General features: G+C 46.8%; 858 protein-coding genes, 15 tRNA genes, 2 other RNA genes, 8 pseudogenes and 1 other annotated feature (2 of these 884 cut by a window edge). Of the genes and pseudogenes, 302 read left to right on the top strand and 581 right to left on the bottom strand.

The window, feature by feature from the left end; all coding sequences use genetic code 11:
- Positions 1-348 carry the 3' portion of a UxaA family hydrolase gene (locus CIB36_RS12925; protein ID WP_093989929.1) on the top strand. 822 nt of this gene lie to the left of the window's left edge, so 348 of the gene's 1,170 nt are visible here — the last part of the coding sequence; its start codon lies beyond the left edge, outside the window; its stop codon occupies positions 346-348.
- A 52-nt stretch (positions 349-400) separates the two neighbouring features.
- Here CIB36_RS12925 and CIB36_RS12920 read toward each other — a convergent pair whose 3' ends face one another.
- The 11 genes from CIB36_RS12920 to CIB36_RS12870 form a co-directional block, all read right to left on the bottom strand.
- A complete protein-coding gene (locus tag CIB36_RS12920; protein WP_093989928.1) occupies positions 401-871 on the bottom strand; it encodes a hypothetical protein in 471 nt (156 codons plus the stop codon).
- 181 nt (positions 872-1,052) lie between these two features.
- Complete coding sequence (locus tag CIB36_RS12915; protein WP_093989927.1) at positions 1,053-1,472, bottom strand: zinc-ribbon domain-containing protein; 420 nt, start codon at positions 1,470-1,472, stop codon at positions 1,053-1,055.
- Positions 1,473-1,540: 68 nt separating this feature from the next.
- The gene (gene hemZ / locus CIB36_RS12910; protein WP_093989926.1) at positions 1,541-3,022 is read right to left on the bottom strand and encodes a coproporphyrinogen dehydrogenase HemZ; all 1,482 of its coding nucleotides are present in this window, start codon (positions 3,020-3,022) and stop codon (positions 1,541-1,543) included.
- Positions 3,006-3,647, bottom strand: coding sequence for an MBL fold metallo-hydrolase (locus CIB36_RS12905; protein ID WP_093989925.1), 642 nt, complete (start codon positions 3,645-3,647; stop codon positions 3,006-3,008). Before CIB36_RS12905 ends, hemZ begins: the two co-directional genes overlap by 17 nt.
- Positions 3,648-3,659: 12 nt before the next feature.
- Entirely contained in the window at positions 3,660-4,880 is a 1,221-nt protein-coding gene (locus CIB36_RS12900) for a peptidase U32 family protein (protein ID WP_093989924.1), read from the bottom strand.
- 74 nt (positions 4,881-4,954) lie between these two features.
- A complete protein-coding gene (gene mltG / locus CIB36_RS12895; protein ID WP_093989923.1) occupies positions 4,955-6,349 on the bottom strand; it encodes an endolytic transglycosylase MltG in 1,395 nt (464 codons plus the stop codon).
- 29 nt (positions 6,350-6,378) lie between these two features.
- Entirely contained in the window at positions 6,379-6,957 is a 579-nt protein-coding gene (locus CIB36_RS12890) for a 5-formyltetrahydrofolate cyclo-ligase (protein ID WP_093989922.1), read from the bottom strand.
- The gene (locus CIB36_RS12885; RefSeq protein WP_093989921.1) at positions 6,948-7,487 is read right to left on the bottom strand and encodes a DJ-1 family glyoxalase III; all 540 of its coding nucleotides are present in this window, start codon (positions 7,485-7,487) and stop codon (positions 6,948-6,950) included. The genes CIB36_RS12890 and CIB36_RS12885 overlap by 10 nt, the downstream gene beginning before the upstream one ends.
- Positions 7,488-7,503: 16 nt before the next feature.
- Positions 7,504-8,361 (bottom strand): GNAT family N-acetyltransferase, encoded by an 858-nt coding sequence (locus CIB36_RS12880; protein ID WP_093989920.1) that lies wholly within the window; start codon positions 8,359-8,361, stop codon positions 7,504-7,506.
- Positions 8,362-8,374: 13 nt separating this feature from the next.
- The gene (locus tag CIB36_RS12875) at positions 8,375-9,268 is read right to left on the bottom strand and encodes a DUF2156 domain-containing protein (RefSeq protein WP_093989919.1); all 894 of its coding nucleotides are present in this window, start codon (positions 9,266-9,268) and stop codon (positions 8,375-8,377) included.
- A gap of 4 nt (positions 9,269-9,272) precedes the next feature.
- The gene (locus CIB36_RS12870) at positions 9,273-9,938 is read right to left on the bottom strand and encodes a dTMP kinase (protein WP_093989918.1); all 666 of its coding nucleotides are present in this window, start codon (positions 9,936-9,938) and stop codon (positions 9,273-9,275) included.
- 275 nt (positions 9,939-10,213) lie between these two features.
- Here CIB36_RS12870 and CIB36_RS12865 point away from each other — a divergent pair.
- The 26 genes from CIB36_RS12865 to CIB36_RS12745 all read left to right on the top strand — a co-directional run bounded on the left by CIB36_RS12865 (position 10,214) and on the right by CIB36_RS12745 (position 32,920).
- Positions 10,214-10,297: transfer RNA gene (locus tag CIB36_RS12865), tRNA-Leu, on the top strand.
- Between the two features lie 583 nt (positions 10,298-10,880).
- Positions 10,881-11,801, top strand: a complete 921-nt coding sequence (locus CIB36_RS12860; protein WP_093989917.1) for a ParM/StbA family protein — start codon at positions 10,881-10,883, stop codon at positions 11,799-11,801.
- Positions 11,798-12,073 (top strand): plasmid segregation centromere-binding protein ParR, encoded by a 276-nt coding sequence (locus tag CIB36_RS12855; protein WP_093989916.1) that lies wholly within the window; start codon positions 11,798-11,800, stop codon positions 12,071-12,073. The genes CIB36_RS12860 and CIB36_RS12855 overlap by 4 nt, the downstream gene beginning before the upstream one ends.
- Positions 12,074-12,179: 106 nt before the next feature.
- Positions 12,180-12,563: a translation initiation factor 2 gene (locus CIB36_RS12850; RefSeq protein WP_203226456.1), complete on the top strand. Its 384-nt coding sequence runs from the start codon at positions 12,180-12,182 to the stop codon at positions 12,561-12,563.
- A 140-nt stretch (positions 12,564-12,703) separates the two neighbouring features.
- Complete coding sequence (gene dcm / locus CIB36_RS12845; protein ID WP_229408256.1) at positions 12,704-13,861, top strand: DNA (cytosine-5-)-methyltransferase; 1,158 nt, start codon at positions 12,704-12,706, stop codon at positions 13,859-13,861.
- Positions 13,857-14,810 (top strand): amidoligase family protein, encoded by a 954-nt coding sequence (locus CIB36_RS12840; RefSeq protein ID WP_093989914.1) that lies wholly within the window; start codon positions 13,857-13,859, stop codon positions 14,808-14,810. The genes dcm and CIB36_RS12840 overlap by 5 nt, the downstream gene beginning before the upstream one ends.
- A 26-nt stretch (positions 14,811-14,836) precedes the next feature.
- Complete coding sequence (locus CIB36_RS12835) at positions 14,837-15,334, top strand: gamma-glutamylcyclotransferase family protein (RefSeq protein WP_093989913.1); 498 nt, start codon at positions 14,837-14,839, stop codon at positions 15,332-15,334.
- Positions 15,335-15,495: 161 nt separating this feature from the next.
- Positions 15,496-19,668: a SpaA isopeptide-forming pilin-related protein gene (locus tag CIB36_RS12830; RefSeq protein WP_093989912.1), complete on the top strand. Its 4,173-nt coding sequence runs from the start codon at positions 15,496-15,498 to the stop codon at positions 19,666-19,668.
- A gap of 125 nt (positions 19,669-19,793) precedes the next feature.
- Positions 19,794-20,132, top strand: a complete 339-nt coding sequence (locus CIB36_RS12825; protein WP_093989911.1) for a hypothetical protein — start codon at positions 19,794-19,796, stop codon at positions 20,130-20,132.
- A gap of 223 nt (positions 20,133-20,355) precedes the next feature.
- Positions 20,356-20,598 carry a hypothetical protein gene (locus CIB36_RS12820; RefSeq protein WP_093989910.1) on the top strand — a complete coding sequence of 81 codons (243 nt, stop codon included), beginning with the start codon at positions 20,356-20,358 and terminating at the stop codon, positions 20,596-20,598.
- Positions 20,599-20,991 (top strand): DUF3846 domain-containing protein, encoded by a 393-nt coding sequence (locus tag CIB36_RS12815; protein WP_093989909.1) that lies wholly within the window; start codon positions 20,599-20,601, stop codon positions 20,989-20,991. It abuts the gene before it with no gap.
- Between the two features lie 12 nt (positions 20,992-21,003).
- Positions 21,004-22,167 carry a methionine adenosyltransferase gene (gene metK, locus CIB36_RS12810; protein WP_093989908.1) on the top strand — a complete coding sequence of 388 codons (1,164 nt, stop codon included), beginning with the start codon at positions 21,004-21,006 and terminating at the stop codon, positions 22,165-22,167.
- Between the two features lie 19 nt (positions 22,168-22,186).
- Complete coding sequence (locus tag CIB36_RS12805) at positions 22,187-23,149, top strand: DUF3991 domain-containing protein (protein WP_203226455.1); 963 nt, start codon at positions 22,187-22,189, stop codon at positions 23,147-23,149.
- Positions 23,150-23,153: 4 nt separating this feature from the next.
- Positions 23,154-23,399, top strand: coding sequence for a hypothetical protein (locus CIB36_RS13450; RefSeq protein ID WP_203226454.1), 246 nt, complete (start codon positions 23,154-23,156; stop codon positions 23,397-23,399).
- 59 nt (positions 23,400-23,458) lie between these two features.
- Complete coding sequence (locus CIB36_RS12800; RefSeq protein WP_229408268.1) at positions 23,459-24,262, top strand: DNA-methyltransferase; 804 nt, start codon at positions 23,459-23,461, stop codon at positions 24,260-24,262.
- A gap of 56 nt (positions 24,263-24,318) precedes the next feature.
- Positions 24,319-24,657: a DUF7768 domain-containing protein gene (locus CIB36_RS12795; protein ID WP_093989906.1), complete on the top strand. Its 339-nt coding sequence runs from the start codon at positions 24,319-24,321 to the stop codon at positions 24,655-24,657.
- Between the two features lie 123 nt (positions 24,658-24,780).
- Positions 24,781-25,590, top strand: a complete 810-nt coding sequence (locus CIB36_RS12790) for a DUF6329 domain-containing protein (RefSeq protein WP_229408254.1) — start codon at positions 24,781-24,783, stop codon at positions 25,588-25,590.
- A 12-nt stretch (positions 25,591-25,602) separates the two neighbouring features.
- A complete protein-coding gene (locus CIB36_RS12785; protein ID WP_093989905.1) occupies positions 25,603-25,911 on the top strand; it encodes a plasmid mobilization protein in 309 nt (102 codons plus the stop codon).
- Positions 25,905-27,341 carry a relaxase/mobilization nuclease domain-containing protein gene (locus tag CIB36_RS12780; RefSeq protein WP_407657479.1) on the top strand — a complete coding sequence of 479 codons (1,437 nt, stop codon included), beginning with the start codon at positions 25,905-25,907 and terminating at the stop codon, positions 27,339-27,341. Before CIB36_RS12785 ends, CIB36_RS12780 begins: the two co-directional genes overlap by 7 nt.
- Positions 27,342-27,347: 6 nt before the next feature.
- Positions 27,348-27,617 (top strand): DUF4314 domain-containing protein, encoded by a 270-nt coding sequence (locus tag CIB36_RS12775; RefSeq protein WP_093989904.1) that lies wholly within the window; start codon positions 27,348-27,350, stop codon positions 27,615-27,617.
- A 16-nt stretch (positions 27,618-27,633) separates the two neighbouring features.
- The gene (locus CIB36_RS12770; protein ID WP_093989903.1) at positions 27,634-28,434 is read left to right on the top strand and encodes a PcfB family protein; all 801 of its coding nucleotides are present in this window, start codon (positions 27,634-27,636) and stop codon (positions 28,432-28,434) included.
- A 12-nt stretch (positions 28,435-28,446) separates the two neighbouring features.
- Complete coding sequence (locus CIB36_RS12765) at positions 28,447-29,385, top strand: ArdC family protein (RefSeq protein WP_229408253.1); 939 nt, start codon at positions 28,447-28,449, stop codon at positions 29,383-29,385.
- Between the two features lie 109 nt (positions 29,386-29,494).
- Positions 29,495-29,797: a hypothetical protein gene (locus tag CIB36_RS12760; RefSeq protein WP_093989901.1), complete on the top strand. Its 303-nt coding sequence runs from the start codon at positions 29,495-29,497 to the stop codon at positions 29,795-29,797.
- 94 nt (positions 29,798-29,891) lie between these two features.
- Entirely contained in the window at positions 29,892-31,652 is a 1,761-nt protein-coding gene (locus tag CIB36_RS12755; protein ID WP_093989900.1) for a VirD4-like conjugal transfer protein, CD1115 family, read from the top strand.
- Between the two features lie 24 nt (positions 31,653-31,676).
- Entirely contained in the window at positions 31,677-32,060 is a 384-nt protein-coding gene (locus CIB36_RS12750; RefSeq protein ID WP_203226453.1) for a glutamyl-tRNA amidotransferase, read from the top strand.
- 101 nt (positions 32,061-32,161) lie between these two features.
- On the top strand, positions 32,162-32,920 hold the full coding sequence (locus CIB36_RS12745; RefSeq protein ID WP_229408252.1) for a hypothetical protein: 759 nt from the start codon (positions 32,162-32,164) through the stop codon (positions 32,918-32,920).
- A gap of 55 nt (positions 32,921-32,975) precedes the next feature.
- Here CIB36_RS12745 and CIB36_RS12740 read toward each other — a convergent pair whose 3' ends face one another.
- Positions 32,976-33,362, bottom strand: coding sequence for a hypothetical protein (locus CIB36_RS12740; RefSeq protein ID WP_093989898.1), 387 nt, complete (start codon positions 33,360-33,362; stop codon positions 32,976-32,978).
- Between the two features lie 19 nt (positions 33,363-33,381).
- Positions 33,382-34,089 carry a hypothetical protein gene (locus tag CIB36_RS12735; protein ID WP_093989897.1) on the bottom strand — a complete coding sequence of 236 codons (708 nt, stop codon included), beginning with the start codon at positions 34,087-34,089 and terminating at the stop codon, positions 33,382-33,384.
- Positions 34,090-34,176: 87 nt separating this feature from the next.
- On the opposite strand from CIB36_RS12735, the gene CIB36_RS12730 reads away from it, so the two are divergent.
- The 3 genes from CIB36_RS12730 to CIB36_RS12720 are packed head-to-tail and all read left to right on the top strand — an operon-like array spanning position 34,177 to position 38,592.
- A complete protein-coding gene (locus tag CIB36_RS12730; RefSeq protein WP_093989896.1) occupies positions 34,177-34,578 on the top strand; it encodes a PrgI family protein in 402 nt (133 codons plus the stop codon).
- A complete protein-coding gene (locus CIB36_RS12725; protein ID WP_093989895.1) occupies positions 34,572-36,941 on the top strand; it encodes a VirB4-like conjugal transfer ATPase, CD1110 family in 2,370 nt (789 codons plus the stop codon). The genes CIB36_RS12730 and CIB36_RS12725 overlap by 7 nt, the downstream gene beginning before the upstream one ends.
- Before the next feature lie 46 nt (positions 36,942-36,987).
- Positions 36,988-38,592, top strand: a complete 1,605-nt coding sequence (locus tag CIB36_RS12720) for a CHAP domain-containing protein (RefSeq protein WP_229408251.1) — start codon at positions 36,988-36,990, stop codon at positions 38,590-38,592.
- A gap of 351 nt (positions 38,593-38,943) precedes the next feature.
- Here the strand turns inward: CIB36_RS12720 and CIB36_RS12715 are convergent, their stop codons facing one another.
- Positions 38,944-39,480 (bottom strand): RNA polymerase sigma factor, encoded by a 537-nt coding sequence (locus CIB36_RS12715; protein ID WP_093989894.1) that lies wholly within the window; start codon positions 39,478-39,480, stop codon positions 38,944-38,946.
- 940 nt (positions 39,481-40,420) lie between these two features.
- Here CIB36_RS12715 and CIB36_RS12710 point away from each other — a divergent pair.
- The gene (locus CIB36_RS12710; RefSeq protein ID WP_093989893.1) at positions 40,421-41,092 is read left to right on the top strand and encodes a hypothetical protein; all 672 of its coding nucleotides are present in this window, start codon (positions 40,421-40,423) and stop codon (positions 41,090-41,092) included.
- Positions 41,093-41,148: 56 nt separating this feature from the next.
- On the opposite strand, the gene CIB36_RS12705 is transcribed toward CIB36_RS12710, so the two are convergent.
- The 9 genes from CIB36_RS12705 to CIB36_RS12665 form a co-directional block, all read right to left on the bottom strand.
- Positions 41,149-42,174: a hypothetical protein gene (locus CIB36_RS12705; protein WP_158662709.1), complete on the bottom strand. Its 1,026-nt coding sequence runs from the start codon at positions 42,172-42,174 to the stop codon at positions 41,149-41,151.
- Between the two features lie 122 nt (positions 42,175-42,296).
- Positions 42,297-44,762, bottom strand: coding sequence for a C39 family peptidase (locus tag CIB36_RS12700; RefSeq protein WP_093989891.1), 2,466 nt, complete (start codon positions 44,760-44,762; stop codon positions 42,297-42,299).
- A gap of 102 nt (positions 44,763-44,864) precedes the next feature.
- Positions 44,865-46,106, bottom strand: coding sequence for a DNA polymerase IV (gene dinB / locus CIB36_RS12695; RefSeq protein ID WP_093989890.1), 1,242 nt, complete (start codon positions 46,104-46,106; stop codon positions 44,865-44,867).
- A gap of 150 nt (positions 46,107-46,256) precedes the next feature.
- Positions 46,257-49,373 carry a type III restriction-modification system endonuclease gene (locus CIB36_RS12690; RefSeq protein WP_093989889.1) on the bottom strand — a complete coding sequence of 1,039 codons (3,117 nt, stop codon included), beginning with the start codon at positions 49,371-49,373 and terminating at the stop codon, positions 46,257-46,259.
- A gap of 3 nt (positions 49,374-49,376) precedes the next feature.
- Positions 49,377-50,177, bottom strand: coding sequence for a hypothetical protein (locus CIB36_RS12685; RefSeq protein WP_093989888.1), 801 nt, complete (start codon positions 50,175-50,177; stop codon positions 49,377-49,379).
- A 1-nt stretch (position 50,178) separates the two neighbouring features.
- Positions 50,179-52,032, bottom strand: a complete 1,854-nt coding sequence (locus CIB36_RS12680; RefSeq protein ID WP_093989887.1) for a site-specific DNA-methyltransferase — start codon at positions 52,030-52,032, stop codon at positions 50,179-50,181.
- A complete protein-coding gene (locus CIB36_RS12675; protein WP_158662708.1) occupies positions 52,033-52,668 on the bottom strand; it encodes a hypothetical protein in 636 nt (211 codons plus the stop codon). It abuts the gene before it with no gap.
- 5 nt (positions 52,669-52,673) lie between these two features.
- Positions 52,674-53,273 (bottom strand): DUF4391 domain-containing protein, encoded by a 600-nt coding sequence (locus tag CIB36_RS12670; protein WP_093989885.1) that lies wholly within the window; start codon positions 53,271-53,273, stop codon positions 52,674-52,676.
- Positions 53,274-53,290: 17 nt separating this feature from the next.
- Complete coding sequence (locus tag CIB36_RS12665; protein ID WP_093989884.1) at positions 53,291-56,923, bottom strand: helicase-related protein; 3,633 nt, start codon at positions 56,921-56,923, stop codon at positions 53,291-53,293.
- Between the two features lie 841 nt (positions 56,924-57,764).
- Here CIB36_RS12665 and CIB36_RS12660 point away from each other — a divergent pair.
- The 6 genes from CIB36_RS12660 to CIB36_RS12640 all read left to right on the top strand — a co-directional run bounded on the left by CIB36_RS12660 (position 57,765) and on the right by CIB36_RS12640 (position 64,953).
- Entirely contained in the window at positions 57,765-58,196 is a 432-nt protein-coding gene (locus CIB36_RS12660; protein ID WP_093989883.1) for a sigma-70 RNA polymerase sigma factor region 4 domain-containing protein, read from the top strand.
- A 225-nt stretch (positions 58,197-58,421) separates the two neighbouring features.
- The gene (locus CIB36_RS12655; RefSeq protein ID WP_407657478.1) at positions 58,422-60,689 is read left to right on the top strand and encodes an ATP-dependent DNA helicase; all 2,268 of its coding nucleotides are present in this window, start codon (positions 58,422-58,424) and stop codon (positions 60,687-60,689) included.
- A gap of 25 nt (positions 60,690-60,714) precedes the next feature.
- Positions 60,715-60,876 carry a hypothetical protein gene (locus CIB36_RS13445; protein ID WP_203226452.1) on the top strand — a complete coding sequence of 54 codons (162 nt, stop codon included), beginning with the start codon at positions 60,715-60,717 and terminating at the stop codon, positions 60,874-60,876.
- Between the two features lie 86 nt (positions 60,877-60,962).
- Complete coding sequence (locus tag CIB36_RS12650; RefSeq protein WP_093989881.1) at positions 60,963-62,495, top strand: recombinase family protein; 1,533 nt, start codon at positions 60,963-60,965, stop codon at positions 62,493-62,495.
- A 4-nt stretch (positions 62,496-62,499) separates the two neighbouring features.
- A complete protein-coding gene (locus CIB36_RS12645) occupies positions 62,500-63,324 on the top strand; it encodes a recombinase family protein (RefSeq protein ID WP_093989880.1) in 825 nt (274 codons plus the stop codon).
- 18 nt (positions 63,325-63,342) lie between these two features.
- Complete coding sequence (locus CIB36_RS12640) at positions 63,343-64,953, top strand: recombinase family protein (protein WP_093989879.1); 1,611 nt, start codon at positions 63,343-63,345, stop codon at positions 64,951-64,953.
- Between the two features lie 279 nt (positions 64,954-65,232).
- Here CIB36_RS12640 and CIB36_RS12635 read toward each other — a convergent pair whose 3' ends face one another.
- The 5 genes from CIB36_RS12635 to CIB36_RS12615 form a co-directional block, all read right to left on the bottom strand.
- Positions 65,233-66,060: a carbohydrate ABC transporter permease gene (locus CIB36_RS12635; RefSeq protein WP_093989878.1), complete on the bottom strand. Its 828-nt coding sequence runs from the start codon at positions 66,058-66,060 to the stop codon at positions 65,233-65,235.
- A gap of 24 nt (positions 66,061-66,084) precedes the next feature.
- Complete coding sequence (locus CIB36_RS12630) at positions 66,085-66,999, bottom strand: carbohydrate ABC transporter permease (protein ID WP_093989877.1); 915 nt, start codon at positions 66,997-66,999, stop codon at positions 66,085-66,087.
- A 139-nt stretch (positions 67,000-67,138) separates the two neighbouring features.
- Positions 67,139-67,585, bottom strand: a complete 447-nt coding sequence (locus CIB36_RS12625; protein WP_158662707.1) for a type 2 periplasmic-binding domain-containing protein — start codon at positions 67,583-67,585, stop codon at positions 67,139-67,141.
- Positions 67,530-68,414, bottom strand: a complete 885-nt coding sequence (locus tag CIB36_RS12620; RefSeq protein WP_158662706.1) for an extracellular solute-binding protein — start codon at positions 68,412-68,414, stop codon at positions 67,530-67,532. The genes CIB36_RS12625 and CIB36_RS12620 overlap by 56 nt, the downstream gene beginning before the upstream one ends.
- Complete coding sequence (locus CIB36_RS12615; protein WP_093989874.1) at positions 68,411-70,795, bottom strand: glycoside hydrolase family 38 N-terminal domain-containing protein; 2,385 nt, start codon at positions 70,793-70,795, stop codon at positions 68,411-68,413. Before CIB36_RS12615 ends, CIB36_RS12620 begins: the two co-directional genes overlap by 4 nt.
- 235 nt (positions 70,796-71,030) lie before the next feature.
- Between CIB36_RS12615 and CIB36_RS12610 the strand changes: the two genes are divergently transcribed.
- Positions 71,031-72,239 (top strand): ROK family protein, encoded by a 1,209-nt coding sequence (locus CIB36_RS12610; protein WP_093989873.1) that lies wholly within the window; start codon positions 71,031-71,033, stop codon positions 72,237-72,239.
- Between the two features lie 1,429 nt (positions 72,240-73,668).
- Here the strand turns inward: CIB36_RS12610 and CIB36_RS12605 are convergent.
- The 4 genes from CIB36_RS12605 to CIB36_RS12590 are packed head-to-tail and all read right to left on the bottom strand — an operon-like array spanning position 73,669 to position 77,484.
- Positions 73,669-74,430 (bottom strand): carbon-nitrogen hydrolase family protein, encoded by a 762-nt coding sequence (locus CIB36_RS12605; RefSeq protein WP_203226451.1) that lies wholly within the window; start codon positions 74,428-74,430, stop codon positions 73,669-73,671.
- 27 nt (positions 74,431-74,457) lie between these two features.
- A complete protein-coding gene (locus tag CIB36_RS12600; RefSeq protein WP_229408178.1) occupies positions 74,458-75,291 on the bottom strand; it encodes a carbohydrate ABC transporter permease in 834 nt (277 codons plus the stop codon).
- Positions 75,288-76,172 (bottom strand): carbohydrate ABC transporter permease, encoded by an 885-nt coding sequence (locus tag CIB36_RS12595; protein WP_093988293.1) that lies wholly within the window; start codon positions 76,170-76,172, stop codon positions 75,288-75,290. The genes CIB36_RS12600 and CIB36_RS12595 overlap by 4 nt, the downstream gene beginning before the upstream one ends.
- A 49-nt stretch (positions 76,173-76,221) precedes the next feature.
- Positions 76,222-77,484: an ABC transporter substrate-binding protein gene (locus tag CIB36_RS12590; protein ID WP_093989872.1), complete on the bottom strand. Its 1,263-nt coding sequence runs from the start codon at positions 77,482-77,484 to the stop codon at positions 76,222-76,224.
- 157 nt (positions 77,485-77,641) lie between these two features.
- Here CIB36_RS12590 and CIB36_RS12585 point away from each other — a divergent pair, with 157 nt between their 5' ends.
- Positions 77,642-78,520, top strand: coding sequence for an AraC family transcriptional regulator (locus tag CIB36_RS12585; protein ID WP_093989871.1), 879 nt, complete (start codon positions 77,642-77,644; stop codon positions 78,518-78,520).
- Between the two features lie 661 nt (positions 78,521-79,181).
- Here CIB36_RS12585 and CIB36_RS12580 read toward each other — a convergent pair.
- The 16 genes from CIB36_RS12580 to CIB36_RS12510 all read right to left on the bottom strand — a co-directional run bounded on the left by CIB36_RS12580 (position 79,182) and on the right by CIB36_RS12510 (position 95,989).
- Positions 79,182-79,694 carry a tetratricopeptide repeat protein gene (locus CIB36_RS12580; RefSeq protein WP_093989870.1) on the bottom strand — a complete coding sequence of 171 codons (513 nt, stop codon included), beginning with the start codon at positions 79,692-79,694 and terminating at the stop codon, positions 79,182-79,184.
- Between the two features lie 529 nt (positions 79,695-80,223).
- Positions 80,224-81,915, bottom strand: coding sequence for a hypothetical protein (locus CIB36_RS12575; RefSeq protein WP_093989869.1), 1,692 nt, complete (start codon positions 81,913-81,915; stop codon positions 80,224-80,226).
- A gap of 5 nt (positions 81,916-81,920) precedes the next feature.
- Positions 81,921-82,754: a carbohydrate ABC transporter permease gene (locus CIB36_RS12570; protein WP_093989868.1), complete on the bottom strand. Its 834-nt coding sequence runs from the start codon at positions 82,752-82,754 to the stop codon at positions 81,921-81,923.
- Complete coding sequence (locus CIB36_RS12565) at positions 82,744-83,619, bottom strand: carbohydrate ABC transporter permease (RefSeq protein WP_093989867.1); 876 nt, start codon at positions 83,617-83,619, stop codon at positions 82,744-82,746. The genes CIB36_RS12570 and CIB36_RS12565 overlap by 11 nt, the downstream gene beginning before the upstream one ends.
- A gap of 73 nt (positions 83,620-83,692) precedes the next feature.
- Positions 83,693-85,000 carry an ABC transporter substrate-binding protein gene (locus CIB36_RS12560; protein ID WP_158662705.1) on the bottom strand — a complete coding sequence of 436 codons (1,308 nt, stop codon included), beginning with the start codon at positions 84,998-85,000 and terminating at the stop codon, positions 83,693-83,695.
- A 64-nt stretch (positions 85,001-85,064) separates the two neighbouring features.
- Positions 85,065-85,772, bottom strand: a complete 708-nt coding sequence (deoC, locus tag CIB36_RS12555) for a deoxyribose-phosphate aldolase (RefSeq protein ID WP_093989865.1) — start codon at positions 85,770-85,772, stop codon at positions 85,065-85,067.
- A gap of 107 nt (positions 85,773-85,879) precedes the next feature.
- On the bottom strand, positions 85,880-86,638 hold the full coding sequence (locus CIB36_RS12550) for a GntR family transcriptional regulator (protein WP_093989864.1): 759 nt from the start codon (positions 86,636-86,638) through the stop codon (positions 85,880-85,882).
- 21 nt (positions 86,639-86,659) lie between these two features.
- Complete coding sequence (gene xylB / locus CIB36_RS12545) at positions 86,660-88,189, bottom strand: xylulokinase (protein ID WP_093989863.1); 1,530 nt, start codon at positions 88,187-88,189, stop codon at positions 86,660-86,662.
- Positions 88,190-88,195: 6 nt separating this feature from the next.
- Complete coding sequence (locus CIB36_RS12540) at positions 88,196-89,185, bottom strand: SMP-30/gluconolactonase/LRE family protein (protein WP_093989862.1); 990 nt, start codon at positions 89,183-89,185, stop codon at positions 88,196-88,198.
- A 20-nt stretch (positions 89,186-89,205) separates the two neighbouring features.
- The gene (locus tag CIB36_RS12535) at positions 89,206-90,261 is read right to left on the bottom strand and encodes a zinc-dependent alcohol dehydrogenase (protein ID WP_093989861.1); all 1,056 of its coding nucleotides are present in this window, start codon (positions 90,259-90,261) and stop codon (positions 89,206-89,208) included.
- Between the two features lie 439 nt (positions 90,262-90,700).
- A complete protein-coding gene (locus tag CIB36_RS12530; RefSeq protein ID WP_158662704.1) occupies positions 90,701-90,973 on the bottom strand; it encodes a hypothetical protein in 273 nt (90 codons plus the stop codon).
- 491 nt (positions 90,974-91,464) lie between these two features.
- The gene (locus CIB36_RS12525; protein ID WP_093989859.1) at positions 91,465-92,841 is read right to left on the bottom strand and encodes a sulfatase family protein; all 1,377 of its coding nucleotides are present in this window, start codon (positions 92,839-92,841) and stop codon (positions 91,465-91,467) included.
- Between the two features lie 29 nt (positions 92,842-92,870).
- Positions 92,871-93,503, bottom strand: a complete 633-nt coding sequence (locus tag CIB36_RS12520) for a carbohydrate ABC transporter permease (protein WP_229408250.1) — start codon at positions 93,501-93,503, stop codon at positions 92,871-92,873.
- Between the two features lie 48 nt (positions 93,504-93,551).
- The gene (locus tag CIB36_RS13575; RefSeq protein ID WP_229408249.1) at positions 93,552-93,737 is read right to left on the bottom strand and encodes a hypothetical protein; all 186 of its coding nucleotides are present in this window, start codon (positions 93,735-93,737) and stop codon (positions 93,552-93,554) included.
- Positions 93,738-93,741: 4 nt separating this feature from the next.
- Complete coding sequence (locus CIB36_RS12515; RefSeq protein ID WP_093989858.1) at positions 93,742-94,638, bottom strand: carbohydrate ABC transporter permease; 897 nt, start codon at positions 94,636-94,638, stop codon at positions 93,742-93,744.
- Positions 94,639-94,726: 88 nt separating this feature from the next.
- The gene (locus CIB36_RS12510; protein ID WP_158662703.1) at positions 94,727-95,989 is read right to left on the bottom strand and encodes an ABC transporter substrate-binding protein; all 1,263 of its coding nucleotides are present in this window, start codon (positions 95,987-95,989) and stop codon (positions 94,727-94,729) included.
- Positions 95,990-96,254: 265 nt separating this feature from the next.
- On the opposite strand from CIB36_RS12510, the gene CIB36_RS12505 reads away from it, so the two are divergent.
- Positions 96,255-97,232, top strand: a complete 978-nt coding sequence (locus CIB36_RS12505) for a LacI family DNA-binding transcriptional regulator (RefSeq protein WP_093989856.1) — start codon at positions 96,255-96,257, stop codon at positions 97,230-97,232.
- A 227-nt stretch (positions 97,233-97,459) separates the two neighbouring features.
- On the opposite strand, the gene CIB36_RS12500 is transcribed toward CIB36_RS12505, so the two are convergent.
- From CIB36_RS12500 to CIB36_RS12465, 8 genes are all read right to left on the bottom strand, one after another.
- Positions 97,460-99,064: a class I mannose-6-phosphate isomerase gene (locus CIB36_RS12500; RefSeq protein WP_229408248.1), complete on the bottom strand. Its 1,605-nt coding sequence runs from the start codon at positions 99,062-99,064 to the stop codon at positions 97,460-97,462.
- A gap of 141 nt (positions 99,065-99,205) precedes the next feature.
- Positions 99,206-99,760: a glucose-6-phosphate isomerase family protein gene (locus tag CIB36_RS12495; RefSeq protein ID WP_093989854.1), complete on the bottom strand. Its 555-nt coding sequence runs from the start codon at positions 99,758-99,760 to the stop codon at positions 99,206-99,208.
- Positions 99,761-99,802: 42 nt separating this feature from the next.
- On the bottom strand, positions 99,803-100,585 hold the full coding sequence (locus CIB36_RS12490) for a glucose-6-phosphate isomerase family protein (RefSeq protein WP_093989853.1): 783 nt from the start codon (positions 100,583-100,585) through the stop codon (positions 99,803-99,805).
- Positions 100,586-100,598: 13 nt separating this feature from the next.
- A complete protein-coding gene (locus tag CIB36_RS12485; protein ID WP_093989852.1) occupies positions 100,599-101,546 on the bottom strand; it encodes an ROK family protein in 948 nt (315 codons plus the stop codon).
- Between the two features lie 176 nt (positions 101,547-101,722).
- Positions 101,723-103,744, bottom strand: coding sequence for a hypothetical protein (locus tag CIB36_RS12480; protein ID WP_093989851.1), 2,022 nt, complete (start codon positions 103,742-103,744; stop codon positions 101,723-101,725).
- 23 nt (positions 103,745-103,767) lie between these two features.
- A complete protein-coding gene (locus CIB36_RS12475) occupies positions 103,768-104,601 on the bottom strand; it encodes a carbohydrate ABC transporter permease (protein WP_093989850.1) in 834 nt (277 codons plus the stop codon).
- Positions 104,602-104,623: 22 nt separating this feature from the next.
- Positions 104,624-105,490, bottom strand: a complete 867-nt coding sequence (locus tag CIB36_RS12470; protein WP_093989849.1) for a carbohydrate ABC transporter permease — start codon at positions 105,488-105,490, stop codon at positions 104,624-104,626.
- 54 nt (positions 105,491-105,544) lie between these two features.
- The gene (locus CIB36_RS12465; protein ID WP_093989848.1) at positions 105,545-106,072 is read right to left on the bottom strand and encodes an extracellular solute-binding protein; all 528 of its coding nucleotides are present in this window, start codon (positions 106,070-106,072) and stop codon (positions 105,545-105,547) included.
- A 526-nt stretch (positions 106,073-106,598) separates the two neighbouring features.
- On the opposite strand from CIB36_RS12465, the gene trpB reads away from it, so the two are divergent.
- The 4 genes from trpB (at position 106,599) to CIB36_RS12440 (ending at position 111,828) form a co-directional block, all read left to right on the top strand.
- Positions 106,599-107,804 carry a tryptophan synthase subunit beta gene (trpB, locus tag CIB36_RS12460; RefSeq protein WP_093990036.1) on the top strand — a complete coding sequence of 402 codons (1,206 nt, stop codon included), beginning with the start codon at positions 106,599-106,601 and terminating at the stop codon, positions 107,802-107,804.
- Positions 107,805-108,137: 333 nt separating this feature from the next.
- Complete coding sequence (locus tag CIB36_RS12450; RefSeq protein WP_093989846.1) at positions 108,138-109,175, top strand: DNA adenine methylase; 1,038 nt, start codon at positions 108,138-108,140, stop codon at positions 109,173-109,175.
- Positions 109,165-110,022, top strand: coding sequence for a DNA adenine methylase (locus CIB36_RS12445; RefSeq protein WP_093989845.1), 858 nt, complete (start codon positions 109,165-109,167; stop codon positions 110,020-110,022). Before CIB36_RS12450 ends, CIB36_RS12445 begins: the two co-directional genes overlap by 11 nt.
- A gap of 15 nt (positions 110,023-110,037) precedes the next feature.
- Positions 110,038-111,828 carry a restriction endonuclease FokI C-terminal domain-containing protein gene (locus CIB36_RS12440; RefSeq protein ID WP_093989844.1) on the top strand — a complete coding sequence of 597 codons (1,791 nt, stop codon included), beginning with the start codon at positions 110,038-110,040 and terminating at the stop codon, positions 111,826-111,828.
- Between the two features lie 54 nt (positions 111,829-111,882).
- Here CIB36_RS12440 and CIB36_RS12435 read toward each other — a convergent pair whose 3' ends face one another.
- The gene (locus tag CIB36_RS12435; RefSeq protein WP_093989843.1) at positions 111,883-112,332 is read right to left on the bottom strand and encodes a nucleoside 2-deoxyribosyltransferase; all 450 of its coding nucleotides are present in this window, start codon (positions 112,330-112,332) and stop codon (positions 111,883-111,885) included.
- 145 nt (positions 112,333-112,477) lie between these two features.
- On the opposite strand from CIB36_RS12435, the gene CIB36_RS12430 reads away from it, so the two are divergent.
- Positions 112,478-113,281: a GH25 family lysozyme gene (locus CIB36_RS12430; protein ID WP_093989842.1), complete on the top strand. Its 804-nt coding sequence runs from the start codon at positions 112,478-112,480 to the stop codon at positions 113,279-113,281.
- A 58-nt stretch (positions 113,282-113,339) separates the two neighbouring features.
- On the top strand, positions 113,340-114,173 hold the full coding sequence (locus CIB36_RS12425) for an HAD family hydrolase (protein ID WP_093989841.1): 834 nt from the start codon (positions 113,340-113,342) through the stop codon (positions 114,171-114,173).
- Between the two features lie 2 nt (positions 114,174-114,175).
- On the opposite strand, the gene CIB36_RS12420 is transcribed toward CIB36_RS12425, so the two are convergent.
- The 7 genes from CIB36_RS12420 to CIB36_RS12390 all read right to left on the bottom strand — a co-directional run bounded on the left by CIB36_RS12420 (position 114,176) and on the right by CIB36_RS12390 (position 120,279).
- Entirely contained in the window at positions 114,176-115,045 is an 870-nt protein-coding gene (locus tag CIB36_RS12420) for a GNAT family N-acetyltransferase (protein ID WP_158662701.1), read from the bottom strand.
- 73 nt (positions 115,046-115,118) lie between these two features.
- Positions 115,119-115,658, bottom strand: a complete 540-nt coding sequence (gene hpf, locus CIB36_RS12415) for a ribosome hibernation-promoting factor, HPF/YfiA family (RefSeq protein ID WP_093989839.1) — start codon at positions 115,656-115,658, stop codon at positions 115,119-115,121.
- 196 nt (positions 115,659-115,854) lie between these two features.
- On the bottom strand, positions 115,855-116,313 hold the full coding sequence (locus tag CIB36_RS12410; protein ID WP_093990035.1) for an HrpE/YscL family type III secretion apparatus protein: 459 nt from the start codon (positions 116,311-116,313) through the stop codon (positions 115,855-115,857).
- A gap of 53 nt (positions 116,314-116,366) precedes the next feature.
- The gene (gene coaD / locus CIB36_RS12405) at positions 116,367-116,846 is read right to left on the bottom strand and encodes a pantetheine-phosphate adenylyltransferase (protein ID WP_093989838.1); all 480 of its coding nucleotides are present in this window, start codon (positions 116,844-116,846) and stop codon (positions 116,367-116,369) included.
- Positions 116,847-116,906: 60 nt separating this feature from the next.
- Positions 116,907-117,449: a 16S rRNA (guanine(966)-N(2))-methyltransferase RsmD gene (gene rsmD / locus CIB36_RS12400; RefSeq protein WP_093989837.1), complete on the bottom strand. Its 543-nt coding sequence runs from the start codon at positions 117,447-117,449 to the stop codon at positions 116,907-116,909.
- A gap of 8 nt (positions 117,450-117,457) precedes the next feature.
- Positions 117,458-118,588, bottom strand: coding sequence for an FtsW/RodA/SpoVE family cell cycle protein (locus CIB36_RS12395; protein ID WP_093989836.1), 1,131 nt, complete (start codon positions 118,586-118,588; stop codon positions 117,458-117,460).
- A 23-nt stretch (positions 118,589-118,611) separates the two neighbouring features.
- Positions 118,612-120,279 (bottom strand): formate--tetrahydrofolate ligase, encoded by a 1,668-nt coding sequence (locus CIB36_RS12390; RefSeq protein WP_093990034.1) that lies wholly within the window; start codon positions 120,277-120,279, stop codon positions 118,612-118,614.
- 263 nt (positions 120,280-120,542) lie between these two features.
- Between CIB36_RS12390 and tsaE the strand changes: the two genes are divergently transcribed.
- The 5 genes from tsaE to CIB36_RS12365 all read left to right on the top strand — a co-directional run bounded on the left by tsaE (position 120,543) and on the right by CIB36_RS12365 (position 123,715).
- Complete coding sequence (gene tsaE, locus CIB36_RS12385) at positions 120,543-120,977, top strand: tRNA (adenosine(37)-N6)-threonylcarbamoyltransferase complex ATPase subunit type 1 TsaE (RefSeq protein ID WP_093989835.1); 435 nt, start codon at positions 120,543-120,545, stop codon at positions 120,975-120,977.
- A 24-nt stretch (positions 120,978-121,001) separates the two neighbouring features.
- The gene (gene tsaB, locus CIB36_RS12380; RefSeq protein ID WP_093989834.1) at positions 121,002-121,709 is read left to right on the top strand and encodes a tRNA (adenosine(37)-N6)-threonylcarbamoyltransferase complex dimerization subunit type 1 TsaB; all 708 of its coding nucleotides are present in this window, start codon (positions 121,002-121,004) and stop codon (positions 121,707-121,709) included.
- Positions 121,706-122,143 carry a ribose 5-phosphate isomerase B gene (gene rpiB / locus CIB36_RS12375; protein WP_093989833.1) on the top strand — a complete coding sequence of 146 codons (438 nt, stop codon included), beginning with the start codon at positions 121,706-121,708 and terminating at the stop codon, positions 122,141-122,143. The genes tsaB and rpiB overlap by 4 nt, the downstream gene beginning before the upstream one ends.
- 21 nt (positions 122,144-122,164) lie before the next feature.
- Complete coding sequence (upp, locus tag CIB36_RS12370) at positions 122,165-122,794, top strand: uracil phosphoribosyltransferase (protein WP_093989832.1); 630 nt, start codon at positions 122,165-122,167, stop codon at positions 122,792-122,794.
- Positions 122,795-122,977: 183 nt separating this feature from the next.
- Positions 122,978-123,715, top strand: a complete 738-nt coding sequence (locus CIB36_RS12365) for a sporulation initiation factor Spo0A C-terminal domain-containing protein (RefSeq protein ID WP_093989831.1) — start codon at positions 122,978-122,980, stop codon at positions 123,713-123,715.
- A 39-nt stretch (positions 123,716-123,754) separates the two neighbouring features.
- Here CIB36_RS12365 and CIB36_RS12360 read toward each other — a convergent pair whose 3' ends face one another.
- The 7 genes from CIB36_RS12360 to CIB36_RS12330 all read right to left on the bottom strand — a co-directional run bounded on the left by CIB36_RS12360 (position 123,755) and on the right by CIB36_RS12330 (position 132,545).
- Positions 123,755-125,080 (bottom strand): MATE family efflux transporter, encoded by a 1,326-nt coding sequence (locus CIB36_RS12360; RefSeq protein WP_187536783.1) that lies wholly within the window; start codon positions 125,078-125,080, stop codon positions 123,755-123,757.
- A gap of 146 nt (positions 125,081-125,226) precedes the next feature.
- On the bottom strand, positions 125,227-126,036 hold the full coding sequence (larE, locus tag CIB36_RS12355; protein ID WP_093990033.1) for an ATP-dependent sacrificial sulfur transferase LarE: 810 nt from the start codon (positions 126,034-126,036) through the stop codon (positions 125,227-125,229).
- Between the two features lie 168 nt (positions 126,037-126,204).
- Positions 126,205-127,599, bottom strand: a complete 1,395-nt coding sequence (asnS, locus tag CIB36_RS12350; RefSeq protein ID WP_093989829.1) for an asparagine--tRNA ligase — start codon at positions 127,597-127,599, stop codon at positions 126,205-126,207.
- Positions 127,600-127,653: 54 nt separating this feature from the next.
- Entirely contained in the window at positions 127,654-128,382 is a 729-nt protein-coding gene (locus CIB36_RS12345) for a ComF family protein (RefSeq protein WP_093989828.1), read from the bottom strand.
- Complete coding sequence (recD2, locus tag CIB36_RS12340) at positions 128,379-130,586, bottom strand: SF1B family DNA helicase RecD2 (protein ID WP_093989827.1); 2,208 nt, start codon at positions 130,584-130,586, stop codon at positions 128,379-128,381. Before recD2 ends, CIB36_RS12345 begins: the two co-directional genes overlap by 4 nt.
- Before the next feature lie 100 nt (positions 130,587-130,686).
- Positions 130,687-131,040, bottom strand: a complete 354-nt coding sequence (locus tag CIB36_RS12335) for a hypothetical protein (RefSeq protein ID WP_093989826.1) — start codon at positions 131,038-131,040, stop codon at positions 130,687-130,689.
- Between the two features lie 125 nt (positions 131,041-131,165).
- Positions 131,166-132,545 carry a glycine--tRNA ligase gene (locus tag CIB36_RS12330; RefSeq protein ID WP_093989825.1) on the bottom strand — a complete coding sequence of 460 codons (1,380 nt, stop codon included), beginning with the start codon at positions 132,543-132,545 and terminating at the stop codon, positions 131,166-131,168.
- Between the two features lie 223 nt (positions 132,546-132,768).
- On the opposite strand from CIB36_RS12330, the gene prmA reads away from it, so the two are divergent.
- From prmA to CIB36_RS12290, 8 genes are all read left to right on the top strand, one after another.
- On the top strand, positions 132,769-133,716 hold the full coding sequence (gene prmA / locus CIB36_RS12325; RefSeq protein WP_093989824.1) for a 50S ribosomal protein L11 methyltransferase: 948 nt from the start codon (positions 132,769-132,771) through the stop codon (positions 133,714-133,716).
- Between the two features lie 122 nt (positions 133,717-133,838).
- The gene (locus CIB36_RS12320) at positions 133,839-134,492 is read left to right on the top strand and encodes an HAD hydrolase-like protein (protein WP_093990032.1); all 654 of its coding nucleotides are present in this window, start codon (positions 133,839-133,841) and stop codon (positions 134,490-134,492) included.
- A complete protein-coding gene (locus CIB36_RS12315) occupies positions 134,485-135,237 on the top strand; it encodes a hypothetical protein (RefSeq protein ID WP_093989823.1) in 753 nt (250 codons plus the stop codon). The genes CIB36_RS12320 and CIB36_RS12315 overlap by 8 nt, the downstream gene beginning before the upstream one ends.
- Positions 135,230-136,159: a radical SAM protein gene (locus tag CIB36_RS12310; protein ID WP_093989822.1), complete on the top strand. Its 930-nt coding sequence runs from the start codon at positions 135,230-135,232 to the stop codon at positions 136,157-136,159. The genes CIB36_RS12315 and CIB36_RS12310 overlap by 8 nt, the downstream gene beginning before the upstream one ends.
- A gap of 89 nt (positions 136,160-136,248) precedes the next feature.
- A complete protein-coding gene (gene pyrE / locus CIB36_RS12305) occupies positions 136,249-136,911 on the top strand; it encodes an orotate phosphoribosyltransferase (RefSeq protein WP_093989821.1) in 663 nt (220 codons plus the stop codon).
- Positions 136,912-136,995: 84 nt separating this feature from the next.
- A complete protein-coding gene (locus tag CIB36_RS12300) occupies positions 136,996-138,408 on the top strand; it encodes an MATE family efflux transporter (protein WP_093989820.1) in 1,413 nt (470 codons plus the stop codon).
- Positions 138,409-138,491: 83 nt separating this feature from the next.
- Positions 138,492-139,967: a glutamate--tRNA ligase gene (gltX, locus tag CIB36_RS12295; protein ID WP_093989819.1), complete on the top strand. Its 1,476-nt coding sequence runs from the start codon at positions 138,492-138,494 to the stop codon at positions 139,965-139,967.
- 166 nt (positions 139,968-140,133) lie between these two features.
- Positions 140,134-142,428, top strand: coding sequence for a SpoIIE family protein phosphatase (locus CIB36_RS12290; protein ID WP_158662700.1), 2,295 nt, complete (start codon positions 140,134-140,136; stop codon positions 142,426-142,428).
- A gap of 36 nt (positions 142,429-142,464) precedes the next feature.
- On the opposite strand, the gene pfkB is transcribed toward CIB36_RS12290, so the two are convergent.
- The 4 genes from pfkB to CIB36_RS12270 all read right to left on the bottom strand — a co-directional run bounded on the left by pfkB (position 142,465) and on the right by CIB36_RS12270 (position 148,902).
- Positions 142,465-143,367, bottom strand: a complete 903-nt coding sequence (pfkB, locus tag CIB36_RS12285; RefSeq protein WP_093989817.1) for a 1-phosphofructokinase — start codon at positions 143,365-143,367, stop codon at positions 142,465-142,467.
- A 57-nt stretch (positions 143,368-143,424) separates the two neighbouring features.
- Positions 143,425-146,460, bottom strand: a complete 3,036-nt coding sequence (locus CIB36_RS13685) for an SH3 domain-containing protein (protein WP_158662699.1) — start codon at positions 146,458-146,460, stop codon at positions 143,425-143,427.
- A gap of 272 nt (positions 146,461-146,732) precedes the next feature.
- Positions 146,733-147,914: an ABC transporter permease gene (locus CIB36_RS12275; RefSeq protein ID WP_093989815.1), complete on the bottom strand. Its 1,182-nt coding sequence runs from the start codon at positions 147,912-147,914 to the stop codon at positions 146,733-146,735.
- Entirely contained in the window at positions 147,907-148,902 is a 996-nt protein-coding gene (locus tag CIB36_RS12270) for an efflux RND transporter periplasmic adaptor subunit (protein ID WP_093989814.1), read from the bottom strand. The genes CIB36_RS12275 and CIB36_RS12270 overlap by 8 nt, the downstream gene beginning before the upstream one ends.
- Positions 148,903-149,039: 137 nt before the next feature.
- Between CIB36_RS12270 and CIB36_RS13375 the strand changes: the two genes are divergently transcribed.
- Entirely contained in the window at positions 149,040-149,192 is a 153-nt protein-coding gene (locus CIB36_RS13375; RefSeq protein ID WP_158662698.1) for a hypothetical protein, read from the top strand.
- Between the two features lie 29 nt (positions 149,193-149,221).
- Here CIB36_RS13375 and CIB36_RS12265 read toward each other — a convergent pair whose 3' ends face one another.
- From CIB36_RS12265 to CIB36_RS12205, 13 genes and pseudogenes are all read right to left on the bottom strand, one after another.
- Positions 149,222-149,650, bottom strand: coding sequence for an RNHCP domain-containing protein (locus CIB36_RS12265; protein WP_093989813.1), 429 nt, complete (start codon positions 149,648-149,650; stop codon positions 149,222-149,224).
- A 307-nt stretch (positions 149,651-149,957) separates the two neighbouring features.
- Positions 149,958-150,518 (bottom strand): GNAT family N-acetyltransferase, encoded by a 561-nt coding sequence (locus tag CIB36_RS12260; RefSeq protein WP_093989812.1) that lies wholly within the window; start codon positions 150,516-150,518, stop codon positions 149,958-149,960.
- A gap of 16 nt (positions 150,519-150,534) precedes the next feature.
- The gene (gene radA / locus CIB36_RS12255) at positions 150,535-151,914 is read right to left on the bottom strand and encodes a DNA repair protein RadA (protein WP_093989811.1); all 1,380 of its coding nucleotides are present in this window, start codon (positions 151,912-151,914) and stop codon (positions 150,535-150,537) included.
- 58 nt (positions 151,915-151,972) lie between these two features.
- The gene (locus CIB36_RS12250; protein WP_093989810.1) at positions 151,973-152,701 is read right to left on the bottom strand and encodes an N-acetylmuramoyl-L-alanine amidase; all 729 of its coding nucleotides are present in this window, start codon (positions 152,699-152,701) and stop codon (positions 151,973-151,975) included.
- Positions 152,702-152,767: 66 nt separating this feature from the next.
- Complete coding sequence (locus CIB36_RS12245; protein ID WP_093989809.1) at positions 152,768-153,340, bottom strand: hypothetical protein; 573 nt, start codon at positions 153,338-153,340, stop codon at positions 152,768-152,770.
- Between the two features lie 77 nt (positions 153,341-153,417).
- Entirely contained in the window at positions 153,418-154,299 is an 882-nt protein-coding gene (locus tag CIB36_RS12240; protein ID WP_093989808.1) for a DUF368 domain-containing protein, read from the bottom strand.
- Between the two features lie 162 nt (positions 154,300-154,461).
- A complete protein-coding gene (locus tag CIB36_RS12235) occupies positions 154,462-155,628 on the bottom strand; it encodes an ABC transporter substrate-binding protein (protein ID WP_093989807.1) in 1,167 nt (388 codons plus the stop codon).
- Positions 155,629-155,645: 17 nt separating this feature from the next.
- Entirely contained in the window at positions 155,646-156,440 is a 795-nt protein-coding gene (locus tag CIB36_RS12230; protein ID WP_093989806.1) for an ABC transporter permease, read from the bottom strand.
- Entirely contained in the window at positions 156,437-157,237 is an 801-nt protein-coding gene (locus tag CIB36_RS12225) for an ABC transporter permease (RefSeq protein ID WP_093990031.1), read from the bottom strand. Before CIB36_RS12225 ends, CIB36_RS12230 begins: the two co-directional genes overlap by 4 nt.
- A 379-nt stretch (positions 157,238-157,616) precedes the next feature.
- Positions 157,617-158,651: pseudogene (potA, locus tag CIB36_RS12220) on the bottom strand (spermidine/putrescine ABC transporter ATP-binding protein); the annotation flags it as partial.
- 448 nt (positions 158,652-159,099) lie between these two features.
- Positions 159,100-160,251, bottom strand: a complete 1,152-nt coding sequence (locus tag CIB36_RS12215) for an NAD(P)-dependent malic enzyme (RefSeq protein WP_093989804.1) — start codon at positions 160,249-160,251, stop codon at positions 159,100-159,102.
- A 28-nt stretch (positions 160,252-160,279) separates the two neighbouring features.
- The gene (locus CIB36_RS12210) at positions 160,280-161,128 is read right to left on the bottom strand and encodes a PHP domain-containing protein (RefSeq protein WP_093989803.1); all 849 of its coding nucleotides are present in this window, start codon (positions 161,126-161,128) and stop codon (positions 160,280-160,282) included.
- A 121-nt stretch (positions 161,129-161,249) separates the two neighbouring features.
- Positions 161,250-162,455, bottom strand: coding sequence for an FprA family A-type flavoprotein (locus CIB36_RS12205; RefSeq protein ID WP_093989802.1), 1,206 nt, complete (start codon positions 162,453-162,455; stop codon positions 161,250-161,252).
- Positions 162,456-162,608: 153 nt separating this feature from the next.
- Between CIB36_RS12205 and CIB36_RS12200 the strand changes: the two genes are divergently transcribed.
- On the top strand, positions 162,609-163,319 hold the full coding sequence (locus tag CIB36_RS12200) for an AzlC family ABC transporter permease (protein WP_093989801.1): 711 nt from the start codon (positions 162,609-162,611) through the stop codon (positions 163,317-163,319).
- Complete coding sequence (locus tag CIB36_RS12195) at positions 163,316-163,645, top strand: branched-chain amino acid transporter permease (protein ID WP_093989800.1); 330 nt, start codon at positions 163,316-163,318, stop codon at positions 163,643-163,645. The genes CIB36_RS12200 and CIB36_RS12195 overlap by 4 nt, the downstream gene beginning before the upstream one ends.
- A 52-nt stretch (positions 163,646-163,697) precedes the next feature.
- Here the strand turns inward: CIB36_RS12195 and CIB36_RS12190 are convergent, their stop codons facing one another.
- From CIB36_RS12190 to CIB36_RS12160, 8 genes and pseudogenes are all read right to left on the bottom strand, one after another.
- A complete protein-coding gene (locus CIB36_RS12190; protein WP_093989799.1) occupies positions 163,698-163,853 on the bottom strand; it encodes a rubredoxin in 156 nt (51 codons plus the stop codon).
- Positions 163,854-163,943: 90 nt separating this feature from the next.
- Positions 163,944-166,769 carry an excinuclease ABC subunit UvrA gene (gene uvrA, locus CIB36_RS12185; protein WP_093989798.1) on the bottom strand — a complete coding sequence of 942 codons (2,826 nt, stop codon included), beginning with the start codon at positions 166,767-166,769 and terminating at the stop codon, positions 163,944-163,946.
- A gap of 25 nt (positions 166,770-166,794) precedes the next feature.
- Positions 166,795-166,989, bottom strand: a complete 195-nt coding sequence (locus tag CIB36_RS13680; protein ID WP_324612420.1) for a GNAT family N-acetyltransferase — start codon at positions 166,987-166,989, stop codon at positions 166,795-166,797.
- Positions 166,990-167,024: 35 nt separating this feature from the next.
- Entirely contained in the window at positions 167,025-167,249 is a 225-nt protein-coding gene (locus CIB36_RS13675; protein ID WP_324612419.1) for a GNAT family N-acetyltransferase, read from the bottom strand.
- On the bottom strand, positions 167,239-169,215 hold the full coding sequence (uvrB, locus tag CIB36_RS12175; protein WP_093989797.1) for an excinuclease ABC subunit UvrB: 1,977 nt from the start codon (positions 169,213-169,215) through the stop codon (positions 167,239-167,241). Before uvrB ends, CIB36_RS13675 begins: the two co-directional genes overlap by 11 nt.
- 602 nt (positions 169,216-169,817) lie before the next feature.
- Positions 169,818-170,321, bottom strand: a pseudogene (locus CIB36_RS12170) (ABC transporter ATP-binding protein); the annotation flags it as partial.
- 935 nt (positions 170,322-171,256) lie between these two features.
- A complete protein-coding gene (locus tag CIB36_RS12165; RefSeq protein WP_093989796.1) occupies positions 171,257-172,807 on the bottom strand; it encodes a response regulator transcription factor in 1,551 nt (516 codons plus the stop codon).
- Positions 172,785-174,572 carry a cache domain-containing sensor histidine kinase gene (locus CIB36_RS12160; protein WP_093989795.1) on the bottom strand — a complete coding sequence of 596 codons (1,788 nt, stop codon included), beginning with the start codon at positions 174,570-174,572 and terminating at the stop codon, positions 172,785-172,787. Before CIB36_RS12160 ends, CIB36_RS12165 begins: the two co-directional genes overlap by 23 nt.
- A gap of 309 nt (positions 174,573-174,881) precedes the next feature.
- Here CIB36_RS12160 and CIB36_RS12155 point away from each other — a divergent pair, with 309 nt between their 5' ends.
- From CIB36_RS12155 to CIB36_RS13635, 6 genes are all read left to right on the top strand, one after another.
- Entirely contained in the window at positions 174,882-176,225 is a 1,344-nt protein-coding gene (locus CIB36_RS12155) for an ABC transporter substrate-binding protein (protein WP_093989794.1), read from the top strand.
- Positions 176,226-176,298: 73 nt separating this feature from the next.
- Positions 176,299-177,204 carry a carbohydrate ABC transporter permease gene (locus tag CIB36_RS12150; protein WP_158662697.1) on the top strand — a complete coding sequence of 302 codons (906 nt, stop codon included), beginning with the start codon at positions 176,299-176,301 and terminating at the stop codon, positions 177,202-177,204.
- Complete coding sequence (locus tag CIB36_RS12145) at positions 177,204-178,046, top strand: carbohydrate ABC transporter permease (protein ID WP_093989792.1); 843 nt, start codon at positions 177,204-177,206, stop codon at positions 178,044-178,046. The genes CIB36_RS12150 and CIB36_RS12145 overlap by 1 nt, the downstream gene beginning before the upstream one ends.
- Positions 178,047-178,067: 21 nt before the next feature.
- Positions 178,068-179,666, top strand: a complete 1,599-nt coding sequence (locus CIB36_RS12140) for a hypothetical protein (RefSeq protein WP_093989791.1) — start codon at positions 178,068-178,070, stop codon at positions 179,664-179,666.
- Between the two features lie 47 nt (positions 179,667-179,713).
- Entirely contained in the window at positions 179,714-180,079 is a 366-nt protein-coding gene (locus CIB36_RS13565; RefSeq protein ID WP_456085496.1) for an apurinic/apyrimidinic endonuclease family protein, read from the top strand.
- Between the two features lie 82 nt (positions 180,080-180,161).
- A complete protein-coding gene (locus tag CIB36_RS13635; RefSeq protein WP_267872665.1) occupies positions 180,162-180,293 on the top strand; it encodes a hypothetical protein in 132 nt (43 codons plus the stop codon).
- 361 nt (positions 180,294-180,654) lie between these two features.
- Here the strand turns inward: CIB36_RS13635 and CIB36_RS12130 are convergent.
- Positions 180,655-180,730 (bottom strand) — tRNA-Pro (locus CIB36_RS12130).
- 415 nt (positions 180,731-181,145) lie between these two features.
- Between CIB36_RS12130 and CIB36_RS13370 the strand changes: the two genes are divergently transcribed.
- The 10 genes from CIB36_RS13370 (at position 181,146) to CIB36_RS12075 (ending at position 186,196) form a co-directional block, all read left to right on the top strand.
- Complete coding sequence (locus CIB36_RS13370) at positions 181,146-181,694, top strand: hypothetical protein (protein ID WP_158662696.1); 549 nt, start codon at positions 181,146-181,148, stop codon at positions 181,692-181,694.
- Positions 181,687-181,941 carry a ParA family protein gene (locus tag CIB36_RS12120; protein ID WP_093989789.1) on the top strand — a complete coding sequence of 85 codons (255 nt, stop codon included), beginning with the start codon at positions 181,687-181,689 and terminating at the stop codon, positions 181,939-181,941. The genes CIB36_RS13370 and CIB36_RS12120 overlap by 8 nt, the downstream gene beginning before the upstream one ends.
- A gap of 268 nt (positions 181,942-182,209) precedes the next feature.
- Complete coding sequence (locus tag CIB36_RS12115; RefSeq protein ID WP_158662695.1) at positions 182,210-182,701, top strand: lysozyme family protein; 492 nt, start codon at positions 182,210-182,212, stop codon at positions 182,699-182,701.
- A gap of 160 nt (positions 182,702-182,861) precedes the next feature.
- A complete protein-coding gene (locus CIB36_RS12105; RefSeq protein WP_093989786.1) occupies positions 182,862-183,107 on the top strand; it encodes a hypothetical protein in 246 nt (81 codons plus the stop codon).
- A 166-nt stretch (positions 183,108-183,273) separates the two neighbouring features.
- On the top strand, positions 183,274-183,546 hold the full coding sequence (locus CIB36_RS12100; RefSeq protein WP_093989785.1) for a hypothetical protein: 273 nt from the start codon (positions 183,274-183,276) through the stop codon (positions 183,544-183,546).
- Between the two features lie 5 nt (positions 183,547-183,551).
- Entirely contained in the window at positions 183,552-184,004 is a 453-nt protein-coding gene (locus CIB36_RS12095; RefSeq protein ID WP_093989784.1) for a hypothetical protein, read from the top strand.
- Complete coding sequence (gene mobL / locus CIB36_RS13630; RefSeq protein ID WP_093989783.1) at positions 183,988-184,338, top strand: relaxase MobL; 351 nt, start codon at positions 183,988-183,990, stop codon at positions 184,336-184,338. The genes CIB36_RS12095 and mobL overlap by 17 nt, the downstream gene beginning before the upstream one ends.
- A 31-nt stretch (positions 184,339-184,369) precedes the next feature.
- Positions 184,370-185,035, top strand: a complete 666-nt coding sequence (mobP2, locus tag CIB36_RS13625; protein ID WP_158662693.1) for a MobP2 family relaxase — start codon at positions 184,370-184,372, stop codon at positions 185,033-185,035.
- A gap of 282 nt (positions 185,036-185,317) precedes the next feature.
- The gene (locus CIB36_RS12080) at positions 185,318-185,671 is read left to right on the top strand and encodes a replication initiator protein A (RefSeq protein ID WP_093989781.1); all 354 of its coding nucleotides are present in this window, start codon (positions 185,318-185,320) and stop codon (positions 185,669-185,671) included.
- Positions 185,672-185,686: 15 nt separating this feature from the next.
- Positions 185,687-186,196 (top strand): hypothetical protein, encoded by a 510-nt coding sequence (locus CIB36_RS12075; RefSeq protein ID WP_093989780.1) that lies wholly within the window; start codon positions 185,687-185,689, stop codon positions 186,194-186,196.
- A 239-nt stretch (positions 186,197-186,435) separates the two neighbouring features.
- Here the strand turns inward: CIB36_RS12075 and CIB36_RS12070 are convergent, their stop codons facing one another.
- The 10 genes and pseudogenes from CIB36_RS12070 to CIB36_RS12025 all read right to left on the bottom strand — a co-directional run bounded on the left by CIB36_RS12070 (position 186,436) and on the right by CIB36_RS12025 (position 194,136).
- Positions 186,436-187,227 (bottom strand): hypothetical protein, encoded by a 792-nt coding sequence (locus tag CIB36_RS12070; RefSeq protein ID WP_093989779.1) that lies wholly within the window; start codon positions 187,225-187,227, stop codon positions 186,436-186,438.
- 336 nt (positions 187,228-187,563) lie between these two features.
- Positions 187,564-188,118: a hypothetical protein gene (locus tag CIB36_RS12065; protein WP_093989778.1), complete on the bottom strand. Its 555-nt coding sequence runs from the start codon at positions 188,116-188,118 to the stop codon at positions 187,564-187,566.
- Between the two features lie 19 nt (positions 188,119-188,137).
- Complete coding sequence (locus CIB36_RS12060; RefSeq protein WP_093989777.1) at positions 188,138-188,707, bottom strand: hypothetical protein; 570 nt, start codon at positions 188,705-188,707, stop codon at positions 188,138-188,140.
- A gap of 356 nt (positions 188,708-189,063) precedes the next feature.
- Positions 189,064-189,960: a WD40 repeat domain-containing protein gene (locus CIB36_RS12055; RefSeq protein WP_093989776.1), complete on the bottom strand. Its 897-nt coding sequence runs from the start codon at positions 189,958-189,960 to the stop codon at positions 189,064-189,066.
- Positions 189,961-190,239: 279 nt separating this feature from the next.
- A complete protein-coding gene (locus tag CIB36_RS12050; RefSeq protein ID WP_158662692.1) occupies positions 190,240-190,767 on the bottom strand; it encodes a hypothetical protein in 528 nt (175 codons plus the stop codon).
- 17 nt (positions 190,768-190,784) lie between these two features.
- Positions 190,785-191,483: pseudogene (locus CIB36_RS13750) on the bottom strand (amidase domain-containing protein); the annotation flags it as partial.
- Positions 191,484-191,757: 274 nt separating this feature from the next.
- The gene (locus tag CIB36_RS12040) at positions 191,758-192,348 is read right to left on the bottom strand and encodes a hypothetical protein (protein WP_093989773.1); all 591 of its coding nucleotides are present in this window, start codon (positions 192,346-192,348) and stop codon (positions 191,758-191,760) included.
- A 206-nt stretch (positions 192,349-192,554) separates the two neighbouring features.
- Positions 192,555-192,956, bottom strand: coding sequence for a hypothetical protein (locus tag CIB36_RS12035; protein ID WP_093989772.1), 402 nt, complete (start codon positions 192,954-192,956; stop codon positions 192,555-192,557).
- Between the two features lie 325 nt (positions 192,957-193,281).
- Entirely contained in the window at positions 193,282-193,659 is a 378-nt protein-coding gene (locus CIB36_RS12030; protein WP_093989771.1) for a hypothetical protein, read from the bottom strand.
- A 204-nt stretch (positions 193,660-193,863) separates the two neighbouring features.
- Positions 193,864-194,136 (bottom strand): hypothetical protein, encoded by a 273-nt coding sequence (locus tag CIB36_RS12025; protein WP_158662691.1) that lies wholly within the window; start codon positions 194,134-194,136, stop codon positions 193,864-193,866.
- A gap of 530 nt (positions 194,137-194,666) precedes the next feature.
- On the opposite strand from CIB36_RS12025, the gene CIB36_RS12020 reads away from it, so the two are divergent.
- Complete coding sequence (locus tag CIB36_RS12020; protein WP_093989769.1) at positions 194,667-194,909, top strand: hypothetical protein; 243 nt, start codon at positions 194,667-194,669, stop codon at positions 194,907-194,909.
- Positions 194,909-195,190, top strand: coding sequence for a tyrosine-type recombinase/integrase (locus tag CIB36_RS13745; protein WP_093989768.1), 282 nt, complete (start codon positions 194,909-194,911; stop codon positions 195,188-195,190). Before CIB36_RS12020 ends, CIB36_RS13745 begins: the two co-directional genes overlap by 1 nt.
- Before the next feature lie 517 nt (positions 195,191-195,707).
- On the opposite strand, the gene CIB36_RS12010 is transcribed toward CIB36_RS13745, so the two are convergent.
- Positions 195,708-196,757: a LacI family DNA-binding transcriptional regulator gene (locus CIB36_RS12010; RefSeq protein WP_093989767.1), complete on the bottom strand. Its 1,050-nt coding sequence runs from the start codon at positions 196,755-196,757 to the stop codon at positions 195,708-195,710.
- Between the two features lie 245 nt (positions 196,758-197,002).
- Between CIB36_RS12010 and CIB36_RS12005 the strand changes: the two genes are divergently transcribed.
- The 4 genes from CIB36_RS12005 (at position 197,003) to CIB36_RS11990 (ending at position 201,643) form a co-directional block, all read left to right on the top strand.
- The gene (locus CIB36_RS12005; protein ID WP_093989766.1) at positions 197,003-198,355 is read left to right on the top strand and encodes an ADP-ribosylglycohydrolase family protein; all 1,353 of its coding nucleotides are present in this window, start codon (positions 197,003-197,005) and stop codon (positions 198,353-198,355) included.
- A gap of 76 nt (positions 198,356-198,431) precedes the next feature.
- Positions 198,432-199,760: an ABC transporter substrate-binding protein gene (locus CIB36_RS12000; protein WP_093989765.1), complete on the top strand. Its 1,329-nt coding sequence runs from the start codon at positions 198,432-198,434 to the stop codon at positions 199,758-199,760.
- A 144-nt stretch (positions 199,761-199,904) separates the two neighbouring features.
- Positions 199,905-200,789 carry a carbohydrate ABC transporter permease gene (locus CIB36_RS11995; protein WP_093989764.1) on the top strand — a complete coding sequence of 295 codons (885 nt, stop codon included), beginning with the start codon at positions 199,905-199,907 and terminating at the stop codon, positions 200,787-200,789.
- Between the two features lie 2 nt (positions 200,790-200,791).
- Complete coding sequence (locus CIB36_RS11990) at positions 200,792-201,643, top strand: carbohydrate ABC transporter permease (RefSeq protein ID WP_093989763.1); 852 nt, start codon at positions 200,792-200,794, stop codon at positions 201,641-201,643.
- Positions 201,644-202,159: 516 nt separating this feature from the next.
- Here the strand turns inward: CIB36_RS11990 and CIB36_RS11985 are convergent.
- Positions 202,160-202,235, bottom strand: a tRNA-Pro gene (locus CIB36_RS11985).
- A gap of 112 nt (positions 202,236-202,347) precedes the next feature.
- Here CIB36_RS11985 and rbr (CIB36_RS11980) point away from each other — a divergent pair.
- Entirely contained in the window at positions 202,348-202,884 is a 537-nt protein-coding gene (gene rbr / locus CIB36_RS11980; RefSeq protein WP_093990030.1) for a rubrerythrin, read from the top strand.
- Positions 202,885-203,123: 239 nt separating this feature from the next.
- Here rbr (CIB36_RS11980) and CIB36_RS11975 read toward each other — a convergent pair whose 3' ends face one another.
- From CIB36_RS11975 to CIB36_RS11965, 3 genes are all read right to left on the bottom strand, one after another.
- Positions 203,124-203,912, bottom strand: coding sequence for a helix-turn-helix domain-containing protein (locus CIB36_RS11975; RefSeq protein WP_093989762.1), 789 nt, complete (start codon positions 203,910-203,912; stop codon positions 203,124-203,126).
- Positions 203,913-204,138: 226 nt separating this feature from the next.
- Positions 204,139-205,359, bottom strand: a complete 1,221-nt coding sequence (locus CIB36_RS11970; RefSeq protein ID WP_093990029.1) for a 6-phosphofructokinase — start codon at positions 205,357-205,359, stop codon at positions 204,139-204,141.
- A gap of 278 nt (positions 205,360-205,637) precedes the next feature.
- Positions 205,638-206,483 carry a helix-turn-helix domain-containing protein gene (locus CIB36_RS11965; protein ID WP_158662690.1) on the bottom strand — a complete coding sequence of 282 codons (846 nt, stop codon included), beginning with the start codon at positions 206,481-206,483 and terminating at the stop codon, positions 205,638-205,640.
- 152 nt (positions 206,484-206,635) lie between these two features.
- Here CIB36_RS11965 and CIB36_RS11960 point away from each other — a divergent pair, with 152 nt between their 5' ends.
- The gene (locus CIB36_RS11960) at positions 206,636-209,791 is read left to right on the top strand and encodes a glycoside hydrolase family 2 TIM barrel-domain containing protein (protein WP_158662689.1); all 3,156 of its coding nucleotides are present in this window, start codon (positions 206,636-206,638) and stop codon (positions 209,789-209,791) included.
- 276 nt (positions 209,792-210,067) lie between these two features.
- Here CIB36_RS11960 and CIB36_RS11955 read toward each other — a convergent pair whose 3' ends face one another.
- The 3 genes from CIB36_RS11955 to CIB36_RS11945 all read right to left on the bottom strand — a co-directional run bounded on the left by CIB36_RS11955 (position 210,068) and on the right by CIB36_RS11945 (position 214,415).
- Positions 210,068-211,894, bottom strand: a complete 1,827-nt coding sequence (locus CIB36_RS11955) for a sensor histidine kinase (RefSeq protein WP_158662688.1) — start codon at positions 211,892-211,894, stop codon at positions 210,068-210,070.
- Positions 211,891-213,453, bottom strand: coding sequence for a response regulator transcription factor (locus tag CIB36_RS11950; RefSeq protein ID WP_093989758.1), 1,563 nt, complete (start codon positions 213,451-213,453; stop codon positions 211,891-211,893). Before CIB36_RS11950 ends, CIB36_RS11955 begins: the two co-directional genes overlap by 4 nt.
- A gap of 119 nt (positions 213,454-213,572) precedes the next feature.
- Positions 213,573-214,415, bottom strand: a complete 843-nt coding sequence (locus tag CIB36_RS11945; RefSeq protein ID WP_093989757.1) for a helix-turn-helix domain-containing protein — start codon at positions 214,413-214,415, stop codon at positions 213,573-213,575.
- 198 nt (positions 214,416-214,613) lie between these two features.
- Here CIB36_RS11945 and CIB36_RS11940 point away from each other — a divergent pair, with 198 nt between their 5' ends.
- On the top strand, positions 214,614-216,884 hold the full coding sequence (locus CIB36_RS11940) for a pyruvate formate lyase family protein (protein WP_158662687.1): 2,271 nt from the start codon (positions 214,614-214,616) through the stop codon (positions 216,882-216,884).
- A gap of 6 nt (positions 216,885-216,890) precedes the next feature.
- Entirely contained in the window at positions 216,891-217,787 is an 897-nt protein-coding gene (locus CIB36_RS11935) for a glycyl-radical enzyme activating protein (RefSeq protein ID WP_093989755.1), read from the top strand.
- Positions 217,788-217,895: 108 nt separating this feature from the next.
- On the opposite strand, the gene CIB36_RS11930 is transcribed toward CIB36_RS11935, so the two are convergent.
- The 7 genes from CIB36_RS11930 to CIB36_RS11900 all read right to left on the bottom strand — a co-directional run bounded on the left by CIB36_RS11930 (position 217,896) and on the right by CIB36_RS11900 (position 225,700).
- A complete protein-coding gene (locus CIB36_RS11930) occupies positions 217,896-218,882 on the bottom strand; it encodes an alcohol dehydrogenase catalytic domain-containing protein (RefSeq protein WP_158662686.1) in 987 nt (328 codons plus the stop codon).
- A 190-nt stretch (positions 218,883-219,072) separates the two neighbouring features.
- A complete protein-coding gene (locus tag CIB36_RS11925) occupies positions 219,073-220,581 on the bottom strand; it encodes an ABC transporter substrate-binding protein (protein ID WP_158662685.1) in 1,509 nt (502 codons plus the stop codon).
- Positions 220,582-220,628: 47 nt separating this feature from the next.
- Positions 220,629-221,534: a carbohydrate ABC transporter permease gene (locus tag CIB36_RS11920; RefSeq protein WP_093989752.1), complete on the bottom strand. Its 906-nt coding sequence runs from the start codon at positions 221,532-221,534 to the stop codon at positions 220,629-220,631.
- Positions 221,535-221,586: 52 nt separating this feature from the next.
- Entirely contained in the window at positions 221,587-222,507 is a 921-nt protein-coding gene (locus CIB36_RS11915; protein ID WP_407657477.1) for an ABC transporter permease, read from the bottom strand.
- A 377-nt stretch (positions 222,508-222,884) separates the two neighbouring features.
- Positions 222,885-223,760: a sugar phosphate isomerase/epimerase family protein gene (locus tag CIB36_RS11910; RefSeq protein WP_093989751.1), complete on the bottom strand. Its 876-nt coding sequence runs from the start codon at positions 223,758-223,760 to the stop codon at positions 222,885-222,887.
- 13 nt (positions 223,761-223,773) lie between these two features.
- Entirely contained in the window at positions 223,774-224,841 is a 1,068-nt protein-coding gene (locus CIB36_RS11905; protein WP_093989750.1) for a Gfo/Idh/MocA family protein, read from the bottom strand.
- 16 nt (positions 224,842-224,857) lie between these two features.
- On the bottom strand, positions 224,858-225,700 hold the full coding sequence (locus CIB36_RS11900) for a sugar phosphate isomerase/epimerase family protein (RefSeq protein ID WP_093989749.1): 843 nt from the start codon (positions 225,698-225,700) through the stop codon (positions 224,858-224,860).
- Positions 225,701-225,844: 144 nt separating this feature from the next.
- On the opposite strand from CIB36_RS11900, the gene CIB36_RS11895 reads away from it, so the two are divergent.
- A complete protein-coding gene (locus tag CIB36_RS11895) occupies positions 225,845-226,660 on the top strand; it encodes a helix-turn-helix transcriptional regulator (protein WP_093989748.1) in 816 nt (271 codons plus the stop codon).
- Positions 226,661-226,714: 54 nt separating this feature from the next.
- On the opposite strand, the gene CIB36_RS11890 is transcribed toward CIB36_RS11895, so the two are convergent.
- Positions 226,715-227,845, bottom strand: coding sequence for a DUF4317 domain-containing protein (locus CIB36_RS11890; protein WP_093989747.1), 1,131 nt, complete (start codon positions 227,843-227,845; stop codon positions 226,715-226,717).
- A gap of 139 nt (positions 227,846-227,984) precedes the next feature.
- Here CIB36_RS11890 and CIB36_RS11885 point away from each other — a divergent pair, with 139 nt between their 5' ends.
- Positions 227,985-228,182 carry a hypothetical protein gene (locus CIB36_RS11885; RefSeq protein WP_093989746.1) on the top strand — a complete coding sequence of 66 codons (198 nt, stop codon included), beginning with the start codon at positions 227,985-227,987 and terminating at the stop codon, positions 228,180-228,182.
- 100 nt (positions 228,183-228,282) lie between these two features.
- Here CIB36_RS11885 and CIB36_RS11880 read toward each other — a convergent pair whose 3' ends face one another.
- The gene (locus CIB36_RS11880) at positions 228,283-228,915 is read right to left on the bottom strand and encodes a superoxide dismutase (RefSeq protein ID WP_093989745.1); all 633 of its coding nucleotides are present in this window, start codon (positions 228,913-228,915) and stop codon (positions 228,283-228,285) included.
- A 223-nt stretch (positions 228,916-229,138) separates the two neighbouring features.
- On the opposite strand from CIB36_RS11880, the gene CIB36_RS11875 reads away from it, so the two are divergent.
- Entirely contained in the window at positions 229,139-229,519 is a 381-nt protein-coding gene (locus tag CIB36_RS11875) for a helix-turn-helix domain-containing protein (protein WP_158662684.1), read from the top strand.
- A 233-nt stretch (positions 229,520-229,752) separates the two neighbouring features.
- Positions 229,753-230,550 carry a hypothetical protein gene (locus CIB36_RS11870; protein ID WP_093989743.1) on the top strand — a complete coding sequence of 266 codons (798 nt, stop codon included), beginning with the start codon at positions 229,753-229,755 and terminating at the stop codon, positions 230,548-230,550.
- A gap of 36 nt (positions 230,551-230,586) precedes the next feature.
- Here CIB36_RS11870 and CIB36_RS11865 read toward each other — a convergent pair.
- Positions 230,587-231,716 (bottom strand): annotated as a pseudogene (locus CIB36_RS11865) (aldo/keto reductase).
- Between the two features lie 131 nt (positions 231,717-231,847).
- Here CIB36_RS11865 and CIB36_RS11860 point away from each other — a divergent pair.
- The 3 genes from CIB36_RS11860 to CIB36_RS11850 all read left to right on the top strand — a co-directional run bounded on the left by CIB36_RS11860 (position 231,848) and on the right by CIB36_RS11850 (position 233,481).
- Complete coding sequence (locus CIB36_RS11860) at positions 231,848-232,219, top strand: MerR family transcriptional regulator (protein WP_093989742.1); 372 nt, start codon at positions 231,848-231,850, stop codon at positions 232,217-232,219.
- A gap of 212 nt (positions 232,220-232,431) precedes the next feature.
- The gene (locus CIB36_RS11855; RefSeq protein WP_093989741.1) at positions 232,432-232,806 is read left to right on the top strand and encodes a helix-turn-helix domain-containing protein; all 375 of its coding nucleotides are present in this window, start codon (positions 232,432-232,434) and stop codon (positions 232,804-232,806) included.
- Between the two features lie 3 nt (positions 232,807-232,809).
- The gene (locus CIB36_RS11850; protein ID WP_154825019.1) at positions 232,810-233,481 is read left to right on the top strand and encodes an ImmA/IrrE family metallo-endopeptidase; all 672 of its coding nucleotides are present in this window, start codon (positions 232,810-232,812) and stop codon (positions 233,479-233,481) included.
- Positions 233,482-233,750: 269 nt separating this feature from the next.
- Here the strand turns inward: CIB36_RS11850 and CIB36_RS13360 are convergent, their stop codons facing one another.
- Positions 233,751-233,909 (bottom strand): hypothetical protein, encoded by a 159-nt coding sequence (locus CIB36_RS13360; protein WP_158662683.1) that lies wholly within the window; start codon positions 233,907-233,909, stop codon positions 233,751-233,753.
- Between the two features lie 198 nt (positions 233,910-234,107).
- Here CIB36_RS13360 and CIB36_RS11845 point away from each other — a divergent pair, with 198 nt between their 5' ends.
- On the top strand, positions 234,108-234,488 hold the full coding sequence (locus tag CIB36_RS11845; RefSeq protein WP_158662682.1) for a helix-turn-helix domain-containing protein: 381 nt from the start codon (positions 234,108-234,110) through the stop codon (positions 234,486-234,488).
- A gap of 33 nt (positions 234,489-234,521) precedes the next feature.
- Here CIB36_RS11845 and CIB36_RS11840 read toward each other — a convergent pair whose 3' ends face one another.
- Positions 234,522-235,640: an ATP-binding protein gene (locus CIB36_RS11840; protein ID WP_093989738.1), complete on the bottom strand. Its 1,119-nt coding sequence runs from the start codon at positions 235,638-235,640 to the stop codon at positions 234,522-234,524.
- A gap of 251 nt (positions 235,641-235,891) precedes the next feature.
- Here CIB36_RS11840 and gap point away from each other — a divergent pair, with 251 nt between their 5' ends.
- Entirely contained in the window at positions 235,892-236,905 is a 1,014-nt protein-coding gene (gene gap / locus CIB36_RS11835) for a type I glyceraldehyde-3-phosphate dehydrogenase (RefSeq protein WP_093989737.1), read from the top strand.
- Positions 236,906-236,972: 67 nt separating this feature from the next.
- Here gap and CIB36_RS11830 read toward each other — a convergent pair whose 3' ends face one another.
- The 6 genes from CIB36_RS11830 to polA form a co-directional block, all read right to left on the bottom strand.
- Positions 236,973-237,266 (bottom strand): helix-turn-helix transcriptional regulator, encoded by a 294-nt coding sequence (locus CIB36_RS11830; RefSeq protein ID WP_093989736.1) that lies wholly within the window; start codon positions 237,264-237,266, stop codon positions 236,973-236,975.
- A gap of 345 nt (positions 237,267-237,611) precedes the next feature.
- On the bottom strand, positions 237,612-239,387 hold the full coding sequence (locus CIB36_RS11825; RefSeq protein ID WP_093989735.1) for a phosphoenolpyruvate carboxykinase (GTP): 1,776 nt from the start codon (positions 239,385-239,387) through the stop codon (positions 237,612-237,614).
- A 193-nt stretch (positions 239,388-239,580) separates the two neighbouring features.
- A complete protein-coding gene (gene tsaD, locus CIB36_RS11820; protein WP_093989734.1) occupies positions 239,581-240,606 on the bottom strand; it encodes a tRNA (adenosine(37)-N6)-threonylcarbamoyltransferase complex transferase subunit TsaD in 1,026 nt (341 codons plus the stop codon).
- 62 nt (positions 240,607-240,668) lie between these two features.
- Entirely contained in the window at positions 240,669-241,115 is a 447-nt protein-coding gene (rimI, locus tag CIB36_RS11815; RefSeq protein WP_093989733.1) for a ribosomal protein S18-alanine N-acetyltransferase, read from the bottom strand.
- A complete protein-coding gene (locus tag CIB36_RS11810) occupies positions 241,105-241,545 on the bottom strand; it encodes an arsenate reductase/protein-tyrosine-phosphatase family protein (RefSeq protein ID WP_093989732.1) in 441 nt (146 codons plus the stop codon). The genes rimI and CIB36_RS11810 overlap by 11 nt, the downstream gene beginning before the upstream one ends.
- A gap of 20 nt (positions 241,546-241,565) precedes the next feature.
- A complete protein-coding gene (gene polA / locus CIB36_RS11805; RefSeq protein ID WP_093989731.1) occupies positions 241,566-244,136 on the bottom strand; it encodes a DNA polymerase I in 2,571 nt (856 codons plus the stop codon).
- Between the two features lie 164 nt (positions 244,137-244,300).
- On the opposite strand from polA, the gene dusB reads away from it, so the two are divergent.
- The gene (gene dusB, locus CIB36_RS11800) at positions 244,301-245,275 is read left to right on the top strand and encodes a tRNA dihydrouridine synthase DusB (RefSeq protein ID WP_229408245.1); all 975 of its coding nucleotides are present in this window, start codon (positions 244,301-244,303) and stop codon (positions 245,273-245,275) included.
- Between the two features lie 52 nt (positions 245,276-245,327).
- Complete coding sequence (locus CIB36_RS11795) at positions 245,328-245,828, top strand: hypothetical protein (protein ID WP_093989730.1); 501 nt, start codon at positions 245,328-245,330, stop codon at positions 245,826-245,828.
- A 49-nt stretch (positions 245,829-245,877) separates the two neighbouring features.
- Here the strand turns inward: CIB36_RS11795 and CIB36_RS11790 are convergent, their stop codons facing one another.
- From CIB36_RS11790 to CIB36_RS11775, 4 genes are all read right to left on the bottom strand, one after another.
- On the bottom strand, positions 245,878-248,895 hold the full coding sequence (locus CIB36_RS11790; protein ID WP_093989729.1) for a glycoside hydrolase family 2 TIM barrel-domain containing protein: 3,018 nt from the start codon (positions 248,893-248,895) through the stop codon (positions 245,878-245,880).
- A gap of 84 nt (positions 248,896-248,979) precedes the next feature.
- Complete coding sequence (gene rbsK / locus CIB36_RS11785; protein ID WP_324612415.1) at positions 248,980-249,909, bottom strand: ribokinase; 930 nt, start codon at positions 249,907-249,909, stop codon at positions 248,980-248,982.
- A gap of 16 nt (positions 249,910-249,925) precedes the next feature.
- Positions 249,926-250,702 (bottom strand): SDR family oxidoreductase, encoded by a 777-nt coding sequence (locus CIB36_RS11780; protein ID WP_093989728.1) that lies wholly within the window; start codon positions 250,700-250,702, stop codon positions 249,926-249,928.
- A gap of 149 nt (positions 250,703-250,851) precedes the next feature.
- Complete coding sequence (locus CIB36_RS11775; protein WP_178085720.1) at positions 250,852-252,864, bottom strand: fructose-1,6-bisphosphatase; 2,013 nt, start codon at positions 252,862-252,864, stop codon at positions 250,852-250,854.
- Positions 252,865-253,055: 191 nt separating this feature from the next.
- Here CIB36_RS11775 and CIB36_RS11770 point away from each other — a divergent pair, with 191 nt between their 5' ends.
- From CIB36_RS11770 to CIB36_RS11730, 9 genes are all read left to right on the top strand, one after another.
- Positions 253,056-253,619 (top strand): biotin transporter BioY, encoded by a 564-nt coding sequence (locus CIB36_RS11770; protein WP_093989727.1) that lies wholly within the window; start codon positions 253,056-253,058, stop codon positions 253,617-253,619.
- A gap of 239 nt (positions 253,620-253,858) precedes the next feature.
- Positions 253,859-254,434: a hypothetical protein gene (locus tag CIB36_RS11765; RefSeq protein ID WP_093989726.1), complete on the top strand. Its 576-nt coding sequence runs from the start codon at positions 253,859-253,861 to the stop codon at positions 254,432-254,434.
- A 310-nt stretch (positions 254,435-254,744) separates the two neighbouring features.
- A complete protein-coding gene (locus CIB36_RS11760) occupies positions 254,745-256,298 on the top strand; it encodes a uracil permease (RefSeq protein ID WP_093989725.1) in 1,554 nt (517 codons plus the stop codon).
- A 406-nt stretch (positions 256,299-256,704) separates the two neighbouring features.
- Positions 256,705-258,231 (top strand): permease, encoded by a 1,527-nt coding sequence (locus tag CIB36_RS11755; RefSeq protein ID WP_229408244.1) that lies wholly within the window; start codon positions 256,705-256,707, stop codon positions 258,229-258,231.
- A 226-nt stretch (positions 258,232-258,457) separates the two neighbouring features.
- On the top strand, positions 258,458-259,018 hold the full coding sequence (locus CIB36_RS11750; protein ID WP_093989724.1) for a flavodoxin family protein: 561 nt from the start codon (positions 258,458-258,460) through the stop codon (positions 259,016-259,018).
- 32 nt (positions 259,019-259,050) lie between these two features.
- Positions 259,051-259,440: a TIGR03792 family protein gene (locus CIB36_RS11745; protein ID WP_093989723.1), complete on the top strand. Its 390-nt coding sequence runs from the start codon at positions 259,051-259,053 to the stop codon at positions 259,438-259,440.
- 49 nt (positions 259,441-259,489) lie between these two features.
- Positions 259,490-260,221, top strand: coding sequence for an SDR family NAD(P)-dependent oxidoreductase (locus tag CIB36_RS11740; protein WP_093989722.1), 732 nt, complete (start codon positions 259,490-259,492; stop codon positions 260,219-260,221).
- Between the two features lie 13 nt (positions 260,222-260,234).
- Positions 260,235-261,188 carry a dihydrofolate reductase family protein gene (locus tag CIB36_RS11735; protein WP_093989721.1) on the top strand — a complete coding sequence of 318 codons (954 nt, stop codon included), beginning with the start codon at positions 260,235-260,237 and terminating at the stop codon, positions 261,186-261,188.
- 22 nt (positions 261,189-261,210) lie between these two features.
- Positions 261,211-261,804, top strand: a complete 594-nt coding sequence (locus CIB36_RS11730; protein WP_093989720.1) for a flavodoxin family protein — start codon at positions 261,211-261,213, stop codon at positions 261,802-261,804.
- A gap of 54 nt (positions 261,805-261,858) precedes the next feature.
- On the opposite strand, the gene CIB36_RS11725 is transcribed toward CIB36_RS11730, so the two are convergent.
- On the bottom strand, positions 261,859-263,007 hold the full coding sequence (locus tag CIB36_RS11725; protein WP_093989719.1) for an ROK family transcriptional regulator: 1,149 nt from the start codon (positions 263,005-263,007) through the stop codon (positions 261,859-261,861).
- Between the two features lie 180 nt (positions 263,008-263,187).
- Here CIB36_RS11725 and CIB36_RS11720 point away from each other — a divergent pair, with 180 nt between their 5' ends.
- From CIB36_RS11720 to CIB36_RS11710, 3 genes are read left to right on the top strand one after another with little or no spacing between them, the layout of a single operon-like run.
- Entirely contained in the window at positions 263,188-263,889 is a 702-nt protein-coding gene (locus tag CIB36_RS11720) for an ABC transporter ATP-binding protein (RefSeq protein WP_093989718.1), read from the top strand.
- Positions 263,883-267,233: an FtsX-like permease family protein gene (locus tag CIB36_RS11715; protein ID WP_093989717.1), complete on the top strand. Its 3,351-nt coding sequence runs from the start codon at positions 263,883-263,885 to the stop codon at positions 267,231-267,233. The genes CIB36_RS11720 and CIB36_RS11715 overlap by 7 nt, the downstream gene beginning before the upstream one ends.
- 24 nt (positions 267,234-267,257) lie before the next feature.
- A complete protein-coding gene (locus tag CIB36_RS11710) occupies positions 267,258-267,731 on the top strand; it encodes a nucleoside-diphosphate kinase (RefSeq protein WP_093989716.1) in 474 nt (157 codons plus the stop codon).
- A 127-nt stretch (positions 267,732-267,858) separates the two neighbouring features.
- On the opposite strand, the gene CIB36_RS11705 is transcribed toward CIB36_RS11710, so the two are convergent.
- Positions 267,859-269,127: a DUF1015 domain-containing protein gene (locus CIB36_RS11705; RefSeq protein WP_093989715.1), complete on the bottom strand. Its 1,269-nt coding sequence runs from the start codon at positions 269,125-269,127 to the stop codon at positions 267,859-267,861.
- A 61-nt stretch (positions 269,128-269,188) separates the two neighbouring features.
- The gene (locus CIB36_RS11700; RefSeq protein ID WP_093989714.1) at positions 269,189-270,139 is read right to left on the bottom strand and encodes a hypothetical protein; all 951 of its coding nucleotides are present in this window, start codon (positions 270,137-270,139) and stop codon (positions 269,189-269,191) included.
- Positions 270,140-270,403: 264 nt separating this feature from the next.
- Between CIB36_RS11700 and CIB36_RS11695 the strand changes: the two genes are divergently transcribed.
- From CIB36_RS11695 to purD, 10 genes are all read left to right on the top strand, one after another.
- A complete protein-coding gene (locus tag CIB36_RS11695) occupies positions 270,404-270,856 on the top strand; it encodes an NfeD family protein (RefSeq protein ID WP_093989713.1) in 453 nt (150 codons plus the stop codon).
- 15 nt (positions 270,857-270,871) lie between these two features.
- Entirely contained in the window at positions 270,872-271,867 is a 996-nt protein-coding gene (locus CIB36_RS11690; protein WP_093989712.1) for an SPFH domain-containing protein, read from the top strand.
- A 346-nt stretch (positions 271,868-272,213) separates the two neighbouring features.
- The gene (purE, locus tag CIB36_RS11685; protein ID WP_093989711.1) at positions 272,214-272,711 is read left to right on the top strand and encodes a 5-(carboxyamino)imidazole ribonucleotide mutase; all 498 of its coding nucleotides are present in this window, start codon (positions 272,214-272,216) and stop codon (positions 272,709-272,711) included.
- A 32-nt stretch (positions 272,712-272,743) separates the two neighbouring features.
- Positions 272,744-273,454: a phosphoribosylaminoimidazolesuccinocarboxamide synthase gene (purC, locus tag CIB36_RS11680; protein WP_093989710.1), complete on the top strand. Its 711-nt coding sequence runs from the start codon at positions 272,744-272,746 to the stop codon at positions 273,452-273,454.
- A 90-nt stretch (positions 273,455-273,544) separates the two neighbouring features.
- Positions 273,545-274,957 carry an amidophosphoribosyltransferase gene (locus tag CIB36_RS11675; protein WP_093989709.1) on the top strand — a complete coding sequence of 471 codons (1,413 nt, stop codon included), beginning with the start codon at positions 273,545-273,547 and terminating at the stop codon, positions 274,955-274,957.
- A 36-nt stretch (positions 274,958-274,993) separates the two neighbouring features.
- Positions 274,994-276,028 (top strand): phosphoribosylformylglycinamidine cyclo-ligase, encoded by a 1,035-nt coding sequence (purM, locus tag CIB36_RS11670; RefSeq protein WP_093989708.1) that lies wholly within the window; start codon positions 274,994-274,996, stop codon positions 276,026-276,028.
- Positions 276,022-276,648, top strand: a complete 627-nt coding sequence (gene purN, locus CIB36_RS11665) for a phosphoribosylglycinamide formyltransferase (protein WP_093989707.1) — start codon at positions 276,022-276,024, stop codon at positions 276,646-276,648. The genes purM and purN overlap by 7 nt, the downstream gene beginning before the upstream one ends.
- A 15-nt stretch (positions 276,649-276,663) precedes the next feature.
- Positions 276,664-277,380, top strand: a complete 717-nt coding sequence (locus tag CIB36_RS11660; protein WP_093989706.1) for an IMP cyclohydrolase — start codon at positions 276,664-276,666, stop codon at positions 277,378-277,380.
- 25 nt (positions 277,381-277,405) lie between these two features.
- Positions 277,406-278,581: a phosphoribosylaminoimidazolecarboxamide formyltransferase gene (locus CIB36_RS11655; RefSeq protein ID WP_093989705.1), complete on the top strand. Its 1,176-nt coding sequence runs from the start codon at positions 277,406-277,408 to the stop codon at positions 278,579-278,581.
- Between the two features lie 17 nt (positions 278,582-278,598).
- Positions 278,599-279,873 carry a phosphoribosylamine--glycine ligase gene (purD, locus tag CIB36_RS11650; protein ID WP_093989704.1) on the top strand — a complete coding sequence of 425 codons (1,275 nt, stop codon included), beginning with the start codon at positions 278,599-278,601 and terminating at the stop codon, positions 279,871-279,873.
- A 104-nt stretch (positions 279,874-279,977) separates the two neighbouring features.
- On the opposite strand, the gene CIB36_RS11645 is transcribed toward purD, so the two are convergent.
- Together CIB36_RS11645 and CIB36_RS11640 are read right to left on the bottom strand one after the other, a co-directional pair.
- Complete coding sequence (locus tag CIB36_RS11645; RefSeq protein WP_093989703.1) at positions 279,978-280,463, bottom strand: hypothetical protein; 486 nt, start codon at positions 280,461-280,463, stop codon at positions 279,978-279,980.
- A gap of 111 nt (positions 280,464-280,574) precedes the next feature.
- A complete protein-coding gene (locus tag CIB36_RS11640; protein ID WP_093989702.1) occupies positions 280,575-281,294 on the bottom strand; it encodes a M23 family metallopeptidase in 720 nt (239 codons plus the stop codon).
- 279 nt (positions 281,295-281,573) lie between these two features.
- Here CIB36_RS11640 and serC point away from each other — a divergent pair, with 279 nt between their 5' ends.
- Both serC and CIB36_RS11630 read left to right on the top strand, forming a co-directional pair.
- Positions 281,574-282,659: a 3-phosphoserine/phosphohydroxythreonine transaminase gene (gene serC, locus CIB36_RS11635; RefSeq protein ID WP_093989701.1), complete on the top strand. Its 1,086-nt coding sequence runs from the start codon at positions 281,574-281,576 to the stop codon at positions 282,657-282,659.
- A gap of 62 nt (positions 282,660-282,721) precedes the next feature.
- The gene (locus CIB36_RS11630) at positions 282,722-283,885 is read left to right on the top strand and encodes a phosphoglycerate dehydrogenase (protein WP_093989700.1); all 1,164 of its coding nucleotides are present in this window, start codon (positions 282,722-282,724) and stop codon (positions 283,883-283,885) included.
- 198 nt (positions 283,886-284,083) lie between these two features.
- Here the strand turns inward: CIB36_RS11630 and CIB36_RS11625 are convergent, their stop codons facing one another.
- The 4 genes from CIB36_RS11625 to CIB36_RS11610 form a co-directional block, all read right to left on the bottom strand.
- The gene (locus CIB36_RS11625; protein WP_093989699.1) at positions 284,084-284,701 is read right to left on the bottom strand and encodes a flavodoxin family protein; all 618 of its coding nucleotides are present in this window, start codon (positions 284,699-284,701) and stop codon (positions 284,084-284,086) included.
- Between the two features lie 27 nt (positions 284,702-284,728).
- Entirely contained in the window at positions 284,729-286,489 is a 1,761-nt protein-coding gene (locus CIB36_RS11620) for an ABC transporter ATP-binding protein (RefSeq protein WP_093989698.1), read from the bottom strand.
- Between the two features lie 156 nt (positions 286,490-286,645).
- Positions 286,646-287,014 (bottom strand): DUF2493 domain-containing protein, encoded by a 369-nt coding sequence (locus CIB36_RS11615; protein WP_093989697.1) that lies wholly within the window; start codon positions 287,012-287,014, stop codon positions 286,646-286,648.
- A 111-nt stretch (positions 287,015-287,125) separates the two neighbouring features.
- Positions 287,126-287,602: a GNAT family N-acetyltransferase gene (locus tag CIB36_RS11610; protein WP_093989696.1), complete on the bottom strand. Its 477-nt coding sequence runs from the start codon at positions 287,600-287,602 to the stop codon at positions 287,126-287,128.
- 215 nt (positions 287,603-287,817) lie between these two features.
- Here CIB36_RS11610 and spoIVB point away from each other — a divergent pair, with 215 nt between their 5' ends.
- Complete coding sequence (gene spoIVB / locus CIB36_RS11605) at positions 287,818-289,023, top strand: SpoIVB peptidase (RefSeq protein WP_158662681.1); 1,206 nt, start codon at positions 287,818-287,820, stop codon at positions 289,021-289,023.
- 150 nt (positions 289,024-289,173) lie between these two features.
- Entirely contained in the window at positions 289,174-289,947 is a 774-nt protein-coding gene (gene spo0A, locus CIB36_RS11600) for a sporulation transcription factor Spo0A (protein ID WP_093989694.1), read from the top strand.
- Positions 289,948-290,107: 160 nt separating this feature from the next.
- Here the strand turns inward: spo0A and dtd are convergent, their stop codons facing one another.
- From dtd to CIB36_RS11575, 5 genes are all read right to left on the bottom strand, one after another.
- On the bottom strand, positions 290,108-290,566 hold the full coding sequence (gene dtd / locus CIB36_RS11595; protein WP_093989693.1) for a D-aminoacyl-tRNA deacylase: 459 nt from the start codon (positions 290,564-290,566) through the stop codon (positions 290,108-290,110).
- A 14-nt stretch (positions 290,567-290,580) separates the two neighbouring features.
- Complete coding sequence (locus CIB36_RS11590; protein ID WP_093989692.1) at positions 290,581-292,761, bottom strand: RelA/SpoT family protein; 2,181 nt, start codon at positions 292,759-292,761, stop codon at positions 290,581-290,583.
- Between the two features lie 44 nt (positions 292,762-292,805).
- Positions 292,806-294,839, bottom strand: a complete 2,034-nt coding sequence (gene recJ / locus CIB36_RS11585) for a single-stranded-DNA-specific exonuclease RecJ (RefSeq protein WP_093989691.1) — start codon at positions 294,837-294,839, stop codon at positions 292,806-292,808.
- A 221-nt stretch (positions 294,840-295,060) separates the two neighbouring features.
- On the bottom strand, positions 295,061-296,035 hold the full coding sequence (locus tag CIB36_RS11580) for a glycosyltransferase family 2 protein (protein ID WP_093989690.1): 975 nt from the start codon (positions 296,033-296,035) through the stop codon (positions 295,061-295,063).
- A 189-nt stretch (positions 296,036-296,224) separates the two neighbouring features.
- Positions 296,225-298,486, bottom strand: coding sequence for a VanW family protein (locus tag CIB36_RS11575; RefSeq protein WP_158662680.1), 2,262 nt, complete (start codon positions 298,484-298,486; stop codon positions 296,225-296,227).
- Positions 298,487-298,829: 343 nt separating this feature from the next.
- On the opposite strand from CIB36_RS11575, the gene CIB36_RS11570 reads away from it, so the two are divergent.
- A complete protein-coding gene (locus tag CIB36_RS11570) occupies positions 298,830-300,176 on the top strand; it encodes a CCA tRNA nucleotidyltransferase (protein WP_093989688.1) in 1,347 nt (448 codons plus the stop codon).
- Positions 300,177-300,192: 16 nt separating this feature from the next.
- On the opposite strand, the gene CIB36_RS11565 is transcribed toward CIB36_RS11570, so the two are convergent.
- From CIB36_RS11565 to CIB36_RS11510, 12 genes are all read right to left on the bottom strand, one after another.
- Positions 300,193-301,530, bottom strand: a complete 1,338-nt coding sequence (locus CIB36_RS11565; RefSeq protein ID WP_093989687.1) for a prenyltransferase/squalene oxidase repeat-containing protein — start codon at positions 301,528-301,530, stop codon at positions 300,193-300,195.
- Positions 301,531-301,697: 167 nt separating this feature from the next.
- Positions 301,698-303,095, bottom strand: coding sequence for an oxaloacetate decarboxylase subunit alpha (locus CIB36_RS11560; RefSeq protein WP_093989686.1), 1,398 nt, complete (start codon positions 303,093-303,095; stop codon positions 301,698-301,700).
- Between the two features lie 18 nt (positions 303,096-303,113).
- The gene (locus tag CIB36_RS11555; RefSeq protein ID WP_093989685.1) at positions 303,114-303,500 is read right to left on the bottom strand and encodes a biotin/lipoyl-containing protein; all 387 of its coding nucleotides are present in this window, start codon (positions 303,498-303,500) and stop codon (positions 303,114-303,116) included.
- 32 nt (positions 303,501-303,532) lie between these two features.
- Positions 303,533-304,969, bottom strand: coding sequence for an acyl-CoA carboxylase subunit beta (locus tag CIB36_RS11550; protein ID WP_093989684.1), 1,437 nt, complete (start codon positions 304,967-304,969; stop codon positions 303,533-303,535).
- 156 nt (positions 304,970-305,125) lie between these two features.
- Entirely contained in the window at positions 305,126-305,488 is a 363-nt protein-coding gene (locus CIB36_RS11545; protein ID WP_093989683.1) for a hypothetical protein, read from the bottom strand.
- A gap of 48 nt (positions 305,489-305,536) precedes the next feature.
- Entirely contained in the window at positions 305,537-306,277 is a 741-nt protein-coding gene (locus CIB36_RS11540; protein WP_093989682.1) for a pseudouridine synthase, read from the bottom strand.
- Between the two features lie 39 nt (positions 306,278-306,316).
- Positions 306,317-307,489 carry a D-alanyl-D-alanine carboxypeptidase family protein gene (locus CIB36_RS11535; protein ID WP_093989681.1) on the bottom strand — a complete coding sequence of 391 codons (1,173 nt, stop codon included), beginning with the start codon at positions 307,487-307,489 and terminating at the stop codon, positions 306,317-306,319.
- A 44-nt stretch (positions 307,490-307,533) separates the two neighbouring features.
- Complete coding sequence (gene ytfJ, locus CIB36_RS11530) at positions 307,534-307,962, bottom strand: GerW family sporulation protein (protein WP_093989680.1); 429 nt, start codon at positions 307,960-307,962, stop codon at positions 307,534-307,536.
- Positions 307,955-308,656, bottom strand: a complete 702-nt coding sequence (locus CIB36_RS11525) for a DUF2953 domain-containing protein (RefSeq protein ID WP_093989679.1) — start codon at positions 308,654-308,656, stop codon at positions 307,955-307,957. The genes ytfJ and CIB36_RS11525 overlap by 8 nt, the downstream gene beginning before the upstream one ends.
- A gap of 31 nt (positions 308,657-308,687) precedes the next feature.
- Positions 308,688-309,266 carry an SMC-Scp complex subunit ScpB gene (scpB, locus tag CIB36_RS11520; RefSeq protein ID WP_229408243.1) on the bottom strand — a complete coding sequence of 193 codons (579 nt, stop codon included), beginning with the start codon at positions 309,264-309,266 and terminating at the stop codon, positions 308,688-308,690.
- A 39-nt stretch (positions 309,267-309,305) separates the two neighbouring features.
- Positions 309,306-310,046, bottom strand: coding sequence for a segregation and condensation protein A (locus CIB36_RS11515; RefSeq protein WP_093989677.1), 741 nt, complete (start codon positions 310,044-310,046; stop codon positions 309,306-309,308).
- 14 nt (positions 310,047-310,060) lie between these two features.
- Entirely contained in the window at positions 310,061-310,723 is a 663-nt protein-coding gene (locus CIB36_RS11510; protein WP_093989676.1) for a site-2 protease family protein, read from the bottom strand.
- A 223-nt stretch (positions 310,724-310,946) separates the two neighbouring features.
- Here CIB36_RS11510 and rpmB point away from each other — a divergent pair, with 223 nt between their 5' ends.
- Complete coding sequence (rpmB, locus tag CIB36_RS11505; RefSeq protein WP_093989675.1) at positions 310,947-311,135, top strand: 50S ribosomal protein L28; 189 nt, start codon at positions 310,947-310,949, stop codon at positions 311,133-311,135.
- A gap of 196 nt (positions 311,136-311,331) precedes the next feature.
- The gene (locus CIB36_RS11500; protein WP_093989674.1) at positions 311,332-311,925 is read left to right on the top strand and encodes a flavin reductase family protein; all 594 of its coding nucleotides are present in this window, start codon (positions 311,332-311,334) and stop codon (positions 311,923-311,925) included.
- A 50-nt stretch (positions 311,926-311,975) separates the two neighbouring features.
- On the opposite strand, the gene CIB36_RS11495 is transcribed toward CIB36_RS11500, so the two are convergent.
- From CIB36_RS11495 to CIB36_RS11480, 4 genes are all read right to left on the bottom strand, one after another.
- Positions 311,976-312,521: a stage V sporulation T C-terminal domain-containing protein gene (locus CIB36_RS11495; protein ID WP_093989673.1), complete on the bottom strand. Its 546-nt coding sequence runs from the start codon at positions 312,519-312,521 to the stop codon at positions 311,976-311,978.
- Between the two features lie 176 nt (positions 312,522-312,697).
- Positions 312,698-314,296, bottom strand: a complete 1,599-nt coding sequence (locus tag CIB36_RS11490; RefSeq protein WP_093989672.1) for a DUF975 family protein — start codon at positions 314,294-314,296, stop codon at positions 312,698-312,700.
- An 83-nt stretch (positions 314,297-314,379) separates the two neighbouring features.
- Positions 314,380-315,321, bottom strand: coding sequence for a magnesium transporter CorA family protein (locus CIB36_RS11485; RefSeq protein ID WP_093989671.1), 942 nt, complete (start codon positions 315,319-315,321; stop codon positions 314,380-314,382).
- Between the two features lie 133 nt (positions 315,322-315,454).
- A complete protein-coding gene (locus CIB36_RS11480) occupies positions 315,455-316,735 on the bottom strand; it encodes a S1C family serine protease (protein WP_093989670.1) in 1,281 nt (426 codons plus the stop codon).
- Between the two features lie 356 nt (positions 316,736-317,091).
- On the opposite strand from CIB36_RS11480, the gene CIB36_RS11475 reads away from it, so the two are divergent.
- Complete coding sequence (locus tag CIB36_RS11475; RefSeq protein WP_093989669.1) at positions 317,092-317,718, top strand: cytidylate kinase-like family protein; 627 nt, start codon at positions 317,092-317,094, stop codon at positions 317,716-317,718.
- 30 nt (positions 317,719-317,748) lie between these two features.
- On the opposite strand, the gene CIB36_RS11470 is transcribed toward CIB36_RS11475, so the two are convergent.
- The 7 genes from CIB36_RS11470 to CIB36_RS11440 form a co-directional block, all read right to left on the bottom strand.
- Positions 317,749-318,099: a DUF1667 domain-containing protein gene (locus tag CIB36_RS11470; protein WP_093989668.1), complete on the bottom strand. Its 351-nt coding sequence runs from the start codon at positions 318,097-318,099 to the stop codon at positions 317,749-317,751.
- 22 nt (positions 318,100-318,121) lie between these two features.
- Entirely contained in the window at positions 318,122-319,372 is a 1,251-nt protein-coding gene (locus tag CIB36_RS11465) for an NAD(P)/FAD-dependent oxidoreductase (protein ID WP_093990024.1), read from the bottom strand.
- Between the two features lie 22 nt (positions 319,373-319,394).
- Positions 319,395-320,861: an NAD(P)/FAD-dependent oxidoreductase gene (locus tag CIB36_RS11460; protein WP_093989667.1), complete on the bottom strand. Its 1,467-nt coding sequence runs from the start codon at positions 320,859-320,861 to the stop codon at positions 319,395-319,397.
- 169 nt (positions 320,862-321,030) lie between these two features.
- On the bottom strand, positions 321,031-322,512 hold the full coding sequence (gene glpK / locus CIB36_RS11455; protein ID WP_093989666.1) for a glycerol kinase GlpK: 1,482 nt from the start codon (positions 322,510-322,512) through the stop codon (positions 321,031-321,033).
- 38 nt (positions 322,513-322,550) lie between these two features.
- Positions 322,551-323,117 (bottom strand): glycerol-3-phosphate responsive antiterminator, encoded by a 567-nt coding sequence (locus CIB36_RS11450; protein WP_093989665.1) that lies wholly within the window; start codon positions 323,115-323,117, stop codon positions 322,551-322,553.
- Between the two features lie 250 nt (positions 323,118-323,367).
- On the bottom strand, positions 323,368-323,643 hold the full coding sequence (locus CIB36_RS11445) for a zinc-ribbon domain containing protein (RefSeq protein WP_093989664.1): 276 nt from the start codon (positions 323,641-323,643) through the stop codon (positions 323,368-323,370).
- A gap of 128 nt (positions 323,644-323,771) precedes the next feature.
- Positions 323,772-324,356: a sigma-70 family RNA polymerase sigma factor gene (locus CIB36_RS11440; protein WP_093989663.1), complete on the bottom strand. Its 585-nt coding sequence runs from the start codon at positions 324,354-324,356 to the stop codon at positions 323,772-323,774.
- Positions 324,357-324,745: 389 nt separating this feature from the next.
- Here CIB36_RS11440 and CIB36_RS11435 point away from each other — a divergent pair, with 389 nt between their 5' ends.
- Positions 324,746-326,236 (top strand): L-fucose/L-arabinose isomerase family protein, encoded by a 1,491-nt coding sequence (locus tag CIB36_RS11435; RefSeq protein ID WP_093989662.1) that lies wholly within the window; start codon positions 324,746-324,748, stop codon positions 326,234-326,236.
- A 54-nt stretch (positions 326,237-326,290) separates the two neighbouring features.
- Here CIB36_RS11435 and CIB36_RS11430 read toward each other — a convergent pair whose 3' ends face one another.
- From CIB36_RS11430 to CIB36_RS11420, 3 genes and pseudogenes are all read right to left on the bottom strand, one after another.
- Complete coding sequence (locus tag CIB36_RS11430; protein WP_093989661.1) at positions 326,291-327,028, bottom strand: N-acetylmuramoyl-L-alanine amidase; 738 nt, start codon at positions 327,026-327,028, stop codon at positions 326,291-326,293.
- Between the two features lie 99 nt (positions 327,029-327,127).
- Positions 327,128-327,838 carry a hypothetical protein gene (locus CIB36_RS13555; RefSeq protein ID WP_229408242.1) on the bottom strand — a complete coding sequence of 237 codons (711 nt, stop codon included), beginning with the start codon at positions 327,836-327,838 and terminating at the stop codon, positions 327,128-327,130.
- 88 nt (positions 327,839-327,926) lie between these two features.
- A pseudogene (locus CIB36_RS11420) lies at positions 327,927-328,778 on the bottom strand (nucleoside recognition domain-containing protein); the annotation flags it as partial.
- A 143-nt stretch (positions 328,779-328,921) separates the two neighbouring features.
- On the opposite strand from CIB36_RS11420, the gene CIB36_RS11415 reads away from it, so the two are divergent.
- On the top strand, positions 328,922-329,323 hold the full coding sequence (locus CIB36_RS11415; protein ID WP_093989659.1) for a helix-turn-helix domain-containing protein: 402 nt from the start codon (positions 328,922-328,924) through the stop codon (positions 329,321-329,323).
- A 40-nt stretch (positions 329,324-329,363) separates the two neighbouring features.
- Here the strand turns inward: CIB36_RS11415 and CIB36_RS11410 are convergent, their stop codons facing one another.
- The 37 genes from CIB36_RS11410 to CIB36_RS11250 form a co-directional block, all read right to left on the bottom strand.
- Entirely contained in the window at positions 329,364-330,494 is a 1,131-nt protein-coding gene (locus CIB36_RS11410) for a peptidoglycan recognition protein family protein (RefSeq protein WP_093989658.1), read from the bottom strand.
- Positions 330,495-330,497: 3 nt separating this feature from the next.
- Positions 330,498-330,758 (bottom strand): phage holin, encoded by a 261-nt coding sequence (locus tag CIB36_RS11405; RefSeq protein WP_093988787.1) that lies wholly within the window; start codon positions 330,756-330,758, stop codon positions 330,498-330,500.
- 6 nt (positions 330,759-330,764) lie between these two features.
- Positions 330,765-331,154 (bottom strand): hypothetical protein, encoded by a 390-nt coding sequence (locus tag CIB36_RS11400; RefSeq protein WP_187536923.1) that lies wholly within the window; start codon positions 331,152-331,154, stop codon positions 330,765-330,767.
- 2 nt (positions 331,155-331,156) lie between these two features.
- Positions 331,157-331,789 (bottom strand): DUF2977 domain-containing protein, encoded by a 633-nt coding sequence (locus tag CIB36_RS11395; protein WP_093989657.1) that lies wholly within the window; start codon positions 331,787-331,789, stop codon positions 331,157-331,159.
- A 13-nt stretch (positions 331,790-331,802) separates the two neighbouring features.
- The gene (locus CIB36_RS11390; RefSeq protein ID WP_158662678.1) at positions 331,803-333,389 is read right to left on the bottom strand and encodes a BppU family phage baseplate upper protein; all 1,587 of its coding nucleotides are present in this window, start codon (positions 333,387-333,389) and stop codon (positions 331,803-331,805) included.
- Positions 333,390-333,449: 60 nt separating this feature from the next.
- On the bottom strand, positions 333,450-333,857 hold the full coding sequence (locus tag CIB36_RS13550) for a hypothetical protein (RefSeq protein WP_229408241.1): 408 nt from the start codon (positions 333,855-333,857) through the stop codon (positions 333,450-333,452).
- A gap of 60 nt (positions 333,858-333,917) precedes the next feature.
- Complete coding sequence (locus tag CIB36_RS11380; RefSeq protein ID WP_093990021.1) at positions 333,918-334,913, bottom strand: N4-gp56 family major capsid protein; 996 nt, start codon at positions 334,911-334,913, stop codon at positions 333,918-333,920.
- 40 nt (positions 334,914-334,953) lie between these two features.
- Positions 334,954-335,937 carry a hypothetical protein gene (locus tag CIB36_RS11375; protein ID WP_093989655.1) on the bottom strand — a complete coding sequence of 328 codons (984 nt, stop codon included), beginning with the start codon at positions 335,935-335,937 and terminating at the stop codon, positions 334,954-334,956.
- Between the two features lie 150 nt (positions 335,938-336,087).
- A complete protein-coding gene (locus tag CIB36_RS11370; protein ID WP_093989654.1) occupies positions 336,088-349,191 on the bottom strand; it encodes a MuF-C-terminal domain-containing protein in 13,104 nt (4,367 codons plus the stop codon).
- Between the two features lie 17 nt (positions 349,192-349,208).
- Positions 349,209-350,384, bottom strand: a complete 1,176-nt coding sequence (locus CIB36_RS11365; RefSeq protein WP_093989653.1) for a hypothetical protein — start codon at positions 350,382-350,384, stop codon at positions 349,209-349,211.
- A gap of 228 nt (positions 350,385-350,612) precedes the next feature.
- Positions 350,613-351,515, bottom strand: a complete 903-nt coding sequence (locus CIB36_RS11360) for a hypothetical protein (RefSeq protein ID WP_093989652.1) — start codon at positions 351,513-351,515, stop codon at positions 350,613-350,615.
- The gene (locus tag CIB36_RS11355; RefSeq protein WP_093989651.1) at positions 351,515-353,080 is read right to left on the bottom strand and encodes a hypothetical protein; all 1,566 of its coding nucleotides are present in this window, start codon (positions 353,078-353,080) and stop codon (positions 351,515-351,517) included. Before CIB36_RS11355 ends, CIB36_RS11360 begins: the two co-directional genes overlap by 1 nt.
- 12 nt (positions 353,081-353,092) lie before the next feature.
- On the bottom strand, positions 353,093-353,470 hold the full coding sequence (locus CIB36_RS11350) for a hypothetical protein (RefSeq protein WP_093989650.1): 378 nt from the start codon (positions 353,468-353,470) through the stop codon (positions 353,093-353,095).
- Positions 353,448-353,789, bottom strand: a complete 342-nt coding sequence (locus CIB36_RS11345; protein ID WP_093989649.1) for a ribosomal-processing cysteine protease Prp — start codon at positions 353,787-353,789, stop codon at positions 353,448-353,450. The genes CIB36_RS11350 and CIB36_RS11345 overlap by 23 nt, the downstream gene beginning before the upstream one ends.
- A gap of 15 nt (positions 353,790-353,804) precedes the next feature.
- The gene (locus tag CIB36_RS11340; protein ID WP_229408240.1) at positions 353,805-355,952 is read right to left on the bottom strand and encodes a portal protein; all 2,148 of its coding nucleotides are present in this window, start codon (positions 355,950-355,952) and stop codon (positions 353,805-353,807) included.
- Positions 355,953-355,966: 14 nt separating this feature from the next.
- Positions 355,967-357,361, bottom strand: a complete 1,395-nt coding sequence (locus CIB36_RS11335) for a terminase large subunit domain-containing protein (protein WP_093990020.1) — start codon at positions 357,359-357,361, stop codon at positions 355,967-355,969.
- A 41-nt stretch (positions 357,362-357,402) separates the two neighbouring features.
- On the bottom strand, positions 357,403-357,846 hold the full coding sequence (locus CIB36_RS11330; RefSeq protein ID WP_093989648.1) for a hypothetical protein: 444 nt from the start codon (positions 357,844-357,846) through the stop codon (positions 357,403-357,405).
- A gap of 52 nt (positions 357,847-357,898) precedes the next feature.
- Positions 357,899-358,195 carry a hypothetical protein gene (locus tag CIB36_RS11325; protein ID WP_093989647.1) on the bottom strand — a complete coding sequence of 99 codons (297 nt, stop codon included), beginning with the start codon at positions 358,193-358,195 and terminating at the stop codon, positions 357,899-357,901.
- Positions 358,192-358,428, bottom strand: a complete 237-nt coding sequence (locus CIB36_RS11320; RefSeq protein ID WP_093989646.1) for a hypothetical protein — start codon at positions 358,426-358,428, stop codon at positions 358,192-358,194. Before CIB36_RS11320 ends, CIB36_RS11325 begins: the two co-directional genes overlap by 4 nt.
- 2 nt (positions 358,429-358,430) lie before the next feature.
- Positions 358,431-358,553: a hypothetical protein gene (locus CIB36_RS13620; protein WP_267872664.1), complete on the bottom strand. Its 123-nt coding sequence runs from the start codon at positions 358,551-358,553 to the stop codon at positions 358,431-358,433.
- Between the two features lie 83 nt (positions 358,554-358,636).
- A complete protein-coding gene (locus CIB36_RS11315; protein ID WP_093989645.1) occupies positions 358,637-358,828 on the bottom strand; it encodes a hypothetical protein in 192 nt (63 codons plus the stop codon).
- Positions 358,825-359,181, bottom strand: coding sequence for a dATP/dGTP diphosphohydrolase domain-containing protein (locus CIB36_RS11310; RefSeq protein ID WP_093989644.1), 357 nt, complete (start codon positions 359,179-359,181; stop codon positions 358,825-358,827). The genes CIB36_RS11315 and CIB36_RS11310 overlap by 4 nt, the downstream gene beginning before the upstream one ends.
- Positions 359,182-359,183: 2 nt before the next feature.
- On the bottom strand, positions 359,184-359,336 hold the full coding sequence (locus tag CIB36_RS13355; RefSeq protein ID WP_158662677.1) for a hypothetical protein: 153 nt from the start codon (positions 359,334-359,336) through the stop codon (positions 359,184-359,186).
- Complete coding sequence (locus tag CIB36_RS11305) at positions 359,333-359,584, bottom strand: hypothetical protein (RefSeq protein WP_093989643.1); 252 nt, start codon at positions 359,582-359,584, stop codon at positions 359,333-359,335. The genes CIB36_RS13355 and CIB36_RS11305 overlap by 4 nt, the downstream gene beginning before the upstream one ends.
- Positions 359,565-359,978, bottom strand: a complete 414-nt coding sequence (locus tag CIB36_RS11300; RefSeq protein ID WP_093989642.1) for a hypothetical protein — start codon at positions 359,976-359,978, stop codon at positions 359,565-359,567. Before CIB36_RS11300 ends, CIB36_RS11305 begins: the two co-directional genes overlap by 20 nt.
- A complete protein-coding gene (locus CIB36_RS11295) occupies positions 359,968-361,812 on the bottom strand; it encodes a DnaB-like helicase C-terminal domain-containing protein (RefSeq protein WP_093989641.1) in 1,845 nt (614 codons plus the stop codon). The genes CIB36_RS11300 and CIB36_RS11295 overlap by 11 nt, the downstream gene beginning before the upstream one ends.
- 213 nt (positions 361,813-362,025) lie before the next feature.
- The gene (locus tag CIB36_RS11290) at positions 362,026-362,535 is read right to left on the bottom strand and encodes a helix-turn-helix domain-containing protein (protein WP_093989640.1); all 510 of its coding nucleotides are present in this window, start codon (positions 362,533-362,535) and stop codon (positions 362,026-362,028) included.
- Complete coding sequence (locus tag CIB36_RS11285) at positions 362,529-363,089, bottom strand: ERCC4 domain-containing protein (protein WP_093989639.1); 561 nt, start codon at positions 363,087-363,089, stop codon at positions 362,529-362,531. Before CIB36_RS11285 ends, CIB36_RS11290 begins: the two co-directional genes overlap by 7 nt.
- 123 nt (positions 363,090-363,212) lie before the next feature.
- Positions 363,213-363,794, bottom strand: a complete 582-nt coding sequence (locus CIB36_RS11280; RefSeq protein WP_093989638.1) for a hypothetical protein — start codon at positions 363,792-363,794, stop codon at positions 363,213-363,215.
- A 12-nt stretch (positions 363,795-363,806) separates the two neighbouring features.
- Complete coding sequence (locus CIB36_RS11275) at positions 363,807-364,415, bottom strand: AAA family ATPase (protein ID WP_093989637.1); 609 nt, start codon at positions 364,413-364,415, stop codon at positions 363,807-363,809.
- Positions 364,397-364,540, bottom strand: a complete 144-nt coding sequence (locus CIB36_RS13350) for a hypothetical protein (RefSeq protein ID WP_158662676.1) — start codon at positions 364,538-364,540, stop codon at positions 364,397-364,399. The genes CIB36_RS11275 and CIB36_RS13350 overlap by 19 nt, the downstream gene beginning before the upstream one ends.
- The gene (locus tag CIB36_RS11270) at positions 364,530-364,751 is read right to left on the bottom strand and encodes a hypothetical protein (protein ID WP_093989636.1); all 222 of its coding nucleotides are present in this window, start codon (positions 364,749-364,751) and stop codon (positions 364,530-364,532) included. Before CIB36_RS11270 ends, CIB36_RS13350 begins: the two co-directional genes overlap by 11 nt.
- A complete protein-coding gene (locus CIB36_RS11265; protein ID WP_093989635.1) occupies positions 364,748-365,023 on the bottom strand; it encodes a hypothetical protein in 276 nt (91 codons plus the stop codon). The genes CIB36_RS11270 and CIB36_RS11265 overlap by 4 nt, the downstream gene beginning before the upstream one ends.
- A 6-nt stretch (positions 365,024-365,029) precedes the next feature.
- Positions 365,030-365,206, bottom strand: coding sequence for a hypothetical protein (locus CIB36_RS13345; RefSeq protein ID WP_158662675.1), 177 nt, complete (start codon positions 365,204-365,206; stop codon positions 365,030-365,032).
- The gene (locus tag CIB36_RS11260) at positions 365,178-365,426 is read right to left on the bottom strand and encodes a BOW99_gp33 family protein (RefSeq protein WP_093989634.1); all 249 of its coding nucleotides are present in this window, start codon (positions 365,424-365,426) and stop codon (positions 365,178-365,180) included. The genes CIB36_RS13345 and CIB36_RS11260 overlap by 29 nt, the downstream gene beginning before the upstream one ends.
- Before the next feature lie 41 nt (positions 365,427-365,467).
- Positions 365,468-365,668 (bottom strand): helix-turn-helix transcriptional regulator, encoded by a 201-nt coding sequence (locus tag CIB36_RS13340; RefSeq protein WP_158662674.1) that lies wholly within the window; start codon positions 365,666-365,668, stop codon positions 365,468-365,470.
- A gap of 601 nt (positions 365,669-366,269) precedes the next feature.
- On the bottom strand, positions 366,270-366,488 hold the full coding sequence (locus tag CIB36_RS11250) for a hypothetical protein (RefSeq protein ID WP_093989632.1): 219 nt from the start codon (positions 366,486-366,488) through the stop codon (positions 366,270-366,272).
- 165 nt (positions 366,489-366,653) lie between these two features.
- Between CIB36_RS11250 and CIB36_RS11245 the strand changes: the two genes are divergently transcribed.
- Positions 366,654-367,019 (top strand): helix-turn-helix domain-containing protein, encoded by a 366-nt coding sequence (locus tag CIB36_RS11245; protein ID WP_093989631.1) that lies wholly within the window; start codon positions 366,654-366,656, stop codon positions 367,017-367,019.
- On the opposite strand, the gene CIB36_RS13615 is transcribed toward CIB36_RS11245, so the two are convergent.
- Complete coding sequence (locus CIB36_RS13615) at positions 366,985-367,110, bottom strand: hypothetical protein (RefSeq protein WP_267872663.1); 126 nt, start codon at positions 367,108-367,110, stop codon at positions 366,985-366,987. The two genes, CIB36_RS11245 and CIB36_RS13615, sit on opposite strands and share 35 nt — an antisense overlap.
- Before the next feature lie 744 nt (positions 367,111-367,854).
- On the opposite strand from CIB36_RS13615, the gene CIB36_RS13335 reads away from it, so the two are divergent.
- The 3 genes from CIB36_RS13335 to CIB36_RS11230 all read left to right on the top strand — a co-directional run bounded on the left by CIB36_RS13335 (position 367,855) and on the right by CIB36_RS11230 (position 370,320).
- Positions 367,855-368,202, top strand: a complete 348-nt coding sequence (locus tag CIB36_RS13335) for a YbjQ family protein (RefSeq protein WP_158662673.1) — start codon at positions 367,855-367,857, stop codon at positions 368,200-368,202.
- A 54-nt stretch (positions 368,203-368,256) separates the two neighbouring features.
- Positions 368,257-368,694, top strand: coding sequence for a PH domain-containing protein (locus CIB36_RS11235; RefSeq protein WP_093989629.1), 438 nt, complete (start codon positions 368,257-368,259; stop codon positions 368,692-368,694).
- Positions 368,695-368,904: 210 nt separating this feature from the next.
- Entirely contained in the window at positions 368,905-370,320 is a 1,416-nt protein-coding gene (locus CIB36_RS11230; RefSeq protein ID WP_229408239.1) for a recombinase family protein, read from the top strand.
- On the opposite strand, the gene CIB36_RS11225 is transcribed toward CIB36_RS11230, so the two are convergent.
- From CIB36_RS11225 to CIB36_RS11130, 19 genes and pseudogenes are all read right to left on the bottom strand, one after another.
- Entirely contained in the window at positions 370,321-371,643 is a 1,323-nt protein-coding gene (locus CIB36_RS11225) for a ferrous iron transporter B (protein WP_093989627.1), read from the bottom strand. It abuts the gene before it with no gap.
- A gap of 71 nt (positions 371,644-371,714) precedes the next feature.
- The gene (locus CIB36_RS11220; protein ID WP_093989626.1) at positions 371,715-371,948 is read right to left on the bottom strand and encodes a FeoA family protein; all 234 of its coding nucleotides are present in this window, start codon (positions 371,946-371,948) and stop codon (positions 371,715-371,717) included.
- 73 nt (positions 371,949-372,021) lie between these two features.
- Positions 372,022-372,681: a manganese efflux pump gene (locus CIB36_RS11215; RefSeq protein WP_093989625.1), complete on the bottom strand. Its 660-nt coding sequence runs from the start codon at positions 372,679-372,681 to the stop codon at positions 372,022-372,024.
- 75 nt (positions 372,682-372,756) lie between these two features.
- Complete coding sequence (locus CIB36_RS11210) at positions 372,757-373,206, bottom strand: GNAT family N-acetyltransferase (protein ID WP_093989624.1); 450 nt, start codon at positions 373,204-373,206, stop codon at positions 372,757-372,759.
- Positions 373,206-373,706 carry an anaerobic ribonucleoside-triphosphate reductase activating protein gene (gene nrdG / locus CIB36_RS11205; protein WP_093989623.1) on the bottom strand — a complete coding sequence of 167 codons (501 nt, stop codon included), beginning with the start codon at positions 373,704-373,706 and terminating at the stop codon, positions 373,206-373,208. The genes CIB36_RS11210 and nrdG overlap by 1 nt, the downstream gene beginning before the upstream one ends.
- 65 nt (positions 373,707-373,771) lie before the next feature.
- Positions 373,772-373,906: pseudogene (gene nrdD, locus CIB36_RS11200) on the bottom strand (anaerobic ribonucleoside-triphosphate reductase); the annotation flags it as partial.
- A gap of 46 nt (positions 373,907-373,952) precedes the next feature.
- Positions 373,953-376,268 (bottom strand): anaerobic ribonucleoside triphosphate reductase, encoded by a 2,316-nt coding sequence (locus CIB36_RS11195; protein ID WP_093989621.1) that lies wholly within the window; start codon positions 376,266-376,268, stop codon positions 373,953-373,955.
- 306 nt (positions 376,269-376,574) lie between these two features.
- Positions 376,575-377,774, bottom strand: coding sequence for an elongation factor Tu (gene tuf, locus CIB36_RS11185; RefSeq protein WP_093989619.1), 1,200 nt, complete (start codon positions 377,772-377,774; stop codon positions 376,575-376,577).
- 109 nt (positions 377,775-377,883) lie between these two features.
- Complete coding sequence (gene fusA, locus CIB36_RS11180; RefSeq protein ID WP_093989618.1) at positions 377,884-379,965, bottom strand: elongation factor G; 2,082 nt, start codon at positions 379,963-379,965, stop codon at positions 377,884-377,886.
- Positions 379,966-380,053: 88 nt separating this feature from the next.
- The gene (gene rpsG, locus CIB36_RS11175; RefSeq protein WP_178085729.1) at positions 380,054-380,524 is read right to left on the bottom strand and encodes a 30S ribosomal protein S7; all 471 of its coding nucleotides are present in this window, start codon (positions 380,522-380,524) and stop codon (positions 380,054-380,056) included.
- Positions 380,525-380,653: 129 nt separating this feature from the next.
- Positions 380,654-381,079: a 30S ribosomal protein S12 gene (gene rpsL, locus CIB36_RS11170; protein ID WP_093989616.1), complete on the bottom strand. Its 426-nt coding sequence runs from the start codon at positions 381,077-381,079 to the stop codon at positions 380,654-380,656.
- Between the two features lie 217 nt (positions 381,080-381,296).
- A complete protein-coding gene (rpoC, locus tag CIB36_RS11165; RefSeq protein ID WP_093989615.1) occupies positions 381,297-384,848 on the bottom strand; it encodes a DNA-directed RNA polymerase subunit beta' in 3,552 nt (1,183 codons plus the stop codon).
- 71 nt (positions 384,849-384,919) lie between these two features.
- A complete protein-coding gene (gene rpoB, locus CIB36_RS11160; protein ID WP_093989614.1) occupies positions 384,920-388,687 on the bottom strand; it encodes a DNA-directed RNA polymerase subunit beta in 3,768 nt (1,255 codons plus the stop codon).
- Between the two features lie 379 nt (positions 388,688-389,066).
- Positions 389,067-389,142: transfer RNA gene (locus CIB36_RS11155), tRNA-Gly, on the bottom strand.
- A 33-nt stretch (positions 389,143-389,175) separates the two neighbouring features.
- Positions 389,176-389,251 (bottom strand) — tRNA-Phe (locus CIB36_RS11150).
- 15 nt (positions 389,252-389,266) lie between these two features.
- Positions 389,267-389,343: transfer RNA gene (locus CIB36_RS11145), tRNA-Asp, on the bottom strand.
- A 3-nt stretch (positions 389,344-389,346) separates the two neighbouring features.
- Positions 389,347-389,422: transfer RNA gene (locus CIB36_RS11140), tRNA-Val, on the bottom strand.
- 149 nt (positions 389,423-389,571) lie between these two features.
- Positions 389,572-390,375 (bottom strand): TIGR03915 family putative DNA repair protein, encoded by an 804-nt coding sequence (locus CIB36_RS11135; RefSeq protein WP_093989613.1) that lies wholly within the window; start codon positions 390,373-390,375, stop codon positions 389,572-389,574.
- Positions 390,354-391,661, bottom strand: coding sequence for a putative DNA modification/repair radical SAM protein (locus tag CIB36_RS11130; RefSeq protein ID WP_093989612.1), 1,308 nt, complete (start codon positions 391,659-391,661; stop codon positions 390,354-390,356). Before CIB36_RS11130 ends, CIB36_RS11135 begins: the two co-directional genes overlap by 22 nt.
- Before the next feature lie 155 nt (positions 391,662-391,816).
- On the opposite strand from CIB36_RS11130, the gene CIB36_RS11125 reads away from it, so the two are divergent.
- The 5 genes from CIB36_RS11125 to CIB36_RS11105 all read left to right on the top strand — a co-directional run bounded on the left by CIB36_RS11125 (position 391,817) and on the right by CIB36_RS11105 (position 396,116).
- A complete protein-coding gene (locus CIB36_RS11125) occupies positions 391,817-392,254 on the top strand; it encodes an RrF2 family transcriptional regulator (RefSeq protein ID WP_093989611.1) in 438 nt (145 codons plus the stop codon).
- Positions 392,255-392,468: 214 nt separating this feature from the next.
- The gene (locus CIB36_RS11120) at positions 392,469-393,767 is read left to right on the top strand and encodes an O-acetylhomoserine aminocarboxypropyltransferase/cysteine synthase family protein (RefSeq protein WP_093989610.1); all 1,299 of its coding nucleotides are present in this window, start codon (positions 392,469-392,471) and stop codon (positions 393,765-393,767) included.
- Positions 393,768-393,785: 18 nt separating this feature from the next.
- On the top strand, positions 393,786-394,709 hold the full coding sequence (cysK, locus tag CIB36_RS11115) for a cysteine synthase A (RefSeq protein WP_093989609.1): 924 nt from the start codon (positions 393,786-393,788) through the stop codon (positions 394,707-394,709).
- Positions 394,710-394,728: 19 nt separating this feature from the next.
- Positions 394,729-395,262 (top strand): GNAT family N-acetyltransferase, encoded by a 534-nt coding sequence (locus CIB36_RS11110; RefSeq protein WP_093989608.1) that lies wholly within the window; start codon positions 394,729-394,731, stop codon positions 395,260-395,262.
- Complete coding sequence (locus CIB36_RS11105; RefSeq protein WP_093989607.1) at positions 395,259-396,116, top strand: aminoglycoside 6-adenylyltransferase; 858 nt, start codon at positions 395,259-395,261, stop codon at positions 396,114-396,116. Before CIB36_RS11110 ends, CIB36_RS11105 begins: the two co-directional genes overlap by 4 nt.
- Before the next feature lie 57 nt (positions 396,117-396,173).
- Here CIB36_RS11105 and pepF read toward each other — a convergent pair whose 3' ends face one another.
- Positions 396,174-397,943: an oligoendopeptidase F gene (pepF, locus tag CIB36_RS11100; protein ID WP_093989606.1), complete on the bottom strand. Its 1,770-nt coding sequence runs from the start codon at positions 397,941-397,943 to the stop codon at positions 396,174-396,176.
- A 186-nt stretch (positions 397,944-398,129) separates the two neighbouring features.
- Between pepF and CIB36_RS11095 the strand changes: the two genes are divergently transcribed.
- Positions 398,130-399,473 (top strand): WD40/YVTN/BNR-like repeat-containing protein, encoded by a 1,344-nt coding sequence (locus CIB36_RS11095; RefSeq protein WP_093989605.1) that lies wholly within the window; start codon positions 398,130-398,132, stop codon positions 399,471-399,473.
- Between the two features lie 49 nt (positions 399,474-399,522).
- On the opposite strand, the gene CIB36_RS11090 is transcribed toward CIB36_RS11095, so the two are convergent.
- From CIB36_RS11090 to CIB36_RS11075, 4 genes are all read right to left on the bottom strand, one after another.
- The gene (locus CIB36_RS11090; RefSeq protein ID WP_093989604.1) at positions 399,523-402,651 is read right to left on the bottom strand and encodes an AAA family ATPase; all 3,129 of its coding nucleotides are present in this window, start codon (positions 402,649-402,651) and stop codon (positions 399,523-399,525) included.
- Positions 402,648-403,796, bottom strand: a complete 1,149-nt coding sequence (locus CIB36_RS11085) for an exonuclease SbcCD subunit D (RefSeq protein ID WP_093989603.1) — start codon at positions 403,794-403,796, stop codon at positions 402,648-402,650. The genes CIB36_RS11090 and CIB36_RS11085 overlap by 4 nt, the downstream gene beginning before the upstream one ends.
- 22 nt (positions 403,797-403,818) lie before the next feature.
- On the bottom strand, positions 403,819-404,064 hold the full coding sequence (locus CIB36_RS11080) for a hypothetical protein (RefSeq protein WP_093989602.1): 246 nt from the start codon (positions 404,062-404,064) through the stop codon (positions 403,819-403,821).
- 360 nt (positions 404,065-404,424) lie between these two features.
- Entirely contained in the window at positions 404,425-404,814 is a 390-nt protein-coding gene (locus CIB36_RS11075; protein WP_093989601.1) for a DUF4854 domain-containing protein, read from the bottom strand.
- Positions 404,815-404,982: 168 nt separating this feature from the next.
- Here CIB36_RS11075 and CIB36_RS11070 point away from each other — a divergent pair, with 168 nt between their 5' ends.
- The 5 genes from CIB36_RS11070 (at position 404,983) to CIB36_RS11050 (ending at position 408,157) form a co-directional block, all read left to right on the top strand.
- Positions 404,983-405,756 carry a methyltransferase domain-containing protein gene (locus CIB36_RS11070; RefSeq protein ID WP_093989600.1) on the top strand — a complete coding sequence of 258 codons (774 nt, stop codon included), beginning with the start codon at positions 404,983-404,985 and terminating at the stop codon, positions 405,754-405,756.
- An 80-nt stretch (positions 405,757-405,836) separates the two neighbouring features.
- Positions 405,837-406,211, top strand: a complete 375-nt coding sequence (locus CIB36_RS11065) for a desulfoferrodoxin family protein (protein ID WP_093989599.1) — start codon at positions 405,837-405,839, stop codon at positions 406,209-406,211.
- Between the two features lies 1 nt (position 406,212).
- A complete protein-coding gene (locus CIB36_RS11060; RefSeq protein ID WP_093989598.1) occupies positions 406,213-406,494 on the top strand; it encodes a hypothetical protein in 282 nt (93 codons plus the stop codon).
- Between the two features lie 330 nt (positions 406,495-406,824).
- Complete coding sequence (locus CIB36_RS11055; RefSeq protein WP_093989597.1) at positions 406,825-407,334, top strand: CarD family transcriptional regulator; 510 nt, start codon at positions 406,825-406,827, stop codon at positions 407,332-407,334.
- A 178-nt stretch (positions 407,335-407,512) separates the two neighbouring features.
- Complete coding sequence (locus CIB36_RS11050) at positions 407,513-408,157, top strand: helix-turn-helix domain-containing protein (RefSeq protein WP_093989596.1); 645 nt, start codon at positions 407,513-407,515, stop codon at positions 408,155-408,157.
- 141 nt (positions 408,158-408,298) lie between these two features.
- Here CIB36_RS11050 and CIB36_RS11045 read toward each other — a convergent pair whose 3' ends face one another.
- The 9 genes from CIB36_RS11045 to CIB36_RS11005 all read right to left on the bottom strand — a co-directional run bounded on the left by CIB36_RS11045 (position 408,299) and on the right by CIB36_RS11005 (position 419,747).
- The gene (locus CIB36_RS11045) at positions 408,299-410,008 is read right to left on the bottom strand and encodes a TIM-barrel domain-containing protein (RefSeq protein WP_158662671.1); all 1,710 of its coding nucleotides are present in this window, start codon (positions 410,006-410,008) and stop codon (positions 408,299-408,301) included.
- 280 nt (positions 410,009-410,288) lie between these two features.
- Positions 410,289-411,212 carry an aldo/keto reductase gene (locus tag CIB36_RS11040; RefSeq protein ID WP_093989594.1) on the bottom strand — a complete coding sequence of 308 codons (924 nt, stop codon included), beginning with the start codon at positions 411,210-411,212 and terminating at the stop codon, positions 410,289-410,291.
- On the bottom strand, positions 411,209-412,627 hold the full coding sequence (locus CIB36_RS11035) for a Sapep family Mn(2+)-dependent dipeptidase (protein WP_093989593.1): 1,419 nt from the start codon (positions 412,625-412,627) through the stop codon (positions 411,209-411,211). Before CIB36_RS11035 ends, CIB36_RS11040 begins: the two co-directional genes overlap by 4 nt.
- 17 nt (positions 412,628-412,644) lie before the next feature.
- Positions 412,645-413,934, bottom strand: coding sequence for an L-cysteine desulfidase family protein (locus tag CIB36_RS11030; protein ID WP_093989592.1), 1,290 nt, complete (start codon positions 413,932-413,934; stop codon positions 412,645-412,647).
- Between the two features lies 1 nt (position 413,935).
- Complete coding sequence (locus CIB36_RS11025) at positions 413,936-415,483, bottom strand: response regulator transcription factor (RefSeq protein WP_158662670.1); 1,548 nt, start codon at positions 415,481-415,483, stop codon at positions 413,936-413,938.
- A 110-nt stretch (positions 415,484-415,593) separates the two neighbouring features.
- Entirely contained in the window at positions 415,594-416,427 is an 834-nt protein-coding gene (locus CIB36_RS11020; RefSeq protein WP_229408238.1) for a carbohydrate ABC transporter permease, read from the bottom strand.
- A gap of 2 nt (positions 416,428-416,429) precedes the next feature.
- Positions 416,430-417,311 carry a carbohydrate ABC transporter permease gene (locus CIB36_RS11015; protein WP_093989589.1) on the bottom strand — a complete coding sequence of 294 codons (882 nt, stop codon included), beginning with the start codon at positions 417,309-417,311 and terminating at the stop codon, positions 416,430-416,432.
- 176 nt (positions 417,312-417,487) lie between these two features.
- Positions 417,488-418,780: an ABC transporter substrate-binding protein gene (locus tag CIB36_RS11010; protein ID WP_093989588.1), complete on the bottom strand. Its 1,293-nt coding sequence runs from the start codon at positions 418,778-418,780 to the stop codon at positions 417,488-417,490.
- A 19-nt stretch (positions 418,781-418,799) separates the two neighbouring features.
- Positions 418,800-419,747: a uroporphyrinogen decarboxylase family protein gene (locus CIB36_RS11005; protein ID WP_093990019.1), complete on the bottom strand. Its 948-nt coding sequence runs from the start codon at positions 419,745-419,747 to the stop codon at positions 418,800-418,802.
- Between the two features lie 202 nt (positions 419,748-419,949).
- Here CIB36_RS11005 and CIB36_RS11000 point away from each other — a divergent pair, with 202 nt between their 5' ends.
- Complete coding sequence (locus CIB36_RS11000; RefSeq protein ID WP_093989587.1) at positions 419,950-421,767, top strand: sensor histidine kinase; 1,818 nt, start codon at positions 419,950-419,952, stop codon at positions 421,765-421,767.
- 53 nt (positions 421,768-421,820) lie between these two features.
- Here CIB36_RS11000 and CIB36_RS10995 read toward each other — a convergent pair whose 3' ends face one another.
- From CIB36_RS10995 to CIB36_RS10965, 7 genes are read right to left on the bottom strand one after another with little or no spacing between them, the layout of a single operon-like run.
- Positions 421,821-422,906: a glycoside hydrolase family 88/105 protein gene (locus tag CIB36_RS10995; RefSeq protein WP_093989586.1), complete on the bottom strand. Its 1,086-nt coding sequence runs from the start codon at positions 422,904-422,906 to the stop codon at positions 421,821-421,823.
- A gap of 18 nt (positions 422,907-422,924) precedes the next feature.
- On the bottom strand, positions 422,925-423,908 hold the full coding sequence (locus CIB36_RS10990; protein ID WP_093989585.1) for an aldo/keto reductase: 984 nt from the start codon (positions 423,906-423,908) through the stop codon (positions 422,925-422,927).
- Between the two features lie 16 nt (positions 423,909-423,924).
- Positions 423,925-424,605 (bottom strand): deoxyribose-phosphate aldolase, encoded by a 681-nt coding sequence (gene deoC, locus CIB36_RS10985; RefSeq protein WP_093989584.1) that lies wholly within the window; start codon positions 424,603-424,605, stop codon positions 423,925-423,927.
- 26 nt (positions 424,606-424,631) lie between these two features.
- Positions 424,632-425,798 (bottom strand): iron-containing alcohol dehydrogenase, encoded by a 1,167-nt coding sequence (locus tag CIB36_RS10980; RefSeq protein ID WP_093989583.1) that lies wholly within the window; start codon positions 425,796-425,798, stop codon positions 424,632-424,634.
- Between the two features lie 16 nt (positions 425,799-425,814).
- Positions 425,815-427,341, bottom strand: coding sequence for a xylulokinase (gene xylB, locus CIB36_RS10975; RefSeq protein ID WP_093989582.1), 1,527 nt, complete (start codon positions 427,339-427,341; stop codon positions 425,815-425,817).
- 42 nt (positions 427,342-427,383) lie between these two features.
- Positions 427,384-428,376, bottom strand: a complete 993-nt coding sequence (locus CIB36_RS10970; protein ID WP_093989581.1) for an SMP-30/gluconolactonase/LRE family protein — start codon at positions 428,374-428,376, stop codon at positions 427,384-427,386.
- Positions 428,377-428,393: 17 nt separating this feature from the next.
- Positions 428,394-429,443 carry a zinc-dependent alcohol dehydrogenase gene (locus CIB36_RS10965; protein WP_093989580.1) on the bottom strand — a complete coding sequence of 350 codons (1,050 nt, stop codon included), beginning with the start codon at positions 429,441-429,443 and terminating at the stop codon, positions 428,394-428,396.
- A 368-nt stretch (positions 429,444-429,811) separates the two neighbouring features.
- On the opposite strand from CIB36_RS10965, the gene CIB36_RS10960 reads away from it, so the two are divergent.
- Entirely contained in the window at positions 429,812-432,832 is a 3,021-nt protein-coding gene (locus tag CIB36_RS10960; protein ID WP_093989579.1) for a glycoside hydrolase family 2 TIM barrel-domain containing protein, read from the top strand.
- 458 nt (positions 432,833-433,290) lie between these two features.
- Here CIB36_RS10960 and CIB36_RS10955 read toward each other — a convergent pair.
- The 12 genes from CIB36_RS10955 to CIB36_RS10900 all read right to left on the bottom strand — a co-directional run bounded on the left by CIB36_RS10955 (position 433,291) and on the right by CIB36_RS10900 (position 442,716).
- A tRNA-Leu gene (locus CIB36_RS10955) sits at positions 433,291-433,375 on the bottom strand.
- A 52-nt stretch (positions 433,376-433,427) separates the two neighbouring features.
- Positions 433,428-434,348 carry a bifunctional riboflavin kinase/FAD synthetase gene (locus tag CIB36_RS10950; protein ID WP_093989578.1) on the bottom strand — a complete coding sequence of 307 codons (921 nt, stop codon included), beginning with the start codon at positions 434,346-434,348 and terminating at the stop codon, positions 433,428-433,430.
- An 8-nt stretch (positions 434,349-434,356) separates the two neighbouring features.
- Positions 434,357-435,253 carry a tRNA pseudouridine(55) synthase TruB gene (truB, locus tag CIB36_RS10945; protein WP_093989577.1) on the bottom strand — a complete coding sequence of 299 codons (897 nt, stop codon included), beginning with the start codon at positions 435,251-435,253 and terminating at the stop codon, positions 434,357-434,359.
- Between the two features lie 48 nt (positions 435,254-435,301).
- A complete protein-coding gene (locus tag CIB36_RS10940; protein ID WP_093989576.1) occupies positions 435,302-436,252 on the bottom strand; it encodes a DHH family phosphoesterase in 951 nt (316 codons plus the stop codon).
- A 3-nt stretch (positions 436,253-436,255) separates the two neighbouring features.
- Entirely contained in the window at positions 436,256-436,621 is a 366-nt protein-coding gene (gene rbfA, locus CIB36_RS10935; RefSeq protein ID WP_093989575.1) for a 30S ribosome-binding factor RbfA, read from the bottom strand.
- Positions 436,622-436,671: 50 nt separating this feature from the next.
- On the bottom strand, positions 436,672-439,197 hold the full coding sequence (gene infB / locus CIB36_RS10930) for a translation initiation factor IF-2 (RefSeq protein WP_093989574.1): 2,526 nt from the start codon (positions 439,195-439,197) through the stop codon (positions 436,672-436,674).
- A complete protein-coding gene (locus tag CIB36_RS10925) occupies positions 439,187-439,534 on the bottom strand; it encodes a L7Ae/L30e/S12e/Gadd45 family ribosomal protein (protein WP_093989573.1) in 348 nt (115 codons plus the stop codon). Before CIB36_RS10925 ends, infB begins: the two co-directional genes overlap by 11 nt.
- On the bottom strand, positions 439,527-439,808 hold the full coding sequence (gene rnpM / locus CIB36_RS10920; RefSeq protein ID WP_229408237.1) for an RNase P modulator RnpM: 282 nt from the start codon (positions 439,806-439,808) through the stop codon (positions 439,527-439,529). The genes CIB36_RS10925 and rnpM overlap by 8 nt, the downstream gene beginning before the upstream one ends.
- Positions 439,809-439,829: 21 nt before the next feature.
- The gene (gene nusA / locus CIB36_RS10915; RefSeq protein ID WP_093989572.1) at positions 439,830-440,912 is read right to left on the bottom strand and encodes a transcription termination factor NusA; all 1,083 of its coding nucleotides are present in this window, start codon (positions 440,910-440,912) and stop codon (positions 439,830-439,832) included.
- Between the two features lie 43 nt (positions 440,913-440,955).
- A complete protein-coding gene (locus CIB36_RS10910; RefSeq protein ID WP_093989571.1) occupies positions 440,956-441,432 on the bottom strand; it encodes a ribosome maturation factor RimP in 477 nt (158 codons plus the stop codon).
- 79 nt (positions 441,433-441,511) lie between these two features.
- Positions 441,512-441,922 carry an MmcQ/YjbR family DNA-binding protein gene (locus CIB36_RS10905; protein WP_093989570.1) on the bottom strand — a complete coding sequence of 137 codons (411 nt, stop codon included), beginning with the start codon at positions 441,920-441,922 and terminating at the stop codon, positions 441,512-441,514.
- A 41-nt stretch (positions 441,923-441,963) separates the two neighbouring features.
- Entirely contained in the window at positions 441,964-442,716 is a 753-nt protein-coding gene (locus CIB36_RS10900; protein ID WP_093990017.1) for an exodeoxyribonuclease III, read from the bottom strand.
- A 226-nt stretch (positions 442,717-442,942) separates the two neighbouring features.
- On the opposite strand from CIB36_RS10900, the gene htpG reads away from it, so the two are divergent.
- Together htpG and CIB36_RS10890 are read left to right on the top strand one after the other, a co-directional pair.
- Positions 442,943-444,841, top strand: coding sequence for a molecular chaperone HtpG (gene htpG / locus CIB36_RS10895; protein WP_093989569.1), 1,899 nt, complete (start codon positions 442,943-442,945; stop codon positions 444,839-444,841).
- A gap of 24 nt (positions 444,842-444,865) precedes the next feature.
- Positions 444,866-445,384, top strand: a complete 519-nt coding sequence (locus CIB36_RS10890) for a peptidylprolyl isomerase (RefSeq protein WP_093989568.1) — start codon at positions 444,866-444,868, stop codon at positions 445,382-445,384.
- Positions 445,385-445,442: 58 nt separating this feature from the next.
- On the opposite strand, the gene CIB36_RS10885 is transcribed toward CIB36_RS10890, so the two are convergent.
- The 18 genes from CIB36_RS10885 to CIB36_RS10800 all read right to left on the bottom strand — a co-directional run bounded on the left by CIB36_RS10885 (position 445,443) and on the right by CIB36_RS10800 (position 462,136).
- On the bottom strand, positions 445,443-445,706 hold the full coding sequence (locus tag CIB36_RS10885) for an HPr family phosphocarrier protein (RefSeq protein ID WP_093989567.1): 264 nt from the start codon (positions 445,704-445,706) through the stop codon (positions 445,443-445,445).
- Positions 445,707-445,954: 248 nt separating this feature from the next.
- On the bottom strand, positions 445,955-446,653 hold the full coding sequence (trmD, locus tag CIB36_RS10880; protein ID WP_093989566.1) for a tRNA (guanosine(37)-N1)-methyltransferase TrmD: 699 nt from the start codon (positions 446,651-446,653) through the stop codon (positions 445,955-445,957).
- Complete coding sequence (gene rimM / locus CIB36_RS10875) at positions 446,643-447,161, bottom strand: ribosome maturation factor RimM (RefSeq protein ID WP_093989565.1); 519 nt, start codon at positions 447,159-447,161, stop codon at positions 446,643-446,645. The genes trmD and rimM overlap by 11 nt, the downstream gene beginning before the upstream one ends.
- Before the next feature lie 95 nt (positions 447,162-447,256).
- Positions 447,257-447,490, bottom strand: a complete 234-nt coding sequence (locus CIB36_RS10870) for a KH domain-containing protein (protein WP_093989564.1) — start codon at positions 447,488-447,490, stop codon at positions 447,257-447,259.
- 13 nt (positions 447,491-447,503) lie between these two features.
- On the bottom strand, positions 447,504-447,743 hold the full coding sequence (gene rpsP / locus CIB36_RS10865; protein ID WP_077533131.1) for a 30S ribosomal protein S16: 240 nt from the start codon (positions 447,741-447,743) through the stop codon (positions 447,504-447,506).
- Positions 447,744-447,843: 100 nt separating this feature from the next.
- On the bottom strand, positions 447,844-449,208 hold the full coding sequence (ffh, locus tag CIB36_RS10860) for a signal recognition particle protein (RefSeq protein WP_093989563.1): 1,365 nt from the start codon (positions 449,206-449,208) through the stop codon (positions 447,844-447,846).
- A gap of 42 nt (positions 449,209-449,250) precedes the next feature.
- A complete protein-coding gene (gene ylxM / locus CIB36_RS10855; RefSeq protein ID WP_093989562.1) occupies positions 449,251-449,613 on the bottom strand; it encodes a YlxM family DNA-binding protein in 363 nt (120 codons plus the stop codon).
- 161 nt (positions 449,614-449,774) lie between these two features.
- Positions 449,775-450,425, bottom strand: coding sequence for a glycerol-3-phosphate 1-O-acyltransferase PlsY (plsY, locus tag CIB36_RS10850; protein ID WP_093989561.1), 651 nt, complete (start codon positions 450,423-450,425; stop codon positions 449,775-449,777).
- 20 nt (positions 450,426-450,445) lie between these two features.
- Positions 450,446-451,780 carry a ribosome biogenesis GTPase Der gene (gene der, locus CIB36_RS10845; protein WP_093989560.1) on the bottom strand — a complete coding sequence of 445 codons (1,335 nt, stop codon included), beginning with the start codon at positions 451,778-451,780 and terminating at the stop codon, positions 450,446-450,448.
- A gap of 22 nt (positions 451,781-451,802) precedes the next feature.
- Positions 451,803-453,143 (bottom strand): DUF512 domain-containing protein, encoded by a 1,341-nt coding sequence (locus tag CIB36_RS10840; RefSeq protein ID WP_267872667.1) that lies wholly within the window; start codon positions 453,141-453,143, stop codon positions 451,803-451,805.
- 105 nt (positions 453,144-453,248) lie between these two features.
- Positions 453,249-453,431, bottom strand: a complete 183-nt coding sequence (gene rpmF / locus CIB36_RS10835; protein ID WP_093989558.1) for a 50S ribosomal protein L32 — start codon at positions 453,429-453,431, stop codon at positions 453,249-453,251.
- 36 nt (positions 453,432-453,467) lie between these two features.
- Positions 453,468-453,968 (bottom strand): YceD family protein, encoded by a 501-nt coding sequence (locus CIB36_RS10830; RefSeq protein ID WP_093989557.1) that lies wholly within the window; start codon positions 453,966-453,968, stop codon positions 453,468-453,470.
- Positions 453,969-454,158: 190 nt separating this feature from the next.
- Positions 454,159-454,563, bottom strand: coding sequence for an ATP-binding protein (locus CIB36_RS10825; RefSeq protein WP_093989556.1), 405 nt, complete (start codon positions 454,561-454,563; stop codon positions 454,159-454,161).
- An 80-nt stretch (positions 454,564-454,643) separates the two neighbouring features.
- A complete protein-coding gene (locus CIB36_RS10820; protein ID WP_093989555.1) occupies positions 454,644-455,981 on the bottom strand; it encodes a glucose-6-phosphate isomerase in 1,338 nt (445 codons plus the stop codon).
- Positions 455,982-456,163: 182 nt separating this feature from the next.
- Positions 456,164-457,366, bottom strand: a complete 1,203-nt coding sequence (locus CIB36_RS10815; protein WP_093990016.1) for a 2-hydroxyacyl-CoA dehydratase — start codon at positions 457,364-457,366, stop codon at positions 456,164-456,166.
- Between the two features lie 124 nt (positions 457,367-457,490).
- The gene (locus CIB36_RS10810) at positions 457,491-458,663 is read right to left on the bottom strand and encodes a D-alanyl-D-alanine carboxypeptidase family protein (RefSeq protein ID WP_158662669.1); all 1,173 of its coding nucleotides are present in this window, start codon (positions 458,661-458,663) and stop codon (positions 457,491-457,493) included.
- 79 nt (positions 458,664-458,742) lie between these two features.
- On the bottom strand, positions 458,743-460,347 hold the full coding sequence (locus CIB36_RS10805; RefSeq protein WP_093989553.1) for a response regulator transcription factor: 1,605 nt from the start codon (positions 460,345-460,347) through the stop codon (positions 458,743-458,745).
- Positions 460,331-462,136, bottom strand: a complete 1,806-nt coding sequence (locus tag CIB36_RS10800) for a cache domain-containing sensor histidine kinase (RefSeq protein WP_093989552.1) — start codon at positions 462,134-462,136, stop codon at positions 460,331-460,333. The genes CIB36_RS10805 and CIB36_RS10800 overlap by 17 nt, the downstream gene beginning before the upstream one ends.
- A 289-nt stretch (positions 462,137-462,425) precedes the next feature.
- On the opposite strand from CIB36_RS10800, the gene CIB36_RS10795 reads away from it, so the two are divergent.
- The 6 genes from CIB36_RS10795 to CIB36_RS10770 all read left to right on the top strand — a co-directional run bounded on the left by CIB36_RS10795 (position 462,426) and on the right by CIB36_RS10770 (position 469,656).
- Entirely contained in the window at positions 462,426-463,721 is a 1,296-nt protein-coding gene (locus CIB36_RS10795) for an ABC transporter substrate-binding protein (RefSeq protein WP_093989551.1), read from the top strand.
- Positions 463,722-463,793: 72 nt separating this feature from the next.
- Positions 463,794-464,696: a carbohydrate ABC transporter permease gene (locus CIB36_RS10790; RefSeq protein WP_093990015.1), complete on the top strand. Its 903-nt coding sequence runs from the start codon at positions 463,794-463,796 to the stop codon at positions 464,694-464,696.
- 14 nt (positions 464,697-464,710) lie between these two features.
- Entirely contained in the window at positions 464,711-465,583 is an 873-nt protein-coding gene (locus CIB36_RS10785; protein WP_093989550.1) for a carbohydrate ABC transporter permease, read from the top strand.
- A 119-nt stretch (positions 465,584-465,702) separates the two neighbouring features.
- Entirely contained in the window at positions 465,703-467,058 is a 1,356-nt protein-coding gene (locus tag CIB36_RS10780) for a sulfatase family protein (protein WP_093990014.1), read from the top strand.
- Between the two features lie 22 nt (positions 467,059-467,080).
- A complete protein-coding gene (locus CIB36_RS10775; RefSeq protein ID WP_093989549.1) occupies positions 467,081-468,403 on the top strand; it encodes a sulfatase family protein in 1,323 nt (440 codons plus the stop codon).
- 122 nt (positions 468,404-468,525) lie between these two features.
- The gene (locus CIB36_RS10770; protein WP_093989548.1) at positions 468,526-469,656 is read left to right on the top strand and encodes an anaerobic sulfatase maturase; all 1,131 of its coding nucleotides are present in this window, start codon (positions 468,526-468,528) and stop codon (positions 469,654-469,656) included.
- Positions 469,657-469,734: 78 nt separating this feature from the next.
- On the opposite strand, the gene argF is transcribed toward CIB36_RS10770, so the two are convergent.
- From argF to ilvB, 16 genes are all read right to left on the bottom strand, one after another.
- Complete coding sequence (gene argF, locus CIB36_RS10765) at positions 469,735-470,649, bottom strand: ornithine carbamoyltransferase (RefSeq protein WP_093989547.1); 915 nt, start codon at positions 470,647-470,649, stop codon at positions 469,735-469,737.
- On the bottom strand, positions 470,646-471,836 hold the full coding sequence (locus CIB36_RS10760) for an aspartate aminotransferase family protein (RefSeq protein WP_093990013.1): 1,191 nt from the start codon (positions 471,834-471,836) through the stop codon (positions 470,646-470,648). The genes argF and CIB36_RS10760 overlap by 4 nt, the downstream gene beginning before the upstream one ends.
- A gap of 32 nt (positions 471,837-471,868) precedes the next feature.
- Positions 471,869-472,744, bottom strand: a complete 876-nt coding sequence (gene argB, locus CIB36_RS10755; protein WP_093989546.1) for an acetylglutamate kinase — start codon at positions 472,742-472,744, stop codon at positions 471,869-471,871.
- A 32-nt stretch (positions 472,745-472,776) separates the two neighbouring features.
- Positions 472,777-474,018 carry a bifunctional glutamate N-acetyltransferase/amino-acid acetyltransferase ArgJ gene (argJ, locus tag CIB36_RS10750; protein WP_203226449.1) on the bottom strand — a complete coding sequence of 414 codons (1,242 nt, stop codon included), beginning with the start codon at positions 474,016-474,018 and terminating at the stop codon, positions 472,777-472,779.
- A 39-nt stretch (positions 474,019-474,057) separates the two neighbouring features.
- A complete protein-coding gene (gene argC / locus CIB36_RS10745; protein WP_093989545.1) occupies positions 474,058-475,101 on the bottom strand; it encodes an N-acetyl-gamma-glutamyl-phosphate reductase in 1,044 nt (347 codons plus the stop codon).
- A 17-nt stretch (positions 475,102-475,118) separates the two neighbouring features.
- Positions 475,119-476,495, bottom strand: coding sequence for an argininosuccinate lyase (gene argH / locus CIB36_RS10740; protein WP_093989544.1), 1,377 nt, complete (start codon positions 476,493-476,495; stop codon positions 475,119-475,121).
- A 94-nt stretch (positions 476,496-476,589) separates the two neighbouring features.
- Complete coding sequence (locus CIB36_RS10735; RefSeq protein ID WP_093989543.1) at positions 476,590-477,810, bottom strand: argininosuccinate synthase; 1,221 nt, start codon at positions 477,808-477,810, stop codon at positions 476,590-476,592.
- Positions 477,811-478,057: 247 nt separating this feature from the next.
- Positions 478,058-478,501: a GNAT family N-acetyltransferase gene (locus CIB36_RS10730; protein ID WP_093989542.1), complete on the bottom strand. Its 444-nt coding sequence runs from the start codon at positions 478,499-478,501 to the stop codon at positions 478,058-478,060.
- A 3-nt stretch (positions 478,502-478,504) separates the two neighbouring features.
- Positions 478,505-480,619 (bottom strand): ribonuclease R, encoded by a 2,115-nt coding sequence (rnr, locus tag CIB36_RS10725; protein WP_093989541.1) that lies wholly within the window; start codon positions 480,617-480,619, stop codon positions 478,505-478,507.
- Positions 480,620-480,703: 84 nt separating this feature from the next.
- Positions 480,704-480,958, bottom strand: coding sequence for a preprotein translocase subunit SecG (gene secG / locus CIB36_RS10720; protein ID WP_158662668.1), 255 nt, complete (start codon positions 480,956-480,958; stop codon positions 480,704-480,706).
- Positions 480,959-481,091: 133 nt separating this feature from the next.
- Positions 481,092-481,448, bottom strand: a complete 357-nt coding sequence (locus CIB36_RS10715) for a hypothetical protein (RefSeq protein WP_229408236.1) — start codon at positions 481,446-481,448, stop codon at positions 481,092-481,094.
- Positions 481,449-481,720: 272 nt separating this feature from the next.
- Entirely contained in the window at positions 481,721-483,961 is a 2,241-nt protein-coding gene (locus CIB36_RS10710) for a DNA gyrase/topoisomerase IV subunit A (protein ID WP_093989539.1), read from the bottom strand.
- A 21-nt stretch (positions 483,962-483,982) separates the two neighbouring features.
- Positions 483,983-485,962, bottom strand: coding sequence for a DNA gyrase/topoisomerase IV subunit B (locus CIB36_RS10705; protein ID WP_093989538.1), 1,980 nt, complete (start codon positions 485,960-485,962; stop codon positions 483,983-483,985).
- A gap of 35 nt (positions 485,963-485,997) precedes the next feature.
- Positions 485,998-487,197, bottom strand: coding sequence for a hypothetical protein (locus CIB36_RS10700; protein ID WP_093989537.1), 1,200 nt, complete (start codon positions 487,195-487,197; stop codon positions 485,998-486,000).
- Positions 487,198-487,275: 78 nt separating this feature from the next.
- On the bottom strand, positions 487,276-487,755 hold the full coding sequence (gene ilvN / locus CIB36_RS10695) for an acetolactate synthase small subunit (RefSeq protein ID WP_093989536.1): 480 nt from the start codon (positions 487,753-487,755) through the stop codon (positions 487,276-487,278).
- Positions 487,756-487,774: 19 nt separating this feature from the next.
- A complete protein-coding gene (ilvB, locus tag CIB36_RS10690) occupies positions 487,775-489,460 on the bottom strand; it encodes a biosynthetic-type acetolactate synthase large subunit (protein ID WP_093989535.1) in 1,686 nt (561 codons plus the stop codon).
- A gap of 362 nt (positions 489,461-489,822) precedes the next feature.
- Here ilvB and CIB36_RS10685 point away from each other — a divergent pair, with 362 nt between their 5' ends.
- The gene (locus CIB36_RS10685; RefSeq protein ID WP_093989534.1) at positions 489,823-490,107 is read left to right on the top strand and encodes a sigma-70 family RNA polymerase sigma factor; all 285 of its coding nucleotides are present in this window, start codon (positions 489,823-489,825) and stop codon (positions 490,105-490,107) included.
- A 465-nt stretch (positions 490,108-490,572) separates the two neighbouring features.
- On the opposite strand, the pseudogene ftsH reads toward CIB36_RS10685, so the two are convergent.
- The 7 genes and pseudogenes from ftsH to CIB36_RS10645 all read right to left on the bottom strand — a co-directional run.
- Positions 490,573-492,537, bottom strand: a pseudogene (gene ftsH / locus CIB36_RS10680) (ATP-dependent zinc metalloprotease FtsH); the annotation flags it as partial.
- A gap of 41 nt (positions 492,538-492,578) precedes the next feature.
- The gene (hpt, locus tag CIB36_RS10675) at positions 492,579-493,121 is read right to left on the bottom strand and encodes a hypoxanthine phosphoribosyltransferase (RefSeq protein ID WP_093990010.1); all 543 of its coding nucleotides are present in this window, start codon (positions 493,119-493,121) and stop codon (positions 492,579-492,581) included.
- A complete protein-coding gene (gene tilS, locus CIB36_RS13330; RefSeq protein ID WP_158662667.1) occupies positions 493,111-494,481 on the bottom strand; it encodes a tRNA lysidine(34) synthetase TilS in 1,371 nt (456 codons plus the stop codon). The genes hpt and tilS overlap by 11 nt, the downstream gene beginning before the upstream one ends.
- Positions 494,465-495,823 (bottom strand): replicative DNA helicase, encoded by a 1,359-nt coding sequence (gene dnaB, locus CIB36_RS10660; RefSeq protein ID WP_093989533.1) that lies wholly within the window; start codon positions 495,821-495,823, stop codon positions 494,465-494,467. The genes tilS and dnaB overlap by 17 nt, the downstream gene beginning before the upstream one ends.
- Before the next feature lie 81 nt (positions 495,824-495,904).
- Positions 495,905-496,351 carry a 50S ribosomal protein L9 gene (rplI, locus tag CIB36_RS10655; protein WP_093989532.1) on the bottom strand — a complete coding sequence of 149 codons (447 nt, stop codon included), beginning with the start codon at positions 496,349-496,351 and terminating at the stop codon, positions 495,905-495,907.
- A gap of 28 nt (positions 496,352-496,379) precedes the next feature.
- Positions 496,380-498,365, bottom strand: coding sequence for a DHH family phosphoesterase (locus tag CIB36_RS10650; protein ID WP_093989531.1), 1,986 nt, complete (start codon positions 498,363-498,365; stop codon positions 496,380-496,382).
- A 146-nt stretch (positions 498,366-498,511) separates the two neighbouring features.
- The gene (locus CIB36_RS10645) at positions 498,512-500,347 is read right to left on the bottom strand and encodes a ribonuclease J (RefSeq protein ID WP_093990008.1); all 1,836 of its coding nucleotides are present in this window, start codon (positions 500,345-500,347) and stop codon (positions 498,512-498,514) included.
- Between the two features lie 802 nt (positions 500,348-501,149).
- Between CIB36_RS10645 and CIB36_RS10640 the strand changes: the two genes are divergently transcribed.
- Genes CIB36_RS10640 through CIB36_RS10630 form a run of 3 tightly spaced genes read left to right on the top strand, consistent with a single transcriptional unit; the run spans position 501,150 to position 503,941 of the window.
- Positions 501,150-502,598, top strand: a complete 1,449-nt coding sequence (locus tag CIB36_RS10640) for an L-aspartate oxidase (RefSeq protein WP_203226447.1) — start codon at positions 501,150-501,152, stop codon at positions 502,596-502,598.
- Positions 502,599-502,613: 15 nt separating this feature from the next.
- Complete coding sequence (gene nadC, locus CIB36_RS10635) at positions 502,614-503,453, top strand: carboxylating nicotinate-nucleotide diphosphorylase (RefSeq protein WP_093989529.1); 840 nt, start codon at positions 502,614-502,616, stop codon at positions 503,451-503,453.
- A 23-nt stretch (positions 503,454-503,476) separates the two neighbouring features.
- A complete protein-coding gene (locus CIB36_RS10630) occupies positions 503,477-503,941 on the top strand; it encodes a VOC family protein (RefSeq protein WP_093989528.1) in 465 nt (154 codons plus the stop codon).
- Positions 503,942-503,988: 47 nt separating this feature from the next.
- Here CIB36_RS10630 and CIB36_RS10625 read toward each other — a convergent pair whose 3' ends face one another.
- Positions 503,989-504,249: a Smr/MutS family protein gene (locus tag CIB36_RS10625; protein ID WP_203226446.1), complete on the bottom strand. Its 261-nt coding sequence runs from the start codon at positions 504,247-504,249 to the stop codon at positions 503,989-503,991.
- A 268-nt stretch (positions 504,250-504,517) separates the two neighbouring features.
- Here CIB36_RS10625 and lexA point away from each other — a divergent pair, with 268 nt between their 5' ends.
- The 5 genes from lexA (at position 504,518) to CIB36_RS10600 (ending at position 509,477) form a co-directional block, all read left to right on the top strand.
- A complete protein-coding gene (lexA, locus tag CIB36_RS10620; RefSeq protein ID WP_207726106.1) occupies positions 504,518-505,093 on the top strand; it encodes a transcriptional repressor LexA in 576 nt (191 codons plus the stop codon).
- A gap of 350 nt (positions 505,094-505,443) precedes the next feature.
- Positions 505,444-507,867, top strand: a complete 2,424-nt coding sequence (locus CIB36_RS10615; protein ID WP_093989526.1) for a hypothetical protein — start codon at positions 505,444-505,446, stop codon at positions 507,865-507,867.
- 285 nt (positions 507,868-508,152) lie between these two features.
- Positions 508,153-508,581, top strand: coding sequence for a 50S ribosomal protein L13 (gene rplM / locus CIB36_RS10610; protein ID WP_093989525.1), 429 nt, complete (start codon positions 508,153-508,155; stop codon positions 508,579-508,581).
- 17 nt (positions 508,582-508,598) lie between these two features.
- Positions 508,599-508,997, top strand: coding sequence for a 30S ribosomal protein S9 (gene rpsI / locus CIB36_RS10605; protein WP_093989524.1), 399 nt, complete (start codon positions 508,599-508,601; stop codon positions 508,995-508,997).
- Between the two features lie 120 nt (positions 508,998-509,117).
- On the top strand, positions 509,118-509,477 hold the full coding sequence (locus CIB36_RS10600) for a DUF2500 domain-containing protein (RefSeq protein ID WP_158662666.1): 360 nt from the start codon (positions 509,118-509,120) through the stop codon (positions 509,475-509,477).
- Positions 509,478-509,553: 76 nt separating this feature from the next.
- On the opposite strand, the gene CIB36_RS10595 is transcribed toward CIB36_RS10600, so the two are convergent.
- From CIB36_RS10595 to glgB, 6 genes are all read right to left on the bottom strand, one after another.
- A complete protein-coding gene (locus CIB36_RS10595) occupies positions 509,554-511,401 on the bottom strand; it encodes a glycoside hydrolase family 13 protein (RefSeq protein WP_093989522.1) in 1,848 nt (615 codons plus the stop codon).
- A gap of 64 nt (positions 511,402-511,465) precedes the next feature.
- Positions 511,466-513,916: a glycogen/starch/alpha-glucan phosphorylase gene (locus CIB36_RS10590; RefSeq protein ID WP_229408235.1), complete on the bottom strand. Its 2,451-nt coding sequence runs from the start codon at positions 513,914-513,916 to the stop codon at positions 511,466-511,468.
- A gap of 204 nt (positions 513,917-514,120) precedes the next feature.
- On the bottom strand, positions 514,121-515,551 hold the full coding sequence (gene glgA, locus CIB36_RS10585; RefSeq protein WP_093989521.1) for a glycogen synthase GlgA: 1,431 nt from the start codon (positions 515,549-515,551) through the stop codon (positions 514,121-514,123).
- Positions 515,552-515,623: 72 nt separating this feature from the next.
- Entirely contained in the window at positions 515,624-516,742 is a 1,119-nt protein-coding gene (gene glgD, locus CIB36_RS10580) for a glucose-1-phosphate adenylyltransferase subunit GlgD (protein ID WP_093989520.1), read from the bottom strand.
- 43 nt (positions 516,743-516,785) lie between these two features.
- A complete protein-coding gene (locus CIB36_RS10575; protein ID WP_093989519.1) occupies positions 516,786-517,976 on the bottom strand; it encodes a glucose-1-phosphate adenylyltransferase in 1,191 nt (396 codons plus the stop codon).
- A gap of 45 nt (positions 517,977-518,021) precedes the next feature.
- Positions 518,022-520,166, bottom strand: a complete 2,145-nt coding sequence (glgB, locus tag CIB36_RS10570) for a 1,4-alpha-glucan branching protein GlgB (protein WP_093989518.1) — start codon at positions 520,164-520,166, stop codon at positions 518,022-518,024.
- Between the two features lie 420 nt (positions 520,167-520,586).
- Here glgB and CIB36_RS10565 point away from each other — a divergent pair, with 420 nt between their 5' ends.
- The 7 genes from CIB36_RS10565 to CIB36_RS10535 all read left to right on the top strand — a co-directional run bounded on the left by CIB36_RS10565 (position 520,587) and on the right by CIB36_RS10535 (position 526,349).
- Positions 520,587-520,928 (top strand): DUF134 domain-containing protein, encoded by a 342-nt coding sequence (locus tag CIB36_RS10565; protein WP_093989517.1) that lies wholly within the window; start codon positions 520,587-520,589, stop codon positions 520,926-520,928.
- Positions 520,929-520,958: 30 nt separating this feature from the next.
- Positions 520,959-521,798, top strand: a complete 840-nt coding sequence (locus CIB36_RS10560; protein WP_093989516.1) for an Mrp/NBP35 family ATP-binding protein — start codon at positions 520,959-520,961, stop codon at positions 521,796-521,798.
- A 113-nt stretch (positions 521,799-521,911) separates the two neighbouring features.
- Positions 521,912-522,715: a Cof-type HAD-IIB family hydrolase gene (locus CIB36_RS10555; protein WP_093989515.1), complete on the top strand. Its 804-nt coding sequence runs from the start codon at positions 521,912-521,914 to the stop codon at positions 522,713-522,715.
- Between the two features lie 114 nt (positions 522,716-522,829).
- Positions 522,830-523,501, top strand: coding sequence for a response regulator (locus tag CIB36_RS10550; RefSeq protein ID WP_093989514.1), 672 nt, complete (start codon positions 522,830-522,832; stop codon positions 523,499-523,501).
- A gap of 3 nt (positions 523,502-523,504) precedes the next feature.
- Positions 523,505-525,175 (top strand): sensor histidine kinase, encoded by a 1,671-nt coding sequence (locus CIB36_RS10545; protein ID WP_093989513.1) that lies wholly within the window; start codon positions 523,505-523,507, stop codon positions 525,173-525,175.
- 57 nt (positions 525,176-525,232) lie between these two features.
- Positions 525,233-525,601, top strand: coding sequence for a metal-dependent transcriptional regulator (locus CIB36_RS10540; RefSeq protein ID WP_093989512.1), 369 nt, complete (start codon positions 525,233-525,235; stop codon positions 525,599-525,601).
- A gap of 169 nt (positions 525,602-525,770) precedes the next feature.
- Positions 525,771-526,349: a DUF3267 domain-containing protein gene (locus CIB36_RS10535; RefSeq protein ID WP_093989511.1), complete on the top strand. Its 579-nt coding sequence runs from the start codon at positions 525,771-525,773 to the stop codon at positions 526,347-526,349.
- A 135-nt stretch (positions 526,350-526,484) separates the two neighbouring features.
- Here CIB36_RS10535 and CIB36_RS10530 read toward each other — a convergent pair whose 3' ends face one another.
- Entirely contained in the window at positions 526,485-526,922 is a 438-nt protein-coding gene (locus CIB36_RS10530; RefSeq protein WP_093989510.1) for an Hsp20/alpha crystallin family protein, read from the bottom strand.
- Positions 526,923-527,308: 386 nt separating this feature from the next.
- Between CIB36_RS10530 and CIB36_RS10525 the strand changes: the two genes are divergently transcribed.
- The 3 genes from CIB36_RS10525 (at position 527,309) to CIB36_RS10515 (ending at position 529,857) form a co-directional block, all read left to right on the top strand.
- On the top strand, positions 527,309-527,905 hold the full coding sequence (locus CIB36_RS10525; protein WP_093990005.1) for a recombinase family protein: 597 nt from the start codon (positions 527,309-527,311) through the stop codon (positions 527,903-527,905).
- A gap of 201 nt (positions 527,906-528,106) precedes the next feature.
- Positions 528,107-529,408: a phenylacetate--CoA ligase family protein gene (locus CIB36_RS10520; protein ID WP_093989509.1), complete on the top strand. Its 1,302-nt coding sequence runs from the start codon at positions 528,107-528,109 to the stop codon at positions 529,406-529,408.
- Positions 529,409-529,425: 17 nt separating this feature from the next.
- Positions 529,426-529,857 (top strand): ACT domain-containing protein, encoded by a 432-nt coding sequence (locus tag CIB36_RS10515; protein WP_093989508.1) that lies wholly within the window; start codon positions 529,426-529,428, stop codon positions 529,855-529,857.
- 110 nt (positions 529,858-529,967) lie between these two features.
- On the opposite strand, the gene mscL is transcribed toward CIB36_RS10515, so the two are convergent.
- Entirely contained in the window at positions 529,968-530,363 is a 396-nt protein-coding gene (gene mscL / locus CIB36_RS10510; RefSeq protein ID WP_093989507.1) for a large conductance mechanosensitive channel protein MscL, read from the bottom strand.
- Between the two features lie 215 nt (positions 530,364-530,578).
- On the opposite strand from mscL, the gene CIB36_RS13740 reads away from it, so the two are divergent.
- The 3 genes from CIB36_RS13740 to mutM all read left to right on the top strand — a co-directional run bounded on the left by CIB36_RS13740 (position 530,579) and on the right by mutM (position 534,143).
- The gene (locus CIB36_RS13740) at positions 530,579-530,833 is read left to right on the top strand and encodes an HD domain-containing protein (protein WP_407657472.1); all 255 of its coding nucleotides are present in this window, start codon (positions 530,579-530,581) and stop codon (positions 530,831-530,833) included.
- A gap of 375 nt (positions 530,834-531,208) precedes the next feature.
- Positions 531,209-532,969: an L-fucose isomerase gene (locus CIB36_RS10500; protein ID WP_093989506.1), complete on the top strand. Its 1,761-nt coding sequence runs from the start codon at positions 531,209-531,211 to the stop codon at positions 532,967-532,969.
- 343 nt (positions 532,970-533,312) lie between these two features.
- A complete protein-coding gene (gene mutM, locus CIB36_RS10495) occupies positions 533,313-534,143 on the top strand; it encodes a DNA-formamidopyrimidine glycosylase (RefSeq protein WP_093989505.1) in 831 nt (276 codons plus the stop codon).
- 337 nt (positions 534,144-534,480) lie between these two features.
- On the opposite strand, the gene CIB36_RS10490 is transcribed toward mutM, so the two are convergent.
- The 12 genes from CIB36_RS10490 to rnpB form a co-directional block, all read right to left on the bottom strand.
- The gene (locus tag CIB36_RS10490) at positions 534,481-536,421 is read right to left on the bottom strand and encodes an ABC transporter ATP-binding protein (RefSeq protein ID WP_093989504.1); all 1,941 of its coding nucleotides are present in this window, start codon (positions 536,419-536,421) and stop codon (positions 534,481-534,483) included.
- Entirely contained in the window at positions 536,408-538,156 is a 1,749-nt protein-coding gene (locus tag CIB36_RS10485; RefSeq protein ID WP_093989503.1) for an ABC transporter ATP-binding protein, read from the bottom strand. The genes CIB36_RS10490 and CIB36_RS10485 overlap by 14 nt, the downstream gene beginning before the upstream one ends.
- A 76-nt stretch (positions 538,157-538,232) precedes the next feature.
- Entirely contained in the window at positions 538,233-538,658 is a 426-nt protein-coding gene (locus tag CIB36_RS10480) for a MarR family winged helix-turn-helix transcriptional regulator (protein ID WP_093989502.1), read from the bottom strand.
- Positions 538,659-539,026: 368 nt separating this feature from the next.
- A tRNA-Met gene (locus CIB36_RS10475) sits at positions 539,027-539,103 on the bottom strand.
- A 118-nt stretch (positions 539,104-539,221) separates the two neighbouring features.
- Positions 539,222-539,485: a hypothetical protein gene (locus tag CIB36_RS10470; RefSeq protein ID WP_154825447.1), complete on the bottom strand. Its 264-nt coding sequence runs from the start codon at positions 539,483-539,485 to the stop codon at positions 539,222-539,224.
- 100 nt (positions 539,486-539,585) lie between these two features.
- A complete protein-coding gene (locus CIB36_RS10465; protein ID WP_093989500.1) occupies positions 539,586-540,308 on the bottom strand; it encodes a 16S rRNA (uracil(1498)-N(3))-methyltransferase in 723 nt (240 codons plus the stop codon).
- 135 nt (positions 540,309-540,443) lie between these two features.
- Positions 540,444-541,019, bottom strand: coding sequence for a hypothetical protein (locus tag CIB36_RS10460; protein WP_093989499.1), 576 nt, complete (start codon positions 541,017-541,019; stop codon positions 540,444-540,446).
- 167 nt (positions 541,020-541,186) lie between these two features.
- Positions 541,187-541,822 carry an ABC-2 transporter permease gene (locus tag CIB36_RS10455; RefSeq protein WP_093989498.1) on the bottom strand — a complete coding sequence of 212 codons (636 nt, stop codon included), beginning with the start codon at positions 541,820-541,822 and terminating at the stop codon, positions 541,187-541,189.
- Positions 541,823-541,833: 11 nt separating this feature from the next.
- On the bottom strand, positions 541,834-542,697 hold the full coding sequence (locus tag CIB36_RS10450; protein WP_093989497.1) for an ABC transporter ATP-binding protein: 864 nt from the start codon (positions 542,695-542,697) through the stop codon (positions 541,834-541,836).
- Positions 542,694-543,074, bottom strand: a complete 381-nt coding sequence (locus CIB36_RS10445) for a GntR family transcriptional regulator (RefSeq protein ID WP_093989496.1) — start codon at positions 543,072-543,074, stop codon at positions 542,694-542,696. The genes CIB36_RS10450 and CIB36_RS10445 overlap by 4 nt, the downstream gene beginning before the upstream one ends.
- Positions 543,075-543,414: 340 nt before the next feature.
- Positions 543,415-545,517: an LTA synthase family protein gene (locus tag CIB36_RS10440; protein ID WP_093989495.1), complete on the bottom strand. Its 2,103-nt coding sequence runs from the start codon at positions 545,515-545,517 to the stop codon at positions 543,415-543,417.
- Positions 545,518-545,887: 370 nt separating this feature from the next.
- An RNA gene (gene rnpB / locus CIB36_RS10430) (RNase P RNA component class A) lies at positions 545,888-546,212 on the bottom strand.
- 188 nt (positions 546,213-546,400) lie between these two features.
- Here rnpB and CIB36_RS10425 point away from each other — a divergent pair.
- From CIB36_RS10425 to CIB36_RS10390, 8 genes are all read left to right on the top strand, one after another.
- Entirely contained in the window at positions 546,401-546,601 is a 201-nt protein-coding gene (locus CIB36_RS10425) for a DUF1858 domain-containing protein (protein WP_093989493.1), read from the top strand.
- 111 nt (positions 546,602-546,712) lie between these two features.
- Positions 546,713-547,975, top strand: coding sequence for an MFS transporter (locus tag CIB36_RS10420; protein WP_093989492.1), 1,263 nt, complete (start codon positions 546,713-546,715; stop codon positions 547,973-547,975).
- A gap of 2 nt (positions 547,976-547,977) precedes the next feature.
- On the top strand, positions 547,978-548,676 hold the full coding sequence (locus tag CIB36_RS10415) for a tRNA (adenine(22)-N(1))-methyltransferase (protein WP_158662665.1): 699 nt from the start codon (positions 547,978-547,980) through the stop codon (positions 548,674-548,676).
- 30 nt (positions 548,677-548,706) lie between these two features.
- Positions 548,707-549,456, top strand: a complete 750-nt coding sequence (locus CIB36_RS10410; protein WP_158662664.1) for a Nif3-like dinuclear metal center hexameric protein — start codon at positions 548,707-548,709, stop codon at positions 549,454-549,456.
- Between the two features lie 60 nt (positions 549,457-549,516).
- The gene (locus CIB36_RS10405) at positions 549,517-551,271 is read left to right on the top strand and encodes an Rqc2 family fibronectin-binding protein (RefSeq protein WP_093989489.1); all 1,755 of its coding nucleotides are present in this window, start codon (positions 549,517-549,519) and stop codon (positions 551,269-551,271) included.
- Positions 551,272-551,283: 12 nt separating this feature from the next.
- Positions 551,284-551,652, top strand: a complete 369-nt coding sequence (locus tag CIB36_RS10400; protein ID WP_093989488.1) for a DUF6483 family protein — start codon at positions 551,284-551,286, stop codon at positions 551,650-551,652.
- A gap of 103 nt (positions 551,653-551,755) precedes the next feature.
- Positions 551,756-552,009: a binding site (T-box leader), on the top strand.
- Positions 552,010-552,077: 68 nt separating this feature from the next.
- Positions 552,078-554,699, top strand: a complete 2,622-nt coding sequence (locus tag CIB36_RS10395; RefSeq protein WP_093989487.1) for a valine--tRNA ligase — start codon at positions 552,078-552,080, stop codon at positions 554,697-554,699.
- 56 nt (positions 554,700-554,755) lie between these two features.
- Positions 554,756-556,033, top strand: a complete 1,278-nt coding sequence (locus CIB36_RS10390; RefSeq protein ID WP_093989486.1) for a bifunctional folylpolyglutamate synthase/dihydrofolate synthase — start codon at positions 554,756-554,758, stop codon at positions 556,031-556,033.
- A gap of 34 nt (positions 556,034-556,067) precedes the next feature.
- Here the strand turns inward: CIB36_RS10390 and CIB36_RS10385 are convergent, their stop codons facing one another.
- The 15 genes from CIB36_RS10385 to CIB36_RS10315 all read right to left on the bottom strand — a co-directional run bounded on the left by CIB36_RS10385 (position 556,068) and on the right by CIB36_RS10315 (position 571,341).
- Positions 556,068-556,739, bottom strand: coding sequence for a sigma-70 family RNA polymerase sigma factor (locus CIB36_RS10385; RefSeq protein ID WP_093989485.1), 672 nt, complete (start codon positions 556,737-556,739; stop codon positions 556,068-556,070).
- Complete coding sequence (spoIIAB, locus tag CIB36_RS10380) at positions 556,732-557,175, bottom strand: anti-sigma F factor (protein ID WP_093989484.1); 444 nt, start codon at positions 557,173-557,175, stop codon at positions 556,732-556,734. The genes CIB36_RS10385 and spoIIAB overlap by 8 nt, the downstream gene beginning before the upstream one ends.
- A 16-nt stretch (positions 557,176-557,191) precedes the next feature.
- Positions 557,192-557,497: an STAS domain-containing protein gene (locus CIB36_RS10375; RefSeq protein ID WP_324612399.1), complete on the bottom strand. Its 306-nt coding sequence runs from the start codon at positions 557,495-557,497 to the stop codon at positions 557,192-557,194.
- 149 nt (positions 557,498-557,646) lie between these two features.
- Positions 557,647-558,777, bottom strand: coding sequence for a glycerate kinase family protein (locus tag CIB36_RS10370; RefSeq protein WP_093989482.1), 1,131 nt, complete (start codon positions 558,775-558,777; stop codon positions 557,647-557,649).
- Between the two features lie 54 nt (positions 558,778-558,831).
- Positions 558,832-559,524 (bottom strand): hypothetical protein, encoded by a 693-nt coding sequence (locus CIB36_RS10365; protein WP_093989481.1) that lies wholly within the window; start codon positions 559,522-559,524, stop codon positions 558,832-558,834.
- A 148-nt stretch (positions 559,525-559,672) separates the two neighbouring features.
- Positions 559,673-561,268: a sodium-dependent transporter gene (locus CIB36_RS10360; protein WP_093989480.1), complete on the bottom strand. Its 1,596-nt coding sequence runs from the start codon at positions 561,266-561,268 to the stop codon at positions 559,673-559,675.
- A 120-nt stretch (positions 561,269-561,388) separates the two neighbouring features.
- A complete protein-coding gene (locus tag CIB36_RS10355) occupies positions 561,389-562,372 on the bottom strand; it encodes a biotin--[acetyl-CoA-carboxylase] ligase (protein ID WP_093989479.1) in 984 nt (327 codons plus the stop codon).
- 37 nt (positions 562,373-562,409) lie between these two features.
- Positions 562,410-563,471 (bottom strand): glycosyltransferase family 2 protein, encoded by a 1,062-nt coding sequence (locus tag CIB36_RS10350; protein ID WP_093989478.1) that lies wholly within the window; start codon positions 563,469-563,471, stop codon positions 562,410-562,412.
- A gap of 12 nt (positions 563,472-563,483) precedes the next feature.
- Positions 563,484-564,593 carry a UDP-galactopyranose mutase gene (gene glf, locus CIB36_RS10345; protein WP_093989477.1) on the bottom strand — a complete coding sequence of 370 codons (1,110 nt, stop codon included), beginning with the start codon at positions 564,591-564,593 and terminating at the stop codon, positions 563,484-563,486.
- A gap of 156 nt (positions 564,594-564,749) precedes the next feature.
- On the bottom strand, positions 564,750-565,604 hold the full coding sequence (locus CIB36_RS10340) for a carbohydrate ABC transporter permease (RefSeq protein ID WP_093989476.1): 855 nt from the start codon (positions 565,602-565,604) through the stop codon (positions 564,750-564,752).
- A 17-nt stretch (positions 565,605-565,621) separates the two neighbouring features.
- Positions 565,622-566,533 carry a carbohydrate ABC transporter permease gene (locus CIB36_RS10335; RefSeq protein WP_093989475.1) on the bottom strand — a complete coding sequence of 304 codons (912 nt, stop codon included), beginning with the start codon at positions 566,531-566,533 and terminating at the stop codon, positions 565,622-565,624.
- Between the two features lie 135 nt (positions 566,534-566,668).
- The gene (locus CIB36_RS10330) at positions 566,669-568,024 is read right to left on the bottom strand and encodes an ABC transporter substrate-binding protein (RefSeq protein ID WP_158662663.1); all 1,356 of its coding nucleotides are present in this window, start codon (positions 568,022-568,024) and stop codon (positions 566,669-566,671) included.
- A gap of 408 nt (positions 568,025-568,432) precedes the next feature.
- On the bottom strand, positions 568,433-569,395 hold the full coding sequence (locus CIB36_RS10325; RefSeq protein WP_093989473.1) for a zinc-dependent alcohol dehydrogenase: 963 nt from the start codon (positions 569,393-569,395) through the stop codon (positions 568,433-568,435).
- Positions 569,392-570,303, bottom strand: coding sequence for a ribokinase (locus tag CIB36_RS10320; RefSeq protein WP_093989472.1), 912 nt, complete (start codon positions 570,301-570,303; stop codon positions 569,392-569,394). Before CIB36_RS10320 ends, CIB36_RS10325 begins: the two co-directional genes overlap by 4 nt.
- On the bottom strand, positions 570,304-571,341 hold the full coding sequence (locus CIB36_RS10315) for a LacI family DNA-binding transcriptional regulator (protein WP_093989471.1): 1,038 nt from the start codon (positions 571,339-571,341) through the stop codon (positions 570,304-570,306).
- A 379-nt stretch (positions 571,342-571,720) separates the two neighbouring features.
- Here CIB36_RS10315 and CIB36_RS10310 point away from each other — a divergent pair, with 379 nt between their 5' ends.
- Genes CIB36_RS10310 through CIB36_RS10300 form a run of 3 tightly spaced genes read left to right on the top strand, consistent with a single transcriptional unit; the run spans position 571,721 to position 574,053 of the window.
- Positions 571,721-572,737: a LacI family DNA-binding transcriptional regulator gene (locus CIB36_RS10310; protein ID WP_093989470.1), complete on the top strand. Its 1,017-nt coding sequence runs from the start codon at positions 571,721-571,723 to the stop codon at positions 572,735-572,737.
- A gap of 42 nt (positions 572,738-572,779) precedes the next feature.
- Positions 572,780-573,175, top strand: coding sequence for a D-ribose pyranase (gene rbsD, locus CIB36_RS10305; RefSeq protein ID WP_093989469.1), 396 nt, complete (start codon positions 572,780-572,782; stop codon positions 573,173-573,175).
- 59 nt (positions 573,176-573,234) lie between these two features.
- Complete coding sequence (locus tag CIB36_RS10300) at positions 573,235-574,053, top strand: sugar phosphate isomerase/epimerase family protein (RefSeq protein ID WP_093989468.1); 819 nt, start codon at positions 573,235-573,237, stop codon at positions 574,051-574,053.
- A 57-nt stretch (positions 574,054-574,110) separates the two neighbouring features.
- Here CIB36_RS10300 and sigK read toward each other — a convergent pair whose 3' ends face one another.
- Positions 574,111-574,806, bottom strand: a complete 696-nt coding sequence (gene sigK / locus CIB36_RS10295; protein ID WP_093989467.1) for an RNA polymerase sporulation sigma factor SigK — start codon at positions 574,804-574,806, stop codon at positions 574,111-574,113.
- Positions 574,807-574,963: 157 nt separating this feature from the next.
- Between sigK and CIB36_RS10290 the strand changes: the two genes are divergently transcribed.
- Positions 574,964-577,279, top strand: a complete 2,316-nt coding sequence (locus tag CIB36_RS10290; protein ID WP_093989466.1) for a zinc ribbon domain-containing protein — start codon at positions 574,964-574,966, stop codon at positions 577,277-577,279.
- 51 nt (positions 577,280-577,330) lie between these two features.
- Here CIB36_RS10290 and CIB36_RS10285 read toward each other — a convergent pair whose 3' ends face one another.
- From CIB36_RS10285 to CIB36_RS10265, 5 genes are all read right to left on the bottom strand, one after another.
- Positions 577,331-579,337, bottom strand: a complete 2,007-nt coding sequence (locus CIB36_RS10285; protein WP_093989465.1) for a glycoside hydrolase family 31 protein — start codon at positions 579,335-579,337, stop codon at positions 577,331-577,333.
- Between the two features lie 18 nt (positions 579,338-579,355).
- Positions 579,356-581,626 carry an alpha-xylosidase gene (gene yicI / locus CIB36_RS10280; protein ID WP_093989464.1) on the bottom strand — a complete coding sequence of 757 codons (2,271 nt, stop codon included), beginning with the start codon at positions 581,624-581,626 and terminating at the stop codon, positions 579,356-579,358.
- 176 nt (positions 581,627-581,802) lie between these two features.
- Entirely contained in the window at positions 581,803-581,991 is a 189-nt protein-coding gene (locus CIB36_RS10275) for a DUF896 domain-containing protein (RefSeq protein ID WP_093989463.1), read from the bottom strand.
- A gap of 13 nt (positions 581,992-582,004) precedes the next feature.
- Entirely contained in the window at positions 582,005-582,319 is a 315-nt protein-coding gene (locus CIB36_RS10270) for a cupin domain-containing protein (protein WP_093989462.1), read from the bottom strand.
- A 21-nt stretch (positions 582,320-582,340) separates the two neighbouring features.
- On the bottom strand, positions 582,341-582,946 hold the full coding sequence (locus CIB36_RS10265) for a pentapeptide repeat-containing protein (protein WP_093989461.1): 606 nt from the start codon (positions 582,944-582,946) through the stop codon (positions 582,341-582,343).
- Between the two features lie 243 nt (positions 582,947-583,189).
- Here CIB36_RS10265 and CIB36_RS10260 point away from each other — a divergent pair, with 243 nt between their 5' ends.
- The 4 genes from CIB36_RS10260 to CIB36_RS10245 all read left to right on the top strand — a co-directional run bounded on the left by CIB36_RS10260 (position 583,190) and on the right by CIB36_RS10245 (position 587,357).
- Positions 583,190-584,104 (top strand): zinc dependent phospholipase C family protein, encoded by a 915-nt coding sequence (locus tag CIB36_RS10260; RefSeq protein WP_158662662.1) that lies wholly within the window; start codon positions 583,190-583,192, stop codon positions 584,102-584,104.
- A gap of 18 nt (positions 584,105-584,122) precedes the next feature.
- Complete coding sequence (locus tag CIB36_RS10255) at positions 584,123-585,400, top strand: MFS transporter (RefSeq protein ID WP_093989460.1); 1,278 nt, start codon at positions 584,123-584,125, stop codon at positions 585,398-585,400.
- A gap of 74 nt (positions 585,401-585,474) precedes the next feature.
- On the top strand, positions 585,475-586,824 hold the full coding sequence (locus CIB36_RS10250) for a hemolysin family protein (protein WP_093989459.1): 1,350 nt from the start codon (positions 585,475-585,477) through the stop codon (positions 586,822-586,824).
- 119 nt (positions 586,825-586,943) lie between these two features.
- Complete coding sequence (locus CIB36_RS10245; RefSeq protein WP_093989458.1) at positions 586,944-587,357, top strand: bis(5'-nucleosyl)-tetraphosphatase; 414 nt, start codon at positions 586,944-586,946, stop codon at positions 587,355-587,357.
- Between the two features lie 40 nt (positions 587,358-587,397).
- Here the strand turns inward: CIB36_RS10245 and CIB36_RS10240 are convergent, their stop codons facing one another.
- A complete protein-coding gene (locus CIB36_RS10240) occupies positions 587,398-587,934 on the bottom strand; it encodes a GNAT family N-acetyltransferase (protein WP_093989457.1) in 537 nt (178 codons plus the stop codon).
- A 131-nt stretch (positions 587,935-588,065) separates the two neighbouring features.
- On the opposite strand from CIB36_RS10240, the gene CIB36_RS10235 reads away from it, so the two are divergent.
- A complete protein-coding gene (locus CIB36_RS10235) occupies positions 588,066-588,923 on the top strand; it encodes an LCP family glycopolymer transferase (protein ID WP_093989456.1) in 858 nt (285 codons plus the stop codon).
- A 29-nt stretch (positions 588,924-588,952) separates the two neighbouring features.
- Here CIB36_RS10235 and CIB36_RS10230 read toward each other — a convergent pair whose 3' ends face one another.
- Genes CIB36_RS10230 through CIB36_RS10220 form a run of 3 tightly spaced genes read right to left on the bottom strand, consistent with a single transcriptional unit; the run spans position 588,953 to position 590,028 of the window.
- Complete coding sequence (locus CIB36_RS10230; RefSeq protein WP_093989455.1) at positions 588,953-589,294, bottom strand: hypothetical protein; 342 nt, start codon at positions 589,292-589,294, stop codon at positions 588,953-588,955.
- Positions 589,281-589,715 carry a hypothetical protein gene (locus CIB36_RS10225; RefSeq protein ID WP_093989454.1) on the bottom strand — a complete coding sequence of 145 codons (435 nt, stop codon included), beginning with the start codon at positions 589,713-589,715 and terminating at the stop codon, positions 589,281-589,283. The genes CIB36_RS10230 and CIB36_RS10225 overlap by 14 nt, the downstream gene beginning before the upstream one ends.
- A gap of 31 nt (positions 589,716-589,746) precedes the next feature.
- Positions 589,747-590,028 (bottom strand): hypothetical protein, encoded by a 282-nt coding sequence (locus CIB36_RS10220; protein ID WP_093989453.1) that lies wholly within the window; start codon positions 590,026-590,028, stop codon positions 589,747-589,749.
- A gap of 142 nt (positions 590,029-590,170) precedes the next feature.
- Between CIB36_RS10220 and CIB36_RS10215 the strand changes: the two genes are divergently transcribed.
- Positions 590,171-590,653, top strand: coding sequence for a YfcE family phosphodiesterase (locus CIB36_RS10215; RefSeq protein WP_093989452.1), 483 nt, complete (start codon positions 590,171-590,173; stop codon positions 590,651-590,653).
- A gap of 11 nt (positions 590,654-590,664) precedes the next feature.
- Complete coding sequence (locus CIB36_RS10210; RefSeq protein WP_093989451.1) at positions 590,665-591,411, top strand: biotin--[acetyl-CoA-carboxylase] ligase; 747 nt, start codon at positions 590,665-590,667, stop codon at positions 591,409-591,411.
- A 143-nt stretch (positions 591,412-591,554) separates the two neighbouring features.
- On the opposite strand, the gene ilvD (CIB36_RS10205) is transcribed toward CIB36_RS10210, so the two are convergent.
- On the bottom strand, positions 591,555-593,267 hold the full coding sequence (gene ilvD / locus CIB36_RS10205) for a dihydroxy-acid dehydratase (RefSeq protein ID WP_093989450.1): 1,713 nt from the start codon (positions 593,265-593,267) through the stop codon (positions 591,555-591,557).
- A 321-nt stretch (positions 593,268-593,588) separates the two neighbouring features.
- Between ilvD (CIB36_RS10205) and CIB36_RS10200 the strand changes: the two genes are divergently transcribed.
- The 4 genes from CIB36_RS10200 to CIB36_RS10185 all read left to right on the top strand — a co-directional run bounded on the left by CIB36_RS10200 (position 593,589) and on the right by CIB36_RS10185 (position 599,519).
- Positions 593,589-594,644, top strand: coding sequence for a Gfo/Idh/MocA family protein (locus tag CIB36_RS10200; RefSeq protein WP_093989449.1), 1,056 nt, complete (start codon positions 593,589-593,591; stop codon positions 594,642-594,644).
- A 212-nt stretch (positions 594,645-594,856) separates the two neighbouring features.
- Positions 594,857-595,570, top strand: coding sequence for a glucosamine-6-phosphate deaminase (gene nagB / locus CIB36_RS10195; protein WP_093989448.1), 714 nt, complete (start codon positions 594,857-594,859; stop codon positions 595,568-595,570).
- Positions 595,571-595,600: 30 nt separating this feature from the next.
- Positions 595,601-597,076 carry a xylulokinase gene (xylB, locus tag CIB36_RS10190; protein WP_093989447.1) on the top strand — a complete coding sequence of 492 codons (1,476 nt, stop codon included), beginning with the start codon at positions 595,601-595,603 and terminating at the stop codon, positions 597,074-597,076.
- 13 nt (positions 597,077-597,089) lie between these two features.
- Positions 597,090-599,519 (top strand): beta-mannosidase, encoded by a 2,430-nt coding sequence (locus CIB36_RS10185; protein ID WP_093989446.1) that lies wholly within the window; start codon positions 597,090-597,092, stop codon positions 599,517-599,519.
- Positions 599,520-599,598: 79 nt separating this feature from the next.
- Here the strand turns inward: CIB36_RS10185 and CIB36_RS10180 are convergent, their stop codons facing one another.
- The 24 genes from CIB36_RS10180 to CIB36_RS10070 all read right to left on the bottom strand — a co-directional run bounded on the left by CIB36_RS10180 (position 599,599) and on the right by CIB36_RS10070 (position 621,200).
- Positions 599,599-600,093, bottom strand: a complete 495-nt coding sequence (locus tag CIB36_RS10180; RefSeq protein WP_093989445.1) for a hypothetical protein — start codon at positions 600,091-600,093, stop codon at positions 599,599-599,601.
- Between the two features lie 149 nt (positions 600,094-600,242).
- A complete protein-coding gene (gene hydE, locus CIB36_RS10175; RefSeq protein ID WP_093989444.1) occupies positions 600,243-601,283 on the bottom strand; it encodes a [FeFe] hydrogenase H-cluster radical SAM maturase HydE in 1,041 nt (346 codons plus the stop codon).
- A gap of 112 nt (positions 601,284-601,395) precedes the next feature.
- Entirely contained in the window at positions 601,396-601,806 is a 411-nt protein-coding gene (locus tag CIB36_RS10170) for a VOC family protein (protein ID WP_093989443.1), read from the bottom strand.
- A 43-nt stretch (positions 601,807-601,849) separates the two neighbouring features.
- Positions 601,850-602,173, bottom strand: a complete 324-nt coding sequence (locus CIB36_RS10165) for a hypothetical protein (protein WP_093989442.1) — start codon at positions 602,171-602,173, stop codon at positions 601,850-601,852.
- Between the two features lie 258 nt (positions 602,174-602,431).
- Positions 602,432-603,154, bottom strand: coding sequence for a cysteate racemase (gene cuyB / locus CIB36_RS10160; protein WP_093989441.1), 723 nt, complete (start codon positions 603,152-603,154; stop codon positions 602,432-602,434).
- A gap of 28 nt (positions 603,155-603,182) precedes the next feature.
- Positions 603,183-604,400 (bottom strand): carboxylate--amine ligase, encoded by a 1,218-nt coding sequence (locus CIB36_RS10155; RefSeq protein ID WP_093989440.1) that lies wholly within the window; start codon positions 604,398-604,400, stop codon positions 603,183-603,185.
- 168 nt (positions 604,401-604,568) lie between these two features.
- Complete coding sequence (gene rbr / locus CIB36_RS10150; RefSeq protein ID WP_093989439.1) at positions 604,569-605,108, bottom strand: rubrerythrin; 540 nt, start codon at positions 605,106-605,108, stop codon at positions 604,569-604,571.
- A gap of 16 nt (positions 605,109-605,124) precedes the next feature.
- Positions 605,125-605,538: a Fur family transcriptional regulator gene (locus tag CIB36_RS10145; protein ID WP_093989438.1), complete on the bottom strand. Its 414-nt coding sequence runs from the start codon at positions 605,536-605,538 to the stop codon at positions 605,125-605,127.
- 154 nt (positions 605,539-605,692) lie between these two features.
- Entirely contained in the window at positions 605,693-606,649 is a 957-nt protein-coding gene (locus CIB36_RS10140; protein ID WP_093989437.1) for an ROK family protein, read from the bottom strand.
- Positions 606,650-606,696: 47 nt separating this feature from the next.
- Positions 606,697-607,662 carry a type I phosphomannose isomerase catalytic subunit gene (locus CIB36_RS10135; RefSeq protein WP_093989436.1) on the bottom strand — a complete coding sequence of 322 codons (966 nt, stop codon included), beginning with the start codon at positions 607,660-607,662 and terminating at the stop codon, positions 606,697-606,699.
- Between the two features lie 83 nt (positions 607,663-607,745).
- Positions 607,746-608,765: a LacI family DNA-binding transcriptional regulator gene (locus CIB36_RS10130; RefSeq protein WP_093989435.1), complete on the bottom strand. Its 1,020-nt coding sequence runs from the start codon at positions 608,763-608,765 to the stop codon at positions 607,746-607,748.
- 67 nt (positions 608,766-608,832) lie between these two features.
- On the bottom strand, positions 608,833-609,651 hold the full coding sequence (locus CIB36_RS10125) for an endonuclease/exonuclease/phosphatase family protein (protein ID WP_093989434.1): 819 nt from the start codon (positions 609,649-609,651) through the stop codon (positions 608,833-608,835).
- A gap of 116 nt (positions 609,652-609,767) precedes the next feature.
- A complete protein-coding gene (locus tag CIB36_RS10120) occupies positions 609,768-610,682 on the bottom strand; it encodes an AEC family transporter (RefSeq protein ID WP_093989433.1) in 915 nt (304 codons plus the stop codon).
- A 15-nt stretch (positions 610,683-610,697) separates the two neighbouring features.
- A complete protein-coding gene (locus CIB36_RS10115) occupies positions 610,698-611,441 on the bottom strand; it encodes an MBL fold metallo-hydrolase (RefSeq protein WP_093989432.1) in 744 nt (247 codons plus the stop codon).
- Positions 611,442-611,471: 30 nt separating this feature from the next.
- Positions 611,472-611,621, bottom strand: a complete 150-nt coding sequence (locus CIB36_RS13325) for a hypothetical protein (protein WP_158662661.1) — start codon at positions 611,619-611,621, stop codon at positions 611,472-611,474.
- 84 nt (positions 611,622-611,705) lie between these two features.
- Entirely contained in the window at positions 611,706-612,338 is a 633-nt protein-coding gene (locus tag CIB36_RS10110) for a hypothetical protein (protein ID WP_093989431.1), read from the bottom strand.
- Positions 612,339-612,367: 29 nt separating this feature from the next.
- Complete coding sequence (gene thrS, locus CIB36_RS10105; protein WP_093989430.1) at positions 612,368-614,314, bottom strand: threonine--tRNA ligase; 1,947 nt, start codon at positions 614,312-614,314, stop codon at positions 612,368-612,370.
- A 337-nt stretch (positions 614,315-614,651) separates the two neighbouring features.
- Positions 614,652-614,912 (bottom strand): hypothetical protein, encoded by a 261-nt coding sequence (locus CIB36_RS10100; RefSeq protein ID WP_093989429.1) that lies wholly within the window; start codon positions 614,910-614,912, stop codon positions 614,652-614,654.
- A 14-nt stretch (positions 614,913-614,926) separates the two neighbouring features.
- On the bottom strand, positions 614,927-616,963 hold the full coding sequence (recG, locus tag CIB36_RS10095) for an ATP-dependent DNA helicase RecG (protein ID WP_093989428.1): 2,037 nt from the start codon (positions 616,961-616,963) through the stop codon (positions 614,927-614,929).
- A 14-nt stretch (positions 616,964-616,977) separates the two neighbouring features.
- On the bottom strand, positions 616,978-618,618 hold the full coding sequence (locus tag CIB36_RS10090; RefSeq protein ID WP_093990003.1) for a DAK2 domain-containing protein: 1,641 nt from the start codon (positions 618,616-618,618) through the stop codon (positions 616,978-616,980).
- A gap of 23 nt (positions 618,619-618,641) precedes the next feature.
- On the bottom strand, positions 618,642-618,998 hold the full coding sequence (locus tag CIB36_RS10085) for an Asp23/Gls24 family envelope stress response protein (RefSeq protein ID WP_093989427.1): 357 nt from the start codon (positions 618,996-618,998) through the stop codon (positions 618,642-618,644).
- Positions 618,999-619,159: 161 nt separating this feature from the next.
- Positions 619,160-619,420 carry a stage V sporulation protein S gene (locus CIB36_RS10080; RefSeq protein WP_077533417.1) on the bottom strand — a complete coding sequence of 87 codons (261 nt, stop codon included), beginning with the start codon at positions 619,418-619,420 and terminating at the stop codon, positions 619,160-619,162.
- Between the two features lie 114 nt (positions 619,421-619,534).
- On the bottom strand, positions 619,535-620,305 hold the full coding sequence (locus tag CIB36_RS10075) for a TIGR00282 family metallophosphoesterase (RefSeq protein WP_093989426.1): 771 nt from the start codon (positions 620,303-620,305) through the stop codon (positions 619,535-619,537).
- 10 nt (positions 620,306-620,315) lie between these two features.
- Complete coding sequence (locus CIB36_RS10070) at positions 620,316-621,200, bottom strand: DegV family protein (RefSeq protein WP_093989425.1); 885 nt, start codon at positions 621,198-621,200, stop codon at positions 620,316-620,318.
- Between the two features lie 294 nt (positions 621,201-621,494).
- On the opposite strand from CIB36_RS10070, the gene CIB36_RS10065 reads away from it, so the two are divergent.
- Entirely contained in the window at positions 621,495-621,779 is a 285-nt protein-coding gene (locus CIB36_RS10065; RefSeq protein WP_093989424.1) for a co-chaperone GroES, read from the top strand.
- A 24-nt stretch (positions 621,780-621,803) separates the two neighbouring features.
- On the top strand, positions 621,804-623,438 hold the full coding sequence (gene groL, locus CIB36_RS10060; RefSeq protein ID WP_093989423.1) for a chaperonin GroEL: 1,635 nt from the start codon (positions 621,804-621,806) through the stop codon (positions 623,436-623,438).
- Positions 623,439-623,512: 74 nt separating this feature from the next.
- Here groL and CIB36_RS10055 read toward each other — a convergent pair whose 3' ends face one another.
- The 30 genes from CIB36_RS10055 to CIB36_RS09910 form a co-directional block, all read right to left on the bottom strand.
- A complete protein-coding gene (locus CIB36_RS10055) occupies positions 623,513-625,774 on the bottom strand; it encodes a polysaccharide pyruvyl transferase family protein (RefSeq protein ID WP_093989422.1) in 2,262 nt (753 codons plus the stop codon).
- Between the two features lie 18 nt (positions 625,775-625,792).
- On the bottom strand, positions 625,793-626,845 hold the full coding sequence (locus CIB36_RS10050) for an acyltransferase (RefSeq protein WP_093989421.1): 1,053 nt from the start codon (positions 626,843-626,845) through the stop codon (positions 625,793-625,795).
- Between the two features lie 23 nt (positions 626,846-626,868).
- Entirely contained in the window at positions 626,869-628,890 is a 2,022-nt protein-coding gene (locus CIB36_RS10045; RefSeq protein WP_093989420.1) for a LicD family protein, read from the bottom strand.
- Positions 628,891-629,094: 204 nt separating this feature from the next.
- On the bottom strand, positions 629,095-629,817 hold the full coding sequence (locus CIB36_RS10040) for an amino acid ABC transporter ATP-binding protein (protein WP_093989419.1): 723 nt from the start codon (positions 629,815-629,817) through the stop codon (positions 629,095-629,097).
- Positions 629,804-630,511, bottom strand: a complete 708-nt coding sequence (locus tag CIB36_RS10035) for an amino acid ABC transporter permease (protein WP_093990002.1) — start codon at positions 630,509-630,511, stop codon at positions 629,804-629,806. Before CIB36_RS10035 ends, CIB36_RS10040 begins: the two co-directional genes overlap by 14 nt.
- A gap of 114 nt (positions 630,512-630,625) precedes the next feature.
- The gene (locus CIB36_RS10030) at positions 630,626-631,504 is read right to left on the bottom strand and encodes a transporter substrate-binding domain-containing protein (protein ID WP_093989418.1); all 879 of its coding nucleotides are present in this window, start codon (positions 631,502-631,504) and stop codon (positions 630,626-630,628) included.
- Positions 631,505-631,714: 210 nt separating this feature from the next.
- Complete coding sequence (locus CIB36_RS10025) at positions 631,715-632,560, bottom strand: RluA family pseudouridine synthase (RefSeq protein WP_158662660.1); 846 nt, start codon at positions 632,558-632,560, stop codon at positions 631,715-631,717.
- A gap of 72 nt (positions 632,561-632,632) precedes the next feature.
- A complete protein-coding gene (locus CIB36_RS10020) occupies positions 632,633-633,700 on the bottom strand; it encodes a branched-chain amino acid aminotransferase (RefSeq protein WP_093989416.1) in 1,068 nt (355 codons plus the stop codon).
- A 172-nt stretch (positions 633,701-633,872) separates the two neighbouring features.
- A complete protein-coding gene (gene thiD, locus CIB36_RS10015) occupies positions 633,873-634,652 on the bottom strand; it encodes a bifunctional hydroxymethylpyrimidine kinase/phosphomethylpyrimidine kinase (protein ID WP_093989415.1) in 780 nt (259 codons plus the stop codon).
- Positions 634,653-634,690: 38 nt separating this feature from the next.
- Positions 634,691-635,407, bottom strand: coding sequence for a permease prefix domain 1-containing protein (locus tag CIB36_RS10010; RefSeq protein ID WP_093989414.1), 717 nt, complete (start codon positions 635,405-635,407; stop codon positions 634,691-634,693).
- Positions 635,400-635,759, bottom strand: coding sequence for a PadR family transcriptional regulator (locus CIB36_RS10005; RefSeq protein WP_093990001.1), 360 nt, complete (start codon positions 635,757-635,759; stop codon positions 635,400-635,402). Before CIB36_RS10005 ends, CIB36_RS10010 begins: the two co-directional genes overlap by 8 nt.
- A 129-nt stretch (positions 635,760-635,888) precedes the next feature.
- On the bottom strand, positions 635,889-636,533 hold the full coding sequence (gene thiE, locus CIB36_RS10000; protein ID WP_093989413.1) for a thiamine phosphate synthase: 645 nt from the start codon (positions 636,531-636,533) through the stop codon (positions 635,889-635,891).
- Positions 636,490-637,329 (bottom strand): hydroxyethylthiazole kinase, encoded by an 840-nt coding sequence (thiM, locus tag CIB36_RS09995; RefSeq protein ID WP_093989412.1) that lies wholly within the window; start codon positions 637,327-637,329, stop codon positions 636,490-636,492. The genes thiE and thiM overlap by 44 nt, the downstream gene beginning before the upstream one ends.
- Positions 637,330-637,986 (bottom strand): thiaminase II, encoded by a 657-nt coding sequence (gene tenA, locus CIB36_RS09990; protein WP_093989411.1) that lies wholly within the window; start codon positions 637,984-637,986, stop codon positions 637,330-637,332. It lies immediately after the preceding gene.
- 96 nt (positions 637,987-638,082) lie between these two features.
- Positions 638,083-638,595 (bottom strand): NUDIX hydrolase, encoded by a 513-nt coding sequence (locus CIB36_RS09985; RefSeq protein WP_229408234.1) that lies wholly within the window; start codon positions 638,593-638,595, stop codon positions 638,083-638,085.
- A gap of 70 nt (positions 638,596-638,665) precedes the next feature.
- A complete protein-coding gene (locus CIB36_RS09980; RefSeq protein ID WP_093989410.1) occupies positions 638,666-640,036 on the bottom strand; it encodes an MATE family efflux transporter in 1,371 nt (456 codons plus the stop codon).
- A 203-nt stretch (positions 640,037-640,239) separates the two neighbouring features.
- Positions 640,240-640,458: a hypothetical protein gene (locus CIB36_RS09975; RefSeq protein WP_093989409.1), complete on the bottom strand. Its 219-nt coding sequence runs from the start codon at positions 640,456-640,458 to the stop codon at positions 640,240-640,242.
- A gap of 5 nt (positions 640,459-640,463) precedes the next feature.
- Positions 640,464-640,715: an HD domain-containing protein gene (locus CIB36_RS09970; protein ID WP_158662659.1), complete on the bottom strand. Its 252-nt coding sequence runs from the start codon at positions 640,713-640,715 to the stop codon at positions 640,464-640,466.
- 60 nt (positions 640,716-640,775) lie between these two features.
- The gene (locus CIB36_RS09965; protein ID WP_093989407.1) at positions 640,776-642,305 is read right to left on the bottom strand and encodes an ATP-binding cassette domain-containing protein; all 1,530 of its coding nucleotides are present in this window, start codon (positions 642,303-642,305) and stop codon (positions 640,776-640,778) included.
- A gap of 242 nt (positions 642,306-642,547) precedes the next feature.
- Positions 642,548-642,985 (bottom strand): YaiI/YqxD family protein, encoded by a 438-nt coding sequence (locus CIB36_RS09960; RefSeq protein ID WP_093989406.1) that lies wholly within the window; start codon positions 642,983-642,985, stop codon positions 642,548-642,550.
- The gene (locus CIB36_RS09955; RefSeq protein WP_154825497.1) at positions 642,982-643,359 is read right to left on the bottom strand and encodes a YjbQ family protein; all 378 of its coding nucleotides are present in this window, start codon (positions 643,357-643,359) and stop codon (positions 642,982-642,984) included. Before CIB36_RS09955 ends, CIB36_RS09960 begins: the two co-directional genes overlap by 4 nt.
- 297 nt (positions 643,360-643,656) lie before the next feature.
- Positions 643,657-644,652, bottom strand: coding sequence for an SIS domain-containing protein (locus CIB36_RS09950; RefSeq protein WP_093989404.1), 996 nt, complete (start codon positions 644,650-644,652; stop codon positions 643,657-643,659).
- Positions 644,653-644,676: 24 nt separating this feature from the next.
- The gene (locus CIB36_RS09945) at positions 644,677-645,534 is read right to left on the bottom strand and encodes a YitT family protein (RefSeq protein WP_093989403.1); all 858 of its coding nucleotides are present in this window, start codon (positions 645,532-645,534) and stop codon (positions 644,677-644,679) included.
- Positions 645,535-645,560: 26 nt separating this feature from the next.
- The gene (locus CIB36_RS09940) at positions 645,561-647,561 is read right to left on the bottom strand and encodes a glycoside hydrolase family 31 protein (RefSeq protein WP_093989402.1); all 2,001 of its coding nucleotides are present in this window, start codon (positions 647,559-647,561) and stop codon (positions 645,561-645,563) included.
- Positions 647,562-647,624: 63 nt separating this feature from the next.
- Positions 647,625-648,083 carry a hypothetical protein gene (locus CIB36_RS09935; RefSeq protein ID WP_093989401.1) on the bottom strand — a complete coding sequence of 153 codons (459 nt, stop codon included), beginning with the start codon at positions 648,081-648,083 and terminating at the stop codon, positions 647,625-647,627.
- 133 nt (positions 648,084-648,216) lie between these two features.
- Complete coding sequence (locus tag CIB36_RS09930) at positions 648,217-649,749, bottom strand: response regulator (protein ID WP_093989400.1); 1,533 nt, start codon at positions 649,747-649,749, stop codon at positions 648,217-648,219.
- Positions 649,750-649,760: 11 nt separating this feature from the next.
- A complete protein-coding gene (locus tag CIB36_RS09925) occupies positions 649,761-651,602 on the bottom strand; it encodes a sensor histidine kinase (RefSeq protein ID WP_158662658.1) in 1,842 nt (613 codons plus the stop codon).
- An 88-nt stretch (positions 651,603-651,690) separates the two neighbouring features.
- Positions 651,691-652,527, bottom strand: a complete 837-nt coding sequence (locus tag CIB36_RS09920; protein WP_093989398.1) for a carbohydrate ABC transporter permease — start codon at positions 652,525-652,527, stop codon at positions 651,691-651,693.
- Positions 652,524-653,453, bottom strand: a complete 930-nt coding sequence (locus CIB36_RS09915; protein ID WP_093989397.1) for a carbohydrate ABC transporter permease — start codon at positions 653,451-653,453, stop codon at positions 652,524-652,526. Before CIB36_RS09915 ends, CIB36_RS09920 begins: the two co-directional genes overlap by 4 nt.
- Before the next feature lie 257 nt (positions 653,454-653,710).
- The gene (locus CIB36_RS09910) at positions 653,711-654,973 is read right to left on the bottom strand and encodes a sugar ABC transporter substrate-binding protein (protein ID WP_158662657.1); all 1,263 of its coding nucleotides are present in this window, start codon (positions 654,971-654,973) and stop codon (positions 653,711-653,713) included.
- A 260-nt stretch (positions 654,974-655,233) separates the two neighbouring features.
- Between CIB36_RS09910 and frlD the strand changes: the two genes are divergently transcribed.
- On the top strand, positions 655,234-656,016 hold the full coding sequence (gene frlD, locus CIB36_RS09905) for a fructoselysine 6-kinase (RefSeq protein WP_093989395.1): 783 nt from the start codon (positions 655,234-655,236) through the stop codon (positions 656,014-656,016).
- A 109-nt stretch (positions 656,017-656,125) separates the two neighbouring features.
- Complete coding sequence (locus CIB36_RS09900; protein WP_093989394.1) at positions 656,126-656,653, top strand: GNAT family N-acetyltransferase; 528 nt, start codon at positions 656,126-656,128, stop codon at positions 656,651-656,653.
- 43 nt (positions 656,654-656,696) lie between these two features.
- Here CIB36_RS09900 and CIB36_RS09895 read toward each other — a convergent pair whose 3' ends face one another.
- The 6 genes from CIB36_RS09895 to CIB36_RS09865 form a co-directional block, all read right to left on the bottom strand.
- On the bottom strand, positions 656,697-657,539 hold the full coding sequence (locus CIB36_RS09895) for an SMP-30/gluconolactonase/LRE family protein (RefSeq protein ID WP_093989393.1): 843 nt from the start codon (positions 657,537-657,539) through the stop codon (positions 656,697-656,699).
- A 12-nt stretch (positions 657,540-657,551) separates the two neighbouring features.
- Positions 657,552-658,673, bottom strand: coding sequence for an SDR family oxidoreductase (locus CIB36_RS09890; RefSeq protein ID WP_229408233.1), 1,122 nt, complete (start codon positions 658,671-658,673; stop codon positions 657,552-657,554).
- Positions 658,674-659,122: 449 nt separating this feature from the next.
- Positions 659,123-660,487 carry a mandelate racemase/muconate lactonizing enzyme family protein gene (locus CIB36_RS09885; RefSeq protein ID WP_093989391.1) on the bottom strand — a complete coding sequence of 455 codons (1,365 nt, stop codon included), beginning with the start codon at positions 660,485-660,487 and terminating at the stop codon, positions 659,123-659,125.
- A gap of 269 nt (positions 660,488-660,756) precedes the next feature.
- Positions 660,757-661,950 carry a site-specific integrase gene (locus CIB36_RS09875; RefSeq protein WP_093989390.1) on the bottom strand — a complete coding sequence of 398 codons (1,194 nt, stop codon included), beginning with the start codon at positions 661,948-661,950 and terminating at the stop codon, positions 660,757-660,759.
- A gap of 78 nt (positions 661,951-662,028) precedes the next feature.
- Entirely contained in the window at positions 662,029-662,235 is a 207-nt protein-coding gene (locus tag CIB36_RS09870) for an excisionase (RefSeq protein WP_002341493.1), read from the bottom strand.
- Positions 662,228-663,370: an XRE family transcriptional regulator gene (locus tag CIB36_RS09865; RefSeq protein WP_093989389.1), complete on the bottom strand. Its 1,143-nt coding sequence runs from the start codon at positions 663,368-663,370 to the stop codon at positions 662,228-662,230. Before CIB36_RS09865 ends, CIB36_RS09870 begins: the two co-directional genes overlap by 8 nt.
- Positions 663,371-663,893: 523 nt before the next feature.
- On the opposite strand from CIB36_RS09865, the gene CIB36_RS09860 reads away from it, so the two are divergent.
- From CIB36_RS09860 to CIB36_RS09790, 15 genes are all read left to right on the top strand, one after another.
- A complete protein-coding gene (locus CIB36_RS09860) occupies positions 663,894-664,514 on the top strand; it encodes a helix-turn-helix domain-containing protein (protein WP_456085494.1) in 621 nt (206 codons plus the stop codon).
- A gap of 227 nt (positions 664,515-664,741) precedes the next feature.
- Positions 664,742-665,047 carry an ArsR/SmtB family transcription factor gene (locus CIB36_RS09855; RefSeq protein ID WP_093989387.1) on the top strand — a complete coding sequence of 102 codons (306 nt, stop codon included), beginning with the start codon at positions 664,742-664,744 and terminating at the stop codon, positions 665,045-665,047.
- 128 nt (positions 665,048-665,175) lie between these two features.
- Positions 665,176-666,138 (top strand): permease, encoded by a 963-nt coding sequence (locus tag CIB36_RS09850; protein ID WP_407657482.1) that lies wholly within the window; start codon positions 665,176-665,178, stop codon positions 666,136-666,138.
- Between the two features lie 16 nt (positions 666,139-666,154).
- Entirely contained in the window at positions 666,155-666,487 is a 333-nt protein-coding gene (locus CIB36_RS09845) for a thioredoxin family protein (protein WP_002405681.1), read from the top strand.
- Between the two features lie 29 nt (positions 666,488-666,516).
- Positions 666,517-666,921: an arsenate reductase ArsC gene (locus CIB36_RS09840; RefSeq protein ID WP_093989385.1), complete on the top strand. Its 405-nt coding sequence runs from the start codon at positions 666,517-666,519 to the stop codon at positions 666,919-666,921.
- Between the two features lie 241 nt (positions 666,922-667,162).
- Positions 667,163-667,582 (top strand): sigma-70 family RNA polymerase sigma factor, encoded by a 420-nt coding sequence (locus CIB36_RS09835; RefSeq protein ID WP_093989384.1) that lies wholly within the window; start codon positions 667,163-667,165, stop codon positions 667,580-667,582.
- Positions 667,583-667,586: 4 nt separating this feature from the next.
- On the top strand, positions 667,587-667,826 hold the full coding sequence (locus CIB36_RS09830) for a helix-turn-helix domain-containing protein (protein WP_093989383.1): 240 nt from the start codon (positions 667,587-667,589) through the stop codon (positions 667,824-667,826).
- 333 nt (positions 667,827-668,159) lie between these two features.
- Complete coding sequence (locus tag CIB36_RS09825; protein ID WP_093989382.1) at positions 668,160-668,366, top strand: mannonate dehydratase; 207 nt, start codon at positions 668,160-668,162, stop codon at positions 668,364-668,366.
- 58 nt (positions 668,367-668,424) lie between these two features.
- The gene (locus tag CIB36_RS09820; RefSeq protein WP_093989381.1) at positions 668,425-669,336 is read left to right on the top strand and encodes an RraA family protein; all 912 of its coding nucleotides are present in this window, start codon (positions 668,425-668,427) and stop codon (positions 669,334-669,336) included.
- Positions 669,337-669,349: 13 nt separating this feature from the next.
- Positions 669,350-670,252, top strand: a complete 903-nt coding sequence (locus CIB36_RS09815) for an alpha-hydroxy acid oxidase (protein ID WP_093989380.1) — start codon at positions 669,350-669,352, stop codon at positions 670,250-670,252.
- A 63-nt stretch (positions 670,253-670,315) separates the two neighbouring features.
- On the top strand, positions 670,316-671,071 hold the full coding sequence (locus CIB36_RS09810; protein ID WP_093989379.1) for an HD domain-containing protein: 756 nt from the start codon (positions 670,316-670,318) through the stop codon (positions 671,069-671,071).
- Complete coding sequence (locus tag CIB36_RS09805) at positions 671,040-671,486, top strand: CtsR family transcriptional regulator (RefSeq protein WP_093989378.1); 447 nt, start codon at positions 671,040-671,042, stop codon at positions 671,484-671,486. The genes CIB36_RS09810 and CIB36_RS09805 overlap by 32 nt, the downstream gene beginning before the upstream one ends.
- Before the next feature lie 18 nt (positions 671,487-671,504).
- Positions 671,505-672,014 (top strand): UvrB/UvrC motif-containing protein, encoded by a 510-nt coding sequence (locus tag CIB36_RS09800; protein WP_093989377.1) that lies wholly within the window; start codon positions 671,505-671,507, stop codon positions 672,012-672,014.
- Positions 672,007-673,026: a protein arginine kinase gene (locus CIB36_RS09795; protein WP_093989376.1), complete on the top strand. Its 1,020-nt coding sequence runs from the start codon at positions 672,007-672,009 to the stop codon at positions 673,024-673,026. The genes CIB36_RS09800 and CIB36_RS09795 overlap by 8 nt, the downstream gene beginning before the upstream one ends.
- Positions 673,027-673,085: 59 nt before the next feature.
- A complete protein-coding gene (locus CIB36_RS09790; protein WP_093989999.1) occupies positions 673,086-675,590 on the top strand; it encodes an ATP-dependent Clp protease ATP-binding subunit in 2,505 nt (834 codons plus the stop codon).
- Between the two features lie 67 nt (positions 675,591-675,657).
- Here CIB36_RS09790 and CIB36_RS09785 read toward each other — a convergent pair whose 3' ends face one another.
- The 4 genes from CIB36_RS09785 to CIB36_RS09770 form a co-directional block, all read right to left on the bottom strand.
- Complete coding sequence (locus CIB36_RS09785) at positions 675,658-676,269, bottom strand: hypothetical protein (protein WP_093989375.1); 612 nt, start codon at positions 676,267-676,269, stop codon at positions 675,658-675,660.
- A 166-nt stretch (positions 676,270-676,435) separates the two neighbouring features.
- Positions 676,436-677,047 (bottom strand): sugar O-acetyltransferase, encoded by a 612-nt coding sequence (locus CIB36_RS09780; RefSeq protein ID WP_093989374.1) that lies wholly within the window; start codon positions 677,045-677,047, stop codon positions 676,436-676,438.
- 16 nt (positions 677,048-677,063) lie between these two features.
- Positions 677,064-677,315, bottom strand: coding sequence for a kinase to dihydroxyacetone kinase (locus CIB36_RS09775; protein ID WP_093989373.1), 252 nt, complete (start codon positions 677,313-677,315; stop codon positions 677,064-677,066).
- A gap of 114 nt (positions 677,316-677,429) precedes the next feature.
- A complete protein-coding gene (locus CIB36_RS09770) occupies positions 677,430-679,502 on the bottom strand; it encodes an elongation factor G (RefSeq protein ID WP_093989372.1) in 2,073 nt (690 codons plus the stop codon).
- A gap of 408 nt (positions 679,503-679,910) precedes the next feature.
- Between CIB36_RS09770 and CIB36_RS13545 the strand changes: the two genes are divergently transcribed.
- The 5 genes from CIB36_RS13545 (at position 679,911) to CIB36_RS13320 (ending at position 681,926) form a co-directional block, all read left to right on the top strand.
- Entirely contained in the window at positions 679,911-680,117 is a 207-nt protein-coding gene (locus tag CIB36_RS13545; protein WP_229408231.1) for a DUF4234 domain-containing protein, read from the top strand.
- Positions 680,099-680,353: a DUF4234 domain-containing protein gene (locus CIB36_RS13540; protein ID WP_229408230.1), complete on the top strand. Its 255-nt coding sequence runs from the start codon at positions 680,099-680,101 to the stop codon at positions 680,351-680,353. The genes CIB36_RS13545 and CIB36_RS13540 overlap by 19 nt, the downstream gene beginning before the upstream one ends.
- A gap of 205 nt (positions 680,354-680,558) precedes the next feature.
- Positions 680,559-680,843, top strand: coding sequence for a DUF4190 domain-containing protein (locus tag CIB36_RS09760; RefSeq protein ID WP_093989371.1), 285 nt, complete (start codon positions 680,559-680,561; stop codon positions 680,841-680,843).
- Positions 680,844-680,926: 83 nt separating this feature from the next.
- The gene (locus tag CIB36_RS09755) at positions 680,927-681,325 is read left to right on the top strand and encodes a DUF4190 domain-containing protein (RefSeq protein WP_093989370.1); all 399 of its coding nucleotides are present in this window, start codon (positions 680,927-680,929) and stop codon (positions 681,323-681,325) included.
- A 142-nt stretch (positions 681,326-681,467) separates the two neighbouring features.
- Positions 681,468-681,926 carry a DUF4190 domain-containing protein gene (locus CIB36_RS13320; protein ID WP_158662655.1) on the top strand — a complete coding sequence of 153 codons (459 nt, stop codon included), beginning with the start codon at positions 681,468-681,470 and terminating at the stop codon, positions 681,924-681,926.
- A 36-nt stretch (positions 681,927-681,962) separates the two neighbouring features.
- On the opposite strand, the gene CIB36_RS09740 is transcribed toward CIB36_RS13320, so the two are convergent.
- The 10 genes from CIB36_RS09740 to CIB36_RS09695 form a co-directional block, all read right to left on the bottom strand.
- Positions 681,963-682,361: a DUF2752 domain-containing protein gene (locus CIB36_RS09740; RefSeq protein WP_093989367.1), complete on the bottom strand. Its 399-nt coding sequence runs from the start codon at positions 682,359-682,361 to the stop codon at positions 681,963-681,965.
- A 72-nt stretch (positions 682,362-682,433) separates the two neighbouring features.
- Positions 682,434-682,664, bottom strand: coding sequence for an acyl carrier protein (locus CIB36_RS09735; RefSeq protein ID WP_093989366.1), 231 nt, complete (start codon positions 682,662-682,664; stop codon positions 682,434-682,436).
- A gap of 97 nt (positions 682,665-682,761) precedes the next feature.
- The gene (locus tag CIB36_RS09730) at positions 682,762-683,562 is read right to left on the bottom strand and encodes an acetyl-CoA carboxylase carboxyltransferase subunit alpha (protein ID WP_093989365.1); all 801 of its coding nucleotides are present in this window, start codon (positions 683,560-683,562) and stop codon (positions 682,762-682,764) included.
- A gap of 18 nt (positions 683,563-683,580) precedes the next feature.
- Positions 683,581-684,450 carry an acetyl-CoA carboxylase, carboxyltransferase subunit beta gene (gene accD / locus CIB36_RS09725; RefSeq protein WP_093989364.1) on the bottom strand — a complete coding sequence of 290 codons (870 nt, stop codon included), beginning with the start codon at positions 684,448-684,450 and terminating at the stop codon, positions 683,581-683,583.
- A gap of 34 nt (positions 684,451-684,484) precedes the next feature.
- Positions 684,485-685,837 (bottom strand): acetyl-CoA carboxylase biotin carboxylase subunit, encoded by a 1,353-nt coding sequence (locus tag CIB36_RS09720; RefSeq protein WP_093989363.1) that lies wholly within the window; start codon positions 685,835-685,837, stop codon positions 684,485-684,487.
- A gap of 6 nt (positions 685,838-685,843) precedes the next feature.
- A complete protein-coding gene (gene fabZ, locus CIB36_RS09715) occupies positions 685,844-686,275 on the bottom strand; it encodes a 3-hydroxyacyl-ACP dehydratase FabZ (RefSeq protein ID WP_093989362.1) in 432 nt (143 codons plus the stop codon).
- A gap of 29 nt (positions 686,276-686,304) precedes the next feature.
- Positions 686,305-686,763, bottom strand: coding sequence for an acetyl-CoA carboxylase biotin carboxyl carrier protein (gene accB, locus CIB36_RS09710; protein ID WP_093989361.1), 459 nt, complete (start codon positions 686,761-686,763; stop codon positions 686,305-686,307).
- 26 nt (positions 686,764-686,789) lie between these two features.
- Positions 686,790-688,025: a beta-ketoacyl-ACP synthase II gene (gene fabF / locus CIB36_RS09705; RefSeq protein ID WP_093989360.1), complete on the bottom strand. Its 1,236-nt coding sequence runs from the start codon at positions 688,023-688,025 to the stop codon at positions 686,790-686,792.
- A 51-nt stretch (positions 688,026-688,076) separates the two neighbouring features.
- Positions 688,077-688,835 carry a 3-oxoacyl-[acyl-carrier-protein] reductase gene (gene fabG, locus CIB36_RS09700; RefSeq protein ID WP_093989359.1) on the bottom strand — a complete coding sequence of 253 codons (759 nt, stop codon included), beginning with the start codon at positions 688,833-688,835 and terminating at the stop codon, positions 688,077-688,079.
- A gap of 18 nt (positions 688,836-688,853) precedes the next feature.
- On the bottom strand, positions 688,854-689,843 hold the full coding sequence (locus tag CIB36_RS09695; protein WP_093989358.1) for a 3-oxoacyl-ACP synthase III family protein: 990 nt from the start codon (positions 689,841-689,843) through the stop codon (positions 688,854-688,856).
- Between the two features lie 313 nt (positions 689,844-690,156).
- Here CIB36_RS09695 and CIB36_RS09690 point away from each other — a divergent pair, with 313 nt between their 5' ends.
- Genes CIB36_RS09690 through crcB form a run of 4 tightly spaced genes read left to right on the top strand, consistent with a single transcriptional unit; the run spans position 690,157 to position 693,558 of the window.
- A complete protein-coding gene (locus CIB36_RS09690; RefSeq protein WP_093989357.1) occupies positions 690,157-691,083 on the top strand; it encodes an ACP S-malonyltransferase in 927 nt (308 codons plus the stop codon).
- 4 nt (positions 691,084-691,087) lie between these two features.
- Positions 691,088-691,594 carry a shikimate kinase gene (locus tag CIB36_RS09685; protein ID WP_093989356.1) on the top strand — a complete coding sequence of 169 codons (507 nt, stop codon included), beginning with the start codon at positions 691,088-691,090 and terminating at the stop codon, positions 691,592-691,594.
- A gap of 21 nt (positions 691,595-691,615) precedes the next feature.
- Positions 691,616-693,145 carry a YifB family Mg chelatase-like AAA ATPase gene (locus CIB36_RS09680; protein WP_093989355.1) on the top strand — a complete coding sequence of 510 codons (1,530 nt, stop codon included), beginning with the start codon at positions 691,616-691,618 and terminating at the stop codon, positions 693,143-693,145.
- Positions 693,146-693,159: 14 nt separating this feature from the next.
- On the top strand, positions 693,160-693,558 hold the full coding sequence (gene crcB / locus CIB36_RS09675) for a fluoride efflux transporter CrcB (RefSeq protein WP_324612390.1): 399 nt from the start codon (positions 693,160-693,162) through the stop codon (positions 693,556-693,558).
- A 135-nt stretch (positions 693,559-693,693) separates the two neighbouring features.
- On the opposite strand, the gene CIB36_RS09670 is transcribed toward crcB, so the two are convergent.
- Positions 693,694-694,650 (bottom strand): NAD(P)H-dependent glycerol-3-phosphate dehydrogenase, encoded by a 957-nt coding sequence (locus CIB36_RS09670; RefSeq protein ID WP_093989354.1) that lies wholly within the window; start codon positions 694,648-694,650, stop codon positions 693,694-693,696.
- A gap of 89 nt (positions 694,651-694,739) precedes the next feature.
- On the opposite strand from CIB36_RS09670, the gene CIB36_RS09665 reads away from it, so the two are divergent.
- A complete protein-coding gene (locus CIB36_RS09665; protein ID WP_093989353.1) occupies positions 694,740-696,113 on the top strand; it encodes an MATE family efflux transporter in 1,374 nt (457 codons plus the stop codon).
- Positions 696,114-696,160: 47 nt separating this feature from the next.
- Here the strand turns inward: CIB36_RS09665 and CIB36_RS09660 are convergent, their stop codons facing one another.
- The 4 genes from CIB36_RS09660 to CIB36_RS09645 all read right to left on the bottom strand — a co-directional run bounded on the left by CIB36_RS09660 (position 696,161) and on the right by CIB36_RS09645 (position 701,971).
- Positions 696,161-699,676 (bottom strand): hypothetical protein, encoded by a 3,516-nt coding sequence (locus CIB36_RS09660; protein WP_093989352.1) that lies wholly within the window; start codon positions 699,674-699,676, stop codon positions 696,161-696,163.
- A gap of 36 nt (positions 699,677-699,712) precedes the next feature.
- A complete protein-coding gene (rlmB, locus tag CIB36_RS09655) occupies positions 699,713-700,486 on the bottom strand; it encodes a 23S rRNA (guanosine(2251)-2'-O)-methyltransferase RlmB (RefSeq protein ID WP_203226460.1) in 774 nt (257 codons plus the stop codon).
- 139 nt (positions 700,487-700,625) lie between these two features.
- A complete protein-coding gene (locus CIB36_RS09650) occupies positions 700,626-700,892 on the bottom strand; it encodes a hypothetical protein (protein WP_158662654.1) in 267 nt (88 codons plus the stop codon).
- Positions 700,893-701,266: 374 nt separating this feature from the next.
- Positions 701,267-701,971 carry a DUF6062 family protein gene (locus CIB36_RS09645; RefSeq protein ID WP_093989349.1) on the bottom strand — a complete coding sequence of 235 codons (705 nt, stop codon included), beginning with the start codon at positions 701,969-701,971 and terminating at the stop codon, positions 701,267-701,269.
- A gap of 111 nt (positions 701,972-702,082) precedes the next feature.
- Between CIB36_RS09645 and CIB36_RS09640 the strand changes: the two genes are divergently transcribed.
- The gene (locus CIB36_RS09640; RefSeq protein ID WP_093989348.1) at positions 702,083-702,883 is read left to right on the top strand and encodes a DNA-3-methyladenine glycosylase family protein; all 801 of its coding nucleotides are present in this window, start codon (positions 702,083-702,085) and stop codon (positions 702,881-702,883) included.
- Between the two features lie 62 nt (positions 702,884-702,945).
- On the opposite strand, the gene fba is transcribed toward CIB36_RS09640, so the two are convergent.
- Positions 702,946-703,809: a class II fructose-1,6-bisphosphate aldolase gene (gene fba, locus CIB36_RS09635; RefSeq protein WP_093989347.1), complete on the bottom strand. Its 864-nt coding sequence runs from the start codon at positions 703,807-703,809 to the stop codon at positions 702,946-702,948.
- 219 nt (positions 703,810-704,028) lie between these two features.
- Between fba and ilvD (CIB36_RS09630) the strand changes: the two genes are divergently transcribed.
- Positions 704,029-705,702 carry a dihydroxy-acid dehydratase gene (ilvD, locus tag CIB36_RS09630; RefSeq protein ID WP_093989346.1) on the top strand — a complete coding sequence of 558 codons (1,674 nt, stop codon included), beginning with the start codon at positions 704,029-704,031 and terminating at the stop codon, positions 705,700-705,702.
- An 80-nt stretch (positions 705,703-705,782) separates the two neighbouring features.
- Positions 705,783-706,550: a GNAT family N-acetyltransferase gene (locus CIB36_RS09625; protein ID WP_093989345.1), complete on the top strand. Its 768-nt coding sequence runs from the start codon at positions 705,783-705,785 to the stop codon at positions 706,548-706,550.
- An 86-nt stretch (positions 706,551-706,636) separates the two neighbouring features.
- Here CIB36_RS09625 and CIB36_RS13735 read toward each other — a convergent pair.
- Positions 706,637-706,747 (bottom strand): annotated as a pseudogene (locus tag CIB36_RS13735) (DUF2798 domain-containing protein); the annotation flags it as partial.
- A 516-nt stretch (positions 706,748-707,263) separates the two neighbouring features.
- On the opposite strand from CIB36_RS13735, the gene CIB36_RS09615 reads away from it, so the two are divergent.
- Positions 707,264-707,587 (top strand): helix-turn-helix domain-containing protein, encoded by a 324-nt coding sequence (locus CIB36_RS09615; RefSeq protein WP_158662653.1) that lies wholly within the window; start codon positions 707,264-707,266, stop codon positions 707,585-707,587.
- Between the two features lie 38 nt (positions 707,588-707,625).
- Here the strand turns inward: CIB36_RS09615 and CIB36_RS09610 are convergent, their stop codons facing one another.
- Positions 707,626-708,111: a DUF4830 domain-containing protein gene (locus CIB36_RS09610; RefSeq protein ID WP_093989343.1), complete on the bottom strand. Its 486-nt coding sequence runs from the start codon at positions 708,109-708,111 to the stop codon at positions 707,626-707,628.
- A 188-nt stretch (positions 708,112-708,299) separates the two neighbouring features.
- Here CIB36_RS09610 and CIB36_RS09605 point away from each other — a divergent pair, with 188 nt between their 5' ends.
- The 8 genes from CIB36_RS09605 (at position 708,300) to CIB36_RS09570 (ending at position 717,453) form a co-directional block, all read left to right on the top strand.
- Entirely contained in the window at positions 708,300-709,034 is a 735-nt protein-coding gene (locus tag CIB36_RS09605; RefSeq protein WP_093989342.1) for a pseudouridine synthase, read from the top strand.
- A 181-nt stretch (positions 709,035-709,215) separates the two neighbouring features.
- On the top strand, positions 709,216-710,334 hold the full coding sequence (locus CIB36_RS09600) for an ABC transporter ATP-binding protein (protein WP_093989341.1): 1,119 nt from the start codon (positions 709,216-709,218) through the stop codon (positions 710,332-710,334).
- A gap of 338 nt (positions 710,335-710,672) precedes the next feature.
- Complete coding sequence (locus tag CIB36_RS09595; protein WP_093989340.1) at positions 710,673-711,758, top strand: PucR family transcriptional regulator; 1,086 nt, start codon at positions 710,673-710,675, stop codon at positions 711,756-711,758.
- Positions 711,759-711,857: 99 nt separating this feature from the next.
- Complete coding sequence (locus CIB36_RS09590; protein WP_093989339.1) at positions 711,858-712,541, top strand: cell division ATP-binding protein FtsE; 684 nt, start codon at positions 711,858-711,860, stop codon at positions 712,539-712,541.
- The gene (locus CIB36_RS09585) at positions 712,531-713,784 is read left to right on the top strand and encodes a permease-like cell division protein FtsX (protein WP_093989338.1); all 1,254 of its coding nucleotides are present in this window, start codon (positions 712,531-712,533) and stop codon (positions 713,782-713,784) included. Before CIB36_RS09590 ends, CIB36_RS09585 begins: the two co-directional genes overlap by 11 nt.
- Before the next feature lie 19 nt (positions 713,785-713,803).
- Positions 713,804-715,198 (top strand): murein hydrolase activator EnvC family protein, encoded by a 1,395-nt coding sequence (locus tag CIB36_RS09580; RefSeq protein ID WP_093989337.1) that lies wholly within the window; start codon positions 713,804-713,806, stop codon positions 715,196-715,198.
- An 85-nt stretch (positions 715,199-715,283) separates the two neighbouring features.
- A complete protein-coding gene (locus tag CIB36_RS09575; protein WP_093989336.1) occupies positions 715,284-716,480 on the top strand; it encodes a S41 family peptidase in 1,197 nt (398 codons plus the stop codon).
- A 136-nt stretch (positions 716,481-716,616) separates the two neighbouring features.
- Complete coding sequence (locus tag CIB36_RS09570; protein ID WP_093989335.1) at positions 716,617-717,453, top strand: metallophosphoesterase; 837 nt, start codon at positions 716,617-716,619, stop codon at positions 717,451-717,453.
- A 40-nt stretch (positions 717,454-717,493) separates the two neighbouring features.
- Here the strand turns inward: CIB36_RS09570 and CIB36_RS09565 are convergent, their stop codons facing one another.
- The 4 genes from CIB36_RS09565 to CIB36_RS09550 are packed head-to-tail and all read right to left on the bottom strand — an operon-like array spanning position 717,494 to position 721,454.
- Positions 717,494-718,210: a TIGR03936 family radical SAM-associated protein gene (locus CIB36_RS09565; RefSeq protein WP_158662652.1), complete on the bottom strand. Its 717-nt coding sequence runs from the start codon at positions 718,208-718,210 to the stop codon at positions 717,494-717,496.
- Positions 718,203-720,047 carry a TIGR03960 family B12-binding radical SAM protein gene (locus CIB36_RS09560; RefSeq protein ID WP_093989996.1) on the bottom strand — a complete coding sequence of 615 codons (1,845 nt, stop codon included), beginning with the start codon at positions 720,045-720,047 and terminating at the stop codon, positions 718,203-718,205. The genes CIB36_RS09565 and CIB36_RS09560 overlap by 8 nt, the downstream gene beginning before the upstream one ends.
- Positions 720,048-720,079: 32 nt before the next feature.
- Positions 720,080-721,021, bottom strand: a complete 942-nt coding sequence (locus CIB36_RS09555) for an AEC family transporter (RefSeq protein ID WP_093989334.1) — start codon at positions 721,019-721,021, stop codon at positions 720,080-720,082.
- Between the two features lie 16 nt (positions 721,022-721,037).
- Positions 721,038-721,454: a GtrA family protein gene (locus CIB36_RS09550; RefSeq protein ID WP_162494842.1), complete on the bottom strand. Its 417-nt coding sequence runs from the start codon at positions 721,452-721,454 to the stop codon at positions 721,038-721,040.
- A 171-nt stretch (positions 721,455-721,625) separates the two neighbouring features.
- Between CIB36_RS09550 and CIB36_RS09545 the strand changes: the two genes are divergently transcribed.
- The 3 genes from CIB36_RS09545 to CIB36_RS09535 all read left to right on the top strand — a co-directional run bounded on the left by CIB36_RS09545 (position 721,626) and on the right by CIB36_RS09535 (position 725,074).
- On the top strand, positions 721,626-722,879 hold the full coding sequence (locus CIB36_RS09545; protein WP_093989333.1) for a serine hydroxymethyltransferase: 1,254 nt from the start codon (positions 721,626-721,628) through the stop codon (positions 722,877-722,879).
- A gap of 118 nt (positions 722,880-722,997) precedes the next feature.
- Positions 722,998-723,786: an alpha/beta hydrolase gene (locus CIB36_RS09540; protein ID WP_158662651.1), complete on the top strand. Its 789-nt coding sequence runs from the start codon at positions 722,998-723,000 to the stop codon at positions 723,784-723,786.
- A 22-nt stretch (positions 723,787-723,808) separates the two neighbouring features.
- Positions 723,809-725,074, top strand: a complete 1,266-nt coding sequence (locus CIB36_RS09535) for a replication-associated recombination protein A (RefSeq protein WP_093989331.1) — start codon at positions 723,809-723,811, stop codon at positions 725,072-725,074.
- 38 nt (positions 725,075-725,112) lie between these two features.
- On the opposite strand, the gene CIB36_RS09530 is transcribed toward CIB36_RS09535, so the two are convergent.
- The 3 genes from CIB36_RS09530 to CIB36_RS09520 are packed head-to-tail and all read right to left on the bottom strand — an operon-like array spanning position 725,113 to position 726,986.
- Positions 725,113-725,682 (bottom strand): site-2 protease family protein, encoded by a 570-nt coding sequence (locus CIB36_RS09530; RefSeq protein WP_158662650.1) that lies wholly within the window; start codon positions 725,680-725,682, stop codon positions 725,113-725,115.
- The gene (locus CIB36_RS09525) at positions 725,675-726,577 is read right to left on the bottom strand and encodes a M23 family metallopeptidase (protein WP_093989329.1); all 903 of its coding nucleotides are present in this window, start codon (positions 726,575-726,577) and stop codon (positions 725,675-725,677) included. The genes CIB36_RS09530 and CIB36_RS09525 overlap by 8 nt, the downstream gene beginning before the upstream one ends.
- A gap of 55 nt (positions 726,578-726,632) precedes the next feature.
- Positions 726,633-726,986, bottom strand: a complete 354-nt coding sequence (locus CIB36_RS09520; RefSeq protein ID WP_093989328.1) for a phage holin family protein — start codon at positions 726,984-726,986, stop codon at positions 726,633-726,635.
- Positions 726,987-727,130: 144 nt separating this feature from the next.
- On the opposite strand from CIB36_RS09520, the gene CIB36_RS09515 reads away from it, so the two are divergent.
- From CIB36_RS09515 to CIB36_RS09505, 3 genes are read left to right on the top strand one after another with little or no spacing between them, the layout of a single operon-like run.
- On the top strand, positions 727,131-727,673 hold the full coding sequence (locus tag CIB36_RS09515) for a hypothetical protein (protein WP_093989327.1): 543 nt from the start codon (positions 727,131-727,133) through the stop codon (positions 727,671-727,673).
- Positions 727,674-727,692: 19 nt separating this feature from the next.
- Complete coding sequence (locus CIB36_RS09510) at positions 727,693-728,064, top strand: VOC family protein (RefSeq protein ID WP_093989326.1); 372 nt, start codon at positions 727,693-727,695, stop codon at positions 728,062-728,064.
- 24 nt (positions 728,065-728,088) lie between these two features.
- A complete protein-coding gene (locus CIB36_RS09505) occupies positions 728,089-728,301 on the top strand; it encodes a DUF6199 family natural product biosynthesis protein (protein WP_093989325.1) in 213 nt (70 codons plus the stop codon).
- 105 nt (positions 728,302-728,406) lie between these two features.
- Here CIB36_RS09505 and CIB36_RS09500 read toward each other — a convergent pair whose 3' ends face one another.
- The 5 genes from CIB36_RS09500 to alr all read right to left on the bottom strand — a co-directional run bounded on the left by CIB36_RS09500 (position 728,407) and on the right by alr (position 735,723).
- Entirely contained in the window at positions 728,407-730,536 is a 2,130-nt protein-coding gene (locus tag CIB36_RS09500; protein ID WP_093989324.1) for a sodium-translocating pyrophosphatase, read from the bottom strand.
- Between the two features lie 269 nt (positions 730,537-730,805).
- A complete protein-coding gene (locus CIB36_RS09495) occupies positions 730,806-733,025 on the bottom strand; it encodes an AMP-binding protein (protein WP_324612426.1) in 2,220 nt (739 codons plus the stop codon).
- A gap of 79 nt (positions 733,026-733,104) precedes the next feature.
- The gene (locus tag CIB36_RS09490; protein WP_093989323.1) at positions 733,105-734,073 is read right to left on the bottom strand and encodes a D-2-hydroxyacid dehydrogenase; all 969 of its coding nucleotides are present in this window, start codon (positions 734,071-734,073) and stop codon (positions 733,105-733,107) included.
- 57 nt (positions 734,074-734,130) lie between these two features.
- The gene (locus CIB36_RS09485; RefSeq protein ID WP_093989322.1) at positions 734,131-734,427 is read right to left on the bottom strand and encodes a hypothetical protein; all 297 of its coding nucleotides are present in this window, start codon (positions 734,425-734,427) and stop codon (positions 734,131-734,133) included.
- Positions 734,428-734,541: 114 nt separating this feature from the next.
- Complete coding sequence (gene alr / locus CIB36_RS09480; RefSeq protein ID WP_093989321.1) at positions 734,542-735,723, bottom strand: alanine racemase; 1,182 nt, start codon at positions 735,721-735,723, stop codon at positions 734,542-734,544.
- Positions 735,724-735,766: 43 nt separating this feature from the next.
- Here alr and CIB36_RS09475 point away from each other — a divergent pair, with 43 nt between their 5' ends.
- Positions 735,767-736,288 (top strand): SLOG family protein, encoded by a 522-nt coding sequence (locus tag CIB36_RS09475; RefSeq protein ID WP_093989320.1) that lies wholly within the window; start codon positions 735,767-735,769, stop codon positions 736,286-736,288.
- Here the strand turns inward: CIB36_RS09475 and CIB36_RS09470 are convergent.
- Complete coding sequence (locus tag CIB36_RS09470) at positions 736,261-737,145, bottom strand: aldose 1-epimerase family protein (protein ID WP_093989319.1); 885 nt, start codon at positions 737,143-737,145, stop codon at positions 736,261-736,263. The genes CIB36_RS09475 and CIB36_RS09470 overlap by 28 nt on opposite strands.
- A 176-nt stretch (positions 737,146-737,321) precedes the next feature.
- Between CIB36_RS09470 and CIB36_RS09465 the strand changes: the two genes are divergently transcribed.
- Both CIB36_RS09465 and aac(6') read left to right on the top strand, forming a co-directional pair.
- The gene (locus tag CIB36_RS09465) at positions 737,322-737,909 is read left to right on the top strand and encodes a DUF4177 domain-containing protein (RefSeq protein WP_158662649.1); all 588 of its coding nucleotides are present in this window, start codon (positions 737,322-737,324) and stop codon (positions 737,907-737,909) included.
- 76 nt (positions 737,910-737,985) lie between these two features.
- Positions 737,986-738,423, top strand: coding sequence for an aminoglycoside 6'-N-acetyltransferase (aac(6'), locus tag CIB36_RS09460; RefSeq protein WP_093989317.1), 438 nt, complete (start codon positions 737,986-737,988; stop codon positions 738,421-738,423).
- Here aac(6') and CIB36_RS09455 read toward each other — a convergent pair.
- Positions 738,415-738,690, bottom strand: a complete 276-nt coding sequence (locus tag CIB36_RS09455; protein ID WP_093989316.1) for a hypothetical protein — start codon at positions 738,688-738,690, stop codon at positions 738,415-738,417. The two genes, aac(6') and CIB36_RS09455, sit on opposite strands and share 9 nt — an antisense overlap.
- Before the next feature lie 101 nt (positions 738,691-738,791).
- Between CIB36_RS09455 and CIB36_RS09450 the strand changes: the two genes are divergently transcribed.
- Positions 738,792-739,043 carry a helix-turn-helix domain-containing protein gene (locus CIB36_RS09450; protein WP_093989315.1) on the top strand — a complete coding sequence of 84 codons (252 nt, stop codon included), beginning with the start codon at positions 738,792-738,794 and terminating at the stop codon, positions 739,041-739,043.
- Positions 739,044-739,083: 40 nt separating this feature from the next.
- Here the strand turns inward: CIB36_RS09450 and CIB36_RS13670 are convergent, their stop codons facing one another.
- From CIB36_RS13670 to CIB36_RS09400, 10 genes are all read right to left on the bottom strand, one after another.
- The gene (locus CIB36_RS13670; protein WP_093989314.1) at positions 739,084-740,406 is read right to left on the bottom strand and encodes a 2-hydroxyacyl-CoA dehydratase; all 1,323 of its coding nucleotides are present in this window, start codon (positions 740,404-740,406) and stop codon (positions 739,084-739,086) included.
- 24 nt (positions 740,407-740,430) lie between these two features.
- Positions 740,431-743,379 (bottom strand): acyl-CoA dehydratase activase-related protein, encoded by a 2,949-nt coding sequence (locus CIB36_RS09440; protein ID WP_093989313.1) that lies wholly within the window; start codon positions 743,377-743,379, stop codon positions 740,431-740,433.
- 361 nt (positions 743,380-743,740) lie between these two features.
- Positions 743,741-744,943, bottom strand: coding sequence for an enolase C-terminal domain-like protein (locus CIB36_RS09435; RefSeq protein ID WP_093989312.1), 1,203 nt, complete (start codon positions 744,941-744,943; stop codon positions 743,741-743,743).
- 68 nt (positions 744,944-745,011) lie between these two features.
- Positions 745,012-745,986, bottom strand: a complete 975-nt coding sequence (rfbB, locus tag CIB36_RS09430) for a dTDP-glucose 4,6-dehydratase (protein WP_093989311.1) — start codon at positions 745,984-745,986, stop codon at positions 745,012-745,014.
- Positions 745,987-746,291: 305 nt separating this feature from the next.
- Complete coding sequence (locus CIB36_RS09425) at positions 746,292-746,720, bottom strand: LicD family protein (protein WP_093989310.1); 429 nt, start codon at positions 746,718-746,720, stop codon at positions 746,292-746,294.
- A gap of 455 nt (positions 746,721-747,175) precedes the next feature.
- Positions 747,176-747,763: an SIS domain-containing protein gene (locus tag CIB36_RS09420; protein WP_093989309.1), complete on the bottom strand. Its 588-nt coding sequence runs from the start codon at positions 747,761-747,763 to the stop codon at positions 747,176-747,178.
- Positions 747,764-747,778: 15 nt separating this feature from the next.
- Positions 747,779-749,095: an HAD-IIIA family hydrolase gene (locus CIB36_RS09415; protein ID WP_229408229.1), complete on the bottom strand. Its 1,317-nt coding sequence runs from the start codon at positions 749,093-749,095 to the stop codon at positions 747,779-747,781.
- Complete coding sequence (locus CIB36_RS09410) at positions 749,089-750,075, bottom strand: GHMP family kinase ATP-binding protein (protein WP_093989308.1); 987 nt, start codon at positions 750,073-750,075, stop codon at positions 749,089-749,091. The genes CIB36_RS09415 and CIB36_RS09410 overlap by 7 nt, the downstream gene beginning before the upstream one ends.
- Before the next feature lie 16 nt (positions 750,076-750,091).
- The gene (locus tag CIB36_RS09405; RefSeq protein ID WP_093989307.1) at positions 750,092-753,652 is read right to left on the bottom strand and encodes a CDP-glycerol glycerophosphotransferase family protein; all 3,561 of its coding nucleotides are present in this window, start codon (positions 753,650-753,652) and stop codon (positions 750,092-750,094) included.
- Positions 753,653-753,936: 284 nt separating this feature from the next.
- Positions 753,937-754,596, bottom strand: coding sequence for a Crp/Fnr family transcriptional regulator (locus CIB36_RS09400; RefSeq protein ID WP_093989992.1), 660 nt, complete (start codon positions 754,594-754,596; stop codon positions 753,937-753,939).
- Positions 754,597-754,723: 127 nt separating this feature from the next.
- Between CIB36_RS09400 and CIB36_RS09395 the strand changes: the two genes are divergently transcribed.
- A complete protein-coding gene (locus CIB36_RS09395) occupies positions 754,724-755,413 on the top strand; it encodes a 4Fe-4S binding protein (protein WP_093989306.1) in 690 nt (229 codons plus the stop codon).
- Between the two features lie 99 nt (positions 755,414-755,512).
- Here the strand turns inward: CIB36_RS09395 and CIB36_RS09390 are convergent.
- A tRNA-Ala gene (locus CIB36_RS09390) sits at positions 755,513-755,588 on the bottom strand.
- Positions 755,589-755,632: 44 nt separating this feature from the next.
- Positions 755,633-755,708 (bottom strand) — tRNA-Ala (locus CIB36_RS09385).
- 1,236 nt (positions 755,709-756,944) lie between these two features.
- On the opposite strand from CIB36_RS09385, the gene CIB36_RS09380 reads away from it, so the two are divergent.
- From CIB36_RS09380 to CIB36_RS09355, 6 genes are all read left to right on the top strand, one after another.
- Positions 756,945-757,250, top strand: coding sequence for a DUF1292 domain-containing protein (locus CIB36_RS09380; RefSeq protein ID WP_093989305.1), 306 nt, complete (start codon positions 756,945-756,947; stop codon positions 757,248-757,250).
- Positions 757,251-757,320: 70 nt separating this feature from the next.
- Positions 757,321-757,510: non-coding RNA, 6S RNA (ssrS, locus tag CIB36_RS09375), on the top strand.
- A gap of 75 nt (positions 757,511-757,585) precedes the next feature.
- On the top strand, positions 757,586-758,302 hold the full coding sequence (locus CIB36_RS09370) for a tRNA threonylcarbamoyladenosine dehydratase (protein ID WP_093989304.1): 717 nt from the start codon (positions 757,586-757,588) through the stop codon (positions 758,300-758,302).
- Between the two features lie 61 nt (positions 758,303-758,363).
- Positions 758,364-759,746, top strand: a complete 1,383-nt coding sequence (locus CIB36_RS09365) for an MATE family efflux transporter (RefSeq protein ID WP_093989303.1) — start codon at positions 758,364-758,366, stop codon at positions 759,744-759,746.
- A 19-nt stretch (positions 759,747-759,765) separates the two neighbouring features.
- Positions 759,766-760,299, top strand: coding sequence for an SMI1/KNR4 family protein (locus CIB36_RS09360; protein WP_093989302.1), 534 nt, complete (start codon positions 759,766-759,768; stop codon positions 760,297-760,299).
- A gap of 23 nt (positions 760,300-760,322) precedes the next feature.
- The gene (locus CIB36_RS09355) at positions 760,323-760,547 is read left to right on the top strand and encodes a hypothetical protein (RefSeq protein WP_093989301.1); all 225 of its coding nucleotides are present in this window, start codon (positions 760,323-760,325) and stop codon (positions 760,545-760,547) included.
- A 68-nt stretch (positions 760,548-760,615) separates the two neighbouring features.
- On the opposite strand, the gene CIB36_RS09350 is transcribed toward CIB36_RS09355, so the two are convergent.
- The 26 genes from CIB36_RS09350 to CIB36_RS09225 all read right to left on the bottom strand — a co-directional run bounded on the left by CIB36_RS09350 (position 760,616) and on the right by CIB36_RS09225 (position 788,979).
- Positions 760,616-761,770 (bottom strand): MFS transporter, encoded by a 1,155-nt coding sequence (locus CIB36_RS09350; protein WP_229408228.1) that lies wholly within the window; start codon positions 761,768-761,770, stop codon positions 760,616-760,618.
- Positions 761,771-761,784: 14 nt separating this feature from the next.
- Positions 761,785-762,222 (bottom strand): Holliday junction resolvase RuvX, encoded by a 438-nt coding sequence (ruvX, locus tag CIB36_RS09345; RefSeq protein WP_093989299.1) that lies wholly within the window; start codon positions 762,220-762,222, stop codon positions 761,785-761,787.
- A 14-nt stretch (positions 762,223-762,236) separates the two neighbouring features.
- The gene (locus tag CIB36_RS09340; RefSeq protein ID WP_093989298.1) at positions 762,237-762,890 is read right to left on the bottom strand and encodes a histidine phosphatase family protein; all 654 of its coding nucleotides are present in this window, start codon (positions 762,888-762,890) and stop codon (positions 762,237-762,239) included.
- Between the two features lie 22 nt (positions 762,891-762,912).
- Positions 762,913-763,824, bottom strand: coding sequence for a dihydroorotate dehydrogenase (locus CIB36_RS09335; RefSeq protein ID WP_093989297.1), 912 nt, complete (start codon positions 763,822-763,824; stop codon positions 762,913-762,915).
- Positions 763,825-763,859: 35 nt separating this feature from the next.
- Entirely contained in the window at positions 763,860-764,639 is a 780-nt protein-coding gene (locus tag CIB36_RS09330; RefSeq protein ID WP_229408227.1) for a dihydroorotate dehydrogenase electron transfer subunit, read from the bottom strand.
- 21 nt (positions 764,640-764,660) lie between these two features.
- On the bottom strand, positions 764,661-765,395 hold the full coding sequence (locus CIB36_RS09325; protein ID WP_093989296.1) for a type 1 glutamine amidotransferase: 735 nt from the start codon (positions 765,393-765,395) through the stop codon (positions 764,661-764,663).
- Positions 765,396-765,398: 3 nt separating this feature from the next.
- A complete protein-coding gene (locus tag CIB36_RS09320; protein ID WP_093989295.1) occupies positions 765,399-766,739 on the bottom strand; it encodes a MurT ligase domain-containing protein in 1,341 nt (446 codons plus the stop codon).
- A 71-nt stretch (positions 766,740-766,810) separates the two neighbouring features.
- On the bottom strand, positions 766,811-770,005 hold the full coding sequence (gene carB, locus CIB36_RS09315) for a carbamoyl-phosphate synthase large subunit (protein WP_093989294.1): 3,195 nt from the start codon (positions 770,003-770,005) through the stop codon (positions 766,811-766,813).
- The gene (locus CIB36_RS09310) at positions 769,996-771,084 is read right to left on the bottom strand and encodes a carbamoyl phosphate synthase small subunit (protein WP_093989293.1); all 1,089 of its coding nucleotides are present in this window, start codon (positions 771,082-771,084) and stop codon (positions 769,996-769,998) included. Before CIB36_RS09310 ends, carB begins: the two co-directional genes overlap by 10 nt.
- 26 nt (positions 771,085-771,110) lie before the next feature.
- Entirely contained in the window at positions 771,111-772,046 is a 936-nt protein-coding gene (gene pyrF / locus CIB36_RS09305; RefSeq protein ID WP_093989292.1) for an orotidine-5'-phosphate decarboxylase, read from the bottom strand.
- A 14-nt stretch (positions 772,047-772,060) separates the two neighbouring features.
- Positions 772,061-773,335: a dihydroorotase gene (locus CIB36_RS09300; RefSeq protein ID WP_093989291.1), complete on the bottom strand. Its 1,275-nt coding sequence runs from the start codon at positions 773,333-773,335 to the stop codon at positions 772,061-772,063.
- Between the two features lie 14 nt (positions 773,336-773,349).
- Entirely contained in the window at positions 773,350-773,910 is a 561-nt protein-coding gene (pyrR, locus tag CIB36_RS09295) for a bifunctional pyr operon transcriptional regulator/uracil phosphoribosyltransferase PyrR (protein ID WP_267873056.1), read from the bottom strand.
- 305 nt (positions 773,911-774,215) lie between these two features.
- Positions 774,216-774,428: a cold-shock protein gene (locus CIB36_RS09290; RefSeq protein ID WP_093989289.1), complete on the bottom strand. Its 213-nt coding sequence runs from the start codon at positions 774,426-774,428 to the stop codon at positions 774,216-774,218.
- A gap of 347 nt (positions 774,429-774,775) precedes the next feature.
- The gene (locus CIB36_RS09285; RefSeq protein ID WP_093989288.1) at positions 774,776-776,155 is read right to left on the bottom strand and encodes an ABC transporter substrate-binding protein; all 1,380 of its coding nucleotides are present in this window, start codon (positions 776,153-776,155) and stop codon (positions 774,776-774,778) included.
- Positions 776,156-776,226: 71 nt separating this feature from the next.
- Positions 776,227-777,696, bottom strand: a complete 1,470-nt coding sequence (locus CIB36_RS09280; RefSeq protein ID WP_093989287.1) for an FGGY-family carbohydrate kinase — start codon at positions 777,694-777,696, stop codon at positions 776,227-776,229.
- Positions 777,697-777,715: 19 nt separating this feature from the next.
- Positions 777,716-778,645, bottom strand: coding sequence for a transketolase family protein (locus CIB36_RS09275; RefSeq protein WP_093989286.1), 930 nt, complete (start codon positions 778,643-778,645; stop codon positions 777,716-777,718).
- A complete protein-coding gene (locus CIB36_RS09270) occupies positions 778,638-779,468 on the bottom strand; it encodes a transketolase (RefSeq protein WP_207726118.1) in 831 nt (276 codons plus the stop codon). Before CIB36_RS09270 ends, CIB36_RS09275 begins: the two co-directional genes overlap by 8 nt.
- A gap of 37 nt (positions 779,469-779,505) precedes the next feature.
- Positions 779,506-780,909, bottom strand: a complete 1,404-nt coding sequence (locus tag CIB36_RS09265) for an L-fucose/L-arabinose isomerase family protein (protein WP_093989989.1) — start codon at positions 780,907-780,909, stop codon at positions 779,506-779,508.
- 16 nt (positions 780,910-780,925) lie between these two features.
- The gene (locus CIB36_RS09260) at positions 780,926-781,939 is read right to left on the bottom strand and encodes a LacI family DNA-binding transcriptional regulator (RefSeq protein ID WP_093989285.1); all 1,014 of its coding nucleotides are present in this window, start codon (positions 781,937-781,939) and stop codon (positions 780,926-780,928) included.
- A 654-nt stretch (positions 781,940-782,593) separates the two neighbouring features.
- Positions 782,594-782,920, bottom strand: coding sequence for a heparan-alpha-glucosaminide N-acetyltransferase domain-containing protein (locus CIB36_RS09255; protein ID WP_158662648.1), 327 nt, complete (start codon positions 782,918-782,920; stop codon positions 782,594-782,596).
- Positions 782,921-783,167: 247 nt separating this feature from the next.
- Positions 783,168-784,208 carry an ABC transporter ATP-binding protein gene (locus tag CIB36_RS09250; protein ID WP_093989283.1) on the bottom strand — a complete coding sequence of 347 codons (1,041 nt, stop codon included), beginning with the start codon at positions 784,206-784,208 and terminating at the stop codon, positions 783,168-783,170.
- On the bottom strand, positions 784,208-784,951 hold the full coding sequence (locus CIB36_RS09245) for a tyrosine-protein phosphatase (RefSeq protein WP_093989282.1): 744 nt from the start codon (positions 784,949-784,951) through the stop codon (positions 784,208-784,210). Before CIB36_RS09245 ends, CIB36_RS09250 begins: the two co-directional genes overlap by 1 nt.
- Positions 784,951-785,802 (bottom strand): carbohydrate ABC transporter permease, encoded by an 852-nt coding sequence (locus CIB36_RS09240; RefSeq protein ID WP_229408226.1) that lies wholly within the window; start codon positions 785,800-785,802, stop codon positions 784,951-784,953. The genes CIB36_RS09245 and CIB36_RS09240 overlap by 1 nt, the downstream gene beginning before the upstream one ends.
- Before the next feature lie 13 nt (positions 785,803-785,815).
- Positions 785,816-786,763, bottom strand: a complete 948-nt coding sequence (locus CIB36_RS09235; protein WP_093989281.1) for a carbohydrate ABC transporter permease — start codon at positions 786,761-786,763, stop codon at positions 785,816-785,818.
- Between the two features lie 15 nt (positions 786,764-786,778).
- Positions 786,779-788,098, bottom strand: a complete 1,320-nt coding sequence (locus CIB36_RS09230; RefSeq protein ID WP_158662647.1) for an ABC transporter substrate-binding protein — start codon at positions 788,096-788,098, stop codon at positions 786,779-786,781.
- Between the two features lie 53 nt (positions 788,099-788,151).
- Positions 788,152-788,979, bottom strand: coding sequence for a metallophosphoesterase family protein (locus CIB36_RS09225; protein WP_093989279.1), 828 nt, complete (start codon positions 788,977-788,979; stop codon positions 788,152-788,154).
- Between the two features lie 454 nt (positions 788,980-789,433).
- On the opposite strand from CIB36_RS09225, the gene CIB36_RS09220 reads away from it, so the two are divergent.
- Complete coding sequence (locus tag CIB36_RS09220; protein ID WP_093989278.1) at positions 789,434-791,419, top strand: right-handed parallel beta-helix repeat-containing protein; 1,986 nt, start codon at positions 789,434-789,436, stop codon at positions 791,417-791,419.
- 221 nt (positions 791,420-791,640) lie between these two features.
- On the opposite strand, the gene CIB36_RS09215 is transcribed toward CIB36_RS09220, so the two are convergent.
- Positions 791,641-792,186 (bottom strand): nitroreductase family protein, encoded by a 546-nt coding sequence (locus CIB36_RS09215; protein WP_093989277.1) that lies wholly within the window; start codon positions 792,184-792,186, stop codon positions 791,641-791,643.
- 223 nt (positions 792,187-792,409) lie between these two features.
- Between CIB36_RS09215 and CIB36_RS09210 the strand changes: the two genes are divergently transcribed.
- The gene (locus CIB36_RS09210; protein WP_324612424.1) at positions 792,410-798,181 is read left to right on the top strand and encodes a DUF6923 family protein; all 5,772 of its coding nucleotides are present in this window, start codon (positions 792,410-792,412) and stop codon (positions 798,179-798,181) included.
- Positions 798,182-798,350: 169 nt separating this feature from the next.
- Here CIB36_RS09210 and CIB36_RS09205 read toward each other — a convergent pair whose 3' ends face one another.
- The 7 genes from CIB36_RS09205 to CIB36_RS09175 form a co-directional block, all read right to left on the bottom strand.
- The gene (locus CIB36_RS09205; protein ID WP_093989275.1) at positions 798,351-799,688 is read right to left on the bottom strand and encodes a sulfatase family protein; all 1,338 of its coding nucleotides are present in this window, start codon (positions 799,686-799,688) and stop codon (positions 798,351-798,353) included.
- Between the two features lie 14 nt (positions 799,689-799,702).
- The gene (locus tag CIB36_RS09200) at positions 799,703-800,581 is read right to left on the bottom strand and encodes a carbohydrate ABC transporter permease (RefSeq protein WP_229408225.1); all 879 of its coding nucleotides are present in this window, start codon (positions 800,579-800,581) and stop codon (positions 799,703-799,705) included.
- A 3-nt stretch (positions 800,582-800,584) separates the two neighbouring features.
- On the bottom strand, positions 800,585-801,469 hold the full coding sequence (locus CIB36_RS09195) for a carbohydrate ABC transporter permease (protein ID WP_093989274.1): 885 nt from the start codon (positions 801,467-801,469) through the stop codon (positions 800,585-800,587).
- A gap of 67 nt (positions 801,470-801,536) precedes the next feature.
- Positions 801,537-802,820, bottom strand: coding sequence for an extracellular solute-binding protein (locus CIB36_RS09190; protein WP_093989273.1), 1,284 nt, complete (start codon positions 802,818-802,820; stop codon positions 801,537-801,539).
- A 167-nt stretch (positions 802,821-802,987) separates the two neighbouring features.
- Entirely contained in the window at positions 802,988-803,743 is a 756-nt protein-coding gene (locus tag CIB36_RS09185) for a response regulator transcription factor (protein ID WP_093989272.1), read from the bottom strand.
- Positions 803,721-805,508 carry a sensor histidine kinase gene (locus tag CIB36_RS09180; RefSeq protein WP_158662646.1) on the bottom strand — a complete coding sequence of 596 codons (1,788 nt, stop codon included), beginning with the start codon at positions 805,506-805,508 and terminating at the stop codon, positions 803,721-803,723. The genes CIB36_RS09185 and CIB36_RS09180 overlap by 23 nt, the downstream gene beginning before the upstream one ends.
- Before the next feature lie 315 nt (positions 805,509-805,823).
- Positions 805,824-806,105 (bottom strand): hypothetical protein, encoded by a 282-nt coding sequence (locus CIB36_RS09175; protein WP_154825556.1) that lies wholly within the window; start codon positions 806,103-806,105, stop codon positions 805,824-805,826.
- A gap of 290 nt (positions 806,106-806,395) precedes the next feature.
- Here CIB36_RS09175 and CIB36_RS09170 point away from each other — a divergent pair, with 290 nt between their 5' ends.
- On the top strand, positions 806,396-807,187 hold the full coding sequence (locus tag CIB36_RS09170; protein ID WP_093989270.1) for a sulfite exporter TauE/SafE family protein: 792 nt from the start codon (positions 806,396-806,398) through the stop codon (positions 807,185-807,187).
- On the opposite strand, the gene CIB36_RS09165 is transcribed toward CIB36_RS09170, so the two are convergent.
- Positions 807,184-808,140, bottom strand: coding sequence for a helix-turn-helix transcriptional regulator (locus tag CIB36_RS09165; protein WP_093989269.1), 957 nt, complete (start codon positions 808,138-808,140; stop codon positions 807,184-807,186). The two genes, CIB36_RS09170 and CIB36_RS09165, sit on opposite strands and share 4 nt — an antisense overlap.
- A gap of 136 nt (positions 808,141-808,276) precedes the next feature.
- Between CIB36_RS09165 and CIB36_RS09160 the strand changes: the two genes are divergently transcribed.
- From CIB36_RS09160 to CIB36_RS09150, 3 genes are all read left to right on the top strand, one after another.
- On the top strand, positions 808,277-808,732 hold the full coding sequence (locus tag CIB36_RS09160; RefSeq protein ID WP_093989268.1) for a GNAT family N-acetyltransferase: 456 nt from the start codon (positions 808,277-808,279) through the stop codon (positions 808,730-808,732).
- 182 nt (positions 808,733-808,914) lie between these two features.
- A complete protein-coding gene (locus tag CIB36_RS09155; protein WP_093989986.1) occupies positions 808,915-809,133 on the top strand; it encodes a cation transporter in 219 nt (72 codons plus the stop codon).
- Between the two features lie 58 nt (positions 809,134-809,191).
- Positions 809,192-811,093: a heavy metal translocating P-type ATPase gene (locus CIB36_RS09150; RefSeq protein WP_093989267.1), complete on the top strand. Its 1,902-nt coding sequence runs from the start codon at positions 809,192-809,194 to the stop codon at positions 811,091-811,093.
- A gap of 53 nt (positions 811,094-811,146) precedes the next feature.
- Here CIB36_RS09150 and CIB36_RS09145 read toward each other — a convergent pair whose 3' ends face one another.
- The 13 genes from CIB36_RS09145 to gpr form a co-directional block, all read right to left on the bottom strand.
- Positions 811,147-812,655, bottom strand: a complete 1,509-nt coding sequence (locus tag CIB36_RS09145) for a glycoside hydrolase family 43 protein (protein WP_093989266.1) — start codon at positions 812,653-812,655, stop codon at positions 811,147-811,149.
- A gap of 43 nt (positions 812,656-812,698) precedes the next feature.
- The gene (locus CIB36_RS09140) at positions 812,699-813,463 is read right to left on the bottom strand and encodes a TIM barrel protein (protein ID WP_093989265.1); all 765 of its coding nucleotides are present in this window, start codon (positions 813,461-813,463) and stop codon (positions 812,699-812,701) included.
- A gap of 169 nt (positions 813,464-813,632) precedes the next feature.
- Complete coding sequence (locus CIB36_RS09135; protein ID WP_093989264.1) at positions 813,633-815,021, bottom strand: sodium-dependent transporter; 1,389 nt, start codon at positions 815,019-815,021, stop codon at positions 813,633-813,635.
- Positions 815,022-815,135: 114 nt separating this feature from the next.
- Positions 815,136-817,298, bottom strand: a complete 2,163-nt coding sequence (gene ppk1, locus CIB36_RS09130) for a polyphosphate kinase 1 (RefSeq protein WP_093989263.1) — start codon at positions 817,296-817,298, stop codon at positions 815,136-815,138.
- A gap of 22 nt (positions 817,299-817,320) precedes the next feature.
- Complete coding sequence (locus tag CIB36_RS09125; RefSeq protein WP_093989262.1) at positions 817,321-818,202, bottom strand: Ppx/GppA phosphatase family protein; 882 nt, start codon at positions 818,200-818,202, stop codon at positions 817,321-817,323.
- A gap of 6 nt (positions 818,203-818,208) precedes the next feature.
- Positions 818,209-819,534, bottom strand: coding sequence for an AI-2E family transporter (locus CIB36_RS09120; RefSeq protein ID WP_093989985.1), 1,326 nt, complete (start codon positions 819,532-819,534; stop codon positions 818,209-818,211).
- A 129-nt stretch (positions 819,535-819,663) separates the two neighbouring features.
- Positions 819,664-821,922: a DUF998 domain-containing protein gene (locus tag CIB36_RS09115; protein WP_093989261.1), complete on the bottom strand. Its 2,259-nt coding sequence runs from the start codon at positions 821,920-821,922 to the stop codon at positions 819,664-819,666.
- A complete protein-coding gene (locus CIB36_RS09110; protein ID WP_093989260.1) occupies positions 821,897-822,796 on the bottom strand; it encodes an ABC transporter ATP-binding protein in 900 nt (299 codons plus the stop codon). The genes CIB36_RS09115 and CIB36_RS09110 overlap by 26 nt, the downstream gene beginning before the upstream one ends.
- Positions 822,793-823,182, bottom strand: a complete 390-nt coding sequence (locus tag CIB36_RS09105) for a GntR family transcriptional regulator (protein WP_093989984.1) — start codon at positions 823,180-823,182, stop codon at positions 822,793-822,795. Before CIB36_RS09105 ends, CIB36_RS09110 begins: the two co-directional genes overlap by 4 nt.
- Positions 823,183-823,211: 29 nt before the next feature.
- The gene (locus CIB36_RS09100) at positions 823,212-823,940 is read right to left on the bottom strand and encodes a class I SAM-dependent methyltransferase (protein ID WP_093989259.1); all 729 of its coding nucleotides are present in this window, start codon (positions 823,938-823,940) and stop codon (positions 823,212-823,214) included.
- Between the two features lie 122 nt (positions 823,941-824,062).
- Entirely contained in the window at positions 824,063-824,278 is a 216-nt protein-coding gene (locus tag CIB36_RS09095; RefSeq protein WP_093989258.1) for a hypothetical protein, read from the bottom strand.
- A gap of 32 nt (positions 824,279-824,310) precedes the next feature.
- On the bottom strand, positions 824,311-825,426 hold the full coding sequence (spoIIP, locus tag CIB36_RS09090) for a stage II sporulation protein P (protein WP_093989257.1): 1,116 nt from the start codon (positions 825,424-825,426) through the stop codon (positions 824,311-824,313).
- 59 nt (positions 825,427-825,485) lie between these two features.
- Positions 825,486-826,349, bottom strand: a complete 864-nt coding sequence (gpr, locus tag CIB36_RS09085) for a GPR endopeptidase (RefSeq protein WP_093989256.1) — start codon at positions 826,347-826,349, stop codon at positions 825,486-825,488.
- A 169-nt stretch (positions 826,350-826,518) separates the two neighbouring features.
- On the opposite strand from gpr, the gene rpsT reads away from it, so the two are divergent.
- The gene (rpsT, locus tag CIB36_RS09080) at positions 826,519-826,782 is read left to right on the top strand and encodes a 30S ribosomal protein S20 (RefSeq protein ID WP_093989255.1); all 264 of its coding nucleotides are present in this window, start codon (positions 826,519-826,521) and stop codon (positions 826,780-826,782) included.
- A gap of 182 nt (positions 826,783-826,964) precedes the next feature.
- Positions 826,965-827,120, top strand: a complete 156-nt coding sequence (locus CIB36_RS13315; protein ID WP_158662645.1) for a hypothetical protein — start codon at positions 826,965-826,967, stop codon at positions 827,118-827,120.
- 47 nt (positions 827,121-827,167) lie between these two features.
- Here CIB36_RS13315 and CIB36_RS09075 read toward each other — a convergent pair whose 3' ends face one another.
- Together CIB36_RS09075 and CIB36_RS09070 are read right to left on the bottom strand one after the other, a co-directional pair.
- A complete protein-coding gene (locus CIB36_RS09075; protein ID WP_093989254.1) occupies positions 827,168-827,800 on the bottom strand; it encodes a flavodoxin family protein in 633 nt (210 codons plus the stop codon).
- A gap of 113 nt (positions 827,801-827,913) precedes the next feature.
- Positions 827,914-827,988, bottom strand: a tRNA-Arg gene (locus CIB36_RS09070).
- 148 nt (positions 827,989-828,136) lie between these two features.
- Here CIB36_RS09070 and CIB36_RS09065 point away from each other — a divergent pair.
- From CIB36_RS09065 to tadA, 3 genes are all read left to right on the top strand, one after another.
- On the top strand, positions 828,137-829,492 hold the full coding sequence (locus CIB36_RS09065; protein WP_093989253.1) for an MATE family efflux transporter: 1,356 nt from the start codon (positions 828,137-828,139) through the stop codon (positions 829,490-829,492).
- An 81-nt stretch (positions 829,493-829,573) separates the two neighbouring features.
- Positions 829,574-830,647 carry a CPBP family intramembrane glutamic endopeptidase gene (locus CIB36_RS09060; RefSeq protein WP_093989252.1) on the top strand — a complete coding sequence of 358 codons (1,074 nt, stop codon included), beginning with the start codon at positions 829,574-829,576 and terminating at the stop codon, positions 830,645-830,647.
- Between the two features lie 11 nt (positions 830,648-830,658).
- Positions 830,659-831,132 carry a tRNA adenosine(34) deaminase TadA gene (gene tadA / locus CIB36_RS09055; protein WP_093989251.1) on the top strand — a complete coding sequence of 158 codons (474 nt, stop codon included), beginning with the start codon at positions 830,659-830,661 and terminating at the stop codon, positions 831,130-831,132.
- Between the two features lie 95 nt (positions 831,133-831,227).
- Here the strand turns inward: tadA and CIB36_RS09050 are convergent, their stop codons facing one another.
- From CIB36_RS09050 to pth, 42 genes are all read right to left on the bottom strand, one after another.
- Positions 831,228-832,025 carry a hypothetical protein gene (locus CIB36_RS09050; protein ID WP_154825571.1) on the bottom strand — a complete coding sequence of 266 codons (798 nt, stop codon included), beginning with the start codon at positions 832,023-832,025 and terminating at the stop codon, positions 831,228-831,230.
- Positions 832,026-832,086: 61 nt separating this feature from the next.
- Positions 832,087-833,544: a lysine--tRNA ligase gene (lysS, locus tag CIB36_RS09045; RefSeq protein ID WP_093989983.1), complete on the bottom strand. Its 1,458-nt coding sequence runs from the start codon at positions 833,542-833,544 to the stop codon at positions 832,087-832,089.
- A 78-nt stretch (positions 833,545-833,622) separates the two neighbouring features.
- Positions 833,623-834,102 carry a transcription elongation factor GreA gene (greA, locus tag CIB36_RS09040; RefSeq protein WP_178085783.1) on the bottom strand — a complete coding sequence of 160 codons (480 nt, stop codon included), beginning with the start codon at positions 834,100-834,102 and terminating at the stop codon, positions 833,623-833,625.
- A 251-nt stretch (positions 834,103-834,353) separates the two neighbouring features.
- The gene (gene rplQ, locus CIB36_RS09035; RefSeq protein ID WP_093989249.1) at positions 834,354-834,695 is read right to left on the bottom strand and encodes a 50S ribosomal protein L17; all 342 of its coding nucleotides are present in this window, start codon (positions 834,693-834,695) and stop codon (positions 834,354-834,356) included.
- A gap of 31 nt (positions 834,696-834,726) precedes the next feature.
- Complete coding sequence (locus CIB36_RS09030; RefSeq protein WP_093989248.1) at positions 834,727-835,677, bottom strand: DNA-directed RNA polymerase subunit alpha; 951 nt, start codon at positions 835,675-835,677, stop codon at positions 834,727-834,729.
- Positions 835,678-835,869: 192 nt separating this feature from the next.
- A complete protein-coding gene (gene rpsD, locus CIB36_RS09025; protein WP_093989247.1) occupies positions 835,870-836,496 on the bottom strand; it encodes a 30S ribosomal protein S4 in 627 nt (208 codons plus the stop codon).
- A gap of 23 nt (positions 836,497-836,519) precedes the next feature.
- Positions 836,520-836,918 carry a 30S ribosomal protein S11 gene (gene rpsK, locus CIB36_RS09020; RefSeq protein ID WP_093989246.1) on the bottom strand — a complete coding sequence of 133 codons (399 nt, stop codon included), beginning with the start codon at positions 836,916-836,918 and terminating at the stop codon, positions 836,520-836,522.
- Between the two features lie 18 nt (positions 836,919-836,936).
- Positions 836,937-837,305 carry a 30S ribosomal protein S13 gene (rpsM, locus tag CIB36_RS09015; RefSeq protein WP_093989245.1) on the bottom strand — a complete coding sequence of 123 codons (369 nt, stop codon included), beginning with the start codon at positions 837,303-837,305 and terminating at the stop codon, positions 836,937-836,939.
- Positions 837,306-837,395: 90 nt separating this feature from the next.
- Positions 837,396-837,509 carry a 50S ribosomal protein L36 gene (gene rpmJ, locus CIB36_RS09010; RefSeq protein ID WP_093989244.1) on the bottom strand — a complete coding sequence of 38 codons (114 nt, stop codon included), beginning with the start codon at positions 837,507-837,509 and terminating at the stop codon, positions 837,396-837,398.
- Positions 837,510-837,611: 102 nt separating this feature from the next.
- Positions 837,612-837,830, bottom strand: a complete 219-nt coding sequence (infA, locus tag CIB36_RS09005) for a translation initiation factor IF-1 (RefSeq protein ID WP_093989243.1) — start codon at positions 837,828-837,830, stop codon at positions 837,612-837,614.
- 14 nt (positions 837,831-837,844) lie between these two features.
- Positions 837,845-838,135 carry a KOW domain-containing RNA-binding protein gene (locus CIB36_RS09000; RefSeq protein WP_093989242.1) on the bottom strand — a complete coding sequence of 97 codons (291 nt, stop codon included), beginning with the start codon at positions 838,133-838,135 and terminating at the stop codon, positions 837,845-837,847.
- Positions 838,136-838,148: 13 nt separating this feature from the next.
- Entirely contained in the window at positions 838,149-838,898 is a 750-nt protein-coding gene (gene map, locus CIB36_RS08995; RefSeq protein ID WP_093989241.1) for a type I methionyl aminopeptidase, read from the bottom strand.
- Between the two features lie 3 nt (positions 838,899-838,901).
- Complete coding sequence (locus tag CIB36_RS08990) at positions 838,902-839,534, bottom strand: adenylate kinase (RefSeq protein WP_093989240.1); 633 nt, start codon at positions 839,532-839,534, stop codon at positions 838,902-838,904.
- Between the two features lie 12 nt (positions 839,535-839,546).
- Positions 839,547-840,839 carry a preprotein translocase subunit SecY gene (gene secY / locus CIB36_RS08985; protein ID WP_093989239.1) on the bottom strand — a complete coding sequence of 431 codons (1,293 nt, stop codon included), beginning with the start codon at positions 840,837-840,839 and terminating at the stop codon, positions 839,547-839,549.
- A gap of 1 nt (position 840,840) precedes the next feature.
- On the bottom strand, positions 840,841-841,284 hold the full coding sequence (gene rplO, locus CIB36_RS08980; protein WP_093989238.1) for a 50S ribosomal protein L15: 444 nt from the start codon (positions 841,282-841,284) through the stop codon (positions 840,841-840,843).
- Between the two features lie 18 nt (positions 841,285-841,302).
- Positions 841,303-841,482, bottom strand: coding sequence for a 50S ribosomal protein L30 (gene rpmD / locus CIB36_RS08975; RefSeq protein ID WP_093989237.1), 180 nt, complete (start codon positions 841,480-841,482; stop codon positions 841,303-841,305).
- A 15-nt stretch (positions 841,483-841,497) separates the two neighbouring features.
- Positions 841,498-841,998: a 30S ribosomal protein S5 gene (gene rpsE, locus CIB36_RS08970; protein ID WP_093989236.1), complete on the bottom strand. Its 501-nt coding sequence runs from the start codon at positions 841,996-841,998 to the stop codon at positions 841,498-841,500.
- 15 nt (positions 841,999-842,013) lie between these two features.
- Complete coding sequence (rplR, locus tag CIB36_RS08965) at positions 842,014-842,373, bottom strand: 50S ribosomal protein L18 (RefSeq protein ID WP_093989235.1); 360 nt, start codon at positions 842,371-842,373, stop codon at positions 842,014-842,016.
- Positions 842,374-842,394: 21 nt separating this feature from the next.
- Complete coding sequence (rplF, locus tag CIB36_RS08960) at positions 842,395-842,937, bottom strand: 50S ribosomal protein L6 (RefSeq protein ID WP_093989234.1); 543 nt, start codon at positions 842,935-842,937, stop codon at positions 842,395-842,397.
- Between the two features lie 12 nt (positions 842,938-842,949).
- Positions 842,950-843,348 (bottom strand): 30S ribosomal protein S8, encoded by a 399-nt coding sequence (gene rpsH, locus CIB36_RS08955; protein ID WP_093989233.1) that lies wholly within the window; start codon positions 843,346-843,348, stop codon positions 842,950-842,952.
- 34 nt (positions 843,349-843,382) lie between these two features.
- On the bottom strand, positions 843,383-843,568 hold the full coding sequence (locus CIB36_RS08950) for a type Z 30S ribosomal protein S14 (RefSeq protein WP_077532654.1): 186 nt from the start codon (positions 843,566-843,568) through the stop codon (positions 843,383-843,385).
- A gap of 14 nt (positions 843,569-843,582) precedes the next feature.
- Complete coding sequence (gene rplE, locus CIB36_RS08945) at positions 843,583-844,122, bottom strand: 50S ribosomal protein L5 (protein WP_093989232.1); 540 nt, start codon at positions 844,120-844,122, stop codon at positions 843,583-843,585.
- A 16-nt stretch (positions 844,123-844,138) separates the two neighbouring features.
- A complete protein-coding gene (gene rplX, locus CIB36_RS08940; RefSeq protein WP_093989231.1) occupies positions 844,139-844,462 on the bottom strand; it encodes a 50S ribosomal protein L24 in 324 nt (107 codons plus the stop codon).
- A gap of 16 nt (positions 844,463-844,478) precedes the next feature.
- Positions 844,479-844,847: a 50S ribosomal protein L14 gene (gene rplN / locus CIB36_RS08935; RefSeq protein WP_093989230.1), complete on the bottom strand. Its 369-nt coding sequence runs from the start codon at positions 844,845-844,847 to the stop codon at positions 844,479-844,481.
- A gap of 70 nt (positions 844,848-844,917) precedes the next feature.
- The gene (gene rpsQ / locus CIB36_RS08930; protein WP_093989229.1) at positions 844,918-845,175 is read right to left on the bottom strand and encodes a 30S ribosomal protein S17; all 258 of its coding nucleotides are present in this window, start codon (positions 845,173-845,175) and stop codon (positions 844,918-844,920) included.
- Between the two features lie 20 nt (positions 845,176-845,195).
- On the bottom strand, positions 845,196-845,393 hold the full coding sequence (rpmC, locus tag CIB36_RS08925; protein WP_093989228.1) for a 50S ribosomal protein L29: 198 nt from the start codon (positions 845,391-845,393) through the stop codon (positions 845,196-845,198).
- Positions 845,393-845,818 (bottom strand): 50S ribosomal protein L16, encoded by a 426-nt coding sequence (gene rplP / locus CIB36_RS08920; RefSeq protein WP_093989227.1) that lies wholly within the window; start codon positions 845,816-845,818, stop codon positions 845,393-845,395. The genes rpmC and rplP overlap by 1 nt, the downstream gene beginning before the upstream one ends.
- Positions 845,818-846,516 carry a 30S ribosomal protein S3 gene (gene rpsC, locus CIB36_RS08915; protein ID WP_093989226.1) on the bottom strand — a complete coding sequence of 233 codons (699 nt, stop codon included), beginning with the start codon at positions 846,514-846,516 and terminating at the stop codon, positions 845,818-845,820. The genes rplP and rpsC overlap by 1 nt, the downstream gene beginning before the upstream one ends.
- 20 nt (positions 846,517-846,536) lie before the next feature.
- Positions 846,537-846,872 (bottom strand): 50S ribosomal protein L22, encoded by a 336-nt coding sequence (gene rplV, locus CIB36_RS08910; protein WP_093989225.1) that lies wholly within the window; start codon positions 846,870-846,872, stop codon positions 846,537-846,539.
- 19 nt (positions 846,873-846,891) lie between these two features.
- Complete coding sequence (gene rpsS / locus CIB36_RS08905) at positions 846,892-847,173, bottom strand: 30S ribosomal protein S19 (protein WP_093989224.1); 282 nt, start codon at positions 847,171-847,173, stop codon at positions 846,892-846,894.
- Between the two features lie 21 nt (positions 847,174-847,194).
- Positions 847,195-848,025, bottom strand: a complete 831-nt coding sequence (rplB, locus tag CIB36_RS08900; RefSeq protein WP_093989223.1) for a 50S ribosomal protein L2 — start codon at positions 848,023-848,025, stop codon at positions 847,195-847,197.
- 126 nt (positions 848,026-848,151) lie between these two features.
- Complete coding sequence (rplW, locus tag CIB36_RS08895; RefSeq protein ID WP_093989222.1) at positions 848,152-848,448, bottom strand: 50S ribosomal protein L23; 297 nt, start codon at positions 848,446-848,448, stop codon at positions 848,152-848,154.
- Positions 848,448-849,071 (bottom strand): 50S ribosomal protein L4, encoded by a 624-nt coding sequence (rplD, locus tag CIB36_RS08890; protein WP_093989221.1) that lies wholly within the window; start codon positions 849,069-849,071, stop codon positions 848,448-848,450. The genes rplW and rplD overlap by 1 nt, the downstream gene beginning before the upstream one ends.
- A gap of 17 nt (positions 849,072-849,088) precedes the next feature.
- Entirely contained in the window at positions 849,089-849,724 is a 636-nt protein-coding gene (gene rplC / locus CIB36_RS08885; protein ID WP_093989981.1) for a 50S ribosomal protein L3, read from the bottom strand.
- Positions 849,725-849,820: 96 nt separating this feature from the next.
- On the bottom strand, positions 849,821-850,132 hold the full coding sequence (gene rpsJ, locus CIB36_RS08880) for a 30S ribosomal protein S10 (protein ID WP_093989220.1): 312 nt from the start codon (positions 850,130-850,132) through the stop codon (positions 849,821-849,823).
- A gap of 865 nt (positions 850,133-850,997) precedes the next feature.
- Positions 850,998-854,549: a pyruvate:ferredoxin (flavodoxin) oxidoreductase gene (gene nifJ, locus CIB36_RS08875; RefSeq protein ID WP_093989219.1), complete on the bottom strand. Its 3,552-nt coding sequence runs from the start codon at positions 854,547-854,549 to the stop codon at positions 850,998-851,000.
- A gap of 264 nt (positions 854,550-854,813) precedes the next feature.
- Positions 854,814-855,722: a hypothetical protein gene (locus CIB36_RS08870; protein WP_093989218.1), complete on the bottom strand. Its 909-nt coding sequence runs from the start codon at positions 855,720-855,722 to the stop codon at positions 854,814-854,816.
- A 254-nt stretch (positions 855,723-855,976) separates the two neighbouring features.
- Positions 855,977-857,779 carry a translation elongation factor 4 gene (lepA, locus tag CIB36_RS08865; RefSeq protein ID WP_093989980.1) on the bottom strand — a complete coding sequence of 601 codons (1,803 nt, stop codon included), beginning with the start codon at positions 857,777-857,779 and terminating at the stop codon, positions 855,977-855,979.
- Between the two features lie 427 nt (positions 857,780-858,206).
- Positions 858,207-858,282 (bottom strand) — tRNA-Lys (locus CIB36_RS08860).
- A 247-nt stretch (positions 858,283-858,529) separates the two neighbouring features.
- Positions 858,530-859,606 carry a hypothetical protein gene (locus tag CIB36_RS08855; protein WP_093989217.1) on the bottom strand — a complete coding sequence of 359 codons (1,077 nt, stop codon included), beginning with the start codon at positions 859,604-859,606 and terminating at the stop codon, positions 858,530-858,532.
- A gap of 106 nt (positions 859,607-859,712) precedes the next feature.
- Positions 859,713-863,168, bottom strand: a complete 3,456-nt coding sequence (gene mfd / locus CIB36_RS08850; protein WP_093989216.1) for a transcription-repair coupling factor — start codon at positions 863,166-863,168, stop codon at positions 859,713-859,715.
- Positions 863,169-863,194: 26 nt separating this feature from the next.
- Positions 863,195-863,797: an aminoacyl-tRNA hydrolase gene (gene pth, locus CIB36_RS08845; RefSeq protein ID WP_093989215.1), complete on the bottom strand. Its 603-nt coding sequence runs from the start codon at positions 863,795-863,797 to the stop codon at positions 863,195-863,197.
- Between the two features lie 228 nt (positions 863,798-864,025).
- Here pth and CIB36_RS08840 point away from each other — a divergent pair, with 228 nt between their 5' ends.
- From CIB36_RS08840 to CIB36_RS08815, 6 genes are all read left to right on the top strand, one after another.
- Positions 864,026-864,766, top strand: coding sequence for a YczE/YyaS/YitT family protein (locus CIB36_RS08840; RefSeq protein WP_093989214.1), 741 nt, complete (start codon positions 864,026-864,028; stop codon positions 864,764-864,766).
- Positions 864,767-864,954: 188 nt separating this feature from the next.
- Positions 864,955-866,004: a D-alanine--D-alanine ligase family protein gene (locus tag CIB36_RS08835; protein ID WP_093989213.1), complete on the top strand. Its 1,050-nt coding sequence runs from the start codon at positions 864,955-864,957 to the stop codon at positions 866,002-866,004.
- A 22-nt stretch (positions 866,005-866,026) separates the two neighbouring features.
- Positions 866,027-866,842 (top strand): glutamate racemase, encoded by an 816-nt coding sequence (gene murI / locus CIB36_RS08830; RefSeq protein WP_093989212.1) that lies wholly within the window; start codon positions 866,027-866,029, stop codon positions 866,840-866,842.
- Between the two features lie 20 nt (positions 866,843-866,862).
- On the top strand, positions 866,863-867,303 hold the full coding sequence (locus CIB36_RS08825; protein WP_158662644.1) for a DUF1934 domain-containing protein: 441 nt from the start codon (positions 866,863-866,865) through the stop codon (positions 867,301-867,303).
- Between the two features lie 34 nt (positions 867,304-867,337).
- Complete coding sequence (argS, locus tag CIB36_RS08820) at positions 867,338-869,032, top strand: arginine--tRNA ligase (RefSeq protein WP_093989210.1); 1,695 nt, start codon at positions 867,338-867,340, stop codon at positions 869,030-869,032.
- Between the two features lie 15 nt (positions 869,033-869,047).
- Positions 869,048-870,295, top strand: a complete 1,248-nt coding sequence (locus tag CIB36_RS08815) for a homocysteine S-methyltransferase family protein (RefSeq protein ID WP_093989209.1) — start codon at positions 869,048-869,050, stop codon at positions 870,293-870,295.
- Positions 870,296-870,487: 192 nt separating this feature from the next.
- On the opposite strand, the gene CIB36_RS08810 is transcribed toward CIB36_RS08815, so the two are convergent.
- The 7 genes from CIB36_RS08810 to CIB36_RS08780 form a co-directional block, all read right to left on the bottom strand.
- Positions 870,488-871,852: a citrate/2-methylcitrate synthase gene (locus CIB36_RS08810; RefSeq protein WP_093989208.1), complete on the bottom strand. Its 1,365-nt coding sequence runs from the start codon at positions 871,850-871,852 to the stop codon at positions 870,488-870,490.
- Positions 871,853-872,024: 172 nt separating this feature from the next.
- Positions 872,025-874,199 carry an alpha-L-rhamnosidase gene (locus tag CIB36_RS08805; RefSeq protein ID WP_093989207.1) on the bottom strand — a complete coding sequence of 725 codons (2,175 nt, stop codon included), beginning with the start codon at positions 874,197-874,199 and terminating at the stop codon, positions 872,025-872,027.
- A gap of 201 nt (positions 874,200-874,400) precedes the next feature.
- A complete protein-coding gene (gene hydG, locus CIB36_RS08800; RefSeq protein WP_093989206.1) occupies positions 874,401-875,819 on the bottom strand; it encodes a [FeFe] hydrogenase H-cluster radical SAM maturase HydG in 1,419 nt (472 codons plus the stop codon).
- Positions 875,812-876,093 carry a TM1266 family iron-only hydrogenase system putative regulator gene (locus tag CIB36_RS08795; RefSeq protein ID WP_093989205.1) on the bottom strand — a complete coding sequence of 94 codons (282 nt, stop codon included), beginning with the start codon at positions 876,091-876,093 and terminating at the stop codon, positions 875,812-875,814. Before CIB36_RS08795 ends, hydG begins: the two co-directional genes overlap by 8 nt.
- Before the next feature lie 250 nt (positions 876,094-876,343).
- Positions 876,344-876,847, bottom strand: a complete 504-nt coding sequence (locus CIB36_RS08790; protein ID WP_093989204.1) for a hypothetical protein — start codon at positions 876,845-876,847, stop codon at positions 876,344-876,346.
- A 104-nt stretch (positions 876,848-876,951) separates the two neighbouring features.
- Positions 876,952-878,040 carry a hypothetical protein gene (locus CIB36_RS08785; protein WP_093989203.1) on the bottom strand — a complete coding sequence of 363 codons (1,089 nt, stop codon included), beginning with the start codon at positions 878,038-878,040 and terminating at the stop codon, positions 876,952-876,954.
- A gap of 131 nt (positions 878,041-878,171) precedes the next feature.
- Positions 878,172-880,820 (bottom strand): YfhO family protein, encoded by a 2,649-nt coding sequence (locus CIB36_RS08780; protein ID WP_093989202.1) that lies wholly within the window; start codon positions 880,818-880,820, stop codon positions 878,172-878,174.
- Between the two features lie 474 nt (positions 880,821-881,294).
- On the opposite strand from CIB36_RS08780, the gene CIB36_RS08775 reads away from it, so the two are divergent.
- The 6 genes from CIB36_RS08775 to CIB36_RS08750 all read left to right on the top strand — a co-directional run bounded on the left by CIB36_RS08775 (position 881,295) and on the right by CIB36_RS08750 (position 886,968).
- The gene (locus CIB36_RS08775) at positions 881,295-882,317 is read left to right on the top strand and encodes a LacI family DNA-binding transcriptional regulator (protein WP_093989201.1); all 1,023 of its coding nucleotides are present in this window, start codon (positions 881,295-881,297) and stop codon (positions 882,315-882,317) included.
- Positions 882,318-882,371: 54 nt separating this feature from the next.
- The gene (locus CIB36_RS08770) at positions 882,372-883,454 is read left to right on the top strand and encodes a Gfo/Idh/MocA family protein (RefSeq protein WP_203226444.1); all 1,083 of its coding nucleotides are present in this window, start codon (positions 882,372-882,374) and stop codon (positions 883,452-883,454) included.
- Between the two features lie 20 nt (positions 883,455-883,474).
- Positions 883,475-884,440 carry a sugar phosphate isomerase/epimerase family protein gene (locus CIB36_RS08765; protein ID WP_093989199.1) on the top strand — a complete coding sequence of 322 codons (966 nt, stop codon included), beginning with the start codon at positions 883,475-883,477 and terminating at the stop codon, positions 884,438-884,440.
- A 205-nt stretch (positions 884,441-884,645) separates the two neighbouring features.
- The gene (locus CIB36_RS08760) at positions 884,646-885,101 is read left to right on the top strand and encodes a helix-turn-helix transcriptional regulator (RefSeq protein ID WP_093989198.1); all 456 of its coding nucleotides are present in this window, start codon (positions 884,646-884,648) and stop codon (positions 885,099-885,101) included.
- Positions 885,102-885,293: 192 nt separating this feature from the next.
- Positions 885,294-886,472 (top strand): trans-sulfuration enzyme family protein, encoded by a 1,179-nt coding sequence (locus CIB36_RS08755; protein ID WP_093989197.1) that lies wholly within the window; start codon positions 885,294-885,296, stop codon positions 886,470-886,472.
- A gap of 25 nt (positions 886,473-886,497) precedes the next feature.
- Positions 886,498-886,968, top strand: a complete 471-nt coding sequence (locus tag CIB36_RS08750) for a GNAT family N-acetyltransferase (protein WP_093989196.1) — start codon at positions 886,498-886,500, stop codon at positions 886,966-886,968.
- Between the two features lie 51 nt (positions 886,969-887,019).
- Here CIB36_RS08750 and galT read toward each other — a convergent pair whose 3' ends face one another.
- Both galT and CIB36_RS08740 read right to left on the bottom strand, forming a co-directional pair.
- Positions 887,020-887,991 (bottom strand): galactose-1-phosphate uridylyltransferase, encoded by a 972-nt coding sequence (gene galT, locus CIB36_RS08745; protein ID WP_093989195.1) that lies wholly within the window; start codon positions 887,989-887,991, stop codon positions 887,020-887,022.
- A 7-nt stretch (positions 887,992-887,998) separates the two neighbouring features.
- Complete coding sequence (locus CIB36_RS08740) at positions 887,999-889,285, bottom strand: galactokinase (protein ID WP_093989194.1); 1,287 nt, start codon at positions 889,283-889,285, stop codon at positions 887,999-888,001.
- Positions 889,286-889,454: 169 nt separating this feature from the next.
- Here CIB36_RS08740 and CIB36_RS08735 point away from each other — a divergent pair, with 169 nt between their 5' ends.
- Positions 889,455-890,303 carry an AraC family transcriptional regulator gene (locus tag CIB36_RS08735; RefSeq protein WP_093989193.1) on the top strand — a complete coding sequence of 283 codons (849 nt, stop codon included), beginning with the start codon at positions 889,455-889,457 and terminating at the stop codon, positions 890,301-890,303.
- A gap of 141 nt (positions 890,304-890,444) precedes the next feature.
- Here the strand turns inward: CIB36_RS08735 and CIB36_RS08730 are convergent, their stop codons facing one another.
- The 3 genes from CIB36_RS08730 to CIB36_RS08720 form a co-directional block, all read right to left on the bottom strand.
- On the bottom strand, positions 890,445-891,092 hold the full coding sequence (locus CIB36_RS08730) for a potassium channel family protein (protein WP_093989192.1): 648 nt from the start codon (positions 891,090-891,092) through the stop codon (positions 890,445-890,447).
- 7 nt (positions 891,093-891,099) lie between these two features.
- Positions 891,100-892,440, bottom strand: coding sequence for a TrkH family potassium uptake protein (locus CIB36_RS08725; RefSeq protein ID WP_229408224.1), 1,341 nt, complete (start codon positions 892,438-892,440; stop codon positions 891,100-891,102).
- Positions 892,441-892,568: 128 nt separating this feature from the next.
- Entirely contained in the window at positions 892,569-893,249 is a 681-nt protein-coding gene (locus CIB36_RS08720) for a heme exporter protein CcmD (RefSeq protein ID WP_093989190.1), read from the bottom strand.
- Positions 893,250-893,442: 193 nt separating this feature from the next.
- Between CIB36_RS08720 and CIB36_RS08715 the strand changes: the two genes are divergently transcribed.
- On the top strand, positions 893,443-894,093 hold the full coding sequence (locus CIB36_RS08715; RefSeq protein WP_093989189.1) for an SGNH/GDSL hydrolase family protein: 651 nt from the start codon (positions 893,443-893,445) through the stop codon (positions 894,091-894,093).
- Between the two features lie 23 nt (positions 894,094-894,116).
- Here CIB36_RS08715 and CIB36_RS08710 read toward each other — a convergent pair whose 3' ends face one another.
- Together CIB36_RS08710 and CIB36_RS08705 are read right to left on the bottom strand one after the other, a co-directional pair.
- Positions 894,117-894,641 carry an AAA family ATPase gene (locus CIB36_RS08710; RefSeq protein WP_093989188.1) on the bottom strand — a complete coding sequence of 175 codons (525 nt, stop codon included), beginning with the start codon at positions 894,639-894,641 and terminating at the stop codon, positions 894,117-894,119.
- Between the two features lie 464 nt (positions 894,642-895,105).
- The gene (locus CIB36_RS08705; protein WP_093989187.1) at positions 895,106-895,345 is read right to left on the bottom strand and encodes an AbrB/MazE/SpoVT family DNA-binding domain-containing protein; all 240 of its coding nucleotides are present in this window, start codon (positions 895,343-895,345) and stop codon (positions 895,106-895,108) included.
- A 159-nt stretch (positions 895,346-895,504) separates the two neighbouring features.
- On the opposite strand from CIB36_RS08705, the gene CIB36_RS08700 reads away from it, so the two are divergent.
- A complete protein-coding gene (locus CIB36_RS08700; RefSeq protein ID WP_093989186.1) occupies positions 895,505-896,134 on the top strand; it encodes a nucleoside recognition domain-containing protein in 630 nt (209 codons plus the stop codon).
- On the top strand, positions 896,131-896,649 hold the full coding sequence (locus CIB36_RS08695) for a spore maturation protein (RefSeq protein WP_093989185.1): 519 nt from the start codon (positions 896,131-896,133) through the stop codon (positions 896,647-896,649). Before CIB36_RS08700 ends, CIB36_RS08695 begins: the two co-directional genes overlap by 4 nt.
- 145 nt (positions 896,650-896,794) lie before the next feature.
- Here the strand turns inward: CIB36_RS08695 and CIB36_RS08690 are convergent, their stop codons facing one another.
- Positions 896,795-897,145, bottom strand: a complete 351-nt coding sequence (locus CIB36_RS08690; protein WP_093989184.1) for a type II toxin-antitoxin system PemK/MazF family toxin — start codon at positions 897,143-897,145, stop codon at positions 896,795-896,797.
- 186 nt (positions 897,146-897,331) lie between these two features.
- Between CIB36_RS08690 and CIB36_RS08685 the strand changes: the two genes are divergently transcribed.
- Both CIB36_RS08685 and CIB36_RS08680 read left to right on the top strand, forming a co-directional pair.
- Positions 897,332-897,772, top strand: a complete 441-nt coding sequence (locus tag CIB36_RS08685; protein ID WP_093989183.1) for a GNAT family N-acetyltransferase — start codon at positions 897,332-897,334, stop codon at positions 897,770-897,772.
- A complete protein-coding gene (locus CIB36_RS08680) occupies positions 897,769-898,251 on the top strand; it encodes a hypothetical protein (RefSeq protein WP_093989182.1) in 483 nt (160 codons plus the stop codon). Before CIB36_RS08685 ends, CIB36_RS08680 begins: the two co-directional genes overlap by 4 nt.
- A gap of 38 nt (positions 898,252-898,289) precedes the next feature.
- On the opposite strand, the gene CIB36_RS08675 is transcribed toward CIB36_RS08680, so the two are convergent.
- Positions 898,290-899,168 carry a polysaccharide deacetylase family protein gene (locus CIB36_RS08675; protein ID WP_093989181.1) on the bottom strand — a complete coding sequence of 293 codons (879 nt, stop codon included), beginning with the start codon at positions 899,166-899,168 and terminating at the stop codon, positions 898,290-898,292.
- Positions 899,169-899,251: 83 nt separating this feature from the next.
- Between CIB36_RS08675 and CIB36_RS08670 the strand changes: the two genes are divergently transcribed.
- The 8 genes from CIB36_RS08670 (at position 899,252) to CIB36_RS08635 (ending at position 903,478) form a co-directional block, all read left to right on the top strand.
- Entirely contained in the window at positions 899,252-900,085 is an 834-nt protein-coding gene (locus CIB36_RS08670) for an epoxyqueuosine reductase (protein ID WP_093989180.1), read from the top strand.
- Between the two features lie 160 nt (positions 900,086-900,245).
- Complete coding sequence (locus CIB36_RS08665) at positions 900,246-900,827, top strand: PduL/EutD family phosphate acyltransferase (protein WP_093989179.1); 582 nt, start codon at positions 900,246-900,248, stop codon at positions 900,825-900,827.
- A gap of 180 nt (positions 900,828-901,007) precedes the next feature.
- The gene (locus tag CIB36_RS08660; RefSeq protein WP_093989178.1) at positions 901,008-901,295 is read left to right on the top strand and encodes a hypothetical protein; all 288 of its coding nucleotides are present in this window, start codon (positions 901,008-901,010) and stop codon (positions 901,293-901,295) included.
- Between the two features lie 40 nt (positions 901,296-901,335).
- Positions 901,336-901,653, top strand: a complete 318-nt coding sequence (locus CIB36_RS08655) for a YbjQ family protein (RefSeq protein WP_093989177.1) — start codon at positions 901,336-901,338, stop codon at positions 901,651-901,653.
- Between the two features lie 179 nt (positions 901,654-901,832).
- Positions 901,833-901,909 (top strand) — tRNA-Met (locus tag CIB36_RS08650).
- 16 nt (positions 901,910-901,925) lie between these two features.
- Positions 901,926-902,000 (top strand) — tRNA-Glu (locus CIB36_RS08645).
- A gap of 67 nt (positions 902,001-902,067) precedes the next feature.
- The gene (locus CIB36_RS08640; protein ID WP_093989176.1) at positions 902,068-902,892 is read left to right on the top strand and encodes a Nif3-like dinuclear metal center hexameric protein; all 825 of its coding nucleotides are present in this window, start codon (positions 902,068-902,070) and stop codon (positions 902,890-902,892) included.
- Between the two features lie 334 nt (positions 902,893-903,226).
- On the top strand, positions 903,227-903,478 hold the full coding sequence (locus tag CIB36_RS08635; protein WP_093989175.1) for a hypothetical protein: 252 nt from the start codon (positions 903,227-903,229) through the stop codon (positions 903,476-903,478).
- Between the two features lie 191 nt (positions 903,479-903,669).
- Here the strand turns inward: CIB36_RS08635 and CIB36_RS08630 are convergent, their stop codons facing one another.
- Positions 903,670-904,629, bottom strand: coding sequence for a ribose-phosphate pyrophosphokinase (locus tag CIB36_RS08630; RefSeq protein WP_093989174.1), 960 nt, complete (start codon positions 904,627-904,629; stop codon positions 903,670-903,672).
- A gap of 84 nt (positions 904,630-904,713) precedes the next feature.
- On the bottom strand, positions 904,714-906,114 hold the full coding sequence (glmU, locus tag CIB36_RS08625) for a bifunctional UDP-N-acetylglucosamine diphosphorylase/glucosamine-1-phosphate N-acetyltransferase GlmU (protein ID WP_093989173.1): 1,401 nt from the start codon (positions 906,112-906,114) through the stop codon (positions 904,714-904,716).
- Positions 906,115-906,434: 320 nt separating this feature from the next.
- Here glmU and ppdK point away from each other — a divergent pair, with 320 nt between their 5' ends.
- The 6 genes from ppdK (at position 906,435) to CIB36_RS08595 (ending at position 913,057) form a co-directional block, all read left to right on the top strand.
- Positions 906,435-909,059, top strand: a complete 2,625-nt coding sequence (ppdK, locus tag CIB36_RS08620; RefSeq protein WP_093989172.1) for a pyruvate, phosphate dikinase — start codon at positions 906,435-906,437, stop codon at positions 909,057-909,059.
- A gap of 200 nt (positions 909,060-909,259) precedes the next feature.
- Positions 909,260-909,823 carry a hypothetical protein gene (locus tag CIB36_RS08615; RefSeq protein WP_158662643.1) on the top strand — a complete coding sequence of 188 codons (564 nt, stop codon included), beginning with the start codon at positions 909,260-909,262 and terminating at the stop codon, positions 909,821-909,823.
- A gap of 431 nt (positions 909,824-910,254) precedes the next feature.
- On the top strand, positions 910,255-911,106 hold the full coding sequence (locus CIB36_RS08610) for a pyridoxamine kinase (protein WP_154825417.1): 852 nt from the start codon (positions 910,255-910,257) through the stop codon (positions 911,104-911,106).
- Positions 911,103-911,615 (top strand): TIGR04002 family protein, encoded by a 513-nt coding sequence (locus CIB36_RS08605; RefSeq protein WP_093989169.1) that lies wholly within the window; start codon positions 911,103-911,105, stop codon positions 911,613-911,615. The genes CIB36_RS08610 and CIB36_RS08605 overlap by 4 nt, the downstream gene beginning before the upstream one ends.
- 6 nt (positions 911,616-911,621) lie before the next feature.
- Positions 911,622-912,236 carry a TIGR04100 family radical SAM protein gene (locus tag CIB36_RS08600; RefSeq protein ID WP_229408223.1) on the top strand — a complete coding sequence of 205 codons (615 nt, stop codon included), beginning with the start codon at positions 911,622-911,624 and terminating at the stop codon, positions 912,234-912,236.
- A gap of 320 nt (positions 912,237-912,556) precedes the next feature.
- Complete coding sequence (locus CIB36_RS08595; RefSeq protein WP_093989168.1) at positions 912,557-913,057, top strand: GNAT family N-acetyltransferase; 501 nt, start codon at positions 912,557-912,559, stop codon at positions 913,055-913,057.
- A gap of 71 nt (positions 913,058-913,128) precedes the next feature.
- Here the strand turns inward: CIB36_RS08595 and gyrA are convergent, their stop codons facing one another.
- From gyrA to dnaA, 8 genes are all read right to left on the bottom strand, one after another.
- A complete protein-coding gene (gene gyrA, locus CIB36_RS08590; protein ID WP_267872661.1) occupies positions 913,129-915,738 on the bottom strand; it encodes a DNA gyrase subunit A in 2,610 nt (869 codons plus the stop codon).
- 39 nt (positions 915,739-915,777) lie between these two features.
- Positions 915,778-916,443, bottom strand: a complete 666-nt coding sequence (locus tag CIB36_RS08585; protein ID WP_093989167.1) for a YcxB family protein — start codon at positions 916,441-916,443, stop codon at positions 915,778-915,780.
- Positions 916,444-916,455: 12 nt separating this feature from the next.
- Positions 916,456-918,384: a DNA topoisomerase (ATP-hydrolyzing) subunit B gene (gyrB, locus tag CIB36_RS08580; protein WP_093989166.1), complete on the bottom strand. Its 1,929-nt coding sequence runs from the start codon at positions 918,382-918,384 to the stop codon at positions 916,456-916,458.
- A 38-nt stretch (positions 918,385-918,422) separates the two neighbouring features.
- The gene (gene remB, locus CIB36_RS08575; RefSeq protein WP_093989165.1) at positions 918,423-918,671 is read right to left on the bottom strand and encodes an extracellular matrix regulator RemB; all 249 of its coding nucleotides are present in this window, start codon (positions 918,669-918,671) and stop codon (positions 918,423-918,425) included.
- Positions 918,649-919,809, bottom strand: coding sequence for a DNA replication/repair protein RecF (gene recF, locus CIB36_RS08570; protein ID WP_158662642.1), 1,161 nt, complete (start codon positions 919,807-919,809; stop codon positions 918,649-918,651). The genes remB and recF overlap by 23 nt, the downstream gene beginning before the upstream one ends.
- Before the next feature lie 16 nt (positions 919,810-919,825).
- Entirely contained in the window at positions 919,826-920,041 is a 216-nt protein-coding gene (locus CIB36_RS08565; protein ID WP_093989163.1) for an RNA-binding S4 domain-containing protein, read from the bottom strand.
- Between the two features lie 18 nt (positions 920,042-920,059).
- Positions 920,060-921,184, bottom strand: a complete 1,125-nt coding sequence (gene dnaN / locus CIB36_RS08560; protein WP_093989162.1) for a DNA polymerase III subunit beta — start codon at positions 921,182-921,184, stop codon at positions 920,060-920,062.
- A 443-nt stretch (positions 921,185-921,627) separates the two neighbouring features.
- A protein-coding gene (dnaA, locus tag CIB36_RS08550) for a chromosomal replication initiator protein DnaA (RefSeq protein ID WP_093989160.1) crosses the window boundary here: on the bottom strand, positions 921,628-922,746 show its 3' portion. It continues 288 nt past the right edge of the window; only the last 1,119 of its 1,407 coding nucleotides appear in the window; the start codon falls outside the window, past its right edge — the gene reads right to left on this strand; it ends in the stop codon at positions 921,628-921,630.

Here is a 922,746-nt window from a genome sequence, read left to right as displayed (position 1 = left end):
GACAAAGGGCTGGTTATCATGGATACACCCGGAAACGACCCTTCCTCCGTGGCCGGCATGATCGCAGGCGGCGCGCAGATCGTTCTGTTTACCACCGGCCGGGGCACCCCGACTGGTAACCCCATTGCCCCTGTCCTAAAAATCACCGGGAACAAATTGACTTTTGAAACCATGCGGGACAATCTTGATTTCGATGCAAGCCCGGTCATTTATCAGCCCGGTTCCATGCCAAAGCTGACAGACGAGCTTTTTGAACTGGTCCTGCAAACTGCGAACGGAAAATTGAGCCGCGCGGAGGCCCTTGGGTTTATTGAGATTGCGATCGCCCGTGTGTGCAATTATGTGTAAAGCCCATCTAAAAAGACAAACTTTGAAAAATCAGAAATAAAAAAGCAAAACCTCAGACGAGGTTTTGCTTTTTTATTTCTGTGCCGGCTTGTCTTCTCTGAAACATGACGATCTGCGGGTCAGCCCCGCCGCAGCCATATTCGCACACCAAAAGAAAGCTGTCGTCAGCCACAAGCCCATAGCACCTGTCGCTTTCAGGTATTTCCACTTGGTTTCCCCAGTATATATTCTTGTCCTCCAAAAATTTTACAGACTGTCCGCTTGGAAGCGTAAACTCTAAATTCACATAAAAGCCGTTGAGCAAATTCAGATCTGCGATTTGTAAGTTTTCGATACCAAGAGAATTGATTTCGTCGATCAGGTTATTTTTTAAACGCAGGAACTCATCTTTTCCGCCTTTTTTCATCCATTCGGCGGCAACGCATGTCCCTCCAAAAGGGCGGCCGTTTGTTTTCAGGCAGCCACCGCAAGCTTCTTTTCTGTCACACGCACCACAGCAATCCAATCCGCAAATTGTCTTCATCACAATTCCTCCAAACATTTTCTCTGTCCCTATCTGCTATTTTATCGCTGATGGATTGTATTTGCAACTTGTTTTTTATAAGCTTTCCTGTTGTTTTTGCTGGACAAGAACCCTTTTTCTATCCAAAAAACTGGTCATGTAAAAAACGGTTGGGTGCTATCCAACCGTTTTTTATTCTAAGCTAATCGTTTTCCGCTGTTTCCTGCTGGGCTTCTTCCCCTGCAACCTCCGCGTCAAAACCAGTCGTTTCTTTTAGCTGCGCGCCGCATTTCATGCAATAATAGTTTTCCTTTGGATTCTTCTGCCCGCAGGATGGACAAGACACGACCTTTTTCAGTTCTGCCATTTCCCGGTCTAACGCTTCCAGCTTTGCACGCAGCTCGTCGATCTCTTCGCACAGGGAATGAACTACATCCTCGTGCGGTTTTTGATCCTTGGCACGGTAAACTTCCCGGCCCAGCTTTTCGTACATTCCTTTGATCTCATTATTTACTTTCACAGCTTCCAGTTTCAATTTGGAAACCGCTACCACTTCTTCTGTTTTTTGTGCCGCCGCATTCATAGCGACCCTTGCTTTTTCAAAAACATCGTCCATATTCATGGCGAAACCACCTTTCGAGATACTCTATATCATATTATAATCAATCTTCTTCAGAAATTCAACGAATATTATAAAATTTGCCCATAAAATTCAGAAATAGCGTCTTTCCTCTTTAGAATCTCATCAAAATCCTTTAAATATTCAAACGGATATTTAAAATTAAAAATCCGCTGCACCTTGTCACAGCCCGGGCGGATCAATTTGCTGACCCCGCCTGCTCCAGCGGCCAAAATGGTATGGAGCTCCTCCATAATAAAGATGTTATAAAGCCCCTCATACCCTTGCTTGCAGTATCCCACATTTTCCAAGTTCTGCAACGTATTCTTTTGGCGGTACATATAATAAGGCTCATATCCCTGCTTGGTGAGCGCACGGTAGGCATAGTCCACCATCTTCACTGTCTGCGCCTGTTTCAGGCTTTCATCCAGACCATTGACCGTATAAAGGGAGGAGGACCGCTTCACCGACAACGCATGAACGGTGATATTGGTTGGGTCTAGGCCGATCGCGGTATCAATAGTGCGCTGAAAGCTTTCCAGCGTATCGCCCGGAAGCCCTGCGATCAGATCCATGTTAATATCCGTAAAACCCAATTTTTTCGCAAGCCGGTAACAGTCGATGACCTGCTGCGCCGTATGTTTCCGCCCAATTCCCCGCAGAACTTCATCGTGAAAGGTTTGGGGATTGATGCTGATCCGTGTTGCGCCGGAACGCAGGATCACCTGTAATTTTTCTTCGGTAATGGTGTCCGCTCGCCCCGCTTCAATGGTGTATTCCCGCACCGTATCGCACAAAAAGTACTCCCGCACTGCGTCAGTAAGCTGTTTAAGCTGTTCTGCGGAAAAGGTGGTCGGCGTTCCCCCGCCAATATAAATGCTCTCTAAACGCAGCCCCAGTGCCTTCGCCTGTTCAGCAATATAGGCAAGCTCTCTGCAAAGGTGCTCTACATACGGCTGTATCAAATTGCGCGCCTTTGCCCCCGCGATCGAACTGGACACAAACGAGCAGTAGTTGCACCGGGACGGGCAAAACGGGATGGAAATATATAGGCTGTAAGAATTTTCCCGGGAGGAGCCGATGATTTCAAATTGATTTTTTGCAGTCCGTTCCACTAGGTCGATCTTCTGGTCAGACACCAGATACCGATCCCGGAACTCCCGCCGGATCTGCGGCATACTTTTACCCCGTTTCATCAGATAGGTCATATATTTCGCGGGCCGCACGCCGGTCATGATGCCCCATTGGACTTGAAGCCCGGTAGCTTTGGTCAAAACCTCGTACAAAGCCGTACAAAGCTGTTCCTCGCAATGCTGTTTTTGGGCTCTTTGGTTTTCCACGACCTTATGGGCGCGGTACAGTTTCCCGTTCCATTTAAAGATCACCAGCAGATAGGTGTGTGTATTTCCTTGCTTTTGCCGGGTGATCAGGATATCGTCCCGGTCAAAATCCGTGCTGTCATATTCGTGCCCGAAACGGGTACAGGGGAAAAACATCTTGCAGACGCATTCCACCTCATACTGGAATTTGTGCTGGTTACAGATAATCGTCATAGCTCATCATTCCCAAATACGGATTAGTCCGGCGTTCATACCCCAAGGTCGTGTCCTCACCATGGCCCGGATAAACCGTGTAATCTCCATCTAATGCGGCAAGACGGGACAAGGAACGCACAATGGTCTGGTAATCTCCGCCGTAAAGGTCGTGCCGGCCAATACTGCCGCGGAACAGGGTATCCCCGCTAAACATCGCCTCCCCAACTAAATAAACGCTGGAGCCTTTAGAGTGCCCCGGAACATGCATCAGCCGGATCGTCAGTTCGTCTAGCGTCAAGGTGTCCCCATCGGCTAAGGGGATAAAATCCCGTATCGGGGAATAAGGCATCCCTAAGTCGGCGCTCAGATTTTTCACGGGATCGGTCAGCATCTCGCCGTCAGCCTGCTGGATATAAACAGGCACGCCGGGAAAGGCATTGTGAAGCCCGAACAGGCCGCCAATATGATCAAAATGCCCGTGCGTCAGCAAAATCATCGCAAGGCTTAATTTGTGTTCCCGCAGCAGGTCCATGATCACGTCTGCATCCCCGCCAGGGTCGATCACCGCGGCGTTCTCCTGTTCGGAAACCAAAAGGTAGCAGTTTGCCGCCAGCAGCCCGACCGGTTTTTTGATAATCTTCATCTTTCTCACCTCTTAAAGCTCTCTTCCCTTGCGGATCATAGAACCTGCCGGGAAAACAAGGTCTGTCTTTAATTTGAATCTCATATGCGGATGCGGGGCGCTGCTGATCGAAACGCCTGCTTCATCCTGCATCTCCCCAATGGTCAGAGCCACCGGCTTTTGTTTTGGGGCCAGAATCTCTACCTCGTCGCCAGCCGAAAACTTGTTTTTTTGGGTGCCGTATAACCAGCCGCCCTCACATCGGTCTACAACGGCCACCACGTCAAATTCCCGCAGATAGCCCCCGTTTTCATAATACTGGTCCGGCTTTCCAAAATAAAATCCGGTCGAATAACGCCTGTGGCTTACCTTGCGGACTTCCTCTGAAAGCCATGGCTCCAGCTTGAAATGACGCGGGTCGTTCCAATACTGGTCTACTGCGCAGCGATAGGCATTGGCGATCACCGATACATAATAAGCGGATTTTGCCCGCCCCTCGATCTTTAAACTGGTTACCCCTGCTTCCACAAGCTTGTCAATATACTCGATCATGCACAGGTCCTTTGCGTTTAAAATATAAGAGCCTTTTTCGTCCTCAAAAACCGGATAATAATCGTTCGGGCGTTTTTCCTCCACCAAGTAATACCCCCAACGGCAAGGCTGCGCGCATTCTCCCCGGTTCGCATCCCGGTCGACCAGATAATTGGAAATCAAACAACGTCCGGATACGGACATGCACATAGCCCCGTGAACAAACACCTCGATTTCCAGATCTTTCGGTGTTTTTTCCCGAATTTCGGCAATCTCTTTTAAGGATAATTCCCTTGCCAGCACCACCCGTTTTGCGCCCAGGTCATAAAATGCACGGGCTGTCTGATAGTTCATGATGCCAGCCTGTGTGGACACATGGATCTCCATGTCCGGGGCATGTTCCCGGATCATCATAAAGACCCCGATGTCATTGGCAATACAGGCATCTACCCCGATCTGCGCAGCATACCGGATATATCCCGGAAACGCTTCGATCTCATCGTTTCTTGGCAGAGTATTGCAGGTAAGGTAAACTTTTACCCCATGCTCGTGCGCATACTCCACAGCCTGTTTTAACTCATCTTCATCAAAATTGGCGGGGGCGGCCCGCATCCCAAAGGATTTTCCGCCCAGATATACTGCGTCCGCGCCGTACTGTACCGCACTGCACAGCCGTTCAAAGTCCCCCGCCGGCGCTAATACTTCCGGTTTGACGATCTCCATTTCGCTCCTCCTTTATGTATTTCCAAATAAGACGGTAGAAAGGGGCGGTATTCCTGCCGCCCCTTTTTTGACCGTTATCCTAAGCTTTCATCTAAGCCCGCTTTTTTAATGTTCTGTTTGTGTTCTTCATAGGTTTCTGCGTAGTAGAATTCGGAGCCATCCTTGGTACTCAGGAAGAAGTACGCGTCAGTATTGCTTGGATTCAGCACCGCTTCGATTGCTTCTGCACCCGGATTGTTGATCGGCCCGGTCGGCAGGCCTTCCGTCGCGTAGGTGTTGTACCCATCCAAAATCTCCTGGGACACTTTTAACGGTTTTAATACATGTTCCGCGTACAGTGTCGTCGGGTCTGACTGCATCTTCGGGAATTTGGAAGGAGAGTTCAAACGGTTCCAGTATACGCCTGCAACATTCGCCATTTCTTCCGGGGTAGCTTCCGCCTGAACAATGGAAGCCATCGTCATGATCTCATCGATCGTATACCCCTTTTGCTTGGCAAGCTGACGCATATCCGAAGTGAACCGCTTATCAAAGTTTACCAGCATCTTAGAAACAACGTCATGCGCGTCAGAGCCGATATAATAATCGTTTGTATCCGGGAACAGGTACCCTTCCAAACGATATGGGCGCATGTCTTTTGTTTCGTCTAACGCCTGTACAAAGCTAGCTTTAAATTCACCATTGTTTACTTCGTCAATAAACGCCTCTTTGGTACAGATTGCGTTGTCCTGCATGATCTGGGCGATCTCTTCCACAGTGGCTCCCTCTTTAATGGTGATACGTTTTGTAACGGAACTCTGGTCAGAGTATTCCTGAAGCGTGTTAATGATATCTGAATAAGACATAGAAGGCTTCAGAGCATACTTTCCAAAATTGACCTGGATCCCATCGGTAGCATAGCGGACATAAGCACGGAATACGAATGCCGAGTCAATCACGCCGGCTTCCTCCATCTTATTGGCGACGGCCGTTACCGTTTCATCAGGCTCGATGCTGATCTCAATCACTTCGTCCCCGTCTTTAAAGCCCATCACGTCTTTGATCACCAGTACGCCTACTGTCGCAACAGCAACGGCGATCCCCAAAACGATCAGCGCTATGACGATTTTGATCACCATACGCACCGGAGAAATTTTTTCCTTTACCACTTTTCGTTTGGGCCGTTTCCGTTTCTTTTTGGGTTCTGGCTCCAAGGCTGGCTGCGGTTCTTCATATGTACCCTGGTCCAGTTCAGGGTCACCGAATTCCTCCCAAGCCTCGTCAGGAAGGTTGATCACAAATTTTTCTTCCTGAGGCTGGGCTGAAGCAACAGGGGGTTCCTCTGCAAGCGGCTGATCTTCAGGCGCTTGTTCCCCCAATACAGGAGCTTCTTCAATAAGCGGATGTTCTTCCTGCCGGGTCTCCTTCCCTTCCTCTGGGTCAGGCGACACTCCAAAGCTCATGCCATGTTCCATCGGCTCTTTGTTCATATCCTTGCCTCCAATCCTCTTTTGCAATCTTAAATCTTTTTCACATATTTTTCCGTCAACAAAAAGTCGACCGGCACGTCAAACCTGCCTCTGGGCAGCTTTGGCGCCACACATGCGCTATAACAAATTCCCAGCTTGATCCCTTTGTAAGAGGAAAGAAACCGGTCATAATATCCTTTTCCAAATCCCAAACGGTATCCCTGCGGGTCAAATGAGAATCCCGGGACAATACAAACAGAACGCTCCATATCAGTCAGCTTTTGGCAGCGCTCCGGGGCAGGCTCCAGCAAAGAAAATTTTCCCACTTCAACATCTTCCCAGGAAGAGATCAAATAAAACGCCATCCTCCCCCGCTGTTCCAGGCATTTCGGCACTGCTACCTGTTTTCCGTGCCGCCAGCAATAATGGATCAGACGGTGAGTGTCCACCTCGATCGGGGTAGAAATAAAGCAGATCACTGTATCCGCCTTTTGTACCGCTTCACAGCGAATCACCCGCCGAAAGATACGGTCGTCGCGTTCCCGTTTTTCCTCCGGGGACAAGGCTTCCCGCCAACCGCGGTATTTTTTCCGAAGATTGTTTTTGTATTCCCGAATGTCTACTCCCATAAAATTCCTGCCTTTAATATTTCAGCACGCTGTGCCCCGCACAACGCTTCAACCAGCCGGAACGCAAACTGGTTCGCTGTCCCAGCCCCGCGGGAGGTGATGATATTCCCATCTGCTTCTACCGGGGCGCCGGTGTACTGCGCGCCCTCCAGCTGGTCCTCAAATCCCACATAGCAGGTCGCCCGTTTGCCATTGAGAAGTCCTTTATGCCCTAAAATCGACGGCGCGGCGCAGATAGCGGCGATCCACCGTCCGTTCTCCGCACAATAGTCGATCATTTCCTGCACTTTGGCAGACTGTTCCAGATTCAGCGTTCCCGGCATCCCGCCAGGAAGAATGATCATTTGTGCATCTTCCGGCCGGACTTCTGAAATCAGAAGATCCGCCATCACTGTGATTTTATGGGATCCTGTTACCAGCCGGTTGCCGACCGCTACCGTTTTTACCGGAAGCTCACAACGCCGCAGGTAATCCAAAGGCGTCAATGCCTCTACTTCTTCAAATCCATTTGCTAAAAACAAGTAGATCATATCAAAATCCTTTCTGCTAGTCGTCCAGCATCAAATTTGTATAAACCTGTCCGGGCACAGTAGCATTCAGTTTTTTCATCATTGCAAAGGGGCGGCGGTTTTCTTTTCCGGAAAAGCCTCCCCAAGGCAGCTTGATAAAAAATTCAGGCGCTTCAAAATAACGGCAGATATCTCCAATCGCGGCACGCAAGCAATCCTCAGGGACTCCCGCCTCCCGGATCCGCAAATGCCCGATTTTATTGATATGATAGACTAAATAACCTTTTCCCAGCTTATTCTCTATCCCTAAATAGGAATATCCTGCCGCAGAAAGTTCCTTTTCCGTATACTCCCAGCAGTCGTCCTGAAGCCGTAAAAATGCCCCTTGCCGGCGCAGGTACGAAAGGCGGTAATCTAAAAACTGCTCCGGCCTGATTGGTTCAAAGCATGTTTTCGCGGAGAACAGTTTGCCATCCTTTTTGGAAACCGTGTCATAGTATAATTGCGCACATACCTCATATCCCAATTTCCGATACATGGAAAATAAAGAAAGTTCGGCCGGCACCAAAGATAAAAAGGAGAACCCCTCTTTTTTACAAGCTTCTTCTACCCGCTCATGGAGCTGCGACATCAGCCCTTGATGCCGGTATTCAGGGAGGGTCGCTACAGCATATACATATCCTCCCTGATAGTAACTCTCCCCGTCCTCTACACAGGCCGGCAAGAGGGTCATCATCGAGATCGGAAGCGTCCCATCTGCACAAAGCCATGTTCGGCTGGGCCGGTATGCCTCTTTTATATAAAAGTTCAGGTAATCATCTTCATCTCCAAAACAACGTTTCCAAAGATCGCGGATCCCTGATATGTCCGTTTCTTTTGCCTGTCTGAACTCCATCTTTCGTTTCCTCTTATGATTCCTTTTCAGTCACAAGATACCGCTCTAACAGGATCACTGGACGGTAAGACATTTTTGCTTTCCGCAAACCCTCCATCCCTAGGTCCTCTTCCCGGTTGATATAACGGTATTGGCTGGCCTCATGTTTGACAAATTCCTGATTGATCGCAGGATACGCCCCGTTGATCTCAGCATATGCCTTCTCGATATGCACAACAAATACATCTTCGTTCACAGCTTCACCAATAGTAAAAGCCACTACCTTGCCATCTACACGTAAAATCCCGCCTACTAATTTTAACTGTTCAAAATAGCGGAAAGAGTTTTTGATCACGCAGATCTCTGCCAATCTTCCGTCATCTGCACAGCCATTCTGGCGGCACCATTCCAGCGCCAGCTCCACACATTCATCCATATTTTCACGGGTGATCGGTTCATAGCTCCAATTATTCTCTTCTTTAAAACGGTTAATATGGTTGCGTTTTCCGTGATATTTTTTCCCTTTTAAAGAAATCAGGTCCTCTGATAAGTAAATATAATCTGCGCTGTCCCGATCCGAAACAAATTCAAATTCCCCGGGAAACGCCTGTTCCAGATCTGCACGCTTATCATTTGTAAGACCATGCATGCGGAACACAAAACCATGCTCTCTGCAATAATTGCGCAACGTTTCAATCACCGGCTTGGGATCATGGGTTCCGATCGGATAAGCGAAAGAAAAATCGGGGGCTTCTCCTGCCCGGAGCACCAGCATATCATCTACAACAGCAAACTGCACCCGATAATGCCCCGACCACAAAAACAGGCTGGAAAAGGTCATTTCGCAGCCCAACTCCTTCACCGCATGAAAGTATGGTTCTATCAGCGGCTGATCTTCAATTTCTGGCTTCTTAAAAAGAATATCCATTCTGTTAAAATACCTCTTTTACTCGTTTCATAATTTCCTGTGCGATCTGTTCGATCGGAAAAGCATTCTTCCCGTCACAGCAGCGCACTAATTCCCAGTGCTGCTTCAAAGCGGCATAATGCGCCGACTCCATGCACCGTTGCATATAATTCATATTCTGCTCATGCAGATCCTTTTTCGTCTGATCTCCGTGATACCGAGACATGATCAGCCGATCTGCAACCGCTCGGGACATATCCAAAAAAATAATTTGGTCTGGCCGCGGAAGACCTAATTTCTGATATTCAAAATCATCTAGCCACTGCAAAAAGGCATCCCATTCCTCCCGGGGGAGCTTTCCCATTTGGTGGATCGCGTTAGAACTGACATAGCGGCTGGCGATCATTGTGATCCCCTGTTCCAGCTTATCCTTCCAAAACTGCATATAACTCGCATACCGATCCACTGCGTAAAAGCTGGAAGCCGCATAGGCGTTTACATCATCAGCGTTGTCCGCAAGTTCACCGTTTAAATATAACTTTACCAAGGCCGAGGAGGGCTGACTATAATCAGGATAGGACAACAGCTCCACCCGGTTTCCCTCATGGCGCAGCTGGTCTGCCAAAAGCTGTGCCTGTGTAGATTTTCCAGAACCGTCCAATCCGTCTAGTACGATCAGTTTGCCTCTCATTTCAGTAAACCTCTTATCTTTAGCATGATAAAAAACAGTCTTCCTTAATCAAATATTCCGCTGCTTTTTAGCAAAATACTATAAAATATCAAGATTATTATACCATAATCCCCCAACAAATAACAAGAATTTTTGACAAGATTTACTTTTTGAACATTCTTAGTTTTTCTTCTGTTTAAATTCCGTGGAATTCCTACAGGAAACACAACTTTTTCCCAGGAATCCCTTGACAAAATTTATTTCGATTGCTATAATATTAAAGCACTTTAAATTATGCGGCAGTGCTGGAATAGGCAGACAGGCACGTTTGAGGGGCGTGTGTCTTTGACGTACGGGTTCAAGTCCCGTTTGCCGCACCATGATGGAGTGACGAAATAGATGTCACTCCATTTTTTTCAGTATTCATGCGGGTTTGCACAGCTTTCGGGTAAATTTTCAAAAATCGATTTACCGTGGATGTCGAGGCAGAAGACCTTAATAAAATAGAGCGAAGGCGGAGTTTTGACCTGATTTTTCAGGCTCAGAACTCCGCTTTTTTGCGTTTATTACCCTTTTTTTCACTGTGGGAAGTGTAGAAATTTCCCGCAGTTTCATAGATAGATTGACCAGTCCTCAAAAAGGGATGGTTTGTAAACCCTCAAAATCCAAGGGATCAGTGCGCCCTTTTTTAGAACCGCTTCGGTCTTAGGACCGGGGCGGTTTTTCTCTGCGATTTTTCAGGGCGGGGAGTTTTCCCCCTCTCTCACACTCTCTCCCCCTAAGTTAAAATTACTTAGCTGGGAAAAGAAATATCTTATGATATATCTTTCTGAAAAACCACTTACAGATCATACAGCAGGATCTGTATTTTGCTCTGCAAAACCGTAGTTTTTCCAGAGAGCTTTTCTTTGGATTTTAAGCACTCACTTTTCAACAAATAACTCGAAAGGATGGAAAAAACTTATGAACATTGGAATCGACCATGGCTACTATGCCATCAAAACAACACATTTTTCTTTCCCAGCCGGTGTGTCCGAGTATTCCTATGAGCCGTATACGCTGCAGAATACCCTGAAGTACGGAGGGAAATATTTCGTGTGCGGAACAGACAGACAGCCGGTCTTAAAAAACAAGATGGAGAACGATAACTACTACCTCCTGACCCTTGCCGCGATTGCAAAGGAAATCAAACAGCGGGGAGAAAAAACAGAGTGCGCTGTGACGGTTGCGGCGGGACTGCCTCTCACCGGATTCGGCAGAGAGAAGAAAGCGTTCCGGGAATATCTCCTGCGTTCTTCCCAGCCGGTCACCTTTGAATTTGAGGGGATATCATATAAAATCACTATTCAGGATGTGAAACTGTTCCCGCAGGGATATTCCGCGATCGTAACCCAGCCCGAACTCATCCGGAATGAACCGTCTGTCCTGCTGATGGATATCGGCGGCTGGACGGTGGATCTGATGCGACTGGACCATGGTGTTCCCAATGCAGCTGCCTGCCGCAGCCTGGAGCTGGGAATGATCAAGTGTATCGATGAAATAAAAGAACAGATCCGGCGGGATACCGGACTGTCCGTGACTGACGCTCAAATAGAACGGATCCTGGAAGAAAAGCCCTGTCAGATGGACGAAACGGTAAAGAAAATCGTACAAAAGCAGGGACGGATCTATACCGAACGACTGCTGTCCGCAGTCATGGAATCAGGGTTTGACCTGAAAGCGCTCCCGGTGATTATGCTGGGCGGAGGGGCTGCGGTCATAAAACGCAGTGTGCGCCAGCAGGATGGCCTGTGTCAGCTTTTGATCCTTTCGGACGACAAGGTAAACGCCAAAGGGTTTGAACGGATTTTGGGGCAGATGCCGGGCTGTGTGGAAAAACGATGAAGCGCCCGGGTTTTACCTTCCGTCCCAATCTGAAAAAACAGGAGCACCGCAGAGCCTGGGAATTTTTGCAGTCTGTGCCGGAAGGAGAAAAGGGTGACTTCTTGGTCCGGGCAATCCTTGCATCGAAACAAAACAGGGGCTGGGAAAATACCTTGCGGAAGGTGATCAGAGAGGAACTAAAAAATGTTTCTTTCCAAACCGTACCGCAGCAGGAAGAACAGATCCCGAAAGAGATAATGTCCTTTCTCAGCTCCCTGACCGGAGAGGAATAGCGGTTGTTGGTTTTGCCTGCTTTGAAACCGTAACATTGTCGCTTTTGGTGATAGCTTTACCGGCAGAGTTTTAGTATGCTTGTGTTGGCCGAAAGGAGGAACCGGGATGGAAACAAAAGGAATCACCTGTAAGATCCCGCTTCAGCTGCACGACAGGATCAGCGGAGAGATCAGGGAAACAGAGAGTACGATGAGTAAATTCATTGAGATGATCATCAACGAACATTATCAGAGAGGAGAGCAAAAAATTATGGAAAAAGGACGGACATTGGCATTTCAGGTCAGTGAGGAATTGTTTGGAAAAATCAAAGAATATCTGGAACGGTATGAAAAAACCTATCGCCGCAGGCTCACACAGCGGGAATTTGTGATCGGACTGATCGAACAGGCGCTTGAAGAAGCTGAGGAAGAATTTGAAGCGGCCAGAGCGGCGGAATATGAGGCAAGGACAGAAGAAACGGAAGATACAGAAGAAAATACCAACGAATAAAAAGGTCAGCAGCAACCCGGGAGATGAACCGAAGTTCACCCCGGGCTGTTTTCATATATATATAGATATCCTTATCCTTTATGAAAGGGGGAATGCCGCTTGCGCATATCATAAATATATCAGAGAAATCCAGGAAAGGTGTGATAAAGAAAAACATACGGTACATTGATCTGTTCTCCGGCATCGGCGGGTTTCGCGAGGGACTCAGCCTTGCCGGAGATTTTACCTGCGCCGGACACTGCGAGATCGACAAATCCGCCGACCGCAGTTACCGGACTCTGTTTGATACAAAAGGAGAGTGGTTCTGTGAAGATATCCGAAAAGCCGACCCAAACAACATTCCCGACTTTGAACTTCTGTGCGGAGGATTTCCCTGCCAGTCTTTTTCGATTCCCGGAAACCGCAGAGGATTTTCCGATCCAAGGGGTACCCTGTTCTTTGAAATTGCCCGGCTGACTGAGGCAAAAAGACCTGCGTATCTGCTGCTTGAAAATGTTCCCGGACTGCTTAATCATGACGGGGGCAGGACGTTTGCGTCCATCCTCGGTACGCTGGACAGGCTGGGGTATGGTTTGGAATGGCAGGTGCTTAACAGCAAGGATTTCGGAGTCCCCCAATCCAGAAAAAGGGTGTACCTTATCGGATATCTTGATGAACGATGCAGAGGAAAAATATTTCCTTTCACCGAAACAGCAGGAACGTCTCTTATGCAAATCCTTCCCGGAGCTCAGGGAGAACGGGTCTATTCCGCAGAAGGAATAAGCTGTACCCTTGCGTCTCAGACAGGCGGATTCGGGGGAAAAACCGGATTGTATGAAGTGGGTCTGCCGATCAAGGAAAATACAAAAAAGGGATATAAAACGGCGTATCCCGGCGACAGTATCAGCTTGGCGTTTGCCGGGCTGAATACCCGCCGCGGCAGAGTCGGCAGGAAAATCGCCCATACCCTCACCACAAACAGCGACCAAGGAACTTTAGAAGCCTGCGCAGTTTTGACGCCTGACCGGGAAAATGTACGCCAGAACGGTCGGCGCATTAAATCTGAAGAAGAACCCATGTTTACTCTGACAGCGCAGGATCGGCACGGTGTTCTGCAGCATGGACGGATCCGGCGCCTGACGCCTCGGGAATGTCTGCGGCTGCAAGGCTGGAGAGACGAGCGGATCGACAGGATCGTGTCGTTTCAGTCGGACGCGCAGCTGTATAAGCAGGCGGAAAACGGCGTTACCGTGACCGTTATCGAGGCGATCGGAAAAAGGCTGGCCGCCGTCCACCGGGAGGTGACAGGCGCCGATTGATCTGAAAGACCAGTATTTCGGATGTGAGATCGAAATGACCGGGATCACCAGACATCAGGCAGCCCAAGCGGTTGCCTCGCTGTTCGGAACTACCGCTGTTCACTGTCAGTCCTCCTCTACCTATGATCCGTGGGAGGTATTTGACTGCGACAGGAAAAAATGGCGGTTTGTCTATGACTCAAGCATCCGCGCGACCCGCCGGGACGGACGCCGGCAGGTCCCGGTCAGCTCGGGGATCTACAAGGTGGAGATGAATTCTCCTAAGCTCAGTTACAGCGAAATGGAGAAACTGCAAACGGTCGTCCGGGCGCTCCGCCACGCCGGCGCGGCAGTAAACGAGAGCTGCGGAATGCATGTTCATATAGACGCTTCTAACCATACCCCGCAGAGCTTAAAAAATGCCCTTTCCATCATGTATTCCAAAGAGGATATCCTGTTTAAAGCATTGAATGTCAATGAAGACCGGGTGGAACGATGGTGCAAGAAGGTGCGTGAGCCTATGCTTCAAAAGATCAGAAAGCTGCCGTCGGATACCTCAATGGAACGGTTAAAACAGGAATGGTACGGCGGTATGGACGGAAGCGATGAGCATTACCACTGGACAAGATATTACGCTTTGAATCTGCATTCTGTCTTTTACCGGGGCACTTTGGAATGGAGATGTTTTGAAAGCACCCTTCACGCGGGAAAGGTGCGGGCAAATATTACGCTGGCATTGGCGGTCTCCGCGCAGGCGGTCAACCAGAAACGGACGGTGATGAGAAAAACTCAGATCAGCGAAAACCCCGCCTTTACCTTCCGCACCTTCCTGCTGCGCCTCGGACTCATCGGACCGGAATACAAAAATGTGAGAGAACATTTACTCAAAAATCTTCCCGGCGACCGCGCTTGGCGGTATGATAGATCCCAATACCCCAGCCTGCAGAACCGCCGGGATCAGGAACGATAACCGAATAAAGAAAGGAGGAATACGCTGTGAAAAGGATTCAGTATTTTGCATACGGAAGCAATATGAACCGAAACCAGATGGCATTCCGGTGTCCCGAAGCGGAGGTTTTGGAAACCGTCCGGCTTGAGGGATACCGTCTGGATTTTTGTACTAACGGAGGCGGCTGCGGCGTCGCAACCATTCAGCCGGAAGAAGGCAGTTATGTGGACGGTGTACTCTGGAGCATTACCGAACAGGATGAACGCCATCTGGATCATTATGAGGGGTTTCCGTATCTCTATAAAAAGGAAACAGTGACTGTTACCGGTAGGAACGGAAAGGAATATATCGGTATGGTGTATACCATGAACGTACCGTACCGGGACGAGCCAGCCCTGCCTTCCCAAAGCTATCTGTATTCGATCCTGGCAGGCTGCAGACAAAACGGTCTGCAGACATTCCCGGCGCTGGAAGCGGTCAGACGCACCCGAAAAAAACTCCCGGAGAAGCAAAAGGTCTTCGTTAAAAGACGGGAGGACCGATGATTTCCCCGCAGTCTGAAAAAAATCAGGCTGCGGGGATTTTTTGTTTTATCCATAAGATTTTTGAAAGAAAGGCAGAAAGGAAATGGAACGATTAAAGAAAGAAACTGATTTTTGTACTGCTGACCCTGCTGTTTTGTATCGGGATCATTTCCCCGCTGGTGATGACAGCAGTCCGGGCAGCAGCGACAGAGGAACTGTATGTCATTGACCTGCCCAGAGCGAATGAAACCAATAAGACCGGGTGGGGACATCCCGCAGTAAAACTGATGAATGGCTGGGGGATGGAGAGCTCAAGCAAGGATAATCTCAAAGCCCTGGGAAGCTATGAAGGACAGGCGGCATACTGTATCGAACCGGGGATCGGAAGCTGGACTTTTGATAAACTGACCCAAAAGGATGAAACCTATTGGGACAGTTATCCGGGTAAATTCAATCAAACCATCAGTCCGGAACTAATCAAGCTGTTCATCGGCAGAGTGATGCATTACGGATATGTGGGAAACGTATCTCCGTCCTGGACCAGTACCAACTCAGGAGCTGACCGTATTGCCGAAATGAAAGCAACTCAGCTGATCATCTGGGAGATCATTGTCGGAGAACGGGACGAACAATTTAATAAGGTGGACGGCGGCGATTACGGAAAGGACAATGTCTTAGACCTGATCCCCTCAAACTATCCCTTACGCAGTGAAACCCTGGAACACTACAACCGGATAGTGAATGCTGTCAAAAAACATGTCAAACTCCCCTCGGGGTTTTCGCGTTCGGCTTCTTCGGCAAAAACCTATCAGCTTACATACGAAGGTTCTGCATATACAGTCACCATCCCGGACGCCAATAAGATGTTGTCCGAATACAGCTTTTCGGCCAATATCTCCGGTGTCACTTTTTCTGTCAGCGGAAATAACCTGGTGATCAAGGTCAAAGATCCGTCCGGTCAGAATATTAAGGTGACCGCCCAACGAAAAAATTCCAAGCGCAGAGGCGTTGTCGTTTGGACGGACGGAACGACCGGTCAGGAAAATGTCAATCAGCGGCAGAATGTGGCAACTTACGGGCAAACAGTGAATGATCCCATCAAGGGATATTTGAACCTGAAGATCGATGACGGTTCCGTCAAAATCAAAAAGACCTCAGAGGATGGAAAAGTGTCGGGAATCTCTTTCCGGACCCAGGGGGAGAACACGGATCAAACGGTCACGACCGGAAGTAACGGTGAAATACAGGTAAACGACCTTGCTCCCGGCAGATATACCGTAACAGAAATATCCTCAAAAGAATATGAACCGCAGGAATCAAAACAGGTCACGGTGATCGGGGGACAGACTGCCTCTGTCACCTTTCACAACACCCTGAAAAAAGGCAGTTTAAAGGTTACCAAAACTTCAGAGGACGGACTGACAGAGGGAATGAAATTCCGTTTGTCCGGCACATCCTTAAGCGGACTGAAAGTGGACGAATACGCCGTAACGGATTCCTCCGGAATCGCTGTGTTTGAGGATATCCCGATCAGCGGCGATACCCCGTATGCGCTGGAAGAAGCGGAAACCGAAGATCGGTACGTTCTCCCCAAGAAACAAAACATTTTGGTCGAATGGAACAAAGTCACTCAAAAGAGTTTCCAAAATGTCCTGAAAAAATGGAGCTTGACGGTCACCAAAACAGATCAGGAAACAGGCACAGCACAGGGTGACGCCAGCCTTGCGGGAGCTGTTTATGGTGTGTATCAGGGAGAGCAACTCATCGACAGGTATACCACAGATGAGTCAGGAAAATTTACCACCAAATACTACACTTGCGGATCCGATTGGTCAATCCGTGAATTAGAATCAAGTGAAGGATACCTGCTGAACCCAGAAATCTACCATGTAGGAGCAGAGCCTGAACTTTATGAAATTGAATATAACGAGATCAGCATGGATGTGACCGAACAGGTGATCAAAGGAAGAGTAGCAATTATCAAACACAGTGATGATGGGCAAACAGGAATCGAAACACCCGAACCGGGCGCTGAATTTCAAGTGTATTTAAAATCAGCCGGAAGCTTTGATAACGCAAAGGAAACCGAGAGAGATACACTTGTCTGTGACGAAAACGGATTTGCCCGGACAAAACTGTTCCCTGCCGGCACATATACCGTACATCAGACGAAGGGATTAGAAGGTACAGAGAAGATCCCTGATTTTGATGTCCTGATCGACGAACATGAAAAGACCTATTTCTATTTATTAAATAACGCGGCTTTTGAATCGATGATCGAAATTGTCAAAAAGGATGCAGAAACCGGCAAAGTGATTCCCGCCGCCGGAGTCGGAGTGAAAATCAAGGATCTCAGTACCGGAGAATTTATCACCCAGCGCATCGATTACCCCACCCCCGCAGATTTGGATACCTTCTATACCGACAGTACCGGAAAGCTCATGCTGCCTCAGCCTTTGCACAGCGGAACATTTGAGCTGCATGAAGTGCAGAGCTGTGACGGATATGTGCTGAATCAGGAGACGATTCCCTTTACCGTTGACGGAACGCAAAAAACAGTTACAATAGATCTTTTTAACACCCCGCAAAAAGGGATCATCACCATTACGAAAACCGGTGAAGTCTTTTCCTCTGTCACCGAATCAGACGGGATTTACCGGCCGGTCTATGAAACGACCGGATTAGCCGGAGCAGCCTATCAGGTGATTGCCGAGGAAGATATCTACACCCTAGACGGGACATTAAGATACAAAAAAGGTGAGATCGTGGATACCTTAGTGACCGGAGAGGATGGGAAAGCCCGGAGTAAACCGATGTATCTGGGGACATTCAAGGTGATAGAAACCGAAGCGCCTCCCGGAATGGTGCTGAATCCTATCCCTCAATCTGTGACTCTCACCTATGCCGGACAGGAGGTTGAGATCACGCAAACAGCGATATCCTTCCAAAATGAACGTCAGAAAATCGAGATCAGTCTGAAAAAGCAATTAGAACAGGAGGAACAGTTCGGAATCGGTATGAACGGTGAACTGTTATCTGTTCAGTTCGGACTGTATGCAGCAGAAGAAATGAAAGCAGCAGACGGAAAAGTCATCCCGAAAGATTCCCTTTTAGAGATCGTTTCCTGCAATCAGGATGGCAGCGCTGTCTTTATAACCGATCTTCCTGTCGAATCCTCGGTATATGTAAAGGAATATTCTGCGGATGAACATTATCTTCTCAGTAACCAGAAATATCCTATTTCCTTTGATTATGCCGGACAGGATACTGCAAAGGTAAAAGTGATTGTCAATAACGGAGAGGCAATAGAAAACGAACTGATCCGCGGAACGATCGAGGGGAAAAAGATCGATGAGGACGGATTCCCGATTGCCGGAGCGATATTCGGTTTGTTTGCACCTGATGAAACCGAAGTTACAGAAAAAACTGCACTGATGACAGCTCAGTCGAATCCGATCGGGGTGTTCCTCTTTGAGGATGTTCCCTATGGGGAATGGATCGTGCGGGAATTAAAACCGGCACCTGCCTTTGTGCTGAATACCGCCAATTACCCTGTTACTGTTTCTCAGGACAAAGAGATCATCAGGATAGAAATTGAAAACAGATTCCTGACCGGGTCCGTCCGGGTCGTAAAGGTTGATGAAGAATATCCGGATCATAAGCTGTCCGGCGCGGTATTTGAAGTTTATGCGGATGTGGATCAAAACCGACAATTCGATGAAAAGGCTGACAAATTAGTCGGCGAACTCACCGAAACCCAGCCCGGGATCTATCAGCTGGACGGTTTACGGTATGGCGGATTCTTTTTGCATGAAAAACAGGCGCCTGAATTTTTCCTGCCGGATGATCACTGCTATTACTTTGAGATCAAAGAGGACAATCAAACCGTTACAGTGTCAAATCGGGACGACGCTCAGTTTTCAAACAGGGCGAGGACCGGATCTTTGAAGATCGTCAAGACCGCTGAGGACGGAAAGATCGAAGGACGGACCTTTCAGATCACAGGAACTGATTTTACGGGCAGAGTGTATGATCAAACATTTGCCACAGATGAAAACGGAGAGATCCGTGTTACTCTCCGTCCGGGCGAATACACCGTATCGGAACAGACCGGGAAAGACACTGATCAATATATCCTGCCGGATGAGCAAACGGTCACGATTGTCCCGGACAAGGAGATCACCGTTCGGATGCATAACAGGCTCATTCCCAAAATCGAACTGCCGAAAACGGGTGATCATTCTCTTTCCGTTATCATCATGTCAGGGATTGCTGTATTAACTGCAGGAACCAGCCTGGTATTACTGCTCATCAAAGAGAAACGAAATCGGAAGAAAAACCAGAATAGAAAATAGCCGCCAAAAGTTTTCAATGTCTCCAAACAATCTCAAAACTATCTTATCCTATGCAGAGTCTTTTTTTGATATGTTGTAACTACCCCAACTGGGTAACACAATATACAGAAAGGATGAATCATATCATGAATGCACAAGAAAAGATGAGTATGCTCAAATGTATTGCTCTCGCGCAGCTAAAAGACGGTGATGAGAAAAGTTTGCAAAGAAGCAAAATAATTGCCGGCTTGATCGAAGAAGACTGCCTTGGTGCTATCGTCACGCCGGAGGAAGTCAGTCAGGCTTGTCGTCTTTCAGAATATGAACTAATGTATTTTAAGGAAAACCGTTTCGTTGTTCTTCCGAATGAACAGAAAGAACTTATTCAATGGATGCAGGAATTAACATCAATCGAGATAATATCGGAAACTGTAAAAGAACAAATAAGGAAAGCTATTGAAATTTTAATTAACGAGTGGAAATAGCAATATAGAAAACATAATTGAAAATCAGCAAGAAGTATTTAATTGGCTCAAGCAGCTATGGGAGGGAGAACTGCTGGACAAAAAAGGAAAGGCTCAAATTAAAGAGGCTGTTCAATTTTAGAAGATTATTGGTCAGCCATAGAATAAAAGAAAAACATACACTCGCAATCGGGCGGGACGTTAAAGGACGTCCCGCCCATCGTTTTTTGATCGGAGGAATTGAGTGAAGAAAGGATTACTGGAAAAACTGACCGAACAACACCGTACCGTGATCTCCAATCTGCGCCTTGTACCGGAACTTAAATGGGCGGCACTCGGAGATCTGTACCGGCTGCCAAACAAAGAGCAATACCCCTTAAAAGAATGGGAAGAAGCGGTGTCCTATCTGCTGGGGTGTACGGTACAGTTTGCAAACTATCAGGAAATCGAAACAAGTCTCAAACCGTTTTCACTGGAGGTGAAATAGATGAAAGTATTGCTTGTAGAACCGGGCAAAGAAGCGCGCCCTTTTGAACTGAAAAATGAGCTTCATGAAATGCAGCGGATAGTAGGCGGTCTCATTCAAGCGATTTATCCGTGGGAGGAACCGGTCGCACTGGTCTGCAATGACGAAGGGAAAATGATGGGACTGCCGCTCAACCGTGTGCTGGGCGATTACGATGTGATCGCAGGAACCTTTTTTATCTGCGGTATTGAGGGAGAAAACTTCTGCGGTCTGACCGAGGAACAAATGCGGAAATATCAGCAGATGTTTCTGAGTCCGGAACAATTTCTTCCTGCGCAGGAAGGGATCGTATGCATCCGCACAAAGCCGGCAACTTCCCAAAAGTCCAAAAAACCCGCCGATTATGAACGGTAAAGGAGGAGTACTATGACAAAAATATATACCGCCGAATCAGTTACGGAAGGACATCCGGATAAGCTGTGCGATCTTATCGCCGACAGCGTGCTGGATGAATGCCTTTCTCATGATGCCCTTTCGCGTGTAGCCTGCGAAGTGATGGCTGCCCGGGGGCAGATCATTGTTGCCGGGGAGATCACCAGCCTCTATGAACCTTCTATCCCTTCGATTGTCCGTTCGGCTCTCAGGGGAGTAGGCTATGATCCGGCTCATTTTACCATCCAGTGTCACATTCATAAGCAGAGCCCGGACATTGCCGCAGGGGTGGACTGTTCGTTAGAACAGCGCCGTGGAGTGAAAAAAGAAGGAATGTCCCTGCGGCTGGGAGCCGGAGATCAGGGGGTGATGGTGGGATACGCTTGTGACGAAACTCCTGAAATGCTCCCGCTGCCCGTCGTGCTGGCACATCGTCTGACGAAAACACTCACCGCTGTCAGAAAATCGGGTAAGCTCCCCGCTCTGCGTCCGGATGGGAAAGCGCAGGTCACTGTGGAATATATGGAGGACGGGAAACCGTTGAGACTGGACACCGTTGTGCTTTCTGCCCAGCACAGTCCTAAGATTCCGGCGGACGAACTTAGCTTTGAACTGACAGATAAGGTGATTACCCCTGCTTTGCAGATCCTGCCGCCGGATGAGGATACAAAAATCCTCATCAATCCGGCCGGAAGGTTTGTGTCAGGCGGACCGTATGCCGATACCGGTCTGACCGGACGAAAACTCATGGTGGACAGTTACGGTGTGTTCGCGCCCCACGGCGGGGGCGCTTTCTCCGGAAAAGACCCCACCAAGGTCGACCGTTCGGGCGCATACATGGCGCGGTACATTGCCAAAAACCTTGTGGCGGCAGGGTTGTGCAAACGGTGTCAGGTGACCTTGGCCTATGCCATCGGGGTAGCAGAACCGGTGATGGTACAGGTGGATACCTTTGGTACCGGAACGGTCTGCGCAGACGACTGCCTGGCAGAAGCGGTAAAACTGGTGTTCGGATTAACGCCGGCTGAGATGATCGCAGGTTTGGATCTGCTCACGCCGAGATATGCTGACACTGCCGCCTACGGGCATTTCGGCAGACCGGAATTTCCGTGGGAACGCACCGACCGGGCAAAGCTTCTCCGGGATACGGTGATCTAACGGAAAGGAGTGTGCGGATGTGCCTCAGGTAACGAAAGAACAGATCGCCGCCGCCAGACAGATGACTGCGATCGAGTATTTAAGAAAGTATGAAAAGACAAGACTGGTTCCCTGCCCGTATTCTAAAACAGAATGGCAGCTGACCGATCATGACAGCTTTAAGATCAACGAAATTTCCTCCAAATTCCATTGGAAAAGCCGGGATGCAGGCGGCAAGTCAGCGCTTGATTTTTTAGTTCGTGTGGAAGGATTGCCATTTACAGAAGCGGTAATGATCCTGTGTCATGAAGCCCCGGTATATATCCCTCCGGTCACTGTACTGAAGCAAAAGAAAAAGGAGTTTGTCCTTCCGAAAGCGGCGCAGGATAACCGCCGGGTCTTCGCTTATCTTCTCAAACGCGGTATTGACCGCAGAGTCATCGAAGCCTGCATCCGGGCAGGGATCCTCTATGAAAGCGCTGACTACCACAACGCTGTGTTTGTCGGGAAAGATGAAACCGGCGCTGCCCGGTATGCCTTTCTCCGCGGTACATATACACAGGGGAAACCTTTCAAAGCAGAGGTGTCCGGCAGCGACAAGAGGTTTTGTTTTTGTCTCCCGCCTAAGGGCGCATCCAAAAAGCTCGCTGTATATGAGGCGGCGATCGAACCGCTCGCGCATTTGACACTGGAAGGTAAAACAGATAAATGGCGGCTGTCTCTCGGCGGAATTTATGCCCCCGAAGAAGGAAAGCAGGCAAACCGCAATACAAAGAACCCGGTTGCTTTGGACGCTTTTCTCTCCCGTCACCCCGAAATCGAAGAAATCGAGATCTGCACCAACAACGATTTTGCAGGAAGATGGGCGGCCGGACATATTGAGAGCGTCTATCAGGACAAGTACCGGACGGTAAGAAATCTCCCCGCAAAAGAAGGGTATGATTATGCCGATCTGACAAAGGAAAGATATGAAAGGAAGGCTGCCCGGCAGCAGGAAAGGTGATCTGATGGAAAAACAACGACCGAAAATGAGACTGATCGGACAGGACGGGAATATCTTCGCTATCCTCGGCAGAGCCTCCCGGCTTTTGAAAGAAAACGGACAGCCGGATCAGGCAAAGGAGATGTGTGACCGTGTTTATCAGTCCGGGGATTATTACAAAGCGCTGAACATTGTCAGCGAATATGTGGAAACGGAATTGTCCGAAAAGACTTTACCAAAACAGAAAAAACGCTCTGATCCGGAGCGATAAAAGAAAGGATGATGCCTCTGAATAAAACAAAAGAACTGACTCACATTGTAAAACCAAACATGTTATCCGCAGAACCCAGCGGCGGGGATGGCTGGACCATTCTGCACGGAGATACCTTGAAGCTGATCCGGGCATTCAAACCGGGAGTGTTCGATGCGGTCATTACCGATCCGCCCTACGCTTCGGGAGGGTGGAAGCCATCCGAGAAAAACCGTACCACCAATCAAAAATACAGCAGCATGGACAAGGAAAACGCCCTGCCCGATTTTGACGGAGATCAGAAGGATCAGCGCAGCTGGACCAGATGGATGACCGAATGGCTTTCTGACGTCAAAAAAGCCTGCAAACCGGGAGCGCCGGTTTGTCTGTTCATTGACTGGCGGCAGTACCCTTCTATCACCGATGCTCTGCAGTGGGCGGGCTGGATCTGGCGCGGCTGCGCGGTATGGGATAAGATGACAAGCCGGCCGCAGAAAGGGCGCTTCCGCCAGCAGAGCGAATACATCGTATGGGGTTCCAACGGACCTATGCCGATCAGCCGGCCGGTTGGATGTTTGCCCGGTGTGTTCCGGTATGCCAATCCTCAAAACCGTATTCATATTACAGAAAAGCCCCTGCAGCTCATGCGGGATCTGGTGCAAATCTGTGTGCCGGGCGGGAGAATCCTCGATCCCTTCTGCGGAGCCGGAACCACTGTCCTTGCTTCCCGGCTGGAGGGATATGAAGCGGTGGGGATCGAAGTCACCGACGCCTATTACAAGCTGGGATCCGATCGGGTGCGTTTGGCGCTGGAAGCTCACAAAAATGAATCCGGCTCATCGGATGGCAGTCCAAATGGACAACCATCTTCTGATAACAGCTAACATACGGATGTCCAAAGGGGCGTCCAAAAAAATATCTATTTTGAAAGGAAATCATCATGGAAAAAGCTTTTGCATATATCTGCGCTTCGGAAGAAGCCGCGCTCCGCCAATTAAAACGCTACTGCCGCACAGTATATGAACTCGGATATGTCCCGATCTGCCCGAAGCTTTCGGACAGTCAGTACCTTCAGATGGAAAATGCTGATGAGAAGCGGGAGTTTCAGAACATTTCCCGTCAGAAACTGTGCCGATGCCGAATGCTGGTAGTCTGCGGGAATGAGATCAGCAGTTCCATGTCCGCCGAGATCGGGATAGCCGAAAAACGAAACATCATCTGCACGACGTTAGAAGGTCTGGCAAAAATAAAGAAATCAGAACCGTATGACAGGCTCTGATCCTAACGTGATATTTTCCCAGCCGGTGACTGGTTTTGCAAGCATAGCGTTTGGATATCCAAACGCATTTTGGGGAGGACCCCCAAACCCCGGCATCCAGCCACCCATCGAATATAGAAAGAGGTGAGAAAACTGAATCAGAAACAATATGCTGCATTTGCGGCGGACGTTAAAACATTGGATAAACTGCGCCGCAATGAAGCCGGATATGTCCCCGGCGTTTTTGAAGTGACAAAGGTCATCGTCTTGGGCAAAGAGGATTTCGAGAAGCTCTCAGAGGACGTCTCCCCGGAATATCCTTTCCTCAAGGATAACCGGGAATTGATGAGCGCCGATCCAGGCGGGCTGTTCCGCAGTCTGATGGTGAGGACTAAAGGAGAACAGGAATGTATGCTGATTGCACAGGGGCGAAACAGCCTGTACCTTGGTTATGGAAAGGACTGCCGCAAAGTAAACCTGCAGGACGTACCTGAGGAACACATTGTATTGGAAGAACCAAAAGCCTATCAGGAACACGCTGTATTCTACCACCGCCCCCATGATCTATCCGATATCAACGGTCAGAATCCAAAAAATCCTGTACCGGAGCGCCAGACTGAGTTCCGAGTAGAACAGGTAGTGGTTTTGGCTGATGAAGAATATCGTCAGTTTCAGGAAACCGGATTTTTGCAAGACCAGATTTTCCTGTTTGATTACCAAGACAAGATGTGGTTCGATCCCGGCAGCCTCTGCTGGCACTGTGTACTGGTGAAAGGAGAAACCAGCAGGGACGGAATCCTTGTAGAATCAGAGGGATACTGTTATACCCGATACGCAGCTTTCGCTCCGGACTGCGGCAAGCTCCGCCTGCTGGATATCCCTGTCCATTACGAATATCCGGCTAAAGCGCCGGAGCAGAAGAAAAGCCGCAAAAGGAAAGAACCGGAGCGTTAAAAAGGAGTCATCATGAGAAAACGAAACCACATCATCCCGATTCATTTGAATAAAAAGGAACTGGCGTATCTGGAATCACAGGTAACTCTAAGCGGTCTGTCCCGAGAGGAATTTCTGCGCACCCTCATCATGGGAGCCGAACTGCGGGCAAGACCCTGCGAACACCATGCCGATCTGCTTCACAAAGCGGCGGGGCTTTGCAATAACGCCAATCAGCTTGCCAAGGTTGCCAACACCTATGGCGAAGCCAGCCGGCAGAGCGTGGAGGAAATGACAAAGATAGCCCGTCAGGTTTGGGAAGAAGTCAAGGAGAAATGGTAGTCAGGCTGAGCCTGAACGCAATCCGCGTCCGCAGTCCGCCTGAACAAATAACCCCATATATCCCGCGCCTGAGAAGGGAGGAAAAACCAATCGCATATACCAGTGTGATCGCAGTCCACCGCTTGGACAGCGCCGTCCGATATGTGCTGGATGAAAAGAAATGTTCCCGCAGTACAAACGCGGAATCGCTGGAAGGAGTGCTCGGTCAGGCGCTCAATCAGGATCAGTCAGAACAGGATCTGTTCCGGTCAGCTATCGGCTGTACCATAGACTCTGCCTTTGAGGATATGTGTCAGATCAAAAAGATATGGCATAAGGAAAAAGGTGTGCAGGGATTTCATCTGGTGCAGAGTTTTGCTCCCGGAGAAATCTCCCCGGAACTGGCGCATCAAATTGGAATGGAATTTGCGGATCGGCTGCTCGGCGGGAAATTTCAGGCGGTGGTCAGTACCCATCTCAACACCAAATGCATCCACAACCATATTGTGTGGAACTCTGTCTCCATGGAAAACGGGAAAAAGTACCGCAGCAATGAGAAAACCTATGTCACCGAGGTGCGGCGGATTTCGGACGAACTCTGTCAAACATACAGCCTGTCAGTCATTCAAACAAAGAAATCAGAACGTGTCGGACGTCCCTATGCCCTGTGGCTGGCCGAGCAAAACGGAATGCCTACTTGGAAAACTGCGATCCGGCAGGATATTGATGCCGCGATTGCCGACTCCTTTACCTGGAAACAGTTTGTACGCAGCCTCGAAAACCGGGGATACACTGTTCGGCTTGACCGCAAATATCCCGCTTTGAAGCCTCCGGGAAAAGAACGGGCGGTGCGGTTTAAAACCCTTGGGAAAAGATATACCCCGCAAGAGATTCGGGAACGTATTTTGTACCCTAAGCCCCCTCACCGGGCTGGAAAAGAAAACCGGCCGGCAAACAGCTTCCTTCTCCTTCTCGGAGAAAAGCCTTCCCGAAAGCTTTCGGGCCTGCAGGCATTGTACTTTTCCTATCTTTTTAAGATGGGAATATTACCGAAAAAGCCCCGGTACCCAAGCTTTGCTGTGCGGCAAGATATCCGCAAGCTGGATCAGCGGATCGAGCAGGCTGAATTTATCTTTCAAAACCATATTGAGGACCGGGGGCAGCTTGCCGCCATCCGGCAGAAATCGGAGGATGAGATCGCTGTACTTTTAAAAGAGCGCCGGAAACTCTACCGTTATCAGCCTAATTCCCCGCAGATCGGTGTCCTCACAGAGCAGCTCAAAAAGCTGCGGTACACCGTAAAGCTCTGCCGGAAAATCGAAACCCATTCTGTTGAGATCGAACAGCGCCTGCAGGAAGCCCGCACAGAAGAACAGCAGCGGCAGGAACAGCTGGCACAGGAAGAAAAGAAAAAAGAAACCCGAAATCAGGAAAATCAGAAAAGGAGATGAAATGTTATCAGCCAATTCCCCACAAAAGAACAAGCAGAACTCATCCGCCGGCAATACCCTGCCGGAACCCGCATCATTTTAAAGAAGATGAACGATCCGCAGGCTCCGCCGCCGGGAACAAAAGGAACGGTTGTCTATGTAGATGATATCGGACAGATCGGAGTGAAATGGGATACCGGTTCCGGTCTGTCCCTGATCCCCGGAGAGGATTCCTTTGAAAAGGTTTCCGCTCCGGAAGCAAAGAAAACAAAACACACTCCCTCAAGAGAGCGATGAAAGGGCGGTGAATTGATTGAATTTAGGAAATGATCCAGCTGATCAGATCGTCCGATATACGCTTGAGGGGACCGAAATAGCCCTCAAGCTGTCGGGACTGGCGGCAAAAAACTTTGCGCTGTTTGTTTATGCAGTGCTGAAAGATCAGAAAAAAACTCATGGAAAGACAAGGCTTGTCCGAATGCTCCGGGAACAGCGTCCGTTCAAATTCTTCAAGATTCCGGCAGAACTGATGAGAGAATTTGCAAAGGAAGCCAAGGGACATGGACTTTTGTATGTCCCCATCAGAAATAAGAGGGACAGACAAATGATCGAAATAGTGGCGTTTGCAGACGACGCCGCAAAAATCCAGAGGATCTATGATAACCTCGGACTGGACTATGTGAAAGCGCAGGCCGGCGAAGCGGCTGTCGTTGAGAAAGCGCCTGTACAGGAAATGAAAACATTAGAAGTTTCTGCTCCTGCCAAAACAGAAACGGTTCAGACAGAACAGGGCGCGGCGGAATTTGAGATCGGCGGCTTGGAAGAAGATTTCAGCATCCCCGCCGCACAGCCGGGAGAATCCCCAAATTTTATCTCCGGCCGGGAGAAAGAAACAGAACCCCCGGCAGTGGGAAAGAATCTGTCCGAGCCTTCTTCGCCCAGCAAAGACTTGTCTCCAGATGGGGAAAACCATAGGGAGCCGGAGCGAAAGCCTTCGGTGAAAAAAGAGCTGCAGGAGATTAAAAAAGAAGAGGAAAAAATAAAACGACCGGACCGGAACCGTCCTGCACCCGGACGGTCCCGCAGGAAAAAGAAGAAAGTGAAAGGAAGATGATGACCTATCGATTTGTCAAATTTAATCGGAAGAAAAGAAGAATCACCCCAGCCTCAGCAGCAGTATACCAAGGAAGAATATGCCGCCATAAAGCAGGCTGAACGAGAAAGCGCTTGGGCAAAAGCGGACGCTCAGGCACAGGAAGTGTTCAAAAGCGACGCTTCCATGAAAGGGTTCCTCACCTTTATGGCGCAGTGTACCCCGCAAAGCACCCGAAATCTCCTCATCCTATATAACCAGAACAAGGAGATCACCCATCCCCGTACCTTTGATAAATGGAAGGAAGCCGGGAGATCGATCCGTTCCGGTGAAAAGGGATACACTTTCTTTGCGGATCAGGAATATACCAAAGAGGATGGTACCATAGCGAATGGTTATACCATTACCAAAGCCTATGATATCTCCCAAACCAGAGGACCCCAGCCTCTGCCCCAACAGCAGCATCTGCCGGAAGAAATCATTGCCGCTATGGCAGAACAGAGTCCTGTCCCGCTGGCTATTTCTGATCAGCTTCCCCAAGGAGTGCAGGCGCAGTATGTTCCCAAACAACGTACGATTTATGTGAGAAACGGAATGGATGAAACGACCACTATCTGCGCCATTGCCCGGGAACAGGCTCATGCCAGTTTTGACTCGGTCGGAAGCGGGTATTACCGGCAGGCGTATGCGGCTCAAAGCTACTGCTCCGCATATGTGACAGCGCAGAAATTCGGTCTGGACACCTCGGCATTCCGGTTTGATAAGGTGTGCGAAAGCTGTGCCCAAATGACACCGGAAGAAAAGCGTGGTTTCATCAGCGATGTGAAACGGGCGGCGTATTCTATGAATCGTGATATTCAGAGGAGCTTCCGGGATCCGGAACAAGCCATCGGACCGGATGAGTTTTCTGTAGAAACACAGAAAGCTGCCAAATCTCCAAAATCCAAATCAGAGAAGGAAGCGGAACGTTGAAGAAATGTACATCCAAAAGTTTTCCGTTTGTTTTCTTTTGTCCGGTAGCTTTCCGAGAAAGATTGTGGTATGGTGAAGCTGAAGAAAACAAGGAAAGGCAGGGAGTATCATGGAAAAGCAAACACTCTTTAAGATGGGAATTTTAGAACAGACTTTCCTGACAAAAGCGCTGTTGGAGATGAAACAAAATACCGGCGCAGAGGATTGTGCCGGAATCGAGGAGCTTGTCAGTAAAACTGTCAGCGCGCCAAAAAGAAAACTGTATCTGAATGATACGGAATACGCGTGCGCGGTAGAGTCTTTAAACTGTATGCGCAATTCCTATCTGTCTGCGGGCCGAAGCTGCGGCGGGATCGATCGGGTCTTGTTTAAGCTGCTGCATTCCGGATACAGACGGGCGCCTGCCCGCTGACAGACAAAACCACACCCCGGAGGTTTGAAAGGATCATCCTGACAGCCTCCGGGGCTTTATTTTTTTACAGAGAGGAAGGATATTTTTTGACTCGATGGTAAAACGTAAAAATCCATGGTGGGTATGGCTTTTGCCCTTCCCCGTTGTCTGGTGGGCGGCATTGCTCACAGCCGGGTGCTGGAATGATGGGATGAGTCTCCAAAATTTTTTGACAAACCTTTCGAAAGCGATGAACAGCCCCCTTTGGGTTCCTTGGACGGAATATTCTGTTCGGTGCCTGCTTTTGTTTTCCCTTGGGTACGGGGTGACCATGCTTGTAATTGCTTCCGGCCGAAAAAACCGCCGGCGGGGAGAAGAACATGGTTCCGCCAAATGGGGCGATGTGTTTCAGACTGCCAAACGGTACCGGGATAAAAAGAATCCGAAACAAAATCTCATCTTAACTCAGCATTTTCAGATGGGATTGGACGGGTACCGCCACAAGCGCAATACCAATGTGCTGGTGATCGGCGGCTCCGGCGCAGGAAAAAGCCGGTCGTATGCGATTCCGAATGTCTTAAACTGCGGGAACTGTTCGCTGGTGGTCTTCGATCCGAAATCGGAAATCCTGCGGAAAACAGGCGGGGCGCTCAAAGCGAACGGTTTTGAGGTGCGGGTATTTGATCTATTAAACCCTGATGCATCCTTTTGCTATAACCCTTTAGCCTATGTGCGGGATGATAAGGATGTGCTTCGTCTCATCGAAACTTTGATCCAAAGTACCACTCCGCCCGGATCGCAGAATACCGATCCGTTCTGGACAAAATCGGAAACAGCGCTCTTACAGGCGCTGGTACTGTATCTCATGCATGAAGCGCCGCCGGAAGAACAGAACTTCGCGACGGTGATGGAGATGCTGGCGGCTGCGGAAGTCCGGGAGGAAGACGAGGGGTACGAATCCCCCTTGGATATCCTGTTCGCTAGGCTTGCCATGCGGGATCCGGAAAGTATTGCTGTCAAGCAGTACCACGTCTTTAAGATGGGTGCCGGGAAAACTTTAAAATCCATTTTAATCAGTGTGGGCGTGCGCCTTTCAGCCTTTAACCTGCCGCAGATCGCAAGACTCACCTACACCGATGACCTTCATCTGGAAGAAATGGGTGAAAAAAGGATAGCTCTGTTCTGCTGTATCCCGGACAGTGACAAATCCCTCAATTACCTTGTGGGGATGATTTACGGTCAGCTCATCCAAACCCTCTATTTTGTAGCCGACCGGAAATACAAAGGCAGGCTGCCGGTGCCGGTCCATCTGCTGATTGACGAGGCGCCGAATATCGCCCTCCCTACCGACAGCTTCCTGCCATGGCTTTCTACGATGCGAAGCCGGAATATCTTTTGCAGCTATATTGCTCAGAATATGGCGCAGATCAAGGCGCTGTTTAAAGAACAGTGGGAATCGCTGGTAGGTTTGTGCGATGAGTTTCTCTACTTAGGTGGGAACGAGAAGGAAACCCATAAATATGTTTCCGAGCTGATGGGCAAGGAAACATTGGATACCAACACCTACGGTCACAGCCGGGGGCGAAGCGGCAGCTTCAGTGTGAACGATCAGCAGACAGGGCGGGAGCTCTTAACGCCCGATGAGGTACGAATGCTTTCTAACCGCAAAGCCATTTTATTTGTCCGGGGGGAACGTCCTATGCTGGATGACAAATACGACCTTAGGCGTCATCCCAACATCCGTTTGACAGAGGATGGCGGCGCTGAGCCTTATGATTACACACAGGCAAAGGACGCGGCAGACGATCTCGATTATTCCCCTCAGCAGTATGACGATTTCGAACTGCTGGAGCCGGAGGATTTTTTAAAATCATAAATATATATACATCAGACTGGAGGAATGCTTCTGAAGAAATTGAAGAAAGGGTTTCATCTTTTGACGCCCCGTAAAAACAACGACAAACCCGCAAACGCCCTGCCGCTTGGGAAAAAGGGGCGTTTTGGCTTTACCGGCTATGCGGCTTTCGTATGCTGTCTGTGTTTTGGCTATACGACAGCTGCCGCGGCCGGAGATCCCTTAGAGGCGGTCAACAACCTTTCCGGCTTTATCTTTTCTCTGATCCGGGCGATCGGGCTCATCCTGTTGGGCTGGGGTGTGGTGCAGGTAGGGCTCTCCTTTCAATCCCACGACCCCAGCCAGCGGTCGCAGGGATTTCTGACCCTGGCAGGAGGGTTGGTTGTGACATTTACCAAAGAGATTTTAGATCTCATCACAGGAGTATGAGATGTGTGACGGAAAGGAGGTGAACGGCCGCAAACTGGATTGTAGATAATTTAGAGTACACGCTGAATGTCTGGAATGAAAGGCTGTCCGAGATTTGGGTCTTGCTGACCCAAGACCCCGCACAGTTTAAAGGAGGCGGGATCTGGCAGGTGATGCTGGAGATCAACGGCGCGTTAAAAGCCATTGGGTATGGTTTGTTGGTGTTATTTTTTGCGGCGGGCGCAGTCAAAACCTGCGCAAGTCTTGCGGATTTAAAACGTCCGGAACCCGCTTTCAAACTCTTTGTGCGTTTTGTTCTGGCAAAGGCGGCGGTCGGATACGGGCTGGACCTAATGATGGCGGTCTTTTCGATCTGTCAGGGAGTGATCTCCGCGATCATTGAGAAATCGGGGATCACAAAGGCGGATCAGGCGGTTCTGCCGCAGGAAATTATCGATGCGATCGGCAGGGTAGATTTTTTAAACAGTATCCCGTTATGGATCGTGACGCTCATCGGGTGTCTGATGATCATCATTCTCACCTTTGTCATGATCCTTACCGTCTATGCCCGGATATTTAAAATATATATTTTCACCGCAATCGCGCCCATTCCGATGGCATCCTTTGCCGGAGAACCCACTTCTAATATCGGGAAAAACTTTTTGCGTTCCTATGCGGGAGTGTGTCTGGAAGGAGCGGTGATCGCGCTCGCATGTATTATCTTTTCTGTGTTTGCCTCGAGCCCTACGGTTTCCGAGTCAGAGCTGTCTGACGTGACAATGGTCTGGAGCTACATTATACAGGTGATCTTTCATCTGTTGGTGCTGGTAGGGACGGTACGGATGAGCGATCGTATGATCAAAGAATTGTTGGGACTGTAAAGCAAGACAAAAAAGCCGCCTCCCGGCGGTCTCTATCTGTACATGAACAGTCTTGTTAAATCAAAGGCTGTCCTGTCTTTGAGTCTAATACTGTACCGTCATCATCAATCAGAACGCTGTCGACCGGAACGCCAAGCTCTCTGGCGCGATTGATCTGCCATGCAACATCTTCTTCAAACAACTTTTCGGATTTTTTGCGGCGGATGGTTTTTACCAGAGAAACGATCCAGCTGAGAACGACCAATCCGATCAGGATATACAGTCCCAACAGAACAAGCTGTTCATGTTCACTTGTCCAATCGGTAAAGAAAGTGCTGACCACTGCCGCCAGGAAATAGAGCAGCGGAAGTGTCAAACGTAGTTTCCCCGCAACTTTAAAAAGCAAGGACAGAATCATCATCAAAATTGTCGAACACAGTGAAAGAATCAAAACCAATTCCATTTCAGAACCCCTCTTTTCTCTAAATGTTGTTACCATTATTATAGCATAAGTTCGAGATTAGAGAACAAATTTTACTAAGAGCGTGCAAAAAGGAAGTACTATTTTTAGAACTATTATAGACACTATCTGTATACAAATATTTCTTGGACAACTTTAATGCGATTTCTATTTTATAATATCTCAAGAAATGATATAGCATATAGAAGAATAATACAGCGCTTCCCGCAATTGAAGTAATAAGAGGGATGAACATGAGAGGGCTCATGTGGCTTAACCAATAAAAGTATGAATCGTACGCTAATAATATAGAATAGAGCACAATATAACGTCCAAGCACCAAAAAATATTCTCTTATATGATGCTCTGAGAGTAAGTAGTCAATTCTGATTGTAAATAAGATGAATTTTTTTATCATTGCATTTTTGAGTTTAGGGGAAGTATTTGCAAAAAAAGCCTTGCAAAACAGTGTATTGTTTAACATTACAATATTACGACGAGTCAATTCAAACTCAGATACGGTTTTTATTTTTTTGTTAATCAAAATATCCAATAATTGGTTGATATCTTGAGAATGAGTAATAAGTTGTTTTCTCAAAGTAGGATCAGCAATAGATGATTGTAAATACTTTATACGTTTGTTATTTACATCGCGAGCCGATTGCAAGTTTTCTATATTGAATACGACCTTGTAATTTAAATAACTTATTTTATTTACTTTAATTTTCATCTAGAACCAACCTCCCGTTTTTCTTTAGTTTATCATATTTATAATAAATAAATCTACTTAAATTTAATCATAGAGGAGTGAAGAAAGATAGAAATCAAAATACCCAAAGAAATCCAAGACTATCAGGAAACAGTCTTTTTCGGATTGAGTCTCAGACAGTTTCTCTGCTCCCTGCTGGCTGTTTTGGCAGCAGTAGGGCTCTACTTTGTTCTTCATCCGGTTTTGGGAACTCAAGAAGTCGGCTGGATCTGCATCTTGGGCGCAGCTCCCTTTGCAGTCTGCGGATTTTTTAAATACCATGGCATGACAGCTGAAAAATTTGTTTGGGCATGGATCAAATCAGAGATTTTGTATCCGAAAAAACTGGTGTTTAAGTCCCAAAACCTCTATCACGAGATGATGAAAGAAAAGATTTCCCAAGGGGAGAAACTTCCCCGCAAACGAAAAAACAATCATAGTAATTTAGAAAGGAAGGAACGCCTATCGTAAAAACCTTAGCAAGAGCACTCAGACAGGAAAAGGAACGGTTTAAAATACCGAGATCCGTACAGGAAGCCATCCCCGTTCAGCGGGTCTGGCCGGATGGGATTTTTGAGCTGGGAAACCGTTATTCCAAAACCTTTTCCTTTACCGATATTAACTATAGCATCGCCTCAAAAGAAGACAAAACAGCGATGTTTTTAGATTACTCCGAGCTTTTAAACGCGCTGGACTCCGGCGCCGGCGCCAAGATCACCATCCATAACCGCAAGGTGAACAAAGAAGAATTTGAGAAAGCCCTGCTGCTTCCTAAAAAAGAGGACGGACTGGACTCTTTTCGGGATGAGTACAACGAAATGCTGCTCTCCAAAGCAACCGAAACCAACAACCGCGTCATACAGGATCGGTACATTACCATTACAGCTGCAAAACGAAATATCGATGAAGCCCGCGCCTATTTTACCCGGATCGGGACCGATCTTGTGACTCACCTTTCTCAGCTGTCATCCGTAGGAAAGTCATTGGATCTGCAGCAGCGGCTGCAGCTTTTGAGGGATTTTTTCAAAGGAGAGGAACCCGAAGCGTTCCCGTTTGACTTAAAAGAACAGATGAAGCTGGGACACAGCTTCAAAGACTGGCTTTGTCCGGACAGTATGGAATTTCAGCCGGACTGTTTTCGGATCGATCACCGCTGGGGACGTGTTCTTTACCTGCGCAGCTATGCCAGCTATATCAAGGATTCCATGATCTGCGAACTCTGTGATTTAGGAAAGAGCTTGATGCTTTCCATTGACATTTTACCGGTACCCACCGATGAAGCGGTACGGGAGATCCAGAACAAGCTGCTGGGGGTTGACACCAATGCGGCAAACTGGCAGAGAAAGCAAAACGCGAATCAAAACTTCTCCGCAGTCCTGCCCTATGACATTGAACAGCAGCGAAAAGAAACCAAAGAAATGCTGGAGGACTTGACCAACCGGGATCAACGGATGATGTTCGGTCTTGTGACCCTGGTGCATTTAGCGGATTCCAAAGAACAACTGGACTCTGATACAGAAACGATCCTCACCACTGCCAGAAAGCATCTATGCCAGATGAGTACTCTGCGCTGGCAGCAAAAGGACGGGCTGGATACCGTCCTTCCTTACGGTCTGCGAAAAATCGAGGCAGTGCGGACCTTGACCACCGAAAGCACTGCTGTGCTGATTCCATTCCGTACACAGGAGATCCTACAGTCAGGCGGGATCTATTACGGACAAAATGCTGTTTCGGGAAATATGATCATCGCCGACCGAAGGAAGCTGTTAAACGGAAACAGCTTCCGGTTAGGGATATCCGGGTCCGGAAAGTCCTTCAGTGCAAAAGAAGAAATCGTCAATATCGCTCTTTCTACCAATGACGATATCCTGATTTTAGATCCGGAATCCGAATTCAGATTTTTAGTAAAAGCGCTGGGCGGAGAAACGATCCCAATCTCTGCCGCTTCCAACACCCACATCAATGCATTGGATATGGACAGAGCCTACGGCGATGAGCGAAACCCTCTGATTGAAAAATCGGAGTTTATCCTCTCCCTCTTTGAACAGCTGATCGGTGCGGGGAATGTTTCCGCCAAAGAAAAGTCCATCCTCGACCGCTGTACCTATAACATCTACCGGGAATATATGGCAAGGGGATATACAGGACAGCCGCCGACGCTCTTGGATCTTTACCGTTCTCTCTTAAAACAGCCGGAGCCGGAAGCCGGAGAGCTGGCGCTTTCTGCGGAACTGTTCATCACCGGCAGTCTCAATACCTTTGCCCATCAGACCAATGTGGATACCAAAGCCCGGATCATCAGTTACGATATCCGGGAATTGGGAGAACAGCTGATGCCGATCGGAATGCTGGTTACCCTGGACGCGATCTTTAACCGGGTGATCCAAAACTGGAAGAAAGGAAAAACGACATGGGTATTCGCGGATGAGTTTTACCTTTTATTCCGCTATGAGTACAGCGCTGAATTTTTCTACCGTCTGTGGAAGCGGATCAGAAAATACAACGGTCTTGTGACCGGATTAACACAGAACGTGGAGGAGCTGCTTCGGTCTGATACTGCCCGTCTCATGCTTGCAAACTCAGAGTTTTTAGTTCTGCTCAACCAATCGGCTACCGACCGGGAAGAGCTGGCAAAGCTGTTAAACATCTCCGAAACGCAGTTAGGATATATTACCAATGTATCAGCAGGCTGCGGGCTGATCCGCTGCGCCGGAAATATTGTTCCGTTTGAGAACAGCTTCCCTCAGAACACAAAGCTCTACCGTCTCATGACCACCAAACCGGATGAAGCGCTGAGAGAAACATATCCTATGAAGCAATCTGATTCATGTTAGGGAACCGGTTCCGGTTCCCTTTTACTTTTCAGAAAGAGGTGCATGTTTGAAAGAAATCAAGATAAAACCGGAGGGTAAAACCCCTAAAGTTTTGGACAGCGCTTCCAAAATACCGAAAACTGTTATGAAAGATGTGTGGCTTAGATCAAAAGAAAAAGCCGCCGCCGGGTTAAAGGAAAACCCTTTCGACAGCAAGAATGAGAGTTCCTCAAATGAACCGGTAAACTGTGCCGCAGATCAAATCGTTTCCGGCGGAAAAGAGATTCTGCAGAAAGGGACCGGTCTTGTTTACCGGGGAGGAAGGAAACTGGTTCAAACAATGGTAAACAAGCGAAAGGAATACAGGAAAGCTTCGCGCGCGATTCAAAAACTGCATTCCGACCGATTATTGACCAATTCCCAAAAATCAAATTTCCCATTGATCAAAGGAAAGCCAAACAGATCGGTTAAAACCGTGAACCGGACGGTGAAACAATCAAAGAACACCATCAAAAGATCCAAAACTGCTGCCCGGACAGCGCAAAAAACTGCCCGTACCACCGTAAAAACTACACAGAGAGCAGCGAAGGCCGCTAAAGTGAGCGCAAAAGTTACGGTCAAAGCAGTGACAACAGCAGTCAAAGCAACAGCGGCAGCGATCAAGTCGGTCGCTGCCGCTGTCATTGCCGGCGGTTGGGTTGTAATCGTTATTATCATAATCGTTGCTTTGTTTTTCTGGATTATTTACTCCTGTTACGGAATCTTCTTTTCCGGAGAGGATACCGGAACCGGAATGACAATCCGCACAGCGGTCACCCGGATCAACACCGAATACAATCAAAGGATCGAAACGATCAAAGCGGATAATCCGCATGATGAAGTGAACATCACAGGTTCCAGAGCAAGCTGGCCGGAAATCCTTTCTGTTTACGCAGTGAAAACATCTGTCTCGCAGGAGGTAGCTACGATGGATGAAAGCAAACTGGAGATTTTGCGTTCTGTTTTTTGGGATTTCCATACAGTCAGTTACAAGACAGAAGAAAACGAGATCAACCAAACTGACGATGAGGGTAATTCCGAAACTGTGACAGAAAAAATATTGACCGTCACTGTCAGTCACAGAACCGCAGAGGAGCTGGCGGATCAATACGGATTTACCCCCGAACAGGACCGCCAGCTTCTTGAACTTTTGAAGCCGGAAAATCAAAGTCTCTGGTCCGCAGCTTTATATGGGATCGGAAATGGGAGCGACGATTTGGTGACAGTTGCCCTGTCTCAGGTTGGAAATGTCGGCGGAGAGCCATACTGGAGCTGGTACGGATTTAACAGCAGAGTGGAATGGTGCGCCTGTTTTGTATCCTGGTGCGGGGAACAATGCGGATACATTGATGCGGGAGTATTGCCGAAGTTCTCTTCCTGTACCTTTGAAGGTGTGCCTTGGTTTCAGGAACGCGGGTTGTGGCAGGACAGCACTTATCTCCCGAATCCGGGAGATATTATCTTCTTTAATTGGGACGGAGATTCTTTGGTCGATCATGTCGGGATCGTAGAAAAAGTAGAAGGCGACAGAGTTTATACCATTGAGGGCAATTCAAATAATGCGTGCAGGCAAAACTGGTATCCTTTGGGGTATTCTAGGATTTATGGATACGGGATTTTGCGTATCAACTAAATTCCCTCTATTTTCTTTATAACAAACTTTTTTATTATATAAAGAAAAATGTCAGAAAAATCTATCACATTAAAAAACATATAAAATCTATTCATATACCTATGTTTTTCCTCGTTCCCTGATCTAGAACAACAGATAGTCCACTGGCATTACGTGCATATCCATTTCTTGTCTTACTTGAGTAACTGTTTGTACATAGAATAACAACAAATTCCTATGGGTGATTCAACGAAATGTGCATTTTTATAATGAGCATCAAACATTTTATCTTTTTTTGATTTATATCAATCATAGCCGATACAAAAAATCGTAAAGTCAATATGGTCTAATTTAACCTTTTGAATGTTAACCTTAACTTATAATAAACAGCTTTAACTTTTTTAAAGCTTGATTTTTTTGCTTATTAACTGCTTGTCTTGAAATATGCATCTTGTCTCCAATTTCTTGTTCAATATATCCATAATAATACTTTAATACAAGAATCTCTTTCTGTTCCGATGGAAGCTGGTACAGAAAACTACATATAGTTATTTGGTAATCTATTCTTTCTCCAGGATCCTGATAACTATAAAAATCGTCCTTTAATAGCATACACTTAGACCTTAGTTCTTGTTGATATTTAGATAAACGTATGTATTCGTGACAGATGGAATGAGAAATATATTGAACAAAGGCAGCGTCACTTTGAAATGATTTTATTGGGTATTTTACTAGCAATTCTATAATAAAAAGTATTAAATTTTGTTTGGCATCTTCATCTTTTAGCCATGATGTATATTTCCCTATGAGCGGTTCAAAGATGAACAATATTTTTTCTACAGCTTTATTTGATCCGTTCTGTGCCTCATAGATAATTTGGTATAAACCTTTTGACACTTTTTTCTTCATTGTTAATCCTCACTTCACTTAATAGACAAAAAGTGCCGGGATAAAGCAATCAAATATGTCATCAAAAAGAAAATTTTCTAAAAGAACTAAATTGCATATCCTTAAACACCTTATGCTAAAAGCATAACATTGTGAATCTGTCAATACAATAACATCACATATCCAAAATCAGCTTACTATATTAAAAATAGTTTTATTCAAAAAACTATCTTAGGTTTTGTTTATTAGCTGATGACATATAAAAATTTAAAACAGAAAGGTTAAGGTAATACGAATATTGAAATACTGATGTCCATCAAGCCAAGAAAGTCTGCCAAATCACTCCACCTCCACTTACATCAATAAAATTTGCTAATCTGTTTCAATTAGAAAAACAGTCGATTTTTATTTGTATTATCATTTTTCTTGTTATGTTAACTGTTAGGATATATACTATATATTTGTATTAGTAGGAATTAAATACATTGCATAAAAATTCATTTAAGGATAGTGACGTAGTATGATAAAAATGACCTCCAAAAAATTGATCGTTATTTTACTGATTGTTTGATTGTTGCATTTATAATCAGTGTTGTGATAATGACAAAAGTTATTTTTTAAACATACTACTCAACATAACCCATGCAGTTTATTATAGGAAATAGCATAGAAAATATGGAAAAAATATGATAAGATGAATATAAGTTAGGCAGGCACAGGTACTAAATCCAATTGTCAGAAAATACCTTGTAAAGGACAGATATCATGATTATGATTGGTATTCAGGACATCGCGGAGATGGAAATGTGATATGGTACATGATTTCTTTTGATGAAAATGGAATTGTGCAAAGAGTAAGAACTGAAGGTTGTTCATAAAAAGGAAAACATTTTTTGGTATTTTGCCAAGACAGAAAAATAGATTGCCACAAGTGAAATTAGACAATTATTGAGGTGATATGATGTTAAAACACAGATGCCCATGGTGCGGGGAGTGGCTTCCGGGGTATGAGCTGCATTTGGATTTGATTTCTAAATTAGTTGAGTTGAAAGATCCGCCCAGCTGTCATAATTGCAAAAACGTATATATGTTACATGGTATAAGCAAACAGCACTTTCTAAAAGTAGAGTTAAAGGTAATTATATTTGGAGTGCTGCTTGCTGTGGCAGTGTGTTTCTGGACCAGCATAAAAAAAGATATCAATATGCTTTGGGGTTTATTCTTAATAATGGGAATACTTTTTGTAATTAGTGAGATTATTTTATTTAAGCAAGTTCCATTTGAAAGACTTTATAATCGGAAAGATAACAGTATATTTTCATTTTTAAGGAAACAAAAAGTTTCTGTCAATATTCAATGGATTTCTAAAAAATCTAGTGGATTATGGCGTCCTCAATTACAGGTTCAGGACGGCGAAATTTTTCCTGCTTATTTTAAAGATACAGAAGGAAATCTGATCAGTTCCGGTTTGTGCGTAGTATTGGAAGAAATCAAATGGACAGGAAAACGGCAGTGTAACTGTGAAATCAGCTTTGTGCGAGATGACATTTCTGCCGAACGATACTTTCAAAAAGGCAATCACCTTTATTTGTATTATTACGACCGGCAGATTGCAGAAGGAATAGTGTTATAAAAAAGGGGACACATAAAAATGTGAGCCCCTTTTTATATTTTATACATTTCACAATTTTAGTCTCTATTAGGCGGCCAATATTCTCCCCTTAACATATGGTTTTCACTAGGTACATATCCTTCTTCACTGTACTGTTCGTATTTTTTTTCTGTAGCGGCTATTCCTCTTGGATCGTCATCAAGTCGGACAGTATATTGAGGCATACTAGCCATTGGGCATCCGTCTCGAAAATAAAATTCAAATTGATGATATTCAACTCCCATGTCATAATATAAACGAACCATTATATAAGAATCACCATCGCGTATGGATACACCTTCTGTTGCTCCTGCTGGAACATAATTATATACTTCACGTTCTTCGCCAATAGTGCTATATATTGTATTAGTTACATTGCTTAATGTGCTCAAAGCGGTAACTCCTTTTCCTAAGATCCCAAGTTTTGGTGCTATTTCCTTAAGAAGTTTGTCAGCTGTAATATCACAACCATTTTTGAGTATATCGTATGGAATTTGTATTTCATTATTTTGTTCCACATTTAAGGCAATGGCGTACAAGAATTCTAAAGCAGATCCCACTCCTGGAATAAGCAAGGCTAAGACTCCTACCCAGTCGTCTGCTTTATTCATCTGTATAATTTTATCCTTTGTAAAATATTGAAGTTTCTGGAATTCAATCTTAGTAGTCTTTCGGCCTGGAGCATAATACTCGTATCCTAAGTCAAATTGTCCGTTGGAGTCTAAAAACTTTTTATACAAATTTTTATAGTTGGGATGTGATTTTCTGACTCTAAGCATTTCATCATATAAGAAATCAGTTTTTTCATAGTCCTGTTGATCACAAAAATATATGTACATGAACTGCAAGCAAGCCAGTATATTATAATCATTAAAGTCATCGGGAATTTTAGCATCAAAAGTTTCCGTATGTTTTGAATTATAATATGTAGCATAATAATTCGTTTTCATCAGTATAGAGCGATCGATTTTATCCAGTTCTTCAGCTAACTTGTATCCATCGATTGGCTCTTCTGGATTTTCAGATTCTTCTGGTGGTCTAGGTGAAGGATCTTCTTTTTCCACAATTATAAGTGCCTGTAAGCCCTCAGCTATATATGCTGCCTCTACGGCGTCCTTGCTATAATAGGTGAGAGCATGAGAATCCTGCGGATCATTAAAGATATAATTATGCTCATCATATCCGACTAACAATAAACAATGGAATCGAGACTTCCAAGTGATTTTTTTCCATCAGCATACCATGTGGTTGTCTTGGAAACAGCTTCCATTTTTTGTGTCGCAAAAAATACAACAGGAATGTTTTTGTTAATGTAATCGGCACAAAGTTGCGCCACAGAATAATCTCTTAATACATAAGATTTATAGTTTGTATCAGGCAGGAATTTATTTAAAGCCAGTTGAATTGCTTCTGCAAAACATCCCCAACCTCTGGTGGATCTTGGATCCCCTCCAAACTCGATATACGGATTGAATCCACTGGTTGAGCCTTTATTGAGATAATTGTCTATAAATTTGTCTACCGTCATGTTGATTCCAGCATAATTCAAAGCCATCACAGTAGAAACGCTCTCACATCCTGTCGGATATTTTGGATATTGAGAAATAAATGGAACATTGATGATCTTATAATCACCAGTTGGCGTATGTGTTGTTCCGTTAGTATCATTTTCCTCAAATACCCGAATTTCCACACCATCAATATTCTGTCCCGCGTTTCCTGCATAGGTACTCTTAGTATCCAGCGTGCCACCTAGGTTGTACTTTGACTGGACGCTGACCATCCATTCCGGATCAGCATTACTCACCCATGGGAGCCATCTTCCACTTACACGGACGCGATACATAACAACTACACCGCTTCTCAGTCTGGTTCCGTCATTTTTATACGCCTGAATATGAAGCAATTGGATTGCTTTCCCTGGCAGACCTGCATAGTCGTTATAAGCGGTACCGGTACTTTTGACCAACGGAAGATAACTAGACAGTCCGGCGTTTTTGGTTTTGTACATCAGATAGTATCCTTTAGAAGTACTGGTTTGGATTTTAATTCCTTCTATTGGGGAGGTTGTTACCCGATGCGTAAAGGAAGTCCAATTGTCCAAGTTATCCCGCATATAACTCAGCGATACAGAAGCTTCGGCACCTGGCAATTCTCCTAACGGGTGATCGTTTGTAGAACCTTTAAATACACGGATCTCTACGCCGTTGATATTCTGTCCTGCGTTTCCGGCGTAAGTGCTGACCGTATCCAAAGTCCCATCGAGATTGTACTGTCTTTGTACACTTCTCATCCATTCCGGATCAGCGTTGCTTACCCATGGCAACCAGCGACCTTCTACACTGACACGATACATGACCACAACATCGGAACGCAGACGGTTTCCGTCATTGTCGTATGCCTGGATGCTCAAAAGCTGCATTTGCTGCCCCGGATAACCCGCGTAATCGTTGTAATCATTCTCTGTACTCTTTACTTCTGGATAATAACTGCTGTTTCCGGCATTCCATGATTTGTATGTCAGATAAAAAGAATCACTGGGACTGGTCTGGATTTTGATACCGTCAATCCGTTTTGAAGAAATCTGCCCGTCAAAGGATGTCCAGTTATCAAGGCTGTTTGCCATATACTGAGTATTCAGTTTAATTTCAGAGCCGGTGAAATCATCTGCTCCCGGGTTAGAAGCGTCGTCCTCAAACACTCTGATTTCTACACCGTTAATATTCTGTCCGTCATTTCCGGCATAGGTACTTTCTGTATCAAGCAGACCGTCAAGACCATATTTTGTTTTTGCCTGACGCATCCACTCAGGATCCGCATTACTTACCCAAGGTAGCCATCTTTCCTCAACATGGACACGATACATAACAATGACGCCGGAACGCAGTCTATTTCCATCTTTATCATACGCTTGGATATGCAATAGCTGAATGGGTTTTCCCGGTAAACCGGCATAATCATTACTGGCTCGACCTGTACTTTTCACAAGAGGCAGATAGTCAGACATCCCTTCGTTTTTTGTTTTGTATTCCAGATAGTAATTTTTACTGGTACTGGTTTGAATTTTGATACCATCAACTTTAGAAGCCAGTGTCGCATTGGAGAAGCTTTCCCAGTTATCAAGATTATCTACCATGTAACTTAAATCCAGAGAGGATTCTCCGCCTGTGAAATCACCGTCGATTACAGAATCCTCGTCATAGACTCGAATTTCCAGACCATCAATATCCTGTCCCTTGTTACCCGCATACCAGCTGGAAGTATCAATCGTGCCATCCAGATGATATTTGGTGTGCACGCTTTGCATCCATTCAGGATCAGCATTACTTACCCATGGTAACCAACGACCGTCAACAGATGCACGATACATCACTACAATTCTTGAAGTGAGTTTTGTGCCGGAGTTTGTATATGCCTGGATTTGAAGCTGCTGAATCGGTTTCCCAGAAAGTCCAGCATAATCATTTTCATTACTTTTAACAAACGAATAGAATGAAGTATTTCCTTTATTGCATGTCCGGTACTGAAGATAGAACGAGCTGCTGGGAAGGGTTTGGATTTTGATTCCATCCATTGAGTTGGACGTTTTGTACTTGAATTCTTTCCATGTGCCATTTTTTAAATAAGATGTCGTAATGGTGTATAGTAACATTTTAATTTCCTCCTTATAGCTTTTTTATGTTGTTAGCTAACACTCTATAAAGAGAAAATTTGATCGAAAAAAGCAACCTCTTTTTAAAAAATTTTAAAAATGTTAATTAACGATAAATCTAACCGGATATATAATATGGTCACGTTTCGGATCAAGGTTTGACAACTCCGGATCGGTCAGCATGATTCCCCGCTGAATACTGAAATGTCCATACCGTTCCCTCAGTTTGTCGATCGCCCTGTCCAGTCGTTCCAGTTTTTGAAGCTTGAATTCTTCCGGGAATAGTGATAACTGCTCATTCCCCATAACTGAAAGCTGGCAGGCCCGAACACTTAAACTCCGTACAGGTTTCTCCGGTAGATGAAGTTTAAACAAGGAAAATGATTGGTCAAACAGGTCTTTTACTGTTCGGTTTGGATAGGTCATTGCTCCCTGACGTTCATAAAAGTGCAGTTCCTGATCCCGTATTCCGATCTGCACTGTCCTGCACACAAAATCATATTCCCGCATTCTTGCTGATACACTTTCGCACAGAACATACAGTGTAATCTTTATATCTTCATCAGTCACAAGATCTCTAGGAGTTGTCGTGCTGTTTCCAATGGATTTGATCATTGATTTTGCTCCGATATTGGATACCGGTGACTGATCCAGCCCGTTAGCAAACTGCCAGAGCATTACTCCATTTTTCCCTAATATCTGTTCTAGAAAACGCACGTCTGTCAAAGCCAAGTCTCCAATCGTTCGGATTCCGTATTTTCGCAGTTTTTGGTGAGTTGCTTTCCCGACATATAGCAATTCACTAACCGGAAGCGGCCAGACTGTTTCCCGAAAATGATCCGGAAGAATAATCGTTGTCGCGTCCGGCTTTTTCAAATCAGAGCCAAGCTTGGCAAAGACTTTGTTGAAAGAAACTCCAACCGAAGCAGTGATCCCCAGTTCCTTTTTGATCCGTTCCCTTAATGTGTCGGCGATTGTTTTTCCTGAGCCAAATAAACCTGTACTGCCGGTTACATCAAGCCAGCATTCATCCAAACCGAATGGTTCTACCTGATCGGTATATTCCGAGTATATTTCTTTTGCCCTTTGAGAAAACTGAAGATACTTGTCATAGTGAGGCGGAGAGAAAATAATGTCCGGGCATTTTTGCTTTGCAAGCCACAGCGGATCACCGGTCTGTACTCCAAATGCTTTGGCTTCATAGTTTTTCGCAAGAACAATACCATGTCTCTGCTCCGGATCGCCTGCTACTGCCATTGGTTTGCCTCTATACTCAGGATGATAAAGGCTTTCTACGGAAGCATAAAAGTTATTCATATCGCTGTGTAGAATGACCCGATTCATAACAAAACCTCCGTAACCCTTTTTCTTAGTTTACGGAGGTCTCCTTTGTATTATGCTATGATCTAAGCATTAGAATTGCACTCTTTCTATGTTTTTATAGATGTTGAACAGAAGTGATTATTACTATATCAATCCCCTATTCCCTACTGCCTACACCGATTTCATCGCATTCAAAAGAGATTGATAGCTATCTACTGCTTCATATCTTACTTTGCTTGTAGACATTTCATTAAACAGCTTTTTCGCACAAGAAATTTTTGCCTGTTCAATAGGCCGGAGTTCAAGGCTTTCCATTGTCCCTTTTGTTTCAGCAACAAAGAAAATGTGCTTAACCGTACCCTCATAGAAAGCGATAGCCCAGTCCGGAGAGTAGTTTCCAACAGGAGTAGGAATCTGGAATGTTCTCGGAAGCTTTGCGTAAACGCATACTTCCTCAGCTGCGTCCAAATCCTCGGCAAACTTTCTTTCAATACTTTTTTCGGCAGAGCCATCGGTGAACACATAGTCTTGAATGGCTTTCTTTGCGAGAAACGCCTTATCAAAGCTCTGTGTGTTTTTCTCGGCCGCAAAGATTGTGCTGTCATATTCTCCCTCAATCGTATCGTAGGAGATATGTTCTACAATCATTGTAGCTTTCTGCTCGTTGATAAGTCTGATCACCTTGGTGATAAATTCTTCCGGGTTATTCTTGAACATATAGAGCTTATCTACTCTGATACCCTGTAAAATGGCTGATACTGTTTTTCGAGTGAGAACAGTTCCTTCTGCGACTTTGCCGATAAGATCATATTTAATTTGACTGGTCTCAGCGTGTTTTAAAGTTTGTGTTCTTGTCTTTTCACCGGTAAAGGAAGCTCCACGCTCAACCTCATACTCATTCATTTCTGCTTTCTGGCGACCGATTGTTGTGGTGTATTGCAGCTCAGAAACAAAGAGCTTGTTATCAATGTGAGCGATTGCATTCTTAATCAGCTCATCGCTGTCAAATTCAACCGTATAGGCATATTTATGGTTGATTTCTCGCCACAACGCCTGAAATTCTTTCTTTGCAAAGTTCTCATTAAGAGGATTGTCCTTAACCTTTGTTTCATGGCCGTCTGTAAACATATCCTTAAGAATGCTGTCATCGTAAACAGACTGAATCAGCGAGTGAATGCCATCCGCCATGGGTTTTAGTTCATCTGGAAGTTCAGCAACCGTTCCGCTCTTAATATCCTGACGGTACTTGTCCGTAACTTTGCGCTTCATATCTACATATCCGTTCTGAATGAGATAGAACTCAATCGCATTAGCGGTATTGTCGTCAATGAGCGTAGGAACATCATCCACTTTAACATATTTGCCCTTGAAGTATTCGCTTGTTGCAACAGTAGGTCTATCATAAAGAACGGACTTAATATCACTCTGCAAATCAGTTACAAATGTTTTATAGCTTTCACTGGCAATCACCGTCAAAGTGTTTATGTCGTGAACGGTTTCCCCACAGGTTTCTATATCCATTCTGTTGCCGGATTGATTGACGCAAAGACGCAGACCACGGCCTACTTCCTGTCGCTTTGCCGTATTGCTGTCGGAGTGTTTCAGCGTGCAGATTTGAAAAACATTCGGGTTATCCCAACCTTCACGAAGCGCAGAGTGAGAGAAAATAAATCTTGTCGGTTCTTCAAAGGAAAGTAAGCGTTCCTTATTCTTCAAAATAAGATCGTAGGCGGAAATATCATCGGAAAATTCACTGCCACGCTTTAACTGACTGTCAATGCTGTGGCCGGTCTTTTTATCAATACTGAAATAGCCTTTATGTACCGCACTGACATCACTGCAGGTGGATTTCAGATACTTTTGATATGGCGTATCGAACAGAGTTAAGTATTCGTTTAAAACAGTCATATACTCTTGTTCGAACATCTGTCCGTATTCACCGAGCAGCTCATCACCGTTCTCATCATATTGCCGGTATTTTGCGACCTCATCAATAAAGAAAAGTGACAAACATTTGATCCCCATATTAAACAGCTTTTCTTCCTTTTCAAAATGAGAGAGGATCGTCTCTCTGATTTGAATACGGCGCATATCCTTTTCGGAAACATCTCCAACAACATCGCCGGCTGTAATTACTTCACCGTTGGTAAAGGTCACCGTGCCACGAAGCGGGTCAATTTCAGAAATGGTGTACCCTTTGTATTGCTCCATTTCCTGAGAAACATAGTAAAGGTCATCACCGACGCCAAGCACACGGGTTTCACGGTTAATGGATTTATTATAGCCGATTTCAAGCTCGATTTTTGCCATTGGCGGTTTCTTGCTGGAAAGCACAATCTGCTCGAGGTACAGATAACTGTCTGTACCTCTGAAATTCTTCACTTCAAACCCTTTGACTTCAATCTTCTTTACAAGCTTTTTATTAAAGGCGTCTAGCGCATCCAGCACATAAATTAAGTTATGCTGTTTAGCGTGTGTAGCGGAGTAATTCAGGCTGAAAAGTGGATTAAAGTTTTTCAGAGCCTTTTGCGTTACGTTACCGCCCATTTTCTGCGGCTCGTCCAAAATGATAATCGGTCTGTTTGCAGCAATTACATCAATCGGACGGCGGGAGCCGAACTCATCACGCTTGGAATAAATGATACGAGCTTCCTTACTTCTGCCATCCTCTTTGAGAGATGAAGCAAACGCTTGTGTATTGATAATCATCACATTGATACCGGAGCTTTGTGAAAAGTTATCAAGCTGATTTAGGTTCGAGCTATTGTAAATAAAGAAGCGAGCCTTTTTCCCATAATGCTCCATAAAGTGGTCAGCGGTTATTTCAAAGGATTTCTTTACACCCTCACGAATTGCAATACTTGGCACAACTACAATAAACTTGCTCCAGCCATATTGTTTATTCAGCTCAAACATTGTCTTGATATACACATAGGTTTTCCCGGTACCTGTTTCCATTTCGATATCAAGGCTACAACGTCCCAAATCCTTAATAAGTGAAGTCGACTGCTTAATATTGTTTTCACTTTGAAGCTTCTGAATATTGTTCAAAATCTGTTCATCTGTCAGATCAAGCATTTCGTTCTTGTAGCCGGTATCATTCATCGGATCATACAATTCTGTTTCCCCGTCAGACATTTCGAACATCATCTGCATATTTCCCGGTTTTGTTTTTCCTATGTCACGGATATAGCTGACTTTATCATAAAACCCTTGTCCGCGAAACACTTTTACCACGGCGTTTACGGCGTCGGTTTGATATTGTTGTATTTTAAAATTAAATTTCACAAATCACCCCTCCTTCAGCCCCTCACAATATTTAGGTGTTAAATAAGCCAACGATGAAACAACTGTACTTTCTAAACTTTCTGATATAATGCTTATTGAATCACATGTTGTTTGTTTTTTAGGGCTAACAAAAAACCTAAATTCTTTTTGATACTTAAGTTTGAGTGGCTTTGTAAATACTATTTTTTCTATTTGATTATCCAAAAACCACTTGATTTTTGTTTGATCGCCAATATCCTGGTAAGTAACACATCCAAAAGCAAAATTATAATTCTCATGATTAAAAGCTTGACATATTTTCGTGATTAATTTTGGTGCATCATAAATAGAAAAATATGTATACCCTTGTTTTTCAGCATAACTATTCAAAAAATAAAAAAAGTTGGTGTATTCTCCTATTGGTGAAATATCAATATTGTTTTTTGATATATTTAAGCACTTCTTAGGCATCAAGTAGAAACAAGTTAAAAAGCCATTGACATTCATACATAAATCTTTTGTTTCAGCAGTTTGATTACCTTTTGCTTTAAGAACTTCAATTCCCTCATCCATTTTTCCTTTTTTCATCAAATCAGAAACCACAGCACTTTCAATTGGGTCTATTGTATACAAACTTCCAATACTATTTTTTGCTTGGTGAAATATCATACCTTCTTTGTCTTGCTGAAACTTATTTTCAACATTATGAAAATAAGAGAGCGCCTTGAGGTATAGGTTCCCTTTGTTAAAATCTGACCGGTACTTTTCTTGACTATAACATTTGATGAGATAATAGTTCTCGTATTGCTTGATAAGTTTCTCCAATTTACAGCACCTTCCTTACTGTATCGGGGCTGTAAGTTGCGAAAATCTGCTCGAAGTTGGTTGCCACACTGTCGTTAGCCATGGAGCTGTCACGCATGACAAAATAATAAGGTTTTTGTTTTGCGATTGCGGTAATGGTTTCGTCCGTCACGTTTTCGTCGAAGCAGGCAATCAGGAAGCCGTCGGCAACATCAAATACTTTCTTGCCGTCAATCACTGTTTCTTCAATTTTGCTGGAAAGCAGAACACCCAAATCAAGCATCACTTGGAACAGTAAATCCTCCGGTGTTCTGTCCTCTTTGATATTGTCCTCAAGACTTGCAAACAGCGACTGATTATACTCAGACGGATTATAATAAACATCTTTCATATTACTGCTGTCGCACTTGAGAACACGAAAGCCCGTATCAAGATTTTGTGTTGTGAGCGGACTTTCGTCTTTGATTTTGGCACCCGCTCTTCGAATACGCTCTTTGCCGATTTCGCAGATGTTTTGATAACCTGCTTTGTATGCCTCTGATTTTTCGTCAGTTTTTTCGGGAACCTGCACCATAATGAATTTACGGTTTGCGCTATCCTCTGCATTTAACTGCATAACAGCATGAGCGGTTGTAGCTGAGCCGCTAAAAAAATCGAGGATATATGCGTTTTGGGAAGTGCTTATTTTTATCAAGTGCTTTAATAATTCAGTGGGTTTGGGATTTGTAAATAACTCTGATTGATTGAATAAACCAATGTTCGTTTCTTTAGCAGCACTATCAGAGCTACCACAATCAAGTAATAATGTTGGGTTCGCAGAGAAAGTAGCCTTGTCATCTTTCTCATATATTTTTAGCTTAATTATACCATTATCAATAACAAAAAGATTTTTTGCTTCATAGTCTCTTGCTGTTTTTTCACCTATTTGCCAACGTTTACCTTCTCGTGGGAGTTGCCCCAATATAGGAAATTTCATTGTTGATCTTGTATATGTACCAGAATCCTTTTTTTCAATTATAGCTGTTCTATATTTTCCAAATTCATCCGTGTAGGGATATGTTCTATCCTCTGTTGTTGTGATTCGACGATTTAAACTTGCTGGAGATAGCTTTTTTGCATAGCAAAGTTGATAATCTGTTTGAGGACTTACTAAAGCATTTGCAACATTGGTTGAAGTACTCTTTTTACGCCATAAAAAACAACCCACAAAATTACTTGCGCCAAAAACTTCAGTACATACTTTTCTTAAGTTATCTACCTCATTATCATCAATACTAATAAAAATAACTCCATCATCAGAAAGCAAATCTTTCGCAAGCTTTAAGCGTGGATAGATCATATTCAGCCAGTCGGTGTGGAAACGACCGTTGCTGTCAAGATTTTTTACAAGGCGGTTGCCCTCGTCATCAAACTGTCCACTGTTTGCAAGATATTCCTCTGTGCTTTGGGCAAAATCATCTTCGTACACAAAGTCATTTCCCGTGTTGTAGGGGGGATCTATGTAAATCATTTTGATTTTGCCCAGATAGGTTTCCTGCAAAAGTTTCAGTACTTCAAGGTTATCGCCCTCAATATAGAGGTTTTCGGTGTTATCAAAATCCACGCTTTCTTCTCTGCAAGGGCGGAGTGTTTTATTGATCGGCGCATTTGCAAGCAAAACAGACTTCTTCTTGTCCGGCCAAGTAAACTGATAGCGCTCCTCGTTGCCGTCAACCACCCTTGTGTTGATTTCCTGCATCAGCACGTCTTTATCAATCGCACGGACCACCTCGCCGTTTTCGTCGATCGTCTCGGTTACGGCGTTCGGGAATAGTTCTGCTAGTTTTTTAAAGTTTTCATCAGCTTTATTTGCTGTCTGCATTTTGAGTTTGTCCATTTATTTATCCTCCATAACATCGAGATTAGAAATATATGCCCGAATCGTATTGTTTAGCTTTTTCCACTTTTCGTTAATTTCTCGGGTCCTTTTATACGCATCTGGACTAAAACTTTCTTTTTCCTGTTGTGGCCTCAAATCTAAAGCATTAAAGCGTTCTACATATTCATCAAGCTGCAAAATTGACAAACGCAGCAGCTCCTCATATCCATTAAATATTTCTTCGGATATAAAAGGAATATTGGAATTTAATGTATCCTGAGCTTTTACAACAGCAGGACAAGCAGATTCGTAGCATTTTTTCTCGTATTCCAAACGAGCTTTTTTGTCGGCAGGTAGATTGGCATATATTGGAATCAATATATTGATTGATTTGACCATATCAGCAAAATTCAAACTCAGCTCACGATATAACGCAAATTCTGTATCAAATTTAGTCTTGCTGACATATTCCTTTTTACTCAAATCTGATTTATATTTCTCTAATTGTTTATCTAATGATGCTTGGAATTTTTTATCCATTCGATCGGCTATTTTGTTTGCGGAAAAGGATACTACACCGATAATAATGCCTCCAATTCCTCCGGCGCTTACAATAGCAGCTGCTGCAATTTGACTTATCTCAACCCAACTCATTTTGTTCACCCAATTTCTTCTTTCAGTTTTTGAATTTTTTGCACCAGCTCAAACTTTTTCTTCGGCTGCTTTTCCGCTCTGGCGAGTTTTTCAAGTCGTGCGATTTCTTTTTGCAGTTTGTTTCTCTGTTCATCAATCACAATCTGCTCATCAAGGGAATTCCCCTGTTCCACAGTCAATCCGCCGATCTGAACAATAATATTTTCCCATACAGTATCAAAGTTTAGGCCTTTCAGTTCAAGAGAAAGTTTTTCTTTCTCAAACCACTCTGTCTGCATGAGTTTGGTATGGAAAACTGCAAGCCTTGCTTGATTCTCATATTCTAAAACCATTACCATATTTTGTGGTATCAGTTTTGACAGCGTGATGATATTTTTCTCATCATAGTCCTTGCGCTTGAGGATCACGGACATGACAAAGAAAGACTTCACCTCCGCCCCCTCATTTAGATTGATCTTTGACGCAGAAACTTCATTTACGATGTAAATTCGGGAAATATCTCTGTCGATACGTTCTTTTGCAGTTGTATTCATCTGAAACTTTGCATAGATCGCATTTTTAGGGAGCTGTTTATTCAGTTCTGTGTTTTTTGGTAACCCAAGCATTTTCACTTCTCCTTTGCCTATTCAATGTGAATAACCGTGCAGGGGATATTTTCTTTTTGGGCAGCTTCCATCATATTCCTTGTTCCGGCAGATTTCCCATCCCAAAAAACAATCACATCGTCTGCCGCCTTTGCCATTTGCGCATTGCGTATGGGACCTGCCGCATTGCCGTAATGCTCCCAATCAGCCGGATAATACTTAATCTTGTATCCCTTTTCTTTTGCGTATTGCTCACCTAATTGATCTGCACCCTTCGCCGTTCCGCTGATGATTGTAATAGCTTTATTTCTTGCTCTGTTTTTCAGGTGCTTGTCTACCGTTTCAGAAAGTAACGGATAGTCTTTAAAGTCTCTGCTTCCGGCTATGACCAGTTTATATTCTTCTCCTGGTAAATCCTCTTTCATCTGATCCTTAATCACCAAAAAGCAAATAAGTTCAAAATCATCTAATCCCTTAATCTCGTTGGACAGAAAACTGACTTGACCACCGCCCAAGAAAGAATCAATATCACTTTCTTCCTTAATCTCAATGATAGAAGCTATAGCGTCTCCGAGTAATTTTGAAAGTTCTCTCATATCTCGTCCGTCTTTTGTCTCTTTATTAAACTGACGGCACAAGTCTAATACAGGGTCTTTCTTATCTTTACAAAGATATCTCATCTTATCAAGCATCGCTTTTGGGGAAAGATGGTCGCAGATTACTTTGCCATCGTTAGAAATGTAAACCATATAGAATGGGTGCAAACGATTCTGATTGTTGATGTTTACAGTATTAGAACGATTTTTCAGAACATAAATAACGCCTGCCGGCATTTCTTCATTTGCAGAAACCACGGAGTGCAGTCCAAACGGTGTCTTATCAAGGTCATCATGATTTTTTATGTATTGGAGCAAATCCAGCCTGAACTCATTCAGTCCCAAGTCCATAATGGAAATACCGGTTGTCATATCTTCAATATCGACAACTTCTTCTTGCAATCGTTTGAGTTGAGCCTTTCGATATTCAAGATCGGTTTTTTCTTCTTCGCTTAACAGATTATCGTCACCCGTGGCGGTCATATCCACAATTTTCATTCTTGTTTCAACCTTGGCTTTTAGATTGATGTAATCGTCAAGCGTAACATCAGGCCAAAAGTTTACAAGCTGAATGACATTATTTTTGCTGCCGATACGATCAATTCGACCGAAACGCTGAATAATACGAACCGGATTCCAGTGTATATCATAATTGATAAGATAGTCGCAGTCCTGCAAATTCTGTCCCTCCGAAATACAATCAGTTGCAATCAGAATGTCAATATCCTCTTTTGGAATACTATCAAACAAATCTCTGTCTTTTGAAACAGGAGAAAAACAGGTCAAAACGGTATTCAAGTCCGACCGTAGTTTCGGGCAGGTGGTGCGACCATCTATTGAACCTGATACCATAGCAGTATTTAATCTATATTTTGTTTTTACATATTTGCTGACATGATCGTATAAATACCCGGCAGTGTCTGCAAAAGCCGTAAATATTATAATCTTCTTATTTTCACTGTTAATCGGATGAGCAATTTTTTCATCAATAACACGGAACAATTCTTGCAGTTTTGAATCATGCTCAGGAGTAATGTCTCCAACCATAAGAGTAAGAAGTTCAAGAACTTTCGCGTCTTTCAAGAGACTTTTTCTCCAAGAAATGTAATCCATATCGGCAAGATCAATTTTTACTTTTTTCCCGAATGAAAAAAGCTCATCAGTATTTTGATCTTCATCATCAAATTCATCAACATTTGAAATATCAGTCAACTCAAGGTTAACGGTGGTGTGTTTATCAAAACGGTCAATTGTATTGATCGTGCTTTCTATCAAGTCTTTTATGCGCTTTAAAGTTAGATTAAAGGAATATACTGAACTTTCCATACGTTTCATAAGGTTTATTGCAGTAAGTCTACGGATACCCTGTTCACGATTCGCCTGTGTAAAGCCAATATTAACAGTATTGTCGCCATAAAGTTCAGCATACTTTTCCATTTTACTCGGAAGAATATAATGTGTAGGTGTATAAATGGTCAGTGCAAGAATCATTAACTGTTCAAAAATTTCATTGTAATTGATTGCTTCTTTCAGATCAGTCAAGTGAGGACGCAGAGAAATAGGTTTTAATCTTTTCGGAAAAGTTCCTACTTCACTTGTATCGTAATATTTCTGAATATGCTTTCTTGAACGAGCTATTGTAACACTATCCAAAACTTCAAAAAAATCAAAATCAAGCATTTTGAGAAGATTTTCTGTTGTTCTATCACACGGTTCCCATTTACTCCAAGTATTAAACGCTCTTTGTGCACGCTTAAAGATATCATCAATCGAACGGCTTGTATTCAATTTTTCATCTATAAAGTCAGTATGACCTTCGTATGCAAGCGCTAACTGATTTTTCAAATCGAGAAATTTATTGTTTACCGGTGTTGCAGACAGCATAAGGACTTTCGTTTTTACACCGGCTCTAATAACTTTTTTCATCAGAGTCACGTAACGATTGTCTTTACTGTTTTCATCAGGGTTTTCTACCAATTTACCGCCATTACGGAAGTTGTGCGACTCATCAATCACAACAAGGTCATAGTTACCCCAATTTAACCTATCCAAATCAAGACCATTGGACTTGCCGTGAGTACGGTTAAGGTCAGTATGATAAAGTACATCATAACGAAGTCTGTCCGCTGCAATAGGATTGTTAATATAGTTATCCTTATAGGTGTTCCAGTTGTTCGCTAACTTTTTAGGACACAATACCAGAACTGATTTATTTCTATTTTCATAATATTTAATTACAGATAGGGCTGTAAATGTCTTTCCCAAACCAACGCTATCCGCAAGAATACATCCGTTATATTTTTCAAGTTTGTTAATGATTGCAAGCGCAGCATCTTTCTGAAAATTATAGAGCATACCCCAAATTTTGCTGTTTTTGAATCCAGTTGCTTCATTTGGCAGAACATCTTCTGAAATATCTTCAAGAAATTCGTTAAAGATATTATAAAGTGTAACGAAGTATATAAAATCCGGAGAGTTTTCCTGATATGCGGCTGTAATATTTTCTATTACTTCGTCTGTAACAACCTGCATTTTAGAACTATCGCTCCAAAGGCTATCAAACAATTCAATATAAGCGGAAGAAAAAGGAACTTCCGTTTTTTGAATCATATTGTAAGCATTATTACCACGTTCACATCCTATATCTACTGTAGTAAATCCATTGATTGGCATATAATTCTTATCATCCAAATTTATAAAACCCATCATATTGTCATTTGTTATATTTGATTTAAACGTGACCTTTTTTCTGATCCATTCTGCACATTCTTTTGCAATAGCTTTCTGCGTAAGCTCATTTCTAAGCTTAACTTCAAACTCTGTACCGTATAAGCTACGTTCACGGTTTAAGCGCGGAATGTAAAATTCCCTTTTTTCTTTTTTGGCTTTTTCTGTAGTAAAAGTGGGCGAAGTGAAAATAAAGCGTAACTCATCAATACTTTTCAGCTGATTTTTTAGTTCCTGAAAAGCATAAATCGAAAAACAAGCTGCTGCGATCGATAATTTACTACCTGCTTTGATCTCGACCGCCAGATCATCTCTTAATGTCTTACTTGTGTTGTTAATTAACTCCATACATAATTTCCCCGTAAATGTCTTTTAATATTTATATCACCTTATATAACCCGATTCCCTAACAAATTTTTATAGCTGTTTCGGTATTGACACCCCACGCCCAGCATACTTTATTTATATTAAAACCTTTTTAGTCAGTTTAGAACTCAAGAACTTGAATTTAATCATGTTATTTCAATTAGTTGATATTCCCCATTTGAATACCTCATTGAATGATTTAGACTTCATTTATACGTAATATTATATCCTAGTAAATCATTTTTTTCAATGAATAAAGATTAGTGATTGCTTTGTTTATGGCCATATTTTATAATATCTTTCACATCCATTTGGTGCTGATATATTATTTTTCCATTTTCAATTCAGTATATTAAAATATATTTAAAACGACAAGATAATTGAGAAGGGAGCAAAATTTCAAATAATATTTTAAGTTTTTTCAGAAAACCAAAAAAATCCTACGTAATTTCAATATTTTTTTCTGTTTCGACTTTTTTTGCTTGATATATTTTCCCATATTATGGTAGGACAAAAATATATTAGTAAAACCCTCACCAAAAATGGGATGAAAAATGAAAAATAATCTAAAAATATTGAAAAAGAACTTTATTGAAATAAACAGTCCAGATCGAACTATATATATTTCGATCTGGACTTTCTTGTTATTTTGTTACGTAGTATATTTCGGAACTCAATTTTATCATATCTTTCTGCTGCCTAAATTGAAATCATTTAGGCAGCACGGTTAATTGCTGAAGTTTTACCTCGATTCATAAAATGCAGAGGTCCGCCTTCGACAATCTGAATTTTAAAAAATTTAGATTGATCGGAGGAAAGAACAATGGCATATAACAAAGCCAGAGCAGAAAAAGAATGGATCAAATGGAAAGAAACAGAGGAAAAGAAACTCAGAGAACTCGGCGTGGATGAGGAAACCATCCAGCGCCTGCATACATACGATTGGGCACAATTCAATAAAGAACGCCGGTATTTACAGAGAAAGGTCGAATGGCCTCCCATTTGGGAGCTTATGACCGCGCAAGAGTTAGAACTTCCTGTAGAAGATACCGAATCTTTTCTGGATAGTATCGAGAATATGGAACTGCTTCAAATTCTTTCTAAAGAGGACAAGCTGACTGTTCATATTGTTTTTTTGAAAATGCTAGGCTTTAATGGCTATGAAATTGCCGAAAAAATCGGTATTAGCCAAAAAGCAGTAAATCTAAGAATGGTGCGTTTAAGAAAAAAATTAAGAAAATTTTTTCAAGTATGAAGCTTTTAACACTTTTTCCCGGGCTATAGAGTGAAAGGGAAAATATACCCTTCACTTCGTAGCTTGAAAAGTGAATACCAGCCATGCGGGTACGTTCCCGCCTGAGCGAGCGACTAAAAGTTTACAGTATAAAACATACTGCGGACTTCGGAAAAAGCGCCAAGACGAACGGAGGACTGTTCCGAGCGATATCTTTTGGCCGAAAAGAGGGAGTAGTTTCCCTTTTTGCCAGGACCTCGGGCGGGGGATAATGATACACGGTATCGTCTGCCCACACGTCAGATGGGCCGGCCGACCTTGGGTTGTAATCAGCAAGACCTTTGGAGAGCCGGTGAACGGTTTGGAAACTGCAAGCCTGCCCGTATGGTTCCCAATGTTGCCGGGGGGCGAGCAGCGAATATGGCACAAAACCTATTTATCCATATATTTAAAATTCAGATTGTCATTGACGACAAATCCGTGCGGCGCAGTATCAAACTGCGCCGTATTAGTTTGCCGTTAACGCACAATCAAACGTTATTGAAAGGAGAAAGTGCCGAAATGAATCAAAGTCTGAAAGAGCAGGCACACGATGAAATTGAACGGATCTTCCGGTTACTTCTGCCCCAAAACGGATTGGCAGTACGGGAAGAACAGATTAAACTCTGCCATATCATGCTGGATGCCCTGCTTGAAGATCATATTGCGCTTTGTGACGCAGGCGTCGGGATTGGCAAAACCTATTCCTACCTGACCGCCTGTGTTTTGATGAAAAAGGTTACAGAATATGGATCTGCCGGTTCCCGGCCGGTCGTGATTTCCACCTCAGGCGTTGCTTTGCAGGACGCTATCATCGGGGAATACCTCCCCTTCCTATCCCGGATTTTTCTTGAAAATCATATTATCTCCAAACCCATCCGGGCGGTCATACGAAAAGGAAAGGAACGGTTTGTCTGTGATGTCCGTTTGTCCCAAAGATTGGAAGCAGTCAGGGATAAGAAAAAGAATGAAATCCAGAGAAATGCTTTGTTCTCTCTTCGGAAGCATTATGATCTGGATGATGTGCCTGATCTCAGCGGATTCGACCGGAGGCAGGTGTGCGTGCCAAAGGCTTGCGAAAAGAACTGCCCCAAACGGGATCTCTGCCGGTATCATCAGTATTTAAAAGAAGCCGGAAATGCAGAGATCTTCATTCAAATTTGTAACCACAACTATTTGTTAGCCGACGCCCATCACCGTTTGCAGGAAATACATCCGCTGCTTAGTGATTACCGGGCTTTGGTGATCGATGAAGCTCATAAACTGCCGGAGGCAGCCCGCCAAATGTACGGGCAAACCGTTTCAGACGAGGATTTCACCGAGCTTTGTTCGATGCTGGAAAGGGGAAAATGTATCCTTGCGGCTCAGCAGCTAAAAGAAAAATTTTCACACCTTATGAAAGCGATGCGGAAAGGTGAACTGCTGGAGGAAGCGCAGAAAACCGCCTTTGTATTAACCCCCGACCGGGAAGCGGCGCTTCGGGATTGCCTTTCTCTTCTCAGGCAGCTTCAAAAAAAGCTTGCCTCTTCTCTCCCTCAGTGGATCATTCACCGGCTGGGAAGAACAGAGGAAACGTTAAACCTCTTCTATACCTGCAACAGACGATATATCCTATATATTCAGTATGACCGAACCGGAACCCCAAACCTCTGCGTTGCCAGCCGAGAAATGCCGGAACAGCTTTCCAGCGCGCTGTGGGGGAATAAGGTTCCGGCAATCCTCACTTCCGGTACTCTGATGGCAGGAGATAGCTTTGAAAGAACCAAAAAGCTTATGGGCTTGTTCTCAAATCACAAATCGGTAGATTTCATCGCCCCCTCTCCGTTCGACTACCTGGAAAACTGTCTTCTCTACATTCCCGGTGATCTGCCGAGAACACAGATGGGCAGTGAAACGGAAATCAAGTGTTTGGCAGGACAGATCTGTCAATTAACGGAGGCCTCTTACGGTCACACTCTGGTGTTGTTCACCTCGTATTCGTTAATGAGCTCTGTCTGCCATCAGATTAAAGACAAACTTAGTTTCCCTCTTCTGGAAGTCTGGAGGAATTCACAGGATGTGATCCGTCAGTTTAAACAGCTGCCGAACGCAGTACTGTTCGCGGCGGGTTCCTGTTGGGAGGGAGTAGACTTTCCCGGCGATATGGTGTCGTCGCTTATTATCACCCGACTCCCTTTTCCTGTTCCAGATCCTGTCAGGGAAGCAGAGCGAGAACAGTATCCAACCTTACAGGAATATATCCGGTCGGTGATTATTCCTGATATGCAGGTAAAACTCCGTCAGGGGTTCGGACGGGCGATCCGGACCGAAACCGATACCTGTGCGGTAAGTATTTTAGATTACCGGGCAGCTCCCGGAGAGCGGTATCACCAAGCTGCGCTGGAAGCTCTGCCAAAGCTTCGCATTACTAATAAAATCGAAGATGTAGAGGAGTTTATCCGTACCAAAAAAGGTGCGGATTATTTTTTGCCATAAAACAACCTTAGAGAGGAGAGCTATTATGAATGAACCCGATCAGAAAGTAATCTGCGAAATCGAGTACTATATTTCCTATTCCCTGTTAAAAAGACTAATGGAACAAAAACAACTGACGCAGGAAGAATGCAGGGAAGCCAATGTTGCTATTGCCGAAAGATACGGAGTTTCCACGCTCGATCTTTAGTAGTTCTCGTGATAGCTATCCGGGAAAGCTTATGGTAGTGTTGTGTGTGACGAAAAAGATGTCCGGCAGGAAAGGAGGCGGCAGCAGTGCGGGAAGTGAGAGTGATACAGCCGATCGCGGAACAGGCAAAGAAGCTGCGGGTTGCCGCCTATGCGCGTGTCAGCAGCGATTCCGCCGATCAGTTAAATTCTTTCGCAACGCAGGTACACTATTACACCGACTATATTCAGTCAAAGGAGGAATGGGAATTTGCAGGGATGTACGCAGATGAAGCGGTCACAGGGACCTGCGCGGAAAAACGGGAAGATTTTCAGCGTCTGATCGAAGACTGCCGGGCGGGAAAGATCGACCGGGTGATTGTCAAATCGATCTCACGGTTTGCCAGAAATACCTTAGACTGCATTCAGACGGTGCGGGAGCTGAGTATGCTGGGGGTATCGGTAGAATTTGAAAAAGAACATATCGATACCGGCAAGATGGGAAGCGAAATGATTTTAAGCATTCTAGGCGCAGCCGCTCAGGAAGAATCCCTCTCCATCTCCAAAAATTTAAAGTGGAGTTACCGAAAGCGGATGAAGTCCGGCGACTTTATCACCTGCAGCGCGCCGCTGGGTTATTCCTTAAAGGACAATCAACTTGTTCCTGATCCGCAGGAAGTGCCGATTATCAAATATATTTTTGACAGTTATCTGTCAGGAAACAGTACAAGTGATATAGCAAGATATCTGAATGCTAATGATCAAAGTACCAAAAAAGAATCCAGATGGCATCATAGTATGATCCGATATATTTTAACTAATGAGAAATATATTGGAGATTCTCTGGTTCAAAAGCTATATACGCCGGATGTTCTCCCGCTTGCCAGAAAGAAGAATTCAGGAGAACTGTCTCAATACTATATCAGAAACTCTCATCCTGCGATTATATCCCGTGAAGTGTTTGATACAGTGCAAACATTGCTTGCGCAGAGAAATAGGATTCATGCCCCAAAAGAAAAAATCAAAGAATTTCCTCTTAGTAAAATGATGAGATGCGGTCTTTGCGGGTCAACCTTTCACCGCCATCAAGACAAACACCAAAACCGCTGGATGTGTTATCGGCATAGGAAAAATAAAGAGTTATGTCCAATGAAAGCAATCCGACAGGAAGAAGTATATCAGTTATTTTTAAAAATGTATCATAAGATGACGGAGAATAAGGAGCTGATCTTAAAGACTATGCTGGATCAGCTGCGGGAATTGCAGGACAAATCCCGTTTTTCCAATGCAGAACAAACTGATCTCAACAGACAAATTACAGAACTTGTTAGGCAGAATCATTCACTCGCAAGGTTGCAGACCAAGGGATGTATTGATTCTGCTATTTTTATTGAACGATGTAACCGCAACAACCATGAACTGGAACGTCTGCGGAATGAGCTGAAAAAAATGCGAGAATCAGATACCCTCAGCAATGTGATCTCAAATACAGAGTTATTATTGGATCAATTGAACGGTAGCGAACCAATGATGGAATTTGCAGAAAATATTTTTAAAGGAACTATTCAGAACCTTATCGTATTTCCCGATAAAATAGTTTTCCGGCTTATCAATGGAATAAATCTCGAAGAAAGACGGTGAAAAAATGAAAAAGATTCGCTACTACCCTTTCGGGTATCATATGAAAAATGGAAAGCTGTTTATGATTCCAGAAGAAGCCGCGTTAGTCCGGCAAATATTTAACCGATATTTGTCCGGCGCCTCCCTACTTCAATTAACAGATTTTGCTCAGCGATCCGGATTAAAATTCCGGGAAAACAGCGAACTATGGAACAAAAATATGATTGCCAGAATATTAGACAACAAAAAATATTGGGATTTTACCTACTCCCCTATTATCGAACAAGCCACAGGACAAAAAGTATTAAAAATGAGAAAAGATAAATCAACGCCTAAGTCAGATATATATTTTGTGCAACAGAAACTGGTTTGCACAAATTGCGGTAGTTCTTTATCGCGGTGCAATCGAAATCCAAATAGAAAACAATGGAGTTGCAAGATATGTGAAAAAAAATTTGGTCCTATCGATGATTATGAAATCTTACAATCAATAACGGAGCGATTTTTGAAATTATGTCATAATCCTCAGATCACAAAATCAGATCAAATAACAGGAATCAGTCTATCCATGCAGGCTGTCCGCCTGAGTCATGAAATCGATCAAATGATGGACCGGCGGGAGATAGACAAAGAGAAAGTACTGTCTCTGATTTTAGAGTGCGCGGCGGAAAAATACAAAGCCTGCCACAGTGAAGACGATTATCTGACATTGAAAATCCAGAAACTGCTGGAAGGACATACGGAAGATGAAAAACTCGATCAGGAGCTCTTTTCTAAAGTCGTCGATAAGGTCATCCTGCAACCTGATTGTTCCGTAAAACTGAGGTTGATCAACGGGAAAATACTTTAAAAGAAAGAAGGTTCTACCATGGAAAACAAAGAGATTCTGGAGATCCCCGCAAATCCTATGCTGGGTGATCTAAGGAAGCGGAAAAAGAAGCTGAGAGTAGCGGCCTACTGCCGTGTCAGCACCGAGGAAGAAGAACAGCAAAACAGTTTCGAAGTACAAGTCTCCTATTATACGGAAAAGATCACTCATCACGAAGGGTGGCAATTAGCCGGGATTTTCGCGGATGAAGGAATCTCCGGGGTACGGACCAACAAACGAGAGCAGTTCAAAGAGATGATTGAGCTGTGCAGAAAGAAAAAAATCGACTTGATTTTAACCAAATCCGTATCGAGATTTGCAAGAAACACATTAGACTGTATTCGGCACGTGCGGATGCTCAAAAGCTGGGGGATTCCGGTGATCTTCGAAAAGGAAGGAATTGATACCTCCGATATGAACAGTGAAATGATCCTCACCTGTTTGAGCGCCTTCGCACAGGCTGAAAGCGAATCAATCAGCGGGAATGTATCCAAGGGGATTCGGATGGGATACCGTCAGGGGCGTTTCACCTTCCGCTACAGCAACTGTCTCGGATACCGAAAAGGAGCGGACGGAAATCCTGAGATTGAACCAGAGGAAGCGAAGACGATCCGTATGATTTTTGAAAATTATCTGAATGGTGACAGTGTGGAGGATATCAAGGCTTGTTTAGAGAGAAAAAAGATTCTCTCTCCTTCAGGCAAAGAAGAATGGAGTAAGCAAACCATTGTACGGATTCTGAAAAATGAGAAATACATGGGAGATGTATTACTGCAAAAGACTTATGTATCCAATTTATTTGAGGGGAAACTCAAGAAAAACAACGGAGAGCTGCCGAAGTATTATATACAGAACAATCATCCGGCGATTATCTCAAGAGAAATGTTCCACGAGGTACAGGAGGAAATCGCAAGAAGAAACAGCAAGAAACCGGCTACTCAGAAAAAGACGAAAACAAACCGAGGAAGATTTACCAGTAAATATCCGTTGTCGGAACGGTTAGTATGCGGCAATTGCGGATGTTACTACCGAAGAATTACTTGGAATATTCATGGAAGAAAACAGGTCGTATGGAGATGTATCAACCGGGTGGAATTTGGAACGAGATACTGCAAGGATTCACCCAGCATTCCGGAAGAATCATTACATCAAGCGATACTGGAAGCGGCGAAATCATTGGTGAAGGAAAAACAGAGTGAAATGGCTGATATCTTGCGACATACTCTGGCGAATCTGCATGATGAAACAAATGAAGCCGATCCGATCGTGGTGAAAAACAAACTGGAAGAACTGGAACAGGAATTTGACAGACTTCTGCTTATGGCTGGAACAGAAAACGAGATCATAGACAGGCGGTTAGAGCAGATCAGTAATGAAATCATGAAACTAAAACAAATGGCAAAACAGTCAGATAAATCCGAAAAAAGAAAAGTGACAACTGAAACAAAACACCGGAAGATTATGGATCTGTTTTCCGATCATGACTTGGAGTTAACTGAATATTCGGATGCGTTAGTTTATCGAATCATCGAACGAGTTACCGTTCTATCGAAAGAAAAGATACTAATCAAATTTATCGGGGGATGCGAGGTAACAGAACCTCTTAACTAATATCAGAGATAGAGAAATACAGGCAGCATATGCTGCCTGTATTTCTCTATCTCTGATATTTTTATTGTGAAACTTTATTTTTGTCCAACTAAAAGGTTAGTACAACTAGAAATTATAAATATAGTTTGTACTTCACAGTATTTTTCTTTTTAAGCGCTTTTGATAATCCACTTATATAGGGATATGATGGAAATTCTCACAAAGGTTGTTGTATTTAATAATCAATTTTTACAAAAATATTCTGTTTATTGGACATATGAATTAGATCTAAGTTGAAAATTATCCTTTAATGCCTACCATAGCCATGCCTTCAATCAATTTTCTTTGACCAATCACATAAAAAATTAAAGGAGGAATGACAGAAATCATGACTCCTGCCAGAATAACAGATAAATTTCCGTTTCCCATAAAGCCTTTAAGGATCGTCATTCCTAGAGGCAAGGTCATTTTTTCGTATGTATTGATAAAGATTAACGGTTTGAAAAAGTCATTCCAAACACTGATAAAATGCATGACTCCGATAACGACCAGAGTCGGCATCGACATGGGTAGCATGATCGTCCGAAAAATTCTGAAGTAACCAGCGCCGTCTAAAAAGGCGGCTTCGTCGTAACTTTTTGGGAGGGTCAGCATATACTGGCGCAAAAGGAAAATGCCCAGCGGATAAATCAAGGATGGCAAAATCAGAGAAAATACCGTGTCCATGAGATTTAGGGTTTTAATAACCAAAAATAACGGAACGATTGTCACTTGAGCAGGAATCATCATTCCACTCAAGATCAGAAAGAAGAAGAACTTTTTGCCGCGGAATTCCAAACGGGTAAAAACATATGCCGCCAAAGCGGACAACAAACATTGTCCGACAGTAGAGACGGTTGCTACAAATAAGCTGTTCCACAAAAATTGAAAAAACGGTATAGAGCGGAATACCTCTACATAGTTATCCCAACGAAATTCAGTTGGGAAAAAAGAGGGTGGAAAACTGAATGAATTTGCCGGAGAGCGTAAACTGGTTGCAAATATCCAAAAAAACGGCAGTAAAATGATAATGCATACGACAACTAAAAAGATATGATTCAATAATTTTCCGATAAATAGTTTTTTCATAAAATAATCCTCCTCCCCATATGATCATCGATCGTAATTAACCCATTTGTTAGAAATGTAGAACTGTAAAAGAGTTACCACTAACAAAATAATAAACAGACTGATTGCCAAAGTAGAGGCATACCCCATCTCATAAGCACGAAATGCACGTTCGTAAATATAAAGGCTGATCGTGCGGGATGAATCCCCTGGACCTCCAGAAGTGATCAGATAAGGTTCATCAAACATCTGAATGGAATTGATCACGTTGGTAATGATGACAAAGAAAAGCGTTGGAGTCAAAAGAGGGAGGACGATATGAAAAAATGTCTGTCTGCTGTTTGCGCCGTCTATTGCTGCCGCTTCCCTCAGCGATTCCGGGACACCCTGCAGACCGACAAATAAATATAAAAATGACGAGCCTACAAATTTCCAAAGACTGAAGATGACGATTGCTGCGATGGACCATACCGAAGATGTCAACCACGGGATCTCTATCCCGATTTTACGCAAAAAGTAATTGATTACCCCCATATCAGTGCTATACATAAATGCCCAGGCTATCGCAACAGAAGCGGTCGTAACGATTGTCGGGAAATAGATAATAGTACGACCTACATATTGCATAAATCGATTGGCGCGGTAAACGCTGTATGCTAATATCATTCCCACAATAACGTGCATCGGGATTAAAACTGCGGCAAACTTGAAGGTGTTCCAATACACTGTCGGCAAGACCGGATCTGTCAAAAAACGCTGCAGGTTGTCTAATCCGCTCCATTCGGGAGAATTTGTAATATTATATTTGGTGAGGAACAAAAAAAACAGTAGGATAATTGGTATCCCCACAAATATTAAAAACACGATGAGTGCAGGGGCTAACATAATATAAGCTGCCCGTTCTTCCTTGCGGCGTCTCTTTATTCCATAATTAACACCGCCCTGATACTTTTCTTTCATTCTAACGACCCTTTCTTATATCTCTTCAACTAAAGATCCTGTACATCTATGATCGACTAAACAACAACCTACCGCTTGTTATTTGAATTAAGTAATGTGGAAGTAAGATATTCATTATCCTACTTCCACAACTAAAAAATTATCTGGATAACGCAGCGTTTACTTCTTGATCTGCTGCAGCCAAACCATCGTCTATACCCATTTCATTTGTGAAAATAGCCTTGATGTATTTTTCTACAATCAGTGAAATTTCAGAATATTGAGGCGGTGCTTCGACCGGTTTGGCGTTTTCGGTATCCATGAACAGTTTGTTGTTTTCCGGGATATCGTTTGCCAATACTTCTTCCATGATGGATCGACGGGATGGAATAGCGCTTGCGCCCAATAGTTCGACCTGTGAATAATCACTGGTGTTAAACCATGTTGCAGCTTTGTATGCTTCATCAGGATGCTTGGTGGTCTTGCTTACAACAAATGCTCCTCCTCCGTAAATGGTGACTTGTTTCTGGATTTTCGGTAATTTCTGAATATTATAAGTCTGTAAAGCCGCTATTTTCAAAGGTCTGGACGGACCATCTGCCGGCATAACCCATACCGATCTGATTGTTGGCCATCAATACGAAATAGTCCATCCCGGTTTCCGGTACCGGCGCGACTTCGTACTTATAGATGCAGTCATAAAAGAATTGTACGACTTCTTTTACTTTCGGGTCCAGCAAATTACTTTTGGTCATATCTTCATTCAGTACAGAGGTGTCATTATTGAACAACCAACCGGAGAAAATGAAATAACTGTCCGGGACAACGCACCCATAAATTTTTTGACCGTTTTTCTCCGTGGTCATCGCTTTTGCGTATTCCAGGAACTGATCCTGCGTCCAGTCGGCTTCCGGGAATTCTAACCCGGCTTCTTCCATCAAGGCGGTATTCAGATAAACGATACAGTTGTTCCATTCGTAAGCATAAGCATACTGATGATCATCAACATCATATGCCTGCATCAGGTTCGCATCGATATCATTCAACATTTCCGGATCTTCATTAGCCATATAGTCTTCCAGTGGAAGCGCCAAGCCCATATCAGCGACCATCTGTGCTCCTTCGTTGGTGATTCGCATTAAATCCGGGGCTTTTCCTGACGCTGCCATAGTCTGGATCTTTGTAAAGAAGTCGTTCCAAGCAGATGCTGTGACATAGGTAGGGGTGATTGTTATGCCGAGATCTTCTTTGTCAAATTCTTTGAGAGCATCTTTGAACTCTTCCTCTTGTGAAGCAAAGCTCGGGAAAACACAGGTCAATTCTGTTTTTTCGCCGGACTGCTTGCCTGCAGAGGTGTTTCCGTCTGCGTCGCTGGAACAGCTAACCGCTGTGATACACAGACCCATAGCTAACATCAGGGTTAATAATTTTTTCATCTTTTTTCCTCCTTTGAGTTCCATTTAACTAAAATTGTCTTTATCTCAAACGGTTTGAAATCCAGTTGCACTTTGCCGTTTGAAAGTTCGATTCCCTCTAAGGGGAGTTCCTTTACATCCGAAAGGAAAACTTTGACGGCATTCTGCAATGTGATTTCCGCCGTTACAGATTCGCCTGTGCTTTCATACATCCGTACTGCGCAGAGCTGATCTTCGGCAGGTTTGATGCAAGACAGCACAATATGAGGATTCGAAACTCGCACACCAGCAGACAACGCGTTTTGCCCACCCTTTAATATCTCCAGGGGGGTGTTGAAACGCTGAGCCAATTCCAATACTCCGCTGTTTTTCCAACTGCCCTGGTATGGCAGGATTCGGAATTTGAAATCGTGCTCTCCGTGATCTGAAGAGGTATCATCCGGGACCATGCCGGCATATTCTTTTGTCGGTGCCCGAAGCAGGGTACTCCGCAGCTGTCCGTCCAGGATCTCTACCCCGACCATGCCATTGTTGATCAAAGCAAGTCCGCGGTTTTGCAGTCTGGATTCCATGCATACGAATCGCTGTGCCGGCCATTCTCCTTTGGCGTTGAATCGGGGAAAATAGGCGAAACGCTGTACTACACCGAACGGGATCTCATAATAATTGGCGGTTTCCTGCAGAGTGGAATCCAGTCCCAATCTCAGCCGGTATCCTTCCCCTTTCCAGGTGATGTGAAGGTCAATGTCCAGAAACGGGGAATTTTCTTCTAAAGAAAAGGTCAATTCATAAGAAGCGATTGTGGAAAATTCTCCGGGAAAACTGCCTGTAACAGTTGCTTTCTGTCTTATATGGTTGCTTTGGCTTTTGATCTGATAAGATCCCCAGCCACAGGAGATCTCGTTCCCGTCTGGTTCTTCATATTGAAAATTCCCGTCCTCTTTTTGCAGGACCAACAGATTGTCACATTCACTCAGCAGTTCTGTTTTGTGTTTCAAGTCATACAAAGACTTTATCATGGCGCCGTTACCGAGTTCCAAGCGAATATATTGGTTCTCTAACACGCAGACACCGGAAGTTTCCCTCGAACTGTTGGAGGATGGGACTTCATCCTGCCACAGCAAAGTTTTCGCAGACATCGCGGAGATAGGGACGCTGCAGCAGCAGCTATTTCCATCTGTGAAAAACGGGACCGGTTTTCCGTCAAGGCAGGGAGTTTTGCCGTGCAGGTTTTCCGTGACGGGAACAGTGATCAATTCCGTTCGGTCAAACGGAAGCCCATTCCAAATCGTATATTCCCCATACCGATCGGCTCTGTCTGCAGGCGAAACCAAAAGAGATGTAATCGTCGCCTGTGAATTTGCCATGATCTTGTTGTAAGTCTGTACACAATCCGAATATACATCTGTCTGATGAGAACCGGTCAGGACATCGTGAAACTGTGTGTAAGCCATGTCCCACCAGCACTCTTCCAATTCTTCCTTCTTATCATGAGCGCCGTACAACGCGGACAGCTTTTCAGCCTCCAGCAAAAGGGTTTCGGCTCTTCGGTTCAGCAGTTTCAGCCGGTGTCGCAGCGCAAAGGTACCGGTGAATTCTGGATTCAGATCCGCACTATAAATTTTTTCGGACCGTTGTTCCGAAGACAAGTTTTCAAGAAATTCCGACAGCTTTGTGAATTTGAGGCCGGCTCTATTGGGACGAGACCACTGCTCAAAGATCATTTCAGAAGGACACACTTCGTTTTCCGTGTAAGGCATGACCATCAGCGGAGATGAATCGTTGACCTTGGCCTCCCGAAACAGAGGTGTTAATTGTTCACGATTTTGATAAAACTGAAATGCGATATGATCATTTTTGGATACCGGGGTCTGGACATCTCTTCCGATGACCCATAGCTTGCTACCGTCCAATCCGCTGATCTGGAAATTCGTATCATAATGAGTCCCGCCCAGACGGTTGGCAATCATTATCGGACATCCCGTTTGCACCAGGATCTGCGGGATCTGAGGCGGGAATCCGAAAGTGTCTATCATCATACAGCTGACAGGAGAAACACCCATGTTTTCTTTCAGCCATCGGGTTCCGATCTGAAGATTCCGAACAAAACTTTCGCCGTTGGTCAGATTATTTTCGATCGTCGATGCAAGTCCCGTGGCGAATTCCAATCTGCCCTCCTGCACATATTTTAAAATTGCTGCAAATAGTTTTGGATCTCTTTTTTTCAGTTCACGGTAGTGTATTGCCTGTTCCAGTATATAGTATGTATTCGGGTGATTTTCCAACAGATTGACCAGGCGCAGCAAAAAGGTATCAAGGTGTTCCGCCATTTCCTGCTTTCCTTTTTTCCATGCGACATCAATATGAGTCAACCCGATCACGTGCTTTTTCGGCATACTCATAAATGATATTCTCCTTTCTTAAAATTATTTTACAAAACATATTATTAAAAAGATTTATAATCTGTTTTGTAGTTTAATTATTTTCTGATATAATCATATTATAATTATGTTTTTTATTTTGTCAATACATTTTACAAAATAATTTTATAAAATGTGCAAAAATTATATGTAATTTAAATTGAAAAAATTTTCAAAAAGGGGTATACTGATAATATAAAATTTAGGAGGAGCGATCATGCAAAAACATCACACAGATGTGGTTAAGGAAAACAATACTTTAAATCTTTTAAATACAGTCAAAAGAAATGGTTCGATGACAATAGAAGGCTGCTGCAGTACCCTTCATATCAGCCGTCCAACCGTTTTGCGGATTCTGCAGGAATTAAAGGATAAGCATGTTATCGCTTCATCCGGGGTACTGACAAATACCGGCGGCCGTTCCGCTCAATTATATACATTGGATCCCACATGGCTGTTTTCCATAGGAATCATTGTCCGAAGGAAACACATTACCGTGACCGCAATGTCCCTGAACGGTACCGTCGCTTATTACCATTGTGTACATATGGAAAAAGATTTGGATGCCAACCTATTTATCAAGTACCTATTTAATGAACTGGACTCCGCCGTGAACTTTTTGAAGCAAGGGAACAAAGAAATCGTCGGACTTGCTCTGGGGATGCCGGGTTTTATCGACGGGCCAAATGGGGTTATCGTAAATTTTGAGCAGGTACAGGATTGCAAAAATATAAACATCATACAGATGATCCAAGAACGTTACGGATTTCCGGCTATTCTGAAAAACAACACGGTGCTGCTTACTCAGATACACGCGGAACAATTCTTGACAGAATTCCCCGAGACATTATTTGTGCTGATCGATGATCACAGCATAGGTTCCGCCTTGTATAACAAAGGGATACTGGTTGACGGCAAGCGAGGCGACTGTGCGAATCTGGGGCATGTGTCTTTGGACCGAAACGGAGAAAAATGTTTTTGCGGACTGCGTGGCTGCCTGACCACCACGGCTTCCATCGAGAGTATGCTGCACAAGTATAATCAGCGGTGTTACGGAAAGACGATCGACAGCATCGATGCATTTATCGAACTTTTGAATCACGGGGACCCGGTATGCAGGGAGATCGTTCAACTGGCAGGAGATGATCTGGGGTTTGTTTTGGCAAATACCGCGAAAATGTGTGACATCAAGTTAATCGTATTATTGTTCAACAAGCGTTGGGAATTACCCTTGCTGTATCAGGCAACGATCGACAGCTACAATAAGTATATTTTACCTTCTGTTCGCGGGATCGTGGAATTCCGCCAGGATAGTTTCAGTTCTGAAGAAGCGGCTGTTGGAGCGGCTAATTTTGTGTTTGATGAATATATCTTTAAGTGCAATAAATATTCGTCAGCGCAACTGACAGATATTTATTTGCGGTAAAAATACGATTTTGAACTAAAACCCAATGATAAATTTATAATATGATGTACTGAGCAATTTTTTAGTTTGCAGGAAATACAGAAGGAATTACCGGCATATAACAAGAAGAGATAGCAACATTGTATTGCGTTACGCAAATAGGAAATTGGATAAATAAAAGATCATTGTAGAAAAAAAGGAAGAAATTCTGCTGTTATAAAATGGTTAAAACGAGATTGAATTATGTCACAAACAATTTTGTTTCATTCAAAGATCAATATTCAAGCTGACACTTTGTTGAGAAATGCAATTCTGTATTGGGACAAGGTGTCATAAGTTGCACCCGTGAAAACTATCCGTATTTTTTTCGAAATTATTGCCCTTACAGAAACTAAGGGTATATAAAGCTTTTTACCTCAAAGAGTTATTCTTTTCTAAATTCGCAGAAGATTTTTACGATTCTATTGTAAAAATAATTTCTGTTTACGAACGGTCAAGGACAGGAAGCATCAACAATAAATTCAAAACAGATGAGTAAGGATACACAAAAACAAAATATATACATTCTTTTTGCATGGATTGATTCACTTCAGAAAATTACCATCGCAGCTATTAGATTATTTCACTGATAAAAATTTATAATCGATTACAACACAGATGGCTGGATGGAGATAAACGATAAAATAGCGTAAATATATATGAGATCACTTGCGGAATATCCGATAAAATGTTCCGGCAAGGACATCTTATTGGATACAGATAAGTCTACCATAGCTGGGGAATCTATAGTGTACCTCGCAATCGTGCAAATCTATAAGCACATCGCTGAAAAGTCAACATTGAAAATTGTTTGTCCCATCCCTTTACGGGAGTAGGCTTTGAAGATATTATGAACCCCGGTCGGAATTTGGAACTCAAAAAATGAGATACCCAAATTTCGATCTCTTTTTATGTCATAGATCCAGTATTTAAGTCACTTTTTAGGGTTCTCATTTTTATAAAAATTGGACATCAAAAAGTAAATTCGAAAAATGTAAAAATGAAAAGGCGATCAAATCTGAATCCGCAATTCTCAATTATTTTCTAGGCGTAAGAGTAACAATTCAATCAAACTAGCCCAAAACTACGGTGAGCAATTTGTACACTGTAGTTTTTCTTTTTTACACGAAATGGTAGATCAACGTTATTAAATAATGACACTATAAAGTAAGGATTGACAAAATAGATGTCACTCCATTTTTTCAGTATTCATGTAGGTTTGCACAGCTTTTTGAGATAAATTTTTAAAAAGAATTTACCGTGAATGTTAGGAAATTGAAATGAGACAAAGCAGAGAGAAAGCAGAGCTATAATCTGGTTCTCAGAGTATAGCTCCGCTTTCTCTCTATTTTTATAGAATTGTATTTTAAGAAAACACAAAATACAAGAAATGGGTGTATTACATTACAAATTAACTTTCATATTGGAAAAAATGAATTTCTTCTGCTTCTTCTCCATAACTTAAGGTTAATACTTTTTTACCATTGTCACTTACGGCAATAGAATTCCCTATACAACTCCACCCTCTCCAAGTTCCATCTATTACAGGTCCAACATTACTCACAGATACAATATTTATATTATATTTTTGGGATAGATATGTAAAAGGGTCGATCCATTCTTTGCCATATTCATTATTTAATTTTTCTGGCGGAACAGCCCATGAAGAAGGAGAAAGTATCAAGTTTGCTCCCATTTTTGCCATACTTTCGCCAATCATAATGGAAGACATTAGGTTATCCGCGCAAATATTTATACCAATCTTTCCTAGGGGGGTATGGTAAATTCTAATTCTATCACCAATTTCATACATCTGTTCCACGTTCTGTACTAAATTGATCTTTCGGTATTTTCCTAAAAATTCGCCGGTATTTGAAATAAGAACAGCAGTGTTAAATATTTTTCCGTGTTCTCTTTCAGTAATCCCAGCAACAATATAAATATGGAATTCCTTTGCCATTTCTTGAATAAATTGCACTGTTGTACCGCCCGGAACTGGCTGTGCTAAAACATTTGAAGAAGCGCTCGCCCAACCAAGGTCGCAACATTCTGGAAACAAGGCAATATCGGCATTTTTAGCAAGCTTTAAACTTTGTTTCATGTGTTCTAAGTTCTTTTCCAGAGCGTTAGGAATTACGCGAATTTGCATCATTGCAACTGTATATGTAGACATGAAGTATATCCTCTTTTCTGAAGTGTTTTAAGATTTTACTGCACCATCAGTTAAGCCGCCAATAATGTGTTTTTGTAATAAAGCATAAACGATGATAATAGGCAACATAGATATTAAAAACGATGCAAAAGCTAAATTATAATCAAAGCTATACTGACCTTTAAAATTGTATTGAAATAAAGGAAGTGTCCATTGTTCCGAAGAAGTATTCAGCATGATAAGCGGTAATTGAAAATCATTCCAAATCCATAAAGCATCCATAATCAATAATGTGACCAATATAGGTTTCATCAAGGGGAATACTACAGAGAAAAAAGTCCGGTAAACTGAACAGCCATCAATATGGGCAGCTTCCTCCATTTCCATCGGAATGGATTTTAAATAATTCACACAGAGGAAAACCCCTTGAGCATTTGCTAGGGTGATATACAAAAGAATAATTCCCACCTGATTGGTTAAATTCATGCCGCTCATGAATTTAACCAAAGGAAGCATAATGACTTGAAAAGGCACAAAAATCCCCGCCAAAAGATATATATGCAAAAATCTAAAATAGCGGCTATTTTGGTTGCGTGAAATTGCATACGAGCATAATGAAACAAAGAAAATAATTACGATTAATGAAATGACAGTGATAGCAATCGAGTTTATTAAAAAATAAATAAAATTATCTGAACAAACAACTGTTTTTAAATTTTCTAAATAGAACTGTTTCGGAAAAGAGAAAAAGTTCTCTGCCGATTCGGCAGGAGTTTTAAACGCTACGATTATGGTTAAGTACATCGGAAAAAGGATCAATAATAATCCCAGCACTAAAGAAGTGTAGATCACGATTTTTAAAGATAATTTCGTTTTATTCACTGCTGCCCTACCTCTTTCCTACTTAAAAGTTTCGTTTGGATAACTGATATCATTACAATCACAATAAGTAAAATAATTGATTGAGCTACCCCGTATGAAAACTGATATTGTCGAAAGCCTTGTTGATATATAATATAAGCGATCGATTCTGTTGATCTTCCTGGTCCACCTTCTGTCATCGCAACAATATAATCAAACACTGTCAATCCGGATTTAACCACTAAAACCAGGTTTATGCTTAGCATGGGAATCAAAAACGGAATGGTAATATATTGAAACTTCTGAATCATATTTGCACCATCAATTGTTGCAGCTTCATATAAATCTTTGGGAACACTTTGCAGTCCTGCCAAAAAAATAATTGCAGGCATAGCAACACCCTGCCATATATTTGTAATCAAAATCCCCCAAATTGCCAATTCTGAATTTCCTAATATATTACTTTGCAAACTTTCTATTCCGAGCAGTTCTCCCAACTGAGGTACAACTCGATAAAAAATCTGATTAAATATTAAACCAACAGTAATTAAACTTAGTACGGCAGGGAAAAAATAAATAGATCGAAAGAACCCTTTCCCTTTAATATTCGTATTTAATAAGAGCGCTATTATCAAGGAAATAACAATGACGGAGATTACTAGTACGATTGTGTACTTAAATGTGAACAGAAAAGAATTCCAAAATCTGTCATCTTGGAAACTATGGAGATAGTTTTTAAAACCTATAAAGTTAAACTCCTTAGACATGCCGTCCCAATCAGTTAAACTGTAATAAATCCCGGATATGACAGGTATTCCAAAAAAGAAACTATACATGATCAATGACGGCAAACTCATAATATAAAATGGCATTTTTTTATTAGGGGATTTTGGGGTTCGCATTACGAAATACCTCCTTAAGAATTCAAAAAAGAGCCTCTAAGGGCTCTTTTTATTTTTCCGTATTGGCCCATAAGTCATTCATTGATGTTTTGAATTCATCAATGTCTTGGGATACAATTAACTGCTGGCATACTGCCGGCTCATTTGTAGCAATATCTGTAGTGTGTAATCCCATAAGCTGTGGAAAAGATTTCCCTTCCTCCACATATTTAACAAGAGGTGCGATTGCGGTTAACTCTGCATTCCCTCCTTCTATTGCTGTTGGAACCTGGATTGTTTCAGAATACAACTTGGCTGTTTCAGGTGTCATCATGTACCTTACAAATTCTAAAGCCGCTTCTTTATTTTTGGAATCTTTTGATACATCAAAGGCCAAATCGACGCCGATTTCCACTCTGGTTTCATCAGCAGTGTTTCCAGGCACCGCAAATACATTGAATTCAAATTCAGGGTTTGCTTGTTTAATTGGATCTAACGCCCAGATGCCTTGCATAAACATGCTGCTTTTTCCTGTGGCAAAATTGCTAATTGCATCATCATAACTGGTTCCCAAAGAATCTTTTTGTCCAAAGCGATTGCGTAGATCCAGCATTCTGGAGGCTGTCTGCTGAATTCCATCATCTTCAATCAAAGTGATATATCCCTCTTTGCATCCCCGATAGGTATCCAGAAAATTCTTATCCCAAACGCCAGTATTAAACATGAATTCCTGCTCTACCGTCCAAGAATCTTTATCAGGAAACATAAATGGGGTTTTCCCTGCTGCCTGTAGCTTTTCACATACCAAAATCAATTCATCATAAGTGGTTGGAATTGTAATATTCAGCTCTTCAAAGTCTTCTACAGAATAAAATATTCCATAAGTGTTTAATGCTAATGGCGCAGTATAAATTTTCCCGTCGGGTCTAGTGCTGATTTCCAGTGCAGTTTCGTTGACAGTATCCATATATGGTTCATTTGTCAAATCTTCCAATAAGCCACTATCAACATATTGTCCGTAATTTGCTTGCATTGGCCAATCTGTAAATACTTCTGGCAAATCACCTGAAGCCGCCCGGGAAGAGATGACCGTTGTTGCTTCTGCTGGACTATTTAATTTCACTATCACTTTATCTTGGGACTTATTGTACTGATCTACTATTTTTGTTAATACATCAATACTTTCTCTTTTTTGGTTAAGAAATTCAATAGTAGTTTTGTTGCCAGCATTGACTGATCCGCCATCCTTTGCATCTGAACTACAAGCTGTAGTCATTATAACTGTTGAAGACACAATCAAAACAGATAACAAAATATTAAAGTATCTTTTCATTTTTCTCCTCCAAGTTCTTTCACACTAAATGAATGTTCGATCTTTACAAAGATATCCTTGTTATAGTATTATAATATTATTCTTATTTAAATTTATCTTATATTATTTTATGTTTTATTAACACTATTCTATCATTTGAGAGTTAAAGGGTGATTCGGTGCATTTATTAAGCAGTAGTCTAAAAGAAGGTATTCAACATGGAAGCCCGTTGCTTCCAATTGTAGTTTACCATCCTACTCTGGATATCCATTGTACCCAACTTACAGCACATTGGCATGAAGAAATGGAAATTAGCCTTGTTCAAAAAGGAGAAGGGCTCTATTCAATTGATGCTGTAAAATACCATGTTAAGCAAGGTGATATTTTAATTATCCCTCCTCGTTCTTTACACTCTGGAAATTCGATCTTTGGACATGATAGCCAGAATACTACGATTCTTTTTAATACTTCTATTTTAGCAACGTCTTCCAAAGATATTTGTAATAACCAATATATCTTACCCCTTCAAGAATGTCAGTTGCCAATTACAAATCATATTTTAGCAGATACTGAAGAAGCGACTGAAATTGCGGAAATAATAAAAAAAATTTCTGATAGTATGACTAAGCAAGACAAGGCGTTTTCGTTAAGGATTAAATCATTACTGTTTGAATTACTTTATAAAATTATTCTAGTTTCCCCAAAAGAGAAAATCACCTTAGCTGCTAATATTTCCATCGAAAAAATCAAATTGGCATTAGAATATATTCAAGCAAATTATATGAAAAAAATATATATTAAAGATTTAGCTCTACTCACTAGTTACAGTGAATCTTATTTTTCAAAAATATTTAAACAAGCTACTCAATGCTCTTGTATTGATTATATCAATCAATATCGCATTATAATGGCACAAAATCAGCTATTGGAAACTACAAAACCAATAACAGAAATTGCATTAGATGTAGGCTTTGAAAATATATCCTATTTCTGTAAAGAATTTTTGAAAATGAATCATATGACCGCACGACAGTATCGAATTTTGTATAAAAATTGAACACCAGTTGTAATTTGAACTAAAACTAAATTGTTTGATGAGGTTTCATTCCTTTTCATTATGATAAAAGGCTTCTGCGGAAGTATTGGGAGTTTTAGAATGTATATTGCATATTTCATAAAGGGTTAAGAATCCAAGATATTAAAGGATAAATAAAGCTGTATTGGTTCATGTCCAACAGCAAAAAAAGCGTGGCTCCTTTTTTGTTCACGCTTTACACCAGGCTGAACCTGGACGCGATTCGCGTTCGGGCTCTTTTTCTTTTCAATCAAGGTGTTCGCAACTATGGTATACATTTTTTAATTCCTAGTTACAGGAAAGAATAACAAAATAGATGTCACTCCATTTTTTCAGTATTCATGTGAAGTTGCACGACACAAAAATCTTCCGGAGTCTTTTCATAAAAAGACTCCGGAAGATTTTTGTTGATATATGTATAATTCTTAAAATTTTGGATCATCAAGTTCACAATCCCATTTTCTTTGGTAATCCGATGTTTCCTTATCAAGATCAGTTTGCGCTTGTACCAATAATTCTTTTGCAGACTGAATGAGCTTAATTACAAAATGATCCTTTTTCCTTCTCTTATAGAAACAAGTGCAAGAGATAGCAGTTCGTGTGCTTTTTCCGTATTTTTGTATGTACCGATCCCATCAAGATATCATTTTCCAACCCGGAATTGTGCATAAGCAATGCAAACGGAATCCCTATCATTTTTTTGACAGCAACCCAAGGCTCTCTGATAGAGCATAAAAGCATAATCTTCATTTTGATCGCCGTAACCATTCAGATACATATCACCCAATTTGTACAAGCAATTTGCATCATCATGAAGTAATGCACCGAGAGAAAAATATTGATATTCCTTCTTGTAGTCAATATCCTGATGTTGTCCGTAATAGAAACCATACCCACAGTTGCGGATTGCAGAAATTAGATCTGCGTCAGCCGCTATTTGATAAAGTTCATACGCTTTTTGATAGTTTTGCTCCACAACCTTTCCGGCATCATAAAGCTTACCGAGATCCAAGGCGGCTTTCGGCATATCTTGTTCTAAACAAAGCTCATAACATTCTATAAGTTTTAAATATTTTTTATTTGGAAAATAAGTATAAAACTGGATGAAAAGTAAAAAAATGAGATATAAGAAGTCAAAGATCTGGTTCCAAGTCAAGATTTAGAACTCAAAAAATGAAACATAAAAAATAAAAGGTCGAAAATCGCAATGTAAAAAATAAAAAAGTGACCAAATCTGAACCCTCAATTCTCATTTATTTTCTAGAAGTAGGGGTAACAATTCCGTCACCCTAGTCCAAACTGAGTCTGGACGCAATTCGCGTTCGGACTCTTTTTCTTTTAAATCAATCAAGATGCTCGCGACTATGGTATGCATCTTTTTCAGTTCCTAGTCACACCCCACGGTGAGCAATTTGCACACCGTGGGGTTTCTTTTTTGTACGAAATGTGAGATCAATTTTATTGAATAATGATAACATAAAGTAAGGAGTGACAAAATAGATGTCACTCCTTTTAAATATTCATTTAGGTTTTTTCAGATTTTGTGGTAATTTTTCAAAAATTAATTTATCACGGAGGTATGGAGGCAAAATCAAATAAAACGAAAAGGAAGTAGCAGTTTATCCCTAATTTTTCAGGCGATAAAATTACTATTTATGTTCTGGCTACCTTTTGACCTACGTAGCCTACCAATAAATATGTTTTGAACTAACATGAGGTATCATATCCTCATATTCAACTTTAGAGTCTATTAGATGTGATCTTTTATAAATACGTTTAGGATTCTGAGATTGATTATCTAGTAAATTTACAACTGTATTCCCTTTCCATTGTACTCTCACCTGTTTTATATAATTAATAACTGAATCTTTTATAACATAAACTGATTCTTGTGTTTCATAACAATCCAATAAATATTTAAAAACATACTCTTTATTGGGATCAGCATTTTGAATTATATAATATCCATTACTGATTTTATCTGTTATATTTTCACCATTTACTGTTATTTCACTTTTTCGCCAATAATCAGGAATTCTGATACGAATTTTATGGCAAGATTGTTTGGGAATAATGACAAACTTACCAATATAGGGTTCATAACTAATTAACTCAACTAAATTATTTTCATAGGAATAATGAAAATTAATATCAAATCCTTGAATAGTAGGTTGAACCATTTTTTCTACAACCAAATGATAGCTTCGCATGGCATGTCCTGAACAACATAACATCAAGGAAGCTGGAACAAATCGATGTTCAGAAAAGTCTGTCCACAAAAATCCGCCAATACTTTTTGATATGACATCATCACCATAATAGTCATACGGTAGTGTTTCTAGTTGATCAGGATATTCTCCAAATACCCATTGAAAATCTTTTCCCAGTATCCTTCCGTTTCTAGCCAGATTAAAGTCCCATTCAGATTCATCTAAAAATTGAGCTTCACTTGTTTGATTACGGATATATCGATCTATTTGATCATAATATTCCAAATCCCCAAGTTCCGCCAAATGAATGGCACTATAAATCAATTCCATATTACTGCAAGCAGGTTCAGTGCAAGGAGTAGCTCCATACCGTGTAACATATGAAGATAATGTATCGTGAATTTGTTTACCTCGGGTAATCAAGTCTTGATCATTCGCCAATCTACCTGCACGCAACACTCCACTTAAAACAGAAATTGCAGAGCGATATAGTTGATTGTCAAGAATATTGCCATCATCACCAAAAAATCCTGTTTTGGAGTCAGTACAATAATAAGCCAAACCTAATCCTAGTTGATATGCTTTCGAATCGCCCGAAAGTTCATAGTACTTTATTAAAGGATCAATTAATTCTCCAAGTGCAATAGCACCCATTCCAATATGATTGATGATATCAGGAGAAAATGAACGCATACAACCAGTTTGTATAGACATTTTGAACAATGTATTCACCATATTAGACATAATGTTCATCAAACGTTCATCGCCCGAATCCATATACCAATATAATAAAGCGTGTAATGCTCTGGACTGTTCCCATAAACACATTGGATATGATTTATTCCAAGGTGATTTTCTTGTATAAATCAAAGAGTCCAGCGGCGATATTTGCCTCAGTAATAGTTCTCTTTGCTTCTGCTCGATTTTCTTTCCTTCTGTACTTCCTGATAAATCACGGGCCAAAATTGCACCATAAATTGCATAAGGTAATACTTCGCTCCAATCCAATCTATGATGAACAAAATGTGGGCGTTTTTCTCCCAAAGTAACGCCAACATACGGTACATAGTCATAATCAGGATCTACATTCTGAATAATATGATGTAAACATTTTTCTGCGGATTTTGCAAAATTTAAGGACTTGGGCCTTCTAACTGTTTGTGCCATATTGACTACCCCTTCATTCCTGTAATAGCAATTCCTTCTATAATATATTTTTGAGCAATTAAATATACAATAATTACCGGTATTACTACAACACCAGCTGCTGCCATTAAGACAGGCCAATTTGTAAAATATAATCCTTTAAAAATATTAAGCATCAAAGGTAAAGTAAATTTTTCCTGGGTATTTAAAAATAGTAAAGGATATAAAAAACTATTCCAATTTTGTAAAAATGAAAAAATCAATAGTGCCATAATTGATGATTTGCTCAATGGTAAAATAATTTTATAATAAATTTTTGGATAACTACATCCATCAATTCTAGCAGCTTCCATTAATGCGTCAGGCAAACCTTTTATAAATTGCCTTAACATAAATACTCCGAATGGATAACAAAATGCCCCGGGTAGAATCAGAGCCCAATGTGTATCAATTAAATTTGCAGCAGTAAACATTTTAAATAACGGAATCATAGTTACTTGTTCCGGAATCATCATAGTTGCCAAAATTAAAATGAATAAGGTTTCTCTGCCCTTAAATTTTAATTTTGCAAAAGAGAATGCTGCCATAGATGCAGTAAACAGCTGAAAAAAAACTATTAAAACAGTGATTGTTAAACTGTTCAAAAAAGCTGCTCCAAACGGTAAGGAAGTCCATACACTTTGATAATTAGCAAATTCTAAAGGCCAAGAGAAAAATTTTGGAGGATAACTATATACTGCATAAGTATCTTTTAACGAAGTAGACACCATCCAAACAAATGGAAAAACCATAATGGCCGCTATACAGATTAAAACAAAGTGTTTTATGACTGAGACCAATATATTTGATTTATGTTTCATAGTTCACCCACCTTTTGGACATGATATTCTGAATAATTGTTAGAATTAGCAAAAGTACAAAAAAGATAACAGCAGCGGTACTACTCTGTCCCATTTTAAATTGCTTAAAACCATAATCGTAAATATGTAAAACATACATATAACTTGCTTTTGACGGTCCCCCATTTGTCATAACAAAAACTTGATCAAATACTTTAAAGCTAGCGATTGTGGTCATAATCGTAGTAAAAAAGATCGTAGGAGACATCATGGGCAATGTTATTTTAAAGAAACGAGTTACGGGATTCGCCCCATCAATCATTGCAGCTTCATAATATACCCCTGGAATGCCTTCCAAACCAGCAATATAGATAACAACATTGTACCCAACATTATACCATACCGCAATACATCCTATAGTAGGAATAACCGTAGCCATATTTCCTAACAAATTTAACTTCTCTATTCCAAAAATGCTCAAGAAATAATTCATAATTCCTGCGTTTGGCTCCAAAATCCATAACCAAATCATAGACATTGCCACCGATCCGGTTACAGCTGGTAAGAAATAACATAAACGATAGGCTGTTTTACCTTTAATATTTTTGATAGCAACTGCTAACAATAAAGCAATGATAATATTGCCTGGAATGTAAATCAGTGAGTATAGCAAGGTATTTAACGCTGCTTTTGAAAAGTTAGGATCCTTGATCTCTTCTATATAGTTCTGTACTCCCACAAAAATAGGATCTGAAACTGCATCCCATTGACAAAAACTTAAATAAAAAACGGAAATAATTGGAATAATCGAAAAGATTGTTAGTCCAACTATTTGAGGAGTTATAAATAGATAACCGTATAAGCTTTCTGTTTTATTTCCTTTCATAAATCTATATCTCCTATATTGCAAAAGTTGGATCATTCACAATCCAACTTTTGCACATCTTTTGCATCATGAATTATTTCATTGCTGCGCTGGCATCCTGTTGTAACTGTTTCAAAACAGTATCTACATCTTCAAAATTAGCAAACATTTTATCATTAGCATCCTTTAAAAGTTGTGCTGTTTCTGGATACATAGAACATGCAACATATTTTGTTCTTCCCTCTGAACGGTATTTCTGCCATAATTCTTTATGAGCAGGAGCCGGTTCATTCATAAATACAGTGTCGTCTAATCCCGGTAGGTTGATAGATGGAATACAGTTTCCGTAATCCTGAAGACGGAATGTTTGTCCTGCTTCACTTTCAAAATAACTGAAAAATCTCCATGCTGTTTCTTTATCAGATGTATTTGCAGACATAACTACCGGTACGGAAGCAATCGCTGTTTCACGGCCTCCGTCTAGTCCAGAAGGCATAGGACAAATATCATATTCAAAATCTTTAATGTCTTTGAACAACGGCATCAACCATCTCCCTGCTTCTACAAATGCAAGCTGCTGACCCATGAATAAACCATTTGGATCCATACTACCTGATCCATTCCACTGAATTAATCCATTTTTCACCATATTTTGTACTTTAGTATAAATTTCTACTGCCTTGTCGCTATAAATTGTACATTCAGTAGCATCATCATTGAAATATTCTGCACCACTGGAAGCAAACCATCCAATCTGAGATTGATCACTGTTATCCAATAATAATGTTACCTTTCCAGATTCAGTGATTTTTTGGGCCATTTCTTCAAACGCATTAATATCCCATTTTCCCTGTGCATCTAAATCATTTGGATCTTCTAGCCCCAAAGAGCTTAACATATCTTTATTATAATATAATGTAATTGGCGCAGTATCACATGGTAATGCATATAATGTGCCATCTACTTCAAACCAAGGTAAGACATTTGGGAAAAAGTTATCTCTTGTTACACCGTTTTTATCATTTTCCATAAAAGGTTCAAGATTTTCCAATTTTCCGCTTGCTGCCAGATTATGATAGCCGCTCTCTACATAATAAATATTTGGTTCTGTACCACTGGATACCATAGACAAAATTTTATCCATATATCCATTACTTGGAATCGAGATAAAGTTAATCTTTACATCTGGATTTTCTTTCATAAAAGCTTCATTCAAGGCATTAAAGCGCGCTAATTCTCCTTCATTTCCCCAAGTCGCCCAACTTACTTCTTTCTGTGCTCCACTTGTGCCTGTGGCAGATTTTGAAGATGTGTCAGAATTGTTATTTGAGCCACATCCTACTAAACTGCCTGCAGCTAACACCATTGCTAAAAGAGCACACACAACTGAACGTTTTTTCATAAAGATTCTTCCTTTCATGTTTTGATTTATTAATATAGTTGTACACTTAAACTATATTAGCCAATTATAAGTTTGAAGCTGTTGCGTTTTGGAACTCATTGACTATTGTTACACTTGAAGTTGAACCGATTCTTTCTACACCCAAGTCAATTAATTCCAACGCAGTTTCTAAAGATCGAATACCACCAGCCGCTTTTAATTTTATTCCACTTCCATCAACACACTCCTTCATTAATTTTAGATCTTCTATTAAAGCTCCGCCCGTTCCAAAACCGGTAGACGTTTTAATATAATCCGGTTTTACTTTACAGGCAATGCGACATAATTCTTTCTTTTCCTGATCAGTAAGATAACAATTTTCAAAAATAACTTTTGAAGTTGCATGATATTTACGGCATAAATCAATGATTTCGATCATTTCTTGCTCTATATAAGCATAATCCTTTTCTTTTAGTTTTGAAATATTAATGACATAATCTATCTCGTCAGCACCCAATTCTAATGAATTTTTGGTTTCAAAGACTTTGGTTTCTATAGTATTCTGTCCTAACGGAAAACCAATAGCTGCCCCAACATGAACATCGCTTCCTTTTAAAACTTCTTTGCAGAAAGGAACCCACACAGGATTAATAGCAACCATTCGAAATCCGTAATGAATACTTTCATCACATAACTTTTTCATATCGTTAATTGTAGCATTTGCCTTCAAAAACGTATGATCAAAATACCTTGCTAATGATTGCGCCGTTAATGATTTCGATTTTTTCAACATAAATATCCCTCACTTTTTATTTTTAATCATTACATCCTATTGTCATGACATATTAAATGATAAAATTTTTATTACCTACATTATTGCAGTGTTAATAAATCAAATAATTATTCTAATTCTAATTCAACGCTGAATTGGTTTCTATCGCCTCTATATCTGGCTATAGAATACTCGACAGGAATGCCTTGTTTAGTAAAAGCAGTAGTTTTTACTAACATAGCAGCACTGCCTTTGACTATTTCCAATAACGTAGCTTCCTTTTGTGACACACTCACAGCTTCAATCATACGATTCACTCTAGCCACCGTACAATTGCACTTTAATTTCATACTGTCATAAAGTGACTCTGAGACAAAATCAACATTCTCTAATTTTTGAAATTGATCATATGAAAAAAATGTTTCCACATAAACAACCGGCTCCCCGTTTGCAAATCGAACACGTTCCAAATAGAATAATTTTTCGGAATTAGGACGTTTTAGTCTATTATTGATATCTTGAACACCAGAAATCACTTTAAAAGTAATTACTTTGGTGGAAGGAGTTAAGCCTTTAGCAAGCATTTCATCATTAAAATTTTGTAATTTACTTAAAAATTTTGCTTCTATCTTAGGAGAAGATACAAATGTTCCTTTTCCTTTTAAACGATATAAATAACCTTCTATTACTAATTCGTTTAATGCCTGCCGTATTGTAGGTCGACTTACCTCATATTGTTCACAAAATGCCAATTCTGTCGGTAACATTTCACCTGGTTGCAATAATCCGTTTTTAATTGCAGTAAGTATTACCTGTTTTATCTGATAATACATAGGCACCGGAATATCTTTATGAATCTTACCGAACATAAAATCAACAGACTCCATTATACATTTGCTCCTTCGCATTTAATCGTTCATGTTCAACATATTATATGTATCTAAAAGTCCATTATAAGCCACATTAAAGGCTTTGTAAAGTTTATTATATAACTCACCATTCTTTAAATTTGGCACAATTGTTTTATTAATGCTGTTAAATTGTTTAATCACACTGAAATTTGGAAATGCCCCAATACCAACTCCGCCACATATCGCTGCCCCCATTGATGTGGCTTCTTCTAGATATCTTGGAATCAAAACTGGTTTTTGCCAAATATCAGCTAGTATTTGAGCCCAAACTTCTCCTTTGGCTCCGCCTCCAATTAGCACAACATCTGAAACAGGATACGTTTTATCAAAAACATCTAAAATAACTTTTAAATTATACCCGACCCCTTCCAATACAGCTCGAGCAAAATCTGCTTTTGTAGTTGTAATTTTCATACCAATAAATGCGCCTTTGGCCTGAAAATTCCATCGTGGGGATCTCTCTCCTAATAAATAAGGTAGATATAGTAGTCCGTTAGCACCTGGTGCTGTTTGCAAAATTTGCTTATCAATTAGTTGGTACGGATTTTTTCCGATTACTTTTCCCTCTTTAATCTCATCTTTACAAAATACATTTTTAAACCAATTCAAAGAATATCCTGCCGCCTGCATGGTACCACAAGGAGTATACAAATCAGGATCAAGATGAACCCAGTTAAATGTTCTCATGGCAGGATCAAATACAGGTGTTTTACTAGCTATCGAAATCCAAGAAGATGAGCCTAAAACATTATAAGTTTTTCCTTCCTCAACAACACCTGCCCCTACACAGGCACAAGATCCGTCACCTCCGCCAATCACAACGGGGGTTCCTGCCAATAATCCTATCTCCATTGCTGCTTCAGGCGTGATTCCTCCTGCGATATCAGTAGAGGCATGTACTTCGGGCAATAAATCCATCCGAAGATCGAGAGCATTCACAATTTCTTCCGACCACATTTTTCGTTCTAAATCGAATAAATTTGTTCCGGAAGCATCGCTATAATCTGTTACAAAAGCTCCTGTAAGCCTATGTATAATATAATCTTTGGCATTCAACATCTTATAAGCTTTATCATAGATATCCGGTTCATTTTCCTTGATCCAAAGAAGTTTCGCTCCACCGTAAGAGGCACTAAGCCGATGGCCAGTGATATGATAACCTCGTTCCATACCAATTTTATCAATCATTTCAGCTTCTTGCTCAACACTTCTGGTATCTGCCCAAATAATCATCTTCCTCAAGGCTTCACCGCAATGGTCAACTAACAAACAACCCATCATTTGAGCACTAAAACTGACTACTGCTATTTCTGTATTTCTAATTCCGGCTTCTTGCAAAAGTCTCTTGGTAGATGAACACACTGCCCGCCACCAATCATTTGGATCTTGTTCTACAAATCCGTCCTGTGGATAATAAGTCGGATATTCACAAAGTACGCTAGCACACAAATTTCCTTTAAAATCATAAATTGTGGCTTTATTTCCACTAGTCCCTAAATCGTGCGCCAAAATATACTGTCCTGCCATTTATGATCACTCCAAATCCAACTGTGCGAGCGTAGCCGGCATACTATGTCCTGTATTTACTTTTCCCGGTCCCGTTACCAAATCAAAACAAGAAGCAATAATTCGACCATCCCATACAATTGGTTCTCCAGGCTGATTTAATTCCCCCTGTAGCCCATCACTATCCGGACTTTGTGCAATTCTTCTAAGAGTCCCATCTGGACTCATCATTCCAATAGCATTTGCACAAAAATCTGCTATATACAAGTTTCCTTTTTCGTCAAAAATCATTCCGTCCGTACTTTCTAATTGAGAAAAATCCTGTGCTACAATCTGATTGTTTTTCACAGATCCATCCTCATAAAAAGTTATCTTATGAATAGAAGCATCACCAAAATTTCCGACAAATAAATTGCCTTCCTTATCAAAAACAATTCCATCTGCTCCATATTGGCAATCCGGATTATGAGTAATAAATGTAGTTAGAATATTCGGATCCGCTAATGTATTAGTAATTTTGATATTTTCATCATCTAATGCAAAACGATATACACAACTCACTAATTTTCCTGATGGATCCTTGACAGGGTGCAGGTAACTCTGTGTAACATACATATAGTTTCCACGAATTCTAATCCCATTTGGATGCTCCATACCATAAGCTACTACCTTAGTTTCTAATATATCCCCTTCATCAGTAACTTTTAATTTCAGGACACGTCCTTTAAATAAAACTTCTTCTTTTTCACTCCAACCTTGATTATCACATAGATATACATTATATTCATCATCAAACGCAATTCCCATATTACGTGCTACACCAGTTTCTTCTAATACAGGTACATCAAACCATTTTTTTACATTTCCCTGTTTATCAATTTTCACCACACAACCAGACAAATTATCATCAGCATAGTTAGGGCATGATAAAACTAAATTCCCATCCCGATCAATCTCCATCCCATCGGGTGTACAAATATATTCTGGTAAAATAGAAAATAATTTTGAAGTTTGCATTTTAAAACACCTTTCTGTTTTTATTCGTCATATTTGATAACAATTTTTTTAGTACCAGGACGCCGTTCCTCTATTAACTTAAATGCATCAAGAATATTTGAAAAAGGTATCACATCAGAAATAAAATCCATTGGATTTAATACACCAACATTAATCCATGCCATAATTTGATTATGAGCCTCGGCTTCTTCAAATTTAGACGGCCATTGAACAAATTGTAATGTCCAGTTATATGGTGCTTTACTCCAATCCAGATTCATATTTAATGTAGGTGAAATACCATAACAACAAATTTTCCCATTATATGCAATGAGTTCCATCGCTTGATTAATAAGCTGGTTAAGGCCAACCGCATCAACAACATAATCTAAACCATTTGGGAATTTTTGTCTTATTTTATCCACAACATTGATTTTGGTACTGTTCCAAGCAAAATCTGCACCCATTTTTTTAGCTTCAGCCACTTTTTCATCCATAATATCCACTGTAATAACCGTAGATAAGCCCAATAATTTACAAAATCTAGTAAAACACAAACCAACAGGTCCTGCCCCAAAGATCAATATATTTTTGTTCGCTTCAAATCCAAAACGTCTAATGGCACTCAACACTTCTCGAAAAGTAATAATCATTGCTGCTCCAACCGGATCAACTTTATCCTCTGGATTTAGAACGGTTTGAGCAAAAATACCCTCATCATAACTTAAAGATCCCGGACCCATTCCATTTTCCAAATATGCCATTTTATCGCAGACTACAGTATATTCCGCATATCCGCCCCATCCAGAGCTATAGCCTTCTGTTTCCCCATATAAAAACGGAAGTAAAACAATATCTCCCTTTTTTAATCCTGTTACTTTTGAGCCAATTTCAACCACTTGACCCACTGCTTCATGCCCCAGTAACATAGGATACTGATTCATATTTTTAAAAGTACCATGAATCAGTTTCATATCAGTTCCATTACAGACCCCACAGCTTAGTGTTTTTACCAATGCTTGATATTCTGTATAGTGTGGTTTTGAAATTGTGCATATTGAAAGATGTTTTGTTTTATCAACACTCAATGCTTTCATTTAACATCCCCCTATTTATCATGAATTCATAATGTCATTACATATTTTATATTATATCTTTTTACAGAAAAGTCAATATGTATATTAAATCTTTGTGTGATAATATAAAAATATTTGATTTCTCTCTACACATTATACATAGCTCTTTGCTATGTCATTAAAATATCACAAAATCAACAAATGTTATATTTAACAAAAGGAAAAATTTGGAACTTAAAAAATGAAACATCCGAATTTCGACCTCTTTTTTATGTCATAAACCCAGTATTTAAGCTACTTTTCCAGGTTTGCTCATTTTTATAAAAATGAGACATTAAAAAGTAAAACCGGGGAAATCGCAATGTAAAAACAAGAAAATAATCAAATCTGAACCCCCTATTCTCATTTTTCTTCTGAATCACAGGGTAACAATTCCGTCACCCTAGCCCAAATACAAGGCTCATAAATCCCATAGCAACGGGGTTTGTGAGCTTTTTGTTTTTTGCAGTTTTGCATTTTGGTCTTTATTAGAAAAAACAAACACCAGACTACGAGATTGTGTAAAACGAACAGAGGTCAATATTTGGAACTCAAAAATGTGACAACTCAATTTAACCTCTTTTTCTATACCAAGAATCCAGTATTCAAGCCAGCTTTTCAGCATTGCCTCTCTTGCAAGAATGGGACACCCAGAAGAAAAACTCAAAAAATCACTGTATAAAAATAAATCCATTCTGAATCCGAGATTCTCATTTTCAGTGGGTATCTTTTTTGTAGTACAAACCTAAACCAATAAAATCCGAACCCAATTTTAATTGGGTTCGGATTTTTCAATATATTTTGAATGCTAGAGCAAAAAAGACGGTATCGTTTATAATACCGCCTTTTTGTTTTCTCCCAATTCCCTTTTATCTCTCCAGAACAGGGTTAGGCTAACCATATGAAACCGCCTAAAAATTTAAAAACAATATTCACATTGATCCATCCTTCCAACGTTTGATCTGGGCATCCATAATGTTTTATCCAAAACATTTATTTATTATGTCAAAGCAATGCTAGAACCACATAACATTTGGCGTTCAATATGCTACATTCACTCGCTTTTGAAACTGTGTTTCTTTTTATGTTTTCTTGTTCTCCACGCCTTCTATGTTTTCAAATTCTTTCCGCTGTTTTATTATACGTTGTTTTTGCATCACATCAAAAGGTAATTTTAGGCGCCTGCTAGTCGTACAAAGCAATCATATATGGATTTTCCGGATCAAAACAAGTCATCGGTTTAAAATCCTTTACAAATCCTTTCGGACGACAGTTCTTTCCGATCGTTCCCGTAGCGCTATCTCCTATATCTTCGCGGCATAGCTGAGCGATCTGCTCCAATTCTGCTGCTTTTTCAGGATACTGGTGTGCAATATCAGTAGTTTCTCCAACATCTTTTCTCAAATCATAAAGCTCGCCAGTCTTTAAATGAAGTTTATAATCCCCTTTGCGGACCGCCTGCAATTCATTGGCTGCATAATAAAAAAAGGTGTTTCTTTTGGAGTGCTGTTTTTCATCTATTAAAAGATCCAGAACTGAAATCCCATCCCGTTTTATTCCATCGTCAATAGAGACCCCAACTATCTCGGCAAAGGTTGGGAAAATATCCATCATAGATACAATTTCATTGCTTACTCTTCCTCTTTTGATGATCTCCGGCCACTTCATGATGCAGTTCACCCTCTCTCCTCCTTCAAAGGTAGAGCCTTTATACCCTCGCAAGGGAGCATTGCAAGAACGGGTATCGCCCCCGTTATCTGACATAAAAATAATCAGCGTATTATCTGACAAGCCCAACCTTTCCAATTCATATTCTATCATGCTTACGGTCCAGTCGATCGAGGCAAGCGCAGCTCCCATCTGTCCATTCTCAGAAACCTTTTGAAAACGTTCTGCCGTATAAAGCGGATTATGTACATAATAATGAGCAAAATAGAGGAAAAACGGCTGTTCAGAATGATCCCGGATAAAATCTACAGCTTCCACTGTAAATCTTTCCGCCAGTGAGGCGCAGTCGGGCTGCTCTTCAATCAGCTTATCATCCCGTACCAGCGGCAGAGGACACATTGTGTAATGGTAACGGCTCCAGAAGTCATTGACCGGCATCAATCCCATGTCGTTGCTGTACGGAATCCCAAAATAATGGTCAAATCCAAAATGAAGGGGGGAATATTCTTTTTGATCCCCCAAATGCCATTTCCCGATCATTTGGGTAGCATATCCGGCATCTTTCAATATACCCGCTATCGTCTTTTCTTTTGGGTTTAACCCCTCGGGCTGCCCGGGCATCAAAACAACAAAATCGTCTTTTTTCTTCTGTGGATCCTGACTGTCGTAAACTCCAAAGCTTTGAAAATCGATCCGTTTGGGGTAACAGCCCGTCATAAGACCTGCCCGTGAAGGCGTACAAACCGGAGCAGCCGCATAAAAATCTGTAAATAAAATCCCTTCTTCTGCCAGCTTATCAATATGCGGGGTACGATTCAGCTTTGAGCCGTAACAGCCAATATCTCCATACCCCAAGTCATCAATATTTAGTAAAATTATATTCGGTTTCTGCATAAGTTAACTGCCCTTTCTTCTATCAGCTATCAGCCTTTTAATCCGCTGGTCACAATACCCTGCACATAATATTTTTGCAAGGCTAAAAATATTATCAGCACCGGAATACAGGTAATGATCGTTCCTGCCATCAACAGATCCCATTTAATCACGCTGGAGCCTCGGAACATCGCCAATGCAAGCTGCAATGTCCTTCCCTCATCAGAGTTGGTAATGATCAGCGGCCATGTATACTGGTTCCAGCCATCGGTAAACTTTAAGATAGCAAGTGTTGCCAACACCGGCTTGCTCAACGGTAGATAGATCCTAAAAAAAGTCCTGATATTAGAACAGCCGTCTATTTTAGCTGCCTCATCCAATGATGTGGGGAAATTTGCAAAAAACTGTCGGCAAAGAAACAGCCCAAATGCACCGGCCAGCAATGGGGCAATTACTCCCCATGTCGTATTTAGTAATCCTGTGCCGCCTTGTCCCAGAATGTTGTTCCCCCCGGCCAAAGGAATGGACTTTACCTTTAAATAGATCGGTATCATGACCGTTTGCATGGGCACCATCATCCCGATCAGTGTGAATTTAAACAAGAAATTCCTTCCGTAAAAATGAAGTCTTGCAAACGCATATCCGGCGACCGCATTCGTTAAAATGGACACAACAGTCGTCACAACGGCTACCACAGCAGAATTATAGAAATACTGCCCCCAATTTCCTGATTAGAAGAAGGAAATATAATTATCAAACCGAATTTCTTTCGGGACCAATGAATAGGGGGAGACCCTGATTTCGTTTAGGCTTTTCAAAGACGTTGCGATCATCACCAAAAACGGAAACAACACGATCAGATTGAGCGCGATCAGCAACAAGTATAAAAGAATTTTTTTCAATATTGTCCGATTCATATCCTTACCCCATATCTACTTCTGCGGATTTTGAACTGACCCTGAAATTGATCATTGTAACGATCAATACAATGACGATCAGGATCACACTTTGTGCAGAAGCATATCCCATATTAAAATACGTAAATCCGTTTAAGTAAACCTGATGGATGATCGTGGTAGTGGCATTAGCCGGACCGCCGCCGGTCATAACATTTACCTGCTCAAATACATTAAACGAACCGATCAACCCTGTTACCAGCAGGAAAAAGGTGGTCGGGCTCATCATCGGCAAGGTAATCTTCCATGTTTTTTGGAAGTAATTCGCCCCATCCAGATCGGCGACCTCATAAAAGGAGCTGGGGATATTCTGCAATCCAGCTAAATTGATGATCATATTGTAGCCAATCCCTTTCCAAACAGACATAATGATGATAGAAATCAACGCCGTATCCGGATTTTGCAGCCATTTGGACGGGGACATTCCAAAAAACTTTAAAATAAGGTTAGCATGTCCATAAGCCGGATCATAGATCAAAAGCCAGATCACGGAAACTGCCACCATTGACAGCACATGCGGCAGAAACATAAAAGTACGGGTGATCTTGGTGCGAACGAGAGAAGAATTCATCAGCTGGGCAATTAAAAAACCAAGTATCATGGTTGGAAAAACTGTTCCTACTGTATATAACAACGTGTTGATCATCGCCTTGACAAAAGTTGTATCTGAAAAAGCTTTGATATAGTTGTCGATTCCCGTAAAGCTTTTTGCACCAAACAGCTGGTAATCTGTAAAGCTGTCTGTTACCACGTTGACGATCGGGGTGATCCAAAAATAAATAAAAATAATAAAGAACGGCAAAATCAAAAGGTATCCTGATTTATCCGGCATCTTTTTCATAAATCTAATCAGCTTAGCCATGTCTATTGACTCCCTTTATCATAAATCTCCCCAACAAAATTCTGCGGGGAGATTTTGAACTGAATCATCTCTGAAATGATGACACATCCTACATTTTGTTTTTACACTCTGCTTCCAGATCCTGCATCGCCTGCTCCGGTGTTTTTTGTGCATAAATAATCTCATCATATGCCAAATGCAGGGATTCTTCGTAAATATTGGTCCAGGATAGTTTCGGATACGCCTGCGACTGAACCAAGTTCCCCAATTGTGCAGCGTAAAGCTCTCCGCCAAGTTCTTTATATTCTTCAGACATAGAAGTCAATGGCGGTACCATATTCGTTTCGTTCATCCGCGCCTCTACACGTTCCTTCGTAAAAATAAATTCGATCCAATCCCATGCAAGATCAGGCTGTTTGCTTTGAGAGCTGATCGAATACAGCCATGCGCCACAGTGCATCCCGCCCTTTACATTAGTCAAGGAAGAAGCGTACCCTATTTTCCCTTCTAAAGACGGATCCTCTTTGATCATACTCTGGATAAGATCCGGGCCAATGCATAAATTCATTGCCGCATTCCCTTTTTCAAAGGCCGAAGTAGTTCCGGATGAGGTAAGAACGGCATAAGGCGCTATATCTGAAAGAAAAGCGGCCGCTTCCAAGGCCCCGTCAGATGTAAAGTTTGGACCATCTTTATAGGTAGACTCATAAATATCATTCTGCATAAAGAACTGTGCTAAAATATGGGCACCTCTTGTATCCGGAAGATCAACAGCGCCCCGGGTGACGATGTCTCCGTCCCTTTGGGTCAGTTTTTTCGCATAGCTTAAAAATTCTTCCCAATTTGCAGGCGGGGAATCCGGGTTCAGGCCGGCTTCCTCAAAGTAATCTTTTCGCCAAGCCATTACAGCAGGGGAGGCATTATAAGCCAAACCATAGATTTTGCCATCGTAGCTCCCGTATTCTACCATGCTGGAAGCCAGATCATCTTTCCCTTCCCAGGCGTTGTAATAATCGTCCAAAGGCAGTAGATGTCCCAGTTCTACACGCCCTACAATGTGAGATACCCCGACATCCATCACATCAGGGGCAGTCCCTCCGGCAAATGCAGTGTTCCATTTAGCAACAACGTCGTTATGAGCAATATGCAGCAATTCTACCGATACACCGGTTTCTTTTTCAAAAGCCGCCTTATCGCTTTCCACAGCCCGGCCGACCTGACTGTCCTCTGTATCGCGGCTCCACACGACTAATGTTTGTTTCTCACCGGAATCAGCTGTTTGAGAAGCACCGCTGTTCCCATTAGAGTCACCGCATCCGGCCAATATAGACATCAGTAAAACAGGGAGCAGAAGTATTGAAGCTTTTTTCATAGTCATCTTCCTTTCGTAATCGTTTAATGCAAACCTTTGCACCAATCTTTGTGTTTATACTAACGCTAAATTCATAAAATGTCAACATTTCAATTTGCAATCAAATATATTTTGTAAATAAATCACAATATATATTTGATATTTTTATTCAATTCGTCAGACAAAAATTCCAATAATTGCAAACGAATATAATAATTAGGAGAGGTTTTAAGAATTTATTTGCATAAGCCCCAATTATATGATATACTAAATTTACTAAAATTATATGGAAAGGAAAGCTGAAATGCTTACTTTAAAGGATATTGCCGCCCATTGCGGCGTTTCTTATTCCACTGTATCAAGGGCGTTTAACAAAGATTCCCGAATCAGTCAAAAGACCCGGGAAAAGATACTCGCTTATGCAAACGAAGTGCATTATATCCCTAATGCTGCTGCGATTTCCTTAAAAAAGAACGAATCCAAAACAGTTGGGATCGTAATCCCTAAGCTCACCAACTTATTTTACGTTGACTTACTGGAGCATCTGGACCTGATTTTAAAAAAATTTGGTTATCATTTGTTGGTCAGCTTTATTTCAGATGGGGCTAATAGCGAATATCATTGTCTGGAATCCATGGCGGCCGCCCGTGTTGACGCACTGGTTATTTTAGGATGCCACCCAAACAATCAGGCATATGTGAGGCATCTTTCTTCTCAAATTGTGATCGTTCAACTTTTGACCGATGTCCTCCCCGAATTAGACAGCGTTTGTGTCAACGATATTCAGGCCACTATTACAGGAACACAATATTTAATTAACCGCGGACATCAAAAAATCCTATATGTCGGAGGGGCTGACCGGCTAAATGCTTTTCTGGACACCATGGAGCGAAATCATATCAGCAAAGAGAAGCAGTTGATTGTTTTGGAGGAAAATTCTTACGAAGAAATCATTTATCAAATTCAGACGTTTCATCCTACAGCAGTTATGGCAAACTCTGTGTATAAGGAAAATGCTTACCGTGCTATCCGGGCAACCGGATTACAGATTCCGGAAAACATCAGCTTTTTTGTATACGGCGACATCCAGTGGGTCCAACTGCTCGACATCACTGCAATGGCCCATAATTTAGAGGAGATCTCCACAGCCTTGGTAGACCAGCTGATCTACCGTTTGCGTAACCCTTACAGCGAACAGTTTCCTGCCAGCCACATCTTATTTGATACCTTTATCCGTGAACGAAAATCGGTAAAATACTTGTAATCAAACTTTAATTTTGGCTGTTAATATGCTCATCCGAAAAAAACCGGAAACACATAAAATTTTTTGTTCTGATTCTACCAATAGTCTCCGTATACAAATAGAGAAAGGCGTTCAGAATAGAACGCCTTTCTTTCAATTTTTTGGTTTTATTTATGCTGTTATTTTGCTCTTAGTTCCAACGGGTACAAGGATATATGCTTGCCAAGCTTATATGAATTCCATTAATTTCAATTTCTAACACGCGCCTGCAAAACTTTAACTGGTTCTCCTTGATCCCTAGGCCGTATAGTATAATTCCCTGCGCTGGCTGGAATAATAAAAGTTTCCGCATAATGTACTGTATAAGGAGAAAATTCCCCTTCGGGACTTTCAATTACAGCTGCTTTCCCCTCTACTAAATTGCAAATTGCCATTTCACCATCAGATTGGATGTGAACTTTTGTCTGAATGGAATATACTTGAGTTTCGATAAATTCTAATTCATGGAGTCCGGTCCTAATCCGTGAATAGTCCGGTGTACTCTCCAACTCCTGGAAACGGTTGATCAAATTATCCTTTACCCATTGGGTCGTCCGGTCAAACTGAAGCACCCGTTTTCCATCCTCAATATGAATTGGCCTTGGCTTGCCCTCCAAACCGACCCGATCCCAGTCCCAGAGTTTAAAGGTAAAAATATATGGTGTTGCGCTGACTTCCAGCACCATGCAGTTTTTAGAAGAGCAATGGATTGTACCGGCTGGAATCAAGTAATGATCGTGTTGTTTTGCGGGGAAAAAATTAACGTATTTATCTGCATCAAATTTTATGTTACCCAGCTGCGCTTCTTCTAGGTCCGTAACCACTTGCTTAGGATCAATTCCATTTTTAAATCCCAGATATACGCCGCCGCCTTCTCCGACGTCTAATATATAGTAGCTTTCATCCTGTGTGTAGGCCATCCCAAATTTGTGATGAATATAGTCTGTCAGCGGATGAACCTGTAGGCTGAGGTTTTGCCCACCCATAGTATCCAGAAAATCAAATCGGATCGGAAATTCCGCCCCAAACCGTGCAAAATTTTTCTGTCCCAGAAACTCTCTAGGCTGATACAAGGTTAAGTTCATGGCTGGAGATTCAATCCTGACTCCTCCAAAATTTAAGTAGATGCTATTTTCCTCTGGTACCCCATCAAATGCCCATGCAAAATTTTCCTGCGCAGGATCAAGATGGCACACTTCTTTCATCCACTGCCCGCCCCAGACTCCTGGATCAAAATATGGAACCAGGCGAAACGGCTGAGCAGAAATTTGTTTTAGTCCCGCACGGAATCCTGCTCCACTTATCATTGCAGGATGATTTTTAGTGTTGGTGTCTAAATAAAAATCAATCCTTTCATATAAACCGGATTTATGTCGATCAGCGATCCTCCACTCGATAAAAAATCCTCGTTTATATTTTTTTAAATTGTCCTCATCATAATTATGTTGTTTATAATTGGGCATTCCCTTTCGATATCTCAACTGGATTTCCCATCGTGCCATATCGGCATATACCAGAGTTCCTTCTTTCGACAGCAACGACGCTCCAAATCCATAGACCAAGGCCTTTCCGGTATGTCTTTTTACCTTTTCCCGGGCTTCTTCTAGTTTTTCCTTGTCAATAAAATCTAAAATCGTCCCATAATACATGATTCCTCGAACCCGGTCCTCTGTCAAATGAAAATTCATTAAGTCCGTCAATTTATTACTTTCATAAAAAATATCTTCCATATTGATGAACAAATCCGGTTGGATCGCATCTTGAATATTTATAAGGATCTCCCGATCATCTGTTCCCGGATAGCAGTCTATCATCAAGATATCCCCATTTTTGAAAGCAGTTTTCACAACTGTTTTGATGCTTTCCCACCCCTGGTATGCCTGGTCGTCATATCCAGCTACCATTGTTTGTGGAAATTTATCATATTCGCTTTGAAACGCTAAATATCCCATACGTTACTCGCTTTCTTCAAATACAATTTTTTTATTTCTCTTAAACACCCGGTATCGAAAAGGCTTTTCCTCGATCGCCCCATAATCATGTCCGGCAGTTGTCGGCCAGCAGGCGCCAACGCCTAATGGTTCTTCACCTATATTGATCAAACGATGAGCGAGCTGTCCGTCAATATGGTGTAGAGAACCTTTTGTGATTTTTTCCGCCCAAGTCTCTCCATTCTTGTCCATCAGCAACAATAAGCCAGTTCCACTGACCCCGAAATAAAATTCAGCGCAATTTTGATCAAGATGAAAATGGCCTCGCGTCATATTGCATTCTTCATTGACTGTTACCGGTTCTAAAATAGTGAGCCCCCAATAAAGATCACCTGTTTTTTCAGGACTACCAGCTTCATAAGAGTACACCGTATACAATAACGTATCCAGATCTACTTCAGTTGTATCGGAATAGATCCCGGTTGCTTCTCGAAGATATTTTTGATAAACCTTTACATGTTCACCTTGTATTACATCTTCATAAATCTTATGGAACACCTGTGGTTCAATCACTTTCATATTTTCTTTCCTCCTCCGCACTTTTCGCTCTTTGTCTCTCTATTACGGAACGAAATGCTCCCAGTCGGCAAGTTTTGGGTTCGATACAAAAAGGAACCTGTCCGGATTTTCTTGAAATTGTGTATAAATCGGCTTACCCGCTTCAATCCCCAGATCACTATACCGGCGCGGTCTTTTAACGACGCATTCCTCCGTTTGATAGGAATCATTTTTTTGAAATATAATATTATTATCTTTGACGATCGGAAACCAAGCCACACCGCCATGACTTCGTACTCCGCTGTAATCAAAACCAAAATCGCGGACACACCATGCGCCAAAGCTCATATTCTTCGTAATATCAGCAACGATGGTACAATGTGCCCAATTTGGGGGTACAACTACAACCTCTCCGGGATATGCTAAGACCGCATAGCATCTTCCCGGGAAATCTCTTGTCGTTTCCTGCATAGTTTCCTGCATATAGATATAAGCTGCTCCACTCCAAATCTCATATACTTCGCAGGTTGACATTCCACATGATGGAGATACTGCATGGACGTGTCCCTGTGAACGTACAGGCTCTTCTCCCAGGTTTCCTTTTGCATAGGTCACCGCTCCATATAAAAGATTTCGCTTTACAATTTCCTCTCTATCCTCTTCACACCCGACATCCATGGCAATTGAATAGACAATGTCAGGTCCCGTGCAATTAGGGTCTCGCAAATTTTTACGGATCGAATCTAACGTCCGATTTTCCACCTGCGGCCCAAAAACTCTCTGCCCGTATTGAAACCCGAGAGGGGCAGAGGTCGGTGTAATCTTAAACCCTGGATCAAACTTCATGTTTTTGTTCACCTCATAGATTAATTAATGATGCTGCGCCGATGATACCGGCTGTATTTTTCAGCCTTGCAATCTCCACAGGCGGCGGACAGAGATAGATGTTGGCAAAACAATATTCTTTCACCTTTTTATTCAAAGGTGTCAAAAGCGTATCCCCTTCATTGCAGATCCCCCCGCTAAGCAGGATCTTTTCGGGACGAAACAGATTCACCAGATTGGATACACCGTTTGCAAGTGCCTCAATATAATCATCAACAATCTGTTGCCCATATGAATCTCCCCTTTTCGCAGCTTCAAAAGCAATCCTTCCATCAATTTTCTCAGGATCCCTCCCACACAGATCAGCAATCAAAGATTCCGGATGCATATGTAATTGCTTTTTTGTTTCAGAAATCAACGCTGTAGCAGAAGCATAGGCTTCCAAGCATCCTTTTCTTCCGCAAGTGCATTGTCTGCCATTTTGCACAATCGTATTATGCCCCGCAACGCCACCACAGCCACTCCCATCCAGAAGCTTCCCGTTAACCACAATACCGCTTCCGACACCGGTGCCAAGTGTCAACAATACAATATTTTTGCATCCTATGGCGCTTCCTGCCATAAGTTCCCCCAATGCGGCACATTTAGCGTCATTTGTAACTACTAATGGCAGATTGAGCTTTTGGCTTAAAATACTCCTAATCGGAAGATCGTGCCAGTTAAAATTATTGGAATAAAGCACTGTACCCGTTTTACTGTTTATCACGCCCGGGCACCCTAACCCTACACCCAATATCTCTTTTGGGGAAAGATTATTTTTACTGATAATATCTCGAACCTGTAAGACGATTTTCTCTATAACGCCATCAGCACCTGCCTGAACATGAGTCTCACAGACCGACTGGTCCACAATTCGATAATCTGGATCAATTAGCCCAATTTTAAGATTGGTTCCGCCCAAGTCAATTCCAATTCGGTACATTTCTCATCCCCCCTTTCTACTCGATCAGTGTTATTGTTGATCCCTAGCATGCCGCAAACAACATGCTAGGGATGCTACTCCATATAAATAATCTTACTGCAGGATAGCACGAAATGAATCCATATCTCCGCTGAGCATTATATGGCCTTCCTCTGAACGAATATAGTTTACACCGCTTACAGAGCCATCCCAATGCAGCAATATGCTCTGCGGTGACCGTTTTCCTGGCGTTCATAATTTAGAAGGTATTGGTCACCGTCTTTTTCAAGCGTTAGGGTTACAGCGCCGTATCGAGTCGGGGTCTCTTCCAGGATCAAAGGGGTATTTCCATCTGGAAGCCACTCTTTAGGCAGCCCAGCGAGAAGTTCTAGATTATTCTTCTTCTCCATAACAATCATATTCCTTGCCACATAGATGAACATTGCAGAACCCCAGTTGTGCGGCATATCCCCAATCATTTCATCTGAATTGGTCCCCTTAAGCGCCTGTTCTTCCCTCCAACACCGTGCAGGAGCAGCATGGTTAGCAAAAGCATAGAGATAGTCTGCCGTTTTATCTCCCCGTCCGGCATACAGCCATGCCAAGGCATCAAACATACTTCCATAAGGCCAAACGGCGTTCCAGCACATCCAACCGGTATTTTCCGGAATTCCTTCTCTATCGTCAACGCTGTCCATCAGGGTCAGTAAATTTGATACCAATGCATCATCTGGTTCAAAGACCTCTCCTGGATAGATCGCTTGACTGTAAGCCCATATTCCTGTCTGGGGCTTATATACCTCATGATTGATGATTCCATCATCATCGATATTCTCCCTTACCTTGCGTTCCAATTCGTCTGGGGACAGCATGCTCATCGGGAGATACGCGATCCCGTCATCCGTATACCTTGTATCCCGTTTTGCACATTTCCGGAAAGCCTCCATAATGCTGTCAAATTCGGCTTTAAAATCTTCAAAGCCCTTTAAATTTAAGCGTTTTCCGGCTTCATAGGCCGCCTTTAATCCATGCATCACCCATAGCGGTGTGGTATATTCTGCTTCTATATTGATACCTCCATCTCCTAAACACGGAGGGAACAAGCCATATCCTGGATAGTCCTTTCCAAGCGCTCGGGCCTGTCTGCGCTGTTCCTGGATATAGGCCAGCGCCCTACAAAGCGTCGGCCATAGCTCAGTTAGCCGCTCATCATCCTCCATAATCTCACATTGTCGGACAGTTGTCGCCAACGCGATTCCGGTTTCTTTATCATGTGGACTCATAATTTCAATCGATCCATCTGGATGAGTATTAGCAAGCACAGCAAGCAGCCCTGCATATGCCTCCTGATGCCGGCCCATCATATGTACACTTTCCAGAATAGAATGTCCGTCCACAAACCATAATCCCCGATAATAGGTCGGTCCCACCTGATAGGTGTAAACCTTCTTATGGACCTCTCTAGCCTGTAGGATATTGCGTCCACAGGATTTCAGCATATCCATAATCTGATTATCAGGAATCTGAAATTTCTTTTGGAACGGCTTTACTGTTTTCCAATAGTCTGCTGCCCATAATTCAGCTTGTTTTGCACTGTTCAGCGTGGCCTCTTCTGTTGAAAGTTCTCCATCATATACGAAGAAAAATGCGCCTTCTTTAACCTCCCCTGCCGCAAAATGATATGGTTTGACCCCTTCTACAGAACAGGTCTTTTCTCCCGGAGCAGCCTGAATCGTAAAGGTTCCATCTACAGCAGAACCCAATTCTGACAGTACTACTGTCGCACGGGTGGTTGTAAAGTTTTCCTTTGCCTCCAATTTCCAAAGGACCACATCAGCTCTCACACCCTTTGGAGTCAGCCATGCAAATGCTTTCCAAGAAACCCGGCTCGCTGCATAATCCTCTACTGTTGTTACGATCGCTGCTCCTGGATCTCCAAAGTCCTGTTTCACCTCCAACAGCTTGTCACGGTAGGTGATACTAGGTTTATAACGAAACTGAAATCCGCGGTTTACAACAATTCTGCTATGCACAGGATATTTTGTATCATTATTGCGCATATAGAACTGCAGGTTATCTGTTTCATGAAAACGATCAAAACCAAAATTGATACTGCCGTCTTCTCTCAGGATTGTTTTATAGACATCGTCTACCAAGCCAATGCAGCTTTGCGGCCGTTCTGGAGCAAAGCGGAAGTCGATCACTCTTTTCTCATTCATTTCGATATATTCCTTTCTTAATTTTATCCTTTTACAGCCCCAGCAACCATTCCTGTCACCACATATTTTTGTAGGATGATATAAACAATGATGCTAGGTAACGATACTAAAACGATTGCTGCAAACATTGCTCCATAATCACTGGCGAACGAACTTTTAAAATAATATAATGCGATCGGCAAAGTACGGCTTCTGTCTCCCGTTGTCAATGTTAACGCAAATTGGAATTCGTTCCAGCACAGCAAAAACTGCATCACTCCGGCTGTTGCAAAAGAAGGTCTTGCCAAAGGCATAATAATCGTAATATAGGTCCTGACGAAGCCCGCTCCATCCAAATAAGCCGATTCTTCCATTTCCTTGGGGATCGTTTTATAGTAACTAGAAATGATAAAAAGGGATTGAGGTATGCCAAACCCAACATATACAATGATCAACCCCCACATACTGTCATACAAACCGACTGCGCTGACTGAAGTATATAGTGGCAGCAGTAACGCCGCACCCGGGATCAGCAAACCCATAGAAAAAAGAAGGCGTATCAGGTTCTGTCCCCGAAATTGAAAACGTGAAAGCACATAAGCCGCCATTCCCATAGCGATCAGGTTGATGGTCACCCCAAAAAAGGTTACAAAAATACTATTAAAATAATACCGGACAATGGGAGCAAGTTGAAATGCCGTAGTATAGTTTTTGATCTGCACGCCACTTGGAAATCCTAGAGTAAAATCCAGAATTTCCTTGTTGGTTTGAAACGACGCAAAAAGCACCCACAAAAAAGGCCCCAATGTAACCAGCAGCGTAACAGCCAAAAAGAAAAAAATCAATATTTTTACTAAGATCTTCTTGCATACTTTCATTTTTACACCTTCCTCAATTTCTCTAAATTGGATCATTCATACGATAAATCTTATTGATCAATCCAATTGAGATCAACCCAACAATAATCAGGATGACACCTTGTGCATTAGCAAGTCCAAAATTATTGTCTTTAAACGCAGTTTTATAGATCAATAAAGGAAGGTTCATCGTCTTGTTACCGGGACCGCCATTTGAAGTCATAATCAGTATATCCAGCTTCTGTAACATAGAGGTTGCCGCCAAGATCGTACCAGTACCAATAGCATTTCTTACCAGAGGAATTTTGATATAAATGTTTAATTGAAGTTCGTTGGCACCATCAATTACCGCCGCCTCTGGGATGTCCTCCGAAATAGCGGACAGTTCTGCAATTACCAGTAATGCAACGATCGCCGCAAAAGGCAGCCAAGTTATAGTGACTGCAAAAAATGCAACATTTGCGTCTGCAAACCAATTCACATTAAAGTCCTTTACACCAAAAAATTGAACGATCTTGTTAACTGGACCATACATTGGATTTAAAATATTGTAAAAAAGCATCCCTAGCGCCGCACTGGAGATAATATTTGGAAGCATGTAGACAGTTCTAAAAAAACCACTGTATTTTTTCCTGCGTGAAATAATCAAAGCAAAGATCAGCCCAAAAAGAACATGGATCGTTGACTGCAAAACAATCCAGATAATATTATTTTTCAGCGCGGACAAGAAATCATCCGACATAAAAAGCTGTTTGTAATTGTTTATGCCCTCGAATGAAATCTCACCACCGATTCTCCAATTACAGAACGATGTGGCGAACACCTGAACTGTTGTGATCAGAAAGACAAAGCAAAACAATGCAATTCCTGGCAACAAAAACAATATAATCCACCTTTTTTTGATACGCATAGTAAGCTCTCAATCCTTTCTTATCACATTTTTTCAAAATATGATGGTTTCATATTATTCCGCTTTTGCTGCTGCTTCATCAAGCTTTTCTGCCATACCGGCTGCATCCAGCGAACCCGCCGCCAATTCTGGGTAATATTGACCAAACGCATCAACTACGCTAGCATATGCCAAAACATCAAAGGTCTGCACGGTAGTTTCCGCTTTCTGTACAGCGTCTACGTTAGCAACAAACAACGGATTTGAAGCCTTAAATTCATCGCTTATTGTAATTTCGGAGGATACCGGGATCGACCCATCTTTCTCCATCCGGTCTTCCTGCGGCTCAGTAGACCAGTATTCTTTTAGGAAGGTAAAAGCCGCTTCCTGAGTTTCCGGGGTCTTGGCACAGATAACGCTTCCCTCCGCATATGTTTTAATCAATCCGTTTTCCGGATACATCGCAAAGCCAATATGGTCCGCTAATCCAGCAACCGCTTTTTCTTCATTGCTGAAATCAGCAATCATCCAGCTTCCATTAAAGATCATTGCCGCCTGCTCCTGTAAAAAGTTGTTCGCTGCATTGGCATAAGCTGCGCCCAAGGCATCGACAGTAAAAACTCTCTCTTGACAAACAGCGCATTAGGGTGATATAATTTAAAAAAATAAATTGATAAACCGTTGAAGCGGAGATAACGGCAGCCATGCCTTTACAGAGAGCCTGCGTCGCTGAAAATCAGGCAAGAAACAAGTTGTCAAATGGACCGCGGAGGGTGCAGTCAAATGCGAGTCGTCGCAAAGTATTCTGCAACGTGTGGGCATACGTCAGTTGCCGGGGATATGCAGGTATCCTGCTAAGTGCATGGGATATACCCATGAAATCAAGGTGGCACCGCGGATAATAATTTATTCGTCCTTGACAGATCTGTATTGATTCTGTTGAGGGCGTTTTTATTTTCCAAACTCCTTTGGCAGAATTGAGTCAAAGGAGTTTTTCTGTTACAGGAGGTATAATATGCTGTTCACGAAACGATGGCGCTGCTTAAAATAACTTACCCTTTTATCAAAAACAAACGTATAAACATAAATTTTGTGAGAGTTGGAGGAAAATAAAATGGAATTTAATCATATCAATTTTGATACCTACTTTAGAAATTATCCCGACAAAAACGGTTACTTTGGAAAATACGGCGGAATGTACATTGACGATAAGCTCAAAGAAGTTATGTCCGAGATCACAGAAGCCTACTACTCGATCTGCCAGTCCAGAAAATTCATTGCAGAGCTGCGCAGGATCAGAAAAGAATTTCAGGGCAGGCCTACCCCTATCTCACATCTGGAGCGGCTTTCCGAGTCGCTCGGCGGAAAAGTACAGCTTTACGCAAAGCGTGAGGATCTAAACCATACGGGCGCCCACAAGTTGAACCATTGTATGGGAGAAGCGCTTCTTGCCAAATATATGGGCAAAAAAAAGGTGATCGCCGAAACAGGCGCCGGCCAGCATGGGGTGGCCCTTGCAACTGCGGCGGCATACTTTGGACTGGAATGCGACATCTATATGGGCTCAGTGGATATTAAAAAGCAGGCTCCCAATGTCGCCAGGATGAAGATCCTCGGCGCAAATGTCGTTGAGGTCACGCACGGCCTGCAAACACTGAAGGAGGCTGTTGACGCGGCATTTGAGGCATATGTCAAAGAATATGACAATGCTATCTACTGCATTGGCTCGGTGGTAGGTCCCCATCCTTTCCCAATGATGGTGCGCGATTTTCAGAGTGTAGTAGGAATCGAAGCAAGAGAACAGTTCCTTGACATGACCGGACATCTTCCGGACTCGATCGTTGCCTGCGTAGGCGGCGGAAGCAATGCGGCGGGATTTTTTGCCGGATTTTTAAATGATCCTGTGGATATTTATGGAATCGAACCGCTTGGCAGGGGCGCATCGCTCGGCGACCATGCCGCAAGCCTGAAATACGGTACCGAAGGTGTTATGCACGGCTTCAACAGCATTATGCTGAAGAATGAAAACGGAGAGCCAGCGCCCGTTTACTCTGTTGCAAGCGGCTTAGACTACCCTTCTTCCGGTCCTGAACATGCATTTTTGCAGGAAATCGGCAGGGTAAAATACGATGTGATCGACGACGAAGAAACGATCGATGCTTTCTACAAATTAGCCCGTTTAGAAGGGATTATTCCGGCGATCGAAAGCTCTCATGCGGTTGCCTTTGGCATGAAGCTTGCCAAAACAATGGATCAAGGCTCCGTCCTGATTAACCTCTCTGGAAGAGGCGACAAGGATATGGATTATGTGATCGAAAAATACGGGATCCGCTAACCGAAAACCTTTTCTGTTAAAAGAAAAATAATCAAGCCCCTCCCCTTTGCCTGAGCATTCAGGCAAAGGGGAGGGGCGTTTCTTTTATGCGAAGCTAAAAAACAAAAAGTTTCCTGTAAAAGCGGCCCCCACAAAGACTTTTGGAACTTGATATTATCCCGAAATTTCGATATAATTTGTATGAAAGACATTTTTGAAACTTTGAGCGCAGCAAAGAACCCCGTGAAATGCCGCAGAAAAATCGGCAGTGCCGGGGATAGCCTGATCTACAGCCTTATTTTATCAAGGATAATTATTTTTTAATACCCATCAACACAATAGGAGCGAAAATCCATGAGATACATTGGCGGAAAAGCATTATTGACAAGTGAGATTATCGGCACGATACAAAAGAAAGCAAAGCAGGCGGGGTCTGTCATTGATGTGTTTGCCGGCAGCGGCGCAGTATCGGCCGCACTTAAAAAACAGGGGTATCAGGTTTACTCTAACGACTTTTTGTACTTTTCCTATGTGTTAAACCGGGGAACGTTAGACTTAAATGAAACGCCAAAATTTGACCGGCTGGGAATTCCAGACCCTATCCAGTACCTCAACAGCTTAAAATTAGAGGACACGGGGTACAAGCTGGAGGACTGTTTTGTATACCGCAATTATTCCCCTAATGAAACCTGTGACAGAATGTACTTTCAAAATGAAAATGCTATCAAAATAGACATCATCCGAAAACAAATCGAGGAATGGAAAGATCGGCTTTCAGAAGACGAATATTTTTACCTGCTGGCAGCCTTGATCGCGGCGGTGCCCTATGTCAGCAACATTGCAGGGGTATATGCCGCTTACTTAAAGCACTGGGATGCACGAACCTACCGCGACATCGAATTAAAAGCCCCGGTGATCATCCCCTCTTCCCAAAAATCAGTATCCATGAATTTGGATTACACCGATGTGTTGGGTAAGGTCAAAGCCGATCTTTTATATGCGGATCCGCCTTATAATGCGCGACAGTATCTGCCCAATTACCATGTACTGGAAACGATCGCCTTGTATGACCAGCCTGATATTTCTGGCATTACTGGCCTGCGCAGCTATGACCGGCAAAAATCAAAATTTTGCATGAAGTCAAAAGCGGCTGAAGCCTTTGAAACCATGATACAGCTGGCCGACGTGCGGTATATTATGATCAGCTACAACAACGAAGGCCTGCTTTCCACGGAAGAACTCACCGCTATCTGTAAAAAACATGCGAAGAAACACAGCTTCCGGCTGATAGAAATGGAATACCGAAGATACAAAAGCAAGATCCCCAATCATCAGTCGGGATTAAAAGAGCAAATATACTTTTTTGAAAAGGAGCGGGAAAGTGGAGCATAACTATCATAAATCCCCCTTAAATTATATTGGTGGAAAATATAAGCTGCTGCCCCAGCTTACTAAATTTTTTCCAAAAAGGATCAATACAATGGTCGACCTGTTCGCCGGCGGCTGTGACGTTTGCTCCAATATCCGGGCAAATAGGATCCGGGCAAATGATATCAACCACTATGTGATCGGTATTTATCAAACATTCCAGTCCATGACCATCGAGGAGCTTCTGGCCTATCTTGACACGACCATTGAGCAAAATCATTTGTCGATCACCGATAAGGAGTCCTACAACCTGTTCCGGAAAGCGTATAATGAAAGCAGTACCCGCAATCCTTTGGATCTTTATATTCTGGTCTGCTATGCCTTTAATTACCAATTCCGTTTTAACAGCAAGCATGAATTCAACTCGCCGTTCGGGTTGAACAGAAGCAGCTTTAATTCCAGTATTAGGGCTAATCTGATACAGTTCCATAAAAACATTCAGCCCATAGAGTTTTCGTCAGTCCATTTTCAGGATCTAGATCTTTCGGACCTTACGCAAGGGGATTTCCTGTATGCAGACCCGCCTTATTTAATCACTACAGGCAGCTATAACGATGGGAAACGCGGCTTCCACGGTTGGGGAAAAGCCGACGATCAAGCGTTATTTGCATTGTTGGACCAGCTTGACCGTCAGGGGGCAAGGTTTGCGCTATCCAACGTTACAGAGCATAAAGGGATCAAAAACCAGGAACTGATCGAATGGAAGAAAAAATACCACACTCATAAAATCAATTATAGTTACAAAAACAGTAACTATCATGCGAAAAACAGGGACAAAAAAACTCGCGAGGTTTTAATTACCAATTATTAAAAGGAGGAGGATACCATGTCAAGAACGTTTGGGTGGGTGCAAAATCCGAACCGTCTTGAAACACTAAAATATATTACCGGCATTTTTCAAAAGGATTCTGACAGCAATATAGACCTTAGAACAAACAGACTCCCCAAACTACTGGAATATCGGTTTATTACCCGGGAGCACTATGACCAATTTATTCTGGAACTGTCAAAAGAGAAGATCGAGATCTCTTATGACCTGCTGAAAGGAAAGGGGTTAAACGGCGCAAAATCCAGAAAGGATGCCATCTGCACCGGGATCGTGCAAGCCGCTATCGACGCCCATTCCTCCTCAAAATTCATCGTCAGAGAGGATGGAAACGAAGAAAAGATCAAGAAGCCCTATGTCGACGATTGGACAGCCGACGGCTATTTAAGATGGGCGGTTTCCACCGGGCTGATCAAACATAGTCCCAGTACCGACTCCTGTAAAATCACCGATTTAGGAGTACGGCTGGTACACGCAAAGGACACCGTAGAGGAACAAGAGGTTTTTACACAGGCGCTCTTATCCTACCCGCCGGTATACCGGGTTTTGGAAATCTTGTCGGATCAAAAGCCCAAAACAAAATTTGAAATCGGCGCCCAGCTTGGTTTTCAGGGAGAAATGGGATTTACCTCTATTCCTCAGGAAATTTTTGTCTACGATTACAGCACTGCCCCGGCCGCAAAACAACAGGACATCAAGCAGAATGAAGAGGGCGATTCAGACAAATATGCCAGAACTATAGCAAACTGGCTCAGCCAAATGAAATGGGTCAAGCCCATGTATAAAGACGTCACCGAAACCTATTTGGGAACCACCTATACAATAACGCTCCGCGCATGGCAGATCACCCGTGCGGGAGAGCTGGCCCTGAAAAAGTCCAAAGGGGGTTCCAGCAATGCCAGGATCCCAAAAATCGTAAAATTTGAAATGCTGGCCACAAAAGTGCCGAACGCCAATTATATCCGGCTCAGAAGGGCGCAGATTTTAAACTCGTTAAAAACCGGAAAAACCATTGCGTCGATCCAGCAATATCTGCACGGATCGGGAATCATGGAAACCGAAAGCGTCATTCAGGATGAACTGGATAATTTCCAAAACATTGGTATCACGATCTCGAAGGACGGCGGCAAATATAAACTCGTCGACATCATTATCGGGCTTGAGATCCTTCCTTCACCTTCCGCGATCAGGAAGGAACATATCACAGAACTAAAGGATAAGATCCGCAAGAAGCTGCATCATATAAGCCACAGCTACCTACTTCTGGTCGATCTTGCGTACAGCGACGCAGACACAAAGGCAAAGAAAAATTTAGAAGCAAAAGAATTTGAAATCCAAACAGCAAAGCTTTTTACCAAAGAACTTGATTTTTCCGGCAGCCGGCTGGGGGATTCCAACAGGCCGGATGTCATCCTCTCTTACGGAACACAGGGAACGATCATTGACAACAAATCCTATAAAGACGGGTTTAATCTGGATGCTGGCTGCCGGGATGAAATGTCCAGGTATATTGAAGAAAACCAGCAAAGGATTCCCGGCGTTCCCTCAAATGAATGGTGGAAAAGCTTTGATCCATCGGTAACCGATTTCACCTTTCTGTTTGTTACCTCCTATCTAAAGGGGAATTTTAAAAAGGGCCTTTCATACATCTCCACCATGAGAAAAATACAAGGGGCCTGCGTCAATGTAGAAAACCTTCTGTATTTGGCAGAAAATATCAAAAGCGGAAAAACCTCCTATACAGAGTTCTTTTCCCTGTTCAACAACGAGGAAATCGTGATTGGATCATGAAAAAACGATCCATACAAGAAGCCGTGATGAAAAAATTCATCACGGCTTCTTGTTTTATTCTCCTGCCTTGGTCCGGCGCAGGCAGTCTTCCAGCCCGCCCTCTACCACAACCGCACTGCAGGCGATCATTAGGTTCAGCGGCAGTGAAAAATCCTCCACTGCAAATCCCCGGGCATCTGTTTCCCCAATTTTTTGACGCAAAGTGCGGCAATCTTCCAAGTATACATAAATCCTTTTCCCTTTAGCCACGGCATACCCCACCTCAAAGGCCGTGCCAGAATCAGGCTCCATTCCCCGGAAAGGGTTCATGTTCGCCATCACAATATCCGCCTCTTCAATCAGCTTTAGGTTCCCCGCCAGAATTTCCTGCGCAGACTGCGCCTCGTTGTCCAAAGGATAAAGCCCCTCAAAGCCGTACCTCTTACACAGCTGTTTCATAGCCTGTCCCCGCCCCGCCGCGTCAGGATAAAACACATCATATCCCGCCAGATAAATTTTTTTCATTGTCTCGCCTCCTCATCTTACTGTTAGTGTACCATAATTTTTTCTGCTTGTCAGCATCTTCCCTTTTCCCTGCCGGATCATATGATATAGTATACCGCTTTTATTATGAACGCGGTATCAAACGATTCAGAAAGGAGGTGTTTTGATGCGTATCCGCGGGATCGACGTTTCTTCTTTCCAAGGGGAAATCCATTGGGAAGAGGTGAAACGAGACCACATTGAATTTGCAATCCTCCGCGCCGGATACGGGCGTTTCCCGAATCAAATCGACCGTCGGTTTGAAGAAAACTACCGGGAAGCCAAACGGCACAAAATCCCAGTCGGGGCTTACCTTTACAGCTATGCCACTACCGTTGAGGAAGCGCGCCAAGAAGCCAGAAACCTTCAGGGCTGGTTAAGGGGAAAACGATTTGAGTTCCCGATCTATTACGACTTGGAGGATCAATCACAGGCTTTTCTTTCCAAACGCAGGCTCACCGATATTGCCATTGCCTTTTGCGACGAGATGGAACGCGCGGGATATTTTGTGGGAGTCTATGCGAACGCCTACTGGCTGATCACAAAATTAGACCGCGACAGACTGACCCCATACACCATCTGGCTAGCAGATTATGCGCCGGAGCCATCCTACCGCGGCGAATATAAAATGTGGCAGTACACCAGCAGAGGCAAGGTTGCCGGGATCCATGGGGACTGTGACATGGATTACTGCTATCAGGATTTCCCCAAGATCATAAAGCGAGCCGGATTAAACGGGTTTGAACGTTCAGACGAGCCGCACCCCGGCCACAAGCCCCACATCGCTGTTTACACGGTCCAAAAAGGCGACACCCTCATTCGGATCGCTGAACGCTACCACACGACCTGGCAGAGGATCGCAAGGGAAAACCGCATTGCAGACCCACGGTTCATCTATCCTGGGCAAAAGCTGAAGATCTATGTAGAATGATCCGCCAAAGTATGATATACTTTGATTATGATACCGAAACTTAGGAGGACAGGAACAGATGGCAGGAAGTTGGCTGATGATCAGTGATTTAGACGGAACATTTCTCAACAGTAGCGGAAAAATCAGCTCATATAGCAGAAGAGCGCTTGCTCGCATGATCCGGGAGGGCGCAAAGATCACCTTTGCCAGCGCCCGGACCTGCGCCACCATCGGCCCTATGCTAAACGGCCTTGTCCTGCCGATCCCTGTGATCATCATGAACGGTTCTGCCTGCTATGATTTCCAGACACAGAAATTCCTGCGCTGCAAGCAAATCCCCTACCCTGTCGCAGCGGAAATTTTAGGACTGATCCGCTCCCTTGGCTTAAACTGCTTCACCCACTGTCTTGGGGAAGGCCGCCTGGATATTTATTATGATGCTCTGCGGCATCCCACTGAAGAGTCGTTTTATCAAGAACGCAAAGACCTTGCTCTAAAGCGTTACCACCAAGAAAGTCCGCCGGCCGGAAAAGAGACGGTCTATTTGTCTATCTTAGCGACAGATGGGCAAATTCTGCAAGCAGCCGATCTGTTAAAGAAACTCCCCTGTTCACAAGAGATCAACGCATCGCATTATTCCGATGTCTACCATCCGGGCTATTCTTTTTTGGAGATTTACCACAAAGATGCTTCCAAGAAAAACGCAGTGCTAGCTTACCGGGAAAAATACCAGCTTCCTGTGGCCGTATTCGGCGACAACCTAAACGACCTTTCGATGATGGAGATCGCCGACCGTTCCTTTGCAGTGGGAAACGCAGTGGATGCTGTAAAGCAACAGGCTGATGAGATCATTGGCACCAACGATGAAGATGCGGTCGCAAAGACGATGGAAGTGTTGTTTTACAAAGCCTGACCCTATGCGTGGGTCAGCAGGGGGAACATCATTTTTTGCGCGGCAAATGGGCAGGGGATTCCGGAAAGCCAAAATAAGGCGTCATCATCCCCTATTTGCTGGAGCTCGCCGCCTGCCGCTTCCCCCAGCGAGAAGCCCAATACGGCTGTTGTGACGCCCTCCGGGGCAACAGCTCCTAAAATTTCAGCAAGGCTCCCGTTCTGTTTGCCTAAAATCTCCAGGCAATGCAAAACGCTCCCTTCCGTTTCCGTGATCACTGCCAGATCTAATTCCGGGAGATAGGAAATGCTGTCCCGGCAGGGGCCCATACAATAAAACATGAGCAGGCTAAAGTTTTCCCTGCCCTGCAATATGGAAAACGGATTCGCCTGATCATACAGCCTTTTCAGCAGGGAAAGGTCTTCATTGTTTTGCAGATCCAATTTTCTCTGCTGTATGTTTTTCGGCGTAACAGGGAATATCTGCTGGTATTCCGAAAAACGTGAAAAACCGAATTTCGGATAAAAATCCAGCACCGTGTGGTTGGCGATCAGGTAGATACCATCACATTTCCCTATCCACTCCTCTAAAACGGTTTCCATTAAGGAACAGCACAATCCTTGTTTTCGATAAGCTTCATCTGTCATCACCGTGCCCAGTTGGATATACCGCTTTTCCTCCCCGTTCAGGCAAAATGTCATTGGATTCACCGAAACATTGCAAACCGCTTTTTCCCCGTCAAACAGAGTGTACGGACGGTAATTTCCCTGCCAATACCCCGCTTGGTGCCAGTTTTCAAAGCTTATCCCAAACGTTTTCTGCGCCAGCCGGTCAAATGCCAAACGGCGTTTTTTATCCTGTCGTATTTCCTGATGTAAAATATATCGTTCCATAGGAATCCTTTCTATCAAAAAAAGCATAGCCTGTTTGGCTATGCTTTTTCTTTTGGCATCTGCCTGATCTTTGTTACATTTCGCAGTCCAGCACGCCGTACCCGTTTTTCCGGCGGTAAACAACATGCGTCATTCCATCTTCCCCTAGATACACGAAGAAAGAGTGCCCCAGCATTTCCATTTGAACGATTGCTTCATCATCTGTCATCATGTTAAGCAGGACATGTTTTCTGCGCCGGATCTCTGTAGAGGGGTTTGCCTCCTCAGCTTCTTCTGTCTCTCCAAGACCGGTCATCGCTTCCGCTAAAATATCGATCCCGCTTTTCCGCTTTTTATCCACCAAACTGGTTTTCAGCTTTCTCAGTTTCCGTTTCAAATCGTCTACCGCATAGTCGATACTAGGTTCGATCCGGTCTGCCCGCGCCTCGCCGCGGATAAAGCTGCCCGCGTTTTTCACAGTAATATCGCACTGATAGCTGTCTGTTTTTTTCGATAGCGTAACATCAAAAACCGCCGTTGAAGGAAGCATTTTTTCGACCCGCTTCAGTTCCTTTTCCACTCCGTCTTTCGGTCCCTGTTTTAAATCAAAGCCCCTTGCTGTAATGTTGATCATAATATGAACCTCCTTACTGACGCAAAGCGTATCCCGCTTTGTGGTGCCTCTAAAGAAGATTTTTAAAGGCAATAGAAAATGATTTTCTATATCCTTATTATACCATAAGACACAGCAAAAATATCAATAATTTATGAAAAATATACGAAATAATCAGACAAAAAATATGACGCCAATTTTATTGGCGTCATCCCTCTTATTTTACATGGTTTGGGGAACGCAGGGCAGTCTTGGCGGTTTTGATTTGATTGACAGCATCCACCAAGCCGTGTTCCGCATTCTTTAAGATGCTTTCCGAAAACTCGTTGGCAGCCCGTTTCAGTTCCCGCGCCTGCGACTGTGCAGTGCTTAAAATCTCATTTGCCTGCACCTTTGCTTTTTTGGTGATCTCATCTTCATCTACCAAACGGCGCGCGCGTTCCTCTGCTGTTTTAATGATATTTTCCGCCTCTTTTTTCGCGTCTTCCAAAATGATCTTCCGGTCAGTCACGATCAGCTTTGCCTGTTTGATCTCCTGAGGCAGATTCAACCTGATGTCATCAATCAATTCTTCAAAACGGTCGACTTCGATCATGCACTTTCCGCCTGATAACGGGACAGACCACGCGCTTTCCAACATTTCGTCCATGATGTCTAAAATTTCATTGATATTCATAGTATTCTCCATTCTGCCTTTTGGCCTAGATCTTTAAAAACCTTTTACAACTATTATTTCACCAATCGCTTCACAATATCATCTACAATTTCAGCAGGCACAAAATCGGCAATATTCCCGCCGAACCCTGCCAGTTCGCGGACAAAGCTGGAACTTAAAAAAAGGTATTCCGAAGCGGTGGTCAAAAAAATGGTTTCGGCTTTTGTATGTAACCGACGGTTTGCCATCACCATCTGGAATTCATATTCAAAGTCAGATACCGCACGCAACCCCTTGATAATAGCTGAAGCGCCGGTCTTATCCACATATTCCGCAAGCAAGCCGGAAAAGGTGTCCACTTCTACCTGTTTTAGGTGTGCAGTGCTCCGCCGGATCATATCGACCCGTTCCTCCACGGTAAAACTGCATTGTTTTGCCGGGTTGACTGCTACTAATACGATCACCTTGTCAAACAATGTTGTCGCTCGGGTAATGATATCCAAATGCCCTTTGGTGATCGGGTCAAAGCTTCCCGGACAAACTGCCACTCTCATAAAAATATACTCCTGTTTTCTTTGATTGTCATTATAATATATTTTTCTGGAAAATGCAAATCAATCCGCCGCTTCCCGGTAAACGCTTAAACGGATCCTCCCGTAAGCGTAAATCTTATGCAGATGGTAACTCCCCACCTGCTCTGGAAGCGTTTCTTCCTTCAGATGCTCGCAGATGATCAGCCCCTGCGGCTGCATGACACCGGGCACCAGCGGGAGCACCTCCTGTAAGATCCCTTTGCTGTAAGGCGGATCCAAAAAAGCAATTTGAAAACGCTCTTTGGTTCCAGCTAAAAACGCCTTCGCCTCCATGGATACCACCTTGGACTTCTGGAACATTCCGGTCGTTTGCAGGTTCTCTTTCATTACCTGCTGAGCCGCCCGACTTTCATCCACGAACACTGCGTATTCCGCCCCGCGGCTCAGCGCCTCTATGCCGATCTGGCCGGAACCTCCGAACAGATCTAAAAATCTGGCGCAAGGTAGATCAAATTGGATAATATTAAACAGCCCTTCTTTGACTCGGTCGGTGGTAGGGCGTACGTCCAGCCCCTCCAAGGTCTTTAATTTCCGTCCTCGGGCTTCTCCTGTAATTACTCTCATAATTCTCCTCACTCAATCTCATGGAAAATATATCCGGCCTTGTTTTGCCGCGAAACGCTCATCACCATTCCGATCCCCAAAAAGGAAATCAGCAAAGAGGTCCCTCCCCCGCTGACAAACGGCAGGGTGATCCCGATCACGGGGATCAAACACAAAACCATCCCGATATTCACCAGCGACTGATAAAATAAAATCGCAAAAACCCCGCAGCAGATACAACTGCCCAGCAGGCTGTCACTTTTGCGGGCGACCCTTAAGATTTTACCGCAGATCAGCACCAGCATCAACACGGTGGCTACACAGCCGGCAAACCCCAAGGTTTGTCCGATGTGCGCAAACACAAAATCGTTATGCCCTTCCGGCACATCTACCAGTCCCTTGGCAAATAACCCCCTGCCAAACCACTGGCCGGACCCCAGCGCCACCTGTCCCTTATATTGCTGATAGCCGCTTCCTAATGGGTCGGATGCAGGATCCCACGCGACATAAAAGCGGTCTTTCAGGTATCCCGGCAGCACAAACTGCCACACCAGCGGGACCGCCGCCGCCAGCATCACGGCTCCGGCCAGCAAAAATTTCAGCGATAGTCCAGCTGCAAAGATCATGACCACAAACATGGCCAAGAACACAGTCGCCGAGCCAAAATCCCCCTGCACCATGACCAGCGCCGTGTAAGCGGCCCCGTGCAGGCACAGCAGCGTAAACTGTGGCAGCCGGTTCAAATTCTTCTGTACTTTGGAAAGATGGAGGGAAAAGGTGTAAACAAAAGCTAACTTTAACAGTTCAGACGGCTGGAGCGAAAAGCTGCCGAACCGCAGCCATGCACGGTCGTCGCTGCCCGCCGGGGTATACCCCAGCGGCGTCCATAAAAGCAGGCACAGCAGAATGCCAATGCCGACCCAAACAGGCCACAGCCGTGCGGCAGCGCGAAAATCGGACAACGAGATCCAAATGGCTGTAACGATCCCCAAAAGCATTGCCCCAGTCTGAGTGACGACAGTACTAAAGCGGATAAAGCCCGCCGCATAGCAGGATACCATCATCAAACATCCAAAGCAGGAGAGCAGGACACACAGCCCCAACAGCCACATGTCCGTTGTCTTCCACCTTTGCCGTAACGCCGACTGAACTTTTCTCATCTGTTTCCCTCACAATGATCCGATCAGAACAGTCCAACGATTTCTCCTGTTTCGTCAATATCGATCTTTAAAGCAGCAGGCGCTTTGGGCAGGCCCGGCATAGTCATAATGTTGCCGGTATACACCACGATAAATCCAGCGCCCGCAGAAACCTTGACGTTCCGTACGGTAATATCAAAGCCGGTCGGGGCGCCAAGCTTTGTCTGGTCGTCTGATAAAGAGTACTGCGTTTTGGCAATACATACAGGCAACCTGTCAAGGCCCAGCTTCTCGATCTCAGCAATTTCTTTTTCCGCAGCTGCGGTATAAACAACTCCGTCCGCACGGTAGATCTCTTTCGCAATGGTACCGACCTTTTCCTTGATCGGCAGTTCATGGTCATACAGAACATGGAAATCCGACGGCTTTTCACAGGCGGCCACAACCTTTTCGGCCAATTCTGTACCGCCAAGTCCGCCTTTTGCAAACACTTCCGCCAATGCAAAATCACATCCCAAAGCATCACAGCAATCGCTAAGCACTTGGATTTCCGCATCAGTATCCGTTAAAAAGCGGTTGATCGCTACCACGACCGGGACCCCGTATTTCTGCATATTCTGGACATGGACCTGAAGGTTCTTCACCCCCAGCTTCAATGCTTCCACGTTTTCTTCCGCCAAGTCAGCCTTTGCCACCCCGCCGTTATATTTCAACGCACGGATCGTTGCCACGATCACGATGCAGTTTGGTTTTAAGCCGGCATAACGGCATTTGATATCCAAAAATTTTTCCGCGCCCAGATCAGACCCAAAGCCCGCTTCTGTCACCACATAATCCCCCAGCTTCAGCGCCAGTTTGGTCGCTTTGACCGAGTTGCAGCCATGCGCGATATTTGCGAACGGACCGCCGTGCATGATCGCAGGGGTATTTTCCAGCGTTTGTACCAGGTTTGGCTTGACCGCGTCTTTCATCAGCGCGGCCATTGCCCCATGAACGCCCAGATCCCTTGCAAAAACAGGACGGTTATCATAAGTATAGGCAACTAAAATGTTTCCCAAACGCTTTTTTAAATCATGTATGTCAGAAGCAAGGCATAAAATTGCCATGATTTCACTGGCCACTGTGATTTGGAATCCATCCTCCCGCGGGATACCGTTTACTTTTCCGCCCAAACCAACAGTTACAAACCGCAAAGCGCGGTCGTTCATGTCCATGCAGCGTTTGAATAAGATCCGCCTCTGGTCGATCCCCAATTCATTCCCCTGCTGGAGATGGTTGTCAATCACCGCGCACAGCAAGTTATTCGCGGCCGTAATGGCGTGCATGTCCCCGGTAAAGTGCAGGTTGATGTCCTCCATCGGGACGACCTGTGCATACCCGCCGCCTGCGGCGCCGCCCTTAATGCCAAATACCGGCCCCAAAGACGGCTCCCGCAGGGCGATCACCGCCTTTTTCCCGATCTGCTGCATAGCTTCGCCCAAACCGACCGAGATAGTGGTCTTCCCTTCCCCTGCCGGAGTTGGGTTGATCGCAGTAACTAAAATAAGCCTCCCGTCTGGATGATCCTGCAAGGAATCCATCAACCCATCAGACAGCTTCGCTTTATATTTCCCATAAGGCTCTATGTACTCTTCGCTGATCCCCAGCCCTTCAGCTACCTCATAGATCGGCTTCATTTTTGCACTTTGTGCAATTTCGATGTCTGTCATCATCTGTAAATTCCCCCATATCATGATTTTCTTCTTTTTTATAAACGGCCTTTTCATCAGCCGCAGTGCTGCCGGCAGGTCCTGCACATCCTTTCAAAAGCAAGAAAAACCTGCCTGCCGCACCTATGATAATGATTAGTTTTATTATATCATACTCCCCGGAATGTTACCATAACTATTGAAATAATTTTCAGAAAATAATATAATGGATTCAGTACTTTTACGGCGTTTGACCGCCGCAAACAGAAATAGGAAAGGATTTGCCGATGAAACTTTACCATTCCCACAGCACCAAAGAAACCGAACAGATCGCGGCAGATTTTGCCGAAAACCTCCGTGCGGGGGATGTCATTGCTTATACTGGCGATCTTGGCGCTGGCAAAACCGCTTTTACCAGAGGCCTTGCCAAGGGGCTGGGCATCACGGAAGAGGTCTCCAGCCCGACATTCGCTTTGGTCCACGAATACCGGGGAAACGGCCTTGTCCTTTACCATTTTGACATGTATCGGATCTCCGGTTTCGACGACCTGTATTCTACCGGATTTTTTGATTATCTGGACGAGCCGGACGCGATCCTTGCCATTGAGTGGAGTGAAAATATCGACGGGGTCCTGCCGCCGGAAACGATCACGGTTTCCATTTCCTCTACCGGGGAAAACGACCGCAAGATCCAGATCTTCGATCGCGGGGAATCCGCATAACAATAACTGCAAAGGAAGAACGCTATGAAAATTTTGGCTATGGATACTACCGCCAAGGCGGCGAGCGTCAGCCTGCTGACAGAGGAAAAGGTCCTAGCGGAATATTCCGTCAACGTTGGGCTGACCCATTCCCAAACGATTATGCCTATGTGCGAAAGCTTACTTCAGCAAGCCGGATGCCCAGTATCGGAAATCGACTATTTCGCCGTTTCCAACGGTCCGGGGTCATTTACCGGCCTGCGGATCGGGATCGCGGCAGTCAAGGGGCTGGCTTATGCCAGCAGCAAACCATGTGTGGCTGTTTCTACACTGGACGCGCTTTCCTACAATGTGCCGGATTTCAACGGCATTATCTGCTGTGTCATGGATGCCCGCTGCCAGCAGGTCTACAATGCACTGTACCTTCAGGAAAATGGGGGCCGCCGCAAAAAAGGCCCTGACCGGGCCATTTCTTTCACTGATCTGCTGGAAGAGTTAAAAAAGGAAGAAAAAGCAATTATTTTAGTTGGAGACGGCGCACTTTTGTGCTATAATGAATACAAAGCGGTCCTGCCCAATTTAGTGCTCAGCGGCCCTGCAAGCCGTTACCAGCGCGCTTCTTCTGTAGGGCTGGCGGCGCTGGAAAAAATTGCGTCTGGAGAAATAATAAGCGCCGGCGCATTAGTTCCAGAATATCTGCGGCTTCCCCAAGCACAGCGGGAGCTGATCAAAAAACGGAGGTTGAACCCATGATAGCGATTGGCTGTGATCACGGTGGCGTGACACTGAAAGCAGAATTGATGAAACATCTGGCAGAAAAACAGATCCCCTTTAAGGATTTTGGTACCTACACCGAAGAATCCTGCGATTATCCGGATATTGCAAAGCCTGTCTGTGAAAGCGTTTTAAGCGGGGAATGCGAAAAAGGGGTCCTGATCTGCGGTACCGGGATCGGGATTTCGATGGCTGCAAATAAAATCCACGGGATCCGTGCGGCGCTTTGCCACGATTATTTTTCCGCAAAATACACCCGGCTTCACAACGATTCCAATATTATCGCCTTTGGGGCACGTGTTATCGGCCCTGGGTTAGCGTGTGAACTGTTGGATGTATTTTTAAACACAGGATTTGAAGGCGGCAGGCATGCCCTTCGTGTAGAAAAAATGATGAATTTAGAAAAAGAATAAAATAAGAAAGGGATTTTTACTATGGCTACTCCAATGATCATGGATCATCCATTGATCCAACACAAAATTTCGCTTCTCCGCGACAAAAATACCGGTTCAAAAGAGTTCCGGGAATTGGTTTCCGAAATCGCTATGCTGATGTGCTATGAGGCGACCCGCGACCTCCCCTTAAAAGAGGTTGAGATCGAAACGCCTATTGCCGTTGCAAAAACAAAAATCATTGCCGGCAGTAAATTGGCATTTGTTCCGATCCTGCGCGCAGGATTAGGGATGGTAGACGGCGTATTAAAGATGGTTCCTGCCGCAAAGGTTGGACATATCGGCTTATACCGTGATCCTGACACTAAGCAGGCTGTTGAATATTACGCAAAATTTCCAGTCGATATTGAGCGCCGTGAAGTGATCGTGCTAGACCCGATGCTGGCAACCGGAGCTTCTGCGATCGATGCAATCAACCAGATCAAACAGCGCGGTGTGACCAATATTAAATTTATGTGTATCATCGCCGCACCCGAGGGGCTGGAGGCACTGCAAAAAGCGCATCCAGACGTTTCCATTTACTGTGCTTCCAAGGACCAGTCTTTAAACGAGCATGCGTATATCGTTCCGGGACTTGGTGATGCCGGCGACCGTATTTTTGGCACAAAATAATTCGATTTTTTGGCTAGGCATTTCGATGTCTAGCCTTTTTTCGATGTTTTTCGCCATAAATCCCGAAAAATTTTAGTAGTATTTCTCAAATGCCAAAGAAATTTATAAGTGATTTTCTGAATTGTGGCAACTGGAGAAATATGGTAAAATAATAACTGTTAAATTGTCGAAGGAGAGGGAGATATGGCGCAAAAGATTCGTATCCTGATTTGTGATAATACTCAGTTCTGGGAAGATACTTGGAATTGTTGGGTTGATCCTGACCGTTTTGAAGTCCAAGAGGTTCAGCCGGATGCTTTTACTATTTTTGATTATATCTGTAACTATCACCCTCACATCATTGTACTACTTGCTGACATGAAACATATATCAGGCTTTGGAATGATCAAGGCGGTTTCTGCGATTCCTAATTATTTTCCTCAATTTATCATTACCGACCCGGACCCAACTACAGAAAAGAAAAATTTTGCCCAGAAAGCCGGCGCGGCCTTTTATTTATCACGGCCTTATGCCAACACTACGATTGGTGAAATTTGTTCTTCGATCATTCAGTCACCAGATTATTTTCTTCACTGCCCGGTTTACTCACCTGAGCAGTTAGTCAGTACTACTCTGCATTCGCTGAGTATCCCGGCCAATTTAAAAGGGTACCGTTATCTGCGCCATGCAATTTTATTGGCATTGCGCGGAAGCCGTGAACTGGAATCCATCACAAAGGGACTTTATCCTGCGATTGCTAAGGAATTTAACACCACTCCGGTCAGTGTGGAACGGGCAATCCGTCACGCGATCGTCACCTCTTGGGATCACTGCAACCCAAAGGAGCTTCAAAATTACTTTTCTGACTTGTCGCGGAAACCAAGCAACAGCCAATTTATCCTGACAATTGCAGAAAAACTACAACTAGATGCAGAATTATAACGATAAAACGGTATTCCCATTTTGGGGAATACCGCTTTTTTATGCTTCTATCCTATCAGGTCTATCCCTGAGCCTTCTATACAGGTAAAAGCTGGATATGGCGACAATCAGCTCTGTAACTGGAAATGCGAGCCATACCCCGGCAGTCCCCCACAAAGCCGATAAAAGGAACGCCATCGGGACAATCACGATCAATCCCCGCAGCAGAGAGATCCCATGTGCCGGCTTTGCGCAGTCAGTAGAAGTGAAATAACCGGACAGGATAATGTTGGTCCCCGCAAACCAGATACCTGTAAAATAAAGCTTTAACCCAGTTTGGGCAATCTCTTGCAGCTGCCGGTTGTGCTCGCTGTTAAAGACCGAAGCAATCGGACCATCAAGACAAAAGATCAGCGTATAGATCACGCAGGAGAGGAGCAGCACAGTGATGATCCCATAATGCAGGACCCGCTTCACCTGTTCTTTGTTCCCGCTTCCGTATCCTTTGCTCAACAGCGGCTGGATGCCCTGCGCGATACCGGTATAGATCGCAATGATCACCAAAGAAAGGTTTGCAACCACCCCATAAGCGGCTACTCCCACATTCCCTTGAAACTTCAGCAAAATCATGTTAAACACGATGATCACGATCCCCGAAGAAACCTCCGTCACCAGGGAAGGGAATCCCAAAGAAAGAAGCGGCAATACCCCTTTTAATATTCCTGCACCGAACATAAAATGAAATCCCCGTTTTCGTCCCAGCCAGTGGGGGGATAAAATCAAAATACTGATGACCGGCGCCAGCCCAGTTGCGAATACCGCCCCAAAAATCCCCATATCAAGCGGAAAGATAAACAGGTAATCCAGTAGGATGTTCGACATGCTTCCTCCCAGCATTGCCATCATGGCAAGCTTTGGGTTCCCATCATTCCGGACAAAGCACAGCAGGACATCGTTGAGCAAAAACGCAGGGGAAAAAAGCAAAATCACCCGCAGATAGGTGTTCGTCATTGCAAAGACAGCCAGATCCGCCCCCAAAGCCTGCGTGATCATCTTGGATAGGAAGAGCCCCGCCATTACAAACATCAAGGCAAAGGCGGCGGCAGCGCAGAGCGTACCCGTAAAAACCCTGTTGGAAGCCCCTGTATGCTTCTGGCTTTGCAAAATCGAATATTTGGTAGCGCCTCCCATGCCAAGCATCAGCCCGCATCCATGGACAAAGCTGTAGATCGGGATCGCCAGATTCAAGGCGGCCAACCCGTTCGTACCAAGTCCTTTCGCCACAAAAAAGGTATCCGCCAAAATATAGCAGGACAGGCCAATCATACCAAGGACATTCAAAGAAGTATATTTTACATATTCTCCCAAATAAGGTCTGTGTTTCATCATTTCCTCCTAAACAACAAAAAAACGCCGGCATTTCGTATCTACCATGGCCTACCGATACGAAACCCAACGTTCCTTCCTTACCCGGCGGTAAGGATAATTTTTATATTTTCTTGTGATCATATTACCACAAAATGTTCTTGATGTCAATCAACCTTCTCCCGCTGTACGTGAAGATCCATGCTCCCGCTACGGAAGCCCTCTAAGTCCAAGGTAACATAATCAAAGCCCTGCGATTTTACGATGGAAACGATCTCTTCCCCATACTGGACCGCCAGCCCTAGATCCTTTTTATCCACCTCGATCCGGGCAATCCCCCGATGGCAGCGCACTCTGACATTATAAAACCCCAGTTCCTTTAACTGCGCTTCCGCACGCTCCACCTGCTCTAACGATTCGCGGGTGAAACGGTCGCCATACGGGAATCGTGTCGCCATACAAGGCGCAGAGGGTTTAGACGCCACTGACAGCCCCAGCTTTGCCGCGATTTCACGGACCTCTGCCTTAGTGACATGGCATTCGGCCAGCGGGCTATGGACGTTCCATTCCTGCAAAGCGCGCAGTCCCGGACGGTACTCTCCAAGGTCGTCAAAATTAGTTCCATCCATGATACAGCCAAGCCCCTGCTCCCGCGCAACATCCGCCAGCTGTTCAAACAGCATAAATTTACAGTGGTAACATCGGTCCGGCGGGTTTTCCATGACCTTTGGATTTTGAAACTCGTTGATCGGAAGGACCCGGTGCGGCGCCCCCATTTGCTTCGCCAGTTTTTTTGCCTGTTCCAGATCCGCGGCCGGATGCAGCATGGTATGGAACGTTACCGCCAGTACTGGGAGCCCGGCGTCGACAGCCAGCTTTAATAATACTGCGGAATCCACCCCGCCAGAAAACGCCAGGCATATCCCGTTTTTTCCGCACCCCAAAAGTTTTTGGGTCAGTTCCTTGATCCGTTCCATAAAAATCAATCATTCCTTTCTTCGGAATTTGTGCCGCTCGGCGAAGCCGATTGCCGCTTTGCTTTTTGCAGCAAAGGCACAAAAAAGGGGTGTGAAAAAGTATTTTGCACACGAATCCTCTCATATCAAGAAAGCAAGCCGCTTTTCACGGCTTGCTTTTTCTCTTTGTTAATATTCCGCTGTTCCTGTGGTTCTTGGGAACGGCAGTACGTCGCGGATATTGGAGACCCCGGTGATATACATGATCATCCGCTCAAAGCCCAGCCCAAAGCCTGCGTGCTTGGTGCCGCCGAACCGGCGCAGATCCAGATACCAGGAATAATCCTCCGGATCCATCCCCAGTTCTCTGATACGCGCTTCCAAAACCTCCAGACGTTCCTCGCGCTGGCTTCCTCCAATGAGCTCCCCGATCCCCGGCACCAGCATATCCATTGCCGCAACGGTTTTCCCATCGTCGTTTAAGCGCATATAAAACGCCTTGATCTCTTTCGGGTAGTCTGTCACAAAAACAGGGCACTTGAATACCTGCTCTGTCAGGTAACGTTCATGTTCTGATTGCAAATCACAGCCCCAGTAAACCGGATAATCGAACTGCTCCTTATGCTGTTCCAGAATTTCGATCGCCTCAGTGTAGGTGACATGCGCAAATTCGGAATCGACCAATGCTTTTAACCGTTCGATCAGGCCCTTGTCGAAGAAATTATTGAAAAACTGCATCTCGTCCGGGCACTGCTCCAGCACATATGCCAAAACATATTTGACCATATCCCGCGCCAGCTCCATATCCTGCGCCAGATCAGCAAAGGCAATTTCAGGCTCGATCATCCAAAATTCAGCCGCATGGCGGGTCGTGTTGGAATTTTCCGCCCGGAAAGTCGGCCCAAAGGTGTATACCTTTCCAAACGCCATAGCCATGCATTCCGCTTCCAGCTGCCCGGAAACGGTCAGGCTGGTGGGTTTCCCGAAAAAGTCCTGAGCGTAATCCACACTGCCGTCCTCGCACAGCGGCGGGTTTTTCGCATCCAAGGTAGTGACCCGGAACATCTCGCCGGCGCCTTCACAGTCGCTGCCGGTGATCAACGGGGTGTGTGCGTAAACAAAACCGCGTTCGTTGAAAAATTTGTGGATCGCAAATGCCGCCACGGAACGCACCCGGAATACCGCGGAAAAGGTATTGGCACGCGGACGCAAGTGCGCAATCGAACGCAGAAATTCCATAGAATGGCGTTTTTTCTGCAATGGGTAATCGTTACTGGAAGCGCCTTCCAGAACAACGCTGTCTGCATGGATCTCAAACGGCTGTTTTGCCTGCGGGGTAAGCACCAGATCACCTGTTACAGTGACCGCGCTTCCTACGTTAAACTTTGTTACCTCTTTAAAATTATCGATCCGGTTATCTTCAAAGACGATCTGCAAATTCTTAAAGCAGCTCCCGTCGTTCAGTTCCATAAACCCAAGTGCCTTGGAATCGCGGATCGTCTTTACCCATCCGGATACGGTCACTTTTTGTTCCTGGTAAGCACTGACATCATCAAATAGCGTTTTGATCTCTACTCTTGCCATACCGATTCTCCTGTCCTTTTTAGATTCTTCCAAATAAATGAAGTCTATTAATTATTATACCATATTGTCACGATACTTTTCAAGATTCTGTTTTTCCAAGTCCCATTTTTCTTTTGACACCCTGCAAACCGCCGCGGCAATCACACTTTTCGCCCCGGCCTGTTTTAACACCCTGGCGCATTCGTCCATCGTTGCGCCGGTCGTCAGGATGTCGTCCACCAAAAGGACTGTCTTCCCCGCCGCCAAAAACGGTTCCCGGACACAAAACGCCCCGATCACATTGCGCTTTCGTTCCTCCAAAGATAAGGTGTGCTGTACCAGAAGCTGTTTTGGCTTTTTCAGTAGTTCCAGATATGGCTTTCCGGAATATCTGGAAACTGCCTTTCCAAGTTCGGCCGCCTGATTATACCCGCGGCGCCGTTTCTGCCGTTTCGCCATCGGGACAGCGGTAATAACGTCAAACCCGGCAAGCTCCGCCTGCACAAGGCACTGATACTGAAAGTACCCAAAATGTTCTGCCGGGGTAATATTTCCGTGAAACTTCAATTCATACACGCCCTGCTCCGCACCCATGCCATATAAAAATGGGGCGGCAAACGCGTCAAAATGCCAATCCTCGCATTCCTTCCACACCACAGGCTCCCAAAGTTCGCTTTTCTTTTGGCAATCCTCGCAGCAATGGCTGCGAAATGGGATCGTACCACCACAAAACGGGCAGCGGTTTGGAAAAAACAGATGGATGATCCCTGCCTTTATATTCTTCCAACACGAATTCTTGCTCAAAATTCCTCCACCATCCCGTTTAATAAATGTTTCAGGTTGGTAAACCGCACGCTTTTCAGGTTGTTGTCCACCATATAAGCGATCCGTTCTTCCTTGCCGACTAAAATCACGATCTGTTTGGCTCGGGTGATTGCGGTATACAATAGATTTCGGTAGTACAGCCGGTCGTACCCGCCCAAGATCGGGATCACCACCGCTTCAAACTCATTCCCCTGGCTTTTGTGGACAGTAATGGCATAAGCCAGCTCCAGCTGGTCGCTGGCCATTTCAAACGGGTAATAGGCGATCCGTCCCTCAAAATCAATCGCCAATGTCTGGGAGCCTTTGTCGATCATACAGATCGTGCCAATATCCCCGTTAAAGATCCCCATGCCCCGTTCATCGTTTTTCTGCCATTCGATGTCATAATTATTTTTGGTCTGCATCACTTTATCGCCCAAACGGTAGGTGTACATCCCCGCTTTAAACTCTGTTTTTCCCGCGCCGGGCGGGTTGAGCTGCGTTTGCAGTTTGCTGTTTAGTTCTTCTACTCCCAACTCCCCTTTTCTCTGCGGGCAGAGCACCTGAATATCCTCAGTCGGGGAATATCCGTAGCTGTTGGGCAGCCTGCGGCAGGCGAGGTCTAAGATCGTTTGGGAGGCAGAGGCGTTATCCCTCCTTGAAAGGAAGAAAAAGTCTCCCTGCTTTTTATTAAGGTCGGGCATTTCCCCCTGCACGATCCGGTGCGCGTTGGTAACGATCAGGCTTTTCGCGGCCTGGCGGAAAATTTGCTGAAGCCTTATGGTGGGGATCACCCCGCTGGCAAGCAGATCATGCAGGACATTTCCCGCCCCCACCGAGGGAAGCTGGTGGTAATCTCCCACCAAAATCAGCTTCGCACTGGGCTTCATCGCCCGCAGCAGCGCCTCAAACAGCGGCACGTCCACCATGGACATCTCGTCGATCACCACCGCGTCGCTGATCAGCGGTTCCTGCTCATTCTTGGCGAAGCGGGGGGTCCCGTCACCCATCTCTACCTCCAGCAGACGGTGGATGGTCTTTGCTTCCCTGCCGGTCACCTCACTGATCCGCTTGGCCGCGCGGCCGGTAGGCGCCGCGATAGAGAGCGTTTTTCCGCAGTACTCCAGCACGTCGATAATCCCGTTTAGGGTGGTAGTCTTCCCAGTACCCGGCCCCCCGGTCAGGATAAAAATTTCGTTCATCAGCGCTTCTTTGATCGCCTGCTTTTGCAGCCCTTCATAGCGGATGTTCCGTTCCTCCTCGATTTGGCGGATCACAAAGTCGATCTGCGGCTCATCCTGCGGCGGGATGCTGACCATCATGGCGATCCGGGAGGCAATATACTGTTCCGAGGAGTAAAGCTCGGGCAGCGCTAAATATTCCTGTTTTTTCTTTAGCCTCACCAGCTCGCCTTTTTCCAGTACCTCCTCCAGCTTTTCCTCGATCACATCACCGGAAAGCTCTAAAAGCTTTTCCGCCGCTTGGATCAGCTTACGGCTGGGCAGGCAGGTGTGGCCGTTATTCAAATTGTGGATCAAAATGCAGCTCAGCCCGGCCGATACCCGGATTTCGCTGTCCGGTGAAATTCCCTGCTGGCGGGCGATCTGGTCCGCAAGCTGAAATTCCAGCTGGAACATCCGCCCGCAAAGGATATACGGATTTTCCCGGATCAGGTCCTGCGCCAGAACGCCCCAGCGTTTCCACACTTTTACGCTGACCGCCGGCGAAATCCCGTACTGGGATAAAAACAGCATCAGGTTGCGCACGCCAAACACCTGTTTTAACTCTTCTGCCAGTTCCTGGCTGCGTTTTACAGTGATCCCTTTGATCTCGGCAAGGCGCTGCGGACTTTGCTCCATGATATGCAGGGTATCATCGCCGAATTTTTCCACGATACGGCGGGCAATGGCCGGGCCGATCCCCTTGATCACGCCGGAAGACAGGTACTTGCAGATCGCTCCGGCGGTTGCCGGCATCCGCTGTTCGCAGGTTTCCACCCGGAACTGATAGCCATAATTGGGGTGAGTGGTATAATACCCCATCAGGCTCAGCTCCGCGCCTTCCTGCACATCGGGCATATTGCCCACCGCACAAATCAGTTCATCTCCCGCTTCCAGTTCGATCACCGCAAAGCCGCTGTCGCGGTTCGCATAAATAATATGGTCGACACTGCCGCACAGGTTCAGCCATTCCTTTTCTGCCATTGCCCCTGTTCCCTTCAACACCAATACCGTTTTTCTTGATCCTTTGCCTGCAAGCATCGTTTTTGCAGGCCAGTTCATGTCTTATTATTATAGTATATTTTTACTGACTTTGCAAACAAACGTTTTGACTGATCGCCTTTGGCAGGTCCTCCGCAGAGCAAAGGTAGATCCCCTGAATATCCCTCTGTAAAATCCGTATCAGCCGCTTGCTTTCCTCGGAAATACCAAGGTCTACTAAATACACCTGGCATTCCGAATGGTATTTCCAAGCCCTGTTATGCTGAATTTTCCGCAGGGAAAACTCCAGTTCCGGAACTTCGCCCTTTACCGGCAAAATGACCAGTGTTTCCCCCTCTTTTTCCCTCCCATAGGTCCAATGGCAGATCAAAAAAACGACCTCCAACACTCCCAGCACTGCAAAGATCGCCATAACTCCCATGATCCACTGTTCCATAAAAACACCCCTTTTTCCCTTTTCCAGATATCAATGACTCTGTATTCTATGTATTTTTAAAGAAAACGGTGAAAAAGAGGCAAAAATCCCCGCAGAAAAATTTCTGCGGGGATTAAAAAACTCTATTAGAATTTTAAGCGTTTGGAGATGTAATGCACCAGCTCGTCAATTTTTACACGTTCCTGTTCCATGGTGTCGCGGTCGCGGACGGTAACGCAGCCGTCCTCCACCGAGTCAAAGTCATAGGTGAGGCAGAACGGGGTGCCGATCTCGTCCTGACGGCGGTAACGCTTGCCGATAGAACCGGCTTCATCGTAATCCACACGGAAATACTTGGAAAGCTTATCATAAACCTCCTGTGCCTGTTCGCTCAGCTTTTTGGAAAGCGGCAGAACACATGCCTTGAACGGTGCCAGTGCCGGATGCAAGCGCAGGACAACACGGGTGTCCTTTTCGTCAAGCTGTTCCTCGTCGTAGGCTTCGCACAGGAAAGCCAGCGCCACACGGTCAGCCCCCAAAGAAGGCTCTACCACATACGGCACATAACGTTCGTTTGTTTCCGGGTCAAAATAATCCAATCCCTTGGTGGAGTGGGTGATATGCTGTTTTAGGTCAAAGTCCGTGCGGTCTGCGATCCCCCACAGCTCGCCCCAGCCAAACGGGAACATAAATTCAATATCCGTAGTCGCATTGGAATAATGGGACAGTTCCTCCTGCTCATGGTCGCGCAGCTTGATGTTTTCCTCTTTGATCCCCAAGGACAGCAGCCAGTTTTTGCAGGTATCTTTCCAGTAAGAGAACCATTCCAAATCTGTGCCCGGTTTGCAGAAGAATTCCATTTCCATCTGTTCAAATTCACGAGTACGGAAGGTAAAGTTTCCAGGCGTGATCTCGTTGCGGAACGATTTCCCGATCTGGCAAACGCCGAACGGCAGTTTTTTACGGGTCGTTCTCTGGATATTGGAAAAGTTTACAAAAATCCCCTGCGCGGTTTCCGGACGCAGGTAGATTTCATTCTTCGCGTCTTCAGTGACACCCTGATAGGTCTTAAACATCAGGTTAAATTTCCGGATCTCTGTAAAATTGGTCTTGCCGCAGTTCGGGCAGGTCACCCCTTTGTCCCGGATAAAGTCCATCATCTGCTGGTCGCTCCAGCCGGCTGGGTTTTCCCCGGTCTGGTCTTCGATCAGCTGGTCGGCACGGTGGCGTGTCTTGCATTCCTTACAGTCCATCAGCGGGTCAGAAAATCCGCCGACATGCCCGGAGGCCACCCAAGCCTGCGGGTTCATTAAAATCGCCGCGTCAAGCCCCACGTTGTAGCGGGACTCCTGCACAAATTTCTGCCACCACGCTTTTTTTACGTTATTTTTAAATTCTACGCCCAAAGGGCCGTAGTCCCAGGTGTTGGACAGGCCGCCGTAAATTTCACTGCCTGGATAAACAAAGCCCCTGCCTTTGCAAAGGGCAACAATTTTGTCCATCGTCTTTTCACTGTTTTTGAGCATACCCATAACCTCCGTTTATTTGATCGCTGTTTTTAAAAAAACACGATTTAAAATTCTTATCTCCTAATCCTATATTTTAAAGCAGGAGCCGGATAAAGTCAAGCAAAGCGCCGGATTTTGCGTAAGATCGGCAAATCCTCCCTTCATACTGCTTTTTGCGTGCAAAAAGTTAGGGATTATGGTACAATAGTCCCAAGAACTGAAATAAGGAAGGACGAGCCATATGGAATGGACACAGGTAAAATTATATACGACCACAGAAGCGATCGAGATCGTTTCTGGTTTTTTGATCTCCCACGGACTGCGCGGGATCATGATCGAGGACGCCCAGGATTTTCAGGATTTTTTAGAGGACACCACCATCCACTGGGATTACATTGACGATGAACTGATGAAAATGAAAGAATGCGAGACCGCGGTGATCTTTTATATCCCGGACAATATGCAGGGCTTGGAGATGCTGCGCCAGATCCGGGGCAGCATTGAATCGCTGCGGGAGGAAACCCCTTCTATTGATTTCGGCAGGCTCAGCTTTGCCTGCGAAAGCATCCGGGAAGAAGACTGGGAAACCGCCTGGAAAAAATATTACCATCCGGTCCGTGTAGGGAAGCATTTAGTGGTATGCCCCTGCTGGGAAACCTGCGAACTGGGGAAAGATGACATCCGTGTCACACTGGACCCCGGCATGGCTTTTGGTACCGGCACCCACGAAACTACCCGCCTGTGCATGCAGTTTTTGGAGGATGCCATCACCCCGCAGACTACCATGCTGGACATTGGGACAGGCAGCGGGATTTTAGCGGCGACCGCGCTTTTGTTGGGTGCAAAATCTGCCGTTGGGGTGGATATTGATGAGCTTGCCGTAAAAATTGCCCAGGAAAACGCAGACCTCAACGGGGTGGGCGAGCAAATCGAACTGCACTGCGGCGACCTGACCGAACAGATCACCGGGACCTATGACGTCATCTGCGCCAACATCGTTGCAGATGTGCTGATCCGGTTAAGCCAGACCGTTACCCAGTTTATGCACAAAGCTTCCGTGCTTATCGTTTCCGGCATCATCGAAGACCGCTGCCAGGATGTGACCGAAGCGCTGCTTCAAGCCGGGCTGAGGGTACTGGAACAGAAGCAGGAAAACGACTGGGTATCGATCAAGCTGTGTTTAAATTAAGGGGATTCGTGCGAAAAAAGAATTTTTTCACACACCGTTTTTGTGCCTTTGCCTCAAAAGCGAATCGGCAAATCGGTTTTACCGGCCGGCGCAAATTCCGAAGAAAGGAATGGCTGATTTTTATGAAATACCAAACCATCTTTTTTGACCTAGACGGCACGCTCACTGACTCCTTTGAAGGGATCGCAAAAAGCGTGCAGTATGCCCTTTCCCATTTCGGGATACAGGTAAACGATCTTCATGAACTCCGCTGTTTCATCGGCCCCTCGTTATATGATTCTTTCCGGGAATTTTACCAGATGGACCACGAAACCGCGACCCTTGCGGTGGAAAAATACCGGGAACGCTTTCGGGATACCGGCATCTATGAAAATAAGCTTTACAAGGGCGTTGCTTCCATGCTGAAAACGCTTTGCGGCGCAGGGTTTACTCTTTGCGTCGCTTCCGCTAAGCCGGAGGTGTTTGTCAAACGCATTTTAGAATATTTTCAGATCTCGCAGTATTTTGATTTTGCGGCGGGCAGTTTGCTGGACAATACCCGCAAAGAAAAAGCCGATGTGATACGGCATATTTTATCGCAAAAGCAGATCGCTGACCCTTCTTCCGTGTTAATGGTCGGCGACCGAAAGCACGATGCCGAAGGGGCCCAGCAAACCGGGCTTTCGTTCTGCGGCGTGCTGTACGGCTTTGGCAGCCGGGAAGAGCTTGCCGCCTATCCGCACGTTTATCTGGCGCAGTCGCCCCAAGAGCTACAGGAGTTCCTGCTTCATGGATAATAAGCTATTTTTAAAAGCCCGTGAACAGGTATTAGGCGCTGGAACCGAGCCAAATGGGATCGGTACGTTGGGTGAAAAGACGCTGCACGCGGTGCTGAAGCAATATCTGGAACCGGAGCGTCAGTATCAGGAGGTGCCAGTCGGCGGGTTTGTGGCAGACATCAAACGGGACCGGCGGATCATCGAGATCCAGACCCGTTCCTTTGACCGGCTGTTGAAGAAGCTTCCGGAATTGTTACAGGAGCACGATGTAACCGTTGTGTATCCCCTGCCCCATCGGAAAACCCTTTCCTGGATCGATCCCGAAACCGGAGAAACCACCAAAGCGCGGCGTTCCCCAAAAACAGGAACGCCGGCAGACGCTTTTCGGGAGCTGTATAAGCTGCGCCCTTTGTTCCCTCACCCCGGCCTTACGATCCATATCATGATGATCGATCTGGAAGAGTACCGGTATCTCAACGGCTGGAGTTATGACAAAAAACGTGGGTCCATCCGTTGTGACCGCCTGCCCTCTCAAATCGCTGCGGAATATATGCTTTGCATCCCGCAGGATTTTGCAAAACTCCTCCCGCCCCTTCCCAAGCCGTTTTTGGTAAAGGATTTGATGAAGGCGGCAAGGATATCCCAGCGTGCAGCTTCCTGCGGGGTCGCCTTACTGCGTGCACTGGGGGTAATCCGCCAATGCGGGACACAGGGCCGCGCCTATTGCTATGAGCTTGCAGAAGAGGAGGAAAACCATGGATAAAAGCCTGCGTTCCCTTTATACCCGCTGTACCCTTTGCCCCCGCCGATGCGGGGTAAACCGTCTTGCCGGAGAACTTGGATTTTGCCGCGCCCCCGCTCAGGTAAAGGCGGCGCGTGCGGCGCTCCACTTTTGGGAAGAGCCGTGCTTGTCTGGCAGCGCCGGCTCGGGGACTGTGTTTTTCTCTCACTGTACCCTGCAATGCCGGTTCTGCCAAAACCGGGAAATCAGCACCGGCGGCTTCGGGATCCCCATTACAGAAGAACAGCTTTGCGAAATCTTTTTAAATTTGCAGGCGCAGGGGGCCTTAAATATCAATCTGGTGACCCCTACCCATTATGTCCCCTCCATCCTCACGGCGCTGGAGCTCGCGCGCGGCAGGGGGCTGCATCTCCCGGTCGTGTACAACTCCAGTGGGTATGAATCGGTGGAAACGCTGCGGTTACTCGATGGTGCGGTAGACATTTATCTGCCGGATCTCAAGTACTTTGACGACCAGCTCGCTCAAAATTTTTCCCACGCCCCACACTATTTTCAAACTGCCATTTCCGCGATTCAGGAAATGGTATCGCAGGTCGGGCTTCCGAAACTGGAAGTGGACGGACGGATGCGTAAAGGGGTGATCATCCGTCATTTGATGCTGCCCGGCCAGTTGGAGGACACAAAGCTGCTGCTGCGCGCGGTAGCAGAACGCTTTGGCGACAGGGTGATGATCAGCCTAATGAATCAGTACACGCCAACAAAGGATTGCTGTTCTGACCCAGTGTTATCAAAAACCGTCACTGCTGAGGAATACCGGGAAGCGGTAGAGTTTATGGAGCAGCTTGGACTGACCCAGGGCTTTTTGCAGGAGGGCGGGGCTGTAGGCGAAAGCTTTATCCCCTCTTTTTCTCTGGAGGGGCTGGAGCGGTACTGTCAAAAATGATCTCCTGCCGGCAAACGGCTTGAATCCAGTTCCATTTTACGCTATAATAGACATATAACAAAAAGACAAAACAGAAAGGAAACTGTATCATGTTGACTGCTGCAAAAAAGGATTTTATCACCTTTATGATGAGTGCCGACGTTCTTCGCTTTGGCGAATTCAAAACAAAAAGCGGCCGGCTGACCCCATACTTTGTGAATACCGGAAATTATAAAACCGGGGCGCAGATCGCCGCCCTTGGGAAATTTTACGCAAACCTGATCAAGGAAACCTGCTCTGACCAGTTCGAGGCAATGTTTGGACCTGCATATAAGGGCATTCCGCTTGCCACAGCGGCAGCGGCTTCTCTGGCAAGGGACCACGGGATCGACAAACCGTATTTCTTCAACCGCAAAGAGGTGAAGGACCACGGGGAAGGCGGAAGCTTAGTCGGCTACAAGCCGGTAGACGGCGACCGTGTCATTATTATTGAAGACGTTATTACCGCGGGAACAGCCATTCGGGAAACTATGCCGATCCTGACAGGATGCGCCAAGGTAGAAGTTCCGGATATGTTTATCTCTGTCAACCGCTGTGAGGTAGGACAGAGTGCCGGAAAAACCGCAGTGATGGAAGTATATGATGAATTTGGGATCCAGGTCCATCCGATCGTTACTGTTGCTGATATCCATGAATTTCTGAAAGAAGAAGGGTATGATGCAGGAATTCTGGCACGAATGGAACAATACATGGAGCAATACTGCATTTTTTAATAATTATCGTGGATTTTAGACAGTCCGGACTTGCGTTTCAAGTCCGGACTGTCTTTCCGTTTTTAGTAAAAAGGAGGCTTTGACATGATAAAAAGTGGTATCCAGCATTTTTTTAGCTGTTCCGGTGTAGTAAAGCCAAATGAGCAGGATGGAACGATCCCACCTGCCCGTGAACTTTATCAAGACGCTTTTCACATCGCATGGCCGTCTGTGTTGGAATCTGTCTTGGTGACAATGATCTCTTTTGTTGACACGATGATGGTCGGCGTTCTTGGGCCGGAGGCGATCAGCGCCGTGGGAATCACGGCACAGCCTAGGCTGATCATGCTGGCGGTGATCCTATCTTTTAACGTGGGGGTAACTGCTGTTGTATCCCGCCGAAAAGGCGCGGAGGATTATGAAGGCGCGAATCATTGTTTAAAGCAGTGCGTTCTGCTTTCCACCATAATGTCGCTGGTCCTTTCCGTATTAGGAATTGTTTTTGCCCGCCCCCTTTTGCTGTTTGCCGGAGCCGGAAATGATATTATTGCTGATTCTGTGGATTATTTCAGGATCATCATGATCGGTTTGTTCTTCAATGGGATCGGGCTTACCATCAACGGTGCCCAACGTGGTGTCGGCAACACCAAAATTTCCATGCAGACGAACCTCAGCGCCAATGTTGTCAATGTGATCTTCAACTACTTTTTGATCAACGGCGCGTGGATCTTCCCGCGCCTGGAAGTGCGCGGGGCGGCTATCGCCACCACGCTTGGCAATTTGGTAGCCTTGCTTCTGGCGGTTGTTTCGATCACCCACAGGGATGGGATCTTAAATATCCTGCACTCCTCTGCCTCATGGCTGCCCGATAAGCGGACCATGAAGAGCGTTTGGAACGTTGGCCTGAGCGCCTTGGTAGAACAGGTCTGCATGCGTGTCGGCTTCTTTTTATATGCTAAAATCGTTTCCAGCCTTGGCACCACCGCTTTTGCCACCCATCAAATCTGTTTAAACGTGCTTAACATCTCTTTTGGCTTCGGCGATGGGCTTCAAATCGCTTCCACCTCTTTGGTGGGCCAGCGGCTGGGCGCCAAACGGAAAGACTTGGCAAAGTTAGCCGTTGCGGTCAATCAAAGGATCGGGCTGGTGATCTCCACGATTTTGGTTATCATTTTTGTGCTTGGCAGGCATGTTATTCTGAGGCTGTTTACCACAGACCCCCAGATCATCGAACAGGGCGGCGTCCTGATGATCATTATGGCCTTTACGATCCACGCACAGATCTGTCAGGTCATCACGTCCGGCAGTCTGCGCGGTGCGGGAGACACTAAATATACCGCCCTTGTTTCCCTGATCAGCATCGGGGTTCTGCGCCCTTTGATCGCCTACCTGCTATGTTATCCGTTAGGATTGGGGCTAGACGGCGCATGGTACGCGCTGGTGATCGACCAGTTTACCCGGCTCATCTTGGTGATGATCCGGTTTCGCCGTGGAAAATGGACTGCTTTAGTGCTGTAGAACAGTTGACAAACCCTTTGGAAAAATGATAAAATATTTCATTGATATGTCTAGGTCAAAAAGGAAAGGATTGGAATCAGATTATGACGTTTGATACCGTTAGAACCCGCTTTGCGCCCAGCCCAACCGGGTATATGCATGTGGGAAATTTACGAACTGCGCTTTATGCGTACCTGTTAGCGAAAAAAAATAACGGCACTTTTATTTTAAGAATCGAGGATACCGACCAGGAGCGTTATGTAGAAGGCGCTGTTGACATTATCTATAACACCCTGCGCCAGACCGGTTTGATATGGGATGAAGGCCCGGATATCGGCGGCCCGGTAGGCCCTTACATCCAAAGCGAACGAATGGGGATGTTTAAAGAGTATGCCCAGCAGCTTGTAGAAAGCGGGCACGCCTACTATTGCTTCTGCGATAAAGACCGTTTGACCGAGCTGCGCGAAATTCAGCAGGCTTCCGGTATTGCCCCGAAATATGACGGCCATTGCCGCGATCTTTCTCCGGAAGAGGTTCAAGCAAAGCTGGATGCAGGGATTCCCTATGTGATCCGTCAGAAAATGCCGCGGGAAGGCACCACCTCTTTTGAAGATGAAGTGTTTGGGACCATCACTGTGGAAAACTCCACGCTGGACGACCAAATTCTGATCAAAACCGACGGGATGCCGACCTACAACTTTGCAAATGTTGTAGACGACCACACCATGGGGATCACCCATGTCATCCGAGGGAACGAATACCTGTCCTCTACCCCGAAGTATAACCTGCTGTATCAGGCGTTTGGCTGGGAAATCCCAACCTATATCCACTGTTCCCCGGTTATGAAAGACTCCACCCACAAGCTTTCCAAGCGAAATGGGGATGCTTCATTTGAGGACTTGATCGCAAAGGGATACCTGACCGAAGCGGTCATCAACTATATTGCCCTGCTAGGCTGGGCGCCAAAAGGCGAAAACGAGATCTTTACTCTGGAAGAGCTATGTCAGGAATTTGATGTCAGCGGTATTTCTAAATCCCCGGCGATTTTTGATACCCAGAAGCTAAAGGCAATCAACGGCGCATATATCCGCAAGCTGACCCTTGATGAATTCATGGAAAAGGCAATGCCGTATATCCGCCAGACCTGCAAGAGCGACAAGGTGGATATGAAGACCCTTTGCGCGATGTTGCAGCCCCGGACTGAACTGTTTACAGATATTCCGGATCAGGTGGATTTTATTGATGAACTGCCGGACTATGATTTGCAGATGTATTGCCATAAAAAGATGAAAACCAATTTGGAAAACTCTTTGCAGGCGCTTACCGCACTGCTTCCTGTTTTGGAAGCAATTCCGGAAGAAAGCTGGAATTTGGATACTATCCATGAAAAATGTTTTGAAGTTATTGCTGAACTGGGCGTGAAGAACGGCGTTGTCCTTTGGCCGCTGAGGACCGCAATTTCCGGAAAACAATTTACACCGGGCGGTGGGATCGATTTAGCAGAAATTTTGGGAAAAGAAACGACAATCACCCGAATAAAAGATGGAATCCATCGTTTAAGCGCAGTACAAGCGGAATAAAGAAGAATGAAAAAGGCACAGCCGCCTTAATTTGAGCGGCCGTGCCTTTTTTCCGTATTTTCCTGCAAAATTGTCGCTCTTAATCTGACAACTTTCTCCTGAGACAAGCCGTATAATGGTATTTGCCAATATTTACCATTTCATTTACTTCAGGAGGCAATACATCATGAAAACTCAGGCACTACATCCACGTGAACTAACCTTTGCTTCAGGAAAATATGCATTATTCCGTATTGCAGCAATTGCTGCTTTGTCATTTTTCCTTCCGCATTCCCAAATTTTAGGCGGCATCTCCCCTTTCGCCGTAGCCCTGACAGCCTGCCTGCCCTTGCGGTATGCAGCGATCACTGCGCTTGGTTCTGCAATGGGATACCTATCTACTGGGATCGGAGAAAACAATATCCTTTACCTACTGATCCTTGGATGCGCCTTGGGGTTAAAATTCATCATACAGCGTACCACTTTCCGGAACAGCATGGCTGGTTGCGCCGGCATCTCTTTCGTATCCTTTTTTACAATAAACGTGATTGGATTTTTCCTGCTTGACTTTTCCGGCAGTGATTTTATCCTGCGGATCTGTGAAAGTGTGATCGCCTGCGGTGTGACCTGTTTTCTGTTTCTTGCTGTCCGCGCCTTGTTCCAATATACCTCTATTTCTCAATACAGCCGGGTGGAGCTTTCTTCTTTAGCGATCCTGCTGATGATTTCCGTGATCGCCTTGTGTGATGTCAAGCTATACGGATTTAATCTGGGGATCATTTTAGGTACTTTGCTCCTTTTGATCGCGATCACCCACACCAATCTGGGCGGAAGCGCTGTCAGCGGAATCATTCTAGCCATTGCGCTGTGCCTATACAGTGTTGATTTCTTGCAGGTAGGCTCCGTATTGCTGGTATCTGCATTCCTTGCTGGACTGTTCCAGATAGCAGGAAAGCTCGGACAGACCGCGGTATTTTTAGCAGCCGCCATCTTTTCAGCTTTTATTGTTGGGATCAGTTTGGACATGCTTTTCTATATCATGTGTATGCTGATCTCCGCCGGACTATACCTCGCCATGCCCGAACGACTATTTGATTATTTTTCAGTCCTTTCCGAACCGGAACTGCAAAGCTTTGGCCTGCGGGATAATATTGAACAGCGTTTGGGATTTGCCGCGGAAACCATACAGGACCTTCAAAATTCTCTGGTGCGGGTGTCCAAAAGCCTAAAGGCCTCTACCCGGCCCGACCCGGCAGCGGTCTGCAACAAAACTGCGGCCTCTGTCTGCCAAAGCTGCCCTATGCGCCTGACCTGTTGGGACAGCCATTACAACGAGACAGCCGACGCTTTTCAAAAGCTGTATACCATGCTAAAAAACGGGATCATGCCGGGGGAAGAGCATCTTCAGTCATTCCGGCAGTTAAACTGCTGCCGCGCGCCGCAGCTTTTGGAACGGATGGAGCGGAACTACCGGGAATCTGTGAATCGTGATTTTTCGATACGGCGCACAGAGGAGGTACGCAACTTTGCGGTAGAGCAGCTTTCAGGGATCTCTCAAATGCTTTGGGAAGTCAGTGAGGAAATTTCCGGAATCGAAACACAGCTTCCGGATGACGCCGAAATCATCCGGGCGATTTTCACCGAACTTGCAGCGGAACCAAAATCCGTATTCTGTACCTTAAACCGGTTTGACCGGATGGAGGTGGAGATCTATACGACCGCCGGAATCCAAGTAGACTTACAGGAATTAAGAGACTGCCTCAGCAATGCCTTAAAACGGGATTTTGCGGCCCCCTCGGTCTCTAAAATCAGCAATAAGGTCCGGATCTCCTTTTATGAAACCGCGACCTACCGCATTGAATTTGGCGTTCGCCAGTCCTCCAAACAACCGGATACCGTCTGTGGCGATAGCTTTGAACATTTTTTAGATAACAAAGGCAATGCTTATTTTATTCTAAGCGACGGTATGGGCAGCGGCAAGCGCGCCGCCCTTGACAGTACCATGACCTGTGGTATTATCCTGAAGCTGATCAAGGCGGGGCTGGGAATGGAATCCATCTTAAAGTTTGTCAATTCCTCTATCCAGATCAAATCCCCCGAAGAATCATTATCAACAATCGATCTATTAAAAATCGACCTATACACCGGACAAGCAGAATTTTATAAAGCGGGCTGTGCTTCTTCTTTTGTTTTGATGGAAAAGACGATCGCAAAAGTAGAAACCAATTCCCTGCCTATTGGTATTTTGCAAGGAATCGAGTTTGATCGCAAAGAATTGACTCTCCATGCCGGTGATACGGTCCTGCTTGCTTCAGACGGCATATTAGAACTGCCCGAACCAGAGATCACTTCTATGCTGAAACACAGTGAAGAAATCTCCTGTGACCACTTAGCTGAGGCGATCTGTAAAGCCGCCGAAGAAGAACTGACCCCGCACGACGATCTGACCGCCATGGTGGTCCGTATTCTGCCAGGCGTATAAAAAAGGCCTTCCAGCCAAATAGCTGGGAGGCCTTTTTTATATCTGCGTCAGCAAATCTTCGATCGATTCCGGTTCGGCGAGCCATGGTGAAAAGGCGCTTGCGCTCCCGGCCGCAACAGCGAAACGGAATGCGGCATACATATCCTGTGTTTTGATATATTCCGCTAAAAAGCCAGCTACCATGGAATCTCCCGCGCCTACAGAATTTTTCAAGCTTCCTTTTGGCGCCGGCAGGCAAAATGTTTCTCCCTTTTCCCCAAGGAATACAGCTCCTGCGCCTGCCATGGACACCAGCACATTCCGCGCGCCCTCTTTTTGAAGGCGCGAAGAAAGCTCCAGCGCTGTTTCAGCAGAGGCACAATCAGTTCCAAACAACTCGCCTAGCTCATGGTGGTTTGGCTTTATTAAAAACGGCCGAAAGGGCAGTGTCTGCCACAGCGCTTGTCCAGTGGTATCGATCACCGTTTGAAGATCTCTGCCCTCACAGGCTGACAAAATCCTGCTGTATACATCTAACGGCATCCCAGCTGGAACACTGCCGGACATGACCAGATAATCGCCCGCCCGAAGCGACCCCACCTGTCGGTATAACTGATTCAGTTCCGCATCTGAAACCCTCGGTCCTCTGGCATTAAACTCCGTTTCTTCATCTCCCCTGACCTTAACGTTTATCCTAGTCAGTCCATCCTTTAGCTGAATAAATTTTGTTTTGCAACCTTCTTGCTGTAGTTTTTGTTCGATCTCTTTTCCGGTAAAGCCAGCCAAAAAGCCCAGCGCCTCATTTTCGATTCCCAGTCTGGACAGCAAAATGGAAACATTGATCCCCTTCCCTCCGGGAAAAACAGCTTCAGCTAACGTCCGGTTCAAAATGCCGATCTGCGGATTTAAAACCTCGATCCAATAATCCAATGAAGGATTCAATGTTATCGTTGCGACCATCAAACGACCTCCTGTACAAAAGGGCGCGCAAGTGAAAATACTTGTGCGCCCTTTTCGTTATGCTTTCTTTAAATATTTTGAAGCAACGTAATAATATTTACTGTTCTTTTTGATTTTATACCATGTGTATCCGTTCGCTGATTTAGAATAGCCTGATACTACAGAAACCTTGCTGCCACTATACAAAAGGCCCGCAGACTTATAGGAAGTTCCCGCACCAGTACGGTAATGCACAGTAGTCGTTGCCTTGTAAGTTGCCAATTTCTCGGCAGAAGAACTGCCGGAACCTGAAGAGCTTGCATTTTTCTTCAGGTATTTAGAAGCAACGTAATAATATTTGCCGCTGATTTTAATTTTAGACCAGGTATAACCATTGGCAGATTTAGAATACCCAGACACCACAGAAACAGATTTCCCTTTGCTCAGGGTAGCAACCACTTTATAAGAAGTACCCGGACCTGTCCGGTAATTGACTGCCGTTGTCGTGGTATAGGTGATCAGTGTTTCTGACGAACTGCCTCCAGAACTACTGGAGCTTCCACTTGAAGAACCAGATTTAGTTAAGTATTTAGAAGCAACATAATAATATTTGCCGCTAATTTTAATTTTAGACCAAGTGTAACCATTGGCGGATTTAGAATATCCAGACACCACAGAAACAGATTTCCCTTTGCTCAGGGTAGCAACCACTTTATAAGAAGTACCCGGACCTGTCCGGTAATTGACTGCCGTATTGGTCTTATAAGTCACCAGCTTTTCAGTAGAGCCGCTAGAACCACCCGAAGAAGAATCAGATTTGGTCAGGTATTTAGAAGCAACATAATAATACTTGCCGCTGATTTTAATTTTAGACCAAGTATAGCCATTGGCGGACTTGGAATAACCCTCTACCACAGAAACAGATTTCCCTTTGCTCAGGGTAGCAACTACTTTATATGAGGTTCCCGGGCCTGTCCGGTAATTGACTGCTGTATTGGTTTTATAGGTCACTAACTTTTCAGTGGCTTTCTTTTCCCATTGCGCATACAGTGTGGTATTCTTGGTAATGCTTACCTTACTGCTGGAAGTGATTTTTGTGCCACCGGATTTTGCAGTATACCAGCCCTTAAAGTCATACCCACTGCGGGTTGGGGTAGGCAAGGTCCCATAGGTACTGCCGTATTTCACAGTTTTGGAAGAAGTGCTGACACTTCCGCCATTAGCGTTAAAGGTGACCTTATAAGAAGCAGAAGATCCTGCGTTAACCTGCACGCCAACTACGTCAAAGCTGCCGCCGCCAGTCTGTGCATAAATCATAGCCGTCCCTTTTCCAACTGCGGTAACTTCCCCCTTGGAATTAACTGTTGCCACGGCCGGATCACTGGTTTCATAATAAATCGGCCCGGTAGTTCCTGTTTTCTTAACAGAGAGCGTCTTTTTAGCGCCCTGAGTCAGGGTAAAGTCCGCATCAGCAGTAACATAATCCGCACTGACATATCCCGTGTAGGTTTTTCCCTCCACACTTGCGCTGATGTGCAGCCAAAACGGGGAGGACAACGTAGAAGTATCATAATTTTGGACCGTATAGGTGCTGCCATCTAAAATCGTCACCTTAGTTCCCTTTGGCAGACTGACAATGACGCTTCCGCTGGGCGATGCAGTTTTACGCACTTTTAAAGAACTGGACGCTGTTACAACTTTTCCGGTCTTTTTCGATTTATTGATCGTTACTTTAGAATTTTTATCCGGCATGTTGTCAAAAACCGGAATGTAAAAAACCTTGCTGTCGGAAAGGGTGCCCATATTGTTGTGCGCATTGTATGAGGAGCTCGCCTCTGATGCCGCGCCGAAAATACTAGTCATATACTGATGGGTATAGGTATCGTAATACGCGTCAGGATTTACATTAAACCGTTGGAAATATCCGGTGTTCTGCCCTTTCAGAATATAAGAATTCCCAATAAACTTCGCGCCGCCGACGATCGCCAAAGGCGGAGAAGTCCAGGGGCGCTCATAGCTTCCGGAACCGCTTGCGTACTTTAACCCGTTTTTGATCGGAGCCGATCCATCAGAAGCGCCGATATTATAGAAATTGTAATATCCTTCATAACCTTCATAGGTGCCGCTTATACTACCGCTTGGCTGACCATTTATCGTAACCTCCTGCCGGATTTTAGAGGCCAGATAATATGGACTTACACCGCTGTCTACCCCAGCCTGATAGATGACCTGTCCATAAGTTTGGGACAGGTTTACTGTTTTTCCCTTTGTATCTTTATAAGAAATCTTTTTATTGGACATGAATGTTCCTTTTAGGATAGCTTCTACCCCCGCCTGTGTATGGGCGGACTTATCAAAGGTGTTCGCCTCAAACATAAAGACGCGTTTGGTATCCAAAAAGTTTCTTGGGTCGACGAAATAAGCGGTGTTTGCTTTGGTAGTCCTCACCCAGCCGCCTGCGTCTCTTTGTGTATATTTTCCCGTTGCCGGATCGTAATCTCCTGCCGCGTTGCTTTTGATCAAATCGCTGGCACTGCCTTGGACCAAGCCTTTGCATTCCCCATTGACCACATCTTCCCAGTCTAATCCTGTGTCTATCGCTTTGAATTTCCAGTTTGGATACTGCTTATGTAATGCTTCCAAAGCGCTGTGGTAGCTTTTTGGGAATGCTTTCAGGCTCTGAGCGAAATCGTCTGTCGACGCTTTCGCCGCCATAAGCATCGGCGTCGCATTGGAAAGCCGATCCAGTAAAGCCTGCGTGCGGTCATCCGGCAGTGCTTCTTCCGACTCCTCTTCCTCTTCTGTTTCCAAATCCTCCGGCTCTTCTTCTGTTTCTTCTTCAGAAGTCACCTCAGAGGTATCCTCTGTTTTAGAAACTGTTGTGTTGTCTTCCGAGGATGTAGCCTCATCGGAAACCGTAGAAGAAGTTTCTGTTTCCGGGGAAGATTCTATATCGGACGTTGTGTCTGATACATCTTCAGAAGCTGTTGACGATGTATCCTCCAAAGCAGAAGTTGTTTGGGAGGCTGCTGATTCCTCTTGCGCAAACACCTGAGCCGGAACCGCAGTGGCCAGCATCATGGCAATCAGGACAACAGAAAGGATTTTTTTCATCTTTCTACATTCCTCTTTCTTTTCTAAAATATCTATCTTAAGTAAAGCACAAAAAATGATGACACTTTTTATCAATGACATTATAGCGTACCAGTTGTCAAATGTCAATTTTATTTGAAAATTGGGAAGATTTGCATAAAAAAGGCAGGTATCCTTTAGAATACCTGCCCATTTCATTTTCCGGTTTTACTGTTTTATCCAGAAATTTCTGTTCTTCCATGCTATTTCTTAGGTTTCTCTTTCCAGAAAAAACAGTGCAAGAAAACGCCATTTTATGTGACCTCATGCCGCAGGGCATCAACTGGTTTTAGGGAAGCTGCTTTCAAAGCCGGATAAACCCCAAAGATAACACCGATCCCCACTGCAAATAAAATACAGCCGAGCACGCTTCCAAGGTGTATTACCGGCGCTATCCCTAAAACACCGCAGCCCAACAGCGCCAGCAGCACCCCGGCTGCCGCCCCGGCTACAGAACCGATCAGCGTGACTAAGCCCGATTCGATCAAAAATTCGGTCAAAATAATTTTTCTGGTAGCACCGATCGACTTTTTGATTCCGATCTCCCGCGTACGCTCGCTGACCGAAACCAGCATAACCGTCATGATCGAAAGCCCGGACACAAGCAAAGAAATCCCCGCGATCACCGTTAAAATCAAAGTTACCACCCGCATCAAGGACTCTATCATCTCCATTTGGCTGTTCAGATCCTGCGCTTTTACAGCATCCTTTACCCCATATTCCTCATTGAGCTGAGCAGTCAGCGTATCTGCTGTTTTTTGGCTGTCCTGCGAAGTTTTGACCATGATCTGCCCTAAATCTGTTTTGTTCTCCAGTGCCTGCATAGTGGTATAGGGAAGGTAGGTGAAGCAGGGTACCATTTCCCCCATCATGCTTTGCAGCAGATTCCCGCCTGATTTGATGACCCCCACCACCTCAAAGGGACGGTACACCCCGTTCATCAAAATCTTCAGTTCCTTCCCCACGATATTGGAACGGTGGTACATACTTTTGGCATAACTTTCGTCCACTAGGCAAACCTGTGCCATCGTCTGCACATCGTTCTGACTGATCAGCCTCCCGTGCAGGACTTCCAGACGGATCATGCTGGAGATGCTTTGATCCACTCCCCAGATCACACAATCGTCTGCCCCGCTTTTCAGCTTTACAGTACTGTAATTCACGACCAGAGGGGTCGCGCTGTCCACCAATGTATTGCTGCGCAGTATGGAAAGCTGGGTATCTGTCAGTTCGGTCGTATTCTTTCCGCTGCTGATCAAAATGCCGCCGGCCCCCAAATCGTTCAGCTCCTGATTTACCGCAGATTGTCCCACATCGCTGATAATGGTGATCAGCACAACCGACATGACTCCTACCGCGATCCCAAACACTGTTAAAAAAGAGCGGACCTTCTTTCTGGTAATATGCTTTAGCGCGTTTACAAAATAATCAATCATTTTTGCTCTCCGACAAACTTACAAATTCCCCGTTCCCCGACACCTTGCTGATATCCTCGATCACCCATTCATCCGGGTCCAGTCCGCCGACCACCTCAACGGAATCGGCTAGTTCTTCCCCGGTTGCGATCACCCGCATTTTTGTCTGTCCGTTCTGGTACAGGTATACAAATTCAGACCCGCTGTCCTGCTGGTCGATCGCGCTGTAGGGGATGGTCATCAATGGTTCGGTTTCGCTCAGCCGGATCGTTCCCACGGCGGAATACCCTGCCTTCAGGTCCGCATCCTGGTCTTCTATCTTCACATACACATTTACCACGGTTTGTTTCGAGGTGCCAACCAATGTTTCCTGTGCCGCCGGGGAGATCTTTTCGATCGTCCCGTGATATTTTTTTTGATCCAGCGCGGAGATCTTCAGCGTGACCTCCTGCCCTGTTTTCAGCTTCGCCGCATATTCCTCCGGCACTTTCAGCGCCGCACGCAGAGAGCTTAGGTCCGCGATCGTAGCCACCGTTTCGGTCGGAGAAACCACTGCGCCTTTGGTCAGGTTCAATGTACTGATGACTCCGGAATAATCCGCTACGATCTGAGAGGGGATCATCGCCGCAAGCGTTTCCTGATCCAGTTTGACAGTTTCCAAAACAGAGGACAGTTCCTCTGGGACTGCGTCATACAAAGAAAGCATGGACAAGATCGCCTGCTTTGTCTTTTCAAAATCAATTTCCGCAATCACATCTCCGTTCTGTACGCTATCCCCCAAATTGACATAGACTTCTTTTGGAACCAACGGCAACTGGGCGCTCAATTTACTTTGCCCGATCTCCTCGATCTTTCCGGTAGCGCTGACCTTTTCGTAATAATCCTCATAAACCGGCTGGGTCACCTCTACCTGCGTCAGGACAGCGCCCGTTACGATCTGCGGCAGGCATAGCGCCCCTATGCTTAACACCGCTGTTGTACCAAATAAAACAGAAAGCCTTTTTTTCATCTTTCTTCCCCTTTCGTCCTCGTTTCTTTCATTGATAGTGTTGGGCAAAAAAAGGGAAATATTTCACCTGTCAATAAAATAAATACAAATTCTTCACACATACTATTGATAACACCAAATCAGAAAGGGTTTGTTTTATGAATTTAGTCCTCTGTGATAAAGACTGCCTTCATCAAAAAGACGGATACTGCAAGCTCAAAGCCAACGCCGCTCCTACAGGGACGCCGGTAGGCGGCTGTTGTTACTACTGCCCAAAGCCCGCCCCAAAGCAAAAAAGCCGCCCCAGATAAACAAGGCGGCTTTTTTCTATGATCTCAGTCTATCGGCGCAGGCTTCCCGCTCCGCCCATCAACTCCGTCATCTCTTCAAGACGTTCTAACGGGAACGGCGGTAAACACAGCGGCTTCATCGCGATCGACATCAACTTCATGGGGTTGTCATCGGCAGCAACGCGGTTAGAGCTTAAAGCGCCGCACCGGCGGCAGCGGTGGATCACCGCCCACTCCCCGTTCTTCCGGACCCAAACCGCGACCGGCTCCATGATCCCGCCGCAGTCAGATTCCCTGTCCCCTGGCTCATTGTCCACATGCAGGCTGGACAGACAGTTTGGACAATGATTGCGATGACCGCTGCCGGCTCCGGCCGAAACCACCGGCCGTCCGCATACCTTACAGGTAAAGCTTTCTGTGCAGGTGTGTGTTTTATAGTATCCCTTTTCATAGCTTCTTCTTTTGTTTTCACGATTCATGGTTTTCTCCTTATCCTAAATACAGCATTCTCCTTTTCAACATTTTAGGACAATAAAAAATGGATGGCCCACTATTTGGGTCATCCATAGACTTATCCTGCGTTAGCCGCCAGCTTTATCTTCTCAAGTTAAAGTGCGCAGTATTCCTCCTTGTAACAACAAGCAGGAACCATATCTTCCTATCCGCAAAATAAGTACAACAAAAACAACCCATCACCAGATACGATGAGAATAAAACTTTTATTGCCCTGTATTTAGCGAATAGCCGACATCCACACACCTCCTACTGTAATTTGTATCAAGTATATCACAGAACAGTTTCCCTGTCAACGGCTTCCAGCTTTGGAAAAGGGACTGGAAACTGAGCAGGCTGATTCTTCTCCCGCAACTCAAGCACCTGAAAATCCAGATCTCTCCATTCTCCAAATTTAAACCCTACTTTTGGATGGATCCCCAAAGAACGGAACCCCAGCTTCTGATGGAACAACTGGCTTTGGGGATTGGGCGCAGCGATCACCGCATACGCCTGATAATACCCCTGTGCCTTTAACAACGGGAGCAGTGCCTGATACAGCGCTGTTCCAACACCCTGCCGCCGCACGCCCTGTTTTACATAAACAGACAGCTCGCAGTCCCAGAAATAAGCCGCGCGGTCATGGTAATGGGAAGCATACGCATATCCTATGACCTCTCCCCCTATCTCACAGACCAGCCATGGAAATTCCTGCTGGATGGCATGCACCCGTTTGGTAAATTCCAATAAACTCGGCGCCTCGTATTCAAAGGTAACAACCGATGTTTCAATGTAAGGCCGGTAAATCTCCAGCACCGCCGGAATGTCTTTTTCACAAAGCAGACGAATCGTCATCGCATTCTCCCCTTTTTTAAATCCCCAGTACTTTCTGAACAGCCTCCCGGATAGTAGAAACCCCGATGATCTCAATTTGGTCGGGATTGATGTTTTTTAATTCCCGCAGCGAATGCTTGGATACAATACAGGTTTGAAACCCCAAGCGATGGGCCTCTTTTATCCTTGGCACGATATTGGACACACTCCGCACCTCGCCGGTCAGACCGATCTCCCCAAACGCCAGCACCTTTTCGGAGATCGGCTTGTCCCGCAAGCCGGAGATCAGCGCCAAAGCAATAGAAAGGTCTGCCGCCGGCTCGTCCAGCCGAAGCCCGCCGACCACATTGAGATAGGCATCCAGACTGGAAAAATAATATCCGCACCGCTTTTCCAAAACTGCAAGGATCAGTGCCAGCCGGTTATAATCAAATCCGGTAGCCGTCCTGCGTGGATTCCCGTAAACGGTTTTACACACCAAGGCCTGTACCTCTGCCAAAATCGGACGGGTACCCTCCATCACACAGGCGACACAGGTGCCGGATGCCTCTTCAGGCCTTCCCTGAAGCAGCATCATCGAAGGGTTTTCCACCTCCTGCAGGCCGCCGTCCAGCATTTCAAATACACCGATCTCATTAGTAGAGCCAAACCGGTTTTTCACCGCCCGCAGAATCCTGAAATTCTGGTTGCGGTCCCCTTCAAAGTGCAAAACTGCGTCCACAATATGTTCCAGCACCTTTGGCCCGGCGATCGCCCCGTCCTTATTCACATGTCCGACAATAATAATCGGGATATCCTCGCTTTTTGCAAGGTGCAGAAAAGCATTGGTGCTTTCCCGTACCTGCATCACGCTTCCCGGGGAGGACTGAAGCTTTTCAATATTCATGGTCTGGATCGAATCCACCATCACCAAATCAGGCTGCTGTGCCAGAATCGTATTGGCAATCCGTTCTACGTTGGTATCCGCCAGCAAAAACAGGTTTTCGCTGTTCACCCCCAGCCGGTTGGCGCGCAGCTTGATCTGGCGGACAGATTCCTCCCCGGATACATATAAAATTTTTAGATCCTCACCCAGATATTCGCAAATTTGCAGCAAAAGGGTGGATTTCCCGATCCCGGGATCGCCGCCCAGCAGCACGACGGAACCCTTCACGATCCCGCCTCCCAGCACCCGGTCCAGTTCCGATACGCCGGTGTGAAAACGGATCTCCTCATTTACATCCACGCTGTTGATCCGGTAAATCTCAGACTGCCGTCCAGTGGCAGTAGCAGAAACCTTCTTCCCTGCTTCTGCCGCCGGAGCAGCTTCCACCATTTCCAGTGTATTCCACCCGCCGCATCCGGGACATTTGCCAAACCATTTGGGCGTTTCGTACCCACAGCTTCGACACACATACATTTCCTTTGTTTTTGCCATCTTTTATCACCCTGTTTTTCTTCCGTCCCTGCCGCAGCCGCGGCAGGGAAACTTTACTTTACGTCCGCCCACAATATTCCATAATTCCGCAATAGATCGCAAACGCCATTTCTTTTTGATATTCTTCGTCCGTAAGCTTTGACGCTTCCTCGTCGTTCGACAAAAAACCACATTCCACCAACACGATCGGGTTCTGCGCATGCATTAAAAGATACACCGACTTGGTTCCTGGTTTGATCTTGCGGGTATTATCCGGCTGCAATTTTTCCACGATCGAACTCTGTATTGTCTGGGCTAGGATCTCGCTTTCAGGATCATTCACGCCGTAAAACATCTGCGCGCCATGATACTTGCTTTCCCCAAATTTGTTTTGGTGGATGGACACGGTGATCGAATCGGGGTCTTCATCAATGATCTCAAGACGTTTGCGGATGTCTTCCTTTTTCTTCTGGGCAATGGAACTTTGTTCGGTGCTGTACAGGGAACGATCCGTGTCCCTGGTCATTACTACCTCTATCCCGCTCAATTCCAAATATTCCCGCAGATACCCAGCAATCGCCAGATTGATCTCCTTTTCCACTTCACCATGGATCCCTTCCGCGCCGCCATCCACACCGCCATGTCCAGCGTCAACAACCACCCTGCTGACCTGCGCGGTTTCTGCCGGCTGGGTGCCGGCCGTCATTGGAACATCCTCCAGCAGGATGCCAAAGCATGCAAAAATGCCCATCACCGCAAGAAACATCAGCTTTCCAGCGGTTAGGTCACGTCTTCCGGTATGATACATAAAACACACCCTTTCTATCCCACCCGATGCACGGGTATAAGATATTATATGGGTGTGTTTTCTCTTTTATTTCTTTTTATTCTTTCGATTTTTATACATCAATTTGTCCATAACTACAATATCTTTGTACCCAAGGACATAACCGCTGTGAGCAAATACCACTGTGACCAGCGACATCAGGCAAACCACCAGCACTTTCCAGAAAGCCAGCTCCAGCAAAGTCTGTTGTGTCCCAGTCACCAGATTGATAAAGATCATATAGTGCATATTTAGGACGCGGTATACCACCAATCCAAAATCACTGACTACGCCGCAATCAAACAGGTTTAAAACAATGATCGCCAAGTCTAATACAAACATAGGAATCGAAGCAATCAGCCCAGCCTGTACGCCCCGCCACATGTTTTTTTCCATGCGGTTGAAGTGGACCCGGTTCAGGTCTTCATTTCCCATTTTCCAAGCAGTCCCGCTGATCAAGGACCAATACAAAAATAATACAAAGATCCCCACGCATACCTGGAAGATCATATTATCGCTGATCGGCACCATGCTCATCACCAGGATCAGCGCCAGAACGACCCCCGTCACATGCGCGCCAAAAATATTAAGTCCATATTTCCAAACTGGTTTTTGATTCATAGATTTTGTTTCCTCCCAAACGTGTTACAATAAATTTAATTATAGCACTGTCCATAGAGAAAAACAATAACACAAATCTAAACATTTTCAGAATTTGTCAGTTTTTTACCGGTTCTTCCCTTTAATTTTTCCCGCAGCCATTTGCTGTCAAAGACCAGTACGATCACGATCCCAACAATCAGCACCGCAATGGAACCAGCCAGCGGCAGCCCTGTGCGGAAATTATTGGTCGCAAGGATCTTGCCGAACAGCACCGGCCCGGATCCCAGCACAAATCCCAAAATGGAAAAATAGGTTGCCTGCGGGTAGCGGCGCAGAAAGAAATCTATGATCTTTGCCCCGAATAAGATCCCTGCTCCGGCTCCCAGCGCAATAGGCAGCAGCAGGAAGGCATCAAAGCTGGAGATCGCAGTCATCACCGTGGTGTAGACCCCGAACAGAAGCATAACAAAGCTTCCGCTGATCCCCGGGATGATCATACAAACCGCGGCCAGCGCGCTGCAAAAGAACATTTGTATAAACACCCACGGCGTTACAGAAGTGATCACTGTTTCTGTTTCCGGGGCAAACGGCCCTACAACTGTAACTATCATAATGGCAAAGGTCACCGCACAGGGGATCAGGTGCCACGGTTTAAAACTGTCTTTAGTAGCACGTTTCCAAATCATCGGGATACTGCCGAAAATAATCCCAATAAAAAAGAAGTTGATCAGCATATAATGCCGTTCTAACAAATAGGTAATCAAATTGCTGCACGCCAAAATAGCTAAGCCTGCCCCTAAAACCAGCGGGAGCAAAAATATAAGGCTTTTTTTCGGTTCCTTGCGCAGATTGGAAATAGAGCCGATCAGCCGGTCATAAATATTTAAAATGACAGCGGTAGTACCGCCGCTCAGTCCCGGAATTACATTGGAAATCCCGATCGCGACCCCATAAAAAACGTGTTTGATAAAATCCATCTTATTCTTTCCCAGCCTAACTTTCAAATTTTCATGATGTTTATTATATCATCTATATCCATCAAACACAACGAACTTACGGGAAGCTTAAGAAATCTTTATAAATTTCACCTGCATAAAAAAGCGGCGGGCTGTAAGGCGCCGCCGCTTTTTTATGCACTATTATCTGTTTCTCCGGCGGAGATATACGATCAATGCCCCGCCTAAACCAATGATCACAACGATCAAAAACACCAGTTCCCACACAGATGAACTGCCGGAAGCCCGGATGTCTACCCAAAGCTCGTCGATATACCGGTTTACGTCAGTTGGCAGGTTGACAAAACTTTCGCTGTTCGCGATCACTTCCTCCGAAGGATAGGATATCCCGTCATTCAAAACGTCTTCTCCAAGCTGTTCTTTTACCGTGTCCAGCGGGGTGGAATAACCGATAAACTCAATATTTGCCAAGCCAATGTCCGGTTCCAGCAAAAAATTGATAAATCTTTCCGCCTCTTCTTTATGCTCGCAGCCCTTTGGGATCACCATGGCGTCAATAAACAGGTTCGTCCCTTCTTTGGGTACTGCAAACGCCAGATCGGGGTTATCCTCCTGCATGATCAGGAAATCCCCGGCATAATACGGCGCGATCGCAGCTTCTCCGGACGACATCTTGTCAAAAATCTCATCCATGACATAGGCCTGAAGCACGATCTTCTGCTCTTTTAGTTTTTCTGCTACAGCGTTTAGCTCTTCAATGTCTGTGGTGTTCTGCGAATATCCCAACAGCTTTTCCGCAATTCCAAAGGCGTCGCGGGAGTTGTTGAACATCAAAATCTGGTTGGTATATTCCGGATCCCACAGGATATCCCAGCTGTCAACTTCTTCTTCGACCATGGTAGTATTGTAGATGATCCCTACGGTCCCCCAAGTATAGGGGATGGAATATTCATTGGTCGGATCATAGGCCGGGTTTTTAAACTCTTCTGAAATCGCCTCAAAATTAGGGATGTTGTTGAAGTCCAGCTTTTCCAGCATATCCTCTTCGATCATACGGGAGATCATATAATCCGATGGAATGATTACATCATAGTTTGCAGAACCGCTGCGCAGCTTGGCATACAGTTCTTCGTTGGTCGCATAGGTCGTATAGCTGACCTTAATATCCGGGAAGCGTTTTTCAAACTCTTTAATGACATCTAAACTGTCATCGCTTCCGTCCGAAATATATTCTCCCCAGTTATAAACTTTCAGCGTCACCTTTTCCTTTGCCTGAACCACAGGCGCCCCTGTTTTCACACAGGTAAAGCAAAGCAGAAAGGCGGCACACAGCGCAATCCATTTTTTCAATGAAAGATGCTCCTTTCTTACTTTTCCTTGTTTTTCATGGCACGCGCCTGTCTGACGTTCATAATAATTAAAATAATTAAAACCGCCAAAAACAGGATCGTAGATAAGGCGTTGATTTTCGGGTTGACTTTTTTGCGGGTCATCGCATAGATGGTGACCGGCAGGGTCTGAAAATCACTTCCATTGGTAAAATAAGTGATGATAAAGTCATCCAAAGAAAAGGTAAAAGCCATCAAAAAGCCGGCCATGATCCCCGGCATGATCTCCGGAACTACCACCTTAAAAAAGGCGGAAAACGGGGTACAGCCTAAGTCCAGCGCCGCCTCATAGGTATTTTGGTCCATCTGCCGCAGCTTAGGCAGCACGTTTAAGATCACATACGGCACACAAAAGGTGATATGCGCGATCAAAACAGTGATCATTCCCAGTTCCCAGTCAAACAGGTGGCTGATATACACAAACAACAGCATCATAGAGATACCGGTAACGATCTCCGGGTTGATGACCGGCATATAAGTCAGGTTCATGCACAATCCCCTGGCGCGCTTTTTCATATTTTTCATTCCCAGCGCGGCGGCAGTACCCAAAACGGTGGCAAACACCGCGGCCAATACCGCTACCAAAAGCGTATTCCCCAGGGAAGTCATAATCAGCTCATCGCGGAACAGCTCCTGATACCACTTAAAGGTGAAATCCGTAAAATTCGCCCGGCTTTTGGATTCGTTAAAGGAAAATACGATCAATACAAAGATCGGCGCGTACAAAAACAGAAGGACCAGATAGATATACCCTTTTGAAACCACTTTTTTCATATCACAATCCCCTCCATTTCATCATCGTCAAAGGAGCTCATGATCCCCATAATGATCAGCATGATGACCATCAAGATCAGGGACATCGCAGAACCGACATAGGGGTTATAGGTACTACCGATAAACTGCTGCTCGATCAAGTCACCGATCAGCATATTCTGCCCGCCGCCCAGCATCCGGGAAATAATAAAGGTGGAAACGCTCGGCACGAATACCATCGTAACGCCGGTAATGATCCCGGGCAGACTCAACGGCATCAGCACCTTTAAAATCACCTTAACAGGGTTGCAGCCCAAGTCCTGCGCCGCTTCGATCATGGAATAGTCGATCTTCGTCATCACAGAATAAAGCGGCAGGATCATAAAGGGCAGGTAGTTGTACACCATGCCAAGCACGACCGCTCCCGCCGTATTGATCATCTGAAACGGTCCGATATGGAAGATACTCAAAAATTTATTGATCAAGCCCTCGTTTTCCAGCAAGGTCATCCAGCCGTAGGTACGCAGCAAAAAGTTCATCCACATCGGCAGCATGATCAAAAGGATCATCGTCCTTTGATAATGCTCGGTGGAACGAGAAAGGATGTACGCGATCGGGTAAGCAAGCACAAAGCAGATCAGCGTTGCAATGATCGCCAGATTGATCGACTTAATAAAAATCGGGGTATACTGGCTGATCTTGACGATGTTATCCAGCGTAAAGCCGCCGTCTTCAGAGGCAAAGGTGAAATAAACCACCAAAACCAGCGGGATAATAATAAACATAGCCATCCATATCAAATATGGGAAAGCGGTCATCTTATTCTTCACTTGCCGCTCCTTTCCGCTCTTCGCAAGGAGCTACTGCAATATCGTCAAACCGGAACTTGATCCCAATATCAGTTGCGATCTGCTCATCATTCATGGAATGGACCAGAAGGCTTTGATATTCCTCGTTTTCGTCTTTGGCCCAAACGATCATTTCATTATAAGCACCTTTGTATACCATGGATTCCAGATATACGATCAAATCACTGTGGTCTTCCGACACCACCTCTACAGATTTCGGCGGGATCGTCAGCAACACTTTGCTGCCTACCGGGAGATCTAAGCCCTCGCGGGTAAATTCCACCCCTAAAAAACGAATGGTATCCGTGTCGGCCACCGTGCCTTCGATCTTGCTGGTAAAGCCTTTAAAGATCCGTTTCATCACATGGATGTCATCCGGCCCAAAGGCTAAGGATACTTCCGATCCGACTTCCGCATTGCGGGTAGTCTGGATCATCCATTCCAACCCATCGCAGACAACGGTGATCTCATAATGCACGCCCTTAAAGACAACGCTTTTTACCGTCCCGGTCAAAGCAGTCTGTCCAGCCGGAACGATTTGGATGTCTTCCGGACGGAGCACGACATCTACCGGCGCGTCTTCCCCAAAGCCGCCGTCTAAACATTCAAAGGCAACGCCGTTTATTTCGACCAGCTTATCGCGGATCATGATGGCGTCAAAAATATTGCTCTCCCCGATAAAATCAGCGACGAACGCGTTTTTCGGTTCGTTATAAACATCCTGCGGCGTGCCGATCTGCTGGATCTCGCCATCCTTCATCACGACGATCGTATCCGACATGGTCAGCGCTTCTTCCTGGTCATGGGTCACATAAATAAAGGTGATCCCTAACCGCTGCTGGATATTTTTCAATTCGATCTGCATCTCTTTGCGAAGCTTTAGGTCCAACGCGCCCAACGGCTCATCCAAAAGTAGGATCTTGGGGTGGTTTACTAAAGCCCGGGCAATCGCAACACGCTGCTGCTGCCCACCGGAAAGCTTATTGACACGGCGCTTTTCAAACCCTTTCAGGTTTACCATGACAAGCATTTCGCGCACTCGTTTGTCGATCTCCTTGCGGTCCATTTTCTTCACCTTAAGGCCGAACGCCACGTTGTCGTAAACATTCAGATGCGGAAACAGCGCATACCGCTGAAACACCGTGTTGATCGGGCGTTTGTAGGCCGGCAGGTCGTTGATCCGTTTTCCTTCAAAAAAAACATCACCCTCATCCGGAAAAGCAAACCCCCCAATAATTCTTAAGGTGGTCGTTTTCCCGCATCCCGACGGCCCTAGCAAAGTCACAAACTCCTTGTCCCGGATATAAAGATTGATATTATCCAGGATCTTTTCCCCGTCATAGGATAAGGTGATGTTCTTCAAATCTAATAATTTTTCGCTCATTTTGTGCATCCCCCTTTGCGGATTTTAGTTTTTACATGAAGCTGAGCATTGCCCCACGCAGACCCCACTGGGCTTTTGTACCACCACCCGCAAAAGGCTTTTTCCCCCCGCGCTTTCGGCTTGGGGTTATAGTGGACATACGCACAGTGAATATAAGATACAAAAACAACAATTATAAATATAGGACGAACCAATCTAAAAGTCAAGCGTTTTTCCAAAAAAAATCGCAAAATTCCAGTTTTTTTTCATATCCTGCCGCAATTAACCGAATTTAACACAAATTTATATCTCAAATACTCAAAAATACTTCTTATTTTAAAGGTATTCTCTTTTTTTCTAACCTCTTGTGCATGGTACACAATTTTCATTCAGCGATATTCACATTTTATACATTTTTAAAAATAATAAAAACGCCGGGAGAAAACTCCCGGCGTTACTTTCCCTCTCATTATTTTACAGCGTCGGCTACAGCCTTCGCCACATTAGCCGCGACCTGCTTATGAAATGGATCCGGCAAAATATATTCCGGCGCCAGCTCTTCCTGCGGAATGATCGAAGCAATCCCGTATGCCGCCGACAGCTTCATCTCATCGGTAATATCGGTGGCCCTTGCCTGCAAAGCGCCCTTAAAAATACCGGGAAACGCCAACACATTGTTGATCTGATTTGGGAAATCGCTTCGCCCAGTTCCTACGATATACGCCCCCGCTGCCTTAGCCTCGTCCGGCATGATCTCCGGAACTGGATTCGCCATGGCAAATACGATAGGCTTTTCATTCATAGACTGGATCATCTCTGCCGTCAAAAGCCCCGGCCTGGATACACCGACAAATACATCTGCTCCCTCCATCGCGTCAGCAAGCAAGCCTGTCTTGTTATCCCGGTTGGTGATCTGCGCCATTTTTTCCTGCGCTTCGTTCATATACGGCGCCCCGCGGTACAGGATCCCGTCCTTGTCACACATGATAATGTTGCCGACCTTTAACAGCATCAAAAATTTCGCGATCGCAATGCCTGCGGCCCCTGCGCCGTTTACCACGACCGTCATCTCTTCCAGCGGCTTTCCTGTCAGGCGGGAACTGTTGATCAGCGCCGCCCCAACTACGATCGCCGTACCGTGCTGGTCGTCGTGGAACACCGGGATATTCAGCTTTTCCTTAAGCTGGCGTTCGATCTCAAAGCATCTTGGCGCGGAAATATCCTCTAAATTGATTCCACCGAAACTTAAACCAATCAGTTCAATCGTGCGGACGATCTCTTCCACGCTTTTGGAGTTGACGCAAAGCGGGATTGCATCCACCCCTGCAAATTCCTTAAACAGGCAGCATTTTCCTTCCATCACCGGCATAGCCGCCAGCGGTCCAATATCGCCAAGTCCCAGCACAGCCGTGCCGTCGGTGATAACGGCCACCAAATTCCCGCGGCGCGTCAGTTCATAGGACAGTTCCGGGTCTTTTTCGATTTCCAGACAAGGCGCCGCCACCCCTGGCGTATAGGCGAGGGAAAGTTCCTCCTTGTTCGTGACCGGCGTGCGGGAGATCACTTCAATTTTTCCCTGCCATTCCTTATGCTTTAATACTGCTTTTTCATTTAAGTCCATCTAAAAACGTTCCTTTCCTGCTGTAATTCTATCTGGAGGCCTGGCGTTTCTGTTCCTTGGCACGGAACAGTGCGTCTAACGATTCCTGCGAAGTGTACCGGTTCCCAATCGGGCTGGGTCGGGAGGCATAAAAGCCGTGAAAATCCGATCCGCCGGTCATAATCAGGCCGTGTTCCTGTGCTACCTGTTTTAAAAAGCCTTCTTTTTCCTGGGGGCACCGGCTGTGGTAAACCTCGATCCCATCCAGCTTTTCCTCCGAAACCAGCCGCTTCATCAGGTCAATGCTGTCGTATTCATATGGATGTGCCAAAACAGCGAGCCCCTGCGCTTGATGGATCAGATCGATCACCTCATCCACCTCCGGATACTCCACTTTGGAAAGAAGCACCCCGGTTTTCGGGTCAAACAGTTCATGGTACAAACCGCCGAAAATATGGGTGGTATATCCATAGCACATCAACGCATGCATAATATGCTGCTTGTAGATCGCCGTACTGTGCTTGGAAAACCGCAGCACATCCTCTACCGATACCGGAAAATAGCGGGTCAGCTTCTGAATCATTGCCCTGCCCGCCTTTTTTCTGGATTCGCACAACCGGACGCACAGCCCTTCTAAGCGATCCGGCTTTTCGGGCAAATAGCATAAAACATGCACCTTTCTTCCTGTTTTAGGATCCCTGCTGGAAAACTCAACACCCGGGATCACCTGCACCCCATAGCGGTCCGCCAGGACTTTAGCACGAGACATAGAAGCCACCGTGTCGTGATCCGTAATTGCCAAAAAGTCCATCCCCGCGCGCTTCCCGCGGGAAATCACTTCCTCGATCCCCTCAGAACCATCGGACAGCCGGGTATGGCAATGTAAATCCCCTTTCATGTTCGATACCTCCTGTTAACTCTTTTTATTATACTACAATCATCTGATCCATGGCAAGTTTTTGCCGAATCACAGCAAAAGCGAACTGCAGTGATTCTGCAGTTCGCTTTGATGATGTCTATTATTTTAATGATTCAGCAAACGCCGCGCCAAATTCTTCCGCTCTTTTCAAATCTTCTTCGCTGGGTACGAAAATAACACGGAAATCTTCCGCGAACAATTTGGTTTTCAAGCACTGTAAGCGGGTCCGGATGTTGGCAACCGCTTCGCCGCTCCAGCCATAGGAACCAAATACGGCGACTGGGCGCTTTTGGATATTAATGGCATCCGCATGAGCCAACAGCATGTATACCGGCGGCACCGCATCCCGGTTCAGGGTCGGGGAACCGATCAAAAACGCGTCGCTTTCGTTCATGATACCGCCAAGAGTCGCCAAATCGTGATCAATGATATTGTAGGTTTCCACCGCCGCATCCGGGAATACACGGTTGATCCCCTTGGCCATCGCGTCGGCAAGCTGTTCGGTGTTTCCGTAAGCCGTGCAGTAGAAGATCGGGATCACCTTTTGTTCACTCTTGACAGGGGTGCTCCACTCCCTATATTTTTCCATGGCAGCAGGAAGCAGATTCCCCTTGGTCAGCACCGGGCCATGACTTGGCGCGGCAATTTCTACCGGCAGGGAGTCCATGATATCCAAACCTTTCAAAACATACGGCTTGAACGGCCCGAAAATCGCGTCATAATAGCCACGGAACGCCGTTTCATAATCTTCTGGATATGCCACGGAAGAATCCATTGCCTGCGGTTCGCAGTAGTGGCTGCCCAAAAAGTCACAGGTGAAAAGGACCTTGTCCTCTTCCAGCCAGGTAAACATGGAATCCGGCCAATGTAAAAACGGCGCGCTTAAAAAGGTAAGAGTTTTCCCTCCCAGATCCAGAGTTTCTCCATTTTTCACGATACGGAGGTTTAAATCAGTTCGATTGGTGATATTTTTCAGATACAAAGCCCCAGCCTGCGAAGCGATGATCTGCAGGTTCGGAATCACTTCCAGCAGTTTTGCAATCGCGCCCGAATGATCCGGCTCATTGTGGTTCATCACCAAATAGTCGATCGAGCTCAGTTCGGCAACATCCTGAATATTTTCCATTAGGTAGTCTAAAAAGTGTTTGTGGGAAGTTTCGATCAAAGCGGTCTTTTCGCTTCCTTTTACCAGATAAGCATTATAGCTTGTCCCAAATTCGGTGGACATTACAATATCAAATACACGCAGGTTCGGGTTCAAAACGCCTACGCTGTATACGTCTTTTGCAATTTCTTTATGAAACATACTGACTTCCTCCTATTTTTTTACTTGAATATCTGCTTATATCATACCACATCAGTATAACTTTTGTAAAGATTCTCGCCGTTGTCATGTTTGACAAATTTTAGACATTTTATTACAATAAAATCAGTTTATCAATACAGGGAGTTTTGTTTTATGAATGTGAAAAGAAAAGCGCTGCGCGCCGCCTTTCCGCATACGATCCCCATTATGGCGGGCTTTTTGTTTTTGGGAATCGCGTATGGTATTTTTATGCAGAGCAAAGGTTTTTTCTTTATATGGCCTATGCTGATGAGCATGACGATCTTTGCCGGTTCTATGGAGTTTGTCACCGTCAGCCTGCTCGCGTCTGCGTTCAATCCTTTATACGCTTATCTTTTGACCCTGATGGTCAACGCGCGTCACCTGTTTTACGGGATCTCGATGCTGGACACCTTCCGCGGCACCGGCAGGAAAAAGCCGTATCTGATCTTCGGGATGTGCGATGAATCCTTTTCTATTTTATGCTCGACCAAAGCCCCGGAAGGGGTAGACCATGGATGGTTCTGTTTTTTTGTCACCCTTTTAAACCAGTGCTACTGGGTGGCGGGCGCCACGATCGGCGGGCTGATCGGCGGATTTTTGCCCTTTGAACTGGAAGGCATCGACTTTGTGATGACCGCCCTGTTTGTTGTTATTTTTCTAGAACAATGGCTTTCCCAAAAGCACCATCTCCCTGCCTGGGTCGGGCTTGGCGCTTCTGCGCTGTGCTTAGTATTCTTCCGTTCAGACCAGTTTATTCTTCCGGCAATGGCCTGTATCCTGATTTTATTAACGGTCCTGCGAAAGCCTATCAGCCGAAAATTGGAAGGCGGTGAAACAGCATGACGATGACCTTGACACAGGCTGTCATCACGGTAGCCGCCGTAGTTTTAGGAACAATGACTACACGTTTTCTGCCGTTTATCCTGTTTCCGGAAGGACGGAAGACCCCCGCATATATCCAATATCTTGGAAAGGTGCTCCCTTTTGCTGTGATCGGGCTTTTGGTCGTTTACTGCCTGAAAGATGTTTCCTTTCTTACCGCGCCTTTTGGCATTCCCGAGCTTTTGGGGATCGCTGTAACCGCTGCACTTCACCTATGGAAACGGAACATGCTGATTTCCATTGCCGGCGGAACGGTCATTTATATGGTGCTGATCCAAGTTATTTGATTCCTCAATCAATAAAAAAGCGGCGAGAAAATTCTCGCCGCTTTTTTATTGATTATGCATCTTCAAACATGTCTTTGCCAACGCCGCATAGCGGGCAGACAAAATCTTCCGGAATTTCTTCCCACGGGGTCCCCGGAGCGATTCCGCCTTCTTCATATCCTACTTCTGGATCATATTCCCAACCGCAAACTGTACATACTTTTTTCATGTTAAAAACTCCTTTCACGGTAACCATCGATCAACTATTTGTTGCATCCTTAATATACCATATAAGTGTATTTTTGTAAAGATATTTTTATTATTTTTCCAAAATTTTTTTCAAATATAGCCCTGTATACGATTTTTTGTTCTTCGCTACCTGCTCCGGTGTCCCTGTCGCCACGATCTTTCCGCCCTTGTCGCCGCCCTCCGGCCCAAGGTCGATGATGTGGTCGGCGACCTTGATCACATCCAGATTGTGCTCGATCACCAACACGGTATTCCCGGCATCTACCAAACGGCCCAGCATCTCTACCAGCTTGTGGATGTCCGCAACGTGCAGGCCGGTGGTCGGCTCGTCCAGAATATACAACGTTTTTCCGGTAGAACGCCTTGAAAGCTCTGTTGCCAGTTTTACGCGCTGTGCCTCCCCTCCGGAAAGGGTAGTCGCCGCCTGCCCCATCTTGACATAGCTTAACCCAACATCGCACAGGGTCTGGAGCTTGCGCTGAATCTTTGGATGGTTTTCAAAGAAATAAAGCGCTTCCTCGATCGTCATTTCTAAAACGTCATGGATGGTCTTCCCCTTATATCTTACCTCCAAGGTCTCCCGATTATACCGTTTGCCCTTACAAACGTCACAGGGAACATAAATATCCGGCAGAAAATGCATTTCGATTTTAATGATCCCGTCCCCTTCGCAGGCCTCACAGCGGCCGCCTTTCACATTAAAGGAAAAACGCCCTGCATTGTATCCGCGCATCTTGGCGTCCTGGGTCATGGCAAACACTTCCCGAATATCGGTAAATACGCCCGTATAGGTTGCCGGGTTAGAACGCGGGGTCCGTCCGATCGGGGACTGGTTGATGTCGATGATCTTGTCGATGTGCTCCAGCCCCTCAATGGCTTTATGAGCGCCCGGCTTGATCCTTGCCTTATTCAGTTCTTTCGTAAGGGCTTTGTAGATTACCTCATTGACCAGCGACGACTTTCCTGAGCCCGAAACCCCGGTCACACAGGTCAGTGTTCCAAGCGGGATCTCCACATTGATATTTTTAAGGTTGTTTTCTTTTGCCCCAAGAACCCGTAAAACCTCTCCGTTTCCCCTCCGGCGTTCTTTGGGCACTTCGATCTTCTGCTTCCCGCTCAGGTACTGCCCAGTGATGGATCGCTCGCAGGCGATGATGTCTTCAATCGAGCCCTGAGCCACAATCTCCCCGCCGTGCACCCCGGCGCCAGGACCGACGTCGACGATGTGGTCGGCGGCATACATGGTGTCCTCGTCATGTTCCACGACAATTAAGGTATTGCCCAGATCCCGCAGCCGTTTCAGGGTAGCGATCAGCTTGTCATTATCCCGCTGGTGCAGGCCGATGCTCGGCTCATCTAAAATGTAAACGACCCCTACCAGAGATGATCCGATCTGGGTCGCCAGTCGGATACGCTGGCTTTCCCCGCCGGATAATGTCCCTGCCGAACGGGAAAGGGTGAGGTATTCCAAGCCGACGCTTTTTAGGAAACCCAGCCGTTCCCTTACCTCTTTTAAGATCTGGTGTGCGATCATTTCATCTTTTTCGGAAAGCTTTAACTGTTCCACAAAATCCAACGCCTGCACCACAGACATTTTACAGAAATCGCTGATGTTCGTTCCACCAACCGTAACAGCCAAAATCTCCGGCTTCAGCCGCTCTCCGTGACAGTCCGGACAAGGAACCGCGCTCATTACCTGGGTAATTTCATCGCGCATGTAGTTGCTCTGTGTTTCACGGAAACGGCGTTCCAAATTGTTGAGGATCCCCTCAAAGGAGGAACGGTAATTGCTTTCCCCAAATTCGTTCGTACGCTGAAACTGAATGATCTCGCCGTCGTTTCCATATAGCAGGATCTGCTGTACCTTTTTGGACAGCTTCCCAAACGGTGTGTCCAAACTGAACTGATAGTGTTTGGCCAGCCCCTCGTAATACATCTGCGAGATGCTTCCATCTGCATAGTACCAGCCGCTAGCCTTGATCGCACCTTCCCGGATGGAAAGCGCCTTGTTCGGTACGATCAAATCCGGGTCTACTTTCATAAAAGTCCCCAGCCCGGTACAGGTCGGGCAGGCCCCGTTCGGATTGTTAAAGGAGAACATATTTGGTTCCAGTTCCTCAATACTGATCCCATGTTCCGGACAGGCATAGTTCATGGAAAATAAAATTTCTTCCCCATCAGTCACGTCAACGATCACAAGGCCGTCTGAAAGCGCTACCGCTGTTTCCAGCGAATCCGCCAAACGGGAACGCACCTCCTCCTTAATAACAAGGCGGTCCACCACTACTTCAATGTTGTGTTTTTTATTTTTTTCCAGCTTGATGGTTTCTGAGAGGTCGTATAGGTTCCCGTCCACCCTAACGCGGACATAACCCGAACGACGCGCAGCGTCCAGTTCTTTGACATGCTCCCCTTTTCGCCCCTTTACCACGGGCGCAAGGATTTGGATTTTCGTGCGCTCCGGCATTGCCATAACCTGATCGACTACCTGGTCCACAGTCTGCTGTTTGATCTCCCTGCCGCAGACCGGGCAGTGCGGCACTCCGATCCTCGCATACAAAAGCCTTAAATAATCATATATTTCGGTGACCGTTCCCACGGTAGACCTTGGGTTTTTTGAAGTGGTCTTCTGGTCGATCGAAATAGCGGGGGATAAGCCTTCAATGTCGTCCACATCCGGCTTTTCCATCTGCCCCAAAAACTGCCTTGCATAAGAGGACAGGCTTTCCACATAACGGCGCTGCCCGTCGGCATAAATGGTGTCGAACGCCAGCGAGGATTTCCCTGAACCGGACAGTCCGGTAAACACCACCAGCTGGTCCCTTGGTATTGTCAGATCCACATTCTTCAGGTTATGCTCTCTGGCGCCTTTGATTACGATTTGGTCTTTTGCCATATTAACTCCTTCTTTTTTCGGCATACTACAGCCATTGTACAAATGCTGTTTTGTCCGTTTTCCGGTACCCGGCTCTTTCATAAAAGCGCAGGGTGGATTCCTTTTTAGACCCGGTCATCAGCATGATTTTATAGCAACCGCATTCCGCCGCTAAATTTTTGGCGGCTTCCAGCACCGCCGAGCCACAGCCCTGGCCGCGGTAATCCCTGCGTGTCACCACATTTTCTACCAGCGTATAGGGGCGCTGCCCATGTGTCAGAGATTAGGAACGATGACCAGCACACAGGAAGAAACCAGTTTCCCAGCCTCTTCTATCACCAGAATTTTTTGCCGGCGGTCGCAGAGGATCTCTTCCCAAACATCAAGTAAGTTGTTTTCTTTCGCTGGAACCGTTCCATCATGCAGATGCGTATAAAGCTCCAGCAATTTTTCCAGATCCCCCGAATTGGCGGGCCGTATTGTCCGTTCTTTATGTTTCATCAGTCAGTTCCTTGATCTTATCACGGATCTGGGCCGCGTACTCAAATTCCAGCAGCTTGGCTGCTTCTTTCATTTCCGCAGTCAGCCGTTTCACCATTGCCTGTTTTTCACGGTCGTTCATCCGCTTTTTCAGCTTGCGGACGTCTGCCTCCTCGTCCTTCTTGGAGATTTCAATGATCTCCCGGACATCTTTCCGGATCGTTTTCGGTACGATCCCGTGCTCCTCATTGTATTTCATCTGAATGGAGCGGCGGCGTTGGGTTTCGCTTAACGCACGTTCCATAGACGGGGTAACGCTGTCCGCGTACATGATGACCTGTCCCTCGGCGTTCCTCGCCGCACGTCCGATCGTCTGGATCAGGGAGGTTTCGCTTCTTAAAAAGCCTTCTTTGTCTGCGTCTAAAATGCAGACTAAGGAAACTTCAGGAATATCCAGCCCCTCCCGCAGCAGATTGATGCCGACCAAGACGTCGAATTCGCCCAAACGCAGGTCGCGGATGATCTCCATCCGCTCAATGGTGTCAATGTCATGGTGCATGTACCGCACCTTAATGTCCAAATTTCCCAGATAAGCGGTCAGATCCTCCGCCATCTTTTTAGTAAGCGTGGTGATCAGCACCCGCTCTTTCCGTTCAATCCGCTGATTCACTTCGCTGATAATATCCTCGATCTGCCCTTCTACCGGTTTCACGATCACCTCTGGGTCAAGCAGGCCGGTAGGACGGATCACCTGTTCCACGATCTGAGTACTGAGCTCCTTTTCAAACGGTCCGGGTGTGGCGGAAACAAAGACGATCTGATTCAGCTTCCCGTAAAATTCGTCAAAGTTCAGCGGACGGTTGTCATAGGCGGAGGGCAGACGGAACCCGTAATCAATCAAAGTCTTTTTCCGGGCAAAATCTCCGTGATACATCCCCCGCACCTGTGGGGTGGTTACATGCGATTCGTCGATCAGCAGCAGAAAATCCTTTGGGAAATAGTCAAGCAAAGTAAAGGGCGTACTTCCCGGCTCCCTGCCCGACAGCACGCGGGAATAGTTTTCAATGCCCTTGCAAAAGCCGATCTCGGAAAGCATTTCAATATCATACCGGGTCCTCTGTTCGATCCGCTGTGCTTCCAGATACATTTCATTTTCCTTGAAATACTTAACCCGTTCCAGCATCTCGTCCTCAATCGCCTGAATCCCCTGGCGCAGTTTCTCTTCCGGCACGATATAATGAGAAGCCGGATAGATCGCCACATGGGAAACCACAGCCTTGATCTCCCCAGTCAGGGTGTTGATCTCGGAAATACGGTCGATCTCATCGCCGAAAAATTCTACCCGGATCGCGTTGTCCCCGGAATAAGCCGGGAAAATCTCTACTACATCGCCCCGCACGCGAAACTTGTTGCGGATAAAGTTGATGTCATTGCGCTCATACTGGATCTCCACCAGCTTGCGGATCAGGTCATCTCTGGATTTTTCCATGCCTGTCCGCAAAGAAATGACCATGTTCCGGTAGTCGATCGGGTCACCCAGCGAATAAATGCAGGACACGCTTGCCACAATGATGACATCCCGCCTTTCACTCAGCGCCGAAGTGGCAGAATGGCGGAGCTTGTCTATTTCGTCATTGATCGCACTGTCCTTTTCAATATAGGTGTCCGTATTTGGAATATATGCTTCCGGCTGGTAATAGTCATAATAGGAGACAAAATACTCAACTGCATTTTCCGGAAAAAATTCCTTAAATTCGGAACAAAGCTGAGCTGCCAATGTTTTGTTATGTGCCAGCACCAGCGTCGGGCGGTTTACCTGCGCAATAATATTCGCCATGGTAAAGGTCTTTCCGGACCCGGTAACCCCCAGCAAGGTCTGCTCCTTATCTCCACGCTTCAGTCCCTCTACCAGTTTTTTAATGGCGGCAGGTTGGTCGCCGGTAGGCTGATAAGGCGCCACCAGTTTAAATTTCTCCTGATTATCCATCGGCAATTTCTCCTGTTTTCGCAGCGGTGTTATGACAAGTGAATATCATATCGGTTTCAATTAAGAACAAATGTTTTCTTTTTTATCCTACTACAAAATAACTCTTTTGTCAATGTTTTAGTATACCACAAAAGTATACCACAAAACCTCATATTTTTCAATTCTTCAAGATAAACTAATAGGCCAACTGATCCACTGTTTTCGCCCTTGATTTTAATACGCAAGATATTAAGGCTGTTTTTAAAACACGCGAAATGTGTTTAAGAATTGCAAACCAAAATTTGTAAACGAAGCGACAGAATGATCATCAAGCAGGGATCTGTAATATTATTCGCCCCACTTTCTTTGCCTATCCGCTTCATTATCGGGGCGTTTTATTTTCACACAATGGCACTCATAAAGACGCCTTAACCTAAACTAAGACTGTTTCTGAAAGTTGTTTCAATTTCTTTCCTGAAAATTTTTGCTACCTCCTCACAAATCCTCTTTTCCTGTAAGCCTCCGCAGTTGCTTACCGATGCCCCGTTCAGCATCTAGGTACAATTTCAAACAGCCTAGAAAGGTTTGCAGATCCTTCCCAGGCTGTTTGACTTCTAAAAATTTTATTCCAAGCTCCATTGAGCGCTTTGCTGCTGAAGCTCTACCATACGGCGATAGATCCCGCCCTTGGCCATCAGTTCCGCTGGAGAGCCTTCCTCCGCAACCTTGCCGTCTGCTAGGACAACGATCTTGTCAGCCGCCTCCACAGTACGCATTCGGTGAGCGATGACCAATACGGTCTTGCCTGTCAGCAAGCGAGAGAGCGCTCCCTGTACTTTGGTTTCGTTTTCTACATCTAGGCTTGCAGTCGCCTCATCCAGCAAGACAATGGGGGCGTCCTTTAAGAGTGCCCGGGCAATGGAGATCCGCTGCCGTTCCCCGCCGGAAAGCTTCGCTCCATTTTCCCCAATCGGCGTATTGTAACCTTTGGGCAGCTTGCGGACAAATTCGTCACAATTGGCAGCTTTAGCCGCGGCGAGGACCTCCTCTGTGGCGCCATGCTTACCAAGGCGGATGTTTTCCATCACTGTGTCGTCAAACAGCACTACATCCTGAAAAACCATACTTTTTCACGGGTTTGCTTTTTGCCTTTATATATAAGGGGGTTAAAAAACAGGGGTTTTAGCACGTTTCAACGCGGCGTCCCTCACGTAATAGGTTTCAGGAGAATTTATTCGTCTACCCAAACCGATTTGGAAAAAGAAAAAGCCCGGAAAGCCAGTGATACCAAGGCTTTTCAGGCATAGATGCAAGCTTTGACTTGATACCGATGCTCATAACGAAACTTGAGAAATAAAAATCCGAGTGTCCATATGAACCCTCGGAGTAGCAACCAGAATAAGAAACTGATGAATTGCGATGATACCGCCTACCAAGGATACGCTTTGTCTTCTATTACTATCTATTACCAAAAGCAATAAGAGAAATACGCCGTACCTTAATTGGAACCCGGCAAGAAGTCAACCTAATAATCGAATACAGAGATCGAGTTTTAAAAGAATAATATACTGAGTTATGTAATAAGGAGCTTTACTAGATCATTCAGTGAAATATATAAATATAGCAATTTAAATGGAAAGAATTCCCGTATCAGAGAGGATATATCATTATAAACGTTCAAAGCCGTGATGAAGTGATTTTTGAATTTCGGCGGCGTTTTCCAGATCAAAGTCCTGGTATAATCAACTGTTCAGATAAAGATGCACAGAGAATATTAGTCTTGTATGATAATAGACTTTGTCCCTCAAAATAAGATAGACGTTTTTGCATATATCTACACTGTCTATAGAACGGCCGTTTAGCCTAAACGGAGAATTTATGAGTGACCTAGAAAGTAGTTATCATACCGTTAATGAATCTGCGAACCCCTAAAAGGCGTTATACTACCTATGCTGAGTGATGGTAAATGCTTGTTCTGATCTAGTAGACTAGGAGTACAGAGAGGAAAGAATCATGTCAGCAGCAAATCTACAATTCAAATTATTTCTTTTTCAATCTATGACTAAAGGTAGGTTTGTCGATACTCTGTCGGTGTATATCCCGTTACTTTTTTGAAAGCATGGCTAAAATATTGAGGTTGGCTAAATCCCACCTTTCTAGCAATGACACTATTTTTTAGTTGATTTTGTTTCATAAGATCAATAGAATGTTTGATTCTAGTTTGCGTTAAAATTTCTGTAAAATTATTACCAGTTATACTAGGGATCAAGGCACTAAGATAACCAGGTGATAAAAATACCACCTTTGCAACATCGTTTAAGGATATATTCGAAGCATAATTTTCTTCTATATACTGCACAATACGATCAATAATGATTTGCTTATCAGTTTGTTTCTTAACGGATATATATTCACTTAAATCCAATAAAATTGAAAGAAAAACTCCTTTTAGATTATCTATATTTTCACTGGATACGATTGCCTGAAAGTTGGCATGGCGTTCCATAAAGGATGCCAGTTGTCGTTTGTTCTCATTAAAGATATGCTTAGAACATAAAGTAGCCAGTATTAATATAGAGCTTTTGATAAACGCTCGATTTTTCCCTAACGTTTGAATTGTTTGATCCAATAGGTTCCCTGCTTTTTCGGTAAGGTAAATACCACTGGAGTTTTGCAACAAATCATAAAATAATTGTTGTGTGTCTAATATCTGGTAATAGTCCAGAAAACTGTCTTCCCCTCCGGAAGCAAAAAAATGTATGCTGTTAAATCCACTGAAGAAACGATTACTAAGAGACTTTTTAGCCTGCAGATATCCTTCCTGCATACTCTGTTGTCCTGATAATAACTCACTAACTCCAATTGAAACTGTTATTTTGAACAGATCATAAATTCGCTGTTGAAGAGCTATAAAATAATTATATATAGACGTTTTCCATTCTATTTCTTTATGAGAAACAGAAATAACAGCTACAATCTGTTCATAATTCATTTTTAAAAAACAGCAGTTGTCCTCAATATTCAAATCAATGCATGCAGAAAGTAGGCCTTGGATATATTGGGGAGTGCGGGGTGCTTCGCCATCTGGTTCTAACACCGCAATACAATAAGGATTTTGGTATTTTCCCAACATCGCATGTACAAAGCTATCGGAATGCATCTCGTTATTAAGCCTCCCCTCCAATAGCTTTCGAAGAATAATTTCCTTTTCATATTGCTTTTTTTCTTCATCATTTTGATTTCTGAGTATTGTGCTAATTTTTAGAATTATCTGTGACAGTTCTTGGTAATGGATCGGTTTGAGCATAAAGGCATCCGCTCCAAAATTCACCGCGTTTTTTGCATATTCAAATTCACGATGACCAGTCATTATAATAAAATGGATATCTGGATTGCGTTCTTTAATATATTTTAGAAAAGTAATACCATCAATGCCTGGCATGACAATATCTGAAATAATTAAATCAGGGGGCTGTGTCAAACAAATTTCTACAGCTTCAAGGGCATTAGCTACAATACCGCATATTTCGCAACCCATTTGTTCCCAATCATAGGCTGTACGCATATTGTTTCTAATTCCTTCTTCATCTTCAATTATGAGTATTTTCATCATGTTTATCCTCTCCTCGCATAATTTCTAACGGAATTTTAATAGTTACAACTGTTCCTTGAAAAGGCTGACTGCTAATAGTAAACCCGTATTTTTCTCCATAGAGTATTTTAATACGATGTTGAATATTTTGTAAAGCAATATGATGTCCCTCCGCTTCTTCCGCGGAGGAAGTTTTTTCTATTTGTTCATACCCCATACCTATGCCATTATCCTTAATGCTTATAATCAGGTTTTGCTGCTTTTGCATAGCACTGATATCAACTGTCCCACGTTTGGTTTGACCGCTCAGACCATGAACAATAGAATTTTCAATAAAAGGCTGAAGGATCAATTTGGGGATCTTAGCTCGCAACAATTCTTTTGGAAACTGGCAATTAATATGAATTCTTCCCTGATATTTATTATCAATAATATATGCATAATGTTGGATATAAATTTTTTCTTCCTCTAAGCAACTGACATGGCTTCCCTTTCGATCAAGGTCTTTCTCCAGCATATAGCTTAGACTATAAATCATATTGCATACATCCTCTGCTTCATATTGAGAGGCAGTCCAGCTGATTAGTTGGAGTGTATTAAAAAGAAAATGTGGGTTAATCTGTGCCTGTAAATTCTTTAGTTGTAAGTCCTTAAGTAACAACTGTTCTTGATATTCCTTAGTGATTAATTCATCTAAATTTTGGGACATTTGGTTAAAACTTTGACCCAAAAAATCAATCTCGATGATTCTCGACTGGGCTGTCCAGTGTGTTTTCAAATTGCCTCTCTGTACTTGTTTCATGCCGGAAACTAAGTTTAAAATTGGTTTTGTGACCACAATAGAGCAAAGTCTAGCTCCCCAGATTCCAAGGAAAATAATAAGACACGCAATAAAGTATGAGAAATACATAATTTGGTTGACCTCTTTATATAAAACATCTTTTTCTATTTCCACTTGCACAACCCAATTTCGATATGGATACTTTGTAATTTTATCTTTTAGAAAGTGGTAACTGATCACCTTGTTTCCAGACTGATAAATTCCTGAATAATTTACTAATTTTTCTAGTGAATTATTCGAAAGAAATGCTCCCAAAAGGTTGCTGTTTGCCGCTCCGAAAATTCTACCTTGTTCGCTTATGATCATTAAATTAGATATGTCGAACTCATCTTCCTTACTGGACGTATACACCTTATCATATAAATAGTTTGGCGAAAATCTTAAAATGATCAACCCGGTAACTTCGTATGTATTGGTATCATAAATCAATCGAACTGCGTCTAAGCAATCTAGTTGTTGATTATATCCTAACCAACACAATTGCAAGGGATAGTTTATGGCCTGTTGGTATTCTACACTAGAAAAAGGATTGTCTACTTTGGAATTGAGTTTTCCGTAAGAGTAAAATTTAGACTCCTCTTTTCCGTAAACTTCAATAGAATCTAAATAATAATAATCAGTAGAACTAAAATATTGAGAAATAATCATTTCAAATTGTTGTTTAGCTTCTTTATCAGAAAAATCTTTTTTTAGAAAATCCCATATCAATGGTTCGTTAACAAGATTCGTTGTTTTAAAATCTATTTCGGTTAATGTATCTGCAATATTTGCGGCCATTTGATTGACAAAATTATTTGCATATCTTTGAGTTTGCAGTTCAAGCAAAGATAAATATTTGTGCGTAGGAAATATTAAAAAGGTGGCAACGGATAATATAACTAGACCAGTAACTCCCAGGGTTAAATACCATCTTAGCGTAATCCTAAATTTTAAAAGCTGCTTCACTGATTATCACAATCCTTTCATAATTTTATTGTAACGATCAGGTTTTTAAAAATCAAATACAATAAATTGAAAATATTTACATTGTTGAAAATTTTAAAATTCTATATGTAGTAAAAACTATAATTTATGAGTTTTTATAGAAATCTAAAAATTTTACACAACAAAAACACAAATAAGTCAACTTGAAATAATTGTCTTCAATCAATATAATTTTAATTGTAATTGGAATATTTTTATGAAAAACATCCGATTAATAGAGCTCTATACTAAACCACGTGCAATTTAATTCGACTAAAAGGAGGTTCCTTGATGAAACTAAAATCTGTTTTGGCTACATTTTTGGCTGCTACAGCAACGATAAGTTGTTTTACAGCGTGTGATGGTAATAATGATAACAATACATCAGATAGCGAAAAAAAAGCAGGAGATAAAACTACCATAAACTGGATGGATGGACGAAGTACTCAGGACTATCAAATTGAAGCGGTAGAAAACTATCTTGTTAAACCATTCGAAGAATCCAACTCTAATATTGATGTCAACTTTATCCCAACTCCTGATATTACACAAGTGCTTAAAATTCAGTTGGCAGCCGGAGAAGGTCCGGACCTAATGACTTTGGAAGGACCATCTTCTGTAGGTAATTTTAGTGATAGACTCGTTGATATGACAGAATATGTTGAAGAATATAATTGGGACGAAATTATGTTTGATTGGGCCTTAGAGTCTTGTAAAGTAGACGATAAGTACATGAGCATTCCCAACTGGTATGAAGCAATTATCATGTGGCATAATAATGACCTAATGAAAGAGCATGGATGGGAAGTACCAAAAACAGTAAACGAGTTAGAAACCATGTGTCAAGAGGCGCAAGATGCAGATTTAATTCCAATTTGTTACCATACCGGTGGATTTATAATGGGAAATGACTGGGCATTGTCTTTGTGGTATAGCAATTATTGCGGACGGGACAGAGTCAAACAATTACTGGCAGGGCAAGCAAAATTTACTGACGAAGATTTTGTCGCAGCAATCGAAATGTATAATGATTGGTGGCAGAAAGGTTATATTGGAGAGAAACAAACCCATGCAATCTCTAATGAGGACTCACAATCATTATACTATAGCGGGAAAAGTCCAATTTTTTTCCATACTACCGCTATGATTGGACAAATGAAACAAAACTGCACATTTGATTATGGTATGGATTATTACCCAAAATTTAATGATGAATTAGAATCTGCGGTTGTGCCTATTGCATGCGCCGGTTCCTTGGCGATAAACATTATTTCCGATGTAAAAGATGAATGCGCACAGTATATTGATTATATCTATCGTGATACTAAAAATATGGCCAAAGGTGTAGAGGCAGGTTTGTCTCCCTTCTGTACAGATATTCCTACCGAAGATTTTTCAAAAGATGTTGATCCTATGATTCTGCAAATGAAGGATATTTTTGCTGAATTGGAAGAGAATCCTGAAATGATAGGATACTGCCAATGGACTTTTTGGCCAACAGCAACACATGAGTATCAAATCAATAATATAGAAAAAGTATTTTTGGGACAGATGACTGTTCAGGAATTTTCCGAAGAGTCCCAGAAAGTTCTTGATCAGGACATTGCGGCTGGTCTTGTTCCCACTATTCCGTAATATCAACTAGGACATGCAAATTGCCTCTAGCCGGACATTGTGTCCGGCTAGAAACTTAAAAGGAGGGAAAAACATGCGGAATAGATTATCAGAATATAAAAAGCCTATGCCATTTTTACGAAAATACATAGGGTTCATTTTCATTCTTCCCGCACTAGTATTACATTTATGTGTCGTTATGATCCCATCTGTTTCGACTTTTGTGATGTCGTTTTTTGATTGGAATGGCCTAAAATCTCCATCTTTTATTGGAATAGACAATTTCATAGAAATTTTTGCAGAAGATAAAGTTGTTTGGATTGCGTTTAAAAACAACTTAATCTGGATGCTCATTTTTTTAATTGTTCCATTAATTGCTGGTTTGTTTGTGGCTACTTTGGTTGTCCGATTGAGACATGGACAAATGCTTTATAGAACGGCAATTTTTATGCCTTACGTACTTTCGGCCGTCATTGCAGCAAAATTGTGGGAATCTATTGTCAATCCTTATTATGGATTCCCTGTCATTTTTGAAGCTATAGGTTTTGATTCATTATCAAAAATTTTATGGTTGGGAGATCCTAGTATCGCATTATTCACAGTGGCTTTTGTAGACAACTGGCATTGGTGGGGATTTGTAATGGTACTTTTTGTAGCAGCTCTCCATCAGGTAGATGAAGATTTGTATGAAGCGGTAAGAATTGAAGGAGCTACCAAAATTCAAGAATTCTGGTATGTTACACTGCCTGGAATCAAGCCTACTTTTATTTTTATTATTTCGATGTCAATCATGTGGAGTTTTACAACGTTTGATTACATTTGGGCTATGACACAGGGTGGACCAGGACAGGCGACAGAAATATTATCAACTTGGATTTATAAAAATTCTTTTACTATGTTTCGATCTGGATATGCCAGTGCACTTTGTGTAGTCCAAAGTACATTAGTATTAATTGCTTTTATAGTAATGAGAATTCTGGGGAAAGGAGCAGAAGAATAGTGAAAAAAAGCTATATAGAAAAACAAAAACGAACAAATCCTCTGGTACATATTTTTTTGATTCTTGTAACTGCTTTTCAAATTTTTCCCTTAATTATGTTATTTTTGAATAGTATGCGTACAGATAAAGAAATAAAAAATTTTCCGTTAGGACTTCCTTCCTCTTTTAACTTTTCTAATTATATTGAAACTTGGCAAAAAGGTGGATATACTTCTGCTTTTATCAGTTCATTTTCTATTGGAATTACTTGTGTATTGATAATTTTAATATTTGGAGGATTGGCATCCTATGCACTGTCCAAACTATATGTTCCTTTTAAAAATTTTTTCCTAGGATATTTTACCTTGGGAATGAGTATTCCGGGGTTTTTGTTTATTACCCCCAATTACACTGTATTTACAAAACTAGGCATTGTAAATACCAGATTATCAATGATAATAATTTATTCGGCAATATTTCTTTCTTTTAATCTTCTGTTATTGAGAACTTACTTAATTGGTATTCCAAAAGAATTGGAGGAGGCCGGAAAAATTGATGGTTGTGGTGAAGTAAGTGTAGTATGGCATGTAACAATGCCAATTGCTCGTCCAATTTTTTCCACTGTAGCGCTATTAGTTTTTGTACAGTGCTGGAATGAATTTTTGTGGGCAAATACTTATCTATCAACAGACAATGTGCGAACAGTTTCTACTCGGTTTTATAAATTTGTATCTCAATATTCTATGGATCTGGCTAGTGTATTTACTGCCGGCGCTATTGCCATAGGCCCGATTATTATTTTATATGTTGCTTTACAAAAAAAATTTATAGAAGGAATGACTTCAGGTGCTGTTAAAGGCTAATAATGTTAGGAGGAAACACTTATGAATTTCCCAAAATATGTTATGACCAATACCAATGATTTAGATATGGCGATTCGGGAGGCCAAAAATCCTATGTGTGAATGGTATGATGCAAATCATGATGATTTACCGTACTTTGAAAATATAGTAACAGGCGAACAGTTCGGAAACTATCACCATACTAGTTGGAGCTGTGGTCACTGTCCTGGCAGATGGGCAGAAAGTCTGTTTTTTTCCCAATTAGTAACAGGGATGGAATTGGATCCAGTTGTTTTTCAAAAATTAAAAAAATGGGTCTTTAAAGTGTATAGCAATCATATTAATTTGCCGGCTAATATAGATTTAAATACATTTGAACTAAAAAAAGAAGTAGACCTCTGTAATCTACGCGAATCGTTCTTTGGACTGACAGCGGTTTATCTCTATGATCATGATATCCGAGTTTTTACTATTGCGGAAAAAGTTATTGCGACAGTAGAAAAGTATTTTGATTTTGAAAACGGTAGATGGGATTCAACTGCTTATGAGGAAGCAACCGGAGCAAAAAGTGTAGGCCTCTTTACTGGTGACTTAGAGCAAACTCGTTTTTGTAATACATTTGGACGATTTATTGGTGGCTTAGTTAGATATTACGAAATTAGTCATAGTGCCGCCGCTTTAACTCTGGCTTGTAAACTGTCCGATGTTGCTTTGCGCAGCGTAGTTTTGGAAGATGGTACGTTTGATCCGGATCGAACCGCCGCGCATCCTTATTCAACCACTTCTATGCTATCTGGTATTGCCCTACTAGCAGATATCACTGAAGATATGTTATTGTTCAATCGTTTAAAATCATTTATGGAAAACGGATTTTATCAAATTGCAATAGATACAGGCTGGGTAACCGAAAATTTAAATCGTACAAACCTAGTGGGAGAAATTAATAATAGCTGTGACTTGTTGGAGGTTTGCTTATTTTTAGGAAAGGCGGGCTTTTCTAAATACTATGAACGTGCAGAACAGATGCTGAGAGGTCATATTCTGCCGTCTCAGTTACTGGATACGTGCTTTATTTCGGATAAAAATTATATTGATGACTCTAAGAACCACATGGCAAGGAGAGTGAAAGGGGCGTTTGGGTTTCCTACGCCATATGGTCATGAAGATGAACCGGGCAGTGTGATTTCTTATAATTGGGATATTATTGGCGGTGTTAGCGGACTGTGCTGGTCTAAATGTCATCAAACGACAGAAAATAACGACATTTATAGTATTAATCTATTATTTGACTATGAAAATCATGATATTAAATTTAGTAGTCCCTATCAGCATGATGATATTCTGTCTATTAAATTAAGAGCAAAGAAGAATTTGCGTATTAGACTTAGCAGTCGAATCGATCTGAAAAAGCTTAAGGAGGAATTGAAGAAATCAGGAATCATTTATTGCATTTTAGGTGATTGGCTATATTTAAATCATCTTATGGTGGGGCATACATATTCTTTCTGTTTTCCGTTTATTGAAGAAGATAAGGAATATATATTTAAAAATCATCACTTAACTTTTCGTTGGAAGGGGGACTCTATTATAGCCGCCTCTTCCGAAGGAAAGAGGTTATGTTTTTTTCAAGAGCTATCTTGATGTGAAAATATTTTGTTAGTTTTTATCTTTCATTTTAATTAAACTTAATGAATATTAAATTTTTAGGAGGAGCACTTTATTCTTACTGGCCATTAGATATGAATATGCCCAGAAACAAAAAGGAAGATGTGGAACGAGCTATTAAAAATATGCGTAGGTTATCCAAAATTACTGAAGAAAATGATGTAACTTTAGGAATGGAAGTTTTGAATTGCTATGAAACATATATGATGAACACTTGTTCGGAAGCAATTGACTTTGTTAAAGCAGTGCATAGCTCACAGGTAAATATTATGCTTGGTACCTTTCATATGAATATTGAAGAGAATAAGTATAACAGCGGCTATACGGCAAGCAGGAGCAAGATTGGGGCATTTCCATATTGGCGAACAAAATATGTTAGTTCCTGGTAAGGGATCTCTTTCTTGAACGGAAACAGGGCAGGCACTTCGGGATATTAATTATCAAAATGCTGTAGTAATGGAACCTTTTGTTATGAGTGGAGGAACTATAATAGGCTCAGAAATTAAAGTGTGGAGAGACTTAGTGCCTGATGTCTGCGAAGAAATGCTGGACCGTGATGCAAAAGGGGAATTACAGTTTGTGCGTCACGTCTTTGAATGCTGAGAAGATTGACAAATGTGACTGAAATCCCCAAATGATAATGTAGAGAACCTATTCAGCAAGTTATCTTTGCAGCCAAAAAAATCCCGGCAGCTTTACGATTTATTTTCTACGTTAGATTACATAAAAAAGACTTCTAATCCAGTGGATTAGAAGTCTTTTTTTAAAAATGTATTGCAATATACACTAAATTATTTCATTGAAACGTATTCTGCGAGAAGTTTTATGTTCAGGCTCTTGTTTTTGGCTAGAGCAATTTGTCTCGGCAAAAAACAAGAGTCTAAACGTAAAGAACTACGTTTACTTTTTGGAATCTTGAAAAACACGATACCAAAAATTCTATTTTAGCAGTCCTTTGATTGCTTGGTCGGAGTGACGGGACTTGAACCCACGGCCTCTTGACCCCCAGTCAAGCGCGCTACCAACTGCGCCACACCCCGTTTATCTGCATCCTATTATATCGAAAAGAAAATAGAATGTCAAATAAAAAATTGGGTATAAATTCTGTTGCATATTCTTATGTCCTGTGAAAAGGTGATACCCTCGGAGTAGCAACCAGAATAAGAAACTGATGAATTGCGATGATACCGCCTACCAAGGATACGCTTTGTCTTCTATTACTATCTATTACCAAAAGCAATAAGAGAAATACGCCGTACCTTAATTGGAACCCGGCAAGAAGTCAACCTAATAATCGAATACAGAGATCGAGTTTTAAAAGAATAATATACTGAGTTATGTAATAAGGAGCTTTACTAGATCATTCAGTGAAATATATAAATATAGCAATTTAAATGGAAAGAATTCCCGTATCAGAGAGGATATATCATTATAAACGTTCAAAGCCGTGATGAAGTGATTTTTGAATTTCGGCGGCGTTTTCCAGATCAAAGTCCTGGTATAATCAACTGTTCAGATATTTATACAAAAGATGATAAAATAAAAGAATTTAAAGAATCGGGAAATCTAGGTGCTGGCTATCATATATATCTTGATCTAATCAATAATAGAATGATAGTGGGACAATTTGTCCCACTTCTTTTTTTGTTGGAAAGGTTTTTTAAAATGAGGATCACAATAAAAGATGAATCCCTGATCGAAACATTAAAAGAGTATGCGGAGATTCAAGGGGCCTCCACTTTCCAATACACAGAGGATTTATTAAGAAAAAGTATCAGCGGGCTTTTGGCATATAAACTGGTTTTTCTTTACCATGATGGGACGCAGACGGAAGAAACTCACTTTTATTCCCCGAAGGATTTAGCGGAAAGCGTCCGTGCCGCTGACTTTTTACTGGAGAACCCAACGAAGCTTTTCGATGGCAGAAGGATCATAGGCTGGCAGGTATGGCAAAACGGAAATCTGATCGAAGAAAAAAATAAAGGAGAACGAGAGAATGAGTAAAATGTATGCGGTGTCCGTAAAAAAGGCGGAGCCGGAGTGCTATGAGGGTGTTCCAGGGACTATCCAAAAAATGATGTTGATCAAGCAAAATGATAAGCTGCCAGATATTATCGAGGGCTTCATCGTCACGATGTACCGGAACACGCTAACCAACCGGAAAGTAACGGAGGCGTTAAAAGAGAGTTATGGGGATTTGATTTTTACATCATATATTCCCCGGCTGGAAGAAGCAGTTAGGCCGGGATAGATTCTATCAAAATCCTGTTTACACTGGCGCAGTATAAATTTGTCTTCAAACAGGACGCAGAATACTATGATACGTTACGGCTTGCGTTCCGTGGAGAGATACCGGACAATGATTTAGAAGATGTCCCGAAATTTTCCCAGGGCGAATGTCTGATGATCATAAACGGGCTGTCCAGCTTGCGTATGAACGTCTTAGTGAGCGAGGAAGAACTGGCATTGTTCTCCGGCGGCGCTTGATTTATATTTTACGGTGGAAGGAAGGCATATTGTTGGGAAATGACAATCACAATCCCTCTGCCGACATTGGCAAAAAGCTTGCCGGACAAACAGCGAAAGCAGCCGCAAAAGGCGGGAAAGCAGCTGCCGGCTGGCTGAAAAAGGGGGCAAAAAAATTGTTGGGTTGGTGCAGTCCGGTTTTGATCGGGCTGCTGATTTTTTTGTTGTTTATGGTGATGATCGTTTCCATGATTTCCATGTTTTTTGCGGGTGCACAGCATGAGGAAAACATGGATAGTAATTTTGCTTTGAGTGATGAAGTTCTCGCTTATCGCCCCTTAGTGGAACAATATGCGGCAGAATATGGGATAGAAGATTACATTGATGTGATCTTGGCAGTTATGATGCAGGAATCTCGTGGAATTGGCGCCGACCCTATGCAGTCCAGTGAATGCAAATACAATACAAAACACCTTCCTAGAAGGCCAAACGCTATTACAAATTCAAGAATATTCCATACAAGTCAGTATCCATTATTTCAGTGATTGTATCAAAAAATCGGGGTGTACGGGAATAAATGATGTGGATAATCTCAATTTGACTTTGCAGGCATACAACTTTGGACGGGCTTTATTCCATGGGCGCAGGAACACGGCGGATACAGTCAGGACCCTAAAAACTATTTGCCATAAGTGAGGAAATAAAATGAATAAGAAACGTACTGTTTTTGCATTTATTATTTTGATCGTGATTCTAGGCGGTTCTTTGTACTTCAATTCTCGTTCTGTGAATCGGGATTTTGCAAGTCCCGATCTGGAATCAACGGATCTACAACCAGAAGAAAGTATTACTCAAGAGGATGTCACCAAGCTGAACACAGAACAACTACAAAAACTGGCTGAATATGGTATCACCATGAAATACGTTAAAAAGTTGGTATTGCTTCAATAGATACTTTAAAGAATATCTGTACCCATGATAACGTTCGGCACTGCCGAACTCCACATTGAAAATGGGGACAGGTTTCCCTTATGCTCTTTCAACTTTTTTCTTTGCAATTTACAAGAAAAAAGTTGCCAAAAAAGAAATTTGTGCTCCGCACAAGGAAAGGAGAAATATGGAAATCAAAATCCGCAATTTGAACGCTGCTACAGTCTGCCATATCGACGAACTGGCGCACAAAAAAGGGATCAGCCGGAATCAGCTTCTATGCGAATGGCTGGATCAGATCGCCATGATGGAAGGGCTGGTCCAGCTGGAAAGCAAATATGAACGCATGTACAGCGGCGTGATCGAGATGATGAAAGAAACCAATCTTGTATTGGAACAGGCTGTAAAAACCAATCAAACGATACTGCAACAAATAAATGAAGTAGAAAAGAAAGGTTGAGATACATGGCGCAATCCGTCAGATTATCCGATAAGGCGATTAAAAAAACTTTGACACTTACCGCCGGGGTTTGGCAGACACTTCAAGAACTAAGCCGTGACACAGAGTTATATAACGATTCGGCTGCTGTCCGCATGTGTATTAAGTTCTATTATGATAACCATGATATTATGGAATCCATGAAATTGGAATTAGTTGATCTTCATCACGAACTAGATCTAATTAAGAAATACAGCAACGAACAACGGCGTATGCTGTTTCTGGTGGTAGACTTATTAAATATGATTTGCATTAACCAGAATGTCCCCCCTGCCCCGTCCTTTAAAGACAAGGATTTCCAATCCTCTGCCTTGCAGCAATCACAGATGAATCTATCTGAATTTTTAAAAGACATAGCGGTGAAAAACAAATATGGAAATTACAATCCGGAAGATGATTTAGATGATGAAGCAAAGTAATGATATAAAGGCGGGGATCATTGTCAAAACCCGTTTTATAGACAAAACCCTGCAAAAGAAAGATGAAAAAGCCTTTGAAAGCTACATTGATTATTTAGATCGTGATGAGGCGGTACGAAAGCAGCATTTTAACGAATTTTCCCTGGATAACGATTATATGGATAACCCGGAAAAGATGGGGGCGCTTTTTACCGCACAGCAGGATTCCCTATCCAAGGAACAAAAACAGAAAATAAAGGAACTGTTTAAAAAGGCATTTGATAACAATTCGATCATATGGCAGACGGTAATCTCTTTTGACAACCGCTATTTAGCCAAAATGGGGGGGTTATGATCCGGTTACAAAAACATTAGACGAAAACAAAATGCGGGAATGTACCAGAGCAATGATGAAAACCATGCTGGATCAGGAGGATATGAGTATGTCCGGTTTATGGAGCGCTTCGGTTCATTACAATACAGACAATATCCATATCCATGTCGCAACGGTAGAGCCGAATCCAACCCGGAAAAAACGGAATATCAATGGTAAGCTTCGGCCTCAAGGTACTATCTCACAAAAAACCAGACGGGCGATGAAAAGCAAGGTAGTGAATACGATTCTTCAGGCAGACCGGGAGATGATGGACGAAATCATTAGAAACAAAATCATTCGAGGGAAAAATTCTGTTTGGTCTTTTGAACACCCGGAGCTGGCAAGGCGTTTTGTAAAACTATACTGTAAGCTGCCCGCAGATCGGCGTAAATGGTTTTACAACATGAATGCCATGAAGCCGTTTCAGAATGAGATCGACGATATGACGCGGGCATTCGTCAGGATTTATTATCAAAAGGAATTTGCCGAATACCAGCGTCTGTTAGTGCGGGAACAGGAAACATTCAAAGAAGCGTATGGAGAAAACAGCAAGGCTGATGATTATGCGAAAAACAAAATGAATGACTTTTATCAAAGAATGGGAAACGCCATTTTAAAGGAAATGAGGGAATATTCAAAAATCATCCACTCCCCTGCCCCGCAAGCATGGCCATAAACAAAGTGCTGCACATATTTCAGGGCTGCCCGGGTGTTTAAATGGAATCAAAAACGCATTACAGACCGAGGGAAAACAACGAAAACTAAATCAAAAGGCTTATCACCAATTGGAGTCAAATCCTTCTATGGATATATCGCATTAGCTGAAACATTTTGTTCCAGTTAGATTCTAGCACGGAACAAAAAGCAAGGTGGGACAAATTGTCCCACCTTGCTTTTTTACATTTGGGCAGAAAAAAGGGGGATGAAATAGCCATTCCATCACCCTTTAGAAGATATAATGAAAAATAAAAATTACTTTACTTATAAAAAAGAATATACAACTTGTTTCACACAGATTCCGAATACTTTGATCTATAGTCAGAGATATGCTCATTTATCAATCAATTCAAAATATCTATACGCTTTACTTTTGGATCGTATACAGCTTTCCCTAAAAAATCATTATCTGGATTCTAAAGGACGGGCATATATTTTTTTCAGCCGTGAAGAAGCTGCAAAGATTTTAGGCTGCGTCTTGAATACTTCCGGCAAAGTATTTAAGGAACTGGTATCAGCGGATTTGATTGAAGAAGTTCAGCAGCGTGGAAAACGGGCAAACATCATCTATGTGAAAATGCCGATAGAATCTTAACGGAACGAGGAAAATGTGAAAAAAGCAAAAGAAGCTAAAAAAGTCTTGGCTCAAAAACGGCGGGAATACTTAAAGAAAATCAACACTTCCATTAAAGTAAAACAATCGAAATTAGCGGCTCTGGAAAAGAAACTGGCCGCTATGAAAAAAGAGTTTGCACAAAAACCTATCCTGACGATTCAAGAATCAGGTATTGAGAAGATCAAAAAACAGATAGACTACAATTATTTTACATATGCCTGCCCGGAACAGCTTCCTATCGTCGATCAGTTAGTACGTTCCGTAGCGGAAATGTCCGTCAGTGACAGCACAAAAATAAACGGCTGCTACCATTCAGCGATTCATCTTTTAGACACTCTCTCCAGCGTTGACACCAACTGTATATTAGACTTAGCAGACCATATTAGAAATTCCGTGTCCTGGGGATCAGTGCGCCATAAAACAGCCTATTTAAAATCCTTGATCTATAACTTTGTCAGCCAGCGTGAATTAGAGATTGCCGCCTTTTCCTGTCCGGGTTGTTGACATTTATTTTTTAAACGCAAATCATACTGAAAGAGATATATATTATTTCTAATATATATCTCTCAACTATCTTAGGTGTCGATGATTCCGGTCGATTATTTAACTGTATGGTTTCAATGCAGGTACTGGGACAAATTGTCCCAGTTGTTTTTTCGGAAATATGATTCAGAGAGGTGGTCCAATTTGTCCCACCTCTCTGAATCATATTTCACATCTCTACTATAAAAATATCTTGTCTATCATCTATTACCAGAGTTTATAATTCGATCTGCAATAATCTGTGCTTGCGATAATTGTAACAATGGCAATACATATATGCCTGCACCACCCATTAAAGGATAAAGGCATATCTCAAAATAATAGTATGAATTTGTAGTATATAAAACAATGAACGACACTACAATCATCCCTAAAATCCAAGGCCAGAATCTGACCCATAATTTTAAAAAGTCTATCCAACATCGCTTATAAATATAACAAGAGATATTTAGTTTTTTTCTCAGTGTTTTCTTACCAGTTTCTAATTCAACTTGCACAAAAATAAAGAGCAATGGATACATAAAAATTAAAAAGATAGCTCTCAGCCCGAAGAATATCCAGTAGGAATCGAAAATAAACCCAATATACATTTCCAAATACTGTGAAATATATATCCCCAAAATTGCGGAAAACAACTTTACAATAAATAAAGGGATTGCCCCAAATAGGTATGGAATAATATATTTCTTTGCTCGTATAATTCGATAAAATCTAAAAATGTTTTTGGGGTTAAATTTATTTTTTGTCAAAGCATACCGCAATCCTATGAATGATAAAAAATAGAAAAACTCAAGAAATGGATCTATAAAAATATTACTGGACAAGGTAAACTCATCTAAAATCGATGGAGTAGGAATATACAGCAAATACGTTATTGAAAAATTTAGTAATCTTATTAGAATAACCCACAGGATATAACATCCAACCAATTTGAAAATTGGTTGGATGTTATTTTTAAGAATTTGTCGACTTTGCGCTACAATTTGTTTCATGACAGATACCTTTCTGGAAATGGATACGGTAATCATAGACCGAGAACGACGGATTTATTTTTATACGTCAATTTCTAAGGTGTCATTATCGATCCAGTAAATTTTATTAGGATCTACAAAGCCTTCCTGATAATAAATGTTTTTGCCGTCATCTTTTCCATACATATTGATCAACGTATGGGAATTGAGATCCTCGATGACCTGATATGCCTCTCCGTTAGAGTGAGTGTAACTATAGTCTTCTACGCAATGTAAATAATTGAGATGAGTAATCCCATTTCGTCGGGTAAGTTGTATGTGGTGACACATGATGAGAAATCAAATGATTTTTAGATTTTATTCCACCCGCCTTAGTTCTAACTTCTTTCCGATCAGTTGTTCCCATTCTTTGGATTCAAGATAATTCATTCCTGTATATTCAATCGTTAAGACAAAGAGATTGTTGGATTTTTTGACAAAATCACCTGATATAAACTCAAGTGCTGTGGGATCAATTTGGCCTGTTTCCGATTCCGTTCTATGATAATTTTCCCAATCTTGAGGGTTTAGATTGGGAATGGCTGTAATAATAAACCTGTGGAAAGGAGGAGTAACACCAGATAATTCTACTGGTCTTAATTTACCATCTATTTTCATATAACATATGGCCGCTGCATCACGATCACAATATTTTATAATTGAAGATGCATCGTCAGCACTATAGACATAAAAATCCAAATCCAACCCATCTAAATGCCACGTAGAACCGATGTATTCTTCTTTTGACAGCAAAGGTTCCTCTTCCTTATACTGATCAATTTTATACACAATCGCAAACAAGATTGCCAATACAACTACTGAACTTATTACCGATATAAGTATAACGCATTTGGTTGACAGTTTATGTTTCATAATTGGACACCTCTGTTCCTCATTCCACCCGTCTTAGTTCTAACTTTTTTCCGATCAATTGTTCCCATTCTTTGGATTCGGGATATTCATCATCCAACATGTTTATATTCTCCAGTGTTAGTTGGTAAGTATTATCGTCTTTCTGCTGAACAGAACCTCTCAAAAGTTCCCAAATAAATGGTTCATTATCAGTATGCCAAATATCTTCCCACATATCTTCCCAAATGGATTGATTATTCAATGTGACAAGACTACATATGGAAAAGGTATCACCGTACCCCATCGTTAGATACACAGGCCTATTCTTATTTTTTATTTTCATGTAGCCAACAGTTGCTACTGTCCCTTCGGGCAAAAGATCCATTTCATCTTTCATGACCTTTTCACCTTCCTCTCGAGTAACTACTTGAAAATCCAAATTCAGGCCATCTAAATGCCAAGTAGTTCCAATATATTTTCTCTTAGATAAAAAAGTGTAATCTTTCAGTGTATAATTGCGACTATATGCCCTATCATAAACATGAAAAAGTCCTATACCCATCAGAACTATAACCAATGAGACTATTGAAATCATGATTCGCTTTTTCATCATAATATCTCCTATTAATGTACCTCATATGCCACTATTAGATTTCCTTTTCCTACGATTTGTTCAAAGCTATTGTATGAACGAACTCTAGTGTCATTTCCATGCATGTTATATAATCCTTTTCTGGTCTTTTTTACGCATTTCACAGCTACGGTATGTATCCCTCCGAAAATAGATTTATCATTCCAAAATCCTAAAATGTAAATAAATGCTTTTTTATTTTGAATAATGTTTTGTGGTTATCCCCTTTGAATAAAAAAACTATGTCCGTCGACTCCCAACCGGTAAACATGGTAATGTGGATAATAAATATCCTTTAGCTTTATTTCCACGCTTATTGTGAAGGAGTTATTATTTTAGACCGGTAAATCCAGAATATAAATTTTGCTTTCGCTTCCTATCCAAATGCGATTATTTGTTAAAAACTGTAAATTCATAAGAGACTTCCCCTTAAAAGTAAAAAAAACTTCCTTGGTTTTCAAATGATATATTCTCACTTCTGGATCGAATACTACTGCTAAATGTGGGGAAAAAGGTGAAAGAACTAACCTAATAGCGCTTCCCAAATCTTCTTCCATGTCCAAAGTAGTAAAGATTTTGATAGATTTATTTAATATATTAAAAAAATAAATCTTGTCTTCTTCCTCCGCGGTGAAATATATATTATGATTGGAATCCTCCGAGTAAGAAAGAGTGTAAATATCTTGAGAAAACCGCTGTAATAGTTCTTTTTTTAATGTTCCATTATCAAGATTTAATAAATAAATTTCTGTTTTTATGCTATTATTATACCCGTCTCCGACATAGCCAAATAAAATCCATTGATTATCTTGAGTTTTCACCAGGCTTGAAACATTCATATGTCTATCCTTAAAGTCATAAATAGTTTTTAAAGTTGGAGGAAAAATTGAGAAAATATATACCTTTCCGGCCCAATCCGAGAAAAACAACGTATTTTCATCTAAAAAGTAAAGATCAGAGCCTTCCTCGGCCTTCACCTGTTTTTGCTTTACGATGATCTCTTGCTTCTTAAGGTCATACACTAAAATCCGGCCGCTGGTATCCCTTACGCCCAGCAGTTGATTGCTGGGCGTAAAACATGCTACACTCGGATTTTTAAAACGGACCCGATCAATTTGTCTAGGTGTTGGGGCACTTACATTATAAACAGACACCGAAGTTTCGAGAATATTAACAATTAGGTTATGATCCATGGATTTGTAACTATCGTATGAAGCTTGATCGATAATCATAATTATCTCCTTCTTATTTATGGACAGGCTTTACTGGCCGCTTGTAGGAGACTTTTGATGAGAGCCAGAGAAAGCTTGACCTTGTTGCAGGTAATAATATCCGCGGTAATAGATTGGACTCAACTGATCTATACTGCCTGTTTTTTGTCAGCGATTCATGTCTCTTAAATGCACACATGGATGAGCCGCGACGAAATTACCACGTCACGAATCGTGGATAGTTCTATTGTTATGTAAAGTTAAAGTGTTTTTATTTTGACTTTTATGCCATATCTCAAATCAGAATAGACGCAAGGCAGAAATACTTAGCTCCCCGCCCTCATAATTAAAATCGTAAGAAATGCCTGTTGCTCCTGTATCAGTTCCGCATTCCAGTTTTAGGTAGGATACCCCATCTGTTTGAACTCCACTGTTATAAAAATCTTGATGATCAGAATATTCTGCTTTCACAGACTCATATATCTGATTGCAGATTTTTTGTGCTTCATCCAGTGTTAAATCGGAAATTTGAAAAGAAACTTCGATAAGTTGTTCTTTCCAACCGCCACGAAAAATGCGATAATCTCCTATGGCAGGGTAACCATAAACTTCTTCTTGGAACACATAGATATCAGAAGGAGTATCTCCAGCATTTTTATACACTTCAACAGGATTACCTTTTAATCGAAGCAAGGTCTGGGAGGTCATATTAAAATACGCGCCATCCTGTTGAATAGCTACGTACTGTTTGTTTGATAATAAGAAACACATGAAGAGCCCCCCAACTACTATGCAGAAGCACATAATAAATATAACCCATTTTTTCATACTGCATCTCCTGTTTGTTATGGCTTTATTCGAATAATTAGTACAGATTCTTTTCCTATTGATTTAGATAGATCTTGACATTTTCGTGACTGGGTATATGCGGCATAATAAATTTTGCCATTAGCTACTTTGACTATAATAGCTGCGTGGTGAGGAGCGGTTTTTCCGGGTTTAACAAAATATAGTAAATCGCCCTTTTGTACACCTTTTTTTGCGACATTAGTTATATCACTCTTTTTAGAAATTTTGATGACACTCCCGTTAACATATCCTCTACTCGTATTTTTAAAATAATTGTATTGGTTGGGTGCTTTGCTCCACGATAAAGTAACATTCCATTTATATCGCTGTCTATAATCCTAACCACTGCCAGGAGAGAATAAAATTTGTAAAAGAGATTTTTTGGTACGATATGAATGCCAGCCTGATGTCATTTTTATGCCACCAGCATGTAAACATTATGATACAAAATTTGCACAGTCTCCTCCATAATAACGGTAATATTGTTGATTATATTTGTTATACCATTTTTGAGCATATTTGACAGCAGCATTCCTACTGTATTGTCCGTCAATATCATCGATTGGTGAATTCAAACAATATACAAAAATATTGGACTCGATCGCAGAATTTTCTTTTGACAGAACTTCGGTGGTATCCGCATTGATAAAGCGTCCCCATTCCGGATCATGATAACGGGATTGCAGGTAATAATAACCGGTTTGACGTGTAGTTTATCACAGAATGCGCAGAGTTAGACTGCGCATTCTGTGACTGAAAGAATATTACGGAATATAAAATTCATATGGCCGACCGTTTAAGAAATAGTGTACTACAGAGATTATGGTCATACTTATCACGAATATAAGAACCCATGGCTGACAAGTCCCTTTTTTACGGGATAAACCAGCAAAAGAGCGATTCCTAAACTTATATGAGTATCAATATAGTTATGAACAGTATCTACAGCATAATTAGTAGCAACAACCATTAAACTGATTGGAAGTCAAGAATAGAACCATCAACAGCATCTACTTCAGCAAAATACCTTATTTCGGAATTATTATCGTAGAAGAGTATGCTCCAAACAAAGGCATTCTTTTCTGAAACGGGTACTACTTCAGCTAAAATATGTGCAGGGATAAAGCCGTTTGGTAGTAATTTAAGAACTTTAGCTAGCACTATATGAGAATCCACTAATGAATTAGGCAAGGAGGCTTCATATAGTTTTGAATAATAGCCGCTTTTGGAAAAGTCGAATACGATATGCCTTTGGGTGTCACTTTGGAGCGTTATGATATGTGGTCTGGAGACATTGCATTCTACAAAAGAGATAATCCAAGTACCTCTCAAGTTCTGGTCAAGTGAGCCCTGTATAGAGCTTATTTGATAGTTGTTTAGTTCAGGAAAAATATTTTTAATTTCTTCTTGAAGCTGGTTGGAGGAAATAACGGACTCGGCAATAAAATGTTCACCTGTCTTTTTACGGTTTTCGTGAAAACAATGAAAACACATTAAAATAGTAACTGCAACGATTATACAAAGCGTACCCACTAAAACCCAATATCTTTTTTTATTCATAGTTATTACCTCGCATAAAGTATTGTGTATATATGAAAGATATTGCCATACCCGCGATTCACAAATGTTACTTTACCTTTATATTTCACAATGTTGATTACAGATGGGATAAAAGTATGAATGGAATAGCTATAGAAATTAAGACAACACTTCCATTTCGTATGACATAGCAATTTTACGTACGAGTTCTTCATCTATATCGGGATTCAAAAAACGAAAGAGAAACTTCCGCCTAGAGGTTCACTTTCTGTGACATCTGTGCTAAAGGTTACTGCAAATAATTCTATATTTGTATTATCAACATGATACTCATTTTTAGTATAATATCCACCGGCTGAAAAAACTTCTCCATATTCATCAAGGGATTCATAATCCCCATAAACGGATTCTTCTGTTATTTCTAACATTACGGCATTACCGTTTTCATCATAACCTGTTAAAAAGCCATCTGTTTGTTCCATGCTCCACCCATCAGGGAGTCGGAAACTACCGACTCCCTCTAAGGTTATAAATTCCCACCCGGTAAAATTTTTATTATTGTTGAATTCACAACCAATGGTTAAGTAAATACAGCAGAATACACTTAATAAACATAAAAATTTTCTCATTAAAAGTACCTCTTAATTTTTAATTATAACTCCATGTATAGAACAGACTAATTTGGGAAGTTGTTCTCAGTGCATTTGCACTTTCAAAGAACCATGCGTTAGAATCATAACCGGTTTTTTTCTTTCCACCAATATCGGCAACTTTAGAACTGGATTTTTTAATACCGCATTTATAGGCTGCATAATGCAATTTGAGTTCAACATTGATAAAGCGTCCCCATTCCGGATCATAATAACGGGATTGCAGATAATAATAACCGGTTTAGCGTGGAATTTATCACAGAATGCGCAGAGTTAGACTGCGCATTCTGTGACTGAAAGAATATTACGGAGTATAAAATTCATATGGCCGACCGTTTAAGAAATAGTGTACTACGGAGATTATGGTCATACTTATCATAAATATAAGAACCCATGGTTGACAAGTCCCTTTTTTTACGGGATAAACCAGCGAAAGAGCGATTCCTAAATTTATAAATGATGGCATTAGACCAAGTGCAACCGATACAAAACCTTTTAGATTTTCCCATATATCAAATGTTTCAATCATCGCTCCTAAGAAAGCAAGCGTTGTAATTAACAAGATATAAGGGATAAAAAATTTAATATCTGGACGTTTCTTTCTAAATAAAATCAATAGAACAATACTAGGAGCCCCTATTACAACATATATCCATAAAGAACTAAGATAGAGAATTTTCATATTTATCACCTATTCCATGTTAATTTAGGCAATCACTGAAAAGTCTATTTTTAAAAGATTATTCAATGAACAGCATTTTTTCGTGAATGATGCTATATCCCCACAGTTTATGTGATTTAAAAAAGCATAAATCTGTGGGATAATGATAACCATCGAATTTCTCCCAGTGATCAACAGAGCGGATTATCTTTTTAGTTTGAGCATTTAACTGATAAACCCATGTGTGAAGTTTTTTTGATAATGTGGTGGTAATTGAAATTGAAATTCATCTAATCGGAATGACTCGATTTCATTCAAAAATTTTACATAACTTTCAGTTACTTTCTTTGTAGAAATCCAATTTGTTTCATTTTTCATCTGTACTTTTTTGATACTGCTATTCAGATAACTGATTCCAAAAGCATCACAAATGCAAAATCCATTTTTAATATAACTATTGAATGTATCAGAAGATATTTCAATATAACTGTTTATCATGTTCATTTATCCCCTTTGAATAAAAAAACTATGTCCGTCGACTCCCAATCGGTAAACATGGTAATGTGGATAATATCCTTTTGCTTTATTTCCATGTTTACTGTGACATATAGATTTACTGGAATTAACACTATTTGCCACACTTTTTAAACATTTCTGTCACTCCTTGTGACCTAAAGGTCTTATGAACCATAGATGACGATTGCAAATGAAGGAGGTGCATTATCTCATATCAATAGCCGGTCGGTATGAATCTAACCCCAATATAACCTCTTGTGGATAAATTGTCAATATTATACACAAATATGTTAACAAAAATTATGTATATGTTACAGATTTGTGATAATGTAAATTATATTGAAACTATTTTTTAATAAAATTGCTGATTCATTAAAATTTTAGCATAGATATGAATATAAGGTGGGACAAATTGTCCCACCTATTTTTGCATTAGAAATTTCTCTTTAATTTTGATCCTTTTGTTTTTATGTATAAAGAACAATTTTATTTTATCATCAAGGAGAGATTTTATGAAACAATCAGAAACAAAACTATTTTCTTACTTTGACACATGGTTGAAAGATTCTGTCTATGGGTATGTTGCAACAGGTATTTATATCTGCTATTCCTGTGCAGTCAATCAGCTAAAAGCAGTATTGAAAAATGAGGAAATAAATCAGATTGCGCCTAAAGAGTATCAAGCTGCTTTAAATCAACTTACAGATAAAGGATATTCCCATTCAACGATCTCTAAAGCCAGAACGGTTATTTAATACTGGAGTCATATCGCGGATACCGAAACCTACGTTTAAAGTTTCCAAAAAATGCGCCTACAAGAAAAGTTTATCCGTTAGAGGATTATGAACAGCAAGAGATAGAAAAAGCCTGTCTGACTGATCCATACGGAGATGTATTTCTATTCCTGCTATATACGGGATTGCGGCGTTTGGAACTATACAGGTTAAAATGGAAAGACATTGATTGGGAAAATGAGTGCCTGTTAGTGGAAAAAAGCAAAAATGTTTGTAATATACTGGATGATAACAAAAAGTAGTAGACAAGTGCGAGTTGCCTACTATTTTATTATAATCTTTTTTAAAGGGTTAAAAAGATTACGGACAATATTAAATTTCGATCTTTCGGCCTGCTTTTTTATTTTTTGTTATAGTCATTTAGTAATTTTATACAGGACTATTTTTATCAGCACAAAGGATAAGAGACGATGAAAGAATATAATTCTATCTATAGAAGTAGTTTCTCAATATTGGGTAATTAGCTGTTTACAAAGGCTTTCAGCAATGAAGAAACGGAAGAATGCTTGGGCAAGGATTTCTTAGAAATTCTTGCCTAAAAAGAACCTCGCCATACAAGTTACAACAAACTATCAGAAAAGTATTTTCAGTATGGATTTTTCACCATTTACGCTGGCATATGCTAACTTTATATCTTACCCTGCATATGAAAACAGGAATTTGTTTCCATTTAACGATTCGAAAGAACGAGATATGAACCAAGAACAATAGAAAATTTTCAAAACTAGATAATTTTACAAATAAGTATTATTTAATCTGTCACTTACATGTATTGAGATCAAGCACTGAATCACGTTCAACCAATTTGACACCCATATAAGACTTCATAATATACTGTTCTGTTTCTTGTGTGAGTGCAATTAAACGTAAAACAGCTTGTCTAGCAGTTTCCTCGATAGGTGCTTCTATCGTGGACAATTTGGGAGAAACTAAACAATCAAATGGCATGTTATCCATCCCAATTAGAGATATGTCTTTTGGGATAGAGAATCCATGTTGGATCAACGCATGCATAGCGCCTAAAGCCAAGTAATCATTAATCGCAAAAAAGGCAGTAGGAAATTGTTCTTTGCGATTTTGAATCACTTGTGTCATATTATCCGAAGTTTCTTCAGCAAATGGCGATAGGTACAAAATATCTTCTGCCTTAATAGGAAAATCATGTTCCTGTAACGCATATAGTGCTCCTTGCTTTCGCTTCTTCGCAGAATCAAATGGAACCGAAGAACTAATGATGCCAATATGTGTGTGCCCTTTATCAATCAAGTGTTGTACAGCTATTCTACCAGCCTCAAAATTATCGGTATCAATGATATTAAACGGAACTTTAGGGAGCAAATTTCCAATTACCATGATGGGAGCTTTTGCATTTTCAAAAAGGTGAAAATCTTGTTCAGACATCTCGGTTGCTAGCAACAAAATAGGAGTTGTAGGGTCACTAATGATTTGACTAATAGTTTTTTGGGTCGCTTTTTCTCCCAATGTTAAAGCATCAATATAAGAAAGAGAAAGTGCATAACCTTGTGCTTTGCAACAATTGTCAAGAGCTGTAACCAAAGCAGAAAACACAGGTGTATCGCAAAGGATTAATTTGTGCTTTCTGAATAATATCAGATGGATCGCTTTTTTAAAACGTTGTTGATGAATTTTTTGATATCCTATTTTTTCTGCGTATGCTAAAACTTTTTTACCAGCAGCAGAGTTGACTTGCCTTTTCCCTGATAAAATATTCGAAACAGTGGAAGGGGAAACTTGGCAGGATAAAGCAATATCTCGTATAGTAATTGTTTTATTAACACTTTTTTTCATAATAAATTCTCTCCATTATTTTACTTTTAAAAATTTACTATACTAATGGTAACATATCTTCCAACAAGAAACAATATCCAAAAAAAAAATAATATTTTATATTATCAACAAAATATTTAAAAAAATATTGTAAATTTAGTATATATTTATTTTTATTAGTAAAATATACATAAAAATTTACTATTGACTTTTATTTTCAAACAATTAATATAATGGTATATAAACAATGAAAACGAGGTGAAATTATGACAATAGAAAATATTTGTTATATCCCTGCTTCAAAATTTTTATTACAAGAAAAAATGGATGAATTGGTACGTTATTTGTGTTTGTCTGCTGAGTACGGTTGCCCAACTGAAGGGAAAAATTTATTCAACGAATTTCAAAAAAATTTGAATGAAATTTTGGATCAATATCAACATCTGGTATTATCACAAAAAGACTCAGATGAGCCCGACGATTTACCAACAATTCAAAAGTTACGTCCATCGGGCGTTCGGAAAATGACTTCAAATTTTCCTAGCGATTATCGAAGACGTTTAGAAGGGGCTTTTTATGGACGCATGGCTGGTTGTACACTGGGGGCTGCATTAGAATTTGAACCAGTTGACAAAGCTAAGGCGTGGGCACTGCGTTTTGGTGATAACTTCCCTTTGACAGATTATTGGTCACAGGTTAAAGATCCAGAAGCCACACATTATATTGTTGGAAAAAAAATTGATCTTACTAAAGGACATATGGATGCCGTCCCCCCTGATGACGATACAATATATACTTTACTTTCATTGTTGCTACTAGAAGAATATGGATTCAATTTTACCCAAGAAAATATGGCGGACATCTGGAAAAAGTATTTGCCTTTAGAGCGAGGAGAAAAAGCCCCAGGGAATAGAGGGTGCTGGTGGGGAGAACGCCAAATGCTTCAAAATTTATTGGATGGAATGAAATTACCTGAAGCCGGGACATTTCGGAATCCTAATCTTCAGAATATTGCGGCATGGACGAGAGCAGATACTTATGGATACGTATGTGCAGGGTGGCCCGAAAAAGCAGCTGAATTAGCATATCGAGATGCTTCTGCAAATCATCGCAGAAATGGTGTATATGGTTCCATGTTTATGGCTGCCACAATTGCAGCGGCATTTCTTGTAAACGACCCCATAGAGGCAGTAAAAATTGGTTTAACGGAAATTCCAAAAGACTGTTTATTTGCACAAGGAATTCGATGGGCGTTAGAACAACAACCCAAGGATTATCAACAAGCCTATGATCTAGTATGGAAACGCTATAACGGAATGTTTAATGGAAGTGCTTTAACAAATGCATTACATGTTGTAATGGGATTACAAATTGGAAATTGTGATTTCACCAAGACAATAGGCGAAACTGTTGCAATGAGCGGTGATAATGATTGCACCGGTGCGACTGCCGGAAGTATTATCGGAGCTGTCATTGGTATCAATCATATTCCATCGCATTGGGTTGATCCATTCCAAGACAGAATGCACATTTATTTAAATGACCAACCTGAATATTTAGAGATACAAAATGTATGTGACCGAATAGAACTATTGGCAAAAAAACTTATCAATTTATAATTTGCTTAAAAATATAATTTTGACATTAGCCAAAAGTTATATTTTATAGTTCAATAACAAATAGGGGGTAACGAAAATGAAAAAATTACTGGCAATTTTAATGGCATCGGCATTGTCAATCAGCGTATTATCAAGTTGCGGAACGGGAAATGACAGTGGCTCGCAAACCGGAGAAAATGGTTCTCCCGGAAAAGTAACGTTACAATTATGGGACACTTTTGTAGATGGATCTCTGAATTCGGCAATGAGTCAAATCATTTCTGCTTATGAAGAATCACATTCTGATGTAAAAATCAATCGTGTTCAAAAAGAATTGACAAGTTTGGGAGAAACCATAAAAGCTGCTTTTATGGCTGGAGATGCTCCAGATCTGCTTTATTACGAAGGTGGAATTGGTACAGTAGGAAGCTATGTGAAAGCAGGATATCTAATGGATTTGTCCGAAGCATACAAAACTTATGGCTGGAAAGACAAACTGATGTCTGCCTGTTGGGAGGTTCCAAGTGTAGGAGATTATATTTATGGCGTTGGTCATGAAATGGAAACCATGAGTTTATATTTTAACCAAGATATTTTTGACAAAGTAGGATTGGAAAATCCAACTACAATTGAAGAACTGACAGACACACTTCAAAAATTAAAAGATGCCGGTTATACTCCATTAGCCAACACAATGGGAGCAGAGTGGTCATCAAATATGAACTTTATTGGTACCATTTTATATGCATATATGTCACAAGATGAAATTAAAGACTGTATGGAAAATGATGGAAGTTGGGATAAAGAATCTGTCCGTAAAGCAATAGATACTATTAAACTGTGGATTGATAATGGATATTTCCCTGATCATCCTGAAGTTCATGGGGATCAAGAACAATTATATTTCAGTCAAGAATGTGCTGCATGGATAACTGGCAACTGGGAAGTCGGTAATATTACTAAGGACACAGATTTTAAAACTACAATTATTCCGTTTCCAGGTTCAGAAAGTTGTGAGGATGGTGGTTCACAGGTGAATTTTGCAGGTGGAGCCTTTTTAGTTAACGCCGCCACTGCATATCCGGATGAGAGTCTTGGATTTATTGACTATGCAGTTGCTACACCAGAATCCTCCAAAGTGTGGTATGAAGTAGGAGGAACAGTTCCTCCATATACAGATGAATATGAAGTAGAAGCAAACGAATTAGGCGAACATGTAGTGGAATTATTAGGGGATGAAACTTTGCAAAACACAGCGGGAATCAACATGTGGTTGGGGACCAATGCATTTGAATTTTTCTCATTTGCCGGACAAAATTTAATTGTTGGATCGCTTGATACGGATTCTTTTATTGCTGAAGCAGATGCGGCACTGCAAAAAGACGTGGAAAGCAAAATGACAAAGGGTTCTTTTACTTTTGAGTAATTGTTATGTCTTTTTAGCCAAAGTAGATGAATGCGGTAAGAATATCTTTGGTATTCTTACCGCTTCTCTGCAAACGGATATTAAACTAGTAGTTTAAATCAAACAGCTTACCTTTAGCTTTCTTAGAAAGGATGACCCTATATTATGAAAAAGAAACGTTCTCTTTACCGAAATCAAATGATAATGGGATATATTTTGATTCTTCCAGCATTGATCTTGTTTGCTATCTTTTTCGTATACAGTTTAATACAAGCTGTATATTATAGCACATTGGAATGGGATGGTATTGGTGTGCAAACTTCCGTTGGACTTCAGAACTATTTGAATTTATTCCAAGATAAAGTATTTTGGGGCGCTTTTTTTAATAACTGGTTTTATACATTTGGATTAATGATATTCGGTGTCTTACCTGGGCTTTTATTAGCTTATATGTTGTCCAGACCCAATATAAGAGGGCGAACCTTTTTTCGCTCCATTTACTTCTTTCCAAGAATTATTTCTGCAGTAATCTATGGAGCTGTTTGGAAGTGGATTTATGACCCACGTGTGGGATTAATTACCAAAATCATAGACCTATTTGGCGATGATAATAGCTTTGCTATGTTAGGCAATGTAAAAACAGCAATGTTTGGGATTACCATTACTGGAGGATGGACCTATTTCGGATTTTGTATGGTACTATTTTTGGCGGCATTTATGGGGCTTGATAATGCATTAGAAGAATCTGCTCTTTTAGATGGTGCTAATCGGCTACAAATGTTTTTTCATGTAACAATCCCGCAAATAAAGCCAGTCTTAAACACGGTATTGGTATATACTGTAATAGACTGCTTTAAAGTGTATGATTTAGTATTAGTTATGACTGCTGGCGGCCCAAATGATTCAACTCAAATTATGACATACTATATTTATAAACAAGCATTTACGATGAATCAGTTTGGTTACGGGTCTGCGGCAGCTGTTTTGCTTGGTATTTTTATGGTTATTTTTACAATTGTCTATAATAGATTAGTGGGAGAAGAGGTATAAATATGGGGAAAGCAAAAAGTTATACCAAAAAACAAATGCTTGGAAAAGCACTAATGTATATAGTACTAATCCTTGGTGCAATTTACACCTTAATTCCTTTTGCCACGATTATCATCACTTCATTTCGGACAACAAAGGACTCTGTTCGCGGTCCCTTCACTTGGCCGCACGAGTGGCAAATTGTAGAAAATTATATTTCTGCTTGGGAAATGGGGCACTTTGACCGTTATTTATTGAACAGTATCTTTATGATGGTTATTACAGTTATAGGTACACTATTTGTTGCAACTTTAGCCGGATATTCTTTTGCCAAATTTAGATACCCTGGTAAAAACGTATTGTATTATACCTTGCTATTGAGTATGATGATCCCGTTTCAAACCATCATGCTGCCGCTTTATTTTATTTTACGAGCATCAAAACTTTTAAATACATTAACCGGTGTAGCCATTTTAGGAATCGCAACCGGATTGGGCTTTGCAATTATGATGATGCGATCGTTTTTTATATCTTTACCGGATTCATTATTAGAAGCGGCACGATTAGACGGTTGTAGCGAACTTGGCGTATTACTCCGTATTGTGATGCCAAATACATTTCCTGCATGGGCTTCCCTGATTGTTTTTGTTGCCATGGCATCATGGAATAATTTGTTGGCTCCAATGATTTATATCTTCAATGAGGAAAAATATCCAATTCCCTACGCATTATATGCTTTTCAATCAGCTCATACAACCTCTTATGAACTGTTGTCGGCAGGTATGATGATTTCTATTCTTCCAATTATTCTAATCTATATTTTGTTTCAGAAAAACTTCCAAGCTAATTTAATGGCAGGCGCAGTAAAAGGATGATTTAGAATTTAGAAATGGAATAACCGAAAATTCAGTCTCTTTCTATGTCAAAACTTCAATATCATCGCTGACTAAATAAATATAGATTACTTTTTAGGTCATACAGAGGTTAAAACTAGCTGGAAGGACCTTGATAAAATAGCTTCTATGAATATTTTTAAATCGTGAATACACTGATACATCTACTCAAAATGATGGCGTGGAGATCTATTCAGCAAGCTATCTTTGAGCCGAAAAAAGCCCGGCAGCTTTACGATTTACTTTCTATGTTAGATTACATAAAAAAGACTTCTAATCCAGTGGATTAGAAGTCTTTTTTAAAACGTATTGCAATATACACTAAATTATTTCATTGAAACGTATTCTGTGAGAATTTTATATTCAGGCTCTTGTTTTTTGCTAGAGCAATTTGTCCCGGCAAAAAACAAGAGCGTAAACGTAAAGAACTACGTTTACTTTTTGGAATCTTGAAAAACACGATACCAAAAATTCTATTTTAGCAGTCCTTTGATTGCTTGGTCGGAGTGACGGGACTTGAACCCACGGCCTCTTGACCCCCAGTCAAGCGCGCTACCAACTGCGCCACACTCCATTTGCCTGCAGCCTATTAAATAGAATGTCAAATAAAACTTGTTTTGTATAAAAATCTTTCCTATGGCAATACTATCTAAAGAAATCTATACAGGAAAGAGATGGAAACAATTATGGATTTAAAAGGAAGCAAAACTGAGGCAAATTTAATGGCCGCCTTTGCCGGGGAGTCACAGGCACATACAAAATATCAATACTATAGCTCCCAAGCCAAAAAGGACGGCTACCAACAAATCGGCCAGTTGTTCCAGGAAACTGCTGATAACGAAAAAGCCCATGCAAAAATTTGGTTTAAGCTACTGCATGATGGGATCCCGCAAACAACAGAAAACTTAAAAGACGGGATCGCAGGGGAACATTTTGAGTGGACAGAAATGTATGCTGAATATGCTAAAACTGCAAAAGAAGAAGGATTTAACGATATCGCCTTCTTGTTTGAACAAGTGGGAAAGATCGAAAAAGAACATGAAGAACGATATCAAAAACTTTGTGGAAATGTTCAGGACGGAAAAGTATTCCAAAAACCAAACCAGGTGGTCTGGCAGTGCCGCGTATGCGGACATCGTCATGTGGGAGAAAAAGCTCCGGAAATGTGCCCGGTGTGCAAACATTTGCAGGCATTTTTCCAAGTACTCGCCGAAAATTACTAAGATAATTATAAAACCCCAAGGGCTAGTTCAGTGTAATAGACAAAGCCCTTGGGGTTTTATAATGCTCTATTTTTAATTAAAATTACTGCTATAATGTAAGTATCATCCAAAGATAACCTCCAGGTCAAGCCGTTTTCGCCTAGGATATATTCGTACAGGCACCTGCACAAATCAAATTCGATTTCGTTCGTTTCTTGCCCAATTCTTTTAAAGTTCCGTTTTATAAAAAACTTCCCTTCCTATTCTTTTGCATTTTTCCGGTATTGATTCGGTGTAAGCCCTGTTTGAAGCTTAAAGGAACGAAAAAAAGTGCACTGGCTTTCAAAACCTGATTCGGCAGCAACCTCTGAAACGCTGATCCCTGACGTTTCCAGCCTTTGTTTGGCATAATTGATACGCAATGAATTCAAATACTGGGTAAAATTGCAGCCAATCTTTTCCGAAAAGCAGCGGGAAAGATGAAACTTACTGACGCCAAGTTCTCTAGAAAGAGAATCCAAAGATAGGGGCTCTGTAAAATGCAGGTTCATATAACATAAAGCATGATGCAAAAGATCCGTTTCTGGTGACGCAGAACTTGCAACAAGTTCCGTCCGTTCTAGTATACGGCTCAGAATCACTGTCAAATATCCCTTTAAAAGCCTGCGGTAAAGAGGAGCCGAACGATACCCTTTAAAATACGGAAGAAGAAAATGAATATCCTGATGGATCTGCTCTTTCCTGATAAAAGGGTCCCGCGGTTGTTTTTGGATCAGCAGCTTTGTAAAATCCCCCGCCAGCTCGGGGTCGAAAATAATCAATAACAGCTGACTATGCCCTTCAGAAACATAAGAATGAACCTGATTTGGAAAAATAAGGGCAAGTTCTCCTTCTGACATATGTTTTTGATGAGACCCGATCCAAAGAGTCACCTCACCCGCCGTTACCAGAACGATCTCCATTTGTTTGTGAAGATGAAGAGGGAAAGTCAAATCGTCCGATAAAAAGCTGTCAAAGGGAATTTCCCGGCTTTCATAATAGGTGATCATGACCAACACCTCCCTGTCCTTTTCTTAATATCAATACTGCCATTATAGCATAGCCATAATTGGGCTTCAATCCCAAAATAAAACGTCTATATCCTGCGAAACAGACTCTTACTACAGTAAAAAGGGCGCCGCCTTGACGCTCTTTTCAACTTTTTGTTTTAAGGACCTCTTCCGAAACCTAACTCGTTGAAGCTTCCCCTTCTTACATTCTCTGTGTAGCGACTGTTTATTCACCGCATTTTAATACTGAAAAAGCAGGCAAACCATTTTCATAATCCGGGAATTTTTCTCCCATGATCAAAGGCTGCATATAGTCCAAGCACTCCTGCGTCACATAGTTCCCTTCCGAAACGATCCACTTCTGCGGGATCTTTTTTTCTTGATTGGCAATCGTATCAATTTCAAACAGATCCGGTTTCATCAAATACGGCTTATCACTGACCCGCCGGATCCCTACCATGCACCCGCTTTTTCCGTTCTCCGCATAATGGACCGCTTCTTTCCCCACCTTATAGGCCTCTTCTACATCTGTTTCGGATAAGCAATGAGCAGCGCAGCGCTGTAAAATATTAAACTCTACGCATTTTACCCTTTGTGTAATATGGTTCATTACTTCCTGCTTCAGCCGCTGTCCAACTCCGCCCAGTTGCTGATGCCCAAAGCCATCTGATAATGGTTCTGAATCTGACAAGTACACACCGTTTTCGTCCCGTATCCCTTCTGACACAACAATCAGAACATTTCCTGTTTTATCAAAGCAAGCTTTGACATCCTTTAAAAACTGCTCCATCGAAAAAGGGATCTCCGGCAAATAGATCAGGTCAACGACCCGTTTACCGTTGTATTGCGCCAATGCGCTAGAAGCCGCAAGCCAGCCTGCATTCCGCCCCATAACTTCCACAATGGTGACCAGCTCGCTTTGATAAACATGAGCATCCTGATAGATTTCCAGCAGGGATGTGCCGATATATTTGGCCGCACTTCCATAACCCGGACAATGATCGGTCAATGCCAGATCGTTATCAATCGTTTTGGGAATCCCTAAAATAATCACATCAAGCTGTTTTTCCTTTGAATAGCTGCTCAGCTTCATCACCGTATCCATGGAGTCGTTTCCGCCGATATAAAAGAAATATCCAATATTTTTTTCCTGAAAAAATCGAAAAATCTGCACATATTCCGATTCATCCTCCCGCCAGTCCTTTAGCCTGTGACGGCAAGATCCAAACGCAGAAGAAGGGGTTGTTTTTAGGCGTTTTAACTGTTCAAAATCAACATCATTCAAGCAAAAATATTTTCCCGTTAATACCCCCAAAATACCATTTTCTGAAGCATAAACACGGTCGATCCAGTCAGAACGAAAGCTTTCAAACGCAACTCCTACCGCGCTGGAGTTGATCACGGCGGTTGGGCCGCCCGATTGTGCGATCAAACAATTTTTCTTCATAGATGTTCCTTTCTTTTTCCCGAGATCCTTTTCAATTCTGGAAATATCCGTTGACAAGGTCGTATAAATTTTGACAGGATAAAAACCGCTCAAGTATTCCAAGCTGTAATGGCCGTTTACCCTTTCCTAATAGTATGATTATACCACATCATAGCCTGTAATTCAAGTTGACAAGAATACTTCATGTTTTTCCTAATATAGCATACCATATATATTTCGACTCAAAATAGAGTTTATATAGAAACTCTATTCTGTCAGCGCTTTTCCTCTCTCAAAAATCAGACAGACTCTTGGAAACGATGGATATAAGAAATCGGGGAGCAGCCGCAGAATCTTTTAAACTGCTTAGAAAAGGCATATGCGTCACTATACCCCAGCATTTTGGCAACCGATTTGACAGGCTCCCCCTCCATCAGCATCATTTGTGCCGTTGTCATGCGCTTTTGCTGGCGGTACCCAATCGGGGACATCTGAATTTCTCGCCGGAACGCTTTGCGGAACGTTTCATAGCTGATATGGAGCTGTTCAGCTACCTCATGCAAAGATATTTCCCTTGACAGATCTTTTTCCAACAGCTCACAGGCTTTTGCCATCAGCGGAGAGAGACCAGCCTGCAAGCCAGCCCCCTGCGTCAGCATCAGCGCAATTTGCTGAGCCTCAAACAGGCATGGCGTCAATGCCCGGTCAGGAACAGAGCACATGCGGGAAAGCAGCTTCTGAAAGATCGGGATCTGGTTTTCCGGTTCATGGATCCGCTGCACCGGCAAAGAACGATTCAACAGATCCGTGGCGGCCAAGGCATCAAACACACATTTCCCAAAGCTGACGTAAAACTCCAGCCATTCGCCATTGGCATGGACCCGGGTAGAATGGACCCGGTTGGGTAGACGCTGGACAACGCTTCCGGCACGAAGCGGCGCGTACACCCCATGTTCATCCCAATATTCGCCTTCTCCGCCCAGCAGGACAAAACAGCTGTAATACGGGATCTTAAAATCGATCTGCGACTGATGTGCTTCCGGTTTCCTCATAAAGCCGCAGGATAAGATCCCATCCTCCGGTTTTCCGCCCACGAAACGATAGGTGACCTGATGCGCCAAAGCCTCCAGTGAAACCTTTTTCATAAAGCCCTCCCCCCTTCCCAAAAAGGACATCTTTTTTACCAATTATACCATGTTATTTCTACAAAGAACAGTTTATCATAAGGATATGAGAAACGTCAATGCAAAGCTGTTGTACCAAGTGGATGACAGCATGATAAATGGAGGGGTCAATCATGGCTTATATGAAAAATAATCGAATGGATTTCCATTGGAAACCAGATTGGGAGAATATCGACGTGCCCGCCGTAAACCGGCTGCCCGCCCATTCCCGCTGGGGCGCTTACGACACAGTGCAGCGCGCCCTGTCCTGCGAATACGGCAGCAGCCCCTACCTGCACAGCTTGAACGGGGATTATCTTTTCCGGCTGTACCCCGCGCCGGAGGCTGTAGATGATTTTTACCGCCCGGACTATGATGACAGCGCATTTCAAAGTATTCCTGTCCCTTCCAATTGGGAGCTGCAAGGCTTTGGAGAGCCCATTTACACCAATGTGGTGTACCCTTGGGCCGCCGGGGAGGAAGATTGCCTGATCCAGGCCAAGCAAGGCGAAAAAAGGATCCCGAATCCGCCCTTTGTTCCGAAGCAAAACCCCACTGGGTGTTACCGAAAAGCCTTTGCTGTTCCGGAACAGTTTGCGGACCGTGAGGTCTATCTCCGCTTTGACGGGGTGGAAGCGGCGTTCTACTTATGGGTGAACGGAGAACCTGTCGGATATTCTCAGGACAGCAAGCTTCCTGCGGAATTTTGCATCACCTCATATCTTCACAGTGGGGAAAATATAATGGCGCTGCAGGTCATGCGGTTTGCCGACAGCAGCTATCTGGAGGACCAGGATTACTGGTACCTTTCCGGGATCTACCGCAACGTATGGCTGATCGCGAAACCGAAGATGCATATTGAAGATCTCCATGTAAAGGCAATCCCGTCTGTCACAAACAGTACGGGGACATTTCAGGCGGACATCCGCGTTCCCCGTGTTCCCGGCTTTGCCGATTGCAGTGTAAAAATATCGCTGTATGACAAAGAGCAGCGTTTCATTGCAGAAAAAAGCGGCAGTATCCAAGCAGAAGCAGACTATCGTTCTGATGTCATCCCAACGGCAAATACCGCCCGCGTGTCCTTTGATTTGGAACAGGTAGAACGCTGGTCGCCGGAGCATCCTGTGCTATATACAGTGATCGCACAGCTTTTTGATCCGGAGGGCAATGTGCTGGATATTGAATCCTGCCGCTTTGGATTCAAGCTGATCGAAGTCCGCTCCGGGGTAGTATACTTAAACGGCCGGCGGCTTCTTGTCCGGGGAGTAAACCGGCACGAGCACTTTTATCCGACCGGCAGGCACGGAACACCCAAACAGATGCTGGAAGAGATCCGGCAGATGAAGCGTATGAATATCAACGCCGTGCGCACCTGCCATTACCCTGACTGCCCGGAATGGTACGACCTGTGCGATCAATACGGCCTGCTTCTGGTTTGTGAATGCAACCTTGAAACCCACGGGCTGATGGGAACGCTCACCCATTCCCCGCGCTGGTCCGGCCTGTTTTTGGAACGGGCAGTCAGAATGGTGGAGCAATACAAAAACCATGTCAGTATTTTTTCCTGGTCTTTGGGAAACGAAAGCGGCACCGGAGCCAACCATGCGGCGATGTACGGCTTTATCAAAGAATACGATCCCACGCGGTTGTGCCAGTATGAAGCCGGAGAGCCAGGGAAACGGATCTCTGACATCCGCGGAAACATGTATGCTTCCATAGATTATATCCTAAAAATGCTTGCCGACCCAGACGACGACCGCCCGATCATTCTGGTGGAATACCTGTACCAGATCCGCAACAGCGGGGGAGGCATGGAACGCTTTTTGGAGCTGACACAGCGGTATCCGCGCTTTCAGGGCGGATTTATTTGGGACTGGCAGGATAAATGCCTGCAAGGAAAAACCGCTGACGGAAAACCGTTTTTTGCCTATGGCGGAGATTTTGGAGAGTCTTTTGTGGAAGGGATCGACGGCGGGAACTGTCCCTCCTTTATGACCTGCAACGGCGTCGTTTTGCCTGACCTGACCTGGAAGCCGGTCGCATATGAGGTGAAGGCGGCTTATGCGCCTGTCCGATTCTGCCGGCCGGAGCATTGGTCATCCTTTGACACGACCGATGAGTTTAACCGCTTCTTAGTCCGTAACGACTGTCTGGACTCTACTTTATCTGATTTTTCCTGCACTGCGTTTTTGCGGGAAAACGGAATGGTCATTGCTGAACAGGAAATAGCCTTGCCTGCGCTTGTCCCCGGACAAAAGCAGGAAATCACCGTTGAGATCCCGCATACAAAGAAAAGCGGCTGCATTTACACGATCGAATTTTCTGTACGCCGCCGCCAAGACAGCTTCTATGCCAATCATGGAGAGGAGATCGGCCTGTTCCAATTTGATCTGGAAAGCGGTCCGGCATTGCGGGAAAGAACGGCCGTCTGCACTGCCCCTGGATTCAAAAAAGCGGGGGATCAGCTAATTTTGGAGGCAGACGGCAGCCAGCTGGTCATTTCGGCAAAAACCGGGCAGATCATCCGCTGGGGGGCTGACCGCCCGTGGATCGTAGGCGGTATGGCCCCTTGCTTTGACCGACCTTATACCGGATTGGACACACAGCCAAAATGGGGCTGGTACGAAGAATATGAAAAAATCCGGGATCAGCGTTTTATCGTTGGACAGCCTCAGGTATTGTCCGGCAATCAAATGGTGCAGATAACATTCCCCTTTGAGCAGGAAGATTTAAACAACCCGCCGATCAATGGGAAGCTAACCTATGCTTTCCGGGGCGACGGGGTGTTGCAGGTATCGGCTGATTTTCATATCGACCGTTCCTATCGCGCTGTGCCAAGAGTCGGGCTGGAATGCGTCATTGCCGAAGGGTTTGAAGAACTATCTTATTTTGGCCGGGGCGAAACAGAAAACTACCCGGACCGTCTGCTAGCAGCGCCGTTAGGAGTCTTTCATTCCACGGTAACAGAACAGCATTTTCCGTTTGTCCCCCCTTCTGAAACAGGAGGACATGAGGAAACCCGTTGGCTGATGCTAAAAGATGGAGCTGGACACCGTCTGCAGATCCAGTCAAAACAGCCGTTCCATTTTGACGCACGGCATCACAAAATCGAGGACTACCGTTCCGCAGCCCACGACCATGAACTGCCTGCAAGAAGGGAAACTTTCCTGCATCTTGACGCAGTTCACGGCCCAATTGGCGGAGACATGGCATGGAGCACCGGCATGCCTAAGCAATATGAACTTACCGGAGGGGATCATCATCTCGAATTTGAGGTAAGAGTCCTATAAATACCGGAAAAAATCTTAAACCCCCAAACAGGAAGAGCAACTGCTCTTCCTGTTTGGGGGTTTAAGCTATCTGACAAACTTACTATACAGAAGTACTATTAGTTTCCTGTCAATATCTTTTTTAAATGACTTGAAAAAATAATCATATTATAGCAAAAGCAGTACCGGCTCACGAACACAAGTTTTTAGGCAAAAAGGAGAAGCAAAAGTTTCAATAAACCTTTGCTTCTCCTTTTTGATTCCTGATATTTCAGAGAAAACTGCTTGGCGTTCCTTTTACTCGTCCAGCTTTATTTGTTGTTCAGACCGATAAGGCTGAAACGGGATCCGAATCTTTACGGTTGTACCCTTTCCAACACTGCTTTGATAACTTAATCCATATTGCTCCCCATAGGTAAGCTTTAAACGAAGATCAATATTTTTTATCCCATAGCCAGTCACTTTCAAAGATTTCATATTCATAATATCTTTTATCTGCTGGCTGCTCATCCCGGTTCCTTCATCCTGAATTGATAAAATAATGTCCTGCTCTACCTGTTTGGCAGAAATATAAATCGGGTATTCTTCCCCACTCAATGTTTCTTCCATACCGTGAAGAATCGAATTTTCTACCAGTGGCTGTAAAATAATGTTGATACAGGAACATTGCAGAAGTTCTTCAGGAACATCTATATATAATTGGATCGCACCGTCAAAATGATAATTCTGAATATTGACGTATGCCCGGACATGGTTGAGTTCCTTTTCAAGGGATACAATCTCCATTCCCTTGTTTAAGCTGATTCGATAAAATTGGGATAAGCTTTTTGCGATTTCAGAGATTTCGGGTACATTGTGATCAATTGCTTCCCAGTTGATAAGTTCCAGCGTGTTATACAAAAAATGCGGATTGATCTGTGCACGCAAGGCCTGTAATTGGGCTGTTTTTACTGCTTTCCCTGATCTGTATTTCTCCTCCATCAACAATTTTAATTGCTGCGTCATATAGGAAAAGCTATGAAACAGATCCCCGATCTCATCCGATTCCTTGATTTTTAAATCAATATCCAATTCCCCATTTTGTACTTCGTGCATCATCTCTGTCAGGTAGGACAGCCGGTTGGTATAGTATTTCGAAATTGCGCTCGACACAATAAATATCGCGATGACTGCCGCAAAAGACAGAACAAGTATAATAGATTCTAACTGTTTACTTTGTTGTATGATTTCCCGCTGGGGGATCAAGGCGACCAAAGACCAATCGGCAGAATCAAGCTGTGCCTGGTTCATATAATAGCTCTGTTTCTGTACTGTAACTTCACTCCAGGAATCGCTCGACGCTGGCCAAGGCAGTTCCCCGGCCTGTTTCAGTTTTCGCAGCAAATCATTATTTTCATCAGAACAACTGATGATCTCTCCCGCACTGTTTACTAAATATACAATCCCTGATTTAGTTATTTCAGATTTTTCCAGAACACTTTTGATTTTGGAGGTCTGTATCCCGATCTGCTGTACGCCGATCGGTTCAATGGTACCGTCTGTAGTAAGGATGACCCTAAGCAGTGAAACGATTTCTACTTCATAATTCAGTCCCGGCATTTTTATCATTTCTGGAGCAGTGAAAAAACTGCCACCTCCGTTGTTTAGAAAAATTTCGTAATCCTTACGGTTTTCCAATACTGACATCTTTTCAAAATGGCGCATGTTTTCAGAATATGTCAGTTGATCCGGTACAAACAACCTCGCCATATAAATCGTTTCTACCAATTCTGCTGTCCGGCACACACTATCAAGCCGTAAAAAATCCCTGTACTGTTCCCCATATGACTGAAATTTCCCCAAATCATTCTGGCTCAACAACTGCTGTACATCGTTATTATAGTAGATCTGGTCCGATACATAAATCATCGTATCCAGATAATTCTGTATAAATGAATTCGCTTGTTCAAAAGACTGATCTGCGGAAAACAAGATTTTTTCCTGATAATAGTTATTTACCAGACGGCTTAACAGGATCATAATGATCATTAAAATTGTAATCACCGCAATAGAAAAAGAAATCGTCAATTTTGTGCGCATGGAATATTGGCGAATAGTCTTTTTAAGTTGTGCAATCAATCTCACAATCCTTTTCTCTCCCTATATTCTGAAGGTGTAACTCCTAGATTCTTTTTAAATATTTTCGTAAAATAGTTGGCGTCTTCATATCCTACTGCCAAGGCCACCTCATAGGTTTTCATGCGTGGATCTAAAAGCAGCTTTTTCGATTCCTCTATCCGCACCGTTGTCAGATATTCGCCGATCGTGTTCCCGGTTTTCCGTTTGAAAAGCGACGACAGGTAGGTCGGTGTAATATATAATTCCGCAGCGATCTGTTTGACAGAAATATCCCGCTGTTGGTAATGCTCATTGATAAATTTTTTTACCTTCATGATCATGAAGCTGTTGCTTCGGTCTTTCTTTGCCAAAGTGAAAAGTTCCCGGATCTGAGAGATCAGGTATGCTTCAATTTCTGTAATAGTATCTAGGTTTTCAATGGTTTGGATCGACGTTTGATATTTTTCTGTCCGTTTTTCTTCACTTTCCAAAAACAGCCTTCCAAACTCTGAAATGATCGCCTTTCCCAATTCAAAATAAAGGCTCAACACATAGGCTGATGATTCTACATGCATATCATAAAAGGCCTGTGTCAAATTCTGGATCTCATGTTCAGCAGCTTCTTCATCTCCCCGGATCAAAAAATTTTTTAATCTGCCTACATAATCCTGTTCCAGAACGACTGGTTTTTCTTCCCTTTCTTGAAAAAATTCCACATTGGAATATCCCTTATAAAAAATAGCCTTTTCCGCCGTCTGTGCATGATGATAGGAGAGGCTTATCTGCTCAGGTGCATCTACCAGTTCGCCCCATGACAAAAATGTTTTTGATTCGTCACATGGTTTTTGGCAAATTTCTGTCAACTGTTCAACGATCCTACTTTCGTCAGAAATCAAAGAGCGCTCCCCGCATAACAAAAGAACCATATGGCGATTATCAGTAAACTCGCTGTGAACAAATCCCCCTGCTCGAAAAAATTGCTCCAGTTCCAATGACTGCAAAAACGTCTTTTTCATCTGAACGGTACGAAGCACAGGCGCGCAAAAACGCACCACACAGATCCTAAACTGTTTATATTCCTGCGGCAGAAGTTCATAGATGTCAATTAGTTCACTTCCCTTTTGATGGTTGAGCAGTGATAAAAAAGTTTCTCGTTTCAAAAATTCTTGATTCTGAAGCAGCCTTTCGCTGTTTTGGATCGATTTCCGGTCCTCTAAAATCACTTTTACCGTTTTCTTTAAAGCATTTTCCAGCTCTTGCAGATCGATCGGTTTTTCTACATAGCTGATCGATCCCAGTTCAATCGCTGCTTTTAAATATTCCTTATCCGCATATCCGCTGATGATAATAATCTTACAGCTTGGATATTTCTGGCTTAGAATAGAACTCATCTCAAGTCCGTTCATTTTCCGCATGCGAATATCCGAAATCAAAATATCTGGCTGGTATTCCTCGCAAAGCGCAAGGGCCTCCTGCGCACTTTGTGCTGTTTGTACCATATCGATCCCAAGTTTCTCCCAATCAACGTGCTTTAGCAGCCCGTTTCTGGTTTTAGCTTCATCATCCACAAGCAATAATTGTATCACGTTTTGTTCCCCTTTCCTAAAAGGCTCTTCAAATTAAAGCATCCTTTCCTGCAAATATTATATTTCAAACTGATTTCAAGCAATGAAAGTCCTGTCAAAAGTAAAATCATTTCTCTGCTTTACTGGTAAATCAATTTCATGCTGTTTCGATAAGTTCTTGGCGACACCCCAGTGTACTGCAAAAATATACGATTAAAATAGGAAACACTTTCATACCCCGAACACATAGAAACTTCTAAGATAGAAAGATCGGTATTAAGCAGCAACTCCTGGGAATATTGGATCCGATAATAATTGATTAGTTCACTTGGCGTTTGATGATAGTACCTGCGTGTTTGCCGGGTCACATGTTCCTGAGAATGCCCGCAAAGATAAATAAAGCTTTTTAAACCGCCTTGCAGGATATCCGGCCGGCGCAGTGCGCCGATTGCCTGCTGAAGCCAAAGCGGAGCGTCCTTAGACAGCCGCCCTTCCGTCAGCATGTTATCAAGCAAGATCAATTGCAGCAGGCTTTTGAGCAGTTCTTTCTGCCGCAGTTTATGCTGTTCTGATCTTTCTGCACTTCCCGTCAGCAAATTCAGATACTCTTCTGTTGCAGCCAACTGTGAAGGCGACAATTTCCCAGTAAAGTACGGAAACATTTTTGCTTCATCAATCCCTTTTTCCTTTAAAAGTTCCTGAAAGAAAGCAGCTGAAAACGAAATATTAACAAACGCCGCCCGTTCTGCCGACATCTTTTGAAAGCAATGACTGTCCGTATCTTTGACCACCGAAAAGTCACCACGCTGCATACAGGTTTCGTCCTCGTTATTTATATGTAAAACGCAACCCTGTTTTACAATAAACAACTCAAAAAAATCATGGGTGTGAAGCTGCGTTTTTTTGTCGTTGTCCAACACAGTTTCAATGATCCCAGCACCGCAAGGCTGCTTGGGAACATCTTCAAAACGAAGCTGTTTCATGATAGATATGCTCCCTCCGTATCATCGGAAAAATTTTAGTATCCATATCAATATACTGTAAGTTTTATCAAAATGCAAGTAGAAAAAGACAACGGTTCCTGTTATAGTTTTATTGAAATATGTTTACTGCTTTTTATTTTTAGAAAGATCAAAAATCAGAGTAAATGTCGATCATTTCAGATGATTTGGAGGAAATTTATGAAAAGACTTCAAGAAACTGTTTGCCCCTTTTCCATCGAGGAAGAACTGGATTTTTCCGAAAAATTCACCCGCACATATCAGGAAAACCATAGTCAAGATATTTCTACATGTGAGGCCGCCTGTTTGGCCGTGCAGTTTCCCGCCTGTATGTGTCCTCCCCAAGACGGGGATATGTTCGTGGGGCGATATTATTCCCCGCTGGTGCAGTTTTCCCCCCAACCCGGGTTTATGGATATGGGGTACTGCATGGATCATGATAAGTGGGACCGATGGCAGAAAAGCGGACAGCTAAACAGACAGCAGGAGGAAACCTGCCGACGGCTTTCCGAATTTTGGCAGGAAAACGGAACAAAGTATTTTATCTCCAGCCATTATCCGCCCAATGTCCTTCAGTGGCTTCCCTATGAAAATTACTTTCAGGACCGCGCTGTCGCCCATCCGCTTTACCGGATGAGCGGGACGCATTTGGATTACCTCAAGCTGCTTACCTTGGGAGTTGACGGCCTGCATCAGCAGATTCGAAAAAAACAACAGTACGCAGCCTTAGAAGAAAATAATTTTTATCAGGCGCTTCATAGCGTGCTGGATACGTTCAGCCGCATCTGCGAATCCTATGTGGATGAGATTGAACGCCTGTTGTCCCAAACGGATCTTAACAGCAACTGGCGAGAGGAACTGCTGGAAACAAAGCGCAGCCTGCTTCAAATAGCTCACGCTCCGGCGCTCCATTTTCGGGACGCCCTCCAAATGCTCTATCTTTGGTGGATCTATTCCGGTTCCCTTAATTTGGGAAGGATGGACACCTATCTTTCTGAATTTTATGTCAATGATCTTTCCAGCGGTTTTTTAACGCAGGAACGTGCTTTAGAGCTGATGTGCGGTTTCTGGCAGATGATCGAATTGAAAAACCGGGTATATGACAGCCGGATCGTTCTGGGCGGGAAAGGCCGAAAAAACGAAACAAACTGCGACCAATTTTGCTTATTAGCAATTGACACCATCCGAAAAATGCGCACCACCGCGCCGCAGGTTGCCTTGCGGTTTTATCATGGCATGGACGAAACGGTTTATGACGCGGCTTTCACTGCCATCGGAGAAGGCTGTACCTTTCCGATGTTATATAACGATGACGTTAATATCCCGGCCGTATCCCATGCGTTCGGCGTATCGGAGGAAATCGCCGAGCATTATTGCCCTTACGGGTGCGGTGAATATGTTCTGGAGCATCAATCTATTGGGACCCCCAGCGGGATCATCAATCTGGCAAAAGCATTAGAAGTAACGCTGTACCACGGAAAGGATCTGGAAACTGAGGAAGTGCTGGGTCTGGATCTGGGCGGACTGGAGACATATCAAACCTTTGAAGAACTGCTGTCCGCATATCAACGGCAGGTGGAGCATTTTGTAACGGTTTTGGCCAAAATGGAGGAATTGGAATACATATACAGCGGCCGGCACTGTGCTTTCCTTTGCTTTTCCATGCTGTTTGACGATTGTATCTCCAGAGGCAGACCACTGTTAGACGGAGGCGTTCGCTATTTAGGCGGAACCCTCGAATCCTATGGGAACGTCAATACGGCGGACAGCTTGACTGCGATCAAGCTGGCGGTCTACGACAAAAAAATCATTTCTTCGGAGAATCTCCTACAGGCTTTAAGGGATAATTTTTCTTCTAATCCCAATCTCCGCCGGATTTTAACGAATCTTCCCAAATACGGAAACGAGGATGAAACTGCCGATTCTATGCTGGTCACGGTACATGACCACATCTGTGATACAATCAAAGAAAGTGTAAAAAACACGATCATGCACAGTTATTTGGCGGTGATTATCAACAACGACGCTAACACCGTATTGGGACACCTAACCGCGGCAACACCAGACGGAAGGGGATCTGGGGCGCCGTTAGCAAACGCCAACAATCCCCAGGGAGGCGCCGACCGTTCGGGACTTACGGCAATGCTTCATTCTATCGTAAAACCCTCGATTCAAAACCATGCCGGAAGCGTGCAAAATTTAAAGCTGAATAAAGAGATGTTTTCTGAAAATATGATTGCAAAAACCAAAGCCCTGTTATCTGTTTATTTCCAAAACGGCGGTTCCCAAATAATGATCACCGTCGTGAGCCGTGACGAGATGGAGGACGCGGTGATCCATCCGGAAAGGCATCAGGATCTGATCGTCCGGGTAGGCGGGTTCAGCGCCAAATTTATAGAGCTTGGAAAGGATGTCCAGCAGGAATTACTGTCCCGGACATTGCATGGGTAAACAAAAATGGAACAGGGAATCATTTTTGACATTCAGCGGTTTTGTATCCATGACGGACCCGGGATCCGCACCACAGTCTTTTTAAAGGGCTGTCCCTTATCCTGTGCATGGTGCCATAATCCTGAATCCAAACAACAAAATGTCCAGCTTTCTTATCGGGAAAATCACTGTGTGCTCTGCGGGGAATGCGAAAGCATTTGCCCCCAGCGGGTACATCATCTCGTCAACAATGAGCATCTGGTGAATTTTTCCCTCTGCACAGGCTGCGGGAAATGCATAGAAAGCTGTCCGGTTTCTGCACTTTCATTGATCGGAAAAACGGTAACTACGGATGATATCATGGACATTGTTTTGAAGGATGCTGATTATTATCGGGCATCCGTCGGCGGGATTACGCTTTCGGGCGGAGAGCCGCTGTTTCAGCCGCATTTTGCGCTGGCACTTTTAAAACAGGCAAAAAGGGGGCGGTTAAATACCTGTATTGAAACAAGCGGATTTTGCAGAGAAGCGGATCTGCGCAGCGTTTCAGAATTTACAGATCTATTCTTATTTGACTTTAAGCTTTCGGATGAAAAACTGCATCGACAGTATGTTGGGGGAGAATTATCCAAGATTTTAAAAAACCTGTCCCTGTTAAATAAACTAAAAAAGCCAGTTATCCTGCGCTGTCCGGTTATCCCGGGGATCAACGATACCCAGTCCCATTTTCAGGCGATCGCCGATTTGTCTGTACTGGAATGCGTGCAGGCGGTCGAGATCATGCCCTACCATACAATGGGCGCCGCAAAATCCCTGAATATAGGGAGGGAATATCTGCTAAATGTCCCACCTGCCGATCCGGAAACAGTAAAACTTTGGAAATCCGAACTATTAAAAATGCGTTGTCAAAAGCTTATGGAGTAGCTCTACGGTCAATCTGATTGGCCGTAGAGCTTTTATTTCCTTCTTGTTATGCACACAGACATAGCACAAACCAGAGGGAGGAAATCAATCCACCCTCTGGCAGTTAAATTATAAAATATACGGTTCGCCATCTTCTTTTGTCATGTCAATGATGGCTTTCATATATTTTCCGTATTTTTCTTCCTGTTCTGCCTGTGCCTGATCGAATTTTTTCATTGGGAAAATCTTTACCGGAAGATTGGTATAGTTCCAATCCCCTCGTTCCAACAATTCAACTGCATTGTATGCCCCTTCTACAGACAGCCACATTTCTCTGGGATGCGTATTCAGCATTTCGATCGCTTTTACGCCAAGCTGCTGAACATCTACCGTTCTGGTTCCGCCTGTATGGTAAGCCGCCACACACAACTGTCCGCATTCTGCGGTTAGGTTTACTGCCAAATCCAATGATTCGCTGGTTTCTCCCCATTCCATGACCACTTTGAAGCCTTTGAAATCACTGTCGATGAATTTTTCTTTCGCTTCATCCACTAAGTAAACTTCATCTGCACCATACTTTTTCGCGTCATTTAAAGATTCCTGCCGGATATCGATCGCCACTACATAAGCTCCGCGTAATTTCAAAAGCCCAATTGCGCCGCAGCCCATGTAACCGCAGCCTACTACCGCCACATGGGTCCCCGGCATCTGGACCTTTGCTTTGCTGACTGCACTCATCATGCAGGACAATGGCTCCAGAATCAAATCCTCGTCACGAAGTCCGTCCGGCAATTTGATCACAGTATCTACTTTTGGATCTGCAACGGAATATTGTACCATCCCGCCAGAACCCGGAAGCGTACCGCCCCACATCCCGCTGACTCGATCGCCCGGTTTAAAGCCTTTTACATTTTTCCCAACTTTTTCAATAATCCCTAGTGGTTCATGACCAAAAGTCTGCCCTGCTTTTGCTACTTTCCAGTCGTCATGTTCTGACCGGCAGACACCTACATATTTTGTTTTGATCAATACCTGATCATCATTCGGCTGCAATACGTCTATTTCTTTTAATTCATTCTGCATTGGTCCTACTGCTACGATCTGTTTCTGTTTCATCTTTAGTTTCTCCTTTCTGTATCGCATTTCTTTTCTATAAGGCAATCAAAAGCCTATTTCAAGGCTATGCCATAGTAATAAATCGAATTTTTCAGGATATTTTTTCTTCCCTCTTTGATAACCGAATCCATGCAGCCTGGTACAGCCGCATGGATTCGGTTTTTGGGCAAGTTTTCACTTAATATATGATTTATTTGTTTTTCAGGTATTCATCCAGTTGTCTCTGGAATTCTTCGATCACTTTATCCACGCCTGCTGCTTCCATCTTCTGCTGGTATTCTTTTAAGCCTTCTACCGGATCAGTATAACCCAGTTCCAAAGGCCACCAGTACTGCTGATGAACGTTGATGCAAGCCGCGTATTCAGTTTCTACCTTAGAAGTATCAATGTTGAATGCACGGAATTTCTGGCATCCCTGATCTTCCTTGATGTGTTCATCATAGGAAGCTTCCATTTCTGGAATATCTGCCGGGGAGCCAAACACACGCAGGAATAAGCCTGGTGTACGAGCGGTCCACAATGGGTTTTCTTCATATTCTTCCAGGTTGAGTTTTTCTACCTGACCGTCAACGATCTGATAAGATTTTCCTTCGATCCCGTAGTTCCATGTACGGAAAGCCTCTTCGTCACTGGTGATCAGATCATACCAAGCAAGCGCTCTTTCCGGATTTTCGGAAGTGTTGGAGATAACGAAAGCATCCTGCATAAAAGAAGAGTAGGAAACGTCGCTTACAAAGTTAGCAAATTTAAAGCCCCAATCCGGGTGCTGGATGTGCGCACCTTCGTAGGTTCCCATGTTTTTGATCCGGCTTGCAGCCTTGCCGTTTTCCACTTCCGTGGTATCGGTGTTGGAAAGCGCAGATTTAGAGAAGTATCCAGCTTCGTTCCAACGGTTTACCAGTTCGAGGAATTCCGGTGTTTCTTCATAATCATAGTAGGTAAAGATTTTCGGATTGGATTCTGTCGGGTCAAGCCACAAGAAATCGCCCAACGCTCCTTTTACCGGATATAAACCTCTTTCCTGCATGAACAGTTCGTCAATTTCAGCACCTTCCTGAACAATAGAAAGCGGCTGCATTTCGGGAGCTTCTTTCTTCACATAAGAAAGGTAGGTTTCGTAATCTTCCAGATTTTCCATCTTTCCGTCCCAATCGGTACCTTCCAGAATATCAGTCCGGTAGATCGGTCCGTATGCGGAATAGGTTTTGTACAAGCTTGGGATGCCATAGTAGTGGCCGTCAACAGTCGCTTGTTCTTTTGCTGTTTCAGACTGCTGTGCAAAGTTTTTCGGTGCATAGGTTGGCCAAAGCTCGTCCAAATTCATGAAAGCGCCCTTCTGTGCCAAAGAGTAGAAGTTCAGCCAAGATGCAGCATAAGCCATATCGAATTTTTCCCCGGAGGAGAACAGCAACGGGTACTTGTTTCTGTATTCAGCCCAGCTTAAATAGTTTGTTTTCACCGTACAATTCAGCTTTTCTTTAAACAGCTTATTGTAGTTTTCTTCCACTTCGTCCTGTTTCGCTGGTCTGTCCCCGATCACATAAATAGACAGCTCAACTTCTTTGGAAGTGTCTAATTCTCCGGTTTTAGCACCGCTTGTCCCGCTGTTATCATCTTTGGAGCCGCAGCTAGTAACAACGCTTGCTGCCATTGTCAAAGCACATAACAGCGCCGCAATTTTAGCGAACCTTTTTTTCATGAAAAATTCCTCCATTTTCCATTATTTTATTTTTTATTACAGATCGGTTATCCTTTTACAGAACCAATCGTAATTCCTTTGACAAAATACTTTTGTACGAATGGGTAAAGCAAAATAATCGGCCCGGTAGCTACTACCGCCATTGCCAGCTTTAAGGCGTTGGTTGGCAGGTTTTCCACACTCATCCCAGCTTGGCTTGCAATCTGTGCCATCGCCTCCTGTTTTTGCAGCATGTTATACAGCATGTACTGCAACGGATATTTTTCTTCGGAATTGATGTACAGCATTGCATTGTACCAGTCGTTCCAATATCCCAAAGTCAGAAACAGCCCTATCGTGGCAAGCCCCGATTTTAACAGCGGCAGAATGATCTGAAGAAAAATCCTGAATTCTCCCGCTCCGTCAATTTTAGCAGATTCAATCAGCGCAGGTGGAATTGAAGTAACAAAACTGCGCATGATCAGCAGATAGAATACATTCATCATCAGCGGCAGAATCAGCGCCAGTAAGTTATCCTTTAAATGGAGGTACTGGATGTAGAAAATATAAGTACACACCATCCCACCATTAAATAACGTTGTGAAGTAAAAATAAAAGGAGATCACATTCCGGTATTTAAAGTCTTTCCGGCTGATAACATACGCCGTCATAGTCAAAAAGAACAATCCCAATATTGTACCCACAACAGCGACAAAGATAGACACGCCATATGCCCGGAAGATCTGTTCAGGATTCTGAAAAACAACTTCGTATGCTTCTAAAGTAAAATCCTTTGGCAAGATACTATAGCCTTCAAACCTGATCACCTGCTCCGATGTAAAGGAACCGGATATCAGCATGATAAATGGCAGCAGACAGGCAAGAGAAAGCGCGATCAAAAGTAGATAAGAAATAATATTAAAAACAATCCTTGATTTGGTAAGCTTTATCTTATTGCTATTTATTGTAGCCATATTTGACACAACAACCCCTCCGTTTTATGTTTTATTTTCAAAACAGTACTGCTTAGAACAGCGCATAATCTGCTTCTACTTTTTTAACAATGTGATTCACAACCATGATAATAATAAAACAAAGCACGGATTGATAAAGGGTCGCCGCAGCAGTCATACCAAGATTTGAGTTTGTCAGCAAGGAACGGAAAACATATGTATCAATGACATCGGTTTTGTCAAACAGCTGCCCGTTGTTCCCTACGATCTGGTAGAACATCTCAAAATCGCCGCGCAAAATCCTTCCAATCTGCAACAGAACCATGGTGATGATCGTAGGCTTCATAGAAGGCAGGGTGATGTACCAAATCTTTTGGAAAATATTCGCCCCGTCAATATCGCAGGCTTCGTAGCACTCAGTATCAATGTTTGTAATTGCTGCGATATAAATGATAGAGTTGTAACCCACCCATTTCCATGCGTTAAAGATACAAATGATCCATGGCCATACTCCTGGTATAGAGTATACGTTGACCGGATCCATCCCAAAAGTTTTCAAGACATTGTTCATAACACCGGTTTCGTAGTTAAAGATGTTAAAAATAAAGGTGCCAACAATAACCCACGAAATAAAATATGGCAGGAAAATGACAGACTGTGTAATACGTTTAAAGACTTTTCCGCTCAATTCGGAAATAACGATTGCAACCAAGATAGCCAATCCTTGTGAAGTTACTAGGTTGATTAAATTATACACAATAGTATTTTTGGTGATGTTCCAGCCTGTTCCGGAAACAAACAGGTACCGGAAATTTTCCAAACCGTTCCAATCGCTTCCGAATACACCTAAATCAAAACGATAATTCTTAAATGCCAAAACCAGACCCGACATTGGCAGATAGGACAGCACCAATACCAAAATCATCATTGGCAACACCATAAAAAACAGTGTTCTATTTTTTTTAAACTCATGTAAAAAGCCTTGCTTTTTCAATGTGTTTCCTCCTTGCTTGCCTTTTTAGAATTTCTTATATTAGAATTTCTATAAATAAAGTTAACATATTCTTCAAAAAAATTTAATGGGGCAAAACTATGATTTCAAGGAAAAATATATGCTGTTGTGTTTTGGGGAGATTTTCCGCTTTCCCTTTTAAGGGATGCCGCAGAGCAAAGAAAAGCCCCCTGTCAAGCAGTTTTAAAAGCCCAAGGCCCGATAAAAACAGCCTTTTTCTTATATCGCAAATAGACTCTGTCTGGTGCCATACGATGAACGAGAAAAAAGGTTGCTCCGTACAGTATTTTACTGTACGGAGCAACCTTTCATTGAAACTCTATGCCAAATCTTAAAAATCAAACAAGAATTTATTCCTATCAGCCGGCCGCATTCTCCAATTGAGCCAGATACCGTCTTAAATTTTCGATCCCAATGCGGATGCCCTGCAAGCTGTCTTCGATCCCCTCAAATTCCAATCCGAGGTACCCGTCATATCCTTCCCTTTTGAGCACCCCAAGACACTGCATGATCGGGACCGCGCCGTGGCCGATGATCGCGCCCCGCAGATAATTCCCGGAGCGGGACTGGAAAAAGCCTTCCCCGGGGTCAGGGCCGTTTCCAGTCTTAACAAAAAAATCTTTTGCATGAGCGTAAAAGACATAAGGCGCCGCCTTGCCGCAGGCCTTTGCAGGGTCTTCGTCCGCGCAAAGGAAATTCCCCATATCACAAAGCCAGCCAAAATTTTTATGATCTACTGTGTTGATCAGCCGCTCTACCCGGTCGGGATCCTGCAAAAAGAACCCATGGTTTTCCACCATAGTACGCACTCCTTTGGAAGAAGCATACTCTGTTACCCGGCGACAGCCGTCGGCAAGCCGATCAATTACATTTTGTAAGCCTTTGGCGCCCCGGTCGTCGCCAAAGCCCCAAGCGGCGTCGTGGCGCATACTGGTGCTCCCCAGCAAAAGCGCAGTATCCACCTTCCGCTTGAGCCGTTGTGCTTCCTGTTCCACATCATTCGCCAAAAAATCAGCATGGACCGTATAATTGGATACTACCAGTCCAAGGCGTTCACACTCTTCGCGGATCTGCACGGCATAATCCGCTTCGGATATTCCCTGCGGCGGTTCTAAATCTGTAAATTCTATTGCGTCAAAGCCTAGTTCCTTTGCTTTGGCGATACAGCCAAGCTGCGTCAGGCGCCCGTCCTGCAAATACTGCTGAAAGCTATAAGAGCTTACTGCAAGTTTCATGGCATTCTCCCCCTTATCCAATCACAACTTCATGGCCGGTTTGGGCAGATTCATAAATGGCATCCAGAATCTTCATCAGCACGATCCCATCCTCGGCCGGGGCTTTGCACGGTACACCACGCAGCAAACAGTCCACATAATGGTTGATCTCCCCTTCAAACAGCCCATCAAAACTCAGGGCAGTAGGGGTACATAAGGTAACGTTGTTCATATACCCGCTTTGCTGGCTGTACAGTTCCAGTTCCGGATCCAGCATTGCACCGGCTTTAGTTCCGAATAATTCGATTTTCCCCTCATCCTCCTTGATGTTTAAGGAGTAAGAAGCTTCCACCGAAACAACGGCCCCGTTATCAAAACGAATCATGGCGCTGGCCAAATCCTCCACATTAAACTCCTCCTGCCCAGTTGCGGATGAAGCAACATATCCCTTTTTATCTTTCAGTTCGCGGCGGTCGCCCATCTTATAGAAAGTCGCCCCATAAACGGAAACCGGCTTCGGATTACCCAGCAAATACCGGGTCAGGTCAATGACGTGAACGCCAAGATCAATCAAAGGGCCTCCCGCGGACATCTTTTTGTCCCCAAACCAGCCGCCCGGGCTGCCGTTGCGGCGCAGATAGGTAGCCTTTGCATAGTAAAGCTCGCCAAAATAATCGTCGCCGATCAGATCCTGCAAAATCGCACAGTCGTTCCCATACCGGCGGACAAACCCAATCATCAACAGCTTCCCGCTTTCTTCCGCCGCCTCTTTCATTGCCTTTGCCTCCTCGACCGAGGTAGCCATCGGCTTTTCACAAAGCACATGTTTTCCAGCCTTCAGCGCGGCAATGGTGCAGGGCGCATGCTGGCTATTCCAAGTGCAGACGCTGACCGCATCCAGTTCCGGCAGTTCCCGAAGCATGACATCCTTATCAGTATAAAGGCGGGTAATACCGTATTTTTCTCCCATTTCCTGTAAACGGTCTTCCCGAATGTCGCAAAACGCATACAGCTCGACATCCGGATTTTTTTGATAGGCAGAAATATGGCTTTCAGAAATATTCCCAGTCCCAATGATTCCGATCTTCAGTTTTTGATCCATGTTTTGTCCCTCTTTTCTATTTGATCAGTGCTTTTAAGTACGCCATTGCTGTTTGAATATCCTTTTCCGGCTCTTCTCCCACTTCCCGTTCAATGGTCAAAAATCCATGGTACCCGATCTCATCTAACGCTTTCAAATATTCCGGGAATGGCACTTTCCCCTCGCCCAGCGGAAGCTCAGTAAAGGATTCGCTCGCCAGCATTTCTTCCTCCACCAATCCGTAAATCACTTCCGGATCACGGTAAAAATTACGGCGCCCGTCCTTTGCATGGGTATGTACGATGTAATCCTTCAGGGTATGTACCGCCCGCACAGGATCGTCTTCCGTAACCATGACTAGGTTGGCCGGATCAAGATTCACCGCAACGCCCGTTGAGTGGAGCCCGTCTAAAAAGCGCTTTAATGTGGCAGAAGTTTCCGGCCCAGTTTCAATGGCAAAATGAGCGTCCAGAGAATCCGCATACTGCGCCAATTCAAAACAGGCCTGCTGCATCACACCGTACCGCGGATGCGCTGGGTCGGCGGGTACAACGCCGATATGGGTCGTTACGATATCGGTTTCCAACTCCTTTGCCAAATCTAAGATCCGCTTCGATTTCTCCAAAAGCTCCGGATTTTTTTCAGGATTTCCAAAACCGTGCCCTAAGTCGCCGCAAAGCGCGGAGATAATAAGCCCATGATCCTTTACCATCTTTAAAAACTCACGGCGTTTTTCTTTCGTCATCATTTCCGGCGACAGTTCTCCAGTCGTCGCATACACCTGAATGCCCTGCGCTCCCAATAAAGCTGCTTTTTTGAGTGCATTCGGAATATCGGTGCGAAAAGATTCCAGCATAACGCCAATCGAGAAATGATACATCGCAGATGCTCCTTTCCTTTTGCTTTAAAACAATTTATTGACAATTTCAGTAATATTATTATATAATATGCACAAAAGCAAAGTAAAGATAAAAACTTGCCCTAAATTGACACAATCTTGCTTTTTGAAGATGGAGGGATCTATTTGAACCGTCAAACCTCTTATGAAAACATTCAGTTTTCCGACACCTCGTTCCCAATCATTTTTCATTTCGATCATTTAAGCCATACAGAAAATTTTATGATCCACTGGCAAAATGATCTGGAGCTGTTATATCTTGTCAAAGGAAGTGCCCAGATCACCTCCGACCACCAGCGCCAAATTTTTACACCTGGGCAGGTCGCGGTCATTAACTGCACCCATCTGCACTCGATCCAAACGCTTAGTGAAACCTGTTATTATTACTGCCTTATCATTGGGCGGGATTATTTGGAAAAGCAGGGGCTTCCTGCCCGCGACATGGAATTGCAGTTTCATTTAGAGGATCCCCATATCCGGGAACAGTTTGAGCTGATCTGCCGGGAAATGAAGGAGGCCGGCCCTTACCATAAAACTGCCGTGAAGTCCGCTGTACTGGCAATCGCTGTCCAGCTTTACCGCAATTTTTCCCAGCCGGCCTTTGCTCCCCTTTCCCACGACAGCCGCCTAAACATGGTGAAAGCGGCCATTGCCCACATCCAAAAATATTATGACCAGCCGCTTACTATTGATTCTATCAGCGCGGCAGTCGGATTCAGCAAATATTATTTCTGCCGCGGGTTTAAAGAGATCACCGGCAGGACAGTGATCGATTATCTGAACCTGATCCGCTGCGACCACGCCCGCAGCCTTTTGGCTTCAGGAAACTGCAACGTCAGTGAAAGCGCTGAACAAAGCGGTTTTCAGAACCTTTCCTATTTTTCCAAAACCTACCGGCGGTATTTTGGATGCAGCCCATCCCAGCAAAAGCGGGAACTATAACGAGCCAAAAAAAGCAGGCGGTGACTGGAGTCGCCGCCTGCTTTTTGATTGTGCTCAGTCAATATGGATGTTGACGCCGTTTACCGAAACATCTCCTTCAGCACGGATTATAATGTATTTTGTCCCTTCGATCACTTTTGTTTCCACCAAATCTAACCGTTCCGGATTTACCTGAACTGTCACATCTGAAGTTTTGACCTCAAATTTCTTGTAGTCGATCATATTTTGAGGACTGATCACAGCGTCCTTTCCAAAGGTATCGTCGTATTTTTCGGCAAATGTTTCCAAGCGGCTTTCCGCAACGCCGCAGGAGGCTAGCATCCCCTTCATCGCCCTGCCCGAAACAGCAAGAGGCTCCTCCTCTTTGTTGACCTTATGTTCCAGGATCATATCGCTGACCTGCTCGTGGATCGCCTCCACAATGTCATAACTGCATTCCTCTTCTAAGGCCTCTTCCAGCAGTGATTGGAATGTTTCTTTCTGCTGCGGGGCAGGCATCGGCGGCTCACACCGGAACACCTCGTCAATAAAGCCGGTGTGGATCTCTGCCGCATTGCGGGAATAGTAAAGGGCATTATAAATATTCGTACTGCGGTCATCAAAGGCAGGGAATAAAAAGCCAAGCTCCGGCGCGGCTACCAAATAGTCGATCCCGCAGTTATGGAACTGGTTTTCCGACATGTAATAGCTTAAAGAAGGCTTGGTCATTTTAATGGGGCAAATACTGCACAATACATAAGAAAACACATCTGAATCCGCATCCTCCAGTTTTTCACCATCCTTGGAACGGTATGGGACATCATAAACATCGTACGTCAGCAGGATCAAATAATTCCCTTCCAAATCAATAGACTGGATCGCCTTTTGATAAAAGGCCCGGACAGCGTCCTCGTCCTTTAGCCCGGAATCACGCAATGCCATAAGCAGGTGGTGCTCCTCGCTGTCCACGACCTGCTGGGTGGCAAACTCGATATCCATTAAATTTTTCCCCAATGTCCCTGACAATGTACGCTTCAAGGTTGTTAAAATATTTTCTGTCTCTTCCTGCGAAGAAGTCAAAAGAGACTGTTCAAATTCCGATACGATCTCACGTTTCTCATTCACACAGCATCCCCGTACAAAGGAGATGTTGTTTTTTTCGGGGCGGAAACGGCGGCGGATCTCGGAAATTTCCTTTTCATTCATAAGTATTCGGATTCCTTTCTTTGTGATACCTGTATATTCTATCACAATCCGGCTTTAAAGTCATTCGTTTTTTCGGAAAATAAGGGTACCAGCTTGTTTAAAATGCTGGCAGATGCAGCTTTCCAAGGAATAGCTGGATGTGATCCGGGAAAGCCTTGGCGTCCCCGCAGAATTGGCTGTGACCTTTGAACAGAGCGACCCGCAATATTGGAACGCGAGAGAACGCTGGCTGGTGGATGTTAGCATTTATGAAGGGGATTCGTGTATCGCCACTGCCAGCGTAGATCCGCAGATATTGGAACTATGCCGGAATATTCTGCAACATTCCGGTAACTAAACCCTTTATTCAGAGAAACAGAACACCCCGTACTTTTTTCAAAAAGGTACGGGGTGTTCTGTTTCTTACTGATAGTCTGTAATCGGGCGCCGCAGCTCTGCTATTCACAGCACAGGCTATCCTGATAATATTGCTGTACTTGTTCCCAATCGATCACTTGGAACCAATTCTTCAAATACTCAGTCCTTCGGTTTTGATTTTTCAAATAATAGGCATGTTCCCAAACGTCAACAGCCAAGATCGGTTTTTGCCCCCTTTGAAGCGGACAGTCCTGATTCGGGGTGGTTGTGATATTCAGCCTGCCCCGTTCCGTTACCAGCCACGCATAACCGGAGCCAAAAACATCCAGCGCCGCTTTTTGGAATAGCTTGCGGAACCCTTCAAAACTGCCAAACTTGTTTTCGACTGCCTGAAGCAGGATCCCAGAGGGCATTCCCTGCGAGGGGAGCGTCATGACTGAAAAGAAAAACCGGTGGTTGTAAACGCCGCCGGCATTGTTTTTAATCGGACGGCTGATCTGTTTTGGGAACCGGGAAGCACTTTGGATTAGTTGTTCTAAAGAGAATTTTTGAAACCCAGGATGCTCTTGAAGCAGCCGATTCAAATGATCTATATAAGCCTGCAAATGCTTATCGTGGTGCAGACGCATCGTTTCTTCATCAATGTAGGGCTCCAAGAAATCATATGGATAGGCTAGCGGCTCGTTTATAAATGGATAGTATTGGTTCTGCAACGGTATCTCCTCCTAAAAAGCGCGTTATCTTACATTATGAGAAAAATCCCCGGTTTATGAATCCTTTCGCAGCTTTCACAGAGTCTGTTTCTACACAGGGAATCTAAAAATTTTTTACCCTTTTGGTATAAATTTGTAATTGTACTTCCCGCCCGTTTGTGATATTCTTAATTCAGAAGCATAGCATTTGTATGTTAAATCAATGATGGAAAGGCGGGTCAAAATGTACGAGATCTACGAACAATTGTGCAAAGAGCGTGGACTGACCAATTATAAGGTCTGGAAAGCTACTGGTGTTTCCCAGTCGTCCTTAAGCGAATGGAAAAAAGGCAACAGCATGCCTAAATATGAAAGCATGCGAAAAATCTCCGATTTTTTAGGTGTGACCATTGATTATCTGCTTGGAAAAGACCCAAAGCCTGACCCTTCTATGGATCATCAATTACAACAGGCAGTAAAGGCCTTGTCCAAAAACAAGGAACTGGTGGTGCTTTGCAGAAAAGTAGAAAGCGCACCGCCAGATAAACGAGATCAGATCACAAGGATGCTGTGTGAATCGGTGGATAATTATCTGCGCTTAATGGGGATCGACCCCGAGCAATAAAGCAGTTCATCTGGAACAGACAAAAAGAAGGAGGCAATATGATGACATGCCAGTACCGCGGCACATAATTTGAAGGCCCTGTTTGCCCAAATTGCGGTGCTCCGGCACAAACAAACACAACTGCACAGCAAACATCCATTCCACAGTCAGGGCAGCAGCCTGCTGCTTCACAATGGAACTATCCCTCGTCGCAACCAGCCTACCAACAGCAGGGCTATCCACAGGGCTTTCAGATGCCCGGGCCCAAAAAGAAAGGCCTAAAGGCTTGGCAAATCGTCCTGATCGTTCTGGGAGCGTTGGTCGTGATCGGAGGGTTCGGCACCGCCATTGGCGAGGCGTTCTCCAATCTGAGCACGATCCAAAGCTTGAGCTGGCAAAGTTCCGAAGATATTTCTTTGGAGATTGGACGCACAGAAAAAGGCTGGGTCAAAGTAAACCCCAAACAGTTTAAAGACGGCGATGTCATTTTCGCTAGCAGCGACGAATCGGTGGCAGTGGTCCAGCCCGGCACCAAGACCTCAGGCGCGCTTTGGTATGAGATCAAGGCAGTAGGGGAAGAAAAAGCTGAGATTTATGCACGTTCCAGCGATGGAAAAACAGAAACAGCCTTTCCGATCATTGTAACAGTTATATCGAATGAACCGGAACCAGAACCATCAACGGAGCCGGAAATCGGTAGTTCAGCCGAATTTATTCAAGATATTAGCCAAATCCTGTCCGAATCATTTGATCCGGAGCTTGTGAAATTTGATGTATCTTTTGATGAAACGACCAGCCTGATGACGATCACCATGTCGGAAGACGGAATGGCAAACCGGATCGTTTCCGATCTCGTATCGGAAGAAGAATGGACCACGATCCGGGATGGAATGGTCGATGTATCCACATCTATACAGGATCTGGGGCCTTATTATGGGTTCCCCGATACCAGTGTCCAAATCTCTATTTTAAACGATAGTCAAGAGGATCGGGTCCTTTTCAGTGTGTTAGACGGAACGATCCTTTATGACGTAATGGAAGAGCAGGAATAGAAAAAAGCGATGACGAGAATTCGTCATCGCTTTTTATTATCCCTCCAGCACAGTGGCTGCCTTTTTCAATTCTTCACGAATATGGATGTGCTGTGGACATACCTTTTCACATCGGCCGCATTGAATACAGGCCGACGCCTTTGCTTTTCCCTGCCCGTCTGTATTCCAGCTGTACTTGCCTTTTGCCATTTCCAGGTTTTCAAACGTTTTATACAGATTGATCGCCTGGAATGTCCCATAAATCGCGATCGAAGCAGGACAGTCCTTCATGCAGTACGCACAGGAGGTACAAGGCACAGTAGGCACCGCCTCAAAGATCTTTCTTGCTTTCTCGGTTATCTCGCGTTCCCGTTCCGTCATAGGCTGGAAGTCCTTCATGTAGGAAAGGTTATCCTCCATCTGCTCCAAGTTCGACATCCCGGACAATACTGTGATCACCCCATCCAGAGAAGCGGCAAATCGAATCGCCCAAGAGGAAGGAGATGCCTTAGGATCTTCCTGCTGGAACAGTTGTAGCACTTGATCCGACGGATCAGCCAAAATCCCTCCCTTGACCGGTTCCATGATAATGATCGGTTTCCCATGCTTCCGGGCTACCTCATAACATTTCCGGGACTCGATCGCCGGGTCTTCCCAGTCTGCATAATTGATCTGAAGCTGGACAAATTCCATTTCTGGATGCGCCGTTAAGATGCGGTCCAGTTCCTCTGCCTTATCATGCATGGAAAAGCCCAGATGCTTGATGATCCCCTCTTCTTTTTTCTTCGCCAGAAAGCTCCAAATATCGTAATCGTCAAAATAATGGGTCCGGCTTTCCCCCAGGTTATGAAGCAGGTAAAAATCAAAATAGCCTGCTCCCGTCCGCTGCAAAGAAGTTTCCAGCATCTGTTCTGCTTCTTCTTTCGTTTTTGCCCCTGCCCAGGCAGGAAGCTTTGTCGCCAGTAAAAACCGGTCACGCGGGTAGCGGTCTACCAGCGCGGCTTTAATTGCCTGTTCCGAAGCCCCGTCCCCGTATCCGTACGCGGTGTCAAAATAGCAAAACCCTCTTCCAGAAAACGGTCGACCATTGCTTTGGTCTGTTCCAAATCAATCTGTCCGTCTTTTTGAGGCAGACGCATCAGCCCAAATCCCAGCTTTGGGATCTTTTCTCCTAAATACCGTTCCATATGATCCGTCCTTTCTGTTTCATGCCGCTTGTCTTATACGACATTCGGTGTTATAATCATTGTAACAGCTTCGTGTTACACGAAGTCAAGTATATTTTTCAAATTATTTCCCAGAAAGAAGGAACCCGACCATGTACCACGTGAAAGAACTAGCCCGTCTTGCCGGAGTGACCGAACACACGATTCGCTTTTATACCGATCAGGACTTGCTGCCCTGCCGGCGGGATGCCAATAACCGCCGGATTTTTGATGAATCGGCAGTAGAAACACTTACGGTGATCCAATGTCTGAAGCATTGCGGAATGTCGATTGAAGCAATTAAACGCTATACGGACCTGTATAAGCTTGGCGATGTTTCTCTCCACGACCGGTACCAGATCATTTTAGAGCAGAGGGAGCTCGCTTACCAGCGGCTTCAGGAAGCGCAGGAGGTTGTTGCATATATGGAGCAGAAGGTAGCCTATTACGAACAGGCCATGGCCGCTAAATCCAACAATATATAACCTCAAAATAAAATGAGCTCCAAAGGTCTTTGACAGCTTATTTATCGTTCGCCTTGATTCGACAGCGCCGCAGAAAAGGGCTGTACAAATTTTCCAGCGGCCTGTTCTATTCTTTGTGATTACTCCTAATTGCGTTTTTTTATGATCTGTGATAATCTATTTCTATAGACTAATCGGAAATATTTTCCAAATTGTTTTTACTGGAGTTTTTTATGGATTTTTCTCAAATATTGTCCGGCCTGATGAAAGAAAATCAGGTTTCTGCCTATCGTCTTGCAAAGACCATAGGCGTTCACCAAACCACGATCAAAAACTGGCTAGACGGCAAAAGGCCCTGTTTCGAGCATCTTCACCAAGTGGCTGGATTTTTTCATGTTTCTACAGATGTCCTTTTAGGAAAATCTGCTGGAGATGTGTCGCTCATAAAAGAGAGCGCGGTACCGGTCAAAGACCCCAGCCTTATCCTGTTGTGCCGGAAAGTGGAAAATGCCCCGGCAGACAAGCGGGAGGCCATCACTAAAATGCTGAATGAATCCATAGACCAATACCTAAAGCTGATGCAAAGCCAGCCGGATAAGGGGGAATAACGCTTGAAGCCTGATTTTGAACGCTGCCGGCAGGCCGCAACGTTGCTCCTTTTAGAGCAAAAGGAGCAACACATGGCAGTACAAGTCCGTTCGCTTTCTTTTCAGAAAAAAATAATGATTGATTCGATCCAGCATTTTTCCCACCTGACAGGAGCTCCAGTCTATCAATTTACCGGAAGAAAAGGGCTTTTAAAGGATGGCTGCACGATCGTGTACCAAGGGATTTATCTTGTTCTTTATAACGTGTCCGAAATCAACCAGCAGCGTCTAAACTGGACCCTTGCCCATGAGATCGGCCATATCTACTTGGAGCATCAAACCGATGGAGCACTGCAAGAGGTAGAAGCACATGCCTTTGCCTCTCATTTACTGGTACCCGGAATTGTTTTAAATGCTCTGCAAAACGAAGGCGCCGCCCTGACAAAGGAATCGGTCAGCAGTATTTTTTCCATTTCCCTCACTGCCGCAGAAAAACGGCTGGCTACCTTCCAAAAGCGGCCTGATATTCCTTTTTCCGAGGAAGAACGGCAATTATTGCGAGCATATCAACCCTTGATCGATCAATATACACAACAGCAAAGCTTTTGTTCAAAGGTAGATTCCCCAATCTATGCGGAGGAAAATGCTGCTATGATCGAAAAAATGACCTTGCATTGGCTGTATGATGGAATTTGATGATACTTTACGATAGACATATACAAAGGAACTGGACAGTAATTGTCCCAGTTCCTTTTTGGCACTCGATCATTTTGGGGAAGTCCCGCAAAAGAGAAACTATTTTTTGGCGGCCATTTATTTTCGCGATCTGCTATTACTGCTGGTTGCATAATGCCGTTGCTGCTTCACGGCTTCTTTTACCGCAAAGTTTTTTGCGACTGTCTGCCCATAGGCCCTAGAAACTTTCTGCTTACTTTTTGTCTGGCGCTGTCTGCCGGCAATGCCTGCTAACAATCGGTTATCTGCGTTTTATCACAATCGGGCGGCGCCATGTCCTTTTCCCGCCGATACAGTTTTTCTATCAGGTCGATCGATTCCAGCAGTGTCAGTTTTCGTTCGACGCATATCTGAAGGATCTTTTGGGCTAACAACTGTTTTTGTTGCATAAAACCTCCTTTTATCTCACATAAGTTTAAAAAATTTTTGGAAACCAGTTGACTATTACTGCAAATCGTAATATGATAAGAATAGAAAACTATGTGTCGAATCTCCGTGATCCACTTTTTAGTATATTCCATTTTTAGTAATTATCAATGCTGATATTCCGGTATTTAGTACTTTCATCTCATACTGGAGGGATTTTTTTGGATACTCTATACAAAACAATTGAAAATCTTTGTGCCCGGGAACAGATCACCGTTACAGAAATGTGCCGGCGGTCCAAGGTCCCGCGTTCTGCCCTGTCCGATTATAAATACGGTCGAATCAAACAGATCGGTGTAGATAAGTTACAGCGGATCGCCGACTATTTTGGCGTTTCTCTGGATTACCTCTTTGGAAATGAAGCTGCTTCCTACGAACAGGACTCTGCGGAACAGCCTAAGTTGATCAGTGATCAGGAGCTGTTGCTTTTGTGCCGAAAAGTAGAAAGCGCCCCAAAGGAAAAGCGGGAGCAGATCAAAAAAATGCTGAGCCAATCCGTAGACAATTATCTGCGTTTAATGGGAATTGATCCTGAGAAATAAAAAAGGGCTGTCCAAAATTTGGACAGCCCTTTTTTATTTGCGGTATTTCCGCTCGATCAATTCTGTTTGGTATCCGCCGATCTCCGCCAAAATATCCAACATTTTGGCATCCGCCCGGTGATAGGTCTCATCATACAAGGACCGTGTTTCAGATAAAGTACCCTGAAAATTTTCCAGTGGAAAGCAAACCAAGAGCCTTGCTCCACCATCCTCTTTATTTTCTGCGGTAACCACACCATGTTGCTGTTCTACAGATAATTTTGTGATTGTAAGCCCTAATCCCAAAGAATCGGTACCCGTGGTAAACAGCGGTTCAAAAATACTGATCTGGTGCTCCTGTCTAATCCCCGCCCCATTATCTTCAACCGAAACAACCGCGCAGTTTTCTTCCCGATAACACCGAACCTTGACCATGCCATCTGACAGCTCAGAAACAGCCTGTAAAGCATTTAAACAGATTTCCGAGAAATCTTTTGCAAACTGCACAGAATCCAGTCTCACAAATAAAGAGGTTTCGAAACAGTCCAAAATCAGCTTATCGGCAATCAACGGAAAGCGCTGCTTGATCTGCTCTCCCCATTGGGACAACTGCTGCCCTAAATCCAGAAGCTGTAATGTTGGGGACTGCGTTTGATAATACAGTGAAATAAAGTGATAAAGATTGGTATTGTTTTTATTCTTTTGGCATTCGGCATAAAACGCCTGATATTCTGCCTTTTTCCGTTTTTCAGAGTCTGAAAGGCATTCAGCGGCATCCAGGGCATTTCTCCGTTTCTGGTCCAAATTCCGGTTTAATCTGGAAACCACAGCCGCGATCCTCGGGACAGGATTGGGCTCTTCCCATTGCAGAAAAACGGTATCGTCCACCTTAAAAGAGGTGACGGTCCAGAAAGGAATATGGTATGGATTAGAATTTACCTTTACGCAAAGGGGGGCGTCAGTCGGTAAAGAAGAAAGCAGAGTCAGGGCTTCAATATCGGAAAACAAAAACAATTTATCCATCTGCTCCCCGATCATAAAGGCCGGGCGCAATCGTTTTGCTTGCCGGTTTTGCGCACAGATCTGCAAATTAGGATCTGTGACTAATAACCCCGTCGGCTGTCTATCAATAATTTGCTGAACAATCTGCAAGTATTCCTCCTTCTTCATCATAGCGTGTCCCCTTCTTGGCGTTATAATTATATTATATGCAATTTAGTAATAAAAGTAAAGAACAAATCCTGAACGATAAATTGGACAATTTTCACATAAGGAAAATCACCCTTAACCAAAAAATTCCGTTCTTTTATGCAAAATTCTTTGTGTTTTTTTATAAAAATTTTCTGTTAATTCCCTGACAAACTCTTGTATTCTTTGATGAAATAGTATAAAATAAGAATGTAAAAATTATTTGGAGGTTATCTATTATGGTAAAAGTTGCTATCAATGGTTTTGGTCGTATTGGCCGCCTTGCTTTCAGACAGATGTTCGGTGCTGAAGGTTATGAAGTTGTTGCAATCAACGACCTGACCGATCCGAAAATGCTGGCTCATCTTCTCAAATATGATTCTTCTCAGGGTAAATATGCTCTGGCTGACAAGGTTTGTGCAAAAGATGACGCAATCGTTGTTGACGGAAAAGAAATTAAAATTTATGCAAAACCAAATGCTGCTGAACTGCCATGGGGCGAATTGGATGTAGACGTTGTTCTGGAATGCACAGGTTTCTACACCTCTAAAGCAAAAGCTCAGGCTCACATCGATGCAGGCGCTAAAAAGGTCGTTATCTCTGCTCCGGCTGGAAATGATCTGCCTACTGTTGTTTACAGCGTAAACGAAAAAGTTTTAACTGCTGATGACAAAATCATCTCTGCTGCTTCCTGCACCACAAACTGCTTGGCTCCAATGGCAAAAGCTCTGAACGACTTAGCTCCGATCAAGAGCGGTATCATGAGCACCATCCACGCTTACACCGGCGACCAGATGGTTCTGGACGGCCCGCACAGAAAAGGCGACTTCAGACGTGCACGTGCTGCTGCTGTTAACATCGTTCCAAACTCCACCGGTGCTGCAAAAGCAATCGGCCTGGTTATTCCGGAATTGAACGGCAAACTGATCGGTTCTGCTCAGCGTGTTCCTGTTCCGACCGGTTCTACCACGATCCTGACCTGTGTTGTTGAAGGAACTGTAACCAAAGAACAGATCAATGCTGCTATGAAAGCTGCCGCTTCTGAATCTTACGGCTACAACGAAGAAGAAATCGTTTCTTCTGATATCGTTGGCATGACTTATGGTTCTCTGTTCGATGCAACTCAGACCATGGTTATCAACCTCGAAAATGGCACAAGTGAAGTACAGGTAGTTTCTTGGTATGACAATGAAAACTCCTACACCAGTCAGATGGTTAGAACCATTAAATACTTTGCTGAAATCAAGTAATTGTTCTTAGTACATGAAAAACCGGACAATCCTAAGATTGTCCGGTTTTTATTTTGTCTGTGTATTTTTATTCTCCCGGAGAAGAACGTTTATGGAAATAGCCTAACAGGCCGTACAGCAAGCTGATCTCCTCTTCTGATAAACCTTCCAGCGAAATCGTTTGCTCCTCTTCCAGTCCCAACAAAAAATCTGTACGTATCCGAAACAGCTTCGCCATTTCCACAACATATTGAATGGTTGGCATGGAAAGGCCCATTTCCCAAGCATTTACGCTGGAACGCGTTACATGCAGGCGCTTTGCCAGCTGCGCCTGAGATAAGCCGCATTCTTCCCTAAGCTGTTTAATCCGATCTGCAATCATGCCGCATACCTCCATAAATATCAGTATACTCTACAAAAATGATATTACATTATCTATTATGATATATAACTATCAAAATATGTATATTTTAATTGACATATTACGACTTTTTTGCTATACTGATATTATCCTGATAAGGAGAGGCGCGCTATGATGAGAAGGCAAAAACTAATTTTTCTGTTGCTTGCAGCAGTGATCTTATTATCTGCCGCGAGCTGCTGTCCCATTCACGGAACACATCATTTTCCCGAGCCGCCTTATATACACGATCCATTTTTGCCACCCTTAAGAAAATAAAATATCCCGCTGCTAATGCAGCGGGATATTTTATTTTAAGAGCAAAGCTTATTTGCCCAATCTTTCTTCCAAAGCAGCCAGCTGGTGTTTCAGTTCTTCCGGCAGTTTGTCGCCAAACTTCGCATAGAATTCGTGAATTCCTGCCGCTTCTTCTTTCCACAGGTCAATATCAACATTTAACAGGCCTTTGAGGGTATCCAAATCGATATCCAAGCCTTCCAGGTTGATGTCTTCCGGTTTTGGTTCATATCCGATCGGGGTTTCAACAGCGTCAGCTTCGCCTTTGCAGCGGGCAACGATCCACATCAGGACACGCATATTGTCACCGAATCCCGGCCAAATGAAGTGGCCTTCGTCGTCAGTTCTGAACCAGTTTACGTTAAAGATCTTCGGAGCTTTATCGCCCAGTTTTTCGCCCATTTCGAGCCAGTGAGCAAAATAATCGCCCATGTGGTAACCGCAGAACGGCAGCATAGCCATTGGGTCACGGCGGACAACGCCGACGGCACCGGTTGCAGCGGCAGTAGTTTCAGAAGCCATAGTAGAACCTACAAACACACCGTGTTTCCAGTCAAAGGACTGATATACCAACGGAGCAGTCTTCGCACGACGGCCGCCGAATACCATTGCGGAGATCGGCACACCCTGCGGGTTGTCAAATTCAGGGCTGATGCACGGGCAGTTTCTTGCCGGAGCGGTAAATCTGGAGTTCGGGTGAGCGCCCTTCACATCGGTATCAGTTTTGCCGTTCCAAGGTTTGCCGGTCCATTCCATTGCATGTTCCGGAGGATTCTTGTCCAGACCTTCCCACCAAACAGTGTTGTCATCCAGATTGTGGGCAACGTTGGTGAAAATAGTGTTTTTCATAGTTGTTTTCAGCGCGTTCGGGTTGGATTTCATGTTGGTGCCCGGAGCAACGCCGAAGAAGCCGTTTTCAGGGTTGATTGCATACAGTCTGCCGTCAGCGCCCGGTTTCAGCCAAGCAATGTCGTCGCCGACAGTCCAAACTTTATAGCCCTGTTTTGCATAAACTTCCGGCGGAATCAGCATAGCAAGGTTAGTTTTACCGCAAGCAGACGGGAATGCAGCAGAGATATAAGTGGTCTCGCCGTTTGGTGCTTCAATCCCCAAAATGAGCATGTGTTCAGCCATCCAGCCTTCGTTTTTACCCTGATAAGAAGCAATACGAAGCGCGAAGCATTTTTTCCCTAACAATACGTTTCCGCCATAACCGGAGTTGATGGACCAGATGGTATTGTCTTCCGGGAAGTGAACGATATATCTGTTTTCCGGATCAATATCAGCTTTTGAGTGCAGGCCGCGTACGAAGTCATTAGAAACATCGCCAAGGTTTTCAAATGCAGCCTTGCCGACACGGGTCATAATATCCATGTTCAGGACAACGTAGATAGAGTCGGTCAGCTCAACGCCAACTTTAGCCAGCGGGGAACCGATCGGACCCATGGAGTAAGGGATCACGTACATGGTACGGCCCTTCATAACACCGTCATACATCGGAGTTAATTTCGCATACATTTCTTTTGGATCGCACCAGTTGTTGGTCGGGCCGGCATCTTCTTCTTTTCTGGAGCAGATAAAGGTGCGGGCTTCAACACGGGCAACGTCATTCGGGTTGGTTCTGTGCAGCAGACAGCCCGGCAGTTTTTCTTCGTTCAGTCTTTCCATTTCGCCAGTTGAAACCGCTTCGTCAGTCAGTGCTTTCAACTGTTCTTCGCTACCGTCGATCCAAACGACCTGATCCGGTTTACAAAGAGCAACCATTTCCTCAACCCAGTTGAGGACATTTTTGTTGTTAGTTAACATTTGTAAAACTCCCTTCACTGTGATCATAATTTTGACATATTTTCTGCCTTTGGCCAGAATCAAATCCAAACAAAGGAAAGAAAAATCAAACTTTTCACAACTACTATTATATAGTGAAGCTGTCAAAAAATCAATCTTTAATTTATGAATTTTTTATAATTCTGATATTTTTGTGTCAAAGATACAAAACCGTCTATATTCGGTCAAATTTTTCGTCAGTGATTGGCAGGGAGGCCGTCCCATTCAGGTTCATCCCTGCTTTTGCTGCATTTAAAAATTCAAAATATCCTTGGCTTGCAATCATCGCGGCATTATCTCCGCAATAACAGAGGGGCGGCATATATAATTTCATTCCTGCCTCCCGGCATTCTTTTTGCATCCTCTCCCGGATCCCGCTGTTGGCCGATACCCCGCCGGCCAGCACGATCTTATCCGCTTTCCGCTCTTTCGCCGCCCGCATCAGCCTGTCCGCGATCAGATCACAGACCGTTGCCTGAAACGCCGCCGCCACATCATTGATGACCACAGTTTCCCCTTTTTGCCGGGAATTGTTGATCAAATTCAGCACCGCGGTCTTTAGGCCGGAGAAGCTGAAATCGTAAGGGCAGCCCTCCACCCTTGGTTTGGGCAGGTGATAATGGGAAGGATCTCCCTCTTTAGCTGCCTTATCCATCTGTACGCCGCCCGGATAAGAAAACCCCAGCGCGCGCGCGGCCTTGTCATAAGCTTCTCCCACCGCATCGTCACGGGTGCGGCCAATGATTTCAAATTCCGTGTAGGACTTCACCCAAACGATATGGCTGTGCCCACCCGACATGACCATGCAGAGAAACGGGGGCTTTAATTCCGGGTATGCCAAGTAATTGGCGGCAATATGCCCCCGGATGTGATGGACCGGGATAAGCGGTTTGCCGGCGGCCAGCGCCAGCCCCTTGGCAAAATTCACCCCGACTAAAAGCGCCCCGATCAAACCCGGCGCGTAGGTGACCGCCACCGCGTCGATCTCGGACAAAGCGACTCCCGCCTCGGATAACGCCAGATCTGTTACATTGACAATACTTTCACAGTGGCGGCGGGATGCGATCTCCGGCACCACTCCCCCATATAGCTTATGTTCTTCTATCTGTGAAACAACCATATTGGACAGCACATGCCTGCCGTCCTCTACAACAGACACAGCAGTTTCATCACAGGAACTTTCGATTCCCAGGATCTTCATCCTCTTCCTCCTTTTTCCGTCTGTCACGCAAGGAAAAAGTGACGGGCCTCCGTCACTTCCCTCTATAATTCCTTTTTCATCAGCAAGGCGTCTTCTTCCGGCTTTTGGTAGTATCCCTTTCGCAGCCCCACCTCCAAAAATCCCATGTGGGTATAAAAAGAAACAGCCGCCTGATTGGATACCCGTACCTCCAGCATATAGCTGGAGATCCCCGCATTTTCTGCCCGTTCAAACAACGCCTTCATCAGCATGGTGGCGATCCCCTCCCGGCGGGCCGATTCCCGCACGGCGATCAGGTTGATGTCGCCTTCATCTAAAACGTGATGAACATTCAGGTATCCCACCACTTTTCCCTCCCGAAGCGCGACCAGCGTAAGGGCATGGGGATTTTTTATTTCCCCGGCAATACTCTGAAAGCTCCACGGTGTGGAAAAGCACTCGCAGGAAAGTGCGTATACCGCCTCAGCCTGTTCCGAGGACATCGGTATGATATGTACGCTACTCGCCATCGGTTTCTCCTAAACGATAGCGGAATTCGTGTTCAAAATAAGTTTTGATCTTATCCCGGCATTCCCGGTACACTTCGATCCCGCTTCCAAACGGGTCCGGTACATCTAGCACCATGACCCGGTCCTCATCATCTGGGATCGCGTCGGAAATGATGTTTTTGTGGGAATCGGTCATGACATAGAACATGTCAGCCTGCTCCAAATCTTCCATCAACACCCGGCGGGCACGTTTTCCAGAGATGTCGATACCAATCTCTTTCATACATTCCACAGCGTTTGCTGTTGGCAGTTCCCCGTCGTTGGCCGCAAAGCCCATGCTTTCCACCTGGATTTCGTTTTCCAGGTGCTCGCGTTTGACAATATCGTTCACGATCCCTTCCGCCATTGGACTGCGGCAGGTATTACCGGTACAGAGAATCAATATTTTCATCTTCTTTTCCCCCTATTCTTTTATCCTTTTGCGGCAAGCCAGTTTTTGCCGGTGTGAACATCCACAGAAAGTTCTACCGCCAGCTTTGCCGCAGACTGCATTTCCTCTTTTAACAGTTGGGCCACAAACGGCGCCTGCATCACAGGCGATTCCAAGATCAGTTCGTCATGGACCTGTAAAATCAGTTTCGCTTCCAACCCCTCTGTTTTCAGGCGGCGGAATACCCGGATCATCGCAATTTTAATGATGTCCGCCGCAGTCCCCTGAATCGGCGTGTTCAGGGCGATCCGTTTAGCATTTGCCTTTACCACCTTATTGGTGGAACGAATATCCGCCAAGTCGCGGCGTCGATGGTAAAGGGTGCTGACATAGCCTGTTTCCTCCGCTTGCCGGACGATCTCATCCATATAGTTTCGCACACCATGGTACGTTTTCAAATACTGGTCAATATACGTTTTGGCCTCTGCTACAGAAACATGGATGTCCTGCGACAGTGAAAAGGCGCCGATCCCATAAACAATCCCAAAATTGATCGCCTTTGCTCGGCTTCTCAACTGCGGCGTCACCTCGTCAAGCGGCACATGGAACACTTGGGAGGCCGTGACCTGATGGATGTCCACCTTGTCCTGAAACGCGCGGATCATATTTTCATCGTCTGCAATATGTGCGAGAATCCGCAGTTCGATCTGGGAATAATCGGCGTCTACCAAGGTATACCCCTCCCGCGCCACAAAAAATTCCCGGATCTTGCTTCCCTCTTCGGTCCGTACCGGGATATTCTGCACGTTTGGCTCAGTGGAACTGATCCGCCCTGTCCGTGTTTCCGCCTGATTAAAAGTGGAATGGACACGCTGATCCTCACCTACCACCTTTAAAAGCCCTACGATATAGGTGGAATGGAGCTTGGTCAGCTTCCGGTATTCCAGCAGGCATTCAATGATCGGATGCTTGCCGCGCAGGCTCTCTAACACATCAGCATTGGTAGAATAGCCAGTTTTGGTTTTCTTTTTCGCGGGCAGCCCCAGTTCATCAAACAGGATCACGCCCAGTTCCTTGGTGGAATTGGGGTTAAAGGTGTGCCCTGCATAGATAAACAGCTGGTCGCGGAGCCCGTCTATTCTTTGCTGGAGTTCGTCGCCATATTCGCGTACCTGCTCAAGGTCAATGGCAAACCCTTCATATTCCATGTCGGCTAAAACCTCGCACAGCGGCAGCTCGATCTCGTGCAGCAGGTCCAGCATGTTTTCTTCTTTCAGGGTGCGCTCCAAAACATCACACAAATCGGAGAATGCCGCGGCTGTCTGGAATGCTTCCGCTTCTTCCCCAGCGGCCTCCACCTGGCAGCTTTGCAGCGGCAGGTATTTCTGCACCAAACCGGCCAGCGCGTATCCTCTGGAGGCGGCGCTCAACAGATATCCGGCAAGCTCCGCATCAAACGTAAGGTTTTCAAAGGCAGTACCCATAGCCCTTGCTTCTTTAAAAAACTGTTTTGCCTGAAACGTCCGTTTTGGAAGGACACTGGAAAACACCAGCTCAGAAACCGCATTCTCCGCCTGCTCCCGGCAGACAGCCAACGCATCCGCAAAGCAAAAATAAACGGTTTCTCCTTCCCGGTAAAAATCGATCCTGCCCTGCTGCTCCAGCTTTTCTTTCAGCACCTCCAAAGTCGGATCAAGCAGCAGCTTCACCTGTTTTGTGCGATCTGGAGCATCGGTATTTTCCTGTGCCATAGCAGGCTGTATCCCAAATTTCGGGAAGAAACTAAATAACTCCAACTGGGTCAGGCAGTTCGCCAGCTCTGTTTCCTGGACCGACTTCATCTGCAAATCGGCAAGATCTTCTTTCATCGGTGCTTCTACACAGATCGTGGCAAGCTCCCGGCTTAAGAAGGCAGATTCCTTTCCCTCGCCCAACAATTTTTTTACCCTTGGCGTTGCTTCGATCTCCTCCAGCGACTGATAGATCGTGTCGATAGAATGATATTTCTGAATCAAAGCTGTGGCCGTTTTTTCTCCAATGCCCTTTACTCCGGGGATATTGTCAGAAGCATCCCCCATCAGCGCCTTCAGTTCAATGATCTCGGCCGGGGTCACTCCGTAATCCTCTTTTAACCTCTGCGGATCATATAAAATGTTTTCCTTGGTTTTTACCATACATACTGCTACACGGTCGCCAACTAACTGTAAGGAATCCCTGTCCCCGGTGGCAATGATGCATTCTGCCCCGTTTTTCTGGCACAGCGCGGCAATAGTCCCCAGCAGGTCGTCCGCTTCATAACCCTCCAGCTCTATCAGCGGGTAGCCCAGCGCCCGCAGAATCTCTTTCAGCGGTTCCAGCTGCATAGCCAGTTCCTCCGGCATCCCTTTGCGGTTGGCTTTATACCCGTCATACCGCAGGTGGCGGAACGTCGGCGCCTTTAGATCAAAGGTGATCGCCGTGGTATCCGGCTGGTAATCCTTTTTTAGTTTTAGCAAGATATTTAAAAATCCGAAAATCGCATTCGTGTATACGCCCTTTTTGTTAGAGAGCAGCCGTACCCCATAAAAAGCACGGTTTAGAATGCTGTTCCCATCGATCGCAAGCAGCTTCATTTTTTCTTCCTTTCCCAGCCCATTTTACCGCACAAACGGTTGACGAACCGCGGCATCTGCTTTATAATGAAAAGCTGAAACCACGGGGCAAATCCTGTACGAAACGGGTCTGTACCCAGTATATCACGCCCCCGGTTTTATTTCAACTTTAAAGGAACGATATTGTGAAAATAGGAAATATTACCTTGCCCAAAACTGCCGCACTGGCGCCCATGGCGTCGGTTGCCGACCATGCTTACCGGCTGATGTGCAAAAAATACGGCGCCGCTTTGGTGGTTGGGGAGATGGCAAGCTCCAAGGGGATGTTTTACTCTGACCGGAAAACCGCCGAACTGCTTGCAGTTACCGAAGAAGAATATCCCATGGGCGTTCAGCTTTTCGGCAGTGAGCCGGACATCATGGCCCTTGCCTGCAAAAAGGCGGCCAAGTTTCAACCTCAGTTTATTGATATTAACATGGGATGTCCCGTGCAGAAGGTAGTTACAACCGGAAGTGGAAGCGCCCTGATGAAAACGCCCCAGCTTGCCGCAGACATTGTAAAGGCATGCGTGGACGCGGTGGACCTGCCCATCACGGTAAAAATCCGAAAAGGCTTTGACGACACCTGCATCAACGCCGTGGAGCTGGCCTGTATGCTGGAAGAAGCCGGTGCCTCCGCCATTACAGTTCACGGACGTACTAAGCGCCAGATGTACAACCCGCCGGTTGATATCGACATTATCAAAGCAGTCAAACAGGCTGTTTCTATTCCGGTGATCGGGAACGGGGACGTCGCCACCCCTCAGCTTGCCAAGGAGATGTATGAAAAAACCGGCTGTGATCTGGTTATGGTAGGCCGTGGAAGCTATGGACATCCCTGGATCTTTGAGGAGATCGACCGGTATCTGACAGACGGAACGCTTCTTCCCTCAAAAAGTATTGACGAACGGCTGGAAATTATGCTGGAACACATTAGCCTGATCTGTCAGTTTAAAGGGGAACGCCAAGGCATCCGGGAATCCCGCAAGCACGCCGCATGGTATGTAAAAGGGATGCACGGAGCCGCAAAATTCCGCAATGCCTGCGGAGCGCTTGATTCCTATCAGGATGTGCTGGAACTAGTGCGCCAGGTCAAGGCGTGCAATCCTGCTCAGGAATAGCAGATTCCCCTTTTTTCACCTCCTTTCATATACTGGAATGGAGGTGAATACAATGAAAATGAATGTTTATGATTGCAGAACCGATGACAACTGCCAAGCTGGCTGCCCCAAAACGCCGTGTTGCCCGCAGCCCTGCTGCCCGCCGATCTGCATCCCTTGCCAAGAATATGCAATGTTTCATATTCTGGACAACGCCGCAGCCAGCAATACCGATCTGACGCTGCTGCCGATCTTGATCAGCTCCGGGCAGGTCATTGCCCCTGTTTCCGGAACCGAAATCTCACTTGCGCAGGGACATATTTTTGAGATCAGCTATCAGGTAACTGCTACTGGGTCTACTGCCGGCTCTTTCCAAGTGGAGCCCCTGATCAACCTGGTGCCTGAAGCAAGCCACAGCACGACCGCCCAGCTTTCAGAGGCCGGGATGTCCGCCAGCGTATCCGCCGCGTTTTTGATCAGCACCCTAACTGCTCCGGGGACTTTCTCCTTACAGTATACCGGTCCGAACGCTTCCTCAGTTACCGGCGCCGTTGTGATCCGTGAACTTGCATAACAACGCGAAAAAACCTCTCTTGAAAATCAAGAGAGGTTTTTTATGTTCTTTACCAAAGCGGACGGATCACAAATCCACAGGATACCGGCTGATCGGAGGGGATCAGATACTGAGCATGCGTATGCGCTCCCCAGCTGTTGTCACCGCCAACTCCCATCTGCCTTCCGGCAACAGTGACCCAGGTAGCGGTCGGACAAGGCAGTTCCTCCCAATGCAGCGCGCTTTCCAGCTGTTCTGCGGAATAAGGCAGGACACCCAGCTCAAACGGCTGTTCCAAAAATTCCAGACGGATCCCCTTTCCGTGCAGGTCCGAAATCTCCGCCCACCGGACGTCGGTACGGTTCCCGCATTCCTGCGGTACGATATAACCGGAAATATTCTCCTCAGCGGTAGTTTGGTAAATGCCAAGCTTCGCGCTGTTTCTGCGGTCAATATAGCATTCTTCCGGTCCGGCGCCGTACCATTTCACCTGATCGTACTCTGCCGGAAGCTTGACGCGCCAGCCAAACATCGGCATTTCCGGCAGGTTTTGCGCCCCGGAATACATCATGCGGACAGAAATCGCTCCATCTGCCGTAACCGTATAGCTGATCACGGTCTGCGCCTCCGAGCTTGGTGCCAAGTGATAGCAATATGCCACAGTCAGGGAGTTTTCCTGTTCCTCTACGCGGATGTCCGCCGTCTGCTGGAACAAGGAGGCTGTATACCAGAAGCCACAGCGGTACGGATGGCCGTTGCCGCGGTCGTTGTCTGTGGCTGCGCGCCAGTAGTATGGTTTCGGCGCGCGGGACACCAGCTCTTCCCCGTCATACTTTAAGGATACGATCCCGCCCTCTTTCCGGGAGAACAAAACCGAGAAATGATCTCCAAACGCACCAATATTTCCAGTTCCGTTGACCACCTTTAAGGTTCCGGACGGAACAGGCCTTACAGCAGGTACAAATCCCAAAACCGTTTCTCCATAAGCCTGCTCAAACCCATCTTCCGCCCAGATGGTTCCGCCATTTAGCACCGCACTGACCAAAAGCGCATATTCTGCACCTGGTTCCCGTTTTGGCCATGATACCAAAATGTGTTCTGTTGTCTGTGCCGAGACCTTGGCGTTTACTTCAGTCCGGAAGCAGACTTCGCCGTTTCGTTTCATTTCACACACGAACCGGTACCCCTCTGTGCCGGCAAACAGGTTATCGTTCTTCAGCCAGAAGCCCTCTTCATCCGGGCGGATCTTCAGGTTCTGGTACAGGTATTTCACCTCCTGCGCCTTGGCAGACGGGGTGCGATCCGCATACACGATCCCATTCCCGCAGAAATTGTAATCGGTGGTACGGTCGCCAAAATCACCGCCGTATGCCAAAACCTGCTCGCCAAATTCATTTTTCCGACAGATAAACTGGTCGATATAATCCCAGATAAAGCCACCCTGATACATCGGATATTTTTCCAGTTCAATATATTCATCCATCGCGCCGCAGGAATTTCCCATCGCATGGACATATTCACAACTGATATACGGCTTCGGCGGGTCATTTTGCAGGTATGCTTCGATCTCCCACGGCGGCGGATACATCCGGCTTTCCATATCGGTCGTATCCGGGTAACGCGGGTCGCGGGTCACGCCCTCATAGTGTACCAGCCGGGTCGAGTCCTTGGCCCGGAACAGCTGTGACATTTCAAAGATATCTTTTCCGCCGTAGGATTCATTCCCACAGGACCAGATCAGCACCGACGGATGGTTTTTATCCCGCTCCAGCATGGAGTTGGCACGGTCTAAGACCGCTTCCAGCCAGTCCTCCCGGTCGTTGGGAACAGTCCAGTCGGATACATCAACATCCATGTGCGACCAAGATCCATGCGATTCCAAATTTGCCTCATCGATCAAATAAATACCGTATTCATCGCACAGCTCATACCAGCGGCTCTGGTTGGGGTAGTGGCAGGTGCGGACCGCGTTGATATTATGCTGTTTCATAAACTGGATGTCCCAAAGCATATCCTCTTCTGTTACCGCACGCCCGCGGACCGGATCGAATTCATGGCGGTTCACCCCTTTAAAGACGATCCGTTTCCCGTTCAGGTGCATCACCTTGTCGATCATCTCAAATTTCCGGAAACCGATCCGCTGGGAAACCGATTCCACCGTTTCCCCGTTTTTCCGCACAGTGATCATCAGCGTGTAAAGATACGGGTCCTCCGCGCTCCAAAGATGCGGCGCAGCCAACAAAAGGCTTAAGTCCATTTCCTGCCGATAGCCGATTTCCAACTGCTGTTCTACCAGTTCCCCGTCTTTGTCAAACAGCCCAATATCCACCGTGTCGGCCGTTTTCCCACTAAAACGGCAACGGGCTTTCAGCGTGCCGATGATATAGTCTACCGAAAGATCTGTGGTTACAAACAAATCTTCCAGATGGGTCTGCGGCAGCGCATAAAGCAGGACATCCCGGAATAATCCGGTAAAACGCCAAAAGTCTTGGTCTTCGATCCAGCTGGCGCTGCTTCGTTGGTAAACTTCAACAGCAAGCCGGTTTTCCCCGTCAGTTACCAGTTCAGTAATGTCAAATTCGGTCGGGGTATAGCCGTCCTCCCCATATCCGACAAACGTTCCGTTTAGCCACACATAAATTGCGGTTTCAAATCCCTGAAACGAAAGGATCAGCCGTTTGTTTCTCAGTGACGGAGCCACTGTAAACGTTTTGATATAGCTGCCCACCAAATTATGCTCCATATCCACAGCCGGAGGAAGGATGTCCGCCTGACCGTCCCATGGGTAGAGCGTATTGGTATACTGCGGGTCTCCATAGCCCTGTGTTTGCAGATGGCCCGGTACCTCGATGGAATCCCACGCCTCGCATGAAAAAACATCCTCAAAAAAACTTTGCGGGCGCAAAGCCGGGTTCTTGGAAAGATGGAATTTCCATTTCCCGTTCAGGCTTTGGCACAGGTCCATCGGGCCGCGCTCCAAGGCCTTTATTTCGTCGGTGTAAAAGCGATGGTCAGAATGCGCGTCTAATCGATTCATTTGAAATACTTCCGGATCTGTGAGCCAGTCTAGTGTTGGTTCTTGTTGCATATCATTTCCTCCTTTTCCCATCCTTTAGAAAAACAGCGGAATATCAGGGGATATTCCGCTATCGGATATTTCGTATCAAACGGTCTAATCGTCAAAGTGGTAGGATAACACCTCTTCCATGGTCGGAATAGAAGACTGCGCGCCCTTACGGGTCACCACGATCGAAGAAACCTTGTTGGCAAATTCCGCCGCCTCTGTCAGCGGCTTCCCTTCTGCAAGCTGGATCGCGACCGATGCGGTAAACGCGTCCCCGGCTGCCGTAGTATCAACTACCGGCACCTGTTTTGGCGCTACGCGGTACTCGGTCCCATCTGCCAAGCTTAAATAGGAACCTTCTCCGCCCAGGGTCACCAGCACTTCCTTGGCGCCCATTTCCTTTAAACGGGCGGCCGCGGGGGCCGGGTCCTTTGCCGCACCGGGCATTCCCGTTAAAATTGCCAGTTCTGTTTCATTGGGCTTTACCAGATCAACAGTTTCAAACAAGCCCTTTGGTAAGGTTTCCGGGGCAGGAGCCGGGGCCGGGTCTAAAATGACCAGCTTTCCAAGCTCTTTTGCCTTTTTTGCGGCATACGCCACTGTTTCCAGTGGAATTTCCAGTTGTAGGACAAGCGCATCGCAATCAGCCAGCAACTTCAAATTTTTATCAATATAAGCGCAGTCAACTTCCATATTGGCTCCCTGCGCGACTACGATCGAATTATTCCCATTAGGAAACACTGTAATCATAGCGATCCCTGTCGGTACATCGGATTCCAGCAAGTGGGAGCAGTCTACCCCGGACTTTTCCAAATTGTCTTTCATCATCTGCCCGTTACCGTCTTTCCCAATCGCTCCGAGCATAGTGACGTCCGCGCCCAGTTTACTTAGTGTACATGCCTGGTTGGCGCCTTTTCCGCCCGGGACGATACCAAAACCATTTGCCAGCATAGATTCCCCCTCTACTGGCAAACGCGAAACATCCGCCACAAAATCCGTATTTAAACTCCCAAGTACTACAATTTTCTTTTTCATCATTCTTCAAATCTCTCCATTAAAAACAGGTAAATGCTCCATCCACAACAAAGTCAGAGCCTGTGGTAAAGCTGCTGCAATCCCCGGCAAGGTAAACAACGACCGCCTGAAGCTCCTCCGGTTTTCCCATCCGGTGCATCGGCGCCATATCGTTCCATTTTTCGATCAGCGGAACTAAATGCGGCGCGTTGGAAATCAGTTCCGTCGCAATGTACCCCGGGCTGATGCTGTTGACGCGCACATTTTTGGTCGCCCATTCCACTGCCAATGATTTTGTGAGCTGGATCACGCCCGCTTTAGATGCGTTATAAGCGCACTGGGGCTGCGGCACGTTGACGATATGCCCGGACATGGAAGCGGTGTTGATGATAGAGCCCCCGCCCTGCTGAATCATCACCTTTCCGGCAGCGCGGGCAGTTAGGAATACGCCGTTCAGGTTGACGTTGATCACTTTCATCCACTGCTCATAGGTCATGCTTTCGGCAGGCTCGTTGATGCAGATCCCGGCATTGCAGAAAGCAATGTCGATCTTTCCAAACGATGCCAGCAGAGAATCAATCATAGCGTCTACCTCTTTCGGGTCTGTGACGTCGGTCTTTAAAGCGATCGTTTTTCTGCCGGTCTCCCCTGCGATCTGTGTCGCTGTTTTTTGGGCTTCATCTAAATCGATATCCACGATCGCAACATCAGCTCCAGCCTCTGCCAACGCAGTCGCCACACTTTTTCCAATTCCGCGCGCCCCGCCGGTAACAAAGGCGGATTTCCCATCTAACCGCATCTTTTCTAAAATGCCCATCTAAAAAACCTCCCTTTTCTGAGTTTAAGCCGTTTTTTCATAACTTTATAGAACTGATTTTATCATAAGCTTCTCGCAAAAAGATGTCAATTCTTTCCCTTATTTTTTGTAATTACTTCTTATTTTCAACGATGATTATTAGATAGAATTCATAAGGAACGGCTGCGCTCCCGCAGTTCTTTCATCAGGTCCTGCTCATCCCCGGGATACCGTAAAGAGATATCCTGTCTGCGCGAAAACTTAGGAGTCAAAACACCTTGCCGGTAAGCATTGAGCAATAAGGTCAAATCATAGATCCGGTTGCTCAACTTATTGCCGTGATCGGTATCGCTTACCATGACACGGGAAAGCTCGGTTTCAAACACTTCAGAGCTCGATTCAATATCGCGGTTTTCCAAAATGGCTGCTTTGGTATTTTCAAATGCCTGGTGAGACATGATCCTCATCCCGTGGGAATTATAGATCAGCGTATACCCGGCGATCCCGGTACGGCTGTGGTATGCTTTGCAGAACCCCCCGTCAATGACGATGAGCCTGCCGTTTGCCTTGACCGGGCTTTCCCCTTCGATCGCACGGACTGGGACGTGCCCGTTGATGATGTGGGAATACGGGGAGGTCAGGCCGAAATTTTCCAGGATCCGCACACAGGCCGCTTCGGACTGATAATGCCGGTAGTACGGATTTTTCTCCTCAGTCCAAGAGGATTCATCCGCCACCAGCATCCGTTCAAAGGTGGTCATTTTGGAGCGGCCAAATAAAGGTGATTCCTTTCCGCACCACAAATACCACATAAAGTCCTGGCAGTCCTGCCGTTCCTCCTCGCTGATCTCGGTCAGGTAAGCGCGCCGTGCTTTCCGGTCGCAGTAATCCATGTATTCTTTTCCGCGCATCCGCTTTTCCTGGTGGGTCACCACGGCAAGATCCCCGTTTTCATCCATGGGGATACACCCATGGAACAGCAGGTTCTGGTTGTAGATCCGGTACATGCTCCCGCGCTCATATAAAAACCGAGTATGCCGCTGTAAGCGTTCACTTCCCCGGAACGCCCGGGCAAGCCCGTGCATGATCCGTTCCTCTTCCTCACTTAGCGCATATGGGTCGGCCCAGTTGATCGTTGGGAAGACAGTGTCTTTGAGCGGGTAAACTTTCCCGTCGATCGTTACCGTCCCGCAGGCCAGATCCATCTGCTCCAGCAGCATGCGGGAATCCATATTGTATTCCGGATGCCGGCGGATCACCTGCCCCTCCAGCTTAAACAGGATCACAGAAACTGCCTTTAAAAGCGCCTTGTGCGGGGAATCGCATTCCGGATAAGCCCTACCCGCGAAGTCAGACAAAGGCCTGATGCTCACCCCGTAGCCGTTTTCCAGAGTCGCAAGGTTGTGGTATGCCACGCTGTTGCGCACCACCGTCATCATACATGCACGGCTGCCCGCCGCGGCGCCCATCCACAGAATATCGTGGTTGCCCCACTCAATGTCCACCGAATGGTACTGCATCAGCATATCTACAATGCTGTCCGCCCGGGGGCCTCGGTCAAAAATATCCCCTACAATGTGCAGGCGGTCTACTGCCAGGCGCTTCACCAAAGAGGCCAGCGCGATGATAAAGTCGTCGGAATTTTGTATCCCTATGATCGTTTCAATGATCTTCCGGTGGTAGACCAGCTGATTGTCGTCCTCATCCGGCTGGGCGTGGAGCAGCTCATCAATAATATAGCTGTATTCGGCCGGAAGCGCCTCGCGCACTTTCTGCCGGGTATATTTGGAGGAAAGCAGCTTGCACAGGTCGATCAGCCGGTACAGGGTCTCTTCGTACCAAGCTTCTGTGTTTTTCCCCTCTTCCCGGATCATACTGAGCTTCTGCTCCGGATAGTAGATGAGCGTACAGAAATCAGAACGCCACTGCTCGTCCTTTTCTTCCCCGAACAAGCGGTTCACTTTTTCCCGGATCACCCCTGAACCATTGTTCAGGATATGGTAAAACGCCGCATATTCCCCGTGCAGGTCGCTCATAAAATGCTCGGTGCCTTTGGGAAGGTTTAGAATCGCTTTTAAATTGATCAGCTCGGTGCACACCTGCTGAACGGTTGGATAAGTATTGGAAAGCAAGGTCAGGTATTTGATCTCGTCTTGGGTAAACGTTCGTTTTTCATACGGCATGATAGTTTTCTCCTCTAAGCCTAAACAAATTTTCTTTGCATTATTTATTGTAGCGGAAAATGCTGGAATTGGCAATTCTATTTTATGAATTTCCCTCAAATTGTAAACCAAAATTCTAAATTTCAGTTTACAATTTGAAATTTTTCTGGTATACTGGAGCCAAACCCTAAACGAAAGGAATTTACATACCTATGGAAACACAAAAAACCATCCCGCAAACACGGGTCTACACCCTTACAAAAATCGCGCTGTGCATCACTCTGCTGATCGTCTGTTCCTATCTGGTCGTCCCACTGCCCTTTACCCCAGTTGTGATCACAGGCCAGACCCTTGCGGTCAATCTGATTGCCCTGCTGCTGACCCCAAAACAAACTTTCGCCGCGATCAGCGTCTATCTGCTTGCCGGATTGATTGGTCTGCCTGTTTTTGCAGGAGGGATCTCCGGTCCCGCAAAATTCGTCAGCCCAACCGGCGGTTTTTTGATCGGCTTCTTAGCTGCCGCCGTCTTAATCAGCCTCCTCAAAGGGAAAAACAATCAATTTTGGCGGTACCTGCTGGTCACGGCATTGGTCGGGATCCCAGTGATCAATCTATTTGGCGTTATTATGATGAGCATCACGCAGGGAGTGACCTTGCAGGCGGCTTTTCTCAGCGCGGTAGCACCGTTTTTGATCGGGGATGTGATCAAGGCGGTGCTGGCCAGCCTGTTGGCATTCCTGCTTAACAAACGCCTGCCCAAGCAATTTACCGCCTAACACATGTTCTTTCGTTTCTTAATATAATACAGTGTATTTTCTGCACAGCGTACAAAACGATTTGTTCCAACAACGGGTGTTTTCCATGCCCGTTGTTACTTTTTTGTAATACACTCAACCGGTTTGTTGTCAGAAAGATTACAACTTTGTGATTTCCTTGACAGAGGCTTCAGCCATATACTACAATGACACTAGATCCTGAAAACTGATTTAAGGCCCATGTTAAAGGAGAAGTGTTTATGCCAATAAAACGATCGGCCGCTGTGATCCTTGCATTGATCATGATGCTAGGATGTCTTGTGGGGTGCGGTTCTCAGTATAGCCCGGGCGAAAATTCTCTAAACGATTCCTCAAGCTGGGTCAGTGTGACTAGTGAAGACGGCAAATACCAACTTCAGGTCCCTGCAAAATGGAAGGATCTAAAGGGACAGCTTTCCCAAGACGCCACACTGGAATACGGCGACCCTTCCAAAGAGCAGTATTTGATGCTGCTTCCCGAATCGAAAGAATCTTTGTCCATGAATTTTAAAGAATACACGACCGTGATCCTTCACAATATCGCCTCCAATATGGAAAATGCTGTGATCGACCAGACGGCGGACATCACGATCCAAGAAACCCCTGCGACCCTGACCGGAATTTCCGGAAGCTCTGATCAAATCAAGGTACAGTACTGGGTGTATACTGTAGAAACGCAGCAGGACTTCCTACAGGTGGTCACCTGTACCCTACAGTCAAAGGCGGAGGAAACAAAGCCCTTGATCGAACAGGTCGTCGATACATTACAGCCTGTTTCTGAAGAAAGCAAACAATGATCCCCCTTTTTAGAAAGAGCCAAGGTTTCATTACCTTGGCTCTTTCTTTTGGACAGCAGCTCGTCAACAGGTTAAATTGTTAAAATTTTGTCAAAATGTACAAATCTTCCTTCCTGATTTGTGCATCATGAGAAATCTGGAACATTTTTGAAATTTTTATTTTTAAATTATTGACAAATCATGACCAATGTAGTATCCTAACTTTGGACTTAGTTTGTGTGTTAAACAAATAACGGTTTAATTGTTATAAAACTAACAATGCAGGCTTTGGACAGCATCAGCATTTTGCAAACTTTCAAGGAGGCCAGCTATGAACTTTAAGTATAAATGGTGGGGAAAAGGCGATATCGACGCTACGTTCGGTGTGTTTTTTGACGGCTTTTCCAAAATCCTGACAGCAACCGGCATCATGCTTTTTGCGTTTGGAATGCCTGCTTCTATTGTAATCGGACAGATCGTCCCGGCGATCGGGGTCGCGACCTTTTTGGGAAACCTGTGGTATTTTTATGAGGCAAAATGCCTTGCCCAGAAGGAGCAGCGCCACGATGTCACCGCACAGCCTTTCGGGATCGGCGCATCCCAGCTGACCGGCTGGCTTTACCTGATCATGGGGCCGGTTTACTGGAAAACCAACGACGCCATGCTGGCGTTCCGCGTGGGGCTTTGTGCGGCGTTTATCGGCGGGATCATCGAAGTGCTCGGTGCTTTTGCAGGGCGCTGGATTGTAAAAAATGTCCCGCACAGCGCATTGCTTGGAAATATGTCTGCCAGCGCGATCGTGTGGTTGTCCTTTGTTGGGATCGCTTTGGTTTTCGATAAACCGATCTATGCGGTCCTCCCGCTCTTTATTGTCATCATTGATTATCTGGGAAAAGCGGACAAGCGTTTTCAAAAGATCCCATCCGGTCTGATCGCCATCGTGCTTGGGGCTGTCATCGCATGGTCGACCGGTTATCTCACCCCGGAAAACTTTATCTCTTCCTTTGACGACCTAGGCTTTTATGTCCCGCATTTCTTTGGCGGAGAGATTTTGAAAGGTTTTAAAGAAATTGTTCCGTTTTTACCAGTCATCATCCCGCTTCAGATCAACAACTTCCTCAGCACTTTACAAGGGCTGGAAAGCGCAAAAGATGTTGGAGACTGCTATCCGGAACGCCGTTCCATGGTCATGGACGGTGTAACTACTATGGTTGGTTCCCTGCTTGGGAATCCTTTTCCGACTACTGTTTATTTCGGCCATCCGGGCTGGAAAGCGCTGGGCGCCCGCGCCGGCTATTCCTTAGTTGTTGGGATCGCTTATCTGCTTGTATGCCTGACCGGCTTGACCGGGATCGTCATGGCGGTTATCCCGACCGAAGCGGTACTGGTTCTGTTGATTTTTGTTGGCTTCTCCGTGACAGGGACTACCCTGCAAAATACCAAAGCCAAGTATTTCCCTGTTATCCTGCTATCCATGATACCAATTGTTTTTCAATATATCCAAACGCTGGTCAACTCCGCTTTTCAGGCGGCCGGAACAGAGGCTGCCAGCATCACGGCTGAACAGCTTACCAGCGCTTCTCTTCCTTTAGAGGGAATCAACATTCTGGCTAACGGAGCTTTCCTATCCAGCCTTTTGATCGCGGCAGTTCTGGCCTGCGTGCTGGATAAACGGTATTTCCGTGCGGGTGCTTTCTCGCTTGGGCTTGCATTCTGTTCTTTCATTGGAATGATCCACTGCGAATCTATTGCATGGCTTCCAAAAACAGGCGTGGTTTTGGGGATCATTTACTGCGTTGTCGCCCTCTATCTGTTCGCCAAATACGTTATCTTTGAACGCGGAAAACCGCATCCTCTCTCGGAAAGTGACACCGCAGCCGATTAACGGTCTATTTACCCTTTGTTGTGAGGCAAAGGGTTTTAATAGAAAAACATAGTTTGAATCTTAAACTATGTCAAACAAATAACAAAGCCTGCAGAAACACAGGATCAAAGGGAAACGGTTCTTCCGTTTCACATTCTGTTGCTTTGGCAGGGAACTGTGAATGGAGGAGATAGAACGATCAGTGTAAATGAACGGGCTTTGAACAAAAAAATGGGGACAGGATCTTTTCTTTAAAGATCCCCAAAAAGTTTTTAGTCCGGTTTCTTTGGCCAAAATCGGTTATTTTTGTTTTTTCTGGACAACCTGAATCCATGGCCGTAAGAAACGCAAGACAGTAGTATTTAAAAGTGGTTTCACGAAAACAACTCACAGTTCGTGAAACAAATTCGTTGGGAGGACAATTTAAATGGAAAACGTAAAAATTCCTTTTTTTAAGAAATCCGACTTAGACGCATCTTTAGGTGTGTTTTTTGACGGCTTTTCAAAAGTAATTGCGGCGATCGCAATTTTGACTGGTACCCTTCAGCTTGGCAGCGATGTTGTGTTCGGCACCATGATGCCGGGCGTACTGGTTAGTATCATTGTGTTAAACGGCGGCCTTTGGCTGTATTACCGTCACATTGCAAAACAAAGAGGCGACGCGGGTTTAACTGCTATTCCGGCAGGGATCCAGGCTGGACGTTTGTTCATCTGGCTGTATTCTATCATGCTGCCTGTGCTGAATACTACCAATGATGCAATGCTTGCTTTCCAGGTTGGTGTATTCGCGCACTTCATCGGCGGCCTTGTGTTCGTGATCGGCGCATTCGTTGTTCCAAAACTCTTAAAAATCGTTCCGGCAGGCGCTCTGTTTGGTTCTTTGGCCGGCGGTGCTATGGCGTTCCTGGTGTTGCAGTCCATGGACGGCGTATTGAAAATGCCGTTGGTTGGTTGGATCGCTTTGGTCGTATTGTTTGTCATCTACCTTGGCAAAGTAAACACCAAGGTTCCGGCTGCTTTGATCGCGATCGTAGTCGGTGCAGTGATCGCATTTGCTACCGGCGCTATGGGATTTGGCGCAGTTGCTGATTCTTTCTCTAACATCGGCTTCTACCTGCCGCTGCCTACTTTCGGCATTTTCTCACCGGAAGTAATGAGCGCGACGATCCCATTCCTGCCAATCATCATCGCTTTCTCTATCAATGAGGTCATCACTGGTATCCAAGCGGTAGAACAGGCAAAAGAATGCGGCGATACTTTCTTCACCACCACAAAGCCATTGGTAATCTCTGGTGTTGCAAGTATGGTAGGCGCTCTGTTTGGAAGCCCTCTGGCAGTTGGTCTGTACTGGGGCTATCCGGGATGGAAAAAGATGAACGCTGGTACTGGCTACCACTTTGGTCTGGTCGTTCTTTATGCTTTAGTTGGCTTAACCGGCCTGAGCGCGATCATCAACTCCTTTATTCCGGAAGCTGCCGTTCTGCCGATCCTTGTATTTGTTGGTATCTCCAGCTATGCTCAGGCGTTTGACGTTGTGAAAAGCAAATACTATCCGGCAGTCATCATGGCTTCTGTACCGGTATTGGTCGACTTTATCATCACAAATGTTGCAGAAGGCGGACTTGCTGGTCTTGCCATGTATAAACCTGGTTCCGCGTTTATCGGCTTGATCGTTGGCTGTATCTTCGTATTCATCATCGACAACAACTGGAAAGCTGTTTCGATCACTTCCGTGATCGCGATCGTACTGACTGCGATTGGTATGATTCACTCTCCAAGCATCATCTTGACCGAAGGCTATGTTTTTGAAACCAACTTTATCATTGCCTATGCAGTTTGCGCGGTTGGATTCTTTATCCTGCACCTGATCAAATTCAATCACAAGGCGCATCAGGCTGACTTGGAAGCAGAGGCTATGCTGGAACAGCAGGTTCAGGTAGACTCACAGTTATAAAAGCACACAGCAAAAAGATGAACCGTTCAGTTGGAAGATGGGAAAGCATCTTCCAACTGAATTATTAGAATCTTTCCTCAGCCCAAAACAGAGGGCGAAATTTTAGTTTGACGATCTCATTGGCACAGAAAACTATGGTTTTGTTTCTGCCCCTCATGAGTATAGTCATAAATTTATGTATTTCGCAGCTTCATAAAACTATTTCTAATCTTAAGAGGAGAATGACATGAAAACTTTAGTGCTTTTTGGTGCCGCAAGAGAAAAAGGCCACACCAGAGCAATGGTCGACCTGTTTTTAGAGCATCTTGACGGCGAAAAGGAAATTATTGATGCTTACCGTACCGAGGTGGCTCCATGTAAGGACTGCCGCTACTGCTGGCACAAAAAAGGCTGTAGCATCAAGGACGGTATGCAGGATATTTACCGCAAAATCGAAGAAGCAGACAATATTGTACTGGCTTCCCCGATGTATTTCCACTCCATTACCGGTGAGCTGAAATCATTGATCGACAGACTACAGGTTTACTGGGCAGGCCATGTCAGAAACGACATGCCGGATCATTTTATTAAAAAAGGCGCGATTTTAATGGTTGGCGGCGCACCAAGCTTTGAAAATCAATTTTTGGGCGGCGAACTGGTCTTTAAAAACCTGTTAAACGACCTGAGCACAGAATTTTTAGGGGAAGTATGTCTTCCAAACAGCGACGTGGATTCTCTGGAAACCCGTCCTGACATCAAGCAGCAGGTCATTGACCTGGCTAACAAGATGAACGAAGCCAATAAATAAAATTTTTTGATTCATTGAAGGGAGAAATCGTTATGTCTAAAAAGTACAAATTCACAACCAAAGAACACCTGCCTGTAGAACACCTGATCTTCAAAGTTGCTCCGGAAGACGTGGAAGAATATTTGACCATCGACCACGAAGTCTGGACTCTGGGCGAAGCAATGTGGGACGGATTTGACCACATCCCGTTTTTGAGCAAAGAAACCTGGATCAACGAAAACAAACCGGGCGAAATGCACTTTGTATTTATCTGGGAAAGCTTGGAATCCTGGAAAAAAGTTGACGACAAAGAACTGCAGGCTGCGTTTATCAAAGAATTTGAAAGCAAATTCACAAAACCGTACGAATTCATCTACTGCGGACAGAACGAAGAAAACTTCGGCGTACACCGTTACAGCAGATTTGAACGGGTAGACGACTAATTTGCCGCCTCTCCCCCATTTATTTTAAAATCAGAAAGAGGTATTGATCATGAAATTTGAAAATAAAGTGGTCATCGTTACCGGAGCTTCTTCCGGAATCGGTGAAGGCGTTGCAAAACATTTTCTCGCAGAAGGCGCAAAAGTTGTTGGCTGCGGAATCGAACCGTCTATGAAGATCGAAGACCAGAACGCAATCTACGTTCAGGCCGACCTTTCCAAACCGGAAGAAGCAGAAAACGTTGTTGCACAGGCTGTAAAAGCATTCGGCAGAGTGAACAAGCTGGTATGCTGCGCTGGCGTTACCTTTATCGGCAGCTTAGAAAGCACCAACTACGACACCTTTATGAAAGAGATCAGCATCAATCTGGGCGGTGTGTTCAATATGTGCAAGGCTGCTGTGATCGAATTGAAAAAACAGAAAGATTCTACCATCGTGACCGTTGGTTCCGACTTGGGGGTTCACCCAATTCCGGAACGGATCGGCTACTGCCCGTCTAAGGCCGGCGTTATTATGCTGACCAAATGCATTGCTCTGGAATATGCGCCTGACATCCGTGTCAACTGCATCCTGCCGGGGCTGGTACGCACCCCGATGATCGAAATGCGCTTTGCAGAAGCAGAGGATCCAAAGGCTTTGGAAGAAGAATACGCAAGCATGTACCCGCTCCACAAAATGGGCAAGGTGGAAGACATGGCGAACGCGATCTCTTTCCTGTCCAGCGATGAAAGCGGCTTTATCACCGGCGAAATTATGCATGTCTGCGGTGGCAGCCTGATCTAAGGAGGAAAATCAAATGGCAACTTCTTTATTTAAAATGCCGTTTGATGTGGAAAAAACAAAAGTTACCAAGATCTACGAAAGCGAAGACCTAAAAAATGCTTCTGTAGAAACCATAACTTCTGACCATATCAAACAGATCTACGGCGAGTTGAAATTTACGGAACTGCACGAAGACCGCCCTTATACTTATACTTCTCTTGTTACTTCTATTGACGGAAAGATCGCTTTCACCGACGCTCCGCAGGGGCCGCTGATCGCGAAACTGAACAAGTATGACCCGGACGGCGCAAACGCTGACTGGTGGATCTTAAATATGCTCCGCGCAGTTTCCGACGCCGACATCATCGGCGCAGGCACCATGCAGGCGGAAGGCGACTATACCTGCCATGTGTTCGATCAGGACATGGAAGACGCCCGGATCGCCGCCGGAATGAACCCGGTTCCGTGGAACATCATTTCTTCCTTAGACGCCACTGACATCCCGTTTGACCATCTCCTCTTTAAAACCCCAGAAGTGCCGGTTATGATCAGCACCTCTGCCGCAGGTTTGGAAGTGGTAAAACAAAACATCCAATGCGATTACTACGTTGTAGGACCTGTATCCTCCAAAGAAGAAGTCACCGACGAGCTGATTGCCGGCATGAAAGCAAATCAGGACAAGGTGATCGTGATCGCGACCGGTGAAAAAGCCCCGGATTCCCATGTGGCGCTGTATATCATGAAGAAGTTTGGGCTGGACAAGGTTTTGGTGGAAACCCCTTCTTACATGCACTATCTGGTATCGGAAGGGCTGATGGATGAGTTGTTCTTCAACTATTCCTGCATCTATGTGGGCGGACAGGCATTGTCGATCGGAAAATTCGGCAAAGAATTCGGCTCCAAAGACCACCCACACACCAAAATGCTGTCTATCCATACCCACAGCGACCATTTCTTCTATTTCCGCCAGAAGCTGATTTACGGTTAAACAGAAAGAAGGAAAACACAACATGTCAAAAATTGCAGTTGTATTCCACAGCGTCTGCGGAAATACTTACCTGATGGCAAAAGCTTATGCCGATTATCTGAAAGAACAGGGCGAAGATGTCGCTCTGTTCCGCGTCAAAGACGATACCTTTGAAGAAACCTCCCTTCGGTTTGAATCCTCCAGAGCGTACCGGGAAGAGATTTTAAAACTTCCGGTGGTTGGCTCCGGGAAAGATCTGACCGATTACGACGCGCTGTTTTTAGGCTCTCCTACCTATTACGGATGCGTGTCCGCACAGATGAAAGCCTTTATGGATTCGTTCTGTGATATTTGGGTAGACGCTTTGATGTCCGGAAAATATTTTGGCTGCTTTGCTACCAGCGGCGACCTTTACGGCGGAAGCGAGCTTTGCATGCAGGTGATGAACGCTTTCGCACAGCATATGGGAATGATCAACCTCTCTGTCCCCTGTAACATCGGCGGCGCACCACAGCCCGCCTACGGGATCACCTGGGCTACCGGCCCGATGTCCGACCAACGGATGACAGAAGATACGGTGACAGCGATCCGCCGGTACTTGGATCATGTCCTGCCGTTTATCCATTCCAAAGCATAAAATTTTTCAGCCATATTAAAACGAGGAAGCTTAAAAAAGCTTCCTCGTTTTTTATTAAGAGTTTGCAAGCGCTTGGAAAAAGCCGTCGATGCACAGATCTGACGCCCCCAAAAGCGGACCGTCAGCCCCCATATCAGATAACAGGATATCCTGCGTTTCCGTGATCGGAAGCAAAATATTGTGCAATATCTCTGGAATCAGGTAAGGGAACGAGGATACGATCACCGAATTGATGATAATCACCTCGCTGTTTAAAATAAAGATAATATTTGCAATGCCTACAGCAAGATACCGCGCAAACTGCTCTAACACCGCAACTGCATGCGGGTCCTTCATCCGCACCATCGCGATAAACTCTTCGATCCGGCTGATCGGTTTTTGTAAATGGCAGTTCATGGCCTTGAGTACAGCGTCATTGCTGCAATATTGCTCCCAGCAGCCGTATTTTCCACAGGTGCACTGTTCTGTTTCGGTACAGTTGATGGTGTGATGCCCCAAAGCATTGGCAAACCCATGGTATCCCTGCACCAGCTTGCCGTTGGTAATTAACCCGGTGGAGATGACATCAGTAATATTGATGATCGCCAGTTCTTTATATTGGGGGTGTTGTTTTAATTCAGTCAGCGCGACCAAATTCCCGTCGTTATGAACGATGACCGGGACATGATAGCGGTCCTCCACCAAAGTTTTGATGTCTATATTGCTCCATTTTAAACGGGGGATATTCCGGATGGTCCCGTCTCGGTCCACCACCCCGCGCACCGAGATCCCGATCCCGATCAAGCCATAGGGCGATGGCTTTTGGGTGGCGATCAGCCTGTCCAGATACTGGTAAAGCTGCTTATAATTTTCAAGGAAATTCGTCCCTACCAACGGGATCACATAGTTGTCACGGAGCTCATTATTAAGATCCGTGACGATGACCCGGATCTTCGTCACGTCAAAATCAATAGCGATACAGTATCCTGCATCCGGGATCAATTCCAGCATGATCGGTTTTCTTCCCCCGGTAGAGGTACCAAGCTGAGTCTCCCGCAGAATATGCAGGTCCATCCACTCTTTCACGATGGTAGAAACAGTTGCTTTATTGAGCCTCATTTTCTCAGAGATCTCTGCCCGTGAGGTGTTCCGGTGCTGGCGGATATATTTCAGGATCTTCAGACGGTTATGGGCACGAATATCCTTAGTTTGCACGATTTTCATTTGATACATCCTTATACTCGACATTTTCTCTATGGGTATTGTAGCACAAATAGAGCATGATTTCAAATTTCTTTCTATTTCCGAGAATTGCTCACAATTTGTTGATATTTTCCCCTGTCAAAATATGCTATAATAGGCTTAAGAAAAAAGAAAATCAGGTGCGAAAGGGGCTGGAAAGGAATGGCCTTTGTTGAATTTCAAGACGTAACAAAGCTTTATCAGATGGGTGAAGTTCAGATCGCCGCCGCAGACGGGATCTCCTTTACGGCGGAGCAGGGCGAATTTGTGGTAATCGTAGGGCACAGCGGAGCCGGAAAAACAACGGTGCTGAACATGCTGGGCGGCATGGATACCTGCACCAGCGGAACGATCCTGCTGGATGGGAAAAATATCAGCAGCTATACCCCGCGCCAGTTGATCGAATACCGCAGATATGATATTGGATTCGTATTCCAGTTTTATAACCTTGTCCAAAACCTAACGGCTCTGGAAAATGTAGAACTGGCTTCCCAAATCTGCCGTGACCCGCTGGATGCAAAAACAGTACTGGAGGAGGTCGGCCTGGGCTCCAGATTATCCAACTTCCCGGCACAGCTTTCCGGCGGCGAACAGCAGCGGGTCGCGATTGCGCGTGCGATCGCCAAAAACCCCAAACTTTTGCTCTGCGACGAGCCCACCGGCGCGCTGGATTACCAAACCGGAAAGGCTATTTTGCAGCTTTTGCAGGACACCTGTAAAAAAAATGGTCAGACTGTGATCGTCATCACCCACAATCAGGCGTTTACCGCGATCGCCGACCGTGTTATTAAAATCAAAAGCGGAAAAGTAGTTGACATCATTTTAAATCCAAACCCTGTTTCTGCGGAAGGACTTGAATGGTAATGAAGACGATGTTCCATAAAGAGATCGCGCGCTCTGTCACCCATTCCCTGAGCCGTTTTTTCGCGATCCTGATGATCGTTGCGCTGGGGACCGGGTTTTACGTTGGGCTGCGTTCTACCTCACCCGATATGGAGACCACAGTGGACGCCTATGCGGATGATTCGCACATGATGGACATCCACGGGATTTCTACCCTTGGCTTTACTGAAAACGATGTTGCCGCCATCCGCCAGACGGAAGGCGTTGAAAACGTGATGGCTGGTTTCACCGCCGACGTGATCAGCCGGATGGAGGGAAAGGATCAGGTGATCCGCATCCATTCCCTGCCCCGCGACCTATCCGATGAAAACGGAGATTATCTAAACCGACCGGTACTGGTCAGCGGACGGATGCCCGAAAAAAGCGGAGAGTGCGTTGTCAGCAACCAGAAATTTTTCTCTGAAGGCGATGTACTGGGGACTACGATCTATCTGGAAGACACAGAAGGTGACCTTGCCGACCAGCTGAGCCAAACCGAATATACAGTTGTCGGTGTGGTGGATTCTGCCTACTATCTGTCATTTTCTCTTGGCAGCAGCGACCTTGGCAGCGGAAGCCTGGATTACTTTATGTATGTACCGGAGGAGGATTTTACCCAGTCCGTATATACAGACCTGTTCCTCACTGTAAAAGACGCGGCCGCTCTTTCCGCCTTCTCCGACGAGTATGCCGACCTGGTAGAACAAACCTCTGATCATCTCACCGACCTTGCCGAGGAGCGTACCCCGATCCGTTTGCAGGAGATCCGAGACGAGGCGCAGGAAGCGATCGACGACGCCCAGCAGGAATATGACGACGCCAAGGCGGAAAGCGACCAGAAATTTGCCGTGGCGGAACAAAAGCTAAAAGACGCCGAAGCTGAGATCGCTGAAAATGAAGAAAAGCTCGATGATGCTGAAACTACCCTTTCTGACGGCGAGCGTGCCTATCAGCAGGGGAAAAAAGAATATGAAGACGGTGTCACCCAGCTCAAACAGCAGAAAGAAGATACCGCCAAGCAGTTTGAGGAAGCTCAAAAACAGATCGACGAAGCGCGTCCGGGGCTGGAGGACAGCCTTTCTCAGCTGGAGGAGGCCCAGCAAAAGCTAACGGACCAAAAGCCGCAGATAGATGAGGCGCGAGAACTGTTAGACCAGCTGACCGCACAGCATATTGAACTGATCGACCAGCTCAATGCTGCGGAGGATGCCGGCGACGACGCCCTAACTGCCCAATTAGAGGCTCAGATCAAAGCCCTGACAGATCAGATCGATCCACTGGGGCAGACGATCCTGACCTATGATGCTTCACAGGAACAGGTGACAGCGCAGTTACAGCAGGTCAAGGATGGGATCACCCAGCTTGACGGCTCCCAAAAAGATCTGGACGAAGGGAAAAAGGGCGCTCAAAAACAGTTTGAGGAGGCTGAAAAAAAGCTTTCTGATGCAAAAACTAAGCTTGACAAAAGCCGCAAAGATCTGGATAATGGATATGCAGATCTAGAAACCGGCCGTCAGCAGCTTGCTGACGCAAAGCTGGAGGTAAAGAACGGCTGGGCTGAATATGAAGAGCAAAAGCTGGAAGCAGAAGATAAGCTTGCCGATGCGAAGCAAAAAATCGAGGATGGCAAGGCGGAACTGGACGACTTAGAAGAACCTACTTGGTACTGGCTCGACCGGAACACCAATGTGGGCTTTGCAAGCCTGACCAACGACGCTGACCGCATTGCTTCCCTTTCCACGGTGTTCCCTATCATTTTCTTTTTGGTAGCGGCTTTGGTGGCGCTGACCACCATGACACGTATGGTAGAGGAAGAACGCACCCTGATCGGGACTTACCGGGCATTGGGCTACAGCAATGTATCCATTATGTCCAAATACCTGATCTACGCGTTTTCAGCGACCCTGATCGGCTCGGTAATAGGGATCTTGATCTGCAATTTCTTCATTCCGATCGTGTGCTGGAACTCTTACCGGATCATATACACTGCGCCGGACATCATTACCCCGTTCCGTCCGCTTTACATCCTTGCGGGCTGCGGCGCGTCCCTGCTTTGTACCTTAGGGGCGACATTCTTATCCTGCTTCTCTACCCTGCGGGAAACTCCTGCGGCTTTGATGCAGCCTAAGGCGCCCAAAGCGGGAAAACGTATCTTGTTAGAGAAAATCCCCGCCATTTGGAAACGCTTTAACTTTATCCACAAGGTGACCGCCAGGAACCTGTTCCGTTACAAAAAACGGCTGTTTATGACCATTGTGGGAATCTCTGGATGTACTGCCCTGCTGCTCACCGGCTTTGGGATCAAAGATTCTGTGTCTGATATAGTTGGCTTGCAATACTCTAAGATTTTCCAGTATGATACCTCGGTCAGTTTAGGATCAGAGGAGGATTTGTCCGGCGATACCAAAGCCTTGCTGGAAAATCCCGATTATTTCACCCATATCCTTTCCCTGCATACCCAGTCTGTGGAACTAAAGGCTGGCAACAAAACTCAAACCGTAAACCTTACCATTCCAAAAGACAGTGCTGCTTTTTCAAGCTTTGTTTCCCTCCAGCCGCGAAATTCTAACCAGACGATCGCGTTTGGGACGGACAGTGCTGTCATTACAGAAAAAGCGGCAAAGCTGCTTGGAGTTTCGGTAGGAGATACGGTATCCTTCCAAAATAGCAAGGACCGATACTGCGACGTTACCATCACCGGTATCACAGAAAACTATATTGACCATTATTTATACCTGTCGCCCCAAATCTATGAACAGGTGAGCGGCGACAAACCAGAATACACCCAGATCTGGGCTAAATCCACCGCGGAGGACACCCAGACCGAAAACCGCCTGTCCGACCTTTTGCTCGCACAGGACGGGGTAAACACCGTCAACTTTATCAGCTCTCTGAGCGATAATTTTGACACAATGATCTCCAGCCTGAACTATGTGATCATGGTTATCGTCCTTTTTGCCGGGCTGCTGGCGTTCATTGTGCTTTATAACCTGACAAACATCAATATCACAGAGCGTCTGCGTGAAATCGCCACCATCAAGGTGCTGGGCTTCTATGACCGTGAAGTCAGCGCTTATATTTACCGGGAAACCGGCTTCCTCACCCTGCTGGGCGGGGCGCTGGGGCTTATTATGGGAGTCGTCCTGCACCGCTTCACTATTGCGACCGTTGAGGTGGACATGGTGATGTTTGGAAGGCAGATCGCGCCGATGAGCTTCATTTGGGCGATTTTGCTGACCGCTTTGTTTACGGTGTTGGTCGATCTGGTCATGTACCGGAAGCTGAAAAAGATCTCAATGGTAGAAAGCTTAAAATCCATTGAATAAAAAAGAAGAAAGAGGGACAAAACAATGTATTACAGCTTTATTATGTTAAAACCAGATGCTTTAAAACGCCATTTGGTGGAACAAATCATGCAGTATTTTAAAAAAGAAGGCATCGAGATAGAACGCCTTGGGTTTAAAAAAGTAGATGAGCAGCTAATCGACGTTCATTACGCACATGTGATCGAAAAATACGGCGATGTGTTCCGTTCCCGCTTAATGGACTATTTTAACGGACAGGATACTATCCCCATGATTTTAAAAAGTGGCAAGGAAAGCCTTGTGGCAGACATTCGCCGGATCGTTGGGGCGACCGACCCTTCTAAAGCTGACCATGGCACGATCCGTGGTGATTTGGGAGATGATTCCTTTGATCGTTGTGCCAGCGAAAACAGAAGCTGCTACAATTTGATCCATGCCAGCGACAGCTTTGAAAACGCAAAAGAAGAAACTGCCGTTTGGTTTGGAAAAGAAGTTTCCGAACAGTATTTCGGGAAATAAGGAGGATCGGGCCTATCCTAACGGGTCAGGCCCGATCCTCCTTTTCACTGTTCTCCAGTACGCCGCCAAAATTTCGGTTCAGCAAAAAAGCAGACAGGGAAGAACTTTCCTGTCTGCTTTTTTCATTCTATCTGATTTTTCTGGCTTCCAAATAAAAGCGCTTGTCACAAGCCTCTCCCATGGAAAAGGTCTTTCTTGGAAGCGCCCCGTCCAAAATAACGGTGCGGAACAGCTCCGACTTTTCCATGCAAGGCAACAGGAACCCAACGGCATCTTGGTGTTCCCTGCACAGGGATTCCACTACGGCTTCTCCATGGATATAATCCGTTTCACCGCCAAAGGTTTTGGTATATTGATCCAAAAAGTTTTGCAGTGTTCCAACTGCCAAATTGCTGTCTGGGTCGGGCACATTCAAGCATTCTTTCCGCTCGCCACACACCATGACAAGGCTCTGCCCGTCAGGTATTGCTTCTTCGGTAACAGACAGGGCTTTTTTCATCTCCTGCAGCAGATGGTCCGGATCTATCCCAAACACGACCCGATGGATCGCCTCAAATTCCAGAGAAGTGTCGTGGAGATTTACCAGCTCCACCAAAGCATAGCGCGCAGGATGGCAGCGGGCTGCTTCTCCCCCTAAGGTTTCTTTCAGCGCTTCATAGCAGGCCTTGGCTGTCGCCAGCGAATGGTTGCCGTCCCCTACTGCAAAAAGGAGAGGCGGACAGTCCTCTACCTGATAACGGCCGGAAAACGCTTTTGGGTCAGCAAGTGCTGCCAAAGCTACGGCAACCTGTTTCACAGCCTGTTCCGGAAGCCTCCAGCCTTTCAGGCGCCCGCTATCCTCCATTAAGGAAAAATCATAGACCTGCTCCCACTGCTCTGCCTGAGGTTGCAGAGGTTCTATCACGCTCTTCGCCGGATCGTCTACCAGCAGCATCACATGAGGCAGCTCCAGCGGAGCGTGTTCCCGGATCTTTACCCTTGGCGGGATCCGTTCCAGCACAGTTCCCTCTGTAGCGCGGATCAGGCTTTGAGAGCCTTTCTGATAATCATACTCCTCTAAATCAACTCTGCCGATCAGCCCACGGCGAACCGCGCCGTTTCGCAGGGTGCGCTCTACATAAAACATGCTGTCCGGATAGGAGGCAAACACCCCTCCATCCAGATATTCCTCCATGGTCCGGTTGATCTGCTCGATCTTTTTTGTAAAGTCGGCTGTCTTTAATTCCGCCTCTGGAAAGATCAGGTGGTAGGCAGAAACCTCCCGCTCTGTTTTATTCCTCACCCTTTCCCAATATTTGGGTTCAGACGTGTACTGGTCGCAAGCCACTACACTGAAACGGGTCAAATCAGTCCCCCGTTTCGGCAAAAGGATGTCTGCTGTCAAAAAATGCTCCATGGTAAGCCTCCTCATTCAAGCAGCCCGCCGGACTGGCAGGCTGTTCGTTTTGATCTCCCTGTTAAAATAAGCCTTCCTGTTCAATGGAAGTCGCAATTCCCTCCTCAAAATCAATAGAGATGATCGCAGAGGGGCGATACTCCCCGATCCAAACAGCGGTAAAACTGGCGCCCTCCTGCGCCACGACTTGGCCGTCGCCCCCAATGATCGCACTGATCTCTGCGTAGTCCATCCCTTCTTTCAGCTGAGCAAACTCCGCATTGGAGACCCCGTTTGGATAAAGAGACTCTCCTTCATCCTCTGGGATATCCTGCTGTGAGCCGTCTTCCTGAGAATAACGGTTCAAAAAGTCATCAAAGCTTTCATACTGATCGTATTGCTCATAATAAGCAGAATCACTTCCCGATCCATAGGAATCGGCAGCATCGATAATAGTGTTTGTCAGCCCAAACAGGAAAACAAAATACCCCACAAGCAAACCAACCGGGATCAAAATCGCCAAAAGGATCACCAGCACAATCACCCATGTTTTCGTCTTTGGCTGCGGCGGCTGTTGAGGCGCGCCCACCCAGCCCTGTGGCTGAGAAGCGTTCCACTGCCCGGCGCCCTGCCAGCCTGCCTGCTGGCTTCTTCCAACAAAATACCCGCATTGGCCGCAATAATCCCCGCGCAGGACGTTCCCGCACTTCGGGCATATCCCGTAGGGACGGCGGTCTTCTGGGTTCCACTGAGCATACGGGCCGGTCTGTTGCTCAGGCTGTTCCCGATAAGGCGCGGGGACATCTTGAGCATATCCCTGCGTTTCCGGCGCGGGAGGCTGCGAATATGTATTGCCCGTCATTGGTTCTGCCACATCCTGTACAAAAGGCTGAGCGCCCTGTGGAAACTGCATTTGCCGAAGCTGGCTGCGATTTGGAAAATAATCGAATTTTGTATAGTCAACGGCTGCGGGGGTCTGGCACTTTGGACAAACGGCCCCTTCATATTCTGCCCCACAAACTTTACAAATCATTGTAACGGATCTCCTTTATCATGATCATTTTCATGTCAATTCCTCTGTATTTTTATTATAGCAAATCCCGCGGTAAAAGTAAATCTGCTTTTCTCCCTTGGCCGTGACAAAACAATGACGAACCTGTGAAAATTTTGAAAAATCGGTTTCAAGCAGGTTTTCCTGCCAAAGGAAAATCCTGTTCACCGCAAAATATTCGTTGAAACCGTTACCGTTTCGTGTTACAATGAGGAAAACAAGGGAACGATATTTAGGAGGTGTTCCATGTACGAACTCATTTTTTGGGGTATTTTGTTCATTGCAACAGTTGTCATTGAATCCATGACAGTGCAGCTTATCTCGATCTGGTTTTCTGTAGGAAGTGCGGCGGCCTTTATTGCCGCAGTATTCCATGCGCCGCTTTCAGTACAGCTAATCTTGTTTTTGGTACTTTCGGTGCTGCTTTTGATCTGCACGCGGCCGTTAGTACGCAAAATCAGCACAAAACCGCAGCCGACCAATGCCGACGCGCTGATTGGAAAAGCAGGGATCGTAACAGAAACGATCGACAATCTGCAAAACCGCGGAAGAGCAAAAATAGACGGCTTAAGCTGGAATGCCCGCAGTACAGATTCCTCTTTGATCGAAGAGGGAGCCGCCGTGAAGGTAGTCCGTTTGGAGGGCGTGACCGCATACGTTGAAAGACTGATGGAAGCAATCCCACCGTCAAAATCATAAAAGGAGGAGCATATTATGTCTTCATTTATTCCACTATTGTCTGAATTTACCATTGTGTTAATCATTTTATTGTTAATTCTTATCTTCCTGATCACCCGGATCAAGATCGTTCCGCAAGCGCAGGTATTTGTGATTGAACGCTTGGGGACCTATCACACGACCTGGTCTACCGGAATCCATTTCCTGATCCCATTCATCGACCGGATTGCGAAAAAGGTTTCCTTAAAAGAATTTGTAGTAGATTTTAAGCCACAGCCGGTTATCACTAAGGACAACGTCACTATGCAAATTGACACGGTAGTTTTCTATCAAGTGATCGACGCAAAGTTGTTTACCTATGGTGTAGAACGGCCGATGTCCGCTATCGAAAACCTGACCGCGACTACCCTTCGCAACATCATCGGGGATCTGGAATTAGACCATACGCTGACCTCCCGCGACTTTATCAACAGCAAAATCACGGCGATCTTAGATGAATCCACCGATCGCTGGGGGATCAAAGTCAACCGGGTAGAGCTAAAAAACATCATCCCGCCTGCTGAAATTCAGGACGCTATGGAAAAACAGATGAAAGCAGAACGGGAACGCCGTGAAGCGATCCTGCGTGCAGAAGGGGAAAAGAAAAGCTCCGTCTTAGTTGCGGAAGGGCAGAAAGAAAGCCGTATTTTAGAAGCCCAGGCGCAAAAGGAAAGCCAGATCCTGCGCGCAGAAGCAGAAAAGCAGGCCACCATTTTAAAAGCAGAAGCGGTCAAGGAACAGAAGATCCGCGAGGCGCAGGGGGAATCCCAGGCGATCGAAATGGTACAGAAGGCTTTAGCAGACAGTATCACCCTGTTAAACCAGGCCAATCCAAACGACCAGGTCCTGGCTCTCAAAAGCTTAGAAGCCTTTGCCAAAGCCGCTGACGGGAAAGCCACCAAGATCATTATCCCAAGTAATATGCAGGGGTTTGCTGGTTTGGCTACCTCGGCCAAAGAATTGTTCAGCGATATGGAAGCCTCCGGAAAATAGCTACCGGAGGGCTTGTATATAATCACCATTTATTCCCGCTAAAACGACAGGAAAATTCAAAGTTTCGGATATTGCATTCTTCCTAAAAATAAGGTAAACTTAAAGGGTAACATCCGCTTGAGTCCATGAAGGAGGAGCATGCAATGACTTGGTGCATATCAATGTGTCATAATAACATGACCGTGCCTTGTCATACTCTGAGTGCGCCTTTTTCACAGGAAGTCTATGCGGGGATCAGTGTACAGTAATAGAAAAGCTGCGATTTTTTTCGCAGCTTTCTTTTATTGTTTTAGACAAAACAGATGGGGGCTTCCCCGATTATGAGGAAAAGTGAGGAATCTTGAGAATGTCAGACAAGAAAAAAGTTGCTGTTATCATGGGCAGTGACAGCGATCTGCCGGTTTTAAAAAATACGATCAATACCTTAAAGAGTTTTGGGATCCCAGTCGAAACACACATCATGTCCGCCCACCGTACCCCGGCGCAGGCATGTGAGTTTTCTTCCCATGCACGGGAAAACGGGTTTGGCGTGATCATTGCAGCGGCTGGAAAAGCGGCGCATCTGGCAGGAGTTTTGGCGGCGCACACCACCTTGCCGGTCATTGGTATTCCGATCAAAGCTTCTACACTGGACGGATTGGATGCTCTTCTTTCCACGGTCCAGATGCCAAAGGGTATCCCGGTAGCTACCGTTGCGATCGACGGCGCAGACAACGCGGCGATCTTAGCGGCGCAGATGCTGGCGATCGCCGATGAAGAACTGGCGCAGCAGCTTGCCCAAATGAAAGAAAACATGACCGCAGAGGTCGTGGCAAAGGACCAGAAATTACAGCAGGAACTGTAAAAGGATAGAGGGAAAACAAGGAGGAAATGACAATGAACAAAGTAACCCAGTTGTATGAAGGAAAGGCAAAAAAAGTATGGACCACAGAAGATCCGGAATTATTGATCGTGGATTACAAGGATGATGCCACCGCTGGAAACGGCGCGAAAAAAGGCACCATCCACGACAAGGGGATCATCAACAACCGCGTCACCAACCACCTGATGAAAATGCTGGAAAAGGAAGGCGTTCCGACCCATCTGGTAGAAGAGATCTCTGACCGCGAAACCATTGTAAAGAAAGTGACGATTGTTCCGCTGGAAGTAATCGTCAGAAACATTGCGGCTGGCTCTCTTTCCAAACGCATCGGCCTGCCGGAAGGCACCCCAATGAAAAAGACCGTGCTGGAATACTGCTATAAGGACGACGCGCTTGGCGACCCAATGGTAAATGAATACCATATCCTTGCTATGGAATGGTGCACCAAGGAAGAGTTAGACCTGATCGCTAAATATGCGCTGAAGGTAAACGAAGTCCTCTCTGCTTACTTAAAAGAAGTAAATATCCAGCTGATCGACTTCAAACTGGAATTTGGAAAACTCAGCGACGGCACTATCGTTCTGGCTGATGAAATTTCTCCGGATACCTGCCGCTTCTGGGATACTGTGACCCACGAAAAACTGGACAAAGACCGTTTCAGACGAGATATGGGCGGCGAAGAGGACGCTTACAAAGAAGTTATGAAACGCTTAATGGGCGAATAATAAACCTTTTCGGAAGATCTGGGCAGCAAATCCCTGCTGCCCTCTTCCTGTTTTCGAAGCACAAAAGAGTAAGAAGAAGGATGTGTTATCATGGGTGGAATTTTTGGGGCTGTTTCTAAAACGGACTGTGTTATGGACGTCTTTTTTGGAACAGACTACCACTCCCATCTGGGGACCCGGCGCGGCGGCATGGCAATGTATACCGGCAAAGGCTTTGAACGCGCGATCCACAATATTGAAAATTCCCCGTTCCGTACAAAATTTGAGCGGGATATCTTAGAGATGAACGGCTGTATGGGGATCGGCTGTATCAGTGACAATGAACCCCAGCCTTTGATCGTCCGTTCCCATTTGGGCAGCTATGCTATTACCACAGTGGGCAGGATCAACAATGAAAAAGAATTGCTGGAGCAGGCTTTCAAAAATGGGATGTCCCATTTTCTGGAGATGAGCGGAGAACGCATCAATGCGACAGAGCTGGTCGCTTCCCTGATCAACCAGAAGGATACCCTGGAAGAAGGGATCCGCTATGCGCAGGATATGATCGATGGCTCCATGACCCTGCTGTTGCTGACACAGGACGGGCTTTATGCGGCGCGTGACCGTATGGGACGCACCCCGATGATCCTTGGGCAGAAAGAAGGCGCTTTCTGCGCCTCCTTTGAGTCCTTTGCCTTTTTAAACCTCGGCTATCGTCCGGAACGGGAACTGGGTGCCGGTGAGATCGTATTCATCACCCCGGATGGTGTAACGATCAAAATGCCGCCCCACAAAAAGAAAAAGGTATGCGCGTTCCTTTGGACTTATTACGGCTATCCGACCTCCTGCTATGAGGGCGTAGATGTAGAGCAGATGCGCTATCGCTGCGGGGAGATCCTTGCCAAAGACGATATTGAAGTCAATATCGATTCCGTCGCCGGCGTACCTGATTCCGGGGTCGCCCATGCGATCGGCTATGCCAACCAGTCTGGGATCCCGTTCGCGCGGCCGTTTATCAAATATACTCCTACCTGGCCCAGAAGCTTTATGCCGCCGAAGCAGTCTATGCGCAATCAAATCGCGCATATGAAGCTGATCCCAGTCGATTCCCTGATTCGGGACAAAAAGCTTTTGTTTATCGACGATTCTATCGTCCGGGGAACCCAAATGCGGGAAACGGTTGAATTTTTATATGAAAGCGGTGCAAAAGAGGTACATATCCGTTCCGCATGTCCACCGATCATGTATGGCTGCAAGTATTTGAATTTCTCCCGTTCCACCTCTGAAATGGATCTGATCACCCGTCGTACCATCGCGGAGCTGGAAGGCACGGAAGATGTTTCGGAAGAAACGGTACAGCAGTACAGCGATTTTTCCTGCCCAAAATACCACCAGATGATCGAAAAAATCTGTGAAAAGCTGAATTTTACCTCCCTGCGCTACCAATCCTTGCAGGGAATGCTCGATTCGATCGGCATTGATCCGGAAGATGTCTGCACTTATTGCTGGAACGGAAAAGAATAGTGGTTAAGATCTTAATAGATCAGAAAGGATGACGATATGAAAAGCTTCAGCGAAAGCTATAAAGAAGCCGGCGTTGATGTTACCGCCGGTTACAAAGCAGTAGAACTGATGAAAATGCACGTTGCAAAAACCATGACCAAGGGCGCTTTATCCGGGCTTGGCGGCTTCGGCGGCCTGTTTGAACTGGATCTGACCGGGATCCAAAAGCCAGTACTGGTTTCCGGCACAGACGGCGTAGGCACCAAATTAAAGCTTGCCTTTTTGATGGATAAGCACAACACTGTTGGGATCGATTGTGTTGCGATGTGCGTCAACGATATTATTTGCTGCGGGGCGAAGCCTTTGTTTTTCCTCGATTACATCGCACTGGGCAAAAACATCCCGGAAAAAGTAGCTGACATCGTTTCCGGTGTGGCAGAGGGCTGTGTGCAGGCAGGCGCGGCGCTGATCGGCGGAGAAACCGCGGAAATGCCCGGTTTCTACCCGGTTGATGAATACGATCTGGCTGGGTTCTCTGTTGGCGTAGTGGACAAGGAAAAAGTTCTTCATCCGGAATATCAAAAAGCCGGCGACGTTCTGATCGCGCTTCCCTCCAGTGGGGTACACTCCAACGGGTTCAGCCTGGTGCGTAAAGTGTTTGACGTAGAGCACGCCGACCTGAAAACTGTAGTGCCGGAACTGGGCGCTTCCTTAGGCGACACTCTGCTCACCCCGACTAAAATTTATGTAAAACCGATCCTGAAACTGCTGGAAGACGTAGAGGTCCACGCGATTTCCCACATCACCGGCGGCGGATTTTATGAAAATATCCCGCGGTCTATCCCGAAACACCTCTCTGCGAAGATCGACCGCAGCGCTGTCCGTGTTCTGCCGATCTTCGAGCATATCATGAAAACCGGCAATATCCCGGAACGCGACATGTTTAATACCTTCAACATGGGCGTCGGTATGATCGTATCCGTATCCCCGGAATTCGCTGACCAGGCGCTTGCCAGCCTGAAAGCCTCCGGTGAAGACGCTTATGTGATCGGGGAGTTGGTAAACGGAGAAAACGGGGTCGAAATATGCTAAAGATCGTTGTCTTAGTATCGGGCGGCGGGACCAATCTTCAGGCGCTGATCGACGCGCAGGAAGCCGGAATTATAAAAAATGGCAAAATCAGCTGCGTGATCTCCTCCAATCCGTCCGCCTACGCGCTGGAACGCGCGAAACAGCACGGTATCGCCACGGTGGTATTAAACCGCAAGGAATATCCGGACGTTGCTTCGTACAGCCAAGCGGTCCTGCACACTTTGCAGGAGCAAGAGGCAGATCTGGTGGTATATGCCGGATTTATGACGATTTTGGATGAAAGCGTATGCAACGCCTATCCCAATAAAATGATGAACGTCCACCCTGCCCTAATCCCCAGCTTCTGCGGAAAAGGGTTTTACGGGCTTCACGTCCACGAGGCCGCACTGCAAAAAGGGGTCAAGCTGACCGGCGCGACGGTTCACTTTGTAACGGCTGTCTGTGACGGCGGGCCGATCATCCTGCAAAAGGCAGTGGCGGTAAAGGACAACGACACCCCCGAAACCCTGCAGCGCAGAGTGATGGAAGAAGCGGAATGGGAAATCCTGCCGAAAGCGGTTTCCCTGTTCTGCGAAGGGAAAATAAAAGTAACCGACCAGAAAGTATCTATTACGGACTAGAAAGGATTTGACTTTATGAAATTTGTTGAGATCCAGCCGGAGCTCTCCTCCAATACCTATCCGGGCCGCGGAATCATCTTAGGACTTACCCCCGACGGAAACCATGCCGCAATCGCTTACTTTATCATGGGACGGAGTGAAAATTCCAGAAATCGCGTCTTTGTATACGAGGGGCGCGGACTGCGCACACAAGCGTTTGACCCGGCAAAATTATCCGACCCATCTTTAATTATCTATTCCCCGGTCCGAGTTTTAGACAACCACACCATTGTAACTAACGGCGACCAGACCGACACGGTTTATGATTTTATGGCAGACGGGAAAACCTTTGCGGATGCTTTGCGCACCCGCACCTTTGAACCGGACGCGCCGAACTTTACCCCAAGGATTTCCGGCCTTGTCACCGTATCGGACGGCGGGTTTTCCTATCAGCTTTCTATCCTGAAAAGCAACAACAGCAATCCGGATTCCGCCCAGCGCTTTTTCTATGAATACGCGCAGCCGGTCGCTGGAGAAGGTCACTTTATCCACACCTATGTCTGCGATGGGAACCCCATCCCATCCTATGAGGGCGAACCGACCGGCGTTGTGATTGCTGACAATGATCTGGATGCGTTCACAAACCTCATTTGGGATAGCTTAAATGAAGAAAACAAGGTTTCCTTGTTTACCCGCTTTATCGACCTTACAACGGGTGCGGTAGAAAGCAGAATCATCAACAAAAACCAATAAGCAAAACGGAAAAGGAGCGTTACTCATGGCAACAGAGCTTTCTTTAAAATATGGCTGTAATCCCAACCAAAAGCCTTCCCGCATATTTATGCAGGAGGGGGAACTGCCAATCGAGGTGCTGAACGGGAAACCGGGATACATCAATTTCTTAGACGCCTTTAACAGCTGGCAGCTTGTCAAAGAATTAAAACAGGCAACCGGTCTTCCGGCGGCGGCTTCCTTTAAGCACGTCAGCCCGGCCGGCGCGGCGGTGGCTGTGCCGATGTCCGATACCCTGAAAAAGATCTACTTTGTAGATGACCTCACCCTTTCCCCGCTCGCTACCGCTTACGCACGGGCACGCGGTGCGGACAGAATGTCCTCTTACGGGGATTTCATTGCGCTGAGCGACATCTGCGACAAGGAAACCGCCCTGCTGATCCAGCGGGAAGTTTCCGACGGGATCATTGCGCCGGGATACACCGACGAAGCGCTGGAGATCCTGAAATCCAAGCGCAAGGGCACCTACAATATCGTGAAAATTGATGAAGCTTATCAGCCTGCTCCGATCGAGCACAAGGACTGCTTTGGCATCACCTTTGAACAGGGCAGAAACGAATTGAAAATCGACGGCGAGCTGCTGGGCAATTTGGTCACCGAAACAAAAAACCTGACTGAAGAAGCAAAACGCGACCTGATCATTTCTTTGATCACCCTAAAATACACCCAGTCCAATTCTGTCTGCTATGCAAAGGACGGACAGGCTATCGGCATCGGTGCCGGACAGCAGTCCCGCATCCATTGCACCCGTTTGGCCGGGAACAAAGCGGACATCTGGTTCCTGCGTCAACATCCGAAAGTCCTTGCCCTGCTGTTTAAGGCGGACATCCGCCGCCCTGACCGCGACAACACCATTGACGTGTACATCTCGGACGATTATGAAGACGTGATCGGCGACGATAACTGGCAGCTCATGTTTACTAGCCAGCCGGAACCGCTGACCCGGGAAGAGAAAAAAGAATGGCTTAGCCAGATGAGCGGCGTTTCCCTTGGCTCTGACGCGTTCTTCCCATTCGGCGACAATATTGAACGGGCACATCGTAGCGGCGTGGAATTTATTGCGCAGCCGGGCGGCTCTATCCGCGACGACCATGTGATTGACACCTGCAACAAATACGGCATCACCATGGCCTTTACCGGGATCCGTCTGTTCCACCACTAATCTCAGGAGGTTACACCATGAATATTTTAGTGATCGGCGGCGGCGGACGGGAGCACGCCATCATCAAAAAGCTAAAAGAAAATCCAAAGGCTGTCAAAATTTATGCCGCGCCGGGCAACGGAGGTATCTCCAGGGACGCAGAGTGCGTCAATGTCAAGGCCTGCGATATTGAGGGAATGTGCGCCCTCTGCCGGGAAAAACAAATCGACTTTGCAGTGGTTGCCCCGGATGATCCTTTAGTAGCCGGAATGGTGGATGCGCTAAATCAAATCGGCGTGCGCACCTTTGGACCGAACCAGGCGGCCGCAGTGATCGAGGGCAGCAAGGTTTATTCCAAAGAACTGATGAAAAAATACGGCATTCCAACCGCTAAGTATGAAGTGTTCGACGACCCCAAGCAGGCGATCGAATACATCAAACAGCAAAACACCTATCCAACCGTGGTCAAAGCCGACGGATTAGCGCTGGGAAAAGGCGTTATTATTGCAGAAAGCTTTGAGCAGGCGGCAGACGCCGTCCACTCGATCATGGAGGACAAGATTTTCGGCGAAAGCGGAAACCATGTCGTGATCGAAGAATTTTTAACTGGTCCAGAGGTGTCTGTTTTAACGTTCTGCGATTCTAAAACGATCGTGCCAATGGTTTCTTCCATGGATCACAAACGCGCCTTAGACGGTGATCAGGGCCTGAACACCGGCGGGATGGGAACCATTGCGCCGAACCCATGCTATACGGAAGAAGTTGCAAAAATCTGCATGGATACCATTTTTGTTCCGACCATGGAGGCGCTCAACAAAGAAGGGCGTCCCTTCCAAGGCTGCATCTTCTTTGGGCTGATGCTCACACCAAACGGCCCAAAAGTGATCGAATACAACTGCAGGTTCGGCGACCCGGAAACACAGGTCGTTCTGCCGCTTTTGGAAAGCGACCTTTTGGATATTTTTGAAGCAGTCGCCGACAAACGGTTAAGCGAAGTACCTGTCGTTTTTTCCAAGAAAAAAGCGGCGGCCTGTGTGGTCGCGGCCTCCGGTGGTTACCCGCAAAAATATGAAACGGGGCTGCCCATCTCCGGGCTGGATGAAAACGGGGAAAGCGGGAAAGCGGTCGTTTACCATGCCGGCACAAAATATGAAAACGGCCGGTTCCTCACTGCCGGCGGGCGTGTTCTGGGCATTACCCAAGTGGGCGACACCTTGGACGAGGCCTTGAAAAAAGCTTATGAAGCGGTGGAAACGATCCATTTTGATAACATGCATTTCCGGCACGATATTGGCAAAAAGGCCGGGCTTTAAAAACAAAAAGGCGGAGGATGACACGTTATCCTCCGCCTTTTTGTTTTCTTAAATATATCTGCGTTTTGTATTAGTCACACAGGCCGCAATCCAAGAACGCTGACTTAATCATGTTCTATATCATCCGGATCAAAAACTACACTGTCATCCTTGCGGGCATATAAAACACCATCCTCCGCATAAAACGTCTTGTTTTCCGGCGAGCATTCCACCCAGACAAAGTCTTCCCATTCTATTTCATTGATTTCCGAAATATTTTTCCCAATGAAAAGCGTCAGGCCCTTTTCCTCCGGCAATGATGGCGAAACAAAAAATAGGGTCGGTACACCCGGGCCGAAATAGCCGCCCAACGCAGTGATCGGCTTCCCATGATATTTATCCGGAATCGTGACCGTCATCTCCTCGCGATCCCAGTAATAAGTCCCGGCAAAGCAATCGAAGAGTCCTTCATATACATCAATATTTTTGTATCGAACCCCTTCCTGATAAAATCCCATACTAATAAATATTGGAACGATATAATAAAGCGCAAGCAAAATGATTGGCAGCCCAATCAATACAGAGAGTACCGTAGACTTTCTTTTTTTCATAGTCCTGCCCCCTTAAAGACACAAACCCATAATCTTTCATCTTTACTATATCATACCGAACTATTTCTTTCAAGAAACCAAGAAAAAAGGACGGATATTCCGTCCTTTTTTTTACTTAATCAATCCCATCGGGTCGATCCATTCATCATTTTTCTTCATTGCGAAATGCAGGTGGCTGTCCTCAGCGATCTCAATTTCTGCGGTATTGCCAACATACCCAACAATATCGCCCACCTTTACTTCAGCGCCTTTTTTCACCGGTACGCTCGGTTTTAATCCACAGTAAATGCTCTGATAGCCTCCGTCGTGGGAAAGCGTTACCGTAATGCCCCACAGCGGGTCTTCGGTAATTGCTTCTACAGTCCCGTCACAGACTGCCTTGACCGGGCTGTTCGCTTCGGCTTTCAGGTCCACCCCGTCATGGGTGCGCCATTCCTTCAAGGTTTCTGATTTGACCAGTTCCCCATTGCTGAACGCATTGACAGTTTCCCCTTCCAGCGGCATTGCAAAGCTGATTGGTTTCGCTGCTGTACTGACCGTAGATTCCGGTTTGCTTTCCTCTTTTGGTTCTGGTTTTGATTCTACTGCAACATCGCTTTGCGTTTTGTCGACATCTTCCAGTTCCGGGTAATCATCCTCTTGAACCACGGCCTTGGAGGAGGCGTTGTTCAGGTCGATCGTACGGTCCTCGTGGATCTGCTGTACCGTTTGGCTGATGCCGATGTACAAAGCGATCCCGATCGCGACAATACAAATTCCCAATGCGGTATAAAAAACTCTTTTTTTCTTTTTATTGGTATCTGCGGTTTGGGCAAATTCCAGCTTCTTCATAGATTGACAACCTCTTTTCTTTTTTTATCTGTTCCACCACTGACAGATCTCATCGTTTACTCCTATTTTTGACACGGAGAAACTTGTTTATACAAGCAAAGGCTGCACTATCTTTTTCCAAATAAAATTTTTGCCTGCAAATTCAAATAATCTGTCTAAAATTTCACAAAATCATGAATTTTCTATTGACTAAACCTGCAAAAGAAAATATAATGGGTATATACTCACTTTAGAGAGATAACAGGACAAAGAGTGAGCAAATTGAATGGAGGAAGATACATGAGCAGAGTTTACAACTTCAGTGCCGGTCCTTCGATGCTGCCCGAAGCAGTGTTGAAGAGAGCAGCTTCAGAAATGCTGGATTATAACGGAAGCGGACAGTCCGTAATGGAGATGTCACACCGATCTAAAGTCTTTGAAGAGATCATCAACGGCTGTGAATCCCTGTTAAGAGAAATTTTGAATATTCCAGATAATTATAAAGTATTATTTTTACAGGGCGGCGCTTCATCTCAATTTGCTATGATCCCGATGAATCTGATGAAAAAGCACCACAAAGCTGATTTTGTCATCACCGGCCAGTGGGCGAAAAAAGCTTACAGCGAAGCGCAGAAATACGGGGAATGCAACGTTGTTGCCTCCAGTGCTGACAAAACCTTTAGTTACATACCAAAATTAGATTCTTCTACCTTTAGTAAGGACGCAGATTATTTTTACATCTGCATGAACAACACCATCTACGGTACCCATTACAGCGAACTGCCGGATACCGGCGATATCCCGTTGGTAGCTGACATCAGTTCCTGCATTTTGTCCGAACCGGTCGACGTTTCCAAATTCGGGCTTTTGTTTGCAGGCGCACAGAAAAACATGGGACCTGCTGGGTTAACCGTCGTGATCGTTCGGGAAGACTTGATCCAGGGCGTGGATGAAAAAGTTCCGACCATGTTCGACTATGCGATCCATGCGAAAAATGATTCCATGTACAACACACCTCCTTGCTATGCGATCTATATCTGCAAACTGGTACTGGAATGGATCAAAAATGATATCGGCGGCATTGACAAAATGTACGCCTTAAATCAGAAGAAAGCGAAACTGCTGTATGACTTTTTGGATCAGTCCAAACTGTTCAAAGGCACGGTAGAGCCGGATTCCCGCTCGTTGATGAACGTACCGTTTGTTACCGGTGATGAAGACTTGGACAAAAAGTTTATCAAAGAATCTGTGGAAGCTGGTTTTGTAAACCTGAAAGGCCACCGCACAGTCGGCGGTATGCGTGCTTCTATCTACAACGCAATGCCGATCGAAGGTGTTGAAAAGCTGATCGAATTTATGAAAAAATTTGAAGCGGAAAACCAATAAATATATTCCATGCCCTGCCTTTTCCGGCGGGGTATGAATTTTAAGAAACGGAGTTGAGTTTGATGTATCAGATCAAATTGTTAAATAAAATCTCGCCGGCTGGATTGGAAAATTTTGACCGCGACCTTTATAGCTGGGCGGAAGAAATGGAAGAACCAGATGCAATTATGGTTCGTTCCGCTTCTATGCACGACATGGAACTGCCAAAAAGCGTAAAAGCGATCGCAAGAGCCGGCGCTGGGGTAAACAACATTCCCTGCGATGAATGTGCGGCAAACGGTGTTGTAGTATTCAATACTCCGGGCGCGAATGCCAATGCGGTAAAAGAACTGGTCCTGCTCGGCCTTTTGATCTCCTCCAGAAAAGTGGCTCCGTCCATGGAATGGATCAAAACCCTGAAGGGTGAAGGCGATCAGGTATCTAAGCTGGTCGAAAAGGGCAAGGGGAAATTTGTCGGCCCGGAAATCTCCGGCAAAGCCCTTGGCGTAATTGGCCTTGGAGCGATCGGTGTACTGGTTTGTAACGCTGCTTCTGCCTTAGGCATGAAAGTATATGGATATGACCCTTATTTGAGCGTAGACGCGGCGTGGGGCCTCTCTCACAAGATCCAACATGCGACCAGCTTAAAAGAGATCTATGAAAACTGCGATTACATCACCGTACATGTACCGTGCAACAAAGAAACAAAGGGCATGATCAATTCAGAATCTATCGCTATGATGAAAAATGGCGTCAGGCTGTTAAACTTCGCACGCGGTGAACTGGTCGACTCCGCTGATATTTTAGAAGCATTAGATGAAAAGAAAGTATCCTGCTATGTGACTGATTTCGTTACCGATGAACAGATCGGCCACCCAGGCGTGGTTGCGTTCCCGCACTTGGGGGCTTCTACTCCCGAATCAGAAGACAACTGTGCAAGAATGGCTGCGCTGGAACTGATCGACTATCTGGAAAACGGAAACATCAAAAATTCTGTCAATATGCCGACAGCTTCTATGCCAAAGAGCAAGTATACCCGTCTTTGTGTGATCCACAAAAACGTTCCTTCTATTATTTCTAAAATCACCACTGTTTTGTCTGACAATCAAATCAACATTGAAAACATGGTGAATTCCTCCAAGCAGGAAATGGCTTATACCATGATGGATGTCAGCGGTACTGTTTCCGACAGCGTTACTGATATTTTAACTGCGGAAGACGGAATTATTCGTATCCGTGTGATCTAACCAATGGACATAAAAAAAGCGCCGAACTAATTTTTAGTTCGGCGCTTTTTTTATGTTATTTTCTTTTCACCAGCTCAATGGCCTCTTTCCCGTTGATGTGCTCTATCGTCAATTCAATCATACAAAGATTAGAAAATTCCCGCTCTATCTCTGCCATTCTGCTTTCCTACGCATTGGGAGAATGTTTTTCTGCCATAATTATCGAATAAAATCTGTTAGGATCTTTTCGTTGTCCGGATGTAAAATACCATTTTCTTTTCCCAATGCAAAACACTTTATCATCCAAGCCATATTTTTTCCTATATTATACATCGTCATCAAACCCTCTTTGTCTTGCTGTACATCTTCTGCTTTCCTGCCATACACATGGTTCCAATAAGTAGAGGCAACAACTGGCATCGATGAAATTGTAAAATGCTTATTAATCACATCAAAAGAGGCCGTTGTGCCCGCGCGGCGTGCGCTGAGTACAGCTGCAGCCGGTTTAAAAGCAAAGTTTTTAGACCCAGAATAAAAAGCCCTGTCCATAACTGCCAGCAGCCGTGCGCTTGGATGGGCATAATAAACCGGAGACCCAAATACGAAGCCATCACAGTTCTTTGCTTTCTCAGCAAGGTCATTCGCTATATCGTGGAATATGCACTCCCCTATTTCCCTGCATTTTCGACAACCAGTACAATCCGGAAAAGGCTGATTCCCCAAGAAAACAGTTTCTGTTTCAATTCCTTCTTCCCTCAAAGCACGTGCAACTTCAGATAATGCAACACTTGTGCAGCCATTGTTTTTGGAACTTCCGTTTACTAACAAAACCTTCATCTTGATAAACACCTCACTAAAATAATCTTAACATGTTCCTTTGACGTTTTCCTCCTGCCCGGCAAACTGATACCGGTACAGCTCCGCATAGATACCGTTTTTCTCTAACAGCTCCTGATGTGTTCCCTGTTCTGCAATGCCTTCGTTGGTCAGCACCACGATCTTATCCGCATTTTTAATAGTGGACAGCCGGTGCGCCACTACCACCGCGGTACGCCCCACAGAAAGCTCCTCCAACGACCGCTGGATATGAAGCTCGGTCGCGTTGTCCAGCGCAGAGGTCGCTTCATCCAAAATCAGGATCGGCGGATTTTTCAAAAACGCACGCGCAATCGAAACACGCTGCTTCTGCCCGCCTGACAGCCGCACTCCGCGTTCTCCAATATAGGTATCGTATCCATCTTCCATCGCCATGATAAATTCATGGATATTCGCCCGTTTGGCCGCTTCGATGATCTCTTCCTCGGTCGCCTCCAGATTCCCATATGCGATATTATCCCGGATCGTCCCGGTGAACAGGAACACATCCTGCGCCACCATCCCAATGTTTTTGCGCAGGGATTCCCGGGTCATCAGAGTGATGTCTTTCCCGTCGATCGTGATTTTCCCAGAGGTAATATCATAAAACCGGGGAATCAAGTGGCAGAGGGTGGTTTTTCCTCCGCCGGATGGTCCTACCAACGCAACCGTGGTACCCTGCTCGATCTCCAAAGATAGGTCGTTGATCACAAGCTCCTGACGCGTCTTTTCCCCGTCCTCATTTTCATAAGAAAAGCTGACGTGCTGAAAACAAATGTCCCCTTCCAGCACACCGGCGTCTACCGCGCGCGGGTCTTCGGGTTCTTCTTCCTCATTCATGATCTCCTGGAACCGTTCAAACCCAGTCATCCCGTTCTGATACTGCTCGACAAAGTTTACCAGCCGTTTGATCGGGTCCAAAAACATGCTGATATAGAGGATATACATGGTAAACTCCCCTGCGTCTATAGCGTCATACAGCAGGAACACCCCGCCTGCGATCAGCACGATCGCATACAGCAGGTCTGTAAAAAGCCCCATTCCAGAGTAGAAATAACCCATCATTTTATAAGCTGCGGAACGCGCCAGTTCAAAACAATGGTTAAAAAAATTAAATTTTTTCTGTTCGTGCTCGCTGCTGGTATAAGCACGGGACACACGGATGCCCGCGATCGAGTTCTCCAGACTGGCATTTACTTCCGCGATCTCTTCCCGGCTTTTCTTGAATGCGACATTCATCTTTCCCCGCATCTTCATTGCGAATAATATCCCAAACGGGAGTACCGCATAGATAATCAACGTCAGCGGGATACTAATCGTGCACAGGATAACGAATGCGCCAATGAGCAAAATCGTAGATAGAAACAAATCCTCCGGGCCATGATGCGCCAATTCAGAAATGTCCATCAAGTCGTTCATGATCCGGGACATAACCGTTCCTGTTTTGTTTTTATCAAAATAGGAAAACGGCAGTTTTTGCAGCTTTTTAAAAATGTCGCGCCGCATATCTGCCTGCATCCGCACCCCAACGACATGACCGTAATACTGGATAAAATAACTCAATCCCGCCTTTAACAGGTAGATCAGGATCAATACCACCGACCAGAACACCAACTGCTGAATCAATTTATTCGGCGCATAATCGTTGATAATATTCTTTGCGATCATCGGGTAAAACAGGTTACAAGCCGCTACAATGAACGCACAGATCATATCCATGGTAAACAGCTTCCAGTGCGGTTTATAATAATGTGCAAATTTTCGGATCATCTGTCAAAATCCTCCCTTATCAATCCTAGAAAATTTTGTCATATCAAAATAATTTTTAAATGGATTCCAATAAAATCATGCGGCAAGCTGTCTTTTTTATCATGACCTGCCGGGTATCAAAAAACGCTTCCGTTTTTGTTAAACTGGCTGACAGCCTTAAAACGATTGCCCGGAAAACGATTTCCGGCCTACGATCACCGGTTTGATTGCTTTTCCCGCTTTAAGAGCCCGTATCAAGGTATCCCTCGTTCCCTTGGATTCCCCATCCCATACGGCGATGATAAGGTCCGAGTAGTCCACGATCTGCTGGTTTCGGCGAATCGGCGCTGCACGCCCATATTTTTCATAATCCGGAAAAAACTCCGTCAGCGGTACAGAAAGCTCTTCAGCAATCTTCCGCGCAAGCTGGTCGATCCCCTGCGCGCCCCCGGACACGATCTCAGAACACTGCGCAGGGATATATGGAATGATCTCATGAATATCAAGCGATTCGATTTTTCTGCCGCCGATCACACCTACCCGCATCGTGTTCTCTCCTCTCGTTCTAATTATTTCAAATTTTTTACAATTTTCAACTAGGCAAATCTTTTCAGCTTAATTTGTTGGGAATATCCCAAAACCTTGCCAAATTGGTATTTATAGTGCACTAATCACAATTTCATATTTAAAGAATAAAAATGCATTCTTTTCCTCATAAACTTCAAACCCTAATCTTTTATATAAATTTTGAGCAGGGTTTGTTTTTATAACTACAAGAAAAATTGGTACTGAATATTTTTTTAATTCTTGTAGAAACCATGTTCCGATACCCTTGTTTTGAACTTTTGGCATTATTTTCAGAAGTACATTATCAATTTTATTCACTTTTTTGTCATAGCTCAAAAAGCCAACTATCTCGTTATTTAGAAGTATTTTTTTGAAAAATGTCATTTTAATTCTATCATAAAAAGCATCTTTCAAAATTTGTTCATCATACTCTCCCAAAAATTCAGAGTTTTCAAAAATATACTTACTATGTGAAATCTTTTCCACAAATAAATAATCATTTAAATCATCTTGATGTACATCTTTTAAAGAAAATCCCATATCTATGTGCTTCAATGCTAATTCCATATTTACCTCCTTTTATGCCAATTTATTATTCAATTTATTCAATCCACAAATTCAAGTTTGCTAATTTTTCTGATTAGATAATAATGCCTTTATAGTATACCTGAAAATGAAAAATTTGTAAATCCTTCCTTCATTGCCAGCCCGAAATTTGCCACCCATAAACGAGATGATTCGGTGTAACATAACATTGAAATCAAATGAAAAGAGGATGCGTTATGCGAAATTTCATTCATAAAATCACAGCGGCGCTGGCGGCAATGTCGGTGGCCCTTTTTTCAGGGATCATCTATTTGGATGGTTACCTTCCGGACCGTTATTATACGGCGGATACCAAGTCCTTTTCTTTAGCACAGTCATTTTTAAACACCTCCTATTCTGGAGGGAAAACATCAGCGGTCTCCCAATCTGGCGGGACACAAAATGTTTCTGTGGACTTGCTGGGTATTTTCCCTGTAAAATCAGTTTCTGTTTCCCAATCTCAGACACCTCAGCTGATCGCCTCCGGAAACCCATTTGGTGTGAAAATGTTTACCGGCGGGGCGATCGTTGTCGGTTTTTCTGATGTAAGGACAGACAACGGGAAAGTTTGCCCCGGCAAAGACGCAGGATTAAAGGCCGGCGATATTATTTTAAGCGTCAATAAAAAGGAGATCAGCTACAACGAAGAGGTCGCCCTAATCATCAAGGAAAGCAAAGGGGAACTCGTGTTAATTGAAGCAGAACGTAACGGGAAAACAATGGAATTCACAGTAGAGCCAGTGAAATCCGCGGAAGACGGCAGCTATAAAAGCGGCATCTGGGTGCGTGACAGCGCGGCTGGGATTGGAACGATTACCTTTATTGACCCGTCTAACGGAGTCTTTGGCGGCCTTGGACACGCGATCTGTGACGTGGACACCGGGCAAATCATGCCGGTCGGTTCCGGTGAGGTCTGCGATGTTACCATTAACAGCATCAAAAAAGGGGCTTCTGGTTCTCCGGGAGAATTATTAGGTGTTTTTACGACCGGCGAAGCGATCGGCACTATTGTGACCAATAACGAAACTGGTATTTATGGGACATTATTCCAGGAACATTTTACGGATAAAACTTACCCTATGGCCTTTCAGCAGGAAGTGAAAAAAGGGAAAGCCAGTATTCTTTGTAAATTCCAAGGAAATGAAACGCAGGAATATGAAATAGAGATCACAGATATCGACTACCGTGAAGACCATAAAGTGAAAAATATGGTGATCAAAGTGACCGACCCGGAACTGATCAAACTGACCGGCGGGATCGTTCAGGGAATGAGCGGCACCCCGATCCTGCAAAACGGAAAAATTGTAGGAGCTGTGACCCATGTGTTTGTTAACGATTCGACCAAAGGTTATGGTATATTCGCGGAAAATATGTATAATCAGACGAAAAATTTAGAATCATGATCCTCTCTTCCCCAAAATAAAAGTAATATTTTGTCGAAATCCTCATAATCTGTGAGTTTGTTGAATTTTATGGCGAAAAGTTTTATTTGCAACTTCTGGTAAAATATGGTAAAATTTGGATAACAACAAAAGATCGGGGGATATTTCAGCATGTATCATAGAATTAAAGTATTATTCGGGGACGATTCGTTAAACTTTGGGGTGAGTTGTGCCAAAATATTAGAAGAGCGCGGCTTTTTAGTCAAAACAACGCCGAAAGACGGGTCTGCGCTACGCAAAGAAATTTTTGCATTCCAACCAAATATTGTCGTAATGGAGTGCAATATGGTACGCATGGATGCAGTCGGTGTTTTAGAAAGCTTAGACGGTTTTGCCATGGACCTGCCTAAATTTATCATTCTGGGCACTTCTGATACGCCCAAAAATGACCGGAGCTATTTTGAAGAAAGAGACGCGGTCATTGTTAGCAAGTCGGCGACAATCACCGAATTATGCGACGCTATCTCTTCTCAGGCAGTGAACCTGCGACATGAGGATGCCTCTGGAAAATCAGCTTCTTCTCAGACCTTAGATCTAGAAATGTTGGTTACTGACGTCATTCATCAGATCGGTGTGCCTGCTCATATCAAAGGCTACCACTATCTTAGAGAAGCGATCATTCTTTCTATAGAAGACAGCGAGATGATCAATTCTGTGACAAAATTACTTTATCCAACCATTGCCAAACGGTTCAAAACCACCTCTTCCCGTGTGGAACGCGCAATTCGTCACGGCATTGAAGTGGCTTGGGACCGCGGCGATGTCGATACATTAAATTCTTACTTTGGTTTTACCATCCACAACGGACGCGGAAAACCCACCAACTCAGAATTTATCGCAATGATCGCGGACCGGCTGAAATTACAGATGAAAAAGAACGCGTAAAAGCCAGTCAAATCCTATTTGCTAACTTCTTATTATTTTCTCATTTCCATCCTCTGTACGAAATGTACGGAAAGCCTTCTCTATCCAGAAGCGCAAAAAAGCCAGCCTATATGGGCTGGCTTTTTTGCCGCGTATTCCAAATAAATATTTTTTGCGTTATTTATTTCCCCAATTCCTGAGTATCCAAAATGATTGTAACCGGGCCATCCGCTTCGATATGCAGATCCATGTGTGCACCGAATACGCCGGTAATCACCTTTTTTACCGTTTCTTGTTTTACACAGTCAACAAAATAATCATATAACGCTTGAGCAACGTCCGGCGCGGCGGCCTGCGCATAAAACGGCCGTCTTCCATGGCGGCAGTCCGCTCCCAACGTAAAATTAGAAACGATCATCATTTCCCCGTCAATATCCTGCAGGGAAAGATTCTGCTTCCCCTGTTCATCTGAAAATACCCTCAGCCCGCATATTTTTTTTGCTAAAAATTCCGCCTGCGCTTTGGTATCCCCTTCCATAACGCCCAGAAGAACGGTCAAGCCCTGCCCGATCTCACCGTTAGAATATTCCCGGTCAATTGTGATCCCCGCCGAGGACACCCGCTGCAATACTGCTTTCAATGTCTTTCCCTCCGTTATTTTCCGGAACGCTCCACGCTGATCACACCGTTGACCTTTCCGAGTTTATAGATGATATTTTTTAAATGCTCCACGCCCTGGGTGCTGATCGTTGCAACGACGATCGCGTTTCCGTTTTTCAACTGGCGCGCGCTGATCTCGTGGATCGGTACCCGCTGGTTTGCAAGCGCCATGCTGATGTCGGCAAACAGTGCGTCGCGGTCACGCGCAATGATGTCCAAGGTACAGCTATAATTTTTCGCCACGTCGCCAGTCCAGCGGACGCTGATCCACCGCCCGGATTGCTCCGGATCATCAATGGAATTGATCACATTCACACAGTCCCGCTTATGGACGGAAACCCCGTGTCCCCGGGTCACAAAGCCGATGATATCATCGCCCGGAAGCGGCGAACAGCACTGGGCAAATTTTACCAAACAGTTGTCTATCCCCTCTACGATCACATCGCCGGAAAGCTTTTGCTTGGAATCCTCCATTTTATCCAGCAAAATATCCGCGGGCTCCGGCGCGTCGTTTTTGATCATCTTCACATAATCTTCTTTCAGCCTTGGCATGATCTTTTGAAGATTGATCCCGCCGTATCCGATCGCCGCATATAAATCGTTTTCATCATGATTATACCTGCGGCACAGCTTTTCGATCAGGTCCTGATACTGCTCCTCATCCAGCCGGATATAGCTGCGTTTTAATTCCCGTTCCAGCTCCATTTTTCCTTCGATGATATTCTCTTCCCGGCGCTCCCGCTTAAACCACGCGCGGATCTTTGAGCGCGCTTCGCTGGTATGGGCAATGTTCAGCCAATCCTTGTTCGGTCCGTGGGAGATCGACTTCGTGGTCAAAATCTCGATGATCTGACCTGTTTCGATCTTGTGCTCTAAGGATACGATCCGCCCGTCTACCTTAGCGCCGATCATCTTGTTGCCGACCTCGCTGTGGATCGCGTAAGCAAAGTCGATCACCGTAGAGCCGGCGGGCAGGCATTTCACATCTCCCTTTGGGGTAAATGCGTATACCTCTTCGGGAGTGAGGTCGGTTTTGATCGTTTTTACAATGTCCTCCGCGCCCTCAGAATCCTTCTGCGCTTCAATGATCTGACGGATCCACGCCAGCCGGTCCTCCAGCTTATCCTTGCCGTTGATCCCCTCCTTATACTTCCAATGCGCGGCGATCCCGTATTCCGCCGTGTAATGCATATCCCAGGTGCGGATCTGAATCTCAAAGGGGATGCCCTCTTTTCCAATAACCGTGGTATGCAGTGATTGGTACATGTTCGGTTTTGGGGTGGAAATATAATCCTTGAACCGGTTTGGGATCGGGGTAAACATATCGTGAATGATCCCCAAAATATTATAACACTCAATATCGGTATTGACGATGATGCGCACCGCAAAGATATCATATACCTCGTCAAAATCCCGTCCCGCCATATAAACCTTGCGGTAGATGCCGTACAGGCTTTTGACGCGCCCTTCAATATACGGGTCGATGTTGTATTCTTTCAGCCGTTCCCGGATCCGTTTTTTGATGGAATCCACCACGGCGTTCCGGTCATTCTTTTTAACAGCCAGCGCCGCCTCAATTTCCGCCACTGCGATCGGATCCAGATATTGCAGCGCCAGATCCTCCAGTTCCTCTTTCATCGCCATGATCCCCAAACGGTTCGCGATCGGGGCAAAGATCTCCATCACTTCCAGTGCCTTTTCCCGCTGTTTATCAGGACGCATGTACTGAAGCGTGCGCATATTGTGCAGACGGTCCGCCAGCTTGATGATGACGACACGGATATCCTGATTCATTGCCAGCAGCATCTTCCGCACATTTTCCGACTGCTGCTGTTCCTTGGTGGAAAGCGGCACCTTTCCCAGCTTTGTAACGCCGTCTACCAAAGAGGCAACCTCGTCCCCAAACCCGCTTTTTAACTGCTCCAGCGTTACTGAAGTATCCTCTACTACATCGTGCAGCAAAGCAGCGCAGATGCAATCGGTGTCCATTCCCAGTTCCGTCAGAATACACGCCACCTGCAACGGATGATGGATGTACGGTTCCCCCGAAAAGCGTTTTTGATCACAATGGGCTTTCTTCGCCAAAAGGTAAGCCTTCTCGATCTTTTCCGTATCGTAAACGCGCCCGGATTCCTGAATCATTTTATTTAATTGCTGATAAACTTGATCCTGCATGACGATTTCCCTTCTTATTGGCCTGAAATACTTTTGGGGCTGGGTCAACTCCCTTTTAGCCTGCGCAAAGTAGGCGCAGCCTCTAAATCTACCTTATGATCGCAGTCACACAGGTCGATCCGGTCCAGAAGCGGGGAGACCCGAATCAGCCCCAGTTCCTCTAACACATCCAGAATGACTCGGTATTGACAATAATTCAGCATTGGAAACGCGGAATACAGCAGCTCCACTTCCCCAGTGTAAGCCCCGCACTTCCTTAAATATTTATAGACGACCGCCGTCTGATCCCGGTTAGGGATCATTCTGTGCCGGATCTGCGGGGTGATCTCCTCGTCCCGGCGGTACATTTCATAATAAGCTTTGGCATTGAAAAACTTTTTCTGTTCAAATCCAGATGGACGGATGTCCTTTATCATAACCGAAAGATATTCCCGCCCATTGTAAGGATTGATACTAATATTGCACAGAAAATCCAATGTTTCCCCCACGCGGAACAAAAACCGGTCGGTGCTCATCCCAAAGTACATGGCGGTGATTTCCATGCCGCCGTACTGCATCTTTAACCGCAGATGACGGTTTTCAGAAACCGGAGAAATCCCTCGAAGCACCGCTTTTTTGATGCAGAAAAGCGGCACCTGATTCGCCGCTCCAAACGGTTCCAGCACAGAAAGCTCCCGGATCTGTTCTAGGCCCAGCTCCTGCGGATGCAGTACCCGGTCAACTTCATAGGAAAAGACCGGCATGACCGGATATTCTTTGCGCGCATAGGCTTCAATATCCCGGTAAAACTCCGCAAAGTTCGCTTCAGGCAGGCTAAAGCCCGCCGCCTGGGTATGCCCGCCGTATTGGGTCAGCGTCTTTTCACAGGCTGTCAGCATTTGGTACAGGGAGAAAAATTCCACGCTTCTGGCAGAGCCGCGCAGCTGCCCGTTTTCCGCCGACATCAGCAGCACCGGTTTTCCATACCGCTCCAAAACCTTGGAGGCAACGATCCCGATGATCCCGGGGTGCCAGTCTTCGTGATACAGTGCCAACACCCTATTATTGAGCAACGACGGATCTTCGGCGATCATCGCTTCAATATCCCGCATGATCCCGTCTTCCAGAGAACGGCGTTTTTGGTTTAGCGTATCGACCTCCTGCGCCAGTATCTGCGCCCGCTCCGGATCGTCGCACAAAAGCAGTTCCGCCGCGATCGCCGCGTCTTTCATTCTGCCCGCGGCGTTGATCCTAGGCACGATACCAAATGCCACGTTCTGAGCCGTGAGCTTTTGCGGGGAAATTCCCGCCGTCTCCATCAATGCCGCAAGGCCGATATTATCAGTATGTGCAACCGCTTCCAATCCAATCCGTACCAGGGTACGGTTCTCCCCGACCAGGGGCACAATATCCCCGATCGTTCCAATTGCCAAAAGGTCGGAAAATTGTTCCAGCGTGCTGTCATAATCCCCGTTTTCCAGCGCAGTGACCAACTTAAACGCCACGCCAACACCGGCAAGGTGCTTAAATTCGCTGGGGCAATCCGGCCGGTGCGGATCGACAACCGCATAAGCCTCGGGCAGTTCCTCCCCCACCTGATGATGGTCGGTTACGATCACAGTTAATCCCAGTTCATTGGCATACCGTATTTCATCCAAGGCAGAGATCCCGTTATCTACCGTAATGATCAAGGAAGCACCCTGTTCTGCCAGCCGGCCGATCGCTTCCCGGTTCAGCCCATAGCCCTCGGTTTCCCGTTTAGGAATATAATAAGAAACCTGCGCGCCAAGCATACTGAGATAACTGTACAAAATAGCGGTAGAAGTTACTCCGTCACAGTCATAATCTCCGTAAACTACGATCGGCTCATCCTGTTCCAGCGACCGGGAGATACGCTGTACGGCACGATCCATATCAATCAGGGAAAAAGGGTCTTCCAATACCTGCTCATCGTTTAAAAAGACGTCGGCCTGCGCATAGGACGTGATGCCCCGGCTGACCAGGATCTCGGCAACCATCTGGGAAATCCCGCATTCCTGTGCCAAAGTTTTTGCAAGTATGTTGTCGATCTTCGTAAAGTTCCAGTTTTTCACAGACACCCTAAATCCCTCTTTTCTTTCTTCCTCTAACCCTAATATTTTACCACTTTTTTTGAATTTCCGCAACTGACGTGCTATTTCAGCCGTTTATGTGGGAAAAGCAGTTTTGTATATCCCCCTTGATAAGCAATACGTCAAAAAAGACTGTGCCAGCTTTTGCTGATACAGTCTTTTTTCCCTATAAAAATTTTGATCGATTCAGCAGGCAAGGGCTGTTCCCCTTACCGCTTTTCCTGCTCTTCCTGCTCCTGATCGTGAAGAAAGCTTCGTACAATAAATCTTGGACGATGCTTTACCTCCAGATAAATCTTCCCGATATATTCTCCGACAACACCCAACGCCAACAGCATTAACCCGCCGAACAGCCAAACGCTTGCCGCAACACTGGACCAACCGGTCACAGTATTTCCGGTGAAAAAGCGCACCAGAATGTACACAAACATCACAAGGCTGGCTAAAAACACCAGAAAACCCAGCCCGGTAATAAAACGGATCGGCTTAACACTCAACGAAGTGATTCCCTCTAAGGCAAAGGAAATCATCTTCTTTAACGGATACTTGCTTTCCCCGGCAAAGCGTTCGCTTCGTTCATATAATACCGTGTCGGTCCTATACCCGATCATCGGCACGATACCCCGCAAAAAGAGGTTTACTTCCCCAAAGCTTTCCAGGCCCTCCAAGGCGCGCCGGCTCATCAGACGATAATCCGCATGGTTAAACACAGTATTGGCACCCAAAAAATTCATGACGCGGTAAAAGCCCTCTGCTGTGACGCGCTTAAAAAAGCTGTCTGTTTTCCGCTTGTTCCGCACGCCATATACAATGTCGCAGCCGTCCAAGTATTTTAGCACCATCTCATCCATGGCGTCGATGTCATCCTGTAGGTCAGCGTCCATGGAGATCACCATATCCGCATGTTCTTTTACCGTCATCAAGCCAGCCAGCAAAGCGTTTTGATGCCCGCGGTTTTTGCTCAAATCAATGCCGCAAAACAGCGGATTATCCCGATGGCAGGCGCAGATCAGCTCCCAGGTGCGGTCTTTGGAGCCATCGTTTACCAACGCTACCCGGCTTTTTACTGAGATCAGGCCGCGTTCCATCAGGGAGGCCATTTTCCCGGCCAGCCGGCGGGTCGTTTCCGGCAGGACTTCCTCTTCATTATAGCATGGGATCACCACATATAACGTTCGTTTCATCTTCGTTCACTTCCAATCTTTGTCTATACATATCCTGTACGACAAACGCAGGGATTATGTATCCCCCAGTCTATAAATCTATTATAGAAAGTTGTTAGGGCGAAGACAAGCTTTTCTTGTCACTTGTTACAATTTTGATACAATCTCTTATCAAAAAAGGCCCCATGGAATTTCCATGGGGCCTTTTTCTTATTCTTCTACAACGGGTTCTTTTGTTTCCTCGTTCTTTTCTGGTTCCGGCTTTTCCGTTGGCTCTGCGGTACCGATCAGAACCGTTTCATTGACCGGATTATAGCGGGAGCTTGGCAAGGCTTCTGTTTTTACTTTTTTCCCGTCCTTATAATAGGTCCTTTGCGCGCTGGCAGTGCTTCCTGCCCTTGCTTTGATCTTCACCTTTTCTGTTCCTTTTGGCAGAGAAGGGTCCTTCACTTCAGTCCGTTTTCCAGGCGAAAGTGTCGAGGTCTGCCAAGAAGAAATTTCGATCTCATCCCATTCCTCTGACGGGGAACCGTAAATCATTACCTGAAGCTTTGTTCCAGACATATACGACTTAATGTAAACCGGATAGTCCGTATTGTTTTTAAACTTCATATCCTGGCTGCCCCAGCTTACCATAGCGTCCTGCCCGATCGGAACATAGGTAGAAGGCCAGCGGTGGTTTCCGCGTTCTACCACTTCCATTCCCGCACGGATCGCAGCACCGTATACCGTAGTAGAAGCCTGGCAAACGCCGCCGCCCAGTCCGTCGACCAATTCACCGTTTTTGATGACCCCAGCGGTCCTGAAGCCGTTGGCAGCAGTCCGCCGGCCGACCGTTCCATTAAAGGAGAAGGTCTCTCCCGGCTGCAACACAGTTCCAGTGATCCTGCCCAAGGCATTTTTCATGTTATGGTTTCCATTTGCATTATTATGGGAAATGGTAGAATACGTCCCTAACAAGCTGATATGGGAAAGCATCTCTTCTTTATCCATCGTGTAAGAAGTTTCTGAAGCCGGGATCGCAACTGTTCCCTTTTTTTCCTTCCCATCCAAAATCGCTTTGCAGTCTTCCGCCAATTTCGTCTGGTCAACTTCCACACCAGTCACTGCGTCACTGATCGTAAACATCTCTTCAATTTCAGAGCCAGCGTTCGGATCAAATTTTTCTACTGCTGCATCCTTAGGCTCTGCATTGACCTGATCTGCGATCTCTGCCGCGATCTGTTTGGAAAGCACACTGGTATCCTCTAATTCATGGGACAAGGAGAACTTTTCCGGATTGTTTTTGAGCATCAGCACTTTAAAATACCGGAACCAAACATATCCATCCCGTCCTGTTTGATAGGCTTCCTCCAATACCTCATCAGTATCATAAGTAAACTGGAAGTCATCCTCTGTGTACTCAAATGTCTGATCCTGATAAGTCAGGGTCAGGTCGATCTCATCCCGTATCCGTTTTTCCAGATCCGCCATCAGTTCCTTGGCTTCTTCCATGGTTTTTCCGCCAAGGTCAACGTCTTCTATATAAATTCCCTGATAAAAGGTGTCCACATTCAGCTTTTTCTCAATCGACCCGCTGAGCAGGAGCATCACAACGACGACTGTTATGATCAAAAGCCCCAACACGCCGCCGGTGATAGCCAAAACCTTTTTCCACTTTTTCTTTTCCTTTTTAGCTGGCTCTGCAACAGGCTCCGCAGTAACCGGAACACTGTTTCGGTCCGCAGAAGATCCAGAATCAGAGGAAACTATCTGCGCTTTCTCCGTTTTCTTCTCTTCCGAGATGGGAAAACGGTCGGAGCTCTTTTTGTCTGCGGCTACCATATTTTCTTCTGGCTTTGCCGTTTCTATCACCCTCGTTTGATCCAGATCAGGCTGCTGTTTTTGTCCTAATACCTGCGTCTTGTCCAGGTCTGCTTCCTGCTTCTTTTCTTCTGAAACCGGAAAACGGTCAGCCGGTTTCTGCGGATTTTCCGCATTTGGTGTTTCTGGCTTTTTTGGTTCAGCAAGCGTTTTCTCCTCCGGCTTTACCGTTTCTATCACCCTTGTCTGATCTAAATCCTGCTGTTCTGCCGGCTGCTTATCCGCATGTTTTTTCTTCTTTCTCCGCTTTGACTTGCCCGGATGCTTTTCTTCATCCTGCGCTTTCACTGCATCTTTCCCTTCACTCAAAGCAGAAGCACTTTTTGGCTCTTCAGGCTTTGTTTCCTCTGGAATTGGAAATTTTTCTTTTACCCCTTCCTGTTTTTCCGCAGAAGCAGGATCTATTTCCAAGGAATGCGAATCCTTCGCTTTTTCCTGTTGTACAGCGTTTGCAGCATTTTGATCAGCCACAGAATTTTGAGTGGATCGCAAAGTTTCGTTTGGGGATTTCTGTGCTGAAGATGAGGCTGTCTTTTCAGCCTCCGGGCTATTTGTCTGTGGGTCTTTCTTAGCAGATCCTTCTGCCGAGAAAAACTTATCCTCCCCCATGGAATCCCTCCTGTAATCATACTTATATATCTTTATGTTACTACATACCATCTCAGAAGTAAAGTTACAGAATTTCAACTCAAGCGCTGGAAAAGTTACAAATTTTTACCTTTTTTGTGGCTTTTCCCAAAAAGCAAATCCTGTTTCTTTTCTTTTTCTGGCACTTCATCAAGCACCACAAAAAAGCAATTTATTTTTTTAACAGATATTGCTATAATAACGTTAAACAGGTCGTTTAACGTCCAGAAAAACGGCTCTCAGAACGATGTTCTTCCTGCCTTACGGCACTGCCGTTTTTATCACGGCCAGTTAATTGATAGAAAAAAGAGAGGAGCAGCCACTCATGCCGGTTCAGATCACACCGCCCCAACAGGTCTCTGCCATCCTGGAAAAACTGGCGAAAAATGGATTTGAAGCCTATTTGGTAGGCGGTTGTGTCCGGGACTGCCTGCTGGGCACGGATCCCATTGATTGGGATCTAACCACCAACGCCCGCCCGGAACAGGTCAAAAAGGTTTTCGCCGCATATCCTGTACTGGAAACAGGGATCCGGCACGGCACTGTAACCGTCCTGCTTGACCATGTTCCCATTGAGGTCACGACCTATCGTTCGGACATTGGATATACAGACCATCGGCACCCGGATGCCGTTCGCTTCACCCCCGACTTACGGGAAGACCTTGCCCGCCGGGATTTTACGGTCAACGCGCTGGCTTGGTCGCCGGAAACCGGCTTCATTGACTATTTCAACGGGATCAACGATCTGGCGCAGCGCTGCCTGCGCTGTGTTGGGGAGGCTTCTGTCCGTTTTGAGGAAGACGCTCTGCGCATTTTACGTGCCCTGCGTTTCTCTTCTGTACTCGGATTTTCCATCTCTCCGGATACTTCCGCCGCGATCCATCAGAAAAAGGAGCTTTTGTCTTTTGTGGCGGCAGAACGGGTTCAGAAGGAGCTTTCCCGGTGTCTTTGCGGAAAGAACATTCAGGAGATCCTGCTGGATTACCCCGATGTTCTCTCACTCTTTATTCCGCAGCTTTCACGGATGAAAGGCTTTGAACAGCACAATCCACATCATGTTTACGACATATTAGAACATACTGCCAAGGCAGTTTCTGTCATCGAGCCGGATCCTGTGCTGCGCCTTGCCATGCTGTTCCATGATACCGGAAAACCAGACTGTTTTTCTATTGACGAAGATGGCGTCGGACATTTTTACGGGCATGCTCAAAAAAGCGTCCAAATCGCAAAAAAAGCGCTTCAAACCCTGCGGTTTGACCGTACCACAATAGAGAACGTACTTTTTTTGGTCAAATACCATGACACCATGCTCCCTACAGAACGCAAGGGGATCAAACGCTGGCTGAACCGTTTTGGGGAAACCAAACTGCGCCTGCTGCTTCCAGTCAAATACGCCGACACCCTGGCCTTAGCTCCCGAATATCATCACAGGCTCTCCGAATTGCATGACTTTTCTGAAATGCTGGAAACGCTTCTTCAGGAGCAAGCCTGCTTTTCTGTTTCCCAGCTTGCAGTGAATGGAAATGACTTGATCCAAGCTGGCGTCACAAAAGGACCGCAGGTGGGCGTGGCTCTGGAATTTTTACTAAATGCTGTGATAGAGGAAACTGTTCCCAATGACCGCGAACAGCTTTTAAAATATTGGAAAGAACAAAAAGGAACCGATCAATAAACCGGTTCCCTTTTTCCTATTCATGTATTTCATCATGATCTTGCTGTTCCTTTTGCTTTTTTTGCTGTCTGGAACCGGCCAAATTGACCACCGCCGCCGCAAGGATCACCACAATGACCGCAGAAATGATGACCGTGATCTTAACAGGACCACGAAGGGGCTCTCGTTCCACACCGGAAGTATCTGCTGACGATGCGGAATTTGTATCCTGCAATGGGTTGGAAAGCTGGTAAGGGTTTTTTCCTTGTTTCATAGATGAGAGAGCTAAAATAGCATATTCCGTTGCAACAACGTCACTATCCTGATCCAGCATCTCGCTGAACCCGCCATCAAGCCGTACATACCGCATCAGTACCTCATTCAAAGTATGATTTTGCTTGACAAACCGTTCGTCATCTAAAGGAATATCCAAGGAAATCAGCGCCGTCAGCACCTTTGCGGTCGCGGAGGAGGATTCTTTCCCCCTGTCAAGAAATATCCCGTCAGGCTGCTGTGTTTCAGACAAATAGGAAAGTCCTGCCTGGACCGCCTCTTGATAATCGACCTGTCTTTCCTGGTAATTGGAAAGGACGGTCAAAGCCAGCGCTGTACTGGAAGGGGTGCTACTATGATTCAGAAGCTCTGCAAAACCACCGTCCTCATTCTGATACAGCAAAAGCTGTTCCAACAGGCTTGTCCGGGTATTCCGCGCTGTTTCTTTTACACAATATTGATTGCTGTCCAATGCCAGCAAAGCGTATACGATCGTATTTAGTTCCTGAGAATCATAGTCGGGATAATCTTCGATCCCCTTGATAAAATCCGTACCAAGCACATTTCTGGCGCTGTATCCGCAAAAGGTCGTATTAAGGGCTGTGTATTCCGTGTCCAGAATTTCCTGCTCCCCTTCTTCGGCCGAAACCTGTGCAATATAGGCTGTTACCAGTTGGGCAGGAGCCGGCTCCCCCGCAGTTCCCATACAAAAATAATATAATTCCCCCTGATGGGAGATGGTCAGCCAATCACAGGCAAGCGCCAACGTAGCTTCGGTTTCTTCGTTCCAGTATTCGTTGGAAGGGATCGCCATAGACTGTGTTTGGTCCGCCGTATCTTTGGAAACTGATTCCGGCGCGCCTTCTTCGGAAAGCGTTTCGCTCTCTGGTTCCTGAGAAGAAACCGGTTCGGAACTTTCCTCCGGAACAGACTCCGGGCTTTCCTCCCCGCTGCTTTCTGCCGATTCAGAGCTTTCCGGCACGGTGCTTTCGGAAAGGAGCCCGCTGCTTTCCAATTCCTCTTGCGCGCTCACCGGGAAGGCGATCAAGGAAAATAACAGGAACACCATCAAAACAACGCTTGATTTGAAATTGGTTTTCATGTTTCCCCTCCCCTTTCCGGCTTTCATGTTTATCAATCAGACTTAATTATATTATATACGGTTTCCCGACAAAAATCTATCCGTATAATCGACAAAAATAAGTTCCTGAACCCAGCTTATCAAAGCAAAAGCCATATCCGGAAACCCAGATATGACTTTTTTCTTTCTTATACCGGATGTACCTGATTTGCAGCATCTGCATGCGCAGAATCAATCCCCAGTTTTTTATTTCTTCTATTTTCAAAGAATTTCACAGCCACCTGTCCAAACTGAGCGTAGCTCAGAACATCTTCGTCCTGCTCTACCCAATCTGCGCATTCCGCACGCAGCTTGTCAAGCTCTGGTTCCAGCAGATCAGCAGGACGGCAGTCGATCGGTTCGGCGTCGCCAATAATCTTCTTTCTAAATTCCGGATCAATCTTGACCGGAGTTTTTCCGTATTCACCGCGGACCAAGCCTTTAAATTCTTTGGTTACCATCTTATAGCGTTCGCCCATGATCACGTTGAACACCGCCTGGGTACCAACGATCTGAGAGGTCGGGGTAACAAGCGGAGGCATTCCGGAATCTGCACGGACCCTTGGCACTTCCTGAAGCACTTCGGTCAGTTTGTCTTCCTTGCCAGCCTGTTTGAGCTGAGATAAAAGGTTGGACAGCATTCCGCCCGGCACCTGATAAATCAACGCATTCGCGTCGGTTGCCAGCATCTTCGGATCAAGCAGTCCGGAATCCAAATATTTCTGACGCAGGGTCATGAAATAATCCCTGATCTCATTCAGCAGCACCAAGTCCAATCCTGTGTCGTATTCTGTCCCACGGAAAGCGGCGACCATAGATTCTGTCGGAGCATGGGAAGTACCCAGCGCCAACGGGCTCATCGCGGTGTCAATGATATCTACCCCGGCTTCTACGCCTTTGAGCAGGCACATGGAAGCCAAACCGGAGGTATAGTGGGTGTGCAGCTGCAACGGCAGGTCAACCTCTGCTTTGATCGCTTTGGTTAGTTCCGCAGCTTTGTATGGGGTCAGTAGCGCAGCCATATCTTTGATGCAGATCGAATCAGCGCCGGCATCGCGGATCTGTTTTGCGTAGTTGACATAATATTCGTCAGTAAAGGTGTCGCCCAAGGTGTACGAGATTGCTACCTGTGCGTGAGCGCCCTCTTTCTTCGCGGCTTTGATCGCGGTTTCCAGATTTCGGATATCGTTGAGCGCATCGAAAATACGGATAATATCAATCCCGTTTGCCACAGATTTCTGCACAAAATATTCCAGAACATCGTCTGCATAGTGACGGTAGCCCAGCATATTCTGGCCTCTGAAGAGCATCTGCAGTTTGGTGTTCGGCATCTCTCTTCTGATAATGCGCAATCTTTCCCACGGGTCTTCATCCAAAAATCTCAAGCAACTGTCAAACGTAGCTCCGCCCCAGACTTCAGCGGAATAGTATCCAACCTTATCCATTTTGGACAGGATCGGAAGCATTTCGTCGATGGTCATACGGGTAGCAATCAGAGATTGGTGAGCATCACGCAAGACGGTTTCAGTAATTTTAACTTTTGCCATCTTTACATCTCCTCCTTATTAGCCAATAGTAGCCAGAGTCTGGTTGGTTTCTACGCTGTCCCCAGATTTTACAACGATAGAGGTGACGGTTCCGTCGCATGGCGCAACAATGTCATTTTCCATTTTCATTGCTTCCAGAATCATGATGACCTGACCCTCTTTTACTGCGTCGCCAACATTTGCTTTCACGCTCATAATGGTGCCTGGCATTGGAGCTGCAACTTTTGTGCCAGCGCCCGCAGCCGGTGCTGGAGCAGGAGCGGCTGCCGGAGCCGGTGCTGGAGCAGGAGCAGCGCCCGCGACCGGTGCTGGAGCAGGAGCGGCAACCGGAGCAGCGCCGGCGGCAGTTTCCTCTACAGCAACATTATATTGTTTTCCATTTACAGTAACACTAAAATTTCTCATAATTAAATCCTCCTTACGATCCTATCAAGCTCTTACAGCGGCATAATAGCGTGTTTTTTCGGCAGATTGCTGACGCGTTTTCCGGCCAGCATTTCCATGGAACGGATGATTGCAGCACGGGTGTCTTCCGGCGCGATCACATCGTCTACATAACCGTTTTCAGCAGCTTTGAACGCGCCCGCAACGGTGTTTACATATTCATCGACCAATTCCTGTCTGGACTGTTCCAGGTCAGTGGTCCCTTTCAGCTTGTCATGGGACAAAAATTCTACTGTCGCCTCTAAGCCCATTGCAGAGATCGCAGCGGTGGGCCAAGCGTAGCAAACATCAGTGTTTGCATTGGAGGCCAGCGCCATGTAAGCCGCGCCGATGGCCTGTCCGCAGATCACGGTGATCTTTGCAGTGGTCGCTTCCGCATAAGCGTGTGCAAGGCGCGCGCTCTTTCTGATCAGTACCGGGCAAGCAGTCACTTTAAAGCCCTTGGTGTTTACCAAAGTAATGATCGGGAGGTTGAATGCATCACAGACACGGATCAGGCGGGTAGCCTTATCACATGCGTCGATGTCCAGTTCCCCTTGCGTTTCGTTGTTGGCAATGATTCCTACCGCGGCGCCGGAAACAGTAGCCAGCGCGGTAACAATACCCTTTCCAAAATCAGCCTGAAGCTCTACCACACTGTCAGCGTCTGCAATTGCTTCGACAACCGATTTCGCGCACATATTGTCTACATCTGCATAAGCCTTGGCAATCAAATCCGCCGCCTGTGCATTTTCAGCAGTTTCAAACAACGGAGCCGGAGCCAGGTTGTTCTGCGGGAACATGGAAACGATCTTTCTCACTTCTTCCAAAGCAGCTTCGTCGTCAGCCGCGATCACCGAAGCGATCCCGGACTTCGCCGCAAAGCCGGCAGTACCCGCTTCTTTATCTTCACCCTTCGCATTGGTGACGAACGGTGCGTTCAGGAATAGTTCGCCCTTTTCAGACATGACTAAAAAGTCTGCGCCGCACGCAAGCAGCGCGGAAGTCCCTGCGCAGGTGCCCAAAACGACGGCAACCTGAGGAACGACCCCGGAAAGGGTGCTTGTCTTCGCTAAAATTTCGCCGTAGGCATCCAGCATTTCGTTGGCTTCGGATAATTTTGCGCCGTTGGAATCAAATACCCCAACGACAGGACAGCCGGTTTTTGCGGCCAGATCATACAGTTTACTGATCTTCTTCGCATGCGCTTTGCTGACGGCGCCGCCGCAGGCGGTCACGTCCTGAGAATAAGCGTAAACAAAGGTGTCCCCCACATATCCATAGCCGGTCACCACGCCGCACAAGCCTTCTTCATTCATCCCTGCAAACGCATCAAGCTCTACAAACGTACCTTCGTCGTATAAAGATACCAGCCTCGATCTTGCAGGAGTGTCCTGAGAAGTTTTTTCGACGTATTCAGCAAGCTGATTCATCTTGCTTTCAGGATTCATTACTATTCCTCCGTTTCTCCTTAACATGGATGTCCATGTCTACGATTGATTTTTTCATAATTGAACTGGCAACGCTGTTTTTCCAGCGTACCATTTTCAAAATTTCTCCAGTATTTATTATACACATATTATTTAAAAATAACAAGTTTTCCCGGTTCACGCTTTGCAATTTTTGCAATTATGAATGATTTTTGTTAAGGAATTAACAGAAAATCCATCGTCCTGCACAAAATGTAATTGAACCAGCATTTCATGGTCAATTTTTTCATCAAATACCGCGTGCTCCAGCCCTAAATCCATGGCGCTTGCAAACACCGCGCGCACCAGCCCGTCAAAGATGTCCGGCTCCACGCTGGAAACATTCACTATCTCGACTACGTCTCCTTTGATATTGTACAGGCAGCTTGCCTTGATCTCCCTTTTTTCCACGCAGACATAGGCAAACTGCGCGTTTTGCTGATAAATGCGGTTCAACCGCTCCAGCATGGCCTGCTCCGTTACCGGCAGCAACTGAATCATAAGACCCCTCCTAAAAAGATCAGGCCGGACGCTGCCGGCCTGTTTTGTTTAACTTTTTACCGGCTTTTTTACCGCGGTGCGGATAGCTTTCAGCTCTTCCGCAGTCAGTTCCCGGCAAGTGCCCGGTTTTAGCATTCCCAAACGGATCGGACCGAACGCCGTGCGTTTTAACCGGGCCACTTCCAGCCCAACCGCTTCGCACATCTTGCGAACCTGGCGGTTGCGCCCTTCCCGGATCACCAGCTCCATCACGACACGGTTATTCTCCTTGGACAGCACCCGCACTTCGGCCGGCGCGGTTTTCCTGCCGTCGATATAAACCCCCTCGGCAAGCTTTACCGCCTGTTCATCGGTGATGTCGGGACGCACCGTAACGCGGTAGGTTTTGCTGACCGCACGGGAAGGATGCATCATATCATTGGCAAAATTCCCATCGGAAGTGAACAGCAAAAGCCCTTCGGTGTTTAAATCCAGCCGTCCCACCGGGTAGATCCGAACGTCGGTCTGGGGCAGCAGTTCTGTGACGCAGCGCCTTCCCCTGTCATCGCTCATTGAGGTGATATACCCGCGCGGTTTATTCATCATCAGGTAAACATGCTGTTTTTTCCGGGAATAGTAAAGCCTCTCCCCGTCGATCGTAATGATGTCATGGACCGGGTCGATCTTCTGGCCGATCAAAGCCGGGTGTCCGTTTACCTTGACCCGCTTCTGGCCGATCAGTTCTTCCGCCTTCCGCCTGGAACAAAACCCTATATCTGCAATTACTTTTTGAATCCTAACTTTTTCCATGTTCTTTCTTTCCTTTCGTCTGATCTCCCATCAGTCGTTTTATGTGCTTTTTCCCAGCAGGCTTTCAAACCATTCCCTGATCCTGTCAGAAAAACTTTTTTCCACCTCTGTGATCTTCTGTTCAACATCCTCCCCAACAGTCAGCGGCACCTCTGCCAGTACCTTATCCCCGGACAAATAGCGCACTGTGCCCACCACCTCCCCGGCCTGCACCGGGGCATAGTAGAACGGCTTCATCAAGATCTGTTCGGTGATGTCGCCCGGCTTGCCTACGGTGTGCACCACCGCATCCTTGGGCGCGCTGACGCGGAATTCGTCAGCCATACCGCCCACTACGTTTCCCGCAAGCTCGGTAGTATCCGGTTTTAAAACGGTTTCCTGCACCAGGGAAAAACCGTAGTCAAACAAATTTGCGTGATCCACCCAGTCATTGGGATCGTCCAAGGTCACACAAATCAGCGTGACCCCATCCCGTTCCGCCGCAGAAACCAGGCACCGTCCCGCTTTTTTGGTAAAGCCGGTCTTTACGCCAATACATCCGTCGTAATAAGACAACAGACGGTTGTGGTTGGAAAGCCACCGGTCAAACGGCGGGCTGCCAAAATTGAGCTTTGCCTTTGGGCTGCTGCACAGTTCCCGGAAACGGTCGTTTTCCAGCGCTGTTTTGGCCAGCAGCGCCATGTCATACGCAGTGGAATAGTGTTCCTCGTCATGCAGGCCGCTTGGCGTGACAAAGTGGGTGTTCTCCATCCCGATCTCTTCCGCGCGCTGGTTCATCAGCTCCGCAAATTCCGGGATCGAGCCGGAGATCCGCACCGCCGCAGAATTGGCCGCGTCATTGCCGGACGACAGCAGCATCCCCCCCGCCAATGCGTAAAGGGAGACCTGATCGCCCTCTGTCAGCCCCATGGAGGAGCCTTCTACCCTGATCGCCTCCGGGTCCACAGTAAAATATGTATCCAACTCCGGCTGCTCCAGGGTTATGAGCGCCGTCATGATCTTGGTGGTACTTGCCATCGGCAGCCGGACGTCTTCATTCCCGGAAAGGATAATCGTCCCGCTTTGCGCCTCCATCAGCACAAATGCCTTTGCCGACTGCGCATAAACATCGGCAGACCGGGCGCTGACAACCGGCACACTGCCCGCCAGGCCGATCCCCAATGCCATGCAAAACAAACACGCTTTTTTGATTAGTTTCTTCAATCCTATCATCACCTGCCCGTTTTATTGTATGCGGGCAGGAAGATGATTAGAAATTATTCTTCTTCTATTTTGATATCTGCCGATGACGCGTCTTTCGGGGACTTCTTTTCTTCCGGCTTGTCCTTTTTAAACAGCTCGCTGATTTTGTCCAGCACTTCCGGCACCATGTTTACCACATTATTCGCCGTGTTGTCGCTGGAAGTCATCTGCAGCAGTTTTACATTGCCTTGGTACACAACCAGAAACGCGAGCGGCTGAATGGAAACCCCAGCGCCCGACGCGCCGCCAAAAATATCTTTCGGCTGTTTGGACGGAATATCAGACCCGCCGGAAGCAAATCCGAACGAAACCTTGGACACCGGAATGATCACAGTCCCATCCGGGGAAAGGATCGGTTCCCCGATAATGGTATTCACGTCAACCATTTCCCTAATTTTCTGCATCGTTGTGGACATCAGTCCCTGAATTGGATGTTCACTCATCTTTGACACCTTCCTTTATCTGATTCACTGTAGGAGTTTGTTCCTCTTTGGTTTTTAAAAACATACTTCTTATGATATTGGTTAGCATGCCCAATCCGCCCCAAATTATCACACCCAAACGGATCTTCACCTTAAAATGTGTTTGCTGGGTGATGTGGTCGGAGGTAAAGTCCGGCCGGATCGAGCAGTGCTTTACCCGCACCTTGATCTGGCTTTTTAAAAATGCCAGTGTATTGCTGATCGCGATCCCGATCCCGGCATAGGTCAGGGCGGTCTTATCCGCCGATTCTGTCCCTACCGCCATGTCAAGGTACACACCGGTCAGCCGGGTATGCCGCAACACAAACAACGAAGGCGAAAAGACAGATTTGATCAAATTCAAGATCAGAAAAACCGTATCGGAAAAACTGTCCTTTTCCTCCTGCTTGCCGGCAGAGCCTGGTTTTGCAGCAGTTTTTTTCTTTTTCTCGCCGCCCTTTTTCTTCTTTTTTTTCAGGGTGTTTTGTTCTTCCTTTTCCAGTTTTTCAGCTTCCTTAGCCGCGGCCTTCAGGTCATGCTCCGGGGATTTTACATCAAATTTTATCCCAAACATCCCGACTTTAATCCGTACAGCGTCGCTGATGCTGACATACAGGGTAACGCTAAAGGACAAAAGCAGCGCCAGTACCGCAATGATGATCCCAACAACAAGCAATGCTTTCCTTCCTTTCTTCCCCTATTTTCCGCTATTCCTGCACCACGATCTCCTCTAACTGGATCTGGCCGCTTTCATCAGGCAAAGGCGGCAGCTCCTTTAACGAGGAGATCTGGAAGCTTCGCAGGAAATTATCGGTAGTCTGGTAGGTGATCGGCCTGCCCGGCACGTCTAAGCGGCCGGCTTCCTCCACCAGTCCCTTTTCTACCAGATTATTGACCGTCTGCGAGCTGTCCACTCCGCGCACCTGCTCTACAAAGCTTTTGGTAACAGGCTGGTTATAGGCGATGATCGCCAGCGTTTCCATCGCCGCCTGGGACAGCGGCGTGTTCCGCTTGATCTCCAGAGCGTGCTTGATGCAGCCTTCATATTCTTTTTTAGAGCACATCTGGTAGCTTTCCCCCAGCTTTACCACCTGCACCCCGTGCTCCGGGGTTTGGTACTGTGCCATAAATTCCGGCATCAGCCCTAACAGCGTCTGCCGGTCGATCTCCACAGCCTCTGAAAGCCTGTCCAGTGCGACCGGTTCCCCGCTTGCAAACAACACGGCTTCGATCATGCCGTAGTATTTTTTATACTCCATTCTCATCACCTTGCTTCTGTGAACCATGTCCGGCCGCTTCAAAAGAAAAGCCGCCCTGTGGCCGTTTTACTGATATTCCGCTTCGTCAAATTCTTCATCAGACCCGGCGGCTTCCCGGTTAAAGTAGACATAGGTATTCTCCTCGTCCACCGTGATCCGCTTGGATTTCATCAATTCCAAAATTGCCAGGAAAGTGGCTACCATCTCGCTGCGGTCCCCGCTTTGGGAAAAGAAATCCTGATAACGGGCTTTCCCTTCGGAATACAGACGGTTTAATACAAAAACGATCCGGCTGGTGACTGACACCATCCGCCGGGACACAATGCCGGAAAAGGCTGTCCGTGGCGGAGGAAGGTTTCGTTTCGCCTTTCCCGCTGCCTCCTGATAGGCCTTAAGCAGAACGCTGACGTCATGGGTTTGGCGGTATGTTTTATCCAGTGCGATTTTTTGCGGTTCCCTGACAAAGATATTATGGCCCTCAAAACGCTCCTTTAGACGGGCCGCCACTTCTTTACAAAGCTGGTATTCCAAAAGTTGTCCCTGAAGCTCCTGTTTCAGGGTTTCCGCTTCTTCATGCTTGGGCAGCAGGGAAACGGTTTTGATATACACCAAATGGGCCGCCATCGCCAAAAAATCGCTGGTCACCTCCAGATCCGCCATCTTCATCTGTTCAATGTAATCCAGATACTGCTCCAACAACGCGGTGATCGGAATGTCGTAAATATTCAATTTATGCTTCGCGATCAAATGAAGCAGCACATCCAAAGGCCCTTCAAAGACCTCCAGTTTAAATTCCAGTTGTTCCATGCGGTAATTTTCCTTTATATTATCCTTGCCAGCAGGTCAATAAAACCGGTCAGAAAATCGATGCCCCGGTAAATCAGCCCGCTGAGCATCCCCATTGGCAGGCGCAAGATCCCTAAATAGATCAGTGCAAACAGACCTAAGATCATAAACATCTGGTACTTCTGTTCAAATACCATCAGCCGGTAATTGAGCCGGTCGGAAAGGAAAAAGCTCAACACCTTGGCCCCATCTAAGGGAGGGATCGGGATCATGTTAAAGATCGCCAGCCCAATATTGGTGCTGACCATGATCGAAAAAACCGTTTGCAGAATATACCCTGCATTCAAAGACATCGGAATAAAATACCCGCAGATCTTAAAGATCAGCAGCAGCACGGCCGCCAGTAGGATATTGGAAACAGGCCCTGCCAGTGCGGAAATGGCCATCCCAGCTTTGCGGTTTTTAAAATAATTCGGATTGATGGGGACCGGCTTGGCAAATCCAAATCCGGTAAGCAGCAGCATCATAGTGCCGAACAGGTCAAAGTGTTTGAACGGGTTTAACGTCAGCCTTCCCAGTTGTTTGGCAGTTGGGTCGCCCAGTTTATACGCCACCCAACCATGGGCGCATTCATGGACCGGCAGGGCGGTGATCACCACCAGCAGCCGGACGGCGATTTGCATCGCATAATCTGACATCAGTATAAGTTCCTTCTTCTTTAATTTGCACGCAAATCCAGTGCGGCTCTGTGATTAACATTATATCGGGAATACGGTAAAAATACAAGGGCACGCGCTTTAATTTTTTGAGAAACTTCTAAAATTTTCACTTTTTTTCGCAAAAACACTTGATTTTGTCCTTTGAATCTGTTAAAATAACAACGTTAGTCAATCCAAAGTAAGTCGAGGGAGGTGCAGATGAATGGCTAAATGTGATATCTGCGGTAAAGGCGTTACTTTCGGTATTAAGGTTTCTCACTCGCACAGACGTTCCAACAGATCCTGGAAACCTAATGTAAAAAGAGTGAAAGCGATCGTGGACGGCAAACCATGCCGCGTGTATGCTTGCACCCGTTGCTTGCGTTCAAATAAAGTAACCCGTGCGATCTAGTGCCGAAATGACATGCAAATAAAAAAGAGCTGGCTTCTTTTTCAAGTAGTCAGCCTTTTTTTATGGGAATAGGAGAAGAGGATCGTGTGAAAAATACTTTTTCACACCCCGTTTTTGTGCCTTTTCCGCAAAAAGCAAAGCGGCGATCGGTTTCGCCGGCCGGCACAAATTCCGAAGAAAGGAATGATTGGATTTTATGAAAAAGATTCAGTGGAAAGGCGGGGCCTTGCTTGCGCCCATTCCCCCGGCCATGGTCACCTGCGGGACAGAAGAAGAAAAAAACGTGCTGACCATTGCCTGGACCGGCATCATCAATACTATTCCGCCAAAAACCTATATCTCGGTGCGTCCTTCCCGGCATTCCTACCGGCTAATCAAGGAAAACGGAGAATTTGTCATCAACCTAACAACCTCCTCCATGATCCGTGCGGCAGATTTCTGCGGGGTCCGTTCCGGCAAGGATTTGGATAAATTCGAGGCCTGCGGTTTGGAAACGGAACCGGGATTTACGGTAAAGGCTCCGGTGCTCTCCCAAAGCCCGGTCAGCTTGGAATGCAGGGTGACCCAGATCATTCCCCTAGGTTCCCACGATATGTTCCTTGCCGATATTACCGCGGTGGACGTAGACCCGCAGTATCTGGACGAAAACGGAAAGCTGTGCCTTTCTCGTTCTCATCTGGCGGCATTCGCCCACGGGGAATATTTAGAGCTTGGGAAAAAGATCGGAAGCTTTGGCTTTTCCGTCCGGAAAAAGCGGAAGAAAAACCCGCATTTAAGAAAGAAAAAATAATCAGAAAAAGCAGCCGTGGAGCGCATGAATCTCCACGGCTGCCTTTTCTTTTATTCGTCCTCCAGTTGTTTTCCCAAAAAGATGGACGCGGCCTCAGCCAATTTTTCCAAAAGCTCGCTGCTTACCCCGTTCTTTCCATCGGATAAAAATAAGACCGCCCCGCAAACATCACTGTTAGCCAGGATCGGATAGCACACCAGCGTGTAGCGGTCCACCCCTTCGATCGCCAAGATCTTGTCCGAGGATTCCCCCCGGTAACTGATGACGCGGCGGGCATTCATACTGTCCTCGACCATCGGGGAAACCCGGCGCTCTAAAATTTCCTTTTTCGGGATCCCGGAAGCCGCGATGACATGATCCTTGTCACAGATCACTGCCGGCATCCCTCCCGCCTTATATAAAGCCTCTGCAAACTGAGAAGCGCTTTGTCCCATCTCTTCCACCGGGGAATATTTTTTGAAGATCACTTCCCCTTCTCCAGAAGTATAGATCTCCAGCGGCGTACCCTCCCGGATCCGCATCGTGCGGCGGATCTCCTTCGGGATCACTACCCTCCCCAAGTCGTCGATTCTCCTTACAATACCTGTTGCTTTCATGCTTTTTATTCCTCCATTTTATTTTATCTGACTATCAGTTTGTTCCTGTGTCGATAGTATTTGTAAATAAAATGGAAGTATACATTTTCCAACCGTCTTTTGGCTGATAATTTTTTGATTTTTATTAGGAGAAATTTCCCAAAAAAGGTACAGCCTTTAGCTGTACCTTTCTACATTTATAGTTCTCTGTTTACCTCTACTGTGACAGCCGCAGAAGCTTCATAATCCGTGATTCCCTTTCCGGTATGCGGATGAATGAACGTGTAGGCCTGATCCGCCACAAATCCTGTAATGAGGAGCACACATAAAAGCGTTTGTACTTTTATGGGAATTTTTTTGTAAAAATCATCTACGATCGGCGCAAAAATATAAGCAAACGCACACCCGCCCAAACCAAATACGATTAGACCTTCCAAACAGATCCTGCCGTGGAGATTGAACAGATATCCGGAATAATCCCACCATTTTGTTTTCCAGATCAGTTCCAGGCCAAGGCTTGTGAAATATTCTATTGTCCCGCAGATCAGCACTGTCAGAAAAAAGGTCAGCACAGGCTTATGCAAAACCCGTTTGAGTAAAATCAGCACCAGCAGCCCGCCTGTTCCATAGATCGGCAGCCAAGGCCCATGAAATACCCCACGGTTTACAAAGCCAAAGCCATTAATCAAATGAAGGATCACTTCCCAAATCCAGCCCACGATCGAAAAGGTAAAAAAGAGGAGGATCATGGAACGGATGCTGTAGTTGCGCTGGTACTCAATACGGATCCATTGTTTTTTCTCAGCTTCCGGGATCGGATAATATTCGACCGGATATTCTTCAAACGTTTCTTCTGTTTCTGAAAGGGAAGGCTGTTTGACAAGATACGCATCATTTAAAAGCTCATGATATGGGATCTTCTGTTCTACTGCCTGTGCGCGCAGCACCCGGTACAACTCTGCCTCTGCCGCTGTTTTATAAGGGTTCATAAAAAAGATCTTTAAAATTCCCAGCGTCAGCAGGTCCAGACACCACCAGCCAAGAAAGGTCACATCTAATAAAAAGGCTCGCCACTTATTTCCGTACATCATTCTGCGGGAGAGGGCAAAAGCTTCTTTTCTTCCGATCAAAGGATTCTCCGCCAAAATATAGGGCACCATTTTATAGGAATAGCGCTTGATCCAGCCGCCGACCAGAGTGAAATCCCACAAGAAAATATAAAGCGCCCGGAAAAACATCACCCGGTCTACGTTCCAAAACTTACGGATCCGGAAAAGATACAAAATCCGGGCGATCGGTGTTTTGGGGTAGGTATACCCCTCCAGAAAAAAGCGGCACTGGCCTACCACTAAAGCGTTTTCAATAAACAGCCACCATGCGATCACAAGCAGAATCCCAATGACGATCACAACACTTGCCATGATCCGGTCATGGAACAAGGTCTGATTGATCGCGTTTAAAATCCCGAACAGCAAAGACCCCGATTGAGTCACACTGTTAAAGATCCCCGCCAACACCCCTTCCGTGCCATATTGTTTGCCCGCATCGGGCTGATTTTGAACGCCTATCTGCTGCAAAAAATCATTGACCACCTCGGAATTGGACTGCCCCGGATGGCTCTTCATGATGACATCCTCTGCAATTTCACGGGCCGAATCGTAACTGAACAGCCCGCTTAACGTCCCGGCATAGATACCGGTCATCACTGCCATGATAAAGCAGACCGCAATAATACGCCAATACTGCTGTTTTAATAATTTCCTTGCCTGACGCTTTAAGCCACGGATCTGCCACATAAACTGTCCTCCTAATTTTTAACATGCTTTTATTATTGTATCATAGGAAAGCGGCAGCTTTCAACAATTTTTTTCATAGTTCTTCAAAACAGCTTCTTTTTCTTGAAAAACCACAAGCAGACGAACAGCACGGCCACGCTCACCACAATAACTGCCAAATATCCATATTTCCAGCCGAATTCCGGCATCTGAAAGTTCATGCCATACCACGCGGCAATTAAGCTGAGCGGAAGAAAAATTGTAGTCACTACAGTAAACAGCTTCATAATGTTGTTTAAATTATAATCTAATGCGGACTGGTAGGTTTCCCGCAAATGCTCTAATTCCTCTTTCATACTCTGGGTATGGCCGCTTAAACGCTGGATCCTGCTGACTGCAATATTCAAATAACGAAAATTTTCACTTTCTGAAAAGAGATTGTTTTCATTTTCCGCCAAGCTTTCCCCTAATTCGACCAACCCCTCGTAATAACTTTGCTGTAAAGTCAACCTGCTCTTCATGCGGAAGAGCCTCCGGTTAATCTCCGGGTCAGGATGGTCCGATAAGATCCGTTCTTCCATTGCGGTCACCTGTTGTTCCCCATGCTCCAGACTCTCGCTGCCGCCGTCTACCAAATGAAGCAGAAAGCTGCCGATCACCCTTTCTATGGTCATACGGCGTCCCAAATTTTCAAGGATGCGGACCAGCACCCCATAACTCTGTTGCTCTGTATCGCTGATATTGACGAACAAGCACAAATTTTTTTGCAGGAATAAGGCTACCCTCCGCTGGGTAGCACGCATATTTTGAAGGTCCGGCATCCACAGCAGTACGAAACTGAAGGTGTCGTATACTTCCAAATTGCTGCGGGAACGGCTTTGAGCCTCCCGGCATGTCGCCAACAATTCCTTTGGAAAGCCAAATGTGGAATATTCCTGTTCCAGCTCCTTTAAGGTGACATATCCTACCGTAACATTTTCCCGTGAGCAATCTTTTGCCTGTTCCCTCCGCTCTAGGCGATCATTTTCCACCTCATAAAACACCATATTCTAAATTCCTCCTTCTCATGCGTTTCCTGTGCTTATTATATCATAAAATCCGATTGGAAACAGAAAAAATACACCGCAGTGAAAGATCACAGCGGTGTATCTCTAAAAGGAGGCCCCTATCTAAGGGAGATTATTGTTCGGTTGTCTTTTGCGGGGTGTATTCTGTAAAGGTCACGGTCACAGTTACTTCTTTGCCGTCCCGCAGTACCTTGATCTTCATCTTATCCCCGACCGAATAGTCTGCCATCATTTCCTTGATCTGGCTGGAAGAGGTGATTTTCGTACCGTCGATCTCTTCCACTAAGTCGCCAGTCAATAATCCTGCTTTGTCCGCATCAGACCCGTCATTGACCTGGTAAACATAAGTGCCCAGATCGTTGACCCGGTAACGCATAGCGGTAGTCTGGTCCTGAATATCAATAAAAGAGACCCCTAATTTGATTCGCCCGGTCACATAGCCTTTTTGGATCAGATCCTCGATCACAGGTTTTGCTGTATTGACAGGGATCGCAAATCCCAGCCCCTCAATGCCAGAGGCAGAGGTTTTTGCATTGACGATCCCGATCAGTTCCCCTTTCCCATTGAACAAACCGCCGCCGGAGTTGCCGGGGTTGATCGCCGCAGAGGTCTGGAGCAGGGTCATGGGCTGGTTTTCCACGGTGATCTCACGGTCTAATGCGCTGATGATCCCTTCTGTTACCGTGCCGCCCAATTCACCAAGCGGATTCCCGATTGCGACCGCCAGATCGCCGACGCTCAGTTTGTCGGAGTCACCTAACGTTGCAGTCTGCAAATCAGTTGCTTCTATTTTCAAAACTGCCAAGTCGCTGGTAGCGTCGGCGCCTATCAGCTTCGCATCATAGCTTTCACCATTTTTCAGGGTCACTGTGATCTTACTAGCCCCGTCGATCACGTGGTTATTGGTGACGATGTAGCCGTCCGAGGTAAGGATCACGCCACTCCCTGCACCGGAAGCGGTGTACTGTTCCATGAACGGGGAGGTCTCCATGACCTCGGTGGTGATTTCTACTACCGTGTTTTCGGCCGCCGCTGCAACTGAGGCAATATCGTTGTCACCTTTATTCGCAGCGTTTGCGCTGGTGTTATCTACCGACTGGGTCAACACCGACGGGGAGGTTTTTCCGCCGGTCAGCTGGTTCGCCAGCAGGCTTCCGCCAAACCCGCAGCCTGTAGCCACGATCATTCCTGCTAAAATAATCGCCACGATCTTTGCAGATCTATGAGATTTTTTCTTTGCCGAAACAGGCTCCTGCACCATCTGGATCGGCGGTGCCGGATCCACCCAAGTCTGTACGCCCGGCTGGTTTGCCGGCGGCGCAGGCGGATTGTTTTGAAACACATCGTTGTTGTTTTGATTCCAGTTGTTGTTTCCATCATACTGCTGATACATACTTCTCTCTCCTCTATCCGGCAGATACAGGTGTCTTTCAGGCGGCTGCCGGTGATACACGCCTTCAAACCTTATCTCTTTTTGATTACAGTTATATCATACATACTCCCGGTGATAAGAATTTGATAACCAGGTAAACAGATCTTGAATAATTGTGAAAGGTTTGTGAAAGGCGGACGGTAAAAATCCATACACAAATTTTAGATTTGTGGTATAATAATATTGAATAGATTATTTAACATCACAAAAATGGCAGGCTTGTCAAGTCATAAAAATGAAAGAATTTGTATTTTTAGCATTTCCTGAAAGATAAAATTTATGCCCCCAAAGGGCATAGAATAAAGGGGGTCTTATCCATGTCAATCCAAACAATCATCACCATTTCCCGTCAGTTTGGAAGTGGAGGCCATGAAATTGGACAGCTTCTGTCCAAACAGTTAGACATCCCGTTTTACGACAAAAAGCTGATCGAACTCGCCTCCAAAACCAGCGGCATCCAGCAAGCTTACTTTGAGAACGCCGAGGAGCACCCGCCTTCCAGTTTCCTGTATTCGTTATCTCTCGCCGCCAGTGCCGCCAACCCGTTTTTGGGAAATTCTGACTTTACTTTGTCAGAACAGATTTTTAAAGCGCAGGCACAAGCGATCCGGGACGCCGCGGCACAGGGCGCATGCGTGATCGTGGGCCGGTGCGCCGACTATATTTTAGAAAACACACCCTACTGCCTGCACGTTTATATCCATTCCGGGTTAGAGGAACGGGTAAAACGGATCTCTTCCCGCTTTGAAGCCGACGAAAAAACCGCGAAAGAGATGATCCAGAAGGTTGATAAAAAGCGGAAAAGCTATTACCAGTTTTATGTGGACGACCGCTGGGGCAATGCCGACCGGTACGACCTGTGTTTAAACAGCGGAACGCTGGGCATCGAGCGATGTGTCAAGCTTATCATCAACGCGGTGACAAATAGCATAAAAAAGGGCTGAACTTTTTGTTCAGCCCTTTTTAGTTTCCTGTTACATATCACGGGTAGCAATAACGTCTACCCCCGTTCCCATGACGTCCGCCAGCACAACGTCCCCCATTTTTACCGGAGCTTTTACAGTGACCTGATTGATTTTTGCCATGCAGTCAAAAATCAGTTCTTTCGGCACATCGGTCCGTGTTTTTACCGGAAGCCGCGGACAGCGCCCGCCCTCCAGCTTTACTGTTGTTGTAATCACCCTACGCGGTGCGGTCATCTCGTTAATGCCATAAGCCTCGCCCCGTTTGCAGGTGTTCCCGCTTACCTGATAAGAGCCGTCTTTTTCTTCCACAGTCAGGCGGCAGCCCTGCGGGCAGACGATACAGATCAGTTCTTTTTTCATGTTTAGTCCGTCCTTTCCGCTTTTAGCAGTTTACGCTGAGCGTCACAGTTTCGTGGCCCTTCAGCAGATCTTTTTTCAGGTTGATCTTTTCCATTTCGGCCGGCAGCAAATGCGCCTTTTTCCGGCTCAGCAAAACGGTTCCGTCTTCGGCGGTCAAGGTGATCGTACCGCCCTTGATGACCCGGTTCACACGGAAAAACACATCGGTCGTTTCCTCGCCGGCTTGCAGGTCGATCTGCTGCGGAACGGTATAGCTGACGCAATCCCCCTGCTTGACAGCAGTCGTTTCCCCGCTGTGCTGATACTGTTCCAGCACATAACGCGCCGCGAATTTCCCGGCCTTCATGCTCTCCGCGGTCACAAAGTCCACCAGATCGTGCACATGCAGCACGTTGCCGCACGCAAACACCCCCTCCACAGAGGTCTGCATATCGTCGTACACCACAGCGCCGTTGCTGCGTGGGTCAATTTGGATCCCGGCCGATTTTGTCAGTTCATTTTCAGGAATCAGCCCTACAGAAAGGAGCAGGGTGTCGCAGTCAAATTTCATTTCCGTTCCCGGAATTGGTGTCCGGTTTTCATCTACCTCACTGACCGTGATCTCTTCCAGCCGGCCCTGCCCTTTGATATTTGTCACCGTGTGGGACAGGTAAAGCGGGATGTCATAGTCGTTTAAGCACTGCACGATATTCCGGTTCAGCCCGTTGGAATAGGGCATAATTTCTACCACAGCCAGCACCTTGGCGCCCTCTAAGGTCATGCGGCGCGCCATGATAAGGCCTATATCGCCGGAGCCTAAGATCACGACCCGTTTCCCTACCATGTATCCTTCCATGTTCAGGTAACGCTGCGCGGTCCCTGCAGTGAACACGCCGGCCGGCCGGTCTCCCGGAATGGCGATCGCGCCGCGGGTCCTTTCCCGGCAACCCATCGACAATACAATGGCCTTTGCCCCGATCGTCAAGTACCCTTTCTGGGAATTGACCGCGTAAATCTGCTTTTGCGGGGTGATCCCCAGCACCATCGTCTGGGTCATTACCTCAACAGTGGTACCCTTTACCATATCTTCAAACCGCTGGGCATACTCCGGTCCGGTCAGTTCCTCTTTAAAATAGTGCAGACCAAAACCGTTGTGGATACATTGGTTTAAAATCCCGCCGGTGACATCGTCCCGTTCAATGATCAGGATATTTTTTACCCCGTTTTCATAAGCGCTGTATGCCGCGGCAAGCCCCGCCGGGCCACCGCCGATCACTACCAAATCATAAGTCAACATCGTTTCCCGTATCCTTTCCTCAAACTGAAGCTTTATCCTGCCCTTTCGGGGTCTGACCGATCAAAATATTGGAACCCGCTTTATCCTTGCGGATTTCTTCCGGTTTTAACCCGGTTTCCCGGCAGATGATGTCCAGCACTCTCGGCGAACAGAACCCGCCCTGGCATCGACCCATTCCGGCATTGCAGCGCCGTTTGACGCCGTCAACGGTACGCGCGCCGATTGGAGCGTGAATCGCCGCCACGATCTCCCCTTCTGTAATGGTTTCACACCGGCAAATAACTCTTCCGTAACGCGGATCCTTTTCAATGATCCGCTGTTTTCCCGCTTCGTCCAGTTCACGGAAACGAACTATCTGCCGCGTCTTAACATAATCGTCCTTTTCTTTCAATGGAAGCCCCGCTTCTCCCATCATGGAAACGACATCCACTGCGATCGCCGGGGAAGAAGTCAGTCCCGGGGACTTAATGTTGGCGATATTGATAAAACGGTCGGTTTCCGGCACTGTACCCACGATAAATTCGTCTACGGTTCCCTGCGCCCGCACTCCTGCGAAGTTGCGGATGGATTCCCGGTAATTGATCTTGTTACAGGTGCGCGCCGCCGTGTTGCGAACAAAAGCAAGCTGCTGTGCCGTGGTGGAAACATCCTCGGCATTATCAACGTCTACCGCATCCGGCCCCACGATCAAATTGCCGTGCGCCGTTGGGGAAACCAAGACCCCTTTCCCCACCTTGGAGGGACACTGGAAGATAACCCGCTCCACCAAAGCGCCCTGAGTTTTATCCAGCAGGTAATACTGTCCCTTGTTGGGAACGATATGGAAATTTGGCTTTGATATGTAGCTACAGACCTCCTCGGAATGGACGCCCGCCGCGTTCACCACAAATTTTGTCTCCAGCACCTCGGTCCCCTGGTTTGTTTTGACTGTGACCTCAAAATGGTCCCCGCAGAGCGAGATCCCTGTTACTTCTGTTTCCAGCCTTACTTCCACGCCGTTTTGCACCGCCACCTCCATCTGCGCGATGGCAAGCTCCCACGGGCTGATGACCCCGGCGGATTTGGCGTACAAGGCCCCTTTGATGTCCGGGTTGATGTTAGGCTCCAGCCGGCGCACCTCCTGCGCGTCAATGACCGATAGATCCGGCACCCCATTTTCCAGCCCCCGCTGATACAGCGCCTGCACGGTCTTCATGTCCTCATCGTCAAAGGCCACAACCAGCGAGCCGTTTTGACGGTACGGAATATCCAGATCCTTGGCAAGCTGCCGGATCATGGCATTCCCTTTCACGTTGTACTTTGCCATCAAAGTTCCCGGCTTGGGGTCGTATCCCGCATGCACGATCCCACTGTTTGCTTTGGAAGTCCCGTTGGCCACGTCCGTATCCTTTTCCAGACAGACGATCTGCAGATCCCGGTACTTGGACAATTCCCTTGCCACCGCGGCGCCGCAGACGCCGGTGCCGATAATTGCTACATCAATCATGATCCATTCTCCTTTATCACATCAAACCCATTTTGGACAGAAAAAAAGAGTAAAACGAAACAAGCCTCTTAGAAAAAGGCCGGTCTTCGTCTTACTCTTTACTCTCTTGAACGAATTTTTATTCAATTCTATTTTCTATTATATGCGCTTTTTTTCCGCTTGTCAAAGCCTATTTAAACTGCTTGGTGCACTCCACCGCGACCTTCCATTTCGAGGTCAGGCGCTCTACCTCCGCCGCGTCCATCTGCGGTTGGTAGGTCATGCCAAGATGCCAGCTTTCCTTTACGTCGTCCAAATCCTTCCAAAAGCCTACGGCCAAGCCGGCAAGGAACGCCGCGCCCACCGCCGTGGTTTCGCTGACGATCGGGCGGTACAGCGGGATCCCCAAAATATCAGACTGGAACTGCATCAGCAAATGGTCGGCCGAAGCCCCTCCATCTACCTTTAAGGATTTCACTTCGATCCCGGTATCGGCGATCATGGCGTCGATGACGTCTTTGGTCTGGTAAGCAATGGATTCCTCTGCCGCACGGATAATGTGGTTGCGGTTCGTGCCCCGGGTCAGGCCAAAAATGGTGCCGCGCGCATACATATCCCAGTGCGGCGCACCCATTCCGGTAAAGGCCGGCACAATGTAAACGCCGCCGTTGTCTTTCACTTTCGAGGCAAAATATTCGGTGTCACGGGAATCACTGATCAGCCGCAGGCCGTCGCGCAGCCACTGGATCACTGCCCCGCCGACAAATACGCTTCCCTCCACGGCATAAGAAACCCGGTTGCCCACGCTCGCCGCAATGGTCGTCAGCAGTCCCTTTTCGCTCAAAACAGGCTTATCCCCAATATTCATCAGGGTAAAGCAGCCTGTGCCGTATGTATTTTTGGCGTCGCCCTTTTCAAAGCACGCCTGACCAAACAGCGCGGCCTGCTGATCCCCTGCAATCCCGCAGATCGGCACCTCTACCCCTTGGATATTCACCGTGCCGTAAACCTCGCTGCTGCTTTTTACCTCCGGCAGCATGGATACCGGGATCTCCAATTCCTCCAATATTTTCTGGTCCCAGCAAAGGTTGTTGATGTCAAACAGCATGGTACGGGAAGCATTGGTATAATCGGTGACATGCACCTTTCCCTCTGTCATCTTCCAGATCAGCCAGGTATCTACCGTTCCAAACAATAGTTCCCCTCTTTCCGCTTTTTCTCTGGCACCTTCCACATGGTCTAAAATCCATTTGATCTTTGTTCCGGAAAAGTAAGCATCAATCAAAAGCCCAGTGCTGTTCCGAATATAATCAGTCAGCCCTCTTGCCTTTAAGTCCTCGCAAATTTCCGAGGTGCGGCGGCACTGCCACACAATGGCGTTATAGATCGGGTTTCCGGTTTCCTTATCCCAAACGATCGCCGTTTCCCTCTGGTTCGTGATCCCGATCCCGGCGATCTCCTCCGGTTTGATGTCTCCCATCAGCAACGTTTCGGTCAGCACGCCGTACTGGGAGACATAAATATCCATCGGGCGCTGTTCCACCCAGCCGGATTTTGGAAAAATCTGCGGAAACTCCTTCTGCGACAGGGAAATGATATTTAAATCCCGGTCAAACACGATACACCGGGAGCTTGTTGTTCCCTGATCCAATGCCACAATATATTTTTTCATCTGAAAATCCTCCCTCAGAATCAAATTCCTGTTTTGCATCAACTTTTCCAGATACTGCTCAGTGTCGTGGATACCGCTGTAGCGCCAGCGCCCAGTGCGCTGATGACATCGTCCTTGTCGGTGATCAGCCCGCCGGCGATCAGCGGGACATTGATCTCATTTGCCAGTTTCCGGATCACTTTGGGCATCACCCCGGGCAGCACCTCTACAAAGTCCGCCAATCCTAGGGAAATATGCTTTTGGATGTTTTCAAACGCCCTGGAATCCAGCACAAAAAAGCGCTGAATGGTAATCAGCCCTGCCTCTTTGGAGGCCTTGATCATGGTCGGCTTGGTGGAGATGATCCCATCCGCATGGGTGTTCTGTTTCAGAAACTGCACAGCGACCGGCTTGCTTTCCAGCCCCTCGATCAGATCCACATGGACGATCGCGATCTTGCCCCCAGCTTTGATCCGGGAAACGATCCCGGAGATCGTGCAAATATCCCCATACAGCACAAAAACCACCGGACACTCCGAACAGATCGCCAGTTCCAGTTCCTCTTCGTTTTTTACCGCCGCAATGATGGGCATTTCCTCCAGCTGGGCAATCATCTGCTTGGTCATTCGCCGTTCTCCTATTCCTTAGATAAATAAAAAAAGGCAACGCAACAACACACATAAAGTGTTGTGCATCGCTCTGTTACTCCTGCATACTTTACGTTAGTAGTATAGCAAACTTTTAGCCGTCTTGCAATCCACATAATTCATAAGAATTTTCGCCGGTTCTATCTGTTTTACCTAAAAATTTCGTGATTTTTTTGACAAATCTCAAGAGAAAAGCCGCCCACTTTTGTGGACGGCTTTTGAATATTTTTTATTCTTCTCTCATTTTTGCAAAGCATTCGCTGCAATAAACCGGACGGTCTTCTCTTGGTTTGAAAGGAACTTTCGCTTCCCCGCCGCAGGATGCGCAGGTAGCTACAAACATTTCTCTCTGAGCCTTGTTGTTGTTTTTACGGGCCATACGGCAGTCTTTACATCTCTGAGGTTCGTTTTCAAATCCTCTTTCCGCATAAAATTCCTGTTCGCCTGCTGTAAAAACAAATTCGTTTCCACATTCTTTACACACTAATGTTTTGTCTTCGTACATGATAATAACCTCGCTTAGCCTTCATGGCCTTAAAATATTTTTTGCCCGTTAACGGACTTAAACCGTCACCTTTGATTTTGCACAACGCTCTTTTTAAGCTATCAGGGCAGATGCTTGCAGCAAGCACATTACTTTGAGAATACCGTTTTAAGCTTTCTGCGAACACGTTGTAGTGCATTATCAACAGACTTCTGCGAGGCGCCAAACTGCGTGGAAATCTGTGCATAACTATTTCCGTCGAGATAAGAAAACAGTACATTCTTTTCAAATTCCGAAAGGTTTACTTCGATCTTTCCAAGCATCACATGATACCCTTCCTGATCAATGTAAAGGTCCTCGGGATTTTCCTGAACAGCGATTTCTTTTGCTTCATCAATTGAAACCGCATCCGAAAGCAATCTTGCTTTTTTAGTATTCCTATGCTGAAGAGAACGGAGCACGGAATTTTCCACACAGCGGCTTGCAAAGGTGGAAAAACGGGTCTCCTTGTCCGGGTCATACAATTTTACCGCATTCAGAAGCGCCATCAGCGCCTCCTGCTTTACGTCTTCCCGTTCTGCGCCACTGCAATGAAACTGCGTCAGCTTCGCATCGATCAAATCCAGGTACCGGGAAATCAGCTCCACAAAGCTGGTATTGTCCCCCTGATGATACGCACGAACCAGTTCCTCATCACTGATGGCATGACCGTTCTTTTTCGGACGAAAAGCCATAGACACTACTCCAACATTGAATTTATACCTATCATATCTTACTTTTCACATATTGTCAAGCAGTTTTAAATAATATTTTTACTTTTTTGTATAGTTATTACAAATTTCGCCTTTTCCATTTTATTTTTGACAGAACCAGCAGTTTTCCTGCGGCATTTTATTCCGTGCTGCTGTTATCATTTTCGTGCAGGAGCACGGAAACTATACAAAATATCCATAAAAATCTTTCTTATCCGTACATTTAATTAAGCTTATTATACAAATCAGAAAGATCTTTTTGTGAAAAGTATCGGTTTTTTAAAAAAATCTTTATGGAATTTCTTCAATAGACATCCTTTCCATTTCATGTTATCATAAGTTTATACTAAAATAATTAGGAGGAACGGAACATGTTTCAGAATAATGTACCTGATGTAAAACTTGGCATTGTGGCAGTCAGCCGCGACTGTTTCCCAAGAGAATTGTCTGAAAGCCGCAGAAAAGCGGTTGTGGCAACCTATCAAGAACGCGGCAAAAGCATCCACGAATGTCCAGTTATTGTAGAAAATGAATGCGACGCGGTAAACGCAGCAGCCGATTTGGCTGCAAACGATGTAAACGCTTTGGTGGTTTACCTTGGCAACTTCGGCCCGGAAACCCCGGAAACCATTCTGGCGCAGAAATTTGGCGGACCGGTCATGTACATAGCGGCGGCAGAGGAAACCCAGGAAAACCTGATCGACGGGCGCGGCGACGCTTACTGCGGTATGCTCAATGCAAGCTATAATCTAGGGATCCGCAACATCAAGGCTTATATCCCGGAATATCCGGTTGGGACGGCAAGCGATGTCTGCGATATGATGGACGACTTTATTCCGGTCGCACGCACCATTTTGGGCTTAAGCAACCTGAAGATCATCGCATTTGGCCCTCGTCCAAATGATTTCCTCGCCTGCAACGCACCGATCAAAAAATTATTTGATCTAGGCGTTGAAGTAGAAGAAAACTCTGAACTGGACCTGCTGGTTGCCGTGAAAGAGCATGAAAACGACCCGAGGATCCCTGACGTCGTAGCAGACATGGAAAAAGAACTGGGCGCCGGCAACAAAATGCCGACCCTGCTTCCAAAACTGGCTCAGTTTGAACTGACCTTACTGGATTGGGCCGAAGCGCATAAAGGCTCCAGAAAATACGTGGCCTTTGCCAACAAATGCTGGCCTGCTTTCCAGACACAGTTTGGGTTCTGCCCATGCTATGTTAACAGCCGTTTGACCGGCCGCGGCATCCCGGTATCCTGTGAAGTTGACATTTACGGCGCACTGAGCGAATACATCGGCCTGTGTGCTTCCGGCGACATTGTTACCCTGCTGGACATCAACAACTCCGTTCCGGCCGATATGTATCTGGAATCCATCAAGGATAAATACAACTACAACCATAAGGATACTTTTATGGGCTTCCACTGCGGGAATACCAATGCAGGAAAGCTTGCTGAATATGAAATGAAATACCAGCTCATCCAGCACCGTTGCCTGGAGCCGGACAAAGAACCGGACGTCAGCCGCGGAACACTGGAAGGTGCGATCCAGCCGGGTCCGATCACTTTCTTCCGCTTGCAGGGCACCGCAGAAGGCGGGCTGAAATCCTACGTTGCGGAAGGGGAAGTTTTACCGGTCAATCCTCGTTCCTTCGGCGGGATCGGGGTATTCGCAATCCCGGAAATGGGCCGTTTCTACCGCCACGTCCTGATCGCTAAGAGATACCCGCACCACGGTGCAGTTGCTTTCGGGCACTTTGGAAAAGCGATCTTTGACATCATGAAGTATTTAGGGGTGGAAGACGTCGCCTTCAATCAGCCAAAAGGTATGATGTACCCAACAGAAAATCCTTTTGAAAAATAAAATAACTTCTCTAAAAAAAGCGGCTTTGCGTCAGTGCAAAGCCGCTTTTTTGCTTTATAAAGTAATGTACCTGCTGTTTGCGTACCCAACAACACCGCTGCTGTCGATCACATACCAGTCTTCCCAGGTCCCATAAACTGTGACCCGGTATCCGCGGCCTACCTGCCCGATAATCGGTGCTGTAATAGAAGGCTTACTGCGGATATTTAAGCTTGTTCTCTGCGTTGTTACGACCCCTACCACAGGCTGCTGTGGTAGAATAAACGGAATCCCGAAGTATTCGGTCAAGGACTGTACCACATTGGCGGCGATCGCCTGAATATTGTTGACGATCCAGTCCATATCCTCCTGATTGTCATGGTAGGCGAACTCTATCAAAACTGCCGGAGCCCTGGTCTTTGTCACCTCTCCCAGATAGTTTGTTGTCAATGCACGCACCTTTTCCGGATACGGATAGATCTTTTTCAAGTTGTTGGCAATGATTTCCGCCGCCCGTTTCCCGTTCCGGCTTCCGGCCGCATAGTATACCTCGCTGCCCCTGTTTTGTCCCGCACTGGATTCTGGGGAGGCATTGGAATGCAGCGCAAGATGAAGGTCATACCGCCCGGCATTAGAAGCCCTGATCGAAGAAGCGGCAGTCATATTCGGCGTGTTGCGGGTATACTGGATCCCGCAAGACCGCAGATATGGAACCATGGCGTCTGCGATCAAATTCATGTAATATTCTTCGGTGCCCCCATTCAGGTACAGGTTCCATTCCTGTGTGGAAGGGCTTAAGTAAATAATCGGCATAGCGTTTCTCCTCAAACAATGTTTTCTATATTTTATGCGGGGAAGCGAAAAAAAGAGCCTTTCCATATGGAAAGGCTCTCGATTTTTTCAAAGATTATGTTAAAGATAATAGCTTCCGGACATAATCAGCACTCCAAGAATACTATTGATCAGCGTAGCAACTAAAAATAAAATGCTCAGCACAAGCCCGGCAACCGCCAATCCTCTTTTGGAGGATTTTATCCCCATTCCGCCCATGATCATACCAATGATACAAACCGGATAGCCAAACAGCGGTATGACCCATGCGATAATCCCTACCAGTCCTAAGACCAGAGATGCTACCGCCTGGCCCTTTGGATCACGGGCCGGCATCTGCGGCATTGACTGGTATGGCTGTATCGGTGGGACAGGCTGTCCCTGCCAAGCCATTGGCGGCACAGCAGAAGTATTGTTATTTACCGGCGGCTGCACCATCTGCGGCCGGCTCATCCCTATCGGCTGCATCAACAATCGAATCAAAGCGTCGACCCGGGTCCTTAAATGCGCTTTTACTGCGAAAAACAGCGCGCCGTCAATCCCAAATTCCCCACAGTAAACGCCCGGCAGGATCGCAAACTTCATCCAAGCCTCTAAATGCACTTGGCCATTCCCATATTCCACTTTCATAAACTGTGGACCAGTAAACCAGCCGTTCCCCTTTTTCCAGACCTGCTCCCCCTTATACTCGGTCAGCTGGAAACCTTCTTTCGCAAAGAAATCCTGTGTCACCGACCATACAAATTCTTCGGAGCGGTTGATCATAAAATTTGTTACAAAACGTTGTCCCATGATGTCTCCCCCTTTTCTTCCACTTTAACGGAAAAAATTGGTCCTGTCAAGATAAAAAGCTTGCTGTCTTAACAGACAGCAAGCTTTTTTAAGCAAGCCCAAAGAGACGGGCCGTCGTCGCAACAATAAAACAGATTGCCAGCCCTAAACAAGTAGGAACAAGAAAAGAGACCAGCGTCCATTTCGTGCTCTGCGATTCCTTACGAATCGTCAGACAGGTGGTAGAGCAGGGCCAATGCATCAGACAGAATAGCATTGTACAAACTGCCGTCAGCCACGTCCAGCCGTTTTCTACCAATAGATTTTTTAGTTCTCCCAAATTGGACATATCAGTCAGACTCCCGCTTGCCAGATAGGTCATAATCATGATCGGTACCACAATCTCATTTGCCGGGAATCCCAAAATAAAGGCAAGCAATATCACGCCATCCAGCCCAAATAAACGGGCAAACGGATCCAAAAAATCGGAGCAATGGGTCAGAAGAGTAGCGTCCCCTATCGTGATATTCGCCATCAGCCAGATAATAAGGCCTGCCGGCGCCGCAACAGAAACTGCTCTTCCCAACACGAACAACGTCCGGTCAAAGACAGAACGGACCAACACCTTCCCGATCTGTGGACAACGATACGGCGGAAGTTCCAGTGTAAAGGAAGAAGGGATCCCCTTTAAGATCGTGGAGGAAAGTACTCGCGACACCAAAAAGGTCAATATGATTCCCAGCAGGATGACCCCTGTTAAGATCAGTGTGGAAAGGAAACTGTTCCACGGGCTGGCCGCTACCCCAACAAAAAACATAGTGATCAGCGAAACCAACGTAGGAAACCTTCCGTTGCAAGGAACCAGGGAGTTAGTAATCATTGCAATCAGCCGTTCCCGCGGCGAATCAATGATCCTACAGCCCACGATTCCTGCTGCATTACAACCAAATCCCATACAAATTATATATACATTTTTGTAATCACATTAGAATCCTTATACTCAACAACTATTACTTTATTACGCATAATATAACTATGGTAATAAATACTTGTTGAAATAAGGTAAAAAATGGAATATTCTGTAGAAGCAGAGGAGAATGGGAAATGATGAAGAAAAGAAAACCAAATCCAAATGAAATCGACCCAAAGATGAAGAATTTAGGGAAACTGATCCGCGGGTGTCGGCTTTATAAAGATATGACGATCGAGCAACTGGCCTATCAGTCTGACGTCAGTGTGTCTTATATGTGGCAGATCGAAACAGGAAGAAATAATATCAGCTACTGCACACTTTGGCGGATCGCGGATTCTCTTGGTGTCCCAAGCGGACAGCTTTTATATGGCGCAGGGAATCCATTGACTTTCCAGGAATGCCCGTTTAAACACATGCTGGTTCCATGCCAGCAGTGCCAAAAGGAAGATTTTTTTGAGTGCTGTATCTCGACCGGCTCCAAGTATGCCAAGGACATGCTGATCTGCGTCAATACCCTTTTAGAAAACCAATAAAAAACGCCGCTGGGGTTATTCCTCAGCGGCATTACTTTTGCTATCTCTCTTTAATTTGAATCTGGATCCTGTCAATGGCTTTCCCGTTCAGATTGCCCGCATAACCGTCAGACCCATTGGCGGTGCTGGTATCTTCAATCCAGTGCAGATACCCGGAACGCCCCACTTCGGACACCCGGTAATATGCCTGCTGGTACGGGCGCACATCGTCCGGTGTGTAGAAGTAAACCTGAACGCCGTCGATCGGGTGGCCTTTCCCATTCCCGGCATAACCATTTTTAAAGTCGTTTTTGTTGTATCCAGTGATCCAGTTCAGCCAGCGGTTTTCTTTTGCCAAGTGTACCCGGTATTTGATCTTGCCCTTGTCCACTTTTACCATCAGGGCTGTGATCGGCTGGTTGTCATTCCCCGCGTAGTCCTCGAGGTTCTTTACCTCCGGCAGCCATCTTCCGTTTGCTTGTACGCAGTAGATCACGTTGATCTTGGTGCTTTTGGGGGCTGTAGAATACACTTCCTTCCCGTTTTCGTCAAATACGGTATATCCCTTGTTTTTGTCCGCCATGGCTTTCGCGTTGTCTAACTTTTCAAACGCCCCTAGCTGGGAAGAAGCTTCCTTCCACGACTTCCTCACCCGGTACAAGGGCTTGTCCGCGCCTAGGCGCTTGTTGACCTCCTCCGCGATGTACGGAAACTTCCCTTGCAGGTACGGCCCCGGGCAGGTGGTAGCAGCAAACATATTGTGCCGGGTCAGGTTCCCTTTGCTGTCCCCGGTGTAGGTCAGCCTATCAATCCCATTTCTCTGGCAGATGTCCACACATAAATCAATGAGTTTGGCTAAAGCCTTGTCCGATACATGCCAATCTGTATCCGCCCCGCCGTCGTTCGCCACCTCGATCGTAACAGCTTTATAATCATTTTCCCGGCTGGAAGAAGCCCAAGAACGGTCCTTTTCCTCTACATACATTCCTACCCTGCCATTTGAATCAATGCCGTAATTGGCGCTTGCTTCCCTTGTCTGGAACACGTTCCCGCAGCTTTCTACGGAAAGGTTTCCCGCCATATGATGAATTGTAATCTTTGTGATTTTCCCTGTCGGGTTATAGGTTGAATTTTTTCTCGGGTTTTTGTTGGGGGAAATTTTGGTGTATGATACTAATTTGCTGTTGCTCATCGCTTAACCCTCCTTTGGTTCCTCATAAGACAAAGCCTGCGTGCTGTCAGACACGCCTTTTGTGGTTGGGTCGGTTACTACCCCTAGGACAGACAACACCGCAAATAACGCGTTTACAACGGCTAACAGCTTGTTTCCCAGTTCCCCTAAATCCAGCGTGTACCCAAACACCGCCGCTATTACCTGAACCAGTAATAATACGGCCGGGATCAGCGACAGCCAAAACGTCTTATTTTTCAGCCTTACTCTCCAGTTAATGCTCATATGTATCTACTTCCTTTCTCTTGCGGACTGTTCCTTTTCCTCCAAATACGCTTTTGCATAGGTTGAAAGCCCTACCTCTTCGTTTTTCAAGTCCAGTTCTTTCACCTCTTCCCACATCGCGGTGCCGAACCCGTTTCCTCCCAACGCATGGTAGGCGTCATAGATCTCCCGAAAGGACCGGCGCTGATTGTAAGTCACAAATCCCTGAAGCTTGTACTCAGTATGCAACCGTTGGAGCATGTAAAACAAGATCAGCCTTGTCCCCTGTGAGTTCGCGTCCCGTTTTTTGTTTTCTATCTGTTTTTCCCGTTTCTGCTCCTTTAACAGCCACACCGCATATCCCATTACGGCGGTCAGCATGATCCCGAAAGCGGACAATATCAAATCTGTTGCCAATGCTATTCCTCGCTTTTCCACCCCTGCGGGTATTCTTTTGGGGAGAAGTTCGTATCCTGTACGCACTCATACAAAAATCCCTCATACCAGGCGTATTCCCCGGTATGGTACATATCATGCGCCCCCTGCACGGGCACGAACGGCCGGGCCGTTTTTTTCGTCTTCCCGTGCAATGGCCTCCAGAAAGTAAACCATGCTGGATTATCCGGCTTGATGTCCGGGTACACCGCATTATCATGCGCCTGGAAGCATTCCCAGGTCTGGTCGTACCAGTTGCGGATCTCCCCAACCTCATATTTCCCCGGCGCCCAGACTTCATACAAGCCCGAAACAGTCAGTTTTGTATTATCGTCTTTGATTTCCATGGTTGGTAACATCGCTTTCACCATGACAATCATAGATTCCTGTTCGCTAGGGATATATTCAGACTGGGAGGCCTCTCCCTGTTCCTTCTCAGCCAGATAAGCTGCATATTTTTCCTCATCTAATATGGCCTTCCCGCCCTCATATTTGTAATACCCGATTTTCTCCGGCTCCAGTTCTTCCAAAAAGCTGCCCGGTACCTCTATCCCGTCCGGGAATCCGCCTACCGTCGCATACCCGGTGATGTATCCGTCTGTTACTTGTATCTGCATTGTGGTCCCCCTTTTATACTACGCCGTAAATAGCGGCTACTGATAATTCAGTAGTATTTGTTCCGTCATTTCTTTGTGCAGTACACTCAATAAAATTAAAGGTGTTCGATGTATCACTGTCACTTTGAGCATTGAAATAATAATGGGTCATAGTTGGTGTTGCCGTGGAATAGCCGCCTATTCCCCTTAACCATGTATTATAGTTGCACGCTACAATAAGCGTACCAATAGAACTGCCGCTACTTCTGGCTTTTGTAGCCAATAGCAATATCCGATATCGGTTAGCGTTTGGAATTGTAATTTTTCCGCTAGACCAAGTTCCCTCCCATAATACTTTATTCATTCCCAAATGATTTCTTTGCGTTGCTTGGGTAGAAGAATCCGAGGATTCGATGAAAACGCTTTCCCATTCGCCCCATGTACCGCTGTCATTCCTATTTCTGATCCAAAGTTTACTTTCCGCAACCGCAATCTGGCTGATCCAGTTCCCGGACTGGTTATGTGTCACAATCAGTTTAAAGCCACCGTCGTTTCTTGGGGAATGAACCAGGGTTTCTGATGTGCCTTTTGTCGGGGAACGATAGGTTCCCGCCGCCGTATAGTTATTTAGGTCTGAACTTTTGGGAATCTCTTCCGAAACTCCTAGGTTACAGTGCTCCATACTGTTCGCGCTGGGCACTTCCTCCAAAGAAAGCTTGCCATTTCCAGCCAAAGTGGCTAAACCTGTCTTTTCCACCAGTTTCCCGTTCCCGTCTAAGGTGGCAAGACCGTTGGGTTTGCCTTTGGTTGCCTGAAACGCCCTTGCCTGCGCAATCCCGTTTTCCGCTTCAGATACGCCTGCTTCCAAGCTTTCCACCTGTGTTTGAAGCTGGGCAAGGTCAACGTCTTTTAACCGGTCGTACTGTTCTTTTGCATAATCGCCCTGTTCCTTTGCATACCCGCCTTGGGCTTTCGCGTAGTCGCCCTGCTCCTTTGCGTAGGCTGCCCCGGCTTGGGACTCTGCCTGTAACGCCTCAAATTCTGCGGCGCGTTCCTCCTCCGCGGCAGCTCTTGCGGCCTCCGCCCCAGCGCGGGAGCCCTCCGCCTCCTGCCGGGCTGTTTCCTCCTGCTGTCTTTGCTGTTCGCCTAACATCCGTTCTGCTTCGGCTTTTTTTCGCGCCTCCTCTTCGCTTTCCCATTGTTTCATCGAACCCAGCATTTCAACCAAAGCGGAAAATTCATCGCTCCCCTCAATGGCGTCTTCATCCATAATGGATTCTCGGACCTCTAATTTCAGCCCTGTCACCTTCAGTACCATATCGGAGTCCTCAGAAATCCACAGCTCGCATTCTACTAGGCCCCGGCGCTCCAGCGCCTTTGCGGTAATTGGGAAAGAAAGCTTCCCGTTTTTTGCGTCCTCCAAAACACAATTTGAAAAAATCCGGCTCCCGTTTGGGGTCAGCATATAAACGCGTACCTCTTTGCCGGTTAAATCCACGGCGTTTCCTTGTTCTTTTAACTGGACATGAACGGTGCGCGCCGCCGCTTCTCCACGTACAGAAAATAAATGTAGCGCATGATTGTCGTCCCACAATTCCATGCTTACTTCATAGCTCGTCAAATAAGCACCTCCCATATAAAAATGGGGGGATATACTTCCCGCACATCCCCCAATCTCTTGTTACTGGTATTTTTTGCTTTCCCGTTCATATTCCCGTTCTTTGGATTCAATAAACGCCGCGGTCGCTTCGTCCTGTTGAACCGAATGGTCCAGTACCTCTTTTACATATCGCGGCACCTGTACCTCTACCCCGCGTTTAATTTGAAACGTTCTTCCGTTTACCGCAACAAAAACATCGTCCTTGTAGTTTTTATTGTCCTTAAACAGTTTCACGGTTACCGGCTCCTGTAATTCCTTTTCCCGTTTTTGGATCTCTTTGGAAACTGTTTTGGCGGCTGGAGCCGTTTCACCCGCTTTACGGACAATTTCCTGCGCCTTTTTTTCTGCCTCAAGCAGCATGGCGTCAATCTGTTTTTGCACCTCTTCCATAGAAATGGGAGCCGGCGCCAGCTCTGTTTCTTTTGCCATTGATCTTCCTCCTAATAAACTGGGCAGGCAACGGGGCAGCCGCCGCCTGCCTCAAACATCTTAGTTTGCGCCGCTGTTAAAGCTGGAAGCAGTTTCAATGCGTACCATATAGTTTTCCACCAAACGTTCTGCGGTTTTGGTGGATTTCCAGCCTACAGAAGCACGCTGGTTCAACGGGTCGGCAGTCCCGGCCGAGCCAAGCTGCTTGACAATGTGTTCCAGCCCGCCGCCGGTCACTTCGGTAACGCCGTATGCGTTGGCGCCCAGCACCAGGGTGGAGTAAACGTCAACGCTGTCCGAACCGGCTTTTGCAAAAATTTTTGCCTCGGTCGTTTCCACAAACCGCACCTTGTCGATCTTTCCGATCTCCCCTTCAAATTTTTCTTCCGGGGTGGTGTATTTGTGCCAATCTTTCCATTCCGGATCTTCGGTCAAATCATAGGCCACATCCGGGTGGATAATCGCCACATAATAGCCGTCGATCGGCTTGGCAAGCTGGGTCTTCAAAAACCGCGCCGCACGCTTAATGCAGTCTACCGTCATTTTGTTGTCGGCGGTCAGGTTTGCACGCGCAGTGACAGATCCATCCGCGTACTGCACACTGGTGCCGCCGTTTAGCACCTCGCGGGTCACTGTATCCAGGGTGCGCCCCGCCTGGTCGCCTAACAATTCGGTGGCTTGTACCATGTTGTTGTCAATCGCTGTCAAAAGCAGCATGTCCGGCAGCTGAATCCAACCGCCGTACTGCGCGACAGTTGCGGTCACGGTGGAAACGTTCAGCGCCTGACCGTCCGGGGTCACCCCTTCTGTCAATGGAGTGGTTGCTTTGGGCAGCGGAGAATATTTCCGAAACTCAATGGTTTTCCCTCCATTTTTCGGGATCGGGTGTTTCTGGCCAAACTGGTCATGCACCAGGTTTGGGATCGCGTTGTCAATTAAAACATCGCTGTAAAAGGTTTTCATCTCTGCGGTCAGGTTGTTGCCTTCGCCAGAGCTTGTTGTGGTGTTTGCAGCTGTTGCAAATAACTGTAAATTTAATGGGATTTCCCAGATCATTTTTTTCAAAAAATTTCCTCCTTTTTCTGTTTCCGAGCGATTAAAACGAGATTTTTTCCCCGCGGTTTACCCGCCGGATAATCTCCCGCCGGTCGGCGGCGGTCAATTTGCTCACATCGTTTTTCACAATCGTCCCAGCCTGAGAGGAAATGCCGTTTTCGCATGGGCGCCTGCCGCGGGATTGAATGTTGTTGACAACCTGCCTGCTTACTTTTTGTGCGGTAACAGCCATTGCTCCGCCCAAAATCTCATCCATATGCGCCGCTTCAAAGGCTGCTTTCACATCCACCCCTGCGCGCAGAAGCTTGGTAAAATTCGGGTTCTCGCATTCTGTGGAAAAATCAAAATTCGGATAAATCTCCCGCACCTGTTCCGCCTGCGCCATCCACTGGGAATAGGTTTTTTCCGCGTTGCGCCTGGTTTGCAGTTCTTCCTGCGCCTGCCTTAACTGCGCGTTTTCCCGTTCAATCTGGCGGATATGCTTTAGCTGTTCCACGGTAACGCCCTGTTCCATCGCTTCGTCTTCAAAATAGCTGTCGTCCTCTTCAATCGCCTGAACAAGCGCGTCTATGTTCCCGTCAGACACCCCGTATTTTGTCCCTAACAGCTCTAAAACTGGCTGTAGCTGTTCTACGGTATGCTCCAAAGCCTTGTGGTCTTTAAAGCGCTTGTCAAAGGTTTGCTGAAACTTTTCCTGAAACAGGTCCTTGTATTCCCCCTGGATCAGCTTTTCAAATTCGGCTTTCCGTTCCTCCAAGGTGTTGGACGTTGTTTTTGTGGTAGTACCATCGGCGGCATGGTGTTGTGGCTCTTGCGCTGGCCCAGCTTCGGAAGCTGCCGGCTGTTTTCCGTATTGGACATTCGCAAGAGGGTTCGCCCGTTTTCCTTTCCGGGTGTAGGAAGTCTCCTCCCCGCCGCCCGGCTGCGCGCTTCCCGCTTCCCCTGTCGCCGGCGTGCCAGCCGGTGCTGCAGCGCCGTCAAACAGCGTTAAGCAAAGCGGGTACGCTGTGTTTGTGTGTTTCATAAGGTTCTCCTTTTCTTCATGGTCTTTCCCAAGAGTCAGGGTACACTTCCCTATCTTTAAAAGTATCATCTTCCCCCCAGAAAATCACCCTTTGAATCCACAAAAAAACAGACGACCCTTCTTCGGGCCGCCTGTCCGTTTTACAGGGGATTACCCCCGCTTTCTGTTTAAGATCACTTCCACTACCGATTCCCCGTTTTGATCGGCTTGTAACGCCTTGGCTTTCCAGCCATTGGTTGAATAAGCCGACACCTGCGTTTTTCCAAAAACCGTCGCGTATTCATAAACGTCCGCGATCAATTCCGCCTTTTCCTGGGCGGAAGCCTCCCGATAGGCTTGGGTCGCCATCATTTCCCACAGCAAGGAATATGCCTTTTGCCCCTTTGCCTTGGCAAACATGGTGTATTCCTGGGCGGTCAAATCTTTCCGTTGCCCGTCTACTTGAAAATATTTCGCAGCCTTGGAGGGGAATACTCCCGCGTCCCCGGTTTCTTCGTAAATGAACACCAATTCCTGTTCCACAGCCGAAGTTTCAACCGCATTGAGATAACCGGGACTTACAAAATTTTCAAACGCCCGAATTAAAATGTTTTCCTGGGTGTCCTCTCTCCCCCAAAGGTCGATATAAGGCTGGGAAAGCATGCTTGCCGCAGGAATCTTGTTTTGATTCTTTTGGAAGAAGTACTGAAGATCGGACGGAATATCCATATTTTTGTCTGTGTAGGTTGTCCGTCGTGTTCCGTCCACCGTTCTGGCGGCCTGTCCAAATAATGTGGGCACCGCTTGGCCAAAATAGCTGGCCAGCACATTTGCCGCAATGTCAGAAATCCCGTTATCCCCGTAGGATACAGAAGAAAGGGTATCGTTTAGTCCGCTTAACATCGAAAGGCTTAACACTGGCTCCGCGATCATCTGCAAATCCTCTGCAAAGCTGGAAACAGAATAGTCCTCCTGTTCTTCGGTCAGCGTTTCAAATACCCTTGCCCCCACAAACAACGGCAAAGAGGAGGGCGCCAGCCAATCAATGGTATAAGAAATATCCCCAATCTGCAAAGAATAGGGCTGGTAGCCCATGTTTCGGTCAAACTGTTCTTTCTTTTTGTCATCGTCCTCGCCGCCCCGCAGAATCCCAAGCGATTGTAACAGCGCGCCCAAAGCAAATAACACGGTTCCGCTTAGGCCGGAGGCAATGCTGTCAATGTATTCCGCCGCGGTGATCTTTCCTGTTTTCACCTTTTTGGCGCCCATGGTCAAGGAATAAAGAAGCCCCGCCGGGCTGTATTCCACCCCGCGTTTTAATATGTTGACCGGCGTTTTCTTAAATGGCAAAACCCCTTCCACCAAAAGGCCAAGCGCACTGTTTGTTTTTGATAGATGCTGCAACATACCGGCCACTTTAGAAGCGTCCCGGTAGGTCGCTTTCTGCGCCTCTTGGATCGCGTAGTTTCTGGCACGCTCCAAAATTTGCTGGGAAACAAATGCGTTGGGGTCAATCTGATTCGCGGTCATATATCCTGCCAGCGCGGAAACATAGTATCGCTTCAGGAAGATCCTGTCCTCCGCTTCCAATGCATTGAAATTGAATTTCCGCGCTTTTTCCAGTGTTTTAAACGGAAATATTTTCTGATAATCACGGATTACGTCAGACGGATTCATCTTCCCTCCGCCGGCAATAATATCCGCCATTATTTCATAATCCTTTTTGGCAAAGTCAAGGCTCTCTTTTGTCGCCCTGAAAGCTTTGGTGCGCTCTATCTCTCCGCCCGCTTTCCGGTAGACGTGCTCCAAGCCGGTAGCAATCAGGTTTTTCATCTTAACCGCCGGCAGGAACACGGCGTTCCCAGTAAGGTTGCGCACATGGGTGCGCGGATTTCCAAGCATTGATAAATACCGCCATGCGTTCCATTTATCTGCAAAGGTAACAGGAAGCCGGCTTGCCAACTGCCGGTAAATATCCTCCGCCGCCCGGTCAATTTCCTCCCGCGTTTTGCTTTGCAGCAGCGTTTCTTTCATTTCCTGCGGAATCTCCAGGTAAGGAGCTTTCCCCTTTTCTCTGCGGCTTTTCAGATCTTGGTTCATTCGGTCGACCGTACGCTCAATATAAACAAGCTGTCCCTCGCCCGACATCTTGTTTAACAGCCGCATTGCCTGCACGGTTTGCCCGGCGCGGGTGCCCTCTTCGGCAATCTCCGCCGCCAGCTCCATGGCAAGCTTGTAATTCCCCTCTTTCGCCGCCTGCACGTACAGCTTCTCCGCAAGCACAATATCGTCCTTGGAGGCCGCTTTTTGGTTTTTAAGCGCGCCTTTCCACTGTTTCAGCGCGCCGTCAAACCCCTTTTTGGAAAGGGTCAGCTCTGCTTCCCTTTGCGCTGTTTTGTCGCTGATCGGGTTGTAATCAAACGCCCCGTTTAGGATTTCCCGTTCAAATTCCGAGATCATTCCGTCCGGCGTTGCGCCCGCTTCTATAGCGGTTCTGGCGAACTGCCGCACTCTGGCGTTTTCCCCGGTCTGCGCCGGCACAGCCACATCGCGAACCGGGCTTTCGCCTTTTGGGATCGTGCCGTACTGTTTGGCAGCTTCCACATAAGACGGGGCCTCGGATATAACCTGCTTCATCGGAACACTCGAATCCGACTTTTTAACCGGCACAGAAACGCTTGTTACAGGAGAAACCGACATCGCGGCTGTTTTTGCATGGGTGATATTTTGGTTATATTTCTTTAACCGTTCCACCTGTCTTTCCAGCTTTTTGATCGTTTCCCGGTCTGCCGCGGCGGTTTTCTTTAACTGCTCCTGAATTTTCCGGATGTTCAGGATATTTTGGCGGTTTACCTCTTTGAGCTTTTCCTCGTATTTCGCTTTGTACTCTGCTTTGATCTCCCGGATCTTTTTCTGGTATTCCAGCTTTAATTTCTTCCTTTTTTGCAGCTCCCGGTCCGCGTAAGTAGGCTTTGCCTGCGGAATATCAACATAGGATTCCAACAGCTCGTTTGCCAATACCCCGGCGGCTTCATCTAGGTTCATTCCATAAGGGTTGACATATACCGGCCTGATGGTATCCAGCACTTCGGCAATCCGTATCAGCTGGTCGGCAGGGTGGGCGATCTCTTCCCCGGCAAAAAACTCTGGGTACAGCGTTTGCAGTTCTTGGTAAAATACGTCTACCGGGATCCCCTGGTTGGTCAAATTGAGCCGTCCAAAGTTGTCCCGTCTAAATTGGTGATACCCGCCGGCCCGGTCAAGATCCGCCTTATCCGCGTCGGATAAGGTAAGCCTTGTCCCCCGTATCCGGTCGCGCAGCTCCTTGTACTCTTGGTACATGGCGTCGTCCAGCTTTCGGGAATGCTCCAAAACCGATTTTGACATCGCCGTTACAACGCTGTGCACCTCGTCTGTATTCGTGTCCGGGTTGTTTTTTAGGTATCCGTAAAGGCTTGTCAGGTTTTCGGACAAATCCTGTACAGAATAGGTGCTGTCATATTGCTTTAAAATGCGCTGTGCAGTGCGGTCAATGGAAGCTTTGTCCCATTTTATGCCTTTTGTCACCTGAAACTGTTCTTCCAGCAGCGAAATCATTTCTTTCTGCTTTTTGTTTTCTTTGATTAGGTTGTCGTAATCAAGCTTGGATACGTTTTTCAGGGAGAATGTTACTTGATCCTTATCTTGTAATGATCCCAGATTGCCGCTTTGATCTCTTCCTCCGTCTGACACTCCTCGATTACTTCCAGCATTTCGGCGCAGGCGACTGATTTCTGCTTTGATTTCCCTATAATTGCTGAAATCTGAAGTTTGATAGATTGAGTAAGAAATTTCTTCTCCGTAAATGTCTTCAACAATTTTCCTTGCGTAGAAAGAGTTTCCATTTTTAAACTCACTCCTTATAATATCTAATTCTGCTTCATTTTCCACATCAATCCGAAGAATCTGTGAAATTTTCGGGTGGCTGATTGTACCCTTAATAAACACAAAGCTGTTCTGCGGTCTGTTTTCCTCTCCCACAGGTATGATGTAGTATCCGTCCCTGTTCTTCGAAAATTTTTCTCCATGCAGCATATCCGCAAACTGCGTATTTAGTTTTCGCAGTTCCGACGGAGTCAATACTTCATTTACCGCCACCCATCCGTAATCATTGTACTCTGTTTGAGTATATCGTTCAATCAAATTTTCGGATTCAAGCTTGGATACGTTTTTCAGGGAGAACTTTAATGAATTTGTAAAAATCCCCTCTGTTCGTTCCCTTCCATAATGATCCAATACAGATTGAGGCAGAATATCCGGATAAGTGTCCTTGACGATACTCAGAAAATCTGCTACACTAATAGTGGAATCGGTAAGAGATTGTAGGGTATTTGTACCTGAAGCTCTGGCTTCTTTAGAAGCAGCCGATTCTTTTTTAATATCTACAGAGTATAGCACATCCATGGTTTCCAATTCATTTGTAAACCGATTAACAACGGAACGTACCAATGAGTAATTGTTTTCTGTATCAATTTTTGCAATTCCGAGCAAAATATAACTGCTATCTGCATATTGATTTTTGGGTGCTAATTCATTTATTAACACAGAATTAGTAATCACTTCTCCAATATGTTCTACAATAGGAGTTTGTATCGCTTTTCGTCTGTCCAATCCGTGTCGGATTGCCGCTTTGGAAATAATAATATCTGTGTCAATATCTTTAACATGTACCACAACATTCCCATTTCGATTTTCTTTTCCCAGCATTCTGGCGTTTTTAACTGCTGTATCCACAATTTCTGATCTACTTTTTTCTAGCTTTGATTGCTGCGAATAGGTGATTGGTGTAATCTTCATATCCGGTTTGGAAACCAACGTTTCGTAATCAAGCTTGGATACGTTTTTCAGGGAGAATGTTACTTGATCCTTATCTTGTAATGATCCCAGATTGCCGCTTTGATCTCTTCCTCCGTCTGACACTCCTCGATTACTTCCAGCATTTCGGCGCAGGCGACTGATTTCTGCTTTGATTTCCCTATAATTGCTGAAATCTGAAGTTTGATAGATTGAGTAAGAAATTTCTTCTCCGTAAATGTCTTCAACAATTTTCCTTGCGTAGAAAGAGTTTCCATTTTTAAACTCACTCCTTATAATATCTAATTCTGCTTCATTTTCCACATCAATCCGAAGAATCTGTGAAATTTTCGGGTGGCTGATTGTACCCTTAATAAACACAAAGCTGTTCTGCGGTCTGTTTTCCTCTCCCACAGGTATGATGTAGTATCCGTCCCTGTTCTTCGAAAATTTTTCTCCATGCAGCATATCCGCAAACTGCGTATTTAGTTTTCGCAGTTCCGACGGAGTCAATACTTCATTTACCGCCACCCAGCCGTAATCATTGTACTCTGTTTGAGTATATCGTTCAATCAAATTTTCGGATTCAAGCTTGGATACGTTTTTCAGGGAGAACTTTACGGAATTGGAAAGCCCGCCTTTTGGACGTCCTATTCCATAATGATCCAATACAGATTGAGGCAGAATATCCGGATAAGTGTCCTTGACCATGTCTAATAGTTCTGCTATACTTATAGTGAAGTCTGAAGGAACGTTGGTATCGTTACCAATTGTTGCGCTCGCATTTGCGACAGGCTTCATTTTTTTTGCCTTTGCAGAATAAAGTGCATTCAATACTTCTACTTGGCTAATTTCCGACCCTGAATCAGAAAATTGATTTACTACAAAACGCACCGGATATACAAATCCCTCTTTGTCATTGGCTACTCCTAATAATACATAAGAAGAAAGCACATTTTCATTTCTGGGATTTAACTCATTCATATAAATTGCATGTTGTAAAATATCTCCTAATTGAAGAGTTACTTTTGCAGTGGCGTCAGCCTTACGGGACAAGCCATGTTCAATCGCCTTTCTATTTACCGACACATATTCATCAATATCATCTACATAAACATAATGCCGACCAGCCACATTCTTCCCATTATCTTTACCTTTCAGACTCTGCAATCCCTGATTGATAATTTCTGTTCTGTCAATGCGTTCATCATCACGCAATGGTACTTTCCCGGTCAATGTTGTTACCAGCATATCCGGTTTGGAAACCAACGTTTCGTAATCAAGCTTGGATACGTTTTTCAGGGAGAAGCGAATATCGGGATTGTTTCCATCAAATGTTCCGATATTGTCGGTTGCGGATTTGATTTGGGTAGAATCGAACGCAACTGCAATCATATTTTCATGACTTGTATACTGGATAACCCCATCATACCCTGCATCTTTCATTGCCTGCTGCAATTCACTATGATTCATGTGCGTTGTGTCAATTTGAGACGTATTTGCAAACTGCGCTTTTAAATCCAACACCCCTTGTTGATATACAAAAGGATTTTTAATATCAAGGTATGCTTTAATCACGCCCGAACCATCAAGCTGTTGGGAGGTAAAATAATTTCCTTTTCCTAAAGCGCGTAATCCTGATCCGTCTTTTTTCTTAACACTGTTTTCAACACGTAGGTCTTGATACATTACTCTTGGTGTTGAGTCTTTATTCACAACCTTACTTGCCGTATTGGGATGTTTTTCCCAATCGCCGAACCACCGTTTAAACTGCTGGGAATATGTAACGTTCTCTAACCTGTTATTGACAGGCGAGCCTTTTTCGCGTATACTATGAATATAGCCACCGTGAGGTATCAAGCCTCCGGGCAATTGTAGCCCGGCGACGTGAAGAAGCGGATCGGCTATTTTTTTATTGTAATAATAAACAGCAGTCTTTCCGTTTCTTTCCTCTTGAATCGCATCGTTTAACAGCTTTGTTACCGCATTGCCCCTTGTGTGAACACTTGTAATTGCATTGCTATCAATCTGTATTCCGTTTTGAAATCCAAATCCATCAATATATGCGGGAGCTATCATGGTTTTGCCTTTGTATTGAATCGGAAGCAACGCGACAAGGCTTGTGTTTTTTTGCGTTTGAGAAGCGATTACCGCTACAGGATTCTTAATTGCATTTGGTAGCTGTTTTAAAACTGTTTCGCCAAAATTATGATCCGGTTTATTTCCTTTCAACACATCTTTTAAGTGACCAATAGAATATGTCATTGGAAGAGGATTCAACCCAATCTTTTGGAACACATCAGAAGTAGAACCGACAACCAGCGTATCTCCTTTTGGTATTTTCCCCGCCTTATAATCGTCAATTTGTTCTGCAAATGATTTTGAGTAATCGTATTGGTTCCCCTGAGAGCCTTTTAAACTAAACCGCACATTTTTATCATTTTTGGATATACTATCATTGACACCAGTATCCTCTTGTGGTATATTGGTGGTAATAGATGTACTGGCGCTACTGTTCTTCACTTTATTTTGTGATTGGACGGTATTTTGCAGTGCATCTATTTTTTTTCGTTTAAAATCAACAATATCATATAGCACCATCTGATTACCAGAAGTAAAGCCAACAATTACTTTCGCATCATATTTGTTTCTGCCTACACGAATTGTCACATTACCACGGGCAAACTGCTTAAAATTATCTTTTCTGGAATGCATTAAGTCTTCATTGATATAGTCGGTTGAAGCCAAAACAATTTCATCTAGGCTTCCAGCCGCAGTCAACTTATCCTGATACACATCTGGCTTATTTTTACGATAATACTGTGTGTTTTTAGAATTGGTAAATTCATTTTTGCTTATTTTATTTACTTTAATCAATCGCCCACTGATAGGAATGCCATTAGAAAAGCGTCGGCTCATCACCGTTTTTATAGTTTTGGTCCAATCTTTTTGGGGAACACCTTCTAAAATATCTTCATCAACTTGAACGTAACGGCTTCCGTCAGCGTCACGCTTGATACTAAACCGCACATTTTTATCATTTTTGGATATACTATCATTGACACCAGTGTCCTCTTGTGGTATATTGGTATCCAAGGATAACTCATTTCTTAGATTGCGGTTTTTTCCAAAGTCTATTGAGTTATCCTTATTTTTTATGTCTAAAGAAGTTGGTACAAAGTTAATAATATCATATAAAACCATTTGTTTTCCGGAGGTAAATCCAACTATTACTTTTGCAGAATAATCTGTACTTCCTACCCGAATCAATACATCCCCGCGCGCAAATTCCGTAAATTTGTCATTTCGACTATGTTTCAAATCTTCGTTTATGTAGTTTGTTGAAGCGAGAATAATATCGTCAAGATTATTTGCTGATCTGAATTTATCTTGATAAATAGTGCCGTCACTGCTTTTAAGATATTTGCTATATTTTGAATTAGTAAATTCACTCCGAGAAATACTATTAACCTTAATCAATCTGCCGCTTATCGGGATACCTGTGGAAAATTTGTTCGAAATAGTATCTTTAACTGTTTGTACCCATTTTGATTTTGGAATACTGTCTAAAATATTGTCTTCCACTACTACGACAGGCGTATTATCCGTAGTATACCTGATACTAAACCGCACATCGCCACCCGTACTGCTTTTCTGCTGTGCGGTATTTTTTTGTGCACTTAACAAAGCGTTTGTCCAAAGCCGCTGTGCTTCTTCTAACGCTTTTTTGTTGCGGCTTAAAAGCCGGGCCGCGTCGGTATGTAACGTTTTGTGTGTGCGCAAATACTGGTCGATCTTCCGGATCATGGAACGGATCGCGTCTAAAACTTTCTGCCCAAGGGTACGGTTTTGGCTTACCAAATCCCGGATCGCAGCCGAATCCCGCAAAAACGCGTCGGAAGCGTCCGCCACAACCTCGTCCATGGCCTGCTGGCGGGTGATCTTCTTTCCCATTTCCCGGTAACCGTCTAGTTGCTTTTGCACCAGTTTGTCAAAAGCGTCCGGTTCCGCTTGGTTCAAATAGGATACAACATGATCAAAGTACTGCCGGTAATGTTCCGGGGAAAGCTGTTGCAGCTGGTGGGTAAGCTCGTGCTTTGCAACAAAATCATACGCAGAATCAACCGCGTCCAGCGCGATATGGATTTCTCCTGTGTCCAGATCATAGTATCCGTTAGCCCTGCCGCCCTGAATGGTGTCGTCCAATACGATCCTGCTGTTGGATAATTTTCCAAGCACATGCAGATAAGCCCGCTGCGAACCTTTTAGCTTTTTAGCCGCTTCGTTCTGGGCTAATCCTGTGGTTTGTCCTTGTTGTCCTTTTCCGGCGCCCCCTTCCGCTTCAGAACTTTCTAATCCCAAAAGGGAACGCTGTCCGTATATTCCCTCATTTCCTGGTCTTCCTTCTCTTTCAACTTGCGGTATGCTTCTGGGTCTTCCGCTTTCAGCCTCCGGCGTTCTTCCTGTTCCTTCTGCAACAATTTCACCGTTTCCTGCCATTGGGCCTCTTCTTCCGGGGTTCTCTGAATCTTCTCCTCCCAATTCAAAACCTTGAGATCCATAATCCCGTCCCAGTCCTTGTCCATCTTGTTTCCTCCCTTTTCCGGCGCCCCCTTCCGCTTCAGAACTTTCTAATCCCAAAAGGGAACGCTGTCCAGATATTCCCTCATTTCCTGGTCTTCCTTCTCTTTCAACTTGCGGTATGCTTCTGGGTCTTCCTCTTTCAGCCTCCGGCGTTCTTCCTGTTTTTTCTGCAACAATTTTACCGTTTCCTGCCATTGGGCTTTCCGTTTGGCTTCCTCTTCCGGCGTCAGTTGAACGTCCTCTATTTTCTTCCCACTGTGTGCTTCCATCTGCTTGCGTAACTTCTGACGCCATTCTTCGTCTGTCATCTTGTTTCCTCCTTTTTCCGGCTTCTATCATTTTTTGCCACGCGGTTTCTACCATTTCCCAGTCATAAAACATAGGGGCATAGCGCTGTATTTCCGTAGGGGTGTTTTCATACAAAGCCCCGCTGACAAAAGCGGATATTTCTTCTCGAAATCTTTCGCTTTCTATTACTTCAAAATCCGCTGTTTCTAGTGTAAAATAGACTTCTTTAAATTCCGCGAGAAAATCCTGAAATTTTTCGCTGGAAAAATCAATATTCCCGTCAGTTACAGCGTCAAAATACGCGTTTGCCTCCGGCAGTTTCAGGTTTCGCCATGCGTGAAACGCCTCATGGGCCGCCGCGTTTTTCGGGTTGGCGTCTGTGTCGTTGCGAACCACCACATGCCCGTCCTTTAGCGTTGAAGCATCCCCCTGTGAAGTGCGCATTTTCCCGTTCTGCCGCACCTGTAACCCCGGTTCAATCGCTTCCCCGCCAAGACCCAGCAGCTCCAGCTCCCGCACAATCGTGCCGGCGTTTTCGCTCCGCCGCCCCTCTGGCACAGCCTGATAGGTGTAAGTAACGTCTTTTACCTGTTTTGTCTTTATTGTACTACGTTCCCCGGCGTTTGTAAATCTTTCTGTCTGGTCGTTTTGCCCGGCGTAATAGGCCCGTCTGGCGGTCTCTTTTGGCAGTATGGCAGTATAGGCGCTGCCAATCTGTTCAAACGGCGTGTTGGCCGTCCCTGCATGATAAGCCCGCATAAATCCTTTGTAATAGCTGTCAAAGCTGCTTCCCGGCTGGTAGCCGTAAACAAACGCCTTGGCACCGCTGGTGCCAAGCTGGGCGGCTGTCTGGTAAATAAGCTCCACCTCCGGGCTTTGGTAGCTTAAATCGCTTGCCCGTACAACGGTACTGCCCGAATCGCTGTCCGCCCTAACATATAATTCCCCGTTTTGCGCGCTTTGGATCCCCGTCACCTGTACCGGTTCCCCGGAATCCGCCCAAACAGCCTGCGGCTTGCGTACTTCCGAAACAGTTTTCAGGGGCGCGGACTGTCCGCTCTCCATAACAGGATCCGGAACAAAGCCCTGTTGAGCGCTCGCTGTTTGAGGCTGCAAAGCAGGGCTTTCAGCCGGCAAAATGGCCGTCGCCGTTTCCCGCTCGGTCATATGATCCATTGGCTGCATTGCAGAAGTATCTGTCTGCTGTTGATCGTTTTGCCTTACGGTTGAAGCGGCTTGTTCAGGCTGTATTTCCTGCCGGATCCTGCCTGCCTGTGACTGTGCACGGGCCGCAATTTCCCCGGCTGCCCGTCTGCCCTGTTCGGGCGTGGTTCCAAACACAACGCCGGTGTCCCTGGCTAACAGCTGTTTTGCTTCCGGGCTTTCCAGAATGGTATGAATCGCTGACGTATCCCCTAATTTCAGCCGTTCAATCGCCTTGGCCTGTACTGCGGCGGCTTGTTTGTCCACGCCCATTTCGGTCAGCCGCGTTTGGGTTTGGGCATAGGTATCCGGATTTAAGGTGATTTCCCCGCCGGTATTTTCAGACGGCTCCAGTTCCATTTCCTGTTCCGGCGCGGCCTGCTTTTGGGTCCTTTCCTCTTGCAGGTAGCTGCCAAGCAGCCCCACCTCATAGTCAGACGGTGTTTTTCCTGCGGCCTGCTTTTTGGAAATATCCTGCGCCAATTCCCATGCTTTGCCGCCCTCTGCCGCTTTGAAACCGGCCTGAACCGCTTCCTGTACCTGCCCGGAAGATTTGATCTGTTTCCCCGCGGATTTGATAGAACTGTTTTCTACGGCACGGTATGCGGTGTTATGAACAGCCGAAGTCCCGGCGCCCAGCAATCCGGCATATGCAATTTGGTCATTCCAAAGCTCAAACTCATTCTCTTCCCCAAATGCAATATTCCGAACCAGTGGTTCTGTCGCTTCCTGTGTTGCTTCTTCTACAAATTCATCACCTGCATGTACCAACAGATCCAGCCCATTTTTCGCCGTTCTTCTAGCGACTGGATTCTTAATAAGGGCTTCACTCCCATTTTTAAGCGCCTCCATCACCTTTGAGCCGATTTTTGTGTTTTTCAGCGCTTTTGACGTCCCACCGCTGGAAAAGAACAAATCTCCCCCAATCGCATATTCTAACCCGGCTTCTTTTAATGCCTCCAAGGTGGCATATAAATAAGCCTCTTCGTCTGCTTTTTCTTCCTGCTTTGCCTGTCTAAATGATTCCCCAAATACTTGAATAGCAGTAACGCTGCTTCCCACTGCCTGTGCGGCGTCAAGGTTTCCGCCGGTAACTAGAAAGGTGGCTAAACTCGCTGAAGAAGCCGGCAAATTATTTCCAAGACCGCCAACCAGATCGTTGGCAAACCCCTCTACTCCCGTAAGCTGCGGGCGCATTTCATCGTAAGCATATTCATAAGCAGATTTTTCTACTGGCTCTGTATCTCCAGATAAAAGGCGAATGTCCTGAAGAAAACCTTTTAATCCGCCCTCATGTCTTGATTTAAAGGAAAACAGCGACCGAAATACCGGATTATTTGTCCAGCCATTGTCCGATTCCATCATCTGATCGACCATAAAATCGGCTTCCCGCTGCAGCACATCATCTTTTATCGTTGAAAAATATCGTTCTGCCTCTTCCTTTCCGTAATGGCTGTGAATAGAATTATATATTTCTCGCTCTTCCGGTGAAACAAAGGCATACATCAAAACGTCTTCCCCCAAAGCAACCTTGGGAGAAGCCAGAACCCCCCAAACGATCTGCTTCATTGCCGCAGAATTTTTTTCTTCCTCACTTTTGGTAGGGTCTTTCTGAATATCCAATAGACTATTAAAATATTCTAAGGCACTAAAATTCGGCACATTATCTTTTGCCCATTTTCCGTCATCATCTGTTTCTAAGGCTTTTTTATGAAAGTCCTTATCATTCAATATCTCGTCGTAAAATTCTTTCTTTTGCTCTAATTCTTGTTTACGTTTTTGTATCAAGTCCAGTTGTTCGCTGTTTTTAGCGTAAAATTTTTCGGCAGTTTTTCCATAACCATTTACTGGATGATCTTTTATGGTCTGCCGCTGAGAGATTTGTTTCTCCAGTTCCGAAATTTCATCATTTAATCCCTCGTAGTCGCTCAAGACCTCTGCATAGGTCATATTATCTACATCGACCCCGTTTTTCTTACGGTGTCGATCCGCATAAATATCCAATTGTTCGTCTTCCGTGGTTGTCTTCAAATCAATCCCAGACGTATCTTGATACCACTTCTCAAATTCGTCTAAATCCTTTGGAATCGGAGACTGCACACTCATCATTTGATTGCGTTTTTGCGCCATCTGTACCGCCTGATTGTACTCCTCATCAGTCAGATCCGCTGTTTTTAAATCAGTGACGATCCTGTCGTTTGGAATAAACTGCGGGATCAGCCCAACCGCCTGCTTTTTCTTTTTTTCCCGTTCCTGCTGTCTAATCAATTCGTCAATATCTTCCCGGTATAATTTTGGCGGCGTCAGGCCTCCGTTTAAAAAGCTCCTGCCAGAAAGCCGTGCAATTTGTTTATTTTTCTTTGCCATCTCTATTCCCCCTGGATTTAAAAGCTGACTGGGCCTAACCCAGCCTGTAAGGCGATCTCACGTTTTACGCTTGCCGAAACGTTTAACCCCTTGATATAGTTGTAAGCCTGGTTCTTAGACCCCAAAACCACTCGTTCCTTTGCCTGATTGACATAGGCCTTTGTCGCCAAGTTCGAGGCTGCTTTCGCCGCGTTTTTGGCTGAAGTTCCCAAGCTCCCCGCCGCTACAACATTTGCCGCGTTTTTCAGCGCCTGATTCACGGAACTGCTGACGCTGCTGCCGCTGCTGCTGCTTCTGCTTAAACGTGCGCGGGACAATGCCTCCTGTGCCTTATTAGCCCGGATAGTTTCTTCTAATTTCTTGTTTTCCAGCGCCATTTGCTGGTTAAACTGGCTCATATTCTGTGCAAGCTGTGCATATGCGTGGTCTAATTCAGAACGGGTATCATAGCGGTTCCCGGCAGCGTCCACCCGTCCGGCATAGTATTCGCGGTCGGTATTATACTGGTTCATAATGTTCTGGTAACGCTGGTAATCCTGTTCCGATAGATAGTTCGATTGGTTTAATGCAGCGTCATACCGCCCGGCATAATAATCCCGGTCTCCCTGCCAGTCGGATACTGTGTCCCGGTATCTTCCGTAAGCGTCCTGCTCCAACCCTTGGACAACGCCCAACTGGTTGTAAAGATCGTCGCCCTCATCGCGGTATTTTTGATAGGCTAGCTGGTATAGCTCCGGCACCTTGTCGTTTAATTTTTGCAGGTAGCTGTCGTATGCCTGGCTCCCCGCAATCCCGGAATAAGAAGACCCATACCCGCCGGTAAGACCGGCTGCCTGCCCCATGGTGTCGCGCATGGCGTTGTTCCCTTCCCGCACATACTGTTCCCGGTATTGGTTGTATAGCGGGTCGGCGTTGATGTCATAGGTAAAATCTTCCCGATTTAAAATACTGTTTAAAAGCTCGTCAATCTGGTTGGAATACTGGCTTTCATAAGCGCCTGGTTTTTGGTTTTCAATCTGCTGCAATTTATCCGCGGCCGATTGCGCGTTTTGCTTGGCGTCGTTTACTTCCTGAGACGGTTTATAATCCCCCGGTTTTTGCGCTTCTATTTCATCTAATCGGTCTTTGGCCGCTTCAAAATCCTTTTGCGCGGATAAGGTTTCTTCTGTTTTGTCATATTTCAATTTTGCCATAAAAATCAATCCTTCCTTTCTTCGGAATTTGTGCCGGTCGGCGAAGCCGATTGCCGCTTTGCTTTTTGCCTAAAAGGCACAAAAATGGGGTGTGAAACGGTATTTTTCACACGAATCTTCCTCACTGAAATTCCTGTTAAGGTTAGCGTAACAAATCAAAACTCTTTTTTCGCCCTCTTCACCATGAAAAAGCACCGGAAGGGTTCTCCCCTCCGGCGCATGGTCGTCTTATTTCATATACCCGGTAATGTCCAGCACTGCAATAACAGTCCCCGTCTGCGTTTCCTCCCGCACCTCAAATCCGTCTAAATCTCCGCCGGCTCCCTCTGCAAGCGGATCTTTGTTCCCAGTTTGCAGGATCAAATGGTTGATCCCCGGCTTTAACACAGCAGAAATATCCCCGCTTGTCGCCCGGTCTACCTGTAGGGTCTGTACATCGTCTGGGTCTGGCGTCGGCGGCGTATATCCGTCTTCTCCAAACGCGCCCGCCACCTCCTCGGCCGCAGGCTCGGCAGGTTTCCCGGTAGAATCCGAGTTGTAGGTGATCTTTTCCCGGTAGCTCCAAAAGCCTGTCGCGCGGTATAATTTCACATTGCGGGCGTAACCAAAAAAGGTTTCCCGCTTGGGCGCCCCTGTTGGGTCGCTGGGATTGGTGTAATAAACGGTCATCTCCCGCAGCGCATGGTACAGGGTGATCTTCGCGCTTTTCACCTGAAAATTTTCCGGGATCTCCACCATAAAGGTCAGCGGCCTGCGTACCGTATACCCGTTGCTGGGCTGGTAGGTATACCCCAAATTCTGCCAATTTCCCGAGGTGTACTGAAAGCTGGACAAAAGCCCTGCCGCCCCAAAAATATCCGTCCCGTTGGACATGGTGATCCCCTGTTTGTTCAGCAGCACCATTACGTTTCCGCGCTCGTTTTTGATCTCCAGCACCCCGGCGGAATTGTTCTTCCCGCCCAGCGATACTGTCGACCCAAAATTATCCGCAAAATTCAAATTCCCAAAGGTGTACCGCAACTGCTCCTGAAGCGCGTAAAGCTGGTTTTTAATCGCTAAAATCGCCTGCCTGTTTTGCAGGTCGTCCTCACTGATGTCCGGAAGCTGTAAATTGAATCCAAAATTCGCCATTAGCGTTCACTCCCAAATTCCACTGTTTTGGCAATCGAAAAAATCTTGCACATCCCTTTCCCGGAAAGCCGGCACTGAAACCGTTCGCACCGGCGCGGCAGGATCGGAATGGTATAGGTGCGTTTTTCGCTGCTGGTTACCCGGTAAACCGTTTCCCATAACGGCGCGGAATCGGTCTTTAAGGCAATTTCCAGTGTGGCGTGCTCTGAAAGCTGGGCGTTTACCTGAATTTTGGAAATATATTTTTTATCAAAGGAGGAATCGTTCCATTCCCCAAACTGCGCCAGCCAAAAAACCTCTTCCGGGTCGTTTCCCACCACGGTTTTCAGGCAGCTTGTGTCCGCGTCCAAGTAATAAAGCTCGCCCGAAAGCGCGGCAAATCCCAGCGCGTGGGTGTTGTCCTCCCGGTGCCACATGCCTTTTCCCTCGTCCCATACAAATAGGTGCCACTCGTTTTCCCCGCGGCACATCGAAGCATAGTATTTGTTTCCTATCGCGCCGGCATGAACAGAATGGTAAGCCTCCTCTCCCAACGCTTCCGAAATCTTGGTCGGCGCGCTGCCCGCATAGGCTACAATTCCGTTGCGCGATTGGTAGTAAAGGGTTTCGTTGACGATTGCAAGGCTTTTTTCCGAACCTTTGGCGACCCCTCTGATCGAGGAGGACATCACTTGAAAGTTTGAGGGCTGTGAACCGTAAATTTTGTGAACGGTATCCTCTTTAAAAAACAAAATATTTCCTAAATAGGTACACGCGCCGGTAAAATCCCCGTCGCTGCCCACGGTAACGGCATAGCTGTCGGTAGAGATCCCCTCGTAACAGTACCAGTTTTTCGGGTCGCCCAGCTTGCTGGCGTAAATCTCATGCTTTTCGCTGGAGCACGCCCACAGCCGGTTTTCACTTTCTGTCACAAAATCCATCGGCGGCAGCTTCCGGTGAACGATTAGTCCCCCGGTTTGGGTAAAGTCCTCTGCAACGATCCCCACAATAGTCAGGGCATTTTCTTCCACTTCCTGTAAAATGGCGGTTTTGTTTAAATCCTCTTGGGTACAGCCCGAAATCTCCACCCCGTCATACTGGGAAAATCCCGCGCCAATCCCTTCGGCTTCAATCTTTATATAGGTGGAATCCGCGCCAATGCCGGATTCTGCCTTTACCTGTGAAACACGGACCTCCCCCGTGGCTTCAAAGCGGTTTTCCAGCGTCCCGTGGGTGCCGTCGGCGGTGTTGTAGTAAAGCTTATCCGGCAGAATGATCACATAAGCGCCCATGGAAACAAAGCTTTTTTTGCTGTCCTCCACGTCAAATTGATATTCCCCGCCAAAATAAAACTTGTTGCCGTCCACCCAAATCAGCTTTTCTTTTGCAAAAATCCCGTTTGGTTTTTCTAAATGAAGCTTGGTGCCGCGGGGAGCGCGGGGCGACAATACCGGGTAATAGTCGGCCGTCATGTTCTGCATCTCGTAAAATTCCCCGTCTGCAATAAACAGCTTGTGGTTATAGCCCTTAAAGTCCACCATCGTGCTTTTCCCGGCGGACGCCTCTGAAAGCTGCGGTAAAATCAAACCCTGTCCCCCCTACCCGCCAATGTGGTTTAACGAATGCCCCTGCTTTGGCAGGTGCTTTTGGCGGTAATCGTTCTGAAACGCCGCATACAGCGTGTTAAACAGCATCATATCGTTATTGTAACGGCCAAACTCCGCGTTGGCAAAGTCAATCTGCGCCGCCAAATACTTCACATATAGGTCGGAATACGGCTCCGGAACCAGTAAAACTGTTCCCGCGTCCTGCGGATAGTGATAAATGGCGGGGACAAGCTCTTCCTCCTTGTGGTAAGACAGCACCTCGTTTTGCACCAAGGCTTCTGCCTGGCTTATCCAGGCTGTTTTCATCTGCTCGTCAAATTGGTTCGGCTTTAACAGGTCTATCGCGTCAATCGCTTCCTTTACCGTCATTCGCCTCTCTCCTTTCCAAGGTCACATGCGCCGGATAGCTTTGGGCCAGCAAATCATACCCGGTCAAAATCGTTTCAAATACACCCTCTATCCGTTCCCGGTCTGTTTCCTCCGGGCGGGCGGTCACCTCTAACCGCCCCGGCTCATAAAAGACGTCCAGCCTGTCCCCCATGCCAAAACGCTCCAGCCGGTTCATCAGGGTAAACCCCAAAATAGAAACCGCGCTGCAAACAATGTCCTCCCCGTCCCGGTAGCCGGCATGTCCTGCGGCGGTTAGCGTGATCTCCCGGCCGCTTTTCAAAAAAGTCACCCTTGTCATCTTGACGTCAACCCCTTATTTCGGGTTCGAGGTATCCTGCGCCCTGTCCTTTGCTGTGGAAGCCGTATTGTTTTTAGAGGTTTTCACCGCTTTGCCCAGCGCGTCCGTTTCAATCACCGTATTGTCTGCCTTGCCGCGCTTTGCGTCCTTTGCCTGCTGCTGTTTTTGTCCAATAGCGCCCGTCAGGTTATCAAATACGCTCGACCCATAGGCGTTGTCTACCAGTATCGCCATTTTCTGCATCTGTTCCTGCAATTTTTGCACCTGCTGGTACAGCGTGCCGTTCTGAGAGATTTTTTGCAGCACCATCTCTTTCCCGTCAAAATCCATCATATCAATGGCAATCAAAGCCTGGTCAACAAGCTGCGGGTTAAAAAATCCCATGCCGTATAGTTCTTTGGAAAGCTCGTTCTGCGCGATTTTGCTAAACGGCGAAGCTTTCTGCGCGGTAATTTCAATGTCAAAAACAGGCCGTCGGTATCCCAAATCCACCCCAAAGGCAGTCCCCTGGTTTTGCGGACGGATTCTGGTATTGTCATAGTGCACATATTCGTTTTGCCCCTGCGGCCCGATGATCCGGAAGCTGCGCGGTTCGTCGTAAAACTGGCGGATCAGCTCAATGCACAAATACCCAATCTGCTTAAACGCGCGGTAACTGGATTTGATCATATCGCGGGATAATTTGCTGCCCGCTTCCTGCAAAGCGGCAATGGCCGAGGCCGCCGTCACCCCAGAGGTGGTGCTCCCCTGCGAAAAGTCCCGGTTGCCAGAGGTTTCTTTAAGCTCATCCACCTTCATGTTTTTCACGGTTACGCAAAGGTCTGTCAGCGGGGAAACCACAATCTGCCGAATCGAATCCTCCCCCAGCCCGGACGTGCAGTGTACAAAATCCTTGGACCAGTCTGCAAATTCCTCCTCGTTGACAGTGCCGTTGTCCCGGATAAAAAAGCGGGGCTTGCTCATTAAAAATACGTTGCGCATGGTAATTTGATCTAATTTGTCAATGTACATCTGCGCGTCTTTCATGATGTCAATGTAGCCAAACCCCGCCGGGGTGCCCGCCTCTACAAACATGGTGTCAAAAATCACCGGATATTTGGCGTGGTCGTAGAAGCCCCGTTCGGCATAGGACGGGTCGTTTTCCGAAGCGTAAAGCACCTCGTCGCCGCAGTATTTGCAGTAGTGCAGCACTGTTCTGCCCTCGCGCTGTACTTTGTAATACCAGTCCACCACCGCCGATTTTTGGGAGGTGTCAATCGAATCATCACTGATATATTCCGCTACGTCGATCGCAGGGGAAGAAAGCTTCCCTTTTAAAAAGGGATATTGCTCCATCAGCAGGTCATTGTCCACCAGCTCCACCGTAAAAAAGTGGCGGGATTTTTGAATATCCGTAATTCCCGGCTCCCAAAACAGGTTCAATAGATCCAGTTCTTTAATATCAATGTCCCCTAACCCGTTTTCCAGCTTTGGGTTCCAAAATACACCGTATACCCCGGTGCCGGTTTTCAGCTTGTACCACCACGCGTCGGAATAGGTCTGCTCAAAATCATTGTGCTCTAATACCACCGGCAGAATTTTACTTAGCATGTCCGCGTCCGGCTTGTCCGATTCCTCTCTGGGCAGTACGTTCGGCTCCGGAAAATTATCCATGGCGTCGGCGTGCTTATTGGCAATCGAGTTAAACAGCCACGCAGAGGTGGGCTGAGGGTCGTTTGGGTTTTGGGGCTTTCCCTTATTGCGGATCTGCTCCCAGTGACGCATCTTAAACCACTGCTCATTATCAATGATTCTGGTCTCCAGGTTGCGTTTTCCCTGTTTGTATTTTTCTAAAATCTGCGCGGCTTCGCGCACCTGTTCTTTGCCGATCACGCCCTCCTTACCGGTAGGCACACTCTGCATATCTAAAGCAGCCTTTTGCGCCAGCAGCTCGTCGGGCATGTTCCGCCCCTGCGCCATCAGGCTCACCAGTTCCGGCTGGGGCGCCGCTTCTGCCCCCATGCCTTGAACAAGGGCCTGCTGGGGCTCCTGCCCCATTTGTAAGGGCTGGGCTGCCTGCTCCTCCTGCAAGGGCGCGGCCTCTGGGGTTTCATAAGCCGCAGCAGCTTCCGCTGTCTGTTCAGGCAACTGTTTTGGCTGCCGCTTTGTTGTAGATTTTGCCATCTGTGCTCCTCCTGTCATAACCGGTAAAATGTATATGGGTCCCGCCGGCCCGTTTGGTGCAGCTCCAACGGGTCAAAAAGCTCCTGTACGGGCGGCTCGTTCTGCCGCGGGGAAATTGGGTGTTCCATAAAAACATACCGGCACTCGTCGTAAATGTGATCCTCCTGCGAGGAATCGACGTCCTCCACATGCCGTTGATCATAAACAAGCACCGGGATCGTGCGGATAAAGTGCTTGCAGGTGGAAAAGGTGTAAAACATGGGGATTCCCTCCTTGTCAAAGGCCAGCCGGTAATGGTATTGCATCTTCCCGGCAATGCGGGTGTTGTCCCCCGGCTCCCAGTATACGCCCTGCCGTTCCATCATTCTCGCCACCGATTCCCCCCGGCTCTCGTCAAAAATGGACGGGTCCGCAATCCCAATGATCTTTCTCCCCCGAAGCATAGGGTCGTCCTGCTCCGCCTGTTTGATTTCCCCAGCAATTTTAGCCGGCTCATACCGCACCCCTACATTAGGGGTTCCCGTACAGCCGTAAAATTCCTTGATCCGGTAAATTCTTCCCTCGTGGTCTACCGCGTACCAGCCCACCGAAAAGGGCTTTGCATACCCAAAGTCAAACCCCCGGTAAATCTTCCAATCCTTTGGGATGGAAAACGGGCGGATCACATGGGTAAACCGCTGGTCGTCATAATGCGCCGGGTCGTTTTTCCATTCGGTAAACACCTGCCCGTCAAAGCTGTCCCAGCTTCCGTAAAGCAGGGCGTTTTTTTCCGCCTCCGGCATCATGGCAAGGTTTGCCAGATAGTTCGGGTCGTTTTCCAGCAGCTTTTTATTGTCAAACACTGTGGCGGGCACAAATACCCGGCTCCGCTTCATCAACGCCCGGCTGCCGTCTGGGCGCGCTACCTCTACCTCCGTTTGGATCGTGGTCATAGGCGGCGCCGGGGTAATAAACCGTTCCTTTACCCAGCCGTGCCCTATCCCGCCGGGGTTGGTGGTCGCCCGGATATACACCCGCGTTCCCGGGCCGTTCGGGCGGTTTCTGGAATATAGGTACATGTATTCTTCTAAGGTAAAATGAGTCAATTCGTCAAAGCCAATAAAATCATATGCTTTTCCCTGGTAGTTGATTTTGTCCTGGGTATGGTTTAAGCTGCCAAATATGATCTTCGCCCCGGAAGGAAAGGTCCATGTGTGGGCAGTGCTGTTGTATTTCGCCCCCGGATATGCCTTGGGATAAAGGGATAAGCTTTTGTCGATCAATTCCGATAGCTGCGGAAAGGTTTTCCGCAAAATCAACCCCTTATAATGCGGAATTTCCACCTGCCGCAGAGCCTCCGCAATCAGCGCATCCGATTTTCCGCCGCCGGCCGCGCCGCCGTATAAACACTCGTATTCCGGACGCTCCATAAAACGCGCCTGCTGTGGCTGCGGCGACCATATCACCTGTTTCACATCGATTCCCCTTCCTGTTCAGAAAGCACCTGGGAAAGGATCACCACACCGCCGGCCTGAGGCTTGTCAGCCTTTTCATCAGCCGTTTGTATCTCTTTTAAATCCTTTAATGACTGCACGATCTGGCGGGCACGATAGGTATCAATTTTTTCCTCGTTTGAAAGCTCACCCACCGCCTTTTGCAAGCAGACAAGCACCTCGTCCCCAATCTGTAAAATCCGTTTTAAGCGCCCGGCCTGGCCCTCGGCTAAAATATCTGATGTTTCTTGTACTATTTTTGTAGTGGTTTTGTCCTGAAAATCCCTTCTCAGCTTGGTCCATTCCTCGTCCTTTGCCCGCATTGCCAAAGCCTTTAGGGAAACCGCGTGCTTCTTGGCCAGCTTCCGGTAGCTGGAAACGGTGGTGATATATTCTGTTTTGATTTTTGCCCAATCTGCCAAATGATCACCTCTCCCTATATCTTACAGGGTCGGGGGTTCAAAATCGCCCTTTTCAGTCTTTTTTATCCTTATCTTCCAGGTATTGCGCAGTAATCACCCGCTTGTCCGGGTCATAGCGCATCCGCACCCTGTCCGCGGCCGCGCTTTTTAGCTCGTCATAAGGGATCTGGGTTTTTCCTGCCTTACAGATAAAATAGGCAGTGAATTGTAAGTTTGCCGCTAAGCGGGCCTGTTCTTTTACAAGCTGCTGCTGTTTTATCTCCAGCAAGTGTTCCGCTGCTTTTAGCTTCTTGCTCAGTTCCTTGATGCGCAAGGCCGCGGCAGAGCATTTTTCTTCCATCGTTTTCATTTCTTTTCCTCCTGTTCATATTGCTTGGCCAGCGCCTTGGCGTAAGGGCAGGTTTTATAATGAAACGTCAGGCAATATCGGTGCCGCCATTCATTCATCGCCTGTTTTTGACGAAATCCTATTGCGGTGCTCGCCTCCGGGCAAAGCCCCTCGCAGACGATTCGGTAAGAATTTTTTGTATCATATAATGCAATAAAAAATGGGCAGATGATCTCAGCCCCATAATTTGGCACTTTTATCCCTCCCCCGCGCTCAAAATCATTTCTGCCAGCCCCTCGATCAAAACGCCCAGAACGATGACCCCGATCCCGATAAAGCCAATGGGAACGGCAATCAGCTTACGAATCATGCGATCCATTCCCTCATTTCCTCTTTTTCCTCCTCCCGGCTTTGCTCCGGTCTTTCCCGCTCGCCGTACCAATCACACGGTTGATAAACTTCCTAGGATTGTCCGTTTTGTTTTTCAAGTTCTTCGATCTCCCTTTCCCAGCCTTCGATCATCGCTTCGTATCGCATGGCTTCCTGTTCTCTCCAAGCGATCCGTTGGTCTTTCATCGCCAGCGCCTTTTGAATCAACACCCGGCACAGCATGATCTGCCCCTTACGGATTTTTATCCGTTCTTCCCCCGTCATGCCGTGATCTCCTCTTCCAAGCGTTCCAGCTCCTTTTCTTCACGGGCTTGCAGCTCGCACAAGAAAGCCATATTGCAGGCCGCGTGCTTTAAATGGCTGATCCCGCTTTCCCGGTCGCTGGAATATGGGCTTGTAAGCCACACAAACAGGTGCCGGAACAACGCGTTGACATACCGCGCCTTTTCCACCCGTTTCCAGTTTTCCGGGTCCTTGTATTTTTTCACCCCGTATTCCCGTACCTCGGCAATGTCAAAGATGATCTGCGGCGGCACTAGGGTGATCCTCCATTTCCCCGCGTCTGACTTTATTTCCTGATCCGCTTCTTTCGCCCGGAACGTCAGTGTTTCGTACATGGCTATTCCCCTTTCAGGCTTTCCAGCTCCGCCTTGACCTGTTCCAATTCCCTTTCAAGCTCCTGCGCCTGCTTTTGCCAGCGCTGCGCGCTGTTCGCATTGCTGTTGGCCTGATTTTCATATGCTATCATCTGTTCTAATTCTTGATTTGTCATCGTTCATTCCCCCTTGCGTGTTTTCGGTCTATTTTAGAAAAATCGCTGTTGATCTTAGCGCCCTTTACACCGGAGTATTTCCCCGCCTTTTGGTCCGCTACAATCTTTTTGTACCACCCCATCGGGTCGTACCCTGTCCGTTTCCGGCGCAGGCTTCGCTCCATCTCCCCGCGGCAGTCCTTGCAGTAAAAGCTGTTCCCGTGGCCGTAGTAGCTTCTCCCGCACGCTTTACATCTCTTTCTTTGCATCCTGTTCCTCCAATAACTTTACTGCCCGCTGCGCAAACACCTTGTCCTGGCAAAGCGAAGCAATGCAGTCCGCCATCAGCCGCATCGCTTCTGCCGGCTCCGCGTGCCGTTCCAGCGCGCCTAATATCTCCGGGCGGTATCTTCCCGCCAGGCGTAAAAACTCCTGATACTGCGCCAGCGCGGCCGCGTAGCGGTCATGCAGCCAGCACATGTGATAAAATTCCTTTTTTAGTTGTACCCGTTCCTTCACTGCCTGCTCTTTTGTAATCCGTTTGCCGGCAAGGCTGGTGTAAAGCCCGCGCAGCGCCAAAAAGCACACTGTTTCTTCATACCTTCCAGACATGGGAAGAGGAGCCTTTTTTATCACCAGCTTTTCCAGTTCCTCAAAGTTCATCTGTCAGGTCCTCCCACTCTTCCGCTTCAAACAGCTTCATTTCGTCCAGATTGAGCAGTTCGCTGCGCTCGTTTATTTCCCAGCGATAAGTACGCTCCGGCGATTCCAGTGATGTCACCCGCTTTGACATATTACTGTAAAATAGTTCTATTTCTTTCCCAGCTCTGGTAAGGCGCCCAGTCAGCCGGTTTTTTAAAACGGAAAGCTTGCTGTCGCACTGGTCCGGCATATCTTCAGACTTTTTTTCATTCCGGGAATAGGACAGCACCACGTCGACACGGTTGGTAATGTCAGACGAGCCGGAAACATCGTCGTTAGAAATTGCTTCTTTCGTTTTCCTTGGGTGGGCAACTAAGATCACCACCACGTCATATTTCACCGCAAGCTTTTTCAGCCGCTTCACAAACTGGGACTGCGCCTGATAAAAGTCCTCGCCAGGCATAGCGTCCATTGCGGTCATCAGATTATCAATGCAGACCATTTTGATCCCATACCGCTGAATGCTGCTTTCGATCGTCTTTGTCAAGCTCTCTGTTTCTTCCATGTCCGCGTCTAAAACCGTATTGTCAAAAATATATGCCCGGTCTCCATACCACCGGTTTATTTTTTCTATTGTGTCGTTGTCCAGAGAGAAGGATTCCTGTTCATACTTATTTTGGTGAATGATAATATGATCCGGCCCCGCGCTCTGGAGATCCATCCAATTTTTCACATGATAATCCGCTAACTCTCCGGAGTAAAGAAACACCGGATAATCTTTATCAATCGCTTCTACCGCCAACTGGGAAAGAAAGGTCGATTTTCCTTCCCCTCTTCTCCCAGTCAGTAAAATGACCTGTCCAAAATAAAGGCCGCCGATCAGCTTGTCCAATTCAACAATACCGGTTTCTATTTTCGGCAAGGCTGATAAATCCACGCTTTTCACATCACTGAGACGCTTCACGCACTTTACCGGCACCACCTGGGCGTTTTCTACCGCTGTCAGAATCGCTTGCCTGCCGTACTTTTGGTAAATGTCGTTTGCGTCCTTTTCGCCCAAATAGTCTTTCGGTTGAACCGCCTTTACTTTTATCGGAAGTTTTTTCTGCAATTCGTCCAGCAGGGTGATCCTCCCGTTTTCGTGATCTCCAAATACCACCACTTCCGAAAACTTCGTGATCCAGTCCCATATGTAGTTTAAAAAGGTGAATCCCTTGCACCCTGTTGGAACGCTCACCGCGTTCCTCACACCGCATTCGGCCAATGTCAGGCTGTCGATCTGCCCCTCGGTAATGACCAGCCTTTCAAACCCTTGGCAATGGTCCATTCCGAACAGGATCGGCTTGGTGTCCTTTTCGCAGAACTCTTTGCCGTGGTCTTTGATCCGCTGGGGGTCGGTGTTCCGGTATTTCACAAATTCCAGCACATGGTTTTCGTTGTAAAACGGGAACACCAAAACGCTTTTGTCCTTCTTCCGCGTCGTGATATGGTAAAGCCGCGTTGTCTCTTCGCTGATCCCTCTTGTTTTCAGCCATTCCACCGCGGGGTCGCGGACGGTGATCTCCTTTTGAGGCAGGCGTTTAAATTTCTTTTCCCGCCAGTTTTCCCCAAAGTCCAGCTGGTAGCCAAAGTCACGGGCCAGCTCTACAAAGTGCCCCGACCTTCCGCAGGAGGAACGGAAGCAGTGGAACGTCCCAGTCTGAAGATTCACGGAAAAGGTGTTTTTGTCCCGGCTTTGCCCCCCGTGGCAGTAGGGGCAGTACTGAAAAAACAGCTCGTCCCCTTTTTGGCGGGTGCGGCCGTCCAGGGTGTGGGCTAAATCCAATATGTCCGATTGCTTTAGTTCATAACTCATAAATGCCTCCAATCGCCCGGCCTTGGCGATGTTGTGCGGTTTTCAGCCTGCTGAAACGCCGGCTGTCCTTATTGCCGGCGGCGCAACTCGCCGTGAAAGCTTCGCTTTCTATGTTCCTTATTTGCGGAATTGCCCGGTTTTAGCGGAAGCCAAATTTCAGCCGCGCTGTCCGGCTGAAAAGGGCAAAACGCTGAGAAAGCCCCGCTTTCTATGTTATCGCCTTAACCGCTTGATCTTTTCCAGCCGTTCCTCTCTTGTCATCTCATAAGCCGCACCGTCCGGCGCATCAGCCGGCACGGGCGGCCCTTCTTTTTCATTCTTATTACTTTCTTTATCTTTCTTACTTTGTTGCCCCTCGCCTGCCCCTTGTTTGCCCTTTGCTTGCCCCTCGCCTGCCTGCTCGTTTGCCGCGTCTTGGTACTTATCGTAATTATTTACCGTAATTATGGTGTATTCAGAATTTGATACCTTTGCCACCTCGCCTGTCGAAATCAAGTGTTTGATTGCAGTCCTGACCGATTTTACTGACAGCTTTGTTTCTTTCGCAAGTATCGCATAGCTGGTAATTCGCGAGCCTCTTTTGACGGTCTTTCCCCGCCATTGCCTGTCATAATAATTCACCGTCAAAAGCAGGTGCATAAACAGCTTAAAGGTGTTTAAATCATCATACCATTCCCATTTCAGCAGGCTCCTGTGCAGTTTTACAAATCCGTTTTCTAGCATTTTCGGTTCCTCCTGCTGGCGGTCAGCCGTTTGTAGTTGTGCCAGTACCAGTAAAAAATCTCTAAAAGCTTTAACGCGGTCTGCCGGCTGTCCAAAATAAATACCGGGTGGAACTGGTAGCGGTTGCCGCACATCCAGGAATAAATGGTGGAATAGCAGATCTTCCCGATCTCCTTTTCTTTCCGGTGCAGGCGCGCCAGCTCCCATTCCGGCACCTCGACACCCCGCAGCGCCTCCATACTCTCGCACCCCTCCACCAGCAGCGTGAAGTCCGTCCCCATGCTGCTGGCCGCGTAAAACTCTTTTTCGATCCGCTGGCGGTCCTGCGTGATATTGGAATAAAACTCATCCGCCGAGCCTTTCCGTTCCACCACACAGGAAAGGGAAAAATCCTTCCCGTCTACCGAAAAGGAATAATCCCCGTAATCAAGCTTTGTGTCCTGATACTTCACATGCAGCTGATCGAAAGCCGACAGGATATGCTGGTTCTTTTGCTCTCTGGTATCAACTAACACGGTGACCCTTTTTAAAAAAGTCTTTTTGTCATACGCCATCTTTCGTTCTCCTTTGCGGGATTTCCTCTTGCGGGACGTTGCGCGGTTCCGGCTTTCACGGATTTGCGGCTTGCTTTTTGCCGCAAAAGCGCAAACTCCAGAGTTAAATCTTTGATTTTACTCTTAAAACGGCATATCGTCATCATCTGTCACGATCGGCTCGTAATCGCTCAATGGGTCGGAAACGGGCGGCTTTGCGCCCTCTAACAGCTTGTCCGGCGGCACTTCTACCCCTTTTCTGATGGTTTCAACATCACGGAAATATATGCATTTGGTAGAAAACCTCAATTCCCCCCGGTTGTTTTCATACTGCTCCCGGCCAAATACCCCGCCGATCAGCTTGTTTTTCAGATAATCGTTCCCGTTGTCAGCCCACAGCCTGTTTTCATCAAACCCGGGATTGGATCGCTTTACTGCCTCCAGAAAAGTTTTGTATCCCATATTGGTATTTCCATTGCTGTCCTCTTCCAGCTGGTAAACGGCGCACGGCCATTTTTCCTTGTTCCGGTCGCCGGATTGCCACATCTTGGCGTAATACCCTTTCTGCTCCCCTTCCGCGATGTCCAGCCAGATCACCGCCATCGGTTTCCCGTTCCGGGAGGTTGTTTCCGTCACCTTGCAGATCTTGCAGACATGCCCGCCTAACTGCAATGGTTCAAAGGTTCCAAATTCCTGCGTCGATTCATAATTTCTTGGCTTGTACATTCTGTGTTCCTCCTATATTTCCCAATATTCCCGTATTTTTTGGTCTACCATTTTCAGGTCGTTGTCAATTTCATTGCTTTCAAACAGCCCCATCGGGCTTTTGGCCGTGGTGTACCCGTCGCTTTGGGTCGCAAAATAATGGCGCTGCCCGTCTGTTTGGCACAACAGTACAATCGAAAACAGCCCCTCCACCGTCAGCTTTTCGTCCAGCATCTTTCCAACGGTTTTGGCTTTTGTCTTTCCCTCCGCCGTGGTTTCCACATGATGCAGAAAATACACCACCACGTCCTCCGGCAGGGATTTGATGATAAATTGGATCAAACGGTAAAAGTTTACCGCCATATCTGTAAACTTTTGAAAGCCGGTTTCTTTTGCTTTGTCAAATAATTCAAAGCAAAGCAAGTACTGGCTGTCATCAATCGCGAACACCTTTTTTCGGCTTTGCTGCAACCCGGCCATGATGGTTTTGTAATCGCTTGTGGTTACCTTGGACAGCTTTTTCCGGAACGGAAGCGGCTTTCCCGCAATATTAAAGATGCTGATCTCGTCCGTTTCAAAATTCCGTAAGCTGCTGCTTTTCCCGGAACCCGATTCCCCAAGGATCAATACCGGTATTCCCATCCTTCCATCTCCTTCCTGAACGTAAGGTCTGCTTCCTTTCCCCTTTCGAGCCTCCGCAGCAGGCTCCGGGCGCTGGAATGGTCCCGTTCTTCCCGCGTTTCTTCCATATTCAAATTAACTTTCATCGTCAAGTCTCCATTCTACCGGGCACATCGGCCCCCTTTGTTTGTCAATGTGATACAGCCAATACCCGTTCGCGAAGCAGAACCACGCTTGATGGATCGGCGTTTTCACGCACAGGTCGCAGTAAAAGCAAACAAATGCTTTCGCGGGAATACGATATTCATATCCGTTCCAGTACCCTACGTACATTGCCCCGCTGTGCTGTAGGTTCATGCCGAATACCCCAATTCGTAAAGCCTTTGGCTGATCGCCCGATATGTTTCAGCGCAGGTTTCAATTTTTTCCTCGTATTCGGACAGGATTTTTTCTTTCGTATCCATGTCCAAAAGGCGAAGCTCCTTCAAAAATGCCTCGCAATCTTTCTTTTCTTCCATAAGCTTATCCCTTTCAGCCGAAAGGCGGTCGCATTCTTCTGCCATTCTCACAAGCTTCGGGGCAGGCTCCGGCAAATCATCGCCGTGCCGGTTGTATCCGATCTCTTCCACTTGACTTTACGCCCCCTTTGGTGTATCCTGTATGTATACTACATTTTGTGTGCTTCGTCTTGGTTGTGTCAGAACCGGGCGAAGCTTTTTTCTGCCCTTTTTCAGCTTGTCCATCATCACACATGCCGGTATCCACCCGGCAAAGATCAAGCCGCTAACCAGGGCTGTCAGTACTTCCTGCATCTTTGCACGTCCTTTCTTTTTCTTCCCATTCCTTTTCCAGTTCTTCCCCATGCTCCGCGACAAAATTAAAATACATATCCGCCAAGTGCTGATAAATGCGCTTGGTTTTTTCATTGTAAGGAAGCGTATACCCCTCCATGGAATCCCTCACCGTACCGTCAGCCATGATATTGGTCACGTAAGCCACCTTGCCGGAGGAAAGAACTACCTTTCTTGCCATGATCATCACCTCCCTTCAGATTATGATAAGCCGGATTTGTCCTATGCTTCCTGTGAAGCATAATCGTTCAGTTCAAATCCCAGCGCCTTTGCGATCTCCCACGCCAGCAGGACCGTTGGGGTTTTTGTCCCCCGTTCGATCTGGCACAGCATGGGCTGGGTGATCTGTACTTGCTCCGCCAGTTCTTTCTGTGTCATGTTTTTTGCCAAACGCCTTTCCCGGATCACCTGCCCAACGTTCACCTCGTACCCCTCCTTTCCCCCTGTTTTTGATAAAATAAGAGAAAAAATAAATTCTTTCTCTCTTTTTTGACAAAATCCTACTGCCGCATATGATAATATGTAAAAAAATGACAGAAAGGGTTTTGACATAATGATGAGTCCTTTAGATCTTATCCTGTGTGTTGCAATCAACGCTTTGTGGATTCTCCCTGTGATTTTGGAGTTATTCATTTTTCCTTTTATGAATTATCGAAAAAGAAATCAAAAAGAAAAAGAGCTGCTTAAAATTGAAGGGCCAAGATTAAACTGCATAAATTGTGATTATTGTAAAAGGAAGCTTTATAAGCCGTTTTACAATTCTTACCATGGTGCGCAGTACGTTCCTTCATGGTGCCGAAAGTTTCAAATAAAGTTACCCTGGGACACTTCTTGCCGGTGCAAGGCGTATCTACCCGAACAGGCTGAACGACAAAATACATCGCAGCATATTACAAATAAAAGCAGCTTTGAAAAGTAGCGCTTATGACCGGGACTCTGCCGTTCTTGTAATTCCAATACAAGGGCGGCTGTTTTTTTGGTTCTGCTTCGCTTGTGCTTCTGAAACCTCTTTAATTCTTTCTTTTTACGTAAGTTTTGAAGCAAAAAAAATATTCATCGCACGCTCTTTGGATAGTTCAAGAACCTCCATACTTTTACACATAAATGGATAAGTAGGGTTTTCTCCGCTTAAAACTCTGGAAACTGTTTCGCGGCAAACCCCCATTTTCTGGGAAAAAGTCGTGATGTTATAATCTTTTCTTGCCATTTGAGCTTTTAATTCTGGAATATCAACATAATACATGCTTTCCTCACCTCCAACAACTTTCTTTTTACGTAAGTTATTATATCACGCCGCACCCACCCTGTCAATACTTTTTGCGAAAGTTTTTCCCCGTTTTCCTGAAAAAATCTTGCGTTTTGAGAAAAAAATAGCTATAATGTAGGTAAGAGAATTGAGGTGAAACACATGACAATAGGAGAGCGGATCAAACTCAAACGATTAGAAAACCAAATGACCCTATTAGAAGTCGCCGATCTCATTGGCGTAAAAGAGGCTACCGTACAACGGTATGAAAGTGGGGAAATTAAAAACTTAAAACAACGCACCATTGCTCGCCTTGCGGAAATTTTTCATACTACCCCGGCCTACCTGATGGGCTGGGAAGAAAAAAATACCCCCAACACTGAAACCAGCGTTGAAGGGATTGATTTAACACAGTCTGAAGAGGAAATTATTAAACTGCTCCGGCAAATGGATAAGGAGCAAATTATTCAAGCGATTCTTGCTTTGCAAAAGATTATTTCTGATCAGAATGGCGGGAAGGGGCAATAATACCTGTTTCTTTTGCATAGGCAAGCAATTCCATAAAATACGCAATCAGTTCCTCTTTTGTTTCATTTTTCAACTCACTAAAATTGTCCATTCTGATTCCCCTTATTATATGTCGAACATTTGTTCTGTTTGCTGTTGTGGTTTTATTATATCACTGTATCCCGAAAAACGCAATCGTCAGTTTGTAGTAAAAATAGGAAAATATTTCTACTTTTCGTAACTTGACATTTCTTTTCAACCTTATCTTAAAATGTTTTCAACAATTTCGGGTCGTTTTCTGCCATATTTTGTAAAATTTTAGGAGAAAATGAAAGAAAATAGTATATTTTTTGTAGTAATATATTATTATCATTATATTGATGATGCGCGTATCAATCTGTTAACGCGTTTTACTTCCAAGCAGAACAGGAGGAAATACTATGCCGGCAAGCAAAACTAAAAACGGACAGAAACCGATCTTTCTTTAAAACCAGTCGATTTCGACCACTTTTAGAATGAATCCAGATCTAACAAATTTGTTTTGTCCCAGCAGAAGAGGAAAGGAAGTGTTAATATGGCAATTATTTGCAGCATTTGCGGAAAAAAACAAAGTGGATTTGCCTCGGATTATCCTCTTTCATCAACACACCTACAAGAGCGTATCTGCACTGATTGTGAAAACAGAAAACAGAAATGTATCGTGTCCTCACGTTCTGATTTTGAAAAATATAAGGTTTGTAAAGAGGAATTTCTTTCTTTTGTATCCGAAAATGTGTCTTCATCAGTCAGAAGCGGAATCCATCAAATTGTTTCTGAATGCGATTCTCATTTTCAGGAACATGAAAATGCAGTTGAATTGAAAAACCAAATTTCTAACTATATGATGACCTCCGGCTTTAATTTCGAGGGCTGGCGTATTACCAAATACATCAAAGTGATTTCGGCTGAAACGGTTTTGGGAACTGGATTTGCCAGCGAATTTTCTGCCAGTGTCGCAAATCTTTTGGGAACTGAAACAGATAAATTCGCAAAGAAATTTGAACAGGCAAAAGATTCGTCTTTAAACAAGCTGATCTCAAAAGCAGTTGACTTAGGCGCCAACGCTTTGATCGGCGTGGATTTTGATTATCCGCTGATCTATAACAACATCATCGCAGTAATTGCCAGCGCCACCGCGGTTGTTGTGGAAAAGGCGGAAGAATAAAACGATGTCAATTTTTCCGTTTCATTACGGCATAAAATATTAGGAGGAATTATAATGGGATTTTTAGACAAAATCAGCGGAGCCGCTGGCAATCTTAATGAAATGTCGCCGGAGGCCTTGATGCAGGAATACGGTGCGTATTTAATGACTAATGAAAAGATCAATGTAGGCTTCAAGTTAGTGCGCGACGTTGTGCTGATCACTGACAAACGCATCATCGACTTTGACAAGCAGGGCGCCACAGGGCAAAAAATGCGTGTAGACTCGATCAATTTAAGCAGTGTAATCCATGTTTCCGCTGAAACATCCGGCTTCGGCCTTGATGACAGCGAAATCAATATCCACTATATTTCTTCTCCGTATTTTAAAGCGAACGGCGGGGTTTCTATCGCAGAAAAAAAACTTGAATTTCCCAAAAAATACAACATCCAGCAGCTATACCGATTTTTGCAGGAGCTTGCATACGCAAACCATGAAAGGATCAATCAATAGCCATCTTCGCCCGGTGATTTTTCACCGGGTTTTGCCTTGGGAAAGCGGAAGAGTAAAAATTTTCATTGACGAAACGCCAAAGGCGGCCTATAATGGAATTGCAGATAAAGCGATGCCGTATCCTTGTGAAACCGAATGAGCGTTTCAGCAAAATGTGCTGTCGCCGGACACAAGGGCCGCCTTTTTAGGGGGTTTTATAAGCTATTTTAGATGAGGGAGGCGAGCCGTCTGGAAAATATGGCCGTTGCCTGTTATGCGCGGGTATCTACCGAAAACCAGCTTGAAAACTACAGTATCGAGGAACAAACAGAACGGTTAAAATTATACTGTAAGTCAAAAGATTACGAAATATACGATATGTATATCGACGGCGGATACTCCGGCGGGAATATGGAGCGCCCCGCCCTGCAAAAATTATTGTCAGATGTTCAAAGCGGCAAGATCAATGCAGTACTGGTGTATAAATTAGACCGTTTAAGCCGCTCGCAGAAGGATACCTTGAATATCATCGAAGACCACTTTTTAAAAAACGGCGTGGACTTCATTTCCCTCAATGAGAATTTTGACACCTCTACCCCATTCGGAAAGGCGATGATCGGGATATTGTCGGTGTTCGCCCAACTGGAGAAAGATCAGATCACAGAACGCTTTACCATGGGACGGATCGGCCGCAGCAAAGCGGGGTATTACCACGGCGGTCCCACCGCGCCCACTGGATATGATTATAAGGACGGGAAGCTGATTGTAAACCCTGTCACCTCACAGCAGGTACAGGAGGTATACCGGGAATTTCTCAACGGGAAAAGCATCAATTCCATCCAGCGGCAAATGCACGAAAAATACGGCGGCTGGGGCTCTGCCACATTAGTTTTAAATGTTTTGAAAAATTCCGTGTACATAGGCATGGTAAAGTTTAAAGGCGTTGCTTATCCCGGACTTCATACTCCCATCATCAGCAGGGAACAGTTTGAGCGCGTCCAGCAGTATCTCAACTCCGAAGAACGGGAATCACGAAAAACGACCGCGCAAAAAACACCGTTTAAGGCAGGGTTTACTTTGTCCGGCTTGGTGTTTTGTAAGCGCTGCGGGGCTAAGTTTTCAGCAGAGCATGGAAATTACACCTGTTATTCCCGGTCTAAAAGCAGCCCAAAGCGGGTGATCGACCCAAACTGCAAAAACGATAAGTGGAAGATCTCCGATCTAGACGAACTTATTTTTGACGAAATAGAGCATATGAGTATTGATGATGATCGTTTGAATCAGGTAGTTTCCTCTGTCAAGCAGCCTTCTGCTGTTGACGAAGCCTCCTTTCAAGCTGAAATCGAAAAGATAGACCAGCAGATCAAGAGATTGCTTGATCTATATCAGATCGGTACTCTCCCCATCTCGGAAATATCGGAACGCGTTCACTCATTGCAGGTGGAAAAAGAAAAGCTGGAAAACCAGGCAAAAGAAAACCGCCGGCAAATGAGCGTCAAGGAACGAATCGAGCGGTTTAAACAGTTGGTATCACAGATTCAGTACATGCGGACCCAATCTGTAGAAAAGAAGCGGATCTATGTTGCTGAACTGATTGAGACTATATATATTGACGGAAAGGAGGTTTCTATTAACTGGCGCATCTGATTACAAATTTGTATATGCTATACACATTGTTAATGATTGTTTTCCGCAGGTTTTTGCCTTTTTAAAGTAATGATCCAAATTAAACGCGACCCGGGGCAGATACCCAAAATCCTCCAGCAAGGTAAATAGCGGAAAAAAGATGGCCATTGGCGGCAGCATCACCGATACTACCCAAGCAAGCACCCGGTACACCCCTAGCACCAGTGCCCCGTGCAGCCACTCTGGGGCATTGAGCCAGTGAAATAGATCTGTCAGCCGGTCCTGTATCCAAAACAATCCGTCAGAAAGCAGCTGAGAGGGGTAATTCGCCCCAGTAATGGTCAGCCAGAAAATACCCATCAGCAGTAAAATCATGATAGGGATCCCGGTTAAACGGCTGGTCAGGATACGGTCCAGCTTTCGGTCCCGGCTGTCGCTGCAGTCTTTGTTATCATGTACACAGTCGTTACAAATCCCCTCTCCCATCAAGACGATGCAGGATACTATTTTGTCCTGGATGTGATCCTCATCGATCCCTTTTTCGGCCAGTTGGGCTTTTGCTTTTTCTATGCATTGTTCCAGCTCAGCCTGTTCTGCATCGGTAAGCTGAAAGCACGCCGTCAGCTTCTCAGTCAAGGCCTGATCCTGTTCTAACAGCCTGTATGAAGCCCAGTCAGCGGAAATCTTTGATTCCTTTGTAGCAAGCCTTTCTTTGATCAGCCCAGCCGCCTGCCGCAGGGCCGGCAGATAGGTGACACGCAAGGGAGTGGGGCAAAGCTCTCCGCTGCAAACCTGTTCGATCGTGCGCATCAAAAGGTCCAAGCCCTTTCCGCTGCGTGCGCTTGCGGGAACTACCGGCACGCCCAATAAATCCTGAAGAACTGCCAAATCAACGCAGATCTTCTTTTTTTCTGCTTCATCCATCAGGTTCACGCAAACGATCACCTGGGTGGTGATCTCCATCGTTTGCAGTACCAAATTTAAATTTCGCTCCAAGCAGGTAGCGTCGCAAACCACAACCACTGCATCACTTTCGCCAAAGCATAAAAAATCGCGTGCTGTTTCTTCCTCCACAGAGTGCGACATCAAAGAGTAAGTCCCGGGAAGATCCACTAAAATATAATTTTGGCGGTGATATGTATAACTGCCTTGCGCATTGCTCACAGTTTTTCCGGGCCAGTTCCCTGTGTGCTGGTTCATCCCAGTCAATTCATTAAAAACAGTGCTTTTCCCCACATTAGGGTTGCCTGCCAATGCAATGACCCGGTCCTGCGGGGTTTGTTTTTGAATAATCAGCCCCTGGTCCACTGCGTGTTTTCCAGTAGAGCCTGCGGTCAATCCCATCTGTTATCATCCCTTTTCTTATATCATAACGGGCAGGCCTCTTATCATGCTGTAAGACGCCTGCCCGTTTGTTACGGTCTTACCAAAATCCCACTGGAATCTTCAATTCGCAGTGCAATGGCCGCCCCTCGAATTAAGTACGCGATCGGGTCTCCGGCTGGGCTTTTTTGCAGACATTTGATGTTGGTCCCTTCAATGATCCCAATATCCTGTAACCTTCTGCGCATGCTGCCTGTTAATTCGATCCCCGTCACGGTGGCAGTCTGCCCCTCCCTCATTCGATCCATGGAACATATGTCGTCCATTGACGTCGCTCCTTTTATCCTGAAAAATTTAGGGTTTCCCCTGCTATCAGTATATTCAGGAATAAAAAGATGGTTACAGCTTACAGAATGCCAAAATAATCAGCAGCGCCCCACTGATCCAAGAAAGATCCCATTGGATCTTTTTACGGAGCGTTTTGCCAAGGTATTCTCCGCAGCAAACCGCCAAAAAGCCAGCCGCTAAAGCCATGGCCGCCGTAATGAAAATCCCGTCAGAATTTGCGCCTACCCCCACCCCGGCCGCAATACTGTCTAAGGACAGGGCAACAGCAAGCCCAGCTGCTTCTGAAAGGGACAGGGTACGGGAACTGTCACAGTCTGCTTCTGTGGCATCCGCATAGATCTGCAAGATCATATGTAGGGAAAACAAATGGAAAGACAGTTGTTTTTTGGTGTGCTTCCTGCGGGAGATCCATGTTTTGATCATCCCGTCAAATAGCTTTATCAGCCCCAGGATAAAGAGGATCGAAAAGCAAAGCAGACGGATCCATTCCTGCGGCAGAACAGCTCCCAGTGCTGTCCCGCACAGCATGGAAATTACCAGCGAGCCACTGCAAATCAAATCGATCAAAAATCTGGAGGAGGTTGGGATCTTAATACGGTTCATACCATAAGAAAAGCTGGCTACAAACGCATCTACCGATACGGCGATCACCAATAACAGCGCTTCCAGCCAGACAGAAAATACCGGCATCATGCCACCGCCCTTTTTCATTTCATTATAGTATCCTATTCCAATTTCCTATTTTTGTTAAAAAAAGACCGCAGGGAACATTTCCCTGCGGCATTTTTATCCTTTTCCATAGATTTTCCGGAATCCTTTCACCGGGTCCTGAAATCCAGCTTTCCCGTAAAACTGATGTGCCTCTTTCCGGAAGTCAGAAGAAACCAGCATCGAATAAGAGCAGCCCTCCCTTTGTGCCAAGCGGTCGATCTCCTCAAACAAAATCGTTCCGATCCCCTGCCCTCGACACTGCTGGGATACCACAACGTCCTCTATCACCAAGAAAGGCCGCCCTCCCATGATCAGTGAGGGACAGAAAATACACATTGCCGTTGCCACGACCTTGTGCAATGCTGTATCTTCTGCAACTAAAACGGTCGCTTTAGCGTCCTCCTGCATCCGGGCGAACCGCTTTTGTACTTCTGCCAATTCCTCTTTTTCACCAATCAGCTGCTGGTATAATTCCACCAGTTCCGGTAAGTCCTGCTGCTTTGCCGGACGTACTGCAATTGTCATTATCCTTCCTCCGCGGTCACTACCCGGCCGGCTTTCAGTGTTTTTGCTACGTCGATCATCCGTTGATTTTTACTGCCCCGGAATTTTAACTCCAAGCTCCGTTCCTCCAACAAAAACGGGCCGTCTACAATATAGTCCGCCAGGGAGATCAGCTTGTCCGTTGCCGCATCCTGGCGCTTTTGCAGATCCTCAAACAAAAAACCAGTATAAATAAATAGATCCAGGCCATGTTCTTTAACTTTTTGTGCCAGCTCCGCCAAGGGCTCCGGCTGCATAAATGGTTCCCCTCCGCTAAAGGTGACCCCTTTGAGAAGGGGGTCCTTTTCGATCTCGGTCATGATCTTGTCGATCTCACAATCATATCCACCCTTTGGGTCGTGGCTTTCCGGATTATGGCAGCCAGGGCAATGATGGGGGCATCCTTGGGTAAAAACTACAAACCGGATCCCCGGGCCGTCAACGATAGATTCCCGGACAATGCCTGCAATACGTACTGTCATCGTTACTCCTCTTTTCATAAAAACAGCCGTTTCAATCACAGATCAAAACGGCTGCATTTTTTTAGTTAGATTCTTTCCTGTTCGGTATTTAAGGAGTGTTTTACACGGTCATGTTCTTCTGCACGTTTGCCGTTATTAAAGCGGTCTACCGTACCAACCAAGTAACCGGTAATTCTTCTGATCCGTTCAAATCCGACGCCTTCTCCAACTTTTCCATTTACTACTTTTAATGTTCCATTCATGCTTCTATTCTCCTTTTACTGCGTGGCATAACTTATCGTTTTCTTCCAGGATTTCTTCCTCACTGCGATAATCCCTGAACACGCCTTTAAATTTATTTAACACCTCAACGTCAACGCCCTCACCCTCGTGACGGCCGCAGCGCGGACAAGTGTCGCCTATAATCCCCGTATATCCGCAAACTGGATCGCGGTCAACCGGATGGTTCACCGATCCATATCCGATCCCGGCTTCTTTCATACAGCGGATCACGCTTTCAAATGCTTCCAAGTTCTGGGTCGTATCTCCATCCAATTCTACATAAGAGATATGCCCGCCGTTTGTAAGCGCATGATACGGCGCTTCCCTGCGGATCTTATCGTATGCAGAGATCGGGAAATAAACCGGCACATGGAATGAGTTTGTATAATAGTCGCGGTCTGTGACCCCTTCGATCGTTCCATATTTTTGGCGGTCGATCCGGACAAATCTTCCAGAAAGTCCTTCGGCCGGCGTTGCGATCAAAGAGAAGTTTAGCCCCGTCTTTGCGGTTGCCTGATCCATCCGCTTACGCATAAATCCAACGATGTCCAATCCAAGGTTTTGCGCCTCCTGGCTTTCCCCATGATGTACCCCAATCAGGGATTTCAGGGTTTCTGCCAATCCGATAAAGCCCAGCGTTAAGGTACCGTGTTTTAACACTTCCCCAATCTCATCGTCCTCGCTCAACTGGTCAGAATCGATCCAAACGCCCTGTCCCATCAAAAACGGGAAGTTTCTTACCTTCTTTTTGCACTGGATCTTAAAGCGGTCCAAAAGCTGTTCGATCACTAAATCGATCATGCGATCCAGTTGTTCAAAGAAAAATTCCACATTCCCATTCGACTTGATCGCCAAACGAGGCAGATTGATCGAGGTAAAGCTCAAATTTCCCCTTCCGTTTACGATCTGACGGGTAGGGTCATACGCATTCGCAACAACACGGGTACGGCAGCCCATATAAGCGGCCTCCGTTTCCGGACGTCCTGGGACATAATACTGCAAATTAAACGGCGCGTCAATAAATGAAAAGTTCGGGAACAGTCTCTTTGCAGACACCCGGCAGGCCAGTTTAAACAGGTCGTAGTTCGGGTCGCCCGGATTGTAGTTGATCCCTTCCTTCACCTTGAAGATATGGATCGGGAAGATCGGCGTTTCACCATTCCCCAGCCCCGCTTCTGTAGCCAGCAAAATCTTTTCGATCACCAGCCGGCCCTCCGGCGAGGTATCCAAGCCATAGTTCAAAGAACTGAAGGGGATCTGCGCGCCGGCTCTGGAGTGCATAGTATTCAAATTGTGTACCAAAGCTTCCATTGCCTGATAAGTGGCCCGGTCTGTTTCGTGAACACTGTTTTTCACGGTAAACCGCTGAACCTTTTGGATCGTCTTTTGATCCAAAAATTTGCCCAAACGTTCCGCTTCTTCCTCTAAATAGCCGTTATCATTGGCGAATACAGGCATCAGGCCCGTTTCCTCTTTGATCAGCTTCAGAATATCATAAGCAGTCAGCTGCGGGTCTTCTAAGTCAGCCACAAATTCCAATGCTTTGGCTAAATTTTCCCTGTAACGCTTCGCATAAGTCTTGCGCACGCCCTTTGCCATGGCATATTCAAAGTTTGGCACGCTTTGCCCGCCGTGTTGATCGTTCTGGTTAGATTGAATTGCAATACAAGCCAAAGCGGAATAGGTCTGGATATCGTTTGGTTCCCGCAAATATCCGTGTCCTGTTGAGAACCCATGCTCAAACAATTTATCCAAATCAATCTGACAGCAGGTGGTAGTGAGCGTTAAAAAGTCCATGTCATGGATATGGATATCTCCTTCGATGTGCGCCTTTGCATGTTTTGGGTCAAGCACAAACATCTCGTTAAATTGCTTAGCTCCCTCTGAACCATATTTCAGCATGGTCCCCATGGCGGTGTCACCGTCAATGTTCGCATTTTCACGTTTCACATCGTTTTCCGCAGCGTCTTTAAAGGTCAAATCCTCATAAGTCTTCATCAAACGAGTATTCATTTCCCGGATCCGGGTACGTTCGGCCCGGTATAAAATAAATTCCTTCGCCGTTCTGGCATGGCCGTTTTCAATCAGAATCTTTTCTACAACATCTTGTACCTGTTCTACTGTCGGCGATTCCAAATGCATGGTATTTTCCAAATAATCAATGACCAAATCCGCCACATGCTCTGACTGGCTGTGATCTGTGCCGCCCAGCGCCTGGGCTGCCTGATAAATCGCGTTTACGATCTTTTCGCGATGGAATTCGGCTTCACGTCCGTCCCTTTTGATGATCTTTTGAATCATGGATAAGCTTCCTCTCAATTCCCCGGGAAATCCAAACTGCATACTACTGATAGTATATATTCCGGTTTATTTTTACAACATCTTGTGTTTCTGTTCTCTATTGTATCCCTCTTATCAGAAAAAGTCAAGGAAAAAATCAGAACTTTTTGATTTTCAGCATTCTTGACAATTAAGTATACTATTTTTGTGTATTTATATAAACCATCCGCCTTTTGCCATGCCAAACTTTGGAAGAAAAACGCAAAAAAAGCTGTTGCAGTTTCCTGCAACAGCTTTTTACGATCCATATGCTACACTGAAAATGGATTATTCCATGATTTCAGAAACAACACCAGAACCAACGGTACGGCCGCCTTCACGGATAGCGAAACGCAGACCAACTTCGATAGCGATCGGAGTGATCAGTTCAACGCTGATTGTAACGTTATCGCCAGGCATAGCCATTTCGGTGCCTTCTTCCAAAGCGATAACACCGGTAACGTCAGTAGTTCTGAAGAAGAACTGCGGTCTGTAGTTGTTGAAGAACGGAGTATGACGGCCGCCTTCATCTTTTTTCAGAACGTAGATCTGGCCTTTAAATTTGGTGTGCGGGTGGATGGTACCCGGTTTTGCCAAAACCTGGCCTCTTTCGATCTCGTTTCTCTGAACACCACGGAGCAGAGCACCGATGTTGTCGCCAGCTTCCGCGTAGTCCAGAATCTTTCTGAACATTTCGATCCCTGTAACAACAGTTTTTGCTCTTTCTTCGGTCAAGCCAAGAATTTCAACTTCGTCGCCAGTGTTGAGCTGACCTCTTTCAACTCTACCAGTAGCAACAGTACCACGGCCAGTGATGGTGAATACGTCTTCTACCGGCATTAAGAACGGCAGATCTGCTTTTCTTTCCGGAGTTGGGATATATTCGTCAACAGCATCCATCAGTTTGAGAATTGGTTCATAAGCTGGGTTGCTCAGATCGTCTGGAGCTTCCAAAGCCTGCAAAGCAGAACCAGCAATGATCGGAATATCGTCACCTGGGAACTCATATTCATTTAAGAGTTCACGGATTTCCATTTCAACCAGTTCCAACAGTTCTGCATCGTCAACCTGGTCAGCTTTGTTCATAAATACAACGATGTAAGGAACGCCAACCTGACGGGACAGAAGGATGTGTTCACGGGTCTGCGGCATCGGGCCGTCAGCAGCGGAAACGACCAGAATCGCACCGTCCATCTGAGCAGCACCGGTGATCATGTTTTTAACATAGTCGGCGTGGCCAGGGCAGTCAACGTGAGCGTAGTGACGGTTCTTGGTTTCGTACTCAACGTGAGCGGTATTGATGGTAATACCACGTTCTCTTTCTTCCGGAGCAGAGTCGATGTTAGCATAGTCTTTGTACTGAGCCATGCCCTGCAGAGCCAGAGTTTTAGTGATAGCAGCAGTTAAAGTAGTTTTACCGTGGTCAACGTGGCCGATTGTACCAATATTGACATGCGGTTTGGTTCTTTCAAATTTTTCCTTTGCCATTTGGAATTTCCTCCTTTGAATATCAAATCTAATAAAGTATCTCACTTAATTAGTATTGTAACAGTACTTTTTAAAAAATACAAGTCTTTTCGCAAAAAAGAATAAAAGATTAATCGTTTTTGCTTCTGGATGTCATGATCTTATCAGCAATTGATTTCGGCACCTGCATGTAGTGGCTTGGTTCCATAACATACTGTCCACGCCCCTGTGTCTTAGAACGCAGGTCATTGGAATAACCAAACATGTCAGACAGCGGAACAAACGCGTTAATCTGTTGAGCGCCAACCCTTGCTTCCATACCCTGAACCTGTCCGCGGCGGGAGTTAATATCGCCGATGACATCGCCCATGTATTCTTCCGGAACAATGACAACAACCTTCATGATCGGTTCCAAAATGACCGGAGCGCCCTTTCTCATAGCTTCTTTGAAAGCCATAGAACCAGCGATCTTAAATGCCATTTCAGAGGAGTCAACTTCGTGGTAAGAACCGTCGTACAGTTCTACCTTGCAGTCAACGACCGGGTAACCCGCCAGAACGCCTGCCTGCATTGCACCCTGGATACCAGCGTCAACAGCAGGAATGTATTCTTTCGGGATCGCACCGCCGACGATAGAGTTGATAAACTCATAACCAGCACCGGATTCATTCGGGGTAACACGGATCTTAACATGACCGTACTGACCTTTACCACCAGACTGTCTTGCATATTTGTGGTCAACATCAGCAGGCTGAGTAATGGTTTCTTTGTAAGCTACCTGAGGAGCACCAACATTTGCTTCTACTTTAAATTCACGCAACAGACGGTCAACGATAATGTCAAGGTGCAATTCACCCATCCCAGCGATGATGGTCTGCCCGGTTTCTTCATTCGTATAAGTTTTAAAGGTCGGGTCTTCTTCAGCCAGTTTTGCCAAAGCAATCCCCATTTTTTCCTGACCAGCTTTGGTTTTCGGTTCGATCGCCAAAGAAATAACTGGTTCTGGGAAGTCCATGGATTCCAGAATGATCGGATGCTTCGGATCACACAAGGTATCGCCAGTTGTGGTATTTTTCAAGCCAACAGCCGCGGCAATGTCCCCTGCATAGCAGGTTTCAATGTCTTTTCTGTGGTTTGCGTGCATCTGAAGGATCCGTCCGATCCTTTCATTGTTATCCTTAGAAGCGTTGTATACTTGAGTTCCGGCATTTACAAAACCGGAGTATACACGGAAGAAGCACAGTTTTCCAACGAAGGGGTCGGTCGCAATTTTGAACGCCAAAGCTGCAAACGGTTCATCGTCAGAAGAAGGACGTTCTTCTTCCTCATCGGTATCAGGATTGACACCTTTGATGTGCGCAACATCAGTTGGAGCAGGCATGTAATCAATAACAGCATCCAACAATTTCTGTACGCCCTTATTTTTGTAAGAAGTACCGCAGGTCACCGGTACGATCTCGTTAGAAATAGTACCTTTACGCAGAGCCGCTTTGATTTCCTCGACGGTGATTTCTTCCCCTTCGAGATATTTCATCATCAGCTCTTCATCCTGCTCAGCAACTGCTTCCAACAGGTTAGTACGGTATTCTTCTGCTTTTTCTTTCATGTCCTCTGGGATCCCGGTAACTTCCATATCCTTCCCAAGGTCATCTTTGTAAATAACAGCGTCCATTTCGACCAAGTCGATGATGCCGCAGAAAGTTTCTTCCGCGCCGATCGGCAACTGGATCGGGACCGCGTTACATTTCAGCCTGTCCTTCATCATGCTAACAACATTGTAAAAATCAGCGCCCATGATGTCCATTTTGTTGACATAAGCCATTCTTGGAACATGGTAGTCGTTAGCCTGACGCCAAACTGTTTCTGACTGAGGCTCAACACCGCCCTTTGCACAGAAAACAGTAACAGAACCGTCGAGAACTCTCAAAGAACGCTGAACTTCAACAGTAAAGTCAACGTGTCCCGGAGTATCGATAATATTGATACGATGGCCTTTCCAATAGGCGGTAGTCGCAGCAGAAGTAATGGTAATACCTCTTTCCTGTTCCTGAGCCATCCAGTCCATAGTCGCAGCACCGTCATGTGTTTCACCGATCTTACGGTTTACCCCTGTATAAAACAGGATCCGTTCGGTGGTGGTGGTTTTCCCTGCGTCAATATGGGCCATTATACCAATATTACGTGTTAACTCAAGTGATACGTCTCTTGGCATAATATCTCTTCTCCTTATAGTTCTACACTGGCAGCATCTGCCGCCAAACAATCACGCAGCCCCAAAATGAAAGGCGCGCACGGTATGATTACCATCTGTAATGTGCAAAAGCTTTGTTTGCTTCCGCCATTTTGTGGGTATCCTCACGTTTTTTGCAAGCGCCGCCGGTGCCGTTCATAGCATCCATAATTTCGCCGGCCAAACGTTCTTTCATGGTTTTTTCACCACGGTTTCTGGAATAAGTGGTCAGCCATCTTAACCCTAAGGTTTCTTTTCTTTCCGGTCTTACTTCCATCGGAACCTGGTAGGTAGCACCACCAACACGGCGGGCTTTTACCTCTAAGAGCGGCATAATGTTTTCCATGGCAGCATCAAATGCTTCCAGCGGATCCTTGCCGGTCTTTTCCTGTACGATTTCAAACGCACCGTACACAATTTTCTGCGCTACCCCTTTTTTCCCATCCAGCATGATGCTGTTAATCAAACGGGTAACCAAAGTGGAATTGTAAAGCGGGTCACTTAAAACCTCACGCTTTGCGATTTTACCTCTTCTTGGCATTTCGCTTCCCTCCTTCATAAAATGATATCATCGGTACTCGAAAGCAAATTTACTCCCGTTTTGCCACAAAGCGGTAACATTATCTATCAAATGCCACGCATTGGGCGAAAACTTCGTTTCAGGGAACAATTACTTCTTAGCACCAGCTTTTGGACGTTTCGCACCGTATTTGGAACGAGACTGGTTTCTGTTATTCACACCCTGGGTATCCAAAGTACCACGGATAATGTGATAACGACAACCCGGCAAGTCTTTGACACGTCCGCCGCGGATCATAACGACACTGTGTTCCTGCAAGTTGTGTCCAATACCTGGAATGTAAGCTGTAACTTCCTGTCCGTTTGTCAACTTAACCCTTGCTACTTTTCTAAGCGCGGAGTTCGGTTTTTTCGGGGTCATGGTTCTTACTGCTGTACATACGCCACGTTTCTGCGGAGAAGACTGGTCAGTGCTGACTTTCTTCATCGAGTTGTAACCTTTTTGCAAAGCAGGAGCGCCGGACTTCTGTTCCGATACTTTTCTACCTTTGCGTACGAGCTGGTTAAATGTAGGCATACTGCACCTCCTTAATCTAAAAAATAAGAAAATAGATTGAAGCATCAAAGTGCCTCAACCTATTTAATTTAACACTATTCTGCGCAGTTTGTCAAGAGGTCAGACGAAATAATTTAAAATTCATAACTTCGTCTATTTCCGCCACTTTTCACTGCTTTTGATTGTTTATTTTGTATATGAAGTTGACAGCGGAATTTCCGCTGTCAACTCAAATACTTTAATCCAGTTCTTCAAACGCACTGGCCATCGTTCCCTGCGGCGCAGCCGGCAGAACCTGTACGTTGCGGTAGCAGTCCATACCGGTTCCCGCCGGGACCAGTTTCCCGATAATGACGTTTTCTTTCAGGCCAACCAGCGGATCGACTTTTCCTTTGATCGCCGCTTCGGTCAGAACTCTCGTCGTTTCCTGGAAGGAAGCCGCGGACAGGAAGCTGTCGGTTGCCAGAGAAGCCTTGGTGATACCCAGCAGCACCGGCTGCACTTCCGCTTTCTTAAGCTCGGTTTCCCCGGCAGCGATCCGGCGTTCGATTTCCCGATTCTGGAGGCGCACTTCACTTCTGTCGGTCAAAGAGCCCGGCAGCAGGGTAGTGTCCCCAGCGTCTATGACGCGGACCTTTCTCATCATCTGTTTCACGATGACTTCGATGTGCTTATCGTTGGTATCAACACCCTGCATCCGGTATACCTTCTGTACTTCTGTGATGAGGTAGTTCTGAACTTCTTCCTCACCCAATACAGCCAGTACGTCGTGCGGGTTGATGGAACCCTCGGTCAGCGGCTGGCCTTTTTCTACCCAGTCGCCCTCCTGGATCTTGATCCGGTACCCGTATGGGATCTGGTACTGTTTTTCGTCCCCATCCGGAGCGGTAACAAAGAGGTTCCGGGTACGTTTGATCTCTTCAAAACGGGTTTTCCCGCTGATTTCAGAAATGATCGCCGCATTCTTCGGCTTTCTTCCTTCAAACAGCTCTTCGACCCTCGGAAGACCCTGTGTGATGTCTTCGGCGTTTGCGATACCACCGGTATGGAAGGTACGCATGGTAAGCTGGGTACCCGGTTCCCCGATGGACTGGGCCGCAATGATCCCAACTGCTTCCCCAACCGCAACAGGCTTGCCGTTCGCCAGGTTTCCGCCGTAGCACTTGCTGCACACGCCGGATTTGCATTCACAGGTTAAAATCGAACGGATCTTAATAGATTCAACACCGGCTTTTTCCAGCTTCGCAATATCCTTGTCAGCCAGCATCTTATCTTTGGATACCAAAACGCTCCCGGTCTGCGGGTCGATAAAGTCTTCCACCAGGTATCTTCCCTGCAAACGGTCAGCCAGCGGCTCGATCATTTCCTTGCCCTGTTTGATCGCGTAAACTTCGATCCCCTCATGGGTGCCGCAGTCGTGCTCCCGGACTACCACGTCCTGGGATACGTCGACCAGACGACGGGTGAGGTACCCGGAGTCAGCCGTTCTCAGCGCGGTATCTGCCAAGCCCTTACGCGCACCTCTGGAAGAAATGAAGTATTCCAAAATATTCAGCCCTTCACGGTAGTTCGCACGGATCGGGATTTCGATGGTAGTACCCGCGGTATTGGCGATCAAGCCGCGCATCCCGGCAAGCTGACGGATCTGGTTGATGCTACCACGCGCTCCGGAGTCAGCCATCATGTTGATCGGGTTATATGGGTCAAGGTTATCCTGCAGCGCCTTTGTCACCTTGTCGGTGCACTCGTTCCAGGTTTCCAGAACCAGCTTATAACGCTCGTCGTCGGAAATAAGACCCATTTCAAACTGTTCGATGATCTCTTCGATAGAAGCTTCCGCTTCTTCCAGATACTGTTTCTTCTGCGGCGGGATCGTCGCGTCGCAGACAGCAACGGTGGTCGCGCCCTTCGTTGAATATTTAAAGCCCAGCGCCTTGATCTTGTCAAGGACCTCGGAGGTCGTTGCTGTGCCGTGTGCTTTGATACACTTGTCAACAATTTCTCCCAGTTGTTTCTTCTTCACCAAGAAAGAAATTTCCAGATCAAACTGGTTTTCGCTGTTGGTGCGGTCTACAAAGCCAAGATCCTGCGGAATCGGTTCATTGAAGATCATTCGTCCCACTGTGGTGTCGATGATCTTGCTGATACGGTGCTCTCCAACCTCTTTGGTGACCCGGACTTTGATCTTCGCGTGGAGCGAAACGACCCCATCCTGATAAGCCATCAAGGCTTCGTTGAAGTCGCGGAAAACTTTACCTTCCCCTAAATCGCCGTCTTTTTCCATGGTCAGGTAGTAAGCACCCAAAACCATGTCCTGAGAAGGAACCGCAACCGGACGCCCGTCAGACGGTTTTAACAGGTTATTCGCCGCCAGCATCAAAAAGCGCGCTTCTGCCTGCGCTTCTGCGGACAGCGGTACGTGGACAGCCATCTGGTCGCCGTCGAAGTCCGCGTTGTAAGCGGTGCAGACCAGCGGATGCAGTTTCAATGCACGGCCCTCTACCAGCACTGGCTCGAACGCCTGGATCCCTAAACGGTGCAGGGTCGGCGCACGGTTTAACAGTACCGGGTGGGATTTGATGACGATCTCCAGCGCATCCCAAACCTCCGGGCGTGCGCGTTCCACCATCTTTCTCGCGCTCTTGATGTTGTTTGCCGTTCCCGTTTCCACCAAACGTTTCATGACAAACGGCTTAAACAGCTCTAATGCCATTTCTTTCGGCAGGCCGCACTGGTACATCTTCAGTTCCGGGCCGACAACGATAACCGAACGACCGGAATAGTCGACACGTTTTCCCAGCAGGTTCTGACGGAAACGCCCCTGTTTCCCCTTCAGCATATCGGACAGGGATTTTAACGGGCGGTTGTTCGGACCGGTAACCGGTCTTCCCCGTCTGCCGTTGTCGATCAGCGCGTCAACCGCTTCCTGCAGCATTCTCTTTTCATTGCGGATGATGATGCTCGGCGCATTCAATTCCAACAGCCGTTTTAACCGGTTGTTCCGGTTGATGACGCGGCGGTACAGATCGTTTAAATCGGACGTTGCAAAGCGTCCGCCGTCAAGTTGCACCATCGGACGGATATCCGGCGGGATGACCGGAACGACATCCAGGATCATCCACTCCGGACGGTTGCCGGAAACGCGGAACGCCTCCACAACCTCCAGCCGTTTTAACAGGCGTACCCGCTTTTGGCCGGTCGCTGTTTCCAAGTTTTCTTTGATCTCGGCAGAAAGCGCATCCAAATCCATTTCCTGCAGCAGCACCTTAATGGATTCCGCCCCCATACCAGCTTCAAAACCGTCACCGTATTTTTCCAGCATATCGGAATATTCTTTTTCTGTCAGCAGCTGGCCCTTTTCCAAAATGGTGTCTTTTGGGTCGGTGACGATATATTTTGCAAAGTACAACACTTCTTCCAACCGTCTTGGAGAAATATCAAGGATCAGCCCCATACGGGATGGGATCCCCTTAAAGTACCAGATATGCGATACCGGGGCAGCCAGTTGAATGTGCCCCATCCGTTCCCGGCGAACCTTGGAACGGGTCACTTCAACGCCGCACTTGTCACAGATCTTTCCTTTATAACGAAGTCTTTTATATTTTCCGCAATGGCATTCCCAGTCCTTGGTCGGCCCAAAAATGCATTCGCAGAACAGTCCGCCCCGTTCTGGTTTCAGGGTGCGGTAGTTAATGGTTTCCGGTTTTTCTACTTCGCCGTAAGACCATTCCAAAATCTGTTCCGGGGATGCTAAGCCGATTTTAATTGACTCGAATACGTTAAATTCCATATCTTAACCTCCATGATAGTGATCACCCAAACCGGGCTTTGCTCTTTCCTGTTCAGAATGCCAGTCAGCGATTAGAATGATTTGTCGGAATCATCCGCTTCGCCCGCCAAACTGTTAAAGAGGTCTGCGCCGAAATCATCGTCTTCCAGTTCAGGCTCTTCCACGGTGTATTCGTCTTCAATCTCCTCTGTTTCCACATAATCTTCGTCCATGACCGGCTGCAATACCATGTCGTCGTCATCGTCAAAGTGCTGTTTTAAGTCAATTTCATTGTTGTCCTTATCCAGCACCTTCACGTCCAAGCTCAGGGACTGAAGTTCCTTGATCAGTACCTTGAAGGATTCCGGAATGCCCGGAGCAGGCACGTTCTGGCCTTTGACGATCGCTTCATAGGTCTTCACACGGCCCACCACGTCGTCCGACTTCACAGTCAGGATCTCCTGCAAGGTGTAAGCGGCGCCGTAAGCTTCCAGCGCCCAAACTTCCATTTCCCCGAATCTCTGTCCGCCGAACTGTGCTTTACCACCCAAAGGTTGCTGGGTAACCAAGCTGTACGGGCCGGTAGAGCGGGCATGGATCTTATCATCGACCAAGTGGTGGAGCTTCAGGTAATACATGATCCCAACGGTGACCGGATTGTCAAACTGTTCCCCGGTACGTCCGTCGTAAAGGATGGTCTTTCCGTCCTCACGCAGCCCTGCTTCTTTTAAGCAGGCGCGGATGTCTTCCTCCTGCGCGCCGTCAAAGACCGGCGTCATGATCTTCCAACCCAGCGCCTTCGCCGCATATCCCAAGTGGACTTCCAAAACCTGCCCGATGTTCATACGGGAAGGTACGCCCAACGGGTTCAATACAATGTCCAAAGGCGTGCCATCCGGCAAGAACGGCATATCCTCCTGCGGCAAAATGCGAGAAACAACACCCTTGTTTCCGTGACGGCCCGCCATTTTGTCCCCAACAGAGATCTTTCTCTTCTGCGCGATATAGCAGCGGACGACCATGTTTACACCCGGGCTCAGTTCATCGGAGTTTTCTCTGGTATATACTTTCACATCCACGATGATCCCGTATTCCCCATGCGGCACGCGCAGGGAGGAGTCGCGGACTTCCCTTGCCTTTTCCCCGAAGATCGCACGCAGCAGGCGTTCTTCTGCGGTCAGTTCGGTTTCCCCTTTCGGCGTCACCTTACCGACCAGAATATCTCCGGAACGGACTTCCGCACCAATGCGGATGATCCCGTTTTCATCCAAGTCTTTGAGCGCGTCTTCCCCGACGTTCGGAATGTCGCGGGTAATTTCTTCCGGTCCAAGCTTGGTGTCACGGGCTTCGATCTCGTATTCCTCGATATGAATGGAGGTGTATACGTCGTCGCGGACGATCTTTTCATTGATCAAAACCGCATCCTCGTAGTTGTAGCCCTCCCAGGTCATAAACCCGATCAGTGCGTTCTTACCCAGGGAAATTTCCCCGTTGCTGGTTGCCGGTCCATCCGCCAATACCTGCCCCCTTGTGACCCGGTCGCCTTTGCTGACAATTGGGCGCTGGTTGGTACAGGTGCCCGCGTTGGAGCGCAGGAACTTGATGATTTTATAGGAGTGGCTTTCACCTTCATCGTCACGGATCACAACCTCGTCCGCACAGACACGTTCCACCACACCGTCATGTTTGGAAATAACAACAGCGCCGGAATCCACGGCAGCCTTGTATTCCATGCCGGTGGCGACGATCGGTGCTTCTGTTCTCAAAAGCGGCACAGCCTGACGCTGCATGTTCGCACCCATCAACGCACGGTTGGTATCGTCGTTTTCCAAAAACGGGATCATTGCGGTCGCAACAGATACCATCATTCTCGGGCAAACGTCCATATAGTCAACAGAATCCCGTTCTGTTTCCAAAATCTCGTCACGATAGCGGGCGGTGACCCTCTTTCTGGCAAAGGTTCCTTCTTCGGTCAGCGGCTCGTTCGCCTGCGCGACGATGAAGTTATCCTCCATATCAGCGGTCATGTAAACCACTTCGTCCAGCACAACGCCGGTTTCTTTGTCGACCTTGCGGTACGGCGCCTCAATAAAGCCGTATTCGTTGATCCGCGCAAAGGAAGCCAGATAAGAGATCAACCCGATGTTCGGACCTTCCGGTGTTTCGATCGGGCACATTCTTCCGTAGTGGCTGTAGTGTACGTCACGAACCTCAAACCCTGCACGGTCACGGGACAAACCGCCCGGCCCCAATGCAGACAAACGGCGCTTGTGCGTCAGCTCCGCCAGCGGATTGTTCTGATCCATGAACTGGGACAGCGGAGAAGAACCGAAAAATTCCTTGATCGCCGCAACGACCGGACGGATATTGATTAGCGCCTGCGGGGTAACAACATCCATATCCTGCGCCTGAAGGGTCATCCTTTCGCGAATAACGCGTTCCATTCTGGAAAAACCAATACGGAACTGGTTTTGCAGCAGTTCCCCGACAGAACGGATGCGGCGGTTTCCAAGGTGGTCGATGTCGTCCACAGTGCCTACGCCATAAGCGAGGTTATTGATATAGTTCACGCTTGCAAAAATATCGTCGATGATGATGTGCTTCGGGATCAGCTCGTTGATCCTCTCCTTCACCATCTGCGCGATCTCTTCCGCAGAAGAAGCCTTGTCCAGGATCTCCTTCAGGATGCAGAAGCGGACCTTTTCATACACCATGCATTCTTCGGTGTCAATGTCCACAAAGTTTTTGATGTCAACCATCCCATTGGACATCACCTTGATGGTGCGTTCGCCCTCTTCCACGGTAATCCAAGCGGAAGATACCCCCGCTTTTTCGATCTCCATTGCGGTTTCGCGGTTTATTTTCTGCCCGGCAGCCGCGATCACTTCGCCGGTCAGCTCGTTGACCACGTTTTCAGCCAAGACCTGTCCTACCAAGCGCGCGCCAATGGCCAGCTTTTTGTTGTATTTATAGCGTCCAACCTTAGAAAGGTCGTATCTGCGTTCGTCAAACAGAAGCGGGACAAGGTGCTTCACCGCACTTTCAATGGTCGGCGGTTCGCCCGGACGCAGCTTGCGGTACACCTCCAGCAGGGCTTCTTCCCCGTTTTTGGTGCCGTCTTTGTTCAGGATCGTGGTTGCAAGGCGTTCATCCTCGCCAAAGATCTCAAAAATTTCCGAATCAGAACCCTGATAGCTGGTAAGCCCCAAGGTAAAATCAGAGGATACGTCTTCCGCCGTCACATCGTCGCGCACCTTTAATAAAGCCCGCAAAAAGGTTGTGATCGGGATCTTGCGGTTTTTATCGATCCGCACATAATAAAAGTCGTTGGAGTCGGTCTCATATTCCAGCCATGCACCGCGGTTCGGGATCACGGTAGAGGCAAACAGCTTCTTCCCAGTTTTGTCGTAGCTGTCGCTGTAATAAACGCCCGGTGAACGGACCAGCTGGGAAACGATAACACGTTCCGCACCGTTGATGACAAAGGTGCCGCTTTCGGTCATCAGCGGGAAATCGCCCATGAAAATTTCCTGTTCCTTGATCTCCCCGGTTTCCTTGTTCAGCAAGCGGGCGGTAACACGCAGTGGCGCGGCGTAGGTTACATCGCGTTCCTTGCATTCTTCCACAGAATATTTCGGTTTATCTTCCAGTCGGTAGTCAATAAAGTCCAGTACCAGATTCCCCGTGTAATCCGTGATCGCAGAGATGTCACGGAATACTTCCTTCAAACCTTCCTTTAAGAACCACTGGTAGGAATTGACCTGAATCTCGATCAGATTCGGCATTTCCAGGACGTCGTCGATCTTAGAAAAGCTCATACGGGTGGTTGTTCCGAGCTGAACAGGCTTGACATTTACCATAGGCTTAATCACTCCATTCCTATATTTCAACACCAAACGCGCCGTAAAACGCGCCATTTCATTTTGCACGGCTGCCCAAAAATCAACAGAAAAATTGTACGAAATTTAAAAATATTTTTTAGTCAACTTGCTATTTTTTAAAAATTTCGTATGTTTCCACAAAAACCAGAAAAATCACCCCCGAATTTTCACAAATCAGAACAGGTGAAACCCGCATTTTTCCGAGATTTTTTCGCAAAATAGGTACAAAAGTCCATTTTGATACAGTATATCATTATATAACAGGAAAAAAGGTTTGTCAAGAAAAATCTTTTCCTAAAATTTTCCCGCTTTCGACACGCAAAAAAGCAAGTACACAAACTGTGTACTTGCTTTTACTTGGAGCAGGTTACGAGGCTCGAACTCGCTACCTCCACCTTGGCAAGGTGGCGCTCTACCAGATGAGCTAAACCTGCGGGTCGTACCCATACTATTGCATAGATACGAAATGGTGCCTCCGGACGGAATCGAACCATCGACACGAGGATTTTCAGTCCTCTGCTCTACCGACTGAGCTACAGAGGCGGATGAAAGAAAAATTGGCGACCCGTATCGGGATCGAACCGACGACCTCTAGCGTGACAGGCTAGCGCTCTAACCAGCTGAGCTAACGGGCCGGGTGGTGGGAACAACAGGGCTCGAACCTGTGACCCTCTGCTTGTAAGGCAGATGCTCTCCCAGCTGAGCTATGCTCCCATCCGTATCGCATTTTTCTTTCTTGTCTCTCAGCGACGAATATTATTTTACCAAATGATGAGAGGTTTGTCAACACATTTTTTCAAAAAAGTGTATTTTATTTCTTTTTTATAAAAGTTCTTTTTGTTTCCCCTTTATTTTTATGGAAATCACTTTAGAAGTGTTTCTTCCCTGTTTTTCAGCGTGCGGCGCGCCTCCCTGGGAAGGTTCTGGAACTCGGTCATGCAGTTCCAGTAACGCTTGGGCATGTGGTTGCGGCGGCAAACCGGGTTTTCCCGCTCCTTTATGGCGATGCTGTCATAATAATGCTGCCAAAGGTCCCGGTAAAGCTGCTCCTCCTCTTCGGCTTTGGGCAGTTCAAAGCCCTCCACGGAAAAGATCCTCGCCTCAAAGGGCTGGTAAGCCAGTATCGCCTGATGCGGGCGGTCATAAATCAAAAACCGCTCCCCCGAAAACCGGGCGCAGAAATGCTCCTGTATTTTGGGAAGCACAAAGTTCTGCGGCTCGATCTGGGCGATCAGCACCCCTTTGATCTCCGAAAAGCGCAGGAATTCCAGCGTCAGATGGCTCTCGTTTTTTAAATAAAGCTGCGCCCGGTACAGGGCGTTTACCGTATCGTCTGCCAGCATGTCCATCACAGCGGCGCCATAGCGGTACCCCAGGCGCAGAAAGCGGATCAGCGCCAGTTCCTTTTCCTCCATGCAGCTCAAAAAAATGTCGCTCACCAGTTGCGCCGCCGCCTTGGAGATCTTTTTGGAAACAGAAGCGAAAACCCGTCTTGCGTGCTCCGGGTCTGTTTCGATCCATACCTCCGGCGTAAAGGTCAGCTGCCCGCGGTCCGGCGGGGCAACAGAAGCCGGAAGCTCCCTGCGCGCAAAGCTTTCAAACACACAGCAGAGCATCCCCTCGAAAGAACCGTCATAGCGGTATGTCACATCTGCCCGGTCAAACATTTTCTCACATCCTCTCCCGTCAGGCGGTTTTGTTCCGGAAATAATGACAGCTGTTCGTAGCTTTGCGGCAGCATCGCCATCCCCTTGTCGGACAGCAGTCCCCTTAAAATACTATCCTGCGTGATTCGCAGTCCTTGCGCCGCCTTGCCGCAGCACACAATAAAATACTGCGCCCGTTTCAGCACCACGCCCAGCTTCTTTAAATCTTCAAAATGAAGCGGTCCCACCTTACGGGCCTTCAAAATCTTCCGGGCGCTTTTTACCCCGATCCCGGGCACTCGCAGCAGCATGTCGTAAGAAACCCGGTTGATTTCTACCGGGAACAGCTCCAGATGATTGACCGCCCAGTTGCATTTAGGGTCGAGCACCGGGTTAAAGTTCTGGTGCTCTTCATCTAACAGCTCTTTTGCTTCGAACCCGTAAAACCGCAGCAGCCAATCGGCCTGGTAAAGCCGGTGCTCCCGCAAAAGCGGCGGCTTGGTGGTAACGGACGGCAGCAGGGAATCCTCTACCACAGGGATATATGCGGAAAAAAACACCCGTTTCAGCTGGTATTTCCGGTACAGCCCCTCGGTCAGACGCAAAATCTGGAAATCGCTGTCCGGCGTTGCCCCTACGATCATCTGGGTGCTCTGTCCCGCCGGGGCAAAGCGCGGGGCGTGCCGGTACTTTACCAAATCGGCGCCGTTCTCTTGGATCCTCCCGGAGATATAGCCCATCGGCTTCAAAATGTCCGTTTTAGATTTATCAGGCGCTAAGGTCTTCAGGCTGTCCTGCGAGGGCAGCTCGATGTTGACGCTCATCCGGTCCCCCAAAAGCCCCAGCCGCGCGATCAGCCTGCTGTCCGCCCCGGGGATCGCCTTGACATGGATATATCCCTGAAACCGGTATTCTTCTCGCAGAATGGTAAGCGTTTCGATCATTTTTTCGCAGGTGTCGTCCGGGGTGCGCAAAATCCCCGAGCTGAGGAACAGCCCTTCAATATAGTTGCGCCGGTAAAACTGGATGGTCAGGTCGGCAAGTTCCCTTGGGGTAAACGCGGCGCGGGGGGTATCGTTGCTTCTGCGGTTGACGCAATACTTGCAGTCATATACGCAAAAATTGGTCATCAGCACCTTCAGCAGAGAAATGCACCGCCCGTCCGCAGCAAAGCTGTGGCAGATCCCGCAGGAAACCGCACTCCCCAGATCCCCGGGCTGCCCCACACGGTCCACCCCGCTGGAGGTACAGGCAACATCATATTTTGCAGAATCCGCTAGGATTTTCAGCTTTTCAAAGATGGTCATGCAACTCTCTCCTTTCAAAAGAACATTTGTTCTTATTGAATTATAGCAAATCTCCCGGAAAATGTAAAGAAAAATTTGATTGATTTCCGATTATTCCTATCTTATAATAGGAAATATAAAAGAAGAATGGTATATCCTAAGAAAGGAAGTTTAAGATGAAAATTTCTACAAAAGGACGGTATGCGCTTCGGCTGATGGCCGATCTTGCCGAATATAACACCGGGGAAAATATCAGCTTAAAGGATATTTCCGCCCGGCAGGGCATTTCCTTTAAATATCTGGAACAGATCATCACCCTGCTCAACCGCGCGGGTTTTGTAAAAAGCGTGCGCGGGCCGCAGGGCGGCTATCGCCTTGCCCGCAGGCCGGAAGAATACACCGTTGGCGAGATCCTGCGCCTTACCGAAGGCAGCCTTGCCCCTATTCCCTGCCTGGATGGTTCTCCCAATTCCTGTGAACGGGCAAATGAATGCGCAGCTTTGGAAATGTGGGAATCCTTATATCAGGCGATTTTAAATGTAGTAGACCACACCACACTGGCCGACCTAGTGGAAAACAAAAGAAAAAAAACCGGCTATGTCTTCAGTATTTAAAATTTTTATACAGCAGGGGTTGACAAATCTTCCTTTTCAGGATATATTATATTCATACTAATCCTATAGGATTTATGTAAATAATAAAAAGGAGGCTGTCCTATGGCGACCCTAATGCGCATCAAAACCCGTCAATGCAACTGGAGGAACAGCCGAATGTGTCTTTCTATCCAACCATGACCTTTATCAATTAAGATAGAAAGAAGTGCTGAATATGAATGACCAGAAGAAAAATTACCATTTTGAAACCTTACAGCTCCATGTTGGCCAAGAAAAACCAGACCCGGCCACCGACGCACGCGCCGTACCGATCTATCAAACGTCTTCGTATGTGTTCCATAACAGTGAACACGCGGCCGCGCGTTTTGGGTTGTCAGATGCTGGGAATATCTACGGCCGGCTGACTAATCCCACCGCAGACGTATTTGAACAGAGGATCGCCGCCTTGGAGGGTGGATGCGCGGCACTGGCTGTTGCTTCCGGCGCCGCTGCGATTACCTACACATTTCAGGCGCTCGCCCATGCAGGAGATCATATCGTAGCGGAAAAAACTATTTACGGCGGAAGCTACAACCTGCTGGCACACACCCTCCCGGACTATGGAATATCCGCCGCCTTTGTAGAACCAGATGACCCGCAGGCTTTTGAAGCGGCGATCCAGCAGAACACTAAGGCCATCTTTATAGAAACGCTGGGCAATCCCAACTGCAACCTTGTCAATATGGAAGCTATCGCCGAGATTGCACATCGCCACAAAATCCCATTGGTCGTTGATAATACCTTCGCGACCCCTTACCTGTTCCGTCCGATCGAGCATGGCGCGGACATAGTTGTCCATTCCGCAACCAAATTTATCGGCGGGCATGGTACCGCGATCGGCGGGGTGATCGTGGACAGCGGCAATTTCGACTGGAAAGCCTCTGGAAAGTTCCCTTCCCTTTCCGAACCGGACCCCAGCTATCATGGCATGGTCTTTGCCGATGCGGTTGGGCCGGCCGCTTTGGTCACCCGAATCCGCGCAGTCCTTCTGCGGGATACTGGGGCTACTATCTCCCCGTTTCATTCGTTTCTCTTTTTGCAGGGGCTGGAAACGCTGTCCCTGCGGGTAGAACGCCATGTGGAAAACGCGCTGAAAATAGTGGAGTATCTGAGCCGGCATCCCAAAGTGGAACGGGTCAACCACCCTTCCCTTCCTGAGCATCCATGCCACAGCCTGTACCAACGGTATTTTCCAAATGGCGCGGGATCGATCTTCACCTTTGAGATCAAAGGCGGCGCAGAAGAAGCGAAGCAATTCATTGACCGGCTTCAAATCTTCTCCCTGCTTGCAAACGTAGCGGATGTGAAATCGCTGGTCATCCATCCGTCTTCCACCACCCATTCCCAAATGACATCTGCAGAACTTGCCGGGTCAGGGATTCGGCCTAATACGATCCGGCTCTCGATCGGAACAGAACACATTGACGACTTGATCGAGGATTTGGGATCCGCATTCAGCGGGATCTCCAATTAAAAAGAAAGAGGTATGATCATGGCAAACATTCATCAAAATTTATCAGAACTGATCGGGAACACGCCCCTATTGGAGCTGTCCCATTTTGAAAAAAAGAACGGCTTGAAAGCATCTGTGATCGGCAAGCTGGAGTATTTTAATCCGGCCGGGAGCGCCAAAGACCGTATTGCTAAAGCAATGATCGAGGATGCGGAGCAAAAAGGCATCTTAAAGGAGGGCTCTGTTATCATCGAGCCAACCAGCGGCAACACCGGCATCGGCCTTGCCTCTGTAGCGATAGCAAGAGGATACCGCGTTATCCTGACCATGCCGGAAACCATGAGCGTGGAACGCCGCAACCTGTTAAAGGCATACGGCGCGGAGCTTGTCTTGACCGAGGGCGCGAAAGGGATGAAAGGAGCGATCGCCAAAGTGGAAGAATTATCCAAGGAAATCCCCGGTGCATTTATCCCCTCCCAGTTTGAAAACCCGGCGAATCCGGCGATCCACAAGGCGACTACCGGCCCGGAAATCTGGAGAGATACCGATGGCGCAGTCGATATTTTAGTCGCAGGCGTAGGGACCGGCGGTACCTTGTCCGGCGCAGGCGCATACCTGAAGGAGCAAAACCCCGCTGTCAAGGTCGTAGCGGTAGAGCCAGCCGCCTCCCCGGTGCTTTCCAAAGGTACGCCCGGACCGCACAAAATCCAGGGAATCGGCGCCGGGTTTATTCCCAAAACCTTAAACACCCATATTTATGACGAGATCATCACCGTGGAAAACGACGATGCGCTCAGCACTATGCGGGAAATCGCCCACACGGAAGGGCTGCTTGTCGGAATCTCGTCCGGGGCGGCAGTCTGGGCGGCAGCTTTCCTTGCAAAGCGCCCGGAAAACGAAGGGAAAAAGATCGTTGTCGTCCTGCCGGATACCGGGGAACGCTATCTGTCGATCCGAGAATAAAAGCAAAGGACTGGATCATATGGAAATCATCAAAGGGACTCATCAGGATTTAGATGAGGTGACACAGCTTTACGAAAAAATCAACGGCCACTTAAACGGCAGATATTGCCGGGGTTGGAAAACAGGGGTTTACCCCACTCGGGAAATCGCAGAAGAGGGGCTGTTGACAGGCGGCCTTTACCTGGTAAAAAAAGACGGCCAGATCGCCGGAACCATGATCTTAAATCATCACTGTGCACCGGGGTACCATCAGGTGCTTTGGAAAAGCGGTGCCTCCGCACAGGAGGCCTGGGTCGTCCACACCTTTGCGGTACATCCCGATTTTTTGCGGGACGGCGTGGGAAAAACGATGCTTCAGTTCACTGTGGCCGAGGCAAAGCGTCGGGGCCTGCGTGCGGTCCGGCTGGATGTGTCCCCGGATAATCTTCCAGCGATCCGTCTTTACGAGAGGCTGGGTTTTCAGAAAAACGCCGTGCTGGATCTGGGGTATTTTCTTCCAGAGGTGTACCCGTTCTATCTTTATGAGCTTTCCCTGACAGGAGAAACGGTATGAGAAATGAACAAGAAATTATGGAGCTGGTGCTTCAAACCGCACAACAGGATGACCGGATCCGTGCGGTAACCATGAATGGCTCCCGAAGCGACCCAAACGCAGCCAAGGACAGGTTTCAGGACTACGACATCGTCTTTTTCGTGACGGAGTTGTCCTCTTTTCTGTCACAGCCAGATTGGATCGACTGTTTTGGGGAGCGGGTGATCCTGCAAACCCCTGAGGACATGGAACTGTTCCCGCCTTCTCTGGGCGGGTGGTTCACCTACCTGATGCTGTTTGAAGATTTAAACCGGATTGACCTGATGCTGATCCCGGTCAGCGATGTTGCAAGATATGCCGAACAAGGGGAACCCACGGTGCCTTTGCTGGATAAGGATGGAATCTTGCCAAAATTCCCTGCCCCGTCCGATCAGGCTTTTTGGGTAAAACGTCCCAGCAGACAGTGCTTTTTGGATTGCTGCAATGAATTTTGGTGGCTGGCCCCTTATGTCGCCAAGGGTATTGCCCGGAAAGAATTGTTTTATGCATCAGAACATTTGTCTTCCATGCGTAAACAGCTGATGACCATGATCTCCTGGAAGGTGGGGGCTTTCAATCATTTCCAGGTCAGCGTTGGTAAAATGGGCCGCTATCTTCCGCGTTATCTGACAGAGGAGGAGCTTGCCCCTGTTTACAGCGTCCTTCGTGCAGACAGCCTGGAGCATTGCCGGGAGTCCTTGGAAAAACTGCTGGATTTATTTTCACAGTATTCAAAATGGGTCTCCAAAGAACTTTCCTACCCGTACCCGGATCACGAAGAAAAAGTGACCGCTTATTTAAAGCGGCTATCTTTCTTTAACGATACCAATAGTTAAAACGGAGGAGGTCTGAAGCAAATAATTGCCTCAGACCTCCTCCGTTTTATTGATGCATTACTTTTGAAGCTCCTTTAACTGCTTTAACGTTTCCCGGAATACTTCTGCCGTATCCAGAACAGGCTGCGGGCTTTCCATGTCTACCCCTGCCACCCGAAGCATGTCGATCGGGTGCAGGCTGCTCCCGCCGCACAGGAACCTGCGGTAAGCGTCTACCGCAGGCTGGCCCATGGTCAAAATCCGCTTCGCGATCGCAGTAGCCGCCGCGATCCCGGTGGCATACTGGTACACATAAAAGGCGGTATAAAAATGCGGGATCCGTTCCCACTCATCACAAAGTGCTTCGTCTACCACAAACTGATCGCCGTAATAAATTTGGTTTAACTCCCCGTGTAGCTTGGAAAGCTCCTTTGGCAACAGCGGCGTGCCCTCCTCCACCCAGCGGTGGGTCTGCCGTTCAAAATCCGCAAACATCGTCTGCCGGTAAAAGGTAGAGCGCAGGTCATTGAGCTTTTTATCCAGCAGCAGGCATTGTTCTGCTTTGGTGGCCGCGTGCTTCATCAGATAATCGCTGAGCAGCGCTTCATTTAAGGTAGAAGCCACTTCCGCGCAGAAAATGCTGTAGCTGGAATACACATATGGCTGGTTATGACAGCTAAAATAGGTGTGCATGGAATGCCCTAATTCATGCGCCAGCGTAAATACATCATCCAAAGTCCCGGTGAAGTTTAAAAGGACATATGGGTAAGAGGTGTAAGAACCGGTAGAATATGCTCCCGTGCGCTTGTTGTCCCGCGGGTAAACATCGATCCAGCGTTCTTCAAAAGCCCTTTTTACTAGTTGGGTATAGTCTTCTCCTAAAATGGCAGTCGCTTTCAGCACCAGTTCCTGCGCCTCTTCATAGGTGTAGGTGCGGTCGCTGTCCTGTTCCAGCGGGACAAACAGATCATAAAAATGCAGGTCCGAAAGCCCCATCTTTTCCCGCCTGTATTCCACATATTCGTGCATCGGGCCGACATTGGAACGGACCGTGTCGATCAAATTGTCGTAAACAGTTTCCGGAATGTGGTTTTGGAACAGCTTCATGCTGCGGGCGCTTGGGTAATTCCGGTTTTTCGCTGTAAAACAGTCGTCTTTTACAGAACCGTAATAAATGGAGGTAATGGTGTTCCGGTAGGCGCCGTAGGTCCCCAGCAGCCCATGGAAATACGCCTCACGGAACGAGCGGTCCGGGTTCATCAGCGCGACATGGTAATTGGCTTCTGAGGCGGTCATCTCAGCGCCGTCCGGCGTTTTCACGACCGGGAACTTCAGGTCGTTGATCACCAGATCCTCAAAGATCTTGCTGAAGGAGGAGCCCATGTCGTTCATCCGCACCATCATCTGTTCCATCGCATCGGACAGCACATGCGGCTTCTTTTCCATAAAGTCCTTGGCAAATGCGGAAAATTCCAGCAAGGCGGGTTCTTCCTGCGCATACCGTTCAAAGTCGGAAAGGTCGTGCTCCATCAGCTCCGGCGCTAAAAAGGAGAGCCTTTCCCCAATCACAGTCGCGGCGTTCTGCGCCGTTTCATACAACTTTTTCGCCGCGCCGTCCGACATGTTCTGGTCAAAATTTGAATTAGCGAACACAATGAGATCGTACAGCCGCTGATCCAGTTCAAAATACTGCCGCGCCGTCTGCAAAAGCGCCTGCGCGTTCTCTGCGCAGCTTCCCTTTCTCTTCTCCAGATCCGCGGCAAGCTGGTTTACCCGCTCCAGTTCCTGTTCCCAATCCGTGTCGGAAGGGTACATTTTTCTTAAATCCCACAAATATTTTTCTTCCAATTTATCTCAAATCCTTTCTTTCGCGATCTCTTCCCAACATAGAGTATATCCGGCAAAGCCTTCTCCTATGCCAGTTTCCTGTTTCCAGTATACTACATCTTTTGCCTATGTGGAATCCCTAAAAAGATATTGTACTGGATTTTTTTATGTGCTACAATGGGAAAAACAACGAAAGAAGGGTTTCTGATGCATCCGTCCTCTAAGGCAAAGATAATAGGCACAACATTTGGCATTTTGATCTTGCTGATCGGGATATTCCTCTTTTTTATCATAGGCCCCAGCCGGGAATCCCGGCCGATCGAAAGCTTTTCGGCGAAAAACCCCGCGCCTGTCATGGCGGCGGAAGACATCGTTTCTGCCTATCTGCAACAGTATAAATCGAAAGAAATGCCCCGGTCCATGCGGATCTCTGATTACGGTATCCTGGAAACGGAAGAAATGGAAGCGGGCTCTGATGTGATCTATGTTCATATCCGGTACTGGCTGCGTCCCTCCCTGCCCGTCTTCCACGTTTTCCACGACTGGGGGGAAGAAAATGACGGCAGGATCGTCTGCGACAGGGCGTTGAGACTGATACGGGACCCAGGAAACCCAAATATCCTGAACGTTTCTGAAAACAGCGACTACCTAACTGTTCAAACCCAGCTTCAGGAACAGGAGCGCCGTGAAAATGAAAAACTGCAAAATGAATATGAGATCCCGCATGGATTCCCGCAAATGCAGAACACCTACTGCATTACCGACGCCTCCCAGGTTTTAGTATCCTATAACGACGGGGAAAGCTGGACGGACCCTATCCCTGTCACCTCGGATGTCCTCACAGACCTTTCGGATACCAAATACCATAATGTTCTTCCTGAGGGAAGCTACTACATCACCCCGGAAATGACTTCCTTCGTGTATCGCCAAAACGGTTTTTTATGGTGCTGTCACTCAACAGACCAGGGAAAGAACTGGAAAATCTCCAGCATCACTTCAAACACCTATGCGGAGCGGATGCTGCTGTCCGGCTGGACCTCCCAGCAGGAGGGCTGGCTCATCGTTTCCTATGACCGGCAAATGTCCACCGAAGCCAAAGCCGTTTTTCTGACCCATGACGGCGGGCTTAGCTGGGAAGATCAGGGACGCGGCGCGGCCGATCTTACCACCAGGATGTTAAAGCACGGCGGTTTTGTAACTCCCGATGTAGGCTTTCTTTCGTTCGGCCCATCTAACCGTCTTCTTGGAACTACGGCCGAAGGATACGACATCTTTGATCCATCTCCAGAATTTTACCGCACAGAGGACGGCGGAAAAACCTTTTCCGAAATCAAGCTCCCCATTCCCGAAACCTACGACGCGGAGATCTTTATTTGTGCGCAGGCCCCTGTTATGGAGAAGGACGGGGCCCTCTCTCTTCTGGTCGACCAAGGGGACAGCGGGGATTATCTAGGCGGCAGGGTATGCCTGCGGTTTATTTCGGAGGACTTAGGAATGACCTGGAAATTTGACCAGGAGTTCACCCCAAAGGAAATCGACTTCGGCGGATAAGCAAAAAACGGCATGGGACAATCCCCCTGCCGTTTTAATTTTTGGGCTGTCAGCCCACGATCACAGAAATATGGCTGCCGCTGCGGCCCTTTTCCACCACGATCTTCTGTTCGATCCGCTCTTTCAGTTCCCCAACATGGGAGATGATCCCCACCAAACGGTTGGAACCAGTCAATTCCTGCAGGGTTTCCACCGCTTGGGAAAGGGATTCCTCATCCAGCGATCCAAACCCCTCGTCCACAAACATGGTTTCCAGCCTAATCCCCCCTGCAAAGCTTTGGATCATATCGGAAAGCCCCAGCGCAAGCGCAAGCGACGCCTTGAACGATTCCCCGCCGGAAAGGGATCTCACGCTTCTCTGTTTCCCGGTATACTGGTCAAACACGTCTATTTCCAGCCCGGTCATGCTTCTTAAATTGCTGGCGTTTTCCCGCTGCACCAGTTCGTAACGCCCAGAGGTCATGTGTTCCAGCCTTAAGTTGGCGCGCAGTAAAATCTGTTTAAAATACGTGGTCTGTACATAAAGCTCAAACGGGATTTTCGGCTTTCCGGCAAGTTCCCCGTTTGCCGTGTCGGACAACTCCTTGCGCAGCGCATAATCCTGCTCCAGTGCCTCCAGCCGCTTCTGACATTCCGACAGCTTTAAAAATACAGTTCGGTTCGTTTCCAGCCGGTGATGCCCCTCCTGTTCCAAACGCCGCGTTTCTGCGGCACGCAGCCGCAAAGCCTCCAGTTTCTCCTCCCATTGGGACAGGTCCTGGCGCCGGATCCCCTTCACCTGCCCGGAAAGCTGCTGTTCCGCGGCCTTTGTTTGGGCCAGCGACATTTCGTAATCCGTAATCTTTTGTTCTGTTTCTTTGATTTGAAGCTCATCTGTCAAAAAATGCCGGTATTCTTTCCAGTCGGAAAAGCCGCAGTCCTTCCGCGTTTGTTCCGCCTGTCCGGCAGCTTCTTCATAGCTTTTCTGCGCCGTTTTCAGCTGTACGGCCTGCTCTTCACAGACTGCCTTTTCCTTCTCCAAAGTTTCCCGGCTGTGCTGCCAGTCCTCCTGCGCTTTCTGCAATGCCTGCCGGGAGACTGCCAGTTCTTCCTGCTTTTTAGCCAGCTGTGCCGCGATCTCCTGTTTTGACAGATCGGTCTGTAAGCCCGACAATTCCCCCGCTGTTTTTTGGCAGGCTTCCCGGTCTGATAAAAGCTCCTGATTGATCCTCTGCCATGCGGCAAGCTGTTCCTCTGCCTCTGCCTGTATTATTTTGATTTGTTGCTGAAGCTGGTTTTCCTCCTCTTGGCGGAACAACAGCTGCTCCCGTTCTTTTTGTAATGAGTCCAGCCGTTCCTTTTCCGCTGTCAGCTGGCCGCGCAGCGCTTCTTCCCACTCTCCGGCTCCCTGCGCTGTCAGGCCCGCCTGTCCGGCAGTTTGTAGAAAAGAGTTCCACCCAGCCTCCTGCGCAGAGGAAAACGCCGCCATCTGCCGACTCGTTTCCTGCCAAATATGGCGGAGGCCGTCCAGCTCTTTTTTATAAGCCCCCATCTGCTCCTGAGAAAGCGCGTCTGCGGAAAGCTTTGCAGGGTCGGGATGCTCACAAGAGCCGCAGACAGGACAAGGCTCCCCAGCACAGAGCGTCTGAGCCAGTATCCCGGCCTGGGAACGGTAAAACTGCTGCTCTAACCGATCGAACTGTGTTTTCCCCGTTTGATATTCCTGCTCTGCTTCGCGGTATCTTTGTTCCAATCGAGGACGTTTTTTCTCCTCAGCCAGATATGCCTGCAGGGTACCATCCAGTCCCAGCAACAGGGTTTCCCGGCGTTTAGATCCCTGCAAAGCCTCTTCACAGGTCCGGTAAGGGGCCTGCCAGCCTGCCAGCCCTGTCAGCCTCCGTTCCATTTCCCGGAACTTTTGCAGATTTTTTTCCCTGCTCTCCTGCAATTTGCCGGCCAAAGTCTCTTTTTCCGCTGTCTGTGCCTGCTGCTTTGCAAGATCTTCCTTTAAACGCGCCGCCTGTTCCGCCTTTGGCAGCATCGCCTCCAGCGTGTGGATCTCCCGGACTAGATTCTCCCGTTCCGGTTCCCGCGCCTGTTCCCGCTTTAATACATGTTCGGCTTGCCTGTGCAGTTGTACGGCCTGTGCAGCCCGGAGCTTAGATCGTTCCAATTCCTTGGACAGCGAAGCATAGGAATCCTTGAAAAAGCCAGCCCGTTCCGCTGCGGGATGCACCCGGTATAAAGCCGCCTTCTGCCGTTCCAGCGCCTGTGCCGCCAACGTCATGTCTGCTTCTTCTCGCCCCAAGTCCTCTAAAGCCTGCCGCAGCGTCTCCCACTGTGCCAAAAGCTGGTTCTGCTGGCGGAATATCTCCAAGCTGGAGATTACTTTTTCCTGCTCTTTTTTCCCGCGCTCCTGCTCTTCTTCTAACATGCGCTGACGTTCCTCCAGCTGCCCGATCATCACTTCCAGCAGATGCAGGATCGTTTGCGTATCATATATATTTTTTTCCTGCCGCAGGCGGTCGATCTCCCTAGCCGCTTCCTCCTCTTCCGTGCAAAGGATCTCTTCCCGCCGGTTCATGATCTCCTGCTGACATTCCTCTTTTCTACGCTTTACCTCCAGCATCTCCTGCTTTAGACGCATTTGAAAGGAAGAAAATGATTCCGTGTGGAACACCCGCCGGAAGATCTCGCTCCGCTCCCGGCTGTCTGCCAGCAATAGCTGGAGAAATTCCCCCTGCGCCAGCATGGCGATCTGCTTAAACTGCTTGTAATTTACTCCCAGCAGTTCCTCGACCTGCTCGGTCACGGCCTGCCAGCCGGTGTATACCTTTGTCCCGGTCCTCAATTCAGCCAAGGCGTTTTGCACCGTTTCCCCAACGCCGCTTTTTTTGGCCCGCTGATATTTTGGACTGCGCCGAACGGTGTACTCCTTCCCCTGATGGGAGAAGATAAGTTCCACCCATGTGTCGGACTGCGGGCCTGCAAAATCACTGCGCATCAGTTCCCCGCCGCGGTTTTCTCCACTGCCCTGTCCAAACAGCGCGAAGCAAATTGCGTCAAACACCGTTGTTTTCCCGGCGCCGGTATCCCCGGTGATCAAAAACAATCCCTGTTCTGAAAGCTTTGTAAAATCCACCTGCTCCGTTCCGGCATAGGGCCCGAAAGCAGAGAGCGTAAGCTGTTTGGGTCTCATCGCGCTTCCTCCCTGTTTCCTGCCAGCGCGCGGCGCACCAGCTCCTGCTGGCTTTCGCTCATCGGCTGGTTGTTCTGCGCTTCGTAAAAATCCTGAAACAGCTCAAACGGGTCCTCTTTGCGGGCCGCCTCACTGGAAAGGGAAAAAGCGCCTTGCGCCTGCTGCCGGCGGTTTTCAAACTCGATCTGCATCACGTTAGGATAAACATGCCGCAGCTTCCCAATCGCGTCGATCACCGTTTCCTCATCAGTCAGGGTAACATGTAGGTAATCCTCCGGGTCTGCCAGCCCCGCTACTTCCGGAGAAATCAGGGTGCGAAGTTTCCCTTTGATCTTCCGCATATCCCTTGCGGGGGTCAGCTCGATCAGCTTTGTTTTTACCGTTCCCTTTTCCCCAAGCTCCACCATACAGATGGATTTATGCTGGCGGCATTCTGAAAAGGAATATTTCAGCGGAGAGCCGCTGTACCGTATCGTGTCCCGACCAATTCTCTGTGGGCCGTGCAGATGACCCAGCGCCACATAGTCAAACCCGTCAAATACGCTTGCGTCAACCTGGTCGATCCCGCCCAGTGAAAGGGTTTCAGAATCCGAACGCTCCGGCTCAGCACCTCCGGCTACCACAAACTGATGCGCGATCAGAACATTGCGTTCGCCGGGCGAAACCGGAAGCCCCGCAAGCACTTCTTTTACCGCCTGATGATAGCTGTCGCTGCGCTGTTCCCGGTATGCGTTTACCATGGCAGGCTTTATAAAGGGGAGCAGGTAGATGTGCACCGGCCCATATTCATCACACAGGCTGTAGCAGTCGACCTTGCCCTGATAGCAGCCGGAAACATAAACTCCCTGCTTTTGCAGGATTCTGCCCGCATAATCTAAGCGCTCCGGGGAATCATGGTTCCCGCTGATGAAAAAGACCGGCACTGCCTGCTCCGCCAATCGGGTCAAAAACCAGTCAAATAATTCTACCGCTTCAGCCGAAGGGATCGTTTTATCATAAACATCCCCCGCGATCAGTACCGCCCCCGGCTTTTCGTCCTGTGTTATCCTGACGATCTGGCGCAAGATCTTCTGCTGATCCGGCAGCATAGAAAATCCATTGACCCGCTTTCCGATATGCAGGTCTGAGCAATGCAAAAGCTTCAAGCTGTTTTCCTCCTGTTTCTGTTTAATCCCGTTTAGGCTCCATGTATTCCTTTTCTCCGCATTTGGGGCAGCGCAGGATCTTCCCCTCCACTGCATTCACAGATCCAAATAGCATCACCCGCAGCCGTGGCTTCCACCGGTTCCCGCAATTAGGACAGATAAAATGCTCGTGCCTGTAAAAATACCAGTACCGGCATATCACATATAGCAGTACAAGCGCCAAAACTGATATAGCGATCCAAAAAATCACTCTGCCAACCATTTCCATACTCTGTTCCCACCTATTTGATCATTGCTTTTATTGTATCACGAAACCTGAATGAAGAAAAGGCTTTCCCTGTATGCCCTGTGAAAAAGGCTCCCCCGCCAAATGGCAGGGGAGCCAAATCAAAAGATCTTTCTATTAAAGCATTTTTGTTTTTTTAGAGATAGCCTGCTTCACCGCAAAACTCCTGAACAGGACCACAAACGCAATAGACAGCACTAAAACGCTGCCGTTGATCCTAGAAGCATCCGTTTCTTCCGTAATTTTGCAGAAAAGTCGAGCAGAATCCACAAGGGGTCAAACAGAAAAAACGACTCAAAAAAACCGCGGAACATGCCCGCAGCTTTTTTGAATAAGGACTGATTATTTTGCTGTAAATTCCTGAGAATAAATTTCGGTTCCATCACTTGTAGCATAAATCACTACTACGACCGGGTTTTCTGCGCTGACTGCCCCTTTCAATTCTGCCGCAAGCCCTTCAAAGGTGGAAGCCTGTGCTTCAACGCCAGCTTTCAGGCCTTCTTCCAAACCGGTTGTGTCGGTGCCCTCGGCAAGGGTAAAGGTATAGATCAGCTTATCGCCTTCCCCGGTAACAGAAATGTCCATCCCAGATCCGCTTAAAGAGCTTTTGAGTTCTGCGATTTCAGACTGAACGGCTTCAGAAGACGCAAATTCTTCTACGCTTGGTTTTCCGCAGGCGGTCAGGCAAAAGATCATTACGACTACCAGCAAGCTTGTCAATAATTTTTTCATTGTAATTTCCTCGTTTCATGTTTATTTGTTAAAAATGCCCCCATGTTTTTAGCATGCCACAATCAATTCTAAAAGTCAAGGAGATTTATTTTAGAACCTCCTGTTTATGGCTTTTTCGTACAGGCTGTGCTATACTGAAATCATATTCTTTTCAATGAGGTGAACTATATGTCAGATTGGAGCTCCAGCCAATATCTTAAATTTAAAAGCCAGCGGACACAGCCGGCCATTGATCTGGCAAACCGGATCACAGCTTCCTCCCCTTCTAATATATTGGATGTCGGGTGCGGCCCCGGAAACAGCTCGCAGGTTTTAAAGCAGCGTTTCCCCAACGCCTCGGTCCTTGGGATCGACAGTTCTGAAGACATGATCCGCAGCGCTTCCCAGACCTACCGCGACATAGAATTTCGGCTCTGTGATGCGCAGACAGAACTATCCGGGCTTCACCGAACCTTTGACGTGGTTTTTTCCAACGCCTGCTTGCAATGGATCCCGGACCACCCTCGGCTGATTCCCAGCCTGATGGAGCAGCTTGTCCCCGGCGGCTGTCTTGCCGTGCAAATCCCCATGAACGAGCACGAACCGATCCACCAGATCATCCAAAGGATCGCCAGTTCCCCGGAATGGAAGCCCCGGTTTCCAAACCCAAGGATCTTTTATACGTTAAGCCCAGGGGGGTATTTTGACCTGCTCTCCAAGCTGACCCGGCAGTTTGACCTGTGGCAGACTACCTATTTCCATATCATGAGCTCCCACCAAGATATTTTGGAATGGTACCGCGGAACCGGGCTGCGCCCCTATCTTTCCGTATTGTCACAGCCCGATCAGGCCTCCTTTGAAAGCCAAATCCTCAAAGAGCTCCAGGCCGCCTATCCAAAACAGGAAAACGGGGAAATCATCTTTCATTTTCCGCGGTTCTTTTTCCTCGCCGTAAAAGAATAAATCTGACGGGATATTTTTCTGTTCACCGGGAAGAATACCTTTAACAAAGGGTTCGCCCAAAGAGGAAAGGAAGTATAAAGATGGAAATTTATCGCTGTGACCACTGCGGGAATATCGTCGTCTATCTCACCAATCACAAGGTCCCCGTCCACTGCTGCGGAGAAAAGATGCACCTGTTAAAGGCAGACGTCACCGATGGGGCCAAGGAAAAGCACATTCCTGTTTTTACACATAAGGACGGACAGATTGTGGTCGAGATCGGTTCCGTGCCGCATCCTATGCTGGAAGAGCACTGGATCGAATGGATCATGATCGAAACAGATCAGGGGGTCTCGGTAAAATGGCTGAAACCCGGTGCAAAGCCGGAAGCCGCCTTTGCGCTGGCAAAGGGTGAGTCTCTAAAGAATGTGTATGAATACTGCAATATCCACGGATTGTGGATGAAAAAGGCATAATATGATGAACGCGTTTCTTTTCTGCCAGTTAAATGCCCAGCTTGACCAGCTTCATGGGAAACTGCTTTGTTATCAAGGCCCCCGGCAGGCCTATTATGGAAAAACCGGAAGGCTTTTAAAACAGTTTGATGAAAATTGCTGCGACCCTACCCAGGAGGTCAGGTATACCTTTGAGGGAACAGACTTTTTCTGGATGATGACCGGAACGGAGCTTTGGGAGGAGTGGCGGTATTTTTTACCGGTAGAGCCTGTCAGCCCCAGCTACTGCCCGGTTTCCGAGTAGGGCTCCTTAACAGGCAATCGTGTAAAAAACACTTTTTCACACACCGCTTTGTACCTTTGCCGTTTTGCTTTTGGCGGCGAGGGTACAAATTCTGAAGAAAGAAATGATTGATTTTTATACAAAAACAATCTGCTCCTATTCATAAAATTCGCACAAATTGAGAAACTATTTTTTGTTATTTTGTCCTTTTTTTCAAAAAATGTGATATAATAAGTATATAAGTGTTCAACGTGTAGTTTTCTTGGCAAAACATAAGTCCAGTTGATGCCAGGCTGCACGTTTTATTTTTGAAGTTCACTGGACGCGTATCAAGGCAAAGTGGGGAGAAACATGTATCAAATCAATGACATGATTTTGTACGGAACCGAAGGGGTGTGCAAAATCGATTCAATCGTAACCAAAGAATTAGCTGGCGAAGCGCAGGAATATTATGTTTTAAAGCCTGTGTACAGTGAAAACTCAACCATTTATGTACCAGTACATAACAAAAACCTGACAAAAAAGATGCATCAGGTCCTTTCCACCCAAGAAATCTATCAGCTGATCGAAAATATATCTGATGAACAACCCGACTGGATCGAAAACGAAAACGAGCGTAAAGAAAAATTTAAAGAAATCATGTCCAGCGGAAAACGCAGTTGGATGCTTCAAATGATCAAATCCCTTTACCACCATCAGCAGGAACAGCAGGCCAAGGGAAAGCATCTGCGTTCCTCTGACGAATATTTCTTTTCAGAAGCTGAACGGATCTTATATGATGAGTTTGCCCTTGTTTTAAATATCAAGCAGGAACAGGTGCTCCCATTTATTATGAACCAAATCCAGCTATCACAAAAGTAGGGCTTTCTCAGGAATGCTCAAAGCGGCCGCCCGGACATTCTGTGCCGGGCGGCCGCTTTTCTCAAACTTCTAGGGGAATTTCCTGCCGGAACCCCCTCGTTTCTATCGATTCTACGGTACGTGGGTGTTATAATAGGAAGCTTTTTTACAAAATATCCTTTGAAAGGATTGATGTTTTATGGATCAGAAAAAAATCGGAAGGTTCATCGCGGCCAAAAGAAAAGAAAAATCTCTTACACAGCAAGCCCTTGCAGATTTGATCGGCATCAGCAATAAAACCGTTTCAAAATGGGAATGCGGCAACGGCCTGCCGGAGGTAAGCCTAATGCTGCCGTTATGCAACGCTTTGGGAATCACAGTGAATGAATTGCTTTCCGGGGAAACGCTAGACAACTCCTATCAGGAAAAGGCGGAAGAAAACCTGATCGGTTTGATCAAGGAAAAAGAGACCCAAAGGGCAGGCGGAAAAAAAATCATGATCGTACAGGGCGCGGCCTTAGTAAGTTCGGTCCTTCTCTGGCTTTTGCTCTTTGCCGACAGCAACGTATACCAGTTAGGCGATTTCCCTACTCCACTCACGCTGGGCTATTTGGTCGCCGGATTCGCGGCGATCTATTTGGTTATGATGACCGCATGGCTTGGGATCGTCAAAAGAAATATGATGATGATTTTTGCCGCATTTTCCTTTGCCTCGCTCGTCTGCTTGCTGATTTCCTTTAGCCATGCCACCCTTTGGCTGGTCCCGCCTGCCGCGGCAGGGATGCTGGGCTGCTTTGCGCTGAGTATTTGGAGCTATTTTCATCACAAACGTCTCCGCCAGTAAACGGCAAGCCGCTTTCCTTTTTGGTTTCAGTTTGAGGGATCGGCAGTAAAAAAAGTATGGAGCCCAAATGGACCCCATACTTTTTTCGTTTCAAGCTTTTTGATTCTACGAGGAAAGATCCTCATTCAAGCTCAAGCGCTCTTAGCGTTCCGCTTTTACATAAACAGGAATGTTGTCTGTCCGGACATCCAACCAGCCGCTTGGCACGGTTTTCCCAGTCCAGTAATCGGTCCATTCTCCCTTGGGTAGATAAACCCTTCTTTGCGTCTGCTCCGCTGTCATTGGCGCGACCAGCAATGAATCACCCAGCAGATACTCGTCGTCTATTCCATAGGTTTCCGGGTCGGCGGTATAATCCATCACCAATGCGCGCACCGGCGGAATCCCGGTCCGGTGATATTTTTCAAAGGCTTTTTTCAGCATGGGGATCAGCTTCTTTCGTTCATTCAGCAGCGCCTTTACCTCTTCCTCACAGCCAAATTCAAGCCACGGTGCCTGTTCGCAATACCATGCGTTGATCAGGCACTGCACAGAAAACACAGCCGTCTGCAATCTGCGGATAAAATCTGTCTTGGTCTTTCCTTCGCGCACCTCCGGCGTCCACAATAAACCGCTGAAGCCGCAATTGACTACCCCGCGGATAAAGTCCCGGTGGTCGTACAGGTCGCTGTACAGCACAAACGGATAGGAGCTGGCAAGCGCCCCGGCCTGCCGTACCTCAGAAAACGTTTCATGCTCCCCTAACGCCTCTAGCATCGTCTGCATATATAGGGTGCCAAATAAATTATGGTACACATCTCCGTCAATGCCGGAGGGGAATTCGATACAATCCGGAAAGCTCCAGTCCAGTACAAAGTCGCTGTTGTCACATTCGTCCAGCTTAAACCCATCGATCCCCAGATCGATCAGGTGTTTTCTGTGATAATCAGAGAAGCGCTTCCTTGCCTCCTCTGTCACAAAATCCGGAACCAGACCCTGCCACACCTCAAAGTCTCCGGAATGGTCCTTCATCTCATGATATAAAGGCGAGGTGGCGTCAATAAAGGCATGCTCCCATAAATTGATATGGAAATCATTCTTCCGCAGGTATTCCACTACTTCGCGGTAATTGGGGAAACGCTCTGAATCCCATTGGTACGAGCACGGATAACTTCTGCTGTGCCAGCCAGGCTCCAGACCTATGACGTCACAGGGGATCTGGTTGTCCCGGAAATACTTCGCCTGCTCCATCACCTGATCGCCCGTAGACTTTACATAGCACCGGTAATAAACGCCCAAGCCCCATTCAGGCACATCACACCCGCCGCCCGAAAACTGGTTGTACTGCGCCACAATATCCGTGATAGTGTCGCCCTCAAACAGGTATAAGTCGATCCCCTTGGCATAAGGGATCTCAATCGCCATGACGGTGTCCTCTTCCAGCGCTGTTTTCTCATACAGCGCCTCGGCCGTTACCGTGACCGCATTATTGGGTTTTGGAGGACGGTTTTTATTTTTGCCGTACCCGCAGTAAAACGTTGCGTTTCTTGCCGTATCCAGGTAAATCCCGTATCCGTTCGTGGTGACAAAGAACGGAACCGGCGCGTGGCTGTCCCCCGTGTTGGCAACGGGGTCGGAATTAGTGCGCAGCGTCTTTTTTGTTCCCTTGTGCCGAAAGCCCTTTAATTGCAGCCCAAATCCATATACCTCTTCTTGGTACTGGAGCGGCAATTCAATAACACAGCCCCGGTTTGTCTGTTTATATGTAATTTTGCTCAGATCATACTGTATGTCTGTTTCCTGATAGTTCAGGTTTTTACAAAATTTTGTAGGAACAAATTCTTCCGGTGTTCCAAATCTGATTTTTTTCATATGGTCCCTCCTTGATCCGGCCTGATCCATCTGCAAAAAACACATCCTGTGATGCCTATATTGCGTTTTAAGCGAGGTCTATAAAACATTTGGCTTCCTGTACGGTTCGCCAGCGTTATCTTGGCCTAAACCATAGGATTATTCTACCACAAATCCTCAAATTCTTCAACAAAAGACTCCGAGCGCGCACCGTCTTTTTAGTCTCTGCCGCAATGGATCTCATTTCACTTACCGCAGCAAAAAAGAGGCGCGGCCAATTGGCTGCACCTCTTTTTGTGGGTTACGGCAAGTCCTTCCCTGCCGCCAAGTAGATCTCATACCATTCTTCCCGGGTCAACCGCACGTCTGAAGAAGCGCAAATATCCTCTAAGCGTCCCCGATTGGTCGTCCCTACGATCGTTTGAAGAGCCGCGGGATGTCTTGAGATCCATGCAACTGCAATAGCGCTGTTTGTTACCCCATATTGTTCCGCGATCCGGTCGATCACCTGATTCAGCTTTGGATATTTTTCCATGTTCCCTAAAAATACCCCTTCAAAAACCCCATACTGGAACGGGGACCACGCCTGAATGGTGATCTGCTTGAGACGGCAGTATTCCAGTACGCCCCCGTCACGGACAACACCTGCCTGGTTCACCATATTCACATTCAGCCCTGCGTCAACCATTCCGCAGTTGGTAATGCTGAACTGAAGCTGGTCCGTTACCAGTTTGTCTTCGCAATAACGGCTGAGAAGTTCCATCTGCATCGGGTTCTGGTTGCTTACTCCAAAATACCGGACCTTTCCCTGTTCTTTTAAAGTATGGAAAGCCTCCGCCACCTCTTCCGGTTCCATTAAGGTATCCGGCCTGTGCAGTAGCAGAACGTCCAGATATTCGGTGTTCAGCCGTTTTAAACTGGCGTCTACGCTGCTAAGGATATGCTCCTTTGAAAAATCATAGCAGACTCCCGGCCTAATGGAACACTTTGATTGTATAATCATCTTTTCCCGAACGCTGGGCGACATTTTCACTGCCTTTGCAAAATGGGATTCCGCTTCCCCGTTCGCGTAAATGTCCGCATGGTCAAAAAAGTTAATCCCTTGTTCCATTGCTGTGCCAATCAGTTTTCCTGCATCCTCCACAGACAAACCGGTCAGCCTCATACACCCCAACGCAATCTGCGAAACGTTCAAACCGCTGGTCCCTAATTGAATATATTTCACCTGTTTCTGCTCCCTTCTTCCGACGCTTCTTTCCCCATGACCTTATCAAGGTCGATCAACGCCAAAATATAAATTTTCAATGCCTTCAACAAATTTGGAATCGACTGTGCCTCATCCGGGCAATGGCAGTTCCCATGTCCTTCAGGCAGTTTTAGTGAAGAACCATCCACCGGCAGTCCCGGCCCATAAGCCACCGCGTTCGGGATTTTTCTAGCATAGGTTCCGCCTCCCATGACAAAGGGCTCCGCCTGTTCGCCTGTCACCCGGTTGTAGGTGTTTACTAAACTTTTCACATACGGCGATTCTTTATCAAAATAATTGGGCTTGCTGTCATGGCAGCTCATGACCTGAAACCCCAACTGGCCTGCCGCGTCGGTCAATGCATTGATAAGCCCTTCTGCCGGGACAAAGATCGGATACCGGATATTCAGATCCAGTACTGCATGCCTCTGCTCAGTGCGGACCTTCCCAGCAACGCAGGTCAATGCGCCGGAAACCTCGTCCCGGCAGTCGATCCCCAAGCAAGAGCCATCGGATACCGCGCAAATTTTTCTAATCGAATCCACAATATCCCAATCACTGTCAGATAATACCCCGGTATCTAAAACAGCGCTACATACCGCCTCTATCGCATTTACTCCACCCTCTGGGAAAGCGGCGTGGGCCGACACACCTTTTCCACACAGCCGTGCCCCCTGTCCGGCTGGCTCCCATACGGCCGTTTCTGAAAAAGGACCGGCCGGCATCCTGGAAAGCTGAATCTCGGCAGCATCCGGCACCATGTTGGATACCAGCCCGCCGTGTAGCCTTGCCACCGCCTCGGAAAAAGGCTTCTTGGACTTCAAACGCACCTCCAGGATCCCCTTTTCTCCGTAGCAGACTGGGAAGCCACAATCAGTAATGATGTTGAAATCCGGAACATTTTCATGCTCCACATAATACTGCGCGTCATCCATCCCGGTCTCCTCTGCGCAGCCCACGATCTGGCAAAGGCTGTTTTGCATGGGAACCCCTAAATCCCTTAAACAGCGCATTGCATATAAAGCCGCGACGCATGGGCCTTTGTTATCCTGAACGCCCCGGCCGATCAAAAAATCTCCTATTCGGGTACACTGGTACGGCGGATAGCTCCATTTGTTTCCCTCCGGCACAACGTCCAGATGGCCCCACAAACCGATGGTTTTTCCACCATTTTCCCATAAAACGACTCCACATCGCTCTTCCACGTTCTGGGTCTTAAATCCGTACCTACCCGCCATCTCCAGCATTGCGGACAATGCCTGCGCACAGCCCTCCCCATATGGATATGGACCTTCCTGCCGGCGGGAAACACTTGGATAAGTTACTAGGCGGCTGATGTCGGCGACCAGCTCCTCCTGATGCGCTGAGATCCATTCGTCAATCCTGCGTTCCATCTTGACCCCTCCTGCTGTTATTTATCCAGCATCATATTTAAGATCGTCGCATTGGTATTGCTCATTCCCTGGTTTCCAAGCGTCCCCAAGTTGGCAAGCGTTGTTTCCACATCAAACGCCACGATCCCATCATAGGCGTTCGCACCAATCCCATTAAGCGCCATGGTTGCCGCACGGACCGCGGAATTGACCGCCGTAGCGATCTTTAAGGCACAGCCCGATTTTGCGCCGTCGCAAACAACGCCGGAAATATCCGCCACCATGCTGTTGATTCCATATTTCATCTGCTCGATATTGCCGTCTAAAAGATAAATGATACCGCAGCAGGACCCGATCGCCGCCGCAATAGAACAGCCGCATAATACTGACAGCCTGCCAATATAATGCTTGGTATGGATCGTAACAAGGATACTCAAGGCCAGCGCCTTTAGCACCTTTTCAGTTGGCAGCTCCAGCTTCCAGCCGATAGAGGCGACCGGAAGAGAAGCCGTCAGCCCCTGATTCCCGCTGCCCGCCGCGCTCATCACTGGTTTTTCACAGCCTGCCATCCGCGCATCAGCGGCGGCAGCCGTGCAGGCAACCGCAAAGCTGGCAATATCATTGGAAACCAAACCGGTATGTTCACTCTTTAAAATGTTTTTTCCCACCATCAGGCCATAATCATTTGTTAAGCCCTCTTCCGCAATGGCACGGTTGAGCCTGATCACCTCTTTTAAAAACAGTAGTTCTTCATCCTCCACTGAATCGACAAAATCTACGATCTTTTCCAAAGTCATCGCATATGCCTTTTCTTCCTCGCCGCCAGCCGTGTCCTGTTTTTCAAGCGGATGTTCTTCTATTACCTGCTCTCCCCGCTTTAGCAGGACTAAGTTGGTATGCGTGCCGGCAATAACGGCCTGAGCTGTTTTCGACCCATTTTCCACGATAGCCTGAATATAGATCTTTTCCTCTGTATCGGCAATCCCAACCTTCACCGCCTTTTCAGCTGACATCTTCTTGGCCGCCTGCTTCTGCCCATCCGAAAGCCCGTTCAAAACCAATAACTGTTTTTCCGGGGCCGCGCTCAGGCTTCCTAAAGCGGCCGCGATCTCCAGTCCGATCATCCCGGTCCCGGGGATGCCGACATTCATTCCATTTTTAAAAATATATTGGCTGACGTTTACCCGAACTGTCTGAACCGGGCATCCCAGTTCTTTAGCGGCGTACGCGACAGCCAGCGCCACCGCGGCCGGCTCTGTACAGCCCAGCGCGGGTGATATTTCCGTTTTTAATATCTGAAGATATTCTTTGATCTCTTTTCTTTCCATCCTAATATTTCTCTCCTGATCTATCCAACTGATCCTTTTGCAGCAGCTCGCGGTACTTTTTCGGTGTCATTCCCATCTCCTTTTTAAAAACCTGAATAAACTGGGAAGCGTCGTTGTATCCCGAAAGGTTCGCTACCTCTGTGATCGACAGCCCCGGGTCGCCCAGCAGATCTTTCGCATGGCTGATCCGGATTTCCTTTAAATAGCTGCTGTAATTTTTGGATGTTTTTTCTCGAATGAGATGACTTAAATAGCTGTGGTTCATGTAAAACACATTTTCCGCCAGCTCTTTGAGCGAAATGTCCTTATTGTAATTTTGATGGATGTAATCCAGCACCTTATCCACGATACCGCCGTCCTCCGGCTCCTGCTGTCTAGGCAGCTCCGAACAGGCAAAGTCGATCACTCCGCGAACCGCCTCCAGAACCTCCTCCAGTGTGTCGTATCCTTCCAAATTCAGCGCGATCTCAGCATAAGGCATTTCACGTCCCTGTTGGTGCCCCTGTTTTTGGATTAATTCTGCCAGCATATGCAGGATCGTTTCATAACAGGACACAGACGCCTGCTCGTTTTCCCCGATCTTTTGAAATGCTTCTTGGATCAAGGAATAAGCGCCTGCGGCATTTTTCTGCTCCAAATAATGCCGCAGCTGTTCCGTTTTGCAGAAAGGCACCACCTTTACCGGGTAACGTTCCCTCACCTGCGCGTAATCGAACAGCTTCACGCGGGAGTTGATAAGCCGGTATTCTGCCGCGGTAACAGCCTGTGCATAGGCTTTAAATAAACACTCGGCAGAATCCTGCGGCTTGCTGACCCCCAGGGTATACTTCCAATGGTGCTGGTCCATATAGCTGTTCATTTTCTGAAATGTTTCAATCACCGTGTCATAGTCCTTTGACAAAATGATCCATTTATGGCGGGACAGCATCACAAACCGATATTCCAGATCAATGTTTTTACTTAAAAATTGCTGTAAAAAGAACTGAAACTCCACGCTTTCCGGATATTTCTTGGTCGAAAAGCTGCAAACGATCACGCGGTACGGCGTCATCATCCGCTGAAACATTTTTTCGTGCACATAATCATCTGGAAGGCGTCCGGAACTGAGCCCGTCGCAAATATACTTGGACAGCCCATCCGAATAATGGAGAAGCTTCATTCCCGCCGCGATCTTGTGCTCCTCGTCGCTTTGTTTTAAAACCTTTCTAAGGCAGTCATGGAGCGTTTCATCGCTGACCGGCTTTAATAGATAGCCTGCCGCGCCGGCGTTCAGCGCCTCCTGCGCATACTGAAAATCAGCATATCCGCTGATCAAGACCACCTTAGAGTTGCCCTTCGAGGAGGCGACCTGCTGAAGCAGCTCCAAACCGCTTACAAACGGCATTTCAATATCCGATAGGATCAGTTCCGGTTTTTCGCTCCAAAAAAGTTCCAAAGCTTTCTTCCCATTTGCTGCCTCTAAAATTTCAAAGTCTGAATCAAAGCCCTGTACCTGTTTTATCAATGACTGACGAGAATAAATCTCATCTTCAACAATCAGTACTTTCACCAAAAACTCCTTTCCCCAATCAATCAGTTTGTTTTCTGTGAACGATAAAACAGTTTTTGCTAAAGTCACGGAAGAAAACTTTTCTTAAACATCTTTAATCCATAATAATTTTAGCTTTTCACTGCTCCTGCTGTCAAGCCGGCAATAATATGCTTCTGGCCGATGGCATAAACCACCAGTACCGGGAACATACAGGTAAAATAAGCGGTAAACGCCATGGTGTAGTTGAAGGAATACTCTGTTTTAAAGTTGTACTGGAACAAAGGAAGCGTCCAGTAATCCTGAGTTTTGTTCAGCAATAACAGCGGCAGCATAAAGTCGTTCCAGAACCAAAGTACGTCCATTACCACCAAGGTTGCCAGCATTGGACCAATCAAGTGCCAGATGATCTTTGTAAACACCTGAAAAGTGTTGCAGCCGTCGATCCTGGCCGCTTCTTCAATTTCAAGCGGCAAACTTTGTATGTAGTTGACAAACATGAATACCCCTTTGGTCAGGCTTAACGCAACATAAAGGATAATCAGCCCGGTGATGTTCAAAAGGTTCATATTGGTCATGATCTTTGTCAGCGGCAGCATAATTACCTGGAATGGGACAAACAACCCCAAAATAATGTAAAAGTAAACCGCTTTGTAATATTTCTTGTGGAAGTTACGGGCAATCGCATAAGAGATCGCCGGGTTGATGACCGCCACCAAAATGATGGCAACCACAGAAATGATCGTTGAGTTTTTCGCATAGGTCCAGAAGTTGTTTTTGGTAAACAACTCCACATAGTTGTCAAATTTCCATTGCTCCGGGAACAGGAAAAACCCCTTGCTGGCCTGTTCCAGATCCTTGAACGTATTGATGATAACAATGTAAAGCGGCGCAAGAATCAAAATCAAGCCAAGCAGGATGATAATGTCGCGGGCGATCCGCCAGCCCAATCCTTCTTTTTTCATGATCAGTTGACACCGCCTTTACTAGATATTTTGATCTGGATCAGCGACAGCAGCGCAATGATAATAAATAAGATCACTGCCTCCGCGTTAGCCAGAGAAAATTTCATATTATTAAATGCGTCGTTGTAGATAGAGATCCCAATGACCGTCGTGGACCGGGACGGTCCCCCTGCCGTCAGGGCATAAGCGTAGTCAAAGGACGTGATCCCCGCTTTGATGGTAAGCACCATATTGATGGTGAAGGTAGGCATCAGATAAGGGAGCGTGATATAGCGAAACCGCTGGAACGTTGTCGCCCCATCCAGCATTGCCGATTCGTACAAGTCCCCTGGCACTGTCTGCAAGCCTGCCATAAAGATCATGGTAGGCATTGCCACCGCCTGCCAAACGTTGACAAAAACAACAGCGATCAACGCGGTTTTCGCGCTGGCCAGCGGACTTTGAGAAAGCGCAGAAATCCCCAGCATTTCCCCAATCACAGGGACAAGGCGATAATAGATCTGGTCAAAAATCAAAGAGATGGTGACCCCGCCGATCATAGCCGGGATAAAAAAGATCGATTTTGTTAAGGTTTTTAAATGTTTAATAGAATTCAAGCACAGGGCCAGTATCAATGAAGTGATCATAACACCAACTACCAGCAGCAGCGCATACTTTACAGTGACCCATAGCGTATTCCAAAAATATTGGTTTTCAAATAAGCTTTTATAGTTTTCAAACCCAATGTAGTTGTAGGTTTTTGCGATCCCGTTCCAATCTGTAAAACTGTAGTTCACGCCAACGATCACAGCGTAAATAAAGAAAATGCTGTATAAAACAACTGCGGGAATCGTAAAAAGAAAGTTTGTCAGCTTGTCCGCTGTTGACTCTCGTTTACTTTTCATCTCAATTCCTCCTTTGCCCGAAAGTACGACTCATCGTTATCCCAACGGACAATCATTTGATTAAGGCCGGCAATATAAAAAGCTTTCCTGTATAACAATGGGCGATTCTTGAAATATCTTCCATTCCAATCATCGCCCATTCGTCATATCACCTCGGCCTTATGTAGAAAAATCACTTATTGAACAGAAGCGGCAATGGTATCGTCCATGTTTTTCAGGAACTGATCCGTGCTTGGTTTGTCAAGCAGGAAGGACTGTACTGTGTTGTACAATTCATTGACCACGTTGTTCTGCAAAGTAGAAGCCATCCAGTCGTGTACCTGTCCCTTTTCGTCAATGAAATTCAAGATTGGTGCAAAGTTTTCGTCTGCATATTCTGTTCCAGCAATGATAGATGGTTCGCCGGATTCGTCAGACCATTTCTGGGCTACTTCTGTCTGAGAGATGTAGTTCAGGAAAGTAAAGGCTGCTTCTTTTTCTTCTTCAGAAGCCTGAGCAGAAACGCACAGCGCCGCGTTGACGCCAGTCAGGCAGGTGGTGGAATCCACTGTATCGCCCGGCAGTGCGAATGCGCCAAATCTCATATCAGGATTTGCCAGAAGGATGTTCCCGCGTCCGTAAGAACCAGAAATGATCATCGCACAGTTACCGTTTGCAAAGGATTCCTGCATCATGGTGGTGCTCATGCCAAACGCGTCTTCGTTGCCGTATTCCATCAGCTTCATCATCTTGTCTGCATAACCGCTGAAATCTGCTTTGTATTCAGCGTTCTCTGATAAGGTTGTTTTCCCTTCCTGTACTTCGACCAGTTCTTCAACTCCGTCCGGTACAAAAGCAACTGTCGTCGCCTGGAAGATATGCCCTACACCGTCCTTTAACGGGAAATTCAGCGGGGTGATACCTTTTTCTTTAAAGGTATCGCATACTGCAATAAATTCATCCCATGTAGTTGGGATCTCAATGCCGTTTTCTTCAAACATATCCATGTTGTAGAACACTGCCATATAGTTTCTTGCATATGGCATCGCGTAATATTCTCCGTCGTCTGCCGGGGTCATTGCCAGATAATCCTCATTGACCTGACTAAAGAATTCCTGTCCTGTCAATTTTTCATAGTACCCATTTTTCACTTTTTCTTTAAACTGCATCTGGGTCGGCCAGTCTGTCAGCAGTGGAGGAATATCATCGGTCGCAATACGGGAGGCCAATACTTTCAAAGAGTCCGGGACCGTATTCTGCTTGATCACGATATCCGGATTTTCTTTCTGGAAATCCGCAATGATCGCTTCATATCCGGCCTGAATCGCCTCTTCGCCTTGCTGTTGGAAAAACTCCAATTCAATCTTTCCGGAATTATTGGAGCCGGCAGCCGGTTTGGAATTGTCGGAACCAGCGTCTTTTCCACATCCTGCAAAAGCCATTGCAATCATCAAAGAACTGAGTACGGTTGCAAAAATTCTTCTTTTCATGTTTTACACTCCTATATATTTAAAATTTAAAATTGTGCGCTGCTTCAACTGCTGCTTTGATCCGGTCTAAGCTGATCCCTTCACCCTGTATCGTACAGTCGGCGCCGATCATCATGCTCATGGAGCCAAAGCCCCGGATCGCGTCCTCCACTTCCTGGCGGATCGCGTCCTCTGTTCCGCTGAGGATATTCCCCTTATTGTTCAAGCCGCCCAAAATCGGACGCTGATAAAGCTTTTTCCCGTCCAGAAGGCTCAGTCCATTGTCCTTGACAGACCAGTTGACAATATCTCCCGGATAATCGGCAAAGCGTTCTAAACATACCTTAAAGTCATATTCCGGTTCCCCGCATAAGTGAAGGATATTGTATTTATCCGTCCGTTTATCCGCTTCGCCCAGCACCATAAGATCAGCCGGCTTTACCATCATAGCCCATTCCTCGTCCGAAAAACGTCCGATCTCGCCGAATTGTGCGGAAAAATAAATCCCATCTAATCCTAAATCCATGTAGGCGTTTGCCCATTCGACCTGGACTTCCGCAATGGTTTTCACGCCGTCGGCTACAGCCTTTGGGTTTTCCTTGGCATGTGCCATCAGCAGATCATCGCCAAAAGCAAAGGATGCAGCCTTAAAGGGGCCAAACATCGTCTGCACCGCCATGGCTTCTCCACCGACGCCATCCAGAATCCGCTTGATGACCTCAGCCTGTTTTTTGAATTCCGGGGAATCTGGGCCGTCAAATTTAATTTTGTACCAATCCGACGCGCTGTTGATCTGTGAATGGATAGGATACATAAAATCCTGCATGATCTTCATGATGTCCATGTCGGTATGACGGAACAAGTCTAAGTGCCCCTTTACCGTTTCTTCCACAGTAAAGCTTGCTGGATAGTGGAACCAGAAGCCTGCTGGCACCTTATCCGGCGTTTGCCCATTTAATACCGCCTTTACCCGTTCAACTTTATTCATGATTTGAACCTCCTGTTCTCTTGTTGATTCCATTATATTTTACCTTTTGTCCAAAAAATATAATTTTTTTTGGTATTAAATATGAAAAAGTTTGGAATGTAGAAAAATCGCTTTGTTTTTTGTATTTTGAAGCGGGTCCGGCCCTTGTGGTTTTAGGGTCTGTCTACTATAATAAAAGATACTATTTTCTGGGAGTGATACCATGAGCCCTCTTAAAAAACTTTCTTATCAAGCGCAGATATTCCTGATCTCGGTGATCCTGATCGCCGTGCCCTCGATCGTCATTACCACGATTTCTGTAAACCGCATCCTCAACCAGGTGGATAGCCGGTATCAGGAATCCTTGCTGGATCTAACTACACAGATCAATATGAATATCGACTCCATGATCTCCAATGCTGAAAAGATCGGCACGCTTCATATCGTGAACGATGAAGTCCGGAAAATCCTGACTACCGATTACTCTGATTCCCCCAGCAGCTATTATTCCGCGGACCAAATCATGAAGGCGCAGCTGCTCCAGGCAAACCAGCTGAATACAAACGTCATTTCCTCGATCTTTATTAACCAATATGGGTATAAATTTGATTACAATTTCAATACCTATTCTGATTTCCGGGATATTTTTGACAATATCGAAGAATGGGCGGAATACGCGCGCAATGATCTGGACATGACCTATGTTGCCCCCATCTGCCATCCCAAGCGGGAAAATATCGCTTATCAGAATATTCTCCCCCTGGTCACGATCCTCCGCGATCCCTATACTTTCTTAGAGATCGGCGTCATGGGCGTGGGGATCAACTTCAATTCAGTCACCGATATTCTTTCCTCCTCCAAGCTTCCCAACAGCACCATTATTCTCTTTGACCAAAAGGATCAAGCGATCTTCAGCACGGATTCCCGCTACCTTTCTGACAAAGACAGCCGGCTGATTGAAACCCTGTCAGAAGTCAGCGCAAAGGTAGACGCAAAGCATTTAAGCAGTTACCAGGACATTCAATATGCAGGGGACACCTTTTCAGTGAATACACTGTACAACAGCTCTACCGGCTGGAAGATCGTACATATCCTGGATAATACCATCATAGCCGAAGCCTCTAATATGAGCATCCAAAACCTGATTATTATTTTTATTTTCATCGCATTTCTGGAATTGGTGCTGGCTTATTTTATCTCTCACCAGCTATCCAAAAGCATCAACCACATCTGTTATCAAATCGACCAATGCGAGGATGGAAAAATAAGCCTTGTCAGTTCCGACAACCAGCTGCTTGTAAACCGGGAGATGAACCGGATCGTAGACAGCTACAACCGGCTGAACCAACGCCTCATGGAGAGCATGCATGAAAATTATCTGATCCAGCTCAATGAAAAGCAGATGGAGCTTCGTATGCTGCAAGCGCAGATCAACCCGCACTTTTTCTATAACACGCTTAATGTGATCAGTTCCATTGCCAATATCCGGAATGTGCCTGAGATCCGCACCATTTCCACCGCGATCTCCGAATTGCTGCGATATAATTTAAAATCCGGTTCCATCGTCACCCTAAAGCAGGAGGTAGAACAGGTCGCGCGGTATATCACGATCCAGCAAATTCGTTTCCCGGATAAATTCATTTATGAATGCGCGCTCCCGCCCGAATTGGAAGAAGTCGCTATCCCGGTCAGCAGTCTCCAGCCTTTGATTGAAAATACTATCGTGCATGGTTTTGCCAAAAAAGAGGAGGCTGGGTATATCATGGTCAATATCTACGGAGAACTGGACCGCCTGCATATCCTGATTGCGGATAACGGGACAGGGATCGAACCACAGAAGCTTGAAACGCTGCAGCGTTCTCTCCAAACCCCTAAAGTGATCAAAATCAGCGATTCATCAAATTTCTCGATTGGCCTGCTGAACGTCCACCAGCGGATCCAGTCCTATTATGGGAAACAATACGGCATCTCGATCGACAGCACCCTGAATAAAGGTACGATCGTCGACATCAACCTCCCGCTTCCGGAAACAGAAAAATAAACAAGAGGGAATATCCCAGAAATGGGATATTCCCTCTTGCTTTGAGAGATCGGTTATATGGCGTCAAATTCCACCGCAGCGGTTGCCCACAGCACTGCCGCTACCGCTTCCTTCGCATTCACACTCTTTCGGAACCGGACATAAAATTCATAATTAAGCTGTACCCCAAGCCCGTCGCAGGCATCAATGATATTGACATTGCCCTCCGGGTCGATGAGGTATTTTGTTTTCAGCCCTTCAAAACCTTTTCGGATCACCTCGTCATATTTCCATGGCTCAACCAGATTCAAGGCACGGGCCTTGTAAAAGGTATACAGGAACATGGCGCTTCCCGATGTGTCACACCAGTTTCCGGGATCATGGATCTTATCCACCACCTGATACCAAAGCCCGGAACAGCTATCCTGCACCTTGGCTAAAGAGCATAGCAGCTTTTCGAGCTGTTTCTGCACCGAATCCCAGCCGGGAAAATCTTTTGGAATGATCCCCAAGACATCTACCAAAATCATCGCGTACCAGCCCAGGCCCTCGCTCCAAACCTCTGATGATTTCCCGTTAATGACGCTCGCCCACGGCGTTTCCGGACGTTCACTGTAAGCGTGGTATAACAGCCCCGTGCCGTCCTTTTCACACCGGTCAAATACAATATTTAATTGGCGGATCGCCTCGGAAAAGCAGTAGCTTCGGTCCTCTTCGTTGACATATGCGCCGTACCGCACTAAAAACATCAAGCCCATAAACAGACCGTCGACCCACATTTCCCCTTCCAGCGGGCGTCCGTGCCAAAAGCCACCGTCACGGTTACGCGGATAATCGTTAAACGCTAAACGGATGTGATTACATGCGAGCCTGTACTTTTCTTCTTTAGTATGCTGGTACATCCACGCCAGTACAGAACCTGTCATGATGTCGTCCAGACTGACCCCGGTAAATCCCAATACCGTCCCATCAGCCTGCACGTGCTCCTCGCAATACTGCTTTACATAAGAAAAATAGCTGTCTTTCCCTGTTTTTTCAAACAGCCGGATAAACCCCCAAAGCATAAATCCCTGAGAATAGGACCAAGATAAATACGGATAGGAATCCGGGTCCGGGAAACGCTTCATCAATGTTTCGGCCAAACGTTCAGAATATATCATAAGAGTCCTCCTTTTCCGCTAACCTTTCAAAATCGTTTCAATCTCATGGATCTCTTCCGGCGTAAATTCCATGTTGTCAAGCGCTTTTACATTTTCCTTGATCTGCGCCAGCCTGCTTGCCCCAATGATCACCGATGTCGTCCTCTGCAACGCCCATACCAATGCCATCTGCGCCAAGCTCTGCCCGCGTTTAGCCGCCAGTTCGTTTAGCTTTGCTACCTTGGCGATCTTTTCCTCTGTAATATTTTCCCGGTTTAAAAATATGCTTTTTCCAGCCGCACGGGAGTTTTCCGGGATGCCGTTCAGGTATTTGTCAGTCAGCAGCCCCTGCGCCAACGGGCAGTAGGCGATCGAGCCCACATCTTCTCTGTCCAGAACGTCCAGCACCTGTTCGTTCTGCCGCTCCAGCATGGAATAATTCATCTGGTGGATCAGGCAGTGAATCCCTTTATTCCCCAGCACCTTTAGCATCTGTTCGGTCTGCTCCGGGCTGTAATTGGAAATCCCCACATACAGCGCCTTTCCGGAGCGCAGGATCTGTTCTAAGGCTTCCGCTGTTTCCTCCAGCGGGGTGTCCGGGTCTGGGCGATGATGGTAAAATACGTCTACATAGTCTAAGCCCATTCTTTTCAAGCTCTGGTCCAGAGAGCTGATCAACTGCTTTTTCGACCCCCATTCGCCATAGGGGCCTTCCCACATATAATACCCTGCCTTTGTGCTGATGAACAGCTCGTCGCGGTAAGGCTTCAGGTCACGGGCGAGCACCCTGCCGAAGGTTTCTTCCGCCGATCCGGCTGAAGGGCCATAGTTGTTCGCCAAATCGAAATGGGTGATCCCCAAATCAAACGCCCCCAGGATCATTTCCCGTGAGTTTGCAAGAACCGCCTCATCCCCAAAATTGTGCCACATCCCCAATGACAACGCCGGCAGTTTCACCCCGCTTTTCCCGCATCTGCGGTAGATCATCGTCTGATACCGTTCATGGTTTGCCAGATAGTTCATATAGTTGCTCCTTTCTTTATTCGTGGTATCTTGCTTCAAATTCCTCTAAAATTTTGAGGCTGCTGCTGGTACCGATCCGTTCGGCGCCGGCTTCTATCATAGCCATGCAGGTATCCAAATCGCGGATTCCGCCGGCGGCTTTTACCTTGATTTGTTCCCCAACACAGCCTTTCATCAGCCGTACGTCCTCCACCGTTGCGCCGCCGGTGCCAAACCCGGTCGACGTCTTAATAAAATCCGGCTTCACGTTCAACGCGATCTCACACAGCTTTTTCTTTTCATCGTCAGTCAAATAACAGTTTTCAAAAATCACCTTAGAGATAACATGGTGCTCCCGGCAAACGGAAACAATCTGTTTCATCTCTTCTTCAATATAGTCGTATTGCCCGTCTTTTAATTTCGATATATTGACCACATAGTCAATTTCATCCGCACCGTTTGCGATCGCGTCTTTGGTTTCAAACACCTTGCTTTCTATGGTCGTTTGCCCTAATGGAAAGCCGATGGCAGCCCCCACATGGACTGCGCTGTCTTTGAGCAGGCGTTTGCAAAGGGCTGTTTGCGCCGAATTGATCGCCACCATTTTAAATCCGTTTTGATCCGCCTCCCGGCAAAGTACCTCAAAGTCCTGTTCCGCCGCATATGCTTTTAAAAGCGTATGGTCAAATAAATTTGCTAACTCTTTTGCTGAAATCATCACTTTTCCTCCGCATCTTTCTTCATTTACCGGGCAATCCGGAAAATTTCGACAATATCCTGTTCCGAAAGCTTTTTAAATCCTCCGATGCTGCCGAACATACAGGCTTTTTCAGCCATCTGTTCAAACCGATCTTCTCCGATCCCAGCCTCACTTAACCGGACAGGCATGCCAATGGAACGGAAAAATCCCTCCATCCTTCGGATGCCTTCCAGAACGATCTCCTCCGGGCGTTCACAGGCAAAATCAACATCCCACACCCTGACTGCAAACTGAACGAACCGGTAGATATTTTCGCGGTATACATATTTCATCCATGCCGGAAATATGATTGCAAGCCCGGCCCCGTGCGCAATATCATATTCTGCACTCAGTTCATGTTCAATATTATGGGAACCCCAATCTTGTTCCCGGCCGGTCCCCAGTAAATTGTTGTGGGCAATGGTGCCGGCCCACATAATTTCAGCCCAAGCGTCGTAATTCTCTTTGTTTTCCCGCACCAGCCGGACGTTTTGGATCACCGTCCGCATGGTCGCCTCACACAAACGGTCGGTCAGGTCAACGTGTTCTGTGTTGGTAAAATACCGTTCCATCACATGGGCAAGAATGTCTGAAACTCCGGCAGAAACCTGATAATCCGGCAGTGTGAAGCAAAGCTGCGGATTTAAAACCGCAAATTTGGGGATCAGGGTCTCGCCCTGACAGTCCCGTTTGTAATGCCCTTCTTCGTTAGTGACGACCGATCCCGCGCTGGTCTCGCTTCCGGCTGCGGGAATCGTCAGGATCACACCGATCGGAAGGGCTTGCCCAACGGGCGCTTTCTTCATGTAAAAGTCCCATACATCGCCGTCATAATAGCTTCCGGCCGCGATCCCCTTGGCCGAGTCGATGACGCTGCCGCCGCCCAGCGCGACAATAAAATCAATACCCTCCTGTTTGCAGAGCGTCACGCCCTCACGGATCAGGCTGACCCTTGGGTTCGGCTTTACACCGCCCAGTTCAAAAACAGTCAACCCGCTTTCTTTCAGCGCGCGCATCACCTGATCATAAACCCCACTTTTTTTGGCGCTGCTGCCACCGTAATGCAGTAAGACTCTGTTTCCGCCATAGGCCTTTACCAAATCGCCAATCTGATTTTGTGTTTCTTTTCCAAAAATGATCTTGGTCGGATTGTAGTATTCAAAATTTAACATTTTGTTCTCCTTCCCTCTACCGTATGCCGGCCAACCCTGTATAGGTTTCCAGCAGGCAGTCATAAGCCTGGTTAAAAAGCTGGTACAGCTTTTCATACCGGGCCGCATATTCCTCTCTTGGGTAAAGCATCTCTTCTGTAGGGTTAAAACGGTCAATGACATCAAAGCTGTCAAAGATACCTGCCCCAATTCCACCGCAGACCGCGGCGCCCATGGAGGTCGCCTCCTCCAGATACCGCGGCAGCTGAAGCGGCATCTGGAAAATATCCGCCAGGATCTGAAGCCATACCTTCCCCTTTGCGCCTCCCCCGATCACGGTGATTTCCCCGATCGGCCGGGTTTGGCGGAAAATGTCCAAAATCACCCGCAGGTTGTACCCAACGCCTTCCAGCACCGCACGGGCACAATCCCCCTTGCTGCTTCCCGTCCGAAGCCCAAGCAAAACGCCGGAAGCCGCCGGATTCCAGCGAGGGGAACGCTCGCCCAGCAGATAGGGCAGATACAGCAGGCCGTTTGCACCCGGTACAGACTGCGCCACCATCTGGTCGATCAGCTGGTAGGGGCTTACGCCCTGTTCTGCGGCCAGCCGGCTCTCTTCCTGACAAAAAGTGTTTTTAAACCATTGCAGGGATACCCCCGCAGCCTGCATCGTCCCGCAGGGCGTATACAGCTCCGGGTCTAAATGCACCCAGTTAAAAGTCCTCTTCGCAGGGTCGAATACCGGTTCCTCCGAGGCCATAGAGATCCACGACGAGGACCCCAGTACATGATAGGTCTTCCCCGGGCGCACCACCCCCGCACCCACACAGGCGCACGAACCGTCTCCCCCGCCTGCGATCACCGGCGTGCCCGACAGCAGCCCTGTCTGGCGTGCGGCCTCAGGCGAAACGGCCCCAACCATATCGGTAGACGCGTGGAGCTGCGGAAGCAGGTCTTTCGGAACAGCCAGCTCCTGAAGAATTTCCTCAGACCATTGCTTTTTCCGAAGATCAAACAGGTTTGTGCTGGAGGCGTCGCTGTAATCGGTCACAAAATTCCCGGTCAGCCTGTAGATCATATAGTCTTTGGCGTTGAGCATTTTGTAAGCGTTCCGGTATACCTCCGGTTCGTTTTCCTTGATCCAAAGCAGCTTCGCCCCGCCGTACGAGGCGCTTAAACGGTGCCCGGTGATCTGGTAGCCCCGCTCCTCGCCGATCGCTTCTATCATTCGGCGCTCCTGCTTCTGGCTGCGGGTATCCGCCCAGATGATCATCCGCCGCAGGGGAATCCCTTGGCGATCCACTAATAAGCAGCCCATCATCTGTCCGCTGAAGCTGACGCAGGCGATCTGCCCCGGGCTGATCTTTGCCTTGGCGATTAGCTCCCGGGTACTGCTGCATACGGCCCGCCACCAATCTTCCGGATCCTGTTCTACAAACCCAGCCTCCGGATAATCTGTTTGGTATTCATACAGTGTGCTGGCGCAAAGACTGCCCTGCTCGTCATACAGCACCGCTTTGTTCCCGCTTGTACCCAAGTCATGGGCCAATAAATATGTTTTCATAGAAGTCACCCTGCCTTTCCCGTAGTGGGGCTTTATTCTTCCTCAGCGTTCCAATTCAAGCTGGGCAAGGGTCGCCGGCATGCTGTGACCTGTATTTACTTTTCCCGGCCCGGTCACCAGATCAAAGCAGGAAGCGATGATCCGCCCGTCCCATACGATCGGTTCCCCCGGCTGGTTAAGTTCCCCATGCAGTCCATCGCTGTCCGGGCTTTGAGCGATCCGGGTCACCTTTCCATCCGGTGTTACCATGCCGATGGCGTTGGCGCAAAAATCAGCTATATACAGGTTCCCGTTTTCATCAAACACCATGCCGTCTGTGCTTTCCAGTTGTGAAAAGTCCTGCGCGAACAATTTGTTCTCTTTCACAGAGCCGTCCTCGTTAAAGGTAATCTTGTAAACGGCCCCATCCCCAAAATTGCCCACAAAAAGGTTCCCTTCCTTATCAAAGGCGATCCCGTCAGCGCCATACTGGCAGTCCGGGTTCTGGGTAAGAAAGGTGGTCAGGATATTGGGGTCCTCCAGTGTATTGGTGATCTTAATATTTTCATCATCTAAGGCAAAGCGGTATACACAGCTTACCAGTTTTCCCGACGGGTCCTTGACCGGATGCAGATAGCTCTGTGTGACATACATGTAGTTTCCGCGGATCCGGATCCCGTTGGGGTGTTCCATCCCATAGGCTACCACCTTTGTTTCTAAAATTTCTCCCTCATCTGTCACTTTCAGTCTAAGTACCCGTCCTTTAAACAGCACATCTTCTTTTTCGCTCCATCCCTGATTATCGCACAGGTAAACGTTGTATTCACTATCAAACGCGATCCCCATGTTGCGCGCCACGCCCGTTTCCTCCAGCACCGGCACATCAAACCATTTCTTTACATTGCCTTCCCGGTCTAATTTCACAACACAGCCCGACAGGTTATCATCGGCATAGTTAGGGCAGGACAGCACTAGGTTTCCCTCCCGGTCTATTTCCATCCCATCCGGCGTACAGATGTATTCCGGCAAAACAGAAAACAATGTTGATGTCTGCATACGATCACCTTTCCTTTCTAAAATTTAATCACGATCTTTTTCAGTCCCGGTTCCCGGGCTTCCACCTTTTCAAATGCCTTGACGGCCTCCTCAAAAGGCATCACATCAGAGATAAAGTCATATGGATCAAGCACACCCATGTTGATCCATGCCATGATCTGGTGATGCGCTTCTCCCTCTTCTTTCTTGGACGGCCACTGTACAAAGTGCAGATCCCAGTTATACGGGGCTTGGCTCCAATCCAAATCCATCCCCAATTTCGGCGAGATCCCGTAACAGCAGATCTTCCCGTTATACCGGATCAGTTCCATCGCCTGCAAGATCAGCTGGTTTAGCCCAACCGCATCGACCACATAGTCTACTCCCTCCGGAAACAGTTTTCTCACTTCCTGCTTCACATCTGCAATAGTACTGTTGAGGGCAATGTCCGCTCCCATTTTCTTTGCCTGCCGGATCTTTTCCTCATGGATATCTACCGCGATTACCGTGCTCAGTCCCAACAGCTTTAAAAAGCGGATAAAGCACAGCCCTACCGGGCCGGTCCCAAACACGACTGCCGTTTCATTCTCTTTCATCCCGAACCTGCGGATAGCGCTCAGTACCTCCCGGAAGGTGATCACCATCGCCGCTCCTACCGCGTCGATCTTGTCCTCCTTCCGGATCACTGTCTGTGCATAATAGGATTCTGAAAATTCAGGTGTCCCCGGGCCTTTTCCCGCTTTCACATATGCTTTCCAGTCCCCCACAACTGCGTATTCAGAAAACGCGCCCCATCCGGGCTCATATCCGTTGGCGCCCTGTTCCAAAAACGGCAAAAGCACCAGATCCCCTTTCTGAAAGCTCTCTACCTTGCTTCCTACTTCGACTACTTCCCCAACGCCTTCATGCCCCAGCACTGCCGGATAGGTGTCAAAGTTCTTAAACGTCCCATGGATCAGCTTCATGTCCGTCCCGTTGCACACCCCGCAGCTTTTAAGCTTGACCAATGCCTGGCACTCCCCATATTCCGGCTGCGGCAGCTCCGCAAACGAAAGTTTTCCGCCTTCTTCTACTACTAGGCTTTTCATTTCTCTTCCCTCCGTTTCAATCATAACAGATGTATCTCGGAAAACCGATCTCGAATGATCAATCTAATTTTAGAATATCGGAACGGGACAAGAAAAAATATAAGTTTCTTTAGAAGATAATCTGAAAAAGTTTGGGGATTTTAAAATACTTCTATGCTTTTTGGAAGCCATTTTGTTGGAAGAAGGGGATTTTCCACCCTGTTTACGATCTGTGCCGCCGATAAAACAACAACTAGACAGGAGGATAGGGCGAATGCTATAATAGTAAAAAATAGTAATATCTATTGTACTTCCGTTTCCTGTTTAAAACGCGGCAGAGCAAAAAAACAGCTTTGAAGCAGGGCCGGATCAGAAAGGACAGGCTATTTATGATCATTGAAAACTATTTTGAAAATCTGGATGTTTTACATCTTGGAACCACGCCCCCGCACGCTTATTTTATCCCTTTTTCTTCCGAAAGCGCTGCAAAAACCGCAAACCCGGAAGACCGTGGCCAGTCGGAACGCTTTTTTGACCTTTGCGGTGCTTGGCAGTTTCGCTGGTATGAAAATGTGCGGCTGCTCAAAGATGCTTTTTGGACGCCTGATTTTTTGCGTTCAGGCTTTACTTCAGTGCAAGTGCCTGCTGTTTGGCAAAATTACGGCGTTGACCAGCATCAATATACCAACATCAACTATCCATTTCCATATGACCCACCCTATGTTCCGGCGCAAAATTCCTGCGGCGCATACCTCCGTGATTTTACCTTTTTCCCTGAGCCGAACCGCCGCTATTTATTAAATTTTGAAGGGGTCGACTCGGCGTTCTATCTTTGGCTCAACGGAAAATTTGTGGGGTACAGCCAAGTATCCCATTCGACAAGTGAATTTGACGTGACAAAGCTGCTCCAAGCCGGACAAAATACTCTGGCTGTCCTAGTGCTGAAATGGTGTGACGGTTCTTACTTTGAAGATCAGGATAAATTCCGTATGAGCGGGATCTTCCGGGAAGTTTATTTGTTGGAACGCCCTTATGAAGGGATCTCCGATTTTACGGTCACTGCGCCGGTTTTGGCAGACGGCAGCGGAGAGATCAACATTGAGATCGCGTTTTTTCATCAGGAGGTTCCAGTAGAGGGGGTATTGCTCTCTCCGGAGGGAACAGAAATCGCCCGCCAAAATATTTCTAAGGGGAAGCTGTGCTTTTCGCTGGAACAGCCGGCGCTTTGGAACGCAGAACAGCCTGCCTTATACAAATTATTGCTTGTCTGCGCAGAAGAAACGATCCCGGTCCGGGTGGGGATCCGCAACATAGAGATCAAGGATACGGTCGTTTGCTTAAACGGAAAAGCGATCAAGTTCCGCGGTGTGAACCGTCATGAAAGTTCGGCCGTCAACGGTTCTGCCGTCACCTTGGACGAAATGAAACAGGATTTGACATTGATGAAACTGCATAACATCAATGCGATCCGAACCTCCCACTATCCCAATGCACCGGTATTTTATGAGCTTTGCGATGAGATGGGTTTTTATGTCATTGACGAAGCAGATCAGGAATGCCATGGCGTTTGTACCCAAAGCTGTGATTATGCCGGCGACACTTCGGCGCTGCTGGCACATGATCCCCGTTTTGAAACCACCATATTAGACCGCGTACAGCTTTTGGTAGAACGGGATAAAAATCATGCGTGTGTTGTGATCTGGAGCATGGGGAATGAATCAGGCTATGGCGTAAACTTTGAAAAAGCGTTATACTGGACCAAACAAAAAGATTCTACCCGTCTTACCCATTATGAAGGGGCCAGCTATCCAGCCAAAGACTATCAGCCGGATTTCGCTCCACTCGATCTTTACAGCAAAATGTATGCGCCTGTCCAAGACATGATAACCTATTGTGAAAACAAGCCTGACAAACCATTCATCCAATGCGAATATGTCCATGCGATGGGCAATAGCCCCGGGGACATCGAGGATTATTATCAGGTCATTGAAAAATATGACACTGCCTGCGGCGGGTTTGTTTGGGAATGGTGCGACCACGCTGTCTATAAAGGAACAGCGATGAACAACCAGCCAATCTATTGCTACGGCGGAGATTTTGGTGAATTTCCTCATGATGGAAACTTTTGTATGGACGGACTTGTTTTTCCTGACCGCACACCGCACACCGGTTTACGGGAATTTAAAAATGTACAGCGCCCACTCAGAGCTTCCTTTGATGAATCAGGTTGTACCCTTACACTGCATAATATCCGGGACTTTACAAATGCATCTGAGTTCGCCGAGGTCCATTGGGTACTAGAACGGGATGGCGAACCAGTACAGCGGGGAACAATAGCACCACAGGAACTTCAGATTGAACCGCACGGGTATCAGTCCTTTAATCTCCCGCTGCAAGCAAAGGAAGAAGGTCATTTTGTACTCCGGGTGGAAACCATACAGCACAGCGCTAACGGTGCCCTTCCAGCAGGGCATTTGTTAGGGGTCGAATGCTTTGATCTGGCAAAAGACGGAACGAAAAACCTAAGACTGCAACAGCTGCAAAACACGCCAAAGGTCGCCGCACCGCCTGTTTTTGAAGCGAATGATACCTCCATTATTGTGTACGGCAATGATTTCCGGTACGAATTTGATCCCCTCACCGGAGTATTCCGTTCTATGACAGCACACAATCAACAACTGATCACGAAACCTATGGAATACAATATTTGGCGTGCCCCAACTGACAATGACCGGTATATTCGCGAAAAATGGGAAGAAATTGGTTATCAGCGCATGGTTTCCCGTGCTTATGCTCCCACATGTGCGGTAGAGGGAAATGATGTCGTGATCAGAAGCAGGGTTTCTTTGGCGTCAGTCGCCCGCTGCCACAGCTTATCTTTGGAAACCGAGTGGCGCATTGCTCCAGACGGGACGCTCACTGCGAAGCTAGACGGCGCCCGAAACGGCATCCTTCCGTTTTTACCGCGTTTTGGCCTGCGGCTTTTCCTGCCGAAAGAGGATTCTGCATGCGAGTATTTTGGTTTTGGCCCGTGGGAAAGCTACTGCGACAAGCACCAGTCGACATTCTTAGGTAAATTTATTGCAGACTGCGCGGATATGCATGAAAACTATCTCCGCCCGCAGGAAAATTCCAGCCATTTTGGATGCGACTATGTCCTAGCTGGAAACAAACTGTTATGCTGGGCCGACCGTCCATTCAGCTTTAACTTCTCACGCTATACGCAGGAGGAGCTAACGGCAAAAGCACACAGCTATGAGCTTGTTCCCAACGACAGCAACGTACTTTGCCTTGACTACAAAATGAGCGGCATAGGATCAAATAGCTGTGGACCAGAATTGCTGCCACAATATCGGTTTGATGACACTCAGTTTTCATATACTCTGCATATCAAGCCTATCAACAAATAATGATACAGGGCAAACCAATAGGCCTGCTACCATTTTCAAATATTTAACTGTGAAAAAGACACCGAGAAACATTTTGTTTCTCGGTGTCTTTTCTTGCTATAGCCCACATATAACAAAACTGAAGCCTAGCTGCTGATTATGCTGGGATATACTGTACATGTCCGATTATCAGTACGAAACCCAGAGGCGGAAATAAAGAGCACACCAAAACAAGGTGCTCCTATCAAATCCCGGTATGACATGATCGGATACCCAAAGTGGATCAAAAAGTTACAAACGAAAAAAGCGGAGCTCCCGGCCTGAAAATCCAGGCGGAAGCTCCGCTTTCTCGCTATTTTATTTGGTTTATTTTTGGACATCCACGGTAAAACGGTTTTTCGAATTTTGCTCCCAAAAAGCCCGCAAACTCGCATGGATACTGAAAAAAATGGAGTGACATCTTTTTCGTCACTCCATCGTGGTGCGGATGACAAGACTTGAACTTGCATGGGTCGCCCCACTAGAGCCTAAATCTAGCGTGTCTGCCAATTCCACCACATCCGCATAAGCTGCGTATACTACAGCTTTTTTAGTTTATCATATTTTATCCCTGATGTCAATTCGTTTCTCGTTTAAAAAAATGGCGAGCCTTTTCAATGTCATGATGAATACTGTCCGACAGCTGTTCCAGATCCTCAAACCGCTCTTCCCCACGGATAAATTGATGCAGCTTTACGGTAAGTCTTCGCCCATACAGGTTTTGGTCGACCCCGATAATGTGCGTTTCAGCAAGAGGCTGGCGTTCCCCTGCGATCGTAGGCTTGACCCCAATGTTTGTAATGCTGGGATATTCTTCTCCGTCTAAAAGCACTGAAGAGATATAGACCCCAAATTTTGGCAGACAGATATACAGATCCAACTCCTGATTGATCGTAGGATAACCCAAAGTTCGTCCGATCTGTTTGCCATAAACAACGGTTCCCTCTATTGTGTAGGGCGTCCCCAACAGACGGTTGGCCGACACGATATTTCCATCTGACAAATACCTGCGGATCCGTGTGGAACTGACAGGCTCGCCGCAGTCCAAATAAGGGGAGACAACCTGTACCTTTGCACAAATGTCTTTTGCTAAACGCTTTAGCAGTTCCACATTCCCGGCGGCATGGTTCCCAAACCGGTAGTCCTCCCCACAGCAGATCACTTTCGCGTGAAGTATTTCCCCCAAAACCTGATGTACAAATTCCTGGGCAGACAGCTTTCGTATCTCCTCAAAATCGGGCATATAAACCATGTCTACAGGCAGCAGGGACAATCTCCGGACCCGTTCTTCCGGCGTAAAAATATCCTTTTGGAACAGCTTTTTATCCGGGCGTTCCCGGCGTGCCACAAAAGTCAACACGGTAACAGCCCACTCCTCCCGGTGCGCCGCCGCAGCTTCAATCACCCGGCGATGCCCTAGATGGACCCCATCGAACATTCCCAAAGCCACAGCAGAGCCTGCCGGGCTTTCTGTATTCAAATCACGATAAACCCTCATGCCAACCCCTAGTTTCTCTTCAACATTTTTTCTATCACTAATTCCATTTTTTCCAAATCCAGTTTTGCCAGCCCCAAAAAGGTATCTCCCGGACCATATACCCGGTAACTTTCATCTTGCCCGCGATAATGGACCCGGTTCAGGTCCAGCTTCACTCCATTTTGAAATTTCTTTGCCTGTATCTCATTGAGGTGGATCGCCTTAAGCCCCTGAAACACACGGTCTAATGGAAGCATCTTGTCTTCCAGATCTCCTTGAGCCATCAAAGTCTGCACGTCTTCCAGCGTCAGGCAATCCTCTAACATAAAATCACCTGCACATTCGCGGACAAGCGCCGTCAGTACTGCGCCGCAGCCTAATGCTTCCCCAAGGTCGCTGCAAAGGGAACGGATATAGGTCCCCTTGGAACACAGTACCCGAAACTGCCCGGTCTGCGCCAACTCGTCAAAGGAAAGCAAATCCAGTTTTTTGATTTCCACTTGGCGCGGGGCGCGCTCCACAGTCTGCCCGGCCCGCGCAATGTCGTACAGGCGCCGACCGTTGACCTGCACTGCCGAATACATCGGCGGAAGCTGGGAAATGACCCCGCGAAAGTTTTCAAGCGCCGCCTCCACCTGATTTTTTGATACATGGCTTTCCTGCTCTGTCAAAACAGTTCCGGTAATATCTAAGGTATCTGTCGTACAGCCAAGCTGAAAATCCGCCAAATATCCTTTCTCACTGTTGGGCAGAATATCGCACAATTTTGTCGCCGTTCCAAAAAACAACGGCAAAACTCCGGTGGCCATTGGGTCCAGCGTTCCTGCATGGCCGATCTTGCGGGTTCTTGTTATCCCTCGAATCTTCGCCACTACGTCAAATGAAGTCCAGCCTGACGGCTTATTGATACAAATGATCCCATCCATCTATCCTCAGTCTCCTGTAAAAAACGGACAGTAATTCTGTCCGCCTTTTTATTGTTCAAAATACGGAATGACGACCTCAAGCAAACGCTTTTTTGCCTCTTCCAAAGGCAAGTCCACCGTACATCCGGCAGCGCGGACATGGCCGCCTCCGCCCAGCTTTGCACAAATCTCCGCCGCGTCTACGAACTGGCTGGTGCGAACAGACACCCGGTAACCGCCCTGCGGACGCTCCCGCATGGTAATACCGATCTCTACGCCCTCTACCTGACGCGGGATCGCAGAGACCCCATCCAACTCCGACGGGTCGATCTGCGTGCGCTGTACTAGGTCCTGCGGGATCACGATCAAAGCGATCCGGTGCTCACAATAAAATTCCATGGTCTCCAGCACACTTTTTTCCACAACGATCCGGCTTTTAGATTTGGTATCAAACAGCGCACGGTTGATCGGCTCATAATTGCAGCCGTATTCAAACAAGTCCGCTGCAATACGATGCGTATCGGCTGTGGTATTGGAAAATTTAAAGCAGCCCGTATCAGTAGAAATGCCGGTATACAAACAGTTTGCGATCCGCTCATCAATCGGCACGCCCAGTTCCCGGATCAAGCGGTAAAGAATCTCGCAAGCTGCGGCCGCATGCGTATCTACAAACAAAAGATCAGCCTGCATATTATTGGAGCCATGATGGTCGATGCAAACGTCGATCTGCCCGTCGTACTGTGACAGACGCTCTCCCAAAAGCTGCGGAGAGGCAATATCAACCGAGACAACACAATCTGGTTCAAATTCGTCCTCCTCATACCCCTGAAACAGATAACAAAACTTTTTGGGAAACGGATCAGAACAGAGCACCGTCGCCCTTTTTCCCAAGCTGCGCAAGGCATAGTAAAGCCCTAATGCGCTTCCCAAAGTATCCCCATCCGGATTTTGATGCGTGAGGATCAAAATATCCTGCTTCTGCTTTAAATATGCTGCGATCTCCTGCAAACTTGCCGTCATAACTTATAAACCTTCCTTTTCTGAAGCGTCCTTATGAAGCCCCTCCAGTAATTGATTGATCTGCGCCCCGTATTCGATCGAGTCATCCGCCACAAAGGTAAGCTCCGGGCATTTGCGCAGGTGCAGGCGGTTCGATAATTCCCTTTTGACAAAGCCGGTAGCGCTTTTTAACCCCTCTACCGATTCTTTGGTTTTTTCCGTTCCCTCTATGGCGCTGACATAAGCTTTGCAGTGCGACATATCGTTGGATACCGTCACCTTCACCACACTCAGCATCGAGGAGATCCGCGGGTCTTTTAGCTCGCGCAAAATAGCGCTCAGTTCCCTTTTAATATCCTGTGTCACTCTTCCAATTTTAAATCCTGCCATATCTTTCCTTTTCCGAAGCCGGGGCCAAACGGCCCCGGCTTCTTAACTGATTATTCTTCAATATATTCTTCCAGCATGAAGGATTCTAAAATATCTCCTTCTTTAATATCATTAAATTTATCCAAACCGATCCCGCATTCATACCCCTGCGCAACCTCTTTGGCGTCATCCTTAAACCTTTTTAAGGAGTCGATCTTATCCTCTACCAAAACGATACCGTCACGCACAACACGGATCAAAGCGTTTCTTACAACTTTTCCGTCCAAAACATAACATCCGGCCACAGTGCCAACATTGGAAATTTTGTAAACCTGACGCACTTCCGCACGCCCCAGTTCCACTTCCCGGGTTTTTGGAGTCAAAAGCCCCTTCATCGCTAGTTTTACATCGTCAATCGCATCATAGATGATACGGTACAGCCGGATCTCCACTTCCCCAGCCTCGCTCATTTCACGGGCATTGTTGTCCGGACGGACGTTAAATCCGATGATGATTGCGCCGGAAGCCTGTGCCAGCATCACGTCAGAACGGTTGACAGCGCCTACCGCGCCGTGGATCACCCGTACGCGTACTTCATCGTTGCTGAGTTTTTCCAAGGACTGGCGCACTGCTTCTACAGAACCGTTCACGTCTGCTTTGACAATGATCGGCAGTTCTTTCAGTTCGCCTTCTTTCATCTGGTCAAACAAATTATCCAAGGTAACCTTCTGGTACTGCTTGAACTGCTCTTCCTTCTGTTCATGTTTCCGCTTTTCAACCAGCTCCCTTGCCAGACGCTCGTTCGCAACTGCGGCAAATTCATCTCCCGCGGTCGGAACCTCTGCAAGGCCGGCTACCTCGACCGGTACGCACGGGCCGGCTTCATCTACCTTAAGCCCCTTATCGTTGGTCATCACACGGACACGTCCAACAGCAGTCCCGGCAATCAAAACGTCGCCGCTTTTCAGGGTTCCGTTCTGCACCAGCAGCGTTGCGATCGGGCCACGGCCCTTATCCAGACGGGATTCGATAACGGTTCCCTTAGCCAAACGATTCGGATTTGCTTTCAGTTCCAGCATATCAGCCGTCAGCAATACCATATCCAGCATCTGGTCAATACCTTCTCCGGTCAGTGCAGAAACCGGGCAGCAAACAATATCTCCGCCCCATTCTTCCGGCACCAAGCCGTATTCGGTGAGTTCTTGCTTCACACGTTCCGGGTTTGCAGTCGGTTTATCCATTTTGTTGATCGCCACAATGATCTGGACATTTGCCGCCTTTGCGTGGTTAATGGATTCTACCGTCTGCGGCATGATCCCGTCGTCAGCCGCAACGACCAGGATCGCGATGTCCGTTGCCAACGCTCCTCTGGAACGCATTGCGGTAAACGCTTCATGTCCCGGTGTATCTAAGAAGGTGATATTCTTTCCATGGACGTTGACCTGATACGCGCCGATATGCTGAGTGATCCCGCCCGCTTCGGTGGAGGTAACGTCAGCATTCCGGATCTTATCCAAAATCGAGGTCTTTCCGTGGTCAACATGCCCCATTACAACCACGATCGGGCTTCTTTCTTCCAGGTTTTCCTCGGCGTCTTCTTCCTCCTCAAACAGCCGTTCCTCAATGGTAACGATCACTTCTTTTTCTACTTTAGCGCCCAATTCCTCGGCTACAAGAGAAGCGGTATCAAAGTCAATCACTTCGTTCTGTCCAACCATAGCGCCCAGCATCATCAGTTTTTTAATGACTTCCGTCACGTTTACCTTCAGCCGGCTTGCCAGTTCAGATACTACGATCTCATCTGGGATCTGTACAGTAAGTTGCTGTTTTCTTGCGCGCTGCAATGCCAAACGCTGCAGCTTTTCTGCTTCCGTTTCCCGTTTGTTGGAATATTTCGCTTTTTGGCGCTGTGCGGCTTTATTGCCGAATTTCTGTTTTTTCACACCGCTGTTAAAGCGGTCGGCCGGAGCGATCTGTTCGTATTTTTCGTTGTATTTATCCAGGTTGACCTCGACCTTAGAAGTATCCACATGGCGAACTACTTTTTCAAAATCCTTTGTATTTTCCGCCATTTTCGGTGCGGTCACAGGTGTCTGCTGCGGCTTTTTGGCCTGCTGTACCGGCTGTGATTTCTTTGCCTGCTGCGGCTTATTATTGTGCAGGGAGGCGTTTTTAGCCGTTTCAAAACGATTGCGGTCCTGCTGTTTATTATGTGCGTTATGCACTTTTGGCTGAGCCGGTTCCTTTGTTTCTGCTTTTGGCTGCGGCTTTGCCTGCTGCGGTTTCGGCTGTTTTGCCGGGGCAGGGCGCTGTGGTTTTTCCGGCGCCTTGGCGGCAGCCTTTGGCGCAGCTTTTTCGGCTTTCGGTGCCGCCTGCTTCGGCTGTGTCCTCTCTTTATTTGCAAAATAAGCGTCTAAATTTTCAACAACACCCTTTTTTGCCACATAGTGTTCAAACACAAAATTTAGTTCTTCCTCCGTCAACGCGGTCATATGTTTTTTTGTTTCCCCAAAATTTTCCTCGATCAGGGTAATGATCTCCTTGTTGGGAACATTCAAGTCCTTTGCGACTTCATGCAGTCTGTATTTAATCTCCATATTCGGCATCCTCCTTCAATCTTTCTGAACGGTCCGTTTCATCTTCTATCACAGTACGGATCTTTTCAGCAAATGCTTCTTGTGTTACGGCAATGATCCCCGCCCGTTTTCCAACCAAATACCAAAATTCGTCTAATGTAAACGGGGTTGGCAAGCTTTTCACAGCATACCTGCCGCACAAATACGCTACTTCCTTCCTTGTTTTGGGAGAAAGATCACTTGCTAGAAGAACTAACTTCGCATTTCCCTGTTCCATACTTTCCCGAACAGGGTCAAAGCCCAGTGTCAGGGCACCGATCCGTTTACAAAACGTGATGCTCTCTATCAGTTTATTCATGCTCTTTCAGTTCTTTCTCCATCCTGTCATATATTTCATCAGGAATCCTACAGGAAAAAGCCCGTTCCAGCCCCCGGTGCTTCCGTGCCGCAGCCAGGCAATCCGGATTTTGGCACAAATATGCGCCCCGTCCCGCCTTTTTTCCGGTCAAGTCCAGGGAGATCTCCCCTTCTTTATTCTTCACAACACGAACCAATTCTTTTTTCGGCTTCATTTCGTTGCAGCCAATGCATTTGCGCATCGGCACTTTTTTTACTCCGTGCTTTCCCTGCATAGTTCTCCACTCCTGTTATTGTTATGCTTCTTCTGAAACGACCTCGTCTTCTTCCTCGCCATAGAAGCCGCTTTCCGGTTTAATGTCGATCTTATAGCCGGTCAAACGGGCCGCCAGCTTGGCGTTTTGGCCCTTGTTGCCGATCGCCAGCGATAACTGGTTATCCGGCACAGTGACCCGGCACACCTTCGCTTCGGGGTCGATGATTTCAACTTTCAAGACGTCGGACGGGGACAGCGCCTGCGCGATAAATTCCTCCGGGACTTCGCTGTAGCGGATCACGTCGATCTTTTCTCCGTGCAATTCGCTCACGATATTCGCCACTCGCATCCCCTTGTTTCCAATACATGCGCCGATCGGATCGACCTGATCGTCCTTGGAATAGACCGCGATCTTTGTCCGGGAGCCGGCTTCTCTGGAAATCGCCTTTACTTCCACAGTGCCGTCGAAAATCTCTGGGACTTCCTGTTCAAACAGGCGTTTCACCATGTCGCGGTGGGTACGGGATACTTTGATAGAACATCGGCGGTCGGTGCTCACGACATCGCTGACATACACCTTGACCCGCTGCCCTTCTACCAGGGTCTCACCTGGGATCTGTTCATTTTTAAACAGAATCACTTCGTTTTTATCGATCTCTACTGTTGCATTCCCGGTGCGGGGTTCGATCTTTTGCACGGTAGCAGTGACCACTTCATTGAGCTTGGATTGGTACTGCTGGTACATCTGTGCTTTCACCGCGTCATTGATAGCCTGATGGATCAAGTTTTTCCCAGACTGCGCCGCGATCCGGCCGATCTGTTTGGTATCCAGCTTCGTGGTAAGTTTGCCGCCCAGTTTGGCGCGCTTATTCTTTTCCAGAGCTTCCTCCAGGCTGACCTGGCTGCTTTCATCTTCCACTTCTTCCACAATGTCCTTAACGATAGAAACCTTAAATTTGTTCTCATCTTTGTTTATCTCAATCACAACATTGTCTTCGCCCACGGTATAATATTTTCTGACCGCTACATTGATCGCGTTCTTGATATTATCCAGAATGCTTTCTACCGGTATCCCTTTTTCCGCCTCCAGCAAAGCCAATGCCTCAAAAAAATCCTGATTCATTTTCCAACCATTCCTCTCTAAAAATCTTTCCTTGTTCCCTGTCCTAAAATTCTATATCATCATCCAGCTTGACAAACGCGCAGTCACTCAGCACAAATTCTTTTTCCTGCCCGTCTGCTTCTATGGTAAAGCGCCCATCGTCATAACCGGTCAGCACACCGTGAAATTCCCGTTGTCCCGCTTCATCAGGACGGATCAGCTTTACCAAAACATCGTCGCCGATGCATACCTCAAAATGGTCCGGCTTGCGCAGTTCCCGCATCACGCCCGGGGAAGACACCTCCAAATAATAGCTCTGCTCAATGAAGTCCTCTTCATCCAACAAAGTGCTCAATGGGCGGCTCACCGCTTCGCAGTCGTCAAAGGTGATCCCTTCATCGCTATCGATGATCACCTTTAAAAACCAGGACGCGCCTTCCTTTTCAAAGCGCACATCCCACAAGTAGACGCCAACGTCATCAGTAATGGGCTTCGCAAGGTCGTATACCATGGCCGCGGTATTCTTTTTTGTTCCCTTCATGAAAAGAACCCTCTCCTTTTCCCTCTCTAATGCAAAGGAAAGACCAGGATATTTCCTGGTCTTTCCTTTCTTCCTTTATTCAACTTTTATTATTATAACACCCTTTTCCGGTAATGTCAACTGTTTTCCCTGCTTTTTTACGGTTTTCCGGACGTTTTGGCTGCACCAGCCCATAGCTGTGCGCAATCATTTCTTCCACCGCAGCATCCTCTATACTGCCGTCCAGCAAAATCGTGTTCCAGTGCACTTTATTCATATGGTAGCCTGGAATCACGGCCGGGTATACCTCCCGCCAAAAATCCGCCTGCATAGGCTCGCATTTTACATTGATGCACAACAGCCCGCCCCGTTCGTAGATTGCGGCAAAAGTCTTTTTGTTTGCCGCCCGCATCATCGTCCAGTTTTCATCGCGAAACGGGTAGTCCTCATAAGCCCCTGCAAAGGTTTTACAAAATGTGATCCATTTTTCCCGTAAAGCTTTCACGGTCATCACCCAGTCTTTCCTTTTTTAAATGGCCGGTTCCCACATCTTCATTTTAACAGCAGTTCCACCGGGCAATGGTCGCTGCCAAGAACCTGCGTGTCGATCCGGCTGTCTTGAATCCGGTCTTTCCAGCGTTCCGACACCAAAAAGTAATCGATCCGCCACCCCGCGTTCTTTGCCCGTGCCTGGAACCGGTAGGACCACCAGCTGTATACCCCTGTCGCCTCTGGATAAAGGTAACGGAAGCTGTCTACCCAGCCGGCCTGCAACAACTCGGTCATCTTTTCCCGCTCCTCATCAGAGAATCCTGCGTTTTTGCGGTTGGTCTTGGGGTTTTTCAGGTCGATCTCCTGATGGGCCACATTCATGTCCCCGCAGATGATCACCGGCTTTTTCTGGTCCAAGCCTTTCACATATTCCCGAAACGCCGTTTCCCACGCCATCCGGTACGGGAGCCTTGCCAGCTCCTGTTGGGAGTTTGGGGTATAAACGTTTACCAGATAAAATTCCTCAAACTCCAGGGTAACCGTCCTGCCCTCGCCGGTATGCTCCGGCGCACCAATATCATACTGCACCGAAAGCGGAGTGACACGTGTAAAAACCGCTGTCCCGGAATACCCTTTTTTGACTGCGCTGTTCCAAAACTGCTGGTATCCCTCCAGCGAGATCTCGGCTTGTCCTTCCTGCATCTTTGTTTCCTGGATACAAAAAATATCAGCGTCCGCCTCCCGGAAAAACTCCAAAAATCCTTTATTCATACAAGCCCGAAGCCCGTTTACGTTCCATGATACCAATTTCAAATCGATCACCGTTCCTCTTTATGTGGTTTATAGTTTATATTATACCAGAATAGTCCGCAAAATACTATCCTTTTCCCAGCTTTTAAAATATGTTGGAATTGTAAATTTTCCAGAAGAATCCTGTGCAAAGGGTTGATTTCACTGGAAAAATGTACTATACTGTTTTTAGCACTCGATGCGATAGAGTGCTAAAAATAAAGGAATTTATAAAAAGGAGATAGATCATATGGCAAAAAAACAATTCAAAGCGGAATCAAAGCGTCTGCTGGACTTGATGATCCATTCCATTTATACGCATCATGAAATTTTTCTGCGGGAATTGATCTCCAACGCGAGCGATGCCATTGACAAGCTGTATTTCAAATCCCTTACCGACCACAGTATTTCCCTGTCCCGTGAGGATTTTAAAATCCATCTTTCGCTGGACAAGGAAAACCGCACCCTCACCTTGTCCGACAACGGTATCGGCATGACGCAGGAAGAACTGGAAAACAACCTAGGCGTCATTGCAAAAAGCGGTTCTCTTGCCTTTAAAAAGGAAAACGATATGCAAGATGATGTTGACATCATCGGCCAGTTCGGCGTTGGGTTTTACGCCGCTTTCATGGTAAGCTCCGAAGTAAAGGTGGTCAGCCGCGCTTACGGCTCGGACGACGCCTATTGCTGGATCTCCAGCGGGGTGGACGGATATACCATCGAACCATGCCGGAAAGACAGCGTGGGAACTGATGTCATCCTGAAGATCAAGGAAAACACCGAAGAAGAGAATTTCGATGAATTTTTGGAACAGTACCGCATTCAGGGAATCGTGAAAAAGTATTCCGATTATATCCGTTATCCGATCCAGATGGAGATGGAACGTTCCAAATTAAAAGAAGGAACCGGGAAGGACGGGGTCGACCCGGAATACGAAACCTATACGGAAACAGAAACCTTAAACAGTATGGTCCCGATCTGGAAAAAGAGCAAAGAGGAAGTCAGCGAGGAAGATTACAACAACTTCTACAAAGAAAAATTCTTTGACTTTGAAGACCCGCTGAAAGTGATCCACAGCAAAACCGAAGGAGCTGCGACCTACAACGCGCTGTTATTTATCCCTGCCAAGGCTCCGTTTAATTACTACACCAAGGATTTTGAAAAGGGCTTGCAGCTTTATTCCAACGGCGTATTGATCATGGATAAATGCGCCGACCTGCTGCCGGACTATTTCAGCTTTGTCAAGGGTTTGGTGGATTCTGAGGACCTGTCGCTGAATATCTCCCGTGAAATGCTGCAGCACGACCGTCAGCTGAAGGTGATTGCCAAGAGCATTGAGAAAAAGATCAAAAATGAACTGGCAAAACTCATGAAATCCGACCGAGAGGCCTATAACAAGTTCTTTGAAAACTTTGGCCTCCAGTTAAAATACGGCGTTTACAGCAACTACGGCATGAACAAGGAACAGCTTCAAGATCTGCTTTTATTCCACTCCTCCAGCGAAAACAAGCTGGTTTCTTTGGCGGAATATGTTTCCCGCATGAAAGAGGAGCAGAAGTACATCTATTATGCGACCGGGGAATCAGTAGCACGGATCGAGCACCTGCCGCAGGCTGAGCTTGTAAAGGACAAAGGGTTCGAGATCCTTTACCTGACCGATGACATTGATGAATTTGCTATCCAGATGATGCGTGAATATCAGGAAAAGCAGTTTAAATCCATTTCCGCCGGAGATCTTGACCTGGAAACAGAAGAAGAAAAGGAAGAGATCAAAAAGCAGGAGGAAGAAAACAAAGACCTGTTTGCAGCTATGAAAGAAGCCTTAGGCGACAAAGTTTCCAAGGTGCGTCTGTCCCAGCGTTTAAAAAGCCATCCGGTCTGCCTGACCAGTGAAGGCGGTTTGAGCCTGGAAATGGAAAAGGTATTAAACGCTATGCCGACGGATCAAAAGGTCAAGGCAGAGCGTGTGCTGGAGATCAATGCCGCGCACCCAATTTTTGAGACTCTGAAAAAGCTTGCTGCAACTGACCCAGAAAAATTAAATGCCTATACAGACCTGTTGTATACCCAAGCCATGCTGATCGAAGGAATGCCGGTCGAAGACCCTGTGGCATTTTCTAATGCAGTTTGCGATCTGATGACCCAATAATAATATTTTGAGGAGGTTTTCCCCATGTCAAACCCAGTCGTTACAATCACAACAGAAAACAATGCCGATATTAAAGTAGAGCTTTACCCGGACATTGCCCCGAACACGGTAAAAAACTTTATTTCACTGGTCAAAAAGGGATTTTATGACGGTGTTATCTTTCACCGCGTGATACCCGGCTTTATGATCCAGGGCGGCGATCCGCAAGGAATCGGCGTTGGCGGACCGGGTTATTCCATTGCCGGCGAGTTCTCGGCCAACGGCTTTAAAAATGATTTGAAGCACACCACCGGCGTCATCTCCATGGCGCGATCTTCCCATCCGGACAGCGCCGGTTCCCAGTTCTTTATCATGACAGACGATGCCCCACATTTGGATGGACAGTATGCCGCATTTGGCAAGGTTATTGAGGGGATCGACGAGGTACAGCGCATTGTGAATGTGCCGCGTGATTTCCGTGACAAGCCGAAAGAAAACCAGGCTATGCGCAAGGTAACAGTAGAAACCTTTGGCGTAGATTACGGTGAACCGGAAACATTATAAAGCAATAGAAAAGAAAAAGGACTGTCACTAAGACAGTCCTTTTTTAATTCTTTTGTTATTATTCAGCGAAACCGGATTCTACCAATGTTACCAGGCCTTCTACAGCTTCCTGCTCGTCAGCGCCATCAGCAATAATTTTAATATTATTGCCTCCCAAAATCCCCAAAGACAAAACGCCCAGCAGGCTTTTTGCATTTACGCGGCGTTCTTCCTTTTCTACCCAAATAGAAGATTTGTATTCATTCGCTTTCTGAATGAAAAAAGTTGCAGGACGCGCATGTAAACCAACCTGATTTTGCACTTCGACATCTTTCACGTACATTTTTGTTACTCTCCTTAACCAACAATCATAATACCATACAACCGTTCTAACAATCCTGTCGCTTTAACAGGATAAAATGATTCGAACAATTATTATTATATCACAAACCTTGAAACCGTCAATCGTTTAAAAAATTTTTCAGATTTTTCTATAGATTGGACATATTTTGCCGGAAGTCGTTTATGCAAATCATCTATAAAGTTTTCAACAGTTTGTGCCATTTTTCCATTGGTTTTCAACACAAAAAGTCAATTCAGCCCCTTTTGATATGTTTTCAGCATATCAGGGCGTTTTTGTTCTGTCCGTTTCAGGGATTGCTCCATCCGCCATTTCTCAATATTCGCATGATGCCCCGAAAGCAGCACCTCCGGCACCCTCATGCCCTCCCATTCTTCAGGGCGGGTGTACTGTGGGTACTCCAGCAGCCCGTTGTAGTGACTTTCCTGTTCAAAGCATTCCGAGCCGGATAGCACTCCATCACACAGTCGGATCACACTGTCTGCCAGCACCAGCGCCGGAAGCTCCCCCCCGGTCAGCACATAATCCCCGATCGATACCTCTTCATCTACGATCTTTTCAATGATCCTTTCGTCAACGCCCTCATAATGCCCGCACAGCAAAAACAAATGCTCCATTTTGCTGTATTCCACCGACATTGCCTGCGTCAGAACCTTTCCCTGCGGGGAAAGGTAGATGACATGCGGCTTGTCCTGGGTCATTTCACAGACAGCCTGATAGCAGCGCCAAATCGGGTCTGCCTGCATAACCATCCCTTTTCCCCCGCCGTACGGGGTATCGTCCACCCGGTTATGCTTATCCAGCGTATAGTCGCGGATATTGTGGCAGTGCACCTCGACCAAGCCGTTTTTCCGGGCACGCCCAACAATACTTTCGCTTAACACAGCTTCACACATTTCCGGGAACAGGGTCGCAATATCAATCCTCATCGTCAAACAACCCTTTCAACGGTGTAATTTCGATCACGCCGGCATCAACATCCGTTTTTTGGATCACATCAGGGATAGCGGGGATCAGCACGGTCTTTCCATCTTCCCCCTTGACATGGTAAACGTCATTCGCACCGGTCTGGCTGACTTCTGTCAAGATCCCGTATTCCTTTTCCGGGCAGTCAAAGTCAATCACCTTACAGCCGACCAGATCCTGAATAAAATAGGTGCCCTCCGGAAGTTCAATGTCGTTCCGGTCCACATAAAGGATCCGGTTGCGCAAGGTCTGCGCGGTGTTCATATCATCAATTCCCTTGATCTTTAAAATCACGACATTTTTATGGGTCCTTGCCCGCTCGATCTCAAGCTTTGTTTTTCCCTGATCAAAATACAAAACATCAAATTCCGTCAAAAAATCATTGGTATCGCACCAAGCCTGCACCCGGACTTCCCCGGCGATCCCATGTGTTGTTACGATTTTTCCAATCTCTAAAAACCTTTTTTTCATCTATTGGACCTTTCCTTTCAGAATCCGCAGGCGATCTCTTTACTCCCGCGGTCTTACAGACAGCAAAAAGGGAAGCGAAGCCGCTTCCCAAATCGTTATTCAATCTCAACCGCAATTTTTTGGTCAACTCTGCTGGCGCCGGCACGCATCACCGCACGGATCGCTTTAGCAATTCTGCCCTGCTTTCCGATAATGCGTCCCATATCTTCCTGAGCAACATGCAGATGGTAGACCACAACACCCTCTTCATTGGGGGCGTCAACGGTCACCTCTACTGCATCCTTGTTCTCAACAAGACCTTTCGCAATCGTTTCTAGTAATTCTTTCATTTCAAATTACCTCTTATTCAGCAACGTTTTTCAACAGCTTCTTCACAGTATCGGTTGGTTGAGCGCCGTTCGCGATCCATTTCTGAACCTTTTCAGCATCCACTTTTACTACAGACGGTTCTTTTGTCGGATCGTAATAACCGATTTCTTCGATGAATCTGCCATCTCTTGGATATCTGGAATCAGCAACAACGATACGATAGAACGGTGCTTTTTTAGCTCCCATACGACGCAATCTAATTTTAACAGCCATGAACTGTCACCTCCTGAATCTTTTCTTTTTTAACAAATCTATTTTTACACGCACAGCCCATCCAAAAACTGCTTGCGTAAAAAGCATAGTCAGTGCCGCCTTACATCGGCATACCCGGCATAGAACCCATTCCGCCCGGCATCATCGGGAACCCGCGGCGGCGCTTTTTCTTACCGCCTTTTCCGCCAAACTGCTTCATCATCTTCTGCATCATCTCAAACTGCTTGAGCAGGCGGTTCACATCCTCCACTTTGGTCCCGCTGCCCATTGCAATGCGGCGTTTCCGGCTAGGGTTGATGATTTTAGGATTTTCCCGTTCCGCCTTGGTCATAGAGGTGATCATCGCCTCTAAACGAACCATTTGGCGGTCGTCAATGTCCTCGTCCTTGATCTTCCCGCTCACTCCCGGGATCATATTCACCAGCTGCTTGAGCGGTCCCATTTTTTTGATCTGGGACATATAGTCTAACAGGTCGTTCATGTCAAAGCTGCTTTCTTTCAGCTTATTCATCATTTCACCTGTTTTTTTCTCATCGATCGTTGTCTGCGCTTTTTCGATCAGGGTCAGCACATCGCCCATTCCCAAAATCCGGGACGCCATCCGCTCCGGATGGAATGGCTCTAGGTCTTCCAGCTTTTCTCCGATCCCGGCGAACTTGACCGGTTTTCCGGTCACTGCCAAAACGGAAAGCGCCGCCCCGCCCCTGGTATCACCGTCCAGCTTGGTCAGGATCACGCCGTCAATCCCCAGCGTTTCGTCAAAGCTTTGCGCAACGTTGACTGCATCCTGCCCAGTCATAGAGTCGACCACCAGCAAAATCTCGTTCGGGCTTACCGCTGATTTGATATTTTTCAGCTCGTTCATCAATTCTTCATCAATGTGCAGCCGTCCCGCGGTATCTAAAATCACGATGTCGTTCCCATGGTCTTTTGCATGGGCAACCGCTTTTTGCGCGATCTGTACCGGGTCGATCTGCCCCAGTTCAAAAACAGGCGCCTCTGCCTTTGCGCCGACCACCTTTAACTGGTCGATCGCCGCCGGACGGTACACGTCGCATGCGACCAAAAGCGGCCTGTGGCCCTGAGAACGGAAATGTTTGGCTAATTTTGCGGAATGCGTTGTTTTACCGCTCCCCTGAAGCCCGCACATCATGATGATGCAGGGCGGTTTTGACGGTATGTTGATCCGGGCGTTTTCACTACCCATCAAACGGCACAGCTCTTCGTTGACGATCTTGATGACCTGCTGTGCCGGTGTCAGGCTTTCAAGCACGTCAGCACCTACTGCCCGTGCACTGACATCCTTGACAAAGTCTTTGACGACCTTATAGTTTACGTCCGCTTCCAACAAAGCCAAGCGGACTTCCCGCATGGCAACTTTGATGTCATCCTCATTCAGCCTGCCTTTGGATTTTAACTTTTTAAACGCGGCGGCCAGCTTGTCTGACAATCCCTCAAAAGCCATTGCGAACCTCCATATTATCAAACTCCCTGTATTGCAGGGGAACTAATCTAAATGTTTTTCGGCGATCTCCAAAATTTTCTGCGAATCCCGGATCACGTCAACCGAGTATTTATACCGGTCGCAGATGCGGTAAATTTCCGCAGATAGATCCCGGATCGTTTGAAACGTCTGCTGTGTTTCCCGGTAAGTTTTCAGCAATCCCAGTTTTTCTTCCAGTTCATACAAAAATTCTTCGCCACGCTTGATGCTGTCGCGCACACCCTGACGGGTGATCTTTTGATGCTGCGCGATCTCTCCCAGCGACAGATCCTCATTGTAATACAAGTCAATTAAGTCACGCTGCTTTTCTGTCAGCATCTCGCCGTAAAAATCCAGCAAAACGGCTACTTCCAAATTCTTGCTCATCTTTGATTCCTCCGGGATCCTCCCTCTGAATCGGACTGATTGTAAAGGAAAAAACTTAACAATCCATATTATACACAACGTATAACCGGCTGTCAAGTCTTTTTCTTTACATATATTCTTTTTTCTAAGAATATTTTTCTGTCGAATTGACGAAAATCGTGTTACGGCCGTTTCTTTTTGCCAAACCCGTTTTCTTCCCCGCGGATCAGCCGGCCAATATTGGCGCGGTGCATAAAGATAACGATCCCGCCGATCAGCAAAGCCATCGCCGCCTCTGCAAACGGGTGGGCAAAGCCCCCGATCAGCCGGCTTATCAAAATCGCAACCGGAAAGGTCACAGCCGACGCGATCGAACCAACCGACACATACTTTGTTGCTGCCATAAAAATCAAAAACGCGGCTAAACAGCATAAAAAAGAAACTGGAGAAAGCGCGATCAAAGCGCCGGCCGATACTAAAATCCCCTTGCCGCCTTTAAATCCGAAGAAGACCGGGAAACAGTGCCCCAACAATCCGCAGAACGCGCACAGATAATCCCCAATAAAGAAATCCGGCATCTGCGCCACAAAGGTAAACAGCGCCCGGCCGATCAAAACCGCAAACAGCCCCTTGGAAAAGTCCCCCAGCAGGGTCAATGTAGCCGGCCCCTTCCCCAGCGTACGCAGTACGTTTGTCATTCCGGCGTTACCGCTCCCAAAATCGCGGATATCCTTATGGGCAAAGGCTTTGGTGATGATCACCGCAAAATTAACGCTTCCCAGCAGATATGCAATGATCATGGAAACGATCAAACAAATAATGGTCACAAACATCGGGTAAGCCCCCTTGGAAATTATTTTGTGTCTTTGGTGTCGCGCTCCCGCACAATAAACCGGATCGGTGTTCCCTCCAGACCGAACGATTCCCGAATCTGGTTTTCAATATAACGCTGATAGGAAAAATGGAACAGGTCCGCCCGGTTCACAAACGCCACGAAAGTTGGCGGATTGGTGCTTGGCTGGGTCATGTAGTAAATTTTTAAGCGGCGCCCCTTGTCGGAGGGCGGCTGGACCCGCGCCGTGCAATAAGCCAGCAGGTCGTTGAGCACCCCGGTAGAAATACGGATCGAGTTCTGCTCCTTCACATGGACGATCATTTCAAACAGCTTATTCAGCCGCTGGCCTGTCGCCGCAGAGATAAAGAGAAACGGCGCATAAGACATAAAGCTGAAAGAGCGTTCCAGATCCTCGGTCATCTCTTTCATGGTCTTGTCAGTTTTGTTTTCCACCGCATCCCATTTATTGACGGCAATGATACAAGCTTTTCCCTGTTCATGGGCATAACCGGCGATCTTGCTGTCCTGCTCGGTAAAACCCTCGTTCGCGTCGATCATGATCACGCACACGTCACTGCGGTCCACCGCCATGTGCGCACGCAGCACGCTGTACTTTTCAATGTTTTCCAGAACCTTGGATTTTCTCCGGATCCCGGCCGTGTCAATAAATACAAACTTCCCGTAGCTATTCTCAATCACACTGTCCGTCGCGTCGCGGGTCGTCCCGGCAATGTTGGAAACGATCGCGCGTTCTTCCCCCGCCAATTTATTGACCAGAGAGGATTTCCCCACATTTGGTTTCCCGATCACCGCAACCTTAATATATTCTTCGCTGTAGTCTTCCCCCGCATGTTCGGGAAGCAAGTCAAACACCGCGTCCAGCAAATCCCCCGTCCCATGGCCATGGGCAGCGGAGATCTGAATCGGTTCCCCCAGCCCCAAGTTGTAGAACTCATAAAATTCCAGCGGAGGTTCCCCAACAGAGTCGCATTTGTTCACACACAGCACGATCGGTTTCCCGGTCTTTAACAGCATATCCGCCACTTCATGGTCGGTCGCGGTCAGGCCGTCTTTCATATCGGTCAGCAGGATCGTCACATCGGCCGTGTCGATCGCGATCTGTGCCTGACGCCGCATCTGCTTTAAGATCACATCGTCTGTTTTTGGCTCGATCCCGCCGGTGTCCACCAGCATAAACTGTTTGCCGCGCCATTCACAGGGCGCATAGATCCTGTCACGGGTAACGCCGGGTGTGTCCTCCACAATGGAAAGGCGTTGCCCGATCAGTTTATTAAACAGGGTAGATTTCCCCACATTGGGGCGTCCCACCACTGCAACAATCGGTTTTGCCATCTTTCTTCCCTTCTTTCCTTCCTTATTCAGAAACTTCCTCTAATATGCCGCGCAGAAGCTCATCGCCTTCTGTGCCGGTCACCTTTACCCGCACAGCCAGTGCCTGCTCCACATCGGCAACGGTATAATCGTCCAAAAATTTATCCTGTTCATGCCGCAGCATACAGTTTGGCAGAATCAAAACATCCCCCAGCTCTTTACCCTGAAGCTGTTTGATGATATCCTGCGCTGTCACTAAGCCTGCGACAGTGATCGTTTCTCCAAAAAAGTCATTTCGGATCGGATAGATCCTGCAAGTTAAATTATGCCACTTTTTCTTTGCCTCGTCAACAAGTTCCGCCAGAAAAGGCGCCGCATCTGTACCTGTAGCGATCGAAACATTGCGCGCCTTCCCATCCTCCGGCAGTTCCCGCATCAGGTCCCGGAAGTCGGTGCGCAGCATGGCGATCACACCCACCCCATTTTCCAGCTGGGCAAAATCTTCATAAAAGTCATCCTGCGGAAGCGGCAGTTCCGCCCGGATATAAAACTCGTCGGACGCATAAGCAAGCCGGGTGCCGTGCTTCTGATAAAAGTCCTCAGCAAAATCCCCCACGATCCGGATCACTTCTCGCGCGGTTTCCCGGTGATAGCGTTCCAGGGGATAAAGCCCCTCCCGGTATTTTGTCAGCCCTACCGGCACGCAGGCAACACTTTGAATGTTGGGATAAAGGCTGCCTAAATCGGACAGGGTGCGTTTTAATTCTTCCCCGTCATTGATCCCCGGACAAAGGACAAGCTGGCAGTTGATGGTAATCCCCGCCTTGGAAAGCTGCCGTACATAATCAAGCTTTTCCCCTGCAAAGCGGTTGTGCATCATCTCACAGCGAAGTTTGGGGTTTGTGGTGTGCACAGAAATGTTGATTGGGCTGATCTTCATTTTGATAATACGGTCGATCTCGCTTTGCTTTAGGTTTGTCAGGGTGATATAATTCCCGAACAGGAAAGAGAGGCGGGCGTCATCATCCTTAAAGTAAAGGCTGTCCCGCATCCCAGGCGGCATCTGGTCTACAAAGCAGAAAATACAGGAGTTGGTACAGGTCCTCTGCTGATCCATTAAATAGGTTTCAAATTCCAAGCCAATATCCTCGTACTGCTGCTTTTTGATCTTCAGCACGCAGAAATGTTTATCCTCTTTTCTTTTTATCACTAAACGCAGTACCGTTTCCGTAATATAGAATTGATAATCCAGCACATCAGTGATCTGGTTCCCGTTGATCGAAACCAGCGTATCTCCCGCACCGATCTTTTTTTTCGCCGCCAAGCTGCCCGGCGCCACATTGCTGATGATAACTGCCAAGGCACTTCCTCCTTTCCCGGCTATCTTTCAAAAAAATGCCGCTTGCAAAAACAAGCGGCATTTTTCTGTTCATGAACTTCCTTGAAATCGGCTGTTTTTCAAGCCGCCGTGCCAAGAAGCATTTTGCAATTATGCTTCTTTATTGATAACCTGAACACCTTTGTAGTATCCGCAGCTATCACATACTTTATGCGGAGCTTTCAATTCACCACACTGTGGGCATTTAGATAATGCCGGCGCATCCAGTTTCCAAACGCTGGAACGTCTTTTATCTCTTCTTGCTTTTGATACCTTTCTCTTTGGTACTGCCATGGTACGGGCACCTCCTTCATCCAGTTACACTATGGTTTATTTGAGCAGTTCATCCAGCACCGAAAGGCGCGGATCAACCATTTTTTCGGCTGTATTACAGCAATTACAGCTGCCCCTGTTCAAGTTTTGGCCGCAATGTTCACACAAACCTTTACAGTCTTCACTGCAAAGCAGCTTCGATGGTAGATACAACAAAATATCGTCTAAAACCAGCTCGTCCAGATCCAAGGAAAAGCCCTCTACAACGATATATTCGTCGTTGTCTGTATTCAGTTCGGTAACAAGGATATGCGTTTGCGAAAGGTGTTCCTTCCGTTCAAACTCCTCCAAGCAGCGGTCACAACTGAGCACCAGTCTAAAATCCGCTTCATACTGCAGGGTAACGACCCCGGCTTGATTGAAGATTTTTCCGTGAACCCAGACCGGGTCTGCAAACGGTTTTCCTCCAAACAGCTCGTAATCGGACAGATCCAGACGGTAATCAATCTCTTGAACCTCGCCAACAACTTCAAAGAGTTGCTTTAGATCATAAGACATAAAGACACCTCATCGTGCTGTGCCATAATATTATAATACATCACAGCATTATTTGTCAATAAAAAAACTTTAATAAATTGCCGGAGCTTCCATAATCCGGCAGAATCGCCATCTTTACCTGTGTTCAGGAAACAGTTTTCTCACAAAATGACCGACTGCCTATCACAGCCGGTCATCTGACTTTGTTTGATTACAGATATGCTTTCAAGCTTTCCGGGAGATTTTCCGCATCGGTAGAAACAGTAAATGTAACGGAAACATCGTCTTTCACGATCTTTTCCACATTGGCGACCATGGTAGCCAGCGCATCCAGATCACGGTTGCCGATCCTTAAAATACCGTCTACAAAAATATCGGTAATATCGTAATTTCCTGCCAAAACACCGGTGATGAAACCATAAAATTGTTCGTAACCGCTGATTTCATATTCATCTGCATGGATCAAACGCACAGATGGTTTAATCGAGAAGTTCAGGTTCATTGCCTTTTCAATGCAAACAACGCTGCCACTGGAAGTTTCCGCCGCTTTGTTAACCAGATCAATCAACACTTTTGTCTTGCCGGATCCTTTGCTTCCCACAATTAACTTAATCATAACTGTTTCCTCCTAAAATGACGATCTGTGATCGTTCGATTTATTTGTACATTCAGTTTCCCTGAATGTTGAGTACATTTTTACTGAAGCTTTTTCAGCAAAGCCTCTTTTTCGCTTTCATAGCCGGGTTTGCCAAGCAGGGCAAACATATTCTTTTTATAGCTTTCCACACCCGGCTGGTCAAACGGGTTGACCCCCAGCAGATAACCGGAAACCGCGCAGGCTTTTTCAAAGAAATAGATCAGCCACCCCAGTTCATACTCGTTAGGCTCCGGCATCTCCAAAATCAGGTTCGGGGTGCCGCCTTCTGTGTGGGCGATCACTGTCCCTTCCAAAGCGCGGCGGTTGATAATCGACATATCCTGATTGGACAAGAAGTTTAAGCCGTCCAGATTTTCCGGGTCGTCTTTGACAAAGAAATCCTGTTTTGCTTTCTGAATATCAACAACCGTTTCAAACATCACGCGGGAACCGTCCTGAATAAACTGTCCCAGGGAATGAAGATCGGTGGAAAACGTAGCAGAGGACGGATAGATCCCTTTCTGGTCTTTGCCTTCGCTTTCCCCAAACAGCTGCTTAAACCATTCGGTCATCATGGTAAAGGCTGGGTCATAGCTGACCAGCATTTCCACTGATTTTCCCTTTGCGTGAAGAATATTGCGGTAAGCCGCGTAACGGTAACAATCATTCTTGCTTAAATCATCATTCGCGTATGCATTCTGTGCCGCCGCCGCACCATCCATCAGCGCTTTGATGTCGCACCCGCTGACAGCGATAGGAAGCAAGCCGACCGGGGTCAGAACAGAAAATCTTCCGCCAACATCATCCGGGATCACAAAGGTTTCATACCCTTCCTTGTCGGCCAGCTCTTTCAAAGTGCCGCGCGCCTTATCGGTGGTCGCGTAGATCCTGCCCTTAGCGCCCTCTTTTCCGTATTTCTGTTCCAGCAGGTCGCGGAACACCCGAAACGCAAGCGCCGGCTCTGTGGTAGTGCCGGATTTAGAGATGACGTTTACAGAAATATCCTTTCCCTCGCAGATAGAAAGGATCTCGTTTAAATAAGTGGGGTTGATATTGTTCCCCGCAAAGTAAATATCCGGCGTATCCTTTTTCAAGCTGTTATAAAGCGGCGAGCGAAGCATTTCGATCACTGCCCGTGCGCCAAGATAAGAACCGCCGATCCCGATAACGATCAAAATATCCGAATCAGACTGGATCTTTTTGGCCGCTTTCTGGATCCTTTCAAACTCTTCCCGGTCGTAATCTGCCGGCAAAGTGACCCAGCCCAAAAAGTCGTTTCCAAGGCCGGTCTTATCATGAAGCTTTGTGTGTGCCGCCGATACCAACGGCTGCATCCCCTCTAATTCATGCCCTTTTATAAAGGCAGTTATATGCCTGTCATTTAAAGTGACTGCCATCTGAATTTCCCCTCCAACATCAATTCACATGAAACACGAACTTTCATTTCTTCTTTGAAAAGTATATTATTATTGTACTATAAACCCCTGTCTTTTTCAAGCCTAACAACTCATTTTTTGAAGAAAATTGTTTGTCCGTTTTGTGAACTTTCTAAAAGGCACAACCCACTAAAAAGAGTTGTTTACCGGAAATCCAACAGCATTTTCACCCGGTTATACACGTTCAGCCGGGAACCGCTGGAATCCACGTCCACGCTGACGATCAGCCCGTCGGGCAGCCTTTTGCATAAAGAGGAATAGATCCCTTTCCCGCAAACATGATTCGGCAGGCATCCAAACGGCTGGACTGCCGCTACCTTGCGGCAGCCGTGCTTAATACAGCCCACTGCTTCCGCCCCGATCAGCCAGCCGTCGCCAGTCTGGGTGGAATAGCTGACATATCCTTTGGCTTCCTCTTTTAATATGGAAAACGGCTCTAAACTGTAAAACCCGAATCTCCGTAAAGCCTGAATCATCTTTTTTTGCAGGCGTTCCAAAACAGCTCCGACCAGCCGGTAACCCGCCTTTTCCAGCCGCCGTGAATCCCTTAAATGGGAATCTATGTAATAAAGCGTATACCAGGACAGTCCATTGGTATAGCTTTCACAGCCCTCTTCCTCCAAAAAGCGGACCATATCCCAGTTTCCAAGGTGGCAGTACTTGATATACAATTCCCCAACGATCCCGATCCTTTGCTTTGTTTTCCCGGTACGTTCGATATTGGAAAAGTCCTCGGCGATCCGCAAAAAATTTCGTTTCAAACTTCGCAGGGTAAGGTTCCGGCCTGTTCTCAGGTCCTCGGATAAAACACGCACCCAATGTTTCCAGCAGGCTTGGGCCGTTCCAGACACCTTTTCATAAGGCCTTACCTGCTGAAGCAGCAGCATCAGCATATCCCCGTAGAATAAGCCGAACAGAGCCCGCCAAACCATTCCCGGCTCCAGCTTCATCTGATTTTCCCGCTCTACGCCTTTCACATTAAGGGACAATACCTTCACTTGAGGAAAGCCGGCATTTTTTAACGCCTTGCGCAAAAGGCTGGTATAATTGGACCCACGGCACCCATCCCCGGCAGAGGGCATCAGCAACCGTGTGCGGGACAGATCATACTTCCCGCTTTGCAGGGCAGAGAGCATCTGACCGATGCATAGGATAGAGGGGTAACACATATCGTTGTGCACATAACGCAGTCCCATATCGGTAATGTTGTCCTCGTTTTCCAGAATAATCGGATGATAGTTTTTAGAATAAAAGGCATATTGGAGCAAGGGAAAATGTGCGTCCAGCATGGCGGGAATCAGCAGAATATTCTTTTCCCGGTCCTTCCCCTCCTGGATCCGATACATAAAATCCCTCCTTCCCGCTTTCAGCCGATCAATCATCTATCCTTTCCTTTATCATACCACATCCAAAGGGAATTTCAACAGCGAAAAAAAAGACAGCCTGCCGGAAACTCGGCAGGCTGTCTTTTTACATCGTCATCATTTTATAAAAAACGATCTTCATAGATTCTATAAACGTCCGTTGTTCTACGGCCGTTTTCGCTGTGTATTCATACCGGTCCACTTCTTTTCCGTCCAGTATCAGGGTGGTCGTTCCCACAACACTCCCCTGTTCTACCGGGGCAGTAACGCTCTGCTCCAGCTGGGTGTGTACTTCCACCTCCGGCTGAGTACCCTTCGCGATCAAAACAGGGGCAATTTCCGTAGACGGTGAAACCACCTCTACCCGGGAAACAACGCCCTTTTTCACAGGGATGCTTTCCGTCTGTTCAAAGGTTACTTCCGGGCGGTAAAGCTCATACTTGGCAAACCCATAGTCCAGCAGGTCCTTGCTTTCCTGAAAACGGGTCTTGCTGTCTGATTCCCCCAGTACTACCGCGATCAGGGTCATACCGTTTTTGGTCGCCGCCGAACTTAAGCAGTGGCCGGCCGTTTTGGTGTATCCGGTTTTCACACCGATGCAGCCTTCATATTCCCGCACCAGCGCGTTGGAATTGCGCATCATATATTCATTGGTATCGGAACGGATCGGATACCGGTTGGTCGCGGTGAATTCTGTAGCCTGTTCAAAGGACAGCAAAAACCGGGTCATCAGTGCGACATCTCTGGCTGTGGTCAGGTGTCCATCCGCAGGCAGGCCGTTGGTATTCTCAAAATGGGTGTTGTTCATCCCCAACTCCTCCGCCTTGCGGTTCATCATATCGACAAACGCATCCTCACTGCCTCCGGTAATATGTTCGCCTAATGCCACCGCGGCGTCATTTGCAGAGGCCACTGCTACCGACATCATCAGATCATAGACTGACATCTGTTCCCCTTTGTCAAGGTTTATCTCCGTTCCGCCCATGGAACGGGCGTTTTCCGAAGCGGTCACCATGTCGTCCATGCTCAGTTTCCCCGCAGCCACCTGCTCCAGCACCAGTCCCATTGTCATGATCTTTGTCACAGAGGCCGGTTCCAGTTTTTCATCGGCATTTTTCTCAAACAGGACCGTACCTGTTTCCAGCTCCATCAAAATCGCTGATTTAGCGCCGCTGGCCAAATCGCTGTTCTTATCGTCCGCTCCTTCCGCCGATACCGGCAAGGCGCTTCCTATCAAGACCGCCAGCGATGCGACCGCAGCAAATAACCGTTTCTTCACGCAAATCCCTCCCATTGTGGTTAATATATATGAGCGCCGTACCGTAAACTATGCGGATTTTCGGAGAAAACCTGTAATTTCAGGCCTCTTTGGCAGGGCCTTTATGAGAAGAACGGTATTTGTTGGGTTGCACCCCAGTCACCTTGACAAAAATCCTGCTAAAATAGCTCTGGTTGGGGATGCCCACCTTCTCGGCGATCTCCCCGATAGAAAGACGGGTAGTGGTCAGTAACAGCGCCGCGCGCTGTACCCGTGTCTGCGTGACGTAATCGGAAAAGTTTTGTCCTGTTTCTTCCTTGAAAATTTGGGAAAGATAGGTCGGGTTACAATAGCTTTCTTTAGCGATCACATTTAAAGAAAGTTCCTGCGACAGATGAAGATTGATATACTGAATCGCTTTCCCCACAATGGAATTGTAATGGTACAGGTTTTTGTGGATAAATTCCGATAATTCCCGGATATACTGCACGGTCTGGCTGGTCAATCCGGACAAGGTTTTAAACTGGTCGATTTTTTCCTTGGTATCCATCCCGCCGGTAAAGGCCTCGCGGATTTTGGCAAGCTGGGGATGGCAGACCTCGTTTAGTGTTTTAGCCTTTTCCTCCAGCACAGTGCAGATCAAGTACGCGGCCTCCCGGATGTCATCCGGATGGTAAAGGCGTTCCTGAAAAGAGATCAACGTTTTTTCAATCCACGCCGCGGCTTGGGAAAGCTGGTTGCTCTCTGTCAGCTGGACCAGCTCCAGCAGGATCGGACTTAGCTTCATGGGCTCTGCCGGCAGTTGTGCCTGCGTGCAGTAATAAACGGATTCCTGTTCGTAAAAAGAATAAAGCCTGATGTAGTTCAGGATCCTTTCGTTGTAGTCGCAGATCTTTTCAAAGCCCGAAAAAACAGGGCTGTAATATACGCTGAACATGCAGGATACCCGCAGGCCAATCTCCTGCTTTAACTCCCGCACCGCCGCGCCAAGCTGCACAGCGTCCTGAAACTGAGGGTTGATATTTGCCAGCAGGATATACCTGCTCTTGCTGGATTCCAGCCAGTGTGCAGTCCGAAATAGCCCCGGCTTGTCAAGCTCCTCCTGAAAATCCGGCGCTACCTTTTCCCGAAAGCACAGGTGCATCACAAAAAGCTGCTCCTGATACAAGTCCAGCGATAGGTCAGAAAGCTGTTTTTCCACCTCCTGAGGATAAACCTGGGATACCAAAAGGTTCCAGCAAAGGTTCTCCCGCAGTTCCTTGGTGTGCGCTTTCATGCGGTCCAGTAATTCTTGCGACCGCTGCTGTTCCTGCCGTTTGGACAAAATCTCTTTCCCAAGGCGCAGAGCCAGCGCCAGCAGGTGGTCCAGCTCCAATTCCGCTTTCAGCACATAGGCGTGCGCGCCGTATGAGATCGCTGTCTGGGCATATTTAAAGTCGTCGTATGCAGATAAAATGATGATCTTCATGGCCGGATACCGTTCTACCAAATGCTTTGTCAGTTCCAGCCCGTCCATAACCGGCATCCGAATATCCGTTACCATAATATCCGGCGGGTCAGCTTCGCAAAGCTGCAGCGCCTTTTCCCCGTTGGAAGCGCTGCCCAGCACCTGAAACCCGTAGCTTTCCCAATCTACGGTCAACCGCAGGCCGTCGCGCATGATCTGTTCATCATCTACAAACATGATTTTAATCTGTTCCCCCATGTTTGCTTCCCCCCTCCTCCGGATCGGATAAAATCAATGGCAGCCGCAGGATCACCCGTGTTCCTCTGCCAATCTCGCTTTCAAAATGTACCGAATACGGCTCGCCAAAATTGAGCCGCACCCGCTCGATCACATTGCTGACGCCGATCCCATTCAGCCCTCTGGTCTTTTTTTCAGCAGAGGTGATCTTCTTTAGGGTATGCCCGTCCATCCCTATCCCGTTGTCCGCTACCGTAATCTCAAGCATCGGGGCAACTTCCGTTTCCAGCCTGCGGAAAGCCACCGAGATCCTTACCTCGTCGTTGATTTCCTGAAACCCATGCAGGAGGCTGTTTTCAATAAAGGGCTGGATCAAAAAACGCAGAATACGGCAGGAGTTTAGCTCCTCCGGCAGGTCGATCGAAAACTGGAAATTGGAATAACGGGTCTGCTGAATATAAATATAGCTTTTCAAAATTTTAATTTCTTGTTCTAACGTTACCATCTCTTCCGGGCGGGCAATGGTATTTTTTAAAATATCTACCAATGCCGTCAGCGAGGAATTCACCTGCTCTGGCCGTTTTAACCGAAGCAGCATCTTAATGGAATTGATGGTATTATAAATGAAATGCGGGTTGATCTGCGCCTGCAGCGCTTCGATTTCCAGGTTGCGCTTCTGCGCCTCCTTTTGCAGCATCTGCTGGTTTAGGATCTCGATCTGGGAGACCATATCGTAAAATTGAAGGCTGAGCCGCCCGATCTCATCCTGCGAGACCGTTTCAGGCGGCAGTAAATGAAGTTCCCCCTGCTTGACCCTTTGCATGTCATGGTCAAGTTTCCGGATCGGTCGGGCAACTCGCTGATTGACATACAAGCAGATCAGGAACATGCATACCGATAAAATCAGCAAGCTGACCACGATCGCATAGGTCCAGGTATTTAGGTCCTTTAAAATATCCTTCATCGGCATTAGGTGCGTCAGCTTCCAGTCGATCGAATCCAGAGTATCATAAATATCAATATATTGTTTCCCCTGAAATTCCACGATTTCATATCCGGAGGTTTGGGAGGAGGGCTGTGTCTTTTCCGACCCGTTGATAAACCGGGTCGACAGCGGGGAGGAGGAAAGAATCGGGGTCCCCTCCTCGTCAATCAGGGCGGCGCTGCTGTCCTCTTGGATCAGGGGGTCAAAATATTGGGTCAGCGTACTTTCCGGGATCCCGATGATGATGTAAAAATCCAGCAAACGGTTATAGGCGTTTTGGTAAGACTTATAAAAATAGATATAGGCTTCTTCCGGATTAGAGGGATTGTAGCTTTTTCTCGACACTGTACAGGCCTGCCGTTCATCCCTGAACAGAATGTCGATGTCCTGCTGGATCTGCGTAAGCTCCGGCCCCTGGTTATCCCAAGAATAATACACGGTGGTGCGTGAATCAGTGTAAAGGATGATCTCACAGCTTTTGTTGTTCTGGATCAGGTTTTTGGTGAAATCATTTAAAATTTTATTCAGCTTCATATAAGCGTAATGTTTCTCCAGCGTATCCGTTTCCCGTTTCAGCCGGTTGATATAGAAATTTACGTCGCTGTCATTATAGATCTGATCCCTCAGATTAAACAGGTAGGTCAATTCGGAATTTAGATCCTGACCGATGATTTTGACTGAATTCAGCGAGTTTGTGGCGGCACTTTTTTGAATGATGTTCTTTGAAACAGAGTAGGAAACGGCGAAAAAGATACATACTAAAAGCAGGATCGCGCCATATGACAAAAATAATTTTGACCGGATCGTCTTCATTTTAAGCTTCAAGCGTTCTCCCCCTGTCTGTTTCCTAAAAAACTGAAAAATTCACAAAATTATTATAACATATTTTAGGTTTTTTCAAAAACATATCTTTGGGAAGCTGAAAAATTGAACAATCCGGGTAAAAATATGAAAAAAGTCAAGCTTATGATTTGGAAAAAACATGGCTTCCAACAAAAAATTGAATAAAATATGAATATTCGATCTAAAAAATGTGGATAGCCTTTCGCAGTAAAATCCAGTACAATAAAGACAAATCAAACGAACAAGCTTATGATGACAAGGAGGATTACCCATGAAACACCTGAAAGTAACTGCATTGTTGGCAGCCGCCTTGATGGCAGTTGGTTCTATGACAGCATGCGGCGGTGTGAACAGCCCGGATTCCGGTTCTACCGCAGATAAAGGAAATAGCTCTGGCGACGTGACCTTAAGCTTTTTGCGGGCAGGTACCAGCGAAGACGCACAAATCGCCTATCAGGCTATCATCGACGAGTACACAAAAGCAAACCCAAATGTAAAGATCGAATACCAGCAAATCGGTTTTGGCACCGAACTGGATACCAAGCTGAACACCCTGTATGCCAGCGGCGCGGCGCCTGATCTGGTCCGCGGGCCGATCAGCACCATTGCACAGCGTGCTTCTATGGGCCAGTATGCGGCACTTGACGATTATATCGCCGAGTGGGACGAAAAGGACAACGTGATCCAGACAGCCTATGACGTGGCCAACTACAAAGGCAAGCAGTACGGGATCGCCATTAACATTGAAGCAAGCATGCTCTTCTACCGAAAAGACTACTTTGAAGAAGCTGGCCTTGACCCGAACAAGCCGCCTCAGACCTGGGAGGAGCTGCTCGATTATGCAGAAAAACTGACCGTCCGTGAGGGAGACGACGTTGTAAGGGCCGGCTTTGCGTTCCCAATCTCCAGCAACCACCAGACCCTGATCCAATTTGCCCGCCAAAACGGAGCGACCCTGGTTGATGAGGAAAAAGATGAAGCAACCTTTAACGATGAAAAGACCATAGAAGCATTGGAATACTTCACCCAGTATGCAGACAAAAACCTGATCATTCCATTTGTGAACCAAAAAGATCAAAACCCATTTGAACTTGGAAATGCAGCAATGCAGTACCTCACCTTAAACACCTATGTTACTATCAAAGCAAGCGGCGTAGACTGGGCTGACCAGATGATGTTCTCACCGGGACCAGGCAGAGAAAAGATCAGCACCTTCGGCGGCTGCCAGATCATGTTCATGAGCGAACAGAGCAAAAACAAAGACGCTGCCTGGGACTTTATGAAACACCTGTTCACCGACGATGTTGTTTGGAAGCTGGTGGAAGAAACTGGCGCTACCGCTGTAAAGACAGGTCTTGAGGACAAATTTAACGAAGCGTACCCAGACATCGGGCCGGCTTATCTGGAAACGTTGCAGTATACCGAAGGCATGCCAAAGGTGGAATGGGCGTCCCTGTTTGAAACTGCGATGAAAACTGCCTTTGAAGAAGCAATGTATGGCAAAAAAGACGCAAAAACCGCATTGGACGATGCATATAACCAACTGAACTCCGAACGCGGAATTTAGTGGACATAACAGCAAAAAGCGGGTTCAGGCAGCGCCTGCACCCGCTTTTTCTTTCCAAAGGGGGATTTTATGATGACGGCGATCCGAAAAAAGAAACACAGCAAAATTGGGAATGAACCAATCGGCTATTTTTTTATCGCACCGTTTTACCTGTTCTTTTTCTTTATGGTCCTGATCCCGATCTTCACAGGGATCATGCAGAGCTTTACCAATTATGATTTGTACCAGACCAATGATTTTGTCGGGCTGGCGAACTACAAACAACTGTTAAAAGACCCCGTCTTTTTACAGGCGATCGGCAACACCCTTTTCTATTCACTATTGTACATTGTCCCGACTATGGCGATCGGGCTTTTGCTCGCCTTGCTGATGAGCAAGGAAAGCGGCGGATACAAGATCTTCCGCACCGGGTTCTACCTGCCTTATATCATTTCCATGGTCTGCGCCTCTACCATCTGGCTGTGGATTTTTGACCCGACTGCCGGCGTACTCAATCAAATGCTCCGCGCGGTCGGCCTGCCCACCAGCGATTGGCTGAAAGACCCAAACCTCGCCATGGGCTGCGTTGTGTTCGTCAGCATCTGGAAAAACCTTGGGTACTGTATGCTGATCTACCTTTCCGGGATCAAGGGGATCCCAAATTACCTGTACGAAGCCGCACAGATCGACGGTGCGAGCAAAGTAAAACAATTTTGGTACATCACCGTGCCCATGCTCCAGCCCACCACCTTTTTCCTGTTCATTACCTCTTGTATCTCCTCGTTTAACGTATTTGAGCAGGTCAACGTCCTGACAAACGGCGGGCCGCTGAACACCACGACCACGATCGTACACCAAATCTATTTAAGGGGCTTTACCCAGTTTAAGATGGGATATGCTTCCGCTATGTCCGTCGTCCTGCTGATCATGGTTTGCATCATCACGCTGATCAACTTTAAATTCGGCAATCAAGGCACTGATACGGATATTGGCTAAAGGAGGAAATGAACATGAGATCCAAAAGAAAACTGAAAAATGTTTTGGTCATCATATTACTGACCATTCTGTGCATCATCTTCCTGATCCCGCTGTTTTTAATGATCCTGACCTCGCTGAAAAGCATGCCGGAGATCATGGCCTCCAAGTTTGTACTTTTTCCGGAAAAGGCCCTGTTCTCCAATTATATCGAGGCAATGCAGCGCGGGAACTGGCTGGGTTACTTTGGAAACTCTTTTTTTGTAACGGCTTTGACCGTTCTCATCAGCCTGATCCTAAATTCCATGGCAGGCTACGGCTTTGCACGGATCCCATTCCGTGGGCGCAACACCCTGTTCTTCTTTGCATTGACCGGCATGATGGTCCCAACGCAGGTCACTATGATCCCTGTGTTCATCAACCTGAAAAGCTTCCCCCTAGTGGGCGGAAACGATCTATTCGGCAATGGCGGGACCGGAATGATCAACACCTACGCCGGGCTGATCCTCCCTTACATAGCCGGTGCGTTCGGCGTGTTCCTTTGCCGGCAGTTTTACATGAATTTCCCGGCTTCTCTGGACGACGCCGCAAAAATTGACGGCTGTTCCCGGTTGACCGCTTATTTCAGGATTTATCTGCCACTTTCCAAACCGATCCTTGCGACCTTGGCCGTGTTAAAGGCGTCACAAACATGGAACGACTATATGTGGCCGCTCATTATGATCAACAACGATGAAAAAATGACGATACAGGTAGCGGTTATTTCCAAATTTGTCACAGAGGTCAACACCCAGTGGAACCTTTTGATGGCAGCGACCGCAATGATCATCTTACCGCTGCTGATCCTGTTTTTATTCACCCAAAAGTATTTTGTGGAAGGAATTGTCACCACTGGAATGAAAGGATAGGAGATTCGTGTGCAAAATACTTTTTCACACCCCGTTTTTGTGCCTTTGCTGCAAAAAGCAAAGCGGCAATCGGCTTCGCCGAGCGGCACAAATTCCGAAGAAAGGAATGATTGATTTTTATGGCACAAAGACCAAATATCGTATTGATGAACTGCGATGACTTAGGATACGGAGATCTGGGCTGTTACGGCTCCGCTGTCAACCGCACTCCTACCTTAGACGATATGGCAAAGCACGGAATCCGCTTTGCCGATTTTTACATGGCGTCCCCGGTCTGCTCTCCCTCCCGCGGCGGGATGCTGACCGGCTGTTACCCGCCCCGGATCGGCTTCGGCACCTTTGAAGGCGAGTGGGTCCTGTTCCCCGGGCAGGGCGTTGGGCTAAACTCCAGTGAGGTCACCATCGCAGAGATTCTGCGGGATGCCGGATACCGCACCAAGATCGTCGGGAAATGGCATTGCGGGGACCAGGAAGAATTCCTGCCTTTAAACCATGGGTTTGACGAATATTTCGGGCTCCCCTACAGCAATGACATGGGACGCCAGAAAACCAGCCGGCTAAATACCCCCCTACCCTTGATCGACGGGTCCGAGGTGATCGAAGAACAGCCGGACCAGCGTTCCCTGACCGAACGGTATGTAGAACAGGCGACCCGTTTCATCCGGCAGAACAAGGAAAATCCATTCTTTTTATATTTTGCGCATATGCATGTCCACCTGCCCTTATACACCTCGGAAGAGTTCGTGAAAAACTCTCAAAACGGTGATTACGGCGCCTGTGTGGAATGCATCGACTGGGCGGCGCGCGCTGTCCTGCACGAGCTGAAAAAGCAGGGATTAGAGGAAAACACCCTCTTTATCTTCACCTCTGATAATGGCGGCCGGGGCGACCACGGCGGCAGCAACAGGCCTTTACGTGGCAAAAAAGGCACGACCTGGGAGGGCGGACAGCGTGTGCCCTGCATCATGTACTGGCCGAACCATATCCGAGAGGGCGCTGAGGTACACGATCTGGTGACCTCTATGGACTTTTTACCCACCTTCGCGAAGCTCTGCGGCGGGAAAGTAGACCCCGATCGGAAAATTGACGGTATGAATTTCAGTGAAATGCTCTTCTCTGATACGGCGTCGCCCCGGAATGAATTTTTCTACTATATCCGTGAGGCATTGGAGGCTGTCCGGGTAGGCGATTGGAAGCTCCATACCAGCAAGGACGGAGAAGCGGTCAAATTGCTTTATAACCTCAGGAAAGACCCGGGCGAAACGAACAATCTATATGACGAGTATCCAGAAATCGTCGCAAAGCTTGAAGCGCGTCTGGAATACTGCCGCCATGATTTAGGCGACACCGTGACCGGAACCGCCGGCGAAAACGTCCGCCCGATCGGCAGAGTGGAAAATCCCAAGCCATTAGCGGAATACAACGAAGATCATCCGTATATCGTGATGATGTACGACAGCGAGGACATTGGTTAAATCATCCCAGAAAGGAGCAGCTATGTCCAGACAGTTAAATATCGTTTATATGATCTGCCATGATATGGGGCAGTATCTTGGCGCGTACGGGATCGACACCGTGCAGACCCCCAACCTGGACCGCATCGCAGAGGAGGGGGTACTATTCGAAAACAATTTCTGCACGGCCCCGCAGTGCTCTCCCAGCCGCGCCAGCTTAATGACCGGGCGCTATCCCCATTCCAATGGGGTGTACGGCTTAAGCCAGGAGGGGATGTTTTCCCAGTTCCATGCCAACGAAAAGCCGATGGCAAACCTACTGCACGACGCCGGGTATGACAGCTACAAATTCGGGCTTCAGCACGCCACCTATGACGAAAGCTTTTTGAAATTTAAGCCCTATCGTCAAAGCGGCGGAGAAAAAGAATGCACCAAGGTGGCTGGCTCGGTGATCGAATTTTTGAAGGAACGAAAAGCCCAAGAACAACATGCTCCTTTTTTTGCCCATGTGGGTTTTTTCGAACCGCACCGCCCCTTTGATTTTGAAGGCGCCGAACCTGACTCCGCCTTAGGGGTAAGTATTCCCCCATATATCAAACACACACCGGAGGCGGAACAGGACTTCGCCATGTTTCAGGGAGCGATCAAAAAAGTGGATCAGGCGATCGGCAGGGTCTATCAGGCGATTCAGGATCTTGGCTATGCGGAGGATACGCTGGTTATTTTTACAGTTGACCACGGCTTTCCGTTTTTCCGCGCCAAGGGTACGCTTTACGATCCCGGACTGAAGACAGCCCTTTTGATGCGCTGTCCCAGATATGGCATAACCGGCGGGAAAAGGTACACGCAGCTGATCAGCAACATTGACCTGCTGCCCACCGTTTTAGAGGCTGCCGGGATTTCTATCCCCGAACAGGTTCAAGGGAAAAGCTTCTGGAGCTTGCTGACCGGCAAGCCATATCAGCCCAACAAGGCCGTTTTTGCAGAAAAAACATATCATAACAGCTATGATCCCATGCGTGCGATCCGTACCGAACACTTCAAGCTCATCTTCAACTTTGAAAGCACCCACGGCGTGCAGGTTCCGGGAGATGTTGCAAAATCTCTTTCTTCCAGCAAGATGCTGCCTGAACTGTTCGCTCCGATCAAACCTTTTATGGAACTGTATGATTTGAAGCTGGACCCGTGGGAATCGAAAAATCTGGCGCAGGAGCCGGAATATGAAACGATCAAACAGGAACTTGCCAGCCGGTTATACCAGTGGATGGCCGACACGCAGGATCCCCTTTTAAACGGCCCGATCCCCTCCGCCTCCTACAACCGGCGGCTTGCCTGTCTAAAAGGGCTGGCTCAAAGTCAATTTTAGGGTGCGCGTTTTTGTTGATCCGTTGCCGGTCATTGCAGGCATCTTGCCCTGGCACATGTTTTCTGATACAATAAAAAAGTACCTGTTTCAAACTGCCTTTGTGTAAGGGAAGGAGTTAATTTATGCCGCCGATTTGTGTGATGCTGAAACCGGCCTCCGGTTCATGCGACCTGCGCTGTCAGTATTGTTTTTATCATGATATTACCGAAAACCGTCTCTGTCCGAATTATGGAATGATGAGCGAAGCTACTTTGGAAGCAGTCATCCAGAAAACCCTTGCTTACGCAGAGGGCAGCTGTTCTTTCATTTATCAGGGCGGCGAGCCTACCCTTGCAGGGCTTGAATTTTACCGAAAATCCCTTGCGCTGCAAAAAAAATATGCGCCGGTGGGACTACGGATTGAAAATTCCATCCAAACCAACGGTTACCGCATCGACAAGGAATGGGCGAAGTTTTTTGCAGACAATCAATTTTTAGTGGGCATTTCCTTAGACGGAACCCGCAAAACCCACGATGCATACCGCCGCTCTCCCTCCGGGGAAGGAACCTTTTTCAGGATCATGGAAACAATCGACCTGCTGAACCGCTACCAAGTGGAATACAATATCCTAACGGTGGTCCATCGACAGACAGCGGCTCGGATCAAAGAAATTTACACCTTCTATAAAAAGCATCAGTTCCGTTATCTCCAGTTTATCCCCTGTCTGGATCCCATCGGCGAAACAGGCGGACAATATGAGTATTCCCTTACCCCGGAGCAATACGGGACCTTTTTAAAAGACCTTTTTAAGCTTTGGTATGAAGACCTGCAAAAAGGCCAGCAGCCCTATATCCGCCAGTTTGAAAACTATATCGGGATCTTTTTAGGGTACATGCCGGCTGCCTGCGAACAGCGCGGGATCTGCGGAAAACAATATGTGGTCGAAGCGGATGGGGAGGTTTACCCCTGCGATTTCTATATGCTGGACGAGTATCAGCTTGGCAATCTGAATGAAGTGGATTACCCCCAAATCGACAAAACGCGCAGGGAGCTTCAATTTGTAGAGAGATCCATGCCAGTGTCCAAGCAATGCCGGGACTGCCGGTTTTATAAGCTCTGCCGCTGTGGCTGTAACCGGATGCGGATCCCCCACCCGAACGGTGGCAGTATCAATTATTTTTGCGAGGCTTACCAAGCCTTTTTCTCAGAATATGAGGACACCCTCCGGCAGATCGCGGATACCATTGCCGCTCATCAGCAAAACCGGACATAACCGCTGGAAAGCAGTTGCCTTGATTTTGTTTTATCGTTTGATAAAAAAGCACCTCGGACAAAAGTCCGAGGTGCTTTTTTATTTCCGTTCCATCAGTTTTACCAGCACAGCTTTCTGTGCATGGAGCCGGTTTTCCGCTTCATCAAAAATTTCATTAGCGTGCGCTTCCAGCACCTCTTCGGTGATCTCTTCCCCGCGGTGCGCCGGCAGGCAGTGCAGTACCATTGCGTCTTTCTTTGCAGCAGCCATGACGTTGCTGTTGATCTGATAAACGCCCTCGAACACCTCGCGCCGTTCCTGCGCTTCTTGCTCCTGCCCCATAGAAGCCCATACGTCGGTAATCACAACATCGGCATCCCGGGCGGCTTCCAACACATCGCCGGTCAGTACAAAACGGTCGCCGTATCCCGCGGCAAATTCCAGCACAGCCGGATCCGGGTGATATCCTTCCGGGCAGGCCGCGCTGACTTTCATCCCAACCTTTAAACCCCCAACGATCAGGGAATTAGCCATATTGTTCCCATCTCCAAGATAGCACATTTTCAGGTTATCAAAGCTGCCTTTGTATTCCCGGATCGTCAAAAGGTCAGCCAAAATCTGGCATGGATGACAAAAATCGGTCAGCCCATTGATGATCGGGATCGAACCGTATTTTGCCAGATCCTCTACTTCTTTTTGCTCAAAGGTCCGGATCATGATACCGTCCAAATAGCGGGACAGCACCCGTGCGGTATCCTGCACCGGTTCCCCGCGCCCGATCTGCAGATCATTGGAACTTAAAAACAGAGCGTAACCGCCAAGCTGGTACATTCCCGTTTCAAAAGACACACGGGTACGGGTCGAGGCTTTCTGGAAGATCATCCCCAGAGTCTTCCCCTTTAAACGGTGATGTTCGATCCCATGCTTCTGTTCATATTTTAACTGGTCAGCCAGATTGAGCAGGCTGAAAATCTCTTCTGTGCTCAAATCCAGCATCTTCAACAAATGCTTCATCCCAAAATATCCCCCTCATTTGCCAGCAGGACTTCCCGTAAAATTTTAAGTCCCCGGCTTAATTCTTCATCGGTAATATTTAACGGAGGCAGTAAACGGATCTTTTCCTTGGCGGTCAGCACCAGCAGGCCGTGCTCCAGACAATCCTGCGCCACTTCCTTTGCCTTGCGGCTGTGAAGCTGGATTCCAACCATCATCCCCAGCCCGCTCAGGCCCTCGACCTCGCGGATCCCCATCATCGCCTCTTTGATAACGCGCGATTTGCGGCGCACTTCTTCTAAAAACGCATCGTTCGCGATCCGGTTCATGCACACGTTCGCCCCCGCACAAGAAACGGGGTTTCCCCCAAAGGTAGAGCCATGATCGCCGGGACCCAGAACATTGCAGGTCTTCTCATTGCAGAGAACCGCCCCGATCGGCAGGCCGCCGCCCAGCCCTTTTGCCAAGGTCGTAATATCCGGGCGGACACCAAACTGCTCGCTGGCCAAAAAGGTCCCGGTGCGCCCAACCCCAGTCTGCACTTCATCGGCAATGGTCAGGATGTCTCTTTTTTGGCAGTATGTATAAAGCCCCTCTACAAAGGACTCTTCCAGCGGGATCACACCGCCTTCCCCCTGCACGAATTCAAACATGACCGCGCATACACTGTCATCGATTTTAGAAACAACGTCGACCAGATCATTGGCTTTTGCAAATACGAACCCTTCCGTAAATGGGAAGAAGTAGTTGTGGAACACATCCTGCCCGGTCGCGGAAAGAGTGGTCACAGTACGGCCGTGGAACGAGTTTATCAGACAAACGATCTTATTTCGGCCCTCTCCGTATTTATCAAAGCTGTACTTTCTTGCAACTTTGATCGCGCCCTCATTTGCTTCTGCGCCGGAATTTGCAAAGAATACCTTTTCATAACCCGTTGCTTCGCACAGGCGGTCTGCCAATTCCACACACGGAGCCGTGTAATAGAGATTGCTCATGTGCTGAAGATTCCCCGCCTGACGGGAGATCACCTCGACCCATTCATCATCTGCAAATCCAAGAGAATTGACGCCGATCCCAGAGGTAAAGTCAATATAAGACTTTCCCGTTTCATCCCAGCAGGTCGCGCTTTTGCCGCTTACCATCGCCACATCAAAGCGGGCGTACGTTCCAACGATCTGCTTTTTGTCATGTTCTTTAATCGCGCTCATCATTTTATTCTCCATTCCTTTTTATGGTTATTTTAAGCTGTAAACAGCGTTCCAATCCCCTCATCAGAAAATAACTCGATCATGATAGAATGCGGGATCCTGCCGTCAATGATCAGCGACTTCTGCACGCCCCGGCGGATAGATTCCACGCAGCACTCGATTTTTGGGATCATCCCGCCTGAAATGACCCCCTGGCGGATCAACTGCGGGACCTCGCTGACGGCCACGGCTGGGATCAAGGTATCCTCATCATCCTTATCCCGTAAAAGCCCACGGATGTCAGTCATCAAAATCAGGTTTTCCGCATGCAGCGCAGCGGCGATCTTCGCGGCTGCCGTATCGGCGTTGATGTTGTAAACATCGCCCTTTTCGTCTGCCGCCACCGTAGAGATGACCGGGATGTATCCGCTGTCCAGCGCATCCAAAATCGGTTTGGTGTTCACATCGGTAATGTGTCCCACAAAGCCCAAATCCTGGCTGGTCTTTTTTTCACAACGGATCATATCCCCGTCGATCCCACAAAGGCCGATCGCATTGCCGCCATGCTGGGTCAGCAGGGAAACTAGACCCTTGTTCACCTTTCCGGCTAAAACCATCTGGACGATCTCTGCGGTTTCCTTATCCGTATACCGCAGGCCGTTGACAAATTTGGATTCCTTGCCCACGCGCGCCAGCATCTCGTTAATTTCCGGTCCGCCGCCATGCACCAGCACCACCTTGACCCCAATCAAGGAAAGCATGACCACGTCGGTCATCACCGCATCTTTTAATTCCTGACTGGTCATGGCGTTGCCGCCGTACTTCACCACAACGATTTTCTGATAATATTTTTGAATATACGGCAAAGCACTTACCAAAACCTGCGCTTTCACCGCATTGGAAATCTTTTCGATCTTCTCTGTTTCCATCGTTTCTTCCTCCAAAAATCAAACTCATGGAGTTAGGTACGATAGTCCCCATTAATTTTAACATAATTATAGGTCAAATCGCAACCCCATGCAACAGCTTTTCCGTTTCCGTCGCCCAAATTTACAATAATTTTGATCTCTTCCTCTTTTAAGATCTCTGCGGCCTTCTCTTCGCTAAAAGCTACCCCAGCCCCGTTTTTGCAAACCTGCAGGCTCCCAGCCTCTGAAGAAAGAATCACTTCCACCTTGTGGATATCAAGATCAGCCTTGCTATAGCCGATCGCGCAGAGAATACGGCCCCAGTTGGCATCCTCGCCAAACATCGCGCATTTGAACAGATTGGAAGTGATGACGCTCTTCGCGATAATTTTTGCGTTTTGGGTATCCACAGCGCCGGTCACAACGCATTCCAAAAGCTTTGTGGCTCCCTCGCCGTCCCCTGCGATCATCCGGGACAGGTTCATCAGCACAGCAAACAAGGCTTCCCGAAACAGTTCATATTCTTCGCTTTCCACCGAATCGATCAATGGGTTGCCCGCCATACCGTTGGCCATGATAGAGGCCATGTCATTCGTAGAGGTATCCCCGTCTACTGAAACCATATTAAATGTGTCATTGACTACCGTTGACAAAGCTTTTTGCAGTACCTCGTGGTCGATCGCTGCATCCGTCGTCATAAAGCAGAGCATCGTCGCCATGTTTGGATGGATCATGCCGCTGCCCTTTGCCATGCCGGCAATGGTGCAGGTTTTCCCTGCCAATTCAAAACGGACCGCCACTTCCTTTTCGCAGGTGTCGGTAGTCAAAATCGCGTTTGCAGCGTCATGTCCGCCCTCATAAGAAAGCGCTTTTGCCAGTTCTTCTGCGTGGGAAACGATCGGCTCCAGCTCCAGCACCTGCCCGATCACCCCGGTAGAGGCCACGATCACGTCCTCCTCCGGCAGGTTCAGCGCCTTGCCGGCAATCTCACACATTGCCGCGGCCTTTGCCTCCCCGTCTGCGTTACAGGTATTCGCATTCCCGCTGTTGACGATCACAGCCTGCGCTTTCCCGTTTTTCAAATTCTGCTGGGTCACTAAAATCGGCGCGCCTTTTACCAAGTTTTGGGTATAAACTGCCGCCGCGTCGCAAAGCTGGTCGGAACAGATCATTGCCAAATCCTTTTTCGCCCTGTTTTTTCTGATCCCGCAGTGGACTCCCGCCGCCTTAAATCCTTTCGGTGCGCAGACCCCGCCGCTTACCAGCTCCAGTCCCTCATATTTTATCATTCTCATGGTTTTTCCTGCCTCTCCTTTGAGAAATTCCCTCATTCTTTAAAATGCCGGCGGAACCAGACAAAGCCCCGCGTCTTCTTCAAACCCGCACAGCAGGTTCATGTTCTGCACAGCCTGCCCGGCCGCCCCCTTTACCATATTGTCGATCGTGGACACCACGATCAGGCGGTTGGTTCTGGAGTCAAAATGCAGCGATATGTCGCAGTAATTGGAAAACTTCACATGCTTTAGGTTTGCCGTATCACCGTCCGGCAATACCCGCACAAACTTTTCGTTTTGGTAAGCGGATTCATATAATGCCCGCACCGTTTCCTTAGATGCGCCCTCCTTTAAGGTGACATACATCGTAGATACGATCCCCCGGTTTACCGGGAGCAGATGCGGCACAAAGGTCACCCGCACCGGTTCGCCGGAAAGCTCGGACAAAGTCTGCTCAATTTCCGGGGTGTGGCGGTGAACCGCTGTTTTATACGGAGAAAACGCCTCATTGCAGTCCGGGTAATGGGTGGTTTGGGAAAGCCCCCGCCCTGCCCCAGTTACACCTGATTTCGAGTCGATGACCAAGGTATTCAGATCCGCCAGCCCGCTTTTGGCAATCGGCGCCATCCCCAACGCGATGCTGGTAGGGTAACAGCCCGGATTTCCGATAATGGAAATATCCTTTCCAAGCCGCTCCCGGTGCAGTTCCGGGATACAGTAGCAGGAATGGGTATGAAGTTCTTTTTCTTTGTATTCCAGCCCATACCATTGCTGATAATCCGCTTCGTCTTTTAGGCGGAAATCCGCGCCCAAATCAATAAACTTTTTCCCCTGCCCGACCGCTTTTTTCGCAAGCGCTTCGCACAATCCATGCGGCAAAGAGGCAAAAATCACATCGCTCTGTGCGATCACAGTATCCTCGTTTGTCAGCGCCATATCGCAGATCTGATACAAGGAGGGATAAACCTCGCTTAGCTTTTTCCCCTCAAAGCTGACAGAGCTGATTGCCGCCAGCGTCACATTTGGGTGGTTTAACAAAATGCGTACCAGTTCTTCCCCCGCATATCCGGTCGCCCCTATGATCCCTACTTTTGTCTGAGCCATTTTCTCTCCTCGATTCTTTATTCTGATAACAGCTTTCTCGCTTCGGCTACCTGCTGTTTTACCATTTCCGGTGCCGGACCGCCCAACACATTTCTGCCCTTTACACAGGTATCCAAGCTGATCGCATGGAATACATCCTCTTCAAACAGGCCGCTCATTTCCCTGTATTCTTCCAAAGACAAGGTTTCCAGCGTTTTGTTGTGGTCAATGCAGTAAGCCACCAGCGTGCCAGTGATCTTATAAGCGTCACGGAACGCCATTCCTTTTTTCACCAGATAATCTGCGCAGTCAGTCGCGTTGATAAATCCTTTTGCCGCGGCGGCGCGCATGTTGTCCTTGAGCACCCGCATAGTTTTCAGCATGGGGAGCATGGTACTGACGCACAGCTTCGCCGTTTTGCAGGAATCAAAGATCGGTTCCTTATCCTCCTGCATATCCTTGTTATAAGCCAGCGGAAGCCCTTTCATCATGGTGAGCAGCGTTGTCAGGTTGCCGATGGTACGGGCTGTTTTTCCGCGTACCAGTTCGGTAATATCCGGGTTCTTTTTCTGCGGCATAATGCTGGACCCGGTAGAATAAGCGTCGTCCAGTTCAATAAATTTGAACTCCCAGGAGCACCACAAGATCACTTCCTCCGACAGGCGGGAAAGGTGCATCATCAGCGTAGCAATCGCACTTGCTAATTCAATGCAGAAATCCCGGTCCGAAACGCCGTCCAGACTGTTCTGGGTCGGCCCTGAAAATCCCAGCAGATCGCTGACCAGCTGGCGGTCGATCGGGTAAGTGGTGGAGGCCAGCGCCCCGCTGCCCAATGGCATGACGTTTAACCGCTTATAAGTATCCTCCAGACGGCCAATGTCACGCAGCAGCATCTGCACATAAGCCATCAAATGATGCCCGAATGTAATAGGCTGCGCACGCTGCAAGTGGGTGTATCCCGGCATCACAGTGTCCGCATGTTCTTCTGCCAGATCACACAAAGCCCCCGCCAATTCCCGGGTCAACGCTTCGATCTCTTTGGTTTCGTCTTTCAGGTACATCCGGATATCCAGCGCCACCTGGTCGTTCCGGCTGCGCGCAGTATGAAGCCGCTTTCCAGTATCACCAAGGCGCTTGGTCAGCTCCGCTTCCACAAACATGTGAATATCTTCGGCGGTCATATCAAATTCCAGCCGCCCTTCTTCCAAATCGGAAAGGATCCCCCGCAGGCCCTCTACGATTGCGTCTGCCTCGGCGGGGTCAATGATCCCCTGCGTTCCCAGCATGGTCGCATGCGCAATACTGCCCTCTATATCATGACGGTACATCACATGGTCAAAGGCGATAGAGCTGTTAAAATCATTTACCTTCTCATCAACCTCTTTTTTAAACCGTCCTGCCCACATTTTTGCCATCTGTTTTCTCCCTCTTCCTCCATGATAAACCAAGGGGCAATATCAAAAATTATTTGACATTGCCCTATCATGATCTGTTGTTTGATTGTTCCGGTTACTTCTGTTCCCGTTTCTGGTCCAGTAAAGCCTTCACTTTGATCGGCAGCCCAAACAGGTTGATGAATCCGGCAGAATCCGCCTGATTATAAACCTCATCTTCCCCAAAGGTTGCCACTTCTTCATCATACAGGGTGTACGGAGAGGTGACGCCGGCATTGATGATATTGCCTTTGTACAGCTTTAGCTTCACTTCACCGGTCACGGTTTCCTGTGTTTTATCAACGAACGCGCTCATCGCCTCCCGCAGAGGGGTGTACCACTGGCCGTTATAAACCAGATCAGCAAATTCCAGCGCCAGTTTTTGTTTGTAATGCTGGGTCATTTTATCCAGACAGATAGTTTCCAGCACTTCGTGCGCATGGTACAAAATAGTTCCGCCCGGGGTCTCATAAACGCCGCGGCTCTTCATCCCTACCAACCGGTTTTCCACGATATCCAGCAGGCCGATGCCGTTTTCGCCGCCCAGCTTGTTCAGGGTCTTGATCATGGTCACGCCGTCCATTTTCTCTCCGTCCAGCGCAACTGGGATCCCTTTTTCAAAGCTTAAGGTGATATAGGTCGGTTTGTCCGGAGCCTGTTCCGGCGCAACGCCCATTTCCAGAAAACCTTCTTTTGCATACTGCGGTTCGTTTGCCGGGTCTTCCAGATCCAGCCCTTCGTGGGACAGATGCCACAGGTTCATATCTTTGGAATAGTTGGTTTCACGGGTGATTTTGATCGGCACATCGTGCGCGATCGCATAGTCGATCTCTTCGTCACGGGATTTCAGTTCCCACGTCCGCCATGGAGCAATGATCGGCATTTCCGGAGCCAGCGCCTTGATGGTCAGTTCAAACCGAACCTGATCGTTCCCTTTTCCGGTACAGCCGTGGCAGATCGCATCCGCTCCCTCTTTTTTGGCGATCTCAACGATCCGTTTTGCAATCGGAGGTCTTGCAAAGGAGGTGCCCAGCAGGTAATTTTCATATTTTGCGCCGGCTTTTAAGGTCGGGAACACAAAATCGTTGACGAACTCGTCCTGAATATCCTCTATGTACAGCTTGGAAGCGCCTGTTTTCAACGCGCGTTCTTCCAAACCGTCAAGTTCTGCGTCCTGGCCGACGTTTCCAGCCACGCAGATCACTTCACAGCCGTAGTTTTCTTTCAGCCATGGGATAATGATCGACGTGTCCAGTCCGCCTGAGTATGCCAATACTACTTTATTGTACTTTGCCATTTTCAAATCCTCCGTATCTTTGATACAGGCTAAAGCCTGCCTTGCTTTTCATCATTTTAGTATTTTGCTGACAATGTATATTATACTCTTCTGCAAAGAAATTGCAAGCATTTTTTGCATAAATATTCATAAAATCTGTATTTTTATGAAATCAGTATAAAACACCCGTAAGAATTGCCCTTGTTTTTGACAAATCATCTGCGCTTTCATAGTATCAAAATGTATACTGTGAATTTTTATGCATCTTTTATACTCTATCCAGGATCATCTGTCCATAATCCAAGTCTGTATAACCCAGCGCGCGGTACAATTTAACCGCGCGGGTATTCTCTTTTGTCACTTCCAGTCGGTAACGCTTTGCGCGGCTGTCAAACTCACTGCGGATAAAAGAGAAGATTTCTTTTCCGATCCCGCAGGAGCGGAACGCCTCCTCCACATACGCTTCCTCTATCAACACGACCATGCCGCCCACCTCATTCGACCAAGTCAAAGATAAAAGCGCATAGCCGGCTACCTCCCCGTTGTATTCGGCGATCAGGCCCACCGCATAGGGCGAGCCTTTCATGATCTCCTCAAAGGTATTCTCAAAAAACACAGGATCCACCTCATGCAGCACGGCCGGCATCGTATAAAACTTTTTTGCCATTGCCAGAAAAGCCTCGCGGTCCTTCTGTTCAAAATAACGAACCATTGTCTATACTCCTTCCTCCACAAATACAAAATCGATATTCCCGCTGCTCACCTGAGCGGCAGTACACCTTACCCGGACCTTCTGCCCAATGCGGTAGCTTTCCCCTGTATACCGGTTGCGGTAAGACATCACTTCATCAAAATCATATTCCCCGTTGGGCAGATCTTCCACACGCACTAATCCCTCTACAGTATTAGGAAGCTCCACATAGATTCCATGTGAGGCAACGGAAGAAATGATCCCGTCAAATTCCTCGCCGATCCTGTCTTTCATATATTCGGCTTTATAAAAGTCCTCGCAGTCCCGCTCCAGCTTCATCGCGTTGATCTCGGTCTGGGTAGCCTGTTTAGATGCTTTTACCACATATTTGGCATAACGGCGGCGGATTTCTTCCACAGCTTCTCCTGCGATCAGGTCGGTCAGCACCCGGTGCACCATCAAATCCGGATAACGCCGGATAGGGGAGGTAAAATGCGCGTAATTTTCCAGCGCCAAGCCGTAATGCCCCAGCGGGCTTTCGCTGTATTTGGCCTTGGACATCGCCCGCAGCATCTGGATATTGACGATCGGCGCGATCTCTTTCCCCTTTACCTTTTCCAAGATCTCGGCCAACGCTTTCGGCTTTACATTCGGGGAAAGGCCGCGCGTCTGGAGACCTAAAATCCGCAGTGTCATATTCAGCTGCTCTAGTTTTTCCGGAGAAGGCGGCTCATGCACCCGGTATACAAACGGTACATCTTTCATCTTCCCAGCCGTTGCCGCCGCTTCGTTGGCGGTCAGCATAAAGTCCTCGATCAGTTCCTCGGCGATCCCAGTCTGCCGTGGCAAAATTTCGACCGCCTTCTGGTTTTCATCGACTAAGATCTTGCTTTCGCTGGTTTCTAGTGCCGGGGCGCCGCGGCGGCGTTTATTCCCGGACAAGATCTCGGCAAGCTCTTTCATCAAAAACAGCTTTTCCTTTACCTCGGCGTACTTTTCCTCTATCTGTGTGCCGGCCGTCCCCGCAAACAGGTCGTTGATCTCGCTGTAAACACCCTTTACCTTGGAACAGATGACCCCTTTGCGGAAATCAAAATCAATTAGCTGGCCCTCTAGGTCTAAGGTCAAAATAGCGGACAGGGTGAGCCGGTCCTCTCCCGGGTTGAGCGAACAGATCCCGTTTGAAAGCTCTTTGGGCAGCATGGGGATCACCTGGTTGGCATAATAAATGCTGGTACCGCGGTAAAAGGCCTCGGTATCGATCTCGCCCTTGTATTTGACATAGTGGGAAACGTCTGCAATATGCACGCCCAGCACATAGCAGTCCTCATACTTTTCCAAAGAAACCGCGTCGTCAAGATCCTTGGAATCCGCGCCGTCAATCGTAAAGACGATGTCGCCCCGAAAGTCGGTGCGGCCCTCCAAATCCCTGCTTTTCAATCCGCGCTTTTGCAGATATCTCGCCTTGTCGATCACCTCGTACGGGAATTCAATCGCTACGCCGGAAAGATCCAACGCGGCCAACGCGCAGGAATAAGCTGTTTCGGAATCACCGTATGACGCTACCACCGTTGCCTGATGCTCGCTGTGTCGTTTTCCGCGGCGGGTGATCCTCGCCATTACCTTGTCGCCTTCCGACGATCCGTTTAAGTCCTTTTCCCGCACAAAAATCGGCTGTTTGCCCATGGTATCGGGGCGCACGAACCAGTTCCCGTTTTCACAGGCCACATTGCCGGTAAATTCTCCCGGCCCATAAGCCGTGACCTGCACCACTTCCCCCTCCGGAGAAGTCCCCCTGCCTTTTATTTTTTTTAAGAGCACCTTATCCTGAGGCATTGCCCCCATCAAAAATTTGCCGGGAATAAAATATTCTGTTTCATCGGGCAAGGTCTTAGCAAAGCCAAACGTCTTGTTGACCCGGGTGATCTGGGCGGGTATCAGCTTTAAGGCTGACACCGCATAGATCCGATTTTTCCGTTCTATAATCTGCCCCTGCTCCGCCATTTCTGCCAAAACGGAGCGCAGGCGGTCCTTTTGTTTATTTTTAATTTTCAGCTTATGGCAAAGGTCTTTCCATGCCAGACCGGATTTTCCGGCCTTTGTGACCCATACGGTCACTTTACTGATCCACTCGTTCATTCCTTCACTTCCTTTTATTTCCTTTTCATCCGGGTAAAAAAACACCCTGCGTCATTATCTTACGCAGGGCACTTGTATTTACTCTTACTTTACAAAATGGATCACCAAATTCATCACCAATGTTACCACAAAGAAAACGACTGCTAAAATCTTGGTTAGTTTCGCGTAAAACGCGTCTTTAGTCCGTCCGCCTTCCCGTCCGTAAAAGTTATTGCTTCCGGATTCCCCGCTTATAGCGCCCATACCAGCCTGCTTGCTTTCCTGTAACATAACAATCAAAATGATCAATACACTTGCAATAATTAATAAGATGCCGCCAACAATTTCAATCGGGTTCATCGTTTTGCCTCCATACACACATAATGATACATTACATATCATAACATACAATTTGTCCCATTTCAACCATTATTTTTATTTTTCTGTAGATTTTCGCAAGCATTCACGGCTTTCACAGAAAAACAAACCGCTGTTATAAACTGCATTCATATAAAAACATTTCGCACAGATCGTCCTGTGCCGCTTTCTTGTCAAACGAAGAGTACACTGAAATCGCTGTAAAACCGATCTCTCGTAATATCTGCTCCATTTCCCCAAAACAGTAAAGATGCGTTTGAAAATCCATAGGCTCGCTTTGCAGCAGGCGGCCGCCGCTGTACAGTTCATAGACCGACGGGGAAAACTGCGTCTGGCTTTGTTCGTCATAATGGTTTTTGCTTTTCAAAACCAGATCCAGCCCCTCCTTGGTCTTTACGGCGACAGCGGTTTTGTAATCGTCCCCGTCCGGGCACCGGTCAGCAATCGTATCCACCGCAAAAATCCAGTTCATCCTGCGGCGCCGTTTCATGCAGGAGCTCATACATTTCGGTGCATAAACTGCCGTAATAATTCTGCCTAGTTTTTTTCATTTCTGTCACCTTACGATCTGATGGAAATTTTATTTTTATGAAAAATCTTGAATATCAGCCGTCAAATTGGCTATATTAATAGTACATTGTTTTTCATAACACAAAAAATTCTTGCGTTTGACCCATATATAACACCCAAACGTTGTATATGATGAAAAGCAGTGTGCCCGCTGGCTTTGCCGGCGGGCTTTTTTTATTCTCCTAACAGATTCAACTGTTCGCCGTAGTCTTCCTCCCGCATCAAAGCGCCTGCCGACGGCAGTGTTTTGGTCCGGAACCGGTGCGGATTCGCAAACATCCCTTCCACAAAGCGTTCCACCTTTTCCACAAAGTGGTTCTTTTTCAGGGTCATCACAGCAACGCCCTGCGTATCCCTGGTCGTTTTTGGAAGGATCGCGGCGGAATGGAACAGCAGTTTCCGCTGCGCAGTAGAGGTCAGGACAAATTCCTCTTGGTCCGTACTTTCAAAGAGCGCTGCCAGCGGGCTTTTTCCGCTGTAGGCGTTGGAAAGCTTTTTCCGCTTGGTTTTAGTTTCATAGGATTTCAGCGGCACCTTGGCAACTTTTCCGTTTTCAAAGAAAAACAGGATATTCCCGCTGTAATCCTTTGTGACCACCATGCCGATCAGCCTTTCATCCTCGTCAAATCCAAGCTTTGCCGGGATATAATCCCCCAGCACGCTGGCTTTTGTATCGTCAAAATCCATAGCGCGCGATTTATAGACCTGCTGCCGGTCTGTGAAAAACAGCAGTTCCACGTCGTTTTGGGATTCCACATGCTGGACAAGATAGTCAGACTCCTTCAGCTTGTGTTCCCCGCTCATCCGCAGACTCTGCGGAGTGATCTTTTTGAAATAACCGTCATTAGTCAAGAACAGATTTACCGCATAGCTCGGGATCTCTTCCTCTTCCGCTTCGTCTTCTACGTCTTCCGCGAAGAGCAGCATGGTGCGGCGCGGCTTCCCGTATTTTTTCATAACCTCTTTCAGTTCAGATACGATAATAGCGCGCACTTTTTTATTGCTGCCCAGGATCTCCTCCATTTCAGCAATGTCACGCATCAAATCTTCAATTTCCTGCGTCCGTTTCAGGATGTATTCCCGGTTTAAATGCCGCAACTTGATCTCGGCTACATATTCCGCCTGGATCTCGTCGATGCCGAACCCGATCATCAGGTTCATCACGACTTCACTTTCTTCTTCAGTTTCCCGTACGATCCGGATCGCCTTGTCAATATCCAGAATAATTTTTTCCAAGCCTTTGAGAAGGTGCAGCTTTTCTTTCTTTTTGTTCAAGTCAAAATAAACCCTGCGGCGGACGCATTCAGTCCGGAACGCCAGCCATTCCTGCAAAATTTCCCGTACGCCCATCACCCGGGGATGCCCCGCGATCAAAACGTTAAAATTACAGGAAAAGTTATCCTGTAGCGGGGTCGTGCGGAATAATTTTGCCATCAGCTTGTCCGGTTCTGCCCCGCGTTTCAGGTCAAGGGTCAGCTTTAGCCCGGACAGGTCGGTTTCATCACGCATATCCGCGATCTCCCGGATCTTATTCTGTTTAATGAGCTCAACGATCTTGTCCATGATCGCTTCTACCGTGGTGGTAGGCGGGATCTCGGTGATCTCAATGCAGTTGTTTTGTTTGTCGTACTGATATTTCGCCCGGATCTTAATGCTTCCCCGGCCAGTGTTGTACACCTGATCCAGTACTGCGCGGTCGAAGATCATATATCCCCCGCCCGGAAAGTCCGGCCCTTTCAGGGTTTCGTGCAGGTCGTAATCCGGGTCGCGGATCAGCCCGATCGTGGTTTCACACAGCTCCTTTAGGTTAAACGGGCAGATACAACTTGCCATGGAAACTGCGATCCCCACATTGGAGTTGACCAAAACAGATGGAAAGGTAGCCGGCAGGAGAGTCGGCTCCATCATCTGGTTATCATAGTTCGGCACAAAATCCACGGTATCCTTATCAATGTCACGGAAAAACTCCGCACAAAGCGGGTCCAGCTTTGCTTCCGTATAACGGGAGGCCGCATAAGCCATGTCGCGGGAATACGCCTTTCCAAAGTTCCCCTTAGAGTCGATATACGGGTGTAGCAGCGTTTCATTCCCGCGGGTCAGGCGGACCATCGTTTCATAGATCGCCTGGTCCCCGTGCGGGTTCAGCTTCATCGTCTGCCCGACAATGTTGGCAGACTTTGTCCTTGCGCCGCTGAGCAGCCCCATCTTGTACATGGTGTACAGGATCTTCCGGTGCGACGGCTTAAAGCCGTCGATCTCCGGCAATGCGCGGGATACGATGACGCTCATCGCGTAAGGCATGTAGTTTTGCTCGATCGTTTCAGTGATCGGCTGGTCAACAATGATCCCGCCGCCTTCGATCGTGGCGTTTACATTCACCTTTTTATGGTTGGTCGCTTCTTTTTTCTTTGCCATTCTTGTAACCTCAATCTGTTATTAGGATATATCCGCAAGTTCCAGATACTCCTGACCGTTTTCCGCAATATAATCTTTTCTTCCCTGCAGGTTGTCTCCCAGCATCAAATCAAACATGGCGGATGTCTTTTCCACATCTTCTGCATTGACCCGGATCAGCCTTCTGGTTTCCGGGTTCATGGTGGTCAGCCACATCATCTCCGGCTCATTTTCCCCAAGCCCTTTGGAGCGCTGGATCACATATTTTGTCTTCCCCAGTTCTTCCAGTACCGCCTGCTTTTCCTTTTCTGTATAAGCAAAATAAGTCCGGTCTTTTGTGTTGATCTCATACAGCGGGGATTCCGCAATATACACATATCCCTCATCAATGAGGGTGGGGGTCAGGCGGTAAAGCATCGTCAAGATCAGGGTGCGGATCTGGAACCCGTCTACGTCGGCGTCGGTGCAGATCACGACCTTGTTCCATTTAAAATTGTTTAGGTCAAAGGTAGAAAGATCCTTATTGGCTTTTGTAGTCACTTCCACTCCGCAGCCCAGTACTTTCACCAGGTCAGTAATGATCTCGCTTTTAAAAATTTTGTTAAACTCCGCCTTTAAGCAGTTTAAAATTTTTCCCCGCACCGGCATAATGGCCTGAAATTCCGCATCCCGGCCCATTTTTACCGATCCCAGCGCAGAGTCGCCCTCCACGATATACAGTTCCCGCCGGGATAGGTCTTTGCTGCGGCAGTCCACAAATTTCTGCACCCGGTTTGCCATGTCAATGGTACCGGAAAGCTTTTTCTTCAGGTTCAGACGGGTCTTTTCCGCGTTTTCGCGGCTTCGTTTGTTGATCAGCACCTGTTCGGCGATCTTATTTGCCTCGTCAGGGTTTTCAATAAAATAAACCTCCAGCTGGTGCTTTAAAAATTCGGTCATCGCCTCATAAATAAATTTATTGGTGATCGCCTTTTTGGTCTGGTTTTCATAAGACGTCTGGGTAGAGAAAGAAGAGGATACTAAGATCAGGCAGTCCTCCACGTCGGTGTAACTGATCTTTCCTTCCCCTTTCAGGTACTTGCTGTTTTGCTTTAAGTAGCTGTCGATCTGGGATACAAACGCCTGCTTTACCGCCCGTTCCGGAGAACCGCCGTATTCCAAAAAGCTGGAGTTATGATAGTATTCCGTCATTTTAAAGCGGTTGGAGAACACCATCGCCACCGATAATTTCACCCGGTATTCCGGCTTGTCCGCGCGATCCTTTCCCATGCGTTCTGCTTCCCAGTACTGCACCGTAGTCATGGCGTTTTCCCCCGCCAGCTCCCGTACATAGTCGGTGATCCCGTCCGCGTAAACAAATTCCTTTTCTTCCCAGCCGTTTTCCCCCTGAAAACGGTAAACAAACACAAGCCCCTTGTTGACGACCGCCTGGCGTTTTAGGACATCCTCAAAATATTCGTTAGGGATATCAATATCGGTAAACACTTCCAGATCAGGGCGCCACTTGATTTTTGTCCCAGTCCGTTTCAAGCGGGTGGGGGCCTTCTCAAAGCTGACGTTTTCCCCCTTTTCAAACCGCAGGTTATACTGCTGTCCGTCACGCAGGATCTCAACGTCCATATATTCGGAGGCATATTGGGTAGCGCACAGCCCCAGCCCGTTCAGTCCCAAAGAAAACTCATAGTTCGCGTCTCCCGAGTTCTGGTATTTCCCCCCGGCATATAATTCACAGAACACCAGCTCCCAGTTGTAGCAGTTCTCATTCTGGTTAAAATCCACCGGTATCCCGCGGCCGAAGTCCTCGATCTCGATCGAGGAATCGGGGAAACGGGTAATGATAATTCTGTCCCCGTGGCCTTCCCTTGCCTCGTCGATCGAGTTGGAAAGGATCTCGAATACAGAGTGTTCGCAACCCTCCAGCCCATCCGAGCCAAAAATGACCGCAGGGCGTTTCCGCACCCGGTCAGCGCCCTTGAGCGCGGTGATGCTTTCATTGGTATATTCCTGTTTGCGTTTTGCCATGATTATTTTCTCTCCACCTATTTTATTTTTAAGGTCTAGCTTCTTTCTTCTTTTTTACCATATAAACTGAACGCCATGTCGGTATGGTCTTCGTAGGTATAAAAGTAATCATAATATACTCCTGACCGTTCCCAACTAACCTTGTTCCAGTCTTCCTCTCCGTTTTCTTCGGACACAAGGTAATCCCCTGCAAACTCAGCTGGGAAATAAAGCATAATGTCCTCATAAGCGTTTTCGTTTTGGTCAACAGCCTTTTTCCTGCTGATTTTCAACTGATACTGCGGACTCAACGGGTCATAAAAATTCTGCCCCATAGATGTTACCGTATCCGGCGCCTTCACCTGTTCCATCGTGATCTCATAGCACTCGGTATCATATACCAGTTCTATCCCGCCTTGCAGCGGCAACTTGCGAAACAAATGGTATTCTTCCTCCGCTGCATCATCATATCGTTCTGTTTCGGTGTCCCAATCATAGTATTTCTTCCGAGAAACCACATAAACCTCTTTGATCTTTTGATTTTGTTCTGTCAGGTCTTCTGCTACCTGATTTTTTCCCAGCCCGTCTTCACTGCTTTGATACATGGAAAACTCATCCCAAAAATTTGCAAAGCCTACGGTCACATCCCCGATGTCCCGTTCTGTCAAAAGCAGCGTTTGTCCAGCTCCCCGCAAAAAATCAAGACCTGTATCAACATATTGGTATACGACGTTTGCCTGATAGTTATCCTGGTATAAAAGCTGGTCAAACTGCCGCAGGCCCGGCTCAGCAAAGCCCTCGATGCTTTGCCGGGGCAATTCACCGATCTCTTTGGAATAGTAATAGACGTCGGTTCGCCGGGGCTCCGGCAGGTCTATACGGGAGGCAAAGAAAGAATGTGCCGATCGCTTTATCTGCTCCTGATACCGGTTATCATACCCTTCCTGCGTCCGAACATTCATTAAAACCTGGAATTCCCCGTTCCTGCCGCGCACTGTTGCTTTTACATAGTCGCTGGGATGATCAAAAAAATCCGGAATCGGGCCGCTGTCCTTTAATTGATCCAAACAGGTAAGCTCTATGATCTGGGCCTGTTCCCCATAATGTTCCCGCACATAGGTACGCACCATGCCTTTTCCAAGCTGTTCATTCCGTTTGGCGATCTGTCGATCCTCCTTGCTCATACAGCCGCAAATAGCCGCTGCGAACAAGGTCAGAAAAAAGCCTGCTGCCGCCAGCTTCCAAATTCGTTTCATCAGATCCCCTCGTCTCTATGGTATCCTTTAGAATTCAGAAAAATGACCTGCGTTTCATGGCGGCAGGTCATTTTTTATTTACTCCCGTTCTAATGCCAGTAAGCCAGAACGCATCATTTTTTTGATTCCAAACGGCTTCACCAGCTGGATGAATGCGTCGATCTTTCTTGGCTTTCCGGTCAATTCCAACATCAGCGACTGTTCGCTGACATTGATGATATTCGCACGGAACAGGTTTGCCACCTGGATCAGGGAAGCACAATTCTCTTCGCTGTTTCCCGCCTGCACAATGACATGCTCCCGCTTCACAGAATTTTCGCTGGTCATCACACGGACCTCCCGCACGTCGACCAGTTTGGAAAGCTGTTTGTCGATCTGCTCCAATGTTGCGGAATCCCCGTTGGTAACAATAGTCATCCGCACCACCTCCGGATTTTCTGTCTGCGCCGCGGCAATACTTTCAATATTGTATCCTCTCCGGCTGAACAAACCTGCGATCCGCAGCATCACACCGGAATTATTATCCATTAAAATTGATAAAACGTGTTTCTTTGGCATGGTCATTTCACCCTTTCTATCAATCGTCGATCTCTATGTCTAAGATCGGTTTGTCTATGGCGGCGCCCGCCGGCACCATCGGCAGGACATTGATGTCCCGGTCGATAACGCATTCCACCAGCACCGGCGTGTCATGCCGCAGTGCCTTTTGAAGCACTTCGCGCACCTCGCTTTTTTTGGTGATCCGATAGGAGGGGATATGATAAGCCTCTGCCAGCTTCATATAATCGGTGTCCCGTTCCAAAGTCGTCTGGGAAAACCGTTTCCCATAGAATAACCGCTGCCACTGGCGCACCATCCCAAGCACGCTGTTGTTAAATAACAGCTCTACGATCGGGATATTGTGCTTGTAAGCAGTCACCAGTTCGTTGCAGTTCATATGGAAACTGCCGTCGCCGGCAATATTGATCACCTGTTTGTCGGGCCGGCCCACCTGCGCGCCCATAGAAGCGCCCAGACCATAGCCCATCGTTCCCAAGCCGCCCGATGTGATAAATTGGCGCGGTTCTTTAAAATCATAGTACTGTGCGGCCCACATTTGGTGCTGTCCAACTTCTGTCGTGATCACCGCGTCCCCATGAGTCAGCTCGTCCAGAGTTTCCAGCACATACTGCGGGGTGACCTGATCCCCGTAATCCTCTGCAACATGAAGCGGAAATTCCTCTTTCCATGCATCGATCTGCCGGAGCCATTCCGTATGGTCCTGAGGCGGTACCAGCTCGTTCAGCCTGTCCAGCACACAACGGACATCCCCGACCAGCTGATGATCCACATGGATATTCTTATTGATCTCAGCAGGGTCGATATCAATATGCACGATCTTTGCTTTTGGCGCAAAAGAAACAATATCTCCGATCACCCTGTCGGAAAAGCGGGTCCCGATACCGATAAACAGGTCGCAATCGGATACAGCCTTAGAAGAAACCACCGTACCGTGCATACCCAACATCCCAATATACCGGCTGTCCCGGTTATTAAACCCGCCCTGTCCCATCAGGGAAGAGGATACCGGCGCATCGACCAGTTCCGCAAATTTTGCCATTTCCTCAGCCGCGCCAGAGCTGATGACCCCGCCGCCGGTATAAAGAAACGGCTTTTTGGAAGCAGCGATCAAGTCCGCCACCTGCCGGTATTCCTCATCAGCAGACAAAGAGTAGTAATTATCCGGCTTTACGATTTCCTTGCGGGTGTATTCACAGGCGGCCGCTGTCACATCCTTAGGAATATCCACCAGCACCGGTCCCGGACGCCCGGTCGTTGCGATCTCAAAAGCACGGCGCAGGGTGTCGGCCAGTTCTGAAACATCCTTGATGATAAAATTATACTTTGTAACCGGCATTGTAATTCCCGTGATGTCAACCTCCTGAAAACTGTCCAGTCCCAGAGAAGGGACAGCCACATTTCCGGTGATCGCCACCATGGGGATAGAATCCATATGCGCAGTTGCGATTCCCGTCACTAAGTTGGTGGCGCCGGGACCGGAGGTAGCAATGCAAACACCGGTTTTCCCGGTTGCTCTGGCGTATCCGTCCGCCGCGTGTGCTGCGCCCTGTTCATGCGCGGTTATAATATGACGGATCTTGCTGCGGTATTCATAAATCGCGTCGTACAGATTGAGCACGGCTCCGCCCGGATACCCAAATACCGTATCAACGCCCTGTTCCAACAAACATTCAATAATGATCTGTGCTCCTGTTAATTTCATCTTGCTATAAACCTTTCATTTACCGAAAGGTCTTTTCCTCCTCTCAAACAGCCATGTCAAGCTCAGGAATAAATGTCATATATCATTTATTATACCAAAGCGGTCAGTTTTGTCAACGATAGAACCCGTCAGAATTCCACCTCTGCCCTGCCCAGTTCTTTGGGGAAATAGCCAATTTATTGCTTATCCCATTTAGCTTGATCGGGTGATCCTAGAAAAATTCCGGCCTTTCAAAACAGCTTCCCGTTTCACCCTTGACTCCGAATTATTCCCATGATACCATAACCTTATCATCTAAATTGTGTGGCTGCACCATTTGTCTGCTTCATACAGACATTTTTATGGAAGGATGTGAGGAATGATTGGACAAAATCAGTTTTGATGAAGCACGCTATATTGTACCGCAAGACCCCAAATACCATTCACGGATCGCCCCTGCCCGGATGGTCCGTCAGATCATGCAGGATTTTACTACGCCCCGGCAGCAGCAGATGCTGCTTTTGTATTTTTACCAGCAGAAAAAAATGACAGAGATCGCCGCGATGCTTGGGGTCAATAAATCTACCGTATCGCGTACCGTAAAGCGCGGGTTGTCCCGTGTACAGCGTCAGCTCCGGTTTTATATGGAACAAGAAAACGGACGATAAATAATCGTCCGTTTTTCTTTGTTATTTTTTTGTTTCAGGATCATTTTCCTGCTTTTCGGCAGCTTTGGCATTCGTTTTCTTTCCGCCCTGAGTTTTTTTGCGACGGTTTGCCGAACGCTGTGTAGCCTGCCCTGAGGCTTTTTCAGTCTTCTGAGGCTTCGCCTCTTCGGAAGGCTTTTCTGCTTCAGGTTCTTCCTTCTTTTCCGGTTCCTGCTCTGTTTCAGACGGTTCTTCCTGCGCTGTCTTTTCTTCCACGACTTCAGGCGCGCCGTCTTGATCCTTTACAGGCTCCTTTTCCTGCATACCTTCCTCATTTGAAATTTCCTCTTGGATCGGAACTTCAGGAGTTGCAGCTTCTGTCTGTTCCAAAACAGCCTCTTCTTGTTTTTCAGCTTCCGGCGCAGCAGGCTCCTGTGCAGGCTCCTCCTTTGCTTCCGGTACTATTGGAGCAGAGATTTGTGCAGGCTTTTCTGTTTCATCAGAAGATTCTGCCTTTGCGGCTTTTTTTTCTTCCTCTGCTTCCAGCTTTGCCAGTTCTGCGTTCAGGTCTTCCACCTTGATCTCGCCGTTCATCAGCTGTTTAAAAGTATCTGCATTCACCTTTTCATGGATCAGCAAATATTTCGCGACCAGATCCAGCTGATCGTAATGCTCTTTTAACAGCTCCTCCGCCCGGCTGTACGCCTGGTCGATGAGCATCCGTACTTCCTCGTCGATCTCCGCCGCCACATTTTCAGAGTAGTTGCGCTGATGTCCCATATCACGGCCCAAGAACACCTCGCCCTGAGCTTCCCCGTATACGACCGGTCCCAAACGGGAACTAAAGCCGTAGCGGGTGACCATATCGCGGGCAGTTTTAGTCGCGCGCTCAATGTCGTTGGAAGCGCCGGTGCAGATGTCTTCCAGCGCAGTAGCCTCTGCAACACGTCCGCCCAAAAGCACGACTAAGCTTTCCTGCATCTTGCGTTTAGAAACATGCGCGCGGTCTTCTTCCGGCAGGTTCATGGTATATCCAGCTGCCATCCCACGCGGGATAATCGAAATCTCATGCACCGGATCCTGGGTCGGGCAATAGTAGGTGACCACTGCGTGCCCAGCTTCGTGGTAGGCTGTGATCTTCTTGTCGGTCCGGTTGATCTTGTGGGATTTTTTCTCCGGTCCTGCCACAACCTTGATCGTAGCCTCTTCAATATCAGTGCCGGTGATCGCTTTCTTCCCTCTTCTTGCCGCCAAAAGCGCGGCTTCATTCAACAGATTTTCCAGGTCAGCCCCGGTAAACCCAGCAGTAGTTCTTGCAATGACGCCCAAATCCACATCAAAGCCCAGCGGTTTGTTTCTGGAATGGACTTTCAGAATCTCTTCACGGCCTTTGACATCTGGATATCCGACAACGACCTGACGGTCAAAACGTCCCGGACGGAGCAAAGCCGGGTCCAAAATGTCACGGCGGTTCGTTGCGGCAATTACGATGACTCCCTGATTCATCCCAAAGCCGTCCATCTCAACGAGCAGCTGGTTTAAGGTCTGTTCCCTTTCATCGTGCCCGCCGCCTAAACCGGCTCCGCGATGACGGCCAACTGCGTCGATCTCATCAATAAACACGATAGATGGCGCATGTTTTTTCGCCTGTTCAAACAGGTCACGTACACGGGAGGCACCAACACCGACAAACATTTCTACGAAATCCGAACCGGAAATCGAGAAAAACGGTACGGCTGCTTCCCCTGCAACAGCACGGGCAAGCAGGGTTTTACCGGTACCCGGAGGGCCTAACAGCAAAACGCCTTTCGGGATCCTTGCACCCAGTTCGTTAAACTTTTTCGGGTTTTTCAAAAACTCAACGATCTCCGCCAGCTCTTCCTTTTCTTCATCCGCGCCGGCAACATCGGCAAAGGTGGTTTTCACCCCATGCTGGACCGGGTTTTTCATATTGGCCTTGCCGAACTGGTTCATCTTCCCGCCGGCCCCTGCCTGACGCATCATAAATACAAACAACCCAACCATTGCCACGATCAGGATGATCGTTGGTACAAACTGAAGCAGCAGTCCGGTATTATTGCTGCTGTACGAATAATCCCATGTGATCTTGCTGTCCGGGTGTTTCGCGTTGTTTTCCTTAACTACCTCCTGAATATCATCTAAAAAGACAGATACCACAGGCACTTTATAGGTAAATGCCATTTTCCCGTCAACAGTTTTTTGAGCCCCCGGGAATTCCACATTATTACGCAGGATCGCGGTCAGTTCCCCGTTTCCCAAATCAAGGTCAAAATCCGAGATCTTATCGTCCTCAAATAATTCTACTACATCAGAATATTTAAAAGCAGGCTCCATACCACGTTTTAAGGTTTGGGTCACCGTAAACAAACTGATCAGCAAAACCACAAATACCACAACATAAATCAGGATCGTCTTCTTTTTGTTTTGCAAAACATTACCTCTCCTTAACCATTAGATTTTTCGACAGATCATTATTTAGAATACACTTCCGGCTTCAATACGCCAAGATAAGGCAGGTTTCGATAAGTTTCCGCATAATCAAGCCCGTATCCTACCACAAATTCATCTGGTACGATGAATCCTTTGTAATCTGCCTTGATATCCGGCACCTGTCTTCTTTCCGGTTTATCCAGCAGTGTACAGATCTTAATGGAATTTGGTTTGCGCTCCATCAGGATCTTTTTGATGTAACTCAAGGTTTTTCCACTGTCCAGAATATCCTCTACGATCAAAAGGTCATATCCTGCAATATCAATATCCAAGTCCTTGATAATTTTTACAGTCCCAGTCGTTTTTGTTCCAGAGCCATAGCTGGAAACATTCATAAAGTCGATCCGGCAATAGGTGTCGATCGCACGCATCAGATCCGCCATAAATACGACTGAACCCTTTAACACACTAACGAGGAGTAATTTTTTATCCTGATAATCCTCTGTGATCTGCGCGCCGAGCTCCTTTACCTTTGCCTGAAGCTCTTCTTCTGTCAGCAATACTTTTAAAATATCATCCTTCATCATCTTGTCTTATTCCTTTCAACCAACAGATGGCAACCGCCTTTGTTGTCCTTTTGTCACAGCATACGCGCTCATCAGCGCCAAAGCCTTCCACCCCGATCACACCCTGCCGGTCTGCCAAAACAAACCGCCGACTGCGTTCCCAATGCGAAATTTTCTCTTCAGAAAACAATTTTTTCACCGATTTAGTGCATTTCCGGTATGGAAGCCGGATCATATCTCCCGGCCTGCGCTGACGAATCATAATACTACCTGATATTTTACCACAATCTATCAAAATATCAAATACATTTTTATAAATTTTTTGAACGAAACGGGAAGGATTCGTGTCCAAAGTTTGAATTTTATAGCTTTCCCCTGTTGGGCTTTCAAAAATACCGTCCTTTAACAGAAATTCAAAGTATGGTTCCTCTTTTTCCGGAGAAACAGCTTCTAAAAACCGTCCTCTTTTCCTGATCATCAAAGAACTTTTATATTGCACTTGCCCGCCTGTATGACAAAGACGCATCAGTTCTTCGACCCTGGAAGAAAACACCTGCACTTTCCACTGCGAAAGCCAAAGTGCCAGCGCCCTCCGCCGCATGGCCATAGGTTCCCGCAAAAGCTGCTGTATATCAAGCTGATCCCCCTGCAGGACCCGGTGGTATGCATCAAGCGCACAGCGCTGTAAAAACTCCTCATCCTCAGCCAGCAGCCCAGCTGTCTTTGCGATATGCTGTACAGCCGCATGGTTTATTCTGGAAAGCTCCGGAAGCACTTGAAGCCGGATCCGGTTACGGCTGTACCCACAGGAAAGATTGGTGCTGTCCGTCACATACGAAAGCCCGTGTTCTGTGCAGTAAGCCTCTATCTCTTCCCGGCTGGCTCCCAAAAGCGGCCGCACGATCCTACCGCGCACTGGGGGGATGCCGCAAAGTCCTTTTAAAGCGCTCCCCCTTACCAAACGGAACAGCACTGTTTCCGCCTGATCTGTTTGGGTATGCGCCGTTGCGATCCAGACCCTTCCATCCATTTTCTGCTCCAGCTTTTGAGCCGTTTCCTCAAAGAAAGTATACCGCACCTCCCGGCCGCACTCTTCTTCAGAAAGGCAAAGCGCTTTCGCCCGTTCCCGCACTGAAACCGTTTCCCGGTACAAGGGGATCTGCTCCTGCTCACAAAAAGCTTCTACAAACCGTTCGTCCCGGTCGCTTTCCTCGCCGCGAAGCTGGTGGTTAATGTGGCAGGCCGCTAGGCGCAAGCCCGAAAAATTTTCCCGGAGCCAGTGGGTAAGGCAAACGGAATCCGCGCCGCCCGACAGGCCGACCACTACAGTGTCGCCTTCCTGAAAGGGGAGGTCGTCCCGGTTAGAACGGAGGCTCATCACGCCGTACCTCCAAATTCCCAAAACGGGTAAATTCCCCGATCCATGCAAGATCCACCTCGCCGGTAGAGCCATGACGGTTCTTGGCAAGGATACACTGCGCGACGTTTGGGTTTTCCACCTCTTTATCGTAATATCCTTCGCGGAACAAAAACATAACGATGTCCGCGTCCTGCTCGATCGAGCCGGATTCCCTTAAGTCGGAAAGCATCGGCTTGTGGTCCGGGCGCTGTTCCGCAGAACGGTTCAACTGAGAAAGCACTATGACCGGGATATTCAGTTCCTTCGCCATGATCTTCAAATTCCGGGTGATCTTGGAAACTTCCTGTACCCGATTCTCGCTTTTCCCGCTGCCGGACATCAACTGCAAATAGTCGATAACGATCAGTCCCAGATTTTTCAGCCGCCGCACCTTTGCCTTGACCTCTGCCACGGTGATCCCCGGCGTATCATCCAGATACATCCGGGTCTTAGACAGAATATCCGCACTCGCGGCAAGCTGGACCCATTGGTCGGTGGACAGCACGCCGGTGCGAAGGCTTTCACTGGGGATCTGCGCCTCCGAAGAAAGCACACGGCTTACCAACTGTTCACTGGACATTTCCAAAGAAAACACGACGACATCTTTGTCATATTTTTTAGCCACATTGGTGGCGATATTCAGCGCAAAAGACGTTTTTCCCATACCAGGACGGGCCGCCAGCAAAATCAAGTCGGATTTGTTCAGTCCCGTCATCATCGCGTCCAGCCGGGTAAACCCGCTGCTCAAGCCCAAATATAAGTCCCTGTCTTCCCCGGTCAGCTTTTGCAGCCGGTCATAAGTCCCGATGATGACCTTGTCGATCGGGGTAAGTTCACTGTTATCCTTTCCCTGGCGGATATCATAAAGCTTCTGCTCCGCCATATCCATCAGGTAGTTGGCGCTGCCCTCCTCGTTGCGGGCATACTCCTCAATCTCCTTTGCGGCAGTGATCAGCCGGCGGCGGTAATACCGGTTTAATACGATATTGCAGTAATCAGCGATATTCGCCGTAGACGGCACCATCTCCATTAGCTGCGCCAAGTACACCTTTGCCGAAGCATCATCCTGAAAGATCTGCGCCTGTGCCACCTCGTCCAGCACCGTAATAAAGTCGATCGGTTTGGAGAGGTTGAACATGCTTAGAAAAATATCATAAATTTCCGCATGCTGTTTTCGGTAAAACATGTCAGAACGGGTTAATATTTCTAATACGGAGGTCAAGCAGTCCGGGTTGACCAGGATTCCTCCCAGCACCGATTGTTCCGCCTCTAAGCTATAGGGCAGTCCGTCCTCAAATTGCAGTTCTGTGTATTCTGCCAAACAGGGTTCCCCCTTTCTCAAAAATAACGAACAAAACAGAACGTCCTTTTTAAGACGTTCTGTTTTGTTTTTTCTCTTTTGTTACTCTTCCACCACGTTGACAAGCATTTTTGCAACAACGCCGGTGTGCAGCTTTAATTCAAAGGAAAAAGTGCCAAAGGATTTAATATCCTGCGCCAGTGTGATCTTCTTTTTATTTACTTCCAAGTCAAATGCTTTTTCCACTGCCGCGGCAATTTCCTTAGCGGTCACTTTTCCAAACAGCTTGCCTTTTTCTCCGGCTTTTGCCGTAACGGTAACAGTTTGGTCCGCCAAGCGCTTTGCGGTCTCCTTGGCGTTGTCCAAAGCGACCTGAGCGTGATGCGCCGCCGCCGCGTCTTTGGCGTTCTTTTCATTGACAGCCTGAGCGTCGGCCGCGACTGCCAACCCCTTTTTCAGTAAAAAGTTTTTCGCGTAGCCATCCGCCACATTGACAAGATCGCCCTTTTTCCCACTGCCCTTAACGTCTTCCTTTAAGATAACTTTCATCTTTATATCTCTCCTCCATATTTTCTTCTCAAGTATTGGGAGACACTTTTTTATGTGTCGTATTGTAATCGTCGATCGCATTGAGCAAAAGCTGCTTGACCTTAGGCATATCGGAATCCGCGATCTGCGCTGCCGCCATCGTTAAATGGCCACCTCCGCCCAGCGTTTCCATAATAACCTGAACATTCATCGCCCCCATGGAACGGGCAGAAACATTGACGGTGTCCCCTTGTTCATACATCACAAAGGAAGCATCTACCCCGTTGATTCCCAAAAGGTCGTCGGCCGCCTGAGCTGCGACTACCCGGATGTCGTCGGTCAGCAGGTCGCTGCACGCGATTGCACATCCATTATAGACTTCTGCCGAAGCCACCAGCTTCGTTTTATTCTGGTAGGAGTCCATGGAGCTGGCAAACAATTTGCGCACCTCCACGGTATCGGCACCCATTTTTTTCAGGTACGCCGCCGCCTCAAACGTCCGGACTCCTGTTTTCATGATAAAGTTTTTGGTATCCAGCATAATCCCTGATAAAAGCGCCTCTGCATGGTAATGCGCCAACACACATTCATTGCCCAGATACTGTACTAGCTCCGTCACCATCTCCGATGCGGAAGAGGCATACGGCTCATGATAAAAAATCACGGCGTTGTCGATATAATCGACCATTTTCCTGTGGTGGTCGATCACCACCACATTCTTGCAGGCCTGATATACCTCTGCACTCTCCACGAAATGCGGGGAATGCGTATCCACAATGATCAATAGGGTTCCCCGGCGCGCAAGGGACATCGCCTCGTGCGGCGGGATAAACAACCTTTCATCCTGTTCAAATTTGCGGTAATGGTCCACCAGAGTATCAGCCAGACATTTGTGGTAATCCAGCACGATATGCACTTCTTTTCCAAGGCATTGGCATGCCCTTGCCATCCCAATCGCGGAGCCCACCGCGTCAAGATCTGCAAATTTGTGTCCCATGATCAGGACCTGATCGCTGTTAAGGATCAATTCCGACATTGCGGAAGCAACGATACGGCTCTTCACCTTGGTACGTTTTTCTACGCCCTTAGAAGCCCCGCCGTAAAACTTAAATCCGCCCTCGATCATCAAGGCCACCTGGTCGCCGCCCCGCCCCAAAGCCATTTCCAATGCTTGGCGGGCGTCCTGTTCATTTTCTGCAAAGGTATCCGCCTGGTAACCGATCCCGATCGACAGCGTGATCGGAACACGCTCGGTCGTCAGGATATTTTTCGTTTCATCCAGGATAGTGAACCGGTCCTGCAGCATCTTGTCAAAGTGCTGGCGCTCAATGATCGCCATATAACGGTCCCGCTCCAGCCGGATGATAAAACCTGTTGTTTTTCCGATATACTGCTCCAGCAAACGGTTCACTTCGCTTAGGATCTGCGTTTTTTCGCTTTCCCGTGCATTTTTCACGATCTCCTCATAGCTGTCCAGCAAAATCACCATCACGACCGGACGGGTCATCTGATATTTGCGCATGGTGTCGTACAACTCTGTGACATCAATAAAATAAAGCAGATGAAGCGCTTCAGTCTCCGAATCGGAGCTTACAATATACACTTTATAGTGCTTATCTTTATAGGAGATCACATCCCCCTGATGATGCTTTAACTCCTCCAAAGAACGAAAGGTGATCCGGTTTAAGTAAGACCCGTACAGGTCCTCTTCCGACAACACCTTCCGAAACGCGTCGTTGTACCAGATCACTTCCCTGCGCTGAGTAACGACAGCGGCCGGCATCGGGAGATTAAACATCCCTTGGCGGTGGGTCACATTCAAATGCTGCCCCATATTCTTCAGCAGGCGGTAAATTTCCCTGTGAAGCCTGAAATACCGGTAAAACATGTAAATCAGCGCACCTAAAACAAGGGGAAACAGGCAGACAAACAAAACCCAATGGTAAAAATATGCAATCAACAACAGTAAGGCGGACAACGCGACCGCTAGCACCATAAAAGGCCGCAGAATCCACACCTTTTTAAATTTTTGCACCGGTCCAGGCCCCCTTTTCCCGCAGTTTCATACCAGCAGCATAAATTTATAGAATATTATACTATATTTCCATGAAAAAAGCAAAGGAAAAATGCCGGCAAAGACAACAAAAAAGGGCGGGAACTCCCACCCTTTTGCTGCAATCGCTAAATTTCCATCATGATCGGCAAAATCATCGGTGAACGCTTGGTTTTCCGGTAAATAAAGCTGGAAAGCGCGTCTTTGATGCTGTTTTTCATGGTGGTCCAGTCGCGGATCCCGCTGTCCAAGCACTGGTCCAACGCCTTTTTCACTAACAGCCGCGCCTCTTCCATCAGTTCTTCCGATTCCCGCACATAGACAAACCCTCTGGATACGATATCCGGGCCGGCCATGCAGGCACCGGTTTCCTTTTCGATGGTCGCGACAATAATGATCAGGCCGTCCTGCGCCAGACGCTTCCGGTCCCGGATCACGATAGAGCCGACATCGCCCACGCCCAAGCCGTCTACGAATACGCCTCCGGCCTCTACATTTCCGATCACCTTCATCTCCACGTTATCCACCTGGATCACCTGCCCAATATCCCCGATCAGGATATTCGACGGCGGGATCCCCACTGACTGTGCCAGATGAGCGTGCGCGACCAGATGCTTGTATTCCCCGTGCACCGGGATAAAGAATTTCGGCTTTGTCAGAGAAAGGATCAATTTCAATTCGTCCTGGCAGGCATGCCCGGAAACATGCACTTCGTACATCTTTTCATAGATCACTTCCGCGCCGAGCTTCAAAAGATCGTTCACGACCCGGGTCACGTGCTTTTCATTCCCCGGGATCGGCGTTGCGGAAATAATGATGAAATCATTCGGCGTAACGCTGACCTTCCGGTGATCGGAGGAAGCCATCCGTGACAACGCGGAAAGCGGTTCACCTTGGCTTCCCGTGGTGATCAGCACGATCTTATCCGCAGGATAGCGGTTGATCGCGTCAATATCAATAAACAATCCGTCCGGCACCTTTAAATAGCCCAGCTCCATCGCCTTGCCGACCACGTTGATCATGCTTCGGCCGGATACCGCGACCTTTCGGCCGTATTTCATCGCATTGTCTGCGATCTGCTGAATCCGGTGGATATTCGATGAGAACGTCGCCACGATGATCCGTTTCCCCTCCGCCCTGTTAAACAGGGTGTTAAAGGACTGCCCCACCTTGCTTTCGCTCATGGTAGAACCGGGGCGTTCCGCGTTGGTGGAATCCGACAAAAGGCACAATACGCCCTTGCTGCCCAGTTCTGCAAACCGTGCCAGGTCGATAATGTCCCCTTCGATCGGGGAAAAGTCTACTTTAAAGTCTCCGGTATAAACAATTACGCCGGCAGGAGTGTGGATTGCCACGCCGACAGAATCCGGGATGGAATGGTTGACCCGGATAAATTCCACGGACATACACCCCATTTTGACCGTCTGTTTTGGAGTGATGACGCGCAGATCTGCTTTGCCAAGCAGGCCGTGTTCCTTCAGTTTCCCCTCGATCAACCCGATCGCCAATTTTGTCCCATAGATCGGGACGTTGATCTTTCGTAATAAATAAGGAATAGAACCAATATGGTCCTCATGTCCGTGGGTGATCACGATCCCACGGATCTTGTCCGCGTTCTTTTCCAGATAGGTAAAATCGGGGATCACCAAATCTACCCCCAGCATATCCGCATCCGGGAAGCCCATGCCGCAGTCTACCAGAAAGGCATCTTGGCCGCATTCATATACGGTGATGTTTTTTCCTACCTCATGCAGCCCGCCCAACGGAATGATCCGGACCGGAGTTTTTCTGGCGGCCCTGCTCTTCTTTCCATTCCCCGCAGCGGTTTTTGCTGTGCCTGAGGCAGGCTTTGCAGCTGGTCTTCCCCGTTTGGCAGGAGCTTTTTCAGCCGCTGGCTTCGCCGGGCGTCCCCGCTTGGGAGCAGGCTCTTTTTTCACCGGCTTTGCAGGCTCAGCCGCCAGCATCTCCGGGGCGGCCTCAACAGTCGCTTCCTGCTGCATACGCAAAGCGCGCAGGCGTTCTTCGATCGTCATTTCCTGAGGTGCTTTCGCCGCAGAACGGCGCGGCGCACTGCGGTGCCGTGGAGCCGTATTCTTTCCATTTTGCTGTTTTCCTGTATTCATTTTTCCATTCTGTTTTTCTTGCTTTTCCACAATATCTCCTCACTTTTCCTCGGTCATACGGAGAAAATTTCCCTTCAATCATCCAAAAATAATCACAAAATAATAAGCCGAGCCCCTTTTTGTTCTTGGCTCCGCTGAGATCTCCGTACATCAATCATACTTGTCTGCTTATGTAGCCTGGCTGTTTCCGATCGGCCACTATGGGTCTGTATCCCGCTCGTATTACCGTACACGTTTCATGCCACATCAGAAAATCGGAAGAAAAAGCATGATAAGGTCATCATTCTGTGATGTTTTGCTTTTTGTTCCGTCCAAACCGTAAGAGAAAACTTTAACCGAACTGTTTCTTTATTCTTATTGTATCCACCTTTGCAAGGCTTGTCAAGAAAATCCATCTGTTTTGGGACAGGCTTCACAGTTTGTTCAGTTTCCAGTTCCCCTCTTCCCTACAAATTAGGCATTTTCCATACAGGCTGGCAATCAAAGTATTGGCTGGCATCCCCCTGCTTTATACAAAAACTATAAGACGACCCGTGTGTTTTTAAAAAAATCATGCCGTGAAACATTGCGGCCGCTTATCTTTTTATGGTATACTTGTAACGTATGATAATCAGCCAATGATTTATTGGGGATGTGAAAGATAGTGAAAAAAGAATATGATGTTGTCATTGTCGGTGCCGGGATCGCCGGGCTTTACGGCGCATTGAATTTAAGCCCTGGCCTTCGGGTGCTGCTGGTTTGTAAAGAGGAACTGATCCTCAGCAACTCCGCGCTTGCCCAGGGAGGGATCGCCGCCGTCATTGACACAGAAAACGACAGTGCTGACGCTCACTTTAACGATACGCTGATCGCAGGCGGGTTTAAAAACAACCCGAACGCAGTCCGGATCCTGGTGGATCAGGGGCCAAAGGAGGTCCGCGCACTGATCGAACAGTACGGCGCAGAATTTGACCATGAAAACGGGTCTCTGCACTTTACCCTGGAGGGCGGTCATTCCAAGCCCCGTATCGTCCATTATAAAGATTATACCGGGCGGGCTGTTTCCGAAACATTGATCGAGGCCGTGAAAAAGCGGAAAAACGTGGAACTGCTGGAACACGCTGTGGTCTGCGGCATGGCAAAAGGGAAAGGCTTCAGCTTCGACATTTTGTCCGGAGACGAGCATTTTCTGGTCAGTTCCCACTACTGTATTCTGGCAACAGGTGGGATCGGCCGGGTATACGAATACACTACGAATTCCAAGATCGCGACCGGCGACGGTATTGCCCTTGCTTACCAGCTAGGCGCCAAGATCAAGAATCTTCATCTGGTCCAGTTCCATCCAACCGGGTTTGCCAATCACCTGACCCGTGAAACCTTCCTAATCTCGGAATCAGTGCGCGGGGAGGGCGCCTATCTTCTCAACTGCCGCCGGGAACGCTTTATGCACAAATATGACGAGCGCCTGGAACTGGCTCCCAGAGATGTGGTTTCCCACGCTATTATGGAAGAACAAAAAGCGACTGGCTCTAAGGAGTTTTATCTGGATATTACCCATAAGCCCGCTAACTTTGTCCGGGAACGGTTTCCAATGATCTACAGCCGGGTTTTAGAACAGGGCTTTGATATGACGAAAGAACCGATTCCGATCTACCCCTGCCAACATTACCTGATGGGTGGAATCGATGTGGACCTTAACGGGAAATCCTCCGTCGACCGGCTCTATGCTGCCGGAGAATGCTCCCACACCGGGGTGCACGGAAACAACCGTTTGGCCAGCAATTCCCTGCTGGAGGCTCTTGTCTTCTCCCACCGTGCGGCGGACGAGATCAACCGTCTGGCACAGGAGGAACAAATTTCCCCTGTACCAGCCGAGTTCCCAGAAATACAGAACGCCCTGCCCTTGCCGGCAGGTATCCGCACCGAGACCCGCGCGATCATGCAGCGCGCTTATTTCATCACGCCGAACCAACAAGAGATCGTAAACGGATATGAACGTGTCTGCGCCCTGAAAAAGCAGCTGGAAACCACCCCTTACCGGATAGATCGCGACTATGTGGAAGCAAAAAGTCTGGTGACCGTTGCTTACATTATCTTAAAAGAATTACTGTAAAGGAGCTTTTTGAATATGGAACTGCCTTTCTTTTATGTTGACGACCTCATCAAAAGGGCTTTGAGCGAGGATATCAATTATATCGACGTTACCAGCGATTACCTGATCGCGGACAACAGTGTTTCCACAGCTAAATTTTTGGCCAAGGACAGCGGCGTCGTCTGCGGGATCGACATCGCAATGCGGGTGTTCTCCATGCTGGACGACACCCTGCAATACACCCTTTTCAAACATGACGGCGACCGGGTGGAAAAGGGGGACATCCTTGTGACCTTTACCGGAAAAACCCGCGCCATGCTCAAGGGAGAGCGTACTGCTTTAAACCTGATCCAGCATATGTCCGGGATCGCCACAGCTACCCGCAAATGTGTAGATCTTGTGAAAGGGACCAACGCCACCATCGCCTGCACCCGTAAAACACTGCCGGGGCTTCGTCCCATTCAAAAATACGCGGTCGTGGTCGGCGGCGGCCGGAACCACCGCTACAACCTAAGCGATGCCGCCATGCTCAAGGATAACCACATCGACGCCTTTGGCGGGATTACCGGGGCGGTAAACGCCCTGCGCACCAAGACTGGGCACATGGTGATGATCGAGGTGGAAACCCGTACTTTAGAAGAGGTGCAGGAAGCACTGGACTGTGGCTGCAATGTCATCATGCTGGACAACATGGACTACGCCACCATGAAAAAAGCGGTAGAAATGACCGCAGGGCGCGCCAAGCTGGAAGCCTCCGGCAACGTGACGCTAGAAAATATCGCAGACGTGGCAAAAACCGGGGTGGATATTATCTCCCTGGGCGCGCTGACCCATTCGGTCAAGTGCTTTGACATTTCCATGAAGATCGAAAAATAAATTTTTCATAAAGGAGGATCCTCATGCAGTTTCAAAACCCCTTGCTGGCTGTTTCAGATTTGGAACGCTCGAAGCAGTTCTACCGTGAAGTGCTCGGCTTGCATGTGATCTTGGATTTTGGCGCAAACGTCACCTTGACCGGCGGGATCTGCTTACAGACGAAAGAAAGCTGGAGCGGCTTTTTGGAAGGCGCCAAGCTTACTTTCGGCGGGCGGGTTTCAGAACTTTATTTTGAGGAAGATGATTTTGACGGTTTTCTGCGAAAATTGGAGACCCTGCCGCAGATCGAACTGGTCCACCCCGCAAAGGAACATCCGTGGGGACAGCGGGCAGTGCGTTTTTATGATCCGGACCATCATATAATAGAGGTAGGCGAGGCCATGAAGTCTGTCTGCCTGCGCTTTTTGGCGGAGGGGATGACCGTGAAGGAAGCCGCCAAACGCATGGATGTGCCAGTTGAGTATGTAAACGACTGTATCCGTTCTTAACAACAAGTAAAAAAGCATACCGCAGACTGTTACTGCGGTATGCTTTTTTACTCAATGATCAAAATCGTTTCTCCGGCATTCATTGTCAGGATACGCCGTTTTAACCGGCTGTGCTTTAATTCCTTGCGCACCATCGTCTGCAAACGGTTTCCGGCATGGTAACCATGGATCACAGTGATCTGTCCGTAATCTTTTGGTAGGCGTTCGATCTTTTGGATCAGCGTCTTTTTCGCCTGCTCCGCCGTCATGCCGTGAATATCAACCGTCATATTCAAAACACCCATTTTTTCACGCTCTTTTTCTTTCATCTCTCCGGACACAAAAACGGCGATGAAGTGGGGGCTTCATCGCTGTTTTTGCAAATACTTACTTGAGGGGTATTTATTGAGGAGGGTAGAGTATAAAACTCACTCATCTAATGAGTATCCTTATTATACACCATTTTTCTGAATTTGTGTGTAAAAATATGTGAAATTATCTAAAAATTAAAAAAAATTGTGACTTTATACGGAAAATATGCTATAATATAGTTGATTTTTCATAAACCAACAGGAACTTAAATTGAGGTGAATCCCATTGAATGAGAAAGCCAAATTGATCTATGAATATATTGTTGACCGGATCTCCCATAATCTTTCCCCAACTGTCCGGGAGATTTGCAGGGATCTGAATATCAAATCGACCTCTACCGTGCACCGGTATATCAACGAGCTGTGTGAAGAAGGGCTGATCGTTAAGCTGGACAACCATAACCGGTCCATCCAGCTCCCCAATTCCAATGTTGCGCGCGTCCCGATTTTGGGAAACGTAGCGGCTGGTTCCCCCATCACCGCGATCGAGGAGATCGAAGGATATATCCCCTTTGACAGCGGTTTCGGCGATCCCAGCGAGCTGTTCGCACTCACCATCAAGGGGGACAGTATGATCAATGCCGGTATTTTTGATGGGGACATCGTGATCGTGAAAAAGTCCCCTGTCGCAAGAAATGGGGAAATCGTCGTCGCCTTGGTAGACGACTCTGCTACCACAAAAACTTTTTACAAGGAAAATGGCCATTTTCGCCTTCAGCCTGAAAACGACGATTACGAGCCGATCATCGTAAAGGAAGTAGTGATTTTGGGGAAAGTAGTGGCTTCTATCCGGTATTTCTAGTTCTCTTAATCTTTCCCATAAAAAAACAGACAAACTTTTCCCAGATAAATTAGCGATTCCCATAAAAAAGGAAAGAATATCCTTTTAAAGCTTGAAAATGTAATTCGATTAGATTATAATACAGGTGGGATTGGGTATTTCGCTTTAAAATCGTGTACTTTTCCATTCTAAAATAAAAAGCAAGAAAACAGCCTAAAATTGGGCTTTTTTCTTGCTTTTTTTATGCCTGTTTTTAAGAATGAAAAAGTACAGATTATCTCTGCAAAAACAAAGCTTTTATTTTTACCTATAATTCAAAAAAGCCGGATCCCCCATACGAATCCACAAAATACTTAGGAAGGTGAATCATTATGACGCAAAAAGCAAAGTTTCGCAAAGCCATCAGCATCTTTGTCACAGTATTGATGGTAGTGGCATTGATGCCAAGCATAGTATTTGCGGACGCGACCTATCAGGAATGGTCTAAAGCAGACTCCCTGCCAACCAGCGGGGTTTATAAGCTGACCACCGACGTTACCTTGTCTGATAAAGTGACTGTTGGCGGCTGGGCCAGTGAAAGACCAGAGCAGCCGACAAAAACCCTTGTGCTGGATCTGAACGGCCATACGATCACAGCTTCTTCAAAAGGGGCTTTCTATGTACAAACCAGCGGCGGTTTGACTATTGAGGACAGCTCTGCTGAAGGAACTGGTAAGATCGTTTCTAATGGAAGCAACGAGATTATTTATGTAGGCGGCGCTTTCTCCATGACAGGCGGAACCATTCAAAACGACACATCAAGCTACGCTTTGTTTGTAAACGGTTCCGGAAAAGCGGATGTATCGGGTGGCAGCATTATAAACACTGCCAAAAACGGCTATGCAGTTCAAGTAAATTCTAATGCCAGCATGAATTTTTCTAACGGTACCATTCAAAATACCGTAAACGGCGGACAGGCAGTTTATGTGAACACTTCTGCCAAATTCACCATGACTGGCGGTAAGGTAATGCAGGACAGCACCTATAGTTCCAGCGCTGCGATCTATTCCAATGGGCAGAAAGATTCTTCTGTTACCATTGCTGGCGGGGAAGTTGTTTCTAAATCCATAGGGGTTTACTCCGCATTTTCACCGGTCACTGTAACCGGCGGCTCCATTAACGCGGACAATTATGCTTTCCAGACCCGTTACGCTACCGTCGATCCCGCAGAAGGTAAAGAAGTAGCCGTAACAAGCGGCAAATCGATCTTTTATACATTTGGTAGTTCCGATAATAAAGTACTGGGCGGGGATTTTGATGCTCCTGCCATCGTAAAAGAATATACTACTAGTGATGACAATAAGAAAGCTACTATCTCCGGCGGTTCGTTCACCACTTCCCCGGCAGATTATGTAGATGCAGACAGTACTGCCGTAGGCTACACCAAACCGGGCGAAGACAAAGTGTTCCTGGTTGGCAGCAGCAAAGAAATTGCTGAAGAAGTAAATTCTGCTGTTGCTGGCTCAACCATTGACATCTTAAAAGGTGACGTCGACCTTTCCATCGCAGTTGACGGTGTGACCATCAGCAATTCCGGCGACGGGAATGTTACCGTAAACGGGGATAAAGTAAACCAAGGCGACAACATTGTCATTGAACATCCAACTGTAAGCGTTACCAAACCGGATGTATTCACAGTTGGCGAAGCTCAGGAATATACTGTTTCCACCACTGGCGGAAGCAAAACCGGCACTATGGTAAAAGGCTATTTTAAAGCTGACAATGCAAATATCGCGAAGATCGAATACTATGAAACAGCAGATGGCAACTGGTACGAACTCACCGGGGACAGCTTTGGTCCGCAGTCCGGCTTCCCGTTAGGCGACTTCACCAGCAAATTCCGCGTTACCTTTACCGAAGCTGGTTCCGTGAATGCTACCATCCAGATCAAAGCAGTAGACAATGACGCTGTTCTGGCTGAAACTACAGCAACTTTCACCGCAAAGGATGCTCCAACTGTAACCGTTACCAAACCGGATACATTTACGGTTGGTCAAACTGAGGAATTTACCATTTCCACCACTGGCGGAAGCAAGGCGGGCACCATGGTGAAAGGTTTCGCTACTGTAACTGGCGATACCAGCATTGCGAAAATCGAATACTATGAAACAGCAGATGGCAACTGGTATGAACTCACCGGGGACAGCTTTGGTCCGCAGTCCGGCTTCCCGTTAGGCGACTTCACCAGCAAATTCCGCGTTACCTTTACCGAAGCTGGTTCCGTGAATGCTACCATCCAGATCAAAGCAGTAGACAATGACGCTGTTTTGGCTGAAACTACAGCAGAATTTAAAGGTGTTCCTGCACCCCATGTCCACACACCTACAGAGGTAAAAGCAAAAGCTGCTACCTGCACAGAGGACGGAAACATCGCTTACTGGTACTGCGCTGACTGCGGTAAATACTTCAGCGACGCGGCCTTGACCAACGAAATTTCCAAAGAAGCTACTGTTGTAAAAGCAACTGGTCATCATGCGGTCAAAGTAGAAGCAACAGAACCAACTGCAACAGATTCGGGCAACATTGCTTACTGGTACTGCGCTGACTGTGGCAAATATTTTAGTGATGAAGCTTTGACCAAGGAGATCTCCAAAGATTCTATTATGATCCCTGCAACAGGAGAAAAACCAGACAAAAATGAAACAACAGATGTTCCTAAAACCGGCGATACAGGAATGCTCCCATGGATGCTGGCGCTTCTGTTATCCGCAGGCGGTTTCACCGTTTTAGGGATAAAGAAAAAACACGCAAAATAATTATTAACGTCTTAACCGGCTTTCCTTACGAAAGCCGGTTTTTTTATCTCAAGGTGAAAAATATACAAAAATAAAAATAAAACAATTTCCCTCACTGTCGTTTTAACAAAAATCAAAAAAATGAAATGGGGAATGAGAAACAGAGAGAAACAGAGTAAAACAGAAAGATTTTAAGAGTATAAGAGATATATATTAAAATAAAGGCAAAATATCGATTGACTCTGTTTGGACAAACCAGTATAATAAATTATGCTAATTTAAGAATGAATTATTGGAGGAACGAATATGTCAACTACAATGCCAAAGGCTCAAGAAGTTAGCCGCAAATGGTATGTGATCGACGCTGAAGGAAAACCTTTGGGTCGTGTAGCCGCAAAAGCTGCTCACGTTTTGCGCGGTAAACATAAACCTTCTTTCGCACCGCACTGTGACTGTGGCGACCACGTGATTGTCATCAACTGCGATAAAGCTGTTTTGACCGGCAACAAAGCAGAACAGAAATTTTACAGATGGCACACAGGCTGGATCGGTGGCTTAAAAGAAGTAAAATACTCCCACCTGATGCAGAGCAATCCTGAAAAAGCTATGATGCTTGCAGTCAAAGGTATGCTTCCTGACACTGTTTTGGGCAGAAACCAGCTGCGCCGCTTAAGAGTTGTAAAAGGCTCGGAACACGGCCACGCTGCTCAGAAACCTGAAGCTTACACATTATAAGAAGGAGGCAACTACTGATGTACGATTCTAAACCATATTTTTATGGCACAGGCAGAAGAAAAAGCTCTGTTGCCCGCGTAAGAGTATATGCCGGAACCGGTTCTATCACCATTAACGGCAGAGATATTGATGAATATTTTGGCCTGGAAACCTTAAAACTGATCGTTCGCCAGCCGTTAAATCTGACCGATACCCTCGGCAAATTTGACATTGTCTGCAACGTAAGCGGCGGCGGTGTGACCGGCCAGGCTGGCGCCATCCGTCACGGCTTATCCAGAGCTTTGCTTCAGTACAGCGAAGAACTGCGTCCTGCTTTGAAGAAAGCTGGATTCCTGACCCGTGACCCGAGAATGAAAGAACGTAAGAAATACGGTCTTAAAGCGGCTCGCCGTGCTCCGCAGTTCTCTAAGAGATAGTTTTCAAAAATTATTTTACTGCAAAAAGCCCCAATATTTGGGGCTTTTTTCTTTGCTTTTGATCTGTCCGATAGAAATGGCTGTCTAAAACCCCATCTCTCTGCGAAAGGAGCGCGCGCTTTGGCCCCCTTGCAATTTGAAGTTATTTCGTTCATAGTCCTTTTTGCTATCGTGCTTTTCGTGATACTTGTTGTCCTGATCAAGCAATGGCGGCGCAACAGCCGCGCCCCTAAGCTTATCGTAACGGCAAAAGTAGCGTCAAAACACATCCAAACCAGCTGCCGTATCCGGCGGGGAAGCTCGTCTATCTCTCACCGTACCAAGGTCTATTGGTATTTTGTGACCTTTGAAGCAGAGGGTGGGGTGCTTCTTGAATTTTCCGTAAACAAACGTGTATATGTAAGCCTCAAAGAAGCCACCAGCGGAAAGCTTACATTTCAGGGGACCCGTTATCTTGGCTTTGAGTCCGCTAAAAAGTAACGACTGTTTTGCCCTGCACTTTCCAGCAAATTGATACAGATAAAAAGAGAGGGATTCTTTTAGAATCCCTCTCTTTTTATCTTGCACGAAGCAATGCAAAGCCATACTTTGACAGCCGCAGGCATCCGTCTTCCCATTCCCCGCCTGCCATCATCTCGATCGAGTAGTTTGTAAAGCATTCGTAATGGTCGTTCATACAGGTGATGAACACCAGCTTTTCAGCCAAAGCTTCTCGTTGAAAACACACAACGCCGTTTCGGTCGGCGAGTACTTGGATCGTCCCGATCTGCAAAGCCGTATGCTGTTTTTTCAACCGCGCCAGCTCTTTAAAATAGCGCTGAAGTTCTTTGTCCTGATGCTCCCAATCAAAAAAGGCGCGGTTTAACGGGTCTTCAAACCCCTGCATACCGATTTCATCCCCATAATAGATACACGGACAGCCCGGCAGCATAAACTGCAAAAAGCCAGCCAATTTGAGCCGCTGTACTGCTTTTTGGTACTCCTCTGCGCTTAGCCGGTAGTTGGCCCGTTCCTCCTTACTCTGCGGATACTGGTTGGCGCCAAGCACTGTGAGGATCCGCATGGTATCGTGAGTAGAAAGGCTGTTCATCACACAGTCCAGCACCGGCTTCGGGTAATTTTCCGCGATGCTCATCACCGTCTGTGCCAGCTGCCCGGAGGATTGCTCCCCTTTTACATAACCGATGACCGCATCCTTATAGGGATAGTTCATCGTGGCATCCAATTCCTGATTTGTAAAATATTTCCTGCGCACACTGTAACTGATTTTATAGGAGGCATCTTCCCATACTTCTCCCAGAACAAGAGCATTGGGGTTCAGTTCTTTGACACGGCGGTGAAGCCTTGCAATAAATTCATCCGGCAGTTCATCCGCCACATCCAGCCGGAACCCATCTGCGCCGAGGCGCAGCCAATGCGCAACGACACTGTCCTCCCCCTCGATGATATAGTCAAGGAATCCCGGGTCCAGTTCCTCGGTACACGGCAGGGTGTTGATTCCCCACCAAGAATGGTAGCCGTTTGGGTCTTTGGGGTCAAACTGGAACCATGACCGGTAAGGGGAATCCGGATTTCCGTAAGCGCCTTCTGTCCCGTGTTCACGGTATTTGTCAAAATAGATGCTCCTCTCCCCAGTGTGGGAAAATACGCCGTCCAGCAGCAGCTTCATGCCGCGCTTGTGCACCGCTTCACAAAGAGCGCAAAAATCCTCCTCTGTCCCCAAAAGCGGGTCAATGGCCTTATAATCGCAGGTGTCATACCGGTGGTTTGAATAGGCGCTGAAAATCGGGTTTAAATAAAGTACCTGAACGCCCAGTTCCTCCAAATACGGCAGTTTCTCCATGATTCCCTGCAGGTTCCCGCCAAAAAAATCATTATTTTGAACGATTCCCTTTTCGTCAGGACGGTATACCGGAGTCTCGTCAGTACTTTGGTGCATCACAAAGGATTTCAATTTCCCAGAGGTATCGCAGGTTCCCTTTTGGAAAAACCGGTCTGGGAAGATCTGATACATCACCTTGCCTTGAAAGCCCTGAGGCGTGTCATAACCCCTTGCAAAGCAGGTCAGCTGCCATTTTCCATTTCCTGTTAAAGCGGGCTTATCTTCGTGTTTCCACACAAAAAAAGTTTCCCAGCCTGCCTGCACCTCAAAATAATAGTAGTACAGCCCGCACTCTTCCAGCTTAAAACGTCCGCGATAGTTTAAGTATCCATGTTCTCCTGCATCCTGTTGAAGCAAAATCTTGTTCAAAAGGTTCCCCATGTCATCTTCCAAGCATAAAGAAACCGCCTGAATATGATGATCGCTCGGGATCTGTATCATAATAGAACAGGGTTCCCCCTGCCGCAGACAGCCGAACGGGGTTTTATACTTTTTTTGTCTGCTGTCAAATAAGATCTCCATCTTTTCTCACCTTCTCATAAAAAGAAGCGCTGGCAAACGCAAGCGCTTCCTTTTATTGTTCTCTTTATTTGATGCCTTTTACCTGCCAAATATCGTCTGCATATTCTGTTACTGCGCGGTCCGCGGAGAACAGGCCCGCTTTCGCAATATTCACTAAGGACATATTGAAGAATTTCCGTTTATCCAGATAAGTCCTCCCTACCTCCTCCTGCTTGCGGACATAGGAGTCAAAATCAGCCAAGGTCATGTATGCGTCCGCCGCCCCATAAGAATTGGTGAGCAGGGATTTTGCGATCTCGTCAAAACGGGAGCCCAGCACACCGGAGGTCAGCATATCAATGACACGGCGCAGTTCCAGATTTCCATTGTAGTATTCAACCGGGTTATATCCCTTTTTCCACAGTTCCTCTACCTCTGGAGCCGTCAGACCAAACAGGAAGATGTTGTCATCCCCTACCTGCTCGTGGATCTCCACGTTGGCGCCGTCCAAAGTCCCCAATGTCACGGCCCCGTTGATCATCAGCTTCATGTTTCCGGTACCGGACGCTTCTTTCCCGGCAATAGAGATCTGTTCTGAAATATCCGCCGCGGGGATGATGATTTCAGCTAGGGACACCTTGTAATCCTCCAGGAAAACAACCTTTACCTTTTCCCGAACGGCCGGATCGGAGTTTACCAGCTTGGAAACCGCGTCGATCAAACGGATCACCTGTTTTGCCATAAAATATCCAGCGGAAGCTTTGGCCGCGAAAATGAAGGTACGCGGCGGAATATCCAGATTCGGATTTTCTTTGATCACACAGTAAAGATGCATGATATGAAGTACATTCAAAAGCTGACGCTTGTATTCATGCAAACGCTTGATCTGCACGTCAAAAATTGAATTTGGATCAACGTTGATCCCGTTGGAGCGTGCAATATAGTTGCAAAGTACTTCTTTATTATACCGTTTGATTTTTTGCAGGTCCTGCAGTACATTGGCCTTGTCATAGTACTTCATCAGCTTTTCCAAGGCGTTCGCGTCATGCAGGAAGCCATCCCCGATCCATTCCCGCAGCTTTTCAGTCAGCTTCGGGTTGGATTGACACAGCCAGCGGCGGTAAGCGATCCCGTTTGTCACGTTGGTAAACTTATCCGGAGCGATGTGGTAATAGTCATGGAAAATACTGTCCTTCAAAATGTCACTGTGCAGTTTGGATACCCCGTTTACCTTATGGCAGCAAGCCAAGCAAAGGTTCGCCATCCGCACCTCGTTGTTCGCGATCACCGCCATATATTCGATCTTTGCAAGATCTCCCGGATAAACGGTATTCAGCTGGTTTACCAAACGGCGGTTGATCTCTGCCACCAACTGATAGATCCTAGGCAGCTGTTCCCGGAAGAGGTATTCCGGCCAGCGTTCCAGCGCTTCGCTCATCACTGTATGGTTGGTATAAGCAAGGGTGTTTTGACAAATATCCCACGCGCGGTCCCAGTCATAGCCATAGTCGTCCAGCAGGATACGCAGCAACTCAGGAACGCACAGCGCTGGATGGGTATCGTTGATGTGGATGGCTGCCTTTTGGGGCAGGCTGTCCAAATTGTCAAAGTGCTTCAAATGATTTTTCACAATGCTTTGCAGGGAAGCGGACACAAACAGATACTGCTGTTTTAAACGCAGGATCTTCCCTTCCACATGGTCGTCCGCCGGATACAGCACCTTAGAAATTGCTTCAGCCATAGCGTTTTGTTCAATCGCCTTGACATAGTCGCCGCGGGAGAACGCGTTCATATCCATATTGCTGGGGGATTTGGCGCTCCACAGAACCAGCTTGTTTACCGCGCCACTGTCATAGCCGGAAATAAACATATCATAGGGTACGGCAAGAACCGGGGTATAATCGTACTGCTCTATCTTTAACTTACCGTCCTGCATCCATTCATGGACCTGACCGCCAAATTTCACCTCAACGGCGTCCTCTTTCCGGGGGATCAGCCAAACGTCGCCCATGTCCAACCAGTTGTCCGGAAATTCCATCTGCCAGCCGTCAATGATCTTCTGTTTAAAGATCCCAAACTCATACCGCAGGGAAAAACCGGTAGCCGGGATATGAAGCGAGGACATCGCGTCCATATAGCAGGAAGCCAAACGCCCTAACCCGCCGTTGCCAAGCCCAGCGTCCGGTTCGATCTCGTACAGATCGTCTAAATCTACATTCAAATCTGCCAAAGCAGCACGGAAGCTATCCTCCAGCCCCAAATTGTAAAGATTATTGTGCAGGGAAGTCCCCACCAAAAATTCCATAGACATGTAGTAGACCTGTTTGGCCTGTTGTTTTTCATAGCGGCTGCAAAAGTCGTTCCGGGTTTGTACCAAAAGGTCCCGCACAACCAGACAGACCGCCCGATATGTTTGCTGCTTTGTTGCCTCATCTAAGTCGCAGCCAAAGGACTGCATACATTTTTCACTTAACAGTGAAAGGATCTTTTCTTTTTGCATCGTCATCATTTCCATCTCCCTTTTTTCTTTCTTCATAAAGAACCTCCTCACGTTCTATTCTATCCAGAAGCGGGAAATTCAGTCCCTCCAAAGGGATAATTTCTCATTATCAAAGAATATCCTTATGGTCTTTATCAAACCATAAGGATATTATCATTATTTTACGATATTTTGCACAAACTTTCAAGGTGAAAACTAGACAAATCTTCCAGTTTAAAATCCCGTATTTCTCGCCACACATTACAGGCTTCTGTAAATTTCCAGATATCGCTTTACAGGCTCTTTCCAAGAACAATCGTAAGACATAATATTTTTTACTAAGATTGCAAGTTTTTTCTTGTCACTCCAAAAGTCAACCGCCATTTGGACAGAATGCAGCATATCATGCGCATTGTAGGATTTAAAGGTAAACCCTCTCCCCTCCATAGTTTCTGGATTTAGCGCCGGGACTGTGTCAAACAGCCCGCCGGTTTCCCGCACGATCGGAATGGTCCCGTACCGCATGGAGATCAGCTGGGACAGCCCGCACGGTTCACTCTGCGAGGGCATCAAAAACAGGTCGGCCCCTGCATAAAGCTGGTTGGCAAGCACCGGGTCAAATAAAATATTTGCCGACATCTTATCCGGGTGTTCCCATGCAAGCCGCCAGAACAGGTTTTGGAATTTTTCGTCGCCGGTCCCGATCACAACAAGCTGAATGTCCATCTGCATCAGGTCGTTGGCAACATATTCTACCAGGTCCAGCCCCTTGTGGGAAACCAGCCGGGATATCATCCCGATCACCGGCACATCAACATCGACCGGCAGTCCCAGTTTTTCCTGCAAAGCCGCCTTGTTCGCCGCTTTCCCTTTCAGGTCGCCGATCTGATAGTTTTGAAACAGCTTTGGGTCGGTAGCCGGGTTATACAGATCTGTATCGATGCCGTTCACGATCCCGTCCACTTTATATCCATATTCCTGCAAAATATCCTGTAGCCCATGTGCGAAATAAGCGTGGCGGATCTCGTAGGAATAGGTTTTGGAAACAGTAGTTACCTTATCGGACAGTACGATCGCCGCTTTCATAAAGTTTAAGCAGTCTACATAATGCAGGACGTTGAACCAGTATTCATTCAACCCAAGGACATCCTGAAAAAAGGAGTCCGGCACTTTTCCCTGATACTCGATATTATGGATCGTAAACACGGTACGGATCGCCTGGAAACGCTCCATATGGCAGTAATTAGCCTTTAAGAATACCGGCACCAAAGCGGTCTGCCAGTCGTTGCAGTGGATGACATCCGGGGTATACTCCATATGGATCAAAGATTCCAAAATCGCCTTGCTGAAAAACGCGAACCGTTCCCCGTCGTCATAATCACCGTAGGTAGAATCCCGCCCGCCAAAGTAATAGTCGTTATCTAAAAAGTAATAGGTCCAGTTGTCTTTTGCTGTTGCTGCCTTAAATAAACCGCAGTACAAATTTCGCCAGCCCAGCGGGACGCTGAAATTGGTGATAAATTCGATCTCATACTCCGGATTGGTCTTTATAGATTTATAATACGGCATAAATACGCAGATTTCGACATCTTTTTGATTCGCCAGTTCGTTTGGCAAAGCATAAGCAACATCTGCCAACCCGCCGGTTTTTTTGTATGGGGCCGCTTCACTTGAAGCAAATAATATCTTCATTCCTGTTCTTCCTTTCGGGGACTTTTTAAAAGAAGAAGCCACTGGCAGAAATCTGCCAGCGCTTCATACCGACTATATCGTATCGCCTTTTTGGATGATGACCGGCGCACGTTCCGAACCCGCCAGAGTCCTACCTTCGGTGATCTGAGCATCCTTATCCAAAATGGTATATTTGATATTTGCCCCAGCGTGGATCACAGTTCCCTGCATCACGACGCAGTGGTCTACAACCGCGCCTTTTTCCACCACAACATTCCGAAATATGATAGAATCTGTCACTGTTCCTTCGATCCGGCAGCCATCTGCAATCAAGCTGTCTTTCACCACACAGTCATGGTCGTAATAGGTGGGGACCTCGTCACGTACCTTTGTGTAGATCGGGTTCTGCGGATCAAAAATATCCCGCCGCACATCTTCCTGCAGCATCCGGCAGTTGTTCATGAAGTAGGAAGGGACATCCCGGTTGCGCAGGACACTGCCTTTAAATTCATAAACATTCACAGAAAGCGAGCCTTCCAAAAATTCGCGCTGCACAAAATCCCGTTCAAAGTGGTATCTTCCATGGGACACCGCTTCTTCTACCACATGCAGCAGCAGGTTTTTCTCGATCAAAAACATTCCCATACCGCACAGGTTTTCTTTCGTAAAGCTATGTTTAATGGCAATATCGGTCACCATATTGTCATCATCCACAGAGATCACAAAATCCCGGACCTCATCATCATTATCCGGTTCTTCCCGATTGGCTACCACCGTGATCTGTGCGCCGGAACGCAGGTGTTCTTTTAACACCAGTTCGTAGTCGATATTGCAGATCACATTGCAGTCAGACATCAGGATATACTTTTCCTTAGTCCGCTTCAAAAACGCGATCGCCCCATACAATGCTTCCAGCTTGCCCTGATAAACGTTTGTCTGCCCAGTCCCAAACGGCGGCAAAATGAATACTTTACTGTTTTTCCGGCTCATGTCCCATTCTTCGCAGGAGCCAAGATGGTCGATCAGCGACTGGTAGTTATATTTTGTGATGATCCCAACATTGTTAAAACCGGAGTTGCTCATGTTCGACAGCACAAAGTCGATCAAACGGTAACGGCCGCCAAACGGTACAGACGCCAGTGTCCGGTACTTTGTCAAATCCCCCATATAGGCGTCATAAATATTGGAGAAAATGATACCTGTCATATTCATATATTAATCACCCATTCTTCTGCTGATAGATATTTTTGTGAATTTAAAGAACCTGTTTTGGGGCGACGACCTCGCCGTCCTCGATCTTCCTGCCGGTGCCGACGACTGCGATCCCCCATGCATTGATCGCATAGTCTTTCGGAGAACGCCCGATGACCGCCTCTTTGCCGATCACCGCATTTTCCCCAATAATGGTGTAGTTGAGCTGCGCGCCCTGTTTTACCAAAATGTTCGGCATGATCACGCTGTCCTTGATCACAGCGCCCTCCTCCACGACACAGCCGGTAAAAATCACGGAATTTTCTACCGTGCCGCGAATGACGCAGCCCTCTGCGACGATCGAATTTTCAATCTTCGCCGTACCGCTGACAAAGCTTGGCGGTTTTGCATAATTTCGGGTGTAGATCTTAAAATCATCGTCCTTAAGCTCAATCGGCACAGAAGGATTGATCAAGTCCATATTTGCTTCCCACAAGCTGTCCAGTGTCCCAACATCTTTCCAATAGCCGGAAAATGGGTAGGCAAACATTCTCTGCTTGTCTTCCAGCAGTTTTGGCAAGATATTCTTTCCGAAGTCATTCGAAGAATTAGGGTCCTGTTCATCCATTTCTAAGTACTTCTTCAGGATCTTCCAGTTAAAGATATAAATGCCCATATTGGCATTGGTGCTCTTCGCGTGTTCCGGTTTTTCCTCAAATTCGTAAATGGAATGATCCGGATTGGTATTGATGATCCCGAAACGGTGCGTTTCCTCCATCGGAACATCAATGGCTGCGATGGTGCAGTCCGCGTTTTTTTCTTTGTGATATTCCAGCATCTTGGAATAATCCATCTTATAGATATGGTCCCCGGACAGAATCAGCACATATTCCGGGTTATACATATCGATAAAATGCATATTCTGATAGATCGCGTTAGCTGTTCCCTTATACCATTCCGAACGGTCGCTCTGCGCGTAGGGCGGCAGGATCCTGGCGCCGCCGTAATTGCGGTTTAATCCCCATGGCTGTCCGTTTCCTACATAAGCATTCAGCACCAGCGGCTGGTACTGGGTCAGGATCCCAACCGTATCGATCCCTGAATTGACACAGTTGGAAAGAGGGAAATCAATGATCCTGTATTTCCCTCCGAACGGCACCGCCGGCTTGGCAATATCAGAAGTCAATACTTTCAAACGGCTTCCCTGTCCGCCCGCCAGCAACATCGCGATGCACTCTTTGCGTCTTTCTAACATAAGTGTTTGCCTCCTTAATTGAATCGCTCTTATTCTATTTTATGTTTATTTTTTACGGGATTTTTTTGCAGCCTTTTTCTCATCTAAATTTCCTGTTTCTGCCTTAGCGGGAACTTTCTTTTTGTCAGAGGCGTTAGCTACCTTTGGTGTTGGGTTCGCCTTTTTCTGCTCTGCAGACGATTTTTTAGCTGCTGTTTTTGAGGCAGGCGCCTTTTTCGCTTTCACAGCCCCTTCTGCCTTTTTCTTGGTGCCTGCCACCCTTTTTTTCTCTACTGTATAGAACACGGTGGACATCGGCGGAACCGTGAGCTCCACGCTCTGCAAATATCCATGCATCGGTACGTCTTCACTGGTGACCGCTGTCAGGGCTGTTCCCAGCCCGCCGTATTTTTTATCGTCGCTGGACAGCACCGGCGTATATTTTCCCCTATAAGGGACTCCAATACGGTAGTTCTCACGCAAAACCGGGCAGAAATTGCACACGGCAATGAGTTCTTTCCCTTTCTGGTCGATCCGCCGGAACGCGATAACGCTCTGTTCATGGTCATCATGGCTAATCCACTGGAAGCCCTCCCAGTCGGTGTCGTTCTGCCACAGCGGAGGATGCTCTAAATAAAAGTGGTTTAAGTCTTTCACATAGTCCTGCATCTGGCGGTGACGCGGGTAATCCAGCAATAGCCAGTCCAGCCCTTGCGCAAAGTTCCATTCAATAAACTGCGCAAATTCATTCCCCATAAAGTTCAGTTTTTTGCCTGGGTGCGCCATCATGTACCCGTAAAACGCCCGCAGATTATCAAATTTCTGATCGTAATCCCCTGGCATTTTATTGATCATCGAGGCCTTTCCGTGGACAACCTCGTCGTGGGAAAGAGGCAGGATATAGTTTTCTGAAAAGGCATAGGTCAGGGAAAAGGTCAAGTTGTGGTGCAGTCCCTTACGATATAACGGGTCGGTAGACATATATTGGAGCATATCGTTCATCCAGCCCATGTTCCACTTAAAGTTAAATCCCAATCCCCCTTCATAAGGCGGCTTGGTCACTAACGGGAATGCCGTGGATTCCTCCGCGATCATCAGCGCCGAGGGATTCGCTTCAAACGCGGCGGTGTTCATCTCCCGCAAAAATTCGATCGCTTCCAGATTTTTGTTTTCCCCATATTGGTTCGCGCGCCACTGGCCGTCCTGTTTGCCATAATCCAGATAAAGCATAGAAGCGACCGCGTCTACCCGGATCCCATCTACATGATATTTTTCCAGCCAGTAAACAACATTGGAGATCAGGAAGGATTTCACTTCGTTTTTCCCGTAGTCAAAAATGCGAGTCCCCCAATCCGGGTGTTCGTTTTTTAACGGATCTTCATATTCATAGCAGCACTGTCCGTCAAATTCATAAAGTCCCTGCTCGTCCTTTGGAAAATGTGCCGCGACCCAGTCCACAATTACTCCGATCCCCGCCAGATGGCACTGGTTGACAAAATTCATAAACGCGTGCGGCGTTCCATAGCGGGAGGTCGGCGCATAGTATCCGGTCACCTGATAGCCCCACGAAGGATCGAACGGATATTCCGATACCGGCATCAGTTCAATGTGGGTATAGCCCATTTCCTTCACATAAGGGATCAGTTGTTCCGCCAGCCGGTTGTAGCTTAAAAACTCCCCTTCCTCGGTCTGTTTCCAAGAACCAAGGTGGAGTTCATAAATATTCAACGGGTTTTTCATAAGATTGCGTCGGGAAACGGTAGAGCGGTAACGCCCGTCCGTCCATTTGAAGCCGTCAATGTCATACACTTTGCTTGCCGTTCCCGGCCGGGTTTCCATATGGTAAGCATACGGGTCGCTTTTATAGCAAAAAGAGCCATCCTGCTTTTCTATATAATATTTATACGCATCATAAATTTGGACCCCTGGAATAAAGCATTCCCATAAATCTGAAGAATTCTCCATCTGCGCCATTTTTGGAGCCGCAGTATAGTCCCAATGGTTAAAGTCGCCTACCACACGGATCCCTTTTGCATGCGGCGCCCAAACACGGAATAAAAATCCTGTCTGCCCATCCTGCTCCGCGCGATGACAACCCAACAATTCATATGTTTTATAGTTTTCACCCTTGTGGAACAGATAGACCGGAAAATCTTCGGGAGCAGACGGGATTTTCTTCTGCTCCTGTACAATGTTTTGCTGCTGATTCATGTGATTCCACTGCCTTTCTATTCTTTCTTATCCTGCCCCAAAGCTTTAAAATACCAATTCTTTCTTCTGCCAATCCTTTTTATGAGTCTGCTTTGGAGAAATTTATCATTTTTTCTTTTGAAGCTATGTTCATTATACAACATTATATAAAAAATTACCATATAATTCTTGTAAAATAAATGTTATTTATACCAAATGCACAATGTTTTTGGAAAATTTCTGTATCTTCGGATACAATTTCTTCGCCAAGCCTTTCTGGAAGCGGATCGAACGGTCTACTTCCGGCCAAAATAAAAAAGGAGGATTGACATTTGAGCATATGCACATTATACTGAAAGAGATGAGCCTACGCGCATCTTTCATTATAACGACACAGGATCGCGTTTCTTGTAGAATCATGATCGAAAGGAGTATCATTTTATGCCCGGAATCACAAAAAACCGAAAGATCTGCTATATCCCGGAAAGTAAGGTCTTCCGTCCGGACAACCAGACAAAAGCCTCTGTTGCCCTTACCTTTGATGAGATTGAAGCTGTGCGGCTGGCGGATCTGGAAATGCTGGACCAGGATACCGCTGCGGAACGGATGGAAATATCCCGCGCCACCTTCCAACGCATCCTGCATTCTGCGCACCGAAATATTGCGGACGCGCTGATCAATGGAAAGATCATCGAAATTAAAGGCGGGAAGTATGTGGTGGCGGACAACCATTGCCAATGTGATACTTCCTGCTTAAACTGCCGTTTTGAAGAAAGAAAATAAGCTCGTATCAATAGAAAGGAACGATAAACTATGAGTGAATGCAGCCATAACTGTGACACCTGCTCCCAGAAATGCGATTCCAGAGATCCCAAAAGCTTTCTGGAGCGCCCCCATGAAATGAGTACGATCCGGAAAGTGATCGGCGTTGTCAGTGGAAAGGGCGGCGTTGGGAAATCACTGGTCACTTCTATGCTCGCCGTCGCGTTAAAACGCCGCGGCTGGAACACCGCTATTCTGGACGCCGACGTGACCGGGCCGTCTATCCCCAAGGTATTCGGGGTAAAGGAACGGGCCATGGCCAGCAGCATGGGGATGTTCCCGGTAAAAAGCAAAACTGGGATCGACCTGATGTCGGTAAACCTTTTGCTGGAGGATGAAACCACCCCGGTGGTATGGCGCGGGCCGGTGATAGCCGGAACCGTCAAACAGTTTTGGACCGACGTCATCTGGGACGACGTGGATTATATGTTTGTGGATATGCCTCCCGGGACTGGCGACGTTCCGCTGACCGTGTTCCAGTCTATCCCGTTGGATGGCATCCTGATCATCACTTCCCCGCAGGAGCTGGTATCTATGATCGTTGCCAAAGCAGTGAACATGGCTAAAACTATGAATATCCCGATTTTGGGCATTGTGGAAAACTATAGCTTTGCCCGATGTCCGGACTGCGGGAAAGAAATTAAGCTGTTTGGGGACAGCCATATCGAAGAAACCGCGGCCCAGTTTGGGATCGATGTTCTTGCAAAACTTCCGATCGACCCAGAGCTTGCCAAAGCCTGCGACCAGGGAGTTATCGAATTGTTCCACGGCGATTACGCGGAGCATCTATGCGATGTGATCGAAGAAAAAGCACCGGTCACAAAGGAATAAATATATATTTCGGCCCCTGCACGCCAGCGTGCAGGGGCTCGCTTTTTCTTTATAAATGGTATATACTGAAGAAAAATACTTGCCAAAACACGCGCAGAAAGGGAGTAGTTCTCATGCCAAAAATCAAAATCGTATTCAGCGACATAGACGGCACCCTGTTAAATTCCACCCACCAGATCACTCCATTGACACAACAGGCTATCAGGGCATTGGAGCATGCGCAGATCCCCTTTGTGATCGTTTCGGCAAGAGGGCCTTCCGGCATCACACCGATCATGTGGGAATACGGATTTCAATGCCCCATGATCTGCTACAGCGGGGCATTGATCCTTTCCGAAAACGGCCAGGTCCTTTTCCAGAAAGGCTTTCAAAAGCGTACTGCTAAAGCAATCATCGAACTGGCGGAACAGCGTCAGTTTGATTTAAGCTGGTGTCTGTTTTCCTTTGACGAATGGATCGTCAAGGATAGGTCAGACCCTAGGATCGTCCGAGAGGAAAAGATCGTAAAAGCGGAGTCAAAGCAAGGCTCCCTTGAAACGATCGCCGGTGATGACGTCCACAAGATCCTGTGCATCTGTAATCCAAGGCAAATTCTAACGATCGAACAGGAATTAAAAAAAGCGTTTCCACACCTTTCCATTGCCAAATCTGCCGATCATCTTCTTGAAATCATGGAGCGCGGGGTCACAAAAGCCGCCGCGGTTAAACAATTTTGCCAGATGCGGCAGATCGCTCCGGCTGATACAGCGGCCTTTGGGGACAATTATAATGATCTTGAGATGCTGCAAACGGTAGGGCATGGATTTTTCATGGAAAACGCACCGGCAGAGTTGAAGCGCCTCTTCCCCTGCCACACCAAAGACAACGACCATGACGGGATCTTTTTTGCCCTGCGTAAGATGGGACTGGATTTATAGCAGTTCAGGAAAGGGGCTTTTTTCATTTCCTCTTTGCCTTGCCAGAAACGCCAAAACATTGTATACTGATATGGTAACAAGCTTTTCGTTTAACACAGATAATGGAGTGATCTTATGACCATTTTTATCGTAGAAGATGACAAGGATATTCGTGAAATGGAACGGTATGCCCTGCAAAACAGCGGGTTTGATGTCATGGAATTTTGCGACGCAGAGCAGCTGGAAAAGACCATCCGCCACACCCTGCCGGATTTGATCCTGCTGGATATCATGCTTCCCGGGCAGGACGGCCTTTCCCTGCTGGAGGATCTGCGCCAGAGCCCGCGCACCAAGCACATCCCGATCATGATGGTAACCGCCAAGACCACTGAAATGGATAAAGTAAAAGGGCTGGATACCGGGGCGGACGATTACATCACCAAACCGTTCGGCGTCATGGAGCTGATCTCCAGGGTCAAGGCGTTGCTGCGCCGCAGCAGCCTGATCACACAAAAACAGGTTTATGAATATCGCGGCATCATACTGGATGATACCTCCCATATCGTGACCTCTATGGGGGAACCCTGCGAGCTTACCTATAAAGAATACGAATTATTAAAATTTTTGATTTCCAATCCTACTGTCGTGCTTACCAGAGAGCAGATCATGAACCATGTATGGGATTTTGACTATGAGGGCGAAAGCCGCACCATTGACATGCATATCAAGACGCTCCGCAAAAAGTTGGGCGACTGCGGCAAGGAGATCCGTACCGTGCGAAATGTGGGGTATAAGCTGGGAGAGTAATCAATGGAATCAAAAATCACCTCCAGCCTGTTTTATATTGGGCTGATCGCAGTCGTGATCGCATTTACCCTTTCTGCCCTGATCTTTCAAGAGGCCAGGGAGGATCAAATCAAAGAAGACCTGTGGGAGCAGACAGAGATATTATCCCAAAGCTATGATATGATGGAAGACCCTGTTTCCCAGATTGCCGGGTTTCGGACCAAAAACAGCCGCATCACTCTGATCGCGCCAAATGGAACGGTGCTGTTTGACAGCACGGCAGATATTGCCGGATTGGACAACCATGCTGACCGGCCGGAGGTAGAAGACGCCCTCCAGTCCGGAAAAGGGTATAGCGTCCGCAGCTCTTCCACCCTGCTCAAGGATCTTCATTACTGCGCCCTGCGTTTGCCCGACGGAAATATTCTGCGCATTTCTGTGGAAACCAGCAATATCTACCAGCTTTTCTGGCGGGCTTCCCCCCTCTTGGTGGGAATTATTTTATTTTTGCTTTTGCTGTCGATCATCTTTTCCATCTTTTTGATGCAGAAAATGCTGGTACCTATCAAACTGCTGGCAAATAATATCAGTCATCCGGAAGCGGTAAAGGATCATTCCAAGATTTATCAGGAGCTGATTCCGTTTATTCAGGAGATACAGCACCAGCGCACCCAAAATCAATTCCAGTTGCGGGAATTGACCGAGGAAAAGAATAAACTGCAAACATTGATACAAAATATGGCGGAAGGGATGCTTTTGCTGGATCAGGAGGAAGCGGTTCTGGTAGTGAACGACAGTGCTTTGCAATACCTTGGACAAACTTCGTTTACCGACCGCCAGCATTTGATGACGTTATCTGACATCCCGCAGCTCAACAGCTGCATTCATGAGGCCATCCACGGGAACAGCACCTCACAGGTGCTACAGCTCCAAGGGAAATATATCCAGGTATTTACCAACCCCGTGATGAATGATGATTCCCAGATCGGCGTGATCTGCCTAATGCTGGACGTTACGGAAAAAGCGCAGATGGAACAGATGCGGCAGGAGTTCACCGCCAACGTTTCACATGAATTAAAGACCCCGCTAACCTCAATCTCCGGCTATGCGGAGATGATCGCCACCGGGTTCGCCAAGCAGGAGGATGTGGTCCATTTTGCGCAGGTGATCGGGAAAGAGGCCTCCCGCCTGCTCACCCTGATCAGCGACATTATCCAGCTTTCGGAGTTGGATGAATCGCCGGCCTCCTCCCAAACGAAATCAGTCGATCTTTATTCCCTTGCTGAAGACTGCCTAAAATCACTGGAAATCGCGGCTCAGAAAAAGAACATCTTACTTCTTCTGGAAGGAGAGCCGACCTCTGTGTATGGGGTCCGTCACCAGCTTTGGGAATTGATCTATAACCTTTGTGACAACGCGATCCGCTATACACCCTCCGGCGGCAGGGTGACGGTGACCGTAAAGGAACAAAAGGTCACGGTAAAGGACAACGGCATTGGGATCCCCAAGGAGCATCAAGCGCGAATTTTTGAACGGTTTTACCGGGTGGATAAAAGCCGTTCAAAAGAAACCGGGGGGACAGGGCTTGGTTTGTCCATTGTCAAGCACATTGCGGAACGCCATCATGCCGCTGTCATATTGCACAGCGAAGAACAGCGCGGCACGGAAATAGCTGTAGATTTTACAGCGCATTGAAAAAAGTCACAGAATATGATATGATGATGTCATATTTATCAGAAAGGGGCTGAACAAATGAAAATACAGGAGTCAGCAGAAAACTATTTGGAAACAGTTTTGATTTTATCTGAGAGGAATGGTTCAGTCCGTTCTATCGATATCGTAAATGAACTGGGAGTGACGAAACCCAGCGTCAGCGTTGCTATGAAAAATCTGCGGGAAAACGGCTATCTTTTCATGGATCCCAGCGGCTACATCACCCTAACAGACAAGGGTGCGCAGATCGCAAACACCATGTACGAGCGCCATACGCTGTTGTCCGATTGGCTGATCAGATTAGGCGTCACCCCAAAAACCGCGGTAGAAGACGCATGCCGGATCGAACATGTCATCAGCGCGGAAAGCTTTCAAGCAATCAAACAGCATACGGAACAAAAAAAATAAAATAAACAGGCCCGCTTTCAATATGTAGGGCAGGGAGATTTCTTGCTTCTATTTCCTTATGGGCCGGTCAGTGAATAGAACTGGCTTTAGGCATGTACTGTACCTCTTTTACCGTTAGTAAAGCGGAAATTTTTATATTACATCAAATTAGTAAACGGAAGGATCCATTATGAAAACCTTTCATGAATTGCCTAGCGGATATATCGGGTATTTTGCACTCGATTTGCAAAACAATAAAAAAACGATGCTGCTTGTTAATCTTTTAGCTGCTCTGATCGCGATCGTTATGGTTGTTTTTATGCATTTTTATGTACCGGTTTTTACATTTTTCAATGCAGAAAACGGCATCATATTGTTTTGGGTAAAATCCCTTTTTTTGCTTGCCATGATCATTGCGTATATGTTCTTGCATGAATTGATACACGGTATCGCCATGAAAATCTGCGGTACAAAGAAAGTGAGTTATGGATTTACCGGGATATATGCCTACGCGGGGAGCGCAGATTATTACGGCAAGGCAACATATATCTTTATAGCGCTCGCGCCGGTTGCAGTATTTTTGATATTGCTTACGATCGTTAATTTTTTCGTGCCGTTATCATGGTTTTGGACAATATATTTGATACAGGTCGTCAATGTTTCTGGCGCGGCAGGCGACATATATATAACCTGTAAGCTTTTGAGGATGCCGAAAAATATATTGATAAAAGATGCAGGCATCAGCATGATGGTTTACATACAGCAATGACCGGCAAAAAACGTAAGCTATTATATCAAGCAATAAAAGCTTTCTGAATGATTTTTTCTAGGTAACAAAAAAGCAGAGCAAGTATTTGCTCTGCTTTTTCTTTATCAGGCGCCCCTCATATGAGGGGCGCCCTTTTTATTGAATATCTATCTGTCTTGCTGTGTTTTTATGCTCTTCGTTCTTCTTTGGAAGGGTCAGCTTCAAAACGCCGTCATGATACTCCGCCTTGATTTCATCTGCCTTTACCGCCGATACGTCAAAGCTTCTTTGGAAAGCGCCGTAACTGCGCTCCCGCCTTAAATAATTTCCATGCTTGTCTTTCTGTTCTGTGTCGGTATTCCGCTGCGCACGGATCGTCAGGTAATTATCCTCCAGCTCCAGATGGATGTCCTCCTTTTGAAAGCCCGGCAGATCGGTCTCCAGTAAATAGGCGTCACCGGTATCCCGAATATCTGTCTGGAAAGCGGCGGTCATCTGGTTGCCAAAAAAGCTGCGCTGCAATTCTTCCAATTCCCGAAATGGGTTATACGAAACAACATGATTTCTGCGTTCAAAGGGTGTAAGTTCAAACATCATTCATACCTCCTGTTAACAAGTTTTATTGTATGGAATCCACTCTGTTTTATGCCTGCGGCTATGGATTTGTTCACCGCGTAAATACATTTACTTCGAGCTTTCTTCTCATCTCCTGTTCCTTTTTACAGTCTTTATTATATGCGCAGATTGTTGTATTTGTTTTTTCTTTATATGAATATTTTATTAAATTTAGCACTCTTTATTCGAGAGTGCTAAATTTAATAAAAATCTACTCTAACTTTCGCAGGAATGACTTCATTTTCAAAGGAAAACTGATATTTTTTCTTTCAAATATTAAAAAAAGGTATCATCTTACGCTTTTTCCTATTACAATAGAAAATAACGGCGATTTTTGTCGTAAGAAAAAAGGAAGGATGTTTAAAATGAATCGAAATGTGTATGGATACATTCGTGTATCCACCAAAGAACAACATGAGGACCGTCAGATGATCGCCCTGAGGGCATTTCCTGTCCAGAAATCTAATATCTTTCTGGATAAGCTCAGCGGGAAAGATTTTAACCGCCCGCAGTATAAGCGTTTGGTTCGCCGGCTGAAATCGGAAGATCTGCTTGTGGTCAAAAGCATTGACCGCCTTGGCAGGGACTATGAGGAAATCCAAAACCAATGGCGGCTGATCACCAAAGAAAAAGGCGCGGACATCGTGGTGCTGGATATGCCCCTCTTAGATACCCGTAAAAACGAAAAAGATCTGACCGGTACCTTTATTGCCGATCTGGTTTTACAGATCCTTTCCTATGTGGCGCAGACAGAACGTGAAAATATCCGGCAGCGGCAGATGGAAGGGATTGCGGCCGCCAAACTGAAAGGGGTCCGGTTTGGTCGTCCCAGAAAGCCCATCCCAGAAAACTTTGATTTGGTGAAAAACACCTGGCTGGGCGGCGGTATCAATTCCCGACAGGCGGCCAAACAGCTCCACATCTCCCAGGATACGTTCCTGCGCTGGGTACACGGCAAATAGCCTTACCTCACCTCCTCTGCTTTCCCCCAGAAAAGCAGTATGGCAAAAAAGGCATGTGCAGAATTTCTGTACATGCCTTTTCCCTGTTAGCAGGATAAAATTTTTATTTACAGGATTTTTTAGATGTGGTAAGATAGGGGTAAGAAATTGTACGGTTTCCTTTGCTGTACAAACGATCAAACAGAAAGGACTTTGAAGAAGATGGAACATTATTATCAGCCCGAGATCGAATGCGCTTCCCGGGAACAAATTAAGGCGTGGCAGGATGAACGACTTGTAAAAAACGTAAAACACGCTTATGACAACGTGCCATATTATCGGAACCTTATGGATCAGAAGGGTGTCAAGCCAGAAGACATTCGTTCCACCGCGGACCTACATAAATTGCCTTTTATCACCAAAGAGGATCTGCGCGAGGCATACCCTTACGGACTGTTGGCGGTGCCGTTAAAGGATGTAGTGCGCATTCAGTCCACCAGTGGCACTACCGGACGCCGCGTGGTCGCATTCTACACCCAGCACGACCTAGATCTTTGGGATGACTGCTGCGCCCGTGCCATCATGGCAGCTGGCGGGACCAACGAGGATGTCGTCCACGTTTCTTATGGATACGGACTGTTCACCGGTGGCCCGGGATTAAACGGGGGTTCCCACAAGGTTGGTTCCATGACCCTGCCCATGTCCTCCGGGAATACCGATCGTCAGATCCAATTCATGTGTGACCTTCAGTCCACCATTTTATGCTGTACCCCATCTTATGCGGCATATTTAGGAGAAACGATCTGTGAACGCGGCCTGCAGGATCAAATCAAATTAAAAGCAGGGATTTTCGGCGCGGAAGCCTGGAGCGAAGAGATGCGTCAGGATATTCAGAATAAGCTTCACATCAAAGCATACGATATTTATGGCCTGACCGAAATTTCAGGGCCAGGGGTCGCGTTTGAATGCAGCGCTCAAGGCGGAATGCATATCAATGAGGACCATTTTATCGCAGAGATCATCGACCCCAACACCGGAGAGGTCCTGCCGGATGGGGAAAAAGGCGAACTGGTGTTCACCTGCATCACCAAAGAGGCGTTCCCGCTAATGCGTTACCGCACCCGCGATATTTGCGTGCTGAACCGGGAGCCCTGTTCCTGTGGACGTACCCATGTCAGAATGTCCAAACCAATGGGCAGAAGCGACGATATGCTGATCGTCAAGGGGGTCAATGTCTTCCCATCCCAGATCGAAACTGTACTCCTGAATAAAGGATACCCGGCAAACTACCAGATCATTGTCAGCAGAGAGCACAACAGCGACAAGCTGGAAGTTCAGGTCGAAATGACGCCTGAAATGTTCTCCGATACCCTGACCGAGGTCTCTTCCAAGGAAAAGGAACTGATAGACGCATTAAAGGCTATGCTTGGTATTTATGCGAAAGTACAGCTGGTCGCGCCAAAAAGCATTGCACGCAGTGAAGGAAAAGCTGTTCGGATCATTGATAACCGCAACTTGTATTAAGAAATGAGGGATATAACATGACAGTGAAACAGATCTCTGTATTTGTAGAAAATAAACCCGGTCAATTAGCAGAGTTTACCAAGCTGCTCCGGCAGCACAACATTGACATGCGCGCTCTTTCCATTGCAGAAACACCGGACTTTGGGATCTTAAGGGTCATCGTGGACGATTCCTATAAAACCGCCTGCATTTTAAAGGATGCCGAGTATATCTTTTCCATCACCCCTGTTCTGGCTGTACCGATCGAAGACGAGGCCGGCGGGCTGGACAAGATCCTGACGATTCTGGCGGAAAATGGGATCAACCTGGAATACACCTATGCATTTATTACCCGAAACAAGGATCTTGCCTATATGATTTTCCGTGTGACCGACAATGAAAAAGCGATGGAAGTCCTGTCACAGCATGGCATCAAAACCATTTGTCAGGATCAGCTTTCGTCCTTATAGGACTAGGGATCACTGCTGACCGCATAACCGCAAACGTATCAAACATCATAAAAAGAGTCCGAAGGCTAGTAGCCTTCGGACTCTTTTTATGAAATGCAGTGTTTCTGTCCCTATTCCTTTTTCAGAAGATCCCGGATCTCAGTCAGCAGTTGGATATCCTCAGGCACTGGCGCCGGCTCTTCCGTTTTTTTCTCTTCCGCTTCTTTCTTTTTGGCCGTAAAACGGTTAAATGCCTTTAAAATCAAAAATAGTGTCAGCGCTGTGATCAAAAAGGTAATGACCGCCTGAATAAAATTCCCGTATGCGATCGATGCGTTCCCTACTGTGATGGACAAAGAGGTAAAGTCGATCTGTCCAAGGATCAGCCCCAAAAGCGGCGTAATAATATCCTGATTGAGCGATGTTACGATCGCGGTAAACGCAGACCCAACGATAATACCAACAGCCATACTCATCACATTGCCCTTAGCAATAAACTCTTTGAATTCCCGGATAAATGCTTTCATATGAAACGCCTCCTGTGTTTTTTTAACTGATCTAACAAATCTAGGATAGATGATACCGTTATGTCGATTTCTGTAAAAATTATAAAGGATGCATAGAAAAAAGTCCAGAGTTTTTTCTGAATAATCTTCTTGACAGTCGTGAACAGGTCATTTATAGTAACCATAAGATATTGTCTTTCAACAGCGGTCCACAAATTAAACCGGGAGGAATTTGAATGGAACAAATCAACCAACTATACTTAGAAATGATCCGGTATGAGCAGGGATGCCCTGCACGGATACAACATTTTACAAAGGTATTTGCCTTTGCGAAGCTAATCGGTGAATCGGAAAGGCTGGATGCTGATACGCAGTTTTTACTGGAATCAGCCGCATTGGTACACGACATCGGCATCCGCATGGCCGAGGAAAAATACAAGACCTGTACCGGGACGTTGCAGGAGCAGCTGGGTCCTGGCTTGTCCGTTTAAACTTCAAAGAAGCTGAGATCGAACGGATCTGTTTTCTAGTTGGCCATCACCATACTTACGATCATGTACAGGGACTGGATTACCAGATCCTGTTAGAGGCGGATTTCTTAGTAAACTTGTATGAAGGACAGCAGGATCAGTCAGCCGCACGCCGTGCGTATCAGCAAATATTCCGCACAGAAACCGGGAAAAAGATCCGTGAACAGATGTTTTTGTAACGTTTCAATTTTTTCTTCTTTTTCCGTTGACATAGCAAAATCAACGTGGTATGATGATGCTATTGAAACTGAACGGCAACTATCAAATCATGCAGGTTTCTCCATGTTTTTTACTCTTGCGTGAAACCTGTTTATTGCAAGAAAGGACGGAAGGAAGATGAACGCAAAAATCGGAATCAGACCGATTATAGACGGTCGGAAAGCGGAACGGGAGAATCTGGAAGAAAAGGTCATGAGCATGGCGGTAGCGGCCAAGGAACTGATCGAAGGGAACCTAAAGTATTTAGACGGAACACCCGTGCAGTGTGTGATCGCAGATACCACAATCAGCGGGAGCGCCCAGGCTAGGGACTGTGCAGAAAAGTTTTCTAAGGAAAATGTAACCGCGACCTTAAGCGTGACCTCCTGCTGGTGCTACGGCAGCGAAACCATGGACACCGACCCCAATACCATAAAGGCGATCTGGGGCTTTAACGGAACGGAAAACCCCGGAGCAGTCTACTTAGCAGCGGCAATGGCAGCCCATGCCCAAAAAGGGTATCCGGCGTTTTCTATCTATGGGAAGGACGTGCAGGATAAATCGGATACTTCGATCCCAGAAGATGTGCAGGAAAAGATTTTGCAGTTTGCGCGGTGTGCAGTTGCCGTGGGAACGATGAAAGGGAAAAGCTATGTGAACGTAGGGTCAGTTTCGATGGGGATCCAGGGATCCTACTGCGACGACCAGTTTTTCCAGAAATATCTGGGGATCCGTCCAGAGTTTGTAGATATGACCGAGGTTCTGAGAAGGATGAAAAACGAGATCTACGACGAGGAAGAGTACAAACGGGCCTATGAATGGACCAGAAAGAATTGTAAAGATGGGTTTGACAACAATAAGCCGGAAATTCAGCACACAGCGGAACAAAAAGAGGAAGAATGGAAATTTGTTGTAAAGATGACCATGATCATCCGGGACATCATGCTGGGGAACCCGCGGTTAAAGGAACTGGGATACTATGAAGAAAGCCTGGGGAGGAATGCGATCGCGGGGGGATTCCAGGGACAGAGGATGTGGTCGGACTGGCAGCCTGTAGGCGACTTTGCGGAGGCGATCCTAAACTCCAGCTTTGACTGGAACGGGGTAAGAAAACCCACCATTCTGGCAACCGAAAATGATACGCTGAACGCGACCTCGATGCTGTTTGGACAGTTGTTGACCAATAGTGCGAGCGTATTTGCGGATGTGCGTACCTACTGGAGCCCGGAGGCGGTAGAACGGGTGAGCGGCTGGAAGCCGGAGGGACTGGCGGAGAACGGTTTTATCCATCTGATCAATTCCGGGGCTGCTGCCTTGGACGGAAGCGCGCGTTCAAAGGACAGCGAGGGCAAGCCGTGCATGAAGCCGTGGTATGAGATGAAAGAAGAGGATGTGACAGCCTGCCTTGAGGCGACGCAGTGGTGCCCGGCAAGCGCTGGATACTTCCAGGGTGGAGGGTTCTCCTCTCAGTTTTATACCAAAGCGGAGATGCCGGTAACTTTAATGCGTGTCAATTTGGTACACGGAGTAGGGCCGACACTTCAGATCGCAGAGGGATATACAGTGGTACTGCCGGAAGAGGTGCATGATATCTTGAACCAGCGGACAGACCCAACCTGGCCGACGACCTGGTTTGCGCCGAGATTGACAGGAGAGGGCGCATTCAGCGACGTATATTCGGTGATGGCGAACTGGGGAGCGAACCATGGATCGTTCTCGTATGGACATATTGGGAAAGAGCTAATCACGTTGGCGAGCATGCTGCGGATCCCGGTATCGCTGCACAATGTAGAGCGGAAGGATATTTTCCGTCCGCACTGCTTTGCGGGATTTGGGACAGCGGACTTAGAGAGTGCGGATTACCGGGCTTGCCAAGCTTACGGCCCGTTGTACCGATAAGCATAAGGCTCTCATTTCTTGAAAAAATATTGATGTATTATCAGCGGTCAGACCAAAGTGATCCTCTTTGGTCTGACTGCTTTCCTATAATATATGTCTTCAGACCTGCGGAACAAATGAAGATTATCCCCATTATTGAAAACTATCCGCTTTTTTTGCTCGGGGGGGATTAAAGCCTACGGATACAGTAATGCAAGGCTGAAAGAATACTCTGCCAAAGCTAGGCTTGATTATGTGACCAACGATGGTAGTATGAATAGACCTTTTCATGCTCCACCCGTGTTCGTCAATGATTTTTATCACAGTGAAATCAAAAGATCAGTAGGAAAGGACGGTGTGAAGAATGCCTGAATTACCTGAAATAGAAACGGTAAAAAGCATAATCGAGCCGCAGATACGAGGAACTACGATCAAAAATACAGTCGTCAGTCAGGCGAAAGTTATCGCATACCCGACATCAAGTGAATTTTGCGAGAGGATCACAGGGAAAAAGATAATCTCTATGAGCCGCAGAGGGAAATTTTTAATGATCCATCTGGAAAATGGGGATAGAATTATTCTGCATCTAAGGATGACAGGCTGCCTGCTTGTTACGCCGCCTGATTTTCCAATGCAAAAGCATACGCATGTTATTATGCAGTTAAGCTGCGGTATGGAATTACGTTTCTCTGACACACGTCGTTTTGGTCGTTTTTGGCTGTTAAAAAGCGATGAGAAGGATGGATACAGTGGCATTGATAAGCTAGGCATTGAGCCTTTGAACGCCGACTTCAATGCAGAATATCTGCGGGGCCGATTTGGAAAGCGAAAAAAGGCAATCAAAGAATGTTTGCTCGACCAGAGCGTGATCGCAGGGATCGGCAACATCTATTCCGATGAAATCTTGTTCCGGGCAAAAATAAATCCATCCACAGCGGCAAATAGCCTGACAGAGAAAGATTGGGAACGTCTTGCCATTGAGATTCCAATATGCCTGCGTTATTTCATCGAAAAAAACAAAATAACACAGAAGGATTACTTAGCAGCAAAAGGACAGGATTACCGCAACACGCCTTTTTTACAGGTATACGGCCATGCCGGCGAGCCTTGCCCGTGCTGCGGTGAAACGCTGGTACGAACAGTGATTGGCGGCAGAAGCAGCGTATATTGTCCAAATTGCCAGAAAAAACCTTGAAGCCAAAACTTGCGCGGCTGTTCTGCCCCGCGTACGGCAGGGATCCAATATTATTAACCTAAATTAAAAAAATAGCGGTACAGCCAAAAGGCTGTACCGCTATTTTTTTGAAACTATTTAGTTTTTTAGGCCGCTATGGTAAATAGGCAGGAACTTCCCCTGCTTGCTATAAGTATGTCCTATAATGATCTTATACCATCATGCACCAAGCGCCGCTTTAAAATCCAAGTACGATTTGTTGCCCTTTACAAGCTGACCTGCACTTTTGAACTGCATGGCCATACCTGTTTTGATGCATCACGGCACCGTTTTCCTGCTTTGTCCCCAAGCGACCAAGTTAATCCAGTTCCAGTGCGCCAGTATACAGCTGGTAGTAGGTTCCCTTCTGCTTGATCAGATCCTCATGGGTGCCCCGTTCAGTAATACGGCCGTGATCCAGCACCATGATAGCATTAGAATTTTGAACAGTAGAAAGCCGGTGTGCAATGACAAACACAGTACGCCCTGTCATCAATGCATCCATTCCCCGCTGTACGATGGCCTCCGTACGGGTGTCGATCGAGCTGGTCGCCTCATCTAAAATCATGACAGGCGGGTCTGCCACAGCTGCACGTGCAATAGCGAGCAGCTGCCGCTGGCCTTGGCTGAGATTCGCGCCGTTTCCCTGCAGCATAGTATCGTATCCTTCCGGCAGGCGGCGGATAAAATCGTCCGCACCGGCAAGTTGTGCCGCGGCAATGCATTCTTCGTCACTCGCGTCCAGATTGCCGTAACGGATATTTTCCATTACCGTTCCGGTAAAGAGGTTGGTATCCTGCAGTACGATCCCCAGACTGCGGCGTAAATCAGCCTTTTTGATCTTATTGATATTGATGCCGTCATAGCGGATCTTCCCGTCCTCAATATCGTAGAAGCGGTTGATCAGATTCGTGATGGTTGTCTTGCCTGCGCCGGTAGAGCCGACAAACGCTACTTTTTGACCAGGTTTCGCATACAAGGAAATATTGTGCAAAACCATTTTTTCCGGTGTGTAGCCAAAATCCACATCAAAAAAGCGCACATCACCCTGTAGTCGGGTATATGTTACAGTTCCATCATGATGCGGATGCTTCCACGCCCAAACATTGGTGCGCTCCTTGCACTCGCTGAGACTGCCGTCGGCGTTTTCCTTTGCATTGACCAATGTGACATACCCCTCATCGGCTTCCGGTTCCTGGTCCAGCAGTGCAAAAATACGGTGCGCGCCCGCAAGGCCCATAATCACCATATTTACCTGGTTAGACACCTGGCCAATCGCGCCGGCAAACTGCTTCGTCATGTTCAGGAAGGGTACTACAATACTGATGCTGAACGCCATACCAGAAATGCTGATATTAGGCACATCGGTCAGCAGCAACGCACCGCCTACCAGCGCTACAACAACGTACATGACATTGCCAATGTTGCCCATCAAGGGCATCAAAATGTTGGCGAAACGGTTCCCATTGCGGGCGTTAAAGAAGATTTCCCCATTTACCTTATCAAAATCGGCTTTGGCTCCCTCTTCATGGCAGAAGACCTTGATGACCTTTTGACCTGTCATCATCTCTTCCATAAAGGCCTCGGCCTTAGCAATGGTGATCTGCTGGCGCAGGAAATATTTAGAAGAACGGTTGGTAATAGCCCGTGCCGCGAATACCATGCATATAACCCCGACTACTACAATCAAGCCCAGGATCATGCTGTAGTACATCATAATTCCGAATACAGTCAGCAGCGTAACGCCGGCAATCAGGATCTGCGGCAGGCTCTGGCTGATGAGCTGGCGCAGAGTATCCACGTCGTTGGTATAATAGCTCATAATGTCACCATGGCCATTCGTATCAAAGTATTTGACTGGCAGGTCCTGCATGCGGCTAAACATTTTTTCACGCATTTTTTTCAAGGATCCCTGAGTGATAATCGCCATCATCTGTGTATAGAACGCACCTGCGGCAAGACTGATGACATACATCACAAGCAAGATAAGCACATATGTAACAATACGCCCTGCAACAGCATTCCAGTCGCCGCTTTTATAGGAATCATCAACAATGGCAATAATGTTCTGCATAAATATCGAAGGAATAGAACTAACGATGGCATTGATGAGGATACACACCAGCGTAATGGGCAGCAGTACTGGATAAAATTCAAACAGAGTGCGCAGCAACCGTCGCAGTACGCCTTTCGGCGCCCGCTGGCCCCGAGCGGTAGTGGAAGGGACGGCCGAAGCCTCTTTGCTCTTATTCTTCGCCATCTTGATCACCTGCCTTGTTCTGAGAAGTATACACCTCACGGTAGATTTCACTGGTCTTCATCAGTTCGTCGTGGCTGCCAATGGCGCTGATGCGCCCGCCGTCCATCACGATGATGCGGTCGGCGTCCTGTACGGAGGCGACACGCTGCGCGATGATGATTTTAGTGGTCTCCGGAATAAATTCACGGAAACCTTGGCGGATTAGCGCGTCGGTGCGGGTATCCACGGCGCTGGTGGAATCATCCAAAATCAGCACCTTGGGCTTTTTCAGCAATGCACGCGCAATACATAGCCGTTGCTTCTGGCCGCCGGAAACATTGGAGCCGCCCTGCTCGATCCATGTGTCATACTTGTTGGGAAACTGCTGGATGAACTCATCGGCCTGCGCCAGCCTACAGGCTTCCAGCATCTCTTCATCGGTAGCGTCAGGGTTTCCCCAGCGCAGATTATCTTTAATGGTACCGGAAAACAATACGTTCTTTTGCAGCACCACGGCAACATCGTTGCGCAGGGCATCTAAATCGTATTGCCGCACATCCCTGCCGCCTACCTTGACACAGCCCTCTGTGACGTCATACAGGCGGGGGATCAGCTGCACCAGCGTGGACTTAGAGGAACCCGTACCGCCCAGAATACCGATCAGCTCTCCGGATTTTATGTGAAGGTCCACATCCGACAACGCCATACGTTCAGCCTTTTTAGAGTATTTAAAGCTCACATTGTCAAAATCAATGGAGCCGTCTTTCACTTCAGTAAGTGCGTCCTCCGGGCTGGTCAGGGAGCTTTGCTCCTTCAGCACTTCCACGATACGCTCGGCCGATTCCATAGACATGGTGATCATTACAAAAACCATAGACAGCATCATTAAGCTCATCAAGATCTGGAAACTGTAGGTTAGGATCGCGGACATCTGCCCTACAGCGATTTCTGTACCCTGGCTGCTGATGACAGCATAGGAGCCAAATGAAAGGACAAACACCATACCTGCATATACGCAGAACTGCATCATAGGGTTGTTCAGCGCCATGATCCGTTCTGCGCGGGTAAAGTCTTTGCAAACATCTTCCGCCGCGGTGGTAAATTTCTTTTTCTCAAAGTCCTCCCGCACATAGCTTTTGACGACTCGCATAGCCTGTACATTTTCCTGCACGGAATCATTCAGCGCATCATATTTGCGGAATACCCGGCGGAAAATGGGCGTAGCTTTGCGGATGACCAAGGCCAGTCCAATCCCCAGCAGCGGGATCGTGACCAGAAAGATCATGGCCAGCCGTCCGCCCATGGCAAAACCCATAATAAAGGAAAAAATCATCATCAAAGGCCCGCGGATAGCGACACGGATGATCATCATAAACGACATCTGTACGTTTACAATGTCAGTGGTCATTCGGGTCACCAAACTGGACACCGAAAATTTATCGATGTTCTCAAAGGAATAATCCTGAATGCGATAGAACATATCCTGGCGCAGATTACGCGCAAAGCCCGTAGAGGCGGTAGCGCAGGTGTTACCAGCCGCAACACCGAAAACAAGCGACAGTACTGCCATGACCACCAGCTGAATGCCATAGCGGACGATAACATCCATGCTGCAGCCGGCCTGCATCTGATTGACCAGATTTGCAATAATAAACGGGATGATGCACTCCAGAATTACTTCAACGATAACCAAAATAGGCGTCAAGATCGCTGGCTTTTTGTACTCGCGAATACTGCGAGCAAGAATTTTAATCATATGTAACATTCCCCCAAAATCTGATATTTGTCATGTACTATATAAGAAATGAACAATAAAAAAACCGACGTACCGTCTATTCGTCCAGATTGGCAGACATTCGTGTCGCGCTATCCCGGAATAGTGCAAGCTGCTCGTCTGAGAGTCCCTGCGTAAGCCGACGTTCGGTCTGACGGAGTAATTCACCGATTTGCGCGTCCAGTTGCTCTGCCTTTTTTGTGGGAATCAAGCTTTTCAAACGTGCATCGCTGGCCACATTTTCCCTTAGGATCAGACCATTCTTCTCCATTAACTGCAATATACCTGTAGCAGTAGAGCGGCACATATCGAAAGCGTTTTCTACATCGCGTTGAAACACTGGCCCCTCCGTACATTTTATAAGAATATAGTGCATGATCCTGCTCTGTACCCCAGTGATCCCCAAGCTTTGAACATCAGCGTTCATACGCTTTTTTAGTTTGTGTGATAAAACGTGGATCCACATCCCACAATCTTTTTCCATTCAGTACCTGCCTCCTTTCTGCTAAAAATATAATTGTTCGGAAACAAACAAATTTTACCGCAGGATAAAAAAGATGTCAAGAAAAAAAATCAACTTCTTATGTCCAAAAATAATAAGATATTTTGTGCAAATAGTATAGTTTGCTTTTTTTGAAATCTTTGTTTCCTCTTCTTTTTTCTGTTTACTCAATAGTGATAACCCAATTCAGAGTCATTGATTCTTTTGCAACCACAATCAAAGTTCGTTTCCCTGTCATACACCGCAATACAAAAGCGCCTATATAAATTTAGAAGGAGGGAAATCATGAAAAAGCCTTTGTTTTTCACATAAGAAAAAAGCCCCTAACCGTCTGGTTAAAGGCTTTTCAATGGTTGCGGAGGCAGGATTTGAACCTACGACCTTCGGGTTATGAGCCCGACGAGCTACCGAACTGCTCCACTCCGCGATATTTAATTAGGTAACCAACTGGCTACCTAATTATTATACTGCAATAGGTCCCTAAATGTCAACAACTATTTTCTTTATAAAAATAATTCTAATATTATAGAAAAATACTAGGGGGTTTACTTTTTATTTTTGTCAGTTTCGTCAGAAGAATCAGAATTTTCCTCTTGATCATCCACACCATCTATTTCAGATAATTCCTGAATAGAATCATCGTCATCATATGATAAAGAAGTATCCTCTTCAAAGAACATTGAATTATCAAAATCCAATTCATCGCTGATCTTTTTACTTTTTTTCTTAATATAGCCAGCTACTGCTACCAAAGCCCCAACTACAGCCGTAACAACTGCAATTATTTTCCAAGGAGATTTCTTTTTCATATTCAACACTCCAATCCGCATTCTTTTCATCAATTACCGGTTCCCCGGATTTCTACTTCTTATTATATACCAAGTGTGTAAATTTAACAAGTACAGTTTCTTAAATATTTTCGGTTAAATTCATAAGAATTGCCAAAGCTGCCAAAGGCGCTGTTTCGCAACGTAAAATTAGCTTACCCAAAGTCGCCACAAAAATCCCTTGTTTTTTTGCGTCGTTTACTTCTTCCTCCTCAAAACCACCCTCAGAACCGATTAAAATCGCAATTTTTTGAGCATCTGACGGTACTAGTTCATTTAGGCGCCTGCCGCCGCCTTCATAAAATAAGATTGCCAGCTCCTCCTTCGTCATCAAGTTGATTGCTTGCTTCATATCAACCAGTGAACCGACTTCCGGAATAATCCCTCTGCCGGATTGCTTGGCAGCTTCTTTTGCAATTTTTTGCCAGCGGGCAATTTTCTTTTTCATTGCCTTTTCATCCGGGCGTGATACGCACCGCTTGGTTAAGACCGGAACGATCTTTGTCACCCCCAGTTCTACTGCCTTCTGTGTGATCAGGTCAAATTTATCCCCTTTGGGAAGCGCCTGGTACAATGTGATTTTAACAGACGGTTCACTCTGATTGGGGTAGGAGCGCGTAATCTTTGCTGTTGCCAGATTTTCCCCACAGGATTGCAGCACACTTTCATAATCAAAACCATCCGGGCAACTGACCGTGATCGTTTCGCCCGGCCCCATCCGAAGAACACGGCTGATATGCTTCGCGTCTTCCCCTTCAATATAAAGGTTCTCCCCTTCTTTTCGTTCACAAAAAAATTTTGGCATAGATCCTCCTGCAAGCTGCTTTTCTTATAGTATACCCTTAAGTTTTATTCTCGTCAAATCAAAAATTATTTTCCATTTTCCTATTAAAGACAGCAAAACAGGGTGCAGAAGAATCTGTACCCTGTTTATCACATACTATAATTGAATATGATCAGCGATTAAAGGCTGAGGCTGTACAACAGGTTCCTGCTCCTTTGAACTCCCCTTCACGATCAGGGTATCCATTTGTCCGAGGCACTCTGCTATCTCGGTTTCAAAAGCTTCCCCTAAGCCAGTCGCATCAACACGTGCGCCTAAGGTATCCCGATACAGGAAGTTGGAAAGATCATAAACCACGATATTCTGATCCTGATACATGATGTTTGATTCCAGCTCTGCAGCGGAAAAGGTTTGGCGGCCTATCATAATCTCACGGTCCTTTAGGTCTTTTCTATAAAAGCCCTGCAAATACAAGGCAGATACTTCTTTTCCATTTTCCCGGGCATATAACTCCGTGCAGGTCCCGTTAATATCTACATCCTGATAGCTGTGTTCTTTTTGTGCCATAAAATTGGAATCCAGCGACAAAGACAGCTGTTTTAAGCTGTAACCAACCGCAACATTCACCGCTTTGTTTCCATGATCAGCGGCGCTGTTCTTTTCTCCGCAGGCAGACAACACAACGGCAAACAACATCGCAAACGCTACAATACTCACTGCTATTTTTTTCATTTGAACAACACCCCTTTTTCTATTTCTCTAATTTTATTATATCGCTTATGGGGTAAAGTACAATAGCTTGCAGGACATTGTATCGCATTTGTAATACAGTTGTTACAATCCAAAACAAAGAATTACAAATTTTCATTATTCATTACAAATGGTTACAACGTGAATTTTTACCATTCCTTTTTCTGGTAGATCCATAGGGAGATCCTGTAAGAAAACGCCATGAAAACCAGGCTCAGTGCAAAGCATGCCAAAGCAACCATTGTGCGGTTTTGCAGCAGAAAGCCGATCCAGCCATCCAGAACGCCCATTCCTCCCAAGATCACAATCCCGCCTACTGGGACCCCATAGCATATGATTGTAAGGTATTTGGCCTTTTCACTGCCAAAACGAAGCAGGATCGGCAGTATCACGCTGTTTAAGAACAAGCAGAGAGAAAACAGCAGGAGTACCATATCAAAAAAGCCACGTAAATCCAATGTATGATGGAGCAAATAAATGACAAATGTGTACAGGGAAGACAGTGCCATCCCGCCGCCGCCTAACAGCAGCATCAGCAGATATTTTTCCTGTACTAGGGTTCTTCTGCTGATCGGCATCGTTAATGCATACATATTCCACTTCGCAGCATCCCCGATCATAACGGCGGAGTTTACCATCATAGTTGTCAGCACAAGAATAAATCCAGAAATAAACTCGGGGCCCATAGTACCGGTAAATAATAAAGCGTAGATCCCCAAAAACACAAAAATATATGCCAGCGTCCTTCTTAGTCCCAACAGGTCGTTGAGCAATAAGCCTTTCATATAATAACCCCCTAACGTGTTTCCTTGCCGCGGACCAACAGCAGCATGATATCTTCAATCGAAACCGGGTCTATTACCCAGTCCGGGTGCGCCCGGAACAAACGGTGCGTCCGGTCAACCAAAACCTCGTATCCAAAGCCGTTCTGGCGGTAGCGCACGATCTCCTCTCGGGGCAGGCTATCAAATACCTGCCGTCCGCATTTCAGCAGCCCATAAGTGTCCAACAGAAGCGCCTTATCCTGCTGAAGGACGATCTTACCGTTGTGGATAAAAATTACATAGTCCGCAATCTTATCCAAATCACTGGTGATATGGGAGGAAAATAAGATCGAATGCTGTTCATCCTGAATAAAGTCCAGAAAAATATCTAAAATTTCTTCCCGTACAATCGGATCGAGCCCGCTGGTAGCCTCGTCCAAGATCAAAAGCTTTGGGTGATGCGCCAATGCGGCCGCGATCGAAAGCTTCATCTTCATTCCGCGGGAATATTCTTTGATCGTCTTCTGCTCCGGAAGCTTAAACTCCTTTAAATAACGTCCAAAGCAGCCGCTGTCCCAATTCCGGTACATTCGTTTCATAACAGCCTCTACCTGCTTGGGCTTAAAGCATTCATAAAAATGGTTTTCGTCAAACACTACGCCGATCTGTTCTTTGATCTCCAGTTCCTGTTCCCTAGCGTCTTTCCCAAAGACCTGCGCCAGCCCCTGGCTGGAAACGATCCCTAAAATAGACTTTAGCGTTGTGGTCTTGCCGGCTCCGTTTTCCCCTACAAAACCGACAATACTCCCCTGCGGAACAGAAAAGTTCAAATGGTCCAGGGAAAAGGAGTCATAGTCTTTACAAAGATCCTTGACAAAAATTGCGTTCTGGCTCATAATGATTCTCCTTTATATAACATTGCCAAAATTTCAGTCAGTTCCTCCAATGAGATGTCCACTGTCCGGGCAAGGTCGACCGCCTTTTGCAGCGCTTCTTCTGCCTGGCGCAGTTGTTCTTCCCGGATAAATTCCATATTCCGCGCGGCTACAAAACTGCCTTTTCCAGCTACGGTCTCAATAAATCCATCCCGTTCCAGTTCTTCATAGGCTCTTTTTGTAGTGATCACACTAATCCGAAGTTCTTTCGCAAGCAGCCGCATGCTTGGCAGCATCGCCCCTTCGGAAAGTTCGCCGCTGATAATCATCGTTTTTATTTGTGTGGCAATCTGTTCATAAATAGGTTTGGAGCTCCCATTACTAATAATAATTTCCACAGCATCCCCTCCAAATAATATATACTGTATATATCGTTTATATACAGTATATATTTATAAATGCTATTTGTCAAGTCAAAAAGATAAAAAACAGCAGGAAATCATTCCCGCTGTTTTTTATTTCCCCTTAAGGAATCCGTACGCAGGGACAGGCTTTCTACATCATTTCTATGTAAAGCGTTCACCTTCCCACACTCTTGCGTAAAATCTGTTTTTCCTGTTTAAGATCTTCTGTCTATGCCGAGTCGCAGGCCGCAGTCTACAGTTTCTACCGTCTGCTCATGTTATCCTCTAACTACAAAAAAGAGCATCGCGAATTAGCGATGCTCTTTTAATCATTTTATGCGCCCAATGAATACATCAGATTAGAAATTGTTTTCACCGTCGTATCCGGCAGCCCAAACAGGGAAGCCGTGTCGTTTCCATAAGGTGTTCCCTCCAAGGAGAAGACATCGTCTTTCTTGCCCTCTTTATCAAACATGTTGTTATACTGCAAAATCTTGTAATCTTCCAACATGCCGGAATACTCAGATTCTGTTTTATAATCATAATAGGTGTTATTCTTGTCGATGTAACCCACCGCATTGATGACTGGAAGCTGCTGGTACAAGCTCCACAAATACTGGTTGTACGGGGTCATTTCCAAGCCGGCCGTTTCCAAAAGCAAAGTCGACAGATAGTTGGCGCTGATCTGTTCTATGTATTGCTCTTCAATATCATAATTTGCCCAAATCACAAACGGGGTGATATAACGCTGCTGGTTTTCTTCCAAGGACAAGCTGGAAATGGATTTCCCGCCGAACAGGACGTCCTCATAAAATTCCTGTTCGATCTTGGCCTGATGGTCGCCGAACATCACAATGATGGTTGGCTCCTCCACCTTGCTGAAATACTCTATTAATTCCTTAAACGCATTGTCCGTTTCCTTCATTAAAGACAGGTACTGCTGCGTTTTGGGATATTGGTTTTCCGCATCCCACGGCAGAGTAACCGTTTCAGGGAAATTCGGGTACTGAATATCATATCCGCCGTGGTTCTGCATCGTCACATTAAACAGGAAAAATGGCTTATCCTGATCCCGGTTTTCAAACAGGCTGATAATCTTTTTATAGTTGTCGCTGTCGCTTACATAGCGCCGCATCAAATTGTTCTGGCTAAAGTAATTCAAATCATAAAAATTTTCAAAGCCCAATAACGGATAAACGACATCCCGGTTCCAGCCATCTCCATAATATGGATGGACGGCTGTTCTGGAATAACCCTGGTTCGCGAGGGTAGATACTAAGGAATCTGTTTCTTCCCGGATATATTGCTCATAGGCATTGCAGCCAGACGGCAGAAATGCCAACGTGTTCCCGGTCAAAAATTCAAACTCGGAGTTGCTGGTCCCATTGCCATAAATCGAAACAAAAAGGTTCCCCTTGATCGTATTTTCAGTCAGGGAATGGTAAAACGGCATGGGGTCTTCGCTTACTTCAAATTCATTGCCGATCGCGCTTAGATCCGACCATGTTTCATTCATAATAGCAATGATGTTTGGTTTTACTTTCTGCTGCGATTCCCCTTTGCTGCTGGCATTGGAGGATTCTACCGTATTTGTCGTTTTATTTGCGATCTCCTCTACCTTTTCCGCAGAGTACTCATCCGGTTCGTTGACAAACAAGGTCTTTGTGTTCAGCCAAAAGCTGACCACGCTTCCCTGCTGCTTATACCCGCTCAACTGATTCCACAGGTTAGCAGTAATATTCAGACTGCTCAAAAACGGCGTCCCATAGAATACAAACATCACCGCGGCAAAGGTCGCCAGCGTATAAACACTGCGCCGGGCAGCCTTCCGGCGTACCCTGTTTACATAAGTCACTTTTATGCCCAACGCGATCATGCACGCCAGCATCAGCCCGGAGAGGATCATCTGGCAGGTCGGAGTAAAATCATAATTCTGGGCAACATTAGCCGCGGTGCCTGCTCCCAAAAAGTCCAGTGGGACAAACGGCGTGCCGCGGAAATTCAGGACAAAATGGTTTACCAGCCCAAAAATACTTAAAATGGAACTGATGATGATCCCGGATACCCCAATACGGTTGGTAAGCGCATATGCTACGCCGTATAACAGCAGATACACCAGATAGTTGGCAATAAATGCGATCGGGGAAAAATCGTATACAAAGTTGTTGCCTAAGCATTCCACCAAAGTTAAGGTGACAAACGGCCCTGCAAACAGGTAGATCATGGCATACCTTTTTTCCCATTTTTCGTTAAAATTAAATTTCACCGCCAAAATTACGCCGAACAGCGCGCACAGCAGCACCGCGCAGATAAACAGTACCGTGCCATAAGACTGGTCACTGTTAAAGAAAGCTTTGTAATCCAAGCCAATCAGCCCCAGCAGAATCACGCTGACGGCCGCTGCGCACACAATTCTCTTTTTTGAGGTAGTAAACATATTTGTTCAATCTCCGTATCGTTTTTTCTTTCACACTTAATACTTATGTTCCAAAATGGTAAAACTTGTCTTTTTGCTTCAATATATCACAGTAATAATATCACACTCATTTTGACGTGTAAAGTCCCTGTAAAGGCACTTTGTACTTTTGTGTAAGAAACCGCTTTTTGCACCCATAAAACTTGTGAAAATTGAGCAACATGCAGTAAAAACAGCCATATTTTTGTCACAATTTGCACGCAAAAATTCAAAAAATGTTAAATAAGAATCAATTGTTTCACATATTCCGTTTTTCCTCACGGAAACTGTCAGACGTACATGCAAAACAAAAACAGGCCGCGCCAAAGGACACAGCCTGTTTCCTGTCAAAAATGCGACCAAACCTATAAGCCGGGTTCTGTTTTTGTGGTAATCTATCTTGGCACAGCGTCGCCGCAATGTGCTCAGTGCCACCTTTCAGGACCGTCGGGCCAACGAATCCATCCTTGTCGGTGTTGCATCGGATAGGGTTTACATAGCCGTACAGTTCCCCGCACGCTGGTGAGCTCTTACCTCGCCTTTCCATCCTTACCGTAAATACGGCGGTTTCTTTCTGTTGCACTCGCCCTAGAGTCGCCTCCGGCTGCTGTTAGCAGCTATCCTGCCCTGTGATGCCCGGACTTTCCTCGCCGCAGCGCTACCACACAGTTTGCTCGCGTGTAACAGTATACTCCTTTTTAAAGGGGAAGTCAATGAAAAGCAGGTGAAAAAACTTTGTTAAAATCAGAGAAAACCATGTCATATTTTCGTGATAATGACGTTTTGTTTTTTGGGGCGAACCGCTTGCATTCCTAAGGCAATCTGGTATAATAAAACCGTAATAAGTGGTAAAGGAGTGTAAAACATGGCTTATACGGTTACAAAAGATTCCATTATCGGTGATATTTTAGATTATGACGGCACTACCGCAGAATGCTTTTTAGAGGCTGGCATGCACTGCCTGGGCTGCCCTGCCGCACGCGCAGAAAGCATTGAACAGGCCTGTGAAGTACACGGAATCGACGTCAATGAATTGATCGATGCCTTAAAGGCTCATCTGGCATAATCTGAGCAAATCAAATACGAAAAGAATCGTCCGAAAAACAATTCGGACGATTCTTTATCAGAACATCATTTATGATACGGGCCATTTTCTCCTTGACTGGAGGTACACACCATGAAGATCACCGCGGCAAAATTACGCAACAGCCTAATTACCTTTTTTGGAATCGACCGCCTAAATCAAAAGTTTTTGAACTTTGCAATTTCACATTTCTGTTTTGTGGTCGCCATTAATATCCATGCCGTATTCATCAATATCCTGCTGTTAAAAACATCGGATGACGTCAACCTCCCCATCTATTATAATATGATCAATTTTCTCTGCTCTGGTATAGGGATGCTGCTGGGCGGAATGATCATCAAGCATGTCTATTTAAAATATGTCACCTTTCTGGGGATCGGCTGCCATTTGGCGGCTTACCTGATTTTTTTGATCTGTATGGAGAACATCTCCTCCTTTGTTATCCCGATTGCCTTGTTGATCGGCTTTGGGGGCGGTTTTTTCTGGTACACCTATCTCAACGCGATCTCTCTTTATTCCGAAGACGATACCCGGGATATCTCCATTTCCTTTATCGGCGTATTTGCAAGCATCATTGCGCTCATCGTCCCCGCCATTGCCGGCGCGGTCATTGACGCATTTTCCGGATACACCGGATATAACATCATGTTTGGCTGTGCCTTTGTGGTGTCTATTATCTCTATTTTTCTGTTCACTCGGCTTCCCAAAGTGGAGCCCCAGCGAAACAAGACCCAGTACCGCCACTGCATCCGTCAGCTTTTTACCAACCGCTGCTGGGCTTTGGTAAATTTGCAGATCTTTCTGCGCAGCATCCGGGATGGGGTGTTCCAGTTTTTCTTAAACGTCCTGCTGTACCAATATGTAGAAAGCGAAGCCCTGATCGGGTTAAATGCCTTGTTGGTCGGCTTCATGGCAATTTTTTCACAATATCTGTGCGGACGGTTCGTCAATGCCAGCAATCGGGTCAAAAGCATGTATCTGACCACCTGCGTTTTGACAGGGGCAGCTTTCATGCTGGCGATCCAGCTAAGCGCTGCCACCATTCTGGCGCTCAGTTTGGTGAATGCCTTTTTCGTGGTCTTATTGATGAACCCTGCCACCTCAATCGACTTTCTGGTCATTTCCTCTATGCCGGATGGGTATCCCTGCCGTGGAGAATACCTCGGGATTTTTGAAATGACCCGTGGTTTTGGCCGTGTTTTGGGGTTGGTAGTTTTACTGCTGGTCCCAAAAACTGAAATTGGGTATGTCATTTCGCTTAGTGCGGTCACAGTCGTGCAGTTTCTCACTGCATTCTTTGCCTCCCGCGCGCAAAAAGCGATCGCGGATTTTCAAAAACAAACCAAAGGAGAATAATTTTGCTCGATCTACGTCTGGCCGCCTGCGCGCGGTTCATCTGCCCCGGCCATAAGGTATGCGATATCGGCACCGATCACGCATACCTTCCCTGCTTTTTAGTAAAAAACCAGATCACCCGGCAGGTCATTGCCGCTGACGTTAACGAAAAGCCGCTGTCCTGCGCCCGGGCGCATATCCGTGAACAGGGGTTCTCGGAACAGATCCGGACCCTCCTTTCAGATGGTCTTTCCGGCATTCGTGCTGAGGAAGCGGACGACATTGTTATTGCCGGGATGGGCGGCGAGCTGATTGCCCGGATCATATTATCCTGCTCATGGGCCAAAGACCCGCAAAAACATTTTATCTTACAGCCCATGACACAGGCTGATTTTCTGCGCCGCACGCTGGCCCGCCACGGCTTTTCCATCTTAAAAGAAGAACCGGTGGCAGAAAACGGGCATTTTTACTCGGTATTCCTCTGCCAATGGACAGGAGAGGCGCAGGAGCTCGATGAATTATCCGCGCTGGTGGGGAAAGTCCCGCAAAGCTCCTCCCCGCACCGCGACGCTTATCTTAGTTTTCAGGCGGACCGGATGGAACGGATCGCAGACGGGCTTTCCCGTTCCCAGAAACAAAACGAACTTGCGGAGCACTACCGTACCTTGGCGGCGGACATCCGCAAGCTTTTGCAAAAACCCGGAAAAGATGATATACTATAAGGAAACGAAGAGAAAGTGCTGGTGTATCCTATGAAAGTTTATGAAATCTACCGTTTTTTAGATCAATTAGCCCCCTTTGACACCGCAGAAGAATTTGACAACTGCGGCCTGCTTGTGGGCGACCCGGATCAGGAAGTGACAAAGATCGGGCTGGCGCTGGACATTACCCATGCGGTGATCCGGCAGGCGGTAAAAGAAGGGATCGACCTGATCATTACTCACCATCCCGTTATTTTCCATCCGTTAAAACAGGTACAGGCCGACTCGACTGTATACCAGCTGATCCGAAACGGCATTTCTGTCATCAGCGCGCACACCAACCTTGACAAAGCGGAAACCGGGGTCAACGCAGTGTTGGCAAAATATTACTGCCTGCAAAATATTGCCTCCCCGCTTTGCTTAGACGACCTGGGACGTCTGGGCAATCTTCCTGCCCCGATGCCGGTGCCGGAATATGCGGCGCTGATCAAGAAAAACCTGGGTGCCAGCGGCGTAAGGTATTATGACAGCGGAAAACCGGTCCAAAAAGTGGCTTACATTTCAGGAAGCGGCGGGAGCATGATGCAGCAGGTACTCAGTTGCGATATTGATACTTTTATTACCGGGGACCTCAAGCACGACGCCTTTATTGACGCGCAGAATTTGGGGCTGAATTTGATCGAAGCGGGACATTTTGATTCCGAAAACGTGGTGTTCTTTTCTTTGGCGGAGCAAATCGAAGTGTCTACAAATCTTTCCCCGATCCTGTTAAGCCGGGAGAACCCAGTCAAAACAATCTAACCAAACCGGGACGGGTGACAGATCGCCCGTCCTTATTTTTCATGATAAGGAGAATCTACAGTGGCATTAGATGGTATTTTTCTTGCTTCTTTAAAGCGGGAAATAGAAGAAACCGCGCTTGGTAGCCGGGTGGATAAAATTTACCAGCCTTCTAAGGAAGAGATCGTGATCGGCCTGCGGTTCCGGGGCGGCAGTGTCAAGCTTTTTATCAGCGCCTCTGCTAACAGCCCGCGCATCCACTTTACAAAAATCTCTTTGGAGAACCCCAAAACCCCGCCCATGTTCTGCATGCTGCTGCGCAAGCACTTAAGCACGGCAAAACTGGTTGCAGTCCGCCAGTTGGGCAGCGACCGCATCCTGTTTTTAGATTTTGAAACCGTGAACGAGCTGGGTGATTTGGTGACCATGACCATCGCGGTGGAAATTATGGGGCGGCACTCCAATATTATCCTAGTCAATCAGGACGGGAAAATCATTGATGCGGTCAAGCGCATTACCGATGAAATGTCCAGTGTGCGATGCGTCCTGCCCGGCATGGCTTACACCCTGCCGCCGGCTCAGGATAAACTGAACTTTTTCACCTCGACCCGTGAAGAAGCGGCCAAGGCATTGAAGCAGGGGAAAAATCAGGATTTCGCCAAAGCGATCATGCAGGTGTATTCCGGGGTGTCCCCGCTTCTTTCCCGCGAGATCGCCTATTATGCTACCGGCGGGATCGACCTGCTGAAAAATGACGTATCAAATTTCCGATTGAACAGGATGTTTGATAAAATAGACCAGATCCGGGAAATGGTGCAAAATGGGACCGAACAGTTTACCGTTGTTTCTGAAAATGGCAAGCCGAAAGATTTCACCCTGATCCCGATCGAAGAGTACGGCTCTTTCCTCCAAAAAACTACTTTTAGCACAGCCGGGGAGCTTCTGGACCACTTCTTTTCAGAGCGCGACCGGATAGAACGGATGAAACAGCGCTCCCACGACCTCTTAAAACTGTTAGTCAACACCACCGAGCGGATCGTTCGCAAGCTGGATGTGCAGAAGCGCGAGCTGGCGGATTCAGAAAACCGGGATCTTTACAAAATCTACGGCGACTTGTTAAACGCGAACCTGTGGGCGTTTCACAAAGGGGACAAAACGGTCACGGTGCAAAATTTCTATGAGGAAAATGCCCCGCAGATCCAAATTTCGCTGGATGAGTCCCTTACTCCTGCACAGAACGCACAGAAATACTATACCGAATACCGGAAAGCCAAGACAGCGGAAGAAAAACTGCGGGGGCTGATCGAACAGTCTGAACAGGAGCTGGTCTATCTGGACAGTATTTTTGACGCGGTGACCCGTACCACCGGAGAAAGCGAGCTGCTGGAGATCCGGGAGGAATTGGCGGAACAGGGATACCTGAAAAACTACCGCAACAAAAATAAGATGCTAAAGCCTCTTCCGCCGCTTCAATATCGATCCTCGGATGGATTTACCATCCTTTGCGGAAGGAACAACCGTCAAAATGATAAGCTGACCTTAAAAACAGCCCGAAACTATGACCTCTGGCTGCACACCCAAAAAATCGCCGGTTCCCATGTCATTGTAGTGGCAGATGGAAAAGAGATCCCAAACCGCACCATTGAGGAAGCGGCTAAAATCGCGGCGTTTAATTCCAAGGCCAGGGATTCGGCGCAGGTGCCTGTGGATTACACACTGGTGCGGTATGTAAAAAAGCCGAACGGCGCCAAACCGGGGATGGTGATCTTCACCGATTACCAAACCGCCTATGTTACCCCGGATCCGGAGCTTGCCGGGCGCTTACTGGTAAAATAGGAGGTTTTTACCATGATCTGCGATTATGAAAAGGACTGGTTTATGCGCCAGATCAGCGACATGGTGCGGGTAGTGGCGCTTACGGTATTTCAAAAGGACCGGCCGGAATATAAAATCGAAGAGGAAACGACGACCACTTCTTCCGACGACTTATACCGGCACACCTTGAAATTATTGGAAAGCCGGGAATACCAGCGCGCCCTTGATTATCTCTCCCAAAACCTTTCCTCAGAGCGTTTATCCGACCTTTTGGTGGCGCTGGATTTTTACGACAAGGTAAACCGGCTGACCGAGGAAGAACTTGCTCGCTATGGTCTTTCACGGGAAGAGCTGCTGTATTCGCTTCAAACCATAATTACCTTATATGAACTTCCCTTTTAACCATTTTTGCCAACAGCCGCTTTTTCTTTCCGGGAATTTTTGCTGTTTTATAGGCTTGAAAGTCTTTGGGGTTCATGATATAATAAATGCACAATCTTGAATCACAAAAGCTGTGACGAGGAGGAGTACATTCTTTCCAAAGCCAAGAGAGGGAACGGCTGGTGTAAGTTTCCGTGACGGGAGAATGGAAGGTAGCCTTTGAGCTGCGCCGCTGAACATTTTTTCAGTAAGCGGCGACGGGATTTCCGCCGTTACCGGAATCCGCATCGGAGCAGGAGATCTGCCCCTGTGTGATCGAGTGCGGAGCCATATGGTTCCGAATTCAGGTGGTACCACGGAAGTTATTCCGCCCTGAGCACAAATGTGCTTCGGGCGGATTTTTTATCGTTTCCGGCCCGAAGAAAACGACCGAAGGAGGAAAATCAATGAAAAAAGAATTGGAAAAAGTGTATGCGCCAAAAGAATTTGAAGACAGGATCTATCAATTCTGGCAGGAAAACGGATATTTTAAAGCCGACCCAGATCCCAAAAAGGAGCCTTATACCATCGTGATCCCGCCGCCGAACATCACCGGGCAGCTTCATATGGGGCACGCTTTAGACGAAACATTACAGGACATTTTGATCCGCTATAAACGATTGCAGGGATATGCCGCACTGTGGGTACCCGGCACCGACCACGCCTCGATCGCGACTGAAGCTAAAATCGTAGAGGCGATGAAAAAGGAAGGTATTTCCAAAGAGGATCTGGGGCGTGAAAAATTTTTGGAACGTGCCTGGGACTGGAAACGTCAGTACGGCGGACGGATCGTAGAACAGCTTAAAAAGCTGGGTTCCTCCTGCGATTGGTCCCGGGAACGCTTCACGTTGGACGATGGCTGTTCCGAGGCGGTAAAAGAAGTATTTGTGCGGCTGTACGAAAAAGGGCTGATCTATCAGGGCGAGCGCATCATCAACTGGTGCCCGCACTGTCTGACCTCTATCTCTGACGCGGAGGTGGAATATTCGGAACAGCACGGCCATTTCTGGCATCTGCGTTATCCTTTAGCCGATGGTTCCGGCTGGCTGGAGCTGGCGACTACCCGGCCGGAAACCATGTTGGGGGATACGGCTGTTGCAGTCAATCCAGAGGACGGCCGCTACAAGCACCTCGTTGGGAAAACCCTGACCCTGCCGCTGGTGGGACGGGAAATCCCGATCGTTGCCGACGATTATGTTGACCGGGAATTCGGGACCGGCGTGGTTAAAATCACCCCCGCCCATGACCCGAACGACTTTGAGGTGGGGCTTCGCCACAACCTGCCGGTCATCAACGTTATGACCGACGACGCGCACATGACAGAAGACTGCGGAAAATACGCGGGGATGGAACGTTACGAAGCCAGAAAAGCGATCGTTGCCGATCTGGAAGAAGGTGGATATCTGGTCAAGGTGGAGGAACACGTTCACAACGTTGGGGAATGCTATCGTTGTTCTACCACAGTGGAACCCCGCGTTTCCAAACAATGGTTTGTAAAAATGGAGCCGCTGGCAAAACCGGCAATTGAAGCGGTGAAAAACGGGGAAACAAAATTTGTCCCGGAACGCTTTGACAAGATCTATTACCACTGGATGGAAAACATCAAAGACTGGTGTATCTCCCGCCAGCTGTGGTGGGGACACCGCATCCCAGCTTACTACTGCACCACCTGCGGGGAAACCGTTGTTTCCAAAGAAGAGCCCCATACCTGCCCAAAATGCGGCGCCACTTCGTTCCATCAGGATGAAGATACGCTGGACACTTGGTTTTCTTCCGCTTTGTGGCCGTTCTCCACATTGGGCTGGCCGGAACAGACAGAAGACTTAAAATACTTCTATCCCACCAACACCCTGGTGACCGGGTATGACATCATCTTCTTCTGGGTGGCCCGGATGATCTTCTCCGCGGTAGAACACACCGGGGAGGTGCCGTTCAATACTGTTTTGATCCACGGGCTTGTCCGGGACGAACAGGGCCGCAAAATGTCCAAATCCCTGGGCAACGGAATCGACCCGCTGGAGGTAATCGATGAGTTCGGCGCAGACGCTCTGCGGTATATGCTGGCAAGCGGAAACAGTCCGGGGAACGACCTGCGTTACTCGGAAGACAAGGTAAAAGCTGCCCGCAACTTTGCAAACAAGCTGTGGAACGCGACCCGCTTTATCCTGATGAATCTTTCTGATGAGATCACCGCCCCTGTCCTTCCGGATACCTTGACTTTGGAGGACAAATGGGTGCTGACCAAATACAACAACCTTGTCAAAGAGGTGACGGAAAATCTTGATAAATTTGAACTTGGCATTGCGGCCTCCAAGGTGTACGATTTCATTTGGGATTACCTCTGCGACTGGTATATTGAACTGACAAAAACCAAAATCCAGGCTGGCGGCGAAACAGCATTGAACGCCCAAAAAGTACTGGTGTACATCATGGCAAACTGTCTGAAACTGCTGCACCCGTTCATGCCGTTTATCACCGAAGAAATCTGGCAGGCGATCCCGAACGATTCAGCCAGCATCATGATTGCGAAATGGCCTGTTTATGAGGATTCACTCAACTTCTCGGCGGAGGAAAAAGACTTTGAAAAAATTATGGATGCGATCAAGGGCATCCGCAACGCCAGAGCAGAAAAAAATGTACCGCCAAGCAGAAAAGCAGTTGTTTACGCGGCAACAGAACACGAAGAACTGTTCCGTTCCTGCAAGGCTTTCTTTGAAAAGCTTGCTTCCGCCTCCGATCTGCAGGTCGCCGCAGATTGGTCGATCGACGGAGCCGTACAGGTGGTCACCAACGACGCCCGGCTCTTTATCCCAATGGAGGACCTGATCGACAAAGACAAGGAACTGGAACGCTTAAACCGGGAGAAAGCAAACTGCGAAAAAGACATCAAAATGCTGTCCGGCAAACTGTCTAATGAAAAGTTTGTGTCTAAAGCTCCTGCTAACATTGTAGAGCAGGAACGCGAAAAATTGGCGCGCGCTGAAGAAAAGATGGCAAAGATCCTCGAAAGCATTCAGGCGCTAGGTTAATCCTTTCCCCCTGTCTAAACAGGCAGGGGGATCGATCTGGAAAGAAGGAAATTATTATGACCTATTCAGAGGCGCTGGATTATATCCACTCCTTTCGCCCCTTTGTGCCGTCCACCGGTTTGGAGCGGGTACGTCCGCTGTTACAGCGGCTCGGCGATCCGCAGGACAAGCTTCGCTTTGTCCATGTTGCGGGGACTAACGGAAAAGGCTCCACGGTGGCAATGTGCGCCAATATTTTAAAAGAAGCCGGATACCGGTGCGGCATGTATACTTCCCCCTATGTGCTTGATTTCTGTGAGAGATTTCAGGTAAACGGGGCTATGATCTCTCATCCGGACCTTGCACGGATCACCGGACAGATCATGCCGGTACTGGAACAGATGAAAGAGGAAAAGCTGTTTGTCACGGAATTTGACGTGGTAACCGCGATCGCCTTTTTATATTTTTTAGAGAAGCAATGCGACATTGTCTGCTTAGAGGTAGGGCTTGGCGGGCGGTTTGATTCCACCAATATCATCCATACGCCCCTCGCGGCTGTCATTACCTCCATCTCCTTAGATCACACCCATATCCTTGGTGATACTGTGGAGAAAATCGCCCGGGAAAAGGCTGGGATCATCAAACCGGGCGGCGATTGCGTCTGTTATCCGAAACAGTCCCCCGATGCTTTAGCCGTCCTGATGGAACAGTGCGCTTTGACCGGGAGCCGGCTGATTAAATCAAATCCCGCAAATATCCAGATCCATCGCGCTGATCTTCAGGGGGCTGAGTTTTCCTATCAGGGAAAGGATTATCAAATCACCTTGGTGGGGGAACATCAAATTTACAACGCAGTGGCCGTATTAGACACGGTTCGTCTGTTACAGACCAAAGGGTTCCTGATTCCGGAATCAGCGATCCAAACCGGCCTAAAAAATACTGCTTTTTCCGCCCGGTTTCAAAAGCTGGGAGAGCATCCCCTTGTCTATGTTGATGGCGCGCATAATTTGGAGGGAGCGCAAGGGCTTGCACACACATTGGAGCAGTTTTTGGGAAAAAAAGTCCTCCTGATCGGTATGATGGCGGACAAAGATTATGGGCATGCGCTTGGCGCTGTCTGCCGGCCGGCGGATGCGGTGATCTGCGTACCGGTAAATCACCCCAGAGCGCTTGGCGAAGAGCAACTGAAACAGTCCGCTTCCCACTACTGCGGCCAGGTTTATGCGATCCATGACCTCCGCAAAGCATATGCCACGGCGCGTTCTCTTGCAGGCGCGGAGGGAATGGTCGTAGTCTGCGGCTCCTTTTTCCTTGCCGGGGAGATGCTTCCGATCGTAAATACAGGCCAAATATAAAAGAAGTGTCGGGAAAATTTCCCCGGCACTTCTTTTATTCTAATAATTTTTCCCGCAGCATCGTCAATATCTTTTTTTCCCGCCGGGAAACCTGTACCTGCGTCATCCCCAGTTCCTTGGCAGTCTCTGTCTGGGTTTTTCCCCGCAGGTACCGCAGCATGATAAGCCGCCGATCCCTAGTTTCCAGATGGTTCACCACCTCTTTTAAGGACAGCAGTTCAGAAATGCGTTCCTCGTGGTTTTCCACCCGCACATCCAACTGTCTGCCCTCCCCGGAATCATCGTCCTCGGTCAGGGATACCGGCGGGCTGCTGACATTCAGCGCCTCCACAATATCCTCTTCCGGTGCGCCTAAAATCTCGCTTAGCTCAGACAGCTGCGGTTCTCTCGAGTGGATTTTTGTAAAGTTTTCCTTTTCACGGACTACCTTCAGCGAAAGTTCTTTCAGGCTCCGGCTCACCTTGATCGCGCCCCCATCCCGGAACAGGCGCTTGATCTCGCCCAAAATCACCGGCACCGCATAGGTGGAAAGCTGTACGCCTCTTGACTCATCAAAGGCGTCGATCGCTTTGATAAGCCCCACACAGCCCGCAGAATATAGGTCGTCATATTCGATGCCGCGCCCTTTAAAGCGCTTCACGCAAAGATGCACTAACCCTAGATTCTGCTCCACATAAGCATCCCGCTCCGCCTTTGATTTAGTCATGCTCCCCCCGTGACTGCAATTTTTTTACCATTGTAACGGTCGTTCCTTTTCCCGGGTTAGAACGCACCGTTACCTTATCCATAAACGCCTGCATCACGGCAAAGCCCAAGCCCGCACGTTCTTCTTGGGCGGCGGTGGTAAACATAGGCTCCATTGCTTGTTTGACATCTGGGATGCCGCAGCCGCGGTCCCGGATTTTTATGTAGGCTGTGCGGTCTTCCAGAATCCGGACAGTCAAATAAATTTTGCCCAAGGTGTCTCGGTACGCATGTACAATACAGTTAGTAACTGCTTCAGACACAGCGGTCTTAATATCGCTGATTTCATCCACCGTCGGGTCCAGCTGTGTAAAAAAACCGGCAGTCGCGATTCTGGCGTAGCTTTCATTGGATGAACGGCTTAAAAAGTTTAAATTTGCTTCGTTGACAACTTTCATTTTGATTTCCCTTTCCTTATTTTTGAATCACAGCAAGCTTGTCCAGCCCGGCAAGGATCATCACTTTACGGATATGGGCGGACACATGCACAACTGTTACGCTGCCGCCCAGCTCTTTCATCAGCTTATACCTGCCCATAACCAGGCCGATCCCACTGCTGTCCATAAAGGTAACGTCTTTAAAATCTAAGATCAGCTGTTCCGGCCGGCATTGTTCCGCTTTTAGGTCGATCGCTTCCCTGATTTCTTTCGCAGTATGGTGGTCAATATCTCCGCTTAAAAAGGCGGTCAGTTCTTTCTCCTGTTCCTCCAATTTCACCACAATATCAAGTCCTTTCTTTTATACTATTTGTAATATTTTTTAATTTTATATCACTTTGTATCAGTTTTTCCCGCTTCCCTGTTATTATATAAAAAAAGACACAAAAAAAATGTCAGAATACCGAAGTATCCTGACATTTCTTTTCGACGCTATTTTCCCCCGCGCATCAGGCGGAATATATTTTCTGCCATAAAGGCAAGATCCTCTTTGCTGTGTTTTTTCGCTTCCTCAAAGGGAATCGCGTTGCGGTTGATGCTGAACATCGCGGTGACGCCCCGGCTGTAGGCATCCGGGATGTCCCGTGCCAAGTCCCCGGCAATAACATACAGCGGAATTTCCGCCGCCTTTGTTCTGCGCGCTACCCCGCTGATCACCTTTCCGTCTAGAGATTGGGAATCAAAGCGGCCCTCTCCGGTAAATACTGCGTCTGCTGTTTTCAAATGCTCATCAAAATGAACGTGATCCAGTACCGTTTCGATCCCAGAATTTAGTTTAGCCTCCAAAAACGCTACTGCTCCGGCGCCAAACGCCCCGGCTGCCCCAGCACCCTCCTGCTGCGGCAGGCCAGCCAGCCCTAGTTGTTCTTCCATGATCTTTGCCAGTGCTTTCAGGTTCTGGTCCAGCATTTCCACCATTCTTGGGCCTGCCCCTTTCTGCGGGCCAAACACGTAAGCTGCCCCGCGGGAACCGTACATTGGATTCTCCACATCACACATTGCTGTAATGGAGACCCCTTTACACAGTTTTTCCACTTCCTGAAGATCGACCCTGGCAATCTGATCCAGGTTTTCTCCCACTGGAACAAACTCAGAACCGTCCTCCCGGTAGAATTTTGCGCCCAAGGCAGCAGCACAACCACAGCCGCCATCTGTGGTGCAGCTTCCGCCCATCCCCAGCACGATCTCGGTCGCACCGTGTTCCATGGCATGCTTCATCAGTTCCCCAACGCCATAAGTCGTGGTTTTAGACGGGTCTTTCCGGTCCTCCACCATCGGAAGCCCGGCCGCGGCAGCCATTTCGATGACCGCGGTTTTCCCAAATATTCCATAAAAGCTGTCGACCTGTTCAAACCATGGACCGGTCACCTGACAGGACACCTTTTCACCGGGCATTGCCTGCAAAAAGCAATCCACCGTTCCTTCCCCGCCATCTGCAACTGGAAGAGTCACCACATCGCAATCCGGAAAAATCAACTGTGCTTTTTGCTTGATGATCTCACAGATCTCAATAGAGCTGATCGTTCCTTTAAAGGAATCTGGAATGATAATAAATCGCTGCATGATTGTTTTCCTCCCTAAAGGAAAACACACCGTCAAGGACAGTGTGTTTTCCGGCTATACAAATAATTTTCTGACTTTATATCCCTGAATGAGCAGCAGAATTGACAGCACCATCAGGACCGAGCCTAAAATTGGGCAGGCAACTGTTAATACAGTAGAAAAGGTCTGCCCCATGCCGGAACTTTCCATGTTCTGCGCCACTGCCTGAGAAAAATTCCCCAGCACATAAACTCCATTTCGCACCCACATTACCGCGGTCATAATAGATACCGGTACGATCAGCATCGCCAGCCAGTACCCGCTGCGGATCCGCTGCTTTACACCCTTCATCGCCAACGCGATCGGTATAATAAAGATAATGGAAAAAATCGGCGTCAAATACATGGGGGATAGGATCATAAAAAGGATCGAGCAAAGTAAAAACAAGCGGTAAAAGGGCTGGATATTTTTGACCTGGCCGGTAAAGTCCCCGTATGCGGCATGCAGGTACCCTACATAATATTTGGTTTTGTCCTGTAACTCTTTGGAGTCCGCATCCACGCGGTAATAAGTCAACAGTTTTCTACCCTTGCTGATCAGGGAACGGTATACCTCATCAAACCTTTTCGGCACATCTAAAGAAGCAAAATCCACCTGAAGCTCATGAACAGTACGGACCAGCCGTGCCTTTCCGCTGCCCAGCAGATCGGATTCCTCCATCCTTTGGGTCAGTTCGCCCAAAACCTCAATCAACTCTTCGTTTTTCATACCCAATTCCAATCATTCGTTTATTTATTCTTTTTGTCTTTCGAAAGGATCATCTTCATCGAGATCCCTACAGCGCCTAACACCACTACCCAAACAACGATCAGGAAGATCAATGCGCCAATCGTTAAGTCCATATTGATATTCCTCCTTATTCCTGTACCGGCACATTTGCCGACAGTTCCCCTGCATATTTCCGCTTAATATACCGGTTGGTAAAGATCGTAGCAACTACAAATACCGCGATCATAACGACCCTGGCCAGGTTCACCCAGAAAACCCGCATCGGGTCGACGCTTCCGTCATCGCCTTTCGGGATCAACGCCATCGCGCCGCTGTTGATCCGCTCGATCGTTGCCGCGGTCAGCACGATGATCAACATCAGCGGGGTAATATATTTGAGCAAAATGGTAAAGAACGGTTTTGGAAGTTTCGCCAACGCCCCTTCATTCAGCCGCATCTGCTGACGAATAGAAATAAAGCGGGTGTAAACAATTACCTCGATCAAGCCCAGAATCAAAAGGAAGTACTGACCGATCCACAAGTCCAACTCGTCAAAGTAATAGGTAGCGCCGGATTTGTTGAGGATCGTTTCCAATGCAACAGGGAACCCGATCAGCACAAAACAGCCCATAATGATCCAAGATGCCTTTTTCTGTGAAATATTTGCAATCTCGGACAAGAATTTTGTAACGTAGCTGTACAGCGCCATGGAAGAGGTGAACCCTGCGAAGAAGAGCAGCAGGAACCACAAGCCTCCGAAGAACTGCCCCAGCGGCATGTCACGGAATGCATTCGGTAGGGTGATAAAGGTCAGGGATGGCCCTGCGCTTTCCAGTACTTCCTGCCCCAGATAAGCGTACCCAATCGGGATAACGATAGACGCCGCCAAAATGATTTCCGCAAATTCGTTCAGCGCAACAGTTGCTACAGAAGAAACTACAACGTCGTCTTCTTTCTTTAAATAAGAAGCAAAGTGGCAAATCAAGCCCATACCAATGGAAAGCGAGTAGAAGATCTGCCCGCAGGCCGCCATCGTACCGCCCCAGGTCAGCTTGCTGAAGTCTGGGTTCCAAACAAAGTTTAGCCCTTTTAACGCCGACCAGTCAGGATTTTTAGGACTTCCCGTTGTTAGAGCCGTAACTACTAAAACAATAGCAAACAGATATAAAGCAGGCATCATAACCTTCGCCCACTTTTCAATTCCCCCGCCGATCCCGCGGGATACCACATAGGCCAAAAGCACCAGCGCAATGATCCAGAACACAAACACCCTGACCGGATCTGAAATATTATTAACAAACAAATCTTTCATGTCCACGCTAGCAGACATATAATCTCCGGTAAAGGACATCACCGAATAGTTGAGCGTCCAGCCGACGATATGGGTATAGTAGGAGTTGATCAGCAAGGTGATCGCAAAGCAAAGTCCGCCGCTGATCGCACCGATCTTTAATGCGGTTTTCGGCTTTAGCCTTTGACGCGCCTGCAAATAAAGCATCGGGCCAATAGTATGTTCATCCTTTTCTCCGCCAAACCGCCCGGTCTGCCATTCCATAACCATAATGGGGAACCCCAATAACAGAAGCGCAATAAAATAAGGGATCATAAATGCGCCGCCGCCGTTTCCGGCTGCCATATATGGGAATTTCCAGAAGTTTCCCAAACCAACGGCATTACCGGCCATTGCCAGGATCAAACCGAGCTTGGAGCCCCAGCCGTCCTGCGTTGTCTGATGCTTAGACATCAAAATAACCTCCTAATCGTCATATAAGTAAACAGATAAATATATTTTAACAGATAGGATTTAAAATAGCAATATTTAATTTACAACTTTATCAGAGAAACTCAGTAAAAAGCAAAAGTTTTACCATTTTATTTTCAATTCGCCGCTGTAGATCACTGATTTTGATTTCCCGTTTTCCTGAATCAGAAGTCCTCCGTCTTCTGTTACATCCAGCACCTTGGCATTCACCGTCTGCTTCGGGAAAAGAATAGATACCTCCTTCCCCAAAAAGCCCAAATGCTTCCGATACTGAGCAATCAGCTCCTTGCGGTTTGTACGGTACCAGCCAGCCTGAAGCAGCCGATCCAGATATTTTAAAATTAGAACCGCAAGTTTCTCTCGGTTCCAGCTTTTTCCCGTAATCTGATACAGGGAACAGGCGATCTCCTGCAATTCGTCCGGAAACCCATGGTGGTTTAAATTAAAGCCGATCCCTACCACCACCGACTGCACCCGGCCGGTTTCCGTTTCCAACAGGCTTTCTGTTAAAATACCGCAGATCTTTTTGCGCTCCCAAACAAGGTCGTTAGGCCACTTCACCTGCAAGCTGATCCCGCACAGTTCCTCAACTGCCTGCAAAACACTGAACGACGCAGTCAGAGTCAGCAGCGGAAGATCCTTCAAATGAATGTCCGGCTTTAAGATAACGCTCAGGTAAACGCCCTCCTCGGTGGGGGAATAAAAATGCCGGTAAAGACGCCCTTTCCCGTGCATCTGCCGCTTTGCCAGAATCACGGCGCCGTCATGGCCGGGCTGCTCCGCCATCTGTTTCGCATAGGAATTGGTAGAGTCCACCTGCTCCAGCACCAAAATTTCATTTCCAATATATTGGCCTTCGCATTTCTGCCTCAGCCATTCGGCTGATATAAAACCGCCCTTCGGCTCCTGCAGCGCATAGCCCTTCCGAGTGACTGCCTTGACTTCGTATCCGTCCTCCCGCAGCGCATTCACCGCTTTCCAGACCGCGGCACGGGAAACGCCGAGGCGCTCGCTGATCTCCTCGCCTGATATGAACTGGCCGGCGTTTCTAAGCAGCAGCTCTAAAATAGTGTCTTTGGTTTTCATCGTATCCTCCTTGATACGGCAAAAGCCGACAGAATGATCACCTGCCGGCCTTTAGCTTTGCAAACATCTTTACATTTTTGGTCTTGACCCATGAAATGACTTTCCCTTCGTAATAGCAAAGCGTCACGTTTTTCCAGCGCACCGGAAGCAGCATCAGCTTCATGTAGGCCGAACGGGGCCTTGCTGTTTTTAAAGCTTCGCTGACACGGGGATTCCGAATGATCTCACGAATCGCGGCGCGGCATCCTTTCCGGTCCAAAGTACAGTTTACGTTCGTCACATTTTCAAGGCAGCCAATGACCCGTTCTATGTACCGGCGCGACACCATTTCCATACTTGGCTCATTGCTGACCTGCCAATGGCCATACAGGTCCAGCATCCAACTGTGCTCTTCCTCCCGCTTGGGATACAGGTCGTCACGGTAACGCGCGGTTTCCGACTCTGCCCGTGCCCGCATAAAATGATAGTATTTCTTTGACGTGACAACTACCCTTTCCACTTCCCGGATCACCATTAGGTTGAAGGGAAAATCGTCCATCCAAGTCTGCGGGAACCGCAGACCGTTGTCTAACAAATATTGAGACAAAAACAGCTTGTTCCAAGGAGTGTACAGCAGATTTTTGTCAAACAACTGGTATGCGTTCTCCCGGAACTCCCGCTGGGTCTGAAACACCCGGTCCGGGCAGGACAGTTCTGTGGTGACATATTCCGTATCATTATAATAGGTTTCAATGTAAAACCCTGCTACTACCAGCTGGGCATGGTGTTCTTCCGCAAGGCGGTACATATCCTCCAGCATGGTTGGCTCCGCCCAGTCGTCTGAATCCATAAAGTACATGTATTTTCCCCGCGCCCGGTCGATCGCCAGGTTCCTTGCACTGGGCGCCCCGCCGTTTTCCTTATGGAACACCTGAATGCGCGGGTCTTTCTGCGCATATTCGTCGCAGATCTTCCCGCTCTGGTCCGGCGTCCCGTCATCGACGATCAAAAATTCAAATTCTTTCAAGGTTTGATTTTGGATGCTTTCGATCGCCTTTCCCACAAACTGTTCTACATTATATACCGGCATGATTACGCTGATCTTAATCTCCTGTGCCATGCTATCCTCCGTTTACTTGACCATCCCAAATTCTTTTTTCGCCGCTGTGAGGGCTGAAAAGACCACAGCATCCATATCATAGTAACGATACTCTGCCAGCCGTCCCCCAAATAAGACATTGTTTTCTTTTTCTGCCAGCTCCTTATATTTCTGATACAGCTTCTGGTTCCTTTCGTCATTCACCGGATAATACGGCTCCATCCCCAGTTTCCACTCGCTGGGATATTCCCTGCTGATCACCGTTTTGGGCTGTGTTCCAAAGGCAAAATGCTTGTGCTCAATGATCCGGGTATAAGGCGTTTCTCGATCGGTATAGTTGACGACAGCTACCCCTTGGAAATTATCCGTGTCCAACACCTCGGTTTCAAAACGCAGGCTTCGGTATTCCAAGGCGCCGTAACAGTAATCAAAATAAGAGTCGATCGTACCGGTGTACACCACCCGCTCCGCCTGGCTGGTCCATCTTTCCCGGTCCTGTAAAAAATCTGTTTCCAGAATGATGTCGCAGCCCTCAAACAGCTTTTCAAACAGAGCGTTATACCCCTCGACGGGGATGCCCTGATGCGGGTCGTTAAAATAATTGTTGTCAAAGGTGTACCGCACCGGAAGCCGGCGAATAATAAAGGCCGGCAGATCTTTGCAGTCTCGTCCCCACTGTTTTTCTGTGTACCCTTTCACCAACTTGGTATAAATATCCTTTCCCACCAGCCGGATGGCCTGCTCTTCCAAATTCCTTGGCTCCCCGGTGATTGCGGCGCACTGCGCTTCTATTTTTTCTTTTGCCTCTTTCGGGGTGTTTACCCCCCACATCGCATGGAATGTATTCATATTAAAGGGCATATTATACAGTTCCCCACGGTAGTTGGCGACTGGGGAATTGATATAGTGATTAAACGTTACAAACCGGTTGACATAATCCCAAACCCTATCATGATGCGTGTGGAAAATATGCGCCCCATAGGTATGGACGTCGATCCCCTCCACAACGTCGCACGCCACATTCCCGCCGATTTTTGCACGGCGTTCCACCACCAGGCATGTTTTCCCGTTTTGTACTGCCTGCTGTGCAAAAACGCCCCCGAAAAGGCCCGCGCCGACAATTAAATAATCATAGGATGCCATACGCTTCTCCTTTGTTTTTAATCTTAGTATTCCGGTATTGCTTTCCAATTATTATAGCATAGCCCTATCCCCATTGCAAGGCGGGCGTTGTCATAAACAATAAGGGCAGGGGAAAATCCCCCTGCCCTCTGTTTTGGGTTATCTTATTAGGATTGTCTATCCCTTTACAGCGCCGGCTGCCATTCCTTTGATCAGATATTTCTGCGCGATCAGCAGGAAAATCAAGGTTGGCACTGTTGCAACGCTGGACGCCGCCATCAGCGCCGGCCAGTCACTGGTAAACTGCATTACGAACTTTTGCAGGCCGATCGTCATGGTCTGCACGCCGTCCGTCCGCAAGAAGATGCTTGCCAAAGTGTATTCGCCCCATGCATTGATAAAGGTAAAGATCCCAACGGTCGAGATCCCAGGCATAGAGATCGGAAGCACGACCCTTAAAAAGGCGGTAAATTGGTTGCAGCCGTCCATCATGGCCGCTTCTTCGATGTCAAACGGGATCGTGTCGAAAAAGCCTTTCGTCATCCAAATGGAGAACGGCAGGTTGATCGCAGTGTAAGCGATCATAACAGAATAGATCGTATCCACTAAATGCAGGGAATTAAAAATCACAAACAGCGGAATTAGCATCAGCATTGCCGGGAACATCTGCAGCAGCAGGACAAAGATCCCATACAGGTTAAAGACCGTCCCGCGGAAACGGGAGATCGCATACCCGGCGCATACCGCCAGTGCAATACAGCAAACTGTGACAGTGACAGAAACGATCGCACTGTTTAAGATATTGACCGGGAAACTTGTTTTGGTAAGCACCCGGATAAAGGAATCAAATTTTAATTCTGACGGGAACAGCGCGGTAGAACTTAGCGCCTCCGATTTCCCCTTGAAAGCAGTACCTAGCATTGAGATAAATGGAAGGTTCACTAAAAACACGATGATGATCAAAGCGGCATAAGTCAGCACATCAAGGGTAACTTTCTTTTTGTTTACTTTCTGCCGAAATTTTTTACTCATAAATCCCCCTCCATTCCTTATTCATATTTATCCCGGTTGCTCAATACTTTCATATACAGCATTGCAACAACCAACAAAACTACCAGCATGATCGTGGCGATCGCCGAAGCATAACCGATATTACTGCGGATAAACGCCGTATAGTAAGAGAGGATCGGCAGTGTATAGGTGAAATTCATCGGGCCGCCGCGTGTCAGCAGATAGATATTTTCAAAGTTATTGAAGGTCCACAGGAACATTAAAATCGTGGAGATCATACTGACCGATTTTAGAGAAGGCAGTGTGATGTACCAGAATTTTTTGAAGAATCCAGCCCCGTCAATGGAAGCAGATTCATACAGATCAGCCGAGATCCCCTGAAGCCCAGCCAGCAAAACGATCATCATAAACGGGAAGGATTTCCATGCCCCAGTAAAAATGACTGTGATCTTTGCCAGATCTGCATCTGCCAAAAACAGGATCGGTTCTTTGATGATATGCAGGTTTTGTAGCGTTCGATTCACAAAGCCAAGCTGGTCGTTTAACAGCCACAGCCAGTTAGTGGTCGCTACAACTGACGGGATGACCCACGGAATCAAGATCAGCATCCGGAAAATACCGCGCCCTTTAATGTCCCGGTTTAAAAGCATTGCAAAACATAGCCCTAAGATATAGGCTACGATCACAACAAAGATCGTGTAAATAAATGAAAATGCCAGCGTACTATAAAATTCAGAGTCTTTTGTTAAGATCTCGATAAAATTATCAAGCCCTGCAAAGGCCCGCTTTTTAGGTCTTAGCAGGTTATAGTCCTGAAAGCCTAAAATGATACCGTTTATTAACGGGTACAGGCTGACCAAAGCTATTAAAACGCTGGCGGGAATCAGCAATATGTATCCTAAACGTTTATTTTTCAGAGCAGTTGTTTTGTGGGATTTATTTTTACTCATTACAGTTACCACCTCTATGACTTAGCCTTAGCAGCTATCCCATTTCCTAATAAAAATGTTTGTTCCCCTGCCTGAAGTCCCCAGACAGGGGAACAGCTACCTAACTATGATGATTGCAGTGTCCAAAATCAGGTCTTATTCTTCATCGTAATCCGCGCCGTAATCTTCGATCGCGGTCGCAATCAGGTCATTGGTTTCTTTCTGGATTTTTTCGTAATCAGTATCGCCGGTAATAACAGCCTGCAGCGCTTTACCCGGATAATCTTCGCCCTCGATCTGAGAGAACGCCGGGAACAGCGCCGGAGCCGGCCAGCTCTGAGGAACTGCGACAGGAACTACTTTTTCCGAGAATTCTTTGGTGTACCATGTATCAGAGAAGAATTTGTCCGTCTGCAGGTCGGCGCGTGCCGGAAGCTGGCTGCATCCGCCTTCTGTGAACAGGGTCAGTTCGTTTTCGATCCAGTATTTGATGAATGCACGGCACGCATCAGGGGCATCGCTTTGCGTGTAAGCCATAATGGAGTTGATCCATGTGTAGTAACGTGCGTCGCCGCCGCTTGGTCCCGCCATTGCCGGAAGCACAGAGGAGTTTGCGGCAACGTCTTCATAATCGATGGTCGCAGTCGGCATTCCGTTGAACCAGATCGCCGCTGTTCCAGAACAGTACATTTTCTCTGCGTCCGCCGATTTATAGCTGGCGGTCCCTTCAGAAATATATCCGTTGGAAGCTAACTCGTGAAGGAATTCCAAGGCTTCTGTTACATTTTTACTGGTAAAGTCCGCTTCAACATTCTCGTTGGTGAACCCGGTGCCGTTCTGCATCAGGAACATCATCATGGTCTGGGTGCTCATCTGGTCAGCGCCGCCAAATACAAACGGAACAATATCCGGGTTCCATTCTTTCAGCTTTTTGCAGACATCTAAAAACTCTTCCCAGGTCGTAGGCAGTTCTGTAATACCAGCCTGTTCAAAGTAATCGGTACGGTATGTGAGGCCGCGCGGGTCAAGTGCCCATGGCAGGCCGGTCAATTCCCCGTCATAGGTCAGCATGTCAAGGCTGCCTTCCGGGAACTGGTTGACAATATCATTGCCTTCTTCGTTCCACTGGTCAACGATCGGCTGCAAGTCCAAAATCTCTCCCATCAGCGCATACTGCAATGGCTGGGTAGAAGCGCCTGTGCTGGTGTCCGGTGCTGCGCCGGAAGTAATTGCCGTCAGGAATGTCTGATAAAAGTTATCCCAAGGCGTCATCTGTAGCTCAACGGTAATGTTTTGGTCATTGCTGGAGTTGAAATTTTCAACGATCTTTTTAGCCGCCGCCTCATAGGTATCTGCCGGCCCGTTCACCATTTCCCAGTGGGTAATGGTAGTCGCTTTCCCAGCATCTCCAGTATTGGCGTTACCGCTTGTTTCATTGTCTGTTTTGCCGCAACCGGCCAATAGCCCAACCAATAAAACAGCTGTCAAGGAACCTGCTAAAATTTTTTTCATACTGATATACCTCCTAATATAATAGATTCCAAATTTCCACAAGATTCGGCAAGATTTGCTGCTGAAATTTGCACGATAGCAACAAACCTGATCGCCAAATCCTGCTTCCAAACACATGTGATAAAGGGCTTTTCGCGATTAGCTAAATCGTTTTACTCGAATCAATGTAGTCATTATAATGAGGAAACTTTGTTTCGTAAAGTTAAAAAACTGGTAACAATTTCCGTTTTTGGTTGTGCAAAATATACAATATTCAAGATAAATTATAGTGTTTTTCGATTAAAAAATGCGTTTCTTCAAAAAAGTTTCATGTTTTTGTTCCTTTTGCGCAAAAAAACAAAAAAGGTATAGCGGATATTTTATCCGCCATACCTTTTCATAAAGGAGAAGATTTTTTACCAAATTTATTTAAAAGGTGATAACGCCTTTCATATATCCATCCTCTTTGCTGATGGATTTCAGGAATACCGGTTCAGCATCGTGATAATCCGCTACATGGGTGACCAGTTTTCCGGGCTGATATACCCCGCGTTTGATCAGTTCGCAGGTGCGCGGGATCATTTCGCGGAAATGCGCGTTGGAGTTCGGGGAAAGATTGTAAACAGTGACCCCGCTCAAATGCCAATGGGTACCGTCAAAGGTTTCTTCATGACGGTGCCAGGAACCCAGCACAAATTTTCCCGCATCATGCAAAATCAGTTTGTCTGCCAGCGCATAAGCGGAATCTGTTGCCCCAAAATCAATCACAACATCTACGCCGCCTTCGGCTACCAGTTTCTCGATATGTGCTTTTCCTTCTTCCGAATCCGGGTCAAAGCAATAGGTCGGGTTGTATTCTTTCGCCATAGCCAAACGGTCTGCCCGCTTTTCAAAGACGGTGATCTCGCCCATTGGATAAGCCTGAAGGCCCATCAGGGTCAAAAGACCCATGTACCCGGCGCCTACTAATGCCACTTTATCACCGGGCTGGATATTGGTGATCGCCAGCAAATTGACAACGCACACAGTGGGTTCCGCGACCCACGAAACATAATCGGTAGTATCATCCGGGATTTTTGCCACACAGTCGCTGTCCACATTAAAATACTGGTTCATCATGTCGTTGCTGCCGCTTGCGCAGAATACCTTGTCGCCCGGCTTCACGTTTTTAACGCCAGCCCCGGCCTTTACCACAACGCCTGCCGCCTCATGGCCGATCATGTACGGGATCGGTCCCGGCGCGCTGATTCCCTGATAAAGGTATGAATCCCACGCGCAGACGCCGCATGCCTTGGTTTCGATTTGAACTTGATTGTACTCCGGGTCTGGAACGTCAATGGTCCGGATCTCGATCTTGTTTGGTTCTACGACCCAAATTCCTTCTGATTTCATAATGATTCCTCCTGTTTATGTAATTTAATAAATTGGATCACTTCTTCTAAAGCGGGGATAGAAATCGCCGCCCCTTTTGCCGATACCGCGATGGAGGAAGCAGCCGAAGCCAGCTGCAAGGCAGACTGCGGCGTTTCTCCGCGGGCTATGCTGCCCAAGAAAAATCCGGTAAAGGTATCCCCCGCCGCTGTTGTGTCCACAACAGGCACCGGATATATCCCATGCTCTGCCACAAGCCCCTGCTCCTGATAGCGCACGCCCTGTTTCCCCAAAGTTAAGATGATCTTCAAATCAGGGTACCGGCGCAGCAATTCAGCCGAAATTTGCTCCGGTTCGCTTTGTCCTGTCAGCTCTTCCCCTTCGATTTCATTGATAAACAGCCATGTCACCTTTGACAGGTCGCAGGATTGGATAGATGCGTCGATCGGGGAAGGGTTAAACGCGACCTGAAGCCCTGCCTGAAAAGCCTTTTCAATCAACATAGCCGTGGCGTTCGTTTCATTCTGCGTCACTAGAATATCTCCCGCCTCAAATGTAGAGAGGATCTCATTGATGTCCTCTTCCGAAATGTCCGCATTGGCCCCCTGGTACAGGATGATGCTGTTCTGTCCCTGGGCGTCTACCTGGATCGTAGCCCGCCCGGTCCGGCATTCCGATGGCAGTACATACTGGCTGTCCACCCCGGCTTCCTGCAAAAAACGGGTCAGCAGATGTCCGTCCTCCCCGATTTTTCCGGCCAAATAGGTTTGTGCCCCTGCGCGGACAAACGCCACACACTGGTTTAATCCCTTGCCTCCCGGAAAGGATTGGTATTGCAGCGGATGAATGGTTTCCCCTGGTCTTACAAAATGTTCTACCGTGTATACGTCGTCAATATTCAAAGAGCCAAAAACAAGTATTTTGGGCATTTAAGCTTCCTCCTCTATCGTCTTTTTGGGTGGCGCCGAACTTTTCCGGATCATCAGTTCCGGTTGAAATACCAGGCTTTCCTTTTCTGCCTCTTCACCGGAGATCACCCCCAGCAAAGTATTTACAGCCTCGCTCCCCATCTGGTATGCCGGCTGTGCAACAGTGGTCAGAGGGACCTCCAGCATTTCAGAGAAGGTAACGTCGTCAAAGCCAACAACGGACAGGTCTTCCGGTATTTTTAAATTTTGCTGGCGCGCAGCACGGTATACCCCGTAAGACATCATATCATTGCAGGCCAGGATCGCCGTCGCCCCTTCCTCCAGCAAATGCTGTGACAGCCGGTACCCCGAATCGGCATGATAGTCGCCTTCCGCGACCAGTTCGGACCGGAACGGCACAGAAAATTCCTGTATCGCACGGATATATCCAAACAACCTTTGCTTAGAAGACTGCGACCCCATAGGGCCGGTAATGCAGCCGATCCTCCTATGTCCCAGCTTTAGCAAGTGCTTGGCAGCCAAATACCCGCCCTGTTCATTATCACTGGAAACAGACAGCAGGGGAAGTTCCTTTACGATCCGGTCTACCAATACCACCGGCTTGTCAAAATGGCGCAGCAGTTCATAGCATTCTGCCGCTTTATTGTGCGTGGAGTTCACTGCCATAGCAAAGATAATGCCATCTACCCCGCGTTCCAGCAGAACATTCGTATAGTCAATATCTTTTTTGGGGTTATCATTGGAATTGCACAGTATCATGCTGTACCCCTGTTTTTGACAGGCTACCTCCGCCCCTTTAGAGATCTCCGCAAAAAATCCGTTTGTAATATCCGGAATGATCAGGCCAATGGTGTTGGTCTTTTTTTTGATCAGACCTACAGCCAGTTGATTGGGATGGTAGTTCATCTCCCGCGCGGTATCCAAAATTTTCTGCCTGGTCTGGTCTGAAATGCGGTGCGGCTTATTATTCAGCACTAGCGACACTGTGGATACTGACAGTCCGGTTTTTCGTGCTATGTCCTTAATGGTTACACGCATGCCCGCGTTCCTTTCCTGTGATCATGCAGAGGAGTACCCCCCCTGCTAAATTATTTTCCCAAAAACAGCTGCCAAAACATTACACCTGTCTGGGAAAGCATATTTTTAAAATAGTGCAGGGGATACGCCTTGTCAATCGCTTTTTAAAAAATAACTTTCATTTTAAAAAAGATTGTAAAACCTCAATAAATTTGACCTTTATAATTTAAAGAGAATTCCGGTTTACGAAACGAAGTTTCTTATTTATAATAGCTGTATCCCAAATAGGTAAAACGATTTAGCTAATCAATTACTCTAATCTTTACATTCTTGTCAACAACCTAACAAAACTTCTTACAACACAATCAATAGATTCTACCCATGGGAAGGGGCGAATATCATGAAGGTAACATTGGATGATATCGCCAGAATGGCTAATGTATCGAAAGCAACGGTTTCGCGGGTGTTAAATCACAGTACCAGCGGAGTTGGCGAAGAAACGCGGCGGCGTGTCCAAGCTGTGATCGACGAGTTGGAATATCGTCCTAATCTGCTGGCACGCGGGATTTCGATTTCCAAAACAAAAACACTGGGCGTGATCGTACCGGATATTTCCAATCAATTTTTCGCAACACTGGTCCAGCAGATCGAAAGCTATGCCTTTGAAAAAAAATATACCGTACTGGTCTGTACCACGGACAATCTTCCTGAAAAGGAGGAACGCTGCATTGCAGTGATGATCACGAAGCATGTAGACGGCGTGATCCTGGCTTCGGCCGTCTCGGAACAAATAGAGGGACATCTACGGTTTCAAAAATACGGCATTCCCTGTGTAATGGTAGACCGGAAGATCCAAACCCAAAGTGAGTTGAGCGGCGGCGTTTATGTGGATAATGAATATGCTTTTTTCCTTGCTACTGAACAACTGATCCAAAGCGGCAATCACAAAATCGCATTTTTATCAGGCCCAGTCGGCGCCGCAACATCCAAAGAGCGAATCGAAGGATACCATTACGCTTTACAGGCACACAAAATCGAAGCGCTGCCCCAGCTAATGTGCATTGGCAAGCACAGCATCCAATCTGGCTATAACTGTGTGATGCAGATGCATCAGGACCAGATCCCCTTTACTGCCGTACTTGCAAGCAGCGACGTAATCGCGCTTGGAGAGGTTCAGGCTTTGAAAGAGCTGGGGATCAGGATCCCGGAAGAGGTCGAAGTGATCGGTTTTGACAACATCGAATTTGGCGCCTTACTGGATCCTCCGCTCACCACCATTGAACAGCCGATCGCTGAACTGGCAAGAAGATCTGTCGCCATGCTGTTAGAGTTGATCAGTAATATAGTGTTAAAAGAAAAGAACATCCGTCTAGAGCCCAAACTGATTTATCGAAAAACTACAAAAACCAGATACTAATCTCTGGTTTCACACAAATTCAAACGAAAAGAGTGGATGTGTATGAAGAAAAGTGGTATTTTAAATCCAGAGCTATGCGCTGTGATAGCCGGGATCGGGCATACAGAATTTCTGGTGATCGCTGATCCGGGGCTGCCGATTCCGAAGGGAGTCCCAGTGATCGACCTGTCCTTAGTTAGGGATATCCCAAAATTCATGGATGTACTGGAGGCAGTAAAAGAAGAACTTGTGATCGAGTCCTTCTTTATAGCGACAGAGATCAAAACCCAGAGCAAAAATCTTTATCAGCAGATTCGTCAGTCCCTGCCCGGGCTGCCTGAATCAGAGCTCTGCCATGAAGAGTTTAAACGGAAGCTCGCGCAGGCCAAAGCAGTAATCCGAACCGGGGAAACCACTTCATATGCCAATATTGCGCTGGTAGCCGGCGTCAACTTTTAAACCATTACATATAACGGCTTTTTGCCGTAAAGATACGACCAAACAAGGAGGAACCTGTTATGAAAATCGCATATACCGGCTGGACGTGGCTTATTAACCACGAAGACAATTACAAATGGGAATTTGAACAATTTTTGAAAGAAGTTTCCGACCTAGGGTATCAAGCTGTAGAAAACTTTGCGTTTATCACCAAATATTTTGATAACGACGCAGACGAAGTCAACGGCTTACTAAAAAAATATAATCTGGAGCTGGTAAACCTTTACGAGCATTACACCAATGATCCTGAGGCTGATTATCAAAGCGCTTTAGAATACGTTGATTTCATGAAACGCACTGGTGCGACCTATTTGAATTTGCAGGGAGTTATGTGGGAAGACGCTCCAAATAACCGTCCAACTGACGACGCCCGCATCCGCGAATATGCAGAGCTCTCCAACAAAATCGGCAAGCTGTGCCGGGAAAACGGAATGTATGCCTGCTTCCATCCGCATGCTAACACTCCAGTATTTACCGAAGAACAGATCGACCTGCTGATGGAATATACTGATCCTGAACTCGTTTATCTATGTTTGGATACTGCACACACAACGCTGGCTGGAATGGATCCGGTCAAGGCCTTTGACAAATATGCGAGCCGCCTGGCATATGTCCATTTAAAGGATGTCGATCCAGACGAAACCGTTCATCCGGAATGGCCGATGAAGCGTTTCCGTCCATTAGGGGTTGGAACTGTTGATTTTAAAGGGATCTACAAATCCCTGCAAAAAAATGGTTACGATGGCGTCCTCTGCGTAGAATTGGATATTCAACCAGTCTGCAACTATAAATCAGCAATGGTCTCCAGACGTTATTTACATGATGTATTGGGCCTCTAAATCATATATTTGTTCCATCCGGAAAAAGCGTTGGTGCATTCTGCACCAACGCTTTTTCTACAATTCATCTCCTGCAAAGCATTTTCTTAACGTAGCGATCGCCTTCTTTTGGATGCGGGATACATAGGAACGGGAAATTTTTAGCTTTTTAGCAATTTCCCGCTGGGTCAGCGGTCTCCTTCCGTTAAGGCCATACCGCAGCTGGATAATCAATTTTTCCCGTTCATCCAGTTCTTTTTCGATGCAGCGATACAGCTTTTCTGATTTTAATCTCAGGTCGATCCGGTCTATCATACAGGTTTCATCCGCCACAAGATCCATCAAAGTCAGCGTGTTTCCATCTTTATCCGAATCAATCGGGTCGCTGATAGAAACGTCAGAAGCACTTTTCTTGATGTTTCGGAAATGCATTAGGATTTCATTTTCAATACACCTGCTGGCATACGTTGCGAATCGGGTGCCTTTATCATAGCTGAAAGTGCTGATAGATTTGATCAATCCAATCGTCCCAATAGAGATCAAATCATCCTGATCCCCGCTTAAAGCATAATATTTTTTGGCAATATGAGCAACCAATCTCAGATTATGTTCCACCAATTTTCCTCGTGCTTCTTCACTGCCTTGGCGCATTTCCTCAAAGCATTTTCGTTCTTCCTCCGCAGATAATGGTTTCGGAAATGTTCCTATTCCTTCAACATGTAATGCCAGAAACAACAATTTTTCCATTACCACAGAAATCCAGTCCATAAACATAACAATCTGCCACCTTTCTATACTGTATACATATGGCGCGCTGATTGTCCGAAATGTGTTCTTCTCTGGTTTTGATACGGATATTGACAGGACAACATGAACATAGTATGATTATTTTAATATCATTATTATTTTTCACCAAAAGGAGCGACAATCTATGGCTAAATTTTGTCCTTTCTGCGGCGTGCAGTTGGAAGATGAAAACTCGTTCTGCTATCATTGCGGAAAACAACAGCCTGATGCAGAATCGGGTTCTTTACTAGAACAAACTCCGCTTTCGAACTCTTTTCAAGGCGATCCTCCCTCTCCTATTCCAGAAATCCCCACTCCTGACGTTTCCTTTGCGAACACAGCAGAAACAAATGTCTGTTCAGAACCTGTAAAACCACCGAAAAAATTTTCCAAAAAGCAGCTTATCCTGCTTATTTCCGGCGCTGCTGTTCTCCTTTTGATCGTTCTGGCTCTTGTGATATTTTTCATTTTGAAGGGAACGGAGCAGCAACATCTGTTAATGTATCAAAAGAATGATGAAGTGCGGCTGACTCTTCCAGAATTAGACGGGGAAAACTTTTCGTTTGTCCATACGTCGGATTACTCATCTGAAGTTTACGGAGCGGTTTATGATAGCAAACAAAAAAATATGCTTTATATAGACCAGCAAGACAGTGAAAATCGTTGTTTATACTATCAGCCGCTAAACGGCAAGGCGCTTCGCAAAGGGGAACGCCTGTTAATTTCTGATCATGTGGAAGAATATGGATTTAGCTTTTCCAAAGATGAAAAAAGCGTCTATTATTTAGAAGAAGACGGTCGGCTTTATCGATATGACCTTTCCAAGCAAGAACCGGAATCCCTGTTCTCTGACGTGAGTTCTTTTTATTTTGACGCTGAAAATGACCGGCTTTATTTTCTGAATACTGATGACGGCCTCTTCTTCAAGGACCCGAACGGCAAAGAACCCAGCCGAAAAATTGCAGCTGACATCAAGGTGTTTGTTCCCTCCAAAAACGGAAAAACAGTATATTATCAAAAAGAGGATTCCCTGTACGCTTATGACATCGGTCAGGATGATTCCCAAAGGTTGACTGAGAATATTGATTCCATCGTACAATTATATCCGGATGGCACCTGTTATTTTACGACTAATGAAGAAACGAGCCGCCCTTTAAAAGAACTGATCAACGATGATATGGCTAAGGCAGATCAAGCGGAAAAAGAAGGGCAGGATATTTTAAGCTTTTCCAGATTTATTGACGCCGAGTGGTACGGGGAAAAATCTGAATCCAGTATCTTCTCTCCATACGTGGAAATTCTTTCTGTCAGCGACAATAAACTGACCTACCGTTTCAACGACTACATTGTCCAAGACTTTACCTCGGAAGCGCAAATACAGTCTGACGGCTCCGCTGTTACTGTGATTGATATGAAAGAAGGTGGAGAAGTTCATATTACGTTTACCCTCAGCAAAAAGGGGGACGATGTCGTGCTGCATGCTGAACAGGAATTAGTCCGGGAAGCGGAAGAGGGAAAAGGACAAGGATACTCTGCTGTCACCACCGGAGATTATACCTTATCCCCTTATTTCTACGAGCCGACCCCAGACTATGAATGGCGTGACAAGCTTCGGCAGGAAATAGAAAACAACACTTATGCATACACCAATACAATTCTTTATTATTACAATGGCACTGAGATTGTCCGTGTTGCAGAAAACATCTCCGAAGCAGGAACCTATTTGAACCCGGCAGAAAAACCAATTATCGAATATTCCAAGGAACTGGAAGAAGAACCGTTTCAAGTCAATTTGTCAGAAGCAAATAAATACACCACGGTCGGGGATTTGGCTCAATTGATCGATTCCGGGCGGGAATCCAATACGGTTTCCCAGCCATGCTTCGCCGTAAACGGGGTGGAAACCAGCATAGATGTAAACGGCCAATTTGCACAATCGTTCCAGTTTAATGAAGCTCACTCCGCTTATTACTATTTGCTGCGCGAACATGAGGAAGATCAAACGGGGACCCTTTATCGGGTAAAAGTCAGCGATGATGGGAAGCAACAGCCGGAAGCACTATATCAAAATGTTTCCCATTTCCTGTTAAGCGGTTCCCAGGTATGGTATTATCAGAATGTTTCTGAGGACAGAAATACAGCCGATCTGTATGTAGATGGAAAATGCTTTGCCAAAGGGGTAGCGCCTTATCTTTCTACTTTTTTAGAGGACGGCAAAGTCATGGTGATGAAAGATTACCGGCAGGACTCCCTTTCGGGTACGTTGGTGTTAATGGACAACGGTACAGAAACAGAGATTGCCCAAAACGTCCATGACTATGCTGCATATGACAGTTCTTATATCGCCATGATTCAGAACTACAGCACGGAATCCTACACCGGAGAACTTTTTGCATATGACGGCGGAAAGGAACTTATTTTCATCGATCGGGACGTTTCCAGTATCTTATGGCTTCAATAGACAAATAAAAAAGCAGTCAAATTTGACTGCTTTTTTATTTGTCTTTATTTTCTACTCTTGAATCGGAAGCTGTGCGCCGTTCTTTAAGAACAGCGGAATACAGTCGATCGGTGCATCAACGTCAATCATCTGACCGCCATCATAAGTTTCCTTAGTCCAAGCGTTGGTCCAGGAAGCCCCCTCAGGCAGATAGACGCTGCGTTTCAACTGCTTTGCATACATGACCGGAGCCACTAAAATGTCCGGCCCAAAAAGGTATTCATCTTCCACATCCCACGCCTTTTTATCCTGTGGGAAATCATAGAAGAGCGGACGCATCACCGGTGTCCCCTTTTCGTGTGCCTGTTTCATCTGTTCTGTCACATAAGGACGCAGACGTTCCCGTAAAAACAGGTATTTAGTGCAGATATCCAGCACTTCCGGAGAATAAGACCACACCTCGTTATCTGCGCCGGAAACACAGGTCGCGCCTCCAGTAGTGCCATACTGCGGTTTATGCGGCTCCCGGTCCCCATGCAGACGCATCACCGGGCAAAACGTGCCGTATTCAAACCAGCGGATCAACAGTTCGTGGAAATTTGGATCATCGACCCAGCCCCCATGGAAACCGCCAATATCAGTTGTCCACCATGGGATTCCAGCCAGTCCCATATTCAAACCAGCCGCAAACTGGTTTCTTAAAGAGGAAAAGCTGGAGTGAATATCGCCGGACCATACCAAGGCACCGTATTTTTGGGAGCCCGCCCATGCACAGCGCAACAGGTTCAGGATATTTTCCTGTCCCTGTTCCTGCATCCCGTCAAAAAATGTTTTGGCATACATGACCGGATACCAGTTTCCGACCTGTACGTTCGGCCCCAGATAGTAGCGGTAATTGTCAAAATCATACACTGTGTATTCCGGTTCCGCCTCGTCCAGCCAGAACAGCTTAACGCCTTTGTCATAGTAATTTTTCTTCGCCTTCTGCCAAACGTATTCCCGCGCTCCCGGATTGGTGGCGTCATAATGGATGGTGTTCCCTTGGAAATCCATCCCGATGCGGAACCCGCGGTCAGTGCGGATCAGGTAACCTTTTTCCATCATCTCGTCAAAATTTTCACTGCGGTAGTCTACCGTCGGCCAAATGGAAACCATCAGTTCGATCCCCATTTCTTTGAGTTCTGCGATCATAGCGTCCGGATCCGGCCAATAAGTTGGATCAAACTTCCATTCGCCTTGTAACGGCCAGTGGAAAAAGTCGATCACAATGACCGAAATCGGCAGTTTGCGCCGTTTATATTCCCGCGCCACCTCCAGCAGTTCTTCCTGCGTTTGGTAACGCAGCTTGCACTGCCAGAAGCCAGTCGCGTAATCCGGCATCATCGGAACGGTACCGGTTGCCTTGGCATAAGCTTCTTCCAGTTCCGCCGGAGTGTCGCCCGCGGTGATCCAGTAATCCATCAGCTTGGTGGACTGTGCCTCCCAGGTAGTGATATTCTTCCCAAAGGTAACACGGCCTACCGCAGGATTGTTCCACAAGAAGCCGTATCCCAGAGATGACAACGCAAACGGCACGCTTGCCTGAGAGTTCCTGTGCGCCAGTTCCAGGTCAGTTCCCTTCAAATCCAAGTATGGCTGCTGATACTGCCCCATACCATAGATCTTTTCGTCCGGCGCAGTAGATTCAAACCGCAGGGAAAGGTTATAGTCCCCGCCCAAAAGCGGACGGAATTCCCGCGCTTCAATATCCAGTGCCGAGCAGTATTCCGCTTTCACGTCACTGCGGTTGCGGACGTATTCGTTCAGCAGCAGGGTTCCGTCCCCACGGTGGAAGCTAAGCTTCCCGCCGGGAGTCATATTCGCCAGGATCTTCCCATTTCGGATGCTTGCCGAACCGTCCTCATAAAGCTGGATCTCGGCTTTGCAGTTGACCGGAGGCAGCAGCGCCCAGTCCTCTGACGGCATCTGCGCCATTTTGGTGGAACGCACCCGGAAGCTGTTTTCCCCCCAAGGCTCGATCCAAAGTTCTTCTGCGTCATAGTGGTATACGAGTTTGTTTTCTTCTGCACGAAAAGCCATCACTACGCTCCCTTTCTCTTACAAGGTAATAACAACCTCTTTTATCCCTTTGTCAGCAGTCACAGTCTGCCCAAACGCTTTTGCCTGCCATGGGTAGGCCGCGTTTTCCACAGAAACGGTAATGCGGTTTCCTTCCCGAACTGCGGTCACAGTTTCACCTAAGGTGCCGTCTACCCGGTAAACCTGCGCGCTCATTTTCACGCCATCCTCGGTTGGGTCAAGCTGATAGGTAATGCCATCTAAATATTCATAATCCGGACGGTCATCTACCTTGCCCACCGGCAAAATGCTGTTGACATTCACAAACAAGCCCAGTCCAAAGTAATCGTAAACGCGGTGGTACCAGCGTCCGCCTTCCAGTTCTTCCTCGTCGATCAGGCTTTTCCAGCTGCCCTGCGGCAGATAAAAATCCACCTCTCCGCGGTCATTGAAGACCGGCGCAACAACAATGTTATCGCCCATCTTGTACTGGCAGTCCAGATAATCGCAGGCACGGTCGTTCTGATGATCCATTACCATGCTTCTCATAACCGGTATACCGGTCTGATGCGCCTGACAGGAAACAGCAAACAGATACGGCATCAGGCTGCATTTCAGTTTTGTGAAGAAACGCAGGACATCAGAAGCCTCATCATCAAAGTTCCACGGCACACGGTAGCTGCTGCTGCCATGCAGACGGCTGTGGGTAGACAGCAGTCCAAACGCGCACCAGCGTTTGTACAAGTCCGGAGTCGCAGTGCTTTCAAAGCCGCTGATGTCATGGCTCCAGAAGGAGTACCCGCTCATGGAGAGGGACAGTCCTCCGCGCAGGGTTTCCGCCATGGATTCGTAGGTGCCGGAGCAGTCGCCGCCCCAATGGACTGGGAACTGCTGGCCGCCGGCGATCCCGGAACGCGCGAACAGCGCGGCCCCGCCTTTGCCAAAGTTCTTTTCCAGCACCTCAAATACCGCTTTATTATAAAGATGTGTATAGTAGTTGTGCATTCTTTCCGGGTCGGATCCGTCGTAATAAACCACATCTGTCGGGATCCTTTCGCCGAAGTCGGTTTTAAAGCAGTCCACGCCCATATCGATGAGTTCCTGCAATTTGTCCTGATACCACTTCACCGCCGCCGGGTTGGTAAAATCGACCAAGCCCATGCCGGCCTGCCACATATCCCACTGCCAAACATCGCCGTTTGCCTTTTTCAGCAGGTAGCCGTGATCCATCCCTTCCTGGAACATAGTAGAAAGCTGCCCGATATAGGGGTTGATCCATACGCAGATCTTCAGCCCTTTTTCTTTCATCCGTGCCAGCATTGCTTTCGGGTCAGGGAACATTTTTTCATCAAATGTAAAGTCGCACCATCTGAACTCCCGCATCCAGAAGCAGTCATAGTGGAAGACATGCAGCGGAATGTCCCGCTCAGCCATGCCGTCTACAAACTGGTTGACGGTATCCTCGTCATAGCTGGTGGTAAACGAGGTGGTCAGCCACAACCCAAAACTCCATGCCGGAGGCAAAGCCGGCTTCCCGGTCAGGGCAGTGTAATTTTCCATCACTTCGTGCAGGGTTTCCCCGCCGATGACATGGTATTCCAACTGTTCTTCCGGAACAGTAAACTGGATCTTAGAAACTACCTCGCTTGCAATTTCATAAGAAACCTTGCCAGTATAGTTAACAAATACCCCGTAGCCGCGGTTTGTCATATAAAACGGGACGTTTTTATATGCGATCTCTGTGCAGGTGCCGCCGTCTTCCGCCCACATTTCCACGGTCTGTCCGTTTTTGGCAAACGGTGTGAAGCGTTCACCCAGTCCATAAACCGCTTCCCCTACGCTCAGGTTCAGCATCTCACGCATGTAAATGTTTTTGTCTGCGTCTTTAATATATGCCATCCCGGTCAGGTTGTCCCCAGTCGAGGTGAGCAGACGGTCTTTATAGTAATAAGAGATAGAGAACTGGTCTCCTTTTTTGATATGCGCGGTGGTGTCCCCGCTTCTGAAGACCACTTCTGTTTCGGTTTCAGTTACAGAAGTATCTGCCTTTTCGCAGAACAGCTCATGGTCCGGGCCATGGTTCACCACCCCTTTAAAATGGGAAGCGCGCACCCCGATCACATTGTTTCGTGGTGAAAACAATTCTACCGTCAGCACCGGCAGATTCAGCGTTTGCCCCCGGTCGCGGATCACTGTGGTAGGGACGGTGATCTGAACGCCGTTTTCCGTTGCAAATACCTCATAGGTTTGTTTGGCTTTCAGAATGGTGACCCCATCTTTCACACACCACATTCCGTTTAAAAACTTCATATCTTTTTCTCCTTTTGATAAAATTCCCCCGCATCGTGCTCGCTCACGATTATGGTTACATTGTAATACTTTTCTAAAAAAATTGCAATCCATTCCGCAAGAATCTAAAAAATTTTTCAATGAAACGATAGAAAAGAAAAAAACGCCGGAACCCTTTCCCAGATCCGGCGTTTTTATTACGAATTTGGAATATTTTTTCCGCGTGCATTTTTGATATGCTCCAGATGCGCGCGCAAATTGGCTTTATAGGCGTCAATGTACTCCCTGCGCAGAAGGGACTGCTCCTCCAGTTCTTCCGGAGTCAGTTCTGCTTCCTTCGCTTTTCTGGCAAGTTCATTGATCCTGTCTATTTTCTTCTGTTCCATAATATCTCCCTTTCTAATCCTTGCTAAATACGCAGAGCCAAACGCATTTTGGCTCTGCGGAGGTTTCTAAGATCCTGTGGCGGCAATGCGCCTTTAAAAGCAGAGTATCGCCTGCCTCCAAAATCACGGTCTGTTCCTCAATCTCCAAGACAGCTCTACCCTGCAATACACTCACCCATTCCGTTTCCTCCTGGTCATACCAGAAGCCGGGCGGGGATTTCTGCCCGCTGGAAATGATCCGTTCCACCCGGACGGATGGGGATTCAAACAGTACCTGAGTCACCTCTTCTTCAAAGCCGGTAATCCCGTCAAAGGAAAACAGGTTCATATCACGTCTTCCTTTCCTGCGCTATCCAACGATCCCGCCCAAGCATTCAGCGATCACTACCGCCTGTTCCAGATCGATCTTTGTTTTTCCCAGCTTGACATCGTTCATATAAACCCCATCCAGCCTGCTTTCCCGGATATCCGCATGGTTTAGCCTTGCCCCGGAAAGCAGCGCGCCGCTAAGATCCGCTCCATGCATGACGACATATTCCATATTGCACTTGCGCAGGTCAGCATTGGAAAAGTTGATATCACTTAAGTCCATCCGTCTGAAATCGCTGTCCATAAAATTGGCAAAAGAATAATTGCCCCGTACCAGAGAGATACCAGTCAGGTCAGCATCGGTAAAGATACTGCCCGTTCCCTTGCAGTCTGTCAGGGTGGCACAGAACAATGCCGTGCCAAAAAATTTGCAGTTCAAAAACGCCGAATTTTTATGCTTAGAGCCGTTTAGCTTTGCGTAAGACAAATCGCACCGGTCAAAGATACAATTTCTTGTCACTGCCTGAGATAAATTTACCCCGCGGAAATTGCATTCTCTGAATTCATACCCAATCAGTTCCAACTCCTGAAAATTTTCCGATGTAAAATCATGTCTCTGGTATTGCTTTACCTCTTTAATAAACATTCCCTTTTCCCGCCTGCCGCTTCTTCAAATGATTTTTGTTCTATCATACCACACACACCCAAAAAAGCCAACCTGAAAAAGAGAATAATTTTTTTGATAAGCCTTTCCTTTTTTCTGTGTAGAAATCAAAAATTTGTCTTGAATCCCTATTTCGAATCCAGTATAATGAAAACAGTTGTATCAATAATTAAAAAGGCCTGCGGGAATACTAACACCAATAGCTATGAGGAGTGTAGTTTGACCATGCCAGATATTACCACCCATATCCTGTTTGGAAGGGAAGTTGGCGCAAAGCTGTCTGCTTCGCTTCAGCAGATGATCCGGCAGCATCCCGCTGCCTTTTATTTTGGCACGCAGGGACCTGATCTGTTCTTTTTCCGCAAAGCGCTGCCGCATACTAATCCCATCCACCGCTATGGAAGTATCATCCATAAGCACCGGGTCCCTCAGACTCTTGCTTTTTGCCAGAAAATCATGCGGGACCCAGCGGCACCCGATGCGCTGAAAGCCTATCTAATAGGATTTTACTGTCATTATTTTCTGGACAGCACCCTGCATCCTTACGTCTATTTCCTGACCGGGAGGATCTGCGAAAGGGTGCCGGATCATCCTTCTGCGGTTCATGCGAAAATCGAGGCGGAACTGGACAGTGTGTTTTGCGCCCATTTCCTGCATATCCCCGTTTCGCAGTTTCCGGTAACGCGGTATTTCCGCATCCCGGAAGAAGACAAAAACGCGATCTCCCTTTGGTACCAGACATTATTGAAAGAAGTGTTCCGCCTCCCGGCTGGTTTGAAAAATATCCGGCACTGTTTTGGCGATTTTTCTCAGCTTGGCGCGGCCTTTTACGCCCATCCGTACATTCTAAGCGGGCTCGGTGCGTTCCTATCCAAGCTCTATCAGCCGGCGCAGATCATTGCCGCGCATATTAAATCCCCACAAGTCACACGGGACACCGCCAACCTGAAACACCGCCCATGGCATCATCCTGATGATCATAAGTTGGTTTCCCGTCAGTCTGCCTTTGACCTGTTCGACGAAGCGGAACGTTCCGCGGTTTTGGCCTTAAAAGCCGTTTTCCAGCCAGAAAAAACACTTGCCGCGCTGCCGTTCCCGGTGACACGGAATTTCAGCGGAAATATCCTTGACAAAAAATAAAAACTTGAGGTGTGCCTTATGCGTATCATCGACCGACTCAAATCAAACGAACTTATCTCGGCATTTTTAGATCTTTCCGGCAACCCCAAAGCGTGTGTCTGCACCGAACCGCTCTGGTATATCCCTTATAATCTGTTCATTCCATTCGCAACGGTTTACATGTTCAACCTGGGGCTCAACGATTCTCAAATTGGCCTGATCGCCTCGATCGGTATGGTGCTGCAAATGTTCTCGGCGTTTTTAGGCGGGGTGATCACCGACAAATTCGGCAGACGGAAAACCTCGTTTGTTGTCGACGTGATCTCTTGGTCGATCCCCTGCCTTCTTTGGGCGTTCGCGCAAAACTTCTGGTGGTTTTTAGCAGCCGCCAGCTTAAACAGCATTCTGCACATCTGTTCCAACTCCTGGAACTGCCTTTTGGTGGAAGACTGCGACAAATCCAAGCTGGTCAATGTTTTTTCCATGATCCAGATGTGCGGGCTGTTCGCCGTATTCATCGCGCCTCTTTCCGCGCTGTTGGTCGATCATTTCAGCCTGATCCCGGTCGTCCGGTGTTTATACATATTCTCCTGCTTGTCCATGACTGCAAAGTTTTACCTGCTGTACCGTTTTTCCACCGAAACGAAACAAGGGATAAAACGGATGGAAGAAACAAAGCATGTGTCGATTTTTAAATTGCTGGCTGGATATAAGGATGTCTTTTTTAAGATGATCCGCTCCCGCGCTATGCTGATCGTTTTACTGGTTATGGTATCCTATCATGTCACCGATACCACGACCCTGAACTTTTTCGGGATCTACGCCACCCAGACCCTGCATGTGCCGGACAGCTATCTGGCGATCTTCCCTATCATCCGGGCCGCGATCATGCTGATCTTTATTCTGATGTTTCAGGCAAGGATTAACCGTCTGCCTTACCGCCCGGTCATGCTCTGCGGTTACGGACTGTTCATGCTGTCCCATATCCTGCTTTTGATAGCGCCTCACGAAAACCCGTTCTATCTAATGTTCTACACCTTGGTAGAAGCCTGCTCGCTGGTGTGTATCGTCCCGCGGAAAGATTCGCTTAACGCCCTGTTTGTGGATGAACAGGAGCGAAGCCGGGTCAGCGGTTTGATCTTTATGACCATGGTAGGGGTGGCTTCCCCGTTTGGCTGGATCGCCGGGCTACTTTCCAGTGTGGATCGCAGGTTCCCGTTCATCCTAAATATCGTGATTTTCGTGATCGTATCCATTGCGGTGCTCTGCTCCAAAGAGATCACCATGCTGGACCGAAAGATCCGGGACGGCGAATAAAGGACGCAGATATTGACTTTTTACCACAGACAAGGTATCATTATTTTATCTGAACGTTTGAAAGGGGTTAAAAAATGGACGACATCGGGCGATGGTGCCTATTTTTATTGTTTCTCATTTTAAGTTTTCTTTTTTGTGCGGCTAAAACAGCCTTATCCTCCTATAATGAATCCAAACTGGAGGAACTGGCCGACGGGCACAAAAACAGCGAAAAATTACTCCATTTGCTTAAAACACATTCAGAAAGCAGACAGGTCTTCCGCATGGAAACCAGCCATTTGATCTGCGTCATGGCTGCTTGTGCTTTTGGTATGATACTGGGGCTTGCCTACCTGGAAGCGCCGATCCAGCTTCTGAAGCAGATGATTTTACAACCGGCTTTGCAAACCTTGGTTGCTATTTTAATGATCATTGCAGCGTTTTTGGCGGTCGTCTGTCTGATCTTAGCCTTTTCCCATGTCCTGCCAAAAAGGATTTTTCAGAAAAAGGCTGAAAGTTTTCTTTTATCTTTTTATCCTATGGTACGGAAAGCTTCCTTTCTGTTTTATCCAGTCGGCGGACTGGCTTCTCTGCTGGGGAGCGGGGTCGCGCGGCTGTTTGGTTACCGTCCCTCCTCCGACAACGACGCTGTCACCGAAGAGGAGATCCGCAACATGGTAGATGCCGGCGGGGAAACCGGCGTGCTGGAGCAGGAAGAACGGGAAATGATCAACAACATTTTTGACTTTGATGACAAGGATGTGTCCGATCTGATGACCCACCGAACCGATATTGTCGGGCTGGAACTCCATGCCAAAATCAGCGACGTTGTTTATCACGCCATCAACGACGGCTTTTCCCGGATCCCGGTTTATGAAAACGATTTAGACAATATCAAGGGAATCATTTATGTCAAGGACCTGTTGTGTCTAGTGGGATGCACCTCGTCCGAGGACTTTCAAATTCAGGATTTTCTTCGGGAAGCGATTTATGTCCCGGAAGCAAAACGGTGCAGCGACCTGTTAAAGATATTCAAAACAAAAAAAGCGCACATGGCAGTCGTTGTGGATGATTATGGCGGCACTGCCGGGATCGTCACCATGGAGGACTTGTTGGAATCCATTGTCGGGAATATTCAGGACGAATACGACGATGAGCAGGAGGCGATCGTCCCGCTGGAAGACGGTTCCTATCTGCTTGACGGCTCCACTGATTTGGAAGAAATGGAAAAGTTCTTTCATCTGCACTTTGACGTGGACGAAGATATCGACACGGTCGGCGGTTTGATCACCAATACCTTAGGGGCCATCCCCGGAGATGACGAACAGCCGGAATTGACCATAGAACGCCTTCATTTAAAGGTGATTTCTGTACAGGACCAGCGGATCGAGCGTGTGAAAGCAACTGTTCTGACGGAAAATAACCAAAATCAAACCGCGGAATAAAAGATATGGGGACCTCCCCATATCTTTTTTAATTGTAAAAAAAGTTTGAAAGGGAATGATTTTTTCGTCAAAATGTGTTATCATATATTTTAGTTATCAAGATAGAAAGAAGGTTCTCTATGCAATATGAGAAATCTTGTGGTGCGATCGTGTTCCGCAAATACCACGGGAATACAGAATTATTGCTGATCAAGCACGCCAACGGCGGGCATTGGTCCTTTCCAAAGGGGCATGTGGAATCTCAAGAAACAGAAGAGGAGACCGCAGTCCGCGAGGTGAAAGAAGAAACCGGCATTGATATTATGATCGACACCTCCTTCCGGGAAGTTGTTTCCTATTCCCCGAAAAAGGACACGGTCAAAGATGTGATCTATTTTTTAGGCATGGCCAAAAATTTTGACTTTACTCCCCAGCCGGAGGAAATTTCGCAGATCAAATGGGTGGAGATCAGCCGGGTCCACCAGATCTTGAGCTACGACAACGACCGCCAGCTGGCTAATAAGGTAAAAGCGTTGATCAAATACAGCTATTGATGCCAAACGGTGAGAGAAATATTTCTCTCACCGTTTCTTTTTATCCTAGGTACTCCTCTATTTTCAGCAGGTAGCATTCGTGGTCATATACTTCCCCGTTATACAATACCTCTGCCTCCTGCAAGACCCCCTCGGCTTCAAATCCGCATTTCAGCAATACACGCCGGGAACGTTCATTAAACGGGTAACAGGTTGCAGACACCGCCCTGAGCTTAAGCTCTTCAAATGCATATCGCAATACTCCGCGGACGGCTTCGGTCATAAAACCGTTTCCCCATGCCGTTTCGCTTAAAGAATATCCGATCGTCATGATCCGGGGGTTCTCCCGTTTTTCATCCTCCATCAATCCAACTGTCCCAATCAAGATTTGGGTATCCAGGCGTTCTATCGCCCAAACATTGGGAGAGCTAAACACTTCGCGGATCAGCTGCTTGGTTTCCTCCGCCGTTTCGTGCGGTTTCCATCCGGCATTAGGGCCAAGGTTTGGCTCGGCGCAAATCGCAAACAGCGCGTCTGCATCTGCCTCCACCACCGGCCGGAGCCGCAGGCGCTTCGTCAGTAAAACAGGAGCCTGCATAAAAACACCTCTCTTTATTTATCAGTCAAGCTTATCATACCATGGGCCGCCGCTTTTCTCAAGGCGCTGTTTAACTTTTTTGAAAAGCGTCCATACTCTTAGCAAGAATCCAAGAGAAAGGACGGCCTGCTATGGAAAAACCATCGCGCTCTTCTTATCGTATCTTCTGGAATACCTTTTTTATCACCCTGCTTTGTCTTGGTGTGGTGTTCGCCCTTTTTTATTTTATTACCATGCGCCCTGCAAAAGAGGTGACGCAGAACCAAGTGTCTGTCCCGGTAGAGGGATCCGCCTACACCCCGGCGGCTTCAGACAGTCAGAACATCCTTGTCATCGGCTGTGAGGAACGGGAAAAAGACGCTGTTTTTTTCCTGCTGCTTCGGTTTGATGCGCAGGATAACTGCTGTTATGTTGTCCCGCTTCCCCCAGAGGCGGAATCCACCGTGAACGTCAAAACCATGTCGCTGGGCGAACACTATCGCTACGGAGGGCATGAATACGCCTTGTCCGGTGCAGAAAACCTGTTTTTGATACACATACAAAAATATATCCGGATGGACCAGAATTCAATCGCCTCTATGGTTGATTTTTTTGGCGGGATGGAATTGGATCTCTCCCGCGGGATCGATACAAAAAATTATCACTTTGACGCGGCAAAACAACAAATTGACGGCTCCCGTGCAGCCGAGCTTCTCCTGCTTGGGGATACCTCTTTAAACAGCGCCGTCACCTGTAACTTTATCAACCAATGCCTGACCGAAGACCTAACAGACAACCGGCAGGATTTTTATTCGATCCTGTTTAACGAATGTGATACCGGCTTCACCTCATTGGATTTATCAAATTTGGCGATGCCCATCAAGTTGTTTTTGAATAAAACAGAGGATAAGGCTGTCCCGATTGAGATCGACGGGGAATACACAGAAAACGGGACCCGTTTTCTTCCCAGCGAAGCGGCAATTGCAGATATTCAGGAGATCTTCTCATAAAAAAGCAGTGGCTTAAAGCCACTGCTTTTTTATATCAGTAAATAACACAATGCCAGGATCAGTTTTGTATCCGCCCCTTCCCGCAGCAGCAAAACGATCAGTAAAAGAAGCAGGGCTTTCTCTTGATCCAAATCCATGTTTTTTAAGAAACTGGACAGTCCTGAACTCATCGTTTTTTGCTCTGCAACGGGTTGGGGCTGTTCTGACGGCGCTGGTATGTTCACGCGCTGGGCCCCTGTATGCCGCGGCGCCGGCGCTGGAGACGAGGTACGCAGTTTTTCATTGGCGCGGCGCTGCATCTCCCGGACACGCCGGATCGCGTCGCGCTGCATTGCCATCATGTCGCCGCCATTGTAACTATTTTCTGCCATCTCCCAACAACCCTCCTAACAATCCGCTTTCCTGAATCATCGGCAATAAGGAAAACAGTTGCAGCATCCGGATCGCCTTGTCGATCTTTTGTTGCCGGCTATCCGAAAAATGAGGTTTTAACGCCTGTAATAACCGGGTGTTGTTGTCCTCCATATTCATGGAGCTGACAATTTTTTGAACCTGCATCAACATATTCAGGTCCAGCCCGGATAGGTCCAGTTTGTTCTCTGCGCCGGAAGATGGTGCTTCTTCCTGTTTTGGCTGGGAGGCTCCCCCCAGCATACCGGACAGCTGCGACAGATCCGGCATCTGGCTGTTATTTTCCCCATCCATTCCTAACATTTCCGCTACGCTTTTCAGCTGCTGCTGGCCTTCCTCGCTGGAAAGGATCCCTTGCAGCTTCGATAACAGGTCATCCATGCCGGTCCCCCCTCAGGTCCATTTTGCTTACCTATTTTCCTTGAAATAATTTTTTCATCAACATCTTTGCCTGCGGTGTTTCCATCAATTTTTTTGCCTTCTCCGGATCTTTTAAGATCTCCTGAAAGCTTTGCGCCTGTTTTGCCGGAAGCTTCCGAACGATGTCATCCAGCTTTCCGCTATCGATCTGCTGCTTCAACTGCTGCGGACTGGTGCCGATCGTCTGGCTGGCTTTCCCGATTAGATCGCCCATATCCTTGCTGTGAAATTTTTGCCCGGAATTGGGCTTCTGGTTCCCTCTTTGATTCATCATAAACAACTCCCTTCCTAGTATTCTATTTCCAATTCCCTTTTTTCGTGATATAATCAGATTAATTTCTATTTCCCCTTTTGAAAGGGGTTGTTAGTATCTTATTCCCTGTAAATCGGAAATAGAACAGGAAAGGGGCTTTGCTATGCAATACCGGGTCGTTGTGATCTCTGACACCCATGGGCGTTTTCACCCGCTGTATCAAATTGTAGAAAAGCATAAACAGGAGGCTGTTTGTTTCCTTCATCTTGGGGATGGCCAGCACGAGGTAGAGGATATCATGTCCCTTTACCCGGAACTGCGGTTTTATTCTGTACCCGGAAACTGTGATTTCGGCGCGCAGGGGCCTATGGTCCGCTCCATTACAATCGGCTCAAAAACAATTTTGTTCACGCATGGGCACACCTATCATGTGAAGCATGGACTGTATCATTTAAAACAGGCGGCCCGCTCCCAGCATGCCGACATTGCCTTATATGGGCACACCCATTGCAGCTTTACAGAATATGACGATGGGCTGTACATCATGAATCCCGGCAGTCCGGTCCAGCCGCGCAACGGTCCCGCCAGCTATGGGATCATAGACATCACTGATGCCGGGATCGTACTGAATATTGTCAAGCTGTAAAGGAGGAGCCAATGAACCATCCATACCCTGTTATTTCATTTCAAGAGCTTGCTTCCACCAATACCTATGCAAAAGAAAACCTCGGCAGCCTGCCCGAACAATGCGTCATCACAGCAGACTGCCAAACTGCCGGCAAGGGACGGCTGGGGCGGCATTGGGCAAGTCCTCCCGGACAGGCGCTTTACCTAACTTTTGTCCTAAAGCGTCCCCAATTTGATTTTTCTATGCTTCCGCTGATCAGCGCTGTTGCAGTTTGCCGGGCGCTCCAGCCGCAGACAGACGAACTGTTTCAAATCAAATGGCCAAACGACGTCCTTCTCCATCAAAAGAAGATCTGCGGGATCCTGTGTGAAAGCTGTATCAAGGGAAGTGAAACGGCAGTCATCAGCGGAATCGGTATCAACCTAAATCAAACCGCAAAGGATTTTTCAGAGGAAACGCTCCCTTACGCGACCTCCCTTGCGATTGAACTGGGGAAAAATTTTTCTATCCCCCAAACACGCGACCGACTGATCCAAGCCTTCGACGACACTCTTTCCCTGTTTATACAGCGCGGATTTGAGCCGCTCCGGGAAGAATATCAGGCTAAACTGATAAACACCGGGAAAGAAGTGCGGGTGATCTATCAAAAGCAGGAAGTAGTCGCTACGGCAATCGGGATATTGGAAAACGGGAATCTTTTATGCCAAAAAGATGGAAAGACCTTTTCCGTCAACAGCGGCGAAGCATCCGTGCGGGGACTGTACGGATATGTATAAATAAAAGACAGGACAGTGCTTTGGCATTGTCCTGTCTTTTATTTATCGCCGGCACCGTATCCGCTGTCCCGGTACCGAGCCTCTGAACGGCTTCCCATTTCATGAGCTGGACCTTAGAACAAAAAGCCGCGTCGTTCAGCCATTCACCGAAAGGGAATAAGGGCAGTGGTTTCCGTTTCCTCACACACCGGGATGACCGCCCCGTGAGAGGCATTTTTAACATTCTTCGCATACTGGTACAGGTATCCGTTCACCTGTCTTCGGTATTGATATGGAGAATCTGCGCGGCGCTTTTCAAAGTTTACTTCCGGCGCTTCAATCAGACCGCTCTGTACGTCAACCGTAATGATATCCCCGTCCTGTAAATATGCGATCGGTCCATCCTCCGCCGCTTCCGGACAGATGTGGCCTACAAAGCAGCCGTTGTTAGAGCCTGAAAAACGTCCATCGGTGACAACGCATACCTTACCTCCCAGGTCCATGCCGACCAACAGCTTCATTGCCTTATACATTTCCGGCATTCCCGGGCCTCCTTTCGGTCCTTCGTTTCGGATCACAAGCACCTGCCCTGCTTGAACCTGTCCGGCACGAATTCCCGCAAGGGCCTCCTCCTCGCCTTCATAAATCTTTGCGGGGCCGGAAAAATACAGCGCCTCATCCGGGATGGCGGAGGGTTTGGTCACCGCGCCCTCCGGCGCAAGGTTTCCCTTTAAAATACCGATCCCCGCACGCCGGTGTACTGGATCCTCCAAAGAACGGATCACCTCTCCGTTATATTTTTTCGCATGGAGCAAATTGTCCCGCAACGTTTTTCCGGTACAGGTCTTCTGTTCCATCGCCAAGAACGGCTCCAATTCTTTCATCATAGCCGGAATCCCGCCGGCTTCATAAAAATCCAGCAGGGTATATTTTCCGGCTGGGATCATAGGGGTCATATGTGGAATATCCTTGCAGATTTCCCCGATCTCAAAAACAGAAAAATCAACCCCGGCTTCGTATGCTACCGCCAACAGGTGCAGTACCGCATTGGTGGAGCCCCCAATCGCAGAGTTTACCCTTACCGCGTTGGATAACGCCTGTTTGGTGATAATATCCCGTGGACATAGGTTTTGCTTTACCAATTCCATAACGGCAGTCCCGCTTTGATATGCCGCTACCAAACGCTGGCTGTAAACCGCCGGGATCGTCGCTGTTCCCGGCAGCATCAGCCCCATTGCCTCCGCAAGGCAGCCCATTGTATTCGCAGTCCCCAGCATGGCACAGGAGCCGATCGTCGGAACTGCGTGATCCTCGATCCATGCAAACTGCTCTTCATCGATCAGCCCAGCCTTCAAAGCCCCTTCCGACTGCTGAATGATAGAATGGTCGATATATTCCCCGCCATATGGATTATTTTCTTTCATGCGCCCCGGCAGGCTGGGCCCGCCATTGACTAAAACCGCCGGCAGGTTCAGCCGTACTGCCGCCATCAGCATCCCCGGCACGATCTTATCACAGGCGCCTAACAGTACCAATCCGTCCAATCTATGCGCCTGTGCCATTGCTTCAATATCATTGGCGATCATTTCACGGGTAGGAAGGATATAACGCATCCCTTTATGTCCCATCGCGATCCCGTCACAGGCGCCAATAGTCCCAAATTCTACAGGCATTCCCCCCGCGGCCTGAATCCCCTCCCGCACCCTTTGGGTCATCTGCCGAAAAATCACATGTCCCGGGCAAATCGTATTAAAGGAACTAACGATCCCGATCACTGGTCTTTTCAGCTCCTTGTCCGTGTATCCGCCCGCCTTATATAAGGCACGCACATTTGCCCATTCCGGACCGTGCAAAATATCCTGGCTTCTTGTTTTCATGTTCTTCCTCCTGTCCCTGCGGCATTTTTAAAGTGGCACGCAAGCTTATTCGCAGGCACCGTTTAAAAAGAATAAAATACGCTGTCTTCAGCTTACCTTATTTCCTCTCAAAAATCCATGAAAATTTTTACTGAAAATCACCCTCTTTTCCTCTGTCTTTTCACCAAGAAACAGCGTTCCCAAAAGGAAACACTGTTTCTTTTTTCCAGAGCCCGGAAATAAAAAATAATTTTCTCAGAAATTCATATCGGTTATTGCGCAAACTCAGCCGAATGCTGTATAATAGCAGGTAGAAGAAAAACTTCTTGAGGAGGGTATTTTATGGTAGGAAACACATTTCAGGTCGCCATTGTCGGCTTGGGAGGCATGGGCAACTGGCACAGGGAACTGATCGCCGATGTAGAAAACATGGAGATCTGCGGCAGTTTTGACATCAAAGAAGAGCGTCAGCAGTTTGCTAGGGAGCATGGGATCACCCCATACAACAGCTTTGAAGAAGTGTTGCAGGATGAAAAGGTGGATATCGTCCTGTGCGCTACCCCGAACGACGCACATAAAGATATCGTGATCCGTGCTTTGAAGGCCGGGAAACATGCGATCTGCGAAAAGCCTGCAACCATGTATTCCAAAGATTTTGAAGAAATGATGGCTGTGGCAAAAGAATGCGGCAAGTTGCTGGTGGTACACCAAAACCGCCGTTGGGACGAGGACTTCCGCACCGCCAAGAAAATCTATGATGAAAACATGCTGGGCAGCATGTTCCGCATTGAATCAAGGGTGCATGGATCCCGGGGAATCCCGGGTGACTGGCGCCAGGAACCGGAGCACGGCGGCGGCATGCTGCTGGATTGGGGCGTCCATATTCTGGACCAGGCGCTTCAGATGATCCCGCACAAAGTATCCAAGGTATATTCCTCCTTTACTCATGTGACCAACGAACTGGTAGACGACGGTTTTACCTGCGAACTGACCTTTGACAATGGGCTTATCTACATGCTGGAAGTGGGAACCAGCAACTTTATCAATCTTCCGCGCTGGTATCTGCTGGGGCAGAACGGTACTGCTGTCATCGAAGACTGGGATCTATCCGGGAAGATCACCCGCATCACCGACTGGAGCAAAAACGACGCCGTACCGATCAGAACGGCTGCCGGCCTGACAAAGACCATGGCCCCGCGTACAGAAGAGACCATTCACACCGACCCATTGCCGATCGTTCGTGCAGATGTTCACGATTATTACCGCAATGTCATGGACGCAATTTCCGGAAAAGCTGAAATCATTGTGAAAAATGATGAGGTCCTGCGTGTATTAAGGCTCATGGAAGCGATCAAAAAATCAGCAGAAGATCACATCGTCGTAGATTTTGAAGCATAAAATAAACAAATTCCTATTCTCACCAGATGTTAGAAGACTGTTCCAACATCTGGTGAGTTTTTTTCTATATTTTTATAGATTCTCTCTAGTAATTTTTTTCACTTTCTTTTATAATAAAAGTAATGAAGAAAGGGAACACATTTCCTTTCTGATGGATAAAAACCTTTCGTTTCAACCTGACAAGTTCATTATCTGAAAAAGGAGATTAGGCTATGAAACTTCTCAAAGCAGACAGTCCTCAGGACATGAGCAGAAAAGCGGCCAATATCATTTCAGCACAGATCATTCTGCATCCTCACAGTGTGTTGGGCCTGGCGACCGGCTCTTCGCCGATCGGCACTTATGACCAGCTTGTAGAATGGTATCAAAAAGGGGATCTGGATTTTTCCGAGGTAACTACCGTCAATTTGGACGAATACTGCGGACTGGATGGGTCCCATGAACAAAGTTACCGCTATTTCATGAACCAGCACTTGTTTAACAGGGTAAATATCAACATGGAACAAACCCATGTTCCAAATGGAAAAGCAGAAGATGTTGCCGCGGAATGCCGGCGTTACGATTCCCTGATCGCTTCGCTGGGCGGGATCGACCTTCAGCTTCTGGGACTGGGGCACAACGGCCACATCGGCTTTAATGAACCAAGCGGTGCGTTTGAAAAAACGACCCACTGCGTCGCCTTGGGAGAAAGCACCATTCAGGCGAACGCACGGTTCTTTGACAGCATTGACGAAGTACCACGCAAGGCGATCACCATGGGGATCAAATCTATCATGCAGGCCAAAAAAATCCTGCTAATCGTCAACGGAGAGGACAAGCGCGATATTCTGCACCAGTCTTTGTTTGGTCCTGTCACGCCAAATGTGCCGGCTTCTATTTTACAACTGCACCCGGATCTGACTGTAGTTGCCTGCAACGCACTTTAAGCCTCACCACCAGCAAAGGAGTACATAACCATGCCTTATTTTGCAGGGATTGATCTGGGTACTTCCAGCGTCAAATGCTTCATTGCAGACCAAACGGGGCAGAAAATCTCCGCCCATCATGTCGATTACGATGTCGCTGTCCCACAGCAAGGGTATGCGGAACAAGACCCGCTTACCTGGTGGAGCGCCACCCGATCCGCTATTTCCGGCGCATTAAAAAAGGGGAACCTGTCCGGAGAAAAAATAAAAGCCGTCGGTCTTTCCGGGCAAATGCACGGTACCGTTCTTCTGGGCAGGAAGGGAAACGTGCTTCGCCCCGCTATTCTTCACTGCGACGGACGTGCCCAAGTAGAGGCCGGTCAGCTATCCGAATGGTTAGGGGATAGCCTGTTTCAAAGCCTGTATAATCCGTTGTTCAGCGGCTCTCAGCCGCCTTCGGTTTTCTGGGTCAAAAAGCATGAGCCACAGCTGTTTGAAAAAATCACCTGCATCCTGCTGCCTAAGGATTATATCCGCTATTGTCTCACTGGCGAGATCGGAACCGAGATCACCGACGCCTCCGCCTCCCTATTTTATGATATTCGCCACGGGGAATGGTCGCGGCAGTTATTGCAGTTGCTTGGCCTTTCACAACACCAGTTCCCACAGGTCAGCCTGCCGTATGACCATGCCGGTGTTATTTCCCAAACAGCCGCCGCCCAAACTGGGCTGGCGGCCGGTACGCCAGTCGTGTTCGGCGCGGGCGACCAAGCTGCCCAGCTTTTGGGGAACGGCGTTTTAAAGCCCGGAACCGCCACTTCCAATATTGGCACTTCCGGACAGATCTGCACCCCTTCTTTCGGCCCTGTGTGGAACCCGAAAGGGAATACCAACACCTTTGCCCATGCGGATAAAGGAATGTTTTATGTCATGGGGGCAATGCTCAGCGCCGGATTGTCCCTGAAATGGTTTACCGGTCAGGTGCTTCGGGATACAAATTACCGGGAATTGGACGAACAGGCCGCAAAACTCCCTGTGTCGGCAAAAGGCCCGGTATTCCTGCCCTATTTGTGCGGGGAGCGCACGCCGCATTTAGATGCCTCGGCAAAAGGGGTGTTCTTTGGGTTGGGGCTTGAGCACAGTTATCTTCACATGTACCGGGCGGTCATGGAAGGGGTCGTGTTCGCCTTAAAGGATTCCATGGAAATACTGGAGGCTTTGCATCTTCCGATTCACACCGTAGTTGCCTCGGGCGGCGGCGCTAACAGCAAGCTCTGGCTTCAGATCCAAGCGGATATTTTAGGACATGAGATCCGTACCACGTCTTCGTCAGAACAAGCGGCCCTTGGTGCGGTGATTCTGGCAGCGACAGGAAGCGGGTTTTATGCAGATCTTTCCCAGGCCTGCGAGCAAATGGTGCATCCTGGTACGGCCTACGCTTTACCGGACCCGGAACGGGTCTGCATCTATCAGGAATTATATCAGACCTATCGGGCCTTATACCCGAAATTAAAAGAGCTATATTAGGAGGAATTCACACATGGTAAGACAAAAACTGCACCACGGATGGAGCATGCAGATCTCTGGGGAAACAGAACAGATCCCTGCGATTGTTCCGGGTTCCGTGTACAACGACCTGCTGGAAAATGGGAAAATGGAAGACCCGTTCTGGCGTGACAACGAAATGGAAGCGCTCAAGATCATGGATCACGATTTCAATTACACCACCACTTTCACCGCAGAGGAAGGGATCCGGGAAAGCAAGCAGGTGCTGCTGCACTGCGACGGGCTGGATACTATCTGTGATGTCTTCCTCAACGGTACCCTGCTTGGCTATGCCAACAACCAGCACCGTGTCTGGGAATTCGATGTAACCGACCTGTTGGATGAGGAAAACGAACTGAAAATCGTGTTCTATTCCCCTACAAAATATATTAAAGAAGAGCAGAAAAAAATCATCGTTGACGGTTCGGAACATGCAATGGTAGGTTTCCCACATATTCGCAAGGCACACTGCATGTTTGGCTGGGACTGGGGTCCAAGACTCCCCGATGCCGGGATTTGGCGGGACATTGTCCTGCTTGGGATCAACGAAGCGCGGATCGACAGTGTATATATCACACAGCACCACAAAAATGGGACGGTCGATCTGGAACTAGACGTAGACGCCGACGTGATCTGCGACGACGCTGAGCTTTCCTACACCGTTACCTTGACAGCTCCTGATGGGACAGTTTCCAGCTATCAGGATTCCCCGGAAACCATCTCCGTGGAAAACCCGCAGCTTTGGTGGCCGAACGGATACGGCGCGCAGCCTCTTTATACCGTGCGGGTCGACCTGTTTGCTGACGGCGAAATGGTGGACACCTGGGAAAAACGGATCGGCCTGCGCACTATGACCATGCACATTGAAAAGGACGAGCACGGGGAAAGCTTCGCGCACGAAGTCAACGGCGTACAGATCTTTGCCATGGGCGGGGATTACATCCCGGAGGACAACATCTTCTCCAGGATCACGCCGGAGCGCACACGAAAGCTTCTGGAGCAGTGTGTGGCTGCTAACTATAACTCTATCCGCGTCTGGGGCGGCGGATATTACCCTGACGACTGGTTTTATGACGCCTGTGATGAATTAGGCTTAGTGGTATGGCAGGATATGATGTTTGCCTGCGCGGTATATGAACTGACCGAGGACTTTGAAGAAAATATCCATCAGGAGCTGATCGACAATATCAAACGTCTGCGCCACCACGCCTCCTTGGGACTCTGGTGCGGTAACAACGAAATGGAAATGTTCGTAGATCAATGGGAATGGGTGACCACTCACAAGCAAAAAGCTGATTACATCAAGATGTACGAATATCTTTTCCCGAAAATCTTAAAAGAGTACGATCCAAATACCTTCTACTGGCCTGCAAGCCCGTCCTCCGGCGGTTCCTTTGATAACCCGAACGACCCCAACCGCGGAGACGTCCATTATTGGGAGGTATGGCACGGAAACAAGCCGTTCACCGATTACCGCAATTTCTATTTCCGATATGCGTCCGAATTTGGGTTCCAGTCTTTCCCGTGCGAAAAAACGGTAGAAAGCTTTACCCTGCCCGAAGACCGGAATATTTTCTCCTATGTGATGGAAAAGCATCAGCGAAACAACTCGGCAAACGGGAAGATCATGAATTACATGTACCAGACATACCTGTATCCTACCGAATTCGGTACCTTGCTGTATGCTTCACAGATGCTTCAGGCAGAGGCGATCAAATACGGGGTAGAACACTGGAGAAGGAACCGCGGGCGCTGCATGGGCGCCATTTACTGGCAGCTTAACGACTGCTGGCCAGTGGCAAGCTGGGCTTCTGTCGACTATTTCGGCCGTTGGAAGGCGCTGCATTACTATGCAAAACGATTCTTCGCACCGTTAATGCTTTCCTGCTGCGAAGAGGGGACCCTCTCTCAGGAGCCAAACGTGAATGCAGAGTGCCAGGATATTGAAAAGAGCATCCGTTTGAACGTGGCGAATGAAACGATGCAGGAACAGACTGTTACTGTGCGCTGGGCGTTGCGCAAAAACGATTCCTCTGTTTTAAAATCCGGGGAAGAAGTCGTAACCGTCCCCGCGCTGCAAAGCCTGTGGCTGGAAAAGATCTGTTTCCCGGAAGCGGACATCCACACTCAATATGCAAGCTATGAAATGGAACAGGACGGAAACGTTATTTCTTCTGGTACTGTATTGTTCTGCGCGCCGAAGCACTTCCAGTTCTTAGATCCACAGATCACAGTAGCTGTGGATGGAAATGAACTGGTGGTAACTGCCAAGCAGTATGCAAAAGGCATTGAACTATTCAATGAAAATGAAGACTGGGTATTAGAAGACAACTATTTTGATATGAACGCCGGCACCCGCCGCATTAAGATCATCAGCGGGGCACCTGTTGGTATTAAGGTTCGAAGTGTTTTTGATATCCGATAAAAAATGGCAGCCGAAATGGCTGCCATTTTTCATAAAGAAAAAAGCTGAAACGAAAATCGTTTCAGCTTTTTTCGCCATATTATTCGTCGTCGTTTAAAAGAGCTAAGCCCATATCCAGAACCTCTTTAAAGGTCTTATCCGGAACAGCTTTCATAGAAGTTTCAATCTGTTCTTTAGAAGTTTCCAACTGCTGTTTTACAGTGTCCGTTTCCATGGACGCGCGCAACATATCTTCGGTCAGCTCAATCCCCATTGCGTTGCTGGTGTAAATGGTAACCGCGATGATCGCTTCCATTTGTTCTTCTTCAGAAGCAGCTTCGTATTCTTTGTAGGTCCAGGAAAGGTACTTGGAATCCGCGCCTTCCACCTTTTCCCCAGCTTCCGAGGAAGTATCTTCTGCCGGTTCGGAGGATTCTTCCGCTTTAGAAGAGGTATCCTCTTCTGGTTGAGAAGATTCTGCCTGAGAAGAAGTTGCTTTGGAACCAACATCATCAGGTTTCTTTTCTCCACAGCCAACCATTACGGTAACTGCCATCGTGGCAGCCATGATCAGTGCCAGTAATCTTTTTTTCATAAATAAATTATCTCCTTGCTATAATCTAACTATAATAGTATAATTATACTATCATAGAAACAATAACAAGTCAACAATTTTAAATTAAAATTTCGGATTTGTGATATTTTTAAGAAATTATTATGAAACAAAATATTTTGTCTCGCTTTTTATTCTTGTTTGCAATCTCCTCGGTCAACCAATAATCGGTAACCGATCGCCTCCATCCGCTTTTGAAGTTCTTCACGGCATTCCGCCGCTTCTACCCCAGTGGAAATTTTATTATCATACAGCATATATTTTTTGCGCACATCTAAAGGGGAAAGATTAGGCATCACTACATTGGCACCTGCCAAAATCCCTTTTTCCCGCCCATAGGGATGGATCGTCCCAAGCGCTGTGGTCGCCGGGATCAAAATATTGGGGAACATCAGCCGCAAAATACCAATCATTAAAAGCGTCTGCTCCATGCTGCCGGAAGGATATTGGGCAAACGGAGTATCTTGGTGACGGATAAACGGCCCGATCCCCACCATCTGAGGCTCTAAATCCCGTAAAAATAATAGATCTTCTGCCAAAAGCTGTGGAGTCTGCCCCGGAGAGCCTACCATAAACCCCGATCCCACCTGATAGCCAATTTCTTTCAGCCAATACAAGCACTGCTTTCGCTGCGAGGCAGATAAGCTTTCCGGATGAAGCTTTTGGTAATGCTGTTCATTTGCCGTTTCATGCCGCAACAGATAGCGATCCGCGCCCGCATCAAACAGCATTTGATATGCCTCCCTTGACTTTTCCCCAACCGACAGGGTGATCGCGCAGTCAGAAAAACGCGTTTTGATCTGTGACACTAGCTCCGCCAGTTCCCTATCCTTCCAGTATCCATCCTCTCCCCCTTGCAGGACAAAGGTACGGAAGCCCAGTTCATACCCCAGCTCACAGCAGGAGAGTATCTCCTCTTTGCTTAAGCGGTAGCGGGCCGCTTTCCGGTTGCTTTTACGGATCCCACAATAGTAACAATCATTTTTGCAGTAATTGGTAAATTCGATCAATCCCCGGGTATACACGCCGTTTCCGTAATAAGTACGTGCCGCCCTGCGCGCCTTTTGGAACAGATATTCCTTTTCTTCCTCTGAACTATGTTCGATCAAAGCCGCAAATTCATCCTTTGTTAAGGTTCTTTGGGCTTCTAAACAGTCTATCAGTTGCTTCATGGCTCTCGTCCTTTATTGTTTCATCTTTCCTTTGATTATATAGTGTTTCTTCTGATTTGTAAACTCACAAAAAAGGGCGGCCTACCCGGTAAGCCGCCCTTTTTCTCGTTGATCAGTCTTTTACTTCGACAAATTCCAGACGCTCTCCATCCGGGCCGGTAATAAAGAAATACCGGCAGCTTGCCGGTGCAAAGATCGGCATGGATTCAATCCCGTTGGAAACCACTTCATACCCTTTTTCCTGACAGTAACGGTTCATTTCGTCCAAATCGTCTACCATCACTGCAATATGGTCAACGTGGCCATCCGCACGTGCGGCGATCCCAGCGCGCTCTTCAGCGTCCAATGACTGGTATAACTCAACGGTGCAGTCCCCGCTGCGGATCATGGCTATATTATAGCCGTTCCACCCCTCCAGACGCGCTGCTACTTCAAATCCAAACTGCTGATAAAAGGTGATGCTTTTGTTCAGGTCAGTACACGGAATCCCAACATGCGCTAACCCTTGTGCTTTGATACTCATGATGATATATCCTCCATTCGTTTATTACAGGAACCGGACTCCGCTATCCCTCGTCCTCATTCCGTTCTTCCGCTTCTTCGATCCATTTGATATACTGCTCGTAGGTACGAATCTGCTCCTTGAGTTTTGGGAGCATGTGGGCTTTTATTTTAGGCAGGATCGTGTCCTTGTCCGCAGTCAGCCAAACCCCTGCAATATGACTGCGAAACCCATAATCTTTCAAATTGAGCCAATAATCCACAAAGCAGTTCCCGCGTTTAGGCTCGCTTTGGTCTACGCGGTACTCCACGGTGATCTCCACATCCTCACGTCCGCATTCTTCCTGGGTCAGGAAAAAACGAAACGCGTTCAATTTTTTATAATGCACCTGCTTTTTCCCCTCTCTTTTTTACGATGTGGGATAGTAAACGACCCGTTTAACCCTTTTATGATACTTGCTAAATCTACCATGATAAAAACGGCGGTGCCGCCAGACGCGAAAGATCCTCGTTCTGAGAACCATTTGGGGGACGGTAACAGACCGTTTACCGTCATTATACCACACCCAAAGAAAAAACGATAGTTTTGCCCGCTCTTTTTGTCAGACACCACAAAACGGTACAGAAATTTCTGTACCGTTTTCTAATCAAACTTCTTCTTTTAGTTCTTTGCCGGCAAATAAAATCGTCTGTTCTGCCAAAACAGTCAGCGAATCCACCACATCAGGGCATTCTTGTTCCAGCTGAAGATCTGCAAACGCTACAGAAAGCTCTGTGCAGCCCAGCACAATCGCCCCGCAACCCATCTTCCGCAGGGTGTTGACCACAGAAAGGAATTCTTCCTTCCCTACCTTTTTCCCTGCTTTCACCTTATCATAAATCATGGAAGAAACCTGCTTCTGAACGTCTGCTCCCGGATAAAGGCAACTTAAGCCATATTTTTCACAGGCAAGGGCATAAGTATTAGTGTAGATCGTCCCTTCGGTTGCCATCACACCGATCGTCCGAAGCTGCGGGACCTTTGCCAAGCATCTTTTTACCGTTTCCTCAATGATATTCAATAAAGGGATGTGGATCGACTCCTGAACCGCCTCAAAAAAGTAATGTGCAGTATTGCAGGGCAGCACCACAAAATCACAGCCGGCATTCTGCAAGGTCTTGGCATCTGCGATCATCGCCTGCAACGGCGATTCACTGCTTTTCCCTAAAAGAAAGTCGGTCCGGTCCGGGATCGTAGCATGGTTAGAAACCAGCATATCCAAATGATCCTGATCCCGTGCCGCTCGTGTTTTATTGAGAACCATCTCCATAAAATACACAGTAGCCATCGGTCCGACACCGCCTATGATCCCTACTAACTGTGGCTTCATTCGCTTATTCTCTCCCTTTTTTTACATTTTACAGATAAGCTTCAAAGCGTTTTTTCTGCTTCATCATAAAGTATTTTGCATACAGCTTATGGATTAGATTCGTGTCCCCTTTGTAATCAATTGGGTTGGAGACCTTTCCCTCACGGTACAGCCGCTCCACCTGTTCTTTCAGTTTTTCATCCTGTACATATTTCATGATGATAGATTTTGGGATCACTGTATACAGGTTTTCACGGTCGGCAATGACCGGTTCCTCCGCAAAATCCTTATGATAGATCAAATCATCCACAATCCATTTTACTGCGTTGAACCCGCTGCCGGTCACATAAAAATTGCTGCGGCCCAGCCGGGTGTTGATTTCAAAATAACGGTAGGAATGGTCCCGCATATCATATTTGATGTCAAAATTGGCAAAGCCTGTGTAGCCCACCTCTTCCAGCATTTTTTTCGCTTTGTTCATCACATCCAGCTTCACTTCATTGATGATCGCGACCGGGTTCCCGATCGCCATTGGCCCCTGATCCTCCATCAAGGTTCTGCCAAAGGACATGAAACGCACCTTAGAGTTGCGGTCGCAGTAACAGGTCAGGATGTTCATGTAGGTATCGTCACCTGGAATAAAATCCTGAATCAGGAATTTATAGTCATAGGAGCTGGTCTCCAGCTCTTTTAGCATGGCGCGCAACTGATCCATGGTCTCAAATTTGAAAACCTTTTTCTTTCCCTTAAATTCCGCATAGTGGTACTGGGCACTGCTCGCAGGTTTGGCGATGACCGGAAAACCAAATGGCAGATCCAGTTCATTTTTCTCTTTGCAGTCATACACAAAGGTTTTGGGATAAGGCACACCCGTTTGGTCGCAGATCTCGTAAAAGCTGTCCTTTAAGACCAGACGGTTCATCAGGTCCTCTTCAATATACGGGATCACATAATAGGGGGACAGCTCTTTCCGGTGTTCAATGATAAGCCGGACATACCAGTCGCCGCAGGCAATCAGGATCAGCTTTTTGTCCTTTCCCCGTTTCTCTCCCAAATCGAGCAGAGTCTTTAAAAAAATCTCCTCCTTGTGCATATTGGGAACGATGATGTTTTCGATAATACTGGAATAGGAATTCAGCCAGTTTTTCTGCATGCTAATTGCAATGGATCTAATATGGTATTCTTCATGGAAGCTTCTTGCCAAGCTATAGGTGGTAATATCCCCGCCTAAAATAACCGGGATAAACTCTCTCTCTTCTAATTTCACGTCGCTTCGTCTCCTAATATCGTGTAGTGGGGCAATCAGTATTAGTATGCCTGATTTTTTTAAAAGAAGACAGGATTTTTCAGGCAGCTAACTGAAAACTTGTCCATTTTTATTATAACACAAAAAAACCGGAAGGACAATTCCATTCCGGTTTTTTGTATCACTGCATTAATAGTTTTCTGCCTTGATCTGGAAATAAGCTTTCGGGTGTGAACATACCGGGCATACCTCCGGCGCAGCTTTTCCAATGTGAAGGTGTCCGCAGTTTGCACACTGCCAAATCATATCGCCATCTCTGGAGAATACCAGTTTGCCCTCCACGTTGCTCAACAGCTTGAGGTAGCGCTGCTCGTGTTCTTTTTCGATCTCACCAACAGCTTCAAACAAATAAGCGATCTGCTCAAAGCCTTCTTCTTTTGCTTCCTTTGCAAAGGTCGCATACATATCGGTCCACTCATAGTTTTCGCCGGCCGCAGCGTCTTTTAGGTTGGTCATGGTGTCAGCGATCGCGCCGTCATGAAGCAGTTTAAACCAAATCTTTGCGTGTTCTTTTTCGTTGTTCGCAGTTTCTAAGAACAGATCTGCGATCTGGTTGTAGCCCTCTTTTTTTGCTTTAGAAGCGTAGTATGTATATTTGTTTCTTGCCTGTGATTCGCCTGCAAAAGCAGTCATTAAGTTTTGTTCTGTTTTTGTTCCTTTTAAATTCATTTTTATTTCCTCACTTTCAAATTTTATTTCTCAGCTCTGTAGCTGGGATCAACGATTCCTTTCGGCAATGCGCGCAAATCCCCAGGACCATCAAGCCGCAACGGTTCATCTGAAAACCTGTTTTCTGCAAAATCTCCTTGGAAAGCTCTTCTGCCAGATCGTGCTCTAAATCAAATATCTCCCCGCATTGGGTGCAAAGCATATGGTGATGATCATCCATCATCCCGTCAAAGCGGTCAGATGCGTTAGGCACTAAAATTTTACGGATCATTTTATGATCAGCCAAAAAATTCAGGTTACGGTAGACCGTTCCCAAACTCAAATTCGGCTCTGCTTGTTTCAGCATGGCATACACATCATCTGCAGTTGGATGAATTGGATGCTCTTGAACAGTGCGAAGGATCAATTCTCTTTGCCGGGAGTACTTCATTGTTCAGCCTCCAATATAATAATAGTAATGATTACTATTATAGTATAACAAATTTTCAAAAATTGTCAAGTGCTTTTTTGAATTTATTTCCTCCAAGTATGATGCAAAAACGCCGAACAGGCTCCTGTCCGGCGTTTTCCTAATATCAATATGATCATGCTTCCAGCCCAAGCATTGCTGCTCCGATCAGGCCCGCATCGTTGCGCAGCGCCGCCGGAATGATCTTTGTCCGCTTTGCGGGGTCGCGGACATAGTTGTTTTCATTGACCAACTCTGTCAGCGGAACGATCAGGGTATCTCCTTCCTTAGAGATCCCCCCGCCGATACAAAGGATCTGCGGCTGGAAAATATTGATCATGTTGGCGATCCCAACACTCAAATATTTGATATACATGTCAACGACTGCTTTGGCCGCGGCATCGCCTGCGCGCATCCCATCAAAGGAGGTGCGTCCGTTTGCTTTATTGATGTCGCCCTCGCACAGTTCCCACATCTTAGAATCCTTGTGCTCTTCCATGGCTTCTTTTGTCATATTGATCAGGCCAGTTGCAGAAGCATATGCTTCAAAGCAACCTAATCTGCCGCAGGTACATGGACGGCCATCCACCTCGATCACAGTATGGCCCAGTTCAGCGCCTGCAAAGTTAGAACCGGTCAAAATTTTCCCGTCGATGATGACTCCGCCGCCAACGCCGGTGCCAAGAGTGATCGCCACCAAAGAAGTACAGCCCTTTCCCGCGCCGGCAAGGTATTCCCCATAAGCCGCCGCGTTGGCGTCATTTTCAATGTAAACCTTTTTATTTAGCAGTTTTTCCAGTTTTTCTACCAGCGGAACATCATACCAATCCAAATTATTGGAGTACTCGATCATTCCGGTATCCTTGTTCGCAGATCCCGGAGAGCCGATTCCGATCCATTCCACCTGATCCACTGTCAGTTCTGCCTTTTCCAGTGCACGCTTCGTGGTTTGGGCAATATCAGCAATTACTGCGTCCGCACCACGTTCCGGTTTTGTTTTGCAGCTTTCCTTTACCAAGATCTCATAATTTTCATTGACCACGCCGGCAACGACATTTGTGCCGCCCAAGTCGATCCCTACATAATATTTCATCTGTTTTCCCCCTGTTTTCTTCTTATTATATTCACGCAGTTTTTGCGTTATAGGCTGCTTAGCAGCACAGTGCCGCTTCCAGTCAGTTCATATTCCCCCATGTCCGCAGGAACCAATACGCTGTCCCCCTTGAACAGGGCAATACTGTCAAAACCATAATCCAGTTCCATTTCCCCGTCAAGCACCAGCAAAGACTGGAACGAAGATGCATCCGCCATAAGCTGTGCACAGTACTCGATCTCCAAACGGCGCACAGTAAAGTATTCGCAGTGCGCAAGCAGGGTGTCTGTATATCCACGTTTTTGCTCCGGCTTGCTTTCTGGTTCCGGCTTCCGGGAAACCGGCTTCAGGCTGGTCACCTCCAGTGCCTTTTCCACATGCAACTGGCGCGGCTTTCCGTCAGGGCCTACCCTGCCAAAATCATAAACGCGGTAAGTTGTATTGGAATTTTGCTGGATCTCCGCGATCAGGATCCCTTTTCCGATCGCATGCAAAGTACCCGCTTCAATGAAAAAGACGTCGCCCTTGTGGACCGGGACCTGGCGCACTACCTCCAGCAAGGTGTTTTCTTCGATCCGGCGGGCAAATTCCTCCCGGCTGATCTCCCTATCGAACCCATAAATCAGCGAAGCGCCTTCTTCGCAGTCTACGATATACCACATCTCCGTTTTCCCGTACTCGCCCTCTACCCGCAGCGCGTATTCATTATCCGGGTGTACCTGTACTGATAAACAGTCCGCGGCATCGATCAATTTGATCAGCATCGGGAAATATTCAAAGGAGCCCGCGTTACTGCCTAATATCTCCTTGCCCTGCTGCTCAATATAATCGCTTAAAAGCAAGCCTGCCGCTTCCCCATTTGTGATCACACTGGTGCCGTCCTTATGGCAGGAAAGTTCCCAGCTTTCCGCTATCTTCGGAAGCTCTGACTGTTTTCCATATTCCTGTTTCAGCCGCTGTCCGCCCCAAAGATAGTCTTTCAGCGGCGCAGTCAATTTTAATGGATACCGCATCCGTTTTTCCTCACTCTCCAACTGGTCTTCTTACTTGATAGGATACCATAATTTACCGTCAGGGTCAACCAAGCAAAGACACGTCACAGGCTGTATTTGATCTTAATTTCATTTTGGGTGTAATGCTGGACCTGCTTCGGCTTTTTCTGGTACATTAAGTAGTCAAACAATGTGCGTATCGTCAAATATCCCTGAGAAAAAGGCTGCTGCCCTATCGTTGCCTGAATCACGCCGTCTTTTAGCTTTCCCATCACATACGGCGTTTCATCGTGGGTAAGGATGGTGATCTTCCTGCCGTCAACCTCCGCGGCTTCTACCGCACCCCGCACCCCGGCTGCCGCAACATAAAGGGCGTTGATCTCCTGATGCTCTTTTAAAAGCTTAACGGTGCAGTAGTAGGACTGGATGTTGTCGTCGTTGTTCTCCACCACCTCTATAATCTCCATCTCCGGAAAATCACGCCCAGCGATTTCGGAAAAGCCTTGTATCCGCAAATTATGCCCCAGCATCTTGGCAGAGCCAGTGATCACGCCCACCTTTGCCGTACCGCCGGTAAACAGTCCCATTAAACCGCCGGCGATCTGCCCGCTTTTCTGGTAATCACAACCCACAAAGGCGATTTTTTCAACCCCCTCCACATCCGCATTAAGGGTAGTCACCGCGATCCCTTCCCGAGAAAGGCTGTTCAAAGCGTCAATAATAACCGGATCGTCGATCGGGGTAATGGCCAGTGCGGCGATCCCCTCCTCCCTGAGCTGTTCGATCAATCCCAACTGTTTTGACACATCAAATCCCTTCATCATCCTCAAGGAAATGCTTACGCCAAAGCTTTCGATTTCTTTTTTCGCCTTGCGGATCCCAGCCAGCACCTCGTCAAAAAATTCATTGCCATCCGAGTTCATCAGCACTCCGATCAGGCAGGGCTTGTTGGTGTTGGCAAGGGCTTTTGCCACTGCGTTAGGACGGTAATTGAGCTCTTTGGCGATCTGCAAGATCCGTTCCGCCACTTCTTTTTTTACGCCAGCACGGTGATTCAACGCCCGGTCGACCGTCCCGCGGGATACCCCCGCCAGCTCCGCAATTTGTTTGATAGTTACCGCCATTGTATTCTTGTTCCTCCGTCCTCTTTTTGCAGAAAGGAACAGCGGACGCTTCCGCCCGCTGATGCTGTTAATTCTTAAATTGCAGGGTCGCAACGATCGGATAATGATCAGACAAAAATTTCCCGTCCTTTGCCGTATGGTCTACATAGGTGTTGACTACCTCCAGATCATCCGACACAAAAATATAATCCAGCCGCGCGTTTCCCTTTGTGGTCCCCTTAAAGCCGTGATAGGTATTTAAGGACTCGACCTGCCCGTTGGCATATGCGTATGCATCTACCAATTTGATATTGGGGAACCGATGCTTGTTTTTGCGTAGCCGTTCCACCAGCTTGTTGTCGGGCCGGACGTTAAAATCCCCCATCAGCACCATCGGCATCGGCGATTCCTGCTGGAACTTGTCCATGTACTCTAGTATCATCTCCAGCCCGACCTTCCGTGCAAAACCAGAGATATGGTCAAAGTGTGCGTTAAATACCCGAACCTTTTTCCCACTGTCCTTAAACGTGACTTCACAGATCGTACAAATGCGGGGGAAAAACGCCAAAAACGCATGGCTGCCAAACTTCTCCGGACGCTTGGAAAGCCAGATCGTCTTTAAAAATTTTGCTTCTAAGTTATCATTTCGGACTAAAATATCAGAATGCTCGTTAAAAAGCCGCTTGCTTCTCCCCTTTCCAAACAGCTGGTATTCAGAAAGATTGTCCATGATATCCTTTTTCATCTTGGGCATCAACTCCTGAACGCCTACTACGGCCGCACCTGATTTCCGAATAAAATCAGATACCATATATTTACGGTAATTCCACCGGTTTTGCCGGTCCAAGAAACTATCCTTGCGCAGATTAAAGGTAATCACCTTAAAAGTTAAAGCTGCGGATTCCATTGCTTTCACCTTCAAAATAAATTTTTGGGTCGTCCCAAAGCGATACTATCTTTATTATACTCTGCCGGCATTATGAAATCAATGCCACAGCGGCAAAAAATACTGGCAATTTTTGATCACAGCCCCATACAGGCCATCAGCACGGTCAATAGAATCAAACTGACTGGAATGCAAAACGAATTGATCGCCCCGGCCATCGCAGTGTCTAAATGCAGACGATCGGTAAAAACAGGCGCATTCATGGTGATCGGGGAAAACAAAACCAATACCAGCGCCTGGCGTACTTCTAACGGAAACGGCAGTACAAAAAAGCTCAGCACAGCAAGCACAGCACAGACCCCGCACCGAATCCCCACATTTTTTAAAACCAACTTGATGTTTTTCCGGCTTGGATGGAATTCAAAAACAATTCCCAGCATGAACATAGCCAAAAACGGGTTTGCCGCCCCAATGATCGAAGTAAACCCAGTCACTGCTTCCGGTATCCGGATCCCGAGCAGGGCAACAGCCAACAGTATCACATATGTCATAAACGGGACCGAGGTGAGCAAGCTTTTCAAAAATGTTCTCGCTCCCTGTTTTTCCCCTTTTTCAGGCAGCAGCGCCGCGCCGATGCTATAGGTCATCCCCGTACACATAATAGCGTTCCCGGTATCGAACATGCAGGCTGCCACGATCCCTGTAGGGCCTAAAAAGCTTTGTATAAAGGGAAGGGTAAAGCTCCCGATGTTAAATCCGGAATAGTTGATGTAATTAAACACCCTCTGCCGTTTTTCTTTCCCCGCCGCCAGGTATCCTGCCACGGAAAGCAGTACATTGGCCAACAGTCCGACCGGCACCAAAAGCAGTAAAGACACGTCAAATTTAAAATCAGCAAAAGAGGTGATGAGCATCCCCGGCAGGGTAACATTCAGCCCGATTTTGGCCAATATCGGGTAATCTTCATGCCGGAACATCCCGATCCTGCGCAGAAACATCCCCAGTAGGATGACCGCGATCAAACACCCGGCCCGGTATAAAATGTCAAACATAATCCCTTTCCCTTTCTAATGGCTGTCAAAAATTTTTTCGCCCCGCCTGCTGACAGAAAGGACTTTATCTTTCCATTTTTCTGCTTCCGGATGCCCTTTCAGTCTACCGACGACCGAATAATCGCCCCAAACATGCATGGGGATCAATGCGTTTACATCAGTCGTTTCCATTACGCCCTTTGCTCCCAGATAAAAGGCGTCGCCAAGCCGCGGGTCGACCGGCACGAAAGCGAAGTCTATCTTTGTTCCGCGCAGGCGTTCCATTTCGGACAGGTATTTTTCTTTCATATCCCGGTTATACCAGTCCGGTTCGCCTTCCCAGTGCCAATGGTTTAGGTCTCCCGCAAAGTAAAGGCACAGCCCGTCCACCCAAACCAAAAACGCGACTCCCTCATCGGTAGATTCCAATGTTTCTACCGTCATGTCTTGGATCCGGTAAATCTGATGCGGCGAAACACGCACCGTATCCTCCTGCGCCGGAACGTCATCGCTCAGGATATAGGTGATATTCCTGATCTGTTCCCTCCATGAAAAGATGACCGGGTTAAAATGGTCGTGATGCCGGTGGGAAACAAAGACGAAAACCTGCTCTCCGGAAAATGCGGCTGGGTCGATCATCCCATCTGCCAAAGTGCCGTTTTGCGGAGCATCTGTAAAATAATCAAAGATAAGCCAGCGGCTTCCGGTATGGAACGCAAACCCGCTGTGGTCCAGATAATAACAAACCATCTTGTTCTCCCTTTCCTGCATCATCCACATAAAAAGCCGATCCCCTAAAAAGAGGACCGGCTACTTTTGTTCTTCCGATAATTCCTGTTGCTGCAAACGCTGGTTCGACAGCGTATCCCAGTAAAAGATAAAATCGTCCAGATCCCCGCCGGTTTGGAACCAACCTGAAAAATCATTTGTCACACGATTATCGCGAAACGGAGCATCCATCTCTTCCGCCTCCTTCATAGAAATCTTCCGGCAAAAGCCGTACCTTCCTATTCTATGCGGGAGAACGGAAAAAATGAACTGTTTTTATTCCGCGGCGTCTTCTGCCGCTATGATCAATTCTTTCGCATAAGGCAGCGATTCGATCCACCGGCAAAACTCGTGCCACTCGTCCAATTTATGGTTCCTGCGGGCGTAGTAAATGTTGACAAGCGTTTCATAATTCAAGGTGCAGGTACGCATTTGGTTATAGCTGGACGGCAAAAACTGGATCATATCATACCAATACTGTTTATCCTTGGTCTGCAAAAATTTGCCGCGCAGCACTTCTAAATAATCAATGACCTGCTGCATCTGCATCAGGGTCTCATCTGTCATTTTGTCACAGCTGAAATCGTCAAGCTCAAACGCTTTGGAATGGATCTTATGCATCGTACTGGTAGAGTTCGCCACCGTCGCCACTTTGTAGGTGTCATATTCCTTCCACCAATACAGAGGCGCAGTAATATCCACCGATACAAAAATCTGGCGGATAAATTTTCGGTGGTCGCTCCCTGCTTTGCGCAGACGCTGCGCCAGCCCCAAATCGTTTTCCCCTAGTAGATAATTTCCCTCTTCGTCATAATGGCTGTCCATCCGCGCCCAGCTGTTCATCGGGTTTCTGGCACCGCGCATGGCGTTTTCCAAATTCATGACAGAGGTCCGTTCCAATAAAATCATTGATATTTCCTTTCTTATTTGAAGCGGTATTACTGGATCACTTTCCTGTCGATTTCATCGGTCAGTTTCGCGATCAGTTCTTCCGCCGTCATTTGGCCAATATCGCCGTCCTTGCGGGAACGGATAGAAACGACCTGGTTTTCAATGTCCTTATCCCCAACAACGACCATATAAGGCACTTTTTCCAGCTGCGCTTCCCGGATCTTATAGCCGATCTTTTCACTGCGGTCGTCGATCTCTACGCGCTGGATTCCTGCCGCCTGCAATTTTTTCTGCAAATCATACAGGTAATCCAGATGCCTGTCTGCGATCGGGAGGAGTTTTACCTGCGTTGGGGCGAGCCACAGCGGGAACGCGCCAGCATACTTTTCGATCAGCAGTGCAAGGGTACGCTCATAACAGCCGATAGAGGTACGGTGAATAATATACGGATTCTTCATTTGGCCGTCTGCGTCAACATATTCCATGCCAAATTTTTCTGCCAGCATCTGGTCAATCTGTAAGGTAATCAGCGTATCTTCCTTACCGTGGACGTTTTTGATCTGGATATCCAGCTTCGGTCCGTAGAACGCAGCTTCTCCAACACCGTCCACATATGGGATCTCTAAGTCGTCCAGGATCCGTTTCATGGCACTCTGGGCTTCTTCCCACTGTTCTTCCGTACCGATATATTTTTCCCTGTCATCCGGATCCCATTTGGAGAACCGGTAAGAGATATCCTCATACAAGCCCAAAGTTTTCAGCATATAGATAGCCAGTTCTAAGCAGCCGCGGAATTCGTCTTCCAGTTGGGCCGGGGTGCACATCAAATGCCCCTCCGAAATGGTAAACTGGCGGACGCGGATCAAGCCGTGCATTTCCCCGCTCGCTTCGTTGCGGAACAGGGTAGAGGTCTCATTATACCGCAGCGGCAGTTCCCGATAGGAACGTTTTTTACTCAGATACGCCTGATACTGGAACGGGCAGGTCATCGGGCGCAGGGCGAACACTTCATCGTCCTTTTCCTCATCGCCCAGCACGAACATTCCGTCTTTATAGTGGTCCCAGTGTCCGGAAAGTTTATACAGGTCGCTCTTTGCCATATATGGCGTTTTGGTCAAAAGCCAGCCGCGGCGCTGCTCCTCGTCTTCCACAAAACGCTGCAGCAGTTGGATCACCCGCGCGCCCTTCGGCAGCAAGATCGGCAGCCCCTGCCCAATCACATCAGAAGTGGTAAAGAAGCCCAGTTCCCGCCCCAATTTGTTGTGATCGCGTTTTTTCGCCTCTTCCACCTGCGCCAAATACTCCTCTAACTGGGAAGCCTTTGGAAAAGCAGTGCCGTATACCCGGCAAAGCTGCTGGTTGTTGGCGTCCCCGCGCCAATAAGCACCGGTGCACTGTGTCAATTTGATCGCCTTTACCGGGGCCACGCTCATCAGGTGCGGGCCAGCGCACAGGTCGGTAAAATCGCCCTGTTTGTAAAAGCTGATATGCTCACCGTTGCCAGCGTGTTCGTCGATCAATTCCAATTTATAGGTCTGCCTGCAGTCTTCCATCAGCTTACGTGCTTCTTCGGGAGGAAGTTCAAACCGTTCAATAGCCATTCCGGATTTCACGATTTTTTTCATCTCGGCTTCAATTTTTTCCAGTTCCTCCGGGGTAAATGCTTTCGGCACGTCGATATCATAGTAGAACCCATTATCTACCGCCGGTCCGATCGCAAATTTCGCGTCCGGATATAAATGCTGTACAGCCTGCGCCAAAATATGGGAAGCCGTGTGCCAAAACGCCTTTTTCCCTTCCGGGTCTTCAAAGGTCAAAATCCCCAGCTCGCAATCCTCTGTCAGCGGGGTGCGCAGATCGCACACCTCACCATTCACCTTGCAAGCGCAGGCCGCCTTGTATAGCCCTGCCCCTAAATCCTTCGCAATCTCCGCCGCTGTGATCCCAGCCTCGTACTGCTTCACTGCGCCGCCTTTTAATGTAATGTTCAACATCTGCAAACGCTTCCTTTCTTCCTTGTTCAGTTTTGGAAAATCAAAACAAAAAGCGCTTCATCCCACACTGGGATGAAGCGCTTTGACTCCATGGTTCCACCCGGTTTATCTGCCCGGCTTTCATAAGGCAGATCACTCTAAAGCCGGATAACGGCGGCTTGCCCGTCGTGCTTTTCACACGCTCTCCAAGGTGGTAACAAGCGCCTGTCCGGGAAAACACTCTCAGCAAACCGTGTTTCTCTCTGACCCAAACTTTTCGACCCTTATCATGTCCTCGTCATTGATTTCCTTAACGCTATAGTAACACCAGTTTTCCGGAATGTCAAGCCCAAAAAGCTCAATGGTTTCGAGAAATAATTTGTTTCGCTGTTTCAAGATCCTGTTTTCTTACAAAAAAACGGTATTCTTTGGCAAAACCAGCAGGTTGCCCAAAGCTGCCGGTGCGGGCGCGGGTATCGCTGATTACCGAGGGGCTTGTCCTGTCCGTCACTTTCACATCGTATTCTACCCCGGCCTTAGAAAACACCGCCCGCCAGCGCGCCTGCTGTTCCATAGAATTAGTCACCGCCGCTTCTTTTCGGTTAAAAATCCAAATCATTGCTCATCCTCCCTTTATCCGTTTTCCTGAGTTCCGTGTTCAAACAAATCCTCTACTTCCCGGCGAAGCCCTGCATGTTCCGGGAATTCCAGCGCCGGGTCTTGCATTAAAATCCTTTTTGCCCAGCGCTGGGTTTTGCGCAGGGTATCCATATCCTCCACCATATTCGCGATCTTTAGCTGGGGCAGGCCGTGCTGGCGGGCTCCAAAAAAGTCGCCCGGCCCCCTCTGCTTTAAATCTTGTTCCGAAATATAAAACCCATCCGAAGATTTTGTCATGATCTTCAGCCGTTCCCTAGTCTGCTCGTTTCCATAGTCGCTGACTAAGATACAGTAGCTTTTCTCGGTACCTCGTCCTACGCGCCCCCGCAGCTGATGAAGCTGGGAAAGCCCAAACAGCTCCGCGTTTTCGATCATCATGATCACGGCATTGGGCACGTCCACCCCTACCTCCACCACGGTAGTGGATACCAAAAGATCCAGTTCGCCCCGCTGGAACTGCGACATCACTTTCTCTTTCTGCACCGGCTTCATCTTCCCGTGAAGCACACCAGTCCGTACCCCCGACAGGACGGAGCCCTTTAATTTTTCCGCATATTCCGTCACAGAAAAGGCCTCGCTTTCCCCTTCGTCGATCAGCGGGCAGACAATGTACGCCTGCAATCCCCGCACAATATGGTCCCGGATAAAGCCGTAAGCCCGTTGCCGCTTCTTTCCGTCGATCAAAAAGGTGTCGATGGGCTGCCTGCCTTTCGGCGCTTCCTTGATAACGGATAGGTCCAGATCCCCGTAGATCATCAGCGCAAGGGTACGGGGAATCGGCGTGGCGGACATGACAAGCCTGTGCGGCCGTTCCCCCTTTTCCGCCAGCTTTTTGCGCTGGTTTACCCCAAAACGGTGCTGTTCGTCTGTCACAACCAGCCCCAATCCTGCAAACGATACGGTATCCTGGATCAAAGCGTGCGTCCCAATCACGACCGAAGCCTGACCGTCCGCAATCTGCTCCTTGCATTCCCGTTTCTGCTTCACCGTCATGCTCCCTGTCAGCAGGGTGCATGAGATCCCCATAGGTCCTAATATCCCGGAAAAGGTTCTGTAATGCTGCAAGGCTAGGATCTCGGTTGGAGCCATCACCGCTGTCTGGAATCCGTTTTTCGCCATACAAAACGCCAGCCCGCAGGCCACCATCGTTTTTCCGGAGCCGACATCCCCCTGCACCAAACGGTTCATGGGCACGCCGCTTGTAAAATCTTTCAGCCCGTCTGCGATCGCCTGTTTCTGCCCATCTGTCAGGGAAAACGGAAGCGCTTGTTCAAATTCTGAAACGTCCGGGTTTTGGATCAGTACCCCGGTTTCTTCCCGGTGCTGCTCCTTAAGCAGTCCAAGCCCCAGTTGCAAGGTGAGAAGTTCTTCAAATACCAGCCGGTATTTTGCCACTTCCAGAGCGTTTTTCGTCTGCGGAAAATGGATATTTTCCACAGCAAACCTTTGGTGGCATAATCCTTCTTTCTGCCTTACCGTATCCGGCAGGGCGTCTTCCAGACAATCCCCCCACAATTCCAGCGCCTTTTTCACATGGCCGCTGATCAGGTTATTGCTTAACCCTTCGGTCAAATGGTATACAGCGCGGATGGGGCTTATCCTCTCCGGGTCGATAAATTCCGGAGAATTCATCTCTTTGCGCAAAAAATCCCCCTGTATCCTGCCCCGGAAGCAGTATTCGCGGCCCATCTGCAATGCGTCAAACGCAAATCGGTTATTGAAAATGGTGATCGTAAGGTCGCCTTCCCCATCCGTTACATAGACCTTGAACAAGGAAAGCCCCTTTCGGATGCGTTGTTCCCCCTGTTTTTTGAAGACCTTTCCGCGGACGCAGCAGACCGAGCCGGGCACACATTCCATAACCGGCGTTATTTCAGAAAAATCCGTATATGCTCTGGGGAAAAAACGCAAAAGGGAGCAGATCGTGTCCACTCCCAGTTTTTCATAACATTTTGCGCGCTGTTCCCCTACTCCTTTTAGATAACGGATCGAATCGTTGAGCTGAGGCATAGCGGTACTCCTGTTTATTCCACTGATACGATATAGTAATAGACCGGCTGGCCGCCGCTGATGAGATTGATCTCATATCCGGAGAATTTGTTTTCCAGCATTTTGCGTGCCTGCTCCGCCTGTTCGTCGGTCACGTCGATCCCGTAGATCACCGTAACAAAAGAGCCGTCCGATTTTTTGGTCAGACTTTTCACCAGCTTGTAAAGCGCCTTGTCAATATCCTTTTCCACATAGGCCAGTTTGCCGTTGTCCATGGCAAGGATCTCGCCCTTTTTGATGTTGTGGCCGTCAAAATCAGAATCGCGCGCCGCAAAGGTGATATTACCCGTCTGCACGCTGTCCAGAGCTTTGGTCATGTTGACGCGGTTTTCCTCAAACGCCCCGTCCGGATCAAAGGCCAGCATCGCAGAAAGCCCCTGCGGAATGGTGCGGGTCTGCAATACGCAGACTCTCCGGTCCGCCAAGCTTACCGCCTGTTCCGCCGCCATAATGATATTTTTATTATTCGGCAGTACAAAAACTGTTTTGGCCGGTACAGAATGGATCGCACTTAAAATATCATCGGTGCTTGGATTCATGGTCTGGCCACCGCTGACCACGCAGTTCACGCCCAAATCGGTAAACAGCGCATGAAGTCCTTCCCCTGCCGCCACCGCGACAAAGCCATATTCCATCTCGGGATCGACCTTAACATATTCATGGTTCTGGCGGGTCTGTTCCACTTCCTTTTGCTTCGCGGCATGCTGTTCGCGCATATTTTCGATCTTCATGTTGATCAGCGCGCCAAAGGTCAGCCCCTCTTCCAGTGCCTTGCCCGGATGGTCTGTATGAACATGGACTTTGATGATAGAATCATCGTCCACCACAACCACACAGTCACCGATGGTTTCCAGGTACGCGCGCAGCTTCAGCGCATCCTTTGCGTCCTTTTTCTTATCCACGATGAACTCTGTGCAATAAGTAAAGGTGATCTCGCCCTCGTATTCGGCTACTGGGTTTGCGGCAACATTTACCCTTGCCTTTTCCGGGGATTTGGCGTCAACCATCTTACCGTCCTTCAAAACGGACAGCATCCCCTCGAAAATCACCAAAAGCCCTTTTCCGCCCGCGTCTACAACGCCTGCCTTTTTTAAGACCGGCAGCATTTCCGGGGTCTGGTTCAAGGCCTCTTCCGCCCAGTGGGTAATGGCTTCAAACACAACAACAGGATCATTGACCTGCTGTGCTTCCTGCATGGCGTGTTCCGCCGCCACTCTGGCGACCGTAAGGATCGTACCCTCGGTCGGGTTCATTACCGCTTTATATGCATTTTCCACCCCGATCGAAAGCGCTTCCGCCAAATCCTGCGCGGAAACCTCTTCCTTTCCTTTTAAGCCCTTGGCAAAGCCGCGGAACAAAAGCGACAGGATGACGCCCGAATTCCCCCGCGCGCCGCGCAGCAAAGCAGAGGCGCAGGCCTGCGCCACTTTCCCCGCATCGTCTTCTTCCAGTTGTTCCAGCGCGCGTTTCCCGGCGCTGATCGTCATGGACATATTTGTCCCCGTATCGCCGTCCGGCACTGGGAACACGTTGAGTTCGTCCACAGCGTTTTTCTGATTGCAGATATTGTTTGCGCCAGAAATAATCGCCTGTGACAGCAGTTTTCCACTTATCACATGTAACACTCCTTCATTCAAACTTATTCCCCGTTCATGCCGTCTACAAATACGTTCACACGGGATACCGGAAAACCGGTGATGTCTTCAACCTGATAGCTGACTTTATTCACAATACTTTGCGTGATCGCAGAAATGTTGGTACCATACAAAACGATGATATGCAGATCGATCACCAATGCGCCATCCCTTACGCGCACACGCACACCGCGGTCAGGAACATTTTTCCCGCGGCGGAATAAGCCAAGCACTCCCTTTTGAGAAGCCGTGTCGGCCATGGCCGCTACTCCAAAGCAGCTGGTTGCGGTTCCGCCTACCAGGTTAACGAAATAATCGTGCGAAATATCTATGGTGCCTAAATGATTTTCATAACCGATCATGAATGAATCCACACCTTTCCCATTTTCGTTATAACGTTATTATACACTAAATGGGAGCAGAATAAAAGTATTTCTTTCTATTTCTGTCCGTAATTCTAATTTTACAGCCAAAAAGGGGGACAGTTTTTTAAAACTGTCCCCTTTTTAATCTTTCTTACCTATTATCTGGGTTCAACGATCAAACGGATCGCAGTCCGTTCCACCCCGTCGATCTCAATGTTGGCAAACGCAGGGATGCAGATCAGCTCTACTCCTGAGGGCGCCATATATCCCCGTGCCACAGCGATCGATTTAATCGCCTGATTGGCCGCACCGGCACCAACCGCCTGAATCTCTACATTTCCTTTTTCCCGAATGACACCGGCGATTGCGCCTGCCACCGATGTTGGCTTAGAACTTGCCGAGACCTTCAAAATATCCATCATTGAAGCACCTCCAAAACCGTTGCTGAATTTTGTCTCGTTACTCAACTAAATTTAACTATATTATAACGGAATAGGATGGGTTTTTCAATCATTTTTCTACAAAATTGTAGATTATTTGATATTTATGCGTGAAATTTTAGTACATTTGCCGGTATTTTTCTCTATTTCCAGATATACGCCATTCATTTGGCAGGCAATATCCTCTACCTCAAACCGGGTCGGCATTGCCGTTAAATACCGGTCGATCACATTTTTAGGGTTTACTCCCAATGCAGAATAGGCCGGGCCGGTCATTCCCGCATCGCTGAGAAATCCAGTCCCGCCGGGCAGGATCTGTTCATCAGCCGTCTGTACATGGGTGTGTGTGCCAATCACACCGGACACCCGCCCATCCAAGTAACAGCCAAATGCTTTTTTCTCGCCGGTCGCCTCTGCATGGAAGTCCACAAAATAATAATCCGCCTTCACCTCGTCCAAAATCCGATCGATTTCATAAAACGGGTTTGACAACGGCTCCATATAGGTGACCCCCATCATATTGACGACGCAAAGGGTGAAGCTGCCGCCATCGTAAACATAGTATCCCTGACCTGGGCTGCGAGCCGGAAAATTAGCAGGCCGGATCACCTGCGGGGTCTCCTCCAGATAATCGTAGATCTCACGCCGCTTAAAAACGTGATTTCCAGTGGTGATCACATCTGCGCCGCTGTCCAGCAAAAAGTTGGCGGAACTTGGCAAGATGCCATTCCCAACCGCGGAATTTTCCCCATTGACTATGGTGACTTCCACCCCCAGCGAACGTTTTAGCGCTGGAAGCTGCCGCCGAAGATATTCGCAGCCCGGCTGTCCTACCACGTCGCCGATGAAAAGTAATTTTAACATCCTGACCCCCTTACTTTTCGATCCGGTTTTCTCCTACAAAGAACAGCGCGACCGTTCCCGGACCGGAATGGGAACCGATAGACGGCCCAATATAATTGATCAAAAATGATTTGATCCCAAAGCGTTTACGCACCAAGTCCGCCACAAACTTTGCCTCTTCCTCGCAATCTCCGTGTGAAATGAACACGATCTTGTTTTCCTCACGGCCGACCTTTTTCTCCATATGGTCCACCAGAGCAGTCAGCGCCTGCTTTCTGCCCCTTACCTTGCCGACGGCGATCAGGTGACCTTCGTCATCCACATGCAGTACCGGTTTGATCCCCAGCATAGAGCCCACAACAGCCGTTGTTTTGGATACCCGGCCGCCGCGGTGCAGGAAGTGCAGGTCATCCACCGTAAAGTAATGGCAGAATTTCAGGCGGTTTCCTTCTACTGCTTTTGCCACTTCATCAACGCCTTTTCCTTCATCGCGCAGTCCTGCGGCATAGTGCACCAGCAAACCCTGTCCCAAGGAAGCGCTGAGCGAATCCACCACCCGGACCTTACGGTGCGGGTATTCCTGCTGCAGTTCCTCCGCCACGCGCATAGAGTTTTGGCAGGTGCTGCTGAGCCCGGAAGAAAATGCAATATAAAGCACGTCTTTGTCCTGATCCAAAAATTTTTTCAAAGTATCTCTGCAAAGCTCGGTTTCTAAGGCCACCGTCTTGGTGACAGCCCCCTTGCGCATCCGGTCGTAAAACTCTTTTGGGTCCAAGTTTTCCGGGTGTTCGCTGGTAAGATACTCTGTCCCGTCTACATTATACCCCATCAGCATAATTTCAATGTTATGCTCTTTCGCAAAATTCAGCGGAAGATCGCTGTTCATATCTGTGATCAATTGAAATGTATCTTTCATAAACCTAATTCCTCTCTTAGAATTTATCTGTTCTTATTATATCTGATTTCACAAAGTTAATCAATCATAAAAAGGAAGAATTATGATTTATGACAAAATCAGACAAAAAACTTTTTGGGTCGTAACAGTGTTGCCTAGAAAAAACACCGTTTCCATTTGCCCTATAAAAATTTTTAAATTTGTTCATAAATATCCCTTGACATTTGGGAAAAAACGGTTAAAATAAAAGATGAACTTAGCACTCTGATGTTTTGAGTGCTAAAACAAACTGTATTTTTTAAGGAGGAATAAACAATGACAATCAAACCTCTCGGAGATAGAGTCGTAATCAAAATGGTAGAAGCAGAAGAAACTACCAAAAGCGGGATCATCCTGGCAGGCTCTGCAAAGGAAAAACCACAGGTGGCGCAGGTTCTTGCAGTCGGCCCGGGCGGCCTGGTAGAGGGCAAGGAAGTTCAGATGCAGGTCAAGGTCAATGACAAAGTATTGATCAGCAAATATGCCGGTACGGAAGTAAAGATCGACGGAGAAGAGTTAATTATTGTCCGCCAGTCCGACATTCTTGCAATCGTTGAATAATTAAAAAATTGGGAGGAACACATCATGGCAAAAGATATTATCTATGGCGAAGAAGCCAGAAAATCCTTACAAGCCGGTATTGATAAACTGGCTGACACTGTAAAAATCACTCTGGGGCCAAAGGGCAGAAACGTTGTCCTAGACAAGAAATTCGGCGCCCCGCTGATCACCAATGACGGCGTGACCATCGCGAAAGAAATCGAGTTGGAAAACGCATTTGAAAACATGGGCGCACAGCTTGTGAAAGAAGTTGCTACCAAAACAAATGATGCAGCCGGTGACGGTACTACTACAGCGACCCTTTTGGCGCAGGCTTTGGTTCGTGAAGGGATGAAAAACGTAGCTGCCGGCGCAAACCCAATGGTTTTAAGAAAAGGCGTGAAAAAAGCTGTTGACGCAGCAGTTGCAGCGATCATTGAAAATTCCCAGAAAGTAAACGGCAGCAAGGACATCGCGAGAGTTGCAAGCGTTTCTGCGGGCGACGATACCGTTGGGGAACTGATCGCTGAAGCAATGGAAAAGGTAAGTGCTGACGGCGTCATCACTATCGAAGAATCCCAGACTGCTGAAACCTACAGCGAAGTGGTAGAAGGGATGCAGTTCGACCGCGGATACATCTCCCCGTACATGGTAACTGACACCGACAAAATGGAAGCTATCATTGACGACGCTTACATTCTGATCACTGATAAAAAGATCTCCTCCATTCAGGAAATCCTGCCGCTGCTGGAACAAATCCTGCAGGCTGGCAAAAAACTGGTGATCGTTGCAGAAGATCTGGAAGGCGAAGCGCTCTCCACAATCCTGCTCAACCGTTTAAGAGGGACCTTCACTGTTGTTGCCGTAAAAGCGCCCGGCTTTGGCGACAGAAGAAAAGAAATGCTGCAAGATATCGCGATCCTGACCGGCGGTACTGTAATCACAGAAGATATCGGTTTGGAGCTGAAAGACGCTACCATCGACCAACTTGGCCGTGCAGGACAGGTAAAGGTCAGCAAAGAAAACACCATTATCGTCAACGGCTCTGGTGATTCCGAAGCGATCAAGGCAAGAGTTGGCCAGATCCGTGCACAGATCGAAACTTCTACTTCTGACTTTGACCGTGAAAAATTGCAGGAACGCTTGGCGAAACTGGCCGGCGGTGTTGCAGTGATCAAAGTCGGCGCGGCAAGTGAAATCGAAATGAAAGAGCAGAAAATGAGAATCGAAGATGCTCTTTCCGCAACAAAAGCAGCGGTTGAAGAAGGGATCGTCGCAGGCGGCGGTACTGCTTTGATCAACGCAATGCCTGCTGTTGAAAAACTGATCGCAGAATCTGACGGCGATGAAAAGACCGGTATGACCATCGTGCTGAAAGCGTTGAGTGAACCGCTCAAACAAATTGCGAAAAACGCTGGCTTAGAAGGCTCTGTTATCATTGACAAGATCCTTGCTTCCGAAAAAGTCGGCTACGGCTTTGACGCATACAAAGAAGTTTATGTGGATATGATCTCTGCCGGGATCGTAGACCCGACCAAAGTAACCAGAAGTGCATTGCAAAATGCGGCTTCTGTTGCTTCCACCGTATTGACTACCGAAAGCTTGGTTGCAGATCTTCCTGAAAAAGAAGCGCCTGCAATGCCAGCCGGCGGCATGGGTGGTATGGGCGGCATGTATTAATCGGCCAAGCCAATATTCACTGCGAATACAAAACAAAAGAGGCATCCCCTACAGGGGATGCCTCTTTTGTTTTGCTATTTATTTTTTGGTTTATTATATCTTGGGTTATACTGCTTCATGATTTTCTGTACGTGTTCAGGATCTTCCCGAATTTCTTTCAGAATCTTTCCCCGTACTTTATTGATTGCTGTTGGCCATGAATGGTTATTATCATAAATGTCACAGACCCGAACCTCTTCCAAAAACAAATTATCGCGGATCGAATCAAGCAAATGAAGCCCTTTCTGCGTTCCAACTTTGACTGCAGAAACTCCTTTTTCATCATCCTTCATATCTTTTCGGAAATTTTTAAGACCCCAAAAATCCCCAATAGTAAGGTCCGCAACGCCATTATCCCCGCAAAATTCACATTGGTAACAAGAACGTTTTGCCATATATCCACTGACAAAGCAATGGTAGTAAATATTCCAGCGTTGTTTGGTGATCTCGGATTTCCCATTATCCATTTGGATAGAGGTAGCACGGTTGCGCCAACCCTCACGTTTATCTCTGAAACGGATTTCAGCGATCTTTCCGCCGTACTGCTTTTCCTTGCTGTCTAAATAAGCCCGGAATGCCATTGGCGAACTGCTGCACTCGCAAATAATATCTACCAAATAGAGGTTTGGATAATCCCGTCCCAAATAATTTTTCAAGCCTGCGATCTTGCACGGTGCACCTGTAAACAGGACTGGACGCCCAGTTTCAAGCGCTTTCTTTGTTTTACGGTAAATATCGTTATGCTGAGGCTCTACATATTTGGAATAGCAAAATGCCCGGCATCCTTCTACGCTATCGGCAATATCGTAGGTAACTGTAAAATTCTCATCATATTTTACACCCACCACAAAGCCGTTTTTCTGAAGGATCGGCTGACATAGCGCAAAGAACATCCCTCCAGAAGAAGAATTAACACGGTTCTCCTCTTCCAGGTTAAATGCGATATATGCCTTTGAGTCAAAGCCAGTTTCAAGCCGTTTTTTCTGATAAATACAATTTGTTTCACATTTTTTACAATGGATACAGATCGCGTCATCAATCCGCGGCTGAACAAAACCTTCCTGATCCTCCTCCATGGTGATCGCGCCAACCGGGCAAATATCCTTACATGCACTACATCCATAGCAGGTAAAGGCATCATGACTTTGAAACCAATTTGGGATCCTAGGCGCCTTTTCCCCATGCAGAACCTTGTCCATAAACGCGACCGATTGCTTTCGGTATTCCTTCAGACGTTTTTGTACATCTTCATGATCGACCGATAACGAGCTAATATCCGGCAGTTCCTCGCCCAGACGGACAAAATGCTCCTGCAGTCCCAAGATTTCAAGAAGATTACGCAGGCGTTCTGAATATTTTTCACGTTCTAAAGTCAGGAAATTCTTCCCATAGATAATAGAAAATACTGTTGCATGGAACGACTGTGTAATGACGTATTTCGCCCCGGCCAAAAGCGCCAGTGTTTCTTTTGGCCCGGCGCCGCAGGCATGTCCTAAAGTGTTTTCAAATTCTGCTCCAATAATATTGTGCACCACCGGCAGGCCTGTTTGTTGGGACAGCTTGCGCGCCGCCTCTACTAATTCTGGCCCCTTAGCAGTATGATGATGTACATGCACATAAATATAGTCTTTTTGATACGGTGACGGCTCACAAATCCTATCAAATACGTCCCGTTCTACCAGAAGGGTCGGGTCCAGGACCAAATCGACAGGCTTATCTGTCAAAGCCTGCAGACTTTTTTGCGCCCCGCTCTCCCTTACTGAAATAAAATCCAGCCCGTTTAGGAACCTTTGAAACGCTAGATGCTGGTCCTCCGGAACAGTATCATTCCCAAGGCTTGCGGCATAGGAAGCGCGAATGGTTTCCGGTCCGCCAAAATCACAGAAAAACGCAGGATCTAAGTTGCCGATGATCGCATCATTCCAAATCTGGTCGCTTCCAGCAATAATCAAATCAAAGTCCAATTTCGCATTGCGAAGTTCTTTGACACTTTTAAACGGCTCTGTCAAATTAAAGTATTCCGCAAAAAAATTTTCATATCTGCGCCGTCTTGCCAAAGCAAACGGACGTTTTACGATCATCCACAGATATTTAGCCGCATAGCCCGCCATCGGTCTTATCTGCTTTTTCGGCTTATTCCGCCGTAAGATCCAGTAAGACTTCTCAATAGACGGCAACCTATAGTTAATAATTTGAGCCTCATGCCCCTGATCATCTAAATACTGCTTAAGCGCATACGCTTGCATTGTCGTACCGAAATTATGCGCATTGTTGACCGATATAATTCCTATCTTCATCCCAAATCTATACCTTTCCTAAAAAATCCGGTTAACATACTTAATCTTACTGCATGCCCATGCCACCAAAAAGCTTCCAGCCAAACCAACCGCAAACTCGCCCAAAAGATACGGTAGCGCCTGTACAGCACTTAACTCCTTTATAAAGCTTTGCGGAATAAAAATTTGCATCCCTCTCAGCCAAAGCATGTGCACCAAATACGCCGTAAACGAAAGTTTTCCCAGCGATACGATTACTACCCCGCGAATTTTTTTGTCGCCGATCCAAAGCTTGACGCATCCCATGACAGCAATGGAAAAGATAACTACCAAAGGATAGGTAATATTCAGATAAAACTGGTCGATTTTTTTCTGAGACTCAAACCAAGTCAACACTGACATCAAAACCAAAGCAGCTGCCCCAGCGATTGGAAGAATCTGTGCAAACCATTTCTTCTTCAGCAATGCAGTGGTATGAAGCCAATAGCCCGTCAACATATAGCCAAAATAAGCAGCCTGCTTAGAAAACTCCGGTATCGCGATCTCAAAGCCAACTGCTCGGCTCATAAGCCCATTGACAAAAGGCAGCAGTGAGCTAAACGCAAACAACGCACCAATTAGAAGAAGCAACTGCTTTTCATCTAACACAGAAACCAAGCGTTTAAAAAATGGCAGAAACAGGTACAGTACTAATATAGTGTACATAAACCAAAAATGCCCGGATATATCCTGTGTAAAAAGGGCCTTAAAAAATACCAGCAAATCCAACTCGAATTTGTCTTTCACAAGGGCGAAAAACAAAAAATAAATCACTGACCATGATAAAAACGGAAGCGCGATTTTGGAAAACCGCCTTTTCAAAAAGGAAGAATAACTTTCCTCTCTTTTCCCGGAAAGAATCATTGCACCGCTGATCATGAAGAAAACCGGCACGGCGAATTGCGTGATCCCTTTTGCCGTTTCCAGCATCCCCCACGGTATGGAATGGACCGGAAAACAATTAATATAGTGCATCACCACATGAGTGGCAATTACCATCACTGAAGATAACACCCTCAGCAAATCGATATAAATCAATCTTTTTTCAGCCATTTTGCACCTCTTTGCTGTCGCTGTTATTGCTTTTCACGGTAAAAAGTATGGCGGCAGACCCTCTTATGTTCCGGAGGCAATTGCATATAATCGCCATAGATCCTTTGCAAGATCTTGTCCGCATTCTGCGGTACAGAAAGCAAAGCATCCTCAAATGGGGCTTTAACCGGCTTTCCAAAATACTCTTTTGGGAAGCATTCCTTATCGACTAAATAAGAGCTTGCAAAGTTGACAAGATATTCACTGTTCTCACTGCTGTTTTCCGTAGAGAGCTGGTACAGTTTTCGGAACAGATAGTCATGGCTGAACAGCTTGGAGCGCAGCCAATATTTCCGACGTTTTTTCTTATTCTTGATATAACCCACCTTAGTCAGCAAAATATTTCGTACACGCCGGAGCTTCCGGCAGGTTTTAAGCTGAGCAGGGTCGTTAAACGCTACACCGTGATCCAACGGAAACACGTCGATACTCGGTCCATGGAAACGTTCCGGTGTAATACGCTGGAACGACCGAAATCCTGTCGGGGCGCGGGAAATGATTTTTGCAAACGGCAGGTAATATTTATCATAGGTAGTTTGATGCAGTAGAACACATTGGTCGATCGAGTGTTCTCCCCATTCCTGCACAAAGCGGTCGTAATCCTCGCGCGGCATCAAAATATCAACATCATCATCCCATGGGATAAAGCCCTGATGGCGGACTGCTCCCAGCAGTGTTCCTTCTGCCAGATAGTACGTCAACCCTTTTTCCTCGCAAAAACGGTCTACACATTTTAGGATCCTTAGGCCTTCCATCTGTAGATCGCGCAGATCCTGCTCATCCATTCCCATGCGGCCATCTGTTTTGGGGGATTCCTGACTTTCGTTATCATCCTGATCTTCATCCAGGGCTGGCTCCTGTTCTAATTCTAATATGATCTCTTCTTTTACCACAGTTTTTGGCGTCTTTGTTTTCAGCTTCTTCACCAGTTTTTTCTTTCGGCGTTTTAAGCCTTTTTTTACGCGGTCACTGAAAGCTGTCAGAAAACAGAAAATTAAAAATAACTTCACCAGCCATTTCGTTTCACTCAAATGACAGGATACCCAATTGACATCTAATGCTTTTTTCCGAATATAGGTTTCTGTCTGATAAGGATTCTGCCGCCAGTCGGGAAAATTCTTGTCCAAAAAAGCAAATGCCTGATCGACAAAAGAAAACATCAGGGGGAAATTTCGTTTACCGCGAAACGCTTTCATTCGCGCGAACAGATGCATGATGCACAAATATTCAATCTCATCATGACAATGCTCAAACAGATCGTTCTGCTTAAAATAGCTGACGATATCCTGACAAGACAATAAAACATCAAAAACCTTCTTATTAATCGACTGCGTGATAGAGTTATTGTGCAGAACACGATAATAATAAAGCGGTTCCTCAACCAAAGCGATTTTTTCGGCGGCAGCCAGTATTGAATAGATCCGTGCTGAGTCCTCAAATACTCGTCCGACTGGAAAACGAAAATCACCAAAAAAATCTCTGCGATACAATTTATTCCATGCATATGAAGTCGCATAGCGTAAAATGACCGGGGTCTCTTGAACGTTTTTTCCAAACAGATAAGTTTTCCGAATATTTTTAATATTCCGCCAGTTCATCCTGGAAACGTCCGGACGGAATTTTTCCTTGTCAGAAAATTTGTAAAATCCACACAAGACAACATCCGCATTTTCACTCTCTGCTTTTTCATAAAGTTTCTGATACATATCAGCAGCGATCAAATCATCACTGTCTACAAATCCGATATATTTCCCTTTTGCCCGTTCGATCCCAAAATTTCTGGCATCAGACAGTCCCCCGTTTTTCTTGGTATAAGATGTAAATATCTGGGGATATTTTTGGGTATACCGATCGATGATCTCCTGCGAATGATCCGGCGAACCATCGTTTATCAGCAGTACCTCGATCCCCTCCAAAGTTTGTGCGGCCAGTTGCTCCAAACATTGTGCCAAATACTTTTCAACATTATAAATCGGCACAATGACCGAAACCTTGTATTCCCACATATCTCAATTTTTCTCCCGTATTCATATTTTATTGAATAAAATTTATTACACTTTATTAGAATATCATTTTTTATGCATTTTGTAAATACAACTTGTAAGTTTATATACGTTACTAAAAATTTTCATTTACGCAAATCAAACATGTTCTGTTCCTTTCAGAAAACAAAAAATATTTCGCAGGAATAACTCCTGCGAAATATTTTTTTATAACACTTTCGACAAAAATTCTTTTAATCTTGGGTTTTGCGGACTTTCAAAAAATTCGTTCGGAGTGTTTTGCTCCTTGATCACGCCCTCATCCACAAACATCACACGAGTGGCTACCTCTTTGGCAAAGCCCATTTCATGGGTAACGATCACCATCGTCATCCCCTCATCAGCCAGCTCCTTGATCAGATCCAGCACCTCGCCCACCATTTCTGGGTCCAGCGCGGAAGTAGGCTCGTCAAACAGCATCACTTCCGGATTCATGGCAAGCGCCCGGATAATGGCGATCCTCTGCTTCTGGCCGCCGGACAGCATGGCCGGATAGGTGTCCGCCTTATCCCGCAAGCCGATTCGTTCCAGCAGCTCATACGCCTTGTTTTGGGCCTCTTCCTTGCTCATCAGCTTTAGCTGAATTGGTGCAAGGGTAATATTATCTAAAATCGTCAAATGCGGAAACAGGTTAAAGTGCTGGAATACCATCCCCATTTTCTGACGCACTTTATCAATATTGCATTTTGGATCTGTGATTTTTTCCCCGTCGACCCAAATTTCTCCGCTGGTCGGCCGCTCCAACAAATTCAAGCAGCGCAAAAACGTACTTTTCCCGGAACCGGATGGCCCGATGATCGCAATTTTTTCACCCTGTTCAATTCGTTCTGTAATCCCGTTTAACACATCATTTGTTCCAAATGACTTGTGCAGTTCCTTAACCTCGATCACTCTTCGCCATCCTCCTTTCCGCACGTTTCAGCAAAGCGCTCAAACCAGTTACTAGTACCCAATAAACGACCGCTACTGCGATCAGCGGGAAAAACGGTTCATATGTATTGGCGCGAACCAGGTTTGCCGCCTGGGTCAAATCTATCACGGTAATCGTTCCGGCAACAGAGGTTTCCTTTAACAAAACAATAAACTCATTCCCCAAAGCCGGAAGAGAGTTCTTCACCGCCTGAGGAAGGATAATAAACCGCATCGTTTGCACCTGGCTAAGCCCCAAAGACCGCCCGGCCTCCATTTGTCCCACGTCGATGCTCTGGATCCCGCCGCGAATAATTTCAGAAACATAAGCGCCCGAGTTTAAGCCAAAGCCCAGCACTGCGACAAATAGTACATAATCGCGGTTCAGGGAAGCGAAGATGATATAATACCAGATCATCAGCTGCAGGATCATCGGGGTGCCCCGGATGACCGAAACATAGGCGCGGCAAACCGCATTTGGAACTTTCCACTTCCCAGTCTGGTTGTGGTACACACGCACCACTCCGACTAAAAGACCTATAATCACGCCGATTACTACTGCGAATAATGAAATTAAAATCGTATTCCCAAAGCCCTGCCAAAACAGATGCCAACGTTCTCCTTCTACAAAGGTTTTCATAAATTGGTCGCCCAACTGCTGGAACCATTCTGCCATAAGCATCTCACCCGACCTTTCCGTCTATATCAAAACAACACAAAAACCCGCGGGACAGCCACAGGCTGTCCCCTGACGGGTTTCTCCGAAATCTCTTGCCATTTTACCGGCAAACTAAGCGTTGGAATGATCGACCATAAATTCGTCGATCTTTCCGCTGTCCTGAAGGTCTTTGATGACCTTGTTGACTACTTCTGTCAGGTCGCTGCCTTTAGCAACACAGATCCCATAAGATTCTTCTGTTTTGCTGCCGTCAGCATAAACCAGTTCCACACATTTCAGGCCGTCATTTTTAGCCACGATGGATTCTGCTGGCATTTTGTCGATAACAACCGCGTCGATCCGTCCGTTTAACAAGTCCTGAGTTGCTTCCAAAGCGCTCTTATACTGAACTTCTTCCGCATCGGTACCCTGAAGCACGCCCTCAACTTTATTGCCTTCTTCATCTTCTTTTCCGTTGATCTCGCCTGCGATCAGGGTATCGCCGGTAGTACCAGTCTGAACGCCGATCGCTTTGCCGGCTAAATCTTCTACCTTAGACACCTCAACATCTTCCGGCACGATGATATACTGGATAGAAGTTGCATAAGTGTCAGAGAAATCTACTTCTTTCTGGCGTTCCGGGGTAACGGTCATCCCAGCCGCACCGATGTCGCCTTTTCCAGACTGAATGCTTGGCACAATGCTGTCAAAGTCAACGTTTTCCACTTTCAGCTCCACACCCAGCTCATCAGCGATCGCCTGTGCAATGTCCACGTCCACGCCTACGGCTTCGCTGGTGTCGGACAGGTATTCAAACGGAGGGAAGGTGGCGTTGGTATACATGACCAATTCCCCTTTGGCTTTGATCGCTTCCACAGCGCTGTCGGAAGCCGCCGTGCTGGAAGCGCCGCTTGTATTATCGTTTCCATTCGCTGCCGGGGTCTTCCCGCAGGAAGCAAACAGACCGCATGCCACAACAGCGGATAATGCAACTGCTAAAAACTTTTTCATCTTGCTCATACTCCTCTTTTTTCTTATGTCATCACCGCTCGGTGAATCGATATCCTGTTTTTTTATAACAGTAATTAATGTATCACACTTTGCATGTTCTTGCAAGGCTTTTTCGGAAAAATTCGTAAAAATCCATACTTTTACTATATAATTATGCAATTATTCGCATAAAATCATCAAAATGACAGGTTAAAATGCATAATTATTCATCTATACCTGAATAGCAGCCCATTCTTCTTGTATATTTATGCGAAAATCCAGTACTTCTCCTGCTACTGGATGCACGAACTCCAACCGATTGCAGCACAGGGCCTGCGTCCGGTAATCATTGGTACTTCCGCCGTAAAGCCCATCCCCTGCCAGCGGAAACCCAAGATGGGAAAAATGGACCCTTATTTGGTGCGTGCGTCCTGTCAACAGCTGGATCTTCACGGTAGTATAGTGCTCCGTCCGTTCCAGCACCCAATAACGGGTCACACTGCGCTGTCCATCCTGCCTCACAGTACGCTTCAACAGGCTCCCGTCTTCCCGGCCGATCGGCGCGTCGATCTCTCCTGATTCTTCCGGCAAAATTCCGCAAACGATTGCCGTATACTCCTTTTCTAACCTCCCGCACAGCTTTTGGGCGGCCAGCGCGTTCTTGGCTGCAAGACATAGCCCCATGGTGTCACGGTCCAAACGGTTGATCGGCCGGAACGTGGCTTCTATTCCCTGCACCTGCATGTGGTAGCTGAAGAAATTCGCCAGCGTGTCGCGGTAATGCAGGATAGACGGATGCACCGGCATTCCCGCAGGCTTGCGGAACACGATCAGGTCTTGGTCCTCATAAATGATCGGCACCACTAGCTCTGGGTTTGGCGGAATATGCGCGGGCTCCGTTAAAATAACAGTGAGCGAATCCCCTTGGCGCAGCCTGTCTACCATGCGGATGTGCTCCCCATTACAGTGAATATGTGCCGGCTCACGTTTTAAACGTGTCAGGAGCCTTCTGGAAAACCCCTGTTCTTTCATCAAATAATCCTGTACGATCTTCCCGTCGTGTTCCTTGGGAATCAAGTATGTAAGCTTACGCGTACATTTCGCCCCCTTCATAGGAAAACGGAATTGGCGCTGCCAATTCCGTTTTCATTATTTTACCTTAACGATCCAGTTGAAGCGGTCTTCCACCTTGCCCCATTGGATGCCTGTCAGCTCGTCATACAGCCGCTGTGAGATCTCGCCGATTTCATTGTGGTTGATCTCCATGACAAGATCATTATATTTCAGTTCACCGATCGGGGAGATGACCGCCGCGGTCCCTGTCCCAAATGCTTCTTTTAAGGTCCCCGCATGATATGCATCCACTAGCTCCTGAATATCCAGCGCCCGTTCTGAAACCTTGTATCCCCAAGAACGCAGGATCTCAACCGCAGACTTTCTAGTGATCCCGGACAGGATGCTTCCGTCCAGTTCCGGTGTTACGATTTCATCACCCAGAACAAAGAACACATTCATCGCGCCGACCTCTTCTACATATTTGCGGTGGACGCCGTCCAGCCACAATACCTGAGAGTATCCCTCTTCCGCGGCAACGTCCTGTGCTTTTAAAGAAGCCGCATAGTTTCCGCCGGTTTTGGCGAACCCTGTCCCGCCCGGAGTTGCACGGACGTATTTAGTTTCCACATAGATTTTCACCGGGGCCAGGCCGCCTTCATAATACGCCCCGGACGGCGACATGATGATCAGGAATTTATACTTCGTGGAGGAATGCGCGCCCAAAGATTCCTCGGTCCCAATGGTAAACGGACGGATATACAGGGAGGTCCCATAGGTGTGCGGGACCCAATCCGCATCAATTTCAATCAGTTTTTTCAGCGCTTCCAGCAAAAATGCCTCGTCAAATTTTGGGATACAGATCCGGTCGTGGGATTCATTCATCCTGCGGAAATTTTCCTGTGGACGGAACAATCTGATCTCGCCGCTTTCGGTGCGGTAAGCTTTCATCCCTTCAAATACTTCCTGTCCGTAATGCAGGCAGGTCGCGGCCGGGCTCATTAAGATCGGGGCAAACGGGACGATCTTTGCATCATGCCAGCCATGTTCCTTGTCCCAGTCCATGACAAACATGTGGTCTGTAAAGATGTGCCCAAAGCCCAGCTTGTTTTCATCAGCCGGTTTTTCTTTTGGCTGTCTGGTCAATTCAATTTTCAGTTCCATTCCTCGTCACCTTGTTCTTTAAGATTTTATTGTCTAATATTATACCAATATTCCGCCTGTTTGACAACTGTTTCGCCCCGCTATTTTGCACAAAATTTCGCCTAGAGGTCTGATCGATCTCCGTCATATAAAAAGACATCTGTTTTAATAAAAACAGATGTCGAATAAATTATCATAAATCAAAGCAGTGGTCAAGCGGTCCGCTGCCCTTTCCCAGATCAAGTCCGGCTTGAAGCGCCCCGGTAATATAATTTTTCGCATGTTCCACACTGGTTTCCGCCGGGTATCCCATTGCCAAATTGCAGGCGATCGCGCTGGAAAGGGTGCAGCCAGTTCCATGTGTGTTCGGGTTATCCACCCGACTGCTGGAAAACCAATGTGTCTTTCCAGCCGTATACAGCAGATCATCTGCCGTATCGCTCAAATGCCCGCCTTTTATCAAAATAGCCGCCTTGCAGAATTTAGCGATCGCTTCCGCCGCCCGCACCATTTCTTCCTTCGTATGGATCGAAAAGCCGCAAAGGCATTCCGCCTCCGGCAGATTGGGCGTAATGATGTCCGCCAAGGGGATCAGCTTTGTGATCAGTGCATCCATCGCGTCGTCGCTCAGCAGCTTGCTCCCGCTGGTAGACACCATGACCGGATCCAATACGATATTTTTCGCCTGATACTCTGTCAGCTTCTTAGCAATCGTTTCGATGATCGGCGCTGAGGACACCATCCCGATCTTCACCGCATCCGGTACGATATCGGTAAACACACAATCCATCTGGTTTGCTACAAAATCTGCGCCTGCTTCCAAAATACCATACACCCCGGTGGTATTCTGCGCGGTCAAGGCCGTGATCACGCTCATTCCATATACTTTATGCGCCGTCATCGTTTTCAGGTCCGCCTGGATCCCTGCGCCGCCGCTGCAATCCGATCCTGCGATCGTCAATACTTTTTTCATGCTGGTCCGCCCTTTCAAACTGGAGTTTTTGTTTTATTTTAACTCTTTTTCCACAGTTTGGCAACAATGTCAACGATCCCGCAGATCACCCCGCCAATCGGGAACACCACCCAGCCCGGATGCCATAGGCTGCCGAAAAAGCCCAAAAACAAAAATATAACGGTTGCAACCAGCATGATGATCCCGCACAGGGCATCCACGATCTCATTGCCACGGTTCTGGGACGTATGCCGGACAGATTGCGCTGCTCTTTTATTTTCATAAGCGCTGTACTGCATCCCAAAATAAACAAAGATCCCAACAGCTACAGCAATAAAGCAGAAAAAGACGATCGCCGGGGCGTTACTGTCCTCACCGGAAATCCTTTCAGTGACCAGCGTCCCGATCAGGGCGAGGATACAGAAAAGCACGCCGGTCGTAATGGCAAGCCGGAATTTTTTCTGAAACTGGTTAAAGTTATCAGGATCAGATGACGCATCCGTCGTTTCAAGCGGGGCGGATGGCGCATGAGATCCCTCCCTTAAAACACTTTCATATCTTGGCTGTGCCAGCCCCAGCTCCTCCCGGATCTCTTCAATGCTCCCAAAGTCAGCGATCACTTCCCCAAAAGCCTCGTTCTCGTTCTTTCCCATAGAAAGCAGTTCCGAATATTTTTCTTCCATGGAGTCGATGATCCCCAATTTCATTTCCACCGCTTCTTTTGTTTTCGGCAGGCCGGCAAATACATTTTCTACATAGTTTTGAATCTTAGTCATCTGGCTGTTCTCCCTTTCCTTCCATGAAATCCTCCTTGACAAAGCAGTCGATCACCCGCTTTGTCAGCTCCCACTCCTCGCATTTTTCCCGGTAATACCCCAGTCCTGCCGAGGTGATCCGATAATAGGTCCTTCGTTTCCCAAACGTTTCGCTTCCGTAATAGGAGGCGATATACCCGTTTTTTTCCAGCCGGTTCACCGTAGAATACAAGGTGGTTTCTTTGATCTGGTACTTTCCGCCGGAAAGGCGGTCGATCTCTTTTGAAATCTCATATCCGTAGGAATCTTTCCGACGCAGTAAGCTGAGCACAATCGTGTCATTATATCCCCGGATCACATCGCTGCTGATCAGAATATCACCTCCCATAAAACTACTATATCTGATAAAGTAATTTCATCATACCACAATTACTACGACAAGTAAAGTAGTTTTGTAAAAAAAGAGCACAGAAATTTTTCTGTGCTCTTTCGCCTTGATCTTTTATTTTCCGGCCACCATTTGGTCGGACAGATCCCGCAGCCGCTTCGCCGCCCGGCAAATATCCTTCTGTGCGAAGATCGCGGATACGACCGCCGCCCCATCGGCTCCACTCCCGGAAAGGGAAAGCAGGTTTTCCTCCCGCACGCCGCCGATCGCGACTACCGGGATCGACACTGCTTCACAGATCGCATGCAGTGTTTCCAGTGATGTTTTCTTTGCATCCAGCTTGGTGGAGGTCCCAAACATCGCGCCGACCCCCAAATAATCCGCTCCCGCTTTTTGAGCGGCCAAGGCCTGTTCTACCGTACGGGCCGATACGCCCAGAATCTTATCCGGCCCTAAAAGTCTGCGCACTTCACCAGCGGCCATATCTCCCTGTCCCACATGGACACCGTCGGCGCCGCTTTTTAAGCAAATATCCACACTGTCGTTAATAATCAGCGGGATCCCCGCCGCAGTTGTCACACGTTTTAACTCCAGCGCCTCCTCTAAAAAGGCAGCCGGAGAAAGATCCTTTTCCCGCAGTTGTAGGCAGGTGATCCCTCCCGCAATGGCCTCTTTCACAGCCTCTGTTAATTCCCGGCCATGTAACCAGGTGCGGTCAGTTACCGCATACAGCCGCATCATCGTCGCTTCGCATTTCAAGCTTCATCCCTCCGTTCAGTATCTCCTCATTCATCTTGCTGACCCAGTCGATCAGCCCCACACGGAACGAAGCGGTTCCCCCGCCGCGCGCGGCCGTTTCCGCCCCGCTTAATTCTCCGGCAAGCCCCATCATGCAGACCGCACAAGCGCAGGCCTCCAGCAAATGCTCCGGATCTGCCGCACAGCAGACCCCAGTCAGGGCAGAAAGCATACACCCGCTCCCGGTCACCAGTTTCATCATCGGGTCGCCGTTGTGGATCTCATAAACGGTTTCCCCGTCGGTCAGCAGGTCTGTTTCCCCGGTTTGCACCACAATGGCACTGTATTTCCTGCTCAGCTCTTTCATCCTGCGCAGCTGTGTTTGCGGCTCGCCCTGAAGCACCGCATCCACCCCCCGGCTTTGGGCATGGCCCCTGGCTAGAGCGCTGATCTCAGACGCATTCCCCCGGATCACCGAAACAGCCATGCTGTTTAAAAGTTCAGCCGCTGTTTCCAACCGGTAAGGCGAGGCCCCAACCCCTACCGGGTCTAAAATAACCGGTTTCCCGCATTCCGCCGCGACCGCCGCAGAGGTTCTCATCGCCTCTTTTTTGGAGTCGTTGAGCATGCCAAGGTTTAATACCAAACCGTCACAGGCGGCAGTGATCTGCGCGGATTCCTGCGGGGCGTCCGCCATGATCGGGGAACCTCCTGCGGCCAGCATGATATTCGCGCAGTCGTTGATCGTCACATAGTTGGTGATCGCATGCACCAATGGGCGGGATTCCCGGATCTTCTGCAAAACTGATCCAAACATTTACGTTTCCTCCCGATAAGACATGTCCCAGAACTTCATCTCATAATCGCTGGCAGTACGGAATATTTCTTTTAAATGCGCTTTCCGTTCCAAAGAGAGCGGCCCATAAAGCGTGTCCGCATATGCGGCGTCAGACCGGCACAACTCATAATAGCTGTCACTTCCGTAATCTTGTATCAGGTCCGCATAGGGGGAGGCCGCCACCTGTTCTGGATAGCGCCGCATCAGCTCCCGGCCAATGTAACAATAGCTTAACATACAAGGCAAAACTGCCGCAAAAATCTCGGGCAGCTCCCCGCGCTGTGCTTCACCCATCATATAATCCAGATAAGCCTGGTTTTCCGGCAGGAGGGATTCTGCTTCCCAGTCTTTTACCCCGAACTCCCGTAGATAACGGTCACGGGTCAAGTATTCCCCCTGTACCGTCCCGGAGATCAAACTGCTCAGATGAGCCATATCCTGCATGGACGGAGCCTTTAAAAGCCCAACTGCAAAAATCCGGGCATACTCCCTTAAATACAGGCTGTCCTGCACAATATAGCGCTTTAGCTTTTCCTGCGGCAGGGCTCCGCTGGTCAGTTCCTGCAAAAACGGATGGCTCACATATCCCTCCCACAGGTCCATGCTGTGGCCAATCATTTCCTTGACAAAACTCATGCCTTTTCTTCCTTCCAGCTTTTTTCTTCAGTATAACAGATTTTCCGAAAAATAAAAAGCCGTCCTAGCGGACGGCTTTTTGGCCTTTCATGCAGGTCAGTCCAGCACTGCGATCTTTTGAAAAAAATATTCCAATGTATCAACCAGCAGATGCTTCTGGTACAGACATCTAATTTGTTCAGGGGCAAGCCATTGTGTTTGGCAGACCTCATCGGTCGTTACACGCGACAAATCAGCTTTCCCGTCATATTCAAAAAGCCAGACATCCAAAATATCGTTGAACCTCTTTTCCCCAATGGTTCCCCGCGTTTTTGTAAATACTAGCTTTCCGGTTGAAGCGCCAAGGTCTATCCCAACTTCTTCCCAAACTTCACGGACCGCACCCTGCAAGCTGCTTTCACCATAGAGCACCGAGCCGCCTACACATTCCCACATCAGCGGAAATGTTGGCCGATTTGCCGAACGCTGAGAAATCAGGTATTTCCCCTGACTATTTTTGATCCATACATGCACCACCAAATGATATTTGTTTTCCGGCAGTTCCATTCCTCTGATATGGGTTTCTCCGGTCAGTTTCCTGTCCTCTGTATATAAATCCCATCGTTCCAAAACAACTACTCCGTTTCCTGTATATCAAACAGTTATAGCCGGGGCCCTATTTCTGCTTTTCGGAAGATTTTTATTCTTCCCCGCGAATCGGTACCAGGCCGCGGATCTTATGCTTGTAAACCGAAAGCGCCAGCAGTACGCTTGCCAACAGCGAAAAAGTTTCCGCGATCGGGAACGCATACCATACATAATTCAACCCAATTTTGGATAAGAGATATGCCACTGGCAAAATCAAAATCAACTGCCGCAGCAGGGAAACAAACAAACTTCGCGTCCCCATTCCGACCGCCTGGAACAGGGTAGAGCAAATAATGCCGATCGCCGCCGGCACAAAGCACAAAGAAATGCTCCGCAGTGCCGGAACACCAATCTCGACCATCTCATCCGAAGCTTCAAAGATCCCCAAAAGCCATTCCGGGAAAATCCAGAAGACCGCCATTCCTACAGCCATGATGACAGCGGCTATGACCGCGCCGATCTTTAATGCGCTTAACAGACGTTTGCGGTTGCCTGCCCCGTAGTTATAGCCGATGATCGGCATAAGTCCGGTATTTAGCCCAAATACCGGCATAAACACGAAAGACTGCAATTTAAAGTACACGCCAAACAGAGCCACTGCTGTTTGGGAAAAAGAGATCAAAATCGCATTCATGCCAGCCGTCATCACAGAGCCGATCGCCTGCATTACCATAGACGGGAATCCTACCGCATAAATATCACGGATCGTCCGCCAATGCGGCCGGAACCCGCGGAACGAGATATGCACATCATGGTCTTTGAAGAACAGCGCCAGCAGTGCGATGATCATTGCCACGATCTGCCCCGCAACGGTTGCAACCGCCGCGCCCATAACCTCCAGCCTTGGAAAGCCCAGCAGGCCAAAAATCAAAATCGGGTCCATGATAATGTTGGTAATTGCCCCGGCAAGCTGTGTGACCATCGGAATGATCATATTTCCGGTCGCTTGAAGCGTACGGGAAACATTCGCCTCCACAAAGATCCCAAAGGAAACGATCAGCACTACATAGGTATAATCGCACCCCATCTGATGTACGACCGGGTCGTCGGTAAACGCGTTAAAGAAAGCGTTTGTTCCCAAAAGCCCGACCAGTGCGAACACGATCCAGTTTACCACTCCCAAAATCAGGCCGTGGGTCGCGGCGCGGTCCGCATCCTTTTGGCGTCCTTCCCCCAAGCGGCGCGAGATCAGGGAATTCAGCCCGACCGCAGTCCCGATCGCCACCGCGATCATCAAGGTCTGCAACGGAAACGCCAAAGATACCGCCGTCAGTGCTGACTCTGAAATTTTCGCTACAAAATAACTATCCACAACATTGTAAAGCGCCTGTACCAGCATCGAAAGCATGGCAGGGAACGACATTGCCATTACCAATGGAAACATCGGCGCAGTACCCATTTTTGTTGATCTTCCTGCGTCCATAATAATCCTCTCTTTTTTACATAATTCACATCTTATCTTTTCTATTTTATCGGAAAACAGGAAAGATTTCAATGGAAAATTGAAATTTCTGTCGTTTCACGGCGCTGCCCATTTCCTTTTGGCGATCTAGTTTCACAGAAAATTCAGCGGGATCTTTTTCTCCTTTGCAGTGAACGATTTCATGTGTATGAAATTTCGTAAAATCACTCATTGATCGAAGTGATCCCAATTTCTGTAAGAAGATGATGGTACCGGTCTTTCTCCCATTCCGAAACCGGAAAATCAGGATTATAGAAGCAGTGATCCATGACATCAGCATCTTTTAACATTTCATCATAGTCGTTATGGATATGGTGTTTATCACTGTGGTTGGCAATTGCGGCAGTGATTATTTTGATTTCACGGTCATCATAGGCCCCCATCTCCTTTAAGACGGCTTCTGCCCGTTTCGCCCCTCTTTCGCATGATTATCGCTGTTTCCGCCCGCCATATATCCAATATCATGCAGCATCCCGCATGCAGCCGCAAGTTTTGCGTTTAGATCCCTCTTTGCCGCCAACAGGGCGCAAAACTTTGACACCCCATACATATGTGAAGCGTACATACAAATTTGTCCAAACTCGTTATCTGTTACGATTTGGTCAAGCTTTCTTCGTAAAACTTCAAGTCTGTTTTCCATAGAAAATTTTTCCTTTCCAAGCATCGATCTGTTGAACTGAACTTTCCTTATAAGCTGTCCTCACCGTACCAATTCCAAGCCCTCTTCCGTGAGCCTGTAAACCCTGTCGCAAACCTCGTCCAGATATTTTCGGTCATGGGTGATGCTGATGATAGCGCCGCTGTACTCCCGCAGGATCTTTCGGATCACTGGATTGGACAATGGGCTGAAATTCCGGGTGGGTTCGTCTAAAATCAAAACATCGCATTTTTCTAGGATCATCTTTAAAAACAACAGCTTTGCCCGTTGTCCTCCGGACAGGTCCCCCGCCGCATGCTCCATCTCATCGTGAGTGTATTTTGTACTCCCCAAATAGCTGCGCGCACGGGTAACATCGTCCTTTTCACCGGAGGGCGCCAAAATCTCAATGGGAGTTTTCCGATAGTCCAGCTCATCCTGATAGTTCTGCGGCATATATGCTGCTTTAAAATCGGTGCGGGCAAGCAATGTTTCCGCAATGATCCGCAGCAAGGTGGTTTTTCCCACCCCGTTTCGCCCAATGATCCCAACATGTTCCCGTCCAACTACCCGCAGCCTGACTGGACCGGTCAGCCGTTTTTCATGCAGCTTTAATTCCGCCAGCTTTAGGTTTAACACTTCTTTAGAAGCCGGGAGCGCCGACGCTTCAAAGTCCAGAAAGATCGCTTCTTCTACATCCGGGAGCTGGGTCATTTGTTCTCCGGCTTTTTCCAGCCGGCGTTGCGTAGATTTCACGGCTTTCATCTTCTTTTTGAGCAGCCGTCCGCCATGCGGGTCTCCTCGGGAAATAGCGCTTTGCTGGTGGTCCACTTTATTGTAGATTTGCTGCCAGCGCTCCATCTGTTTTTGATGCTCCGCCTGTTCCTTCCTTGCTACCTGCTCCTGATGGAACAGCTGGCTGCTGCGTTTTTTCATATATTCCGCATAGGGGACTGCGGCAATGGTATGCCGGCAAACTGTCTTTTTCCGTACCTGTTCCAAATGAATGATCACATTGGCTGTGCGCTCGATCAGCGTTTCATCATGAGAAACATAAAGGATCGGCAGATCGCATTGATTGATAAATCCCTCCAGCCACTCCAGTGTGTCGATGTCAATATCATTCGTCGGCTCATCCAACAGCAGAACGTCAGGGCGGCACATAAAAATGCGTGCCAGCTGAAGCTTCACCTTTTCCCCGCCGGACAAGGTGCCGATCATCTGATCCGAGTACAAAAACTCTGCCGGCAGTCTGAGCTGGGAAGCCACCATCGCGATCTCTTTTGCGTCTAAATCGTCATACGCGCCGTGTTCAAACAGATAATCATAGATCGTTTTTTCCTTGTCTTTCGGGGGCATTTCCTGGGCGAGATAACCCAGCCGGTTGTTCCCTTTTATAATTTCTCCGGTGTATTCGGTATAAGATTCTACCAAAGCCTCCTGATAAATCAGTTTCAGCAGGGTGCTTTTCCCGTTCCCCTCCTCTCCGATGATCACCGCATGGTCTCCCGGATTCAAAGTGAAGGTAAAGTGTTCCAAAATAGTTCTGAGATCCTTCTTCAAAGTGATGGTAAGATCATTGATCTGTAGCATAAGGCAATCCCTCCAGACAATAAAAAAAGTCTGTTTCGCAATCGGAAACAGACTCAAATCCCCTGCAAGGAACTTGCTACAAGGAATGAAAAAGCTCGTACTTTTCCAAAAATACGCACACTACCGCCTATACTCCGACAACAAAACCTTGATTTGCTGTAAATGAATATAGACTAATTGCGCATCCTTCCACCCCTTATCGTAAGTTACGGTGTGAAGTATAGCACACCTATTTTAAAATGTCAAGCGCCCAGTAGGATTTTCCGCAAAGCGTCTGCAAACGCCTTGTCCTGTACCGCGCGGTCGCGTTTGGCGTTCCCTTTCAGCCGCCCGCCTGCATTGCGTATTTTCCTGGCGGTGTGGCGAAACAGCAAAAGCGCGTCAATATTTTCATTCGTGTACACCATGCCATCCTGGTTCAGCGGCAATGCCCGTTTTGCCAAGCACATAGCAGCCAGTCCATAATCCTGAGTCACCACCACATCCCCGGGCACTACCCGGTTTACTAAGGCAAAATCAGCAGAGTCTGCTCCCTTTGATACGGTGATCGTCTGCGCGCCCTCCCGCTCAAACCGGTGGGAGGTGTCGCAGATCAACAGGACAGGTATCTCTAATTCCCTTGCGATCTTTAGGGTAAGGTCAACAACTGGACAGCCGTCTGCATCAATAAAAATAGTCATGAGCCTACCACCTTGATAAACAGCATCCTCTCCTGTGCTTGGCCGAATTCACACAGATAAACCGCCTGCTCCCGCCGAAGGAACAGCTTCCCATGCTCGATCAAAATCGTTTTCGCGCCCCCAAGCATGGCCGCCTTTAAACGAGCGGCGGTTTCCTGCGGCATATTTTTAAAAACGCCGTCCCACTCCCGTTCCATCGATTTCGCCTGCGCCTCATCACTGTCGCTGATCACGACCGCCGCATCCAGATAGGGACAGTCAATCACGCAAAGCCCATCCTCTATCCGGCTTAGAGCCGCAGCTGTCCGAACCTTGTCACTGACATTCACCCATTCCCCTTGCTGTGTTTCAATGGAAAAATCAAATGATGGCATAAAAATCAATCATTCCTTTCTTCGGAATTTGTGCCGCTCGGCGAAGCCGATTGCCGCTTTGCTTTTTGCAGCAAAGGCACAAAAACGGGGTGTGAAAAAGTATTTTGCACACTACCCCTCCTGTTAGATCCATGTCCTTATTATAACAGGTATCGGGATATTTGTGTATGGATTTTTGAGCTTGTTTTTTATCGGCGGGAAAACATCTTCTCCAAAAACTGGAATCCTCCCATCGCTCACACGGAATAAAAAACAATATCCGGAAAGGACTTGCCCTTCCCGGATATTGCAACTGTATCAGTAATCTAATCTGCGGTAATACCTGCGGATCTCCATCGGATGGCAGCTGATCTTTTCCAGATGCGCGTCGATCCTTTGGGTCACAGCGTGCATCACCAGATGTGAAATCAGCCCGCGGTACTTTTCACTGATCCCTTTGAGCTCATAATCCTTGGTATCAATGATGGTGTAATTCGCGCAGATCCGCGGCAGGAAACGGGCCACACGCTCGGCCAAAGGCCTTTGGGCGTCTTCTCCGACAAATACTGTGACCGGCGTATCCTTTTCCACCACTTCCAGCATCCCGTGGAAGAATTCCGCCGCATGGATCGATTTAGTGCGGATCCAGTGCATTTCTTCCCAGTAGCACATCGCGTAAGAATAAGTAGCGCCCCACAGGGTGCCCGCCCCTACAAAATAATGCAGATCATCATATTCGTGCTGCTGTGCAAACGCAAGGCCAAAAGCATCCGCCTTTTTCTCCACATCCACCAGCGCCTGCGCCAGTGAATCCTCCATTTCCCGGTAAAAATCAGCGTAATCATCGAATTCATGGTTGTGGTACATAAACCGGTGAGCCACCATAAACAGCTTTAGCTGTTCATTTCCCGGATAGGAGATACACCCTTCGATCTCTTTTGCCAGCGGCGCGTCGGCCTTATCCACAAATGCAATGATACGGACCTCCCGTTCCTTGGCAAGCTCTACGATCTTCACCATTTCCTCGGTACTGCCGGTGACGGAAGAAAAGATCATCACCGCGCCCTTTTTGAATTTTTTGCTTCCGCTGGTCAAAAGCTCCGCGGCATTTTCAGCGTAGGCAGAAATCTCGCTGTTTCCAGCCATGTAGGTAACAACCTGCATCCCGGAAGCATAAGTTCCTCCCACTCCGACAAAAAACAGATCGGTATAGCCCTCTTGTACGATCCTATCTACGATTGCCTCAACGGTACCGCGCAGCTTCAGCGCACCATTGACACTGTCTAATTGTTTTTGTTCATCGAATTTCAGCATAAAGTCCCTCCTGTTTTCCAAATCCTATGATTTTGACTGAAAGCCATAGCCAACGACCTCGGCGGCCGAAGCCACCATAACAAATGCATCCGGATCGATCTCATGAACGGCCCGCCTCAGCTGACGGTACTCGCTCTGCTGTATCGCACACAGCAACGTTTCATTTTCCTGCTTGGAATATGCGCCAATGCTTGGAATACGGGTAGCACCCCGTTCCAGCCGGGTAAGCACAAACTCTGAAACCTCCTTGCCTTTCCGGGTGATCACCATAACGATCTTTTCGTTGTCTACACCGATCAAAACCAGATCGATCAGCTTTGTCTGCACATACATGGAGATCATGGCGTACATCGCAGAATCAAAATTCTGATACGCGATCATCGCCAGCACAATGACGATCACATCGGAAGCCAATACCAATGTGCTGATCTTAAAGCGAGGGTACCGCCTCTTCACCAGCAAGTTTGCAATGTCAAGCCCGCCGGTAGAGCCTTCGCAGTAAAAGGTCAGCCCCACACCAATCCCGATCAGGATGCCGCCGAAAACGGCGGCAAGCAGAGGGTTTCCGGAATAAAACGGCAGGTAACAGTACACATGATCGTAAATCAGCGCAAAGCTGATGACCGACACCATGGTCTTCAGAATAAATCCTTTTCCTAAATAGATCCACCCCAAAATCAGAAGCGGAAAATTGATCGCCGCAGTGACGATCCCGATCGGGGCGCCGGTCAGGTAATTGATGACCGTTGCCAGCCCGGACACCCCTCCGGGTGCGATCTGATTCGGTGCAGTAAAAATGTATACGCCCAATGCGTAAATAGCAGTTCCTAATATTGTCAGTAAAATATCCCGCAATAAAATCGGGGCCTTGCGTCTTGGCATATCATCCCTCCCCAAATTTCACGCGTTTATTTTTTAAAGTAGGAAACAACCCCCTGGCAATTTGCAAATACCGGGATGCTTTCCAGCTTTGTCGGGACAGTCACAGTCTGTCCGCCTTCGTAAACATCCCCGGTTTCTACATTGATCCACTGTTTGCCTGCCGGCAGATAGACAGAACGTTCTGTCATCTTGGCGTACATGACAGGCGCTACCAGCAGGTTCGGGCCAAACATAAATTCGTCCTCTAAATCCCAGGTCAGCTTATCTTCCGGATAATCATAGAAGACCGGGCGCATCGGCGGCGTGCCGTCTTCATGTGCTTGCCGCATCAGGCCGCGGATATACGGGCGTAACCGTTCCCTTAATTCAATATGCTCTTTCAGGATCGGATATGCTTCGTCGCCAAAGCTCCAGATCTCATTGGCAGCGCCAGAATCACACATTCCTCCGCCCACTTCATTGGACACCGGCGGCTGATAAGGCAGCCGATACCCATGCAGCCGCATGACCGGGCAGAACGTGCCGTACTGGAACCAACGGATCAGCAATTCGTGGAAGTCCTCGTCATCAGTCCAGCCGCCATTGAATCCGCCAATATCGGTGGTCCACCACGGAATACCGGCAACAGCCATATTTAGTCCTGCCGCAAATTGGTTGCGCATGGATTCAAAGCTGGAGTGGATATCCCCAGACCAGACCAAAGCGCCATAGCGCTGGCTCCCGGCCCATGCACACCGCAAAAGGTTGAGCGGTTCTGTTTCCCCTGCGGCAACCAGTCCGTCATAAAAGCCCTTCGCATACATGGCGGGATAGATATTCCCCACCTGCATGTTGCTTCCCATCGAATAACGGTATAAGTCAAAGTCATAGGTAGAGTATTCCGGCTCCGCAACATCCAGCCAATAGGTACGGATGCCTAGATCATAATAATGCTCTTTAGCCTTGTTCCAAACATATTCTCTGGCGCCCGCGTTGGTCGCGTCATAGAATGTTTCGTTCCCTAAAAACTGCATTTGGGTCCTTACGCCGCGGTCTGTACCCACCAGGTAGCCATGCTCCAGCATCTCCTGATAGTTTTCACAGCGGGAATCTACAGTCGGCCAAATGGATACCATCAGTTCGATCCCCATTTCACGCAGTTCATCTACCATTGCTTTCGGGTCCGGCCAATATTCTTTGTCAAAGTCCCAGGTGCCTTGGTTCGGCCAGTGGAAATAGTCGATCACAATAACCGACAGCGGAATCCCCCTGCGCTTATATTCCCGCGCCACTTCCAGCAGTTCTTCCTGTGTGCGGTAACGGAGCTTGCACTGCCAGAAGCCCATGGCGTATTCCGGCATCATCGGCGGACGGCCCGTCACCTCGGAATACGAGTGCATGATCTCAGCCGGGGTATCCCCTGCGGTGATCCAGTAATCCATCTGTTTGGTGGAAGCTGCGTACCATTCGGTGCGGTTGGTGCCAAAGGTGGCGCGCCCGATCGCCGGGTTGTTCCACAAAAATCCGTATCCCAAATCAGACAGCACAAACGGAACGCTGGCCTGGGAGTTTCTCTGCGCCAATTCCAATGAGGTGCCTTTCAGGTTCATCATATCCTGCTGGTACTGCCCCATGCCGAACAGTCTTTCTTTCCGGTTAGATTCAAACCGCATGGTCAGGCTGTAATCCCCGCCCATGATTGGCCGCAACTCCCGTGCGTCGATCTTCAGCAAACTGCTGAACTCATCAGAGGATTCCTGCCGCAGGTATTCCTCCAGCAGTAATGTTCCGTCAGCCCGCCAAAAGGTTATTTTTCCGCTTGCCGCAATTTTGGCAGTGATTTTTCCGTTGGTGATCTCGGCTTTCTGGCCGTCAATTGTAATTTGAGCCGAAGCGTCAGATGGCAAAAGTGCCCAATCCTGATCCTCCATCTGGAAATGCTTTGTAGCGCGCACCCTCAGGCCGTTTTTCCCCCATGGCTCAATCCATAATTTTTCCAAATCATATTCACGGACCAAACGGTTTCCCACTTGTTTTAAAATTGCCATAATTTCTCTCCTTTCTCAACGTTCCGTTTTATCATAGATGCTTGATGAAATAAATCAGGGGCCCTAGTCCGCAAATTCCGCGGTGCAGGCCTTTCCCTGATAAGTGATTTTCACTGTCTGTTTGCCGGGATACTCCTTTAACGCAAACACTAAATACCGGTTCCAGAATACCGTTTCGTAATAAAAGGTGTATTCCAAAGGGCCCTCCCCGTTTAGATAAAACCCGATCTCTGCCGGCAGCCCTTCCAAGGCGCCCTCTTCGGCAAGGATACAAATTTTATAAGTCTGTTCCTCCGCGCCGTAAAATACTTTTGCAACACTCAACGGTCCTAGATCGGGTTTGGTTAACATCAGTTCATAGGGACTGCTTTTGTCCTCCTCGCCATTCAATGGATATGCGTCAAACGGCATTTCACGCAAGGTATTTTGTGTACGGAAATGCACAAAAAGGAAAAATACGCACACACACAATACCAGCACTGCCAGCAGGCAGGACAGATGTAAAGCTGTTTTTCGTTTCATGGTTATGATCCGCTTCTTTCCATCTATGCGTGCACCCTTTGCCCGAAAACATATTCCTTTTCGTTCACAGAAAAGCGCCTCCATTTGAAGTGATTTTTTCCAAAAACACCATGATTTCTTTCAGAATGGTAAGCTATGATTTTTTATTCAGCTGCAATACGATATTCCGGTACTCACTGGGCGTGATGCCCACATTCTTTTTAAAGATCTTAGCAAAATAACGGGTGTCATGGAACCCGGATTCCTGCGCGATTTGCAGGATCTTATAGTTCGGGTCGCGCAGCAGGCGTTTGGCGTGCTCGATCCGAAGGCTCATCAAGTAAGCCACAAAGTTGCTCCCCGTATATTTTTTAAAAGTGGTACTGAAATACGACGCGTTCAGTCCCGCATGATCGGCAACCTCCTCTAAAGAAAGATCCTGATAAAAATAGGTCTTCATGTAATCAATGGCCTGATCCAGGTTCTGTTCCAGCCGCAGGTTTTTTACCACAATGATCTTATCTTTCATTTTGTTCAGAAAGCGGACAAAATCCTCTTCCAGTTCCGCTAGGAGGTGATATTGGTCGATTAGATCCAGTTGGATCGTAACCTCTTCAAACTCCTCACCCGCAACGCCGTTATGGAATAATATTGGCTGCATCTGCTCTATCACATTTTTAAGCACCTCCTGCAGCCTCAGGATATCCAAATGATCCTGTTTGAATCGCGTAAATAAATCCAAAATGTCGCGGTCCAATTTTTCTTCCTCGGAGGAGATCAAATGGTTCAAAATCGCGAGCGATAACTTTTCGCAGTCATAATCCGGCGTGGCGGCAGCATGATATTCATAGACTCTATTTTCCGAATGGTATAACTCCATTTTCACCATGCTCAGCGCCTGATGGTACGCGGTCTGAATCTCTTCGCAGCTCAAAACCGGACGGCTGATCCCTACACTGCACCGAACAGAATGCCGTTTTTGGCGTTCCAAAAACTTTTCAATGCGGCGCAGGCCATCCTTTTCCTGAGGCGTTACCAATAAAAAGCGGAACGGACTGACCTGAATGAACATCTGATGGTAGCCTGTCGGCCTTAAGAACCGGAAGGTTTCCTGAAATAATACATTGTCGTTTAGTCCCGGGCGGGGAGTAAATTCAAATAAGAGAAAACACATTGCGCAGCTTTCAAAGCCATAATGCTTCAGCCAGCCCAAAGATTCGTCATCCGAATACCGGATGGCACGGATCATCATCATTTCATAATATTGCCGGCTCTCCTCCGGGGATACCATGTCAAGCTGGGCCAGCTTCGCAGAATCCAATTCCTGGATCGCCCTGTTCACAACGCCGATCATCTTTTCATGGTCGACCGGCTTGAGCAGGTACTCGCACACCTGTAAAGAAATAGCAGTTTTTGCGTAATCAAACCTGCTGTATCCGCTGATAATAATGATCTTGAGAAATGGATATTTCATCCGCAGCTTTACGCTTAACTTCAATCCATCCATATCCGGCATGGAAATATCTGTGATCAAAATATCGATCTGATGTTCCTTGGCATATTCCAACAGCGCGGAGGTGGTCTGAAAGCTTTCAATCTCGGCCTGCCCTGAAAATTCCTTTCGTAATAGGTCTGTAAGTCCTTTCAAGATCTTGGGCTCATCATCAATTACGGCAATTCTGTACATGTCCTTTCTCCTTAGCGAATCTTTGGGATCTTTAACGTTACCGAGGTCCCAGCGCCCGGGCTGCTCTGAATTTGAAGGTGATACTGATTCCCAAATTTTAGCCGCAGGGTCTTGTCTATATTATTGATCCCAATCCCCTCGCTGGTTTTACCCATGATCTGGGCGATCTGGTTTTCCGGGATGCCGCAGCCATTGTCCTGAATGACGATCTGTATATCATTCCCGTCTTCTGCCATTGTAATATCGATCAAGCAATGGTCATACCGGTCTTGAAACGCATGCAGCAGCGCATTTTCCACAAAGGGCTGGAAGATAAATTTGATCGTCTTATACTGAAGCAGTTTTGAATCAATATGATAACGGACCTGAAACTTTTCTTCAAACCGGAAGTGTTGGATATATAGGTACTGTTCTAACTGATCCAATTCATCCTGAAATGTCACCAACGCTCCGGTGTGCTTGATCGAATAACGCAGGATGCTGGATAAACAGGTCAGCGCTTTGGATACTTCCGGCAGATCCTTGTCGAACGCGACCCAGCTGATGCTCTCCAGCGTATTGTAAATAAAGTGCGGGTTCAGTTGGCTTTGTATCAGCTTGATCTCCTTTTCCTTGTCCTGCGAATACGCTTCTTTCAGTTGTCCGATCAAAAAGTCGATCCGGTCGCCCATTTGTTCAAACGACCGGTATAACCCGCCGATCTCATCGCTGCGGTCAACAGACAGGCTTTGTCCGATTTTCTCCAGTTCGTCGATATGGTCCATCATCACGATCATCGCCTGGATCGGCCGCACCATCTGGCGGTTGATCAGTATCCCGCACAACAGCGCGAACAGGCACACCAAAAACATGACGACCGCAAAATAAAGCTTAAATACATCGCTCTGCTGGGTGACAGCCTCCATAGGAATGACATTTAAAAATGTCCAGCCTGAATAAGAGGAGGTCTCATACATATAGCAATACGTTTCAGATTTTGTATGGTAATCATGGATCTCTCCGGCCTGAAGCCGTTGAAACTCCTCCAAAAGCCCACCGTCCAACAGCGAAGCGTCCAGCTTAGAGTCCCCGTTATACCAGACCAGTTGGTTCTCACTATCTAAAATAACCAGCAGTTCGTCTTGGCTTGTCTGCTTCAAAGCGGTCACATCGTCCATTGCTAGGCCGGATATATACATCACTACCTGTCCCATCAGCTGGTTCTCGTCATAAATATTCCGAACTGTTTTGCTGCAGGAAAAGAAATAGGACGCTTTCCCCAGCCCTTTCCGAATAGAAGGATTCGCCTCCCAGTGGACAGAACGTTTTTGGGCATGCATCTGCTCGCTGAATTCACTGAGCCTGTTTTCATTTTCGGCATGGATCACTTCAAAGCTGCCATACCCGCTTGTATCCTCCAGCCGGGTGCTGTCGGGAAAAACAAACGACACATTACCAATATATCCCCTTGCTGAACGAATCCGCGAAAGGGCACGCCGGAACTGATTTTCGGTATCTACGCCCGATGAAAAATTCTCATGCCTTTCGGATAATCGAAACAGCTCTGGGTAGTTATAGATCGTGTCTATGGTTTCCTCATAGGTTTTCATCAGCGTATCTACACTGTCCCTGACATTGATCAAGCTGGTATTTCGGGCCGCTTCTTCAGTTTCCATACTGTTGCGGTGTACAAAAGAAAAAAACACGCCGCTGATTAACAGCAAGGGAATGAGAATGATAAAAATAATGATGATTGCGACCTTCCCGTTAAGCGGTATGTTTTTTTCCAGTTGTCTCAGCTTATTCCAAAATGACCATCTAGGTTTCCTTTGGATCTTTCTCAAATCTAACACTCCGATACAATAGCCTGCCACAGAATACTTTTCCACCAAGGCGGCGGCTGCTTTTGTACATTATACCAGATTTTTTTATAAACTTCTATCATTTTTATCAAATTTGAGATCAACCCTTGACAGAACCAGCCGTGATCCCGCCTACGATATGTTTCTGGGTCAGGATAAAGATGATCAATACCGGCAGCGAGGAGAACGCTGCGGTAGCCATCAAGCTGCCCCACTTGGTTCCGTGCTGGCCAATAAAGGTCCTCATCCCAACGGTGATGGTCCAATATTCTTTGTCCGGCAGCAATACCAGTGCGTAAACGAATTCGCCCCAAGCAAAAATGAAGCTGAATGCCGCACAGGTAACCAGCGCAGGCATTGTCAATGGTAAAATAATCCGGAAGAAAGTCTTCCAGTTAGAGCATCCGTCAATATAAGCCGCATCCTCAAGTCCCTGCGGGATCCCCAAAAACGACGTCCTGAGCACCAGCGCGATAAACGGAAGCGAAGAGGTGACATTTGCCACAATAACGCCCACAAAGCTATTGGTGAGCCCCCATCTGGAGAACATCGCATACAAAGGAAGCACGATCGAGTTGCTCGGAACCATCTGAATAATGATGATCAAGAACAGCATGATCCCCGCGCCCTTGAGCTGTTTTCTTGCCAGCGCGTAGGAGATAGGCGCCGCCAGCACGATGGAAAGGAGCATTGCAAACACCGCGATGATCCCGGAGTTTTTAAAATAATTCAAAAATTCCGCGTCCTGGAACAGGACGGAATAGTTCCCTAAATAAAATTCCTGCGGAAACAGGGTAGGAGGATTGGCGAAGATTTCCGAACTTGTCTTGAACGAGGAAACCAGCATCCAGTAGATCGGAAACAGGAACACAAGCACAATGAGAAGACCAATGATCGTCTGGAAGATCCCTTTGTGTTTTCGGAAGAATTTCTTCATGCATCCATCTCCTCCTTATTTGAAAAGTAAATGTACACGGCGGCCAGAAGCGCTATCAATACAAACGATACACAGGACGCGGCCGCGCCTTGCCCAAACTTAAACAGTTTGAAAGACTGCTCATAGGCGTAATACGGTAAGATCTGCGACGAGTTTGCCGGTCCTCCCGTCGTCATTGCATAGATAATATCAAACACCTTGAACGTATAGATAAAGCCCAGCAGCAGCAGCACCAAAATCGTGGGTTTCAGGCAGGGCACGGTGATATAGAAAAACTTCTTAACACTGTTTGCCCCGTCGATGACCGCTGATTCATACAGGTCGTTCCCGATCCCCTGGATCCCAGAAAGCAGGATAATCATATTAAACGGGATCCCGATCCAGATATTCCCTACAATAACGCTGTATAATGCCGTTTGAGTGCTTGCCAGGAAGTTGATCGGTTCTGTGATCAGGCCGATCTGCATTAGGAAATAGTTGAAAATACCGATATCGCCGGCTAACAGCCATTTAAAGATAGCACCGGTAATGATCGCCGGATTCATCCATGCGATCAATAAGATCGCACGCATCCATTTGGCGCCCTTAAAGTTTTTGTTGAAGTACAGCGCAAACAAAAAGCCGATGGAAAACTGGAACACCAGGCTGAGAATCACGAAAATAAAGGTGTTTTGGAACGCGCTCCAGAAATATTTATCCGCAAAGATCGCCTTAAAATTTGCAAGCCCAACAAAGGCCTGCTCGCTTGTATCCTTTAAGTTGCTGACACTGACATCTTTGAAACTCATGATAATGTTGTACCAAATCGGGTACAGCATAAAAACAGCAATAAACAACAGCGCAGGAATGGTAAAGGAATAGTCAACATATCTTCCGGACTGGAAGAATTTTTTTGTGCTTTGAAGAGGTGACGCATGATTCTTCATATAATCAGACCATACCTTTCGTAAGATTTTCTGTTTTGCGCAGTTTTTCCAGATCAGTTGTCAAGCCAGAAGCACACAAAACAGGGGTTGTGTTTTTGATAAAATGAGAAATCAAATAGCCTCTTGAGTTATTTACCATGCTCCAAGTACTTGGAGCATGGTAAATAAAAGATCGGTCATAAATGGTTTCTCTGTGACCAGTCACATATGATTGTCCATGTTTAAATCATATCATGATATTTTATTGCAGCATGCAATTATTCGCTCGCTCCCTCGCTCGCTTTGAATTCTTCATACAAAGGAGTGATGGTCGCCGCTGCGTCGTTGAGCGCGTCCTGTGCGGACTGGTCGCCGGACATTGCAGAGCTCAGTGCCGTCTGCAGCGCTTTGGACATTTCGTTGTATTTTCCGCCGTAAGCACGCGGACGGGCGCTCTTCAGCTGTTCGATGAATACTTTGTTGACCGGGTCATCGGTGTAGTATGGATCAGAGCCTAATACACTGTCAGCCGGAAGCTGTCCCAAGCCTTTGAGGAATTCTTTGTAGCGTTCCGGTTCAACCAGATATTCTACGAAATCCCAAATAGCGTCAATATCGGTATCTTTACCAATGCCAAAGCTTTCACCGCCAAGGATAGAAGCAAATTCGCCGTCAGCCTTCTTCGGAATCATTGCCAGATCCCATTCCATATCTGGTGCGTTTTCCTGAAGCGGAACAACGTTCCACGGACCGTTGAGCATCATCGCAGCACGTCCGGTTTCAAACAGAACGCGGGTGTCTTCCTGGCTGTTGTTGACCGTATCAGCGCTCATGATCCCTTCCTTGATCATGCCGGAGATCAGGTCTAATGCTTCTACAGTGCCCGGAGCAGCTACGTTGTCCAAATCTTCCCCAGCGGACCACATAAACGGCAAGAACTGGAACACAGCGTCTTCCCCGCCGCCGCCAGCCATTGCAAAGCCGTACATGCCGTCTTTGGAAACAGATTTTGCGGTTTCATATAATTCATCCCATGTGGTTGGAGGGGTGTCGATCAAATCGGTACGGTAGAACAGCGCCACACAGTTTGCATAAACCGGGAAGCCGTACAGCTTGCCGCCGACTTTGTGTTCATCCACAACGCCCGGCAAGGTGTCTTTCATGATCCCGCTCGCTTCGATTCTATCAGTAATATCTGCCAGAATATCAGCTTCTACAAAAGTAGCGGTCGAGTTTCCATCATAAATAAACAGTTCCGGCAGCTGGCCGCCAGCCGCTGTGACTAAGATCTTCTGGATATATTCACTGTAAGGAATATAAGAGATCTTGATCTCCGGGCCATTGGTATCCTCCTTGTAAGCTTTCACCATATCAGCCAGAAGGACTTGCTGGCCTTCAGAATCCCAGTAGTGCCATAAATTCAAAGTTTTGCTTTCGCCTTTGTTGTCCCCGGAGGTATCCTTGTCATTGTTCCCACCGCAGGCGCTCATTCCTAGTGCAAGAGCAGCAGCTAAAGCAATCGCTAGTGTCTTTTTCAACATATCCATTCTCCTTTTCGAAATTTTTTTGTATGTTTTTGCCACAATTTCATTATATCTTAACAAATAGATAAGATAAACGACAAAATTTTTATTTCATGTGTAATATTTTTAGAAAAGATGTGGTTTATTTTTGATTTTGGTGGTTATTTTTTAGATTTCTGCTTAAGTCGTTGACTTGTAAAATTATTCATGATATACATAATTATATATTTTACCTTGTTAAAATTGGCAAAAAATATTAAGATAAGGAGGTTTTACATATGAAACTAATCACTGTAGGTGACAACTGTATGGATGTCTACCAGCAGATTGGAAAAGCATTCCCCGGCGGCAATCCGGTCAATGTGGCTGTTTATCTGCGGCGTTTGGGACACGATGTGAACTATATCGGAGTGGTCGGCAATGATAATTATGGCAATATCATGTTAAACGCCTTGAAAGAGAAAGGGATCGGCGTTTCCCACGTCCACCAAATCCCGGGCGAAACCGCCCGCTCCATGGTAGATATCGTAGAAGGCGACCGGGTCTTTGGTGATTATTTTGAAGGGGTCATGAAGGACTTTTCCCTTTCGGAGGACGATCTTTCTTTTATCGCACAGCATGACCTGCTGCACACTGCTTATTGGGGGGAAACAGATCCTTACCTAAAGCAAATCAAAGAGGGCGGCACCCAGATCTGCTATGATTTTGCGGACAAGCCGGAGGACCCGAAAGTGAAGGCTCTGATCCCCTTTGTGGATTATGCACTGTTTTCATTCCAGCAGGATGACACTGCTACCCGCAGCTTTATGAAGCGGACGCAGGCGCTCGGCCCGAAGCAGGTCATCGTAACGCTTGGCAAACAGGGGAGCTTGGTCTTTGACGGAAAAGAGTTTACCGCATGCGGCGTTGAACAGGTTGACGTTGTCGATACCATGGGGGCCGGCGACTCCTTTATCGCAGGCTATCTCGCCGGTATTGCAGAGGGAAAGCCCATTTTGGAATGCATGAAGATGGGGACGAAAAACGCGGCTGTCACCTTAGGCTACAGCGGCGCATGGTAAAAAACACAAGAAAAAACTCAGCCGCAATAAAATTGCGGCTGAGTTTTTTCTTGCATATCTTTTATCTTTGCCGTATGATAAAAGGAAAGAACAACTATTAGGAGGCGTCATGATATACCGTATTTTACAAGAGCCGGAAATCAATCGCCATTTGTTTTACGGCTTTATCCGGCGTCAAAAGGTTGACCTGTGCTGGCGCAGGTCAAAGGACCAATGGATCATAAAAAGCGATCCGTTTACAGACGATTGGGACGAAACAGACTATTCCAGCCTCATCGCCAGTTTAAAGGAAACCGTTCTTCTGGGCGGAGCCGTATTCGGCGCCTTTGAAAACGAACGGCTCACAGGCTTCGCCTCTGTGCCGCCGCAAAGGTTAGGCAGCTGTGCACAGTATCTCAGTCTGGAAAACCTTTTTGTATCTGAGCCCTTCAGAGGGAACGGGGTCGGAACCCGGCTGTTCCTGCTTTGCGCGGACTGGGCCAGAGAACACGGCGGGAAAAGGCTTTACATATCCGCCCACTCTGCGGTGGAAACGCAGGCCTTTTACCGGGGATTAGGCTGTATAGAAGCTCAGGAATACAGCCGAAAGCATGTGGAAAAAGAGCCCTTTGACTGCCAGTTGGAATACCCGTTATAGCAAAAAGCCTGCCGATTTGGCAGGCTTTTTTAAATCATTTCGCTTAAGGCCGGTAGCGCGCAAATTCCTGTCCCCTGCATCCGGTATCCCGGCAGGCATACAGATGTCCTGAACCCTCTATCCCCTCTGTATGCGCCGTTGTGATATACAGCGTGGAAAAATCCTTTCCGGCAAAGGTACAGCAGGTGACTTTAGGAGCCGGAACTCGGATCTCCTCCTGTTTTTTCCCGGTTTGGGGGTCCCACGCGCTCACTTTCCAGCCCTCCCAGTGGGCGATCCAAAGCTGTCCCTGGCTGTCAATCGTCATTCCGTCAAAATCGCCCTCCTCCGCAGAATAGTCAATGAGCGCGGTTCGGCTTTCGACCGTGCCGGACGCCAGATCAAAGTCAAAACGCCACAGCTTTTCAGACGGCGTGTCAATGTAATAAAGGCAGCGGTTATCGTGGGAAAAGCACAGCCCATTGGAGCAGGAAATATCCGTAACCATTTCTGTGACCTTACCCTGATCTATCCGGAACAATGAACCGCCGTTCCCTCCAGATAAATCCATGGTTCCCAGCCAAAGCCGGCCGTTTGCATCGCAGTTCCCATCATTGGAACGCCGTCCCGGACGGTTTGGCAGCATCGCCAAAGGCGTATAACCTGTTTCTGTCTTCTGATACAGCCCATCCTCCAGCGCGACACAAATCCCGCCGTTTTCCATCAGGCGCATCATGCCAATGCGGGAAGGTGTTCCCCACTGCTGGTCATGAGCTGTTACCAGGTCTGTGCGGTGAAGCGCCCTTCCATCAATATCTACCCAATAAAGGGAATCGGATCCTTTATCATATACGGAACCCTCTGCCAGCACAGCGCCGGCTTTTAAAAATAATTCTGCTTGTAACATCGTATCGTCCTCCTACACCATCATGGAACCGCCGTCTAAACGGACCCCCGCACCAGTCAGCGTGGCGGCCTCCGAGCTTGCCAAATACAGCGCTAAAAATCCGGCATCCTCCGGTTCACAGACCCTACTGAGAGGATTCGGAGAATTTAAAACTGTTTGGGGCGGTTTTTCGATCCGGAACAGATAATTCCCGGTTTTTCCTTCGATCCGGCAGTACCCCAGTTCGACCGCATTGACGGTAATATCTTTTTCCGCCAATTCCAGTGCTGCTTCTCTAGTAAACATCCGGACAGCTCCCTTTGTCATAGCATACCCGGGATCGAACACCGTCGGGCGTTTTCCGTGAATAGAAGAAATGTTGATTACTCTTCCGTACCGGCTTTTTTTCAGATACGGCAGGCAAAGCTGAAGTGATCTCCAATAGCCGCCCACATTGATATTCCACAGCCGCCTAAATAGCGCCGTATCATACTGCTTTAAAAACAGGTTGGGCTGAAGCGCCGCATTGTTGACCAGCACATCGATCCCGCCGTATCGCAGTACCGTTTCCTCCACCATGGCACGGATCTGTTCCCGGTCAGAAATATCCGCCTGAAACAAAAATGCTTCTCCGCCCATTTGCTTGATCTCCGCCAGTGTTTTATGTGCAAGCGCTTCACTGGTGTTCCAGCCTATACACACCTTCATTCCCGCTGCACAGAATACCCGGGCGATCCCTGCGCCGACGCCTTTTCCCCCGCCGGTGATAAGAGCGACCCGCCCTTTCGTAGACTGTGTGCGGACAGGTCCGTGTACAAATTCCTCTGGAGTTTGTGCCATTTCCTTTTGTTTTTGAACCAATGCTTCGATTTCCTCATCACGAAGCTGTTTTCCGTAATACATGCTCAAGCCCTGGTCGGCGCGCAGATCAGCCCCGTTTAAAACGTTTCCTTCGCCGGAAAACAGAAAGCTGACAAGCCCGGTAAGCTCCTCCGCCCTTTGCAGCCTCCCGGATGGATACTGAAGCTCCGGGGCGGAATACAGATTGGAACGGCTATGTTTTCGATCCAAATCTGTATCCATAACACCGCGCTGCAAAAAGTGGAAGGAAACGCCTTCCGCCCCGTAATCCAAGGCCGCCTCCCGGCACAGCATCTGCACAGCGCCGCATGCCATGGAATAAAAGGGCGCGCACCCGGTTGGTTTTTCTGCATGCAGATCCCCCAAAACACAACGCTTCCCTTACCGGAGCGTGCAAACACCTCTCCCGCGGCCTTCGCCACATTGACTGCCGCAAGCGGACCGTCATCCAGCACCTGCTCCCACAGCCTGTCAGCCGCGTCTTCCAAAGCACCTGCCCGGAATGGGGGCATCGGGTGCAGTACCCCACACAGAGAATCCCCCAAACCGCTTAATATTTCGGTAAGCGGTCCGGATTCCGACAGTTCTATCGTCACCTGACGGCAAGAGGCCGTAACCGGTTCACCGGACAGGCAGTTTGACACAATCCGGTACCCCTTGCTTTCCAGCATCGGGACCAGTTTTCTGGCGACCGGATCGCGGTCGTCGGTTAGAAAGATCGTTTTCATGAGGAAGGTTCCCCCTTAACTCCACAACATATCATTGGAATGTTCTTTGTCCCACATCTCCGTAGAAGCCCACAGCTCTGAAAAATCCGGATGCAGGTGCTCCCGAATCACTTCGTCGTTGTAATCGTCTACACCAAGCCCCGGCCTATCCGGAACAGCAATAAAGCCATGTTCCACGATTTGTTTTGGGGTGCCCAGTGTAATGTCATTCCACCACGGAACATCAACAGAATGGTTTTCGCAGACCAAAAAATTTTCTGTAGCAGCTACCGAGTGAACGGCGGCGTAAGCAGTAACCGGGGTTTCCGCCATATGGACCGCCATGGCTACCCCATGTTCCTGCGCCAAGTCTCCTATCTTCTTGTTCTCCAGGATCCCGCCGCTGGAAAGCAGGTCCGGATGGATTATGGATACACCTCTGGACTGTAATAACGGCAGGAAACCCTCTTTTAAGTAAATGTCTTCCCCGGTACAGATCGGTACTGTCGTACTTTGGGAAAGACGGATATATTGGTCAGTATACTGCCATGGGATCATATCCTCCGCCCAGGCGATATTATATTTTTCGATCCGGCGGCAAAGCTTGATGCAATCCTCTACCCCGATGTGGCCAAAGTGGTCAATTGCCAGCGGGATTTCGTATCCGATCACTTCCCGCACCTCCCGGACATAATTTTCCAAAATATCAAAACCTTTTTCCGTCAGATGAACCCATGTGAACGGGTGGGCAATGTTCTGCCGGTCATAGCAGCGGTTTTGCCAGTAGCGGCGTTCCTCCGGCGTTTTAGCCTGAGAAAGCGCCCGGCGCAGGGCGTCTGTTTCCTCCAAATAGCCCAGCGGCGCATTTAAAGCCCCTTTTTCGCCATGCAGCAGGGAAAGCCCCAAATCCATCTTTAAAAAGGTAAATCCCTTTTCCATCCGTTTTTTCAAAGCCTCGCCCATTTCTTTGCCGGTGTGCTTTCCTTCAACATCCGTATCGCAGTAGATCCGAACTTTATCCCGGAATTTTCCGCCCAGTAGCTGATAAACAGGAACGCCGAATGCCTTTCCAGCCAAATCCCACAGGGCGATCTCAACCCCGCAAACACCGCCTGCCTGCCGTGACACGCCGCCAAACTGCTTGATCCGCCGGAACAGTTTGTCCACATTGCAGGGATTTTCCCCCAGCAGCCTGCTTTTCAGCATAGAGGCATAGGTGCGGCTGGCACCGTCCCGAACCTCTCCCAATCCAACGATCCCCTGGTTGGTATAAATTTTCATCAGGGTACAGTTCATCGGCGCACCTATAATATCCGTAAAACGAATATCCGTAATTTTCAGCTCGCTTGGAGCCGAGCAGGTGTTGACTTGTTCCAAAATCTGATTATTTTCTTGTCCCATGGTTCCTTTTCCTCCTTATGATTGTACCCAGTACGATACTTCTCACCCTAATATATGCCTTTTTTAGGAAAAAATCAATTGTTTATTACAGAAATTCTCCTAAAATTATATATGTCTTTTTGACTATCTTTTTATATCTTCTTAAATGTCCGCAAAGCCTTATTTTATAGGCTCTACGGGCATTTTGCTTTTGTGGTAAATCTCACATATCTAGGTTTATCTTCTTATATATTCGCTATCAATCGTGGTTAAAATCGTGGTAAATACTTCTATGCGATTAGACGCTGAACCTCTGATTTTGCGGTATCTATGGACGCATGAGCATACCAGTTCATTGTGATACTGATGTTTGAATGTCCCATGATATACTGTAAATCTTTCGGGTTCATGTTCTTGCTTGCCAGCCTTGTGCAGAATGTATGGCGTAGCGTATGCGGTGTGATATGTGGCAAGGGATTGTCCTTGTGGTGCTTGTTGTATTTCTTTACCATACGGACAAATAAGGCGTTGTAGTCAATCGCAACTTTGGGCTTGCCTTTATGATTGACAAATAGGAAATTGCTCTGTCCGTCTATCACAAATGGTTCTGCCTTTGGGCGTTTCTTCATAACCCGTTGAAATGCCTGTATTGTTTCTCTGCTTAATGGTACTTGCCTTATTCCGCTTTTCGTCTTAGGCGTTTCAATATAATAGCCTTGTTCCTTACTCTTTAGTAACTGGTGGTCGATAATCACAACTTCATTCTTGAAATCAATGTTGGCTACTGTCAGTCCGCACAGTTCCGAGATACGAAGTCCTGTTTTTAATAATATCAGCACATCATCATAATGCTTGTGATACACATTGTCCGTCTTAATAAATGAGAGTAGGACTTGTTCCTGTTCCTCTGTCAATGCGACTTTCTCTTTGGCATCATTTTCTAGGACTTCACTTAACTTGAAATCAAAGGGATTTTTCCTTACGCAATCGTCTTGTATGGCGATATAGAATGACGCTTTTAACGAGCGTTTATGGTTGTTAATGGTATTGTAGGAAAAGCCTTTGTCTTTCATGCGTAACGCCCATTCTTTAGCGTCAGAGGGTTTTATCATATCAATGCTCCTAGCACCTAACTTATCCTCTTTCAATAACCGCATGAGTTGTTCCCGTTGTTTCATTGTGCTTTTCTTCACATTTGCCCTCTGTGCGTTCTGTTTGGCATAGAGTTGGCAAAGCGTCATTTTCTTGCCTGTGCTGTCGATACCGTCCTCAATATCCCGTCTTATCTGCTGTTCCAGTTCACGAAGTGAGGGTTTTTCCCGTTTTCCCTTTGGTGTCGGGTCTGTGGGTGTCAATCTCCAAGCATACACATATTTTGTGTTTCCAAATGCGTCTACATATTTATATAAGTATTTCCCGTCTGTTCGTTGGCTCTCTCCAGTATGCAGGATACGACCTTTGTTATCCCGTCTTTTTTCTCTCATGGTGTCTGCTCCTTTCCTTGTTGGAAAGAGCCTTGATATGACTTGTGTTCATCATAACACATACAAGGCTCATTTGCATTAGATTGCGTCCAATTTATCAATGACCTGTTCAAACTGTCGGCGTTTAATCTGTATGCGGTTGCCATTCATAATGAGCCAGCCAGCGTCCTTGTTTTCCTCTGCCAAGCGTCTTAACTTGTTTTCTCCGATACGGAAATACTTTGACGCTTCTTCAATGGTAAGGGTATATTTTTCCCATACGGGAATATCCTGTGCATTACTCATAAAACACCCCCTCACTTTCGATTACATCTGCTATATCCGTACACATCTGTTCTACAAGCATTTCCTGTTTTTCGGAAAGGTGAGTACATTCATCAATCATTTTCATGTAGTTTGAACCTGTCAGCCTGTCGATTTTCTCTATCATCACGATTGACGGCATGACCTGTCTTTCCAGCCATTGCAGAGTGCGTTCCATATTGACAGGTACGGGGTTCATTTCAAAAGGTAAACTGTCATGGGAAATGAATATCTCCCATAGCGGATAATCGGGAAATTGCACAAAATCAGTAATGAGGTAAAACACCAGCCCATGAGGGTTATATGTCAATAACAATTCCTCAACTGCCTGTACTGCCTTTTTATCACGCAGACGAATTTCAAAACGGTTGATAATATCGGTATGTTTCTTTTTCGCTGCCTGTTCCTTTTGCTTTTCATACAGACAGAAATATTTTGTGCTTGCCTTTGAACCGATATAAAGGGTACTTGCTAAATTGCGGTTTTTTCCGCTTAATTTTCCACCTTGTACATTTTCATAGTTTTTACAGCGACAATCCGCACCGCCATTTTTGTATTTTTCAGATAGCACAGGAATATCCAGCAGACCGCACATATCATTGATTGCCAAGTCAAAACGTCGGATAACACCGCCACAGTCAAGACAGCGGTTTAAGAATGAATACCAATCCCTGTTCTGTGCCTGTAAAACATATTCCATGTTGCGTGAGCCTGCTCCTTTTAATTCCAAGAATACGCCCATGTGTTCATCATCAGAAGCCATAACCTTGATTTCCCCGTAGGCGTAATGCTCCTTATAGCCATAATACCCATAGTCATAATGGATAAAATAATCTGCTTTCATGCCAAGCACCTTTCGGATAACTTCTAATGCGTCAGTCGTTGGAAAACGGACAGACAGATAATCAACGAGCAGATAAAAAGGCTTATCGCAGATATAGTAATTCAGACAACGCAGGATAATATTTTGTGTTTCCTTGCTGGCGTTGGCTTTTCCGTTCTCAAAGCGGTTGATACTATATCTTGATACATGGGTAAGACTTGCAAGTTCTCCTTGTGAAAGACCGCTGGCAAGACGTTTGTTCTTCATTTCAAGTGCAAATTCTAAATTGTTCATTGTATTCCTCCAATCCCACAATAGCCTTGAAATACCTGTAAACCACTATTCAAAAGAATGTGAAGTTACTATCTTCTTAAAACTCCTCATTACTCCTTACATCTTTGGGGTTGTATGGTTTTTGACTTGTCTTTTGTGAAATAGTGCCCCCCTGTTAGATAACGGGGGCACAATCAAGGCTCGCAGGCTCGCCAGCCGACAAAGCATTTCCGTCCTTTGACGGCAAGCCGTCATGGCGTTGTTGCTGACGCACGCCAGCAGTCCTGCAATGCTCTGTCGACAAGTCCTGTTTTGCCTTTTCTAATAAGTTCCATTTCAACTGATATTCATATCTACGGGTTTAATCAGATAGGTATTTCTTTTTGAATATTTTTGTATTTCATTCTATTGTGCTTATTCGATTACAAGAACATAGTAATTCTTATATGCTTATTTGTCAATATCTTTTTTTATCTTTACAAATCATATTAAGCATGATAGACTTACAATAGCGAAGATATAACGAGATATGGAGGGTTATGCAATGAAAATAAGCCATTTAGGAAATAATATACAGACTATAAGAAAATTTAGAGGATTGAAACAACAGGAGCTTGCGGACAAAATCGGTATCAATATGCAGAGCCTTTCCAAGATTGAAAGAGGATTGAATTATCCTGCTTATGAAACGCTGGAAAAGATAATGGAAGTGCTGGACGTAACGCCAAATGAATTGTTATCGGGAGAATGGAAGTATGTTAATCAGTCCGAAAAAGAAGTCTGTCAGTTTTTGAGAGCAGAGGAACGTCTAAATGCAGAACTAAAACACGGACATTATGACAATTTCTTTGACAGCGAGGAAGAATGGTTGGAATATGAGTTGGAAAAGTTACGGGAATATATTACAGACTATATCAATGGAACAAGCATTGAAGCGTCCGACCTTTACCCAATCAAAGAATTTATCCAGCATTTGAAATTTCAAAAACTGTTAGACCGCTATGATGATTTATACAGCATGGATATGTTTGGAGAAAGCATAGAGGGACATAAATATAGGACACCTTATCAAGTCGTAAAAATGATAAACCCCAATTCAAAAGAAGATATGGAATTATTACGGGAAGTATTGAAAAATAACCATTTTGATGATGAAGACGAGTAATCTTTTCCTCTTACATGGAAGATACAGCAAACAAAAAGCCCAGTAAAGAGTGCAAAGCACCACCAATGGTGGCAAGGCTCTTGACAGGGCTTTTTCTTTTCTGTTATGGGTAATCAAGAGGAAAAAAGAATAATACATCAAAATATTTTGATGTAATGTGTTGACAAATCATGTTGTAAGCCTTATGATAAATATATCAAAATTATTTGATGTGAGGAGTGATAATAATGAATGATTTTTCTAAAGACGCAAAAATTTTTAAGGCTCTTTGTGATACAAAAAGACTTACGATTTTAGATTACTTAAAGAGCGGAGAAAAATGTGCGTGTGTTCTGATTGAAAACATGAACATAGGACAATCGGCTTTATCCTACCACATGAAAATACTTTGCGACTCTGGTATTGTTAATGCAAGACAAGAGGGAAAATGGACGCATTACAGCCTAAGTAAAAGTGGAAGTGAATATGCGTCAAAACGATTGTTAGAACTAACAACACCAAATACTGAAAATCAATCACATTGTTGCAAATAAAGGTCATCGAAAGGTGGCTTTTATAAAACTCTATCACATCAAAAAAAATTGATATGTCATGTAAAGGAGGGACTTTCTTGGAAGTAGTAAATTCAATATGGTTATTTTTTCAAGACCAAATATTAGGTATGAAATGGTTGAATGGCTTAATTGGTAATGGACTATCATTGCTAGGGTTAGACATTAACAGTCGTTTAGGTGGAAGTATTCAATTTTTTTTATATGATGTAATCAAAATCACAATCTTGTTATGTTTACTGATTTTCTTTATATCGTATATTCAAAGTTATTTTCCACCCGAACGAAGTAAAAAAATTTTAGGGCGATTTCATGGTATCGGTGCAAATATCATATCCGCATTGTTAGGAACAGTTACACCATTTTGCTCATGTTCTTCTATCCCGTTGTTTATAGGTTTTACAAGTGCAGGATTACCGTTAGGAGTAACTTTTTCTTTTTTGATTTCTTCGCCTATGGTTGATTTAGGAAGTCTTGTATTGCTAATGAGTATTTTCGGAGCTAAAGTTGCCTTTGCTTATGTGATTGTAGGCTTGATAATCGCTGTAATTGGCGGTACTTTAATTGAAAAAATGCACATGGAAAAATATGTGGAAGATTTCGTAAAAAATGCAAGTAATGTTGATATTAGTTCTCCTACTTTAACCAAAAAGGATAGAGTTCAATATGCAAAAGAACAAGTTGTAGGAACATTCAAGAAAGTATTTCCATACATTTTGATTGGTGTGGGTATCGGAGCAGGTATCCATAACTGGATACCTGAAACATGGATTGAAAGTATCTTGGGCAGTAATAACCCGTTTGGTGTTATTTTAGCCACTCTTGTCGGAGTTCCTATGTATGCTGATATTTTTGGAACAATTCCAGTAGCAGAAGCATTACTTTCAAAGGGTGCACAATTAGGTACAATTTTATCATTTATGATGGCTGTAACAACATTGAGTTTGCCGTCTTTAATCATGCTGAAAAAGGCAGTAAAGCCTAAACTATTGACCCTTTTTATTGCCATTTGTACGTTTGGCATTATTATTGTAGGTTATCTCTTTAATATTTTTAGTACACTATTTATTTAAAAGGAGCGAATAAGAAATGAAATTATTTGGAAAGAAAAAAGAAACAAAATCATGTTGTTGTGGTGGAAATTGCACATCAGAAACAATGCAAAATGCAGAAAACAAGAAACAAGAGCAAGGCATTAAAATATTAGGTTCGGGCTGTGCAAAATGTATGGAATTGGAAAAAGCAACTAGAACAGCAATATCGGAACTTCAATTAGATTATGAGATTGAACACATTACAGATTTTGCAGAAATCGCTAGTTATGGAGTAATGTCTACACCTGCATTGGTGTTTAATGGCGAAGTAATATCCTATGGAAAAGTATTGACCGTAGACGAAGTAAAAGCATTATTGAGCAAATAATAAAACAAAGAAAGGTTGGTAATTCATTTATGAAAAAACCTAAAGTAGCCTTTGTCTGTGTTCATAATTCTTGTCGCAGTCAAATTGCGGAGGCATTGGGCAAGTATCTTTCTTCAAATGTTTTTGATAGTTATTCCGCAGGCACAGAAACAAAGCCACAAATCAATCAAGATGCAGTTCGTCTAATGAAAGAAATGTATCAGATAGATATGGAGAAAACACAATATTCTAAATTGTTATCTGAAATACCACAGGTAGATATTGTGATTACAATGGGGTGCAATGTGAATTGTCCTACAATACCATGCAAATATAGAGAGGATTGGGGGTTGAATGACCCTACAGGGAAAAATGATGATGAATTTTCAAAGACAATCCATTCAATCCATGCAAAAATACTTGAATTGACAGAAAAAATAAAAATAATGCGTTGATTTCAAGGAGAAACTAAATGAAAATATTAACGAAGAATATTGTCATAAATTGTTTTAAGCACACTATTAAACAGTCTAATATGGCAATTATCAACATCTGAATATAAGGAAATTTTGAAGGCTCGTGCAGACTATATGTTTTGTGCGGGCTTTTTTCTTGCTTTCTTTTTTACATTACCAAAAGGTATAGGCGGTATTCCCGTTTATATATTTCGGCGTATGCAGAAAGGGGGGTGAGATTATGAACACATCTTCTTTCGAGCATATCGTCAGAATACAGTTTAATGCTTTGATGATAACTGTTATTAAATGCACAGTAAAAAGCAGAAGTAGACAGTTTGCAAGACGTTCCAAGCGTGAGGTTTTATTCTATGAATTATCAGATACGAAAAATCTTGAATGTGTAACTGAGGATAAATATTCTTGTGATTATATTTCTTTTGAAGTCTTGAATTTCACAATTCAAATATCAAACGAGAAACTTGCTGTTGCTTTATATAAGTTATCAAGCAAAGAGCGTGATGTAATTCTATTACGCTATTTTCAAAGCATGAGCGACCAAGAAATTGCAGAATTATATCATGTGTCACGTTCTGCTATTTATCGCAGAAGAAGTAATGGATTGAAGAAATTAAAAACATTATTAAAAGAGAGGAATTGAACCAATGAAAAAAGAATATGGCTACCCTACATTAAAAGTAATATGCCAAGCGTCTGCTGGAAACGAAACTGCCATAAGAGAAATTTTAAAGTTTTATGACGCTTATATCTGTAAATTGTGCTCGCGTCCGTTTTACCACTCTGAAAGTGGTAAAATTACTATGCAGGTTGATGAAAAATTAAAAGGTCAAATTCATACAGAAATGATGAAAGCAATCTTGAAATTTGAAATCAGAGTAAAGTAATCATATTACATGAATGAAAAACGGGAGATACACAGATATTTGTGCTATCTCCCATGTTGTTTTTTGTGTCATATCAAGGCTCATTCAATCGTGGTAAATTCGTGGTAAAATGAGTGTTTTTCTATACTTCAAAATGTTTAAAAGTATAGTGTTTATGCGGATAATCAAAAATTAGATATAAAATCTCTCCTAAATTATCTTATCTTTTTTATGCGATATGCTTGACAAGCCTATGGGAAAGATTATACTGAAACTTGTACCGTGACAAATGGTACGAAGTGAATATAAAAGAGGGGAACAAAATGAAACTGGGACTTGCTTATGTGATCTCCGGTGTGCGGTGATCGAAATTGTTTCCATGAAACGTTCCATGATGACGGAAAAACGGACATGTACGAGGCAATGAAGGCATATTATGAAATTGGGTTTGACGGGATCGCCCGGCCCGACCATGTTCCTACCCTGATTGGGGAAGACAGCAAAACCAAGCTATGGCGTTCTGGGCAACTATTTTGTAGTTGGCTACATCAAAGTACTTGATGGAAGCCGCCAAAAAAGAAACCAGCAGATATTAAAAATGAAAAAGGAGATCATAGCCATGAAATTTGATAACCGTGAAGACATTCTTCAGATCACTCCGCTTTGGAAAGGGGAACGCTTTGAGGACGGACGCCCTAAGGTCCCAGACGATATCCTGCGCCGGATGCGCAATATCACCTTAGAAGAGGCCTGGGAGCCGCTTTGGAGGGAAGGGTATAAATTCCAGTTCGAGGGGGATCTGAAACGTACACATGAAAAGGTGAAGCTGGTAGGCCGTGCAGTGACCAGTGTCATGGTGCCGATGCGCCCTGACCTGCACAACGCACTGCTGGAATATGGGCAAAAGGAAGAAGGCCGGAATGGATTTTTTAACCAGTGGGTTGTAGACAGTCTCACTGAGGATGACGTCGTCGTGGTCGACCTGTTTGATAAGGTATATGAGGGAACCTATGTAGGCGGCAACCTGTCCACTGCCATTGCGGCCCGCACCAAGCGGGGCGGCGCAATTATCTGGGGCGGTATCCGGGACAACGAGCAGATCGTGGAGATCCCAAACATCCAAGTGTACTACCGCGGGGTAGACCCTACAGCGATCGCCAACGTTACTATGACTGGCTTTAACGTACCGGCTCGGATCGGCAATGCGATCTGCCTGCCCGGCGATGTCGTGCTGGGAACTATATCCGGCGTTATCTTTATCCCTGCGCATCTTGCGGAAACAGTTGTAGTCGAAGCCGAAAAATCCCATATCAAGGATGTGTTCGGTTTCCAGCGGTTGGAGGAAAGGATCTATACCACCGCACAGATCGACTCCCGCTGGTCGATGGAAATGTTTGAAGACTTTATGCAATGGCTGAAAACCGATGAAAAGGCCAAAGAATATACCCATTTAGACTGGTCGCCGGATCGGAAAGAGCTGGAGCAGTGGCATGCGGAACATCCGGATGGCGGCACAGAAGTTACGTTATAAGAAGGAGGACGCTATGGCAGAAGATAGAAAACAATCATTTCGTCCGGGAGACTCCAACCGGATCAATCGGGAATATCTGGATTCCCTGATGGTGGAGATGCGGCAGATCGGCGCACAGCTGCCTGATACGAACTTAGAATTGTACGGGCATACCTTTTCCACTCCAGTCATGACTGCGGCACTTTCCCATTTGGATTCCTGCTGTCCCAACGGCATGGTAGAAATGGCAAAGGGCGCCGCCCGGGCAAACGCCGTCATGTGGGCCGGGATGGGGAGCGACGAGGAGCTGGAGGCTATTGCCGGAACCGGGGCTAAAACCATCAAGATCATCAAGCCTTACGCAGATGAGGCGCTGATCTTTCATAAGATCCGTCATGCAGAACAATGCGGCGCGCTGGCGGTCGGGATGGATATTGACCATGCCTTTGGGCATCAGGGAGGATATGATGTGGTGCTGGGACAGCAGATGCGTCCCAAAACCTCACAGCAGCTTCACAGCTATCTTAAAGCAACTTCACTGCCTTTCATAGTAAAAGGGGTGCTGAGCGTGCAGGATGCGCTTCTGTGTGCGGAAATCGGTGTTGGGGGGATCGTGGTTTCCCACCACCACGGGATTTTGGATTACGCGGTCCCACCGCTTCGCGTTTTGCCGGACATTGCCGCGGCAGTGGGCGGTAAATTCCCCATCTTTGTAGACTGCGGGCTGGAAAGCGGCGCGGATGTTTTTAAAGCGATGGCTCTTGGGGCCACAGCTGCCTCTATCGGCCGTAAAATGATGGAGGATCTGCACGAAGCCGGAAACGACGGCGCCTTACGGAGGATCGAAGCGGCCACCGCAGAGTTATCTGTATTTATGGCGCGCACCGGCACAAAAGATCTATCCCAATTTGACAGTTCAATAATTTGGAAAAGATAAAACAATAGTATAAGCTTGATGAGGTTGACAGAAAAAATGCTTGGATTTGCGGGGAGATAGATAATGACGAAAGAAACATATTGTTTACTTGAAAATTTCATGCTTTGTTGTATGGAAGATGCCGCCCATGACAAAGAACATATCTACCGTGTGTTATATCATGCGCTGGACATAGCAAAGACAGAAAATCATGTAAATTATGATGTCCTAATTGCAGCCTGTCTATTACATGACATAGGAAGAAAAGAACAATTTGAAAACCCTGCTTTATGTCATGCGATGATAGGAAGTGAAAAAGCCTATCAATTTCTTTTGGAACACAAATTTGAAAAGCACTACGCGGATCAAGTAAAGCAGTGTATTCAAACACATAGATACAGAAAAAACAATCCCCCTCTCAGTCTTGAAGCAAAAATCTTATTTGACGCCGATAAATTGGATGTAGCAGGAGCAATAGGGATCGCAAGGACCTTACTGTATAAAGGGATTGTTTCTGAGCCATTATATTCTTTGTTGCCCAATGGATCGGTTTCAAGCGGAGAAGATGATGTTGTGCCATCATTTTTTCAAGAATATAAAAATAAACTAGAGAATTTAGGAGAAACATTCCTTAAAAACTCTGTAAAAAGAAAGCAGGCGGAAATTTCCGCCTGCTTTTTATTTTGTTCACAAAACATTTACAATCATCCCATCTTTTTATCATTGACTTTTCCTGACCTTCATACTATACTATACTTAAAGTCAAAGAAAGTCAAAGTCAAAATAAAAGGAGGCGAGCAAATTGAATATGACCGATTTGATCGCCGCGCAGATCAATGAAATGCTGCGGCAGTCCGGCGGGACAGTAAAGATCCAGCGCAATGAGCTTGCGGGAAAAATTGGATGTGTTCCCAGCCAGATCAACTATGTAATCACAAACCGCTACACTTTGGAAAACGGGTATTTGGTAGAAAGCAGACGGGGCGGCGGCGGGTTTATCCAGATCGTTAAACTGGATTACGATAACAAGGAAACTATTTTTCACTTGATCAATTCGATCGGGTCCGAAATTGATGAAACCAGCGCCAGGGTGATCTTGGAGAACCTCACTTCTGACAAAATTCTCACTACTGGACAGTATAAACTAATTTTGGCGGCTATGTCGGACCAGAATTTCAAAGGGCTTTCCGACCCAGCCAAACGAACGATCCGCGCCAACCTGATGAAAATGATGCTGCTGACCTGCGCGAAATAATAAAAGGGGAGAAAAACAATGCTGTGCGATTACTGCCAGAAAAATGAAGCGACCAATGTTTTAAAACAGACCATTAACGGGAAGACCAAAATGCTGCACATCTGCGACAGTTGTGCAAATTCCATGCTGTTTTCCAACCTGTTTTCTGATTTTTCTATCAACCATATCTTTACCCACGGCTTACAGCCGATGCATGCTAAGAAAGTATGTGAAAAGTGCGGCATGACCCTGGATGATATTATGAGCAGCGGAAAGGTCGGCTGCGACCGGTGCTATGATACCTTTGCAGCAGAGCTTTCCCGCAGTATTGAGCAAATTCACGGGAAGTCAAGCCACACCGGGAAAGCGCCGAAATCGGCAAGCGGAAAACTAAAGCAAAAAAACAAGCTGGAGGAGCTAAAAACACAGCTTTCCCGGCTGATCGAAGCGCAGGATTTTGAACAGGCAGCGGTGATCCGCGACCAGATCAAAGCGCTGGAACAGGAAATAAACCATACTGCCGGAAAGGAGGAACCAGACCATGAGTAAATGGTACGAGGCTAAAGCCCCACATGAGGACATTGTGATCAGCAGCCGGATCAGGCTGGCGAGGAATCTTTCTGATTTTCCCTTTGAAAGCCGGATGACCGACGAACAGCGCCGCCAGCTTTCTGAAAAGGTAAAACAGGCGTTGAGCCATGTCACAGTGTCCGGGGAAACGCTTCAGTTTACAGAAATGGATTCCTTGGAGGAGATCAAGCGGTATGCCATGGTAGAACGCCATGAGGTAAGCAAGGAGTTTATCAAAGACCCTACGCATCGTTTACTGGGTTATAGTAAAGATGAAAGCGTTTCCATTATGGTCAATGAAGAAGATCACCTGCGTATTCAAGTAATGGCAAGCGGGCTGAATTTGACCAGCGCATACCAGCAATGCAACAAAATTGACGATGTACTGGATTCTGAACTGGATTACGCCTTTAATGAACGCTTGGGGTATTTAACCACCTGCCCTACCAATTTGGGGACCGGGCTGCGCGCCTCTGTGATGGTACACCTTCCGGCGTTGGAAAAATCGGGCCTGATGAACCAGCTCACCGCAACCGTCAATAAGCTGGGGCTTACCATCCGCGGTACCTACGGCGAGGGTAGCAAGGTGCTGGGGTCTATCTACCAAATCTCCAACCAGATCACATTGGGGATCACAGAAAAAGACGCTATTCAAAATTTGGAAAGCATTGTATTACAGGTGATCGAAAGCGAAAAGCGGGCGCGGGAAAGTCTGTTGGCAGAAAAACGCCGTTTGGAGGACGTTGTTTTCCGCAGTTTAGGCGTACTGCGCTATGCAAGACTGTTATCCTCCCGGGAATTTTTTGAAGAGATCTCCAACGTGCGGCTGGGTGTATCTCTGGGGCTGATCCACGATGTGGAGATCTCCCGAATCAACCGAATGATGGCCCTGACCGGCTCCGCAAGCATCTGTGAACGGGAAGGCAGGGAATTGTCTCCGGAGGACCGGGACTTTGTCCGAGCCAATACAGTCCGCACTTATATTTCATAAAGACCTAAAAAGAATTAAGAAGAAAGAAAACCTTTAGAAAGGGGCACGAGTTTATGTACATGTTCACTGGATTTACCGAAAAAGCAAACAGGGCTTTAAACGCCGCGATCAGTATTGCGGCTGAATTGGGGCACACCTTTATTGGCAGCGAGCACATCCTATACGGGTTAATGGCGGAAGATTCTTCTGTCGCATCTACCTTGCTGAGCAAAAAAGGGCTGTCCAAGGAAGATATTTTACAAAAGATCGTAGAAAGTGACGGCAGGGGCGATCCTGTAAGACTCTCCCCCGACCATTTCACCCCGCGTTCCAAACGGATCCTAGAACAGGCCGTTACCGAATCCCGGCGGCTGGGACACAGCTATGTTGGGACGGAACACATCCTGCTCTCGATCCTGCGGCAGGTAGACGGCTATGCGGTCATGTTCTTAAGCGAAGCGGGGATCGACGCGCAATCCCTGTATCAGGATTGCATTCAAGGAATCGCAGGAGAGTCTGCACAGGGCGGCTTTTCCCAAGATGATTATCCAGGTGCGGCCAAGAAAAACAATTCTCCGCAGGGAAACCTGAAAAACCTTTTAAAATACGGGAAAGACTTGACCCAGGCGGCGAAAGACAATGCAATCGATCCAGTGATCGGCCGGAAAGATGAAATCGACCGGGTGGTGCAGATCCTGTCCCGCCGGACAAAAAACAACCCCTGCCTGATCGGGGAACCCGGTGTTGGGAAGACAGCGATCGCAGAGGGACTTGCGCAGAAGATCAGCACTGGAGAGGTGCCGGAAATCTTAAAAGGCAAACAGATCGTCGCGCTGGATCTGACCTCTATGCTGGCGGGTGCAAAATACCGCGGTGATTTTGAGGAACGGATCAAAGCTGTTCTGGACGAAGTGAGCCAAAACCACAATGTGATCCTGTTTATCGACGAGATCCACAACATCATCGGCGCCGGAGCTGCTGAGGGGGCGATCGACGCAGCGAACATTTTAAAACCACAGCTTGCCCGCGGCGAGATCCAGCTGATCGGTGCGACCACGCTGGATGAATACCGCAAATACATTGAAAAGGATTCTGCATTGGAACGCCGGTTCCAGCCGGTTATGGTCAATGAGCCGAGCGAGGAAGACGCGGTTAAAATCCTGTTTGGCCTGCGGGACAAATACGAAGCGCACCACAAAATCAAGATCACCGACGCGGCGATCAAAGCGGCGGTGGAGCTTTCCAGCCGCTACATCAACGACCGTTTCCTGCCGGATAAGGCCATTGACCTGATCGACGAGGCGGCCGCCAAGGTCCGGCTGCGCGCCTATACCGCGCCGACCGATGTGAAAGAACTGGAAGACCGGCTAAAGGAACTTGCGGCTGAGAAAGAAGCGGCGGTCAACGCACAGGAATTTGAACAGGCCGCCAAATACCGGGATGAAGAAAAGAAACTCAAAGAAGAACTGGAAAACCAAAAACAGCAGTGGATGGAAAAAAACTCCGGCCAGACCGGCGAAGTGACGCCGGAAGATATTGCGGATATCGTATCCGGCTGGACGGGGGTCCCTGTCAAACAGCTGACAGAAGAAGAGAGCGAACGCTTGCTGCGGTTGGAGGATGTCCTGCACGAGCGTGTTGTCGGTCAGGATGAAGCGGTCAGTGCCGTTTGCCGGGCGATCCGCCGCGGGCGTGTTGGGCTGAAAGACCCGCACCGCCCTATGGGTTCTTTCCTGTTCCTTGGGCCGACCGGCGTGGGGAAAACCGAACTTTGCAAAACTCTGGCAGAGGCGCTGTTCGGCGATGAAGACGCTATGCTGAGGCTCGATATGTCGGAATACATGGAAAAACACGCCGTTTCCCGTATGGTCGGTTCTCCTCCCGGATATGTGGGCTTTGAAGAGGGTGGCCAGCTAACGGAAAAGATCCGCCGGAAGCCTTACTCCGTCGTTCTTTTCGACGAAGTGGAAAAGGCGCATCCAGACGTCTTTAACATCCTGCTTCAGATCTTGGAAGACGGTATCCTGACCGATTCTCAGGGCAGGCGGGTCGATTTCAAGAATGCCGTCATTATCATGACCTCCAATATTGGCGCGCGCCTGCTGGATGAAAAGAAAACCGTCGGCTTTGCAACAGGTGCTGACGTTGCGAACAAGGAAGCGGAAGAAAACCGTTCCATGATCATGAACGAGCTAAAAAAATATTTCCGTCCGGAATTGTTAAACCGGATCGATGATATTATCGTCTTTAACAAGCTGACACGGGAAGACATCGCACAAATTGCAGGCCGGATGTTCCATACCTTGGAAAGCCGTCTGGCGTCGCTGGACATCACCCTGAAAGTAACGCCGGAGGCACTGGATAAGATCGGCGAAGCTGGATTCGACGACGTATACGGCGCCCGTCCTCTGCGCCGCGCGATCACCGCGCAGATCGAGGACCCGATCTCGGAGCTCATGCTGGAGGGAAAAATCAAGGCAAACGGCACGGTAACCGTTGGGGTGAAAGAAGGAAAATTCTCCTTTGATTGCAGCGAGGAGATCCCAGAAGACCCAAAACCAGATACGCCTGCTCAGGAGCAGTAACTGGAATTTATTTATAAAACAGGCAGCCAGCCGGATATCCGGCTGGCTGCCTGTTTCGTTTTCTTGTTTATAAATCTTTGTATTCGCGTGCGCTCAATAGCTTTTCAAACGTTGTGTACTTTGGCCTCCGAGTAGCGGCCGCATTAGAAGAACCCAAAGGGATCGTATGAGGCAGGGGGATCGGATTCCCCTTTAGATGAATAATATATTTCCCTTCTGGTTCAAAGTATTCAAATCCATTCTCCGCAATTTCTGCATAATGGGTGATCCTCTTCTCCGGTTTTGTCAGATACAAAGCGATGTACTTTAAGTCCGGGGTACGATTCGCCCTAAGCGGAGCATAGTACCATTTCTTTTCCCCCATAAAAACCCTTTCAAATCCATCAGGATGCGCCGCAAGCACAACGGTATCCTGTTTCATAGGGCTTTGTGAGGGAACCAATTCCATCAGTGAAATATTTTCCTCCTGCAATACAGACAAAGCCTCTTTCAAATAACTTTCAATCGCCGTATCAATCAGTTCCTGCCGGGTTCTGTTTTCCCCAGAACAGGAAGAAAATGTTTTGGCCAAACGATCCAGATATTCTAATTGCTCCACCTTAACAGAAATTGTTATTTGCTTTCGTTCTTCCCTTTGCGGCTTTAGCCAGCTTCTGATCGTTTCGTTTGCAGAACTCATGTTACCGCTCCTTTCATGTCCTATTCTGTTTTTTCTTATCTGTACTATATCACATAAAGGCATCTTTGTAAATACCAATCTTTATATTACTATATATAATTTTTTTATATTAATGAAATTATAGAAAAGGAAAGCATTTACCCGCAACGATAAATGCTTTCCTTTTCTATTCTTCACAGCTTTCCCGCGACAATCTTTCCTGCTCTTTCCAATATTCCCGGTCCTGTTCCGTAATGGCGCGTATCACCCGGCATGGGTTCCCAGCCGCAATCACATGAGACGGGATATCCTTTGTCACTACCGAGCCAGAACCGATCACCACATCGTCCCCGATCGTCACGCCAGGATTGATCACGGTATTCCCGCCGATCCAAACACTGTTTCCGATCGTAACAGGCTTGCCATATTCCAAACCTGCGTCCCTTACCTCCGCGTCTATTGGATGCCCAGCGGTATATACGCATACCCGTGGGCCAAACATCACTTCGTCTCCAATCGTGACCGGGCATTCATCTAAAATCACACAGTCAAAATTAGCATAAAACGATTCGCCTACAAAAATCTGGCTGCCGTAATCACAGTGAAACGGCGGCTCGACCCACACATAGTCCCCTGTTTTTCCAAACAGTTCCTTCACCAGTTCGATCCGGCGTTCCCGTTCCTCTTCTGTTGAGGTGTTCAGCAAGCGGGTCAATTTCCTTGCCCGCTGGAATTCCTTCCGCAGTTCCTCTGACTGGCGATAAAGCATTCCAGAAAGCATCAATTCCTTTTCTGTCATTGTTTCACCTCGCCAGCTAGCCTTGCAGGCCTCTTGCCTGGCGGTCCATGTCTTCGATCACAATGTCATGGATCTCTCCCAGCGAAGCGCAATATTCTAATACCTTCCACGGAATATTTGTATGGAAATGGATCTTGATCAATTCCTCATCACCGACTGCCAGCAGGCAATCACCCGGAATATGTTCCATGATATAATCGTGGATCTCGTCCTCCGAAAGATCCTCCCCTTCGATCAAAAGCTGTGTGTCGTACCGGTATTCAATCATCTTTTTCTTCCTTTCTGTTCTTTCATGATAGTATTCACTGGGAAAGAGAACAATAATCATCCCTGTTCAAAATGACTCCCCGGAAAGCTGATGCTCTCCGGGGAGCCTTTTTGATTATTCATCCGCAAACAGTTTCTTTGCTTCTTCGATCACTTTGCCCTCCAACTGCCCTGGAAGCTGTTCATAGCGTTCAAACACAAAGGTGAAGCTGCCGCTTCCCTGCGTCATCTGCCGAACGACTGTCGCGAAATCTGCCATTTCACTCATTGGCACTTCCGCTTCGATCACCGTCATCCCGTCTTCTTCCTCGGAAGGATTCATTCCCATAACGCGTCCACGGCGCTTGTTGAGTTCCCCCATCATATCGCCAGTGTGTTCATCCGGAACTGTTACCTTCAGGTTTCCAATCGGCTCTAACAGCACTGGAGAGGCTTGTGGGATCCCCGCCTTGTAAGCAAGGCTTGCCGCCATCTTAAAGGACATTTCAGAAGAGTCTACCGGATGATAAGAACCGTCTACCAAGGTAGCTTTTAAGCCCACCATCGGGTATCCCGCTACCACGCCTTTGACCATTGCCTCTTTTAATCCCTTTTCAACGGCCGGGAAATATCCTTTCGGGACAGCCCCGCCAAATACCTTTTCTTCAAAAACAAGCTCATCGCTGTCGCACGGTTCAAACTCGATCCAAACGTGGCCGAACTGTCCGTGCCCGCCAGATTGTTTTTTATGTTTCCCTTCTACCTTAACCTTTTTACGGATCGTTTCACGGTATGCGACCATCGGAGGTTCCAAGGTAACATCTACCCCAAACTTTGACTTCAGCTTAGAAACCACAACATCCAAATGCTGTTCCCCCAACCCGCTGATAATACGCTGATGGGTCTCATGGTTGTGGCTGTACCCAAGGGTCAGATCTTCCTCCAGCAGCCGCTTGATCCCCTGCGAGATCTTGCTTTCATCACCTTTGTTGACCGGCAGGACAGCCATAGAATAGCATGGCTGTGGGAAATCCGCCTTTTGCAGCGTCACCTGCGCGCCCTCGTACAAGGTATCTCCCGTATTAGCGGAAAGCTTTGTCACAGCCCCAATATCCCCAGCCGGGATCAGCTTAGTGTCCTCCTGCTTTTTCCCATGTAGGAAAAGCAGTTTGCCCATCTTTTCCACCTCTCCGGTTTCGGAGTTTTTCGGCGCGGATTCTGGGGAGAGCTTCCCGGAGATCACCTTTACAAAGGACAGTTTCCCAACAAATGGGTCGGCCACTGTTTTAAACACATAAGCCACCAGATCCTTGTCTTCATCGCAAGAAACGCCGACTTCGTTCCCCTCTGCGTCAAACGCGGTTTCGATCGCAGCTTCCAAAGCATTTGGCAGCAGCATCTGGATCCCCTTTAGCACAACATCAATTCCGTCAAGCTCTGTGGAAGATCCACAAAATACAGGGGTAATATCACCCAGCCGGACCCCTTTCCGGATTCCGCGAAGCAGTTCATCCTGGGTGAATTTTTCACCGGAGAAATACTTTTCAAATAAATCATCATCTGTTTCTGCAACGGCTTCGCTAATCGCCGTAATCAGCCCGTCGATCCTATGCTCAGACTGGGGCATCTCCACCTCGATCGCTTTCCCGTTTTCATAACGGAAGGCCTTCATATCCACCAGGTCGATATAACACTGGACCTTGTGATCCTCTACGAAGGGAACGACCAATGGGCAGATGCTAGGGCCAAACTCGGTCTTCAGTTGTTCCAGCACTTTATAAAAATCAGAGCTTTCCCGGTCCAGTTTCCCAACATAAATCATTCTGGCCTTTCCCTGCTTTTTTGCCATGCGGTATGCCTTTTTGCCGCCAGTCGTCAGGCCGGATTTTCCAGAAATGGTGACAATTACACTATCCGCTGCGCGGATCGCCTCGCTCATTCCGCCTACAAAGTCAAATAGTCCCGGTGCATCCAGCAAATTAACTTTACAACCTTTATATTCAAAAGAAGCAGCCGCCATAGAAACGGAAGCCTTGCGCTTAATTTCTTCCGGGTCGTAATCGCATACTGTTGTCCCGTCCGCAATGGTCCCCAGCCGATCAGCCGCGCCTGTGGAATACAGCAACGCTTCTGCCAGCGTCGTTTTTCCGGAACCGCCGTGGCCGACGATCGCAATGTTTTTAATGTTATTCGCGTTGTACTGTTTCATATTTTCTCGCTCCGTTCATTGGATAATCACTTGCAATATCACGTTTAAATATTTGTGCAACTTATCCATTTTTAATATATCTTTATTCTGTATTGTATCATAATCACCAGTTTGATGCAACTGCCAGTTCGTAAAAGAATCCAAAAAACTTCTGTTTATAGTGTATAATTTTAGTGAATTATATGTGAACGACCACGTTTCTATTCCGGATACAACCAGCAGCCCCAGCAAAAAATGATAGATGCTTGATCGCAAATATAAAAAAGTGTCGATATGGCGCGATTTTAAATGAAATATGTTGTAAATACAAACAAAATATGATAGACTAAGTTGCAGAAATACCCATAAATCTGGGTATGGATCGTTTTTGGGCATGGATTGCGAAGGCTTCTTAGGGAGGACAATTTTATGGATCAAAACTATAGCAGCCAGCCGCCGCAGGCCAGCTATCCCGTAGGACAGTTAAATACAAACCGGGGACTGCTCAAATTTATCCTGTTGACCTGTATTACCTGCGGTATCTATGCAATCGTATTCTATTCTGGTGTTTCAACCGACATCAACATCATTGCCAGCCGATATGACGGAAAAAGACCATGCATTACTGCCTTTTAACCTTTGTATTGGCGCCCATCACCTGTGGGATCGCGCTTTTTGTATGGTTTCATAATCTTTCCAATCGCATTGGAAAGGAACTGACCCGCCGGGGGATCGGCTACGGTTTTTCCGCAAGCACATTTTGGCTTTGGTATGTTTTAGGTTCCCTTATCATCGTCGGTCCGTTCGTTTACACCCATAAATTAGCTAAAGCAATGAATGCGCTGGCAGAAAATTACAACACCAATGGTTAAGCAAAATAAACAAAGTGAGGGTAATATTTTTTTACGTAAATTTTAATGAAATATGTTGTAAAAATGAACAGCATATGGTAAACTAATATTTAGAAATACTACGCTTTATCATTCAGGCAAAAAGGCAGAAAAAAACACCCATAAATATGGGTGTTGGATCGTTTTTTAGTATGAACGAAAAGGCGTGCTTTAGGAGGGCAATTTTATGGATCAAAATTATAACAATCAGCCTCAGCAGGCTCCAAAGGGATTTGCAATCGCAGCTTTAGTACTGGGTATCGTTTCTGTCGTATTCTGCTGCTTATGGTACATCTCTATTCCTACAGGCGTTGTAGGTATTATCCTTGGTGTAATGGGACGCAAAAAATGCACAACCGCTCAGGGTATGGCTACTGCCGGTTTGGTATTATCCATTATCGGTGCGGTATTATCAATTCTGTTGATCACCATTTTGGCAAGCTTCCTCGCTTCCTTATCCGCTAGCTTTTAAGCTATTATAATTATGTCATGATAATGAAAGAGGCATCTGTGGTTTCAGATGTCTTTTTCTCTTTCAATTAGGAGGATTATTTTATGGACCCGAATTACAATAATCAAAATCAACAAAATCAGGAGCAGCCTACCCCGCCGCCCCAATTTAATCAGTCGCCTCAGTTCAACCAACCGCCTCAGTTCAATCAGGCCCCATATCAGCAAAGCCCCAACCCATACCAGCCGCCAGAACAAAAAGGGATGGCGATCGCTTCTTTAGTCTTGGGGATCCTCTCTGTAGTTTGCTGTGGATGGCTTTTAGGCCTGTTGGGAATTATTTTCAGCGTTCAGGGTAAGAAAAAAGCACCTTCCATGAAGGGGATGTGCACTGCCGGGATGGTGTTGTCCATTATTGGACTGGTCTTCGGCCTCATCTTCACGATCCTTTATGCAACCGGTTCGATCACTTTAGATTCCCTTTATTGGAATCTCTACTATTAACCCACTGAAAAGGCAGCCTCATGATAGGCTGTCTTTTTTTATCCCAATTACCGGAAATTTGGTAAATCTTCTTTTTTCTATTGCGTTCTGTCAAAAAACATGTTACACTGAAGTCAATCAATAACTACAGGAGGGGATACATATGGACCCGAACTATCATAATCAAAACCAGCGCCCGGCCGGGCCTCCACAGCCTCCGGCTCAATGGCAGCAAAATGCGCCACAACAACCACCACAGTGGCAGCAGCCACAACAGCCGCCGCAGTCTCCATATCCCCAAGCCCAATATGTGCCGCCGCGTTCACAGCCTCCATTCCAGCCAACAGAACAAATTGGCTTTTCTATCGCTGGATTGGTCATGGGCATCTTAGGGATCCTATCTTCCTGTTTCTGTATCGGCTGGATCTTCGGGATCTTGGGACTTGTTTTTGCTATCGTAGGCAAGAACAAAGCGCCATCCCAGCAGGGGTTAAATATCGCCGGGCTGGTCTTATCGATCATCGCGCTCGCGATTGGATTGTTCTTCTTGTTTATCGGCTTCTTCTCGGAATATGATCCATATTATTACTATATGGCACTGCCGTTTTTTAATCTGTTTTAAGTAAAAAAAGCTGAGTGGAAAATCCACTCAGCTTTTTTATATCTGCATTCCCGGGACAAACAGCCGCAAAACCGCGATCAGGAAAAAGATCCCGATCAAGGTATAAATAAACCAGCTGCCGCGCGGAACCAGCTTTACCGGCCGGTGCATCAGGAAGGCAACTAGCTCAATCCAAAATAATCCCCCTACAGTCAGCAGCATCAGCGGCGCAACATTATACCGCAGGGACGAAAAAATCTCCCCATGCAGCAGACTAAGCACGCTGCGAGTCAGCCCACAGCCCGGGCAGGGAATCCCCGTTGCCTGATAAAAAAAGCAAGGAGGCAATACATCTGAACCAATCCACAAAAATAATTTTTGCCAGACAGGAAACAGGCAAATGCCTACGACCGGAACTAATACCCCGATCCATGCCCAAATATATTTCGCTTTCATTGCCCCACCCCTTTTTCGCAAAAGAAAAGGCAAGGAGATTTTCCCTGCCCTGCTTTTTCAACCAAACAAAACTTATTCCTGTTTGTCTTCAATATATTTTACAATATCGCCAACAGTTTTAATGTTTTCTACTTCTTCATCCGGGATTTCTACATCAAATTCTTCTTCTAAAGACATAACCAAATCTACAACGTCCAAAGAATCAGCACCCAAATCATCTGTGATGGAAGCTTCCATCGTTACTTTTTCAGCGTCAACATCCAATTGATCACACAAAATTTCAGTTACTTTTTCTAATACCATAATCATATCCTCCTAATGGTTATTTTCATCATCTATTGTCAAAGGTTATCCCTATAACAATTACAATCATATGACAACCGTATCGGTGTGTCAACCCCTATTCGGAAAATTCTCCGATTTTTCTGAATTTTTGATAGCGGTTTGCCAGCAAGTCATCAACAGGTACATCAACCAGTCTGCCCAGTGCTCCGGCCAGATAATCAGAGATGTTTTCAGCCGCCTGCCCATAGTTATTATGGGCGCCTCCTGCAGGTTCTTCGATGATCTCTTCTGCGACTCCCAGATCCAGCAGATCCTTTGCAGTGATCCTTAAAATATTGGCGGCCTCCTTTTCCCGGGAAGCGTCTTTCCACAAAATACTGGCGCATCCTCTTGGTGAGATGACAGAATAAACCGCGTTTTCCATCATGGCCAATTCATCGCACACGCCCAAGGCTAGCGCTCCGCCGGAGCCGCCCTCTCCCAGCACAATGGTAATGACCGGGGTTTTTAACCGGAAAAACTCCATCAGGTTTTTCGCTATCGCCTCACCCTGTCCACGTTCTTCCGCCGCGATCCCACAAAATGCGCCCGGTGTGTCTACAAAGCAGATGACCGGCCGGTGGAATTTTTCCGCCTGCTTTGCCAGACGAAGCGCCTTCCGATACCCTTCCGGGTGCGGCATCGCAAAATTGGAATCCTTATTTTCATCAATATTTTTGCCCTTTACCTGCGCCAAAATGGTCACGGGCTGTTCCTTAAAAGAGGCGATGCCGCCAATAATAGCGTGATCGTCGCCAAACAGCCTGTCACCGTGGAGCTCATAAAAGTCTTTAAAGATCAGCGGGATATAGTCCCGAATCGTCGGGCGGTTTTTATGACGGATGATCTCCATCCGTTCCCATGCTGTAATACCCATATTATCCCTCCTAACGGCTTATTTTGACGTTCCCACATATCCGTGGTGGCGAAGCAGCTTTGAAAGCGTACGCCGCATATTCTGCCGTTCCACGATCATGTCTACAAAGCCATGCTGCAACAAAAATTCCGCAGACTGGAAATCGTCCGGCAAGCGCTGCTTGATGGTTCCCTCGATCACTCTTCGGCCCGCAAAGCCAACCAGCACCTTGGGTTCCGCCAGGATAATATCACCGATAGAAGCAAAAGAGGCCGTGACACCGCCGGTCGTAGGGTCGGTCAGTACTGTAATGTACAAAAGCCCCGCATCCGAATGGCGTGCCACTGCTGCTGAGGTTTTTGCCATCTGCATCAGGGATACGATTCCCTCCTGCATCCTCGCACCGCCCGAAGCAGTAAAAATAACAACGGGAAGCCCCTTTTCGGCAGCCCGTTCAAAAGCGCGCGAAATCTTTTCCCCTACAACACTTCCCATAGATGCCATCATAAACCGGGAGTCCATCACCGCGATCACACAGGGTTTTGTTTTGATCGTGCATTCCCCTGTGATCACCGCGTCCTTCAGTCCGGTCTTTTTCTGAAGCGCTTCTATTTTTTTCTCGTAATTTTCAAAAGAAATAGGATTGGCGCTTACCATATCCGCATCATACTCTACAAAGCTGCCCTTATCAATGGTGATATTCAGGCGTTCACGCGCGGAAAGCCGCGCATGGTAATTACATTCTGAACAGACCTTGTTCGCACCCACGAAATCTTCCATAAACATGACATGGCCGCACCGCGGGCATTTAAACAAAAGGTCTGACGGAATAGAAACCTTGCTCTTTTTGCTGTGTTCTGGGTCGGTATCGAAGCGCGATTTGACCGTTTTAAACAAATCCTCCAGCAAGGATACTCCCTCCTTCTATAGAATTGCGGAAGCTTTATAGCTCTCCGTCTGCCATTTTTCGTTCTAAAAATCCATTGTCAAAATCAGCCGCCGCAAAATCCGGGTCCCGCAGAATCGAAAGCTGGAAATCAATGTTGGTGTCAACACCCTCCACCAAAAATTCCGCAAGCGCCCATTTCATTTTTTTAATGGCAGTTTCACGGTCCTTGGCATATACGATCAGCTTAGCGATCATGCTGTCATAATAGGGGGTGATCTCATACCCCTGATAAACAGCGCTGTCGATCCGAATCCCAGGCCCTCCGGGAAGATTCAGGGATTTGATCTGCCCAGGCGACGGGCGAAAGCCCTTGGCTGGATTTTCTGCGTTAATTCTACACTCTATTGCGTGCCCTGTCAAGTGTATTTCATCCTGAGTATAGGAAAGCGGTTTTCCCTGCGCGATCAAAAGCTGTTCCTGCACCAGGTCCACCCCTGTCACCAGCTCGGTGATCGGGTGTTCTACCTGAATACGGGTGTTCATCTCCATAAAGTAAAAATCGCCTCTGGCATCCAATAAAAACTCAATGGTGCCTGCGTTCTCATAGCCGCAGGCTTTCGCCGCTTTCACAGCCGCTTCGCCCATTTTCCGGCGAAGCTCGGGCGTCATCACAGCGCACGGCGCTTCTTCCAGCACCTTCTGGTTCCGCCGCTGGATCGAGCAGTCCCGCTCTCCCAGGTAAATCACATTGCCAAAACTGTCCGCCAAAATCTGCACTTCCACATGGCGCGGATTGACAATGAACTTTTCCAGATAAACACCGGCGTTCCCGAAAAAGCTCAGCGCCTCCTGCTTGGCGGCAGTGATCTGCGCTTCCAGTTCCTCCTCAGAATCCACCCGCCGGATCCCGCGTCCGCCGCCGCCGGCAGAGGCCTTTACCAACACTGGGTATCCTATTTCACGGGCAAGCGCTTTGGCGTCTTCCAAATCGCCTATCTCCCCTTCGGAGCCCGGGATCACCGGAACGCCCGCCTGTTTCATCGTTTCCTTTGCCTGCGCCTTGTCACCCATCATCTCGATCGACTCATAGCCCGGCCCGATAAATTTTACGCCGCAGCGTTCGCAGGTTTTCGCAAAGTTTGCGTTTTCAGATAAAAAGCCAAAGCCCGGATGGATCGCGTCCGCCCCTGTCAGATCACAGGCAGCAAGGATCGCCGGAATATTCAGATAGCTGTCCTTTGTGGCCGCAGGGCCAATACAGATAGCTTCATCCGCCAGCTTGACATGCAGGGCGCTTTTATCGGCAGTGGAATAGACCGCTACCGTTGGAATCCCCTGTTCCCGGCATGCACGGATGATCCGGACCGCGATCTCCCCGCGGTTGGCAATCAGCACTTTATCAAACATCAGCCTTTACTCCCCGATTGCGAACATGATCTCTGTGTTTGCCACGCGCTGGTCTCCGACATAAGCAGTCGCTTTTCCCGTGCCGAAGCTCTTGCGGAGTTTAAGCATCTCCACTTCCAGGCGCAGGGTGTCGCCCGGCTTTACTTCCCCGCGGAAACGCGCTTTATCGATCCCGCCGAACAGCGCGATTTTCCCCTTGTATTCCGGCATGGACAGAATGCATACCGCCCCTGCCTGCGCCAACATTTCAATGGTCAGCACGCCCGGCTGGACCGGATGTCCCGGAAAGTGCCCTGCAAACCAGAACTCGTCTTCTTTTAAATATTTTTTAGCCACGACCCGAACGCCCGGTTCCATCTCTTCGATTTCGTCGATCAGCAAAAACGGGTCCCGGTGCGGGATGATTTCCTTAATCTGTTCCTGATTCAATAACGGCATATCGTTTTCCTTTCTCATCTGTATGATGTTTAGCGAATCACCATCACTGGCTGGCTGTACTCTACCGGCTGGCCATCCTCGACCAGGATCTCGGCAACTTCGCCGTCAAATTCGCTTTGGATCTCGTTCATCAGTTTCATTGATTCGATAATAAACAGCACATCGCCTTTTTTCACCTGCTGTCCCACCGTGACGAACGGAGCCTTGTCCGGTGCCGGCGCACCGTAGAAGGTGCCGACGATCGGCGCTTCTACAACATTCCCGGACAATGCGGGGGATTCCGCCGGCATATCTGCCACAGGCATGACAGGAACGTTTGGGATTTCCGCCTGGACTTCGGAAGAAGTGCAAACAGCAAGCTTTGGACGTTTGGCGCTTAAATTCAGTTTAAAATCGCCGTCTTCCAGCACCAATTTGCCCAAGCCGGTTTTCGCCATTTCGTTCATCAGTTTGGTAATGTCCGCTACGCTTAGTTTCATTTCACTCATCGGTATGACTTTCCTTTCGCAGTTTGTTATCCTTCGTACTTTTTCAGGCAGAGCGTTGCGTTGTGTCCGCCAAAGCCTAAGGAGTTGGAAAGCGCAACTTTGATATCCGCTTTCTTGCCGCCGTCTGTCATATTATTTAAATCGCATTCTTCGTCGTAAACCTGGAATCCGGCAGTTCCCGGAACGTAACCTTCTTCCAGTGATTTTGCGGTGATGATCGCTTCTACTGCCCCGGCTGCGCCCAGCAAATGTCCGGTCAAGGCTTTGGTGGAGCTTACCATCACCTTCTGCGCCGCTTCGCCTAATGCAGCTTTGATCGCTTTGGTTTCATATTTGTCATTCAGCGGGGTAGATGTCCCGTGTGCGTTGATATAGTCTACATCCTCTGCCTTGAGTCCGGCTTCTTCAAACGCAAGCTGCATCCCCTTGGCTGCACCCAAGCCCTCCGGATCGGGGCTGGTCATGTGGTAAGCGTCGCCGGTTGCGCCGTAACCCACTACTTCCGCGTAAATTTTAGCGCCTCTTGCCTTGGCGTGCTCCAACTCCTCCAAAATCAGGATACCGCCGCCCTCGCCCATGACAAAACCATTTCTCTCTTTATCAAACGGAATGGAAGCCCGGTCCGGGTTATCCGCGTGGGAGAGCGCTTTCATATTATTAAAGCCCGCTACCGCAAACTCACTGAGCGCGGCCTCGGAACCCCCTGTGATACAAACGTCCAAATAACCGTGCTTGATATTACGAAACGCCTCGCCCACAGCGTGAGATGAGGTGGCGCAGGCTGTTACCGGCGCATAGTTGACCCCTTTGAACCCAGTTTTAATGGCAATCGTACCTGCCGCCATATTGGAGATCATCATTGGGATATAAAACGGGGATACACGGCCACTGCCTTTTTCCAAGAATTTTTGATGCTCTGTTTCCGTCGTTCCAAAGCCGCCGATTCCAGACCCTACGATCACCCCTACCCGGAACGGATCAAGGTCTTTAAAATCACTGCCGCAGTCTTCCATAGCTTGACGGCATGCCTCTACCGCATACTGGGTAAACAGGTCGGTCCTTCTCAGTTCCTTTTTATCAAATGCTTTCAGCGGATCAAAATCCTTTACCTGAGCCGCTACCTTTACATCGGAATTTGAAATGTCAAACTTTTCAATGAAAGAAATCCCGTGCTTGCCCGCCTTTACATTTTCCCAGGCGGCCGACAGATCATTTCCGATCGGGCTGACGATCCCCATCCCGGTGATTACTACTCTGTTCATTGGTTTCTCTCCTTTTCCTGCTTGGTTTTTACTTGATCCAGTATGTCTGTCCTACATGGACATCGCGCCGTCTATTACGATTACCTGACCGGAAACATAGCTTGCATTCTCTGATGCAAGGAATGAAACCACCCCGGCAACCTCTTCCGGTTTTCCAAACCGTCTTAAAGCGACAGCTTCCATACATTTTTCTTTTACCTTTTCATCCAGCACCGCAGTCATCGGCGTTTCAATAAAGCCCGGTGCGATCGCGTTGACGGTGATATTCCGCGGTCCCAGTTCCTTGGCCGCAGTCAGGGTCATGCCAACGATCCCGGCCTTGCTGGCAGAATAGTTGAACTGCCCCGCATTGCCGTACAGCCCGGCAACAGAAGAAACGTTGATGATCGTCCCGCTTCTCTGTTTCATCATGACTGCACCAACATGACGGGTCATGTTGAACACACTTTTATAGTTTACATTGGTCACCATGTCAAACTGTTCTTCGCTCATCCGGACCAGCAGTCCATCTTTCGTAATGCCGGCATTGTTTACCAGCACATCGATCGTGCCAAAGTGTTCCTTCACCGCTTTGACCATTTCCTTGCAGGCTTCAAAGCTGGATACATCCGCAATAAAGCATTCAGCTGCTACGCCAAAGGACATACACTGTTCTTTTACTTGATTCCCGCCGTTTTCAACCTCTGCTTCGCCACGGCAGTTGATCGCAATGTCAAAACCGTCCTGCGCCAGGCGTAGCGCCATGGCTGCCCCCAAGCCTTGGGAAGCACCGGTGATCAACGCTGTTTTTCTTCCGTTATTGTTTGCCAAACCAAACACTCCTTTCCCTTACCATTCAAAAATCGACGCGCCGTAGGTGAGCCCTGCTCCAAAGCCTACCACACAAATTTTATCGCCTTTTTTCAGCCGCCCCTGTTCATCCAGCTGGGAAAGTGCCAGCGGGATGCACGCGCTGGAAATATTGCCAAAATCCTGAATATTGATGTAAAAACGTTCTGCCGGTAGCTTCAGCCGTTTGATCGCGGTCTGCACGATCCGGATATTTGCCTGATGCGGAATGATCAAATCCAGATCCTCCACCTTTAATCCCGCCTGCTCTGCCGCCAGTTCTACCGCTTCCGGCATGGCGACTGTCGCGAACTTGTAAACATCATTGCCTGCCATCTGCATGTAACCGGTCGGTGCCTCGTTCATCTCGTCGTATCCCCAGTCGAACGGTTTGTCCGAAAACGGATTCTTCGGTTCTGGAAGCTTTGTAAAGATTTTCACAGCGCCCTGCGGCTTGCCCTTCAGCACACAGGAATAAAGCCCTTCGCCCTTTGTTACAACCGTTGCCGCCGCCCCGTCACCGAACAGCACGCAGGTGCCGCGGTCAGAATAGTCCACCATACGGGTGATGATCTCGGACGAAACGATCAGGATCGTTTTCGCACAACCGCTGTCCAGATATTTCTGTGCCACATCCAACGCAAACACATACCCGGCGCAAGCCGCGTTTAAATCCATGCAAGCCGCCGATTCGATCCCCAGTTCTTGACCGACCAGACAGGCAAGGGAAGGGGTCAGGCAGTCCGGGGTAACTGTGGTAGCGAGGATCATATCAATTTCTTCCGCCTCAATCCCCGCGCGCTTGATTGCTTGTTCAGAAGCTTTCGCCCCCATTTGAAACGCAAGCACCCCGTTGGTGATGTGCCGGGTCTTGATCCCGGTACGGGTAGTGATCCATTCGTCACTGGTGTCAACGATCTTTGCAAAATCTTCATTATCTGCGATCACCTCCGGAACATATCTTCCGGTGCCAATAATCTTGATTGCCATGGCTGTATTCCTCCTAAAGATATTTTTTGCTTCAATTTCTTGCATCTATCGGATCAAAATGATATATTTAAAAGTAGAAATCCCTTTTGTATGGAAACATTTTCCATTAAATGGAAAGCAGTGCCTAAATCCCATATATTACATATAGTAAAATGTTCCCTGCTATTTGTCAACAAAGTTTTGTGTAGTTTGTAATAAAATGTTGTTATTTTTTTTTAAAATGCAGTTCTTTTTATACAAGTTGACTGGGATTTTTACACCAATACAGCTGTACTGTATTGTAAATTATTGATCAGAACAGGAGAGATTCCCTATGGCAAAAAATGTTTTTCTTTTTTCCGGACAAGGTTCCCAATACCCGGGCATGGGCAAAGAATTGCTTTCTTTATATCCCTCTGCCCAAATGATCTATGAATGTGCGGCCGATATTCTCGGCATGGATTTAAAAGCGCTTTGTTTCGACGGAAGCGAAGCGGAGCTGGCGCAAACCAAAGTTTCCCAGCCGGCGATCTTCACTACCTCGCTGGTGGCGCTCAACGCCATGAAAGAAAACGGCATCCCTTACGAAGCAGTCGCAGGCCATTCTTTGGGAGAATATGCGGCGATGGTCGCGGCAGGGGTCGTTACCATGGAAGACGGATACCGTCTTATCAAGCACCGGGCGGCCGCCATGCAGGCCTGCGCGGAACAGCAGGATGGCGCTATGTGCGCGGTTTTGGGGATGGAGGCTGACGAGATCGCAAAGGTATGTGAATCAGTAGACGGGTATGTTGTGCCGGTCAACTACAATTCCCCGGCGCAGACCGCGATCGCCGGAGAAGCTTCCGCCATTGAAAAAGCTGCGGAACAGTTTGCGTCCCTTGGAAAAAAATGCGTCCGCCTTGCGGTAAACGCCGCATTCCACTCCAAGCTGATGCAGCCGGCGGCGGATGAATTTTTGGCGAAGATCCAGGAGATCCCTTTCTCCCAGCCGGAAAAAGAATTTTACTCCAACGTTACCGGCGGCGTGCTCACTGATGTTTCGAACATGCCGGCTTACCTTGCAAGGCACCTTGTTTCGCCGGTCCGGTTCGTAGAGGAACTTTCCGCGATGGGTTCTGCCGGATTTGACAATTATATCGAACTGGGGCCAAATAAAGTTTTGACCGGATTGGTAAAGAAAACACTCAAGGGCGCAAATGTATATAATGTAGAAAATGAAAAAACCTTGCAGAAAATGCTGGAAAAGGTAAACGGATAGCCACATGAAAAACCTATATCTGTGCGGATTTATGGGGGCTGGAAAAACCACCGTGGCAAAGGCTCTTTCCAAACGGCTTGAGCTCCCCTGCTATGACACGGATGACTTGATCGTCTTACAGGCTGGTATGCCTATTCCCGCGATCTTCTCTAAAGAAGGAGAAGAGGGCTTCCGCCGGCGGGAAACCGCGTGCCTGCGCCAGTTGGGCGGCCAATCCGGCGCCGTGATCGCGACTGGGGGCGGCCTTGTCATGAATCCGAAAAATGTAGAGATCATGAAAAATCAGGGAATTCTTGTTTTTCTGGACGCCCCATTTGAGCTGTGTTACCTGCGCATCCACGGGGATAAAAACCGCCCCAATGCGGCATCCCGCACCAAAGAGGAGCTTTATGCCCTGTACCGGGAACGAAAGACGGTGTACCGAAAGGCAAGCGACGCGGTGATTGCCTGCCGTAACCGCCTTGCCCCGGTGCTCAATCAGCTGGAACAGCTTTATAAAGAAAACGAATAACATCAAAGGAGGCAGCACAAAATGGGAGTTTCTATCAACAGTATGGGATTATTCGGCATGAACGCCTATCCGGTACAGGTGGAGGCGGATACCCTGCGGGCGCTACCTTCCTTTGATATTGTGGGGCTGCCGGATGCTTCGGTCAAGGAAAGCCGGGACCGAGTGCGCATTGCCATGAAAAACTGCGGATATGAATTCCCCTCGACCAAGATCACAGTCAATCTGGCGCCCGCCGACCTGAAAAAAAGCGGCCCGCTTTACGATTTGCCTATCTTTCTTGCCATGCTGCTTGTTTCCGGGCAGCTTTCCTGTCCGGAACTTGCTGATAAGGCGTTTTTGGGCGAGCTTTCCCTAAACGGCGGCCTGCGCCCTGTAACCGGAGTGCTTCCCATGGCGATCGAAGCAAAGGCCCATGGAATCCGGGAATTATTCGTGCCTGCAGAAAATGCCGCAGAGGCGGCTATTGTGGACGGATTGACTGTTTACGGAGTAGAAAAGGCCAACAGCCTGATCTCCCACCTGCTGGGGATCCGGCCGATGCCGCCGGCAAAATTACAGGAAACAGAACAAACAGGATCTTCCTGCCCTGATTTTTCTGATGTAAAAGGACAGAACGCCGCAAAGCGGGCCTTGGAGATCGCGGCGGCGGGCAGCCACAACGCCCTGATGATCGGGCCGCCCGGCTCCGGGAAAAGTATGCTGGCCAAACGCCTGCCCGGCATCCTGCCGGACATGACGTTTGAAGAATCCTTGGAAACTACAAAACTCTATTCCGCGGCGGGGCTAATCCCTAAAAACAGCGGGCTGATCCGGGTGCGGCCGTTCCGGGCACCGCACCATACGGTGTCAGCGGCGGGGCTTTCGGGCGGCGGCAGTATCCCCCGCCCGGGCGAAATTTCGCTGGCGCATAACGGGGTCCTATTTTTAGACGAACTGCCGGAATTTTCCCGCACGGCAATGGAGATCTTGCGCCAGCCGATCGAAGACGGCAAGGTAACCATCTCGCGGGCAAGCGGTTCCTTTTCCTATCCCTGCACCGCTATGGTAGTCGCTGCAATGAATCCCTGTCCCTGCGGTTATTTCGGGCATCCAAATCGTCCCTGCACCTGTACGCAAGCTCAAGTAACACGGTACCTTTCCAAGGTGTCCGGCCCTTTGCTGGACCGGCTTGACCTGCACATCGACGTGCAGCCGGTGGAATTTGAAAGCCTGTCCGGCACAGAGCCTTCCGAACCCTCCTCCGCTGTCAAAAAACGGGTGGATCAGGCGCGGGCGATCCAGAACGAACGGTTTAGAGGTACTGGGGTGTTATCAAATTCACAGATCCCAACCGCGAAGCTTTCCGAATACTGCCCGCTGGACGACCGTGCATCGCTGATTTTAAAACATTCTTTTGAAAAGCTTGGCCTGTCTGCCCGTGCGTACGACCGGGTGCTAAAGGTAGCGCGCACGATCGCCGACCTTGCCGGGGAAGAAGTGATCCACAGCGCACAGATCGCCGAGGCGGTACAGTACCGCAGTTTAGATAGAAAATACTGGCAAAGAGGATAAAGGGGAGTTTTACTTTGGATCTGCTGAATGTTGTCATTGTAGGCGCGGGAGGGTTTCTTGGCGCCGCAGGGCGTTATCTCTGCTCCGGCCTGATCAATCAGCGCTCTAACGCTGGGGTATTCCCGCTGGGGACTTTGGCGGTAAATATTTTAGGCGCGTTTTTGATCGGTTTCCTTTCCGAATTATTTGCCCAATGCATGCCGAAAAGAAAGCGCCTGCTGTTGTTTTTTACCACAGGGATCACCGGTGGCTTTACCACCTTTTCCACCTTTAGTTTAGAAACAATGGGGCTGTTCGAGCAAGGTCACCATGGTTTGGGTGTACTGAATATCCTGCTCAGCGTTTTGTGCTGCCTGGCAGGTGTTGTGATAGGAAAGCTTTGTGCGCAAAAGTTGGCTGGAACACTTCATTAACGACGGTCATCTGCCCAGAATCATGAAATAGGGACGGACTGCGTGCAGTCCGTCCCTATTTCATGATTCTAAAATAATTTCTGCCGCTTTTTCTCTTTTCCCGGCGCCTGATTTATGATACAATGATCCTGCATCTTAAAATTCGTTTTTCAGCGACCGGGTAAATAATCCCTTGAGGACCTGCTCTGGATCGCCGTCCTCATACAGCATTTCATGTACAGCGGCACAGATAGGCAGATCCACCTGATGCTCGTTTCCCAATTTCAACAAAGCTTTTACCGTATAGTACCCTTCTGCCAACTCGTTATAAGGCTCGCCTTTGACAAAGGCCTCTCCAAACCGACGGTTGTGGCTGTAAGGGGAAAAAAGCGTCGCCTGATAATCCCCCAAGTGGCACAGTCCGTAAGCGGATAACTCGTTTCCGCCCATTGCCTGGATCAGGCGCGCGATCTCACGGGTCCCGCGGGACATCAAAGCCCCTTTTAAGGTGGAAAGCCCTTTTCCGTCCAGCATTCCGGCGGCAATTCCAATCACGTTTTTAGCCGCGCCGCCGATCTCATTGCCAATGAGATCCTGCCCATAATAAAACCGGATCAGCTCGCTGGAAAATTCATTCACCAGCAGCTGCTTTGCCGTTTCATCATTGCTATCTATCACCATGCAGTTAGGGATGCCATGATAAAACTCCTGCACATGGCCCGGCCCCAGCCACACCGCTACCCGGTTGGAAGCGGCTAAATTTTCCTCCGCAATCTGGGACAGCCGCCTGCCGGTGGAAATCTCGATTCCTTTCATACATAACACAAAAATTTTTCCGGACAAGGAGAATGCGGCAAGCTCTTCCATCAGCCGCCGCAGCCCCTGCGCCCCGATCGAAATCACGATCACTTCCGCTTCTGCCACACAGGAAAGCTCGGTGGAAAGCCCAACGCTTTGCGGCAGGGTAAGCACATCGTTTTTCCGTGTAGCAAAAAAAGCCTGCATATGCTTGGAGGTTTCTCTTCCATATAACGTCACGCTGTGCCCTATGCTGTCCAAATACCATGTAATCAGCGAGCCCCAGCGCCCGCAGCCAATCACTGTAATCTTCATACCATATTCCTTTCTTGAATCTGGAATAGTATAGCACAGAATCTAGGAAAATTCAAATTCTCTGCCTTTTGAAAGGAAGGTGTTATTTTTTGACCAATGACATGACAACTGGAAAACCGCTGAAAACGATCCTGTTTTTCTTGATCCCCATGCTAATCGGCGGTATCTTCCAACAGTTTTACAACATTACAGATACCCTGATCGTCGGACATGTGGTAGGCTCCCGCGCGCTTGCGGCGGTGGGCGCCAGCGCTTCTACTTCCTTTTTTCTGCTGTCGGTGGTCACCGGACTGACCAATGCGTTTGCGATCGTCATCTCCCAGTATTTTGGCGCAAAGGACGAAAAGATGGTGCGCAAAACCACAGCCAGCGCGGTCTACATCTGTGTGCTGTCAGCCCTTGCGTTATGCCTGATCGGACTGTTTTTCTCCCGTCCGCTGATGAAGCTGCTGCAGACGCCGGAGGACATTTTGGACGACGCCGCACTTTACATTCAGATCTGCATGGTCTTTTCCGCCGGACAGGTGGTGTATAATGGGGCGGCAAGTATTCTGCGGGCCGTGGGCGACAGCAAGACCCCGCTTTATTTTTTGATCCTGTCCACGGTGCTCAACGTAGCGCTTGACCTGCTTTTTGTCATCGTGTTTGATATGGCAGTGCGGGGCGTTGCGGTCGCTACTGTAATTGCACAAATTCTTTCCGCCGTCCTTTGTGTGATCTACATGATCAGAAGGTTTCCCATTTTTCGCCTGAAGCGTTCCGACTGGAAGCTGGACCTCCCCAATCTATTAGAAATATTAAAGATCGGCTCCTCCATGAGCCTGCAAAGCATTTTGCTCTCTGTAGGGGATATGACCATTAACGCGGTCATCAACTCCTATGGAACAAATGTCATCGCCGCTTATACGGCCGGTCTTCGTGTACAGCAGTTTGCCTCTCTCAGTTCCTTTAACCTTGCTCAGGCGTTTGCGGTTTATGCCGGCCAGAATCTCGGCGCCCGCAAGTTTTCCCGGATCCGGCATGGGATGCGTCAAGCTACCTTTCTCTGCCTGGGGATCACGCTCCTTTCCACTGTGATCGTCTTCCTGTTTGGGGACAATATCACCCGGTGCTTCATCTCGTCTTCCGACCCTTATTTGGAAGAGATCGTTATTTATTCCCGCGGTTTTTTGCGCACGACATCTCTGTTTTATCCGTTTTTGGGCTTGATCTGGCTTTATAACAATGCCCTGCGTGGGATGGGGGACATCGTTGTCCCGTTCCTTTCTTCCATGATCGAGCTTACCGTCAAGGTAGGGCTTTCCCTGCTTTTTTCCTTTTGGTTTGGCTATCTTGGCGTGTGGTGGGCAAATCCGATCGCTTGGGCGCTGGGGCTGGTCCCCAGCCTGATCCGCTATTACCGCCGCCGTTGGATGGCTTTAGCAGACCGCTTTGCACCGATCGACCCGGATACAGCTGAATAACATCAAAAAGCTCCTCTGCGGAAATTCCGCAGAGGAGCTTTTTGATGTTAAGAAATCAGCTTTTTTAGTTTGGAAAGCCCCCAAACTGCTGCCAGCCATATCACTTCATAGAAGCAAAGCGTCAGGTTGGAAAGCTGGCTCACACTCTTCATAGCGGTAAATGCAATAAAGAGCAGGACCCCAACACCGATGGACACACAGTTAGCCAGCTGCATCCACTGGATCTTACGGTAAAGCAACTTGGCAGAAAGCACCGAGTAAAGATAGGCCGGGAAAGTGCCGTTATTGGACACCGCCCCATTGAGCGGTTCTTCCGACACAGAAAGCGTTTCTTCTTCCTTATGAAGCCGTGACGGGATCACACGGAAAGAATCCTCCGGCATATCAAAAATCTGGGCAAGCTGTCCCCTTGTCAAAATCGGGTCGACTGTTTTTACGATCACGGTGATGTCGTGGTTATACAAGTCCACCAGCATATTCCGGGATTCATCATTGCCGGTTACACCGATCACAAACACCGCACTGAGCTCCCCCGCCGCTGACAGGTAGATCAAATTGCGGTTCTGCGCCAGATACCGGCTCTCATAATCCCGGCTTGGGACGTCGATATTGTGGTTGATCATCAGTTCCCTGGAGCCAATCAACACCCGCCTGTCCTTGATCCAAGCGGAAATTCCCATGCCATCCTCATAGATCACGGTATCCACTGGGTCTAAATAGTCTTTCCGGTCCGAGATAATGTTTAAGAAGATCCCGCCCAAAATACTCTTGGTTTCACATAATACGCTGGTCGCGTCCAAAATCGCCCGGTCAATCGCCATATTGGAAAAGGTCTTGATCCCATAAAGCGTGACATCGTTGGCCCGGAACAGATCGTTGGCGCTTACTAGTATTGAGTTTACATCACTGTAGCTGTCCGCCGCATTGTAGCCAAGCACCGCGCCGCCCAATCTGGAAAGGTCTTTCTGGGCCTGAGCCATCGGCAGTACGGATACAAATGCAGGGGTAATCCCAGCACCCACTATCAGCACACCGCTCAGCACGGTCAGCGCCGTATAAATATCCCCGCCCAGCAAGAACGCAGCGACCGCTGAAATGACCGAGATCCCTCCCACAGCCAGCACCACAAATTTGGACTGCCGGTCAGTCAGGTCTTCACTAAACGATTCTGCCAAAAATCCGGAAAGGAAAGAGGTTTTCCGGTTTAATACAAACCGCGGATAACGGTTATTTAACGCACCCTTGGTAAAATCTTCTGCAAGACGCTGGCTTTCTAAAAGATCAGCCGAATATTTGTCGGTCTTTCCGGAAATAAAGTGGAAATTTTTCACCACACGGGAGGCGTTCACTGCGCGCCCCAAATACCAGCCTGCCATGCACAGTGCTGTCAGCGGCACGTAAAGGAACACGCCGCTTTGGTTCACCATTTCCGGGTCAGTCAGGATCACCGCGCAGCTCAGTGTGGTGACCGGAAGCGCCAAACTGTACATCGTCGCCTTATTAAATTTCTTTCTGACCAGCGCAGTCCAACCGTCACGCAGCACGTCGATGCTGAAGAGGCAAAGCAGTACCATCAGCACAAAATTGGAAAGGCAGAAGAACATTGGATTCTTGTGTGGGTCTACCAGTTCTACTGGATTTCCATTCGGCAGAGCCGCCAGCAATATCATGGCGATAGACAGGACAAAAATAACGACTGACGCCACACAACGGAAGATCATCCCGTGCTTTAGTTCATGCAGGATATCATAAAATTCCTCTGTTTGGGAATAGGATACAAACTCCTCTTCTTCGGAAAGGTCTTCCTCCTCTTCCCAGCGCTTGGAAAGCTTCTTTTCCTGTTCTTTATTTTTTCCGGAGCGGAACAACGGGCTGTTTTCTTTTTCCTCCCGTTCCAGCTCCGAGGTCAGATCCTCGATCAAAGGCAGGTTCATGGGCGGAGGCGTCACATTGATGGATAAGTCCTCCTCGATTTCTTTTCCAGCCTGCTCTGACGGGCTGTTTTTATTATAATCCGGCTCCAGCGCAAAATCGCGCACCTTGCTTTCCCGGTTTTTGCGCAGGGCAATATATTTTAATTTTGCAGTATCGTTTAAATCGACCGAAGTCTTTACTCCCGCCGCATTCAGCGGGGTACCTTGGATTTCTGTTGTCACAGAGGAGAAAGTCCCATCCCCAGCGGAAGGCTTTTGATGAGATTTATGCGCCTGGGGCAGCCGCACGGGGTCGGCTTCAACAGTCGGCTCCTCGATATTATAAGGCGTCGCCTCGATGGTCGGTTCCTCTACCGACAAGCTGGGAAGCGCCTGCGTCAATTCTTCTGTATGTGCCACAAAGGTTGCGGTCTGCGCCTTAGGCGCGATCGTTTCCCGCTTGATTTGAGGTCCGGCGGTTTCCTTCTCCGGTTCCGGCACAGGTACAGCGCCCTGTGCCGGCTGTTTTGCCGGCTCTTCTGTTTTTGGAGCCGCCGTTTCTTTTACAGGCTCTGGTTTTGACTGTACCGTCGGTACCTCCTGCGCCTGCGTTACAGTTTCCTGTTTTAAATCCTTAGCACGCAGATTTTTTCCAACAGTACTGGCTGCCCCCTTAGTCTGTGCCAGCGGTGCCGTTTTCTCGATATGAGAAGCCTTCTCCTGTTCCTTTGGCTCATGAGACGCTTCAGCTATCGGCAGCTTTGTCTCCTGCTTTGGCACCGGCTTTTCGGTCTGGCTCATTTTGGCAAGCCCTGTTTTTTTGCTATCGTCTTTTCCCTTCTGCCGGCTGTTTTCACCGGCAACTGTCCCGCCTTTTTTCCCCAAGGCCTCGGCCAAAGGCACCATCTGCTTTGCCGGGTCCTCCAGTGGTTTCATGTCAGCGTAAAATGGACGCGGCCGCTTTGGATGGAAGCCACCATCCGGCAAAGACACTTTGGCCTCCGCCTTTCGGAACGGCTTTGCATCCTTTTTGGGAGACGATTCTTCCAGTCGTGAAGGCTGCGGGACATTCGTTTCCTTTTGAACCGGCTTTCCTTCTTCCGCGGTATCAGGGTTTGCTTTGTATCCTGACAAGCGTTTTGCAACTTTTTTGCTCTCCCGTTCTTCCAGCGCTGCCCTGGCCTGACGCTGTGCCTCTTCCTGAATATCCACTTTGGAGATCAGCCCGGTTACGCTGTCCCTATGTACGGCAAAATCTTTTCCGTGTGCCGTTGCCGGTGTCTTCTGAAGCGGGGCAAAGGACTGTGCCTCCGGCGTTTCCGAAACCGGCCGCAGGGGCTTGATCATCGGCCTGCCGCCCTTTTCTGAAGCGGGCATCAGCTTTGGTTCCGGCTTTTTCTCTTCCACCAGTGGTTCTTCTCCGCTTAAGATCTGCTCCAGCAGCTTATTTTCTTCTTCGGTCAGCTCGCTGTCAGAAACCGGGATCCCAGCCAGCAGATCATCTGATTTTCTGCCCAGAACATCGTCTAAAAGGGCAGTCGTATCATATTTCTGGTAATCCTTTGCATAGCGAGCCAGATCTTCGTCATTTAGTTTATTTTCTTGAATTTCCTTTATGATATCGTCAATAGAATAGGATTTCTCTGACATTGGAAACACCACGACCCTTTCTTGCCCAATGATTCATTATTTTGCACGCAGCCCTGTTCGCTGCCTAGTTATTTCATACATCAAGATCCCCGCCGCCACCGAAGCGTTCAGGGAATTGATCTGCCCGTTCATCGGCAGGCTGACCACAAAATCAGACTGCTCTTTCAGCAGACGAGACACCCCGTGTCCTTCCGAACCGACGACCAACGCCACACCGCCAGTGTAGTCCACGCCGCACCATGGCTGGCCGTCCATGTCCGCGCTGTAAATCCATACCTGATCTTTTTTCAGCAGATCGACTGCCTGCTTTAAATTCGCCACCCTGCAAACCGGAAGAACACTCGCCGCGCCGGCACTGGTCTTATATACGGTTTGGGTCAGCGAAGCGCTGCGCCGCTTTGGGATGATCACGCCATGCGCGCCGGCGGCCTCCGCCGTACGGATGATCGCGCCCAGATTATGGGGGTCTTCGATCTCATCACAGATGATCAAAAACGGGGCTTCCCCCCGCGCCCGGATCTCTTCCAAAAGCTGGGGAAGCTCCTTATATTCTGCCGCGCTGATCAGGGCTGCGACCCCCTGATGCACCACTCCGTTACTCAATTCGTTTAGCTTCTGCTTGGTGACATATTTTATCACCAGCTTCTGCTCTTTGGCCATGCGGACGATTTTTCCCAGCGACCCGTTCTGCGGCCCCTCTGTCTGCTGCAGAAAAAGGGTGTCGATCTGCTGTCCGGTCTTCATAGCTTCCAGCACTGCGTTTCGTCCTGCGATCACGTCGTTTCTTCTTTGAGAAGAGGGTTCTTTCATCAAGTGTTGGTCCGCCTTTCCGCCGTCGGTTCCAGTTCCATTTCCGACGCAAATCTATATTCTTTTTTATTATAGCATAAAGATTTTCAAAAAAACACCCTTTTCTACATTTTCTTCTTCCTTTTTTTGGAACCTTTCCCTACTGCAAGCCGGAAAGCAAAATAGAAAGGGCAGCCCCAGACGCAGCCGCGCCGGTCAGTGCAAATAAAAGTTTCCAGCGGGCTTTAAACCTGCTTTTTTTCCGTTTCATCTTCGGTAGGGCAGAATCCAACATCTCCGCGGTATGTTTTTGGATCAGGAACTGGTCGCTCGACGCCTGCGGGCTTAAAAAGAATATCACCTTTTCAAAATAATGGTCCTCCGGTCTGGTGATCTCGATAACACGTTTATTAACTCCTTTTAGCAAAATAATCGCCTCCATTTTCCTTGTTTTTCCAATTCTCACTTGTTTTGATTTTTCCCATTTAATTCCAAAATATACACCTTGTAATATTGTCCCTTCCTAAATAGATGTTGAAAACCCAGTGGAAAAGGTAGAAAACTTCTGCAAATAAATGTTGAAAAGTCCGTTGAAAGTGTGAAAAACCGGAAAATCCCGGCGTTAAAATTGTAAAAAGCAAAATGTTGAAAAGCTGGTTACAAAATGTTACCCAGAGTATTATTTTAAAAAATAAGCTGATTCATGTCGAAAACGGCGGTTTTTGGCATGACGGATTTCGACACATTTTCCAAGAAAAGAAAAACGCCTCCGACAATCTGTCGAAAGCGTGTGGTTTCTGCTTATTTCTTTTTTTCGCCTATTTCGCGGGAGGTCAAAAAATAGACGGCGCGCTCGATCGAGTCCTTGGAATTTCCCCAATCCGCATTTTCCCCGGCGTTCCGGTAATCAAACATCTTGCAGTAGTGGGACACATCCTCTTTCAGCGTATCCAAAGCCTGTCTGCACAGCCGGGTGCTTTCTTTTAAAAAAGTGTTTCTCCACTTTTTATCCATATGCTCCTGCGCGTATGCCGTTAACTGCTTAAAATGAGGAAAGCAGAGCATCTGCTGTTCCCCGTAAAGGGTGCGGAATTCCTCCTTTGCGACATACTGCCGCATGATCGTGTCGAACATAGTCTGCTGCGCCCAGTCGATTTTAGCACAGATAAAGCAGCTTTCTCCCTGTGCCTGTACTGCTTTTTTGGAAAACAGCCCGCCTTTTTGCGCTTCTCCCGGCTTCATTCCTTTTTCCTGGATCTCCATCAAATGACTCTCCAGCATCAGCGCCAAAGAAAGACGGTTTTTCTGCTTGAGCATCATCCCATAGTGGAAGCGACAAAACCCCTGCCTGTTGGTTTCCACCCGCACATCCGGCTCCATCATGGCGGCGCCCATGATATATTCTACGCTGCGTTCCTCCAAAATATCCCTCATGGTGCAGATCGGGCATCCGCACCTTGGTTCAAACACCTCATTGACCGGGATGGTATAAATACTATCTCTCATGAATTTCGTTCCTTTCCATCAAACTGCCACAAATTACTGCTTCCATTATACCATATCTGTGCTATAATAGGAACAACTACCGACAAAATCAGACAGGAAAGGAGCCTTTTTATGGCACAGCAAACCACACTCACTATCCCAAACTTTTCTTTGCGGGATACCCTGCTCTGCGGGCAATGTTTCCGCTGGGAGGAACTTCCGGACGGTTCGTTTTCCGGGTTTGCCGGCAGTCACTTTGCCTCCGTTTTACAGTCAGGGGACCAAGTTTTCATTACAAGCGATGCGGACGCCGCCTTTTGGGAAGCCTATTTTGACTGTGATACCGATTATGAAGCCGCAAAAAAACGCTTGTCCCATTACCGTGCCATGCGCCGGCCGATCGAACGGGCAGGCGGGATACGCCTGCTCAGGCAAGATCCATGGGAGGCGCTTTGCTCCTTTATCATCTCGCAAAACAATAATATTCCCCGCATCAAGGGGATCATCTCCCGGATGTGCGAAGCATTTGGGGAAGCGGTCCCCGGCGGGTATACATTCCCCGCCGCCGAACGTCTTGCCGCCTGTACATTGGATGACCTTGCTCCCCTGCGCGCGGGGTTTCGCGGCAAATACCTCTTGGATGCGGCCCAAAGGGTGAACGACGGCCGGGTCGTCCTTGACCGGATCGCGGCTTCCAGCACCGAAGAAGGGGAGGCGGAACTGATACAAATTTTTGGAGTGGGGGTAAAAGTTGCCCAGTGCGTTCTTCTGTACGGCTTTCATAAGCTGGACGCGTTCCCGGTAGACGTATGGATGAAAAAGGTTCTTGCCCTGCATTTTCCCAACGGCTTTCCAAAGCAGGCAAAAAAAGACCGGGGAATCGCCCAGCAGTTTTTGTTTCATGACATCCGTAGTTTCCCCGACCAGCAGTGACCTCTTTTCTATTAAAAAAAGCACGCCATGAAAATTCATGGCGTGCTTTTTATCATACATGCTTATGCTTTGTTTACAGAACCGAACAGCTCCATTTTTTCTTTGACAGTTGCTTTGATCGCTTCAAAGCCGGGAGCCAGCAGTTTTCTTGGGTCAAAGCCTTTTCCCTGCAGGTCTTTTCCTTCTTCAATGTATTTGCGGGTAGCAGCAGCAAAAGAAAGCTGGCATTCTGTATTTACATTGATCTTAGAAACGCCGAGGTCGATGGCTTTTTTGATCATATCTTCCGGGATACCGGTACCGCCGTGAAGAACAAGAGGCATTTTGCCGGTTTTCTTCTGGATCGCATCCAAAGTATCGAAGCTTAAGCCAGCCCAGTTTTCCGGATATTTGCCGTGGATGTTCCCGATACCAGCCGCCAGCATGGTAACGCCTAAATCTGCAACCATTTTACATTCTTCCGGATCAGCGCATTCGCCTGCTCCCACAACGCCGTCTTCTTCGCCGCCGATGGAACCAACTTCCGCTTCAATGGACATCCCTTTTTCGTTGGTAATCGCGACCAATTCTTTGGTTTTTGCAATGTTTTCTTCGATCGGGTAGTGGGAACCGTCGAACATAATGGAGGAGAACCCAGCTTCAATGCAGGCTTTTGCGCCTTCATAGGAGCCGTGGTCCAGATGCAGAGCAACCGGAACTGTGATGTTCAGTTCTTCCAGCATACCGTTTACCATGCCGACAATGGTTTTGTATCCCGCCATATATTTTCCTGCACCTTCAGAAACACCAAGGATCACCGGGGAATTGCATTCCTGAGCGGTCAGCAGAACTGCTTTGGTCCATTCCAGGTTATTGATGTTGAACTGACCAACCGCATAATGTCCTTCTTTTGCTTTGGTCAGCATGTCTTTCGCTGATACTAACATAATTTATACCTCCGTTTAATTCCGGGCGGAAAGCCGTCCGGCGTTGATAAGTTTTTAACTTACTTTTTATTATAACGGCTTTCCTGTAAAAAATCAATAGAAGCCGCCTGATTTGTAACAGCAAAATATACAGGACCTGCCATTTACAAAACTACCGTTCCATGCTACAATAAAAACAATGAAAATGATGCTATTTTGCAATAGGAAAGAAGGCAGCTTATGAAAAGTGAATCCGTGATCCAAGGGGTGCAGAACGCGCCGCATCGCGCGCTGTTCAACGCCCTTGGTTTTACAAAAGAAGAAATGTCCCGTCCACTGGTCGGGATCGTCAGCTCCCAGAACGACATCGTTCCGGGACATATGGACATCGACAAGATCGTGGAAGCGGTAAAGCTGGGTGTCGCCATGGCTGGCGGGACCCCCGCTGTATTCCCCGCGATCGCAGTCTGCGATGGGATCGCAATGGGCCATCAGGGGATGAAGTACTCGCTGGTTACCCGCGACCTGATCGCAGACTCCACCGAGGCAATGGCGATGGCGCACGGCTTTGACGCGTTGGTCATGGTGCCGAACTGCGACAAAAACGTTCCCGGGCTTTTGATGGCCGCGGCACGTCTGAATATCCCGACGATCTTTGTCAGCGGCGGGCCGATGCTCGCCGGAACCGTCGACGGGAAAAAGGTCAGCTTCTCCGCCGCTTCCGAGGCGGTCGGCGCCTATATTGCCGGAAAGATCTCCGCAGAGAAATTAGAAGAATTTGAGGAAAAGACCTGTCCTACCTGCGGTTCCTGCGCCGGGATGTACACCGCCAACTCCATGAACTGCTTAAGCGAGGTGCTGGGGATGGCTCTGCCGGGCAACGGGACCATTCCGGCTGCCTTCTCAGAACGCATCCGGCTGGCAAAACACGCTGGGATGCAAATTATGGAACTGCTGCGCAATCATATCCGCCCGCGCGACATCATGACAGAAGAAGCCTTCCACAACGCGCTGACCATGGATATGGCGATCGGGTGCAGCACCAACAGCATGCTCCACCTGCCGGCTATCGCACACGAAGCCGGGATCGAGCTGAACGTGGACATTGCAAATGAGATCAGCGATAAAACCCCGAACATCTGCCACCTCGCGCCGGCCGGCCCACACCATATTGAGGATCTGAACGAAGCCGGCGGCGTCTATGCCGTCATGCACGAGATCAACAAGCTCGGCCTGTTACATACCGATCTGATCACCTGCACCGGGAAAACAGTCGGGGAAAATATCAAAAACAGTATCAACAAAAATCCGGAAGTGATCCGTCCGGTAGAAAACCCATATTCCAAAACCGGTGGGATCGCAGTGCTGCGCGGAAACCTCGCGCCGGACTCCTGCGTGGTAAAACGGAGCGCCGTTGCACCTGAAATGCTCAAGCACGAAGGGCCGGCCAAGGTATTCGACTGCGAAGAAGATGCGATGGCTGCGATCAACGGCGGGAAAATCGTGGACGGCGATGTTGTCATCATCCGCTACGAGGGTCCTAAGGGCGGCCCGGGGATGCGGGAAATGCTCAACCCGACTTCCGCGATCATGGGACGCGGTTTAGGCAGTACGGTCGCTTTGATCACAGACGGACGTTTCTCCGGCGCTACCCGCGGGGCGGCGATTGGACACGTTTCCCCGGAAGCGGCGGTCGGCGGTCCCATCGCGTTGGTCCAGAACGGCGACATCATCTCCATTGACATTATGGCAAACCAGATCAACATCAAAGTCAGTGAGGATGAACTGGAAAAACGCCGCGCTGAATGGAAGCCAAGACAGCCTAGAATCACTACCGGCTATCTTGCCCGCTACGCTTCTCTGGTTACCTCCGGCAATCAGGGGGCGATCCTGAAAGCACCGGAAGTAAACTAATCTAAGCCGTTAAAAAGCCCGCCGGACAGGTTTCTGTCCCGCGGGCTTTTTTGCTTTCTCCCGATCAGAAAGGAATCATTATGGATAACTGTGAAATATTGCAGACTGCTATACGGCAATCGGCCGTTGACCTTGGCTGCCAGCCGGAAGATTTTTTGAGGCCGGAGCATCTGGTCGTTGCTTCGTCAGCCGCAGAGGGGGCTAGAAAGTACCTTACCCTGCCGTTTGGCTGCCAGCTCGTATCCTATGGGAGCAACATCGTAGCTTCCGCCCATCCCTCTTTAACGGACTGGCTTCCCTCCTATCTAAGCCACAGTACCTTGGAACACTGCTTTGAACCTCCTGCAACCGCGCTTCTTGCCGAGAAACTCAAACCGCTTGGGTACCGGCCCGGCTATCAATCGGAATACTTCCTCCCCGATGTGAACCGTCTGAAAGCATTGTCCTGTTCCTATGAACTGCGGGTGTTGGAACAGGACGATCTCGCTGAGTTTTATCTCCCGCAATGGAGCAACGCCCTGTGCGAGGCACGCAAAGAACTGGATGTTTTAGGCGTCGGCGCTTTCGACCATGGCAAGCTGATCGGGCTGGCAGGCTGTTCCGCAGACTGCGCGCAGATGTGGCAGATCGGCGTAGACGTCCTGCCGGAATACCGCCGTCAAGGGATCGCCGCGGCGCTGACCAGCAGGCTGGCCCAGGAGATCCTTCTCCGGGACAAGGTGCCCTTTTACTGCGCGGTATGGTCTAACCTGAAATCGGTACGTAACGCCCTCAAATGCGGGTTTCTCCCCGCGTGGGTCGAACTTTCCTCCCTGCCTGTCAGCAACCCCCGGGACGAATCACTCTGACCTTTTCTGTTCGGCCGCACGAAGCTGGGAACGGAACAATGTCCGAAACAGTAGGCGCACCAATGGGCCGCAGAAAAAAACTGCCAGAAGAACGCCATCGGGAAATTGATGACGATCGTTTGAAACCATGTCCCTAAAAATTCTACACCCGGGCGCTGAAAGATGACTGTAGCCCAAAAACTCATAATCGGGCACATCATGGCCACTGTAACACCGGCGCGGACCGTTGTTACCAATATAGGGCTATCCTTCCCAGGGGTCGCCATACTGTATGCGACTTTCGGCGCGATCCGGTCCACAATACAAAAACCCATGACGAAGCAGATGGGCAGCATGAATATCATTTCCTGAAATGCCGCCAAAAAACCGGTATTCGTCATTTGGCCCATCCGCAGGCCGGTGTCGTAAAACTCCATTGCCAGCACCATAAAAAGGTCATCATCAATCCATAGATCAATTCTTGAAATTTTGTTTTCGGCATAAAAACCCTCCATCAAAAAATAAAACGAGTATTCCTACAACTGGATTTACATCCAATCAGAATACTCGTTGCTCCCCTATTATAGCATATTTTTGAAAGCAATGTAAGTCTTTTATGAGGACACAAATTTATTTTCGGAAAGCATCCCCTTTAAAGTTACTATAAATCAACCTTTGAAGTTTGTTCAAAAAGGAAAAATTTGTCAGTAAAATAGGAAAAGGAGATGATATTGATGGAGCTAAACTGGTCAGAAATAGGGCAACGGATTCGCTCTCAGCGTGAAAGTCTGGGGATGACGCGCGAGATGATGGCAGAAGTATTGGATATTACCCCAAAATTCTGCGCAGATATTGAATTGGGTGCCAAAGGGATGTCCGTCCAAACGCTTTGCAAGATTTCCAATCTGCTGAGCCTTCCGACAGACTACATCCTGTTTGGCTCCAAAAATGAGGTGCCAGAGGAACTGCTGTCAGAAATGCTTTCCACCTGTTCCCCGGAAAAGCTTCCTTATTTAGAAACGATTCTTCAAACATTCCTTCAAGCGCTGAAAACCTGAAAAAGGAGTGGAAGTTTAAAACTTCCACTCCTTTTTCTTTATATATCCTGTTCGTCCGCGCGTTCAAACCCCTGGATAAACCCATCGGATTCTACGGAACAAATATCCCCGCCGATCACCTTTCCATCGTGTACCAAAACATTGGCCCGCACATTTTCTTCCTGTCCCGGGTAATTTTTGATCTCAAAGGTGACACGTTTAGCAAACTCACCGCGATAGTCCTCCAGATCATACCCCTGCGTCTTCTGCATGGTATTGTACTGCTCGTAGACGTCGTTGAACTCCGTCGGGATCATGACATCCTCCAGTTCGCTTGGTTCCGCGCTCGTCTGCCAGCCATACTCCTGCAGGAACGTCGCAACATCGGAGATATCCTCCACCTTGTTGGATACCCTTGCGCCGGTTTCTGTTGCCCCGGTCAGACTGGTGACTGTGACAACCACCACTGCCGCGACCACTACGACCGCCCCGGTAATACAGGCCGCGATCTTTTTCCGGCTCATTTTCATGGAAACAATAAACATACTGAATCATCCCTTCTGCAAAATCGGGGATCAAGCCCTAGGGGGGTCCCCTTCCGTTTTCCTTACCTTATCTATATGCGGCGATTTTGGAAACTTTCCAAAAGCCCAAGCTATAGCATTGCTATTTTTAAAAAATTCGTTTACAATAGAAGAAAATGCAGCGACCTATACTAGAGGAGATTTGCCCTATGCCAGAATCTATCCGGCTGGACCGGTTCTTTTCCAGCCAAAACCTCGCTTCCCGCAAAGAGTTCCGCGTCCTTCTAAAACAGGGACGCGTTACAGTGAACCAAACTGTGCCGAAATCAGCCGACCAAAAGGTGTGCCCCGGGCTGGACCGGATCTGCCTTGACGGAAAAGAAATCGGGTATCAAAAATATATTTATCTGATGTTAAATAAGCCGCCGGGCGTGGTGAGCGCCACCAACGACCGCAGCCAGAGAACCGTTTTAGACCTAGTCCCTGAAGCGCTGTTCCGCCCCGGGCTTTTCCCAGCCGGAAGATTAGACAAGGATACCACCGGGTTCGTCCTGCTGACAGACGACGGGGATTTTGCACATCGTCTGCTCTCCCCTAGGCAGCATATCGCCAAAACTTACCATGCTGTGCTGGACGGGCCGATCCCAGAAGACATGGCCGCCCGGTTCCGGGAGGGCGTCACCTTAAAGGATGGCTTTGTCTGTCTTCCCGCTTTGCTGAAGCCTTTATCAGACGGGGAACGGCCGGCCGTAGAGATCGTCCTGCACGAAGGGAAATACCACCAAATCAAACGGATGGCAGCCGCCTGCGGCAGGCATGTTTTAGCTTTAAAACGGGTCAAAATGGGGGAGCTTCCGCTTGACCCCGATCTTCCCGAAGGAGAGTGCCGGGAACTTTTGCACAAAGAAATTGTGAAACTTTTGGAAACCCCAAAGGCAGAATAACCGAATTTTGCACAAGTTTTCCTGCATATTTTTGGGAATTGGGCATTTTATATAAAGTGCATTTTAAAACTTTGGGTAATACACTACTGTTATTTTTAAAAAAAGTTTGGTATAGTAATAGTACATTAATTACACATAATTCTGTTCTCAGACGAATTATCAAATTGGGAGGTCCATAATTATGGCAAGTTTATCACTTAAAGGTATTTATAAAAAATATCAAGGAAACGTAGTTGCTGTATCCGATTTCAACCTCGACATCGAAGATAAAGAATTTATCATCTTGGTTGGTCCTTCTGGATGCGGTAAATCTACAACCCTTCGTATGATCGCTGGCTTGGAAGAAATTTCCGAAGGCGAACTGTACATCGGCGACAGACTGGTCAACGACGTTGCTCCGAAAGACCGTGACATCGCAATGGTGTTCCAGAACTACGCTTTGTATCCTCACATGACCGTTTTTGAAAACATGGCTTTCGGTCTGAAGCTGAGAAAAACCCCGAAAGATGAAATCAAAAAACGTGTTGAAGAAGCTGCCCGTATTTTGGACATTGCTCACCTGTTAGACAGAAAACCGAAAGCACTTTCCGGTGGTCAGAGACAGCGTGTTGCTTTGGGCCGTGCTATCGTTCGTGAACCTCAGGTATTCTTACTTGACGAACCGCTCTCCAACTTGGACGCTAAACTGCGTGCACAGATGAGGACCGAGTTGGCTAAATTGCATCTGCGTTTGGGCACAACCTTTATCTATGTAACCCACGACCAGACAGAAGCTATGACCATGGGTACCAGAATCGTTGTTATGAAAGACGGTTTCATCCAGCAGGTCGACACTCCTCAGAACCTGTATTCTAGCCCTTGTAACGTATTCGTAGCTGGATTTATTGGATCTCCTCAGATGAACTTTATTGATGCTACCCTGTCTGAAAACGGCGGTAAATATTTTGTTAACTTCGGCACAGAAAAAGCATACTCTGTTGAAATGCCGGAAAGCAAGATCAATGACGCAGTAAAAGAAAGCGTTGGCAAAGAAGTTATTCTGGGTATCCGTCCGGAACATCTCCACGATGAAGAAATGTTCCTCTCTGCTGCTACAACCGGTATCGTTGACTGTGATGTAGACGTAACAGAAATGATGGGTGCTGAAACTTATCTGTACCTGAACCTTGACGGCATCAACCTGACTGCTAGAGTTTCTCCGAGAACTACTGCAAAACCAGGCGATACCATTAAAATTGGTTTGGATGTCAACAACATGCACTTGTTTGATAAAGAAACTGAAAAAGTTATCTGCAACTAATCAAGTAATGTTAAGCAGGAACTGGCGTAAGCTGGTTCCTGCTTTTATTTGTTTTCGTAAAGTTTTTATTCTTATTCATAGTTCTGTAACACCTTATTGCGTTAAATATGTTACAATTTGTAACATATTTAAGCTTTCCTATGAATTTATAATCATTTTGTACAAATTTTTGTTTAAAATTAAAGCGAATTTGAAAAAGTTAATTTTTCCATTCTATTTTTTCATAAATTAGGTTGCAAAAAATAAAATTTTTCGTTACAATAATTATGAATAGGTGTCTATTCTGCCCAAACGGAACAGATACCCACTATTTTCATAATAAAAGAGGGGAATGTATCATGTCAAACAGACTATTCCAAGGTGTAATGCACCAAATGCGCGATACCATCAACCGTGTCATCGGCGTTGTTGATGAAACTGCTACTATCATTTCCTGCAGCGAATTGTCGAAAATCGGATCGACCAATGAATTTATTGCATTGGATCTTTCCGAATCCCATGACATTTTTATCCGTGACGGATACACCTATAAACCATTTGGCCCGCATATCAAGCCCGATTATGCGGTCTTTGTAGAGGGTGTTGACGAGGTAGCGGCAAAATATGCGCAGATTTTAGCAATTACTTTATCAACGATCAAGCAATACTATGATGAAAAATATGACCGCAACAACTTTGTGAAAAATGTGATCTTGGACAACATTCTGCCCGGAGATATTTATATCAAAGCGAGAGAGCTGCATTTTAACACGGATGCCAGCCGCGTCGCTTTGCTGATTCGTGTGGTTTCTACTAATGATGTTTCTGTTTATGACGTTATTCAGAACCTTTTCCCGGACAAGCAAAAGGATTTTGTCTTCAATATCAGTGAAACTGATATTGTCCTGATCAAGGAGATCCGCGCCGGGATCGAATCCAAAGACCTGGAAAAACTGGCGCGTTCTATCGTGGATACGCTCAGCAGTGAATTTTACACCAAAGCTGTTGTCGGGATCGGGACCAGTGTATCCGGTATCAAAGATCTGGCGAAATCCTTTAAGGAAGCTCAGGTCGCCTTGGAAGTCGGCAAGGTGTTCGATAATGAACAGGCTATTGTTTCCTACGATAATCTGGGGATTGCTCGTCTGATCTATCAGCTTCCTACCACCCTTTGCGAAACGTTCTTGAAAGAAGTATTTAAACAAGGCTCGATTGATTCTTTAGATCATGAAACCCTGTTTACTATCCATCGTTTCTTTGAAAACAACCTGAATGTTTCTGAAACCTCCAGAAAACTGTTCGTACACCGCAATACTCTGGTTTACCGTCTGGAAAAAATTAAAAAGCTGACGGGCTTAGACCTGAGAGAATTCGATCACGCGATCGTCTTTAAAATTGCGCTGATGGTCAAAAAATATTTGACCTCTGACCCGGTAAAACTCTAAACAAAAGACAAGACAGGCAAACGCCGCAAGGCATTTGCCCTGTTTGTGTTGTCAGTCATTGACTGCCGGGAAACTTATCAAATTAGGAGTCTTTTTTATATGATCGAACTAGTCGATGTTTCTTTAAAATATAATAATGAAACTACTGCGCTCAATCATATCAACCTAAAAGTAGACGACGGTGAATTTGCTTTTATCGTTGGCTCTTCCGGCGCAGGCAAAAGCTCCATTATCAAGCTTTTGCTTCGCGAACGGGTTGCCTCTGCTGGCAAAGTGTTTGTAAACGGATATGACCTGAGTAAGATCAAACGCAGAAAAATCCCGGAATTCCGTCGTTCTCTAGGCGTTGTTTTTCAGGATTTCCGTTTAATCCCGACTTTAAATGTTTATGACAACATTGCATTCAGCCTTCGTGTTACGAATGCCTCCAATAAATACATACGTGCCCGTGTCCCGTATATTCTGGAACTAATGGGACTTACAGAAAAGGCCAAACGGTTCCCCCATGAGATCTCAGGCGGTGAACAGCAGCGTGTTTCCTTAGGACGTGCTTTAGTCAACGACCCTCCCCTCATTATCGCTGACGAACCGACCGGAAACGTAGACCCTGAGCTTTCTTATGAGATCGTCGAGCTATTAAAAGGAATCAACGCCTGTGGGACGACCATTTTAATGGTCACCCATGAGCACGACATTGTGCGTTATTTCGGCGGCCGTACCATCAGCATCGAACATGGCGAGGTCGTGTTCGATGATTATATAGGAGGTCACGATGAAGAGTAACAGCGCAAGATATTTAGTCGGGCAAGGCATCTCCGGCTTATGGAAAAACCATATGATGACTCTGGCAAGTATCGGCGTTTTAACAGCCTGCCTGTTGATCGTCGGATTTGCCGTTCTTTTGACAGAAAACATCAACCAGATCGTAGGCTATGTGGAATCTCAAAACGAGATGGTTGCCTTTATGTATAAAAGCGGTGAAAATGAAGAGTTCATGGAAGCCGTACCCAATGTAGATGACGTAAACCACGAAACCGCGCTTAGGATCCAGCAAGATTTTGAAATAAGCGGTATGACAGAGGATGAGTTTCACCAAAAATTGATTGACAGTGGTATGACAGAGGACGAGCTCAAAATGCTTTTCGGTGCTTCTTCTATCGCAGATTTTGAAAAGCCGCAGGGCAGTTCGGAATCCTCACAGGCAGCGGAGGAATCCACCGCTTCAACCGATAGTAGTAGTTCTGACACATCATCTTCCCAGAAGGAGGATGGCGGCGCAGACGACGCCGAATCTTCTTCTCAGTCTGGCATTCCCATCGTGTATTGGGATGGATTGATTCAAGATATTGAAACAGAGTTAAAAGCTGTACCGAATGTCACTGATGTCCGTTTTGTTTCAAAAGAGGAAGGGATCGAAAGCCAAAAGGAAAGCTTCGGAGATCTCGGCTATCTGTTAGACGATTATACCGGAGCGGATAACCCGATTCGAAATTCCTTTGTTATTAAAGTAGAGGATCTATCCAAAATTGACGAAACGATCACCGAGATCAGTGACATTACAGGGATCAAGCTAGTTAATGCTTCCAACGAGGTTGCCGATACCCTGACCGGCCTGCGCCGGATCATCAACATCGTCGGCTGGTCGATCGTGGCGGCACTGTCGATCGTTTCTCTGGTTATCATTATCAATACGATCCGCGCAAGTATTTTCAGCCGCCGGAAAGAGCTGAATATCATGCGGTACGTTGGGGCGACCAATTCCTTTATCCGTCTTCCCTTTATTGTGGAGGGCATCTGCCTTGGGATCATCTCCGCGGCAGTCGCTTACCTCATCATCTGGGGCGGATATTCCTACTTCATGACCTCTTTCATGGACAGTGCTACTTCCTGGATCCAATCTGCATTCAGCAGTATTATCCCATTTGAACAAATCGCATTGAAGCTGGCGGTCTTCTTCTTCTCGGCTGGTGTTGGGCTAGGGGTCATCGGAAGCCTTGTCAGTATCCGCAACCATATTAAGGTATAACAGAAAGGACGAGAGATCTATGTTTTTATCAGCGAAACGTTACAGTGCTCTGCGCTTGATCGCTATGCTGATTGCTGTAGTTATGGTGTTTTCAGCCACCGTTTATACCTCAGTTCCACAGACTTTTGTTTCTGCAAAGTCTGAAGAACAAGAATTAAAAGACGAGATTGCAAGGCTAGAAAAAGAACAAAAAGAATTAAAGAAAAAACGCGATCAGATCAATGACAATCTATCAGCCGAAAAAGAAAAGCAGGAATCCTACCAGAAAGAAATCGACAACGTAAAAGAACAGCTTGAGGTTTATCAGGAGCAAATTGATACGGTAAACGGAGAGATTAGCGATACAGAAGAAAAGATCGAAACGAGGCAGGATGAGATCAAAGACACCAACAACGATATTACGGCAAAAGAAGCCGAGATCGAAGAAAACGACGAACTGTTTAAGGAACGTCTGGATACCATGTACATCGCAAACTCTTCTAATTCTGTACTGGCCATGCTGCTGGGTGCCGAATCTTTCTCCGATTTCCTGTCTGCCACAGAAACAGTAAAAAGTATTTCTGAAAGCGACCAGCAGCTTTTGGAAGAACTGGACCAGCAACACAAAGAGCTTCAGGCTTTAAAAGACAAGCTGGAAAAGGACAAGCAGGAGCTGGAAGACGCCAAACAGGATTTAGAAGATCAGAAAGCAGAGCTCGTCACAGCCAAAGCGGATTATGAGAAAAAGAAAGATGAGCTTGACGACCTGTATGAGGAAAGTGGTATTAAAATTGCTTCTTATAAGGACCAAAAAGAAGATATTGAAGAAGAGATCATGGACCATGAGGTCGCTATCAAAGAAAATGAAGCTGACCTGAAAAAATTGCAGGAAGAAGCCAGTAAGGCCGACGATGAATGGAATAATGGCCATGGCGGCGGATCCAGTTCAGGTGGAGGCGGCTCCGATGGAGGATCTGGCTCAGGTTCTGGAAGCGGCGGATCTGATGGCGGCAGTTCTCAGGTGAAACCATCTACCGGGTATATGTGGCCGCTGGATGGCGGACATGTCACCAGCTATTATGGCGGTGCACGCGGCCATAAGGGAGTCGACCTTTCAACCGGTGTTGTAGGGACCAAAATTTTTGCTTCCCGGACCGGAAAAGTCGTGGATGTCCAATACTGGGATGGCCACAGCAAAGACGATATGCAAAGCTATGGTAATATGGTACGGATCTATCATCCGGAAACAGGCACCTACACCCGTTATGCGCACTGTGTTTCTATTGCAGTATCAGAAGGCCAGTGGGTAAACCAGGGCCAAGTCATTGCTTATATGGGAAATACCGGTAACTCATTTGGGCCGCATTTGCATTTTGAATTAAGTACCGGTGCAAGCAACAGTACTAGAATCAACCCATTGCCTTATATTCAGTAAGACTATTTTGGGATCCTCTGCCATTTCAGCAGAGGATTCTATCTTGTAGCTGGTTTGCTAAATTTATGCCGGAAAGGGAGAGTCTATGAATAAAAAGATTTCATTGGGCGCGGCAATTGCCTTTATGGCAGTTGTTGCAAGTATCACCTTCGTAATCACCATGCTGTTCTCGCAGGGCGTGTTCAATAAAATGATTTCAAACGTCAGCCAGCGGGAAAGCATGTATGAAAAAATACAGGAGATCGACAAGCTAGTTCGCAATAACTACCTGTTTGAACTTGATGAAGACGCTTTAAAAGATGAAATGGCTTCTGGTTTGATCAACGGTTTAGAGGATCCCTATGCGGCCTATCTCGACCAGGAGGAATACGAGCGCGACCTGTTAGAAAGTAAAGGGGAACTGGTCGGGATCGGTATCCAGGCTTCTGTGGACCCGACCAATGGATATATGACTGTTGTTTCCATTTATGACGGCGCACCGGCTGCGGAAAGTGGCTTACAGGTCGGTGATATTATTGTAAAGATCGATGGAAAAGACGTTGCAGAAGTTGGGGCAACAGAAGCGATCAAAATGATCAGCGGTGAACCTGGCACAAAGGTCACTGTAACAGTGCGTCGCGATGCAGTGGATACAGACTATACCCTGCAAAGAAAGCAGGTAGAAATCCCCAGCATCGTTTCTCGTATGATCGATACAAACTGCTATATCAAGATCACAGAATTTAATGCCAATACTCCTGAACAGTTTAAAAAGGCGATCGAAACTGCTCAGAAAAACGGTGCAAAGGGATTGATTTTTGATCTACGAGGCAATGGCGGCGGAAATATGGATGCAGTTACTGAAATGCTGGACTATCTCCTGCCCTCTGGAAATATCGTAACACAAACCGATGCCAAGGGCGAAACCACAGTCCTTGCCACCTCAGATGACAGCCAGGTCAGTATGCCGATGATCACGCTTACCAACGGAAAGACTGCTTCCGCGTCAGAACTATTTGTGGCAGACCTGAAAGATTACGGGAAGGCGCAGTCAGTCGGTACCACGACTTATGGGAAAGGCGTTATGCAGACCACCTATGCTTTGAGCGATGGAAGTGCGATCCGCTTGACAACCGGATATTTTAATCCTGCAAAAAGTGATAACTTTAACGGTGTAGGCATTGCCCCTGACTACGAGGTGACGCTCACCGCAGAACAGGAACAAAATTTTGCAACGTTAGATGAAACAACTGATCCGCAACTGAAAAAGGCGATCGAAGTCATCAACTCACAAGTACAGTGATCAAAAGGCCGAAGGTTCCCCTTCGGCCTTTTTCTGCGTGCGGATATATCTTAAGGAAACCTTACAGCGTCAGACAAATCTCGTTCACAACTTCTGTTTATAATAAGAGCATAAATTAACAAGGAGGCCGCTTTTTGTGAAACAGAATGTAAAACGAAAACGACGGCACTGGCTTGGATTTTTGCTGTTTCTTTTGGTTCTGGTAGCATTTTGGTGGTTTGAAACCTTTACCCTGACTGTTTCTGAGGTGACTGTCAAACATGAGAAAATCAAAAATGACATCACTATTGTTCAGCTGACTGACCTGCACGGCGCGTCCTTTGGAATAAACAACAGCACCCTCATTAAAAAGATCGATAACGAAAGCCCTGACCTGATCGCAATTACAGGTGATATGTATACACATAGTGACCGTTCCGGGCGGGAAACTGCGACCCGCTTGATCACTGATTTGTCCAAAAAATATCCCGTATATCTGGTAAATGGGGAACACGACAACAACGATGAGTTTTTATCCGATTTGAAAGAACGGAACGTCCATGTGCTGGACTACCGAAAAGAAAAAATCACCGTCGGAAATACGGATTTGACCCTCTATGGGATCAATAATCTTTACTACAGCCCTACCTTTGATCTGGCAAATGAATTTACACTAGATCCAAACCAGTACAACATCCTGCTGGCACATATTGATAATTTGGAGGCTTTTTCCCGTTTTGGGATCGATCTTTCCCTTTGTGGAGATACCCACGGCGGACAAGTCCGTCTTCCATTTGTGGGCGCGCTGAATAACCAAGGGATATGGTTTCCAGAAAGAGGAGTAAATACCGGAAGCATCACCCGCACCAAGGGGCTTTATACCAAAGGGGATTCCACGCTGTTCGTGTCCAGCGGGCTGGGCAATTACCCTGTCCCGATCCGGTTCATGAACCGGCCAGAGATCGCTGTCATCCACTTACAGCCGGAAATATAAATAACCGGTCCTGCAAAATTTTGCAGGACCGGTTATTTTTTTACTCAAACACGCTTCCGTCTGCCAAGTAGATCTGCTTGCGCAAAACCTGTACAAGGACATCCTGCATGTTGTTCTCTTTCAAAAACAGATCAGTCAACAGCGTTGGGTTGATGTTCTTCTGCCCGGCAGTAAACCGCGCCCGAAACACAACACAGCCCTCCTCCTGCCAATGCTCCAGCAGCTGGAACTCCGGCTTCAAGTCAACCGGTTTCTCCCCTTTTTTGGTCCGCTTCATCACGATTAACTCCGGTTTTTCACAAAAAGCAGTCAGAGCGGAAATAAGCTGAGCCGGATCATTGCAGAAAAAACGCAGTTCGTATTCTGCCTGTACGATTTCCTGCGGCTTTGCCTGCTGCAAAGCCACCTTTGTTACTGCCATATCCCTTGGCAATGCTTTTCCAAGCCGCTCCTTCACCGTTTCCAGATCCATGGGTTCGGAAAGGCGAAAATCCATGCACTCGCACTCGCTTTCATAGCCCAAAGCCAACGGCAGAGCAAAGGTCAGGTACATGTGAGGGTTAAAGCCCTGGGTGTACCAAACAGGAATGCCAGCACGCTTCAGCGCCCGTTGCATACACCGGGTAATATCCAGATGAGAAATGTATTTTGCACGGCCTTTTTTCTGGTAAAAAACCCGTACATTCGGCATCGCCAAGATCTGCCGGTTTCGTTGAGCCATGTTTTCCACATTTCCGGTCATTGCCGTATTATTCAACACACTTCCCTCCTTTTCTCTCCAAAAGCTTGTTTGCGCCGCACCCGGAGCACTGCTCCCGGCAATTCGGCGTAGTTGCAGCCTGCTGTGCTTTTTCCCATTCTTTCCTCAGAAAAGCTTCGGTCACGCCGTAATCAAGATGACTCCAAGGCAAGACTTCCCCGATCTCGCGGGTACGGTTTGCATAAAATTCAATCGTCAGGCCGCATTCCTTTAACGCTTCTTCCCAGCGGTCAAAATAAAAATGCTCATCCCAGCCGTCAAAGTAGCAGCCCTTTTGCCATGCTTTATAGATCACCCTGCCCAAACGCCGGTCGCCTCTGGCGAACACCGCTTCCAGCACCGAGGTCTTGCTGGCATGATACTTAAAGGAAATTTTGCGTGAGGTGATGCAGTCCAGCATATGCTTCTGCTTTTTCACGATCTGTTCCAAGGTATCCTGCCCAAACCACTGAAACGGGGTAAACGGTTTTGGCACAAAGGTGGATACCGATACCGTTACATTGACCGGTTTTCCTTTTGGACGGTTTTCCAGCCGGTGGTAAAACCCTACGATCTTCTGCGCAAGTTCGATGATTCCTTCACAGTCCTCCATCGTTTCGGTGGGCAGTCCCAGCATGAAGTAAAGCTTTACAGAGGTATATCCACCCTCAAAGGCAATCTTGCAGGAGGAAAAAATATCTTCTTCCGTAATATTCTTATTGATAACATCGCGCAGACGCTGTGTCCCTGCTTCCGGTGCAAAGGTTAGCCCGCTTTTACGCACCCGCGCCACCTTTGCCAACAGCTCTTCGGAAAAGTTGTCGATCCGCAGGCTGGGCAAAGAAAGATTGATATGGTTGTCCACCGTATAGTCGATCAAATCATCCAGCATGGGTTCTATCTTCGAGTAGTCCGACGTACTCAAAGAGGACAACGAAATCTCTTCGTATCCAGTGGTCTCACACAGGCTTTTCCCTTGGCTGCACAGCACCTCTGGTTCCTTTTCGCGCAGCGGACGGTATAAAAATCCCGCTTGGCAGAACCGGCAACCCCGGATACAGCCGCGCATCACTTCTACGATCGCCCGGTCGTGCACCGTGTCGATAAAGGGAACCACAAAATCTTTGGGATAAAAGGTCGTACTCATATCCTGAACGATCCGTTTTTTGACCGGGAATTTTGCGCCGTTTTTCGGTGTCACTGCACGGATTTTTCCGTCCTCGTAATAGGAAACCTCATATAGCGAGGGCACATAAACACCCTCCAGTTCGTTGGCGGCTTCCAAAAAATGTTCCTTTGTCCAATCCTCTTGTTTCGCGGTGCGGTACAGGCTCACCAGTTCCACAATGACGTCTTCGCCCTCCCCCAGCATAAACAGGTCGATAAAATCAGCCAGCGGCTCCGGATTACAGGCGCAGGGGCCTCCCGCGACCACCAGGTTTTTTAACCCCTTCCGTTCCTCACAAAGCACCGGGATCCCAGCCATATCCAGCATATTTAAGATATTGGTAAAAGACAGCTCATATTGCAGGGTAAACCCGATAATGTCAAATTCTCCCAATGGATCCAGGCTCTCCAGCGCATACAGCGGGACATTCTCCCGGCGGAGCGCCTCCTCCATATCCATCCATGGTGTGAATACCCGTTCACACCAGACATAGTCCAGTGAATTGAGCAGAGAATAAAGGATCTTCATCCCCAAATGGGACATTCCCACCTCATAAGTATCTGGGAAACAGAACGCAAAACGCACATCTACGGTATTCGCGTCTTTTACAATACTGTTTAATTCTCCTCCGATATACCGTCCCGGTTTTTGGACATGCGGCAAAATACGGTCCAATGCTTGTTGTATCTCTTTCAAAATGCTTTCTCCTCTTTATACAGTTAAAACAAAAAATCCATCAACGTGTGGAACATGACTACTAACGGCAAAGTTACCGCGGAAAATAGCGTTGTCATCGCAAACAGCTCAGAGGCATAAACCGGCGATTTATTAAACCGCAAAGCCATAGCAGTGCAGGCCGCGGCTACTGGCCCGCCCAGCGAAATGACAATACTCAGCAAAACGACCGAATCAATCGGCAGCCAGTAGAACAATACGATCAAGATGATCGGGTACAAAAGCAATTTTAAAAAGCTGATGTAGTAGAGCCGTTTGTTGAAAAGCACCCGCTTTAAGTCCGATTGCGCCAATGTCAGCCCTGCGATCAGCATGGCAAGCGGCGTGTTCATATCCGCCACATAACCGATGCTTTCATTAATCAGCTCCGGCACCGGGATTTGCAGCAGATAGAAAATCAGTCCCAAAAGAGCCGCTACCAAGGCCGGGGTAAACAAATTTTTGGCCGTTTCTTTCAGCGTCAGCTTTTCCCCTTCCCTGCCTTTCATCAGCAATATTCCGTGCGTCCAGACAAAGATGTTGAAAACGGTGATCACACCGGTCAAATAAAAGACCCCCTCGCTTCCAAACACCCCGTTGACAATAGGGATCCCAATAAACCCGCAGTTAGAGTAGGTCGCGGCAAACCGTTCCACCTGATATTCCTTGTGCTTGTCCTTCACCAAAAAGTGCGACAAAACGATCATCACAAAAATTCCAGCCGCAGTCAAAATACAGGACAAAAGCAACCCTTGCAGATGCTTTTCGTCATACGCCTGATCATATGTAATAAAGATCAACGCTGGATTGACGACAAACAAAAGCAGGCTGGACAGCTGCCGGTTCCCCTCGTCAGTAATCAGCTTGATCCGATAAAGCAGCACGCCTAACCCCAGCAGCAGAAGCATGATCGCAACCTGCTGCAACACGCGCAGTGTGATGTCCATAATATTTCTCCCTTTTTTATGATTGTTTTTTAAAGATCCATAATTTGCTGAATAGGTAGTTCAGAACCACTACCAAAACGTTGGAAAGAATTTTGATCACTAGATCGTTTAGGAAAAGCAGATCCACGCACACCCACATGATCAGCAGATCCAAAACCCCGGAAAACACCCGGCACGCAAAAAAAGCCAGCGCCTCCCTCAGCAGGGCACGCAGGGTATTCGTCCTGCTTTCAAACACCCAGATCTTATTCGTTATATAAGCAAACAGCACCGATAGGAACCATGCAACCGCAGTAGACAAAACAGTGGGCCAATGCAATAAATGGGCCAATGCCGCATATGTCGCAAAATTTACCAAGGTAGTTAACCCGCCGAACAATAAGTATAAAATAATCTCTTTATACTTATTGTAAATATTTTTCCAGTATTCCAATCATGTACCTTCTTTCCTAAATACCTTTTTATTATAAACGTTTTTCAGCGTTCCCACAATAGTTTTTGCCGCTTTTTTCAATTTCAATCATTTTGTTCTGATAAAGCGTTGAATTTCTATCTGGGATTGTGTATAATGAAAGTAATATTGATTTTTGGAGGCGTGAGAATTATGTTTCAGGATATGATGGATACCATTGGCATGGTGGAAAGTTATGACAAAGAGGTTGGCGACGCTATGAAAGCGGAGCTTTCCCGCCAGCGCAGAAATATCGAATTGATCGCGAGTGAAAATATCGTGTCCCCTGCCGTGATGGCGGCAATGGGTTCCGTGTTGACCAACAAATATGCGGAAGGATACCCTGGCAAGCGGTATTACGGCGGCTGCGAATGCGTTGATGTGGCAGAACAGCTTGCGATTGACCGCGCAAAGAAATTATTTGGCGCAGAACATGCAAATGTGCAGCCTCATTCCGGTGCACAGGCAAACACTGCCGTTTATTTTGCCCTGCTCCAGCCCGGCGACACGGTCATGGGGATGAGCTTGGCGCACGGCGGCCACTTGACTCATGGTTCCCCGGTCAACATGTCTGGAAAGTACTTTAACTTCGTATCCTATGGGCTGGATGAGGAAACCGGCATGCTCAATTACGATACCATCCGCGCTTTGGCTCTGGAGCATAAACCAAAACTGATCGTTGCCGGCGCTTCCGCTTATCCCCGCGCCATTGATTTTGAGCGCATCGGCGAGATCGCCAAAGAAGTCGGCGCTTATTTTATGGTGGATATGGCGCATATCGCGGGCTTAGTTGCAGCCGGGCTGCATCAAAACCCGGTTCCTTATGCCGATGTTGTGACCACCACCACCCACAAGACCCTGCGCGGGCCGCGCGGCGGCTTGATCCTCTGCAAAGAAGAGTTTGCCAAAGCCATTGACAAAGCGATCTTCCCGGGTACTCAAGGCGGCCCCCTGATGCATATCATCGCAGCGAAAGCGGTCTGCCTTGGCGAAGCATTGAAGCCTTCCTTTAAAGAATACGGGCAAACGGTAATCGATAATGCCAAAGCTTTGGCAGAAGCATTGCAGGGATACGGCTTTGACCTGGTAGCCGGCGGGACGGACAACCACCTGATGCTGGTCGACCTGCGCAAATTCCACATCACAGGGAAAGAACTGCAAAACCGTTTGGATGAAGTGTATATCACCGCAAATAAAAACGCGATCCCCAATGATCCGGAAAGCCCGTTTGTCACCAGCGGCGTGCGGATCGGCACCCCGGCTGTCACCAGCCGCGGCATGAAGCCGGAGGATATGAAAGTGATCGCAGAATGCATTTACCTGACCGCTACTGATTTTGAAAACAAGGCGGATGAAATCCGGGAAAAAGTAAACGCCCTGTGTGAAAAATACCCGTTGTACGAGTAAAAGCAGTTTCGTGTAACCAAGCCCCTGTATTCCTAAACTGGAATACAGGGTTTTTGCTTGTATTCCCCAGTGGGTATGGTATAATAAAAAAAGAATGATCATAAAGGAGTGTTGTTTTATGGCACATTTTAACGGTTCTATTAAGTCTGATGCACTTGGGATGCGGACAAACCTGACAATTATTACCCCGGCGGACATTTTAAATGCGCCCGAACATGGAAAAGTAGTCTACCTGCTGCATGGGCTGTCAGACGACGCCTTTGCGTGGGAGCAAAATGCCCAGCTCCCGCAGCTTGCCGATACTTATAACCTTACCTTTATCCTGCCGGAGGTACAGCGCAGCTTTTACACTGATATGGCTTATGGCTTAAAATATTTCACCTATGTTGCTGAAGAACTGCCCCAAATCTGCAAGCGGCTGTTCTGTATTTCCGGACGCCGGGAAGATACATATGTGATGGGGCTTTCTATGGGCGGTTATGGAGCGTTGAAATGCGCGCTGAAAAAGCCGGAACAATATGCCGGCTGTGGGGCATTTTCCGCGCTGACAGACATTTATCAGCTTCCTGAACGGGCTGAAATTGAGGAGCCCAGCCGGCTGCGGGAAATCCAAGCGGCATTTGGTATGGAACATGAATTATTCCCAGAAAATGATCTTTACCGCTTGGCAAAAGAATGTGAAACAAAACCAGTGAAGCCGAAAATCTTTATGGCGTGCGGAACAGAGGATTTCATCTACCAGCACAGTGTCAAGTTCCGGGATTTTATCACTCCAATGGATTTTGATTTCACCTACAAGGAATGGAGCGGCGTACATGAATGGTATCTGTGGAATAAGGCCCTGCATCTTGCCTGCGCCCACTTCTTCCCTGAAACGCCGAATAATCCTTACTGTAACATCAAGTAGCCTGCCATAAAAGGAGAATATTATGTCAGCACCATTAGCGGACCGGATCCGTCCACAGACTTTGGACGAAGTAGTAGGTCAAACCCATCTTCTTGCGCCGGGAAAACCCTTACGGACGATCATTGAATCCGGGCAGATCCCCAACTTGATCTTTTACGGTCCCTCCGGCGTGGGGAAAACTACGCTGGCAAGATTGATTGCCGGTCAAACCAATAAAAAGCTATACAAGCTGAATGGTACCTCAGCTTCCACAGCGGACATCAAGGCGATCATCGACCAAGTGAATACCATCTCCTCTTATCAGGGGATCCTGCTTTATTTGGACGAGATCCAGTACTTAAACAAAAAACAGCAGCAGTCCCTGCTGGAGCACATTGAAAATGGGAACATCACCCTGATCGCCTCTACCACAGAAAACCCCTATTTTTATATCTATAATGCGATCCTGAGCCGGAGCACGGTCTTTGAGTTCCGTCCCATTGAACCGCAGGAGGCAGCGCGAGCCGTGACCCGGGCTTTTCAGAAAATGGAGGAGGAGCTTGACTCCCCTATCCGGCTGGAGGAAGGCGTTGCGGAATTTATCGGCCAGGCATGCGGCGGCGACGTGCGAAAATCGCTGAATACAGTTGAGCTTTGCGTACTGGCTACACGGGTGGATGAAGCCGGCGGCCGGTTGGTCACTTTGGAAACCGCGCGGGAGCTGGCGCAAAAATCCGCTATGAAATATGACCGGCAGGGGGACGAGCATTATGACCTGCTCTCTGCCCTACAAAAGTCGATCCGCGGCTCCGACCCAGATGCGGCGGTCCATTATCTTGGGCGGCTTTTGGAAGCAGGCGATCTGTTGTCTCCCTGCCGGCGGCTTTTAGTCATCGCCAGCGAAGACATCGGCATGGCATATCCGCTTGCGATCACGATCGTGAAAGCCTGTGTGGACAGCGCTGTCCAGCTGGGGCTTCCCGAAGCACGGATCCCCTTGGCAGAGGCAGCAGTGCTTCTTGCTACTTCCCCAAAATCTAACAGTTCTTATATGGCAATCAACCAAGCTATGGCTGACATTCGCGCGGGGAAAGGCGGCACTTTCCCCCGGCAGCTGCAAAACAAGCATTTTGACGGAGCAGAGCGGGAAGTAAAGGGCCAAAACTATCAGTACCCACATGATTTCCCGAATCACTATATCAAACAACAGTACCTGCCGGACGATTTAAAAGATACGGTTTATTACCACTATGGGGAGAATAAAAATGAACAGGCGGCAAAAGCCTACTGGGATAAAATCAAAAAATAAAGAAAAAGCGCTGTGCCCATAAAGGCACAGCGCTTTTTCTAAAAGATAGAAACCCAAAGGTAGATACATAACACCAGCATGGTAGGATTCCCCTGTCCATGATAAAACAAAAGGATACAAATTATTGATATAAAGATATTTAATACTATCTGTATTATTTTTAAAATCTTTTCTGACTTGTATAATGAAAAAAAGCGGGTCAGCAACAGACTAAGCAGTTTCCCTCCATCTAATCCCTGAAACGGCATTAGGTTCATGACGCCCAAAACTAGATGCGTCGCACCGAATGCCTGCCAACCCATGAAAAAACAGACGGGGAGCATAATAAAGTTTACCATGCTGCCTGCCAGCAGAACAACAGCTTCCTTTCTGTTTGTCAGCCGGGAAAGAGGATGTTCCATCCGAATGCCTGTCATCTCAAAGGCGATCCGTTTGGGGGAAAAACCTGTCAGCAATACTGCAATTAGGTGTCCGCATTCATGCATAGTGCCCGCCAGCAGGCCCATAACAGCGATCCCTGTTTCGTCCAGCAACAGGCACAGCGTCAGCATTGCTAAAAAAAGAAACCTCAGTTCTATGGTAGTATGCCCAATTCGCAGTTCAAGCATGTTCTAATACGGCAGTGGGGTCAACAAATTTCCCATGGATCAAATATCCAAAATGCAGATGCGGACCGGTCGAAGTCCCTGTACTGCCCACTTTGGCGATCACTTCGCCCTGCTTGATCTGATCCCCTTCTTTGGCTAAAAGCTTGCTGCAGTGCGCGTAAAAGCTTTCTGTCCCATCCTGATGCCTGAGCCTGATATGGTTGCCATAGCCCTCTGAAAACTCGGATTCCACCACAGTGCCGGACAAGACCGCATAAATATCGTCCCCTTCTTCCGCCGCCAGGTCCGTACCTTTATGAAAATCAGCTTCTTTCGTGATCGGGTGGGTTCTGGCTCCAAATTCAGATGTAACGGTCAGGGAGGTCAAGGGAGCCGCGATTTTCTGGTCAAATGAAAACGCTTCTAACGACACATTTTCCGGCACGTCGCTTCCATTGGGTTCGCCTCCCGCCGCCTTTTCTGCCGCTTCCTCGCCGCTTTGCTGAGAAGTTTCTTTCCCAGCGTCCCCCGCCGTGCTTTCGGCAGTAATACTTTCCTCTGTACCGGCTTCAGAAGCAGGCTGGCTGGTATCCGGAACGACGGTCGGGGTATCTTTTTCTTTATTGAGCCAGCTGTCAAACTGCCCTTTCCAGCGCGCCATATCCTCGCTGAAGCCGCCATCCTGCTGAATCTGCTTTTTTAGCTCCGAATCAATGTCGTGATACTGGGAGGGGAAAAAGGTGTTCATCAAAACCAAAATAATAGCAATGACCAGGCACAGGATCACCTGAAAGGTCAGCGTACTGAAAAAACCGGATTCTCTTGGCTTTTGTTCTTCCAGTTCATTGTCCTGTACTTCTTTGGGAGGCTCATATAATTCTTCGCTTAAATCCAGTTCATTCCAGTTTTTAATCATTCGCTTCCTGCTCCTTTGTCCAATTCATTCCATGTATATTCGGACAAAGGGTATTTTATTCCTCTGTTTTGCAATCCTCCTGATCTGTATCTGATTTAGAATCGGGATCTGTTTTATTTTGGGTTCGCCCCTTTACCATTTCGTGAATAAACATACTTCCGCCTGTCAGAAGTACGCCTTGTGTAACGATGGAAAACAGGCATGCGTAAAAATTCTTCAGGCTGGACACATCACAGACGGAAAATGTGTACAAAGCGGTGACCGCCAGCGATACGACCAGCAAAATGCCAGGGATCCTTTTACACAAAACTTTAGACCTGCGCAAGATCCGCCCCAGAAAATACAGTACCGGGATCACAACGATCAATTCACTGCGGATATATTCATTCAATAGCTCTGCAAGATCCATATTCCTCCTCCTTTCTATCCAGAATGATAAAAAGCCCCTTTATTATGGTATGCTTTCTTATCTGGTTTTGACCTTTACATTTGAAGCCTTTTTCGGTATAATGAATAGGATCCCAATATCTGGGCTCGGACGAAAGGAGTCTTTATGAAACGTAAATTATTGGCCTTTTTAGGCTGTTTTGTTTTGGTATTTTGTTTTGCAGGCTGTGAACGGGATTACGAACGCACTACTTATCAAAAGGATTTAGACCTCGCCGTAGAAGCCGAACCAAATTCTATTGCAGACTTGGAAGAGGAAATGACAAAAATTGCGCATGAATACGATGAAAATGGATTGCTGACCGAAGCAATGGCGGTATTTTCCGGGGATGAAGACATCGCCAATGAAAAGGGAACGCTTTCCTTTACCTATTGCAGCTATAACGAAGAAACCAAGCGCAGTACCACTGTGATCCTCACCTATGATATGTACGATAAAAAGGTGACAAAAGTAAACTATGACCAGGGGCTGGCAAAGCTCAGCGAAGAGCTCACCAAACCGATTTGGGAAGATGGCAAAAAAATCCCATTTTCATTTATCTTTGAAAAAGTGCGGGAAGAAGATGATTTTAAAAATAAGATTGGCGGGGAAAACATCACCCTTACGGTAGAGTTTACCAGCGCAAATGTAGAAACCTCCCTGATTTAGGTATGAAAGGAAAAACAACATGAATTTTAAGATCGTTCACAACAATTATAATGTATACGACTTGGAAAAAAGTCTTGCATTTTATCAAGAGGCCCTCGGTATGCGGGAGATCCGCCGCAAAGAAGCCAAAGACGGCAGTTTTATTATCGTATATCTGGGAAATGAACAGGCGCATCATCTGATCGAATTGACCTGGCTCCGTGATTGGGACCATCCCTACAACTTAGGTGATAACGAGATCCATCTGGCATTAGAAACCAGTGATTTTAAAGAAGCCTATGCCCTGCACAAAAAAATGGGCTGTATCTGTTATGAAAACCCCGCGATGGGAATCTACTTTATTTCTGATCCAGACGGATACTGGATAGAAATCGTACCGGAGAAAAAATAAAATTTTGTTCAAGGAGGCTTTTAGATGGGCTGGACAATTTTTTTGGCTGTGATTCTGATTTTAGTGGGTTTGTTTGTAACGATCAAACCAGATCTTTGGTGGCAGTTAACCGAATCATGGAAATCCTATTCTGCGGGTGATCCTTCCGACCTATATTTAAAAACTACACGTATTGGTGGGATCATCTTTATTGTCCTGGGCGTCATCGCTATCTTTCTGCCTTTTATCTTAGAATAAAACCGGGCTGTTCCCACACTGATATAGCGCAGGAACAGCCCAGTTCTTTTTTGACAGTATGAAAATAACGCCGCTTTTAATAAAAGCGGCGTTATTTTTGCACGTTTATCGAATCAAAGAGAATGCCAGAATTACATTGGCAAATACAATCGATACCATTGATAAGAGTTTGATCAAAATATTGATCGCCGGGCCAGAGGTGTCTTTAAACGGGTCGCCGACAGTATCGCCGACAACTGCCGCTTTATGAGCATCACTGCCCTTTCCACCATGTTTTCCAGCTTCAATATATTTTTTCGCATTGTCCCATGCACCGCCGGAGTTAGCCATCATAACAGCCAAAATAAACCCAGAAACGGTAGCGCCGGCCAGCATCCCAGCAACACCCGCCACACCGAGGATCAAACCAACAACGATCGGAACAACGACCGCCAAGATCGCCGGCATGATCATTTCTTTCTGCGCGGATTTTGTGCAAATATCTACACAGCTTGCATAATCCGGTTCTGCTTTCCCTTCCATCAGTCCGGTGATTTCCCTAAACTGACGGCGAACCTCCATAACAATGCCCTGCGCCGCACGGCCCACTGCTTCCATTGTCAAAGCGGCGAACAAAAACGGCAGCATACCGCCGATAAACAGCCCAATTAAAACAGCCGGATTGGTAATATTCAGGTTCAAATTAGCAAAATATTCTGGATCAATAACCTTGATCTCCGCCAAGTAGGAGGCGATCAACGCCAGCGCCGTTAACGCGGCGGAACCAATCGCAAAGCCTTTTCCGGTTGCAGCTGTTGTATTCCCCAAGGAATCAAGCGCGTCGGTACGTTCCCGGACCTCTTCTCCAAGACCAGCCATTTCCGCAATACCGCCGGCGTTGTCCGCGACCGGACCATAAGCGTCAGTCGCTAAGGTAATGCCAAGGGTAGAAAGCATTCCAACGGCGGAAAGGCCGATTCCGTATAGGCCCATGTTAAAGTCGTCGCCGCCGCCGGATACAAAGTAGCTGATCAGCACTGCCACGCCAACGATAATAACCGGGATTGCTGTAGAGCGCATCCCCAAAGACAAGCCGCCGATAATGATCGTTGCCGGACCAGTTTCAGAGGTCGCAGATAATTTTTGGGTCGGCTTGTAGGTATCAGAGGTATAGTATTCTGTAAAGAAGCCAATTAACACTCCAGCTAACAGTCCGCAGATAATCGCGACGTAAAGCCCGATCTTGTCAGAACCTAATACAAAGTAGATCAGCGGAAATGCAATAACTGCTACCAAAGCCGCACTGATCCAAGTACCACGGCGCAATGCGGAAAGAAGGTTCTTCTGAGAAGCGCCCTCTTTGGTTTGAACAAAAAATGTGCCGATGATTGAGGCAATAATTCCGATCGCTGCCATGACCATTGGGATCGTTACCCCAGAGAAGCCCATGCCAGCGGCAACCGCTAAAGCCCCTGTAGAGATAATAGAGCCAACATAAGATTCATACAGGTCTGCACCCATGCCAGCAACGTCGCCTACGTTGTCGCCCACGTTGTCCGCAATAACAGCCGGGTTTCTCGGGTCGTCTTCCGGAATGCCAGCTTCTACTTTACCGACCAGGTCAGCGCCAACGTCAGCTGCTTTGGTAAAGATACCGCCGCCTACACGGGCAAACAGCGCCATAGAAGAAGCCCCCATGCCAAAGGTCAGCATGGCAGAGGTGATCGCCTGAATTTGAGCAGCTTCCAAGGTCTGTCCGGCCGCAATAACCAAATGATCCGGATTGGAGAACCACCATTTTAAGAAAAAATACCAGAAAGAAATATCAAAAAGCCCCAGGCCAACAACGACGAAGCCCATAACGCCGCCGGCAGAAAACGCGACGCGCAGCCCGGTATTCAGGCTCTTCTGTGCAGCGTTTGCCGTTCTTGCATTGGAAGCCGTCGCAATCTTCATGCCGATAAAGCCAGACAGCCCGGAGAAGAAGCCCCCTGTTAAAAAGGCAAATGGTACGAACCAGGTCAAAAATCCGAACGCGGCCATAACGATCAGCACTACAAACAGGACCGCAAAGAAACCTGCTACCCCTGTGTACTGCCGTTTCAGGTAGGCATTTGCGCCTTTTCTGACCGACATCGAGATTTTTTTCATGAGCTCTGTTCCCTCGTCAGCACGGAGCACTTTTTTTGCAAGATAAAATGCAAACAGCAAAGCGATCACAGCGCCAACAGGAGCCAGATAGGTGATGTAATTCATGATATAGAAACTCCCTTCTTTAAACTTTCGTAACAAATTATACCATTTTCTAAATGTCGGAACAACTAATCTTTTGGGGAATCTGAAAAAAACTGTGACTATGAATAATTCTTTGCAAAAAAGTTGTTCAAAAAGTCAATGCTTTTCATATTATGTCAAGAATGTGTAAAAAATACAGAAAAATTGATATGTTTTTGTCAAAGTAGAACAAAGAAAAACCGTCCTTTTGGGACGGTTTTTCTTTGCAGTAGTCGCTGTTTATACATTTCTTATGAATGTTTTTCCCGTAGTTCTACACGCCGAATCTTTCCGCTGATCGTTTTAGGAAGTTCGTCTACAAACTCTACAACGCGCGGATATTTATAAGGCGCAGTGCGTTCTTTGACATACCGTTGTATCTCTACTTTCAGTTCTTCTGATGGAACCGAGCCCCTTGTCAGCACGATCGTCGCTTTGACGACCTGTCCGCGAACTGGGTCTGGAACACCGGTAATAGCGCATTCTAAGACATATGGCAACTCCATCAAGACGCTTTCAATCTCGAACGGCCCGATCCGGTAGCCGGAAGACTTGATGATGTCATCCGTACGTCCCACATACCAAAAATATCCTTCCTCATCGCACCAAGCCGTGTCGCCAGTATGGTAAAGGTCGTCATGCCACACCTCTTCGGTAAGCTGTTTATTCCGGTAATAACCGCAGAACATACCGCAGGGACGTCCCTTTTTCGTACGTAAAACGATCTCGCCTACCTCGCCCGGATATACCGGCTCGCCTTTACTGTCAACTAAATACACCTCGTACTGTGGGTTCGGCCGGCCCATAGAACCGACTTTGTTCTCGCTTCCTACCAGATTTCCCAAAATCAAGGTGGATTCAGTCTGCCCAAATCCCTCCATGATCTTCAAACCGGTGTTAGCCAGCCACTGGTTGTAAACCTCCGGGTTCAACGCCTCCCCAGCCGTACAGCTGTATTCCAGAGAGGAAAGGTCATATTTCGACAAGTCCTCTTTAATAAACATCCGGTACATAGTGGGCGGCGCACAGAAAGTCGTGATATGGTGTTTTGCAAACATCTGCAAAATGTCGTCGGCATGGAAACGGTCAAAGTCGTAGGTAAAAATAGCCGCCTCGCACAGCCATTGTCCGTAAATCTTCCCCCATACCGCTTTTCCCCAGCCTGTATCAGAGATCGCAAAATGCAGGCCATCAGGGTCGACATTATGCCACCAGCGCGCCGTTACGATATGGCCGATCGGATAAGTAAAGTCATGAGTAGCAATTTTGGGATAGCCCGTGGTGCCAGAGGTAAAATACATGAGCATGGGGTCGGTTTTAAGGGTGTCTGCCCGTTCAAAATGATCCGATTTGGTGTAGGCTTCTTCAAAGTCCAGCCAGCCCTCCCGTTTTTCGTGCAGCAGTATTTTGATCTCTACAGTCGGCGATTCAGCAAACGCCTCTTCCGCCGCGTAAGAAACCTCCCCGTCAGAGGTACAAAGGATCGCCTTCACTCCCGCCGCATTGAACCGATAGGTCAGATCCTTTTGGGTCAACTGGTTCGTTGCCGGGATCACGATCGCCCCGATCTTGTGCAGGGCAGTAATGGCAAACCAAAATTCATAGTGCCGTTTCAGTACCAGCATCACCCGGTCCCCTTTTTTGACACCAAGATCGGTCAAATAGTTCGCCACCATGGAAGAATACCGGGAAATATCCCCAAATGTAAAATTTTTTACCTCATGGTCATTGGATTCCCAAACCATTGCCAGCTTGTTCGGATTCTTCTGCGCCAGCTTGTCCACAACATCATATCCAAAGTTAAAATGGTCCGGAATATGGAATTTGATATCAACCAGTTGCCCGCTCTGGTCTAAGGTTTCTTCAACATAATCTTTATATAATAGCTGGTCACGGGTACGGATCGTCACATCATCTTCATCGTCGATCGCTTTTGGCTGGTCGTATGAGTCGTTTCCGCCCCTCATGCCGATCGCCAAAAATTCACAGTCTTCCCCGCCGATCGCGACCATGCCATGTGGTTTAGAAGCATCAAAATATATGCTGTCTCCCGCCTTTAAGATCTCTACATGTCCGCCAACTTTGATCCGCAGCGTGCCTTTTAGGACATAATCCAGCTCTTGTCCCGCATGGGCGGTCAGCGAAACCGGTGTTTTTTCCATCTGCTCATCATATTTGACCTTAACCAGACATGGCTCCGCCAAACGCTTTTTCAATGCGGAAGCTAGGTGGAAATACTGGAATCCTTCCCGGCGTTTTACCGGCATCCCATCACCGGCACGGCAAACAGTATAGGTAGCCAGCCTTGGGGTGACCCCTGTGATGATCTCCCCAACGTCGACCCCCAGATGATTTGCACAAGTATATAAAAATGCAAAGGTCAAATCCTTGGTGCCGCTTTCACATTCCTGATATTCTTCCGGCGTGAGTTGTGTCACCTTTGCCATCGTTTCTATTGAGATATGCGACATCTCCCGCAGGCCTTTTAAGCGGCCGGCGACTGCTTTCAGCTCTTCTTTCTGATTCAAAGCTTTTGCTCCTTTCCTGGTTTTACTTCTGGTTTACAACATTTACAGGGGTTCCCGCCAGATAATGCTTCAGGTTCTGATAAACGACCTCGATCAGCCTGACCCTTGTTTCATAACATGCCCATGCAATGTGGGGGGTGATCACCATATTTTTTGCACCCAGAAGGGGGTTGTCCCCGTGGATCGGTTCAGCAGATACCACATCGGCATATGCCTTGCGGATCACACCGCTGTTGAGCGCATCTGCTAAATCCTGTTCCTCAACGATCGGACCGCGCGCTGTATTGATCAGCACTGCGCTTGGCTTCATCATCTCCAGATGCTTTCTGTCAACCAAGCCCTGAGTCTGTTCCGTCAGCGGGCAGTGGATGGTCAAAATATCGCTTTTCATAAACAGCTCGTCCACACCGGTAAACGTGACATACGGGTATTCTTTCTGATCTTTCTCCCGGACTGTCCGGGTGTGGACCAAGACCTTCATATCAAACGCATGGGCTAGGAAAGCGACCCGTTTGGCGATGCTTCCAAAGCCAACGACCCCGATCGTCTTTCCATCTAACTCCTGAAGCCGGTCATCATAAAAGCAAAAGTCGGGACAGTTTTCCCATTCTCCATGATGGACCCGGTCATCATGTTCGCGTACCATACTATAGGCATCCAGAATGTATGCAAATACCAGTTGTGCCACCCCTTTGGTAGAATAAGCCGGTACATTGGTCACCGTTATCCCCCGCTGCGCAGCAAAAGGCAGGTCCACATTGTTATATCCCGTTGCAATGATCCCGATGTATTTTACATTGGGACATTGCTCCAGTACCGTACGGTCCAACATACATTTATTGGTAATGACCAGTTCTGCGTCCCCAATACGCTTAGCAATCTGGTCATAAGGGGTGCGGTCATAGCAGGTGACCTCCGCCAGATCGGCAAAGTGATGGTAATCCAGCTCTTTGCCAGTAGAGGCGTAGGTATCTAAAATAACCAATTTCATCAATAATTCCTCCTCTATAATAAAAGGCCTTGCCGTTCAAGACAAAGCCTCTTAAAATCATTCGTGCGACTGTTCCGAACCCGGTTCTTCCTCTTGATATGGAGCTTTTTCCCGCTGCTGTTTCTGGTCCTGCCTGCGGGCGCGCCACAGCGAGAACAAAGCAAAAAGACACAGCAGCAATTCCAAAATACCTAATCCTGTCTGATACCACTTGGCGCTGGATACATAGGTCAAATAGGTAGAAGCCACCCACACCGCAAATACCAGCTGGTATAAACGGCGTTTGCGCAGGTATTCCCATAAAAAAAATACAATGACCAGCAGTCCAAACAACAGGTGAAACCAGAGATTCATTGAACACCCTTCCTCAAAATTACATTTTTTTCATTCTTATCATACCACAATTCTCTGACCGAGAAATGAGCATTTTATGAAATTTTTCCCTGCCTTTCCGGGAAACAAAAGAGATCATCTTTCTCCTAATAGGTAGTCCTCCACCCCTACCGTTTCCCCTGCCCGGTAATAGATCCGGGGCACACGGCGGCTGATTCCACAAACGATCTCATAATTGATCGTACCCTGAAGACGTGCCAGCTCATCGGCGGTAATCTCCTGTTCGCCGTCTTTCCCCATTAAGACCGCGGTATCTCCAATCTTCACATCCGGCACCCCGGTCACATCAACCATCATCTGGTCCATACATACCCTGCCCAGTACCCGGCAGCGCTTTCCGTGTATCAATACCTCTGCACGGGAAGAAAAAGAACGGCTGTATCCATCCGCATATCCAACGGTTACCGTGGCTATTTTCATGGCGCGCTCTGTAACAAAGGTGCGTCCATAGCTGATTGCGCTGCCCGGCGCCACTGTCTTTACCATGGAGACCGCCGCTTTCCATGACATCACCGTCCGCAAAGCCATTGCGTCTTCCATCTCATCACTCGGAGCCAACCCATACAGAATAATACCAGCGCGGGCATAATTATAGTTTTCATTTTGATAGCTTGCGATCCCGGCACTGTTCTGGGCATGGATCATCTCAAAGACAAGCCCCTGTTCTCGGCATTCCCGTACCGCCGCATCTAGATATTCCATCTGCCGTTTGGTATAGTTAACTGCGTCGGCGTCATAGCTGTCCGAATGGCAAAAATGGGTAAAGATCCCTTTGACAAAAAAAGACGGCATTTTTGCCACCTGCAAAATTTCCTCTGCCGCATGGTGCGCGTTATTCTGCAAAAAGCCGATCCGGTGCATCCCGGTATCCACCTTGACGTGCACGTCGATCTGTTCCCCGCGGCTTTTCAACGCTTCATTCAAAGCGATGGCATAATCCATATCGTAGACTGCCTGCGTGATCCGGTGCCGGCTCAAAAGCCCGGCGTTTTCTGCCGGCGTATACCCCAAAACAAGGATATTTTGTGTAAAGCCCTGTTCCCGGAGCGCCATCGCTTCGGTGATCCCCGAAACTGCAAACCACTCCACCCCAGACCGTACCAGCTCACGGCAGACATATTTGTCCCCGTGTCCATAAGCATCCGCCTTTACTACGGCAATAATCTGTTTTTGGGCTGTTTTTTGTATCAAATCTATGTTATACTGAACATGATCTAAGTTCACTTCACACCATGTACGGTGAATAAAGTTGGTCATATCTTTACTCCTTTTTATAAAACTGACATCAGGGGGATATGCGATGCAGCAAGAAAAATCAGCCTGTTTTACCGGGCAGCGTCCGGAATCATTCTGTTCTGATTCCCGCGAATTTAAAAAACTGGAACCGAAGCTAAAAATGCTGCTGAAGCGGGAAACGCTGCAAGCTGTCCAGCAGGGCTATACCACCTTTTACTGCGGCATGGCGCGGGGTGTTGATATTCTTGCCGGGGAAACCGTTTTGTCATTAAAAGCAGATTTTCCCGAAATACAGCTTATCTGTGTCATTCCCTTTCCCCGCCAGCCTTATTACTGGGCTGATTCCTGGATCTCACGCTATAATTATCTTTACGACCATTCCAAACGGGTTTTGATCTCCCCCGCCTATTCCCCAGACTGCTACCACCGGCGAAACCGTTATATGGTGGACCACAGCGATTTGGTGATTGCCGTGATGGCACAGGAAACGGAGCGCGGCGGGACTGCCAGCACCATCCGTTATGCCCGCAAAAAGAACAAGCCTGTTATTTCTCTGCTTTACAATAACGAAATCTTCATCCGGTAGTGCTTCATCTCCGTTGGCTCTACCTGCTGGATTCCGTGCATCCTTTCAAAGGTTCCGTCCTCCTCCGGATAATCCACCGCGCACCCTGCCCATGGCTCTAGGCAGACAAACGGCGCCTCCTTTTGAGCAGGCGACCAGACGCCAAGGGTATCAAATCCCTCAAAATCCAGTTGTACGCCCCGCCCGGTCAAAATGCTTTCCAAGGAGACACTGCGGGATTTCAGTTGGTCGAAGATCAATGCATCTCTGTCAAAGAAATGATAATCCAAACGGAATTTCCGCTCATTTTTCAGAAAGGGAACGCGGTTTTCAGAAGAAAACCGCTGGGTTTCAAGATCCATAACAGGACAGTCGGCTGTTTCCGGCTCTGGAAACACGATCTGGTAATTTTCAAACCGGTCCCCCTCTGTCACCGGGCACTGGAATGCCGGATGGGCGCCGATCTTATAAAACATCGTTTGCTCCCCAGTATTCATCACATCATACTGGATCTCTACCGCACAGTCAGTAATGTGATAGGTTAGCCGCAGCATGAACGGGAACGGGTATTCCTGAAGGGTCTGCTCGTTGGAGCTCAAGCAGAACACCGCCCGGTCGCGTTCCTGATACATCACTTTAAATTCCATATCCCGTGCAAACCCATGACGGCGCAGCGGATAATCTTTCCCGCCGATATTCGCTTTATTTCCGCTTAAGACTCCCACATTTGGGAACAGTACCGGCGAGGTTTTTGCCCAATACGCTGGGTCGGCCTGCCACATATATTCATCTCCCGTGACATCACGGAAGGATTTTAATTCTGCTCCACGGGTGTCTATCACTGCAGAGCAGGATCTGCTTAATATTGTGATTTCCATTCTTCATTGCCGCCTTTCTCAAGGGAATTGCGCTTAAAACGCTCTCTTGTTTATTATAGACCATCCTCCCCGCAGATACAAGTAAAAGAATGGCGGTCGTCACAGGGTCCCCCCTTAATATAGCAACAGCAGTTTTCCTGATTCTTATTGACAAAACAGAAAGGTGTGTGACTTTTATGGATCAAGTATTAAAAAACGAGATCATGCAGTACTTAAAAGCCTCCCGTCTGACCACCGAGGTACAGGTGGAGGAAATGGTTTCGGTTCCCTTATCGAAGCTATATCAAGAACAGGATCTTGTTCATACCCCCGAAGGGAATTATTATTCCAAACAGGAAGTGTTCCATTATTTAAAAAACAATAGCTATGAACTAACACAGGAAAACTTTGAAATCGCCGCCCGTCACTGCTATATCTCATACCAAACAGACGAAAATGGTGTTCCCTATAAGCAGGTGACCCACTCTTATTCCAAAAATTCATTAGATCATATCAGCGATGAGGATCTACAAACCTATTTGATTTATTCCCTGCTGCAGGAACGCACCAAGCCGGTCACTTTGTTTGAATATAAAGTGGTCACACTGAAAGATACGTTCTGGATGGGAAGAACCAGCAGTGAAGCCCTGCAGGATATTTTAAACGACCATTCCTCCAGAGGATGGCGCTTAAAAACAACCTCTGTCAACCAAATCACAAATGTAGTCGGCTCTGAATCCCGTGACGAACTGCTCCTGATTTTTGAACGTCAAAGAGAGAACTAACCATTCAGCCCTGCCAAATGCTTGGCAGGGCTGCGCACTAATATGAACATACTATTTGAAGAAAGGATTTGATCCTATGATAAAAACCGCAGCGAAAGAAGATGTCCCTGTATTGGCCCGGCTGGCCGTATGCTTGTGGAATGGCCATTCTGCCGCAGAGATGGAGGCCGAGTATTCGGAGCTGCTTTCTCAGGAAGAGGCCAGCCTATTCCTGGCGCTTTGCGAAGGGGAGGAGATCGGATTTGCGCAGTGCCAGCTGCGGCATGATTATGTGGAGGGGACAAAAAGCAGCCCGGTCGGATATTTAGAAGGGATTTTTGTAAAGCCGGAATTTCGGCACAGGGGATATGCGAAAAAACTGCTGCAGGCATGCGAGACCTGGGCTATGGAAATGGGATGCCGGGAATTCGCCAGTGACTGCGAATTGGGCAATGCTAACAGCTTTCTTTTTCACAAAAGCGTTGGTTTTACAGAGGTAAACCGCGTCATCTGTTTTACCAAGCCGCTAAAATAACGTGTCTTCTCGTTCCTGCAAATGCAGCCAAAAAAGCCGAAGGATCATCCGCTTCATATCCTGCAGCTGGTCGATTTGATACGCTGCAAATGTACCCATAAGCTCTTTATCTGCTTGTAATAGCTGTGTTTCAATCAAAGAGCCTAATCCGATATCATAAAGCTCCAATTCATGATAACTGCAATGTTGAAATGCATATAATTCTTGATCGGTAAAAAATCTTTCAATATTCGGAAAAGTTTTTTCAATTTCCTGAATTAAAATCATAAAATCACTCCACAATACGTTTATGTAACGTATTATATCCCGAATATCGTGGTAAAGTCAATCACATAGTACGTTAATCCGGGTAAATGATGTGGTGATGAATGAGAAAGATCCTGTTTGGAAAAAACAAAAACATTATTCACGATCATCTGAAGAAAATTCGTAAGGAGCGTGGCCTTTCCCAAGAAGAGCTTGCGGCAAAACTTCAAGTAATGAACGTCAACATCGATCAACAGATGATCAGCAAAATCGAAAACAATTCAAGAATGGTTACGGATTATGAACTTTTCTGTTTATGCCGCGTGCTTCATACCGAGCCAAATGACTTAATGGGAGAAATTGAAACTCTATAAAAAAGCCCTCTGTAAAATCACAGAGGGCTTTTTTGATTTTTTACATCGCAGAATTCGTCATTTTTCCCTTAATTTCGACAAGTTCATTATACTGTACCATTTTTTTCATCCTTCTGGCATTTGCAATCATCAGCTTGATCCGGTTCTCCTGATTGATCGCCGTAGCGCCGGGGTCATAGTCGATCGCAACAATGTTTGCAGTCGGGTTATATTCCTTGATCTTGCGCATCATGCCCTTTCCGGCAACATGGTTGGGCAGGCAGCCAAACGGCTGGGTGCATACAATATTCGGCGTCCCCGAATGCACCAGTTCCAGCATTTCCCCGGTCAACAGCCAGCCTTCTCCCATTTTATTGCCGTAACCGACATAATCCTTTACCAGGTTTTTGATATCTTGAAACCGGGAGGGCGGGTCAAACTGCGGGAATCGTTTGATAGCCGCGATCATATCATCCTGCCAGCCGACCAGATAGTTTTCAAACCAGCCGGCAATCAGGTGCTTTAATTTTCCGCCGCCGTAAATCTCCGGGTCAACAAAACGGTTGTCTACCTTAAAAATCACAAAGTCCATCAGTCCCGGCACAACTACTTCTACATCTTCACCGTGCAGGAATTCTTCCAAGTTATTGTTCCCTAAAGGGGCAAACTTCACATAAATTTCCCCAACGATCCCCACCTTGATCTTATCGGTCTTGTTCACCGGAATATTTGCAAAGTCCTGTAAGATCCGGGGCATATTCTCTTTTACCCGGCGGTAGGTTACATTTTTCGACTGTTTGTACTCTTCGCTCAGCACCTCGACCCAGTGATCCACCATACGGTCCGCGGCGCCCTTTTCCAGTTCATACGGGCGGGTCTGGTTGGCAAGCAGCATCAATAGATCCCCGTAAACGATGCTGTAGATCAGCTTTTTGATCAGCCCAAAGGTCAGTTTAAAGCCGGGGTTTTTCTCCATCCCGGAAAGGTTTAAAGAAATGACCGGGATGTCTTCAAACCCGGATTTTTTCAGCGCCTTTCTCAACAGATGGATATAATTGGAGGCGCGGCAGCCTCCCCCGGTCTGAGTGATCAGCAGGGCGGTTTTATTTAGATCGTATTCCCCGCTTTTCAGGGCATGGATCAACTGCCCGATAACCAACAAGGCAGGATAACAGGTATCGTTATGTACATTCTTCAGCCCCTCATTAACGATCTCCCGGCCGGTGGTTTCCAGTGGGATCACCTTATAGCCATGCAGGGCAAACGCCATTTTAAACAGTTTAAAGTGGGTCGGCAGCATGTTCGGCGCCAAAATCGTGTATTCTTCCTTCATCTCTTGGGTAAACAGGATCCGTCCTGTTTCATCTCTGATGATCTGTGCCATGTACGATAATTCCTTTCTTTGCTTTTAGCGGGCTTTCTGCTGCGCTTCCTTTTCCCGGATCGCCGCCAGCAGGCTGCGGATCCGGATCTTCACCGCGCCTAAGTTGTTGATTTCGTCGATCTTCAGCTGTGTATATAACTTCCCTTTCTCTTCCAGGATCGCGCGCACCTCGTCGGTGGTGATCGCGTCAATGCCACAGCCAAAGGAAACGATCTGTACCAGCTCCATGTCAGGCTGAGTTGTCACATAATTTGCCGCATTGTAAAGACGGGAGTGATAAGTCCACTGGTTCAGTACATGCACTTTACCGGCATTTCCAAGGTGAGCCACCGCATCCTCTGTCACCAGCACCAAATCGAACGAGGTCATCATCTTATCAATCCCGTGGTTGATCTCCGGGTCAATATGGTACGGTCGGCCGGCCAGGACAATGATTTTCTTGCCGTGCTCCCGGGCAAACTGGATGGCGCGCTGGCCCTCCTGTCGGATTTCCCATTTCCAAGCATCATAAACAGCGAACGCTTCTTTTGCGGCTTGATGCACCAGGTTACGCGGAATATCAAACTCCCGGTTGAAATACTCATACGCCTTTTTCTCAAAATCCTTTGGACGATGCAGGCCAAAATAGCCATGCTCATAGGAAATGTTTTTTAACACCTCCATATTCGCATCCAAAAGCTCGGGGTAATAGGCGACGACTGGGCAGTTGTAATGGTTATCCCCTTTTTTCTCGTTAAAGTTATACGGCATACAGGGGTAGAAGATCCTTGTCACGCCCTTTTCCAAAAGGTTGACAATATGCCCGTGCATCAGCTTAGCCGGATAGCAAACTGTATCGGAAGGAATGGTGTCCTGCCCCTTTCGGTAAAGCGCGCGGGAAGAAACATCAGACAGCACGACTTCAAATCCAAGACGGGTCAAAAACGCATACCAGAACGGGATGTTCTCATACATGTTCAGCCCCATCGGGATGCCGATCTTCCCTTTTCCCCCGTCAACGCCCTTTAACGCCCGCAGCTTGGATAGCTTCCAGGCAAACATATTCGGGATTTCCTTATTTTCTTTTCTTCCGAGTGGTTTCTCACAGCGGTTCCCGGAAATGAATTTCCTCCCGCCGCTGAATGTGTTGACTGTCAGGTTGCAGTTGTTGTTGCATAACCCGCAGCTCACCGTTTTAGAAGTGTGGGTAAAGTGCTCCAACTCTTCCAGCGACATCAGCGCCGACTGTTCCAGCCGAAGTTCCTGTGCATACAAAGCAGCGCCATACGCGCCCATCAGTCCGGAAATAGACGGGCGGATCACCTGCTGCTCCACCTCGATCTCAAAGCTACGCAGGATCGCGTCATTTAAAAATGTACCGCCCTGAACAACGATATTTGTCCCTAAATCCTCTTTGGATACCGCGCGGATCACCTTATAGATCGCGTTCTTCGTCACGCTCATCGAAAGCCCGGCAGAAATATCCTCAATCGTCGCGCCCTCTTTCTGCGCTTGTTTTACCGAAGAGTTCATAAACACAGTGCAGCGGGAACCAAGGTCGACCGGATGCTTGGCAAACAAGCCCAGTTTCGCAAAGCTGGCCGCGTCATACCCCATGGACTTGGCAAAGGTCTCAATAAAAGAGCCGCAGCCAGAGGAACACGCCTCATTTAAGACAATGTTGTCGATCACGCCATTGCGGATTTTAAAACATTTGATATCCTGTCCGCCGATATCCAGCACAAAATCAACATTTGGGTTAAAATGACTGGCTGCCTTTAAATGCGCCATGGTTTCCACCAAACCGGTGTCGGCATGGAATGCGTTTTGGATCAAATCCTCTCCGTAACCAGTCACAGCCGAACCGCAGATATGGATGCGGTCCCCGCATTCCTTTAAAATATGGATCAGCTGTTCGCGGACGATCTCCACTGGATTGCCCTGATTGGAGTTATAGTAGCTGTATAAAATATCCTTTTCCTTGCTCACTACCACCAGCTTTGTGGTGGTAGAACCGCAATCGATCCCTATGTAAGCGTCGCCGGTATATCCTGCAAGATCCTTTTCCGGGATCGTTGCCTGTTCATGCCGCTTTACAAAAGCGTCGTATTCTTCCTGGCTTTCAAACAAGGGGTTTAACCGCAGGGTCGTCACAGCCTCATCCGCCGCGTTCTCCAGTTTTTCTACCAAAGTGTGATAGTCAAAGCTAGTTCCCTCTTCTTCCGCATAGATCGAAGCCCCTAAAGAAACAGCATACAGCGCATAGTCCGGGAATACGGCCATGTCCTCGCCCAGTTTCAGTGTTTCTACAAACCGTTCCTGAAGCCCCTTAAAAAAGTGGAGCGGGCCTCCTAAAAACAAAATCTTCCCCTGGATCTTACGTCCCTGCGCCAGCCCGGTGATGGTTTGATCTACCACTGCCTGAAAAATGCTGGCCGCAATGTCAGATTTGCTGGCACCCTGGTTCAACAGCGGCTGAATATCGGATTTCGCAAATACCCCGCAGCGGGATGCGATCGTATAAATAAACTGATGGTCCTGGCTCAATCGATCCAGTTCGTCCGGCGCAACGGCAAGCAAAGTTGCCATCTGGTCAATAAAAGCGCCTGTGCCGCCCGCACAAGAGCCGTTCATCCGTTCCTCAAAAGCGCCTGTTCGACGGTCAAAAAACAAAATCTTTGCGTCCTCGCCGCCCAGTTCGATCACAACATCGGTGTCCGGCACCTTTTTACGCACCAATTCCCCCGTGGCAAATACTTCCTGTACAAATGGAATTTCCGCCGCTTTAGCAACGCCTAGCCCCGCAGAGCCGGAAACCGCGGCCGAAAAGCTTTTCCCCGACAAAATCGGTTCAGCCCGGCGGATGATCTCCAATGTTTTTTGCCGCACCTGTGAAAAATGGCGTTCATAACATTGGAACAGGATTTTATCATCTTCGGTAATGACTACCTTTGCCGTAGTCGACCCAATATCAATCCCCATAGAAATACTCATAGATAGTCCTAACCTTTCTGTTTTTTCAAATTTATCTTCTGGGCCAGACCGTGTTTTCCAGTATTGTCCGGCTTCGTCCGCATTAAGATGTTATTAAATTATTATACCATTTTTGTATGCTCCTGCGCAATAACATTTTGTTGCAGATTCATGTCTTTTTTCTGACCGGAATTGACAATCCTATACAAATATTTCCTTTATTGCAATCTGAAATAAGCAGCTTTTTTGCCGTATGCTTTGGCTTGTCTCATTTTTAAGGAAAGTGGACCGCCTACTTTTATTATACCAAAAAAGTAGTTTTAAGCAAGAGGAAACTGCCCCCTGCCACAATTCGGCAGGGAGCAGAAAATCTCAACAGCTATTATGGATGGATCACAGTTCCGTCTACCAGACGGGTTTGGGTCCATTGAGTGACCGGATGCTCACAGGGGTATTTTGCCGCCAGCTTTTCGTCTAAGTCGATCCCAAAGCCAGGACGGTCATTTGCGTAAATGTATCCACCCTTCTGCACCGGGCAGCCTGGAAATACTTCTGCCAGCGTTTCACTGATCGGGGTCCATTCCTGGATCCCAAGGTTTGAAGTTGCCAGGTCTAAATGGATATTGGCTGCATGCCCCACTGGGGAAACATCACCCGGGCCATGCCATGCGGTGCGTACGCCAAATACTTCCGCAAAGGCGGCAAGCTTTCTGGCCGGAGTCAGGCCGCCCAACTGGCTGGTATGGCATCGGATAAAGTCGATCAGCCGGTTCGCGATCAAAAAATCAAACTCTTTTGGATTGTTAAACAATTCCCCCACCGCGATCGGGGTAGCTGTCTGCTGCCGCAGGAGCCGGTACCAGTCGCCCTGTTCCGGGGAAAGCAGATCCTCTAAAAAGAACAGGCGGTAAGGCTCCAGCTGTTTTGCAAGGCGCAGCGCTTCTACCGGCTGGACCCGTTCATGGACATCATGACAAAATTCCGCCTCAAAGCCAAATTCCGCGCGCAGCTTTTCAAATAAAGCAACCGTAGCCCTCGCGTATTGATCCGGATCCAGATACATCCCCGGCTGAGAACCCGGCGGGGTGGCCGCGCTCATCTTTCCACCGCCGTAGGTTCCAATTTGACAGCGGATATATCTAACCCCGGCTTCTAAATAAGCATGGATCTTTTCGCTCAGCGCAGGAAAATCCCTTCCATCGGCATGCAGGTAAAGCGGGACCGCCTCCCGGCACTTTCCGCCCAAAAGCTCATAAACCGGCATACCGGCCATCTTGCCTTTGATGTCCCACAGTGCCTGGTCCACACCGGAAACAGCATTATTGGAGATCGGCCCATTGCGCCAGTAGGCATTTACGTTCATGAGTTGCCAAAGGTCTTCGATCCTGGAAGCGTCCCGCCCCACCAGCAAAGGCTTCAGATATTCTTCTACTACACACCGGACCGCCTTGGTCCGATACGCAAAGGTGGCGCATCCTAAGCCGTACAGCCCCGGTTCCGAAGTTTCCACCTTGACGACTGTCAGGTTGATCCCATCCGGCGCCGTACAGATCGCACGCACGTCGCGGATAGTAACGGTTCCCATCACATAACCCCTCCTTGTTTTTGCTTTTTTCAGTATACGTCTATTTTCAGGAGTTGTAAACAAACCGCTTACTGTTTTTTCTCCCACCAGTCTTGGTTTCGGCAATACCACTCTACAACCTTTGGAAGCTCCTCCTCCATCCGGTGTTTCGCTTTCCAACCTAGTTCCCGGTATGACTTCCCGGAATCGATCGCATAGCGCAAGTCATGTCCGGGACGGTCAGCCACAAAAGAAATCAAACTTTCCGGGCGTCCCAGTTCCCGCAGGATCTCTTTGACCACCCACAGGTTGGTCTTCTCATCGTGTGCACCGATATTGTAGACTTCACCCGGCCTGCCAGCCAGAAGAATCCGGGCTACCGCCTCACAATGATCAGTCACAGAAATCCAGTCCCGAATATTTTCCCCTGTACCATATACAGGCAGCGGCTCTCCGCGCAAGGCGCAAAATACCATCCGTGGGATCAACTTTTCCGGGTACTGATTGGTCCCGTAGTTGTTTGAACAACGTGAGATCGTAACAGGCAGCTGATAGGTGTGGTAGTATGCCAATACCATTAAATCAGCGGAAGCTTTCGACGCGGAATACGGGCTGGAGGCACATAGGGGGCTTTCCTCTGTGAAGAAGCTATCCGGTCGTTCCAAAGGAAGAGAGCCATACACCTCGTCTGTTGAAATCTGGTGATACCGCCCTACACCGTATTTTCTACAAGTTTCCAGCAGCACCTGCGGACCTAAAATATTCGCCCTCATGAACTGGTCCGGATGGCTGATAGAACGGTCTACATGGGATTCTGCCGCAAAGTTGACAACTAAGTCAAACCGTTCCTGACAAAACAGCTTATCCATCCGTATACGGTCAGAAATATCTCCTTGCACAAATTGAAAATGTGGGTCTCTCTCTGCTTCTCCCAAGTTTTTCAGACTGCCCGCATATGTTAAAAGATCCAGCCCTACCACAAGGTCTCCGGGGTAGTTTTCCAGCCAGTATTTTGTAAAATGGCTTCCTATAAATCCGGCCGCGCCTGTTATTAGCAGTTTCATTTTACCATCCTTTCTGTTTGTAAAAGAAAGTGAGGAAAAGCCTATCCTCAAAAGGGACAGGCTTTTGATTTATGCTTGTCTGGGAGCAAAATCCGGGCCTGGGTCAAAAGAATGGTGCGGAATCTGCTTAGATTTTGGCGGAAGCTTTTGATAATCCCCGTAGATCTTCCGCAATACGGCATCAGCATCAGAAGGGGTAAATACAGTGATGTCCTCAAACACGCTAGCTGGAAAAGTTTCCTATTGAATGGAATAAGAACTGGCATAATTGGTCAGATATCCGGTATCTTGTCCATTATATTTTGTTAGGATTTTCCGTAAACGGCGGTGCGCTCCTTTGTAAGAATAACACCACTGCACATAATTGGCAGTATTCGCATCAAACGCCACCCCTGCGGGACGATATATTTCTGTTTATAAAGCAAAACATCCCGGTAAAACCCGATCGCTCGTGCCCACGTTTTGGTATCCGCCCCATGGTCAAGCGGAAAAATATCAATACCATGCTCGGACAGATGATGAGGGAAACGGTTCAGATTGTTGACAAATCCATACTTCTTCAAAGAAATAAATTTTGTAAAAGCCAAGCGATATTCTGAAAAGGTTGTTTCATTCACCATGACACAATCTTCAAATTCACGATTTCCAAACAGTTCAACAAACCAATCGTAATCCTTATTATCGCCTGTTTTACGCTTTCCACGGCGAATCAGTTTCCAAACCGATGCATCCAAGGTTTAAGCTGATCCATTGTCTAAGTTCGGCAAAAAACTTTCAGAAAATATTACGTGCGCTGACAACAAAATCCAACGGTCCTCTTCTACATGCTGATTTACCAATTGCGGCAGTGAGGTTTCCTGATCCGGAAAATGTAAGCGGATTTGGCTTTGTTCCGTCTTTTGGACCAAGTGTTCTCTTTCCAAAACGGGCGCAAACCTATTTGGATGAGTTCATTGTGAAATATGATCGCCTTCATGCACGAAACTCCTATTGATTTTCCAAAAAACACCATGTATTTTTATATTATAGCAGTGTTTATATGAAAATACAAGGTTCTTATCGCTTCATTCGTTTCCATCATTCCATCCAAGCAGCAAGCCTACCTCTATAAAAAATAAAGAAGAGAGCTAACCCCGCCGCTAGGGCAGGTTTAGCTCTCTTCTTTATGGTTGTTTTTAACTAAATTCTATTATTTTAAATGGTCTATCTGGCACATTGTTTTATAAAAAACACTCATCATCAGATGGTCAAAAACCATGTGCAAATCCTCTGTGATCTGCATGCTGTTGACTGGAACATGCAGGGAAATATCTGACAACTCCAATAACTTTCCTCCGGAATAACCAGTCAGCCCAATAATTTTATTCCCGCAGGATCTCGCATATTCCACCGCGTTCAAAACATTTTTAGAATTTCCGCTACCTGATATTGCAACGACGATATCTCCTTCCTGTAGTTTCCCTTTTAATTGGAAACGGAACACTTCGTCATATCCAATGTCATTGGCGATCGCCATCAAAGTAGCCACGTTATCATTCAAACACATGAATCTAAACTTTTTCTCTGTGTATTCAGAAACACCTTTATTAAAGTCATTTTGAAAATGGGAAGCAGTTGCCGCGCTTCCGCCGTTCCCAAAAATATAAATATTTTTTTCGGCTTCCATTGTTTCTTCCAACAGATTGAGCGCTTCATTGATTTTATTCAAATCCAGGCTTTTTAAAACCTCTACTTCCTTGTCGACATAGCTGTGAATTAAATCCAAATAATCTTTCATTTGTTACCTCCATTACTATTGTGTTAAAATCCAGTTTACGGCTTGCAGTAAATTTTCACAAACTTGATCCGGTTCTACTTCATATTTGCGGTCATTTCCTGCCTCGCCGGTTTTTAAAAGAATGGTGCGAAGTCCTGCTCGGCTTCCTGTCAGAATATCCGTCGTCGTATCTCCAACAAAAAAAGAACGGGACAAATCGATATTGTGTTTTTCTACAGCTTGCTGGACCATACCAATTTCTGGTTTCCGGCAAGTGCATTTGATTTTATACTCCGGCCGTTCTTCCGGGTAGCCCTTGTCTGGATGATGAGGGCAAATAAAGGTATCATTCACAAAGGCGTGTTCCTGCCCTAGCAATGTTTCCAGCTTTTTTTGGATCTCGTCCAAGGTATCGAAATCACACAAATTGCGGGCAATTACCGGCTGGTTCGTGATGATAATACACAGATATCCATTATCATTTAATTGATGCAGCGCTTTGCCTGCGTTTTCTTCCAATTCTATTTGGTCAGGCGAATATATCAAACCTTTCAACTTGTTGATCGTGCCATCCCGATCCAAAAAAACACATTTTTGTTTAGAAAATAGGCTCATTTTGGAAACCAAACCGGTTTTGATATGCTTTTCTGTTTCTTGCAGCCTGTCCATCGTACCCATATCTTTTAGATACTCAGTGGTCTGGTAAGCATACACTTCACCACGCACAATATGAGAACTGATCAGATCCTTTTCCAAATCACGCTTCTCCGGTCCCTGAAATCCGTCAAAAACCTCCGGTTCTATCAAATATGCGCCTGCATTGACTCGGTTAAACAGGTACTGCGGACGATCCCCTTTTTTGGAAAAAATCTTTTTTACCTTCCCTTTGTCATCACAGTCAATGATGTCGCTGTCATAAGGATGGGTATTTGGATGGACAACAAGGGATATTTGCGCGCCGCTTTTTTTATGGAATTTATAAAAACGGGAAATATCCATGTCAAAAATCACATCTCCCAATACTACGAAAACAGTTCGTTTCACTGCCCCGTTCAACAGATAAAAAACTCCGCAGGTCCCTAAAGGCTTTTCCTCTTCCAAATATTTTATCTTGACTCCAAAGTCCCGTCCATCTTTAAAATAATCCATCACCGCTTCTTTTAAATGGCCCACGGTAATCGTAATGTCCGTAATCCCGTTTTTCTTTAACACCTCTATTTGATGTTCTAAAACAGGCTTTCCACATAGCTGGATCATAGGCTTTGGGATCTCTGTTGTATATTCCGCAAGCCGGGTGCCTTTTCCTCCCGCAATGATCAGTGCTTCCATAGCCTTGTATTCATGCATCACCATGTTTTATCTCCAACAAAAATAATTTTGCTTCCGTCATGATCAAAAGAAAAATCCATCAGGCTCAGATCGCTCAGCGCATTGCGCAGCTTATCCTGCCGTTCTTTGGGAACATACATCAGCAAAAATCCACCGCCGCCGGCACCAAGCAGCTTTCCGCCCAAGGCGCCATTTTCCATAGCGATATCATAATATTTGTCAATCAAAGGATTCGTGATCCCATTTGCAAGCTCCCGCTTCAGCATCCACCCTTTATGTAAAATGCTCCCAAAAGAAGTTAAATCATTGTTCTGAAGTGCGTCTTTTAGTTCATAGGTCAATTCTGTCATTTTTACAAGATTGTTGAACTTGGCCTGATCAGAAACATTCTTGTTCTGTTCGCTCAATATGCTGGAAGCGGAACGCACATTTCCTGTATAGAACATCATAAGGTTGCCATTCAGTTCTTCCAGAGTGTCTTTTGCAAGAACGATCGGTGTAACCGCAACATTTCCATTTGTCATAAAACGAATAAATTTCAGCCCGCCAACCGCAACGCCATACTGATCTTGTTTTCCGATCGGTTCTCCCAGTTTGGTAATCTCTACTTCACAAGCGTCATGCGCTAGACGTTCCTGAGAATGGATTTTTCCTACATATGCCCCGACCGCATTCAAAGTACCAACTGTATAAGCGCTAGATGAGGCCAGACCTGTCCCGGCCGGAATATCGGAAACACTTGCCACTTCAACGCCAGACAAATTGTGATCCATCAACACCTGCCGCGCGATTGGATGCTGGATATCCGCGATATCCTTAACGATTTCCATTTTCCGGTATTTGACGATCGTTTCGTCTTTGCTAAAAGAGGGATGCACAATGATATACATATATTTGTTGATGGATGCTGATAAAACACAGCCCTCATGCTTTTCATAAAAAGATGGCAGATCACTTCCTCCGCCCGCAAAACTGATCCGAAATGGGGTTCTTGTAATAATCATAGAACTTTCTCCTTAATTAGCTGTTGATGATAGATTTTATAACGCGTTTGCTCTTTAGCAGCATCCGTTTTGCTTTAGAAAGCGCACGTATCGCAAACGGTTTTTCCGGTTTTGGAGACGGCTTAACAGGATGGAGGATCAAATCATACAGCTTCTGGTTGGTAGCATGATTAAGCACATCTTCGCCAAACGGCTGGCCAGTCTTGTCCTGTTTAAGAAAAACATCTTTCATAGCCCCATATAAGCTGATCATCCCTGCGCGAACCTGCGTCACGTTTTGCCCCATCTCCAGATAATGGTCTTCTGTTGGGGCAAAAATATCATCCTGTGCCTTCAGCATTAAAATCTGCTTTTGAAAGACCTGGGCTAACCGAACTGTCTGCAAGGAAAGATATTCCTTATCTGCTGGGACTTCAATGATACAATCGCATTTTTGTGCAAAATAATTTCTCATTGTTACATTAGAGTTATTAACAAACTCGACCATTTGGCTTATCCCCAATTCTTCCGCTAATTTTTGAAGCTGGTGGAAGCGGGTTCCGCCTGCTACGATATATAAAAATATATTTTCATATTGGTTGGTGAGCAGTTTAAAAGCATGTAAAACATTATCATTAAAGCCGCCGTTGACCAAATGGGAAAAGGAGACAAATTTAAAATGGTCAGGTCGATCTAACGGTATCATCTGCATAGAAAGCGTGTTTCGGTTCATTAGGTTAGAGGAGGTCTGGAACAAAACCTCCTGACCGATAGATACCGGTTTTAACTCGTTTTGGGAGCGGAGAATTTCACCTTTTATAAAGTCTTCCATTTCCACTGGAATAACGTCGTAAGGATATTTTACTGGCTTATGAAAATCCGGGCCGGTCACAAAATAACGCATGAAACAAAGCGGACCAGAAAATCTTTTTTTCATCTGCACAAAAATATTTTTACTTCTTTTACAATCTGCCGGCCAAATAATTTGCACCGCTTTTCTTGCTTGGGAAAGCAGATGGAACTGGAAGACATTTTCAGGGTCCAGATCTATCGTTGCATCAAATTCTACGTCGCCAAACCTTCTGCGGTACTCCCGGTAAAACATCTTTTCCAGCGTCTGTTTTGTTTCTTTACCAATTGCTTTTCCCTTTTCTAAGGCAGAAAGCGCTTTGCTTTCTGCTTTTGTTTTTGGGGCGGCAATTACAGTACATAATAGCCTTATCCTACTATCTATTCCCATTAAAAAATTGTTTACTTTTGGATGCAAATGGTAATCTGCCAGCATCGTAATATCAAACAGCGAATAATCAATGGAATCCAAAAATTGACGAACTCTATTTCTTACGGTATCATTTCTAAGGTTTCCGGGATAAATAAGAAGTTTTTTCTTCTTCCCCTTTAATTCTTCAACCCTATAATTCTGTGTATTTCCCCCAAAAATACAGTCGATAATCCGTTCTGAGGATTTGCCCACTTCTATTCCTTTAAACATGAGGTCATAGAACATCTGGTACTTATCAGCATACTCTTCCTTGACTGTTTCAATATTGTTTATATAAGAAGCGATCTCTTCAATACGGTTTGTTGTTGGGCCAGGGAGTTCTTCTGGTTTAAAATATATACCCCGATAATCACTGTACGACTCCAGATCTGGAAGATAAAACAATACTGGTTTCTTTGTGCACATGAAATCCACAAAGATACTGGAGTAATCACTGATCAAGATATCCACAACAGAAAGCAGTTCATTTGTTTCAATATATGAAGGAATATACCTTCCACAACTTTTTTCATAGTCAGTAAGATGACGATATACTACATGATGTGGCTTAACCAATACTTGATAATAGTTTAAATCTATTTCTTTTTCTAATAATTCTACTTCATTAATCAATTTATCGACATCAATATCCGGGCAGGACACTTTTTCGCCTTTCCAAGTAGGCGCATATAAAACGATTTTTTTATTTGCATCTATATTTACACCGCACTCTAAAAGTTGGTTTATAATCGCTTCATGATTGGTGGTAACAAAAAAGTCGTTTCGTGGATACCCTTCTACAAGCACCTTCCCATGGAAAATATCCTGCATTTTATATGCAGTCGCCAAATTGTTTTTCATAAAATCATTGGCTGCAAGAAACCAGTCCGTTTGCAAATAAGTTCTTACCTGGTTCCAAGAATCTATTCTTCCTGTTGGATAATCATAGCCCAGTGTCTTAACAGTAATTGCATGCCAACTAGTAATTAAAATTTGTCCCGGCTTTTTGGAAAAATATGCAGGAAAAGTGTTGTTGTTTATCAAATATTTACATTTAGATAACGCGCGAAAATAATCTTCGCTTCCTCTTAAAACAAAGGAAACATTAGGGTAATCATGCCATTCTTTTTCTAATTTAGCAATTACTTTCCAATCTACAACCGACCAAATATGTTGATACTCTTTCAACTTTTGATCCTTAAGCGCCGTCAGGAACAATGCATAAGGGTTGCAGTTCATTCCAGTGCCTTCATACGCTTCATAAAGGATAGACGTTTCTTCAAGCGGCGTATCTAAACAGTTGATATACTTTTCGTTGCGGGACTTTTTATGTAGTTTGTTCAACGCAGCATATTGAGCCTGAATTTTGCTGTCGCAAAAATACTTCAGGGCAAAATCTCTATGAAGTTTCGCATATCCCAAAGCATTTTCTTCCGGATCCTCAGGTTTATGATAGGAGATCCAGTTTGGAAAATATTCGTCAAAAAAATCAAAAGCTTCATTGATAAATTTTGCTTTCAACGCAGAATCGTCCGAATTTGACAAAAAATTAAAGCGGGCATTGATATGATCCCGGCACAAATGATATGCGGTTTCTATCATATTTCCGTGAAACAAGCCTTGTTTTTGAAAAAAGGCCACAATGTCTTTCGCCGAAAGCAAAACGTCAAAAACTCTATCATCGACTAAATGCGCCGTGCCGCCAGCGCGTCTTACCTTATATTCATATAACGGGATATGGACGCATTCAATCTTATTTGCAGCCAGCATCATGTTGTAAACAACCGCTGAATCTTCATACCATCTCCCCGCCGGAAACCTAAAGCAGTACCGGTCGATAAGGTCTTTCTTAAAAATTTTATTCCACACATAGCAGGTAGCTGCTTGCAGGATGGGGGGATTATTTTCAGCCGACATTCCTGCTGGCGCATTTACTTCTCTAATTTTATTGTTTCCATTTCCATAGCAATACTCTATATCACAGCAAACAATATCCGCCTTGGTTTCGGCTGCACGTTGGTATAAAGCCTCGTACATAATGTCTGCCGCCTTATCATCCGAATCAATGAAACCAATATACTCGCCCTGTGCCACTTCCAAACCATAGTTTCTGGAATCGCCAGGTAAACCTTTAGGATGCAGCACGACCTTTACTTTCCCCGGGTGATCTAGTTCATATTTCCGTGCAATATCTAATGATGAATCGGAAGAACTTTCATCAACTGTCAAAATGATCTCTATGTCTTTCAGCGTTTGGCCCACTAGAGTTAATAAACATTCTTCCAGAAAATCCTCTGTATTAAATACCGGAACGATAACAGAAACTTTCATTTTCATAATTCCTCCCCATTATTGCCAAGTTTTACTGATGCTGTCAATAAAGTCGCTTCTATCTCCTAAAAAGACAAAAGCCTTTTAACACAACAAGGCTTTTGTCTTTTTAGGAGATAGAAAACGTGAAACGAAAAAGAATACAATTTTATAATATACCAAGGAGCCTTCAACTTCGCTGAAAAGTATCGGTTCTCCTTTAAATAAATCAATATGATATGAATAGTAATATTATAAATATTATTTTTAAAAATGTCAATTTTTTATTCCTTCTATTTAAACGCTCTATTTTACACAAAAAGCTGAAAACAACTTTTGTGAAAGGATAATATTCCCTCATCCCGCATCTTGCAAAGCTCATTGGACATAGCGCTCCGGTCTACAGACAGGTAATCTGCCAGCTGCTGCCGGTTGAATGGAATCACAAACTCCGGACTCCCATGTCTCAACGCCTCTTCTGAAAGGTAGGAAAGCAATTTTTCTCTGGTGGTACGCTGTGATATGTGGGTCAGTTTTGCGTTCATTTGTAAATTTTTTTCCGCTAATATGGATAACAGGTTATGAACTATCTGGTCATTTCGCTTATCCTGTGCTTGGAAAGCCAGCAGACCACCCAACTCCAAAAACAAGATTTTCGATGTTTCTGCCGCTACCACATCTACCTGCAAAACCGAATTCTCCACACAAGCATATGTTTCCGCAAATACCTGAGCAGGACACACCTGCGCCACAATGTTCCTGTTTCCCCAAAAATCTTCTTTCACTACATGGACACAGCCCTCCAGTACGATCCCCAGTGATGTTACCTGATTTCCGGCCCAGAGCACTGTTTCATGTTTTTGATAATTCTTTTGCATTACAGGAAAAGCTTTCAAAAACTGCTCGATCTCTTGATCCTGAAGGCTGCTAAACAATGTTGACTTTTTTAATATCTGCAAATAATCTTTCATTTTTCTTCTTTCCGTTGTTTTTACAACTGTTTTTTCTTTTTTAGTATAGTATACTGTAGACATCAAAGTCAAATCAACAAAATTCGGCACATGCCGGCAAATAGAATAGATAATAGGAGGAACATTTATGATTCGCAGGATCATTCAAATTGATGAGGAAAAATGCAACGGATGCGGTGTCTGCGCACAGGCATGTCATGAAGGCGCAATCGGTATGGTAGACGGAAAAGCCAAGCTGCTGCGGGACGACTACTGCGACGGTTTGGGAGATTGCCTGCCAACCTGCCCGACAGGGGCAATCACCTTCGTAGAACGGGAAGCAGCCGCATATGATGAACAGGCTGTTCTGGAGCATCAGAAAAAGCAGTCGCAGCAATCCGGCTGTCCCGGAAGCCGCGCACAGCAGATCCGCCGCGAAGCACAACAATCCTCGGTGCGATCGGAAACTGTTTTATCAGAGTTATCTCAATGGCCGGTACAGATCAAACTAGCACCGGTCAAAGCACCTTATTTCTCTGGTGCCAAATTACTTGTAGCTGCAGACTGTACTGCATTTGCCCGCGGGGACTTCCATGAGCGTTTTATTAAAAATCATATTACGCTTATTGGCTGTCCAAAGCTAGATATGGTAGATTATGCCCAAAAGCTGACCGAGATCATCCGCCAAAATGATATTCAAAGCGTGACTGTTGTGCGGATGGAGGTCCCCTGCTGCGGTGGGATCGAACATGCCATAAAAACCGCTTTACAAAACAGTGGAAAATTTATTCCCTGGCAGGTTGTTACTATCGCAACAGACGGACGGATCTTAGATTAGGTAAAAATATCCGGCAGGAAGATTCCTGCCGGATATTTTTTATTGGCTGAACTCCCGATATGCAATGATATCCTACTAGGGTTCGGCTAATGATTATTCTGGTGGAGACGATCGGACTCGAACCGACTACCTATACGTTGCGAACGTATCGCTCTCCCAGGTGAGCTACGCCCCCATTTTTGGGAAACCCGTTTTGGATTTCCCTTTTCCTATTCACGTTGGTGGAGACGATCGGGATCGAACCGACTACCTCTTGAATGCCATTCAAGCGCTCTCCCAGGTGAGCTACGCCCCCGTGAAACAAAAATATTATATCACAATTTTTTCTTTTTGTAAAGTACTAGCACACACCTTTTTCAGCAAAAGCTTTCCAAAAGTGTGTGCTAGCATATCACTTCAATATTCAATTTTCTGATTCCTTTACTCTTTGAATTTCGATCAAAAGCTTTCCCATCTATCCGCATAAGACTTTTCTGATGCACATTCATGGTCTGTTTTTCTACATTCCATTGAAGATCATTTACTTGGCCATATTTCGTAATTCCTATTCAGTTCTTCCAAAACGATTCTTTAAAAATCATCTTAAATTCCAAAAATTCATCACATTTGCGGCCACTTATCCCCTTTTTACAGGTGCAACAATCATTCAGAAAATCTTTTTGCTATTGACTCCGACAGTTAACAAGGAATGCTTCGCAACATCATTAACGGTTTCGCCAACAGGAAATCTTTTTTCGATCAAACGATCTCAGCATCTTTGAGATGCTTGGAATTTTTGATTGATTTCATCCGCTCATTTTCAAACGGCCGGCACAATACAATCATTTTATGCCGTTCGGCTAACTATTTCGGTGGTCTCACTCCCAACCAACTAAATTTCTCTTCTGTTTCGGATCCTGTGAGTCATCACAATCATCCTCTTTCCCTTTCACATGATCTTTATTTCATGAATCCAGGAAATCAGTACATGGGATCGTACCTCTTTTCATTGTTCTTTTTTCCTGTTAAAGGCCGATCCGTTTTGCTTTGTGCACTTTCCTGCTCTCGTTTATACACTTTGGTTTGAGCCCGGTCATCCATTGCATTTTAAGCGTCGTGACCAGCCGGCCATTTTTTAGTTAAAGTGCAGTCACACAATCCGGCTCTTCCTTTAACAATTCTGAAACTGGTTCAAAATCCATGGGAAACGCCTCCTGTCTTTCAGAAAAAGGATCATTCATCAATCAAAAATCTTTGTTTCTCCGCTTACCATCTGCAACCCGCTCTCAGTCAATCTTACTGCGCCTCCTGCTTTGCAAGCTTTGATCCTGATCTTTGTTTTTTGTATTTCCTTTTCCTTTTCTGTGTCTTTATTATAGCAAGAAAGTTATGCAATGTCAACACTTTTTGTGACAAAAAACAAGATATTATATAAATAATATCTAAACAAATTGCCTATTGCATTTTCTGTCAAAAAGAACTATAATGTATAGTAACGGCGGTCAAAATGGCCGCATTTCTTTTTATGGAACACCGAAAGGAACTTAACCAAATGAATGACGAACTTAATCCCAAAGACCTGCCGACCTATTTAACACTGGTTGACGAGGACGGCGTGCAGACAGAATTTGAACTGCTGGCTTCTTTAGAAGAGGATGGTGTGGAATACCGGGCGTTGGCTCCGCATTATGAAGATCCTGCCCAAGCGCTGGAAGCCGACGGGCAGTTTGTCGTACTGCGCGTAGAGATAGATGAAAACGGCGAGGAAATGCTAGTCAGCATAGATGACGATAAAGAATACGAACGGATCGGCGACCTGTTTTTAAACCTGTTTGACGAAGAAATGGACTGGGAATAAGTTCCGGGTTGTATTTTTAAAAATTTGTGTTATAATATGTTTGCGGATCAATGTCCGCCTTTTGTGTGAATTTTCTCTGCCTTGATTTGTTAGCGCAGATTATAATAATCCAACACCTTGATAATCGGGGACCGGACTCTTCGGCGGATTGCAGACCTCCCGCTTTTAGCGGAAGAAGGGAGCGTGGTAGCCAGAAGGAGGTCACCCACCTGCTTTTTGGCGGGTTTTTATCAACTGCGCGACGGCAAGGCGGACAAAAGTAAATTCAGGTCAGGACTGGTTTTTAAGCAGTCCTGACCTTTTTGCTATTCCAACAACGAAAGGAAGCGTTCCTAATGCCCGAATGGTTGACGCGGACCCAAGCACTGATCGGCGAAGATGCCATTTCCCTGCTCCAGAAAAAGACGGTGGCTGTGTTAGGGCTGGGCGGCGTAGGCGGATCTGCCGCCGAAGCGCTTTGTCGCAGCGGGGTAGGAAAACTTATCTTAGTAGACCGGGACACCGTTTCCCGGTCCAATCTAAACCGCCAACTTTTTGCCACTTGTCGCACGATCGGGCAGAAAAAGGTAGAGGCAGCAACGGATCGTCTGCTCTCTATCTGCCCTGACTGCCAAATTGCTGGATACCACGAATTCTACACGCCGGAAAATCGGGAATTTTTATTTTCCCAAAAGCCGGATTTTATCATTGACGCCATTGATACAGTAACTTCAAAGCTTGACCTAATGGAAATCTGCTGCCAACGCGGGATTCCTTTGATCTCATCTATGGGGACCGGGAACCGCTTGGATCCGTCCCAGTTTACGATCGGAGACATTGCGGACACTGCCGGCAGCGGCGACAACCTTGCCAAGGTGATCCGCCGGGAGCTGAAAAAGCGCGGCGTTCCCCATCAAACAGTGTTGTACTCTAAAGAAGCGCCGCAAAGGATCGGCTTTGTAGGGGAGCCGGAACACGGCAGACACTCCCCCGCCAGTATATCCTTTGTGCCGCCTGTTGCAGGATATCTGCTTGCCGGATATGCGGTACGCTCTCTGATCTATCGGGAATAGAGCCGGAGCCAGTCGTTCTTCCATTCTTCGGTCCGGTTTAACAGGAAGTGAGGTTTCGCTCATGACAGACATAAAAGGCCGTGCGGACCGGTTTTTGACCAAGATCCTAAGCGGCGAATCCATGACATACAAACAAATTTTTTCGATCTTTCTCCCAATTTGGGTAGATCAGATGTTTATCACCTCTTTAAATATGCTGAACACAGCTATGGTCAGCTCGTCGGGGGTGGCGGCCGTCAGCGCGGTCAGCATGGTCGATTCATTGAACCTATTCTTGCTCAACGTTTTTGTCGCGATCGCTACCGGCGGAACAGTTATCGTGGCGCAATACAAAGGGAACAGCGATCCGGCTATGATGTCAAAGGCAGCTGTGCAGGCGCTGGTCACAGTTACCTATCTGGCAGTTGGCTTAGCTGTGATCCTTTTGATTTTCCAAGGGCCTACCCTGACCCTTTTATTCGGCGCGGCGGAACAGGAGGTTCTGTCTAACGCCCAAACCTATATGGTCGCCAGCTATATCTCCTATCCCTGTTTTGCCATGTACCAGGCTGTGTGCGGCGCGCTGCGGGGTGCGGCAGATACAAAAAGCTCGCTGGTGATCTCCCTGATCACCAATATCTCTTATGTATTGATGAACTTTTTCTTCATCAACTTATTACAGATGGGGGTTTTAGGGCTTTCTATTTCGCTGAATCTTTCCCGTTTGCTGGGGATGCTCTGTGCAATGCTCTATTTGCTGAAGCTTAACCATTCCTTTGCGATTGAATGGCGGGATCTGTTCCATTTCGATTTTACAATCCAAAAAAGGATCCTGACCGTTGGGATCCCTTTCGCGGCGGAGCAGCTCTTTTTTAACGGCGGAAAGCTGCTGACTCAGACATTCGTAGTCCAGCTGGGTACGCTGTCTATGACCGTGCTTGCGATCTGCAATTCCCTTACTTCCCTGACGCAGATCACCGGAAACGCGATCGGCTTGACAACTGTTACCGTTGTTGGCCAGTGTATGGGACGCGGCGATGTGCGGGATTCCAAAAAATTTGCAAAATCATTGTTATTGGTAAGCTGCGTTACTTTTGTGATCTTTGAATTGATCCTCTATCCCTTTATGCCAATTTTGATCCAGCTCTTCTCCCCTCCGGCCGAGATCGTGGGCACAATCTGGACGATCCTGATCTTCACCGGGATTGCAAACCCGCTGCTGTGGTCCATGAGTTTTATTATGCCAAACACTCTGCGCGCGGCAGGGGATTCCAAATTCACTTCGATCGCCTCCATGCTGTCCATGTGGCTGTTCCGGGTCATTTTAGGCTATATCGTGGGAATCATGCTTGGATTCGGGATCGTCGGCGTGTGGGTCGCTATGCTTTTGGAATGGGGCGTGAGAAGCCTGATCTTTATGCTCCGGTTCCGGAGCGGCCGATGGAGTCGGCACAAGCTAATTTGATCGATTGGAGGAATCGCATATGCACCTTTCCGATTATTTTCACAAATCTCAAGCACTTCCACCGGAGTATCTTCGGCTGGGAATCTTGGAGGAAAGCATCATCAAACCTCTTCCAGAAGAACAAGGGCTGTTAAATTGCGAGGCTTTGATGCACGCTGATTTTCCAGTTTCTTACCGCCACTTTGTGGCCGCTCTGGGCGGATGCCAAATAAAGGCCTCCCGATTTGGGGAGCATGCACGTTATGAAATCGAGCGTTTTTTTGGGATCGTAAACCACCCAGAGGTCCATCCGCTCGGCGAATGGGATCTTTTGAGCGCCAATGCCTTATTAGAAGAAGCAGAACGGAATATTTTTGAACCCGGAAGGCTCCAGGTACAGTGTCTGCCTATCGCAAAGCTGACATATGGCGATTACCTTTGTTTGGATTATTACCACAGCCCCTCCGCTCCTCCTGTAGTGTTTTTGAATTTTGAAGAGTCCTGTTTAGGGGCGCCTAGTATCACAAAAATCGCAGATAGTTTTGAAGAATTTCTTTCCATGCTCCATGAGTAAGAGAAGTATAGGAGGTATGAGCTATGCTGGAAAAATTATTAAAAAGCGGAGATGAATATGCCGCCGCTTCTCATTGGAGTGATTTTGCTCTGGTAAAGCTGTGTTTAGGCGCACTTGGATTTCTTGCCGGCGTGTTGTTTGCCAACCGCATTAAAGTTAAAACGATCCTGCTTGCCGTTATTACAGCCGCCGTTTCAGGGACTATACTGATCCGGCGCTTTCTCCCTATTTTAAAAAAGAATTTATAATAAGGTTCCATATTGATAAAATTGCTAATAACGAACAAAGGGAACCCCTTACGGGGTTCCCTTTTAGTCTATGTATCACGTTTTTCGTAACCGTGTTTTACCCATTCTGTGCATAGGATCATCAGCCCTAATGCGGCAGCCAAAAATACCGGCAGCATTCCGATCCCTACTATGTCGGCCAAAAAACCAAACAAAGGCGGCATAAAGGTGGAGCCCACATAAGCAAACGCCATTTGGATCCCCATCATCGCCTGGGAATTTTCTTCTCCAAAGGTTTTAGGCGTCTGGTGTAAAATCGCCGGATAGATCGGTGCGCAGCCAAGCCCAGCCAATACAAATGCGATCGGTACCCGCACCTCCCCGATCGGCAGGAACAGCAAAATCACACCCAGCAGGGTGATTGCTTCTCCCAAACGGGTCATCTGAAGGTTGTTGAGCTTGATGGAAATAAACCCTGCAACCGCACGCCCCAGCGTTATCCCAAGGTAAAATGCCGATACCCATGCGGCGGCCCGATCTGCGGATACTTCAAATTCTCCGGTCGCAAAGCTGGCTCCCCACAACCCGATCGTCAGTTCGATCGAGCAATAACAGAACAAGGACAGCAGGGTCTGCTTCGCCAATGGAATGGATACCGCTTCTTTCAGGCTTAACGCTTTAATCTGCGGTTCTTCCCCATCATCCTGTTTTTTTGCCTTGTTCCATGCCGGAAGGGTTAAAATCAGTATCATAGAAAGAGCACATTGGATGATGGCGATCGTCAAATATCCTCCGCGCCACTGGCTGTCCTTTGCAAGCCACGCAGCCATGATCATTGGCCCGGCAGTTGCCCCGATCCCCCAGAAGCAATGCAGCCAATTCATGTGTTTAGCCTTATAATGCAGCGCCACAAAATTGTTCAGCGCCGAGTCTACTGCCCCAGCGCCCAGTCCCAACGGAACTGCCAGCAGAAGCAGCACCCAGTAGGCAGGCGCAAAGGAAAAGCCGAGCAAGGCAAGGCCAGTCATTAAAACACTGACCGTTGTCACCCGCCCAGTCCCAAACCGCCGGATCAGACGGGTGCTCAAATAACTGGAAATGACAGTACCTCCAGCCACCACCATGGAAATCACTCCGGCCAACGACATATCAGCGCCCAGATCGACCCGCATGACCGGCCAGGCACTTCCCAGCAAAGAATCCGGAAGCCCCAGGCTGATAAAAGAGAGATAGATCAACACCAATAAAAAAACATATCCTATTCCTTCTCTTTCGATCTTTGATTACGGCGGTACTGCAAATAGCTTTCTAAGATAATCGTTGCGGCTACCTCGTCAATGACTTCTTTCCGTTTTGCCCCGCGGACATTCATCTCGTTTAAGTACGTCGCCGCCTGCATGGTGGTCTGCCGTTCGTCCCAGGTTTCCACCGGGAGTGGGATCAAGGCCCGCAGGGCTCTGGCAAATTTATCGCAAAGCTCGGCGCGGGGGCCAAGGGAGCCATCCATATTTTTTGGCAGCCCTACCACTACCATTCCAACATCCAGTTCCTTTACCGCGGCATAAGCGACCTTTTTTACACAGGTTTCAAAATCCCGCTCTTGAATCACTCCCACCGGGGAGGCCAGAAACTCGGTACGGTCGCAGACCGCAAGCCCGGTCCGTGCCTCGCCAAAATCAACCGCCATTATTTTCATGACGTGTTCCTCCTTTATTTGTGTTCAAACAAACTGAGCGCATAGGTGCGCAGCCCGTCCGGAAGATGCTCCAGGTCGTTCTCCTTCGCCACCGCAGGCGTTCCCTTTTCATCAAAGGTCAGTTTGTTCAGCGCAGTGTTATCACAGATCTTCATTTCACAGATCCGTTCCGCCGGCAATCCATGGGCCCACGCCATGAATGTGACGATCGCACAGCCGTGCGATACAATACAAATTGTTTTATTTTTATTATTTTCAACAATATGTAATGTGGTTTTTTTCATTCGATCATACACATCCGCCATTTTTTCTCCATTTGGGGCACAAAACAGCGGGTCACGGACTTTCCATTGATGATAAAGCACCGGATATTCCTTTTCAAGCTCTTCCCATTTCCGGCCTTCCCAGTCGCCGCCCGCGATCTCCAACAGGCCGTCATCTGTCTGGATCGGAAGGCCATGGAAGCGGTTCGCAGCTTTTGCCGTTTCATAAGCACGGGAAAGTGGGCTGGTGTATACTGCGTCAAAAGGGATGCCGCGGCAGCGTTCTGCCAAACAATCCAACTGGCGGTATCCCACCTCTGTCAGCCTGCCATCGATTCGCCCTTGAAAGGTCCGGTCTAAATTCCCCTGTGCATAGGCATGCCGGATCAAATAAACAGTTGTCATCTTGTCTGTTCTCCTCTGCTTTTTACCAAGGCTGCACCGCACCTGTCAAGTCGCTCACCTTGTCAATTCCGTTTTCATCGCAGTAGCGGTCCAGCCCGTCAATCACTTCCAATGGGGCAAAGGGATTCTGGAAAATCGCCGCGCCCATCTGAACAGCAACCGCGCCTGCCATCATCATTTCCACCGCGTCTTTCCATGTGGTGACGCCGCCCATCCCTACGACCGGTATCTTCACCGCATTGGCGACCTGCCAAACCATCCGTACAGCGATCGGGAACACGGCCGGACCGCTCATTCCGCCTACATTATTTTTTAAAATCGGACGGCGGGTTTTGATGTCGATCCGCATTCCCAGCAAGGTGTTGATCAGCGATACTGCGTCCGCCCCGGCCGCTTCTACAGCACGGGCGATCTCTGTAATGTCGGTGACATTTGGGGAAAGCTTCACCATAAGGGGCTTAGTAGTAGCCTTCCGCACCGCCTCGGTAATACCAGCCGCGCTTTCACAGTGTACGCCGAATGCCGCACCGCCCTGCTTTACATTCGGGCAGGAGATATTCAGCTCGATCATATCCACCTCCGTAGACTCCAGCCGCCGGGCGATCTCTACACAATCTTCCACCGTCGCGCCAGCCACATTGGCGATCACTGCGGTGTCGCACGCTTTCAAATGCGGCAGTTCTTCCCGGATAAAGTGGTCGATCCCCGGATTTTGCAATCCAACGGAATTGAGCATCCCGCTTGGCGTTTCCGCGATCCTTGGTGGGGGGTTCCCGTCCTTGCGGTTGAGTGTGGTGCCCTTGGTCGCGATCCCGCCCAGTTTGGAAAGCGGGTACAATACCTCATATTCCCGCCCAAATCCAAAAGCGCCGGAAGCAGGGATTACGGGGTTTTTCAGCGTTACCCCTGCGATATTTACTCGTAAATCTGCCATATTGGTGACCTTTCCTTTCTTCTACACTGTCATGCCTATTCCCAAATCAGTTCTTCTGCTGGGAACACCGGTCCATCTTTGCAGACATGCGCATAATATTCTTCCCCGTCTTTCACGGTTTTGCAGGCGCACACCAGGCAGGCGCCCACACCGCAGCCCATCCGTTCTTCCAAAGAAACCTCGCACCGCACGCCAAATTCACGCGCCAGTTCCACGATTCCTTTCAGCATAGCATGTGGGCCGCAGGCATAAATAATGTCCGCATGGCTTTCCATCAGCCGGGTACGCAAAGCCTGCGTGACAAATCCTTTCGCCCCCATGGTGCCATCGTCGGTGCAGAGCATAACACTACTCCCGATGCGCTGGAAATCCTCCTGCAAAATTACGGCGTTTGCACTGCGGAACCCGGTGATCGCCGTCGCATTCTTTCCATAGTGTTTGGCCGTTTCCAGCATGGGCGGGGTGCCGATCCCACCACCCACTACGACCGCCTGGCTGTCCGGGGAAAGCAGGGTAAACCCTTTTCCCAGCGGGCCTAAAACATCAACAAGCTGCCCTTCGATCAGGTTTGCCAGCACCGCTGTTCCTTCCCCGCGCACTTCAAATACCAAGCGCAGGGCACCGGCGTCACGGTCGATCTCACAGATAGAGATCGGCCGACGGAGCATGAATCCCGCTACCCGCAGATGAACGAACTGTCCGGCTTGGGCAATGTCCGCCATTTCTTTTGCTTCTATGGTAAAATCATAGATATTTTTCGCCAGATTCCGTTTTTGGATCAGGCGGTAATTCCCTTGTAAATATTGTTGTTCCAAAGCGTTTCCTCCTGCGCTGTCTTATGATTTTGGCTGAATCCGTTCCATTAAAGCATGAAGCGTCACTTCGTAGCTATCCTCTTCATAGGGGTAAGAGATCTTTTGAAAGGCAAAATCCTCATTCGACCTTTTTCCGATCTTTTCCACCATCATATCCATAAAATGCGGATTTTTCACCAGCACCGGCCCGGTCAAATAGGTGGCATACAATTCATGGAACAAAAAGCCCTCCTGTTCGTCGCCGGTATGGTTGCCCTTTCCCATCAGCACATGGAACAGGGGTTTCCCTTCAAGACCGGTCAAGTCGGAGCACTTATTGATAAACCCGACCCACTTCTTTTCGCTCCAGTCCGCTTCAAACACGGCATCGCCGGTATAGCGGGTATTAGGATCCTCCGTTACGGAAAACGGGAGCAGAGAAATACCCGGATGATCGTTGCCATCCAGTCCATGAATGACACTGCCCAGCATTTCCAGTGAATTCCCGGTAAAAAGCATCGGGATCCCGCTTTCAACCGCTGCTTTCAGATTATCCGCATACTGCCTTAGGTGTATGAGCGCCGCTTTTTGGCTGCGCTCTGTTCCGCTGCCACAGTAGACAAAAGCATATTCTGTAAAGTCGATTTCATCCCCAAGGCTTTTGCGTTCCAGCTGAGGCGTAAGCCCCTGATCTGCCAAATGGCGCATCAGGACACGGATATTCCCGTTTTCTCCATAAAGGTTCATCAAATCGTAATATAGGTGCAAAATCTTCATGGCCTATTCCTCCTCCGGCTTTTCTACCTGGATTCCGGCAATGATCTTATCCTTGTCAGAAAAACAGGTGATCGCATACAAATAGCCGACCGTATTCTGTTTTAGATCCTCCAGCGCGCCGGAAACGGATTTATTCACCGTAATGATTGCCGGATCAATACCGGTGTAAGAAAAACGTTCCGCCAGATCGCTTGCATAAGCGCCGGCAAGCACGATCTTTTTGATATTATCATGCTCCAGTAGTTCAAAATCAATGTCCCAAAGCCAAGAAGTTTCGCTGGTAAAGTATTTCCGGCTGATGCGGTCCACCACGATCATCACCGTGGTATCGCCCGGGTAAGCCCGCGCCACCCGCAAAGACTGATCGTAAGAGATCGAGTTTTCATGCTTGGAGGTCAGCAGCGTTCCCTCGTGCCCGCCAAGGGTAAAGGTGATGACCCTCCCGTTTTTCAGCACATAGCTGCTGATGTCCTGCGCGATCTTCTCTCCGTCGATCCCAACCAGCCGCGCCACAGAATAAGCGGCAAGGATATTGTAGACATTGTAAATGCTTTTCAGCGCCAGAGTGACGCGGTACTTCCCGTCAAGGACGATATAACCGTCCGAAAGGTTTACATCCGTCACAGAAAAACGGGTGTCACACCGGTGCAGGCCGCAGTTAGGGCAGTTATATTTTCCAATGTGGTTATAGTGATAGTACTCATACTCCATCGGGGCCTTGCAGCGCGGGCAGTATTTCCCGTCGTTGTAAACGCTGGTGTTCTGATCTGTCGACCCGGCAAAGCGGTCCACCCCAAAATAAATGACGTTCTCCCTGCCAAAGCCAAAACAGGAAACCAGAGGATCGTCTGCATTTAAAATCAATTGGGAGCCATCGTGCACGCTTTGTCCGATAATGTCATACACCCATTCCGGATGTCCGTTTCTGGTAAGCTGGTCGCGGTACAGGTTCGTGATGACATAATGGGTGGGGATAAAGTGCTTAAAGGTATGACGCGCAAACCGTTCGTCGCTTTCGATCAGCACAATATCGCTCTTGATTCTGCCGCCAAGGGTGCTGTCAGACAGCAAAAAGGTGGTAACGCCCTCAATCTGGTTCGAGCCCTCTTTATTGTAAGCTACCTTCAATCCGTTTTTGCGCAGAATTTGGGAGATCATCTCCACGGTAGAGGTCTTCCCGTTCGAGCCGGTCACAGCGATCACATACTTCGGCAGTTTTAGCTTACGCAGGATATTTGGATCAAGCTTGAGCGCAATCTCTCCGGGCAGGCTGGAGCCCCTTCCCAGCAGGCCGCCCAAAAAACGCAGGATCTTGCAGATCAGGATCGTGAAAAACATTCTCATGGTAACACTCCGTTTCAAAGCAGTACAACAATGACCGAAAAAATCCGGTCATTGTTGCCCCTTGTCTGTTGTTAGATTTTCGTGATGTCGACTAAATCCACATCGTTGATGTCTTCGTGCATTGCAATACAATCCGCCACCGCATTTGCCGTATCCAGCGCCGTCAGGCAGGCAATGCCATGTTCTACCGCTTTTCGGCGGATCTTTACGCTGTCTTTTGCCGGAGAACGACCCTTGGCAGAGGTGGAGATCACGTAGCTGATCTTTCCGCTGTTCAGGACATCCATGGTGCTGTTCGGCTTATTCTCGCTGATTTTAGAAACAACGTTGGTCGGGATCATCGCGTTGTTCAGCTTATTGGCAGTTCCGCTGGTCGCATATAAATCAAAGCCCAGATCTGCAAATTTTTCCGCGATCGGAATGATTTCGCCCTTGTCGCTGTCACGAACAGTGATCAGTACGCCGCCCTCGACTTTAATATTCTGCCCAGCCGCAATCAAACCTTTCAAAAGCGCTTCTTCAAAAGTTTTCGCAATTCCCAGCACTTCCCCGGTGGATTTCATTTCCGGTCCAAGCTGGTTATCCACGTTATGAAGCTTTTCAAAGCTGAACACCGGTACTTTTACCGCAATGTAATCCGCATCCGGAACCAGCCCGGATTCATACCCCATCTCTTTCAGGGTGTGCCCCAGCATGATCTTGGTCGCGATGTCCACCATCGGAACACCGGTCACCTTGCTGATATACGGAATGGTACGGGAGGAGCGTGGGTTTACTTCGATCACATATACTTCATGGTTATAGACGACATATTGAATATTGACCAAACCGATGACTTTTAATTCCTTTGCCAAGCGGGAAGTGTATTCAATGATCACTTTTTTGATACGATCGGAAAGGTTCTGCGCCGGATAAACGGAGATCGAGTCGCCGGAGTGGATCCCCGCGCGTTCAATGTGTTCCATAATGCCCGGGATCACAAAGTCGGTGCCGTCACAAATCGCGTCGACCTCAACCTCGGTCCCCATCAGGTATTTGTCCACCAAAACCGGGTTTTCCAGCTTGGTGCGGGTGATGATCTCCATGTATTCGTCCACGTCTTGGTCAGAGTGGGCGATGATCATATTCTGTCCGCCCAGTACATAAGACGGGCGCAGCAATACCGGGTATCCAAGCTCATTCCCCGCCTTTTTCGCTTCCTCGGCGGTAAAGACAGTATGTCCTGCCGGACGCGGAATCCCGCAGCGTTCCAGCACCTGGTCAAAGCGTTCGCGGTCTTCGGCGGCGTCTACGCTGTCAGCCTGCGTTCCCAAAATGCGGACGCCAAGCTCGTCCAGATATTTCGCCAGAGAGATCGCAGTCTGTCCGCCAAACTGAACGACAACGCCGTATGGTTTTTCGGTTTCAATAATATTTTTCACATCTTCTTTGGTCAGCGGGTCAAAATACAGACGGTCGCCGGTGTCAAAGTCAGTGGAAACTGTTTCCGGGTTGTTATTGCAAAGAACAGCTTCATAGCCTTCTTCCTTCAGTGCCCAAACGCAGTGCACAGAGCAGTAGTCAAACTCGATCCCCTGCCCGATCCGAATCGGACCGGAGCCGAATACGATGACCCGTTTTTTGCCCTCGTCATGTGCTTTGATAAATTCCGCCGCTTCATTCTGTTCGTCATAAGTGGAATAGAAGTACGGAGTCTGCGCCTTAAATTCCCCGGCGCAGGTATCTACCATCTTGTAAGAAGCAGACAGGTGTTCCGGTACCTGCTGCCCGCTCAACCGCTCGATCGTGCTGTCCAGATAGCCCCATTTTTTCGCATAACGGTACTTTTCAACGGTCAATTCCCCGTCGGCAAGCCATTTTTCCAGCTGAACCAGATTATTCAGCTTCCAAAGGAACCATTCGTCGATCATGGTGAGTTCGTGGATCTCGTCCACGCTTATCCCGCGCTTTAACGCTTCAAAAACATAGAAGATCCTCTCGTCGTGCGCCGGGTCGATCCCCGCCTTGATCTCCTCATCGCTCAATTTTTCCAGCTTCGGCAGGTTTAAGGAATCCACCTTTAATTCCGCGCCGCGGATCGCCTTCATCATCGCCTGTTCAAAGCTGGTCCCAATGCTCATCACCTCGCCGGTCGCTTTCATCTGGGTGCCTAGCTGACGGGAAGCGTAAACGAATTTATCAAACGGCCATCTTGGAAATTTTACCACCAAGTAGTCGATTGCCGGTTCAAAGCAGGCATAGGTGCTGCCTGTTACCGCATTGAGGATCTCGTCTAAGGTGTAGCCAATCGCGATTTTTGTCGCCACCTTAGCGATCGGGTAACCGGTCGCCTTGGAGGCCAGCGCAGAGGAACGGGAAACACGCGGGTTTACCTCGATCACAGCGTATTCCATAGATTCCGGGTGAAGCGCGAACTGGCAGTTGCAGCCGCCCTCCACTTTCAGAGCTTCTACAATGTTCAGTGCCGCTGTCCGTAGCATCTGATATTCCCGGTTGCTCAGGGTCACGGCAGGCGCCACCACGATGCTGTCGCCGGTGTGCACACCGACCGGGTCCACGTTTTCCATGGAGCAGACGGTAATCGCATTGCTCTTGCTGTCGCGGATGCATTCAAATTCGATCTCTTTCCAGCCGGAAATACATTTTTCAATCAATACCTGTGTGATCGGGGAAAGACGGAGGCCGTTTCCGGCGATCTCGCACAGTTCTTCCTCATCCGCCGCGATCCCGCCGCCGGAGCCGCCCAAAGTAAACGCCGGGCGGACGATGACCGGATATTCAATGACTTTTGCAAAGTCCAGCGCGTCCTCTACCGTGGTGACAACCTTGGACGGAATACATGGCTCCCCAATGGATTCCATGGTATCTTTAAACGACTGACGGTCCTCCGCCTTGTCGATCGTTTCCGGATCCGCCCCCAGCAACGTGACGTTGTGGCTGTCCAAAAAGCCTTCTTTTGCAAGCTGCATAGAAAGGGTCAGGCCAGTCTGCCCGCCTAATGTAGAAAGCAGGCTGTCCGGCTTTTCAATTTCAATGACCCGGCGGATCACATCCAGAGTCAGCGGCTCGATATAAATTTTATCCGCCATTGCTTTATCGGTCATGATCGTTGCAGGGTTTGAGTTGACCAGAACGACCTCCAACCCTTCTTCTTTCAAAGCCCGGCAGGCCTGCGTGCCCGCATAGTCAAACTCCGCTGCCTGGCCAATCACGATCGGTCCGGAGCCAATGACTAAAACTTTCTTTAACTCTTTTCTTAACGGCATACTGCTTTCCCCTCTCCTTCGAGCATTTCCATCCACTCATCATAAAAACCGACCATATCATCCGGCGTAAACTGCACGCTGATGATCGGCTTTTCCAGATAACGCAATCCCTCGCAGGTTTTGTCATTCGCGTTATGGAAGCTGATCTGCGCCACTTTTGGGTCTACACTGTCACGGTCGACCACATAGCCGTGGTTCTGTGCGGTGACATAAGTCCGACCGCTATTTACGTTGATCACCGGCTGGTTCCCGCCCCGGTGTCCGTATTTTAAACGGCTTACCGACGCGCCGTGCGCCAGCGCTAAAATCTGGTGTCCCAAACCGGTGCCAGCCATTGGCAGGTTGGCGTCGCTCAGCAACTTTACCTGCTCGATCACGTCTGTATTTTCCGTGGGGTCTCCCGGTCCCTCTGGGAGCAAAACGCCGTCAAACCCGGCCTTTAAGATCTCTTCCGCCGTAGTATCGTATGGCAGAACCGTTACGTCGCAGCCCCTGCGGTTCAGTGCTTCAATGGCTGTCCGGTGAACGCCCAGATCCAAAACAGCTACCCGGTGTTCCGGGTGTTCTGCCGGGCAGTGTTTTTCCTCTGTGACAGATACCGCCGCAACCGCATCCTTTACTGAATAAGCCTGAAGCTGTTTTAACAGCTCATCCTTTTGATATTCACCAGTGACGATCACGCCGGACATTTCCCCCTCTTCCCGCAGAATTTTTGTCAGGCGGCGAGTGTCGATGTCATAGATCCCAATGATGTTATGTTCTTTCAGATAGCTGTTGAGGTCGCCCTCACAGCGGAAATTGGACGGGTGCTCGCACCATTCGCGGATAATATAGCCCGCCGCATAGCAACGCGGCGCCTCATCGTCCTGCCCGTTCACTCCGTAGTTCCCAAGCAGCGGAAAGGTTTGGGTGACCAGCTTTCCGTAAAAAGCGGAATCGGTCAGCGTTTCCTGATACCCGACCATTGTAGTGGTGAACACTGTTTCCCCCATTGCCATGCCCTCTGCGCCACAGCTTTTTCCGACAAATTCCATCCCGTTTTCCAACAGCAGGACTGCCTGCTTTCCATTCTGGATCATAACACTTTCTCCTCCATGTTATTCATCTATTTATTCCATGCGATCTTTGGGATCACACTAGTAATATCTTCTTTCATACGGATCGCTTCCCTACGCGCGGCTTTGGCAAAATCGCGTTCATCGCAGCCCTCTTTTTGGTATGCGCACATGATCCCGCGGGAGGAATTGACGATCGCCCCAAGGCCGTTTTGATCAAATGCATAGCTTACGTCCTTAGCGCCGCCGCCCTGCGCGCCGTATCCCGGGACTAAGAAAAAGGTGTGCGGCATCTTTTCACGCAGTTCGCGAAGCTGCTCCGGATAAGTCGCGCCAACCACAGCGCCAACAGAGCTGTAGCCGTATTTTCCAATCTGTTCCGCGCCCCAGGTTTCACACATTCCGCCCATCACTTCGTATACCTTTTGGCCGCCGATCATGCGGTCCTGCAGCTCTCCGGAAGAGGGATTCGAGGTTTTTACCAGCACAAAGATCCCCTTGTCACAGGCTTCGCAAACCTTCAAAAGCGGAGCAATCCCATCGGTACCCAGATAGCCGTTGACGGTCAGGCAGTCGCCCAAAAAACCGTACTGGGTTTCCCCAAACACATCGGTTTCCCCCAAATGGCCAATCGCGTAAGCCTCCATGGTGGTGCCGATATCATTGCGCTTGCCGTCAGTGATGACGTACATCCCTTTTTCCCGGGCGTATGCCATGGTTTCATACAGGGCTTTTACGCCCTGCCAGCCGTACATTTCATAATAAGCGCACTGCGGTTTTACCGCCGGTACGATATCGCACAGCTCGTCGATCAGCGCCTTGTTAAAGGTAAGCAGCGCGTCGGCCGCTGCCTCCAGGGTTTTCCCATATTTCTTTACCGATTCTTCCCGGATAAATCCCGGAACATAGGAAAGCTTTGGGTCCAATCCGGCAACCGTGGGATTCCCGGTCTCCAAGATCTTTGTAATCAGCCTATCCATTGACATCTTTCTCTTCCTCCTTATAACTGCTCTGCCTGGTATACGGTTGTTCCGCCTTTGATTGTCCTTACGATCCTGGCGGATAAAGTTTGTTCTTTATAGATCATATTTTTAGAACGGGAGCGGCTTTTTTCAGGGTCCACTACCCATTCCTGTTCACAGTCTGCAAGCGCAATATCCGCCGGCATTCCCACCGAAAGGCTCCCTGCCCTGATCCCTAAAATACGGGCTGGGTTTCGGCTCATCATCGCTGTCAGCTGAGATAAGCTGCACAGCCCCTCTTTCACCAGATGAGTGTAAGCTGCCGCGAAAGAGGTCTCCATTCCGATGACTCCGTTCGGCGCTTTGAAAAAATCCGCCTTTTCTTCAGGGGCATGCGGCGCATGGTCGGTAACGATGCAGTCCATCGTTCCGTCCAGCACCCCTTGCAGTACGGCTTTCCGGTCTTCCTCTGAGCGCAGCGGCGGGTTCATCCGGTAATCCGCATCCCGGCTCAGTACCGCGTCTTCTGTCATTCCAAAATAATGGGGGCAGGTTTCCGCGGTCACCTGCACGCCTCTTGCTTTTGCCTCCCGGATCAGCTGTACCGAAAGCTTTGTCGATACATGTGCAATATGCACCCGGCAGCCGTGCGTTTCCGCCAGAACGATCTCCCGGGCGGTAATGCTGTCCTCGCTGCTGCGGTGCATCCCCTTGACCCCAAGCGCATGGGACGCCTTTCCTTCATTGACGATCCCCCCGGCAATAATGTCCAGATCCTCACAATGAGAGGTGACAAGCAATTCATTTTTCTGGGCCTCCTGCAAGGCCTTGCTCATCACCGCCGCATTTTTCACCGGACGGCCGTCGTCGCTGACCGCTTTCACGCCCAGTGCATGGTACATAGGAAAATCCGAAAGCTCGCTGCCTGCCAGCCCTTTTGTAATTGCCCCGGTCAGGTATACATTGGCTTTCGCCGGTACCGCCTTTTGCTGGATATATTCGATCGTTTCTTTGTTGTCGATCACCGGGCTGGTGTTTGGCATGCACAACAGCGAGGTAACCCCGCCTGCCGCCGCAGCTTCACAGCCGGTCAAAATATCTTCTTTATGAGTAAGCCCCGGGTCGCGAAGATGCACATGCATGTCCACCAGCCCTGGCATAACTGCCAGCCCTTTGGCATCGATCACTTCTTCGCCTGCCATTGGAGCCAAGCTCTCTTCCACCGCGGCGATCTTCCCGTCCAATACGCGAATATCCATCTGCCGGTCGATCCCATTTGCCGGATCAACTACCCTGCCTGCCTGAATCAGCATTTCTCCGCCTCCCTTTATTCCGATAAGATGTAAACACTGTTGATGCCATCTCTCTCTTTGACAAGCACCTGTACTGTTTCCTGTTTGGAGGTGGGCAGGTTCTTGCCGATAAAATCCGCGCGAATCGGCAGTTCCCGGTGCCCCCGGTCCACCAGCGCCGCCAGTTGTATAGCCTTAGCCCGGCCGCGTTTCATCACCGCTTCCATAGCACTGCGGGCGCTTCGTCCGGTATAGATCACATCATCTACCAAAACGACCCGCTTCCCTTCGATCGGGAACGGCAGATCTGTCTGATCATCGCCCGCGGTTTCCTTTTTTGAGTCGTCCCGGAATGCAGTAATATCCAGCACGCCGCAAGGCACCCGTTTATTCTCAATCTGGCTGATCTTTCCGGCGATCCTCCCAGCAAGCTCCGCCCCGCGGGAAAGGATCCCGACCACACACAATTCATCCGCGCCCTTATTCCGTTCAATGATCTCGTACGAAATACGGGCGATCGCCCGCTCCATGGCTTTCTCATCCAAGATCAGTTTTCTCTCCACCTGCTGCACCTCTTTTCCGTGTGACGGTTCCAAATAAGCCCCCGCCTTGCTTACCGCATTATTACATAATAAAAAAGCTGACATCTGCAAAGCAGTTGTCAGCTTATATGCTCCTCATATCATGGATACAGCTTCCCCTGTACCCCATTTAAGCCTGCTGCCTTGCCGGCCTCACGGGACCGATTTAAAGGTTGCGTTTTTATTTGTATTTATTATAGTATACCAGTCCGGGATTTGTCTATAGGTAATTTGTAAAAAATAGCAGAAGTTTCCCGAATCTTTTTGACATACAAAAAAACGCCCTGCGCACGAAAATTTGTGCACAGGGCGTTTTTTCCTTATGCTAAACAGACATTGACTGCCCGCAGCTTCTTGGAATTTTTCGGGTCGGTTTCCGTGTCAAAAGTAACCTTCTGACCCTCTGCCAAAGATTTAAAGCCTTGGCCGATGATCGCGGAAAAATGTACGAACACATCCTCGCCGCCATTGTCGTTTGAAATAAAGCCGAAGCCTTTTTCAGAATTGAACCATTTTACTGTACCGTTATTCATAGGGTACCTCCAAAAAAATAATTTGTACCCTAGAAAAAAGAAAACTCACAGTCCTGTGCGTCCATCAAACTAACGATGACTCGCAGACCTGTGAGAACAAAGCAATTATCTTGAATACTTGTTTAGTATATCATGATTTTATTTATTTGTCAAATATAATTTTTTATATGCTCAGACACCGGCTCCCACACCGCCAAATAACACAACTACAAGCCCACTGTAACTGCCCCACCTGACAATTCCAGCAAAAAGCCGCGCACGACCAGCACGGCACACAGCAAAAACATTGCTGTGTTGGAAAAAGTACGCAATTTATTGCTGTCACAGGCTTATCAACGCCGATATAATTATGCGTTTGCCTTCTCTTCGTCGAATTTCTTCTGGATCTTATCTACCGCTTCATCAGCAGAAACAGTACCAGCCCACAATTCATCCAAAGTCGACTGATAGAAAGCCTGCAGATCACCGTTCGGGCAGTTCGCCCAGTGATTTGGCCGGCCAGTAACATCATTTTCAACTCTCCATTGCATTACTTTGCCCAGCAAGCCAAAGTCGCCGTTTTCATAATCAATAGATTCTGTAATTCTGCTGTTCGGGGAAACGATCGCACCAGCTTCTGCGCCGGCTTTTGGAATATCCCAGTTAATAAAATCAAACGCTTTTACTACTGCATCGTGTTTTTCCGGATCGTCCCAGGATTTTTTAAGGATCACGTTTGCGTCGTTGATCCAGCCTTCCTGGAAAGTAGAGGTACTGATGTCCGCATCATCTAACGCTGGAACAGGAATGATTTCGATTTTATCCAGCATCTCTTCCGGGAACTGCGTAAACTGCCAGTTGAAAGTATACAGCATGCCGGCTTTACCCTGTGTGAACAGCTCAAAAGACGGAGACCAGTCGCCGTTAGCCATTGGGTCTGATGGGAATACGCCGCTCTTCTGCAGATCTTCCATGGCTTCCATTGCTTTTCTGTTTTGAGGAGTATCGAACTGATAACTGGTCAGCATATCCTCAATTACTTCCTGCCCGCCTTCCTGTTGGCAAACATAATCGGAATAGAAGAAATGAGATGGGTTACCGCCCTTAGAGCCTACGTTAGTAGCTGCATATCCGTTATCTGTCAAAACCTTAGATACCTCTTTGAGTTCCGTCAGGTTTGTCGGATAGTCTTCCTCGGTCAGGCCGCATTCTTCAAAAATTTCTTTGTTCACAGCAAATACACTAACAGCCAGAGTAAACGGAACACCGTAGTTTACACCGTCAAACACGTCAAAATCAATATATTCCTGTGCATAATCTTCTTTTTTCACCTTTTCGGATTCTTCAAAATATTCGTCACAGTCCGCCAACACGCCTTCATTAACGTAGTCCTGTAAAATGGAACCGCCCCAGAAGTGCCAGATATCGCAAGCATTGTTTGCGGTAACATCCAATCTTGCTTTATTTCTCTTATCATCTCCCGCAGACGGTTCATTGATGATTTTTACACCGTTATTTTCTGCATTGAATTCTTCGATCTTTTGGTTGTAAATCACACTGTCAGGAGATACATCCTCACCAGCAGTCGTCCATCCGGACAGCAGCCTGATCTCTACCGTTTTCCCAGAACCGCCATCAGTTTTCCCGCCGCTGGTGTTCCCTTGATCGTTTTTCCCGCAGCTTGCGATCAGCGTACTGGTCATCAAGGCAGCAAAAACAACAGCTAATAATCTTTTTGCCCTTTTCATAAAATTTCCTCCTTATTTTACACAGGATATTTCCTGTATTTGATATAGTGGTATTTCATAAAACCCTCCCTTTATTTTGATAACACGAGCCGCACAGCTTCTTTCCAGCCGGAATAGCGTTTCGCCCTCGTTTCATCACTCATTTGCGGTGTAAATGAAATGCGCTCCAGCCGTTCAAACACATGGCTGTCATAAACGCCCATTGCGATCCCAGCCAGATAGGCCGGCCCTACGCCGCTTAATTCCTCGATCGCCGGAACACGAACCGGTATCCCCAGCATATCGCTTTGAAATTGCATTAAATACTTATCCCTGGTCGGACCGCCATCCACACGAAGCTCCCGCAATGGAACGCCGGCCTCTTCGCTCATAATAGTTAAGATATCAGTGATTTGATATCCAATGCATTCTTCTGCAGCCCTAACAATCTCTGCTCTTCCGGTATTTCTGGTCATTCCGCAGATGATCGCTTTCGCTTTACTGTCCCAATATGGCGCACCTAACCCAGTAAATGCCGGCACCAAATAAGTCGTATCTTCCGGATTTGCTTCAAAGGCGATTTTTCCACTCATTTTAGGAAAATCTATAAGCCCCAAGTCGTCCACGACCCATTTCATCACCGCGCCAGTATAATTGATATTCCCTTCCAAAACATAGGTTACTTTTCCATCGATCCCCCATGCCAAAGAAGTGACTACACCTTTTTCACTTAATACCGGTTTTTCCCCAATATTCATCATCACCGAAGAGCCTGTTCCATAAGTAGTTTTTGTCATCCCCACTTTGTGGCACCCTTGGCCGCAAAGCGCGCCATGCGAATCCCCTAACACGCCATGGATCGGGATCGGGGCTTTTAACAGCCCATTAAAATCCGTCATTCCAAAATTTGCATTAGAATCGCATACCTCGGGAAGACATAGCTTTTCCACGCCAAATATTTTGCATACTTCTTTGTCCCATTCCAGGCTCGTGATATTAAAAAGCTGTGTCCGGGAGGCGTTGGAATAGTCGGTTTTAAAGGACCTCCCATTCGTTAATTTATAAACCACCCAACTGTCCATCGTTCCGCAGTTGATGTTTCCGTTCTCCGCTTTTTCACGAACCCCTTCCACATTTTCTACGATCCACGCTGCTTTTGCCGCTGAAAAATACGGGGAAAGCGGGAGCCCGGTGGCTGTTCTGATGGTCTCAGCTTTCTCATAAAGCTGTTCGCAGATCTTTTCCGCACGGGAGCACTGCCAGACAATCGCATTGTATACAGGCTCTCCTGTTCGATTGTCCCACGCCATCACTGTTTCGCGCTGGTTTGAAATCCCTACGCCGACAATCTCATCTTGGTCGATCCCGCTTTTTCTAATAACGTCTTTGACAACGCCTAACACGTTTTGATAGATCTCGTCCGGATCATGTTCTACCCAGCCGTCGTTTAAGATGATCTGTCTATGAGGCAGGTCACTTCTAGCTATTAGATCGCCAACTGAATCAAATAACAGCGCCTTTGTACCGGAAGTGCTTTGATCTATTGCTAATATATACTTCATAATACTCCTCACGATATTATCACAGCAAAGATTCTGCAATTTGAGAAATCGTTTGAGCATTCAATCCATAATGATCAAATACCTCCTGCGATTTTCCCCCCACTGCCGGTTCATCCGGCAGGGCCATTACAGCCACCTTTTTCGGGCAATTCTCGCAAACGATCTGAGTGACCATGGAGCCCAATCCGCCATACGCGCTGTGTTCTTCCACAGTCACAACAGCTTTTGCCTTTCCTGCCGCTTTTATGACAGCTTCTTTATCGATCGGCTTTACGCAATACATATCCAACACGGTCGCAGAGATCCCTTTTTCATTCAAAAGCTTGGCGGCATCTTTAGCGGGTCTTACCATTTCGCCGCAAGCAATAATGGCGACATCCTCCCCTTCGCAAACAACGGTCGCATGGTCCATGACAAACGGCACATCATCCTCTTCATATACATCATCTACCGCATTTCTTCCCACGCGGATATATGCCGGTTTATCATCTTGAAGCAACGCTTCCATCAGCGCCTTTGTCTGAAACCGATCGCTTGGCAAATATACCCTCATATTCGGTATAGAAGCAAGCGCCGCAATGTCCTGTGCAGAATGGTGGGTCATTCCTAAAGCTCCATAGCTGATCCCTCCGGAAATCCCGATCAGTTTCACATTCGTATCAGAATAAGCTACATCGACCTTGACCTGTTCCATACTCCTTGTTGACAGGAAACATGCCGGCGAAGCTGCATACACCTTTTTTCCGCATTTTGCCATTCCAGCTGAAACAGAAACTAAACTCTGCTCCGCAATTCCTACTTCTATCATTTGGTCCGGGAACCTTTTCCCAAATTCTGTTAAGGAGGCTGAACCGCGAGAATCACTGCATGTAACGATAATATTGCGGTCTGTTTGCGCATGTTCCATCAGCACATCACAAATCACCTGTTTGTTTGCAACCTTATTCACAAGCAGCCACTCTCCTTTCTTCCAATTCGACCATCGCCTTTTCATATTCTTCTTGCGTTGGCACTCGGTGATGCCAGCCAGCTTGGTTTTCCATAAAAGAAACCCCGCTTCCCTTTGTTGTGTCAGCAATGATCACCGTAGGCTTTCCTTGAAAGGCTTTTGCTTTTGTAAAGGCCTCATCCAAAGCGTCCACATCATTTCCCGCCGCATGCAGCACATTCCAGCCAAAACTCGCCCAGCGCTCATCTTGGCTGTCTTGGGACATTACCTCTTCCGTACAGCCGGTGATTTGCAGCCTATTACGGTCAACAACCGCAGTCAAGTTATCTAGCTTATAATGTCCTGCGCACATCGCGCCCTCCCAAACAGAGCCTTCGGCTAATTCTCCGTCGCCCATGACTACATATACACGATAATCAGCCTGATCCATTTTACCGGCGATCGCCATGCCTACCGCAACGGACAACCCGTGTCCCAAAGACCCTGAACACATTTCAATTCCATTTACTTTGATATTCGGATGGCCGATATATTTTGATTGAAATTGCGAAACCGTTTTTAAGTCTTCTTTTGGGAAAAATTTTTTATCCGCCAGCACGCTGTACAGCGCCTCCACAGAATGGCCCTTACTCAGAATAAAACGGTCATGATTTGAGGTATGGATATTTTCCGGCGTCACGTTCATGTGTTTATTGTAAAGCACATTTAAAATATCACAAACACTGAAGTCCCCGCCAATATGCCCTGCTTTTGCACGATAGACAATATCTAAAATATCCTTTCTAAGCGCAAAAGACTTTGCTTTTAAATTTTCCACATTCATACCTCCATTTTCTGTACCAGTCAACTACAGCGAACCTTTATTCTCCTCTTAAGTAAGCTTTTATTTCTTCCTCGATCGGGTCATACAGATCCGGCTTCAGCCCCTTAATATATTTACATGCTTCATATAATACCGGGACCACATCCGCATAAATCCCTGTGCAGTGATGGATATATGGCCCTTCCACGATCTTCGCTTCCAACCGTTTCAGATTTTCTACCTCTACCCATAAATAAGTTCCGTTATTGTACGGTCCTTCCACACCTTTTGCTCTGCCAAGCAATAACGAATATTCACCGTTATCCCCATCAAAACGGGCCAGCGTCACATCTCCGTATTTTGCCAAGGCACGGACAGAGCCAGGATAATCAAAGGCAAGAGGCACTCCCAATGTTGGCTTTTCCTGTGCGATCGAGAAAGGCCATGGGCCGCAGTGCTGCAACAACTCCGCGTTTTCATTGTCTGGATGCCTAACAGTCCAGTCTGCAAAAAAGATCGGCTGTTCATCCATCGCCGCCGCCTGTACCATGATAGATGTGATCGCGCCATGAATATCCGTTTCACAAACCACCGGTATTTTTTCTTCTGTCAGCAATGAATTCGCGCAACAGGGCATGATCCCGATTTCATCCTGCAAAGCGTTCCAGCATTGGATCGCAATTGCATTGCAGCCATAGAGGTCGGCTAAATTTTTCATTGCTACTTTTAAAGCGGCAATATTTTTCAATTCTTGTTCATTAACTTCTAAAATCGCGTGCTTTCTCAGATATTCCATTGTTTCTTCAACAGCCGGGTCAGTCTCTTTTGCGACCCGGATCGCTTTTGTCAGTTCTGGCATTGGAATTGGAGAAAGCTGGATATTAAAATGCTCCAGCAGCTCGCCTTCATTACACATCGTGGTCCAAAAGTCAAACGGGCGCGGCGCTATCTGCAAAATTCTGGTATGATAAAAGGTTTTTACCACGTTGCACACTTTTAAGAAATCTTTTACTCCCCGTTCAAACTCCGGGTCAGTCAACCGACAGTTTGTTAAATATGTAAACGGGACCTGGAATCTCCTAAGCACCTTTCCGGTCGCAAACAGTCCACATTGGCTGTCCCGCAGGCGAATCCCTTTTTCGTCCGGGCGTTCGTCACGCGGCCCCCACAGCAAAACAGGTACCCCCAGCTCCTTAGCCAATCTGGCGCATACGTATTCTGTGCCAAAATTACAGTGCGGCAGGAACAAACCGTCGACCTTTTCCGCTTTGAATTTTTCCAGAATACGTTGCATATCCGCATCGTTATACAAAAGCCCTTCTTCATTGATATCGTCAATGTCTACAAAATCCACGCCCAGCTCTATCAGCCGTTCCTTGGTTAATCCTCTGTATTTCACCGCATCCGGCGCACTAAATATACCTCTTCTTGTGGGCGCATACCCCAATTTGATTTTCGACATATCCATCATCTCTCCTTTAAATTTCATATTTATTACAATCTTTTACGCTTTCACGTTCTACAAACTGTGTGCTGATTTGTATTTTTGTGTTGATCATACCGCTCGTCCTAATTTTTTCAACCAGTCGCTGTACTGCTATCCTTCCCATCTCCTTTTGAAAAAATTTGATCGTTGTCAGCCCGGGGGAAGATATTTCTGAAAACGGAAGATCGTCAAAGCCGATAATAGAAACATCCTTGGGGATCTTATACCCAAATTGTTTCAGCGCTTTCATTGCTCCTAAAGCAATAATATCATTATCAGCAATGTACGCGCTGGGAAGCTTCGGCCCAGCTCCAAGGTATTGGCACATATCTTTATAGGCCCCATCCATTGTAGGCGTCAAGCGGACGCGATAATCTGGATTCAACGGCACTTTCTTTTCCGCCATCGCCTTTCGGTAACCAGCTCCTCGGTCAATGAAATTTCTTGTACGAACATTACCGCTTAAATATCCTATCTCTCGGTGACCTTTATCAAACAGGAAATTTACTGCGTCTTTCACCGAATCCTCGTTATTAGCAAGCACTGTATCAAATGCCATATTTTCAAACCAAGCATCCATCACGACCAACGGGCAGCGGGTGTGTTCAAATATCTTCATGTCCTCTCTTGTCAGCTCCGTTGCCAAAAGCAATATCCCGGCTGAATTGTCCCGGATGATGTCCTGAATGCGCAGCCTATGCTCCTGCTCTCCCTGGTTGATGGTATAAATCACAGTATCATAGCCTGCATCCCGGCAAGCCTGGTCCACCCCTTCTATAAGCGCCGCAAAAAAAGGCGTGTCTGCGACTACCAGCCCATCCCGTTTATAAATCACGAATTTAATGGAGTTGACTTTGACGCTGCTTACATATCCGATCTCCTGAGCCACCTTTAAAATGCGTTCCGCAGTATCCTTGTTGACCCCTCTTTTGTTATTTAAAGCATTTGATATGGTAGCCGGAGAAAATCCTGTCAACTCGCTGATCCTTTTAATATTATTTTTCATCCTTTTCTCTCCCGTCATGGCTATATTATAAAATCTTTTATATAAAACTTCAATTAAACTCATTGTTTTATATTTTCTATTTATAAATTTTGTATATTTCATATATTTTTACAGATTAAATTTAGTTATATTGCAATGTTTATAGATATTTAAAAGTCTATAAAGGAATTTATTTTATATAAATTTTTATATAAAATTTATACATTGTATTTGCTATGAATTATTGCTATTTTTTATCAAAATAAACGATTTATTTTCGCGATATTTCCTAATATCCATCCATTAAATTTCCTTATACCACAGAGCAGCGATGATCGACCGCCTTCCCCAACGCCTCTGGTCGATCTTTAAAAATCCTAGCGATCGTCACGATCCACCAACATAACGTGACCCTTCTTGTATAATTTCCACCTTATTTTCTTTCCTGCTTTGTTTATAAAAAATTCAAAGTGAAATCTCCGGCCGGAAACAGAGGTTTCACTTTAAATGACGTTATTCGTTGATCAGTACAGGAGCAAGCTAGACCAAAACCATACTGGCTGCCAAAAACGCCGTATACAAAACAGGCTGCTGCGGCAAGCCCCATATTTTTTCAAATTCACTGATCCTCCCAACAATACCGAATAAATCATAACCGGTTAAAAGCAGAAACAGCTACGGCAAAACAGAAAAATAATCCGTCGAAAAGAATCCGGGATTCGGAAGCCCCAGCAAGGCAGAAAACCCATTGCAGTACAATTCCTGCGGCAGCATCAGTCTACCGGTCCCAAAATTCAAATACCCGCCATTGATTGGACGCAAAATCAAAAACAGAAGAAAGCAAATCACTGCTCCGATCCTATAGGGGATTTTCTCTAGCATACGGCGTAATGCTCCTGTCAGGATCATGCTGATCCCGATCAAGGTAAGTACGCCAAATATGATCTTTTCTGATGGAACAAAAACCAGCGTTGGCAGCGTTACAGCGCCTCCTGCCGCCAATATAGTAATACCGAACAAAACTAAAGGGAGAAAAATGAGAACCTCCGGTTTTCCCGAAGATCCTTATCATTCATTCGTTTTCTTAATGAACTTGTGACAGATCCTGCACCGATGATGATCCACGAGCTGTTATATTTGTAATTGATGGGTATTCCGACGCTTCTAATAAAAACACCGGGAACACTATTTTATCTCGTTCCCGGCGTTTTTTATTCATTTACTTTTTTGTAAAGAATGTGTTTCACTGTTAAGATACCGCTTCCTGCGCGTTATGAGAGAACAAAGCAAGGATATCCGGCTGTACCTCTGTTCGGTTTTCCTGCTGGTCGAAAAACATCACAGACTGTTCCGAAAAATACATTTGAACGGTCTGACTATCGTCATCCCAAAAATGATCGCCCTTTACTACCATGCGCCCATATTCTGTCATGACATAATACAGTGTTTCGCCGCCCAGATGCTCCCGCGCCTGTACTTCGCCCTTCAAAGTCAACCTGCGGCCCACATCGGGCTGAAAATAGATCTCCTCTGGTCTAATCGCCGCATAATGATCCCCAAATTTCAGCACATTGGCCGGAGGCGACCCAATAAACTGCGCCACAAACAAGTTCTGCGGATTGGTGTAAATTTCACGCGGCGTTCCCTGCTGCATAATGCTGCCCCCGTTAAGTACGACAATATGCGTCCCCATAGACATAGCCTCTACCTGGTCATGGGTAACGTAAAGGAAGGTCGTACCCAGGTGTTTATGCAAAGACGCGATCTCTACACGCATTTGACTGCGAAGCTTCGCATCCAGATTGGAAAGCGGCTCATCCATCAAAAAAGCCCTTGGCCGTTTTACGATCGCCCTTGCAAGAGCCACACGCTGGCGCTGTCCCCCTGACATCTGTGCCGGCAGCTTATCCAGTTGGTCTTCCAACTGTACTAATTTCACAACGCTGTCGATCCGTTGTTGGCGTTCCTCTTTTGGCACCCGTTTGGCTTTTAATCCATATTCAATATTTTTGCGTACATTCATATGCGGGTACAGCGCATAATTTTGGAATACCATAGCAATATCCCGGTCCTGCGGCTCCAGTCCGGACACATCCTCATTGCCAATAATCAGCCGGCCGGCATCCTGCTTTTCTAATCCTGCTATAATACGCAGCAGGGTCGATTTCCCACAGCCCGACGGTCCCAGCAAAACGGTAAAAGACCCGTCCTGAATCTCCAGATCAATGCCATGGAGAACCGCGGTCTTTTTAAAACTCTTTTTTATATCTTGTAAAATGATCCTGCTCACTATGCCACTCCTTCTTTCTCGTTGACCAGCCTTTGGCACAATGCGGCGATCTCTTCCTGGGAAAAGCCCAAATGCGCAAGATACCCCTTGGCGCCATGATAGGTATGGTTCAAATGATCCACAAAAACAGAAATATATTCCGGTTTTGCTGCAAGCATTGCCTGCATATTTTCTTTTTCCATGCCCTTTGGAACATTATTTTCTAACTGCTTTACCAGCGGACGCAGCAGTTCCTCCGTAAAAGCATATTCCCGCACGACATCGTCCTTTTCCACGCCGCATGCCAGCAAAAGTATCGCGGCCAGAACCCCGGTACGGTCTTTTCCAGCAGTACAGTGAAATAAAACTCCGCCCTGGCTGTGTAAAATCGTATCAAAGATCTGATAAAACGAAGCAGTACAATGGTCTGCCATATAGATATAAAGCTGGCCCATATCGATTCTTTTCTGCGCCAGCGCTTCCGGAGAAGCGTCGGTGGAAAATACCGGGATCCCGTGATAATCGAACCGGTCGTCACAGGATAACGGGTTTGCGCTTTGCGCGACCTCCTCTGGGCTTCTCAGGTCGATTACCGTCCGGATGCCGAAATCATATAAAGCATCCATATCATGCCGGGTCAGTTTATCCGGATTTTCACAGCGGATATACGCCTTATCGCTGGTCAGCATATCTCCAGCACGGTACCCTCCCAAATGGCGGGCGTTTATCAGCCCCTCCATTGGGATATGTGTCGTTATTCTCATTATTTAATTCCCCATTTCACAAAGGATTGGATCACCTGTTTTTGAATGATCAAATACAGGATCAGGATTGGCAGGCTTGCCAACACAGAAGCCGCCATCAGCGGTCCCCACGAAGTAAGCTCAGCGGACATAAAAGAACGCAGGCCAAGCTGAAGGGTAGTCTGCCCCTGCGAGATGATCAAAGCAGGCCAAAAGTAATCGTTCCAGGAATTAATAAACAGCAGAATCCCCAAGGATACGATACTGGATTTGATATTCGGCAGAATCAGCTTAAACAACACCCCGCAGGCAGACATCTTATCCATTACCCCCGCCTCGATCAATGCCTTCGGAAAGGATTTAAAAGACGGGTACAGGGATAATATCGCAAAGGCGGAGGCCATATTGGGAACGATCACCCCCATCAGGGAATCCCGAAAGCCCATCCCCACGATCGTGGTATAGTTTGGGATCATAATCGCCTGAAACGGCACCAGCCAAGTCAGGGAAAAAAGAGCATAAATCAGCTTAGATCCCGCAAAATCCCAACGGGTCAAGGCATAAGCAGCCATCACTGCCGTACAAAGTTGTAAAATTGTTTGGGAAAGCGCCATCACTAAGGTGTTGGCCGTCATCCCCACAATGTCGATCGCCTCCATCGCATAAGTATAGTTTTCCAGCGACCAGCTGGACGGGAGCAGGGAGTTGTTAAAAATTTCTCCCGCACCCTTAAAAGAACTGATCACCATCCAGTAGATAGGGAAAATCGCAAACAAGCACAACAGGATCAAAAGCAGGTGTTTGCCGCCTGTTCCCCATCGGAGGCGTTTTTGTTTCGCGGCCGGCGCGGTTGGTTCCATCTGTAATTCCATAGGCAGATACTCCTTAATTATCGTAAAAGGCAATTTTCCGTGTCAATCTTGTAAACAACAGCGCCAAAAGGCCAAAGCCAATAAAGAAAACCACGGCGGCCGCAGCCGAAAGTCCAGAGTTAAAGTTTTTGAAGCCGTAGGTCCAAAGCAGGTAGTACACGTTGGTGCTGGCTCCCGCGGGCCCGCCCTGGGTAAGCACATCGATATAGGCAAAGGTCCATTGCGCGGTCATCAGTACGCTCATCATAATCATCAGCATGATCGTGGGGGAAAGCAACGGGATCGTGATAGACAGGGTCTGTTTCCATCTTCTGTGGCCGTCTACGCTTGCGGCTTCATAATAGCTTTTGTCAATGCCGGTCAATCCAGCGGAAAACATCAGCGTGGAAAACCCGATCATTTTCCAGCCCGCTATGATGACGATAGAAAAAAGCACCATGTTCTCGTCCGATAAAAAGCGGATCCCCTCTTCGATCAGTCCCATTTTTATCAATATACTGTTGATCAGCCCATTCACCGGATGCATCAGCCAGCGCCACACCGCGGAGATCGCGACCGGCGGCATGATCATTGGCAGGAAGAATAAAGCCCGGTAAATATTTTTTGCCCGGTTGCTCAGATTGTTGGTCACGATCGCCAGGATCATAGGGATGATCACGGAAAATGGCAGCATCGCTAAAATATAGATCGCGGTGTTCAAAACTGCCTGCAAAAAATCCGGATGCGTGAAAATGTACCGGAAATTGTCCAGCCCCACATTGATCGGTTCCACATTCGGGTTCATGTTCCACTGTTTGGTGGAAAGAGCAAACGTTTCCACCAGCGGACGGTAAACCCAGAATAGTACCAGCAGCAGAGCCGGCGCCAGAAACAAAAAGGGGGTCGCGCGTTTCAAAACCGTTTTTACAACCGAGGGGCGGCGCACCGAGATCTGTTCTAAAGGGAGTGCTATTTCGCTCATACTGTTTCCCCTTCCTTAATTCGGCAGCAGATCCTGCGCTTCGCTTTGCGCCTGCTTCATGACGGCTTCTACATCTTTATCGGAGAAAATACATTCCGTCACAGCCTGGTTTAATGCGGTGGCGATTTGACCGCTGTTTAAGCCCGGAAACCCGACCCATTTATGTAAACGCTCCAGCTGTTCTAAATTAGTGCGTACAAAGGGGTGTTCCTCCGCCCATGATTTTAAGTATTTTTCATCGTCGATAATGGCAGGGCGCAAGGGCAGATAGCCCATTTTGCTGGTGATGATGGTATACCCTTCTTCACTGGTCACAAACTGAATGAATTCCCATGCGGCTTTTGCCTTTTCCTCATCCTGAGACATGATGCACAGGCCTGAGCCAGAGTTGGTCGGCACAGCTTCTTTATCGCCGAAAGAAGGCAGCCCGGCAGCGCCCAGTTCCCAGCCGCCGGCTTCCGCCGAGGAGATCAGTCCGCTTTCCATCGCGGCGGAAACCACCAACATCCCCTGGTTTCCGGCCATGAACGCTTCCATTGCTTCGGTATCTGTATAATTGGAGTGTGCGCCGCTCAGAACAAGGTCCTGCCATACAGAGATCGCGTCAACTGCCGGCTGTTCGCCAAATAAAATGGTCTTTTTATCCTCTGACAATACCTCTCCGCCGTTTGAGTAGATCATCGCCTGAATCAGCCAGTCGGTTCCATCGCCTGTTGCAGTGATCTGGATCCCCTCTGTCCCGCTGTCTTTTAGCGCTACTCCATATGTCTTTACCTCTTCCCAGGTCTTAGGCGGCTGTTCAGGGTCCAGTCCGGCCTTTTCAAACAGGTCTTTATTGTAATAAAGCATCGGGGTAGAGAAGGTATATGGCAGGACATAGGTCTTTCCATCCGTATAAGTGCCCAATGTCTGCGCTTTTTCCGCAAAGCCCTCCATGTGCTGGTCATAAGCCTCTTGGCCTGCGATATCCTCAAAAGCAGACAGGGCGTAGTTTTCCACATAGTAGTCCACGCTGTTTAGCCCAACCTGCACTACATCAAAGGTATTTCCCGCCACATAATCAGACTGTACCTTTGTTTGCAGGGAAGCAACATCGGTCTGTACCCCGGTAACCTGTACGGTATCGCTTTGGGCGTTAAAGGTGTCGATCAATTCCTGTACCGCATCCTTTTGGGAGGCAATGGACAGGTTGTAGGTCAAAAAGGTGATTTCTTTCTTTTCGCCGGAAGCCGTTTCCCCTTTGGAGGAAGCCTGATCGTTGGCGTTCGTGGTTGTACAGCCGGCAAAAGACGCTGTCATCGCAGCGGCCAGCAATAATGTCAGTAATTTTTTCATTCTTTTCTCCTCATCGTTTATCATCAAACTTTTCAGCAGCCAAGTACAAAACGTTATTTCTGGTTTTTAAGCATCTTCTCCATATCGGCCGCTTTCATGGTAAACAGGGTCTTATACTGATAGTTCACGGTTTCAGTCCCCACATATACGCTGTCCTCTGTGATCCTTCCAAGATTGTAAGAACAGGCGTCAATAAAATCAAGATCCCCTTTTTTCGCATTGTCCATGCTAAAGGCCGTACTTGCCGCAGTGGCATATGTAACGCCGTTTTTGCTGTGGCAGCTTAAATAGTGCGTATGTCCGGAAAGAACTGCTTTTACGTCGGTGCCTTCCACAATGCCGGCAAACGCGTCGCGCACCGGGCACAGCCCCTCAAACCCTTTCAACACAAACCCCTGAGGCGGATGGTGTAAAATCACGATCGTTCCTTTGGGGGCGGCCGTCTTTAATTCTTCAGCCAGGTAATCCAGCTGATCCTGAGGCATTTCACCGATCTCATTGCCGTCGACCGGACTGGTATCCAAGGCGATGATACGCAGGCCGTTTATCATAGTTGTTTCAACATAAGGCTTGGCAACTCCTTTTTCCCCCATAAAGCCTTCCCAAAAAGCCTGTCTTCTGTCGTGGTTTCCCAGGCAAACAACATACGGGATCCCCTTACAGTTATCTTCTAAGATCGACTTAAAATATGCATAATCTTCTGCTGTCCCCTCATGCACAAGGTCGCCGGTGATCAGCAACAGCTCCGGTTTCTGCGGGTGGTTCACTGCCGCCGTAATCGTCTGGGCCAATTTCTTCCCATCATCTACCAATTCCAATAATTGGTTTGTCTGTGATCTCTTATCAAGTACATGTGTGTCTGATAAATGTGCAAAATTCATTCTTTTCTCCTCCTTATTACAGTTAATATTTTACCGTTTCTATTTCAAAGGATTCTATCATGAACGGGTAAAACCTGCGTTAACTAAGGCCCTTATGTAAATAATGATTCTTATCCATTTAAAACCTTGGTAAACTCTGCTCATAACGGTTATTTCTGTCTTTATGTTTGGAAACCTTCGCAGAATCTCTCCGGTTTCCCCAGCCAAAGCACATGAATATTCTTAAAACAGTTTCATGCAGGGCAGCCTTTTTACAAAGCATCTGCATACTAAAAACAGTAATCGCAGAAATCCCATCTTATGGTGTCTGGTAAATACCATTGAATATATCCCCTTCTATTTCATATCTTGCAAAAATTATATTATTTTTTGCTGTATTTTCTGTATATCTTGACAGTGCACTGTGGGGAATATAAGATATAAATCATAGTAGTAAAGTCAAAGGAGGACCACAATGATTATTTATGTTTCTGCAAATGCTTTCCGTGACGGAAACGGCACCAAGGAAAGACCGTTTAAGCACATTGATGACGCAGCTAAAATCGCCAAACCGGGAGATGAGATCCTGGTTGCCCCGGGGGTATACCGGGAGTATGTAAACCCGGTGAACGCCGGGACAGAGGAATCCAGAATTACATACCGCAGTACAGAGCCGTTGGGCGCTGTTATCACCGGGGCTGAAGAAGTAAAAAGCTGGAAGCCCTATCAGGGCAATGTTTGGGTATGCCGGATCGAAAACAGCCAGTTTGGCAGCTATAACCCGTATACGACCTATGTTTACGGGGACTGGTATTTTGCGGGACGGAGCAAGCACACCGGGGCCGTATACCTGAATGATAAAATGCTGTATGAAGCAGACAGTTTAGACGCCTGCATCAAAGGCGACGTTTATGACTGTTCCTGGGAACCGGAGGCTTCTATTTATAAGTGGTATGCCGAGCAAGACGGAAACGAAACCGTGATCTATGCAAACTTCCAAGGAAAAGACCCAAACCAGGAAAAGGTAGAGATCAATGTACGGCGTAATTGCTTTATGCCCTCTGAAACCGGCATAGGCTATATCACTGTCAGCGGTTTTTGTGTGGAAAAAGCCGCCACGACATGGGCGCCGCCTGCCGCTTATCAGGATGGAATGATCGGCCCTCACTGGTCAAAGGGATGGATCATTGAGGATTGTGAGATCAGCAACAGCAAGTGCGCCGGAATCAGTTTGGGAAAATATCTGGATCCGGAAAACGAACACTATTTTACCAACAAGCACGTGAAAAGCCCCACACAGATGGAACGGGATGCTGTTTGCCGCGGACAGTATCACGGCTGGATCAAAGAAAAAGTGGGCGGCCATATTATCCGCCGCTGTGACATCCACAACTGCGAACAGGGCGGTATTATCGGACGCATGGGCGGCGTGTTCTCGATCATTGAAGACAATCATATCCACCATATCAACAATATGATGGAATTGGGCGGGGCCGAAATCGCCGGTATTAAAATGCACGCCGCGATCGACGTCACCTTCCGCCGCAATTATATCCATCACTGTACTATGGGCATCTGGTGCGACTGGGAGGCGCAGGGCACCCGAATCACACAAAACCTGATGCACGATAACCAGCGCCCGGCGTTTGCCAAACAGTTAAGAGGCGGGATGATGAGCCAGGATATCTTCGTGGAAGTAAGCCATGGCCCTACCCTGATCGACAACAACATCCTCCTGTCCGACGCTTCGCTGCGCATGGCAACCGAAGGGGTGGCGATGGTGCACAATTTGATTTGCGGTGCTTTCACCGTTGTAGGCGGCGGCACCGGCCTCCGCTACACACCGTATCATATCCCGCACCGCACCGAAGTAATGGGATTCATGACTGTTTTGCATGGGGACGACCGTTTTTACAATAATATCTTTGTCCAAAAATGGCCGGCCGCCTCTTTGCTGATCCGGCACGACAGCGATGATGGGATAGACGAGGAAAACCGTGAAGTCGGTACGCATGTGATGGATGAATATCCGACCTATGAAGAATGGATCAAAAAATTTGATATGGATACTGACACGCCAAACATGAAGAAGCTAGAAGAAGCCCACTTCCAGCATCTTCCGGTATGGGTGAAGGGAAATGCCTATTTTAACGGCGCAAAGGCATACAAACACGAAACCGACCATTTAGTAGATGCGGAGCATGAGGTGAAGGTAGAAGTACAAATGCAGGAAGGAAAGCCCGTGCTGTCCACCAACCTTTATGAATTCCTGGATGGGTTTACCGCCGGTATGGTAAACAGCGATGTCCTGGGCAAGGCCTTTGAACCAGAAGAACGATTTGAGAACCCAGACGGGACCCCTATCGTTTTTGACCGGGATTATTTTGGGAATCACCGCGGAACATGCATTTTACCTGGACCCTTTGCGGCGAAAGAGGAGGCTGGCCAAAAGCTTTGGTAAACAAGCGGCCTTAAGCCGCTAATGCAGACAGGCTCCACATATATTAGTATTCTCTGTTTCCTTTGTGAACCGGAAATACATCAATAGGGAATACAAAGCCCCTCCGTAACTGATTACGGAGGGGCTTTTATACTTGTTTAGGCTATCTGTTTTTTCCAGCTTTACTCATCCCGGTCAGCAAAGGCAATATAGTTGCAATTATCTTCTTAAAATGCTCTGATTTACCAATGATTATAGGTGAGAATATCCTCTAAATTTTTCCGGATCTTCTTTCGCGGTTTTCCGGTCTTGGCTGGGTAACCAACTGTAATAATCAGCCGGACAGTTTTTTCCTCTGGAATCCCCATGCCAGCTTTCAGCTTTTCCTGATCCATGGTCCCGATCATACAGGTCCCAAGCCCGATAGAGGCCGCCTCATAGCATAGCGCCATCGCCGCCATGCCAATATCCATTTGAGCAAAATGCTGTGAACCATAGTGTTTGGCAACACCGGGCATTAGGTGGGCTTCTTCCTCACAAATCAAAATAAAGGCCGGCACTTTGTCCCCCCAAGAACAGCCGGTCAGCCCGTTGTCATCGAAAGCCTCTATTACTTTGTCGCGCGCATTTGGATCGTCTACAATAATAAAGTGCCATGGCTGGGCGTTGCAACCACTGGGGGACAGCCGCGCCACATCTACCAGATGGGTCAAAACCTCTCTGGAAACTGGTTTGTCACTGTAAACCCGGCAGCTTTCGCGCGCCGCCTGTAATGATGCAAAATCCATGAAAATATCCCTCCTATTATTCTGATTTTATCTTCTAGCTTCTAAAATGATCTGATATTTTTATTTTATTACAAATTTCTCTTCTTTACTACTGAGTTCAAACTAAGCCGGATGGATCCTTCTTTTCTATTTTTTCACGCTGTTCCAAGTATTTACATAGTGTAGTGGTAGAGGTTTTAAATCTTTTGCTATTTTATAAAGGAGAGCGAGCTATGCCGCAACCATTACAGGGATCGTTTTTAACGATCTCAACCATAATGGGCAATACGATTCCGGCGAGCCCGGAATCCCAAATGTATATGTCGTGTTATACAGCAGCGCCAGCGGCTGTGTGACAACGCAGACAAATGCAAGCGGAAACTACAGTTTTACTGTTACTGCCCCCGGTTCTTATACCGTGTACGAGCCTGTTTCAAGTCCCAACGGATGTCCGCCGACTGAGTTCACCCAGCCAGAGGGCTTCACGATGTCCAACGGGCCAAGGAAACGCACAGAAACAATTACTGCTGCGCAGATCAACAACGGCGCAGTCATTGCCAACCAAAACTTCAGCCATGACACCGTCAACAACCCCCTTGCCTGCAATACCAGTATGATCCAGTTTGTAGGTCGCCCAACAAGCTGGTACAACATCAACATCGTGACAGGTCAGCCGACTTTGCAGGGACCATTGTCCCCTGCCCATGATGTAAATGCCATCGGCTATAATGTTCTGGATAATTATATCTACGGCTATGACCAGACAACCAACAATATCGTCCGGGTCGCCGATGACGGCACTGTGATCCAGCTTGGCAGACCGACAGGACTGCCCGCAGGCGGCTATAATACCGGTACGTTTGGGGTAAACGGCTTTTTATACATTTTCGTCAACAACGAAACCCGCTTTTACACCATTGACCTGCGCCCCAATTCATCGACCTTCATGAAGCTGGTCAATCCCACGACCGGATATACAGAGCAGACCTCTAACTTTGGAACGGCTCTTTCGGCGGCTGTAAATATCAGCGACTGGGTCCTGTCCGAGGGCAATCTTTACGGTGTGGAACGAAACGGCGTTCTGGTACGAATTGTCCCTACCACCGGCCAGGTAACGGAACTTGCAACAACAGCGCCTAATCCAAACGCCTCCTTTGGGGCGCTTGCGATCGACAGCACCGGAACGATCTATGCGATCGCAAACAGCGACGGCACCATTTATAAATACACCTACAGCGGCAATACCGCAACGGGTGTTCCCTTTTCCAAAACCTTCTTCGACAGTTTTAACGACGGTACGATGTGTCCGACCGCGGCAGTGCGGGTCGACTACGGTGACGCACCCGATACCAGCAGCTCTACCGGACCGAACGACTATAACACGCTGCTCGCAAATAACGGCCCCCGCCACGAACTCACGAATCGGCTTACGCTAGGCGCCCAAGTGACCTCAGAAGCAGACGCCTATCAAAATCCTACCGCTACAGGAGACGACCTGATCCACGGGATCCAGGATGATGGGCTCAGTCTTCCTCTGCCGCCCCTTTCTGCCAGCGGCACCGACTATTCCCTGACTGTTGCTGTGGTGAACGACACCGGGCTGACCGCCCATTTATACGGGTGGGTGGACTTTGATCAAAATGGTTTGTTTGAGGTCAACGAGGCTGCCCCGGTCGTCGATATACCAAGCGGCGCCGGAACGCAGTATGCAGTACTGAACTTTACCAGGCCGGCTGGAGGAGGCTCCGCACTAGGCAGTACCTTTGTCCGTCTGCGGCTGACAACGGATATACTGCCCGAAACACCGGGGATCCAGGATTCCAGAAGTGTCGGTCCGGCATCTGACGGAGAGGTGGAAGACTATATCCTTGATGTGGGGTCAGTAGCAGACATAGGGGTAGATAAAACAGCTGACCGTCAGGAGATCACTGCCGGCGACCCGATCATCTATACGATCAAGGTGTTCAACAACGGTCCTGATCCTGCCGCAGACGTTCTTCTCACCGATTTTATCCCCCCTGAGATCACCAATCCGCAATACAGCTTGGATAATGGGAACACATGGTTTCCATGGAACGGAACGCTTCCTCTAGGAACGCTTCAGCCTGGTGATTCCATTCCAGTTTTAATTACTGGGGTCTATGATGTCACAGGCAGCGGCGCCGTGATCAATACCGCTGAAATAAGCACCAGCTCCACCGATCCTGATCCTGATAACGACTCCTCTACTGTGGTTACTCCGATCCTGTTGTCCGCGGATTTGGAAGTGGTAAAATCCGCCTCTCCTTCACCTGTTACAGCGGGGCAGGAATTGACCTATACTGTCCGCATATTTAATCATGGCCCAAACGACGCGGAGGATGTAACACTGGCAGATGTTGTGTCCAGCCCCTTGTTCGATCCTGAATTTTCTACGGACGGCGGAGCCACCTGGCAGCCTTGGAACAGTCCCTATCCGCTGGGGCATCTGCCCGCCGGGGCTGATCTTACCATCCTGATCCGCGGTACAGTAGACCCATCCGCAACAGGAGATATCCACAATACTGTCACTATTTTATCCTCAACGCCCGACCCGGATCCAAATAATAATACAGATACCGTAATCACCCCCATCGAAAGCCAGGCGGATATTTCTATTGTGAAGCTTGGGAGCCCTAAGCCGGTCCATTCCGGCGAACTGTTAACCTATACGCTGATCGTTTCTAACGCCGGCCCCTCCAGTGCCGCAGACGTTATCGTTACTGATATGGTTCCTCCTTCTCTGAGCAATGTGGAATTTTCCACTGACAACGGGATCAGCTTCCAGCCATGGAATGGTTCCTATCTTCTTGGAGAGCTTGCCCCGGGGACAGCGCAAACCATCCTGATCCGCGGGCTCGTCGATCCTTCTGCAACCGGAAGCATTGTCAACACTGCTACAGTTGACAGCCCTACCCCAGACCCAGATCCCGGCAACAACACTTCTACTGACGATACGCCAGTGGAAACAAGCGCCGATTTGACGGTCACGAAACTCGGTGCGCCGAAGCCAGTACCTGCCGGCGACCTTCTGACCTATACCATTACGGTCCACAACCTGGGACCATCCGATGCACAGGATGTTCTGCTTACAGACAATATCCCGCCCGAACTGACTGATGCGGAATACTCTACAAACAGCGGTACCACCTGGCTTTCTTGGCCCGGTTCGGCAAACTTGGGCGCTTTCGCAGGCGGCGAACTTAGAACGATTTTGATCCGCGGGAGAGTTGATAATACTGCTGCTGGGATCATTACCAATACTGCCGTGGTCAGCAGTCCTACTCCAGACCCAGATCCCGGCAACAATCAGGATACAGATATCACCCCGATCAATACTTCAGCGGATTTGGGCGTTATCAAAGCCGGAAGTCCAAATCCGGTAGACCCGAATCAGACCTTGACCTATAGCGTCACCGTTACAAACTACGGCCCGAACCCAGCCTCCAACGTTGTGCTGACCGATCCTGTTCCTGCAGAACTGCTGAATCCGGAATATTCCATAAACGGCGGGAACACATGGTTTCCTTGGTCCGGCACCCATCCAATCACAGCTTTGGCTTCCAGTGCCTCACAGACCATTCAGATCCGCGGCACTGTTTCTGCGGCGGCAGCCGGCAAGATCAGCAACACTGCTTCTGTTACCAGCGATACGCCCGATCCAGACCCAGATAATAACACGGATACTGAAATTATCGCTATCAGTGAATCTGCCGACCTGTCAGTTATCAAGGCCTTTTTTCCAAATCCGGTGAGAGCAGGAGAAATTCTTAGCTATACTATTACGGTGTCCAATCAAGGACCCAGTGCCGCACAGAATGTCAGATTAAATGACGTCATCCCGGCAGAGATCATCAATCCAGAATTTGCGGTGCAGGGAAGCCCTGACTTTGCTCCCTGGGTCAGCCCATATGCGATCGGCACACTGCAAAGCAGAGCACAGGCCACTATTACGATCAGGGGACTTGTGAATCCTGCTACTATTCCGGGAAGCAGGATCAGCAACACCGCTTCTGTTACCAGTGATACGCCCGACCCAAACCCAGATAACAACACAGATACCGTCCAAACCTCTGTCATTACCTCTGCGGATGTCGCAGTTAGAAAAGAGGCAGACACTACTCCCGCCGTTCCAGGGCAGGCATTTCGATATACGATCACTGTAACCAATGCGGGGCCGTCTAACGCACAGGATGTTGTGCTAGTCGATGCGGTCCCAGTTTCTCTGATGAATGCTGAATTTTCTATCGACGGCGGTTTGACCTATGCTCCGTGGAACAGCCCATATATGCTTGGGGTACTGTCCGCCGGCGAGAGCCGAAATATTCTGATACGGGGCATGCTCAGTCCTTCCGCCACAGGTCAGATCGCTAACACAACTGTGGTCAACAGCCCAACTCCTGACCCAGATCCCGACAACAATACCTCAACAGATATTACCCCGGTCGAGCCCTCGGCTGATATCTCAGTAGTGAAAACGGCCAGCCCAAGTCCTGTTCCTGCTGGAGGACAAATCACTTATACGCTTCTAGTGTCCAATTCCGGACCGTCGGAAGCTGAAAATACCGTGTTGAACGACCCGCTCCCTGCCGGGATCAGCAACTCGGAAATATCAGCGGACGGAGGCCAGACATGGATCCCATATACGGGGACCTATACGGTGGGCAATCTTGTAAACGAAGGTTTTAAAACGCTGTTGATCCGCGCACGGGTTTTACCCTCTGCTATCGGAGAACTGACCAATATTTCGACCGTTATCAGCGATACGCCGGACCCAAACCCAGATAACAATACCTCAACCGCCACGGTCCCAGTCGTTCCCTCTGCGGATCTGTCCGTTACCAAGACCTCTGACCCCGATCCCGTTCCGCCTGGCGGAATCCTGACCTATACCATTACCGTTTCCAATGCCGGGCCGGCAGATGCGCTTAATGTGACCCTGCGGGATAATCTCCCTTCCAGCTTATCCAACGCGGAATTTTCAACGGACGGGGGCATTTCCTGGCAGCCTTGGAATACCCCGTATCAATTAGCCACACTTCCCGCCAATGACAACCGAATCATTTTGATTCGCGGTACAGTAATTTCTTCTGTTACAGGAACAATTCTCAATACCGCTGTTGTTACCAGCGACACGCCGGATCCGGATCCCTCCAACAATTCTGATACTAACCAGACTGACATCAGCACTTCAGGCGATATTGAAGTACGCAAAACTGTCCAGCCAACTTCTGCTGTCCCAGGCGGGCTTTTGACCTACACCATCACAATAACAAATAATGGCCCAGACCAAGCGGAAAATGTGATCCTCTATGATTCTGTCCCTCCCGAGCTCTCAGAGGCACAGTTTTCGATCGACGGCGGAACGACCTGGGCTCCTTGGAGCAACCCCTATACGCTTGGGCTTCTTGCCGGCGGGGAAAGCCGGACAGTTCTGATCCGCGGCACCGTGACAGAGCCCGCCTGCGGGACCATTGCAAATACGGCGACCGCTATCAGCAACACACCGGATCCAAACCCGGAAAATAATACGGACACAGTTATTGTGCCCGTGACAAAGGGAGCTGACTTATCAGTGGTCAAAACTGCCTGTAACCAAACGGCAGTTCCCTGCCAATATCTGGTCTACCGGCTGACAGTCACCAACTCCGGTCCGGAAACAGCCCAGCAGGCGACGATCTTTGACCGTCTTCCGTCTGAATTAACCTATGCGGTGTTCTCCGTCGACGGCGGCAGGACCTGGAGGGCATGGAGCGGAAGTTATCAGCTTGGTACCTTAGGGGCAGGCAAAACGGTTTCTATCTTGCTTGCCGGTATAGTAAGCCCCTGTGCAAGAGGTACGGTCAAAAATACCGCGACCGTTTCCTCCGCCACATCTGACCCTGATCCCGACAATAACACCTCAACCGCGGCAGTGGAGGTGCAGCGTCATTGTTCCTGCGCGTTGCCCCCGCAACAGCCGCCCCATTATCCCAGCGCTACATGGCGGTGCCAATAGCAAAAAATACTCCTGCTATAGCAAAAGCGGACTTCAACTGGAAACCCAGCAAGGTAAGAGGCTTTTTAACAGGATGCAGGATCGTTTCAGTTTGATTCAGTATTTCAAAAAGCTCAGAGCCATTCACGGTTCTGAGCTTTTTACTTGCGCGTTGATATAAACAGACTGCTTATTCCTCCGGCAGCAGGAAACTATCCCCTGTTTTTTCGATCCAAGATCTCAATTCCTGCTTCAGACGATGGCGCAAAGAAAGATATTTGTCATTATGGGCTAAATTTACCAGTTCATATGGGTCTGTATTCAAATCGAATAGCAGCCAGTCCATCCCTTCCAAACAAATATATTTATACCCATCCGTTGTCACGATACCCCGCCATGGTTTGTTGATACTATCGTCGTGATGTGTTGGAATGACAGACTGTAAATAGGCGCTGGTTGGGTATGACGACTTTCTGCGTTTTAAGATCCGCATTCCGGAATAGTCCGTCCCCTCCATCCAGTCAGGGATCGGCAGGCCGCAGAGACCTAAAGAGGTCGGCGCAATATCAACATGATTGATGGGAACACGATCCACGTTTCCAGCTTTCCGGCCAACTACATGAGCGCCCCGTTTTTCTCCGCTAATAATAAAAGGAACGTTGACTGCTTCCTGATAGGGGGTTGTTTTTCGGAATTGCCCATGCGAACCATGCATGTCCCCATGATCGCTAAAATAGATGATATGTGTATGTTCCATTAGGCCAGTTTGATTCAGGCAATCTACGATCCGCCCTACATTTTGATCAATATTTTCAATCATTGCATAATAACCGGCCAGTTCCCGCGCCGCATCTTTTCTGATCGACTCAACCGGCGGGACATTGGGCCGGAACTTGATTTCGGCCGGGGTATGCCTCCGTTGGTTTTCCGGTGGAGCCACGTAAGGATCATGCGGCGGCTGTACAGACATCACAGCGAAAAATGGCGTTTCACCATTGGCCTTTTTCTGCAAATATTCAATCATAATATCAGTGATCGCATCAGTTTCATAACGCGGCAATCGAAACATTTCGATCTCCTCTTCCCCGCGGTGTCCATGCAAATAACAGTCATACTGTGCGTTATTATTTTCATATCCCAGCCAAGACCGAAATCCCCCACGGCGTTCTCTGGGAACATAGTGAGTACCCGCTCGTTCCTCCGCTTCCTTTGCACCGTCTAAATGCCATTTTCCAAGGTAAAACGTATCATATCCTTGTTCATTAAACGCGGCAGCCACTGTAGGCTGTTCCGGAGGAAGCTGGTATTCATGCCCCGGTACACACTTATGCGGATACCGGCTGGTCAGCATAGAACCACGGTATGGACAGCATAAAGGAAAGCCCGATATGGCAGAGGTGAAATTAGCCCCCGTTTTCGCTAATCCATCCAAAACTGGGGTGGAAGCATTTTCACAGCCGTTGATGCTCAGTGATTCCGCCCTTTGCTGGTCGGTTATGATCCATAAAATATTAGGATGCTTTCCCATGTTCTATTCCCCCTTTAATCTTTCATTCCAGTTGTTGCAATACCCTGCACAAAGTAACGCTGTAAACACACAAACAAAACAAGGATCGGTAGGATGATCACGATAGTAGCAGCCATCAAATAGTTCCACTCCGTCACATTTTCTCCTTTGAACGCGTTAAGCGCCAGTTGAACAGTATTCATCTCGGGGTCGTTAAAAACAAGCAGCGGCCAGGTATATTGATTCCAGGTATCCACAAATTTCAGCAATCCCAAGGTGGCGAAAATCGGAATTCCCATCGGGATATAAAGCTTCAGGTAAATCTGTAATGGGGAACAGCCGTCAATTTTTGCGGCTTCATCCAGTTCTTTTGGAAATCCCATAAAGAACTGCCGACATAAGAATACGCCAAACGGATGAGCAATCAGCGGAAGAATAACGCCTGCATAATTGTTTACTAGCCCAATTCCGCCGTTTCCAAAGAAATCATTTCCCCCGACCAAAGGGAGCTCCTTGATCTGCAGGAAAACAGGGATCATAATTACCTGCATCGGCAGCATCATGCCAACCATTGCGCAGTAAAATAAAATTGTTTTTCCTGCAAAACGCATCCGCGCAAAGGCATATCCCGCCAGAGAGTTAATCACCAGGCTGATGATTACTGCAAAGCCAGTAATCATGATGGTGTTGATAAAATACCTGCCCCAATTCCCCTTTTGCATGGCCGTAACAAAGTTGGAAAACAGTGGTGTTTCTGGAAAAAACGCGGATAATCCCTGCGAAATCTCCTGATTTGATTTTAGAGCAGTCAAAACCATGATAATAAAAGGGAATACAACGATAACAGATACCAAAATAAAAATAGTTTTCATCCAAACACGGCTCCATGTCTGATGCAAGCGATAGCTTTTCATGGATCATGCTCCTTTCTCCTGGGTCAATTTGAAATTGATCACAGTAATAATGATGATGATAATCAGAAGCACCACCGACATGGCGGAGGCATACCCCAGCTTATATTGTGAAAATCCATTGATGTAAATTTGGTGTACAATGGTGGTAGTACGGTATAGTGGTCCGCCATTCGTCATGATGTTGACCTGCTCAAATACATTGAACGATCCAATCAGGCCAGTGATCAGCAAAAAGGAGGTGGTAGGTGAAAGCAGTGGCAAAGTGATTTTGAAAAATGTATTGACCGCAGAAGAGCCGTCCAGCTTTGCCGCCTCATAGTAGTGCTCCGGTATACTTTTTAGCCCGGAAAGGAAAATGACCATATTGTATCCGATCCCTTTCCAAATCCCCATTATAATTAAACACGGAAGCGCCAGATTGGGGTCCATCAGAAAATCCGATTTAGGAAGGCCAAAAAGCTGCAAAATCGCATTGAATATCCCGTTTGTAGAGTCATAAAGGAAGATCCAAATCATAGATACCGCTACCATGGAAACAACATGGGGCATAAAAATCAGGGTTCGGCATATTTTTGTTTTGATCAGGGTACTGTTAGCCAAGGCTGCGATCAATAATCCAAGCACCAAAGTGGGGATCAAGGTGAATATTGTGTAAATAAAGGTGTTGATCATAGATTGCAGAAACTTGTCGTCTTCCAGTAAACTGCGGTAGTTCTCCAATCCAATATAATTGCGGGTAGTAAACAAGTCATAATCGGTAAAGCTATCCAGTATCACTTGAAATGCCGGGATAAAATAAAAATATGTAAAAATCAAAAAAAACGGCAGGATAAACAGATACGCTACCTTGTCATATCCCAAGCTTCCTAATTTTAGTTTACGTTTCATCGCGTTCTTCCTCCTGAAAAGAAATGGACTGTTTGCACAGTCCATTTCTTATTTTCCACAGAAATCTTTAATCAATTTCCTTAAGCAGATTGTTCTGTGCCTCAGTTAAGGCTTCTTCTGCTGTTTTTTCTCCATAGAACAAAGATTCTAACGCTGCGTCTAATTCCTGTTCATACAGATTGGACCATGAAACTTTTGGATTTCCAGCCCCAACAGAAACTGCATCCATAATAGCGGTGTTGATCGCCGGGTCTTTTTCAATAAAATCTTTTGATACAGATTCAAAGGTAGCCGGCAGGCCAGCCTCCTCCACACGCGTTTCCAAAACCTCTGTGCTGGTGAGGTGAACAATTAAATCCCAAGCCAGATCCGGATCATCCGCCTGTGAGGTCATGGTATAGAACCATACTCCGCACCATGCAGCCGATTCTTTTCCTGGAACGTTGGAGGCAAAGCCAAACTTATCTGCCATATCCGGATTGTTTTTCAAGTAGTTAGACAGCACGCCGTTTGGGATATATCCCATTGCGCCGCTATTGTTAATTAGCGGATGCGTATCTGTTTTCCCATTATCAAACACTGTCGTGTATTGGTAAAGCTCATTCATATATTCAAAGGTTTCAGTCGCTTCCGGGGTCACCATAGTTGGCTGATTGTTTTCTTCATCAGCAAACAGGGAGCCATTCTGCCGTATCATGATATTAGCTACAAAACGTGCGCCCTGTGTCGGCATCGCATAGCCAGCAAAGGTGACCTTGCCGCTGTCATCGCGTTCTGTCAGTTTTTCTGCATATTCCAGCATCTGTTCCCAGTTTTCCGGCGGAGATTCCGGGTCTAAGCCGGCTTCCTCAAATTTGTCTTTCCGATAAGCAAAAATTTGCGGATCTGGAAAATGTGCAATCGCATAAACATCGTCTTTATAGCTTCCAAGGTCAAGCATAGCAGGATAAATATCGTCTTTTCCCTCCCATGTTTCCACATATTCATTTAACGGCACAATATGCTTCAGATTGATCCTCTCAATCATATGGGAAATACCAATATCCATCACATCAGGTGCCGTAGAGGAAGCAAACGCTGCATTCCATTTTGTAGGTGCATCATCATGCGGGATAAACTGATATTTTACCTCTACGCCCTTCTCCTCTCCGAAGTCCTTTAAGGCCTGTATCAAAGACGGAGCATGAGTATCTGTTTCATTTCCGCGCGACCACATTTCAATTATCTTGCTGCCTCCGCTGTTATCGCTTACTTTAGAGTTGAGCTCGTCATCCGAACTGGAACCACAGGAAGTAATAGTAAGCGCCATAAGGGCTGCTGTTGAAAAAGCAAACAATTTTCTTTTGTTCATAATCCCTACTCCTTTCAACTTATTCCGTTTCTTTTTGGAATAAGTTCATTATAAAGATTCTTATTTGGATAATGAACACAAAAAACAGCGGTATTCATAAAAAAATCTTAGTAGCTTTCATGAACACCGCTGTTTTTTTATATTTTTCTTATGTTTTAATAAAAATCTTATATCTCCTCCTTTAGCCGGTGCAGATAATTTGTCGGAGACATTCCCGTGCTTTTTTTAAATGCAGTAGAAAAATACATTTCATTGGAATATCCCACCATAGCCGCAATATCTTTGACCCGGCTTACCCCGTGGTCCATTAAGTATTTTGCCTGTTCTATCCGAATATCTGTAAGGTAAGCCCCAAATGTTTTTCCAGTATACTGTTTAAAAATCTGTGACAGGTAATCCGGATGGTAATTGAATTTCTGTGCCAAAGACGACAAACGGATCGGTTTGTCGTAGTTTTCCCGAATATATTGAATCAGTTGGTTAACGATCCCGTGAGAATATTCTTCTTGGTCCGAAGCGCCGCTATTTTCCAACCGGCGCCTTTCCTGCAATTTATCCTGAAGTTCATGCATGACCCGTACAATATCACTGTCATCCGACTTTGCTTTAAGCAGATAATCAAAAGCGCCGTAACGAAGCCCTTGATAGACATAATCAAAATCCCCAAAGTTGCTTAGGATCAAAACTTCTACTGAAGGATAACGTTCCTTTGCCTGCCTGATCAGTTCGATCCCATTCATAACAGGCATGATAATATCGCAGAAAATAACATCCGGCAATTCTGTTTCACAAGCCTTTAAAGCAACCTGCCCGTTCGGATAGGAACCGATGATATGAATATCCATATCTGGAATATCCCGCAGAATAAATTCAAACCATTGCCGAATCGGCTTTTCATCATCAACAATCATCACCTTTAGCATAGGGCTCCTCCTTTTCCTCTTTTTGATAGGGGATCTCCAACAGCGCGGCTGTGCCGCCTTCCGTCGGAGTAAAGAGGTCCAGATGATATTTTTCCCCGTACATTAAGTACAGGCGTTTTTTAACATTATCCAAACCTATCCCGTGTTTAATCTGTACCGTATGTTCTGAAGGCTGGCAGCTGTTTTCCAACCCTACCCCATTATCCCAAATTTTAATTTTCACTTGAGTATCCTGCCGGCAAATAGAAATTTTAATTTGTCCTCCGTCTTCATAACTGGAGATCCCATGGAAAATCGCATTTTCCACCAACGGTTGTAAAATCAATTTTTCTATTTTACAGTCCAAAACCTCCTCTGTACAGTGATATTCTACATCAAAATTATTACCGTAGCGCGTCTGCTGAATCAAAATGTAATCTTGCAGCAATTCAAGCTCTTCACGGATCGTATGAGAAGAAGCCTCCTTTTCAAACAGATTGGAAAGCAGACGAACTAAGGCTAGAATCGTTTGATCCAACTTTTGGCGTTCCCCTATTCTATTCAAAAAACGCAGTGACAGCAGCGTATTATATAAGAAATGTGGGTTGATCTGGTTCTGAAGCGCCTTCATTTCATATTCCCGCTTGCTTTCCTGTTCTTTGATCGTCTGTTCGATCAGGGAGTCGATCCTTTGCTGAAGCTTATAATATTCTTCCCGCAAATAAAAAATCTCATCTCCCTTTACCATAAGGCGGCGGCTGTTCGGTTTTTCAGTGCGGTTATGGAATCGCCCCACTTCTCTAGTCAAAGCTTTCAACGGCTGGGAAATATAGTGCGACAGTAAAATCGTAACTAAAGTAAACACTACAATCACAGTAACAATCAAGACTGCTAAATATAAATCCGGTTCGGAAAGGGTACTGATCACCTCTTGATACGGTTCTGTCTTGACAATATAGAGATCCCAGCCCGCATATTTCGCAAAACAAACTAATTCCTCTTGTTCTGTATCATGAAAATATCCGCTGGAATACCCCTCCATCTTATCCAAAAGATCTTTCCCCGCAAAAGCCTTCTCTGCTCTGTCCGGGTCAGAAGAGGAAATGATTTGCCCATTCTCCCAAATCAGGGAGATGGTTTCATTATTTTGAAGGGACTTTTGAAAGGTTTGGGAAAATAGGGATTCCGCAAAATCAAAGAAAATCATTCCCAGAGTTTCCCCATTGCTTGGATCAAAAATATATCGGGCTGCCGTTAAAACTATGTCGCCTTTCGCATTTTTTACATCAGCCCAATATAGCTGGCTGTATTGACCTTCTATCATTTTTTGGTATTCTGACACCCGCTTTTTGTCTGTTTCCCGATTTCCGTAAGGGGAATTGGTGACATAAGCCTCCTCACGGAATCCATAAATTGTAGTGTAAAATGGAATATTATAAAAAATACTGTGTTGTTCTGTCAGGGTCGTTCTGGCCCGAGTATAACGTCGTGACTGCTCAAACTGGGTTTCTGTATCAGGATAATTCAAAAAATTCTGAATCGTTTCGTTAAACAGGTACACGTTCGAGATATTGATTGTATTTTGATGGATATATTCCATTTTATCAGAAATCTGTTGCAGCTCACTGACACGGCTTATACAGATTTTTTTCATCGCATTGATCTGCAATACAGAACGAAACACTCCAAATCCAATACAAATCAACATAAGAAGGATCGGTACATAGGAAACAAATATTTTCGTGTTTACACTAAAATAACGGAACTTATTTTTCTTTTTTATCATATGCCAATCTCCTAAAGACAAGTCAGCAAAACGTAAAATATTACGCTTTATCATTCAGGGAAAAAGGCAGAAAAAAACACCCATAAATATGGGTGCTGAATCGTTTTTTAGTATGAACGAAAAGGCGTATTTTGCCATTCACAGACAAAGCAATGAACAAGATGCCTGATTCTTTCGCTTGTTGTTTTCCCCGAAAGGCAAGACCAAAAACCTTCGCTCTGAAGCCTGTTTAACGTTATTATACCATAGTCAAAAGATTGGTTCAATGACCATTCGACACATCATTCTTTCCACTTAACATAGTCCGGAAAAGAATCATACCTGCCAAGGAAATCTATAAATCGACCCTTTGCTGGTATCAAAAATAAAAAGATAATTATCGTTTATCAGAGTAGTGAACAATCTATCGATCATTAGGCGTTCTGCTGTTTTAGTATAATTTTGGGTTTCTTCCGCCGCCTCTGTCAGTCGGATCAGTTCATAGATCAAATCGTCCTGCAAATTAGCGGTTTCCGGCTGTTTTCTACATACGCCAGTACGTACGCAGCCTTTATTGCCTGAAGTTTGCTGACACTGGAAACAAAACATATTGGACATTTTTTCTCTTTCCCTTTATTTTTCATTATTTTGACCCGGTATCCAAATTTTATACTGCAAATTTGGATATTTATTCCGTCTAAACAAAATAAGCGGCACTCTAAAAATTTTACTTGAAAAGGAATAGGGTAGAGCGCGCAATACAAGGCGGCTAAAAAAACGGAAACAGGGAAATTGGTCAAAACAGAGTTTTCATGGTATAATAAGTTTGATCTCAGCGCTGAAATCCGAAGCTTCACGATCGGGAATAGCCTGCGCTGTATACTGGAATAAGATTTGAGGGAAGAAAATTGACAGGGATATTATTTTTTCTAATCAGCTTGCTCGCATCAACGATCGGCTCTATCAGTGGGATCGGCGGTGGGGTGATCATCAAGCCGGTACTTGATGCAACCGGCCTACTGTCGGTTAGTACGATCAGTTTTTTGTCAGGCTGCACGGTTTTAATTATGGCGACTGTTTCGCTGCTGCGCGGACGGAATAACGGGGTCCAAGTGGACAAACGCCATTCCACACCGCTGGCAGTGGGCGGCGCGATCGGCGGAATCGTTGGAAAGTGGGTGTTTGACCTGATCCGCCAAATGGTATCGGAAGAAAACCTAGTAGGTGCCGTACAGGCTGGGTTACTTTTAGTCATCACAATAGGCGTGATCTTTTACATCCGATATAAGGAAAAGATCCATGCCATGCATGTGGAGAGACTATCCATTTGTTTTTTGATCGGCCTGGGGCTTGGGATGGTGTCCTCATTTTTAGGGATCGGCGGCGGCCCGATCAATATTGCAGTTTTATATTTCTTCTTTTCCATGGAGGCAAAGACCGCGGCCAAAAATTCGCTGTATGTGATCTGGTTTTCTCAGGTAGCAAGTTTACTGTTTTCTTTGGCGACCCGCACCGTGCCTGATTTTTCATGGCTGACACTCTTCGTAATGGGAATCGGCGGCGTGCTGGGAGCGCTGATTGGCAGCGCGGTGGTCAAAAAAATGAAGAACCAGGCTGTGGAACGGATCTTCATGGGATTGATGGCAGTAATTGTCTGCATCAATATTTATAATCTGCTTCGCTTTTTATACGTCTGTTAAATATTCCTATCATGGACACACTTTTTTCGGTATTCCATGGGCGACGATCCAAACGCTGTTTTAAATGCAGCCGAAAACTTGCTTTGGCTGGCATATCCTACCTGCCGGGCAATCTCCGAAACCGGAATATGCTCTGTACGCAGCAACTGGGCGGCATGTTCCATCCGTTTCCTGCGCAGATACTCCTTCAAAGAAGAGCGGTAAATCAACTTAAAGTTCGCCTTTAACGCGGTGGGACTAACACAAAATTCACGGGCAAGCTGCTCGATCGTCGGATCCTGCGACAGATCCTCACACAACCGTTCCCTTACCGCCTTTACGATATTGATCTGTTCCTTTGTGATCTTATCCAGCTGGCGTTCTTTGGCAGGATCTGTCAAATACAAGAACATAAGCAGCTCCAGCGTTTTTATTTTGCAGTATTCATCGCGTACATCCTCCGGTATCTCATAAAGTTCAGAAAAAATATGGACGATGTGCGAGTTTGCCCGCATGGCAAAAAAATGGCGCCCTTTGCAAAATTTATCAGCAAGGGAAAGCGGATATTCCCCTAAGATCGGCAGAGGAATTTCTCTCAAGATCCCCAAATCCAGCATCAGCACAATGCCCTGGTAGCGCTCCTCCGGAAAATAAAAGGGCGGCTGCCTGTTTTCCATGCGGGTGATACTAAGATCCCCGGCGCCTAAATATAGATGGTCCCCGCAGACCCATTCGCATTCTTCCTGTCCCATGTGGCAATAACTGATCCCCAAAAATTCCCCGGAAACTTCTAGCGAGCATTCACATTCTTTGACGGAAAAATTTTGATAGATCAAATCAATTCCCGGCCAAACGGAAAATACCCGCATATTGCCGCCGCTTACCCGGTATTCTCTGGTTCCATCCGGCATTTGAACTGGGGTTAGAACTTTTCCCTGTGATTTTACAAAATAATGCGGTCTTTTCTCTTGCACCAGACCACCTCCCTCTGCTGTTATTATATAATGGAAGGTTTATTTTATCAATCCCATACGCGGCCTTGAAAAAGGATCCCGGCTATGCTACCATAAATAAAGAAGCAAACTGCCCCAAAAGCTTTCGGAGGTTTTTATGAAATTACAATTTATTCCTGTCGCTTCAGCAAATCGTGACAGCATTCTCCGTCTTTCTCCCGCTCTGGGACAAGAATCTTTTCTTGAACCGGTCGCAGATTGTTTAGCAGAAGCTGACAAAGACCGGCGTTGGAACCCGGTAGGGATCTATGACGGAGCACAACTGGTGGGATTTGCGATGTACGGATTCTTTTTGGAGGAGTATCCCCCGTATGGCAGGCTGTGGATGGATCGCCTGTTGATCGATGCGGCTTATCAGGGGAAAGGGTATGGAAAACTGGCGTTGGCAGGGCTCCTGCAACGGCTCGCAAAAGAATATCCTCCCCAAGATATTTTTTTAAGCGTAGTGCCGGGCAATACAGCCGCAGCGAGCCTATACGCTCAATTTGGATTTATAAAAACAGGGGAAAAAGATGTGCATCAGGAAGATGTTTACCGAAAAAGGAATGGCTAAAAGGGTGTGTCCAATATGTTGGGCACACCCTTTTGCTCCAAAAAGACAATTTCCTGTTCCTATTGGACAAAAATCCAAAAACCTCTTGACCTTTTCCTAAAAATTGCGTATATTAGTATTAAAGAAACATATGAATAAATATTCATATGAACATATTTTGCTTCAAAGAGGAGATACTAATGATGAAAAAAACAATAAAGCTCATTGATTTGGATTGCGCGCACTGCGCGGCTAAAATTGAGAAAGCAGTCAAAAAATTAGATGGCGTGGCAGATGCAAGTGTTAACTTTTTAAGCCAGAAAATGGTTTTAGAGGCAGATGACGCCCGTTTTGATACGATTGTATCAGAAGCAGTTCAGCTGATCCGAAAAATCGAACCGGATGTCACAGTAAAGCTGTAACATCACACTGCGGCAGGCTGTTTCGCAGTGCAGTCACCGAAAGGAGAAATGATCTATTATGACCAGAAAACAGAAAAAGCAACTTTACCGGATCCTTGCGGCGGCAGTTCTTTTTATTTTGGCACTGCTTTTACCGCTTCCCCCAATTGGTACGCTGGTCGGATTTCTGATTTGTTACGCGGTTATCGGCTGGGATATCGTGTGGAAAGCGGTTACAAATATCCTGCATGGGCAGGTCTTTGATGAAAATTTTCTGATGACTGTCGCTACCATCGGCGCTCTTTGTCTGGGCGAGTACGCCGAAGGGGTCGCGGTGATGCTGTTTTATCAGGTCGGGGAGCTGTTCCAAAGCTATGCGGTCAGCAAATCCCGCCGGTCGATCAGCGGGCTAATGGATATTCGTCCGGACTACGCCAATGTGCTGCGGGAAGGCGCTGTTTCACAGGTGGGCCCGGAAGAGGTCACTATCGGGGAAACCATTGTAGTAAAGCCCGGGGAACGTGTTCCGCTTGACGGTGTTGTCACCGAGGGCGTTTCCTCACTGGATACCTCGGCGCTGACCGGCGAATCCCTCCCGCGTGATGTAAGCACCGGCTCAGACGTGATCAGCGGATGTATCAACCAATCCGGTACGCTTCATATTCAGGTTTCTAAGGAATACGGCGAATCCACAGTATCCAAGATCCTGGACCTTGTAGAAAATGCGAGCAGTAAAAAGTCAAAATCAGAGGCTTTTATCACCCGTTTCGCAAAATACTACACCCCGTTTGTCGTGCTTGCCGCAGTGGTATTAGCAATTTTGCCGCCGTTGCTGCTACAGCAGAGTTTTGCGATCTGGGTAGAACGCGCCTTGACCTTCCTAGTAATTTCCTGCCCATGCGCGCTGGTCATTTCTGTCCCGCTCAGCTTTTTTGGCGGGATCGGCGGGGCCTCCAAATGCGGTATCCTGATCAAGGGGAGCAACTATCTGGAAGCCCTTGCCAAAACTGAAACCGTTGTGTTTGATAAAACCGGGACACTGACCAAAGGAAATTTTGCGGTCAGCGGGATCTACCCGCAAGGAATGACTCGGGAAGAATTGTTGGAGCTTGCCGCATATGCAGAAAACGACTCCTCCCATCCAATTTCCCGTTCCATCCGCGCCGCCTATGGGAAGAAAATAGAACCCAGCCGGATCCAAGCGGTGACAGAAGTTGCCGGACACGGCATAAAAGCACAGGTAGAGGGCAAAATGATCTTAGCAGGAAACGCCAAGCTGATGGAGCAGGAGCAGGTTGCATTTGAACCGCTTGACCAAGCCGGTACAATCGTTTATCTTGCGCTGGACGGGAATTTTGCGGGCGCTATCCTGATCGAAGACGAAATCAAGCCGGACGCCGCTTTTGCCATTAGGGACCTGAAAACCTGCGGCGTTCACAACACAGTAATGCTGACCGGGGATTCAAAGGCTGTCGGGCAAAAGGTAGCTTCTGCGTTAGGGATAGACGCCGCTTATACCGAGCTTCTGCCCGCTGATAAAGTGGAAAATATGGAAGCGTTGTTAAAGCATACACAAGGCAACCTTGCATATGTGGGCGACGGCATCAACGACGCGCCGGTCCTTGCGCGGGCCGATATTGGGATCGCTATGGGCGGACTTGGTTCAGATGCAGCGATTGAAGCGGCCGATGTGGTGATCATGACAGATGAACCCTCTAAACTGCCAACCGCAATGCGGATCTCTAAAAAAACACTGCGGATCGTTCGGCAAAACATCGTATTCGCGCTGGGAATCAAAGCCTTGGTTCTGGTTTTAGGTGCGTTGGGAATCGCCTCTATGTGGGCGGCGGTGTTTGCCGATGTGGGTGTTGCCGTGATCGCGATTTTAAATGCAGTCCGCGCGCTCCGGGTCCCAAAAGCAGAGATGATTCATGCAGAAAAGGTTTCCGCTATCGCTAAAAAAGAAAAGGCAGCGGTGTAAAACGTCAGATCCAGAAACGAAAAAGGAACAGGCTATCATAGCCTGTTCCTTTTCTATTCGTCAATCTCTACTGAAAAGCTTGTGACATCAGCCTCCGCACGGCTTGTAAAGACCCCTAAGTAAGTTCCTGTAAAGGTCATGGTCATCGTTCCTTCCTTGCACAATCCGGCAACTGCGCCAAAACCCGCTTCAGTCCAGATTTTCCCGTCCGTGCTATAGGAAAAGGTATATCCCCTTGTGTCAGCTTTAACTCGGAAAGAAAGAACTTCCGGCACGCTTGCGAGAAAGATCTCCCGTTCCGCTTCCATTGCGTGAACCGTCCATCCGTATCCGATCCGGCAGTCCCCATCCCGTTTTGTCAGGTAGACCTCATAATGATAATCCTTGTTGTAGTAAGCGGTCAAGCCAATTTTCCCGCCCTCTTCCAATCGTTTACAGGATACTGTCGTTTGCGCTGTTTCTTCAAATTCCTGCTGCCGGACGCACAAAAGTGTTGGGTGGTGATCCTGCAAAGTTTCTTCCCCGGCCCTCAGGCTTAGTTTCCCGTCTTGTAGTACATAATGATCGCGTTTGGGATTGCGCACGAAATTCCAGCGCAGATCCATCTTATCCCCGTCAAAATGATCGGTAAAGGAAAGCTTCATCCCTTTCGGGGCTTCGCCCGGCAGGGGCGCCTCCCATTCCAGTTCAGTGCGGCCGTGGTCCCCTGCCACCGGCCAGCCGTCTTTCCACACGACCGGGGTAAGGAATGTTTCCCGGCCAAGGTTGTGCAGCATGACCTTAGGCAGTTTCCGAATCCCTAAAGACACCATCCACCAGTTTCCGTTCTGGTCTTCCACCAGGTCGGCATGGCCGGTCGCCTGAATTTGAGAACCCATATAATCCTTATGGGACAAGATCGGGTTGTGCGGACATTCTGTAAAAGGCCCATACGGGGAATCCCCGCGCATGATGGTTTCCATGTGACCGTATTCGGTACCGCCCTCTGCCAGCATCAGGTAATAGGTCCCATTGATCTTGTACATATGGGAGCCTTCCGGGGTTTTCCCCCCAGTCCCATAGGTGACGATCTTTTTTTCGGACAGACGTTCCCCGGTCATGGGGTCGATCTCAAACACAACGATCCCCTGCTTTTGAGGGGTCAGGGAATTGTTCCCGGTAAAGTAGACCTTTCCGTCATCATCAAAGAACAAAGACGGGTCAATATCTTTTTGATCTACCCAAAACGGCTTAGACCACTTTCCATAAATATCCTTGGTATGTACAATAAAATTCCCCTTATGGGTCACGTTGGTGGTGATCATATAGAACACGCCGTCATGATACCGCAGCGTCGGCGCATAAATCCCGCCGGAAGAGGCGCAGTCGGTCAAATCAAGCTGATCGTCATCTACCAAACAATAGTTGATAAGCTCCCAGTCGATCAGGTTCCGGCTGTGGTAGATCGGAACGCCCGGGAAAAATTCAAAGGTGGAGGTCACCATGTAGTAATCCTCCTCTACCCGGCAGATACTGGGATCGGGATGGAATCCGCGCAAAATTGGGTTTTTAAAATGTGCCATCTTTATTTCTCCTTTTGTGCCCCAAGCTGGGGCTTCATGCTCGTTAGTTGGCTGCAAAGCCTCCGTCCTGCACCAGCGCCTGAATCCCTTCCAGCGGAGGGCGAAGCGGGAAATATTCCAGTCCCACATAGCCCCGGTAACCCGTTTCAGAGAGCCTTTGGAACAGGTAGGGGTAGTTTAATTCCCCGTCCTCCAACTCATGCCGGGCGGTGATCCCCGCGGCGTGCAGATGCCCGATCAGGGAAAGGTTTTCCTCGATCCGCCGCCAAAGGTCTCCCTCCTGGATCTGTGCATGGTACAGGTCAAACAACAGCTTCACATGAGGATGGGCCAGGTCCTTCAGGATCCGGAATCCCAAATCAGAGTGATCCAAAAAGGTGTTTGGCGCCTCCAGCCGGGAATTGACCGGCTCCAGCAAAACCGTGATCCCCTGTTCCTTCGCAATTTCTCCTGCTTGTCCCAGTGTGTACAACAGGTTTTGGTACTGCTCCTCAAACGGTTTTTCCGTCCGGTTTCCGGGCGTGGTGATGATCTGGGAGCAGCGGAGTTTTTTTGCTATTTCAATCGTTTCCAGAAAGCCGTTTAAATATGCTTCCCGGCCTGTTTCATCCACCAAGCTACAAAATTTGGTGCAAAAGGCTGTTACCCGAAGCTGATATCTTTGCTGAAGCCAGAGCAGTTTTTCCATGTCCTTATCCCACCAAGACCAGAACTCGATATTTTTAATACTATGTTGTGCCAGTTCTTCCACTGAGACACAAAAATCTTTTCCGTGATACAGTGCGTCTACACAAACAGAAAGCTTCATTGATATGACCACCGCTTTCGCCTTGCGAAAGCACTCCTTTCTAGCCTAATTAGGTTTTGCTTGCAAAACACCGTTTAAAAGGGAACGCGTTCCTCCCTTGTTTGTTTCATTGTACCTTTTTCTACTTCAAAAGCAAATCAAAAAAGCAGGGAGCGCTCCCTGCTTTTTTCTAACCTCCAAATAGCTGCGGGAAAAATTTTGCAATATACCCTTGAATAAATACTACCAGTACAATAATTGGCAAAATATACGAAACGTAAATCCTGCTCCAGTTTGGGAATTGCAGCCCTTTGCCCGTATTCGCTTCTTTCCGGAAACTGTTCCAGCCCCAGCCGTACCGGCGGGTACAGAACATCAAGTATACCAAGGACCCAAGCGGAAGTACATTATTGCTGACAATAAAATCTTCCAAATCCAGAATGGTACTGCCTTCACCCAGCGGCTGTACTCCGCTTAGCAGGTTAAAGCCCAGAACACATGGCAGGGAAAGTACCAGCAAAAGGACCAGGTTGATCAGCACTGTTTTGCGGCGGCTCCAGCCCTTTAAATCCATCCAGCAGGAAATGATGTTTTCAAAAACAGCAATAACAGTTGATAATGCCGCAAACAACATAAAGATAAAGAACAGCGTTCCCCAAATCCGACCGCCCGGAATATTCACAAATACGTTCGGCAGGGTTACAAAAATCAGGTTCGGCCCGCTGTCCGGGTTTACCCCAAACGTAAAGCACGCTGGGAAAATGATCAGTCCCGCCATCAGCGCGACCCCTGTATCCAGCATCGTGACGCGGACCGCCTCCCCGGTCAGAGCATGATCTTTGCCAATATAACTGCCAAAGATCGCAATAGATCCCATCCCGATGCTCAAGGTAAAGAATGCCTGACCCATAGCGTCAAAAATGGCATTAAAAATCCCTGCCTCCGAAAGCTTTCCAAAATCCGGAAACAGATAGAATTTCAACCCTTCACCAGCTCCGGACAGGGTCAGCGAATGGACAGCCAGCACCGCCATGATCGCAAGCAGGCAGAGCATCATCACCTTGGTGATCTTTTCCACCCCGTTTTTCAGCCCAAACGAACAGATCGCAAGACAGCCCACAACCACAATTACCATGGCGATCGTCATCACCAACGGGTCAGCCTGCATGTTCTGGAACACTGCCTTCACCTGTTCAGAGTTCATTCCCGACGAAAACTCCCCGGAAATCATCTTCCAGCAATAGAGCAGCATCCAGCCGGCAATGGTGGTATAAAACATCATCAGCAGGTAATTCCCCGCAATGGAGGTATATTTGTGCAGATGCCATTTCGTTCCCTTGGGTTCCAAGGTGTCAAACGATGTAGCCACGCTTTTCTGGCTGGCACGGCCCACTGCGAACTCCATAACCATGATCGGCAGGCCCAGCAATACCAAAAACACCAGATATAGAATTACGAATGCCGCCCCGCCATATTTTCCTGTTATAAACGGGAATCGCCAAACATTCCCCAAACCAATCGCGCAGCCGGCCGAGATCAGCAAAAAGCCAAGCCGCGATGAAAATTTTTCACGTTGCATATTGTCCATCCCTTTCCTGTGTCGCTTCTTTTCATGTCCTTTTATCTTATCAGATTTTGCATGTGAAAACAAGTGCTTTCCCTGAAAAAACGCCTTCCAATAGGAAGGCGTTTTTTACCGATGGAAAAGTCTCATCACTCGTTTCCAGAATCCATGGGGATTCCTCTTTTCTTGAATCAGGGCCTTTGGGGGCTGCGGCATATTTTTCTTTTGTTCCGCAGACGCATATGCTTCGCGGTACAGCACTTCCTGAGCGTTTACCGGTTCCTCTTCATTTTTACGGTAAGTGTAGATTCCATACATATCCTGGACCCGCGCCTTTACATTGTCTTTCATCATGATCCCCAACAGATGCAGAATCTCTTTTTGAATCGCCGGGTCGTAAATAGGAGCCGCAACCTCTACTCGCCGTTCGGTGTTCCGGGTCATGAAATCGGCAGAGGAAATATAAATTTTTTGCCGTTCTCCCAGCCCGAATACAAAGATCCGGGAATGTTCCAAAAAGCGTCCCACAATACTGCTGATCTCAATATTTTCGGTAGAGCCCGGAACCCCCGGTTTCAAACAGCAGATACCGCGTACCAGCATTTTGATATGCACGCCGGCGCGGGAAGCCTCAATCAATTTGTCAATCAGCACTTTGTCTGTCAAGGAGTTCATCTTCAGCAGGATCTGCGCCGGTTCCCCCTGCTGTGCAAAGGCGATCTCCTTGTCGATCAAACCAATGATACGGGGCTTAAAACAGAGCGGCGCCACTAGAAGATGAGTGGAGGATTCCACCACCGATCCCATAAACAAGCTGTTGAATACTACCGATGCGTCTGTCCCGATCGCAGGATTCGCAGTCATCAGAGAAAGGTCGGTATAAAGCTGGGCCGTTTTTTCATTGTAATTCCCAGTTCCGATCTGCGTAATATACTGGATCTTATTCCCCAGTTTCCGGGTGATCAGCAGCAGCTTGGAATGGACTTTATAGCCCGGCAAGCCATAGATCACATGGCAGCCTGCCTCCTCCAAGCGCTTCGACCAGTCGATATTATTTTCCTCGTCAAACCGGGCGCGCAGTTCCACTACGACACTGACCTCTTTCCCGTTCTCCGCGGCATTGATCAGGGCATTAATCACCTTGGAGTCCTTAGCCACGCGGTACAGGGTAATTTTGACCGAAACCACTTCCGGGTCATTCGCCGCTTCATTTAACAGTGAAATAAAAGGCTTGATGGAGTGGTATGGATAATGGAACAGAATATCCTTTTCTACGATCTGCGCGATCATGGAACGTTTCTCGTCAATGCAGGCGGCAATTTGCGGGGCGACCGGTGAAAAGAAAAGTTCCGCTTTTCCCTTTAGCTTGCCCTCTAAAGCAAATACAAACGAAAGGTCAAGCGGGCAGGTATCCACAAAGACCTGCTCCCTGGACAGGGTAAAATGGTCACACAGGTACTCTGTCAATTCATGGCTCACTTCGTCAGACAGTTCTAAACGAACAGGCGTTAGTTTTCTGCGCTTTTTCAGCAGCTCTTCCATAGCGTCGCGGTAGTCAAAATCAACATCCACCATTTCGTCTTCCACATCAATATCCGCATTCCGGGTGATCCGGAACAATACCTTTTCCAGCACCTCATGGCGGTTAAAGATCTTTTCTACAAACAGGCAGATCAAATCCTCCGCCAAGACAAAACGGACCTTTCCATTTTGGGAGGGAAGATAAATGATTCTGCCAAAATGCCCGCTTGCTGAAATGATCCCCAGCCGTACCGCACCGCTTTTGGAAGCGATACGCACGCCGACATAAATTTCCTTGTTTTTCAAAAAAGGAAACGGCTGACGCTTATCAATGATCTGCGGAGAGGTAAGGGGGGCGATCTCCTTTTCAAAATAAAGCTTTAAAAATTCAAAATCCTGCGCTGACAAGCTGTTCAGCGGAACCTGCTCCAGTCCCTGATCATTTAGCTTCGCCATCAGGCTCTCATACGATTTCGCCTTTCTTGGCAAGAGCTTTCGCACGTTCTGATAAATATACTGAAGCTGTTCCGGCGCAGTCATCTGCGTTTTAGAATCCAGCACTTTTTCCTTTAACAGGGTCTGGTCGTACAGGCTGCCTACACGGACCATAAAAAATTCATCCAAATTGCTTTGAAAAATGGAGATAAAACGCAGCCGCTCAAATAGTGGAACGCGCCGATCCTCCGATTCTTCCAAAACCCGTTCATTGAACTGGAGCCAGCTTAATTCCCGGTTGGTATAAATCCTTTCCCTGTCCCCTTTTCCTGACATATTATTTCCTACCTTTCTTCCTTCAAGGATGAATAAAATGCTTGATGAGATATCCTTCCCGGACGCTTGTTTCCACAAATTGAATTTGCACGGCGCCTATCGCCTGTGCGGCTTCCGCCACACAGAGCATCCCGGGCAAAACGGTATTCAGCCGTTCTGGTGTTACTGAGCAGATGCGCTGTTTGGCACGTTCCGGCTCAGATAAATATTCCTCGATCAAAGCAGCAAGCTGGCCCGAGGAAAACTGTTTCGTCCCCAGCAAACGGGTGACCAGCCGGGTAGTGCCCCCCATTAGGTAAAGCGGCAGGCGCTCCGGCGGCAGTCTTATTTCTGATAACTGGTTGCGGACATAACCGCAGATTTTTTCCGCTTCCTCCCTGCTCGGCAAAACGCCGGATACAAAGTCCCGGTACAGCTTCAGCGAACCGATCGGAAAGCTTTGTGACCAAGCGGCCTTTCCAGCTATGCTTTGAATGATCTGCATACTGCCGCCGCCCAGATCGGCGCCCCAAAAATCCCCGGTCTTCGCAACCTGCCGAAGTGCCAGGTAATTACACTCTGCTTCCTCTTCTCCCGAAATCGGCTCAATTTTTATACTATTCGTATTATATACTTCATCTATTACAAATTGAAGATTATCGATATACCGCAGCGAGGCAGTGGAAAAACAGCACAGAGTCCCCTTTCCCGCCGAACATCCATATTCGGCCGCGATTTGCTGTAGTTCTGATAAAATGCTTTTCACCCGCCCGATCCCCTCGTCTGACAGGATACGGCCATGAATAGACCGCACGACATAGCCATACCTGCACTCATACCGCAGGCAGGAGAATGCTTTCCCTTCCCATTCATAAACGGCTAATTTAATTGTATTAGAACCTAGGTCGATCAATGCCTGCCGCAATTTATTTCACTTCCCTTGTTTTGGTGGTTCCGGTTCTTTTTTCTCTGCCTTGCAAGGCTTTGGGGAGGACAGCTCTTTCCCCGCCCGTACAAAGGTGCCATCCTGCGGGTCAACATAATCCACATCCTGATATGCTTCTGTTTTACACGGAAGTTCCTTTTCCTTCAGCTTTTTTTCGATCGCACTGCGAACCAAGGTGTAGATCACCGCAAAGGTAGGCACCCCGATCAGCATCCCGATAAAGCCGAACAGCCCGCCACCGATCAAAATTGCGAAGATGACCCAGAAGCTCGAAAGCCCGGTTGAATCCCCCAAAATTTTTGGCCCTAAGATGTTTCCATCAAACTGCTGTAAGATAAACACAAAGATAACAAAATACAAGCAGGTCATCGGGTCAACCAGCAAAATCAAAAACGCACTGGGGATCGCGCCGATAAACGGCCCAAAAAACGGGATCACATTGGTAACACCTACGATCACGCTGACCAGCACCGCGTAAGGCCAGTTGAAGATACTCATTACAATAAAGCACAGAATCCCAATAATCAAAGAATCCAGCAGTTTTCCAGAGATAAATCCCCCAAAAATCTTGTGTGTTTGACGCACAGTAGCGATGAGGGAATTTGCCTTTTCCGGCTGAAGCAGCGCATAGGAAAACCTTTTTGCCTGTGCAGAAAACAGATCCTTGCTGATCATGACATAGACAGATACAATGATACCGATCAGCAGATTCTTTAAGGTGTTCAGCGCGCCGAATACCCCGCTGGTCACTCCTTTGACCAGATCGTTGATCTGAGGGATCAGATCATTTTTCATCCAGTTTTCCAGATATTCAGAAAACTTCGCAAAAACAGACTCCACATTCTTCAAAAGATCCGGATTGTCATTCAGCACATCTGAAAGCCAGCGCTGCAAATTCGCAATATAAACCGGCGAACTTTCAAACAGGCTGGTAATGCTTTCGGCGATCTGCGGGATGATCAAACTGAACAGCGCAATGATGAACAAGACAGCCAGCAGCAAAGTCAAAAAGATACTTCCTGCCCGGGCAAACCGTTTTAGACGAAACCGGTTTAGGGTCTTGTGCCGGTAATCCGCGATACGAAGCACGATACTGACGATGCTCTTTTCCAGATAGTTCATGATCGGGATCAGGAGATAGGCGATACACAGCCCATAAATAATCGGTTTTAATACGTCGATCACTATGCTCAGCACATTTCCTACTGTATCGAAACGAAACAGGATCAGGAAAAAACTGATACTGGCGATCACTACCAGAAAAGCGGTGATCCCCCAATGCAGATACTTTTTGTCCCAGCGATATTTCACGGCAATCAATCAGCAAACAAACGGTTCCCCGCTGTTTGCATCCCCCTTTTCATAATTTCCATTTCTATTTTCAGTATACAACAAAACAGGTGTACAGACAACAATTATCTGTACACCTTTGCAAACATTTTACGAATTAGGCAAAATTAACTCGCTCGTAGCATTCATTGTTTTCACATAAACAACACAGGAGTTTTCATCATACCCATGCTGGTTATAACAATCTTCTAAAATAGACTGTACCTTATCCGGATCCTGATACGCATCGGAAAGCCGGTTGGCATCAGCTTCCGGTATAGTCTCCGTGATCCAGCCATCAAATTCTTCCGGCAGGACCAGCCCGGACAGCCAGTTCTTGGTAAACAAGCTCAGTGTTGGGTCGGTATTCCCATACAAGCTCAACGAATCAAATCCGCCGTCTTCTGTTGGGCTGACGATCAACAGGTCCTGTACGGCAGTATAATCCGGCTGCATCAAATCAATCGCCCCGATCGACTCTAAGTATGCAATCGTATTTTGATAACTCCCCTTTACCAAAATAGACATTTCCGCGGTTTCGTTCCACATGTTCCATTCATCCCAGTTTTCCTCTTCATTGAGGTCCTCGGGTTCATTTTTCCACAAATGGATCCAGCCGATCTCCGGTTCCTGCGGATCCAGCATATCTTCCAGAGTTTGCTCCATTACATCCTGCTGTAAAGCCTGCTGCAGCGCCTCCAGGTCGATCTGTTCCGTCGTCAGTTCATTCATGACTGTATAATATGGGTCAGAAACCTGAACGATATCATACCCGCTCAAGTCATTGGTAAAGATAACATGGTTCTCTGACAGGAAAGAATCGTTCTCATTCAAGGTTGCCAGGATCTCGGCCGCTTTTTGCGTATCCGCTGTATACTGCCGAACCATGGAAGAACCGTCTTTCAATTTATATTCCAAGCGGATCGCCTGATAATTTCCCGGTTCCCGGATACGATCCTCGACCACCTGCTGATGAAACTCCAGCACAGTTTGAATCAGGTCTGGATCATTGTAATAGACCGGTCTGTCGCTCTGCAGCGTTTCGGTACTTCTGGTTGTCCCCATGATTCCGGAATAATCAATCGAAACCATGTGTACCTGGGATTCCTCCGGAATTTTTGTGTATGCGCCAAATGCATCGGTTTCCACAAAGGTGACAAATCCAGAGCCAAGCACCACACACACAAGCAGTAGCGGCCAGGTTTTCAGCATCGCCTTTACAGACTGCAACACGATCAGCTGATAAGCCACAAAAGTGATCAGAATCGCCACAAAGAACCATACATAACGCAGGTTATAATAGGCGGTCCCTAAAAATCCGACGCTGAAGATAGCCAGTACCAGCGCCCCGCCAATCAGGGCGGCCAAGAAGCATGCAATATGGTTGAGTACGCGGGAAGCGCCCTTTAACCCTGCCCGTTCATTTTTACGCCGGCGCAGACCAAAGACGGCCGCGGCCATTAGGCCTGCTGAGATCACCAGCCAAATACCCATGACAATCAGATTCTGGGACACAAGGGAAAGGAACGTTGTCCCCACCCCTAGCTCCTGCTGTTCCAGCAAAGTCTGTGTGATCCCATGATTGACCAGGTACCACCCATCATCCGCAAAAAATTCGCAGAACGGAGAAAGAAGCGCAAGCACAAAATGATTCGCGGCTTCGCCTGCATAACCAAACATGGTGTATCGGATCACTTCCATGATAAAACCATACAGAATGACTGGTGCGCTCAGCAGAGCCAAGGGATATAAAATATTTTCCATGATCGTGCCGGAGATGGTTGAGATCAGCGCTGTCAAACCATACGGCAGCAACATGACCACCAGCGCGTTTAAAAGCACGACAAGCAATTCAAGGATCAGATACTGGTGGAACCCGACAATGATCAGATTGCAGAAAAAGATCACAAGGTAAGACAGTGCCACCGGTACTGCCAAAATAGTAACACCCGCTAACATCTTGGCACGCATCATCGCCCCGCGCCGGATCGGCAGTGTTCCAAACACATCTATGGCACGTCGATTCGTAAGGTAGGAGAACTGGACTAAAGACAAAACAAAGGCCATAACTGGGAAAAACAAAATGGAAGCCGGCCGTACGCCAAACACATACTGTTTTACTACTTCCCGCGCAGTGTCGTCTGCGGTTTGATTCATGCTTGCCACAACGCCACTTTCTGTAACCGGGGTCAGGTTTTGATCCACCAAACTCAGCACCGCCGGCAAAATCAAAAAGCAGACTGCGGTCAGGCACATGATCACAATGATCGGGATATTGTGCGACAATTCGTGCAGATAGGTATGCCGAAATGGATTTGCCGCCGGGGAGGTCCTGTGTTTTGCATCAAAATTCGACGTGGTTAAAATCATATCCGACACCCTCCATTTCCTGAATGAATACTTCCTCTAATGTCAGCGGCAGCGCTTCTAAGAACATTGGGGAAAAGGATTCCAGATATTCTTCGATCTCATCCCGGTTTCCCCGTGCCGTTAAGGTAATCAGGTTCCCACTGCAGGAAAATTTCAGCAAATCTAATTTTGACAGTTCCCCCCGGGAAGGAGCCTTTTTAAACCCACAGTGAAAACGGCACAATCCCAGCTTCAACGTATCCAAATCCTTATCCAAAAGCAGTTTTCCCTTGTACAGCAGCCCGATATGGTCGCATAGGTCCTCCAGCTCCCGCAGGTTATGGGAGGAAATGACCACCGTTGCGTTATATTCCGCTACATAGTTAACCAAAAGCCGTCTGACGGCATTTCGCACCACAGGGTCCAAGCCGTCAAAGGCTTCATCCAGCAGCAAAACATTAGGCTGGCAGGACAGCGCTAAAATAAGGCCGGCCTGCCGCTGCATCCCCTTTGAAAAAGCAGAGATCTTTTTATTGGGGTCCAGCGGAAAAATCTCGCACAGGCTGTGGTAAACTTCATAACTAAAGTGGTCATAGTATCCGGCAAAAAACTTTGCCATGGAATTCATTGATGCCTGCGGCAAAAAGTAAAGTTCATCGGACAGATAAAAAATCCGGTTTTTCAGCGCCACATTTTCAAATACAGGCTCGTCATCAATACATACCGTGCCGTATTCTGCCCGGTAAATACCCGCGATCAGCCGCAGCATGGTGGATTTCCCGGAACCGTTTGGCCCTACCAACCCATAGATGGTTTCCCGTTCAATGGTACATTCCAGATGGTTCAGAGCGGCATATTCCCCAAATACCTTTACGACATCCGTCATCTGTATCATGTTGCATCCTCCTGTTTTTGCTGATATTTCTGGGAAATTTGTTCCGCAATCCCCCGGACATCCTCCAGCGTCACAGAATACACCCAATTCTTTTCAATCACCCTACCGATCTCCAGCAAGGCCTTTTGGTGAAACTGCTCCCGGTTGGTATTTCCTGCGCTGACAAAGGAACCCTTTCCCGCTACGGAATGGATCACGCCTTCCCGTTCCAACATGGCAAATGCCTTTTGGATGGTGTTATGATTGATCCCAAGCTCTTTGGCAAGGTTTCTTACCGCAGGAAGCTGTTCGCCTTCTTTTAACTGTCCTACTGCAATCAGTTCCTTGATCCGGTCGCAGATCTGCTCATAGATCGGTTTTCTGCTGCGAAAATCCAAATCAATCAAAATGCGATCTCCTCCTTTTTCTTTTTTCATCACTTCTGTGCAGAAATGATCAGCATCATCGGCCGACGCATTTCATCCTTCATTCCCGGAAGCTCCAGCATCTCGGCCGGGGGCTGGGGTTCTACCACATGCCGGATCTGAAAGCCCTGCCGTATCAATGTTTCCAGATAAGTTGTCAGCGTCCGATGGTATTTTACAACTGGTTCACCCAAAAAGGTGGCGCTTCGTTTTCCTTCATAATAATAATTGTCCACCGGGAAGTGAAGGATCTCCCCTTTTTCGTTATAGACCCAGTCCTGCGCGCCCTGCGCTGTAAATACAGGGTGTTCCGCTGAAAAAAGGAACAGCCCGCCTATGGGCAGCCAGGAATAGATCTTTTTTACCATCATTTCAAAATCTTCTATGTAATGAAACGCCAAGGAGCTGAGCACCAAATCAAAGCTTTTCGGTTCACAGGTAAGATCCTCCATCGCGGTTCGGCAATACCGCACCGCCGGGCTTTGCGTTTTCTGCCGGGCAACCTGCAGCATCCTTTCCGAGATATCAGTTCCCAGAACAAACTCAGCGCCATGCTCCGCCGCATAGACACAGTGCCAGCCATATCCGCAGCCTAAATCCAAGACCCGCTTACCTTGTAAATCGGGGAGCAGCGCTTTCAGCGCCGGCCATTCGCCAGCCCCAGAAAGCCCTTGCACAGAGCGTCCCATCTGGCTGTACTTTTCAAAAAATACAGGCTCGTCATACTTGTTTTCTTTCACGGAAACTCTCACCCCTTTCGTAAAGGTCTTCCCATACAAACAAAAAAGTGTACTATGCGAAATAGTACACTTTAAAGTATATACTTCTTTTCTTCTATTGTCAATAAAGACAGGGGCTCCGTTTACAGATTTTTTACCCATTCCAGCAGGGCTTGAAACTGCGCGTGCAAATATCCCGTGACCTGGTCCCAACCGGGCAGGGAAAGGGAGACCTGCTCCAGCATATTTTCTCCATGAACTGCTTCCCATTGTTTTAGGTAAACTATGCCCAGCCCGATCACAAAAAGTACGATCAAAATCCCTAAAGAAACCGGGAACAGCCATTTTTTTGTTCTCATATTTTACAGTCCTTTTCTTTCTAATCACGTTCTTACTGCCCTTTTAATAAATGGATCAAAGAATCCCCCACGAACCCGATCGCATTTTTGGCTTCATTTAAGGTGTTGCCGTGACTTCCTACTTCAATCAACAATGCGCCGGTAGACAGGTCCTGATTATAGTGCCGGTTGCTAAACAGGATCGGCCGGGTAAGGGTGGGGTAGTCTTTTTCCATCTGGTTTTGCAGCTGTGCGGCAAAAGTCAGGTTTTTCTTGTAGTTCGGGATCTTCTTGCTTTTGGTCCCCGCACAGGAAATGATCATGACCTGGGCGGTTGGTTTCCCTTCTATCGTAGTTGCCGGAGCAGTGATGGGATCGTTTCCGATCGCGTCACGGTGAACATCTAATACCACTTTAATAGACGGATATTGCTTCAGATATTTTTCGATCATTACCCGGGAGCGATCGTACGCGCCGGTATAGGAGGCATCATAGTGCTCCTTGTCATGGATTACGCCGATCCCCGCATCCTCCAGCTTCTTTTGCAGCACATCGCCCACCGCAGTCATATTTTTATCGTCATTGGTGCTGCGGCTTTTCCACGAGGGGTCAAACCAATCGCATAGATAAGGCATATAGCTTTCTGTTGCATGGGTGTGGTAGATCAAAACCTGCGGCTCGTCAGTATCTGTCAGTTCAAACGGCAGGTCGGCCTTGGCAAGCTTTTGAATCTCCTTAGTGGACAGCGAGGTTTGATTTTTCAAATATCCGGTACCCAAATTTACACCGGCTCCTTCAAAGGTCTTGCGGATGATTTTCCCTGCGTCATCCGGTTTTTTAGGCGGCTCCTCTTCTGAGGTCTGTGCCGACGTTTCCTCTGTGTCCGGCTCCTCGCTGGGCTCCGGGTCATCCGGCATGGTCAGCAGCCCTGCGTCGTGATTGATGGGGAGGTCGTCGATTTTATTTTCCGTTACGGTGATCTCTTCTTCCGCCGGCAGGCCAATGCTGCCGTCCCAAAACGAAATCCCGGCCGATAGCGCTGTTAAATTGGACAGCTTCCCCGCTAATGTGGGCGCCGTTATCAGCACCAGAGCCACACCTAAGCCAAGGGCAGTCATTTTCACGATCATTCCGGTAAGCACATTCTTTTTCCGATGAAGTTTTTTCACATCGATTCCTCCTGCCTTTTAGACTCCAATATCCTATTTTTATGACAGGAGGAAAAATTTTATGCTGTCAGCGCCGCGATCTCTTCCAAAGATAATGACGGCTGAAGCGCCATATTGATCGCATAGGCAATGCTTTTAGAGGCGTGCTCGATCAAATTGTCGATGCCGCGCGGGGTCACCATCATCGTTTCCCCGGCGGAGCTTGCGGCTGGCCGGTCAGAAAGCTCGCGCACAATGGTACCTAAGTCCACAACAGTGGGCACTCCAATGGAAAGCACCGGAACGCCCAGAGTCGCCCGGCTTAACTCCTTGCGTTTGTTCAGCACGCCGGAACCGGGCGAAATGCCGGTATTAGAAAGCTGGATCGTACTCCCCAGCCGCGCCACGCTCCCAGAGGCGAGCGCGTCAATCACGATCGCGAGGTCCGGCTTTATCTGTCCGCACAAGGCGGTCACAATCTCCGCCGTTTCCATTCCGGTCTGTCCCAAAACGCCGGGCGCGATTGCGCTGACTGCGGACAGGTCTGGCATATTCAGCCGTTCAGCCATCTCCCGGCCGATATGGCGGGTCGTAAAGATGTACCGTACCGCCTGCGGGCCAAGGGCATCCGGTGTAATATCAGAATTCCCCAGTCCTACGATCAAAAAGGATCTTCCCTTTTGGGGAAGAAACGTTCTGATCTGCTGTGCGATCACTTGCACCTCGGCCTCAAATTGTGCGGACACTGCTTCAAACCCGGAAGTCTCAATCGTTACATAACGCCCCACCGGTTTGGAAAGCTGTTCGGCCGCCTCCTCATCACGGATCTCAACGGTATTCACAGTGATTCCGTTTTCCTCCATGCGAGTGGTATGAACCCCCTTGGGAAGTGCCTCTTTGGCAAAATCAATACATTCAATTGCCAAATCTGTTCTGATACTCATACAATATCTCCAATCTAAAAAAATTTTTCTCAAAACACTTGAAATCTTGTCCTAAAGGTGCTAAGATATTAAGTGCTGTCATAGTCTAAACGTGTCTCAATTAGATTATGGAAAGAAACAAAACTATTGTGTGTAAAAACTGTGGTTTTATGTTAAGGAGGTGCTTGTAATGCCAAATATTAAATCCGCAAAGAAAAGAGTTCTGGTAACCAAGACCAAAGCTGCTAGAAATAAGGCGTTGAAATCCAACCTAAAAACTGTTGTGAAAACTGCGAATGTTGCAATCGATACCAATGCTGAAAACAAAGTGGAAGCTGTTACCGCTGCAATCAAACGCATTGACCAGGCTTGCGCAAAAGGCTTGATGCACAAAAACTGTGCGGCAAGAAAAAAATCTCAGCTTGCAGTAAAACTGAACAAAAGCAACGCATAAGTATAAATCAAAATAAAAACCGGACCAAAGAAGTTTCCTCTCACCCAACAACTTCTATGGTCTGTTTTTTTTATCTTTATCAAGGATTTCCTTAAATATTTATAAAATTTCTATACAGGCTGTTGACACCGCCCAAAAAGTTGGGTATGATTAGGACAAGGGAGCAGAAAGGAGCATCCGCTATGGAAAAAAAGGGTTCCAACGCATTTTCAGTTGTTTCACTGGTATTAGGTTTAGTAGGAGTGGTGGTTGCCGCCCTGTACTTAGTATATCGTTTTTTGAGCGATCGCGCCTACCATGAAAAATGGAAGGATTATGACGATTGCGGTTTGGCTTAAAAACAAAAAAGACGGCATGGAAGCCTTTCCATGCCGTCTTTTTATCCTTACCGAATAAAATTTGTTGCGACCCGTTTTTCCTGTTCCGGGTAAGAGACCCCTGCCTTCTTACCGGCTTGGATACATTGCAGTAGCCAAGCCATATTCCTGCCCAGCGTGCGCATGATCTGTAGGCCCTCCAAGTCCTGCCGCACTTCGTCAGGGGTATTCCCGTGCACCATATTCCAGTACTGGGAAGATACCACCGGCATCCTTGCAAAAGAAGGGTATTTCAAAAGCTGCTCCAGCGCCGCAGTGGAACCTGCCCGGCGGCAGCTTACCAGACAGGCGGCAGGTTTATAGTAAAAGGATTTGGAAGAAGCGTAAAAGACACGGTCCAGCAGAGAAGTAATGCTGCCGGAAAGCGCGGCAAAATGTACCGGTGAGCCAAACACAAACCCATCGCATTCCTCTGCCAGAGAGATCAGCTCGTTCACACCGTCCTCATCACCAAATACGCACTCCCCTTTTCGCACTTTGTGACATTGCTCGCATCCAATGCATCCTCTGACAGTTTGGCTTCCAACATGAAACCAAACCGTTTCTATCCCCTCCCGGTTTAGCTCCTGCTCCACCTCGGCCAGCGCGGTAGCAGTACAGCCTTTCTTTTTGGAACTGCCGTTTACCAATAATACTTTCATCGCCGTTCGCCCTTTCTCTGTTGTCTTTGTTACTCCGTTTATACTTTTACTATACCATATTTGTCAAGATAATGAAAAAAGGAACTTCTAAATAGAAGTTCCTTTTTTACTGCTGGCACCCCCGACCAGAATCGAACTGATAACTACCCCTTAGGAGGGGGCTATTATATCCATTTAACTACGGGGGCAAATATCCTTGTTACAAATTCCATTTTATTATAGCAGGGTTTTTCAAAAAATGCAAATATTCTTTTTGTCCCGGGTTTTTCGCTTGAATTTGATCGGGGGCTTTGATATAATCATTACTGTATGAACAATAAAGAAGAGGAACAAAATATGACAAAATTACTGACCAAAAACCGTAGCTTTTACAAGGATTTTTTCCTGATGACCTTAATCCTTGCGCTTCAAAATCTAATCACCTGTTCTGTCAACTTAGCGGACAACATCATGCTGGGCTCCTACGCTGAGGTGTCGCTTTCCGGCGCCGCGATCGTCAACCAGATCCAATATCTGCTTCAGATGCTGACCATGGGGATCGGGGAAGGCGTTGTGATCTTATGCGCGCAGTATTGGGGGAAAAAGGAAATTGAACCGATCCGCCGCATCTTCAGTATTGGCATCAAATTGGGGCTGTTAGCGGGCGGCCTGATGTGGGCAATCGTTTTCTTCTTCCCGGTGCCGGTGCTCAGTCTGTTTACTAACGATCAGGCTGTGATTGAAGAGGCAAAATCCTATTTGCAGATCGTCTGTTTCTCCTATTTCTTCTTTTGCATTACCAATACCATTATCTGCGGATTACGCGGGGTGGAAACAGTTAGAATTGGTGTTGTGGTTTCCCTGATCGCCTTATTTGTCAATATGGGGCTCAACTATATGTTTATCTTCGGGAAATTCGGCGCTCCAGAACTGGGGATCCGAGGGGCAGCGATCGGGACGCTGGTATCCCGGATCATCGAAACCGGTGTCGTTGTATTTTATCTGTTCGTAGTAGATAAAAAGGTCAAGATGAAAATTTCGGACTTCCTCTCCTTTGACCGGGAATTGTTCTCCGACTATATCCGGGTAGGCGCCTTTGTGATCATGTCCAATATGCTTTGGGGTGTAGCCATGGCAGTACAGGCAGCGATCCTGGGGCATCTTGGCTCGGTGGCAATCGCGGCAAACAGTATTGCCGCTACTGTATTCCAAGTGCTGACGGTAGTGACCTATGGCTCCGCCAGTGCTGCGGCTGTCATTACGGGCCGTACTGTCGGGGAAGGGGATATTCCCCATGTCAAGGAATATGCGCGTACCATGCAGCTATTGTTTCTTGGGATCGGCGTACTGACCGGGCTGGGGCTGTTCTTGGTAAAAGAGCCGATCCTCGATTTTTATTCGATCTCTGCACAGACCCGCGACATGGCGGGAGATTTCATCAATGTTCTTTGCATTACTGTAGTGGGGACTGCTTATCAGTGTGCCAGCCTGACCGGGATCGTCCGGGGAGGCGGAGATACCAAGTTCGTATTTATCAATGATTCTATCTTTATGTGGCTTTTAGTACTCCCGCTTTCTGCACTGGCGGCATTTGTCTTAAACTGGTCGCCTTTAGCCGTTTTTTGGATCTTAAAAAGCGACCAGATCGCCAAGTGTTTGGTAGCTCTTCCAAAGGTCAACCGCTTCCGGTGGATCCGCCAATTAACTCGATAGTTTGTTCATAAAAAGTCGGTTTTTTTAACCGGCTTTTTATGTTATAATAAGAATAATTCTGCAAGAAGGGGGTGTAACGGCATGGATCCTAATTATGATGAGCATGAACAGCGGTTTTCCACACCGCCGCAGGCGCCAAAACAGGTGACCTATGTAAACGGTCTGGGGTTCCTTCCGGAAACACCTCAGCAGGCAGAACATAAGGCTTTGACGATCCAATACAATATCCTGCTGTTTTCCACCCTTCTTCTTTTCTTTTTACGGGCGGTGTCCTTCGCGCCGATCGTAAACCTGCTTTCTTTATGCGGGCTTGATATTGTGATCAATCCGCTGACCAATGTGGTGACCATGTCTATCGTTTCGGCACAGATGGTTGAGATCCTGACCAATGCCGTTTACCTAGGGCTGCCTGCGCTCGTTATTCTTTTGTTTAACCGCAGGATGGGCGGGGTCGGACGTTTCTTATCAAAGCCAAACGTTGGGACCACCCGCTACAGCGTGCTGATTTTGTTGGGAACAGGGATCATGGCCTATCTTCTTTCCCGGATATTTGTAGGCGTGTTACAGGCAGGCGGCGTCATCCTCTTACAGGACCAGGCGCAACCGCCAGCGAATTTAGGCGCATTTGTTCTTTATTTTGTTTCCAGCGCACTGGTTCCTGCATTTTTGGAGGAGATTTTGTTCCGAGGCGCAGTTCTGCACGCAATGCGCCGTTTTGGCGATATTATTGCGATCGCTGTTTCCACCGTGTTATATACTCTGGTACAGCCCAGCGTGGACAAAATGGTATATGCCTTTATTATGGGACTAGCCTTATCTTATTTCACCGTCCGTTCCGGCAGTATCTGGTCCCCCATTGCCGCCAGCGTTACCCTAAAAAGCTTATTTATTGTTCTGAGCCTGCTGAATGTCTATTTCCCAGAGGACTTTGCCGCAAAGGTTTTCTGCCTCATTGCGGCAGGCCTTTTGCTTCTTGCGCTCTTTTTGTTCACTTGGTTTGTCCGGAATGATGATCTTGCGTTTCAGATCTACAGCGAGGATACCTATTTGACAAACCGCGCTAAGATCAAGACCTTTGTCAGCAATTTTGGGTTCTGGATGGTAGTTGTCCTTGCTTTCTTATACATTGTACCGTACATCCAGATCATCGGGTAGCAGGAGGGATTATGACAGAGCAAGACCGCCAGTTTATGCTGGCCGCGATCGAAGAAGCAAAAAAGGCGTTTGCCTTAGGGGAGGTCCCTGTAGGGGCTGTGATCGTTCAAGATGGCAACATCATAGCCCGGGGATATAATTTGCGGGAAACACACAAAAATGCTGCTGCACACGCTGAATTGCTGGCGATCCATGCCGCGTGTGATACGCTTGGCGGTTGGCGACTTCCCCGCTGCACCCTGTACGTCACGCTGGAGCCCTGTCCCATGTGCACGGGTGCCATTATCAATTCCCGGATCGACCGGGTAGTATTCGGGGCATATGACCCCAAGGCCGGATCCTGCGGTTCTTTAGTAGATCTCTTCGCCCTTCCCTACAATCACCAGCCGGAATGTGAAGGCGGAGTATTGGAGCAGGAATGCGCGACTTTGCTTTCTGATTTTTTCCGGCAGCTGCGGGAAAAACGAAAGGCTGGCTCTAGATAAAAGCCTTTTATTTGAAAGATTTCATCCTTTTTGTTTTTCCTCTGCAAATATCATATAGCGCTGAAAAAGCCGTCCCAAAATTTGGGACGGCTTTTTTATTTTTCTACCGGAGTCTGGTTCATCAAATTGATCAGGTACTCTTTAGAAGTTTCATATAGTTCTTTCACATCATCTTTATCGATGTTTGGCATGTCATCGGGAGCACGCAGCACCAAAAACAAATCGTTTCCAGCATCTACATCCCCTAGTAAGGCATCATTTTTAATATAGTACTTGTCACCCTCTACATTCTCATTATCAGAGAACTGGCTCAAGTCTACAAATTTTACGTCGCCTTCCTCTTGTGTCAGGAAATCATAATTGTCCTGGTCCATCAGATAAACAGCGTCCATCCCCTCCGAAATACTGGAGGTCATTTTGACAAACTGCGCCATATAGAAATTGGGATCCGCCTGTTCGCTGTTTTCCCGGTCCATCTGTATAGCCATAAAGCTAATGTTCTGCTCTTCATTTTCATCTGTATCCGGACAATACTGCGCAGTTTTATCGATATAGGCACCCACACTTTCCGAATCATAGTAATCTTTGGTGATCATCATGATGCTCATATCATACTTTTCCTTGGTCACCATGTCGTACACGAAGAACCCGCCAATTAGAACTGCCGCAACACAGCCAAAGGTGAGCCATTTGTAATGATACCAATAGTTAGCCCATTTTTCTTTAAATGTCTTAGGCTCAATATGTTCTGCAGGACGATGCTTTTTGGCATAGATTTTTTCTCTATCTTCCGGCGACAGGCTGTTGATATACTGCATCTGCTTACGCAGTGCGGCCTCCTGCCGTTTCCGCTTTTGAAGCCTCTCCAGATCTGTGTGCTCTTGTTCTGCCATCAGGTCATCTTCCTTTCCTTTTGCAAAAACGGACACCTGCTTCTGCGGTGTCCGAATCAGCCTAGTCCTTTAATGGTTTCATGGTCGGGAACAGCAATACGTCCCGGATCGCCTCTGTGTTAGTCAAAAGCATTACCAAGCGGTCGATGCCAATTCCAAGTCCCCCGGTCGGAGGCATCCCATATTCCAAGGCATTGATATAGTCTTCATCCATATCAGCCGCTTCATCGTCACCCTGTTTTTTCAATTCTACTTGATGTTCAAAACGTTCTTTCTGGTCGATCGGGTCGTTTAATTCAGAGAATGCGTTTGCGTGCTCTCTACCCACGATAAATAATTCAAATCGTTCTGTGATAGAAGGATCTTTAGGGCTTCTCTTTGCCAGCGGCGAGATCTCAACTGGATAATCGGTCACAAAGGTCGGCTGAATCAGGTTGTGTTCTACATATTCATCAAAGAACAGGTTTAGAATATCGCCTACCAAATGACGTTCTTCATATTCAATATGATGTTCTTTTGCCACAGCGCGGGCATCTTCTACGGTTTTAATTTCCGAAAAATCAACACCGCTGTATTTTTTCACTGAATCAGCCATGGTGATTCGTTCAAATGGTTTTCCTAAATCAAGAGTGTGCTCCCCATACTGGATGGTTGTCGTCCCCAGCACGTTCTGCGCTACGGTACGGATCATATTTTCAGTAATATCCATCATGCCGTGATAATCCGTATATGCCTGGTACAGTTCCAACAAAGTAAATTCCGGGTTATGTCTGGTGTCCATTCCCTCGTTGCGGAATACACGCCCCAGTTCATAAACACGATCAAATCCACCGACGATCAGCCGTTTTAAGTGCAGTTCCAGCGCGATACGCATATACATCTCCATATTCTGCGCATTGTGGTGAGTGATAAACGGGCGGGCAGAAGCACCGCCTGCCACGGTATGTAACACCGGAGTTTCCACTTCCACAAAGTTCAACCCGTCTAAGAATTTGCGGATCTCGGTGATGATCCGGCTTCTTTTGATAAAGGTTTCCTTTACTTCTGGGTTTACGATCAAATCCACATAACGCTGCCGATAACGGGTGTCCTGATCCTTCAGGCCATGCCATTTTTCCGGCAAGGGACGCAACGATTTAGACAGAAGAAGGATCTCCTCCGCTTTTACAGAAATCTGCCCTTTTTGGGTACGGAATACCTCGCCCTTAATCCCGATTATATCTCCAATATCGTATTTTTTAAAATCAGCGTAGGCTTCATCCCCAACATGATCCTTGCGAACATAGGACTGGACCCGTCCGGAATGATCTGCTACATCAATAAACCCAGCTTTTCCCATTCCGCGTTTTGACATGATGCGTCCCGCAATGGAAACCATCTTGCCTTCATATTCATCAAACTTGTCATTGATATCCTTTGCATAGGCATCCACATGATATGTTGTGATCTGGAACGGGTCTTTTCCGTTTTCCCGCAATTCAGCCAGCTTTTCCCGTCTTACCTTTAAAAATTCACTCATTTCTTCCGCAGTTGGAAGAACATTATTTTCAACTTCTTGGCTCACGTTCCACTTCTCCTCATTTCATCAACACGCTGTCTATTTTGAAATATTTAAAATTTCGTACTGGATCACACCGGAAGGAACTTCCGCGTCTACAACATCTCCAACCTTATGGCCGATGACTGCCTTTCCTACCGGCGATTCATCGGAAATCTTTTTCTGCAGCGGCGCAGCTTCTGTAGATCCAACGATCTTATAAGCTTCCTCTTTTCCATTTTTCAGGCATTTTAAAGTAACGGTACAGCCTACAGAAACAACATCGGTAGAGATTTCATCGTCATTGACAACTACAACATTTTTTAAAAGAGCCTCGATCTCGTTGATCCGTGCTTCTACCATTGCCTGTTCATTTTTGGCCTCATCATATTCGCTGTTTTCAGACAGGTCGCCGAAAGACAAAGCGACTTTGATCTTTTCGGATACCTCTTTTCGTCTGACGATCTTCAAGTTTTCCAGCTCTTCTTCCAGCTTTAAAAGCCCCTCTTTGGTTAAGGTAATCTGTTTGTTCACAGCCACGTTAATATCCCCCTGTGCATTCTTTCACAAAAATTATATCCCTGCTATTAGGTATAGGTATACTAGTCTACAATATTTTAATTATACAAAAATCAGAACTTACTGTCAAGCACTTTTTCATTTCCAAGAATGATTCTATCTTACCCAAAAAAATTTTTATTTTCCACTGATTTTTATAAAAATTATGGTAATAAAATATGAACACAAAAAACCTCCTTCCGAATCAACGAAAGGAGGTCACGGTATCTTACTTATACCAATTCAATGATTGCCATCTCTGCTGCGTCACCACGGCGTGGCCCGATTTTCACGATGCGGGTGTAACCACCATTTACATCAGCGTATTTCGGAGAAATTTCATCGAATAATTTCTTAACCACATCTTCTTTGGTAATATATGCAAATGCCTGACGCTTGGAGTGGAGGTTGTTTGTTTTGCCGAGTGTAATCATTTTCTCGGTCATCGCACGAACCTCTTTTGCTCTGGAAACTGTGGTTTCAATTTTACCATTTTCAAGTAAAAAAGTAACCATAGCTCTCAGCATTGCTTTTCTGTGATCAGAGGCTCTTCCGAGTTTTCTGCTTCCTGCCATTCTAGTTCACTCCTTACTGGTTGTTCTTCGATTAATCGTCGTCCGGGTTCAGGTTAAAGCCCAAAGAGTTGAGTTTGAACACGACCTCTTCCAAAGACTTTTTACCCAAGTTGCGGACTTTCATCATGTCATCTTCTGATTTATTAATCAAATCGCCTACCGTATTGATTCCTGCACGTTTTAAGCAGTTAAACGAACGTACAGATAAGTCAAGCTCCTCAATAGTCATCTCGAGGACTTTTTCGTTACCTTTATCGTCCTTTTCTACCATGATCTCAGCGGAAGCCGCTTCTTCAGATAGATCCACAAACAAGTTGAGATGCTCATTCAGAACCTTGGCTGCAAGGGAAATGGATTCCTTGGCGGAGATCGTTCCGTCAGTCCACACCTCGAGGCTCAACTTATCATAGTCGGTAATTTGTCCAACACGGGTATTTTCAACCGTATAATTTACTTTTAACACCGGTGTGTAGATACTGTCCACTGCAATCGCGCCAACAATGTTCTGAAGATTTGCCTTGTTGCGTTCTGCTGGCACATATCCACGGCCTTTGTCCAGTACGATCTCCATATAGAGCTTCGCGCCCTGGTCCAAGGTTGCGATGTGCATCGCAGGATTCAAGATCTCTACTTCAGAATCTGCTTTGATGTCACCTGCGGTAACAGTGCCTTCACCTTCGGCTTCAATATAAACGGTTTTTGGGGACTCGCCGTGGATTTTAGCGGTCAACCCTTTGATGTTCAGAACGATTTCCGTAACATCTTCTTTCACACCCGGAATGGTGGAAAATTCATGCTGTACCCCGTCAATTTTAATAGAAGTAACAGCAACACCTGGTAATGAGGAGAGCAGTACACGTCTTAAGCTGTTGCCCAGAGTAGTACCGTAGCCGCGTTCAAGGGGCTCTAAGACAAACTTGCCGTAACTACCGTCAGGTTTCATCTCAGCTGTCTCAATTCTTGGCTTTTCAATTTCGATCATCAATAACCCTCCTGTGATACAAATCTTTCTATGAAATCTCTGTCAAACGCCATGAGCGTTTGCTGAATATTTGAAAATCCTTAACACCTAAGTGATTGGAAAATTAAGGAAAAAATATTCAGCAAAACAGAAATTCCCGAAAAAGAATTGTAAGAATGTTTGGTTCCAGTGGAAAATCGTCTGTACTTCTGATTATCTGGAGTAGTACTCTACGATCAGGTTTTCCTGGACATCCAAGTCAATATCTTCACGGCTTGGCATACGAACGATTTTCGCTTCCAGTTTATCCTGATTCATTTCCAGCCACATTGGAACCGGACGGGAACCGTTTGCTTCTACAACGGCTTTGATCTTATCGGAAGAACGGCTCTTGTCGCAAACTGCAACTACATCGCCCTCTCTTACTAAGTAAGAAGGTACGTTTACCTTTTTGCCGTTGACCGTATAATGACCGTGTACGACCAGCTGACGAGCTTCTGCTCTGGAGCTAGCCAGGCCCATTCTGTAAACTACGTTATCCAATCTGGATTCACAGATGATAAGCAGGTTTGGCCCTGTCATACCCTGTTTCTTTTCAGCCATTTCAAAGTATTTTGCAAACTGGCTTTCCAAAACGCCATAAAAACGTCTGGTTTTCTGTTTTTCTCTTAACTGCATCCCATATTCAGAAACTTTTTTTCTGTTCTGTCCATGCTGCCCTGGGGCATATCCTCTGCTTACGAAAGAACATTTATCAGAGTAACATCTTTCGCCTTTGAGGAATAATTTCTGTCCTTCGCGGCGGCACATTCTGCATACTGCACCAGTATATCTAGCCATATCGTTACACCTCCTGATAAATATTACACACGTCTTCTTTTCGGCGGACGGCAGCCGTTGTGCGGGATCGGGGTCACGTCTTTGATCATAGTAACTTCCAGTCCAACTGCCTGCAATGCACGGATTGCTGCTTCACGTCCTGAGCCTGGGCCTTTTACATAAACTTCAACCGTCTTCAAACCATGTTCCATTGCAGCTCTTGCAGCTTTTTCAGCGGCAGTCTGTGCAGCAAACGGAGTGGATTTCTTAGAACCTCTGAAGCCCATTTCACCGGCGCTTGCCCATGAAATCGCGTTGCCCTGTGTGTCCGTAATCGTAACGATCGTATTGTTAAAGGTAGACTGAATATGAACGGCACCGCGTTCGATGTTCTTACGCTCACGGCGTCTGCGGACTGTTTTCTTAGCAACTTGTTTTGCCATTTCTCAGAATCCCTCCTGCTATTTTTTCTTGTTCGCGATTGTTTTCTTCGGACCTTTTCTGGTACGAGCGTTTGTCTTTGTGCGCTGACCTCTTACAGGCAGGCCTCTTCTGTGACGAACGCCGCGGTAGCATCCGATCTCGATCAATCGTTTAATGTCAAGAGCGGTACTTCTGCGAAGGTCACCCTCAACTTCAAAATTTTTGTCAATATAATCACGCAGTTTTGCAAGATCATCTTCGGATAAATCTTTTACACGAACATCCGGGTTTACACCGGTTGCTTTGATGATATCGCTTGCTGCTTTCTGACCGATACCGTAGATATAAGTTAAACCAATCTCGATTCTCTTTTCTCTAGGCAGGTCAACACCAGCTATACGAGCCATAAAGTTGCACCTCCAATAACACAGTAGCAGCGTGTTTCGCTGTCTGTATCTGTAATAGATGTTTGAACCAAATTATATAAGGTTTCGCTATTAGCCCTGACGTTGTTTGTGCTTCGCATTCTGGCAGATAACCATGACGCGGCCTTTACGTCTGATAATTTTGCATTTTTCACACATGGGCTTAACGGAAGGTCTTACTTTCATTTGAAATTACCTCCTTCGTGAATCGGCGGGCCCGCGTTCAGGCCAGCCTCGACCTTAGTCTGTTTGTTCTGTTCCTGTCCTCACTGGATCAGGATTTATGACTTATTTGGAGCGCCAAGTGATGCGCCCTTTTGTCAGATCATACGGCGACATTTCAACCGTCACCTTATCCCCGGGCAGAATACGAATGAAATTCATCCGTAGCTTGCCTGAAATATGAGCCAAAATCGTATGTCCATTCGGCAGTTCTACTTTAAAGGTAGCGTTCGGCAGCGTTTCCGTTACCACTCCTTCAATTTCGATTACATCTTCTTTTGACAAGCGGTTTACCTCCCTTAACAGGCGACGGGACTGTCCGAACCGAAATTCAGTTCCCACAGTACTCGCCTTATCTTTTTGTCAGTCAATAAATCTTCTTCCGGCACGATTCGGTTTGTTTTTGCAATATGGCGGATATTCTTCCGTTTGGGTTTTTCGCTTTTCCGGCGCCTGCCGTCTGCAATCCAAACAAAATCAGATTCAGCCTTTAATACCACATAAAAGCTTCCCGCATCATGGCCGGCCTTTGATTTGACCACGGTCCCCCGTTCGAGGGATGTGTTTGCAATTTGTTCAGCCGGTATCATTCTGGGCCCTCCATTATGCTCTGGTAAGGATTCTTGCACCCTCATCTGTAATGACAATGGAATGCTCAAAATGGGCTGCGATGCTTCCTGAAGCAGTTACTGTCGTCCAGCCATCAGATAACACTCTAACGTCTGCCCCTACGAGGTTGATCATCGGTTCGATCGCCAATGTCATCCCAGCCGCAAGCCGAACGCCTCTGCCCGGGTTCCCGAAATTCGGCACCTCCGGATCTTCATGGAGCTTTCTGCCCACGCCGTGTCCCACAAATTTGCGTACCACGCCGTAGCCAAAGCTTTCCGCATGGGACTGGACCGCATGGCCGATGTCCCCGATCCGGTTTCCCGGTTTTGCTACTTCAATCGCCTTATATAAACATTCCTCGGTCACCCGTAAGAGCTGCTTTGCCTCGTCTGAGATCTCGCCCACCGCAAAGGTATAAGCGTTATCCCCGTTAAAGTCATTGTAAAAAGCCCCAACATCTACGCTGACAATATCGCCCTCGTGCAAAATCCGCTTTTTAGAAGGGATCCCATGGATGACCTCGTTGTTTATCGAAATACATGCGCTTGCGGGGAAACCGCCGTAACCCAAAAAATTTGGCTTTGCACCGGTTGACACAATATATTTCCGGATCGCGTCGTCGATCTCTTTGGTCGAAACGCCCGGCTGCATATATTCGCCCGCAACCTTTAATGCCTGTGCAGAAATCCGGCACGCTTCACTCATCGCCCGAATTTCATGAGCATTTTTTAAAGTAATCATCTACTATGCCTCCAAGGCTTTCAAAGTTAATGCAGAAGTATCTGCAACTTCTTCCTGACCCTCTACAATGGTCAGCTTCCCTGTCTTTTCATAGTAGTCCTTCAAAGGCTCAGTCTGCTCATGGTAAACATGCAGACGGTCTTTGATGGTATCTGGGTGGTCGTCTTTTCTCTGGACGGTCTGGCCGCCGCATTTATCGCACTTACCATCTTCTTTGGAAGGCTTGTAGTCAACATGATAAGACGCACCACAGTCTTGGCAGACCCGTCTTCCGGAGAGACGCTGCATAATTTTTTCATCCGCGACTTCAATGTCGATCACCTTGTCGATCTTCACTCCCATTGCATCCAGCGCCTCAGCCTGAGGTACCGTTCTTGGGAAGCCATCGAGGATAAAACCATTTTGGCAGTCGTCCATTGCCAGCCGTTCCTTGATGATGCCGATGACGACCTCATCAGGAACAAGAGCGCCGGAATCCATAAAGGATTTTGCTTTCAAACCCATTTCCGTGCCATTTTTTACAGCCTCACGGAGCACATTCCCCGTAGAAATTGCCGGGATCTGCAAGTGATCGCAGATTACTTCCGCCTGAGTGCCTTTTCCAGCACCCGGCGCACCTAACAGGATCAAATTCATCTCAAGTCCTCCTTACTTCAGGAAGCCGCTGTGATGACGCATCGTCATCTGCGATTCCAATGTGCGCATCGTATCCAGCGCGACCCCTACGATAATAATGATCGAGGTACCGCCTAAAGAAATGTTGACGTTTGTCAACCAGGTGAAAATGATCGGGAATACAGCGATCGCACCCAGGAAAAATGCGCCTAACAGGGTGATTTTGGAAATAATCTTGGAAATAAATGTCACAGTCGGTTTGCCCGGACGGATTCCCGGGATAGCCCCGTTGTTGCTCTTAATGTTATTTGCGATCTCAATCGGATTGTATTGGATCGAAATATAGAAATAGTTGAACGCGATGATCAGCAAAAAGTAGAGGATCGCATACGCCGCGCCCCGCGGAGAAAGTGCGTTGAACACATGCGCCCAGAAGCTGTCGGCCTTTGGTGTCCAGAACATCTGGATCGTGCTCGGCAGAGAAAGGAACGCACTGGCGAAGATGATCGGCATAACGCCGCTCATGCTTACCTTGATCGGAATGTAGGAGGACTGGCCGCCATACATTTTCCGACCAACCACACGTTTCGCGTAGTATACCGGAATCCTGCGTTCTGCATTCGTCATGATTACGATGAACACAATGATCGCCGCAAAAACGATCAGGGTCAGCGGAACAAGGAAGTAGTTGATACCTCCCTTTTTCCACAGTTCAACCAGAACCATGAACGCTGCTGGGCCTCTTGCGATGATCCCTGCAAACAGGATAATAGAGATCCCGTTTCCGATCCCTTTGTCGTTGATCTGTTCACCCAGCCACATGATCAAGGCTGCGCCGGCAGTGAATACCAGCACGATCGTGATCCCTGTGAACCAGGTGGTCGCCGCATCCGATGTGTAGTCGGATGGGATCGCGTTGTAGTTTCTCATCAGGAAATAGTATCCTGTTGCCTGCAGTAAAGCAATGCCAACAGTACACCATCTGGTGATTTTATTCAGCTTTTTACGGCCTTCCCCACCCTCTTTTGCCAGGCGTTCCAAAGCTGGAATCGCCACAGTCAAAAGCTGGATGATAATGCTCGCATTGATATAAGGTGTAATGGACATTGCAAAGATGGTCGCATCCTGAAATGCACCACCGGAAAGCATGTTCAAGTACCCAAAGAAGTTGCTGCCGTCCCCAGTCAACTGAACCAGAGCGCTTGCATCAACAAACGGAGCCGGAATCGCGGCGCCGATTCTGAAAATGAGAAGGATCATCAAGGTATAGAAGATCTTTTTTCTCAAATCAGGATTCTTAAAGGCATTTCTAATTACTTCCAACACCTTACATCACCTCGGTCTTTCCACCTGCTTTTTCAATTTTTTCAACCGCAGATTTCGAGAAAGCTGCCGCTTTCACAGTAAAGCTTTTTGTCACTTCACCGTTACCGAGAACCTTAATGCCGTCAAGAACCTTTTTGGTCAGGCCAGCTTCAACAATAGCTTTGCTATCAATAACTGCGCCGTCCTCAAATTTCGCTTCCAAGTCGGAAACGTTTACGATCACATACTGTTTTGCAAAGATGTTGTTGAATCCTCTTTTCGGGATACGTCTCTGCAAAGGCATCTGGCCGCCTTCAAATCCTGGTCTTACACCGCCGCCAGAACGTGCTTTCTGCCCCTTGTGACCTTTACCTGCTGTTTTACCATTACCGGAACCATGGCCGCGGCCAATTCTCTTAACGTCCTTGACAGAGCCGGCTGCCGGTGATAACTCGTGCAGTTTCATTACACGCGCACCTCCTTGTTATCTTTCTGTGACCTCAACGAGGTGAGAAATCTTAAAGATTTTCCCTCTGGTTGCGTCGTTGTCAGGTTGGGTGGTAACATCACCGATCTTGCGGAGTCCCAGGGATTCAGCAACGGCAATCTGAGTTTTCTTGACGCTGGCAAGGCTTCTTACCAGTTTTACTTCTAACTGTGCCATCAATCAGTGCCCTCCTTAACCTAAAATTTCGGAAACAGATTTTCCGCGGATCGCAGCAACTTCTTCTACAGAACGAAGCGCGTTCAATCCATTGATCGTTGCTCTAACTACGTTGCAAGGATTGTTGGAACGCAGAGCTTTTGTACGAATATCTTTGATCCCACAAGCTTCAACCACTGCACGGACAGGGCCGCCAGCGATAACGCCGGTACCTTCCGGAGCCGGTTTTAAAAGAACGCGGCCAGCGCCGAATTCTCCAACGATTTCGTGCGGGATCGAAGTCCCTTTTAAGGAAACCTTGATCAAGTTTTTCTTAGCGTCTTCGATGCCTTTTCTGATCGCATCCGGAACTTCACCGGATTTACCCAGACCAAAGCCAACGATGCCATTTCCGTCGCCAACTACAACCAAAGCAGCGAATTTGAAAATACGTCCGCCCTTTACGGTTTTGGATACACGGTTAATGGAGACTACTTTTTCTTGCAATTCTAAACCTGTTGCATCTATTCTAGCCAAACGAATAACCTCCTCTTAGAATTTGAGGCCGCTCTCACGGGCTCCATCAGCTAATTCTTTCACTCTTCCGTGATAGAGGTAACCGCCACGGTCGAATACGACAGTTTCGATCCCCTTTTCAACAGCTCTTTTACCCACTAACTGACCCACTTTTTTAGCTGCTTCTTTGTTGCCGCCTTGGCCTTCAAATTCTTTATCCATAGAAGAAGCGGAAACTAAAGTTACGCCGTTCACATCATCAATCAGCTGTGCATAAATATGCTTACTGGAGCGGAATACGTTCAGGCGCGGACAAGCTGCAGTTCCGGACACTTTCGCACGGACTCTGCGGTGTCTTTTTAATCTAGCCTTGTTTTTATCAGGCTTGTTCACCATTTGTTAGTCACTCCTTTTATCTTATTTACCCTTACCGGCTTTCCCTTCCTTACGCTGTACATATTCGCCAACATAACGAATACCTTTTCCTTTGTAAGGTTCCGGCGGACGTTTTTCCCGAACTTCAGCAGCGAACTGACCAACCTTCTGTTTGTCTGGACCACTGATCACGATCTTGTTCTGTGCCGGTACTTCGATGGAAATGCCGTCGATTTCCGGTACAATCACTTGATGGGAATACCCCAGGTTCATAACCAGATCCTTGCCCTGTTTCGCGCAGCGATAACCAACACCCTGGATTTCCAGTTCTTTGGAGAATCCTTCAGATACACCGACAACCATGTTGGAGATCAGGGTTCTGGTTAAACCGTGGAGAGATTTGTGTTGTTTTAATTCACTCGGACGGGTTACGTTGATGACATTGCCTTCAATCGCAACAATCATATCCGGGTGTAAATCACGTTCGAGAGTTCCCTTCGGGCCTTTCACAGTGATGTGATGACCGTCGAGTTTTACCTCTACTCCGGAGGGAACGTCGATTGGTTTTCTACCGATTCTGGACATTCATGTTCCTCCTTACCAAATAAATGCTAAGACTTCGCCGCCTACGTTTTGTTTTCTAGCTTCCTTATCGGTCATAACGCCTTTGGAAGTGGAAACGATAGCAACGCCTAAGCCCTTCATGACTTTCGGCATGTCTTCGCAGCTTGTGTAGATCCGCAGGCCCGGTTTGGATACTCTGCGCAATCCTGTAATAATCTGAGTTTTATTTTCACCGTATTTTAAAGTCATACGGATGATGCCTTGTTTTCCATCGTCGATTACTTGGAAACCTTTGACATACCCTTCATCCACCAGAATCTGAGCGATCGCTTTCTTCATATTGGATGCCGGAATGTCCACCGTGTCGTGTTTTGCTGAGTTAGCGTTTCTGATTCTAGTCAGCATATCAGCAATAGTATCGGTGATTTGCATTTGGTCAACCTCCTTTGCTCGTGCTTACAGCCTTTTACCAGCTTGCTTTTCTTACTCCTGGGATCTGTCCTTTATAAGCCAGCTCTCTGAAGCAAATACGGCAGATGCCATATTTTCTCAGGTAAGCGTGCGGTCTTCCGCAGATTTTGCATCTGTTATAAGCACGGGTGGAAAACTTCGGAGCAGCCTGCTGCTTATTGATCATAGACTTTTTAGCCATTTTCAGTTCCTCCCTTACTTAGCGAACGGAGCGCCCATCAGAGTTAATAACTCGCGTGCTTCTTCGTCTGTTTTTGCTGTAGTAACAAATGAAATATCCATACCACGGATCTTATCGATTTTATCGTATTCGATTTCAGGGAAGATCAGCTGTTCTCTCAGCCCAACAGAGTAGTTTCCTCTGCCGTCGAAAGAGTTAGCGTTGATCCCTCTGAAGTCACGAACTCTTGGCAGAGCAACGTTGAAGAATCTGTCCAAGAACTCATACATCATTTCGCCACGAAGGGTGACTTTTGCACCGATCGGCATGCCTTCACGAAGTTTGAAGTTTGCAACTGATTTTCTTGCGCGGCAGATCAACGGCTTCTGACCGGTAATCTTCGCTAAATCACCTACAACGGAATCCAAAATTTTGGAGTTGCTTACCGCTTCGCCGCAAGCAACGTTCACGACGATCTTATCAAGCTTCGGAATCTGCATGACACTTTTGTACTCAAACTTTTTCATCAAAGCTGGAGCAACATCTTTTTGGTAATATTCCTTTAATCTTGCCATACTCTCTTCTCCTTACTTAAAATGTTTCGCCGCAGTTCGCATGTTTGCAAACACGAACCTTTTTGCCGTCTTTTTCAACATGGCCAACTCTGGTCGGCTTGCCGCATTTCGGGCAAACAGGCATTACTTTGCAGGCATAAAGAGCGCCTTCTGCTTTCACGATCCCACCGGTTTCGCCCATTCTTCTGGGTTTGAGGTGTTTTGTGACAATGTTCAGGCCTTCTACAATGACTTTGCCTTCTTTTGGGCTGACTTCCAGGACTTTCCCGGTTTTGCCCTTATCTTTTCCGGAAATAATCATGACGTTATCGCCGGTTTTTACGTGCAATTTATTACTCATCTCATCGCACCTCCCATTACAGCACTTCCGGTGCCAGAGATAAAATCTTCATGTAATCCTTGTCACGAAGTTCTCTTGCTACCGGCCCAAAAATACGGGTGCCTCTTGGGTTTTTATCTTCTCTGATAATAACAGCAGCGTTTTCGTCGAATCTGATGTAAGAACCATCTTCACGGCGTAAACCCTTTGCTGAACGAACGATTACTGCTTTCACAACATCGCCTTTTTTGACAACGCCGCCCGGTGCAGCTTTCTTCACGGAAGCCACGACGACATCACCGATATTAGCGTACCTTCTGCGGGAACCGCCTAATACGCGGATACACATCAATTCTTTTGCTCCGGTATTGTCGGCAACCTTCAGGTAAGTTTGCATCTGTATCACAGTGCGTTCCTCCTTTCGGTTTTAAACGAAATTTTTCTTTACGAAAGTTGTCGTGATTTGAGAAAAAAACTTATTTCGCTTTTTCTACGATCTCTACGACTCTCCATCTTTTGTCTTTGGACAGCGGACGGGTTTCCATCACCATCACCTTGTCGCCGATCCCGCACATATTGGTTTCGTCATGTGCTTTCAGCCGGATAGTGCGTTTCATGATCTTTTTATAGAGAGGGTGTCTGACATTGTCAGCAATGGAAACAACTACAGTTTTATCCATTTTGTCGCTGACTACCATGCCGACCCTTGTTTTTCTGAGGTTTCTTTCACTCATCGCCTATTCTCCCTTCCTATTTATTCCGCTTTCAGTTCCATCTCACGAATTACTGTATTGATGCGAGCAATATCTTTTTTGACCGCTTTAATCCGCATTGGGTTGTCAAGCTGATTGACAGCGAGCTGGAAACGAAGGTTGAAGAGCTCAGCTTTGAGATCTCCCAGTTTTTGATTTAACTCAACAAGTGACATTTCTCTGATTTCTTTAGCTTTCATTACTGCTCACCACCTGTTTCTTCCTTAGTCACAAACTTACACTTTACAGGAAGTTTATGCATAGCGAGTCGCATTGCTTCACGGGCGATCTCTTCAGAAACGCCTGCGATTTCAAACATAACTCTGCCCGGTTTTACAACCGATACCCAGTATTCCGGAGAACCTTTCCCCTTACCCATTCGGGTTTCAGCAGGCTGTTCTGTAACCGGTTTGTCCGGGAAAATTTTAATCCATACCTGACCGCCACGTTTGATGTAACGGGTCATAGCGATACGGGCAGCCTCGATCTGGTTAGAAGTAATCCATGCCGGTTCCAAAGCCTGAATGCCGTATTCGCCGTGGCTGACGAAATTACCGCGGGTCGCTTTCCCTTTCATTCTGCCGCGCTGCTGACGACGGTATTTTACACGTTTTGGCAATAACATTATTTACTTCCTCCTTCCCTGCGAGGTCTTCTGCGATTGTTTCTCGGAGCTTCGATTTTCGGAGCTTCCCCTTTCAAAACTTCGCCTTTGTAAATCCAAACTTTCACGCCGATTTTGCCGTAAGTGGTATCCGCTTCTGCAAAACCGTAATCAATGTCCGCTCTCAAAGTCTGCAGCGGAATAGTACCTTCGTGGTAGTCTTCGCTACGAGCGATCTCAGCGCCGCCCAAACGACCGGAAACTCGGGTTTTGATCCCCTTAGCGCCCAATCTCATGGTGCGTCCGATAGACTGTTTCATTGCGCGGCGGAAGGAAACACGGCGTTCCAACTGACCTGCAATATTTTCTGCAACCAGCTGCGCGCTCAGATCCGGCTGTTTTACTTCAACGATGTTGACGATAACCGGTTTGCCCAGCATTTTTTCCAGCTGTTTGCGGAGTTTTTCGATTTCAGCACCGCCTCTGCCGATAACAATACCCGGCTTCGCACAGTGGATGTGGATTCTTACTCTTAACGCATCACGTTCGATCTCGATACGCGGTACGCCGGCTGCATATAAGGTTTTCTTCAAGAACTTACGGACTTTATAGTCTTCCACTAAAGTATCGCCGAAAGTGCTGTCTTTCGCAAACCAGCGGGAATCCCAATTCTTAATAACGCCCACTCTCAGTCCATGTGGGTTTACTTTTTGTCCCATAGTTTACCTCCTCTTTCAGCTTATTCCTTTTCTTTCAGAACAATTGTAATATGGGATGTTCTTTTCAGAACTCGGAATGCACGGCCCTGTGCTCTTGGTCTGATTCTTTTCAGAATAGGACCCGGGCAAGCAAAACATTCAGCGACGTACAGATTGTCTTTATCCATAGCGTGATTGTTTTCTGCATTAGCAATGGCCGATTTCAGAAGTTTTTCAAGCTGTTCACAAGCAGCTTTTGGTGTGTGTTTCAAGATTGCCATTGCCATGTCGGTGTCTTTTCCTCTGATCAGATCAAGCACAATCTGCACTTTGCGAGGAGAAATACGGGCATATCTTAAATGTGCTTTTGCTTCCATTTAAAATCCTCCTTCCGGCCTACTTACCATTATTTGAAGTTTTTGATCCAGCGTGGCCTTTGTAGGTTCTGGTCGGAGCAAATTCGCCCAATTTATGACCTACCATATCCTCTGTTACATAGACCGGAACGTGTTTGCGTCCGTCATGTACTGCAAATGTATGACCAACGAAATCTGGGAAGATAGTGGAAGCACGGCTCCAGGTTTTCAGAACCTTCTTCTCACCAGCTTCATTCATTGCGATAACTCTTTTTAACAGGACCGGCTGTACGTAAGGTCCCTTTTTAATGCTTCTACCCATGTTTCATCTGCCTCCCTTCACTTACTTATCATTTCTGCGTTTTACGATAAATTTATCGGAGCGATGATGTTTCTTGCGGGTTTTGTAACCCAGGGTCGGTTTGCCCCACGGAGATACAGGTCCCGGACGGCCGATCGGTGATTTACCTTCACCACCACCGTGCGGGTGATCGCATGGGTTCATAACAGAACCGCGGACAGTCGGTCTCCAGCCCATGTGGCGTTTTTTACCGGCTTTACCGATATTGACGTTTTCGTGGTCGGTGTTGCCAACCTGGCCAACAGTCGCCATGCATTCGACCGGAACATTTCTCAGTTCGCCGGATGGCAGTCTGATCAACGCATAAGCGCCTTCTTTTGCCATCAACTGAGCCTGGTTCCCAGCGGAACGTACCAGCTGCGCGCCTTTTCCCGGATACAATTCAATGTTGTGGATAAAAGTACCTACCGGGATGTTGACAAACGGCAGAGCGTTGCCCGGTTTGATATCAGCGTCAGCGCCTGCGCTTACAACGTCGCCTACATTGAGGCCGAGCGGTGCGATAATATATCTCTTTTCGCCGTCTTCATACTGCAGCAGCGCGATGTGCGCAGAACGGTTTGGGTCATATTCCAAAGACAAAACAGTTGCATTTCCTGCTTTATCTCTCTTGAAATCGATGATACGGTATTTTCTTCTGTTCCCGCCACCACGGTGACGAACAGTGATTCTACCATAGCTGTTACGGCCTGAATTTTTCTTTAAGCTTTCTAAAAGACTTTTTTCAGGAGCAACTTTGGACAGCCCGCTGTAATCAGTAACAGTCATCTGTCTTCTGGACGGGGTTGTCGGTTTGTAAGACTTAATAGCCATTACGGTTTCACTCTCCTTATTTTCGGTTTAGCGAGGTACTTTCCTTTTCTGTTTCGTGGAAAAGGGTTGCCTCATACATCACCTGAGAAGCACTCCCGCTTCCCAAAGCCACAGGCGCTTTGCCTGTTACATCATGCCTTCAAAGAATTCAATCGTCTTAGAATCTTCTGTCAAAGTAACGATCGCTTTTTTCCAATCCGGTTTATACCCTTCGCTTCTGCCCATTCTTTTGAAACGGCCTTTTACGCTGACGGTATTTACCTTTGCAACTTTTACACCAAACAATTCTTCCACTGCTTTTGCAATCTCGATCTTGTTGGTGTTTTTTGCAACTTTGAAGGTGTATTTTTTGAATTGCTGAGCCATCATAGAATTTTCAGTGATGATCGGCTTAATGATAATATCCTGTGCAGTTTTAATCATTACGCGTACACCTCCTCAATTTTCTTTACGGCATCGACTGTGATCACGATCTGATCGTGATTCAGAATGTCGTAAACGTTGAGTGTGTTGACCAGAGTGGTGGCAACGCCTTTGATGTTGCCTGCGCTTTTCAGCACTTTGCTGTCAACTTCCGGCATAACGATCAAGGTTTTCCCGGTTGCGTTGAGCGCGCCAAGCATGTCAACAACAGTTTTTGTTTTATAGTCTTCCAAAGCGAGTTTTTCCAAAACAATCATGTTTTTGTTCTGCACTTTGTCGGACAAAGCAGATTTCATCGCTAATCTCTTAACCTTTTTATTTAAGGAGTAGCTGTAATCACGAGGTTTCGGGCCTAATGCCACACCACCGTGAGTCCACTGCGGAGCGCGGATAGAACCCTGTCTAGCATGTCCTGTTCCTTTTTGTCTCCACGGTTTCCGACCACCGCCGCGTACTTCTGTACGGGTCAAAGTGGACTGTGTACCCTGACGTTGATTTGCAAGGTAGTTCACAACAGCCATGTGCATAACTGCTTGATTTGGCTCAATTCCGAAAATTTCTTTTGAAACGTTCATTTGTTTGAGCTTTTCACCGTTCATATCATAAACCTGAACTCTTGGCATATTGCTTCCTCCTTCCACTAAGCTTTCTTCACACTGGTAGTTACTGTAACGATTCCGTTTTTCGGACCCGGAACAGCACCCTTCAGTGCGATCAAATTGTTTTCTGCATCTACTTTTACGATTTCCAGATTCTGGACTGTAACAGTTTCAGCACCCATGTGCCCCGGCATTTTTTTGCCTTTGTAGATTCTGGATGGGTCAGAACAAGCACCCATAGAACCTGCATGTCTATGAACCGGACCGGAACCGTGGGTTTCTTTAATTCTGGCGCCGTTGTGACGTTTGATGGTACCAGCGTAACCCTTACCTTTGCTGGTACCGGTTACATCAACGATATCTCCAGCAGCGAAAACGTCCGCTTTCAGAATATCTCCAACATTTACCGCTGCGCAGTCGTCAAATTTGAACTCTTTCAAGGTTCTCTTCGGAGCGACGTCGCCCTTTGCAAAGTGGCCCTTCATTGGTTTATTGACTTTGTTTGCCTTCATGTCACCAAAGCCTACCTGCACTGCTTCATAGCCGTCGTTTTCCATTGTTTTCTTCTGGACAACAACGCACGGGCCTGCTTCGATAACAGTTACCGGAATCACTTTTCCGGCTTCATCGAAAATCTGGGTCATACCGATTTTCTTTCCGATAATAGCACTTTTCATGTTGCTTTTCTGCTGATCCCCTTTGATCAGCATTTCCTCCTTTTTAGGTTATTGGTTGGCTTTTGCCAACATGACCTGTTCGCGAACGCCTTTGAATTAGAGCTTGATTTCAAAGTCTACGCCAGCAGGAAGTTCCAGACTCTGCAGAGCTTCTACCGTTTTGTTAGACGGTCTTAAGATGTCAATAAGTCTTTTGTGGGTTCTCATCTCAAACTGTTCCCGGCTGTCTTTGTACTTGTGCACAGCACGCAGGATCGTTACGACTTCTTTCTGGGTCGGGAGCGGGATCGGGCCAGAAACTCTGGCGCCTGTTCTCTTTGCTGTTTCAACGATTTTCGCCGCCGCAGCATCCACCAAGCTGTGATCGTAACCTTTCAGTCTGATTCTGATTTTTTCTTTGACTGCCACTGTCATCGCCTCCTTAATAATTTACATAACTGGGGGTTTGACAAATCTCGAACACGCCTCCGGGTGTTTCATGTCCCGGTAATAAAAAACCGAAAAAACCTGAAGTTTTTCCGGGGCAGAATTCTTCCGTAACGTTAATCGGCAATCACATCTACGGCGCAAGCCCGTAGGGATATTGCTAGCTACGAAACAATGTTCAAAATTGGTCGCCCGGTTTAAAATCGGACATACTCCACGAAAAAACCCGCATCAAGTGCGGCAACCTTCCGCTTCAACGCATATCTGTCGCAGTCACGCAAGTAATATAATACCATACAAAACGCCCGTTTGCAAGCTTTTCCAAAAATATGACTGTAAATTATTTCAGAATTTTTTCGTTTGTTTTTGTGCATGATTGCCACATAGCTTTTTCCAAAAAATGTTATCTATCCAAAGATTCCATCATTTCTATCACCCGATACCGTTCGCCGCATTCCAGACAAAGATAATCTACGTTGCTTTTGGTTGGAACTGCCACGCACAGCCATTCTTCAAAGTCTGGAAAGAATCATTCTGGCGCACGCCACGACGACAATACACAAATATGTGCACATTCCCATCACCATAGGATCAGCGGGAAGGATAGTGCCCAACACAACAGCGAATATAAAACTGAAAATCAATCCAAAAAACGCAACTAACATACCAACTAAGAATGATTTTGCAAGCTATTTTTTCATAAAAATTTCCTTTCTGTCACTACATCTTTCAAGCGCCGTAATCTGTATTCCTGATTATATCATACCCAGCACACCCTTTCAACCGTTTTAAAAAAACAAAAACGGCGGACAAAAATGTCCGCCGTTCAAAGTCTTATGACAAGCTATTATTTGCCAGCCAATTCAACCAAATGAGCGTATTTATCCTGTGCGAATTTTTCAGCCTGTGCAAACAATTCTTTTGCACGATCCGGGTTGGATCTAGCCAAAACATTGTAACGAACTTCGCCCATGATGAAGTCATTGTAGCTTGCTGTCGGAGCTTTAGAATCCAACTGGAAGCCGTTTTTGCCTTCGAGAACCAGACGTGGGTCGAAGCGGAACAGGTGCCAGTAACCAGCAGCGACCGCTTTCTTCTCTTCAGTCTGAGCAATGCTCATGCCACCCTTGATACCATGGTTGATACATGGAGCATAAGCAATGATGATAGACGGTCCGTTGTAGCTTTCCGCTTCAACAAACGCTTTCATGCACTGGTTGTAATCAGCGCCCATCGCAACCTGAGCAACATAAACATAACCATAGCTCATAGCGATCGCAGCGAGGTCTTTTTTCTTGACCTGTTTCCCAGCGGCCGCAAACTGAGCGATCGCGCCGACAGGGGTAGCCTTAGAAGCCTGACCGCCGGTGTTGGAGTAAACTTCGGTATCGAATACCAAGATGTTTACATCTTCGCCGGAAGCGATTACGTGGTCTAAGCCGCCGAAGCCGATATCATAAGCCCAACCGTCACCGCCGAGTACCCAAACGGATTTTTTGCTGAGGTAATCTTTTTCAGCTAAGATTTCACGAGCTAAAGCACAAGCTTCGCAGGTGCATCCTTCAACAACGCCTTCTTCCAAAGCTTTTACATAAGCAGCAGTAGCAGTGCTGTTGAGTTTGCCGTTTTCCAGAGTATCCAACCAGTTCTGAGCAGCTTCTTTGATTGCGCCGTCACAGTAATCAATTGCCATCAATTCTTTGGTTTTAGCAACTAATTTTCCTCTGATTGCTTTCTGAGCTAAGAACATACCATAGCCGTATTCTGCGTTGTCTTCAAACAGAGAGTTTGCCCAAGCAGGACCAAAGCCAGATTTATTCACAGTGTATGGGGTAGACGGAGAAGAACCGCCCCAGATAGAGGAACAACCGGTAGCGTTTGCGATGTACATTCTGTCACCGTAAAGCTGGGTCGCAAGTTTCGCATAAGGAGTTTCTCCACAGCCTGCGCAAGCGCCGGAGAATTCGAGCAGCGGCTGTTTGAACTGGCTGCCCTTTACAGTGGTTTCTTTGAATTTTTCTGCAACGTCTGCTTTTTCCGGCAGTTTGAATGCATAGTCAAAGTAAACCTGAGTGTCTTCCTGAGTTTCCAAAGGCTGCATGGTGAGAGCTTTTTCGCCCTTCTTGCCCGGGCAAACATTTGCACAGGAGCCGCATCCAGTACAGTCAAGAACAGAAATAGTCATAGAGAATTTCTTATCTGCCAAGCCAGTCATGCCAGTCATCTTCATGCCAGCTGGCGCAGCGGCAGCTTCTTCTTCTGTCATAGCAGCCGGACGGATGACCGCGTGCGGACATACATACGCACAGAAGTTACACTGGATACAGTTGTCCGGATTCCAAACCGGAACGTCGATCGCGATACCACGTTTTTCATAAGCGGAAGAGCCGAGCGGAACAACACCGTTTTCTCTGCCGGAAAATGCGGATACAGGGAGCTTGTTCCCTTCCTGAGCAGCAACCGGGATCAAAATATCATTGACGTAATCAACTAAATCAGCATTTTCGCCGGTCGCGGTTACAGTCAGATCAGTGTCAGCAGCATTTTTCCAGGATTCCGGAACTTCTACTTTCTTCACTTCTTTTGCACCGCGTTCGATCGCTTCGTGGTTCATTTTAACGATCGCTTCACCCTTCTTGCTGTAAGAAGCGGTAGCAGCGTCTTTCATGTACTGGATCGCGTCTTCAGCCGGGATAATGTCGGCAAGTTTGAAGAATGCAGACTGTAATACAGTATTGATCCTTCCGCCCAGGCCGATCTCTCTACCGATTTCAACACCGTCGATGGTGTAGAACTGGATGTTGTTCTGAGCGATATAGCGTTTCATCTGACCCGGGAGGTGCTGTTCCATTTCGTCAACAGTCCAGCCGCAGTTGAGCAGGAATACGCCGCCTGGTTTTACATCAGAAACCATGTCGTATTTATTGACATAAGAAGGATTGTGACAAGCAACGAAATCCGCTTTTTTGATCAGGTAAGTAGAGGTGATCTTAGAATTACCGAAACGCAGGTGAGAAACGGTAATACCGCCGGATTTCTTGGAGTCATAGTCAAAGTAAGCCTGTACGTTCATGTCGGTGTGGTCACCGATAATCTTGACAGAGTTTTTGTTTGCACCAACGGTACCGTCAGCGCCCAGGCCCCAGAACTTGCAGCTCTTGATGTCAGCCGGAGTGGTATCCGGATCTTCTACGATCGGCAGGGACAGGCAGGTAACGTCGTCGTTGATGCCGATGGTGAAGTGTTTTTTGTCTGTGTTTTTGAACACAGCAACGATCTGAGCCGGAGTTGTATCTTTAGAACCTAAGCCATAACGTCCGCCGAATACCGGAACGTCTTTGAACTGGGTATCTCTCAAAGCTGCAACGACGTCTAAGAACAGCGGTTCGCCAAGTGCGCCCGGTTCTTTGGTTCTGTCAAGAACAGAGATCTGTTTTACAGATTCCGGCAAAGCAGCAACCAAGTGTTTTGCAGAGAACGGTCTGTACAGTCTGACTTTGACCATACCATATTTACCGCCTTTAGCGTTTAAGTAGTCGATGGTTTCCTGAACGGTGTCAGAAGCAGAGCCCATGATCACGATTACATGTTCTGCATCCGGTGCGCCGTAGTAATTGAAGAGCTTATAGTCGGTGCCGATCTCAGCATTGACTTTATTCATGTATTCTTCTACAACAGCCGGAAGCTCTTCATAATATTTGTTTGCAGCTTCTTTTGCCTGGAAGAAGATGTCCGGGTTCTGAGCGGTACCTTTCTGGTATGGGTGTTCCGGGTTCATCGCGTTTTTGCGGAACTCAGCGATCGCATCCATATCAGCCATGTTTTTCAGGGTTTCGGTATCCCAAGCGGCAACCTTCTGGTATTCGTGAGAGGTTCTGAATCCGTCAAAGAAATGCAGGAACGGAACTTTCCCTTTGATTGCAGACAGATGAGCAACAGCGCCCAGGTCCATAACTTCCTGTGGATTGGTGGAAGCCAGCATCGCAAAACCGGTCTGACGGCATGCATAAACGTCCTGATGGTCGCCAAAGATGCTCAGCGCATGGGAAGCCAATGCACGGGCAGAAACGTTGATAACGCCCGGAAGCAGTTCCCCTGCGATTTTATACATATTCGGGATCATGAGCAACAAGCCCTGAGAAGCAGTGTAAGTGGTAGTCAGCGCACCAGCAGACAAAGAGCCGTGAACTGCACCGGCAGCACCAGCTTCAGACTGCATTTCTACGACCTTGACCGTTTCCCCAAAAATGTTTTTCATACCAGAAGCAGCCCATTTATCAGTGACTTCTGCCATGTTGGAAGACGGAGTAATCGGGTAGATTGCAGCGACTTCAGTAAAGGCATAAGAAACATGAGCGGCAGCGGTATTACCATCCATAGTTTTCATTTTTCTTGCCATGAATTTTTCCTCCTTAAAACTTCTATGAGAAAAGTATCAACTTTTTCATTCTTTTTCATTTTAACACTTTTAAAACCAGTTGTAAATAGCTATGTTGTGGATATTTCCTGTTAATAGCAAATGTTTCTTTGGCGTCCTATCTCAAAGAACGATCCTCACATATTTTCTGTTGCCTTTTAAGTTTAATTAGGATAGCAATCAATGAAAGTTTTATAAAAAACAGCAGGACTTAAATAAGTCCTGCTGTTTTCCTCGGCTTATTATTTAAAAAGTAATTTTTATAACATCTGTATCAATAGTGTTGTCCCACGATTCTGAATCAAAAATAGTAAAAGACAATTCTACATCGTTGATCGATGTAATATCATTTTCTTCCAGATCTGAATCCATAAATGTAATCGCGTCTATAGATTTCTTTCCCGGAACAACCTCAGAAGAAAATACAGGATCCACCATAAAACCATTGACAGAAACATCACGGGTTTGGAACGTGAGTGCCTTGTCCGTATCATTTACAAGAAAAACCTTGATCCCTGGTCCCAAAATAGAATCTTCATCCGATAAGCCTTTGATAATAACTTTAATGCCGTCGGCATCGTAGGCCACTTCTCCGCTATCGTCAAAAGCATACTCGTATGTATCTGCAATGGAAGTCTTTAACTGGACCTGAGGAGTATCTAAGTATGTTTCCCAATCCTCAGTTGTAAAAACGTGAAAAGAAAGATCTATATCAGCGATATTTATAATTCCGCATTCTTCAAAATCAGACTCCATAAACGCAAGCGCCTCATTGGCCTTTTTCCCATTTGCAACATCAACAGACATAACAGGGTCTACCATATACCCATTAACAGATGCGTTTTGACATTGAACCGTTAAATCCTTACCAGAATTGTTTTCAATCAGTAATTTCAGTTCTGCGCCCAGCAGCCCATCCATATTTAAACTTTTGGCGGTAATTTTTACACCGTCTTGATCCACAAGCACAGTCTCTTCTATGGCAGCGTCCGCGGTTTCGGGCTGTTCGCTTTTCTCATCATTACTCTGCGCAGGATCATTCCCGCCAGCCGTAACCTTGGAGGGCGCTTGTAAATCATCACCCAACGAACCGCCACACGAAACCACAAGCAAGCTTAACACGGCAGCTAATACTAATGACAAAATTTTCTTCATCTTGCTAACCCCTTTGCTTTTTCCTTTATTTCAATATGTTTAAATGATAAGTTATGAAAAATTGATATGTCGAATAGTGTCATACATAATTTTTCAAAACTTTATTCACTATTTATCAATAATTATAGCCCTATTGCATATAAGTGTCAACTCTTACTATTATTTTCTAATGATACAAGTATTATCCAGTGATCTCCGCGTCTAACTCCACCATTAAAACAAAAACCGGCCTTTATAAAAGCCGGTTTTCCTTATTAGCTATCCAGTTTCAGCACAGACATAAACGCCTCCTGCGGCACCTCCACACTGCCGAGCTGGCGCATCCGCTTTTTCCCTTCCTTCTGCTTTTCCAAAAGCTTCCGTTTTCGGGTAATGTCACCGCCGTAACATTTTGCCAAAACGTCCTTGCGCATTGCCTTAACAGTTTCACGGGCAATGATCTTCCCGCCTACCGCCGCCTGGATCGGCACCTCAAAGAGCTGGCGCGGAATGTTTTCTTTCAGCTTCTCCGCGATCTTCCGCCCACGGCTGTATGCTTTGTCACGGTGGACGATAAAGCTTAATGCGTCGACCACCTCGCCGTTGAGCAAAATGTCAAGCTTCACAAGCTGGGACGAATGGTATCCATCCATAACATAATCGAAAGAGGCATAACCTCTGGTGCGGGATTTCAGCGCGTCAAAAAAGTCATAGACAATTTCATTCAAAGGAAGCGAATAGTGCATTTCCACCCTGGTCGCATCCAGATATTTCATATCCTTGAACACCCCGCGGCGTTCCTGGCAAAGCTCCATGATATTCCCCACAAAATCGACCGGGGTCAAAATATCCGCCTTGACCATCGGCTCCCTCGCTTCCGCAATGGTAGCTACATCAGGATAATTGCTAGGGTTATCGATGTAAATGGTTTCCCCGGAAGTAAGAACGATCTCATAAATTACCGACGGGGCAGTCGTTACCAAGTCAAGGTTAAACTCCCGCTCCAGCCGTTCTTGGATAATTTCCATGTGCAGCAGTCCTAAAAAGCCGCAGCGGAACCCAAATCCTAAAGCCTTAGAGGTTTCCGGTTCAAAGGTGAGGGACGCATCATTCAGCTGAAGCTTCTCCAATGCCTCCCGCAGGTCGCCATACTTGGCGCCGTCAGCGGGGTATATCCCGGAAAAGACCATTGGATTTACTTTCCGGTAGCCGGGAAGCGCCTCCTGCGCGGGACGATCGGCCAAGGTCACGGTATCCCCAACGTTCGTATCTCCGATATTTTTAATGCTCGCCGCAATGTATCCGACCTCTCCGGCCGACAGCTGCTTACACGGCTGCATGGAACGGGCGCCCATATAGCCCAGTTCCACTACAGAAAATTCCGCTCCAGTCGCCATCATGCGAATGGTATCGTTCACTTTGACAGTTCCTTCCTTGACGCGGATATAAACAATAACTCCCTTGTAGGAATCATAGTAGGAATCGAAGATTAGCGCCTTCAGCGGCGCATTTTCATCTCCCTTTGGAGCGGGGATATCTGTTACGATCCGTTCCAAAACCTCCTCGATATTCAATCCCACTTTCGCAGAAACACGAGGCGCATCCATCGCTGGGATCCCGATCACATCCTCAACCTCCTGACAAACCCGTTCCGGGTCGGCGGAAGGCAGATCGATTTTGTTCACGACCGGAACCACTTCCAGATCATGCTCCAGCGCAAGATAGGTGTTCGCCAGCGTCTGTGCCTCAATCCCCTGAGAAGCGTCCACCACCAGCAAAGCCCCTTCGCAGGCTGCCAATGAACGGGACACCTCGTAGTTAAAGTCAACATGGCCCGGGGTGTCGATCAGGTTAAATTCATATTCTTCGCCATCCTGCGCAGTATAATTCACCTTTACGGCGCGCGCCTTGATGGTGATCCCCCGTTCCCGTTCGATCTCCATATCATCCAAAAGCTGCTCTTCCATATCCCGCTGCGCAACGGTACTGGTTTTTTCCAGAATGCGGTCCGCCAGTGTACTTTTTCCATGGTCGATGTGTGCTATAATACAAAAATTACGGATATTTTCCTTTTTCAAGTCCGTATCCCTTGCCTTTCCTCGCAAATTTCTTACCTTTCTTCTTTATCAAACAGTATTCACTGCTGTTTTTACTCCATTTATATTACCCTGCAAGACCTTGGTTTGTCAACCTTTTCTAACAAAGCAAAAGCGTATATGACAACATGATCGCCTAAAACAGTATTGCGTGTGGAGAATGCTATCTATCCGATTGTTATTCTGATTTTCATAAATGGATTTGACATGCTGGCAATAAAAAGAGATAGCCGTTTAACCACCATGTAAGACGACCATCTAATTTGATCCATTATGGGCTGACCATTTGCTCTTTTTCCATTTCAAGTATGTGAACAGCTTATTCTTTGGTAAGTGTACTTTTATAACCGTGTCTACATAATTTTATCCACAAAATAAAAAATCCTGCTATTTTAATAGCAGGGTTTTTTGGTGATCCACCGGAGATTCGAACTCCGGACCCTTTGATTAAAAGTCAAATGCTCTGCCAACTGAGCTAGTGGATCATCTATATAAAGCACCGACGAAAGCTTGGCCTTCAATCGAGTGCTTTATTATTATAGCAACCTAAGGGTAAAAAGTCAACAAAAATCTAATTTATTTTTCAAAAATATATGATTGCACAATTTTACGGCACTTTTCCATTCAAATTTCACAATTATGGCAATTTGAACCATTACGGCTTCTGCTTTATAGGATGTCCCTATTCTTTCTATTTATCCAAAAAAGCCCCCAAATAATTGGGGACTTTTTTTAGCTCTGTGCCTGCGCAGCTTTTTTCTGTTCTTTTTCAATCTTCTTTGGATCATAACGTTTAGCCGCTGATTCGTTGAGGGTGAAATCCAAAGATTTCGCGTTTGTCATCAGCATTTCATCAAAATCGTCCTGCTTTAAGTCTAAAAGCACAGACTGGCGCATCTTCTGATAAGTTTCCTCATCATCAGTCACGTTGTACCGCAGCACCACATAATATGCGTTGTCGTCTGATAGCAGGATCGGTTCCCCGATTTCAGCCTCCTCAAAAACCGCATTGGACAGCTTATTGCTCACATACCAGCTTGCCTCGTCCTTTTTGATCATGATCATATTATTAACTTCTTGGTCTTCCTCTTCTTCTGTGTCAGAAGTATCAGTGCTGATCTCCTTTTTCCGCTGTGCGATCAGTTCGTCAAAATCTTCTCCAGCCTTGGCCCTTTCCAGATACTGATCCGCTTTGTTTTTCAGTTCCACCAGCGCGGAAGCATCCAAATCTTTTCCGGCACTGTCTGTCTTGCTGAAAGAAATGGCTTTAAACTGTGCATAATTTTCTTGATAGTGGGCTGTCAAACTGTCGTCAGAGATCTCCTCTTTTCCGCCTTCTCCATAATAAGCGTCAAAAATCTCATAATATTTCTGCTGGTTGAGCAGATACAATCTGTAGGATTCTTTGGCCACACCAATCGCAATGTACAGGCTTTCTACACTTGCCCAGTTGCTTTCCACTGTATTATCTACCTCTTTAATCGTGTCTTCATCCAGCTCCAAGCCCTCTGCCTTAAATTCCTTCTCCACTTCAGCGTACTGCTTTACCAGTTCTAATGCGCGGTCATTTACCCAGTTTTTCAGGGATTTATTTTCCAGCTTGTTGTCCCAGATATTTTTCAGGGAAGAATCATATCCGCTCGTCTGCTGTGCTTCTGCCAATGCGGCGTACTGGGAAAGGATATATAAACCAGCCGGAATGGTTTCGCCCTCTGCCTTTGCAATATAAGAGGTATCCCCGCAGGAGGAAAAGGACAAACACATTACAGCGGCTAAAATCGCTGTAGTCGCTCTTTTGATAAACTTCATGTTCATTAGCCTTCCTTTTAAAAATTCCTGTAATAAATCAATTTATTATTATACAGGAAACCTTAGGAAAAGTCCAGCCCTTTTCCCCGGTTCACAAATCTTTCACTTATGCGCTTTCCAAAGCCGCAGCAATCTCTTTGAGCGTTTCCACCACGTCTTTTGATTTTCCAAGCCGAACGGTAAGGTAAGGCTTGCTGGAGGCATTCACCAGCACCCTTCCGCGCATTCCAGCCATCAGCTTCTGCGCGATCTCCAAATTCAAAGATTCGGGGATCAGCATCAGCGACTGCGCTTTCTGGTTGATCTCCGAGAACCCATAAGCCGCCAAGGTGTTGCGCAGAAGCGCGACCTCCAAAAGTGTTTCTACTGTCGGCGGAAGATCCCCAAACCGGTCGATCAATTCATCGATCAGATCCATCTTATCCTCTAAAGTTTTAATGGAAGCGATCTTTTTATACACGTCGATCCGCTGGGAAAGATTTTCAATATAATCTTCCGGGATATGGGCGTTGAGCTGGACGTCAATTAAGCACTCGTACGACTGCGTCTGCGGAAGTTCTCCCTTTTTCTGGGCGATCGCTTCACTCAGCAGGCGGACATACATATCATATCCGACCGCCTCCATGTGCCCGTGCTGTTTCCCGCCCAAAATGCTGCCCGCGCCGCGGATCTCCAAGTCACGCAATGCGATCCGGAAGCCGGAACCAAAGGTCGTGAATTCCCGGATCGCGGAAAGCCGTTTTGTGGCGATCTCGCTTAGCACCTTTCCGCGCCGGAAGGTAAAATAAGCAAACGCCCGGCGGTTGGAACGGCCGACCCGCCCGCGCAGCTGATAAAGCTGGGACAGGCCCATATTATCAGCATCTTCAATGATCAGGGTGTTGCAGTTTTTCACATCTACCCCTGTTTCAATGATGGTCGTGCAGACTAAAATGTCGATTTGATGCTCCATCAGCTTACGCCAAATATCTGAAAGCTCCGCCTCGTTCATCTTTCCATGCGCAATGCCTATAGCTGCTTCCGGGACAAGCTGCCCGATTTTGGCTGCGCACAGGTCAATGCTCTCGACCCGGTTATGGATATAGTAGACCTGACCGCCCCTTCGCAATTCTTTCTTGATCGCGTCCGCCAAGATCCCCATGTCATGCTCCAGCACATAGGTCTGTACTGGATGCCGGTCCTGCGGGGCCTGTTCAATAGTAGACATATCCCGGATCCCGCTCATTGCCATGTTGAGCGTTCTGGGGATCGGCGTTGCGGAAAGGGTCAGCATATCCACGGAGGCAAACATCTGCTTAAACCGCTCTTTATGCGCTACCCCAAACCGCTGTTCCTCGTCAATGACTGCCAGCCCCAAATCTTTAAATTCTACATCCTTCTGCACGACCCGGTGCGTCCCGACTACTACGTCTACCTCTCCGGTCTTTAGCTTCTTGATCGTTTCCCGGATCTGCTTGGGGGTACGGAACCGGGACAGCAGTTCGATCCGGATCGGATAGTGCTCAAACCGCTGTAAGATCGTTTGGTAATGCTGCCATGCCAAGATAGTCGTTGGGCAAAGGATAGCCGCCTGCTTTCCAGCCGTAACGCATTTGAATACCGCGCGGAGCGCCACCTCGGTCTTTCCAAAGCCAACATCCCCGCACAAAAGGCGGTCCATTGGGTGGGGGCGCTCCATATCTTTCTTGATCTCCGCGATACTGCGAAGCTGATCTTCTGTTTCTTCATACTCAAAGCGTTCTTCAAACTCTGTCTGCCACTCCGTATCAGCCGGGAAAGGAAAGCCCGGCGTCTGCATCCGTTTGGCGTACAGGGCGATCAATTCATCCGCCATATCCGCGCAGGCCTTGCGGACCCGCGCCTTTGTTTTCTGCCATTCCCCGCTGTTAAGTTTGTTGAGCTTGATCTTGGTATCCTCTTTCGGGCCGATATATTTCGATACTAAATCAAGCTGGGTTACCGGAACATACAAGGTATCCGCCCCGGCATATTTGATTTTAATATAATCTTTGATGATCCCGTGCAGGTCGATCTTATGGATCCCGTCAAACACCCCGATCCCGTGGGAGATGTGGACGACCAGATCCCCCTCGGACAGATCGTCTAACGACCGGATCGTTTTTCCCTTTTTAAATTTCCCGACCCGTGTTTTTGCCGGTGCAGCGGCCCGGTTGGTAGAGATCAAGGAAAATTTGATCTCCGGATATTCAAAACCGGAAGAAACCGTCCCCGCCAGCACGGTGATCTTTCGATATGTGATCGATTTTAAATCCCGGCTAAACTCCGCGTTCAATCCCATCTGCTGAAGATCCTTCGCCAGCGTCATCCCCGCTTTTTCCGTCCCTGCTAGGATCGCCACACAATACCCTGATTCCATCAGAGGATACAGATCCTCGTACAGGATTTTCAGCTCCCCGCTGAAATTAGAGGTCTGGATCGGATTGATCGAGATGATCCCGCGGTACGGCAGATCTGAACTGCCCCGTGCAAAGGTATCCATGACAGCAAGCGGATGTTCCCGCAGTTCTTCCGCCACAGGGGCAAACTCCCGGTGATAGCAGTCCAGCCCCTTGCAGAGCTCTCCGTCCTCAAAGAGTGTTTTCAAATCCTCCGCCATCTGCCAGGAAAAAGATTTCGCGCGCTCTTTGACAGCCGTATATTCACTGAGCACCACCGCGTGCCCTTCACAGTAATCCAGAAGCGTGGCGCAGGTTTCATAAGCTAACGGCAGGTATTTGTCCACCGACAGCAATTCCCCCTGCGATCCCAGCCGTTCCAAGTCGCGCTGAAGCGTTTGCGCCGCGGCCCCTTTGGTCTTTTTCTGCAAGGCTTCGATCCGGCCGCGCAGTTCTTCGGCAGAATCAAACAAGCACTCACAGGCTGGCGTTACGGTCAGGGAAGAAAACGGTTCGGTCCGCCTCTGGCTTTCCAGATCAAAGTAGGATAGGGTGTCTACCTCGTCACCCCAAAACTCAATCCGCACCGGCGCTGTTTCCCCAGGCGGGAACAGGTCCAAAATTCCTCCGCGCAGCGCAAACTGCGCGATCCCCTCTACCTGAGGGCGCCGCACATACCCTGCGCGCACCAGCTTGACCGCCAAATCGTCCAACTGGTAACTGCCGTCCACTGTGATCTGAAAGGTCCTGCCCATCAGTTCCTGCGGCGGGATGGTCCGCTGCAGCAGTGCTTCCACACTGGCAAAGCAGATCGGGCAATTTCCCGCCAGCATCCGGGACAGCACCCCAATCCGGATCTGCTCGTATTCCTTGGAGGCCGTTTCCACCTGCCGAAAGGTAAAATCCCGGGCCGGGTACAAAAACGCCGCGGCCTCTTTTCCGCCGTGCATGACGTTCACATCGTCACACATCCTCCGCGCCGCCGCTTCATCGTCTGTGATGACTAAAATCGGCTGTTTTATCTCTTCAGACAGGCTGTATAAAAAATGGGATTTATGGATCTCAGACAGCCCCACTGTCAAAACCGGTGTATTCCTAGTTTGGAGCGCCTCTGACAGCTGCGCAAAGGGTACAAGCTGCCGTGCCACATTATGGTAAAGCTTCATCGCTTTCTGGGTCCTCCTGTTTCTTTTTAGCTGTTAAACTGGTTCATCGCCTGATCTGTTTTCCCCTCCACCATCAGCGCTACCGCCTCTGCGCAGTACTGCAGTACCGGGGCCAAAAGCTTTTGTTCCTCAGCACGGAAAGCAGACAGCACCCAATCCGCCAGATCATATTCCGGATGGGGCTTTTTCCCAACGCCGATCTTGATTCTGGGAAAAGTGTCCTTCCCACTTAAATAAATGATATTTTTCATGCCATTATGCCCGCCGTGGCTCCCTTTCCGGCGGATCCGCAGTTTTCCCACATCCAGCGAAATATCGTCGAACAGAACAATCACCCGCTCCGGCGGAATTTTATAAAAGTTCATCGCTTCTACCACTGCCTGACCGCTTAAGTTCATGTAGGTCGTGGGCTTCATCAACAAGCATTTGTGCCCGGCAATGGTACACTGCCCGGTCAACGATTTATATTTCAGCCGGTCTACAGAACAATGGTTTTCTGCCGCAATCACGTCAACTGCCATAAAACCGGCATTGTGCCGTGTGTTTTCATATTTCCGGTCAGGATTTCCCAGCCCAACGATCAAATATTCAACGCCGCCAGAGATCGGCTTTTTTGAAAACAGTCCCATTATGTAATTTTCCTCCAAATTTATACTAATAGTATATTATATAGGCGTGTAACACTCTATTTTCCTGTTTCTTTCCGTAAAAATAGTAGCACGTTTGGGGGGACAAGTCAATTTATTTCTGTCGAATAAAATAAGCTGCTTGCTATCTTTGATAAATACATTGCAAATCACGGCGGAACATGATAAAATCAAGCAGGGCTCTCATTTTACAGAAAGCAGGGATGACATATGCGGCGGCCCGGAATCGTTTTAAACCAGGAGATGGTGAAGCGTCTGATCATGATGACGATCGGATGCGTCTTTATGGGGATCGCGATCACCATTTACAACAAGGTGCAGTTTGGAACCGATCCCTTTACCTCCATGGTATTGGGCATTGCAAAACATCTTCCGGTTTCCTTTGGCGTGACCCAGCTGACCGTGAATGTGATCATTATTGCCATCGCGTTTAAATTCAGCCGGAACCTGATTGGGATCGGCACTTTCATCAATGTAACCTGCATCGGCTTTATCGTAGACTTTACAACATGGCTCTATCAGTTTGCATTCCCGGACCCGGAAGTCCTGTGGGTGAAGAGCTTATTGTTTCTTTGCGCGGTAATCATCCACTGCTTTGGCGGCTCCATCTTTTTCACTGCGGCGCTGGGGGTAGGCGCCTACGACGTGGTAGCATTTGTAATGAACGCCCGCACTAAGATCAATTACCGTTGGTGCCGGATGGGCACCGACTTTTTCTGTACGGCCGCCGGGTTCCTTTTGGGAGCTACGATCGGTATAGGAACCGTTGTGACCGCATTTTTTATGGGACCGGTGATCCAGTGGTTCACCGACCATTTTTCCCTGCCGTTTTTATACGGCAAAGATGCCGCGGCAGAAAAAATTTTGGAAGAAAAACTTGCCCGCGAGCAGAAAAAAGAAGAACAGGCCCGCAAACGGGAAGAAAAAAAGCAGGCAAAAAAACCGGTATGAGATCTCATACCGGTTTTTTTATTTTTTCTACCGTCAACCTGCATAATCCTCAGGCTTCATCTGAAAAAAACCTCTGTCAACAAGTCGGTTGCGCAAAAAACGGTTCTGTGGTAAGATGTTAAGGTATAAACTTATGATAGGCATATTATAACCTAAATGAAATTTTGATAGAGAAAGCAGGGATCCCGATGGATCAAAAAAACATTGCGGTCGTTTTTGGCGGTGTTTCTTCCGAGCATGAAATTTCGCTGATCTCCGCTACTACAGTGATCGAAAACCTGAACCCGGAAAAATATCAGGTCTACCTGATCGGCATTACAAAAGAAGGGACGTTCCTTTATTATACTGGCGACGTTTCAAAAATCAAAACCGGCGAATGGGAACAGGGACCGGTTTGCGAATGTGTCATCAGCCCCAGCCGCCAGCACCACGGAATGATCTGTTTTCGGGATGGTAAAAAAGAAGTGATCCGGCTGGACTGCGTGATCCCGGCGCTTCACGGAAAAAACGGGGAGGACGGGACGATCCAGGGGTTGTTCCAGCTTGCTGGCATCCCGTTTGTCGGCTGCGACACCCTTTCCAGCGCGGCCTGTATGGATAAGCAGATGACCCATATCGTACTGGCAAATGCCGGTGTCAGAATGGCAAAATGGCTGGCTGTTACCCAGCATGCTGTGCCTGAAAATATTGTCCAGCTTGTTGCAGAGAAGCTTGGCTATCCCGCTTATGTGAAACCTGCGAACGCAGGTTCCTCTTATGGGGTGTCCCGGGCAAAAACACCGGAAGAGCTTGCTTCTGCTTTAGACCTTGCGTTCCAGTACGACCGGAAGGTGATCATCGAAGAGCAGATCGTGGGCAGGGAAGTGGAATGCGCCGTCTTAGGAAATGAAGATGCAGAAGCTTCCACCGCCGGGGAGATCGAGCCTGCCAATGAATTCTATGACTTTGAATCAAAATATGTATCCGGGGATTCCATCCTGCATATTCCGGCACGGCTAAAACCCGACGTACTGGAGCATCTGCGGCAGACTGCGGTAAAGGCCTACCATGCTTTAGGCTGCGCCGGGCTGACCCGTGTGGACTTTTTCGTGACGGAACAGGACGAGGTGATCTTAAACGAGCTGAACACCTTCCCGGGCTTTACCGGCATCAGCATGTACCCTAAGCTTTGGGAACACGGCGGCGTGCCGATCCCACATCTGTTAGACCGGCTAATCGACTGTGCGATCGCACGATAAATCAAGGAAAGGTACATTTAACATGGATAAACGTGCAATCGGCGTATTTGATTCTGGGCTGGGCGGCTTAACCGCAGTGCAGGAATTAAAGCAACGGATGCCACATGAAAATATTGTTTATTTCGGCGATACCTCCCGAGTGCCCTACGGTACCCGGAGCAGGGAGACCATTCAAAAATATGCCGCGCAGGATCTTCGTTTCCTGTTGTCCAAAGAGGTCAAGGTGATCATTGCCGCCTGCGGCACAGTAAGCGCCAACCCTCCCTTGGAAATGATCGCTGAACTGCCGGTCAGCTATACCGGCGTTCTGATCCCCGCCGTGCAGGCGGCGTGTGCCGCAACAAAAACCCAGCGTATCGGGGTGATCGCTACTCCTGCGACGATCCGCAGCGGCGCTTACGGGAAAGAGATCCGCAATATCCTGCGCAGCCCAACTATTATTGGGAAAGCCTGCCCGCTGTTTGTGCCTTTGGTAGAAAACGGATATATTGAAAAAAACAACCCTGTTACCCGTATGGTGGCGGAAGACTACTTGCAGGTTATGAAACAGGAACGGGTGGACACCCTGATCCTTGGATGCACTCATTACCCCCTGATACAGGACACCATTGCGGAGATCATGGGGGACAGCGTCAGCCTGATTAGCCCCGGGGCAGAGGCAGCCAAATATGTACAGGCGCTGCTGACAAACCAAGGACTTTTGAACCACCAGGAGGGATCCGGAACCTGCCGCTATTATGTCAGCGACGAGGTGTCCTCTTTTGCGGAAACCGCCAGTCTGTTTTTACAGGATGATGTCAGCGGTCAGGTAGAACAAATACAAATCGAAAATTTTTAATTTAAGGAATTGGTGAAACATTGAAAAAAGATGTGTTGATCAATATTCGCGGTATCCAGTCGGCAGATGGGGCCAGCGACACAACAGAGCTTTACACCCAAGGCGTTTTTTACCGCCGGGGACAAAATTATTACGTTGTATACGAGGAATCGGAAACGACCGGCTTTGAAGGCTGCCGCACGACCCTAAAGGTAGAAGGGCTGGATAAGGTTTCGATGATCCGGCACGGGGCCTCCCGTTCCAATCTGGTGATCGAGCGCGGCGCCCGCAACGTAGGCTTTTATAACACCGTGCAGGGAGATCTTTTGATTGGAATCTCCGCCTCGGATGTAGATGTTAAAATGAATGACGACGGAGGCAGCCTGTATTTTAAATACTCGCTGGATATCAACTCCACCCATATCAGTGAAAATGAAGTATATGTGGATGTGAAAGAAAACCCCAATCCACTTCAAGCATAAAAGCAAGGACGATTCAAAAGAAAGGAATAGAGACATGACAAACCTTTTACTGGAAGCGAAAAGCCAACTGGAAGAACTGATCCGGGATGCGCTGGGCAGATGTGTGCGCAGCGGCGCTCTTGCCGACGAGCCGATCCCAGCATTCCAGATCGAGATCCCGGCGGACACCTCCCACGGGGATTTCGCCAGCAATATCGCAATGGTAAGCGCGCGCGCGTTCCATCAGGCTCCTAGAAAAATTGCCGAGGAAATTTCCAAAGAACTGGCGCTGGAGGGTAGCTACTTTGAACGCTGCGAGATCGCCGGCCCGGGATTTATGAATTTCTTTGTTGCGGGTCGCTGGTTTTCCGACGTGCTGAAAGGTGTGGCTGCTGATGCAGACCAATACGGCCGTTCCGAATTTGGCGGCGGAAAAAAGGTAATGGTGGAATTTGTTTCCGCTAATCCCACCGGGCCGATGCACATTGGAAATGCACGCGGCGGCTCGATCGGGGACTGTCTTGCTTCGGTACTGGATTGGGCCGGATATGATGTAACGCGGGAATTCTATGTAAATGACGCGGGCAACCAGATCAACAAATTCGGTATGTCCCTTTCTGTGCGGTACCAGCAGCACTTTAAAGGGGAAGAAAATGTAGAACTGCCGGCAGACGCTTATCAAGGCAAGGATATTGTCGCGCATGCAGAAAAATTCGCCGAGCTGTACGGCGACAAATACATGGACTGCGATGAAGAGACCCGCCGACAGGCATTGGTCGACTATGCGCTGCCCATCAATATCGAAAACCTGAAAAACGACCTTGCCAAATACCGCATCCTTTATGATGTATGGTTTATGGAAAGCACCCTGCACGAAAGCGGGGAAGTGATGAACTGTATTGACCGGTTGACCAAAAATGGGTACACCTATGAACAGGATGGAACTCTATTTTATAAAGCGACCGCTTTCGGCGCTGAAAAGGATGACGTCCTAGTTCGTTCCAACGGGGTCCCGACCTACTTTGCGGCGGATATTGCTTATCATTACAATAAATTTGCGGTCCGCGGGTTTGACAAAGTGATCAACATCTGGGGTGCAGACCACCACGGCCATGTAGCCCGCTTAAAAGGCGCTATGGATGCGATTGGCTTGGACGGCAGCAAGCTGGACATTGTTCTGATGCAGCTGGTCAAGCTGATGCGGGACGGCGAACCGGTGAAGGTGAGCAAGCGTACCGGGAAGTCGATCACGCTGGTCGACCTGCTGGATGAAGTCCCAATCGATGCGGCACGGTTTTTCTTTAACCTAAGGGAGGCGAATTCCCAGATGGATTTCGACCTAGATCTGGCTGTGGAAACATCCAGTGAAAACCCGGTTTACTACGTCCAGTATGCGCATGCCCGGATCTGCAGCATCCTTTCCAAACTCCGTTCGGAGGGAAAAGTGCTCGCCGATTGGAAGGAATGCGATTTCTCCCTGCTGACCCAGCCGGAAGAACGGGAGCTGATCCGCTTTATCGCCACCCTGCCAAACGAGATCATCGAGTCCGCCAAGGCATACGATCCCGCGCGGATCACCCGTTATGTGATCACCCTTGCGACCCTGTTCCACAAGTTTTACAATGCCTGCCGTGTAGACAACGATGACCCGGCTTTGACTATGGCGCGTTTAGGACTGTGTACCTGTGTGAAAACAGTGCTTTCCAATGTCCTGCACCTGTTAAAAATCGACGCGCCGGAAAAAATGTAAGGAAAGGATTCGATTATGGACGTGGATTTATCGGTTCCGTTGTTACTTGACGGAGCGACTGCCACTAATTTGTTTTCTGACAAAATCCCAGAGGGGACCTGTATCCCAAAATGGATCACAGAACACCCTCAAAAACTAATTTCCCTGCAACGGGAATTCCTGTCCGCAGGATGTGGATTGCTGTACGCGCCGACCTTTGGCGCCGGCAGAAATAACCTGGCCCAGCACGGGCTGGAGGATGAATTTGAAACGCTGAACCGGACTTTAGTTGAGCTTTCCAAACAGGCTTCGGCTGGAAAAGTGCCTGTAGCTGGCGTGCTTTCACCGACTGGCTTGGAGGTAGAGCCGTTTGGGGAATCCTCCTACACAGAGGTAATGGACGCGTTCCGGGAACAGGCCTCCATTTTGGCAGAGGCCGGCGTTGACCTTTTTGTTGCGGAAACCATGGTTTCGATCCCTGAAGCGCGCGCGGCGGCAATCGCACTGCGCAAGTTTAAAAAACCAGTTGTCATTACCATGACCATTGACGAAGAAGGGAACACCTTAGACGGGGGAAAGGCGGTCAACGCTTTGATTATCCTACAGGAGCTAGGGATCGCCGCCTTTGGTTTAAACTGTTCGTGCGGGCCTGCCGCCATGCTGGAAGTGTTACAGCAGATGACCGAGTATGCAAAAGTACCTTTGGTTGCCAAGCCCTCTGCATCTTCTTATGACGAGGATCGTCATACCTTGATTCCGGGGCTGCCGCCGGAACAGATGGCAGAGCAGATGAAAGCCCTGATCCAGGCCGGCGCTTCCTTAGTGGGGGGATGCTGTGGGACAACGCCGGAGCATCTGCGTAAAATCGGAGCAATGCTGCAGCAATATCCTCCTGCAGTGATCTTTGATTCCACCCGTCCGATCGAAAAAGAAGACGAAATTATTTTGGCGGACAGCACCGAGCACTACCATCTGTATTCTGACCAAATCGAATGCTCCGCGCCATTATTGTGCAGTCCGGATATGTGCGACGATTTTCTCCGGCTGGAGGAAGAGTGCATCGACGTGATCGTGGTTGAGATCGACAACGTGGATGAAGCCCGGGATTTCGGCGCAAACGCGCACCTTTCTTCTTTGCCGATCTCCGTTTACTCCCATGACGAGATCGCCCTGCGGCTTGCCCTCTTGCTTTACACAGGAAAAGCGCTGGTGGATTCCCGTTCCAGCATCGAAGAAGAGACCTTGAAAAAGATCGCCAAGAAGTACGGTGCGATCATTTATTAAGGCGCATTGACATGGAGCGGCTCAAGTTTACCGGACTGCTTTCTTGTTTTTCCCTGTCGCCATCTTTCAGAAAAATATGGTGTTTTTTCCGATTGCCTGTTGTTTTTGGCCCCTTGGGACCATCAACGGAAAAGGTGAAAAGACCGCCTGAAATAAAAAAGGAGCAGCTCGTATGGGCTGCTCCTTTTTTATTTACCGTTCGTCCAGCGGGACATATTCTTTGTGTGCTCCAACATTCATATAAGCCGGGCGGATAATTTTCCCCGCGTTTACCAGTTCTTCGATCCGGTGCGCGCTCCAGCCCGCGATCCTTGCAATCGCGAAAATCGGGGTGTATAATTCCAACGGCAGATCCAGCATACTATAAACGAACCCGCTATAAAAGTCTACATTTGCGCTGACGCCTTTGTAAATCTTCCGTTCATCCCCGATCACTCTCGGCGCTAAACGTTCTACCGCAGAATAAAGGGCAAATTCCTCCTCACGCCCCTTTTCCTCAGATAGGCTCTTTACAAAGTGTTTAAACACATTTGCACGCGGGTCAGAGATAGAATATACCGCATGCCCCATACCGTAGATCAGGCCGGCTTTATCAAAGGCCTGTTTATGTAATAATGCTTTCAGGTAATTAGAAATCTCTTCGTCGTCGTTCCAGTCTTTTACGTTCTGCTTCATGTCCTCGAACATCTGCACCACCTTGATGTTCGCACCGCCGTGCCGCGGGCCTTTCAGCGAGCCAAGCGCCGCCGCGATCGCGGAATAGGTATCCGTCCCAGAGGAGGTAACGACGTGGGTGGTAAAAGTGGAGTTGTTTCCGCCGCCGTGCTCGGCATGCAGTACCAGCGCCACATCTAAGATCCGCGCCTCTAACGGCGTGTATTTTTTATTGGGGCGGAGGATCCTTAAAATGTTTTCTGCGGTGGATAGCTCCGGTTTCGGTGAGTGGATAAACAGGCTCTTCCCGTCATGATAGTGGCTGTACGCCTGGTATCCGTAAACAGAGAGCAGCGGGAACAGGGAGATCAGCTCCAGACATTGGCGCAAAACATTCGGGATGCTGGTATCATTCGCATTTGCATCATAAGAGTACAAGGTCAGCACACTTCTTGCCAGTGTATTCATCATGTCCTGGCTTGGCGCTTTCATGATGATGTCCCGCACAAAGCTGGTTGGAAGTGTCCGGTAATCAGCTAAAACACCGCAAAATTCATCCAACTGTTCCCGGTTGGGAAGATTGCCGAACAACAGCAGATAGGTCGCTTCTTCAAATCCAAACCGCTTTTCACTGACGAACCCACGCACCATTTCTTCCACGTCTACGCCACGATAGTATAGTTTCCCTTCGCAGGGTACCATCTTGCCATTTTCCTGTTTCTTAGAAACAATATCTGAAATTTCAGTCAAACCAGTCAAGACGCCTTTTCCATCTAAATCACGCAGACCTCTCTTTACATCATACTGTTGATAAAGCTGCGGGTCGATCGGTCCATTGCTCATGCACAGCTTTGTATAATGTTCAATCTGTGGTGTGATCTGAGAAAATTTATCTGCCATCATACACCCATCCTTTCTGATTTTACTCCAAACTTGTAAAGAAGTGATACCTTTAAGTATAAAACAACTTGGTATAAAAATCAAGTTGCCGGCTGATAAATTAATAATCTGCACATATGAAATTCATATTTTATTCTTGATAAAAGGCGGATAACTGTTGTTATCCGCCTTTTTCCTAGATTTTATACTCGTAATGTCCCGCTTCCACGCTAAAGTTCTGGTTTTCTATCTGAATCTCTGCGGTACAGCCAGACGGTACGTCAAAGATGTAAACAGTCTTCCCATTTGCACGGTACCAGCCGCTGGCCACCTTTCCATAAACTGTTTTCAGGGAAGCCTGCACCGAGCTGAGCCGTTTGTCAGTGATCGGCCGGAACAAAATGCGCCGGTATCCGGGAGCAGACTCATCCGGACAGATCCCCGCCATTACGCCATACATCCAGTCAGCAACCGAGCCATATGCATAATGGTTAAACGAGTTCATATCCGTGCTCCACATTTCTCCCTTTTCATTGATCCCATCCCAGTGCTCCCAGATGGTGGTAGCGCCCTGGTTTACTGAATATAACCATGATGGGAAATCCTCCTGAAGCAACAGGGTATAGGCAAGCTGCGCATACCCGTTTTCAGACAGCGCATGCAGCAGGTACGGCGTGCCCACAAACCCAGTTTGCAGTCGGTTCCCGTTATCCTCTATCATCTGCGCCAAATGCCTCGCAAAAGGAATTGGCTGGTCGCAAAGATGGAAATAAAGGGTAATAACATAAGCTGTCTGCGTATTGCAGGTCAACTCACCGCCGCGGATGAATTCCTGCTGGTACCGGCCACGTACCTTCTGGTACAGCAGCTCGTATTCTTCCATATTTTCTCCCAAGACCTTTCCAGCCTTGATCAAAAGGGAGGTAGAGTAAGCAAAATACGCTTGGGCGATCAAATCGGGATCGGTCGAGCCCTTATAGCTTCCCGCCGGGGCATCCAGCCCCAGCCAATCCCCAAAATGGGTGCCGCCTTTCCAAAAGACGCCGTCTTCGCTGACGGAACGGATATAATCGATCCAGCGCTTCATACTGTGGAACTGGTTTTCCAAAATATCTTTATGTCCATAAGTAAGGTAAAGCTGCCATGGGCAGATCACTGCTGCGTCTCCCCAAGCCGCAGAATGCATCTGGCTGTCAAACACATTTGGAATAACATCCGGGACACTTCCATCCGGCTCCTGTTCCGCCGCCAAATCCTTGAGCCATTTGCGGAAGAACTGTTCTACATCATAGTTATAAGCCGCCGCACGGATAAACACCTGCGCATCCCCAGTCCATCCCAGACGTTCGTCACGCTGCGGGCAGTCGGTCGGGATATCCAAGAAATTGCCTTTTTGTCCCCAAATAATGTTCCGGTAAAGCTGGTTGACCTTGCTGGAGGAGCACTCAAACCAGCCGGTCCGCTCCATGTAGGAATGTACCGCGACCGCCTCGAAGCGGGAGGGGTCTACCTCTTCCGGCCATTGATCTACCCGCACATAACGAAAGCCCATAAAGGTAAAATGCGGCTGATAGGTTTGCTCCGTACCATCGCAGATATAACAGAGCTTCGCCTTGGCGGAGCGTAGGTTCTCATTGTAAAAATTACCGTCCTTATCCAGAATCTCTCCATGGGAAAGCTCGCACACAGCACCCGGCTCCCCTTTTACCGTAAAACGCACATACCCAGTCAGGTTCTGGCCAAAATCCAGTACAGTCTCTCCTCTAGGGGTTTTCAGCAGAATAGGTTGAAATACATTATGCTCCCGGATTGGTGCCCCCTCTTGTGGAATGAGGTTCTCCTTCTGATAGTTTCCCAGCAGGACCGGCTTCCAATCCTTTACCTGCCAGGATGCATCGTAGGTCTCGCCGTCATAAATATCGGAAAAACGCACCTTGCTTTGCGCATATTCCCAGTCGCGGTCTGTGATGATAAGCACCCGGCTGCCATCCTGATACTCTACCGCCAACGTGGCGATCAACGCCGGCTTATCCGAATAAGCTTTTACTTTCCCGTTAAACCCGATTCGGCCAACCGCCCATCCATTGCCAACCAACGCTGTCAGTTCATTTTCTGGCTCCAACAGCTCTGTCACATCATAAGTCTGATACTGTAATCTGTGCTGATATGCAGTAAATCCGGGCTGAAGCACGTCTGTACCGATCCGGCGGCCATTCAGCGACGCCTCATACAATCCCAAGGCAGTTATCGCCAGCATCGCGGAGCGCACCTTTTTTTGCTCCAAAATAAATTTACGGCGAAATACCGGGCTGGCCCCGTTTAGATCTTCCGCCGCGGTGATCCAGTTTCCCGCTAAAATATTATGGGTCATATCATTCCCACCTTTTATCAGATTTTTCTTATTTTATAAATCAAGTTCATTGTAGCACAGGCATTTTTACTTTACAAGAAAGGGAAAGCCGAATCATCAGAATCCCTCTGAATTTCACGAAAAAACGGGTTTGTTTTTGGGCAGTATTTCAACGAAAAAAACAGGGGAGAACAACTATCTCCCCTGTTTCAATGTCCAGATTTAGAAGCGGAAATCACGTTTCCCTTCTTCGATCTGTTTTAAGTTTTCTATTGTTTTTGCTCGGATCTTTTCATTCTTAATTTTCGGGATCTCTTTTTCGATCAATTCTTCTGCGAACCGGCGGGTCTCCTCACTGGCATAGTCGATCACATATTCCTTTAAGGTCATCAGCGCGTTCGGCTGACATACGTTGCAGATCTGCCCGGTCTTCGCAAGCTGCATGAAACGGTCGCCTGTCCGTCCTTCCCGATAGCATGCTGTGCAGAAGCTGGGGATATACCCCGTCCGGCACAAACTGTTCATGATCTCGTCCAGACTCCGTTCATCGTTTACTTCAAACTGCGCGGTATTGTCCTCTTCCCGCTGTGCTTCATCCGCGTATCCGCCGACCCCAGTGCAGGAACCGCCGCTTAACTGGGAAATTCCTAGCTTTAGCAGCTTCTCCCGGCTTTCCGGTGATTCACGGGTCGAGATGATCATGCCAGTGTACGGTACTGCGCAACGCAGGATCGCCACAATATTATAAAACACCTCGTCCGGCACCCTCTGGTAATCACCGATATTGACATCGCTGGCAAAGCGCATCCGAGGTAGGCTGATGGTGTGCGGGCCTACGCCGCAGGTGTCCTCCAGATGCTTGATGTGCATCATCATCCCAACAGTATCATATTTATAGTCATACAGTCCGTAAAGTACGCCGATCCCCACATCGTCGATGCCGCCCTGCTGTGCGCGGTCCATTGCTTCTGTGTGGTAGGCATAGTTGTGCTTTGGTCCTGCCGGATGCATGTACTCGTAGGTGGGCTTGTGGTAGGTTTCCTGAAACAGGATATAGGTGCCGATCCCCGCCTCTTTCAGCTTGCGGTAGTTTTCTACCGTAGTGGCCGCGATGTTGACATTCACCCTGCGGATCGCCCCATTTTTATGTTTGATGCTGTAAATCGTCTTGATGCTTTCCAGCACATATTCCAGCGGAATATTGACCGGGTCTTCGCCGGTTTCCAGTGCAAGGCGCTTGTGACCCATGTCCTGAAGCGCTATTACTTCCTTGCGGATCTCTTCCTGAGAAAGCTTTTTCCGCTTCATTTCACAGTTGGAGTGATGATACCCGCAGTAACGGCAGGAGTTGACACAGTAGTTAGCCAAATAAAGTGGCGCGAAAAAGACGATCCGGTTGCCGTAAATGCGCTCTTTGATCTTCATAGCGATGCGGTGGATCTCGTCAATAACCTGCTGGTCATCGCATTCCAGCAGTAACGCTACCTGACGGTAGCTCAATCCTTTCATTTCTTCCGCCTGCTGTAAAATTTCCTGCAGCAGTTCTTTATTGTTTTTATTCTTCTTTGCAAATTCGAGCGTTGCTAAAATTTCCTCATCACAGATAAATTCCTCTGCATGAGGGGATTTTGAATCATACATCTTCTTCCATTCCTTTCTTTATTCCCCGCGCTTCCTTGGCGAGCATTGATTTTACGCTGATGCCGGAAATCTGCCCCAATTTCCCGGAAAGGGCGCTGATGACCGGTTCTGGGGCATCTAAGGTCACCGAAATAATATTGACCCCTTTCGCACGATAGGGCAGCCCCATCCGCCCCACAATATATTGAGCATATTCATGCAGGATGTCGTTGGTTCGCCTCACGCTGTCCACATCATAAACAATGATCCCGATCAGGGCAATTCTGGTTTCCATAGGTGCTCCTTTCCTGTGAACGCACAAAACAAAAGGCCTGTGCATCTAAAAGATTAGATACACAGGCCTATTTTCCCAAGTTAAATCGCAGTAACCCCATGTTTGGTTTACCTTGTCAACGTCTTTATCATAGGGATCTTCCCTTGTGCATCAGAACTTTTATTGCTTTTCCAGCCCGGCAGAATCTTCTCCCGCACCGGAATGTTTAACTTCATGATACACCTGAAAGGAACGATTGTCAACCAATATTCTACAGGTGGAGCCAAAGCCCCGCGCCTGTTTCGTGGTGCCGGCTGATAAAGGTAGCACTTGCCCGCGGTGTTTCTTCATCTAAGGTAAAATATACTGCGTTTTGATTCGTCCTTACCTTTCCGGAGTAATTTCCGCCCTTTTGGAAGCTGTATTGCATCGTGCCCAATTCTGCTAAACGGTAGCTTCCCGGCTCTAACCCCTCAAACTCTGCCTTTAGGGTCGCATAGCCCTGGTCGTCTACCGGATACAGCCAGTTTTCTTCAGGTAAGATTCTCCTGTTTTCTATCTTTGTGACCTGCCCGTTTTCATCCAGCCATTCCAGTCGGAACCGGTAGGCGCTATCCGGGTTTGCCAAAAGCTGTGTTTCCTTTACCCGTTTATAAACAGTAAACTTGCCATCAAAAACATTTGCCGGTTTTGCCTCTACACTGATCCCGCAGAAAAATACCGTCGCCAGCAAAATTCCTATCAAACATAAATGTGCCACCTGTTTTACTTTCATGGAAATTTCCTCCTTTTCTTACGCTTACTACCAGTTTGGGAGGATTTTTCCTTTTTATACAGAAACAGGAAGAAAAGGGGAAATCCCCTTTTCTTCCTGTTGACTCATGCTTCCAAACGATTAAAAAACTCCTCCGTAATCTGATCCACTACAGAAAAATCTACATTAGGAGCATAAAATTCTTCTAAGACGTCGTGCGCGGCCTTTGCCTGAGCCAATGCTTCCAGCGCTTCTTCCAAAATAGCGGCCGCCGTTTTTCTGCAAAAGCTGAGGCGCTGTTTTTTCTGGCGCAGGATCTCGCGGTCAAAGAAACGGGTCGCATGGATCACCTTATTGGCATGCACCTGCTCCAATGGGAGAAAACGGCTCCGTGTAACAAATCCAAGCCCCAAATCAGGGATCAGCACCTGGTCGATTTGCGTATCCGGATGGAACGGGGAATAGCAGACGTAACAATCGTACCCGGCCTTCAATACCGCATCGCGGACTATGGTTAAAAACAGGTGGGAACAAATACGGTATTCATCGTCGAGCAAATATACCTTCCCACACAGCGTATTGATTGTATCCTGATATGTAATAAGGCCTTTCGGGGTGAACGCGCTTACCAGCCTTGTTTTTGCAAGACCCATCCCTTCCTGTTTTTTCTTGTGAGATAACTCCCGCTTTAAAATCCCCTGAACCGCACGTTCCAGCTTGGGCTGGTTCAAGCTTTTACGAATCAGCGCTGCATTGCTATCCAGCAACAGGTTCGCACAGCGAAGCAATTCGCAGAAACGCCGGTGGAATCCTGAAATCACTGATGATGTCTGCGCGATCTCCAGCCTGTGTTTGCGCAACTCCTTTTCGCAAAATGCCGGGTAAAAGCTTAAAATCGTTTCTCCCGCGGCCGCAAATCGAGGCTCCATGACATGGGGAGGGGTCCCGTCTACGATCTGGATGCGGTTGTCATGAAGGATCACCCCGTCTAAGGAATCCGGGTCAGAAGAGCAATGCACCCGCTCCACCAGCCTTTCACGGTCCGCATACCGCCTTGCCAGCTTTTTCATCATCGTGGATTTCCCCGTTCCCGGCCCTGCCTTGATAATAAAGGTCTGGAAATCGCTGTAAGGGTCCTGAAGCTGGTCAAAATGGGAGAAAAAACCGTGTTCGGAGTTGGCGCCTAAAAAGAAATCTACAGATAAACTGTTCATAATATCCTCCGTTCCCTGAAGAAATAGTTTTATCTTATCTTATGTTTTGCGCTGTCTTTTGCTACAAAATCATCATTTCTCTTTCCGGTTTCGGAAAAAATAAAAAAACGAAGGGCAAAAGCCCTTCGTTTTTAAGAAATCAAGAAATGCGCCTTGACCCACAGCAATACCGGCGCCAAATAAACCACTGCCAAAATCAACAGCGCCATCCCTCCCAGCAGGAAAACCGCCGCTTTTTCAAACATGGCAGGTATTTTTATCCGTTTGAAGATCCCCAGCAGCGCCACTCCCAGAATCCCTGCCAGACACAGGAGCAGCCCTGCTTTCGCGCCGGGGGTCTGATATTCGATCTGGATCACATTCTCCCCATCTTGAAGCGGCACCGCCATAAAGGTGTCGAATACCCGGTAAATTTCCGCTTCGCTTCCGTTGACCTTGGCGGAAAAGCCTTTGTCATACGGTACAGATAAAAACAGCCATTCCTCTCCGGAGGATTCACAAGTCCCCTGGATACTCCCGCCCCGCACGGTCAGGTCCGCGGTTTTCCGGCTTTGAAGCTGAGAGGCGAGCAAGGGCAGATCCATGCCGTATACCCCAAAGGACTTTGCTTCCACGTCCTTGTGCAGCGTTACCTGAACCTGTACTGTTTCGTTTTCAAATGTCCCCAAATACAACAGCCCGTTCTTGGATTTAGAGGGGTAGCCCTGGAGCAGCTCCTCCCCGTTTACTGATACGGTGAACGCTCCGTTGATCGGTTCGGTCAACTTGGTGCTCAGTGCGTCAAAGCAGTCAAAATAAAGGGCTTGCCTTTGGGTCACCGGGATGCTCCACGTCAGCCCTGACGGGTTGCTCCCCTCTCCCCGTTGGAGCCGGTAGTGCCCGGAAGTCCGTTCCACCGAGATATTCTGCTGTTCTGCCGGCTCATACGAGGTGATAAGCTGTTCTTCACTTTGAAAGATCTCTTGAAATAATTGCTGCTGCACCTCTGAACGGGTCCCATCTGTCAGTTGTTCTGAAAGCCCGCTGTTTGTCACGATCCCTAACGGCAACATATCAGAAAGCGCCCGGATCTGATATTTTTCGTTGATGTAAAGAAGCTCTCCCTCTTCCTCACTGCCGGTGCGTTCTATAATATACCGGTTGCAGAGCAGCGCATCCGTCAGCACAGTCCCGCCTACCGGGCTGGTCTCCATCCAATAGCAGGAATAGCCCAGTTTTTTCATCCCGAATAAATATTCTTCCGAGGTCAGGGAGGTATAATGCCCTAAGTTGTTATATCCTATCCCGCCCAAAAGGTTGATGTCAAAATCCTTATTCTCCATCTTTACCCGGTAATAACCCGTATCGTCGATCCGTCCGGCAAGATCTGCCGCCAGCTGCCAGCTTTGTGGGCTTCGGGCGGCTTGCCCCAAGAACACGTCGCTGTAGAAGAAGCCTCCTGTCAGGGTGGAGGCGCAAAGCAGCAAGGCCAGTGTACGCCGAGTCAGCCATTGATTCTGCCAGCAGAACAACGTGACGAATACACAGAGAAACCCTGCGACAAATACCAGCAGAATACTGACAAACTGCCCGTCGTTCACCCACAGGGAGCGGACATACTGCTTCAGATCCTTGTCCAAAAAGACTAGTACACCGATTACCGTTAATAGGTAAAACGCCATTGTTCCCCAGCACAGGTAAAGCACTTTCCTGCGGCTGTACTTTGGCGCTCCCTGATAAGACGACAGCATCATCGCCGCAAGGACCAGCCCCATCATCACTGTGATATATCCGTACCGCGCCGGAAACGCCTGATAGCTTCCCGTATGCCACATCCGGTTGACCGGGTCAATACAAAGCGGCACGGCCATGAGCAGGAGCAGCCATAAAAACAGCCTGCGCTTTTTAGGGTAATCCGGCGCCGGGAAAATAGCGCCCGCAATCAATAGCGGGCAGGGCAGAAGGATACAAAAGGTCGTCCGGATATCTGCAAAAAAGTTACCGCCGCTCAGGCTGGTGATCAGGTCTACGCCACGGGCGGAGTTTAGGTACTGCCTCCAAAAGCTGAGCCATGCCGGGGCGGTCAAAAGGGCCGCCAGCAGGACAGAGATCCCCAGCAAAAAAGCGGCGCGCCCCCTGCTTTTCTTTTCTATTTCGGAAAAGAAAAACAGATAAAATCCACAGAACAAGACCAAAAACAAGATCAGCATATAGCTCAAATACAGGTTGATGATCAGCATTCCGCTTAAGACAAAAATAAACGCCATTGGGCGGGAGCGGACCAGTAAACGGTCAAGCGCAAGGAGCAGAAGCGGGAACAGTGCCATAAAATCCAGCCAGATCATATTTTGAAAGAACAACAAAGCGTACCCGCACATTGCATAGGAAATCCCCAGTACCGCAGATAAACCTCCGGAAAGCTTGGGGAACTTTTTAAAGAAGAACCACTGCGCGCAGAACCCGCAGAGCATCAATTTCGCCATGACCAGCACATTTACCCAGACGATCAGCTGGGTATCGGGGATCGGCAGCGCCAATAAAGAAAAAGGGCTGGCCATAAAAAATAAGATAACTCCCACAAAATTCATCCCGCCCGCAGTCAGGTGGGAAAAGGTCAATCCATCTCCGCCCAAAAGCATCTGTTTTAATTCCAACAGCAAAGGGATCACCTGCTGGGTCATATCGCCCCACGCCATGGTATTTTCTCCATAAGGAAACAGTCCGCAGAGCAGATACACGGCGGACAGCAAAAGAAACACCCCTGCCGGGGCAAGGATCAGTGAGCATTTGGTTTGTTTCATGGGGCAGAATTCCTTTTGTTTTTTTCTATTATATTATCTTAATTTAATGAATTTGTAAATTTTGTCAAAACAGCAAATATACACTTTGTAAATTTCTGTTCTTCACAACTTATCCACATTATTGCAAAATTTCTTTTCTACTATTTTACACCCTATTTTTGCGGAGTTTTTAACCTTTTCAACTGACTTTTCCACATTATAAATTTTTATTTCCACATTTTCCACCATTACAATCTGTATATTTGTTGAAAAGTCGCTATTTTTCCACTTTTTCAACATAAAAACTGAATATTTGCCATTTTACAAAATACACAATATTTTTATTTTCAATTTATGCAGAAACACGGTTTTTTCTTTTCTTCCAAAAAAAGGTTGAAATTTTATTTTCCCTGTAGTATATTCAAACTGTAAACGATTACATTTTAGGAATCAAAAATTGTAATCGTTTACGAAATCAAGCTTGCGAGGTGTGAAATGGCAACGATCAAAGAGGTGGCGCGCCTGGCCGGTGTTTCGGTGGCAACAGTATCCCGCGCACTGAACCAGCCCGAAAGTGTAAAAGAAAATACCCGCCGGCAGGTAATGGAGGCAGTTCATGCATTGCATTACAGCCCCAACTTTTTGGGTAAAAATTTACGCCAGCTCCACACAAAGCGGATCTTAGTGGTGCTCAATAGCATTTCTAACCAGTTTTATTCCCGCGTAGTACGCGGTATCGAGGATAAGGCCCGAGAGCTTGATTACAACGTCCTCATCATGACGACCCGTGACCTGCAAAAGAATATTCTAGACGCCATTTCCATGATACAGACCAAAGTCGTGGACGGCGCGATCTTTATGACGACCCTTCACGCAGAACAACAGATCAGCGAGCTAAACCGCAGTTACCCCATCGTCTGCGCCTGTGAACCAGTGGGTGACCCGGATATTTCCTGCGTCAGCATCGACAATATTCAGGCAGGTTATGACGCAACCAAATTTTTGATCGAAAACGGGAAACGGCGGATCGCATTGCTGGGGATCGAATCGGACCTGCTTGATACAGATTACAACGGGACGCTCACCGGCTCCGCGATCATGCGCGAAACCGGGTACCGCAAAGCGCTGAAGGAGGCGGGGATCCCAGTGGACACCGCGCTTCTCTTCCCGGAAGGCCTCACCTACAAGGCGGGAAACCGCTGTGTAAAACAAATTCTAAAATTACAGGAGCTGCCGGATGCGATCTTTGCCTTTTCCGATGCCGGGGCGATCGGAGCGATTCAAGCCCTGGAGGCAAACGGGATCCACGTTCCGCAGGACATCTCCGTGATCGGATTTGACAACACGGCCATGAGTGAAGTTTACCAGCCGTCAGTCACAACGATCGGGCAGCCGCAGTACACCATTGGCACTACGGCGATGGAGCTGTTATTTGAACGTATCGGCGGCAATCCTACACAAAGCGTGCTGGTTCAGCACCGGCTGATCCAGCGGCAGTCAGTCTGCCCCTCTAAATAGTCTCAGTTTTGGGAAACCATTTTTATAGATTTATTCTGAAAAGGAGTTATTCGCATGGAAAAACTAAAAATCGGTATCGTCGGATGTGGCGGTATCGCCAACGGGAAACACCTACCGGCGATCAAGAAAAACGGAAATTTTGAGATCGTGGCTGTCTGCGACTTGATTGAAGAGCGCGCCCTCAAAGCCAAAAAGGAGTATGGCACAGAAAACACAAATGTTTACACCGACTATAAACAGCTTCTGGAGCAGGAAAAGGAGATCGAAGCAGTTTATGTTTTAACTCCAAACCGCTCCCACAGCTTTATTTCCATCGACGCCATGAAGGCTGGGAAGCACGTGATGTGCGAAAAACCGATGGCAAAAACCTATGCGGATGCCAAAGCCATGGTAGAAACCGCCAAAGAAACTGGAAAAATCCTGAATATCGGTTATCAGAACCGCTATCGTCCAGATTCCCGCTATTTGAAAGCAGCCTGTGAAAACGGCGATTTAGGCGAAGTATATTATGCAAAGGCACACGCCATCCGGCGCCGTGCCGTGCCAACCTGGGGCGTTTTCTTAAATGAGGAAGAGCAGGGCGGCGGTCCTTTGATCGACATTGGCACCCATGCGCTGGATCTAACTCTTTGGATGATGGATAATTATGAGCCGGCCTCTGTTACCGGTTCTGTCTTCAAAAAGCTGGGCGACCAAAAAAACACCGCGAACGCCTGGGGCGACTGGGACCGTGAAAAATTCACGGTAGAGGATTCCGCGTTTGGCTTTATCAAAATGAAAGACGGCGCGACCATTGTGCTGGAAGCCAGCTGGGCGCTGAACAGCCTGGATGTAGATGAAGCAAAAACCTCCCTTTGCGGGACCAAAGCGGGCGCCGACATGAAAGACGGGCTGCGGATCAATACCGTAAAATACAACAAGCAGGTCACCGAAAAACCCGCCTTGGATGCAGCGGGAGTTGCATTCTATGACGGGGAAGGGGAAGACGCTCCCGACGTGGAACAGGATGTCTTCTATAACGCTGTGAAAAACGGCGGCGAACAGATCGTAAAACCAGAACAGGCGTTGGTCGTGACCCAGCTTTTGGAAGCGATCTATAAATCCGCAGAAACCGGAAAAACAATTTACTTTGACTAATTTAAAAAGGTGGTATCATTATGTACGTTGCTGTTATGAATCCTGTTTTCCAGACAGAATCTCTGGAAGAAATGTGTCAGATCCTTTCCGAACGCGGTGTTTACTCCATTGAAATGGGATGCGGCGGTTCCCCGGGAAAACATCACTGCGACCCAGATGTCCTGTTAAACGATGAAGCAAAATATCAGGAATTTTTAGATACTCTGAAAAAATACGACATGAGCATCTGCGCTTTGTCCACACACAATAACCCGGTTCACCCAAACAAAGAGCTGGCTGATTTTGCGGACAAAGAGCTGACCAAAGCATTTCAGCTGGCCCAGAAAATGGGCATCGACACCATCGTGACCTTCTCCGGCTGCCCGGGCGACAGTGAAACCAGCCAAAAACCAAACTGGGTCACCTGCTCCTGGCCAGATGATTATACCGAAATCTTAAACTGGCAGTGGAACGAAGTGCTGATCCCGTACTGGAAGAAAAAAGCCGCGGAAGCAAAAAGCTACGGCGTGACCAAAATCGCGTTTGAAATGCACCCCGGATTCTGCGTTTACAATCCATACACCCTGTTAAAGCTCCGTGAGGCGGTCGGACCAGAGATCGGCGCGAACTTTGACCCAAGCCACCTGATCTGGCAGGGGATCGACCCAGTAGCGGCGATCCGTGAATTGGGCAAACATCACGCGATCTACCACTTCCATGCAAAAGACACCAAGGTAGACGAATACAACAAGGCAGTCAACGGCGTTTTGGATACCCGCCACTACTCCGAAGACCGCTCTTGGAGATTTCGTTCTGTCGGCTGCGGGCATGATTTACTGTTCTGGAGAGATATTGTCGCCGAGCTGCGCCTTGCCGGTTACGACAAAGTAATGAGCATTGAACATGAAGACGGCCTGATGAGCAAGCTGGAAGGGTTGGATACCGCGATCAACACCTTAAAACAGTGTGTGATGAAAGAACCAGCACAGGATATGTTCTGGGCATAATCAGTATGCCTAAAACAATATTTGTATCGTTCGGGGAAACGGCATGGCCTTGGCTGTGCCGTTTTCTTGTGTTGTCAAGCATTTTCTCCTCCCCTGAATGGTAACAGGTTGTTAAAACAACGTGCAGAAATAGAAAGCGCAGTTGGTAGCTTTTCTTTGTGGTAAGCGGTATACTATTGCTAACAACTTATTAGGAGGAAAATTTATGAATTTGGGAAACAACTTGTTCCACGCAAGAAAAAGATGCGGCTTATCACAGGAAGACGTGGCGGAAAAACTGGGCGTAAGCAGACAAACCATTTCAAAATGGGAAACCGATGAAACGGTTCCCGATATTCGCCAGTCGAAAAAAATGGCGGTACTCTACAAGATGACCCTTGATGAATTGATTGATTTTGATATAGATGTAAAGGAAATACAGGAAATCATCGACCAGACCAGCGAGAAAACAGAAGAAAAAGTTGATTGGACCAATGCCTGGGGCAAAAAATATCCCATCTTGCTTCAATATCAAGATAAGGTCAACATCCCTGGCTATGCCCGCCGAATCAATATCATGTTGGATGAACTGAAGCAGGAATATCAATTTAACGAACAGGAGGCCATGCTGGTTCTAAAAGATATTTTATACCATGTCTGGAAAACCAGAAAAGATAAATGACCCGCCTCATCGAGTTTCCGTTGATACGCTTTTGTCCTTTAGGAGATTGCCTAAAGGACACTTCTTTTCTATGGACCTGTCAAAAATCATTCTCTTAATTTGTCCATTTTCCTAAAATTTACGTCCTGCTCTTTACTTTTTTCCTGGATCGGCGTATCCTATTTTCATTAACACGAAAGCGGGGCTTATCCCATGAAAAATTTCGATAACGACAGCATTATTCTGGAACATCTGGCAGATGAAAACGAAAAGTATCTGCACGCAGTGGTTCCCCCTGTTTACTTGACCTCCCTGCATGTCTTCGATACAGCGGAGGAATATCTTCATTTCGACTCAGAAAAAGAAGACGCTTACATCTATGGCCGGGAACGCAACCCCACCGTCTATCTGGCGGAGCAAAAAATCGCCGCCTTAGAACGCGGAAAAAAGGCGCTGATCTTTGCCTCTGGGATGGCCGCGGCCTCAAGCGCCGTCATGGCCACCTGCCATACTGGCAGCCATGTGATCTGCATGAACAACGCCTATGGCCCTCTCCGCAACTTTTTACAATCGTTCTGTACAGAAAAGTTGGGAATGTCCGTCACCTTTGTACGGGGGGCAGACATTTCCGAATATGAACAGGCTATCCGGCCGGAAACCTCCCTGATCGTGCTGGAAAGCCCGTCCACCTTTGCATTTTCTGTGACCGATCTGCGAAAAGTCGCCGCCCTTGCGAAACAGCACGGCATTTACACTTACTTAGACAACACCTACTGCACGCCGATTTTCCAAAAACCGCTGGAATTTGGCATCGACATTGTAATGCACACGCTTTCCAAATACATGGGCGGGCATTCCGATATTATCGGCGGGGTGCTGGTTTCCAACGATCTGGAGTTGGCAAAGGAGCTGGAACATACGATACGTCCTCTCTACGGCGGTATTATGGGGCCGATGGAGGCATGGCTGGTGATCCGCGGGCTTCGCACCCTGTCGGTAAGAGTCCATGCGCACCAACAGACCGCGCTAAAAGTCGCCGAATTTTTAGAGCAGCATCCAAAAATCAAATGCGTGCGTTATCCTGGATTGGCCTCACACCCACAGCATGACCTGATCGCCAGCCAGCAGACCGGAAGCACAGGGCTGATGACCTTTGACATAAACGGGAACAAAGAGGACGCTGTGAAAGTAGTCAACCGGCTCCAGTATTTTAAGATCGGGTGCTCCTGGGGCGGGTTTGAAAGCCTAGCGACCCCGGTCGGATACAACGCCTCACCGGAAGAGCTGGACTTTATGGGCATTTCTGAGCAGACCATCCGCATCCACTGCGGATTAGAGGAATGCGACCTGCTGATCCAGGATCTGGAGCAGGCGCTTGCCGTCTTATCATAATAGCATGAAAGAAAAGTGAGCGAACATGATTATCCCTATCAATGAAGAATTCAGAGCTCAAGTGAATCAACATATCTCAGAGGAATGGGCCGGCCCGGTGGTAATCACCAAGGGAACCGTACATGATACGTCATATTCAGAGGGATTTATTTCCCTTACCAACGGGGAATTAACAGGATATATCCTGTATGAAATCTGCCGGAATCAATGCGAAATACTGGTTCTGCAAAGCATTTTGGAAAATCAGGGAATCGGTTCCGCTTTGATTAAAGCCGTACTTAACAAAGCAAAACAGGCTTATTGCGAAACTGTATGGCTGATAACCACAAACGATAATATCCATGCCATACGGTATTATCAAAAATTTGGCTTTGAGTTGGCCGCAGTTCATATCAACGCGATCGAAGAATCCAGAAAATTAAAACCAACAATTCCATTCTTCGGTAATGAAAAAATCCCACTAAAACATGAATTTGAATTCCAATATAAGCTGTAAGTATACAAGAAAGCGCCTTTCTAATGAAAGGCGCTTTCTTGATAATCACGTTTACTTTTTAGACTCCATATATTTTTGGTATGCGGCACGCAGCTCTTTTGATGTTTCTTCCGGGCAGGTCGGATTGCAGTGCGCCCAAACGCCGGTTTCACTGGAAGCATTAAACTTTTGCTTATCCGCGCTTCTCATCGGCGGGAAGAATTCGATGTGGAAATGGAAATATTCAGACGGGTCCTCGCCGTTTACCGGCGCGTTGTGCATGCACATCATGTAAGGGAAGTTATAGTCAAACAGGCTGTCCAGCATCCCCGCCACATCACGGATGGTGATCCCCAGCAGTTCCTTTTCCTGTTCGGTAAATTCGGAAATATTCTGTTTATGGGAATTTGCCATGATGTACACCCCATAAGGATATTCTGTAAAAAACGGGAGAAATACCGTAAACGCTTCATTCTGGAAAATGATCCGTTTTTCAAATGCCAGCTCCTGTTCCAGCATCTCGCAGAAGATGCATTTCCCCTTTTCCGCCAAAAATTCCTTAGCGGATTCTGTTTCCAGCTGGATCTTTTTCGGCACAAAGGAATAACCGTACATCTGGCCGTGCGGGTGCGGCATCGTTACGCCGACTACATCCCCCCGATTCTCAAAAATAAAGACATATTTGATCTTGGGGTCCGCCTTCATCGCCTCAAAACGCTCGCACCAAAGGTCTACCAGTTTTTTCATATGGCTGTCGGACAGCTCTTTGATCGTTTTGGTATGATCCGGGGAGTACAGAATCACTTCGCATTTCCCGTAAGATTCTGCCGTTTTGAAAAAGCTGTTCGCCACGTCATCCGGAACTGGAGGATCTTGGGACAACGCCGGGAAGTCGTTGTCATATTTCAGCACTTCATAATCCGGTACGTTTCCAAAGCTTGGGCAAAACGGGCAATAGTCCTTCGGCATTTGCGGACGTGCCTGCCGGTTTGAAGCGATCATCACCCAATCTTTTGTCAATGGATGCCATCTTAATTCTGCCATAGCTTTATTACTCCCTTTCCAATTTTACGCCGCCTGCTTCACGGATCTGCAACACATAGCAGGCGCCTTCTCCAAAGACCTGTTCCATTAAAGAGCGGTATCCTTCTACCATGCCGTTTGGCACAAACGCCTGGATCGTGCCGGCAAAACCGCCTCCGTGCACCCTGCATGCACCCTGTCCCTGAAGAGCCCGCTCACTGAGAGCCAGCCCAATGGATACGCCCTGTTCCTCCGGATGCGCAGGAGAGAACACATTCTGAAGCAGCTCATAAGAGGACCGGCCAGATTCTTTCACGATTTGGCAAAACGACACGAAATCCTGCTGTTTCAGCGCTTCGGCCTCTTGCTTTGCACGCTCATTCTCCTGGAAAAAGTGGATGGCACGCAGCACGGCACGGTCGGAAACCTGTTCACGAATTTCAGGCAGACGCGCATAAAATTCTTTTTCTTCTACTTCCCGCAGCACTTCCTTACCGAAGAAAGCCGCCACGCTTTTCATCTCTGTCGGCACCGCCACATAATCAGGGGTAAGATTCGCGTGGTTTCCTTTGGTATCTGTAATGCAAAGAGAAAATCCGCTTGCGGAAAAATCAAAGGCCACCTGTTCGATCACAGGCTGGTCTGGATCGCGAAAATCAATTTCAACAAATGACCCGACCGAACTCACCATCTGGTCCATTAGGCCGCTTGCCTTACCGAAATAATCGTTTTCCGCGTATTTTCCGATTTTGGCGATCTCTACCGCGTCGACTTCACCGCCGCAAAATTCTTTGCTGATCACCGTCCCAACAAGAACTTCAAACGCCGCAGAGGAAGAAAGCCCAGAGCCTTTCAACACATCAGAGGTGGTATAAATATCAAGCCCGCCGACAGGGTACCCCATCTGGGTAAACCGTGCGGCGATCCCACGGATCAGGCTGTTTGACGAGCCCTTTTCCTCTTCGATCGGGGAAAGGGTGGAAAGCTCCACTTCATTCATGGGAAATCCCTTGGATTGTAACCGGATCATATTGTCGTCATTACGGGCGACCACGGCGATAATGTCCAAATTTACTGCTGCGGCCAACACCCTGCCATGCTGGTGGTCTGTATGGTTTCCTCCTACCTCGGTTCTGCCCGGTGCAGAATACAACGCCGCTTCCGTATGGCAAGGGAAAATCTCCTGAAAACTTTCGATTGCTTCCGAATATCTCTGTCTTTGATATGACAGAGCCTTTTCGGGATAAAGGCGGCGGAAAGCCTGATCATACCCGCCGTTTTGCAGCTGGGACTGCAATTGCTTCAACTCCTCCATGGTAATCTCTCCTTTTTGATTGATTCCTAGTTTAAGATTACTTGATTTCTTCACGAAAGTCTATTCAGGAATGTTTTTTAAACATGGAAAAATGTTTCCCAATATGGTTGATTTTCTATAAAAGTACTGATATAATGAACTCAAACTGGAGCTTAGGAGGGACCACGGTATGGAACCTTTTAAATTTTCTTATAAAACTGAAAAAGAAGACGCTATCATGGTGAATATTCACCGGTCGGGTTATCAAAAATGTTCGGCGGGTTATCAAATGGGACCGCTAAGCCGCAGTGTGTACCTGATTCATCATGTTGTTTCTGGAAAGGGGTATTATGTTGCAGGAGGGCAGACCTTCGCTTTACAAGAAGGAGACACCTTTCTGATCTATCCCAACACGGTCGTGAGTTATTTTGCGGATCAAGAGGACCCCTGGGAATATTATTGGGTCGGTTTCTTAGGCGCCGATGTAAAAAACCTGTTGAGCAAAACTGATTTTACCCCGCAAAATCCTGTTATTCGCACCAACCATAGTGAAGAGCTAAAAGAATTGCTGCTGCAGATCTATGAGTCCAGCGGAGGGGAGTATTACCGCCATATCAGGATGGCAGGCTACCTGTATTTGTTCCTTTCTAAGCTGGTGGAGTATTCGGAAAGCCACGAAGAGGCAGTAGACCTTTCGCTGGAATATGCCAAGAAAGCGGTGGATTTTATTTCCGAGCACTATTCCAATCCCATTTCTGTGTTGGATATTGCCGCAGATCTGGGGGTCAGCCGCAGCCATTTGTACCGGATCTTTATGAAAAATTTTTCTATCTCCCCACAGGTTTACCTGGAGCAGTTCCGCATCCGGCAAAGCAGGCTGCTGCTGGAGCAGACGGCGCTTTCTATCAGTGAAATTGCCTCCTCCGCCGGGTATGATGACCCTTTGCATTTTTCCAAGGTCTTTAAAAAGCTATATGGTGTTTCCCCGCGCGGATACCAGAAAGCATACCGTGAAACCCAACAGCAAAAAAAGGGGTAATGTATATTGGTTCTCCTTCTATGTCACAGGAGTATGGAAAAGACAAGGAAAATATATCTTTCTAGCAGAAAAAGCATACGGCAATAATGCCGTATGCTTTTTTTACATTCTGTATTATTTTTTAATACATCAACTTTTTGTTTATTTCGTTAAAGCCTTGACCATATCTTTATGTCCAAAAACGACCAAAGTTTCGTCTGCCGTGAACAAATGGCTTTGCGGATCCGGCAATGGGAAAATAGATTCCCCTCGTTTTGTCGCTAGAATGCTGATATGATATTTAGTCCGCACCTCCAGTTCCACCATGTTTTTCCCTTTCCAGGCCGCTGGAAGAGAAATTTCATAAATCGCGTAATCTTTGGTCATCGCGATATAATCAAAGATCTTTTTGGAACCGTATTTTACAGCCAGGCGTTCCGCCATTTCCCGTTCCGCATAAACAACATGGTCCGCGCCATTTCTCAGCAGCAGCTTTTTATGAACATCGCGGCTGGCACGCGCAAGGATATATTTACCCCCAAGGTCTTTTAACAGGACCGTAGTTTCCAGCGCGCTTTGAAAGTTATCGCCGATCGCAACAACACACAGATCAAAGTTATTAACGCCCAGCGAACGGATAAACGCTTCATTGGTGGTATCCCCGATCTGGACATTCGGGATAAACTCAGCCGCCGCATCCGCACGTTCTTCATTGATGTCGATCGCCAGGACCTCATTGCCTTCTTCGATCAATTTCCGCGCCATATGGCGCCCAAAACGTCCTAATCCAACAACTAATACTGTTTTCATAATCTTCTTATCCTATCCTTATCTTTTCTGTCGGAAGTTTCGAGGTAAACGTACTATGCGCCGTAGTAAAGGCAAGTAAAATCGTAATTGACCCGACCCGTCCGAAAATCATTAACAACGCCATCAAAACTTGCGAAAAAATACCCAGTTCCGGCGTGATTCCCAATGACAAGCCAACTGTTGCAATCGCGGAAGTTGCTTCAAACAAAACCGCCTGCACCGGCATCGACTCCACATAAGAAACTACCATCGTCACACCAAGGGTAAAGGCGACATACATCATCAACACACAGGCCGCCGTATGAAGGGCATCTTCTTCCACCCGTCTGCCGAAGCACTCGATCGACTTCTTGCGGCGGAATACGGTAAAGATACTTAAAGCCAGAACAGCCAATGTTGTAGTTTTAATACCGCCCGCCGTCGAACCGGTAGAACCGCCTACAAACATCAGGCAGATCATCAGCATCTGGCTTGCAGATGTTAATTCAGACAAATTTACCGTGTTGAACCCCGCAGTCCTTGCCGTAACAGACTGAAATGACGATGCCAGCACCTGATAGGAACCGGATTCTCCTTGAAACAGAGTGCCGCCCTGTTCAAATAACCAGATCAGCCCCGCCCCGATCACAATCAGCAAAATACTGGTACTGATCACGATCTTTGTATGCAGCCGGTATTTAGAGAAACAAAATTTACAATGCAAAATATCGGACCAGACAAAAAAGCCAAGCCCGCCAATAATGATCAGCAGCATAATTACGATATTCAACAGCCAACTGTCCGCCCCAGTAATCAGGGAAGAGGTTGGCGCGAATACTCCCATGAGGTCAAATCCTGCATTGCAAAAGGCCGAGATCGAATGGAAAACCGCAAAATACAATCCCTGCAAAAAGCCCAGCTTAGGGCAGAAATAAAAGCAGAGCAAAAACGCTCCGATCCCTTCAAAAATCAGCGTTCCCCACAGGATCAGCTTTGTCATTCTAACGATTCCGCCTACCTGAGGCGCCCCCACCGATTCCTGCATCGTAACACGGGAAGCCAGTCCGATCTTTCTTTTAGTCAGCGAAACCAGCGAGATCGCAACAGTCATAAAGCCAATCCCGCCGATCTGTATCAGCATCAGGATGATCAACTGGCCGAACAGGGTCCAGTGCGTGTACGTATCAAAACGGATCAATCCCGTAACACAGGTTGCAGATGTCGCAGTAAAAAACGAATCCATCACGGTAGTCGTTTCCGACGGCCGCGTAGCAAAGGGCAACAACAATAAAACCGTTCCCAATGCAATAATCAGGCAATAACCCAGCAGGATCATTTTGGTCGGCGACATCTTTGTTATCTTAACCAAAAAGTTTCACCTATCTCTCAATCGCATAGTATACCCATTCTATCACAACCAACTAAAAAAGAAAATATCAATTATGTCGAATTTAGCATGAGTTTGTGAACAAAATACTATCGCATCATCCAACAGAATCACGGTTTTAAAACCTTTTCCCGGAAACGCTCCAGTTCTTCATCGCTGACTGGGGTCTTATCATCTCCCACCGAATCCAATTCGGTCGGCTCGCTGATTTCCTGCTGATATACCTCCATCACAAAATCCTCTTCAGTACTGTCGTCAAACAAGTCCTCCAGCAAATTATCATTTTGGGCCCGTACATCACGCATCCGCCTGCGTTTCATGGCAAGAAATGCGGTCCAAACGACCAGACAGATCATAACTAAAAAGGCTATCACGGTCCCGATCACTGACACCACTGTATTTTCCGGCGCAGAGATAAATGACACGGCTTTTCCAAAAAACGGACTTTCAAAGGATATCTTCCCCATGACATTCCGCTTGCTGATGGTACTGTTATTGCTTTCTATCACGATGTCCCGTTCCAAATTCTGGCTGACATTTTCCAGCGAATAATTCTCGCCCTCACGGATCAAAATTTCATCTCCGCTTTGATAGTTCGCTCTTTTTTCTAAAAACAGCAATGTCTGCTCTTTTCCATCATCCAACACATAAGTCTTGCCCGCAATATCGTCTGACTGACTGCTGACCGTCGCATAGATCAGCATTGCGCCGAATAACAGGAAAAAGCAGATAATCATTCCATTGATCACCATTAAGACTGAACTGGCAGTCGACTTTTTGGCATCCCTCAAATGAAACACCTCTTTTCCGTGTCCTATTATAACGCAAAGGGTCCTTACTTACAATCATTTCTATTTTTGTTCGTGAAAACTACCGAAAAAACCGTCACTTTTTTGACACGCTGAACTTTTCCCGTGAATTGACTTTCGGGGATCTCTTTTCTATAATAAATAAAGAAACTACTGTCGGGAAAAGGGGAATTTTATGAAACAGATCTTATGTTTTGGAGACTCCAATACCTGGGGACATGACCCATGTAATGATGGAAAACGGTTTTCCTTTGATAAACGATGGACTGGGATAGTAACAAAATATTTGGGCGATGGGTTTTCCGTTCAGGAAGAGGGGCTTTGCGGACGCACTACAGTATTTGAAGACCCGTTCGATCCATACCTCTGTTCAAAAGACAGCCTTCCTGTAATCCTGCGAACGCACTGTCCGATCGATCTGGTCATTCTAATGCTGGGAACAAATGATATAAAGCAATACTTCCATGCTGATATATCAGCGATCACACAGGGAATAGAAACGCTCCTTCAAATGATCCAAAAACCGGAATTTTCGCAGGGATATCCCGCGGCGCAGATCCTTCTTATTTCACCGATCCTAATTGGCGAGCAGATCGCAGATTCCCCTTTTGGGGAACTGTTTGACGGAAGGCATGCTTATCAGCTAAGCTTAAAACTGGCAAAGGCTTATCAAAAAACAGCCCAAAAATTTCACTGCCATTTTCTTAATGCGGCAGAGTATGCCCAGCCGTCTGCAAAAGACTGTCTTCACTTGGACAGCGCCGGACATGCGGCATTGGCAAAAGCTATTGGGGCAGAAGTAAAGAAAATTTTTTCAAAAACATAAACTATCAAAACAGCGGGGACAAATCATTGTTCCCGCTGTTTTGACGTTAGTCCCTCCAAAAACCATTCTGTTTCTTTTGGGTTATGAAGGATGATAATTTGTTTTTTCACATTCTGACTATGAAGCATCCCCAAATATTTCCGGCGGTTTTGTTTGCGGAAATTCCATATATAACGCAAAAAGGAAGGGGCAAATCGTTCTGGGCAATCATTTCCCATGTCGGGGCGCGTCTTTCCGAATCCCAGCAGGATCCTCCTGCACGCTCCATAAAGGCACCTTCGCCGGGGATAATCCAGAAGGATCACCGTATCACAGCGTTCCAGCCGCATAGCGAGCGTACCATTATAATTCCCGTCCAAAATCCATTGTTCTTTATCCAGTTCCACCTCCAACAGCCGGATAAATTCCTCCTTTGGCGAGGCCTGCCAGTGTGGACGCCAAAACAGACGGTCCAGATGTACTACCGGGATCTGCAAAAGGTTTGACAGCTTCTGAGACAGCGTTGTTTTTCCGCTTCCCGGGCAGCCGATCACTAAAATTTTTTTCATGGTTTCCTCCTGTCATTCAGGCTTTGCAAAAAGCGAGATGGTTTTTTATTTTTTGTTTCAAAGCTTAACAAAAGATCTTCTTTTCACCATTTTAACAGGTATGACGGGGCATGTCCTCTGCATACAGTAGTGGTATGACTAAATTTTTTCCATGATCTCTTAATATATCATAAATCATCTCAAATAGCAATGAATCAAACCGGCCCGGCATTCAAATTTCAACATAGAAAGAAACGGACCGAAAAATTCCGGTCCGTTTCTTTCTATCCACAGATCTTATTCTGATTCTGAATCTATTTTATGGTCATCTTAGAAAAAAGCCAATCCAAACAACAAGGAGCTTTTAGATTTTTGATTTCTCTATGATAGCCCTAACTAAGCTTATAATTTCTTTCTCTATCTCTTATACGATTCTTTTGTTCCTTGCTGTCCATATCATTTTATCATAATACCAGGTGGTCTGATTAGAGATGCTTCAGCTCTTCCAGACACTTTTTACAGATATGTTTTCCCTTATATTCCACAACATCTGTATCATGACAAAAAAAACAGGAAGGAGTGTATTTTTTTAATATGATTTTGTCATCCTCAACATAGATTTCAACACTGTCTTCATTATCAATGTCAAATACTGTGCGCAATTCCTTTGGAAGAACGATTCTCCCAAGCTTATCTAGTGGACGAACAATTCCTGTTGCTTTCATCTGAAATAGACCTCCTCTTTTAATATTACAAAAACTGTATTTTGTAGTCATAATTATACATTATATGGTAAATTTTGTCAACTATAAAGTTTTGATCTTTTTTAAGATTTTTCGACTTTCTTTTCAACCTATTGTAGAAAAAGGGTGTATGCAGCTTTGATGAAATGGATTTTTTCCGGTCTGATCGTACTATCTATCTTTTTTGGGATCACGACCGGACACCTCGACGCGGTTTCAAACGCGGCCATCAGCGAATGTGGAAACGCCGTTACGCTAGTACTGAAACTAATGGGATCCATCTGCCTGTGGAGCGGGCTGATGAAGGTAGCGGAGGAATCCGGTTTGACTGACCGGATCAGCCGGCTGCTACGCCCCTTTACCCGGCTGATCTTCCGCGGTCTTCCGGAAACCTCACCGGCGCTTCCCCTGATCTCTATGAATATTACCGCCAATCTGCTGGGACTGGGAAATGCCGCCACCCCACTGGGGATCGCCGCCATGAAAGCCTTGTCAGAGGAACAGCCGCCTCATCTGCGCTCAACCGCATCTGTACATACGATTTCTTTGGTCGTTTTGAATACAGCCTCCATTCAGCTTTTGCCTACTACCATTGCCTTGCTCCGGCTGGAATATGGGGCTTCCGACCCGTTGGATGTTTTGCCCGCGATCCTTTGCTCCTCATTCCTTTCTGTCTGTGTCGGACTTTTGCTGGTTTCTCTGTGTTCCCATTCCGAACGCTCGCCACTTCAAAGGCAGGCCTTTTCCAGACGAAAGGAGGCCGCAAAATGAATTTGAGCAGTTACATTATCCCTTGTGTGATCGCCTTTTTATTATGTTATGGGCTTTTTAAAAAGGTCCCGGTCTTCGATTGCTTCATCCAGGGAGCGAAGGAGGGGATTCAAGTGAGCATCCAGATTCTTCCCGCACTGGTCGCATTGATGACCTGCGTTGGGATGTTCAAGGCTTCTGGCGCGCTGGATATTCTCACCGACCTGTTTGCCCCGCTGGTTTCCGCGGCAGGGATGCCCAAAGAGGTGGTTCCCTTAGCGCTGCTGCGTCCCATTTCAGGCAGCGGGTCTTTAGTAATATTCGAGGACCTTTTAAAAACCTATGGTGCAGACAGTTTGATAGGAAATATAGCCAGTGTAATGCAGGGCTCTACCGAAACTACCTTTTATACGATCGCTGTTTACTTCTCAGCAGCACAGATCACCCGTACCAGGTACACCGTATTTTGTGCGCTTAGCGCAGATTGCGCCAGTTTTATTTTAAGCGGTGTGTTCGCGCGGATATTTCTCTCGTAAATGATCATATGGGGCAAATTATACCATATTTTACTGGCGCTTTCTACCTTTATTCTTTTTTTATATAGCCCGGACTGCCACTGAAAAAAGCTGGAGGCGTATCGTTTGATACGCCTCCAGCTTTTTCTCTTTCGGCTTATGTAACCTACATGGTCCCCAGCCCAAAGCTGACCGAAAGAGCACTGTTTACCTGTTCCATAGATTGGGAGTCCAGGCTTCCCATTTTTTCTTTTAACCGTTTTTTATCAATGGTCCGGATCTGTTCCAATAAAATGATGGAATTTTTGGCCAGACCACTGCCGTCAGCGGAAACTTCTATATGGGTGGGCAGCTTTGCTTTTCCCCGCTGGCTGGTGATCGCCGCTGCTATTACAGTTGGGCTATGTTTATTTCCCATATCATTCTGCACAATCAAAACAGGTCTCACGCCGCCCTGTTCAGATCCTACAACCGGACTTAAATCCGCATAATAGATATCTCCCCGTTTGATTGACACTTAGAACACTCCTTATCCAAAATTCATTCCATTGACTTCATTTATAGTCTGGAACGATTCCTGTCCATTTATACAAGCCATAGAAATTTGGGGAGCATTTTTTCTTGGCATGACCCTTTACTACATCATATTAAATATGGTATAGTAATGTTAATGAAATTTTTGTGAAGACAGGAGCAGTCAGATATGATACCGGGATTTCTATGGGTGACCCAGCCTGAGGAAATGGCGCAGTGCCGATCAGTGCGTCAGTGTGTTTTTATAGAGGAACAGGGGTTTTCCAATGAATTTGACGAGATCGATGAAACCGCGCATCATCTTCTGTTTTTAGATGACGAAAAGCCGGTTGGAACAGCCCGCCTTTTTTTAGAACACGGGGAATGGCATGTTGGACGGGTTTGTGTTTTAAAGGAATACCGCGGGAAAGGGATCGGTGCGTTTTTGATGAAAGAATGCATAGAAAAAGCAAGACAGTTGCGCCAAAGCAAGGTCTTGTCGATCAGCGCCCAAATTCAGGCGCAGCCATTTTATGAAAAGCTTGGATTTGTTCCGCAGGGGGAGCCTTATCTGGATGAACACTGTCCGCACATTAAAATGAGTTACACCATTGGGGAGGAAACTAAATGAAACAGCTATATATGCCAATTCCGGCGATCGTTTTGACATTATTAGCCATTTTAGCAAATTACCATTCCGCTGTTGCGGAAATGCCGCCATCCAGCTTTTCTTTGTTGATGTCCCTTCTGTTTATTTTAGGTTGGATCTTCATGGTAATATTTTCTATTAAATATTACTATACTGTGGTATTATTTTTCTTCTCTATTTTTTGGTTTGCTTGTTTTATTTTTTGCACCATCCCGGCCTTTATCGTAGCGTTTGATACGATCCCCTTTGATTTTATGCAGATCACCAATGCGATTTTTGTTTCCCCGCTTTATGGGATCCGTGATTTTTTAAGCGCTCTTTGGACCTATATCGCATCAGCAGGATTTTCGGTTTTGATGGCAATCATCTGTTTTCTGTGCAGCCGCAGAAAAGGGGACAGTCTTCCGAAAGAAAAACGCAAGCGCAAAAAACGTACTCCCAAAACCCCGTCTTTACAGTAATCACAAAAAAATCAGCCGGCTATGAAAGCCGGCTGATTCTAATTCTTTTCCCACTTTGAAAAAAATGCTTCACTGGATAACCCATTTGCCCGGTTAAATCGTTTTAACCGGATCAATTCCCCATTAGGGTACATCCCCGGGGAAAGATAATTTACCTTTTCTTCACTGGTCATCACGATCCGAAACCCCATCTCTCTTAACAGTGGATCGGTGGATTTTGAAAAGGCCCCGAATGGATAGGCGAATGCAATCGGCCTTACCGAAAGTTCTTCCTCTATTTCATCGTTTAGGGAACCAAGATCGGAAAGAAGCAATTCCCGGTATTGTGACTCACTTTCGCTGTCCAGCTTCCGGACGCCTTTTCTGGGGCTGGTTTTATGAAGGTCGTAGGTGTGGTTCTGTACCTCAAAAGTACCGGATCGCTGCATTTCACGCAGTTCATCCCAGCTTGCGTGGGCATAGCTCATACTTTTGGTGATATTTCCGGAATAAAGGTCGGTGTATTTTCCAACGATTGAAATAACCGCATGCATCTTGTATTCTTTTAATAACGGATATACATAGCCATAAGCGCTTTCATACCCGTCGTCAAAGGTGATCAGGATCGGTTTTTCAGGAAGCGGTTCTCCCATTGTCACATAATTTTCGATTTGCGCAAGGGTAACGGTCTGATAGCCTTCCTTTTGGATATATTGCAAATCCTTTTCAAATTGCTGTGGGGAGGTAACATACGCCCCCTGACGGGCCGGGTCTTTCAGGATTTGGTGGTACATCAGTACCGGAAGCTGCACCTGTTCCTGAACAGCGGTCGCAGTTTCCGACGCGGCCTGTTCGGTGATAGCAGTAAAAACCGTATTCCCGATCATCACTAACACCAGCAGGATCCCTGAGAGTACCCCTATGATATTCTCTTTCACGTTTTCGCGTTCCTTTCCTTACTCAAGTAATATTATTTTTATGCAGCCGGTCTGCTTCTTAGAAGCGCCAAAGGAGGTACGGCATGCGTTTTACAACACTGTCTAAAATTTTATCAAAACACAGGATCTATTCTTTTGGTATCTGCGATTATCAAAATATCTCCTGTTTTTTGCCTTGCCGGAACCGGAATACTATCCCGCAGCAAGCTAAGTGCGTCATCGTCTGTGCTTTTCCTTATTACACAGGGGAGTATCTGCAAGCTAACGTCTGCAAATATGCCATGGTCCCGGACTACCACCAGGTCGTGCGCGGTATTCTATCGGCTGCCTGTGAGGAATTAGAAAAAACCTTTGGCGGTTCTTTTGTGGGCTTTTCTGATATTTCCGCCCTCCCGGAAAAGGAATGTGCCCTGCAAAGCGGGTTGGGGGTTATGGGAAAAAACGGGCTGGTGATCCATCCGGAATACGGGAGCTTTTTTGTGATCGGGGAGATCGTTACCGATCAGGAATTTCCTTTTTCTAAGCCAAACCAAACCTCCTGTTTTGCCTGCGGCAAATGCCGGGAAAACTGCCCGACTGGCGCGATCGGTACGGATGGGATCGACTATCAGCGCTGTCTTTCCTTTATTACGCAGCGCAAAGGGAAACTGACAAAAGAAGAAGAAGCTTTCATCCAAAAAAACGGACTGATGTGGGGGTGCGACCAATGCCAAGACTGCTGTCCTCATAATCGGGATCTGCCGGTCACCTATCTGAAAGAATTTTCTGAAGACATTCAACCGGTCGTGACAGAGGAGAATTTGAAGCGGCTGATGAAGACCCGGGCTTTTGGATACCGCGGAAAAACTCTTTTATTGAGAAATCTCGCGCTGTTAGCCGCAGGGGACAGAAATGGTGAGCAGGACGAAAGGGAATGAGCGGATAATATGCGGTGGCTGTTGGGAAATCCGCTGCCAGCGAAGCAACAGAGATTTTTTTCGGTTGAAAAGAAAAATAAATTGTATTATAATGAAAATAGAACCGATCCTGTTCTTTGACAGGACCCAAAAATTATAAAGAAATGGATGGTAAGGTAAAATGGCTGATAAAATTTTAGTAGAAACTTCTGCACGCCACGCACATGTAACAAAAGAAGATCTGGAGATCCTATTCGGGAAAGGCGCTTCCCTGACCCACAAAAAAGACCTGTCCCAGCCGGGACAGTTTGCTTGCGAAGAGCGCATTACCGTTGTAGGACCAAAGGGTGAAATGCCTGGCGTAAGCATTTTAGGACCGGAAAGACCTGCGACTCAGGTAGAACTTTCCTTGACTGACGCTAGAAAACTGGGTATTACTGCCCCGATCCGTGAATCCGGGGATGTAAAGGACAGCGGCGCATGTAAGCTGGTTGGTCCGTGCGGCGAGGTAGAATTAAAAGAAGGCGTTATCATTGCAAAGCGGCATATCCATATGACTCCAGAAGATGCGGCAGTTTACAATGTTTCCGATAAAGAGATCGTTTCTGTGAAGATCGATTCCCCGGAAAGAAGTCTCACACTGGGCGATGTCGTTGTCCGTGTCAGCCCTAAATTTGCTTTGGCAATGCATATTGACACCGATGAATCCAATGCGGTCGCCTGTGCAAGAGGGGAAGCTTTCGGCGAACTGATCAAGGCATAGTGCAAGAGCTCTTTCTAAACAGCATAGCGCTGATAAACGCTATGCTGTTTTCTTTTTTGGAATATGTTGTGTTTGTAAACATTCCTCAAAACACATTTACAAATAGTATTATTTATGCTATGATAATTTAGTATCGGTATTAAGATTATCTAAAAATAGAAGGAGAAAGGGAGGAACAACATGGCTGCTGATAACTTCTTGTACTATAAAAACAAGCCGCTGGTGAAATGCGGAAATACCATTTATTACGGTAACATGGCAGATGATTATGTCATTATGATGCAGGTCCTCAGCCAAAAAGAATGGAACAATCAAAATATTTGTGGAAAAATTTCTGTGAAATTGATCATGACAGATGAAACAAAAAATCCTTTGGAAAGAATTGTGAAATCCAGTGAAAAGGAAGGCCTATATCCCGCTTTGGATATTGCTTCTGTTTGGCTGGAAGACGCACTGAAAAAACGGTAATAAGCTTGCTTTATCAAGTATAATTAGGGAGGGGACTTTTATGCTGATCGTAACAACAGATTATATTAGCGGAAAAAAACTTGAAACACTTGGAATCGTAAAAGGACAGATCGTTCAGTCAAAGAATATCGGGCGTGATATCGGCGCCTCCTTTAAAAATCTAGTCGGCGGCGAAATCCACTCCTATACGGAAATGCTTTCCGAAGCGCGGGCCGTCGCGACCAGACGTATGGTCGAAGAAGCAGAACATTTAGGCGCGGATGCAGTGATAGACGTGCGGTATGCTTCTGCGGCAGTCATGGCAGGCGCGGCCGAAATTTTAGCATATGGAACCGCTGTAAAATTTATTGCTGAATAAATCGTTAAAAAACAAAGTAGTTCGTAGGATTTTGCTAAAATTGTTGCGAACTACTTTGTTTATTTATGGAAATCCTCTTTTTTTCAAAAATACGCCTTTTTTTGAAAAAAAGTGTTGACAGCATGTCCTTTTTGTTATATAATATAAAACGTTCCAGCGAGACGGCTGGCTGATGAAATGGCGGTATAGCTCAGTTGGCTAGAGCACGCGGTTCATACCCGCGGTGTCATTGGTTCAAATCCAATTACCGCTACCACTTTTTATTTAATAACGGCCCGTTGGTCAAGAGGTTAAGACACCGCCCTTTCACGGCGGAATCGCGAGTTCGATTCTCGCACGGGTCACCAGATCGCCTGCTATTTGAAATAGCAGGCTTTTTTGTATCTGATTACATCTGGAGGGGGAGAATATGAAATGACAGTTGGTGAAATCATCCGCGCGATCAAAGAAAAAAGCGGTGCAGATGTCAGCCCGCAGGCAGGCGACCGGTTGATCTGTGGGTCCGAACAGGCCCCTGTCAGCAAAATTGCCACTACCTTTATGGCAACCAGCGAAGTAATTGAACAAGCGTCTAAAGAGGGGGTAGACCTCATCATCACCCATGAGCCCACCTATTTTACAGGCCCAGATCGGCTAGACTGGCTGACAGAGGATCCTGTTTATCAGGAAAAACAAAAATTACTGGACCGGACGGAAATCAATATCTGGCGGTTTCATGATTACATGCATCTGGCAAAAGAAGGAGACCTGATCTGCCGCGGGATGTTTCAAGAATTGGGCTGGAAATGGGATAAGCAGAATATCATCGGCCAGGGAGCCGGCTTTAAGCGTTTTTCTGCTGACATCCCTCCGGTATCCCTGCGGGAACTGACAGCTTCCCTAAAAGACCTTTTTGGACTGCCTGCGCTTCGAGTCATCGGCGACCCCGATCTGGTATGCCGCCGGGCGGGACTTTTGCCGGGCGGTGTCTGTACCTTTTTAGATTACGAGGAGCTTCCGATGGAAGCCATGGAAGAGGAACGGTTGGATGTTATCCTCTGCGGCGATATTTTGGAATGGACGATCCCCTCCTACGTCCGGGATGCTGCACAGATGGGGATGCCCCGTGCTATGATCATTCTGGGACACGACCGTTCGGAAGAGGCTGGGATGAAGCATATCATCCCATGGCTTCAGCCGCTTGCCCCGGAAATCCCGATCATCTTTTTAGAATCAGGCGACCCTTTCCTGTATCTATGATGAAATTTAACTGTTAAAATGTAAAAGCCTCCCTGTGACGCTCTCGGTACAGGGGGTTTTGTTTTTGATAGGGCTTCTAAGAATCCCTTTGTCGAATTATCTTGTCTTTCATTAGTCCGTATACTATAGTGGTGTTATCCATCCATCTTCATCATTGTTTTACAAAAAGAAGAATAGACATAAAAGGTACTTTTGTTATTTTTATTAATCGTCTTTTGTGTCAGCATATTAGCAGGATGCAAAAAGCAGGAATTTGTTTCTATAGAAAACAGAAAACGACGAACGGGCCTTTGTCTTTACTGCGGAAGGATTTCAAAAAAGCTTTAACAAAAACTTGGAAGATCCTGATCTGAAAATTGGACAGCTGGAAACAGAAACCGGAGATGGGAGAAATTACTCGTGGTATGTTTATCCAAATTCTGGTTTTTCTGTTCATTTTGTTACAGAAGCGGAAAATGGATATGTAACAGATGTAGTAGAAACGATAGAAATGGTGGAAAGCACTGATTCTGCTCAAGGAGGCAGACTGATTTCGCTGTTGATTTTATCTACCAATAAAAGTTTAGACTCAAGTTCTGGAATGTAGATCCTAGAGGAGCTTGGTTTAACAAAGATGGATCAATGGGAAACGGGATATATTGAGGAAACTTCTTTTGATGGGATTGTTTACCACGTAAGTCTTGATGAAAATTATCTGCTGACTTTAACGATTTTTCCCATGTTAAAAGAATAAAAAAACTGCTCTGGAAAATTTCCAGAGCAGTTTTTATGTATTCCTTAGATAAACAGCGGAGAAACCGGTTTGTCTTCGTAAATTCTTGCGATCGCTTCTGCAAATACCGGTCCTACCTTCAGCATTTTGATCTTATCAATCTTTTTTTCTTCCGGAAGGGCAATGGTATCCAGCAAAACAACTTCCTTGAGCACGCTATTCTGGATGCGTTCGATCGCCGGGCCGGACAACACGCCGTGAGTCGCACAGGCGCTGACCTCTTTTGCCCCGCCGATGTCAATGATCGCCTGAGCCGCATTGCACAAGGTTCCTGCTGTATCGATCATATCATCGACCAGAATGACTTTCTTGCCTTCTACATTTCCGATAATGTTCATTACTTCACAGACATTTGCGCGCTGTCTTCTTTTGTCAACGATAGCCAGAGGCGCTTCGATCCGCGCCGCAAAATTTCTTGCCCGGGTAACGGAACCCAAGTCAGGAGAAACGACCATCACATCATCCATATTCCCTTCAAAACGTTCAATAAAATAAGGAGCTAAAATCGGTACCCCAAGCAGATGGTCTACCGGAATATTGAAGAAACCCTGGATCTGTGGCGCGTGCAGGTCCATGGTCAATACGCGGTCTGCGCCGGCTGTAGTGATCAAGTCTGCACAAAGTTTCGCGGAAATCGGGTCACGGGCTTTTGCTTTTCTGTCCTGTCTGGCATAGCCAAAATAAGGGATAACCGCTGTTATACGGCCGGCTGACGCACGTTTAAATGCGTCGATCATGATCAGAAGTTCCATCAGGTTATTATTCACCGGATAAGAAGTCGACTGAACCACAAATACATCAGATCCACGGACAGATTCTTTAATGGAAACGGAAATTTCCCCATCGCTGAAGGTAATAACGTCTGACGCGCCAACCGGAAGGCCAAGGTCCTTCGCGATGTCTGCTGCAACTGCTTTGTTTGAGTTCGCAGTAAAAATCTTGATATCCTTACCATGCAAATTCATTTTTCTAGCTCCTCATACTGTTTTTCACATTTTATTTCCACTGAAAAAGGGGTCCTTTACAAAGTTTTAATCTCCTCTTTCAGTTTACACCTTTTTTTTACGTCCTGCAAGTTTTTTTGCGGCAAACCCCTCGATTTCTGTTTGACGGCTTCTTGCGATTGCTAAAGCATATTCTGATACATCATCTGTGATGGTTGAACCAGCCGCTGTATAAGCGCCTTTCCCAATATGTACCGGAGCAACCAGGTTGGTATTGCAGCCTATAAACACATCATCTTCTACCACGCATCGGTGTTTGTTTACCCCGTCATAATTAACTGTAACGACACCGCAGCCAAAATTGACATTTTTCCCGATATCGCTGTCCCCCACATAGGTCAGGTGCGCCACGGCAGTTCCTTCCCCGATCACGGAATTTTTCACTTCCACAAAATCTCCAATATGTGCAAAAGATTTTACTTCACTGTTTGGACGGATATGTACAAACGGCCCAATATCTACATCCGTATGTATTTTAGACTGATAGCACTGTACAGAGTTCAATTTGACCCTGTCCCCGATCTCAGATTTTTGGATCACGGTATTTGGCCCGATCACACAGTCTTCCCCGATCACGACCTGTTCTTTGAGGATCGTTCCGCCTAAAATCACAGTATCCGCACCGATTTTTACATCAGGCGCAATGATGACGCCGTCCGTAGAAGCAAAAGAAACACCGTTTTCCATATGTCGGTAAATAATATTCATCCGCATTTTTTCGTTTAGTTCATACAAATCTTTTCTGGAATTTGCTCCCAAAACCACATCGCTGTTTTCCGCACAGTAACCGCCGACCCTTTTTCCGGACTTGATCGTCAGTCCGATGGTATCGGTCAGGTAATATTCCCCTTGTGCGTTATTCGGCTTCAGCTGCTCCAGCATGTTAAGCAGATGCTCCGCCCCGAACCAATAAACGCCGGAATTGATCTCCGGTATTTTGGATTCTTCCGGAGAAGCATCTTTTTGTTCCACGATTTTTATGATAGAATCTCCATCCCGAACGATCCGGCCATAGCCGTATGGATTTTCCAAAATAGCGGTCACGATCGTCGCCGCGTTGTTCTGCTGTTTATGCTGCCGGTAAGCGTCCTCGATTACTTCCGGAGAAAGGCAGGGGGTATCCCCATATAAAATTAAAACATCCTTTTCCCTGTTTTGTTCTAAAAACTCCTTTGCCATCATCACCGCGTGGCCGGTCCCTTTTTGCTGGTCCTGCAAAACCGTTGAAACGCAAAGCCTATCTTTCCAGCCTGTCAGGTAATCCTCCACCTGCTGCGCTTCAAACCCTGTTACCGCGCAAATCTCGTTTATCCCTGCCTTTTGGCAGGTCCTTAAAACATATCCCAGCATCGGCTCAAATAAAATTTCAGCCAATACTTTCGGCTTTTTTGACTTCATCCGAGTACCTTTTCCGGCTGCCAATACAACCGCACAAGTATTCTCCATTCCCAAAAGCCACCTTTTTCATAAATTGAAAAAAGAGGAAGCCAAACATTGTCGTTTTCCTCTTTTTTATACTTCTATTATTGCAATTTTTATTACATTTTTCAAGTCTTTCCAGTAAAGTTTGGTAAATGTTTTAAATTTTAGAAAAAATCACAATTTTTTTGATAAATATATAGAAAAAATAGATTGGATTTGTTATAATATCCCTGTAGGCTTAGAATTTAAGTCAGGATTGAACACAAACAAAGGGCCACTTGCGGAAATCCATATTTTTGCAGGCTTTTTGTCGTGTTTAAAAAATATTTATGGAGGTAATTATAGTGAGTAAAAAATTTGTTTACCTTTTCTCCGAAGGTAACGGCAAAATGCGTGAACTTCTCGGCGGGAAAGGTGCAAACCTTGCTGAAATGACAAACCTTGGTCTGCCAGTTCCGCAGGGCTTTACCATCACCACAGAAGCTTGTACACAGTACTATGAAGACGGTGAAAAAATCAACGACGATATCCAGGCTCAGATCATGGAATATATCGGAAAAATGGAAGAGATCGTTGGCAAAAAATTCGGCGATTTGGAAAATCCGCTTCTGGTTTCTGTTCGTTCTGGTGCAAGAGCTTCCATGCCGGGGATGATGGACACCATCCTGAACCTTGGTTTGAATGAAGAAGTAGTAGAAGTTATGGCGAAAAAATCCGGCAATCCTCGCTGGGCTTATGACTGCTACAGAAGATTTATCCAAATGTACTCCGACGTTGTTATGGAAGTCGGCAAAAAATACTTTGAAGAACTGATCGACGCAATGAAAGAGAAAAAAGGCGTCACCATGGATACCGAACTGACTGCGGACGATCTGAAAGAACTGGCAGAACAGTTTAAAGCAGAATACAAAGAAAAAATCGGCCAGGACTTCCCAAGTGATCCAAAAGAACAGTTGATGGGCGCCGTAAAGGCAGTTTTCCGTTCCTGGGACAACCCGAGAGCGAACGTTTACAGAAGAATGAACGACATCCCTTATTCTTGGGGTACCGCTGTTAACGTTCAGATGATGGCGTTTGGTAACATGGGTGAAACCTCTGGTACTGGCGTTGCATTTACCAGAAACCCGGCTACCGGTGAAAAGAAACTGTTCGGCGAATTTTTGATGAACGCACAGGGCGAAGACGTTGTTGCTGGCGTTCGTACTCCTCAGACCATCGATCAGCTTGCTGAAGTTATGCCGGACTGCTACAACCAGTTCGTTGAGATCTGCCACACTCTGGAAAACCACTACAGAGATATGCAGGACATGGAATTCACCATTGAAGATAAAAAACTGTACATGTTGCAGACCAGAAACGGGAAGAGAACCGCTGCCGCTGCTTTGAAGATCGCTTGTGACCTCGTTGACGAAGGCATGATCTCTGAAAAAGAAGCTGTTCTGATGATCGACCCAAGAACTCTGGATTCCCTGCTCCACCCACAGTTTGACGCTGCTGCTCTGAAAAAAGCTGCTCCAATCGCTTCTGCTTTGGCTGCTTCTCCAGGGGCTGCTTGTGGTAAAATCGTCTTTACTGCTGATGATGCAAAAGAATGGGCTGAAAAAGGCGAAAAAGTTGTTCTGGTCCGTCTGGAAACCTCTCCGGAAGACATCGAAGGTATGGTTGCCGCTCAGGGTATCCTGACCGTTCGCGGCGGTATGACCTCTCATGCTGCTGTTGTTGCACGTGGTATGGGTACCTGCTGTGTATCTGGCTGCGGTGAAATCAAAATGGATGAAGAAAATAAACAGTTTGAACTCGGCGGAAAAGTTTACCACGAAGGCGATTACATTTCCCTGGATGGTTCTACCGGTGCAATCTACGGCGAAGCAATCCCAACTGTAGAAGCTTCTATCAGCGGCGAATTTGGCAGAATCATGGCTTGGGCTGACAAATACAGAGCTCTGAAAGTAAGAACCAATGCTGACAATCCGCGTGATGCAAAACAGGCTCGTTCCTTTGGCGCAGAAGGGATCGGTTTGTGCCGTACCGAGCACATGTTCTTTGAAGCTGACAGAATCCCGGCGATCCGTGAAATGATCTGCTCTGACACAGTAGAACAGAGAGAAAAAGCTTTGGCAAAATTACTGCCGATGCAGCAGGGCGACTTTGAAGCAATGTACGAAGCAATGGAAGGCAACCCGATCACCATCCGTTTCTTAGACCCGCCGCTTCACGAATTCGTTCCAACAGATGAAGCTGACATTGAATTGCTTGCAAAAGACATGAACAAATCTGTTGCTGATATTAAAGCAATCATCTCCAGCCTCCACGAATTCAACCCAATGATGGGTCACCGTGGCTGCCGTTTGGCTGTTACTTATCCGGAAATCGCTGCAATGCAGACCAGAGCTGTTATGCAGGCTGCTTTAGCAGTCAAAGCAAAACATCCGGATTGGGATATGGTTCCGGAAATCATGATCCCGCTGGTTGGCGAAGTAAAAGAATTGGCTTATGTAAAATCTGTTGTTGTTGAAACTGCTGACGCTGTTCTGGCTGAAGCTGGTTCCGACATGCAGTACAAAGTTGGTACTATGATCGAAATCCCACGTGCTGCTTTGACTGCTGATGAAATCGCAAAAGAAGCTGAATTCTTCTCTTTCGGTACCAATGACTTAACTCAGATGACTTTCGGCTTCAGCCGTGACGACGCTGGTAAGTTCTTGGATGCTTACTATGACAAGAAGATTTATGAAAACGATCCATTTGCTAAATTGGATCAGGTTGGTGTTGGCAAGCTGGTTAAAATGGCTGCTGAACTCGGCAGATCTACTCGCCCAGACCTGAAGCTTGGTATCTGCGGCGAACACGGCGGTGATCCGTCCAGTGTTGAATTCTGCCACAAAGTTGGTCTGAACTATGTTTCTTGTTCACCTTTCCGTGTGCCGATCGCACGTTTGGCTGCTGCTCAGGCTGCGTTAAAAGACTAATTTTTCCAATAAATGATGAAAAGGAATTAGCAGGAAATCCTGCTAATTCCTTTTTTGTTTGCATTATTTTACTTCAAAAATCTATTGTCTTTTTCTTATAATACTTTATAATATAAGTAAAAAGAGTAGGAGGGTATTTATGAAAAAGACAAAATTAGTTATTGCAGCGATCTTGACTCTTGTTATTTTATTATGTGGTTGTGGGACAACAGGAAAATGTTGGAGCAAATAATCTGCCTGTCAGTAAAACAGAAGACGAAAATGCGGTACCGGATTTTGTTCAGGCAATGTATGACGAGATGGGCGAGTTAACGGAAATGTACGGCTTATGCTATGAGATGGTAAAAGAACCTTCTTTTGAATATAGTACAGAGGCTTATAGCAAGTGGTGTTTTGAGATCGAATCTTTAGAGTTAGACCATATTCCAAATCATGAGAGTAATGTGGAACATGAAATTATATTTTGGAATTATAAGGGCGAGCAAAAACACTCTTATGAGGCTGATATTCGTGGTCCTATTGGTAAAATGCGCTATACTGAAGAAATGCAAAACGATTGGATTGAAATTATTACAGCCCTTGCAGTAGCGAACGACCCTACTGCCAAGTTTGAAGAAGTCAAAACTAAGGTGACAGAAATAGTTATGACCCAAGATCCAGATGAAGATAGTTCTATTTTAGAACTAGGAGATTATCAGCTGACTATAGAAAGCTATAAAAGTGATTATATAGTGGTACAAGGAGTTTATAAAGAAGAACTTTAAAAATATTCTTGCAAAACAAAAATATACTAAGACAAGTTTCTTATAGAATAAGAATTTGATCGTTATAAATCGTAAAGATGAATTACTATAAAACTATAGTAAATGAATTCTTTAAAAGAGTGCCAATATTTGGCACTCTTTTTTATTACTTATATGATCAATATTTTTCCTATAAAAATATTTTGTTATATAAATATAACTTTTTATCTATTTTATGTAAAAAATGGTCAAATTTATCAGTAAGACTTTTTTTAAAAAACTATTGCTTTGTTTTTTTAGTCAAAACTAAAATAATATGCTATATATTTTTAAAATTTTTGTATTACTATCACAATTTTTATTTTTATCCTTTATTATGTTACCTTTTTGAAAATCTAACATTCTTGCATTATAATAAAAAGAGACACCACATAGAAAAGGAGGGAACTATCATGGATTTTAAATCAAAACGAATCGCAGCAATCAATGATTTAGCTGGTTTCGGACGTTGTTCTTTATCCGTGATGATGCCGGTCATATCTGCTTGCGGCAATCAATGTTGTCCTGTCCCTACGGCCATCCTGTCCAGTACAGATGGGATATCCGGCTTTTCTATGAAAGACCTTACGGATGACCTTTCCGTTTACCTTCGCCAATGGAAACAATTAAAGCTTTCTTTTGACGGGATCTATACCGGTTATCTCAGTTCTGCAAGACAGATAGAAACAGCCCTTTCTTTCCTTCAAGATTTCAGCCGCCCCGATACCTGTATTTTGGTCGATCCTGTTCTGGGGGATCAGGGAATCGTTGGGTCCAACTGCACCGACCAGCTGATCAAGGAATACCATTCTTTGATCGCACGGGCAGACTTTATCACCCCTAACTTGACCGAAGCGTTTTTTCTGTGCGGGTTGCCTTATCAGGAATACCCCGATGAACGCACGCTCGATCTAATGGGGGAAATGCTTCTGTCCAAAGGACCAAAAGCGGTGATCATTACCGGCATTAAACACGAAACTTCCATTGATACCTATCTTTTTGAGCGGGATCAAAAGAATCGGATCTTTTCTCCCCGTTGCCCACAAGAGAGAATCGGAACAGGGGATTTATTTTCTTCTATCTTCCTTTCTTCTGTTCTTCAGGGAGATTCTTTCGTCGCCTCTGCGAAAAAAGCCTCTGATTTTATTGCAAAGGCCTTATTTTTTTCAGAAGAGCAAAATATTCCCGTTGAAGAAGGAATCTGTTTTGAGCCTTTTTTGGGACAATTATCGCCCTATTTTACACAAAGGAGCGAAATGATATGATACAATCGGAAAAAGTGCATCTTCTTACAATCTCCTCCATCTTTGCGGCGATCATTTTTTTGTTTACCGCTTATTTCTTTCATATTCCCTTTGCAACAGGGTACATTCACTTTGGAGATACTTTAGTTTTTTTGGCGGCTGCGTTACTGCCGAAACCGTATGCCATTGGAGCGGCAGTGGTAGGAATGGGTTTATCCGACCTGATGACAGCTCCTATTTGGGTCCTTCCAACAGTTTTGATTAAAACACTGGTCGTACTTTCCTTTTCTTCTAAAACAGAAAAAATAGTTTGTTCCCGGAATATGATAGGTGTTGTCTGTGCTTATTTTGTCAATGTAGCCGGATATTTTGTTTTTACCGGTATTCTTTATCAGGATTGGCTGTTTCCTATCGTTCGTCTTTATACAGACCTGATCCCGCCCTTTATCTGCGGAATTTTATTTATAGCCATTGGAAAGGTACTGGACAGAACTCGTCTAAAAGAAAAATTTTTTACGGGAAGAGGGTAGATTACGATGAGTATGACGATTTTATATGAATTGGGCGATAATCTATATGTAAACCTTACAAACCGCTGTAACTGCCGTTGTGTATTTTGTCTGCGCAATAACAGCGATCATGTGCAAGATACCGACAGTTTATGGCTGGAGCACGAGCCGACTGTAGAAGAGGTATTAGAAGAAGCGAAAAAATTTGATTTTTCCCAGTATCGGGAAATTGTGTTCTGCGGCTATGGAGAACCTACGCTTCGTTTGGATGATCTTTTAACAATTGCAGAAACATGGAAACAGGAAAGCCCATCTTTAATAATCAGAATCAATACGAACGGGTTATCTGATTTACAGTACCAAACAGATACTGCAAAAAAAATGGCTGGCATCATCGACAAGGTTTCTATTAGTTTAAATGCTTCTGAAAAAAAACACTACTTTGAATTGACACGCAGCAGCTTTGGCGTCGATTCTTTTGACGGGCTTTTAACCTTTGCACGGCATTGCCGGGAATACGGAATCAGCGTCCGTTTTAGCATTGTAGACCTATTACCGGAACAAGAAATCCGGGAATGTAAGGCAATCAGTGAAAAATTATCAGTGCCGCTGGAAATCCGTATTTATGAGCCAAAAGAATAATCTACAGACTTTTCGACTCTTTTTTCTATTTTTTACGAAAATACGTTGAAAAATCTGTAAATCAAATAAGAATACCATTTATTGTTTATATTACTGATAATATATTAATATTTCTAGCTATTTTTCCAATTATTTTCCACAAAAATGTACGAACTGTATAGTAATATTTTACTTTTCTTTCAACTTATTTCTATTTGATTTTCCAATACTTTTATTAAATCCGATGGTTATCAACTTTTTCAACAGAGTTATTAACATTTTCACTGTTGAAGAAATTAACAGCTATACAATAAGTATTGAATCAGAAAGGAGCTTTTTCAGTGGATCAATTTTCAGTTACACCTGTCAAAACAGAAGAAGATTTTCAAAAGCTTGCTATATTGGCAAAAGAGATTTGGCAAGAGCATTTTACCCCAATTATTGGAGAAAAACAGGTAGCCTATATGCTGGAGCAGTTTCAATCTTACTCAGCTATAAAAAAAGCAATTACTGAGGACGGTTATCATTACTGGTTCCTGTGCGATCAACAAGAAGCTGTGGGATATACCGGCGTTCATCCGGAAAATGGGGCGCTTTTCTTATCAAAGCTTTATTTGAAAAAAGAATGCCGTGGAAAAGGCCTTGCGCGGAAAGCATTTACCTTTTTACAGGAATTTGCAAAAGAGCAGGATTGTAAAACAATTTGGCTGACCTGCAACCGGGATAATAAGAATTCGTTAAAGGTTTACCATAAATTCGGTTTTACTGTTGTGAAAGAACAGGATGCGGATATTGGAAACGGATTTTATATGAATGACTATGTGATGGAATACCGCTTATAAAAAGGAGCTGCAATTAAAATTGCAGCTCCTTTTTATATATTGGATTATGAAATGTTTATTTTTCAACAAAGTTATTCATCATCTGTTGAAATCTCTTCTTCTTCCAATTCCTGTTCTAATTTTTTGAGTTCTTCCTCAGACATCTCTTCCTCATCGCCGGTTTGCTCTACCTGAGAAATTTCTTCGCTGTCATCATGTTCTGCGCGGGCAAAAGATACCAATTTGGAGTTCTCCGCCAATCTCATTACCTTAACTCCGGAAGCATACCGGGACATGATATTGACATCGCTGACCCGGATACGGATAATCACTCCGTCATCAGAGATCATGATCAGGTCATCGGTATCGTCTACTACCTTAATACCAGCGACATGACCCTTAATCTCACTCACTTTATAGTTGATCTTTCCATATCCGCCGCGGCGCTGTAAGCCGTATTCACTGATCTCACTGCGGCGTCCTTGCCCTTCGTCTGTCACTGTCATGACGGTTGCGTTTTCCCTGAGCCGTGCTAGACCAACCACATAGTCGTCATCACGCAAACGGATCGCACGCACGCCTTTGGCTGTTCTGGACATTGGCCGGGCATCCGTTTCCTTAATACGGATCGCCATCCCGTTATGAGTCGCGATCAGTAGCTCATGATTTCCATTTGTCAGTTTTGCAAAGGCAAGCTCATCATCTTCATTCAGGGAAATCGCGTTTAACCCACTTTTCCGCACATTTTTATATGCGCTGAGCTCGGTACGTTTAATCAATCCCTTTTTCGTAACAAAGACCAGATATTGATCCGGATCAAAATCATGTACCCGAATCATATAGGCGATTTGCTCCCCATCTTCCAACTGAAGAAGATTTACGATATTCGTCCCTTTGGAAGTCCTGCTTCCTTCCGGTACCTGATAACATTTTAAACGGTGCATCCGGCCCTTATTGGTAATAAACAGGATATGATCATGGGTGGAGCTGATAAACAGCTCTTCCACAAAGTCCTCTTCTTTCTGGGTCATCCCGGATACTCCTCGTCCTCCGCGCTTTTGGGTCTTATACACATCTACCGGCAGGCGTTTGATATATCCGCAATGGGTCAGTGTAACAACGCAGTCCTCCTGTGGGATCAGGTCCTCAATGTCCACTTCACCACTGACCATCTGGATCTCGGTGCGGCGTTCATCGCCGTATTTCCGTTTGATCTCAGTCAATTCTTTTTTTATGATCTCCACAACCAGCTGATGATCGTTTAAGATCGCTGTTAATTCTTCGATCCGCGCCATGATCTGCGCAAACTCATCTTCAATTTTCTGCCGTTCCAGACCAGATAACTGGCCTAAACGCATTGCGACAATGGCAGACGCCTGTGTTTCGTCCAGATAAAGGCCCTCTGTTCCATAATCGACTAAATGCACTTCTCCTACATGGACTTCATCAACTGGCTTGAAGCAGTATTCCATCAAAGCCTTTTTCGCAGCAGGCTGGTCTTTCGCATTACGGATGATGGAGATGACCGTATCAATGAAATCCAGTGCTATCGTTAAACCCTTTAAAATATGTGCGCGTTCCTGTGCCTTTCTCAAATCAAAGGCAGTTCTGCGACGTATCACATCACATTGGAAAGCAACATAATGATCCAGGATCTCTTTGATATTCATTACCTTTGGCTGGCCGTCAGCCAAAGCAAGAAGAATGATACCAACCGTTTCTTGCATCTGGCTGTAGTGATAAAGCTGATTTAAGACTACCTGAGGATTCGCTTCTTTCTTGAGCTCTACCACCATTCTCATTCCATCGCGGTCAGATTCGTCCCGCAGGTCTGAGATCCCTTCGATCCTTTTATCCTTAACCAGATTCGCAATGCTTTGAAGCAGCCGCGCCTTATTAACCATATATGGCAGTTCTGTTACTACAATATGGAACCTGCCGTTTTTCTTTTCTTCAATCTCTGCACGGGCACGCAAAGTAACTTTTCCGCGGCCTGTCATATATGCCGCGCGAATCCCGGAATAACCCATGATGATGCCGCCGGTAGGGAAATCGGGTCCCTTGATATAATCCATAATATCTGCAACGGTCGCATCCGGATTATCCATAATAAAATCAACCGCGTCAATGACTTCTCCAAGGTTGTGAGGCGGAATATTGGTCGCCATCCCAACCGCGATTCCAGTAGAACCATTTACCAAAAGGTTTGGAAAACGAGAGGGGAGAACGACTGGCTCTTTTAAACGGTCATCATAGTTTGAAGTAAAGTCAATGGTCTCCTTTTCAATGTCAGTCAACATCTCCATGGAGATTTTACTCATTCTCGCTTCGGTATAACGATAAGCAGCCGGCGGGTCACCGTCGATCGAACCAAAGTTTCCGTGCCCGTCTACCAAAGGATAGCGCAAGGAAAAATCCTGTGCCAAACGGACCAACGCGTCATAAACAGAGGCGTCACCATGCGGGTGATAACGCCCCAAAACACTACCAACCGTATCCGCACATTTACGGTATGCGGTACTAGGCCCTAAATTATTTTCATGCATGGTATAAAGGATCCTTCGATGAACCGGCTTTAATCCATCCCGGACATCTGGGAGAGCACGGCTGACAATGACAGACATGGAATAATCCAAAAAGGATTTTTTCATCTCTTTTTCAATATCGACCGAAATTACTTTTGAATTTTCTGTATTATACACTTTGTTCCACCTCTCTCCGCAATGATAAAAAGCGGAGTTTTATTTTGATTTTTTTACTGTGATGCGTTTATATTTATCCTTTGCACCAGTTTCAAATCTTTTGGATATTTCTTCTGCGTTTTCCTTACAACAGCGTTTTGGAACAACAAAAACCCTTACCTTCTCATATCCAATAATAAAGAGTTCCTCTGTTTCCCAAATCCGAATCGGAGCATCTTCATAAAAATAAATCGCGCTGTTTTCATTTTCTCCAATTTCAATCGCAGAATCATATACGGTTAGTATATATTCTTCTTTATATTCCATTTTGGAAATAGTTTTTACTACCTGACGGATATGGTTTAATGGAAAATACCAAATAAATAACAACACAGTCAGGGAAAGAACTGTCATAAACAAATTGAACTTGCTTCCAGAAGAATTGATCGTCGATACCAGATAAATTACAAATATAATTCCCAGCAGCAGGCTATAGATCGTATATTTTTTATAAAGCAGTTCCCGCTGAAAAATTTTCAGCGCCGTTTTGATTTCATCCGCATAAAAACCATATTGCACACGAATCCCTGTTTCATCTGCCAGTCTTTCCTTTTGTTCCTGATTGGCAACAACAGCCGGAACTTCAGAGTATGCATCTGTTACCAGACCCTGATCTTTGATCGGCTGGCTTTTCTCCTGCGGGATCTGATCTTCGTTTTCTACCATATTCTTCTCCTACTAAATATCCAGATTCTGAACATATTTCGCGTTGCTCTCTATAAAAATCTTTCTAGGCTCTACCTTTTCACCCATCAGGATCGTAAAGATTTCATCTGCCGATACAGCATCTTCCATCTCCACCTTTTTCATGATCCGGTTTTCCGGATCCATCGTGGTTTCCCAAAGCTGTTCCGGATCCATTTCACCAAGACCTTTATAACGCTGAATATCTACTTTTGCATTGTTTTCGCCGGCCAGTTCCCGGATATACATATCCCGTTCCGGGTCCTCATACGCATACCGTACCTGTTTACCGCGGCTCAATTTATAAAGCGGCGGCTGTGCCAAATAAACATGCCCCTCTTCAATTAACGGACGCATAAAGCGGAAAAAGAACGTTAACAATAAAGTTCTAATATGAGAACCGTCAACGTCAGCATCGGCCATAATAATAACTTTTCCATACCGCAGCTTGGAAATATCAAATTCATCGCCGATCCCGGTACCCAGAGCAGTTACCACCGGCATCAGTTTTTCATTGCCATAAACCTTATCAAGCCGGGCTTTTTCTACGTTGAGCATCTTACCCCAAAGCGGAAGAATCGCCTGAAATCTTCTGTCACGGCCGGATTTTGCAGAACCTCCCGCAGAATCACCCTCAACGATATAAATTTCAGTGTACTGATTATCCCGTTCTGAACAGTCCGCCAGCTTACCCGGCAGGGAAGCGCTTCCCAGCACTGTTTTTCTTCGGGTCAGCTCTCTGGCTTTTCTGGCTGCTTCTCTTGCTCTTTGTGCATTTACTGCTTTATCAAAAATCGCTTTGATAACCGCTGGATTTTCTTCAAAATAGGTCATCAGCTTTTCAGAAATCAACCCGTCTACCAACGGCCTTGCTTCCGGATTTCCCAATTTACCCTTGGTCTGCCCCTCAAACTCACAGTTTGTCAGCTTAACGGAAATAATAGCAGTCAAACCTTCCCGAACGTCGTCGCCGGATAATTTCGGGTCAGAATCCTTTAACAGGTTATAACGTTTTCCATAATCATTGAATACACGGGTCAACGCATTTTTAAAACCGATCTCATGGGTACCGCCGTCCACAGTATGGATATTATTCGCAAAGGACAGGATCACTTCATTGTAGCTGTCATTATACTGCATGGCGATCTCAGCTACTGCATCTCCGACCTCCTTTTTCAGATAAATTACATCAGGATGAACTACTTCCAGCTGCTTGGAACGATGGATATGCTCCACAAAGCTTTTGATACCGCCTTCGTAATGCAACTCCTTTTGCACTACATTTTCCGGATCCCGCGAATCGATCAGCACGATCCGTACTCCCGCATTCAAAAATGCCTGTTCCCGAAGCCGTTTTAATAGAATATCATATTCATAAACTGTGGTCTCAAAAATTTCATCATCTGCTTTAAAAGTAACTTCTGTCCCAGTTCTTGTAGTTGGACCGACTACCTTTAACTGTTCGTCATAATGTCCCCGTTCAAACCGCTGGAAAAATTCCTGCTCCCCATCAAAGATCCGCAGTTCCAGCCACGAGCTTAACGCATTGACAACAGAAGCGCCTACTCCATGCAGTCCTCCGGCAACCTTATATCCGCCGCCGCCGAATTTCCCGCCGGCATGAAGGATCGTATAAACAACGGTTGCCGCAGAGATCCCTTCTTTTGGATGGATCCCTGTCGGGATACCGCGCCCGTTATCCGTAACGCGAATCAGGTCTCCCTCCAGCAATTCCACTTTAATTTCGGAACAATATCCTGCTAATGCTTCGTCGATCGCATTATCTACGATCTCATAAACCAGATGATGCAACCCACGCGGGCCAGTGGAACCGATATACATCCCCGGACGTTTCCGGACTGCTTCCAATCCCTCCAATACCTGTATTTGATCTGCACCATATTCCTGCATATTTTTCTCCATAATAGTACGAACCTTTCTTTACAAAACCATCGAAACCTTTATTTTTTAGAACGTTTTAATAAGGTTTGCGGGGAAATTTGTGAAACATAAACGGTTGATCTTTCTTCTTCCTGACATACAATGAATGATTTTGGCATTTCATAGGAAACGTTGAATACTTCATCGTTTTTGGTAGACCTGCTAAGAAACTGTTTTGTATGTTTAGAAAGGGATGCATTTTCAATATCAAAGATCCCGATCACATGTTTCATCTGAACTACCGTATCATTGCCTAAATGCAGATACATTGCGATCCTCCTCTGCCAAACCATGAGAACGCTCCGAAAGGATCGAACCATTCTCCACATGAAATACCTTTCCCTCCTGAAGAGAAATGGTATTAAACATATCACAGCAGGTGATAAACACCTGTTTATCCTTGACGTGATTTAAAATATAATCCTGACGTTTGTTGTCCAATTCACTCATCACATCGTCTAACAACATAATTGGATTTTCACCAGTGACCCTTTTTAATAATTCTGCTTCTCCTAATTTTAACGCAAGGACACTGCTACGGATCTGCCCCCTGGAGCCATAGGAACGAACTGGAAGATGATCGATCATCAATTCCAAATCATCCCGATGTATCCCAACAGAAGTAAAGCCGTATTTTGTATCCTGTTCTAAATTTTTTTGCAGAAGCTCAAAATAAGCTTGTATATGACAGTCCTCATAATGATCGACTGTTTCTATCTGATCAAAAACAGAAGAGCGATAACACATGGAAAACTTTTCTGATTCTGAAGATAAACCAAAATAAATTTTTTCGGAAAGCTTAGAAAGCTTTTTCACATAATCATTCCGATAAATAGATAAAATCGTTCCCAGCTTTGCCAACTGCAAATCCCAAATATCAATGGTATCGCGCAGGGCGGGGAACCGATACAGGTCTTTTAATAAAGCATTTCTCTGTTCCAAGACCCGTTCATATTGCTCCAAATAGCCGCTGTACTGCGGCGTTAACTGACTAATTGCAGCATCTAAAAACTTTCTGCGGTTTTTTGGAGAGCCATCCGCAAGGCTTAAATCAACTGGGGAAAAAATCACCGCATAAAAATTCCCAGTCATCTCAGAAGCCTTTTTTAGCGGGACCTGATTCAAAAAGTATTCCTTTTTTGTTCCCAATTTGATTTTTGCCTGCTGCTCGCGCTCAGAATCCTCAAATAAAATCGAAAGCTCTGCTGCCTGCTGCTCAAAATGAATCAGTTCGCTAGTCTTTCCGGCCCGAAAGCTATTGTTACCAGTAAACAACCAGATCGCTTCGATCAAATTTGTTTTTCCCTGCGCGTTGTCCCCATAAATAATATTAACATTCCCGCATGGCTCTATCTGAGCGGAAAGAAGATTCCGGTAATTTTTGAGCGTCAGTTTTTTTAAAACCAAAAAAACAACTCCTGTATCAGCCCACGATCTTGAGTTCATAATCGTCTATCACAACGACATCCTCAGGCCGCAGCTTTTTTCCACGCTGAAAGCATTGCTCGCTGTTAACAAAAACAACGCCTTCAGCAATGATCTCTTTTGAATGGCCGCCAGTTTCTGCAATTCCAACGAATTTTAAAAACTGATCCAATTTAATAAACTCCGTTTTAATGGGAATTTCTTTTTTGATCATATCAATTTATACTCCTCATTACAACCGGATCGGCATCACCAAAAACAGGAAACTGTCTCCATCCATCGGCATTACCTTCATTGGCAGTTCCGGCCCGCTGATCTCAATTAAAACGGTATCTGATTCGCTGGCACGCAACGCATCATACATAAATTTATTATTAAAGCCTATCTTCATCTCAGTTCCGTCCATTTTTGCTTCAAAAGAATCCTGAACTTTTCCCAAAGTAGATTCACAATTTAAGCGGACTAGATTTTCTGAAATTTCACAGCGGATCGGGCTTGGCGTACGGTCGTTAATAATAATGGAAGCACGGTTGATGCTGTTCATAAAATCACGGGTATTCACCGTCAATTTTGTTTTAACTCCATTTGGGATAGCGCTCTTATAATTTAAAAATTCCCCTTCTAATAAACGGGAGATGATACTATAGCCGGACACTTCAAAAATGATATGCCGGTTGGAAACCCGCATAGAGATCACTGGTTCTTCTTCTGATTCTTCATCATTCGAAAGCTTTGCAAGCAGCTTCATGATCTCGGAAAGGGTTTTGCCCGGTACAATAAAATGGAATTCCTCGTCCGAAGAAAGTTCAAGCTGTTCTTTCCGGATCGCCAAACGGCAGCGGTCCATCGAAACAACAGAAAGGCAGCGATCACTCACATCAAATAAACTTCCGGTATAAATTGGATTTTGGTCGTTTAACGAAACGGCAAATAATGTTTGCCCTACTAAGCTTTGAAACATTTCCTGAGTCACAGAAAAACTCTTGTCATCATTGATTACTGGGATTTCAGGATAATCATCGGAAGATAAGCCTAAAATCGTAAATTCAACGTCGTTGCAGCGGATCACGGTTAACAGCTTTTCATTAGAATCAAAAGAAATTTGTCCGGAAGGCATTTTATTGACAATATTGGAAAGAAGGTTTGCAGTTAAAACGATTTCACCATTTTCCTCAGCGTGAACCGGAATCGTTTTAATAATACCAAGTTCCAAATTAAACCCGGTCAAAGTCAATTGATTATTTTCACAGTGCATCAAAATCCCTTCTAAAGAGATGATACTTGATTTTGACGCGACAGCGAGAGAAACATTATTGATGGTTTCACATAATAAATTTTTGTCACAGGTAAATTTCATGATAAAACCCTTTCTTTTGGATATGATATATAAAACAAATGATCTTATTTATTATCATTATTTATAATATAAATATAATAATAAATGAATTAGTAATAGTAATAAGGGGCGTGGAAAAGGTGAAAAGTCTAAAAAAACAAGCTGTCATCGAGGTTTGTCCCTGTTTTTTATGGTTGAATCGGTGAAGAAAGCGCGTTGGAAGAATTGGGAAAACTTTATTTGCTGTGGAAATAGTTGAGAAATGTCAGTTTATTGTAGAAGAAAAGTAAATAAATTTGTGTAAAAATGAGGGATAGAAAATTTTTGATATTTGATCTTGTTAAGATTGTGAAAAAGGTATTTTTGATATTTCGTGGAAATATTTTTTTAAAAAAAGAATAAAGGAAGAAAAAATGTTCGTTTTTCAACATTATCAACAGACTTTTCAACAGAGAGTAGAAAAATTATTTATCCCGAATATTTTTAATAATATCGTCAACGATCGCTTTGGTATGCGCATCCTTTTCAATAATTTTCTGTACCTTTTGAATCGAATAAACGATCGTGGCGTGGTCTCTTCCACCGAATTCATCGCCGATAGCGGCCTGCGTCATTTGAGTTATTTCCCGTACTACATAGATAGATACCTGACGGGCGATCGGTAGGGGAGCAGTCCTTTTGTTAGAGCGAATATCCTCTGGAGTAACGGAATAAGTTTTAGCGACCTCTTCAATGATCTTTTCTACCGTAACAGGGGCGGGCTGGTTATCGTTTAAAATTTCTTTAATGACTGTTTGCGCCACGCTTAACGAAGGATTGGAACCCGCATAATATTTATATGCCTTGATCTTTTTCACGGCGCCTTCCAACTGGCGGATATTATTTTTCAGCTTGCTGGCGATAAACTGCGCGACATCGTCGGGAATATTGATGTTTAAAAGATCTGCTTTCCGTTTGATAATCGCGATCCGGGTTTCAAAATCCGGAAGGCCGATATCTGTTAAAAGCCCCCATTCAAACCGGTTTTTTAAGCGGTCTTCCAGGGTTTTGATATCCTTCGGCGGCCGGTCGGAGGTCAAAACGATCTGTTTGCCTACCTGATGAAGTTCATTAAAGGTGTGGAAAAATTCTTCCTGAGTACTTTCTTTTCCTGCGATAAACTGAATATCGTCGATCAACAGAATATCCGCTTTCCGGTATTTATTGCGGAATTCACCGATTGTCTGTTTTTGGATGGCATTGATCAATTCGTTGGTAAAGGTTTCGCTGCTGACATAAATGATATTAGCATTGGGATTATTTTTAGCGAATTCATGCTTGATCGCATAAAGCAGATGCGTTTTTCCAAGGCCGGAAGGTCCATGAATAAACAAAGGATTATAGGCAGCGGAATTCTTTTGTGCAACTGCTTTACAGGCCGCATAAGCGAAATTATTGGAGCTTCCTACGATAAAGGTATCAAAGGTATAATCATAATTGCCGTTTTTTAAGGTCTCATTCAGTTTATTTTGCTGTGTTTCCATAAAGTCCAGCGCCTTATTGTAGCCTTCTAACTCTGCATCGTTATTTTCTTCGGGAAGGAT

Origin of the sequence: Massiliimalia timonensis (assembly GCF_900186585.1) — a bacterium.
GTDB lineage: Bacteria > Bacillota > Clostridia > Oscillospirales > Ruminococcaceae > Massiliimalia > Massiliimalia timonensis.
This window is presented reverse-complemented; position numbering and strand designations above follow the sequence as displayed.

Bases quoted from the DNA above. Each gene is read 5' to 3' on its own strand.
- rimM (WP_093989565.1), bottom strand. From the start codon at position 447,161: ATGAAAAAAAGGTTTTTAGAGATTGGAAAAATCGTAACAACACATGGG.
- CIB36_RS11000 (WP_093989587.1), top strand. From the start codon at position 419,950: ATGAGCCCTCTTAAAAAACTTTCTTATCAAGCGCAGATATTCCTGATC.
- CIB36_RS11875 (WP_158662684.1), top strand. From the start codon at position 229,139: ATGTACGAGATCTACGAACAATTGTGCAAAGAGCGTGGACTGACCAAT.
- CIB36_RS13375 (WP_158662698.1), top strand. From the start codon at position 149,040: ATGAATTTAGTCCTCTGTGATAAAGACTGCCTTCATCAAAAAGACGGA.
- purN (WP_093989707.1), top strand. From the start codon at position 276,022: ATGCTAAAGATCGTTGTCTTAGTATCGGGCGGCGGGACCAATCTTCAG.
- CIB36_RS09600 (WP_093989341.1), top strand. From the start codon at position 709,216: ATGGCAAGTTTATCACTTAAAGGTATTTATAAAAAATATCAAGGAAAC.
- CIB36_RS12200 (WP_093989801.1), top strand. From the start codon at position 162,609: ATGAATGTGAAAAGAAAAGCGCTGCGCGCCGCCTTTCCGCATACGATC.
- CIB36_RS09895 (WP_093989393.1), bottom strand. From the start codon at position 657,539: ATGTTACAAGCAGAATTATTTTTAAAAGCCGGCGCTGTGCTGGCAGAG.
- CIB36_RS11270 (WP_093989636.1), bottom strand. From the start codon at position 364,751: ATGAACCTACAGCACAGCGGGGCAATGTACGTAGGGTACTGGAACGGA.
- CIB36_RS08685 (WP_093989183.1), top strand. From the start codon at position 897,332: ATGATACCGGGATTTCTATGGGTGACCCAGCCTGAGGAAATGGCGCAG.
- galT (WP_093989195.1), bottom strand. From the start codon at position 887,991: ATGGCAGAATTAAGATGGCATCCATTGACAAAAGATTGGGTGATGATC.
- CIB36_RS10270 (WP_093989462.1), bottom strand. From the start codon at position 582,319: ATGAACCTGTTTTCCTTTGACGGGATTACCGGCTTTGAAGAAGAGGTG.
- spoIVB (WP_158662681.1), top strand. From the start codon at position 287,818: ATGCGAAATTTCATTCATAAAATCACAGCGGCGCTGGCGGCAATGTCG.
- rpsP (WP_077533131.1), bottom strand. From the start codon at position 447,743: ATGGCTGTTAAAATTAGATTGCGTCGTATGGGAGCTAAAAAAGCACCG.
- CIB36_RS08950 (WP_077532654.1), bottom strand. From the start codon at position 843,568: ATGGCTAAAAAGTCTATGATCAATAAGCAGCAGGCTGCTCCGAAGTTT.
- CIB36_RS08610 (WP_154825417.1), top strand. From the start codon at position 910,255: ATGGATTTTAAATCAAAACGAATCGCAGCAATCAATGATTTAGCTGGT.
- CIB36_RS10390 (WP_093989486.1), top strand. From the start codon at position 554,756: ATGACCTATTCAGAGGCGCTGGATTATATCCACTCCTTTCGCCCCTTT.
- mobL (WP_093989783.1), top strand. From the start codon at position 183,988: ATGATGAAGCAAAGTAATGATATAAAGGCGGGGATCATTGTCAAAACC.
- CIB36_RS11130 (WP_093989612.1), bottom strand. From the start codon at position 391,661: ATGACCATCTTTGAAAAGCTGAAAATCCTAGCGGATTCTGCAAAATAT.
- CIB36_RS12245 (WP_093989809.1), bottom strand. From the start codon at position 153,340: ATGAATCAAAAACCAGTTTGGAAATATGGACTTAATATTTTTGGCGCG.
- CIB36_RS09245 (WP_093989282.1), bottom strand. From the start codon at position 784,951: ATGAGAATAACGACACATATCCCAATGGAGGGGCTGATAAACGCCCGC.
- CIB36_RS09360 (WP_093989302.1), top strand. From the start codon at position 759,766: ATGCACCTTTCCGATTATTTTCACAAATCTCAAGCACTTCCACCGGAG.
- CIB36_RS12540 (WP_093989862.1), bottom strand. From the start codon at position 89,185: ATGCAAACTTCAAAATTATTTTCTATTTTACCAGAATATATTTGTACA.
- CIB36_RS12890 (WP_093989922.1), bottom strand. From the start codon at position 6,957: ATGGGAGTAGACATTCGGGAATACAAAAACAATCTTCGGAAAAAATAC.
- CIB36_RS11035 (WP_093989593.1), bottom strand. From the start codon at position 412,627: ATGGAACGCAGGATTGACGAATGGATCTCAGCGCATCAGGAGGAGCTG.
- CIB36_RS10485 (WP_093989503.1), bottom strand. From the start codon at position 538,156: ATGATTAAAATTCTTGCTCGCAGTATTCGCGAGTACAAAAAGCCAGCG.
- CIB36_RS10990 (WP_093989585.1), bottom strand. From the start codon at position 423,908: ATGAACTATCTGGCAAACCATGAACGGTATCAGACGATGATCTACCGC.
- CIB36_RS08740 (WP_093989194.1), bottom strand. From the start codon at position 889,285: ATGGAGGAGTTGAAGCAATTGCAGTCCCAGCTGCAAAACGGCGGGTAT.
- purC (WP_093989710.1), top strand. From the start codon at position 272,744: ATGAACAAAGTAACCCAGTTGTATGAAGGAAAGGCAAAAAAAGTATGG.
- CIB36_RS11870 (WP_093989743.1), top strand. From the start codon at position 229,753: ATGCCCGGGCCCAAAAAGAAAGGCCTAAAGGCTTGGCAAATCGTCCTG.
- rplX (WP_093989231.1), bottom strand. From the start codon at position 844,462: ATGAGTAATAAATTGCACGTAAAAACCGGCGATAACGTCATGATTATT.
- CIB36_RS11695 (WP_093989713.1), top strand. From the start codon at position 270,404: ATGTACGAACTCATTTTTTGGGGTATTTTGTTCATTGCAACAGTTGTC.
- CIB36_RS09290 (WP_093989289.1), bottom strand. From the start codon at position 774,428: ATGAATAACGGTACAGTAAAATGGTTCAATTCTGAAAAAGGCTTCGGC.
- CIB36_RS09475 (WP_093989320.1), top strand. From the start codon at position 735,767: ATGCAGCAAGAAAAATCAGCCTGTTTTACCGGGCAGCGTCCGGAATCA.
- CIB36_RS10625 (WP_203226446.1), bottom strand. From the start codon at position 504,249: ATGAAAGAAAAAGAGCGTGAAAAAATGGGTGTTTTGAATATGACGGTT.
- CIB36_RS09575 (WP_093989336.1), top strand. From the start codon at position 715,284: ATGAATAAAAAGATTTCATTGGGCGCGGCAATTGCCTTTATGGCAGTT.
- CIB36_RS10120 (WP_093989433.1), bottom strand. From the start codon at position 610,682: ATGTTTGACATTTTATACCGGGCCGGGTGTTTGATCGCGGTCATCCTA.
- CIB36_RS09740 (WP_093989367.1), bottom strand. From the start codon at position 682,361: ATGAAAGCGAAATATATTTGGGCATGGATCGGGGTATTAGTTCCGGTC.
- CIB36_RS12240 (WP_093989808.1), bottom strand. From the start codon at position 154,299: ATGGATTTTATCAAACACGTTTTTTATGGGGTCGCGATCGGGATTTCC.
- CIB36_RS08815 (WP_093989209.1), top strand. From the start codon at position 869,048: ATGGACGTGGATTTATCGGTTCCGTTGTTACTTGACGGAGCGACTGCC.
- CIB36_RS11055 (WP_093989597.1), top strand. From the start codon at position 406,825: ATGTATCAAATCAATGACATGATTTTGTACGGAACCGAAGGGGTGTGC.
- CIB36_RS11960 (WP_158662689.1), top strand. From the start codon at position 206,636: ATGGCTTATATGAAAAATAATCGAATGGATTTCCATTGGAAACCAGAT.
- CIB36_RS11555 (WP_093989685.1), bottom strand. From the start codon at position 303,500: ATGAGAAATTTTAGTGTTACTGTAAATGGAAAACAATATAATGTTGCT.
- CIB36_RS11070 (WP_093989600.1), top strand. From the start codon at position 404,983: ATGTCAGATTGGAGCTCCAGCCAATATCTTAAATTTAAAAGCCAGCGG.
- CIB36_RS10910 (WP_093989571.1), bottom strand. From the start codon at position 441,432: ATGAAGGGAACAAAAAAGAATACCGCGGCCATGGTATACGACCTTGCG.
- rpsQ (WP_093989229.1), bottom strand. From the start codon at position 845,175: ATGAGTGAAAGAAACCTCAGAAAAACAAGGGTCGGCATGGTAGTCAGC.
- CIB36_RS12610 (WP_093989873.1), top strand. From the start codon at position 71,031: ATGCAAAAACATCACACAGATGTGGTTAAGGAAAACAATACTTTAAAT.
- mltG (WP_093989923.1), bottom strand. From the start codon at position 6,349: ATGAACAAAGAGCCGATGGAACATGGCATGAGCTTTGGAGTGTCGCCT.
- CIB36_RS10255 (WP_093989460.1), top strand. From the start codon at position 584,123: ATGCGTATCATCGACCGACTCAAATCAAACGAACTTATCTCGGCATTT.
- CIB36_RS09625 (WP_093989345.1), top strand. From the start codon at position 705,783: ATGGATAACTGTGAAATATTGCAGACTGCTATACGGCAATCGGCCGTT.
- CIB36_RS10515 (WP_093989508.1), top strand. From the start codon at position 529,426: ATGACAGTGAAACAGATCTCTGTATTTGTAGAAAATAAACCCGGTCAA.
- CIB36_RS11920 (WP_093989752.1), bottom strand. From the start codon at position 221,534: ATGGCTACAATAAATAGCAATAAGATAAAGCTTACCAAATCAAGGATT.
- CIB36_RS09950 (WP_093989404.1), bottom strand. From the start codon at position 644,652: ATGCTGAAATTCGATGAACAAAAACAATTAGACAGTGTCAATGGTGCG.
- CIB36_RS12275 (WP_093989815.1), bottom strand. From the start codon at position 147,914: ATGATTGATTATTTTGTAAACGCGCTAAAGCATATTACCAGAAAGAAG.
- CIB36_RS12300 (WP_093989820.1), top strand. From the start codon at position 136,996: ATGATAAAAAGTGGTATCCAGCATTTTTTTAGCTGTTCCGGTGTAGTA.
- CIB36_RS10050 (WP_093989421.1), bottom strand. From the start codon at position 626,845: ATGGCTGAAAAAAGATTGATTTATATCGATTTGCTGAGGGTGTTATCT.
- CIB36_RS09230 (WP_158662647.1), bottom strand. From the start codon at position 788,098: ATGAAAAAATTACTGACATTATTGCTGGCCGCTGCGATGACAGCGTCT.
- CIB36_RS09790 (WP_093989999.1), top strand. From the start codon at position 673,086: ATGTTCACTGGATTTACCGAAAAAGCAAACAGGGCTTTAAACGCCGCG.
- CIB36_RS09355 (WP_093989301.1), top strand. From the start codon at position 760,323: ATGCTGGAAAAATTATTAAAAAGCGGAGATGAATATGCCGCCGCTTCT.
- CIB36_RS09235 (WP_093989281.1), bottom strand. From the start codon at position 786,763: ATGAGCGAAATAGCACTCCCTTTAGAACAGATCTCGGTGCGCCGCCCC.
- purE (WP_093989711.1), top strand. From the start codon at position 272,214: ATGTCAGACAAGAAAAAAGTTGCTGTTATCATGGGCAGTGACAGCGAT.
- rpmD (WP_093989237.1), bottom strand. From the start codon at position 841,482: ATGGCACAGTTAGAAGTAAAACTGGTAAGAAGCCTTGCCAGCGTCAAG.
- CIB36_RS13615 (WP_267872663.1), bottom strand. From the start codon at position 367,110: ATGGACAATTTTAGTGAGTTGAAAAATGAAACAAAAGAGGAACTGATT.
- yicI (WP_093989464.1), bottom strand. From the start codon at position 581,626: ATGAAGTTTTTAAACGGAATGTGGTGTGTGAAAGATGGGGTCACCATT.
- CIB36_RS09785 (WP_093989375.1), bottom strand. From the start codon at position 676,269: ATGAGTTCTGCAAACGAAACGATCAGAAGCTGGCTAAAGCCGCAAAGG.
- CIB36_RS11210 (WP_093989624.1), bottom strand. From the start codon at position 373,206: ATGACAATTGCAGTACGTCCGGCAAAGCAGCAGGACTTACCGGAACTG.
- CIB36_RS12525 (WP_093989859.1), bottom strand. From the start codon at position 92,841: ATGCAGAAACCGAATATAATTTTACTAAATATTGATGACTTGGGGTAT.
- CIB36_RS10595 (WP_093989522.1), bottom strand. From the start codon at position 511,401: ATGGAGATCTTATTTGACAGCAGACAAAAAAAGTATAAAACCCCGTTC.
- rbsD (WP_093989469.1), top strand. From the start codon at position 572,780: ATGAAGAAAAGTGGTATTTTAAATCCAGAGCTATGCGCTGTGATAGCC.
- serC (WP_093989701.1), top strand. From the start codon at position 281,574: ATGAGCAGAGTTTACAACTTCAGTGCCGGTCCTTCGATGCTGCCCGAA.
- CIB36_RS11810 (WP_093989732.1), bottom strand. From the start codon at position 241,545: ATGAAAATATTGATTCTCTGTACCGGTAATACCTGCCGCAGTCCAATG.
- CIB36_RS11065 (WP_093989599.1), top strand. From the start codon at position 405,837: ATGGAAATTTATCGCTGTGACCACTGCGGGAATATCGTCGTCTATCTC.
- CIB36_RS09585 (WP_093989338.1), top strand. From the start codon at position 712,531: ATGAAGAGTAACAGCGCAAGATATTTAGTCGGGCAAGGCATCTCCGGC.
- CIB36_RS08790 (WP_093989204.1), bottom strand. From the start codon at position 876,847: ATGAAAGTAAAACAGGTGGCACATTTATGTTTGATAGGAATTTTGCTG.
- CIB36_RS09135 (WP_093989264.1), bottom strand. From the start codon at position 815,021: ATGCAACGTGAAAAATTTTCATCGCGGCTTGGCTTTTTGCTGATCTCG.
- CIB36_RS10710 (WP_093989539.1), bottom strand. From the start codon at position 483,961: ATGGCAAAGAAAAAAGAAGCGACCAACCATAAAAAGGTGAATGTAAAC.
- CIB36_RS09240 (WP_229408226.1), bottom strand. From the start codon at position 785,802: ATGGAATTACAGATGGAACCAACCGCGCCGGCCGCGAAACAAAAACGC.
- rbr (WP_093990030.1), top strand. From the start codon at position 202,348: ATGGATTTAAAAGGAAGCAAAACTGAGGCAAATTTAATGGCCGCCTTT.
- CIB36_RS10700 (WP_093989537.1), bottom strand. From the start codon at position 487,197: ATGAAACGAATTTGGAAGCTGGCGGCAGCAGGCTTTTTTCTGACCTTG.
- CIB36_RS10130 (WP_093989435.1), bottom strand. From the start codon at position 608,765: ATGGCGGTAACTATCAAACAAATTGCGGAGCTGGCGGGGGTATCCCGC.
- rpiB (WP_093989833.1), top strand. From the start codon at position 121,706: ATGATAGCGATTGGCTGTGATCACGGTGGCGTGACACTGAAAGCAGAA.
- CIB36_RS12860 (WP_093989917.1), top strand. From the start codon at position 10,881: ATGAACATTGGAATCGACCATGGCTACTATGCCATCAAAACAACACAT.
- CIB36_RS09820 (WP_093989381.1), top strand. From the start codon at position 668,425: ATGAAATTTGATAACCGTGAAGACATTCTTCAGATCACTCCGCTTTGG.
- CIB36_RS11280 (WP_093989638.1), bottom strand. From the start codon at position 363,794: ATGTACAAGCCAAGAAATTATGAATCGACGCAGGAATTTGGAACCTTT.
- rpmB (WP_093989675.1), top strand. From the start codon at position 310,947: ATGGCTAAATGTGATATCTGCGGTAAAGGCGTTACTTTCGGTATTAAG.
- CIB36_RS12000 (WP_093989765.1), top strand. From the start codon at position 198,432: ATGAAAAAATTACTGGCAATTTTAATGGCATCGGCATTGTCAATCAGC.
- CIB36_RS10770 (WP_093989548.1), top strand. From the start codon at position 468,526: ATGCCGCCGATTTGTGTGATGCTGAAACCGGCCTCCGGTTCATGCGAC.
- CIB36_RS11075 (WP_093989601.1), bottom strand. From the start codon at position 404,814: ATGAAAAAATTATTGACAAGCTTGCTGGTAGTCGTAATGATCTTTTGC.
- tsaE (WP_093989835.1), top strand. From the start codon at position 120,543: ATGAAACTTTACCATTCCCACAGCACCAAAGAAACCGAACAGATCGCG.
- mfd (WP_093989216.1), bottom strand. From the start codon at position 863,168: ATGAAGCTTTACCATAATGTGGCACGGCAGCTTGTACCCTTTGCGCAG.
- CIB36_RS11740 (WP_093989722.1), top strand. From the start codon at position 259,490: ATGAAATTTGAAAATAAAGTGGTCATCGTTACCGGAGCTTCTTCCGGA.
- CIB36_RS12605 (WP_203226451.1), bottom strand. From the start codon at position 74,430: ATGTCTACATATACAGTTGCAATGATGCAAATTCGCGTAATTCCTAAC.
- CIB36_RS08755 (WP_093989197.1), top strand. From the start codon at position 885,294: ATGAAAAATTTCGATAACGACAGCATTATTCTGGAACATCTGGCAGAT.
- murI (WP_093989212.1), top strand. From the start codon at position 866,027: ATGGATAAACGTGCAATCGGCGTATTTGATTCTGGGCTGGGCGGCTTA.
- rpmJ (WP_093989244.1), bottom strand. From the start codon at position 837,509: ATGAAAGTAAGACCTTCCGTTAAGCCCATGTGTGAAAAATGCAAAATT.
- CIB36_RS10365 (WP_093989481.1), bottom strand. From the start codon at position 559,524: ATGAAAAACGAAGAGTTGATTGAGGTTTTGGGCGAACTGACCCAAAGG.
- CIB36_RS09605 (WP_093989342.1), top strand. From the start codon at position 708,300: ATGCCAGAATCTATCCGGCTGGACCGGTTCTTTTCCAGCCAAAACCTC.
- CIB36_RS13345 (WP_158662675.1), bottom strand. From the start codon at position 365,206: ATGCAGGAAGTACTGACAGCCCTGGTTAGCGGCTTGATCTTTGCCGGG.
- ppk1 (WP_093989263.1), bottom strand. From the start codon at position 817,298: ATGTCAGGAAAAGGGGACAGGGAAAGGATTTATACCAACCGGGAATTA.
- CIB36_RS10785 (WP_093989550.1), top strand. From the start codon at position 464,711: ATGAGATCCAAAAGAAAACTGAAAAATGTTTTGGTCATCATATTACTG.
- CIB36_RS11245 (WP_093989631.1), top strand. From the start codon at position 366,654: ATGACAATAGGAGAGCGGATCAAACTCAAACGATTAGAAAACCAAATG.
- ylxM (WP_093989562.1), bottom strand. From the start codon at position 449,613: ATGAGCAAGAATTTGGAAGTAGCCGTTTTGCTGGATTTTTACGGCGAG.
- CIB36_RS10715 (WP_229408236.1), bottom strand. From the start codon at position 481,448: ATGAACTGGATTTTTGCGGTGGATACGATTGCTGACCGGTGCCCGGAC.
- CIB36_RS12670 (WP_093989885.1), bottom strand. From the start codon at position 53,273: ATGCTTGGGTTACCAAAAAACACAGAACTGAATAAACAGCTCCCTAAA.
- CIB36_RS11460 (WP_093989667.1), bottom strand. From the start codon at position 320,861: ATGATTGATGTAGCAATTATCGGCACCGGCGTCTGCGGCGCCGCGGTG.
- CIB36_RS12310 (WP_093989822.1), top strand. From the start codon at position 135,230: ATGGATAAAAGCCTGCGTTCCCTTTATACCCGCTGTACCCTTTGCCCC.
- CIB36_RS11795 (WP_093989730.1), top strand. From the start codon at position 245,328: ATGAAAATGAATGTTTATGATTGCAGAACCGATGACAACTGCCAAGCT.
- CIB36_RS10350 (WP_093989478.1), bottom strand. From the start codon at position 563,471: ATGGCACAGGAGATTAAGATCAGCGTAATCATGCCGGTATATAATGTA.
- CIB36_RS11830 (WP_093989736.1), bottom strand. From the start codon at position 237,266: ATGATTGCAGATCGGATTAAACAGCTTAGGGAAGAATGCGGCTTATCT.
- thiD (WP_093989415.1), bottom strand. From the start codon at position 634,652: ATGAAAAAAGTATTGACGATCGCAGGATCGGATTGCAGCGGCGGCGCA.
- rlmB (WP_203226460.1), bottom strand. From the start codon at position 700,486: ATGAAAGAACCCTCTTCTCAAAGAAGAAACGACGTGATCGCAGGACGA.
- CIB36_RS08735 (WP_093989193.1), top strand. From the start codon at position 889,455: ATGGAACCTTTTAAATTTTCTTATAAAACTGAAAAAGAAGACGCTATC.
- CIB36_RS10230 (WP_093989455.1), bottom strand. From the start codon at position 589,294: ATGGCAGAAAATAGTTACAATGGCGGCGACATGATGGCAATGCAGCGC.
- CIB36_RS09500 (WP_093989324.1), bottom strand. From the start codon at position 730,536: ATGAATTACATCACCTATCTGGCTCCTGTTGGCGCTGTGATCGCTTTG.
- CIB36_RS13685 (WP_158662699.1), bottom strand. From the start codon at position 146,460: ATGAAAAAAATCCTTTCTGTTGTCCTGATTGCCATGATGCTGGCCACT.
- hpt (WP_093990010.1), bottom strand. From the start codon at position 493,121: ATGAAGGATGATATTTTAAAAGTATTGCTGACAGAAGAAGAGCTTCAG.
- CIB36_RS10215 (WP_093989452.1), top strand. From the start codon at position 590,171: ATGCAATACCGGGTCGTTGTGATCTCTGACACCCATGGGCGTTTTCAC.
- radA (WP_093989811.1), bottom strand. From the start codon at position 151,914: ATGGCAAAAACAAAGGAAATGTATGTGTGTCGAAGCTGTGGGTACGAA.
- CIB36_RS09580 (WP_093989337.1), top strand. From the start codon at position 713,804: ATGTTTTTATCAGCGAAACGTTACAGTGCTCTGCGCTTGATCGCTATG.
- CIB36_RS10575 (WP_093989519.1), bottom strand. From the start codon at position 517,976: ATGTTAGAAAGACGCAAAGAGTGCATCGCGATGTTGCTGGCGGGCGGA.
- CIB36_RS10825 (WP_093989556.1), bottom strand. From the start codon at position 454,563: ATGATTAAGTTAATTGTGGGAAGCAAAGGATCCGGCAAGACAAAAGTG.
- CIB36_RS09875 (WP_093989390.1), bottom strand. From the start codon at position 661,950: ATGAGAGAAAAAAGACGGGATAACAAAGGTCGTATCCTGCATACTGGA.
- recD2 (WP_093989827.1), bottom strand. From the start codon at position 130,586: ATGGCAGAAAAGGAATGGCTGAACCTGTGCGGCAGTGTCGACCATATT.
- CIB36_RS09535 (WP_093989331.1), top strand. From the start codon at position 723,809: ATGTCAGCACCATTAGCGGACCGGATCCGTCCACAGACTTTGGACGAA.
- CIB36_RS11305 (WP_093989643.1), bottom strand. From the start codon at position 359,584: ATGCAAAGAAAGAGATGTAAAGCGTGCGGGAGAAGCTACTACGGCCAC.
- CIB36_RS11360 (WP_093989652.1), bottom strand. From the start codon at position 351,515: ATGGCGAATTTTGGATTCAATTTACAGCTTCCGGACATCAGTGAGGAC.
- CIB36_RS11500 (WP_093989674.1), top strand. From the start codon at position 311,332: ATGAAAAAGATTCAGTGGAAAGGCGGGGCCTTGCTTGCGCCCATTCCC.
- CIB36_RS11860 (WP_093989742.1), top strand. From the start codon at position 231,848: ATGTACCACGTGAAAGAACTAGCCCGTCTTGCCGGAGTGACCGAACAC.
- CIB36_RS09280 (WP_093989287.1), bottom strand. From the start codon at position 777,696: ATGAAGTATATATTAGCAATAGATCAAAGCACTTCCGGTACAAAGGCG.
- CIB36_RS09410 (WP_093989308.1), bottom strand. From the start codon at position 750,075: ATGATTATTACAAGAACCCCATTTCGGATCAGTTTTGCGGGCGGAGGA.
- alr (WP_093989321.1), bottom strand. From the start codon at position 735,723: ATGACCAACTTTATTCACCGTACATGGTGTGAAGTGAACTTAGATCAT.
- CIB36_RS10795 (WP_093989551.1), top strand. From the start codon at position 462,426: ATGAAACACCTGAAAGTAACTGCATTGTTGGCAGCCGCCTTGATGGCA.
- CIB36_RS11060 (WP_093989598.1), top strand. From the start codon at position 406,213: ATGATGAACGCGTTTCTTTTCTGCCAGTTAAATGCCCAGCTTGACCAG.
- CIB36_RS11435 (WP_093989662.1), top strand. From the start codon at position 324,746: ATGTTTCAGAATAATGTACCTGATGTAAAACTTGGCATTGTGGCAGTC.
- CIB36_RS09205 (WP_093989275.1), bottom strand. From the start codon at position 799,688: ATGGGAAAGCATCCTAATATTTTATGGATCATAACCGACCAGCAAAGG.
- argJ (WP_203226449.1), bottom strand. From the start codon at position 474,018: ATGAGAATGATAAAATATGAGGGACTGGAGCTGGTAAGCGGCGGGGTC.
- CIB36_RS10330 (WP_158662663.1), bottom strand. From the start codon at position 568,024: ATGAAAAAAATTTTAGCAGGTTCCTTGACAGCTGTTTTATTGGTTGGG.
- scpB (WP_229408243.1), bottom strand. From the start codon at position 309,266: ATGGTTCACAGAAGCAAGGTGATGAGAATGGAGTATAAAAAATACTAC.
- CIB36_RS10360 (WP_093989480.1), bottom strand. From the start codon at position 561,268: ATGTCTAAGCATCAGACAACGCAGGACGGCTGGGGCTCCAAGCTCGGT.
- hpf (WP_093989839.1), bottom strand. From the start codon at position 115,658: ATGATCAACATTACAGCAAGGGGCTTTGATTTAAAACAGGGACCGAAA.
- CIB36_RS09520 (WP_093989328.1), bottom strand. From the start codon at position 726,986: ATGGATCTTGCAGAGCTATTGAATGAATATATCCGCAGTGAATTGATC.
- glpK (WP_093989666.1), bottom strand. From the start codon at position 322,512: ATGAAAAAATATATTGTGGCATTGGATCAGGGAACAACAAGCTCCCGG.
- CIB36_RS12595 (WP_093988293.1), bottom strand. From the start codon at position 76,172: ATGCGAACCCCAAAATCCCCTAATAAAAAAATGCCATTTTATATTATG.
- CIB36_RS10065 (WP_093989424.1), top strand. From the start codon at position 621,495: ATGACAATCAAACCTCTCGGAGATAGAGTCGTAATCAAAATGGTAGAA.
- CIB36_RS09465 (WP_158662649.1), top strand. From the start codon at position 737,322: ATGGATCAAGTATTAAAAAACGAGATCATGCAGTACTTAAAAGCCTCC.
- CIB36_RS11535 (WP_093989681.1), bottom strand. From the start codon at position 307,489: ATGATAGGATTGAAGAAACTAATCAAAAAAGCGTGTTTGTTTTGCATG.
- CIB36_RS13360 (WP_158662683.1), bottom strand. From the start codon at position 233,909: ATGCAACAAAAACAGTTGTTAGCCCAAAAGATCCTTCAGATATGCGTC.
- CIB36_RS11445 (WP_093989664.1), bottom strand. From the start codon at position 323,643: ATGTACGAAGACAAAACATTAGTGTGTAAAGAATGTGGAAACGAATTT.
- CIB36_RS08660 (WP_093989178.1), top strand. From the start codon at position 901,008: ATGGCTGCTGATAACTTCTTGTACTATAAAAACAAGCCGCTGGTGAAA.
- CIB36_RS10100 (WP_093989429.1), bottom strand. From the start codon at position 614,912: ATGATTTGGATTTTTAACCGAAAAGAAGCGGCGGTGACTAATTCTATG.
- CIB36_RS09660 (WP_093989352.1), bottom strand. From the start codon at position 699,676: ATGTCAGAGAAATCCTATTCTATTGACGATATCATAAAGGAAATTCAA.
- CIB36_RS09720 (WP_093989363.1), bottom strand. From the start codon at position 685,837: ATGTTTGATAAAGTGCTGATTGCCAACCGCGGGGAGATCGCGGTCCGG.
- CIB36_RS10830 (WP_093989557.1), bottom strand. From the start codon at position 453,968: ATGTCTTATGATCTAAAGCAACTCTTTGAAGTTGTTGGCGAGGTTCAA.
- CIB36_RS08760 (WP_093989198.1), top strand. From the start codon at position 884,646: ATGAATTTGGGAAACAACTTGTTCCACGCAAGAAAAAGATGCGGCTTA.
- CIB36_RS11105 (WP_093989607.1), top strand. From the start codon at position 395,259: ATGAGAAATGAACAAGAAATTATGGAGCTGGTGCTTCAAACCGCACAA.
- CIB36_RS09945 (WP_093989403.1), bottom strand. From the start codon at position 645,534: ATGCCAAGACGCAAGGCCCCGATTTTATTGCGGGATATTTTACTGACA.
- CIB36_RS09610 (WP_093989343.1), bottom strand. From the start codon at position 708,111: ATGTTTATTGTTTCCATGAAAATGAGCCGGAAAAAGATCGCGGCCTGT.
- CIB36_RS09180 (WP_158662646.1), bottom strand. From the start codon at position 805,508: ATGATAAAAAAGAAAAATAAGTTCCGTTATTTTAGTGTAAACACGAAA.
- CIB36_RS11510 (WP_093989676.1), bottom strand. From the start codon at position 310,723: ATGTCAGATTATGCGATGCAAATCGCCGTCCGGCTGCTGGTGGTGATC.
- CIB36_RS11700 (WP_093989714.1), bottom strand. From the start codon at position 270,139: ATGATTTGTAAAGTTTGTGGGGCAGAATATGAAGGGGCCGTTTGTCCA.
- CIB36_RS10145 (WP_093989438.1), bottom strand. From the start codon at position 605,538: ATGAAGTACTCCCGGCAAAGAGAATTGATCCTTCGCACTGTTCAAGAG.
- CIB36_RS11135 (WP_093989613.1), bottom strand. From the start codon at position 390,375: ATGTTTGACCGGGCAGATGTGACATACCGCTATGACGGTTCTTTCGAG.
- rplP (WP_093989227.1), bottom strand. From the start codon at position 845,818: ATGTTATTGCCAAAACGTGTAAAATACCGTCGTCAGCAGCGCGGCAGA.
- CIB36_RS12210 (WP_093989803.1), bottom strand. From the start codon at position 161,128: ATGAAAGGGGATTTACATTGCCATACCCGGCTGTCCGATGGTTCTGAG.
- CIB36_RS11645 (WP_093989703.1), bottom strand. From the start codon at position 280,463: ATGAAAAAAAGAAAGTCTACGGTACTCTCTGTATTGATTGGGCTGCCA.
- CIB36_RS09935 (WP_093989401.1), bottom strand. From the start codon at position 648,083: ATGAAACGAAAAACAGCTTTACATCTGTCCTGCCTGCTGGCAGTGCTG.
- CIB36_RS12260 (WP_093989812.1), bottom strand. From the start codon at position 150,518: ATGACGATTCGTCTGCTTTGTGAAAAAGACATTCCGGCGGTGCTGGAG.
- CIB36_RS10110 (WP_093989431.1), bottom strand. From the start codon at position 612,338: ATGATTTTATTGGAACGGACCTCTGTCATGAATTTGGAAAACGCCATG.
- rpsG (WP_178085729.1), bottom strand. From the start codon at position 380,524: ATGCCAAGAAGAGGTAAAATCGCAAAGCGTGAGGTTTTAAGTGACCCG.
- rplD (WP_093989221.1), bottom strand. From the start codon at position 849,071: ATGCCAAGAGTTCAGGTTTATGATATGAACGGTGAAAAGCTCAAACAA.
- CIB36_RS11840 (WP_093989738.1), bottom strand. From the start codon at position 235,640: ATGATGAAGAAGGAGGAATACTTGCAGATTGTTCAGCAAATTATTGAT.
- ytfJ (WP_093989680.1), bottom strand. From the start codon at position 307,962: ATGAGTGAACATCCAATTCAGGGACTGATGTCCACAACGATGCAGAAA.
- CIB36_RS10210 (WP_093989451.1), top strand. From the start codon at position 590,665: ATGAACCATCCATACCCTGTTATTTCATTTCAAGAGCTTGCTTCCACC.
- CIB36_RS11490 (WP_093989672.1), bottom strand. From the start codon at position 314,296: ATGTGGCAGATCCGTGGCTTAAAGCGTCAGGCAAGGAAATTATTAAAA.
- CIB36_RS09885 (WP_093989391.1), bottom strand. From the start codon at position 660,487: ATGGGACAAGAAAATAATCAGATTTTGGAACAAGTCAACACCTGCTCG.
- CIB36_RS08670 (WP_093989180.1), top strand. From the start codon at position 899,252: ATGCGTTTTACAACACTGTCTAAAATTTTATCAAAACACAGGATCTAT.
- CIB36_RS11935 (WP_093989755.1), top strand. From the start codon at position 216,891: ATGGAACAGGGAATCATTTTTGACATTCAGCGGTTTTGTATCCATGAC.
- CIB36_RS12080 (WP_093989781.1), top strand. From the start codon at position 185,318: ATGAAAAATAAAAATTACTTTACTTATAAAAAAGAATATACAACTTGT.
- argS (WP_093989210.1), top strand. From the start codon at position 867,338: ATGACAAACCTTTTACTGGAAGCGAAAAGCCAACTGGAAGAACTGATC.
- fba (WP_093989347.1), bottom strand. From the start codon at position 703,809: ATGTTAGTATCAGCGAAAGACATGCTGACCAAAGCAAAAGAAGGACAT.
- CIB36_RS12190 (WP_093989799.1), bottom strand. From the start codon at position 163,853: ATGAAAAAAGTATGTACAGTTTGCGGTTGGGAATATGATCCAGAAGTA.
- CIB36_RS11990 (WP_093989763.1), top strand. From the start codon at position 200,792: ATGGGGAAAGCAAAAAGTTATACCAAAAAACAAATGCTTGGAAAAGCA.
- CIB36_RS09435 (WP_093989312.1), bottom strand. From the start codon at position 744,943: ATGGGAACCGTTACTATCCGCGACGTGCGTGCGATCTGTACGGCGCCG.
- thiM (WP_093989412.1), bottom strand. From the start codon at position 637,329: ATGTTTGGATCAGTTTTGCAGAAGATCCGGGAATCCCGCCCATTGGTG.
- cuyB (WP_093989441.1), bottom strand. From the start codon at position 603,154: ATGAAGCCACAGTTAGTAGGGATCATAGGCGGTGTCGGACCGATGGCT.
- CIB36_RS09855 (WP_093989387.1), top strand. From the start codon at position 664,742: ATGAATGATTTTTCTAAAGACGCAAAAATTTTTAAGGCTCTTTGTGAT.
- CIB36_RS08840 (WP_093989214.1), top strand. From the start codon at position 864,026: ATGCGGCGGCCCGGAATCGTTTTAAACCAGGAGATGGTGAAGCGTCTG.
- CIB36_RS11540 (WP_093989682.1), bottom strand. From the start codon at position 306,277: ATGGAAAAAGTTAGGATTCAAAAAGTAATTGCAGATATAGGGTTTTGT.
- CIB36_RS12875 (WP_093989919.1), bottom strand. From the start codon at position 9,268: ATGGATATTCTTTTTAAGAAGCCAGAAATTGAAGATCAGCCGCTGATA.
- CIB36_RS11560 (WP_093989686.1), bottom strand. From the start codon at position 303,095: ATGGCAAAAGTTAAAATTACTGAAACCGTCTTGCGTGATGCTCACCAA.
- nifJ (WP_093989219.1), bottom strand. From the start codon at position 854,549: ATGGCAAGAAAAATGAAAACTATGGATGGTAATACCGCTGCCGCTCAT.
- CIB36_RS10420 (WP_093989492.1), top strand. From the start codon at position 546,713: ATGAAGATCACCGCGGCAAAATTACGCAACAGCCTAATTACCTTTTTT.
- CIB36_RS09260 (WP_093989285.1), bottom strand. From the start codon at position 781,939: ATGAAAAATAATATTAAAAGGATCAGCGAGTTGACAGGATTTTCTCCG.
- CIB36_RS12195 (WP_093989800.1), top strand. From the start codon at position 163,316: ATGACGATGACCTTGACACAGGCTGTCATCACGGTAGCCGCCGTAGTT.
- CIB36_RS11095 (WP_093989605.1), top strand. From the start codon at position 398,130: ATGCATCCGTCCTCTAAGGCAAAGATAATAGGCACAACATTTGGCATT.
- CIB36_RS13450 (WP_203226454.1), top strand. From the start codon at position 23,154: ATGGAAAAACAACGACCGAAAATGAGACTGATCGGACAGGACGGGAAT.
- CIB36_RS10560 (WP_093989516.1), top strand. From the start codon at position 520,959: ATGAGTGAATGCAGCCATAACTGTGACACCTGCTCCCAGAAATGCGAT.
- CIB36_RS13740 (WP_407657472.1), top strand. From the start codon at position 530,579: ATGGAACAAATCAACCAACTATACTTAGAAATGATCCGGTATGAGCAG.
- CIB36_RS12065 (WP_093989778.1), bottom strand. From the start codon at position 188,118: ATGAAACATAAACTGTCAACCAAATGCGTTATACTTATATCGGTAATA.
- prmA (WP_093989824.1), top strand. From the start codon at position 132,769: ATGGAATGGACACAGGTAAAATTATATACGACCACAGAAGCGATCGAG.
- CIB36_RS11770 (WP_093989727.1), top strand. From the start codon at position 253,056: ATGGAAACACAAAAAACCATCCCGCAAACACGGGTCTACACCCTTACA.
- ffh (WP_093989563.1), bottom strand. From the start codon at position 449,208: ATGGCTTTTGAGGGATTGTCAGACAAGCTGGCCGCCGCGTTTAAAAAG.
- CIB36_RS13620 (WP_267872664.1), bottom strand. From the start codon at position 358,553: ATGGATCGCATGATTCGTAAGCTGATTGCCGTTCCCATTGGCTTTATC.
- rpsT (WP_093989255.1), top strand. From the start codon at position 826,519: ATGCCAAATATTAAATCCGCAAAGAAAAGAGTTCTGGTAACCAAGACC.
- CIB36_RS11310 (WP_093989644.1), bottom strand. From the start codon at position 359,181: ATGTACGAAACACTGACGTTCCGGGCGAAAGAAGCGGATCAGGAAATA.
- CIB36_RS10995 (WP_093989586.1), bottom strand. From the start codon at position 422,906: ATGATATATTCTGAACGTTTGGCCGAAACATTGATGAAGCGTTTCCCG.
- CIB36_RS09215 (WP_093989277.1), bottom strand. From the start codon at position 792,186: ATGGATTTTGCATCATTACAGGCGGCGCGCGAAAGCTGCCGGGTTTAC.
- CIB36_RS11570 (WP_093989688.1), top strand. From the start codon at position 298,830: ATGCCGGTTCAGATCACACCGCCCCAACAGGTCTCTGCCATCCTGGAA.
- mscL (WP_093989507.1), bottom strand. From the start codon at position 530,363: ATGAAAGCATTTATCCGGGAATTCAAAGAGTTTATTGCTAAGGGCAAT.
- CIB36_RS11080 (WP_093989602.1), bottom strand. From the start codon at position 404,064: ATGGAAATGGTTGGCAGAGTGATTTTTTGGATCGCTATATCAGTTTTG.
- CIB36_RS09615 (WP_158662653.1), top strand. From the start codon at position 707,264: ATGGAGCTAAACTGGTCAGAAATAGGGCAACGGATTCGCTCTCAGCGT.
- CIB36_RS09540 (WP_158662651.1), top strand. From the start codon at position 722,998: ATGGCACATTTTAACGGTTCTATTAAGTCTGATGCACTTGGGATGCGG.
- rplW (WP_093989222.1), bottom strand. From the start codon at position 848,448: ATGATTAAAACTGCACAGGATATTATCATTAAGCCGATCATCACTGAA.
- CIB36_RS11485 (WP_093989671.1), bottom strand. From the start codon at position 315,321: ATGGTGTTTTATGAGGTGGAAAATGATCGCCTAGAGCGGAGGGAACAG.
- CIB36_RS09845 (WP_002405681.1), top strand. From the start codon at position 666,155: ATGAAATTATTTGGAAAGAAAAAAGAAACAAAATCATGTTGTTGTGGT.
- CIB36_RS10135 (WP_093989436.1), bottom strand. From the start codon at position 607,662: ATGCGGTATCCATTAAAATTGACTGCGCCGCTGAAAGACTATCTTTGG.
- CIB36_RS11900 (WP_093989749.1), bottom strand. From the start codon at position 225,700: ATGTATCATTTCTCGATTGGCGTTATGCTGGAATCTTTTCGCACCGAT.
- CIB36_RS10395 (WP_093989487.1), top strand. From the start codon at position 552,078: ATGAAAAAAGAATTGGAAAAAGTGTATGCGCCAAAAGAATTTGAAGAC.
- CIB36_RS11015 (WP_093989589.1), bottom strand. From the start codon at position 417,311: ATGAAAAGTAAACGAGAGTCAACAGCGGACAAGCTGACAAACTTTCTT.
- CIB36_RS08705 (WP_093989187.1), bottom strand. From the start codon at position 895,345: ATGAAAGCAACAGGAATTGTTCGTCCACTAGATAAGCTTGGGAGAATC.
- CIB36_RS10735 (WP_093989543.1), bottom strand. From the start codon at position 477,810: ATGGCAAAGTACAATAAAGTAGTATTGGCATACTCAGGCGGACTGGAC.
- glgD (WP_093989520.1), bottom strand. From the start codon at position 516,742: ATGAATATGACAGGTATCATTTTCTCCAATATTTATGACGCCTATATG.
- CIB36_RS12025 (WP_158662691.1), bottom strand. From the start codon at position 194,136: ATGATAAACAGTTATATTGAAATATCTTCTGATACATTCAATAGTTAT.
- CIB36_RS11480 (WP_093989670.1), bottom strand. From the start codon at position 316,735: ATGTATCAGCAGTATGATGGAAACAACAACTGGAATCAAAACAACAAC.
- CIB36_RS09965 (WP_093989407.1), bottom strand. From the start codon at position 642,305: ATGCTACAGATCAATGATCTTACCATCACTTTGAAGAAGGATCTCAGA.
- CIB36_RS11090 (WP_093989604.1), bottom strand. From the start codon at position 402,651: ATGAGACCCAAACAGCTTACGCTCTCTGCTTTCGGGCCCTATGCCGGA.
- CIB36_RS09685 (WP_093989356.1), top strand. From the start codon at position 691,088: ATGAAAAACCTATATCTGTGCGGATTTATGGGGGCTGGAAAAACCACC.
- CIB36_RS12360 (WP_187536783.1), bottom strand. From the start codon at position 125,080: ATGAAACACAGACCTTATTTGGGAGAATATGTAAAATATACTTCTTTG.
- CIB36_RS11690 (WP_093989712.1), top strand. From the start codon at position 270,872: ATGTCTTCATTTATTCCACTATTGTCTGAATTTACCATTGTGTTAATC.
- CIB36_RS12645 (WP_093989880.1), top strand. From the start codon at position 62,500: ATGAAAAAGATTCGCTACTACCCTTTCGGGTATCATATGAAAAATGGA.
- CIB36_RS09640 (WP_093989348.1), top strand. From the start codon at position 702,083: ATGGCACAGCAAACCACACTCACTATCCCAAACTTTTCTTTGCGGGAT.
- CIB36_RS09300 (WP_093989291.1), bottom strand. From the start codon at position 773,335: ATGCTGATTCAGGCAGGCAGGGTAGTTGATCCGGCAAATGGGATCGAC.
- CIB36_RS10310 (WP_093989470.1), top strand. From the start codon at position 571,721: ATGAAGGTAACATTGGATGATATCGCCAGAATGGCTAATGTATCGAAA.
- CIB36_RS09155 (WP_093989986.1), top strand. From the start codon at position 808,915: ATGAAAAAAACAATAAAGCTCATTGATTTGGATTGCGCGCACTGCGCG.
- ilvN (WP_093989536.1), bottom strand. From the start codon at position 487,755: ATGCCAAAGAAACACGTTTTATCAATTTTAATGGATAATAATTCCGGT.
- CIB36_RS11720 (WP_093989718.1), top strand. From the start codon at position 263,188: ATGGCCTTTGTTGAATTTCAAGACGTAACAAAGCTTTATCAGATGGGT.
- CIB36_RS12630 (WP_093989877.1), bottom strand. From the start codon at position 66,999: ATGAAAGAAAAGTATCAGGGCGGTGTTAATTATGGAATAAAGAGACGC.
- CIB36_RS12430 (WP_093989842.1), top strand. From the start codon at position 112,478: ATGCGTATCCGCGGGATCGACGTTTCTTCTTTCCAAGGGGAAATCCAT.
- CIB36_RS10185 (WP_093989446.1), top strand. From the start codon at position 597,090: ATGGTAAGACAAAAACTGCACCACGGATGGAGCATGCAGATCTCTGGG.
- hydG (WP_093989206.1), bottom strand. From the start codon at position 875,819: ATGTATGATTCAAAATCCCCTCATGCAGAGGAATTTATCTGTGATGAG.
- pfkB (WP_093989817.1), bottom strand. From the start codon at position 143,367: ATGGTCGCAACGATAACATTGAATCCTTCATTGGATTATTGGATCGAG.
- CIB36_RS08855 (WP_093989217.1), bottom strand. From the start codon at position 859,606: ATGAAGTTTATCAAAAGAGCGACTACAGCGATTTTAGCCGCTGTAATG.
- CIB36_RS11940 (WP_158662687.1), top strand. From the start codon at position 214,614: ATGAAAAGACTTCAAGAAACTGTTTGCCCCTTTTCCATCGAGGAAGAA.
- CIB36_RS08805 (WP_093989207.1), bottom strand. From the start codon at position 874,199: ATGACCCATAATATTTTAGCGGGAAACTGGATCACCGCGGCGGAAGAT.
- CIB36_RS09805 (WP_093989378.1), top strand. From the start codon at position 671,040: ATGACCGATTTGATCGCCGCGCAGATCAATGAAATGCTGCGGCAGTCC.
- CIB36_RS09060 (WP_093989252.1), top strand. From the start codon at position 829,574: ATGGATCCTAATTATGATGAGCATGAACAGCGGTTTTCCACACCGCCG.
- argC (WP_093989545.1), bottom strand. From the start codon at position 475,101: ATGGCTCAGACAAAAGTAGGGATCATAGGGGCGACCGGATATGCGGGG.
- rplM (WP_093989525.1), top strand. From the start codon at position 508,153: ATGTCAACTACAATGCCAAAGGCTCAAGAAGTTAGCCGCAAATGGTAT.
- spoIIAB (WP_093989484.1), bottom strand. From the start codon at position 557,175: ATGAAAGTTGTCAACGAAGCAAATTTAAACTTTTTAAGCCGTTCATCC.
- gltX (WP_093989819.1), top strand. From the start codon at position 138,492: ATGACGTTTGATACCGTTAGAACCCGCTTTGCGCCCAGCCCAACCGGG.
- CIB36_RS11365 (WP_093989653.1), bottom strand. From the start codon at position 350,384: ATGGCAAAATTGAAATATGACAAAACAGAAGAAACCTTATCCGCGCAA.
- CIB36_RS09200 (WP_229408225.1), bottom strand. From the start codon at position 800,581: ATGAAAAGCTATCGCTTGCATCAGACATGGAGCCGTGTTTGGATGAAA.
- CIB36_RS12780 (WP_407657479.1), top strand. From the start codon at position 25,905: ATGGTAGTCAGGCTGAGCCTGAACGCAATCCGCGTCCGCAGTCCGCCT.
- CIB36_RS09530 (WP_158662650.1), bottom strand. From the start codon at position 725,682: ATGCTTGAACTGCGAATTGGGCATACTACCATAGAACTGAGGTTTCTT.
- CIB36_RS12435 (WP_093989843.1), bottom strand. From the start codon at position 112,332: ATGAAAAAAATTTATCTGGCGGGATATGATGTGTTTTATCCTGACGCG.
- CIB36_RS11630 (WP_093989700.1), top strand. From the start codon at position 282,722: ATGTATCAGATCAAATTGTTAAATAAAATCTCGCCGGCTGGATTGGAA.
- CIB36_RS11300 (WP_093989642.1), bottom strand. From the start codon at position 359,978: ATGAACTTTGAGGAACTGGAAAAGCTGGTGATAAAAAAGGCTCCTCTT.
- CIB36_RS11275 (WP_093989637.1), bottom strand. From the start codon at position 364,415: ATGGGAATACCGGTATTGATCCTTGGGGAATCGGGTTCCGGGAAAAGC.
- CIB36_RS11030 (WP_093989592.1), bottom strand. From the start codon at position 413,934: ATGGAAAGAAAAGAGATCAAAGAATATCTTCAGATATTAAAAACGGAA.
- rpsI (WP_093989524.1), top strand. From the start codon at position 508,599: ATGTACGATTCTAAACCATATTTTTATGGCACAGGCAGAAGAAAAAGC.
- CIB36_RS12635 (WP_093989878.1), bottom strand. From the start codon at position 66,060: ATGAAAAAACTATTTATCGGAAAATTATTGAATCATATCTTTTTAGTT.
- CIB36_RS09150 (WP_093989267.1), top strand. From the start codon at position 809,192: ATGACCAGAAAACAGAAAAAGCAACTTTACCGGATCCTTGCGGCGGCA.
- CIB36_RS09890 (WP_229408233.1), bottom strand. From the start codon at position 658,673: ATGCTGTGCCGGGAGGCGGCCTTGGATTACGGGGCGGAAGGCGTTTCC.
- CIB36_RS10020 (WP_093989416.1), bottom strand. From the start codon at position 633,700: ATGGAACTGAAAATTGAATTGACCAGACAGCCAAAAGAAAAACCGGCT.
- CIB36_RS11005 (WP_093990019.1), bottom strand. From the start codon at position 419,747: ATGAATAAAGTTGAACGGGTAAAGGCGGTATTAAATGGGCAAACGCCG.
- CIB36_RS12410 (WP_093990035.1), bottom strand. From the start codon at position 116,313: ATGAATATCAATGAAATTTTAGACATCATGGACGAAATGTTGGAAAGC.
- tsaD (WP_093989734.1), bottom strand. From the start codon at position 240,606: ATGAAGATCCTGGGAATCGAAAGTTCCTGTGATGAAACTGCTGTGTCT.
- CIB36_RS08750 (WP_093989196.1), top strand. From the start codon at position 886,498: ATGATTATCCCTATCAATGAAGAATTCAGAGCTCAAGTGAATCAACAT.
- CIB36_RS11705 (WP_093989715.1), bottom strand. From the start codon at position 269,127: ATGGAGCATTTTTTGACAGCAGACATCCTTTTGCCGAAACGGGGGACT.
- CIB36_RS11890 (WP_093989747.1), bottom strand. From the start codon at position 227,845: ATGAATGAAAAGGAAATTTCCGAGATCCGCCGCCGTTTCCGCCCCGAA.
- CIB36_RS10790 (WP_093990015.1), top strand. From the start codon at position 463,794: ATGACGGCGATCCGAAAAAAGAAACACAGCAAAATTGGGAATGAACCA.
- CIB36_RS12870 (WP_093989918.1), bottom strand. From the start codon at position 9,938: ATGAGAGGCAAACTGATCGTACTAGACGGATTGGACGGTTCTGGAAAA.
- CIB36_RS09595 (WP_093989340.1), top strand. From the start codon at position 710,673: ATGTCAAACAGACTATTCCAAGGTGTAATGCACCAAATGCGCGATACC.
- CIB36_RS09800 (WP_093989377.1), top strand. From the start codon at position 671,505: ATGCTGTGCGATTACTGCCAGAAAAATGAAGCGACCAATGTTTTAAAA.
- larE (WP_093990033.1), bottom strand. From the start codon at position 126,036: ATGGAACGGATCAAGGAACTGACCCAAAAACTTTTGGGGTGCGGAAAA.
- CIB36_RS09920 (WP_093989398.1), bottom strand. From the start codon at position 652,527: ATGAAGAAATTCTTCCGAAAACACAAAGGGATCTTCCAGACGATCATT.
- gpr (WP_093989256.1), bottom strand. From the start codon at position 826,349: ATGAGTATCAGAACAGATTTGGCAATTGAATGTATTGATTTTGCCAAA.
- CIB36_RS10275 (WP_093989463.1), bottom strand. From the start codon at position 581,991: ATGGAACAGAAGAAAATAGACAGGATCAATGAACTTGCCAGAAAAGCG.
- CIB36_RS10530 (WP_093989510.1), bottom strand. From the start codon at position 526,922: ATGTTTGAACTTACACCCTTTGAACGCAGAAATCATGTTGTTTCGTAT.
- uvrB (WP_093989797.1), bottom strand. From the start codon at position 169,215: ATGGATAATCAGGAGAAATTTAAACTGGTGGCGCCTTATCAGCCTACC.
- CIB36_RS10340 (WP_093989476.1), bottom strand. From the start codon at position 565,604: ATGAGTAAAAAATTTCGGCAGAAAGTAAACAAAAAGAAAGTTACCCTT.
- CIB36_RS10140 (WP_093989437.1), bottom strand. From the start codon at position 606,649: ATGAAATATTATGTAGGGATCGACTTGGGCGGCACAAATGTCGTTGCC.
- CIB36_RS13355 (WP_158662677.1), bottom strand. From the start codon at position 359,336: ATGACAAATCAAGAATTAGAACAGATGATAGCATATGAAAATCAGGCC.
- CIB36_RS11745 (WP_093989723.1), top strand. From the start codon at position 259,051: ATGTCTAAAAAGTACAAATTCACAACCAAAGAACACCTGCCTGTAGAA.
- CIB36_RS10335 (WP_093989475.1), bottom strand. From the start codon at position 566,533: ATGAGTAAAAATAAATCCCACAAAACAACTGCTCTGAAAAATAAACGT.
- rplQ (WP_093989249.1), bottom strand. From the start codon at position 834,695: ATGGCAGGAAGCAGAAAACTCGGAAGAGCCTCTGATCACAGAAAAGCA.
- CIB36_RS09470 (WP_093989319.1), bottom strand. From the start codon at position 737,145: ATGGAAATCACAATATTAAGCAGATCCTGCTCTGCAGTGATAGACACC.
- CIB36_RS12530 (WP_158662704.1), bottom strand. From the start codon at position 90,973: ATGGATTTATTTTTATACAGTGATTTTTTGAGTTTTTCTTCTGGGTGT.
- CIB36_RS10890 (WP_093989568.1), top strand. From the start codon at position 444,866: ATGTCAAACCCAGTCGTTACAATCACAACAGAAAACAATGCCGATATT.
- CIB36_RS08785 (WP_093989203.1), bottom strand. From the start codon at position 878,040: ATGAACAGTTTATCTGTAGATTTCTTTTTAGGCGCCAACTCCGAACAC.
- CIB36_RS11710 (WP_093989716.1), top strand. From the start codon at position 267,258: ATGTATTACAGCTTTATTATGTTAAAACCAGATGCTTTAAAACGCCAT.
- CIB36_RS12760 (WP_093989901.1), top strand. From the start codon at position 29,495: ATGGAAAAGCAAACACTCTTTAAGATGGGAATTTTAGAACAGACTTTC.
- CIB36_RS09690 (WP_093989357.1), top strand. From the start codon at position 690,157: ATGGCAAAAAATGTTTTTCTTTTTTCCGGACAAGGTTCCCAATACCCG.
- CIB36_RS12140 (WP_093989791.1), top strand. From the start codon at position 178,068: ATGAATTTCCCAAAATATGTTATGACCAATACCAATGATTTAGATATG.
- CIB36_RS09645 (WP_093989349.1), bottom strand. From the start codon at position 701,971: ATGAGAGATAGTATTTATACCATCCCGGTCAATGAGGTGTTTGAACCA.
- CIB36_RS11855 (WP_093989741.1), top strand. From the start codon at position 232,432: ATGGATTTTTCTCAAATATTGTCCGGCCTGATGAAAGAAAATCAGGTT.
- CIB36_RS12335 (WP_093989826.1), bottom strand. From the start codon at position 131,040: ATGGAACAGTGGATCATGGGAGTTATGGCGATCTTTGCAGTGCTGGGA.
- CIB36_RS11235 (WP_093989629.1), top strand. From the start codon at position 368,257: ATGGGATTTTTAGACAAAATCAGCGGAGCCGCTGGCAATCTTAATGAA.
- CIB36_RS09495 (WP_324612426.1), bottom strand. From the start codon at position 733,025: ATGTCGCATATCTCAATAGAAACGATGGCAAAGGTGACACAACTCACG.
- CIB36_RS09970 (WP_158662659.1), bottom strand. From the start codon at position 640,715: ATGGAAAACAGACTTGAAGTTTTACGAAGAAAGCTTGACCAAATCGTA.
- CIB36_RS12440 (WP_093989844.1), top strand. From the start codon at position 110,038: ATGTCAAGAACGTTTGGGTGGGTGCAAAATCCGAACCGTCTTGAAACA.
- CIB36_RS12500 (WP_229408248.1), bottom strand. From the start codon at position 99,064: ATGATAGACTGCTATCCGGGAACAGATGATCGGGAGATCCTTATAAAT.
- rpsC (WP_093989226.1), bottom strand. From the start codon at position 846,516: ATGGGACAAAAAGTAAACCCACATGGACTGAGAGTGGGCGTTATTAAG.
- gyrB (WP_093989166.1), bottom strand. From the start codon at position 918,384: ATGGAGAAAAATATGCAGGAATATGGTGCAGATCAAATACAGGTATTG.
- CIB36_RS10370 (WP_093989482.1), bottom strand. From the start codon at position 558,777: ATGCAGCGATTTATTATCATTCCAGATTCCTTTAAAGGAACGATCAGC.
- CIB36_RS09590 (WP_093989339.1), top strand. From the start codon at position 711,858: ATGATCGAACTAGTCGATGTTTCTTTAAAATATAATAATGAAACTACT.
- nusA (WP_093989572.1), bottom strand. From the start codon at position 440,912: ATGAATCAGGATTTTTTTGAGGCATTGGCTTTGCTGGAGGCGGAAAAA.
- rplC (WP_093989981.1), bottom strand. From the start codon at position 849,724: ATGAAAAGTGCTATTATCGGAAAGAAAATCGGTATGACCCAGATTTTC.
- CIB36_RS10980 (WP_093989583.1), bottom strand. From the start codon at position 425,798: ATGTTAAATTTTGAATACTACAATCCGACCAAGATCATTTTTGGAAAA.
- CIB36_RS12550 (WP_093989864.1), bottom strand. From the start codon at position 86,638: ATGGAGTCTGTTGATTTTATGTTCGGTAAGATTCATAAAGATATTCCG.
- CIB36_RS11370 (WP_093989654.1), bottom strand. From the start codon at position 349,191: ATGGCAAAGAAAAATAAACAAATTGCACGGCTTTCTGGCAGGAGCTTT.
- CIB36_RS12395 (WP_093989836.1), bottom strand. From the start codon at position 118,588: ATGAGAAAAGTTCAGTCGGCGTTACGGCAAAGGTGGAAGACAACGGAC.
- CIB36_RS10125 (WP_093989434.1), bottom strand. From the start codon at position 609,651: ATGGAATCCGCAGCTTTAACTTTTAAGGTGATTACCTTTAATCTGCGC.
- CIB36_RS10315 (WP_093989471.1), bottom strand. From the start codon at position 571,341: ATGCGTGTAACCATTAAGGACATAGCACGAAAAACCGGACTGTCAGTA.
- CIB36_RS12035 (WP_093989772.1), bottom strand. From the start codon at position 192,956: ATGAGAAAATTTTTATGTTTATTAAGTGTATTCTGCTGTATTTACTTA.
- CIB36_RS10545 (WP_093989513.1), top strand. From the start codon at position 523,505: ATGGAATCAAAAATCACCTCCAGCCTGTTTTATATTGGGCTGATCGCA.
- CIB36_RS09320 (WP_093989295.1), bottom strand. From the start codon at position 766,739: ATGAGAATGTTTTTCACGATCCTGATCTGCAAGATCCTGCGTTTTTTG.
- CIB36_RS10970 (WP_093989581.1), bottom strand. From the start codon at position 428,376: ATGCAGACATCAACATTGTTTTCTGTTTTGCCGGAATACATCTGTACG.
- CIB36_RS12825 (WP_093989911.1), top strand. From the start codon at position 19,794: ATGAATGCACAAGAAAAGATGAGTATGCTCAAATGTATTGCTCTCGCG.
- CIB36_RS09795 (WP_093989376.1), top strand. From the start codon at position 672,007: ATGAGTAAATGGTACGAGGCTAAAGCCCCACATGAGGACATTGTGATC.
- CIB36_RS12575 (WP_093989869.1), bottom strand. From the start codon at position 81,915: ATGGCACAAACAGTTAGAAGGCCCAAGTCCTTAAATTTTGCAAAATCC.
- CIB36_RS09955 (WP_154825497.1), bottom strand. From the start codon at position 643,359: ATGCCATCATTTGATTTTTCCATTGAAACACAGCAAGGGGAATGGGTG.
- CIB36_RS10030 (WP_093989418.1), bottom strand. From the start codon at position 631,504: ATGAAAAAGTTTTTAGCAGTTGCATTATCCGCTGTTGTGGCATGCGGT.
- CIB36_RS09285 (WP_093989288.1), bottom strand. From the start codon at position 776,155: ATGAAAAGGGCAAAAAGATTATTAGCTGTTGTTTTTGCTGCCTTGATG.
- pyrE (WP_093989821.1), top strand. From the start codon at position 136,249: ATGTTGACTGCTGCAAAAAAGGATTTTATCACCTTTATGATGAGTGCC.
- CIB36_RS10200 (WP_093989449.1), top strand. From the start codon at position 593,589: ATGGTAGGAAACACATTTCAGGTCGCCATTGTCGGCTTGGGAGGCATG.
- rpoB (WP_093989614.1), bottom strand. From the start codon at position 388,687: ATGGTAAATGTCAAGCCTGTTCAGCTCGGAACAACCACCCGTATGAGC.
- CIB36_RS11610 (WP_093989696.1), bottom strand. From the start codon at position 287,602: ATGGAATTAGCATTGAAGCACATAGATATGGGATTTTCTTTAAAAGAT.
- CIB36_RS11725 (WP_093989719.1), bottom strand. From the start codon at position 263,007: ATGAAAATCGTGCAAACTAAGGATATTCGTGCCCATAACCGTCTGAAG.
- CIB36_RS11825 (WP_093989735.1), bottom strand. From the start codon at position 239,387: ATGTTAACTAACAACAAAAATGTCCTCAACTGGGTTGAGGAAATGGTT.
- CIB36_RS10775 (WP_093989549.1), top strand. From the start codon at position 467,081: ATGTCCAGACAGTTAAATATCGTTTATATGATCTGCCATGATATGGGG.
- thrS (WP_093989430.1), bottom strand. From the start codon at position 614,314: ATGTTGAACATTACATTAAAAGGCGGCGCAGTGAAGCAGTACGAGGCT.
- CIB36_RS09770 (WP_093989372.1), bottom strand. From the start codon at position 679,502: ATGAAACAGTACAACGCGAATAACATTAAAAACATTGCGATCGTCGGC.
- CIB36_RS11625 (WP_093989699.1), bottom strand. From the start codon at position 284,701: ATGAAGGTTTTGTTAGTAAACGGAAGTTCCAAAAACAATGGCTGCACA.
- CIB36_RS10820 (WP_093989555.1), bottom strand. From the start codon at position 455,981: ATGGCAGTCACTTTAAATGACAGGCATATAACTGCCTTTATAAAAGGG.
- rbr (WP_093989439.1), bottom strand. From the start codon at position 605,108: ATGAATTTAAAAGGAACAAAAACAGAACAAAACTTAATGACTGCTTTT.
- CIB36_RS10805 (WP_093989553.1), bottom strand. From the start codon at position 460,347: ATGGGGGAACAGATTAAAATCATGTTTGTAGATGATGAACAGATCATG.
- CIB36_RS12005 (WP_093989766.1), top strand. From the start codon at position 197,003: ATGACAATAGAAAATATTTGTTATATCCCTGCTTCAAAATTTTTATTA.
- CIB36_RS11910 (WP_093989751.1), bottom strand. From the start codon at position 223,760: ATGAAACTTGCAGTAAGCTCTTATAGCTTTCAGCAGTATTTGCAGGAC.
- frlD (WP_093989395.1), top strand. From the start codon at position 655,234: ATGAAACTAATCACTGTAGGTGACAACTGTATGGATGTCTACCAGCAG.
- CIB36_RS11470 (WP_093989668.1), bottom strand. From the start codon at position 318,099: ATGAAAAAAGAACTGATCTGTATCGTCTGCCCGCAGGGCTGCCGCCTG.
- CIB36_RS12565 (WP_093989867.1), bottom strand. From the start codon at position 83,619: ATGAAAGGAAATAAAACAGAAAGCTTATACGGTTATCTATTTATAACT.
- CIB36_RS10555 (WP_093989515.1), top strand. From the start codon at position 521,912: ATGCCAAAAATCAAAATCGTATTCAGCGACATAGACGGCACCCTGTTA.
- CIB36_RS12150 (WP_158662697.1), top strand. From the start codon at position 176,299: ATGCGGAATAGATTATCAGAATATAAAAAGCCTATGCCATTTTTACGA.
- CIB36_RS10960 (WP_093989579.1), top strand. From the start codon at position 429,812: ATGATCATTGAAAACTATTTTGAAAATCTGGATGTTTTACATCTTGGA.
- CIB36_RS12480 (WP_093989851.1), bottom strand. From the start codon at position 103,744: ATGAATGAGAAAAGAGTGATCGACTTCCGCTTTGCTCCAGAACGGCCG.
- CIB36_RS10630 (WP_093989528.1), top strand. From the start codon at position 503,477: ATGCAGTTTCAAAACCCCTTGCTGGCTGTTTCAGATTTGGAACGCTCG.
- asnS (WP_093989829.1), bottom strand. From the start codon at position 127,599: ATGGCAAGAGTAGAGATCAAAACGCTATTTGATGATGTCAGTGCTTAC.
- CIB36_RS11790 (WP_093989729.1), bottom strand. From the start codon at position 248,895: ATGCAACAAGAACCAACACTAGACTGGCTCACAGATCCGGAAGTATTT.
- htpG (WP_093989569.1), top strand. From the start codon at position 442,943: ATGGCAAAAAAACAATTCAAAGCGGAATCAAAGCGTCTGCTGGACTTG.
- CIB36_RS11775 (WP_178085720.1), bottom strand. From the start codon at position 252,864: ATGCCGTATGAAAAACGAACGTTTACCCAAGACGAGATCAAATACCTG.
- CIB36_RS10300 (WP_093989468.1), top strand. From the start codon at position 573,235: ATGAAAATCGCATATACCGGCTGGACGTGGCTTATTAACCACGAAGAC.
- CIB36_RS12055 (WP_093989776.1), bottom strand. From the start codon at position 189,960: ATGATTATCGATCAAGCTTCATACGATAGTTACAAATCCATGGATCAT.
- glgB (WP_093989518.1), bottom strand. From the start codon at position 520,166: ATGAATCAGCAGCAAAACATTGTACAGGAGCAGAAGAAAATCCCGTCT.
- CIB36_RS10085 (WP_093989427.1), bottom strand. From the start codon at position 618,998: ATGATCGGTTATGAAAATCATTTAGGCACCATAGATATTTCGCACGAT.
- tilS (WP_158662667.1), bottom strand. From the start codon at position 494,481: ATGAGCCTCCGTTCTAACCGGGACGACCTCCCCTTTCAGGAAGGCGAC.
- CIB36_RS11495 (WP_093989673.1), bottom strand. From the start codon at position 312,521: ATGAAAGCAACAGGTATTGTAAGGAGAATCGACGACTTGGGGAGGGTA.
- CIB36_RS09510 (WP_093989326.1), top strand. From the start codon at position 727,693: ATGAATTTTAAGATCGTTCACAACAATTATAATGTATACGACTTGGAA.
- CIB36_RS09545 (WP_093989333.1), top strand. From the start codon at position 721,626: ATGTTTCAGGATATGATGGATACCATTGGCATGGTGGAAAGTTATGAC.
- CIB36_RS12855 (WP_093989916.1), top strand. From the start codon at position 11,798: ATGAAGCGCCCGGGTTTTACCTTCCGTCCCAATCTGAAAAAACAGGAG.
- tadA (WP_093989251.1), top strand. From the start codon at position 830,659: ATGACAGAGCAAGACCGCCAGTTTATGCTGGCCGCGATCGAAGAAGCA.
- CIB36_RS11405 (WP_093988787.1), bottom strand. From the start codon at position 330,758: ATGAGCATTAACTGGAGAGTAAGGCTGAAAAATAAGACGTTTTGGCTG.
- CIB36_RS12675 (WP_158662708.1), bottom strand. From the start codon at position 52,668: ATGAGTTGGGTTGAGATAAGTCAAATTGCAGCAGCTGCTATTGTAAGC.
- CIB36_RS13325 (WP_158662661.1), bottom strand. From the start codon at position 611,621: ATGGATGCTCCGTTTCGCGATAATCGTGTGACAAATGATTTTTCAGGT.
- nrdG (WP_093989623.1), bottom strand. From the start codon at position 373,706: ATGACAGTACGTATTGCAGGCATTGTCCGGGAATCTATCGTTGACGGC.
- rplV (WP_093989225.1), bottom strand. From the start codon at position 846,872: ATGGAAGCAAAAGCACATTTAAGATATGCCCGTATTTCTCCTCGCAAA.
- CIB36_RS13320 (WP_158662655.1), top strand. From the start codon at position 681,468: ATGGACCCGAACTATCATAATCAAAACCAGCGCCCGGCCGGGCCTCCA.
- CIB36_RS09225 (WP_093989279.1), bottom strand. From the start codon at position 788,979: ATGAATTTTGCACATTTATCAGACACACATGTACTTGATAAGAGATCA.
- CIB36_RS09695 (WP_093989358.1), bottom strand. From the start codon at position 689,843: ATGGCAATCAAGATTATTGGCACCGGAAGATATGTTCCGGAGGTGATC.
- CIB36_RS10905 (WP_093989570.1), bottom strand. From the start codon at position 441,922: ATGACCGTGAAAGCTTTACGGGAAAAATGGATCACATTTTGTAAAACC.
- CIB36_RS11045 (WP_158662671.1), bottom strand. From the start codon at position 410,008: ATGAAAAAAATCAGATTTGGAACACCGGAAGAATTTGTTCCTACAAAA.
- CIB36_RS10490 (WP_093989504.1), bottom strand. From the start codon at position 536,421: ATGGCGAAGAATAAGAGCAAAGAGGCTTCGGCCGTCCCTTCCACTACC.
- CIB36_RS11410 (WP_093989658.1), bottom strand. From the start codon at position 330,494: ATGAGCAACAGCAAATTAGTATCATACACCAAAATTTCCCCCAACAAA.
- CIB36_RS11675 (WP_093989709.1), top strand. From the start codon at position 273,545: ATGGGTGGAATTTTTGGGGCTGTTTCTAAAACGGACTGTGTTATGGAC.
- CIB36_RS10645 (WP_093990008.1), bottom strand. From the start codon at position 500,347: ATGCTGGCGGCTGAGCCTGCAAAGCCGGTGAAAAAAGAGCCTGCTCCC.
- CIB36_RS10520 (WP_093989509.1), top strand. From the start codon at position 528,107: ATGGAACATTATTATCAGCCCGAGATCGAATGCGCTTCCCGGGAACAA.
- CIB36_RS09850 (WP_407657482.1), top strand. From the start codon at position 665,176: ATGAAATGGTTGAATGGCTTAATTGGTAATGGACTATCATTGCTAGGG.
- CIB36_RS09915 (WP_093989397.1), bottom strand. From the start codon at position 653,453: ATGAAGAATCATGCGTCACCTCTTCAAAGCACAAAAAAATTCTTCCAG.
- CIB36_RS12155 (WP_093989794.1), top strand. From the start codon at position 174,882: ATGAAACTAAAATCTGTTTTGGCTACATTTTTGGCTGCTACAGCAACG.
- CIB36_RS12265 (WP_093989813.1), bottom strand. From the start codon at position 149,650: ATGAATCGTGAAAACAAAAGAAGAAGCTATGAAAAGGGATACTATAAA.
- CIB36_RS10470 (WP_154825447.1), bottom strand. From the start codon at position 539,485: ATGAAAAAGAAATCTCCTTGGAAAATAATTGCAGTTGTTACGGCTGTA.
- CIB36_RS08795 (WP_093989205.1), bottom strand. From the start codon at position 876,093: ATGGAAACCAGAATTGCCCTGATCGGGATCATTGTTTATGATGTGGAC.
- groL (WP_093989423.1), top strand. From the start codon at position 621,804: ATGGCAAAAGATATTATCTATGGCGAAGAAGCCAGAAAATCCTTACAA.
- CIB36_RS11020 (WP_229408238.1), bottom strand. From the start codon at position 416,427: ATGAAAAAAGAAGGATTGGGCTGGCGGATCGCCCGCGACATTATCATC.
- CIB36_RS12665 (WP_093989884.1), bottom strand. From the start codon at position 56,923: ATGGAGTTAATTAACAACACAAGTAAGACATTAAGAGATGATCTGGCG.
- CIB36_RS11110 (WP_093989608.1), top strand. From the start codon at position 394,729: ATGGAAATCATCAAAGGGACTCATCAGGATTTAGATGAGGTGACACAG.
- CIB36_RS10815 (WP_093990016.1), bottom strand. From the start codon at position 457,366: ATGTATCGGATCCAGGAGGGGAAGGACCGGGAAAAGAATATTCTGCTG.
- CIB36_RS11230 (WP_229408239.1), top strand. From the start codon at position 368,905: ATGAGGGAGGCGAGCCGTCTGGAAAATATGGCCGTTGCCTGTTATGCG.
- CIB36_RS09515 (WP_093989327.1), top strand. From the start codon at position 727,131: ATGAAACGTAAATTATTGGCCTTTTTAGGCTGTTTTGTTTTGGTATTT.
- CIB36_RS11430 (WP_093989661.1), bottom strand. From the start codon at position 327,028: ATGCCGATTATTTACTTAAGCCCTTCCACACAGGAATGGAACCTGTAC.
- CIB36_RS12560 (WP_158662705.1), bottom strand. From the start codon at position 85,000: ATGAAAAAACGTTCAGTTGTGTGTGCTCTTTTAGCAATGGTGTTAGCT.
- CIB36_RS10325 (WP_093989473.1), bottom strand. From the start codon at position 569,395: ATGAAATCAGAAGGAATTTGGGTCGTAGAACCAAACAAGATCGAGATC.
- CIB36_RS10010 (WP_093989414.1), bottom strand. From the start codon at position 635,407: ATGACTAAGATTCAAAACTATGTAGAAAATGTATTTGCCGGCCTGCCG.
- CIB36_RS12700 (WP_093989891.1), bottom strand. From the start codon at position 44,762: ATGTTACTATACACCATTACGACATCTTATTTAAAAAATGGCACATGG.
- CIB36_RS12120 (WP_093989789.1), top strand. From the start codon at position 181,687: ATGAGTAAAATGTATGCGGTGTCCGTAAAAAAGGCGGAGCCGGAGTGC.
- CIB36_RS11615 (WP_093989697.1), bottom strand. From the start codon at position 287,014: ATGCGGGTAGGTGTGATCGGCGGCAGAAAAATCGAATCGCTTGATATT.
- CIB36_RS11780 (WP_093989728.1), bottom strand. From the start codon at position 250,702: ATGGGCATTTTAGAAAAGATGCGGTTAGATGGGAAATCCGCCTTTGTT.
- CIB36_RS12715 (WP_093989894.1), bottom strand. From the start codon at position 39,480: ATGAAGAAAAAAGTGTCAAAAGGTTTATACCAAATTATCTATGAGGCA.
- fabF (WP_093989360.1), bottom strand. From the start codon at position 688,025: ATGAACAGAGTAGTAATCACCGGGATGGGGATCGTCAGCCCGATCGGA.
- CIB36_RS12095 (WP_093989784.1), top strand. From the start codon at position 183,552: ATGGCGCAATCCGTCAGATTATCCGATAAGGCGATTAAAAAAACTTTG.
- CIB36_RS10455 (WP_093989498.1), bottom strand. From the start codon at position 541,822: ATGAAAGGCTTATTGCTCAACGACCTGTTGGGACTAAGAAGGACGCTG.
- CIB36_RS10540 (WP_093989512.1), top strand. From the start codon at position 525,233: ATGAAAATACAGGAGTCAGCAGAAAACTATTTGGAAACAGTTTTGATT.
- CIB36_RS12570 (WP_093989868.1), bottom strand. From the start codon at position 82,754: ATGAAACATAAATCAAATATATTGGTCTCAGTCATAAAACACTTTGTT.
- CIB36_RS11440 (WP_093989663.1), bottom strand. From the start codon at position 324,356: ATGGCTTTTCGTCCGAAAAAGAACGGTCATGCCATCAGTGATGAGGAA.
- CIB36_RS09185 (WP_093989272.1), bottom strand. From the start codon at position 803,743: ATGCTAAAGGTGATGATTGTTGATGATGAAAAGCCGATTCGGCAATGG.
- rpmF (WP_093989558.1), bottom strand. From the start codon at position 453,431: ATGGCAGTACCAAAGAGAAAGGTATCAAAAGCAAGAAGAGATAAAAGA.
- CIB36_RS10450 (WP_093989497.1), bottom strand. From the start codon at position 542,697: ATGAGCCAGAACGCAATTTTTGTCAAGGATCTTTGTAAAGACTATGAC.
- CIB36_RS13315 (WP_158662645.1), top strand. From the start codon at position 826,965: ATGGAAAAAAAGGGTTCCAACGCATTTTCAGTTGTTTCACTGGTATTA.
- CIB36_RS11515 (WP_093989677.1), bottom strand. From the start codon at position 310,046: ATGGAACAACTGGAATTTAAACTGGAGGTCTTTGAAGGGCCTTTGGAT.
- CIB36_RS12660 (WP_093989883.1), top strand. From the start codon at position 57,765: ATGGCATATAACAAAGCCAGAGCAGAAAAAGAATGGATCAAATGGAAA.
- CIB36_RS10440 (WP_093989495.1), bottom strand. From the start codon at position 545,517: ATGTTTACTACCTCAAAAAAGAGAATTGTGTGCGCAGCGGCCGTCAGC.
- CIB36_RS10240 (WP_093989457.1), bottom strand. From the start codon at position 587,934: ATGCAGGCTCCTGTTTTACTGACGAAGCGCCTGCGGCTCCGGCCGGTG.
- CIB36_RS12030 (WP_093989771.1), bottom strand. From the start codon at position 193,659: ATGAAAATTCTCTATCTTAGTTCTTTATGGATATATGTTGTAATAGGG.
- xylB (WP_093989863.1), bottom strand. From the start codon at position 88,189: ATGGCAGGACAGTATATTTTGGCGCACGATTTAGGGACTAGTGGAAAT.
- glgA (WP_093989521.1), bottom strand. From the start codon at position 515,551: ATGAAGATATTATTTGCTTCAAGTGAAGCGGCCCCATACAAAAAAACC.
- CIB36_RS09975 (WP_093989409.1), bottom strand. From the start codon at position 640,458: ATGGGGGCCTATGATGACCGTGAAATCAAAATAATCACTGCCGCAATT.
- CIB36_RS12880 (WP_093989920.1), bottom strand. From the start codon at position 8,361: ATGGAGTTCAGACAGGCAAAAGAAACGGACATATCAGGGATCCGCGAT.
- CIB36_RS11260 (WP_093989634.1), bottom strand. From the start codon at position 365,426: ATGGCAAGAAAGGTAGTTCTTTCCTCCGGCAAGGTGGCTTACGTGACC.
- CIB36_RS10245 (WP_093989458.1), top strand. From the start codon at position 586,944: ATGCAATATGAGAAATCTTGTGGTGCGATCGTGTTCCGCAAATACCAC.
- CIB36_RS12515 (WP_093989858.1), bottom strand. From the start codon at position 94,638: ATGGCTAAGCTGATTAGATTTATGAAAAAGATGCCGGATAAATCAGGA.
- CIB36_RS12625 (WP_158662707.1), bottom strand. From the start codon at position 67,585: ATGCCGGCAGATGGTCCGTCCAGACCTTTGAAAATAGCGGCTTTACAG.
- CIB36_RS10730 (WP_093989542.1), bottom strand. From the start codon at position 478,501: ATGGTTCGTTATTTTGAACAGAAGGACCGCGAGGCTTTTCTGGCAATG.
- CIB36_RS10260 (WP_158662662.1), top strand. From the start codon at position 583,190: ATGCCAGATATTACCACCCATATCCTGTTTGGAAGGGAAGTTGGCGCA.
- CIB36_RS10170 (WP_093989443.1), bottom strand. From the start codon at position 601,806: ATGAGTATCAAAGCACAAGGGTTAGCGCATGTTGGGATTCCGTGTACT.
- CIB36_RS09735 (WP_093989366.1), bottom strand. From the start codon at position 682,664: ATGGTATTAGAAAAAGTAACTGAAATTTTGTGTGATCAATTGGATGTT.
- purD (WP_093989704.1), top strand. From the start codon at position 278,599: ATGAATATTTTAGTGATCGGCGGCGGCGGACGGGAGCACGCCATCATC.
- rpoC (WP_093989615.1), bottom strand. From the start codon at position 384,848: ATGGAATTTAACGTATTCGAGTCAATTAAAATCGGCTTAGCATCCCCG.
- CIB36_RS09810 (WP_093989379.1), top strand. From the start codon at position 670,316: ATGACGAAAGAAACATATTGTTTACTTGAAAATTTCATGCTTTGTTGT.
- CIB36_RS13545 (WP_229408231.1), top strand. From the start codon at position 679,911: ATGGATCAAAACTATAGCAGCCAGCCGCCGCAGGCCAGCTATCCCGTA.
- CIB36_RS12450 (WP_093989846.1), top strand. From the start codon at position 108,138: ATGAGATACATTGGCGGAAAAGCATTATTGACAAGTGAGATTATCGGC.
- rpmC (WP_093989228.1), bottom strand. From the start codon at position 845,393: ATGAAAGCTAAAGAAATCAGAGAAATGTCACTTGTTGAGTTAAATCAA.
- CIB36_RS10885 (WP_093989567.1), bottom strand. From the start codon at position 445,706: ATGTACGTGAAAGATGTCGAAGTGCAAAATCAGGTTGGTTTACATGCG.
- CIB36_RS10220 (WP_093989453.1), bottom strand. From the start codon at position 590,028: ATGATGAATCAAAGAGGGAACCAGAAGCCCAATTCCGGGCAAAAATTT.
- CIB36_RS10385 (WP_093989485.1), bottom strand. From the start codon at position 556,739: ATGACTAAATCAAAGGCGGAGCGGGATGCTTATGTGGAGCAGAATCTA.
- CIB36_RS12850 (WP_203226456.1), top strand. From the start codon at position 12,180: ATGGAAACAAAAGGAATCACCTGTAAGATCCCGCTTCAGCTGCACGAC.
- argH (WP_093989544.1), bottom strand. From the start codon at position 476,495: ATGGCAAAAATGTGGGCAGGACGGTTTAAAAAAGAGGTTGATGAGAAG.
- CIB36_RS12165 (WP_093989796.1), bottom strand. From the start codon at position 172,807: ATGATGAAAATACTCATAATTGAAGATGAAGAAGGAATTAGAAACAAT.
- rpsD (WP_093989247.1), bottom strand. From the start codon at position 836,496: ATGGCTAGATATACTGGTGCAGTATGCAGAATGTGCCGCCGCGAAGGA.
- deoC (WP_093989584.1), bottom strand. From the start codon at position 424,605: ATGATTTCAGCAAAAGAGTTAGCAAATTTATTTGACCATACGCTTTTA.
- CIB36_RS09815 (WP_093989380.1), top strand. From the start codon at position 669,350: ATGGCAGAAGATAGAAAACAATCATTTCGTCCGGGAGACTCCAACCGG.
- CIB36_RS10480 (WP_093989502.1), bottom strand. From the start codon at position 538,658: ATGGAAAAAGATTGTGGGATGTGGATCCACGTTTTATCACACAAACTA.
- CIB36_RS12755 (WP_093989900.1), top strand. From the start codon at position 29,892: ATGGTAAAACGTAAAAATCCATGGTGGGTATGGCTTTTGCCCTTCCCC.
- rimI (WP_093989733.1), bottom strand. From the start codon at position 241,115: ATGGCGAGTAGCGTACATATCATACCGATGTCCTCGGAACAGGCTGAG.
- CIB36_RS09980 (WP_093989410.1), bottom strand. From the start codon at position 640,036: ATGGACGCAGGAAGATCAACAAAAATGGGTACTGCGCCGATGTTTCCA.
- remB (WP_093989165.1), bottom strand. From the start codon at position 918,671: ATGTATCTGCATTTAGGCAATGATACGGTAGTTCAGATGAAACATGTG.
- CIB36_RS11755 (WP_229408244.1), top strand. From the start codon at position 256,705: ATGGAAAACGTAAAAATTCCTTTTTTTAAGAAATCCGACTTAGACGCA.
- CIB36_RS11765 (WP_093989726.1), top strand. From the start codon at position 253,859: ATGCCAATAAAACGATCGGCCGCTGTGATCCTTGCATTGATCATGATG.
- CIB36_RS12495 (WP_093989854.1), bottom strand. From the start codon at position 99,760: ATGAAAGTGATTGAACCACAGGTGTTCCATAAGATTTATGAAGATGTA.
- CIB36_RS11550 (WP_093989684.1), bottom strand. From the start codon at position 304,969: ATGAATCCTGAAAGCAAGATGAATCAGCTTGCTGAATACGTCGAAAAA.
- accB (WP_093989361.1), bottom strand. From the start codon at position 686,763: ATGAGTGAAATGAAACTAAGCGTAGCGGACATTACCAAACTGATGAAC.
- CIB36_RS10075 (WP_093989426.1), bottom strand. From the start codon at position 620,305: ATGTTAAAATTACTTTTCATCGGCGACGTGGTAGGACAGCCGGGCTGC.
- rplO (WP_093989238.1), bottom strand. From the start codon at position 841,284: ATGAAACTGCACGAGTTATCACCGGCAGCCGGCTCTGTCAAGGACGTT.
- CIB36_RS12365 (WP_093989831.1), top strand. From the start codon at position 122,978: ATGGCGCAAAAGATTCGTATCCTGATTTGTGATAATACTCAGTTCTGG.
- CIB36_RS13445 (WP_203226452.1), top strand. From the start codon at position 60,715: ATGAATGAACCCGATCAGAAAGTAATCTGCGAAATCGAGTACTATATT.
- sigK (WP_093989467.1), bottom strand. From the start codon at position 574,806: ATGTTTATGGACTGGATTTCTGTGGTAATGGAAAAATTGTTGTTTCTG.
- mobP2 (WP_158662693.1), top strand. From the start codon at position 184,370: ATGCGGGAATGTACCAGAGCAATGATGAAAACCATGCTGGATCAGGAG.
- glf (WP_093989477.1), bottom strand. From the start codon at position 564,593: ATGGCATCCTATGATTATTTAATTGTCGGCGCGGGCCTTTTCGGGGGC.
- CIB36_RS11715 (WP_093989717.1), top strand. From the start codon at position 263,883: ATGGTAATGAAGACGATGTTCCATAAAGAGATCGCGCGCTCTGTCACC.
- pyrF (WP_093989292.1), bottom strand. From the start codon at position 772,046: ATGTCAATGGATAGGCTGATTACAAAGATCTTGGAGACCGGGAATCCC.
- CIB36_RS13575 (WP_229408249.1), bottom strand. From the start codon at position 93,737: ATGAATCGGACAATATTGAAAAAAATTCTTTTATACTTGTTGCTGATC.
- CIB36_RS10615 (WP_093989526.1), top strand. From the start codon at position 505,444: ATGACGCAAAAAGCAAAGTTTCGCAAAGCCATCAGCATCTTTGTCACA.
- CIB36_RS08715 (WP_093989189.1), top strand. From the start codon at position 893,443: ATGAAACAGATCTTATGTTTTGGAGACTCCAATACCTGGGGACATGAC.
- CIB36_RS11395 (WP_093989657.1), bottom strand. From the start codon at position 331,789: ATGCAGATACAAGTAACAGACGGATACATCACCGGGTATGCGACGGTA.
- tsaB (WP_093989834.1), top strand. From the start codon at position 121,002: ATGAAAATTTTGGCTATGGATACTACCGCCAAGGCGGCGAGCGTCAGC.
- CIB36_RS08640 (WP_093989176.1), top strand. From the start codon at position 902,068: ATGACAGTTGGTGAAATCATCCGCGCGATCAAAGAAAAAAGCGGTGCA.
- rsmD (WP_093989837.1), bottom strand. From the start codon at position 117,449: ATGAGAGTAATTACAGGAGAAGCCCGAGGACGGAAATTAAAGACCTTG.
- CIB36_RS09380 (WP_093989305.1), top strand. From the start codon at position 756,945: ATGAATGACGAACTTAATCCCAAAGACCTGCCGACCTATTTAACACTG.
- CIB36_RS12330 (WP_093989825.1), bottom strand. From the start codon at position 132,545: ATGCTCAAAAACAGTGAAAAGACGATGGACAAAATTGTTGCCCTTTGC.
- CIB36_RS10870 (WP_093989564.1), bottom strand. From the start codon at position 447,490: ATGAAAGAATTACTAGAAACGATTGCGAAAGGTCTTGTTGAGAACAAG.
- plsY (WP_093989561.1), bottom strand. From the start codon at position 450,425: ATGTTTGTGACCATTATTTGTTTGATCGTTTCCATGATCATTGCATAT.
- CIB36_RS12750 (WP_203226453.1), top strand. From the start codon at position 31,677: ATGCTTCTGAAGAAATTGAAGAAAGGGTTTCATCTTTTGACGCCCCGT.
- recG (WP_093989428.1), bottom strand. From the start codon at position 616,963: ATGCCTCAGCTCAACGATTCGATCCGTTATCTAAAAGGAGTAGGGGAA.
- CIB36_RS09930 (WP_093989400.1), bottom strand. From the start codon at position 649,749: ATGTACAGAATTGCCGTAATTGATGATGAGCCCAAGATCTTGAAAGGA.
- CIB36_RS10180 (WP_093989445.1), bottom strand. From the start codon at position 600,093: ATGAAAAAAAGATTACTGGCACTGATCATGGCTGCCACGATGGCAGTT.
- CIB36_RS10925 (WP_093989573.1), bottom strand. From the start codon at position 439,534: ATGAATAAACTGATAGAGAGCATCACGTTTTGTAAACGGATCGGTGCC.
- metK (WP_093989908.1), top strand. From the start codon at position 21,004: ATGACAAAAATATATACCGCCGAATCAGTTACGGAAGGACATCCGGAT.
- CIB36_RS11760 (WP_093989725.1), top strand. From the start codon at position 254,745: ATGAACTTTAAGTATAAATGGTGGGGAAAAGGCGATATCGACGCTACG.
- CIB36_RS08730 (WP_093989192.1), bottom strand. From the start codon at position 891,092: ATGAAAACAGTATTAGTTGTTGGATTAGGACGTTTTGGGCGCCATATG.
- CIB36_RS13550 (WP_229408241.1), bottom strand. From the start codon at position 333,857: ATGGCAAAAGAAACAGAGCTGGCGCCGGCTCCCATTTCTATGGAAGAG.
- nadC (WP_093989529.1), top strand. From the start codon at position 502,614: ATGGAACTGCCTTTCTTTTATGTTGACGACCTCATCAAAAGGGCTTTG.
- rplE (WP_093989232.1), bottom strand. From the start codon at position 844,122: ATGGCAAGATTAAAGGAATATTACCAAAAAGATGTTGCTCCAGCTTTG.
- CIB36_RS12915 (WP_093989927.1), bottom strand. From the start codon at position 1,472: ATGAATATGGACGATGTTTTTGAAAAAGCAAGGGTCGCTATGAATGCG.
- CIB36_RS09065 (WP_093989253.1), top strand. From the start codon at position 828,137: ATGACAAAATTACTGACCAAAAACCGTAGCTTTTACAAGGATTTTTTC.
- CIB36_RS08665 (WP_093989179.1), top strand. From the start codon at position 900,246: ATGGCTGATAAAATTTTAGTAGAAACTTCTGCACGCCACGCACATGTA.
- CIB36_RS09190 (WP_093989273.1), bottom strand. From the start codon at position 802,820: ATGAACAAAAGAAAATTGTTTGCTTTTTCAACAGCAGCCCTTATGGCG.
- CIB36_RS11995 (WP_093989764.1), top strand. From the start codon at position 199,905: ATGAAAAAGAAACGTTCTCTTTACCGAAATCAAATGATAATGGGATAT.
- CIB36_RS11965 (WP_158662690.1), bottom strand. From the start codon at position 206,483: ATGAAAAAGGTTTCACTGGAGGCTTTGGCGCATCAGGTCACCTATCGT.
- CIB36_RS10425 (WP_093989493.1), top strand. From the start codon at position 546,401: ATGGCTTATACGGTTACAAAAGATTCCATTATCGGTGATATTTTAGAT.
- CIB36_RS10950 (WP_093989578.1), bottom strand. From the start codon at position 434,348: ATGAGGGTTTATCGTGATTTGAATACAGAAAGCCCGGCAGGCTCTGCT.
- CIB36_RS11120 (WP_093989610.1), top strand. From the start codon at position 392,469: ATGAATGACCAGAAGAAAAATTACCATTTTGAAACCTTACAGCTCCAT.
- CIB36_RS11565 (WP_093989687.1), bottom strand. From the start codon at position 301,530: ATGAAAACCAATTTCAAATCAAGCGTTGTTTTGATGGTGTTCCTGTTA.
- CIB36_RS12475 (WP_093989850.1), bottom strand. From the start codon at position 104,601: ATGAAAGTATGCAAGAAGATCTTAGTAAAAATATTGATTTTTTTCTTT.
- CIB36_RS11640 (WP_093989702.1), bottom strand. From the start codon at position 281,294: ATGAAGAAGCTGGAATTTGCCCAAACCGCAGATACCAATAAAAAGAAA.
- CIB36_RS11380 (WP_093990021.1), bottom strand. From the start codon at position 334,913: ATGATCTGGGAAATCCCATTAAATTTACAGTTATTTGCAACAGCTGCA.
- CIB36_RS09900 (WP_093989394.1), top strand. From the start codon at position 656,126: ATGATATACCGTATTTTACAAGAGCCGGAAATCAATCGCCATTTGTTT.
- CIB36_RS09755 (WP_093989370.1), top strand. From the start codon at position 680,927: ATGGACCCGAATTACAATAATCAAAATCAACAAAATCAGGAGCAGCCT.
- CIB36_RS10500 (WP_093989506.1), top strand. From the start codon at position 531,209: ATGAACGCAAAAATCGGAATCAGACCGATTATAGACGGTCGGAAAGCG.
- CIB36_RS09265 (WP_093989989.1), bottom strand. From the start codon at position 780,909: ATGTCGAAAATCAAATTGGGGTATGCGCCCACAAGAAGAGGTATATTT.
- tenA (WP_093989411.1), bottom strand. From the start codon at position 637,986: ATGAGTTTTGTCAAGGAAATGATTGGCCACAGCATGGACCTGTGGGAG.
- CIB36_RS10265 (WP_093989461.1), bottom strand. From the start codon at position 582,946: ATGTTTATTAAAGAGGTAAAGCAATACCAGAGACATGATTTTACATCG.
- CIB36_RS12270 (WP_093989814.1), bottom strand. From the start codon at position 148,902: ATGAAAAAAAGGCTTTCTGTTTTATTTGGTACAACAGCGGTGTTAAGC.
- CIB36_RS08585 (WP_093989167.1), bottom strand. From the start codon at position 916,443: ATGGTAGAAAACGAAGATCAGATCCCGCAGGAGAAAAGCCAGCCGATC.
- CIB36_RS12535 (WP_093989861.1), bottom strand. From the start codon at position 90,261: ATGAAAGCATTGAGTGTTGATAAAACAAAACATCTTTCAATATGCACA.
- mutM (WP_093989505.1), top strand. From the start codon at position 533,313: ATGCCTGAATTACCTGAAATAGAAACGGTAAAAAGCATAATCGAGCCG.
- CIB36_RS09140 (WP_093989265.1), bottom strand. From the start codon at position 813,463: ATGAAGCTTTCTGTTTGTGTAGACGCACTGTATCACGGAAAAGATTTT.
- xylB (WP_093989582.1), bottom strand. From the start codon at position 427,341: ATGAAAACATATTTATTGGCCCATGACTTGGGTACAAGCGGGAACAAA.
- CIB36_RS08700 (WP_093989186.1), top strand. From the start codon at position 895,505: ATGAAATGGATTTTTTCCGGTCTGATCGTACTATCTATCTTTTTTGGG.
- CIB36_RS09405 (WP_093989307.1), bottom strand. From the start codon at position 753,652: ATGAAAATGAAAGTTTCTGTTATCGTTCCGGTATTTAATACAGAGGAT.
- CIB36_RS12250 (WP_093989810.1), bottom strand. From the start codon at position 152,701: ATGTATCATACCGGAAGACGTGACCTAACCGCTGGAAAGCTGATGTTT.
- CIB36_RS12795 (WP_093989906.1), top strand. From the start codon at position 24,319: ATGGAAAAAGCTTTTGCATATATCTGCGCTTCGGAAGAAGCCGCGCTC.
- CIB36_RS09420 (WP_093989309.1), bottom strand. From the start codon at position 747,763: ATGAAAGATTATTTGGATTTAATTCACAGCTATGTCGACAAGGAAGTA.
- CIB36_RS08600 (WP_229408223.1), top strand. From the start codon at position 911,622: ATGAGTATGACGATTTTATATGAATTGGGCGATAATCTATATGTAAAC.
- CIB36_RS10565 (WP_093989517.1), top strand. From the start codon at position 520,587: ATGCCCGGAATCACAAAAAACCGAAAGATCTGCTATATCCCGGAAAGT.
- CIB36_RS11735 (WP_093989721.1), top strand. From the start codon at position 260,235: ATGGCAACTTCTTTATTTAAAATGCCGTTTGATGTGGAAAAAACAAAA.
- CIB36_RS11215 (WP_093989625.1), bottom strand. From the start codon at position 372,681: ATGAAAAAGGGCGGTGGCATGATGCCGGTATTTTCTGTCTGGCTGGAA.
- CIB36_RS10705 (WP_093989538.1), bottom strand. From the start codon at position 485,962: ATGGCAAAACGCAAACAGGAATATACCAATGAAAGCATCACCGCGCTC.
- CIB36_RS12740 (WP_093989898.1), bottom strand. From the start codon at position 33,362: ATGGAATTGGTTTTGATTCTTTCACTGTGTTCGACAATTTTGATGATG.
- xylB (WP_093989447.1), top strand. From the start codon at position 595,601: ATGCCTTATTTTGCAGGGATTGATCTGGGTACTTCCAGCGTCAAATGC.
- CIB36_RS12225 (WP_093990031.1), bottom strand. From the start codon at position 157,237: ATGACCGCTTTCCCATATTTGATATGGATGGCTATGTTTATTATTATC.
- CIB36_RS12680 (WP_093989887.1), bottom strand. From the start codon at position 52,032: ATGGACAAACTCAAAATGCAGACAGCAAATAAAGCTGATGAAAACTTT.
- CIB36_RS12815 (WP_093989909.1), top strand. From the start codon at position 20,599: ATGAAAGTATTGCTTGTAGAACCGGGCAAAGAAGCGCGCCCTTTTGAA.
- CIB36_RS09870 (WP_002341493.1), bottom strand. From the start codon at position 662,235: ATGAGTAATGCACAGGATATTCCCGTATGGGAAAAATATACCCTTACC.
- CIB36_RS12470 (WP_093989849.1), bottom strand. From the start codon at position 105,490: ATGCGTATCAAAAAAAGGTGGATTATATTGTTTTTGTTGCCAGGAATT.
- CIB36_RS09030 (WP_093989248.1), bottom strand. From the start codon at position 835,677: ATGATCGAAATTGAAAAGCCAAGAATTGAGACAGCTGAGATGAAACCT.
- rplR (WP_093989235.1), bottom strand. From the start codon at position 842,373: ATGGTGAACAAGCCTGATAAAAACAAGGCTAGATTAAAAAGACACCGC.
- CIB36_RS10115 (WP_093989432.1), bottom strand. From the start codon at position 611,441: ATGTGGATGATGCAGGAAAGGGAGAACAAGATGGTTTGTTATTATCTG.
- CIB36_RS11660 (WP_093989706.1), top strand. From the start codon at position 276,664: ATGAAATTTGTTGAGATCCAGCCGGAGCTCTCCTCCAATACCTATCCG.
- rplF (WP_093989234.1), bottom strand. From the start codon at position 842,937: ATGTCCAGAATCGGTAGAAAACCAATCGACGTTCCCTCCGGAGTAGAG.
- CIB36_RS13670 (WP_093989314.1), bottom strand. From the start codon at position 740,406: ATGGCACAGATCATCAGAGATGAAACAGGACGGATCCTGTTTACCCAA.
- CIB36_RS09160 (WP_093989268.1), top strand. From the start codon at position 808,277: ATGAAATTACAATTTATTCCTGTCGCTTCAGCAAATCGTGACAGCATT.
- CIB36_RS13635 (WP_267872665.1), top strand. From the start codon at position 180,162: ATGAGTGGAGGAACTATAATAGGCTCAGAAATTAAAGTGTGGAGAGAC.
- CIB36_RS11945 (WP_093989757.1), bottom strand. From the start codon at position 214,415: ATGAAACAGCTTCGTTTTGAAGATGTTCCCAAGCAGCCTTGCGGTGCT.
- CIB36_RS12505 (WP_093989856.1), top strand. From the start codon at position 96,255: ATGGAAAGGAAAGCTGAAATGCTTACTTTAAAGGATATTGCCGCCCAT.
- cysK (WP_093989609.1), top strand. From the start codon at position 393,786: ATGGCAAACATTCATCAAAATTTATCAGAACTGATCGGGAACACGCCC.
- CIB36_RS11375 (WP_093989655.1), bottom strand. From the start codon at position 335,937: ATGAAACACACAAACACAGCGTACCCGCTTTGCTTAACGCTGTTTGAC.
- CIB36_RS09270 (WP_207726118.1), bottom strand. From the start codon at position 779,468: ATGAATGTGGAAAATTTAAAAGCAAAGTCTTTTGCGCTTAGAAAGGAT.
- deoC (WP_093989865.1), bottom strand. From the start codon at position 85,772: ATGTTGAAAAAATCGAAATCATTAACGGCGCAATCATTAGCAAGGTAT.
- CIB36_RS11750 (WP_093989724.1), top strand. From the start codon at position 258,458: ATGAAAACTTTAGTGCTTTTTGGTGCCGCAAGAGAAAAAGGCCACACC.
- CIB36_RS09370 (WP_093989304.1), top strand. From the start codon at position 757,586: ATGCCCGAATGGTTGACGCGGACCCAAGCACTGATCGGCGAAGATGCC.
- CIB36_RS11340 (WP_229408240.1), bottom strand. From the start codon at position 355,952: ATGGCAAAATCTACAACAAAGCGGCAGCCAAAACAGTTGCCTGAACAG.
- CIB36_RS11580 (WP_093989690.1), bottom strand. From the start codon at position 296,035: ATGAAACGAACGTTATATGTGGTGATCCCATGCTATAATGAAGAGGAA.
- CIB36_RS09910 (WP_158662657.1), bottom strand. From the start codon at position 654,973: ATGTTGAAAAAGACACTAGCGATTGCTTTAGCTGCTGCTCTTGCACTA.
- CIB36_RS12230 (WP_093989806.1), bottom strand. From the start codon at position 156,440: ATGAAAAAAGTGGTTTCAAAAGGGTATATCTATCTGGTCCTTCTGTTT.
- CIB36_RS12010 (WP_093989767.1), bottom strand. From the start codon at position 196,757: ATGAAAAAAAGTGTTAATAAAACAATTACTATACGAGATATTGCTTTA.
- CIB36_RS12785 (WP_093989905.1), top strand. From the start codon at position 25,603: ATGAGAAAACGAAACCACATCATCCCGATTCATTTGAATAAAAAGGAA.
- CIB36_RS08605 (WP_093989169.1), top strand. From the start codon at position 911,103: ATGATACAATCGGAAAAAGTGCATCTTCTTACAATCTCCTCCATCTTT.
- rpsL (WP_093989616.1), bottom strand. From the start codon at position 381,079: ATGCCTACATTTAACCAGCTCGTACGCAAAGGTAGAAAAGTATCGGAA.
- CIB36_RS11250 (WP_093989632.1), bottom strand. From the start codon at position 366,488: ATGTATTATGTTGATATTCCAGAATTAAAAGCTCAAATGGCAAGAAAA.
- CIB36_RS11655 (WP_093989705.1), top strand. From the start codon at position 277,406: ATGGCAACAGAGCTTTCTTTAAAATATGGCTGTAATCCCAACCAAAAG.
- CIB36_RS10550 (WP_093989514.1), top strand. From the start codon at position 522,830: ATGACCATTTTTATCGTAGAAGATGACAAGGATATTCGTGAAATGGAA.
- CIB36_RS09780 (WP_093989374.1), bottom strand. From the start codon at position 677,047: ATGACAGAAAAGGAATTGATGCTTTCTGGAATGCTTTATCGCCAGTCA.
- CIB36_RS10400 (WP_093989488.1), top strand. From the start codon at position 551,284: ATGATCTGCGATTATGAAAAGGACTGGTTTATGCGCCAGATCAGCGAC.
- CIB36_RS13555 (WP_229408242.1), bottom strand. From the start codon at position 327,838: ATGGGACAACGTTTTGTAACAAATTTTATGATCAACCGCTCCGAAGAA.
- nagB (WP_093989448.1), top strand. From the start codon at position 594,857: ATGAAACTTCTCAAAGCAGACAGTCCTCAGGACATGAGCAGAAAAGCG.
- CIB36_RS11225 (WP_093989627.1), bottom strand. From the start codon at position 371,643: ATGGGATTGACCGCAGGCTCTACTGGAAAACACGCAGTGGACCAGGGG.
- CIB36_RS12615 (WP_093989874.1), bottom strand. From the start codon at position 70,795: ATGAGTATGCCGAAAAAGCACGTGATCGGGTTGACTCATATTGATGTC.
- CIB36_RS11930 (WP_158662686.1), bottom strand. From the start codon at position 218,882: ATGAAACAGAAACAGATCGTAGCAGTAGGACCAATGCAGAATGAATTA.
- CIB36_RS12920 (WP_093989928.1), bottom strand. From the start codon at position 871: ATGAAGACAATTTGCGGATTGGATTGCTGTGGTGCGTGTGACAGAAAA.
- CIB36_RS08835 (WP_093989213.1), top strand. From the start codon at position 864,955: ATGGATCAAAAAAACATTGCGGTCGTTTTTGGCGGTGTTTCTTCCGAG.
- CIB36_RS09730 (WP_093989365.1), bottom strand. From the start codon at position 683,562: ATGGGTATTACAGCATGGGAACGGATGGAGATCATCCGTCATAAAAAC.
- CIB36_RS11475 (WP_093989669.1), top strand. From the start codon at position 317,092: ATGTCAATCCAAACAATCATCACCATTTCCCGTCAGTTTGGAAGTGGA.
- CIB36_RS12800 (WP_229408268.1), top strand. From the start codon at position 23,459: ATGTTATCCGCAGAACCCAGCGGCGGGGATGGCTGGACCATTCTGCAC.
- CIB36_RS10465 (WP_093989500.1), bottom strand. From the start codon at position 540,308: ATGCCAAAATTTTTTTGTGAACGAAAAGAAGGGGAGAACCTTTATATT.
- CIB36_RS10250 (WP_093989459.1), top strand. From the start codon at position 585,475: ATGGACGACATCGGGCGATGGTGCCTATTTTTATTGTTTCTCATTTTA.
- CIB36_RS09075 (WP_093989254.1), bottom strand. From the start codon at position 827,800: ATGAAAGTATTATTGGTAAACGGCAGTTCCAAAAAGAAAGGCTGTACT.
- CIB36_RS12425 (WP_093989841.1), top strand. From the start codon at position 113,340: ATGGCAGGAAGTTGGCTGATGATCAGTGATTTAGACGGAACATTTCTC.
- CIB36_RS10285 (WP_093989465.1), bottom strand. From the start codon at position 579,337: ATGGCTTTTCGTGCAGAAGAAAACAAACTCGTATACCACTATGACGCA.
- CIB36_RS11050 (WP_093989596.1), top strand. From the start codon at position 407,513: ATGGATCAGAAAAAAATCGGAAGGTTCATCGCGGCCAAAAGAAAAGAA.
- CIB36_RS09095 (WP_093989258.1), bottom strand. From the start codon at position 824,278: ATGAGAACAAAAAAATGGCTGTTCCCGGTTTCTTTAGGGATTTTGATC.
- CIB36_RS10045 (WP_093989420.1), bottom strand. From the start codon at position 628,890: ATGTGGGAATACAAGGTTTCGGTCATTGTGCCGATTTATAATGTTGAA.
- CIB36_RS08770 (WP_203226444.1), top strand. From the start codon at position 882,372: ATGGAAAAACTAAAAATCGGTATCGTCGGATGTGGCGGTATCGCCAAC.
- CIB36_RS12620 (WP_158662706.1), bottom strand. From the start codon at position 68,414: ATGAAAAAATTATTAACCCTGATGTTAGCTATGGGTCTGTGTATCACA.
- CIB36_RS12100 (WP_093989785.1), top strand. From the start codon at position 183,274: ATGGAAATCAAAATCCGCAATTTGAACGCTGCTACAGTCTGCCATATC.
- CIB36_RS12905 (WP_093989925.1), bottom strand. From the start codon at position 3,647: ATGAAGATTATCAAAAAACCGGTCGGGCTGCTGGCGGCAAACTGCTAC.
- CIB36_RS10055 (WP_093989422.1), bottom strand. From the start codon at position 625,774: ATGAAGATAGGAATTATATCGGTCAACAATGCGCATAATTTCGGTACG.
- truB (WP_093989577.1), bottom strand. From the start codon at position 435,253: ATGGATGGGATCATTTGTATCAATAAGCCGTCAGGCTGGACTTCATTT.
- rnpM (WP_229408237.1), bottom strand. From the start codon at position 439,808: ATGCAGGGAAAGCACGGAGTAAAAAAAGTGCCGATGCGCAAATGCATT.
- CIB36_RS11415 (WP_093989659.1), top strand. From the start codon at position 328,922: ATGATGAAGAAAAGAAAACCAAATCCAAATGAAATCGACCCAAAGATG.
- CIB36_RS09680 (WP_093989355.1), top strand. From the start codon at position 691,616: ATGGGAGTTTCTATCAACAGTATGGGATTATTCGGCATGAACGCCTAT.
- ilvB (WP_093989535.1), bottom strand. From the start codon at position 489,460: ATGAAATTAACAGGAGCACAGATCATTATTGAATGTTTGTTGGAACAG.
- CIB36_RS09505 (WP_093989325.1), top strand. From the start codon at position 728,089: ATGGGCTGGACAATTTTTTTGGCTGTGATTCTGATTTTAGTGGGTTTG.
- CIB36_RS11125 (WP_093989611.1), top strand. From the start codon at position 391,817: ATGAAAATTTCTACAAAAGGACGGTATGCGCTTCGGCTGATGGCCGAT.
- CIB36_RS11450 (WP_093989665.1), bottom strand. From the start codon at position 323,117: ATGACCAAGCAGATGATTGCCCAGCTGGAGGAAATGCCCATCATTGCG.
- CIB36_RS12510 (WP_158662703.1), bottom strand. From the start codon at position 95,989: ATGAAAAAAGCTTCAATACTTCTGCTCCCTGTTTTACTGATGTCTATA.
- CIB36_RS12830 (WP_093989912.1), top strand. From the start codon at position 15,496: ATGACAGCAGTCCGGGCAGCAGCGACAGAGGAACTGTATGTCATTGAC.
- CIB36_RS09865 (WP_093989389.1), bottom strand. From the start codon at position 663,370: ATGAACAATTTAGAATTTGCACTTGAAATGAAGAACAAACGTCTTGCC.
- polA (WP_093989731.1), bottom strand. From the start codon at position 244,136: ATGAAGCTGCTTGCGATCGATGGGAACAGCATTCTAAACCGTGCTTTT.
- CIB36_RS12070 (WP_093989779.1), bottom strand. From the start codon at position 187,227: ATGAAACAAATTGTAGCGCAAAGTCGACAAATTCTTAAAAATAACATC.
- CIB36_RS08630 (WP_093989174.1), bottom strand. From the start codon at position 904,629: ATGAATTTGCATGGTAAGGATATCAAGATTTTTACTGCGAACTCAAAC.
- CIB36_RS10290 (WP_093989466.1), top strand. From the start codon at position 574,964: ATGGCTAAATTTTGTCCTTTCTGCGGCGTGCAGTTGGAAGATGAAAAC.
- CIB36_RS13675 (WP_324612419.1), bottom strand. From the start codon at position 167,249: ATGAAACATAAAGAACGGACAATACGGCCCGCCAATTCGGGGGATCTG.
- CIB36_RS11975 (WP_093989762.1), bottom strand. From the start codon at position 203,912: ATGATCACCTATTATGAAAGCCGGGAAATTCCCTTTGACAGCTTTTTA.
- CIB36_RS12215 (WP_093989804.1), bottom strand. From the start codon at position 160,251: ATGGACTTAAATGAAAAAGCAGTATTAAAGCATAAGGAATGGCAGGGA.
- CIB36_RS09110 (WP_093989260.1), bottom strand. From the start codon at position 822,796: ATGATACAGATGACGGATGTCGTAAAGGTATTTGGGGAATATGCCGCT.
- CIB36_RS09455 (WP_093989316.1), bottom strand. From the start codon at position 738,690: ATGATTTTAATTCAGGAAATTGAAAAAACTTTTCCGAATATTGAAAGA.
- rpsH (WP_093989233.1), bottom strand. From the start codon at position 843,348: ATGCAAATCACCGATACTATTGCTGATATGCTGACTAGAATCAGAAAC.
- fabZ (WP_093989362.1), bottom strand. From the start codon at position 686,275: ATGCCGTTATTGAATCAGGAACAGATTAAGGAAATCATCCCGCACCGG.
- CIB36_RS12900 (WP_093989924.1), bottom strand. From the start codon at position 4,880: ATGGAGATCGTCAAACCGGAAGTATTAGCGCCGGCGGGGGACTTTGAA.
- CIB36_RS11195 (WP_093989621.1), bottom strand. From the start codon at position 376,268: ATGATTCAAAAGATCATCAAAAGGGACGGACGTGAAGCCGAATTCCAT.
- CIB36_RS10225 (WP_093989454.1), bottom strand. From the start codon at position 589,715: ATGGATGACCTGTTATCGAAGCTGCAAGGGATCCTTTCCAGCGAGGAA.
- CIB36_RS12060 (WP_093989777.1), bottom strand. From the start codon at position 188,707: ATGAAAAAGCGAATCATGATTTCAATAGTCTCATTGGTTATAGTTCTG.
- rpsK (WP_093989246.1), bottom strand. From the start codon at position 836,918: ATGGCAAAACAAGTTGCTAAGAAAACAGTCCGCAGACGCCGTGAGCGT.
- CIB36_RS08810 (WP_093989208.1), bottom strand. From the start codon at position 871,852: ATGATGGCAGATAAATTTTCTCAGATCACACCACAGATTGAACATTAT.
- map (WP_093989241.1), bottom strand. From the start codon at position 838,898: ATGATTACTTTAAAAAATGCTCATGAAATTCGGGCGATGAGTGAAGCG.
- CIB36_RS13565 (WP_456085496.1), top strand. From the start codon at position 179,714: ATGAATATTAAATTTTTAGGAGGAGCACTTTATTCTTACTGGCCATTA.
- CIB36_RS12040 (WP_093989773.1), bottom strand. From the start codon at position 192,348: ATGAATAAAAAAAGATATTGGGTTTTAGTGGGTACGCTTTGTATAATC.
- CIB36_RS09830 (WP_093989383.1), top strand. From the start codon at position 667,587: ATGAAAAAAGAATATGGCTACCCTACATTAAAAGTAATATGCCAAGCG.
- CIB36_RS12320 (WP_093990032.1), top strand. From the start codon at position 133,839: ATGAAATACCAAACCATCTTTTTTGACCTAGACGGCACGCTCACTGAC.
- CIB36_RS11970 (WP_093990029.1), bottom strand. From the start codon at position 205,359: ATGAAGAAAAATTGTTTGATCGCACAATCGGGCGGCCCAACCGCCGTG.
- CIB36_RS08765 (WP_093989199.1), top strand. From the start codon at position 883,475: ATGTACGTTGCTGTTATGAATCCTGTTTTCCAGACAGAATCTCTGGAA.
- CIB36_RS10780 (WP_093990014.1), top strand. From the start codon at position 465,703: ATGGCACAAAGACCAAATATCGTATTGATGAACTGCGATGACTTAGGA.
- CIB36_RS08710 (WP_093989188.1), bottom strand. From the start codon at position 894,641: ATGAAAAAAATTTTAGTGATCGGCTGCCCGGGAAGCGGAAAAACAACG.
- CIB36_RS11925 (WP_158662685.1), bottom strand. From the start codon at position 220,581: ATGAAAAAAAGGTTCGCTAAAATTGCGGCGCTGTTATGTGCTTTGACA.
- CIB36_RS09000 (WP_093989242.1), bottom strand. From the start codon at position 838,135: ATGATACCGGCTGAACAAATTGCAAACACATCCCTCGAACGGGGGACC.
- CIB36_RS09525 (WP_093989329.1), bottom strand. From the start codon at position 726,577: ATGATTAAAAACTGGAATGAACTGGATTTAAGCGAAGAATTATATGAG.
- CIB36_RS08565 (WP_093989163.1), bottom strand. From the start codon at position 920,041: ATGATCAAAAAAGAAATTCCCATTAAAACGGAGTTTATTAAATTGGAT.
- CIB36_RS09415 (WP_229408229.1), bottom strand. From the start codon at position 749,095: ATGGTGATGCATGAATACAAGGCTATGGAAGCACTGATCATTGCGGGA.
- CIB36_RS09395 (WP_093989306.1), top strand. From the start codon at position 754,724: ATGATTCGCAGGATCATTCAAATTGATGAGGAAAAATGCAACGGATGC.
- CIB36_RS09365 (WP_093989303.1), top strand. From the start codon at position 758,364: ATGACAGACATAAAAGGCCGTGCGGACCGGTTTTTGACCAAGATCCTA.
- CIB36_RS12105 (WP_093989786.1), top strand. From the start codon at position 182,862: ATGAATAAGAAACGTACTGTTTTTGCATTTATTATTTTGATCGTGATT.
- argB (WP_093989546.1), bottom strand. From the start codon at position 472,744: ATGGAAACAGAGAAGATCGAAAAGATTTCCAATGCGGTGAAAGCGCAG.
- rbfA (WP_093989575.1), bottom strand. From the start codon at position 436,621: ATGGCAGGATTTAAAATTGGAAGAGTGACACAGGATATTAAAAGGGAA.
- CIB36_RS11290 (WP_093989640.1), bottom strand. From the start codon at position 362,535: ATGCTAGAAAACGGATTTGTAAAACTGCACAGGAGCCTGCTGAAATGG.
- CIB36_RS09145 (WP_093989266.1), bottom strand. From the start codon at position 812,655: ATGGCACATTTTAAAAACCCAATTTTGCGCGGATTCCATCCCGATCCC.
- rfbB (WP_093989311.1), bottom strand. From the start codon at position 745,986: ATGAAACTGCTAATAACAGGCGCGGCCGGATTTATAGGAAGCCATTTT.
- CIB36_RS09555 (WP_093989334.1), bottom strand. From the start codon at position 721,021: ATGGACATCACACTGCGCGTGTTGCAGCAGGTTGCGATCATGCTTCTG.
- CIB36_RS11220 (WP_093989626.1), bottom strand. From the start codon at position 371,948: ATGGACGACATATGTTCCATGGATCGAATGAGGGAGGGGCAGACTGCC.
- CIB36_RS12050 (WP_158662692.1), bottom strand. From the start codon at position 190,767: ATGAAAAAATGGGTTATATTTATTATGTGCTTCTGCATAGTAGTTGGG.
- CIB36_RS10035 (WP_093990002.1), bottom strand. From the start codon at position 630,511: ATGGCAGAATGGTTCCAGCAGTTGGGCGACCAATTTATGAAAACCTTT.
- rplB (WP_093989223.1), bottom strand. From the start codon at position 848,025: ATGGCTATTAAGTCTTACAAACCGACAACCCCGTCCAGAAGACAGATG.
- ilvD (WP_093989346.1), top strand. From the start codon at position 704,029: ATGAAAAGTGAATCCGTGATCCAAGGGGTGCAGAACGCGCCGCATCGC.
- CIB36_RS09835 (WP_093989384.1), top strand. From the start codon at position 667,163: ATGAACACATCTTCTTTCGAGCATATCGTCAGAATACAGTTTAATGCT.
- CIB36_RS12205 (WP_093989802.1), bottom strand. From the start codon at position 162,455: ATGTTTCATAAAGAAATTGCAAAAGACGTATACAGCGTAGGCGTTTTG.
- CIB36_RS12710 (WP_093989893.1), top strand. From the start codon at position 40,421: ATGTTAAAACACAGATGCCCATGGTGCGGGGAGTGGCTTCCGGGGTAT.
- CIB36_RS11295 (WP_093989641.1), bottom strand. From the start codon at position 361,812: ATGAGTTATGAACTAAAGCAATCGGACATATTGGATTTAGCCCACACC.
- CIB36_RS11730 (WP_093989720.1), top strand. From the start codon at position 261,211: ATGTCAAAAATTGCAGTTGTATTCCACAGCGTCTGCGGAAATACTTAC.
- CIB36_RS12490 (WP_093989853.1), bottom strand. From the start codon at position 100,585: ATGAAGTTTGATCCAGGGTTTAAGATTACACCGACCTCTGCCCCTCTC.
- uvrA (WP_093989798.1), bottom strand. From the start codon at position 166,769: ATGGCAAAAGACCAAATCGTAATCAAAGGCGCCAGAGAGCATAACCTG.
- CIB36_RS13540 (WP_229408230.1), top strand. From the start codon at position 680,099: ATGCATTACTGCCTTTTAACCTTTGTATTGGCGCCCATCACCTGTGGG.
- CIB36_RS11620 (WP_093989698.1), bottom strand. From the start codon at position 286,489: ATGATCCGAAAATTTGCACATTATTATAAACCGCACTGGAAGCTGTTT.
- CIB36_RS11545 (WP_093989683.1), bottom strand. From the start codon at position 305,488: ATGATTCAGTTGCTGCCGGTAACGGAGCAGGCCATGCTGGAGCGGTTG.
- fusA (WP_093989618.1), bottom strand. From the start codon at position 379,965: ATGCCAAGAGACGTATCACTTGAGTTAACACGTAATATTGGTATAATG.
- CIB36_RS10525 (WP_093990005.1), top strand. From the start codon at position 527,309: ATGAATCGAAATGTGTATGGATACATTCGTGTATCCACCAAAGAACAA.
- CIB36_RS11335 (WP_093990020.1), bottom strand. From the start codon at position 357,361: ATGGAGCGTCCGGAATACGAGTGTTTATACGGCGGCGCGGCCGGCGGC.
- lysS (WP_093989983.1), bottom strand. From the start codon at position 833,544: ATGAGTGAATTTTTAAAGGTAAGACGGGAAAAGCTGGCTGAATTGCGG.
- CIB36_RS10940 (WP_093989576.1), bottom strand. From the start codon at position 436,252: ATGACGGCAAGTTTGCAGGAGATCGCAGCATATTTAAAGCAGAAGCAG.
- CIB36_RS12315 (WP_093989823.1), top strand. From the start codon at position 134,485: ATGGATAATAAGCTATTTTTAAAAGCCCGTGAACAGGTATTAGGCGCT.
- rbsK (WP_324612415.1), bottom strand. From the start codon at position 249,909: ATGATGAAAAAGAAAATTGTAGTACTTGGGAGTTTAAATACGGATTTT.
- CIB36_RS09670 (WP_093989354.1), bottom strand. From the start codon at position 694,650: ATGAAGATTACAGTGATTGGCTGCGGGCGCTGGGGCTCGCTGATTACA.
- CIB36_RS13350 (WP_158662676.1), bottom strand. From the start codon at position 364,540: ATGAAAGTTAATTTGAATATGGAAGAAACGCGGGAAGAACGGGACCAT.
- CIB36_RS12590 (WP_093989872.1), bottom strand. From the start codon at position 77,484: ATGAAAAGATACTTTAATATTTTGTTATCTGTTTTGATTGTGTCTTCA.
- CIB36_RS12735 (WP_093989897.1), bottom strand. From the start codon at position 34,089: ATGAAAATTAAAGTAAATAAAATAAGTTATTTAAATTACAAGGTCGTA.
- rplI (WP_093989532.1), bottom strand. From the start codon at position 496,351: ATGAAAGTTATCTTAAAGGAAGACGTTAAGGGCAGTGGGAAAAAGGGC.
- CIB36_RS12390 (WP_093990034.1), bottom strand. From the start codon at position 120,279: ATGATGACAGACATCGAAATTGCACAAAGTGCAAAAATGAAGCCGATC.
- ilvD (WP_093989450.1), bottom strand. From the start codon at position 593,267: ATGAAAACAAGAAGCCAGGATATTTTGCACGGTCCGGAATGGGCAAAT.
- CIB36_RS10965 (WP_093989580.1), bottom strand. From the start codon at position 429,443: ATGAAAAGCCTAGTAGTAGAAGAAGGCGGAAAACTTTCGTTTGCGGAG.
- CIB36_RS12485 (WP_093989852.1), bottom strand. From the start codon at position 101,546: ATGTACCGAATTGGAATTGACTTGGGCGGAACCAATCTTAAAATTGGG.
- CIB36_RS11350 (WP_093989650.1), bottom strand. From the start codon at position 353,470: ATGACGGTAAAGGAAGCGATTGACGCGATAGACCTGTTAAAGCCGAAC.
- CIB36_RS08695 (WP_093989185.1), top strand. From the start codon at position 896,131: ATGAATTTGAGCAGTTACATTATCCCTTGTGTGATCGCCTTTTTATTA.
- CIB36_RS09220 (WP_093989278.1), top strand. From the start codon at position 789,434: ATGATTATTTATGTTTCTGCAAATGCTTTCCGTGACGGAAACGGCACC.
- CIB36_RS08870 (WP_093989218.1), bottom strand. From the start codon at position 855,722: ATGAAGAAAATTTTGTCATTAGTATTAGCTGCCGTGTTAAGCTTGCTT.
- carB (WP_093989294.1), bottom strand. From the start codon at position 770,005: ATGCCGTTAAGAAAAGAGTTAAAGAAAGTTTTAGTCATTGGCTCCGGA.
- CIB36_RS12885 (WP_093989921.1), bottom strand. From the start codon at position 7,487: ATGATCTACTTGTTTTTAGCAAATGGATTTGAAGAAGTAGAGGCATTG.
- CIB36_RS12290 (WP_158662700.1), top strand. From the start codon at position 140,134: ATGAAAACTCAGGCACTACATCCACGTGAACTAACCTTTGCTTCAGGA.
- CIB36_RS11325 (WP_093989647.1), bottom strand. From the start codon at position 358,195: ATGAAAACGATGGAAGAAAAATGCTCTGCCGCGGCCTTGCGCATCAAG.
- argF (WP_093989547.1), bottom strand. From the start codon at position 470,649: ATGAAGCATTTGTTGAAGATGCTGGATTTGAGCACAGAAGAGATTTTC.
- CIB36_RS10355 (WP_093989479.1), bottom strand. From the start codon at position 562,372: ATGAAAACCAAAGACACTATTTTAGAGCTGCTGCTTAGAAACGCCGGC.
- CIB36_RS08655 (WP_093989177.1), top strand. From the start codon at position 901,336: ATGCTGATCGTAACAACAGATTATATTAGCGGAAAAAAACTTGAAACA.
- CIB36_RS09840 (WP_093989385.1), top strand. From the start codon at position 666,517: ATGAAAAAACCTAAAGTAGCCTTTGTCTGTGTTCATAATTCTTGTCGC.
- coaD (WP_093989838.1), bottom strand. From the start codon at position 116,846: ATGAGAGTGGCAGTTTGTCCGGGAAGCTTTGACCCGATCACCAAAGGG.
- CIB36_RS11285 (WP_093989639.1), bottom strand. From the start codon at position 363,089: ATGGCGTATGACAAAAAGACTTTTTTAAAAAGGGTCACCGTGTTAGTT.
- upp (WP_093989832.1), top strand. From the start codon at position 122,165: ATGGCTACTCCAATGATCATGGATCATCCATTGATCCAACACAAAATT.
- dinB (WP_093989890.1), bottom strand. From the start codon at position 46,106: ATGAATCGGGTCATTCTACACAGCGATATGAATAACTTTTATGCTTCC.
- CIB36_RS09775 (WP_093989373.1), bottom strand. From the start codon at position 677,315: ATGATTGAATACCGGTACGACACACAGCTTTTGATCGAAGGGGAGGAT.
- CIB36_RS09485 (WP_093989322.1), bottom strand. From the start codon at position 734,427: ATGAATCTCTGGTTTCACCTGTTGTTTGGACTGCTGGTCATTGTATTT.
- CIB36_RS10080 (WP_077533417.1), bottom strand. From the start codon at position 619,420: ATGGATATTTTGAAGGTCTCGGCAAGTTCTAAGCCAACATCGGTGGCA.
- rpsM (WP_093989245.1), bottom strand. From the start codon at position 837,305: ATGGCTCGTATAGCTGGTGTTGACCTGCCTAGAGAAAAGAGAATCGAG.
- rnr (WP_093989541.1), bottom strand. From the start codon at position 480,619: ATGAACGAGTGGATCAGTAAAGTGACCGTATGGGTCACAAAGGCCGGA.
- CIB36_RS09050 (WP_154825571.1), bottom strand. From the start codon at position 832,025: ATGGCAGAACAAGAGCACACAGATCTGGAGAGGCTTCAAAAGCGGAAA.
- CIB36_RS09490 (WP_093989323.1), bottom strand. From the start codon at position 734,073: ATGAAATTGGTTATTTTAGATACCTACGCCTCTACTGGCAAAGAGCTG.
- CIB36_RS09335 (WP_093989297.1), bottom strand. From the start codon at position 763,824: ATGGCAGATTTACGAGTAAATATCGCAGGGGTAACGCTGAAAAACCCC.
- CIB36_RS09310 (WP_093989293.1), bottom strand. From the start codon at position 771,084: ATGATCCAGAATGGAAAGCAGGCAGTCCTGCTGTTGGAAAACGGGATG.
- CIB36_RS11010 (WP_093989588.1), bottom strand. From the start codon at position 418,780: ATGAAAAGAAGAATTTTTGCAACCGTACTCAGTTCTTTGATGATTGCA.
- CIB36_RS09400 (WP_093989992.1), bottom strand. From the start codon at position 754,596: ATGAAAGATTATTTGCAGATATTAAAAAAGTCAACATTGTTTAGCAGC.
- CIB36_RS10590 (WP_229408235.1), bottom strand. From the start codon at position 513,916: ATGAAGAAAGAAAAAAGGGAGATGGAAATGATGACGATGCAAAAAGAA.
- CIB36_RS09760 (WP_093989371.1), top strand. From the start codon at position 680,559: ATGGATCAAAATTATAACAATCAGCCTCAGCAGGCTCCAAAGGGATTT.
- CIB36_RS12640 (WP_093989879.1), top strand. From the start codon at position 63,343: ATGGAAAACAAAGAGATTCTGGAGATCCCCGCAAATCCTATGCTGGGT.
- CIB36_RS10235 (WP_093989456.1), top strand. From the start codon at position 588,066: ATGGAAAAACCATCGCGCTCTTCTTATCGTATCTTCTGGAATACCTTT.
- pth (WP_093989215.1), bottom strand. From the start codon at position 863,797: ATGGGACTGTTTTCAAAAAAGCCGATCTCTGGCGGCGTTGAATATTTG.
- CIB36_RS09340 (WP_093989298.1), bottom strand. From the start codon at position 762,890: ATGACAACTGTTTATTTGATCCGGCATGCCTATGCACAGGGGAATTTA.
- CIB36_RS12420 (WP_158662701.1), bottom strand. From the start codon at position 115,045: ATGGAACGATATATTTTACATCAGGAAATACGACAGGATAAAAAACGC.
- CIB36_RS08680 (WP_093989182.1), top strand. From the start codon at position 897,769: ATGAAACAGCTATATATGCCAATTCCGGCGATCGTTTTGACATTATTA.
- CIB36_RS11905 (WP_093989750.1), bottom strand. From the start codon at position 224,841: ATGGATCAAAAACTGAAGATCGGAATCATTGGGACTGGGAATATTTCT.
- hydE (WP_093989444.1), bottom strand. From the start codon at position 601,283: ATGAAGCAACTGATAGACTGTTTAGAAGCCCAAAGAACCTTAACAAAG.
- CIB36_RS11575 (WP_158662680.1), bottom strand. From the start codon at position 298,486: ATGGGGGAGGATAAGTTTTTCTCGGCAGAAGGATCTGCTAAGAAAGAC.
- CIB36_RS12020 (WP_093989769.1), top strand. From the start codon at position 194,667: ATGAAACAATCAGAAACAAAACTATTTTCTTACTTTGACACATGGTTG.
- CIB36_RS10460 (WP_093989499.1), bottom strand. From the start codon at position 541,019: ATGAAAAAAATAGCAGTGAGTATTGTAGCGTTTGCGATGTTGTTTGCC.
- rpsS (WP_093989224.1), bottom strand. From the start codon at position 847,173: ATGGGTAGAAGCATTAAAAAGGGACCTTACGTACAGCCGGTCCTGTTA.
- CIB36_RS09860 (WP_456085494.1), top strand. From the start codon at position 663,894: ATGAAAATAAGCCATTTAGGAAATAATATACAGACTATAAGAAAATTT.
- CIB36_RS11345 (WP_093989649.1), bottom strand. From the start codon at position 353,789: ATGACAAGGGTGACTTTTTTGAAAAGCGGCCGGGAGATCACGCTAACC.
- CIB36_RS09325 (WP_093989296.1), bottom strand. From the start codon at position 765,395: ATGAAGATTTTGCACCTATATTACGATTTGATGAACCTTTATGGAGAA.
- CIB36_RS08780 (WP_093989202.1), bottom strand. From the start codon at position 880,820: ATGAAACAAACCAAATGCTCACTGATCCTTGCCCCGGCAGGGGTGTTT.
- CIB36_RS11590 (WP_093989692.1), bottom strand. From the start codon at position 292,761: ATGCAGGATCAAGTTTATCAGCAATTAAATAAAATGATTCAGGAATCC.
- CIB36_RS10070 (WP_093989425.1), bottom strand. From the start codon at position 621,200: ATGAAAGATACATTTCAATTGATCACAGATATGAACAGCGATCTTCCG.
- CIB36_RS10760 (WP_093990013.1), bottom strand. From the start codon at position 471,836: ATGAGCGCGATTAAAGAACATGACAAAAAGCAGATCGTTGGAACGTAC.
- CIB36_RS09175 (WP_154825556.1), bottom strand. From the start codon at position 806,105: ATGTCCAATATGTTTTGTTTCCAGTGTCAGCAAACTTCAGGCAATAAA.
- purM (WP_093989708.1), top strand. From the start codon at position 274,994: ATGAAAAGCTTCAGCGAAAGCTATAAAGAAGCCGGCGTTGATGTTACC.
- trmD (WP_093989566.1), bottom strand. From the start codon at position 446,653: ATGAGGATTGATATTGCGACCCTGTTCCCGGAAATGTGTGAAGCTGTG.
- CIB36_RS08990 (WP_093989240.1), bottom strand. From the start codon at position 839,534: ATGAATTTGATCCTGTTAGGTGCGCCGGGTGCTGGAAAAGGCACTCAG.
- ruvX (WP_093989299.1), bottom strand. From the start codon at position 762,222: ATGAAAATAATGGCGGTTGATTTTGGCGAGGCACGGACCGGGCTTGCG.
- der (WP_093989560.1), bottom strand. From the start codon at position 451,780: ATGGCAAAACCGATTGTTGCAGTGGTGGGACGCCCCAATGTGGGGAAA.
- CIB36_RS08775 (WP_093989201.1), top strand. From the start codon at position 881,295: ATGGCAACGATCAAAGAGGTGGCGCGCCTGGCCGGTGTTTCGGTGGCA.
- CIB36_RS09960 (WP_093989406.1), bottom strand. From the start codon at position 642,985: ATGACTATTTTTATTGATGCAGACGGCTGTCCAGTTGTTGACCTTACC.
- CIB36_RS09940 (WP_093989402.1), bottom strand. From the start codon at position 647,561: ATGGCAATTTTAAAACAAGTGGGAAACCGTTTGGTCCGTGAATATGAT.
- glmU (WP_093989173.1), bottom strand. From the start codon at position 906,114: ATGGAGAATACTTGTGCGGTTGTATTGGCAGCCGGAAAAGGTACTCGG.
- tuf (WP_093989619.1), bottom strand. From the start codon at position 377,774: ATGGCAAAGGAAAAATTTGAAAGAACCAAACCGCATGTCAATATTGGT.
- CIB36_RS09450 (WP_093989315.1), top strand. From the start codon at position 738,792: ATGAGAAAGATCCTGTTTGGAAAAAACAAAAACATTATTCACGATCAT.
- CIB36_RS09440 (WP_093989313.1), bottom strand. From the start codon at position 743,379: ATGAGTATTTCTATGGGGATTGATATTGGGTCGACTACGGCAAAGGTA.
- CIB36_RS10320 (WP_093989472.1), bottom strand. From the start codon at position 570,303: ATGCCCAAAATACTTGTTTTTGGCTCTTTGAATATTGACGACGTATAC.
- CIB36_RS10535 (WP_093989511.1), top strand. From the start codon at position 525,771: ATGAAAACCTTTCATGAATTGCCTAGCGGATATATCGGGTATTTTGCA.
- dnaN (WP_093989162.1), bottom strand. From the start codon at position 921,184: ATGAAATTTACCTGTGACAAAAATTTATTATGTGAAACCATCAATAAT.
- CIB36_RS09115 (WP_093989261.1), bottom strand. From the start codon at position 821,922: ATGATTTTAACCACGTCGAATTTTGATGCAAAACACAGGACCTCCCCG.
- CIB36_RS11315 (WP_093989645.1), bottom strand. From the start codon at position 358,828: ATGACGGGGGAAGAACGGATAAAAATCCGTAAGGGGCAGATCATGCTG.
- CIB36_RS10410 (WP_158662664.1), top strand. From the start codon at position 548,707: ATGAAAGTTTATGAAATCTACCGTTTTTTAGATCAATTAGCCCCCTTT.
- secG (WP_158662668.1), bottom strand. From the start codon at position 480,958: ATGAACCCGATTGAAATTGTTGGCGGCATCTTATTAATTATTGCAAGT.
- spo0A (WP_093989694.1), top strand. From the start codon at position 289,174: ATGTATCATAGAATTAAAGTATTATTCGGGGACGATTCGTTAAACTTT.
- infB (WP_093989574.1), bottom strand. From the start codon at position 439,197: ATGGAGATTAAATACAGACTGCATGAAGTCGCAAAGGACTTGAATGTT.
- CIB36_RS09195 (WP_093989274.1), bottom strand. From the start codon at position 801,469: ATGAAACGTAAACTAAAATTAGGAAGCTTGGGATATGACAAGGTAGCG.
- hemZ (WP_093989926.1), bottom strand. From the start codon at position 3,022: ATGACGATTATCTGTAACCAGCACAAATTCCAGTATGAGGTGGAATGC.